This is a genomic window from Pseudomonas sp. R11-23-07, from assembly GCF_003852295.1.
Lineage (GTDB): Bacteria > Pseudomonadota > Gammaproteobacteria > Pseudomonadales > Pseudomonadaceae > Aquipseudomonas.
The window spans coordinates 4,683,348-5,606,093 of record NZ_CP027761.1; the positions used below are offsets into that span (position 1 = coordinate 4,683,348).

Below are 922,746 nucleotides of genomic sequence, written 5' to 3' on the forward strand. Positions count from 1 at the left end.
GCGCCTGATTCTTCAGCTCATCGCAGCCGTGTTGGTCGGTGGGCTGGTCTGGGCGTATTTCGCCCGTGTCGAGGAAATCACCCTGGGCGAGGCGAAGATTATTTCAAAAAGCCGTGAACAGGTGATTCAAAGCCTGGAAGGCGGGATTCTGGCCGAGATGAATGTGCGTGAAGGCGACATCGTGGAGAAGGACCAGATCCTGCTCAAGATCGACCCGACCCGAGCCCAGGCCAGCTATCGCGAGACCCTGTCCAAGGTCATCGGCCTGAAGGCAAGCATCACCCGTCTGCGGGCCGAGGCGTATCAACAACCCCTGGAGTTCGACGAACAAGTGATGACCGACCCGGCCGTCGTCCTACAGGAGCAACAAGCCTACCGGGCGCGCAAAAACGCCCTGGACGAAAGCCTCGCCGCCCTGCAACGCAGCTATTCGTTGTCGGCCCGGGAGATCCAGCTGGCTGAACCTTTGGCGGCCAAAGGCTTGATGTCCGAAGTCGAGATCCTGCGTATGCGACGCTCGGCCAACGAGATCAAGTCGCAAATCGTCGAGCGCATTAACCGCTACCAGGCCGAGGCCAACTCCGAACTGGCCAAGTTCGAGCTGGAACTGTCCCAGACCACCGAGAACCTGGTGGGGCGAGCAGACGTGGTCGAGCGCACCACCATCAATGCGCCGGTGCGCGGCACCGTGAAGAACGTACGAGTGAACACGCGCGGCGGGGTTATCCAGCCCGGTGAGCCGATCCTGGAAATCGTCCCGCTGGAAGACCAGTTGCTGGTGGAAGGCAAGATTCGCCCCGCCGATGTCGCGTTTCTGCGGCCCGGTCTACCCGCAACGGTGAAGATCACCGCCTATGACTACGCCATTTATGGCGGCCTCAAGGGCCACGTTGAACATATCAGCCCCGACACCCTGAAAGATGATCAGAAAGCCGCGGCCGGCCGGCCCGATGACACCTATTACCGCGTCCTGGTCCTGACCGAAAGCAGCAACCTGGAAGCCGGTGGCCGCTCCTTGCCGATCATTCCAGGGATGGTTGCTTCGGTGGAAGTACGCACCGGTGAAAAGACCATTCTCGACTACCTGCTCAAACCCGTGCTCAAGGCACGTGAAGCCTTCCGGGAGCGATAAGCATGACTGTTTCCAAGCAACGCCGTTTTCGATTGACCCCGGCCGCCTGGTTAGTGTCGTGCTGCCTGTTCGGTGGCGTGATCGCTCAACAAGCCATAGCCGAAGAGTTGCTGACGTTTATGCCGGTCGCACCGCAGAAGCCGGCGGCGCCGTTAGAAAAAAAACCCGCAGCGGCGCCCGTGACGGCACCGCAACGCAGCGCTACCGTCAATCGCCGCGACAGCGAGCTCGCCTCGTTCAATCCAGCGCCGGCCCCCGTGTCTACGCCGGCCGCACGGGGGACGCTTGAGTTCAAGCCGATGACGGCCGACGCCAAACCGGCACGACCTGCCGCAGCGGCACCCGCTGGGCGAAAGGCCAACGACGTGCTCACCTTCGAGCCCGCTTCCGCAGCCACCGCCGACCGCACGATTGCGCTCCCACGCCCGGCGTCCACTTCCGCGCCGGTCGCGCCTGCCTATGCGGGCAAACCTGCCGTAAACGCCGCCCCCCCGGCGTCGAGGGCAATACGTGAGGCCGAACAGCAAGTCCACAGTGTCTCGGCCCTCTCATTGGCCGCATTGCCACCACGCCTGGCCGCCCGGCGTGGCGAGGGCACTTACATTTCCGGCCCTTCCGAAGCCGAGCTTCGTGCCGTATTCAATCGCGCCGTGGAAGCCGCCATCGAGCGTGCGCCGACGATTTTCCGTGCCAAGGCCGAACAACAGGCCGCTGAAGAAGATATCGCCGAAGCCGAAGGCCAACGCTGGCCACAAGTCGACATTGGCACCCAGACCTCACCGGTCAATTTCGGCAAAGGCTCCGATGCCGAGACCGGCAGCGGCGGCATCAACCTGGCCGTCACCACACCCGTGTACGACTGGGGGCGCATCCGGCACTCGATCGACAGCCGTAAACGCCTGTCCCACGCCGCCGATGAAAGCCTGGAGTCGGAAAAGGAAACCCTGGGCTATGAAGTGGTCACCACCATGATCGAGTTGGGCAAACAGCGGATCATTGTCGACCTCAGCCAGCAATTTGCCGACCGCATGAATGAGCTGGTCAAAATGCTCGCCGGTATCGTCGCCGTCGACAGAGGCCGCTCCAGCGAGTTGACCCAGGCCAAGGCCCGTATGCTGCAGGCACAAGCCTTGCGTGACTCGGCCAATGCCAAGGCCAAGGATGCCGAAATCACCCTGCGCAAACTGGTGGGCGACCGCCCGGTAGCCATCCCGCGCACGACGGAATGGAACATTCGCCTGGCCAACCTCGACTTGCTGCTGAACGACGCCAAGGAACACCCGACCATCCGCAAGGCCACCGCCGAAACGGAGTCCGCCGAACTGCAAGCCAAAGCCGTGCGTGCCGGCGGGTTGCCGCAGTTGAACTGGGTCATCAGCAAAAGCACCGCCGAAGACACCCTGGGCCGCGAACAACCCTGGCAAACCAACTTGTCGGTGACCTGGGGCGCCTTCCGTGGTGGCTCGACCCGCGCCGCCGAACGCGCCGCGTTGCAACGCGCCGATGCCAGTCGCTATGAAGTCGATCAACAACGCCGTGACCTGGAGTTCCGTATCCGCACCGCCGACCACGATGCACGCACCATGCTTGAACGCTCGGAGCTGTACCGTGAACTGACAAACGAGTCGGGGCGGATTCGCGAAGACTTTTTCCAGCAGTGGCACCACCTGGGCAAGCGCACCTTGCTCGATGTGCTCAGCGCCGAAAACGAGCACTACAGCAATCAGGTCAGCGAGATCACCAATCGCTTTGACGGCTACCAGTCCATCCTGCGTCAATATGCGGGAGCTGGTACATTGGCCCGATGGTTGCGCACCGGGAGTTGATCGCCGTGTCCCGACGGCGTCAGCCAAACAAATAGCAGCCGGCATGGAATGTGCCAGAACCATGCCTGAGGGTGACGCGCACCCTCTGCGGGCTTGGCTATCAATGCCTCAAGGGAACAGATGCTTTGAAAACGCCTGATTTTTCCGTCGCCTGCTGGTCGGTGCTCCTGGTTTTATTGTTTTCGGTGAATGCACAGGCGCGGCCTCCCGCGCTCGTGGAGTTATTGGTCAACGCCCCGCTCACTGCCCCTCATGTGGAGTTTGATCCACACACCAAAGCCTGGCTGGCTACCGACCCCCTGGTCAATGTGGCGATCTGGAGCGGCGCGTTACCCCCCTTGCACATGGGGTTCGAGCAAGATCAATTCGAAGGCGTCACGGCCGACTACCTGAACGTGGTGCGCGAGGCCACCGGGCTGCGCATGAAAATCTGGCGTTACGCGACCCGGGCCAAGGCCAGGGAGGCGCTTGAGCAAGGCCAGGTCGACATGGTGGCGCTGCATGACGTCAGTGAAGGCCAGGACGGCGCAATTACCCAGTCCAGGCCTTACTTGTTGAACCGCAAGGTGATTGTCCGGCATATAGGCGAAACCCAGCTGCCCTCGGCGGACCTGAGTGGACAGCGCCTGGCTTACGTGGGCGACGATACGGTCGGCGCGCTTTTACACAAGCAGTACCCGAACGCGACCCTGATTCAGTATTCCAACCATCTCAACAGCCTTGCCTCGCTGGTCTATGACCAGGCCGATGCGTTCTGGACCGACGCCATCACGGCCGAATTCCTGATCAGGTTGCTCTACAGCAATGATGTGTATATTTCCGGCGACGCCCTCTCCACCTCCGCCGATATCAACTTCGCCGTCAGCGACCGCCAACCCCAGCTACTGGCCGCCATCAACAGCGCACTGGACGCCATCTCCCCCGCCGACATGATGCGGATCACCACGCGCTGGGGGCTGAGCAATAACTTCGTGGTCGAGCAACCGCCGCTGAACCTGGATGCCGAGCAAACGGCCTGGCTCGCAGCCCATCGCAAGGTCAAGGTGCTGGTGGCCGGCTCCTACGCGCCCCTGACGTTTTTCGATGATCAGGACCGACTCCAGGGCCTGGGGGCGGATTTGTTGAAAATCGTCAGCCAGCGTACCGGGCTGGAGTTTGAAATTATTGGCGGCAACAGCCTCCCCAACATGATCAAGCAACTGGAGGAAGGCCAGGCGGAGCTTATCGCCGCCGTGAGCATTGGCGATTTACGACTTTCCCCCGAGCAATACACACGGCCCTATCTGATAAGCCCCTTTGTCGCAGTAAGCCGCTCAGGGGGGCAGATTAAAGGCCTTGAAGACCTCAAGGGCAAACGCCTGGCCGTGGCTACCGGCAACCCACTGTCGCAATGGCTGGCTCGGTACCACCCTGAAATCATCCAGATTCCGGTCCCCACGGCGGTGCGCGGCATTGAACTGCTGTCTGACGGTGACGTCGATGCCAGCGTGCATACCCGCTTCGGTGCCGACTACTTTATCAAGCACCATTTCCAGCAGGATCTTAAGATTGCTGCCGTGATCGGCCCCACTCCGGCACGGGTTTCGATGGCAGTCAGTGCCGACGACCTTCCTCTGAAAAGCATCATCAACAAGGTGCTGCTGGGCATTCCTCCCGAGGAGCTCAAGACCTTGAGCGACCGCTGGCGCAATCATGCGGCCCCAGCGGTCTCCAGTTCATGGAATACCTATAAGGACGACGTTTATAAAGTCGTCGGTGTGGCCATCGCCTTCGTCCTCGCGTTTCTGGTGTGGAACTACTACCTGCAGATCCAGATCAAGAAACGGCGGAGTGCCGAATTGGCCCTCAGTGACCAGTTGGCCTTCAGCAAAACCCTGATCGACGGTTCCCCCATCGCCCTGTATGTACGAGACAAGGCCGGACGGCTGGCTCACTGCAATCGCGCCTATCTGGAGTTTTTACAGACGACGCCGGAAGAGGTGATCGGCAAGACCCTGCTCGACGCCGGCGTCATCTCACCGCAGTTGAGTCGCCAGTACCAAAAACTCTATCAGGACACCGAACGTCACGGTGAACCGACATTTGCGGACCTGGAAATCGACGTCAAAGGCCGCCAACACCGGATCTATCACTGGACCCTGCCCTACCAGAGCAGCGCGGGAGAGTTTTCGGGGGTGATCGGCGGCTGGCTGGACATCAGCGAACGTGAACAATTGACGCAACAGTTGCAGCAGGCTCTGGAGGCCGCTGATGAGGCCAACGATTCCAAATCGATTTTCCTGGCAAGCATGAGCCATGAAATTCGCACGCCCATCAGCGCGCTGATCGGGTTGATCGAGATGCTTCGCGTGCGCGGTGGCACCCCGCAACAGATCGATGAAAACCTCACCGTGGCGCATCAATCGGCGCAGTCGTTGCTGTCGTTGATCGGCGACATTCTGGACCTGTCGAAAATCGAGGCCGGCGCCATGCAGCCGTCCCCGCGCCCGACCCAACTCGGCGAACAGCTGCGCTCCATTCACAAGCTGTTCCAGGTCAACGCGCACAATAAAGGGCTGCGCTTCGACCTGCTGCTGGAGGCCCGTGATCAGCAGGTGATCATCGACACGCTGATGCTGGACCAGATCGTCGCGAACCTGATCAGCAACGCCATCAAGTTCACCCAACAAGGCTTTGTCGAGCTGTCCTTGAAACAGCTGCCCGACGATGCCGCGACAGGTTTTGGCAGCTACCTGATCGAGGTGCGTGACTCAGGATGTGGGTTGAACGAGCAGCAGAAAAAGGCGATCTTCGAGCCCTTCGTTCAAGTGGCGCCCGCCGATACCATCAGTGGGCGCAGTACCGGCTTGGGCTTGAGCATCTGTACCCGCGTGGCGACACTGATCGATGCCCGGCTGAGCGTTGACAGCCAACCCGGTAAGGGTTCGTGCTTCCAGCTTCGGTTCACGGCTGAGCGATCAGCTCTGGCGCCCGCCCTCGTCCCCATGGCGGCCCCGACTCAAACGGGCCGCAGCCTGAAGATTCTGGTGGTGGAAGACCATGCGCCTAATCGCCTGTTGCTTTGCCAGCAAATCGAATACCTGGGCCATCGCGCCGTGGCCTGCGACAACGGCGAGACCGCGTTGGCCGAGTGGAAACAGGCCCAGCCGCCCTTCGACCTGACCATCACCGACTGCAACATGCCTCATATGGACGGCTATGAACTGACCCGGCAGATGCGCGAGAGCGAACAATCCCGCGCGCTCGGCGCCCATCCAGTCTTCGGCCTTACCGCCCACGCCCAGTCGCACATCATCCAGGACTGCCTGGACGCTGGCATGACCCAATGCCTGTTCAAACCCCTGGGCATCGAAGCCCTGACCCAGCATATCGGCAACGTCTCGGCCGAGGTCGAACGCCGGGAGAATGCCTCCCGCGTCAAGGGCAGCGAGCTGCAGAAGCTCAAAGCCCTGGCGCCCGAGGCCTATGCGTCCCTGGTCAACGAGTTCATTACCACCAACGGGGCCGATGGCGCTCGACTTGAACAGCTCAGGCTCGATAACGAATTCGAAAAAATGGTCAGCCTGGCCCACAAAATCAAGGGTGGTGCGCACATGGCCCATGCCGTGGAGATGGTTGATGCCTGCGTGGCGCTGGAGGCATCGGCAACTCTGTGTGATGCGCCGGCCTGCGATCAACAGGTCAAGCGGATCTTGAGCGCCATGCAGGTACTGGAAGAACAATTGCTGGCCAGTCTTTGACCTGCGTCTTGTAGCCTCTGGCGAGGCAGGAGGCCGAGATGGGGCTGGGCGGCATTCCGACGTAGCGGCCCCCGGAGGCTACAGACATCAGCGTGCGGTCTTCAGGCGCTTTTGATTCAGCCCGGCATTGAGTCAGGGGTAAATTCAAAGTAAAAAAAACCGTCGTACCTGGGGTTCAAGTACGACGGTAAATCAAGAAGCGATGCTTCTTGAGAGCGGGTTCGTAGCGGATGCCAATCCGCCAAACAAGCCACGCCAACAAGCGCGATGAAGCCCCTGCGGGGGCTGACTCATGGCTCGGCGCGGTCAAGCTCCACGCGAATCGCCACGCGGCGGTTCGGGGCATAGCAATTGATCTGTTCCAGCCGTGGTCCGTAGCAGGTATGTACCACCGGTTCGCGGCTGCCGGCGCTGTCGGTACTGAGGATCGACTCGGCCATGCCACCGTCCACCAGCATCTGGCGCACGGTATGGGCTCGTCGCTCGCCCAGCAGTTGGTTGTCGCTGGCGGTGCCGAACGGGTCGGTATGGCCCGTCACCCGGACCTGTTTGATTTGCGCTTCATCGCGCTGCAACTCACCCAGCAAACGCTCGATGGCAGTGCGCCCCGCCGTGCTGATATCGCGGTAGTCGGACTTGCCATGGGCAAACAGCACATCGCTGGCCAAGGTGTAGTGCTTGAAGCGCTCATCGTCCTTCAAATACTCGTAATAGCGACAGGCCTCGACGTTGGTGGCACGCGACAACGCATGCATCTGTGAACGCGTGGCCTTCAGCTCGCGCTCGGCCTCTTCGCGGTTCAACGGCATCGGGAAGGTACCGCCGTCTTCACGCACTTTCAGGTAGTAGGTGCGCCCGCCTTCCAGGTTGGCCAGGTACAGGTCCGTGGTTTTTCCTTTGTAGGTCGGCGCATCGTTCAGGTAAGCACCCAGCGTATGGCTGCCGGGGGCCAGGCAGAAGCTGGTGAAGCCGCCGGGCAGCAGGCCGGTGTGGAACTCCCGGTCGATATACACATGGGCGGCACCGGCGCGTTGCACGCCGTCCTTGCTGCGGTAATACACCACCTGCGTCTGGTCCACCGCCACCGGCGGCGGCGGTATATAAGCGGCATAGAACACCCGCCCCGCCACTTGACCGGCCTTGGGCTCCTGCGCCAATGCGGGATAGCTTGCCAGTAAGGTGGCGCCTGTCAGCAGGCCCGCCAGTGTTGTGTTTCGCATGAGTGTCATCGTGGTTCCATCGCCAACGCCAACATCGGGCCCTGGGAAAAAAAACAGAATGGGGCTGGTGTTGAGGACCAACCGTTTGAGTCGGAATTATCCGACGGCGCACCTTGTGCAGCTATAAGACACGTCTCAGAAACGCCCAAACAGGCCAGATGATTACCCCGTCCCTGTAGGAGGGATTTTCAACAGCGGCCTTTGAGCAGGCAAAAAAAACCCGACGCCATCCGTGCATCGGGTTAAAACCAGGAGAGGGGAATCTGCCTGGGAGTATCAGGTGTGTGTATCAGTTGCGCGTATCGACCCGCACCACCACACGACGGTCAACGGCGTAGCAGGCGATCTGCTCGGAACGCGAGCCGTTGCACGCGTTGCTCACTGGCTGATCGGAACCGGCACTGCTGGCGGTGACCGACGAGGCGCGCAAGCCGCCGTCGAGCAACAGGCTGCGCACGGTCTGTGCACGCTTGAGGCCCAGGGTGTAGTTGGAGGCGGTGGAGCCGATAGCATCGGTATGGCCGACCACTTCAACACGGTCCAGGTTGGCGTTTTCCTGCTTCAACTGAGTGACCAGTTGGCGAATGGCTTCGCGGCCCTTGAACGTAATGTCCTGGGTACCGGATTTGCCGAAGGCAAACAGCACGTCACCGGACAAGGCGTAGTCCTTGTACTGCGCTTGCACCGGCATCGGCAGGTAGTCACAGGCCTGCACGGTCGAAGCGCGGGACAGCGCCTGGACTTGCTTGCGCATCCCCATCAGCGCACGTTCGGCTTCTACGCGAGTCACGGCTTGCGGCGCGCCGTAGCCGTCTTCGCGTACTTGCAGGAAGTAGGTCTTGCCGCCTTCCAGGTTGGCCGAGAACACGTCGGTGCTCTTGCCTTTGTACTGCGGCGCGTCTTTTACGTAGGCGCCCAGGCTGTGATTGCCCGGCGCGACGCAAAAGCTGCTGAAGCCACCCGGCAACAGGCCGGCGTGAAACTCGCGGTCCACATACACATGGGCGGCGCCCTGCTGGGTGCCCATGCCATTGGCGCGGTAATACACCACTTGCACCTGACGCTCGGAAACCGGTGCCACGGGGGTGTATTGAGTGCCGAAGACCTTGCTCGACACAACGCCGGGCTTGAACTCCTCGGCCGTGGCGAACTGGGCACTGGCCAGGGCCACACTCAGTACTGCGACGTTAAAGATGTTTATACGTTTAAACATGATCATGACTCCACCGTGGGCACCCGCAGGCGCCCGCAGCTATTGAATGAGTTGAGGCTGGCCAGGCCAACCGTTTGGCAACGCAAGCCGTACGCAGGCCAGGCCTGCGCACGGTGTTCGCGTTTACACCAGGTTGGTGGTTACCCCGTCCTGCACCAGCAACTGGGCATCGAGTGAGGAGTGTTGGAACACGTTGTACGTCACGCCTTCCACAATCACCTGGCCTTGACCTGCCCAATCACCCGGGTCGGTACCGTCGGCCAACAGGTCGTCGAGGTTGACGACGTCGCCGGCGTTGCCTTTGATCATCATCTGGACGGACTCGTCTTCGGTGAAGAGCGAAGATTCGCCCAATTCCAGAACATCGCCCAGGTTGAGGTTCAGGGTGTTGTTGCCGGTGCCGGTGAGGTCGATGATTTCGATCGATTCAAGTTTTCCCGCAATAGAGTTGAGATCAAGAAGTTGGCCGGCACCGGTAATTCGCAATGTATCGACGGAGCCGCCGCCATTGATGATGCTGTCAACATTGTTAAGTAACCCGACATCAGCAATTGAAAAGATGTTGTCCGCGTTGCCACCGAAGTACCCTGCAGCTTCGATGATGCTTTGATTAGTTTCTGGACCCGATACACCACCAGAATCTGTGTAGTCGAATCGACCAAAGTTGATATCGTCCACCCATATGTACTGATCCGCCCCGCCTATTGTCAGTGTGACGGAGGAGAACTCCTCGCCATAAGGCAATTCAGTGGTAACAGTTCCACGAGTCCCTCCCGCGACTGTCAAATGCGCACGGTAAACCTCATCACCAGCTGCATTGTGGAATATGGCGGTAAACATAGCATTGTTGGTCAAATCACCGACATTGAAGGAAACAACGTTTGCTGGTTGACCGGTCAGCTCCAATCGTACCGTTCCGGTGATTTCAAGCGCATTAGTGGTAGGACGATCAGAAACAGAATCGGTTGTTATACCTATTTGCTGAGAAAAGCCCGTCCCAACAGCAACAGAAACCACATCGAACCCATTAAGACTGACCCTTGTACCAGTTGGCAGCGCTTGTGCCGGTACGCCGTTGAAGTCTTGTGCAATATCGTAGGTCACGCTCTTGGAAGCACTTCGATACTCCGACACGTTTCCGGCAGCATCGACCAATGCACCTTGAATAGAGGTCGGATTGCCACTTGTACCTACCGGTCCAGTAATAATCGCGCTCCCTCCATCAATTTCCGGCTGGGTCAGTTCATGCTGAACGATTCGCCCGTCGACTATAAGGTGAATACTATCTCCTACCGCCAGAGTACTTCCGTCAAAGCTTACAGTGATATCCGCACCATCCCATTCGATCAAGTCAAGAGTCACAATCGAAGTATCCAATGTCACAGCCTGAGCGACGGTATTGGCATTGCCTGCTGCATCCAAAACCCGAGTATGGATGGTCCAGTCCCCGGTGTGGCTGTTCTGATCAAGGAAGCTCCAGCTACCATCAGCATTCATCAACACATCAAGCCAGGTAGCCCCACCGTCGGTGGAGATCTGCACCGTCTCACCCGCAACCAAAGCCGCAGTCAACGAACCCTGAATCAAACGCCCAGCGCTGCCGTCGTTAGTGACGAAATCGCCACTGTCGGCACCGCTGTCCTTGCTCATGCTCTCGACAATCGCCGAGGTAGTAGGCGCTTCGGTATCAATAATCACCGTCCACGAATCAGACGGCGCGCTCTGGTTACCGGCCTGATCCTGCGCAATCACATCGAACTCGTTGGTCGAGCCATTGTTCAGCGGTGGGTTAGGCGTGTAGCTCCAGGAACCATCCGGTTGAACAGTGACGCGATCAATTTCAACGCCGTTGTTGCGCACAATGATGGTGTCGCCCGCTTCACCACGGCCCGACAGCGTCGGCGTGGTGTCATCGGTGGTGGAACCATCAGGCAACGACCCCTGGATGGTGCCCACATCATCCGTCACATCATCAATAGTCGGCGGCGCCGAAGGCGTCAGGTCGATGTCCAGGTTGAAATCAGCAGTCGGTGCGCTTTCGCCACCGGCGGCGGTCACAACGGTAGCGGTAAAGGCATAGCTGCCCTCTGGCAGAGCGGGTGCAACGGTGTATTCCCAACGACCTGCGCCGTTGACCGGCACACCGGTTGCCAGCAGATTACCGTCCAGGTAGATATTGACGGTCGAACCTGGGGTGGCCTGGCCATTCAATGTCGGTGTGGTGTCATCGGTGACGCTGCCGCTGGCCAGTGGATCCTGGACCGGGCCGACGTTATCCGTCGCTTGCTCGATGCTGATAGCCACGGCCGAGGTATCGACGGTGAAGTCGATCGGCGTGCTTTGCGGGCTACGGTTACCCGCAGCGTCCACGACCACAGTGCTGAAGCTGTGCGGACCGTCAGCCAGGGCAGGGGCCGGGGTGTAGGTCCAGTCACCTGCGCCATCGACCGGTACACGGCCGATTTCCACACCGTTGTCGTAAATGATCAGGGTGGTGTTCGGCTCGGCAGTACCGCTGTAGGTCGGGGTGCTGTCATCGGTGGTGCTACCGCTGGCGATCGGGCCGACGATGGCGCCGACGTTATCTTCCAGTTGGCTGGCATCTGCCGCCGCAGGCGGAGTGACATCCACGGTGATCGGGTAATCACCGGTTGGCGGGCTGACATTGCCGGCGGCGTTGGTGGCGGTGGCGGTCAGGTTGTTAAGGCCTGGGGTCAGTGCTGGTACCGGGGTGATGGTCCAGTTGCCCATCGCATCGGCGTCAATGCTACCGACTGCCACGCCATTGGCGAACAGGGTCACGGTGGAGAACGGCTCAGCCGTACCGCTGACTTGTGGCTCGGTATCATTGGTGCTTTGACCGGGCATGATGTTGCCAACCACATCGGCGACGTCATCGAACACGCCGGTGATGCTTGGCGCGGGTGGCGTACCGCCTGCAATAAGCTCGAAATCGACGCTGTTGGACGGATCGCTGATGTTGCCAGCGGCGTCTTCGGCCCTTGCGCTCAGGTCATGTGGACCGTTGAGCAGTGGCGGAGTCGGAGTGAACGTCCAGCGACCATCGGTACCGACCGGCGCGCGACCGATTTCGAGGCCATTGTCATAGATGACGACGGTGGTGTTTGGCTCGGCCTGACCGCTGATGTCTGGCTGGGCATCGTCGGTGATGTCGCCCGGCAGGATATTGCCGGTGGAAGTGCCCTGGTCATCGAACACGCTGTCGATGGTCGGGGCCACGGGGGCCACGGTGTCGATGATCACGGTCCACGAATCGGACGGCGCGCTCTGGTTACCGGCCGGATCCTGCGCAATCACATCAAACTCGTTGGTCGAGCCATTGTTGAGCGGCGGGTTCGGCGTGAAGCTCCAGGTGCCATCCGGTTGAACGGTGACGCGATCAATTTCAATGCCGTTGTTGCGCACAATGATGGTGTCGCCCGCTTCACCGCGGCCCGACAGGGTCGGCGTGGTGTCATCGGTGGTGGCGCCATCGAGCAACGAACCCTGGACCGAACCGACGTCATCACGCACGTCTTCAATGGTCGGCGCCGCCGAAGGCGTCAGGTCGATGTCCAGGTTGAAATCAGCAGTCGGTGCGCTTTCGCCACCGGCGGCGGTGACAACAGTAGCGGTAAAGGCATAGCTGCCTTCCGGCAGAGCGGGTGCAACGGTGTATTCCCAACGACCTGCGCCGTTGACCGGTACACCGCTCGCCAGCAATACGCCATCGAGGTAGATGTTGACGGTGCCGCCTGCGGTGGCTTGGCCATTCAGGGTCGGGGTGCTGTCATCGGTGACGCTGCCGCTGGCCAGTGGATCCTGGACCGGGCCGACGTTATCCGTCGCTTGCTCGATGCTGATAGCCACGGCCGAGGTATCGACGGTGAAGTCGAGCGGCGTGCTTTCCGGGCTACGGTTACCCGCAGCGTCCACGACCACAGTGCTGAAGCTATGCGGACCGTCAGCCAACGCAGGGGCCGGGGTGTAGGTCCAGTTACCTGCGCCATCGACCGGTACACGGCCGATTTCCACACCGTTGTCGTAAATGATCAGGGTGGTGTTCGGCTCGGCAGTACCGCTGTAGGTCGGGGTGCTGTCGTCGGTGGTGCTGCCGTCAGTGATCGGGCCAACCACGGCGCCGACGTTATCTTCCAGCAGGCTGGCATCCGCCGCCACAGGCGCGGTGGTGTCCACGGTGATCGGGTAGTTGCCGGTCGGCGGGCTGGTATTGCCGGCCGAGTTGCTGGCGGTGGCGGTCAGGTTGTTAAGGCCTGGGATCAGCGCTGGAGACGGGGTGATGGTCCAGTTACCCAGTGAGTCCGCCTGAACGCTGCCCACTGCCACGCCATTGGCGAACAGGGTCACGATGGCGTTCGGTTGAGCGGTACCGCTGACCTGTGGCTCGGTGTCGTTGGTGCTTTCGCCGGGCATGATATTGCCGACGTTATCAGCGATGTCATCGAATACGCCGGTGATGCTTGGCGCGGGTGGTGCGCCACCTGTGAGCAATTCAAAGTCAACGCTGTTGGACGGATCGCTGATGTTGCCAGCGGCGTCCTCGGCCTTTGCGCTCAGGTCATGCGGACCGTTGAGCAACGGCGGAGTCGGAGTGAACGTCCAGCGACCATCGGTACCGACCGGCGCGCGACCAATTTCCACGCCATTGTCATAGATGATGACGGTGGTGTTCGGCTCGGCCTGACCGCTGATGTCTGGCTGGGCATCGTCGGTGATGTCGCCCGGCAGGATATTGCCGGTGGAAGTGCCCTGGTCATCGAACACGCTGTCGATGGTTGGGGCCACGGGGGCCGTGGTGTCTACGATGATGATGTACGGGTCCGACGGCTCGCTGGCGTTGCCAGCCGGGTCGGTGACGATCACGGTGATCGGGTGTGGACCGTCTGCCAGCGCTGGGTCCGGGGTGAATTCCCATTTGCCGTCTTCGTCAACCTCGGCCTGGCCGATTTCTACGCCGTTGTCGATGATGGTAACGGTGTCGCCAGGTTGCAGGCCGCCGCCGCCAAAGGTCGGGGTGCCGTCGTCGGTGGTGCCGCCGTTGCCGACGTCGCCGGTGATCGGGCCTACGTTGTCGATGGCTTCTTCGATGCCACCGGTACCTGCGCCTGGCTTGACCGGGGCAGTGGTGTCAACGATGACGATGTACGGATCGGATGGCTCGCTGACGTTACCGGCAGGGTCGGTCACGATAACAGTGATTGGGTGTGGGCCTTCAATCAGTGCTGGGTCCGGAGTGAACTCCCAACGACCGTCTTCGCCAACGATGGCTTCGCCGATTTCCACACCTGCGTCGATGATGGTTACGGTGTCGCCAGGTTGCAGGCCGCCGCCGCCAAAAGTCGGAGTGCCGTCGTCGGTGGTGCCGCCGTTGCCGACGTCGCCGGTGATCGGGCCTACGTTGTCGATGGCTTCTTCGATGCCACCGGTACCCACGCCTGGTTTGACGGGTGCGGTAGTGTCGATGATCACGATGTACGGATCCGACGGCTCACTTTTGTTGCCGGCCGGGTCAGTCACGATCACGGTGATCGGGTGTGGGCCTTCAATCAGGGCTGGGTCCGGAGTGAACTCCCAACGACCGTCGTCGCCAACAATGACTTCGCCGATTTCCACACCATCGTCGATGATGGTCACGGTATCGCCTGGAGTCAGGCCACCGCCGCCAAAGGTCGGGGTACCGTCGTCGGTCACGCCGCCGTTGCCGATGTCGCCGGTGATCGGGCCGACGTTGTCGATGGCTTCTTCGATGCCACCGGTACCGATGCCTGGCTTGACCGGGGCGATGGTATCGATGATTACGATGTACGGGTCGGAGGGCAGGCCAGCGTTACCGGCTGCATCCGTGGCCACGGTGGTAAAGCTGTATTCACCGTCCGCCAAGGCTGGCGATGGGGTGAATGACCAGGTGCCGTCTTCTTCAACCACGGTCTCGCCGATTTTTTCGCCGTTGGCGAACACTTCCAGCTTGGCGCCGGCTTCGGCAGTACCGCTCAAGGTCGGGGTGTTGTCGTCGGTCAGACCGTTATTCGCGATGACACCGGTCTGGTCACCGAAGTCATCGGTGATCGCGTCAATGGCGGATTTGCCCGGCGCGGTGATATCGATAATGAAATCGAATTCGTCGGATGGATCGCTGACGTTACCGTCCTTGTCCTTCTCGACAACGATGATCGAGTGCTCGCCTTCAGGCAATGGCGTGGTGGGGGTGTATTCCCAGTTGCCGTCCTTGTCGACTTCAACTTCGCCGATCGGCTTGCCGTTGTCTTTAATGATGATGATATTTCCCGGCGTACCGGTGCCGCCGAAGGTCGGCGTGGTGTCGTCGGTCGCGCCGCCGTTTTTGATCGGGCCTTGATCCGCGCCAACGTTGTCAGTGGCGCCGCCAATGACAGGGGTGTCCAAGCCAGGCTTGCCGCCTTCTTCGTGATGCTTGTTGTCGTCATCGTCGCGGGTCAGCTTGTAAGCCGCACCCAGCACACCTAACGCGCCCAGGCCCAGCAGAGCGGGCCAGAACCAGCCGAGGCCAGTACCAGCAACCAGGCCCTCGCCAAAACCAACCAGTTCCTCGGAACCCAGCACTTGCGGGGAGGAAACGCCATCGGCGAGGAAGGCAGCAGCGTGATCGCTTTCAGCGTCAGACGAAATGTACTCGTAGTAGGCACCGTCTTCCGCCACACCGACCAGTTGGCCAGGATGCTCGTAGAAGCCTTCGATGATCAGTTGCGGATGGTCGGGGTCGGTACCTTCAGTGGCCACATGCAGGTCGTTGCCGACGCGCTTGATGGTCAGGTTCTCGGGGGCAACCGGTTTTTCACCGCCCTCAGCGAGAATGTACTTGCCATCCTTTACCGCTTTGATGCGCACAGGGGCGCCCTGTTGGGTGGTGCGAAGCTCCACCGACTCGGTAATTGTTTTGCCGTCCACCACGGCGACGTTCACTGCGTTTGTGTTCAAAGTGATGCCTTCATTCGTCAGGTTAGTCTCCGTGCCGGTAATTCGGCACGTCTGAATTTTCCATGCACACCCATTCGAAAGCGGCACCCAGGAATAGGACGAATGTTGACGACCGGCGAACGCTGTCGATATGAGACATGTCCCAAAACCCGGAATAATCCTACGAGCAATACGGCAACTACTGACTTACACATGGCAACTTTTCAAACTCGACGATGGACGTCTTAGTTCACGTACACACCTTTGTCCGCGGAATAAATGAACACTCAATTATCGGAAATTGAGACAAGTCCTACATTGACGGTGATGCGTTCTGAGTGAGCCTAAAAAGGTAATGCTCTACCACGTATCGCGGCCTAGCCCTTGTCCCAGCAACACACTGTCGGTTGGAGGGTCGCTTTCTCATCAATAGCCAGGAATCCCGAATGAAGGCTCCCTTTCTCCTCAATGTATTCACCCCGCTGCGGTTGGCGTGCGTACTCGCCACCAGCGCCCTGCCTTTCTCGGCCCAGGGCGCGGACCTGACTCGTGACAATGGCGCCACCGTCGGTGATAACCAGAACTCGCAAACCGCCGGTGCCTACGGCCCGGTGCTGCTGCAGGACGTGCAATTGATCCAGAAGCTTCAGCGCTTCGACCGCGAGCGCATTCCCGAGCGCGTGGTGCATGCCCGTGGCACCGGGGCCCATGGTTCCTTTACCGCCACCGACAGCCTCGGCGTGCTGACCAAGGCCAAGCTGTTTACCTCCGGCACGGTCACTCCGGTATTCGTCCGCTTCTCGTCTGTGGTACACGGCACGCACTCCCCCGAAACCCTGCGTGACCCGCGCGGTTTTGCCACCAAGTTCTACACCGCCGATGGCAATTGGGACTTGGTGGGCAATAACTTCCCGACCTTTTTCATCCGCGATGCCATCAAGTTCCCGGACATGGTCCATGCATTCAAACCCGACCCACGCACCAACCTTGACGATGACTCTCGCCGCTTCGACTTCTTCTCTCATGTACCGGAAGCGACCCGCACATTGACCGAGCTGTATTCCAATGCGGGCATCCCGGCCAGTTACCGGGAAATGGACGGCAACGGCGTACATGCCTACAAGTTCGTCAATGACAAGGACGAAGTGAACTACGTCAAGTTCCACTGGAAGAGCCTGCAAGGCACGCGCAATTTATCGCCTAAAGAAGTCGCCCAAGTACAGGGGGCCGATTACAGCCATATGACCCAGGACCTGGTCAGCCATATCAACAAGGGCAACTTTCCAAAGTGGGATTTGTATATCCAGGTAATCAGGCCGCAGGAGCTGGGTAACTTCGAGTTTGATCCGCTGGACGCCACCAAAGTCTGGCCGGACGTACCGCTGCGCAAAGTCGGGCAAATGGTCCTGAACCGTAACCCGACCAACGTCTTCCAGGAAACCGAGCAAGTAGCGATGTCCCCATCCAACCTGATCCCGGGCATTGAGCCTTCGGAAGATCGCCTGTTGCAGGGACGTTTGTTTTCCTATGCCGATACCCAGATGTATCGCTTGGGCGCCAATGCGCTGATGTTGCCAATCAACGCGCCGAAAAAAGCCGTCAACAACGGCAACCAGGACGGTGCAATGAACGCCGCCAGCAGCAGCACCGGCATCAACTACCAGCCAAGCCGCTCGCTTATGCGAGAAGAACCGACCAGCGCTCGCTACAGCATGCTACCGCTGTCGGGCAACACTCAGCAGGTCAAGATCCAGCGTGAGCAGAACTTCAAGCAGGCGGGCGATCTGTACCGCTCATTCAGCAAAAAAGAACGTCAGAACCTGATCGAAAGTTTCGGCGGTTCACTCGCCAGCGCGGACGACCAGAGCAAGCACCACATCCTGTCCTTCTTGTACAAGGCTGATCCCGAATACGGCACTGGCGTGGCCAAGATCGTCAACGGCGACCTTGCTCGCGTTCAGTTGCTGGCTGCTGACTTGACCGACTGAGTCCTGGGTAGCAATGCCCCTGGACATCGATACATAGCCCGAACGCCTCTACTTCCGTAGCCGCTGCCGAGTCGGCAGCGGCTACGGAAGCAAGCGTGACCTACAGCACAGAACAAAGGGGGCGTCGTGCCTGATAAGGAATTGAAAATACTCATCGCGGACACCAGCCTGCCTCGGTTGATCCAAATTGAGAAATGCCTGAACACGCTGGGTTACTACCGGATTCTCGCCTTGCAAAGCAGCGAAGACCTTCACGTCGTGAACCACAGCCTCATCGACTATTTTGACGTATTGATTGCCAACAAAGCCCTGGCTTCGAACATTAACCCCCCTTTCCCACGGCTGGCCCGACAAAGTACCGACAAGGTCCCCCCTACGCTGCTGTATGACCGCTCGCATTCCCCGCCTACTCTTGAACTCATCGAGCATTTCATGGCGGAGATCGATCCGCCCTCCCCCTTTGCTTGCCTGAAACATCTGCCGTGGGCCAAAGGGCCTCGCCCAGACGTTACAGACCAATGAGTCATGCTATCTGCCTGCCCATCTTTACCGCCTGTGTCTTGAGCCTGGCGGGATGTGCTCAATCAACGCCACATCCTGACCTCATAGAGGCCCGTGAGCTTTTTACACAACTTCAGAACAAGCCTGAGTCATTCACATTAGTCGTCAGCGAGGTCAGAGAAGCATTTGCCGTGCTGATCAAGGCCGACCTGTTATCCAACACGGATATTGACTCACCTGAAGTAAGCCGACTGTCGCAGTTGGCCATGCACAAAATTGCGCTTGCAGAACAGGCAATAGCCACGCGCAAACCTGAGCGTTTGATCAATCGACAGAGACAGACGCAATGCAAACCGATTTATTGCACACCCTGATTCAGCATCTGAACATGAACGTCATAGCGCTGGAGAGCACCACTGAAGACCTTGGGAGGTGGATCAATGATGCGGGCGTCACAACCACGGCCGCTCAGCTATCCAGGCAGCTTGAGGTCATCGAAGAAAACGCGCAGATCATCGCCTGGTTTTTGGCTGGTTTTATCCACCCGCCATCGGGTAACAGCGCCGTGGGTATAGAAAAATACCGCTATAAAAAAAGTCCGCGAACGGACTTTTGGAGGGTCATGACCGGTTATTCGATGCCAGGATAATGCCGGCCGACGGTCTTGCCTGAACAGGCAACTATTTGATAGCAATCAATGAAAGCGCTTCGCGGTGAAATAACTTTTATTCCAGTAGCTATTGTTCAGCGAGTCGATACGAATGCTTTTCCCTGTTCTGGGCGCATGAATAAATTGATTATCGCCAATATAAACCCCCACATGATTCATGCGGCTGCCGCTGTTGTGTTTGAAGAAAACAGCGTCTCCGGACTTCAGTTCATCACGATAAACCGTTTTAGCCTTTGAACTGAGCATCGAGGACGTCGTTCGGGGAATATTTATCCCGCCCTCACTGCGAAAAAGATAAACAAGCAATCCGCTGCAGTCAAAGCCTTTACTCACCGAATTACCGCCCCACAGGTAAGGAACGCCAATCAACTCGTGAGCACGATTGATAAGATTCTCCATATAGCCTGACGATTCAGGATTAACATTTTGACCCTGGCTGGCGCCTGTCGACTTACTGGAAGAATTTTGTTTTGTAGAAGCAAATAAATAGTCCGAAAACAAATAACTGAACACAATCATTAATGTAAACTTTGACACTTTATGCACCGAAAGATAGAGGTAAGTTGGTTGGGGGTGCAATAGTATTCAGGTGGAGACGGCCATCACATAAGACTTGTCTCAGTCATACCCAAAAGCGTGTAGGAATCGACGAACGGGAGTAATGGATATTGTCGTGGACCCCACCCATTATCGGCTGCAATGGTGACTTAGCGTGTATGAACGCGTATTGGCAACCTGACTAGAACTCATGGCGACAGGGCTGTCCCAATGGCCCTGAGCGATTCGCCGACAACAGGCCAGAAGGCTCGCTGAGCCGCAGAAACCGGGAGCCCATGCATAGCAGGCCCCCGGAGAACGCTCTATTGCGGTTTGCGATAGCTGTTGATAATCGCCGAGAAGTCCTTGCCCCCTTCCCCACGCTGGCTCATCGACTGGTACAACTGCTGGGCCACGGCTCCCAGGATCACGGGTTGCTTGGCCTGCCGCGCTGCTTCAGTGGCCAGGCCCAGGTCCTTGAGCATCAGGTCGGCGCCAAAACCGCCGGTATAGCCGCGCGACGACGGCGCCGTCTCAATCACGCCCGGCCACGGGTTGTAGGTGTCCGAACTCCAGCAGCGCCCGGTGGAGCTGTTGATGATGCCGGCCAGCACCTGGGTATCGATGCCGAGCGCGTCGCCCAGGGCCATGGCTTCACTGACGCCGATCATGCTGATGCCCAGCAGCAGGTTGTTGCAGATCTTGGCGATTTGCCCGGTGCCGACTTCGCCGCAGTGCACGATGTTGCGGCCCATTTGCGCCAGCACCGGTTGCAGGGTGGCGAACAGGCCGGGGGTGGCGCCAACCATGAAGGTCAGCGTGCCGGCTTGCGCCCCGCCGGTGCCGCCGGAGACCGGGGCGTCGGCCATCACCACACCTTGCCTGGCGGCGGCGGCAGCCACATCGCGGGCGGTCTGCGGGTCGATGGTGCTGCAGTCCACCGCGGGAACGCCTTCGCCGATGCCGGCGAGCACACCGTCTTCATTCAGCCACACGCTGCGTACATGCGCGGCGGCCGGCAGCATGGTGATCACCAGTTCAGCGCCCTGGGCCGCGTCACGCGGTGAGTCGCTGATGCGGCCGCCCAATTCGGCCAGCTCCTTGAGCACGGTCTGGTTCAGGTCGAACAGGTTCAGCGCGTGCCCGGCCTTGATCAGGTTGCGGGCCATGGGTGCGCCCATGTTGCCCAGGCCGATAAATGCAATCTTCATGGTCGTCTCCCGGAGTCAGCGCAGGTTGATGGTGGTGTTGACGCCGTCGTTGACCGTGTCGTCGTCGAACCAGCGGCTGGTGACGGTTTTGGTCTGGGTGTAGAACTGCACCACTTGCTTGCCGTACGGGCCGAGGTCACCGAGTTTGGAACCACGGGAGCCGGTGAAGCTGAAGAACGGTACCGGCACCGGAATCGGAATGTTGATACCGACTTGGCCTACATCGATTTCGCTCTGGAACTTACGCGCCGCCGCGCCGCTCTGGGTGAACAGGCCGGTGCCGTTGCCGAACGGGTTGGCGTTGACCAGCGCAATGGCTTCATCGAGGGTATCGACCTCCAGCACCACCAGCACCGGGCCGAAGATTTCCTCGGTGTAGATGCGCATGTCGGTGGTCACGCCCGAGAACAGCGTCGGGCCGACAAAATTGCCGTGCTCGAAACCCGGCACCTTGATGTCACGGCCGTCCAGCTCCAGCTTCGCGCCTTCTTTCACACCGCTTTCGATCAGCTCCAGGATGCGCGCCTTGGCACGCTTGGAAATCACCGGGCCGACATCGGTGCCCGCTTCGCTGCCCGCGTTGACCTTGAGTTTCTGCGCCAGCGCCTTGAGATCCGGCAACCATTGCCTGGCCGCGCCCACCAGCACCACCACCGAGGTGGCCATGCAACGCTGGCCCGCAGCGCCGAAACCGGCGCCAACCAGGGCATTGAGGGTGTGCTCGCGATTGGCATCCGGCAGCACCACCGCATGGTTCTTGGCGCCCATCATCGACTGCACACGCTTGCCGTGTTTACCAGCCAAGTCGTAGACATGCGTGCCCACGGCGGTGGAGCCAACGAACGAAACCGCCTTGATATCCTTGTGGGTGCACAGCGCATCCACCACGTCCTTGCCGCCGTGTACCACATTAAGCACGCCGGCCGGCACACCGGCTTCCAACGCCAGCTCCACCAGCAGCATGGTCGACAACGGGTCCTGCTCGGACGGCTTGAGCACGAAGGTGTTACCGCAGGCGATGGCCATCGGGAACATCCACAGCGGAATCATCGCCGGGAAGTTGAACGGCGTGATGCCGGCGCAGACGCCGATGGGCTGGCGCAGGGTGTAGGTGTCGACGCCACCGGCGACGTTCTCGGCGAACTCACCCATTTGCAGGGTGCCGATGGAACAGGCGTGTTCCACCACTTCAAGCCCACGGAAAATATCGCCCTCGGCGTCGGCAATGGTCTTGCCTTGCTCGGCGCTGAGCACCACGGCGATGCGCTTGGAATGTTCGCGGATCAAGGCTTGCAGCTTGAGCATGATGCGCATGCGCGCGCCGATCGGGGTCAGCTTCCAGGTCTGGAAGGCGCGATGAGCGGCGTCGATGGCAGCGTTGACCTCATCGGCCGTGGCGAACGGGACTTTGGCCAGCATCTGCTGGGTAGCCGGGTTGACGATGTCTTGCCATTCGGTGGTCTTGGACTCGACCCACTCGCCGTTGATCAGCAACTTGACCTGTTGTACGGAAATATCGGCAGATGCGTTCATGAGGGTCTCCGGAATCTTGTTGTTATGCAGAGAGTGAATCGCCTTGAAGAAGGAGGCGTTCGGACTGTTTTTGGAGTATAGATGTGCAAATCTCTAATAAGAACGCACATAAAAGCCGGTCCAACATGCAAAAAAACATCACATCATTGGGCTCCCTGAACTGGGATGACCTGAAGTTTTTCCTCGAAGTGGCCCGCACCCGCAAGGCCAGCGTGGCCGCCAAGCGCCTGGCGGTGGACTACACCACCGTGTCGCGGCGCATCAGTTCATTGGAAGTGTCACTCGGCACCCTGCTGTTCGAAAAATCCCGGACCAACGGTTTTGTGCTCACCGCCGAAGGCCAGCGCTTGCTGGGCTACGCCGAATCCATCGAAAGCACCTTGCACATGGCCTGCGAGCAAGTCTCCGGCTCCGGCGTGGCGCTGTCCGGGCATGTGCGCATGGGCTGCACCGAAGGCTTCGGCAGTTTTTTCATCACCCCGCAGTTGAGTCATTTCGTCGATACCTACCCGGCGATCTCGGTCGACATCCTGCCGCTGCCGCACTTCATCAGCCTGTCCAAGCGCGAAGCCGACATCGTCATTGCCCTGGAGCGCCCGGAACACGGGCCCTATGTGTGCTGCAAACTGTGTGACTACACACTGCAGTTGTACGCGACCCAGGCCTACCTCGACCAACACCCGCCGATCCAACGCCCGGCGGATTTAGCCGAGCATCCGTTTATCAGCTATGTGGATGATTTAGCGTTCAGCTCGGAGCTGCTGTACCTGGCAAATGTGGTGCCCGGCGCCAGCGCCAGTTTGCGCAGCACCAGTGTGATCGCCCAGTACGTGGCGGCGCAGCAGGGGCGGTCGATGGCGATATTGCCGTGCTTTCTGGCGGCGCAGGACCCGCGATTGCTGCCGGTGCTGGGGGAGCAGATCGCGATTACGCGGCAGTTCTGGATGTATTGCCGGGAGGATTTGAGGAAGTTGAAGCGGATTACGTTGTTGTGGGACTACATCCGGGAAGTGACGGAGCAGAATCGGGGGTTGTTGATGGGGGAGACGCGGGAGATGCGGTTTGCCGATTGATAGCAGCGCACAAGCGCAAATGTGGGAGGGGGCTTGCTCCCGATGGCGGAGTGTCAGTTATCAGATGTAGTGGCTGACATGCCGCAATCGGGAGCAAGCCCCCTCCCACATTTGGAGTGCATTTCAGGTTGAGATGGGGGAAATGCTTTAGTCCGCGATGACTACGATCGACACGCGACGATTCTCGGTGCGCCCCGCCGTGGTTGTATTTTCCGCCACCGGCTCGCTGCTGCCCAGGCCGCGCAGTTGGATGTTTTGTTCTTTCATGCCCACCCGGGTCAGCACCTCGCCCACGCTTTTGGCGCGGCGCAGGGACAAGGTCTGGTTGTAGGTCTCTTTGCCCGACGCGTCGGTGTGGCCGTCGACGCGCACGCGTTCGATGCCTGCGCCCACCAGGGCCTTGCCGATGCGCTCGACGATGTCGGTGCTGGGCTTGTTGAGGCTTTCGACGTCGCTGCCAAACAGCACCTTGCCAGACAAGCCGAAGGCCCAGCCTTCGTCAGTCAGCTCGAAACCCTGCTGTTTGAGCACGCTGACTTGCGCCGGGGTCAGGCCTTTGGGCGGTGGGGTCTGGCAGCCGCCGAGGGCCAGACAGGCGACGAGTAAGGTGATGAATAGAACGCGTGGGTTAGAGAACAAGGGATTAGCTCCTGTGTTGGACATTGACGACGGAATGCTCCGATTCCGCCGTTTGCTGGCCGCCCGACGACAGCCGCTTGGCCTGGTACATTGCCGCATCGGCGGCATTGAGCAGGGTGCCGGGCGTGGCACCATGCTCGGGATAAATGGCGACGCCGATACTGAGGGAGGTCACTACCTGGGTGTTGCCGGGCAGCGGGATCGGCTGGTCCATGCTGGCAATGATCTTGTCGGCGATGCGTTGCGCATCTTCGGCTTTGTGCAGCGGCGCGAGCAGCACGGCAAATTCATCGCCGCCCAGGCGCGCCACCAGGTCATCTTCGCGCAGTTGTGCACGCACGCGCTCGGCAACGGCCACCAGCACCGCATCGCCGGCGGCGTGGCCGAAGTTATCGTTGATGTCTTTGAAACGATCGCTGTCGAGAAACAGCACCGCCACCCGCTCATTGGTCTTGGCGGCGCTGCGCAAGGCACGAATCAACCGGCCTTCGAAGAACGCACGGTTGGGCAGGCCGGTGAGGCTGTCGTGGCTGGCCTGGTGGGCAAGGGTTTCGTTTTCGCTCTGCAGGTGGTTCTGCCAGGCTTCCATCTCGCCAAGCAGGGCGTTGAAGTCGCTGCCCAGGCTGTCGAGTTCAGCGATCTGCGCCGGCGGCACGCGGCGGTCGAAGTCACGTTCGCTGCGCGCAGCGTGGGCCACGGCGGCGAGGCTTTGCAGCGGCCCGGTGATACCGTTCAACAGGCGCCGCGCCAGGTGCAACGCGACCCAGGCGCTGAGCGCGGTGCAGATCACAATGCCCGCCAGGCCGCTGAGCAGGAAGCGCAACAGGCTGCCGCCATGCCCGGTCAGGTGAATGCTGCCGACCGTTTGCCCTTGATGGAGGATCGGTTGGCTGATGGGCTGCTCAAGCAAGGCATGCGCCAGTTCAAGCTCAACCCGTGACAACATGCCAGTGTTTGGCCGTACCCATTGCGCCAGTAGTTTGCCACCTGCATCGAAAACCTCGGCCTGGGCTACTTCCTCGGTTGAGGCAATCAGGCTGAGGGCTTCGGTGGCTGCCGCACTGTCGTCGAACACCACTGCCGCTTCCACGGTGTAATTGATCGAGCGCGCGATCAAGTGCAGGTTATGTTCGGCGTACACCCGTAGCGCCAGCACGCCGAGCAGGGTCAGGGACACACTGGCCAGGGTCACCGCCACTAACGCCAGAATCAGGTGCCCCCGGCCGATGACCGAACCCAGGGTCGGCCGCGCCTTGGCGGGCCTCATGGCGCCGGCGCTCGACGGCGCGACAGTTGCAGCACGCTGGGATGAATGCGTACGCCGCTGCGGGCGACGGAGTCCAGGTTCACCTCGAACGACACTTGCGCATCACTCACCCGCAGGCAGAACAGGCTGCCCACGGTGCATTGGTCACCGCCTTCGCTGATGCTGAGCACCGGATGGCCTATCAATGAGGTAAACAATGCGCTGCGTTCGTCAGTGCTGAGTTTGCCGATGTAAACGGCGTCGCAGGCACTGACGATATCGGTATTGCTCGCCAGCAGGCGGCGCACCGTCACCGGACGGCCGGTCGCCTGGGTGGTGCCTTTGATCAGGTCGTCGGTGTATTGGGTCGGCCCGACGATGCACAAGCGCAGTTGCGCAGGCTCCACCGGCCAACGGGCGTAACTGAGGATACCGAGCACGACCTGGGTCACCGCCTGGGCGCGCTGTTCAGCCAGGCTGGATGTTTGAGCCCATGCCTGCGGGGCGAGCAGGCATAGCACTGCCACCCGCAGCAGGCGTCTCCAGCTCAAACTACGCTCGGTGAGCGAGACAGCCACGTTCATGCAGCAATTCTCTCAAGAAATTTCAAGGTGATGCCGCAACGATAGCACAGCGGCGGAAAATCCCACGACGCAGGGGTTTTCGCGGGGCTGACTATTTTTTCAGAAAAATCAGTCATCTGAATCAGAAATCCTACATGACCACTCAGTCAACTTCTGCAGGCGTGGCGTCCAACTCCAGCATCAGCCCGCTCAAGCGTTTGACCCTGCGCCGTACGGCCTCCTCAAAGACTCCGGCACGGGGTTCGATCAGGCTGAACCAGCGCTTGGCACGCGTGATACCGGTGTAGATGAGTTCTTTGGTCAGCACCGGGTTCAACGCGTCCGGCAGGATCAGCGCGGTGTGAGTGAACTCTGACCCCTGGGATTTGTGCACGGTCATGGCATACACGGTTTCCACGTCGTTGAGCCGGCTGGGCAGTACGAAGCGCACGCCCCCCTGGCCGTCATTACGCGGGAAAGCCACGCGCAGCACTTGCGGCCCGCCGTCGCTTTCGGGCAACTTCAAGGCGATGCCGATATCTCCGTTCATCAGGCCCAGGCCGTAGTCGTTACGGGTCATCAACACCGGGCGGCCTTCATACCACTGCTCGTCGCCTTCGATCAGCCGCACCTTGCGCAAGGCGGCGGTGATGCGCAGGTTCAGCCCTTCGACGCCCCACGGGCCTTTGCGCACGGCGCAGAGCAGCTGGAACGCGTCGAAGGCTTGCAGCAGTTGTTGTGCCCAGTGGGTCCAGGCGTGATCGTCACGCGGGGTGTCCAGTGCAGGCCGCGCCGACTGCAGCAGATTCAGGTAATAGCGATAGCCCTGGGCCCCGGCGCCCTGCCCGTCCAGTACCAGGCGCTCAAGGGCATAATCATGCTCGCCCTTGAGGCTGAGGCAGAACAGGTCGTCATGACTGCGCGCGGCCAGCAGCTTGCGCGCCTGCTCAGCGTTCTGCTGGTTCACCCAGCGCGCCAGTTGGCCGATGCCGCTGCCCTCGCCGAAACGCCGCGAGTAGCGCAGCATCACCACCTGCTGGGCCAGGGGATGAGTGCCGTCGAGGTCCTCCTGCAAGCCGCTGTCGGCGAGATTTTCAGCGCTGACCGCTTGCAGCCATTGGCGCGTGGTCGGGCTGTACCAACCGGCCTCGGCATCGCGGCACAAATCGCCGAGCACCGCGCCCGCCTCTACCGAAGCGAGCTGGTCCTTGTCACCCAGCAGCACCAGGCGAGCGTGGGGGGGCAAGGCGTCGAGCAGGTTGGCCATCATTTCCAGGTCGATCATCGACGCTTCGTCCACCACCAGCACATCCAGCGGCAATGGGTTGCCGACGTGATGACGAAAATGCCGAGTACCCGGGCGACTGCCCAGCAAGCGGTGAACCGTGGTGACCTGGGTCGGGATTTTTTCACGCACGGTGTCGGGCACTTTCAGCGACAGCACTTGCTGGCTGATGGACTCGGTGAGACGGGCAGCGGCTTTACCGGTGGGCGCGGCCAGGCGGATACGCAAGGGATTGCCGCTTTCCACGGCCGGTGCCTGCAACAGCGCGAGCAGGCGCACCACGGTGGTGGTCTTGCCGGTGCCGGGGCCGCCCGTGACGATGCTGAACGCGCCACGGGTGGCCAGGGCACAGGCCAGTTTTTGCCAGTCGATCACGCCATCGGGCGCCGGTTGATCGAACAAACCATTGAGCCGCTGCGGCAAATCGGTGGCGACGCTTTCGTGGCTGGCCAGCCGCAGGCGCAAGGCGCTGTCGATGCGCCGTTCATACGCCCAATAGCGGCGCAGATAGAGGCGTTTTCCGGACAGCACCAACGGACGGCTTCGGGCCGACTCACTGCCATCGACGGCCAGCGCGACCAAGGGGCTGGCGGCCAGGGCATGACACCAGTGGGCGCCGTCCAAACCCTCGAGCAATTGCGACGGCAACAGCATCGCGCCGGTTTGCAGGTCGCCTTCGGGCGGCAGCGACAAGGCAAAGTCCGGCGCCTTGAGGGTTTCGAACAGGTCGAGGCACACATGGCCGTGACCCAATTGGTGGCTGGTCAACGCCGCCGCCAGCAACACCAAGGGATCGGCTTCTGGGTCAAGCTCATGCAGGAAGCCGACGAAGGCTTTGTCCAGGGCCCGTAGCCAACCACGCTCGACCCAACGCTCGAGCAATTGCACCAGGTCGGCGGCGCGACTGAGAGGTGTCAGCTCGTCCGGCAGTAACGGCGACAGGCTCATAGCAGCACTCCTTGTTCCCAGGCGGGCTCGGCTTTGGGCGGGATAGGCTTGCCTTGGAACAACAGGTCCAGCCCTTCGATCAGTTCTCGCGGTGGCCGGGTGAAATACGCGCCCTGGCTCACCGATTGCGTACCGCGCAGGAACAGGTACAGGGCGCCGCCGATGTGGCGTTCGTAGTCGTAATCCGGCAGGCGTGCCTTGAGTTGGCGATGCAGGGCCAGCAGGTAAAGTACGTATTGCAGGTCGTACCGATGCTCGAGGATCGACTGTTCCATGGCTTCCAGGGTGTAGGCCGAATCGTCAGGGCCGAGCCAGTTGGATTTGTAGTCAGCCACGTAATAACGACCGTCGTGCTCGAAGGTCAGGTCGATAAAGCCCTTGAACATACCGTTGAGCAACACCGGTTCGGCCGCCACGCGGGAGACGCCGTGGTGGGTGTACTGGCACACCAGCTTGTCGAGGGCGAGCACGTCGACTTTATGGCTGGCGAACCAGAACTCCATTTCGATCTGGTACTGCTGCAGGCCGCTGAGGCTGACGCGGTCGTCGTACACAGGCAGCGGCGTATGCAACAAGTGGCCAAGCCAGGCGCTGAGGGTGACGATCCAGCCTTCCCAATGGCGGCGGTTACAGCGGGCGCCGACGGCCTTTTCGATGGCCTCGGGGCTCAGGTTGAAGCCTTCTTCACCGGCCCATTCCAACAAGCCATGAAGGAAGGTGCCTGGATTTGGACCGCGTGGGAAACGATGAATATCGCCGCCGGACGCCGCCACTTCCCGTGGTGCGTCGGGATCAAGGCGTTCGTCATCGAAGAGTTTCTGGGCCTGTGGGCTTTCAGGCGCTTCGAGATTCGCGGCGCTCATGCTGTCGCCAATGCGCAAGGCGCTGTAGGAGGCAATCCACCAGTTTTCTGCGGCCTTGCGTTTAGGCAGCAGCGGGGCCAACAAGGTGGCTTCGTTGCGCGGTGGATGAAACACAGTGTCTTGCGCTTGCGGCACATGGGCATAGCTGATGGTCGGGCAGCCTTCCTGCAGCGCCATCAACCAGCGCGCCAGGTCGGCGGACGCCCCCAGCGGCGCACCGGCGCCGAGCAAATAGCCCAGCGCCGAAAGGTGCAGCACGGAGCTGCTGCTGTTGCCGCGCTTGAGGTCGGCGATGCCCAGCCAGCAGGCGTGTTTGGCGCGGGTCAGGGCGACATACAGCAAGCGCAGGTCTTCGGCCAGGCGCTCATCGTCGGCCTGGGCGATCAACTCTGCGGTGGGCCGCAGGCTGACGTGGGATTTGCCCTGCTCGTCGTGGTAATGCAGCGGCAACCGCGTGCCGTCCACTGGCTTGGCCGAACAGATGAAGGGCAGGAACACCAGGTCGTATTCCAGGCCCTTGGATTTGTGGATCGTCACCACCTTGACCAGTTGCTCATCGCTTTCCAGGCGCAGGATCTGCTCTTCACCGGCCTGACCCGACAGCGCCAAGTGCTCGGCAAGATGGCGAATCAACGCCTGCTCGCCGTCCAGTTCCGACGCCGCCTGCTGCAGCAGTTCGCTGAGGTGCAACAGGTTGGTCAGCACGCGCTCGCCATCGCTTCGGGCGATCAGGGTTTGCGGCAGCTTGAAGTCATGCAGCAGGCGGCGCAGCATCGGCAGCACGCCTTGGGTGCGCCAGATCGAGCGGTAGCCACGGAACTGCATCACGCGGCTTTCCCACGCCAGTTCGTCCTGGTTCAGACGCTCCAGCTCCGCCAATGACAAGTTCAAGGTGACACAGGCCAGGGCCGCGCGCAGCGGGCGTTCGACGTCCGGTTCGGCGCAGGCCTTGAGCCAGGCCAGCAGATCGTGGGCTTCCTGGGCGGCGAAGACCGAGTCTTTATCCGACAGGTACACACTGCGCACGCCCCGCGCCGCCAACTCGGCGCGCACGGCCTGGGCTTCCTTGCCGTCTCGCACGAGGATGGCGATGTCTGACGGCAGCACGCCGTTGAAGGTGTTGTCTTTGACAAAACCCGCGCTGCCTTGCTGCCCGCCATTGAGCAACGCGACGATGTGCGTGGCGCAGGCGGCGGCCAGTTGCTGGCGATACAGCACATTGGAAATCGGCTGGTCGGTGGGCAGGTGCCAAAGGTTCATCGCCGGCAGCGTATGGCCGTCGACCTGCAGCTGTTCCTTGCGGCCCTGGGACAGCACCGGGTGAAACGGCACCGGGTTATGGCCGTCGGGCTCACGAAACAGGAAGGCGCCCCGGCCGGTTTCTGCACGCTGGAACACATGGTTCACCGCCTCGACCATCGCATGGCTGGAGCGGAAGTTGGTGCCCAGGGTGTGATGGCGCCCGGTGGTGGACTGCCGGGCACGCAGGTAGGTATAGATATCCGCGCCGCGGAAGGCGTAGATCGCCTGTTTGGGGTCGCCGATCAGGAACAGGCCGCTGTCCAGGTGGTTTTCTTCGATGCGGTAAATGCTGTCGAAGATGCTGTATTGCACGGGGTCGGTGTCTTGGAATTCATCGATCAAGGCCACCGGGAATTGCTCGCGGATCACACTGGCGAGGCGCTCGCCACCGTCGGCCTGGAGCGCGGCGTTGAGGCGGATCAGCATGTCGTCGAAGCCCATTTCGGCGCGCCGCCGCTTCTCTTCTTCGAAGCGCTTGCCCACCCAGGACGCGGCGTGTTGCAACACAGCGGCGTCCGGGGTTGGCAGTGCGTCAAGGGCGGCTTTAAGGCCGGCCATGCCGTCGATGCCGGGATGCCGTGGCGGCTCGCCTTTCCAGGCTTCGGCCATGCCGTCGGGGGTCAGCCGGGTAAAGCCAGTGCCGATATCCAGTTGTTCCAGGGTTTCGTCGGCGGCCCAGGCGCTGATTTTTTCGAACCAGGGCTCGAAGTAACGCGCCTGCATTTTGCGCCCATCGACCGCCTTGGCAGCAACGGCTTGCAGGCACAGCTCGCGCAGCTCGGCGGCCCATTGCAGCCAAGGCGCCTTGATGCGGGCCAACGCCTCGCGGCGCTCCTGCAGGCAGGCGGTGATCATGTCGGCCGGCTCGCGGCTGTCCTCGGCGGGCCGCTCACTGCCGAACAGCGCGCGTACCCGTGGCATCAACGCGGCCGGGCCACCCCAGTTGTTGCGCACCCAGTTGAGTGCGTCGTCGTGCATCGGGTAGCAGAACAAGCGCCAGTAGTCGCGCAGCACTTCACCGAGCAGGTCGCTGTGATCGGTCTCCAGGGTCTGGGTAAACAGGCTGCCGCTGTCGAAGGCGTGCTCGCGCAGCATACGCTGGCACCAACTGTGGATCGTCGAGACGGCCGCCTCGTCCATCCATTGCGCGGCGATGTCCAAGCGATTGGCGCAGGCGGGCCACTGCTCCTCGGGGTATTGATTACGCAGGTCGGCGATCAAGGCGTCAGGCGGCTCGATTTCGCCACGGAAGAACCGCGCCGCTTCGGCCAGGCGGATACGGATACGTTCACGCAACTCCTTGGTGGCGGCGTCGGTGAAGGTCACCACCAGAATCTGCGGCGGCAGCAGTTCGCGGCCGAAGCCGGACTCATCACCACCGTTGCCGAGGACCAGGCGCAGGTACAGGGCCGAAATCGTGAAAGTTTTGCCGGTGCCGGCGCTGGCTTCGATCAGTTGGCTGCCTTTGAGCGGGAAGGCCAGGGCCAAGGGCTTGTTACTCATGCGCCGGCCTCCGCGCTGGACAGTGAACGCCAGGGGGCGCTGATCAGGGGGCGATACAGGGTTTCACACCAACCTTCGAATTCTTCGCTGGCCACCAGCGTGGCGTAGTCGGGGAACTGACGAGTGAGCGCGGGCGTTTCACGGCGCTCACCGTCGGTGGTGATGCCGTCGCCCTCGTAGGCTTTGCTGGCAGCGGCGTGGGCCTTGGCGGGGTCGGTCTGGCCGAGCCAGGCAAAGGCGGTTTTTACCGCGACGGGCAGCGGTTTGCTCATGCCGGTGTGCCAGGCGAGCAGCAGGTCGGCGAGGATGTGCTGCGCGGTGGCGGTGTCCAGTGGGGCCAGGAGCAAGGTGTCGTCACTGGCCACCAGCCCGGTGCTCAACGGCACGCCACACGCACAGGCGACCACGTGATTGACCCAGGGGCGAATCAGCCGGTGCCACTTGCGCGTCTTGATCGAACCGATGCTGTTGGGAATGGTGGTCACGCTTAACAATCCGCCATCACTGCGTCGATGCAGGCCGCTGATCCAGCCTTCGAGCTGGATGCCCTGGTACTCGAAACTGATCGGTTCCGCGCCAGCGTGCGGGGTTGGCCAGAGCGCCAGGAGTTGTTGGTAGCGCTGCAACAGATCCGGCAACGGCTCGATCAGCTCGTTGCGCAGGCATTCGCCGAAACCGACCATAGGCAGCAGGCCACTGCCTTGCAGGCGTAAGGCTTGGGCGTTGAGGGCCTGATCAAGCTGGTCGGGCCGGGCCAGTGCGGCATTCAGCAGACTGTCGCTGAGGCTGTAGCGTTGCAGTGCGTCGAGGACGAAGGGTTCTTCGTCGGCCAACGGTACTTCGGCAGCTTCGAAGAACACTTTCAGGCGTTGGCTGAAGAAATGCTTTACCGGATTGCGCAGGAAATCCTGCAACTGACCGAGGCTCAGGGGTTCTTCCTGATGGTGCGGTGCCAGCGCGTGGTCGTGGGCCATTGCGGCCGGCGCTTCGTGCAGCAGCTGCCATTCGCGGGCGTAACTGAACAGCGGGTCGCCTTCATGGAAGTAGCGGGCGCTGAACGGCTGGAGCGGGTGTTCCTGGGTCATCGCTTCGATCAGGGGTTCTTGGCTATCGGCGTTATGCCAGCCGCTGGCGAGATGGTCGCGCAGTTGGCCGATCAGCACCGAGGCCGGGCGCTCACTGTTGTCGCGGATGCTGCGGCCGACCCAGCTGATATAGAGCTGGTCGCGCGCGGAAAGCAGGGCTTCGAGCAGCAGGTAGCGGTCGTCCTCACGGCGGGACCGATCGCCGGGCCGGTAGTCGCTGCCCATCAGGTCAAAGTCCAGCGGGGGCTGGGCACGCGGGTAGTCGCCGTCGTTCATGCCGAGCAGGCAGACCAGCTTGAACGGGATTGCGCGCATGGGCATCAGGGTACAAAAATTGACCGCGCCTGCGAGGAAGCGCTGGGACAGGCGGCCTTGGTCAAGCCCGGCTAACCACGCCTCGCGAACTACAGTGAGCGGTAACTCGTCCTGCAGGCCGACGGATTCGCAGGTTTCCAGCCAAGTTTCTCTTAATTGTTCGAGTTGGCCCAACAGGTAGTCATCGTGCTCGCTGCTGGGCAGGAAAAACTGCTGCATCAAGCGTTGCAGACGCTCGCCCCATTCGTGGGGAGGTGCTGGTTGTGACAGCGCTTGATGGGCGTCGTTTAATGCGTCGAGCAAGGCGACCAGTGGGCCGATCAGCGCCGCATCGAGCCCACCGATCTCGTCGTATGGCTCGATGCCATCGCACGCGACACCGGTGCCGACGGCGTAACCCAGCAGCATCCGCCGCAAGCCAAATCGCCAACTGTTCTGCTCCAGCGCCTCGGGCAGCCCGAGGCCGGCACGCTGCTCGGCGTTGAGACCCCAGCGGATACCCGCGCCTTCAATCCAGCGGTGCAGCGTCGGCAGGTCGCGTTCATTGATGGCGAAACGTTCGCGCAGGGCGGGAACATCCAACAGGTCGAGAATCTCGCTGACGGGGAAGCGGCTGTCGGGGAGCTTGAGCAGGTGCTCGACGGCGATCAGCAGCGGGTCACGACCGCGTTGGCCTTGGTCTGTCAGGGTGAACGGAATGAAGCGTGGGTCGTTTCTTTCCAGTTGGCCGAAAACCGCGCGAATGTGCGGCGCATAGCTGTCGACATCGGGGACCATGACGATGATGTCCCGAGGGCGCAAGGTGGGATCGGTGCTGAAGCGTTGAAGCAATTGGTCGTGGAGAATTTCTACTTCGCGCTGGGCGCTGTGGGCGATGTGAAAGCGGATGGATGCGTCGCGCTTCAGGTCGACTGCAGGCCAGCGTTCACGGGTTTCGTCGAGTGGGCGCAGTTCAAGGATATCGTCCTGAAGCTGGTTGAGCAGCGTGGTAGGTTGGCTGTCGCTGAACAGGTCGATACGCCCATCACGGAAGGCGGCGCGGTAGCTGTTGGGGTCGTCATAACTGTCCAACAGGCTGATGTAGTCACGGCCCTGCTTGCCCCAGGCGGCGAGCAGCGGATGGGCATGTTGGTGCAGGGTTTGTGGATCGATGGTGACTGGCATGCCCGCTTTGCGCGCTTGGCGCTTGTATTCGTTACGCAGCAGGTCCTTGTCGGCCACGATGTCTGACCAATGATGGCGGCAAGGGTTGTGCACGCACAGCAGCACTTGGCTGAAACGGGCCAGGCCCGCCAGGGCTTCAAGCGCTTGGGCGGGCAGTGATGAAATGCCGAAGACGATCACGCGGGAAGGCAGGCCAGGAGGCGCTTGCTCGAGCGTGTTGATGCGCTCGATAAAACGCTGGTGAACGCCGGCACGACTCTCGGCCATGCCCTGCGCGCCTACGTCGAGCAGCAACGCGCGCCATAACTCAGCCTGCCAACAGTTCGCAGTGTTAAGGGGTTTGGATTCACCGCGTCCATTACGTAACTGATGCCGCCCTGCGGCCCAGTCTTCCAGCCAATCGGCGCGATACACCTGGTATTGGTCGAACAGGTCGGCCAGGCGCTCGGCGAGCTGGTAGCGCTTGCGCAGGTCGGTGTCGTGGGTCAGGAAGCGTTGCAGCGGCTCGAAATGGGGCTGGTCGATAAGCTGCGGCAGCAGGCGCATAAGTCGCCACGTCAGCGGTGCCTTATCAAGCAAAGACTTAGGGGGAATTTCGTCACGACCCAGGACCATGCGATAGAGCTGCCACATGAAGCTGCCAGGCAGTTGCACATCGATTGCCGCTGCAATGCCACAACCGCCCATATCGTCTTCCTGCGGATCTTCGGCCAGGGCAAGCTTGAGCCATTGGGCGATGCCGTTGCTTTGGACCAGAGCGATTTCGTTTTCCAAAGGCGCCAGGGGATAACGACGCATCCAACTGACTACCAGGCTGCGCAACTCGTCCAGGCGGTTACCGTGAACCACCATGAATCCAGCGCTGAGGGACGTCGCACCCGGCATAACGGTTTCCTTGGGAAAGCAAGAATCGAGGCGTGGACTTTAGCACTGAAGGCCACTGCAATGAGCGTCTTGGCACTTTTCGACCGCCCAAAACAAAACCCCATCTGCTTTCGCAAATGGGGTTTCGGAATTTAATCTTGACGATGACCTACTCTCACATGGGGAAACCCCACACTACCATCGGCGATGCATCGTTTCACTACTGAGTTCGGGATGGGATCAGGTGGTTCCAATGCTCTATGGTCGTCAAGAAATTCGGGTACTGAGTCGTGGCCATGTGGCCTCGCTTCAGCAAATTGGGTATGGGATAGAAGTCGGTGTTTTGTGAGCATCGAACTTTCGGTTCATTGCGTCTTCACACACCGCAATCTGATGCTCTCTCGAGTAGTCAAATTGCTTGGGTGTTATATGGTCAAGCCTCACGGGCAATTAGTATTGGTTAGCTCAACGCCTCACAGCGCTTACACACCCAACCTATCAACGTCGTAGTCTTCGACGGCCCTTCAGGGGACTCAAGGTCCCAGTGAGATCTCATCTTGAGGCTAGTTTCCCGCTTAGATGCTTTCAGCGGTTATCTATTCCGAACATAGCTACCCGGCAATGCCACTGGCGTGACAACCGGAACACCAGAGGTTCGTCCACTCCGGTCCTCTCGTACTAGGAGCAGCCCCTCTCAAATCTCAAACGTCCACGGCAGATAGGGACCGAACTGTCTCACGACGTTCTAAACCCAGCTCGCGTACCACTTTAAATGGCGAACAGCCATACCCTTGGGACCGGCTTCAGCCCCAGGATGTGATGAGCCGACATCGAGGTGCCAAACACCGCCGTCGATATGAACTCTTGGGCGGTATCAGCCTGTTATCCCCGGAGTACCTTTTATCCGTTGAGCGATGGCCCTTCCATACAGAACCACCGGATCACTAAGACCTACTTTCGTACCTGCTCGACGTGTCTGTCTCGCAGTCAAGCGCGCTTTTGCCTTTATACTCTACGACCGATTTCCGACCGGTCTGAGCGCACCTTCGTACTCCTCCGTTACTCTTTAGGAGGAGACCGCCCCAGTCAAACTACCCACCATACACTGTCCTCGATCCGGATAACGGACCTGAGTTAGAACCTCAAAGTTGCCAGGGTGGTATTTCAAGGTTGGCTCCACGCGAACTGGCGTCCACGCTTCAAAGCCTCCCACCTATCCTACACAAGCAAATTCAAAGTCCAGTGCAAAGCTATAGTAAAGGTTCACGGGGTCTTTCCGTCTAGCCGCGGATACACTGCATCTTCACAGCGATTTCAATTTCACTGAGTCTCGGGTGGAGACAGCGCCGCCATCGTTACGCCATTCGTGCAGGTCGGAACTTACCCGACAAGGAATTTCGCTACCTTAGGACCGTTATAGTTACGGCCGCCGTTTACCGGGGCTTCGATCAAGAGCTTCGCGTTAGCTAACCCCATCAATTAACCTTCCGGCACCGGGCAGGCGTCACACCCTATACGTCCACTTTCGTGTTTGCAGAGTGCTGTGTTTTTAATAAACAGTCGCAGCGGCCTGGTATCTTCGACCGGCATGAGCTTACGGAGCAAGTCCTTCACCCTCACCGGCGCACCTTCTCCCGAAGTTACGGTGCCATTTTGCCTAGTTCCTTCACCCGAGTTCTCTCAAGCGCCTTGGTATTCTCTACCCAACCACCTGTGTCGGTTTGGGGTACGGTTCCTGGTTACCTGAAGCTTAGAAGCTTTTCTTGGAAGCATGGCATCAACCACTTCGTCGTCTAAAAGACAACTCGTCATCAGCTCTCGGCCTTAGAATCCCGGATTTACCTAAGATTCCAGCCTACCACCTTAAACTTGGACAACCAACGCCAAGCTGGCCTAGCCTTCTCCGTCCCTCCATCGCAATAACCAGAAGTACAGGAATATTAACCTGTTTTCCATCGACTACGCTTTTCAGCCTCGCCTTAGGGACCGACTAACCCTGCGTCGATTAACGTTGCGCAGGAAACCTTGGTCTTTCGGCGTGGGTGTTTTTCACACCCATTGTCGTTACTCATGTCAGCATTCGCACTTCTGATACCTCCAGCAAGCTTCTCAACTCACCTTCACAGGCTTACAGAACGCTCCTCTACCGCATCACTTACGTGATACCCGTAGCTTCGGTGTATGGTTTGAGCCCCGTTACATCTTCCGCGCAGGCCGACTCGACTAGTGAGCTATTACGCTTTCTTTAAAGGGTGGCTGCTTCTAAGCCAACCTCCTAGCTGTCTAAGCCTTCCCACATCGTTTCCCACTTAACCATAACTTTGGGACCTTAGCTGACGGTCTGGGTTGTTTCCCTTTTCACGACGGACGTTAGCACCCGCCGTGTGTCTCCCATGCTCGGCACTTGTAGGTATTCGGAGTTTGCATCGGTTTGGTAAGTCGGGATGACCCCCTAGCCGAAACAGTGCTCTACCCCCTACAGTGATACATGAGGCGCTACCTAAATAGCTTTCGAGGAGAACCAGCTATCTCCGAGCTTGATTAGCCTTTCACTCCGATCCACAGGTCATCCGCTAACTTTTCAACGGTAGTCGGTTCGGTCCTCCAGTTAGTGTTACCCAACCTTCAACCTGCCCATGGATAGATCGCCCGGTTTCGGGTCTATTCCCAGCGACTAGACGCCCTATTAAGACTCGCTTTCGCTACGCCTCCCCTATTCGGTTAAGCTCGCCACTGAAAATAAGTCGCTGACCCATTATACAAAAGGTACGCAGTCACCTAACAAAGTAGGCTCCCACTGCTTGTACGCATACGGTTTCAGGATCTATTTCACTCCCCTCTCCGGGGTTCTTTTCGCCTTTCCCTCACGGTACTAGTTCACTATCGGTCAGTCAGTAGTATTTAGCCTTGGAGGATGGTCCCCCCATATTCAGACAAAGTTTCTCGTGCTCCGTCCTACTCGATTTCATGACTAAGAGATTTTCGCGTACAGGGCTATCACCCACTATGGCCGCACTTTCCAGAGCGTTCCGCTAATCTCAAAGCCACTTAAGGGCTAGTCCCCGTTCGCTCGCCACTACTAAGGGAATCTCGGTTGATTTCTTTTCCTCAGGGTACTTAGATGTTTCAGTTCCCCTGGTTCGCTCCATACACCTATGTATTCAGTGTAAGGTAACCATCTTATGATGGCTGGGTTCCCCCATTCAGACATCTCCGGATCAAAGTCTGTTTGCCGACTCCCCGAAGCTTTTCGCAGGCTACCACGTCTTTCATCGCCTCTGACTGCCAAGGCATCCACCGTATGCGCTTCTTCACTTGACCATATAACCCCAAGCAATCTGGTTATACTGTGAAGACAACATTCGCCGAAAATTCGATCATACTCAATTAAGAGCGACTCACAAATTTTACCTTAGCCTGAGCCGTTACCAGTGAAAGTAACGTCCAGTCTATCTTTCTATCACATACCCAAATTTTTAAAGAACGAACTAGTCAAAGACTAGAAATCAACATTCACCATCACAACGATGGAATGCTCATTTCTAAGCTTTCTACAAACAGAAGCAGTAGTGGTGGAGCCAAACGGGATCGAACCGTTGACCTCCTGCGTGCAAGGCAGGCGCTCTCCCAGCTGAGCTATGGCCCCGTATTTCTACAGGCGTTTCCCACACAAAATTGGTGGGTCTGGGCAGATTCGAACTGCCGACCTCACCCTTATCAGGGGTGCGCTCTAACCAACTGAGCTACAGACCCAATTTCGGGCTGCTTCTTTTCGTCTTCTTCAATGAATCAAGCAATTCGTGTGGGAACTTATGGAGCAGCTGATGTCGTCGATTAAGGAGGTGATCCAGCCGCAGGTTCCCCTACGGCTACCTTGTTACGACTTCACCCCAGTCATGAATCACACCGTGGTAACCGTCCTCCCGAAGGTTAGACTAGCTACTTCTGGTGCAACCCACTCCCATGGTGTGACGGGCGGTGTGTACAAGGCCCGGGAACGTATTCACCGCGACATTCTGATTCGCGATTACTAGCGATTCCGACTTCACGCAGTCGAGTTGCAGACTGCGATCCGGACTACGATCGGTTTTCTGGGATTAGCTCCACCTCGCGGCTTGGCAACCCTCTGTACCGACCATTGTAGCACGTGTGTAGCCCAGGCCGTAAGGGCCATGATGACTTGACGTCATCCCCACCTTCCTCCGGTTTGTCACCGGCAGTCTCCTTAGAGTGCCCACCATAACGTGCTGGTAACTAAGGACAAGGGTTGCGCTCGTTACGGGACTTAACCCAACATCTCACGACACGAGCTGACGACAGCCATGCAGCACCTGTCTCAATGTTCCCGAAGGCACCAATCCATCTCTGGAAAGTTCATTGGATGTCAAGGCCTGGTAAGGTTCTTCGCGTTGCTTCGAATTAAACCACATGCTCCACCGCTTGTGCGGGCCCCCGTCAATTCATTTGAGTTTTAACCTTGCGGCCGTACTCCCCAGGCGGTCAACTTAATGCGTTAGCTGCGCCACTAAGAGCTCAAGGCTCCCAACGGCTAGTTGACATCGTTTACGGCGTGGACTACCAGGGTATCTAATCCTGTTTGCTCCCCACGCTTTCGCACCTCAGTGTCAGTGTTGGTCCAGGTGGTCGCCTTCGCCACTGGTGTTCCTTCCTATATCTACGCATTTCACCGCTACACAGGAAATTCCACCACCCTCTACCACACTCTAGTCAGTCAGTTTTGAATGCAGTTCCCAGGTTGAGCCCGGGGATTTCACATCCAACTTAACAAACCACCTACGCGCGCTTTACGCCCAGTAATTCCGATTAACGCTTGCACCCTCTGTATTACCGCGGCTGCTGGCACAGAGTTAGCCGGTGCTTATTCTGTCGGTAACGTCAAAACAATCACGTATTAGGTAACTGCCCTTCCTCCCAACTTAAAGTGCTTTACAATCCGAAGACCTTCTTCACACACGCGGCATGGCTGGATCAGGCTTTCGCCCATTGTCCAATATTCCCCACTGCTGCCTCCCGTAGGAGTCTGGACCGTGTCTCAGTTCCAGTGTGACTGATCATCCTCTCAGACCAGTTACGGATCGTCGCCTTGGTGAGCCATTACCTCACCAACTAGCTAATCCGACCTAGGCTCATCTGATAGCGCAAGGCCCGAAGGTCCCCTGCTTTCTCCCGTAGGACGTATGCGGTATTAGCGTCCGTTTCCGAACGTTATCCCCCACTACCAGGCAGATTCCTAGGCATTACTCACCCGTCCGCCGCTCTCAAGAGAAGCAAGCTTCTCTCTACCGCTCGACTTGCATGTGTTAGGCCTGCCGCCAGCGTTCAATCTGAGCCATGATCAAACTCTTCAGTTCAAACATCTTTGGGTTTTTAAGAAACCCTAAACTTGGCTCAGCAATCATTGGTTACATCTTTGATTTCTCGCGGAGTAACTTGTGATGCTGATAATCTTGTTGACTATCAGTCTGACTCCACAAGCACCCACACGAATTGCTTGATTCAGTTGTTAAAGAGCGGTTGGTTAAGAGCTATTCGTCTCAACCGAGGCGCGCATTCTACAGCAGCCTCATTTGCTGTCAAGCGGTTATTTTCAGAAGTTTTCGAAGAATTTTTCAACAACTTCAACCACTTGCGCTTGCGATCTCTCGTAAGCGGGAGGCGAATTCTACAGCGTTACACGCTGCTGTCAACACCTCTTTTTCAACTTCCTTTTGGCTTCGATGGACTGAAGCAACCTGCCGCCGAAAACTACTTAACTCATTGTTTACCAAGGAGTTTTCCGTTTCGACTGCGCCGGAAGTGGGGCGAATTATAGGCGCACAGAATCTGCCGTCAAGGGTTAATTACGCTTTTGTTGCTGCCGGTGCTTTTTTAGTAATAAGACGCGGGATCCGACGCATCACTGGCGGTACGCGCAGCAACAGAAGCAGTGCACCTATGGAAGCATAGATAGCCCACTCCTTGAGGTTAGCCCGCACTATCCACAGCATATGCAGCAAACCGAGCCCTAGAATCACGTACACCAGGCGATGCAATTTCTTCCAGCGACTGCCCAGCTGGCGCTGACTGTAACGATTGGAGGTCACAGCCAAAACCAGTAGAGACAAAAACCCCAAGGCGCCGACAATTATGTACGGACGCTTACGCAACTCCACGCCCAGCTGCGACCAGTCAAGCCCGAGGACAAATACGCAATAAGCCGCCAGATGCAGCACCACATAGGCAAAGCACCACAAACCCAGCTGCCGGCGCACTGCGATCCACCCCGCCAAACCGCTGAGCTTCTGCAGCGGTGTCATCGCGAGCGTGATCAGCAACAGGATCAAGGTGCCCAGCCCCAGGCGATCCACCAGCACCTTGCCCGGGTCGGGCCCCAGGGCAAAACTCCAGGCCTCATAGAGCCAGAACAACGGCCAGACAGCGACGGCTATAAAGACGCCGATGCGCCAGATCGGATAGCGCATCAGTAATTCTTCTTCAGGTCGAGACCTGTATAGAGAGCCGCGACCTCATCCGCGTAGCCATTGAACATCTGCGTCTCACGCACGTTCGGGCTGAAAAGGCCGCTCGGTAGACGACGCTCCCGTGCCTGGGTCCAGCGCGGATGGTCAACCGTAGGGTTCACATTCGCATAAAACCCATACTCATCGGCAGCAATACTCTGCCAGGTCGTTTTAGGTTGCTCGCTGACAAGACTGATCCGCACAATCGACTTCACGCTCTTGAAGCCATACTTCCAAGGCACGACCAAACGCAGGGGCGCCCCGTTCTGGTTAGGCAGCTCCCGCCCGTACATACCCACGGCAAGGATCGCCAACGGATTCATCGCCTCGTCCAGACGCAGCCCTTCTATATAAGGCCAGTCGATCAAGCCGAAACTGGAACGCTGACCCGGCATGCTCTTCGGGTCCTGTAGCGTTTCGAAGCGGATGAATTTCGCCTTTGAAGTAGGTTCAACCTGCTTGAGCAAGGCGGAAACAGGAAAGCCGATCCAGGGAATCACCATCGACCACGCTTCGACGCAGCGCAGCCGGTAGATGCGCTCTTCCAATTCGTAAGGTTTCATGAAGTCTTCCAAGGCGTAGCGCCCCGGCTTCGCAACTTCACCATCAATCACAACACTCCAGGGCTCAGTCTTGAGCGAACCCGCATTTGCCGCCGGATCGCCCTTGTCTGTGCCGAACTCGTAGAAGTTGTTGTAGTGGGTTGCATCCTTGAACGGCGTGATGGCCTCGCCCTTGACCGTCACAGCCTGCCACTTGGTGCCTGGAAGCTTTTGCGTAAACCAGTCAGGCGCCCTGCCCGGCTCGACATCGGCATAACGTGCCGCCTCTTCGGCACTGGCCCAACGTGGCAAGCTGCTCGCGGCGATACCGGCAAGCGCACCACCGAGCAAGCTGCGGCGAGAGAGGTAGAACGATTCAGGCGTGACATCCGATTCGTGGCAATCGGACGCTTTGGGGATCTTGATTAACATGGCAACTCCGCAGCATTGGAGGACAGGTGCACCAATAGACTGCGGAGTATGGGGGAAATTACATTAAGACAATGTTTTGTCCCGGCGAAGATGCAGCAGGTACTGCACCGGCCCGGAAGCGGCGTAGGCCAAGAAAGCTAACAATAGAATTCTCGGCGGGTCGCTGAACACCACCGCAAACACCAGCACCACCACTAGAATCGCCACGAAAGGCACACGCCCCTTGAGGTCGAACTCCTTGAAGCTGTTGTACTTGATGTTGCTGACCATCAGCATGCCGGCCGCCGCAACCATCAAGGCGACCAGGAACGACATCTTCGAACCCTGGATGCCGTAGTCACTGAACGCCCAGACGATACCCGCCACCACGCCCGCCGCAGCTGGGCTGGCCAGGCCAATAAAGTAGCGCTTGTCGGCAGTACCGACCTGAGTGTTGAAGCGCGCCAGACGCAACGCCGCACCCGCCACATAGATGAAGGCCACCATCCAGCCGACCTTACCCATGTCACCCAGAGCCCAGGCAAACGCCAGCAACGCCGGGGCGACACCAAAGGCAACCATGTCCGACAACGAGTCGTACTCGGCACCGAAGGCGCTTTGAGTATTGGTCATGCGCGCGACACGACCATCCAGGCCATCAAGCACCATGGCGACGAAGATGGCGATGGCAGCAAAACCGAAGTACTTGCTGGCACTTACGGCATCACCCGCCGCCAATGCGCTCTGGGCACTCATCGAGTTGATGATGGAATAGAAGCCGGCAAACAGGTTCGCCGTGGTGAACAGGTTGGGCAGCAGATAGATGCCACGATGCCGGACCTTGCGGCCTTCCGCGTCATGCCCTTCTTCGACATGTTCATCGATTGGCAGCAGGCTTTCGGCGTCAGAAGCCTGGCTTGGCTCTTCGGGACGTTCGCTCATGGACTTTACCTTGCAACGGTGTGAAAAAAATTCGACAGATACTTGCGGCGAGTGTTCGCCCGCAAACGATGCAGCTTTATACCAGAACCCGCTTACCCAAACGAAAAAACGCGGCCGAAGCCGCGTTTTCCCTTGATACGTGCGACTTAGTTCTTGGCTTTGTCGACGATCTTGTTGGCACCGATCCACGGCATCATGGAACGCAGTTGCTCGCCGATGACTTCGATACCGTGGGCGGCGTTGTTACGACGCTTGGCGGTCATCGAAGGGTAGCCGGTCGCGCCTTCGCTGATGAACATCTTGGCGTATTCGCCGTCCTGAATACGTTTCAGGGCGTTGCGCATCGCCTGACGGGACTCGGCGTTGATCACTTCCGGGCCGGTCACGTACTCGCCGTATTCGGCGTTGTTGGAGATCGAGTAGTTCATGTTGGCAATACCGCCTTCGTACATGAGGTCAACGATCAGCTTCAGTTCGTGCAGGCATTCGAAGTAGGCCATTTCCGGCGCGTAGCCAGCTTCAACCAGGGTTTCGAAACCGGCTTTCACCAGCTCAACGGTACCACCGCACAGGACGGCTTGTTCGCCGAACAGGTCGGTTTCAGTCTCGTCCTTGAAGGTGGTTTCGATGATGCCGGTACGACCACCGCCGACACCGGCAGCGTAGGACAGTGCAACGTTCTTGGCGTTGCCCGAAGCGTCCTGGTAGATCGCGATCAGGTCAGGGATACCGCCGCCCTTGACGAACTCGGAACGTACGGTGTGGCCCGGAGCCTTCGGCGCAATCATGATCACGTCGAGGTCAGCGCGCGGCACAACCTGGTTGTAGTGGATCGCGAAGCCGTGGGAGAAGGCCAGGGTGGCGCCCTTCTTGATGTTCGGCTCGATTTCGTTTTTGTACAGCGCGGATTGGAATTCGTCCGGGGTCAGGATCATGACCAGATCGGCAGCCGCCACAGCGGAAGCCACGTCAGTCACTTTCAGGCCGTGGGCTTCAGCCTTGGCAACGGTCGCCGAGCCTTTGCGCAGGCCAACGGTGACGTCAACGCCGGAATCTTTCAGGTTGCACGCTTGAGCGTGGCCCTGGGAGCCGTAACCGATGATGGCGACTTTCTTGCCCTGGATGATCGACAGGTCACAATCTTTATCGTAATAAACTTTCATGAGGTTCCTCTATATATCCAGGCCGTAAGGCCATTCGCTAATTGGGTTAGATGCTGAGTACTTTGTCGCCACGGGCAATCCCGGTGACACCACTGCGTACGGTTTCCAGAATCGAGGCCGTCCCGATCGACTGGATGAAGCTGTCCAGCTTGTCGCTCGTACCGGTCAGTTGAACGGTATAAACGCTGGCGCTCACATCGACGATCTGCCCGCGATAAATATCGGTAGTGCGCTTGATCTCGGCACGCTGGGCACCCGTGGCCTTGACCTTGACCAGCATCAGCTCACGCTCGATGTGGGCACTTTCCGACAGGTCGACCAGCTTGACCACTTCGATCAGCTTGTTGAGGTTCTTGGTGATCTGCTCGATCACCTCATCGTGGCCCACGGTGGTCAACGTCAGGCGCGACAGGGTCGGGTCTTCGGTCGGGGCCACGGTCAGGCTTTCGATGTTGTAGTTGCGTTGCGAAAACAGGCCGACAACACGAGACAGAGCGCCGGGTTCGTTCTCCAGAAGCAGGGAGATAATGTGCCGCATGATTAAGTACGCTCCGTCTTGTTCAGCCACATGTCGCGCATAGAGCCGTCTTTGATCTGCATCGGGTAGACGTGCTCGCTGGTATCCACCTGAATATCGATGAACACCAGGCGGTCCTTCATGGCGAACGCCTCTTCCATTTTCGGCTTCAGATCTTTCAGATCGGTGATGCGCATGCCGACGTGGCCATAGGCTTCAACCAATTTGACGAAATCCGGCAACGATTCCATGTAGGAGTGGGAGTGACGGCTACCGTAGCTCATGTCCTGCCACTGGCGAACCATGCCCAGCACGCCGTTGTTCAGGCAGACGATCTTCACCGGAAGGCCGTATTGCAGGCACGTTGACAGTTCCTGGATGTTCATCTGGATGCTGCCTTCACCAGTCACGCAGGCAACGTCGGCATCCGGAAAGCTCAGCTTTACGCCCATGGCCGCCGGAAAACCAAAGCCCATCGTGCCCAGGCCACCGGAGTTGATCCAGCGGTTAGGCTTGTCGAACTTGTAGTACTGCGCGGCGAACATCTGGTGCTGGCCCACGTCGGAGGTCACAAAGGCATCGCCCTTGGTCACTTCGCACAGGGTTTCGATCACGGTTTGTGGCTTGATGATGCTGCCGTCGCCCTTGTCGTACGGGAACAGCCCGCGATCACCGCGCCATTCGTCGATCTGCTTCCACCAGCTGGCAACGGATTCCTTGTTCGGCGTTTCGCCGATGTCCTTGAGCGCGGCGACCATTTCGGTCAACACACTTTCCACCGGACCCACGATCGGCACGTCGGCCTTGATGGTCTTGGAGATGGACGCCGGATCGATGTCGATATGGATGATCTTGGCATTCGGGCAGAACTTGCTCGCGCCGTTGATCACGCGGTCATCGAACCGTGCGCCGACCGCCAGAATCACATCGGCGTGGTGCATGGCGAGGTTGGCGGTGTAGCTGCCGTGCATGCCGAGCATGCCGACGAACTGACGGTCCGAGCCCGGGAATGCGCCAAGACCCATCAAGGTATTGGTGACCGGCAGGTTGAGCAGCTTGGCCAATTCTGTGAGCGGTGCGGAGCCGCCCCCCAGAATCACGCCGCCGCCGGAGTACAGCACCGGGCGCTTGGCCGCGAGAAGCATTTCCGCCGCCTTGCGGATTTGTCCCGAGTGCCCACGCACGGCCGGGCTGTAGGAGCGCAGCTTGGCTTTCTTCGGGAAAATGTATTCGAATTTCTCGGCCGGGTTGGTCATGTCCTTGGGAATATCCACCACGACAGGGCCCGGGCGACCGGATTGTGCGAGGTAGAACGCCTTTTTCATGATTTCCGGAATTTCCGACGCGTGCTTGATCATGAAGCTGTGTTTCACGATCGGGCGGGAGATACCGATCATGTCGGTTTCCTGGAACGCGTCGGTACCGACCATGGTGCTGGCGACCTGGCCGGAAATGATCACCATGGGAATGGAGTCCATATAAGCAGTCGCGATGCCAGTGATGGCATTGGTTGCGCCTGGGCCGGACGTTACCAGTACCACGCCGGCTTTACCGGTGGCACGGGCATAACCGTCAGCCATATGGGTTGCGGCCTGTTCGTGGCGAACCAGGATGTGGGTAACAGCCGGTTCCTTGAACAGTGCGTCGTAGACATGCAGCAGAGCACCACCTGGGTACCCGTAGATATAGTCGACGCCTTCGTCACGCAAAAAGCGGACGAGCATCTCACCGCCAGATAAAAGCTCCACGTTGTTCACCTCTAAAACGCCAGAATACCGTCCGTTAAAAACCGACGGGTCTTAATAGGTTTACTTCTCAACAGAGCATGAGCGACGGTGGTCGCCGACTACGTCAGCACTGACTGAGCAAGTATTGGGATCGTCCCAAGTGTTGCGGGCTTTTCCCACCCAGCGCGAGGTAACGCGTTGCGGGTGTTACAGGTCGGCGCGGGTGTGCGCCTCATGATCTGCCGAGCGGGACTGCTTCTGGCAGTCCCGATACAGCGGACTTTGGATTCTTCTGTTTCAGGCCCTTCAAGTCAAGCAATAATTGCGCTTTTTTCCGACTAAGCGCATGAGAACGTAGAAGAAAGGCCTGTGAGGAGGGATAAAACTCGCCTGAATGTCGTCAAGCGGTAGAAATATGCGCAAGACTGCCGGAAAAACCGACAGTCAGGCAATTAACCAGCGTCAGCGATCAGTTGGTCGAACTTTTTCAGCGCATTACGCAAGCCAAGGCTCTCTCGCGGACGGTCGGCGTAGACCATTTCGGCCATTTCCAGAATGCCGGAAGCATTGGGCAAAGGCAGATCCTGTTCGAGGATCTGCTTCATGCGTACCAGGAATATCCATTGCAGCCATTGGTGAAAATCCAATGTGTCGACCGAAAAAGGCTCGACGCTGCTAAGCGCCTCGGCGCTGGGGGGCACTGCGTCCCACCAGCCCTGCACGCGCAACTCTCGCTCGATCAATAACAACTGCTCGGCAATCGCCGGGAACCGCCCATCCATCAGAGGCTGACCTTGGCTTTTGCCCGAGCCTGGGCAGCGCCGGCAGCGTCGCCCTGGGCGGCACGCGCGTCACCGATCAACCCCCACAGGCTGGCTTGCAGGTCGGGGCGACCGTTGGCCAGGGTCAAACCACGGCGAGCGAACTGCTCGGCTTGCGGCGCATCACCCTGGGCCAGGCGCACCTGGGCCAGGCGATACAACACTTGTGGTTCGCGAGGAGCAACGCGTTGAGCACGCTCGAGGCTCGACGACGCGCCATTGAGATCACCACCGGCCTGCTGTTGCTGGGCGGTGGTGAGCAGCGCCAGTACCGGGCCATCCAGTTGTTCGTCAGCCGACAGGCCGCCGGCACTGGACGACGAAGGAATACCGCTCGGCGTCGATGGCATGGTGTAAGCGCCCTGGTTGACCGGCGCCGTCTGGATCGGCGTGGAATCGATCGGCGCCGAAGTGCCTGGGCCTGGTGTCCAGGGTTCGGCGCTGATCGGGGCCGCGGTTGCAGCGCCACTGCCAGGCACCATCACCACCACGCCCGAATCCTGTGGCATTGCCTGAGGCTTGGCCTGTGCCGGGCGGTTGGTCACGGTTTGACGAAACCCGCCATTGGCCGAAATCCGGTCATTATTGGAGACGTTGGTACTCGAATCCACCACCGGAATCGAGCCGCGTTGCACGCTGGAGCAACCGCCGAGCAAAGCCAGAACGGTAATCGCTGGAATCCACAACTTGTTCACTTGAAACCCTCTTTGCTTAATTCATCCAGCCCTTGACCCAATCCATCACCGAGTCCGCGTCAGCAGGGGCGCTGCCCCCGCATGCGGCACCGGCTGGTGGCTCGCTGCCGCGAATATACGGCATCTGCACCGCTCCCGGGCAGTTGGCATCCGAACCCTGGCCCGTGTGCGGATCAATCCAGGCCTGCACGATATTGTCCGGCTGCGGCATGTTGAGTGGCAACGGGTCTGCCTTGCGCATGAAGCTGGTCCAGACCTGCAGCGCACCGGTCGCTCCGGTGAATGGCGTCTTGCCATTGTCGTCACGGCCCAGCCACACCACGGCCAATACGTCCTGGCCAAAACCTGCGAACCAACTGTCGCGCGAATCGTTACTGGTGCCGGTCTTGCCCGCCAGCGTCAGGTTCGACGGCAGCACGCTGTAGACCGAGCGCCCGGTACCTTCACGCATCACGCGCTGCATGGCGTTCTGGATCAGGTAGATGGAGCCCGCGTCGAAGCGTTGCTGGATCTGGAACGGGTAGCGCTTGAGCGGTTCGCCCTCGGCGGTCAACACGCTGCGAATACCGCGCATCGGCGTATTAAAGCCACCGTTGGCCAAGGTCTGGTACATGGTGGCCACTTCCATCGGGCTCATGGCCGCCGCACCCAGCAACATCGAGGGGAACGCCGGGAACTCGCGCTCGATACCCAGTCGCGCCAGGGTTTTCAGCACATTCGGCACACCGACTTCCAGCCCTAGGCGCGATGTCGAGATGTTGTAGGAATGCGCCAGCCCCTGATACAGGAACACGGTGCCGTGGGAGCGGCGGTCGAAGTTCTTCGGCGTCCACACCTGGCCATCGGCGCCTTTGATCGACAGCGGGTCATCCGACAGCCAACTGGTCAGCGTGTACTTGCTCGGTTTTTCCAGGGCGGTCAGGTAAACCGCCGGCTTGACCAGCGAGCCGATCGGGCGCACGGCATCCAGCGCGCGGTTGAACCCGGCGAAGCTGGCCTGACGGCTACCGATCATGGCCTGGACCTCGCCGGTTTCCGGGTTGGTCACCACCATCGCGGCTTCTACTTCATCGGAGCCTTTGCGGCCTGTCAGGCGCTTGAAGGTGTCATTGACCGACGCTTCGGCTTTCATCTGCAGGATGGGGTCGAAGCTGGTGAAGATTCGCAGGCCTTCCTCGGTCAAGTCTTCGTCGCGATAGTCCTCGCGCAGTTGGCGTTTGACCAGGTCGATAAAGCCGGGGAATGAGCTATCTGCCAGCTTGCCGCGGGTGGTGACACCCAGCGGCATTTTCTTCGCGGCCGCGACCTGCTCGGCCGTGGCGACGCCCTGCTGTTCCAATACATCGAGTACCAGGTTGCGGCGCTCGAGCGCACGCTCAGGGTTGCGACGCGGGTTGTAATAGGACGGGCCCTTGACCATCCCGACCAGCAACGCGACCTGGTGCAGCTTCAATTCGGACAACGGCTGCCCGAAGAAGAACTGGCTGGCCAGGCCGAAACCGTGCACCGCGCGCTGACCATCCTGGCCGACGAAGACTTCGTTGAGGTACGCCTCGAGGATTTCCTGCTTGCTGTAATGCAACTCCAGCAGCATCGCCATCATGGCTTCGGTGAGCTTGCGGGTGAGGCTGCGCTCATTGGTCAGGTAGAAGTTCTTCACCAATTGCTGGGTGAGCGTGCTGCCGCCCTGGGTCATCTTGCCGCCGGAAGTATTGACCCACACCGCGCGGGCAATCGATTTGGGCGAGACGCCCCAGTGGCTGTAGAAGTCGCGGTCTTCTACTGCTACCAGGGTTTCCAGCAGATACGGCGGCGCCTGATCGAGCTTGATCAGGATCCGGTCTTCAAGATTCTTCGGGTAGATACCACCGATCATCAGCGGCTCAAGGCGTACCACTGGCAGCTTGGCGCCGTTGAGCGACGACAACTCAGCCACGTAATCGCCGGAAAAACGCACGCGTACCGGCTGGGCTTTTTCCAGGCCTTCGTAGAACTGGAAGCCGCGGGTGTTCAGGTCGACAGTATTGCCGCTGACGGCCGCCGCGCCCGGGCCGTTGCTCACAGGTTCGCGGCGATAGCCCAGCGCATCGAGTTCGGTGAGGAAGTCCTCCTTGCTCAACTTCTGGCCGGCGAACAATTCCAGCGGGCGTGCGTACACCTTGGCCGGGATGGTCCAGCGCTTGCCGGAGAACTTCTCCTGGACCACGGCGTCGAGATACACCGCCACGCCGGCGAGCGCCACAAGGCCAACCAGGCCGAGCTTGAGCGCCCAGCCCAGCCACGGGCGCAGGCTGCGCGAAGGAGGTTTTTTACGGGAACGGGGAGATCGGGTTCGAGTCATGGCGGCGGATTATACGCACTTTATTAACGATCAACATGAGCCGGACAGCGGTTTGCACGACCGCCCGTAGCGGCCATAATGCTTGCCATGATTTCTCCCAGACTTTGAAGGATCGCCCGTGAGCCAGTCCCTGATTGCCGCCCTGCAAAACCCGGCTTTGTACCCGCATCCGGTGGAAGCGTTTCAAGTCATTGAAACCCATATTTCCTGGGTGATCCTGACCGGTCCCTATGCTTATAAACTGAAGAAACCGATGAACTTCGGCTTCCTCGATTTCACCGACCTGGAAAAGCGCGGCCATTTCTGCAACGAAGAACTGCGCCTCAACCAGCGCCTGACCGAAGATTTGTATCTTGAAGTGTTGCCAATTACCGGCACCGCCGACGCACCGCAATTGGCGGGCGACGGCCCGGTGATCGAGTACGCGCTGAAAATGCGTCAGTTCCCGCAAAGCCAGATGCTGAGCACCTTGCAAGCCAACGGTGAACTCACCAGCGCGCACATAGACGAAATGGCCAGGCAGATTGCGCACTTCCACCTCAACGCGCCCAAAGTCGCGCAAGAGCACCCGGCGGGCACTCCGGAAGAAGTGATGGCACCGGTCCGCCAGAACTTCGAACAGATCCGCCCGTTCCTGAGTGACAAGGCCGACCTCATTCAACTGGAAGCCCTGCAAGCCTGGGCGCAAAGCAGCTTCGAACGCCTCAAGCCATTGCTGGAGCAGCGCAAGCTCAACGGTTTTACCCGTGAATGCCATGGTGATATCCACCTGGGTAATGCCACGCTGATCGATGGTCATGTAGTAATCTTCGACTGCATCGAATTCAACGAGCCGTTCCGCTTTACCGACGTGTACGCCGACACCGCATTCCTGGCGATGGACCTGGAAGACCGTGGCCTCAAATGCCTGGCACGCCGGTTTATCAGCCAGTACCTGGAACTGACCGGCGATTACCAGGGGCTGGAGTTGCTGAATTTCTACAAGGCTTATCGCGCACTGGTGCGGGCGAAAGTTGCGCTGTTCAGCATGCCGAGCGAAGCCGACCCGGTGCAACGTGCCACCACCCTGCGCCAGTACCGTAATTATGCCAATCTGGCGGAAAGCTACAGCACGATTCCGTCGCGCTTCCTGGCCATCACCCATGGGGTTTCGGCCGTGGGCAAAAGCCATGTAGCCATGCGCCTGGTCGAGGCCTTAGGCGCTGTTCGCCTACGCTCGGACGTGGAACGCAAGCGCCTGTTTGGCGAGCAGCAGGTCGAAAACACCCCGCAAGCCGGCATCTACAGCGAGGACGCCAGCGCTGCGACGTACACACGCCTGAATGAAATGGCCGACACCGTGCTGCGCGCCGGTTTCCCGGTGGTGCTGGATGCCACCTTCCTCAAACGCGCACAACGTGACGCGGCGGCCCGGGTTGCCGAAGCCACCGGCGCCCCGTTCCTGATTCTGGATTGCAATGCCCCTCAGGCCGTCATCGCCAGTTGGCTGGCACAACGTCAGGCAGATAAAAACGATCCGTCCGACGCAACGTTGCTGGTTATTGAAGAACAAAACGCCAGTCGTGACCCGCTGACCGCTCAAGAGCTGCTGTTGAGTAAACGCGTCGAGACCAATGAAAGCGGGACGCTCGATGCATTGGTCGGGCATATTCGTCAACGCTTGCCCGGCCTGTAAGAAATATTTCTTGGTCGTGTCGTCTACTTTGGCGCACGACCCTGCAATAGTGGCACTATAATGGCGCCATAATACCAACAGGAGTCGCCGTCATGAGTCAGCCCAAGCTTCTTGATACCCCGCTCTACGCGCTCCTGCACAAGGACGACATCCGGGGCTTCAATCAGGAGCGCCCCGAAAGCGGCGTTATCGACATGCGCGGCGGCGACTTCCGAGGGTTGGACCTGCGCGAGCTGAACGCTGCGGGGATCGACTTTACCGACGCCTATTTCCGCTCCGCCGACCTGCGCGGGCTGGATTTGCGCGAGTGTTCACTGGAAGGCGCCAGCCTGGCCCATGCGCAGATTTCCGGTACTTACTTCTCACCCGACCTGACGGCTGACGAGATTCTGATGTCGGTGAATTTCGGTACCCGCCTGCGTTACCGCACCAAATAACCTCAAGACTCCGGCTCCCGGCTGCTTTCAAGCTCGCCGGGCGTTTTCCCGTGCCTGGCATGCAGCGTCATTCTTATAAGCTTTTCAGCCGTTCTCGAGCAAAGAATCACGCTTTTCCTACTGAGCGCTACACTCATTTTCAGGCTTGCCTGGTCACGATACCCACCGCACCATTCGGCCGTCGCAAGGAGGCTCGATGAACGATGAGCTGCAACACCTGAAGAATCTTGGCAAGACGTCGGCGCAGTGGCTGCATGCAGCGGGCATCCACAGCGCGTCCGACCTGCGCCGCCTGGGCGCGGTCGATGCTTACCGAGCCGTGCGAACTCGCGGGTTCCGGGCATCAAAAGTGTTGCTGTATGCGATTGAAGGCGCATTGATGGACGTGCATTGGAATGACATTCCCACGGAGCGCAAAGAGGCGTTGAACCTACAGTTGGAGGCGCTCTCAACGCGCCAGAAGACGTAGATTCGCCGATCAATCCAGTAGTATTTTCAGGATTTTTGAGAAAAGTAGGGGAATGTTGTTGACTCTCAAATGAGAATCGTTATGATTATCACAGCTGGTCGCGAGATCAGCCGATAACTGAAAGACCATTGGTTCGGACTCTCAGATTATCTCCTCATCAGGCTAATCACGGTTATTTGACCCGGCTCTTGCCGGGTCTTTTTTTGCCTGCAAGACGCCGGACTCAACGCGCGATGATCAACGGATGACCACGCTCCGGGTGCAACTGCACCAGCACATCCAGACCAAATACCGCCTTGAGCAGCTCGGGGCGCAGCACCTGTGCGGGCGTGTCGAGCGCACGCGGGCATCCGTTTTCCAGCAACAGGATGCGATCACAGTAACGCGCGGCCAGGTTCAGGTCATGCAGGATCACCAACACCGCTGCGCCACGATCGGCAAAACGCCGGATCGCCTGCAAGGTCGTGTGCTGATGCAACGGATCGAGCATCGATGTCGGCTCATCCAGCAATAGGGTCTGGCCCGCCTCGCCCGGCCACAATTGCGCCAATACACGGGCCAGGTGCACCCGTTGACGCTCCCCGCCCGACAACGCCAGGTAACTGCGACCACTCAAGTGCCCCACATCCGCCGCGTGCAGTGCCGCGCTGATGATTTCCTCATCACGTACTCGCCCGGTCTGATGCGGCAAACGCCCCAGTCCTACCACCTCTTCGACACGGAACGCGAAGTCCAGGGTCGAGCTCTGGGGCAGTACCGCCAAGCGCTGGGCTCGTTGCGCGCCGCTCCATTGCTTTAACTCTTGCTGATCCAGCCAGACCTTGCCCTGGTCAGGGGTCAACTCGCCGCACAGCGCACTGAGCAAGGTACTTTTGCCTGCACCATTGGGGCCCAATACGCCGAGCACTTCGCCGGGCAGCAGCTCCAGGGTGATATCCGCCAATACGGTCTTGCGCCCGCGGCGGACCTGCAACGCTTCCACCCGCAGCATCAGGCGCGCCCTCGCAGTAATAAATAGAGGAAAAGTGGCGCGCCAATAAACGCGGTGACAATACCGATCGGCAGTTCCGCCGGCGCCAATGCCAAACGCGCCACCAGGTCCGCCAACAGCAACAAACTCGCGCCCGCCAGTACCGAAGCCGGCAACAATACGCGGTGGTCCGGTCCGGCCAGCAACCGCACCAGATGCGGCACCACCAACCCGACAAAGCCGATCATGCCCGCCGCAGCCACCGCCGCACCAACACCCAGCGCCGTACAGAACACCAGCTCACGCTTGAGCTTTTCAACATCAATGCCCAGGTGACTGGCTTCGGACTCACCCAGCAACAGCGCATTCAAGGCTTTCGCCCGGCGCGGCAACCACAGCGCCACGCCCGCGCTCACCAGCAGCAACGGCCATAAACGTGAATAGCTGGCACCATTGAGGCTGCCCAGGTTCCAGAATGTCAGGGTGCGCAAGGTGGCGTCGTCCGCCAGGTAGGTAAACAGCCCCACCGCGGAACCGGCCAGGGCTGTCAGCGCGATGCCGGCAAGCAACATCGTCGCGACGTTGGTCTGGCCATTGCGTCGGCCCAGTCGATACACCAGCGCCGTCACGCCCAGGCCGCCCAGAAACGCGCAAATCGACAAAAGATACGGCCCGAGCGCCTCCGGCAGCCCGCCAAACAACGAGCCGCCAACAATGGCCACCGCAGCCCCCAGCGCCGCGCCACTGGACACACCCACCAAGCCAGGATCGGCCAGCGGGTTGCGAAACAAGCCCTGCATCGCCACGCCCGACAAGGCGAGCACACCGCCCACGGCCAGGCCCAGTAACGTGCGCGGCAAGCGAATCTGCCCCAGGATCAACTCTGCCTGTTCGAGCCCCTGGGCCTCAATCGGCACTCCGATCATTCGCAACGCCGCCCTGAGCGTGTCGAACAACGGCAGGCTGACCGGTCCCAGGGCCAATGAAAGCCAGATCGCCAGCAGACATAACAGCGCCAGCCCGATAAACAGCGTTTTCGGTTTGACCAACCGGGTCATGGGGCGGGTTCAGCCTGGGACGGGTAAAACCCAGCGGACAATTGCACCAGGCTTTGCGGCAAGCGCGGCCCGAGCCCGCCCACCAACAGCGTCGGGTCCAATTCCATCACCCGGCCGTTCCTGGCCGCTGGCGTGGAAGCGAGGATGGGGTTTTCCTTGAACAACGCCACCCGAGCCGCTTCACCACTGAGCGCCCGATCAGCAACTACCAGCACATCCGGGCTCAACCCGGCCAGCGACTCCGCCGAGAACGGCTTGTAACCGCTGTGAGTCGCCAGGTTATGGCCCCCGGCCTGCTGCAACATCCAGTCAGCGGCGGTGCCCTTACCGGCGATCAACGGTTTGCCGCCGGCATGCCCGAGCAACAGCAACACGCCTGGCGTTTTTTGCGTCAAGCGGGCCTTGGTCACCCAGGCTTTCTGTTGATCCAGCGCCTGCTCATATGCGGCAAACAATTCGTTGGCCTTGGCCTCGCTGCCCAGCAGCGTGCCCAGGTGCGACAGGTTGGCTTTCAGGCTGGGTAAGTCCGGCTGCGCCGAGAACATCTCTACCTGCACCCCCGCATTGCGGATCTGCGCCAGCACCGGTGGTGGCCCCATCTCTTCGGTCCCCACCAGCACCTGCGGGCGCAGGCTGAGAATGCCCTCAGCCGACAATTGGCGCTGATAACCAATACTGGGCAATGCCTTGAGCGACGCCGGATGCTGGCTGGTGGTGTCCACGCCGACCAGCTTCGGCTCACCTCCCAATGCCGTCACCCATTCCGATAACGCGCCACCGGCGCTGACCCAGCGTTGCGGCAGGTCCAAGGCTTGGGCCGCGTGGCTGACCAGCAGTCCGGCAACTAGCGCAATAACGCTGGCACTCAGGCGCATAACAGGGTTTCCTTCCAAGGCGGGGCCGCTCAAGCACTCATTGATGTGACAGATAAACCCTACCCGGCATCGTAGTGAGCACCCGATCAGCTGACGGGCGAAGCGGGCATTTGATAATTGTTTGCATTTGAACGTCAAGGCACTTAAGGATTGAAATGAAGTTTCTCTGCCCCTCCGAGGCCTTGGCGCCCGACAGCAGCCTCGGTTTTGATATCGACGGTTGCAAACTGTTGGCCGTGCGGCGCGCTGGCGTTGCCTACTTCTATGTCAACCGCTGCCCTCATCGCGGCGTCCCACTGGAATGGCAACCGGACAGCTTCCTCGACTCAAGCGCCAGCCTGATTCAATGCGCCACCCATGGCGCGCTGTTCCTGATCGAAAGCGGCGAATGCATTGCCGGCCCGTGCGCAGGCCAAAGCCTCACCGCCCTGCCCGGCCGCGAAGACGCACAAGGCCTGTGGGTGCAACTCTAGTTGCCCAACAGCACCTTCAACGGCCGTTCGATACAGATTTCTTCAGGTGTGACCCGCACGCCGTACGCCAGCACCTCCACACCCGCTGCCTTGGCCTCACGCAACGCGGCGGCATAACCCGCGTCAATTTCCACGGCTGGGCGCACCGCATCGATCCCCGACAAATTAACGCAGTACAACTGCACCGCCCGCACACCTTCACGCGCCAGGTGGGCCAGCTCCCGCAAGTGCTTGGCACCGCGCTGGGTCACCGCATCAGGGAAAGCCGCCACGGAGGAGCCATCAAAGCCCAAGGTGACACTTTTGACTTCGACAAACGCCGCCCCGTGCGGGTATTCCAGGCGAAAATCGATCCGGCTTCGTTCCTGACCGTAAGGCACTTCGCGTTTCAACGCGGTAAAGCCGTTGAGTTCAGTGATCAGCCCCGCGCGCAGTGCCTCTTCGACCAACTGATTGGCGCGTGCCGTATTGACGCAGGCCAGCCGGCCCTGGGGCGTTTCGGCGATTTCCCAGGTACCGGGCAATTTGCGCTTGGGGTCGGCGGAACGGCTGAACCAGACTTGGCCGCCTTCGACCATGCAGTTGAGCATCGAACCGGTGTTCGGGCAGTGAATGGTGAGCAACTCGCCGGTAACGGTTTCGATATCGGTGAGAAAACGCTTGTAGCGGCGGATCAGCCGCCCTTCTTCGAGGGGAGGATGAAAACGCATCAGCCTTGCCAACTCCGCAGGCCACGGGCAATCCGCTCCACCGCCTCTTGTAGCCGATCAAGGTTTTGCGTGTAGGCAAAACGCACATGATGACCCGCCTGATAGCGACCGAAATCCAGCCCGGGGGTAAAGGCTACATGTTCGGTTTCCAGGAAATGGCGACAGAACGCGAAGGCATCTCCACCAAACGCGCTGATATCGGCATAGAGATAGAACGCGCCTTCGGGCTCTACGGCGATACCGAATCCCAACTCACGCAGGGCCGGCAGCAGGAAATCACGGCGCCGGCCAAATTCGGCGCGGCGCTCCTCCAGAATGCCCAGGGTTTGTGGGGTGAAACAGGCCATGGCGGCATGTTGGGCCATGCTCGGCGCGCTGATGTAGAGGTTTTGCGCCAACTTCTCCAACTCACCGACGGCTGCAGGTGGCGCCACCAGCCAGCCCAGGCGCCAGCCGGTCATGCCGAAATACTTGGAAAAACTATTCAGGACGAAGGCATCGTCGTCGACTTCCAGCACGCTCGCGGCGTCGGTGCCGTAGGTGAGCCCGTGATAGATCTCATCCACCACCAGATGGCCGTCGCGCGCCTTGATGGCGTTGGACAGGTCGGCCAGTTCGTCCCGCGTCAGAAGCGTCCCGGTCGGGTTGGCCGGGGAGGCAACCAGCGCGCCGACGCTGTCCTGGTTCCAGTGTTGCGCCACCAGGTCGGCGGTCAATTGGTAGCGTACTTGCGGGCCGACCGGCACCAGCTGCGCCGCGCCCTCGATCAAGCGCAGGAAATGCCGGTTGCAGGGGTAGCCCGGATCCGCCAGCAGCCAGTGCTTGCCCGGATCCACCAGCAGGCTGGTGGCCAATAACAACGCACCGGAGCCGCCGGGCGTGATCAGAATGCGCTGCGGATCGATGTTCAACCCGTAGCGCTGCTGGTAGAAACCGCTGATCGCCTCGCGCAATTCGGGCAGCCCACGGGCGGCGGTGTAACGGGTCTTGCCATTGGCCAACGCGGCCTGGCCTGCCTGGATAATCGGTTCGGCGGTGGTGAAATCCGGCTCACCGATTTCCAGATGGATCACGTCGTGGCCGGCTGACTGCAGCTCATTGGCGCGCGCCAGCAATGCCATGACATGAAAAGGTTCGATGGCGCGACTGCGCGCACTGTAGGGCTGAGCCATTAGCCTTCCTAGACGGTGAGGACAAAATCAGGATTCTACCGAACCCTCGCGATAAAACATGTTCTATTGCCTGCCCGGCCGACTTCACGGCCAGGCAAGCGCCGGCAAAACGACTAAAATCAACATTCGAGACGGGACATACCCAGCCACGACGGGCCGCTGCAGTTTGCAACCCCCGACGCGACAGGCTCGACAACCGGGAGTGGCGCACCCCGAATCTATCTGGTAAGTTCGCCCGCTTGCAGCCGCAGGGCCGGCAGGTGTCGGTGACGTTGCAATCCTGCGCAATGGATTAGAAGAGTGAGAGGCGGTCTATTCATGTCCACCCAAGCAAAGCAACAGCAGACTCAAGGCCTCGGCGGCTTCGAACCCTATGTGGAAAAAAAGGGCGAGGAGTACATGGGCGAGCCCATGCGCGAGCACTTCACCAAAATCCTGAACAAGTGGAAACAGGATTTGATGCAGGAAGTCGACCGCACGGTTGACCATATGAAGGACGAAGCAGCCAACTTCCCTGACCCGGCCGACCGTGCCAGCCAGGAAGAGGAGTTCGCCCTCGAACTGCGCGCCCGTGATCGCGAGCGCAAGTTGATCAAGAAGATCGACAAGACCCTGCAACTGATCAAAGACGAAGAATACGGCTGGTGCGAATCCTGCGGCGTCGAGATCGGTATTCGTCGCCTGGAAGCCCGCCCGACCGCGGACCTCTGTGTAGACTGCAAGACCTTGGCCGAAATCAAGGAAAAACAGGTCGGCAAGTAATGCTTGTCGAGCTGAACGAATGGGGCGTGCGAACGCCCCATTTTTGTTGCTGGCGTTTACCGATTTTCCAGTAGTATCCGGCCCATGACTGCCTCTACCTATATCGGGCGCTTCGCCCCCACGCCCAGCGGCCATCTGCACTTCGGCTCCCTGGTCGCCGCCCTCGCCTCCTACCTCGATGCCCGCGCCAATCAAGGCCGCTGGCTGATGCGCATGGAAGACCTCGACCCACCCCGTGAAGAACCCGGCGCCCAGACGGCAATCCTGCATGCCCTGGAAAGCTACGGTTTTGAATGGGACGGCGAACTGGTCCGCCAGAGCGAGCGGCACGACGCCTACGCCAAGGTATTGAACGACTTGTTCAACCACGGCCTGGCCTACGCCTGCACCTGCTCGCGCAAACAGCTGGAGCCCTACAACGGGATTTACCCCGGGCTTTGTCGCAATGCCGGCCACGACCAGCAAGACGCCGCTATCCGCTTGCGCGTGCCCGAGCTTGAATACCATTTTACCGACCGCGTACAGGGCGAGTTCCGACAGCACTTGGGGCGCGATGCAGGCGACTTCATCATCCGCCGCCGCGACGGCCTGTACGCCTATCAATTGGCCGTGGTCCTGGATGACGCCTGGCAAGGCGTTACCGACATCGTGCGCGGCGCCGACCTGCTCGATTCCACGCCACGCCAGCTTTACCTGCAGGAATTGCTTGGCCTGCGCCAGCCGCGTTATCTGCATGTGCCCCTGATCGTCCAGCCGGACGGTCACAAACTGGGCAAGTCGTACCGTTCGCCACCGCTGACCGCAGACCAGGCCACGCCATTGTTACTCAGAGCGCTACGCGCCCTTGGCCAGCCGGCCGGTGACGAGCTGCTTTACGCCAGCCCCAGGGAACTGCTGGATTGGGGCATTCGGCAGTGGGATGCCACGCGGATCCCGCGCACACTCACCCTGGCCGAAGCGCAATTGAACTGAAGGCGCTTGCAGCTTGCCAGCCATCCGTTACCATCGCCGCAATTCTTCAATCAGAGGCCAACATGTACATCTATCGATTGGTCCTGCTGCTGGTCGTCGGGATCTACCTGTTTTCCCCCGCCATCATGGACTGGTGGATCGATGCCACGGGCGCCTGGTACCGTCCTTATCTGCTCTGGCTGATCCTGATCGTCGTGACCTTCATCCTGCAGAGCCAAAAAGATGCCGATGAGCTTTAGCCTCACCCAGATGCTGCTGATCAGCGCCGCCTACCTGGCGGCGTTGTTCGGCGTCGCCTGGATCAGTGAGCGTGGAATGATTCCGCGGGCGATCATTCGCCATCCCTTGACCTACACCTTGTCCCTGGGCGTATACGCCAGCGCCTGGGCGTTCTACGGTACGGTGGGCCTGGCCTATCAATATGGCTACGGTTTCCTCTCCAGCTACCTGGGGGTGTCCGGTGCGTTCCTGCTGGCGCCGGTGCTGCTGTACCCGATTTTGAAAATCACCCGCACCTATCAGTTGTCCTCCCTGGCGGACCTGTTTGCCTTTCGTTTTCGCAGCACCTGGGCCGGCGCACTCACCACGATTTTCATGCTGATCGGCGTGCTGCCGTTGCTGGCCCTGCAGATCCAGGCAGTGGCCGACTCGATCAGCATCCTCACCCGCGAGCCGGTGCAACATCGCGTTGCCCTGGCCTTCTGCGCATTGATCAGCCTGTTCACCATTTTCTTTGGCTCACGCCATATCGCCACCCGCGAAAAACACCAGGGCCTGGTGTTTGCGATTGCCTTTGAGTCGGTCATCAAGCTGGTCGCCATCGGCGGTGTCGGCCTTTATGCGCTCTACGGCGTGTTCGACGGCCCGCAACAGCTGGAATTGTGGCTGCTGCAAAACCAGACCGCCCTCGCCGCCTTGCACACGCCCCTGCAGGAAGGCCCCTGGCGCACGCTACTGCTGGTGTTCTTCGCCTCGGCGATCGTGATGCCGCACATGTACCACATGACCTTCACCGAAAACCTCAACCCACGCTCATTGGTCAGCGCCAGTTGGGGTTTGCCACTGTTCCTGCTGCTGATGAGCCTGGCGGTGCCGCTGATTCTGTGGGCCGGCCTGAAACTGGGGGCCACCACCAACCCTGAGTATTTCACCCTCGGCATCGGCATCGCCGCCAACAGCCCGGCCCTGGCGCTGTTGGCGTATGTCGGCGGTTTGTCGGCGGCCAGTGGCTTGATCATTGTCACCACGCTGGCACTTTCCGGGATGGCCCTCAACCACCTGGTGCTGCCGCTGTACCAACCACCGGCCGAAGGCAACATCTACCGCTGGTTGAAATGGACGCGCCGCGCGCTGATCGTCGCGATCATCATGGCCGGCTATGCCTTTTATCTGCTGCTGGGCGCCGGGCAGGACCTGGCCAACCTCGGCATCGTGGCCTTTGTCGCCACCTTGCAGTTCCTGCCGGGCGTACTCTCGGTGCTGTACTGGCCGACCGCCAATCGCCGTGGCTTTATCGCCGGGTTGCTGGCGGGCATCCTGGTGTGGCTGGTGACCATGCTGCTACCGCTGGTCGGCAACCTGCAGGGTTTCTACATACCGTTGCTGAACATGATTTACGTGCTGGATGACACCAGCTGGCACATGGCAGCAATCGCGTCGCTGGCCGCCAACGTCCTGATGTTCACCCTGATTTCGCTGTTCACCAACGCCAGCCCCGAAGAAACCAGCGCCGCCGAGGCCTGCGCGGTAGACAACGTGCGTCGCCCGCAACGCCGCGAACTGCATGCGGCCTCGCCCCAGGAATTCGCCACGCAACTGGCCAAGCCGCTCGGCGCCAAGGCCGCGCAAAAGGAAGTCGAACAGGCCTTGCGCGATCTGTACCTGCCGTTCGACGAGCGCCGTCCCTATGCGCTACGGCGCCTGCGTGACCGTATCGAAGCCAACCTGTCCGGGCTGATGGGTCCCAGCGTGTCCCAGGACATGGTGGAAACCTTCCTGCCCTACAAGGCTGGCGGCGAAAACTACGTGACCGAAGACATCCATTTCATCGAAAGCCGGTTGGAGGACTATCACTCACGCCTCACCGGCCTCGCCGCCGAGCTCGATGCCCTGCGCCGTTATCACCGCCAGACGCTGCAGGAACTGCCGATGGGCGTGTGTTCCCTGGCCAAGGACCAGGAAATCCTGATGTGGAACAAGGCCATGGAAGAGCTTACCGGCATCGCCGCGCAACGCGTGGTCGGCTCTCGCCTCAATACCCTCGGCGACCCCTGGAAAGAATTGTTGCAAGGTTTTATCAACCTGCCCGATGAGCATTTGCACAAGCAGCACTTGGCCCTCGACGGCCAGACCCGTTGGCTCAACCTGCACAAGGCCGCCATTGACGAGCCCCTGGCCCCGGGCAACAGCGGCCTGGTGTTGCTGGTGGAAGACCTCACCGACACCCAGATGCTCGAAGACAAGCTGGTGCACTCCGAGCGCCTGGCCAGTATTGGTCGCCTGGCCGCCGGCGTGGCGCATGAGATCGGCAACCCGATCACCGGTATCGCCTGCCTGGCGCAGAACCTGCGGGAAGAGCGCGAGGAAGACGGTGAAATCACCGAGATCAGCGGGCAGATCCTGGAGCAGACCAAGCGCGTGTCGCGCATCGTGCAGTCGCTGATGAGCTTCGCCCACTCCGGCGCCCATCAGAATCAAGACGAAGCGGTGTGCCTGGCCAAAGTGGCGCAGGATGCCATTGGGCTGCTGGCCTTGAACCGGCGCAATTTCGAAGTACAGTTCTTTAACCTGTGCGATCCGGACCACTGGGTCGATGGCGACTCACAACGCCTGGCCCAGGTCCTGATCAACTTGCTGTCCAACGCCCGCGATGCAACGCCCGGCGGCGGCGCGGTACGCGTCAAGACCGAGGCTTTCGAACATACGGTCGATCTGATCGTCGAAGACGAAGGCAGCGGCATTCCACAGAACATCATGGACCGACTGTTCGAACCCTTCTTCACCACCAAGGACCCGGGTGAAGGTACCGGTCTGGGCCTTGCACTGGTCTATTCCATCGTTGAAGAGCATTATGGACAAATCACCATCGACAGCCCGGCTGACACCGAAAGCCAACGCGGCACCCGTATCCGGGTGACCTTGCCGCGTCATGTCGAAGCGACGTCCGCTGTGAACTGAGACCGTCGAGAGAATTGAATCAATGCCGCACATTTTGATCGTCGAAGACGAAACCATTATCCGCTCTGCCTTGCGTCGCCTGCTTGAACGTAATCAGTACCAGGTCAGCGAAGCCGGCTCGGTGCAGGAAGCCCAGGAGCGGTTCAGCATTCCCACGTTCGACCTGATCGTCAGCGACCTGCGCTTGCCGGGCGCTCCGGGTACCGAATTGATCAAGCTGGGCCAGGGCACTCCGGTGCTGATCATGACCAGCTACGCCAGCCTGCGCTCGGCGGTGGACTCGATGAAGATGGGCGCGGTGGACTACATCGCCAAGCCTTTCGACCATGACGAGATGCTGCAGGCTGTGGCGCGCATCCTGCGTGACCGCCAGTCGGCCAGCAGCGCGCCAGCCGAACCCCGTCCGGCCGGAAAAGCAGCCGACAAACCGGGCGTCGATAACAGTAACGGCGAAATCGGCATCATTGGCTCCTGCCCGCCGATGCAGGACCTGTACAGCAAGATCCGCAAAGTGGCGCCGACCGACTCCAATGTGTTGATCCAGGGTGAGTCGGGCACCGGCAAGGAACTGGTGGCCCGCGCGCTGCATAACCTGTCCAGGCGCGCCAAGGCCCCGATGATCTCGGTGAACTGCGCGGCGATCCCCGAATCCCTGATCGAGTCGGAATTGTTTGGCCACGAAAAAGGCGCGTTCACCGGTGCCAGCGCCGGGCGTGCGGGCCTGGTCGAAGCCGCCGACGGCGGTACGCTGTTCCTCGACGAAATCGGCGAGTTGCCCCTGGAAGCCCAGGCGCGCTTGTTGCGGGTGCTGCAGGAAGGCGAAATTCGCCGGGTCGGTTCGGTGCAATCGCAAAAGGTCGATGTACGCCTGATCGCAGCGACGCACCGTGACCTCAAGAGCCTGGCCAAGATCGGCCAGTTCCGTGAAGACCTGTATTACCGACTGCATGTGATTGCGCTCAAGCTGCCGCCACTGCGCGAGCGTGGCGCCGATGTCAACGAGATCGCCAGCGCGTTCCTGCTGCGCCAGAGCGCGCGCATCAACCGTACCGATCTGAAGTTTGCGCCGGACGCAGAGCAGGCGATCCGGCATTACGCATGGCCGGGCAACGTGCGCGAACTGGAGAACGCCGTCGAGCGCGCGGTCATCCTGTCGGAAAGCCCGGAAATATCCGCCGAGCTGTTGGGCATCGATATCGAGCTCAGCGATCTGGACGACGACGACTTCATCGGCCTGGCGCCACAACAGGGCGCAGGTAGCGCGACCAGCCATGAGCCGACGGAAGATTTGTCCCTGGAAGACTACTTCCAGCATTTCGTCCTCGAGCACCAGGACCACATGACCGAGACCGAACTGGCCCGCAAGCTCGGGGTAAGCCGCAAGTGCCTGTGGGAACGTCGCCAACGCCTGGGCATTCCACGGCGCAAGACCGGTGTTCCCAGCGAGAGCTGAGGTAACACCGGCTAATGTGAAAAAACTGTTACCGCAGATATGTCGCGTAACAAAAGCCGGGGCTTACGGTAACGAAGCCCCGGCTTTTTTTCGCCCGTCAAAACCCGAAAACCGCCTCAACCCCCTGCTTTTGCTGGGCGGCGCGAAAGTTGGCACGCACCCTGCTATATGCTTAGTACAAAAACAATAACAAGCTTTGTACCAGACAATAAAAATAAGACGAATCGACTCACGCATAACAAAAACAACACGGCGGAGGCGCAGCTAACTGATTCTTTTGGAGAGGCGTTGCATTGGGGCTTGCCCCGCAACCAGGCCGAGAACAACAAAAACTGCCCTAAGGCAGAGCCTGAACTGGTTGGATCGTAGATCAGCAACACAGCGACCAAAGCAATCCGTTTGCTCTTGGCTCCCGATTGGGAGTGCCATGAAGGTGAAGCTTCATGGCGAGGGCGATCAACAAAAACAAGAAGCCCGACACCATAATAAAAATAGAGTACGCAACTACTTCTGGGGGAGCTTCGGCTCCCCTTGTAGTTTCCGACAGTTAGCCCCTGAATTTGCCTTTTAAACGCTTATGGCGCAACGCCTGCAGCTTGTTCCTACACCATCCCCTGACTAAATGCTAGAATCCCGGCCCATCATGCGGTCATTCTTCGTTATGGCCGAACATTCCTTCAAACAGTGCATCCCATGCTGAAGAAGTTGTTCCAGTCATTCCGTTCTCCCTTGCGTCGTACGCAACACATTCGCAGCACGCCTGAAGTGCTTAACAGCAATCAGCATTCATTGCAGCGCGCTCAATTCAGCCGTTATGCGGTGAACATCGTCGAACGTTTGCAGAACGCCGGTTACCAGGCCTACCTGGTGGGCGGCTGCGTACGTGACATGCTGCTCAATATCACGCCGAAAGATTTCGACGTCGCCACCAGCGCCACGCCTGAACAGGTGCGTGCCGAATTCCGCAATGCGCGGATCATCGGGCGCCGCTTCAAGCTGGTGCATATCCACTTCGGTCGCGAAATCATCGAGGTCGCGACGTTCCGCGCCGGCCACCCGCAAAACGATGAAGAGGAAGACACCAATCAGTCTTCCCGCAACGAGAGCGGGCGCATCCTGCGCGACAACGTCTACGGCACCCTGGAAGAAGACGCGCAACGCCGCGACTTCACCATCAATGCCCTGTATTACGATCCGGTGAGCGAGCGGATCCTCGATTACGCCAATGGCGTACACGATATCCGCAACAACCTGATCCGACTGATCGGCGACCCGACGCAGCGCTACCAGGAAGACCCGGTGCGCATGCTGCGCGCCGTGCGGTTCGCCGCCAAGCTCAACTTCGGTATCGAGAAACACACGGCCGCACCGATTCGCGAACTGGCACCGATGCTGCGGGAAATCCCGTCGGCACGCCTGTTTGAAGAAGTGCTCAAGCTGTTCCTTTCGGGCTATGCCGCCGACACCTTTGAAATGCTCGTCGACCTGCAGTTGTTCGATCCACTGTTCCCGGCCAGCGCCGAGGCGTTGGAACACAACCCGACGTACACCCACACACTGATCAGCGAAGCGTTGATCAACACTGACCTGCGCATCAAGCAGAACAAGCCGGTGACCCCGGCGTTCCTGTTTGCCGCCCTGTTATGGCCGGCCCTGCCCAAACGCGTACTGCGCTTGCAGGACCGTGGCATGCCGCCGATTCCTGCCATGCAGGAAGCTGCCCACGAATTGATCACCGAGCAGTGCCAGCGCATCGCCATTCCGAAACGCTTCACCCTGCCGATCCGCGAAATCTGGGACATGCAGGAGCGCCTGCCGCGCCGCAGTGGCAAACGCGCCGACCTGTTGCTGGACAACCCGCGCTTCCGCGCCGGCTACGACTTCCTGTTGCTGCGCGAAAGCGCCGGCGAGCAGACCGACGGCCTGGGCGAATGGTGGACCGACTATCAGGATGCCAATGACAGCCAGCGGCGCGAGATGATTCGTGAGCTTGGCAGCAAAGGCGACAGCGTCGGCGAAGGGCCGAAAAAGCGCCGCCGCAGCTCCAGCAAGCGCAAACGCAGCGCCGCCGATGCCTCGGGCGCAACGGGCGAATAAACGTGGAACGTATCTACATCGGCATGGGCAGCAACCTGGCTGCCCCGCAGCAGCAACTGCGCGACGCTATCGAAGCCCTGACGCAATTGCCCGACACGGCCCTCGTCGATGTATCCGCCTTCTATCAAAGCGACTCCCTGCTGCCAGGCCAACCGCGCTACACCAACGCGGTGGCGGCCGTGGACAGCAACCTCACGCCGCTGGATCTGCTCGACGCGCTGCACACCATCGAAAACGACCAGGGCCGCGAGCGCACTGAGCGTTGGGGCCCACGCACGCTGGACCTGGATATCCTGTTATTCGGTGATCGCCTGATTGATGAGCCGCGCCTCAAGGTGCCGCATTACCAGATGCACCTGCGGGCGTTCGTGCTTTATCCATTGGCTGAGCTGGTGCCTGCCGACTTTCAGTTGCCCGAGGGCCAAACGCTGGGTGAACTGCTGACAGCTTGCCCATTCGTCGGCTTGGAGCGCTTGCCTCTGTAGGAGCGAGCTTGCTCGCGAAAATCGTCAACGATCACGCGCTCAGCCTGATTGAACGCGGTGCCCTTGGATTCTTCGCGAGCAAGCTCGCTCCTACAATTGCGTCCGTAACAGCGGTAACACCGCCATCGTAACAAGGCGGTAACACATCCAATTGACTTCCCGTGTCCTCCTCACGACTATAGGCGTCCCGCCGCCGCCAACCCGGCGCTGAAGGGCGCAATCCAGGCCATATAAGCACTGCTATCAAGACGGTGCGCCTGTATAAACGAAGACTCACGCGCGTTACTCGCTGTTTCCAAGCGCCTGAACGAGGACCCTTTTCATGCCAGACATTACCCTGACCACCTTGCAGAGCCTCAAGCTCAGGGGTGAAAAAATCACCATGCTGACCTGCTACGACGCGACCTTCGCCCACGCCTGTTGCCAGGCCGGGGTCGAGGTGTTGCTGGTAGGCGACTCCCTGGGCATGGTTCTGCAAGGGAATGACAGCACGCTCCCCGTCACCACCGATGAACTCGCGTACCACACCGCCAGCGTCAAGCGTGGCAATGACGGTGCGTTCATCATCGCCGACCTGCCATTCATGGGGTATGCCACGCTCGAACAGACCTTCCAGAACGCCGGCAAACTGATGCAGGCGGGTGCGCACATGATCAAGGTCGAAGGTGCCGTATGGCTCGCCGAGTCGATCCGGCTGCTGGCTGAGCGCGGCGTACCGGTCTGCGCGCACATGGGCCTGACGCCGCAGTCGGTCAATCTCCTCGGCGGCTACAAGGTCCAGGGCCGCAATGAAGCCCAGGCACGCCAGATGCGCGCCGATGCCATCGCCCTGGAACAAGCCGGCGTCGCGATGATTCTGCTGGAGTGCGTACCCAGTGAACTGGCCGCCGAAATCACCCAGGCTGTCAAAGTACCGGTGATCGGCATCGGTGCCGGCTCCGCCACTGATGGCCAGGTGCTGGTGCTGCACGACATGCTCGGCCTGTCGATCAGCGGCCACGTGCCCAAGTTCGTAAAAAACTTCATGGCCGGCCAGCCCAGCATTCACGCCGCACTGAGCGCTTATGTCAGCGAAGTCAAAGCCGTGACCTTCCCTGGCGCCGAACACGGATTCTCTGCATGAACACCGTTAAAACCCTGCGCGAACTGCGCGCCGCCGTGACCCACGCGCGCAACGCCGGCAAGCGCATCGGCTTCGTGCCGACCATGGGCAACCTGCACAGTGGCCACGCGACCCTGGTGAGCAAGGCTGCGCAGCAATCGGATTTCGTGGTGACGAGCATTTTCGTCAACCCGCTGCAATTCGGCGCCGGCGAAGACCTGGACAAATACCCGCGCACCCTCGCCGCCGATCAGGAACGGCTGCTGCAAGCCGGTTGCAACCTGCTGTTCGCGCCAACGGTGGAGGAAATGTACCCCGGCGGCATGACCGGCCAGACCCGCGTCAGCGTCCCGCTGCTGTCCGAAGGCCTGTGCGGCGCCAGCCGTCCAGGCCATTTCGAAGGTGTCGCCACGGTGGTCAGCAAGCTGTTCAACATGGTCCAGCCGGACATGGCCGTATTTGGCCAGAAGGACTATCAGCAACTGGCGGTGATTCGCGCCATGGTGCATGACCTGAACATGCCGATCCAGATCATCGGCGAGCCAACCGTCCGCGCAGCCGATGGCCTGGCGCTGTCATCGCGCAATGGCTACCTCACCGAAGAGCAACGCGCGATTGCACCGGTGCTGTACCGCAGTCTCAGCCAGATTGCCGCCGCCATCAAAAGCGGTGAGCGTGATTTCGCCAGGCTGCGCGCCGAGCACATCCAGCAGATCGAAGCCGCTGGTTTGCGCATGGACTACCTGGAAGTGCGCCAAGGCGTACACCTGAGGCCAGCCACGCCTGAGGATCGAGACATTGTGATTCTGGTGGCGGCCTATCTGGGCGCGACTCGCCTGATCGACAACCTGCATCTGACCCTCGACTGACCCCAGCCAACAGCCCGCCGATTGCCCTGATCGCTGTGCCGGTATAAAAAAGTACCGGCTACAGCGCAGACAAAGCCAAGACATATCGACACGCTAGGTTTAATGTAATCGCCCTGCGCGTATGGTTAGCGCTGTCCGGAACCCGTGGCCAGTTAAAAGACTGGATGTTCCGGATTTTGAAGTGTCCTAAAAGGCAGTCCCTGTAATAAAAAGGAAACCCGCAGCGATGGCGTACTACCGCACCCCTCATGACGTTACCGCGCTGCCCGCCTGGCAAGCGCTCAATCAACATCGCCAAGCCATGCAGGATTTCAGCATGCGCGAGGCCTTCAATGCCGACCCCCAGCGTTTTTCAGAATTCACCCTGAGCAGCTGCGGGCTTTTCCTCGATTACTCGAAAAACCTGATCACCCGCGAAACCCGCGACCTGCTGGTGGGCTTGGCCAACGAAGTCGGCCTTAAAGACGCGATCGACTCGCTGTATGCCGGCGAGCCGGTCAACTCCTCCGAAGGCCGCCCGGCGTTGCATACAGCCCTGCGCCGCCCGGTAGGCGACAAGTTGTCGGTCAACGGCGTGAACATCATGCCGGACGTGCACAAAGTGCTGAACCAGATCACTGACCTGGTCGGCCGCATCCACGACGGCCTGTGGCGTGGCTATACCGAGAAGCCGATCACGGACGTGGTGAATATAGGCATCGGTGGTTCGTTCCTCGGCCCGGAGCTGGTCTCCGAAGCACTGCTGTCCTACGCCCATAAAGGCGTGCGCTGTCATTACCTGGCGAACATCGACGGCAGCGAGTTTCACGAGCTGACCATGAAGCTGCGCGCCGAGACCACGCTGTTTATCGTCTCGTCCAAATCCTTCAACACCCTCGAAACCCTGAAGAATGCCCAGGCCGCCCGCGCCTGGTACTTGGCGCAGGGCGGCTCGGAAGCCGAGCTGTACCGCCACTTCATCGCCGTGTCGAGCAACAACGCAGCGGCCGTGGCGTTCGGTATCCGCGAAGAAAACATCTTCCCGATGTGGGACTGGGTCGGTGGTCGTTACTCGCTGTGGTCCGCAATCGGCTTGCCTATTGCCTTGGCAATCGGCATGTCCAACTTCAAGGAACTGCTGTCCGGTGCCTACACCATGGACCAGCATTTCCAGAACGCGCCGTTCGAAGACAACATGCCGGTGCTGCTGGGCTTGCTGGGCGTGTGGTACGGCAATTTCTGGGGTTCGCAGAGCCATGCGATCCTGCCGTACGACCACTACCTGCGTAACATCACCAAGCATTTGCAGCAGTTGGACATGGAATCCAACGGCAAGAGCGTGCGCCAGGACGGCACGCCGGTCGCCACCGATACTGGCCCGGTCATCTGGGGCGGCGTGGGCTGCAACGGGCAACATGCTTATCACCAGTTGCTGCACCAAGGCACGCAAATGATCCCGGCCGACTTCATCGTGCCGATCGTGAGTTTCAACCCGGTCTCCGATCACCACCAGTGGCTGTACGCCAACTGCCTGTCCCAGAGCCAGGCACTGATGCTCGGCAAGACCCGCACCGAAGCCGAAGCCGAGCTGCGCGAAAAAGGCATCCCCGAAGCCGACGTGCAGAAACTCGCGCCGCACAAGGTGATCCCGGGCAACCGCCCGAGCAACACCATCGTGGTCGAACGTATCAGCCCCCGTCGCCTCGGCGCGCTGGTTGCCATGTACGAGCACAAGGTGTTCGTCCAGAGCGTGATCTGGGGCATCAACGCGTTCGACCAATGGGGTGTCGAGTTGGGTAAAGAGCTGGGCAAAGGCGTTTACAACCGCCTGACCGGCGCCGAAGAAACCTCGGCCGAGGATGCTTCGACCCAGGGCCTGATCAACTACTTCCGCGGCCGTCACCGCGGCTGATCCGGCGACTTCAAGGCCAATGTCCGTTTGGACGTTGGCCTTGAACCCTCTCTCCTCAGGGTGCATCTTTATGACTTGTCGCAAAACAAGAATAAGGAGCGCTCATGTTCGATATCAGCCAATTCCCCCGCGCCGATGCCGTCCGCCGGGCTGCGCAACTCAGCCAAGAGGACTATCAGCGTCTCTATCGCCAATCCATCGAACAGCCGGACACCTTCTGGGCCAACCAGGCCAAGGCCTTTCTCGATTGGATGGCGCCATGGCACACCGTCCATAGCGCCGACATCAACACCGGTGCTGCGCAATGGTTTGCCGGCGGCCAACTGAACGTCAGCTACAACTGCATCGACCGTCACTTGCCCCAGCGTGCCGATCAGCCGGCCTTCATCTGGGAAGGCGATGATCCGACAAAATCTTCCACCATCACTTACCGCCAACTTCATCAACACGTCAGCCGCCTGGCCAACGTGCTGAAGAGCCGTGGCGTAAGCAAAGGCGACCGGGTGTGCATTTATATGCCAATGATCCCGGAAGCGGCCTACGCCATGCTGGCCTGCACACGCATTGGCGCGGTGCACTCGGTGGTGTTTGGCGGGTTTTCACCGGACGCCCTGCGCGACCGCATACTGGATGCCGACTGTCGCACGGTCATTACCGCCGATGAAGGGGTACGCGGCGGCAAGCCGGTCGCGCTGAAACACAACGTGGATAAAGCGCTGGCCAGTTGCCCGAACGTCAGCACCGTCCTGGTGGTCCAGCGCACCGGCGCAAATGTGAACTGGAACGAAGGCCGCGACCTCAAGTACCAACAGGCCGTGGAGGCCGCGAGCGACGATTGCCCGCCCGAGCCAATGGACGCCGAGGCCCCGCTGTTTATCCTCTATACCTCCGGCAGCACAGGCAAACCCAAGGGCGTCTTGCACAGCACCGGCGGCTATCTGCTGCAAGTGGCGATGACCTTCAAGTACGTACTGGACTACCGCGAGGGCGAAGTGTTCTGGTGCACCGCCGACGTGGGCTGGGTTACCGGCCACAGCTACATCGTCTATGGCCCCCTGGCCAATGGCGCTACGTCGTTGATGTTCGAAGGTGTGCCAAGCTACCCGGACAGCTCGCGCTTCTGGCAGGTCATCGACAAACACCAAGTGAACATCTTCTACACCGCGCCGACCGCATTGCGCGCCCTGATGCGTGAAGGCCACGGCCCGCTGCAAAGCACTTCCCGCGCCAGCTTGCGCCTGCTGGGCAGCGTCGGTGAACCGATCAACCCGGAAGCCTGGGACTGGTACTTCAACGCCGTCGGCGAACAGCGCTGCCCGATTGTCGATACCTGGTGGCAAACCGAAACCGGCGGCATCATGCTCAGCCCGCTGGCCAGCGCCCAGCTTATCAAGCCAGGTTGCGCCACCCAGCCGATGTTCGGCGTGCAACCGGTGCTGCTGGATGAACAAGGCAAGGAAATCAGCGGTGCCGGCAGTGGCGTGCTCGCGATCAAAGCTAGCTGGCCGGGGCAGATTCGCAGCGTCTATGGCGATCCGCAGCGCATGCTCGACACCTACTTCAAACCCTACCCCGGTTACTACTTCACCGGCGACGGCGCGCGGCGCGATGAGCAGGGCGATTACTGGATCACCGGGAGAATCGACGATGTTATCAACGTATCAGGCCATCGCATCGGGACCGCCGAAGTCGAAAGCGCCCTGGTGCTGCATGACCTGGTGGCCGAGGCCGCGGTGGTCGGCTACCCCCACGACGTCAAAGGCCAGGGCATTTATGCGTTCGTCACCCCAATGAATGGCGTCGAACCCAGCGATGCGCTGAAAAAGCACCTGCTGGAGTTGGTCAGCAAGGAAATCGGCAGCTTCGCCAAGCCGGAATTGATCCAATGGGCGCCCGCCCTGCCGAAAACCCGCTCCGGCAAGATCATGCGCAGGATTTTGCGCAAGATTGCCTGCAACGAGCTGGACAGCCTGGGCGATACCTCGACGCTGGCCGACCCGAGCGTGGTGGATGGCCTGATCGACGCACGCCTGAACCGATAGCAACGCTTGAACGGATAGCAACACCTGAACCGATAGCCTCGAAATAACCCCCGGCCTGTTCAGGCCGGGGCTGTTAAACTGCGCGCCCCCTTTGTACTCATTTACCCGCAAGCAAGGCGCGCTCCATGACTCCCTTGAACCAGGCGCTGCGCGCCGCTCTCGATCATCGCCAAGACCTGATCAGTGAACTGCATGCCCAAGGTACCGATTGCTACCGTTTGTTCCACGGCAGCCAGGAAGGCGCCGGCGGCCTGACAATCGACCGCTACGGTCCGCAATTGTTGGTGCAGAGCTTCCACCAATCCCTGCAAAGCGCTGATCTGTTGGACCTGCACCAACTGATCAACCACTACATGGGCCTGGAGTTACTGCTGGTATACAACGACCGCTCCCGTGGCAATTCGCGCATCGACCGTGAAGACGCGGTATACCGCGCCCAACCTGCCGCACTGGAAGACCTGGTCGGTCACGAATGGGGCCTTAACTACCGTGTGCGTGGACGGCATGCCGGGCAGGACCCGCTGCTGTTTCTCGACCTGCGCAACACTCGCGGCTGGGTCAAGGACCACAGCGCCGGTAAAAGCGTGCTCAATCTGTTCGCCTACACCTGCGGCGTCGGCTTGAGCGCCGCTGCCGGTGGCGCACGCGAGGTCTGCAACCTGGACTTTGCCGAGGGCAACCTGGCCGTAGGGCGCGAGAACGGCCTGCTTAACCCGCACGTGCCGACGATGGAATTCGTGCAGTCCGATTATTTCCCGGCCATTCGCCAACTGGCCGGCCTTGCGATCACCCAGCGCCGTGGCCAGAAACTGCCGAGCTATCCGCGCCTGGAACAGCGTCAATATGACCTGGTGCTGCTCGATCCCCCCGCCTGGGCCAAAAGCGCGTTCGGCACCGTCGACCTGTTGCGCGACTACCAAAGCCTGCTCAAGCCGGCATTGTTGGCCACCGCCGATAATGGTGTGCTCATTTGCTGCAACAACCTGGCGAAAGTGAGCATGGAGGACTGGCGCGAACAGGTGCTGCGTTGCGCGGAAAAAGCCGGCCGCCCTGTACGCGATTGGCAGGCCATGGCGCCGGGAGCGGACTTTCCGTCGAAAGACCAGCAACCTCCGCTGAAGACCCTGATCCTGCAATTGTAGGAAGTTTCCCAAGCCCTGCGGTTCTTCGGAACCGAAATCCCGTGCCATACTCCAAGGCACTCTCGTTCGACATAGATGGCGTCACCCATGCCCAAAGGATTGATCCGCGCCCTAGGCGCCTTGTTGACCGCCCTTGCGTTGTACAGCTTGCTGGGCTTTTTGATTCTGCCCGGCATTGCCCTTCGCATTGCCAACCAACAGTTGGCCGATTACGCGACGGTACCGGCGCGTATCGAGCGTATCGAGCTCAACCCGTTCAGCCTGGAGCTGACGCTATGGGGCCTGAAGATCGGTGAACCGGGCAAGGAACAGTTGGGTTTCGAGCGCCTCTACGCCAACCTGCAGATCGACAGTCTCTGGACCCGCGCCCTGCACCTGGCCGATGTGCAACTCGATCAGCCCAAGACCGAAGTGCTCTTCGACAAGTCCGGCCAACTGAACCTGGCGCAGTTGTTCAAGTTGCCGCCGAGCGAACCAACCCCCGCCGCCCCCGATGCCAAGCCTTTCCCGCTGCGTATCGACAGCATCAAGCTGGCGCGCGGTTATGTGCACTTCCAGGATCTGCGCCCCAGCGAACCCATCGAATTTCTCTACGACACACTCGACTTCGAGCTGAAAAACCTCAGCACCTTGCCGGAAGATAACGCCGACATGACCCTGGTGGCCGCCGGCCCCGAGGGTGGGCAGATCGACTGGAAAGGCAACTTCAGCCTGGTACCGATCACCTCCGAAGGCTCGCTGAAAGTCACCGACGGCAAGATGAAAGCCTGGTGGCCGTACGTGCGCGATGCGTTGCCGCTGGTGCTCGAGGACGGTGTGCTCAATTTCAGCACCGACTATAAATTCAGCCTGGCCAAAGAGACCGAACTGAACCTGACCAACACCGTCGCCAGCATCGCGCCCTTTGCGATCAAGGCCCCGGATGGCCGGCCCTTGGCACGCCTGGAACGCCTGGACGTCAGCGAGACCACGGTGGACCTGGCTAAACAGAAGGTGGTGATCGGCAAGATCCGCAGCAACAAGCTGGAAACCTGGGCTGCCCGCGAAGCCGATGGGCAACTGGATTGGCAAAAGCTGTTCGCCAGCCAACCCAGCAAACCGGCCAAGGCCCCTGAGCCCGCCTCCGCGCCAGCCACGGCCGATTCGCCTGAAGCGCCACCGGCGGCGCCGAACAAACCCTGGCAAGTGCTGCTCAAGGATGTGCAACTGCGCAATTACCAGGTGCACTTGGCTGACCGTCAGGCCAACCCTGCGGTAGCACTGGAGCTGGGCCCGTTGAACGTCGACGTGCAAAACTTCGACAGCCTCAACCAGAGCCCTTTTACCTTGAAAGTCGACACCGGCTTGGGCAAGCAGGGCAAGATTCAGGCAACCGGCGAGGTCAACCTGAACCCGGTCAGCGCCAAGCTGAAGGTGAACACCCAAGACATCGACCTGCGCGTCGCCCAAGCCTACATCAGCCCGTTCATCCGCCTGGAGCTGCGCAGCGGCATGCTCGGCAGCAACCTGGATGTGAACCTGAAAAGCACCGAGCCGCTGGCCCTCCAGGTCACCGGCCGGGCGCAGATAGATCAGCTGCACACCCTCGACACCCTCAAGTCCCGCGACTTCCTCAAATGGCAGCGGCTGGTGCTGGAAGGCGTCAATTACCAGCATGGCGACAGCCTGACGATCGACAAGGTCAACCTGCTGCAGCCCTATGCGCGCTTCATGATCAACGATGACCGCACCACCAACATTGACGACCTGCTGATTCCACAGCCGGCCGACAGCGGTACCAAGCCGGCGGCCAAGTCGGCATCAAGCAAAGACAAGCCGCTGGGCATCCGCATCGGCCAGATTGCGATCAACGACGGCTCGGCCAATTTCGCCGACTTCAGCCTCACACCCAACTTCGCCACCGCGATTCAACAACTCAACGGCCAGATCGGCACCATTGACAGTCGCCAGGCCAAGCCGGCCAGCGTCGACATCAAGGGCAAGGTAGACCGTTATGCGCCAGTGACCATCAAGGGCAGCGTAAACCCGTTTGACCCCATGGCAGCGCTGGACATCGCGACCAGCTTCAAACGCGTCGAGTTGACCACCCTGACGCCGTACTCGGGCAAATTCGCGGGCTTTCGAATCCGCAAGGGTCGCCTGAACCTGGACCTGCATTACATGATCACCAAAGGCCAGTTGAAGGCCGAGAACAAAGTGGTGGTCGAGCAGCTGCAACTGGGTGAGAAGGTCGACAGCGCCGATGCCGTAGACTTGCCGATTCGCCTGGCGGTTGCCCTGCTCAAGGACAGCGACGGCAAAATCTCCATCGAATTGCCGGTCACCGGTGACTTGAACAACCCACAATTCAGCGTGATGCCGATTGTGTGGCAAACCCTGCGTAACCTCGTGGTGCGCGCAGCGACGGCACCCTTCAAGTTCATTGGCGGGCTGGTCAGCGGCGGGGGCTCGGAAGACCTGGGTAATGTGTCGTTCGCCGCTGGCTCCAGTGAATTGAATAAGGATGCCGAAGGCGCCCTCAACACGCTGGCCAAGGCACTCAAGGAACGCCCTGCCCTGCGCCTGGAAATCGAAGGGACCGCAGCGGCCAGCAGTGACGGCCCGTTGCTGGCCGCACAACGGCTGGAGCGTGAGTACCAGTACAACTACTACAAAATCCTGCAGCGTCGCGGCGATAAAGTCCCGGCCCAGGCGTCATTGCTTGTGGTGCCGGAGAAGGAAAAAGCGCCTTTGCTGGAAGGCATCTACCGTACCCGCCTGAAACAGCAACCACCGGCCGAATGGAAAGACCTTGGCACTGACGAGCGCACAGCCCGGCTCAAAGACGGCGTGATCAAGTTCTGGAGTGGCAGTGACGTGCTGCTGCGCCAGCTGGGCCAGGACCGCGCCAGTACCATCAAGGACTATCTGGTGGATAAGGGGCAGCTGGAAGACGACCGCGTGTACTTCATTGATGCGCAGTTGGGGCAGGCCGAGAAGGATGGCCGGGTCGTTACGCCGATGCACCTGGATGCCGAGTAACCAATTTGGGAGGGGGCTTGCTCCCGATAGCGCTGCAGCAGTCAATGATATGTTGACTGCTGCAGCGCTATCGGGAGCAAGCCCCCTCCCACATTTTTTAATCCTCGTCTGGCCGGCAAATTATTGCGCACCAAATAGAACAGGCCCCGACACAAGTGCCGGGGCCTGTAATGACCACATCCGTGTGGTCGGTCGCATGAACTCCAGAGGTGCATGGGATGGATAACTAACTCACCCCACGCCGCCGCCATTCAGTTCAGACGAAACCTGCAACGTTACTCTGCTTTCAGGCCATCGGCCGAAACAGCTTTAACGCCTTTGATTTTCTTGGTGATCGCAACAGCAGTTTCTTTCTGCGCGGCGGTCACAGCGGTAGGGGACGACAGGGACACTACGCCTTTGTTGGTTTCAACCTTGATGTCAGTGCCAGGAATACCTTTTTCGGTAACCAGGTCAGCTTTCACTTTGGTGGTGATCCAAGTGTCGCTAGTCGCCTCTCCAGCGTTATGGGCTGCGCCTTTGGTTTTGTCGATACCGTCAGCCTTGGTAGCGCCGCCAGCCAGCAGGCCGTCTGCCGAAACAGCAGTCACGCCTTTGATTTTCTTGGTGATCGCTACAGCGGTCGCTTTCTGCGAATCCGAGATAGCTACGTCGGAAGACAGGGAAACCACGCCTTTGTTGGTTTCAACCTTGATGTCCGAACCTGGGATGCCTTTTTCAGTCAGCAGGTCAGCTTTGACTTTGGTGGTGATCCAAGTGTCCGAGGTAGACTCTTTGGCTTTGGTCACTTCACCTGCCGCCAAGGTCATCGGGGCTTGGGAAGTCTGAGCAAAGGCTACGTTAGCACCCATGGCCAGAGTCAGAGCGGTAGCAGTAGCGAGAGCGAACTTCTTCATACGAGTAACTCCTGTTTTATTAAAAGACTGCAGCACGTAAATCTTGGTGCTGCAGCGCTACTAGAGATAGTGCAGGCAGTGTGCCAAGTCGCCGTACAGTTAAAAACTCTTATAAAACAAAGAGTTAAAAAAACACCTGATTTTCGGAATCGTGCAACTTGCATGAAGGTCATCGTGCCTGCATGCAAGTTGCGGCTTTTGGGAGAGGCTAAACAGCTGATTCCGCTTCACTTTCTCGCGCGCATAAAAAAAGGACTCCGCAGAGTCCTTTCTTTCAGCGTAAAGCTTGCGGGTGATTAAACGCCCGAAGCCTTGGCTGCTGCTACGTCCTTGATGGACAGTTTGATACGGCCGCGGTTGTCCACGTCCAGTACCAACACTTCCACTTCCTGGCCTTCTTTGAGAATGTCGGTCACTTTCTCAACGCGAGCGTCGCTCAGCATGGAGATGTGCACCAGACCGTCTTTGCCCGGCAGGATGTTGACGAAGGCACCGAAGTCGACGATGCGCTCAACCTTACCGACGTAGATCTTGCCGATTTCGGCTTCAGCGGTGATGCCCAGGACGCGCTGACGTGCAGCTTCAGCCGCTTCCTTGGTTTCGCCGAAGATCTTGATCGAACCGTCGTCTTCGATATCGATCGAGGCCTTGGTTTCTTCACAGATCGCACGGATCGTCGCGCCGCCTTTACCGATGACATCACGGATTTTGTCGGTGTCGATTTTCATCGCGATCATAGTCGGAGCATTTTCCGACAGCTCGGTACGCGACTGACCAATGATCTGGTTCATCTGGCCGAGGATGTTCAGGCGCGCTTCCAGGGCTTGGCCCAGAGCGATTTCCATGATCTCTTCGGTGATGCCCTTGATCTTGATGTCCATCTGCAGTGCGGTCACGCCTTTGGCGGTACCGGCTACCTTGAAGTCCATGTCGCCCAGGTGGTCTTCGTCGCCCAGGATGTCGGTCAGGATGGCGAACTTCTCGCCTTCTTTAACCAGGCCCATGGCGATACCGGCAACCGGCGCCTTCATCGGCACACCGGCGTCCATCAATGCCAGCGAAGCACCGCAAACGGAAGCCATGGAGCTGGAACCGTTGGACTCGGTGATTTCCGATACAACACGAATGGTGTACGGGAACACGTCAGCAGCCGGCAGCATGGCCTGGACCGAGCGACGGGCCAGACGGCCGTGACCGATTTCGCGACGACCAGCGCCACCCATGCGACCACACTCGCCCACCGAGAACGGAGGGAAGTTGTAGTGCAGCATGAACGGGTCTTTTTTCTCGCCTTCCAGAGTGTCCAGCAGCTGTGCGTCACGGGCGGTGCCCAGCGTCGCGACTACCAGAGCCTGGGTTTCACCACGGGTGAACAGAGCCGAACCGTGAGTCTTCGGCAGAACGCCGACTTCGATGTTCAGCGGACGCACGGTGCGGGTATCGCGACCGTCGATACGCGGCTTGCCGTTCACGATGTTTTCGCGAACGGTGCGGTATTCGATTTCGCCGAAGGCTGCTTTGACTTCGCTGGCGGAAGGCTGGCCTTCTTCACCGGACAGCTTGGCCACGACCTGGTCCTTCAACTCGCCCAGGCGAGCGTAACGGTCGGCCTTGACGGTGATGGTGTAGGCATCGGAGATAGCAGCACCGAACTCTGCGCGGATAGCGCCCAGCAGTGCGGTGGCTTCAGGCGCAGGAGCCCAGGCCCAGGTTGGCTTGGCGGCTTCGGCAGCCAGTTCTTTAACCGCATTGATCACAACCTGGAACTCGTCGTGAGCAAACAGTACGGCGCCCAACATCTGGTCTTCGGTCAGCTCTTTGGCTTCCGATTCAACCATCAATACCGCTTCCGAGGTACCGGCAACGACCATGTCCAGGCTCGAGGCTTTTTGTTGCTCGTAAGTCGGGTTCAGCAGGTAGCCGGTGCTTTCGTGGAAAGCAACGCGAGCTGCGCCGATCGGGCCATCGAAAGGAATGCCGGAGATGGCCAGTGCAGCCGAGGTACCGATCATCGCAGCGATGTCCGGATCGGTTTTCTTGCTGGTGGAAACGACGGTGCAGACAACCTGCACTTCGTTCATGAAGCCTTCTGGGAACAGCGGACGGATCGGACGGTCGATCAGTCGGGAAGTCAGGGTTTCTTTCTCGGAAGGACGGCCTTCGCGCTTGAAGAAACCGCCAGGGATCTTACCGGCAGCGTAAGTCTTTTCCTGGTAGTGAACGGACAGAGGGAAAAAGCCTTTGCTCGGGTCAGCGGTCTTGGCGCCAACCACGGTCACCAGTACGGTAACGTCGTCGTCAACGGTAACCAGCACTGCGCCGGAGGCTTGACGGGCGATACGGCCTGTCTCGAGGGTAACGGTCGACTGACCGAACTGGAATTTTTTGATAACCGGGTTCACGGTGTCCTACCTTCTTTGTGGCTCTTGGGGAACTTGTTTTCTTGCGAAATTCTTGGGCAATGCCGGGAATCGGCCCGACCCTTGTCCAGGGGTAAAACGTGTATCCAGATAAAACTTGAGGCTGGGAGCCTGCCATGGGCCAGCGGGAATCCCACTGACACACGGCAGACAACCAACCTCTAGCGCAATCGCTGATTAGCGACGCAGACCCAGGCGACCGATCAGAGCCTGATAACGACCCAGATCCTTGCCCTTCAGGTAGTCCAGCAGCTTACGGCGCTGGTTTACCATGCGGATCAGACCACGACGGGAGTGGTGATCTTTACCGTTGGCCTTGAAGTGACCTTGCAGTTTGTTGATGTTGTGGGTCAGCAGTGCAACTTGCACTTCTGGCGAACCAGTGTCACCAACAGCTTGCTGATAGTCAGCTACGATTTGTGCTTTTTCTTGAACGTCGAGAGCCATGAGGCAATCCTTTTTTCAGGAAACCACCCAGGGGTAGTTTCAACAGGCCAGGGACAAATCCCTGTATCTAAAAATGAGTGTTGACCATGCCTGTTAACAGCCACACTCGTTCGGTCATTCTGACCGAATCAGTCGACGCGGCGCGATGCGCCCGTCTTCGCTCACTTCACCGATACCGATGAAACGACCGTTATGATCCTGTACTCGCACCATGCCGAACTTCGGAGCATCCGGGGCGCGTACCGGTTGGCCGTTGAGCCAGTAGAACGCGCTGTGTTCCGAGAAGTGCAGCAATGGCCAATCCAGCAAACCGCTGTCCGATGGCATCAGGAAGCGATCTACCGCTTCGTTGCCGCCTTCGGCGTGTACCGCTTCGAGCTCTTCCAGCGTGACCGTCTGGGCCAGGGTGAAAGGGCCGGCCTGTGTACGTCGCAGTTCGGCAACGTATGCGCCACAGCCCAGTTGCTCACCAATATCTTCCACCAGGGTACGGATATAGGTGCCTTTGCTGCAGTCCACGGCCAATCGGGCGGTGTCACCTTCACAGGCGAGCAATTCCAGCCGGGCAATAGTAACAGAACGCGGTTCACGCTCCACCACTTCACCCGCACGTGCCAGCTTGTAAAGAGGTTGCCCGTCACGCTTGAGAGCCGAGTACATCGGCGGTATCTGGCTGATTTGCCCACGGAAAGCGGGTAAGGCGGCTTCAATATCGGCACGACCAACGGTCACATCGCGAACCTGCAACACATCACCTTCGGCGTCGGCCGTGGTGGTGGTCTTGCCCAGTTGCATCAGGGTTTCATAACCCTTGTCGGAATCGAGCAGGTATTGCGAGAACTTGGTCGCCTCGCCAAAGCACAACGGCAGCACGCCGGTGGCCAGCGGGTCGAGGCTACCAGTGTGCCCGGCCTTTTCGGCGTTGAGCAGCCAGCGAACCTTCTGCAACGCGGCATTGGAGGTAAAGCCAATGGGCTTGTCGAGCAGAATGATGCCACTGACGTTACGGCGGATACGTTTGACCTGAGCCACCGCTTACTCCTTAGCGTCTTCAGGTGTGGACGGATGCTGGCTGTCTTCAGCCACGGCGCGCTCGATCAGTGCCGACAAATGTGCGCCACGTACGACGCTTTCGTCGTAGTGGAAGTGCAACTGCGGAACGCTGCGCAATTTCATTTCACGGGCCAACTGCATGCGCAGGAAACCTGCGGCCGAGTTGAGCACCTTGATGCTTTGCGCGATTTCTTCGCTGTTGTCCTGGCCCATCACGGTGATGAAGATTTTGGCGTGACCCACGTCACGGCTCACTTCAACGGCGGTGATGGTGACCAGGCCAACGCGCGGGTCTTTGACTTCGCGACGGATCAGTTGGGCCAGCTCGCGCTGCATCTGATCGCCGATACGTTGGGTACGGCTGTATTCTTTTGCCATGTCTTGTTACCTGTTGCTGCCACACGGTGAAACCCGTGGGGTCTGAAAGCGGCAAACGCCCGGCCTGACAAAAGCCAGACCGGGCGTTGCGTTTAGAGTCCGTACGCTACGCGGGGCATTTGCATGCCCACACGCCGCGTGGCTCCGGAAGTGCGCGAGTTAGAGGCTGCGAGCAACCTGGACCTTCTCGTAGACTTCGATCTTGTCGCCAGGCTTGACGTCGTTGTAGCTCTTGACGCCGATACCGCATTCCATGCCGGCACGTACTTCGGAAGCGTCATCCTTGAAGCGGCGCAGGGATTCCAGCTCGCCTTCGAAGATAACGATGTCTTCACGCAGTACACGGATTGGACGGTTACGGTGCACAACACCTTCAATAACCATGCAACCGGCGATCGCGCCGAATTTCGGCGAGCGGAACACGTCACGCACCTCGGCAACACCCAGGATATTCTCCCGGACGTCGCTGCCAAGCATGCCGGTAAGGGCTTTCTTGACGTCTTCGATGATGTCGTAGATGACGTTGTAGTAACGCATGTCCAGGCCTTCCTGCTCGACGATCTTGCGAGCGCCAGCATCGGCACGCACGTTGAAGCCGAACAGTACAGCGTTGGAAGCCAGTGCCAGGTTGGCGTCGGACTCGGTGATACCACCGACACCGCCACCGACAACGCGCACTTGCACTTCGTCGTTACCCAGGCCGTTCAAGGCGCCGTTCAACGCTTCGAGGGAACCGCGTACGTCAGATTTGAGGACGATGTTAAGCGTCTTCTTCTCTGCCTGGCCCATGTTCTCGAAGATGTTTTCAAGCTTGCCGGCGTGAGCACGAGCCAGTTTGACTTCGCGGAACTTGCCTTGACGGAACAGAGCCACTTCACGGGCTTTCTTCTCGTCGGCAACCACGCTCATCTCGTCGCCAGCGTCCGGGGTACCGTCCAGGCCGAGGATCTCGACAGGGATGGAAGGACCGGCTTCCTTGATTGGCTTGCCGTTCTCGTCGAGCATGGCACGCACGCGACCATAGTTCGAACCGACCAGCACCATGTCGCCTTGGCGCAGGGTACCGTCTTGAACCAGGACGGTTGCAACCGGACCGCGACCTTTGTCGAGACGCGATTCAACCACAACACCACGGCCTGGAGCCGATGGAGTTGCTTTCAGTTCGAGTACTTCAGCCTGCAGCAGGACCGCTTCGAGCAGTTCGTCCACGCCAGTACCGACCTTGGCCGATACCGAAACGAACGGCGTATCACCGCCCCACTCTTCGGACGTCACGCCGTGAACCGACAGTTCGCTACGGATGCGATCGAGATCGGCGCCCGGCTTGTCGATCTTGTTCACTGCAACAACCAGTGGAACGCCAGCGGCCTTGGCATGCTGGACAGCTTCAATGGTCTGCGGCATCACGCCATCGTCCGCTGCAACGACCAGGATCACGATGTCAGTCGCCTTGGCACCACGGGCACGCATTGCGGTAAACGCGGCGTGACCTGGGGTGTCGAGGAAGGTGACCATGCCGCGCTCGGTTTCAACGTGGTACGCACCGATGTGCTGGGTGATACCACCGGCTTCGCCAGCAGCTACCTTGGCACGACGGATGTAGTCGAGCAGGGATGTCTTACCGTGGTCAACGTGGCCCATTACGGTCACAACTGGCGCACGGGAGAACGTCTCACCTTCAAACTTCAGGGACTCGGCCAGGGAATCTTCCAGGGCGGTGTCGCTGACCAGGGTCACTTTATGGCCCAGTTCTTCGGCTACCAACTGAGCAGTTTCCTGATCAAGCACCTGGTTGATGGTCGCTGGAGTACCCAGTTTGAACATGAACTTGATGATTTCAGCAGCCTTGACCGACATCTGATTGGCGAGATCGCCAACGGTGATGGTCTCGCCGATCTGCACATCACGCACGACAGGGCCGGTTGGGCTCTGGAAACCGTGGGCGTTGCGTTTTTTCAGCTTGGCCTTGCCGCGACCACCGCGACGGAAGCTATCGCTCTCTTCGTCGGTAGTACGTGGGGCAACGCGTGGAGCAGGCGCTTTCTCTTTGACCGAGGCACGATGTGGAGCGTTTTTACGCTCGCCATCGCCACCACCACCGCGACGATTGTTATCGTCGGCACGCGGTTTGTCCGGACGACGAGGTTCGTCGCGCTTGCGGGCATCTGCTGCAGGAGCAGGTGCGGCAGCCACCGGAGCGGCCTCACGCACAGCTTCAACAGGAGCGGCAACCGCGTCAGTGTTAGCAGGTTGCGCAGCAGTAGGCTGGCGACGCGCTTCTTCTTCGGCGCGACGCTTGGCTTCTTCTTCAGCCTTCTGACGAGCAGCATTCTCTACTGCGCGACGCTCTTCAAGTTCGCGTTTGCGCTCGGCTTCGATTTCTTCCGGGCTGCGCTGTACGAAGACTTTCTTCTTGCGTACTTCAACGCTGATGCTTTTGCTACCCGCTACACGCAGGGTGCTGGTGGTTTTGCGCTGCAATGTAATCTTGCGCGGTTCTTCCACTTTCGCCTTGTGGCTGCTCTTCAAGTGAGTCAGCAAAGACTGCTTCTCACTATCGCTCACACCTTCATCGGCGGCGGTGTGCGGCAGACCTGCCTCACGCATCTGCTGCAACAGGCGCTCTACCGGTGTTTTGACCTCATCGGCCAGTTGTTTCACCGTGACTTGCGTCATGCACTTCTCTCCTCAGGCCGCGCCTAATTACTCGAACCAATGGGCTCGGGCGGCCATGATCAACTTGCCGGCACGATCTTCGTCAATGCCGTCGATGTCGAGCAGATCGTCAATAGACTGCTCGGCCAGGTCTTCGCGGGTAATTACGCCGCGCACCGCCAGTTCCATCGCCAAATCCTTGTCCATACCCTCAAGCGAGAGCAGGTCTTCGGCCGGATGGGCGTCTGCCAGCTTTTCCTCAGTAGCGATGGCTTTAGTCAACAAACGATCCTTGGCCCGAGCGCGAAGCTCGTTGACGGTGTCTTCGTCAAAGCCGTCGATGTTGAGCATTTCTTCCAACGGTACGTAGGCAATCTCTTCCAGGCTGGTGAAGCCTTCATCTACCAGCACCTGAGCCAGGTCTTCATCGACTTCCAACTCTTCGATAAAGTTGCGCAGGATGTCGCCGGTTTCAGCTTGCTGCTTAGCCTGGATGTCCGATTCGGTCATCACGTTCAGGGTCCAACCGGTCAGTTGGCTGGCCAGACGCACGTTCTGACCACCACGACCAATGGCCTGAGCCAGATTGTCTGCGCCAACGGCGATGTCCATTGCATGGGCATCTTCGTCAACGATAATTGCCGCCACTTCAGCTGGCGACATGGCGTTGATCACGAACTGCGCCGGGTTATCGTCCCACAGGACGATGTCCACACGCTCACCGCCCAGCTCACCCGACACTGCCTGGACGCGCGAACCGCGCATACCAATGCAAGCGCCCTGCGGGTCGATGCGTTTGTCCTTGGAGCGGACCGCGATCTTGGCGCGCGAACCCGGGTCGCGGGACGCAGCCATGACTTCGATCAGGCCTTCGGCAATTTCCGGCACTTCGATACGGAACAGCTCGATCAGCATTTCCGGCGCGGTACGCGACAGGATCAACTGAGGGCCGCGGTTCTCGGTGCGGATTTCCTTGAGCAGCGCACGCAAGCGCACGCCGACACGGAAGGTTTCGCGAGAAATGATGTCTTCACGGGCCAGCAACGCTTCAGCGTTGTTGCCCAGGTCGACGATCACGTTGTCGCGGGTGACTTTCTTCACGGTGCCGGAGATGATTTCACCCAGGCGCTCGCGATAGGCGTCGACGACTTGAGCACGCTCGGCTTCGCGAACCTTCTGCACGATGACCTGCTTGGCGGTCTGTGCAGCGATACGGCCGAACTCGATCGATTCGATCTTCTCTTCGACGACATCACCGACGTTGGCGCCAGGGTGCGTTTGCGCAACCTTGCTCGGCCAGGTTTCAATCGCCGGATCATCAAGATCGGCTTCTTCGACGACCGTCCAGCGACGGAAAGTCTCATAGGCACCGGTGTGGCGGTTGATTTCCACACGCAGATCAACTTCATCTTCGAAACGCTTTTTGGTCGCAGTGGCCAGAGCCAGCTCCAGCGCTTCAAAAATCACGTTTGCCGGTACGCCCTTTTCATTGGATACCGACTCAACAACCAGCAGTACTTCTTTGCTCATCGTACGCCTCGCCTTTCGCAAGCCATTGGATCCGCGGGATCCGCGTCTCAGCCAAAACTGGGAATAATGTTGGCCTTGTCGATCATATCGATCGGCAACAGGAACTCATGGTCTTCTACCTGCACCACGACATCCTGCTCTTCTACACCGCGCAGAAGGCCCTGAAAGTTGCGTCGCCCTTCGAAGGGGGAGCGCAGCTTGATCTTCACTTGTTCACCGGCAAATTTTGCAAACTGCTCAATAGTGAACAGTGGGCGTTCCATGCCTGGCGAGGAAACTTCAAGGGTGTATTCAACGGCGATTGGATCTTCAACATCCAGGACACCGCTGATCTGACGGCTGACAATGGCACAATCGTCCACCAGCACGCCGCCCTCTTTATCGATATAAACGCGCAACATTGAGTGGCGACCTTGAGCCGAAAACTCAATACCCCAGCATTCATAGCCTAGGGCCACGACCACCGGGGCCAGCAAGGCCTGCAACTCTTCTAGCTTGCTCGACACCTGAACCCCCTCGTGCATGTATGTGCATGCTGTGCAAAATAAAAAAATGGGCGAAACGCCCATCCTTGAAACGCCGTCGAACAGCGGCGTTGAAAGTGTCCAGCTAACAAAAAGCCCCTTAAAAGGGGCTCCGCTAAAACTGGTTGCGGGGGCCGGATTTGAACCGACGACCTTCGGGTTATGAGCCCGACGAGCTACCAGACTGCTCCACCCCGCGACAAAGCTGGGGCGGAAGTATACGACCGATCCCTTACTGGGTCAATGTAACCTTCCACCTACAAGAAAGCCCGCAACAGCGGGCTCTCCTGATAATTGGTACCGAGAAGGGGACTCGAACCCCTACACCCTATGGGCACAACCACCTCAAGGTTGCGTGTCTACCAATTCCACCACCTCGGCAATACAGCGTTTACAACCTTCTTACTTCTGCTCTTGAGCTGGAGGCACGTCAGTCGCTGGAGTAGCCGACTTTTGCTCTTGAAGCACCGGGACATCATCAGAAGCCGGTTTTGCTTTTGGTACTTCCAACACTGCTGGGTTTGGCAAACCTACTTGAGTCAGCACATGAGCTTTCTCTTTAGCAAAGTAACCTAACCCTAAGCTGGTTATGAAGAAACCGGCGGCAAGTATAGCAGTAAACTTACTAAGAAAGGTAGAGGAACCTTGGCTTCCGAATACAGTATTTGAAGCACCTGCACCGAAAGACGCACCAGCATCCGCACCTTTGCCCTGTTGCAACAAAACCAGGGCAACTACGCCCAGGGCAGCCAACAGATGAAAAACGACTACGACTGTTTCCAGCATTTTTTCAGTTTCCCGCGGCGCGACAGATCGCACCGAACTCATCTGCATTCAGGGAAGCTCCACCAATGAGCCCCCCATCGATATCCGGCATGCCGAACAGTTCGACCGCATTGGCCGCCTTCACGCTGCCGCCGTATAGAAGACGCACACCTTGTGCGACTTCAGAATTCTCTGCCGCCAACTGCGCGCGGATGGCTGCGTGCACATCCTGCGCCTGTTGCGGTGTAGCAGTCAGCCCGGTGCCAATGGCCCAGACCGGCTCGTAAGCAATGACCGCTTTTGCAAATGCACCGACACCCAGCTCTTCGATGATGCTGCCCAGCTGACGCGAGACAACTTCAAGTGTCTTGCCCGACTCACGCTGCTCAAGGGTTTCCCCAATGCACAACACTGGAATCAAGCCACAAGCCTGTGCCGCTGCGAACTTGCGGTTGAGGGTTCCATCACGCTCGCCCATCATCTGACGACGCTCGGAGTGCCCGACAAGCACATAGGAACAGCCCGCATCAACCAGCTGACTCGGCGAAATCTCACCGGTCAACGCACCTTGCATGGGCTCCACCGCAGAGTTCTGCGCGCCGACCTGAATCGACTTACCCTTCAAGCCATCAACCACTTGGTTGATATGCAAGCAGGGCGGGAACACCGCGACATCAACACCGCCAGGCAAGGCCAAGTGACGAAGGCCATTGATCAGCTCAGCGACACTGGCGCGGGTACCGTGCATCTTCCAGTTACCAGCTACCATAGTGCGACGCATGCTGTACCCCGTCGGTCAAAGTGGGCGCAGATGTTACCCAACCACATCACCACTGGCAAGCCGAATTCAGGCGCAAACTTCAGTTACCAGCTTTGCCAGGTCTTCGGCATGGCCGCGAACCTGTATTTCGTCCTCGCCCTCGACCATCACCCGCACCAGAGGCTCCGTGCCGGACTTGCGCAATAACACACGCCCACGCCCTGCCATCGCCTGGGTCACGCGCTCGCACGCTTCTTTGACAGAAGGGTGCTCGATCGGGTTTGCGCCACCGGCGAAACGCACGTTGAGCAGTACCTGCGGACACTTGCGCAGCGCCTGTCGCGCTTGGGCCAGGCTTTCCTGACGGCGACGCAAGGCCAGAAGCACCTGCAGCGCAGCGATGATAGCGTCGCCCGTTGTGGTGTGCTGGAAGCACACCACGTGCCCCGAATTCTCACCGCCCACCAGCCAGTTGCGCTCCAGCAGCTCGGCGATCACATAACGGTCACCGACATTGGCGCGAATGAACGGAATGCCCAGCTCCGCCAACGCCAACTCAAGCCCGAGATTACTCATCAGGGTGCCAACGACACCGCCCTGCAGCTTGTTACGCTCATGCAAGTCTCGGGCAATGATGAACAGCAGGTCATCGCCATCCACGATCATGCCGGTGTGATCCACCATCAGCACGCGGTCGCCATCGCCATCGAATGCGATGCCCAGGTCCGCATGCTCAGCCAGAACGGCCGCCTGCAACTGCTCCATGTGCGTGGAGCCGCAGTTGTCGTTGATGTTCAACCCGTTAGGCTGGGCCGACAGCACGGTGACCTGCGCACCGAGCTCCTTGAATACGCTCGGCGCCACTTTGTAGGTCGCGCCATGGGCGCAATCGACGACAATCTTAAGCCCGGCAAAACTGGTGCTGCTCGGAACGCTGCTCTTACAGAACTCGATGTAGCGGCCGGAGGCATCATTGATGCGCGACACTTTGCCCAGCTTGCTGGACTCCACCACCGTCATCGGAGCATCCAGCAGCTCTTCGATCATCAGCTCGATCTCGTCCGGCAGTTTGGTGCCCTGCCCCGAGAAAAACTTGATGCCATTGTCATCATGGGGATTGTGCGAAGCACTGATCACGATACCGGCTTCAGCGTGAAAGGTACGCGTCAGGTAGGCGATCGCCGGCGTCGGCATGGGGCCCAGCAGCATTACATCGGCACCGGCAGCAGACAACCCGGCCTCCAGCGCGGATTCAAACATGTAGCCCGAAATACGCGTGTCCTTGCCAACCAGGATGCGGCACGCGCCCATGCTGCGGAACGCCATACCTGCCGCCCAACCCAGCTTGAGCATGAAATCCGGCGTAATCGGGTATTCACCGACCCGACCACGGATACCGTCGGTGCCAAAATATTTTTTAGTCATGAGTGCTCCATCATTCTTATTCGGCTGATTCTACAGCGGCAATCATGCGCACCACGTCCACCGTCTCGGCAACGTCATGCACACGCAAAATACGAGCGCCCTTGGTCACGGCAAGCGCAGCCAGCGCGAGGCCGCCAAACAAGCGCTCACCAACCGGGCGATTCAAGGCCTGCCCTATCATGCTCTTGCGCGAAACACCGACCAACAAGGGCCGACCAAGGGCGTGCAGGGCCTCCATATGTTTGAACAGGCTTAAATTATGTTGCAGGGTCTTGGCGAAGCCAAACCCTGGATCAAGAATGATCTTTTCCGGACCAATGCCCACGGAGGCACACTGAGCGACCCTGTCGGCAAGAAAACCACTGACTTCGCCCACCAGATCGTCGTAGTGCGGATTATCCTGCATATTGCCGGGCTCGCCCAGCATATGCATCAGACACACCGGCAGGCCAGTCGCCGCAGCGGCATCGAGAGCACCGTCACGCCGCAACGCACGCACATCATTGATGAGCCCCGCTCCCAGGCGCGCGGTTTCACGCATCACCGCTGGCGTCGAGGTATCCACAGAGATGATCACATCCAGCTCACGGGCGATGCGCTCGACAATCGGCGCCACCCGCTCCAGCTCCTCCACAGGAGAAACAGCGCGAGCACCAGGCCGGGTTGACTCACCGCCGACATCAATCAACGTTGCACCGGCAGCCACCATCGCCTCTGCATGACGTAACGCGGCATCCTGCTGGCTGAAGCGACCACCATCGGAAAACGAGTCTGGAGTGACGTTAAGAATGCCCATGACATGTGTATGGGCCAAATCAAGAACCCGGTTGCCGCAAGGCAACCGGGTGGAGGACGACGCGAAAATCATTTCAACCCTTAGTGGTCAGCTGCAGGGCCGCCGATCGGGGCTTCAGGACGCTCATTCTGCACCACTGGCGGAGTGCCCGAGGTACCCGAACCACCTTCCCAATCGCGCGGCTCCCGAGGGGTACGACCGGCCATGATGTCGTCGATCTGATCGGCATCAATGGTCTCGTACTTCATCAGCGCATCTGCCATCGCGTCCAGCTTGTCGCGATTGTCGGTGAGGATCTGCCTGGCCGTGCCGTAGCACTGGTCAATGATGCTGCGCACCTCGGAGTCGATCAGCTTGGCTGTCTCACCCGAGAAACTGGCGCTTTGACCGCCACCGCCACGGCCCAGGAATACCTCGCCTTCTTCCTCGGCATACATCAATGGACCGAGTTTTTCCGACAAGCCCCACTTGGTCACCATATTTCGTGCGATCTGGCTGGCACGCATGATGTCGTTGGAAGCGCCGGTAGTCACCCCGTCGAAGCCCAGGGTCATTTCTTCTGCGATTCGACCGCCGTACAGCGAGCAGATCTGGCTGATCAGCGCACGCTTGGAGAGGCTGTAGCGATCCTCTTCCGGCAAGAACATCGTCACACCCAACGCACGACCGCGTGGAATAATCGACACCTTGTAGACCGGGTCATGCTCAGGCACAACGCGGCCAACAATGGCGTGACCGGCCTCGTGATAGGCGGTGTTCTGTTTTTCTTTCTCGGACATGACCATGGATTTGCGCTCAGCGCCCATCATGATCTTGTCCTTGGCCAACTCGAACTCTTTCATTTCAACGATGCGCTTGCCGGTGCGGGCCGCGAACAACGAAGCCTCGTTCACCAGGTTGGCAAGGTCGGCACCGGAGAAGCCTGGCGTACCACGGGCAATCACGCCCGGAGCCACGTCGTCGCCCATCGGCACTTTGCGCATGTGGACTTTAAGGATCTGCTCGCGACCACGGATATCCGGCAAGCCCACGACCACCTGACGGTCGAAACGGCCTGGACGCAGCAGCGCAGGGTCCAATACGTCCGGACGGTTGGTTGCGGCGATGACGATAATGCCGTCATTCATCTCGAAACCGTCCATCTCCACCAGCAACTGGTTGAGGGTCTGCTCACGCTCGTCATGACCGCCGCCCATGCCGGCGCCACGGTGGCGACCAACGGCGTCGATTTCGTCAATGAAGATGATGCATGGCGCGTGCTTCTTGGCCTGTTCGAACATATCGCGAACACGGCTGGCACCGACGCCGACAAACATCTCGACAAAGTCAGAACCGGAAATGGTGAAGAACGGCACCTTGGCTTCGCCGGCAATCGCCTTGGCCAGCAAGGTTTTACCGGTACCCGGCGGGCCGACCATCAGCACGCCGCGAGGAATACGCCCGCCCAGGCGCTGGAACTTGCCAGGATCGCGCAGGAACTCGACCAGTTCACCCACTTCTTCCTTGGCTTCGTCGCAACCGGCGACATCCGCCAGGGTCGTTTTCACCTGGTCCTCCGAGAGCAGCCGTGCCTTGCTCTTGCCGAAGCTCATCGGCCCGCCCTTGCCTCCCGCACCACCTTGCATCTGGCGCATGAAGAACATGAACACGGCGATAATAACCAGGATCGGGAAGCTGGCTACCAGAAGCTGGGTCCAGATGCTCTGCTGCTCAGGCTGCTTGCCTTCCACGACGACCTTGTTATCTACCAGGTCGCCGATCAGACCGTTGTCCTGAATGGCCGGACGAATGGTCTTGAAGCTGTCGCCATCGACACGCTTGCCGGTAATCACATAGCCATCAACCGCTACGCGCTCGACCTTGCCATCCTTAACTTGCTGGATGAAGTCGGAATAGTTGAGGGTCTGCGGCTCGTTAGGGCTGGAGAAGTTGTTCATCACCGTCACCAGGACAGCCGCGATGATCAACCACAGGATCAGATTCTTTGCCATATCGTTCAATTAACTACCCTCTGAAGCAAGCTCCGCTACTGGCGCGCGCTTCGCATGATATTCACCGGCCTAACTTACTACATTACCTACACCACTGGCAGGCGCCGTCTGTAACCCTTTGTGAAACTTTAACTACACAATATTCGTAAAGCTTCGTGACGAAAGCGATATAAAAAAACCTATCGCCCTCCTCCAATTCCTCAAAAACGCTCTTCGCTCGCCGCGCCTTCCACACCGCGAAAGCCGCGGCAGAGCAGGTATTGCTCACGGGACCTGTCCCGGGAAGAGTCAGGTTTACGCGTTTGAACCTTGTCAAACAGCTTGCGGATGTTCTTGTGGTACTCGTCAAACCCTTCGCCCTGGAAGACCTTGACCAGGAAGTCACCACCCGGACGCAACACCCGTCCAGCCAGATCCAGTGCCAATTCGCACAGGAACATGGCGCGCGGCATATCAACAGCCGGTAATCCACTCATATTGGGGGCCATGTCGGAAATCACAAGGTCTACCTGCGAATTTCCGACGGCCTCGAGGATCTGCGCGAGCACGGCGTCCTGAGTGAAGTCCCCATGAACAAAGGTCACATCCGGGATGCTGTCCATTTCCAGGATGTCGGAAGCGATCAAGCGGCCCTGCCCACCAATCAGACGACTGGTCACCTGGGACCAGCCACCGGGAGCAGCACCCAGGTCGATAACGCTCATGCCAGGCCGGATCAGTTTGTCCTTGTCCTGGATCTCCAGCAGCTTGTAACTGGCCCGGGAACGGTAGCCGTCCTTCTGCGCCTTTTTGACGTAAGGATCGTTGAAATGTTCTTGTAGCCACTTAAGGCTGGTTTTGGAACGGGCCACGGGCCACCTCGAAAATAAAACGGGTCGTGATTAACTGGGCGGTCCCGGACTCGCTCGGGTAAACTGGCCGCCGCTTTTTACAAGATCAGACGCAGGGGTCAGATTATGCCGCTCACTCAAGAGCAGAAGAAACAGTACAAATCCATTGGCCACCATTTGAAACCAGTTCTGATTGTGGCAGACAACGGTTTGACTGAAGGTGTGTTAGCCGAGTTCGAACGCGCACTCAATGATCATGAACTGATCAAGATCAAGGTCAATATCCTTGATCGCGAAGCGCGCCTGGCCGCCATTGCAGAACTGTGCAAGGTTGGCAAAGCGGACCTGGTTCAGGTTATCGGCAAGATGGCGCTGCTGCATCGCAAGAACTTCAACGTCAACAAGCAATTGTCGAACGTTCATCGCTTCAAATGATGACAAGGGTCAAGGGCGTGCTTCGCGCGCCCCGCCACTCCATCCCGGCGCAGGCTGTATCGCCAGCACCAAGCCAGAAAACCCTAGCACAAGATAGCTGAACAACTGCCAGCGCAACGCTTGCGGCAGCCACACATGCACAATGCAATACATTGCGCACGCATACAGTGCCATCAACAGCAGTTGGCCGCGAATATCCCACCACAAACTCCCCAAGCCTTCAGCCTTGACCAGCACCAACGCCTGGAGCGTCACGCATGCTGCGGCAAAACTCACCAGCAACGTAGTCAGCAAACCGTCGATCTCATCGATCAGCAAGGGTGCCAGGCCTATTAAACCCAGCGCCGGCAACACGCCAATATGCAACAACCACAGGCCACCCACCCAAAGCATCTGGGAAAGTTGCCACAGCATGGCGCCCGCACGAAGCGGGCGCCGTCTTTCAGATGTGACGAACTTCGACAATCTCGTACTCAATCACGCCGCTCGGCGTTTTTACGGCAACCACGTCGCCTTCTTCCTTGGCGATCAGGGCGCGGGCCAGCGGCGAACCAACAGAAATCTTGCCGAGTTTAAAGTCAGCCTCGTCTTCGCCCACGATTTGGTAGACAACGCGCTCATCCGTCTCGACGTTGGCGATTTCCACCGTGGTGCCGAAAATCACCTTGCCGGTGTGCGGGATGGTCGTGACGTCGATGATCACCGCATTCTGCATACGGCCTTCGATGTCACGGATCCGCGCCTCGACCATACCCTGCTGCTCGCGAGCAGCGTGGTATTCGGCGTTTTCCTTCAAGTCACCCAGCTCGCGGGCCGTACCGATGTCCTGGCTCAGCTTTGGACGTACGACCTTGGTCAGATGGGCGTGCTCCTCTTCCAGGGCCTTGGCGCCCTGGACGGTCATTGGATATTTGATCATGCCTTCAATCCTGCGTGTAGATCCTGCAAGCGACGCACGGTCTTTTCCGGACCGAACTTGAGCGCTTCGCAGATGGCTTCGCCTGCAGCAATGGTGGTGGTGCAGTAGATCTTGTGCTGCAAGGCATTACGGCGAATCGAGTAGGAGTCCGCGATCGACTGGCGACCTTCGGTGGTGTTGATGATCAGCGTGACTTCGTCGTTCTTGATCATGTCGACCACGTGCGGACGGCCTTCGGTCACCTTGTTCACGCGGCGCACTTTCAGGCCGGCAGCCTCAATCAGCTTGGCGGTCCCGGCGGTAGCCACGACTTCAAAGCCCAAGTTGATCAGATCACGGGCTACACCCGCAACCAGTGGCTTGTCGTCATCACGCACGCTGATGAACGCAGTACCGCCGGTCGGCAGCACTTCGCTGGCGCCCATCTGAGCCTTGGCGAACGCTTCGCCGAAGGTGTCACCCACGCCCATCACTTCACCGGTGGACTTCATCTCTGGGCCGAGGATCGGGTCCACGCCAGGGAACTTGGCGAATGGGAACACCGCCTCTTTCACGCTGTAGAAGTTCGGAATGATTTCCTTGGTGAAGCCGATTTCCTTCAATGTCTTACCGGCCATCACGCGGGCAGCGATCATAGCCAGGGACACACCGATGCACTTGGACACGAACGGCACGGTACGCGAAGCGCGCGGGTTGACTTCGATGACGTAGATGTCTTCGCCTTGCAGCGCCAACTGTACGTTCATCAAGCCGACCACACCCAGCTCCAGGGCCATTTTCTTGACCTGTTCGCGCATCTCGTCCTGGATATGCGCAGGCAACGAGTAAGGCGGCAGCGAGCAGGCGGAGTCACCGGAGTGAACGCCAGCCTGTTCAATGTGCTGCATGATCGCGCCGATCACCACATCAGTACCGTCACAAACCGCATCCACGTCCATTTCGATGGCGCAGTTGAGGAAGTGGTCGAGCAACACAGGACTGTCGTTGGACACTTTCACCGCGTCACGCAGGTAGCGCTTGAGTTCGTCTTCTTCGTAGACGATCTCCATCGCACGGCCGCCCAGTACGTAGGACGGACGCACCACCAGCGGGTAGCCGATCTTGCTGGCTGCGCGGATGGCTTCGTCTTCGCTGCGCACGGTGGCGTTCGGCGGCTGGCGCAGGTTCAGGCGCTCAACCATTTGCTGGAAGCGCTCGCGGTCTTCAGCGCGGTCGATGGCGTCCGGGCTGGTACCGATGATCGGCACACCAGCCGCTTCCAGGGCACGGGCCAGTTTCAACGGGGTTTGCCCGCCGTACTGGACGATCACGCCTTTTGGCTTCTCGACGCGGCAGATTTCCAATACGTCTTCCAGCGTTACCGGCTCGAAGTACAGGCGGTCGGAAGTGTCGTAGTCAGTGGAGACAGTTTCCGGGTTGCAGTTGACCATGATGGTCTCGTACCCGTCTTCGCGCAGTGCAAGGGCGGCGTGTACGCAGCAGTAGTCGAACTCGATGCCCTGGCCGATACGGTTCGGACCACCACCGAGGATGATGATCTTGTCGCGGTCCGACGGCGCAGCTTCGCACTCTTCCTCATAGGTGGAGTACATGTACGCCGTGTCGGTGGCGAACTCGGCAGCGCAGGTGTCAACGCGCTTGTAGACCGGGAAGATATCCAGCTTGTGACGATGGGTACGCAGGTTCTTCTCGGTCACACCCAGCAGCTTGGCCAGGCGCTGGTCGGAGAAGCCTTTGCGCTTGAGGCGGAACATCAGGTCGCGGTCGATCGACGAAAGACCGAGGGTCTTGACCTTCTCTTCTTCCTTGATCAGGTCTTCGATCTGCACCAGGAACCACGGGTCGATCATGTTCATGCCGAAGATATCTTCGACGCTCAGACCAGCGCGGAAAGCGTCAGCCACGTACCAGATACGCTCGGCGCCCGGCACGGTCAGCTCGCGCTTGAGGATGCTCATGCTTTCCGGGTTGCTCAGGTCGAGCTTTTCGTCCAGGCCGCAAACACCGACTTCCAGGCCGCGCAGGGCTTTCTGCAGGGATTCCTGGAACGTGCGGCCGATTGCCATGACTTCACCGACAGACTTCATCTGGGTGGTCAGGCGCGCATCAGCCTTGGGGAATTTCTCGAAGGCAAAGCGCGGCAACTTGGTCACGACGTAGTCGATAGACGGCTCGAAAGAGGCCGGCATGGCGCCGCCCGTGATTTCGTTTTGCAGCTCGTCCAGGGTGTAACCGATCGCCAGCTTGGCAGCGATACGCGCAATCGGGAAACCGGTGGCTTTTGAGGCCAGCGCCGAGGAACGCGATACACGCGGGTTCATCTCGATCACGACCATGCGGCCTGTGTCCGGGCAGATGCCGAACTGGACGTTGGAACCACCGGTTTCAACGCCAATTTCACGCAATACCGCCAACGAGGCGTTACGCATGATCTGGTATTCCTTGTCCGTCAGGGTCTGCGCTGGAGCAACGGTGATCGAGTCACCGGTGTGCACGCCCATTGGGTCGAAGTTTTCGATGGAGCAGACGATGATGCAGTTGTCCTTCTTATCGCGGACAACCTCCATCTCGTACTCTTTCCAACCGATCAGGGATTCGTCGATCAGCAGCTCTTTGGTCGGCGACAGGTCCAGGCCACGGGCGCAGATTTCTTCGAACTCTTCACGGTTGTAGGCAATGCCGCCACCGGTGCCGCCCATGGTGAAGGACGGACGGATAATGCACGGGAAGCCAAGCTTTTCGAGAACGGCGTTGGCCTCTTCCATGCTGTGGGCGATACCGGAGCGCGGGCAATCAAGGCCAATGGACTTCATAGCCTTGTCGAAACGCGAACGGTCTTCAGCCTTGTCGATGGTGTCGGCATTGGCACCGATCATCTCTACGCCGAACTTTTCCAGGACGCCTTCGCGTTCCAGGTCCAGGGCGCAGTTCAGTGCGGTCTGGCCACCCATGGTCGGCAACAGCGCGTCCGGACGCTCTTTCTCGATGATCTTGGCAACGGTCTGCCATTTGATCGGTTCAATGTAGGTGGCGTCGGCCATGGCCGGGTCGGTCATGATGGTGGCCGGGTTGGAGTTCACCAGGATGACGCGGTAGCCCTCCTCGCGCAGGGCTTTACAGGCCTGGGCGCCGGAGTAGTCGAATTCGCAGGCCTGGCCGATCACGATCGGGCCAGCGCCGAGAATCAGGATGCTTTTTATATCTGTACGTTTTGGCATGGGTTTGTCACTCAAATCCGCAGGTCAGTCGGCAAGCCGTCTTGAACAATCCTTGAAGAGCCTGCGGGGGCCACCGAAGTCAGGGGCCGCCCGCAAGCCGCTCAGTCAGCGTCGCTTGGCCATCTCATTGATGAAACGGTCGAACAGCGGCGCTACGTCGTTCGGGCCCGGGCTGGCTTCAGGGTGGCCCTGGAAGCTGAACGCGCTCTTGTCGGTGCGCTCGATGCCTTGCAGGGAGCCGTCGAACAGCGACTTGTGAATGGCGCGCACGTTAGCCGGCAAGGTCGCTTCATCCACCGCAAAACCGTGGTTCTGGCTGGTGATCATTACAACGCCGGTATCCAGATCCTGCACAGGATGGTTGGCGCCGTGGTGGCCGTGCCCCATTTTCAGGGTCTTGGCGCCGGAGGCCAGGGCCAGCAACTGGTGGCCCAGGCAGATGCCGAATACCGGAATCTCGGTTTCCAGCACTTCCTTGATCGCCTGGATGGCGTAGTCGCATGGCTCGGGGTCGCCCGGGCCGTTGGACAGGAACACACCGTCCGGCTGCAGGGCGAGCACGTCGCTGGCCGGGGTTTGTGCAGGCACAACGGTGACGCGGCAACCGCGCTCGACCAGCATGCGCAGGATGTTGTATTTGACGCCGTAGTCGTAGGCAACCACATGGTATGGAAGCTCGGCCGCGTCGATGGTCGCGTGACTGTCGGTCTTCAGGTCCCAGACAGTGGAGCGCCATTCGTACTGCTCTTTGACGCTGACGACTTTCGCCAGGTCCATGCCCTTCAGGCCAGGGAACCCTTGCGCCGCGGCAATCGCCGCCTCTTCGGAAATATTGTCACCGACCATGATGCAGCCATTCTGCGAGCCTTTTTCACGCAGGATGCGCGTGAGGCGGCGCGTATCGATACCGGCGATCGCCACCACGTTGTTGGCTTTCAGGTAATCGGACAGCGACATCGTGTTACGCCAGTTGCTCGCCACCAGAGGCAGGTCACGAATCACCAGACCTGCCGACCAGACACGATCAGACTCGACGTCTTCCGGTGTAGTACCGGTGTTGCCGATGTGCGGATAGGTCAGGGTGACGATCTGTTGGGCGTAGGAAGGATCGGTAAGGATTTCCTGATAGCCGGTCATGGCAGTGTTAAACACTACCTCTCCAACGGTTTGACCGTCGGCTCCAATGGCTTCGCCGCGAAAAATGCTGCCATCAGCAAGGGCGAGTATGGCTGGCTTAGTCAAGAAGACCTCCCGTAAATAAAGCCTGAAAGGGCGATCGCAGGTTGTAAAAAAGCGGAGTGACGTATGGACACGTCACCCCGCTTCTTCACCGAATAATTCTGCGCGCTTTTAGTGGACACACTAAAGCTGTAGCTTACAGAAAAAGGCTTTTTGGGTCCACCACTAATGAGCCTTAAAGGCAGGAGAATGCGACAGGGCGTCGCCTAGCGGGTAAAAACGGGGCCTAAGCATAAGCTTGAGGCCCTGTTTAAGCTACTGATTAGTGCAGGTCGAGCACGTCGCGCATGTCGTACAACCCAGGCTCGCGCCCCTCCAGCCAGAGCGCAGCACGCACCGCGCCCTTGGCGAACGTCATGCGGCTGGAAGCCTTGTGCGTGATCTCAAGGCGCTCGCCTTCAGTGGCGAACAGCACAGTGTGATCACCCACCACATCACCGCCGCGCACTGTCGCAAACCCAATAGTGTCGCGCGCGCGTGCACCGGTATGCCCCTCACGGCCATACACCGCCACTTTCGACAGGTCACGCCCCAATGCATCGGCGATAGCCTCGCCCATGCGCAAAGCAGTTCCGGACGGCGCATCGATCTTGTGACGATGATGGGTTTCGATAATCTCGATATCCGCCTCATCACCCAATACGCGAGCGGCCATGTCCAGCAGCTTGAGGGACAAGTTCACACCCACGCTGAAGTTCGCAGCGAAGACCACTGGGATATCCTTGCCCGCTTCTACCAGCAATTGCTTCTGCTCGGCCGTCAAGCCGGTGGTACCGATGACCATCGCCTTGCCTGCCTTACGACAGAACGCCAAGTTTTTCAGCATCACCTCCGGCAGCGTGAAATCGATCAATACGTCGAACTCGTCAGCCACCTGCTCCAGGTTGCCGGACAACGAAACGCCGATACGGCCCAGCGAGGCCAACTCACCGGCATCCGCACCGATCAACGTGCTGCCTGGGCGAACGATCGCCGCGGTCAGCCCGGACGCCGGCGAGCGCTGCTGCACCGCTTCGACCAGCGTCTTGCCCATGCGCCCGGCAGCGCCCATTACGGCTATACGTCGCATACTCAATTCCTTACAGGTCGCCGAAGAAGCGCTTCACGCCATCGAAAAAGCCCGTAGTTTTTGGCGAGTGGGAGTCATCACCCGCTAACGAACTGCGGAACTCTTCAAGCAGCTCGCGCTGACGACGATTCAAATTGACGGGCGTTTCTACCGCCACACGACACATCAAGTCACCGGCCCCACCACCGCGCACTGGCGCAACGCCTTTGCCACGGATACGGAACTGCTTGCCGGTCTGCGTGCCTTCAGGGATCTTGAGCTTGACCCGACCATCAAGGGTCGGAATCTCCAACTCGCCGCCCAGGGCCGCATCCACAAAGCTGATCGGCACTTCACAGAACAGATGCTTGCCATCGCGCTGGAAGATCGAATGCTCGCGCACATTGATGACCACGTACAGGTCGCCCGTGGGCCCACCCTGGGCACCCGCCTCCCCCTCGCCCGACAGACGAATGCGGTCGCCGGTATCCACTCCCGCCGGCACTTTCACCGACAGCGTCTTGTACTCTTCGACACGGCCTTCGCCATGGCAAGAGTCGCACGGATCGGAGATGATCTTGCCCTGGCCATGGCAGCGCGGGCAGGTTTGCTGCACCGAGAAGAAGCCCTGCTGCATACGAACCTGACCGATACCACCGCAGGTCGGGCAGGTGATGGGCGAAGAGCCTTTCTTTGCACCCGAACCGTCGCACGGCTTGCAGTTGACCAGCGTCGGTACACGGATATTGACGCTGGTGCCGCGCACGGCTTCTTCCAGGTTCAGCTCCAAGGTGTAGCGCAAGTCGCTGCCACGCTGGGCACCGCCACGCTGGCCGCCACGGCCACCGCCGAAGAAATCACTGAACACATCGCCGAAAATATCGGAGAAGTTCTGCCCACCAAAACCGGCACCACCGCCGCCCATGCTTGGGTCGACACCGGCATGCCCATACTGGTCGTAGGCTGCACGCTTGTTCGGATCAGACAGACATTCGTAGGCCTCATTGGCCTCTTTGAACATTTCTTCGGATTCTTTGCTATCCGGATTACGGTCCGGGTGGTGCTTCATTGCCAGGCGGCGGTAAGCCTTTTTCAGGTCCGCGTCGGCGCAGCCACGCTCCACACCCAATACTTCGTAATAGTCACGCTTTGCCATAAGTCTTTGCACTCTTAAGGACGTTCAGCCAGACCCTCCTGAGCCTCGCCAAACTCGTTGAGCCCCAATGCAGGCCCGGACCCAACTCACGTCAATTCAACGATCCTGGTCATTACTACTCTTTAGCCGGCCACCCGACTAAAAACGCGGCATTTACTGCTCGGAAAGCAGGAGCATTCCCGATCACACCGCCAGCATCCGAACGCTGTCGCATACTGTAAAAATTCGCATACCCCAGACACGCCAACGCGGGAGCAAGCTCCCGCGCGGCGACATCCTACCAGTCACCGCTTGTGAGCGGTCAACCGGGCGACCAAGTTACTTCTGGTCTTTGACTTCTTCGAACTCGGCATCGACCACATCGTCGTGCTTGGCTTCAGGCTCTGCTTGTTGTGCAGCACCTTCGGCCGGCTGGCCTTGCTCGGCGTACATTTTCTGAGCCACTGGCGCGGACACCTTCGACAGCTCTTCAACCTTGGCTTCGATAGCGGCCTTGTCGTCGCCTTTGATAGCGGCTTCCAGAGCAACCACGGCAGCTTCGATTGCAGTTTTCTCTTCGGCAGTCACTTTGTCGCCAGCGTCAGCGACCATTTTGCGCGTCGAGTGAACCAGCGCATCACCCTGGTTACGGGCGCCAGCCAGCTCAGCGAACTTGGCATCCGCATCAGCGTTGGCTTCAGCATCACGAATCATCTGTTGAATTTCTTCATCAGACAGGCCCGAGTTGGCCTTGATGGTGATCTTCTGCTCTTTGCCGGTAGCCTTGTCTTTCGCACCAACGTGCAGGATACCGTTGGCGTCGATGTCGAAGGTCACTTCGATCTGCGGCACACCACGTGGAGCTGGTGGAATCTCGGCCAGGTCGAATTTACCCAGGGATTTGTTCTGCGCAGCTTGCTTACGCTCGCCTTGCAGCACGTGAATGGTCACGGCGCCCTGGTTGTCATCGGCAGTCGAGAACACCTGGGATTTCTTGGTAGGAATCGTGGTGTTTTTCTCGATCAGCGCAGTCATTACGCCACCCATGGTTTCGATACCCAGGGTCAGCGGGCTGACGTCCAGCAGCAGCACGTCTTTCACGTCACCGGCCAATACCGCGCCCTGGATGGCAGCACCCATGGCAACCGCTTCGTCCGGGTTCACGTCTTTACGTGCTTCTTTACCGAAGAACTCGGTTACCTTCTGCTGTACCAGCGGCATACGCGTCTGGCCACCGACCAGGATCACGTCGTTGATGGAACCAACGTCGATACCGGCGTCTTTCAGCGCAATGCGGCATGGTTCGATAGTGCGCTGAACCAGGTCTTCAACCAGTGCTTCCAACTTGGCGCGAGAGATCTTCACGTTCAAGTGTTTAGGACCGGTAGCGTCTGCAGTGATGTACGGCAGGTTCACGTCGGTGGACATGCTCGACGACAGTTCGATCTTGGCCTTCTCAGCAGCTTCTTTCAGGCGCTGCATCGCCAGCGGGTCACCCTTGAGGTTCATGCCGCTTTCTTTCTTGAATTCGTCAACGAGGTAGTCGATCAGACGGATATCGAAGTCTTCACCACCCAGGAAGGTGTCGCCGTTGGTGGCCAACACCTCGAACTGGTGCTCGCCGTCAACTTCAGCGATTTCGATAACCGAAACGTCGAACGTACCGCCACCCAGGTCATAAACGATCACAGTGTGGTCGCCTTTGGCCTTGTCCATACCGTAAGCCAGGGCAGCTGCGGTAGGCTCGTTGATGATACGTTTTACGTCCAGGCCCGCGATGCGGCCGGCGTCTTTGGTCGCCTGGCGCTGGCTATCGTTGAAGTAGGCCGGAACGGTGATCACCGCTTCGGTCACGGTTTCACCCAGGTAGTCTTCGGCAGTTTTCTTCATCTTTTTCAAGACTTCAGCCGAGATCTGCGGCGCAGACATCTTGTTGCCATTTACTTCAACCCAGGCGTCACCGTTGTCAGCCTTGGCGATTTTGTAAGGCACCATCTTGATATCTTTCTGTACGACTTCTTCGTCGAACTTACGACCGATCAGACGTTTTACCGCGTACAGGGTGTTGTGCGGGTTGGTAACAGCCTGACGCTTGGCCGACTGACCGACCAGAATCTCGCCGTCGTTGGCGTAAGCGATGATCGACGGCGTGGTACGCGCGCCTTCAGCGTTTTCGATAACCTTGGCTTTGCCGTTTTCCATGACCGAGACGCACGAGTTGGTGGTCCCCAGGTCGATACCGATAATTTTGCCCATGATTCACTCTCCCGAAACTTGAATTTGGATGCCGCAGCAGTTGTGGCTAACTGCGGTAGCACTTAAACGCTTGACTTATAAATGGGGGCCTTGCGGCGGATTTCAAGCCTGCTCATCAATAGAAGGCGAAACGGGTGCAGGCGCCTTGCTCACCACGACCATCGCCGGGCGCAACAAGCGGCCATTGAGCAGGTAGCCCTTCTGGAACACCTTCAATACGCTGTTGGGCTCGAGGTCATGGCTTTCCTGCATCGCCATCGCCTGGTGGTGCTCCGCGTTGAACGGCTCACCGCCTTGCGGATCGATGGCTTCCAACTGATAACGCTTCAGGGTGTCCTGGAACATTTTCAGGGTCAGTTCTATCCCTTCGCGCATAGGGCGGATGTTTTCGTCGTCCGGGTTGGACAATTCAAGGCCACGCTCCAGGCTGTCAATAATCGGCAGCAGGTCGTTGGCGAATTTTTCCAACGCGAATTTGTGAGCCTTTTCTACGTCCTGCTCGGCACGACGGCGGACGTTCTGCAGATCGGCGGCAACACGCAACGACTGATCCTGCGCTGCGGCCAGCTGCTCTTCGAGCACTTGCACACGAGTTCCCAGTTCATCACCGGCAGCCGAATTGGCGTCTGGCGTTTGCGTATCCTGCGTCTGTTCGTCAGCCATAGATTTCTCCTTTCAAAATCATGCGCGAACTCAACTCGCGCTTCTGTTCCGGTATATGGGGCCACAATTTTCAGGTTCAAGGGCGCAGGCGTTACCAAAAGTCTTTCGCATGCCTTGGATCATTTCCTGCCTCTACATTCCTAATCGCGCTAAAAAAACACATCGATCAAGCAAATCGAGCTAAGCGTCAGGATTGTCAGCCCAGAACAAAACACTGTATAAATAACCAGACCTAAAGCCTGGGAGCGACCTTCATGCTCGTGCACCTGTCCGTACATAACTACGCCATCGTTGAACATCTGGATCTCGAACTGGATCGCGGCATGAGCGTAATCACAGGCGAGACCGGCGCCGGCAAGTCGATCATGCTCGACGCCCTGGGCCTGACACTCGGCGACCGCGCCGACAGCGGCGTGGTGCGCCCCGGCGCCGATAAGGCCGATATCCTGGCCACCTTCGACCTGGTGGACATTCCCGAAGCCGAGGCCTGGCTGGCCGAGCGCGACCTCAATAATGAAGGGCCGTGCATTCTGCGCCGGGTGATCACCGCCGAAGGGCGCTCACGCGGTTACATCAATGGTACGCCCTGCCCCCTTGGCGACCTCAAAGCCCTGGGCGAATTGCTGATAGATATTCACAGCCAGCATGAGCACCAATCCCTGCTTAAAACCGACACCCATCGCCGCTTGCTCGACGAGTACGCCGGCGCCACCGAACTTGCCCGTCAGGTTCACCTGGCCGCTCAACGCTGGCGGCAGACGCGCCAGGAACTGGAACGCCTTTCCAATTCCGGCGACGAGCAACGCGCTCGCCACCAACTGCTCAGCTATCAACTCGAAGAGCTGGAAAGCCTGGGCCTGGGCGAGACCGAACTGGAGCAGCTTGAGCAGGAACACAAGAACCTGACCAACGCCGAAACACTGCTGGGTATCTGTCGCCAGGTGATCGAGCAATGCAGCGAAAGCGATTCCGGCAATGTGCTTAACGCACTGACGGCGAGCCTCAATCGGCTGTCCAGCGTGAATAACGCATCCAGCTCACTGAGTGAAGCCACCACATTGTTGACCAGTGCGCAGATCCAGGTGGAGGAAGCGGTCGGCGAGCTGAATCGCTTTCTGGATCATTTCGATGCCGACCCGGCGCGCCTGCAGGAAATAGAAGAGCGCCTGGACACCATCTACACCCTGGCGCGCAAGCATCGAATCCAGCCAACCGAAGTGGCGGCGATGCAGCAAAAACTGCTGGATGAAATCGAGACCCTGAACGCGAACGACGAGTCCATTGAACGCCTCGGCGAAGAACTCGCCTCCTTCGCTCGGCATTATCAGGAAAAGGCTCGCGAGCTGAGCGAGCTTCGCCAGCAGGCCGCCACCCGCCTGGCCGGCGCCGTGGAACAGGAAATCCAGCGCCTGGGCATGCCCGGTGGTCGCTTCACCATCCAGTTGAACGCCAACACCAGCCATGAGCTGCAACCCCATGGCCTGGAACAGGTGGAGCTGCTGGTCAGTGCCAACCCGGGGCAACCGCTCAAAGCCCTGGCAAAGGTTGCCTCCGGCGGCGAGCTTTCACGGATCAGCCTGGCCATCCAGGTCATCACCGCGCAAACCTCGCGCGTACCGACACTGGTGTTTGACGAAGTGGACGTAGGTATTGGCGGGCCAACTGCAGAGATTGTTGGCCAGTTGTTGCGACGCCTGGGGGATCGAGGCCAGGTGCTTACGGTGACGCACTTACCGCAAGTGGCAGCCCAAGGGCATCAGCATTTGTTCGTGCACAAGGTGCGAGGCAGCGACGCGACGCGCACGGCCGTGTCCAAGCTGAACAAGTCGGAGCGCGTGGAAGAAGTGGCGCGGATGCTTGGCGGTATTGATTTGACCAAGGAGTCTCTGGCTCATGCGAAGAAAATGGTCGTCGCCGCGAAGGCTTGAGGCGAGCATTTTGCTTCTTATATAAAGCACGAAGGCGACCCTAGGGTCGCCTTCAATCGTTTCGCAGAGCAACTCTGCGTCGATTTTTACTTTTTCTTACGGATGTACAGCACCAGATTATGGTCGACCAAATCGAAGCCATGCTCCTCAGCGATCTTATGCTGCAGCGCTTCGATCTCAGGGCTGGTGAACTCGATTACCTCATTGGTATCCAGGTCAACCATATGGTCGTGATGCCCGCCGTCGGCCAATTCAAACACTGCATGACCGCCGTCGAAATTATGACGAACCACCAGCCCTGCGGCTTCAAACTGGGTCAGGACACGGTAAACCGTGGCCAGGCCGACGTCTTCATTAGACTCCATCAGCGCCTTGTAAACGTCCTCGGCACTCATGTGGCGCTGCTCAGCAGAATCGAGCATTTGTAGAATCTTGACTCGGGGCAGAGTCACTTTGAGACCGGCTTTGCGTAGTTCGCTATTTTCAACCATGGTTAGCTTTCTCGCGGATGCTGCTTCGCAGCTTCTCTTAATACGGGTATGATCGGCGTTTACGTTGTCCCAGCCAAGATAGTGGAAGTCGCCCACCGATGCAAAACACCAAGCTCTTGCTAACCAGTTTCACCTTTGTGGGACTGCTCGCACTCGCCGGTTGTTCATTCCCCGGGGTTTACAAAATCGACATCCAGCAGGGCAATGTCGTCACGCAGGACATGATAGACCAGTTACGCCCGGGAATGACCCGACGGCAAGTACGGTTTATCATGGGCAATCCCCTGCTGACCGACACTTTCCATGCCGATCGCTGGGATTATCTCTACAGCCTCCAGCCTGGCGGCGGTGAGCGCCAGCAGGAGCGTGTCAGTGTCATCTTCAATGGCAATGACCAGCTTGTCAGCCTATCCGGTGACTTCATGCCCGGCGTAAGCCGCGATGAAGCGCTGATGGGCAAGGACAGCGGTACCAGCGTGACCGCCCCTGCACAGGAAGCCGAGAAGCCAAAATCCGAGGTGCCGGCCAAGCCAGGCTCCTTGCTGGACCAGATCCAGAAAGACGTCGATGGCGTGGAAACCGTGCCAGTCCCGACGCCACAGCCTCTGGACACCAGCCCGCAGTAACAAGGCGACACTCAACAAAAAGCCCGGCATGCCGGGCTTTTTGTTGTCTGCTAATTTATGAGCTTTGCTGCCTGGCCTTCGCCGCTTTGGCCGCACGCTGCCTGCGCACTTCCTTGGGATCTGCCAGCAACGGCCGGTAGATTTCAATTCGATCACCTGGCTGCACCACAAGCGTATCAGCGTCTGCAACCACCTTACCGAAGATTCCCAATGGGCATTCAGCCAGTTCCAACTGCGGGAATTGCTCAGCAATCCTCGACATGTGCACTGCCGCCCTCAGGCTTGTGCCCTCCGGCACCGCCACCGCCAGTAACACTTGGCGCTCAATGGCGGCATGCACCACTTCAATGTCAACCATGCAGCTGCTTGGCTCGCTGGCAGAATGCATCCACCAGCGTATTCGCCGCTTGGTTGAATAAAGGTCCCAACGTCGCCCGGACAATAGGCCCGGCGTAATCGAACGACAGATCCAGGCTGATCTTGCAGGCCTTGTCCGTCAGCGCCTTGAATACCCATACCCCATGCAACTGGGTGAACGGCCCCTCCTGCAGATTCATCTCGATGGATTTTCCAGGTACCAGCACATTGCGCGTAACAAAATGCTGACTAAGCCCACCCTTGGCTACGCCGACGCTGGCCACCATGTACTCATCACCGCCCTCCAACACCTCGGCAGTAGAGCACCACGGCAGGAATTCCGGGTAACGCGCCACGTCGTTGACCAGGTCATAGAGCGCCTGCGCGGGATAGGGCAGCAGGGCCGAACGTTGAATATGCGTCGTCATGTGAGCGTTATTTCCACAGCTGAGCGGGCAAACATCGCGAAAGAACAGCCAGATCCGCGAGAGAAAAAAACCAAAGAACTGCCGGCATTGTCCGGGATTCATCGAACACGCTCAAGCACGCAGGTTGACCGTAGCCGACTCGCTCGCAACTCCCTATAATGCCGCCCCTATGGCTAAACAAAAGAAACACCCCACAGGGACCATCGCGCAAAATAAAAAAGCGCGACACGATTACTTCATCGAACATCGGTTCGAGGCTGGTCTGGTCCTGGCCGGCTGGGAAGTAAAGAGTCTGCGTGCCAGCAAGCTGCAGCTGGTCGACAGCTATGTGCTGCTCAAGGATGGCGAGGCATGGCTGCTTGGCAGTCATATCACCCCGCTGACCACCGCGAGCACCCACGTGATTGCCGACCCGGTGCGCACGCGCAAGCTGCTGCTCAACGCCCGCGAGCTGGAAAAACTCGCTGCGGCAGTGCAACAGAAAGGCTACGCCTGCATCTGCTTGTCCTGGTATTGGAGCAAGCACCTGGTCAAGTGCGAAATTGCGCTGGGCAAGGGCAAGAAGGAATACGACAAGCGCGATACCGAACGCGAGCGCGACTCCAATCGCGAATTGCATCGCGCGGTGCGCAACAAGGGCAAGGAAGAATAACCTTGTGACCCTGTAGCCTCGGGCAACCCGCCCGAGGCTACATGCCTTTACGTCGCTCCGCCCGGGCTACGCGCTGAACCTCCTGACGCACCTCCTCCAGCACTTCCTGCACATACAGCAGGTGACGTGTTGAAATTTCGCGCGCCTGCTCAGCGCGCCCTTCGATAATTGCCAAATACAGATCGCGGTGCTGACTGATCAGCATGTCGCGGGTTTCGGTGCGCTGCTGATACATGCCGCCAATGTTGGTCACCACGTTACGCTTGAGCAGATCGAACAGCCCACGAATGGTGTGCAGCAACACGGCATTGTGGCTCGCTTCCGCAATGGCCAGGTGAAACCGCGCATCGGCGGCCCCCTCTTCTACGCGGCTCACCTCGTCGACCCGCGCATAGCAATCCTGCAACGCCTCGAAAGCCGCCGTCAGCCGCTCACGGTCAACTTCCGTCGCTCGTAGCGCTGCGTAGTAAGCGCAGGAAGCTTCCAGCGTCTGGCGAAACTCCAACAGATCCCGCTGCGCTTCCGGGTTGTTTTCCAGCAAATGCAACAGAGGGTCGCTGAAGGTAGACCCCAGGGATTCCACCACATAGTTGCCACCGCCTTGACGACTGACCAACAACCCTTTGGCCGCCAGCTTCTGGATCGCTTCTCGCAGCGATGGCCGTGACACGCCAAATTGCTCAGCCAAAGCACGCTCGGCCGGCAAGCGCTCGCCCGACTTCAACGTGCCCTCAAGGATCATGCCCTCAAGTTGCTCGACGATATCGTCAGACAAACGGCGCTGACGCACCTGATCAAACCCCATAACCCACTCTCCGCCATCCCGACCACTCGCCGGGGCTTCTATTCTGGCCTATCGCCGCGCTCGCGGCACCTATCAGAACGCCTTCGATTCATCCCATCAGAACAGCCACGCCCGGCTGTACGACCAAAGTTTCGCGGGCGGCAAATTGACACACCCCCAACAAGCCTCTTAATCTAGCCCACAGCGACTGTAAATTGGTATTACCAATTATCCAAGCCATACAAACAACAACAATCAGGGGCCACCCCATATGCAAACCTGGCAACAGCTCTACAGCCCTCTCGGCAGTCTCGGTGTATCCGCACTGGCCGCCGTTATTCCTATCGTGTTTTTCTTCCTGGCCCTGGCCGTGTTCCGTCTCAAGGGGCACGTCGCCGGCAGCATCACCCTCGCGCTGTCGATCCTGGTCGCCATCTTTGCCTTCCAGATGCCGGTAGACATGGCCCTGGCCGCCGCCGGCTACGGCTTTGCCTATGGTTTGTGGCCGATTGCGTGGATCATCGTGGCCGCAGTATTTCTCTACAAGTTGACAGTCAAGAGCGGTCAGTTCGAGGTCATCCGCAGCTCGGTCCTGTCGATTACCGATGATCAACGCTTGCAGGTGCTGCTGATCGGCTTCTGCTTCGGCGCGTTCCTCGAAGGTGCGGCCGGTTTCGGTGCGCCCGTGGCAATCACCGCCGCATTGCTGGTCGGCCTGGGTTTCAACCCGCTCTACGCCGCCGGCTTGTGCCTGATTGCCAACACCGCCCCAGTCGCCTTTGGCGCGCTGGGCATCCCGATCATCGTTGCAGGCCAAGTCACCGGCATCGACGCGTTCAAGATCGGTGCCATGACCGGCCGCCAACTGCCGCTGCTGTCGTTGTTCGTGCCCTTCTGGCTGGTGTTCATGATGGACGGCCTGCACGGCGTTCGCGAAACCTGGCCCGCAGCCCTGGTGGCGGGCCTGAGCTTCGCCGTCACCCAATATTTCACATCCAACTTCATCGGCCCGGAACTGCCGGACATCACCTCGGCACTGGCCAGCCTGATCGCCCTGACCCTATTCCTGAAAGTCTGGCAGCCCAAGCGCAGCGCCGGCGCGCAGATCGCCGGCGCCACCTCGAGTACAGCGGTTACCGCCAGCGCTGGCGGCTTCGGCTTGCCGCGCAACACCGTTGTTTCGCCGTACAGCCTGGGGCAGATTTTCAAGGCATGGTCGCCGTTCCTGATCCTCACCGTGCTGGTCACCATCTGGACACTCAAGCCGTTCAAAGCGATGTTCGCCGCAGGCGGCTCGATGTACGGCTGGGTCTTCAACGTTGCGATCCCGCACCTGGACCAACTGGTGATCAAAGTCGCACCGATCGTAACGAACCCCACCGCCATCCCGGCCATATTCAAGCTGGACCCGATCTCAGCAACCGGTACCGCGATTTTCTTTTCGGCGCTGATCTCGATGGCAGTCCTGAAAATAGACTTCAAAACTGGTCTTACCACTTTAAAAGAAACCTTCTACGAACTGCGCTGGCCAATTCTGTCCATCGGTATGGTGCTGGCCTTCGCCTTTGTCACCAACTACTCGGGCATGTCCTCCACCATGGCCTTGGTCCTGGCCGGCACCGGCGCTGCCTTCCCCTTCTTCTCACCTTTCCTCGGCTGGCTTGGGGTTTTCCTGACAGGCTCGGACACCTCGTCCAACGCACTGTTCAGCTCGTTGCAAGCGACCACCGCGCACCAGATCGGCGTTAACGACACCTTGCTGGTAGCGGCCAATACCAGTGGTGGCGTGACCGGCAAAATGATTTCGCCGCAATCCATCGCCGTGGCCTGTGCGGCGACCGGCCTGGTGGGCAAGGAATCCGATCTGTTTCGCTTCACCCTCAAGCACAGCCTGTTTTTTGCCACCCTCGTCGGGTTGATCACTTTGGCGCAGGCGTATTGGTTCACCGGTATGCTGGTGCACTGAGACCTGCATGCAATAGGGTAAAAACCGACGCCGGACACCGGTTCCGGCGTCAGCTATTTCTGGAGGACCGATGAGCCTGCCTGCAGCATTCCTGAGCGACGTCGCACAACTGATTCCGAAGGATCGGCGTTTTGACGATCCACTTTCCACCCTCGCCTTCGGCACTGATGCCAGCTTTTACCGACTGATCCCACAGTTGGTGATTCGGGTTGAGTCGGAGGACGAAGTCGTCACATTGTTGCAACTGGCCCAGCGCGACCACGTTCCCGTGACCTTCCGCGCCGCAGGCACCAGCTTGTCCGGCCAAGCCATCAGCGACTCGGTGCTGATCGTGCTGGGTGATCAGTGGAATGGCCGCGAAATTCGCGGGCAAGGCCTGCAGATCCGCCTGCAACCGGGCGTAATCGGCGCCCAGGCCAACGCCTGGCTCGCGCCATTCGGGCGCAAGATCGGGCCGGACCCGGCGTCAATCAATGCCTGCAAAATCGGCGGCATCGTCGCTAACAACGCCAGTGGCATGTGCTGCGGTACGGCACAAAATACCTACCACACCCTGGCCGGCATCCGTCTGGTGCTGGCCGACGGCAGCCGCCTGGACACCGAAGATCCCGCCAGCGTCCAAACTTTTCGTCAGACCCACGGCGCGCTGCTCGAACGCCTGGCGACACTGGGCCGCGAAACGCGGGCAAATGCCGAACTTTGCGCAAAGATTCGCCACAAATACCGTCTGAAAAATACCACTGGCCTGTCGCTCAATGCCCTGGTGGATTTCGATGACGCACTGGATATCCTCAGCCATCTGCTGGTGGGCTCCGAGGGCACGCTGGGGTTCATCAGCGCGGTGACCTACGACACGGTGATCGATCACCCGAACAAAGCCTCGGCGCTGATCGTGTTTCCGGATGTCGAGACCTGCTGCAACGCGGTAACCGTGCTGAAAACCCAACCGGTCTCGGCGGTTGAGCTGCTGGACCGGCGCAGTCTGCGCTCGGTCCAGGACAAACCGGGCATGCCGGCGTTCGTACAGCACCTGTCGAACAATGCCTGCGCGCTGTTGATCGAATCCCGCGCTGCCTCCCCTTCATTACTGCATGAACACATGGCGATGATCATGGCCTCCCTGGCAGCGTTTCCGGTGGAGAAACAGATCGACTTCACCGAGGACCCACTGGAAAACGCCCGGCTCTGGGCGATCCGCAAGGACACCTTCCCCGCCGTAGGCGCCGTGCGCAAAACCGGCACCACCGTCATCATCGAAGACGTGACCTTCCCGGTCGAACAACTGGCGATTGGCGTTAACCGTCTGATCGAACTGTTCGACAAACACCACTACGACGAAGCCATCCTTTTCGGACACGCGCTGGAAGGCAATCTGCATTTCGTCTTCACTCAAGGCTTCAACAGCGCGGAAGAAATCGCACGCTATCAGGCGTTCATGGACGACGTAGCACAGCTGGTGGCGGTTGAATTCGGCGGCTCGCTGAAAGCCGAACACGGCACTGGCCGCAACATGGCGCCTTTTGTCGAGCTGGAATGGGGCAGTGACGCCTATCAATTGATGTGGCAGCTCAAGCGCCTGCTGGACCCCGACGGCATCCTCAACCCGGATGTGGTGCTCAGCGCTGACCCGCAGATTCATCTCAAGCACCTCAAGCCCCTGCCCGCCGCCGACGAGCTTGTGGATAAGTGCATCGAATGCGGCTTCTGCGAGCCGGTGTGCCCGTCCAAAGGCCTGACCTTGAGCCCGCGCCAGCGCATTGTGATCTGGCGCGATATCCAGGCTAAACAACGCGCCGGCGTCGACACCACCGAATTGGAAGCGGCCTACCACTACCAAGGCATCGACACCTGCGCCGCCACCGGGCTATGCGCCCAACGCTGCCCTGTTGGCATTAATACCGGCGACCTGGTGAAAAAACTGCGCAGCCGCGATGCCGACCGTACGAAAACCGCCGAATGGCTCGCCACCCATTTCGCCACTGCGCTGCAAGGTGCGCGCTTTACCCTGCATGTCGCCAACGGCGCGCGCCTGCTACTGGGAGCGCCGCGCCTGGCGAAGTTATCGGCCACCGTCAACCGGCTGTCCAAGGGACAAGTCCCGCTATGGACCAACGCCATGCCGCAACCGGAAAAAGCCATTCGCTTCAGCCCGGCCGTCACCGACGAGCGACCACGAGTGGTCTACCTGGCGGCCTGTGTCTCACGCGCCATGGGCCCGGCGGCGGGGGATAAAGAGCAAATGTCGCTGTACGACAAAACCCGTGGACTGCTGGAAAAAGCCGGTTACCAGGTAGTCTTTCCCGACCATCAAGACAACCTGTGCTGCGGCCAACCCTTCGCCTCCAAAGGCTATGCCGAACAGGCAGAACACAAGCGCCAGGAACTGCTCGGCGCCCTGCTCCACGCCAGCCGTGGCGGCCTCGACCCGATCTATTGCGACACCAGCCCGTGCACCCTGCGCCTGATGCAAGACCTGGGCGAGACACGCCTGGACCTCTACGACCCGGTACGCTTTATCCGCACCCACCTGATGGACCGCCTCGACTTCACGCCGCAGGAAGCACCGATTGCCGTCCATGTGACCTGCAGCACCCAGCACCTGGGTGAAAGCCAAGCGCTGATCGACCTCGCCCGACGCTGCGCCAAAACCGTCGTCATCCCCGAAGGCATCCACTGCTGCGGCTTTGCCGGCGACAAAGGCTTTACCACGCCAGAACTCAACGCCCACGCACTGCGCACCCTCAAGGACGCGGTGCAACATTGCAGCGAAGGCATCTCCACCAGCCGCACCTGCGAGATCGGCCTGAGCCAGCACGGCGGCATCGATTATCACGGTTTGGTATACCTCGTAGACCGCGTGACCCAGGCCCGCGCCCATTAGCCTGCAAAAAAACCGAACCCCTGCGCGCCGGCGTAGTCATCTGCATAGGCCTCGACAAACGAGGCTCATCAGTGATGTCGCTGGCAGGCCCCCAACGCCGGCAGCGTCGAGCCCAATTGTGCAAGGAGATACCCTATGAAGCGTTCCGCTCTTGCTGGCTTGTTCATTACCGCTGCGATGCTGGCATCCCCTGCTTTTGCGGCCGGTGATAAAGACCTGTGCCAGATCAACCTGGACAAAATCAACAACGGTAAAGCGCTGCTCGCCACCGACACCAGTGGCAAAAGCGGCGAAATAGACACCGCCGTCTCCCAAGCGAAAGCAGCCAGCGCCGCCGGCGATCACAAGAAGTGCATCGAAATCACCTCCAAGGCCCTGCAAGACCTGCAGAACGGCGACAAAGGCGGTCAGTAAGCGATAGGGCCGACCTTCGGGTTGGCCTTTCGTGAAGGTTTGGCGTACACTACACAAGCTTGTCACTCACTAGAAACAACGAGTTACAAGCACGGGGCCGTTTAGGATTCGACGCCGGTCGCGAAACTTTAGGTGCATGCCGAGTTGGTAACAGAACTCGTAAATCCACTGTTGCAACTTCTTATAGTTGCCAATGACGAAAACTACGGCCAGGAATTCGCTCTCGCTGCGTAAGCAGCCTTAGCCCTGAGCTTCTGGTACCTTCGGGTCCAGCAATCACCAGGGGATGTCTGTAAACCCAAAGTGATTGTCATATAGAACAGAATCGCCGTGCAGTACGTTGTGGACGAAGCGGCTAAAACTTACACAACTCGCCCAAAGCACCCTGCCCTTCGGGTCGCTGAGGGTTAACTTAATAGAAACGGCTACGCATGTAGTACCGACAGCGGAGTACTGGCGGACGGGGGTTCAAATCCCCCCGGCTCCACCACTTCAACGAAAAAAGACGTCCATGGACGTCTTTTTTTGTGCCTGAAATCCAATGAATACAGGGGTTTCGGCGCCTTCGGGGTCTTGGGAGAATTTCTGAGTTCCAGGCGCTTTGGTATCCCGGACTACCAAATGTCATTTTCAGGATACCAAAACGGTGCTGGAGGTAGCCCCCATGCCTACTAACGCAACCCGCCTCTCCGATCGCCAGCTCAAGGCGGTCAAGGCAACTGGTAAAGACTTCATCCTCAGCGACGGCGATGGCTTGCAGCTTCGAGTACGCGCCAGCGGCTCGATGATGTGGAATTTCAATTACCGCGAGCCGTTGACCAGAAGCCGTATCAACATGACGCTTGGTCCATACCCTGACCTCTCGCTAGCCAACGCCCGGAAGAAAGCTGCGGAGGCACGTGAACTGCTCGCTTTGGGTACTGATCCCAAAACCCAGCGTGATGAGGCAAGGCAAGCCAAACTTGCTGAGACTGAGCACACTTTCGAGAAGGTGGCCACCGCCTGGCTCGAGCTGAAGAAAGACTCCGTAACCAAAGCCTACGCCGAAGACATTTGGAGATCGCTGACGCTGCATGTTTTCCCAAGCATGAAAACAACGCCCCTCTCTCAAATCACTGCTCCAATGGTTATCAAGATCCTTCGCCCAATCGAGGCCAAAGGGAGCCTCGAAACCGTGAAACGATTGAGCCAGCGATTCAACGAGATCATGACCTACGGGGTCAACTCCGGGCTGATATTTGCGAACCCTCTCAATGGAATTCGGGCGGTGTTCAAGAAACCCAAGAAAGAGAACATGGCTGCGCTACCACCTGAGGAGCTTCCCGAGCTCATGATGGAAATCGCGAACGCCAGCATCAAGCGCACGACCCGCTGCCTGATCGAATGGCAGTTGCACACGATGACCCGCCCTGCCGAAGCAGCCACCACACGATGGGCAGATATCGACTTCGACAAGCGCATTTGGACCATTCCGCCAGAGCGCATGAAAAAGCGTCGGCCGCACACAATCCCCCTTACCGATCAGGCATTTTCGTTACTGGAGACGCTCAAGCAACTCAGCGGCAACAGAGAGTACGTATTCCCCTCAGATAGCCACGGCCCCACGAGAAGATGCTTTCTGACACAGGCACTGCGCCGCGCTCGATAAGATCGTCAGTAGTTATTGGCGGGTAAACGACGGCGATGCTAATCAAATTTGAAATTGGAATGGTGGAACGAGGTGGCTTCAAGAATGAGCGAGAGAACCCTCCGATCGGCGCGATCAAAGATCGCTGGATCGGAGGGTTTAGCGGGAAAAATAAAGTCTCAAACGTTAATTAGCGTCTCAAGCATTGAAACTCGTTGGTCGGGATGCAGCAGCTTCACGAAGGTTGAGCAGAGTCTGCTGCAAACGCAGCAGAAAACCGGCCTCGAATGCCTCCTGAAAGTCCCCTGGACGATGACGTTTTCGATTCTGCGACAACGCCCACCTTAGCGGTAGTGATGAGCCTTCGAGGCAGGTCTCAGCACACCGAGCGCGATGCAGGTAATCCAGGTGATCCAAATTGCAAACGGAGCGCCATCAATACGATTAGCGTACGGAAGGAAAACGCTATGCACGTTCGAGAGCTTTGGTATCAAGCCGCTGTATTACATTGAACAAAAACATGTAAAGACCTAAATATCCTTGTTGAGCTTCAGCAAGCGTCACATCCGCGTGAACTCCTTTTGACGCAATATCGTTAAGCTTTTTTGCAAATGTTAATAGGTGATCTAATTCAGCACGAAGGAGATCTGTTGATGTTGATCGCTTGAATTGTACATGAACAAACTCATGCAGCCGATTCAAATACTGTTCATCCCCCATCTTACGTTCAATACCATCATTACATCTAACAACGCTTTCACTTGCTGGATAGAAGTAATCCGCGACAGATTTTAGCGCTCTCCGAACTTGCGTTAGTAGCAATGAAAGATCCTCTGATGAATCAGAGCTTATTAGCTGATTCGCCTTGTGGATTTTTTGATAAACGTCCCCTGATTTAGATCGAAAATAGTTAAGCACGTCATTTTGCATTTTTTCCAGATAGCTTTTTGTCGTAGACTGAATAGCCAGTTGACGTTCCATCTGAATGGCGAAGTTCAAGCACTTGTTCAGAACACTAGTTTTAATTATATTTATCGATTTTATACGCAGCCGAAACTCACTTTTTATGGACTGATACCTATCTGTAAAGGCAGCGCTATCATACTCTCCCATTGAAGCCGGGAGAGCTAAATCATTGATAGATTTTTCACATTGGTCAAGCTCAGCTGGAAAGTCTCCAACAGAAACAATTAGCACTCTCTTGGTATCATCCCCTACCGCCGTTGCCCCATTTGGACCAAAAGGCAAGGTTCTGGAATCTAGCCATCTCTCTGCTGACTGAGACATCAAATAGCTGAACGCCTCCTCTTTCAAATGCGACACGTCCTCGTATAGAACGCGCGACACCTCCACCCGATCTTCAACGAGATCTCTCAAAAAAAGAGCCGTACTCATATGGTCATTTAGATGTCTAGACAGCCGCAGACTGGCGCGTACCGCCTTATCAACATCACCATTTTCGACATGATCAAATATACGAGTGACTAACTCCGACGGGACCATATATTTTTCCTTGCTTTGCCTTTGCCGCATCAACGAGATGCGCCAGAGCTGTAGTATATCGAACTAAAGTGCCAGCCATTTTCCCTGACTCGACCATAGACGATACTCAATCCCTACGGAGAACGAAAGCATCGCGGATGTTATCCGCAAGACGAAGAGCGGACAGGAATCGAACTTCGTGGTCATGCTTAGGTTGATAGAACCGCTCGATAATCAGAAATCGAGGTCGGGGGCGCCCTGGAAGGGGCGTAGCAGGAAAAAGCCTGCCCCCGATAGTGACGTTGGAAGCTAACCGTTGCCGCCCAACTCAAATCCTGCGTTTGCCAAGGCTCTCATTCAGCCATAGCCGAATATGGCTAATAAATTTCAGTAAGCCTTTGCATTTCACTCGCAAAAACTGAGTTGCTCCATGGGTGGTACCTTGGGTAAAGCACGTCACCCAGAGCGAGAGTCGTGCTTAGCGCTTGAGCCCAAAGGGGTGAGGTCTAGCTCGGGATACCACCGTATGCAGCGTCACGAGAGGTAAATTTAGACGATAACTTATCCCAAAGCCGCGCTCTTATCTCTACGAATATCTGACCGATCAGGACTCAAGCTTCGATGATATTGGATAGCTCCCTAAATGTGACGCAAGCCTCACAGCCCGTCTGTAGAGCCCCATACGCAAGGAGAGAGAGGTAGCCAGTGTTCACCTGCACGCCTACGGGAATCGTGCAACGGCTTGCTCTATGGCGGATGAGTATCAAAGTTCCCATCGCAAACGATCTCCGCTCTCTAGCTAATTCTTGACCGCGGCCTGCTCCGTTGCTTCCAGAGTCCCACCAGAACTGGGCAAGCGTCTTGACCGCCACAAACACAATTTCGTTGAAGAAACCTGATTTTTGACTGAAAGTAGTGGCATTGTGCATCCACGTAGGACTGATTAGGGATCGCGAGGATATGACGAGAGTGTCGTTATCTTTCGGAATGGTCAGACCTTGAGCCGTACCAGTTCAAGCGAAGCAAAAAACACCTGAAAGCTAAGTTTTGAGCTGTCACTGGAAAACTTACGTTAGGCGTGTGATCTATTGGTTTAAAGTTAAGGATAATATATGCAAATTACAGGGGATTACACCAAAGCATTCTTGAAATGCCAGCATAAGTTCAGGGGTTTGGTTTCAGCTTTTAAGTCTACGAAATTTGTAAAAGAAAAAAGATTCGATCATTCCTTTCTATTTAGGAGTGGTTATCGTGAATTAATGCTGGAAGCTAGATCAACCTTGCACTACTCAATGTACTCTGAGTATCTGCAATGGGCGTCATTTCATGTAAAGCATCAACTCCCAGAATTATCCCGCTATCCGACAGGCTATGATGAACTAGAGGGTTTAGCGAGAAAGGCACCTATAGTTTCAGTTGACCAGGAAGTTTATTGGATAGTCGCCAGAATAAATGAAGACTGTGCAGTAATTAATACATTCAGAAAGATAGCTACGCATGTCGAACAATATATTCTCGAAGATGATGCCTTAGGTGGCATAGAGTTTTTAAAGCAGCTGGAACTGATGCTCGGAGCGAGCTTTTGGTCCGTTCAGCTCAGAATTGCTCTAGAAAATATAGCTGGAGGACTTGAAGGGCAAAAGAAATATACTTCAGAAGTTAGATCCATATATCGAAGCGGACTATTAAATTTCATAGCTTACAATACTAGCGTAAGAAATGAGGATCGAGTAAGCATTCAGAAATACTCATTGGATATTAAGCAGAGAATCGACAATCACAGCAAGTACGATGATTCTGTAAAAACCTACATGCATCATCGAATAATGGGTGATTGGTCATCGGATAGCGACAAAATCGCCGACGTGCTTCGTGTTGAGCAAAGTCACTCATTGATTGATGTTTATGAGACATTTATTAGTTTATTGCAGTACTCGCTGCGCGACGATGTAAGCATTAGCGTAAAAGCGCTAATGAAAAGCGCCTTACTCCAAGTAAAAAATATAGAAGATTTTAGACTCGAAAAAGCTCGCTTATTGTATGGATTACCTTCGAGTTGTAAATCATTAGAATGCAGAGACAGCAGACTACCTGAAGCTCTTTGTTCAGGAGATATTTTGCTGGCGGCGAAATTATCTCGTTTTTGTTTGAGAAATAAAAGTAACAAATTAGATGCGTGGAATTATATTTACTCGGGAGTGGCCTTTAGTTTCGGCAAGTCCGCCCCAAGAAGCACAACCATTAATAATACTCCATTATTAATCGCGCAACTGTTAAGGCAAGACGGGCAGTCGTCAACCGCCTATGCTAATTTGTTAAAGTTAGCAACGAATTTAGCCGGTTTGCCAAGCTATGCCGCAATCCGAACGTTTCTAGCGACAATTTACAGAATACGCCCGAATGAAAAGTGGCGATTTGATTTAATATCCATGAATACACCGACCATAGGGATTGAGGACAATGTAACTCCAACACGCATATACAATGCGCCAAATCTATCCGATTGTTGGGCGCAATTATTCAACCCAAGCACCTCGCCTATTAACCGCAGCAGCAGTACTCTCGCCTTATTTCAAGCGTGCGGCCTAATTGGCGCAGGTGATTATGACCCCGCCATTACCACATTAACTAGTTATCGCACTCTGTTCCCAAACGCCCTTCCAGCGCTAACTATTCCACTATTGCTAAATTCGTATTATTCAGCAGATATGCGACAGCATGTCATAGAGTTAATAGCTAACGAAGGTTCCCGAAACAGTAGCAGACTTGAATTGATACCAATTGAAAACACCATAGGCGACTATTATGTTCAAGATTACAACAGAATAACCAATTTTTTAATTGCGCCTATTGCGCTACATATGCTTTGGGAGAAGACTGAAAAAGATACAGTTGGGTCCAGCCTTCGATTTAAAACTGCTCAAGTAATCCGCCGTAAAGATGTCCAGGCTCCAGCAGCATTATACGAATTCAAAGAAACACTGGATCTACATATCCTTGTTTATTTTCTCAGGGAAGTTTGCGTACCAAATATCGTAGACCAAGCGAGAATTGTTAAAACAACTACAGAAATACTTCAGCAAAGGCAGGATACCTGCAGCGTGCTCCGAGAGCTAGACCCGGACCGAGCAGGTGATTATGAGGATGAAATTTTTGAAATAACTAATCGCCAGATAATGACCGCAGGGCAATGGATTGTAGATCGGACTAGAATTCACGTGGATGTATCTGCGCTCACTCGCTGGGCTACTCGAGAGCTTTCAGAAGATTTTTACCGGTACAGCGATCTGGCAAAAGTAGTCACCGCAATGGAATTTGATGAGGTAATGCGAGATATACTACTTGAAAATCAGATACCTATACAGTTTTCCGACTTCGATGAAGCAGATGCGGTGCTTTACTCTATGTTAGTTAAGCTGGCCTCTGAGTTTCTCAATAACTCGCTTTTTGGATTAGATTACTATTTAAGTAAAAGAATCAGACATCAATCATTTGTTGGTTTGATTCGTGGACCGCTTGAACTGCAGAACATTATCACAACAAAAGAAACTGGAAGTTCTGGATACAATAGAAATGACGCATGGTTAGATAAATTCAATAGCTGTGGACGTGATACAGTCGCGGCATTAGAAAAAATATTCAATAAATTTTCTTCGTCATTTGATGAAGCCTTGATTGAAACTAAAGATAAAATAATTCAAATAAAATCAAAGGAACACCCGCAAGGACTAGTTACATTTGAAATAACCCCGCAAATTATCCCCGTTGCCCGCATACTTTTTCAAGATGGTGACATGCCTGGCTTCGTCAAAACCTCTGTCGGACTTATGTGGGCACTGTTGGACAAGTCGCTTAGAGATGTGCGGGAGTACATCGGCGGCGAACTTAAACCCAACCTAACAATTGTGTTTGACGAGTTTCGAGCTCAACTTAAAAATCTAGTTGAGGGGAGAGCAGAGTATTATGAGTTGGGACGTGCCATTGGGGACAGCTCTGTGCAAGTTCAGATTGCGCTCGATGATGCAAGCAGCTGGTTTTCAAAGAACAATGATGTTGATGCGTTTCGCCGAACATTCAATGCGAGCCAAGCTGTATCTATATCCATCGAAGCCGCAAAAAAATGCTTAAGAAGCTTTGAGCCTGTGATAAGTATCGAACCAATCTCTACCGATATTGATGTTATGCCTAGTACTCTTGTATTCTTACATGATGTTCTATTTGTATCGCTGGATAATGCTCGCGTGCACTCTGGTCTTAAAATGCCGAAGGTTCGAATAGAAGTTGAACCTGACATCGAAGGTGAAAAGTTCGTAATTCGCACACAATGCCAAGCTAAACCGAGTGTTCGTATCGGAGCGGAAAAGAAACTTTCAGAGATCAGGGAAAAAATTGAACGTGGAGAATATGACACCAAAACGAAGACTGAAGGAGGTAGTGGTCTATATAAAATTGCTGCAGTGGTAAAACAGTCTGCCATGGGAGCAATCGAATTTGGATTCAACTCCTCTGGTGATTTTGAAATCGCCGTCACCTATCACTTTCTGGTTCAAGCTAGACAAGCAGAGGAGGCGTCTTGATGGAAACCAATCTCAAAATTCTACTGGTCGAGGATGAAACTCCGAAAATCACCCAGATTGAACTCTTTCTTAGGGGGCTTTGTATTCCGATGGATATACGATATGCGAAGTCCGTTAACTCAGCTCTAGATCTACTAGATGAGGAAATACCTGATCTAATGTTACTCGATATGTCTTTACCAACTATTGATGTGGATATCTGCGCCGGGGAAAGTGGAGGGAGGCCTCAAGGCTTTGGGGGGATCGAGGTTCTCCGATACATGGTCTTATCAGAGATAAGCTGTCCTACTATAGTTGTTACCGGCTATGAAGCATTTCCGCGCGAAGGAGGTGACTTAGACATTTCCCAACTTGGATTAGAACTTGAAATCGAATTTCCAAGAATTGTACAAAAAATTTTACATTATAATTCTACATATGAGATCTGGAAGAACGAATTAAGAGCTGCGTTTGAAAAATTCAAATCTGAGAAAGGGAACTCTTAATTGTGCGGATTCTAATCGCTGACGATCATCCCATACGCTACAAACCATTAGTTTTGGAGCTTGAGGCAATCGGCATAGATAAAACCAATATAGTGTATGCCATTAGTTCCGATGATGCACAAACCAAGTTAGAGCACGAGTTTTTTGATTTGCTCATTCTTGATATCTTGTTACCTCTATTCAACTATGATGATGATGTCTCGCATGAAAACTCCCTCGCGATACTACACCGAATTAATAACGACCTAACAATTATCAAACCTGGAAAAGTTGTGGGCATAACCTCGGACATCAAGGCGGCAGGAGCAGCAAGTGAAGTTTTTTCCGAAAGTACGTGGTCGATTATTAATTACTCGCAAATTGAAAATGAATGGATTCGAAAAACCGTAAACTGTGTAAAGTACATTAAGCAAAAAATCGATTCAACACCGGCCAGCACTTCAGCCACCTCACTTGTTGATTTGGCGATAATTTGCGCATTGGAGAGTCCAGAGTTTGACGCAGTTATGGATTTACCTTGGAATTGGGATGCCGCTCGCCCAATTGATGATTTAGTTTTTGTGAGAGACGGTTGGCTGTTGTCGAAAGGTAAAAAAATAACGGTTGTAGCGGCCTTTTCATCAAAAATGGGCATGGTTTCTACAGCTCTAAAAAGCTTCGCTGTTATTACAAAACTCAACCCTAAAATAATCGCAATGACCGGTATATGTGCCGGAGTTAAGGAACAGGTATCAATAGGCGATGTGTTATTCGCAGATCCGGCTTGGGATTTTCAAAGTGGAAAGCGGGTAAAGGATAGTGATAGTGTTACATTCTCGTTTGCACCACACCAACTTCCGGCAAATTATACAGTCCGCACACATATAGAACAACTTAGATCCAATCAAGACTTCTTACAAAGTCTTCCGGAGATTTTTGAAAAAAACTGCGAGTTTCGCACCAAGATTAAAATTGGTCCGGTAGCTTCAGGGTCTGCAGTTTTGGCAGACGGTGACACTATAAAAGAGATTAAAAAACAGCAACGTGAGTTAATCGGTGTTGAGATGGAAATTTATGGATTATACGCTGCAGCAATGGCGTCTAGTCCTCAGCCTAAATTCTTTGCATTAAAAGGTGTCTGTGATTACGCGGATCCTGACAAAGTGGATAAAGCTCAAAGCTATGCTGCCTTTGCGAGCGCTCGTGTGCTCCAGAAACTTTTTGAAGAATATGGTACTCGGTGTTTAGGAGATGCGAATGGGCGCTAATGTTCAGCAGTCGATGGATCACGCATGGCGTTACTTTGAGCTTCATGCTCAGCAGCGTATGTCGGTGTTCAATTTTTATCTAGCTATTTCTGGAGCAGTGGCTGCTGGGGGTGGGGTGTGCCTACAGCAAGGTGGTAAATTTGTTTTTGTGGCCTCTATACTCGGTGTATTTCTCTCATCAATCTCTTTCATTTTTTGGAAGTTAGATCAACGTGTTTCGGCAATGATTAAACGATCAGAAATAGCGTTATCAGCGCTCGAAAAAGCATCCTGCATTAAGCACGCGACGTTATTCGTAGATGATAGCTTAGAGCAGCGTAAAATACCGTACGGATTTCTTTCCACGTGGACGTATGGCCGATGTTTTAGAGTGTCTTTTAGCACTGTAGGGTTAGCCGGACTGATATTCGCAATAGTTCCGTTTTTGGTAGACTTTCCCGCAAAGTAAAAGGCTATGCTAGAAAACAAGCGGAGAAGGGTTTAAGACCTTTCTCCTGTTTGTTTTAAATAGGGAGTACAGCACTATTCGGAAACGCCGCTCTCAATGTAAGGTTTTCGTAACCATTTTTCATTTTTAACAAACGATGCTCGTTAAGAAAACCACAGTGGGCTGAACTTGTCCGCGAAGGTAACGGCATCGGCCATATTCTATACGCTGCGGTTATTTAACTTCCAAAAGAAACTGATAGTTTAGAGGCCTTCGTTATCACTAACGCCGGCATTCGCACAATACATTTAACTTTCGACTTGTCGTCGGGTGTGGCACCACGAAGTTGAGTCGCCAATGACAGCCTAATCGTCGCTTGCTGCCTGTCGTCACTGGCTGGAGCGTATCGCTGCCAAGGTCAGTTTTGATCGGTTCAGTGCCCCATCGAGTATAAACGAGGGCGAAGTAGAGAGTGATTTCATGAGGTATTCCATTTGGTATTCCACGGAAAAAAAGAAACTAAGATTAATCCAACATATCAATAAGATAGTGGATAGATTCAGATTACCCCGGCCCACCAATTCGAAGCATCGGCAAAACCCGCCTAGTGCGTTTTTTTGTTCTGGGGCTTAAAAGCCCGGCGGACAGACCTTCAGAATTTTCCTTCAACATGCAACGCCCTCGATGAACTGGCACAACTCCCTCCATCACGCTACCTTTCCCACGTCGCTGCTCATCAGCGACCGGCTTTGACAGGCCAAAAAGTGTAACCTTTCACACCCCTTGGTAAGACGGCATGCTCTACGCATTCCGCCTCGTTCATGGTGGCTGTGCGTGGGGCATCTTCGGGTGCGCCGGGTTCCTACACTTCCGGTCTGTCAACCCGCGTACAGCTGCCACCCAATCCTGTTTGACAGCAGGGGGCGGTAGCTCCTTAAACAGTGTGGGAGCTTCATCATGAAAAAGATCACCCCCAATCCCCCAACAACCCTCTTCACCCTCGCCCCAGACATCCCCGCCGAAACCCTCCTTATCCAAGCCAGTGAAACCCTCGCCTCGCTGAACGCCATGACCACCGATCTGGCCTTTGAACTGGAAGGCTCGCACCGCCAAAAGCTGCTGGGGGCTCAGCAACTGATCGTGCTGGGTGAGTTGCTGTTGGAGCGGATGCTGGACGCTCAGTTATTCACGATGCAATCCCCAGGCGCAAATCCATAAAACATCCCTGTCAGTTGAACAACCAACCCGTACCTGTGGCGAGCGAGCCCCCTCGCCACAGGTACGCTATTGAACCCCACCGCTCCGCCGCCTCCTGTGCCCCGTCAACTAACCGCTCATAGACCCCATCGATCAACCAGTCGCTAAGAGTGATTAGACGCCCGCAAAAAACACCGTTAGCCTCGCCTGAATCACCCGCCTATATAAGCGCCAGGGTATATACCCAACGTCGCCGCCGAGGTTTTTAGTGACAGATCAAATCCTGATGGATAGTTTTTCCCGCCGGGTCGACTACCTCAGGATGTCGGTGACCGACCGTTGCGATTTCCGTTGTGTGTATTGCATGGCCGAAGACATGGAGTTCCTGCCGCGCCAGCAGATTCTGTCGCTGGAGGAACTGTACCAACTGGCGCAGAGTTTCGTCGCGCTGGGCACGCGCAAGATCCGCTTGACCGGCGGTGAACCCTTGATTCGTCAGGGCGTGGTGGAGCTGTGCAAGCGCATCGCCGCGCTCCCCGGTCTGCGCGAGTTGTGCATGACCACCAACGGTTCGCAACTGGGCAAACTCGCCGCGCCGTTGTTCGATGCCGGGCTCAAGCGCTTGAACATCAGCCTCGACAGCCTGGACCCCGAGCGCTTTCGTGAACTGACGCGCACCGGTGACTTGGTCAAGGTGATCGAGGGTATCGATGCAGCGAATGCCGCGGGTTTTCAGCGCACCAAGCTTAATTGCGTGGTAATGAAAGGTCGCAACGATCACGAGATCAACGACCTCGTGGCCTTCGCCATCGATCGCGGCCTGGATATTTCGTTTATCGAAGAAATGCCATTGGGCGTGATCAGCGAGCACAGCCGTGCCGAGGCGTTTTATTCCAGTGCGCAGGTACGCGAGCGTATTGCCGAACGCTACACGCTGATCGACTCTGCAGAATCCACCCAGGGGCCGTCGCGCTATTGGCGCCTGGCCGAAGCGCCGCATATCCGCCTGGGCTTTATTTCACCCCACAGCCACAACTTCTGCGGCACCTGCAACCGTGTGCGCCTAACCGTCGAAGGCCGGCTGTTGCTGTGCCTGGGCAACGAGCATTCGGTCGACCTCAAGGCGGTGCTGCGGCGCTATCCGGGCGAACCGCAACGTTTGGAGCGCGCGATTTTGGAGTCGATGAAACTCAAGCCGTATCGGCACAATTTCACCCTCGACGATGAGGTGCAGGTGGTGCGCTTCATGAACATGACGGGCGGCTGACCGATCCGGTTTCAACCCATTGCACTAGGCTATTTCCATGATCGTCAGAGCCAAACCCAACCTGATCGGTGTATTGACGTCGCTCAAGGGCTCCGTGGCCCGGCGCATCGCACTGCGCAGCCTGCTGGTGACACTGCTGGCCTCGGTGATTGTGCTGGTGGAAACCCTTCATCCAGCCTACTTCTCCAAGGTCAACGCCACGCCGTTCACGCTGTTGGGCTTGTCACTTTCGATCTTCATGAGTTTTCGCAACAACGCGTGCTATGACCGCTGGTACGAAGGGCGCAAAGCGCTCGGCGCCATGCTGATGGATGTGCGCGCCATGATCCGGGAAACCCAGGTGATCCAGGACGCTCGCCAGCGCAGCGAGATCCTGCGCAACCTGTGCGGGTTCGCCCATGCCTTGAACGCCCGGCTGCGCCATGAAGACGAGCCCGGCGCGGCAGCCCCCTGGCTCGACACGCCGCCGCCAGCCAACACCCCGAATATCCCGGAAAGCATCGTCGGTCGCGTCACCCAACAATGTTCGGCGCTGGTCGAGTCCGGGCGTCTCAGCGAGTGGCGCTATCAGCTGATGGCCGGCCACTTGAGCAGCCTGACCCGCACGCAGACCATTTGCGAGCGCATCAAAAGCACCCCGCTGCCCTTCCCCTACACGCTGCTGTTGCACCGCACCAGCTACATGTTCTGCATCTTGCTGCCCTTCGCCATGGCCGAACCCTTGGGTTGGCTGACGCCGGTATTCACCGCTATCGTGAGCTACACGTTTTTTGGCCTGGATGCGATTGGCGACGAGTTGGAAGACCCTTTCGGCTACGACGAAAACGACCTGCCGACCAACGCCATCGTGCGCACCATCGAACGCGAAGTGCTGCACGCCAACGGCGCGACAGAACTGCCGCCTGTCCTTGAACCCGTCGACTGTGTACTGAATTGAGGCAGTACACAGGACGCATCCGACGTTACGCTCATGTCTTTCTCCAGCAGGCCGCCATCAATCGATTGCCATGAGGCTAAAGCGCCTAAACAATGGCTGCCTAATTGTTACGGCTGACTGGCAGGTGTCTTGATGGACATAAAGCAACTCAAATTCCTGATCGCGCTGGAGCAGACCCGTCACTTCGGCCAGGCGGCTGCGCGCTGCCATATCACCCAGCCGACGCTGTCGATGCGCCTGCGCAATCTGGAGGATGAACTGGGCCTGGAATTGGTCACCCGGGGCCAGCGCTTCGAAGGGTTCACCGAGGCCGGTGAGCGTGTGCTGGCCTGGGCCAGAACCCTGCTCGCCGCCCATGACGGGCTGTTCGCCGAAGCGGCGGCGTGTCGCGGCCAGTTGGTGGGTAACTTGCGCCTGGGCCTGGTGCCGCTCAGCGGTTTCAACCCCATCAGCTACATCCAGGGCCTGTCCCACACCTTCCCGGAACTCAAGTTCAGCCTGACCTCCATGAGTTCGGACAAGATCATCGAAGCGCTGGGCACCAATCAGCTGGACCTGGGGGTGTGTTACCTGGACCACGTAAACTCCAGCTACCTGGATTTTTTCGAACTGGGCGAAACCCGCGTCGGCCTGCTGTACGACACACGTCACTTCCACTTCGAAGGCACCGAAATGAGCTGGGAAGACGCCGCCCAATTGCCCCTGGGAATGATCAGCACGGGCATGCACTATCGAAAGTCCATTGACCTGAGCTTCCGCAGCCGCGGCCTCGCCCCCCAGCCCATGCTCGAAAGCGATTCAACCTATCAGTTGTTCCAGGCGATCCACGAAGGCTTTTGCTGCGCAATCATGCCACTGGACAGCGCCCTGGAAAGCCCAATCGAAAACCTCGCCTTTATCAACCTGCCGGACGCCAGCGTGCTTGCGCCACTGGGCATGGTGATGCGCAAGACCGAACCGCGCTCGGCGATCGCTGAGAAGTGTTTTGCTGAGGCTAAGAGATTGTTTGCTGCCAAAGACGCGGTTTAACGTGTCGGAGCACAGTACCCAATAAGGCGATATACCTTTAAGTAAATCACCGGAAAGCTCCTACAAGTTGGCGTGCATCAGGTGAACTGGCGTGGAATGAATTGTACGGATACGCTTTGGACTACAGCTCGTCTCCCCAAGGTTGAACGAGATCACATAAGCCACCAGACTTCATCGCCCGACTCAACGACAAGGAGGCCATCCATGCAAACGACTTCGCCCAGCCCTCTTGTCGGGGTGGGTCTCTATACCCCTGGCGAGGCATCGTTATATACCGGCATCCCCGCCGCAGACATACGCCGTTGGCTATTCGGCTACAGTGCCAATGGCGTTCAGCATGCCGGGCTCTGGCAATCGGAACTGACAGGCATCAATGATTGCATTCTAGGTTTTCATGACCTGCTCGAAATTCGCTTCGTGCATGCATTTCGCCAGCACGGGCTGAGCTTGCAGGCCATACGCAACGCTTCACGCCAGGCTAGTGAACTGTTCGGCCAGCCCTATCCGTTCACCTGCAAGCGGTTCCAAACAGATGGCCGTAGCATTTTTGCCACTGTGCTGGATGAGACGGGTGACGAGACACTGCTGGACCTGATCAAAAAACAATATGCGTTCAAACAAGTCATCAAGCCCTCGTTGTATGAAGGGATCGATTACACCGGCAAGGGGTCGGCGCAACGCTGGTACCCGGTCAAACGTAGCAAAGCGGTAGTGCTGGACCCTGCCAGAAATTTTGGTAAGCCCGTGCTGACCGGGGCCGGCATTGCTACCGCCGCCATTTTTAATGCGTATGAAGCAGAAGGACGTGACGCCAGGCGCGTAGCCATGCTCTACGAGGTTCCAGCGGCTGCAGTAAAAGCAGCTGTCGAGTTCGAGCAAAGGCATGCTGCTTGAACTTTCTCCTGGATCATAACCTTCCTCCCGCGCTGGCACGTGCCTTGAACGAACTGTCAAAAGTTCACGAACATGGCGTGTTCCCGCTCCGGGATGAATTCCCCCAAAATACCAGCGATATTGCTTGGATATCAGCGCTGCGTGAAGAGGGAGGCTGGGTAGTGATTTCTCAGGATCGTTTTATGAAAGGGCATGCGGAGAAGAAAGCCTTTCGAGATTGCGCACTGCCTATTTTCTGTCTGGCAAAACACTGGAGTGGTGAAAGCTACTGGAGCAAAGCGCACAATCTCGTGCGCTGGTGGCCAGCCATCTTGAAACAAGCGGAGCTGATATGTGGAGGGGCGGCTTTCAGTGTTCCCTGGCGTTTCTCTGCTCCGGGAAAATTCGATCAGATCAAACTGTAAGCCTCATCCAACCGCACAAAACCCCACACTCGTTCACGAATCGTTAAGAAACCCATCCCTATACTGGCGGGCAGCCACGGTCGCTCTTCCGAGCGGTCTCCTGCCCGGTAGCCACCCTAATGACGCGTCCCGTTCCCCTGCTGCTCCTGCTCGTTGCGCTGCTGTTCTTCTTCGCCCTGGATAACCATGAACTGCAAGGTTCCACCGAAGCCCGCGTCTCCGGGATCGCCATGGCCATGCACCTGGATAATGACTGGGTGGTGCCGCGTCTGTTTCGCGAGCCTTTCCTGGAAAAACCGCCGTTGAGTCTGTGGCTGGATGCCGGGGCGATTCGCTTGTTTGGCGCGAGCACTGGGGCTGTGCGCCTGGCGTCAGCCTTTGCTGGATTGTTCAGTGTGATGCTGCTCTACGGGATGCTGCGCCGGTTCGGGCGGCCAACCACGCTGGCGTTCAGCGCTGCGTTGATCCTGGCGACCATGGCCAGCTATTGGGGCAATGTGCGCGGGGTGGGTGAGGATTCGTTGCTCAGCCTGGGCGTGACCGCAGCTTTGTTGGGGTTCTACCAGGCGATGCGCCCCGCGTCCGAACGCCAGGGCTCCGCTGCCTGGGCATGGTCATTGTTTACGGCAGGGATGGTCATCGCGACGTTGAGCAAGGGCGTGCTGGGTCTGGCGATGCCGGGGAGTGTGATATTCGTTTACCTGGCCTGCACCAGCCTGATGGATAAACGCCTGCGCCTTGGCGACTGGCTCAAGCCCGCGCTATTCACGCTGCTGGCCTTGGTGCCGTTGTTGATTTGGCTGGCTTTTTTGTTTCAACGCGGCGGCATGCAGGCCGTCGGTGAGGTGTTGTGGACCAACAGCGTCGGACGCTTCAGCGGCTCGTTTGTCGAAGCCGGGCACTACGAGCCGTTCTACTACTACCTCGCCAAACTGCCCGAGGCCTTCCTGCCGTGGAACATCCTGGTGTACCTGGGCCTGTGGCACTTTCGTAAAAGCCTGGTGCGCAACCGCTACCTCCTGTTTTTCAGCGTATGGCTGGTGGCGCAGTTCACTCTGCTGACACTGGCCTCGAGCAAACGCACCGTCTATTTGATGGCACTGACCCCGGCCGCCGCCGTGCTGGCCGCAGAATATGCGCGGGTGCTGCTGGAGTGGGTGAGAGAGCACAAACCGGCGCTGTACCGCTACCACCGGCGCATTGTCTTCGGCGTGTTCACCCTGGCCATCGCCTGCTACCTCAGCGCAGCCTTCTGGTTCGCGCCCAAAGCTGATGTGCGTCAGTCATTCGTGCCCGTGATCAGTCAGGTCCAGGCACTGCAAGACGAAGGTAGGGAGGTGGCGCTGTACCAACCCAATGAGCGGATCGCCGGCGCCAGCGTGTTCTATCTGCAGGCCTATCTGCCGATTCTGCAGACCGAGCCCCAATTGCGTGCATTTCTCGGCGCCAAACCCGGCAACATTGCGCTGCTGGACCACACGGACCGACTGAATGAGAAAGTGACGGTGATCAAGCAAATGGCGATCAATCGCCAGCCTTACTACTTCGTCGAGCAGTAAGGCGAGCGCGCGCCATCAGTGCTTGGTCAGCTTGTCCAGGTAACCCATGGCAAACGCCGAGACCACGAAGGTCATATGGATGATCACGTACCACATCAGGTGTTGCGGATCGACGTTCTTGGCGTCCATGAAGATACGCAGCAGGTGGATGGAGGAAATCGCCACGATGGACGCCGCCACTTTCATCTTCAGCGACGAAGAGTCCATGGTGCCCAGCCAGTTGAGCTTTTCCTTGTTTTCATCGATATCCAACTGCGAGACGAAGTTCTCGTAGCCGGAAATCATCACCATCACCAGCAGGCCACCGACCAGGGCCATGTCGATCAACGACAGCAACAGCAGGATCACCTCCGACTCCAGCAAGGTGAAAATATTGGGGATCACATGAATGATTTCCTGGAAAAACTTGATCGCCAGGATCAGCAACCCCAGGGATAAACCCAGATAGATCGGCGCCAGCAGCCAGCGCGCGGCATACATCGTGTTTTCGATAAAGCGTTCCATTGAATCTCACACAGCTTGGCTAAAAATGGAGCCGAGTATACCAGCCGCTACCGGGCACCTGTCACCGCGAGAAAACTGACTTGAAGTGGCATCTGTAAGGGCGTTTTTCTGCTAGTGTCGAGACCCTCAACTCGGCTCGATGCTGTCGGACAGGAAGACTCTGATGATGGATGTGCGATCCCCTTTGGCCACTCTCGGCCTGTGCGCGGCGTTGCTGATGACCAGCGGCTGCTCCCCCAAAGAAGAGCAGAAGCAGGCCACCCTCGAAGAGAAAACCAGCCAGTTCGAACAGTCCCTGGACAGCATTCAGGACCCCAAGCTGCGCGACGCCATCGCCGACCTCGGCGGCTCGCTGCTGTTGCTCGAACGTGCACGCCTCAAGCTCGCCGCCAAGCCCATCGAAGCCGAATACGGCGAAGACACGCTGGCCCTGCTCAAGCATTACCCCACACCCCAGGCCTTGGTGGACACCTATATCAACGGCCTGTTCGTACTGCGCAGAGCCTCCCATTCCGACTACCTGACGGATCTGCAGCCGGTCTTCCCGTTCACCTTCAACGCCCCTGACCAGTTCCCCTTTCCCCATGGCCTGGAATGGCAGTCGGTCACCTTGAGCAACAACAAAGTCATTCCCTTCCAGCCGGAATGGTCGGAAACCGACCCCGGCATCCAGCTCAGCCCGAGCAGCTCCAACCTGACCAACCCCGACGACCTGACGGTGACCTACCCGTTCATAGAGGGCATCGAGACGGAAAACAAGAGCCAGCCGCAGCCTGTCAGCCTCAAAGGTGCGATTGAAGTTGCCGCGCCAGGCAAGGTGCTGACCTTCGACCTGTCGAAAAAAGACCTCGGCCACCCGCGCACCGAGGGCAATATCACCCTCAACCTGGTGTCGCTGGACAAGAATTACGCCGAACTCGAACTGACCAACAGCGCGCCCCTGGCCGCCGAGTTGGGCGACGACTCGCCCAACCCACTGCTGGTACAAGCCCGGGACGGCACCGGCCAATTTCTCACCCGCTCAGGCTCGATCAACGAAAATGCCGCGCAAGTGGCGTTCTATGAAAAGCAGCTGGCCGAGATGCAAAAACAAACGGCCTGGTCCGAAGCGTTCGAAAAACACCTCACCGACGCGCAAAAAGACTTCGAACACACACAGAAGAGCCGTTACGCCAAGGTGTACTTCAACGGATTGATCGACACCCTGCAGGTCAATGTGCTGGATTTTTCCAAGACCACGGTGACCCGCAAGGAGCTGGACCTACCCGTGATGCGCTTCGACAAAAACAGCCTGCAACACACCGTGCAACCCTTGCCGATGCCGGTCACGGTGTATGACGACGCGGCGGCCAGCTGGCTCAAAGACGCCGCGATGACGGAAGAACAGTTGAAAAGCAGCGTCACCATCAGCCAGTCCACCGACGACGCCAGTGCCGCGAAAATCGTGTTCGACCACCCTTTCACCTTCAATGACGACCTGGTCGGCGCCGAGCGCAACAACAGCGACGCGCCGATCACGTTTTTCACCGCCGACGATAAAGGCGAGCGCGGCGAACCTATCGAATTGCCCACCGAGGCCTTCGAGATGAATGCGGCGAGCGGCACGCTGACCTACGACCTCAACCTGTTCCCGGAAACCCCGGCGTTTGTGGTCGGCTCGGTGCCCTTGTTCCTCGCCACCATCGAGAAAGCCTCGATTGACACTAGCAAACTGCCCAAAGGCCTGGTGCTCAAGGACAACGCATTGATCGTCGACCAGCGCGCGTTTCCCGCCGACAGCTGGCGCTTCTACGCCAAGGACGGCAGCGGCAACTACCTCAAGGAAATTCTCGGTGTGAGCCACCGCGCCGAGGAATACGGCACGGCGCTGTTTGATGTGCATTATTTTTACGGCCAGCCGACCACCCTGGAAAGCTACCAGCGCACCGACCTCGACACCGTGCAATATGGTTTCGAGGTCAAGCTGGACAAACCGGAAAGCAAATAGCCCGATTACAGGGCCAGTTGCTCCTGGCCGCCGTTGAGTTGGCGCAAATGGGCCTGCAGGTGCAGGCACCAGATCTGCGGCTCATCCAATTGTTCGTAGCCGTGCAGGGTCAGGCTGTCGACGATGGAGCCCAACATGGTTTCTGCCACGAATGGCCCGTGAAACGGGCCTTGGGACTTGACCGTGGAAGGCTGTTCGCCCGACATGCCGGCGGCGAACAATAACGTCCACAACCCGTTTTCCCCGGCGAGGGGGCGAATGGAGCATTCGATACGGGTTTCCAGCCCCAGGCACTGGCGGGTAAGGCAAAGGTTGCGCGGCATGGCGGCGACCCTCGGTAGATCGGCGTTCAGCCCCAGCGCAAAGGCGAGGCTGTTTCTATCCTGCGACTCCTGTGGATATCCCTGATTCTCAGAATAGAATAAAAACGCGACAGACCAAGGTGGTAGGGACCAACGGCATTGGATTGCGAAGGTTCGTCAATTTAATGGCATCCACAAAACTAAATGTGGGAGGGGGCTTGCTCCCGATGGCGGTGGATCAGTCAAAGATACTGAGACTGACACACTGCTATCGGGAGCAAGCCCCCTCCCACATTTTTGATCCCATCAAGCTTCAGGGATCAGGTAGGTTTGGCTTCTGCCAACGCCTGCTGCGCCAGCTCCTTTTCCGCCTCCTTCAGGTCTTCCTCGCTGATCATCTCCGCAATTGCGCGCAAACGTTCCACCACGCGGGCATTGACCGTACCTTCCGGGAACTGCCCCTCAGCGTCCGGCTCGCCGGCATCCTCGCCCACCAGCAGGCTCAACGCTTCATCCGCCTGGCGTACCGCGTAGATATGGAATTGCCCGTCACGCACGGCCTGCAAGACCTTTTCGTCGAGCATCAGCGTGGCCACGTTGGCCTTGGGAATGATCGCGCCCTGTTCACCGGTCAAACCGCGCGCTTCGCACAGGCGGAAGAAGCCTTCGATCTTCTCGTTAACCCCACCCACGGCCTGCACTTCACCAAACTGGTTGATGGAGCCGGTGATGGCAAAGCACTGCTTGAGCGGCGTTTTCGACAAGGCCGAGATCAGGGTGCAGGCTTCGCCCAGAGACGCGCTGTCGCCGTCCACGTAACCGTAGGACTGTTCCAGCGCGATGCTCGCCGAGATCGCCAGCGGGAATTCCTGCGCATAACGGCTGCCCAGGTAACCGGTGAGGATCATCACGCCCTTGGAGTGAATCGGCTGGCCGAGGTTGACCTCACGTTCGATATCGACGATACCGCTGCCGCCGGGGTACACCGTGGCGGAAATCCGCGCCGGTACGCCAAACGCCGAATCACCGACTTCCAGCACCGTCAGCCCGTTGCACTTGCCCACGGCGGCGCCGGCGGTGTCGATCAGGATCACCCCGGCGAGCATGTCGTCGAGAATCCGCGCCGACACGCGCCCGGTGCGCGTGGCCTTGGCCTTGAGCGCGCGCTCGATATGCCCGGCATCGGTCATTTCGTCGCCGGCCAGGTGGCGAATGAAGTCCGCCTCGCTGACCAATTGGAACAAATCGCCAATGCGCGCCGACAAACGGCCCTGATGTTCCGCCAGGCGTGCGCTGTAGGTCGCCAGCCGCGCCACCGCATCCGACGTCAGCGGCGCCATGCCTTCTTCCGAGGTGCGGGTTTTGAGCAACTGGGCGAACTGCTCCAGGCTTTCATCGACCATCGGGATGTCTTCGTCGAAGTCCACCAGCACCCGGAACATTTCCTGGAAGTCCGGATCGGCATCCTGCAACGCGTAGTACAGCTGGCGCGAGCCGATGATGATCACCTTGACCTGCAACGGGATCATTTGCGGGTTGAGCGTGACGGTGGCCAGGCGACCGAGCTCGCCAAGCGGCGACTCCATCTTCAATTTGCGCGATTGCAAGGAACGCTTGAGCGCATCCCACACAAACGGCTCGCTGAGCATTTTTTCCGCTTCCAGGATCAGGAAGCCGCCATTGGCACGGTGCAGCGCGCCTGGGCGCAGCTGGCGATAGGTGGTGTACAGCGCGCCCTGGTCGGTGCTGTACTCGATACGGCCGAACAGGTTGTCGTAGGTCGGGTGCGGCTCGAAGACCACCGGCGCGCCGCCGTTGACCGGATGGCCCACCACCAGGCTTGGGCAGTACTGCTCCTCCAGCAGTTTGCGGGCCTGGGCGTCGGTCTTGGCGTCGTCGACCAATTGCTCGACCACGGTTTTTAGCAGATACACCTGCATGGCCTGCAGATAACCGCAGACGGCGGCGTTTTCTGCGTACTTTTCCGACAACGGTGCGAGCAAAGGCTGCAGGGCCAGGGTGATAGTTTCTTCGTTGAACTGGCGCAGTTGATTGTTCGACTCACGCTTCCACTGCGGCAGGCTCGCCAACTCTTCGTTGAGGCGTTCTTCCAGCTCGGAAATATCCGTGTGGAAACGCTCACGGTCGATTTCCGGCAGCTGCGAGAACTCGGCCTCGTCCAGGGCCTTGCCATCGAGCATCGGGGTAAACGCAATGTTGGAGCTGTCGCGGTACAGCGCCACGTCTTTTTCCAGGGCCAGGCGCTCGATCACGTCCAGGGCCTTGTCGTAACGCTGGTTGAATGCCCGGTCGATGGCGCTTTTGCGCTGCTGATACGTCGGGTGTTCGAAGACGGCCGGGAACGTCGCCACCAGGTTGTCGACCAACCCGTTGATATCGGCGATGAACGCCGCCGCAGCGCCGCCTGGCAATTCCAGGGCGCGCGGTTCGCGCGGCTCATCGAAATTATTCACGTACACCCAGTCCGACGGGGTTTGCAGGCGCTTGCCTTCGGCCCTCAGGTAACGTTTGACGAATGAAAAGCGACCGGTACCGGGTTCGCCCATGACAAACACGTTGTAACCGGGACGTGGCATTGCCACGCCGAACTGCAATGCTTCAACTGCACGTTCCTGGCCAAGCACACCGCGAAAGGGCTCCAGATCATTGGTGGTCGAGAAGCTGAACTGTTCAGCGGAAAAAGGGCGAGTCAGCGCTTCGGGCGCTAGACGCAAGCTGGCAGCAACAGGATCAGGCATCGGGCTTCCTTACATCAGGCGGGGCAGATGGGGGCATTCTGGCTCTCGGTTGCGCGCTCTGGCAAGGCGCGCTTTCGGGAAAGCATAGACAGCACGCGCGGCGTATAAAAAAATCATTCGAGACTGAATGTTTTATAAAAAATCACGGAACCCCGGGAACGTGCCTAAACTCCAAACTGCGCGGGTTGGACTAATAACTGGCCCCTAGGGTGCTGCGAAGCGCCTGAACCCTTGTCCATTGGTTTGCACACAAAGAGAACAAAGCTATGAAACGGATCCTTCTTGGTACTCTCTTCACCGTCGTCTCCCTCAATGCAATGGCAGAAGCACCAGGTGGCCCGAACTGCGGTTGGGGCAACATGTTGTTCGAAGGCCAGCGCGGTACTCCGGCTCACTTCCTGGCCTCCACCACCAACGGCACTTCAGGTAACGCCACCTTCGGCATGACCTCGGGCACCAACGGTTGCAGCACCAACAGTTCCCTGACCTACGGCGGCAAGTCCTGGATTGCCATGAATGGCATGATGAACGAGCTGTCCGAAGACATGGCCAAGGGTAACGGCGAAGCGCTGACTACCTACGCCGTGGTACTGGGCGTGGCGCCGGAAGATCGCGAGCACTTCGCGGCTGTGACCCACGAGCACTTCCAGCAGATCTTCAGCAAGGCTGACGTGACCGCTGACGACGTGCACAACAACACCATTGCCGTACTGAAAAGTGATGCCCGTCTGGCGAAATACGCTACCCAGGCTTAAGCTCGACCCACCCGCGCCTTTCGAGGCGCGGGTTTTGTTTTTCCGACCTGCCCCCCTTGGGTCTTTTTTTCAGTCCGACTTAAGTAGCCCCCATGCTCAAACGCCTCGCTTGCCTGGCTCTCTTCGCCTGCGCCCCGCTGCATGCGGCACCGCACCTCGACGATCAACGTTTGCAGCAACTGGCCAATGACCCGTTCTGGCTGTCGCTGGGCCATTACGAAGCCGGCAAGATCAATGGCTGGCGCAGCTATGTCAGCGACAAGAAATTCTTTCTCGCCGCCGACGGGGCGCATCATCCGGACGCCGAACTCAAGGCCACCGTGGAGGCGTTGTATGCACCGGCCAGTCTGGATGAAAAACACGCCCAATGCGTTTATCCCGCACGCACCCGCTGGCTCAAGGACCAGTTGCAACTGACCGACCTGCCCGCCGTGGACTGCAAGGAATTCAAACAATGGTTCACGGACGTCGCGCCCCACAGCGCGGTGATGATTTTCCCGGCGGCGTACCTCAACAGCCCGTCGTCGATGTTCGGCCACACCCTGCTGCGCATCGACCAGGCTGACGTGCAAAGCAACAACACCGCCCTGCTCAGCTACGCGATCAACTTCGGCGCCTATATCGAAGGCTCGGACAACAGCATTCTGTATGCCTGGAAAGGCCTGATGGGCGGCTACCCCGGCCTGTTCGCGCTGGTGCCCTACCAGGAAAAACTCTCCGAATACCGCAGCCTGGAAAACCGTGACCTGTGGGAATACCGCCTGAACCTCACCGAAGTCGAAACCAAGCGCATGGTCGAGCATGTGTGGGAACTCAAGCAGATCCAGTTCGACTACTTTTTCTTCGATGAAAACTGCTCCTATCGCCTGCTGGAGCTGCTGCAAGTGGCGCGCCCCGGCCTGCGCCTGACCGAGCAGTTCCCGCTGACGGCGATCCCCACCGACACCGTCAAAGCGGTCAAGGAAGCGGGCCTGGTGGAAAAAATCGACTATCGCCCCTCCCGTGAACGCGAACTGCTGGAGCGTGCCAAACCGCTGGACGGCGATGAGCAACAGTGGGCGCTCAACATCAGCGATGACCAGCAGCAATTGCAGGCGCCGGCCTTCAAAGCCCTGCCCCGCGAGCGCCAGGCACTGATCATCGATGCTGCCTATCGCCTCGGCCGCTACCGCGCTAACGGCCTGGAGCGCGATACTGCACGCTCTCAGCGCAGCTTCGAACTGCTGCGTGCGATCAACCAGAACCCTGCGCCCGACCTGAAGATCACCCCGCCCGGCCTGCCGGAGAACGGCCACGAATCGCGCACCTGGCAGGCCGGCATCGGCACCCGCGGCGACAAAGCCTTCGGCGAATACGGCCTGCGCATGGCCTATCACGACCTCAACGACAACGCCGAAGGCTTCCCCTTGGGCGCACAAATCGAAATCCTGCAGATGAAACTGCGCCAGTACGAAGGCAATCACTGGCAGTTGCAGCAACTGGACCTGGCCACCATCCGCTCCCTGACCCCACGCAACGCCTTGCTGCAACCCTGGTCATGGCAAGTCACCGGTGGCCTGGAGCGCGTACCGGGTAAACACGACGACGAAACCCTGGTCGCCCACGTCAACGGTGGCGCAGGCGGTACCTGGCAGTTGAGCGACGACATGCTCGGCTTCGCCCTCGGCACGGTGCGCGTGGAACACAACAATGACTTCAGCGAAGCCATCTCCCCCGCAGCCGGGTTCAACACCGGCGTGTTGTGGAAAAACCCGCTGGGCAACCTGAGCCTGGAAGCCAAGGGCGATTTCTTCACCAATGGCGAAGTGCGGCGCAGCATCAGCCTCAACCAGCAATGGGAACTGTCACGCAACCTGGGCCTGCGCCTGAGCGCCCAGCGCGAGTACAGCCACTTGTCGACACCGGTGAATGAAGTGATGCTCGAAGTGAAGTGGTATCACTACTGACTCAAGCCTGGCGAAGATCAAAATGTGGGAGGGGGCTTGCCCCCGATAGCGGTGGGTCAGCTAGAAATCAGCTGACTGTTAGATCGTTCCCACGCTCCCGCGTGGGAATGCAGCCCGTGACGCTCCGCGTCACCTGTGCGCAGTAATCCAAACGTGCAGCGGTTGGCGGGACGCGGAGCGACCCAGGAGGCATTCCCACGCAGAGCGTGGGAACGATCATTTTGCACAACCCACATCCCGCCGACTCCCCTTTCACATACATCTGACAAATCCCTGACTAGACTTCCCCCTATCAGCCGTAAATCGGCCAGGGAGTACGCCATGTGGCGGTCTGCGCTAATGCTGTCTGTGGTGATGTGGTTGTCGGGTTGCCAGACAACCCATCAGGATTTGCTGGCCAAGGGATATCCGCCGGCCTTTGCCGATGGCTTCGACGACGGTTGCAGCAGTGGTCGCCAGGCCGCTGGGGTGATTACCGGGGAGTTTCGCAAGAACGTGCCCCGCTATCTGAAAGACCGGCAGTACGCCGAAGGCTGGGAAGACGGTTTCCGCCAGTGCAAGGCCATGCGCGAGAACGAGGAGCTGCGGGACTACCAGGACAACCGCAGGGATGACCGCGAGCACGAATGGCAGCAGGAGAAAGATCGCGATGCGGCCAAGGCTTATCGCTCGCAATAGCGCGCCACATTAGAAGCGGACGCAGAGCGTGGGAACGATCGCGCGGTGAACATGGCCCAAGCTCCATTGAGGGAGAACGTCATGAGCCGAGCTTTTGTAAATGAAGACAATGCCGCCGCCCAGGCTGATCAGCCGGTGGAGCGCCAGGTCAGTGCCCAACCCAATCGCTTGACCGCGCAGGGATTGGAGCAGTTGCAGGCCAAGGTTGCGCAGTTGCAGCAGGAATACAGCACCGAATCCGCCAAGGGCGAAAAGGCGGACAAGCAACGCCAGGCCGACCTTGAGCGGGATTTGCGCTACTTCAACCAGCGGGTACAAAGCGCCCAGGTTGTGGCGCCGGCCACTTCTACCGATAAAGTACAGATCGGCAGCTGGGTGACCTTCGCCAACGAGCAGGACGAGCAGCAGCGCATCCAGTTGGTCGGCGAAGATCAGGCCGATGCCAACGCAGGCTTGATCAACTGGGGTTCGCCCCTCGGGCGCGCGTTGCTCGGCGCCCAGGTGGGAGACGAGGTGCTGTGGCAGCGCCCCGTCGGCGATCAGTTGATCGAAGTGTTGCGTATCGAGCCCGGGGTCTAGACGATGCCCTGGGCCAGCATCGCTTCGGCAACTTTGACGAAGCCTGCGATGTTTGCGCCCTTCACATAATTGACCCGGCCATTTTCTTCGCCGTAATGCACGCAGGCATGGTGGATCGACTGCATGATGCTGTGCAGTTTGCTGTCCACCTCGCCGGCGGTCCACAGCAGGCGCATGGCATTCTGCGACATCTCCAGGCCACTCACGGCCACGCCGCCGGCATTCGACGCCTTGCCCGGCGCGAACAGAATGCCTGCCTCGATAAAGATATCCACAGCTTCAAGGGTGGTCGGCATGTTGGCGCCTTCGGCGACGCAGATGCAGCCGTTGCGCAGCAGCGTGCGGGCAGCGTCGGCGTCGAGTTCGTTCTGGGTGGCGCAGGGCAGCGCGATATCGCACGCCAGCGCCCAGGGGCTTTGGCCTTGGCGAAATTCCTGGCCGAAACGCTCAGCCAGTTCGCTGATGCGGCCGCGCTGCACGTTTTTCAGCGCCAGCAGGGCTGACCATTGTTCCTCGGTCAACCCGCTCTCGGCGTACAGGGTGCCTTCGGAGTCCGACAGGGAAATCACCTTGCCTCCCAGGTCCATCACTTTGCGCGCCGCGTATTGCGCCACGTTGCCCGAACCGGAGATTGCCACCCGCTTGCCTTCGACCCGCTGGCCGTCGCGCTTGAGCATTTCTTCGGCGAAGTACACACAACCAAAACCCGTGGCTTCCGGGCGGATCAGGCTGCCGCCGTAGGTCATGCCCTTGCCGGTCAACACCGAGGTGAACTGGTTGCTCAGGCGCTTGTACTGACCGAACAGGAAGCCGATTTCACGGGCGCCCACGCCGATATCACCGGCTGGTACGTCCACGTCGGCGCCGATATGGCGGTACAGCTCGCTCATGAACGCCTGGCAGAAACGCATGACTTCGGCGTCGCTCTTGCCCTTGGGGTCGAAGTCCGAGCCGCCTTTGCCACCGCCCATGGGCAGCGAGGTAAGAGAGTTCTTGAAGGTTTGCTCGAAGGCGAGGAACTTCAGCACGCCCAGGTTCACCGAAGGATGAAAGCGCAAACCGCCCTTGTAAGGGCCAATGGCACTGTTCATCTGGATACGGAAACCGCGATTGACCTGGACCTTGCCCTGATCGTCCACCCACGAAACCCGAAAGCTAATCGCACGTTCCGGCTCGCAGATGCGCTCCAGAATGCCCGAGGTCAGGTAATGGGGGTTGGCTTCAAGAAACGGCCACAGACTGCGCAGGACTTCTTCTACGGCCTGATGGAATTCCGGTTGGTCGGGGTCGCGTTTCTTGAGGCGGGCAAGGAAGGATTCGACGGATTCGTGCATGAAAAGTCTCGGCAAAATGATTGTTGTTAAACAGAGATTGAGCCGGACTTTATCAATTCATTTCGCACCGTGACAGGGCAAAATGTCGCTTTTATGAATTTAAATGGTGCATTTCTATAAATAACTGGCGTATTTCGCACTGAAACAGGGATTCCAACCCGACACATGCACCAATGAGTGAAAGACTGGACGACAGCCCCGCGCATCGCATTACCGCGTCCCGGGCACCAGATCGAGTATCTCGTTGATGCCCAGACAGCGCGGCTCCAGCTCCAGCGTCCTGCCATGGGCGAGTATGCCCAAAGCGGTATCGCGCATGGCCAGGTAGGCACTGCGCAACATATGGTTGGCATAAATCACCGCGTTGAAACCTGCCTGCTCCAGCACCTCGAATTTCAGGTGAACATAACTGGTCGGCACGCAAATCAGCGGAACCTTGGGCCGTTGCAGACGAAACTGCCTGGCGAACTCAAGGATTTCCAGGCCATCCTGCCTGCGACTGTGGATCATGATGCCATCCGCCCCCGCCTCCACATACGCCAGGCATCGCGCCATCGCTTCCTCCATGCCGCGATCCAGGATCAGGCTTTCACACCGCGCAATCAGCATCAGCCCTGAGCCAGTGCGACTGGCGCAGCCGGCCTGGAGCTTGGCGCAAAATACCTCGATGGACTCCTGCGCCTGGTCGACCTCGGTGCCGAACAATGAGTTTTTCTTCAAGCCGCACTTGTCTTCGATCACCACCGCCGAGACGCCCGCGCGCTCCAGCATCTTGATATGAATCGCGAGATGCTCGGCCTTGCCGCCGGTATCGGCATCGAATATCAGCGGCAGCGAACACACATCAAATATTTCGCGGATCCCGGGCAAGCGGTTGCTGGGCGAAAGAATCTCGATATCGGGTAACCCCCGCTGGGTCGAGTCGGTCAACGAACTCGACCAGATGGCGTCATACCCCACCGTATGCCCGGGGCTGATTTCCAGCCGGGCGCGCTGCGCGAGCAATGCCGATATCGGGCTATGGGCTTCGAGTACGCGCAGGCAACGATTGCTATCCAGTAGCGCCGACAGAGGGCGTCGGCGCGCGTCGGTATCCATCATAGGTTCAGGCTCCATGTCAGCGGCACAACGGGAGTTTCGGACAGTTCAATCCCAGGCGGGCTGTTCACACTTGAGTACCGATGCCATTTTCTGCAGATGTTCACAGGCCCTGGCCACGTACTCCCTGGATAGCTGCGCGATACGGCTGTAATCCACGGCCTGCCCGGTGGCGCTGGCGTAAAGCCGCAACGCCTCTGCCGCATGCCTGAAATGGCGCGCTTCCACGTTGCCGCAGTGCACGCTGAGAAAGCTCGCCACGCGGCTGGCCTCACCGGCGCTGTACCCGCGCACATCGCGCAACCATTGTTTCCATAACGGCGTCATCAGGTTGTACTCGCCGGTGTTGAACAACTCCGTCATGGCCATCATTTCCAGCGCTTCGATGAGCTGCGGCGCCAGCGGGCGTTTTTCCCCGACCCAACCGGAAAACTCCTTGGTGATCGGGTCCAGGAACTTGTCCTGCAGGCGCCATTCATCCGAGCCGCAGATCGCCGAAGCCATGCGGTAATACAGCTTGGAGTGGTGCGGATGCCCGTGCATTTCGCCCAGTCCGATGTCCTCGACGATGATCTCTCCACAGTGGGCCGCCGCTTCGAGCATCTTCAGCCGAGCGTCATCGGCCAGGGATGCCGACTCCTGAAGGATGCGCACGATGATGCTCGAGACGGCATGGGCAGCGCCGTCCGGGCTGCGCCAGCCACAGAAGAACGTACACAGCGACGACTCGCTCCAGTTACTCGAGGTCATGTCGACATAAGTCTCGCAGTACCTGTCCAGCTCGGCGGGCTGGCTGTTGAAACCGCTGAGCAGGGCCTGGGCCAAATGTCGGTCCTCGACATCCACCAGTGCCTGGTTCACGTACCCGATAAATTGGCGGCTCAGATTTTCCACGGCTCATATCCTTTTGGGTGGGGTTAATGCGCAACGACTTCTGACATGAAGCGGGCAAAGCGCGTGAGGCCTTCGATCAACGCTTCATGCTCAACGGCGTAGGAAATGCGGATGCTGTTGCGGTCGCCACAGCCGGAGCCGGGCACCACCGCGATATGGGCCTCGGTCAATAACAGATCGGCCAGGTGGTCGACGTCACGGATAACGGTGCCCAGGTAGCGGCCACCCAATTTGCGCGACACATCGATAAACAGATAGAACGCGCCCTCCGGCGGGGCGCAGGTAATGTCATCCACATGCCCCAGGCAAGTGCAGGCTGCGAGCAATTGCTGGTCGAGGAAGGCATTGACCTGCTGGGTAAAGTGCGGCGCGTCAGCCATCAGGCTGCCGAGCGCGGCGTATTGGGACAGGCTGCTGGGGTTGGACGTCGTGTGCCCTTGCAGGTTGTGCATGGCGCCGATGACCGGGGCGGGTGCGCACGCATACCCTACCCGCCAGCCAGTGACCGCGTGGCTCTTGGAAAACGAATCGACCAGCACCGTCTGGTGCTTGAGCGGCGCAAACAGCGACACGATGTTGTGATGTTCATGGGGGGCGCGCACCAGCTTGCGGTAGCACTCGTCGAACACCACCCAGAGCCGGTGTTCGAACGCGAGCCGGGCAATCCCCAACAGTTGTTCACGCTGATAAACCGTGCCCGTCGGGTTGTTCGGGGTGTTGATCACAATCATGCGGGTGCGTGGGGTCAGGGCGTTTTCCACCGCCGCGCAGGTGAGGCGGTAGTCATCCGCAGCGGTATCGACATAGACCGGAACGCCACCGGCCAGCTGGATCTGGGTGGGGAAGGTTTCCCAGTACGGCACCGCAACGATGACTTCATCCCCCGGATCGAGCAGCACCATCGCGGCGTTATACAGCGCCTGCTTGGCTCCGGCGGTCACCGCCACTTCATCGGCGGCGTAATTCACCCCGCAGCGCTGAGTCACCTGCTGCGCCAGCGCCTGGCGCAGTTGGGGCAGGCCGATGGGCGGCGTATAGCGGTTGCGGGCATTGGCCAGCGCATCGCTCACCGCGGCTTTCATGGCCGGGCAGGCATCGAAGGACAATTCCCCAGCGGCAAAATTGATCACGTTGACGCCGGCTTCTTTCAAGGCATTGGCTTTGCTGCGCATGCTGGACGTGCCCGGTGCGCGCAGACGTTGCGCACGCCGGGACAACGGCAATGACACGGCAGACGGTTCACTGTTGTTCATTGTTATACCTGCCAGAACACGCTGAAAAATTCGTTCGTCCTACCGGGCCTGAGCCTCCAGCCCTCGTTGAACCCGCCAGGACAGCGGCAGGGTGAGCAACAAGGTGGCGGCCAGCAGCAAAACGGCCAGGGGCACGCCGGTGGCATCCCCCAGGCTGCCGAACAGCATCGGCGCCAATGCGCCGCCGCCGATGGTGCCGGTGTAGAACACTGCAAAAGCCTGGTCGCGCCTGCCCGGCCCCGCCAGGTCCGGCACCGCGCCGTAGAGCACCGACGACGTGCCATTGAGCACCAGCCCCAGCAGCGGCAACATCACCATCAAACCGGCGTAGGGCAGGTATACAGTCATGACGATCAGCAGCGCCGTGGTGAACTCCGTGACCCACACCGTCTTCATCATGCCGATGCGCGCCCCCAGGTAGCCGCACAACAGCTTGCCGAAGGCGCCTCCCACGAACAGCATCGTCAGCGCCAGACCGATCCCCGCAGGCCCGGCCCCCTTGGCCTTGAGCAAAAACGGCAGGAACGTGAGAAATCCCATGCGCACCGCGCTGTCCAGCGTGCCGGTCAGGATCAGCGCACGCAGCCCGCTCACGGAGCCGGTGCCGCCGCCCGCACGGGTGGCTTTGGGCGGCGCCGCCAAACCCTCGGTGCGCGCCGGAATCAGCCACCACAACAAGCCTGCCGCCAGCAGCCCGAGTACACCCAGCAGGGTGACACTGGCGCGCCAACTGATGACCGCCAGCAACAGGCCGATCAACCCGGGGATCAGGGTTTTGCCGATATCTCCACTGAAGTTGTACTGCGACAGCGCTTGCTTGACGCCCCCGCCCGCCTCCCCGCCCGCCTCGTAGGCATCGGTGATCAACGACGAGGCCAGCGGGTGCTGCGTACTTGCGCCCAGCCCGCCCAGCAGCAGCGCCACCAGCAGCACCGCCAGCCCACCGGCCTGGCCCGCCAGCAGATAGGCCAAGCCCGCCAGCGCAGTGCCGCCCACCAGCAAACGCTGGCGCCCCCAGCGTGCCGCAGCGCGACTGGCCAGTAACTGGAAGCCGGCCATCATGCCCGCATAGGCACCGCGCAACAGGCCGACCTGGGCGTAGCTGAGGCCGAACTGCGCCTGCCAGATCGGCAACAGCACATAGATCACATCGGTCAGGCCGTCGTGCACGGCATGCGCGCCACAACCGGCCACCAGGGAGCGGCGGCGCACAGTTGCCTGGTCAGGCGGTGACAACGACGGGGCTGCGGTTTGCTTCAGGGTGTTCATCCGGGTCAGTGGCTCTCAGGCAAAACGCCGGGTCAACCCAGCAATTGCGCGCAATCGTTCATCACGCCGGCTTTACGCTGCAGGTATTCGGCAAAAATATCGCGCGCCGTGGCGGGGTCCGCTTCAATCTGCAGGGCGGCGGTGAACTCGTTCACCGCCGCCACCGCATGGGCGAAATGGTCGCTCTCGGTGCCGCCGGTGTGCACGGTGACCCAGGCCACCGTCGCACGCGATCTCTCCGGCGGCACGCCCATATCCCGCACAAACCACTGCGAGTACAACGGATGGATGAACTCCACTTCGCCGTGGGTGTACACCTCGTGGATCAGCGTGGTCAGCAACCCCTGCAGCAGGTCGCGATCACGCAGGCGACGGCTGTCGGTCCAATCCTTGAACGCCTGCGCCGAGGGCAGGCAGTTGTCCTTCAACATCCACTGGTCATCGCCGCACAGCGCGGTCGCCATGGTGTAGAAAAGGTCCGCGTGCACGGTGTTGCCCAACGCGCCCAAGTCTTCATCGGTAATGCGCTGCAGGCTGCCGCAGGCACGGTACAGCTGCGCCGCGGCGGTGGAGCCGGCGTCGGAACGCGCCAGCAAGGTAATCCGGTTGGCCAGGCCGGACACACTGGCCGCCGAATTATTGGTCTTGGACCAGCTGGCGAAGAACTTGCGCAGCACCGCCGGCGAATGCCGACGCGAGGTGAGTCGCGCAAAAGCCTCTTCGATATCCATCAGCGCCTCTTCCTGAGCCCAAAAGGCTTCGAACAGGGCATGCCGCAAGGTACTGGCCGGCATGTCATTCAATACCGGTTCGACGATCTTCAGCAACTGGCTGCGCTTGATCACGGTGTCAGTCATATTCACCTCTCATAGTCCATTATTGGATGAAACATCAGGCCGGTTTGCCGCGTTGGCCGGCGATCAGCGCCTGGGTGTCTACCGGTTTCCAGCCCAGCAGGGCGATTGCCAGCGACAACAGTTGAAAGCCTGCGATCAATGCCACGCAGCCCGGCCAGCCCCACTGCTCCCAGAGCAGCGCCGGGGCCACTGCACCGGCGCTGCCGCCCAGGTAATAGCCGGTCAGGTACAGGCCCACGGCGCCGGACTTGTCCTGCCCGGCCGTGGTGGCGATGTACGCATTGGCGCAGGCCTGGGCCAGGAATACGCCGGTCGAGCTCAGGGCCAGGCCCAGTACGATCAGCCACAGGGACGGCAACAAGGTCAGGGCCGAACCGCAGAGGCCGAGCGCCACGGCACCGCTCAGTAGCTGCGATTGCGGTCGCGATTTGCTCAAGCGACCCGCAATGGGAATGACCACCAGCGCCAGCAGGAACACGGCATACAGTGTCCCCAAGGCTGCTGCGCCCAGGTTGAACGGTGCCTGGCTGAGATACAGCCCGGCATAGGTAAAGGTCGCGACTTGTGAGAACAGCACGCAGAAACCGACGCCATAGGCCGCCAGCAAGGGTTTGCGCAGCAGCCAGCGTACCCCGCGCGCGCCCACGCCCCCGACGCCGGGACGCGCCACGGGATTGGCCGGCAGCAGCAACAGGATCAGCAGGCCGACCGCCAGGCTGATCACCGCCAGCAGCTCGAAGGCTTCCCGCCAACCGACATACTGGGTCATGACCCCCGAGACAAAGCGCCCGGCAAACCCGCCGAGTACCGTACCCGCGACGTAGAGGCTGGTGATCTCGGTGACAGTCGCTGCGCGCCAGCGGTCGCCGATATAGGCCACGCTGGTGGCGAATACCACCGGGATCAACATACCCTCGATAAACCGCCACACCAGCAGCTCGGCAAAACTGTCCACATAGGCCGTCAGCAGCGCCGGCAGCGCCAACAGCAACGCGGCCACGACAATCACGTTGCGTTGCTCGAAACGCCCGGTCAGGCGCCCGACAAAAGGCGCAGCCACAGCCACTGCCAGGGTGGTCACCGTAATGCTCCACCCGGCCTGCCGGGCGCTCACCTGGAAGCTTTCGGCAAACACAGGCAGGATGCTCTGGGTCGCGTAGAGATTGAGAAACGCCGCACAGCCACACAGAAACACGGCAAAGCGGGCGTGATGCAGGCGCGGGTTCATGGGACCTCTCGTCTTATTGTCGAGGATCTTTATAGAATGCGCAGCGTGGCGAATACCAATACCGAATTCGGACCGATCAATACCCAGGAAACAGAATGCTTGATCTACGCAAGTTACGTTACTTCCTGACGGTCGCCGAAGAGCTGCACTTCGGTCGCGCGGCCCAGCGCCTGCACCTTGCCCAGCCGCCCCTGACCCGGCAGATCTCGGCCCTGGAAACCGAGCTCGGCTTTCGCCTGTTTGACCGCACCAGCCGCACCGTCACGCTGACCGCCCAGGGCCGGCACTTTCTACCCTATGCCCGCGCGGCGCTGGAGCACGCCCGGCTTGCGCAGGACATCGCCGCCAAGCTGGCCGCCGGCTCGACCGGCCAACTGGTCGTGGGGTTTGCCAGCTCGATCGCGCTGTCGGAGCTGTTCAGCCAAACCCTGCAAGCCTTCGCCCAGCGTTTTCCCGAGGTGCAACTGACCCTGGTGGAAAGCGCTTCCGGCAGCCTGCACGCGCATGTGCTGGACGGCCGCATCGACATCGGCATGAGCCGCCTGCTGCCGGAGCCCGGGCAAACCGACGTCGAGGTGTTGTCGTTGGGGCAAGAGCCCCTGGTGGCGGCGCTTTGCAGCGACAACCCATTGGCTGGCCAGGCCGAAGTCACCCTCGCCCAGCTCAGCGAGTTCCCGTTGATTCTGTTCCCCAGCGATTACGGTTCAGGCCTCAACGGCTCCATCGAGCACCTGTATCAACGCCACGGCCTGGCGCTGCGCCCGGGCCCTGCGGGGCGCCAGATCACCTCGATCATCGCCCTGGTGGCGGCAGGCCAGGGTGTCTCGCTGGTGCCCCAGTGCACTCGCACCCTGGCCAGGCAAGGCGTGGTCTACCGACCGTTGGCAGACCCCGAAGCCTGGGTTCACCTGCTGATCCTCACGCGCTCACAGTCACGCTCGCTGTTGGTCGAGGCGTTCATGGGGGTGGTCGGTGAATTGCTGCAAGGCCGGCCGGCGCTGGCGCCGCTGGCATAATCCGGGCAAAAAAATACCCCTGCGCGAGGGGTATTTTTCTACAGGCTGCTCCGTACAGGCGCTGCCGAGGCGGCGCCTGTTGCCGAATCAGGCCAGTTTCTTGTGGCGTACGCGGTGCGGCTGGGCCGCCGCGTCGCCCAAACGCTTCTTGCGGTCGGCTTCATACTCGGTGTAGTTGCCTTCGAAGAACACCGCTTGCGAATCATCCTCGTAAGCCAGGATATGGGTGGCAACGCGGTCAAGGAACCACCGATCGTGAGAGATCACAATGGCGGCGCCCGGGAAGTCCAGCAGGGCTTCTTCCAGGGAGCGCAGGGTTTCAACGTCGAGGTCGTTGGACGGTTCGTCGAGCAGCAAGACGTTGCCGCCTTCTTTCAAGGTCAGCGCCAGGTGCAAGCGACCACGCTCACCACCGGACAGGTCCTTGACGAACTTCTGCTGGTCGCCGCCCTTGAAGTTGAAGCGGCCGACATAGGTGCGCGACGGGATTTCGTAGTTGCCGATACGGATCTGGTCGGAACCGTCGGAAATCTGCTGGAACACCGTCTTGCTGCCGTCGAGGTCGTCGCGGCTCTGGTCCACACAGGCCAGTTGCACGGTTTCGCCGATCTCGATGCTGCCGGAGTCCGGGGTTTCCTTGCCCATCAGCATGCGGAACAGCGTGGATTTACCCGCACCGTTACCGCCGATAACGCCGACGATTGCGCCTTTTGGCATGGAGAACGACAGATTGTCGATCAACACACGGTCGCCGTAGCCTTTGCTCACGTTCTTGAATTCGATGACCTTGTCACCCAGGCGCGGGCCGGCGGGGATGTAGATCTCGTTGGTTTCGCTGCGCTTCTGGAATTCCTGCGACTGCATTTCTTCAAAGCGCTGCAGACGGGCCTTGGATTTGGACTGGCGGGCCTTGGCGCCTTTGCGCACCCACTCCAGTTCTTCCTTCATGGCTTTTTCATGGGCCGATTGCTGCTTGGATTCGGCGGCCAGACGGTCGGACTTGGCTTCCAGCCAACCGGAGTAGTTACCCTCGTAAGGGATACCGGCGCCACGGTCGAGCTCGAGGATCCAGCCGGCGACGTTGTCCAGGAAGTAGCGGTCGTGCGTGATCGCAACCACGGTGCCTGGGAAGTCGTGAAGGAAATGTTCCAGCCAGGCGACGGAATCGGCGTCCAAGTGGTTGGTTGGTTCGTCGAGCAGCAACATGTCGGGGGCCGACAGCAGCAGGCGGCACAGGGCCACACGGCGTTTTTCACCGCCGGACAGGAATTCGACCTTGGCGTCCCACGCCGGCAGGCGCAGCGCGTCGGCGGCGACTTCCAGCTGGCGCTCCAGGTTGTGACCGTCGCTGGCCTGCAGGATCGCCTCGAGCTTGGCCTGTTCAGCAGCCAGCTTGTCGAAGTCGGCATCTTCCTCGGCGTATGCGGCGTAGACCTCGTCCAGGCGGGCCTGGGCGTTCTTGATCACGGCAACCGCTTCCTCGACCACTTCACGTACGGTCTTGGTCGGGTCCAGGATCGGCTCCTGGGGCAGGTAACCGATGTTCAGTTCGGGCATCGGGCGCGCTTCGCCTTCGAACTCGGTGTCGACGCCGGCCATGATTTTCAGCAGCGTGGATTTACCCGAACCGTTAAGGCCGAGCACGCCGATCTTGGCGCCCGGAAAAAAGGACAGTGAAATGTTTTTCAGGATTTCCCGCTTCGGCGGAACAACTTTTCCCAGCCGATGCATGGTGAAGACGTATTGAGCCAAAATGTGGACCTCGTGGAAATGTGAGAACAGGCCTACGTAGCGTCATGGCGCTGTACATAGCATTCGTAATCCTCAAGGTTAACCTAACTGACCGAGCGTATCGAAATCTATCTGTTAGATTAGCCGGCCATGCCCACCAGGTTCCAGGAGACCACGTCCATGCTTGGTGCCATATCCGCACTGGGATTGCTGCTATTAATGCCGGGGCCCACCAACACATTGCTGTTGCGCTCGGGGATACTCACGGGGTTCAGGCGTGCCTGGCCGCTGAGCCTGCTGGAATGCCTGGCCTACTTGGCGCAAATCTCCTTTTGGGGCTACCTGTTCAGCCATATCGGCGACAGTGCGCCGTGGGGGCTGAAAGTGGTGCAGTTCGCCTCGGTCTGTTATTTGATCAGGACTTCATACCTGCTGTGGCGCCATCCCGACGAAACACTCAAATCCGCGCCTGAAGCACGTGTGTCCAAACTGCATTTCTTTATGCTGACGCTGATCAACCCCAAGGGTTTGCTGATCGTTTCGTTCATCGTGCCGATCCAGACGTTTGTTGATTTGTCCTTGTACGTGCAGTTCGTCGCTCAGTTCACACTGGTGGTGATACCGGTGGGATGCACGTGGGTGCTGTTCGGCGCCCGCATCAAACGGGGCGGGTACGCCTGGTTGACATCGCATATCATCAACCGCACGGCTTCTGTGGTTATCAGCCTGTTCACCCTTGCAATCCTGACCCGGCTGGCGGACAGCGTGTTCCACGCCAACGCTGTACTTTAGTCCCGCCAGGCGGGACTGGCACTTTGCCACAACTCAAGGCATGCTAGCCGCCCTCCGGGCGTCCGGCTTATAGTGCACGTCGCGCGCCAGTCCAGCCAAACCGCAGGATTACAGCTTGTCCAAAGTCACGTCGCCTACTCCCTTGCGCGCCGCTCATATAGCGCCGGGAGCGCCCCTGCATGGCACCCTCAAAGGCGCATTGGCGACGCTTGTGCTGATGTTGCTCGCGTTATTGTTCTGGCAACTGCTCGATCAACTGCAGCAAAACCAGAAAAACCAGCAGCAATACACCATCGACTACAGCGCCGACCTGGCCGAGCAGATCAGCCAGAACATGGCCCTGAGCGCACAGATTGCCCTGAATCTGCTGCCGATCGTCGAGCCGCCGCGCAACGCCGAACAACACCAGGCCCTGATCCTCACGTTGCAGCGCTCATTACCCGAACTGCGCAGCGTCGCCCTGCTCGCCCCCAGCGGTGCCCTGATCAGCGACACCGCCAACGACAGCCAGGACAGCGCCCTGCTCCAGGAACTGGTCAAGCGCAGCCACGCCCAATCCTATTACCTGAGCAACGACAACGACGGCAACGTCATTTATCTGTTGCTGCACCAGCCCAGCGGCGGCTCGAAGATGTACTGGGCGCTGCGCCTGGCGCCCACCTACCTGGCCAACCTGACTCGCCAGGATGCCAAGGGCCAGCGCCCGATGTGGGCGATCGAGAACCGCCTGAACCAGCGCGTGGTCAGCCGTGACAACGGCATGCCGGCACCGTGGGCCGGTGCGTTGACCCCGGACGAATTGAATAAAAGCGTGCTGGTCACGCCGTTGAGCAAGAGCGACTGGCAACTGCGCGGGCTGTTCGACCGCAGCGCGGTGCTCGAACAATTGCTGCCGGCGTTTATCGGCAAATGCCTGCTGGGGCTGGCTTTTTCGCTGGTCCCGGTAATCGTGTTGCTGAACATGCGCCGCCGTCAGCGCCAGGTGCACGAAGGCCGGCGGCGTTATCAGGATATTTTCGAAGGCACCGGCGTGGCCCTGTGCGTACTCGACCTTTCGGGGTTGAAGGCGTTCTGCGACAAGACCCAGGTGCAGGGCCGCGAGCAATTGCACGCCTGGCTGCGGGCCAACCCCGCTGAGCGGCGCAAACTGCTCAAAGAGCTGCGCGTGACCGAGGTCAACCAGATGGCGGTGCGCCTGTTGAACGTGGCCTCCTGCGAGCAGGCCTGGGAGCGCCTGATTGACGATTGCCCGAGCAATGCCACGTCTATCGGCCACCAGGTGCTGGAAGCCGTACTGACCCGGCAAAAACAGCTGGAGCTTGAAATCCAGCTCAACGATGTGGCGGGCAATGACCAGTACCTGTGGCTCGTGATGCGTTTGCCGGAACAGCAGGATGACGTCAAGGCGGTGATCCTCAGCATCAGCGATATCACCAGTCGCAAGCTGATCGAGCTGTCGCTGGTCGAGCGCGAGAGTTTCTGGTCGGATGTGGTACGCACCGTGCCCGACCACCTGTATGTGCAGGACGTGATCAGCCAGCGCATGATTTTCAGCAACCATCATCTGGGCCATACCCTCGGCTACGACAAGGCCGAACTGCAGAAAATGGGCGAGTACTTCTGGGAAATCCTCTTGCATCCCGAAGACGCCGAGCATTACCACGACTTGCGTCAACAGCAACGCCAGGTGGCTTACACCACCCAACTGCACTGCCAGCTGCGCTTTCGTCACCGCAATAACCAGTGGCGACGCTTCGACATCCGCGAACAGGCCCTGGCCAGGGACACGTCGGCGGTGGTCACACGGATCATCGGCGTGGCCAAGGACATCACCGACCAGATCGAGGCCAGCGAATCCCTGCGTGACAGCGAACAGCGCTACCGCATGCTGGCCGAAAGCATCAGTGACGTGATCTGTTCCACCGACAGCCAACTGGCCCTCAACTACGTCAGCCCCTCGGTCAACGCCGTACTGGGGTATGACGTGGACTGGGTGTTCAAGAATGGCTGGCAGTCGATCATCGCCAACCCGCAACAGCTCAGCGGTATTTATGGGCTGATGGAACAGGTCAGCCGCGCGGTGGGCAACCCCGAAGCGCTGAACAGCCTGCGCGACGAGGTGCAGACCCAACTGTTCCTGTTCGACTGCCTGCGCGCCGATGGGCGCAAAGTGCCCATCGAGCTGCGCGTGGTGCTGGTGTGGGACGAACATGGCGCGTTTGAAGGCATCCTCGGCGTGGGCCGCGATATCAGCCAGCAGCGCCGCGCCGAAAAAGACCTGCGCATGGCGGCCACGGTGTTCGAACACTCCACCTCGGCCATCCTGATCACCGACCCGGCCGGCTACATCGTGCAGGCCAACGAGGCCTTCAGCCGGGTCAGCGGTTACGCCGTGAGCGATGTACTCGACCAGCTGCCGAACATGCTCACCGTCGACGAACAGCAAGAAGCCCACCTGCGCTACGTGCTCAAGCAACTGCACCAGCACAGTACCTGGGAGGGCGAAGTGTGGCTCAAGCGCCGCAATGGCGAGCACTACCCGGCCTGGGTCGGCATCACGGCGGTGTTCGACGATGAAGGCGACCTGGCCAGCTACGTGTGTTTCTTCAGCGATATCAGCGAGCGCAAGGCCAGTGAACAGCGCATTCACCGCCTGGCCTATTACGACGCCCTGACCCACCTGCCCAACCGCACCTTGTTCCAGGACCGCCTGCACACAGCATTGCAGTCAGCGGAGCGGCAAAAGTCGTGGGTGGTGTTGATGTTCCTCGACCTCGACCGTTTCAAGCCGATCAACGACTCCTTGGGCCACGCCGCCGGCGACCGTATGCTCAAGGAAATGGCCACGCGCCTGCTCGGTTGCGTGGCCGAAGACGACACCGTGGCGCGGATGGGTGGCGACGAGTTCACCTTGCTGTTGCAACCGCGCGTCAGCCGTGAACTGGCGCTGAACCGCGCGATCACGGTGGCCGAGCAGATTCTGGCCAGCCTGGTGAAGCCATTCGTGCTGGAGGGCCGCGAGTTCTTCGTAACCGCCAGTATTGGCATCGCCCTCAGCCCCCAGGACGGCAACGAGCTGAGCCAGTTGATGAAAAACGCCGATACGGCGATGTATCACGCCAAGGAGCGCGGCAAGAACAACTTCCAGTTCTACCAAGCCGACATGAACGCCAGCGCCCTGGAGCGCCTGGAGCTGGAAAGCGACCTGCGCCATGCCCTGGAACAGAACGAATTCGTGCTCTATTACCAACCGCAGTTCAGCGGCGACGGCAAACGCCTGACCGGCGCCGAAGCCCTGCTGCGCTGGCGCCACCCGCGCCGGGGCCTGGTGCCGCCGGGAGATTTCATCCCGGTGCTGGAGGAACTGGGGCTGGTGGTGGACGTGGGCGACTGGGTGATCAGCGAAGCCTGTCGTCAGCTCAAAACCTGGCACCAGAACAAAGTGCGGGTGCCGAAAGTCTCGGTCAACATCTCGGCGCGGCAGTTCTCCGACGGGCAACTGGGCACGCGCATCGCCACCATCCTCAAGGACACCGGCCTGCCGCCGGCGTGCCTGGAGCTGGAGCTGACCGAAAGTATCCTGATGCGAGAAGTCAACGAAGCCCTGCAGATCCTCGCCAGCCTGAAAAACCTGGGGCTGAGCATTGCAGTCGATGACTTCGGCACCGGTTATTCGTCGCTCAACTACCTCAAGCAATTCCCTATCGACGTGCTGAAGATCGACCGCACGTTCGTCGATGGCCTGCCCTCCGGCGAGCAGGACGCGCAGATCGCCCGCGCCATCATCGCCATGGCCCACAGCCTCAACCTGGCGGTCATCGCCGAGGGCGTGGAGACCCACGAGCAGTTGGACTTCCTGCGCGAGCATGGCTGCGATGAGGTGCAGGGTTACCTGTTCGGACGGCCGATGCCGGCGAACCGGTTCGAGGCGCAGTTCAGTAATGATGCGCTCTTCATGTTTGACTGAGATTTTGTGTGGGGCTGGTGGCCTCATCGGGAGCAAGCCCCCTCCCACATTGAAATGCATTCCAAATGTGGGAGGGGGCTTGCTCCCGATTGCGGCGGCACATTCACTCACGATTCCAGATGAGCCCCGCTTGTCCGCGACATGATGTCCTTTCATATGCCATCTAAAACCCATTGGGTTAGAATGCCCTCCTTTTCTGCCCCGATCCTTGAGGACCGCCATGTTCAGCCGTGATTTGACTATTGCCAAGTACGACGCCGATCTCTTCGCCGCCATGGAGCAAGAAGCCGTGCGCCAGGAAGAGCACATTGAGCTGATCGCTTCGGAAAACTACACCAGCCCTGCGGTGATGGAGGCTCAAGGTTCGGTTCTGACCAACAAGTACGCCGAAGGCTACCCAGGCAAGCGCTACTACGGTGGTTGCGAGTACGTCGACGTGGTTGAGCAACTGGCCATTGACCGTGCAAAAGAGCTGTTCGGCGCCGATTACGCCAACGTCCAGCCGCACGCCGGCTCCCAAGCCAACAGCGCGGTGTACCTGGCCCTGTTGCAAGGTGGCGACACCATCCTGGGCATGAGCCTGGCCCACGGCGGTCACCTGACCCACGGCGCCAGCGTTTCTTCCTCGGGCAAGCTGTACAACGCCGTTCAATACGGCATCGATGCCAACGGCCTGATCGACTACGACGAAGTCGAGCGCCTGGCGGTCGAGCACAAGCCAAAAATGATCGTGGCCGGTTTCTCTGCCTACTCGCAGATCCTGGATTTCCCACGCTTCCGTGAAATCGCGGACAAGGTCGGCGCCTACCTGTTCGTCGACATGGCCCACGTGGCCGGTCTGGTTGCTGCCGGCGTCTACCCGAACCCGGTGCCTTACGCTGACGTGGTCACCACCACGACCCACAAGACCCTGCGCGGTCCACGTGGCGGCCTGATCCTGGCGCGCGCCAACGCCGAGATCGAGAAGAAGCTGAACTCCGCGGTATTCCCGGGCGCCCAGGGTGGCCCGCTGGAGCACGTGATCGCCGCCAAGGCGATCTGCTTCAAGGAAGCGCTGCAGCCTGAGTTCAAGACCTACCAGGAACAAGTGGTCAAGAACGCCAAGGCCATGGCCGGCGTGTTCATCGAACGCGGTTATGACGTGGTGTCCGGCGGGACTGAAAACCACCTGTTCCTGCTGTCGCTGATCAAGCAGGACATTTCCGGTAAAGATGCTGACGCTGCCCTGGGCAAAGCCTTCATTACCGTGAACAAGAACTCCGTGCCGAACGACCCACGCTCGCCATTCGTCACCTCCGGCCTGCGCTTCGGCACCCCGGCTGTGACCACTCGCGGCTTCAAGGAAGCAGAGTGCAAGGAACTGGCCGGCTGGATCTGCGACATCCTGGCGGACCTGAACAACGAAACCGTGATCGACGCGGTACGTGAGAAGGTCAAGGCTATCTGCAAGAAGCTGCCGGTGTACGGCGCTTGATAGCAGTGGTTTGAATAAGAAGCCCGGCTCCTGAGCCGGGCTTTTTTATACCAATTTCAATTTGAAATGCATTCAATGTATGGGCGGGGCTACAGGCTCAGGTCATTCCGACTCGGCCGTTTCAGCGACCTGAACACGTTTTTTCATGCCCCTACAACTCGCTCACGGCGTTCCATGCGCGTTCTTGGCTGCCAAGTTTACGGCTGCGTCATTCACTCTTTATTATAGCGCGGGGTACATACCGGTAAATCAAGTAACCTACCAGAACAATAACGTAGTACAGGAACATCTGTGCGACCGCGTAGAACGCATACAGTATTTTGTATTGCGCTAAAATTGCGAGCTTTCGAGCATTTGCGAGATTGGTAGAATCGAAGTAGGTAACGTATAGAAAGATAGCGACCACAAGGGTGATCCCAAGAAAATAAAAAAAAGCTTTCAACTGGGATAAATCGTCAAACGATCTCTTTTCCATAACCGATTTTCTTAAAGTCAAATAACAAAAAATAATTGAAAAAAACGGAGAGAATAGACATATGTAATTAATAGTTAACTTTGAAACAACAGGAAAATGAGGAGACCATGATCCCGCGTCAGAAAAAAGATAAGCATCTATAAAACTCTCAACTTCCGACAATAAAAGTTTATCTACGTGGTCGGGCACCGCGAAAGCAATTAAAAATAGCGGAATCCAAGTAGCAATCATAAAAAAATACGGCACTACCATTTTTCTAAATTTTAAGCCTTGTCGACTCATTTGATTCTCCAGTTAATTTAAGGGCGTCATACACACCCTTAAATCAAAAGCTATAAATATCAACTAGCAAACAAATTATTTAACTTGTCTGCGGCATCTGCGTCAACAAGAGCTGAGACAATGGCTATCAGCACAGCCACCGCCGGTACTGCGAACGTCGCGGGCGCACTCACCAGCGCTAAAATTGAAGCGAGTACCGCACCGGCCGCTACTGCTGCTAGCTTGCCAACAGCCATTGCTTCAAGCTCCAGCATAAGTGGTTTCCAGTCCCCCGCTTGATAGCCTGAAATCGCTTTCTCTCGAACAGTATCGACTTGTACAATCGTACCAGTGACACCAAACGCCCTCCCCAAGCGCTTAATATTATCGGCAAGAGTCGCCTTGTCCAACGCATTCAGAGCATTGACCACTGCTTGCCTGTCTTGGGTATTCAGTTTCAACCCAGGACTAGCATTTACCTTCTCGAAAGTCGCCAATGCCTGCGCATAGCTACGAACCCTTTTCCCAGAGATACCTGATTGGATATCTCGAGAAACTTGGTCCACGTGCGCTCCATACTTTTTAAGAACATCTGCGTTGACTGAGGATACGAAAGCAGTCGCGTCTTTGTAGGCATCGACTTCACTTTTTAGCCAAACGTTTTGCTTGTTTAAATAGTCTATTTCACTATTGATGTATTTTGCCGAATAGCCCCCCTCAAGAGAGTCAAACCATTTTTTATAATGCACATCAGGGCTCATATTACCATGCCATTGCTGATAGCATTTTTAATGAGCTGATTGGGGTGATAGCTGAAAAAGTCTCGCCCATAATAATATTTGTCGGCGATAGTTTTTTGCTGATTATAAGCTTGCGCTTTCTGTGCAACAAGAATATTGCTCATGGCAATATAGCTTTCGATCTGAGCGGCATCATCTGCATCTGGGCCACCAGGGTTCTGCGTCAACATAGACGAGACGCTTGCATCGAGAGTTTCCGGCATTGCTTTAATCTTAGCCAGTAACATGTTCTCTTGACTCTTAACATCCTGTTGAATTCTGGCCGGAAAAGTGTTGAGGATATGCGTACGAGTTGCCGCGCTAATTAAAGCCCCTAGGCGACTATTACCAATACTTCCATCCCCGCCAAATTCCGGGGGTTTGAAATCATTGACCGCATTAATTTCGATAGGGGGAAGATAGATTGTATCGCCAATTTTTGGCATAAAATGTTCTCCATTCCTTAGAGTATCTTGGCTTTTTCGGATCAATTCCCGTTGCTCATAGGGCGAATGCCGTAAGCCCTACGCGCAACAACTGTATAAATGCACAGCACTCTAAGTCAATGGAATCTATGCATAAATGCATGACTTGTTACAAATGAAAGAATAAACCATTCGCATTTGGTCATGGCGAGCCAGTCTTTGCACACTTGGTTTTAAAAAAATGTCTACCTGCGATCAACCCTAATGGCTGTTGAGCAAGTGGGGCGCCGTCACGCCCTTCGAAGTGCTTTCCACCTTTTATTGGAAGCGTTCAGGCCTGTCCCGTAATCGCCAAACGCCATACTTATGGAGTCGGCTTGCCCCAACAGCAGCGTATCAGAGGCATATAAGCGCCTGACACCCTGCACCGGGGCGAGCCCCCTCCCACATTTTGACTGTATTTCAGGTCAAGTCAGGATTGGTAGACGCGCTCGAAGCCTTCGCGAATTTTGTCCTCCGGCAATTCATCGGCAATAAACACAATCACGCTCTCCCGTGCCTCGCCTTCGGCCCATTCGGTGTCCCAGTCGAAGCCATAGAGCTTCAGCACGCCCTGGAACACCATGCGCCGCTCTTCCCCGGCAATGTTCAGCACCCCTTTGTAGCGCAGCAATTGTTTGCCGTGGTCTTCCAGCAGTTCGTTCATGAACTCACTGAGGCGGTCGATATCCAGCGGCTGGTCGGTGCGCAGCACCAGGCTGGAGATGCGGTCGATGGACGGCGCCGCGCTGACTGGACGCAGGCTCATGCCAGCGTTGAGGTTGAAGCCTCGCACGTCGAGCAGTTCGGCCAGGTCGATGGCGCCATGGTCCACCACCCGAATCGGTGCGCGGCGGTTGATGCGGGTCAGGCGTTCGCTGAGGGCGTCGAAGGTGGCATCGTCTATCAGGTCGCGCTTGCTCACCAGCAGGCGGTCGGCAAAGCCGATCTGTGCCTGGGCGATGGTCTGGGCCAGGTGTTGCTCGGCGTGGGCGGCGTCCACCAGCGTAATAATGCCGTCGAGGATGTAACGGTCGCGCAGTTCCTCGTCGATGAAGAACGTCTGCGCCACGGGCGCAGGGTCCGCCAGGCCGGTGCACTCGATGACCAGGCGGTCGAAGGCGATCTCGCCGCTGTCCAGGCGCTCAAGCAGCAGGTAGAGGGCTTTGGTCAGGTCGGTGTGGATGGTGCAGCACACGCAGCCGTTGGACAGGGTCATGACTTGCACCGGCTCGGCGCCCAGCAGTTGGGTGTCGATGCCGGCGTCACTGAATTCGTTTTCGATCACGGCGATCTTCAAGCCGTGTTCGGCCTTGAGCAGGTGGCGCAGCAAAGTAGTCTTGCCGGCGCCGAGGAAGCCACTGAGAACGGTGACGGGAATGGGAGAGGACAAAAGAAATTCTCCTTGAAGAAACACAGAAACAAATGTGGGAGGGGGCTTGCTCCCGATAGCAGTGTGTCAGGCACTTATGTGGCACTGATACACCCTATCGGGAGCAAGCCCCCTCCCACAGGGGTATTGCACTAATTCAGCAGCACTTGGGCCCACCCTTGCCGCCGTAACGGGCTTCCTGGCGTTCCCGGAAGAACGCCTTGTAGTCCATCATCGGCTTGTCCGGGTGTTTGGTTTGCATATGCTCGACGTAAGTGTCGTAGTCGGGCATGCCGACCATCAGGCGCGCGGCCTGACCGAGGTATTTACCGAGGCGACTGATGTCATTGAACATGGGTGCAATCCTCGTTTATGCGTCCGGTACAGCCTGGAACGGGGCTTCTTTATCCGTACGCTCTTTGTTACCCCAGGCGGCAATGCCGACCTTGAGCGCATAGAACAGGATGCTGAACACCACGAACAGGAACAGCGCCGTCAGCGTTGCGTTGGTATAGGCGTTATAGATCACATGCTGCATCTGATCGATGCTCTTGGCCGGGGCCAGGATCTGGCCGTTGGCCAGGGCATCACTGTATTTCTTCGCCAGCGACAGGAAGCCGATCGCCGGGTTGGCGTCGAACAGCTTGATGAAGCCCGCCGTGGTGGTGCAGATCAGCAGCCAGACCGCCGGCAGCAAGGTCACCCAAATGTAGCGCTGGCGCTTCATTTTGATCAGCACAACCGTGGCCAGCATCAACGCGATACCCGCCAGCATCTGGTTGGAGATACCGAACAGCGGCCACAAGGTGTTGATGCCACCCAGTGGGTCGATCACGCCCTGATACAGCAGGTAACCCCACATCGCCACACAACCGGCGGTGGCGATCAGGTTGGCGGTCCAGGATTCGGTGCGTTTGAGCGACGGCACGAAGGAGCCGAGCAGGTCCTGCAGCATGAAGCGACCGGCACGGGTACCGGCGTCAACCGCCGTCAGGATGAACAGCGCTTCGAACAGGATCGCAAAGTGGTACCAGAACGCCATGGTGTTCTCACCCGGCAGTACGCTGTGCAGGATCTGCGCGATACCGACCGCCAGGGTCGGTGCACCGCCGGCACGCGCCAGGATGGTGGTTTCACCGATGTCGTGGGCCACGGCCGACAGCGCCTCGGGGGTGATTGCAAAGCCCCAGCTGCTGACGGTCTGCGCCACGGTAACAACGTCGCTGCCGACGATCGCCGCCGGGCTGTTCATGGCGAAGTAAACGCCAGGCTCGATCACCGACGCGGCAACCATCGCCATGATGGCCACGAATGACTCCATCAGCATGCCGCCGTAACCGATGTAACGGGCGTGGCCTTCATTGGCCAGCAGCTTGGGCGTGGTGCCCGAGGAGATCAGCGCATGGAAGCCGGAGACCGCGCCACAGGCGATGGTGATGAACAGGAACGGGAACAGGCCGCCCTTCCACACTGGCCCCGTGCCGTCGATGAACTGGGTGAGCGCCGGCATTTTCAGGTCGGGCATGGTGACCAGGATGCCAATCGCCAGGGCGATGATAGTGCCGATCTTCAGGAAGGTCGACAGGTAGTCACGCGGTGCCAGGATCAGCCACACCGGCAGCACTGCCGCGACGAAACCATAGCCGATCAGCATCCAGGTGATCTGGATCCCGGTGAAGGTGAAGGCCTTGGCCCACACCGGGTCAGCGGCAATCTGCCCGCCCAGCCAGATCGAACCGAGCAGCAACAGCACGCCGATGATCGAAATTTCACCGATGCGGCCCGGGCGGATGTAGCGCATGTAGATGCCCATGAACATCGCGATCGGGATGGTCGCCATCACCGTGAAGATGCCCCACGGGCTCTCGGCCAGGGCCTTGACCACGATCAGCGCCAGCACCGCGAGGATGATGATCATGATCAGGAAGCAGCCAAACAGCGCAATGGTCCCCGGCACGCGGCCCATTTCTTCGCGGACCATGTCGCCCAAGGAACGGCCGTTACGCCGGGTGGACAGGAACACGATCATGAAATCCTGCACCGCACCGGCCAGCACCACGCCGGCGATCAGCCACAGGGTGCCGGGCAGGTAACCCATTTGCGCCGCCAATACCGGACCGACCAGAGGGCCTGCGCCGGCAATCGCCGCAAAGTGGTGACCGAAAAGGATGTGTTTGTTGGTCGGCACATAGTCCAGACCATCGTTGTTGATCACTGCGGGGGTGGCCCGCCGTGGGTCCAGTTGCATCACGTTATTGGCGATGAACAGACTGTAGTAACGGTACGCAACCAGGTAGATGGCCACTGCAGCGACCACAATCCACAAGGCGTTGATCGCCTCACCGCGGCGCAAGGCCACTACGCCAAGGGCGCACGCTCCTACGATTGCCAGCACCAGCCAGGGTAGATGGCGTAGCAGGCTATTATTATTTTTCATTTTTATATTCCAGCCAGGGTGGACAGAAAGGACAGCCAGCCCGAGTTTAGCGCTGTTGGCCTTAAAGGCCACCCCCCTACGTTGGTCTAGAGCCTTGCCGGCGCAAAAAAAGCAGAAATAACTGCCGAATGATGGCGTAGGGCTACAATTTGGCTATTCGGCATTGCTGGAAAGCTAAAAGTCAGCACAGATCAAAATGTGGGAGGGGGCTTGCTCCCGATGGCGGTGTATCAGTGACCTATAAGTGCCTGACACACCGCTATCGGGGGCAAGCCCCCTCCCACATTGGTTTTGCAGTGTTACTGAGTTATTCGAACAAGGCATCCAGGGCTTGCTCCAGACGCGTCACCCCAATCACCTGCAACCCCGGCGGCATTTCCTTTGGCGCATTGCCCTTGGGCACGATCGCGCGTTTGAAGCCGTGCTTGGCCGCTTCCTTCAAGCGCTCCTGGCCGCTGGGCACCGGGCGCACTTCGCCCGACAGGCCCACTTCACCGAACACCAGCAGGTCGTGGGGCAATGGCCGGTTACGCAAGCTGGACATCACTGCCGCCATCAGCGCCAGATCAGACGCGGTCTCCAATACCTTGACCCCGCCGACCACGTTAAGGAACACGTCCTGGTCGTGGGTCGGAATACCCCCATGGCGGTGCAACACTGCCAGCAGCATCGCCAGGCGGTTTTGATCCAGCCCAAGGGTGACCCGGCGCGGGTTGGCCAGATGGCTGTCATCCACCAGCGCCTGGACCTCCACCAGCATCGGCCGGGTGCCTTCCCACGTCGCCATCACCACGCTGCCGGGGACTTCTTCCTGGGCGCGGGTAAGAAAAATCGCCGACGGATTGGAGACTTCTTTCAGCCCCCGGTCAGTCATGGCGAACACACCCAACTCGTTCACCGCGCCAAAGCGGTTTTTCACCGCCCGCAGCAACCGTAGGCGGCCATCGGATTCACCTTCGAAATACAGCACGGTATCCACCATGTGTTCCAGCACGCGCGGCCCGGCCAGCGCGCCTTCCTTGGTCACGTGGCCAACCAGGAAGATCGCCGTACCGCTCTGCTTGGCGTAGCGCACCAACAGCGCCGCACTTTCACGCACCTGGGAGACGCCGCCAGGGGCAGATTGCAGTTGCTCGGTGAAAATCGTCTGGATCGAGTCGATCACCATGACCTTTGGCTTCTCGATCCGCGCCGTGGCGATGATGGTTTCGATGCAGGTTTCGGTCATGACCCGCAGTTGGTCCTGGGGCAAGCCCAGGCGACGAGCACGCATCGCCACTTGTTGCTGGGATTCCTCGCCGGTGACGTACAGCGCCGGCATGCGGCTGGCGATGCTGCACAGCGTTTGCAGCAGGATTGTGGATTTACCGATGCCCGGGTCGCCGCCGATCAACACGACGGAGCCGTCCACCAGGCCACCGCCCAATACCCGGTCCAGCTCACCGGAGGCCGTGGAGAAGCGCGGCACCTCTTCGACGCTGACTTCGGCCAAGGTCTTGATCTGCGCTTGTTGCCCGGTCCAGCCGGTGCGCCCGGCAGGGGCCGCAGCGCCGCCGCTTTCAATCATGGTTTCAGTCAGGGTGTTCCACGCACCGCACTCGCCGCACTGGCCCGCCCATTTGGGAAAGGTCGCGCCGCACTCCGTGCAGCCGTACATGCGCTTGGCCTTGGCCATTCGAGAACCTCCAACCGAAAAACCGCGATGATAGCTCAGCGCGGCGCCGGGGTCCGGATTTCGCCGTTGGCCAAGCGTGAAGCCGTGTTACCGATGGGGTCTTCGGCGTTGAGATCGGCGCCTTTGGCCTTCAATTCGCCCAGCAATTCGACCCGCTTGAACAGCCCGGCGTACATGGCGGCGGTCTGCCCCGCGCCATTGCGTTGGTCAGGGTTACAGTCGGTTGCCAGCAAGCGCTGGGCGATGCTCAGCTCGCCTTTGAAGATGGCTCCCATGAGCGCAGTGTTGCCGCGTTTGTCCTGCACGCACGCGTCGGCGCCGGCGGCGAGCAAACGCTCCACGTAGGCACCTTCGCCGTGATAGGCGGCCAGGATCAGGGCAGTGTAGCCCCTGTCGTCCTGAGTATTCAGGGCGTAGCCCGATTCAATGAAAGTGTTGAGCATGTCGAGATCGCCACGACGGGCGGCGTCGAAATAGTAGTCCTGAAGCTGCGCCTTGAGCGCACCAGGGTCATTGGATGGGGGTTGTTCGGCCAGCACACTGAACGAACAGCAGGCCAGCAGTGCCCATATGAACGTACGCATGATCAAGATCCTTGAGAAATATCCCCTTGTAGGAGCGAGCTTGCTCGCGAAAAACGTCAACGATAACGCGTGCATCTTGGATAAATGCGTTGCCTTTGAGTTCTTCGCGAGCAAGCTCGCTCCTACAGGAGGGCGCGGTTAGTCGCTCAGTTTTTCAGCCAGTGCTTTCACACGAGCCAGGTCGCCCTTGGCCACCTTGGCCACGCCGGTGCCGTATTCCGGATCGGCCTTGTAGAGGAACGAGAGAATGATGTGCTTGCTCTCATCGTCCGTGGTCGCCAGCGAGCCGCCGAAGTTGTCGATCAGGTCCTGACGCTCTTTCTTGCTGTAGGAGCGATACAAGTCACCGGCCTGTTTGAAGTTCTGCTCACGCTGGATCTTCGCCTGCTGGGTGCTGCCCGACAGCGGCGACTGGCTGTAGCGCGCAGTCTGCGGCTCTTCCCGTGGCAGCAGGCGGCTTGGCTGGTAGTTCACGCCGGTGGTGGTCTTGCCGAAATTCAGCGCGCCGTCCTGGTTACCGTTGTTGACGGTCACTCGTGGCGCGTTGATCGGCAGTTGCAGGGCGTTGGCGCCCAGGCGGTACATTTGCGTGTCGGCGTAGGAGAACACCCGCCCTTGCAACAGGCGGTCTTCCGACGGTTCGATACCCGGCACCAGGTTGGCCGGGGCCATCGCCACTTGTTCGGTCTCCTGGAACACATTGGCCGGGTTGCGGTTGAGCACCATTTGCCCGACTTTGCGCTCCGGCACATTCGGCCAGATCTTGGTGGCGTCCAGCGGGTCGAAATCGAACTTGGCCAAGTCTTCAGGTTTCAACACCTGCACATACAAGTCCCACTTGGGGAAGTCGCCCTTGTTGATGTGGGTGACCAGGTCATTGGTCATGTGGCTGTAGTCACGCCCTTGCACTTCGGTGACTTGCTTGGGATCAAGATTCTTGATGCCTTGCAGGCTCTTCCAGTGGAACTTGACGTAGTGCACTTCGCCCTTGGCGTTGATCAACTTGTAGGCATGTACGCCATTGCCGTCCATTTCCCGATAACTGGCCGGTGTGCCGGAGTCCGAGTACAGCTCGGTCAGTGTACGAGTGGATTCTGGAACATGGGAGAAGAAGTCGAAACGACGCGAGTCGTCGTCCAGGTTAGTGCGCGGGTCCGGTTTGAACGCGTGGACCATGTCCGGGAACTTGATGGCATCGCGAATGAAGAAGGTCGGGAAGTTATTGCCGACCAGGTCCCAGTTGCCTTCTGCCGTGTAGAACTTGGTCGCGAAGCCCCGTGGGTCGCGCAGGGTCTCGGGGGAATGGTTACCGTGGACCACGGCCGAGAAGCGTACGAATACCGGCGTGGCTTCACCGGCGGCGAACACCTTGGCCTTGGTCAGGTCGCTGAGGTTGTCAGTGACGGTGAACGTGCCATGGGCGCCCGTACCACGAGCGTGAACCACGCGCTCGGGGATGCGTTCGCGGTCGAAGCGCTGCAGCTTCTGAATCAGTTGGACATCCTGCAGCAACACGGGGCCATTGGCGCCGGCGGTCTGCGAATTCTGGTTATCCCCAACGTTGGCGCCGTTATCGCGGGTCAGGTTGGCGGCCTGCACGGAGAGGGTCAGCAGGCTGGCGGTCACCAACGCCAGCGCATGGCGCGCGGACACGGGCCTGCGGTTGATTGAAATGTTCATCAAGGTTTCCTCTGGTTTTTTTAGTGCACATTCAGTTGTGCTTGCCAGAGGCTAGTGACCTGCGGGTCAGAAGATAAATAGAAAAACACCACAGGGCCGATTGAGAAAAAAATATGGTAACCCGCTGAAATACGGCGTATTTCGCGCGCGATTGGTGGCACTTTGCAAACTAATTGCGATTTAATGTGTCGATAAAAACCAACAGTGTTAACGGTTGTGTCGCGCGAGCCCGCTACGACTGACTTACACTGACCTCCACCCTTCTCATCTGTAACAAGGAATAACTTATGGGCGTGATCAGTGAGTTCAAGGCCTTTGCGGTCAAAGGTAATGTGGTCGACATGGCCGTCGGTATCATCATCGGCGCCGCGTTCGGCAAAATTGTTTCCTCATTTGTAGGGGACGTGGTGATGCCGCCGCTCGGCCTGTTGATCGGTGGCGTGGACTTCGGCGACCTGGCAATCACGCTTAAAGCCGCGCAAGGCGACGTACCCGCTGTGGTGCTGGCGTACGGCAAGTTCATCCAGAGCGTGGTCGACTTTTTGATCGTCGCCTTCGCCATCTTCATGGGTGTAAAGGCCATCAATCGCCTCAAGCGCGAAGAGGCCGTAGCCCCGAGCTTGCCGCCGACGCCGACCAAGGAAGAGGTGCTGCTGGGCGAGATCCGCGATTTGCTCAAGGCACAGCATGACAAACCGCTCTGACCTGCGGCTCAACGTAAAAGGCGCCTCGTGAGGCGCCTTTTTTTTTACCAGTAGTTTTCCACCGCCACCTGGCCCGGGCGTCGGCTCAGGCTCAGTTGCATATCGCGCTGTTTGAGCAACTGGCGAGTGTCGTCGACCATCTGCGGGTTGCCGCAAATCAGCACCCGGGAGTGCTCCGGGGTCAGCTCGACGCCGGCCGCGCGCTCCAGTTCGCCGTTCTCGATCAACGTGGTGATGCGCCCATTCAACGCGCCCGGATGCCGTTCACGGGTGACGATAGGGATGTAGATGAGCTTGTGGGCATAGTCGGCCAGGTAGTCACGCGCGCCCAGTTCAGTGATCAGCGATTGGTACGCCAGCTCCTTGGCCTCTCGGGCGCTGTACACCAGGACGATACGCTCGAATTTCTCCCATACCTCGAAATCCTGCAGGATCGACAGGAACGGCGCCACACCGGTACCGGTGCCCAACAGCCACAGATCACGCCCGTCTACAAAGCGGTTCAAGGTCAGGAAGCCGGTGGCCTGGCGCTCCACCAGCAAGGTATCGCCCACCTTAAGGCGGCTTAACTCACTGGTGAACTCGCCCCCCGGAACGACAATGGAAAAAAAATCGAGGTGTTCGTCAAACGGCGAAGACACGATGGAGTAAGCGCGCCATACGGTACTGCCATCCGCCTTGGTGACGCCCAGGCGCACGAACTGGCCGGCGGTAAACCGAAAACCGGCGTCGCGCGTGGTACGCAGGGTGAAGAGGCTGGGGGTCAGCGATTGCACGTCGAGCAAGGTCTGGCGGGTAAATTTTTCAGCACTGGCCGTCATGGGAGGCTCCGTTTTGCACAGAGCCTTAGTGTCCCCCAAAGCAGGCCGCGCAAACACCGTTGATTTGTACTGGCATTACCGCCATCCCAGCAGCGACGATGTTTCAGCGTTATGACAAAAGTGGCAAATCAGCGCCGCGCTGCATCGAACTAAATATTTCGCTATTAACGCACTTGCAGTACACCACAAGTTGAAGTCGAGCCGGCAAGAGCTATCATTTTGATAGCATTTACAAGCTCTTGAAAAAACAAACCCTCCCCCACTAACGCCTACAAAATCTGACTCCGTGTTCAGCGTTGAAGGCCTAAAACAAGCCAACAAATAAAAATATTTTAAGGCTCATTTGTAGGACCTCTCCTACACTTGGTTTCGAGCAGCACTGGGATCTGGACGTACCCAAGGCACATGGAAACCTGTGGAGAGTTACCGATGGTCAGATGGCGCAATACACGGCTGCCCAAGCTGGAAGGCGAGAGCGAAATCACCAGCGTGTTTGAAATGGTCGTTAATCACACCTACGAACTGGGGTTTCAATATTGCTCATTTACGATGAGTACCCAGGCCCAAAGCAATCAAACAGAGCCCATTCATCTTAGTAATCATCCAAGTGAATGGAGGAGTCTTTACCAACAAGCGCACTTCTTCGATATCGATCCCGTTGTATCCCATTGTAAAAATAGTGTGCTGCCCCTTGTCTGGAACGAAAAGACCTTCAGTCAGGCGCCTCAGTTGTGGAAATTGGCTCAGTCGTCTGGCGTTCACTTAGGCTGGACCCAAGCGGTCCATGACTTTCAGGGCGTGTTCAGCATGCTGACCCTGGCGCGTGGCAAAGACGAGGTCAGCCCTGAAGAGCTTTACGAAAAAGCCGGCCAGGTATTGTGGCTCTGCCATGCGATGCATGCGGTCGTGGCAAAGAAATACGCCGACGAAACCCATGTCAACGCGCCCAGCAAGTTAACCGCACGCGAAACGGAAGTGCTCAAGTGGTCCGCCATGGGCAAGACCGCTTCCGAGATCGCCGCGATTCTCTGCCTGTCCGAGCGCACGGTAGGCTTTCACATCAGCAGTACCTTCAAGAAATTGGGGGTTCACAATAAGATCCAGGCCGTGCTCAGCGCCTCTAAAGCAGGACTGTTTTAGCCCTGACCAGAAACACCGCATGTCATCGCGGTCAAAAAAAAGTAACATTTACGGCCAATTCTGAGTGTTGATGCTGCCCTTTCAGAGGTTGCTTCGCTGTTCACTCAGACGGTTCCGTCGATTACCCAGAGCCTCCCCCGCCATGCCCCTGCTTGACAGCCCCTTCGCTCAACTCGATTTGATTCGTCAGCCCGAGCAATCCAATGACCCGCTGCAAGCCTTCGATGCCGCCGATGAGTACCTGCTCAGTCACCTCGCCAGCCAGCAACCCAACGCGGCGACCCGTGTGCTGGTGCTCAATGACAGCTTCGGTGCGCTCGCGGCCAGCCTTGAAGGCCGGGTGCAGGTGACCTCCAGCGGGGACTCGTTTCTCGCCGCCCAGGGCCTTGAGAAAAACCTGGTGCGCAACGGCAAAGCGTTTGATGCAGTGGCGTTCGTGCCGTCCAGCCAGGTACTGGTCGGGCCTTTCGATCGGGTGCTGCTGCGTGTGCCAAAAACCCTGGCGCTGCTGGAAGAACAGTTGATTCGGCTGCAGGGGCAGTTGACGCCGGGCGCCGAAGTGATCGCCGGGGCTATGCTCAAACACCTGCCACGCGCCGCCGGTGAGTTGTTGGAACGTTATATCGGGCCGATGCACGCCACGCTTGCGGTCAAAAAGGCACGGCTGCTGATCGCCACCGTTGCCGATCGCCCTGCGGCAGTATCGCCCTACCCTACCCGCTACACGCTGGATACGCCGGCCATCGAACTGCTCAACCACGCCAACGTGTTCTGCCGCGAAGGCCTGGACATCGGCACGCGCGCTTTTCTGCCGCACCTACCGAACAACCTGGGCAGCGCCCGCGTGGCGGACCTGGGCTGCGGCAACGGCGTATTGGCGATTGCCAGCGCGCTGCACAACCCCGACGCGCACTACACCCTGGTGGATGAGTCGTTCATGGCGGTGCAGTCCGCCACCGAAAATTGGCAGGCCGCCCTGGGTGAACGCAACGTGATCGTGCGTGCCGACGACGGCCTGGCCGGCCAGCAAGCGCAGTCGTTGGACGTGGTGCTGTGCAACCCGCCGTTTCACCAGCAGCAGGTGGTGGGCGATTTCCTCGCCTGGCGCATGTTCCAGCAGGCGCGGGAAGCCCTGGTGGTGGGCGGCGCGTTGTATATCGTGGGTAACCGTCACCTGGGTTATCACAGCAAATTGGCGCGCCTGTTCCGCGGCGTCGAACAGGTGGCGGCCACGCCCAAGTTCGTCATTCTCAAGGCGCGCAAATAAAAAAAGCCCTGCCTTCTATAGAAGAACAGGGCCGAAAGAGCCGGGCCGCACGGCCCGGATCGGGATGTCAGTGCGTGGTAAGGCCCGCTGCATTCATGAACATGCGCATCAGGCTGGCGACGATAAACAGGGCCAGCACACTGCCGGTCCAGATCATCGCCAACCACCCAAGACGCCGCCACAGCGGCTGTTTCTCGGCCTGTTCGATGTCGTGCAACGAAGGTTTGCCCGCCATGTCGCGACCCTCCTAGTGATAACCGTCTTCGTGGGTGACCTTGCCCCGGAACACGTAGTAGCTCCAGAAGGTGTAGCCCAGGATGAACGGGATGATGAACAGGGTGCCTACCAGCATGAAGCCCTGGCTTTGCGGCGGTGCGGCGGCGTCCCAGATCGATACCGACGGTGGAATGATGTTCGGCCACAGGCTGATCCCCAGGCCGCTATAACCCAGGAAAATCAATACCAGCGTCAGCAGGAACGGCGTGTAGTGCGCATTGCGTGCCACGGCGCGGATCAGCCCGTACATGGTCACCAGTACCAGCACCGGCACCGGCAGGAACCAGAACAGGTTCGGCAGGGTGAACCAGCGAGAAGCGATTTCCGGGTGGGTCAGCGGTGTCCAGATACTGACGATACCGATCACGGCCAACACCACGAAGGCCAGCGGCCGCGCCAGGTTGTGCATCTGTTCCTGCAACTTGCCTTCAGTCTTCATGATCAGCCAGGTGCAGCCGAGCAGCGCATACGCCACGATCAATGCCACGCCACAGAACATCGTGAACGGCGTGAGCCAGTCCAGCGAGCCTCCGGCGAACTGGCGGTTGACCACCGGAATCCCATCGATAAACGCCCCCAGCGCCACGCCCTGGAAGAACGTGGCCGTCAGCGAACCGCCGATAAACGCCTTGTCCCACAGGTGACGCTTGTGGTCCTTGGCCTTGAAGCGGAACTCAAAGGCCACGCCACGAAAGATCAGCCCGATCAGCATCAGGATCAGCGGCAGGTACAACGCCGACAACACCACCGAATAGGCCAGCGGGAACGCACCAAACAGTCCCGCGCCGCCCAATACCAGCCAGGTTTCATTGCCGTCCCACACCGGTGCCACGGTGTTCATCATGACGTCGCGGTCGGTCTTGCCCGGTACGAACGGAAACAGGATGCCGATCCCCAGGTCGAAACCGTCCATGACCACGTACATCATGATCCCGAAAATGATGATCACAGCCCAGATCAGCGGCAGATCAATGCCCATCTCAATTCCCCTTGTGCTGGATGTCGTCGTGGTCGTTGTCGGTGCCATCATCGGCAGCGGACAGCGGACGGGCCGGTGTACGTTTCTGGCCAGGACCACCATGGGTCGGCTCGGTGACTTCTTCTTGAATCACAGGCCCTTTGCGCACCAGACGCATCATGTAACCCAGGCCCGCACCGAACAGCGCGAAGTACACCACCACAAACAGCACCAGGGTGATGGTCATCTGCGCCAGGCTATGCCCGGAGGACGCATCCGCCGTGCGCATCAGCCCGTAGACCACCCACGGCTGGCGACCGATTTCAGTGGTGAACCAACCGGCGAGAATCGCGATCAGGCCGGACGGGCCCATCCACAAGGCCAGGTACAGGAACGGCTTGGACGTGTACATCTTGTCGCCCCGGCGCAGCCACAGGCTGAACAAGCCGGTGAAGATCATCAGGAAGCCCAGGCCGACCATGACCCGGAACGACCAGAACACCACGGTCGAATTAGGACGGTCTTCAGGCGGGAATTCCTTGAGCGCCGGCACCTGTTTATCCAACGAGTGGGTCAGGATCAGGCTGCCCAAGTAGGGAATTTCCACCGCGTACTTGGTTTTTTCAGCCTTCATGTCCGGCCAGCCGAAGAGGATCAGCGGCGTGGGTTCATTGCCGATGTTTTCCCAGTGGCCTTCAATCGCGGCAATTTTTGCCGGCTGGTGCTTCAAGGTGTTAAGGCCGTGGAAGTCGCCGATCACCGCCTGAATAGGCGCAACGATCAGGGCCATCCACATCGCCATCGAGAGCATCTTGCGGATCGCCGGGTTGTCCTTGCCGCGCAGCAGGTGCCAGGCCGCCGACGAGCCGACGAAGAACGCCGTGGCCACGAAGGCCGCAGTAGCCATGTGCGCCAGGCGATAGGGGAACGATGGGTTGAAGACCACGGCGAACCAATCGGTGGGGATCACGCGGCCATCGACGATTTCAAAGCCTTGTGGCGTCTGCATCCAGCTGTTGGATGAGAGGATCCAGAAGGTCGAGATCAGCGTACCGATAGCCACCATCACGGTGGAGAAGAAGTGCAGGTTGCGCCCCACCTTGTTCCAGCCGAACAGCATCACGCCGAGGAAACCCGCCTCGAGGAAGAAGGCGGTGAGCACTTCGTACGTCAGCAGCGGCCCGGTGACGGCGCCGGCGAAGTCGGAGAAGCGGCTCCAGTTGGTGCCGAACTGATAAGCCATGACCAGGCCCGAGACCACGCCCATGCCGAAGTTGACGGCAAAGATCTTCGACCAGAAATGGTAGAGGTCGCGGTAGGTGTCGTTACGGGTCTTGAGCCACAAACCCTCCAGCACCGCAAGGTAACTGGCCAGGCCGATGGTGATCGCCGGGAACAGGATGTGAAACGAGATGGTGAACGCAAATTGAATTCGGGCGAGATCTAGCGCCTCCAAACCGAACATAAGTCTTCCTCTGTCAGGTAATACCGGCTGCGGGCTCGGAGCCTGCACCCACTGCCCCCACGGATATGGAGTGTGACGAATTTCAATTCGTTTCTTTTTTTACCCGTCACGTAGGGAATCTGGCCTTTCGGCCGCCAGAACAATCCCGATGCGGGTGTTGATCTGGATCAAGCATCGTTGAAAGAGTAGTCCCATTTGCGCTGCCCGGTTGTGTGGTCTTTTGCCGCGTGACAGCTTGCCTCACCAGGGTTATTGCAACTATTTGTTACAGCATGATGCTAATCTCGCCGTTCCTTTAGGCCCCGATCTGTACTCCCAATGCCCAGTGAACCTGCGTTACTGTTACGTCACCACCGCCCCTTCATCGCGTTCTGGCTGGCGCGGATCTTTACCGCCAGCGGCTTCCAGATGCTGACCGTGGCCATCGGCTGGAACCTCTACCAACTGACTGGCAATGTGCTGGACCTGGGGCTGGTCGGCCTGGTGGAGTTCGTGCCGCGCGTGCTGTTCATGCTGCACACCGGGCATGTGGCCGATCGCTATGAGCGACGCAAAGTCGCCGCCATCTGCCAGACCGTACAGGCGCTGATTGCCCTGTCCCTGGCCATCGGCGGCCTGACCGGCAACGTGACCCGCGAGATGATCTTCATCCTCGCTTTCCTGCTGGGCGCCGCGCGTTCATTCGAAATGCCCACCACCCAGGCGCTGCTGCCGAGTATCGTGCCCAGCGCGCTGTTCCCCCGGGCCGTGGCCTCGTCGCAATCGGCCCAGCAATTGGCGACGATCGTCGCCCCGGCCCTCGGTGGTTTGCTCTATGCGTTCGGCAGCGTTTGGGTGTACGGCCCGACGGTGGTGCTGTACCTGATCGCCTGCGGCTTGACCCTGAACCTGCCTGCGCGCCAGACGCCGCTGAACAAAGGCAAGGCCACCCTGGATTCGCTGCTGGCCGGGATTCGCTTTATCCGCAGCCGCCCGGACATCCTCGGCGCCATTTCCCTGGACCTGTTTGCCGTGCTGCTGGGCGGCGCCACCGCGTTGTTGCCGGTGTTCGCCAAGGACATCCTGCTGACAGGCCCCTGGGGCCTGGGCCTGTTGCGCTCGGCACCGGCGGTGGGGGCGCTGTTGATGTCGTTGTGGCTGGCGCGTTTCTCGGTGGACCGCAAGGTCGGCCGCGTGATGTTCACCGCAGTCGGGGTGTTCGGCGTGGCAACCATCGCGTTCGGGCTGTCGACCTCGTTCTGGTTTTCCCTGGGGGTGCTGGTGGTGCTGGGCGCGGCGGATATGATCAGCATGGTGATCCGGGCTTCGTTCGTGCAGTTGGAAACGCCGGATGAGATGCGCGGCCGGGTGAGCGCAGTCAACGGCCTGTTTATCGGTGCATCCAATCAATTGGGTGAGTTCGAATCAGGGATCACCGCCCATTGGTTCGGCACCGTGCCCGCCGTCGTCATGGGCGGGATTGGTACGCTGGTAGTGACCGGGGTGTGGATCAAGCTGTTCCCGACCCTGGCCAATCGGGACCGGATGCATGTGCCGGTGGAAGAGCCCGGGCTGAAGCCCACCGCATAACCTGAGCCTTGAACAAGATAAATGTGGGAGGGGGCTTGCCCCCGATAGCGGTAGATCAGTCACATCATCCTCGACTGATACTCCGTCATCGGGAGCAAGCCCCCTCCCACATGAGTTACGCGGTGTGTTTTAGAGCACTTTGTCCAGGGTGATCGGAAACTCCCGGACCCGCTTGCCAGTGGCGTGATAGATCGCATTCGCCACCGCCGCCGCCACCCCGACAATGCCGATTTCGCCCACGCCCTTGGACCCGAGCGCATTGACGATCTGGTCGTGCTCTTCGACAAACACCACGTCAATCTCACCGATATCGGCATTCACCGGGATGTGGTACTCGGCCAGGCTGTGGTTCATGTAGCGACCCAGCTGATGGTCGACCTGAGTCTCTTCGTGCAGCGCCATGCCGATGCCCCACACCACCCCGCCGAGGATCTGGCTGCGCGCCATTTTCGGATTGACCACGCGCCCGGCCGCAATCGCGCTGACTACGCGGCTGACCTTGATGGTGCCCAAGTCTTCATCTACCCGTACTTCGACGAACACCGCCGAATGGGTGGCCGTGGCATAGCCCTCGCGCTTCTTGTCGGGCTCGCTGTCGACCTGCACCTCAAGCGCGTCCTCGCCGCTGTCCTTGACCAGTTGGGCCAACGACACACTCACGTCGCCGGTGTGCAGTTGGCCGTCTTCAAAGCGCACGGACTCGGCATCCTGGAACACCGGGTAAGTCTGCCGGGCAACGGCCAGCAGTTTGGCGGTCAAGGCCTCGCAGGCTTGCTGCACGGCGGTGCCGACGGACGACACGGTAAACGAACCACCTTGCAGCGGCGCGGTAGGCAGTGAGGAATCACCGAGCAAAAACACCACGTCCTCCACCGCCACACCGCTGGCCTGCGCCGCGATCTGGGTCATCACGGTGTAGGTGCCCGTGCCGATATCGGTGGTGGCGCTGCTGACGGTGAGTTTGCCGCTCGTATCGAGGCGCGCCTTGGCGCTGGCTTTCATCTGCATGGCTTCCCATACACCACCGGCCATGCCCCAGCCGATCAACTGGCGGCCGTCGCGCATGCTGCGCGGTTCGGGGTTGCGCTGGCTCCAGCCAAAACGCTCGGCACCTTCGCTGTAACACTCGCGCAGGGCCTTGCTCGACCAGGGCTTGTCTTCATTTTGGTTACGTTCGGCGTAGTTGATCAGGCGCAGTTGCACCGGGTCGATGGCCAGGGCGCAGGCCAGTTCGTCCATGGCGCATTCCAGGCCGATCACGCCCAGGGCGGCACCGGGAGCGCGCATGTCCAGTGGGGTGAAGACGTCCAGCGGCACCAGCTTGTAGGTCAATTGCACGTTATCGCAGTGGTAGAGCATGCCGCTCCATTCCACCACGTGTTCGCTGAAATCCTCGAAGCGCGAAGTCTGTCCAATCGCGGTATGCCCCAGGGCCAGCAAGCGCCCGTTGGCGGCGGCGCCCATCTGCAAGCGCTGCAAGGTGCGCGGGCGGTAGCCGAAGGTGAACATCTGTTGACGGGTCAGGGTCACGCGCACCGAGCGCTTGAGCGCCAGCGATGCCATCACCGCCAGCGGCAATTGGTACTGCGGGCGCAGGCCCGAACCAAAGGCGCCACCGACGAACGCGGCGAAGATGCGTACCTGGCTCTTATCCAGGCCAAAGACTTTTTGCACATACGCCTGGCAGTTCTGCGGGCCCTGGGTTTTGTCGTGGATATGCAGGGTGCCGTCGGGCTGGTACAGCACGGTGCTGGCGTGGGGTTCCATGGGGTTATGGTGTTCGATGGGCGTGCTGTAGTGCAGATCGAGGCTGATGGCGGCACCCGCCCATTCGGCCTGGAAGTTGCCACGCGGCCCGGGCGGTGTCTGGGGCGAAGGGTGAGCCGATTGCTGCTGAGCGATCAGGTCGGTTTCGAAATCTTCCGCCGCGTATTCGATGTCGACCAGCGAGCCGGCATGCCGCGCCAGCTCCAGGTTATCGGCGATCACCAGGGCCAGGGGCTGGCCGCTGTAGAGCACGCGGTCGTTATACAGCGGGCGAAATGGCGAGCCATCGGCGGCATCTGCATCGGCGAACGCATCGTCGTAGCTGGCAATTTTCGGGCGATTGAGGTGATGGATGACCTCCGCCACACCCGGCAGTGCCAGGGCCCTTGAGGCATCGATGCGCAGGACACGGCCTTTGGCGATCGTGCTCGACACCACGCTGCCATGCAGCAGGCCGTCCTCGGGAAATTCACCGGCATAACGCGCTTTGCCGGTGACCTTGAGCAGACCGTCGACACGGTCCAGGGGTTTGCCGATGGCGCTCATGGCTGTTCTCCTGCGACCGCAGCGTCGCTCAGTGCACGAATGATTGCGCGGCGCGCCAGCTTGATCTTGAAGCCGTTGTGTTGCAGCGGCTCGGCATCCTGCAGCAGGGCATCGGCAGCGTTACTGAAGGTTTCGCGGCTGACGCGGCGGCCTATCAGCGACGCCTCTACCGCGCGGTCGCGCCAGGGTTTGTGCGCCACACCGCCAAGGGCCAGGCGGGCGTCGATGATCTCGTCGCCGTTCAATTCCAACGCGGCGGCAACCGACACCAGCGCGAACGCGTAGGACGCACGGTCGCGGATTTTCAGGTAGTGGCTGTGGCGGGCCAGGTTATCGGCAGGCAATTCAATGGCGGTGATCAGTTCATCGTCGGCCAATTGGTTGTCGCGTTGCGGTGCATCGCCGGGCAGGCGGTGGAAGTCGGCGAACTCGATGACCCGCGCCCCGCCGCGCCCTTCGACATGCACCCGCGCCTCCAGCGCCGCCAGGGCCACGCACATGTCCGAAGGGTGGGTGGCGACGCACTGCTCGCTGGCGCCGAGGATCGCATGGATGCGGTTCAAGCCGGTGCGCGCCGGGCAGCCGCTGCCGGGCTCACGCTTGTTGCACGGCACCGTGGCGTCATAGAAATAGTAGCAACGGGTGCGCTGCAGCAGGTTGCCACCGGTACTGGCCATGTTGCGCAGTTGCGGCGAGGCCCCGGCAAGAATGGCTTGGGACAGCAATGGGTAACGCTGCTCAATCAGCGGGTGCCAGGCCAGATCGGCATTACTGACCAGCGCGCCGATGCGCAGGCCGCCGTCGGCGGTTTCTTCGATGGCATTGAGCGGCAGCCCGGTGATATCGATCAAGTGTTCGGGGCGGCTGATGTTCTCTTTCATCAGGTCCAGCAGGTTGGTGCCCCCGGCAATGAAGCGCGATGCCGCGCTGCTCAGGTGCACCGCCTCGTGCACGTCGGCCGGTTTGCTGTAATGGAAGGGGTTCATTGCTCACCTCCCCGGTTGCCGCACGCCGGCAGCGCCTCTTCGATGGCCGCGCGGATATTGCTGTAGGCACCGCAGCGGCACAGATTGCCGCTCATCAATTCCTGCACCTGGGCACTGTCGTGGGCGCGGCCTTCGTTGGCCAGGCCGACCGCCGAGCAAATCTGGCCGGGGGTGCAGTAGCCGCATTGGAAGGCATCGTGCTTGATGAAGGCTTGCTGCATCGGGTGCAACTGATCGCCGTCGGCCAGGCCTTCGATAGTGGTCAGCTCGGCGCCGTCGCACATCACGGCCAGGGTCAGGCAGGCGTTTACGCGCTTGCCGTCACGCAAGACGGTGCACGCGCCGCACTGGCCGTGGTCGCAGCCTTTTTTGCTGCCGATCAGGTCCAATTGTTCGCGCAGCAGGTCCAGCAAGGTGGTCCAGGGCAACACACTCAATTGGCGATCCTGGCCATTCAAGGTCAAGCGTATCGGGTGGGCGACGAACGGCTGGGCCGCCGCGCCATTGGGGGTCGCGCTCATAAACACCTCACGGGTTGATGTACATCCGCGGCGTTCAGGGAAATCGCCGTCTCAGGGGTACGACTTCCCAGGGTTTTGAGCGTTCAAGCCAATTGATCAGCGGATATTGAGCTGGGCTTTCAGGGTGTTTTGCGGAGGATTGATCGAGGTGTTGGTGAATTCGAACCAACCCTGGGCTTGCACGTTGAGGTCAAACACATAGATGTAGCCCATCAGCGTGCCCACGCCGTTACAGGCCTCACTGATGTTGCCCACCTGGCACACCGCCGTGCGCTGCCCGTTCAACTCGGCGCCATTGAAGCGGCCCATCGGGCTGTTGCCCAGGCCGACTTCCATTACCGAGACCTTCGTCGGCCCACGGTGCTCGCACATCTGGGTGGTCTGCACACGGTCCGGAATGGTCTCGCTGCACTTCGCCGATTCGACCTTGAACACCCGCACCTCGCTCAAGGCCGGTGCAGCCGCGCCCCACACCGGTGCCGCGCCGAGCCACAGGCTCAGACAAGGGATCAGAGCTAGACTCCACGCGTTGGCTTTTTTCATGCTGTCGATGACCTGCTGTTGAACGTCGGCGCAGTATGCCTCAAGGCCATGCGCCACACAGCCTCGGCTGCTGGTATGATGCGCCGCTTTTTCCGATCCTCTCTGAAGCCACAAGCGCTTGGCGCAGTTTGTGCTTTGACTTAGAGGTCAACAAATCACGACGCAAGATAGCGTCACAGGGAGCCGGCATGCTGGAAAAGCTGTTTCAACTCAAAGCCCACAACACCAACGTGCGCACCGAGATTCTCGCGGGTATCACGACATTCCTGGCCATGGCCTACATCCTGTTCGTGAACCCGAGCATCCTCGGCGAAACCGGCATGGACAAGGGCGCGGTGTTTGTCGCGACCTGCCTGGCGGCGGCCATCGGTTCGACCGTGATGGGCCTGATCGCCAACTACCCGATCGCCCTCGCGCCGGGCATGGGCCTCAATGCCTTCTTCACCTACACCGTGGTCCTGCACATGGGCCACACTTGGCAGGTGGCATTGGGCGCGGTGTTCATTTCGGCGGTGCTGTTCTTCCTGCTGTCGATCTTCCGTATCCGTGAGTGGATCATCAACAGCATTCCCCTGCCCCTGCGCTCGGCGATTGCCGCCGGTATCGGCCTGTTCCTGGCGCTGATCGCCTTGCACAACGCCGGTATCGTGGTCGCCAATCCGGCCACGCTGGTGGGCCTGGGCGACCTGAAACAACCGGCGCCGATCCTGGCCACCCTCGGTTTTGTGCTGATCGTGGCCCTGGAAGCCCTGGCCGTGCGTGGTGCGGTTCTGATCGGCATCCTGGCGGTGACCATCGTGTCCATTGTGATGGGCTTCACCCCGTTCGGCGGCGTGACCTCGATGCCACCGTCCCTGGCCCCGACCTTCCTGCAACTGGATATCAAGGGCGCGCTGGACATCGGCCTGGTCAGCGTGATCTTCGCGTTCCTGTTCGTCGACCTGTTCGACAACTCCGGCACCCTGATCGGCGTCGCCAAGCGCGCCGGCCTGATGGGCAAGGACGGCCACATGCCGAAAATGGGCCGTGCGCTGATCGCCGACAGTACGGCGGCCATGGCCGGCTCGCTGCTGGGTACTTCGACCACCACCAGCTACATCGAATCTGCCGCTGGCGTGAGCGCCGGTGGCCGTACCGGCTTGACCGCCATCGTGGTCGCGATCCTGTTCCTGCTGGCGCTGTTCTTCTCACCGCTGGCGGCCAGCGTACCGGCCTTCGCCACCGCGCCGGCGCTGCTGTTCGTGGCCGTCTTGATGACGTCCGGCCTGGCCGAAATCGACTGGGATGACATTACTGTGGCCGCGCCGGTGGTAATCACCGCCCTGGCGATGCCCTTCACTTACTCCATCGCCAACGGCATCGCCTTCGGTTTCATCGCCTGGACCGCCATCAAGCTGCTTTCGGGCCGCTACCGTGAGCTGAACCCGGCCCTGGTGATTCTGTCGATTCTGTTCGTGATCAAGCTGGGCTGGTTCAACGCATGACTTTCGACGCCGCACACTACACCGCTCAACTGCAAGACAAGGTCACGCGCCTGCGTGACCTGCTGGCACCGTTCGACGCCCCCGAGCCGCAGGTCTTCGACTCGCCGCTGCAGCACTTCCGCCTGCGCGCGGAGTTTCGCCTGTGGCGCGAAGGCGGCGAGCGCCACTACGCGATGTTCGCCCAGGACGACAAGCGCACGCCGATCCTGATCGAAGCGTTTCCCATCGCCAGCCAGCGCATCAACCAGTTGATGCCGCAGCTCAAGGCCGCCTGGCAAGCCAGCGCCGCCCTGAGCCACAAACTGTTCCAGGTGGAATTCCTCACCACCCTGGCCGGCGACGCGATGATCACCCTGTGCTATCACCGCCCGCTGGATGAACACTGGCACACCGCAGCGAACAAGCTGGCGGCTGAGCTGAACGTGAGCATCATTGGCCGCTCCAAGGGCAAGCGCGATGTGATCGGCCGCGACTACGTGGTGGAAAAACTCGAGGTCGGTGGCCGCACCTTCAGCTACCGCCAACCCGAAGGCGCCTTCACCCAGCCCAACGGCACGGTGAACCAGAAGATGCTCAACTGGGCTTACGACGCCCTGGGTGATCGCCCGGACGACTTGCTGGAGCTGTACTGCGGCAACGGCAATTTCACCCTGCCGCTGGCGACCCGCGTGCGTAACGTGCTGGCCACCGAAATCAGCAAGACCTCGGTGAATGCGGCCCTGAGCAACCTCGATGAAAATGCCGTGGATAACGTCACCCTGGTGCGCCTCTCCGCCGAAGAACTCACCGCGGCCCTGAATGAAGTGCGCCCGTTCCGCCGTCTGCATGGCATCGACCTGAAAAGCTACGAATTCGGCAGCGTCTTCGTCGACCCGCCCCGCGCCGGCATGGACCCGGACACCTGCGAACTGACCCGGCGCTTCGACAACATCCTGTACATCTCCTGCAACCCGGAGACGTTGGCGGCGAACATCGCACAGCTGCACGACACGCACCGCATTACTCAATGCGCGATGTTTGACCAGTTCCCGTGGACGCACCATATGGAATCGGGTGTGTTGCTGACCCGTCGATAATCTGCCGCGCGCTGTTACCGGTGTGGGGCGGCTCTCGCCGCCTCCCACACGCGATCCTCCCTGCGCAATGAATTAAAAGTTCGATAATCGAACACAACCGCCGTCGTTCATTGACCAAATTAACCAACCAGTACATTTTATCCGCATAACCAAGAAGAACTGCGGAGACCTTCTATGCCACCCATCGTGCTGGTGCTCAATGGCCCCAATCTCAACCTGCTCGGTACCCGCGAGCCTGCCACCTATGGCCACGAAACCTTGGCCGACATTGCCGCCCTGTGCGGGCGCAGCGCGGAAAAACTCGGGCTGACCATCGAGTTTCGCCAGACCAACCACGAGGGCGAACTGCTCGACTGGATCCACGCCGCCCGCGCCCGTTGCGCCGGGATCGTGATTAACCCGGCGGCCTGGACTCATACCTCGGTGGCGATTCGTGATGCGCTGGTGGCCAGCGAAGTGCCGGTGATCGAGGTGCATTTGTCCAACGTGCACGCCCGTGAGGCGTTTCGTCATCACTCCTTTGTCTCGCCCATCGCCAAGGCGGTGCTGGCCGGGTTTGGCAGCCATGGCTACCACTTGGCCCTGGAACATTTCAGCCACTCGTTGAAAGGATGCGCCTGATGAAACCCCGCGTTCTCGCCGGCCTGATCGGCGCCGGCATCCAGGCTTCCCGCACGCCCGCCCTGCATGAACAGGAAGGTGACGCCCAGGGCCTGCGCTACCTGTATCGCCTGATCGACCTGGAAGCGCTGCGCCTGAACAGCCACGCCCTTCCCGAACTGCTGCGTGCCGCCGAGCAGATGCACTTCACCGGTTTGAACATTACCTACCCGTGCAAGCAAGCGATCCTGCCGTTGCTCGATGAATTGTCCGACGAGGCAAAGGGCATTGGCGCGGTCAACACCGTGGTATTCAAGGACGGCAAGCGCATCGGCCATAACACCGATTGCCTGGGGTTCGCCGAGGGTTTCCGACGCAACTTGAATGATGTGCCACGCCAGCGCGTGGTGCAGATGGGCGCCGGCGGTGCAGGCGCGGCGGTGGCGCACGCGCTGCTGGCCGAGGGCGTTGAACAGCTGAGCATTTTTGACTTGGACAGCCTCCGCGCCCGCGAGCTTGTGGATAACCTCGCCCGGCGTTTTGGCACCGGTCGCGCCCAGGTCGGCAGCGACTTGACCAACGCCATGGCGCAGGCGGACGGCCTGGTCAACACCACACCAATGGGCATGGCCAAGCTGCCCGGCACACCGGTGCCCGCCGCGTTATTACATGCAGGGTTATGGGTGGCGGAAATCGTGTATTTCCCATTGGAAACCGAGTTGCTGCGCGACGCACGCGCCTTGGGTTGCCGCACGTTGGATGGCGGCAATATGGCGGTGTTTCAGGCGGTGAAGGCGTTTGAGTTGTTCAGTGGTGAGGCGGCGGATGCTGGCAGGATGTTGGCGCACTTTCAGAGCATGAACAGCCAGCAGTAGAAACCGGGCCGAAAATGTGGGAGGGGGCTTGCTCCCGATAGCGGTCTGTCAGCGCAACATGGGGTGGCTGACACACCGCTATCGGGAGCAAGCCCCCTCCCACATTGACCGCGTACAGCCAGTTCTCAAGCTTGCAGATAACGCAACACCGACTCGCAGATCATCTCCCGATGCCGCTGCTTGATCGCCTCATCCGACAGTTCAATCTGAAAGATCTCACTGAAGGTATGCCGGTTGGAGACACGGTAAAAACTGAATGAGTTGATCAACAGATGCACATCCAGCGGCTCCAACCCTTCGCGAAACAGCCCCATTTCAGCGCCGCGACGCAGGGTCTCACCGAGCCCCTCGAGAATTTTGCTGTTCATGTCCTTGATCGTACTGGTGCGCTTTACGTACTCGGCGTTGTGGATATTTTCGATGCTGACAATGCGCACGAAATCCACGTTCTGGTCATGGTGGTCGAAGGTGAACTCCACCAGCCGGCGGATCGCTTCGCGCGGTTCCAGGGCCGTGAGGTTCATGCGCGTTTCGGTGTTGCGAATATCGCCGTAGAGCTTCTCCAGCACCTCGACGTAGAGCTGCTCCTTGCTGCCGAAGTAGTAATAGATCATGCGCTTGGAGGTGTGGATGCGTTCGGCGATGGCGTCCACGCGGGCGCCGGACAGGCCCTGCTGAACGAACTCGACAATGGCTTCCTGGAGAATATTCTCGCGGGTCTTTTCCGGATTGTTCTTGCGACTCTTGCGCGGTGCGTCTGACACGGCAGGGAGGTCGGGAGTCAGGGTCATGGTGCGCTCACGGCGTTTTTATGCAGGCCCGATTATGGGCCGAGGCGCTCCCCGAAGGAAGCACCTCCCCACCGTTATAAACGCGCCTGACGCACCGCACCGCTGCGCGACTTGGCCATTGCCGCCAAACGCACCGCCACATTGGCCGCGCCATAACCGGCATAGCCGTTCTTGCGCTGGATGATCTCGAAGAAAAACCGGCCCTCGAAGGCTTCGGTGTAGACATGAAACAGCTCACCGCCCTGGGCGTCACGGTCGTACAGCACGTTGTAGTACGCCAGTTCGCTGAGGAACTCATCGTCGAAATCAAAGCGTGCAGCCAAGTCATCGTAGTAGTTGAGCGGGATATCCAACAGCGGCACCCCAGCCTCCTTGGCCCGGCGCACCTCGGCGAAAATATCCGCGCAATCGAAGGCAATGTGGTGCACGCCCGAGCCGCGATAGCTCGAAAGCGCGTGGGAAATCGCCGTATTGCGGTTCTCGGAAATATTCAGCGGCAGGCGAATCGAACTGCAGCGGCTGCGCAGTGCGCGGCTTTTGACCAGCCCGTAAGGGTCGGGCAGCACCACTTCGTCATCGGCTTCAAAATCCAGCAAGCTTTTGTAGAACAGCACCCAGCTGTCGAGGCTGTCGGCCGGCAGGGCCATGGCCATATGGTCGATGCGCAGCAAGCCGCCGCTGGCGGTGACGGGTTGCAGGTTGAAATCGGTGTCGTATAGCCCGCCTTCGCTTTGATCCACCAGGTAAATCAAGCTGCCATCCGGCGCCCGTACGGCCGCCAACTCCAGTTCGTTGGGCCCGACCAGGCCGCGATAGGGCTGGCCCTTGTAGGCCACTGCCCGTTCCAACGCCTTGGCGCTGTCCTTGACCCGCATCGCCGTGGCGCACAGCGACGGGCCATGGGCCTCGAAAAAGTTGTGGGCAAAGGAATAAGGTTCGCAATTGAGGATCAGGTTGATATCGCCCTGGCGCAACAGGCTCACGTTCTTGGAACGATGCTGGCCGGCCTTGGCGAAGCCCAGGCGTTCCAACCAATGGGTCAGCTTGGCGCCGAGGCTTTCATCCACCGCAAATTCGAGGAATTCGATGCCGTCGTACTCGCTGGCCGCCGGGGTCTCGAACAGGATATCCACGGGCGCGGCGGGTTGTTCCGCCGCCAGGCGCTGGCGGGTTTTCTCTTCCAGATACAGCAACGAGCGCAAACCATCCGCCGCGTTGGCCCGGGTCGGTGCGGCGCGAAAGCCGTCGTTGAAAATCTCCAGGGACAACGGCCCGGTGTAGCCACTCTTGATGATCGGCGCGAGAAACCCAGCCAGGTCGAACTCACCCTGGCCGGGGAAGCAGCGAAAATGCCGGCTCCACTCCAGCACATCCATGGCCAGGATCGGCGCGTCGGCCATTTGCACGAAGAAGATTTTGTCGCCGGGGATTTCGGCGATGGCGCTCGGGTCGCCCTTGAGCGACAAGGTGTGGAAGCTGTCGAGCAGCACACCCAGGCTGGGATGATCCACCTGGCGCACCAGGTTCCATACCTGCTGCCAGGTGTTCACATGCTTGCCCCAGGCCAGCGCTTCATAGCCAATTCGCAAGCCACGACGGCCCGCGTGTTCGGCCAGCAGGCTGAGGTCGTCCAGCAGGATGCGCTCATCGCCCACGCAATCGGCCGAGGCATTACTGCATACCAGCACCAAGTCGGTGCCCAGCTCCTGCATCAGATCGAATTTGCGCTCGGCGCGCTCAAGGTTGCGCGCCAGACGATCACGGCGGCAGCCCTCGAAGTCTCGAAATGGCTGGAACAGGGTGATGGCAATGCCCAAGTCGGCGCACATCTGCCTGACTTCACGGGGGCTGCCGTCGTAGTACAGCAGGTCGTTTTCAAAAATCTCAACGCCATCAAACCCGGCGGCGGCAATGGCTTCGAGCTTTTCCGGCAGGGTGCCGCTCAACGACACGGTAGCGATGGAACGTTGCATGGGTCACTCCCGGCAATTGTTGTTTATGGCAAATTATTCGCCCACAGCCTACACGCGGCAATTAAAATGTACGAACCGGTTAGTTTTTGGTGCGATTATCGAACACTATGCCCCTTTGGCGAATTGACGACTTTTTAACCACTGCGCACCATCGAACCTGCATCAAGACCCAGAACACACCATAAAAATTTCAAAAACGGGTACGACCTCATGCCTCTGCAAAACTCCGCCCTGGCCGCGCGCCCCGGCACCCCGCACGCCGGCATCGGCGACAAGATCCGCGGCGCCCTGGCCGTGGGTAAAACCCGCTGGGGCATGCTGGCCCTGGTGTTCTTCGCCACCACCCTCAACTACATTGATCGCGCCGCCCTGGGCGTGATGCAACCGATTCTGGCCAAGGAGATGAGCTGGACGGCGATGGACTACGCCAACATCAACTTCTGGTTCCAGGTCGGCTACGCCATCGGCTTTGTGCTGCAGGGCCGCTTGATCGACCGGGTAGGCGTCAAGCGCGTGTTTTTCTGCGCGGTGCTGCTGTGGAGCCTGGCCACCGGCGCCCACGGCCTGGCTACCTCGGCAGTCGGCTTCATGGTCTGCCGGTTTATCCTCGGGCTGACCGAGGCCGCCAACTACCCGGCGTGCGTGAAAACCACGCGCCTGTGGTTCCCGGCCGGCGAGCGCGCGGTGGCGACCGGTATCTTCAACGCCGGCACCAACGTCGGCGCGATGATGACGCCCATGCTGCTGCCGTTGATCCTGCACGTGTGGGGCTGGCAGGCGGCGTTCCTGTGCATGTCGGCGCTAGGTGGTATCTGGCTGGTGTTGTGGGGCTTGAAGTACTACAACCCGGAAGAGCATCCCACCGTTAAACAATCCGAATTGGACTACGTGCAACAGGAAGTCGAGCCGGAACAACCCCGCGTACCGTTCAGCCGCATCCTGCGCATGCGCGGCACCTGGGCCTTCGCCCTGGCGTACTCGCTGACCGCCCCGGTGTTCTGGTTCTACCTGTACTGGCTGCCGCCATTCCTGAACCAGCAATACAACCTGGGCATCAACGTGACGCAGATGGGCATCCCGCTGATCATCATCTACCTCACCGCCGACTTCGGCAGCGTGGGCGGCGGCATTCTGTCCTCGTTCCTGATCGGTCGCGGGATGAACTCGATCAAGGCGCGGCTGCTGTCGATGCTCTTGTTCGCCTGCTGCATCGTCGGCGTGATCATGGCGGCCGGCTCCAGCCAATTGTGGGTCGCGGTGTTCGCCATCTCCCTGGCCATCGGCGCGCACCAGGCCTGGACCGCCAACATCTGGAGCCTGGTGATGGACTACACGCCCAAGCACATGATGAGCACGGTGTTCGGCTTCGGCGGCATGTGCGCGGCCATCGGCGGCATGTTCATGACCCAGATCGTCGGCCATATCCTGACCGTGACCAACAACAACTACACGCTGTTGTTCACCCTGATTCCGGCGATGTATTTCATCGCACTGGTGTGGATGTACTTCATGGCGCCGCGCAAGATTCCTACGGTAGAGGTGTAATCAACGCCGCCGCTGCTGCCAGGCAGCGGCCAAGCCGCTCATGCAGATCACCCCGATACCGACCACCGTGGTCATGTCGGGGGTATGACTGAACACCAGCCAACCCAACAACCCCGCAAACACGATCTGGCAATAGCCGAACGGCGCCAGCAAGGCCGGCGCCGCGAAGCGGAACGCCTGGGTGAGCATCAAGTGCGCAGTCATCCCGCAGGTGCCCAGCGCCAGCATCATCACCCCATGCCACAGGGTCGGTACCTGCCAGAAGAACGGCACCATCGCACTCATCACCAGGGTGTTGCACAGGCCGGCGAAGAAGTTGCTGGTGGTGGGGCTGTCGTATTGGCTGAGGATGCGCGTGAGCAGTTGGTAGAAGCAGAAGAACAGCGCCGAGCACAGTGGCAACAGCACCGCCGGGGTGAACAGCTCACCGCCCGGATGGATAATGATCACCACGCCGACAAACCCGCAGATCACCGCCAGCCATTGGCCACGCGTGACGTGCTCGCCGAGCAGGGGCACCGAGAGCGCCGTCACCAGGATCGGCGCAAGGAAGTTCACCGCCGTGGCTTCCGCCAACGGGATGTAATGCAGCGCCGTGGTGAAAAACAGGCTGGTGCCCAACAAGCACAACGCCCGCACCACCTGCATCCCCGGCCGTTTGCTGCGCAGCACGCGCAGGCCCGATTGCGGCAGGAAGATCCCGGCCATCAGCAGCGTGTGCACCATGTACCGCGCCCACACCACCATCACGATCGGGTAGAACCCGGCCAGGTATTTGGACAGGGCGTCGTGGCTGGAGAACAGGAACGTCGCCAGCACAATCAGCAGGATGCCTTTGAAGGGATGGTTGACGCCGGAAAGCGGGGTACTGACAGTCATTGAATTCTCTTGTGTGGCGAGCTGAACACGGTGGCACTCAACCGAAGTAATCTAGCAGCCGGGCATGCGTCTGCCCCAAGAGCATAACCAAACACCGGGCGAACAGCGCACTAAATCAGTGGATTTGAGTCCAACCCAGCACGCGCGCCCCGGCGTTGCACACTTTTTAATCAAGGCCCTGCCGCTATGAAAAAAATCCTGTTTGCCCTGTCTGCCCTCGCCCTGCTCTCTGCCTGCGATAAAACGCCGAAAGAAGCCCCCAAGCCCGCCCCCGCGTCCGTGCAGGCGACCCTGGTACCCGAAACGCCACCCACCGATAAATGGGTGGGCAAGTGGATCGGCGTCGAAGGCTTGAACCTGAGCATCGCCAAGGACGACAGCATCGGCCGCGGTCATTACATCCTGACCATGCAATATGGCCTGGATGCCGATGCATCCGGCACGTTCAAGGGCCAGGCAACCGATGATGGCATCGCCTTCACCCGCCCGGACGGCCCGCAGGTGCTGCGCGCCGGGGATGGCGCAGCCACTGGCTTGAAATGGCTGGCCGATAAAAAAGACTGCCTGATTGTCGCCAGCGGCGAAGGCTATTGCCGCTAACTACGACCATACTCCATCCATATTTTTGCCGGACCGTTAACGAGAGGATTGCCCCATGCTATGGAAAAAAGGCCGACGCAGCGACAACGTGGTGGATGCCCGCGATGACAGCGGCGGTGGCGGCGGTGGCGGGATGCGCTTCGGTGGCGGCAAGGGCCTGAGCCTGACCGCTATCGTGTTGATCGTCGGCATCGGCTGGCTCACCGGCCAGGACCCGATGCAGATCCTCGGCCAATTGACCGGCCAGATGGAGCAGGCGCCGTCGGTCAGCACGCAATCGCGTCAGGCTCCGCCGGCCAACGACGAGCAGGCCGACTTCGTGCGCGCGGTGCTGGGCGATACCGAAGACACCTGGGGCCAGGTGTTCCAGGAGAACGGCCTGGCCTACAAGAACCCGAAACTGATCCTGTTCCGTGGCCGGGTGAACTCCGCCTGCGGTGGCGCCACTTCGGCCAGCGGCCCGTTCTATTGCCCGGCTGACCAGCAGGTGTACTTGGACCTGGATTTCTTCCGTGAAATGTCGCAACGCTTCCAGGCCGCCGGCGATTTCGCCCAGGCGTATGTGATCGCCCACGAAGTCGGACATCACGTACAGACCCTGCTTGGCATCTCGTCCAAGATCCAGGCCGCGCGCCAGCAGGGCCGGCCGATGCAAGGCGACGGTGGCCTGCTGGTACGCCAGGAGCTGCAGGCTGACTGCTTTGCCGGCGTCTGGGCCAACCGCGCGCAAAAACGCCTGAACTGGCTGGAACCCGGCGATATCGAAGAAGCACTGAATGCCGCCAACGCCATTGGCGACGACCGCCTGCAGCAGCAGGGCCAAGGGCGCGTGGTGCCGGACTCGTTTACCCACGGCACATCGGCTCAGCGCGTGCGCTGGTTCAAGACCGGCTTCGCCCAGGGCCAAATCTCCCAATGCGATACCTTTACGGCCAGGAGCCTTTGAGTGAATAAACGGTGGGGCTTATTGCTGGGGTTCTGGGTGTCCTGCTCAACCCTGGCAGCCGACCATGATGCCAAGGTGGCCGGCCTCGATCGCTTTCACCTCGACGCCGGCGACCTCAGCCTGGGCTTGAGCCAGGACTGGCGCCGGCCGCTGCCAGATGTCACTCGTGCACTGATCATCGTGCATGGCCGCCTGCGCAATGCCCCGACCTACCTGCACAGCGGAGAAAAGGCCGCTGAGCAAGCCGGAGCAACAGGCAGCACGTTGGTGATCGCACCGCAGTTTCTGGATGAGTCGGATGTGAAGAACGGCCGTCTGGATCAGCAGTTGCTGCGCTGGAGAGTCGATGACTGGATGGCTGGCGCCGCGTCAACCGGCCCGGGCCAGGTCAGCTCCTATAGCGCCCTTGATCAGATCATCAAGCACCTGGGCAACCGCACCCTGTTCCCGGCGCTCAAGGAAATCGTCGTCGCTGGGCATTCCGGTGGCGGCCAGGTGGTGCAGCGTTTCGCGGTCACCGGCCACCCGCACCCGATGCTGCAGACCGAAGGCATCCGCCTGCGGTATGTGGTGGCCAACCCATCGTCCTACGCCTACTTCAGCTTACAGCGGCCGGTGCCGTTCGAGACGGCGAGTTGCCCGGGCTTCAACGAGTGGAAGTACGGCATGCAAGGCCTGCCGGACTACGCCAAGGGCCAGGGCGCCGAGCAACTGGAGCAGGCTTATGTTTCACGCGATGTCACGTACCTGCTGGGCCAACAAGACACCGACCCCAACCACCCGGCGCTGGATAAAAGCTGCGAAGCCGAAACCCAGGGCGCCTATAGGCTGATTCGTGGGCACAACTATTTTGACGCCCTCAAGCAGCGGCATCCGCAGTTGGGTCACAGGCTGGTAGAAGTACCGGGAGTGGGGCATGACGGGGATAAAATGTTTACCTCGCCCGAGGGCCAGAAAGTCCTGTTCGCACAATAACTGCCGAAACCGGATAAACATGTGGGAGGGGGCTTGCCCCCGATTGCGGTGTAACTGTCAGCAATCCTTTAACTGACAGACCGCCATCGGGGGCAAGCCCCCTCCCACATTTGATCTCTATTGGCTGGACTGGATCATCTGGCGCAATACCGCACAATCCTCGGCATGCCAATCCGCCAACTCCGGCCACGGGTTCTGCGGCAAATTAACCAGCACCGTCCGCGTCCCGGCCGCCCGGCCGCAATCCAGGTCGAAGCGGTAATCGCCAACCATCACCATCTCGCTCGGTGTGACATCCCAGGCCGCCGCCAGCTTCAACAAGCCGCCCGGATCCGGCTTGGGCGGTGCGTCCTCGCGCCCCAGCACGTCCTCGGCGGCAAAACAGTCCGCCAGGCCAATCGCTGCCAGGGTGACATGCGCCAGTTCCTGCGCATTGCGCGTCAAAATGCCCAGGCGATAACCACGTCCGGCCAGCTCGCGCACCAGCTCCACCGCGCCCTCGGCGGCGACCGAACCCAGCGCCAGTTCGCGCTCGTGTTCCAGCAACCAGGCATGCTTGGCCGCCGCGATATCCGCCGGCAATGCGGCAAGGTGCGTGAGAATATCGTCTTCAGCAGGAATCTCCAGCGCAACCCGGATGGCCGCAAAATCATGCACGGCCACCGTGAGGGTGCCGTCCATATCAAACACCCAATGCCGGACGTCGGCCAGGCTCATGCCCAGTCCTTGCGATGGCGAATCAAGCCTTCCTGGGTCACCGACGCCACCAGTTGCCCGGCGCGGTTGTACACGCTGCCCCGGGAAAAGCCCCTGGAATTGCCAGCCCATGGGCTGTCCATGGCATACAGCAACCAATCATCGGCGCGCAGATCAGCGTGGAACCACAGCGCGTGGTCGAGGCTGGCGACCTGCATATCTTTGTGCCACACGGTCTTGCCATGGGGCAGCAGCGAGGTGGTCAACAGGCCGAAGTCCGAGGCGTAGGCCAACAGGTACTTATGCAACGCCGGCGCATCGGCCAGGGCGCCGTCGGCACGAAACCACACGTACTTGACCGGGTCGGACGGCTGCGGGTTGAACGGGTCTTTTTCGGTCACCGGGCGCACTTCGATGGGCTTGGGGCACAGCAGTTTGTCGCGCATATGCTCGGGGATCAGGTGCGCACGCTGCTGAGTCAGCTCCAGCTCCGACGGCAGGTTCTCCGGGCCGACCACCACGGGCATGGTGGTCTGGTGTTCGAAACCTGCTTCGTCGTACTGGAACGAGGTGGTGCAGGTGAAAATCGGGTGGCCCTTCTGGATCGCCGTGACGCGGCGCGTGCTGAAACTGCCGCCGTCGCGCACGCGGTCCACCGAATACACCACCGGCAATGCCGCGTCGCCTGGACGCAGGAAATAACCGTGCAGGGAATGTACGTGGCGCGCTTCTTCTACAGTCTGGCTGGCCGCCGACAGCGACTGGCCGAGCACCTGGCCACCGAACAATTGGCGAAAACCCAGGTCCTGGCTGCGGCCGCGAAAGAGGTTTTCCTCGATCGGCTCCAGGGTCAGCAAGTCCACCAGATCTTCCAATACTTGGCTCATAGAGCAACTCCTAAACTCGATAGGGCATTCCGGGCTGCTTATCCGTGCAGCGTGTCCAACCATTGGGCGCGGGTGATGCGGTATAAAACATGCGGACGCAGCGGGTCATCGGCTGCGACTTTGGGGTGTTCGAAATCTGCCTGCGGATCGTAATGCATACCGATGGCCTGCATGACTTTTTGTGATGGCAGATTGGCCTCGGTGGTGAAGGCAACGACTTCATCCAGGCTCAAGCGATCGAAACCACAACGCAATGCGGTCCAGGCCGCCTCGCTGGCGTAACCCAGGCCCCAGTGCTCGCGGGCCAGACGCCAGCCGATTTCCACCGCCGGGGTGAAATTCGCTTCAAAACTGACGTTCTGCAGCCCGGTGAGGCCGATGAATTCACCGGTGTCCTTGCGCTGCAAAGCCCAAAAGCCAAAACCATATTCGGCGAAGTGGCCGCGTATCCGGCCAATCAGTGCAGCGCTTTCCAGGTGGCTCAATTTAGCCGGGAAATAACGCATCACCTGCGGGTCGGCGCACATCTGCGCAAAGGCCAGCAGGTCGCTGTCACGCCATTGGCGCATGATCAGCCGTGCGCTTTCCAATTCCAGTATCGGCTCCATGGGGCCCCCTTCCTTGCCATGTGCGTGAGTGTACAGCGCTGGTAAGATCCGACGCAGATTCCCGTCAGAAAATCCCATGCCCTTGCCATTGATCTACCACGATGACTACAGCCCCGAGTTCCCGGCGGACCACCGCTTCCCCATGGACAAGTTTCGCCTGTTGCGCGATCACCTGGTGGACAGCGGCCTGACCGAGGACAGCCGTTTGCTGCGCCCGCAGCTGTGCCCGGCAGAGATTCTGGGCCTGGCCCATGAACCTGGGTATATCGAACGCTATATGAGCGGCGAGTTGTCTCGCGAGGACCAACGGCGCCTCGGCCTGCCGTGGAGCGAAGCCCTGGCGCGACGCACCGTGCGTGCGGTGGGTGGCTCGATCCTCGCGGCGGAGCAGGCGCTGGAGCACGGCCTGGCCTGTCACCTCGCCGGGGGCACCCATCACGCCCACTACGATTACCCGGCGGGCTTTTGCATCTTCAATGACCTGGCAGTGATCAGCCATTACCTGCTGGCCAGCGGCCGGGTCAACCGTGTGCTGATCTTCGACTGCGACGTACACCAGGGCGACGGCACCGCGCGCATCCTGCACGACACACCGGACGCCATCACCGTATCGCTGCACTGCGAAAAAAACTTTCCGGCGCGCAAGGCGCAGAGCGACTGGGACATTCCGTTGCCGATGGGCATGGGCGATGCCGACTACCTCAAGGTGGTGGATGACGCGCTCAACTACCTGCTGCCGCTCTACCAGCCGGACCTGGTGCTGTACGACGCGGGCGTCGATGTACACAAGGACGACGCACTCGGCTACCTCAAGCTGACCGATGCCGGCATCGCCGCCCGCGATGAAAGTGTGATGCGGCACTGCCTGGGCCGCGACATTCCGCTGATGGGCGTGATCGGTGGCGGCTACAGCAAGGACCGCCCTGCCCTGGCCCGCCGCCACGGCATCCTGCACCACAGCGCGCAGCGCGTGTGGGCGTCATCAGGCTGTCATTGAACTGTGGACGTTACCCACAATGCCTGTGGAACCAGCTGTGGATAACTTGAGCGTAACGGTCTGAAAGCGGTTAGCCGTATGGCTTGTAGGAAAGTGTACGTTTTTTGATCAGGCAGCTACGCCTTCGTCGGGTAGAATGCTCGGCCTATTCACCGCACCGTAGCCCTGCCCATGCCTCAGACTTATCCCCACCCTGTCTCCATCATCGGCGGCGGCCCTGCCGGGCTGATGGCCGCCGAAGTCCTGAGCCGGGCGGGCGTGCGCGTGGAACTGTACGACGGCATGCCTTCAGTGGGGCGCAAGTTCCTACTGGCCGGCGTGGGCGGCATGAATATCACCCACTCCGAAGCCTACCCGGCGTTCCTCTCGCGCTATGCCGAACGCGCGCCGCACATGGCGCCGTTGCTGCGCAGCTTCGGTGCCGAAGCATTGTGCGAGTGGATTCACGGCCTGGGCATCGAAACCTTTATCGGCACCTCCGGCCGCGTATTTCCTACGGACATGAAAGCCGCGCCGCTGCTGCGGGCCTGGCTCAAGCGCCTGCGTGAACAAGGTGTGGTTATCCACACCCGGCATCGTTGGCTGGGGTGGAATGCTGCAGGTGATTTACTTATCCACAGCCCGGAGGGCGAGAAAACCGTGCGCAGCGCTGCGGTGCTCCTGGCCTTGGGCGGCGGCAGCTGGTCGCGCCTGGGCTCCGATGGCGCCTGGCTCAATTTATTCGAAGAGCGTGGCGTGCCTTATGTGCGCCTGCAGCCGAGCAACTGCGGTTTCGAGGTGTCGGCGTGGAGCGACTTGATGGTCAGCAAATTCGCCGGGGCGCCGTTGAAAAACGTCGCCATTGGGCTGGGCGACGCTAAACCTCGCCTGGGCGAATGCGTAGTGACCGCCACCGGTATCGAAGGCAGCCTGATCTATGCGCTGTCGGCGCCGATCCGGGAAACGATCAACCGCGACGGCGCCGCCACCGTGCATATCGATCTGCTGCCGAGCAAGCCGTTGCACAAGGTGCAGGCGGCACTGGCCAAGCCGCGCGGGTCGCGGTCGATGAGCAAGCACTTGCACAGTCAATTGGGCCTGGATGGGGTCAAGGCGGCGCTGTTGCGTGAGCTGGCACCTGCTGAGCACTTCAATGACCCGGCGCAGTTGGCGGTGGATATCAAGGCGTTGCCGCTGACACTGGTCAAGACTCGGCCACTGGATGAGGCCATCAGCACGGCCGGCGGTGTGCCGTTCGAAGCGTTGGATGAGCGGCTGATGCTCAAGCAAATGCCGGGCGTGTTTTGTGCCGGGGAGATGCTGGACTGGGAGGCGCCGACCGGAGGGTATTTGCTGACGGGGTGTTTTGCCAGTGGCCGGGCGGCTGGGCTTGGGCTGTTGGAATGGCTTAATAGCTGAGCTGTGTGGTGGAATCAAAGCCGCCATCGGGGGCAAGCCCCCTCCCACATTTTGATTTGTGAATACAGTCAAGTGTGGGAGGGGGCTTGCCCCGATGAGGCCATCAGCCACACCGCAAAATCACTTCTTCTTACGCGGCCCGGTGTTGAAAACCGGCACTTTGCGCACCGGCTTGATCGAAGGCTCCGCCGGCGCCACGTCGCCGCTGTCCACCCATTTGCCCAGGTTGCGCTTACCACCGCCACCCGACGTCTTGGGCTTCTTCGGCTTTTTCGGCTTCTTCACCACCTGCCCACTGGCATCGGTATCCGGCACGCGGTGTTCCGGCTCGAAGTCCGGTTCCATCTTGCGGGTCAGGGTCTGGCGGGTCAGCATTTCGATCGCCGAGAGCATGTTCACTTCATCGGCACACACCAGCGAAATCGCCTCGCCGGTGTTGCCCGCGCGACCGGTGCGGCCGATGCGGTGGATGTAGTCTTCCGCGACGATCGGCAGGTCGAAATTGACCACCAGCGGCAAGTCTTCGATGTCCAGGCCTCGGGCCGCCACGTCGGTGGCTACCAGAATCTGCACGTCGCTGGCCTTGAAGCGGTCCAGCGCACGCTGGCGGGTGGCCTGGGGTTTGTCGCCATGGATGCCGTCGGCGTTGATGCCCAGCCCCTGCAACTTATCCACCAGCGCATCCACGCCGTTGCGGGTTTTGGCAAACACCAGCACCTGCTTCCAGCGGCCCTTGCGCATCAGGTGCACGAACAACTCCGCCTTGCGCTTTTTATCTACCGGCACCACCCACTGTTTCACCGTATTGGCGGCAACGTTGCGCGGGCTGACTTCGATGCTCAGCGGGTCATTGAGCATCTGGCTGGCCAGCAGGCGGATGTCGTCGGAGAAAGTGGCGGAGAACAGCAGGGTCTGGCGCTTTTTCGGCAGCATGCGGTAGATGTTCGCAAGCTCTTCGGAGAAGCCCAGGTCGAGCATGCGGTCGGCTTCGTCCAGCACCAGGGTTTGCAGCTGATTGAGTTTCAGCGCGTTCTGGCGGAACAGGTCGATCAGGCGACCGGGCGTGGCAACCAGAATGTCCACACCTTTGCGCAGCTTCATCATCTGCGGGTTGATGCTCACGCCGCCATACACCGCGTAAGTGGTCAATGGCAGATGTTGGGCGTACTCGGCAACGCTGGCGTGAACCTGCTCGGCCAGTTCACGGGTGGGGCACAGGATCAGCGCACGCGCCGAATTGGCGGAGACTTTCGGCCCTTCCATCGTCAGCAGCTGCAGCAGCGGCAAGGCAAAGCCGGCGGTCTTGCCGGTGCCGGTCTGGGCGGCAGCCATCAGGTCACGACCGGCCAGCACCGCCGGAATGGCTTGCGCCTGCACCGGCGTCGGGGTCTGGTAGCCAAGCGTCTCAAGGGCGCGCAGCAAGGGTTCGATCAGGCCAAGGGAGGCGAAAGTCATGTGTTTACCGTAGGAAAAATTCAGCGCAAGGGCGTAATGCGCGGCAGTTTACCTTATTTCCGCCTTCGGCTTGCGCCACTGCGGCAGGCTGATCAGCAATACGGCACTGATGATCACCAGCATCGCCAGGGCTTCTTCCAGGCCGATGGACTCGCCGACGAACACAATCCCCAGCAACACCGCCACTGCGGGGTTCACATAGGCATAGCTGGTGGCCGCCGCCGGGCGCACATGCTTGAGCAGGTACATGTAGGCGTTGAAGGCAATGATCGAGCCGAACACCGTCAAATAGGCCAGGGCCAGCCAGCCTTCCAATGGCGGCATCGCCCGCAAGTGCTCACCCGACACGCCGCTGACGATCAACAATGCCACGCCAGCCACCAGCATTTCAGCGGCACTCGCCATCGCACCCCGGGGCAGTGGCAAGTGACGGCTCCACACCGAACCGAACGCCCAGGAAGCCGCCGCCATCAACAGCAACACCGCGCCCATCGGGCTTGATTGCAGGGTGCTGCCCATATTGAGCATGGCGATGCCGATAATCCCCAGAATCACCCCGGCCCATTCCAGCCGCGTATTACGCGCGCCCCAGAAAAAACCGAACAACAAGGTAAACAACGGCACCGTCGCCACCGCCAGCGCGGCCACGCCGGACGACACGCCCATATGTTCCGCTACGCTGACGCCGCCATTGCCCACGGTGAGCAGCAAAATGCCGATCATCCCGGCAGCCTTCCACTGCACCCACGTCGGCGCGGGCGCGCCACGCCACCTGAGGTAGCCATACATCAACGCGCCCGCCGTGCAAAACCGAATCCCCGCCAGCAACAATGGCGGCCAGTACTCCACGCCGATGCGAATCACCAGGTAAGTGGAACCCCAGATCACATACAACGCAAAAAAGGCGGCGATCAACGGTAAGGGAAAGCGACGTGGGCCAGGCATTGGGCGGCTCTATGGCAGGAGATGGGAGGCTTATTCTAGAAAGGCAGAGGGATAAACATAAGTTACAAAACCCGTTTAAACCGCCCGTACACTTGGTCGCTGAGCTGTTCGCAACGCGGAGCGTCGCAAGATGCATTCCCACGCAGAGCGTGGGAACGAGCTGAAAACACCGGTATTTCAGTGGCCAGCAAGAACCGTCCCTTTCATTTGCGGGACGTTTCCGAGAGAATCCCACGGCCTTGTTTCCGTCGGATTCGGTAGCTAGTCTCGCCCTGTCATCGAATGTTCGGTGACCGGACGTGCAAGTCCGATGGCAAGCAAGATCATAAATAAACCTACAGCCGATATGCCTGTTATGGCGGCTGTGCGTGGGAGGCCTTCGGGCCTGCTGGGTTTGGATCCTTGCCCCGGTCTTGCACACCTACGCACAGTTGCCACCCTATTCGCGTGCAAGCGAACGGTGTCGACTTCTTCCAGCAAGGAGTTTCACCATGGTCAAAGTCACCCCCGACCCACCCAAGTCCAAAGCCGACTTCCTCAGCGAAGACGCCCTGCTCCACCGTCGTGCCATCGATTACTACCTCAAGGCATCCGCCCCGGATGCGCCCACTTTTATCCTGAATGACAACCTGAGCTTCGAAGATGCCCTGGCGCACGCGGCGGATTTGTTGCATTGCGCGGTGGAGACGGCACATGCCTCGGGTGAGGTGATGAAGGCGCCGCAGCGGGCGGTGATGCATTTGGTGGAGATGGCGAAGGGGGTGGTGGACCAGGCGTTGGCGTGCACACAGCCTCGATGAACAACACATAACTAATGTGGGAGGGGGCTTGCTCCCGATGGCAGTGGGTCAGCCAGTACATCTGGCGACTGACACTCAGCTATCGGGAGCAAGCCCCCTCCCACATTTGGAATTGCGGGGTTTTCAGAGCCCGCGATGTTTCTTCAGGTGCTCATTGATCTTCGCCGCCGGCACTTTCTGCAAGGTGCACAGCAAATCGTGTGACAGCTCACGCAGGCCATGGGTCTGGCGCAGTTCCTGGGCCAGGTGCGCGGTGAGGTTGGCGGCCATTTCCGCATCCGCCAGCGCCCGGTGAGCCTTGCCGGTGTGGGGCAGTTGGGCGTAGGTGTTGAGGGTGCCGAGCTTGTGGTTTGGCGCCGAAGGCATCAACCGACGAGCCAGTAATAAAGAACAGGCGAATTTCTGCAGGCGGGTGCGGCGGATCAGGCTCAGCTCAAAGTCCCAGAACTTCTGGTCGAACGCGGCGTTGTGCGCCATCAACGGCGTGGTGCCGACGAACTCGTTGACCTCGTTCATCACCCGCTCGGCCGGCGGTGCGCTGCGCAGCATGGCGTTGCTGATGCCGGTGAGTTGTTCGATAAAGCCCGGCACGCGTACGCCGGCATTCATCAGGCTCTGGTAGCGGTCGACGATTTGCCCGCGCTCAAGGATGACCACGCCAATTTCCGTGGCCCGGCAGTGGTTGCTCGGGGTGATGCCGGTGGTTTCAAAGTCGATGACCGCTATACGTTCCAAACCTGTTCCAACTCCGTCTGACAATTGAGTGAGCCACAGCGCTTATTTAAGCAGCAACGCGCCTTCGATCGGCACGTAGCGGCTGGCGGCGCGTATCAGTGAGTTGGCCGTCAGCCCCGGCACGCCGTAGGCCACGGCCTGCACGCCATGCTTGTGGATGATGCGGTCGAGCAGCATGTCGAAATCGCCATCGCCGGAGGCCAGCACCACTTCGTCGACGTTCGCGGCGGCGTCCATGATGTCGATGGTGATGCCGACGTCCCAGTCGCCCTTGGCCGAGCCGTCACTGCGCTGGATGTAAGGCTTGAGCTTCACGGTAAAGCCGAGGTTGCGCAGGATCTGCTGGAACTGCTGCTGTTTGCTGTCGCCACGGTCGATGGCGTAGGCGTACGCCTCCACGATCTGCCCATGGGCACTGATATCCGCCCACAGCGCCGCGTAGTTGAAGTGGCAGCCATAGGCCTGGCGAACGGTGTAATAGAGGTTTTGCACATCGGCGAACACTGCAATTTTCTTCACCGCACTTCCTCAATGACAGCCAGGCGCCAGCGCCCGGAAAGGGTGCCAGTATGCCAGCCAAGGGAAGGTTTCCGGGAAAAAATCAGACCGGAGCGCCGTAGCGCCCCGGCCGGGCGTGTCAGACGAAGGAATCGTCATCGCCAAAGGAGGAGGAATCGTCGGAATAATCGCTGTCGGCGAAGCTGTCCGCGTTGTTGCTGCCCCAGCTGTCATTGCCTGCGAATTTCTGATCATCGTTGCCCCAACCACCTTGATCACTGGCGGGCGCCGGTTGTTCGATGATCTCTTCCACCACCTGCGGCTGCTGGTTGTGGTGGAACAGGCTGCTGATGCCTTCGGCGAGCAACACACCACCGGCCACGCCGGCGGCGGTTTTCATCGCGCCACCGAGGAAACCGCTGCCCGCAGGCGCGGCGGCGGCCGCTGGTTGCGGCTGTTGATAATTCTGTTGCGGTGCCGGCTGGTTGAAGGCTGGCCGCGCCGGTTCACGCCAACCGCCGCCCGCGTTGCTCGGCGCAGGCTGCGCATCGCGCGAGCCGCCGCCGCCAAAGATGCTCGAGAGAAACCCGCCGCCGCTCGCCGGGGCCGCTGGCGCGGACTTGGCGCGCTGCAGCTCTTCCTGCAATTGCTGGATCTGCTGGGCCTGCTGCTTGTTTTGCGCATCGAGGCTCTGCAGCGCGTGTTCCTGCACCAGCAGCGACTGGGTCATGTAGTAGCCGGCGGCCGGTTGGCGAGTCATGTGTTCCTTGATCCGCGCTTCGGCCTGGGCGTCGCGGGGGGCTGAGTCCGTTTCGGCTTGCTGCAACCGTGAAAACAGTCCGTCGATCAGGGTTTGTTCTTCGCTGTTCATGGCGACCTCGTTAGATTGCCGGTAAAAATCAGGGTCCCGCCTGGCGTCAGGCAAGGTACGCCCTAGTTATGGGGCTGTTACCAATTGTTTCAATGGTCTTTACGCAAGGTTTACGTTTGCTTGCCCAGGCCCGCTATCGGTTAAAGTGTGCCCCTGCTTTTTCGGCCTGTGATGACTCTGATGAATCCGCTAGACGTGCTGCGCGACTCCTTCCGCTTCACCCAACGCAACCTGGGCGCCATCGTCCAGCTGTGCCTGCCGCTGGTAATCCTCGAAGCCCTGCTGCAGCAAGTGCTCGACCACACGCTGGGCCCGGATGCCTTCAGCGGTTACAGCGTGGTGGTGGGGCTGCTGGTGTACCCGTTGTACACCGGCGCGCTGATCCTGTTTCTCGACGCGCGCACCCGTGGCGAGTCGCCACGCACCAAGGACGTATGGGCCATGGCATTGGCGATGTGGCCGCGCTTCGCCCTGCTGACCGCCATGAGCACGCTGCTGATTCTGCTCGGGCTGTCGCTGTATTTACTGCCGGGCCTGTGGCTGATGGTGGTGCTGGCGTTTGCCGAGTACCTGCTGGTTTTGCGCGGCATGTCGGCGCTTGAAGCGATGAAGGAAAGCCTGCGCCTGACCCGTGGGCACTTCTGGCGCATCCTGGTGTGCCTGCTGTGCGTGATGACCCCGCTGTGGCTGCTCAAGGGCGCGAGCGTGGCGGCCTATCCCGAACCCGCGCCATTGCTGGGGCTGTTGATGGACAGCGCCCACAGTTTCCTGCAGCTGTTCACCAGTGTGGTGCTGTTCCGTTTATTCATGTTGATCGGTGGCGACGCCGACGTGCGGTGATATGCTCCGTGCCCATCCTGAAACGCACATAAGCCGAGCCGATGACCCGTTTATTGCGCATCACCCTGTTGAGCCTGCTGCTGATTGCGGGCCTGCTGACGGCCCTGGTCTACAGCCTGACCTGGCGCCCCGTCGCCAAGGAAACCCTGCCCGTCAGCTGCGTCGCGCCGCGTGCGCCGACCCTGCTGCCGGGGCAGGCACTCAAGGTGATGACCTGGAACGTGCAATACCTGGCCGGCAAGAACTACGTGTTCTGGTACGACACCGCCGACGGCAGCGGCCCGGACGAGCGCCCCACGGTTGAAGACATGGCCTTCAGCCTTGACGAAGTGGCACGGGTGATCCGCGACGAACAGCCCGACATCCTGCTGTTGCAGGAAATCGACGAAGGCGCAAAGCCCTCCCATTATCAGGACCAGCTGGCCCTGTTGCAGGAGCGCCTGGTCGACCTCTACCCCTGCAGCGCCCAGGCCTTCGACTGGAAAGCTGACTTTGTGCCCAACCTGCATATCTTCGGCAGCGTCGGCCGCAAATTGGCGACCCTGAGCCGCTACCAGATCGAACACGCCGAGCGCCTGCAATTGCCGACCCCGCAGGCCAACTTCATCAGCCGCCAGTTCCAGCCCAAGCCTGCCCTGCTGTTGACTTACCTGCCCCTGAGCGACGGCGGCCAACTGGCGATGCTCAACACGCGGCTGGACGGCGGCATGCCTGGACGCAGTGCCGTGCAGGAGCAAGTACAGGCGACCGTAAAGCTGCTGGACAAACTGGAAGGTCGTGGCACGCCCTGGGTGATTGGCGGGGATTTCAATGCGCTGCCGCTGGGCCAATTCCTGCGCCTGGATGCGCAAAAACGCGGCCAGTATTCGCCGGACAGTGAGCTGCATCTGCTGTGGGACAAATACCCGATGATCCCGAGCAACAGTGAATCCAGCGGGATCGACCGGGAGAAATGGCTGACGCATTTCCCCAATGACCCAACCCTCGAAGGGCCGGATCGTACGTTGGATTACCTGTTCTACAGCTCGCGGATCAAGCGGGTGGCGGCCAAGGTAAGGCAGGAAGATACGTTGCGTATTTCCAACCATTTGCCGGTGATCGGCCGGTTTCTGCTGCCTGCCGCGCAATGACCCCTAGCCTTTCAACACTTAGGCACGCAGCGGCTTAAGCCACTCAAGGCTGGCAACAGTGGTGCCGGATGGGCGGTATTCACAGCCAATCCACCCTGGGTAGCCACGCTGCTCCAGCGCCGCGAACAAGGCGGCAAAGTCCATGTTCCCGGTGCCCGGCTCATGACGCCCCGGGTTGTCGGCGATTTGTACATGGACGGTCCTGTCGTAAAACTGCGCCAGCACCCCGGCTGCGTCGCCGGTCAACAGCTGAGCATGGTAAAGATCCAGAATCAGTCCGACACTCGTAAAGGTTTCCAGCACCTGTTGGGCCTTGCTGAAGTCGGACATGTAATAGCCTGGCATCGCCTGCGGGCTGATCACTTCAATCAGCGCTCGCAAACTCTGATCTTCGAGGTACTTGACCGCGTATTCCAAGTTCCTTGCATAGGCAGGCGCGCTCTCATCCTGGGGCGTGGTCACGCCAGACATGATGTGCACATCCGAGCAGTTCAGCGCCTTCGCATAGCGAGCCGCCTCGCGCAGCCCATCGCGAAATTCCTGCTCCTTGCCTTGCAAGGCAGCGATGCCCTTGGTAACACCAGCCGGTGCCGCGAACTGAATCAACGGCAGGTTGTATTGGGCCAGGTGGTCGGCGAGCAGGCTCGCGTCGAATTCATAGGGTGACGGGAACTCCACCGCTCTGAAACCGGCAGCGGCAGCGGCTTCGATGCGCTGCAGAAAAGGCAATTCGTTAAATTGAAAACCGAGGTGAGCATTGAATTTGAGCATGGGTAAATATCCATCCTGGGAATAAACAAATCATCAGCCTGGAGCCTCCTTCGCGGCTCCAGCGCCACGCTATCGAAAGTGGTCAGCAAATACTCATGCTCTTCGTATGGTATTTTCCCACTCCAGTGCGGTGGTGGCATCTGCCCCGACGGGAACGGACTGAAGCTAACCATTCGGAATAAAACCTGTGATCAAGAAAGACCTCGCCCTGCAGTTGGCTCCACGCGTCATCGACATGGTTCGCGCCCGTTCGATGAAAGCCGGTGAGCCCTTGCGCGAGCAGACATTTGCGCAAGCGCTGGGGGTATCGCGCTCGCCTATCCGGCGGGTGTTTGCCTTGCTCGCCGAATGGGACCTTGCCATTCAGGAGCCCAATCGTGGCTATTTCCTCAAACAAGGTGCCGGGCAGATTCTGGAAGCCGCAGTCCCTTGCGCCAGCGATCCTTTCGAGGACTTTTACCTGCGTGTGGTCGACGACATCCTGAGCGGGGAAATACCTGCGCACTTTTTCGAAGCGCAGTTGTTGCGGCGTTACGAGGTGCCCCGGGGGCAGTTGCTCAAGGTGCTGAACAGGCTGGCCAGCGAAGCCATGGTGGAGCGTAAGCCGGGCCAAGGGTGGGGCCTCAAGGACTTCGTGCATAACACGCAGGCGCACATTCAAAGCTACCGTTTCCGAATGGCCATCGAACCGGCGGCGCTGCTTGAGCCCGGTTATCAGATCAATCACGCCGCGTTTGCCCAGGCCAGGCAACAGCAACAAGCCCTGATCAACGGCGAGATCCAGACTTTGTCCCGCGCGCAACTGTTCCAGGTGGGCGCCCAGTTTCACGAAATAATCGTGCAGTGTTCCGGCAATGTGTTTTTCATCGACGCCATACGCCACCAGAATCAGCTCAGACGCTTTATGGGCTACAAGGCCAACATCGATCGCACGCGTCTGAAGGCGCAATGCCAGGAACACATCCATTTGCTCGACCTCATCGAGTCTGACCGGCGTGAAGAAGCCGCACAGTTTCTCTGGCGCCACCTGGATCAAGTCGGCCGACTCAAGACTGATCAGCGCGTCATGCCAGAAGATAGCCAAATCTAGAGCATCATTGACTGCCCATCAGTGCCGTAGCTTCGCCATTACCTCGTCCAATAACGGGCCAAGCAGCCTAACACAATTGTTTCCTCTCAAAACAGAATACAAAAAATCACCAAACAGTTAATTTTTTCACCGCATATTGTATTTCATTACAACAATAGGCAATCATGCGCGCCGCTCGGACACGGATCCGTATCGAATCGCACAGGGATGGTACGTTTCTGAAAGAGCATGGATATTGCGTCATCAAGCCTCAAGACCACTCTCTGGAAGCCTTTAGGGAGACCGCCGGCAAGTTCGGGCTGATTCAGTTTCATACCAAGTCCGATAAACATGGTGTGGTGGGCGGTGGAGAGCCAATCAACAAGGACTGGCAACGTTTCAAGGATGATTATCACGGCGAACTGTCGAGCGATTTTTTCCCGCATACCGATGGGACATTCTGGTAATGGATAACCTGCGGGTCCTGCATGCCCGGCATAAATTCATCGATGGCAACCAGCAGAGAAAAACAAGAAGGCTGTGGATCGCTGATGACGCAAGCACCACATTCAAAAATATCCTGGATCAGTCCCCAGTGCGCAGGGCCATGCAGCCCTTTGAGAACTACAATATTGCTCAGTCTGAAACCGCCGAGCATTCTTTTATCGAGTACACCTGCGGCATCCACGCCCTATCGAGCAAGTCGTTGCTAAACGCGCATAAGGAATTTGATAGCACGCCTGAAGAGCTTTAAGTCCTTCAAGCCCCCCTGCTGTGATTCCACACTTTCAGGTAAACACCCCAGTCATCAAAAAGACTGGGGAGTTACTTACACTCAAGGCTTTCTAGGTTTGATCCGCGCCGTCGCTTCGGCCACCAACGGATCATCCGGCCAGTAATGCTTGGGGTATCGCCCCTTCAAATCCTTCTTCACCTCGGCATAGGTACTGCGCCAGAAGTTCGCCAGGTCCTGCGTCACCTGCACCGGCCGCCGCGCAGGCGACAACAGGTGCAATTTCACCACCTGGCGCCCGCCGGCAATCCGTGGCGTATCCGCCAGCCCGAACAGCTCCTGCAGGCGTACCGCCAGGATCGGCGGGTGTTCGCTGTAGTCCAGGCGTACTGATGAGCCTGAGGGCACTTTCACATGCTGCGGCGCCAGTTCGTCGAGGCGCTGGGGCAGTGGCCAGGGCAGCAGGTTGTGCAGGTAGCTGGAAATATCCAGGTGGGCGAAATGGCTCAAGCGCGAGACTTTGCCCAGGTAGGGCATCAGCCAGTGTTCCAGGCCCGCGAGCAAAGCGCTGTCGCTGACGTCGGGCCATTCGCTGGTTTTGCCGGCATCGAGCTGGCGCAGCAGCAGGACGCGTGCCTGCCATTGGCGCAGCTCCGGTGTCCAGGGCAACAGCTCCAGGCCCTTGCGCCGGACCAGATCAACCAGGGCCTGGCTGCGTGTGGCCTCGTCGAGGCCGGTGAGCGCTTCACGACTGAGGACCAGCTCACCGACCTTGCGCTGGCGTTCGGCGCGCAATACGCCTTCGCGCTCGTCCCAGTCGAGCTGGTCGACGTTGCGCACTTGCTCGGCCAGCACCGTGTCGAACAGCGCCGGGTCGAAGGCCGTCGCCAGGTAGATGCGTTCTTCACGCTGGCCCTGGCGGCTGCCCAGGTCGGCGATCACCAGCCAGGCGTGTTTCATCAAACTGTCGGCTTCGGCAAACAGTGCGGCGCGCCCATTGGCCAAACGGTATTCGGCGCCACCGGGGCGACGCTGTTGGGCGACGCGGTCCGGGTAAGCCAACGCCAGCAAGGCGCCAAGCCAACGCGGATGATCAGGATCGGCCACCGGTTGGTTGGCCTTGCCTCTTAAATAGCCGCGATATTGGCGGGCCAACTGCTTGGCCCGTTGCACACCACCCTGGGTACCACGGGCGCGCTCTTCGCCGGACAACAGCGCCAGGCGGCTGTGCAAGTCGGCACCGGCGCCGCGCAGGATATCGCGCTCACCCAACAACGCCGCGACATCACAGGCCATCGCGGCGAGGCCCAGGTTCTGTCCGCGCAGCAGCAAGTGGGCGATACGCGGATGGGCCGGCAACTCGGCCATTTTCTGGCCATGGGCGGTGAGTGTTTCGTCATTCAAGGCGCCGAGGCGCACGAGTAAATCCTGGGCCTGGGCGTAGGCGGCGGTCGGTGGCCGGTCCAGCCACACTAACTGCGCGGGCGTGACGCCCCAGCGCGCCAGTTGCAAGGCCAGGCCGGCGAGGTCGGCGGCGAGAATTTCCGCGCTGCCATAGGCGGCCAGCCCTTCATGCTGGTCCTCGGACCACAGGCGATAACACACCCCCGGTTCCAACCGCCCTGCCCGGCCGGCACGCTGGGTGGCGCTGGCGCGGGAGATGCGCTGGGTGTCGAGGCGCGTCATGCCGCTGCCGGGGTCGAAGCGTGGCACCCGCGCCAGCCCGGCGTCGATGACCACGCGCACGCCGTTGATGGTCAGGCTGGTCTCGGCAATGTTAGTGGCCAGTACCACTTTGCGTTGATCGGCCGGCGCCGGGTCGATGGCGGCGCGCTGGGCGTTGAGGTCGAGCTCGCCGTGCAGCGGGCACAGCAAAACGGTGGGGTGATCCCCCAAGGCGTCGGCCAGTTGTTGATGCACCCGGCGAATCTCCGCCTGCCCCGGCAGAAACACCAGCACGCTGCCGGTCTCGTCATGCAGGGCCTCAAGGATTGTCTGCACCACGCGCGGCTCGATAAATTCCCCGGCCTGATACGGCCGCCCCCAGCGCATCTGCACCGGGAACATGCGCCCTTCGCTGCGCAGGATCGGCGCATTATCCAGCAGCTCGGCCAGGCGCTCGCCTTCAAGGGTGGCGGACATCAGCAGGATTTTCAGCGGTTGGTCGTCGCGAAACAGCTCGCGGCCGTTGAGGCTCAGGGCCAGCGCCAGGTCGGCGTCGAGGCTGCGCTCGTGGAATTCGTCAAAGATCAGCAGGCCCACGCCGTCCAGCGCCGGGTCGTCCTGCAGGCGCCGGGTGAGGATGCCTTCGGTGACCACTTCTATGCGGGTAGTGGGGCCGACCTTGCTGTCGAGGCGAATGCGGTAGCCGACCGTTTCACCGACCTTCTCGCCCAACTCGCTGGCCAGGCGCTCGGCAGCGGCCCGCGCGGCGAGGCGCCGGGGTTCGAGCATCAGGATGGTTTGCCCGGCGAGCCACGGCTCATTCAACAAGGCCAGGGGCACGCGGGTGGTTTTACCGGCGCCGGGGGGCGCTTCCAGCACGGCTTCATGGCGAATCGCCAAGGCGTCACGCAGGGCGGGTAAAACATCATCAATCGGCAGCGAATTCATACTGGCTCCAAAGCAGAGCGGCGAGTATAACGGCGAACTGCCGGATGCTTGCGCGGGTCTGAATAACATCGCTCCCATACTGAGATCGTTCCCACGCTCTGCGTGGGAATACCGCCCGGAACGCTCCGCGTTCCAATACCTGCGCAAGTTGACGCAAAGCGTCACGGCATGCATTCCCACGCAGAGCGTGGGAACGATCAGGCAGTGCGATATAGTCATTTATCAATAGTGTTCAGGAGAGTTTTATGCGTATCGCTTCCCGTGTCATTGGCGGCGTCTTGGCCGTCACCCTGCTGAGCCAACTCACCGCCTGCGGTTCGATTTTCTACCCGGATCGCCGTGGCCAGATCGACGGCAAGATCGACCCGGCGATTGCCGTGCTCGATGCGGTCGGCTTGCTGTTCTATGTGATCCCCGGCCTGATCGCGTTCGGCGTCGACTTCGCCACGGGGGCGATCTACTTCGAACCGGGCAAGACCGCCCAGGTCGCGCCGGAAAAACTGCACGAAGCCATCGGCGCCGACGGCACGGTCGACAACGCCAAGCTGCAAGGCATCATCCAGAAGGAAACCGGGCACACCCTGCCGCTGGACGATCCACGCCTGATCCAATTCAAGGGCAGCGTGCAACAACTGGCGTCCCTGGGCCTGCAGCCTGCTGCATAAGGACAGCGCCATGACCAGCAGTCCCGAACACGCCAGGCTCCTGCGCCTGGCTACCCGCGCCTCGGTGGGCGTGGCCAGTGCGTTGATCATCACCAAGGCCATCGCCTGGTGGTTCAGTGGCTCGGTGGCCATGCTCGCCGGGTTGACCGACTCGCTGCTCGACGGCGTGACCTCGCTGCTCAATCTGCTGGCGGTGCACTACGCCCTGCGCCCCGCCGATGACGATCACCGTTACGGTCACGGCAAGGCGGAGTCGCTGTCGGGCATGGCCCAGGCGCTGTTTATCGGCGGCAGCGCAGCGTTGATCGCCTTCCAGGCCTATCAACGCTTGCAACACCCGGAGCCTGTAGGCGCGCCCTGGTTGAGCATAGGCGTAATCGTGTTTTCACTGGCGCTGACCGTGGCGTTGTTGATGCTGCAACACCGGGTGATCCGCGAAACCGGCTCCAACGCGGTGCGCGCCGATTCGCTGCATTACCGCTCCGACCTGATGCTCAACGGCAGCATCCTGGTGGCGCTGGTGCTCGCGGGTTTCGGTTTCCATCAGGTGGACGCCTGGTTCGGCCTGGGCATCGCCGCCTACATCTTGTGGAGCTCCATCCAGATCGCCCGGGAAAGCTTTGCCGTATTGATGGACGAAGAACTGCCGGCGGATATCAGCCAGCACATGCTCGACCTGGCCCGTAGCGTACCGGGCGTGCTGGGCGCCCATGACTTGCGCACGCGGGTTTCCGGCAACCACTGGTTCGTGCAGTTGCATCTGGAATTGCCGGGAGAACTGACGCTGTCGGTGGCCCACGGCATCAGCGACCAAGCCGCCGATGCCATTCATCAGGCCTACCCGAAGGCCGAGGTGCTGGTGCACGCCGACCCGCAGGAAGTGGTCACCGGCGCCAGCGCTTAATACTGGACCTGATAGCCGCGACTGCTCAGGCAGTTGCCCTGGGCCTGGCGGTAGGTTTGCACCACCGCCGGGTCAGGGGCGTAGGTGGCGGTCCGGGGATCGAAACCACTCTGCTGCACGGCCCAGCGATAGCAGTCATAACCGTCCTGTTGCACCTGGGCCGGTGACTGGCCGTTGGCGGGGTACGCCACCACGTCGTAACCGTTGCCCTGAGGCGCCGGTTGCGGTGCAGGCACGGCCGTCGGCGGTTGCACCACCACATACTGTTGAGTGCTGCTTTCGTAGGTGTAATAGGCACCGGCCGCCAGGAACAATAGCGAACCGCCCACCCACACTTCACGCGCGTAGTCCGGCAGATACTGCACCCGGATGCCATACGGTGGCCTCACCACCACATAGCGCGGGCCTTGCGGGCGATACCAGTAGCCGCCGGAGTAGAAGTAGTCCTGGCCACGGTACGGCACGCGGTAATTGCGGTCGGGGAACCGGTCGACGATATAGCCTGGACGATATTGCGGGCCCGCCCCCAACCGTTGCCGTGCCCATCGGGACGTCCCGGCCAGCGGTTGTCGCCGGGACGGCTATGGTCTCCAGGCCGCGAACCTGGACCGCCCGCCTCCCAATGTCGGTTGTCGTCGTTACGCCGTGGGATATCGCGGTAATAGCCCTGGCGCGGCTCCTGGGTCTGGCGCACGGTATCGGGCCGCCCCTGGATCGGCAGGTTGTTCGACGGCTGTGGCTGCGGCTGCGGTTGCGGCCGCCCCTGTTCATTCGCCTGCGGGCGCCCCTGCCATTGACCGCCGCCATTCTGGCCGCCGCGATCAATATGCGGATTCTGCGGGCGTGGCTGGTTGTTCTCCGGGCGCCCGCCGCCTTCCGGCCCGCGCTCATGCTGACCGCCGCCGCCCTGTGGGCGCTGCCCCTGGCCCGGTGAGTTATCGCGTTCGTCGGCCACCGCCTGGGCGCCAACGCTGGCCACCAGCAAACCAACACCTGCCATACGCCAGATGCGCTTCATGCTTTTCCTCACTGCGGATTAGGGCTCGATCATGAGACTGGAAAAGCCTCGGCCGGTTCTGAGACAGGTTATCAGTCACGAGAACTATTTTCTTGAACGCAAAGAAAAGGGGTGACCCGTCGGCCACCCCTTGAGAATTTCGTCCTGGCTCAACGCTTTTGACGTTGGCTCACCTCACGCCGTCTTGTGGACAGTGTGCAGCCTGGAGGCCGGCTCAACCCTGCTCGGGTGGCGGCCGCAGCGGGCCTGATTGGGCTCGCTGTGAGTGGACTGTTGTCCAGGCGGTGATTCTGTTGATAAAGATACAGGCGCGTGCCCGGTGGATGATTGCGAAGATTGCGTCAATAAACAGTGCTTGCGCAATTTTTAACCCTTCATGGATAATTCACCGCAATAGTTACGACAAAGGCCAACCCAATGAGCAAGCTTGACCGATACGACCTGAGTATTTTGGCGGAATTGCAGCGTGACGCACGGATCTCCAACCAGGAGTTGGCCGAGCGCATCGGCCTGTCGCCTTCGCCCTGCTCGCGCCGGGTCAAGCAATTGGAAGACGACGGCTACATCGCCCGTCAGGTCGCGTTGCTCGATCGCAAGATGCTCGGCCTGAGCCTGACCGCCTACGTGTTGATCGGCATGGACCGGCATACCCCGGAACGTTTCGAAAATTTCGAAGCGGCCATCCGCACCTTGCCCCAAGTGCTGGAATGCAGCCTGGTGACCGGGATGGACGCCGACTATCAGCTGAAAGTGGTGGTGCCGGATATGGATCACTATCAGAAACTGCTGCTGGGGCATCTGACCCGGATTGAAGGCGTGACCAGTGTGCGTTCCAGCTTTGTGCTGAACCAAGTCTTGAATAGCACCGAACTGCCCCTGACCCACCTGCGCACCTGAGAACACTGAGATCCAAATGTGGGAGGGGGCTTGCTCCCGATAGCGGTGGATCAGTTGATAAATATACTGACTGACACTCTGCTATCGGGAGCAAGCCCCCTCCCACAGTTTGATTGCACTTCGATCCAGGTCAATGTTGTGCCTGTGATGCTGCCTTATACTTGCCGCCTGCCTTAGTAGGAAGCCCCATGAACAACATCGACCCCGCCCTGTTCGAAGAATGGATGATGACCGGTCTGGTCACGATCCTGATTATCTTCATGGGCTTTATCGTCTGGGACCTGGCGAAAAAATCCAAGGCCGGGCGCTTTGGCTCGTTCATTCTGTTTTTCGTGCTGGGCCTGGGCGTGGCCGCGTTCATCATCAAGAGCGTAGTGATCGGCCTGATCGAGTCCGGTGCCTTATAAACGTGGCGGTACCGCCTTCCACTGGCCCTGATCGAGGCCTTCGATAGACCAGTCGCCAATGCGCACACGCACCAGGCGCAACGTTGGCAAGCCCACCGCGGCGGTCATGCGCCGTACCTGGCGGTTACGCCCTTCACGAATCACCAGCTCCAGCCAATGGGTGGGTACGCTTTTGCGAAAGCGCACGGGCGGGTTGCGTGGCCATAGATCAGGCTCCTCCAACCGGCGGGCCTCGGCGGGCAGGGTCATGCCGTCATTAAGCTCCACGCCGTCGCGCAGACATTGCAGCTGTGCTTCGGTGGGTTCGCCTTCGACCTGCACCCAGTAGGTTTTCGCCAGCTTGTGCCGGGGGTCGGCAATGCGCGCTTGTAGCTGGCCGTCGTTGGTCAGCAGCAACAGGCCTTCGCTGTCACGGTCCAGGCGGCCTGCCGGGTAGATGCCGGGAATATCGATAAAGTCCTTGAGGGTCGCGCGCCCGCCTTCGTCACTGAACTGGGTCAGCACATCGAACGGCTTGTTGAACAGGATCAACTTCGGCTCGGCCGGCGGCGCCTTGGCGATACGGCGCGAGCCCGCATGCGGGGGTTTCACACCAGGGCGGCGCGAATCGGGACGGGTAGGACGGGACATGGCGAAGGAACATCTAACGGTCAGGACCGACAATGCTAGTGGCCTGACCGCTAAATGACCATCCCCACCGCTTAGCGGAACGGCGGCTCGTCGAAACTGCGCAGTTTGCGCGAGTGCAGCGCATTGAGTTCGGTGCGCAGCAGGTCGACAGCTTCGATGCCGATCTTCAAGTGCTGGCTTACGGCCCGCTCATAGAACGCGTTGGCCGAACCCGGCAATTTGATCTCACTGTGCAGCGGTTTGTCCGACACACACAACAACGTGCCGTACGGCACACGCAAACGGTAACCCTGGGCGGCAATGGTGCCGCTTTCCATGTCCACCGCCACCGCGCGAGACAGGTTGATCAGCGGTCGCTCCTGGGCCCAGCGCAGCTCCCAGTTGCGGTCGTCGTAGGTCAACACGGTGCCGGTGCGCAGGCGTTTTTTCAGCTCTTCGCCTTTTTCGCCGGTGACGTTGGCCGCCGCTTGCTGAAGCGCCAGCTGCACCTCGGCCAGGGCCGGGATCGGGATGTTCGGCGGGACCACACGGTCGAGAATCCCGTCGCGACGCATATAGGCGTGGGCCAATACATAGTCGCCGATGGTCTGGGATTGGCGCAGGCCGCCGCAGTGCCCGATCATCAGCCAGCAATGCGGGCGCAGCACGGCCAGGTGGTCGGTGATGTTCTTGGCGTTGGACGGGCCCACGCCGATATTCACCAGGGTCACGCCGTGGCCGTCAGTGGCCTGCAGGTGATAGGCCGGCATCTGGTAGCGGTGCCACACCACGCCTGCGGCAATCGCCGACGCTTCGCCGTGGTCCATGCTCTTGTCGATCACCACGTTGCCCGGCAGCACCATACGGATAAAACGCGGGTCGCTGCGCAGTTGCTCCAGGCCATGCACGATGAACTGGTCAACGTAGCGATGGTAGTTGGTCAGCAGAATCCACGGCTGCACATGGCGCCAGTCGCTGCCGGTGTAGTGCACCAGGCGGCGCAGGGAAAAGTCCACACGGGCCGCGTCGAACAGGGCCAGGGGCAGCGGGTCGGTGTTTTCCCAGTCATAGAGGCCGTCGGCGATGCCATCGGTGGCGGCGGACAAGTCGGTGCTGGGGAACACGCGGGCCAGGGTCGCGGCGGTCACGCCGGAACCGGCCAGCTCATCGCCCTGCTCCACCACGTACGGGTACGGAATGTTCTGCTGGCTGACGCCCACTTCCACCGTCACGGTGAAGTCGTGCATCAGTGGCACCAGCTGCTCCAGCAGGTACTTACGGAAGGCCGCCGGATGGGTGACGGTGACGCTGTAGGTTCCCGGCAGCTGCACCTTGGCATACGCCCGGGTGGTCTGTGGGACTTCGCCGTGGCAGTGGTAAGTCAGGCGCAGCTCCGGATAGCGAAACAGCGCACGTTGTGCGGCGTCGGGTTCGACGCGGTCCTTGAGGTATTGCTTGAGGGCTTGGTTGAGCGCGCCAGTCGCACGCTCATGCAGGGCCGCCAGCCGATCCACGGCCTCTTCAGCGGTTTGAACGACAACAAAAGCTTCGGTCACGGTAAGCATCCTGTGTTCTGGACTTGCAGGCCTTTATCTTGCCTGTATCCCTGCCTCACTGAAACACCAGAGTTGGAATGCCCTTTAAAATGTGGGAGGGGGCTTGCTCCCGATAGCGGTGTGACAGTCACTGGATTCTTGGCTGACATACCGCTATCGGGAGCAAGCCCCCTCCCACACTTGACCGCATTTATTCAAGGAGATAGCGGGGTTGAACGGGCGACAAGGGCCTGCACATCCACCCCGCGCGGCAAGGCGCCGTACGTCCGCCCCGACGACTCACCCAACCGACTGGCCACAAACCCATCGCTGACCGCCGCATTCCCCGCCTCCAGCAACAACTTGGCCTGCAACGCCAGGGCAATGTCCTCGGTCAGTTGACGGGCGCGGTATTGGATATCCTGGGTGTCCATGAACGCTGACTTCAACCCCTCGATATGCCGCGCCAGCCGGGGGTCGCCATGCCCATCGCCCAGTTCGACAAACAACGCCTCCAGCACACCCGGTTCCTTGGACAATGCCCGCAGCACGTCCAGGCATTGCACGTTGCCGGAACCTTCCCACGTTGAATTCACCGGCGCCTCACGGTACAGACGCGGCAGGATGCTGTCCTCGACATACCCGGCGCCGCCCATGCATTCGGCGGCTTCGTTGATCATGGCCGGCGCCCGTTTGCAGATCCAATACTTGCCCACCGCCGTGACCAGCCGGGCGAATTTGGCTTCCTGTTCATCCCCCAGGTGATCCAGCGCCCGGCCCATGCGCAGGCTCAAGGCCAAGGCCGCTTCGCTTTCCAGGGCCAGGTCGGCGATCACGTTCTGCATCAGCGGTTGTTCGCTCAGCACGCGACCGCCGACCGAGCGATGGGCGCAGTGGTGGCTTGCCTGGGTCAAGGCCTGGCGCATCAGCGCGCTGGAACCGACCATGCAATCGAAGCGGGTCATGGCGACCATCTCAATGATGGTCGGCACGCCGCGCCCCTCTTCACCGATCATCCAGGCCAGGGCGCCACGGAACTCCACCTCGCTGGAGGCGTTGGAGCAGTTGCCGAGTTTGTTCTTCAACCGCTGGATGTAGAACTCATTGCGCGTGTCATCCGGGCGATGCCGGGGCAGCAGGAAACAGGTCAGGCCCTTGTCGGTCTGGGCCAGGGTGAGGAAGGCGTCGCACATCGGCGCGGAGCAGAACCATTTGTGCCCGACCAGTTCGTAGGCCTGGCCCGGCCCACCCGCGCCCACCGCGTAGGCGCGGGTGGTGTTGGCGCGCACGTCGGTGCCACCCTGTTTTTCGGTCATGGCCATGCCGATTGTCGCACCGGCCTTGTGGACGATGCCGACGTTGCGCGGGTCGTATTGGGTACTGAGGATCTTCGGCAGCCAGAGGTCCGCCAGTTCCGGTTGCAAGCGCAGGGCCGGGACGCAGGCGAAGGTCATGGTCAGCGGGCAACCGGTGCCCGCTTCGGCCTGGCTGTGCAGGTAAGTCATCGCCGCACGTGCGACGTGGGCGCCGGATTGCGGATGGGCCCACGGCAGCGACGGCAGGCCGTGCTCGACGGCGGTGCGCATCAGTTCGTGGTAGGCGGGGTGAAACTCCACCAAGTCAATTCGATGACCATAACGGTCATGGCTGCTGAACACCGGCTTGTGCTGGTTGGCCAGGAACCCGGCCTCCATCAACGGCCCGCCGGCCAGGGCACCATAGGCATCGATGCGCGACTCGGCCCAGCCGGCGCCAAAGCGACGCGCCCACTCTTGCAGGGGCAGGTCGATGCGGTACAGGTTGGTACCGTCCAAAGACGGTGGCTGGTTGGTGACGTCGTGGGTTTCGGCAAACCGGTGCAGGTTCATGACGGGCCTCTTGGAAACAGGCCACGTGACATCGAGGCCTTGATTTCAGTTAAGCACCGTCCCAGGCCTTAAAAAAGTGGCATACGCGCCGAATGTTCGGCGCTTTCGCCCTCTGGTGGACACAGCACGAGCCGCTCCAGCGTCGCCTGCAAAGCCTCGAAACGTACTGGCTTGGCCAAGTGATCGCTCATGCCGATGCCATGGCAGCGCTCACGGTCCGCAACATTGAGCGCGCTGCTCAGGCCGATCACCGGTAACTCACCGCATCCCGGTAAGGCACGGATCTGACAGCACAATGAGAAGCCGCCCTCAGGCACATCCAGCACTACTGCGTCGAACCTGTGCTCCTGCAACGCCGCCAATGCCGCCGGGCCGCCATCCACGGCCTTGACCCGATAACCCAGCTTGAGCAGCATGCCGCGCACCGCCAATTGCGCCACGCTGTTGTCGTCCACCAACAACACCGTGCAATCCTGCGGCGCTCGTTGTGCAGGCCGCAACTGTGCGGTGGGCTTGGGCTCGGGCGGCACCGGCTTGACGTCCATTTCCAGCTGGAAGCGACTGCCCCTGCGCGGCTCTGAATGATGGGTGAGGCGGCCGCCCATCAGCTCGATCAGCTGCCGGCAAATCGCCAGGCCAATACCCAGGCCGCCGTATTCGCGGGTCATCGAACCATCGAGCTGGAAGAAGCGCTGGTACAGCGTGGCCTCGTCGAGAAAGGCGAAGCCGATACCGGTATCGGTCACGATAAAGCTCAGGCGCAATCCGCCATCCGCCTGGGGGACGCCCACCACGCGTATGCGCACCGCACCGTCGTGGGTGAATTTGAATGCGTTGTCCAGCAGGCAATCCAGGCACTGGATCAGTTTGTCGGCGTCACCGATCACGCGGTCCGGCACGGCATCGGCGACGTCAATGGAAAACGCCAGGCCCTTGGCCTGGGCGCTGGCCGCGAACTGTTGACGCACGGTTTCCAGCACGCCGCGCAGGCCGAACACCTGCGGGCGGGCAGCCAGGCGGCCAGCCTGCAACTCGGTCAGGGTGAGAATGCCGTTGACCATGCGCATCATGTCCCGCGCCGAACCGGCGGCGGTTTGCTGGTACTGCGCCAGGTCATCGTCCAGGGACACGGTTTGCATCAGTTCCAAGGAGCCGATCACGCCGTTCATCGGCGTGCGTAATTCATGGGTCAAGGTGGCAAGGAATTCATCCTTGAGCCGATTGCTGCGGGCCAATTGCTGGTTGAGCACTTCGAGTTTCTGGCTGGCGTCGAACAGGATCTGCGCCTGCTGCTCGCGCATGCCGTTGATGCGGTCGGCCAGGGCCAGGGACAGCAGCGCGACTTCAATGGCCGAGCCGATCTGGCTGGCATACATCGTGAGGAATACGTTGGGCAAGTAGCCCAGCACCATCAGCGTATTGACTACCCCGCCGAGTAAAAACGCCGACCAGGCAATGATGAAATAGCGCGCCATGCGCTGGCCGCAATACCAGGCCTTGATCGCAGCCACGAAGATGGTCACGGTAAACACCAGTGCCAGGCCGGTGGCCAGGCGTAGGGCCACCGCGTAGCTGGTCAACAGCGCCAGCGCCATGACCACCCCGCCACAGGCCGCCAGCCCCAGCAGGATACGGTCGAGCCAGCGGCTGTGTTGCGCGGTGTGCAGGAAGCTGCGCGCGAACAGGCTGCCGAACAAGGCGGCCGAGCCGATCAGAAACGGCACCGCCGCGTTCGCCCACCACGGGTTGTTCGGCCAGAAGTACTCCACGGCCACGCCATTGACCGACAGCTGGTACAGGCCGAACGAGGCTATGTAGAGGATGTAATAGAGGTAGCTGGTGTCGCGGACGCTCAAATAAATGAACAGGTTGTATACCAGCATACCCAGCAACACGCCGTAGATGGCGCCCAGCACATACAAGCGCAGCGGCTGTTCTTCCATATAGGCCGTGCCTGCCCAGAGGGTCAACGGCGCCTGGATCGAGCCTTGGCTCTGCAGGCGCAGGTAGATCGTCTGCTGCTGGCCGGGCAGGAAATTGAGCTTGAACAGGTAGTTGGCCTGGCGCACTTCACGGCTGGAAAACGGTAACGCGCTGCCGGTGCGAGTGGTGAGTCGATAGGTGCCGGTGCCGTCGTTCTGGTACAGCTCGAGGCGATTGAGTGGCGGGTAAGCCAGCTCCACAAACCAGGTCCGCGGGGAGCGGGGGTCAACAGCGGTGTAATGCAGGTTGACCTTCAACCAGAACACCGAATGCGAATAACCGGCATTGAGGGTGGGTGTGTCATGGGGTTTGAATTGAGCGGCGTAGGCAGGGGAACTGACGTCGGCGATGGTGAGGGTGCCGGTCGGGTCTTCGAGCACTTGCATGACCCGGCCCAGTGGCAGGCTTCGGGTGCTCTGATTGAACTCGGCGGCGCCGGCCAGCAGCGGCAGCCCGCACAATAATAAAATCAGCAAATAGCGCATAGAGCCCCAGCGTGGCCTGTCCGGTTATGGCAAAAAGCTCCCCCGTTCCTTTTGAGAAGACGTACACCGGCGATACAGTAAGTTGTTTGGATCCACTTTAGCATAGCCGGTAAAGGCCATTGGACACCATGGTAACTATTTTTCAGATGGCCCTAGGACGAGGCTTTCAGCGTATTTGCAGAAGATGTTCAGCCACCACAAAAGGCTCATCCCAGGGCAACATTCCCTCATCGCCGGACGGCCACGCAAAAAGCGTTTGGTGGTAAGCTCGCGCACCATGAATATCTACAGCTCTCGCCCCGTTGTTCTCTGTCTCTCCGGCCATGATCCCAGTGGTGGCGCCGGCCTGCAGGCCGATATCGAAGCCCTGCTCGCCCAGGGCTGCCACGCCGCTGCGGCCGTCACCGCGCTGACCGTGCAAAACACTGTCAACGTCAGTGACTTTCGCGTGCTCGACCGCGAGTGGGTGCTGGCCCAGGCCAATGCGGTGCTCAGCGATTCCGAAGTCGCGGCGGTCAAGCTGGGCATGCTCGGTTCTACCGCGATGGTCGACACGGTGGTCGAACTACTGCAGGCGCACCCGCACCTGCCGGTGGTGTGCGACCCGGTGCTGCGCGCCGGAGGCGGTGGCAGCCTGGGCAAGGATGAAGTCGGTTATGCGATGCGCGAGCGGCTGCTGCCCCTGGCGCTGATCGCCACACCCAACCTGCCCGAAGCCCGCATCCTGGCCGAATTGCCTGACGGCAGCGCCGACGAATGCGCCGAGAAGCTGTTGCCCTACATCAAGCATCTGCTGATCACAGGCGGCCACGGCGACGAGCACGAAGTGCACAATCGCCTGTACAGCCGCGATGGCAGCCGCCATACCTACACGTGCCAGCGTTTACCCGGCAGTTATCACGGCTCGGGGTGCACGCTGGCCAGTGCGCTTACGGGGCGGCTCGCCCAGGGCGAAGGCCTGGTCAGCGCCGTGCAGTCGGCGCTCAACTACACCTGGCGCACCCTGCGCGATGCCGAACGACTCGGCCAGGGCCAGTTCGTACCGCGTCGGTTGCCACTGGATTTCTGCTCGTAGTTCACCTTTCATCACCACTTACCGCTCGTCACAGCAAGGGGCTTGCCCGATGAAACTACGTGGCCTTTACGCCATTACCGACAGCCAACTGTTGGCCGGCAAATTCCTCGCCTACGTCGAAGCGGCGTTGGACGGCGGCGTGACATTGCTGCAGTACCGCGACAAAAGCAGCGACGAAGCGCGCCGCCTGCGTGAAGCCGAGAAACTGCGGGAGCTGTGCTCGCGCTACAAGACCCACCTGATCATCAACGATGACGCCGAACTGGCCGCGCGCCTGGGCGTGGGTGTGCACCTGGGCCAGACCGACGGGCCGCTGACCCCGGCGCGAGCGCTGCTCGGCTCCAAGGCGATCATCGGCGCAACGTGCCACAGCCAGATCGAGCTGGCCGAACAGGCCGCCCGGGAGGGCGCCAGTTATGTCGCCTTTGGCCGCTTCTTCAATTCCACCACCAAGCCCGGCGCACCGGCCGCCAGCCTTGAAATGCTGGCCGAGGCGCGCCAACGCCTGCACCTGCCGATCTGCGTGATCGGCGGCGTCACCCTGGAAAACGCCGAGCCGCTGGTGGCTCACGGCGCCGACCTGCTCGCCGTGGTGCACGGCCTGTTCGGCGCCGACAGCACCCAGGAAGTCACGCGCCGCGCCCGTGCGTTCAACGATCTTCTTAAATCTTCAGTGTAGAGAGCCCGATCATGTCCCGTTCCGAAACCCTGTTTGCCGATGCCCAGAAACACATCCCCGGCGGTGTGAACTCCCCCGTGCGTGCGTTCAAGAGCGTGGGCGGCACGCCGTTGTTCTTCAAGCATGCCGAAGGCGCCTATGTCACCGACGAAGATGACAAGCGCTACGTCGACTACGTCGGCTCCTGGGGCCCGATGATCCTCGGTCACAGCCACCCGGACGTGCTGGACGCCGTACGCCAGCAGTTGCAGCATGGTTTGTCCTACGGTGCTCCGACCGCGATGGAAACCGAGATGGCCGACCTGGTCTGCTCGATCGTGCCGTCGATGGAAATGGTGCGCATGGTCAGCTCCGGCACCGAAGCCACCATGAGCGCAATCCGTCTGGCTCGAGGTTTCACCGGTCGCGACAGCATCATCAAATTCGAAGGTTGCTACCACGGCCATTCCGACAGCCTGCTGGTAAAAGCCGGTTCCGGCGCGCTGACCCAGGGCGTACCGAGTTCGGCCGGCGTTCCGGCGGCGTTCGCCAAACACACCCTGACCCTGCCATTCAACGACATCGCCGCGGTCGAGCAGATGCTCGGTGAAGTCGGCCAGGACGTGGCCTGCATCATCGTCGAGCCGGTCGCCGGCAACATGAACTGCGTACCACCGGCCCCTGGCTTCCTCGAAGGCCTGCGCGAACAGTGCGACAAACACGGCGTGGTGCTGATTTTTGACGAAGTGATGACCGGCTTCCGTGTCGCCCTCGGTGGCGCCCAGGCGCATTACGGCGTTACACCGGACCTGAGCACCTTCGGCAAGATCATCGGTGGCGGCATGCCAGTGGGCTGCTTCGGCGGCAAGCGCGAGATCATGCAGCACATCGCCCCACTGGGCCCGGTCTACCAGGCCGGCACGCTGTCCGGTAACCCGCTGGCGATGGCCGCCGGCCTGACCACCCTGCGCCTGATCAGCCGCCCTGGCTTCCACGCCGAGCTGACCGACTACACCACCCGCCTGCTGGACGGCCTGCAAGTGCGGGCCGACGCTGCCGGCATCCCGTTTGTCACCACCCAGGCCGGCGGCATGTTTGGCCTGTACTTCAGCGGCGCCGACGACATCGTCACCTTCGATGACGTGATGGGCAGCGACGCCGACTTGTTCAAGCGCTTCTTCCACCTGATGCTCGAAGGCGGTGTGTACCTGGCGCCCAGTGCGTTTGAAGCCGGCTTCACCTCGATCGCCCACGGCGATGCCGAGCTGAAGCTGACCCTGGACGCTGCCGAGCGCGCCTTTGCGGCCCTGAAATAAGTGACGGCATCCTCTGACGTTTGCCCGTGCCAACGTCAGATTTGCTACCTTGCTTACAGACATTTCTCGCTTTTTTCGAGAATTGCCCTGCAATCCGGCAGATAACTTGCCCAAGCAGCAGAAAAACGAGTAAAGACTTTGTAAGCAGAGGCCTGCTTATTTCATAATGCGCGCTTATTGGACCCCGCGAGGGTCCGCGCGCCCCGTCAGAGGTAAGTCGATTCCCATGAAACGCACCGGCCGCACCCTGGTTCTGGGCTGCCTGTTGCTCCTTCAGCCGCTGCTGGCTCATGCACAAGCAGGCGGCAACTCGTTGTTAATCCCAGCGATGGGTCGTTGCACCCTCAATACCCAGCCCGACACCCAGGCCGAAGCCCTGAGCGCGTGCCAGAAACAGGCTGATGAAGGGGATGCGCAAGCGCAATACGAGTTGGGCGAGTACTACCACGACAGCAAGAACCCGGCCGTCGACCTCAACAAAGCGTTGAGCTATTTCGAGAAGGCTTCGCTACAGGGCCACGCCCAGGCGCAATTCCAGCTGGGCAACATGTTCTTTCGCGGCGAAGGCGTACCGGCCAATAACGTCCAGGCCTATATCGTGCTGAAAATGGCGGCGGTCAACGGCGCCGAAGACGCGCTGGACACAGCCGACGAAGTGGCCGAGCACATGCAGCGTGATGAACTGGAAGTAGCGACCCAGGTGCTGGGGCAGATTTTCCGCAATTACCTGCAGGAATTGCAGAGCGCCGATGGGCGTTCGCCCTTTTCACCCCTTCCCTGATTCAGCGTTGCCTTACTTCTCAGGCATTGGCATCGGAAACGGCATCACATTGCTGGTGCCCCGCGCCTCGCTGATCTTCGGCGTGCCCAGGCGCTCGACTTCGTCGATGCGCACAATCGAATGCATCGGCACAAAACTGCGCACCACGCCTTCGAACTGGGCCTTGAGCTTTTCCTCGCCTGGATCGACGACCAGCTGCGTGCGCTCGCCAAAGACGAACTCTTCCACTTCCAGGAAGCCCCACAGATCACTTTGATAGATCTGCTTGGCGTACATTTCGAACACCTGGCCCTGGTTAAGGAAAATCACCTTGTAGATTGGAGCTTCACGTTTGGTCATGGGGGGCGGGCAGCACATCGGCGGATATAAATGAGGGCGCGAACTATAGCATGGCACCCGATGCACAGTGCTAGGAACCAATGGACATGCCCCCTATAATGCGCGGTTCTTTACCACCAGTTGACGATTCCCATGGCCAAGAAGCTTTACATCGAAACCCACGGTTGCCAGATGAACGAGTACGACAGCTCGCGCATGGTCGATCTGCTGGGTGAACATCAGGCCCTGGAAGTCACGGCTCGCGCCGAAGATGCCGACGTGATCCTGCTCAATACCTGCTCGATCCGCGAACGGGCCCAAGACCGGGTCTACTCGCAGCTGGGCCGCTGGCGCGAATTGAAACTGGCCAACCCGGACATGGTGATCGCCGTCGGCGGTTGCGTGGCCAGTCAGGAAGGCGCGGCCATTCGTGACCGCGCGCCCTATGTCGATGTGGTCTTCGGCCCGCAGACCCTGCACCGCCTGCCGGAAATGATCGATGCCGCACGCGCCACCAAGCTGCCGCAAGTGGACGTGTCGTTCCCCGAAATCGAAAAATTCGACCATCTGCCCGAGCCGCGCATCGACGGGCCAAGCGCCTATGTGTCGGTAATGGAAGGCTGCAGCAAGTACTGCACCTTCTGTGTAGTGCCCTACACCCGTGGCGAAGAAGTCAGCCGGCCGTTTGACGACGTGCTGGCGGAAATCATCCACCTGGCCGAAAACGGCGTGCGTGAAGTGACCCTGCTGGGCCAGAACGTCAACGGTTACCGTGGCTTGACCCACGACGGACGCCTGGCCGACCTGGCGGAGCTGATTCGCGTGGTCGCCGCCGTCGATGGCATCGAACGCATCCGCTATACCACCTCGCACCCGCTGGAGTTCTCCGACAGCCTGATCCAGGCCCACGCCGATGTGCCGGAGCTGGTCAAACACCTGCATTTGCCGGTGCAGTCGGGCTCAGACCGCATCCTCTCGGCGATGAAGCGCAATCACACGGCCCTGGAGTACAAATCCAAGCTGCGCAAACTGCGCGCCGCCGTGCCGGGCATCTGCATCAGTTCGGACTTTATCGTCGGCTTCCCTGGCGAGACCGAGAAAGACTTCCAGCAGACCATGAAGCTGATCGAGGACGTGGGTTTCGACTTCTCCTACTCGTTCGTCTACAGCCAGCGCCCCGGCACCCCAGCGGCCGACCTGCTGGACGAAACCCCGGAAGCGTTGAAAAAGGAACGCTTGAATGCGCTGCAACATCGCCTGAATCAGCAAGGTTTCGAGATCAGCCGACAAATGGTCGGTTCGATCCAGCGCATCCTGGTGACCGATTACTCGAAGAAAGACCCCGGCGAATTGCAGGGCCGCACCGAGAACAATCGCATCGTCAACTTCCGCTGCGACAACCCGACCCTGATCGGCCAATTTGCCGATGTGCACATCGATGCGGCGCAACCGCACTCGTTGCGCGGATCGTTGATCCAGTAATTCCCCGATCAACACATACCCAATGTGGGAGGGGGCTTGCTCCCGATAGCAGAGTGTCAGCCACCGCATATACTGGCTGATACACCGCTATCGGGGGCAAGCCCCCTCCCACACTGAGACCATGCAACATTCCGATGACGTAAGTGCTTTCGCACACCGGCGCGTGGCGTTATTCTCTCTTTCACCTCAACAGCCAAAGGGCGGCTAAAAGCGACCTTGAACGCACCTACAGTAGAACCCCATCGTTTTCTCCTCGAGCCGTTTGAGGCTCGCCGTTTCGCCAACCTGTGCGGACAGTTCGACGAGCACCTGCGGCTGATCGAACAACGCCTGAGCATCGAGATCCGCAACCGCGGCAACCAGTTCGAGCTCATTGGTGAACCCCAACACACCACGTCTGCGGAAAACCTGCTGCGCCGTCTCTACCGCGAAACCAAGGGCAGTGAGCTGTCGCCGGAAACGGTGCACCTGTACCTGCAGGAATCCGCCGTGGAAGACCTGGCCAACAATCCGGTGGCCGAAGCCAGCGTGGCCCTGCGTACCAAAAAAGGCATGATTCGCCCACGCGGCTTGAATCAGCAGAAGTACGTCAAGGAAATCCTCGGTAACGATATCAACTTCGGCATCGGCCCGGCCGGTACCGGCAAGACCTACCTGGCCGTGGCCTGTGCGGTGGATGCCCTGGAGCGCGAACAGGTTCGCCGCATTCTGCTGGTGCGCCCGGCCGTCGAGGCGGGCGAAAAGCTCGGCTTCCTGCCCGGCGACCTGGCCCAGAAGATCGACCCGTACCTGCGCCCGCTCTACGACGCGCTCTACGAAATGCTTGGCTTTGAATACGTGGCCAAGCTGATCGAACGCCAGGTGATCGAAATCGCGCCGCTGGCCTACATGCGCGGTCGCACCTTGAACAACAGCTTCATCATTCTCGACGAGAGCCAGAACACCACGGTCGAGCAGATGAAGATGTTCCTCACCCGTATCGGTTTCGGCTCCACGGCCGTGATCACCGGTGATATCACCCAGGTCGACCTGCCCAAGGGCACCAAGTCGGGCCTGGGCCAGGTGATCGAAGTGCTCAAGGATGTGCCAGGTATCAGCTTTACGCATTTCATGCCCAAGGACGTGGTGCGCCACCCGCTGGTGCAGCGCATTGTCGAGGCCTACGAGCGCTTCGAACACCGCGACGACGGCCTGTCCAAGGACGTGCGCCGCGATGCTTGAGCTTGACCTGCAACTGGCCACCAAAGCCGCCGCGCCCAGCGAAGCACAGTTCCGTCAGTGGTGTGAGCTGGCCCTGCGCCAGCGCACCGCCGATTCGGAGCTGACCATTCGTCTGGTTGACGAGCCCGAAGGCCGTGAGCTGAATCACACCTGGCGCCAGAAAGACTACGCGACCAACGTGCTGTCTTTCCCCGCCGACGTGCCCGACGAGTTTCTGGATATCCCGCTGCTGGGCGACCTGGTGATTTGTGTCGCGGTGGTCGAGCGCGAGGCGCGGGAGCAAGAAAAGGAACTTGAGGCCCACTGGGCCCATCTAGTCATCCACGGCTGCCTGCATCTCTTGGGTTACGACCATATAGACGATGACGAAGCCCTGGAAATGGAAGCACTGGAACGAACGTTGCTTGCAGAACTGGGTCATCGCGACCCGTATGCCGACGACGAAAACCAATCGACACTCAACTGAAACAATCAAGGATTTAGAGTAATCGCTATGAGCGAAGACCGATCGAGCAACGGGCAAAAGTCATGGCTGGGTAAACTGACCCAGGCTTTTGCCCACGAGCCGAAAAACCGCCAGGAGCTGCTGGAGCTGCTGCGCGAGGCCCACCAGAACAAGTTGCTGGACAGCGAAGCGCTGGCCATCGTCGAAGGCGCCATCCAAGTGGCTGACCTGCAAGTACGCGACATCATGGTGCCGCGCTCGCAGATGATCAGCATCAGGGCGACCCAGACCCCGCGCGAATTCCTCCCGGCCGTGATCGACTCGGCGCACTCGCGCTACCCGGTGATCGGTGAAAGCCATGACGACGTCATGGGCGTCCTGTTGGCCAAGGACCTGTTGCCGCTGATCCTCAAGGAGAACGGCGACAACTTCAACATCAAGGACCTGCTGCGCCCGGCTACCTTCGTGCCTGAGTCCAAGCGCCTGAATGTGCTGCTGCGCGAATTTCGCGCCAACCACAATCACATGGCGATCGTGATCGACGAATACGGTGGCGTGGCGGGCCTTGTGACCATCGAGGACGTGCTGGAGCAGATCGTCGGCGACATCGAAGACGAGCACGATGTTGAAGAAGACAGCTACATCAAGCCACTGCCCAGCGGTGACTTCCTGATCAAGGCATTGACGCCCATCGAGAACTTCAACGAGTTCTTCGACAGCGAATTCTCCGACGATGAATTCGACACCGTCGGCGGCCTGGTGATGAGTGCGTTCGGGCACCTGCCCAAGCGTAACGAAACCACCGAGATCGGCGCCTATCGCTTCCGCATCCTGAATGCCGATAGCCGCCGGATTCACTTGATCCGTTTGACCCCTATTGCCCGTTAAGGACTGAAATGCGCCGTTTGATCGCACCCGGCTGGCCCGGTAATCTGCTGGCCGTGGTGGCCGGCGCCATCACCACCCTGGCGCTGGCGCCGTTCGATATCTGGCCGCTGGCGCTGGTGGCGGTCGGTGTGTTCTATATCGGCCTGCGCGAGCTGACACCTCGCCAGGCCCTGGGGCGCGGCTGGTGTTTCGGTTTCGGCCTGTTTGGCGCCGGCACCAGCTGGATCTACTACAGCATCCACCACTTCGGCGGCGCTTCGGTGCTGCTGGCGGGCTTCCTGATGCTGCTGTTCACCGCCGCCATCGCCTGGTTCTTCGCCCTGCCCGCCTGGCTGTGGGCACGCTGGCTGCGCCGCAATGAAGCGCCCCTGGCCGATGCGCTGACCTTCGCGGCGTTGTGGGTCGGCCAGGAAGCCTTTCGTGGCTGGTTCCTCACCGGTTTTCCGTGGTTGTACTCCGGCTACAGTCAACTCGACGGCCCGCTGACCGGCCTCGCGCCCTTGGGCGGGATGTGGCTGATTTCGTTCGCCCTGGCGCTCACGGCCGCCGTGCTGTGCAACCTGCCGCGCCTGTTGGCGAGCAAGCGCAACAGCTTCATCGCCGCCGGCCTGGTGCTGCTCGTTGCACCTTGGGCCATTGGCCTGGCGCTCAAGCACCATGCCTGGACCTCGCCCTCCGGCCCGCCACTGAGCGTGGCCGCCATCCAGGGCAACGTCGAACAAAGCATGAAGTGGGACCCCGAGCAGCTCAACGCGCAGCTGGCGCTGTACCGCGATATGAGTTTGAGCTCCAGGCGCGTCGACCTGCTGGTATGGCCGGAAACCGCCGTTCCGGTGCTCAAGGAGTCGGTCGAAGGCTATCTGGGCATGATGGGCAAGTTCGCCGCCGAGCGTAATACCGCGCTGATCACCGGGGTACCGATTCGCCAGGAAGTACGCCATGAGAAGCGCTACTTTAATGGCATCACCGTGGTCGGCGAAGGTGATGGCACCTACCTCAAGCAAAAGCTGGTGCCCTTTGGTGAATACGTGCCGTTGCAGGACATGTTGCGCGGGTTGATCGCCTTCTTCGACCTGCCCATGTCGGACTTCGCCCGCGGCCCTTCCGACCAGCCGATGCTCCAGGCCAAGGGTTATCAGATTGCGCCGTTCATCTGCTATGAAGTGGTGTACCCGGAGTTCGCCGCCGGCCTGTCGGCCCAGAGCGACCTGCTGCTGACCATCAGCAATGACACCTGGTTCGGCCGCTCCATCGGCCCGCTGCAGCACCTGCAGATGGCGCAGATGCGCGCGCTGGAAGCCGGCCGCTGGATGATCCGCGCCACCAACAACGGCGTGACCGGCCTGATCAACCCGTTTGGGCAGATCACCGCACAGATCCCGCAATTCGAGCGCGGCATTCTCTATGGCGACGTGGTGCCGATGCACAACCTCACGCCTTACCTGCAATGGCGGTCGTGGCCGCTGATCATTGTGTGCGTGCTGTTGTTCGGTTGGGCGCTGCTGGCGGGTCGAATGGCCAAGACGGTCTAACAGGTCAAACACAAAACCAATGTGGGAGGGGGCTTGCCCCCGATGGCGGTGTATCAGTGCCAGATGTACTGACTGACACACCGCAATCGGGAGCAAGCCCCCTCCCACACTTGGCCTGCGGTGCTACTTGTAGAACAACCGGTACCCCACCTGCCCCACCGCCTCATTGATCAACTGCCCGCTCTGCCATACCGCCTTGACCTCCGGCATCCAGCCGCCCAGTGGACGCGCGTTATCCACGCCCAGGAACCCTACTGGCGCGGGTACCACGGTAAAGCCGGCCTTTTCAAAACTCCACACCGAACGCGGCATGTGCCAGGCTTGGGTCACTACCACCACGCGCTTGATACCTTGCGGCAACAGGATCTCGGCGCTCATCTGGGCGTTTTCCCAGGTGGTGCGGCTACGCTCTTCTTTCCAACGCACCGTCACACCGAAGTCATCCTGCATTGACACCGCCATCAACTGCGCCTCGCTGGGCGGCGTGCCGTAATGCAGGCCACCGGTGGTCAGCACCGGCAACCCGGACGCCTTGGCCAGCCGCGCCGCATAACGCTCACGCTCCAGGCCGATGCCGGTGGGTTGGTCGGCGCCCCAGGCAATGTCGCCGCGCTCGCGCCCGGAACCCAACACCACAATCGCATCGGCGCGCTGGGCCAGGCTTGCCCAGTCTTCCCGGGCCAAAGGCGGCACGGTCTCCAAGGCGTGTGCGCCCCACTGCACCATTACCGGCAGGCTGATCAGCCACATCCCGCCCAATCCCAAGGCAAAGCAACACCCTGCCAGGCGCGGTCGACTGCGGCGAAACCACCAGGCAAGCGCCAGCAACAGCAAGAAAATACCGGGCGGCAGAAACAATTGTTTGATGAAATAACGAAAAGGCATCGGGCATCTCCAAAGATGCCCGAAGCCTAGATGCAACGGGGTTCGGCAACAATCCTTACCAGCACATTTTGCAAAGTGACGGATAACGCGGGTTACTTACACCGTACGGATCGGAAACGTTCCGGGCCGCGGCCGGCCGGCAGGTCCTTCAGCCAAATCACCTTGGCCGAATGGGAAGGCGCCTGGACTGGCGGGGAGGCCTGCCCATCAGAGGCGCGTTGGTGGTGCAACGCCAGATAGTTCTCGATCAGGTCAAGCTCTGCCTGGCTCAGGCCTTGCAACTCCAGCTCCAGAGGCCGTTCACCACGCAATCGGCCTGCGGTTCTTGCGGCATCCAATGCCCGACCCAAACGGTCGATCAATCCTTCATATAATTGCGGTTTCGTTAAAGTTCGCTGCGATTCAGCCATCCCCTCACCTCATTGAAGAAATACATGCTCCCCAATAAACAGCGTAGCCCCCGTGGCTGCGCCTGCCCGATGCCGCGACAGACGGCCCTGCCTGCGCAATCAGGGTTTCCCTCGATAGAGTGGGGTCATGTATGCTACGGCGCTTCCTGTAACTCCACTTCCCGCAGGGTTTGGGCACGGACGCGCCGCTTTCTGGTGTCGAACAACCCGGGCACTGCACCGAAGAGGAATAGGCCACCCTTATTCAGTTCAAAAGTAGCCATGCACGAACAATATCAGCCCCGTGAAATAGAAAATGCCGCACAAACCTTCTGGGACGAGCAAAAGTCCTTTGAAGTCAGCGAACAGCCAGGCAAGGAGACTTTCTATTGCCTATCGATGTTCCCTTACCCCAGCGGCAAGCTACACATGGGGCACGTGCGTAACTACACCATCGGCGACGTGATTTCCCGCTACCAGCGCATGCTCGGCAAGAACGTCCTGCAACCCATGGGTTGGGACGCTTTCGGCATGCCGGCGGAAAACGCCGCGATGAAAAACAACGTAGCTCCCGCCAAGTGGACCTACGAAAACATCGCCTACATGAAGACCCAGCTGCGCAGCCTGGGCCTGGCGGTGGACTGGTCTCGCGAAGTGACCACCTGCAAGCCGGACTACTATCGCTGGGAACAATGGCTGTTCACGCGCCTGTTCGAAAAAGGCGTGATCTACAAAAAGAGCGGCACCGTGAACTGGGACCCGGTCGACCAGACCGTGCTGGCCAACGAACAGGTGATCGACGGCCGCGGCTGGCGCTCCGGCGCGCTGATCGAAAAGCGCGAAATCCCGATGTACTACTTCAAGATCACCGCCTACGCGGATGAACTCTTGTCGAGCCTCGACGACTTGCCGGGCTGGCCCGAGCAGGTCAAGACCATGCAGCGCAACTGGATCGGCAAATCCAAGGGCATGGAAGTGCAGTTCCCGTACAACGTCGACTCGATCGGCGAAGCGGGCGCACTCAAGGTGTTCACCACCCGCCCCGACACCCTGATGGGCGCGACCTACGTCGCCGTGGCCGCTGAACACCCGCTGGCCACCCAGGCCGCACAGAACAACCCTGAGCTGCAGGCGTTCATCGCCGAATGCAAAGGTGGCAGCGTGGCTGAAGCCGATGTCGCCACCCAGGAGAAGAAAGGTCTGCCGACCGGGCTGTTCGTCGAGCACCCGCTGACTGGCGAGAAGCTGCCGGTCTGGGTCGCCAACTATGTGCTGATGCACTACGGCGATGGCGCGGTCATGGCGGTGCCGGCTCACGACGAGCGCGATTTCGAATTCGCCACCAAATACAACCTGCCGATCAAGTCCGTAGTGCGCACCAGCGCGGGCGAGACCAACCCGGCCCCGTGGCAAGACGCCTACGGCGAGCACGGCACCCTGATCAATTCCGGCGAATTTGACGGCCTGGACTTCCAGGGCGCGTTCGACGCGATCGAAGTCGCGCTGATCAAGAAAAACCTCGGCGCCTCGCGCACCCAGTTCCGCCTGCGCGACTGGGGCATCAGCCGCCAGCGCTACTGGGGCTGCCCGATCCCGATCATCCACTGCGAAAGCTGCGGTGACGTGCCGGTGCCGGAAGACCAGTTGCCGGTGGTACTGCCCGAAGACGTGGTGCCGGACGGCGCCGGTTCGCCACTGGCACGCATGCCGGAGTTCTACGAATGCAGCTGCCCTAAATGCGGCCAGCCTGCCAAGCGTGAAACCGACACCATGGACACCTTCGTCGAGTCCTCGTGGTACTACGCCCGGTACGCCTCGCCGCACTATGAAGGTGGCCTGGTCGAGAAATCCGCGGCCGATCACTGGTTGCCGGTGGACCAGTACATCGGTGGCATCGAACACGCCATCCTGCACCTGCTGTACGCGCGCTTCTTCCACAAGCTGATGCGTGACGAAGGCCTGGTCAGCTCCGACGAGCCGTTCAGGAACCTGCTGACCCAGGGCATGGTAATCGCCGAGACCTACTATCGCCGCGAAGCCAATGGCGCCTACACCTGGTTCAACCCGGCGGACGTCGAGCTCGAGCGTGACAGCAAAGCCAAGGTCATCAGCGCCAAGCTCAAATCCGACGGCCTGCCGGTGGAAATCGGCGGCACCGAGAAGATGGCCAAGTCGAAGAACAACGGCGTCGACCCACAATCGATGATCGATCAGTTCGGCGCCGACACCTGCCGCCTGTTCATGATGTTCGCCTCGCCGCCCGACATGAGCGCCGAATGGTCCGATTCAGGCGTCGAAGGCTCGCACCGCTTCCTCAAGCGCGTCTGGCGCCTGGCCCATGCCCACGTCAGCCAGGGCTTGCCGGGCAAGCTGGACGTCGCCGCCCTGAACGATGAGCAGAAGGCCATTCGCCGCAGCACCCACCTGGCTATCCGCCAGGCCAGCCAGGACGTAGGGCAGAACCACAAGTTCAACACCGCCATCGCCCAGGTGATGACGCTGATGAACGTGCTGGAAAAAGCCCCGCAGGCCACGGAACAGGATCGTGCACTGATCCACGAAGGCCTGGAAACGGTTACCCTGCTGCTGGCGCCGATCACCCCACATATCAGCCACGAATTGTGGAACCGCCTGGGCCACAGCGGTGCCGTCATCGACGCCCGCTGGCCGCTGCAGGATGACAGCGCGCTGGTACAGGACACGCTGCAACTGGTGATTCAGGTCAACGGCAAACTGCGCGGCCAGATCGACATGCCGGCCAGCGCCAGTCGTGAAGAAGTCGAAGCGGCTGCACGCTGCAACGAGAACGTGCTGCGCTTTACCGAAGGCCTGACGATCCGCAAAGTGATCGTAGTGCCCGGAAAACTGGTCAATATCGTCGCCAGCTAAATCGGATCGGGCGCAGGGCTTGAGCCCTGCGCCGAACTAAACCTTCAGGGCCTCGATACGGCCCGCCTGGTTTCAAGGGGAGCAACAAACATGATCAAACGCAATCTGCTGGTAATGGGCCTGGCCGTTCTGTTGAGCGCGTGCGGCTTCCAGCTGCGCGGCACCGGCACCAACGAATTGTCGCTCAAGGAACTCGACGTCAGCGCACGCAATGCCTACGGCGAGACCGTGATTCAGCTGCGCCAGGCCCTGGAAAACAGCGGTGTGCGCGTCTATACCGGCGCCACCTACAAACTGGACCTGGTCGATGAGCGCGAAACCCAGCGCAACATCAGCTACGCCAGTGCGGGCCGCGCGTCGGATGTCGAGTTGACCACCACCGTCAACTTTGAAGTACAAGGCCGCGATCACTTGCCACTGATGGGTGACAAGATCCAGGTGCAGAAAGTCGTGAGCCACGACGGCAACAACCTGGTGGGCTCAGACTCCGAGACCCTTCAGGTGCGCAAGGAAATGCGTCGTGAGCTGGTCCAGCGCATGATGACTCGCCTGCAACTGCTGACCCCGGAAAAACTCGCGGAGCTGCAGCAAATCGCCGACAACAAGGCCAAGGCTGACGCCGATGCCCTGAAAGCCGCGCAAGAGTATGAAGACAACACGCCGAAACAGTCGCCTGTTGAAGTACCTGTCGAGTAAGCCAAACGGGGCGCTCCTGGCGCCCCGTTCGCCCTGCCTATGAAACTCGCCCCCGCCCAACTCGCCAAACACCTGCAAGGTAGCCTCGCGCCTGTCTATATTGTCAGCGGCGATGACCCGTTGCTGTGCCAGGAAGCGGCCGACGCCATTCGCACGGCGGCGCGCCAGCAAGGTTTCGATGAACGCCAGGTGTTCAGCGCCGATGCCAGTTTCGACTGGGGCACGCTGCTGCAGGCAGGCGCGAGCATGTCGCTGTTTGCCGAAAAGCGCCTGCTGGAACTGCGCCTGCCCTCGGGCAAGCCGGGCGATAAGGGCGCGGCGGCGTTGATGGAATATTGCGCGCGCCCTGCTGAAGACACGGTGCTGCTGGTCAGCCTGCCCAAGCTCGACGGCAGTGCGCAGAAAACCAAATGGGGCAAGGCGCTGGTGGAAGGCCCACAGACCCAGTTCATCCAGATCTGGCCGGTGGACAGCAGCCAGCTGCCGCAATGGATTCGCCAACGCCTGTCACAGTCCGGCCTGTCGGCCACGCAAGACGCCGTCGAACTGATCGCCGCCAGGGTCGAGGGCAACCTGCTGGCTGCCGCCCAGGAGATCGAAAAGCTCAAGCTGATGGCGGAAGATGGGCAGATTACCGTCGAAACCGTGCAAGGCGCGGTGGCTGACAGTGCGCGGTTCGATGTCTTCGGGCTGGTGGACGCGATCCTCAACGGTGAGCCGGCCCACGCCCTGCGCATGCTCGAAGGGCTGCGCGGCGAGGGTGTGGAACCGCCGGTGATTCTCTGGGCCCTGGCCCGGGAACTGCGGGTGCTGGCTAACATCGCTTTGCAATACAGCCAGGGCACACCCCTGGACAAATGCTTCAGCCAAGCCCGACCGCCGGTGTGGGATAAGCGCAAACCACTGATGAGCAAGGCCCTGCAACGACACTCGGCGCAACGCTGGGCGCAACTGTTGCTGGAAGCGCAGCGCATCGATGCACAGATCAAAGGCCAGGCGGCCGGTTCGCCGTGGATGAGCCTGAGCCGTTTGTCACTATTGATGGCCGGCCAGCGCCTGGCGTTGCCTGCCGAATAACGCCCGCAAGAACACCACAAATCCAATGTGGGAGGGGGCTTGCTCCCGATAGCGGTGTAACAGTCAAAAAATCCAGTGACTGACACTCCGCCATCGGGAGCAAGCCCCCTCCCACATTTTGTTTGTGTTTACAATTCTCAGGCTTTACAGCGCCGCAATATAGGCAGATTATTTTCGCCGCTCCACCCACCCGAACGAGAGAAAGATCATGAGCAAAAAGCCATCCAAGCATGGCCCGAACAAGGCCAAATCCATCATCGCCCAGCCACTGTTCCGCAGCCGTCAGGAACGCGCCGGCAAGGGCAAAGGCAGCTACCGCCGCGAAGCCTTCCAGTCTGATAGCTGGGAGGCTTCTTACTTTCTGGCTGCCTGAAGGCAAGCGCCCCTCTGGCATGATAAGGTCTGCACTGGATTTGTAACCCCCTGGACCTGTGCATGCCCTCTAGTCTTTCCCGTCGTTGGCACCTTCGCCAATTGATCGCTGCCTCCAGCCTCATTCTGCTTGTCGCCTGCGCGGAAAAACCCACCGCCGCGGATGCTCAACCCCTGCCCACGCTCAAGACCGTACCGGCCGTCGCGCCTGCCGTCGTTGCGCCGTTAGCGGTAGACAACCTGAACATCCAACCGACCCAGACCTTCGCCGAATGGCAGGCCGGTTTCCGTGCGCAGGCCCTGCAAGCCGGAATCACGGCCGACGTCTTCGATAATGCCTTCGCCGGGGTCAGCCCGGACATGGCGGTGATTCGCGCCGACCGCAGCCAGCCGGAGTTTTCCCGGCCGGTGTGGGAATACCTCGACGGCGCGCTGTCGCCGCTGCGCGTGCGTAATGGCCAGGCGTTACTGGTCAAGTACGCCGATATCCTGCAGCGCATCGAAGAGCGGTATGGCGTCGATCGCCAGGCACTGGTCTCGGTGTGGGGCATGGAAAGCAACTTCGGCCAGTTCCAGGGCAATAACTCGGTGATTCGCTCCCTCGCGACCCTGGCTTATGAGGGTCGCCGCCCGGCGTTCGCACAGGCGCAACTGCTGGCGGCGCTGCAGATCATCCAGCATGGCGATATTGCGGCCGACCAGATGAAAGGTTCCTGGGCCGGCGCAATGGGCCAGACCCAATTCATCCCCACCACCTACAACACCCATGCCGTGGATTTCGACGGCGACGGTCGCCGCGATATCTGGAACAGCCCCGGTGACGCCCTCGCGTCCACTGCCCATTACCTGCAAAGCTCCGGCTGGCAGAAAGGCCAGCCGTGGGGCGTCGAGGTGCAGCCACTGCCAACGGGCTTCGACTACTCCCTGGCCGATGGTGGCATCCGCAAGACCGTCGCCGAATGGCTGCAACTGGGCATCCAGCTGCCACCTGGCGCAAGCCTGCCAGCCAATGTCGACCAACTGTCCGCCGCCCTGCTGTTGCCGGCCGGCTACCGTGGCCCGGCGTTCCTGGTTTTGGATAACTTCCGTGCGATCCTGAAGTACAACAACTCGTCGTCCTATGCGCTGGCCGTTGGCCTGCTGTCGGAGCGATTTGGTGGCGGCGGTGTGATTCGCGGGAGCTGGCCGAAGGATGAGCTACCGCTGAGCCGCTCGCAACGCATCGACCTGCAGACGGCGCTCAGCGCCAAGGGTTACGACGCAGGCAATGCCGACGGGATCATTGGCGCCAACACACGCAAGGCGATTCGAGCGGCGCAGCAAGCGCTGGGCTGGCCGGCGGATGGGTATCCGACGGTGAAGTTGTTGGAGTCACTGCAAGATCGCTAGATCTGCTTAAGGCAACTACCGCAATCGGGGGCAAGCCCCCTCCCACATTTGGAATGCGGTCAAATGTGGGAGGGGGCTTGCCCCCGATGCGGTTTAGCAGACACCAAAAATTTAGCGGCTGAACACTACATCCTGCTCCAACACCACCCGCTGCTCCCCCGCATCCAAACGCACCAAAGCCCCCATCGGCAACGTCAGATTCGGATCGCAATGCCCACTGCGCCAGCCGGACAGCACCGGAACGCACAGCGGTTCGAAGGTCTGTTTCAACAGTCTTTCCAGCCCCACCTGATCCACACCAGCCACATCCCCCACCAATACCCCCGCCACCTGGTCGAGTTTGCCCGCCAGGCGCAGGTGCGTCAGCAGACGGTCGATGCGATAGAGCGGCTCGTTGATGTCCTCGATAAACAGAATGATGCCTTCAGCGTCAATGTCGTAGGCGGTGCCCATCACCGCCGCGATCATCGAGAGGTTGCCGCCCAACAAACGCCCGCAGGCAATGCCAGGCTCAATAGTGGTCAAGGGGTAGCCCACCGGGTGCGTCAGTAGGCTGCCGGCGCCAAGCTGGCCGCGCAGCAGGCTGAACAGCGACGATTCGGTGGGGGGTTGCTTGCCACCGAGCAAGTCGGCATTGAGCATTGGTCCGTGGAAGGTGACGAAGCCCGCGTAGCGGTTGATCGCCAGGTGCAAGGCGGTGATATCGCTGTAACCCACGAACGGTTTGGGGTTGGCACGCAACAGGTCGAAGTCCAGCGCGTCGAGCAGGCGTGGCGTGCCGTAGCCGCCGCGCAGGCAGAAAATCGCGTCGATTTCGGGGTCGGCGAAGGCAGCATGCAGATCGTTGAGACGCACTTGATCACTGCCGGCCAGGTAGCCGTCGCGCTCATACACACCCGGGAAAATGCGCAGTTCGTAGCCACGGGCCCGCATCCATTGCCCGGTTTTTTCAACGTCCAGCGCGGCAGGGCCGGCGGGAGCGATCAGGCCGATGGTGCCTTCGGGGCGCAGAGCGGGTACGGCGCTAGTCATGCACAATTCTCCTTAATATGACGCATAACGAAATGTGGGAGGGGGCTTGCTCCCGATGGCGATGTATCAGTCACTCGTGTATTGACTGTCACACCGCAATCGGGGGCAAGCCCCCTCCCACATTGGACCTGCGGCGTTACACAAATCTGTGTTACGACACCAGGCTCGCCTTGACCAGCTTGGCCTGCTCGTCGGCGTGGTACGAAGAGCGCACCAACGGGCCGGAGGCTACGTTCTTGAAGCCCATCTTGTACCCTTCCTCGGCGAACCAGGCGAAGGTATCCGGGTGCACGAAACGCTGCACCGGCAAGTGGCTACGGGACGGTTGCAGGTACTGGCCCAGGGTCAGCATATCGATGTCGTGCTCGCGCATGCGCTTCATGACTTCGATGACTTCTTCATCGGTTTCGCCCAGGCCCAGCATCAAGCCGGATTTGGTCGGAATGTGCGGCATCATCTGCTTGAACTTCTGCAGCAGGGTCAGCGACCACTGGTAATCCGAACCCGGACGCGCGGCCTTGTACAGGCGCGGAACGGTTTCCAGGTTGTGGTTGAACACATCCGGTGGCTCGGCGGCGGTGATCTGCAGCGCTACATCCATGCGGCCACGGTAGTCGGGCACCAGGGTTTCAAGCATGACGTTTGGCGACAGTTTGCGGATTTCGCGGATGCAGTCGGCAAAGTGCTGGGCACCGCCGTCGCGCAAGTCGTCACGGTCGACCGAGGTGATCACCACATATTTGAGTTTCAGGTCGGCGATGGCGATAGCCAGGCTTTCCGGCTCGTTGACGTCCAGGGGCTTCGGACGGCCGTGGCCCACGTCGCAGAACGGGCAACGACGGGTGCAGATGTCACCCATGATCATGAAGGTGGCGGTGCCGCCGGAGAAGCATTCGCCCAGGTTCGGGCAGGACGCCTCTTCGCACACGCTGTGCAACTTGTGTTTGCGCAGCAGGGCCTTGATACGGTCGACTTCCGGCGAGACCGGGATGCGCACGCGAATCCAGTCAGGCTTTTTCGGCAGTTCGGTGGTCGGGATGATCTTGACCGGGATGCGTGCAACCTTCTCGGCGCCGCGCAGCTTGACGCCGGCTTCCACCTTGGCACGCGGGGCCGGGGCTGGACGCTCGGTAACGTCCAGCGTCGGGATCATGGTTTGCACAACATCAGTAGTCATATCAATCGATTCCGCCCGTCAGGGTCGTCTGCTCAGCATAGTCGAGGTGTTTGACGAGCTGCGCGCGCAGCCGGGCACTTACCTCGGCAAATTCTATGGGTGTTGCATGGTCGCTCAACTGGGTCATCGCAAGCCCGGCGTAGCCGCACGGGTTGATGCGCCGGAACGGGGCCAGGTCCATGTCCACATTCAGGGCCAGGCCATGAAAGGAACACCCGTGACGAATGCGCAATCCCAGGGAAGCGATTTTCGCGCCATCCACATACACACCCGGTGCATCGGGCTTGGCCGCAGCGGTCACGCCGTAACTGGCCAACAGCTCGATCAGGCAAGCTTCCATGCGGCTTACCAGGTCACGCACGCCAAACCCCAGCTTGCGCACATCCAGCAACAGATAAGCGACCAGTTGGCCAGGCCCATGGTAAGTCACTTGACCCCCTCGGTCGACCTGCACCACCGGAATATCCCCCGGAAGCAGCAGGTGCTCAGCCTTGCCGGCCTGGCCCTGGGTGAACACCGGCGGGTGTTCGACCAGCCAGATTTCATCCGCTGCCGAGCTGCCGCGCTCATTGGTGAAGCGTTGCATGGCGTGCCAGACCGGCTCGTAGGCCATCCGGCCGAGCTCGCGAAAGCCCAGGACCTGTGGCATCACAACACCATGTGCACGAAGCCAGTGGCCCGCAGTTCGCTATTGATGTCGTAGAGCTGGTCTTGACCGATTGCAACGATGTGCAATTGGATCGTGGTGTATTTGCCTGTGGAGCTGGATCGTTCGTCCACACGCTGATCATTGATCGTCGCGTGCTTGCGCACAATCTCGAGGATCAAGTCTTTGCGGCCTACGCCGGTATCGCTGATTATCTTGATGGGGTAGTCCACCACCGGGAATTCGATCTTTGGCGCCTTTACTTCGGTATCGGTCATGGCGTAACGGCCTCGTAAGCGGTAAGCCGTGGCGACGGCAAAGCCCCGCGTCGGATCAACGCGGGGCTTTGCAGGTGCACACAATCAGTTGAACAAGCCGTAGAAGAATAGACGGATGCTATCCCACACGCGGCGGAAGATACCACCTTCGTCGACGGCGTCCAGTGCGATCAGGTCGGCGCTGTGCACCACCTTGTCGTCCAGTTTGACTTCGACTTTACCGATCACGTCGCCCTTGGCGATTGGGGCAACCAATTGCGGGTTCATGGTCATGCTGGCAGCGAGCTTTTTCAGCTGGCCTTTAGGCATGGTCAGGGTCAGGTCATCAGCCAGGCCGGCCTTGACCTGGGAGGTAGCGCCCTTCCATACCGGCGCGGTCGCCAGCTCCGTACCCTTCTGGTAGAAGGTCTGGGTTTCGAAGAAGCGGAAGCCGTAGGTCAGCAGCTTTTGCGTCTCGGCCGCACGGGCCTGCTCGCTGTTGGTGCCGAATACCACGGCGATCAGGCGCTGGCCATCACGTACAGCGGACGACACCATGCAGTAGCCGGCTTCGTCGGTGTGGCCGGTTTTCAGGCCATCGACGGTCTTGTCGCGCCACAGCAACAGGTTGCGGTTAGGCTGTTTGATGTTGTTCCAGAAGAACTCTTTCTGGGAGTAGATGGCGTAGTGCACCGGGTCAACACGGATGATCGCGCGGGCCAGGATCGCCATGTCGTGAGCCGACGAATAATGCTCCGGATTCGGCAGGCCGGTCGGGTTCATGAAGTGGCTGTTGGTCATGCCCAGGTCGCCGGCTGTCTTGTTCATCATGTCGGCGAACGCGTCTTCGCTGCCGGCGATGTGCTCGGCCAAGGCGACGCTGGCGTCGTTACCGGACTGGATGATGATGCCGTGCAACAGGTCGCTGACGGTGACTTGCGAGCCGACCTTGATGAACATCCGCGAACCACCGGTACGCCAGGCGTTTTCGCTGACGGTCACCGGGTCGTTTTCGCCGATCTGGCCGCGACGGATTTCCAGGGTCGCGATATAGGCGGTCATCAGCTTGGTCAGGCTGGCTGGAGGCAGGCGCACGTCACCGCCGTTTTCGACCAGCACGTTGCCACTGGCGGCATCCATGAGGACCCAGGACTTCGCGGCCAGTTGCGGGGAAGCCGGCACCATCTCAACCGCCCAGGCGGCCGGGGTAATGATCAGCGAGATAAGCAGGCACGTACGTTTGGCTAAGGTGGTGATGTTCATCCGTCTCTCGAAATTGCTTATGGAAACTTGCCCTCGCGGGCAAAACTATTCAGACAGCCCGCTTCCAGACTGTCACGTGTTCGGTTGCCCGCTCACCCCTTGCCCCTGGGTTTTATTGTTCAACGAGCCAACAACCAGGGCCCAGGCATGCGCCTGAACCTGCAGTCCTTTATTGCCTTATTCTGCGGTCACTACGCTGGGTTGCCCCAGGTTCGCCAGGCGTACGCTGTTCTGCACTTGCGCCACCTCGCTCGGCGAGCCGATCGGCCCCATGCGCACACGGTGCAGGGTTTGCTGGTTACGCACGATGGAGCTGATGAACACTGGCGCGCTGACCATGCCGCTGAGCTTGGACCTTAACAGTTCTGCCGCATCCGGGTTGGCGAAAGCACCCACTTGCAGGTACTGCCCACCCACGGTGGAGGCACCGGGCGCGGCACGGGGTACGACGACCGTATCCGGCGCATGCTGCGCGGGCGGCGGCGTCCATTGTTCGATCTTGCCGGTCGACGCCGTTACTTGCGGTTGTGGGGTTTGCGGTTCGTTGAGCATCAACGGCGCCGGCTTGCCACGCTGGGCCCAGTACTGCGCCGGGTCGATGCCTTCGACCTTGACCCGTGCGGTACCGATTTCGGCGTAACCGAGTTTCTTCGCGGCGGCGTAGGACAAATCGATGATCCGGTCCGAATAGAACGGCCCACGGTCATTGACCCGCAGGATCACCGTGCGGTTGTTGTCCAGGTTGGTCACGCGCACGTAGCTGGGCAGCGGCAGGGTCTTGTGCGCCGCGCTCATGCCGTACAGGTCATACACTTCGCCGTTGGCGGTGTTCTGGCCATGGAACTTGGTGCCGTACCAGGACGCCGTGCCGGACTGCACGTAGGTCTTGGAGTCCTGCAGCGGGAAGTAATTCTTGCCCAGCACGGTATAGGGGTTGGCCTTGTAGGGGCCGGAGTGCAAGGTGGGCGTGGCATCGGGGATCTTCGACACATCCACATCCCACCACGGCGCGCCATCTTTGTGCGCACGGTTGATGTCCAGGCCCGGCTGGGCGCGAACCACCGCGCCGCCGGCCTTCTTGGCCGGCGCTCGGTTCGGCGTCGTGGAGCAACTGGCGATCAGCAGGGACAACGCGGCGAACGCCACCAGCTTGAGCGGTTTTTTGAACGGCGATACCCGCATTACTTGTTGCCCCGTGCTTGAACCAGCTCGTCTGACAGCTGATGCACGGCCATGGCGTACATCACACTGCGGTTATAACGCGTGATTGCGTAGAAATTCTTCAGGCCCATCCAGTATTCCGGGCCATTTTCACCTTCAAGGCGGAACGCCGTCACCGGCATGTCATCGCGTGGCGCATTCTGACTCGACCAGCCCAGCGCTCGCAACTCCCCGACGGTCTTCACCGGGTCGATACCCTGGGTCAGGCCTTCGTCGGCACGCTCGCCCGTCACATCGGCGCGGACGACCACCGGCTCACCGCCGACCCAGCCGTGACGCTTGAAATAGCTGGCCACGCTACCGATGGCATCGTCGGGGTTGCTCCAGATATTGATATGCCCGTCGCCGTCAAAGTCCACCGCGTAGGCGCGAAAGCTGCTCGGCATGAATTGCGGCAAGCCCATCGCCCCGGCGTACGAGCCCTTGAGAGTCATCGGGTCGACCTGTTCTTCGCGGGCCAGCAGCAGGAATTCGCGCAGCTCCTTGCGGAAGAACTCGGCGCGGGGCGGGTAATCGAAGCCCAGGGTCGACAACGCGTCGATCACCCGGTAACTGCCGGTATTGCGCCCGTAGAAGGTTTCAATGCCGATGATCGCGACGATGACCTGGGCCGGCACGCCGTATTCCTGCTCGGCGCGGGCCAGTACCGCCTCATGCTGGCGCCAGAAGTCCACGCCCCTGGCCACGCGAGCGTCGGTGAGAAACATCGGGCGATATTCCTTCCACTGCTTGACGCGTTCGGCGGGGCGCGAGATGGCGTCGAGGATCGCCTGCTTTTTCTGGGCCTCGCGAAACACGCCCATCAGTTGTTCACCGGCGAAACCGTAGTCGCGGGTCATCTCACCGACAAATTCGGCGACCTGAGGTGAGCCATCGTAGTCACCGGCCTGCACCTCTTGCGTTGCGCCCAGCAGCCCAATCAGGCCCATCCAGGACGCATGCCGAGTTGCCCAGCCGCGCATTACTTGCATTGACATCTTCACCTTATTCAAACCTGTGCGATCCATTTGCGATGCGTATGAATCGACATCAAAACCCCAAACGCTGACAGCAATGTCACCAGCGAAGTTCCGCCGTAGCTAATGAATGGCAACGGCACACCTACCACCGGCAGCAGGCCACTGACCATACCGATGTTGACGAAAACATAAACAAAAAAAGTCATGGTCAGGCTGCCGGCCAGCAACTTGCCGAACAGCGTCTGCGCCTGCGCGGTAATCACCAGCCCGCGACCGATCAACAGCAAATAGATCAGCAGCAGCGCGCAAATGCCGACCAGGCCGAACTCTTCGCCCATCACCGCAATAATGAAGTCGGTGTGGCTTTCAGGCAAAAAGTCCAGGTGCGACTGGGTACCCAGCAACCAACCCTTGCCGAACACGCCGCCGGAACCGATCGCTGCCTTGGACTGGATGATGTTCCAGCCGGTACCCAGCGGGTCGCTCTCCGGGTCGAGGAACGTCAGGATCCGTTGCTTCTGGTAGTCGTGCATAAAGAAGAACCACATGGCCACGGCCACGGGCACGGCGGCGGCCAGCACGCTGAGAATCCAGCGCCAGCGCAAGCCACCCATGAACAGCACGAACGCGCCGCCCGCCAGGATCAGCAACGAGGTGCCGAGGTCCGGCTGGCGCACGATCAGAATGAACGGCACGCCGATCAGCACCAGGCTGATCCCCACATGCTTGAGCTGTGGCGGCAACGTGCGCTTGGACAGGTACCAGGCGATGGTGGCCGGCATGAGGATCTTCATGAATTCCGACGGCTGGAAGCGAATCACCCCAGGGATGTTGATCCAGCGGGTCGCGCCCATGGCGTTGTGGCCCATCACGTCCACTACCACCAGCAGCAAAACCCCGGCGACATAACCGAGCGGTACCCAGCGCGCCATGAAGCGCGGCTCGAGCTGGGCGATCACCACCATCGACAACAGGCCCAGGCCGAACGAAGACGCTTGCTTGATCAGCAGGTCCCAGTTCTTGCCGCTGGCCGAATACAGCACGAACAGGCTGCCCGCCGCCAAGATCAGCAGCAGCACCAGCAGCGGGCCATCGATGTGCATGCGTTGCAGCAACGTCGCACGGCGACGCATCACATCCTCACTGGAGAGGATGCGGTCAAAATTACTCTTCACGGGCCGTAACCTCGGGGCTTGAAGGGGGGCCGCCATATTCGGGCTTGAGCTTACCGTCGGCGGTCAGCAGCCAGGCGTCCATCACTTGCCGCACCACCGGGGCCGCGACGCCGGAGCCGGACTCACCGTTCTCCACCATCACCGCCACCACGATTTTCGGGTCATCGGCGGGGGCAAAACCGACAAACAAGGCGTGGTCGCGGTGGCGTTCCTGAACCTTGGAGCGGTCGTACTTTTCACCCTGCTTGATCGCGACCACCTGGGCGGTACCGCTCTTGCCGGCGATGCGGTACTGCGCACCGATTGCCGCCTTGCGTGCGGTGCCACGGGCGCCGTGCATGACCTGCTGCATACCGTGATTGACCTTGTTCCAGTCGGAAGGGTCGCGCAGCACGATGTCGGGGATCGGGTTCTCATCCAGCGGTTTCTCGCCCTCGATGGTCCTGGCCAGGTGCGGACGGTTCCAGATGCCCTTGTTCGCCACCAGCGCCGTCGCCTGGGCCAGTTGCAGCGGGGTGGCCTGCATATAACCCTGGCCAATGCCGAGGATCAGGGTTTCGCCGGGGAACCACGCCTGGCGGCGCGTCGCCCGTTTCCACTCCCGCGACGGCATCAGGCCTGGGGACTCTTCGAACATGTCCAGGGAGACTTTCTGACCGAGGCCGAACTTGCCCATGTAGGTCGACAAGCGATCGATACCCAACTTGTGGGCCAGGTCATAAAAATAGGTGTCGTTGGAGCGCATGATCGCGGTATCCAGGTCGACATAGCCGTCACCGGTGCGGTTCCAGTTACGGTATTTGTGATCGTAGTTGGGCAGCATGTAGTAGCCGGGGTCATAGACCCGGCTCGATGCCGTGACCACACCCGAATCCAGGCCGGCAATCGCCACCGCCGGCTTGATGGTCGAACCCGGCGGGTACAAGCCGCGCAACACGCGGTTGAACAGCGGCCGGTCGATGGAATCGCGCAGCTCGGCATAGGCCCTGAAGCTGATGCCGGTCACGAACAGGTTGGGGTCGAAACTCGGCTGGCTGACCATGGCCAGCACTTCGCCGGTCTTCGGGTCCAGCGCCACCACCGCACCGCGACGACCGCCCAGCGCCATTTCGGCGGCTTCCTGCAGCTTGATGTCCAGGCTCAGCACAATGTCTTTGCCCGGCAACGGATCAGTGCGCTTGAGCACGCGCAATACGCGGCCGCGAGCGTTGGTCTCGACCTCTTCGTAACCCACCTGGCCGTGCAGCTCGGGCTCGTAGAAACGCTCGATGCCGGTTTTGCCAATGTGATGGGTGCCGCTGTAATTGACCGGATCGAGGGTTTTCAGCTCTTTCTCGTTGATGCGCCCCATATAGCCGACCGAGTGCGCAAAGTGCGGCCCCTGGGGGTAATGCCGCACCAACTGCGCCACCACCTCCACGCCCGGCAAGCGGAACTGGTTCACCGCGATTCGTGCAATCTGCTCTTCGTTCAGCTCGAACAGAATCGGCACCGGCTCGAAAGGCCGGCGCCCCTGCTTCATGCGCTTCTCGAAGATGACTCGGTCTTCCGGCGTCAGCTGCAGCACCTCGACGATCACATCGAGCACCTGTTGCCAGTCGCCGGAACGCTCGCGGGTCATGCTCAGGCTGAAGCTGGGCCGGTTATCCGCCACCACCACGCCATTGCGGTCGAAAATCAGCCCACGGGTCGGCGGGATCGGCTGCACATGCACCCGATTGTTTTCCGACAAGGTGGAGTGATATTCGTACTGGATGACCTGCAGGTAATACAGGCGCGCGATCAGCACCCCGATCAGCGCCACCACCATGATCGCGCCAAATACCACGCGCGCACGTACCAGACGTGCGTCTTTCTCGTGGTCCTTGATGCGGATCGGCTGGGTCATCGGGAATGGCGCAGATTATTTGTGATAAGGATGCCCGGACAGAACTGTCCAGGCGCGATACAGCTGTTCACCGATCAGAATCCTTACCAACGGGTGCGGCAGCGTGAGTGCCGACAGCGACCAGCGCTGATCGGCCCGCGCACAGACTTCCGGCGCCAGCCCTTCGGGGCCGCCGACCATGAAGTTGACGGTGCGCGAATCCAGGCGCCAGCGGTCCAGCTCCACCGCCAACTGCTCGGTGCTCCAGGGCTTGCCGTGCACTTCGAGCGTAACGATGCGCTCGTTGGGCCCGACCTTGGCCAACATGGCTTCGCCTTCCTGACGGATAAAGCGCGCCACGTCGGCATTCTTGCCTCGGGTATTGAGCGGTATTTCCACCAGCTCCAGCGACAACTCGGCAGGCAGACGCTTGGCGTACTCGTGCCAGCCCTCTTCCACCCACTTGGGCATGCGTGAACCGACAGCGATCAGACGCAGGCGCACAGCCGTTCCTTATTCCTGGTCTTTGTTGAGCTTGTCGAAGTGCGCGTGGCCCACTTCCGGGCTGTGGTGCTTGCCATCGGCGGCACGGCTCTGCTCGGCGCCTTTCCACAGACGCTCCAGGTCATAGAACTGGCGGGCGTTGGAGGTCATCATGTGAACGATCACGTCGTCCATGTCCAGCAGCACCCAGTCGCTGTCGCCCTTGCCTTCTTCACCCAGTGGCTTCACGCCCTGGGCTTTGACCGCTTCGCGGACCTTGTCCAGCATCGCGCCGATCTGGCGGTTGGAGGTACCGGTGGCGATGATCATGAAGTCGGTGATGCTCTGCTTGTCGCGCACGTCGAGGACCTGGATGTCCTGGGCTTTCACGTCTTCCAGGGCAGCCACGGCAACTTTTACCAGCTCTTCGCCAGCCAGTTCCGGGCCAACGTGGGCTTCTACCGGCAGCGGCGCGCTCTTGAAGGTACCTTTGCGCTTAACTTTGCTTACGTCTTTGTTCGTCATATAAAACTCGTTTTGCTCGTATGTTCGGGCGCTCGCTGCACGACGGTGCGTAGCGACAAGCGCGCCTTTTCAGTTCGACGCACGGTAAAGTCCGTGCGCATCGATGTAGGCCAGGACCGCGTCAGGCACCAGGAAACGTACCGACTTACCGCTGGCCAGCAGTTGACGGATCTGGGTGGCGGACACCGCAAGCGGGGTCTGCCAGACGAATGCAATATTCCCGTTCGGCCCGGTCAGGGCCAAGGGGTCACTTACCGACCGCGCAGCCAGCAGGTTGCGCAAGGCATCCGGCGGTTCGCTGTCGGCATCCGGGCGTTGCAGAACCAGGATGTGGCAATGCTGGAGGAGTTCCTCCCAGCGGTGCCAAGAGGGCAGGCCGCAAAATGCGTCCCAGCCCAAAAGCAGAAACAACTGGTCATCGGCGGCCAACTCGGCGCGCATCAGTTCCAGGGTGTCGACAGTGTAGGACGGTTTATCGCGTTTGAGCTCGCGATCGTCCACCACCAACGGCGATATACCCTCCACGGCAACGCGCACCATTTCCAGGCGCTGTTGCGCTGACACCTGCGGCGTATCGCGATGGGGTGGCCGGAAATTGGGCATCAGGCGCAATTCATCCAGCGCCAGGGCATCCGCGACTTCCAGGGCACTGCGTAAATGGCCGATGTGCACGGGGTCGAAAGTACCGCCGAGCAGCCCGATGCGTTTAGCCATCAAGTGCGCACGTGACCGTCGCCGAACACCACGTACTTTTCGCTGGTCAGGCCTTCCAGGCCAACCGGGCCACGGGCATGGAGCTTGTCGGTGGAGATGCCGATTTCCGCCCCCAGGCCGTACTCGAAGCCATCGGCAAAGCGCGTCGAGGCGTTGACCATCACCGAAGCGGAGTCCACTTCATTGAGGAAACGCCGGGCATCGCTGAAATGCTCGGAGACGATGGCGTCGGTATGCTTGGAACCGTATTTATTGATGTGCTCGATGGCCTGGTCCAGGTCGTCGACCATGCGGATCGACAGGATCGGCGCCGTGTACTCGGTGTGCCAGTCCTGCTCGGTCGCCTCGATCACATCCGCGCCCAGCAACGCGCGGGTACGCTCGCAACCGCGCAGTTCCACGCCCTTGTCGCGATAAATGGCGGCCAGCGGCGGCAGCACGCGCTCGGCGATGCCGGCGTGCACCAACAGGGTTTCCATGGTGTTGCACGGCGCGTAGCGGTGGGTCTTGGCGTTGTCGGCGATGCGGATGGCCTTGTCGAGGTCGGCGGCGATGTCGATGTAAACGTGGCACACGCCGTCCAGGTGCTTGATTACCGGCACCTTGGCGTCGCGGCTGACGCGCTCGATCAGGCTCTTGCCACCGCGCGGCACGATCACGTCGACGAACTCCGGCATGGTGATCAATGCGCCAACCGCCGCGCGGTCAGTGGTTTCCACCACTTGCACCACCTCGGCGGGCAACTCGGCCACGGCCAGGCCCTGCTGAATGCAGGCAGCGATGGCACGGTTGGAGTTGATGGCCTCGGAACCGCCGCGCAGGATGGTGGCATTGCCCGACTTGAGGCACAGGCTCGCGGCGTCGATGGTCACGTTCGGGCGCGACTCATAGATGATGCCGATCACGCCCAGGGGCACGCGCATCTTGCCGACCTGGATGCCGGACGGCAGGTAACGCATATCGCGGATTTCACCGATGGGGTCAGGCAGCTTGGCTACCTGACGCAAGCCTTCGATCATGTCGTCGATACGTGCCGGGGTCAGCGCCAGGCGATCCAGCAGGGCCGGTTCCAGGCCATTGGCGCGGCCGTTGGCCAGGTCCTGTTCGTTGGCGGCGGTGAGCGCTGGGCGCGAAGCATCCAGAGCGTCGGCGGCGGCCAACAACGCGCGATTCTTCTGCGCAGTGCTCGCACGGGCGATCAACCGCGAGGCCTGACGGGCAGCGCGACCCAGGCGGGTCATGTAGTCAAGAACGGACTCAGTCATGGGTCAGGTAGTCTTGGCAAAGAGGAAAGCGGCAGATTATAGCTGTGACGCCGCCCGACTGACAGCGGTGAGGGGCGGATGGTCGAAATGAACTGTAAAAACCTGGGGTTCAGCGGTAATTAAGGTGGGAGTTGTTATGATTCCGTCACATTTAGCCGTAATCACCTTGAACGTTATGCCCACAACGACGCCCGAACTCCCTGCCAGCGCCCTCCCCGACAGCTTCTTCGACCGCGATGCACAGTTGCTCGCGCAAGAACTGCTCGGAAAAGTCATCCGTCATCGTGTCGGCGGAATTTGGCTTTCAGCCCGAATTATTGAAACCGAAGCCTATTACGTGGCCGAAAAAGGCAGCCACGCCTCACTCGGCTACACAGAAAAGCGTAAGGCTTTGTTTCTGGATGGCGGGCATATCTACATGTACTACGCCCGTGGCGGTGATTCGTTGAATTTCAGCGCCCATGGCCCGGGCAATGCCGTACTGATCAAATCGGCGTATCCCTGGGTCGATGAAATTTCCGGCCCTGCGAGCCTGGCGCAAATGCTGTTGAACAACCCGAACCCCGACGGCAGCCCGCGCGCCGCGCAGAAACTCTGTGCAGGCCAGACGCTGCTGTGCAAGGCGCTGGGCCTGAAGGTGCCGATGTGGGATGCCAAGCGCTTCGATCAGGAACTGTTGTATGTGGAAGACGTAGGCCAGGTGCCCACGCAGATCATCCAGACCACACGACTGGGCATCCCCAGTGGGCGCGATGAGCATTTGATGTACCGTTTCGTCGATGCTGGCTATGCGCCTTATTGCACACGGAACCCGCTGCGCCGGGGACAGGTCGAAGGCCGCGATTATTTTTTGATTTGAACAGACTGAACCGGCTGGAATCGATTCCTGTCGCACAGAAATTTTAATGTGGGAGGGGGCTTGCCCCCGATGGCGGTGTGACAGTGGATGAATGTTTCCCTGACACATTGCCATCGGGGGCAAGCCCCCTCCCACACTTGACGGAGTGGAGTGTATGGGCCATTGGCTCGATAGCATTACCGGCTGGCTGACCCTGAACCCACAATGGCTGGCGGCGGCGGTGTTTATCGTTGCGTGCGTGGAATGCCTGGCCATCGCCGGACTGATCGTGCCGGGTACGGTGCTGCTGTTCGCGATTGCCGCACTGGCCGGCAGCGGCGCGCTGTCGTTGAGCGAAACCCTGCTGCTGGGATTCCTCGGCGGTTTATTGGGCGATGGGGTTTCCTACTACCTGGGCCGGCATTTCCACCAGAACATACGACGCCTGCCCGGCCTGCGTCAGCACCCCGAATGGATGAATGGCGCTGAAACCTACTTCCATAAGTATGGCATCGCCAGCCTGTTGGTCGGGCGCTTCATCGGCCCGCTGCGCCCCATGCTGCCGATGGTGGCCGGCATGTGCGACATGCCGTTCCCGCGCTTCGCGGCCGTGAGCGTTATCGCGGCAGCGGGGTGGTCGGTGGCTTATCTGCTGCCGGGATGGGCCGCTGGCGCTGCGTTCCGCCTGCCATTGCCCGAAGGTTTCTGGCCGGAAGCGGCCATTGTCGCGGCCTGCCTGACGGTGCTGCTGGGGCTGAGCTTGAACAGCAGCCTGCGCGGCCATCGTCGCGCGACCCTGTGGATTGGTTGCGCCAGCCTGACCTTGCTGGTCGCGCTGTTCATCGGCTACCCGCACCTCAACCATTTCGACCAGGGCCTGAGCGCCCTTGTGCAGGAACATCGCAGCCCGTGGCTTGACGAAGTAATGGTGCGCATTACCCAGTTGGGCGAGTTCAAGAAAATGTTCGTGGCCAGCGCGGTGTTCACCGGCCTGCTGTTACTGGCGCGACAGTGGCGTCATGCCCTATTCGTTGGCGTCACACTGGCGGGAGCCGCCGTGATCAACACCGGCACCAAGCTCTTCTTCGCCCGTGGCCGCCCGGAAATCCTCACCGACCCGCTCACCAGCTTCAGCATGCCCAGCGGCCATGCCTCCGGCGCGTTTGCGTTCTTTCTGGCCCTGGCGGTACTGGCAGGCCGCGGCCAACCCACGCGGTTACGCCTGACCTGGCTGCTACTGGGCTGCATACCCGCCGCGTTCATTGCCTTGTCGCGGGTGTACCTGGGTGCTCACTGGCCCACGGACATCCTGGCCGGCACGCTGCTGGCGATGACCGTCTGCGCGTTCAGCCTCAGCTTCAGTCAGTACCGCAGCCCCTTGCCCGCGATGACGCAAAAAGCCTGGTGGCTGGTGTTGCCCGCCGTGGTGGCCGTGCTCGGGTTTATTGCTTTTACCGGCACGTCCCATGCTTTGCTCAGGTACGCTTACTGATCCTTGGCCGGGCCGATCCACTCCACCGATGCCGAGCGGCGCTCAACGCAACGCTCGCGTCGCTCCAGCAGCATTTCATCAGCGATTTCAGCGGCGCGTTCGGCGATGTATTCCGGGCCCCGCGTGGCATCCTGCTGGAGTAATTGCGTGGTCACGCTGACAAGGTACGCGTCCCAGGCTTCTTGTTCCGAGGGTGTCAGCCGAATCATGGTCATCTCCGATCATTAGGGTGTGATCGGAAAATAGTGCAAGCCACGCTGCTGGAAGCAACGAAACAAAGTCTGAAAACCACGTCAGGGAAATCCGAATTTCAGGTGAATAATTCACCTTGCAACTCATCCAGCAGCATCTGGATCGCATCCAGCCGCTGCTGCGGATCGTCGAGTTGCAGCAGGTCGAGCTTGTCGGCCTCGGTGAACGGCAGCAGATACGCCAGCTGATTAGCCAGGGCCTGCTGGCCCTCGGCACGGGCGTCCATATCCAGCGAAGCGACCATCGGGTGCTCCGCCAATGCCTGCAGCAGCGCCAGCAGGTCGGCATCCTCTTCTTCCAGCGGCTGCTCCGGCAGCTCTTCGAGCCACTGCACCTCGGCCACCAGCAACTGGTCCTTTTGCACCTGGGCGTCACATACGCGGAAACGCCGCCCGCCTTCGACACGAATGCCCAGCAGGCCGTTGTCCTGTTGCTTGAAGTCGCGAATCAGCGCCTCACAGCCAATCAGCGCATAGCCGTCCGGGGCCAGGCCGACTTCCTTGCCGTCAAGGATGCACACCACGCCGAAGCTTTCGCCCTTTTTCATGCAGCGGCTGATCATGTCCAGATAGCGCGCCTCGAACAGTTGCAAATCGAGGGTGCAGCCAGGGAACAGCACAGTGTTGAGCGGAAACAGCGCCAGACTCATAAAGGTTTCCTTAAACCCGGTTCAAACGATCACCGACACGGCCAGCGGCAGGAACACCGCCGTGGCCACGCCCATCAGACTCATCGCCAGCGCCGCGAAGGCGCCGCATTCTTCACTTTCCTGCAGGGCCACCGAGGTGCCGACGGCATGGGCCGTCATGCCCAGGGCCATGCCGCGTGCTTCGGGGCTGTGTACGCCCAGGCGCGACAGGAGCGCCGGGCCGATCATCGCGCCGACCACCCCGGTGATCAACACGAACACCGCAGCCAATGCCGCCACGCCACCGATCTGCTCGGCCACCAGCATGGCAATCGGCGACGTCACCGACTTGGGCGCCATGGTCATCAGCACCCTGTGTTCCGCGCCGAACCACCAGCCCAACAACACGCACAGACCGGTGGCCAACACCCCACCTATCACCAGCGTAGTAAAAATCGGCCAGAACAATTGGCGAATCCGGCGCAGGTTCAGATACAGCGGCACCGCCAGGGCTACCGTCGCCGGCCCCAGCAGAATGCCCATGATCTCGGTGCTTTCGCGGTATTCGACGTAGCTCAGGCCGCAAGTGAGCAACACACCAATCACCAGCAACATGGAGACCAGCACCGGCTGCAGGAAGATCCAGCGGGTTTTCTCGAAAGCCGCCAGTACCAGTTGATAAGCGCCCAGGGTGATGCCGATCCCGAACAGCGGGTGATGAATGACGGCCGTCCAGGCGCCCTGCCAATCGAACATCATTGGCCCTTCTCCTTGCGCTTGACCATCTGTTGCATCAGCACGCCGACGACGCCCATGGCGATGACCAGCGACAGCACCAGCGCGCCGACAATGGCCCAGAAGTCTGCAACGATGTCCTTGGCATACACCATCACGCCCACGGCCGGCGGCACCAGCAGCAACGGCAGATACCGCAGCAGGCTGCCGGCCGCCAGGCTCAGCGGCTCGCTGACTTCGCCGCGCCAGATCAGAAAGCCAAGCATCAGCAGCAGGCCGATGATCGGTCCCGGCAATACCGGCAACAGCAGATGATTGATCGCTGTGCCGATCAGTTGAAACAACACCAGCCAGGTCAGGCCACGTAACAGCATCCGCTTTCTCCCCCTTAAAGCCCGCGCGCATTATAAGCACGCCCGCCCTATGCTCCGGCATTCGCCAAAAGCATGTCGTTGACCGGGCCGATTGCCCATGATGATCTACATTGGTTCTCTGTATCCCATAAAAAAACCCTCATCAGCGGGGGATAAAAACGATGAAACCAGGAGAGATGCAATGCCCCAGGTACCCGTAGCGCAGCTCAAAGACTATGTCGGCAAGGAACTCGGACGTTCCGAGTGGCTCACCATCGACCAGGCGCGCATCAACCTGTTCGCGGAGGCCACCGGCGATCATCAATTCATCCACGTCGACCCGGTCAAGGCGGCGCAAACCCCGTTCGGCAGCACCATCGCCCATGGGTTCCTGTCGCTGTCGCTGATGCCCAAGCTGATGGAAGACATCCTGATCATGCCCGAAGGCCTGAAGATGGCGGTCAATTACGGCCTCGACAGCGTGCGCTTTATCCAGCCGGTAAAGGTCGACTCCAAGGTGCGCCTGAACGTCACGCTCACCGATGTCCACGAGAAAAAACCCGGCCAATGGCTGTTCAAGGCCACCGCCACCCTGGAAATCGAAGGCCAGGAGAAACCTGCCTACATCGCCGAGTCGCTGTCACTCTGCTTCGTGTAGGACGCTGCCTGTGGTGAGGCAACAAACCTTGCCACAGTGTATGTAAATTTATGTATGAACCTCTCGGCTGCGGCATACTCGGCGCTCAATTATCCGGATCCCGCTATGCGCCCACTCGCTCCCCTTGCCCTTGCCCTGTTGCTCACCGCGTGCGGAGACGGCGAATCGCTGTTGCCGCCCGACGCGCGCCTGCCCGATGGCGGCCGCTACCGTGGTGATGTGGTCAACGGCTTGCTGCAAGGCCAGGGCCGTGTCGACTACCCCAACGGCAGTTGGTACGCCGGCGAGTTCGATAAGGGCCAGTGGCATGGCCAGGGCGAATGGCATGGCAGTAACGGCGAAGTCTATCAGGGCCAATTCAAGCAGGGCCTGTTTGACGGCCAGGGCCGCCTGACCACGGCGGGCAGCAGCTACGTCGGTGGCTTCAAGAACGGTCGACGCAACGGCGAAGGCACCCTCAAAGAGGGGCAGATGACCTATCGCGGCGAATTCAAGGACGACCAGTACTCCGGCCTCGGACGCCTGGAGCTGGCCGACGGCAGCCAATACCAGGGCCAATTCGCCCACGGCAAGCCCAATGGCGAAGGCCAGCGCAACGACGACAGCGGCAATCAGTTCAGCGGCCACTTCGTCGATGGTCAGCTGGAAGGCAACGGCACGTTCAACAGCGCGGATGGCGATATCTACGTCGGCCAGTTCAAACAGAACCAGCTCAACGGCAAGGGCCGCTATGAAAACGCCGACGGCGACGTGTGGATCGGCCAGTTCAAGGAAGGCGCGCTCAGCGGCAAGGGCGAACTGATCGGCGTTGATGGCAGCCACTACGTCGGCCAGTTCATCGATTGGCGCTTCAGCGGCGAAGGTCGCCTGAACCTTACCGATGGCAGCTTCTATATCGGCGGCTTCGACAGCGACAGCTATCAGGGCCGCGGCACGCTGGTGCTCACCGATGGCACGGTTCAGGCCGGCACCTGGGTCAACGGCATGCGCGTGCGCGATGCCGAGGGCAAGCTGCTGCCCGACCCACTGGAAATCGGCGTACTGGCCCAGGGCCGCTTACTGGCTGACGCCCTCGCCGCCGTGCCTGCGTCTACGCCTGCCGTCGAGCTGTATACCCTGGCATTGGCCGGTGACGGCAAGCAAAGCGTATTCCTGCGCGAAGCCGATTACGTCAGCAATATGCTCGCCACCCGCTTCGGTGCACATGGGCAGATTCGCCTGGTCAACCACCGCGACCATATCGCCGACCGCCCCATGGCCACCCGCGAAAATCTGCGCCGTGCCGTACAAACCCTGGCCGAACGCAGCGGGCCGGAAGACCTGGTGTTCATCTATATGACCAGCCACGGCACTCATGAACACGAACTGGTGCTGGACCAGCCGCGCATGGAGCTGGCCGACCTGCCGGCCGACGAGCTGGCCGCCGTGCTCGCGCCGCTGAAAAACCGTGACAAGATCATCGTGATTTCCGCCTGTTACTCCGGCGGATTCATCCCGGCATTGAAGGATGAACGCACGCTGATCATGACCGCCTCGCGCGCGGATCGCGTGTCGTTCGGTTGTTCAGAAGAAGCAGACTTCACCTACTTTGGTGATGCCCTTTTCGCACAAGCTTTCAGCCAAACGGACGATTTGCAACAGGCGTTCAAACTGGCACAACTGCACGTGGCCGAACGCGAACAGGCGGACAATTTCGAAGCCTCCGAACCGCAGATCTGGGCCCCCAAGGGCGTGATCGCCCATTGGCAATTATTACGCAAACAGCAGGCACGAAAGGCGCTCGAAAGCGTCTCAATGAATAGCAAGGAAGCCAAAGGCAACTAAGCTGTAACGTGTAACAAGGGGGAAACATCATGTACCTGACACCGCAGCATATCCTGCTGGCCGGCGCCTCTGGCCTCACCGGCGAACACTTGCTGGACCGCCTGCTCAACGAACCTACCGTGACCCGCGTACTGGCACCCAGCCGCAAACCATTGGCTGAACACCCGCGCCTGGAAAACCCGGTGGGCGATCCGGCAGTGGTCCTGCCACACCTGAGCGGCCAAGTGGATATCGCTTTCTGCTGCCTGGGCACTACGATCAAGAAAGCAGGTTCGGAAGCGGCGTTCCGTGCGGTCGACCTGGATCTGGTGGTGACCTTCGCCAAGCGCGCACGGGAAATGGGCGCGCGGCACCTGATCGTGATCAGTGCGATTGGCGCCGACCCGAAATCCTCGGTGTTCTACAACCGGGTCAAAGGGGAAATGGAGCAGGCGTTGAGAGCACAGGATTGGCCGCAACTAACGATCGTGCGGCCATCGTTGCTGTTGGGCGAAAGACTCGAGCCGCGCCTGGCCGAACAACTGGCAGGGCCGCTGTCACGCCTGATTCCGGGCAAGTACCACGGCATTGAAGTCTGCGAACTGGCCCGCGCCATGTGGCGCCTGGCGCTGGAAGAGCAGGACGGGGTGCGCGTGGTGGAGTCGGATGAGCTGCGCAAGCTCGGCAAATAACTAAAGGCAAACACTGAACCCAATGTGGGAGGGGGCTTGCCCCCGATTACGGTATATCAGTCACTGATGAGTTGACTGGGCTACCGCAATCGGGGGCAAGCCCCCTCCCACATGGTTTTTTGGTGTTGTTGAGGTTTGCGTTATAGGCCGCCCGTGGCGTTGAAGCCCACACCCAACACCGTCAACGCCGACAGTGGCAACAACAGGGTGTCGAGCAGCGCACTGGCCGGCAGGTCGATATGCGGGTAACTCGGCGCCTCAGCGCCGAATCTGTCCTTGGCACAACAGCCTCCATTGATCGCATACAGGTCCAACCGCGTGCCGGCATACACCACCGGCGCACCAGGTTGCGCGGCATCCAGCGTGCGAGCGGTGGCGCAGCCGGCCAATAGCAGCGCCAGCACGACCAGCAGCGCCTTATTCATCGCCGCTCAAGTGATGCTCGCCCCAGCGTGGCAGCATGTCTTGCGGAATATTAAGCAAGTTGAGAATACGCGCCACCACAAAGTCCACCAGATCATCGATGGTCTGCGGCTGATGATAGAAGCCTGGCGATGCGGGCAATATGGCCACGCCCATGTTCGACAACTTGAGCATGTGCTCCAGATGGATGCTCGAATAGGGCGCTTCACGCGGCACCAGGATCAACTGCCGGCGTTCCTTCAAGGTCACGTCCGCCGCGCGCTCGATCAAATTATTACAGGCGCCCGTGGCAATCGCCGACAGCGTGCCGGTGGAACAGGGCACCACCACCATCGCCGCCGGCGCACCGGAGCCGGAAGCGACCGGCGACATCCAGTCCTCTTTGCCATAGACCTTGATCTGCCCCGCCGCCGCGCCGGTGTATTCGGTGAGAAAGGCCTGCATCATCTGCACCTTGGCCGGTAATGCGACATCGGTTTCAGTCGCCATCACCAACTGCGCCGCCTTGGAGATCAGGAAATGCACCTCACGGTCTTCACGCACCAGGCAATCAAGCAAACGCAGGCCATAAGGCGCACCGGAGGCGCCGGTCATCGCCAGGGTGACGCGTTCCGGGCCGCTCACTTGAGCGCCTCGGCCAGTTTGCCGTGCAGGCCGCCGAAGCCGCCGTTGCTCATGATCACCACGTGGGTGCCCGGCTTGGCCAGGTGCTTGACGTGCTCGATGATGCCCTCCAACGAGTCACAGACGGTCGAAGGCACACTGCACCGCGCGGCGATCGCCGGCAGGTCCCAGCCCAGGTTGGCCGGTGCATACCAGACCGCCTGGTCTGCGTCATTGACGCTTTCCGGCAGGCCATCACGGTGTGCCCCCAGCTTCATGGAGTTGGAGCGCGGCTCGACGACGGCAATGATCTGCGCATCACCGACGCGTTTGCGCAGGCCGTCCAACGTCGTGGCAATCGCCGTGGGGTGGTGGGCAAAGTCATCGTAGATGGTAATCCCATTCACATCGGCGACCTTTTCCATGCGCCGCTTCACGCTCTTGAATGCACTCAATGCCGCGATACCCATGGAAGGCACCACCCCCACATGCCGCGCAGCCGCCAGGGTGACCAAGGCGTTGGCGACGTTATGCTGGCCGGTCATGTCCCACTCGACCGTGCCTTGGGGTTGGCCTTCGAACAGCACTTCAAACCTGGAACCGTCGTCACTGAGCAATTTGACCTGCCACTGCCCGCCCGCGCCGGTGGTTTGCACCGGAGTCCAGCAGCCCATCTCGATCACGCGCTGCAACGCCGGTTCGGTGGTCGGGTGAATCACCAGCCCTTCACTTGGAATGGTACGCACCAGGTGGTGGAACTGCCGCTCGATGGCCGGCAGATCCGGGAAGATGTCGGCATGATCGAATTCAAGGTTGTTCAGGATCGCCGTGCGCGGACGGTAGTGGACGAACTTGGAGCGCTTGTCGAAGAACGCACTGTCGTACTCGTCGGCCTCGATCACGAAGAACGGCGTCTCCCCCAGGCGCGCCGACACCGAGAAGTTCTGTGGCACACCGCCGATCAGAAAACCCGGGCTCATGCCCGCATGCTCCAACACCCAGGCCAACATACTGCTGGTGGTGGTTTTGCCGTGGGTACCGGCAACCGCGAGTACCCAGCGCCCTTGCAGCACATGGTCGGCCAGCCACTGGGGGCCGGAGACATACGGCAAGCCTTTATTAAGGACATACTCGACCGCAGGGTTACCCCGGGACATGGCGTTGCCGATCACCACCAGATCGGGGACCGGGTCGAACTGCGCCGGGTCGTAGCCTTGAGTCAGCTCAATGCCCTGAGCTTGTAGCTGAGTGCTCATGGGCGGATAAACATTGGCATCGGAGCCGGTAACGTGATGGCCCAGCTCTTTGGCAAGTACCGCCATCGAGCCCATGAACGTGCCGCAGATACCCAGAATATGAATGTGCATAGTTGACCTCGTAAATCATCGAGGCAGGTTAGCGCAGGGAGTAGGAAATGGCACTCTTTAGGTCACTCTGCCAAGTGCGCTGGCAGTAGGCAGCCCAGTGGAGCCACCCATGGGCTTGAGGTGAACCGCATTTTTCACAGCTAAACGACCAAACTGCGTGAAATTTCATACTTTCGCAACTTTCGGTAAAGCGTATTACGGCTCACCCCTAACTGCTGCGCCGTATGGCTCATGTGCCAGCGTTGCTGCTCCAGCGTTGCCAGCAAAGCCGACCGCTCGGCGTCGTCCAGGGGCGAACGTGCAGGGCTCTGTTCACTCGATTGCGCGCGAGCCTGGCGGATGTTTGCAGGTAAATCCTCAAGCCCGACCAAGCTTGTGTCGCACAGCGCGACCAGCGTGCGCAACACCGTACGCAGCTGTCGGATATTGCCCGGCCACGCGTACGCCAACAGCACTTCACGCGCCGCAGGCGTCAGGCCAACAGCCTGCTTACCCGCCTCCTGCGCCAGCAGGAAGTCCAGCAGTTGCGACTTGTCACTGCGCTCACGCAACGCCGGAAGGGCGACTTCCAGGCCGTTCAAGCGGTAATACAAATCCTCGCGAAAGCTGCCGTCCTGCACACGCTCAAGCAGATTTCGGTGCGTGGCGCTGATAATTCGCACGTTCACCGCCTGGGGCTCACCGCCGATAGGTACCACCAGGCGGTCCTCCAGCACTCTCAACAAACGGGTCTGCAGCGCCACCGGCATATCGCCGATTTCATCCAGAAACAGCGTACCGCCATCGGCTTGTTGCAGCTTGCCGCGCATGCCTTCCTTCAGCGCTCCGGTGAAACTGCCACCGCGATAGCCAAACAGCTCGCTTTCGATCAGGTTTTCCGGGATGGCCGCACAGTTGAGCGCGACAAAGGCCTTATCGGAACGCTGGCTGGCCTGGTGCACGGCCTTGGCGAACGCTTCTTTCCCGCACCCGGTTTCACCGTTGATCAGCAGTGGCACATCGCGCTCGAACACCCGCAGCGCCTTGCGCATTTCGCCTTGCAGGGCCGGGTCGCCCAGGCAAATTCCTGATAGCCGTGGCGATGCTGGTCGGGTAACCGGCGTGGGCACACGGCGCGGCTGGCCTCTCAATGCCGCAAACAGGCTGCGCCCCTCACGGGTACGCAATGGCCAACTGGCGGTCGCACTGGCGCTGGCGCGGCTCAGCAGTTGGTCCAGCGAACAATCGAAAAATGCCTCCACCGGCTGCCCCAGCAAACCGCTACGCGTGCATGCGAGCAGGTTGAGCGCGCTCTGGTTGGCCGCGCAAATGCGCCCCTCACCGTCGAACGCCAGCAGCCCTTCACTGAACAGGCCCACGGACTCTGCCTGCAGGTGAAAGCGCAGTAGCCAATGGTGCTCGAAGTGGCGCAGGAAATAGCAACTCTCGATCATCTTCGCCGAGAGATTGACCAGCGCCATGGTGTGGAATTGGCTCTGGCGCGACACCGCTTCCCGAGCCGACGACACGTCCAGCACCGCCAGCAGTTCACCGTGAGGATCGAACACCGGGCTCGCCGAGCAGGTCAGCCCGGTGTGACGGCCGCGAAAGTGTTCGTCGCGATGAATCGTCACGGACTGGCGCTCAACCAGGCACGTCCCGATACCATTGGTGCCCTCGCGGGCCTCACTCCAATCGGCGCCCAGCCATAACCCGGCGCGCTCGAAAATCTTGCGCTCGGACGGCGCGGTGACGCAGTTGAGGATCACGCCGCGCGCGTCGGTGAGCAGCACCGCGTGACCAGCGCCGGAGAGCTGTTGATGCAGGCTGTTCATCTCGTTGCCGGCGATGTGGAGCACCTGCTGCAGGCGTTCGCGACTTTCCAGCAGGCGCCCCTGTTCGAGCACGGTAGGGGCGATGGTTTGCGCGGGATCGAGGTGGTAGTCCTCCAGGCAGCGCAGCCAGGAGCGGGCAATGGATGGATCGCTGCCGGGGCCTTGGGAGCATTCATGCCCGCGTGTGACGGTCAAGACTTGCCGGGCGTGGCGACTGAACTGATCGTTGTGCATGTTCTTATTATTCTCCCTGCGTGAGAACGCCCAGCATCCTCCAGGCACCCAGCCATTGCAATCCCGACCCGACCCGCCGGTCACGGGCCGTATCGTTTATGACACACACTGTCACCCCACCTGTACCGACGGGGTGACAGCAACGCCCGGTAAAAATATTAACCCCTTGATTTACCTGGCCTGCAACGCAGTGGCCCAACCTTTGCTCTACGCTTTATTACGCGCTTGCCGCGCTGTACTCCAATAAACATAAAAGCAGGAGATACCCACCATGCGTTATGCACACCCCGGTACTGAAGGCGCTATCGTTTCGTTCAAGGCCAAGTACGGCAACTACATCGGTGGAGAATTCGTTGCCCCGGTCGATGGCAATTACTTCACCAACACGTCGCCGGTCAACGGCAAGCCCATCGCCGAATTCCCGCGCTCCACTGCCAAAGACATCGACAACGCCCTGGACGCCGCCCACGCCGCCGCTGACGCCTGGGGCAAGACCTCGGCCCAGGACCGCTCGCTGGTCTTGCTGAAAATCGCCGACCGTATCGAACAGAACCTCGAACTGCTGGCCGTCACCGAAACCTGGGACAATGGCAAGGCCGTGCGCGAAACCCTCAACGCCGACATCCCGCTGGCCGCCGACCACTTCCGCTACTTCGCCGGCTGCATCCGCGCCCAGGAAGGCAGCAGCGCCGAAATCAACGAACTCACCGCCGCCTATCATTTCCATGAGCCGCTGGGCGTGGTCGGCCAGATCATCCCGTGGAACTTCCCCCTGCTGATGGCTGCCTGGAAGCTCGCCCCGGCCCTGGCCGCCGGTAACTGCGTGGTGCTCAAGCCCGCCGAGCAAACGCCGCTGGGCATCAACGTGCTGATGGAGCTGATCGGCGACCTGCTGCCGCCCGGCGTACTCAACGTGGTGCACGGTTTCGGTAAAGAAGCCGGCGAAGCCCTGGCCACCAGCAAGCGCATCGCCAAGATCGCCTTCACCGGCTCCACTCCGGTGGGCTCGCACATCATGCATGCGGCGGCCGAGAACATCATTCCGTCCACCGTCGAACTGGGTGGCAAGTCGCCGAACATCTTCTTCGCCGACATCATGAAAGCCGAACCGCAATTCATCGAAAAGGCCGCCGAAGGCCTGGTGCTGGCGTTCTTCAACCAGGGCGAAGTGTGCACCTGCCCATCGCGCGCGCTGGTGGAAGAGTCGATCTATGAAGACTTCATGAAAGTGGTGATGAAAAAGGTCGAGTCGATCAAGCGCGGCGATCCGCTGGACACCGACACCATGGTCGGCGCCCAAGCGTCGGAGCAGCAGTTCGACAAGATTCTGTCCTACCTGGAAATCGCCAAGGCCGAAGGGGCGCAACTGCTCACCGGCGGCAAGGTGGAGAAGCTCAGCGGCGACCTGGCCACCGGCTATTACATCCAGCCGACCCTGCTCAAGGGCACCAACGAAATGCGCGTGTTCCAGGAAGAAATCTTCGGCCCAGTGGTAAGCATCACCACCTTCAAGGACGAAGCCGAAGCCCTGGCCATTGCCAACGACACCGAGTTCGGCCTGGGCGCCGGCCTGTGGACCCGTGACATCAACCGCGCCTACCGCATGGGCCGGGCGATCAAGGCCGGCCGCGTGTGGACCAACTGCTACCACCTGTACCCGGCGCACGCCGCGTTTGGCGGTTACAAGAAGTCCGGTGTGGGCCGTGAGACGCACAAGATGATGTTGGACCATTACCAGCAGACCAAGAACTTGCTGGTGAGCTACGACATTAATCCGTTGGGCTTCTTCTAACCCACAACACCCCTCCCACCCTTGCAATGCAATCAAAGGTGGGAGCAACTGTCTTAATGGATTCAATTCAGAAGTCATTTCTCATAGGCAGCAAAGCTCCCACAGCCTTAGGCCGTGCGATGTTGAACGAAGTAGCTGCTACCGCGCTAAGCGGTGCGCTCTATCCATTCAGTACGGTCGCGCAGCATCGCGTTCAGGCGTACCAACAAAACGCGCATACAGGCGATCAACGCGACTTTGGCGCATTTCCCTTTATCACGTAGCGCCTTATATCGAGTCCCGAATTCTGGCTGGTCCCGGATGACCACCCAACAGGCCATGTAAAGTGAGCGACGAGCTGAAAACCTTCCGCCACTGATATGACGTGCACCTTTATGCCTTCCGCTGTCGTTGTTGTACGGAGCGAGTCCCGCTAATGCTGCGATAGGGCGTCCGCCAATTTCTCCCAGCTCGGGCAGGTAAGCCATAAGACTGGTGGCAGTAACCAACCCGATGCCTTTGACTGAACACAGTCGAGCCACCTTTTCGCTATCTAGCTCGTTCGCACTTTGACGAATTAGTTGATCTATCGCCTCCACTGCCGTGTTCAAATAGTCGATATGGCTCTGCAATGCAGGCTTTACCGCATCGCAGGAAGCAGTTTTCAGGCGTCGTCTGTCGTCATCTCTTTGCTGAACAAAATGTTCCCGCTGCTGGACCAACGCGCGCAGCTTGTCGTGTTCCGGGCTTGTGATTCGGGCACTTGGCGAGTCTAGAATGGCTGCATAGTGCGCCAGAGACTTTGCGTCTATCGGGTCGGTTTTGGCTTTTTGACCCATCGCTCTGGAAAACTCTTTGGCGCGACGGGGGTTAACGCACATAACCTCAAGGCCGGCAGCCTGGGCCGCTTTGACGACTTTGCGCTCGTAGCCGCCCGTGGCTTCCACCAACACGCGATTAACCTGGTAAAGCATTAGCCAACCGATCAACGCCGGTAACTCTCTTTCAGTGTTGGAACAGCTTACCCCAGCTTCAAGTGAATGAATCCGAACCTCAAGACTGTCTTTGGAAACATCAATGCCTGCGGAACAGGAAAACATGGCCAAATCCTCTTACACTTAGAGTGAGAGCGCTCTGGCTTGGCCCACGCTTGTAACTGTTCGAGGTGGGCTCGTTCAACTGTTCGGGCTCATGTCCAGAGCGGAGAGGTGAGTAGCAGCGTGGGCTCCCACACGTGCTTTAAGCACTCGGGGCATTCAGCTTGCTACTCACCGCTCTCACCCTCAGTCTAATCCTGACTCAAGACACAAGGGGGCTTGCTCCCGATAGCGGTGGATCAGCCAACAACTCAGTAGCTGACACACCGCCATCGGGAGCAAGCCCCCTCCCACACTTAGAACTTCACAAGTACTTGCGAACTGCATTCGGCTCAAAGAGGCCGAGTTAAAAACAATAACAACGAAAGGTACTTCCCCATGCCTAGCGAACCCACTGGATCGTCTGTCGACTTCGAAAAAGTCGGCACCGATTACTTCCAACAACGCGAACTCAAAAAAGGCGCCGCCGGCTGGGTGTTATTAGTTGGCCTCGGTGTCGCCTACGTCATCTCCGGCGATTACGCCGGCTGGAACTTCGGCCTGGCCCAAGGCGGTTGGGGCGGCATGTTTCTCGCCACACTGCTGATGGCCACCATGTACCTGTGCATGTGTTTTTCACTGGCCGAACTGTCTTCCATGATTCCCACCGCAGGCGGCGGCTACGGCTTTGCCCGCAGCGCGTTTGGCCCTTGGGGCGGGTTTCTCACGGGCACGGCGATCCTGATCGAATACGCCATCGCGCCCGCCGCCATCGCGGTGTTTATCGGCGCATATTGCGAGTCGCTGTTCGGCATTGGCGGCTGGATGATCTATTTAGCGTTCTACATAATCTTTATCGGCATCCACATCTTTGGGGTGGGTGAAGCGCTGAAGTTGATGTTCGTGATCACCGCCATCGCAGCCATCGCCCTGGGCGTGTTTCTGGTAGCGATGGTGCCGCACTTCAATGTCGCCAACCTGCTGGATATCCCGGTGACCGAAGCCAAGGGTGCCAGCCCTTTCCTGCCGTTCGGTTACGTCGGCGTGTGGGCGGCGATCCCCTATGCGATCTGGTTTTTCCTCGCGGTAGAAGGCGTGCCCCTGGCCGCTGAAGAAACCAAGAACCCCAAACGCGACCTGCCACGCGGGCTGATCGGCGCGATTGTGGTGCTGACCAGTTTTGCCCTGTTGATTCTGGTGATCGCGCCGGGCGGTGCGGGCACTTACGCCTTGATCAAATCCGGCAACCCACTGGTGGAAGCGTTGGCATTGTCCTACGGCGGCTCGACCTGGATGGGCAGCTTCGTCAACCTGGTAGGCCTGGCCGGCTTGATCGCGAGCTTTTTCTCGATCATCTACGCCTATTCGCGACAGATCTTTGCCCTGTCCCGCGCCGGCTACCTGCCGCGCAAACTGTCCGAGACCAACAAGAGCAAGGCACCGGTGTTGGCGCTGGTGATCCCCGGCATCATCGGTTTTGGCCTGTCGTTGACCGGCCAGGGTGATCTGCTGATTCTGGTGGCCGTGTTCGGCGCCACCATCTCCTATGTGCTGATGATGGCCGCCCACATCACCCTGCGCATCCGTCGCCCCAAAATGGATCGCCCCTACCGCACGCCGGGCGGCATCTTCACCTCGGGCGTGGCGCTGGTACTGGCCTGCGTGGCCGTGGTGGCGGGCTTTCTGGTGGATCCGCGCGTGGTCATTGGCGCCGCGATCATCTATGGAGTATTAATTGCTTACTTTGCTTTCTACAGCCGGCATCACTTGGTAGCGGGCACGCCGGAAGAAGAATTCGCGGCGATCCAGGCCGCAGAGGCCGCCTTGCACTAACTGCCGTAAACCTCGACGCGGGCGCCTTGCCCGCGTCGTCAAGGAGACACTGTATGGCAAGCTTTTCCCACGCGGTGGGTGCACAGACCTACCGCTTCGACAGCCTCAAGGACCTGATGGCCAAGGCCAGCCCGGCGCGTTCCGGCGACTTCCTGGCGGGCGTGGCGGCGCACAATGATGGCGAACGGGTTGCGGCCCAAATGGCGCTGGCGAACACCCCGCTCAAGCACTTCCTGGAAGAAGTGTTGATTCCCTATGAAACCGACGAAGTCACCCGGCTGATCGTCGACACCCACGACAAACTGGCCTTCGCCACGGTCAGCCACCTGACCGTAGGCGGCCTGCGCGACTGGCTGCTCAGCGACGCCGCCGATGAACAATCCCTACGCGCACTGGCGCCGGGGCTGACACCGGAAATGGCCGCCGCCGTGTCCAAGATCATGCGCGTACAGGACCTGGTACTGGTGGCACAGAAGATCCGCGTGGTCACCCAATTTCGCGGCACCATGGGCCTGCGCGGGCGCCTGTCCACACGCCTGCAACCCAACCATCCCACCGACGAACCGGCCGGTATCGCCGCCAGCATTCTCGACGGCCTGCTCTACGGCAACGGCGACGCGATGATCGGCATCAACCCGGCCACCGACAGCATCGCCTCGATCTGCGCCATGCTGGAGATGCTCGACGCAATCATCCAGCGCTACGACATCCCCACCCAGGCATGCGTGCTGACCCACGTCACCACCTCCATCGAAGCGATCAACCGTGGCGTGCCGCTGGACCTGGTGTTCCAGTCGATCGCCGGCACCGAAGCGGCCAACGCCAGCTTCGGCATCAGCTTGAGCCTGCTGCAGGAAGGCTATGACGCGGGCTTGAGCCTCAACCGCGGCACCCTGGGGCAGAACCTGATGTATTTCGAAACCGGCCAGGGCAGCGCCTTGTCGGCCAACGCGCACTTCGGCGTCGACCAGCAAACCTGTGAAACCCGCGCCTATGCCGTGGCCCGGCACTTCAAACCGTTTCTGGTGAACACCGTGGTCGGCTTTATCGGCCCCGAATACCTGTACAACGGCAAACAGATCATCCGCGCCGGGCTCGAAGACCACTTCTGCGGCAAGCTGCTCGGCGTGCCGATGGGTTGCGACATCTGCTACACCAACCACGCCGAAGCCGACCAGGACGACATGGACACCCTGCTGACCCTGCTCGGCGTGGCCGGGATCAATTTCATCATGGGCATCCCCGGCTCCGACGACATCATGCTCAATTACCAGACCACCTCGTTCCACGATGCGCTGTACGCGCGCCAGACACTGGGGTTGAAACCGGCGCCGGAGTTCGAGCAATGGCTGGCGAAAATGGGCATCTTTACGCAAGCCGACGGCAAGGTACGCTTCGGCAACAGCCTGCCACCGGCGTTCCGCAACGCGTTGGCGCAACTGGGATGAAGGAGCCGCCTGTGCAACTCGACCTGCCTGACAACCCCTGGCTGCAATTGCGCCGCCTGACCCCGGCGCGCATTGCCCTGGGCCGTACCGGCACCAGCATTCCCACCAATGCACAGCTGGATTTCCAGTTGGCCCACGCCCAGGCGCGGGATGCGGTGCACCTGCCCTTCGACCATGAAGCGCTGAGCCGCCAATTCGCCGAACGCGGCCGCGACAGCCTGTTGCTGCACAGCGCCGCCACCGACCGGCATATGTACCTGCAACGGCCGGATCTGGGACGCCGCCTCAGCGATGAATCGGCGCAGACCTTGCGCGATTACGCGTCGGCGCATCCCGATGCCGTGGATCTGGCGATCGTGGTGGCCGATGGCCTATCGGCGCTGGCCGTGCATAAACACACCGCGCCTTTTCTTGCACGCCTGGAAGAACAGACCCACGCCGAAGGTTGGTCCCTGTCACCGGTGATCCTGGTGGAACAGGGCCGCGTCGCCGTGGCCGATGAGATCGGGCAGCTACTCGGCGCCAAAATGGCGGTGATCCTGATCGGCGAACGGCCGGGGCTGAGTTCGCCGGACAGCCTGGGCCTGTATTTCACCTACAACCCCAAGGTCGGCCTCACCGACGCCTATCGCAACTGCATCTCCAATGTGCGCCTGGAAGGTCTGAGTTACGGCATGGCGGCCCACCGCCTGCTGTACCTGATGCGCGAGGCCTGTCGCCGGCAACTGTCCGGGGTCCATCTCAAGGATGAAGCGCAAATGCAGACGATCGAATCAGATGACCCGGACCTGATGAAAGGCAACTTCCTGCTTAGCCCACCTGCGGATTGATCGCGGCACGATTGCGCTTTTTCGCGGCATTAGGCAGCATCGAGCCACGGCCGCGCGCGTGGTCATACCCATTGGATGTTGAGGCCTGGCATGCGGATTACTCAAGCGACCCTGGAACACCTGGACCTGCTGACCCCGTTGTTCGTCAAATACCGCGAGTTCTATGGTGCCCTGCCGTTCCCGGACTCGTCGCGGGCATTTCTGGAAAAGCGCCTGCGGCGCAAGGAATCGGTGATCTACCTGGCGCTGGCCGATGATGATGACAAGCGACTGCTGGGGTTCTGCCAGCTGTATCCGAGCTTTTCCTCGCTGTCGCTCAAACGCGTGTGGATCCTCAATGACATCTACGTGGCCGAGGACGCACGTCGACAATTGGTCGCCGACAATCTGATGCGCACGGCGAAGAAGATGGCCAAGGAAACCCACGCGGTGCGGTTGCGGGTGTCTACCAGCAGCGACAACGACGTGGCGCAGAAGACCTATCAGTCGATAGGGTTTCGCGAAGACACCGAATTCAAAAACTACGTGCTGCCGATCAACGAAGACTAGCCGTCAAACACCGCCGATCCCCTGTGGGAGGGGGCTTGCCCCCGATAGCGGTGTGTCAGCCAATACTCATGTCACTGCCCCACCGCCATCGGGAGCAAGCCCCCTCCCACATTAAACCGGCACCCAACCGCTTCACACTTTCACGACACTCCCCGCTACAAAAGCCACACGCTTTTCATCATTCAATCCGTATAATGCCGACCTTTCAGGGTTGTAAGAATCTCGACATACACGTGTAGCCTTATTTCCCGTCGTCCCCGCACTGGCCTGCTGAGCCGGGCCATTCACACAGGTGCCATCCATGGATTTCAACCCGCTTGACCTTATCCTGCATCTCGACGTTTACCTCGACATGCTGGTAACCAACTACGGTCCGTGGATCTACGCCATTCTGTTCCTGGTGATATTTTGCGAGACCGGCCTGGTGGTCATGCCGTTCCTGCCGGGTGATTCGTTGCTGTTCATCGCCGGCGCTGTCGCCGCAGGCGGCGGCATGGACCCGGTGTTGCTGGCCGGCCTGCTGATGCTGGCAGCCATCCTCGGCGACAGCACCAACTATGTAATAGGACGAACCGTGGGCGAGCGCTTGTTCAGCAACCCGAACTCGAAAATCTTCCGCCGCGACTACCTGCAAAAAACCCACGACTTCTATGACAAGCACGGCGGCAAGACCGTGACTCTGGCGCGCTTCCTGCCGATCCTGCGCACCTTCGCGCCGTTCGTCGCCGGCATTGCCAAGATGCCCTACCCGCGTTTCTTCGGTTTCAGCGTGCTGGGCACCATCCTTTGGGTCGGCGGCCTGGTGACTTTGGGTTACTTCTTCGGCAATGTGCCATTTATCAAGAAGAACCTGTCGTTGCTGGTGGTGTTCATCATCTTGCTATCCCTTGTGCCGATGATCATCGGCGTGGTGCGCAGCCGCTTTGGCCGCACCTCCTCCGAAGCCAATCCGCACTGATCGCCCATGTGGTCCCTCAGCGCCTGGCGTCGCCGGCGCCTGCTGGCCAAGCACCCGATTGCCGATGACACCTGGCAACGGGTGCGTCACCACCTGACCTTCCTCGACGGCATCACCGCCGAGCAAGACCAGTGGCTGCGCGAAGCCAGTGTGCTGTTCCTCGCCGAAAAACACCTCACCGCCCTGCCCGGCGTCGAACTGCATCAGGAACAGCGCTTGCTGCTCGCGGCCCAGGCGCAACTGCCGCTGATGAACCTGGGTGACCTCGACTGGTATCAGGGCTTTCATGAAATCGTGCTGTACCCTGACGACTTTCTCAGCCCGCAACGCCATCGCGATGCCAGCGGTGTGGAACATGAGTGGGACGGCGAGCACAGCGGCGAAGCCTGGCACCAAGGCCCGGTGATCCTCGCCTGGCCCGGCGTACTGGCCAGCGGCCAATGGGAAGGCTACAACCTGGTCATCCATGAGCTGGCGCACAAACTGGACATGCTCAACGGCGACGCCAACGGCCTGCCCCCACTGCATAACGACATGCGCGTGCAGGAATGGGCCAGCGTGATGCAAAGCGCCTTCGACGACCTCAATCGCCAACTGGACGCCAACCCGGACGCCGACACCGAGATCGATCCGTACGCAGCGGAAAACCCGGCGGAATTCTTTGCCGTCACCAGCGAGTATTTTTTCAGCGCCCCGGATTTACTGGTCAGCCATTACCCACAGGTGTACGCCCAACTCAGCCGCTTTTACCGCCAGGACCCGCTGGCCCGCCTGACCCAACTGCAAGCCCACGACCCGCGCTACCAGCCGCAGGTCGAATGACCGTACGACGCTTGGCGCATGGCATCGGCGTCAGAATATGCCTATAATCGCCGCCACTTTTAGGCCAATCCGGCCATGTCATATGGCCAACTACGGGGGCAACGCCCAATGAGCTACAGCAAGATTCCGGCTGGCAAAGACCTGCCGAACGACATCTACGTCGCCATCGAAATTCCGGCCAACCACGCGCCGATCAAATACGAAATCGACAAAGACAGCGACTGCCTGTTCGTTGACCGTTTCATGGCCACCCCGATGTTCTACCCGGCCAACTACGGTTTCATTCCCAACACCCTGGCTGACGACGGTGACCCCCTCGACGTGCTGGTCGTGACCCCTTACCCTGTCACCCCAGGCTCGGTCATCCGCGCACGCCCGGTCGGCATCCTGAACATGACCGACGACGGCGGCGGCGATGCCAAAGTTATCGCCGTGCCACACGACAAGCTGTCCCAGCTGTACGTCGACGTGAAGGAATACACCGACCTGCCGCCACTGCTGCTGGAACAGATCAAGCACTTCTTCGAGAACTACAAAGACCTCGAAAAAGGCAAATGGGTGAAGATCGACGGTTGGGGCAACGCAGACGCTGCCCGCGCCGAGATCATGAAGTCGGTAGCCGCCTACAAAGGCTGATACTTGCGCCTCATTGCCACGGCAATTAAAAAGCCCCGATTATTCGGGGCTTTTTTTATGAACATTAAACAACGAGTTCAACGTTTGATTTTCCATGTTTAACTAACACGAATGAATGAAGAATCAAGCTACAACTAAGGAAAAGCCTACACACGCAACTCAACGCATAGTTTATTTGAATAGTTTTCCTGGCCGGTAAACTCTGCGTTTATGAATACATCAGGTGATCGTTTAAAAGCGCTATTACGGGAAGTTCATCTTTCCGCCTCCGACTTCGCCAAGAATCGCGGCGTCACGCCTCAGCACGTGAACAACTGGTTCAAACGCGGCGTCCCCATGGGCCGACTCAACGAGTTCGCAGAACTGCTGTGCGCCTCCAGTCGCTGGTTAAGCGACGGTCGCGGCCCCAAACACCCACCGGTCAACTACCTGTTGGACGGCCCCACCGCAAGGATTGCACCGACCCGCGAAGACATCGGCAAATACCTCACAGGCTCTGCCTGCCGCCCGGATAATACCGACGTGGAGATCCCCCTCCACCCCACATTCACCTCAACCGAACGCATCCGCGTCACCCAGCACACCCTCGAAAGCCTCAACGTAAACCCCGGCCGCGCCGTCGGCGCCTACATGGTCGACAACAGCATGATCGACATCATCCAACAAGGCGCCACCCTCGCCATCGATAAAGGCCGCACTCAAATCATCGACGGCGAAATCTACGCCGTCGAACACGACGGCATGCTGCGCATCAAATACCTCTACAACCGGCCTGGCGGCGGCCTGCGCATGCGCAGCCACAACGCCAGCGAACACCCGGACGAATACCTCACCTACGACGAACGCTTCGAGCAGAACTTCCAGATAGTCGGCTGGGTATTCTGGTGGTCCACCCTCAACAACCGCCGCCCACCGGTGCCGCTGGACGAACACCTGCTGGGCTGGGAAGGCTCTGAATCGGAGGTGGGCAACTGAGGTGAATGTGGGTATCATGCGCCGCACATTTGGCAGGGGTGGCTTTAAGCTATTTACCCTGCCAGGCGATGCGGAGGAGTTCCCGCGGATACCCCTACTATTCAGCCCGACGCAATGTGGGCTGAGCGATTTGAAGGCTGGTGAGGTTTGTCAAAAACAAGCTGAGGCAGTCCCCGAGAAGCCGGCCACAAGCCGGCTTTTTAATTGTCCGAAATAATCCTATCCCATCCGAGAATCCTGCCGATAGCCTAGCTATTGCGGGCGTCTCAAGCACTCCCCTGTCCGATGGTGTTCAACACCATTCGACCTCATCCGACGATGAAGTGGGGGGACAAGTGGGGGGACAAAGGGGCAGCGAGGGAACATCAATGGGTAAGCTGAATCCGAAACAAGTCGAAAACCTGACCGAACCCGGCACCTATGAAGACGGTGATGGACTTCGCTTGGTCGTCAAACCTACCGGGCGTAAATCCTGGCTGCTTCGCTTCCAACTGGCGGGTCGCCGGAGGGAGATGGGCCTGGGCTCGTTCCCTGAGGTGGGTCTCAAGAAAGCCAGACAAGACGCAAGCGCTAAACGCACCCAATTGAGCGATGGCATAGATCCATTAGCCGCTCGCGACATAGAGCGCGCAGCTCAACGGGAAGCCCAGCGAGCAAGTGAAGCCAAGCAACTGAAGTTCGAGACCCTTGCAACGGACTACCGTGATGCTCATGGCGCGGCATGGTCGGAGAAATGGCGCAAAGGGTGGCTGCGGAAGCTGGAGCTTTACGCTTTTGGCCATATAGGCAAGCTGTCAGCCGATGAAATTGGCACTCCTCAGGTACTCAAAGTGCTGCAACCAATTTGGGTTACTAAAACCAGAACAGCCGACGAGGTACGTGGGCAGATCGAACAGGTTTTAGAAGCCGCCAAGGCTCGCAACCTACGAGAGGGTGAGAACCCTGCTCGTTGGCGCGGGCATTTGGAGAACCTTCTGAGCCGCGCAGAAAAGAAGAAGGCTCGCAAGCGTGACCACTTTGAAGCTATGCGGTGGCAGGATGTGCCTACGCTGATGATCAAACTCAGCGCAAACAGCACGCCAGCTTCGTTGGCTGCTCAGCTACTAATAATGACCGGTGCGCGTGCCCACATGGTGAGGTTCGCCCGTTGGGATGAGTTCGACTTGGAAGCTGGCACTTGGTCATTACCCGATGAACGTATGAAAATGCGGGTGGCTTTTGTAATCCCGCTTTCCGAGGAAGTCGTAAAGCTGGTGAAGAACATTCCGCGAGATGAGAGAAGTGCCTTTCTATTTCCGGGACAGGGCAAGACAGGGGTCATGCACGCAAACGCCGTGCGCACGCTCCTGCATGGCATGGGATACAAAAAAATCACTCGGCACGGTTTCAGATCCTCGTTTCGCGACTGGGCGGGGGAATGCACAAATCACCCACGTGAGGTATGCGAAATGGCGTTGGCTCATGACGAGCGAGACCAGACTGAGAGCGCTTATTCGCGAACTGACTTCATGGATAAAAGACGCTTACTCATGAGCGACTGGGCTAAATTCCTAACGACATAAGCGGAACCTCTAATGACTGATCGTAACAAGCTTCCACTTGACAGCTTTTTCTCAAACATTCCCAGAGGATTAGCAGATACCATACAGTGGCAATATGAAAAGCTACAAGAATTAAGCCTCGCCGTTAACGACTCTGAAAATCTCGACGAGTACCTAGATAAGCTTACTCAAGAAATTGAGAGTGGCGACGTCACTCAGGATACTTTAGCAGACATACATGTCGATTCACTATTTACTAAAAATGTAAGAGTTTTTTATCAAGCTCAATTAAAAAAATCTTGCGTTGCCTTCATCCATGCGAGAAAAAAGGTTCATAAAATTCAAGAGACGGCGGTGTGGCCGCTGCTATGCCACGCCAGCTACCTGATAGCGGTAGCAGAATCAGCCGCAGGTGTAGTTTATCAGGAACAAGAAGCTCAAAGAGTCTTAAAAAATGGAGAACCCGGTAGGCAAAAAGGAGGAAAAAAAACTAGCGAATTATATCGTCCGATTCGTGATCGCATGATTGAACTGCTCAGAGAAATTAAGCCTACTGGAGGATGGCGCACAAAGAAGCAAGCGATTGATGCGATACATGGGGAATTGGAAGTATTTATATCGAACACCCCCGAGCTAACCGTCGCAATTCCGGATGTTTACTCGACAGCTGATAAATGGCTTAAAAGCGGAGGGAACCTGGAGATAATCGAGGCTTATAATGCGAATGCTGCAACCGTAAAAAATTAATTAAGAAATAAAAAATGGCGCCTAATTAAGGCGCCATCTCTTATTTCCCTCTTGGACGACCACGATTAGATTTAACTTTCGGGATTTCAGCTCCTTTCCCAAAAGCTCTTCCGCCCTCAGGTATCGCAGACCGAATATAATAGTCAGCCTTGACCAGATAGCTAGCTGCTTTTTTTAAATTGGCCATTAGCTCTGGAGAGCTGTGTGGTATTTCTCCAATCCCACACTCCCGGTAACTGCTCTTGTTCGCATTACAGTTCCAATATCGCCCCTTCCCCTCCGTAACTACTTGCTCCCAATGACGGCCAATTTTCCATCCAGCATTGATATCTCCACGAACCTTAGAGGCATCTAGAAATAGGAGCATATGGTAATGAAATGTATTCATCAGGCCATACTCAAGCTTCCAGACGTAGCCTACGAAAGAACCTTTATATAAACGCACCCTCAAGTCATTAAGTAAAACCTCTCGATGCCTGACCGTCTCTTGGTACGTTATGGGTACATCGCTATCTAGACCATGCTCTCGTCCATACTCCAAATCGACTCGAATGACACGGAGTTTAGATTTATGGTAAAACAGCTTGTCTATAAAAGCATTTAGACTCGCTTGGTTTTTATTTGAGTTCCTAGCGTGATGCCGAATTTCTTTTACAAACGCCTGTTCTTTAGCTGCTTGACGAACCTTTTCAACAAATTGGTTCAGCCTTACAGTAGAGCGATCTAACTCTTCCTCGCTAACAGGATGAAGCAGTTTATCTTCCTCTAGCAGATTCAACCCGAGGGCCTGGACTTGTTTCTTAAAGATTCTGAAGTACGGATTCAATTCACTATGTGGAAATAGCGTATCGAATTTATCGTAGTCAATGCTTATTGCTGCCTTTACAGACGCCGCCAAAGACTTGATTTTGCGCTCCTGCTTTGCACCTCCTTGTAACGTATTGAACAGCGCTCCACTTGAGCTAGCTATCAGCTTTGTTGTTGCAACAACATTCGCCACGTCTCCAATCGCATTAATGGCACTTAATGCGTCTTGGGACGATTTATCAGTTGCTGGCGTAACCATCCCTAACAAGTAGTCATCAACATGGGATTTCAACGCTTCTTCTGGGATTAACATCCTCTTATTCCAAAGTAATTACCGGATAAGAAACCATCACCCTCTTGAAGGGTATTACTCCACCACATCAAAACCAGACACCTTCAGGTGCTTATCCCTACAGGGTAATAACATAAGATCCTAAATTCGAAGTATGAACAGTCGCACCAATAAGCAATATTCCGCCTGCATGACACAAACAATTCAACATAGCTTTAAAAAATCACAACTATAGTTAGTACCTAGCACCCTCCGCCGCTACTGGCTTCGGCGCTTCTTCAGCCAGTCAGTGATACCAGATTCGAACCAGCCAATAGCAGATGCGCCTAACTTCACAGGACGGGGGAACGTGCTATCGAAGCGAGGTGAATTTGGGTCCATACGATCGTAGATCGTGGAGCGACTAAGGCCGATCCGGTCCTGGACCTGACGCAGGCGCAGTATCTTCAAAACGTCGTCAGTGGCAGCTTTCATGTCTGTCTCCTATAGGCCTCAAGCTCGGTGTATTTCGAGCTTATGCGACTGTCCCATCGGAGCGTAGCCAAGCGCTGCCGTGTATTTTTTTACCGCAGCGAACCAATCGCGCAGCCCAACCTGGAGCGCCGTCATCCATCGGTGTCGACGTGGCCTCTGTCAGAGCACTCCTCCTCAGAAAATTGGTTCCTACCTCCTCTAAAGTTAGATCCTTAGCCCGCCAACTCGGGGCTACGCCGGTAATCCCAGCTGAGAAGCCAGCCTAGAAAAAATTGGACATATATCACCATTCTGAGAGGTGGCAATTTCATTTGGATCAGCACACCACCGCTTTTTCGGCCAATCAAAAAATCACCTAAGGGTATAAAAATGATTTGTTCAAGCTGCGATTCCACTCACGTGAAAACGAAGAACTACGGGAAAAAGGTAGGGGGGGCTGTAGGGGGAGTAACGGGCGCCGTTGGAGGCGTGACCGGCGCAATGAGCGGTGCCGAAGCAGGAGCGCTTATCGGCTCATTCGCCGGGCCTATCGGACTGACGTTAGGATCAGTCGCTGGCGCTATCTTTGGCGGGCTGTTGGGCGGAGCAGCGGGCGGGGTCGCGGGAGCGAAGTTGGGCCAGGCCGTCGACGAAGAAGTGCTAGATAACTTCGAATGCTTAGATTGCGGCTTCTGCTTCAGCAGCCGTGTATAGCCCAATTCAGAGCCTACAGTCCTGCATCGTTCAGCAAATCCGAAGGCTTGCAGGCCAAGGATTCGGCGATCTTAACGATATTCAGGAACGTGACGTTCCTTTCTCCTCGCTCAATCTTCCCCATGTGGGACCGGTCAATCCCCGCAAGATCGGCGAGCGCCTCTTGAGAGAGGGACAAGACGTGGCGTCGAGCACGCACCGCTACCCCGAACCGGGCCAGGTTAGCATCTTCGTCGCGCGCACCGGAGACTCTTGTCATGACGACAATGGTGTAGATATGATGCCTATACGGCCACGGTATTTACGACCCATTTTGAGCCGTCTTGAGGAGTAATGTGAAAAAGGTACTTTCTTTTATCGTGATAGGTTTCCTCGCGGCGAGTGGCGCGAATGCCTCAAGCCATGTAGGCCAATGCGTATTCCCTAAAACCAAAATCCTACCCAACGGTAATCTGTCGTTTGTACATGCCATCGACATCTCTGATCAGCCGTCACCAGAGGCAGCTATCAAGCCGCTTGTTTCAATGAAGGCTTATCAAATCAGCGCTGAAGAGAAAGGCTTTATTAAGCTCGTTACGGTTCCGGACTATTCGCTGGCCGACCCACAGGCCAACGCTGGAAAAATCGTAGGGTGGGGAAAGATTCGTGACTTTGACTTCCAAGCACAACGTAACTGCAACTAACTCGTACGACCGCCGCACTTATCAGACTTCTTTTGGGTCTAGACAAATCTCGGAGAGACGATGAGACCTATATTCGGTCCTTTGCTATTGACCACGCTAATGTCCATATCGGCTTGCTCAAAAGCGGATAAACTACCACTCGAAATATCTGTAGGCGAAATGCAAGGCGTCCCTACAATAGTAGTCACCTCTGTCGCTGATAAAGTTAAATTGCTGGGATACACAATAAACAGGGGTAACTGCACCGGCAGATCTGTTTATCAAATGCCCGTAGATATTCTGTTCGGCGGCGAGCTAAAAATATTTGCAAATGGCGGATGCAACATTCGAGAAGTCACTCTAACCACAGACACTGGCGAGATAACTTACTCCAACTAACACAATTCGCTCTGCCTCGTATAAAGATATTCGGCAGAGCGCCCCCTTAAAAGGCCAGACTAAATGTCTGGCCTTTTTTTATGCCCGTCGGGAGAAAATAATGTCGCACTTCATTGAAAATATGGCATACGCCGGAGCTACCCCGTGGCACGGCCTCGGAAACAGACTATCCGAAAAACAACCTATTGAGGTATGGCAGCGCGAAGCAGGCATGGACTGGAAGATTCAGGATAGCCCAGTCCATTTCAAGTCCAACAGCATCAGTGCTATGGGCTCCATTCATACCTTTCCTGAACAGAAGGTACTTTACCGCTCCGACACGAAGGCGCCATTGTCAGTGGTTTCTCAGCGCTACCAGGTCGTGCAGCCGCGGGAGGTATTGGAGTTTTACAGGGATCTTACAGAAGTCTCAGGCTACGAATTGGAAACTGCTGGAGTGCTAAAAGGCGGTCGTAAGTTCTGGGCTTTGGCCCGTACGGGACAAGGTACAACATTGAAGGGCACCGACCATGTGAACTGCTATTTGCTTCTAGCTACCTCATGTGACGGCTCCTTGGCCACCACCGCAACCCCTACCACGGTGCGTGTAGTTTGTAACAACACGCTGGCCATCGCCCTGGATAGCAGCCCATCTGCGATCAAAGTGCCACATAATACCCGCTTCGATCCGCATACAGTAAAGAAGCAACTGGGCATCGCAGTCTCACAATGGGACGGGTTTATGTACCGTATGCGCGCACTGACTGAACGTAAAGTGCAGTGGCATGAGGCTATGGGTTATTTCATGAATGTGGTTTGTGACGTTGCGCCAGAAAGCCCACTACCGAACGTGATCACTAATGAGCGTGCTCTTCGCAGAGTGCAATACCTTTACGAGGGCGCAGGAAGGGGTGCAACTATGCCTTCCGCTAGCGGTACGGCTTGGGGGCTTTTAAACGCAGTAACCGAATATGTCGACCATGAACGTCGTGCTAGAAGCATTGAGTATCGAATGGATTCCGCATGGTTCGGCCAAGGTGCCTCAATGAAGCGGAAAGCGCTCTGCGCTGCATTGGCGCTTGTAGCGTAACGTGGCGTTGCTGCCGCCCTCCAGGACTTACTGGGAGGCCGCAGCAACGAGCAACCTAAGAAGGAGTTGTTCTAATCAAAATCTGAATCGCATTTCTTGGCATTTTATTTTCTGCGCTCTGTATCGAAGACGGGTCAAAATTAATCATCCGCCACGCAATCCCGGCTCAGCCCTAAGGTTCACATGAAACTCTTGAACACCTACGATCATCGTAAGGCCGCAGAGGGAGCCAAATAAAATCTTAATGAAAACAGTCGGTTAGCAAGCGGCGTGACGCCACAGTAGTATTTTTAATTTATTTTGTATTCCTAGCTACGGCAATTTTCACAGACTAGGAATGTACGATCTCGTCGAGCGGAAACCTGTTGAGACAACGCATCAGTTGGCAAACCCTTGAGCTGGCTAGGCATGCCGTCATCCTCTCAACGCTCCAAACTGTAGCGAAAAATTACAACATCGAAATACTTGAGCACTGGCTGTACTGCCTTCTTGCGACATGGAGATATGGCCTCGCCCAGAACAGTATGCGCAGCAGGACAATTCAGCTCGCATCTGCTATCAGCTCAACTTCCGACGGCCGGCTGCGGACTCAGCGGGCGGTTGAGATCGGCCAATTGCTGCCGCATCAGCGGTTACTGGTCTGACTTCGGCAAGGTGTGTTGGTCAGACGCTTACCAACAAGCTACGTGACATCTACTTGCTCGCCAGCTTCAATAGCAGCAGACGGAATGATCAACAGCAGCTCAGACTCATCCACGAGCACGTAAGTTGGACGAATGCCGGACAAGCGCTCACTGCTATCCAAAATGATTTGGACTCCCTCCCCTCGCCTATCCATCATGGCGCTACGCCCTGAAAGATCCCGCTCCTGCTCTGGAACGCTACACTTGGCGAGTAGACTTGTGATCTCTTCGTTTCTCGCTGCTTGGCGGTACGGCAAACTGTCCACTGTCATTGTATTCGGGATCATGCCAGGCGAATAAAGCTCCAACCTGTCGGCAAACATGCGCAACCGAATTTTAGCCCCGTGAATGGCATAGTCACGGTGAGCGACAGCATTCACCAATGCCTCGAAGACGGCTGTCAGATCAAATTGAGGTACATCGTGGCGGCCTTCTTGTTTGCTGGCGAAAACACGCATATTTTTTTTGACGAAGTGACATGCCCCAAGCACCTGCTGGTCAAGCGGGCCCGTAATATCCTGAGCATCGAGTTGATAGGTTTGATCACCTTGCGGCAGTATTTCTGTACCTCTATAAGCGACAGCCTGAATAAAGGCATTAGGCAACCAACGGCGGGGATCTTGAGTTGCCATCAATACGCCGGTAATTGTGGGGCGCAAGACTCCGTCAGTATCGATACGGGCCATAGCCAGCTTGTCGAGAAGAACCTCTCGACTGTCGGTCACACGCGGGCTAGCGAAACGCTGACAGAGATCGGGCTCCAAGTCGTCGAGCGTAGCCCCCGGAACTGGCTGCTCATCAAAGCGGATAATGCGCGCCTGACTACGCTGCTGGAACTGCCGCGCTAGATATTCGGGTGCCATCTCACGTTTGGCGCTACCAACACGATGCATATAGCCTCCAGGGCTTCTATGCACGAAGAGGCTGCGAGGTATTTCTACTTTTATGACGGGTAGCTGCTCACCCGTAGTTGACGGGAGAGTTAACCGTTCAATGACTGGGTTGAGCGCTGGAGTAACAGAGTTAATGCAGATCTCGCGAATAAAATCCTCGACAACGTCTAGCCTATCAAGAGGAATGCCTAAGATTTCTCGTCGGTCGTCCACACCCATGACGCAGACGCCGCCGCGACTATTTGCGAATGCAGCCAACTCGTCGGCCAACGAATCACGGTGGGGGGCAGCAACTCTATTTCCGGAGAGGCGAACCTCCTTCAATTCCAGAAACGAATCTTCACCCAAGCGAATTTTTTCGATCAGGTCATTGGGGTTGTCATACATCGTTAAACCTCTCTTCCCAAGCGTTGGTAACGTCGCTCGAAGGCGTCCTTCCCTCCCTCCATCACCTTGCAGATTTCCTCTCGCATAACCTTGTTCTGCAATGATCCTGACTGGCTGACGAAACACTGATGGTTGAAGTCGAGCACATGAATCATCTCAGCATCGCCATTGACCACAATATTTGGATTGTGGGTCACAATTATGAGCTGACGTCGTTGCTTGTTGGCGCGAATCTGTTGCACCACGAGATCATAGATTAAATGGTTGTCCAAATCGTCTTCAGGCTGGTCAAGAACCAAAGGCTCATCTCCGTGAGCTAGCAAGAAGGCCAACATAGCTGCGGCGCGCTGGCCAGCCGAAGCCTGTCCGATTGACTGAAAATCTTTTCCGTTGCCTTTTCGACTGTATTCTACCTGCAAGCCATCCTCGGGAAACCAGCACTGAATGTGATTGATTAGTTCGGGGCGCTTTTCGGCTTCACCTGTTAGGTATTTATTGAACCAGCTGCCAAAGTCACCTGAACCGCGACATCCTGACACCAAGCGATTTTGTAGTACCTTGATAGCCTCCTCAAGGTGCTGCGTGACAGACTCTCCGGGTGCCTCAAACAGATCGGCAGTCAACAGCAAGTCGGCAACAAGTCCCTTAGCGGGGGTATCACCCTGTGGTTCGGTATAGATATCATCCTTAAACTTGTCTGGCACGCCCAATAAGTCACGTACCGAGCGATCTATGGCCTGGGCATTGCGACCATAAGGAATTAAAGTCATCCGAACAAAGCTATTTTCTGCCAGTGTTTCCTCAAGGAATTGCTTGCGTGTCGCACTGATGGCCTGGCGTGCTTGCCAAACATGTTCCAACTGCGATTTGGCGTGTGTTCTCAAGTCGTCAAACTGTTTCTTAAGTGCATCTAGGCGTTTGACCTCTGTATCCAGACGTTGCCGCTCCTGCACCAGACGGCCATATTCGCTCGGATCATTTACTCCCTGGCTCTGCAAATCTGTTTTCAGGGATTCATAATTGACTCTTGCCCCGACAACCTGAACTTGCCAGCGACTCTGCAGCAATTGCTCTCTGAGCGCGCTACTGCTGTCGACTAATTGCTGGGCTATGGCCTCTACTTGTGCTTGCGCTTGTGCAATTGAAGAGGCTAGCTTCTGAACAATCGCCAATGCCTCGCTATCGACCAAAGGGTCGAAAACGCCTTCAGGCAAATCTTCGGCGAGTAATTCTTCCGCCACCCCCCGCAGACGGTCTGCAGTTTCGACCACGGTATCGAACTGCCGGTCCATCTCTCGGGTTTGGCGGCTAGTCCGCTGATACGCCTTCAGCACTTCTGCATGGTGAGCAGCCTCAAAACGCGCGAGCTTACGCTGCACATCCTGCAGAGTTAGATTCAGTGCCTCCCGTCCTTTGAGCCTACCATTCAGCTCGCGCAATTTGGCACAGGTACTGAAGAATCCACTTTTGGCATCATCAAATAGTTTTTTTGCAGAGTCCGATCCAGCAGCTTCGTCTATGACTTGTAAAAGGGATTGCTGGCTGTCACCCGCCAACGCTGCGATTTGGCCTTGACTGAACAAACGTACCGGAAAGCGTTGTTCGGTAACGGCTTGGCTCTCAGATGCTTTCCATTGAGAGGTGATTTCATCCCATTCCTCAACGGCCTCCCCTTGCCCATCTTGCTGCCAAAACAAACGATAGCGAATGCCGTCGCGGCTAAGAGTCAGCGTAATGTGCGTAGTCGGGAGCAGGCCGCCCAAATCACTCCGAGTCCGTGCAACTTTGTTGAAACGCACAAAGGTCTCGCTTGCCTCGCCGCTTGCTCCTAGCTCACGTTCTCGTCGGTAGGCTAACCGTAGAGCGTGCACGATTGTGGACTTGCCAGTACCCCTGCCGCCAACCAACGCATTTAAATAGGGGTTGAATGCCAGTCGGGTGGGTTTGTTACCGCGCCCCATAAAACGAGCATCGGCTATCTCGATAGCCTCGATAAAGTGTTCCGGCCTGTCAAACGGGGAAAAAGGTTCGATGTCATCGCTACGGCGAACCGAAACACCTTGCCCATCCAATAGGGCCAGACGTAGGCCCTCCAGAGAAGGCTTGGCCATCTTGATCCAGGTATAGCGTGAGCCAGGTACGGCGGGGCCTTGAAAGGTATGGCAGTCAGAGCCAATTACTTCAGCCCAGTTCAATTTTGACTGGATGTAGGCTGATGGCTTAGGAGACGCTGGGGTCAACACCTCCATGGCTAACACACCAGGATTGCTCAACAACAGCTCTACAGTTTGATGGTCGAGGACAGACTGGATGGAACCCTCTGCTTTGAGTTGCAGCAAACCCTTACTAGCATCGGCATGGGCAGGAATAGGTAGCGCAGCAGCCTCTAGTACGGCCTGCACTACATCTGCTGCGCTTCGGCGGGTGACACCATCGCTATCTCCTTTCGTACCGCTGTAATCGACTCTGCCCAACAGCGAATCGATGTCACTGGTCGTGGCATCGATACCGAAAATCGCTAGCAGGTGGAAGCCTCCGTTAACAGAAAGCTCTACCCCAGGAAACAAATGCAGTTCTCGAAACCCCTCAGGCGGATCTTCTTGCATTGTCGCGTAAGCGATCTTTAACTTGTCTATCCAGGCCCCGCTGTTGTGGTCAGTAATCGCCACACAGTCGACACCAGCTGCCATGTACTTCAGAAGCCACTGCTTAGCAGACAGCTCGTCAATGGTCCCCATCGCTCGCTGCCAAGCATCCGTATCCTTGGACGCGGGGGTGTGCGTATGGAAGTCAAATTTCCACCAGCGTGCGCCGGGGTAAGTCCATTGAAAGCTCATTGAAATTCCTTAAGTCGGGCACACGCCGCGATTCTGCGGAGTCTTCGGGCATTTTTTGTTACTAATCAATGGACACCGTTGATCACCTAGCATGTCGGTTCCCCCCTTGAATCTAACCTTTATCTAGCGCTTTGGAGACTGAATTTTCCTTCCAGAAAAGGCAGACCTTGATCATCTAAGTCGCTGAATCGGAGCTCGACCCCAGCTCATCGACCAAATACGTTCGACTTTACCATTGAACGTTGCAGCGCCCGCGCGCAGAAATCTCTCGACCCCAAACCTAGCACCAAGGATTGTAGTTGCTTGATGCCCAACTCCACTTCAGAGCTGTGTCGAGAATCCGGCGAGAAAATTTCACCCTGACGCAAACGACGTGCGGCCAGCCAAATCTCTAGCATGTCATGCGTCAGCGCCTTCACCCGATTGGCGAACAGAATAATCACAGTACGGCTTCACCGCTCCGCCTCCCCCTACAACCCGTGCCGCTCAGTTGAGTGCGTTGCCAATTCACTAACACGAACCTTAGTGCAAAGCCGGACCGTATTGCTCCCTCGGCCCCAAACTCGCAATCAGCTATCGGTGAGCAGGATGATAGACTCTCGCAATTTTGGCGCCCGTGACGTGCCATCACTACTCAAAGGAATTTCGATGTCTGCTCTATCAGTCCTTCTTGATGCCTATCGCAGAGCCTCCGCCAGCGAGCGTGAAAAGGGCACCTACTTTGAGGAGCTGATCTGCACTTATCTTCGTAATGAAGCGTCCTATCGTGATCTATACGAGAAGGTTTGGACTTACTCAGATTGGGCGCAGGAGCAAGGTCTGGACAAGCGCGACACAGGCATCGACCTGGTAGCTAAAACCCAAGGCACAGGTGAGTACCACGCAATCCAGTGCAAGCTGTACGCTGAAGACTATCGAGTACAGAAGAAGGATATTGACAGTTTTTTCACCGCCTCTGGAAAAAAGCCTTTTATCCATCGGATCATCGTAGCCACTACCAACAATTGGAGTGAACACGCCAACGATGCATTGCAAAACCAGCATCAGACGGTCAGTAAAATTGATCTAAATGACCTTGAAAACAGCCAGATCGACTGGGCGAGGTACCAACCCAGCAAGACACCTGTTCTCAAGGAAAAAAAGAAGCTGCGTGACCATCAGCAAACCGCTCTCAATGCCACCAAGTTCGGTTTGGAAACAGCCAGTCGCGGCAAGTTGATCATGGCTTGCGGTACTGGAAAAACCTTCACCAGCCTGAAAATCGCAGAGCAGCTTGCGGGTCGTGGCAAGCGCGTCCTTTTTCTGGTGCCCAGCTTGTCATTGCTCTCACAGACTCTTACTGAGTGGACACAAGAGAGTGAAATTCCGTTACATAGTTTTGCAGTCTGCTCCGACAGTGATGTAGGTAAGAAACGCAAGCAAGATGACGATGTGGTGCAGACGTTCACCCACGAACTGCGCTACCCGGCGACAACCGACCCCCTGCGCCTAGCATCGGAAATGGCTAAACGTCATGACGATGAGCACATGAGCGTGGTGTTCTCCACCTATCACTCAATTGATGTGATTAGTCGTGCGCAGCGTGAAAAGGAGCTCGCGGATTTTGACTTGGTAATTTGCGACGAAGCCCACCGCACCACAGGAGCGACCTTTGGTGAGGACGACGAAAGCAATTTTGTCAAAATCCATGATGCCGATTACCTCCGCGCGGCCAAGCGCTTGTACATGACTGCCACTCCACGCATCTATGGCGACAACGCCAAGATCAAGGCCGAATCTGAAGACGTAACACTGTGCTCGATGGATGATGAAACTCTTTATGGTAAGGAGTTACACGTCATCACCTTCTCCGAGGCAGTACAGCGTGGCCTCTTGGTTGATTACAAGGTGTTGGTTCTAGCAGTGGAAGAAAGCCATGTCAGCCGCAGCTTGCAGAAAATGTTGGCCAGCGAAGACAACCAGCTAAAGGTCGATGATGCGGCCAAAATCATCGGGTGCTGGAAGGCCCTCGCCAAGCAAAGCGTGGCCGAGGATCTAGTAGGCGATAGTGAACCTATGAAACGCGCCGTAGCCTTCTGCCAGGTAATTGAACCTAATTACAAAGGCAGCAAGCACAAGGTCAGCTCCAAGAACATCTCCAGTATGTTCCAGTCCGTCGTTGAGGCTTACCAAGAGTCAGAAAACGTTGAGGAGGCATCCCGTCTGACCTGCGAAGCTGCCCACGTGGACGGTGGCATGAATGCCAGCCAGAAAGAAGAGAAGCTAACCTGGCTAAAGGCTGAAGCTCCGGAAAATACCTGCCGAATTCTCAGTAACGTTCGCTGCCTATCTGAGGGCGTGGATGTGCCTGCACTGGACGCAGTGCTATTCCTAACTCCGCGTAACTCACAGGTAGATGTTGTGCAGTCAGTTGGGCGGGTGATGCGTAACGCCCCCGGCAAGAAGCGCGGCTATGTGATTCTACCGGTGGTGATTCCAGCAGGCGTTGAGGCACACGACGCGCTCAACGATAACCATACCTACAAGGTTGTTTGGCAGGTATTGCAGGCCCTGCGCTCCCACGATGACACCTTCGATGCAATGGTGAACAAGATCGACCTGATCGGTCATGACACACGCAAGATGGAAGTCATCGCCATCACCGATAAGGTTGAAAAGAAGCAGAAGCGAAGCTCTGGAACAAAAAATAAGGAGGCTGGTAAAGGTCAGTACGGCATTGGCAGCAAGAGCAAGCACGATGTCGAGGGCCAGATGACCCAACAGGCGGATTTGACTTACGAGGTTGGGGATATTGAGCGTGCGATCTACGCCAAGATCGTGCAGAAGTGCGGGAACCGTCACCACTGGGAAGACTGGGCCAACGATATCGCAAAGATTGCCCGCACCCACATTGACCGCATCCAAGGCATTCTGGAAAACCCAGAACATGTCTCAGAGAAAGCTGCCTTTGAAGTATTTTCTAACGAACTACGGGATGATCTGAACGACAGCATTAGCGATGGTGACATCATCGAAATGCTGGCTCAGCATTTGATCACCAAACCGGTCTTCGATGCTCTTTTTGAAGACTATAGCTTCGCCAAGCACAACCCCATGTCACAAGCGATGCAAGGTATTCTGGATGCGTTGAACGAGCATCACCTGGATAAGGAAGCCGACACGCTTGAGAAATTCTATGCCAGCGTTAAGCAGCGTGCGGAAGGTATCGACAACGCCGCAGGCAAGCAGAAGATCGTCGTCGAGCTATACGACAAATTCTTCCGTAACGCCTTTCCGCGCATGACCGAACGTCTGGGCATTGTCTATACACCAGTCGAAGTGGTGGACTTCATCATCCACAGCGTCAATGACGTTCTAAAAAGTGAGTTCGGGCAGACCTTGGGAAGTGATGGCGTCCACATCATCGACCCATTCACCGGCACCGGAACCTTCATTACCCGACTATTGCAATCTGGCTTGATGACCCCCGAACAAATCAGGAACAAGTACCGGGGCCAGATCCATGCCAACGAACTGGTATTACTGGCCTACTACATTGCTGCAATTAATATCGAGGCGGTGTACCACAGCCTAGTCGGCGGCGACTATGTACCCTTCGAGGGCATTTGCCTCACCGACACCTTCCAAATGTATGAAAAGGAAGACATGGTGGACGCGTTGTTGGAGCAGAACAGCGCACGACGCAAGAAGCAGAAGCAGTTGGATATCCGCGTGATTATCGGCAATCCGCCGTATTCAGTGGGACAAGCGAGTGAGAACGACAACAACGATAATGTGGCATACCCACATCTCGATAGTCGCATCCGAAATACCTATGCGGCACGCTCAAAAGCGACACTGGCCAAAGGTTTATACGATAGTTATATCCGAGCCATTCGATGGGCCAGCGACCGCATTGGCGACAGCGGTGTGATTGGTTTTGTCACCAACGCAGGGTTTATCGAAGCTAGCACCGCAGATGGTCTTCGCCAGTGTCTGGCTGAAGAGTTCTCCAGCATTTATGTGTTCCATCTACGGGGTAATGCCCGTACATCCGGCGAGCTACGTCGCAAAGAAAAAGACAATGTATTTGATGTGGGCAGTCGCGCTCCGATTGCCATTTCCCTGCTGGTTAAGAATCCCGAAGCCAAGCAGCACGGGCAGATTTACTTTCACGACATCGGTGATTATCTGACTCGTGAGGAAAAGCTAGAAAAGATAAGCGGCTTTGCCAGCATAGGCGGTATTACGACAGCGAAAGGCTGGCACGCCGTTACCCCAGACGCTCATGGGGACTGGTTGAAGCAGCGCGACGACAGTTTTAGTGAGTTCATTGTTCTTGGGGACAAGAAAGGTAACGACACCAAGCTATTCGCCAATTTCTCTCAGGGCGTGCTTACAGCCCGTGACGCCTGGTGCTATAACGCCAGCAAAACCGGTGTTGCGGACAACATGGGACGCATGATCGGCTTCTATGAGTCAGAGGTGGAACGCTTCAACACTGTACATGGCGGGCTAGATAAGAAGGGCCGTGAAGCTAAGGTCGAGGGCTTTATCAATACTGACCCGGCGTCCATCAGCTGGACACGAGCCTTGAAACAAGAGTTAGTAAAAGATCGACGCTTTGCCTTCGAGGAAAATTGCCTTACCCCAAGCTTGTACCGCCCCTTCACTAAGCAATGGCAGTATTTCAACCGTCGATTCAATGAAATGGTTTACCAGATGCCACGTATCTTCCCTGATGCTACAGCAAAAAATCGGGTGATCTTGGTTAAAGCTCGTTGGTCAGAAGGCCAGATTGCACTGATGACCGATCACGTCTCAGCGTTCACCCCGGATGGCGGAGAGCAATGCTTCCCTCTCTATATTTACGATGATGCCTCCGACGACAGCGAGGCAGAATCTTCGCAAGCTGGACTTTTTGATGCGGTAGCCCCAACTCAACGCCAGCGCCGCGATGCCCTCACCGACGAAGGTCTGGCACATTTCCACGCGGCCTATCCAGGCGAGCAGATTAGCAAGGAGGATGTGTTCTATTACGTCTACGGTCTGCTGCACTCGCCGGAGTATCGCGAAACATACGCTGACAATCTGGCTAAGGAATTACCCCGCATCCCCTGCGTGAAAGGTGCTGACGGTTTTTGGGGCTTTTCCAAGGCGGGCCGCACACTTGCCGAACTGCACATCAACTACGAAAAAGTCACCCCCTACCCGGCGACGGTGGTCGGCGGCAACCAGCCCAGCGATTACCGGGTCGAGAAGATGAGATACGGAAAGGGCAAGGACAAAACGACTCTGCACTACAACGATAGGATCACCGTCACCGGCATCCCATTAGAAGCTTACGAGTATGTAGTCACCGGCAAGCCCGCCTTGGATTGGGTTATGGAGCGTCAGTGCGTGAAGGTGGAAAAAGCTAGCGGCATCGTGAATGATGCTAACGACTGGGCAATTGAGACAATGAACAACCCTCGTTATCCGCTGGAGTTGTTTTTGCGCGTGATCACGGTCAGCCTGGAAACAATGAAAATCGTTAAAGCGCTGCCACCATTGGGTATTTGATAACCAGCTCTGCCATTAGGGGGCAACCAGAAGAGCATGATTGCCCCTGCAAGCTTTTTTACAATCTACATCAACTAAGCCCGTTCTTTTGTTCCGCGCAGGACGCCCCATATTCACCTGCGATAAAAAATACATACTTTTCTGACGTCGTCAGCATCGTGCCAAAGTGGTCTATATCTGAAGCACTGCGACATAGAAATGAACCACTGTGCAACCGCTCTGAGCTTTCGCATCAGGCAAAATCAAGCTTTTGTATCAGCACCCTCTTCAACCTGACCATATTCTGTGGATAGAAGCGCAATCCTCGCCTGACTTGCTATCCCCATCACTTTGGCAGCCAGCTCCGCGCCATTGATATCTTCGTAACGAGTCGGAATCCGCTCTTTAAGTCTAAAAAGTCTGTGATGGGCAGTCCGGGTCAATCGGCCGAAAGTGGTCGCAACAACCCGGCCTCGCAACACTCCATCCTCCTTTATTTCCTTCTCGGTGGAAGTTTTCGGGGAAACTTCGTGACCAACCACAAATGCCCTAAATATCGGAGTGCCATCCAATAGCCCACTTCCAAGGAAATCTTGCACGTAGCCGTCCGCTTGATTCATCTCGTCACGGCCAATGGTGGACTTCCCCTTTTTCAACTCGATAATCAGAACATCTCGAATCTTGGTCAAATTATCCTCCCTACTGTCAAATTCCTCAGTTCCGACAATAGAGAGGGTGCTGTCCGAAAGGGTCATGAGATCCGGGCGCTGTCTGGGATTGAGAAATGCCCCCTCTCCCCCACGCTTCCCGAAAATCTTACCAGCAGCGCTCCTGAGACTCACATTGGATGCGTATTCCGGACTATCAAACTCGGGACCGAATAACCAGCGAGCTTGTGTCACCAAAGGGTGAAGCGTATGCAACTCGTCAGCCCCTGAGTCGCCTCCTAGCTTGTCAATCGCAGAAAGTATAGAAAGACGCCGGTCAATCTCATCGAGTACCGCTAATGCATCACTGACAGTCCACTGCCCAAGAAGACGATCAAGTCCTTCAATATCCTCCTCGTCCAATTTGGTAAGTTTTTCGAGGAGGGCAATGCCACTCCTGGATTTCTCTAACTTGATGACGGCCTGTACAGCTGCGGAAAGTACGTCGTTTCCTATGCCGGGATTGCTCTTCGCAAGAGTCTGCGCAAAATTGGCCACTTCAATCCGTCCAAGAGTTGAAAGCTCCTTGAAGTCTTCTCTATTGCGTACCAGAGCCTCCTCAGAGTTTTCGTCCACCAAGGTCGCTGATAGCCGGTCGAACACATCTCTGACCTGGAGTACTACGGCCGAAAAAAGCTTCGCTGCCTTCGGCGTCTGTTTGAACCGTGTCCAGTCAGCCTCTATTTCAGATATCCAGCTTTCATCCGCTCTGACCACAATGGCGTAGCGTCTTGCGAAGCGGGAGCGCCCATCTATGACTGCAACGTTTCCCACAATCCATGCAGGGGTCCCGACAAGACGGTTATTGACCCAAAAGGCGATACCCTGATAGCGGTTAGACTTGGCCGTCCTAGACGAGTCAATAACAAACACGTCAATAGCCCCTCCCTCAACGACCGCGATGGTTGATTGCTCAATCAAGCCTAGATGTTCGGGAAGGGAAACTGAGCGTCCATTGACACGAACCTCGAACCGGGGATCATGCAAAAATCTAGCAGAAAGAACCTCGCGAATTTTGTCAGGATCAGGAAGATGCCTTTCGACGATGACCGAAAGCTTCGTCCCATGGCCGTCTTTTTTAGAGGAGGATTCGTTGATGATTCTGAACGGATCCTTCCCACCTCCTGCTCCTATCTCAAAACTGGCTTCATCTCCTCCTACGAGGGTTTTCACCGAATAAGTGTCTCCGAAGCAAAGAAGCCCATGGCGACCAACACCATTTCGACCATATGCCCGTCGACTCCAATCGTTTCGCTCTGACGGAAACTCCACGCTGACCCCTTGATGCCTCAAACGGTCATATCCGAGCGTCATCCATCTACGTTTAAAAAGTGGCGCGGTCATGCCATGACCGTCATCTTCTACGACAAGGAAATTCTGCTTCTCATGTGGAATGGTCAAATTGACCAAAGATGCGCCGGCATCCCAAGCATTGGCAACCAATTCAGTCAGAGCAACCTCTGGATCATGCGATATCGGCCCTAGCGTTCGGACAAGGTAGTCTTCTTCAAATAGAGTTCCGGACCCACTCGATTTTGGTGTCTTTGCCATCCAATCCCCCGATTCACTTCCTGATGCTGCGCAACGCCCTATGGAAAGCTACGTCATAGCTCACACACTCTTACGAATCGCCCCCAGAGCTTCGGCGCAACTGTGCGTCATTTTCCTTGTGCAACCAAGGCTTGCATTTTGCCCCTCAAACGCTAAACCTTTGCAAACCCTAAAAATGACTATTTGTCTTTAGAGAGCAAAGGCCAATCACGCAAAGCGGGGCTGGGGGGACAAATGGGGGGACGCCGATCGATTAAAAAGTAAAATTCATATAAATCAAATACTTAAAACACAATAACGCCGCCCACAAGCCGGCTTTTTAATATCTGCTGAACGCGCAATATCAATCCGTCAGGGATCGCTACAACATACTCGCAACCACCTTATCAAAACCAACAAACTTCTCCTTCAACTGTTCAATCGTCCACCGCCATTTCTGCGTTCTGGGCCGACAAATCGTATTCTGATTCCCAAACATCCCCGTCTCCCGCACACCCTGGCTCACCGGCACGGTATCCAGCCATTCAATCGACACAAAGTAATCACACCGCTCTGGGTCATCTACAAATTCAGCGTGATAATTTGCCCGCTTAGCAACCTCAAGCACAGGGCGCTCCTCGCCGTTTACAGTGACGGTAAATTCGTTCGCGGGTGTGGATTTCCCGCGCACTCTTCCGACACCAACGTACCCCTGTTGCGGAATGTTGACCCAAACACGATCCCCCGGTGAAAGCAGTTGCAGAGTCCTGCTATACCAGGCGCCACCACCGCCCGAGATAAAACCAAACTCCCTTGCATCTTCCCATGAGCGTGAAGTCGAGTCGCCGAACGAGCAATAGAACTCGCCATTCCAGGGCTCGGTATGCCCCTCGCTCGCTGACACCGCATTCACTTGGGTCTGAACGGGATCGAGCAACCAAGACCGACTCAGTAGTTGCTGATCACCCATTTGGAAAATCTGAAAACACAGCACGTTGATCGGAATATCTCGTTTGCTGAGGTATTCAACAATCCGCTCACTGCTCGCGTCCAATTCCGTTGCGACAATGACCAGTTGATGGCTTTGGTTCAGCTCATCATCGTTCAAGACTCGTCCAAAACGCGCTAAAAAGTCAGCATAGAGGGTATTCCCAGGCTTGAACCGCTCATAGATGGCGCCAATCTCATTTGGCTGTAAACCCTGAACCCAAGCGGCGTAATCGAGGGTCTGGGCGACTACGTCCCGAGGGGTACGGTCGCGCTTGAGTTCAACCAGGACCAAGTATCCATCGGGATCGATCGCCAGCAGGTCAATGCGCCCACCTGAGCTGGTTTTTTCTTGCTTGCCTATCAGCATCCATTCATCGGAGAGAATGCCTGGCGAGTTGAGGATCATATTTTCAAGCAACTGCTCACTGACCAATTGGCTCAAAGGGAGCTTGCTCGGTGCAACACCGACGGTCCAAACATCCGTTTTTATAGGCAATTACTACATCCTTGATGAGGTGGTTTTTAGCGACTCTAACACCCTCGCGCGCCGTGTTGGCGACAAGCTAAAATGAGCAGCAGACCGCTGCCCAAATGACAAAGGGATGGTTTGATATGTCGCCAAAACGCCAGATGGCGACATGAACGCTGTAAGAGCAGGCGGGCCTGTAAGGCAGTGAGTTAGCACATTGCTGCCCCACTGCAAATGTCAAATTACCTCGGCTGCAAACACTCCACCGCCCGATCCGCGACCATCTTCGCCATCTCCACCAAATGCAACACCGCCCTCTGCGACGCAGCCATTGGCTCGCCGAGCACCTGCGACGTGGCCACCGCACAATGCAGCAGCTCAGCCACCTTCACCCAGGCGTCCTCGAAGCTCAGTTCTTCATTGACGGTAAAAGGGTTGGTCACTTCTGATGACGTGAATGCGAACAAACGTTATCCATAGCAAAACTCCTAGCAGTAAGTAAATACCACCGTCCTTTCGCGACTAAACGAGCAGAGGTGGGCGGCTGTACGCAGGTTAGTCGACCGGTCGCTAGGCACCGGTGCACCCGAAGGTGCCCTGCGCACAGCCACCATTAAGTGCAGGTGAGAAGACACCTGTCTTTGAGATGGCGCATGCGCCTAGCGAAGTCCGGGCGACTAAACCCGGTCACTGAATTGCAGTGACGGTCGACAGCCTAGTCACCCAATTTCGCTGGCGCAAGCGGTTGGGATTCTCTAGGAAACGTCCTGCAAATGAAAGGGATCGGACCGGCCGGCGCGACGAATATGAGAACGTCAGAAAATTGCTGACTCATATAATTTTTAGCAATCCTCCTAAAAAGCCCGGCCATTGCTAGCCAAACTGATATCACAATAGAATCACCTACCCCATCCCGCCAACGGATGGGCGAGCAGGATGGAACAACTTCAGCTCATACGTAGGTCAAGGAGACCGATATGCCAGATATCAAGGAACAAAAACTTCTCTATCACCTAACTTCTCTAGAAAACCTGAGCGGTATTTTTCAGCACGGGCTAAAACCGCGAGCTCAGCTCAGGGCATTCGAAGACGTGGCTGATGCCGACATTCTGAAAAAACGACAAGGTCTCGCACTAGATCAGTACGTACCTTTCCACTGGTTTGCCGCAAATCCATTCGATGGAAGCGTTCAACGCAGAAGGCCTGACACCCAATTTGTTGTGATTACGGTGCATCGAAACGTGGCAATTAGAAAGCAATGGAAGGTCATTCCCCGCCACCCATTGGCTAACGATGCCATTCAGTTGCTGGATTATGCCGATGGCTTCGAGACAATCAATTGGGAGGTTATGAATGCCAGGGACTACCACGATCCCCAATGCAAAAGCATCTGTATGGCTGAGTGCCTTTCGCCCGACGTAGTTTCCCCTAACGATTTCTTCAAGGTTTTTGTTTCTAATGCTGAAGTAGAAACCCTCTGTGGGTCTAAAATGCGCGAGGCCGGCGTTAATGTACAAATCGGAGTGAATCGGGGAATGTTTCTTAGATGATTTATAACAACCTGAATCCTGAAAAAGCTCTGATCTGGCGAATCGTTCATCGCGACAATCTGCCCTGGATTCTGGACAACGGCCTGCACTGCGCCAGCTCAGAGGTGCAGGCTGCGCAATATGTGAACATAGGCAATGTTGATTTAATCGATAAACGCCGCACGCGCTGTGTCCCCATTGCTCCTTCAGGCTTTTTGTCAGACTACGTTCCCTTCTATTTCACACCCTTCTCTGTGATGATGAAAAATATTCATTCCGGCTGGAGCGTTCAGCAACGCAGCAATGACGAGATCGTGATTCTGGTCTCCAGCCTCCACCGCGTCGCCGAGCTTGGCCTACCGTTCGTCTTCACAAATGCACATGCGTACCCGGATTGGACAGACTATTACAGCGACCTGGAGAATCTCCACGAGATCGATTGGTCTATCCTTCAACGGCGTGACTTCAAACGTGACCCCGATGACCCTCGCAAAATGGAGCGTTATCAGGCTGAAGCGCTGATTCACCACCACTTACCGATTACAGGACTCCTTGGCATCATGTGTTACACCGATGCGATGAAAGAACGCATAGAGCAGGACGTCGCCGCAAGAGGCCTGACGTTGCCTGTACATGCTCGTCCGGGATGGTATTTTCCATGATCAGATTCACTCAGGGTAACCTTCTGGAAGCCAACACCGAAGTCCTCGTCAACACGGTGAATACCGTGGGCGTGATGGGCAAGGGCATCGCGCTGATGTTCAAGGAGCGTTTTGCAGAAAACTATCGCTTGTACGCTGCTGCCTGTAAAGCTGGCGAAGTAAAGACCGGAGAAGTGCACGTAACTGCGGTCAACGAACTGGACGGTCCTCGCTGGATCGTTAACTTCCCGACCAAACGTCACTGGCGATCACCATCGCAGATGGCATGGATAATCGAAGGCCTGCACGACCTCCGTCGTTTTCTGATTGAAAACCATGTGAAGTCGGTGGCGGTTCCTCCGTTAGGGGCCGGTAACGGTGGTCTGAAATGGCCGGACGTTCGCGAACAGATTGAGGATGTCTTGAGCGATCTGGATGTCGATGTGTTGGTTTTTGAGCCATCCAATCAGTATCTGAATGTCGCCAAACGCAACGGTGTAGAAAAGCTTACGCCTGCGCGAGCGCTCATTGCGGAACTGGTTCGACGCTACTGGGTGTTAGGCATGGAATGCAGCCTGCTTGAGATTCAGAAACTGGCTTGGTTCCTGGAACGCGCAATTGAGAAGCGGCCAGGCCTCAAAAACCCACTGGATCTTAAATTTGTTGCTCATAAGTACGGGCCGTATGCCAACCGGCTGGAACACCTGCTTAACAATCTGGACGGTAGTTATCTGCATTGCGATAAGCGAATCAGCGATGCGGAAAACAGTGATGTGATCTGGTTTGACCAAGACCGCAGAGCCTTTCTACAAACCTATCTCAGAACAGAGGCCAAGGAATATTCCCAGGCCTTGGAGCTTACCGCGGAGTTGATTGATGGCTTTGAGTCACCCTTCGGCATGGAGCTATTGGCAACAGTCGACTGGCTGCTGACCCAGGAAGATGTAGCCCCAACGGTTCCGGCTTTACGTGAGGCACTGAAACAATGGGATGGCGGTGTCGCTGCAGCCGCTCGCAAAAACAAGCTGTTTGACGATCAAGCACTTGATATTGCGCTTAAACGGCTCACTTCCAGCAGCTTCAGCCATCAAATGGCTTCCTGTCATATATGAGGATCTTGAGTACAGGCTGTAAATAGCCTGTACGAAAGATTCTGATGCTTAACTAGAACCCTATAAAAATAAAATGACCCAGGCCGGTGCGCAGTTGATGAACTGGTTCTCGGTGGCGTGTAAGTTGCACCGCGACTGGCGCAACGATATCGAAGGCCTGGGGAGTCTGTTGTCCCAGCGCATTCTTAACTATCGAAATTTGATGAATGGATATGCGGCGCTGACGGCGCAGCAGAGGTAAGCAAACCCAGCGTTAAGACAAGCCTGCTATAAAAAGCAGGCTTTTTCACGTCATGCCTACCTGCCAACAACCGCTCAACCACCGTCTCCAGCTTTGCCGCTGCCTCCATCCGTTTTGCAGCAGGTATCTGCCTGACGTTGTGCAGTTTCCATTGCACGGCAGGCAAACGATCTATTCCCGGCAGGTTCAGCGTCTTCCAGTCAGACTCTCCCTGTTTGATCGAGATCAGGAAGGCAGCATCCTGCTCATTGAGTTGTTGGCGGATCGCAGTCAACAACGACTCTCTGGTCGCTTCTAACTGGCCAAGTGTGACGGGCTCTCGCGTCATGCCGGCGAATTCAGCCTGAAACGCGCCCGCCAATGGCTTCCAGCGGGGCGCAAGCAACTCAGCCATGGGACGGCTGTGGCTGATCAGCTACACCAGAAAGCCCACGAAGATTTCACGCGCCTGCCCTTCCTCTCGAAGCATCAACATCACGTCGGGTCTCGGGGGGATGTTGCCGATCCAGCGCAGCGCAGATTTTGCCGCCGTATAGGTCGGGCAAGGACACCACTGCCATGGAGGCGAATCCGAATTCATCCTCGACCCGTGGCACTACGTCTTGCGTCGTCGGTGGATGCACGGTGCCGCGTAGCACCGGCGAAACTTCAATCTTGATTTGGTCCTGAACGTTCCGCCCTTCAGTGCAAAACATCGTTGCGCCGCTACGTAAGGAATGACCTGCACCAACAGACGAACCTGAGCGGCATAACGTGGATCAAGGGACATCGGCAAAGCTCTCCGGAACGGTAATAAGGAACTCGTTATCGAGTCGACCGCCCCGGATGATTTGCCGCTTGCCCTTGCCTAGATCGATGCTGGAACGATCTATTCGCGCGTACCAGGCATGGCCTGTATTACGCGCCAGCACAAAGAACACACGTTTGACGCGGATGGAGTTGCACGCTTCAAGCAGCGTCTGCAGGCGCTTTGGGCTCAGTGTGGCAAGCCCGTTGAGGATATCGGCCACGCCGCTGAACAGCATCTCGTCGGCGCTTTGGTGAATAAGCTCGAGCACCGCACGTTCCGGGGTGGAGATTTTTAGCGCGAATTGGCGGTAAGGTATTTGGAAAACTTGTAACGCCATATCTTCCAATTCCGTAAAGAGCACGCCCGGATAGAAGTTCACCTGCGCTTCCCATGCATGCTTGCGAAACCAACCGGGAAGAACGGCCCCTGATAGGCCGAATAGATCTACAGACTCTTTTCCAAACGTCAGGTAATGGCTGTAACCGGCCAAGCTCAAGGCCGTCGCGCCGCCCGGCCAAACCTGCACTGTTGCGCCCTGTTGCAACGCGAATACACCGCCGTGCCAGTCGATGCTCTCGCCGCTGCGTTTCCAGGCACCGTGACCCACGCGTTCGACCCAGCCTGTTTGCTGATATTTCTGAATAAGATTCGGGCCAACACCCTGTTCGCGCAGCCACGCTTGGGTGGCGATGACGCCCGATGGCCAATTTGCTAGAAGATAGTTTATTTTCATTTAAAATATCACCCTATAAGGGTCTTTATATAATGAATATTAAACCATGGTAGCGCTACGTGGAGTCATTCTTTTCCACCTTTTGATTGTCTCCTTCTTGTTGACGGTAAGACACGCGACAGCCGATTTATCACTCCCAGACCAACCATTAATCTGTGCCCATGTTGAACACAACGCCCAACCAACCTAAACAAAAAAGGATTCAACCATGAGCACTCCAACCTACAACCGCCTCAACAAAGACGACGCCATTGTCCTGCTGGTCGACCACCAGACCGGCCTGATCTCCCTGGTGCAGGACTTCTCCCCCAACGAGTTCAAGAACAACGTTCTGGCCCTGGCCGACCTGGCCAAGTTCTTCAACCTACCGACCATCCTCACCACCAGTTTCGAGCAAGGCCCCAACGGCCCGCTGGTGCCGGAGTTGAAGGAAATGTTCCCGGACGCGCCGTATATCGCTCGCCCAGGCCAGATCAACGCCTGGGACAACGAAGACTTCGTCAAGGCGATCAAGGCCACCGGGCGCAAGCAGATCATCATCGCCGGCGTGGTGACGGATGTGTGCGTGGCGTTCCCGACCTTGTCGGCGCTGGCGGAAGGGTTTGAGGTGTTTGTGGTAACGGATGCGTCGGGCACGTTCAATACCACGGTGCAGCAGGCGGCATGGAGCCGGATGACCCAGGCCGGTGCGCAATTGATGAACTGGTTTTCGGTGGCGTGTGAGTTGCACCGTGACTGGCGCAACGATATCGAAGGGCTGGGGAATCTGTTGTCGCAGCGGATTCCTAACTATCGCAATTTGATGAATGGGTATGCGGCGCTGACGGCTCAGCAGAAATAAGTCAGCCCAGTGTGACGATAAGCCTGCCCTGAAAAGGCAGGCTTTCGGTGTTTGAACCGGCTTACCCCGCCAGCTCTCTCTCTATCTGCTCAATGCTGGGCAAACTGGTCTGCAGTTCTGCCGACAAAGACTCTACCCACTGATATTCCGCCACACCGATAGGCCGGTTGTTATCGCGCAGAGCATATTCAGCCACCACCTCATTTTTACCCTTGCACAGCAACAGGCCAATGGTCGGGCCATCCTGTGGGTGCTTCAGTTCGGCATCTACAGCCGCGAGATAGAAGCTCAACTTGCCCAGATGCTCGGGCTTGAATTTACCCGCCTTGAGTTCGATCACTACGTAGCAGCGCAGTTTCAAGTGGTAAAACAACAGGTCAACGAAGAACTCATCACCGCCAACATTCAGCAGTACTTGCCGGCCAACGTAGGCAAAGCCCGCGCCCAACTCTAATAAGAACTCAGTGACATGTTTGATCAAAGCATTTTCGATATCACGCTCTTTCGCATCCAGGCCCAGGCTTAGGAAGTCAAAGCGATAAGGGTCCTTGAGAGATTCTCGTGCCAGATCGGATTGTGCCTTGGGCAAATGGCTTTCGAAGTTGCTGACTGCCTTGCCACTGCGCTCCAGCAAGCAATTTTCGATGTGCAGTAACAGCGTGTTCCGCGACCAGCTGTGTTTAACTGCCTGAGTGATGTACCAGCGACGTGTTTCCGGGCCGGGAAGCTTTTCGAGCAACACCATGTTGTGACCCCAGGGCAATTGTGCAGCAGCCTGTTGCACAAATTCCGAATCCGGCCACGCCTCGGCAAAAGCACGCATGTACTTGAGGTTGCGCGGCGAAAAACCCTTAATGTCGGGAAACGCTGCACGCAGATCCTGCGCAAGGCGGTCGATCACTTTGCTCCCCCAGCCTTGATCGCTCTGACGGGCCAAAATTTCGCGTCCAATCTGCCAGTAGAGCATCACCAATTCACGATTGACCGCGATTGACGCGCGCTGCTGTGCGTTATGGATACGGCTCTTGAGGCCTGTCAGCCAATCGGTGTAGCCATCAGGCGGCGCGTTTAAACCGATAGAGGCCTCGTTCATACTTTTTCACTCTTGTGTTTTCGGCAGGCTAGTCAAGCCGCCGGGCCGTCACAAGAGCTCTTAAATAGTCTAGGAAGGGTCCTGCTTACCTTACGGAACGGTCCTCCTGTTCGGGCCCGCGCGGGGCTCTTCACTGACGCAGAGGGCCAACCGGCTGAAATAGGCCGACGCACTATCTGAAAAAGAACTTTTCATGCATATCGGCAAAGCCGCGCAGGTGTCCGGCACGACCATCAAGGCGTTTCGTCATTATGAGGTCATCAGGTTGATGCCCGAGCCCCAGCGCCAGGGCGGTCATCGCGTCTATACGGCGCAAAGTTTCGAATCGCAACGGATGGGGGTCTGGTTGAATGCATTTGAGTCCTGCTGAAAGGCGCTCATTGGGCACTATTCGTCAATCAGCAGCATCGCAATCTGAAGTGCTCCGTGGGCATCAGTCGCCATCGACTATTGCCCGCCCTTTGTAAGCGCAATCTGATTTTTCAAACCACTCATCCAGCTGCCTTTCGCTGGGGCAGACTCCGACGCCTTGCCTTCTGCCGAGACGTCATGGATGACCCACGCTGCCCACATCACCTCGATCGAATATGAGCTGGATACTTTCCATCAGAGCCTGATGATTTATCGCCAGCAAATGGGTGCCTGGTATTCCCGGGCACTGGATTCGGTGAGCCATGCCACGGATATGCCGTCGTTGCTGGGAATGGACCGGGTGTTACGGGCCGGGGATTCGCAGCAGTCGGTGAGCCTTACCGACGCGGATTCCTCTACCGTGGCTCTTTGCCCTGCGGGTGGCGTGCTTAAGATCCAGAGCAGGTTCGAGTCGCTGTATGACGTGCCAATTGGCGACATCCCCGTTGAGGTGACCCGCCTGGATGACGGTAGCTCAGCAGTGATCATGCTCGATGAACACGGCGAGGGTTCGCACTACTGCGCCGCTGGCGGGCGCTATCAAGTTCGGGTTCAAGGCGGAGTTTCAGCGCAGCAAGTGGATGCCTTGTTTGACTCTTATGCCGGGCTGACAGCAGACCTGGAGCAATGGCTGCGCGATCAGTGGAAAGACTTCAAGCCGCATTGGCAGCAATCCACGGCCAGTGCAATTGGCAGCGGCGTACTGGCGGGCAGTTGGGCGGCGATCCGTGATGTGTGGGACAGCATAAAGCTGGTGCAGTCGATCCTTGAAGATCCGTTGCAATATGTAGAACAACTGGGAGCCCAGGCAGCCAAGTTGGCGCAAATCGCCACCGATGCCCCCAAGATCATGGAACAGGCGATGTTGCTCGCCAGCGATGAGGCTGCACTGTACCTGCTGATACGTACGGCGATGATATGGCTGGACGCGTTGCCGCCGAGCCAGGTCGCGGAAATGGCTGCAGGGTTAATAGTATCGCTGCTGATTGATCTGGTGATTGGCGCGGTGCTGACCATCGCCTTACCGGCGGCGGGTGTGGCGTATTTAAGCTTGCGGCTGGTCAAGTATGGCGCTCGGATTGTTGAGGCCGCGGTTGGCTTCGTACAGAGTATGTTGGCGATTCTGACCAAGTTTATGCAGGCGGTGGATCGCTATAAAGCGGTGGCGGTTCGAGGGGTGGTCGGTGGGCTGAAACAGGGCACCCTGCAGATGCGCTGGAAGGCTCGGCAGAACGCGGTGCTGAGGCACAAAGAGCATGTGGATGATGTGCCTGCCGTGGCTTCGAACCCGAAGGGTGATGCGGCGGCCTCTGCGGATAAAACCGTTACGAACGGTTGCCCGGTGTCGATGGTCACCGGCGAGGAACTGCTGACGCTCACCGATGGCGCGCTGGATGGCATCTTGCCGTTTGAGTGGACGCGCTTGTATCGCACCAGTGCGGTGGAAGTGGATTGTGGGTTGGGGTTTGGCTGGAGTCATGCGCTGGCACAGCGGCTTGTGGTGTCAGGCGATTCGGTGGTGTGGACAGACCATGAGAATCGCTCGACCACCCTGCCCTTGCCGACGGTTGCTCGACCGGCGATTACCAACAGCCTGGCCGAAGCCGCGATTTACTTGGGGTCGTTGCCGGATGAACTGGTGCTGGCCCAGGGGTCGCGGTTCTACCACTTTTGCGACGGTGTGCTGACGGCGATCAGCGATGCGTATGACAACCGGTTGTTGGTTGTCCGGGATCGGTTGGGACGGCTTGAGCGGCTGGACAACGGCGTGGGCCGTTCGCTTCTGTTGCGTTATGAGTTCGACCGCATCGTGGCGGTGGATTACCAGGTTCATCGCGCCACGGGGCATGAACCGTTCGTTTGGGTGACCGAGCAGAACGTCGTTTCCTACGCCTATGACGGCGCTGGACGACTGGTGTCAGCGACCAATGCTGTCGGTGAACGCGAGGTTTATCGGTACGACGAGCAGCACGTCATTCTTGAACGGCAACTGGCCGGTGGGGCGAGTTTCTTCTGGGAATGGGAACGCGCTGGCAAGGCAGCGCGCTGTGTCAGGCATTGGGCCAGCTTTTCGCAGATGGACACGCGGTATGCCTGGGGTGACGACGGTCGCGTCACCGTGCACAACGCCGACGGCAGCCAGGAAGTTTACGTACATGACCAGCGAGCGCGGCTGGTACAGCGCATCGATCCCGACGGCGCTCAACATTTCAAATCCTACGACGACAAGGGCCGCCTGACGGCCGAGCAGGACCCGCTGGGTGCGGTGACGGCGTATCAATACGACGACGCCGGACGCTTGGTCGCGCTGTTTCCTGGGGATGATGAGCCGACGTCCTACGAGCATGACAACGGTTTCGTACGGGTTGTAAGACGTGGTGAGGCGGTCTGGAAATATGAGCGTAATGAACAGGGCGATGTCATTCGCCAGATTGACCCGGATGGCAACGCGACTGACTACAGCTACGACAAGCAAGGGCAACTGACCGGGGTTTGGTATCCGGATCACAGTTGTCATCGGTTGGTGTGGAACGAACGCGGACAGCTTGTTGAAGAACAGCTACCGAATGGCGGGATCAAGCGCTATCGCTATGACGACCTGGGCCGGCAGGTTGCGCGTGAGGATGAACAGGGCGCGCTGACTCAGTATCAATGGGACGCCGTGGGTCGGTTAACTCGCTTGGTATTGCAGGACGGTGCCACACGAGAATTCAGCTACAACCCCTACGGAAAAATCATCGCCGAGCGCGACGAGCTGGGCCACGTCACCCGCTACGAATACGCCGACGGCCTGCACCTGATCAGCCGCCGCATCAATGCCGACGGCACCCAGGTCAACTACCGCTACGACAACGCCCGCTTACTGCTGACTGCCATCGAAAACGAAGTCGGCGAAACCTACCAGCTCGACTACCACCCCAACGGCCTGATCCAACAGGAAACCGGCTTCGACGGCCAACGCACTGCGTATGCCTACGACCTCAACGGCAATCTGCTGGAGAAAACCGAATACGGCGACGACGGCAGTCAGCTCGTCACTCAATACCAGCGCGACTATGCCGGTCGCCTCGTAAGAAAAACCCTGCCCGACGGCAATACGGTTGAATACACCTACGACCGCCAAGGCAACCTCCTCAGCGTCGACGACGGCCACTGGTTCCTGGCCTACGAATACGACCGCCAAAACCGCCTATCCGCCGAACACCAAGGCTGGGGCACGCTGCGCTACGGCTACGACGCCTGCGGCCAACTTCAGCATTTACGCCTACCGGACAACAACCGCCTCACTTTCAACCACGACAAAGGCGGCCACCTCGTCACCGTCGAACTGAACGGTTCGCTGCTGACCTCACACCTGTTCAAAGCCGGTCGCGAACACCAACGCCAACAAGGCCAACTGCTCAGCCACTACCACTACGACGACCAAAACCGGCTACATACCCACGCCGTCACGCAACAGCAAAACCACCTCTACCAACGCCACTACGATTACGACAAAACCGGCAACCTCACCCGCCTGCACGACACCCGCAAAGGCGAACATCTTTACCGCTACGACCCGCTCCACCGCCTGACCCGCGCCGATCACTCGCAAGACGCCCAGGAACGCTTCGGCCACAACCCGGCGGGCAACCTGCTCATGCAAGACAGGCCAGGCCCGGACATCGTCGCGGGTAATCGATTGATGATCCAAGGCGATCATCATTACGACTATGACGCCTTCGGCAACCTGATATGCGAACGACGCGGCAAGGGTCATTCACTCGTTACCGAGTACCGCTACGACTGCCAGCATCGGCTAATCGGCATTACCAAGCCAAACGGCCAAAGCGCCAGTTATCGTTATGACCCGTTCGGTCGGCGCATCAGCAAAACTGTGGACGGGAAAACCACCGAGTTCTTCTGGCAAGGCGACAAGCTGATCGCCGAACATCATGCGGAATGTCACCGCAGCTACCTCTACGAACCCGACAGCTTCCGCCCATTAGCACTGCTGGAAGGCTTCGGCCCAGAAGAAACCAAGCCCTACCACTACCAACTCGACCACCTCGGCACACCGCAAGAACTCACCACGCCCGAAGGCGAAATCGTCTGGTCCGCCCACTACCGCGCCTACGGCGAAATCAGCCGTCTCGACGTAGGCAAAATCGACAACCCGCTACGTTTCCAAGGCCAATACTTCGACCAGGAAAGCGGCCTGCACTACAACCGCCATCGCTACTACAATCCAGATATTGGTCGTTACCTGACACCTGATCCGGTGAAGCTGGCCGGTGGGATCAACGCGTACCAGTACGTGCCCAATCCGACGGGATGGGTAGACCCGTTAGGCTTGAGCAATTGCCCGGAGGAAAAAGGATGTAACGCTAAAAAAGAGCCTAAGGAGCCCGCGAGTGATGCCCAGGTCGATGCAGGCGAACCTAATAGTCCATCTGCAACACAACGTCCGTCAGCATTTGCCAGCAAGCAAAAACTCAATGAGCATTACGAGAAGCACGGTTCTGAATTCGGCGCCGACTCTAGTCACGAATACTTACTCACCGCCCGACATGTAATAAATGAAGGCACGCAGGTTCAATATTCGTACAGAAACGCTCCAACAACTGGATATGTTTTACTAATGGGAACAAATAGGACAGGGCAAGCGAAATTCGCGTTTGCAGGAACAAATACAAGCGGCCATATTACGACTTTGCATACGAAAAGCGGAAAAGACTTCTGGAGGATGATAAATGGCGACCCCTCTGATAAAACCATTAGACCACACAAAAAATAGCTATATAAAGGCACAGGTGTTAGCGCTCAACGAGCATATAGAGGAAGACATAACTCTGCTCATTGAGGGAACCATCATAAATTGCTTCGTCAGCTATTCGCCACATGACATAGAAGTCGGAAAAATCTATGACGTCGAGCTGACAATGAATCTATCTGATGATTACGAGATTGAGAGGGTTGAACCGAGAACACCATTGATTGAAAAGATAAGTCCCGGCTACGCCTACCTACTCTACGGGAACCTACACGACACACAATTTCACAGCTTCGTCTCATTAAATGATGAGGACATTCATTACGACCATCCTGAATGTAACGAGCGCTTCATAAAACTAAAAGTCGACAGAATCGACGTCAGCTTCTGTTGATATCAAATGCCCACTCCGGAAACGCACTCGGTGGCCCGATGCAGCCTAGACGACGAGCCAAATACCAAGCACAATCGGCTCACCAAATGAGCCGAATACCCCCTTTATTCGACTCACACGCCTAGGCTTCCCCCTATGAATCAACCACGCTGGATCTGGCAACACATCGACTGGCCCCATTTCCACTGGCAGCCCGGACGCTTGGCTGCTTTGCTGCGCGACTGCGGTCACTCCCAAGGCAAACTCCTAGGCATGCTCGGCTCCGCTGGTCAGGCAGCCAGCGCGCAGAACGAACTGGACGCGCTGCTGCAAAACATCCTGGCCTCCTCCGCTATTGAAGGTGAGCAACTGAATGTCGGCTCGGTGCGGTCCTCCCTGGCGCGACGGTTAGGCTTGGAAACGACGAAAGACGGTCAGGTCAGCCGCCGTAGCGAACGCCTCGCTGACCTGATGATAGATGCCACTGAGCAATTTGCCGAGCCGTTCACGTACTCGCGTCTCATGCACTGGCATCATCTGCTGTTTCCGATTCCAGAAGCGGGCCTTACCGCGCGAAGCATAAAGGTCGGGGGGTTGCGAGGGGATGAGCCTATGCAGGTGGTATCGGGGCGTCTTGACCGGCCGACCGTGCACTTTGAGGCGCCGCCACGCCAGGGGCTGGAGCAGGCGCTGGATGACTTCCTTGAATGGTTCGAACTGAGCCGCCATCAACCAGAACTGGACCCGTTCATACGCGCTGGCATTGCGCATTTCTGGTTTGTCACACTTCACCCGCTCGATGACGGTAATGGTCGCCTGACACGCGCCATCACTGACTTGGCCTTGGCCCAGGGCGACCATCACGCGATACGCTTTTATGCGATGTCAGCCAGTATCCTTGACGACCCCATGGGCTATTACAACGCATTGGAGTCCAGCCAAAAGGCCACGCTCGATATCACTGATTGGCTGGAGTGGTTCCTGAGAACATTGTTGCGCAGCCTGCAACAAGCGATGGCACGAATTGACCGTTTGCTGAGCAAGACCAGGTTCTGGGACCAACACCGCGGCGCTGCGTTATCTGCCGAGCAGGTCAAAGTACTCAATCGTCTGCTCGACGGTGGTGATAAAGGCTTTGAGCATGGGATCAGCGCCGCGCAGTACCAGGCAGTCGCCAAAGTGTCCAAGGCGACAGCCACCCGCCATCTGTCTGATTTGCTGGAAAAAAACTGCCTGATCCGTCTCCCCGGAAGCGGTCGCAGCACGCGTTACCAGGTCAATACCCAAGGAGAATGACACCCCCCACTCATTTGCCCCAATCCCCCATGTCTGCTAGTGTCGCGCCGGTTTACCGTCTACCGGAATTGCCGCCATGGCCCGCAAAAAAGTTGCACTCGATTTCGAACAATCCCTCGCCGACCTGCAAACCCTGGTCGAGCGTCTGGAGAACGGCGAGTTGTCGCTGGAAGACTCGTTGACGGCGTTTGAGCAAGGCATCGGCCTGACCCGTGACTGCCAGAGCGCGTTGGCGCAGGCTGAGCAGAAAGTGCAGGTATTGCTTGAGCGTGATGGGGAGTTGGCCGAAGAACCTTTCGATGCGGAACAACCCGAATGATCGATGCGTATCAGGCCAGTAGCCAAGCCCGGGTGAATGCGGCGCTGGAGCCCTTGTTTGTTGCGCCAAGCCCGGAAATGAAGCGCCTTTACGACGCCATGCGCTATAGCGTGATGAATGGTGGCAAGCGCGTGCGCCCGTTGCTGGCGTATGCGGCGTGTGAAGCGCTGGGTGCGCCAGCCGAGGACGCGAATGGCGCGGCCTGTGCGGTTGAATTGATTCACGCCTATTCCCTGGTACACGACGATCTGCCGGCGATGGACGACGACGATCTGCGTCGCGGCCAGCCGACCACCCATAAAGCCTTCGATGAAGCCTATGCGATCCTGGCCGGTGATGGCCTGCAGAGCCTGGCGTTCAGCGCGTTGCTCGATCCGCGTTTGAGCCGCGTGAATGCCGAGATCCGCCTGCGCATGGTCACCACCCTGGCCCTGGCGGCAGGCCCGGCCGGTATGGTCGGTGGGCAGGCGATCGACATGGGTTCGGTCAGCCTCAAGCTGGATCAAACAGCCCTGGAACACATGCATCGCCACAAGACTGGCGCGTTGATCGAAGCTGCGGTGCAGCTCGGTGCCCTGGCCAGTGGTCGGGCCGAAGCCGCGCAATTGGCGGCGCTGCACACCTATTCACGGGCTGTTGGCCTGGCGTTCCAGGTGCAGGACGACATTCTCGACGTGGAAAGTGACACCGCAACCCTCGGCAAACGCCAAGGCGCGGATATCGCCCGGGACAAGCCCACCTATCCTGCGCTGCTCGGGCTTGCATCTGCCAAGGCGTATGCCCTGGAACTGCGCGACCAGGCCCTGGACGCCCTGCGACCTTTCGACGCGGCGGCTGAGCCGTTGCGTGACCTGGCGCGGTATATCGTCGAACGTCGCCACTGATAACCGTGGCGATCAGCGCCGCATATCGGCCAAGTTGGCGCCCCTGCGTGGGCAGTTTGCAACGCTTGAGGTAAACTGCCGCCTCTTCTATACCTATAACGATTCGCCTGATGCCCACGACGTTCCAAGAGATTCCCCGCAAGCGCCCGTCCACGCCCCTGCTCGACCGCGCTGCCACGCCGGACGGCCTGCGTCGACTGGGTGAAGCCGAGCTGGAAACCCTGGCCGATGAACTGCGCCTGGAATTGCTCTACACGGTCGGCCAGACCGGTGGGCACTTCGGCGCCGGGCTGGGCGTGATCGAGCTGACCATCGCCTTGCACTACGTATTCGACACCCCGGACGACCGGCTGGTGTGGGACGTGGGCCATCAGGCGTATCCGCATAAAATCCTCACCGGCCGGCGCGAGCGTATGGCCAGCCTGCGCCAGAAGGACGGTATCGCCGCCTTCCCGCGTCGCTCCGAGAGCGAGTACGACACCTTTGGCGTCGGCCACTCCAGCACCTCGATCAGCGCAGCGCTGGGCATGGCGATTGCCGCTCGCCTGCAAAACAGCGATCGCAAGGCGATTGCGGTGATCGGTGATGGCGCGCTGACTGCGGGCATGGCCTTCGAAGCGTTGAACCATGCGCCGGAAGTGGACGCCAACATGCTGGTGATCCTCAACGACAACGACATGTCGATTTCGCGAAACGTCGGCGGCCTGTCCAATTACCTGGCGAAAATCCTCTCCAGCCGTACCTATGCCAGCATGCGTGAAGGCAGCAAGAAAGTGCTGTCGCGCCTGCCCGGCGCGTGGGAAATTGCCCGTCGCACGGAAGAATATGCCAAGGGCATGCTGGTGCCCGGCACGCTGTTCGAAGAATTGGGCTGGAACTACATCGGCCCTATCGACGGCCATGACCTGCCGACCCTGGTCGCCACGCTGCGCAATATGCGTGATCTCAAGGGCCCGCAGTTCCTGCATATCGTCACCAAAAAAGGCAAAGGCTTCGCGCCGGCGGAAGTCGACCCGATTGGTTACCACGCGATAACCAAGCTGGAACCGCTGGACGCTCCCGCCGCTGCGCCGAAAAAGGCCAGCGGGCCGAAGTATTCCGGTGTCTTTGGCGAATGGCTGTGCGACATGGCCGCCGCCGACCCGCGCCTGGTGGGGATTACCCCGGCGATGAAGGAAGGCTCCGACCTGGTGGCGTTCAGCGAGCGTTTCCCGTTGCGTTACTTCGATGTGGCGATTGCCGAGCAGCACGCAGTGACCTTCGCCGCCGGCATGGCCTGCGAAGGCGCCAAGCCGGTGGTAGCGATTTACTCCACCTTTCTGCAACGCGGTTATGACCAGCTGGTGCATGACGTGGCGGTGCAGAACCTCGACGTCTTGTTCGCTATCGACCGCGCCGGCCTGGTGGGCGAGGACGGCCCGACCCACGCCGGCAGTTTCGACCTGTCCTACCTGCGCTGCATCCCTGGCATGCTGGTGATGACGCCTAGCGACGAGAACGAACTGCGCAAGATGCTCAGCACCGGCCACCTGTACAACGGCCCGGCGGCCGTGCGCTATCCGCGCGGGAATGGCCCGAATGCGCTCATCGAGAAAGACCTGGAACCTATCGAGATCGGCAAGGGCATCGTGCGCCGCCAGGGCAGCAAGACGGCCTTCCTGGTGTTCGGTGTGCAACTGGCCGAAGCCTTGAAAGTCGCCGAGAAGATCGACGCCACAGTGGTCGACATGCGGTTCGTCAAACCGCTGGATGAAGCGTTGGTGCGCGAGATTGCCGGTAGCCATGAGTTGCTGGTGACGATCGAAGAAAACGCCATCATGGGCGGTGCCGGCGCGGCGGTCAGCGAGTTCCTGGCGCGGGCGAATATCCTCAAGTCGGTGCTGCACCTGGGCCTGCCGGATATGTACGTCGAACACGCAAAACCGGCGCAGATGCTGGCTGAATGCGGGTTGGATGAAGCCGGTATCGAAGCCTCGGTGCGCGAGCGCTTGGCGCTCTTGAATCCGTAACCGGATCCAAATGTGGGAGGGGGCTTGCTCCCGATAGCGGTGTATCAGTTGTAGCTATTTTGACTGAAGCACTGCAATCGGGGGCAAGCCCCCTCCCACATTTTTTGATGTGTGCAACCTTCAAACGCTATGGACGGCCCATGAAACGCCTGTACCTCGCATTGCTGCTTCTGCCAGCCTCGCACCTGCTCGCCGATACCCGGGACCAGGCCCTGAAGCTCTCCGACGTGGTCATCAGCGCCAACCGCCAGGTGCAGGCGCGCAATGACAGCAGCGCCGCCAACACCGTGTTCACCCGCGCCGATATCGACCGCCTGCAACCTTCCAGCCTGACCGATCTGCTCAGCCGCGTGCCCGGCGTGCAAGTTGCGCCCACCGGCGGCCGTGGCAGCTTGCCGGGCCTTTACATTCGCGGCACGAAGTCTGCGCAAAGCCTGGTGCTGGTGGACGGCCAGCGCATTGCCAACACCACGTCCGGTGACAGCGGCCTGCAATATCTGAACGTCGACCAGATCGAGCGCGTGGAAGTGCTGCGCGGTTCACGTTCGGTGATCTACGGCAGCGATGCGATTGGCGGGGTGATCCAGGTGTTTACCCGGCGCAACGCCGCGCAAGGCCTGCAACCGCGCCTGAAGCTAGGCGTTGGCAGCAACCAGACATGGCAACGCAGCCTTGGCCTGTCGGGTGGCGATGAGCAGACGCGCTTCAATCTGGGCGCAAGCCTGGATGAAACCGCAGGCATCAATTCAACCCATCAGTCGTTTCCCAGCGATGGCGACCATGATGCCTACCGCAACCGGTCCCTGAGCCTGAACCTCAGCCATTCGTTCAGCGACGAGCTGGAGGTGGGCTTCAACCTATTGGATAACCGCGGCAAGTCGGAGTACGACAACAGCTTCGGGCGCTATGACTTCGCCAGCGGGCAAAGCCTCGGCCAGAAACCCTACACCGACTACACCGTCAGCAGTGCCAGCGGCTATGTCGACGCGACCCTCAGCGAAGGCTGGCAGTCGCGCCTGGAACTGGGCCACAGCGAAAACCGCGACACCAAGCGCGATACCCTCAGCGATGATTTCAGCGTGTTCAATACCTACCGCGACTCGGTCAACTGGCAGAACGACCTGACGCTGGACGACCGCAACAGCTTGATCGTCGGTGGCGACTGGTACGAAGACCGCTTCCACGGCTCCACCACCTTTACCGAAGACAGCCGTTGGAACCGCGCCGCCTTTGTGCAGCACCGTTTCCAGGGTGAGTGGTTTTCCACCGAGCTGGGCCTGCGCCGCGACCAGAACCAGCAGTTCGGCGGCCAGAACAGCTGGAGTGGCACGCTGACGGTGCCGATCAATCCGGACAACGATGTGTTGCTCAGCTACAGCGAAGGCTTCCGTGCGCCCACCTTCAACGACCTGTATTACCCCGACACCCAATACAGCAACCCCAACCTGCAACCTGAGCGCTCAAAGAGTTACGAGCTGCAATGGCGCAGTCAGTTAACCGACAGCACCCGCCTCGAGGCCTCGCTGTACCGCACCGACCTGAGTGACGCGATCATCCTCGACGGCGGCAAGCCTCAGAACGTGGCGTCGGCGCGGATCAATGGTTTTGAGGCGGCGCTCAAGCAGGAGCTGTTTGGCTGGCAGGGCAACCTGGGTGTGTCGCTGATCGACCCGCGTGATCGCGACAGTGGCCATACTTTGGCTCGTCGTGCACGGCGCACGGTGAACCTGGATCTGGACCGGCAGTTCGATAAGTTCGGCGTAGGTGCAAGCTGGCAGGCCATCAGCAGCAGCTACGATGACGAAGCCAACCGTAATCGCCTGGGCGGCTACGCCTTGCTGGGCCTGCGCAGCAGTTGGGCGTTGAGCCACGCGGTGTCGCTGTCGTTGAAGGTCGATAACCTGTTGGACAAGGCCTATTCCCGTGCGCGCTACAGCTATAACGATCCGGCGTTCCTGAACAATCAGGATTACCGGGAAGAAGGCCGGGTCTGGATGTTCGGCGTAACGTGGACGCCGCAGATGTGAGGCGCCACAAAATGTGGGAGGGGGCTTGCCCCCGATAGCGGCCTCACAGGTTCGGCGCAATCACCTGACACAACCGCGCCAGCGCTTCCAGCATCTGTGCGCTGGGCCGTTCCAGGCCCTTGTCCGGCACCAAGCGCACGCGCGCCATCATCGTTGGCCACACCTTCCAAGCCTCCAGTTGCGCCTGATCACCCACCAGGATCAGCTCGGGATCACGCTGCAACACTGATTCGACACTGACCTGCGGCGCCGGCAGCGTGAGATCGTCGAATACGTTACGCGCCCCGCACACCGTCAACGCATCACTGATGATCTGCCCACCGCCCACGGTGTACAGCGGCTGGTTCCATACCTGGTAAAACACCCGCACCGGCTCGGCGCGCTGATAGCGCTGGCGCAGGTAGGCGAGGCGTTGGCGCAGTTTGTCGGCAAGTACTCGGCCGGCCTCCCCGCGCCCCAATTGCTCGGCAATGGCTTGGACCTGAGCGGTCAGTTGTTCAAGGCTATGGGGTTCGGCGATGAACACCGGCAGGTTCAGGCGCTGCAGCTGCTCGCGCTGGGCCGCGCCGACACTGCCAGGCCAGAGCAGGATCAGATCGGGCTTGAGGCTGAGCAGGCGTTCCATGTCCAACTGGCCGTAGCGGCCGACCGATGGCACGTTTGCCAATTCTGCCGGGCGATCGCCGCCATCGAGCACACCGACCAATACATCAGCAGCACCCAACTCGACCACGATTTCAGAAAGCGACGGCGCCAGGCTCACCACCCGCTCTACTGCCACCACCTGGGCGCTGAATACCAGCAGCAACGCCAGCCCGTAGCGCTTCATCCCAACTGACGCGGTATGCGATAGAGGTAAAACAACACCATCGTCGACAGCGCCAGCAAGAACAACGGCACCGCTTCCAGGCCGACGAACACCGCCAGCGCGCCGATCCAGGCCGGCAATGCCGCCACCAGCAAGGCCGTGCGTCGACGCGCCGCGAGGGCGATCCAGGCGGCGGGTTCTTCCGGGGTGTCGAGGGCTTTGGAGGTGGCGATCAGCGCGTGTTTATAGGCGTGAAAATAACGCAGGCTGAGAAACATCGAGGCCACGCCGGCGATAAACAACGGCATGGCCAGTACGGGAAGCAAGGACTCGGCACGGCCGAACACCAGGTTGATCACAAACAATGGCAGCAATGCCAGGGCCAGGTACTGCCACCAGTTGAAGGACAGTCGCCGTTTCACCTGGCCACGGGTCACGCGCGGTCGACCTCGCCTTGATGCTCATTGCCCATCATGTGGTCGAGCTTGCTGGCTTTGGTGGCCAAGTAGAGTTTGTTGTGCGGGTTGTGCCCGGTGTGCAGCGGGACGCGCTCGGCCACGGTGATACCCATTTCGGTCAAGGCTTTGACCTTGCGCGGGTTGTTGGTCATCAGGCGCAGGGATTTCACGCCCAGGTGCTCGAGCATCGGCAGGCAGATGGCGTAGTCACGCTGGTCGGCGGCAAAGCCCAGGCGCTCGTTGGCTTCCACGGTGTCGGCGCCGCCATCTTGCAATTCATAGGCGCGGATCTTGTTCAGCAGGCCGATGCCACGGCCCTCCTGTCGCAAGTACAGCAGCACGCCACGGCCTTCACGGGCGATGGCCTGCAACGCGGCTTCCAATTGCGAACCGCAGTCACAGCGCTGGCTGAACAGCGCGTCGCCGGTCAGGCATTCGGAATGCACGCGGCCCAGCACCGGCGCACCATCAGCAATATCGCCCAGGCTGAGCACAACGTGCTCGCGCCCGGTGGCTTCTTCGAGAAAGCCATGCATGGTAAACGTGGCAAAGGGGGTAGGCAGCTTGGAAGCGGCGACGAAAACGACGGGCACCGTGTGCTCCTGATTTCAGATTTCACAGAGGCGGGCATTGTAACAGCCTGTTCCTACAGACGCTTAAGCTGAATGATCGCTGATAAAGATCAATAGGTTCGATTGGCCTTCGGCTTGGTTCTATGCAGGTCAGAACGGATATGGCTGTTTCCAGCGTTCGAAAATCGGCTTCAACTCGCCGTTTTTCACCAGGGCGGTCATGCGCCGGTCGTAGACTTTCATCAATGCCCGCCCGCGTTCGTTATCGGCAAAGGCTATATAGAGCGGCAGTTCCATGATGTGGGTGAGGGTGAACCGGGACGGGTCGTCGGCCTGACTGAGCACGTACTTGGCTTCGGTGAGGGCCTCAATGTAGAAGTCTGCATGGCCGTATTGCAGCATCGCTAAAATGCCGCTGCGGCGCTGAATCTGGTTGAAGCGGCGCACATTCGGCAAATATTTCTCGTATTTATAGCCACGCACCCAGGCCAGGCGGTAATCGCCGAGCGTCGCCAGGTTGGGCGTGGGCAACGTTGCCAGCCCGAGGGCATAGATAGGGTCGGAATCGAAAGGCCAGTGCGGGTACAGCACCTGGTCAGCTTCGTTGCGATAGACACCGACGCAGCCATCCACCTCGCCACGCTGGGCCAGGCCAATCGAACGGGTATAGGGCGCGCTGTGGATTTGCAGGGTGACGCCTGCCGGTTCAAACACCCGGCGCAACACGTCCCAGGCCAGGCCGCTGCCATCTTTGCCGGTATAGTCGTTCCACTCCTCGCTGGCCAGCATGATCTTGCCAGGCACCGGGGCTTCATCCGCCTGGAGCACAGCGGTAAAGGCGCACAGCATGATCAGCAACCAGCGGCGCACACTCATAGTGACGGCTTCCTACGTGGAGATATTCATATGAAGGGTAGCCCAGCGCGCCGGCTACGGCAGCTCGCGGAAATGCTGATAGCCGTGCACTGCCGGGGTAATGTCCTGGCCGTGGCTGTCGAGCAGCGTCACGCCCTGCCCCGCTTCGGCCCGTCCGATCACATGGATCGGCCAGCCATTGGCCCGTAACGGTGCCAGTTCGGCCTGGGGTAGCGTGAACACCAGCACATAGTCGTCGCCCCCACTCAACGCGGCCACACGGGCCTCGTCGCTGCCAACAAACGCCAGCAATGCCGCCGACAACGGCAATGTGTCGCGCTCGATCAACAGGCTGACAGCCGATGCCCTGGCGATATGCCCGCAATCGGCCAATAACCCGTCGGAGATATCCATGGCCGAGGTTGCTTTACCGCGCAGGGCCAGGCCCAACGCCAGTTGCGGCTGCGGCGACCAATAGTGGGCGAGCAGCGGTTCGGCGATGGCGGCTGCCGCGCTGCGCTGACCCAATACCAGCGGCAAGGCCCCGGCCGCATTGCCCAACTCCCCACCGACGCACAGCAAATCCCCCGGCCGCGCACCACTGCGCGTCAAGGCAAGCCCGGCCGGCACGCGGCCAAACACGGTCAAGGTCAGGCTCAGCGGCCCGCGCGTGGTATCGCCGCCCACCAGGCCCACGTCGCAGCGTTGCGCCATGGCGTTCAAACCCTGGGCATAGCGTTGCAACCAGTCGGCATCGACGGTCGGCGTGGTCAGGGCAAGAGTAAACGCGAGGGGGTGGGCGCCCATGGCGGCCAAATCGCTCACCGCCACGGCCAGCGAGCGCTGGCCGAGCAGGAACGGGTCACACGGGTCGGCAAAGTGCACGCCGGCCACTAAGGTGTCTGTAGAAACTGCCAGCTGCTCCCCGGCAGGGAGCGCGAGCAAGGCGCAGTCGTCGCCGATCCCCAGGGCAATGCCTTCGCCGCCTTGCGCACAGGGCGCGGCGGCGAAGTAGTTGCGGATCAGCTCGAACTCGCCCACGGGACTCAAGCGCAAATCAGCGCTTGTGTTCCTTCACTTCGGCTTCACGCAGGCGCGGAGCCAGCTTGTCGAGCACGCCGTTGACGAACTTGTGGCCGTCGGTCGAACCGTAGACTTTCGCCAGTTCGATGCCTTCGTTGATCACCACGCGGTACGGTACGTCGACGCGCTTGAGCAGTTCCCAGGTGGACAGGCGCAATACGGCCAGTTCAACCGGGTCCAGCTCTTCGAGGGTCAGGTCCAGGCATGGCGACAGCGCGGCGTCGATCTCGGTCAGGTTGGCCGGAACACCGTGCAGGATGTCGTGGAAGTAGCTCTGGTCGGCGAAGGTGAAATCGTTGTCGACGCGAAATTGCGCTTCGATTTCGTTCAGCGACGTACCGGCCATGTGGCGCTGGTACAGGGCCTGGGTCGCGAGCTGGCGGGCCGCGCGACGCTTTTCGCTTTTCGACGGTTTGCCGGCGTCGGCTGGACGCTCGTCGCGAGGGTTGAAACGATCGCTCTCGTCGGAAATCACTTGGCCTCCAACTGCGACAGCAGGCTGACCATTTCCAGGGCGGACAGGGCAGCTTCAGCGCCTTTGTTACCGGCCTTGGTGCCGGAACGCTCGATGGCTTGCTCGATGGAATCCACGGTCAGCACGCCGAATGCGACCGGCACGCCGAACTCCATGGACACCTGGGCCAGGCCCTTGGTGCATTCGCCCGCCACGTATTCGAAGTGCGGGGTACCGCCACGAATGACCGCGCCCAGGGCAATGATCGCCGCGTATTCACCCTGCTGGGCAACCTTTTGCGCAACCAGTGGAATTTCGAAGGCGCCAGGGGCACGGATAATGGTGATGTCGCTCTCGCTCACACCGTGGCGAACCAGGGCGTCAACGGCACCGCTTACCAGGCTTTCAACCACGAAGCTGTTGAAGCGGCCAACCACCAGGGCATAGCGGCCTTGGGGGGCGATGAAGGTACCTTCGATGGTCTTCAGGGTCATTCGACAAATCTCTTAAAGAGCCGGGACGCGAAAAGTGCGTCCCTCAGTGATGATTTAACCGCGAACAAGGGGCAAAAAATCGCCAGCCTTTATTCGGAGGGCACGTATTCTACAACTTCCAGATCGAAACCGGATATCGCATTAAATTTCATCGGTGCGCTCATCAGGCGCATTTTGCGCACACCGAGGTCGCGCAGGATCTGCGAACCGGCACCGACGATGCTGTAGGTGGTCGGTTTTTTCACCGGCGCGTGCTCCGCCGTTTCGCGGATATGCGCCAGCAACACGTCGCCATCCAGCGGGTGACCAAGCAACAGCACCACGCCACTGCCCGCCTGGGAAACCGCGGCCATGGCGGCGCGCAGGCTCCAGCGGCCGGGCTGCTTGACCATCAGCAAGTCGCGCAGCGGGTCCATGTTGTGCACGCGCACCAAGGTTGGCTCGTCGGCGCAGATGTTGCCCAGGGTCAGGGCCATGTGCACGTCGCCTTCCACTGAATCACGGTAGGTCACCAAATTGAATTGGCCCAGTTCGCTGTCCAGCGGCTGCTCGGCAATCCGCTGAACGGTACGTTCGTGGATCATGCGGTAGTGGATCAGGTCGGCGATGGTGCCGATCTTGAGGTTGTGTTCGGCGGCGAACGCTTCGAGTTCGCTGCGACGGGCCATGGTGCCGTCGTCGTTCATCACTTCACAGATGACGCCGCTCGGCTCAAACCCGGCCATGCGCGCCAGGTCGCAGGCCGCTTCGGTATGGCCGGCGCGTGCCAGGGTACCGCCCGGTTGGGCCATCAGCGGGAAGATGTGGCCCGGGCTGACGATGTCTTCGGCCTTGGCATCCTTGGCGGCGGCGGCCTGCACGGTGCGAGCGCGGTCAGCGGCGGAGATGCCGGTGGTGACGCCGGTAGTGGCTTCAATCGATACGGTGAACTTGGTGCCGAAACCCGAGCCATTGCGCGGCGCCATCAACGGCAGCTTGAGCAGTTCACAGCGTTCGCGGCTCATGGGCATGCAGATCAACCCACGGGCGTGCTTGGCCATGAAGTTGATGTGCTCAGGCAGGCAGGCCTCGGCGGCCATGATGATGTCGCCTTCATTCTCGCGATCTTCGTCATCCATCAGGATGACCATCTTGCCTTGGCGGATGTCTTCAACCAGTTCTTCGATGCTATTGAGCGCCACGCGGCACCCCCTTGGTCAGGATTTCAGGTAGCCGTTAGCGGCCAGAAAACTTTCGGTGATGTTACCCGATGCAGGCTCTGCGGCCTTTTCGCCGAGCAACAGGCGCTCCAGGTAACGGGCAAGCAAGTCCACTTCCAGGTTCACCCGGCGACCTGGCTGGTAGGCGGCCATGATGGTTTCGCTGAGGGTGTGGGGAATGATGGTCAGTTCGAATTCGGCGCCATTGACGGCGTTCACGGTCAGGCTGGTGCCGTCGACGGTGATCGAGCCTTTGTGGGCGATGTACTTGGCCAGCTCCTTCGGCGCGCGAATACGAAATTCCACGGCGCGCGCGTTTTCGCTGCGCGCCACGACTTCGCCGACGCCATCGACATGGCCGCTGACCAGGTGGCCGCCCAGGCGCGTGGTCGGCGTCAGGGCTTTTTCCAGGTTGACCGGGCTGCCGGCCGCAAGATCGCTCATCGCGGTGCAGTCCAGGGTCTCGCGGCTGACATCGGCGGCAAAGCCATTGCCCGGCAGATCGACGACGGTCAGGCACACACCGCTGACGGCGATGCTGTCGCCCAGCTTGACGTCGCCCAGATCGAGCTTGCCGGTTTCAACCAGCAGGCGGATGTCGCCGCCCTTGGGGGTCATGGCGCGGATGCTGCCGATGGCTTCGATAATGCCGGTGAACATGTCGTGCTCCTGAAAACGGGGGGCTGACGCTTGCGCGCAGGCCGGGAATTATACGCTCGCGGCCGGCAGCGGGACGGCGGTGATTCGCCAGTCGTCGCCAACCGCGCGCATGTCAGTGATCTTGAGGTGGGGGGCGTCGACGAGTTTCTCAAGCGGCCAGTCCAGCAAGGGCCGGGCTGCGGAGCCAAGGAACTTGCCGGCGACGAAAATCACGTATTCGTCGACCAGGCCCTGCTGGGCAAACGCGCCCGCCAGGCTTGGGCCCGCTTCCACCAGCACGTCGTTGACGCCACGGGCGGCCAGTGCCACCAACGCTGAACGCAAGTCGACCTGGCCCTCGACACCCGGCACCACCAAGCACTCGGGGCCACGGGGGAACTGGTTTTCCGCGGTCACGCACGTGATCACCAACGCCGGGCCCGCCTTGAAGAAAGGTGCATTGAGCGGCACGCGCAGGCGACCGTCGATCAATACGCGCAGCGGCGGGCGCGACATGGCCAGGGCGGTGGTGTGTGCATCCAGGCCCAGCTCGGCGGCGCGCACGGTCAGGCGCGCGCCATCGGCCAGCACCGTATCGGCGCCGGTCAGCACCACACTCGCTTCGGCACGCAGGCGCTGGACGGCGGCGCGGGCGGCGGGGCCGGTGATCCATTGGCTTTCGCCGCTGGCCATCGCGGTGCGCCCGTCCAGGCTCATCGCCAGTTTGACCCGCACAAACGGCAGGCCCTGTTCCATGCGCTTGAGAAAGCCAGGGTTCAGCGCGCGCGCTTCAGATTCCAGCACGCCGCTACGAATCTCGATCCCGGACTGGGCCAAGCGCTGCATGCCGCGCCCCGCCACTTCCGGGTTGGGGTCCTGCATGCCGGCCACTACCCGCGCCACACCGGCGCTCACCAGCGCATCGGCGCAGGGCGGCGTGCGGCCGTGGTGGCTGCACGGCTCGAGGGTCACGTACACCGTAGCGCCACGCGCCTTGTCACCGGCGGCGCGCAAGGCATTAGGTTCGGCGTGGGGCTCGCCGGTGCGCTCATGCCAGCCTTCGCCGACAATCTGCCCATCGCGCACGATCACGCAGCCCACCCGTGGGTTGGGATGGGTGGTGTACAGGCCCTTGCGCGCCAATTCGAGGGCGCGGGCCATGTAATGGGCGTCGAGCACAGCCTGTTCAGCGGTCATTGTTTGGAAGGCTCACGGGCCAGGCGGTCGATTTCTTCGCGGAACTCATTGAGGTCCTGAAAGCGTCGATACACCGAGGCGAAACGGATATAGGCGACTTCATCGAGCTTTTGCAGCTCGCCCATCACCAGCTCGCCCACCACCAGGCTCTTGACCTCGCGCTCGCCGGTCGCACGCAACTTGTGCTTGATATGCGCCAGCGCCGCTTCCAGCCGCTCGACACTCACCGGGCGTTTTTCCAGGGCGCGCTGCATACCGGCGCGCAGTTTTTCTTCGTCAAAAGGCTGGCGGCTGCCGTCGGACTTGATCAGACGTGGCAATACCAGTTCGGCGGTTTCGAAGGTGGTGAAACGCTCACCGCAGGCCAGGCATTCGCGCCGGCGACGCACTTGGTCGCCCTCGGCGACCAGACGCGAGTCGATGACCTTGGTGTCGTTGGCACCGCAGAAGGGACAGTGCATGGTTGGCAGGCAACAAAAAATGGGAGGGCCATGGTAGCGCATCCCCGTAGCAAGACAAGCCATAGCCTTTACGGTATATAGGCAGGCTTATATGTTTCATATTTTTAAGCCACGGATTTTGTCCTTTCTGGAGCCGTACATGCAGTTACGACCACTTGTTTTGATCACCCTGTTCAGTTTTCTGGTCGCCTGCAGCAGCGAAGCCCCCAAGCCTGCCGCGCCGCAGCCAACCCCTGCACAAGAGAAAAAAGTCCCCGGCATTGAAGACCTCGGCCCCCTGCCCGCCTACCAGCGTGAAATCAGCGGCAACCTGACCAACGTGCCGGCCGGCGCCGAAGTCGAAATGGCGCTGCTGGTGATCGACGACCGCTCGCGCCCGCAACAACTGCTTGCCAGCAGCGTGTTGACCGGCAACGGCAAGCCCCTGGCCTTTCGCCTGCGCTTCAACCCCGAAGCGTTCCCGGCCGGTGCGCGGGTGGAATTGCGTGCTCGCGCCAGCCAGTCCGGCCAGTTGATCCTGCACCTGCCCGCAGTGCGCATCACCCAGGCGATCACCCAGACCACCGGCCCCCTGCAGCTCGTCAAGGCACCATGACGCCACCGCTGCACCTGCAACACGCCCTGAGCGAGTTGATCGGCGACGCACAGCTGGTGCCCTGCGCGCTGCCGGGCACCGAACTGTCGTTGTGGCTGCTCGACGCCGACAACATGGACCGCGCCTTCAGCCAGGAAGAAACCCGGCGCATCCTGCATGAGCCGCCCTACTGGAGCTTCTGCTGGGCCAGCGGGCTGGCGCTGGCGCGCTATCTGGCGGCGCATCCCGAGTGGGTCGCGGGCAAGCGCGTGCTGGATTTCGGCGCCGGTTCCGGCGTGGCCGCGATTGCAGCGGTCAAAGCCGGGGCACTGGAAGTGGTGGCCTGTGACCTGGACCCGCTGGCGCTGGCCGCTTGCCGGGCGAATGCCGAACTCAACGGGGTGAAACTGAGTTATTCGGCGGACTTCTTCACCGAAGCCGATCGCTTCGACCTGATCCTGGTGGCCGACGTGCTTTACGACCGCGCCAACCTGCCGCTGCTGGACCAGTTCCTGACCCGTGGCCGCGAAGCCCTGGTGGCCGATTCGCGGGTGCGCGACTTCCAGCACGCGAGTTATCAGCGCCTGGAGGTGCTGGACGCATTGACCCTGCCGGACCTGGCCGAGCCCTGGGAGTTTCGCAAGGTGAGCTTGTACCATTCGCGGCGATGATCGCCAGCGTTACAAATTTCCAGCAATAAATTGGTTGAGACAAGAAAAAGCACGGCGTGGAAAATGCCATTCCTCGCTCGCAGCTCTGACAGTCGACTGCAATGTCTTCGCACACAAATTCTCTGATAACCAAAGAAGCAAAGGACTTGTCAAATGCAGGGCATCTGCCTAACCTTTGCGCTAATACACCCGCCATGCCTCTGGTTGCTTCGGTAACCAAGCACAAATTGTGCGGGTTTTTTATGCCCGGTATTTTCGGAGCATGAGGTCATTCAGCAAACCTGCCATCGATGTTCCAGCTCAACTGGAACTGCTCAAGCTGCGCGGACTGATAATTTGCGCCAAGTTAGTCCACGCATTCGCTGGCGCCGCAGCCTGCATTTGCTTATCAGCGAGTTTGCCGAGGTCAGTATCAAAACAATGGGTTTCCCTCATAGGTATCTACACAACTTTGGCGTAGCCCTGAACCTGTGGCGAGGGAGCTTGCGCCCGTGGCGACCTGGCGGCCTATAGCTATCTGACTGATGCCGCGCGATCCAAATGTGGGAGGGGCGGTGCGACGATTCGACTTGCCCCCGATGGCGGCCTGACAGCCGACCAGGATGTTGGATCAAGGCGAGTACATATCCGTTGCTGCGGTAACGACGGCTTAGGGTTCCGCCCTTACGGCGTCTCACTTTTGAAAAGCGCAAAAGTAAGCAAAACGCTCATGCCCCACCACTCGGCACCTCGCTTAGGCTCGGTGTGCCCGTAATCCGACAGTGATTTGGGGGGCCGCCGCCACGCGCCATCCATGGCGCGGGGCGGCTAAACCGGCATCCCTGCCGGTTTACCCCCCAAATCAATATCGAATTCCGGCCAGCGTGGTTTAACGGGGCGCCTAGATCAAGAGCAAGATCAAGAGCGGCTCGCTTCGCATCGTGGTTAGCGTAGGCTGCTACAAAGTTGTGTAGATACCTATGCTCAAGACTGGTACCTCGACCCGTTTTGGCACGCGTCCGAGCGCTGACTCCCATACGACTTCCGATAGCCCACGCCAGCCCTTATAGTTGCCCCCATTCCCGCTTTATTCGAGACGCCTCATGAGTGAGCCCACGCCGTACATCTTCGACGTCACCACCGCCAACTTCGACCAGGCGGTGATTCAGAACTCTTTTGAAAAACCTGTGTTGGTGGATTTCTGGGCCGAGTGGTGCGCGCCGTGCAAGGCGCTGATGCCGATGCTGGCGCAGATTGCCGAGAGTTATCGCGGCGAATTGCTGTTGGCCAAGGTCGATTGCGAGGCCGAGCAGGACATCGTTGCGCGTTTCGGTATTCAGAGCCTGCCGACCGTGGTGCTGTTCAAGGACGGTCAACCGGTGGATGGGTTTGCCGGGGCGCAGCCGGAGTCGGCGGTGCGGGCGATGCTCGAGCCCCATGTGCAGATGCCACCACCGGCTGCGGCCGATCCGTTGGAGCAGGCACAAGCGTTGTTCGCCGAAGGCCGCATCAGCGATGCCGAAGCCGTGCTGGTGGCGCTGCTGGGCGAAGACAATACCAACGCCGCCGCGCTGATCCTGTACGCGCGTTGCCTGGCCGAGCGCGGCGAACTGGATGAAGCACAAACCGTGCTGGACGCCGTAAAAGGCGATGACCACAAAGCTGCCCTCGCCGGGGCCAAGGCGCAAATCACCTTCCTGCGCCAGGCGGCCGACCTGCCGGACGCCGCCGACCTGAAAAGCCGCCTGGCGCAGAACCCGCAGGATGACGAAGCGGCCTATCAGTTGAGCATTCACCAACTGGCGCGCCAGCAATACGACGCCGCGCTGGAAGGCCTGCTCAAACTGTTTATCCGCAATCGCAGCTACAGCGAAGGCCTGCCGCACAAGACCTTGCTGCAGGTGTTCGAGCTGCTGGGCAACGATCACCCGCTGGTCACGGCGTACCGCCGCAAATTGTTTGCCGCGTTGTATTAATCGCCCATCCAGCTGTACAGCGGCGTATCCCCGCCGCTGGTCACCTTCACCTTGGCGCTGTGGCGCAGGCGCACCAACAGGCGCTTGCCTGCCGCCGCATCGCCGGCCAGGCCTTCCAGTTGATCCAGTAACTCCAAGCCGCTGAGCTGCCCGGCGTTGCGCAACAGATCCTGGGCGTTCTGCCATAGATCCTCACTTTGCCTGAGCGGTACCGCAGTCGACTCGGTAGGCACCGGGGCGGCCTGCAGTTGTGCGCCCAACCGCGCCCAATCGCCGTCGTCCAACTCCAGGGTCAAGTCCACCGGCAGGTCGCCGACGGTTCCACGAATTCGCAACATCGTCCTTACTCCTGCATTTTTTCTGACGGGCATGCTCCCATGCAGCTTGCGCAACGCCAAGCGGCCGGTCAAACTCTCGGCACCAGTGTTATAAGATCACATAACAAAACCTTCATCTTTGGAGTCCTGTCATGCGCCGTCTGCTGCTCGCTTTGCCGTTTGCCCTGCTGCCACTGGCGGTCGCTCATGCTCATGAAGATCACGACCATGAGCACGCCAGCCTCGGTGCCCATGAACATGGCGTGGGCCGTCTCAATGCGGTGCTCGACGGCCAGTCCCTGGAGCTTGAACTGGACAGCCCGGCCATGAACCTGGTGGGTTTCGAACACGTCGCGACCAGTGCCGCCGACAAGGCCAAAGTCGCCGCTGCGCGCAAACAGCTGGAAAGCCCGCTGGTGTTGTTCAACCTGCCCAAGGCCGCCGGTTGCGTCGTCAGCTCCCAGGAACTCAACAGCCCGCTGTTCGGCGATAAACCGGAAGCCGATCACGATGACGACGATGGCGATGACAATGACCACGCCACCGACGGCAAAGGCGTCGCCGCCCACGAACACCATCACGACCACAGCGAAATCCACGCCCATTACCAGTTCACCTGCGCCACGCCGACGGCGCTGAGCAACCTGGACCTGAGCCAAGTGTTCAAGACCTTTCCCGCCACCCAGAAGATTCAGGTACAACTGATCGGCCCGAGCGGCCAGCAAGGCGTTGACGCGACAGCCACTGCAGCCACCCTGAAGTTCTGAGTTCACATGACCCATGCATTGATCCAACTGTCCGACCTGGGCTTCAACTGGCCCGGCCACCCGCAGTTGCTGGACATCCCCGCGTTCCGCCTGGAGCCGGGGGAAACCCTGTTCCTCAAGGGCCCCAGCGGCAGTGGCAAAACCACCTTGCTCGGACTGCTCGGCGGTGTGCAGACGCCCAGCCGGGGCAGTATCCGCCTGCTTGGCCAGGAGCTGACCGAACTCTCGGCCGGCGCCCGTGACCGGTTCCGGGTGGACCACACCGGCTACATCTTCCAGCAGTTCAACCTGCTGCCGTTTTTGTCGGTGCGCGAAAATGTCGAGTTGCCGTGCCACTTCTCCAAACTGCGTGCGCAGCGAGCGATCCAGCGCCACGGCAGTGTCGACCAGGCCGCGGCGACCTTGCTGGCACACCTGGGCTTGAAGGACCCGGACCTGCTCGAGCGCCGCGCCGACTCGCTGTCCATCGGCCAGCAACAACGGGTGGCCGCCGCCCGTGCGCTGATCGGCCAACCGGAACTGGTGATCGCCGACGAACCCACCTCGGCCCTTGACTACGACGCGCGCGAGGCATTCATTCAGTTGCTGTTCGCCGAATGCCGCGACGCCGGGGCCAGCCTGTTGTTTGTCAGCCACGACCAAAGCCTGGCGCCGCTGTTCGACCGCAACCTGTCGCTGGCCGAACTCAATCGCGCCGCCGCGCCCGCAGAGGTTTGAGATGTATCTGTTTCGTCTAGCCATGGCCAGCCTGGCTAACCGCCGCTTTACCGCGATCCTCACCGCCTTCGCCATCGCGCTTTCCGTTTGCTTGTTGCTCGCGGTGGAACGCGTGCGCGTGGAAGCGCGCAACAGCTTCGCCAGCACCATCAGCGGCACCGACCTGATCGTCGGTGCCCGCTCGGGCTCGGTGAACCTGCTGCTGTACTCGGTGTTCCGCATCGGCAACGCCACCAATAACATCCGCTGGGACAGCTATGAGCACTTCGCCGCCAACCCTCAGGTGAAATGGGCGATCCCGATTTCCCTCGGCGACTCTCATCGCGGTTACCGGGTGATGGGCACCAACGAATCGTACTTTGAGCATTACCAGTACGGGCGCAAACAAAACCTTGAGCTGGCCAGCGGCCGCGCCTTTGCCACCGACCCGTTCGAGGTGGTGCTCGGTGCCGAAGTGGCCGATGCACTGCACTACAAACTTGGCGACAAGCTGGTGCTGGCCCATGGCGTGGCGGTGGTCAGCCTGGTCAAGCACGATGACAAGCCGTTCACCGTGGTCGGCATCCTCAAGCGCACCGGCACGCCGGTGGACCGCACGCTGCATATCAGCCTCGGCGGCATGGAGGCGATCCACATCGACTGGCACAACGGCGTGCCGGCCCAGGGCAAAGGCCGTATCAGCGCCGATCAGGCGCGCAATATGGACCTCACGCCGCAAGCCATCACCGCCTTCATGCTCGGCTTGAACAACAAGATTTCCACCTTCGCTCTGCAACGGGAAATCAATGAATTCCGTGGCGAGCCGATGCTGGCGATTCTGCCGGGCGTGGCGCTGCAAGAGCTGTGGAGCATGATGGGCACGGCCGAAAAAGCCTTGTTCGTGATTTCGCTGTTCGTGGTGCTGACCGGCTTGATCGGCATGCTCACGGCGATCCTCACCAGCCTCAACGAACGCCGCCGCGAAATGGCGATCCTGCGCTCGGTGGGCGCACGGCCGTGGCATATCGCAACGCTGCTGATCTTCGAGGCCTTCGCCCTGGCCCTGGCCGGCGTGGTGGCAGGTCTGGGTTTGTTGTACCTGTGCATTGCCGCATCGCGCGGTTATTTGCAGGCCAATTACGGCCTGGACCTGCCGATGGCGTGGCCGAGCGAATATGAATGGACGTTGCTCGCCGGTATCCTGGCGGCGGCGTTATTGATGGGCAGCGTGCCCGCATGGCGTGCCTATCGCCAGTCGTTGGCCGATGGCCTGTCCATCCGTTTATGAGGAAGCTGTCGATGCGTCGTGCCCTGTTTGCCCTGCTATTGCTGGTGGCCGTGCCTGCCTGGGCCGAGGAGCAGCCCAGGGATCTGTCGTGGCAGGAAATGATCCCGCCGGATGCGCCACCGGAAGTGCCCAATATGAAACCGCTGCATGACCTCTCGAACATGGCCGATGCCTTGTCCGTCGAAGCCGCGCCGGCTGCGAGGCAGGACCTGCCCAACGCGCCGGTGGTACAGAGCCTGGACGGCCAGCACATTCGCCTGCCGGGGTACATCGTGCCGCTCGAGGTGAGCGAAGAAGGCCGCACCACCGAGTTCCTGCTGGTGCCGTATTTCGGCGCGTGCATCCACGTTCCGCCGCCGCCGTCGAACCAGATCGTGCATGTGAAAAGCGAAGTCGGCGTGAAACTCGATGAGCTGTACCAGCCGTACTGGATCGAAGGTGCGATGCAGGTCAAGCCGTCGTCCAGTGAGTTGGCTGACGCCGGTTACCAGATGGATGCCGAGAAGATTTATATGTACGAGCTGGAGGAATAACCCTTAACTGCAAACACACCGCAGATCAAAATGTGGGAGGGGGCTTGCTCCCGATAGCAGAGTGCCAGTCAACAGAGTTATTGGCTGACCCACCGCATCGGGAGCAAGCCCCCTCCCACAGTTTTTACCGCGTGGTTGCCCTTTCATTGAGCTGAGTCAACAGATCGAGCGGAACGATCTTTACCATTGGACGTACAACTTTTAACGTCCTTTTGGAGCTCCCATGAACAAGTCCCTGCTCGGCGCGTCCCTGTTCGCGCTCGCCCTCGTCGCCCCTGTCGCTCACGCTCACCAGGCGGGCGACATCCTGATTCGCGCCGGTGCAATCACGGTGAATCCGAAGGCCGACAGCAGCAGCGTCAAGGTTGACCAGGGCCCATTGGCGGGCACCAACCTGGGCGGCAAGGCGACCATGAGCAGCGACACCCAACTGGGCTTGAACTTCGCCTACATGCTCACCGATCACGTCGGTATCGAACTGCTGGCCGCCACGCCATTCGAGCATGACGTAAAAATCAAGAACACCGCCCTCGGCGCCGCCAACGGCAAGCTCGGCACGCTGAAACATCTGCCGCCGACCTTGAGCGTTGTGTACTATCCGCTGGATCACCAGTCGGCGTTTCAACCGTATGTGGGCGCCGGTATCAATTACACCTGGATCTACGACGAGCACGTCGGCAGCCGTGCCGAGCAGGCCGGCTTCAGCAACTTCAAGGCCGAGAATTCCTGGGGCTGGGCCGCGCAGATCGGCGCCGATTACATGATCAACGACAAATGGATGATCAACGCCCAGGCGCGCTATATCGATATCAGCACCAAGGCGACGGTGGATAACAATGCGTTGGGCCAGGGCACTCGGGCCAAGGTCAACGTGGACGTCGACCCGATGGTCTACATGGTGGGTATCGGCTACAAATTCTAAGCAATAGGCATAACCAAAATGTGGGAGGGGGCTTGCCCCCGATGGCGGTGGATCAGTCAATGAATCTGTTGACTGACACTCTGCTATCGGGGGCAAGCCCCCTCCCACATTTGGTTTTGTAGTGTGTCAGGTGTGGCGGTAGAAGCGGTCAAGCAGCGCCGGTAAGCCCGCACGCCACGCCCGTGGCTTGATGCCGAACGTATGCAGGATTTTCTTGCAGGCCAGCACCGCGTGTTGCGGTTCTTCTGCCGCATCCGGCCGCGCCGCGTGGGCCTGGGCGGTCGGTGACTCGATGGCCAGCGGGTGGAAGTTGCGCGCTTCGGTGAGGATCGCCTGGCCCAGCGCCAGCGGTGTGGTCGCCTCGTGGCCGGCATAATGGTAGGTGCCCCATAGCGGCGCCGCGCAATCGAGTTGCTTGAGCACGGAAATGATCACCCGCGCCGCATCGTCAACCGGCGTCGGGTTGCCGCGACGGTCGTCCGCCATCAGCAATTCATCCGGCTGTTCGGCCCGGGCAAGGAAGCGTCCGAGGGTGCCGTCGACGCTGTCATCGAGCAGCCAGCCAAAGCGCAACAGCACATGTTGCGGGCAGGTGGCGCGTACGCTCTGCTCGATACGCCACAACGCCTGGCCACGCAGGCCCAGGGGCACCGGCTCGTCTTTTTCGCTGTAAGCGGTGGCGCGGGAACCGTCGAACACGCGGTAGCTGGACGGTTGCAGCAGGGTAATGCTGTGGTGCTGGCACAACTCGGCGAGGCGTTCGATGGCGAATTCCTGGGACGCCAGGCGGGTTTCGCTGACCGCTTCGGCCTGGAACCAGTCGAAATAGTAGGCGAGGTTGATCAACGCATCGGGACGGGTGTCGTCGAGCAACTGGGTGAGGCTTGCGGCATCCCAGCCGTCTTGGGGCGGTTTGGGGGCGAGGAAACCGATGTCTTCCTCTGCACCGAGGCGAATCAGCGCCTGCCCGAGGGCATTCCCGCCGCCCAGTAACATAAGGCGCATTCGCATAGATTGAGCAGGCCCGGTCTGTTTGGAACGATGGTTGTGTCGGCAGGCGCGTGAGCCTTGCCGTAGGTTTATTCCAGAATCGTTGCATTTTGCGGGTTTGTAGCGCAACCGTCACGGACAAAGTAGGTGTTTGCAACTTGTTGGAGCAGGTGGCATCAATCACTACATGAACTTTCCCGAATCAACGGACAGTGCTTTGGACGGCTTCCACCCCGCCGTCAGTACCTGGTTCCGCAGTACCTTCCCCTCGGTGACCGGCGCGCAGGCCCAGGCGTGGCCGCTGATCCGGCAGCGCCGCTCGACGCTGATCGCCGCGCCGACCGGTTCGGGCAAGACCCTGACCGCCTTTCTCGCGGTGCTGGACGACCTGGTCCACCAGGGTCTGGCTAACGGCGGCCAATTGCCCGATGAAACCCTGGTGGTCTACGTTTCGCCGCTCAAGGCACTCTCCAACGATATTCAGATCAATCTGCAAAACCCACTGGCAGGCATCACCGAGCACCTCGAGAAACAAGGCCTGCCGCCGTTGGTGATCCGCACCGCAGTGCGCACCGGCGACACCCCGCAAAAAGATCGCGCCCAGATGCGCAAGCGCGCGCCGCATATCCTGGTCACCACCCCGGAATCGCTGTATGTGCTGCTCGGTTCGGACTCGGGCAGGCAGATGCTCGCCAGCACGCGCACGGTGATCGTCGATGAAATCCATGCGATTGCCGCCGGCAAGCGTGGCAGTCACCTGGCGCTGAGCCTGGAGCGCCTGCAAGCGCTGTGCGCCGAGCCGCTGACGCGCATCGGCCTGTCGGCCACGCAAAAGCCCATCGAAGCGGTCTCGCGGTTTCTGGTCGGCACCGGGCGCGAATGCACCATCGTCGACATCGGCCACGCCCGCCCGCGCGACCTGGATATAGAAGTGCCACCGGTGCCGCTCTCGGCAGTGATGGCCAATGATGTGTGGGAACTGGTCTATAACCGCCTCGCCGAACTGGCCCGTGAACACCGCACCACCCTGATATTCGTCAACACGCGACGCCTGGCCGAACGCCTGGCGCGGCACCTGAGCGAGCGCCTGGGCAAAACGGCGGTGGCCGCCCACCATGGCAGCCTGGCCAAGGAAATGCGCCTGGACGCCGAGCAACGCCTCAAGGCCGGTGAGCTGCAAGTGCTGATCGCTACCGCGTCCCTGGAGCTGGGGATTGATATCGGCGATGTGGACCTGGTCTGCCAGATCGGCTCGCCCGGCTCGATCAACGGCTTTCTGCAACGGGTCGGCCGCTCCGGGCATCAGGTCGGCGGCACGCCCAAGGGCCGCCTGTTTGCCACTACCCGCGACGACCTGATCGAATGCGCCGCCCTCCTCGATTGCGTACGCCGTGGCGAACTCGACACCTTGCACATCCCCGTGGCGCCGCTGGACGTGCTGGCCCAGCAGATCATCGCCGAGGTCAGCGCCCGCGAATGGTCGGAAGCGCTCCTGCTGACGCTGATCCGCCGCGCCGCGCCGTATGCCGAGCTGGATCAGCGCCACTACCAGGCGCTGCTGCACATGCTTGCCGAGGGCTACAACGGGCGCCAGGGTATCCGCAGCGCTTATCTGCACCGTGACGCCGTGACCCATACCCTGCGCGGCCGCCGTGGCGCCCGGCTCACGGCGGTGACCAGCGGCGGCACCATCCCCGACAACGCCGACTACAGCGTGCTGCTGGAGCCCCAGAGCCTGAACATCGGCAGCGTCAACGAAGACTTCGCGGTGGAAAGCATCGCGGGCGATATTTTCCAGTTGGGCAATACGTCGTACCGCATCCTGCGGGTAGAAGCCGGCAAGGTGCGGGTCGAGGACGCCCACGGCCAGCCGCCGACCATTCCGTTCTGGCTGGGTGAAGCGCCGGGGCGCAGCAATGAGTTGTCGGCGGCGGTGGCCCGTTTGCAGGGGCAGCTGGATCAGCTGCTCAGCGCCAGCCCCGGCGACCTGCTCCCGGCGCAGGGCTGGCTCACTGATACGCTGGGTTTGAACCGCGCCAGCGCCGAACAAATACTGGATTACCTGGCCCGCGCACGCCTGGCCCTCAGCGCGTTGCCGTCCCAGGACACGTTGATCATGGAGCGGTTTTTCGACGAGTCCGGCGGCACCCAGTTGATCATCCACACGCCCTTTGGCAGCCGCATCAACCGCGCCTGGGGCCTGGCCCTGCGCAAGCGATTTTGCCGCACTTTCAACTTCGAGCTGCAAGCGGCGGCCAGCGAAAATGCGATCGTGCTGTCGCTGTCCACCAGTCACAGCTTCGCCCTCGATAAAGTGTGGCGTTACCTCAACAGCAATAGCGCTGAGCACCTGCTGATCCAGGCGGTGCTGGATGCACCGCTGTTCGGTGTGCGCTGGCGCTGGAACGCCGGCGTGGCGCTGGCGTTGCCGCGCTATACCGGCGGGCGCAAGGTGGCGCCGCAGATCCAGCGCATGAAAAGCGAAGACCTGATCGCCAGTGTGTTTCCCGACCAGATTGCCTGCCTGGAAAACCTCGCCGGCGAACGCGAAGTGCCCGACCATCCGCTGGTGGAACAAACCCTCGACGACTGCCTGCACGAAGCCATGGACAGCGATGGCTGGCTGGCCCTGCTGCGGCGCATGGAAGCGGGCGACATTCGCATGGTCAGCCGCGACCTGCCCGCGCCTTCGCCGATGGCCGCCGAGATTCTCAGCGCGCGCCCCTACACCTTCCTCGATGACGCGCCGCTGGAAGAACGCCGCACCCAGGCCGTGCTCAACCGCCGCTGGAGCGACCCGCAAAGTACCGACGACCTCGGCGCACTGGATGCCGAGGCCATCGCCGGCGTACGCGAAGAGGCCTGGCCGGCGCCCCAGGGGCCGGATGAAATGCACGAAGCGCTGATGAGCCTTGCCTGCATTGCAGGCCAGGAAGTCACGCCGCAATGGGCCGAGTGGCTGCAAGCATTGACCGAGGCCGGACGCGCTTACCCGCTGCCCAACGGCCTATGGGTGGCCGTGGAACGCTTGAGCTGTTTGCAGGCGATTTACCCGCACACTCTGCCGCTGCTGCCCGGTTTCGATGAGCCGTGGACATTCGATGAGGCGTTGGTAGAAGTGCTGCGCGCACGCCTGGGCGGTTTCGGCCCGTTGACGCTGCCCGAGATTGCCGCGCCGCTGGCGTTGCCCGCCGCCACCGTGGCCCAGGCTCTGGCGCGGCTGGAGCAGGAAGGCTATGTGCTGCGCGGGCACTTCAGCCCCGGCGCCGTTGAGGAGCAATGGTGCGAACGGCACCTGCTGGCGCGTATTCATCGCTACACGGTCAAGCGCCTGCGCCGGGAAATCGAACCGGTGGCGCTGCAGGACTTCATGCGTTTTCTGTTCGACTGGCAGCACCTGTCCGACCACACGCGCGGCCAAGGCAGCGCGGTGTTGCCGCAAATCGTCGGTCAGTTCGAAGGCTATGCCGCTGCTACTTCGGCCTGGGACAGTGACCTGCTCAGCGCGCGGATCAAGGACTACTCGTCGACCTGGCTCGACGACTTGTGCCGCAGCGGCAAGCTGGTGTGGACACGCCTGAGCCACAAGGCCAGCGCCATGGCCTTGCGCAGCACGCCGATCGTACTGTTGCCGCGCAGCCAGGTGCCGCTGTGGAGCGGGCTGACCGAACAGACGGACAGCACAACGCTGTCGCCCAAGGCGCAAAAGGTCCATTTAGCCCTGCGCGAACAGGGCGCGTTGTTTTTCGATGAGCTGGTGCATGAAGCCCATCTGCTGCGCAGCGAGCTGGAAACCGCGTTGCAGGAGTTGGTCGGCGCGGGCCTGGTCAATGCCGACAGCTTCGCCGGGCTGCGCGCCCTGACCACACCCGCCAGCAAACGCCAGGCGCGCAGCAGCCGGCGTGGGCGCGGCGCGTTTATCGGCGGCATGGACGACGCCGGGCGCTGGGCCTTGATCCGCCGCGCGCCGAGCGACGCCGGTGCGCATTCGGCCGAGACGCTGGAACATGTGGCGATGACCCTGCTGCGCCGCTATGGCGTGGTGTTCTGGCGCTTGCTGGAGCGCGAGGCGGACTGGCTGCCGAGCTGGCGCGAATTGCTGCGCACTTTCCATCGGCTGGAGGCCCGGGGCGAAATTCGCGGCGGACGGTTTGTCAGCGGGTTGGCGGGTGAGCAGTTTGCATTGCCGGAGGCTATCCCGTTGCTGCGCGAAGTAAGGCGGCGCCCTCACGACGGCAGCTTGATTGCCGTGTGCGGGGCGGATCCGTTGAATCTGGTAGGTACGCTGTTACCAGGCAACAAGGTGCCGGCGGTGAGTGGCAATCGGATTGTGTATCGGGATGGGGTGCCGGCGGCGGTGATGGTGGGCGGTAAGCAGCAGATTTTGTCGGAGGTGGATCGGCAGGCGGTGCAGGAGAAGTTGATCCGGCATTGAGTTTGAGGGCCTCATCGGGAGCAAGCCCCCTCCCACAGTTGATTGCGTTCACAGATCAAAATGTGGGAGGGGGCTTGCCCCCGATGGCTTCAGCTAAAGCAACACAATTATTGCGAGCGAGGCTGCTCGGTCAGCATCACCGCCTCCGGCTCATCCACTTGGGCAGTGCGCTTGGGCAACAACACCTGCTGTGGATAAGTCTGCGCGAAATGCACCTCATCGCAGTTATCCACAAGCTTTTTCAGACGCTGGTTAAACGCACGGCTCACCGCATATTGCCCACCCGACACGGTACGGAACTGCGCCGTCAGCACCACGCCGTTGAGGTCCATCTTGTCGACCCCAAACACCTCCAGCGGCCCTTGCAGGTTGTACTTGAGGAACACATCGTCGCGGATCGACTGCCCGGCCTCGCGGATCAGCTCCACGGCTTTGTCCACATCGGTGTCGTAGGTGAACTGCACCGAGAAGAACGCATAAGCGAACTGCCGCGACTGGTTGGTGACGGCTTTGATCTGCCCGAACGGCACCGAATGCACGAAGCCCTTGCCGTCGCGCAGGCGCAGGGTGCGGATGGTCAGGCCCTCGACGGTGCCGGCATGGCCGGAGTCGAGCACCACCCAGTCGCCGATCGACAAGGTGTCTTCGATGATGATGAACAGGCCGGTGATCACGTCCTGCACCAACTGCTGCGAACCGAAACCGATGGCCAGGCCGACCACACCGGCACCCGCCAGCAGCGGCGCGACGTTGATGCCCAGGTTGGCCATGGTGGTGATCGCACAAATCACCACGAGGATAATCTTCACCGCGTTACGCAGCAGCGGCAGGATGGTTTTCACGCGGGTGCTGGGCTGGCGGCTGGAGCGCTTGTTCACCGGGGGTTTGAGCGCTTCCTGAATCGCCGTATCAAGCACCACCCAGAACAGCCAGGTCATCAGCAGGATCAGGCCGATGCTGCTGAGGGAATCGCTGATCGCCCGGCCCACCGAGTTGCGCTGGGCAAACTCGAACAACGACACGCCCCAGATCCGCCCGAGGATTTCAATAAAGGCGATGGCCATGACGATGCGCAATATCGCGTGCAACAGGCTGAGGAAGCGCTCCTTGTACGCGCTGCTGCGCTGGATCGCCACTTGGCTGCGCGACTTGAACAGGTGTTGCAGCACGGTACTGAGGAACACGGTGCCGATCAGCAGGATCGTGGTGAACAAGGCACAGCGTAGGGCCTTTTGGTTGTCGTCGCCGGCACCGATCAGGTTGATCGCCGAGACCAGCACCATCAGCAGAATCGGCCAATACCAGAGCCCGGAAAATACTCGCAATGACTGTTGCAACGCCGGGTGTTTGAGGCGCTGGGCCAGCGGCCGATTACGAATCAAATGTGCCACCGGACGCCGCAGGCGCACCACCAGCACGCCGAAGATCAGCGTGGCGAACAGGCCGGTAAACACGGCGATGCTGCTGGTGATATTGCCGCCGAACTGGCGGGCGATCTGCGGGCTGGTCAGTGCATCGCTGAGGGCCGCGAGGAAGCCGATCAGAAACAGCGGTTTGGGGCAGTAGTCGCGAATGATCTGCACCGCCGGGCGCTTGTGGCCGAGGTTGAACATGACAATGACGCACAGCAGCATTGAGGTGGAAAAGATGCCGCTACTGGTGGCGTAGGCAAAACACAGCGCCAGCGCCCGGCCCACGGAGTTGACTAGAAAGTGGCTGACAGACAGCGTCAACGGCAGGCAGATAACCGCCGGGATGGTGTAAGGCACCACGTACCCCAGCACCGCCAGCAGGCGCGCCCGGCGCTGGAAAAACACCCGCTGGCTCAAGCGCCGGACGATCAGGCGCCCTAGCAGGGTCAACAGCGCAAAGGCGCCGATCCACACCGCCGAGAGCAACAGAAAATCCCCGACCACGCTCCACGGCGAGCGCGCGGCCGTCTGGTTGACCAGCCGCCCTACTTCGTTGGCGGCGCGGTCGGCGCGCAGGCGCCATTCGTCGATGAAATTCTGGTTGAGGTCCAGCTTCTGCTGCACATCGTCGATGCTGGAGCTGATGGCCCCCAGCAGGCCGCCCTCCACCAGCAATTCCGGCTTGGCCGGGGCTTCGGGCTCAGGCGCGGTGGCTGCGGCATACAGTGCGCCATTGCCGCAGAACAGCAGCGCGCCGAGCAGTAATGCAGTCTTGAAATTCAGCAAAACACCGGGCTCCTTCAGAGGGTCTGTTAGGAACTGACGGGTTTGAGCCGTGATCGTTCCCCTGATTCAACCACCTGCTTCCTACCTTCGGACGCTCGACCGTTTGTAGGAATGTGGAAACTTTCGGTCAAAATTCACAGTCATCCCAAAACGCAGGGCAATCGACCCTACATCAATGGGAGTAAGCATGGCGGCGATTCATATCGGCATTTCCGGCTGGCGCTACACGCCCTGGCGGGGCGATTTCTACCCCGAAGGCTTGACCCAGAAACGCGAGTTGCAGTTTGCGTCACGCGCCGTCAACGGCATTGAAATCAACGGTTCGTTCTATGCGCTGCAAACGCCCAAGCGCTACGCCGAGTGGTATGCCGACACGCCTGAAGGCTTCCTGTTCAGCGTCAAGGCCCCACGCTATATCACGCACATCCTGCGCCTGCGGGAGGTGCACAAGCCCATGGCGAATTTCTTCGCCTCCGGGGTACTGGAGTTGAAAGAAAAGCTTGGGCCGATCCTTTGGCAGTTCCCGCCCAGCTTCAAGTTCGACCCGCCCCTGTTCGAAGCCTTCCTCGCCGAACTGCCCACCGACACCCAGCAGGCGGCCGCCCTCGCCCATCAGCATGAGCCGCGCCTGAATGGCAAGGCGAGCATGAAGGCCTACGGCAAGCGACCCATGCGCCATGCCGTGGAAATTCGTCACGCAAGTTTTGCGGTGCCTGAGTTCGTGCAGCTGTTGGATAAGTACGGCGTGGCCCTGGTGGTGGCGGACACCGCTGGCAAGTGGCCGTATGCCGAAGACGTTACCGCCAACTTCATGTACCTGCGTTTGCATGGCGACAAACAGTTGTACGCCAGCGGCTATACCGACGAAGCCCTCAAGCGCTGGGGCGACCGCATCGAGCGTTGGCGTCACGGCAAACAGCCCACGGATGCGCACCTGATTGATCCGAAACACAAGCCACGCGCCCGCAAACAGCGCGACGTATTCTGCTTTTTCGACAACGACATCAAGGTGCGCGCACCTTACGATGCCCGCCAATTGCTGCAGCGCTTCGGGCTGGATACCAACCTGCTGACGGAGCCCGGACGACTGCCCGAGCCGGGGGTGCTGGCATGACCCAGCCGGAGTTGATCCCGCCCACGCCCACCACCGCCATCACGCGCTTTACCGTGCTGACGGTCAATATCCACAAGGGCTTCACCGCCTTGAATCGACGCTTCATCCTGCCCGAACTGCGCGAAGCGGTGCGCAGCGTCGGCGCCGACATGGTGTTCCTCCAGGAAATCCACGGCACCCACGAGCGCCATCCCCAGCGCTACAGCGACTGGCCGAAGATGCCGCAGTACGAGTTCCTCGCCGACAGCATCTGGCCGCAGTTCGCCTACGGGCGCAACGCGGTCTACCCCCACGGCGACCACGGCAACGCGTTGCTGTCGAAATTCCAGATCATCCGTCACGACAACCTCGACATCTCCCAAAGCGGCCATGAAAACCGTGGCCTGCTGCATTGCGTCCTGCGCCTGCCGGGCAGCGGGCAGCAGGTGCATGCGATCTGCATCCACCTGGGCTTGCGTGAGGTGCATCGCCAGCAGCAATTGCGCTTGCTGGAGCAGCGCATCAGCGAGATTCCGGCTGACGCGCCGCTGGTGGTCGCCGGCGATTTCAACGACTGGCGCCAGCGCGCCGACCTCAGCCAAAGCGGCCTCAAGGAGGTCTTCGCCGACACCCTGGGCAAACCTGCGCGCACGTTTCCGGCGCGCCTGCCGCTGTTGCCGCTGGACCGCATTTACGTGCGCAATTTGAAGGTGCATAACCCCCGCGTGCTGACCACGCGGCCCTGGTCGCACCTCTCGGACCATGTGCCGCTGTCGGTGGAGATTGAGCTATGAACGTTGCTGTAGAACATATCGCCACCGATCAACCGCCGGATGACGCCAAGGCGCGTGACCTGGATTACGGCTGGCAGAGTGGCAATCAAATCGAACTGCTGGAGAATGGCGAGGCCTACTTCCCCAAGGTGTTCGAGGCCATGCGCGCGGCACAGCGCGAGATTCTGCTGGAGACGTTTATCCTCTTCGAAGACAAGGTCGGCTTTGAGCTCAAAGACATCTTGATCGAGGCGGCGCAGCGCGGGGTAAAGGTGGTTGCCAGCCTTGATGGCTTTGGTTGCGGCGAATTGAGTGTTTCGTTTTTGCGCGAGCTGGCCGAGGCCGGGGTGGCGGTGCAGATGTTCGATCCGGCCTCGAAAACGCTGGGCATCCGCACCAACTGGTTTCGCCGCCTGCACCGCAAAATAGTGGTGGTGGATGCCGCTGTGGCCTTCATCGGCGGCATCAACTTTTCCGCCGACCACCTGGGCGACTTCGGCCCTGAAGCCAAGCAGGATTATGCGGTGCAAATCGTCGGCCCGGCAGTAGCCGACCTGCACCACTTCGCCCTGGCGCAAAGTGGTCGTCAGGTGCGCACTCGGCGTGGCTGGCGGCGGCGCCCGCAACGCCCTGCGCCGTGGGCCACGTCTGAGGAAGACGGCTTGGTGCGCCTGATTTATCGCGACAACGTGCAGCATCGCGATGACATCGAAGAAGCCTATATCCACGCCCTGAGCAAAGCCCGTACACGCGCCGTGATCGCCAACGCGTATTTCTTCCCCGGCTACCGCCTGCTGCGCGAAATCCGCAACGCCGCCCGCCGTGGCGTGCACGTCCAGTTGATCATGCAAGGCCAGCCGGATGTGCTGCTCGCCAAGCTGGCGGCGCGCATGCTCTATGACTATCTGCTCAAGGATGGCGTGGTGATTCATGAATACTGCCAGCGCCCGCTGCACGGCAAGGTCGCCTTGGTGGACGATGACTGGAGTACGGTGGGCTCAAGTAATCTGGACCCGTTGAGCCTGGCATTGAACCTGGAAGCCAATGTGCTGATTCGGGATCGGGCGTTCAATCAGCAGTTGTACGAAAGCCTCGAAGCGCTGGCCAGAAACCACTGCCAGACCATGCCGGAGAAGCGCAAACCCCGCCTGTGGTTGTGGCGCCTGACCGTGGGTTTCCTGGTGTTTCATGTAATGCGTCATTTCCCGGTCCTGACCGGCTGGCTGCCAGCGCACAAACCGCGTTTGAAACCCATTGAGAGTCCGGCCCATGACGTCTGAAAAACACGGCTCACGGTTCCAGCGCTGGAAGAAACCCCTGACCATTGCGTTCTTCCTGCTGCTGATCGTGCTGTTCACCCTGCTTGCCCGGCGCATCGACTGGAGCGAAGTGCTGCAGACCCTGAGCGAATTCAAAGTGCGCACCTTGCTGATCGCCAGCGCGCTCACCGTGTGCAGCTTTATCGTCTACGCCTGCTTTGACTTGATCGGCCGCACCTACATTCGTCAGCCGTTGCGCTGGAAGCAGATCCTGCCGGTGGGGATCATCAGCTACGCGTTCAACCTCAACCTGAGCGCGTGGGTGGGCGGCATCGCGATGCGTTATCGCCTGTACTCGCGCCTGGGGGTGAGCACCAGCAACATCGCCAAGATCCTGGGACTGAGCCTGGCGACCAACTGGTTCGGCTATATGGCTATCTCGGGGGTGATTTTCAGCAGCGGCCTGGTCACCATGCCGCCGGGCTGGAAGGTCAGCACCACGGCACTGCAAGGCATCGGCGCGCTGCTGGTACTGGCCAGCCTGGGCTACCTGGCCGCCTGCCGGTTTTCGAAAAAGCGCGCGTGGACGATTCGCGGCATGGAAATCAACCTGCCGTCGCTGCGCATGGCGTGTTTGCAATTGATGCTGGGCGCGTTGAATTGGGCGCTGATGGCGGCGGTGATTTTCACACTGTTGCCGTCGAAACTGGACTATCCGCTGGTGCTGGGAGTGCTGCTGATCAGCGCGATTGCCGGGGTGCTCACGCATATTCCGGCGGGGCTTGGCGTGCTCGAAGCGGTATTCATTGGGCTGTTGCAGCATGAGGCGTCACGCGGGAGTTTGCTGGCCGGGTTGATTGCTTATCGGGCGATCTATTTTATTTGCCCGCTGCTGATCGCACTGGTGATGTATTTGGGTGTGGAAGCGAAGGCCAAGGCGTTGCGGGTCAAGAAGACAGCCTGATACGAAGTTGAAACAGACAGACTGATCGTCCCCACGCTCCGCGTGGCCATGCAGCCCGGGACGCTCTGCGTCACCCGTGCGCATTAGCTTGGCTGGACGCGGAGCGTCCCGGGAGGCATTCCCACGCAGAGCATGGGAACGATCTACGTCACTGGCTTATTGCGACTGAATGATGCTCAACCGCTCGCCCACTACCATCTCGGTGATCCAGTCCACCAGGATCGAGGTGTAGGCCTGCTGCGACACCGGATCGCTCAATGAATGGTCGGCGCCGTCGATGATGCGATGGGTCAGGGAATGGGTCTGCTGGCACGCCGCGCGGTAGCTCATGATGGTGGCGTGGGGCACGTGGTCGTCGGTTTCCGATTCGACGATCAGTACATCGCCGGTAAATTGCGCGCAGGCATGCAAGGCGCGGTTGGTTTCGGCACGCACCAGGGTGCTGCGGTAGTCCATCAGGTCGGCTTTATCCAGGTCACGCTTGGGCTTGAGCCATTCCTGGTCGCGGTACAGCGCCGGCACACGCAACGCCAGCCAGCGCACCGGGCGCAATGAGGTGAGGATGGCCGCCAGGTAGCCGCCGTAGCTGGTGCCCACCACCGCCACCGCCGAGGTGTCGATCGCCGGGTGGGACAGCAGGCGGTCATAGGCGGCCAGCAGGTCGCGCAGGTTATCTTCACGGGTCACGCGGGACAGCGGGATCCCGGTGCCGGCGTGGCCGCGCAGGTCGAAGGTCAGACACACGCAACCGAGCCCCGCGATGCCTTTGGCCCGTTCCAGGTCGCGCTCCTGGCTCCCGCCCCAGCCATGCACGAACAGCACGCCCGGCACTTTGGATTTGGGGCTCAGGAAGGTCCCGCTCATCTGTTCGTCGTCTATATCGATCGCAATGCTCTCGCTTCTAGCCGTCATAAGCCTCAACCGTCACGTATTTGAGTAAAAAATCGCTGTTTTCAGCCGGGCCTCGGTACACCTCGATGGCATCCGCCGGCAGCGCCTGGTCCACGTAGGTTTCCACCGAGGCCACACGGATCGCCGTAAGGCTCGGGTTGTTGATAAAGCTCTGCAGCGCCGCGACTTCCGCGCTGCTGGCCCCGCCCATGCGCCAGGATTGCTCGAGCACGCCACTGCGGCGCTGGCCGTCGCTGTCCAGGCCCTGGGCGATGTCGTAGTTGCGCCGCGAGGCGTAGAAGCCCGGGTAGGCTTCGTCGGCAGCACTGTCGAAGACCTGTGCTTGCCTGACGGCTTCACGCACATCATCGGGCAGGTCCAGCGTGAGCAGGTCGTCGTAGCCACCGGGCACCACCAGCAGTTGAGAGCCGCCATAAACGTCCTCCCCCTGCCCGTCCCGGGTCAGGTATTGCTCGCCGCAGTAGCTCAGCACCTGATCGCCAATAAAGCTCTGGCCTACACTGTGAGTGACCACGTCGTGCAGGTCTTGTTCCAGCACCACGCCATCGTCGAACATCCCCGCCGCTTCGGGACGCGCTAATAGGGCGTCGAATTCGTCGAGGCTGCGAATGACTTGCTGGCCGCGCCCAGCGCAGGCGTTCACGGGTTTCAAGCGAATCGGCCCGCTGTAGAGCAAGCGCGTGGCGGCCGGCCGTGCATCCTCCACAGCGAAGACACTCAAGCCATCGAGTACCACGTCGCGCACCCGCTCACTGAACAACGGCGACCAGCCTTCCGGCGCCTTGGCTTCTGGGCCCAGCAGGCCATGACTGATGGCTTTGGTGCAGATGAACCCGTGATCGACATAACCGCCCCACAGGTCTTGCGGGCCCTTGATATTGAGCGCGCGGGCTTGGGCCGCCCCCACCAGGGTTTGTGTGGGAAGCAGGTACAGATCGCGGCCAGCATGCTTCTGTGGATCGTAGCTGCCGCCGAACTTGAGCCCCAGTATCTGCGCCAGCCAGCGCGCCAGGGCGCGATTGGTGTCGACTTCATGCTGGGGTGCGCCAGCGCGTGTCGAGTGAGCGACTAGCCATTTTTTCGGTGAAATTGGGGTCATGCGTCCCCCTTGGCATTCGGCCATGTATGTGGGGGAAGCGTAGCAGGGATCAGGCCAATATCTGGTTGAGGAGGATCGTTTGAAAATCAAACAGTTGGAGCAAACGCAATAGCAGTTAGCCTGCGTCATTCTGCACGACGCTGCTGCGGGTATGCGGCGTTCTGCACGATTCACATGAATCGCACCCCATATCCGGCGACGGCGCCAGCTAAGATACTGGGCCTATCAACCCATCACGAGGCAATTCACATGGCCAAGCAAGCACTCATCCTGATCGATGTCCAGAACGACTACTTCCCCCAGGGCAAGTGGCCGCTTGATGGTGTGGAGGCCGCCGCGGACAACGCTGCGCGAGTGCTGCAGGCCTTTCGTCAGGCCGGGGATGCCGTGATTCACGTTCGTCACGAGTTCGAAGGCGATGACGCGCCGTTCTTCACGCCGGGCTCAGAAGGTGCTCATCTGCATGCCAAAGTGCTGAACCAGGGCAATGAGCCGGTGGTGCTCAAGCATTTTGTGAATGCTTTTCGCCAGACCAACCTGCGCGAGTTGCTGGAACAGCGCAGCATCACCGACGTGGTTGTGGTCGGCAGTATGAGCCATATGTGCATCGATGCGGTGGTGCGGGCAGCAGCGGACTTGGGCTACAAGGTCACGGTGATCCACGATGCGTGCGCGACCCGCGACCAGGAATTCAATGGGCAGGTGATTCCCGCCGCGCAAGTGCATGGCGCATACATGGCGTCGCTGGCCTTCGGGTATGCGGGCGTGGTGTCGACAAATGACTATCTGAAGGCCCAAGCGGCGGTGGCTTGACCGCCGCTGAGTAACCTCAGCGCGTGGCGATGATGAACAGGCGCGGGAATGGCAGCAACACGGTGCCGTCGCTCAGGGCTGGGTAAGCGTTGCTAATCCGCGCCTGGTACTCCTGCAGGAACGCAGCTTGTTCGCCATCATTCAGGGGGGCCAGGAAGGGTCGCAGCCCTGAAGCCTTGAACCACTCCACCACGGCCGCGTGGTCTGCCAGCGGATGTTGGTAGGTGGTGCGCCATACGTCGACGGTAGTGCAGTACCGACTCAGCAGCTCGTAGTAATAGCTCGCCGAATGTCGCTCGTTATGCTTGACCGCGCCGATCTTTGCAGCCCATGGTCCCTGCGCCGCGACTTCGCGGGCGAGCCGGTGGGCAGGCTCGTCGAGGTTGTCCGGCGTCTGTATCGCCAGCGTGCCGCCGGGGGTCAGTTGATGGACCAGATGCGGATAGAGCGTGGCGTGGTCAGGCAGCCACTGCAGGGAAGCATTGGCGAGAATCACGTCGAACTGCTGCGCCGGGGTCCAGGCGCCGATATCCGCCAATTCGAAGCTGAGCGTCGGCAAGCGTTTGCGCGCGTCGATCAACATGTCGTCGGAGCTGTCCATGCCGGTGATGTGCGCATGGGGAAAGCGCTCGGTCAGCACCTGGGTGGAATTGCCGGGGCCACAGCCCAAATCGACGGCTGTGCCCACGTCGGTATTGGGAATCGCCGCCACCAGGTCGCGGACGGGGCGCGTGCGTTGCTGCTCGAACATCGTGTATTGCTTGGCGGACCAGGTCATAGGATTCTCCTCTCTTGGTGGTTAAGCATCGCCCATAAAAAACCCCCGACGCCAGGCTATCGGGGGTTTTGTTGTGTCTGGAGGTTTAGGCCTCAGAACGGGATATCGTCATCAAAGCTGTCGAAATCCGGAGCTGGCTGCGGCGCGGCCTGTTGTGGCGCTGGGCGCGACTCACGCTGAGGCTGCTGGCTTGGCTGCGGACGCGACTGCTGTGGACGCGGTGCCGAGTTGGACATGCCGCCCTGGCCCTGTTGATCGCCCTGTGGACGGCCGCCCAGCAGTTGCATGGTGCCTTGCATATCGACCACGATTTCGGTGGTGTAACGCTTGATGCCGTCTTTTTCCCACTCGCGGGTCTGCAATTTGCCTTCGATGTACACCTGCGAACCTTTGCGCAGATACTCACCGGCGATCTCGGCAACCTTGCCGAACATCGACACACGGTGCCATTCGGTTTTCTCGACCTTCTGGCCAGTCTGCTTGTCGGTCCACTGTTCGCTGGTCGCCAGACTCAGGTTGGTCACGGCGTTACCGTTCGGCAGGTAGCGAACTTCGGGATCCTGGCCGCATGTACCGACCAATATGACTTTGTTAACCCCACGGGCCATAACGTTCTCCTAGGCTGGGCGCGCTGTCGGCACTGGGTTGACCAGTTGCTCGAGCGTCGCGCGATCCAATAATTCGGTGTCCAATTTGATGTAAATCGCAGCTTCTTCCGCGATCACTACTGCATCCGTTACTCCAACGACGGCCTTGAGGCGCTCGGCCAGGCCAGCTTCGCGCATCGCTTCAGGCGATAACGGCAGGCGCAGGCTCGTCACATACGGAGGTTCGCGCATGGTAACAGCAAAGGCCAGCCAAAGTGCAGCCAGCCCGGCGCATCCGAGGAACACAACCGACAAACCGCCATGCTGGAACATCCAGCCGCCCATGATCCCACCCAGCGCCGAACCGAGGAACTGGCTGGTGGAATACACGCCCATCGCCGTGCCCTTGCCACCGGCCGGTGAAACCTTGCTGATCAGCGAAGGCAATGACGCCTCCAGCAGGTTGAACGCGGTGAAGAACACCACCGTACCGATCACCAGCGCCCGCAGGCTGTCGCCGAACTGCCAGAAGAATAGTTCAGTGAGCATCAATGTCGCGACGGCGCCGAGTAAAACTCGTTTCATTTTGCGTTTCTTCTCGCCGTAGATGATGAACGGGATCATGGCGAAGAACGAAACCAACAGCGCGGTCAGGTAGACCCACCAGTGCTGCTCCTTGGGCAACCCGGCTTTTTGCACCAGGGCCAGGGGCAAGGCGACGAAGCTGCACATCAGCATTGCGTGCAACACGAAGATACCTAAATCCAGGCGCAACAGGTCCGGATGCTTGAGGGTCGGCAACAGCGCCTGGCGCGCGACGCCGGATTCACGGTGCTGCAGCGTGCCGGTAGAGCGCGGCACCATAAAGGCCACGATCACGATACCGAACAACGCCATGCCGCCGGTGGCAAGAAACAACCCATGCAGGCCGAACGCGCGCGTCAGCAGCGGGCCGACCACCATTGCCACGGCAAACGACAAACCGATGGTCATGCCGATCATGGCCATGGCCTTGGTGCGATGCTGTTCGCGGGTCAGGTCCGACAGCAGCGCCATTACCGCGGCCGAAATCGCCCCGGCGCCCTGCAGGATACGTCCGGCGATCACGCCCCAGATCGAATCAGACTGCGCCGCGAGCACACTGCCGAGGGCGAACACGATCAGCCCCAGGTAAATCACCGGGCGCCGGCCGATACGGTCGGAAATGATGCCGAACGGAATCTGGAAGATCGCCTGGGTCAGGCCATAGGCGCCAATCGCCAGGCCGATCAATGCGGGGGTCGCGCCGGCGAGATCCATCCCATAGGTCGCCAGCACCGGCAACACCATGAACATGCCCAGCATACGGAAGGCGAACACCAGGGCCAGACCGCTTGCCGCTCGGGTCTCGCCGCTACTCATGCGTTCGCTATGGGGATCGTGCATGGAAAAACCTCGTGTGAACCGGCGGCGATTCTACCAGTCCCATCGATTGAGGGGGTATATGCGGCGCTTTGCCGCGCAGCTTTCATGTAAGGCTGCAAGCGGCCTTTTGACAGTGTATATTCATCCAGTCTTTAGCCGTATACTCCGGCATTATTTACGCCCGCCGTGCGAGGCCATCTTGGACAAGATCCTGATTCGTGGGGCTAGAACCCACAACCTGAAGAACATCGACCTGACCCTGCCCCGGGACAAATTGATCGTTATCACCGGCCTGTCCGGCTCGGGCAAATCGTCCCTGGCGTTCGACACGCTGTACGCCGAAGGCCAGCGGCGCTATGTGGAATCGCTGTCGGCCTATGCCCGGCAGTTCCTGTCAATGATGGAAAAGCCCGACGTCGACACCATCGAAGGTTTGTCGCCGGCCATTTCCATAGAGCAGAAGTCGACGTCCCATAACCCGCGCTCCACCGTGGGCACCATTACCGAAATTTACGATTACCTGCGTCTGCTGTATGCACGGGTGGGTATTCCCCGCTGCCCGGACCACGATATTCCGCTGGAAGCCCAGACCGTCAGCCAGATGGTCGACCTGGTCCTGACCCAGCCGGAAGGTGCCAAGCTGATGCTGCTGGCGCCCGTCATCCGCGAGCGCAAGGGTGAGCACCTGTCGGTCTTTGAAGAGCTGCGGGCGCAAGGTTTCGTGCGCGCCCGCATCAACGGCAAGCTCTATGAGCTGGATGAAGCGCCGAAGCTCGACAAGCAGAAGAAGCACTCCATCGATGTAGTAGTCGACCGCTTCAAGGTGCGTGCCGATCTGCAGCAGCGCCTGGCGGAGTCGTTCGAGACCGCGCTGAAGCTGGCAGACGGTATTGCCCTGGTGGCGCCGATGGACGATGAGCCGGGCGAAGAGGTCATTTTCTCTGCGCGCTTTGCCTGCCCGATCTGCGGCCACGCTATCAGCGAACTGGAACCCAAGCTGTTTTCCTTCAACAACCCGGCCGGCGCCTGCCCGACCTGCGATGGTCTGGGCGTTAAGCAGTTCTTCGACATCAAGCGCCTGGTCAATGGCGAACTGACCTTGGCCGAGGGGGCGATACGCGGCTGGGACAGGCGCAACGTCTATTACTTCCAGATGCTGGGGTCGTTGGCGTCCCACTATAAGTTCAGCCTGGAGGTGCCGTTCAACCAATTGCCGGCTGACCAGCAGAAGGTCATCCTCAATGGCAGTGGTTCGCAGAATGTCGACTTCAAATACCTGAACGACCGGGGCGATATCGTCAAACGTTCGCACCCGTTCGAAGGCATCGTGCCAAACCTGGAACGTCGCTATCGCGAGACCGAGTCGGCGAGCGTACGTGAAGAACTGGCGAAATTCCTCAGCACCCAACCTTGCCCTGATTGTCGCGGCACTCGCCTGCGCCGTGAAGCGCGGCATGTGTGGGTTGGCGAGAAGACGTTGCCGGCGGTGACCAACCTGCCAATCGGCGATGCCTGTGAATACTTTGGCGTGCTCAAGCTGACCGGCCGCCGCGGGGAGATTGCCGACAAGATCCTCAAGGAAATTCGCGAACGTCTGCAGTTCCTGGTCAACGTCGGCCTGGACTATCTATCGCTGGATCGCAGTGCTGATACCTTGTCGGGTGGCGAGGCCCAGCGGATTCGCCTGGCCAGCCAGATCGGCGCAGGGCTGGTGGGCGTGTTGTACATCCTCGACGAGCCGTCGATTGGCCTGCACCAACGTGACAATGATCGCCTGCTGGGTACGCTGAAACACCTGCGGGATATCGGCAACACGGTAATTGTGGTCGAGCACGATGAAGACGCTATTCGCCTGGCGGATTACGTCGTTGATATCGGCCCGGGGGCTGGCATACATGGCGGGCATATTGTCGCCGAAGGCACACCTGCCGAAGTAATGGCTCATCCGGACTCCCTGACCGGTAAATACCTGTCTGGCCGGGTCAAAATTCAAGTGCCGGCCAAACGTACTCCGCGCAACAAGAAGATGGCCTTGCACCTCAAGGGTGCCCGTGGCAACAACTTGCGCAATGTGGACCTGGAAATTCCCCTGGGCCTGCTGACCTGTGTGACCGGTGTTTCCGGTTCGGGCAAGTCGACGCTGATCAACAACACGCTGTTCCCATTGAGTGCCACCGCCCTGAACGGTGCCACTACCCAGGAAGCGGCGGCCCACGACAGCATCAAGGGCCTGGAACACCTAGACAAGGTGGTCGATATCGACCAGAGCCCGATTGGCCGTACGCCGCGTTCCAACCCAGCGACGTATACCGGGCTGTTCACGCCGATTCGCGAGCTGTTTGCCGGCGTTCCGGAATCCCGCTCGCGGGGTTATGGGCCGGGCCGCTTCTCGTTCAACGTCAAGGGCGGTCGCTGTGAAGCCTGCCAAGGCGACGGCTTGATCAAGGTAGAGATGCACTTCCTGCCGGATATCTACGTGCCGTGCGACGTGTGCAAGAGCAAACGCTATAACCGCGAAACCCTGGAAATCAAATACAAGGGCAAGAACATCCACGAAACCCTGGAGATGACCATCGAGGAAGCCCGGGTGTTCTTCGATGCGGTTCCGGCGCTGGCGCGCAAGCTGCAGACGTTGATGGATGTTGGCCTGTCTTATATCAAGCTGGGGCAGTCGGCGACCACGCTATCGGGTGGTGAAGCGCAGCGGGTGAAGTTGTCCCGTGAGTTGTCCAAACGAGATACGGGCAAAACCCTGTACATCCTTGATGAACCCACCACGGGCCTGCACTTTGCCGATATCCAGCAACTGCTGGACGTGCTGCACCGCTTGCGAGATCACGGCAACACAGTGGTAGTTATCGAGCACAACCTGGACGTGATCAAGACGGCCGACTGGCTGGTAGACCTCGGACCGGAGGGCGGTTCCAAGGGCGGCCAGATCATTGCGGTCGGTACACCGGAGCAAGTCGCCGAAATGTCACAGTCCCATACTGGCTACTACCTGAAGCCGCTGCTGGAGCGTGACCGGGCCTGATTTATCGGGCCCAATAAAAAGCCCCTGTCACCTCATCGGTGGCAGGGGCTTTTTTGCAGCCGGAATCAGAACTGCGATTGCAGGTAATTTTCCAGGCCGATCAGCTTGATCAGACCCAACTGCTTTTCCAGCCAGTAGGTGTGATCTTCTTCGGTGTCATTCAACTGCACTCGCAGGATTTCACGAGTGACATAGTCGTTGTGCTGCTCGCACAGCTCAATGCCCTTGCAGAGCGCGGCCCTGACCTTGTATTCCAGGCGAAGGTCAGCAGCGAGCATATCCGGCACCGTGGTGCCCACATCCAAGTCGTCGGGGCGCATACGTGGCGTACCTTCGAGCATGAGGATACGGCGCATCAGTGCGTCAGCGTGCTGCGCCTCTTCTTCCATCTCATGATTGATACGTTCGTAGAGCTCGGTAAAGCCCCAGTCTTCGTACATGCGCGAATGGATGAAATATTGGTCACGAGCTGCCAGTTCGCCCGTCAGCAACGTGTTGAGGTAATCGATTACGTCGGGGTGACCTTGCATCGCCCTACATCTCCCTGCTTGAAAGTCTGTAGTTTGAACCATGATGACTTGAAGGTCACGGGATCAACGGCAGAAAAGCGAAGATTTCCGGAGAAAAGTAGCTGAAATAACGCAAAAACCGCCCAAATGAGGGCGGTTCTGCTTATCGTTTAGAGTCAGTTAAGCGATACACCCAGTGCCTTTGCGATTGCTTCTCCATAAGCGGGGTCCGCCTTATAGAAATGCTGCAGTTGGCGCTGGACCACATCATTGGAAACGCCGCTCATCGCACCGGCGATGTTGCTGGTAAGCAGCGCTTTCTGCTCGTCGCTCATCAAGCGGAACAGCGCGCCGGCGTGGCTGTAGTAATCGGTATCTTCGCGATGATCGTAACGATCTGCAGCGCCGCTCAAGGCCAATGCGGGCTCCGCGTAGTGTGGCGCCTGCTTAGGCGCATCGGCGTAGCTGTTTGGCTCGTAGTTGGGCGCTGCGCCACCGTTGCTGCCAAAGGCCATCGAACCGTCACGCTGATAGCTATTGACGGGGTTACGTGGGGCGTTCACCGGCAGCTGCTGGTGATTGGTGCCAACGCGGTACCGATGAGCATCTGCGTAGGCAAAGACGCGTCCTTGCAGCATACGGTCTGGCGACAGGCCAACGCCCGGAACCATATTGCTTGGGCCGAACGCGGCTTGTTCCACTTCAGCGAAATAGTTCTGCGGGTTGCGGTTGAGTTCCAGCTCACCCACCTCGATCAGGGGGAACTCCTTCTGCGACCAGGTCTTGGTTACATCGAAAGGGTTTTCGTAATGAGCATTGGCCTGGGCCTCGGTCATGACCTGGATGCAGACGCGCCATTTCGGGAAGTCACCGCGCTCGATTGCGCCGAACAGATCGCGCTGGGCGTAGTCTGGGTCGGTACCCGCCAGGCGCGCAGCTTCAGCCGGTGCCAGGTTCTTGATGCCTTGCTTGGTCTTGTAGTGCCATTTCACCCAGTGGCGCTCGCCCTTGGCGTTAATCAGGCTGTAGGTGTGACTGCCGAAGCCGTGCATGTGGCGGTAGCCGTCCGGGATGCCACGGTCCGAAAACAAGATGGTGACCTGGTGCAGCGCCTCTGGGGAGTGCGACCAGAAATCCCACATCATCTGCGCGCTTTTCAGGTTGCTTTGCGGCAAGCGCTTTTGGGTATGGATGAAATCGGGGAATTTCAGCGGGTCGCGGATGAAGAACACCGGCGTGTTGTTGCCAACGATGTCCCAGTTGCCTTCCTCGGTGTAAAACTTCAAGGCGAAACCGCGTGGGTCGCGCTCAGTGTCAGCCGAACCGCGCTCGCCACCCACAGTGGAGAACCGCAGGAAGGTCGGCGTTTGCTTACCTACTGACTCGAACAGCTTGGCGCTAGTGTATTGAGTGATGTCTTGGGTAACGGTGAACGTACCATAGGCGCCCGAACCTTTGGCGTGTACACGGCGCTCCGGAATATTTTCACGGTTGAAGTGAGCGAGCTTCTCGATCAGGTGAAAGTCGTCGAGCAGCAGTGGGCCACGGGGGCCGGCGGAACGGGAGTTCTGATTATCCGCAACGGGAGCGCCGCTGGCGGTGGTAAGGATTTTATTCTGGCTCATGCGCAATCTTCCTCAGGTCGGAATTGAAACTGCCGGCTAATCGGCTTGGAGGGAGTATTGATCAACGGCATGACACCCACAAATTTATTAAATTGCGGACTTCAATAGAAAATTACTACCAACCAAGGCAATACGCATAGTGCCCCTTGCTCCATAGGGAAACTTGTACATATCGCGCTTTTGTTACGCGCACAAAAAACCGGGCGCTAGGCCCGGTTCTTCGTTACAGACTCGTCTTACTCGGCGCTTACAGCTTCGCCGGCAGTAGCACGATCAACCAACTCGACGTACGCCATAGGCGCGTTGTCGCCAGTGCGGAAACCGCACTTGAGGATGCGCAGGTAGCCACCCTCACGGGTAGCGTAACGCTTGCCCAGGTCGTTGAAGAGCTTACCAACGATAGCTTTCGAACGAGTACGGTCGAAAGCCAGACGGCGGTTAGCCAGGCTGTCTGTCTTGGCCAAAGTGATCAGCGGCTCAGCAACGCGACGCAGTTCTTTAGCTTTCGGCAGTGTAGTTTTGATCAGCTCGTGCTCGAACAGCGACACCGCCATGTTTTGGAACATGGCCTTGCGGTGCGAGCTGGTACGGCTCAGGTGACGACCACTTTTACGATGACGCATGGTTCATTCCTTACCAAACTCACGTTCGGTGATTACGACGATCAGGCAGTCGCCTTGTCGTCCTTCTTAAGACTTGCAGGCGGCCAGTTGTCGAGGCGCATGCCGAGGGACAGACCGCGGGAGGCCAGAACGTCCTTGATTTCAGTCAAGGATTTCTTGCCCAGGTTCGGAGTCTTCAACAGTTCTACTTCGGTACGCTGAATCAGATCACCGATGTAGTAAATGTTTTCCGCCTTAAGGCAGTTAGCCGAACGTACAGTCAGTTCCAGATCGTCAACCGGGCGAAGCAGGATCGGATCGATCTCGTCTTCCTGCTCGATTACCACTGGTTCGCTGTCACCTTTGAGGTCGACGAACGCAGCCAACTGCTGTTGCAGAATGGTTGCAGCGCGGCGGATAGCCTCTTCAGGATCCAGGGTACCGTTGGTTTCCAGATCAATAACCAGCTTGTCCAGGTTAGTACGCTGTTCGACACGGGCGTTTTCCACCACGTATGCGATACGGCGAACCGGGCTGAACGAAGAGTCAAGCTGCAAGCGACCAATGCTGCGGCTTTCGTCTTCATCGCTCTGACGCGAGTCGGCCGGTTCATAACCACGACCACGAGCTACGGTGAGCTTCATGTTCAGGGCGCCGTTAGACGCCAGGTTAGCGATTACGTGATCGGGGTTAACGATCTCGACATCATGATCCAGCTGAATATCGGCAGCGGTAACCACCCCCGAACCCTTCTTCGACAAGGTCAGCGTAACTTCGTCACGGCCGTGCAGCTTGATAGCCAGACCTTTAAGGTTCAACAGGATTTCAATTACGTCTTCCTGTACACCTTCGATGGCGCTGTACTCGTGGAGCACACCGTCAATCTCGGCCTCGACTACTGCACAGCCGGGCATTGAGGACAACAGGATGCGGCGCAGCGCGTTGCCCAGGGTGTGGCCAAAACCACGCTCGAGAGGCTCGAGCGTAATTTTAGCGCGGGTTGGACTGACAACCTGCACATCAATGTGGCGGGGTGTCAGGAACTCATTTACCGAAATCTGCATGGATGCACCTATTTTCTAGCCCTTACTTGGAGTAGAGCTCGACAATCAGGCTTTCGTTGATGTCGGCGGACAGATCACTGCGAGCAGGAACGTTCTTGAAAACGCCCGACTTCTTCTCAGTGTCTACTTCTACCCATTCTACGCGGCCACGTTGGGCACACAGATCGATAGCTTGGACAATGCGAAGTTGGTTTTTTGCTTTCTCGCGAACTGCGACCACGTCACCAGCACGAACCTGGTAGGACGGAACGTTTACGGTCTGACCGTTAACGCTGATCGACTTGTGCGATACCAGCTGACGGGATTCGGCACGAGTCGAACCAAAGCCCATACGGTATACAACGTTGTCCAGACGGCATTCGAGCAGTTGCAGCAGGTTTTCACCGGTTGCACCTTTTTTGCCAGCAGCTTCTTTGTAGTAGCCGCTGAACTGACGCTCGAGAACGCCGTAAATACGACGGACCTTCTGCTTTTCACGCAGTTGGGTGCCGTAATCGGACTGGCGACCGCGGCGTTGGCCGTGGATACCAGGTGCTGCTTCAATGTTGCACTTCGATTCGATCGCGCGCACGCCGCTCTTCAAGAAGAGATCGGTGCCTTCGCGACGAGCGAGTTTGCATTTTGGACCAATGTAACGAGCCATTCTTTACAATCTCCTGGATTACACGCGGCGCTTCTTCGGCGGACGGCACCCGTTGTGCGGGATTGGCGTCACGTCGGTGATGCTGGCGATCTTATAGCCACAGCCGTTCAAAGCACGGACAGCAGACTCACGACCTGGACCTGGACCTTTGACGTTAACGTCGAGGTTTTTCAGGCCGTATTCCAGCGCAGCTTGGCCAGCACGTTCAGCAGCTACTTGAGCAGCGAACGGGGTGGACTTGCGGGAACCGCGGAAACCCGAACCACCGGAGGTAGCCCAAGAAAGCGCGTTACCTTGACGGTCGGTGATGGTCACGATTGTGTTGTTAAAAGATGCATGGATGTGGGCGATGCCATCAACCACTGTCTTTTTAACTTTTTTACGAGGACGAGCAGCAGGTTTTGCCATGATAATTTTCCTGTCGATTCGCGTGGGCGATTACTTGCGGATCGGCTTACGCGGACCTTTACGGGTACGCGCGTTAGTCTTGGTACGCTGACCGCGCACTGGAAGACCACGACGATGACGCAGACCACGGTAGCAACCGAGGTCCATCAAACGCTTGATTTTCATGTTGATTTCGCGACGCAGGTCACCTTCAGTGGTGAACTTCGCCACTTCGCCACGCAACAGCTCAATCTGCTCGTCGCTCAGATCTTTGATCTTTGCGGCTGGGTTTACCCCAGTATCTGCGCAAATTTTCTGCGCAGTAGTGCGACCAACACCATAGATGTAGGTCAGCGAGATAACAGTGTGCTTGTTATCTGGAATGTTAACGCCTGCAATACGGGCCATTCAGTGGGACTCCAATTGACAGCTACCTACGCCCCGGAAGCCAAGAAATAGGGCGCGAGATAATATCGCTGTAATAACAAATAATCAACCCGGCAGCGCACTAGCTGCCGGGCTTCAAGCGGATCACACTCAGCCTTGGCGCTGTTTGTGACGCGGTTCCGCGCTGCAAATTACTCGAACAACACCTTCGCGGCGAATAATCTTGCAGTTACGGCACAGCTTTTTCACCGATGCACGAACTTTCATCACCAACTCCTCGAACCTTATGGGGTACTCAGCGCAACATGCCGCTGCCGTAGCCCTTCAGGTTGGCTTTCTTCATCAGGGATTCGTACTGGTGCGAAACGAGGTGCGATTGTACTTGGGACATGAAGTCCATCACAACCACGACCACGATCAGCAACGAGGTCCCGCCAAGGTAGAACGGAACGTTTGCTGCAACCACCAGGAACTGGGGAAGCAGACACACGGCCGTCATATATAGAGCACCGAACAGGGTCAAACGAGTCAGAACGCCATCAATGTAGCGCGCAGACTGCTCACCTGGACGAATACCCGGAATAAAGGCACCGGACTTCTTCAGGTTTTCCGCTACGTCTTTCGGATTGAACATCAACGCCGTATAGAAGAAGCAGAAGAAAATAATCCCTGCACTAAACAGCAGAATATTCAACGGCTGACCAGGAGCGATCGACTGAGAGAGGTCCTGCAGCCAGCCCATATTTTCGGACTGACCAAACCAGGTACCCAACGAAGCCGGAAACAGCAAGATGCTGCTCGCGAAAATTGCCGGAATAACGCCGGCCATATTCACCTTCAGCGGCAAGTGGCTAGTCTGCGCAGCAAAGACCTTACGGCCCTGCTGACGCTTGGCGTAGTGAACAGCAATACGACGCTGGCCACGCTCAATGAACACCACAAAACCGATAATCGCTACTGCCAGCAAACCGATGGCAACCAAGGCGAAGATATTGATATCGCCCTGACGCGCAGACTCGAAAGACTGCCCGATTGCTCTCGGAAGACCGGCGACGATACCTGCGAAAATCAACATCGAGATACCGTTGCCAACACCACGCTCAGTAATCTGCTCACCCAGCCACATCATGAACATCGCACCAGCCACAAAAGTGGATACCGCGACGAAATGGAAGCCAAAGTCACCAGTGAACGCAACGCCCTGCCCAGCCAGGCCAACGGACATGCCGATAGCTTGAACCAGGGCGAGGACGACAGTGCCGTAGCGGGTGTACTGGCTAATCTTGCGACGGCCAGCTTCACCTTCCTTCTTCAACTGCTCCAACTGCGGGCTGACGGCGGTCATCAGTTGCATGATGATCGATGCCGAAATGTACGGCATGATCCCCAGTGCAAAGATGCTCATCCGTTCCAGCGCGCCGCCGGAAAACATGTTGAACAAGCTAAGAATGGTCCCCTCATTCTGTCGAAACAGGTCTGCGAGTCGGTCCGGGTTGATACCTGGAACCGGGATGTGTGCGCCTATTCGGTAGACGATAATCGCCAGGAACAGAAAACGCAGACGAGCCCAAAGTTCAGACATACCGCCTTTGCCGAGCGCTGAGAGAGCACCTTGCTTAGCCATTTATTCCTCGAACTTGCCGCCAGCTGCTTCGATAGCCGAACGCGCACCTTTGGTGGCGCCGATTCCCTTGCCGATAGTGACAGCGCGAGTCACTTCACCGGACAGCATGATTTTCACACGCTGTACGTTGACGTTGATCACGTTGGCATCTTTCAGGGTCTGCACAGTAACGATGTCGCCTTCCACTTTAGCCAGCTCGGACAGACGCACTTCTGCGCGGTCCATGGCTTTCAGGGATACGAAACCGAACTTAGGCAGGCGACGATGCAGCGGCTGTTGACCGCCTTCAAAGCCTGGAGCAATGGTGCCACCGGAGCGGGAGGTTTGACCTTTGTGGCCACGGCCACCAGTCTTACCCAAACCGCTACCGATACCACGGCCCGGACGATGCTTTTCGCGACGGGAACCCGGCGCTGGACTCAGATCATTGAGTTTCATCGATTAACCCTCTACACGCAGCATGTAGTAAGCCTTGTTGATCATCCCGCGATTCTCGGGAGTATCCTGGACTTCTACAGTGTGACCGATGCGACGCAGACCCAGACCTTTAACGCACAATTTGTGGTTAGGGATGCGGCCGGTCATGCTTTTGATCAGCGTTACTTTAACGGTAGCCATGATCAGAAGATCTCCTTGACAGTCAAGCCGCGCTTGGCAGCAATGGACTCAGGAGATTGCATAGCTTTCAAACCTTTGAAAGTGGCGTGAACCACGTTTACCGGGTTAGTCGAGCCGTAGCACTTGGCCAGAACGTTCTGAACGCCAGCAACTTCGAGGACAGCACGCATAGCGCCGCCAGCGATGATACCGGTACCTTCAGAAGCAGGCTGCATGTACACCTTCGAAGCGCCATGGGCGGACTTCATTGCGTACTGCAGAGTGGTGCCGTTCAGATCAACTTGGATCATGTTGCGACGAGCAGCTTCCATTGCCTTCTGGATCGCGGCAGGCACTTCACGTGACTTGCCACGGCCGAAGCCAACACGCCCTTTACCATCACCAACCACGGTCAACGCGGTGAAAGTGAAGATACGGCCGCCCTTAACGGTTTTGGCTACGCGGTTAACTTGAACCAGCTTCTCAATGTAGCCTTCGTCGCGCTTTTGGTCGTTATTTGACATAACTTAGAACTCCAGCCCAGCTTCACGAGCAGCATCAGCCAGCGCTTTAACGCGGCCGTGGTACTTGAAGCCAGAGCGGTCGAAAGCCACTTGCGAGACGCCCACGGCCTTAGCACGTGTAGCGACCAGCTGGCCAACCTTTGTGGCCGCGTCGATGTTGCCGGTGGCACCATCACGCAGTTCTTTATCCAAAGTCGAGGCGCTTGCCAGGACTTTGTTGCCGTCGGCCGAGATGACCTGGGCGTAGATATGCTGCGACGAGCGGTACACGCAGAGACGCACGACTTCGAGTTCGTGCATTTTCAGGCGTGCTTTGCGAGCGCGACGCAGTCGAGTAACTTTTTTGTCGGTCATTTGCTATGCCCTACTTCTTCTTGGCTTCTTTACGACGGACGACTTCGTCCGCGTAGCGCACACCTTTGCCTTTGTACGGCTCTGGTGGACGGAAGTCGCGGATCTCAGCGGCCACCTGACCTACCAGCTGCTTATCGATGCCCTTGATCAGGATATCGGTTTGGCTAGGGGTCTCAGCGGTGATGCCTTCCGGCAGTTCGTAATCCACTGGGTGCGAGAAGCCAAGGGCAAGGTTCAGAACCGTGCCTTTTGCTTGCGCTTTGTAACCAACACCGACCAGCTGGAGCTTACGCTCGAAGCCTTGGCTTACGCCTTGGACCATATTGTTTACCAACGCACGCGTGGTACCGGCCATTGCGCGAGTTTGTTGATCGCCATTGCGAGCAGCGAAACGCAGCTCACCAGCTTCTTCAACGATCTCAACGGACGAATGGATGTTCAGTTCAAGAGTGCCCTTGGCACCCTTCACCGAAAGCTGTTGGCCTGCGAATTTGACTTCGACACCGGCTGGCAGCTTAACGGGGTTCTTAGCGACGCGAGACATGCTTATCCCCCCTTAGAACACAGTGCAAAGAACTTCGCCGCCGACACCGGCAGCGCGCGCAGCACGATCCGTCATCACACCTTTGTTGGTGGAGACGATAGACACGCCCAGACCGCCACGAACTTTCGGCAGATCTTCAGCGGACTTGTACTGACGCAGGCCTGGACGGCTAACGCGCTTCACTTCCTCGATGACCGAACGGCCTTCGAAGTACTTCAGCTCGATGGACAGCAACGGCTTGATTTCGCTGCTGATCTGATAACCCGCAATGTAACCTTCGTCTTTCAGGACTTTGGCAACAGCTACCTTCAACTTGGAAGATGGCATGCTTACGACGGACTTTTCAGCCATCTGGGCATTACGGATACGAGTTAGCATGTCCGCTAACGGGTCCTGCATACTCATGGGCTAGACGCTCCTAATACACAAAAAATTAGCCTTGCGGCTACATATGTCGCCGAGAATCTCCGAGCGTAAAAAACACGGGCTCAGGCGAGCCGCGTATTTTAGACACAGTCCGGAAATGAAACAAGCCCCAAAAGGGGCTTGTTCCAGATTCAAGGTCACCGGCGGTCAGTATCTTGCGATACCAACCACCTTGACGCTGAAAGTACTTACCAGCTGGCTTTAACCAGACCTGGTACGTCACCACGCATTGCCGCTTCACGCAGTTTGTTACGGCCGAGGCCGAACTTGCGGTAAACGCCGTGTGGACGACCGGTCAGGCGGCAGCGGTTACGCATGCGCGAGGCGCTTGCGTCACGTGGCTGCTTCTGCAGAGCAACTGTAGCCTCCCAACGCGCTTCTGGACTTGCGTTCAGATCAACGATGATTGCTTTCAGTGCTGCACGCTTCTTGGCGTACTTGGCAACCGTGAGCTGACGTTTCAGCTCGCGGTTTTTCATGCTCATCTTGGCCATGGTCCTACTCCAATCAGTTGCGGAACGGGAATTTGAAAGCACGCAACAGGGCGCGACCTTCATCATCGTTCTTGGCAGTGGTGGTCAGGGTGATGTCCAGACCGCGGAGAGCATCGATCTTGTCGTAGTCGATTTCCGGGAAGATGATCTGCTCTTTCACGCCCATGCTGTAGTTACCACGACCATCGAAGGACTTGGCATTCAGGCCGCGGAAGTCGCGAACCCGAGGCAGGGAGATCGACAGCAGACGATCCAGGAATTCGTACATACGCTCACGGCGCAGAGTCACTTTGACGCCGATCGGCCAGCCTTCGCGGACTTTAAAGCCAGCGATGGATTTCCGAGCGTAAGTCACAACGACTTTTTGACCGGTGATCTTTTCCAGGTCAGCAACAGCGTGCTCGATGACTTTTTTGTCACCGACCGCTTCGCCCAAACCCATGTTCAGGGTGATTTTGGTAACGCGTGGAACTTCCATCACGTTCGAAAGCTTAAGTTCTTCCTTAAGTTTCGGTGCGATTTCTTTCCAGTAAATCTCTTTTAGTCGTGCCATGGTCTTCTACCTAGCAGTGTTCAAGCATCAACCGCTTTTTGGGTCGACTTGAAGACACGAATTTTCTTGCCATCTTCTACTTTGAAACCAACGCGGTCAGCCTTGTTGGTTTCGCCGTTGAAAATGGCGACGTTAGAAGCGTCCAGCGGAGCTTCTTTTTCGACGATACCGCCCTGCACGCCCGACATCGGGTTAGGCTTGGTATGACGCTTGACCAGGTTCAGACCGCCGATAACCAGACGGTTATTAGCGAGAACCTTAAGCACCTTACCGCGCTTACCTTTGTCTTTGCCGGCGATCACGATGATCTCGTCGTCACGACGAATCTTTTGCATGTCGGATCTCCTTACAGCACTTCTGGGGCGAGCGAGACGATCTTCATGAACTTCTCAGTACGAAGTTCACGGGTCACTGGCCCAAAGATACGGGTGCCGATAGGCTCTTGCTTGTTGTTCAGAAGAACAGCAGCGTTGCCATCAAAGCGGATAATGGAGCCATCAGCACGACGTACGCCGTGACGAGTGCGGACTACAACAGCAGTCATCACTTGGCCTTTTTTCACTTTACCGCGAGGAATTGCTTCCTTGACGGTAACCTTGATGATGTCACCGATACCAGCGTAACGACGATGGGAGCCACCCAGCACCTTGATGCACATAACGCGGCGAGCGCCGCTGTTATCGGCCACATCGAGCATGGATTGAGTCTGAATCATATAATTTCTCCGACCCCTAGTCCTTAGACTTCCACAGCGCGTTCGAGAACATCAACCAATGCCCAAGACTTGGTCTTGGCCAGCGGACGAGTTTCACGAATAGTGACTTTGTCGCCGATGTGGCACTGATTGGTTTCGTCGTGCGCGTGCAGCTTAGTCGAACGCTTAACATATTTACCGTAGATCGGGTGCTTAACGCGACGCTCGATCAAAACGGTGATGGTTTTGTCCATCTTGTCGCTGACAACACGGCCAGTCAGCGTACGGACAGTCTTTTCGGCTTCAGCCATGATCACTTACCTGCCTGCTGGTTGAGCACAGTCTTCACGCGAGCGATGTCGCGCTTAACTTGCGAGAGCAGATGAGACTGCCCCAACTGGCCAGTTGCTTTCTGCATACGCAGATTGAACTGGTCGCGCAGCAGGCCGAGCAGTTGCTCGTTCAGCTGCTGTGCGGATTTTTCACGAAGTTCATTCGCTTTCATCACATCACCGTCCGTTTAACAAAGGCGGTGGCGAGCGGCAGCTTTGCAGCAGCCAGGGCAAAAGCCTCACGCGCCAGCTCTTCAGTTACACCCTCGATTTCATACAGGACTTTGCCTGGCTGAATCTGGGCTACCCAGTATTCCACGTTACCCTTACCTTTACCCATCCGAACCTCAAGAGGTTTTTTGGAGATCGGCTTGTCCGGGAATACACGGATCCAGATCTTGCCGCCACGTTTTACGTGACGGGTCAGAGCACGACGCGCTGACTCGATCTGACGAGCGGTGAGACGACCACGAGCTACAGACTTCAGCGCGAACTCGCCGAAGCTGACTTTGCTACCGCGCTGAGCCAGACCACGGTTGTGGCCTGTCATCTGCTTGCGGAACTTCGTACGCTTTGGTTGCAACATTTGGCGTACCCCTTACTTAGCAGCTTTTTTACGAGGCGCTGGTGCTTGTGGTTTCAGTTCTTCTTGGCGACCACCAATTACTTCGCCTTTGAAGATCCAAACCTTTACACCGATCACACCGTAAGTGGTGTGAGCTTCGTAGTTGGCATAGTCGATGTCGGCACGCAGGGTGTGCAATGGCACACGACCTTCGCGATACCATTCAGTACGTGCGATTTCAGCACCGCCGAGACGACCGCTCACTTGGATTTTGATGCCTTTGGCACCAATGCGCATGGCGTTCTGTACAGCGCGCTTCATAGCGCGACGGAACATGACACGACGCTCCAGCTGCTGAGCTACGCTCTGCGCAACCAGCATACCGTCGAGCTCCGGCTTGCGGATCTCTTCGATATTGATGTGCACAGGCACACCCATTTGCTTGGTCAGGTCCTGACGCAGTTTCTCAACATCTTCACCTTTCTTCCCGATAACGATACCTGGACGAGCGGTGTGGATGGTGATACGTGCGGTTTGCGCCGGGCGATGGATATCGATACGGCTTACGGACGCGCTTTTTAGTTTGTCTTGGAGATACTCACGCACCTTCAGATCAGCGAACAAATAGTCCGCATAAGTCCGGCCGTCTGCATACCAGACGGAGGTGTGTTCCTTGACGATTCCCAGGCGAATGCCAATGGGATGTACTTTCTGACCCATCTCTTCGACTCCGTTACTTGTCAGCAACCTTGACAGTGATATGGCAAGACCGCTTGACGATGCGATCAGCACGGCCTTTGGCACGTGGCATGATGCGCTTCAGCGAACGCCCTTCGTTGACGAAAACGGTGCTGACCTTCAGGTCATCAACGTCTGCGCCTTCGTTATGCTCGGCGTTGGCTACGGCCGACTCCAGCACTTTCTTCATGATCTCGGCGGCTTTCTTACTGCTGAAAGCCAACAGGTTGAGCGCTTCGCCCACCTTCTTCCCGCGGATCTGGTCGGCGACCAAGCGGGCTTTCTGGGCGGAGATTCGAGCGCCCGACAACTTAGCGGCTACTTCCATTTCCTAACCCCTTAACGCTTGGCTTTCTTGTCTGCCACGTGCCCACGATAAGTGCGGGTACCGGCAAACTCGCCCAGTTTGTGGCCGACCATGTCTTCGTTAACGAGAACTGGGACGTGTTGACGACCGTTGTGTACTGCGATGGTCAAACCGACCATTTGTGGCAGGATCATCGAACGACGCGACCAGGTTTTAACTGGTTTGCGATCGTTCTTTTCCGCCGCCACTTCGATCTTCTTCAGTAGGTGAAGATCAATAAAAGGACCTTTTTTCAGAGAACGTGGCACTGTCGTATCCCTCTATTTACTTGCGACGACGGACGATCATTTTGTCGGTACGCTTATTACCACGAGTCTTCGCGCCCTTAGTCGGGAAGCCCCATGGCGATACCGGATGACGACCACCAGAGGTACGACCTTCACCACCACCGTGTGGGTGGTCAACCGGGTTCATGGCAACACCACGAACGGTTGGGCGAACGCCACGCCAGCGTTTGGCACCAGCTTTACCCAGCGAACGCAGGCTGTGCTCGGAGTTCGAGACTTCGCCCAGGGTCGCACGGCATTCAGCCAGTACTTTACGCATCTCACCAGAACGCAGACGCAGGGTCACGTAGACACCTTCACGAGCGATCAGCTGAGCCGAAGCACCAGCGGAACGAGCGATTTGCGCGCCTTTACCTGGCTTCAATTCGATGCCGTGTACGGTGCTACCAACTGGAATGTTGCGCAGTTGCAGAGCGTTGCCCGGCTTGATCGGTGCCAAGGCACCTGCGATCAGCTGGTCACCAGCACTCACGCCTTTAGGGGCGATGATGTAGCGACGCTCGCCATCTGCGTACAGCAGCAGAGCGATGTGAGCAGTACGGTTTGGATCGTATTCAATACGCTCGACAGTGGCGGAGATGCCATCTTTGTCGTTGCGACGGAAATCGACCAGACGATAATGCTGCTTATGGCCACCACCGATGTGACGAGTGGTAATACGACCATTGTTGTTACGACCACCAGTCTTCGATTTCTTCTCGAGCAGCGGTGCGTGAGGAGCGCCTTTATGCAGCTCCTGGTTGACCACCTTGACCACAAAACGGCGGCCAGGGGAAGTCGGTTTGCATTTAACGATTGCCATGATGCACCCCTTCCTTACTCAGCACTGCTGCTGAAATCGAGATCTTGGCCTGGTTGAAGGGAGATAACCGCCTTCTTCCAGTCATTACGCTTGCCCAGACCGCGAGCAGTGCGCTTGCTCTTACCCAGAACATTCAGGGTAGTAACACGCTCTACTTTCACGCTGAACAGGCTTTCGACGGCCTTCTTGATTTCCAGCTTGGTTGCGTCAGTTGCAACCTTGAAAACGAACTGGCCTTTCTTGTCAGCCAGAACCGTAGCCTTTTCGGAAACGTGCGGGCCAAGCAGAACTTTAAATACGCGTTCCTGGTTCATCCCAGCAGCTCCTCGAATTTCTTCACGGCCGACACGGTGATCAACACCTTGTCGTATGCGATCAGACTAACTGGATCGGAACCTTGCACGTCACGTACATCAACGTGAGGCAGGTTGCGAGCAGCCAGGTACAGGTTCTGATCAACAGCTTCAGACACGATCAAAACGTCGGTCAGGCTCATGTTGGTCAGTTTGCCCAGCAGTTCTTTGGTTTTTGGACTTTCAACAGCGAAGTCCTGAACCACGACCAGACGATCAGTACGCACGAGTTCAGCAAGGATGGAGCGCAGTGCTGCGCGGTACATCTTCTTGTTGAGCTTCTGAGAGTGATCCTGTGGACGAGCTGCGAAAGTGGTACCACCGCCACGCCAGATTGGGCTACGGATAGTACCGGCACGAGCACGGCCAGTGCCTTTCTGACGCCAAGGGCGCTTACCGCCACCACGTACGTCGGAACGGGTCTTTTGCTGCTTGCTACCTTGACGGCCGCCGGCCATGTAGGCCACGACTGCTTGGTGAACCAGCGTCTCGTTGAATTCGCCGCCAAATGTCAGTTCGGAAACTTCGATCGCTTGAGCGTCATTTACATTTAATTGCATGTCAGCTTCCCCTTAACCGCGAGCCTTGGCCGCTGGACGTACAACCAGGTTGCCGCCAGTAGCGCCAGGAACAGCACCCTTGACCAACAACAGATTGCGTTCAGCGTCGACGCGCACTACTTCGAGGGACTGCACGGTCACGCGCTCAGCGCCCATATGACCGGACATTTTTTTGCCCTTGAATACACGACCAGGAGTCTGGCACTGGCCAATAGAGCCCGGGACGCGGTGGGAAACGGAGTTACCGTGAGTGTTGTCTTGACCACGGAAATTCCAACGCTTGATCGTACCCTGGAAGCCTTTACCCTTGGACTGACCGGTTACATCAACCAGTTGACCAGCGGCGAAGATTTCAGCGTTGATCAGATCGCCAGCCTTGTAGTCGCCGTCTTCAAGACGGAACTCCATGACGGTGCGACCAGCTGCAACGTTTGCTTTAGCGAAGTGACCTGCTTGAGCAGCAGTCACGCGCGAAGCACGACGCTCGCCGACAGTGACTTGCACTGCACGATAGCCATCGGTTTCTTCAGTTTTGAACTGGGTGACGCGATTCGGCTCGATCTCAATGACCGTGACCGGAATGGAGACACCTTCTTCGGTGAAAATACGGGTCATACCGCATTTACGACCGACTACACCAATAGTCATGTTGTAAACCTCATGAGTGTACGGGGCTTTCACCCGCTATGGCCGCCCATTTCAGAGCGTTACACGACTAAGACCCAAGTCTTAGCCGAGGCTGATCTGTACTTCCACACCGGCCGCCAGATCAAGCTTCATAAGTGCGTCAACGGTTTTATCCGTTGGCTGGACGATGTCCAGTACGCGCTTATGAGTGCGGATCTCGTACTGGTCACGCGCGTCTTTGTTGACGTGCGGGGAGACCAGAACGGTGAACCGCTCTTTACGGGTAGGCAGTGGAATTGGACCACGCACTTGAGCACCAGTACGTTTCGCGGTTTCCACGATTTCCTGGGTGGATTGGTCGATCAGGCGATGGTCAAAAGCCTTCAACCTGATACGGATTTGCTGATTTTGCATTGGATTTCAGACTCCGGCTGCTATTCCCAGCGAGCGCAATACGCCCGTTAAAAGGAGGCGCAATTCTATAGACGGCCCTGATAGGTGTCAACCCAATAAAAAAGGCCCCCGCTGAGCGGGGGCCTTTTCAAAACATCAGAACTATCTCAGAAGAGATAATTACTCGATGATTTTAGCTACAACGCCAGCACCAACGGTACGGCCGCCTTCACGGATTGCGAAACGCAGACCGTCTTCCATAGCGATGGTTTTGATCAGGGTGACAACCATTTTGATGTTGTCGCCTGGCATTACCATTTCTACGCCTTCCGGCAGTTCGCAGTTACCAGTCACGTCAGTAGTACGGAAGTAGAACTGTGGACGGTAGCCTTTGAAGAACGGAGTGTGACGGCCGCCTTCTTCTTTGCTCAGCACGTACACTTCAGCTTCGAACTTGGTGTGCGGCTTAACCGAACCTGGCTTGACCAGAACCTGGCCACGCTCAACGTCGTCACGCTTGGTACCACGCAGCAGAACGCCGCAGTTCTCGCCAGCACGACCTTCGTCGAGCAGTTTACGGAACATTTCAACACCGGTGCAGGTGGTGACGGTAGTGTCACGCAGACCAACGATTTCCAGTGGATCTTGAACCTTGACGATACCGCGCTCGATACGACCAGTCACAACAGTACCGCGACCGGAGATCGAGAATACGTCTTCGATTGGCATCAGGAACGGCTTGTCGATAACACGGACTGGATCTGGGATGTAGCTGTCCAGAGTCTCAACCAGTTTACGAACGGACGTGGTGCCCATTTCGTTGTCGTCTTTGCCTTCCAGAGCCATACGAGCAGAACCGATGATGATCGGAGTGTCGTCACCTGGGAAGTCGTAAGTGCTCAGCAGATCGCGCACTTCCATCTCAACCAGTTCCAGCAGCTCAGCGTCGTCTACCAGGTCAGCCTTGTTCAGGTAAACCACGATGTACGGAACGCCAACCTGACGGGACAGCAGGATGTGCTCACGGGTTTGTGGCATCGGACCATCAGCGGCCGAGCAAACCAGGATTGCGCCGTCCATCTGGGCAGCACCGGTGATCATGTTCTTCACATAGTCAGCGTGACCTGGGCAGTCAACGTGAGCGTAGTGACGGATCAGCGAGTTGTATTCAACGTGCGCGGTGTTGATGGTGATACCACGAGCTTTTTCTTCTGGTGCGCTGTCGATTTTATCGAAATCAACGATTGCGGAACCGAATACTTCGGAGCAAACGCGAGTCAGAGCAGCAGTCAGAGTGGTTTTACCGTGGTCAACGTGACCGATAGTGCCAACGTTGACGTGCGGTAGGGAACGATCAAATTTTTCTTTAGCCACGACAATTAACTCCTTGCCTAAAGGACTGAATCAGCCTTGTTTTTTGGATACAGTTTCAGCGATGTGCGCCGGAGCTGTGTTGTATTTTTTGAATTCCATAGAGTAGCTTGCGCGACCCTGAGACATGGAGCGAACGTCGGTCGCATAACCGAACATCTCACCCAACGGAACCTCGGCGCGAATCACTTTGCCGGAAACCGTGTCTTCCATACCCAAGATCATGCCGCGACGACGGTTAAGGTCGCCCATGACATCACCCATATAGTCTTCAGGTGTAACAACTTCTACCGCCATGATTGGCTCAAGCAACTCACCACCGCCCTTCTGGGCCAGTTGCTTGGTTGCCATGGAGGCAGCCACCTTAAACGCCATCTCGTTGGAGTCGACGTCGTGGTAAGAACCGTCAAAAACGGTTGCTTTCAGGCCGATCAGCGGATAGCCGGCAACAACACCGTTCTTCATCTGCTCTTCGATACCCTTCTGGATAGCAGGGATGTATTCCTTAGGAACAACACCACCTACTACTTCGTTCACGAATTGCAGACCTTCCTGACCTTCGTCAGCAGGAGCAAAACGGATCCAGCAGTGACCGAACTGACCACGACCGCCGGACTGACGAACGAACTTGCCTTCGATTTCACAGCTCTTCGTGATGCGCTCACGATAGGAAACCTGAGGCTTACCGATGTTGGCTTCGACGTTGAACTCACGGCGCATCCGGTCAACCAGGATGTCCAGGTGAAGCTCGCCCATGCCCGAGATGATCGTTTGACCAGTCTCTTCATCAGTCTTGACGCGGAAAGATGGATCTTCCTGAGCAAGCTTGCCCAGAGCGATACCCATTTTTTCCTGGTCATCCTTGGTCTTAGGCTCAACGGCAACCGAAATAACCGGCTCCGGGAAGTCCATGCGAACCAGGATGATTGGCTTGTCAGCGTTGCACAAGGTTTCACCGGTGGTGACGTCCTTCATGCCGATCAAGGCCGCGATGTCACCAGCGCGTACTTCCTTGATCTCTTCGCGGGCGTTTGCGTGCATTTGCACCATACGACCCACGCGCTCTTTCTTGCCTTTAACCGAGTTGATTACGCCGTCGCCGGAGTTCAACACGCCCGAGTAAACGCGGACGAAGGTCAAGGTACCCACGAATGGGTCAGTGGCAATTTTAAATGCCAGAGCGGAAAACGGTTCTGCGTCGTCTGCATGACGCTCCAGCTCGATAGTCTCGTCATCCGGGTCGGTACCCTTGATGGCAGGAATATCAACCGGTGCCGGCAGGTAGTCGATCACAGCATCGAGAACCAGGGGAACACCCTTGTTCTTGAACGAGGAGCCACAAACAGCCAGGACGATCTCACCAGCGATAGTACGCTGACGCAGAGCAGCCTTGATTTCCACGTTGGTGAGTTCTTCACCTTCGAGGTACTTGTTCATCAGCTCTTCGTTGGCTTCGGCCGCAGCTTCAACCATGTTGTTGCGCCATTCGTCAGCCAGTTCCTGCAGTTCAGCAGGGATAGGCTTGCGAACAGGAACCATACCTTTGTCGGCATCGTTCCAGTAGACAGCTTCCATGGTCAGCAGATCGATCTGGCCCTGGAAATTATCTTCGGAACCGATAGCCAACTGGATCGGCACCGGAGTGTGACCCAGACGTTGCTTGATCTGACCGATCACGCGCAGGAAGTTGGCACCAGCACGGTCCATCTTGTTTACGTAAACAAGACGTGGAACGCCGTATTTGTTGGCTTGACGCCATACGGTTTCCGACTGTGGCTCAACACCCGAGGTACCGCAGAACACAACGACAGCGCCGTCGAGTACGCGCAGGGAACGTTCAACTTCAATGGTGAAGTCTACGTGGCCCGGGGTATCGATTACGTTGAAGCGGTGCTCGTCTTTGTATTGCTTCTCGGAACCTTTCCAGAAGGCGGTAATAGCAGCAGAAGTAATGGTAATACCACGCTCCTGCTCCTGAACCATCCAGTCTGTGGTCGCGGCGCCGTCATGCACCTCGCCCATCTTGTGACTTTTGCCGGTGTAAAACAGTACGCGCTCGGTGGTGGTGGTTTTACCAGCATCCACGTGAGCGACGATACCGATATTACGGTAGCGGCTAATCGGAGTAGTACGAGCCATAAAGCCCTCGCAAAATTAGTGAAGCTAAAATTAGAAGCGGTAGTGCGAGAAAGCTTTGTTAGCTTCAGCCATACGGTGCACGTCTTCACGCTTCTTAACAGCAGCACCTTTACCTTCAGCAGCGTCCAACAGTTCGCCGGCCAAACGCAGGGCCATAGACTTCTCGCCGCGCTTACGGGCGAAGTCTACCAACCAGCGCATTGCCAGAGCGTTACGACGGGACGGACGAACTTCAACCGGAACCTGGTAAGTAGCACCGCCTACACGGCGCGACTTCACTTCGACCAGCGGAGCGATGGCGTCGAGAGCTTTCTCGAAGATTTCCAGGGGGTCGCTGTTCTTGCGTTCTTTAACCTTTTCCAGCGCGCCATAAACGATACGCTCGGCAACGGCTTTCTTGCCGCTTTCCATTACGTGGTTCATGAACTTGGCCAGAATTTGGCTTCCGTATTTTGGATCGTCAAGCACTTCGCGCTTGGCTGCTACGCGTCTTCTTGGCATGGATAAGCCCTCAAACGGTCTTCAGGTTCGCTCGGAATCGGTGCCCTTTCGGGACGCCTCCGACCTTACTCTTATCGACTCAGAAAATAAGATGATTCAGGTTTACAAAAAGCCGTTACTACTTAGGCTTCTTGGTACCGTACTTCGAACGACCCTGGTTACGACCTTTAACGCCGGAAGTATCCAAGGAGCCGCGTACGGTGTGATAACGAACACCTGGCAAGTCTTTTACACGACCGCCGCGGATCAGTACCACGCTGTGCTCTTGCAGGTTGTGGCCTTCACCGCCGATGTACGAGGAAACCTCGAAACCGTTGGTCAGGCGCACACGGCATACTTTACGCAGTGCCGAGTTAGGTTTTTTCGGCGTGGTGGTATACACACGGGTGCATACGCCACGACGTTGCGGGCAGTTCTGCAGCGCAGGCACGTCGGATTTCTCGACGATACGCTTACGCGGCTGACGTACCAGCTGGTTGATAGTTGCCATCTACTAGCTCCACTGTTGTCTTGCGACGCTATTGTCTTGCAAGAAAAGCAAAATGGCAGGAACGAATTCCCGCCAAATTTAGGGGTACAAGAGTCTAAAGAGGATCTTGCCCCCAGTCAAGGCAAGGCCCCGACCTCCCCGCCCGTCGAACCGGGGCAAAAATGCCTCGATCCGACGAATGGGGCTGCCAGGGCCCGGACTTATTTATCGCAGAACTCAGTTACCGCTTGAGTTCAGCGCTTCGGTCAGTGCAGCTTCCACTTCACTGGCGCTTACGCGCAACGGCTTGTCGGCGTCACGGCGGCGCTTGCGCTCGCTGTGGTAAGCCAAACCGGTACCAGCCGGGATCAGACGACCCACGACCACGTTTTCTTTCAGGCCGCGCAGGTAATCGCGCTTGCCGGTTACCGCTGCTTCGGTCAGTACGCGAGTGGTCTCCTGGAAGGAGGCCGCCGAGATGAACGACTCAGTGGACAACGACGCCTTGGTGATACCCAGCAGCACGCGAGTGAACTTGGAAACGAATTTCTCGTCGCCAGCCAGACGCTCGTTCTCTACGAGTACGTGAGTCAATTCCATCTGGTCGCCCTTGATGAAACTGGAATCACCGGATTCAGCGATTTCAACTTTACGCAACATCTGACGCAGGATGGTCTCGATGTGCTTATCGTTGATCTTCACGCCTTGCAGACGATAAACGTCCTGGATCTCGTTAACGATGTACTTGGCCAGCGCACTCACACCCAGCAGACGCAGGATATCGTGTGGGTCGCTCGGGCCGTCGGAGATAACTTCGCCGCGGTTTACCTGTTCGCCTTCGAAGACGTTCAGGTGACGCCACTTCGGAATCAGCTCTTCGTACGGATCGCTACCGTCGTTCGGGGTAATGACCAGACGACGCTTGCCCTTGGTCTCTTTACCGAACGCGATGGTGCCGCTGACTTCAGCCAGAATCGACGCTTCTTTCGGACGACGAGCTTCGAACAAGTCGGCAACACGCGGCAGACCACCGGTGATGTCTCGAGTCTTCGAAGTTTCTTGCGGGATACGCGCGATAACATCACCGATCGCGATCTTCGCACCATCCGCTACACCGACCAGGGCGTTGGCTGGCAGGAAGTACTGAGCGATTACGTCAGTGCCTGGCAGCAACAAGTCCTTGCCGTTGTCATCGACCATCTTCACGGCAGGACGGATGTCTTTACCGGCAGCTGGACGATCTTTCGCGTCGAGTACTTCAATGTTGGTCATACCGGTCAATTCGTCAGTCTGACGCTTGATCGTGATGCCTTCTTCCATGCCCACGTAGGTCACGGTACCTTTCATTTCGGTAACGATTGGGTGAGTGTGCGGATCCCACTTGGCCACGATTGCGCCAGCGTCGACCTTGTCACCTTCTTTAACCGAAATCACAGCACCGTACGGCAGCTTGTAACGCTCACGCTCACGACCGTAGTCATCAGCGATCGCCAGCTCACCGGAACGGGACACAGCAACCAGGTGGCCATCCACTCGCTCAACGTGTTTCAGGTTGTGCAGACGGACAGTACCGCCATTCTTCACCTGAACGCTGTCGGCTGCGGAGGTCCGGCTTGCCGCACCACCGATGTGGAACGTACGCATGGTCAGCTGGGTACCCGGCTCACCGATGGACTGGGCAGCGATAACGCCGACCGCTTCACCGATGTTCACCTGGTGACCACGAGCCAGGTCACGGCCGTAGCACTTGGCGCAGATGCCATAGCGGGTTTCACAGCTGATCGGCGAACGAACGATCACTTCGTCGATGCTGTTGAGTTCGATGAACTCGACCCACTTCTCGTCTACCAGAGTGCCGGCAGGAACGATAACTTCCTCGGTACCCGGCTTGAAGACGTCACGGGCAATAACACGACCCAATACGCGCTCACCCAGCGGCTCTACAACGTCACCGCCTTCAATGTGCGGAGTCATCACCAGGCCATGCTCGGTGCCGCAATCGATCTCGGTTACAACCAGATCCTGGGCAACGTCTACCAGACGACGTGTCAGGTAACCGGAGTTAGCGGTTTTCAACGCGGTATCCGCCAGACCTTTACGAGCACCGTGAGTGGAGATGAAGTACTGGAGTACGCTCAAACCTTCACGGAAGTTCGCTGTAATCGGCGTTTCAATGATGGAACCGTCCGGCTTGGCCATCAGGCCACGCATACCGGCGAGCTGACGGATCTGCGCTGCAGAACCCCGTGCGCCCGAGTCGGCCATCATGTACATCGAGTTGAAGGATTCCTGGTCAACTTCGTCGCCGTGACGGTCGATGACTTTCTCTTTCGAGAGGTTGGCCATCATCGCCTTGGAAACTTCGTCGTTAGCCTTCGACCAAAGGTCGATCACCTTGTTGTACTTCTCGCCCTGGGTTACCAGGCCGGAGGCGTACTGGCTCTCGATCTCTTTCACTTCATCGGTTGCAGCCGCGATGATGCGAGCTTTTTCATCAGGGATAACGAAGTCGTTAACACCGATGGAAACGCCGGAAATGGTCGAATAAGCAAAGCCGGTGTACATCAACTGGTCAGCGAAGATCACAGTCTCTTTCAAACCAACCACGCGGTAGCACTGGTTGATCAGCCTGGAGATCGCCTTTTTCTTCATTGGAAGGTTGACGACGTCGTACGACAGGCCTTTTGGCACAACCTGATACAACAGCGCACGCCCGACAGTCGTGTCGACGATACGAACATTGCTCACGCTGCCGCCGTCACGGTCGTTGACGGTTTCGTGGATCCGCACCTTGACCTTGGCGTGCAGTGCGGCTTCGCCGGCACGGAACACACGGTCAACTTCCTGCAGGTCAGCGAACACACGACCTTCACCCTTGGCGTTGATCGCTTCACGGGTCATGTAGTACAGACCCAATACAACGTCCTGCGACGGAACGATGATTGGCTCACCGTTGGCTGGCGACAGGATGTTGTTGGTCGACATCATCAACGCACGCGCTTCCAACTGGGCTTCCAGTGTCAGCGGTACGTGCACGGCCATTTGGTCGCCGTCGAAGTCGGCGTTGTACGCAGCACAGACCAGAGGGTGCAGCTGGATAGCCTTGCCTTCGATCAGTACCGGTTCAAACGCCTGGATACCCAGACGGTGAAGGGTCGGTGCACGGTTGAGGAGAACCGGGTGTTCGCGAATCACTTCAGCGAGAACGTCCCAAACCTCTGGCAGCTCGCGCTCGACCATTTTCTTGGCCGCTTTGATGGTGGTCGCAAGACCGCGCATTTCCAGCTTGCCGAAGATGAACGGCTTGAACAGCTCGAGCGCCATCTTCTTAGGCAGACCGCACTGGTGCAGACGCAGGGTCGGGCCTACGGTAATTACCGAACGACCGGAGTAGTCAACACGCTTACCGAGCAAGTTCTGACGGAAACGACCTTGCTTACCCTTGATCATGTCAGCCAGGGATTTCAGAGGACGCTTGTTGGAACCCGTGATAGCGCGGCCACGACGACCGTTGTCGAGCAAGGCGTCGACCGCTTCTTGCAACATACGCTTTTCGTTGCGCACGATGATGTCCGGAGCGGACAGATCGAGCAGGCGCTTCAAGCGGTTGTTACGGTTGATCACGCGGCGGTACAGGTCGTTGAGGTCGGACGTCGCGAAACGACCACCGTCCAACGGTACCAGCGGACGCAGATCTGGCGGCAGAACCGGCAGAACGGTCAGCACCATCCACTCTGGCAAGTTGCCGGAACCCTGGAAGGCTTCCATCAACTTCAGACGCTTGGACAGTTTCTTGATCTTGGTTTCGGAGTTGGTTTGCGGAATTTCTTCGCGCAGACGGCCAATCTCGTGTTCCAGGTCGATAGCGTGCAGCAGTTCGCGGACAGCTTCGGCACCCATGCGGGCATCGAAATCATCACCGAACTCTTCCAGCGCTTCGAAGTACTGCTCGTCGTTCAGCAGCTGACCTTTTTCAAGGGTGGTCATGCCTGGGTCGATAACGACATAGCTCTCGAAGTAGAGAACGCGTTCGATATCACGCAGGGTCATGTCCATCAGCAAGCCGATACGGGACGGCAGCGATTTCAGGAACCAGATGTGGGCAACCGGCGAAGCCAGTTCGATGTGCGCCATGCGCTCACGACGAACCTTGGCCAGCGCAACTTCAACGCCGCACTTCTCGCAGATCACACCACGGTGCTTCAAGCGCTTGTACTTACCGCACAGGCACTCGTAATCCTTTACCGGGCCAAAGATCTTGGCGCAGAACAGGCCGTCACGCTCAGGTTTGAACGTACGGTAGTTGATGGTTTCCGGCTTTTTAACTTCACCGAACGACCACGAACGGATCATCTCAGGCGATGCCAGTCCAATACGGATGGCGTCGAACTCTTCGACTTGACCCTGGTTTTTCAGCAAATTCAGTAGGTCTTTCAAGGCCTTTCCTCCTGGCGGAGCAGAGAGCGGGCATCACTGCCCCGCTCTCGATTCGCGTCACGTGTTATTCGGTTTCCAGATCGATATCGATGCCGAGGGAACGAATTTCTTTGATCAACACGTTGAAAGACTCGGGCATGCCCGGCTCCATACGGTGATCGCCGTCCACGATGTTTTTGTACATCTTGGTACGACCGTTCACATCGTCCGACTTCACTGTGAGCATTTCTTGCAGAGTGTATGCAGCACCGTATGCTTCCAGTGCCCAGACCTCCATCTCCCCGAAACGCTGACCACCGAACTGAGCCTTACCACCCAGCGGCTGCTGGGTAACCAGGCTGTACGAACCGGTAGAACGAGCGTGCATCTTGTCGTCTACCAAGTGGTTCAGCTTCAGCATGTACATGTAGCCAACAGTAACCGGGCGCTCGAACTTGTTGCCGGTACGGCCATCGAACAGTTGCATCTGGCCGCTTTCCGGCAGGTCTGCCAGTTTCAGCATGGCCTTGATTTCGCTTTCCTTGGCACCGTCGAACACCGGGGTAGCCATTGGAACGCCGCCGCGCAGGTTCTTCGCCAGATCCAGGATTTCCTGGTCGGTGAAGGTGTCCAGTTCTTCGTTGCGACCGCCGATCTCGTTGTAGATCTCGTGCAAGAACTTGCGCAGGTCTGCGACCTTGCGCTGCTCTTCGATCATACGGTTGATCTTCTCGCCCAGACCTTTGGCCGCGAGGCCCAGGTGGGTTTCGAGGATCTGACCAACGTTCATACGCGAAGGTACGCCCAATGGGTTGAGGACGACGTCGACCGGGGTGCCATTGGCATCGTGCGGCATGTCTTCAACCGGCATGATCACGGAGACCACACCCTTGTTACCGTGACGACCGGCCATCTTGTCGCCCGGCTGGATGCGACGACGGATTGCCAGGTAAACCTTGACGATTTTCAGCACACCCGGAGCCAGGTCATCGCCCTGCTGCAGTTTGCGCTTCTTGTCTTCGAACTTGTCGTCCAGCAGACGGCGGCGATCAACGATGTAGGCCTGGGCCTTCTCGAGCTGCTCGTTCAGAGCATCTTCAGCCATGCGCAGTTTGAACCACTGGCCGTGCTCAAGACCGTCGAGGATTTCATCGGTGATGTCCTGACCTTTCTTCAGACCTGCGCCGCCTTCAGCCTTGTGGCCTACCAGAGCGGAGCGCAGACGTTCGAAGGTCGCGCCTTCAACGATACGGAACTCTTCGTTGAGGTCCTTGCGGATCTCGTCGAGTTGAGTCTTCTCGATGGACAGTGCACGAGCATCACGCTCAACACCGTCGCGGGTGAAGACCTGTACGTCGATGACAGTACCCTTGGTACCGGTAGGTACACGCAGGGAGGTGTCTTTAACATCGCTGGCTTTTTCACCGAAGATGGCACGCAGCAGCTTCTCTTCCGGAGTCAGCTGGGTCTCGCCTTTCGGGGTGACCTTACCGACCAGGATGTCGCCAGCGCCAACTTCAGCACCTACATAAACGATACCGGCTTCGTCCAGCTTGTTCAGTGCAGCTTCACCCACGTTCGGGATGTCTGCAGTGATTTCCTCTGGCCCAAGCTTGGTGTCACGCGCCACACAGGTCAGTTCCTGGATGTGGATCGTGGTAAAGCGATCTTCTTGAACAACTCGTTCCGACAGGCAGATGGAGTCTTCGAAGTTGTAACCGTTCCAGGCCATGAACGCGATGCGCATGTTCTGACCCAGTGCCAGCTCACCCATGTCGGTGGACGGGCCGTCAGCCATGATGTCGCTACGCTGAACGCGGTCACCCTTACGCACCAGCGGACGCTGGTTAATGCAGGTGTTCTGGTTCGAACGGGTGTATTTGGTCAGGTTGTAGATGTCGACGCCGGCTTCACCGGTTTCAACTTCGTCATCTGCAACACGAACCACGATACGGCTGGCATCAACGGAGTCGATCACGCCGCCACGACGAGCCACGACGCAAACGCCGGAGTCACGGGCTACGTTACGTTCCATGCCGGTACCTACCAGCGGCTTGTCGGCTCGCAGGGTCGGTACAGCTTGACGCTGCATGTTGGAACCCATCAACGCACGGTTGGCGTCATCGTGCTCCAGGAAAGGGATCAGCGACGCTGCAACCGAAACTACCTGCTTGGGCGATACGTCCATCAAGGTGACGTCTTCCGGCGCCTTGACGGTGAACTCGTTCAAGTGACGAACGGCTACCAGCTCGTCGATCAGGACTTTCTTGTCGTTCATCGTGGCCGAAGCCTGAGCGATCACGTGATCAGCTTCTTCGATGGCGGACAGGAACACGATCTCGTCGGTGACCAGACCTTCCTTCACCACACGGTACGGGCTCTCAAGGAAGCCATACTGGTTGGTGCGCGCATAAGCGGCCAGGGAGTTGATCAGACCGATGTTCGGACCTTCCGGCGTTTCGATCGGGCATACACGACCGTAATGCGTCGGGTGTACGTCACGGACTTCAAAGCCAGCGCGCTCACGGGTCAGACCGCCCGGGCCAAGTGCGGAGACACGGCGCTTGTGGGTGATCTCGGAGAGCGGGTTGTTCTGGTCCATGAACTGCGAGAGCTGGCTGGAACCGAAGAACTCTTTCACCGCTGCAGCCACTGGCTTGGCGTTGATCAGGTCCTGCGGCATCAGGCCTTCGCTTTCAGCCATCGACAGACGCTCTTTGACCGCACGCTCAACACGTACCAGGCCGACGCGGAACTGGTTCTCGGCCATTTCGCCTACGCAGCGAACACGACGGTTACCCAGGTGGTCGATGTCATCGACAATACCTTTGCCGTTACGGATGTCGACCAGGGTCTTCAGTACCGCGACGATGTCTTCCTTGCACAGCACGCCCGAACCTTCGATTTCGGTACGACCGATACGACGGTTGAACTTCATCCGGCCGACCGCAGACAGGTCATAGCGCTCAGGGCTGAAGAACAGGTTATTGAACAGGGTCTCGGCAGCGTCTTTGGTTGGCGGCTCACCAGGACGCATCATGCGATAGATCTCGACCAGCGCTTCCAATTGGTTGCTGGTGGAGTCGATCTTCAGCGTGTCGGAGATGAACGGACCGCAGTCGATGTCGTTGGTGTACAGGGTCTCGATGCGAACGACCTGGGCCTTGGCGATTTTGGCCAGGATCTCGGTGTTCAGCTCGGTGTTGCACTCAGCCAGGATTTCGCCTGTAGCCGGGTGAACGATGACCTTGGCGGTAGTGCGGCCCAGGACGTAGTCCAGCGGCACTTCCAACTCTTTGAGGCCGGCTTTTTCGATCTGGTTGATGTGGCGCGCGGTAATACGACGGCCAGCTTCAACAATGACCTTGCCTTTTTCATCCTGGATGTCCAGAACGGCAATTTCACCACGCAGACGCGAAGCGATCAGCTCCAGCTTGAGGGTTTCATCCTTCAGGCTGAATACGTTGGTGGTGTAGAAGGCGTCCAGCACTTGCTCAGTGGTATAGCCGAGCGCGCGCAGCAGTACCGAGGCCGGCAGCTTGCGACGACGGTCGATACGCACGAACACGCAGTCTTTCGGGTCGAACTCGAAGTCCAACCACGAACCGCGGTACGGAATGATCCGCGCGGAGTACAGGAGCTTACCGGAGCTGTGCGTCTTGCCGCGGTCGTGGTCGAAGAACACGCCCGGGGAACGGTGCAGCTGGGAAACGATTACGCGCTCGGTACCGTTGATAACGAAGGTACCGTTTTCAGTCATCAGTGGGATTTCGCCCATGTAGACTTCTTGCTCTTTGATGTCCTTGATCGCTTTGTTCGACGATTCTTTGTCGAAAATGATCAGACGGACTTTTACCCGCAAAGGTACGGCGTACGTAACACCGCGCAACACGCATTCTTTGACATCAAATGCCGGTTCGCCCAGGCGATAACCGACGTACTCCAGCGCAGCATTGCCGGAGTAGCTGATGATCGGGAAAACGGATTTGAAGGCCGCATGCAGGCCCACGTCGCGGAACTGATCTTTGGTCGCTCCCGCCTGCAAGAATTCACGATACGAATCCAGCTGGATAGCCAGAAGGTACGGGACATCCATGACGTCCGGCAACTTGCTAAAGTCCTTGCGGATACGTTTTTTCTCAGTATATGAGTAAGCCATCAGCGTTCCCCAGCTTGGTCACCTGCTTGTTTGGCCCTCCCGACGGGAGCAGCCAGAAAATCTTGCAAACCCCATGGTTTGCACCACCGCATCGGGTGGCTACAGCGCGTTAATGGCGGCGACCGAGTCGTCAGCCAAGAACGGAAAAAGGCCGGTGGCAAGAGCCACCAGCCATCAGCCTTCAGCTTAAAGCGTGGGCTGGAGACGCAAGGTCGATGCTTACTTCAGCTCGACTTTAGCGCCTGCTTCTTCCAGAGTAGCTTTGGCTTTGTCAGCAGCGTCTTTCGACACAGCTTCCAGAACCTGGGCAGGAGCGCCGTCAACTACAGCCTTGGCTTCTTTCAGGCCCAGACCGGTCAGTTCACGTACTGCCTTGATCACGTTTACTTTCTTCTCGCCAGCTTCCAGCAGCATGACGTTGAATTCGGTTTGCTCTTCAGCAGCGACAGCAGCAACAGCTGGACCAGCGGAAGCAGCGGCAGCAGAAACGCCGAATTTTTCTTCGAAAGCTTTGATCAGCTCAACAACCTGCAGAACCGACATTTCAGCTACGGCGTTGAGGATATCGTCTTGGGAGATAGACATTGCTGTATTTCCTGAATTGGGGGACGGCCTACGCGGCCATCGAAATAAACAAAAATACGCGAGAGAAGTTGCTCAGCCTTAGGCTGCGGCAGCTTCTTTTTGCTCGCGAACTGCAGCCAGAGTACGAGCCAGCTTGCTGGTAGCGCCTTGAATCACGCTCATCAGCTGCGAAATGGCTTCGTCGCGGGTCGGCAGTGTTGCCAGTACGTCGATTTGGTTAGCTGCGAGGAACTTGCCCTCGAACGCAGCTGCCTTGATCTCGAACTTGTCCTGACTCTTGGCGAATTCCTTGAACAAACGGGCAGCAGCGCCTGGATGATCTTTGGAGAACGCGATCAGAGTCGGGCCGGTGAACACGTCGTTGAGCACACTGTATTCAGTGTCAGCAACGGCGCGCTTGAGCAAGGTGTTACGTACAACACGTACGTACACGCCAGCTTCACGAGCCTCTTTACGGAGTCCGGTCATAGCGCCTACTGTCACACCACGGGCATCAGCCACGACAGCGGACAGAGCAGCTTTGGCAGCCTCGTTGACTTCAGCGACGATGGCCTTCTTGTCTTCGAGATTAATTGCCACGGGTTTAACTCCTGCTTGTTACCGTTTCATCCGGCCTAGGCCTGATGTCGTTTTGGTGTCTGATTCGGTAAGGAACCGGGAGCACCATCTGCGTAGGCTTGTTGGTTTAAGACTTGCGTCGCCTACGGTCTTGGATAGCCCCCGCCAGGCAGGGACCCCAATCTTTCAATTGGCGCAATCACTTGCGCCAACCTGTGTCTTATACGTCCAGCGAGCCTTGGTCGATGACCAGACCTGGGCCCATAGTGGTGCTCAGGGTAACGCGCTTGACGTAGATACCTTTCGAGGAAGCAGGCTTGATACGCTTCAGATCAGCGATCAGGGCTTCAACGTTTTCCTTCAGCTTGACGGCATCGAAGCCGACTTTGCCAACGGAGGTGTGAATGATGCCGTTTTTGTCGGTGCGATAACGAACCTGACCAGCCTTGGCGTTTTTAACCGCGGTAGCCACGTCTGGCGTTACGGTGCCGACTTTAGGGTTAGGCATCAGGCCGCGTGGACCCAGGATCTGACCCAACTGACCTACAACGCGCATTGCATCCGGGGAGGCAATAACGACGTCATAGTTCAGGTCGCCGCCTTTCATTTCGGCAGCCAGGTCGTCCATGCCAACGCGATCGGCGCCGGCGGCCAGAGCAGCTTCAGCAGCCGGGCCTTGGGTGAAAACGGCAACACGTACGGTCTTGCCAGTACCGTGTGGCAGCACAGTAGCGCTACGAACGACCTGGTCGGATTTACGTGGGTCAACACCCAGGTTCACAGCAACGTCAACGGACTCGCTGAACTTGACAGTCGACAGCTCGGTCAGCAGAGCAGCAGCGTCTACAAAATTGTAGGCCTTGCCCGCTTCGATTTTGCCAGCGATAGCCTTTTGGCGCTTGGTCAGCTTAGCCATTACACACCCTCCACGTTAAGGCCCATGCTACGAGCAGAACCGGCGATGGTACGCACGGCTGCATCCATATCAGCTGCAGTCAGATCCGCGTTTTTGGTTTTCGCGATTTCTTCCAGCTGAGCACGAGTTACGGTGCCAACCTTAACGGTGTTCGGACGAGCGGAACCGCTAGTCAGACCGGCAGCTTTCTTCAGAAGAACCGAAGCCGGAGTCGACTTGGTTTCGAAAGTGAAGCTACGGTCGCTGTATACAGTGATGATCACTGGAGTCGGCAGACCTGGCTCAAGACCCTGAGTACGGGCGTTGAAAGCCTTGCAGAATTCCATGATGTTCACGCCGTGCTGACCCAGAGCTGGGCCGACGGGTGGGCTAGGGTTGGCCTGAGCGGCCTTCACTTGCAGCTTGATGTAAGCGGTAATCTTCTTGGCCATGAGGCACTCCAATTACGGGTTCGAACGCCTCGAAAGGCTCCCCGGTTACTTGCGCGTTTATCCCAGTGACGACAAAACCCCACAGCCTAAGCTGCGGGGTTGGGATGCTTGCTCAGTTAGACCTTCTCGACCTGACTGAACTCCAACTCTACCGGAGTAGAGCGACCGAAAATGAGCACTGCCACTTGGATCCGGCTCTTTTCGTAGTTAACCTCTTCGACAGTGCCGTTGAAATCAGCGAACGGACCGTCTGTAACACGAACAACCTCACCCGGCTCGAACAACGTCTTCGGCTTAGGCTTGTCGCTACCGTCAGCAACACGACGCAGAATTGCTTCCGCCTCTTTGTCAGTGATCGGCGCAGGCTTATCAGCGGTACCGCCAATGAAACCCATGACACGAGGAGTATCCTTGACCAAGTGCCAAGTACCTTCGTTCATGTCCATCTGTACCAGCACGTAGCCAGGGAAGAACTTGCGTTCACTCTTGCGCTTCTGACCATTCCGCATTTCAACCACTTCTTCAGTGGGAACCAGAATTTCGCCGAAGCCATCTTCCATGCCTGCCAGCTTTACGCGCTCCAGCAAAGAGCGCATAACATGCTTCTCGTAACCCGAGTAAGCATGCACAACGTACCAACGCTTAGCCACGGGACACCCTTAGCCAACAATCAAGGAAACAAGCCAGCCGAGCAGGGAATCGAGCCCCCACAACAGCAACGCCATAACCAGAACGACAGCCACGACAATCAATGTGGTCTGTGTGGTTTCTTGGCGAGTCGGCCAAACGACTTTACGAATTTCGGTGCGAGCTTCCTTTACCAGGACCGCGAAAGACTTGCCTTTAGCGGTCTGCAGACCTACAAAGGCAGCTACAGCAGCAAGGGCAAGCAAAGCGAGAACGCGGTACAGGATCGGCGAAGCAGAATAGTACTGATTGCCAACAACGCCTACGACCACCAAGGCGACTACAGCGAGCCACTTGAACAGATCGAAACGAGAGCTTTGAGCTTCAGCCTTAGGAGTCATCTATGAAGATCCTGTGAAAAGAAAGCCAGACACACCACGTGAATCTGGCAGGTCAGGAGGGAATCGAACCCCCAACCTACGGTTTTGGAGACCGTCGCTCTGCCAATTGAGCTACTGACCTAAAACAAAATCAGGCCGACCATTATGCAGGCCTGAAAAAGACTTTACAACAACCAACCCCAACAGACTTGAAATCAACTGACAACCAACGCCAGAAACAACATGATACAAGCCGAGGCAGCCGTTAAAACAAAGGCAGATATTTTCATATCTGCCTTGTTATATGGAGCTCTTGAGCGGATTTGAACCGCTGACCTCACCCTTACCAAGGGTGTGCTCTACCAACTGAGCTACAAGAGCAAAACACCGTGCACAACCTGCAAACTTGGAGCGGGTAGCGGGAATCGAACCCGCATCATCAGCTTGGAAGGCTGAGGTTCTACCACTAAACTATACCCGCGGAGCTTGCAGCTCACGCTAAAATGGTGGAGGGGGAAGGATTCGAACCTTCGAAGTCGTAGACGTCAGATTTACAGTCTGATCCCTTTGGCCGCTCGGGAACCCCTCCTAAGCGAGCCGGCATTTTACATCACGCCGACCTTCTGTCAAGCATTTTCTCATTTAAATTATGAGGTTAGCTGCATTGACGTCGCTTCACACCAAAGCCTCTGAAGGTCTTCACTGCGAAGCGGGCGCCATTCTATGCAAACTATTCGAGAGTTGCAATGCCTTCGCACAGCATTATTTTGTGTTTTAACTCATTGAATTCCTTAGCAAGGTTTTCAAAGGGCAGATCATCCGCCAAGCGCCTGCTTTCAGGGGCCACTCGAAGCCAGTAACCGCTGGCCTCAGGCATGTTCAGCAACTGCACCTTGACCTTTATATCCAGGCTGGTGAGGCGCTGCTCGACAGCTTGCGCCTGACGCTGATCGGTAAATCCTCCGATGTACAGGCAGGAATTTTGCGTGTCGGGCGTTTTTGCACGATCTCTCCGAGCCATCGTTTCGGAAGATTCACTCAGCAATCGTATGTCCTGCTGGGAGCCACGATAAAGGCTCAGGGGGGTGACGTCCTTGGCGCGCAATGGCGCCTCTTGCTGATGCCATATGTAATAAAAGACGTTGAGGATCAGTAGAAGCAGGAACAGCCAACGCATAAACACCTCATAACAACGGACATGCCATTGCCAGACCAATAAATACCAGATCAGGAACAAGCCGCGCCTGCGGCACAGCGTCGAACACTAGGTCAGCATCTCCACCGGTCAGGAACACCGTGAAGTCATCTCCCCAATAACTTCTGGCAAGCTCGATCTGTGTCAACACAAACCCCCTTAGCATCAGTGTACAGCCACGCTCGACCGCCTCGGCGGTTGTACGTCCAGGCGTTAGACGTTCCAGAGCACGCTCAGCAGCAGCATCGTCGTAGCGTATCTTGCGGGTATGCGTGCGCAGCTGGTTGCGCATAAGAGGCAGACCTGGACAAATGAAACCTCCCAAGTGTTTGCCATCGGCATCGATAAAATCGGCAGTCGCCGCAGTGCCAAAATCCAGCACCAGGCAAGCGCCTGACGCCAACTTGTACCCACCAAGGATCGCCAGCCAACGATCAAGACCAAGCCGTTCGAAATCGTCATAGCCATTGCGAACGCCCGCCATCTGCGCAGCCGATGTCGCGCACGAAACAGTGATGCCAAAAGCCTGGACCAATGTCTCGACCAGCTTGTTTGTTTCCTCCAGCGCACGAACGCTCACCAGCCGGCAACGGGTGAGCGACATATCCGGCACCGCATTCAGGCTTTCAATCAATGCGAGATTCGAACCGACAACGCCCTCCGCCACGGCGGCCACCCTGTCGACACCCAGCACTCGCCATTTGATAAAGCTATTCCCACAGTCGAGCTCAAGAATCATCACGCAACCTCAGGCTTAGCTCACCGCCGCTGTAAGTTTTCTCAACACCGTCAACGCTCAAGCGCAACGCACCTTGACGGTCAACACCGAGTACCACTCCATCAATACGACTCACACCGGCGATAAGCGATACCGCTCGCCCTTGCCATGCATGATTGCTCTCCCACTCCTCCTGGAGAGCTGAAAAGCCAGACTCCCTGTGCCGATCCAGGTAGCGCTGGAGCTGCAAGCTGACTTGGGCCACCAAGGCATTACGATCAGCAGCAGAACCCGTCTCAAGCTGTACCGACGTCCATTGCTGGTCAACCTCGGCCTTCTGCATATTCACGTTGATGCCGATGCCGACAACCACGTGACAGATGTCTGCCGGATCCCCCACCAACTCCAGCAATATTCCAGCAATCTTCTTCTGCCCGACCAGTACGTCGTTTGGCCATTTCAAGACTGCGCCCTGCACACCCGACTCTCGCAAAGCCTGGATGACCGCCAAACCCACCACAAGACTCAAGCCCTCCAATTGCCCGAGGCCATCCTCAATACGCAGCACGAGACTGTAATAGATGTTTTGGGCGAATGGACTGACCCACTTTCGGCCACGCCTGCCCCGGCCGGCTGTTTGCTGCTCAGCCAATACCAGAACCGGCGCGGCTTGCGCGGCACCCACCAAGCGCAACGCCTCAGCGTTGGTGGAATCAATCGAGTCATGAATGTGGATAGGCCACGGCAACGAAGGCACACTTCGCGTAATTTCTTCTGCATTCAAAAATACCAGCGGCGATGCTAGCTGGTATCCCTTACCACGCACCTTATGAATAGGCAGATTCAATTCAGCCTCAAGAAGCTGAAGCTGCTTCCACACGGCACTGCGGCTAACGCCCAGGGCGGCACCCAGCGCCTCTCCGGAATGGAATCGGCCATCTTTCAGAAGTTCTAACAGCGTAAGCATGCAGGTATCGCCTCACAATGAGGCACGCATAATAGCCATGCGAAGAGGCATTGCATAGAAAGGCCGCACATCCCCAGCCGGAGATATATACCCCTGGCACTTTTCGACCGACCAAAACAAAACCCCATCTGCTTTCGCAAATGGGGTTTCGGAATTTAATCTTGACGATGACCTACTCTCACATGGGGAAACCCCACACTACCATCGGCGATGCATCGTTTCACTACTGAGTTCGGGATGGGATCAGGTGGTTCCAATGCTCTATGGTCGTCAAGAAATTCGGGTACTGAGTCGTGGCCATGTGGCCTCGCTTCAGCAAATTGGGTATGGGATAGAAGTCGGTGTTTTGTGAGCATCGAACTTTCGGTTCATTGCGTCTTCACACACCGCAATCTGATGCTCTCTCGAGTAGTCAAATTGCTTGGGTGTTATATGGTCAAGCCTCACGGGCAATTAGTATTGGTTAGCTCAACGCCTCACAGCGCTTACACACCCAACCTATCAACGTCGTAGTCTTCGACGGCCCTTCAGGGGACTCAAGGTCCCAGTGAGATCTCATCTTGAGGCTAGTTTCCCGCTTAGATGCTTTCAGCGGTTATCTATTCCGAACATAGCTACCCGGCAATGCCACTGGCGTGACAACCGGAACACCAGAGGTTCGTCCACTCCGGTCCTCTCGTACTAGGAGCAGCCCCTCTCAAATCTCAAACGTCCACGGCAGATAGGGACCGAACTGTCTCACGACGTTCTAAACCCAGCTCGCGTACCACTTTAAATGGCGAACAGCCATACCCTTGGGACCGGCTTCAGCCCCAGGATGTGATGAGCCGACATCGAGGTGCCAAACACCGCCGTCGATATGAACTCTTGGGCGGTATCAGCCTGTTATCCCCGGAGTACCTTTTATCCGTTGAGCGATGGCCCTTCCATACAGAACCACCGGATCACTAAGACCTACTTTCGTACCTGCTCGACGTGTCTGTCTCGCAGTCAAGCGCGCTTTTGCCTTTATACTCTACGACCGATTTCCGACCGGTCTGAGCGCACCTTCGTACTCCTCCGTTACTCTTTAGGAGGAGACCGCCCCAGTCAAACTACCCACCATACACTGTCCTCGATCCGGATAACGGACCTGAGTTAGAACCTCAAAGTTGCCAGGGTGGTATTTCAAGGTTGGCTCCACGCGAACTGGCGTCCACGCTTCAAAGCCTCCCACCTATCCTACACAAGCAAATTCAAAGTCCAGTGCAAAGCTATAGTAAAGGTTCACGGGGTCTTTCCGTCTAGCCGCGGATACACTGCATCTTCACAGCGATTTCAATTTCACTGAGTCTCGGGTGGAGACAGCGCCGCCATCGTTACGCCATTCGTGCAGGTCGGAACTTACCCGACAAGGAATTTCGCTACCTTAGGACCGTTATAGTTACGGCCGCCGTTTACCGGGGCTTCGATCAAGAGCTTCGCGTTAGCTAACCCCATCAATTAACCTTCCGGCACCGGGCAGGCGTCACACCCTATACGTCCACTTTCGTGTTTGCAGAGTGCTGTGTTTTTAATAAACAGTCGCAGCGGCCTGGTATCTTCGACCGGCATGAGCTTACGGAGCAAGTCCTTCACCCTCACCGGCGCACCTTCTCCCGAAGTTACGGTGCCATTTTGCCTAGTTCCTTCACCCGAGTTCTCTCAAGCGCCTTGGTATTCTCTACCCAACCACCTGTGTCGGTTTGGGGTACGGTTCCTGGTTACCTGAAGCTTAGAAGCTTTTCTTGGAAGCATGGCATCAACCACTTCGTCGTCTAAAAGACAACTCGTCATCAGCTCTCGGCCTTAGAATCCCGGATTTACCTAAGATTCCAGCCTACCACCTTAAACTTGGACAACCAACGCCAAGCTGGCCTAGCCTTCTCCGTCCCTCCATCGCAATAACCAGAAGTACAGGAATATTAACCTGTTTTCCATCGACTACGCTTTTCAGCCTCGCCTTAGGGACCGACTAACCCTGCGTCGATTAACGTTGCGCAGGAAACCTTGGTCTTTCGGCGTGGGTGTTTTTCACACCCATTGTCGTTACTCATGTCAGCATTCGCACTTCTGATACCTCCAGCAAGCTTCTCAACTCACCTTCACAGGCTTACAGAACGCTCCTCTACCGCATCACTTGCGTGATACCCGTAGCTTCGGTGTATGGTTTGAGCCCCGTTACATCTTCCGCGCAGGCCGACTCGACTAGTGAGCTATTACGCTTTCTTTAAAGGGTGGCTGCTTCTAAGCCAACCTCCTAGCTGTCTAAGCCTTCCCACATCGTTTCCCACTTAACCATAACTTTGGGACCTTAGCTGACGGTCTGGGTTGTTTCCCTTTTCACGACGGACGTTAGCACCCGCCGTGTGTCTCCCATGCTCGGCACTTGTAGGTATTCGGAGTTTGCATCGGTTTGGTAAGTCGGGATGACCCCCTAGCCGAAACAGTGCTCTACCCCCTACAGTGATACATGAGGCGCTACCTAAATAGCTTTCGAGGAGAACCAGCTATCTCCGAGCTTGATTAGCCTTTCACTCCGATCCACAGGTCATCCGCTAACTTTTCAACGGTAGTCGGTTCGGTCCTCCAGTTAGTGTTACCCAACCTTCAACCTGCCCATGGATAGATCGCCCGGTTTCGGGTCTATTCCCAGCGACTAGACGCCCTATTAAGACTCGCTTTCGCTACGCCTCCCCTATTCGGTTAAGCTCGCCACTGAAAATAAGTCGCTGACCCATTATACAAAAGGTACGCAGTCACCTAACAAAGTAGGCTCCCACTGCTTGTACGCATACGGTTTCAGGATCTATTTCACTCCCCTCTCCGGGGTTCTTTTCGCCTTTCCCTCACGGTACTAGTTCACTATCGGTCAGTCAGTAGTATTTAGCCTTGGAGGATGGTCCCCCCATATTCAGACAAAGTTTCTCGTGCTCCGTCCTACTCGATTTCATGACTAAGAGATTTTCGCGTACAGGGCTATCACCCACTATGGCCGCACTTTCCAGAGCGTTCCGCTAATCTCAAAGCCACTTAAGGGCTAGTCCCCGTTCGCTCGCCACTACTAAGGGAATCTCGGTTGATTTCTTTTCCTCAGGGTACTTAGATGTTTCAGTTCCCCTGGTTCGCTCCATACACCTATGTATTCAGTGTAAGGTAACCATCTTATGATGGCTGGGTTCCCCCATTCAGACATCTCCGGATCAAAGTCTGTTTGCCGACTCCCCGAAGCTTTTCGCAGGCTACCACGTCTTTCATCGCCTCTGACTGCCAAGGCATCCACCGTATGCGCTTCTTCACTTGACCATATAACCCCAAGCAATCTGGTTATACTGTGAAGACAACATTCGCCGAAAATTCGATCATACTCAATTAAGAGCGACTCACAAATTTTACCTTAGCCTGAGCCGTTACCAGTGAAAGTAACGTCCAGTCTATCTTTCTATCACATACCCAAATTTTTAAAGAACGAACTAGTCAAAGACTAGAAATCAACATTCACCATCACAACGATGGAATGCTCATTTCTAAGCTTTCTACAAACAGAAGCAGTAGTGGTGGAGCCAAACGGGATCGAACCGTTGACCTCCTGCGTGCAAGGCAGGCGCTCTCCCAGCTGAGCTATGGCCCCGTATTTCTACAGGCGTTTCCCACACAAAATTGGTGGGTCTGGGCAGATTCGAACTGCCGACCTCACCCTTATCAGGGGTGCGCTCTAACCAACTGAGCTACAGACCCAATTTCGGGCTGCTTCTTTTCGTCTTCTTCAATGAATCAAGCAATTCGTGTGGGAACTTATGGAGCAGCTGATGTCGTCGATTAAGGAGGTGATCCAGCCGCAGGTTCCCCTACGGCTACCTTGTTACGACTTCACCCCAGTCATGAATCACACCGTGGTAACCGTCCTCCCGAAGGTTAGACTAGCTACTTCTGGTGCAACCCACTCCCATGGTGTGACGGGCGGTGTGTACAAGGCCCGGGAACGTATTCACCGCGACATTCTGATTCGCGATTACTAGCGATTCCGACTTCACGCAGTCGAGTTGCAGACTGCGATCCGGACTACGATCGGTTTTCTGGGATTAGCTCCACCTCGCGGCTTGGCAACCCTCTGTACCGACCATTGTAGCACGTGTGTAGCCCAGGCCGTAAGGGCCATGATGACTTGACGTCATCCCCACCTTCCTCCGGTTTGTCACCGGCAGTCTCCTTAGAGTGCCCACCATAACGTGCTGGTAACTAAGGACAAGGGTTGCGCTCGTTACGGGACTTAACCCAACATCTCACGACACGAGCTGACGACAGCCATGCAGCACCTGTCTCAATGTTCCCGAAGGCACCAATCCATCTCTGGAAAGTTCATTGGATGTCAAGGCCTGGTAAGGTTCTTCGCGTTGCTTCGAATTAAACCACATGCTCCACCGCTTGTGCGGGCCCCCGTCAATTCATTTGAGTTTTAACCTTGCGGCCGTACTCCCCAGGCGGTCAACTTAATGCGTTAGCTGCGCCACTAAGAGCTCAAGGCTCCCAACGGCTAGTTGACATCGTTTACGGCGTGGACTACCAGGGTATCTAATCCTGTTTGCTCCCCACGCTTTCGCACCTCAGTGTCAGTGTTGGTCCAGGTGGTCGCCTTCGCCACTGGTGTTCCTTCCTATATCTACGCATTTCACCGCTACACAGGAAATTCCACCACCCTCTACCACACTCTAGTCAGTCAGTTTTGAATGCAGTTCCCAGGTTGAGCCCGGGGATTTCACATCCAACTTAACAAACCACCTACGCGCGCTTTACGCCCAGTAATTCCGATTAACGCTTGCACCCTCTGTATTACCGCGGCTGCTGGCACAGAGTTAGCCGGTGCTTATTCTGTCGGTAACGTCAAAACAATCACGTATTAGGTAACTGCCCTTCCTCCCAACTTAAAGTGCTTTACAATCCGAAGACCTTCTTCACACACGCGGCATGGCTGGATCAGGCTTTCGCCCATTGTCCAATATTCCCCACTGCTGCCTCCCGTAGGAGTCTGGACCGTGTCTCAGTTCCAGTGTGACTGATCATCCTCTCAGACCAGTTACGGATCGTCGCCTTGGTGAGCCATTACCTCACCAACTAGCTAATCCGACCTAGGCTCATCTGATAGCGCAAGGCCCGAAGGTCCCCTGCTTTCCCCCGTAGGACGTATGCGGTATTAGCGTCCGTTTCCGAACGTTATCCCCCACTACCAGGCAGATTCCTAGGCATTACTCACCCGTCCGCCGCTCTCAAGAGAAGCAAGCTTCTCTCTACCGCTCGACTTGCATGTGTTAGGCCTGCCGCCAGCGTTCAATCTGAGCCATGATCAAACTCTTCAGTTCAAACATCTTTGGGTTTTTAAGAAACCCTAAACTTGGCTCAGCAATCGTTGGTTACATCTTTGATTTCTCGCGGAGTAACTTGTGATGCTGATAATCTTGTTGACCATCAGTCTGACCCCACAAGCACCCACACGAATTGCTTGATTCAGTTGTTAAAGAGCGGTTGGTTAAGAGCTATTCGTCTCAACCGAGGCGCGCATTCTACAGCAGCCTCATTTGCTGTCAAGCGGTTATTTTCAGAAGTTTTCGAAGATTTCTTCAACAACTTCAACCACTTGCGCTTGCGATCTCTCGTAAGCGGGAGGCGAATTCTACAGCGTTACACGCTGCTGTCAACACCTCTTTTTCAACTTCCTTTTGGCTTCGATGGACTGAAGCAACTTGCTGCCGAAACCTACTTAACTCATTGTTTACCAAGGAGTTTTCCGTTTCGACTGCGCCGGAAGTGGGGCGAATTATAGAGCGATATAATTCGCCGTCAAGCCCTTATTAACGACTTATTCGGATTTGAGCGTGATACGCGCAAATGCCTTCTTTCCCGCCTGGCAAACATGAGTCGCGCCCAGCTCGTATATAAAGGTGCGATCAACCACCTCACCATCTATACGCACACCGCCCGAACCGAGAAGGTCACGGGCAACCGCTGAGTTCTTCACCAGGCCCGCCTTATTAAGGACAGCCGCGATCGGCATTGCCTCTGCCGCCGTCAACTCGATCTCCGGCAGGTCGTCCGGCAACTCGCCATCCTTCATACGATTACCCGCCGCACGGTGAGCGTTGGCCGCAGCCTCTTCACCATGGAAACGCGCCACGATCTCTTCGGCCAGCTTGATCTTCACATCACGCGGGTTTGCACCTGCCTCCACATCAGCACGCAACGCATTGATCTCATCCATCGAGCGGAAGCTCAGCAACTCGAAGTAACGCCACATCAACGAATCCGGAATGGAAACCAGCTTGCCGTACATCACGCCCGGCGCTTCCTGGATGCCGACATAGTTGCCCAGCGACTTGGACATCTTCTTGACGCCGTCCAACCCCTCCAGCAACGGCATGGTCAAAATGCACTGAGCTTCCTGCCCATAGGCACGCTGCAGCTCACGCCCCATCAACAGGTTGAACTTCTGATCCGTCCCGCCCAGCTCGACATCCGCGCGCAAAGCTACCGAGTCATACCCCTGGACCAACGGGTAAAGAAACTCATGGATAGCGATCGGCTGATTGGTGGAATAGCGCTTGTCGAAGTCATCGCGCTCGAGCATGCGCGCGACGGTGTATTGCGACGTCAGGCGGATGAAGTCCGCCGGCCCCATCTGGTCCATCCAGGTGGAGTTGAATGCCACCTCGGTTTTGGCCGGATCAAGGATTTTGAATACCTGGGTCTTGTAGGTCTCGGCATTGTCGAGCACTTGCTCGCGAGTGAGCGGCGGGCGCGTTGCGCTCTTGCCGCTCGGGTCGCCGATCATCCCGGTGAAGTCACCGATAAGGAAGATGACTTGATGACCCAGCTCCTGGAACTGACGCAGCTTATTAATAAGCACGGTATGGCCAAGATGCAGATCCGGCGCGGTTGGGTCAAAGCCGGCCTTAATACGCAGGGGTTGGCCACGCTTGAGCTTTTCGACCAGCTCAGCTTCGACCAACAGTTCTTCCGCACCACGTTTTATCAGCGCTAGCTGCTCTTCAACCGACTTCATAACAGACCCGCAAGGCTCAGATTCAAAAGGGAACCAACCATACAAGATCAGGGACTAATTACAAGTTTTGCCCTGCGCACGGACACCATTGCACAAGCCCAGCGTTCGCGAGCTTGCGCCACAGATGATTTGGTTATATTTTATACAGTTATTTCATCTTCATCATGTCATTCATCTTTTCCATTTCATCTTCAAAGTCAAAATACCTATGACCACTGAACCGTCTAAAGCGCCGCCGCTTTACCCGAAGACCCACCTGCTCGCCGCAAGTGGTATCGCCGCCCTTCTCAGCCTGGCACTCCTGGTATTCCCTTCCAGTGACGTAGAAGCCAAACGAACATCCCTAAGCCTCGACCTGGAAAGCCCTGTTGAGCAACTGACACAAGATCAAGACGCTTCCGACGCTCAACAAGCCACAAATACCCCTGCTGAGTCTCCGTTCGCACAGATTGAAAACACGCCTGAAGAGACTCAGGAAGCCGCCCAGGAAAAGCCCGCAGCAGTTGCAGCCAAGAGTCCTCAGCACCGCGAAGTGATCGTGAGTAAAGGTGACACGCTGTCAACGCTGTTCGAAAAGGTTGGATTGCCTGCCGCCACCGTCAATGACGTCCTGGCCACCGATAAGCAAGCCAAGCAATTCACCCAGCTCAAACATGGGCAGAAGCTTGAGTTCGAACTGACGCCCGATGGCCAGTTGAACAACCTGCACACCAATATCAATGACCTGGAAAGCATCAGCCTGAGCAAAGGCGCAAAGGGTTTTGCCTTCAATCGCATCACCACCAAACCGGTCATGCGCTCAGCCTACGTACACGGCGTGATCAATAGCTCGCTGTCGCAATCCGCCGCCCGCGCCGGCCTGTCCCACAGCATGACCATGGATATGGCCAGCGTGTTTGGCTACGACATCGACTTCGCCCAGGACATTCGCCAGGGTGACGAATTCGATGTGATCTACGAGCAGAAAGTTGCCAACGGCAAAGTGGTCGGCACCGGCAACATCCTGTCTGCGCGCTTTACCAACCGCGGCAAAACCTACACCGCAGTGCGCTATACCAACAAACAGGGCAACAGCAGTTACTACACCGCAGATGGCAATAGCATGCGCAAGGCGTTCATCCGTACACCGGTGGACTTCGCTCGTATTAGCTCGCGTTTCTCCATGGGTCGCAAGCATCCAATTCTGAACAAAATCCGCGCTCACAAAGGTGTCGACTATGCCGCTCCCCGTGGCACGCCAATCAAGGCAGCTGGCGACGGTAAGGTTCTGTTGGCCGGGCGTCGCGGTGGTTACGGCAACACAGTGATCATTCAGCACGGCAACACCTACCGTACGCTGTATGGCCACATGCAAGGGTTTGCCAAGGGCGTCAAAACCGGTGGCAACGTGAAGCAGGGGCAAGTGATCGGTTACATCGGCACGACCGGCCTGTCCACCGGGCCGCACTTGCATTATGAATTCCAGGTCAACGGAGTACACGTTGATCCATTGGGCCAGAAACTCCCGATGGCCGACCCGATCGCCAAAGCAGAACGCGCGCGCTTCATGCAACAAAGCCAGCCACTGATGGCCCGTATGGATCAGGAGCGCTCCACCCTGCTGGCTTCGGCGAAGCGTTAAGGCATGCCGCGTTATATCGGTGTGATGTCCGGGACCAGTCTCGATGGCCTGGATATCGCCCTTATCGAACAAGATTCGGCGATCAGTCTGATCGCCACCCATTACATCCCCATGCCTGCCCCTCTGCGCGCCGAGCTGCTAAGCCTGTGCGCCAGCGGCCCGGATGAGATCGCCCGTTCGGCAATCGCCCAGCAATCCTGGGTGACACTCGCCGCTCAAGGCATCCGCGCTTTGCTGGACCAGCAAAACCTCACACCCCAGGACATCCGCGCGATTGGCAGCCATGGGCAGACCATCCGCCATGAACCTGCCCGAGGTTTTACGGTACAGATCGGCAATCCTGCGTTGCTCACCGAGCTGACTGGCATCACGGTGGTCAGTGACTTCCGCAGCCGCGACGTAGCCGCAGGCGGTCAGGGCGCACCCTTGGTACCTGCCTTCCACGAGGCGCTGTTCGGTGAAAGTACCGGCAAGCGTGCGGTGTTGAATGTCGGCGGTTTCAGCAACCTGAGCCTGATAGAAACCGGCAGGCCGGTATCGGGCTTCGACTGCGGCCCGGGTAATGTCTTGCTGGACGCGTGGATTCATCATCAACGTGGCGAACACTTTGATCGTGACGGGCAATGGGCAGCCAGCGGCAAGGTTCAGCCGCAGTTACTCAACACGCTGCTCAGCGACCCTTTTTTCGCGACCAAAGGCCCGAAAAGTACCGGCCGGGAAGTTTTCAATCTGCGTTGGCTGCAGCAACATCTCGACGGGCTGCCAGCGTTTCTTCCCGAGGACGTGCAAGCCACATTGCTGGAGCTGACCAGCCTGACCATCGTCGAATCCCTGCAAAGCGCCCAACCTCAGACAGAAACCCTGTTGATATGCGGCGGCGGCGCCCACAACGGGACGCTGATGAATCGATTGGCCGCGCTGCTACCGTCCACACAGGTCAGTAGCACCGCGCTCTATGGCGTAGACCCGGACTGGGTGGAAGCCATGGCCTTCGCCTGGCTGGCCCACTGCTGCCTGGAAGGCATCGCCGCGAACCGCCCTAGCGTCACAGGTGCTCGCGGGCTGCGCGTGCTGGGCGCGATCTACCCGGCCTGATCTCCAGGCAGCAAAACGCCGCTTGGCCTATCAAAGCCAAGCGGCGTTTTTTATGCGTGCAGATTAGCCTTCCGATCAGATCGAGAACGACGACCCACAACCACAGGTCGTCGTAGCGTTAGGGTTCTTGATCACGAAACGCGACCCCTCGAGCCCTTCCTGGTAATCCACTTCAGCACCCGCCAGGTACTGGAAGCTCATCGGATCAACGACCAGGCTCACGCCCTCGCGCTCAACGATGGTGTCGTCATCGGCCACATCTTCATCGAAGGTAAAACCGTACTGAAACCCTGAACAACCGCCGCCCGTAACGAATACGCGCAGCTTCAAGCGATCATTACCCTCTTCATCGACCAGGCTCTTCACCTTGTGCGCAGCACCGTGGGTGAATTGCAAAGCCGTGGGGGTGAAGGATTCAACGCTCATGCTGATAATCTCCCGGCGTAGCGCCGCCATATGCGTAATGGCCGGTATTATCCGCTTCTCCTAGAAAAGCGGTCAACTATTGTTACGGTATATCAATCTGCGTTGCACCCCGTAAAAATACAAAAGGCCCGACTTACGGGCCTTTTGCGCATCAGGGCGAACGCCTTAAGGCAACATGCCCGCATGGGACAAGCCCAACTTCTCATCCAGACCAAACAGGATGTTCATGTTCTGCACCGCCTGGCCCGATGCGCCCTTGACCAGGTTATCGATCACCGACAACACCACCACCAGGTCGCCATCCTGCGGACGATGCACCGCAATCCGGCACACGTTGGCGCCCCGCACGCTACGGGTTTCCGGATGGCTGCCCGCCGGCATCACATCGACGAACGGTTCGTTGGCATAACGCTTTTCGAACAATGCCTGCAGGTCTACCGAGCGATCGACAACGGTCGCGTACAACGTGGAGTGGATCCCACGGATCATCGGCGTCAGGTGCGGTACGAAGGTCAGGCCCACGTCCTTACCCGCAGCACGGCGCAACCCCTGGCGAATTTCAGGCAGGTGACGATGCCCTTTTACCGCATAGGCTTTCATGCTTTCCGACGTCTCGGAGTACAGCGAGCCCACTGCGGCCCCACGACCAGCACCGCTGACGCCCGACTTGCAGTCCGCGATCAGACGCGAAGCATCCGCCAAGCCGGCCTCCAGCAGCGGCAGGAAACCCAGCTGGGTCGCAGTCGGATAGCAACCCGGCACCGCGATCAGGCGGGCTTGCTTGATCTGCTCACGATTGACTTCCGGCAAGCCGTACACCGCCTCCTCCAGTAACTCTGGCGCGCCGTGGGGCTGGCCGTACCACTTGGCCCACTCATCGGCATCTTGCAGGCGGAAGTCCGCCGACAGATCGATAACCTTGGTGCCCGCCGCCAACAGCTCGCCGGCCAGCGCGTGCGCAACACCGTGAGGCGTGGCGAAGAACACCACATCGCAGGCGCCCAACGTCTTGATGTCCGGCACGCTGAAGGCCAGGCCGTCGTAGTGGCCTCGCAGGTTCGGGTACATATCGGCCACGGCCAGGCCAGCCTCGGAGCGTGAAGTGATGACCACCACCTCAGCCTGCGGATGCTGAGCCAACAGACGCAGCAATTCGACACCGGTGTAACCCGTGCCGCCGACGATACCGACCTTGACCATAAACCTGCCCTCAACGAACCCACTGGAAAGCCGTCGATAATAGGGGCCGTATCGCCCTGCGACAACCGCCAACGTGACGTACGGGCGCATGAGCTACTACTATCTTCGCTACCGTGAACCTGGGAATTACTAAAAATGCTCTATCTATGGGTCAAAGCCTTCCATATCGTCAGCATCGTCTGCTGGTTTGCCGGGCTGTTCTACCTGCCACGCCTGTTTGTCTACCACGCCCAAAGTGAAGACACCGTCAGCAAGGAGCGCTTCAGCGTCATGGAGCGCAAGCTGTACCGGGGCATCATGGGCCCGGCGATGGTTGCCACGCTGGTCTTCGGCATCTGGTTGCTGGTGCTCAACCCCGGTATCTTCCAATCGGGCGCGTGGATCCACGCCAAACTCACCCTGGTCGTCCTGCTGATCGGCTACCACCACATGTGTGGCGCGCAGGTAAAACGCTTCGCCCGTGGCGAAAACACCCGCAGCCATGTCTTTTATCGCTGGTTCAATGAAGTGCCCGTTCTGATATTGCTGGCGGTCGTAATTCTGGTCGTGGTCAAACCGTTTTAACGTCATTACCCGGGGAATCTCCAATGTCGCTGCCCGCCCTGCTTGAACAACGTCTGCGCCTGCCTGTGGTGGCTGCGCCGATGTTCCTGATTTCCAACCCGCAACTGGTGCTGGCCTGCTGCCGCAACGGGGTCGTCGGCAGTTTCCCGGCACTCAATCAACGCGAAAGCAGCGGCTTCAGGGCCTGGCTGGAGGAAATCGAAGCCGGCCTGGCGCTGTTGGATAACCCGGCGCCCTATGCCGTCAACCTGATCGTGCACAACAGTAACCCACGACTGGCGGCCGACCTGGCGATCTGCGTCGAGCACAAAGTACCCATCGTTATCACCAGCCTCGGTGCGGTGAAGGAACTGGTCGATGCCGTGCACAGCTACGGCGGCCTGGTGTTTCATGACGTAACTACTCGTCGCCATGCCGAAAAAGCCGCTGAAGCGGGCGTCGACGGCTTGATCGCGGTCGCCGCCGGCGCAGGGGGGCACGCCGGCACCTGGAGCCCGTTTGCGCTGGTTGCCGAGATACGCCAGTTCTTCGACAAAACCTTGTTGCTGGCCGGCTGTCTCAACCATGGTCGGGAGATTCTCGCCGCCCAGGTGCTCGGCGCAGACCTGGCGTATCTCGGCACGCGCTTTATCGGTACCACCGAAAGCCATGCCCCGGATGCGTATAAAGAGATGCTGCTCACAGCGCGCGCCGCCGACATCGTGCACACTCCGGCTGTTTCCGGCGTACCTGCAAGCTTTATGCGCCAGAGCCTGGAAAACGCCGGTTTTGATCTCGCTGCCCTTCAAGGCAAAGGCGAGGTCAACCTCGGTTCCAAGCTCAAACCGTTGAGCGATGAGGCCAAAGCATGGAAGACTGTATGGTCTGCCGGCCAAGGCGTCGGTGAGATCAATGATTTGCCGAGCGTGGATGAACTCGTCGCGCGACTGGATGCGCAATACCGCCAGGCACGCGAAAACTCGGCACAATTACGCTGGCCACGTTGAACCAAATACCAGGCCTGCCGATTGGGCAGCCTGCATACCCTCCCCTGATCAAGTGACAAGGATGCCCGCATGAGCGACAGCCGTTTCAAGATTGTGTTCGACGGAGCCTTGCGCCCGGGTGTCGAAAGCACCACCGCCAAACTGAACCTCGCCGAGCTGTTCAAGAGCGATGTCGAAGCGATCGAAAAGCTTTTCACCGGCCGCCCGGTCGCGCTCAAGCGCGATCTGTCCCGCGCCGATGCCGACACCTACCTCACCGCCTTGCAAAACGCCGGGGTCGAGGCACGTATCGAAGCCGAACAACCCGTGGCTTTCAGCCTTGCCGAAACCCACGAAACAGGCGCATCGGCCTCGGACTTCTCGCATACCGCCGCATCGCCTTACGCACCGCCACGCGCTGCGGTCGGTGATAACTTGCCCGAGTACGCCACGCTCAAGGTCTTCACTATCCACGGGCGTATCGGTCGCCTGCGCTATCTCGCCTGGACGCTGGCACTGACCGTCGCGATGCTTGTGGCTGCAGGCATCATCAGCACCGTGGGTTTCGCGGTGGCCACTGCCTCGCCAACGATCGCGATCATTCTCGGCTCGCTGCTGGGCTTTGCACTGTTCGTTGCGCTCGTCGTGGTAAGCGTGCAAATCGGCGTGCAGCGCCTGCACGACCTGGGTTGGTCTGGCTGGCTGTACTTGCTGAACCTGGTGCCGCTGGTGAACAGCGTTTTCCCTCTGCTGCTGCTGGTACTGCCGGGTAACACTGGCGCCAACCAGTACGGTGCGCCCCCACCCCGCAACTCCACAGCGGTTAAAATCCTGGCTTCGTTGTGGCTGGCGTTTATCCCGTTGATGCTCATCGTCGTGGTCACCCTGGGCATGAACGGCTATCTGGACCAACTCGAAGCCAACATGGGCAGCAGCTATGAAAGCAGCTCCCTGAGCACCGATGAAGATGCCGACCAAAGCGTCATCGGTGATGAAGACGCCGCGCAAAGTGCTGACGACGCGGCCGAACCTGTAGACTCTCCAGAACAGTGAAGAAACGCCCGCCGCCTGTGATGCCTCTGTCACAGGCCGGCGGCGTTGCGATGGAGAAAGGCATGACCCGTTACGCTCTGATCACCGGTGCCTCCAGCGGTATCGGCCTGGCTTTGGCCGAAGCCCTGGCCCGACGTGGCCGCAGCTTGATTCTGGTGGCCCGCCAGCGTGATCAGTTGGAAAGCATTGCGATCGAATTGACTCAGCGTTTCGGCGTCGAGGTGCTGTTTCGCGCCTGTGACCTTGGCGAGCCGCTGCGGTTGTCGGGTTTTTTGCTGGAACTCGAAGAAGGTGAGCGGCAGATCGACCTGCTGGTCAACTGCGCCGGTATCGGCACCAGCGGGCCGTTCCTGGCCCAGGACTGGATGACCGAGCAGGACCTGATCGAAGTCAACATCCTCGCCCTGACCCGCATGTGCCATGCGTTGGGCAACGCCATGGCATTGCACGGCGGCGGGCAAATTCTCAACGTGGCCTCGGTCGCCGCCTTCCAGCCAGGCCCGTGGATGAGCAGCTACTACGCAAGCAAAGCCTATGTGCTGCATTTTTCCGAAGGCTTGCGCGAGGAACTGAAGACCTGTGGCATCAAGGTCTCGGTGCTGTGCCCAGGCCCCACGCGCACCGCCTTCTTCGGTACCGCGCAAATGGACACCGCAAAGCTCGACCGCAGCCAACAGTTGATGAGTCCCGAAGAAGTCGCGCTCTATACCGTGCGTGCGCTGGAAAAGAACAAGGCCATTATCATCCCCGGACGGCGCAACCGCTGGCTGGCATTCAGCCCACGTCTGAGCCCGCGCTGGCTGACCCGCAAAATTGCCGGCGCCATCAACAAGGCCTATTGCCCGCGTTGACCGCTTGAGTACACTCACCTTCACTTTCACCCTGGAGAAACAGCTGTGGATACTCTGTTCACCAAGATCATCAACCGGGAAATACCCGCGAACATCATCTATGAAGATGACCATGTCCTGGCTTTCCACGACATCGCCCCACAGGCGCCGGTCCATTTTCTGGTCATCCCGAAAAAGCCCATTCGCACCCTCAATGACCTGACCGAAGACGACAAAGCCCTGGCTGGCCATATCCTGTTCACCGCCCAGCGCCTGGCGGTGGAACTAGGCTGCGAAAAAGGCTTCCGCGTGGTGATGAACTGCAACGAAGACGGCGGGCAGACCGTTTACCACATTCATATGCATGTGCTGGGTCAGCGCCAGATGAACTGGCCACCGGGCTGAGTGCGCAGGGCAAATTGACTCAGCGCAAACGCGCCGTCCTCTCTTGCGGTAAACTGGCCGCCGAGATTCTTCCCGGAGGTCAGCATGACTACCCAACGTCACTACTCGCCGATTGACCGTCTGTTGCTGCAAGCCGACACGGCCATGCGTACGCTGCTGCCGTTCAGCGGCCAACCGTACCGCCCGTCACCCGCCATCGTGCAGCCGGACGCACAGATGAGCGAGACCGAGACCCGCCATGTAGCTGGCCTGATGCGCATCAACCACACCGGTGAAGTCTGTGCCCAGGCGTTGTACCAGGGCCAGGCCCTGACCGCCAAGTTACCGCAGGTACGTGCAGCGATGGAGCACGCGGCCGAGGAAGAGATCGACCACCTGGCGTGGTGCGAACAACGCATTCGCCAGCTGGGCAGTCATCCCAGTGTGCTGAACCCGCTGTTCTATGGTTTGTCGTTCGGTATCGGCGCCGCTGCCGGCCTGATCAGTGACAAGGTCAGCCTCGGTTTTGTCGCAGCTACCGAACGCCAGGTCTGCAAGCACTTGGACGAACACCTTGAACAATTGCCGGCCGAGGACGAAAAGTCCCGGGCCATTCTCGAGCAGATGCGCATCGATGAAGAACATCACGCTGAAAGCGCACTGGACGCCGGCGGCTTCCGCTTTCCTGCGCCGGTGAGATTCGGCATGAGCATGCTGGCCAAGGTCATGACTAAAAGCACCTACAGAATCTGAAGCATGAAGATCATTCCCACGCTCCGCGTGGGAATGCCACCCAGGACGCCCCGCGTCCCGCTTTCAGCGCAAAATCCGGCACCTGCGCAAGGGTGACGCGGAGCGTCACGAGATGCATTCCCACGCAGAGCGCGGGAACGATCAACCCAACTCGACGATTTCGTAGTCATGGGTAATGGCCACACCGGCCGCGCCCAGCATGATCGACGCCGAGCAGTACTTCTCTGCCGACAGCTCGATGGCACGCTTGACCTGCGCTTCCTTCAGCGCGCGCCCCTTGACCACAAAATGCATATGGATCTTGGTAAACACCTTGGGATCTTCGGTTGCGCGTTCGGCTTCCAGAAAGGCTTCGCAGCTTTCCACGGCCTGACGGGATTTTTTCAGGATACTGACCACGTCGAAATTGCTGCAACCGCCGACACCCAGCAGCAACATTTCCATCGGGCGTACACCCAGGTTGCGGCCACCGGCTTCCGGCGGGCCGTCCATGACCACCACGTGGCCACTGCCCGATTCTCCGAGGAACATGGCTTCGCCCGCCCATTGGATGCGTGCCTTCATCGCCCAGACTCCACTGCTAAAAAAAGGGTCGCCAGCTTAGCACAGGGCTTCGCAGCGGCAGCGCCCTGCAGGAAAACGATCAATAACAGCGTTTGCCGGTGAAATACGCTAATCGAGTCAGAATGTGTCTGGTAAGCTGGCGCCAAATCAATGGCGCATTGCCATCGTTTGTACAGCGTGTATCAATGCCGGTCGCGCTGATAAAAACAAATCCAACCACATCGTGCAGTTTTTCGGGATACAACCATGGTTGCTCTTACTCCCACACCCAAGATCAAGAACCTCGACAAGCTGCTGATGCATTGCCAACGCCGGCGTCATCCGGCCAAGCACAACATCATCTGCGCGGGCGAGCGCTCCGAAACGCTGTTCTTCATTATCAAGGGCTCGGTCACCATCCTGATCGAGGACGAAGACGGTCGCGAAATGATCATCGCCTACCTCAACACCGGGGATTTCTTCGGCGAGCTGGGGCTGTTCGAGCAGGCCGGCAAGGAGCAACAGCGCAGCGCTTGGGTGCGCACCAAGGTGGAGTGCGAAGTGGCCGAGATCAGCTATACGAAATTTCGCGAACTGGCCCAACATGATCCCGACATTCTGTATGCCCTGAGTGGGCAGATCGCCCAACGTCTGCGGGATACCACGCGCAAGGTCGGCGACCTGGCGTTCTTCGACGTGACCGGGCGTGTCGCTCGCTGCCTGCTGGAGCTGTGCAAGCAGCCAGACGCCATGACCCATCCCGACGGGATGCAGATCAAGGTCACGCGCCAGGAAATCGGGCGCATCGTGGGCTGTTCGCGGGAAATGGTGGGGCGTGTGCTCAAGGACCTGGAAGAGCGCAACCTGGTGCACGTCAAAGGCAAGACAATGGTGGTGTTCGGAACCCGTTAGCCTGGCAGCAAACCTGCGAACATCTGACGGTATAAGGTGTCGAGCCGGCTGAGCACGTCCGGCACCGGAAACACTTCGTGCAGCGCGATATGGCTCTCGGCACGCACCCGCTGTTCCAGGCCACAGGCTTGATTGAACCGATTGACCGCCGCAATCAACTCATCGCGATCGTTATCCAGCAATAAAGCACCGTGTACCAACCCCACTGGGCGACCAGCGCTCTGCCGCCAGCGTTGGGCCGTGCCGACCATTTTCCGGCCGTTGAGATTGACGTTGTAACGACCGTCGCAGAACGCGCCGTCAATTTCGCCAATAGACGCCTCGCCGCCCAATTCAAGCAGCACATCGCAGATCGGCTGGCACAGGCGCTGGTAGCCGGTTTCGATGCGCCCTTGATCCCCCTCACTGCGCGGCGGCGCATAGACCAAGGCGATATTGACCGTGGCGGCCGACTGCGGCACCGGCTCACCGCCGGTTTCGCGCAACAGCACCGGCCAACCGGCCTCTGCCGAGACTCGGCTGGCCGCTTCAAAAGCCGGCAATCGACTCAAACGGCGCGGCATGACCAAGGCTTGATCGTTGGGTTGCCAGAACAACAGCCCGTATTCCCGCTCACCTGCGCAGACGGCGGCCAGCAAGTCCTGCTCGGCGGCAAGGCCTGCTTGCACAGTCATCGAAACCAGCTTAGTCATCTACATTGACCTACCTGAATAAGCACAAGACCAATGTGGGAGGGGGCTTGCTCCCGATGGCGGGGTATCAGTTGTGAATCAGTCAACTGAACCACCGCTATCGGGAGCAAGCCCCCTCCCACATTTTGATCGCGTTTCAAATCGATTCAATCGAGCGTGGAACCGCTGACCACCACACCCCGCTCCGGGAAGAACAGACGCTGCAGTTCCGCCCCTGGGTTCTCGGCGCGCATGAACGTCTCGCCGACCAGGAACGAATACACCTCGCTGATCTCCATCAGCTCCACATCGGCGCGGTTGACGATGCCGCTCTCGGTGATCACCAAGCGGTCACGCGGAATACGCGGCAGCAGGTCGAGGGTGGTTTCCAGGCTGACATCGAAGGTGTGCAGGTTACGGTTGTTGACCCCCACCAGCGGTGTGTCGAGGGTCTTCAGTGCACGCTCCAACTCGTCGCCGTCGTGCACTTCGACCAGTACATCCAGGCCCACGCTCTTGGCTACAGCGGCCAGTTCGGCCATCTTCACGTCATCCAGTGCGGAAACGATCAGCAGCACACAGTCGGCGCCCAGGGCGCGAGCTTCGACGATCTGGTAGGGATCAACCATGAAGTCCTTGCGGATCACCGGCAATGTGCACGCGGCGCGCGCCTGCTGCAGGAACAGATCAGATCCCTGGAAGAAATCAACATCGGTCAGTACGGACAGGCACGTCGCCCCACCCTTTTCATAGCTGACGGCGATTTCCTGTGGCACGAAGTGCTCGCGGATCACACCTTTGCTCGGTGAGGCCTTCTTGATCTCGGCGATCACCGCCGGCTGCTTCTTCTTGGCCTGTTCGAGCAAGGCCCTGGCAAACCCTCGTGGTGCATCAGCAGCTTTTGCCAGGGCTTCCAGCTCGGCCAGGCTCACACGGGCACGGCGCTCGGCGACTTCTTCAGCCTTGCGCGCCAGGATTTTTTCCAGAACGGTCGGAACACTCATGCTTCATTCTCCATCTTGAATACGGCGGTGAATGCTCCGAGTTCTTCAAGTTTCTCGCGAGCCAGACCGGTGTGCAGCGCATCGTGGGCCAAGGCGACACCTTCCTTAAGACTATAGGCATGGTCGGCTGCGTAAAGTGCCGCGCCAGCATTGAGCACAATCATTTCCGCGGCTTTTTGACCGTTTTCGGTCTTGCGTCGCCCCAAGGCATCACGAATCAATTCAAGCGACGCCGCCGGACTTTCCACCGCCAGGCCATGCAGGCTCTGGCTCTTCATGCCCAGATCCTCAGGCTCGACCCAATATTCTGTAACCTGGTCGTTCTTCAACTCCGCCACGAAGGTTGGCGCCGCCAGGCTGAATTCGTCCAGGCCATCTTTGGAATGCACCACCAGCACATGCTTGCTGCCCAGGCGCTGCAGCACTTCGGCCAATGGCCGGCACAACGCCTGGCTGAATACACCGACGACTTGATGCTTCACACCGGCCGGATTCGTAAGCGGGCCGAGCATATTGAACAGGGTACGCAGGCCGAGGTCCTTGCGCGGGCCGGCCGCGTGTTTCATCGCGCCGTGGTGAGACTGGGCGAACATGAAGCCGATGCCGACGCTGTCGATGCAGCGTGCCACCTGTACCGGCGTCAGGTTCAGGTAGATGCCGGCCGCTTCCAGCAGGTCCGCGCTGCCACTTTTGCCGGACACCGCGCGGTTGCCGTGCTTGGCCACGGTGCAACCCGCTGCCGCGACCACGAACGAGGACGCCGTCGATACGTTGAAGATGTTCGCACCGTCGCCGCCGGTGCCGACCACATCGACCACGCCGTCGAGGGTCTTGAGTTCGACCTTGTCCGCCAGTTCACGCATCACCGATACGGCGCCGACGATTTCGTCGATGCTTTCGCTCTTCATGCGCATGGCCATCATAAAGGCGCCGATCTGTGCGTCGGAGCATTGGCCGGTCATGATCTCGCGCATCACATCGCTCATTTCAGCGGTGCTCAGGTCCAGGTGGCCGACGATACGGCCCAGGGCAGTCTTGATATCCATGGAAAGTCCTTAGCGCGTGCCGCCGCTCTGCTTGAGAAAATTGGCGAACAGCTCGTAGCCCTGCTCGGTCAGGATCGATTCAGGGTGAAACTGCACCCCTTCGATATTCAGTGTCTTGTGGCGCAGGCCCATGATCTCGTCGACCGAGCCGTCTTCCAGCTGGGTCCAGGCCGTCAGTTCCAGGCACTCGGGCAGGGTGTCGCGCTTGACCACCAACGAGTGATAACGGGTCACGGTCACGGGCAGGTTCAAGCCGTGGAACACGCCCAGATCCTTGTGGAATACCGGGCTGGTCTTGCCGTGCATCACCTGGCGCGCGCGCACCACGTCGCCGCCAAACGCCTGGCCAATGGACTGATGGCCCAGGCACACGCCAAGAATTGGCAGCTTGCCGGCAAAATACTGAATGGCTTCCAGGGAGATGCCCGCTTCGTTCGGCGTGCACGGGCCAGGCGAAACCACGATACGTTCCGGATTCAGTGCGGCGATCTCGGCGACGGTCAGTTCGTCGTTGCGCACCACCTTGACCTCGGCACCCAGCTCGCCCAGGTACTGCACAACGTTGTAGGTAAAGGAATCGTAGTTATCAATCATCAGCAACATGTGGGTTCAAACCTCTTGAATTCACTGATTTCAAATGACCGCCTTCCAAGCGTGTGGCCCGCTGCCAGACGCACGTTCCGGTTGCCGGGGTGAACGGCAAGGGGCGTCAGACAAAAGTAAAAGAAGGCAAATCGGTACAGATCCGGCCAGGCCGGCAGGGAAAAATGTCAGGCGCGCCAACGCCAACGGGCGTGTGCCTTGACTACTCGCATCAAGAGTTTGCTGATGATCAACACGGGGAGGGTCTCATTCATACGTTCAGGCACAGTAACGTAGCCTCGCCAGCGGTGCAATATGGAGCAGCAAATACGGGCTTATGCTCGTTGGGATGCGCGTAGGAAAATTCGGTTTTGCGCTATAGAAAACGCTCAATACTTTGCTAGTGTTTCGATTCCGACATAAAAATAACTCAATGGAATTTTCCATGCCCAGAGCTCCGTTCTTCGCGCCCCTGGCTGCCGGCCTGCTATCCCTGGCTTGCGCGCAGGCCTATGCGGCACCGTCACCTTACTCAACCATGGTGGTGTTCGGCGACAGCCTGGCTGATGCCGGTCAGTTCCCCGACGGCAGCGCCGGATCGACGTTGCGCTTTACCAACCGCACCGGGCCGACGTTCCAAGCCGATTACGGTCTCGTTTCTTCGACCTTGCTCGGCGCAAAGCTGGGTGTGGCACCAAACGACCTGAACGCCTCCACCTCACCGGTGCGCGCGGCCCAGGGCTTGCCGGACGGCAACAACTGGGCGGTCGGCGGCTACCGTACCGACAATATCCTCGACTCCATTACTTCGGTTTCCAACGCTGCGATCCCCCCCGGCAATGCAGGGGGCGGCACGGTGCTGCGCAGTCGACAGGGTTACCTGCCGGCCAACGGCGGGCTGGCCGATCCGAATGCGCTGTACTTTCTGTCCGGTGGCGGCAATGACTTTCTCCAGGGTCGCGTACTCAGCCCCGCCCAGGCGGTCGCCGCTGGCGGGCGCCTGGCGGATAGTGCCCAGGCCCTGCAACAAGCCGGCGCGCGTTACATCATGGTATGGATGCTGCCCGACCTCGGACTGACGCCGGCCATCAATGGCACCCCGCAGCAGGCAGCAACGTCGGCCCTGAGCACTATTTTCAACCAGTCCCTGGTACAGCGCCTGTCGCAGATCGATGCGCAGGTGATCCCGCTGAACATTCCGTTGTTGTTGAACGAAGCCTTCGCCGATCCGGCCCGCTTCGGCCTCGCCACCGGGCAAAACTTGACCGGTACCTGTTTCAGTGGAAACAGTTGCACCGCCAACCCGGTCTACGGCATCGGCGGCACCAATCCGGACCCGACCAAGCTGATCTACAACGACTCGGTCCACCCCACGGTGGCGGGGCAACAGCTGATTGCCGACTACGCCTATTCCCTCCTCGCGGCGCCCTGGGAGCTGACCCTGCTGCCGGAAATGGCCCAAGGCACATTGCGCGCCCATCAAGATGAGTTGCGCAATCAATGGCAGGCAGATACCGGCCACTGGCAAGCCGTTGGCCAATGGCGAGCGATCGTGGCGGGCGGTGGCCAGCGTCTGGATTTCGATGACCAGAGCAGCTCGGCCAGCGGCGATGGCAGTGGCTATAACCTCAACATCGGTGGCAGCTACCGACTCAACGAGGCCTGGCGCATGGGCGTAGCCGCAGGCCTGTACCGCCAGACACTGGAAGCTGGCGCCAGCGATTCGGACTACAAGCTCAACAGCTACATGGGCACGGCGTTCGCCCAGTATCAGCAGAATCACTGGTGGGCCGACGCCGCCTTGACCGGCGGCAAGCTGGACTTCGACAGCCTCAAGCGCAAGTTCGCCCTGGGCGTCAGCGAGGGGTCGGAAAAGGGTGACACCGATGGCTGGCTGTGGGCCCTGAGCGGTCGCGTGGGTTATGACATCGCCGCGCCGGGCAGTGACTGGCACCTGTCGCCCTTTATCAGCGCCGATTACGCGCGGGTCGAAGTGAACGGCTACTCGGAAAAAGACAGCCGCTCCACCGCCCTGACCTTCGATGACCAGCAGCGCGACTCCAAGCGCCTGGGCGTCGGGCTGCAGGGCAGCTACCGCATCACCCCGCACACCCAGGTGTTTGGCGAAGTGGCCCACGAGCACGAGTTCGAAAATGACACCCAGAAGGTGAATATTTCGCTCAACAGCGTGCAAGGGCTCGACTTCAAATTGGACGGATATACGCCGCGCAGCAATTCGGATCGCTTGAGCCTGGGGGTCAGCCACAAGCTCACGCAGGACCTGGCGTTACGGGCGGCGTACAACGTGAGGAAGGATGACAGTTTGACCCAGCAAGGGGTCAGTGTCGGGGTGAGTCTGGATTTCTAACAGCAGGACAATGAAGGCTTAATGTGGGAGGGGGCTTGCCCCCGATAGCGGTCTGTCAGTCCATGATGTGCTGGCTGACACACTGCTATCGGGGGCAAGCCCCCTCCCACATTTTGATCTACATTTGGCTTCAGCTTTGCGGCGTTTGCTCAGCCAACGCCACCGCACGGAACATCGCCCGGCGCTTGTTCAGGGTTTCTTCCCATTCAAGGGCCGGCACCGAGTCAGCCACGATGCCGCCACCGGCCTGCACATGCAGCTCGCCGTCCTTGATCACTGCCGTGCGGATCGCAATCGCCGTGTCCATGTTGCCGTTCCAGGCGAAATACCCCACGGCGCCGCCGTAGACGCCACGCTTGACCGGCTCCAGTTCGTCGATGATTTCCATCGCGCGAATCTTTGGCGCGCCCGACAAGGTACCGGCCGGCAGAATCGCACGCAGTGCGTCCATCGCAGTCAGGCCGGCCTTCAGCTCACCGGTGACGTTGGACACGATATGCATCACATTGGAATACCGCTCGATGACCATCTTCTCGGTCAACTTCACCGAGCCGATTTCCGAGACCCGCCCGGTGTCATTACGCCCCAGGTCGATCAGCATCAGGTGCTCGGCGATTTCCTTGTCGTCGCTCAACAGGTCTTCTTCCAGCGCCAGATCCGCTTCTTCGGTGGCGCCACGCGGGCGCGTGCCGGCGATCGGGCGCACGGTGATCAGGTTGTCTTCGACGCGCACCAGCACTTCCGGCGAACTGCCCACTACGTGGAAGTCACCGAAATTGAAGAAGTACATATACGGCGTCGGGTTGAAGCAACGCAGCGCTCGATACAGGTCGATCGGCGCGGCCTTGAAGTCGATGGACATCCGTTGCGAGGGCACCACCTGCATGCAGTCACCGGCGAGGATGTATTCCTTGATGGTATCGACTGCCCGCTCGTAGTCCGCCTGGGTAAAGCTGGAGCGAAATACCGGGTCGGCGGCGGGTGGACGGCTGAGGTCCAGGCCACGGCGCGGGGTGATTGGCTGGCGCAGTTTTTCCAGCAGCGCTTCGAGGCTGGCCTGGCCTTGCTCGAAGGCATCCGCCTGGGCAGGGTCGGCCAGCACTATCGCGTGCATCTTGCCGGCAAGGTTGTCGAACACCACCACCGCGTCGGAGACCATCAGCAAGATGTCCGGCACGCCGAGCGGGTCCGGGTTCGGGCATTTACCCAAACGCTGCTCCACGTAGCGCACGCAGTCATAACCGAAATACCCCACCAAACCGCCGTTGAAACGCGGCAGGCCAGGAATGGTCGGCACGTTGTAGCGCGCCTTGAAGGCTTCGACGAAGGCCAGCGGGTCTTCTACGTCATGGCTTTCGATCTCAAGGCCATCATGGGTGATGCTCACATGATGGTCATGCACTCGCAGTACCGTGCGGCACGGCAGGCCGATGATCGAATAACGGCCCCACTTCTCACCGCCCTGTACCGACTCCAGCAGATAAGAGTTCGGCTCGTCGGCCAGTTTCAGGTAGATCGACAGCGGCGTGTCGAAGTCGGCCAGGGTTTCACGGGCCATGGGGATACGGTTATAGCCGGCAGCGGCCAAACGCAGGAATTCTTCGCGGATCATCAGGTGCCTCGTGGTGTGAGGGTCAATCGGTCAGGTAGGCAAACGGGCCGCAGCGCGGCGGGGATCAGTCAGGCGCGCCAACGCCAGCGGGCCAGGGCCTTGATGACTTTCATCCAGAGTTTGCGAGTGACCACCACGATGGCATTTCCAGTAGGGGACGGGTCGATGTCGGGCAACGTTATCTCAGCGCCCGCGCCCAAGCAACCGGGGATTAACAAGCGCAGGTCATCGATGACCAGCGCTGGCGATTCTTCCGCAATCGGCCGGCCATGGTTGTAGCCGTAACTCAGGGCCACGCACTGCACTCCCGCCGCTTTTGCCGCCAAGACATCACTGCGCGAGTCGCCGACGAACAACGATTGGGACGCCGGAATATTCGCCATTTTCATCACAAAGAACAGCGCCGCCGGGTCGGGCTTTTTTTGTGGCAAGGTATCGCCGCCGATGATCCAGCGAAAATACCGGCCGATCTTCATCTGGTCCAACAGCGGAGCGACGAAGCGCTCCGGCTTGTTGGTGATCAGGGCCATTTCCACGCCCTGCTTGCTCAACCACTTGAGGGTGTCACGCACGCCGGGATACACCACCGTCCGTTCGTGGCTGCTTTCATAGGCGGTGTTGAACAATTGCAGGGCCTGTTCGGCTTCCATCTCGTCCACACCGGTGGCGTCGATATGGCCTGCCAGCGCCCGTCGCACCAGCATCGGCGCGCCGTTGCCGACCCATTCACGCACCGCCTCAATCCCCACAGGCTTGCGCCCCAGCTTGAGCAGCATCTGGTCCACCGCCGCCGCAAGGTCAGGCACCGAGTCGATCAAGGTACCGTCCAGATCGAACATCACCAGCCGTGGCAATTTGCCGGGGAACAGCTGCTCAAAGCCGCTCATGGGCGCGCCAGCGCCAGTTCGGCATGCATCTTGGCGATCACTTCCTGGTAATCCGGCGCATTGAAGATCGCCGAGCCGGCCACAAAGGTGTCGGCGCCCGCCGCCGCGATTTCACGGATATTGTTCACATTGACCCCGCCGTCGATTTCCAGACGGATATCCCGGCCCGACGCATCGATCAGCGCCCGCGCTTCGCGCAGTTTGTTCAGGGTGCCGGGGATGAACTTCTGCCCGCCAAAGCCTGGGTTGACGCTCATCAGCAGGACCATGTCGACCTTGTCCATCACGTACTCCAGCACACTCAGCGGCGTGGCCGGGTTGAACACCAGGCCCGCCTTGCAGCCGCCTTCGCGGATCAACTGCAGGGTGCGGTCGACGTGCAGCGTGGCTTCCGGGTGGAAGGTGATGTAGGTCGCGCCGGCGTCGATGAAGTCACCGACGATGCGGTCCACCGGGCTGACCATCAGGTGCGCGTCGATCGGCGCGGTAATCCCGTATTTGCGCAGCGCAGCGCACACCATCGGGCCGATGGTCAGGTTGGGCACGTAGTGGTTGTCCATGACGTCAAAGTGCACGAAGTCGGCACCCGCGGCCAATACCTTGTCCACTTCTTCGCCCAGGCGGGCGAAGTCGGCGGAGAGAATCGATGGAGCAATGACGAAGGGCTGCATGACGCACCTTTTTTGAGCTAAATCACGATGGCGCGCATTGTATACCTCATGCTTTGCCCTGCGCACCGTGACCTAACTCAACGGCTAGTACGCAGCCCGGTAGATTTTCTCGATATCGGCGGCACTGAGCTGGCGCGGATTGTTGCGCATCAGGCGTTCAATACCCGCCGCTTCAGTGGCCATCGCCGGGATAGCCTCCTCCGGCACGCCGAAACTGCGCAGGCCCGACGGAATCTCGACGGCGGCGCACAGTCGCGTCATCGCCTCGACGGCCTGGTCGGCGGCATCATTCACGCTCAACCCGCTGACATTTACCCCCATGGCCTGGGCGATGTCGCGCATCCGCTCGACACAGGCCAGCTTGTTCCAGTGCATCACATAGGGCAGCAACAATGCGTTGCTCACGCCGTGGGCGATGTTGAACCGGCCGCCCAACGGATACGCCAGCGCATGCACCGCGCCGACGCCCGCGTTGCCAAAGGCCATGCCGGCCATCAGGCTGGCGGTGGCCATATCGTCACGGGCCTGCAGGTTGGCCGGGTTGGCATAAACCTTGGGCAAGGCGCCAGCAATCAGCTTGATGGCGCCGATCGCCAGGGCATCGGTGATCGGCGAGGCGTTCAGCGACAGGTAGGATTCAATGGCATGCACCAGCGCGTCGACGCCACTGGCGGCAGTGACGCTGCGTGGGCAGGTCAGGGTCATTTGCGGGCTGATCAGCGCGACATCCGGCAGCAGGTAGTCGCTGACGATGCCTTTTTTCAGCTGGGCGACCTTGTCGGAGAGGATCGCCACATTGGTCACCTCGGAGCCGGTGCCGGCGGTAGTGGGAATCGCGATCAGCGGCGGGCCCTTGCGCGGCACCTGGTCGACGCCGAACAAATCCGCCAGGGCGCCGTGGTAACCGGCGTATGCGGCCACGCTCTTGGCGATGTCGATGGCACTGCCGCCGCCCACGCCGATCAGGCCGTCGTGCCCGCCGTCGCGGTAGGCCTGCATGCAATCTTCGACAATGGCGATTTCCGGGTCGGGCAGCACGCGGTCGAAAATTTCATAAGTCCGCCCGCCCAGATGTTCGAGTGCCAGCGCGACGGTGCCGGACTTGACCAGCGCGGCATCGGTGACAATCAGCGGGTTATCCACATCCAGGCGCGTCAACTCGGCGCCGAGTTGCTCAATGGCGCCAGCGCCGGTCAGCAGTTTGTGGGCGATCTTGAATGAGGAAGTACTCATGTGCGCGGCCTCTTGTCGGTGATGGGCTGGCACAAGAATAGCTGAGACAACTGGGTTGTCTGCCATTCAAGAGCTGAATGGTTATCTGAATGACAAAGAAGCAGTGTGGGAGGGGGCTTGCCCCCGATAGGGTGTATCAGTATCAGAGTTGCTGACTGTCACACTGCCATCGGGGGCAAGCCCCCTCCCACATTTTAATCTGTACCGGGCTTTAGACCTGGGCGGTGCGCAGCTTTTCGCTACGGCCACGCAGCCATTCCAGGGTCAGCAACAGCACCACCGAGAAGCCGATCAGCAGCGTCGCCGCTGCGGCAATGGTGGGGCTGAGGTTTTCACGGATGCCGCTGAACATCTGCCTGGGCAATGTGGCTTGCTCCGGCCCGGCGAGGAACAGCGTCACCACCACCTCATCGAACGAAGTGGCGAAGGCGAACAACGCCCCGGAAATCACCCCCGGCGCGATCAGCGGCAAGGTCACCCGGCGAAACGCGGTCAACGGTGATGCGCCCAGACTGGCCGCCGCCCGTACCAGATTGTGGTTGAAACCCTGCAAGGTCGCCGACACGGTGATGATCACAAACGGCACGCCCAGCACCGCATGCACCACAATCAGCGAGAAGAAGCTGTTGCCCAGGCCCAGCGGGGCGAAGAACAGGTAACTGGCCACGCCAATAATCACCACCGGCACCACCATCGGCGAAATCACCAGGGCCATCACCAAGGCCTTGCCGGGGAAGTTGCCACGGGTCAGGCCAATCGCCGCCAGCGTTCCGAACACCATCGCCAGCACCGTGGCTGCCGGGGCGACGATGATGCTGTTCTTCAGGGCGCGCATCCACTCGGCCGACGCGAAGAAGTCCTGGTACCACTGCAGCGAGAAGCCCTGCAACGGGTACACCAGGAAACTGCCGCTGTTGAACGACAGCGGGATGATCACCAGCACCGGCAGGATCAGGAACAGCAGGATCAGGCCACACAAAATTCGCAGGCTGTAGAACCACAGCCGCTCCACCGGTGACATATAAGGGCTCAGCATCGCAAGGTCTCCTCAGCTCAGGCGCAGGCGACTGGCGCCCACCAGCCGGTTGTAGATCAGGTACAGCAACACCGTCGCCAGCAGCAGCAAGCCGCCCAACGCCGTGGCCATGCCCCAGTTGATGCTGGTGTTGGTGTAGAAGGCCACGAAGTAGCTGACCATCTGGTCGTTCGGGCTGCCCAGCAAGGCCGGGGTGATGTAGTAACCAATCGCCAGGATGAACACCAACAGGCAACCGGCGCCGACGCCGGCGTAGGTTTGCGGGAAGTACACGCGCCAGAAGCTGGCGAACGGGTGGCAGCCCAGGGAAATCGCCGCACGCATGTACGTCGGCGAGATACCTTTCATCACGCTGTAGATCGGCAGAATCATGAACGGCAGCAGGATATGCACCATGGAGATGTACACGCCGGTACGGTTGAACACCAATTCCAGCGGCGCATCGATCAGGCCCAGGCCCATCAGGGCGCTGTTGATCAGGCCGCCGGATTGCAGCAGTACGATCCACGCCGCCACCCGCACCAGGATCGAGGTCCAGAATGGCAGCAGTACCAGGATCATCAGCAGGTTGCTTTTGCGCGCCGGCAGGTTGGCCAACAGGTAAGCCAGGGGATAGGCCAGCAGCAGGCAGATGACCGTGATCACCAGGCCCATCCAGAACGTTCGGGCGAAGATATCCAGGTAGATGGCCTGGTCGGGGGTGGCCGGAGCGATTTCGCCCAAGTCGTCAATACGGTGATCGACGGCCGCCAGCAGATAGTAAGGCGTCAGGCTGCTGGTATTGCGCCGGATCGCCTGCCAGTACGCCGGGTCGCCCCAACGTTCGTCGAGGGTTTCCAGCGCGGCTTTATAAGAGGCCGGCGCTTCGGTAAACGGCAGCGCCCGCGCGGTTTTGGTGAGCAGGCTGCGATAGCCGGCCAGTTCCATGTTCAAGCGTTTGGACAGATCGCCAAGGGTCTGGTTTTTGCGCGCTTGCGCCAGGTCTTCACTGAGCGCCTGGTACACCGGCTCGCCGGGCAAGCCACGGCCATCCCAAGCCGTGACCGCCACCACCGTACGCGGCAAGCCGCCCACCACTTCCGGGTTGCCGACGCTCTTGTAGAGCAACGCAACGATGGGCACCAGGAACACCAGCAGCAAAAACAGCACTAATGGCGCAATCAAGGCCTGGGCTTTCCAGCGATTGAGCCGCTCGGCACGGGCCAGGCGCTGCTTGAGGGTGGGAATGGCGAGGGCCATGGCTGAACTCCGGATCTTGAAAATAAATGCAGATCCCTTGTGGGAGGGGGCTTGCTCCCGATGGCGGCAGATCAGCTATAGATTGGCTGACTGACACTCCGCTATCGGGAGCAAGCCCCCTCCCACAAGAGTTAGGCGGTGTTATTTAGCTGCCCAGGAATTGAAGCGCTGCTCGAGCTGCTCGCCGTTATCGGCCCAGAAGCTCACATCGATCTGCACCTGGTTGGCGATGTTTTCCGGGGTGGTCGGCATGTCCTTGAGCACGTCCTTGGCCAGCAACGGGACGGCCTGGGTGTTGGCCGGGCCGTAGGCGATGTTTTCGGAGTAGGTCTTCTGCTGCTGCGGCTGCACCGAGAAGGCGATGAATTTCTTCGCAGCTTCAGCGCGGTCCTTGTCCAGGCCCTTTGGAATGGCCCAGGCGTCGAAGTCATAGATGCCGCCGTTCCACACCACTTTCAGGTTGCTTTCTTTCTGCACGGCGGCGATGCGGCCGTTATAGGCCGAGCTCATCACCACGTCGCCCGAAGCGAGGTACTGCGGCGGTTGCGCACCGGCCTCCCACCATTGGATCGAGGCTTTGAGTTCGTCGAGTTTCTTGAACGCACGGTCCTGGCCATCTTTGCCGGCCAGCACTTTGTAGACGTCCTTAGGCGCGACGCCGTCGGCCATCAAGGCGAATTCCAGGGTGTACTTGGCGCCTTTGCGCAGGCCACGCTTGCCCGGGAATTTCTTGGTGTCCCAGAAATCCACCCAGCCGGCGGGTGCGGACGCCAGTTTATCGGCGTTATAGGCCAGCACCGTCGACCATACGAAGAAACCTACGCCGCAAGGCTGGATCGCGCCTTTGACGTAGTCCGCCGTGTTGCCGAACAGTTTCGGGTCCAGGGGCTCGAACATGTCTTCGTCGCACCCACGGGAAAGCTCAGGCGACTCCACTTCCACCAGGTCCCAGGACACGCTCTTGGTGTCGACCATGGCTTTGACCTTGGCCATCTCACCGTTGTATTCACCGGCGATGATCTTGCCGTTGCCCGCGCTCTCCCACGGTGCATAGAAGGCCTTGACCTGGGCCGCCTTGTTGGCGCCGCCAAACGATACGACGGTCAGGTCCGGGCCTGCCATGGCCTGTGTCGCGCCCATCAGGCCGATAGCCAGGACGGAAAACTTAAGGGATCTCAACATTGTTGTGCTCTCCACGTGCAGGGTTGGTGAAGCCAGGGGGCGATCAGTTCGCCTCTAGAAGTGGGTCGAGTGCGCGAACGTGCTCGACTTGCCAGCCAATCGGTACTACGTCGCCGACCGCCAGGGCCGGGTCCAGCTCGGCGATCGGTTGTTTCACGAAAAAATCGGTCTTGCCGCAGACTTCCAGGCGCAAACGCACGTGGTCGCCCAGGTAGATGAACTCCGCCACCCGCCCGGAAAAACGGTTGATGCAATTGTCACTGGCCCCATTGAGGCTGACGCGCTCCGGGCGCACCGACAGGGTCACCGGGCCGCCGATCTGGCCGACATTCACCGCCAGCGCCTCCACCTTCTCGCCGCGCGCCAGTTCCACCACGCAGCGCTCGCCGGTGTGGCTGTGCAGACGGCCATTGAGGCGGTTGTTTTCGCCGATGAAATTGGCCACAAAGGTGTTTTTCGGTTCTTCGTAGAGGGTGCGCGGCGCGGCGATCTGCTGGATTTCGCCCTGGTGGAACACCGCCACGCGGTCGGACATGGTCAAGGCTTCGCCCTGGTCGTGGGTCACATACACCACGGTGACGCCGAGGCGCTGGTGCAGGTGCTTGATTTCCATCTGCATGTGTTCGCGCAGCTGCTTGTCGAGGGCGCCGAGGGGTTCGTCCATCAGCACCAGTTGCGGCTCGAACACCAATGCGCGGGCGAGGGCCACCCGCTGTTGCTGGCCCCCGGACAGTTGCGCCGGGTAGCGCTGGGCAAAGGCGTCGAGCTGGACCATGCTCAGCACGCGCTTGACCCGCTCGCTGATGTCAGTCTTGCTCAAGCCACGTACGGATAAGGGAAATGCAAGGTTCTCGGCCACGGTCATGTGCGGGAACAAGGCGTAGTTCTGGAACACCATGCCGATATCGCGCTTGTGCGGCGGCACGTTATTGATCGAGCGGCCAGCCAGCTGGATTTCGCCAGCGGTGGGCGTTTCAAAACCGGCCAGCATCATCAGGCTGGTGGTCTTGCCCGAACCGGACGGCCCGAGCAAGGTGAGGAACTCGCCCTTGCGAATCTCCAGGTTGAGGTCTTTGACGATCAGGTTTTCGCCATCGTAGCTTTTCTGCACGCCACGAAAGCTGACCAGCACATCATTTGAATCCACCTCGCTCATACCCGCACCTTTGTGTTTTGGACTGCTGTGACACAAGCGTAGTCCAGGCGCGAGGCCCCGGAAATCGGGGGCCAGGAGAGAATCGCATCAGCCGGATGGAAGGTTCGGGGTAGGGATCGCCCTACACACATGGCGGGCATGGGACAGTGCAGCGACAAGCCTTCGCTGGGCGGCGCTTGCGCGGTGTCGTTAATGGATACGCCGCTACAGCAGCTTGTGTTCCATGGCGTATTTCACCAGCTCGGCCAGGGAGCTGATATGGAGCTTTTGCATCAAGCGCGCCTTGTGGGTGCTGATGGTTTTGCTGCTCAGGGCCAGTTGCACGGCGATGTCGTTCACGTTGGCGCCCTGGGCCAGGCGTTCGAACACCGAGAACTCGCGCTCCGACAGCAACGAGTGCAAGGGGCGTGAGTCCGTCAGGCCGACTTCGAAAACCATGCGGTCGGCCAGGTCCGGGTCGATATAACGCCCGCCCGCCGCGACCTTGCGAATCGCCATCAGCAACAGCGCCGGGTCGCTGTCCTTGGTGGCATAACCGGCCGCGCCAACCTTGAGAGCACGGGCGGCCATTTGCGCTTCATCGTGCATGGACAGCACCAGGATTGCCGGCGGGTTATTCAGCGCACGAATGCGCGCGATGGCTTCCAGGCCATTCACACCGGGCATGGAGATATCCAGCAACACCACTTCGCAGGGCACATGTCGCAAAGTCTCCAGCAACTGCTCGCCATTGCTCGCTTCGCCCACGACCAGCAGGTCTTTGGCCAGGCCGATCAATTGCTTGATGCCTTCACGAACAATGGTGTGGTCTTCGGCTACCAGTACGCGGATCACGGGAATTTCCTTTTAGTGTCATGCATTCAACGGCACCGTGACACTCAGGGTGGTGCCCTCCCCCAGCTCACTGACCAGGGACAACTGCCCGCCCATGATCAGCACCCGCTCGCGCATGCCGACCAGGCCGAACGATACCGGCCGCCCTTGGGCCTGCACGAAGCCGATACCGTCATCGCTGATGGTCAGCCGCAGGTCCGGGCCGTCCACCTCCAGCGTGAGTTCTACAGTATGCGCCCGGGCATGGCGCATCACATTGGTCAGGGCCTCCTGCAGAATGCGAAACAGGCCGATGGCCTTGGCATCGCTCAGCACCGGCACGTTTTCCGGGACTTTGACCAGGCAGGGAATCAGCGTGCGCGCTTCGAAACGTCGCGCCTGCCATTCGATGGCCGAAGCAATGCCGGCGTCGAGAATCGGCGGGCGCAGCGCGGTTGCCACATCCCGCACCAGTTGGAAGAGTTGGGCGATCAGGCGCTTCATGCTGTTCAAGCGCTCGTTGAGGCCCGGGTCGAGCTGCGCATAGGCCAATTCGCACATCGAGGTTTCCAGCTTGAGCACGGTGAGCATTTGCCCGAGTTCGTCGTGAACCTCGCGGGCGATACGCGCCTTTTCTTCTTCGCGCACCGTTTCCAGGTGGGCTGACAATTCACGCAACTGCGCCTCGCTTTGCAGCAAGGCGGCCACATAGCGGCGGCGCTCGGTGACGTCCGTCAGGTACACCACCAGGTACTCGCCGTCGGCAAAGCGCAGAAAGCTCAAGGACACATCGGCGGGCAGGATGCTGCCGTCAGCACGCAGGCAATCGGTGGCGAAGGTCTGGGCGCCGTCCTCGCTGGCACGCGCGCGCTTCCACAGGTTGAGCCAGCGGTCCATGCTCAAGGCCGGGTCAAGATCGATCAGCGGCCGTTCGATCAACGCGCCAGGGCCATAGCCGAGCATGCTTTCGGCGGCGCGGTTGGCGTACCGCACATGGCTGTCCCAATTGACCCACAGGATGCCGACCGTACTTTGATCGATGGAAAACTGCGTCAGCCGCAAGGCTTCGGCACCGGCGGCACGCGCTGCGCTTTCCTCCCGCGCCGCCAGCAGGGCGTGCTCCAGACTGCGCTGCTGGCGGCGCTGCCAGAGCACTGCCGCGAGGCTGGCGAGCAGCAACAGGCCCAGCAACACGCTGAGGTTTTTCCACAAGCCCATTGATTCGGAAAAACGCGGGTACTGGGGTTGCAGCCAGCGGTTGTGCAACTGGTCGAGGTCGCGGGCGGGTATCGCCCGCAAGGCACTTTGCATGATGCCCGCCAGTTCCGGCCATTCATGCCGCGTGGCCACCCGCAGCAATTGCGGCAAGCCGATATCGCCGACCACCGCCAGCCCGGCAAACTCCGCCTCGCCGGCCAACCGGCTCAGTTGCGCCTCATCCACCACCGCATAGCGCGCCTGCTGGCTCACCAGTAACTGCAGGGCCTGGCGTTCCATGGGCACGCCTTGCAGGTTGAGATTGGGATACGTACTGCGCAGGTAGTCGGCCACCGCGCTGGGCATGCGCACGGCGATGCGCGTGTGTGCGTCGAGTTTTTCCAACTCCACCGCGCCGCCGCCGTCGCGAATGCCGACGATATGCTGAGGCACACGCATATAAGGGTCGCTGAACAACCACAGGCGCAAGCCGGCCGGGGTTTGCTGCAGGCCGGGTGCGATATCCACCTCGCCGTCACGCACGGCAGCTTCCAACTGCTCCAGATCAGGAAAGTTACGCCAGGTCAGCTCGATGCCCAGCGCCTTGGCCAGCCACTGCATCAACTCGACATTGGCCCCGGACAAGCGCTGCAGCCGTCGGTCGTATTGTGCGTAAGGCGCCTGCAGTACCAAGCCCACGCGCAATTGCTGGTGCAGCGCCAGCCATGCGCGCTGCTGCGCATTCAGTTGCGCCTGGGGTGTAGCGGGTGCCGGCGCGGCGTTCGCCATCAAGGCAACCCACAGACAGCCGATAACCAGCAGGAAGCGAAAACCCATGATCCACGTCTCACATCACTGACAAATACTGATCAACCCATTAGGCTGCTGGAATCATTTCTGGCCGGGATTTAACGATGCCACCTCGAAACCGTTCGGCACTGCCAGCATTGTGCCTGTCGCTGCTATTTACCAGCGCCTTTTCTGTCCAGGCCGCCGACGCGCCAGCGCCCGCCGCCGAAACACCCGTCGAGCGCCAGCCCTTGGTCGAGCGCAGCCAGGCAGAAGCCAGCGCCCTCGAACGCCAGGTCGCGCAACAGGAACAACAACAATTGCAGGCCGGCAGCGATACGTTCCTGGCCCTGTGGAAGCCCGCCAACAGCGCCGAACCCCAGGGCGTGGTGATTATCGTGCCAGGCGCCGGCGAAAATGCTGACTGGCCGCAGGCAATCGGCCCGCTGCGCAGTAAGTTGCCGAACGCTGCCTGGGGCACCCTCAGCCTGTCATTGCCGGACGTCAATCTGGACACCCTGCCGCCACGCGTCATCGAACCGCCCAAAGCGGCGGTCGACACCAGCAGCAAAGACGGCAGCACGGTCGCCAAGCCGGTCGAACAGGCCGCCAGCGCAGAAGCCGAAGGCACTGACCCGGCGGTGGTACCGGGCGCGGATGAACAGGACAAAACCGATGCCAAACGCATCTTCGACCGCATCGACGCCGCCGTCGCGTTCGCCCAGACCCAGGGTGCCCGCAGTGTGGTATTGCTCGGTCATGGCACCGGCGCATGGTGGGCTGCGCGTTATCTGAGCGAGAAACAGCCTGCCCAGGTACAGAAACTGGTGATGGTGGCTGGAAAGACACCCGCCGCGCGTCAACCGGACCTGCAGCAATTGGCGCCAGCGTTGAAACTGCCTACGGCGGATGTGTTCTATCAAGACGGCGCCCAGGACGGCAAAAACGCATTGGCCCGTAGCCAGGCGGCCAAACGCGGCAAAAATGAGGGGTACAAGCAGGTGCAGCTCAAGGCCTTGCCCGGCAACGACGCCGCCGAGCAAGAACAGTTGTACCGGCGCGTTCGCGGCTGGCTGAGCCCGCAGGCCGACAAAGGCTGAACACAGTGCTCGCCAATGCCACAAAACCAATGTGGGAGGGGGCTTGCTCTCGATAGCAGTGTGTCAGTCTCAGTAATTCAAACTGACCCACCGCTATCGGGAGCAAGCCCCCTCTTATCAAACATAAAATAACCCATTGTTTTTGCTCTTAAAATTTAAGCCGCTTTAACCAACTCTAATCCCAGCTTGCGCGCCTTGCGTTCCAAGGCGCGCATTTGCCGGTCACGGCTTCTTTCTTCAAATTCCTCTATCCCTTTTTCAACGTAAGGCTGGCCTTTAGTCAGCATGGCGTAAATCAACCGTGCCAACTGATGCGCTGTCGCTTTAATCGCACAGCAGGTGTCCATTCGGGTCAAACGTGCACGATGGCTGGCACCGATAAAACTCTTGTCATTGCGTGCAATAGAAGCCGCCTGCTTCAATGCCTGTGCGGCACGGTTAATCACTTTTACGCCTTTGCCCGCAAGGGGCTTACCTCCAGAAATCCTCGTGGGCGGGGCAAGCCCTAGCCAAGAGCAGAAGTGCTGGGAGGTAGGGAATCGTGATAAGTCCGGTCCTAATTCGCTGGCCAAAACCAGCGCCGTATCGATTCCGATGGTAGGGATGGCGGTCAAATCCACCCCCATTACTTGGTTCAGTGCACGATGCAGAACTGATTGCTGCTCATTGGAGCGGTGCGGGTTACGCAGTGTTTTGCTGGGAGGGATAACTTGCTCCTGAAGAACCGGCAACCGCTCAAGCGCAAAAGCAATAGCTTGATCGCATTCACCGATCTGTTTTTCCAGGAAGTCATAAGCCGCCAGTTCCTGGCTCAGCGCATGCAAATGCTCGGCTCGCCAATTGCCCCTCAAGCTACGCGCAACGGTTGCCTGATCGGCTTTGACACGCTTGTCTCTGAGCATGGCAAGTACTTCGGGGTCGCGCTCTCCGTCAACAATCGCCCGCAAAATGCTCATGCCTGTCACCCCGGCAATGTTGCTGATGACTTGCGCCAATTGGATGTTCATCTGCACCAAAGCCTTTTGCATCCGGTTGAGGGCTTTGGCTTGGTCGCGGACTTTATTGCCACGCTGACGGACCAGGGAGCGCAGTGAGCACACGTTGTCCGAAGGCCGAAAAGCGCCCCTCAACAGGCCGTGCGTCATGAGTAGAAGGATCCACTGACAATCCAGTACGTCGGACTTGCGACCGGTTATTTGCCGAGTCGCACGGGAATTAACGAGATAGACCTCAAAACCTCGTCTATCCAATATTTCGAAGAGCGGGATCCAATAAACGCCGGTCGCCTCCATCGCCACCAGCTTGACGCCCATGGATTCAAACCAATCGGCCATGGCATGCAAATCATCGGTGAAGGTTGAAAACCGCTTAACCGGGTCACTGTATTTCGACGGATCAACAGCGGCTAAATGCTCTCGGCCGCCTACATCAACGGCAGCGCAGTCCGGATGGATAACTTCAAAACGTTTTTGGTTCTTGCGCGTCATGACAATTCCTCGCAGGATTGAACGACGCGGGCGGGGTACACGGTGGCGAGCGGATTCACTCTCTTATATGTGGTCACAGCTTGCTGTGCCGACAATGACTCCACGCCGATACCGTGCAGGCCACTCTCCCACTCGGGTGGTGACACACCAGTGCTGGCTACGGCCTTTGCCCCGCCCGCGTTCTTCAACTTTACGATGAACCAGTTTGATGCGCGACAGCGCTACGCCGGAGGCGTAGGGGGGACTCCCACATTAGGGCAATCGCCTCAGCGAAAGTCCCGCCGCTCGCGAATCAACGCATAGGCGTTATGCAGCTCACGGGTTCGCTCGGTCGCCTCGCGCACCTGCGCGGGGCTGGCGCCACTGCCGGCGATCTTGTCCGGGTGGTGGCGGCTGAGCAGGCGGCGATAGGCCCGTTTGATCACCGAAGGCTCGGCGGTGGCCGTCACCCCCAGAAGCCGCAACGCGTCCTGATAGGTCCCGTTACGATTGACCAATGGCTTGCGCGCCGGCGCGTAATCGGACGCCAGGGCCCGGACCTGTTGCGGCGTCCAGCCCAGCCATTTACCCCACAGCTCGATCAAGTCGCGCTCGGCATCATCCGCCCGGTCGTCCGCCCAGGCCATGCGCCAGCAGGCACGTAAAACGCCCTCGGCGGCATGGGGTTGCGCCTTGAGCACGCGCAGATAGCTGCGTACTCGATCGCTGCCGGATTTGCCACGGTTAAACGCCAGGATGGCTCGGCGCTGGGCCGACTCGGTCATCTCCAGTGTGCGCATTTCCTGGCGCGCCTGCTGGATATGCCCGTCCACGATCCGGCCGTTACTTTTGGCCAGGCGCCCCAACAGCACGAACAACAATTCGTCGTTGCGCAACGCGGGGCGCCCGCCAAGGCGTTCGCGCAACTGCGCCCAGCTGTGCAACTGCAGGCGCCGGTCCAGCGCCTGTCCCAACAATGCACCCAACAAAGCCCCCGGAATACTGGCAATCGCAAAGCCAGCCCCGGCGCCGATCAGCGTCCCTGGCCACAACATCCCTACGGCCCCGCTGTCAGCAAGGTTTCGACCTGCGCCAGACGCTCAAGCGTTCCGACATCAACCCAGCGTCCCTTCATGTGTTCACCCGTTACCAGACCTTTGTCCATCGCCGCCCGCAACAGCGGCGCCAGCTTGAAGGCACCCGCACTGCAGCCCGCGAACAACTGGGGGTCGAGCACGGAAATGCCACTGAAGGTCAGGTTATCGGCACCCGGCGCCGCATCATGAAGCAACCCGTCGTTCAAGTAGAAGTCGCCACCAGACGGGTGATGCGCCGGGTTGTCGACCATCACCAGGTGGGCCAGGCCCTGGAGCGGTCGCTTCAACTGGCTGAAGTCGTAGTCGGTCCAGATATCACCGTTGACCACCAGAAACGGCGCATCCCCCAGCAACGGCAAGGCCTTGAAAATCCCGCCGCCGGTTTCCAGCGGCTCGCCTTCGGCCGAATAGCGGATGCGCAAGCCGAACTGGGCACCGTCGCCCAGGTAGCTTTCGATCTGTTCGCCGAGCCAGGCATGGTTGATCACGATCTCGGTAAAGCCGGCCTTGGCCAGCGTCTCAAGGTGATACTCGATCAACCGCTTGCCGCCCGCCTGCACCAGCGGCTTGGGCGTGTGCAGCGTCAGCGGGCGCATGCGTTCGCCCTTGCCGGCCGCCAGGATCATCGCTTTCATACGCAGGCCTCGGCCGGTTGGCGCAGGCTGGCGAGCAGCTCGCCCAGGTCACTCAACTCCGGACGGTCGGCGAGCACCGCTTCTATATAGGCAAAGAAACGCGGCACATCCGCCAGGTAGCGTGGCTTGCCGTCGCGGTGATAAATCCGCGCGAAGATACCGATGACCTTGAGGTGACGCTGCACGCCCATCAGGTCGCTGGCGCGCAGGAACTCTTCAAACTCAGCCTGCACGGGGATCCCCAACTGCCCGGCGCGTTCCCAATAGCCGCGCTGCCACTCCCGCACGCGAGCCTGGGGCCAGCTGAGGAAGGCATCCTTGAACAGACAGGTAATGTCGTAGGTCACCGGGCCGTAGACCGCGTCCTGGAAATCCAGCACGCCGGGGCTGGGCTCGCTGATCATCAGGTTGCGCGGCATATAGTCGCGGTGCACCAGCACTTTGGGCTGCGCCAGGGCGCTGTCGACCAGCAGCTCGCTGGCACTCTGCCAGAGGGCTTGCTGCTGGGTATCGAGCTCGATACCCAAGTGGCGGCGTACGTACCATTCAGGAAACAATTCAAGCTCGCGGCGCAGCAACGCCACGTCATAGCTGGGCAACGGCGCGTCCATCGGCAACTGCTGGAATGCCAGCAACGCGTCGATGGCGTCGGCAAACAATTGATCGGCGTTTTGTTCGTCAATCACGTCCAGGTAGGTGTTTCGGCCCAGGTCATTGAGCAAAAGAAAGCCACGCGGCAAATCTTCCGCATAAATTTTTGGCACATTAATTCCCGATTTCGCGAGCAAATGCGCGATATCGACGAAAGGTTTGCAGTTTTCCTGGGGCGGTGGCGCATCCATCACGACGAATGTATGCGCCCCACCCTCCCAGCGGAAGTAACGCCTGAAACTCGCGTCGCTGCTGGCCGCAGTCAATGTGGCCGGGGGTACGGCACCCCAGTCCTGGGCGTTGAAGAGGATCGGCAACTGCTCATCCAGCCAGACTTCCAGCTGTTGTAAACGTAGATCGTGCTCGGGCATTACAAGGGTCTCCGACGGCGCTAGCCGTCAAGCGGGGCATGCTTTATTATCACGCATCTTTTTCAGACCATCGAGAGGCGTGCGGCCCAAACCGCGGGCAGATGGCACGCAGGAAGCCCGGACTAATAAGATGGCATTGAAATCCCCCGCGTTTCGTAGAAAATTTCCGTTGCTGGTAACCGGCAGTCTGCTGGCCTTGCAACCCTTCGCCACCTCATTCGTGGTCGCCGCGGAACAGTATGACTGCTCAGTCTCTGCTTCGGGTGCCTGGGATTGCGCGCCGAAAACCGCCGCCGCCCCGTTGCCACCGCGGCCGGTGCATGACGGCTCTGCCGTCAGCTCGGCCAACAGCACGCCGCAAGGCGAGGCTGGCGGCAGCGCCGACGCCGAGCCCAAGACCATGCTGGTCACCGAAGCCAAGGGCCGTGGGCTGCGTTCGCGCAGCAAAGACTACAGCCACTTGGACTGGGTGCCTCGCGAGAAGCTGACCGCAGCGCAGCTGGCCGAAACCGGCCCTTACTGCGGCGGTGCCTACATCGAGCCGACTCGTCCTGGCATGAACGACAAGACGGACAAGGGCGATGCGCCGACCTTCATCGGTGCCAAAGCCTCTCGTTACGAGCAGGAACAGCAGGTCGCGACACTGGCCGGTGACGTCGTCATGCGCCAGGGCAGCATGCAGCTGGAATCCGAGGAAGCCAGCCTGTATCAGGCCGAGAACCGTGGCGAGCTGAACGGCAACGTGCGTCTGCGCGACAACGGCGCGCTGATCGTGGGCGACCATGCCCAGGTCCAGCTCGATACCGGCGCCGCCCAGATCGACAACGCCGAATACGTGATGCACAAGTCGCGTATCCGCGGTAACGCGCTCTACGCCAAGCGTGCCGAGAACGCGATCATCCGTCTCAAGGACGGTACGTACACCACCTGCGAGCCGGACAGCAACGCCTGGCAGCTCAAGGGCAACAACATCACGTTGAACCCGGCCACCGGTTTCGGTACGGCCACCAACGCGACGTTGCGGGTCAAGAACATCCCGATCCTGTACACCCCTTACATCTATTTCCCGATTGACGACCGTCGTCAATCCGGCTTCCTGCCGCCGAGCTTCAGCACCGGCAGTGAAACTGGCTTTACGCTGGTAACGCCGTACTACTTCAACCTGGCACCGAACTACGACGCCACGTTGTACCCGCAATACATGACCAAGCGCGGCATGTTGATGGAAGGCGAATTCCGCTACCTCACCAAGTCCAGCGAAGGGCAGTTTGGTGGGGCGTACCTCAACGACGACAACGATGAGCGCAAGAACCAGACCGACTCCGAAAAAACCCGCTATATGCTCAATTGGCAGCATAAAGGTGGCTTGGATTCGCGGCTGACGTCACTGGTTGATTACACCAAAATCAGCGATCCTTACTACTTCCAGGACCTGAAGTCCTACGAAGAAGGCGTAGAGAGTCGCGACTTCGTCAACCAGCAGGGTTCCCTGACTTACCGCGGTGATACGTACCAGGCTCGCTTGAACGTTCAGGCGTACCAACTGGCGACGGTATCGGAGTTCACCCCATACGACCGCTTGCCACAGATCACTTTCAACGGTGCGCTGCCTTACCATCCTGGCGGGCTGGACCTCGCTTACGAAACAGAAGCGGTGCGGTTCGACCGAGATCTTCAGAACGGCTCTTACACTGACAAGGACGGAGCAATTTCCTCTCGTCTGGACAACAACGTCCTCGGGTTGAGCCGTGCCAACGGTACTCGCCTGAGTGCAGCACCGAGCGTCTCCCTGCCGCTGAATTGGACCTACGGTTTCATTACACCGAAGCTCAAGTATGTCTATACCAAATACGACCTTGACCTGGATAACACCGGCAAGAATGACCTGGTAGTCAATAGACTAGGCGCGTCGGCTCTGGGCGAGACGTTCAATAGTTCTCAAAATCGCTCCGTCCCCATTGCCAGTATCGATAGCGGCCTCTTCTTTGACCGTAATACCCAATGGTTTGGTCGTAATTACCAGCAAACCCTGGAACCACGTTTGTTCTATCTCTATGTACCAGAGAAAGATCAGAAAAATATCCCGGTGTTTGACACTAGCGAAACTCCATTCAGTTTCGACTCGTTGTTCCGTGACAACCGCTTCACCGGCGGCGACCGTATCGGCGACGAAAACAAACTGTCGCTGGGCCTGACCAGCCGCTGGATTCAAGACGACGGCCTTGAGCGTCAACGTATCAGTATCGGCCAGGCTGTGTACTTCAAAGACCGCGAAGTACAATTGCCAGGTGTAGACGCGACAACCCGTGATGATGCACATGAAGACGTGTCGCCGATCGCCTTGGATTACTCTTTCCGCTTCAACCGAGATTGGCGTGCGACGGCCGACTACAACTGGGACCCTACCAGCCACAGCCCACGCTCCGGCAGCGCGATGTTCCACTACCAGCCGGAAGACAACCCGAATAAGGTAATCAACGTCGGCTATCGCTACCGTAATGACCAGGTCGTCTACAACCAGTTGACCGGCAAATGGCAATTTGGTGGTGACTATGGCAGCGAAGGCAACCCGAACTTCATCAAGGACTACTACAAAATCCAGCAACACGACTTCTCGATGATGTGGCCGATCATTCCGCAGTGGAACCTGATCACCCGCTGGCAGTATGACTACGCCCGCAACCGTACCTTGGAAGCCTTCGGCGGTTTCGAGTACGACAACTGCTGCTGGAAACTGCGCGTCATCAACCGCTACTGGGTTTCCAACGACGAATACAGCCAGATCGCCCCTCTCAACGAAAAGGGTGACCACGGGCTCTTCTTCCAAATTGTCCTCAAAGGACTCGGCGGCCTGACCGGCGCCAAGGTAGAGAGCTTCCTCGACAAAGGCATTGAAGGTTATCGTGAACGTGAAGACAAAGCTTTCTGAGTGCTTGCGCCCGCTCGTGCTGGGCGCGCTGTTCCTGGGTGCCGCCTCGGCGCATGCCGCGGTGCAACAGCTGGATAAAGTCGCAGCCATCGTCGATAACGACGTGATCATGCAGAGCCAACTGGACCAACGGGTCAAGGAAGTTCAGCAAACCATCGCCAAGCGTGGCGGTGGTGTGCCGCCGACCAGCGTCCTGGAACCCCAGGTGCTGGAACGCCTGATCGTGGAAAACCTGCAACTGCAGATCGGCGAACGCTCCGGCATCCGTATTTCTGACGAAGAGCTGAACCAGGCCGTCGGCACCATCGCTCAACGCAACAATATGAGCATCGACCAGTTCCGCGCAGCTCTGGCGCACGATGGCCTGTCCTATGAGGACGCGCGTGACCAGATCAAGCGTGAAATGATCATCAGCCGTGTACGCCAGCGTCGCGTAGCCGAACGGGTGCAGGTGTCGGAGCAGGAAGTGAAGAACTTCCTGGCCTCGGACCTGGGCAAGATGCAGCTTTCCGAAGAGCTGCACCTGGCCAATATCCTGATCCCAACGCCCGACAGCGCCAACGCCGAGCAGCTCAATGCGGCCGCAGCCAAAACCCAGGCTATCTATGATCGCCTCAAGGCCGGCGCTGATTTCGCCCAGATGGCGATTGCCCAGTCCGGCAGCGACAACGCGCTCGACGGTGGTGACATGGGCTGGCGTAAAGCCGCTCAACTGCCGCCGCCGTTCGACCGCGAGCTGAGTGCGATGAACGTGGGTGACATTACCCAACCGGCACGTACTCCGGGCGGTTTCATCATCCTCAAGCTGCTGGCCAAGCGCGGCGGCGAGACCTCGCTGAAAGACGAAGTACACGTTCGTCACATTCTGGTCAAACCAAGCGAAATCCGTACCGAGGCACAAACCAAGGAACTGGCCCAGAAGATCTATGACCGCATCGAAAGCGGTGAAGACTTCGCCACCCTGGCCAAGAGCTTTTCGGAAGACCCAGGTTCTGCCCTCAACGGCGGCGACCTGAACTGGATCGACCCGAAAGCCCTGGTGCCCGAGTTCCAGCAGGTGATGGCCGATACTCCGCAAGGCGTACTGTCCAAGCCGTTCAAGACCCAATACGGCTGGCACGTGCTGGAAGTCCTTGGCCGTCGCGCCACCGACAACACCAACCAGGCCCGCGAACAGCAAGCCCTGACCGTACTGCGTAACCGCAAGTACGACGAAGAGCTGCAAACCTGGTTGCGTCAGATCCGTGACGAAGCCTACGTAGAAAACAAGCTGCCAGGCGCCGAGCAAACAGGCACCGACCAGGCAACCCAGTGAAACCCCAGCGTTTCGCGGTAACACCCGGCGAGCCGGCCGGCATTGGTCCAGACCTGTGCCTGCTGCTCGCCTCGCAACCCCAGCCACACCCCCTGATTGCCATCACCAGCTGCGACCTGCTCCTTGAGCGGGCCGCGCAACTGGGTGTGGCTGTCAACCTGCTGAGCGTCGCACCGGGCAACTGGCCCGACCTGCCGGCGCCGGCGGGCAGCCTGTATGTGTGGGACACGCCCCTGCAAGCCAAGGTAATCGCCGGGCAACTGGACAAGGCCAATGCGGCCTTCGTACTGGAAACCCTGACCCGCGCCGGCCAAGGCTGCATCGACGGCGACTTCGCCGGCATGATCACCGCGCCCGTCCATAAAGGCGTGATCAACGAATCCGGTATCGCCTTTTCCGGCCATACCGAATTCCTGGCCGAACTCACACACACCGAACAAGTCGTGATGATGCTGGCCACCCGGGGCCTTCGCGTCGCGCTGGTCACCACGCACCTGCCGCTGCGCGACATCGCCGACGCCATCACCGCCGAGCGCATAGAACGCGTCACACGCATCCTGCACGCCGACCTGCAACACAAATTCGGCATTGCCCAACCGCGTATCCTGGTCTGTGGGCTCAACCCCCACGCCGGTGAAGGCGGGCATTTGGGCCGTGAAGAAATCGACATCATTGAACCGACATTAGAGCGTCTGCGCCAAGAAGGCATGGACCTGCGCGGCCCATTGCCTGCCGACACTCTGTTTACCCCCAAATATCTGGAGCACTGCGACGCAGTGCTGGCGATGTACCATGACCAGGGGCTGCCCGTGCTGAAATACAAAGGCTTCGGCGCCGCAGTCAACGTGACACTGGGCCTGCCGATCATCCGCACCTCCGTCGACCATGGCACTGCCCTGGACCTGGCAGGCAGCGGCAAGATCGATACCGGCAGCCTGCACATGGCCCTGGAAACCGCCTATCAGATGGCCGAGACCCGTATATGACTGAGCATTACCAACACCGGGCGCGCAAGCGCTTCGGGCAAAACTTCCTGCACGACGCTGGCGTAATTGACCGCATCCTGCGCTCCATCCACGCCAAATCTTGCGACCGCCTGCTGGAAATCGGCCCAGGCCAGGGCGCATTGACCCAGGGCCTGCTGGCCAGTGGCGGCCAACTGGACGTGGTTGAGCTGGACAAGGACCTGATCCCGATTCTCAACCAGCAGTTTGCCGACAAGCCCAACTTTAATCTGCATCAGGGCGATGCGCTGAAGTTCGACTTCAATACGCTCAATGCTGCGCCCAGCAGCCTGCGTGTGGTCGGTAACCTGCCATACAACATCTCCACCCCGCTGATTTTCCACCTGCTGAACAACGCCGGGATCATCCGCGACATGCACTTCATGCTGCAAAAAGAAGTGGTGGAGCGCCTGGCCGCCGGGCCGGGTGGTGGTGATTGGGGCCGGCTGTCGATCATGGTCCAGTACCATTGCCGCGTCGAGCATCTGTTCAACGTTGGCCCGGGCGCATTCAACCCGCCGCCGAAGGTCGACTCGGCCATCGTGCGCCTGGTGCCCCATGCCGTGCTGCCGCACCCGGCCAAGGACCACAAATTGCTTGAGCGCGTCGTGCGTGAAGCGTTCAACCAACGCCGCAAGACCCTGCGCAACACGCTCAAGGCGCTGTTGAGCAACGCCGAAATCGAAGCGGCCGGCGTCGACGGCAGCCTGCGCCCCGAGCAACTGGACCTAGCCGCGTTCGTGCGCCTGGCCGACCAGCTGGCGATTCAGCCTGCCCCGACAGAAGGGTAAGGTTCAACGCGATCCAATGTGGGAGGGGGCTTGCTCCCGATAGGGGAGTATCAGTGGATAAATTTCAACTGACACACCGCTATCGGGAGCAAGCCCCCTCCCACATTTGGATCACATATCTGGCCTAGTGGCCACCTCTTGGCCTAGACTGGCCCGCATCAGCTGTCCTGCGCATCTGCTTTTAAGGCCTCTTGCATGTCCGATCCTCGCTACCAGATCGACGTCAGCGTCGTTACCCGCTTCCTGGCGGACCAATCCCAACCTGAACACAACCGCTTTGCCTTTGCCTACACCATCACGGTGAAAAACAACGGGCTGGTGCCGGCCAAGCTGCTGTCGCGCCATTGGGTGATCACCGACGGTGATGGTCAGGTCGAAGAAGTACGCGGCGCGGGTGTTGTCGGCCAGCAACCGTTGATCGACATCGGCGCCAGCCATACCTACAGCAGCGGCACGGTGATGACCTCCAAAGTCGGCACCATGCAAGGCACCTATCAAATGAAAGCGACCGACGGCAAGCTGTTCGACGCGATCATCAAGCCATTCCGCCTCGCCGTACCCGGAGCCCTGCACTGATGGCAACGTATGCGGTCGGTGACCTGCAAGGCTGCCTGGAGCCCCTCAAGTGCCTGCTCGAACGCGTCACGTTCGACCCGGCAACCGATCGCCTTTGGTTGGTCGGCGATCTGGTCAACCGTGGTCCGCAGTCCCTGGAAACCTTGCGCTACCTCTATAAGCTGCGTGATTCGCTGGTCTGCGTGCTGGGCAACCATGACCTGCACCTGCTCGCGGCCGGCCACAACATCGAGCGTCTGAAAAAAGGCGATACGCTGCGGGAAATCCTCGAAGCGCCGGACCGGGCCGAGTTGCTGGAGTGGGCGCGCCGACAAAAGCTCATGCATTACGACGAGGCCCGCAACATCGCCATGGTCCATGCTGGCATCCCACCGCAATGGACGTTGAAAAAAGCCCTCAAGTGCGCAGCCGAAGTCGAAAGCGCCCTGGCCGATGACAACCTCTACACCGCCTACCTCGACGGCATGTATGGCAACGAGCCGATGAAGTGGGACAGCGACCTCAGCGGCGTTGCCCGCTTGAGGGTGATCACCAACTACTTCACGCGCATGCGCTTTTGCACGGCCGAGGGCCGACTGGACCTCAAGAGCAAGGAAGGCGCCGATACCGCGCTGCCTGGCTATAAACCCTGGTTTGCGCACAAGGAACGCAAAACCCGTGACACGAAAATCATCTTCGGTCATTGGGCCGCCCTAGAAGGCAAATGCGAAGAACCCGGCGTGTTCGCCCTCGACACCGGCTGCGTGTGGGGTGGTGCCATGACCCTGATGAACATCGACACCGGCGAGCGCATCAGTTGCCAGTGTGAATCCCCCGTATCCAATACACAGACGGCCGCCGCCAAGCCCTAGGAGCCCGCCATGACAGAATTCAAACGTATTCCCCCCGAACAAGCCCAGGCCCTGCGCGAACAAGGCGCTGTGGTCGTCGATATCCGTGACCAGCCTACGTATGCCGCTGCGCACATTGCCGGCGCCCGGCATCTGGACAACGTCAACATCGCCGACTTTATCCGCGCCGCCGACCTCGACGCGCCGCTGATCGTTGCGTGCTACCACGGCAACTCCAGCCAGAGCGCAGCGGCTTATCTTGTCAGCCAGGGTTTCTCCGACGTCTACAGCCTGGACGGCGGCTTTGAGCTGTGGCGTGCGACCTATCCTGCGGAAATATCTTCAGGCGATTCGCAATAATTTTTTTCACACCCCGCTACCCCGCGTGACGCTTGGGCTTGCGCCGTTTCTGACGAACGGCGCGGCCAAACTAATTACGCATCGCGCCTTGACCTCCCCGATTCCGAACTATCCTTAAGCGCAGGCCATCCAAATCAGGGGAGAGCCGGTACACCGGCGTGCGGGTCATCGGTAGCGTTTCAGGGTGTTCTGGGGGGAAAACAGCTATTGGCGAACGTCAATGACTGCCAGCATCGACTGATTGATCCGGCGTCGGCTCCACGTATCGAGCGAGGTGACGACGTCATGAGTATCTTTAGCCACTTCCAACAACGTTTCGCGTCCACACAGGAGGAGGAACTCACGCTTCAAGAGTACCTCGAACTGTGCAAACAGGATCGCAGTACCTATGCGTCTGCCGCCGAACGCCTGCTGCTGGCAATCGGCGAGCCGCAGTTGGTGGAAACCGCCAACAACTCGCGGCTGTCGCGAATATTCTCCAACAAGGTGATCCGCCGCTATCCGGCCTTTGAAGACTTCCACGGCATGGAAGAATGCATCGACCAGATCGTCTCCTACTTCCGCCATGCTGCCCAAGGCCTGGAGGAAAAGAAACAGATCCTCTACCTGCTCGGCCCCGTCGGCGGTGGCAAGTCGTCCCTGGCCGAAAAACTCAAGCAACTGATCGAAAAGGTGCCCTTCTACGCGATCAAGGGCTCGCCGGTGTTCGAGTCGCCCCTGGGCCTGTTCAACGCCACCGAAGACGGCGCCATCCTCGAAGAAGACTTTGGCATCCCTCGGCGCTATCTCAATACCATCATGTCGCCCTGGGCCACCAAGCGCCTGTCCGAATTCGGTGGCGATATCAGCCAGTTCCGCGTGGTCAAGCTCTACCCGTCGATCCTCAACCAGATCGGCGTCGCCAAGACTGAACCGGGCGACGAGAACAACCAGGACATCTCCGCACTGGTGGGCAAGGTCGATATCCGCAAACTGGAAGAATTCCCACAGAACGACGCCGATGCCTACAGCTACTCGGGCGCGCTGTGCCGGGCCAACCAGGGCCTGATGGAATTCGTGGAGATGTTCAAGGCGCCGATCAAGGTGCTGCACCCACTGCTCACGGCCACGCAAGAAGGTAACTACAACAGTACCGAAGGCCTGGGCGCGATTCCATTCACTGGGATCCTGCTGGCTCACTCCAACGAATCGGAGTGGCACACCTTCCGCAACAACAAGAACAACGAAGCCTTCATCGACCGTATCTACATCGTCAAGGTGCCGTACTGCCTACGGGTCAGCGATGAAATCAAGATCTACGACAAACTGCTGTTCAACAGCTCCCTGGCCAAGGCGCATTGCGCACCCGACACCCTGAAGATGCTCGCCCAGTTCACCGTGCTGTCGCGCCTCAAGGAGCCGGAGAACTCGAATATCTACTCGAAAATGCGCGTGTACGACGGGGAAAATCTCAAGGACACCGATCCCAAGGCCAAATCGATCCAGGAATACCGCGACACGGCGGGCGTCGATGAAGGCATGAACGGCCTGTCGACGCGTTTCGCGTTCAAGATCCTGTCCAAGGTGTTCAACTTCGACCCTCACGAGATCGCCGCCAACCCGGTGCATTTGCTGTACGTGCTGGAGCAGCAGATCGAACAGGAACAATTCCAGGCCGAAACCCGCGAGCGCTATCTGCGCTTCCTCAAGGAATACCTGGCGCCGCGCTACATCGAATTCATCGGCAAGGAAATCCAGACCGCCTACCTAGAGTCCTACAGCGAGTACGGCCAGAACATTTTCGACCGCTACGTGCTGTATGCCGACTTCTGGATTCAGGACCAGGAATACCGCGACCCGGAAACCGGCGAAATCCTCAACCGCGTGGCACTCAACGAGGAGCTGGAGAAAATCGAGAAACCCGCCGGCATCAGTAATCCGAAGGATTTCCGCAACGAAATCGTCAACTTCGTGCTGCGCGCCCGCGCCAACAACAACGGCAAGAACCCAACTTGGCTCAGCTACGAGAAGCTGCGGGTGGTGATCGAGAAGAAAATGTTCTCCAACACCGAGGATCTGCTGCCGGTTATCAGCTTCAACGCCAAGGCGAGCAAGGAGGATCAGCAAAAACACAACGACTTCGTCACACGAATGGTCGAGCGCGGCTACACCGACAAACAGGTACGACTGCTCTCCGAGTGGTACCTGCGGGTGCGCAAATCGCAGTAAGGCAGCGACAGGCGGCCACTGCCAGGCATCCGGCCTGGCAGTCGACCGCTTGTCCCTAAGCTTCCAGCTCGCGGCTTGAAGCTTGTAACGTGAAGCTGCCCGGAGGGCTCCCCATGAGCTATGTGATCGACCGACGCCTCAATGGCAAGAACAAGAGCACGGTAAACCGCCAGCGGTTCCTGCGGCGTTACCGTGACCATATCAAAAAGGCCGTTGAAGAGGCCGTCAGCCGCCGCTCCATTACCGACATGGAACATGGCGAACAAATCAGCATTCCCGGACGGGACATCGACGAACCCGTGCTGCACCACGGCCGGGGCGGTAAGCAAACCGTGGTGCATCCGGGCAACAAGGAGTTCACCACGGGTGACCACATTCAGCGCCCGCAAGGTGGCGGTGGGGGCAAGGGCGCGGGCAAGGCCGGTAACTCCGGCGAGGGCATGGACGAGTTCGTGTTCCAGATCACCCAGGAAGAATTTCTCGAATTCATGTTCGAGGACTTGGAACTGCCCAACCTGGTCAAACGCAACCTGACTGGCACCGACACGTTCAAAACCGTGCGTGCGGGTATCAGCAACGAGGGCAACCCGTCGCGTATCAACATCATCCGCACCCTGCGCTCAGCCCACGCCCGGCGTATCGCCCTGTCAGGAAGCAGCCGTGCAAAATTGAAGCAGGCCAAGGAAGAGTTGGAGCGCCTGAGGCGCGAAGAACCGGACAACTTCGGCGATATCCAGGAAATAGAGGCAGAGATCGAGAAGCTCAGCGCGCGCATTCATCGCGTGCCGTTCCTCGATACCTTTGACTTGAAATACAACCTGCTGGTCAAGCAGCCCAACCCGAGTTCCAAGGCCGTGATGTTCTGCCTGATGGACGTGTCCGGCTCCATGACCCAGGCCACCAAGGACATTGCCAAGCGCTTCTTTATCTTGCTGTACCTGTTCCTGAAGCGGAACTACGACAAGATCGAGGTGGTGTTCATCCGCCATCACACCAGCGCCCGGGAAGTGGACGAAGAAGAATTCTTCTATTCCCGCGAAACCGGCGGCACTATCGTCTCCAGCGCCCTGAAGCTGATGCAGGAAATCATGGCCGAGCGCTACCCGGTCAATGAGTGGAATATCTACGCGGCCCAGGCGTCCGACGGGGACAACTGGAACGATGACTCGCCGATCTGCCGCGACATCCTGATCAACCAGATCATGCCTTTCGTGCAGTACTACACCTACGTCGAAATTACCCCCCGTGAGCACCAGGCGCTATGGTTCGAATACGAGCGCATCGGCGAAGCCTTTGCCGATACGTTCGCCCAACAGCAACTGGTCTCGGCCGGCGATATCTATCCGGTCTTCCGTGAACTCTTCCAGCGCAGGTTAGTGTCATGACCGCCAAAAAAGAGCATAAGCGCCAACCTATTTCCACCGGGTCCGAGTGGACCTTTGAACTGATCCAGGCCTATGACCGGGAAATCAGCCGCATCGCGGCGGGTTATGCCCTGGACACTTACCCCAATCAGATCGAAGTGATCACCGCCGAACAGATGATGGACGCCTACGCCTCCGTCGGTATGCCGCTGGGTTATCACCATTGGTCCTACGGCAAACACTTTCTCAGCACCGAAAAGTCCTATACCCGCGGCCAGATGGGCCTGGCCTACGAGATCGTGATCAACTCCGACCCGTGCATCGCTTACCTGATGGAAGAAAACACCATCTGCATGCAGGCGTTGGTGGTGGCCCACGCGTGCTACGGGCATAACAGCTTTTTCAAGGGCAACTACCTGTTCCGCACCTGGACCGATGCCAGTTCGATCATCGATTACCTGGTGTTCGCCAAGCAGTACATCATGCAATGCGAGGAGCGCCACGGCATCGACGCGGTGGAAGACCTGCTCGACTCCTGCCACGCGTTGATGAACTACGGCGTTGACCGTTACAAACGCCCCTATCCGATTTCGGCCGAAGAAGAACGTCTGCGTCAGAAGGAACGTGAGGAGCACTTGCAGAAACAGATCAACGATCTGTGGCGCACCATTCCAAAGCGCGCCGGCAAGAACAGCGACAAGGACAATGCACGCTTCCCCGCCGAACCTCAGGAAAACATCCTGTATTTTCTGGAAAAACATGCGCCACTGCTGGAGCCATGGCAACGCGAAATCGTGCGCATCGTGCGCAAGATCGCCCAGTACTTTTATCCCCAGCGCCAGACCCAGGTGATGAATGAGGGCTGGGCGACGTTCTGGCACTACACGCTGATGAACGACCTGTACGACGAGGGCCTGGTCACCGACGGGTTCATGATGGAATTCCTCACCTCCCATACCAGTGTGGTGTTCCAGCCCGGTTTCGATAGCCCGTACTACAACGGCATCAATCCCTATGCGCTGGGCTTTGCGATGTATCGGGATATCCGGCGCATGTGCGAACACCCCACCGAGGAGGACCGTCGCTGGTTCCCGGAAATCGCTGGCAGCGACTGGCTCTCCACCATCAAGTTCGCCATGAGCAGCTTCAAGGATGAGAGCTTCATCCTGCAGTACCTGTCTCCCCAGGTGATTCGCGACCTCAAGCTGTTCAGCATCATGGATGACGACCTCAAGGACGACCTGGTAGTGCCGGCCATTCATGACGAACCCGGCTACCGGACTATCCGCGAGACCTTGGCGGCGCAATACAACTTGGGCAACCGCGAGCCCAACGTACAGATCTACAGCATCGACGTGCGGGGTGACCGCTCGCTGACCTTGCGTCACCAGCAGCACGACCGCAAACCCTTGGGCGAATCCACCGAGGAGGTGCTCAAGCACTTGCACCGGCTGTGGGGCTTCGATATCCACCTGGAAACCCTGCAGGGCGACCAAGTGGTGAAAACCCACCATGTTCCCCCGCGCAGCGATCATAACGACACCGACTACGGCCGTCTGGACCTGGCCGTCGTGCATCTCTGAAACGGCAAAGCCTCCATTGGCCCGGCGCAGACGGTATCCTGTGCCGCTAATGGAGGCTTTTTCATGAAAATCTACAAAGTCGGCGGTGCCGTGCGTGATCGCCTGCTGGGCATCGAGGTCATCGATATCGATCGCGTCGTCGTTGGCGCCACCGTCGAAGAGATGCAGGCCAAAGGCTTCAAGCCGGTCGGCGCTGACTTCCCTGTGTTCCTGGACCCGAAAAACGGCGATGAATACGCCCTCGCCCGCACCGAGCGCAAAAGTGGCAGGGGCTACGGCGGCTTCGTGTTTCACGCCAGCCCCGACGTCACGCTGGAAGAAGACCTGGTTCGTCGCGACCTGACCATCAATGCCATGGCCGAAGATGATGAGGGCAATCTGACTGACCCCTACCACGGCCAACGCGACCTGGAAGCACGCGTTTTACGTCACGTTTCGCCCGCGTTCGCCGAAGATCCCCTGCGAGTGCTGCGGGTTGCGCGGTTTGCCGCGCGTTATGCGCACCTCGGATTCAGCGTGGCTCCCGAAACCCTGGCACTGATGCGTCAGCTCAGCGAATCCGGCGAACTGGAAGCGTTGACGCCGGAGCGCAGTTGGAAGGAGATTTCCCGGGCATTGATGGAAGACCAGCCCCAGGTGTTTATTCAGGTGCTGCGCGACAGCCATGCGCTGAAAACCCTGATGCCGGAAGTGGATGCGCTGTTCGGCGTACCGCAGCCCGAAGCCCATCATCCCGAGATCGACACCGGCGTGCACACCCTGAGCGTGCTGGAACAGGCTGCAGTGCACAAACAACCGCTGAGCGTACGCTGGGCCTGCCTGCTGCACGACCTGGGCAAAGGTCTGACGCCTGTGGATAAGTTGCCGCAGCACATTGCCCACGAACACCGGGGCTTGAAGCTGATCAAGGCAGTTAATGAACGTTTCAAAGTGCCAAAGGATTGCCAGGAATTGGCGTTGCTGGTGGGCCAATATCACACCCACGGGCATCGCGCCCTGGAGCTGAAGGCATCGACGCTATTGGAGTTGCTGCAAAGTTTTGACGTCTACCGTCGACCGCAACGCTTCGAGGAATTCGTGGTCGCCTGCGAGATGGATGCGCGGGGCCGCAAGGGTCTTGAACAGCGCAGTTATCCACAGGCAGATTATTTGCGGGGCGCGGCGAAGGCTGCGCGCGAGGTGGCAGTGGCGCCCTTGCTGGAAAAAGGCTTCAAAGGCCCGGAGCTGGGCGAGGCGCTCAAGCGTGAACGGCTTAACGCACTAAAAGCCTACAAAGAACAACACAAGCCTCTGTAGGAGCGAGCTTGCTCGCGAAGGACATCAGCGATAACGCAGCGCCCTCTGGTTTTTCGCGAGCAAGCTCGGCTCCTACAGAAGCACGTCTGCCGTGAGTTGCCGGCCCTGCCACTCAAACGCCACAGGCGCGAGCACCTGATCGATCTGCGCATCGCGCCACAGCGCAGCCATGGTCTTGCCCGCTTCAGGATGCACCCGATCCGGTGCCATCATCGACAGCGGCCACAATACGAAAGCGTTTTTCAGGATCTCAGCCCGCGGCAGGATCAAACCGTCGAAATTACCCACTAGATCGCTATACAGCAGCACATCGATATCCAGGGGCAGCCCCTTACGATCTGGCGCATAGCGGCCGTTGTCGGCCTCGATGGATTTCAACCGACGGTCCAGCTCCATCAACGACAGGTCGGTCCACGCCGACACCACCAGATTGAAGAACGGCCCGCTCTTGATACCCACCGGCTGGCTTTCGAACACCGCCGAACAGCGCATGCCCGTCAAAAAGCTCGCCAGCGCATCGAGTCCCGCACGTAAATTGAGCTCGCGCTCGATATTACTGCCCAGGCCAAGGTAAACCTGAGTCAGCGACATCCGCGCTCGATCTCCACGCCCACGCCTTTGGCCGCCGGGACGGCACCTGGCTTGGTCAATTTGAGGTGCAGCCAGGGAATCTGGAATTCACTCATCAACACTTCGGCCAGGCGTTCGGCGAAGGTTTCCACCAGCTGGTACTGGGACTGCTCGGCAAAGGCCTGGATACGCGCGGACACGCTGGCATAATCCAATGCCAAGGTCAGGTCGTCGCCAGCGGCGGCCGGACGGTTATCCCAGGCAAAGCTCAGGTCCAGGCGCAGGCATTGACGGATTCCGCGCTCCCAGTCGTAGGCTCCGATCACGGTGTCGACTTCCAGGCCTTCGATAAACACTCTGTCCAAGCACTCTTCTCCGCAGCACGACAAGGGCGCGATGCCCCGTTAGAATCAGGGCGTCCTCGCCCGGAATAGTTAGCATGTTTTGGTCACTGGCGATTCTCGCCTACCTGCTCGGCTCGCTGTCCTTTGCCATTTTGCTCAGCCGCCTGACGGGAAATCCCGATCCGCGAATGAGTGGCTCAGGCAATGCCGGTGCCACCAATATGTTGCGCCTGGCCGGCAAGAAACTCGCCGTGCTGACGCTGCTGGGCGACATCTGCAAGGGCCTGCTGCCCGTACTGCTCGCCAGCCTCGTCGGCCTTACCCTGCAACAGCAGGCCTGGGTGGGCGTATGCGCCGTCCTGGGCCATCTGTTCCCCCTGTACTTCCGCTTTCGCGGCGGCAAAGGCGTCGCCACGGCGGCCGGCATGCTGCTGGGGATCTACCCGCCGGCAGCGTTGCTGGCGGTGCTCGCCTGGCTGCTGACGTTCTACCTGACCCGCACCAGCTCGTTGGCTGCGCTGATCGCCACACCGCTCACCCTGCCATTACTGGCCTGGCAAGCACCGGCGGCGCTGCTGCCGATGAGCGTGCTGACACTGCTGATCGTCTGGCGCCACCGCGGCAATCTACGCGACCTGTTTGCCGGGCGCGAACGGCATTTCTAAGGGCCGTCCAGGCTAACCCTTACAGCGGCGACAACTGCTCCATCGGCCAACGCGCCTGCACGCTGATCGCCAGGCTCTCATGCTGCCCGGCTTGCAGGCGTTGACAACCAGCGTAGGCGATCATCGCGCCATTGTCGGTGCAGAACTCAGGGCGCGCGTAGAACACGTCGCCGTTCATCTCACCGAGCATTTTCTCCAACGCGCTGCGCAAAGCCTTGTTGGCACTGACGCCGCCAGCAATCACCAGGCGCTTCATGCCTGCCTGCTTCAGGGCGCGCTTGCACTTGATGGTCAAAGTCTCCACCACGGCCTGCTGGAACGCCAGCGCAATGTCGCAACGGGCTTGCTCGCCATCGTCTCCGGCGCTGACGCTCTGCTGCCAGGTATTCAACGCTGAAGTTTTCAAGCCGCTGAAGCTGAACATCAGCCCCGGGCGATCGCACATCGGCCGTGGGAACGTATAACGGCCGGCTACGCCTTTTTCGGCAAGACGGGCGATTTCCGGACCACCGGGGTAATTGAGCCCCATCATCTTCGCGGTCTTGTCGAATGCTTCGCCTGCGGCATCGTCCAGCGACTCGCCCAACAACGTGTATTGGCCGATGCCGTCGACCTGAACCAGCTGCGTATGCCCCCCCGAAACCAACAAAGCGACGAACGGGAACGCTGGCGGTGTTTTTTCCAGCATCGGTGCCAGCAAATGCCCTTCCATGTGGTGCACACCGAGGGCCGGAATCCCCCAGGCAAACGCCAGCGCCTGGGCACAGGAAGCCCCAACCAGCAGGGCTCCGACCAATCCCGGGCCTGCGGTATAGGCAATCGCGTCGATCTCGGTCGGCACGCAGCCAGCCTCATCCAACACCTGGCGAATCAACGGCAGCATGCGTTTGACGTGATCACGGCTGGCAAGCTCCGGCACCACGCCGCCATAGGCACGGTGCAGGTCGATCTGACTGAACAGCGCATCGGCCAAAAGCCCGCGTTCACTGTCGTAAAGTGCGACACCGGTTTCGTCGCAGGAGGTTTCAAGTCCCAGTACTAGCATGGGTTTGCGCCTTGTAGAGGCTGAATTCGAAGGCGCGCATAATAGTCGTCACTCCCCCTCCCGACTAGCGGTTTTCGATCAGAGGCTTTGCATTCCTGCCAATGAGGGGTTAACATCCGCAACCCTTAAAAACCGACGACCTCAGCCGCGAATTGTTTGCGACGAGAACGTTGATCCCGGTAATGAAAGAAGGTAGCTCTGGATGCCAGCCGTCAAAGTAAAAGAGAACGAACCCTTCGACGTAGCTCTGCGTCGTTTCAAGCGCTCCTGCGAAAAAGCCGGTGTTCTGGCTGAAGTTCGTAGCCGCGAATTTTATGAGAAGCCAACTTCTGAGCGTAAGCGTAAGGCAGCAGCCGCTGTTAAGCGTCACGCCAAGAAAGTTCAGCGCGAACAGCGCCGCGCCGTTCGTCTGTACTAATACACAGACGTTCGTAGCAAGCTTCTGCCAAGCCCGGCCCTCAGCCGGGCTGTTGGCATTTGCGGATATCGCTTGGTGCTTCATCGTCGACGCCGCACACGCGACCGAGACACTGCTTCACACGTCAGGACTGGCTCTTTTGCCAGCGGTGCACGTCTCTTCTGACGAGCCTAACAAGGCTACTGACGAGCACACCTATTCTTCAAGCAGGCGATCAACTGTGTCGACTGTGCCCATCAATGAGCTTCCGAGACCGCTCACAGGTCAAGACCGGACTCACGGGCAACTTTTATTCGTCGGACACTGATAGAGACTAACGTCAGCGAATGTTCGGCAGATACACTCCCTGACACCCCATGCAGACGATAATGCTCGAGCGCCCAACGTGCGCTTGAACATTTCACGGGCCCTCATTTACACGCAGTGATGACGAGAACGCCATGGCCGGGCTGATTCCCCAGAGCTTTATTGACGACCTTCTGAACCGCACCGACATCGTCGATGTTGTCAGCTCACGCGTGCAACTGAAAAAAGCCGGCAAGAACTACACCGCCTGCTGCCCGTTCCATAAGGAAAAAACCCCGTCGTTCAGTGTCAGCCCGGACAAGCAGTTCTATTACTGCTTCGGTTGCGGCGCCGGCGGCAACGCCCTCGGCTTCCTGATGGACCACGACAACCTGGATTTCCCCCAGGCCGTCGAGGACCTAGCGAAAGCCGCCGGCATGGAAATCCCCCGCGAAGAAAGCGGCCGCGCGCACAAACCGCGCCAACCCACCGACTCGCCGCTGTATCCGCTGCTGACCGCCGCTGCCGATTTCTATCGGCAGGCGCTTAAAAGCCATCCGCAGCGCAAAGCCGCTGTCGATTACCTCAAGGGCCGGGGCCTCACCGGTGAAATCGCCCGGGACTTCGGCCTCGGTTTTGCCCCGCCCGGCTGGGACAACCTGTACAAGCACCTGAGCAGCGATACGCTCCAGCAAAAAGCCATGATTGACGCTGGCCTGCTGATTGAAAACGCCGAGACCGGCAAACGCTATGACCGCTTCCGTGACCGCGTGATGTTTCCGATCCGCGACAGCCGCGGCCGCATCATCGCGTTCGGTGGCCGAGTGCTGGGGGACGACAAGCCCAAGTACTTGAACTCCCCGGAAACCCCGGTTTTCCATAAAGGCCAGGAACTCTACGGCCTGTTCGAAGCGCGCAAGAACAACCGCAACCTCGACGAGATCATCGTGGTTGAAGGCTATATGGACGTCATCGCCCTGGCCCAGCAGGGCCTGCGCAATGCGGTGGCGACCCTCGGCACAGCCACCAGCGAAGAACACATGAAGCGCCTGTTCCGCGTGGTGCCCAGCGTGCTGTTCTGTTTCGACGGCGACCAGGCCGGCCGCAATGCCGCCTGGCGCGCGCTTGAGGCCACGCTGTCGAGCCTGCAGGACGGGCGCCGTGCACGCTTTTTGTTCCTGCCCGAAGGCGAAGACCCGGACACCCTGGTGCGCTCCGAAGGCACCGACGCGTTCCGGGCGCGTATCAATCAACATGCACAACCGCTGGCGGACTATTTTTTCCAGCAGTTGACCGAAGAGGCCGACCCGCGCTCGCTTGAAGGCAAGGCCCATATGGCCACCCTCGCAGCGCCGTTGATCGACAAAGTCCCAGGTGCCAACTTGCGCACCCTGATGCGCCAGCGCCTGCTGGAAATCACCGGATTGAGCGGCGAGGCCGTGAGCCAGCTGGTGCACAGCGCTCCTCAGCATGCGCCGCCCGCCTACGACCCAGGCATGGATTACGACGCCATGCCGGACTATGCCGACTTCCACCAACCGCAGGAGGCGTTTACGCCCCAGCAGGAGTGGACGCCGAAGAAGCCCGGGGCCGGCGGCAAGAAGTGGGACAAGAAGCCCTGGAGCAAGAATGGCAAGCGCGGCGATCGCGATGAGGCTTATGCCCCGCGCACGCCGGTTGCCGTAGAAGCGCCGACACTGATTGCGTTGCGCACGCTTATCCACCACCCGCAATTGGCGGGCAAGGTAGAAAGCGCCGATCATTTTGCCAACGAGAGCAACACCTACGCTCAGGTGCTTATCGCCCTGATCGAGGCCGTGCAGAAAAATCCTAAGCTAAACTCAATTCAGCTGATGGCTCGCTGGCATGGCACGGAACAGGGCCGCCTATTGAAGGCACTCGCGGAAAAGGAGTGGCTAATTGACGGCGATAACCTTGAACAACAGTTTTTAGACACCATTAACAGGTTATCCGCGGGTCAACATACACAGACCCTCGATGAGCTCATCAAGAGAGCAAGACAGCCGGGATTGTCGGCTGAAGAGCAGATTCAGATAGCAAAACAGATGCGCGACCTCTTAAAACAGAACGTTTGCACATCAAACCCGACCTCAGCTGGCGTGTGAGGTCATAGCTCGGGTATAATCCTCGGCTTGTTTTTTGCCCGCCAAGACCTTCAGTGGATAGGGTGTTATGTCCGGAAAAGCGCAACAGCAGTCTCGTATCAAAGAGTTGATCACCCTTGGTCGTGAGCAGAAGTATCTGACTTACGCAGAGGTCAACGACCACCTGCCTGAGGATATTTCAGATCCAGAGCAGGTGGAAGACATCATCCGCATGATTAATGACATGGGGATCCCCGTACACGAGAGTGCTCCGGATGCGGACGCCCTTATGTTGGCCGACGCCGATACCGACGAGGCAGCCGCTGAAGAAGCCGCTGCCGCGTTGGCCGCGGTGGAGACCGACATCGGTCGCACGACTGACCCTGTGCGCATGTATATGCGTGAAATGGGTACCGTCGAGTTGCTGACACGCGAAGGCGAAATCGAAATCGCCAAGCGTATCGAAGAGGGCATCCGTGAAGTGATGGGCGCAATCGCGCACTTCCCTGGCACGGTTGACCACATTCTCTCCGAGTACACTCGCGTCACCACCGAAGGTGGCCGCCTGTCTGACGTCCTCAGCGGTTATATCGACCCGGACGACGGCATTGCGCCGCCTGCCGCCGAAATACCGCCGCCTGTCGATCCGAAGGCGCCGAAAGCGGACGACGACGCCGACGAAGACGAGGCTGAAGCCAGCACCGACGACGAAGAAGAAGTCGAAAGCGGTCCAGACCCAGTCATCGCTGCCCAGCGTTTCGGTGCGGTTTCCGATCAAATGGAAATCACCCGCAAGGCCCTGAAGAAGCATGGTCGTGCCAACAAGCAGGCCATTGCCGAGCTGCTGGCCCTGGCTGAGCTGTTCATGCCGATCAAGCTGGTACCGAAGCAATTCGAAGGCCTGGTTGAACGGGTTCGTAGCGCTCTTGAGCGTCTGCGTGCACAAGAGCGTGCGATCATGCAGCTCTGTGTCCGTGATGCGCGCATGCCGCGTACCGACTTCCTGCGCCAGTTCCCCGGCCACGAAGTTGACGAAAGCTGGAGCGACGCCCTGGCCAAAGGCAAGGCGAAATACGCCGAAGCCATTGGCCGCCTGCAGCCGGACATCCTCCGTTGCCAGCAGAAACTGAGCGCACTGGAGGCTGAAACCGGCCTGACGATTGCCGAGATCAAGGACATCAACCGTCGCATGTCGATCGGTGAGGCCAAGGCCCGCCGCGCGAAGAAAGAGATGGTTGAAGCCAACTTGCGTCTGGTGATCTCCATCGCCAAGAAGTACACCAACCGTGGCCTGCAATTCCTCGACCTGATCCAGGAAGGCAACATCGGCTTGATGAAGGCAGTGGACAAGTTCGAATACCGTCGCGGCTACAAGTTCTCGACTTATGCCACCTGGTGGATCCGTCAGGCGATCACTCGCTCGATCGCCGACCAGGCCCGCACCATCCGTATTCCGGTGCACATGATCGAGACCATCAACAAGCTCAACCGTATTTCCCGGCAGATGTTGCAGGAAATGGGTCGCGAACCGACCCCGGAAGAGCTGGGCGAACGCATGGAAATGCCTGAGGATAAAATCCGCAAGGTATTGAAGATCGCTAAAGAACCGATCTCCATGGAAACCCCGATCGGTGATGACGAAGACTCCCATCTGGGTGACTTCATCGAAGACTCGACCATGCAGTCGCCAATCGATGTCGCCACCGTTGAGAGCCTCAAGGAAGCGACTCGCGACGTACTCTCCGGCCTCACTGCCCGTGAAGCCAAGGTACTGCGCATGCGTTTCGGCATCGACATGAATACCGACCACACCCTTGAGGAAGTCGGTAAGCAGTTTGACGTGACCCGTGAGCGGATCCGTCAGATCGAGGCCAAGGCGCTGCGCAAGTTGCGCCACCCGACGCGAAGCGAGCATCTGCGCTCCTTCCTCGACGAGTGATACCAGAACCCCCGGCCCAGGCCGGGGGTTTTGCTTTCTAACAATTACTTTCCACAGATAACTGCCCTGCCCCTCCCCTCCCCCGCAATGCCCGTCTACACTCGAGAAATTCCCCGTGCCATAACGAGACCGTTATGCCCAGATTGCCGACCGTGATACTGCTGTCGCTGCTGACCTGGACCGCAACGGCTGGCGCGTTGACTCTCACGGATGATGAGCGTAGCTGGCTGACGGACCATCAGGAGCTGCGCCTTGGGGTGGATGCGTCCTGGCCGCCCTTTGAATACCGCGATGAAGAGAGCCGCTACCAGGGCCTGTCCGCCGATTATGTGCGCCTGATCCAGGATCGCCTGGGCATCCGGGTCAAGCTGATCGAGCCGGCAAACTGGACCGCTGTGCTTGAGCAAGCACGCAACAGTCAGCTCGACCTGCTACCTGGCGTCATGTCTACCCCGGAACGCCAGAGCTTCCTGGCTTTCACGCGCCCCTATCTCGACTTTCCCATCGTGATGCTGGCCCATGAAGGCGGCGCCAAGCCGCGCAATCTCAACGACTTGTACGGACTGAAAATCGCAGTGGTGGAAAACTATGCGCCGCATGAATTACTGCGCACCCACCACCCGGACCTCAATCTCGTCGCGATGCCGAACGTCAGCTCTATGCTCCAGGCCCTGGCCACCGATGAAGTCGATGCGGTCGTCAGCGACCTGGCTTCCAGCGTGTGGAGCCTGCGCCAACTGAAACTCGATGGTTTGTACGTGAGCGGCGAAACGCCCTACCGCTATCAGTTGGCAATGGGCGTCCCGCAGGATGAGAAAATACTGGTGGGCATTCTGGACAAGGTCCTCGCCGATCTCAGCCCAGCCGAAACCGATGCGATCCAGCAGCGTTGGGTCGGCAGCTTCAGCGATCACCGCACGCTCTGGGCGGATTTGCTGACGTACGGTCTGCCTGCGGTATTGCTGCTGAGCACCGTGCTGGCCGTTGTGATTCGAATCAATCGTCGGCTCAGCTCGGAAATTTCCCGCCGAGTAGCCCTTGAGCAAGAACTGCGCAGCAGCGAGTACCACTATCGCGGCTTGGTGGAGAGCCTGTCCGCTATCGCCTGGGAAGCCAACATCAGCGATTTCACCTACAGCTACGTGTCGCCCCATGCTGAAGAATTGCTCGGCTACCCCCGCGCCCATTGGCTGATCCCCGGTTTCTGGCGCAACATCATTCACCCCGCCGACCTGACCCGCGCCGAAACGTATTGCTACCGTGAAACCCGCGCCAACCGTGATCACAGCATCGACTATCGCGTTATCACCGCCGATGGCCGCTGCCTGTGGGTACGCGACATTGTCAGCCTGATCGAATACGGCCATGAACCGGTGCTGCGCGGCTTGATGATCGACATCAGCGAAGCCAAGCGTACGGAAGAGGCACTGCAGCTGTCCGAGCAGAAGTTTGCCTCAGTGTTCCAGCAATGCCCGGACATCCTGGTGATCGCCCGCCTGTCCGACGGATGCCTGCTTGAAGTCAACAAGGCCTTTGAAGACCAGATTGGCCTGAGCGCCCAGGAGGTGGTGGGCAAAACCGCCACCGAGCTGAATATCTGGGGTGTTGAAGGCGTCGGTCCGGATTTGCTGCAACGCGTGCAGACCACCAGCATCCGCAACCTGGAGATGATTTTCTGGCGCAGCAATGGCCAGGCGTTTACCGGGCTTATTTCGACCGAGCCGTTCCAACTCGATACCACCGAGGCCCTGGTGGTCGTGGTGCGAGATATCACCCAGCTCAAGGAAACCCAACAGCAGTTGCAAACTTCCGAAGAGAAGTTTGCCAAGGCGTTTCATGCCTCCCCCGATGGTTTGTTGCTGAGCCGGCAAAGCGATGGGCTGCTGATCGAAGTGAACGAAGGCTTCAGCCACCTGACCGGCTACACCAGCGCCACGTCGCTCGACCAGTCGGCCCTGGACCTTGGCATATGGGTCGACCTCAATGAGCGCAAGCACATGCTCGAGTTGATGCAACGCGACGGCTTTGTCCGCGACTTCATCTGCCATATCCGCCACGTTGACGGCCAGATTCGCCTCTGCGAACTGTCCAGCCGCCCGCTGCCCATCGGTAACGAAAACTGCATGCTGACCATCGCCCGCGACATCACCGAACGCCAGCTGATGCAGGAAAAACTGCAACAAGCCGCCACGGTGTTCGAAAGCACCGCCGAAGGCGTATTGATCACCGACACGCGGCAGAACATCAGTGCAGTCAATCGCGCCTTCAGCGAAATCACCGGCTACAGCGAGGCCGAAGCGCTGGGCCATACCCCGCGCCTGCTCGCCTCCGGCATGCACGACAGCGCTTTCTATGCCGCGATGTGGCACCAACTGACGACCCATGGTCACTGGCAGGGCGAAATTTCCAACCGGCGCAAGAACGGTGAGCTGTACCCGAGCTGGCTGACCATCAGCGCCGTGCGCAATCGCGAGCAGGTGGTCACGCATTTTGTCGCCGTATTTGCCGACATCTCCAGCCTCAAGCTCGCCCAGGCGCGCCTCGACTATCAGGCCCATCACGACCCATTGACCGGCCTGCCCAACCGCACGCTGTTTGAAAGCCGACTACAGGCGGCCCTCAACGGCCAGCAGGAAAGCGGCAATCAAGGCGCGGTGTTGTTTCTTGACCTGGACCGCTTCAAACACATCAACGACAGCCTGGGCCACCCGGTCGGCGACCTGCTGCTCAAAGACATCGCCGTACGCCTCAAGGACCAGCTGCGCGATATCGACACCGTCGCCCGCCTGGGCGGCGATGAATTCATCATCCTGCTGCCCGGCCTGCACCAGGCCAGCGATGCGCAATACCTGGCGAACAAACTGCTCGATTGCTTCACACCGCCCTTCCAGGCCGGCGAGCACGAATTCTTTATCAGCGCGAGTATCGGCACAAGTTTGTACCCGCAGGACGGCACCGATGTCGCCACCCTGGTCAAAAATGCCGACGCCGCGATGTACCGTTCCAAAGCCAAGGGCCGCAACCGCGTTGAAAGCTACACCCGCGACCTGACGGCCCAGGCCAATGAACGCGTGGCACTGGAGCATGAACTGCGCCGCGCCATCGAACGTGAAGAGATGAGCCTGTATTACCAACCCAAACGCAGCCTGCTCACCCAGCAACTGATCGGCGCCGAAGCCTTGATACGCTGGCACCACCCGACCTTTGGCGACGTACCGCCGGAACACTTCATCGCCCTGGCCGAAGAGAACGGCACGATCCTGCAAATTGGCGACTGGGTACTGGAACAGGCCTGCCGACAGATGCACGCCTGGCAAGGCGCTTTCGATGATTTCGGGCCACTGTCCGTCAACCTCGCCGGCGCGCAACTGCGTCACCCCAACCTGCTGTCACGCATCGAACAACTGCTGCGCGACTACCGCCTGGAGCCCGGCTGCCTGCAACTGGAGATCACCGAAAACTTCATCATGAGCCAGGCCGAAGAAGCGCTGGACGTGCTGCACCAACTCAAAGGCCTGGGCGTGCAGCTGGCAATCGATGATTTCGGTACCGGCTATTCTTCCCTCAGCTACCTCAAGCGCCTGCCGCTGGACTTCCTCAAGATTGACCAATCCTTCGTCCGCGGCCTGCCCGACGACCCACACGACGCCGCCATCGTCCGCGCCATCATCGCCCTCGGCCACAGCATGCAATTCACCATCATCGCCGAAGGCGTGGAGAACCCCGCCCAGCAAGCCTTCCTCGCCGCAGAGGGCTGTGAACAGATGCAAGGCTACATCGTCAGCCTGCCCCTGCCACCGGAGCAATTTGCCGCAACCTTCCTTCGCACGAGGCAGAAGGATTTTTCGGATGGCACAGTGAACAAACCATCGTTATAATCCGCGACCTACTGAGGGCCTATAGCTCAGTTGGTTAGAGCAGGGGACTCATAATCCCTTGGTCGTAGGTTCGAGTCCTACTGGGCCCACCATACTCAAAGCCGCGCACTGCGCGGCTTTTGCCGTTTCTACACTCCGAAATGCTGGGCAAAAAATGCTCATGAAAAGCAAAAGTGTCCAAAAAATGTCCACATTCAAGCATCATAGGTTCAACGGCACGTGCATTACGGAATATCCACGCCGCCACTCCCGGTTCGTTTTTTAACGGTAACCTATAGCCGGTCCCGATCGATCTCATCCGCGATCTCAAGCAACTCCAAACCTGAAAACGAATACATTACGAAGCTCGACTTCATCCTAACGCCAGCGCGCAGGTAAGCCCTTATAGGCTTTTATCGGCGCATCCTGCTTAAGGCATGCCCATAGGTAAGCTGATAAGAGCACCTAAGCACACGTCCAGCTCACCCGGCATCTGTAGGCAAGACCTACTGCAACTCATTGCTGCTAACAAACTTTATTCCAACGCTTATTAGACTCTTCGCAGTCCTTAAACCACTTAACGAAGACATCCTGGCAATCCCAATCCGCCGAACGATGGAATTCATCCTGATTGTAATAACTTCCCTGCCTCATTAATTCCCAGGCACGGCTTGCAACCTTTAAAACTCTTACATCGGTATAAGAAGCGTTTCGCTGCAATAAAGCTTGAATCAGTATCTGAATATTGAGTTGCCCTCCTCCACTTGATGCGAACGAGCACAACAAATCACCCACTACAACCTTTAAAAATGCGCCATCATGCTTCTTAAAAACGACTCTACAAAACAGCTCACTCCGCTCGCTAGGACAGCATAGTATAAGCGGTGTGTAACCCTGCGAAAGGTAATGCTCGACCTCAGACGAACACAAATGAAAATTCAAAAAAATCCCTTTACTGACCCCGTCCAGATACTCTGGCCTTATAGAAAAATACGCTTCGAATTTTTTCAATACTTGAAGGGGGAATTCTTCAACACCTAACTCAAAACGTTCGAGACTGGAAACTTTTTCGATCTCTAATATTTCACTTAACTGTCTTAAGCTCAGGTTTAAAATTTCTGTGCGGATAAATTTTACTCTTGCTCCAAGCGACAATGCATACGGTGAGTCCGTCAATACAAGCGGCTGGATGCTTTGCGGGAAAAATAGGTTTTGCTTTCGGCTTTCACGCTTTTTCAACCAATCGGATACAAGCGTCGCCCCGATACCAGAAAATAGCCATTCAACCATAATAATCTCCACCAGAAATTTATTCTTATCACCCTCTTGACCGTATCACAACGCGCAAGAAACCTTCATAAAGATACATCCTATACCACTCCTTTGGCAGGCACACTGACGGTACATAAACCTGATTTGAGTATTACTGGCAATTCACTGGTCCACTGATAGCATCAAACTTAACTACTCATACCTTATGGTTAAGTTCGAATGCTGCCGCTGAGCTTACCGCTTTGCATGTCTGGCACCGCAGTTCTGTAAGCCCGACCAAGCCTGTAACATGCACACCCACTGCCCCCGCACTGGAGCTCCACCCTTGCCCGCCCTAGACGAAATCGACCGTCAACTGATCGCCGCCTTGCAGCTCAACGCCCGCGAAAGCGTGGCCATGCTTGCCCGGCAGTTGGGGATTGCGCGCACCACGGTGACTTCGCGCCTGGCGCGCCTTGAGAAGACTCAGGTGATTACCGGTTATGGCGTGCGCCTGGGCCAGCGCGTGGCGGATGGCGGGCTGCAGGCGTATGTGGGCATTACCGTGCAACCGCGTTCGGGCAAGGAAGTGCTGCGCCGGCTGAGCGCGATGGCTCAGGTGCAGCAGTTGTGCGCTGTGAGCGGTGAATTTGATTACGTGGCGTGGCTGCGGACCGAGTCGCCGGAGCAGCTTGATCAATTGCTGGATCAGATCGGCAGTGTCGAGGGTGTGGAAAAAACCACTACTTCAATCATTCTCAGTAACAAATTAGACCGTGGACAACCTATCTGACCAGTAACTTCGTCAGATTGACTGAAACTAGTGCAATCCGACGACACATTGCGTCTTATTAACGAGCGCAACGCTCCCTAAACTGGCTGCCATCTTTTCCTATACTCAACGGGCCCTGTCCCGCCGAGTCGTCAGTAAGGTCAGCCATGAGCATTCCGTCCAGCACCATCAGCAAGGCCAACCGACACCCCGCCAATGGTAAAAAGCCCATCACCATCTTCGGCCCGGATTTTCCGTTTGCCTTTGATGACTGGATCGAACACCCCGCTGGCCTGGGCAGTATTCCCGCCGCCCACCACGGCGCCGAAGTGGCGATTGTCGGCGCCGGTATTGCCGGGCTGGTGGCGGCCTACGAACTGATGAAGCTGGGCTTGAAGCCGGTGGTATACGAAGCGTCGAAGATGGGCGGTCGCCTGCGCTCACAAGCGTTTGAAGGCGCCGAAGGCATCATCGCCGAGCTGGGTGGGATGCGCTTTCCAGTGTCGTCCACGGCCTTCTATCACTATGTGGACAAGCTGGGCCTGGAAACCAAACCCTTTCCCAACCCGCTGACGCCGGCGTCTGGCAGTACCGTCATCGATCTGGAAGGCCAGACGCACTACGCGCAAAAACTCTCCGACCTGCCGGTGCTGTTCCAGGAGGTCGCGGACGCTTGGGCCGACGCGCTGGAAGCCGGTTCGCAGTTCGGCGATATCCAACAGGCGATCCGTGACCGCGACGTGCCGCGCCTCAAAGCGCTGTGGAATAAGCTGGTGCCGCTGTGGGACGACCGCACCTTCTACGACTTCGTCGCCACCTCAAAAGCCTTTGCCAAGCTGTCGTTTCATCATCGCGAAGTATTTGGCCAGGTCGGTTTCGGCACCGGCGGCTGGGACTCGGATTTCCCCAACTCGATGCTGGAAATCTTCCGCGTGGTTATGACCAACTGCGACGACCATCAGCACCTGGTCGTTGGCGGCGTGGCACAAGTGCCCATGGGCATTTGGCGTCACGTACCGGAGCGCTGCGCCCACTGGCCCGCCGGCACCAGCCTCAGCTCATTGCACAGGGGCGCGCCACGGGCCGGCGTGAAGCGCATTGCTCATGCCGCCGACGGCCGTTTCGCCGTTACCGACATCTACGGTGACACCCGCGAATACGCCGCCGTATTGACCACCTGCCAAAGCTGGCTGCTGACCACCCAGATCGAATGCGACGAAACCCTGTTCTCGCAAAAGATGTGGATGGCCCTCGACCGCACGCGCTACATGCAGTCATCGAAAACCTTTGTCATGGTCGACCGCCCGTTCTGGAAAGACAAAGACCCGGAAACCGGCCGCGACCTGATGAGCATGACCCTCACCGACCGCCTGACGCGCGGCACTTATCTTTTCGACAACGGCGACGACAAGCCTGGGGTGATTTGCCTGTCCTACTCGTGGATGAGCGACGCGCTGAAAATGCTGCCCCAGCCCATCGATAAGCGGGTCAAACTGGCACTCGACGCGCTGACGAAGATCTACCCGAAAGTCGACATCAAGGCGCGCATCATCGGCGACCCGATCACCGTGTCCTGGGAAGCCGACCCGCATTTCCTCGGGGCCTTCAAAGGTGCATTGCCCGGCCACTATCGGTATAACCAGCGGATGTATGCGCACTTCATGCAGAAGGACATGCCCGCCGAACAACGGGGGATTTTTATCGCCGGCGACGACGTTTCCTGGACCCCAGCCTGGGTGGAGGGCGCGGTACAAACCTCGCTGAACGCGGTGTGGGGCATCATGACTCACTTCGGCGGCAGCACCCACCCGGAAAACCCAGGGCCCGGCGATGTGTTTGACGAGATAGGGCCAATCGCCCTGCCCGAATAAGGAGCCTGACATGCGTGTCGCCCTGTACCAATGCCCGCCACTGCCGCTGGACGTGGCCGGTAATCTCAAGCGCCTGCAGCAACTGGCGCATGAAGCGTCGGGTGCCGATGTGCTGGTGCTGCCGGAAATGTTCCTGACGGGCTACAACATTGGCGCCGAAGCCACAGGCGCCTTGGCCGAGGCTCAGGATGGCGAGTCGGCACACATCATTGCTGAAATCGCGCAAAGTGCCGGGCTGGCGATTCTGTATGGTTACCCGGAGCGGGCCGAAGACGGCCAGATCTACAACGCCGTGCAGTTGATCGACGCCCACGGCAAACGCTTGTGCAACTACCGCAAGACTCACTTGTTTGGCGACCTCGACCACGCGATGTTCAGCGCTGGTGAGGATGACTTCCCGCTAGTGGAAGTGAACGGCTGGAAGCTGGGGTTCCTGATTTGCTACGACCTGGAGTTTCCGGAAAACACCCGGCGCCTGGCCCTGGCTGGTGCCGAATTGATCCTGGTACCGACTGCCAATATGGTGCCGTTCGACTTTGTTGCCGACGTCACCGTGCGGGCGCGGGCGTTCGAGAACCAATGTTTCGTGGCCTATGCCAATTACTGCGGGCACGAAGACGATATTCACTATTGCGGCCAAAGCAGCATTGCCGGGCCCGATGGCCAGCGCATCGCCCAGGCGGGCCTGGATGAAGCGTTGATTGTCGGCACGCTGGACCGGCAATCGATCCTCGATGCCCGCGCCGCCAATCATTACCTGCACGACCGTCGCCCCGAGCTTTACGGCGCGCTGCACAAGCCCTGATCCACCGGGTTTGCTAGCATAGGCGCTTCCCCCGCTTCGGAAGTGCCCATGCCTGCGTCGGTTCACGCTCAACCCCTGCACCTCACTCTGGCTAATGGCCTGCGCATTTGCCTGCGCCATGCACCGCGCTTGAAGCGTTGCGCGGCTGTTTTGCGCGTGGCTGCCGGCAGCCATGACGCGCCATTGGCATGGCCGGGGCTGGCGCATTTCCTTGAGCATTTGTTGTTTTTGGCAACCGAGCGTTTTCCGGCAGACGAAGGGTTAATGGCCTACGTGCAGCGTCATGGCGGGCAAGTGAATGCCAGCACTCGCGAGCGCGCTACCGAATTCTTTTTTGAGCTGCCGGTTCCGACCTTCGCCGATGGGCTCGTGCGGTTGGCCGACATGCTGACGCACCCTCGCCTGGCCCTCGATGACCAACTGCGCGAGCGCGAAGTGCTGCACGCCGAGTTCGTCGCCTGGTCGCAAGATGCCAAGGCGCAGCAACAGGTGGCCTTGCTGGAGGGGCTGGCCGCTGATCACCCGCTGCGCGGCTTTCATGCGGGCAATCGCGACACCCTGCCAGTGGAACGTGAGGCTTTTCAGCAGGCGTTGCGCGAATTTCATCGGCGCTTCTATCAAAGCGGGCAGATGACGTTGAGCCTTGCCGGCCCACAATCGCAGCAAGACCTGGAAGCGCTGGCGCAGCACTTCAGTGCGCAGCTGAACGGCGGCCCGCTGCATCCCCAGGCAGCGCCACCGGCGCTGATGGCTGGGCAAGCCAGGGGCTATCAACATGTTGCCGATCATCATCTGCATCAGGTCATCGCCTGTGACGCACCGCCTGAAGCGCTGGCATTTCTCTGTACCTGGCTCAACAGCCCGGCGCCGGGCGGCTTGCTCGCTGAACTCAAAGCGCGACACCTGGCGACTGCCTTGCACGCCTCGGTGCTGTACCACTTTGCCGGACAGGCTGTGCTGGACATCGACATACAAGGCGATGCGACGACACAGATCGAGGCGCTGCTGCACGACTGGCTGAGTTTTTTCGCACACAGCGACTGGACGCCCCTACGCGAAGAGTTCGCCTTGCTCACTGCTCGCCAACAGCAAGTCCAAAGCGCCCTGGGGCTGGCACGCAACGACCTCGAAGACGTATCGGACCAAAGCCTCGCAGCGCTCAAGGCCATGCTCGGCGCACTGCATCTGCCGCCCGCCAGGCATGAATGGCAGCTTCCACCGGCTAACCCGTTCCTTCGTCCCGCCGCTCAAGAAGAACGTGCCGGCTTGATTCGCGGCCAGACCAGCGCCCACCGAGGCTTGCGCACATTTGCCCAGGACCGCTCACGGGGCCGACGAGAAGCATCGGCGCTGACATTCAGCCAGGCATTGGCCAATGACACCGGTGAAGGCGCCCTGTACCTGCGCTGGCGATTTGAGGGCGCCGCGCCTGCTGGCCTGGACAGACTATTACAACCACTGCGCGACAGTGCCGGTCAAGCGGGCGTCGAGTTGGCTTTCGAAACCATCGCCAATGACTGGCAGGTAAAAATGCTCGGTTTCCACGAGCCCATGCCAGCCGTGCTTGAAGCGCTGACGCGCTGCTTGAGCACTGCCGCTGAACACTTGGCGCCTCCGCCCCCGGCACCGATGATTGCCATCCGCGAATTGCTCAAGGCATTACCCGCCTGCTGTACCGGCGTTCAGCCGACGTCCCAAGCGACGCCAGCACCGTGGGCCACCGCCCGCTGGCACGGGCTGGGTTCAGGGTTACCGGCAGCCTGTGAAGCGGCGATCAAGACCGCAGCAGCCCGCTTGCCTGGGCAGCCTGCGCCGTTGCAATACGAGCCTCAACCGCTCAAAGGTCAGTGCCGCTGGCATGAGGTCAACACCGCGTCCAGCGAAGCGGCGATGCTGTTGTTTTGCCCGACACCCACCCAAGCCCTGTCCGATGAAGCCGCCTGGCGCTTGCTCGGTCATCTGCTTCAGGGGCCGTTCTACCAGCGCTTGCGGGTCGAACTGCAAATCGGCTACGCCGTTTTCAGCGGCATCCGACAGGTCAATGGGCAAACCGGCTTGCTGTTCGGCGTGCAGTCCCCCAGCGCGTCCTTGGGTGAGATCGCCGAACAGGTGCAGACGTTCCTGGCACAACTGCCGTCGTTGATCGAGCGCAGCGCAGACATGGGCAACGAGGCCTTGGCGCAGCAATTCACTGCCCAATCCCTGCCGATGGCCCAAGCCGCCGACTTGCTATGGCACGCGCAATTGGCGGGCCACTCATCGGGTTACCTGGAGCGATTACAAGATTTGATACAAAGCTGCTCGCAGGACGATATGCGGCGCGCCGCGCAACAACTGAACGACGCCACAGGCGGCTGGCGCTGCATTGCCAATGGCCCGTGCATCGGGGGGCGCTGGCAGCCAGCAGGGTGATCATTGCCAACCGTGCAACAGGCTTTTTCTTTCGGGACAGCGCTAACTCGAAAAGAATTGCGTAATATTCACACGCAATATCTGAACATCTCCCATGGGAGGTGGACTATATGTACTACTTGGTAGTGAACATCCCGTCCCTTGATAGGAGTATGAATATGACCTGGTCCAAACCTGCTTACACTGATTTGCGCATCGGTTTCGAAGTCACCATGTACTTCGCCAGCCGTTAATCCGCTGGGTAATACAACGCCTCGGTTCGCCCGGGGCGTTTTTGTTTTGAGCTGTGCTTGATGGAGCGATCATGTTTGTCCAGATTCTAGGTTCCGCCGCCGGCGGCGGCTTCCCGCAGTGGAACTGCAACTGCGTGAATTGCGCAGGTTTTCGTGATGGTAGCCTGCGGGCCCAGGCGCGGACCCAGTCGTCCATTGCGATTTCCGATGATGGTGTGAATTGGGTACTGTGCAACGCATCGCCGGATATCCGCGCACAACTGCAAGGGTTTGCGCCGATGCAACCGGGCCGCGCCCTGCGTGACACCGGCATCAGCGCGATCATCCTGATGGACAGCCAGATCGACCACACCACCGGCCTGCTGAGCCTGCGCGAGGGTTGCCCGCACCAGGTGTGGTGCACCGACATGGTCCATGAAGACCTGAGCACCGGTTTCCCGCTGTTCACCATGCTCACTCACTGGAACGGCGGCCTGGCCTGGAACCGTATTGAGCTGGACGCCAGCTTCACTATCCCGGCCTGCCCCAACCTGCGCTTCACGCCACTGCCGCTGCGCAGCGCCGCCCCGCCGTATTCGCCGCACCGCTTCGACCCGCACCCGGGCGACAACATCGGCCTGATCGTCGAAGACCTGCGCACCGGTGGCAAACTGTTCTACGCCCCAGGCCTGGGCAAGGTCGACGCGCCGCTGCTGGACATCATGGCCGGCAGCGACTGCCTGCTGGTGGACGGCACGATGTGGGACGACGACGAAATGCAGCGCCGTGGCGTCGGCACCCGCACCGGCCGCGAAATGGGCCACTTGGCGCAAAACGGTCCTGGCGGCATGCTCGAAGTGCTGGAACAGTTGCCCGAGCAGCGCAAAGTGCTTATCCACATCAACAACACCAACCCGATCCTCGATGAAGACTCCCCCGAGCGAGCCGAGCTGGTGCGGCGTAATGTCGAAGTAGCCTACGACGGCATGAGCATCGAGTTGTAGGAGACTCATATGACTGATACACCGATGACCCCCGAAGCATTCGAACACGCCTTGCGCGCCAAAGGCGCCTTCTACCACATTCATCACCCGTATCACGTGGCGATGTACGAAGGCCGCGCCACCCGCGAGCAGATCCAGGGCTGGGTCGCCAACCGTTTCTATTATCAGGTGAACATTCCCCTCAAGGACGCAGCGATCCTGGCCAACTGCCCGGACCGTGAAATCCGCCGCGAATGGATCCAGCGCCTGCTCGACCACGATGGCGCGCCCGGAGAAGACGGCGGCATCGAAGCCTGGCTGCGCCTGGGCCAAGCCGTCGGTCTCGACCCGGACCAACTGCGCTCCCAGGAACTGGTATTGCCCGGCGTACGCTTTGCGGTAGACGCCTATGTCAACTTCGCCCGCCGCGCCAGTTGGCAAGAAGCCGCCAGCAGCTCCTTGACCGAACTGTTCGCGCCGCAGATCCACCAGTCGCGCCTCGACAGTTGGCCGCAGCATTATCCGTGGATCGACCCGGCCGGCTACGAATACTTCCGCACCCGCCTGGGCCAGGCCCGTCGCGATGTGGAACACGGGTTAGCGATCACCCTGCAGCACTACACCACCCGTGAAGGCCAGGAGCGCATGCTGGAAATTCTCCAGTTCAAACTGGACATCCTGTGGAGCATGCTTGACGCCATGAGCATGGCCTACGAACTGAACCGCCCGCCGTATCACAGCGTGACCGCGCAGCGGGTCTGGCATAAAGGGATCACCCTATGAGCTTTGATCGCAGCAGAAAACCGGCCTGGCGCCAAGGCTATCGCTACCAGTACGAACCCGCGCAAAAAGGCCATGTGTTGCTCTACCCCGAAGGCATGATCAAGCTCAACGACAGCGCCGCGCTGATTGGTGGCTTGATTGACGGTGAGCGCGACGTGGCCGCCATCATCGCCGAGCTGGACCGGCAATTTCCCGGCGTGCCGGAACTCGGTGATGACATCGAGCAATTCATGGAGGTCGCCCGTGCCGAGCACTGGATCACCCTTGCCTGAAAAACCCGCCATCGGCCTGCCGCTGTGGCTGCTCGCCGAGCTGACTTACCGCTGCCCGCTGCAGTGCCCGTACTGCTCCAACCCGCTGGATTTTGCCGAGCAGGGCAAGGAGCTGAGCACCGAGCAATGGATCAAGGTCTTTCGCGAGGCCCGCGAAATGGGCGCCGCGCAGCTCGGGTTTTCCGGCGGTGAACCGCTGGTGCGCCAGGACCTGGCCGAGCTGATCTTTGAAGCGCGCAAGCTGGGGTTCTACACCAACCTGATCACCTCAGGCATCGGCCTGACCGAACAGAAGATCAGCGATTTCAAAAAGGCCGGCCTGGACCATATCCAGATCAGCTTCCAGGCCAGCGACGAACAGGTCAACAACCTGCTGGCCGGCTCGAAAAAAGCCTTCGCGCAAAAGCTCGAAATGGCTCGGGCGGTGAAAGCCCACGGTTATCCGATGGTGCTGAACTTCGTCACCCATCGGCATAACATCGACAAGATCGACCGCATTATCGAGCTGTGCATCGCCCTCGAAGCGGACTTTGTCGAGCTTGCCACCTGCCAGTTCTACGGCTGGGCGCAGCTCAATCGCGTGGGGTTATTGCCGACCAGGGAACAACTGGTACGCGCCGAACGCATCACCAACGAATACCGCGCCAAGCTCGAAGCCGAAGGCCACCCGTGCAAGCTGATTTTCGTCACGCCGGATTACTACGAAGAACGCCCGAAAGCCTGCATGAATGGCTGGGGCAGTATTTTCCTGACCGTGACACCGGACGGTACTGCGCTGCCCTGTCATGGCGCCCGACAAATGCCGGTGCAGTTTCCCAATGTGCGCGACCACAGCATGCAACACATCTGGTACGACTCGTTCGGCTTCAACCGTTTTCGCGGTTACGACTGGATGCCCGAGCCGTGCCGATCATGCGATGAGAAGGAAAAGGACTTCGGCGGCTGCCGCTGCCAGGCCTTCATGCTCACGGGGGATGCAAGCAACGCCGACCCGGTGTGCAGCAAGTCCGAGCAGCACGGCATCATCCTTCAAGCGCGGGAAGAAGCCGAACATGCCACCCAGACCATCGAGCAACTGGCGTTTCGCAATGAGCGCAATTCGCGCCTCATCGCCAAAGGCTGAGGGCCTCAGCGCTTGGCGATGATGTACACCGCGTGAATGATGCCGGGGAAGTAACCGCACAGGGTCAGCAGGATATTCAGCCAGAACGCTCCGCCGAAGCCTACTTGCAGGAACACACCCAGTGGCGGCAGCAGAATGGCGATGATGATACGAATGATGTCCATGGGTCAGCTCCAGAAAATCGGCTCGTGTGAGCCGTGTAGCTAATCGACCTTGGCGCTTCGTGAGGGTTCAGTGGGTTCTGGCGTTGGGCCATCCTTTAATCAACAGACAAAAAAACGCCCCCAGCCAAAAGAATCAGGCTGGAGGCGCCGCGTATCCCGCGAGACGGTTCAGGAAGTCGAGGTCAGACAGCGATGCCCTTGCGACATTGTAGTTGAGCGGTCCGTACCCGAGAGAAAGCGCGGGCAAGGCGCAGAAGCATTTCGTCGATGTGGTTTTTGCTGACATTCAGGGCGGGGGTAAAGCGCAGACAATCAGGCTGCGTAGCGGTGAGGATCAGACCTTCGTGCAGCGCGGCTTTTACCACCGCAGTCGCAGAATCGTCCGACAGTGTGAGGCCCCATAGCAGACCGTTGCCGCGCAACTGTCCATGCTCATAACGGTGGGCCAGGCGCGCGAGGCCTTCTGCCAGGTACTGACCGGATTCGCGTACATGTTCGAGAAAGCCGCTGGCCAACACGGCATCGAGTACCGCACTACCCGCTGACGCCATCAGCGCATTGCCGTGATGCGTACCATCCAGCTCGCCCACTTCGAAACAACAGGCTGTGCCGCGCGCCAGCAATGCCGCGAGGGGCACGCCACCGCCCAGGCCTTTGCCGAGGGTAATGATGTCGGCGCGCACGCCGTATTGCTGTTCGGCGAGCAAGCTGGCGCAGCGGCCGATGCCGGTTTGCACTTCGTCAAGAATCAGCAGGATCCCCAGCTCGCGGCACAGGCGTTCGACGCCTTTGAGGTAGTGTTCGGTCGCGGGAATGACACCCGCGGCGCTCTGGATTGGCTCCAGCATGATGGCGACGGTGTGCGCATCGACGGCGGCATGCAGCGCCGGCAGATCGTTGAACGGCACATGACTGAAGCCCGGCAATGACGGTTCGAAACGGTTTTCGCAGGCAACTGCCGAAGCCGATAATGTTGCCAGGCTACGACCATGGCAGCCGTTGCTCGCCGTGATGATGTGGTAAGCGCCGCCGCGATGCAGTTGGCCCCATTTGCGCGCCAGCCTGATGGCGGCTTCACAGGCCTCCGCGCCGCTGTTGAGCAGGTACGCTTGATCGCTGCCGGTGTGATGGCACAGCCGGTCCACCAGGTCGAGCTGAGCCCGGTTGTGCAAGCCGAGGCCAGGGTTGATCACGCTCTGCATCTGTTCGGCAATCGCGTCGCGCACGGCTTGTGGGCTGTGACCGAGGCTATTGGCGCCGCTGCCTTGGCTGAAATCCAAGTAGGCACGGCCGTCGCTGTCCGACAGCCAGACGCCTTGACCCTGGACGAATACCTCAGCGGGGCGCGCAGCAGTGGGCATCAGGCATTGGTTGGAAAAATCACGACGCGCAGCAGCAAGCACCAGGTCGTCAAGGCTTGGCACTGGGCGCCGAAACAGGTTCACAGTTCACCCCCGTTAGCAACTGGGCCTTGGTAGACACCGGCTACCATCAGTGTGTTGAGGTGTTTTGCCTTGCCTATGTAAACGTCATTACCAAAAACGTTATTCATTGCCCGATCCGGCCCTGTAAGCCCTGCGAATAGGCGCTAGACTAGGCGTCTCAAGGGCCCACGGCCATTTCGATTTTCCAGCTTTTTCGATAAGCAAATCTTATGGATTTCAAGCAACTGCGTTATTTCGTCGCGGTGTATGAAGAAGGCCATGTAGGCCGTGCCGCCGAGCGTCTGTCGATTTCCCAACCGGCCTTGTCGCAGCAGGTTCGCTAACTGGAACAGAACCTGGACGTGAGCCTGTTCGAGCGCAGCAGCAAGCGCCTGCTCCCTACGCTGGCGGCACACACGTTGTACAACCATGCCTTGCCCCTGATCGACGGCATGCAGCAAGCGGTGGAGGCGTTGCGCAACTTCAAAGGCCAGGCGATGCGCACCTTGGCCATCGGCGTGCTGCAAACCGTGCACACCAGCCTGGTGCCGCAGATGCTCGAGCGGGTGCGCAAGGCCCAACCCCACCTGGTGGTGCAGATCTACGAATTGACCGGGCTGGAAATCGAGCGGCGGCTGCTCAACGGCTCGCTGGACATCGGTATCAGCTACCTGCCACCGCGCCAGCCCGGCCTGCATGGCGTGTTGTTGTATGAAGATGAATTGAAGGTGGTCATCCCTGAGCACCATCCCTTGCGGGAATTCAAGAAGGTCTCGCTGAAACAGGCAGCCGAGTTGCCAATGTTGCTATTGGGCGAGGAATTTCAGGTGCGCCAGATCTGGCAGGCCCAGTTGGCCAACCTGGGCCGGCGCCCGCAGGTGCAGGCGGAGCTCAATACCATGGTGGGGATTCTCGACAGCTTGCCCCACACCCAGTTGGCCACTGTGCTACCGGGGCGCTCACAGGACGAACACAACAGCCAGTCGCTGCTGTGGAAACCCTTGAGCGAACCCAGGGTGCCGTTGAAAGTCGGATTGGTGTGCCGTGACGTGCAGCGCCAGCAAGCGACGGTGGCATTGCTGCGCACGTTGCTGGAAGACGTGATGAATGCCCCGCAGGCAGGCGCCTGACTTTTTCGCGGGCAAAAGAAAACCCCGCCGAAGCGGGGCTTTGCAGACTGTTTCCCTGACATCCATTTCACTCCGCCATCCTGGCAGAATCCTACGTGTCCGTGTTGTTGCTTTGCGCTTCCTGCGCGACGTCCATGTGAAGTAGATTATCCGTGGATCCAATATGGCGATAGAGGACGATTAGCAGCACGTCATGTAAGAGAATGCTTACATGCGCGCCTCGCCCCTTAGAACAGCGCTTCATCCATCAGGAACAGCGATTCGCTACCGGCTTTTACCGACGCACTCAACGAGTGAATGCGTGGCAACAGGCGCGCAAAGTAGAAGCGCGCAGTGCCCAGCTTGCTGGCATAGAAATCCTCTTCGGCCTCTTTGCCCAACGCAGCCTTGGCCATGCGCGCCCACATATAGGCGTACGCCATGTAACCGAACGCATGCAGGTATTCCACCGAGGCTGCGCCGATTTCATTCGGGTTGGTTTTGGCACGGTCCAGCACCCAGGCGGTCAGTTCATCGAGGTTATCCACTGCCGCGCCGAGCGGCCGGGTGAACTCGCCCAATGCCTCGCCCGCAGTGGCGATGAACTGACGGATCTCATCGGCGAACAAGGTGTAGAACGCGCCACCGCTGCCGACAATCTTGCGCCCCATCAAATCCAGCGCCTGGATGCCATTGGTGCCTTCGTAGATCTGGGTGATGCGCACATCACGCACCAACTGCTCCTGGCCCCACTCGCGAATGTAGCCGTGGCCACCAAATACTTGCTGGCCGAGCACGGTGGTTTCCAGGCCCAAGTCCGTGAGGAATGCCTTGGCGACCGGCGTCAGCAGCGCCACCAGGTTGTCGGCGCGCTCGCGGGCGGCGGCGTCTTCGCTGAACTTGGCGATGTCCAGTTGCGTCGCGACGTAGGTGGAGAACGCACGGCCGCCTTCGTTCGCCGCCTTCATGGTCAGCAGCATGCGGCGCACGTCCGGGTGCACGATGATCGGGTCGGCGGGTTTTTCCGGGGCCTTGGCGCCCAACGGGGAGCGGCTCTGCAGCCGGTCGCGGGCATATTCAATCGCGTTCTGGTAGGAGCGCTCGCCGGATGCCAGGCCCTGGATGCCCACCCCCAGACGCTCGTAGTTCATCATGGTGAACATCGCCGCCAAGCCACGGTTAGGCTCACCGACCAGGTAACCCACCGCTTCGTCGAAGTTCATCACGCACGTCGCGGAGGCCTGGATGCCCATCTTGTGTTCGATCGAACCGCAGTTCACCGGATTGCGTGCGCCGAGGCTGCCGTCGGCGTTCACCATGAACTTCGGCACCAGGAACAGCGAGATGCCTTTGGGGCCCGCCGGTGCATCCGGCAGTTTGGCCAGCACCAGGTGGATGATGTTTTCGGTCAGGTCGTGTTCGCCGCCGGTAATGAAAATCTTGGTGCCGCTGACTTTGTAGGAACCGTCCGCTTGGGGCTCGGCCTTGGTGCGAATCATGCCCAGGTCAGTGCCGGCATGGGCTTCGGTCAGGCACATGGAACCGGCCCACTCGCCGGAATACATCTTCGGCAGGTAGATTGCCTTGAGTTCCTCGCTGGCGTGGGTATTGATCGACACGCAAGCGCCCGAGGTCAACATCGGGTACAGGCCGAAAGCCAGGCTGGACGAGTTGATCATCTCTTCGACCTGTGCCGACACCGCCTTGGGCATGCCCATGCCGCCGTACACCGGGTCGCCACCCACACCGACCCAGCCGCCTTCGGCGTAAGTCGCGTAGGCCTGGGGGAAACCGTCCGGCGTAGTGACCGCACCGTTCGTCCAGTGGCAGCCTTGCTCATCGCCGCCACGGCTTAACGGTGCGATGGATTTGGCGGTGACCTTGCCGGCTTCTTCGAGGATCGCTTCAACGGTTTCGGCGTCAACCGTGTCGGCCAGGGCAGGCAATTGGGCCCACGTCGTGGCGACTTCAAAAACTTCGTTGAGGACGAAGCGCATATCACGCAACGGCGCTTTGTAATCAGCCATGGCAAACCTCGTGAGAAGGTGAAAAGTGATTCGATAGGATCGGTTTTACAGACTCCGAGTGTACCCGAACAACTTTTCAGACACATAGGGTCCGTTCGTGACTAATAAGTATTTATAAGTCACGACGACCCCGTTCGGCCTATAGGGAAAACGCCTGGGCTGGTAAGCTCATCAGGCATTCGCTGCCCGCCTCCACGGCGGCCCGGTGCATGGCGGTGCGCGGCAACAGACGCTTGAAATAAAAGTCGCAGGTCGCAGTTTTGCCCTGGGCAAATCCTGGCTCATCGTGCGCCTGCGCCGCGATCGCCATGCGCAACCACAGGTAGGCGAGGATGATGTAACCGCTGTACATCAGGTAATCCATGGCCGCCGCGCCTACTTCGTCAGGATTTTTCGTCGCTGCCGTGCCGACCTTCAGGGTCAGCTCACCCCATTGCTGATTCAACTGGTTGAGCTGTTCTACAGCGGCCTTGAATTGCGCATGCTCGGCATTGGCGAGGCAGAACTTATGCACAATTCTGGTAAAGCCGCGCAGCAACTTGCCCTGGCTGCCCAGCACCTTGCGCCCCAGCAGGTCGAGGGCCTGGATACCGTTGGTGCCTTCATAGATCGGCGCAATCCGTGCATCCCGGGCCAATTGCTCCATGCCCCACTCGCGAATGTAGCCATGGCCGCCGAATACCTGCATACCGTGGTTGGTCACCTCCAGCCCGGTTTCGGTCATGAAGGCTTTGCAGATCGGCGTGAGGAAGGCCAACAGGTCCTCAGCCTCCTGGCGCTGGCCGGCGTCGTCGCTCAGGTGCGCCGTGTCGAGCAACTGGGCGGTGAAGTAGGTCAGCGCGCGATTACCTTCGTTGAAGGCTTTCATGGTCAGCAGCATGCGGCGGACGTCGGCATGCACGATGATCGGGTCGGCGGCTTTCTCCGGGGCCTTGGCGCCGGTCAACGAGCGCATTTGCAGGCGGTCGTTGGCGTATTTGATCGCGCCCTGGAAGCTCGCCTCGCCATTGCACAAGCCCTGCATGCCGGTGCCCAGGCGCGCGTGGTTCATCATGGTGAACATGCAGTTGAGGCCTTTGTTCGCCTCACCAATCAGGAAGCCCTTGGCGCCGTCGAAGTTCAGCACGCAGGTGGCCGAGGCCTTGATGCCCATTTTGTGCTCGATGGAGCCGCAGTGCACCGCGTTGCGTTCACCGGAATCGGCATGGAACTTGGGCACGATAAACAACGAGATGCCTTTGGTGCCCGCCGGTGCATCCGGCAGTTTGGCCAGCACCAGATGGATGATGTTGGCACTCATGTCGTGCTCGCCGGCCGAGATGAAGATCTTGCTGCCGGTGACCGCGTAACTGCCGTCGGCCTGAGGTACGGCGCGGGTCTTGATCAAGCCCAGGTCGGTGCCGCAGTGGGCTTCGGTCAGGCACATGGTGCCGGTCCATTCGCCAGCGGTGAGCTTGTGCAGGTAAGTGGCTTTCTGTTCCTCGGTGCCGTGGGCGTGGATTGCTGACATTGCACCGTGGGTCAGGCCTGGGTACATGCCCCAGGACGTGTTGCTGGAGCCGATCATCTCGCTCAGCACCAGCCCCAGTGACTGCGGCAAGCCTTGGCCGCCGTAGGCCGGGTCGGCCGCCAAGCCGTGCCAGCCACCTTCCGCGTACTGGGCGAAGGCTTCCTTGAAGCCCTTGGGCGTGGTCACCGCCCCCTGATCGAAATGGCAGCCCTCTTCATCGCCGCTGCGATTGAGCGGCGCGAGTACGTTCTCGCAGAACTTCGCACCCTCTTCGAGAATTGCATTGACCATGTCGGGGCTGGCGTCCGTCGCACCCAGGGCCGCGTAGTGGCCGTGGAAGTCGAACACGTTGTCGATCAGAAAGCGCATGTCGCGCAGGGGAGCTTTGTATTCAGGCATGGCAATGTCTCCGGCGGCAGATAGTTCAAGCTACTGCCGGCCAACGCCTCGAACAATCACTGTAGCGCTGCTGAATACAGCACCATTACTCAACCGGCAGCACGCTCCATACGCACCGCACCGCGACGGTTCTGCCCGGCTGCGATCACACAATTGCGCCCGGCGCCCTTGGCGGCATACAGCGCCTGGTCGGCGGATTTGAGCACTTCTTCAGGGCTGCGCTGCTCGGCCTGGCGCTCGGCCACGCCGATGCTGACGGTCACCGACACACTCGAGGCGCCGCTGCCGGCTCGACGCTGGCGGCCTTGATGGTCGTCAGGGGGTCGGTCCGGGTTGCGCAATTTGATCGCATAGTTGGCGATGATCTCGCGGATTTCCTCCAGGTGCGGCAGGCATTCATCCAGGGTCTTGCCGGCGAACACCACGGCAAACTCTTCCCCGCCGTAACGATAGGCGCGCCCGCCGCCGTTGACCTTGGACAGCTTGCTGGCCACCAGGCGCAACACCTGGTCACCCACGTCATGGCCATGGGTGTCGTTGAAACGCTTGAAGTGGTCGACGTCGCCCATCGCCAGCACGTAGTTGCGGCCCAGCCGCTGCATGCGCTCGTTAAGGGCGCGGCGCCCCGGCAAGCCGGTCAGCTCATCGCGAAACGCCATTTGATACGCCTCGTGCGCCACACCGGCAGCGATCATCAGCATGACCTGGCTGCACATGATGTTGAGGGTAAACGGCAGGATGAAGGTTTGCGGCAGCATCCAGAACATCCCCAGCAACCCCACCAACTGCGCGGCATGCAGCGGGCGCGGCTGATACCAGTACTGGGCGGCCAGGGTGAGAAAGCCGATCAGAAACATCGGGTATGACAGCTGGATCAGGCTCATCCAGGCGCCATGCAGCGCCGGCCAGCGAATTTCAGCCAACCAGTCCAGCACGCCCTGGGGATAACTTTGCTCCAGCGCCAGCGCCACGCTGCCGACGGCCAGCAACACCGCGCAGCGTGCGACGAAGTCGCGAAACAAGTGGGTCTTTTCCTGCCACAGCGCATACACGCTGAACAGCAAGGGCAGCAGCAGGCAGCACAGGTGAAACACCACGGCGGCGTCTTCGCGCACGCGGCCATTATCGCGGTAGAAATCGGTCTGGGTGTCGAGCAGGAAATACGCGACATACACCGTGATCATCAGGAACAGCTCACGCTGGCGCCGATAAACCGCGCAGTACGCACCGCCGAGCAACAGCACCAAGGTGGGCAGCACGTTGAACAGCGAGGTGAAGAAGACGTTGAGGTCTTTGAGATACGCAGCCGAGAGCCCGGCCAGCAACAGCAACAACGAGGGCAGGAAATGGCTGAACCGTACGGCAGACACGCGTGACAAGGGTAAAACTCCGACCCGCAAAAAGTGATGGCATAGTGCCTCTGCGGGACCAGTTAAACACAACTCGTCCGACATGTATCACATTGCCATCACTGTAACGGCACGGTCCGGTAATCCCTTAATGCAAGGGTGCAATTTTTATAGTCGACAGTGACCGAATGTGGGAGGGGGCTTGCTCCCGATAGCGGTGTATCAGTCAACCCCTTTGTAGCTGACCCACCGCTATCGGGAGCAAGCTGTTCTGGTCAAGTTTTTCCGGACACCGATTACGGTGATCAAGCCGCCTTCTGCTCCATGGCTATTGGCGACAGGTAGTTGTTGTAGCTGTGGAGCCTGATTCGGTTGTATCGCATGAAGAAGCTGGTCATATCCTGCTTGGCTTCTTCAACTGTCATATAGCCCTTGGTGGGCACCCACTCTGATTTGAGCGTCCCGAAGAAACGCTCTGTTGGTGCATTGTCCCAGCACTGCCCTCTGCGGCTCATGCTTTGGGTTATCCCATACTCCAGCAACGCGGACTGAAAGAGCTGGCTGGTGTATTGGCAGCCTTGATCCGAATGAAACATCAAGCCTGCATGTTTGCCTCGAACCTCCACCGCCATTCTCAGCGCCTTGCTAACCAGGTTGGCGTCATTGATCAGAGAAAACGCCCAGCCAACGATTCGGCGGGCGAACAGATCAATGACCACTGCCAAGTGATACCAGCGTTTCCCAACCATTAGGCTGGTAACGTCGCCGCACCAGACTTGATTAATTGCGGTTGGCTCGAAGTTACGCTCAAGCAGGTTCTTGGCCACAAATGCTTCAACGCCTCTAGAGCGATATTGATGGCGGCGGCGCTGTCTGCTGGCCAGATTTGCCTCCGCCATGAGTTTTCCGGCCAGATGCCGACCTACCTTGATCTGCTGGGCCTTCAAGTGCTGAGAGATCATCCGTGCACCTGCACTTCCCCGGCTTTCGTCATGCAGTTGCACGACTTTTGCTCTAAGCGCGTCACGCTTGGTATTCGGCTCTGAGCGACGCTTAAGCCAGTCATAAAGCGCGCTGCGGGAAACGTTCAGCGCACTACAAAGAAGGCGGGTCGGATATGAGCTCGACTCTCTCAGCTCCTCGATCAGGAAAAACGATCGGGATCCGACATCAAGAGAGCCGTAGCTTTTTTTAAGATTTCAGCCTCGGTCTCCAGGCGCTTGACCTTGGCTCGCAGCTGTTGAAGCTCTCGCTGTTCGTCGCTGATTGCCTTGGTACCTGCCACTGGCTGCCCTTTCTGACGCTCTTTGCGAACCTGATCAATCCAACGGCGCAGAGCCGTAGGCCCAACGCTCATCGACGCGCAGACGTCAGGAACTGAGCAGTTATCATCAAGAACCATACTTGCAGCACGTTGCTTGAACTCGCGGGTGTAGGTCTTTCGTTCTTGCATGGAACCTCCTGATTGGGCGAATCATATCGCCCTTAAGAGGTGTCCGGGATCATTAGGCCAGTTCAAGCCCCCTCCCACAGGGGATCGGCTAGTGGCATTACAACCGGCGAAAAAAAAACCGCCCCCCCTAAGGGCGGCGGTTTCGGAAGATCCCGGTGCGGCTTAGTAAGCCAGGCCGAAGTCTTCTTCTTTCATGTCCATCAGGTTGCTCGCGCCCGACAGCATGGTTGCCACGTGGGTGCGGGTGCGCGGCAGGATGCGCTGGAAGTAGAAGCGCGCGGTCTGCAGCTTGGCGGTGTAGAACGCCTCTTCGGTGGTGCCGGCGGCCAGTTTTTCAGCGGCCAGGCGGGCCATGTCGGCCCAGAAGTAAGCCAGGCACGCGTAACCGGAGTACATCAGGTAGTCCACCGAGGCGGCACCGACTTCTTCACGGTCTTTCATCGCGGCCATGCCGACCTTCATGGTCAACTCGCCCCACTCTTTGTTCAGCGCCGCCAGCGGTGTAACGAACTCTTTGACCGCTTCATTGCCTTCGTTGGCCTGGCAGAACTTGTGGACGATCTTGGTGAAGCCCTTCAGCGCTTCGCCTTGGGTCATCAGCACTTTACGACCGAGCAGGTCCAGCGCCTGAATGCCGGTGGTGCCTTCGTACAGCATCGAAATACGGCTGTCGCGAACGTTCTGCTCCATGCCCCACTCAGCGATGAACCCGTGGCCGCCGTAGATCTGTACGCCGTGGTTGGCGGACTCGAAACCGACTTCGGTCATGAACGCCTTGGCGATTGGGGTCATGAAGGCCAGCAGGCCATCGGCCTGTTTCTTGGCTTCGTCATCGGTGCCGTACTTGACGATATCCACTTGCTTGGCGGTGAAGTACACCATCGCACGGTTGCCTTCGGCGAAGGCTTTCATGGTCAGCAGCATGCGGCGCACGTCGGGGTGCACGATGATCGGGTCGGCGGCTTTTTCCGGCGCTTTCGGGCCGGTCAGGGAGCGCATCTGCAAGCGATCACGCGCATATTTGAGGCCGCCCTGGAAGCCGATTTCGGCGTGGGCCAGGCCTTGCAGCGCAGTCCCCAGACGCGCGGTGTTCATAAAGGTGAACATGCAGTTCAGGCCTTTGTTCGCCGGGCCGATCAGGTAACCGGTAGCCGCGTCGAAGTTCATCACGCAGGTGGCGTTGCCGTGGATACCCATCTTGTGCTCCAGGGAGCCACAGGTCACCGCGTTGCGCTCGCCCACCGAACCATCGGCGTTGGGCAGGAACTTGGGCACGATGAACAACGAGATACCTTTGGTGCCAGCCGGTGCATCCGGCAGGCGCGCCAGGACGATGTGGACGATGTTGTCGGCCATGTCGTGTTCACCGGCCGAGATGAAGATCTTGGTGCCGGAGACTTTGTAGGAACCGTCGGCCTGGGGTTCGGCCTTGGTGCGCAGCATGCCCAGGTCGGTGCCGCAGTGCGGTTCGGTCAGGCACATGGTGCCGGTCCACTCGCCCGAGACCAGTTTGGTCAGGTAGGCGTCTTGCTGCTCGGGCGTGCCATGCTCGGAAATGGTGTTCATAGCGCCATGGGACAGGCCTGGGTACATGCCCCACGACCAGTTGGCTTCGCCGACCATTTCACTCACTGCAAGGCCCAGGGACTCGGGCAGGCCTTGACCGCCGTGTGCCACGTCGTGAGCCAGGCTTGGCCAGCCGCCTTCGACGAACTGTTTGTAGGCTTCTTTGAAACCTGCTGGGGTTTTAACGCCTGACTCGCTCCAGGTACACCCTTCGATGTCACCCACGCGGTTCAGCGGTGCCAGCACTTGCTCACAGAACTTGGCGCCTTCTTCCAGAATGGCGTCGACCATGTCCGGGGTAGCGTCCTGGCAAGCCGGCAGGCTCTGATAGTGCGCTTCATAGCCGAGCAGTTCGTCACGAACGAAGCGAATATCACGCAAGGGGGCCTTGTAGTCAGGCATAGCGATAAACCTCTGCTGATGTATCTGGGATGAACAACCGCGTGGGTGTGTGATGGCGGTCAAACAGGTGTTTGAAACATACGTTTACGACCTGGGGTTGTCAAGCGTCGGCCCGATGCCGTTTGTCTTGATGCGCGTCAATGGCGCGCACGGCGAAGCCCGTGGCGGATTGCCGCTTCACAAATGAGTACAGGGATTGATCAGGAGTAAGCAGGGAAAAATGTGGGAGGGGGCTTGCCCCCGATAGCGGAGTATCAGTCAGTATATTTTTGACTGACCCATCGCCATCGGGGGCAAGCCCCCTCCCACATTTTGAATTGCATAAGGCAGAAGGGTCAGGCGTAAGTATCGATCAACGTACCGAGCATTTCGTCCGAAGCCTTGGCGACTTTCGCCCCCAGCTCCACTTGAAACTTGCCCTGAGCCATTTCGACCATATTGCTCGCCGAATTGGATGCCTGGGCACGATCATTGGCCTGCAGACGGTCGCTTTGCGCGGCCGATGGCTGGGTGGTCGCGGCGCTGGCAATGTTGCCGGCGGCCTGGTCGACACGGCTCTGCCCGGCCTGAATGGTGCTCAGGCCCGAATAAAACGCGCTGCTTCCAGAGATTTCCATGGCGCAAGCCTGCCTTTAGAGAATCGTGATAGCCAATTGAACCAGACATCCTGGCAAAAGGCCCGCTAAAAACACTAATGGCATATTGCCTTAGCGATAGCCAAAATCAGTCAAGCAGGTCCATTTCCAGGTAGGCGGCCACTGCGCCTGCCCCGGCGTGCTTGAGTTTGGGCACTCGCCCCAGGCAAGGCGCCGGCAAACGCTCGGCCAAGGTGGCGAGGTTCTCTTCCAGACGAGAGGTCTTCGGATCGATGATATTGGCCACCCAACCGGCCAGCGACAGACCATCTCGTGCGATCGCTTCGGCCGTGAGCAACGCGTGGCTGATACACCCCAGCCGCACCCCCACCACCAGAATCACCGGCAGCTTGAGCGCAATGGCCAGGTCCGACAGATTAGCCTGGTCGGCCAGGGGCACACGCCAACCGCCCGCGCCTTCGATCAACGTGAAGTCCGCTTGGTGCGCCAGGATCCGCTGCATCGGCTTGAGCAGCGATTGCACCGTGAGCGCGACACCTGCCTCGCGGGCGGCCAGATGCGGTGCAATCGCCGGTTCGAACGCCACCGGGTTGACCTCGGCATACGTCAAGGGCAACGAACATTCGGCGAGCAGCGCCAGGGCATCGGCATTGCGCAACCCCTTGGGCGTTACCTGGCAGCCCGAGGCCACGGGCTTTCCCGCCGCCGTGCTGTTGCCGGCTTGACGCGCAGCATGCAGCAGGCCGGCAGCGATGGTGGTCTTGCCCACATCGGTGTCGGTACCGGTGATGAAATAAGCGGCGCTCATAGCGGTTTCTCCAGTACGGCGTACACCACCTGATAGGTGGCGGGCAGGCCCTGGGCCTGACGGAACTGCTCGTAAGCCTGCATCAATGCCGCGATTCGCGCACGGCCGGTCAAGCCTCCCGGGCGCCCTGGGTTGAGGTTATGCGCGCCCAAGGCTTTCAATTCGTGGGTCAGGCTGCGCACGTCCGGGTAATGCAGTACATGGGCCCGTCGCTCCAGGCTCGCCACCCGAAAACCACTGGCGGCGCACAGCTGTTGATACGCCTCAAAGGTGCGGAAGCGGTTGACGTGAACCAGGCCGTCCGCCGCGCGCCAGCTTTCGCGCAGTTCATCCAGCGTGCCTACGCACAGGCTGGCGAAGGCCAGCACGCCGCCCGGTTGCAGCACGCGAAACGCTTCACTGAGGACCGCATCAAAGCTCGCACACCACTGCACCGCCAGGCTGGAGAAGATCAGCTCGAAGCTGTCGGCCTTCAGCGGCAGGCGTTCCGCATCCCCCGCGACGAAGTGCTGCGCGCCGCCCAAAGGCCGCGCATGGTTGAGCATGCCCTCGGCAATATCCAGCGCCGTGCCTTGGCTGGCCGGCAGGCGCTCAGCCAGTGCACGGCTGAAATAGCCCGTGCCGCAGCCCAGATCGAGCCAGCACTGGGGCGCAAGGCTCATCGGCAGCCGAGCGAGCAGTGCGTGCCCGACCGCCCGCTGTAACTCGGCCACGCTGTCGTAACTGGCGGCGGCCCGAGAGAACGAAGCGGCCACCTGGCGCTTGTCCGGCAAGGCGCCCGGCAGAGGAGGATGGGATAGATCAGTCATCAGCATACTCATGCAAAAAAGCCTGGATGGCCCCCGCCACACCGTTGGGGTCTTCCAGAAGAAAAGCGTGACCGGCCTGTTCAATCAGGCCGATTTCCACGTCGGGCAGCAGCGCCAGCAGGTCACTGGCGGCTTCAGCCGGCACCAGCCCGTCCTGGCCGGCAAACAAATGCAGCTGTGGCCCGCGAAAGGCCTGCAAAGCGGCGCGGGTGTCCAACTGGGCGAGCAACTCCAGGCCGGGCATCAACACGCTGGGCGCCGTGTTCGGTGCTCCACTGACCAGCAGCCGCGACAGCCCGCGTGGGTCGGCGGCGCCCTTGGCGCACAACAGGCCAAAGCGTTTGAGGGTGACCTGGGAATCCGCGTGGCAGCCGGCGAGGAACGCGTCGAATGTTTCAGCGGGCATGGCATGGGGCCAATCAGCGTGGGCGACAAAACACGGATTGCTCGCCAGGGTGAGCAAACCGCAGCAACGCTCGCCGCGTCGCGCCGCCAGCTCTGAGGCGAGCATGCCGCCGAGGGACCAGCCGCCGAGCCAGACATTGTCCGGCAGCGTGGCATCCAGTTCGTCGAGCCATTCGGCCAGTTCGCTGCCGTCCAGTGCCGGCAAGGGCTCGACCTGCACCTGCAGGTGTTCATTCAAGCCCTGCAACGCCGCAGCCAGCGGCTCCAGCGGCGACACCCCGAGGCCCCAGCCGGGCAGCAATACCAGTCGGTCACGCATGTTCGGGCTCCGTGGCGTTCAACAATCGGAAACACGCCTCCAACGCGTTTAACAATAGCTGCACCTGCGCCGCGCTGTGGGCCGCCGTCAATGTCACGCGCAAACGAGCACTGCCGGCGGGCACAGTGGGCGGGCGGATCGCGGTCACCATCAACCCGCGCTCGCGCAGCATCTGCGACAGGCGCAGGGCACGCGCGCTGTCGCCAATCAGGATCGGCTGGATCGGGGTAAAACTGTCCATCAGCGCCAGGCCGATCTGTTCGGCGCCCTGGCGGAACTGGCGGATCAACGCGTTGAGATGCTCGCGTCGCCAGTGTTCGCTGCGCAGCAGCTCAAGGCTTTTCAGGGTGGCGCAGGCCAATGCCGGTGGCTGGCTGGTGGTGTAGATGTAGGGGCGGGCGAATTGGATCAGGCTTTCGATCAGTTCTTCACTGCCCGCCACAAAGGCCCCGGCGGTGCCGAATGCTTTGCCCAGGGTACCGACCAGTACCGGCACGTCGTCCTGGCTCAAGCCGAAATGCTCGACGATCCCCCCGCCGTTGGCCCCCAGCGGGCCGAAGCCATGGGCGTCATCCACCATCAACCAGGCACCTTTGGCCTTGGCTTCACGGGCCAGCGCCGGCAGATCGGCCAGGTCGCCATCCATGCTGAATACGCCATCGGTCACCACCAGCGTGTTACCGCAGGCTTTCTCCAGGCGCTTGGCCAGGCTGGCGGCGTCGTTATGCAGGTAGCGGTTGAAACGGGCCCCCGACAACAAGCCGGCATCCAGCAACGACGCATGGTTGAGACGGTCTTCCAGCACCGTATCGCCCGGCCCCACCAACGCCGTGACCGCGCCGAGGTTGGCCATGTAGCCGGTGGTAAACAGCAGCGCACGCGGGCGCCCGGTCAGGTCGGCCAGTGCTTCTTCCAGCGCATGGTGCGGCGTGGCGTGGCCCACCACCAAGTGCGACGCACCACCGCCCACGCCCCAACGGGACGCACCGGCGCGCCAGGCCTCGATCACCTGCGGATGGTTGGCCAGGCCCAGGTAGTCGTTATTGCAGAAGGCGAGCAGCGGCTTGCCGTCCACCACCACTTCCGGGCCTTGAGGGCTCTGCAGCAAGGGGCGTTGACGGTAAAGGTGTTCGGCACGGCGGGCAGCGAGGCGCGCGGCGAGATCGAAAGACATGCAGGGTCAACTCGGTCAAAACTGTGGGAGGGGGCTTGCTCCCGATGGCGGTATCTCAGTCAACATAAGTGCTGACTGACACAGCGCCATCGGGGGCAAGCCCCCTCCCACATTGGGATTTGGTTTCAGTCAAACAGCGGCGTTGTAGAACTGTTCGCTGCTTTTCTGCTCCACCAAGGCCTGTTCGATCGCCGCCTGGTGCACTTCATCGGCGTGCTCCTCGCGGGCTTCCGGCAAGATGCCCAGGCGCGAGAACAGTTGCATGTCCTTGTCCGCCTGCGGGTTGGCGGTGGTCAGCAGCTTGTCGCCGTAGAAAATCGAGTTGGCGCCGGCAAAGAACGCCAGCGCCTGCATCTGCTCGTTCATCGCCTCACGCCCAGCAGACAGGCGCACATGGGATTGCGGCATCAGGATGCGCGCCACCGCCAGCATGCGGATGAAGTCGAACGGGTCGATGTCGTCGGCATTTTCCAGCGGCGTACCGGCCACCTTGACCAGCATGTTGATCGGCACCGACTCCGGATGCTCCGGCAGGTTGGCCAGTTGGATCAGCAGGTTGGCACGGTCATCCAGGGACTCGCCCATGCCGAGGATGCCGCCCGAGCAGATCTTCATCCCCGACTCACGCACGTAGGCCAGGGTTTGCAGGCGTTCGCCGTAGGTGCGCGTGGTGATGATCGACCCGTAGAATTCCGGCGAGGTATCCAGGTTGTGGTTGTAGTAATCAAGGCCAGCCTGAGCCAGCGCGGCGGTCTGGTCCTGATCGAGACGGCCGAGGGTCATGCAGGTTTCCAGGCCCATGGCCTTCACGCCTTTGACCATCTCCAGCACGTAGGGCATGTCTTTGGCCGATGGATGCTTCCATGCGGCGCCCATGCAGAAACGCGTCGAGCCGATGGCCTTGGCGCGGGCGGCCTCTTCGAGGACCTTCTGCACTTCCATCAGTTTTTCTTTTTCCAGGCCGGTGTTGTAGTGACCCGACTGCGGACAATATTTGCAATCTTCCGGGCACGCGCCGGTTTTGATCGACAGCAGGGTGGATACCTGCACGCGGTTGGCGTCGAAATGCGCGCGGTGCACGGTCTGCGCCTGGAACAACAGGTCATTGAACGGCTGCACGAACAGTGCTTTGACTTCGGCCAAAGACCAATCGTGACGCAGGGTGGCAGAGGTGCTGGCGCTCATGGGCGATTCCTTGATTATGCTTTGGCTAACGCTGCGGGAAGGGCAATACCCACAGGTACGACACGGATGCTCGGCATATTTAAGGAAGATTCATGCACTGTCAACCAACCCACAAACACCAAGTTTACATCTGGTTAAAAAACGTACAAATCTGTTTGATCTGCGATGAACGGGCTGATAGCGTCGATTGTGTATGCAACGCCTGCGAAACCGAGCTGCCATGGCTGATGGAGCAGTGCGAAGTGTGCGCCCTGCCCCTGCCGATGGACGGGTTGGTCTGCGGCCAATGCCAGCAACAACCGCCCGCGTATAAACAGGTGATCGCGCCCTGGACCTACAGTTTCCCGGTGGACAGCCTGATCAGCCGGTTCAAGCACCAGGCACGCTGGCCCTTGGGGCACTTGCTGGGGCGCCTGTTCGGAAGATTCCTGCGCCATCGGTTCGAGAATGCCGAACTCAGCCGCCCCGATTGCCTGCTGCCGGTGCCGATGCCACCCAAACGTCTGCGCCAGCGCGGTTATAACCAGGCGGCGATGCTGGCGCGTTGGCTCAGCAGCGACCTGGACATCCCCTACGATGAGCACCTGTTGTTACGTCCCCATGAAACCGTTGCGCAACAAGACCTCGACGCCAAGACGCGCAAGCGCAACCTGCGCAATGCCTTCGCCCTGGCACCCGGCGCCTGGGTGCAGGGTCGTCATCTGGCGCTGGTCGACGATGTACTGACCACCGGCGCCACCGCCCATAGCCTGGCGCGGTTATTGATGCAGGCCGGTGCGCGCCAGGTCGATGTGTATTGCCTGGCCCGCACGCCAAAACCCGGCACGTGACTTGACTCCCGTGCCGCTGGGCGGCAACGTCCGCTCATTCCAGCCAAGCGTGTCCACATGTCCCTGACCTCACCGCTCAGCCAGCACATCATCCGCCGCCCCCAGCGCATTGCCCTGCTGGGGCATATCGCCGAGCAGGGCTCCATCACCCGTGCCGCCAAAAGTGCCGGGTTGAGCTACAAGGCCGCCTGGGACGCCATCGATGAGCTGAACAACCTGGCGCAAAAGCCCCTGGTGGAACGCAGCGTCGGCGGCAAAGGCGGTGGCGGCGCCAGGCTGACCGCCGAAGGTGAGCGCGTGCTGCGCCTCTATCAGCGACTGCAGGTGCTGCAAGCCGAAGTGCTCGCCACGGACGAAGCGGCCCGCGACTTCAACCTGCTGGGGCGCCTGATGCTGCGCACCAGTGCGCGCAATCAACTGCACGGTCAGGTCAGCGCCATCGAGCGCCAGGGCCGTAATGACCGAGTCCGCCTGCGATTGGCCGGCGGCCTGCACCTGGATGCACAGATCACCCACGACAGCACGCAACGGCTGGAGCTGGAGGCTGGCGTGGAAGTGGTTGCCCTGATCAAGGCCGGATGGTTGGAATTGCTGGCCATCGGGCAAGCCGCAACACCTGGACACAATTGCATGAGCGGCGTGATCGAGGCGGTTCTCGACGCTGAAGACGGCCCCAGCGAAGTGCGCATCGGCCTGCCCAACGGTCAGGTGCTGTGTGCCCTGGCGCAGCCCGCCGCACTTACTGCGCTCAATGCCGCGCAAGGCCAGCCGATCCAGGTGCAGTTCGCCCCCGGCAATGTACTGCTCGGCACCCCGGTGTAGCGAGCACGCGCCATCAAACTGCAACAATTTCGTCACGCTCGCTCCTTAAGGTATCTGCAAAAACCGTAGGGAGCCTGACATGAACTTATTAGAAGAAAACCAAGCCACCGACCTTGAACAGATGGTCGGCCTCACCCGTCGCCGCTTCATCGGCGCCGGCGCCCTGTGCGGCGCTGCGATGTTCCTGGGCGGCAACCTGCTCAGCCGCAGCGCACTGGCCGTGAACGCCGCCTCTGCCAGCCCGTTGCTGGGATTTTCCAGCATCGGCGCCGCTACCAGCGACACCCTCACCCTGCCGCCCGGCTACAGCGCCTCGGTACTGATCAGTTGGGGCCAGCCCTTGAGCAAGCGCGCCCCAGCCTTCGACCCCAGCGGCAACGGCACCGCCGAGGCCCAGGAACAACAGTTCGGCGACAACAACGACGGCATGAGCCTGTTTCCCTTCCCCGGTGACGACCGCCGCGCACTGATGGCGATCAACAACGAATACACCAACTACCGCTACCTCTACGCCCATGGCGGCGCGCCGCAATCGGCCGAAGACGTGCGCAAGGCGTTGGCCAGCGAAGGCGTTTCGGTGATCGAAATACAGCGCAAGGGCGATACCTGGCAGTTCGTCCAGGATTCACGCTACAACCGGCGCATCCACGGCAACACGCCGATCCGCCTGAGCGGGCCTGCCGCCGGCCACGACTGGTTGAAAACCCGCGCCGACAAAACCGGCAAGAAAGCCCTCGGCACCTTCCAGAACTGCGCCAACGGCAAGACGCCGTGGGGCACTTACCTGACCTGTGAAGAGAACTTCACCGACTGCTTCGGCAGCAGCGACCCACAGCAAACCTTCGACGCCGGGCAAAAACGCTATGGCGTGATCGCCGCCAGCAAAGACATCCACTGGCACACCCACGACCCGCGCTTCGACATGGCCAAGAACCCCAACGAACTCAACCGCCATGGCTGGGTAGTGGAAATCGACCCGTTCGACCCGCAATCCACTCCGGTCAAGCGCACTGCCCTGGGCCGCTTCAAGCACGAAAACGCTGCCCTGGCAGAAACCCGCGATGGCCGCGCCGTGGTGTACATGGGCGATGACGAGCGCGGCGAGTTCATCTACAAGTTCGTCAGCCGCGATCGGATCGACCACAACAACCCGAAAGCCAACAAGGATCTGCTCGATCACGGGACCTTGTACGTGGCGATCTTCGACGCGGGCGATGGCGATGCCGATCACCCCAAGGGCAAAGGCCAATGGGTCGAACTTACCCACGGCAAAAACGGCATCGATGCCAGCAGCGGCTTTGCCAACCAGGCTGAAGTGCTGATTCATGCACGCCTGGCTGCCAGCGTGGTGAAAGCCACACGCATGGACCGCCCGGAATGGATCGTGGTCAGCCCCACCGATGGCCAGGTCTATTGCACCCTCACCAACAACGCCAAGCGCGGCGAAGACGGCCAGCCGGTGGGCGGGCCCAACCCGCGAGAAAAGAACGTGTATGGCCAGATCCTGCGCTGGAAAGCCGACGCCGATAACCACGGTGCCACGGACTTCACCTGGGACCTGTTCGTGGTCGCCGGCAACCCCGGCGTGCACGCGGGCTCGCCGAAGGGCGGCTCGTCCAACATCAACCCGCAAAATATGTTCAACAGCCCGGACGGCCTGGGTTTCGACAAGGCCGGCCGCCTGTGGATCCTCACCGACGGCGACTACAGCAACTCAGGCGACTTCGCCGGCATGGGCAATAACCAGATGCTCTGCGCAGACCCAACTACTGGAGAAATCCGCCGGTTCATGGTCGGGCCGGTGGCGTGTGAAGTGACCGGGATCAGCTTTTCGCCGGATCAGAAAACCCTGTTCGTGGGCATTCAGCATCCGGGTGAAACCGGGGGCTCGACCTGGCCGGAGCACCTGGCGAACGGCAAGCCGCGTTCGTCGGTGGTGGCGATTCGGCGGGATGATGGTGGGGTTGTTGGCGCCTGACAAACCGCTATCGGGGGCAAGCCCCCTCCCACATTTTGACCTGCGGATACATTCCGTGTGGGAGGGGGCTTGCCCCCGATGGCGATAGCACAGCCCCCACCTATCTCAAGCCCGGTGCGTTACCATACCCGGCCGGACGCGGCGCCCTGCTGCGCGCAGGAGTTCGCATGGCCCACCCGTTTGAAACACTCACTCCCGACCTGGTGCTCGACGCCGTCGAAAGCATCGGCTTTCTCAGCGACGCCCGTGTATTGGCGCTCAACAGCTACGAAAACCGCGTGTATCAGGTGGGCATCGAAGACTCCGAACCCCTGATCGCCAAGTTCTACCGGCCCCAACGCTGGACCAACGAAGCGATCCTGGAAGAACACCGTTTCACCTTCGAACTGGCTGACTGCGAAGTCCCGGTGGTCGCTCCACTGATCCACAACGGCGAAAGCCTGTTCGAGCACCAGGGTTTTCGCTTTACTCTGTTTCCACGCCGTGGCGGCCGGGCGCCGGAGCCGGGCAACCTCGATCAGCTCTATCGCCTCGGGCAATTGCTTGGGCGTTTGCATGCCGTGGGTTCCACCCGCCCGTTCGAACACCGCGAAGCGCTCGGCGTGAAGAACTTTGGTCACGATTCCCTGACCACGTTGCTCGAAGGCAACTTCATTCCCAAGAGCCTGTTGCCGGCCTACGAGTCCGTGGCCCGCGACCTGCTCAAGCGTGTGGAAGAGGTGTACAAGGCCACCCCGCACAAGAACATCCGCATGCACGGCGACTGCCACCCCGGCAACATGATGTGCCGCGACGAGATGTTCCACATCGTCGACCTGGATGACTGCCGCATGGGCCCGGCGGTGCAGGACCTGTGGATGATGCTCGCCGGGGATCGCCAGGAATGCCTGGGCCAACTGTCGGAATTGATGGACGGTTACCAGGAATTCCACGACTTCGACCCACGTGAACTGGCCCTGATCGAACCCTTGCGCGCCCTGCGCCTGATGCACTACAGCGCCTGGCTGGCGCGACGTTGGGAAGACCCGGCATTTCCCCACAGCTTCCCGTGGTTTGGCAGCGAGCGCTATTGGGGCGATCAGGTGCTGGCGTTGCGTGAGCAGCTGTCGGCGCTCAACGAAGAACCCCTGAAGTTATTCTGAACATACTCACTGTGGGAGGGGGCTTGCTCCCGATAGCGGTGTATCAGCCTACCTTTGCGTAGCTGACCCACCGCAATCGGGAGCAAGCCCCCTCCCACATAGAGCAAAGCAGATCCCATTGCCCGGCAAATATCCTTACAATCGCGCTTTGTTAGCTGCCTAAGCAAGGATTCTGCAATGCACGCCGCCAACCCTCGCAAGGGGTACATCCTGGGCCTGAGCGCCTATGTCATCTGGGGTCTGTTCCCGCTATATTTCAAAGCCATTGCCAGTGTGCCCGCCGCCGAGATCATCGTGCATCGCGTGCTGTGGTCGGCGCTGTTCGGCGGTTTGCTGTTGATGGTGTGGAAACACCCAGGCTGGTTTCGCGAGCTGCGCGACAACCCCAAACGCTTGGCGATCCTCGCCCTCAGTGGCTCGCTGATCGCCGCCAACTGGCTGACCTACGTGTGGTCGGTGAACACGGGGCGCATGCTTGAGGCCAGTCTGGGTTACTACATCAACCCGCTGGTGAATGTGCTGCTCGGCATGCTCCTGCTAGGCGAACGCCTGCGTCGTCTGCAATGGGTGGCGGTGGGTTTGGCGGCGGTCGGTGTGGCGCAACAGGTGTGGCAGGTTGGCAGCTTGCCGTGGGTGTCATTGGTGTTGGCGCTGACGTTTGGCTTCTATGGCCTGATCCGCAAGCAGGCGCCGGTCAAAGCGCTGCCGGGGCTGGTGGTGGAAACCTGGATGCTGGTACCGATTGCCATCGCGTGGTTGCTGTTCAACCCGACGGCGCACAGTGCACAACTGCCGTTCTGGAGCACCTCCGAGGCCTGGTGGCTGGTGGCGGCCGGGCCCGTCACGCTGGTCCCGCTGGTGTGTTTCAACGCCGCCGCACGGCATTTGCCCTACACCGCACTGGGCTTTCTGCAGTACGTCGCGCCAACGCTGGTGCTGCTGGAAGCCGTGCTGCTGTTCGGCGAACATCTGGCGCCCAGTACGTTGATCGCCTTCGCCTTTATCTGGGCCGGCCTGGTTATCTACAGCCTGGACGCCTGGCTGACCATGCGCAAACGCTGATCAAATAACGTACAAACCCTTGCAAGCCACGGACTTCGTGGCTTGCAGCGATTCACCCCAAGGTTATCCACAACCTGATCCCCGCCATTTGTGCACAAGCCGTTGAAACTGTTCGTTTTTTGCTCAGGTGGCGAAGAGCCCCGGGCGGCGTGGCCTGGCGTCGGGTCTCTACAGGTTATCCACAGGCCCATGCAAGATTTCCATGCATAACCTTGTGCATGGTTATTCGTCGGCGCGCAGTTCCACCATCAGATCGTCCGCCAGGGTTTCCAGGGAGGCCTGCAACGCCTCCAGGGATAACGTCGACGGCACCTGCAGCAAGGCCTCGGCGTTGAACAGCGGATCGCCGCTCATCGGCGCCGGGCGCACATCGGTGCTCAAGCGCTCCAGGTTGACACCCTGCTGGCTCAACAGCGCAGTGATCTCGCGCACGATGCCCGAGCGGTCATTGCCTACCAGGGTCATCACAATCGGCTTGGAGGCCGAGGCCTGCCCGGAACTGCCCTCACCCACCAACACGCGAATGCCGTGTGTGGATAAATCCTCCAGCGCCCCCACCAATGCCTGACGACCCTCTGCGGGAACGCTGACACGCAGAATCCCGGCAAACTGCCCGGCCATGTGGGCCATGCGGCTTTCCAGCCAGTTGCCACCGTGGGCGGCAATGTTTTGCGCGATGCGCTCAACCAGGCCGGGTTTGTCGGCGGCGATAATTGTGAGTACAAGATGGTCCATGGCGAAGCCCTCTGGAATTCAATCTACAAGGTGGACCCGGGAGCCCTCGAAAACAAATCGTGTACCATTTTTATATTTATCTGGAACAATCCAATAGTTTTTTGAGAACATCCGGTTCTCCGCTGTGACCGTACGACCAAAGTGGGTCGCTAAACGACGTATTTAGTCTAATTTTCACAACCGCAAGTCATCATGTAGTATGCCCAACCGTGCACTACATAATGAAAATCTGAAAAAGCGCATAAGCTCCGCAGAGTGAGGCAAGCAATGACTGAACACGTTCAAGTCGGTGGCCTGCAGGTCGCCAAAGTCCTGTTCGACTTCGTGAACAACGAAGCCATTCCCGGTACCGGCATCACTGCCGACCAGTTCTGGGCCGGCGCCGACAAGGTCATCCACGACCTGGCCCCGAAGAACAAAGCCCTACTCGCCAAACGCGACGATTTCCAGGCGCAGATCGATACCTGGCACCAGACCCATGCCGGCCAGGCCCACGACCCGGTGGCCTACAAAGCCTTCCTGCAAGACATCGGATACCTGCTGCCAGAAGCCGCAGACTTCCAGGCCTCGACCCAAAACGTCGACGATGAAATCGCGCGCATGGCCGGCCCTCAGCTGGTGGTGCCGGTGATGAACGCCCGCTTCGCCCTCAACGCCTCGAATGCGCGCTGGGGTTCGCTGTATGACGCGCTGTATGGCACCGACGCCATCAGCGAAGCCAACGGCGCGGAAAAGGGCAAGGGCTATAACAAAGTGCGCGGCGACAAGGTCATTGCCTTCGCCCGTGCGTTCCTCGACGAAGCCGCGCCGCTCAGTGCGGGCAGCCACTTTGATTCCACCGGCTACAAAATCGTCGACGGCAAGCTGATCGTCAGCCTCAAGGGCGGCAGCAACAGCGGCCTGCGTGACGACGCGCAGTTGATCGGTTTCCAGGGCCCTGCGGCCGAGCCGATTGCGCTTCTGCTCAAGCACAACGGCCTGCACTTCGAGATCCAGATCGACGCCAGCACCCCGGTCGGCCAGACCGACGCGGCCGGCGTCAAAGACGTGCTGATGGAGGCCGCGCTGACCACCATCATGGACTGCGAAGATTCCGTCGCCGCCGTGGATGCCGACGACAAAGTGGTGATCTACCGCAACTGGCTCGGCCTGATGAAGGGCGACCTGGCCGAAGAAGTGGCCAAGGGCGGCAAGACCTTCACCCGCACCATGAACCCTGACCGCGTCTACACCGGCGTGGATGGCAGCGACGTGACCCTGCATGGCCGTTCGCTGCTGTTCGTGCGCAACGTTGGCCACTTGATGACCATCGACGCGATCCTCGATAAAGACGGCAACGAAGTGCCGGAAGGCATCCTCGACGGCCTGCTCACCAGCCTGGCGGCGATCCACAGCCTCAACGGCAACAGTACGCGCAAGAACAGCCGCACCGGTTCGGTGTACATCGTCAAACCGAAGATGCACGGCCCGGAGGAAGCGGCGTTCACCAACGAGCTGTTCGGCCGTATCGAAGACGTGCTGAACCTGCCGCGCAATACGCTCAAAGTCGGGATCATGGACGAGGAGCGGCGTACCACCGTCAACCTCAAGGCCTGCATCAAGGCGGCCAGCGAGCGCGTGGTGTTTATCAACACCGGCTTCCTCGACCGCACCGGCGACGAAATCCACACCTCCATGGAAGCCGGCGCGATGGTGCGCAAGGCCGCCATGAAAGCGGAAAAATGGATTGGCGCCTACGAGAACTGGAACGTCGATATCGGTTTGAGCACGGGCCTGCAAGGGCGTGCGCAAATCGGTAAAGGCATGTGGGCGATGCCCGACCTGATGGCCGCGATGCTCGAACAGAAAATCGCGCACCCACTGGCCGGCGCCAACACCGCGTGGGTGCCATCGCCCACTGCGGCTGCGCTGCATGCGCTGCACTATCACAAGGTTGACGTGTTTGCGCGCCAGGCCGAACTGGCCAAGCGCGAGCGCGCATCAGTGGACGATATCCTGACTATTCCTCTGGCGCAGAATACCGACTGGTCCGAAGAAGATATCCGCAACGAACTGGACAACAACGCCCAGGGCATCCTCGGCTACGTGGTGCGCTGGATCGACCAGGGCGTGGGTTGCTCGAAAGTGCCGGACATCAACGATGTCGGCCTGATGGAAGACCGCGCCACCCTGCGTATCTCCAGCCAGCACATCGCCAACTGGTTGCGCCACGGCATCGTCAACGAAGCCCAAGTGATGGAAAGCCTCAAGCGCATGGCTCCAGTGGTGGATCGGCAGAATGCCGGTGACAAGCTGTACCGCCCGCTGGCTCCGGATTTCGACAGCAACATTGCGTTCCAGGCAGCGGTGGAGCTGGTGATTGAAGGGGCTAAACAGCCTAACGGGTATACCGAGCCGGTGTTGCATCGTCGGCGTCGGGAGTTCAAGGCCAGGAATGGTTTGTAACTGACTACTGAAATATAAAAGCCCCGGCTATATGGCCGGGGCTTTTTATATGGCGGCTTCTCAAAGTTTAAGCACGCACAATGACGTAATCGCCCGAGAGCACGAGCGTAGAGCCTTCCCCGGCGCCCGTTCCGTCAACTTTTACGTCGTTAAACGTACCTGTATACGTATTACCTAGAACTACCACACGGAGAGTACCTGCAACTACATGGCCAAACTCTTGTCCAGAAGGACTATTAGCTTTCACCTTGATTTTCGTATGCGGTAATGTTTGGGTTTCAGTCACGTAAGCACCGTAATCAAGTTCCAGAAACGTAGAATCCAAACTCGCGTCCATCCTGAACCCGGCAGGGCCGCCAGAAAAACTATCCGGCCTAAACCTATTATCTTCACCATCTACAACGACTTTAATATTAGAACTGTGTTTTTCGTCATTACTCATGATGAACTCCTGCTCGTCGCTTGATTGGGTACCGATGCCGAACCAGCACCCTCCAAACGATTAAACAACCCCCCTCAAAACGCCGATACTGTGAAATCTGACAGTCCCGACCAACGGTAAATACCACGCCTACTGCGCCATCCCCAACTCCCGCTTCACCATCTTCGCCAACTCCGCGCTATCAATCGGCTTGAGCAAAAAAGCCACCACGCCCAACTCCATGGCATCGATCACATCCCGCGCTTCGGCGTCCCCCGACATGATGATGATCGGCAACTCCGCGCGGGTCGACTCGCGCACTTTTCGCATCAGTTCCAAACCGTTGCTCGGTGCCATGCGCAGGTCGGTGATCAGCAAACCGATGGAGCTGGTGGAATTCAACAATTTCCATGCTTCCTCACCACCGTCAGCCGTCATGCAGCGAATGCCGTTCAGCCCGAGGATTTCCGCCAGCAATTCACGCGCATCCTTGTCGTCGTCCACGATCAATACACGTTGGGGCGGTAAATCGGGCTCCAGCATCACGGCGCTCAGCGCCTCGCGCTCGGCATCACTCAAAATATCGTGGTCGGACATACAGTTCTCAGCAATTCTCATCAATCTCGCAGCACACTCGTCAGACATCTGCGGGAGGGCGAACAATGTGCACTTCGTCGGAAAGTTTGCCTAGTGGGTGTTCTACGGGTTTTGGACGATAGTCGTGTAAGGTTTTTCCTTAGTTTTGCGTGGGTTTCACCAACCTAGACTTACGTCCAATGGGCACCCGCCGTGCGGCAGTCGACCATGCAGCACGATAACGACAAAAAAACTGCGGTCACTGTTATGAGTAAAGCTGATGCTTTCACGCAGGCGGGTAAAACCGCCGTGTTGCAGAACATCCATGGCACTTTGCAATTCCTGCAACGCTTCCCTCCATTCAATCAGATGGAGCAGGCGCACCTGGCGTTTCTGGTGGAACAGTGCCAACTGCGCTTCTATGGCCCCGGCGACAGCATCCTCAAACCGTCGGGCGGGCCGGTCGAGCATTTTTATATCGTCAAGCAGGGCCGCGTGGTCGGCGAGCGCCCGGACTCGGCAGATACCACGTTCGAAATCACCACCGGCGAGTGCTTCCCCCTCGCCGCCTTGCTCGGCGAACGCGCCACCCGCACCGAGCACAAAGCCGCCGAAGACACCTTCTGCCTGCAACTGAACAAGATGGCGTTCATCAAGCTGTTCGCCCTGTCCAGCCCGTTTCGGGATTTCGCCCTGCGCGGTGTCAGCAGCCTGCTTGACCAGGTCAACCAGCAGGTGCAGCAAAAAGCCGTGGAAACCCTTGGCACCCAATACTCCTTGAACACTCGCCTGGGTGAACTGGCCATGCGCCATCCCGTCACCTGCAGCCCGGACACCGCGCTGCGCGAAGCGGTGAGGCTGATGCACGAACAGCAGGTCGGCAGCATTGTGATTGTCGATGAGCACAAGGCGCCGCTGGGCATCTTCACCTTGCGTGACCTGCGTCAGGTGGTGGCCGACGGTACCGGTGATTTCAGTCAAGGCATCGCCGGCCATATGACTCAGGCGCCGTTTTTCTTGTCCCCGGACCACAGCGCGTTCGACGCGGCGATCGCCATGACCGAGCGGCATATCGCCCATGTATGCCTGGTGCAGGACCGGCGCCTGTGTGGCGTGGTGTCGGAGCGCGATCTGTTTTCCCTGCAGCGCGTCGACCTGGTGCACCTGGCGCGGACCATCCGCAACGCGTCCCGGGTGGAACAGCTGGTGGCGATCCGCGGCGAAATCGGCCAACTGGTCGAGCGCATGCTGGCCCACGGCGCTTCGTCGACCCAGATCACTCACATCATTACCTTGCTGAACGATCACACCGTGTGCCGTGTCATCGAGCTGACCCTGGCGGAAAGAGGCGACCCCGGCGTGCCCTTCAGTTGGCTGTGTTTTGGCAGCGAAGGCCGCCGCGAACAGACGCTGTACACCGACCAGGACAACGGCATCCTGTTCGAGGCCAAAGACGCCGTGGAGGCCGCCGACATTCGCGAGCGCCTGCTGCCCCTGGCGCAACAGATCAACCAGAGCCTGGCGCTGTGTGGCTTCAGCCTGTGCAAGGGCAATATCATGGCCGGCAACCCGGAGCTGTGCCTGTCGCGGGCCGAGTGGGCGCGGCGGTTTGGCGCCTTCATCCGCGAAGCGACGCCGGAGAATCTGCTGGGGTCGAGCATCTATTTCGACTTGCGGGTGGTGTGGGGCGACGAGCAGGGCTGCGAGCAACTGCGCCAGGGCATTCTGGATCAGGTGGCGGACAACCGACTGTTCCAGCGCATGCTGGCCGGGAATGCCTTACGCCAACGCCCACCCGTGGGGCGCTTTCGCGAGTTCGTGCTGACGCGCAAAAGCGGTGAAAAGGCCACCCTAGATCTCAAGGTGCAGGGCCTCACGCCGTTTGTGGACGGTGCGCGCCTGCTGGCCCTGGCCCACGGCGTGCATGCCAACAACACCCTGGAGCGGCTGCGCCAGTTGGTCGCCAAAGGCGTGATCGAGCCACTGGACGGCGCCGCGTATGAAGAGGCCTATCACTTCATTCAACAAACCCGCATGCAACAGCATCAGGTGCAGACGCGGGAAAACCAGCCGTATTCCAACCGCGTCGATCCGGACAGCCTCAACCATCTGGACCGCCGCATCCTGCGCGAATCCCTGCGTCAGGCCCAGCGCCTGCAAAGCAGCCTGACCTTGCGCTATCAACTGTGAGCCTGTTCAGTTGGCTGCGCGCGAAAAAACCCAGGCTCGACGAGGCGCAGCAGCAGCGCCTGGCCGAGTTGCGCGGGCCTTCGGCGCTGGGCCATGGCACATTGCGCAGCCAGCGCTGGGTGGTGGTCGACCTGGAAACCAGCGGCCTGAACCTCAACCGTGACCAGGTGCTGTCCATCGGCGCCGTGGTGATTGAGGACGGTGCGGTGGACTTCTCGCAGATGTTCGAACGCACCCTGCAACGCACCGCCACCAAACTCAGCCCCAGCGTGTTGATCCACGGCCTCGGCCCCAGCGCCATCGCGGCCGGCAGCGACCCGGTGGATGCGCTGCTGGATTTCATGGCGTTCGTTGGCGACAGCCCGCTGCTGGCCTTCCATGCGCCGTTCGATCAACACATGCTGGGCCGGGCGCTGATGGACAGCCTGGGTTATCGCCTGACACACACGTTTCTCGATGTGGCCGAGATCGCCCCGCTGTTATGCCCTGAAGCGAACATCCGCGAGGCGGGGCTGGATGACTGGATCAGCCATTTCAGGTTGCACGTGGGCGAGCGCCATCACGCCAGCGCCGATGCACTGGCTACGGCGGAGCTGATGCTGATCCTGTTCAGCCGTGCGCGCCAGCAACACATCGACACGCCCCAGACGCTGCAAGAGCGTTTATCCCAGTGGAAGCGGCGTAAACAAGCTCCGTCTTTCTAGTGGACGCGGAGCGTCCGGGGCGACATTCCCACGCCGTCGTTCTAGGGGACGCGGAGCGTCCAGGGCGGCATTCCCACGCAGAGCGTGGGAACGATCTCCCGACAGACGCCAATTGCGCCCATCCCACGCCTCTGACACAATCGCGAATAATTCTCGTTAGTTTAAACTTTATTCGGTGATGCCTTGTCGTCGGTCCAGCCCCCACACAGTGAGCTTGTTGGCGCGTTGTATCGCGACCATCGTGGCTGGCTGCTGGCCTGGCTGCGGCGCAACGTAGCCTGCCCGAGCCGCGCCGAAGACCTCAGCCAGGACACCTTCATGCGCCTGCTGGGCCGAGATGGGCTGCGCGCGCCCCGCGAGCCACGCGCCTTTCTGGTAGCGATTGCCAAGGGCTTGCTGTTCGACTACTTCCGCCGCGCCGCCCTGGAACAGGCCTACCTCACCGAATTGATGCTGATCCCGGAAAGCGAACAGCCTTCGCCCGAAGAACAGCACCAGATCCTGGAAGACCTCAAAGCCATCGACCGCCTGCTCGGCACGCTGTCGAGCAAAGCCCGCGCCGCGTTCCTCTATAACCGCCTCGACGGCATGGCCCATGCAGAAATCGCCCAGCGCCTGGGTGTGTCGGTGCCGCGTGTGCGCCAGTACCTGGCCCAGGGCATTCGCCAGTGCTACATCGCGCTGTATGGCGAGCCGACGTGACGCTGATCAGCTCCAAGCCGGTATCGGCCCGCGTGCTGGACGCCGCGATTGCCTGGCAACTGTCCCTCGACGCAGGCGATGGCAGCGAGGTGGAACAGGAAGAATTCGCCAAATGGCTGGCCAGCGATGAAGAACACGCCCGCGCCTGGCGCCAGCTGGGCATGCTCGACCAGCGTTTCAGCGTAGCCTGCGGCCCTGCGCGGGCCGCGTTGTTGCAGTCGCGCGAAAGCGTTCGCCAGCGTATGCGCAAGCTGGGCCGTGGCCTGGCGAGCATTGCGCTGGTAGTTGGGCTGGCGTTGTTTGCCGGTGAGCGGTACGTGCCGATCCACTATTGGCTGGCCGATCAACGCACCGCTACCGGCGAGCAGCGCACGCTCACGCTGGCTGACGGCACCCGGATCACGCTCAATACCCACAGCGCAATTGACGTGCGTTTCGACGATAAGCACCGTTTGATCGTGTTGCAGGAAGGCGAAATTTTCGTCGAAACCGGCCACAACGATGCGCGCCCGTTCTCTGTCCAGACCCGCGACGGCAACCTGCGGGCGTTGGGGACGCGGTTCATCGTCAGGCGCGAAGACCACGCCACACGCCTGAGCGTGCTGCAATCGGCCGTGGCCGCCCAGCCCCAGGCACTGCATCAGGAACAGGTGTTCAAACAAGGCCAGCAAGTGCTGATGCGCAGCGATGGCCTTGGCCCTCTGCTTGCCGTCCCCCCGGCCACCGACGCCTGGACCCGCGGCATGCTGGTCGTCGACAACGCCCGCCTGGGCGATGTGGTGGCGGAACTCGGCCGGTATCGCACCGGCCATCTGGGCGTGGATGACAACGTGGCCGACCTGCGCATCACCGGCAGCTTCCCACTGCATGACACCGCCCTGGCGCTCAATGCGCTATTGCCCACACTGCCGGTGCAGATCGAGCAGCACACGCCGTGGTGGGTGACCGTCAAGGATAAGCCTTAGGGTTTGCAGCGCCTGGGCGAACGCTATCGGGAGCAAGCCCCCTCCCACATTTTGAATGTATTCACAAATCAAAGTGTGGGAGGGGGCTTGCTCCCGATGAGGCCCTGAAGGAACACCACCCAAAAAATATTTTCACCCCGCCCTATCACTTTTCGATTCTCGTCCGGCACCTAGGCAATTGAGAAATATTTCCATTCAGGAGCCGCCCATGTCCCGCACGCTAGACACTTTGTTGCGCCCCAGCCTGTTAGCCGTGGCGATTGCCCTCGGCGCCCCGCTGGTCAGCACCCCGCTGATCGCCGCCGAACAGGCCACCAGCGTGCGCGCCTACAACCTGGCGCCCGCCCCACTGGCCTCCACCCTGAACCAGATCGCCAGCCAGGCCGGCCTCGCCCTCACCCTCAACCCGGCGCTCGCCGCCGGCAAGACCTCGGCCCCGGTCAAAGGCCAGTTCGACGCGCAGGGTGCGCTGCGTGAAGCGTTGCGGGGCACGGGGTTGCAGTTGGAGCAGAGCAGCGCCGGGACGTTTACGTTGGTGGCAATTGCAGATGGTGTCGTGGCGCTGCCGGAGACGAGCATTATTGGTCAGGGCAGTTATGAGAGCGCGTGGGGGCCGGTCGAAGGTTACCTGGCGAAACGCACCGCCGCCGGCACCAAGACCGACACGGCCCTGGTCGAGGCGCCGCGTTCCATCTCCGTGGCGACCCGCGAGCAGATGCAGGATCGCAACGTGCAGAACCTCGACGACGCCGTCAAATACATGCCCGGCATCGTCTCCGCCAGCTACGGCAGCGACACCCGTTATGACTGGATGCGCGTACGCGGTTTCGAACCCACCCAGTTCCTCGACGGCCTGCCACTGTCCCGTGGCGTGTACGCCAACCCGAAAGCCGAAACCTGGAACCTGGATCGCCTCGCCCTGCTGCGCGGCCCGGCTTCGTCGGTCTATGGCCAGACCCCGCCGGGCGGCCTGTTGGACATGGTCAGCCGCCGTCCCAGCGCAGAATCGAGCCACGCTATCCAGGTGCAATACGGCAGTGACAACTACCGTCAGATCAATTTCGAAAGCACTGGCAAGATCGATGATGAAGGCCAGTTTCTCTACAGCCTTGGCGGCGTGGTGCGCGATGCCGGCACCCAGGTCGATCACATCGACAACAAGCGCTACAACATCGCGCCAAGCCTGACCTGGAATATCGACACCGATACCAAGCTGACTTTCCTGTCGCAGTTCACCCGTGACGATACGGGCACCACCAGCCAGTTCCTGCCGATCCAAGGCACCAAGATCAAATCGCCGCTGGGCGACGTTTCCCACCACAAGAACCTCGGTGACCCCGATTACGATTTCTACGACCGCACCTACTACGCACTCGGCTACGCGTTCGAGCACCGCTTCAATGACACCTGGCAGTTCAAGCAAAACCTGCGCTACACCAAATCCGAGCTGGCGTTTCAGCAACTGACGGTGGGTTCGTACGCCTTCTCACCGGCCGATACCAATGGCAACATCAGCCGCTCGTCGACCAACGTGGACGAAGACATCAGCCAGTTCGCCGTCGATAACAACTTCCAGGCGGACTTCTCAACCGGCGCTGTGAACCACACCGTTCTGCTCGGTCTGGACCATCAACGTACCGATACCTCGTACTTGGCGATTTTTGGCGACGGCGGCACCACGAACATCTTCAACCCGGTCTACGGCCAGCCGATCGTGCGCCCGGCGCGCTCCACTGCGTTCTACGATTACAACCAGAAAACCGTGCAGACCGGCCTTTACGTGCAGGACCAGATGGCCCTGGACAACTGGCGCCTGACCCTCGGCGGACGCGAAGACTGGGTACACCAGGGCACCACCTACTTCAACAAAAGCGACGCAACCAATACCGACCGCAGCAAAAACTTCAGTGGCAATGCAGCACTGAGCTATGTGTTTGACTCGGGTTTCGTGCCCTACCTCTCGTACGCCGAGTCATTCCAGCCCGCAAGCAACGCCAGCGTGGACCCCCTTCAGTCGTTTAAACCGACGGAAGGCAAACAGTGGGAACTGGGGATCAAATACCAGCCACCGGGCACCAACACCTTGCTCAGTGCTGCGGTCTATGACCTGACCCAGAAAAACGTGCAAGTCACCAGCTTCCAGTCCGGCGGCGCCTCGGTAACCGACCAGACCGGCGAGGTAAAGGTCAAGGGCCTGGAATTGGAAGCCATCTCTGACGTGACCGAAAACCTCAAGGTTATCGCGGCCTATACCCTGGCCAAGTCCGAAATACAGAAAGGCCAATACAAAGGCAACCGCCTGCAACTGATGCCAAACCAGCAAGCCTCCCTGTGGACCGACTACACATGGCATACCGGGGCACTGGATGGCTTCGGTATTGGCTTTGGCGCCCGCTACACCGGCAATACCTATGGCGACCAGGCCAATACCTGGTCCGGCAAAGCCAACGCCTACACCGTATTCGACGGCGCCGTGCACTACGACCTCGGCCGCCTGGACAACAGCCTCAAGGGCGCGTCGGTGAAAGTGAACGCGACCAACCTGTTCAACAAGGATTACATTTCCACCTGTGACGGTTCCTACTGCTACTTCGGCGACCAACGCAGCGTCGTTGCCAGTGCCACCTACCAGTGGTAATCGGCTGAGTTAACAACCGGGCCGCCCACAGGGGCGGCTTTGGTGTGTCTGAAGGCTAGAACATGAAAAGCAAAACCATCCGCCGCTGGTCCTTCATCCACACCTGGACCAGCCTGACCTGCACCGTATTCCTGCTGCTGCTCGCCCTAACCGGCTTGCCGCTGGTGTTTCACCACGAGATCGACCATCTGCTGGGCAACGAGCCGCAGCTCAAGCAGATGCCCACCGGGACGCCGCAACTCAACCTGGAGCAGCTGGTGGCCAAGGCACAGGCCCATCGACCCGGCGAGGCCATGCAGTACCTGGCGTGGGACGAGGACGACCAGAACGGTGTGATCGCGATCATGGCCGCCACGGCCGGCACCGAGCCGAATTCGTCCCACACCTTCATGCTGGATGCGCGTACCGGCGAAGCGGTGGAAATGCCCTCCGCCAATGGCGGGCTCACCCTGTTCCTGCTGCGCCTGCATGTGGACATGTTCGCCGGGCTGCCAGGCAAGCTGTTGCTGGCGTTCATGGGGGTTCTGTTCGTGCTGGCGATCGTCTCGGGCACGGTGCTGTACCTGCCGTTCATGCGCCGCTTGAAGTTCGCTACCGTGCGCCAAAACAAGTCCACTCGCCTGCGCTGGCTCGACCTGCACAACCTAATCGGCGTGGTCACCCTGACCTGGGCACTGGTGGTGGGCGTGACCGGTGTGATCAGCGCCAGCGCCGACCTGATCATCGCCGCCTGGCGCGAGGACGCCCTCAGCGCCATGATCGAACCCTATAAAAACGCCCCGCCGCTGACCCAGCGCGCCCCGGCCAGCGAATTGCTGAGCATCGCCGCCAATGCCGCCCCCGGCATGCAAGCGGACTTCATCGCCTTCCCCGGCACGCGCTTTTCCAGCGAACATCACTACGCCGTGTTCATGAAGGGCAGCACCCACCTCACTTCCCATCTGCTCACCCCGGTATTGGTCGACGCCCGCACCCTGACCGTGACCGCCATCGCCGCACGGCCGTGGTACATGGACGCCATGGGCATGTCCCAGCCGCTGCACTTCGGTGACTACGGCGGCATGCCGATGAAGATCCTCTGGGCGGCGCTGGATGTGCTGACCATCATCGTGCTGGTTAGCGGCATTTACCTGTGGATCGTACGGCGCAAGGCGGGCAAGGCATGAAGCCCCGGCAGTCGAGTTTCTGGAAAGTGTTTGGCATTCCGCTGGGGATTGGCCTGCTCAGCGCCACCGGGTTGTTTGCGGCGTTGCTGGGGGATGGGGGGTGGGATGTGTTGAGTTGGGTCGGGTTGGGCGTTCCTGCTGGCATTGGTGCATGGGCGTTGTTCAAGCGGCGCGGCTGAGGGAGCTATCGGGGGCAAGCCCCCTCCCACACTTGAATTGTGAACACTGTTAAATGTGGGAGGGGCGGTGCGACGATTCGACTTGCTCCCGATGAGGCCTTCGAAACCACCAAAAATCCCCCTCGCCAGCCACGGCGCAAGCCTCTAGGCTAGCCACATCCCATTTCGAGGAATGCCCATGTCCGTCCCCAGCATGACCTTGTTCCACAACCCCGCGTCGCCGTTCGTGCGCAAAGTCCGCGTGCTGCTGATCGAGACCGGTCAGCAGGACCGTGTGGCCCTGCATGCCTGCATGCCCACCCCCGTCAACCCGGACGCGCATGTGGTGCAAGGCAACCCGGTCGGCAAGATCCCGGCCCTGCGCCTGGCCGACGGTTCGGTACTGCATGACAGCCGGGTGATCCTCGATTACTTCGACCACCAGCACGTCGGCAACCCGCTGATCCCCCGCGACGGCTCGGCCCGCTGGCGCCGCCTGACCCTGGCCTCGATGGCCGACGGAATCATGGATGCCGCCGTGCTGGTGCGCTACGAGACCGCGATGCGCCCGGTGGAGAAACATTGGGATCAATGGCTGGACGAGCAGCGCAACAAGATGCGGCGCGCACTGGCCGAGCTGGAAGCCGAGGCGATTGCCGAACTGGCCAGCCACTTCGACATCGCCGCGATTAGCGTGGCCTGTGCCTTGGGCTACCTCGACTTCCGCCATCCCGACCTGCAATGGCGCGCGGATAACCCAAGGCTTGCCGCCTGGTACGCCGAGGTCAGCCAGCGGCCTTCGATGCAGCAGACCCAACCGCCCGCGTGATGTTCACACAGACCCAATGCGGGAGGGGGCTTGCCCCCGATTGCGGTGTGTCATTGCGCTCATTTTTCTCTGAACCACCGCTATCGGGGGCAAGCCCCCTCCCACATTGAGCGGCGGTGTGATTGAGGAAGTTGACCATTCTCGCCTTCATTTGCTGATCCTCGCGCAAGCCGATCATTGCACCGCCTCCAGATCGAACTGCAACGGCTCTGCCGTCTTGCGCTTGCCCACGCCATACCAATCCAGCCTGCGCGTGAGCACCATCACCGTGCCCAGCAGGCCGAACAGCAACAACGAGCCCATCAGCAACGCGTAATCCTCGGCACTCAGCAGCCCGTACAACAACCCATACAACGCCGCCAAGCCCACCGAAAAGCCCAGGCCGTGGACTACGCTGCGCAGCACATGGCACACGTAGAAGCCGATCAACAGCACGCAGGCGCTCGCCGATATCAGGTACGCCAGGGCAAACCCCAGATGCTCGGACAGCGACAACAGCAGCAGGTAGAAGAACGCCAATGCAAAGCCCACCAAGGCGTACTGGATGGGGTGCACCGCCAGGTTCTTGAGCACTTCGAACAGGAAGAAGCCGGCAAAGGTCAGCGCGATGAACAGCAACGCGTATTTGATCGCGCGCTCGCTCTTGAGGTACTGGTCCACCGGGTCGATGAAGTTCACGCCGAAGCTGCGGTTATTGAAGTCATCACAGCCCTGGCGGTCCAGGCAGGTTTGCAGGGCCTGCTCGAGGTTGGTTGCGAAGAACGAGGTTTGCCAGTGGGCGGTAAAGCCCTTGTCGGTGACTTCCCGCTGCGCCGGCAGGAAGTTGCCGATAAAGCTTGGGTGCGGCCAGTTGGAAGCAAGTGATACCTGACTGGTCTTGCCCACGGGCACCACCTGCAGTTGTTCGGTGCCCTGCAGGCGCAGGTCAAAGGCGAAGTCCACGGCGGCGGGTTTCCTGCTGTCCTGGTCGGGCAGCAGCACATGCACGCCCTCCCCCAGCCAGTCCACCAGGGAGCCCGGCGCAAATTCCAGGCGCTGATCGCCCAGCTCCAGCGTCAGCGCATTTTCGATGCCGCGAATATCGCTGATGCCCATCGCCAGAAACGCCGGTTCAAAACGGTAGTCGGCGAAGTTTTCCGTGATGCCCAGTTGGGCAGGCAGTTGGAAACGCCCCCTGATGCGGTTGTCGGCATGAAACAACCGCGCCTGGTAGATGCCCCGTGCGCGCAGCTCGGTCTGCACCTGGCCGTCGAGTTCAAAGCGCTCCGGCAGGAAATACAGACGGCCGCGCTCCTCGCGGGTTTCTTCGTAGCGTTTGTTGAGTTTTTCATTGAGTTTCCATTCGCGCACCGTCTTGCGATAAGGCACCACCATCACCGGGCCGGTGAGGCGCTGCGCGAAGCTGGAACTGCGGGCGATGTCCATCAATACGCCGTCGCGCAGTTGCTGGCGGTCGCTGATGATGCCGTTGATCATCAGCAACGGAATCAGCAACAGCAGGATCAACAGCGCAATCGCGCCAAGTTTGAAAAGCAGGCTGCGGTTCATGGGACTCTCCCTGTTTTGATAAGGAGAGTCTGGGCAGCCTGTGTGGGGGATTTATGTGGGCAGTGTGGAGATTGTGTGGAGATGCAGCACCACCTCCACGCCACCCGGTACGTTGCCGATCTGCAGCGCGCCGCCGTGCAGCTTCATCACTTCTTCGACAAAGTTAAGGCCCAGGCCGGTGCTTTTGCGCCCGCTCGCCGGACGCGGCAGTGAATAGAAACGCTCGCTCAGGCGCGGCAAGGCGTAATCCGGAATCGGCGCGGCCTGGTTGAACAGGCTCACCCGAACGTCGTTGTGCCGCACCTGCGCACTGAACCGCAGTTCGCCGCCGGGCGGGGTGAAATCCAGGGCGTTATCCAGCAGATTGCCCAGGGCCTGGCGCAGCAGGAACGGTTCGCCAAACACCCTCACATCGGCGCCGATGCGTTGCTGGACCTGCAGGCCGGCGCTTTCGATCCGCGCACATTGCGCCTTGAGTACGTCATCGACCAGGCCCGCCAGCGGGATACTCGATTGTTCTTCCAACCCCTGGCGTTGCTCCACCTGTGCCAGGTTCAACAACCGTTCGATCAGCTGCTGCAGGCGCGCGCTTTCGCTGTCGATATTGCCGACAAAACGCTGCTGCTGTTCGCGGGTCATGTCGCCCTGCAGCAACTCCGCCGCGCCGCGAATGGCCGCCAGCGGGCTTTTCAGTTCGTGGGTCAGGGTGTGCACGTAATGTTCGACATAGGCTTTGCCCTCCAGCTGCGTGCGCATGTGTTCGACAGCGGTGGACAGCTGCTTGAGCTCGCCGCCACGGTAATGGGGCAACTCGGCCCGACGCCCTTCGCTGACGGCCTCGGCATAGGCGGTCAAGCGTTTCAGGGCGACGCTCAGCCACCAAGACAACAGTGCGCCCAGCAGCAGGCCCAGAATCACCAGCCCGGCGCCGTACCACAGCAGGCGCCGCTCGGTGCGGTCGACGTAGGGCTGTAACGAGCTATTGGGCTTGGCCACGGTCACCACGCCGATAATCCGGCCGTCGTCACGAATCGGCGCGCCCACGTGCATTACCGAAGAGGTTGGGTCATCCGCTTCGCTGCGGGTTGAGCGCGCGCCGTACTCACCGCGCAGGGTCAGGTACACGTCGTTCCACCTGGAATAGTCCTGGCCCACCGCCTCGCCCGTGGAGTCGAGCAAGACCGTGCCCTTGGCGTCGGTGACATAGATGCGGTGGTTGACCTGGTTCTTCGGCAGGCCCCAGATGACCGCGCCCGGCTGACGATTGCCATACGCCTTGAGCACCTGCGGCCAGTGGCTCTGGCCGAGGGTGCCGTTCTTCACATCGGTGCGCAGGATTTCGGCGAGCAGGTTGGCGGTGTCCACCAGGGTTTCTTCGGTGGACTGGCGTACGCCGGGGCGGATTTCCTTCATCACCGTGTTGAGCACAAAGTAACCGGTCAGGCCGATAAACAGCGCGTACACCAGGAAAATCCGCAGCCCCAGGCGCATCAGCTATGGCTCGGGCTGTAGCTGTAACCCAGGCCGCGATGCGTCTGGATCGGTTCGGCATCGGCGGCCACGCTGCGCAACTTGCTGCGCAGGCTTTTGATATGGCTGTCGATATTGCGCTCATAGCCGGCGTCGGCGGGTACGCCCACCGCGTCCAGCAGCTGCTCGCGGCTGAACACACGTTCGGGTTGTTCCAGCAGGCTTTGCAGCAGGCGGAATTCGTGACGCGTCAGGCTTAGCGGCTGGCTGCGATAGTGGATCTGCATGCGTTCCAGGTCGACCTGGAACACCGCAGGCGCCGCATTCGGGCCGACCCGCTTGAGAATCGCCCGCACCCTGGCCGCCACTTCACGCGGGCTGAAGGGCTTGACCACGTAATCGTCGGCGCCGATTTCCAGCCCCACCACCCGGTCGATCTCGCCATCGCGCGCGCTGAGGAACATCACCGGCACTTCGCTGAACCGGCGCAGTCGCTTGCAGGTTTCAAAACCACTGATGTCGGGCAGGCCGATGTCGAGGATGATCAAGTCGGCCGGGGTTTGGCGCTGATGCTCCAGCGCCGCCTGGCCCAGGCTCAGCCAGGTGGTGCTAAAGCCCTCGCCTTGCAGGGCGAAGATCAGCGTGTCGGCAATCGCCGCTTCGTCTTCGACAATCAGGATATGCGGCATGTGGGTCCGTCAGCAGTCCGGTTTGTCGGCAGTGTAACGACGGGCCGGGTTTACCGCTGCACCGAATTCACGCAAGGCCTTGGCGCCGATCAGCAGCGGGTAATTGAAGCTGCTGCGGTCGGTAAGGTTGACCTCGACGGTACGCTTGACGTCACCCAGGCACATCTCCAGGTCGATCACCGGGCGCTTGGCCACACTGGCTTCGTCCTTGTCGTCATCTTCGTCGGCGCGGCTCTTGATCTTGCTGATGCGCGAGACCTTGTGCTCGTAGACTTTGTTGTCGGCGTCCTTGCCGCCGAGGCGGAAGCGCACCCAGTCGTCGCCATCACGGGTGAAGGTTTCGATATCGCGGGCCGACAGCGAGGCGGTCAGCGCGCCGGTGTCCATCTTGGCCTTGAAGGTCTGGCCGATTTCCGGCAGTTGAATGTATTCGTAGCGACCGTAGAGGGTCGGTTCGGCGGCCATCACGGGCAAGGCGGTGATAACGGGAAAAACTAGGGCGAACGCGCCAAGGAGCAATTTCACGGCATGATTTCCTCGAAAGAAGTGGACGGATTCTAGACCGCACGCACGGCACTTAGTTGGATCACCGAGCATAACCGGCACGTTGTGAAACATTCGTACAGCCATTTGCGATTTGGCCTCTAGACTCACCTTGCTTATCATTGCCCGCCCACAGGATTTCAAGAGTTGCTTATGCGCCGCCTGCTCACCGGCTGTTTGGTCACACTGCTGCTGTTACTCAACACGCTGATTTTGATCGGCCCCTTGCTGGTGTTTGCCCTGCTCAAGCTGGTGGCACCGGGCCGCTCGCGTGACTATGCGTCATGGGCGGTGATGTGGATCGCCGAGACCTGGGCCGAGATCGACAAGCTGATTTTCGCGGTGTGCATTCCCACCCAGTGGGATATTCGCGGCGGTGAGGACCTGCGGGGCGACACCTCTTACCTGGTCATCAGCAACCACCAGTCCTGGGTGGATATTCCAGCGCTGATCCAGGCGTTGAACCGACGCACACCGTTCTTCAAATTCTTCCTGAAAAAAGAGCTGATCTGGGTGCCCTTCCTTGGCCTGGCCTGGTGGGCGCTGGATTATCCGTTCATGAAGCGCTACACCAAAGCGTACCTGGCCAAGCACCCGGAGCTGGCCGGACAGGACCTGAAGATCACCAAAGAGGCCTGCGAGCTGTTCAAGCGCCAGCCGGTGACGGTGGTCAACTACCTGGAAGGCACGCGGTTCAGCGAGGCTAAACGCAAGCAGCAGGACTCGCCGTTTAACCGACTGCTCAAACCGAAGGCCGGCGGCGTGGCCTTCGTGTTGGCGGCGCTGGGCGAGCAGTTGGATGCCGTCCTCGACGTGACCGTGGTGTACCCACAGCCAAAGATTCCAGGGTTCTGGGATTTGATCAGCGGCGCGGTGCCGAAGGTGATCGTGGATATCCGCACCCGTGAATTGGACGCGGCGTTGTGGCAGGGGGACTACGAGAACGATCCGGCGTTTCGCCTGACCGTCCAGAACTGGGTCAACCAGCTCTGGCGGGAGAAAGACGCGCGCATCGAGCAGCTGCGCGCGCAGCAGTCTTAGCTGCCGGTGCCCCAAGCCTGGGCCAGCTTGCCCAGCACCGAGCTATCGGCGCCCTGCCCGCCCAGGTATTGCAGGATCACCGGGGCAAACTGACCGATCATGCCGCTGTCCATGCCCAGGGCGCTGAACGCGGTGTTCAAGTCATTGGTGTTTTTCACGTTGCCCAGCAGGCCGTCCAGGCCGCTGGTCTTGCTGCCGCCGGCCTGGCCGAGCATCCCGCTCAAGGCACCCAGGCTGCCCAGGGCGTTGTTACCCGACAGTTTATCGAGGCCCGGCACGCTATCGCCCAGCTGCGAAAAGTCATTGCTGCTCAGCTTGTTCTTCGCCAGGCCCAGCATCGCGCCCGTGCCGCCGACGGCTTGCTCCGGGGTGATATTGAGTTGAGAGGTCAGGGCTGTCAGCAGGTCGGCCGTCTCTGAAGTTGGAGCAGCGGCAGCGGCTTTGTTGTTGCCACCTTGCATCCCGGAGATGGCGTTGGCCGCATCGCCAAGGCTGAAGCCTGCGGCAAACACCGGGCTGGCGGCCACGGTCAACAGGCAGGAAAGGGCAAAACCGCGTGAAATCTTCATCAAGACAACCTCAGGAAATAGGTGCAAAAGCAGGCGTTGGACTGGGTATCCCGTCGGTTGTTCCGGAACCCATCGGGGATAAGCGGGTCTAGGAACTGACTACAAAATTTGTCAGGAAGAGACTTATGACTGCGATCCAACCCCAAGTGATTGAGCACAAGCCTGCCTTCTGGAGCCGCCCGCGTCTGTTCATCGGCGCCTGCGCCGTAGTGGCTGCCGGCATCGGCGGCGCGCTCTACACCCAGGACAGCATCAAATCCGCGGCGACGTTGGTGACGACGACCCAGCAGCCGGCCGCGCAAATCATGGCGCACAAGGATTATCTGGAAGTACAGCCGATTGCCGCCACGGCGCCTGCGCCCGACCAGAGCCTGGAGCTGTGGGCCATCCCCAAAGACGGCACGCCTGTGTCTCTGGGACTTTTGCCGGAAGATGGCAAAGGCATCATCGGCCTGAACCCGCGTCAGCAGGAAAGCATCAGCAAACCGGTGGAGTTGATGGTGAGTTCGGAGACCAAGGGTGGCTCGCTGAGCAAGCAGCCAACCGGCCCGACCGTCTACCAGGGTGCGCTGGCCGCACGCTAAACACCCTGAATCCCTTGTGGGAGGGGGCATGCCCCGATAGCGGCAGGTCAGTCACAGAGGCACTGACTGAACCACCGCCATCGGGAGCAAGCCCCCTCCCACATTTGATTTTCAGTGGCTGGGACATTTGCCCAAGGCTTTACGCCGCGCTGAACATTTTATGCGGATCAATCACAAACTTCTTCGGCACACCCGCATCGAACTCGCCATAGCCACGTGGCGCGTCATCCAGGCTGATCACCTGCACGCCGACGATTTCAGCGATGTTGATACGGTCCCACATGATCGCCTGCATCAGCTGGCGGTTGTACTTCATCACCGGCGTTTGCCCGGTGTGGAAGCTGTGGGATTTGGCCCAACCCAGACCAAAACGAATGCTCAGGCTGCCCATTTTTGCGGCGGCATCGACAGCGCCTGGGTCTTCGGTGACGTACAGGCCAGGGATGCCGATCTTGCCCGCCACGCGCACTACGCCCATCAGTGAGTTGAGTACGGTGGCCGGGGCTTCGGCCTTGACGCCGTCGTGGCCGTGGCCGCGTGCTTCAAAGCCTACGGCATCGACGGCGCAGTCCACTTCCGGCTCGCCGAGCAGCGCGGCAATCTGTTCGTGCAACGGCGTGTCAGTGGACAGGTCGGCGATTTCAAAGCCCTGGGCCTTGGCGTGGGCCAGGCGGATCGGGTTGACGTCGCCGATGATCACGACCGCAGCGCCCAATAGGCGTGCTGATGCGGCAGCGGCGAGGCCGACCGGGCCGGCACCGGCGATGTAGACCGTGCTGCCTGGGCCAACGCCTGCCGTGACCGCGCCGTGATAGCCAGTCGGCAGGATGTCGGAGAGGCACGTCAGGTCGCGGATTTTCTCCATCGCCTTGTCGCGGTCCGGCAGTTTCAACAGGTTGAAGTCGGCGTAAGGCACCAGCGCGTATTCAGCCTGGCCACCGGTCCAGTCGCCCATGTCGACATAGCCGTAAGCACCGCCCGGGCGCGCCGGGTTGACACTCAAGCACACGCCGGTGTGCATTTCCTTGCAGGAGCGGCAACGACCGCACGCTACGTTGAAGGGCACCGACACCAGGTCGCCGATCTTCAGGTTCTCGACGTCGCTGCCCTTCTCGATCACTTCGCCGGTGATTTCATGCCCCAGCACCAGGCCGGTCTGGGCGGTGGTGCGGCCACGCACCATGTGTTGGTCGGAGCCGCAGATGTTGGTAGAGACCACGCGCAGGATGACGCCGTGCTCGATCTTCCTGCCACGGGGGTCCTGCATTTTGGGATAGTCGATTTTCTGTACTTCGACCTTGCCGTTGCCGAGATACACGACACCACGATTACCAGACATGCTTTCACCTCGCTGTTGTTTTTATGGAACTGCGTTGCCCTGTTAGGTGGGCAGCGCGTTTAAGTGCTCGGGTTGCAGATGCTGTTTTTGCGTTGTTTTTGAGGGCCTCATCGGGGGCAAGCCCCCTCCCACATTTGCTGGTATTCACAATTTAAAAATGTGGGAGGGGGCTTGCTCCCGATGGCGTCAGTCAAAGCACCACAGTTCTATTGGCGTTCAAAAACACCCGCCGCTCGATGTGATACCCCACCGCCCGCGCCAACGTAAGCCCTTCGATATCGCGCCCCTTGGCAATCAAATCCTCGGGATAGTGGCTGTGATCCACCACCTCCACGCCTTGGGCGATGATCGGGCCTTCATCCAGATCGTTGTTGATGTAATGCGCCGTGGCGCCGACCAGTTTCACGCCCTTGTTGTACGCCTGGTGGTAGGGCTTGGCGCCTTTGAAGCCCGGCAGCAACGAGTGATGGATGTTGATCGCCTTGCCGTCCAGCTTGCGGCACAGTTCCGGCGACAGCACCTGCATGTAGCGCGCAAGAATCACCAACTCGGCGCCGGTGTCTTCCACCACTTGCCACACCTGGCGCTCCTGGGACGGCTTGTCGTTGGGGTCCAGCGGGAAATGGAAGTAGGGAATCTGGTGCCAGTCGGCCAAGGGTTTCAGATCGGGGTGGTTGGACACCACCGCGACCACGTCCATCGACAATTGGCCTATGCGCTGGCGGTACAGCAGGTCATTAAGGCAGTGATCGGCCTTGGAGACCATGATCACCACTTTGGGCCGGTAGTTCGGCGCCGTCAGCTCGAAGATCATGCCAAAGGCTTCGCCGCGCGTGGCCAGGCCGTCGCGAAAGGCTTGCTCGTCAAAACCGCCCGGCTGGCGGAATTCCACACGGATGAAAAACCGGCCCGAGAGGCGGTCATCGAACGAGTGGTGCTCGGTGACGTAGCAGCCCTGCTCGAACAGGTAGCGGGTGACCGCGTCCACCGTGCCGAGCACGCTGGGGCAGTCGGCGGTTAAAATCCATGTATCGGGTGCGCGGCTCATTACGGTTGACTCCTTGATCGTTCCCACGCTCTGCGTGGGCATGCCGCCATGGACGCTCTGCGTCCGCTCTTGGGACGCCGAGCGTCCCGGGATGCGTTCCCACGCGGAGCGTGGGAACGATCAGGCTTGAACGCTCAGGCCAAACTCGGCGGAGGCGTCCTGCAACCACAACCACCAGTAATCCGAGAAGCTGCGACGGATCAGCAGTTCCCAGGTGTCTTCTGCGGTATGACGGATCACCAGTTGCGACTTGGCGAACACCGTGCCCACCGCCTTGCCCACCGGGAAGTTGTTGGGGTGCACGTCGTAGCTGGTGGACTTCATCAGCACATCGCGCACGTTCGGACCGCTGAGTTCAAGAATTTGCTGGCCGCCGCTGACGTTGACGATCTGGATATGCAGGTCGCCCAACGCCGCGCGCAGGTTTTGTTCGGCAGCGAACTCTTCGCCGCCTGGCACGATCAGCAGCCATTCGTCCGGGCCGAGCCATTGCAGGCTGGTTTCACCGTTGACGATGACCTGCAGGGCGCCAGGCAGTTCGATGCCCAGGGCCTTGTGCACGCCGCTGGCGAACGCGGCATCGTGGCCGTCGCCGCGGATGGTCAGGTGGCCCAGAAGTTTCTTTTCACGCACGGTCACGCCGGCATTCTTGCGGCCCTTGCCGACCAGGCTGGCGAGGTCGGCATGATGCAGCGACGACTCGGCCTTGGCACCGGTGGTGGGGCGTTGTTGGTATACGTTGGCTGCTGTCATAAAGCACCTTGTCTTAAATTGATCGTTCCCACGCTCTGCGTGGGAATGCCGCCCGGGGATGCATTCCCACGCGGAGCGTGGGAACGATCAGGTATCAGATGTTCTGCCGCTCACCTTTCGGGTCAAAGAACACCGAAGACACAATCTCCGCCTCGATCACGCTGCCATCGGCCTGGGGTGAAAACACCCGTTCGCCGATGCGCTTCAAGCCGCCCTTGACCACACCCATGGCAAACGAATAGCCCAGGGAGTTGTGCGCATAGCTTGAGGTGACATGGCCAACCATTTTCATCGGGATCGTCTGCTTCGGATCGAACACCAACTGTGCGCCTTCCGGCAGCCACACGCTCGGGTCGATCGGCTTGAGGCCTACCAATTGCTTGCGCTCTTCACGCACGCAGTCTTCGCGGTTCATGCCGCGCCAGCCGATCCACGAGAACGGTTTGGTACGGCCTACGCACCAGCCCATGTTCAGGTCGTCCGGGGTCATCGAGCCGTCGGTGTCTTGGCCGACGATGATGAAGCCCTTCTCGGCGCGCAGGACGTGCATGGTTTCGGTGCCGTACGGCGTCAGGTTGTATTTTTTGCCGGCCTCGACGATCTGCTCCAGCACGCCCATGGCGTAGTCGGCCTGCACGTTGACTTCATACGACAGCTCGCCGGTAAACGAGATACGGAACACCCGCGCCGGTACGCCGCCCACCAGGCCTTCTTTCCAGGTCATGAACGGGAAGCCGTCCTTGTCCAGGTCGATGTCGGTGACTTCACTCAGCAGCTTGCGGCTATTGGGGCCAGACAGGGTCATGGTCGCCCAATGGTCAGTGACCGAGGTGAAGTACACCTTGAGGTCCGGCCATTCGGTCTGTTGATAGATTTCCAGCCACTGCAGAACACGCGCGGCACCGCCGGTGGTGGTGGTCATCAGGAAGTGGTTGTCGGCCAGACAGGCGGTGACGCCGTCGTCGAAGACCATGCCATCTTCCTTGCACATCAGGCCGTAGCGCGCCTTGCCCACGTCGAGCTTGGTCCAGGCGTTGCTGTAGATACGGTTGAGGAACTCACGGGCATCCGGGCCCTGGATATCGATCTTGCCGAGGGTGGACGCATCCAGCAGGCCGACGCTGTCGCGCACGGCCAGGCATTCGCGTTTGACCGCAGCGTGCAGGTCTTCGCCGTTGCGCGGGAAATACCACGGGCGTTTCCACTGGCCGACGTCTTCAAATTCGGCGCCGTTCTTCACGTGCCAGGCTTGCAGCGCGGTGTAGCGCACCGGTTCGAAGATGTGCCCGCAATGACGGCCGGCAATCGCGCCGAAGGTGACCGGCGTGTAGTTCGGGCGGAACATGGTGGTGCCCATCTGCGGGATGGTCACGTTCAGCGAGCGCGCGGCAATGGCCAGGCCGTTGACGTTACCCAGCTTGCCCTGGTCGGTACCGAAGCCCAGCGCGGTGTAGCGCTTGACGTGCTCGACCGATTCGAAACCTTCGCGGGTAGCCAGCTCGATGGCGGCGGCGGTCACGTCGTTCTGCAGGTCGACGAATTGCTTCGGCGCCCGTGCGGTAACTTTTTCGTGCGGTACCTGGAACAGCGCCAGGGTCGGCTCTTCCAGACGGCTCAAGGCTTTCGGCAACACGCCTTCAACCGGGGCGAAACCGGCTTCGCTGGCCGCACGTACGCCGCCTTCGAACCCATCGGCCAGGGAATCGCCCAGGCCGTAGACGCCGTTGATACCGCCGACGCACACGCGTTTCTGCGGCGCTTCGCCCGGCACGAAGCCGAGGATGTCTTCGCGCCAGGTCGGCTTGCCGCCTAGGTGCGAGGCCAAGTGGACCACCGGGCTGTAGCCGCCGGAGCTGGCCACCAGGTCGCAGTCCAGCCACTCGCCAGGGCTGGTGACTTTGTGTGCTTTCACATCGATCGCAGCCACTCGGGCAGCGCTCACGCGCTTGGTGCCACGCGCTTCGACTACAGCGCTGCCGGTGAGGATACGAATGCCCTTGGCGCGGGCTTCTTCAACCAGCGCGCCGCGTGGGTTGTGGCGTACATCGGCCACCGCGACCACTTGCAGGCCCGCATCGAGCCAGTCCAGTGCAACGCGGTAGGCGTGGTCGTTGTTGGTCGACAGCACCAGCTTTTTGCCCGGTGCCACGCCGTAGCGGCGCACGTAAGTCGAGACTGCACCCGCCAACATGTTGCCCGGCACGTCGTTGTTGCCGTACACCAGGGGGCGCTCGCACGCACCCGTGGCCAGCACCACGCGCTTGGCGCGCACGCGGTGGATACGCTGGCGCACCACGCCGATCGGCGCGCGGTCGCCAAGGTGGTCGGTGAGGCGCTCGTGAATGGTCAGGAAGTTATGGTCATGGTAGCCGTTGACGGTGGCGCGGGGCAGCAGCACCACGTCCGGCAGGGCTTTCAACTCGGCAATCACGCTGGCAACCCATTCGGTCGCCGGCTTGCCGTCGAGGCTTTCGCGCGAATCCAGCAGCGAACCACCGAACTCTTCCTGTTCATCGGCAAGGATCACCCGCGCGCCGCTGCGCGCAGCCGCCAGTGCAGCGGCGAGGCCGGCCGGGCCGGCACCGACCACCAGCACATCGCAGTGACGGTTGAAGTTGTCGTAGGTGTCCGGATCGTTCTCGGTCGGCGAACGGCCTAGGCCAGCCGCCTTGCGGATGTACTTCTCGTAGGTCATCCAGAACGACTGCGGGTACATAAAGGTTTTGTAGTAGAAACCCGGCGGCATCAGCTTGCCGCCGACCTTGCCGAGGATGCCCATCATGTCGTTGTTAACGCTCGGCCAGCCGTTGGTGCTGGTGGCAACCAGGCCTTGGTACAGCGCTTGTTGCGTGGCGCGCACGTTGGGAATCTGGGTGGCTTCGGTGGCGCCGATCTGCAGCACCGCGTTCGGCTCTTCGGCGCCGGCGGCGAAGATGCCGCGAGGGCGCGAGTACTTGAAGCTGCGGCCGATGATGTCGACGCCGTTGGCCAGCAGTGCAGCGGCCAGGGTGTCGCCTTCAAAGCCCTTGTAGCTCTGCCCGTTGAAGGTAAAGGTCAGGACTTTGTTACGGTCGATGCGGCCACCGTTGGACAGGCGATTGATCTGGCTCATACCTTCTCTCCAGCGGCCTTGGCGGTGAATTGCGGCTTCTCGCCGATCTTGTAGGTTTCAAGAATTTCGTAAGTCAGGGTGTCGCGCGTTGCGTTGAAGTACTGGCGGCAACCGGCGGCGTGAATCCACAGTTCGTGGTGCAGGCCACGGGGGTTGTCGCGAAAGAACATGTAGTCGCCCCACTCGGCGTCGGTGCAGGCATTCGGGTCCAGCGGGCGCGGGATGTGCGCTTGGCCGGACGCGTGGAATTCCTCTTCGGAGCGCAGTTCGCCACAGTGAGGACAGAAGATATGCAACATAGGAAATTTCTCCTGTTAGTGGGCGACGGCCGCAGCGCCGTGTTCGTCGATCAGCGCACCGTTGTGGAAACGGTCGATGGAGAATGGCGCGGCCAACGGGTGCATTTCACCCTTGGCCAGGCTCGCGGCAAACACGTTGCCTGAGCCCGGCGTAGCCTTGAAGCCACCGGTACCCCACCCGCAGTTGAAGAACATGTTCGGCACCGGGGTCTTGGAGATGATCGGGCAGGCGTCCGGCGTGGTGTCGACGATGCCGCCCCACTGGCGGTTCATGCGCACCCGGGACAATACCGGGAACATCTCGACGATGGCCTGGATGGTGTGTTCGATCACCGGGTACGAGCCACGCTGGCCGTAGCCGTTGTAGCCGTCGATGCCGGCGCCGATCACCAGGTCGCCCTTGTCGGACTGGCTGATGTAGCCGTGCACGGCGTTGGACATGATCACGCTGTCGATAATCGGCTTGATCGGCTCCGACACCAACGCTTGCAGCGGGTGGGATTCGATCGGCAAACGGAACCCGGCGAGTGACGCCATGTGCCCGGAGTTACCCGCCGTGACCACACCGACGCGCTTGGCGCCGATAAAGCCCTTGTTGGTTTCCACGCCGATGCACACGCCGTTTTCCTTGCGAAAGCCGATCACCTCGGTCTGCTGGATCAAGTCCACACCGAGAGCGTCAGCGGCGCGGGCAAAACCCCAGGCCACGGCATCGTGGCGGGCCACGCCGCCGCGACGTTGCACGGTGGCGCCGAGGACCGGGTAACGGGTGTTTTTCGAACAGTCGAGGTACGGGATCTCGTCCGCTACCTGTTTGGCGTTGAGCAGTTCGCCATCCACGCCGTTGAGGCGGTTGGCGCTGACGCGGCGCTCGGAATCGCGGATGTCCTGCAGGGTGTGGCACAGGTTGTAGACACCACGCTGGGAGAACATCACGTTGTAGTTCAGGTCCTGGGACAAACCTTCCCAGAGTTTCATCGCGTGTTCATACAGGTGCGCCGACTCATCCCACAGGTAGTTGGAACGCACGATGGTGGTGTTGCGCGCAGTGTTGCCACCGCCCAGCCAGCCTTTCTCGACCACGGCCACGTTGGTGATGCCGTGCTCTTTGGCCAGGTAGTAAGCGGTCGCCAGACCATGCCCGCCACCGCCGACGATCACCACGTCGTAGACCTTTTTCGGGGTCGGCGTGCGCCACATCTTCTGCCAGTTTTCGTGATGGCTGAGGGAGTGCTTGAAGAGGCCGAAGCCTGAGTAGCGTTGCATAGTCATTACTCCAAAACCGCGCTCAGCGATAAACCGGGAAATCAGCGCACAGGGCAGACACGTGCTTGGCCACGTTGGCCTCGACATCGGCGTCGCCGAGGTTGTCGAGGATGTCGCAGATCCAGCCGGCCAGTTCGATGCACTGCGGCACTTTGAAGCCACGGGTGGTGACCGCCGGGGTACCGATGCGCAGGCCCGAGGTCACGAACGGCGACTGCGGGTCATTCGGCACAGCGTTCTTGTTGACGGTGATGTGGGCGCGGCCGAGGGCGGCGTCCGCGTCTTTGCCGGTGAGGCCCTGACGGATCAGGCTGACCAGGAACAAATGGTTGTCGGTGCCACCGGAGACCACATCGTAGCCGCGCTTGATGAACACTTCGGCCATGGCCTGGGCGTTGTCGATCACTTGTTGCTGATACGCCTTGAAGCCTGGCTCTGCTGCTTCCTTGAAGCACACCGCCTTGCCGGCGATCACATGCATCAGCGGGCCGCCCTGGGCGCCGGGGAAGACAGCCGCGTTGAGTTTCTTTTCGATGGCTTCGTTGGCCTTGGCCAGGATCAGGCCACCGCGTGGACCGCGCAGGGTCTTGTGAGTAGTGGTGGTGACCACGTCCGCGTAGGGCAGCGGGTTCGGGTACAGACCGGCGGCCACCAGGCCGGCGACGTGGGCCATGTCGACGAACAGCAGCGCACCTACCTTGTCGGCGATCGCACGGAAGCGAGGGAAATCCAGGGTCTTGGAGTAGGCAGAGAAACCGGCCACGAGCATTTTCGGCTTGTGTTCCACGGCCAGGCGCTCGACTTCGTCGTAGTCGATCAGGCCGGTGTCGGTGTTGATGCCGTACTGCACCGCGTTGTACAGCTTGCCCGAGGACGACACCTTGGCGCCGTGGGTCAGGTGGCCGCCGTGGGCCAGGCTCATGCCGAGAATGGTGTCGCCGGCATTGATCAGCGCCAGGTACACCGCACTGTTGGCGGACGAGCCGGAGTGCGGCTGCACGTTGGCGTAATCGGCGCCGAACAGCTGCTTGGCGCGCTCAATGGCCAGGGCCTCGACCTTGTCCACATGCTCGCAGCCACCGTAGTAGCGCTTGCCCGGGTAGCCTTCGGCGTATTTGTTGGTGAGGCCGCTGCCTTGAGCTTCCATCACGCGCTTGCTGGTGTAGTTCTCCGACGCGATCAGCTCGATATGATCTTCCTGACGCTGCTCCTCGGCATTCATCGCCGCCAGCAGTGCGTCGTCATATCCCTGGATCTGGTCTTGTTTGCTGAACATCGCGTCTCTCCCAGCCTTTCGTATTGTTGAGGCCCGTGCAGGGCCCTTTGATGCGATGGTAGGGCTGGCGCGTGCAGGTCAAATGCCTGCGCACGCCACGCAAAGGTGCGTTTACGACATTGCTCAAACAACACAGAAATAAATGTGGGAGGGGGCTTGCTCCCGATAGCGGTGGGTCAGCTTGCATAGGCTGTGGCTGACACTCCGCCATCGGGAGCAAGCCCCCTCCCACATGGGTTAGGCGTTGACCGTGCGAAGGAGTAGCAGCAGCAGGAAATGCAGGGGATAGAGCGCGTACGCCCAGCGACGCATGGCTGGCGGGGAGGCGCTTTTGGCATGTCGCAACAAGACCAATCCGGCCAATGGCGCGATCAGGCACGCGGCCAACCCGGACAGCGCAACGATCGAGCCGCTGTTGAGCAAAATCTGCCATTGGTTGGCGGCCACGCAGACCAAACCCGGCAACACGCTGAAATACCATGGCCGACTGAATACCAGCAGCATCGCCAGTGGCAGCAATACACCAAAAAAACCGAACATCAGTTGCGTGGAAAAGACAGCGCTTATTGCGAGCGCCAGCAGCGCCAAGCCTCGATCAACAAGGGCTTTGTGCTGCCATCCCCTGGCAACCAGCACGCCCAGCGCCAGGGTCGGCAGCACATTCAACGTATCGGCATCTTCGATGAACAGCCGATAGGGCACTTCGCTGATCACACTGAACAACAGCAGCCAGCCCAGGTAGCGCCACTGGCCGCTCATCGGCGCCTCGCGCGCGCGATGCAGGTTCGCCGCGATCGCCAGGCAAAACCACGGGAACGCCAGGCGCCCCGGCACGTACAGCCCATCCAGGCTCAACCCCACATAGCGCAGGTGGTCCAGCACCATACTCAGCAGTGCCAGCCACTTGAGCAGATCCAAAGCGCCATCGCGGATACGTCCGACAGGAATCGTTTCAGTACCGTGCATAATTCCCCAACGACTTTGCATTTACAGTGCGTGCGCCCCCCTCCCAATCTTGGTTAAAGTGCGCACCAACATCGACCACAGGAATGGGCCATGACCGACAAGAGCCAACAATTCGCCAGCGACAACTATTCCGGCATCTGCCCGGAAGCCTGGGCCGCCATGGAACAAGCCAACCAGGGCCATCAACGCGCCTACGGTGATGATGAGTGGACCCACCGCGCCGCCGACGGTTTCCGCAATCTGTTCGAAACCGACTGCGAAGTGTTCTTCGCCTTCAACGGTACCGCCGCCAACTCCCTGGCGCTGTCTTCGCTGTGCCAGAGCTACCATAGCGTGATTTGCTCGGAAACCGCCCACGTCGAGACCGACGAATGCGGCGCGCCGGAGTTTTTCTCCAACGGTTCCAAGCTGCTCACCGCCCGCACCGAAAACGGCAAGCTGACCCCGGAATCGATCCGCGAAATCGCCCTCAAGCGCCAGGACATCCACTACCCGAAACCGCGCGTGGTCACGCTGACCCAGGCCACCGAGGTCGGCAGCGTCTACACCCCGGAGGAAATCCGCGCCATCAGCGCTACCTGCAAGGAACTGGGCCTGAACCTGCACATGGACGGCGCACGCTTCTCCAACGCCTGCGCCTTCCTCGGCTGCTCACCGGCCGACCTGACCTGGAAGGCCGGCGTGGACGTGCTGTGCTTTGGCGGCACCAAGAACGGCATGGCGGTGGGTGAAGCCATCCTGTTCTTCAACCACAAGCTGGCCGAAGACTTCGACTACCGCTGCAAACAGGCCGGCCAACTGGCGTCGAAGATGCGCTTTTTGTCGGCACCGTGGGTGGGCCTGCTGGAAAACGACGCCTGGCTCAAGCATGCGCGCCACGCCAACCACTGCGCGCAACTGCTCAGCAGCCTGGTGGCGGATATTCCTGGCGTTGAGCTGATGTTCCCGGTGCAAGCCAACGGCGTGTTCCTGCAACTCTCGGAACCGGCCATCGCCGCGCTGACCGCCAAGGGCTGGCGTTTCTACACCTTTATCGGCAAAGGCGGCGCACGCTTCATGTGTGCGTGGGATACCGAGGAAGAGCGTGTAAGAGAATTGGCGGCGGATATCAGGGAAGTGATGAACGCTTGAAGTAGAAGTCAGCCCAGCCAGTGCTGGCCGATTGCCGAGTCTGTTTTTTGATATTTCTGACAGCAGCTCAATATGATTTCGTTGTCTATCCTCTTGGAACCCGGAAGGAAAACGCAGCGATACCTGCCACCTTTCGGGTCTATTACCTGCCGAATGATCGGCCGGAAATACCTATCCAATGGAGAGCTTAATCATGGAATATCAAAACAACATCAATACCCTGCAAAGCAACGGCACCGACAGCACCACCGTCATCGACTGGGACGAATTCAGGAAGCACGCCAAAGTCGGCGATACCATCCGCGAGCCATCCAGAACGCTCAGGATCTATGACAAAGTCTATGAAATGACAGCCTCAGGCCAACACTTCGTCATCCACATCTACGCCCAGTAACCCTCCCCACTGATCGTTCCCACGCTCTGCGTGGGAATGCCTGCCCTGGACGCTCCGCGTCCCACCCCAACTCAAGGATGAGCACGTGGGTAGAAGCCGCTACGTCATCACCGAGCCCGAAAAGCCGCACTTTCTAACCTGTACGGTCATGGAGTGGCTGCCACTCTTCACCCGCAGTTACTTGGTGGACCATCTTTTAGATTGCTGGCGATATCAACAAACTAACCATGCGTTAAACCTGTTTGGCTACGTCGTGCTGGAAAACCACCTGCACTTCGTTGCCCAAGCGCCCGACTTGGGAAAATGCGTCAGCCAATTCAAATCCTTCACTGCCCGCACCATCATCGACGACCTGCAGAGCAAAGGTGCGGAGCGCGTGTTACAGCGCCTGCGTTTCAGCAAACGTGCGCACAAGGCAGATCGTGTTTATCAACTCTGGCAGGAAGGCTCCCATGCAGAACTGGTCTACAGCGAGGCCGTCATGCGTCAGAAGCTTGATTACATCCATCACAACCCCGTGAAACGAGGCTATGTGGACCGCGCAGAACACTGGCGGTACTCCAGCGCTCGCAACTATGCAGGGATGGAAGGGCTGATCAACATCCAGCCTTGGTTCTAAAGAGAGGCGGGACGCGGAGCGTCCCAGGAGGCGTTCCCACGCAGAGCGTGGGAACGATCAGCGTGGTCAAGATCGATCGTTCCCACGCTCCGCGTGGGAATGCCTCCCCTGGACGCTCCGCGTCACCAGCGCTCGGGTCAGAACTCGATGCGCACATCGCCCTTCGGCACACTGCAGCATGACAGGATGTAACCCTCGGCTTCGTCCTCTTCGGTAATCCCGCCGTTGTGCTCCATCTCCACCTCGCCGCCCAGCTTCATCACCTTGCATGTGCCGCAGATGCCCATGCCGCATGCTTTCGGGATCAACAGGCCAAGCTTGGCCGCCGCCGCATGCACGGTTTCGCCCGGCGCCACGCGGATGCTCTTGCCGGACGCAATGAATTCCACCTGGTGCAGGTCCGCAAGGTCGACTTCAGGGGCATCAGCGGCTTGTTCGGCCTGCTCCACCGCGTCGGCCCGTGCTTCCGGCGGCGTCGCGCCGAAGGATTCTTCGTGATAGCGCGTCATGTCGAAACCGGCGGCTTCCAGCAGGCGTTTTACCGCGCTCATGTACGGCGTAGGGCCGCAGCAGAACACTTCGCGCTCGAGGAAGTCCGGCACCATCAGTTCCAGCATCTTGTGGTTCAGATAGCCGCGGTACCCGGCCCAGGGTTCTCCAAGACCGTGCTTCTCACAAATCAGGTGCAGGCTGAAGTTATCGATCCGCGACGCCATGTGTTCCAGTTCGCGGTGGTAGATGATGTCTTTCGGCGAGCGGGCGCTGTGGACGAAGACCATGTCGACATTGGCGTTGGTGTCGTAAAACCAGCGCGCCATGGACATCACCGGGGTGATACCGACGCCGCCGCTCAGGTACAACACTTTCGGATTGGTGTAGTCGATCGCGTTGAACAGCCCCACCGGCCCGTGCACCGCCAGTTCCTGGCCCTCATGCAGCGTGTCGTGCAGCCAGTTGGAAACCTTGCCGCCCGGTACGCGCTTGATGGTCACCGAAAAGCTGTAGGGCACCGAGGGCGAACTGGAAATAGTGTAGGAGCGCATGATCGGCTGGCCTTCGATTTCCAGCTCCAGGGTGACGAACTGCCCGGGCTTGAAAAAGAACAGGATCGGCTGGTCGGCCATAAAGCAGAAGGTGCGCACGTCCCAGGTTTCCTGGATGACTTTGACGCAACGGACGATGTGCCGACCATTGGCCCAGGTCTGGGTAGTTACCGGATTCAGGAAGCTGTTGGACATACTGTTCTCCACCGCCGAGGCTCGGCCTTATGGTGGCGATTCTGCGTAACGCGAGAATCCGCCATTTACCTATCTGCGACATTCACATACTTACCGCGACCAGCCCCCAACGACAGGGGGTTGCGCGTCGGGATCAGATTGGGCCATGTCGCCCATGGATAAGGTTCGACGCAACGCCGGGCCCACACTCGCTCCCAACGAAAGACACTTTCTTTACGCCTTGCACAGCACCAACCGTAGCCACTATTCGCCGGCCACACAGAATGGCCATGAGGACATACACGATGGACGTCACCGCAACCTTAAGCTTGGGCGATCCGCTGGAACCCGCACGCAAGGCCACCGCGCAGATGCTGCAAGAGCGCGAGCGCACCTTTTCGCTGCCACAGCCGTTTTACTCTGATGAGCGACTGTTCGATATCGACATGCAGGAGATCTTCCAGAAAGAGTGGTTGATTGCCGGCATGACCTGCGAAATCCCCACCAAGGGCAACTACCTGACCCTGCAAGTGGGCAAGAACCCGATCATCGTGATCCGTGGCGCCGACGGTGTGGTGCACGCCTTCCACAACGTGTGCCGCCACCGTGGCTCGCGCTTGTGCACCAGCGAAAAGGGCAAGGTCGCCAAGCTCGTTTGCCACTACCACCAGTGGACCTACGAGCTGGACGGTCGCCTGTTGTTCGCCGGCACCGAGATGGGCGCTGACTTCGACATGAAGCAGTACGGCCTCAAACCGGTGAACGTGAAGACCGCCGGCGGCTACATTTTCATCAGCCTGGCCGAAAACCCACCGGCCATCGATGACTTCCTGTCGACCCTGAACCATTACATGGAACCGTACGACATGGAGAACACCAAGGTGGCGATCCAGACCACCTTGTTTGAAAAAGCCAACTGGAAGCTGGTGCTGGAAAACAACCGCGAGTGCTACCACTGCAACGCGTCGCACCCGGAACTGCTGAAAACCTTGCTGGAATGGGACGACGTCACCGACCCGCGCGCCGACCAGGCGTTCAAGGACCACGTAGCCGCTTCCGCCGCCGCCTGGGATGCCGAGAAGATTCCTTATGCCCACGCCAGTTTTGGCCTGCGCAACCGTATCGTGCGCATGCCACTGCTCAAGGGCACCGTGTCGATGACCCTGGACGGCAAACAGGGCTGCGCAAAACTGATGGGCCGGATCAAGAACCCCGACCTGGGCTCGATGCGCATCCTGCACCTGCCCCACTCGTGGAACCACTGCATGGGCGATCACATCATCGTGTTCACTGTGTGGCCGATCAGTGCCCAGGAAACCATGGTCACCACCAAGTGGATCGTGCACAAGGACGCAGTGGAAGGCGTGGACTACGACGTGGAGCGCATGCGCCAAGTGTGGGACGCCACCAACGACCAGGACCGTCGCCTGGCCGAAGAGAACCAGCGCGGGATCAACTCCACCGCTTACCAGCCAGGCCCGTACTCCAAGACCTATGAGTTCGGCGTGGTGAACTTTGTCGATTGGTACAGCGAACGCATGCTGAACAACCTCGGTGCCGCGCCCGCGCCCTACCTCAAAGGCGTTGCCGCCCACGAATAACTGACACGCCGTGGATCAAAATGTGGGAGGGGGCTTGCTCCCGATAGCGGAGTATCAGCCAATGCATGTGCAAGCTGATCCATCCCTATCGGGAGCAAGCCCCCACACTTGTACCAGGCGCTGAACAATATTTGATCAACTCTCGCGCGGACCGCTAAAAGCTTGCCTTCCAGCCTTTACCCAACAACTTATCCACAAAGACACCCACAGCAATTGTGGGCAACTGTCTTTTTCTCTGGAAATAAATCAAGAAAATCCGTGACTTATTTAAACGCAGGGGTTTTATCCCGCTTTGATCATTTTTTGATCTAAAGCCTGTAAGCCACGGTACTCAAGGGCTACAGAGGAACGCGAACACCTTATCCACAGAAGCACCAACAGACTTTGGGGGCAACTTTGCTCACGCTGTGGAAAACCGCGTCAAACCTGCATATATCGGGGGGTTCAGCACTTTCAGGGCTGTAAAAACGACCTTTGATCAGATTTTGAGCAGATTGAGGATAGCCTTTGTTTATAAGGCCTGTAACCGACAGCGAACATCTTATCCACAGGCGGATCAACAGCGATTGTGGGTAAACCGCAGGTCCAATGTGGGAGGGGGCTGCTCCCGATAGCGGTGGGTCAGTTACAGCTATATCAACTGACACTCCGCCATCGGGGGCAAGCACCCTCCCACAGGGGTTCAGCGTACGACGCCTTCTTCTATGAGCAATTTGAGTATGGCTTGCGCGCCCTCTTCAGGGCTCACGCCCTTGAGCACCTGCCCACCGCCCCCGCTGGCCTTGGCCGTTGCTGCCTTCATACGGTCGGCGCCGCTCTTGGCCTTGATCACCTTGAGGCGCTTGGGCCGCGGCTTGGCCGGCTGCAGCAGCGCGTCTGTGAATAACTCGTCCTGTTCAATCACGACTTCGTGGGCGGCCAACTCACCACGTTGCGCCGGGCCATAGGCGCTTTGCCGAGGCTTGGGCGCGGCGTTATCCACAGTGGCGAGAAACGGCAGGCGGACCTTCAAGCGCCGCCGCTGGCCACGGGGCAAGGCTTGCAGCACGTGGGCCACGCCGCTTTCGATGGACTCCACCTGGGCCAGGCCGACAATCAGCGGCCAACCCAGTTGTTCGGCCAGCAGGAACGGCAGCATGCCCGACCCCTCGCCGGTTTCCGCCTGGCTGCCGGTGAGCACCACCTGGGCACCGGCGTCGCGTAGATAGTCACTCAACACCGGCAACGCATCGGCGCCCGCCGGCTGTTCCAGTACATGCAGTTGCGGCAGGCCCATGCCCAGGTAGCTGCGCAAGGTCGGCTCGCTGATGTCGCCCGCGTGCAGTACCTGCAACTTATCCCCAGCCATCTGCAGCCCCAGCTCGACCGCACGCGCATCTTGTTCGGCACGGCGCGGGCGCCCGGAAGTGGGGTGGGCGCCGACGGATACCAGGCTGATTACATTGGTTGTCATGGTCATATCCCTAGGCTGCATCGCGCTTGGCGCCGTTGCGGTGGGCCTCGACCGCAGCGATCAAGGCTTGCAGAATCGCGGCGCTTTCGCCGATCACCGACAGGTCGGCACGCTTGATCATGTCGCAACCTGGGTCGAGGTTGATCGCCACCACCTTGTCGCAGGCACCGATGCCTTGCAGGTGCTGGATCGCCCCGGAAATGCCCACGGCCACGTACACCCGTGCCGTGACCCAGGTGCCGCTGGCGCCGACCTGGCGATCACGCGCCATATAGCCATCGTCCACCGCCACCCGCGACGCGCCCTCGGTGGCGCCCAGGGCCGCGGCGGTCTGGTGGAACAGCGCCCAGTCCTTCACGCCGTTGCCGCCAGAAAAAATGAATTCCGCTTCGGCCATGGGAATCGCCGCCGGGTCCACCGCCACTGCGCCGAGGTCTTCGATACGTGGCAGGCTGCGCGCCAGGGTTGTGGATAACTCCACGGGCAAGACTTCATGGCGCGTCTCGCTGACCGGATCGGCACATTCGGCGGCCGCGAGGATCAGGCGCGGCAACGGCCGGGCCAGATCTTCCTGGCCCGCACCGGCGCGGCCGATGCACGCCTGGCCTTTGATCTGCCACACCCGCGTGGCCGGGCGCTCCTTGAGGCTGGCGGCAAAACGCCGACCCAGCTCGCCGCCGCTGCTGCGGCTGTCCGGCAGCAACCAGTGACGCGGGTTGAACTGGTTATCCACAGCCCGCAGGCCCTGGACGCGCTGCTCCGGTGAATAACCGTCGAACTCATGACCGTCCAGCACCAGCAGGCGGTCTACACCCGCTGTAGCAAACGCGCTCTCCTTGTGTTCACCAAACACCACCGCCAGTACCGCGCCGTCACTGCCGGCCAGTTGCCGGGCCAGGCCGAGCAAATCACGGTCGTGACTGCTCAAGCGGCCACCGACCATATCCGGCACCACGTTGATGTAGAACGCCGGCATCGGCACCTGGTGCAGCGGCAACAGCACCTCGACCGCCGCCGTACGCTTGGCCGCACCGCCCTGCTGGGCGCCGCTGCGGTCGATACGCTTGATCCCGTTGGGACCGATAAAACCAACACCATGCACGTTCTTGCGGATCACACCGTTGGGCCCCATCCAGCTTTGTTGCACGGGCTGCATCGCCGCGTGCAAAGGATGAAGACGGTTACGGGCGATCCATTCGGCACGGGGATCGCGGCGGATAATGTCGCTCATCAATGCACCTCCGCAGGTTCACGCTTGTTGGGCGCCTTGGCCGGTGCCGCATCTTCAAGCAAGGCGTCGGCCACCAATTCGGCAATGTCTTTGATCAACGGACGCGGTTCGACCACACCCTCGAGCATCGCCGTGCACTGCGGGCAACCCACAGCTACCAGTTCGGCGCCGGTCTCGCGGATGTCGTCCATGCGCATGTCCGGGATGCGTTGCTTGCCGGGGATGTCGGTGATCGGCGCACCGCCACCGCCGCCGCAGCAGCGTGAACGAAAGCCCGAGCGTTGCATCTCCTTGACCTCGATACCCAGGGCCCGCAGCACCTGGCGCGGCGCTTCGTACTCGCCGTTGTAGCGGCCCAGATAGCAGGGGTCGTGATAGGTCACGCTGGTGCCTTTGTGCTGGCCCAGGTTCAACGCGCCCTCGCCGATCAGTTCGGCCATGAAGGTGCTGTGGTGCTGCACGAGGTAGTTGCCGTTGAAGGCGCCGTACTCGTTTTTCAGTACATGGAAACTGTGCGGGTCGCAGGTGACGATGCGCTTGAAGCAGTACTTGGCCAGGGTCTGGATATTGCGCGAAGCCAGCAACTGAAAGGTCGCTTCATCGCCCAGGCGCCGTGCCACGTCGCCGCTGTCGCGTTCTTCCAGGCCAAGCACGGCGAAGTCGACCTTGGCCGCCTTGAGCACTTTGACGAACGCGCGCAGGGTGCGTTGGTTGCGCATGTCGAAGGCACCGTCGCCGACCCAGAACAGCACCTCGCAGCTGCCTCTCTCGCTGAGCAGCGGCAGGTTCAAATCCGCCGCCCAGTTCAGCCGGCCGCCGGGTGCGAAGCCGCCGGGGTTGTCGGTGGCGATCAGGTTTTCCAGGACTTCGGCGCCTTTGTTCGGCGTAGCGCCCTTTTCCAGGGTGAGGTAGCGGCGCATGTCGACGATGGCGTCCACGTGCTCGATCATCATCGGGCACTCTTCCACACAGGCGCGGCAGGTGGTGCATGACCACAGGGTCTCGGCGTCCACCAAGCCATTGACGATGGGCTGGTGCGGGTTGCCGCTGTGTTCGCCAATGGGTTTGCCTGGATACGGGCTGCCGGCGAATTTGGCATCGGTGCCGCCGGCCAGGCCAACCACCATATCCTGGATGAGTTTTTTCGGGTTCAGCGGCTGGCCGGCGGCGAACGCCGGGCAGGCGGCTTCGCACTTGCCGCACTGCACGCAGGCGTCGAAACCGAGCAGTTGGTTCCAGGTGAAGTCCTTGGGTTTTTCCACGCCCAACGGCGCGGTTTTATCGCTGAGGTCCAGCGGTTTCAAGCCAGTGGAGCGGCCACCGCCAAAGCGCTCGGCGCGGCGGTGCCAGGCCAGGTGCAAGGCACCGGCGAAGGCGTGCTTCATCGGGCCGCCCCAGGTCATGCCGAAGAACATCTCGGACACGCCCCACAACACGCCCACGCTCAACAACGCGGCCAGCAGCCAGCCGCCGAAGTCGGCGGGCAAGATGCCGGCCACCGGCAGCGTCACCAGAAAAAAGCTGACCGAAAACGCCATCAGGCTTTTCGGTAAGCGCATCCACGGGCCCTTCGACAGGCGCGCGGGCGGATTGCGCCGACGCAGGTAAACAAAGGTGGCGCCGACAAACATCAGCACCGAGGCCAGCAGCAACCCATAGCCGAGGATACGGTTGTGCAGGCCGAAACCGTGCACCAGGATCGCCAGAAGCGCCGACAGCACAAAGCCCAGCGCAGTAGCGACGTGGGTATTGGCGATGTATTTGTCGCGGGCGACCACATGGTGCAGGTCGACCATGTAGCGCTTGGGCATGGCCAACAGGCCGCCGAGCAGGTCGACCTTGGAGGCACGGCCGCGGCGCCACATGTTCACACGGCGCAGGGCGCCGAGGACGGCGAGCCCCAAAGCGGCAAACAGAAGAATTGGCAGCAAGGTGTTCAACATGGTGAAGCTCCCACAGACCACACAGGTCTACTGTGAAACTGGCCTTGAAATGTGGGAGGGGGCTTGCTCCCGATGGCGGAGTGTCAGTTGATATAGCTGTAGCTGACCCACCGCTATCGGGAGCAAGCCCCCTCCCACATTTGGACCGAGTCCACTTTGGCTCGGTGTCGGCTTAGAAATCCTTGCACAAGCGCAGGGCGTCATAGATCGCGGCATGGGTATTGCGCTGAGCCACACAGTCACCGATGCGGAACAACAAATACCCTTCACCCGCTTCGCTCAGGCACGGCTGCGGCTTGATCGCGAACAGGGCTTCGACGTCAATCTGGCCCTTGTTGCGCGAACCTTCCTTGAGCCCGTAATAAATCGCCTCGTCCGGGCGCACGCCGTTCTCCACCACCACCTGGTCGACCACCCGCTCCTCCTTGGCCCCGGTGTATTCGTTCTCCAGCACCGCCACCAGCTTGTCGCCCTCGCGGTAGACCTTTTCCAGCATCATGTCGCCGGTCATGATCACTTCCTTGGGGTACATGCTGCGGTAGTAAGTCGGGAACGACGTACCGCCGATGGCCACGCCCGGCTTGATATCGTCGGTGACGATCTCGACCTGGCAGCCTTTGTCCGCAAGGAAATCCGCCACCGACATGCCGGTGAATTCGCAGATGGTGTCGTACACCAGCACGTTCTTGCCCGGTGCGACTTTGCCGTCGAGCACGTCCCAACTGCTCACCACCAAACCTTCGGCAGCGCCCCAGTGTTCGTTCTGTTCAATGAACGGATGCCCACCGACGGCCAGCACCACCACGTCCGGGCGCAGGTCGAGGATGGTTTCGGCGTCTGCCGCCACACCCAGGCGCAGGTCGACTTTCAAGCGTGCCAGCTCCAACTGGAACCAGCGCGTGATCCCGGCAATCTGGTCACGCTGCGGCGCTTTCGATGCGGTGGTGATCTGCCCGCCGATAAATTCTTTCTTTTCGAACAGGGTCACCTCGTGGCCGCGTTCGGCGGCGACGCGTGCAGCCTCCATACCGGCCGGCCCCGCACCCACCACGACCACTTTGCGTTTAGGCCCGGTGGACTTCTCGATAATGTGCGGCACGCCCATGTATTCACGGGAAGTCGCGGCGTTCTGGATGCACAGCACATCCAGGCCCTGGTACTGGCGATCGATGCAATAGTTGGCGCCGACGCACTGTTTGATCTGGTCGATCTGGCCCATCTTGATCTTGGCGATCAGGTGCGGGTCGGCAATATGGGCGCGGGTCATACCGACCATGTCCACATAGCCGCCTTCCAGAATGCGCGTGGCCTGGTTCGGGTCCTTGATGTTCTGCGCGTGCAGCACCGGGACCTTCACCACTTCCTTGATACCGGCCGCCAGGTGCAGGAACGGCTCCGGCGGGTAACTCATGTTCGGGATCACGTTGGCCAGGGTGTTGTGCGTATCGCACCCCGAGCCCACCACGCCGATGAAGTCGAGCATGCCGGTATCGTCGTAATACTTGGCGATCTGCTTCATGTCCTCGTGGGACAGGCCGTCCGGGTGGAACTCGTCGCCGCACAGGCGCATGCCCACGCAGAAATCGTCACCGACTTCGGCGCGCACGGCCTTCAACACTTCCAGGCCGAACTTCATGCGGCCTTCGAAGGTACCGCCCCATTCGTCGGTGCGCTTGTTGACCCGCGGGCTCCAGAACTGGTCGATCATGTGCTGGTGCACGGCGGACAGTTCCACCCCGTCCAGGCCACCGGCCTTGGCGCGCTTGGCGGCGCTGGCATAGTTGCCGATCACGCGCCAGATCTCTTCCGGCTCGATGGTCTTGCAGGTGGCACGGTGCACCGGCTCACGCACGCCGGACGGCGACATCAGGGTAGGCCAGTTGAAGCCGTCCCAACGCGAGCGACGGCCCATGTGGGTAATCTGGATCATGATCTTGGCGCCATGCTTGTGCATGGCGTCGGCCAGGTTCTGGAAGTGCGGGATGATGCGGTCGGTGGACAGGTTCACCGAACTCCACCATTCCTGCGGGCTGTCGATGGCCACCACCGAGGAGCCGCCGCAGATCGCCAGGCCGATACCGCCCTTGGCCTTCTCTTCGTAGTACTTCACATAGCGGTCGGTGGTCATGCCGCCGTCGGTGGCATACACCTCGGCGTGGGCGGTACTGAGCACGCGGTTGCGGATGGTCAGTTTGCCGATCTGGATCGGTTGGAACATTGCTTCGAAAGCCATGGCACGGTCCTCGGCTTACAACGGCTTGACGGTGAACAGGCCGTCATCGTGGCCCTCTTCGGAGCCTCCGTAGACTTGTTCAGCCACAGTGCGGATCTTGCTGCCACGCGCTTCAAGGATCTGGTCCATCGCGCCGGCAAACCATCCGGTGAACATGTAGTCCACTTTGCGCCCGACCTTGCCGTACACGTAGACGAAGGCCGAATGTTCCAACTTGACGCTGGCGGTGCCTTTATCCAGGTCGATGTCCTGGATCTTGAACAGGCCCCAGCCGCGTTGCGACAGGCGCTTCATGTAGTGCTCGAACACCGCGACGCCTTCCAGGCCGTGGCACTCGGCTTCTTTTTCACACCAGTGCCAGGCGGACTTGTAGCCGGCCTTGTAGAGGATCTCGGCGTAGGCGTCGGCACCCAGCACTTCTTCGATGCCCATGTGGTTGTTGACGAAGAAATGGCGCGGCACGTACAGCATCGGCAGGGCGTCGGAAGTCCAGACACCGGTTTCGCTGTCGACTTCGATTGGCAATTGCGGGGCGATCTTGGCCATGGAAACTTAACTCCAGAAAAATTCGTAGTGGTGTTGCCGGTGGGTGTCTGGCTTATTCGCCCCAGACGTCTTTCAAGACATTGACCCAGTTCTCGCCCATGATCTTGCGCACCACGCGTTCAGGATGGCCGCGCTTGAGCAGGGTCTCGGTGAGGTTGGGAAACTCGCCCACGGTGCGGATGCCCAGCGGGTTGATGATCTTGCCGAAGCTGGTCAGGCGGCGGGCGTAGCCTTTGTCATGGGTCAGCATTTCAAAGAAATCCTGGCCATGGCCCTGGGTGAAGTCGGTGCCGATGCCGATGGCGTCTTCGCCGACGATGTTCATGGTGTATTCGATGGCTTCGGCGTAATCGTCGATGGTCGAATCGATGCCCTTGGCCAGGAACGGCGCGAACATGGTCACGCCGACAAACCCGCCGTGGTCGGCGATGAACTTGAGTTCTTCATCGGATTTGTTGCGCGGGTGCTCCTTGAGGCCCGAGGGCAGGCAGTGGGAATAGCACACCGGCTTTTTCGATTCGAGGATGACTTCTTCGCTGGTCTTGGAACCGACGTGGGACAGGTCGCACATAATGCCGACACGGTTCATCTCGCCGACAATCTCACGCCCGAAACCCGACAGGCCGCCGTCGCGCTCGTAGCAGCCGGTGCCCACCAGGTTCTGGGTGTTGTAGCACATCTGCACCACACCGACGCCGAGCTGCTTGAAGATCTCGACATAGCCGAGCTGGTCTTCAAACGCGTGGGCATTCTGAAAGCCGAAGATGATGCCGGTCTTGCCCTGCTCCTTGGCACGACGGATATCGGCGGTGGTTTTCACCGGGATCACCAGGTCGCTGTTTTCGCGGATCAGGGTCTGGCTGGCGACGATGTTATTGATCGTGGCCTGGAAGCCTTCCCACACCGACACCGTGCAGTTGGCAGCCGTCAGGCCACCTTTGCGCATGTCTTCGAACAGGTCGCGGTTCCACTTGGCAATAATCAGACCGTCGATAACGATGCTGTCGGTGTGCAACTCGGCTGGGCTCATCAGGCGTCCCCTTATTGGCGATTCATGCGCCGAATCGTCTGCCGGCGCTTTGGGGCCAGCATATGCCCAGGGGCCGACGGAGCCGGGTGCAAAAACGACAGGGGAATTGCCGAAAGCGTCAATCCGCGACAAAGCCTGTGTAGACATGCCTGACTGGCGGCTGTTCTTTGTCTTACGCTTGAGCCAGAATTCCGCATCACCTGATATGAGACGGCGCAATGAAATCGATTTTCCTGGCTTTGGCACTCATCGCAACCGGCGTCCACGCCGCCGAAGACACCGACAGCACGCCGTGCGACGGCATCGAGAACGACCAGCAAACCCTGGAATGCGCCACCTACAACAAAACCACCGCCGAGCAATTGTTGAAAGACAACTATCAGGGCCTGCTGGAACGCATGGGGTCCACCTACGGCAGCGACAAGACCAAGCTCGCCGACATTACCGCTCGTCTGAAGGATGCCCAGCAGAAGTGGGAAAAACTGCGCGATGCCGATTGCGCGGTGGACACCTTCCCGGCAGTGACCGGGACCAAGGCGTATGCGATTGCGCTGAATGATTGCCTGGCGCGGATGAGTGACGAGCGGTCGGAGTTTTTGGAGTCGATTGGGCAGGAATAAGCGACAATCCTGCGACTTTCCTTCTGAACCAGGGCTTTTCATGACTCTCTGCGGTATCGAAATCAAAGGCAGCGAAGCCATCATCGCCGTCGCTTCCCTGGACAACCAGGCGCTGACCCACGTCGCCCTGGCCACCAAGAAAATCGCCCTTGAAGATGACGACGAAGCCGCAAACGTCAAAGCCTTCGCCGCCCAGGTGAAGGCGTTCGTGCAGGCAAATGCCATCACCCGTATCGCGATCAAGAAGCGCAGCAAGAAAGGTGAATTCGCCGGTGGCCCGACCACGTTCAAGATTGAAGGGGTGTTTCAGTTGTTGGAGGGGGTAGAGGTGACCTTGCTGTCGCCGCAGACCATTAACGCGCAAAGCAAGAAGCACAACGTCGAGCTACCGGCGACACTGAACAAGTATCAGCATGAGGCCTACAAAACAGCGTGTTCGGCCCTGCTGAAAAAATAAGCCACACCAAAATCTACTGTGGGAGGGGGCTTGCCCCCGATGGCGGTGTGTTAGTCACTTATGTGCTGCTGACCCACCGCTATCGGGGGCAAGCCCCCTCCCACATTTGATCCGCGGTGCCGGCCGCTTTTATACCTAATTATGGAAACGACTATAAATTATAGCCGCCACTATAATTGACTAAAAAACGATCAAACCACCTCCCGTCGCCGATCCTCCCTCGGACATTTCGCAAACCTCGCCCGATAACTGCGGGTGAAATACGACGGCGACTCGAACCCGCAAGCAATGCTCACTTCCAGCACGCTCATATCGCTCTGGCGCAGCAGTTGTCGGGCTTTTTCCAGGCGCAGGCGCAGGTAGAAGTTACTCGGTGTGTCGTTCAGATGCAGGCGAAACAGCCGCTCCAGTTGGCGCCGGGTGACCTTAATTGCGTCGGCCAGGGCCAGGGTACTCAGGGGCGGCTCGGTGTGTTGCTCCATCTCGCCGATCACCTGCACCAGTTTTTTGTTGTTGATGCCGTAGCGCGTGGCGATCTGCATGCGCTGGTGGTCTTTGCGCGGGCGGATGCGGCCCAGTACGAACTGTTCGGAGACCTGAATCGCCAGGTCAGGGCCGTGGGCCTGGGCGATCAGGTCGAGCATCAGGTCGATGGACGCGGTGCCGCCGGCACAGGTGATGCGACGGCGGTCGATCTCGAACAGTTCCTGGGTGACGCTCAGGTGCGGATACGATTCCTTGAACGCATCGATGGCTTCCCAGTGCAAGGTCAGGCGGTGGCCGTCGAGCAGGCCGGCTTCGGCCAGCACGCAGGCGCCGGTGTCGATGGCGCCGAGGGTCACGCCGTCGTGGTCGAGACGGCGCAGCCAGTGATCCAGCGTCGGCGTGGCGAACTGCAGCGGTTCGAAGCCGGCCACCACCAACAGCGTCGCACCCTTTTTCAGCGGTTCCAACGCGGCGTCGGCATTGACCGACATGCCATTGCTCGCCAGTACCGCACCGCCATCGGCGCTCAAGACATGCCAGCGGTACAGCTCGCCACGGAAGCGATTCGCCACCCGCAACGGTTCCAGCGCGGAAATAAACCCAATCGCCGAGAACCCCGGCATCAGCAAAAAATAAAAATCCTGGGACATGATGGCGCTCTCGTAGGACGACCAGCGTGGCACTGTGATACTCCCGTTCAAGGGCGGATTCAAGCGCGCAGGTCGCTGCAGTGCAAGAGCCGGTCGCCGCTGTGCGTTTCGGCGCTGCTCAAGGTACGTAACTTGGCTGCACGGCGCGCAAAGACGCCGGACCCCACAATAACGACCTGCCGAGGGCTCCACCATGAACCGACTGATCAGCCGCAGCGTGCTTGCACTCAGCGTCAGCGCTATTTTGAGCGCCCCCGTCATGGCAGCGGATGCCGCTTCCTGCCAGAACGTGCGCCTGGGCGTGGTGAACTGGACCGACGTGATCGCCACCAGCGCCATGACCCAAGTGCTGCTCGACGGTCTCGGCTACAAGACCAAACAAACCAGCGCGTCCCAGCAGATCATCTTTGCCGGCATTCGCGACCAGCGCCTGGATCTGTTCCTGGGCTACTGGAACCCGTTGATGACCCAGACCATCACGCCGTTCGTCGACGCCAAGCAAGTCAAAGTGCTCGACAAACCGAGCCTGGAAGACGCCCGCGCCACCCTCGCGGTGCCGACTTACCTGGCGGACAAGGGCTTGAAAACCTTTGCCGACATCGCCCGCTTCGAAAAAGAGTTGGGCGGCAAGATCTACGGCATCGAGCCGGGTTCGGGCGCCAATACCCAGATCAAGGCCATGATCGCCAAGAACCAGTTCGGCCTGGGCAAGTTCCAACTGGTCGAATCCAGCGAAGCCGCCATGCTCTCTGCAGTCGACCGTGCGGTACGGCGCAAGGAGCCCGTGGTGTTCTTCGGCTGGGCGCCGCACCCGATGAACGTCAACGTGGCGATGACTTACCTCACCGGCAGCGACGACGCCCTGGGGCCGAATGAAGGCAGGGCGACCGTGTGGACCGTCACCTCACCGACCTATGCCGAGCAGTGCCCCAACGTACACAAGCTGCTGACCAACCTGACCTTCACCGCCGCCGATGAGAGCCGGATGATGCAGCCCTTGCTGGATCACAAGGATCCCATCGAGTCGGCCAAGCAGTGGCTCAAGGATCACCCGCAAGACCAAGCGCGCTGGCTGGAAGGTGTGACCACCTTCGATGGCAAGCCGGCGGCGGCCAACCTCCAACTGACCGTTAAATAACCTTTTCCAGACACCGCTTCGCAGCCCCGACCGGCTGCGAACAGCACCCCCACGCCTGCAAGGAACCGCCTCATGAACCACGACGTCATCATCACCTGCGCACTCACCGGTGCTGGCGACACGACCGCCAGAAGCCCGCACGTGCCGGTCACCCCCAAACAAATCGCGGCCGCCGCCGTGGAAGCCGCCAAAGCCGGCGCGACCGTGGTGCACTGCCACGTGCGTGACCCGCACACCGGCAAGTTCAGCCGCGACGTGGCGCTGTACCGCGAAGTGATGGAGCGCATCCGCGAGGCCGACATCGACATCATCGTCAACCTCACTGCCGGCATGGGCGGCGACCTGGAGATCGGCAGTGGCGAGCACCCCATGGAGTTTGGTCCCAACACCGACCTGGTCGGCCCACTGACGCGCCTGGCCCATGTCGAGCAATTGCTGCCGGAAATCTGCACCCTCGATTGCGGCACCCTGAACTTCGGCGATGGCGACACCATTTACGTGTCCACTCCGGCGCAATTGCGCGCCGGCGCCAAGCGTATCCAGGCGCTGGGCGTTAAAGCCGAGCTGGAGATTTTCGACACCGGCCACCTGTGGTTCGCCAAGCAGATGATCAAGGAAGGCCTGCTCGACAACCCACTGTTTCAACTGTGCCTGGGCATCCCGTGGGGCGCCCCCGCCGACACCACCACCATGAAAGCCATGGTCGACAACCTGCCCGCCGACGCCGTGTGGGCCGGCTTCGGCATCGGCCGCATGCAGATGCCGATGGCGGCGCAGGCGGTGCTGCTGGGCGGCAATGTGCGGGTCGGCCTGGAAGACAACCTGTGGCTGGACAAAGGCGTGCTTGCCACCAATGGGCAGTTGGTGGAGCGCGCCGGTGAAATCCTCAGCCGCCTGGGCGCGCGAGTCATGACCCCGGCGGAAGGCCGCATCAAGATGGGCCTGGCCAAACGCGGCTAGTCCCTGCCGAAACCAAATCAAAAATGTGGGAGGGGGCTTGCTCCCGATAGCGGTGGCTCAGCCTAAAGATGCATGACTGAAACACCGTCATCGGGAGCAAGCCCCCTCCCACAAGGGATCACCGAACGCTTTAGGAATGTGCCAATGAGCTTTATCACCGAAATCAAGACCTTCGCCGCCCTCGGCAGCGGCGTTATCGGCAGCGGCTGGGTGTCCCGCGCCCTCGCCCACGGCCTGGACGTCGTGGCCTGGGACCCGGCGCCCGGCGCCGAAGCGGCCCTGCGCAAACGTGTCGCCAACGCCTGGGCCGCCCTGGAGCAACAAGGCCTGGCGCCGGGAGCATCCCAGGCGCGCCTGCGCTTTGTTGCCACCATCGAGGAATGTGTAAGGGACGCCGACTTCATCCAGGAAAGCGCCCCGGAACGCCTGGAGCTGAAACTGGATTTGCACAGCAAGATCAGCGCCGCAGCCAAGCCGAATGCGTTGATCGGCTCGAGCACGTCCGGGCTATTGCCAAGTGAATTCTATGAGGGTTCGACCCACCCGGAGCGTTGCGTGGTTGGCCACCCGTTCAACCCGGTTTACCTGCTGCCGTTAGTGGAAGTGGTCGGCGGCAAGCACACCGCGCCGGAGGCGATCCAGGCCGCGATCAAGGTCTATGAATCCCTCGGCATGCGCCCACTGCACGTGCGCAAGGAAGTGCCGGGGTTTATTGCTGACCGCCTGCTGGAAGCGCTGTGGCGCGAGGCGCTGCACCTGGTCAACGATGGCGTGGCGACCACCGGCGAAATCGACGACGCGATTCGCTTTGGCGCCGGGCTGCGCTGGTCGTTCATGGGCACCTTCCTCACCTACACCCTGGCCGGTGGCGATGCGGGCATGCGCCACTTCATGGCGCAGTTCGGTCCGGCATTGCAGTTGCCGTGGACCTATTTGCCGGCGCCGGAACTCACCGACAAATTGATCGACGATGTGGTCGATGGCACCCGCGACCAGTTAGGCAAACACAGCATTGCGGCGCTGGAGCGCTATCGTGATGATTGCCTGCTGGCGGTATTGGAGGCAGTCAAAGTGACTAAAGCCAAACACGGCATGAGCTTCGCCGAATAACCCACATTCTTGACCGAGTCTGGATCCATGCCCGCATTGAAAACCTACACCACTCAAATCCTGCCTGAATGGGTCGACTACAACGGCCACCTGCGCGATGCGTTCTACCTGCTGATCTTCAGCTACGCCACCGACGCACTGATGGACATGCTGGGCCTGGACAGTGATAACCGCGAAGCCAGCGGCCACTCGCTGTTCACCCTGGAATTGCATCTGAACTACCTGCACGAAGTGAAGCTGGGTGCCAAGGTGGAGGTGCGCACCCAACTGATCGCCCACGACGCCAAGCGTCTGCATCTCTATCACAGTCTGCACCCGGTGGACGATGACAAGGAACTGGCTGGCAACGAACAGATGCTGCTCCATGTCGACCTGGCAGGGCCGCATGCCACGCCGTTCACCGAGGCCACGCTGGAAAGGCTGACGGCTATCAGCGCCGCACAGGCCGAGCTACCAATGCCCGCCCTGCTTGGCCGTGTCATTGGCTTGCCGGCAAAAAAAGCCCCGAGCCAGCCGTGACTGGATCGGGGCAGAGTGCCTTGTGTGAGCCGTGCATCCGGAGGGTGACCAAACCATCAAGCTGCGTGCCTGGGACCAGTGTGCCGGTAAGTGCACCCGGTGCATGGCTCGAAAACGACACCCTCATAGCCATCTGAGGCATTCAAGCATTCTGCCCTTGCCGACCGCCTGGGCGGCTACCAGAATCGAGGTCGAACCCCGCTCCCCTCACCAGGATAAACGTCATGATGCATGCGGATTTGATTGACCAGGATGACCTGCTGGGCCAACTGCGCTCGTTGGGTTTCGAAGTGTCCAGCGGTGCCAGCGCCGAGCAGGCTTGCGAGTGCGCCGTACGCGGTTTGAGCGAGGCCCGGGCCAAAGCGCTCAAGGGCATGGTTGAGCAGATGTACGGCGGCAGCGCGACGATTCTGCCGGCGGTGCGTCAGGCGATCGATAAACAGTTGTTGCCGGCTTTGATGCGGTTCAAGCAGAACCGCGGCGCCTGACAGCCACCTTCCCTGTAGGAGCGAGCTTGCTCGCGAAGATCGTCAACGATGACGCGGGGCCCCAGTTACCCCGCGTCGCTCTTGCTTTTTTCGCGAGCAAGCTCGCTCCTACAGTTAGAGCCTTACACTGGCAAAAGTCGACTCATTCCTGGCCTGGCTCAACGCCGACATCGGCCCCGACAACGGTGACAATACCAGCGCCTGCGGAATCGGCAGCATCGCCACCTGCTGGGTGGTGTTGGAGCCTACACGCTCATCGCGCGGTGGAATGCCGAAGTATTCGCGGTAGCACTTGGAGAAATGCGGGGTGGACACAAACCCGCACACCGACGCCACTTCGATGATCGACATCGGCGTTTGCTTGAGCAACTGCCGCGCACGGATCAGGCGCAACTTGAGGTAGTAGCGCGACGGCGAACAGTGCAGGTATTTCTGGAACAACCGCTCCAGCTGGCGACGCGACACGGCGACATAGACCGCCAGCTCGTCCAGGTCGATGGGCTCTTCCAGGTTGGCTTCCATCAGCGCCACGATTTCCTGCAGCTTCGGCTGGTTGGTGCCGAGCATGTGCTTGAGCGGCACACGCTGGTGATCCTGTTCGTTGCGGATGCGTTCGTACACGAACATCTCGGAGATGGCGGCCGACAGCTCACGGCCGTGGTCGCGGCTGATCAGGTGCAGCATCATGTCCAACGGCGCGGTGCCGCCGGAGCTGGTGAAACGGTTGCGATCGAGGGTGAACAGGCGTGTGCTCATGGCCACGCGGGGAAACGCTTCCTGCATCGACGCCAGGCATTCCCAATGCACGCTGCAATCGAAACCGTCGAGCAGGCCCGCACAGGCCAGGGCCCAACTGCCGGTGCAGACCGCACCGAGACGACGGGATTGACGCGCCTGGCTTTGCAGCCACGACACGTGTTCGCGGGTGACGGTGCGCTGGATGCCCACGCCACCGCACACGATCACCGTGTCCAGGGCCGGGGCCTTGTGCATGGCGGCATCGGGGGTGATCTGCAGGCCGTCACTGGCCCATACTTGGTTGCCGTCGACACTCAGGGTGGTCCAGCGATACAACTCGCGGCCGGACAGCTGGTTGGCCATGCGCAGCGGTTCCACGGCCGACGCCAGGGAAATCAGCGTGAAATTGTCCAGCAGCAAAAAGCCGATGGATTGAGGCGCACGGTTCTGGGGTTGGGCCCCTGAGTTGAACGACGTCATCGCAGTATCTCCTCACACAAAGCGGGTGATGGCCTCAGGCGAGGCTCTTGTTATTGCGCTCATCTCCTGAGAGGGAGAGAGGCTTTGAATTGATAGAGCAAATGCCATGCCTGAAATTGAATGGCCATTCAACAAATCCTGAAAACGACCTGTTGATGCGTCTATATAAGCCCGCCGATTAAACGCGGGATATGACGCACGAGGCCGAAGGCCAGAGGGCCGTGAGCAGATCGGTAGCACTTGTGGGAAGGCGCTTTGCGGGCGTAGGAGAAGTCTGTCACCCAACGCACGGGGGACGGGTGGTCGAGGGAGAAATCGTTCGCGAGCTACTTATCTATTTGCGACGCGCTAAAAGGTGGCGCTTTAGGCTTGGGTGTTCACTTTATGAGCAGTGCTGGCTGCACTGGCGCTATCGGGGGCAAGTCTCCACCCACCGTTGAAATGTATTCACAGGTCAAAATGTGGGAGGGAGCAACCCCTTCCCACATTGGTCTTGCGTGTTACTCGTGATATTGCGCCGACAGCTCGTGCACCGCGCGCAGGAACGCGCCGGCATGTTCCGGGTTCACCTCCGGGGTGATGCCATGACCCAGGTTGAACACGTGCCCGGTGCCTTTGCCGTAGCTGGCAAGGATGCGCCCGACTTCGGTACGGATCGCTTCCGGCTTGGCGTACAGCACGGTCGGGTCCATGTTGCCTTGCAGCGCGACCTGGTTACCAACGCGGCGGCGGGCTTCGCCGATATCGCAGGTCCAGTCCAGGCCCAGGGCATCGGCACCGGCGTCGGCGATGCTTTCCAGCCACAGGCCACCACCCTTGGTGAACAGGATCACCGGCACCTTGCGGCCTTCGTGTTCGCGGATCAGGCCGCTGACGATCTTGCGCATGTAGGCCAGGGAGAATTCCTGGTACGCCGCCGCCGACAGGTTGCCGCCCCAGGTATCGAAAATCTGCACCGCTTGCGCGCCGGCCATGATCTGGCCATTGAGGTAGGACGTGACCGACTGCGCCAGCTTGTCCAGCAGCAGGTGCATGGCCTGCGGGTTGTCGTAGAGCATGGCCTTGGTCTTGCGGAAGTCTTTCGACGAGCCGCCTTCGACCATATAAGTGGCCAGGGTCCATGGGCTGCCGGAGAAACCGATCAGTGGCACGCGGCCGTTGAGCTCGCGGCGGATGGTGCTGACGGCATCCATCACGTAGCCGAGGTCTTTGTGCGGATCAGGGATCGGCAAGGCTTCGATATCGGCCAGGGTACTGACGACTTTCCTGAAACGCGGACCTTCGCCGGTCTCGAAGTACAGGCCTTGGCCCATGGCGTCCGGGATGGTGAGGATATCGGAGAAGAGGATGGCCGCATCCAGCTGCGGGTAGCGGTCCAGCGGCTGCATCGTGACTTCGCAGGCGAACGTAGGGTTCATGCACAGGCTCATGAAGTCGCCGGCATTGGCGCGACTGGCGCGGTATTCCGGCAGGTAGCGACCGGCTTGACGCATCATCCACACGGGCGTGACGTCTACGGGCTGCTTGAGCAGGGCACGAAGGAAACGGTCGTTCTTGAGGGCAGTCATGTCGGCATCCGCAAAAAAAGTGCGGGCATTTTCTCAGAGCGCGACGCAAAAGGCACGGAATGCGCCGTGCCTTTTGTCTATCGGGTCAATTTGTCGCGGACATGGAAACGCTGCAAAACCAATGTGGGAGGGGGCTTGCTCCCGATTGCGGTGGCTCAGTTATAGATACTGAGACTGACACACCGCTATCGGGAGCAAGCCCCCTCCCACATTTTGATCCCATTTCAAGCGGGGATCGGGGTCAGACTTGCAGGTAGTCCAGGATGCCTTCGGCGGCATTGCGGCCTTCGAAGATCGCGGTTACCACCAGGTCAGAGCCGCGCACCATATCGCCACCGGCGAAGATTTTCGGGTTGCTGGTCTGGTGCTTGTACTGGCCTTGCTCCGGGGCCACAACACGGCCCTGGCTGTCGGTCTGAATTTCGAACTGCTCGAACCACGGCGCCGGGCTTGGGCGGAAACCGAACGCGATGACCACGGCGTCGGCCGGGATGATTTCTTCGGAACCCGGGATCGGCTCGGGGCTGCGACGGCCACGGGCGTCGGGTTCGCCGAGACGGGTCTCGACCACCTTCACGCCTTCGACGCGGTCTTCACCTACAATCGCGATCGGTTGGCGGTTGTAGAGGAATTTCACGCCTTCTTCCTTGGCGTTCTTCACCTCTTTGCGCGAACCGGGCATGTTGGCTTCGTCACGACGATACGCACAGGTCACCGACTTGGCGCCCTGGCGGATCGAGGTGCGGTTGCAGTCCATCGCGGTGTCGCCACCGCCGAGCACCACGACCTTCTTGCCTTTCATGTCGACGAAATCTTCCGGCGACTTTTCAAAGCCCAGGTTGCGGTTGACGTTGGCGATCAGGAAGTCGAGCGCGTCATACACGCCCGGCAGGTCTTCACCGGCAAAGCCGCCCTTCATGTAAGTGTAGGTGCCCATGCCCATGAATACCGCATCGTATTCGGCGAGCAGTTGCTCCATGGTGATGTCTTTGCCGATCTCGGTGTTCAGGCGGAACTCGATGCCCATGCCGGTGAACACTTCGCGACGGTTGCTCAGTACGGTCTTTTCCAGCTTGAACTCGGGGATGCCGAAGGTCAGCAGGCCGCCGATTTCCGGGTTCTTGTCGAACACCACCGGAGTCACGCCGCCACGCACCAGCACGTCGGCACAGCCCAGGCCCGCAGGGCCGGCGCCGATGATCGCCACGCGCTTGCCGGTCGGCTTGACCTTGGACATGTCCGGCCGCCAGCCCATGGCGAACGCGGTGTCGGTGATGTATTTCTCTACCGAACCGATGGTCACCGCACCGAAGCCGTCGTTGAGGGTGCAGGCACCCTCGCACAGACGGTCCTGCGGGCACACCCGGCCGCAGACTTCCGGCAGGGTGTTGGTCTGGTGCGACAGCTCGGCGGCGGCGAGGATGTTGCCCTCGGCCACCAACTTGAGCCAGTTGGGAATGAAGTTGTGCACCGGGCATTTCCATTCGCAATACGGGTTACCGCACCCCAGGCAGCGGTGGGCCTGATCGGCCGAGTGCTGGGGTTTGAAGGGTTCGTAGATCTCCACGAACTCTTTCTTGCGTTGACGCAACAGTTTCTTCTTCGGATCTTTGCGCCCGACATCGATGAACTGGAAGTCGTTATTCAGACGTTCAGCCATGTTAAAACCTCATCAAACTGTTCAGGCGCATATCACTGCGGGTTGGCACGGATGCTGGAAAGCAACGATTTCAGGTTGGCAGCCTTGGGCTTGACCAGCCAGAAACGACGCAGGTAATCATCGAGGTTTTCGGCGAGGTTACGCCCCCATTCGCTGCCGGTTTCCTCGACGTACTCGTCCAGCACGTGCTGCAAGTGGTTACGGTAGGACTCCATGGCTTCGCCGCTGATCCGCTGGATCTCGACCAACTCGTGGTTGACCTTGTCGACGAAGGTGTTGTCCTGGTCGAGCACGTACGCGAAACCGCCGGTCATGCCCGAACCGAAGTTGTAACCGGTCTTGCCCAGTACCGCGACAAAGCCCCCGGTCATGTACTCGCAGCAGTGATCGCCGGTGCCTTCCACCACGGTGTGGGCACCGGAGTTACGCACGGCGAAACGCTCACCGGCGGTACCGGCGGCGAACAGCTTGCCACCGGTGGCGCCGTACAAGCAGGTGTTGCCGATGATGGCGCTGTCCTGCGACTTGTAGACGCTGCCGAGTGGCGGAACGATCACCAGCTTGCCGCCGGTCATGCCCTTGCCCACGTAGTCGTTGGCGTCGCCTTCGAGGTACATGTGCAGGCCGCCGGCGTTCCACACGCCGAAGCTCTGGCCCGCAGTGCCCTTGAAGCGGAAGGTGATCGGCGCTTTCGCCATGCCCTGGTTGCCGTGCTTGCGTGCGATTTCGCCGGAAACACGAGCGCCGATGGAACGGTCGCAGTTGCAGATATCCAGGGCAAATTCGCCACCGCTGGCATCGTTGATCGACGAACCGGCCAGGTCGACCATCTTCTCGGCCAACAGGCCCTTGTCGAACGGTGGGTTGCGGTCCACCTGGCAGAATTGTGGCTTGTCTGCCGGGATGTGATCGCTGCCCAGCAGCGGCGTCAGGTCCAGGTGCTGTTGCTTGGCGGTCTGGCCTTCGAGGATATCCAGCAAATCGGTACGACCGATCAGCTCTTCCAGCGAGCGCACGCCCAGCTTGGCCAGCCACTCACGGGTCTCTTCGGCGACGTAGGTGAAGAAATTCACCACCATGTCGACGGTGCCGATGTAGTGATCCTTGCGCAGCTTCTCGTTCTGCGTCGCAACGCCGGTGGCGCAGTTGTTCAGGTGGCAGATGCGCAGGTATTTGCAGCCCAGGGCGATCATTGGCGCGGTGCCGAAGCCGAAGCTCTCGGCGCCGAGGATCGCGGCCTTGATCACGTCGAGGCCGGTTTTCAGGCCACCATCGGTCTGTACCCGGACTTTGCCGCGCAGGTCGTTGCCGCGCAGGGTCTGGTGGGTTTCGGCCAGGCCGAGTTCCCATGGCGCACCGGCGTATTTGATCGAGGTCAGCGGCGATGCGCCGGTACCGCCGTCGTAGCCGGAGATGGTGATCAGGTCGGCATAGGCCTTGGCCACGCCGGCGGCGATGGTGCCCACGCCCGCTTCTGCTACCAGTTTCACCGAGACCAGCGCCTGCGGATTGACTTGTTTGAGGTCGAAAATCAGCTGCGACAAATCTTCAATCGAATAGATGTCGTGGTGCGGCGGCGGCGAAATCAGGGTCACGCCGGGTACCGCATAGCGCAACTTGGCGATCAGGCCGTTGACCTTGCCGCCGGGCAGTTGGCCGCCTTCACCGGGCTTGGCGCCCTGCGCAACTTTGATCTGCAGCACTTCGGCGTTGACCAGGTATTCCGGGGTCACCCCGAAACGGCCGGTGGCAACCTGCTTGATTTTCGAACTCTTGATAGTGCCGTAACGCGCCGGGTCTTCACCGCCTTCGCCGGAGTTGGAACGCGCACCCAGGCGGTTCATAGCTTCGGCCAGGGCTTCGTGAGCCTCGGGCGACAAAGCGCCCAGGGAAATACCGGCGGAGTCGAAGCGCTTGAGGATCGATTCCAGCGGTTCGATTTCGCTGATAGCCAGCGGCGTGTCCAGGGTCTTGACCTTGAACAGGTCGCGGATCATCGACACCGGGCGGTTATCCACCAGGCTCGTGTACAGCTTGAACTTGGCGTAGTCGCCCTGCTGCACGGCGGCTTGCAGGGTGCTGACCACGTCCGGGTTGTAGGCATGGTATTCGCCACCATGCACGAACTTGAGCAGGCCGCCCTGCTGGATCGGCTTGCGCGCGCTCCAGGCTTCGGCCGCCAGGGCTTTCTGTTCGGCTTCGATGTCGACGAAACGCGCGCCCTTGATGCGGCTCGGCACGCCACGAAAGCTCAGCTCGCAGACTTCTTCGGACAGGCCGATGGCTTCGAACAGTTGCGCGCCACGGTAGGAGGTGACGGTGGAGATGCCCATCTTCGACAGAATCTTCAGCAAGCCTTTGGTGATGCCCTTACGGTAGTTCTTGAACACTTCGTAGAGGTCGCCCAGCACCTCACCGGTACGAATCAGATCGCCGAGCACTTCGTACGCAAGGAACGGATACACAGCCGAGGCGCCGAAACCGATCAACACGGCGAAGTGATGCGGGTCACGGGCGGTGGCGGTTTCCACGAGGATGTTGGAGTCGCAACGCAGGCCTTTTTCAGTCAGGCGGTGGTGCACCGCGCCCGTTGCCAGGGCGGCATGGATCGGCAGCTTGCCTGGGGCGATATGACGGTCGGTCAGCACGATCTGGGTACGACCGGCGCGCACGGCTTCTTCGGCCTGGTCGGCGACGTTGCGCACAGCGGCTTCAAGGCCGAGGCTCTCGTCGTAGTTCAGGTCAATGATCTGGCGGTCGAAGCCCGGCCGCTCCAGGGTCATCAAGGAGCGCCACTTGGCCGGGGAAACGACCGGCGAGCTGAGGATCACGCGCGAAGCGTGCTCCGGCGATTCCTGGAAAATATTGCGCTCGGCACCCAGACACACTTCCAGGGACATCACGATGGCTTCGCGCAGCGGATCGATCGGTGGGTTGGTCACCTGGGCGAATTGCTGGCGGAAGTAGTCGTACGGCGTGCGCACACGCTGGGACAGCACGGCCATCGGCGTGTCGTCGCCCATGGAGCCAACCGCCTCGTAGCCTTGCTCGCCGAGCGGACGCAGCACCTGGTCGCGCTCTTCGAACGTGACCTGGTACATCTTCATGTATTGCTTGAGCTGGTCGACGTCGTAGAAAGCCGAACCGTGGTCGTTGTCTTCCATGGTCGCCTGGATGCGCAGGGCGTTCTTGCGCAGCCATTGCTTGTACGGGTGACGGGACTTCAAACGGTTGTCGATGGCGTCGGTATCGAGGATCTGCCCGGTTTCGGTGTCCACGGCGAGGATCTGCCCAGGGCCTACGCGGCCTTTGGCGATCACGTCTTCAGGCTTGTAGTCCCACACGCCGATTTCCGACGCCAGGGTGATAAAGCCGTTGGTGGTGGTGACCCAACGCGCCGGGCGCAGGCCGTTGCGGTCGAGCAGGCACACCGCGTAGCGACCATCGGTCATGACCACGCCGGCCGGGCCGTCCCACGGTTCCATGTGCATCGAGTTGTACTCATAGAACGCCCGCAGGTCGGGGTCCATAGTCTCGACGTTCTGCCACGCTGGCGGAATGATCATGCGCACGCCACGGAACAGGTCGATGCCGCCGGTGACCATCAGCTCGAGCATGTTGTCCATGCTGGAGGAGTCGGAACCCACGCGATTGACCAGCGGGCCGAGCTCTTCCAGGTCCATCAAATCATTGGCGAACTTGGTGCGACGGGCCACGGCCCAGTTGCGGTTGCCGGTAATAGTATTGATCTCGCCGTTGTGGGCGAGGAAGCGGAATGGCTGGGCCAGCGGCCATTTCGGCAGGGTGTTGGTGGAGAAGCGCTGGTGAAACACGCAGATTGCGGTTTGCAGGCGCTCATCGCTCAGGTCCGGATAAAAGGCGGTGAGGTCCGCCGGCATCATCAGGCCTTTATAAATGATGGTCTTGTGGGAAAAGCTGCAGATGTAGTGGTCGGTATCGGCGGCGTTGGCCACCGACGAACGACGGCGGGACGTGAACAGCTTGATCGCCATGTCCTGGTCGCTCAGGCCGTCGCCTGCGATGAACACTTGTTCGATCTGCGGCAGGCGCTCCAGGGCCAGGCGGCCGAGTACGCTGGTGTCGATCGGCACTTTGCGCCAGCCGACGAGTTGCAGGCCGGCAGCAACGATCTCGCGGTTCATGTTTTCGCGAGCGGCTTCGGCTTTGACCGGGTCCTGGTTGAAGAACACCATGCCCACGGCGTACTGCTTGGGCAGTTCGACGGCGAAGTGCTCTTTGGCGACCGCGCGCAGGAACTGGTCGGGCTTTTGAATCAGCAAGCCGCAACCGTCACCGGTCTTGCCGTCGGCGTTGATCCCACCGCGGTGGGTCATGCAGGTCAGGGCCTCGATGGCCGTTTGCAAAAGGGTATGACTGGGCTCGCCCTGCATGTGGGCTATCAGGCCGAAACCGCAGTTATCCTTGAATTCATCGGGTTGGTACAGACCTGCTTTCATAGACACTTTCTCACCAGGCTGCCTCTTATATCGAGGCAAATTTCTTTTCAATTCAACCGGTTACCTTCCACGCCGAACGTACGCCGGCTTAGCGGGGGCAAAAGGGAGGTCATTGTACACACCGTCACAGACGCTCACAAATTTAGCGACGAAATGTCGCAAATCTATGTCGCATTTATGAAAGGTTTAAAGCGATATGCTGTGCTAGTCAAAACTTTTTTAATTCTGACCGCTACGACTCAAAAGCTACCGTGACGCAGACACCACAAAGCGCGCGGCCTTCAGGGCTGCACGCTGTTGTAGTTTTTTGAGGTGCCGGGAGGGCGGCCTGGGTAAGGCCGCCGGATCTTCAGCGAGTTGTTGCCAGTTCTTGTTGAACGCTGGCAACAGTGCGAGGCCAAGGTTTACCAGCCTGAACCTTCGCTGGCAAGGCCTTGATGGCGGAATCGGCTGCGGCGCGGCTTGGGAAGCTGCCGTAGGTGATCACATACAGCGGCTTGCCGTTGAGCACTTTCTTGAAATAACGGTACTGGCCGCCCTGCTCTTTGACGAACGCCTGGGCGTTGGCCTCGGAGCTGGTGCCGAGTATCTGCACCACGAAGTTGCCGGTGGGCTGGCTGCTGTACCAGCTGCTGCCGGCAGCGCCGGCCTTGGCAACGGTGGCCGCAGGCTTGGCCGCTGGAGCAGGCGTTGGCGCGGGCTTGGTCACCGGCGCAGGCGCAGGCTTGGCTGTGGCAATCGTCGGCGCCGGGGTCGGCTTGGCAACTGGTGCAACCGGCGTCGCTGGCGTACCGGCAGGCACGCCCGCAGGTGGCGCGGTGGTGGTCACGGTTGGCGGTGTCGCGCTGGAGCCTTCCACCGGCACGCCGTCGTCGCCTTCAGAGATGCCACCGGCTTCTTCGGCCAACGGGCCGCGCATCACAGGTTGGCCGACCATCGGCAGGTTGGTCGGCTGGCCGGAATTGGCGAATTCGACGTTCGGCGTGGGCTTGCCCAGTGGCAACTGCGCCTGTTCGGTTGGCGCGCCAGCGGTTGTCGGCGCCTTGCTGCGGCCCGGGATCAACCAGGCGGCGGCAACAGCGACCACGACAACGGCAGAAATAGCCAATACGTGCTTCTTAGGCATAGTGAACCCCATCTTTGGACGCTTGACCGCAGAGCGGCTGGCAATCATGGCTTCGATCATTGCATCGCGGGCAACCTGATTGATGTTGCCAGGCCAGCCATCGGAGCTTTCGTGAATATCAGAGATCTGCGCAGCGGAGAAAAGTTCGATACCCGCCCCCGCGCCCTCGAGGCGTTGAGCCAGGTATTCGCGGGTCTCTTCTTCTTCGTACGGCTGCAATTCGATGACGTGAAACAGCTCTTGTTCACCGCTGATCTGCTCCAGATCGGCGATCAGCGACGACTCACCAAACAGGAACACATGGGGACGCCCTTCCGGGGTACCCGCCGCCAGCGCCAACAGGGCTTCCAGGGCAGATTCGTCGAGCTGCTCGGCGTCATCCACCAACAGATAGACTTCCTGGCCGGTCAGGCCCAGTTGCACCACCTGCTTGAGAATCGCATTCGGCTCAGGGTTGGCTACGTCCAACGCCTGCGCCACCTGGCGCAACACGCCGGCCGCGTCACCGGCACCACGGGCCGAGACGACGACGCTCTGCACCGATTGCTTGTTGGTGCTGGCAACCAGCGCCTGGCGCAGCAAGGTCTTGCCGCTGCCCAACGGCCCCGTCACCACCAGCAGCAACTGGCTGTAGCGCGCGAGATGGTGCAATTGCCCCAGTACCGGCTTGCGCTGGGCAGGGAAGAATTTGAAACCAGGCACCCGAGGCGCGAAAGGGTCGTGGCTCAGGTGGTAGTGGCCGAGGAACGCCTCGTCGGCATGCAAACTAGTCATCGGGATCTTATTAACCTTTAAGCTGGGCCAGGGCGCGGTAATCCGCTCCCAGCGTGGCCTGTAAAATCTCTTTCGGATAATCGTCGGTCACCACCGCTTCGCCCATGTGGCGCAACAGCACCAGTCGCAGTCGACCGTCGATCACTTTCTTGTCTATCGCCATGTGTTCCAGAAAATCCGCCTCGGTCATTTCAGACGGCGGAATCACCGGCAAACCGGCGCGCTGGAACAGACGGATACCGCGATCACGCTCCTGGACGCTGATCCAGCCCAGGCGCTGCGACATCTCCAATGCCATCACGGTGCCAGCCGCTACGGCTTCCCCATGCAGCCACACACCATAGCCCATGTGGGTTTCGATCGCATGGCCGAAGGTGTGGCCCAGGTTCAGGGTAGCCCGCACACCGGACTCCCGTTCGTCGGCATTCACCACCAACGCCTTGGCCGCACAGGAGCGGGAAATCGCTTCGGTGAGTGCCACCTGGTCGAGGGCGCGCAAGGCGTCCATGTGTTCTTCCAGCCAGGTCAGGAAGGGCTCGTCGCAGATCAGCCCGTACTTGATGACTTCCGCCAGGCCCGCCGACAGCTCGCGGGGTGGCAGGGTGTTGAGGGTCGCGGTGTCGATCAGCACGGCCTGCGGCTGATAGAACGCGCCGACCATGTTCTTGCCCAGCGGATGGTTGATACCGGTCTTGCCGCCCACAGACGAATCGACCTGGGACAACAGCGTGGTCGGCACCTGGATAAAATCCACGCCACGCTGGTAGCAGGCGGCCGCGAAGCCGGCCATGTCGCCGATCACACCGCCGCCCAGGGCGACCACGGTGGTACGGCGGTCATGCCGTGCGCTCAGCAGGCCATCGAAAATCAGTTGCAGGGTTTCCCAGTTCTTGTGGGCTTCGCCGTCGGGCAGGATCACCGAGATCACCGAGTACGCCGCCAGGCTGCGGCTCAGACGCTCAAGATACAGCGGCGCCACCGTTTCGTTGGAGATGATCGCCACTTGCCGACCGGCAATATGCGGTGCGAGCAGCTCGGGCTGGTCCAGCAGGCCTTCGCCAATATGGATCGGGTAGCTGCGCTCGCCTAGATCGACCTTAAGTGTCTGCATGTGTCCCCGCGTTGAAGATATTTTGACGACCGGTAACGCCTGGATCAGACGCTGCCTGATGGCTCTACGCCACACCTCGCGAGGTCATGGCGCGCCGCCGAGAATAGCGCATTTGCGGCCAGGCTTTAACGGGGTGGTAGCCGTTGCAGGCGCTCAAGAATGTCGACCACCACCATTCGCGGCGGCCGTTCATCGGTTTCCACCACCAGATCGGCGATTTCCCGATACAGCGGATCACGCAGCGCCAGCAGGTCTCGCAGGGTTTTTTCCGGGTTGGCCGTGCGCAGCAACGGGCGATTGCGATCACGGGCGGTGCGGCCCACCTGCTGCTCCACCGAGGCATGCAGGTACACCACGCGACCACCGGCGTGCAGGGCGCGGCGATTTTCATCGCGCATCACCGCGCCACCGCCGGTGGCCAATACCACGCCATCGCAGCCGCACAGTTCGGCAATCATTGCCTGCTCGCGGTCGCGAAAGCCCAGCTCGCCTTCCTTATCGAAGATCCATGGGATATTGGCACCCGTGCGCAATTCAATTTCCTTATCGGAATCTTTGAATGGCAGGCGCAGCTCTTTGGCCAGCAAACGGCCGATGGTGCTTTTTCCAGCCCCCATCGGCCCTACAAGAATCAAATTTCGCACAGAATCAACGACTCACAGCAATCGCCTGGTTATTCATGATACGCGGAGTCAGGAATACCAGCAGCTCGGATTTTTTCTCCGCCCGCACATCGCGCCGGAAAAGGCGGCCAAGATACGGCACATCGCCTAAAAATGGCACTTTATCTACCACTTTGCTTTGGGTATTGGAGAAAACCCCGCCGATGACAATGGTCTCGCCATCCTTGACCAGGACCTTGGCATTGACCTCGTTTTTCTTGATCGGCGGAACATCGTTGAGCTTGTTCAGATAGTCGGGCTCGTCCTTGGTAACCTTGACCACCATGATCACATGATCGTCGGGGGTGATTTGCGGCGTGACCTCCAATGACAGCGAGGCTTCCTTGAAAGACACCGAGGTTGCGCCCTGGGACGTGGATTCCTGATAGGGGATCTCGGTGCCCTTGAGGATGCGTGCGGTTTCCTTGTCCGAGGTGACCACCTTGGGCTGTGAGACGATTTCGCCGTTGCCGGACTTTTCCATGGCGGTCAGCTCAAGGTCCAGCAGCAGGTTGTCGGTGATAAAGGCCAGTCCCAGGCCCGAGGTGCCGGTCAGCGAACCCAGGTCGACGAAGGGTGAGCTGGGTGGGTTCTCTGGTGGCTGCGCGCCGTCCGCCTGGGGCTTGGGAATACCGCCGGCGCTCCAATTGCCGCGATTGAGCCGCCCGCCCCAGCGCGCGCCCAGGCCTTTGTCGTAATCGACATTGGCCTCGACGATGCGCGCCTCGATCATCACTTGGCGCACCGGCACGTCCAACTGCGCCACGATCCGCCGCAGTTCTTCCAGCCGCTCTCCAGTCTGGTAGGCGATGATATTGTTGGTGCGGTCATCGACCGCCACCGAGCCGCGCTCGTCGGTCGCGCCTTCAAAGCCGGTCACTGACTGGAACAGCTTGGCTAGGTCCGCTGCCTTGGCATAATTGACCTGCAGCAACTCCCGGCGTAACGGTGCCAGCTCAGCCATCTGCTTGCGCGCCTCCAACGTCAGCAGTTCGCGAGCGGCCAATTCGTCAGCCGGCGCCACCAGCAATACGCCGGCCTTCACCCGTTTGTCCAACCCCTTGGCTTGCAGCACCAGGTCCAGCGCCTGGTCCCAAGGCACCTCCTTGAGCCGCAGGGTGATCGAACCTTGTACCTCGTCACCGGCCACCAGGTTGAGGCCTGCGACATCGGCGATTTGCTGCAGCGCTGCGCGCAGATCGATGTTCTGGAAATTAAGGTTCAGCTTGTCGCCCGTGTAGCCGACCGAAGCTGCGCTTTCGGGCGGCGGCAAGTGGATCAGGTCGAGGCGATTGGGTACAGCAGCGGCCTTCGGCGCCGTGAACGCTATCCATAGCGCCACACCGAAGCACGAGAAAATCCTTTTCATGGTTTGATTCCGTTATGAGTTGATGTTCAGTACCAGGGTTCGCGGGCGCTCCAGCCAGAGGCCCTGTTCATCGGGAAAGCGCTCGATCAGCTCGACATGACTGTCCTGGATGGACATGACCTGGCCATGATCCGGCCCGAGGTAGTCACCGACCGCCAGCCGATGCACTGTCGGTCCGGCACGCAATAGCGCGTAGGTCCGTCCACCGCCCGACAGCGTACCGACCATGGCGAACTGCTCGATTGCGATGCCCTCCAGCGGCCCGCGAGGCCGAGTGAGGTCTGGAGCAAGGGCCGCTCGCCCAGGCGTGTGCTCCGCTTGCAAGGCAGGGCGTTGAAACGGGTCGCGCAGGGATGATGAGTCATAAACAAAGCGCGGAGCCGGGACGATCGCATGGGCGCTGCCGCCTGGGGACGCACTTCGATACGCCTTGGCCAGCAGGTCAAGACGTAACAATGCCCCTTCAGGCCGCACCGCCACGTCATGCACCGTGACGATGCGCTGCAACCCGCCCAGGGCGCTGACGAACGCGGCCAAGTCGTGATAGGCCCCCGTAGCGGCAATCTTCAAGGGCTGCTCGACATGGAACGGCAGCGACGCCTCATCCAGCACCGCGACGCCCTCGATCCAGACGCCTTTGGCAACCGCCAGCCGGGCGATGTCTTCCAGCAAGCCCGGCACTGCGGACTCACCGGACAGCTGCCCCTGAAGGCCCGCGACAGTCTCTTCCATCGCCCTGACTTGTTCGGTGTACGCCTCAAGCTCAGCGGCCAAGCCGGTTTTTTCTTCGAGCTGCGCTTGCAGCGCCTGTTCCCGCGCCTCGAGGCCGTGCAGTCGCTCCCGCGAAGCCCCCAGGTAAACCCCCTCTCCAAGCAACAGCACCAGACCGGCCAGCGCACAGCCAAGCAGGGCCTTCCCAGGCCAGGGCCATTTTGCAGCGTTGTAGGAGAGTGCGGAAAAGTCGAGCCTGGGCAGGCTCATGGTTGCGCCTCGATGGTTTCCCCCTGACGCACCATCAGCTGAAACTCGTGATCGCCGCGCTCGCCCTCTGCCCGCACCCGCTCGAGCCGCGCGGAGTGGCCACCCTGTGACGCCTCCAACCGACGCATCAACTGGGCGATATCCTGATTGCTGTCGGCACTGCCGCGGATGCTGATCGTATCGCCACTCGCGACCACTTCGTGCAGATGAACGCCATCGGGCATCGCGCGAGCCAACTGATCGAACAGCCGAGCACCGGAAGAGCGCGCATCGTGCAGGTCCTGCACGACCTTCATGCGCTGTGCCAATTGCTGGCTTCGCTCCTGCAGGTCGTCGATGGTCTTGATGCGTGAGTCCTGCACGGCGACATCCCCGTTCAGGCGCACATTGCGGGTAACCTGCCGGTCGATCGCCTGGTCGATCACCTGGTCAGCCAGCCACACCGCCGCGAGCGCCAGGCAGGCAAATACCAGCAACAGTGCCAGGAAATATTTGCGGCGCCGCTCCGCCAGTGCTCGGCGCCAGGGCAAAAGATTGATTCGTGTCATCCAGCGAAACTCCTCAGGGCTAACCCGCAAGCCACTCCCATCCCCTGGGCATCGACGGCCCATTGTGCGCCATCGACTCGATGACCCGGCGTGAAGCTGGCAAAATCCTGACGGCAAGCGCGCTCCAATGCAAACGCTTCGACATCCACTACCTGTGTCACCAGCCCGGCCAGGGCCAGCGCCGCCTCGCGGGCCTCGACCTGCTCACGCAGGCACGCCACCAGCAACACCTCGACCCGCCCCGCTTCCTGGGGCGACGGCCCGCGCACCTGGAAATCGATGGCGACCTCGTCCAGAGGATAAGGAATGTACTGGTCGGCCTCCATCTGTATCTGCCAGGCCATCTCTTCGTCGCCCAGGCCCGTATCCATTTCGATCACCCGCGTAATGACCGAAGGGCCCGCTACCGCCACGGCCGCGTGCCTGGTGCCACTGTGCAAGCGAGGTAATGCCTGGTGCAGCGCCCGCCCTACGCCGTCGAGGTCAAGCAATGTGCCATCGACCACCGCATGTGCCGGCAATACCTGCGTGACATACCCCTGAATGCTGAAACCCTGAGCCGAACGGCCCAGCTCGACCAGCTTGATACCCTGGTCATTGATGTCAACGCCGAGGACGACGTCGAGTTTGCGACTGAAAAATCCCTTTCCCATAAAACTCCCTAAAGCTTTGCCTGTCTTACCGCCTGATTGCCGCCGGGCAGCGTGCATTCGGTCGACTTGTTTGAGCCGCGCGAATGACGCCCGAAGGCGAAAATGCTTTAATGCCCAGCGTTTTTTCCCGCTTTTTATCTGCTGCCCGGGTCGATCCATCGTTTGCCATGCATGCCCCGACGCATAACTCTTTCATTTCTCTGGAAATCCAAAAGCCTTGATTCGTCTGCTGAAGTTTTTCGGGTACTCCATTGTCGCGATCGTCTGCGGGCTGCTGCTCGTACTCAGCGGGGCCTACCTCTACCTTAGTCCGGGTTTGCCGTCCGTAGAGGCTCTCAGAAGTATCCAGTTGCAGATTCCTTTGCGGGTCTACAGCAGCGATGAAAAACTGATCGCGGAGTTCGGCGAAATGCGCCGCACCCCGATCCGTTTCGCCGACATTCCACCCAACTTCATCAGCGCGTTGCTGTCGGCCGAAGACGATAATTTCGCCAACCATTACGGCGTCGACCCCAGCAGCCTGGTGCGTGCAGCCACGCAGTTGGTAAAAAGCGGACACATTCAATCCGGCGGCAGCACCATCACCATGCAGGTGGCGAAGAACTTCTTCCTCACCAGCGAGCGCAGTTTTTCGCGCAAGGCCACCGAGATCCTGCTGGCGCTGCAGATTGAACGTCAGCTGACCAAGGATGAAATTCTCGAGCTGTACGTCAACAAGATTTACCTGGGCAACCGCGCTTACGGCATCGAGGCGGCTTCCCAGGTGTACTACGGCAAGTCGATTCGTGATGCCAGCCTGGCGCAGATGGCGATGATTGCCGGTCTGCCCAAGGCGCCGTCGCGCTTCAACCCCTTGGCCAACCCGGCGCGCAGCAAGGAGCGGCGCGACTGGATCCTGGGGCGCATGTACAAGCTCGGCAAGATCGACCAGGCGGCTTACGAAAGCGCCGTGGCCGAACCGTTGAACGCCAGCTATCACGTGCCGACGCCGGAAGTGAATGCGCCGTATATCGCCGAAATGGCGCGTGCCGAGATGGTCGGCCGGTATGGCAGCGAGGCCTACACCGAAGGTTTCCGTGTTACTACCACCGTTCCAAGCAACTTGCAGGAAATTGCCAACCATTCGCTGCACGAAGGCCTGATCACCTATGACCAGCGCCACGGCTATCGCGGCCCTGAATCGCGCCTGCCGGGCAAGACCCTGAGCGCCTGGACCACCGAACTGGGCAAACAGCGCTCCATCAGTGGCCTGGAGCCGGCCATCGTCACCCAGGTGAAGAAAGACGGCGTGCAAGTGCTGACCCGCACCGGCGAAGCGCATGTGGCGTGGGACAGCATGAAATGGGCGCGCCCATTCCTGAATACCAACAGCATGGGCCCGATGCCCAAGCAGCCGTCTGATGTGGCGCAGGTGGGCGATTTGATCCGCGTGCAGCGCCAGGCGGATGACAGCCTGAAATTCAGCCAGGTCCCGGTCGCCCAGGGCGCCCTGGTGTCCCTCGACCCGCAAAACGGTGCGATCCGCTCCCTGGTCGGCGGCTTCGCCTTCGAGCAGAGCAACTACAACCGCGCCACCCAGGCCAAGCGCCAGCCGGGCTCGAGCTTCAAGCCATTCGTCTACAGTGCCGCGCTGGATAACGGCTATACCGCCGCCAGCCTGGTCAACGACGCGCCGATCGTGTTTGTCGATGAGTACCTGGACAAAGTCTGGCGCCCGAAGAACGACACCAACACCTTCCTCGGCCCGATCCGCATTCGCGAGGCGTTGTACAAGTCGCGCAACCTGGTGTCGATCCGCCTGCTGCAAGCAATGGGCGTGGGCAAGACCATCGACTACATGACCCGCTTTGGCTTCGCCAAGTCTGACCTGCCGCCGAACCTGTCCCTGGCCCTGGGTACCGCCACCCTCACGCCGATGGAAATCGCCACTGGCTGGAGCACCTTTGCCAACGGCGGTTACAAAATCTCGCCGTACCTGATCGACAAGATCGAAAGCCGCAATGGCGACACCCTGTTCACTGCCAACCCGCCACGGGTGCCCGGCGATGTGGTCAATGGCGTGGCGGCGACCGATGGTCTTGCCGCACCTAGCAACGGCGGCATCACCATCGAGCCAACCCCAGGCACGACGCCTGCCGCAAACACCCCCGCGCCGGCCGAGCCGCAGGCACCGGCAGTGGCAGTGGCTGAGCGCATCGTGGACGGCCGCACCACCTATATCCTCAACAGCATCCTGCAAGACGTGATCAAGAAGGGTACCGGCCGGCGCGCATTGGCCCTCGGCCGCGCGGACATCGCCGGCAAGACCGGTACCACCAACGAATCCAAGGATGCCTGGTTCTCCGGCTACAACGGCGACTATGTGACCACCGTATGGACCGGTTACGACCAGCCGGAGAGCCTGGGCCGTCGCGAATTTGGTGGCACCGTCGCGCTGCCGATCTGGATGAGTTACATGGGCGCGGCGCTGAAAGACAAGCCGCTGCACACCCAGCCGGAACCGGAAGGCATCCTTAGCCTGCGCATCGACCCGGTAAGCGGCCGCGCAGCCTCGCCAAGCACGCCGAACGCCTACTTCGAACTGTTCAAGAGCGAAGACACGCCGCCGTCGGTCAATGAGCTGGGCAACGGGGTTGCACCGGGCAGCCCGCTGCCGGCAGATGAAGGTGCGCCGATCGATCTGTTCTGATGACGCTCGTTCCCGCGCTCCGCGTGGGAACGCCGCTTTGGACGCTCTGCGTCCAGGGTGCGCGCACGGCTTTGTGGTCAAGCACATGTGACGCAGAGCGTCACGGGGTGCATTCCCACGCGGAGCGTGGGAACGATCAGCCAATCGCCAGCCACAAAAAAGCCCCGACTCGCGAGAGCCGGGGCTTTTTGTTGGTGCGCTACAACGGCTTAGCCGTTGAACACATCATCCACGCTTTTGAGCGGGTAGTTCTTCGGATACGGCAGGGTTGCCACACCGGTCTCGATTGCAGCCTTGGCCACGGCATCGGAGATCAGGGTGATCAGGCGCTTATCCATTGGTTTGGGAATGATGTACTCACGCCCGAATTCCAGCTTGGCGCCACCGTAGGCATCGCATACATCCTGCGGCACCGGCAGCTTGGCCAGTTCACGCAGGGCGTTGGCGGCCGCTACCTTCATCTCTTCGTTGATGCGCTTGGCGCGAACGTCCAGGGCACCACGGAAGATGAACGGGAAGCCCAACACGTTGTTGACCTGGTTCGGGTAGTCCGAACGGCCGGTGGCCATGATCACGTCGCTGCGGGTGGCGTGCGCCAGTTCCGGGGAGATTTCCGGGTCCGGGTTGGAGCAGGCGAACACGATCGGGTTCGGCGCCATCGACTTCAGGCCTTCGGCGCTCAGCAGGTTCGGGCCGGACAGGCCGACGAACACGTCGGCACCGTCGAGGGCATCCGCCAGGGTGCGCTTGGAGGACGGGTGGGCGAACATCGCCTTGTACTGGTTCAGGTCGGTACGCTCGGACTGGATCACGCCCTTGCTGTCGACCATGTAGATGTTTTCCAGCTTGGCGCCCATGCTGATGATCAGCTTCATGCAGGAAATGGCCGCAGCACCGGCGCCCAGGCAGACGATTTTCGCCTCGCTCAGGGTTTTGCCGGCGATTTCCAGGGCGTTGATCATGCCGGCCGCAGTAACGATCGCGGTGCCGTGCTGGTCATCGTGGAATACCGGGATGTCGCACTGTTCGATCAGGGCCTTTTCGATCTCGAAGCACTCGGGTGCCTTGATGTCTTCCAGGTTGATGCCACCGAAGGTGATGGAAATACGCTTGACGGTGTCGATGAAGGCCTGCGGGCTTTCAGAGTCGACTTCGATGTCGAAAACGTCGATGCCGGCAAAGCGCTTGAACAGCACGCCCTTACCTTCCATGACCGGCTTGGAAGCCAGTGGGCCGAGGTTACCCAGGCCCAGGATCGCGGTGCCATCAGAAATCACTGCAACCAGGTTGCCCTTGCCGGTGTACTTGTACGCCAGCTCGGGGTCGCGGGCGATTTCACGTACGGGCTCGGCAACGCCAGGGCTGTAGGCCAGCGACAGGTCGCGGGCGGTGGCAGTGGCTTTGGTGAGCTCTACACTCAGCTTTCCTGGACGAGGATTGGCATGATATTCGAGAGCGGCAGTTTTCAAATCAGACATATCGGCATTCCGCTTTTACTGTTGGTCGACGGACCGCCGAGGATACGCGTGTCGTAAAGCCCCTACAAGACTGGTCGGTCACAGGTGTCAAGGCCCCGCGACGGCGTACTTTAGTCTAAAGCCACGGGATACAAGGGCTTGACTGTTCACAATCGGCTTAAAAAATGTCTACAATTTTTATCATTGCGTCAATTTGAGCATGCTGGGGTCGGTGATCGGCAGCAGCCAACGTGCCTGGTCATTTTTGTGCCCACCCCGCCGAGAGCGATCCTGCACCCAGCCACGCGCCTCGATTGTCTTGCCTTGCAGACCACCGAGCATGGCAGTGTCGAATTGATGGGCCAGATCGGGCGCAACGCGTAATACCAGTGAACCCTGCAATTCGATCCAGATTCCGCCGCGATTGCGTTCGATCTTGCTGACCCGGCCACTGACCAGAGCGAAGCCGGACTGCTTGAGCCGGCCCCCCCCTTGCACCGGCGATTGCCGCCACAGGCCCAGCCCTGCCTGCCGCGCAGTGTGCTCAGCCGCCTGCTGACAGGCAACGAGGTCGACGTTGGGCGCGACACCCACCTGAAAACCCAGGCCCTCGGCCAGTAATTGGGCTTCCAGGTTGTTGCCGTCGGCGCCGTAAAGGTGCGCCAGGGTTCGCCCATAGCGATCCTTGGCCTCGCGACCCGGCACCAGGCCGACGCGTCCTCCACTGGCGCTCACCAAGGCTTGCAAGCGCTGGCGGGCGGCGATGGCAAAGGGCTCGTCAGCGCGGCCCTTCTTGCCGGTTTCCGGGGCGTTGAGGCCGATCAGCCGCACGCTGCGGCCATCCTTGAGGCGCACGGTGTCGCCATCCACCACGCGCTGTACTTCTACACGCACCACGGAGGCCGGCGCCGGGCAAAACACCTGGGCCTGGGCCCCGCCGAACCAAATCCCAGGCACAAAAAAGGCGCCCACAAGGGACGCCTTTTTCAACAGCTGGCAAAAGCCCATAAGGCCTTTGAGCCTTACTCTGCTGGAGTAGCAGCAGCAGGCTTCTTGCCGAAAGCACCAAAGCGATCTGCGAAGCGCTGTACACGGCCGCCGGTGTCCAGAGTTTTCTGCTTACCGGTGTAGAACGGGTGGCACTCGTTGCATACGTCAGTACCCAGTGGCTTGCACAGGTTCGAACGAGTCTCGAACTTGTTGCCGCAGCTGCAGGTGACTTCGATGGTTTCGTACGCTGGATGGATATCGGCTTTCATGGCACTTCCTCGGGCTAGCGTGCCGCCACTCGACACTATTGTCGAATACCGCACGTAATTAGGCCGCGAATTCTAACAGACCTTTTCAATCGCGCAAGCGGCGGTGAAGGCCGAGCACGCCCTTTCATCAGAAAATCCCGGCGCCTGCGCAAGTCTCTTCTTCCTGCAGCAGAGACGGGACACCTCCACCGTCGGTCTGCTAGGCTCCCGCCCCTGCGCCACCGCCTGCCTTTATAGATGAGACTTCTCGCGTGCCCGACGCCATTTTGCGCCTAGCCCTGCCCTCGCCCCTGCGCCGCCTGTTCGATTATCGGGCCCCGGCCGGTGTGCCACGTGCGCAGCTGGAGCCAGGCATGCGCGTGCGCGTGCCGTTCGGGCGCCGGGAAATGATCGGCATCCTGGTGGAAGTCACCGACCACAGCGAAGTGCCCGCCGAAAAACTCAAGCCGGCCATCGCCATCCTCGACGCCCTACCGCCGCTGCCCCCCGCGCTGTTCAAGTTGTGCCTGTGGACCGCGCAGTATTACCAGCACAGCCTGGGCGACACCTTGAGCTGGGCGCTGCCGGTGCTGCTGCGCCAGGGCGAACTGGCCGAAGCGCGCCAGGAGCGGTTCTGGTCGATGACGCCCGGCGCTCGCCTGGATGACCCGCGCATCGCCCGCGCCCCGCGCCAGCGTGAAGCCCTGGCTACTCTGGCCCAGCACCCGCATGGCGTCGCCCATCAGCTGTTGAGCAAGCTGATGCTGAGCAAAGACAGCCTCGACCTGTTGCTCGCCAAAGGCCTGGTGCAGGTGGAAATCCGCAAGCATGCCCCCGACCCGCGCCACGAACACTGGCTGGCGCAACCGGAGCTGCCGTTGAACCCCGAACAACGCGCCGCCTATGAAGCCATCCGCGCCGGGTTCGACAGCTTCCACGCGTTCCTGCTGGCCGGCGTTACCGGCAGCGGCAAGACCGAAGTCTATTTGCAGTTGATCCGCGAAACCCTGCAAGCCGGTAAACAGGCGCTGGTGCTGATCCCCGAGATCAACCTAGGCCCGCAAACCCTGGCGCGTTTCGAACAGCGTTTCAACGCCCGCATCGCGCTGGTGCACTCGGCGGTCAACGACCGTGAGCGCCTGGAGTCGTGGCTAGCGGCGCGGGACGGCGAAGCCGACATCATCATCGGCACCCGCTCGGCGCTGTTTACCCCGATGAAAAATCCGGGGCTGATCATCATCGACGAAGAACACGACGGCTCCTATAAACAGCAGGAAGGCCTGCGTTACCACGCCCGCGACCTGGCGCTGGTACGCGCACGCCAGGAAGACATCCCGATTGTGCTCGGCTCGGCCACGCCTTCCCTGGAAAGCCTGCATAACGCCTACACCGGCCGGTATGGCCTGCTACGCCTGAATGAGCGCGCAGGTGGCGCCAAACAGCCGCGTTTCCTGCGCCTGGATGTAAAAAGCCGTCCGCTGGACAGCGGTATTTCCGGCCCGATGCAGCAAGCCATCGGCCAGACCCTCGCCGCCGGCCAGCAAGTGTTGGTGTTCCTCAATCGCCGTGGCTTTGCGCCGACGCTGTTGTGCCATGACTGTGGCTGGATGTCCGAATGCGAACGCTGCGATGCGCGCATGACCGTGCACCAGCGCTACGGCGAACTGCGCTGCCATCACTGCGGCCATGTCGAGCCTGTGCCGCGCCACTGCCCGCAATGCGGCAAGGTCGACCTGCGCCCGGTCGGCGCGGGCACCGAACGCGCCGAAGAGCGCCTGGGCATTCTGTTCCCGGATTACCCGGTGCTGCGGGTGGACCGCGACAGCACCTCGCGCAAAGACGCGATGAACCAATTGTTCGCCACCATCCAGAAAGGCCAGCCGTGCATTCTGGTTGGCACGCAAATGCTCGCCAAAGGGCATCACTTCCCACGGGTGACCCTGGTGTCGATCCTGGATGCCGACGGTGGTTTATTCTCCGGCGACTTCCGCGCCAGCGAGCGCATGGCGCAGTTGATCGTGCAGGTCGCCGGCCGCGCCGGGCGCGCCGAAGAGCCGGGCCGGGTGATTATCCAGACACACCTGGCCGACCACCCGCTGCTGATCCAACTGACCGAGCAAGGTTACTTTGCCTTCGCCGAGCAGGCATTGAGCGAACGCCGCGCCGCCGGGCTGCCGCCGTTTTCGCACCTGGCACTGCTGCGCGCCGAGGCGCATAAACCGGGCCAGGCCGAAGCCTTTCTTGACGAAGCCTGCAGCGCCGCCGAACGTTTGCTGGCAGAGCTGGGTCTGAGCGGCATCGAACTGCTCGGCCCGGTGCCCGCGCCCATGGAACGCCGCGCCGGCCGCTACCGGGCCCAGCTACTCTTGCAGGCAACGTCCCGCGCACCGCTGCATCGGCTATTAAGCAGCTGGTTGCTTGCCCTGGAGCAAATGCCCAGTGGCCGGCAAGTGCGATGGTCGCTGGATGTAGACCCGGTAGATTTGTATTAAGCCGTCCCCTGTAGGAGCGAGCTTGCTCGCGAAAAACGTTAACGATAACGCGGTATCCTGATTTCACGCGGCGCCCTCGGGTTTTTCGCGAGCAAGCTCGCTCCTACAGGGGGCACAACGTCCTTAAACAGCTCCACAGGTCTGGAACGGTTGGCAAGCCCGCCCTCGCCACGGATAATGCCCAGTTTTTCCACCTGCGCATCGCGCGCCGCCGCTTGCGGTCGAAAGAGAACACCATGAAAGACACCATTCGCCAGCTGATCCAGCAAGCCCTCACCCAACTCGTCAACGAAGGTGTGTTGCCTGAAGGCCTGTCGCCGGCGATCCAAGTGGAGAACACTCGCGACAAGACCCACGGCGACTTCGCCAGCAACATCGCGATGATGCTGTCCAAGCCCGCAGGCATGAAACCCCGCGACCTGGCGGAAAAAATCATCGCGGCGCTGCCGGCCGACGCCAGTGTCACCAAGGCCGAAATCGCCGGCCCAGGCTTTATCAACTTCTTCCAGAACACCCAGGCCCTGGCGTCGCGCCTGGATGCCGCCCTGGCCGATGCCAGTATCGGCGCACGCAAAGCCGGCGACAGCCAGCGCGTGGTCATCGACCTGTCGGCACCGAACCTGGCCAAGGAAATGCACGTTGGCCACCTGCGCTCGACCATCATTGGCGACGGCGTGGCGCGGGTACTGGAATTTCTCGGCGACACCGTGATCCGCCAGAATCACGTGGGCGACTGGGGCACCCAGTTCGGCATGCTGATGGCGTATCTGCAGGAAAACCCGATCACCAGCAACGAACTGGCCGACCTGGAAAACTTCTACCGCGCCGCCAAGAAGCGCTTCGACGAATCCGCCGAGTTCGCCGACCGCGCGCGCAGCCTGGTGGTCAAGCTGCAAGCGGGCGACAAGGAATGCCTGGAACTGTGGGGTCGCTTCCGCGATATCTCGCTGTCCCACTGCCAGGAAATCTACGAACTGCTCAACGTCAAGCTGACCATGGCCGATGTGATGGGCGAAAGCGCTTATAACGATGACCTGATCAACGTAGTCAACGACCTCAAGGCCGCAGGCCTGCTGGTCGAGAGCAACGGCGCGCAGTGCGTGTTCCTTGAAGAATTCAAGACCGCCGACGGCGAACCGCTGCCGGTGATCATCGTCAAGGCCGATGGCGGCTATCTCTACGCCACCACCGACCTGGCCGCCGTGCGCTACCGCAGCGGCGTGCTCAAGGCCGACCGCGCGCTGTATTTCGTCGACCAGCGCCAGGCCCTGCATTTCCAGCAGGTGTTCGAAGTGGCGCGCCGCGCCGGCTTCGTCACCCACCCGATGCACATGGAACACATGGGCTTCGGCACTATGAACGGTGCCGATGGCCGCCCGTTCAAGACCCGTGACGGCGGCACCGTGAAGCTGATCGACCTGCTGACCGAAGCCCAGGAACGCGCCTACAGCCTGGTGAAGGAAAAGAACCCTGAGCTGGCCGAGGCCGACCTGCGCAACATCGCCCGCGTGGTAGGCATCGGCGCGGTGAAATACGCCGACCTGTCCAAGCATCGCACCAGCGACTACAGCTTCAACTTCGACCTGATGCTCAACTTCGAAGGCAACACCGCACCATACCTGCTGTACGCCTACACCCGCGTGGCCGGTGTGTTCCGCAAACTGGGCAAGGACTTCAGCGAAGTCGAAGGCCAGATCGTGCTGGACGCGCCCCAGGAGCAGGAACTGGCCGCCAAGCTCGCGCAGTTCGGCGAAGTGCTCAACAGCGTCGGCGAGAAAGGCACCCCGCATATCCTCTGCACCTACCTGTACGAAGTGGCCGGCCTGTTCTCCAGCTTCTACGAGAACTGCCCGATCCTCAGCGCCGACGATGAAGCCCAGAAGCACAGTCGCCTGCGCCTCGCCGCACTGGCTGGACGGACCCTCAAGCAAGGCCTGGAGCTGTTGGGCCTGGAAACTCTGGAGCGCATGTAAGTTGGCCGCCAAGAAAAAACCTGCACCCAAGCGCGGCGCCAGCCGCTATCAGGCCCCGGCCAAGCAGCCGATTCCGGGTTGGCTGTGGATGGCCATCGGCCTCACGGTCGGCGCATTCGTGGTATTTCTGATGAAGCTGGAGCCCGGCCAGGGCGATGACGTCAAGCGCGTCAAACAGGAGCAGCAGAAAGCCACGAAGATCGCCGAGGCCAACAAGACCGCACCAAGCCCGACGGCGCCGGTGAAGCCCAAGTACGATTTCTACACACTGCTGCCGGAATCGGAAGTGATCGTGCCGCCCGACGCCGTGCCGGAGAAAACCCTGCCGACGCCGCAAGTGCCGACCACGCCGGTGACGCCTGCGGAAGCGGCGAAAATCGACACGGCGCGCGCGCAGGCCGCGCTGGCCGGGATCACCCCGCCGCCGGCACCTCCAGTGGCAGAGACCAAGGCGGCGCCGGTGACCAAGTTCTTCCTGCAAGCGGGCTCGTTCCCGAAACAGGCGGATGCCGATCGTGTGCGGGCGCAGATCATTCTGTTGGGTCAAGCGGTGACGGTGGAATCCGGCACGGTGAAGGACGCGACCTGGTATCGCGTGCTGGTAGGCCCGTTCAGCAACCGCGAGCAGTTGACCGTGGCGCAGAAGCAATTGGCCGGAGCAGGGTTTAGCAACCTGTTGTTACAACAGCGCCAGAGCCGCTGACTCTAGCTCAACAACAATCAAAATGTGGGAGGGGGCTTGCTCCCGATGGCGGTATCAGTCACCAGATTCATTGGCTGACACACCGCTATCGGGAGCAAGCCCCCTCCCACATTGGTTTTGGGGTGTTCTGGAACCTATGTCAGACACATAGACACCATTCGTCCGTCCCGACCTCCCAAGGTTGAAATCATCCCGACCACCCCCATATCAGTTTCCATCAGGGCATTTTCGCCCCGCTGCGTGGAGACTCTCCCCTTGACCACCATCGTTTCAGTACGTCGCCACGGCAAAGTCGTCATGGGCGGCGACGGCCAGGTTTCCCTGGGTAATACCGTGATGAAAGGCAACGCCAAGAAAGTGCGTCGCCTGTACCACGGCCAGGTGCTCGCCGGGTTCGCAGGCGCGACCGCCGACGCCTTCACCCTGTTCGAGCGTTTCGAAGGCCAGCTTGAAAAGCACCAGGGCCACCTGGTGCGTGCCGCCGTCGAACTCGCCAAGGAATGGCGCACCGACCGCTCCCTCAGCCGTCTTGAAGCCATGCTGGCGGTCGCCAACAAAGACGCGTCCTTGATCATCACCGGCAACGGCGATGTGGTTGAACCTGAACATGGCCTGATCGCCATGGGTTCGGGCGGCGGCTATGCACAAGCTGCGGCCAGCGCGCTGTTGAAGAAAACCGATCTGTCGGCGCGTGAAATCGTCGAGACCGCGCTGGGTATCGCCGGCGATATCTGCGTGTTCACCAACCACAACCAGACCATTGAGGAGCAGGACCTCGCCGAGTAAGCCGTAGGCTTATTCCCGCTTGAGGCCGCCAAACACTATGTCCATGACTCCCCGCGAAATCGTCCATGAACTCAATCGCCATATCATCGGCCAGGACGATGCCAAGCGCGCCGTTGCCATTGCGCTGCGTAACCGCTGGCGCCGGATGCAACTGCCCGAAGAGTTGCGCGTTGAAGTAACGCCAAAGAACATCCTGATGATCGGCCCGACCGGTGTTGGTAAAACCGAGATCGCCCGGCGTCTGGCCAAGTTGGCCAATGCACCGTTCATCAAGGTCGAAGCCACCAAGTTCACCGAAGTGGGCTATGTGGGCCGCGACGTCGAGTCGATCATTCGCGACCTGGCCGACGCCGCGTTGAAAATGCTGCGCGAGCAGGAGGTGACCAAGGTCAGCCACCGCGCCGAAGACGCCGCCGAAGAACGTATCCTCGATGCCTTGCTGCCACCGGCACGCATGGGTTTCAACGAAGACGCCGCGCCATCGTCGGACTCCAACACCCGTCAGCTGTTTCGCAAGCGCCTGCGTGAAGGCCAGCTGGACGACAAGGAAATCGAGATTGAAGTGGCCGAGGTGTCCGGCGTCGATATCTCCGCGCCACCTGGCATGGAAGAAATGACCAGCCAGTTGCAGAACCTGTTCGCCAATATGGGCAAGGGCAAGAAGAAAAGCCGCAAGCTCAAGGTGAAGGAGGCGCTGAAACTGGTGCGCGACGAAGAAGCCGGGCGCCTGGTGAATGAGGAAGAACTCAAGGCCAAGGCCCTGGAAGCGGTCGAGCAACACGGCATTGTGTTTATCGATGAGATCGACAAAGTCGCCAAGCGCGGCAACTCCGGTGGTGTCGATGTATCTCGCGAAGGCGTACAGCGCGACCTGCTGCCGCTGATCGAGGGCTGCACGGTGAACACCAAGCTGGGCATGGTCAAGACCGACCACATCCTGTTTATCGCCTCCGGTGCTTTCCACCTGAGCAAGCCAAGCGACCTGGTGCCGGAGCTGCAAGGTCGCCTGCCGATCCGCGTGGAACTCAAGGCGCTCACTCCGGGCGACTTCGAGCGCATCCTCAGCGAGCCGCATGCGTCGTTGACCGAGCAGTATCGTGAGCTGCTGAAAACCGAGGGTCTGGGGATCGAATTCCAGGCAGACGGTATCAAGCGCCTGGCGGAGATTGCCTGGCAGGTCAACGAGAAGACCGAGAATATCGGTGCGCGGCGTCTGCACACGCTGCTTGAGCGCCTGCTTGAAGAAGTGTCGTTCAGCGCTGGCGACATGGCTGGTTTGCAGAATGGCGTGGCGATCAAGATCGACGCGGATTACGTCAACAGCCACCTGGGTGAATTGGCGCAGAACGAAGACTTGTCGCGGTATATCCTGTAAGCCTCACACAGAACTGCTTTGCTTCAAATGTGGGAGGGGGCTTGCCCCCGATTGCAGTGGGTCAGCTACAGATAAGCTGACTGATCCACCGCTATCGGGAGCAAGCCCCCTCCCACATTGTTAAGCCGGTTTATTCAGGAGTACCTCATATGGCCAAGTTTCCTACTGCTGTAAACCTGCACAAAACCTCCAACACCCTCGGCCTCACCTACGGCCCCGACGAGGTTTACCAGTTGCCCGCCGAATTCCTGCGCGTGCACTCACCCTCCGCCGAGGTCCAGGGCCACGGCAAACCCATCCTGCAATTTGGCAAGCTCAACGTTAAGTTGATCAAGCTGGAACCGGCCGGCCAGTACGCACTGAAATTGACCTTCGACGACGGCCATGACAGCGGGCTGTTCACCTGGGACTACCTGTATCAACTGGCCGTGCGTCAGGACGCGCTGTGGGCGGATTACCTGGCCGAACTGAAAGCTGCCGGAAAAACCCGCGACCCGAGTCAGTCGGTCGTGCGCCTGATGCTCTAGCCCAGGCTTCTTGCTCTTTAGAGGGCATTTTCTAATTTCATCTGCTTGAATGCCCTGTCTGGTGGCCAACGATTGGCCTGCTTGCGAAAAAAATTAAACTCGGGTAACCAATGGAACTGGCAAGTTCCCTGCATTTGACGATGCGGTATCAACGGTCACCCGAGTCGCAGTACCAGGCTGGTGTCGTGTATCGAAATGGGTGCGCAGCAATCGCCGGTACTCGTCTTTCGGACAATGGAGCGTCGTAGATGAGTAACAAGAATAACGATGACTTGAAACGCCAGGCCTCGGAAAACACCCTGGGGTTGAACCCGATCATCGCGTTACGCAAAAAGGATCTATTGGCCTCGGCGAAGATGGTGCTGACCCAAGCCATCAAGCAACCGTTACACAGCGTCAAACACGTCGCCCATTTTGGGGTGGAGCTCAAGAACGTGATGTTCGGCAAATCGGCGCTGGTGCCGGAAAGCGACGACCGCCGCTTCCACGACCCGGCCTGGAGCCAGAACCCGCTCTACAAGCGCTACCTGCAGACTTACCTGGCGTGGCGCAAGGAACTGCACGACTGGATCGGCGACAGCAATCTGTCGGAACAGGACATCAGCCGTGGCCACTTCGTGATCAACCTGATGACCGAAGCCATGGCCCCCACCAACAGCGCAGCCAACCCGGCGGCGGTTAAACGCTTCTTTGAAACCGGTGGCAAAAGCCTGCTCGACGGCCTGTCCCACCTGGCAAAAGACATGGTGCACAACGGCGGCATGCCGAGCCAGGTCAACATGGGCGCCTTCGAAGTGGGCAAGACCCTCGCCATCACCGACGGCGCCGTAGTATTTCGCAATGATGTGCTGGAGCTGATCCAGTACAAGCCGACCACCGAGCAGGTGCACGAACGCCCGCTGCTGGTGGTGCCGCCGCAGATCAACAAATTCTATGTATTCGACCTGAGCCCGGAGAAGAGCCTGGCGCGTTTCTGCCTGCGCAATGGGCAGCAGACCTTTATCGTCAGTTGGCGCAACCCCACCAAGGCCCAGCGCGAGTGGGGCTTGTCGACCTATATCGAGGCGCTCAAGGAAGCGGTCGATGTGATCAGGGCGATTACCGGCAGCAAGGACGTGAATATGCTGGGCGCCTGCTCCGGCGGCATCACCTGCACTGCGCTGCTGGGCCACTACGCGGCGCTGGGCGAGAAGAAGGTCAACGCCCTGACCCTGCTGGTGAGTGTGCTGGACACCACGCTGGACACCCAGGTGGCGCTGTTCGTCGATGAACAGACGCTGGAAGCGGCAAAGCGCCATTCCTATCAGGCCGGCGTGCTTGAAGGCCGCGACATGGCCAAGGTATTCGCGTGGATGCGGCCCAACGACTTGATCTGGAATTACTGGGTCAACAATTACCTGCTCGGCAACGAGCCGCCGGTGTTCGACATTCTGTTCTGGAATAATGACACCACGCGCCTGCCGGCCGCCTTCCATGGCGACCTGATCGAGCTGTTCAAGAACAACCCGCTGGTGCGCGCCAACGCCCTGGAAGTGTGCGGTACGCCCATCGACCTCAAGCAAGTCACGGCCGATATCTATTCACTGGCCGGCACCAATGACCACATCACGCCGTGGCAATCCTGCTACAAGTCAGCGCAATTGTTTGGCGGCAAAGTGGAGTTCGTGCTGTCCAGCAGCGGGCATATCCAGAGCATCCTCAACCCTCCGGGCAATCCCAAGTCGCGCTACCAGACCAGCGAGGGGTTGGGGGGCACTGCGCTGGAGTGGCAGGAAAACGCGACCAAGCATACTGATTCGTGGTGGCTGCACTGGCAGGTGTGGCAGGCGGAGCGGGCGGGTAAGTTGAAAAAAGCTCCTACGACACTAGGCAGTAAGACCTATGCTGCCGCCGAAGCGGCGCCAGGCACCTATGTACATGAGCGGTAGATTGGAATGAGATCTAAATGTGGGAGGGGGCTTGCTCCCGATAGAGATGGATCAGTGTCAGGTGTGCTGACCGACACAACGCCATCGGGAGCAAGCCCCCTCCCACATTTTGCCCCCATTTCTCCTGTAATACTTCACAGGGCTTGAGCATGCCGCAACCGTTCATCTTCCGCACTATCGACCTGGATGGCCAAGCCATCCGCACGGCGGTACGACCGGGCAAGCCGCACTTGACGCCGCTGCTGATCTTCAACGGCATCGGCGCCAACCTGGAGTTGGTGTTTCCGTTCGTGCAGGCCCTGGACCCGGACCTGGAGGTGATCGCCTTCGACGTGCCGGGCGTGGGCGGTTCCTCCACGCCCAACCGGCCCTATCGCTTCCCCGGCCTGGCCAAGCTCACGGCGCGCATGCTCGATTACCTGGACTATGGCCAGGTGAACGCGGTGGGCGTGTCGTGGGGCGGAGCACTGGCGCAGCAGTTTGCCTATGACTACCCGGAACGGTGCAAAAAACTGATCCTGGCGGCCACGGCGGCGGGTGCGGTGATGGTGCCGGGCAAGCCGAAAGTGCTGTGGCTGATGGCGAGCCCCAGGCGTTATATCCAACCGTCCCACGTGGTGCGTATTGCGCCGATGATTTATGGCGGCTCGTTTCGCCGCGATGCCAAGCTGGCCGCCGAACATGCCAGCAAAGTGCGCTCGGCCGGCAAGCTGGGCTACTACTGGCAACTGTTCGCGGGGCTGGGCTGGACCAGCATTCACTGGTTGCACAAGATCCGTCAGCCCACCCTGGTATTGGCCGGGGACGACGACCCGCTGATCCCGCTGATCAACATGCGCCTGCTCGCCTGGCGCATCCCCAATGCGCAGTTGCACATCATCGATGACGGCCATTTATTCCTGATCACCCGGGCGGAAGCCGTGGCGCCGATCATCATGAAGTTTCTCGAGGAGGAGCGCCTGCGCGCCGTGATACATCCGCGCCCGGCGGTGTGAAGGATCGCACCACCGCGCAACTTGCCAGGAACCGACTATGGTTCTGAATTGGCGTGCCTTTTGATGGCTTGACGAAGGAGTGTTGGCTCATGCGAGAAAGACCCGTGACGAACCCGGCGCCCACCCCTGCTGCGTTCATCAACGCGCAAAATGCGATCACCGGTTTGCGCGGCCAGGATCTGCTGTCGACCCTGCGCACCGTCGCGGCACATGGCATGCGCAACCCGATGCACACCGCACGCCACGCCCTGGCCCTGGGCGGCCAACTGGGCCGGGTGTTGCTGGGTGAAACCGTGCATGAACCCAACCCCAACGACAACCGCTTCAGCGACCCCACCTGGAAGCTCAACCCCCTGTACCGGCGCAGCCTGCAGGCCTACTTGAGCTGGCAAAAGCAGACGCGCAACTGGATTGATGACAGCGCCCTCAGCGCGGATGACCGCATTCGCGCACATTTCGCCTTCACTCTGCTCAACGATGCCGTCTCCCCGTCCAACACCCTGCTCAACCCGCTGGCGATCAAGGAGCTGCTCAATTCCGGCGGCAACAGTGTGGTGCGCGGCGTGAGTCACTTGTTCGAAGACCTGCTGCACAACAACGGCCTGCCGCGCCAGGTCAGCAAGCATGCCTTCGAAGTGGGCAAGACCGTTGCCACCACCCCGGGCTCAGTGGTGTTTCGCAACGAACTGCTGGAGCTGATCCAGTACAAGCCCATGAGCGAAAAACAATACGCCAAGCCCTTGCTCGTGGTGCCGCCGCAAATCAACAAGTACTACATCTTCGACCTCAGCCCGGCCAACAGCTTCGTGCAATACGCCCTGAAAAACGGCCTGCAGACCTTCATGGTCAGTTGGCGCAACCCGGATGTGCGCCATCGCGAGTGGGGCCTGTCCACCTACGTGGCCGCGCTGGAGGAAGCGCTCAACGTCTGCCGCGCGATCACCGGCGCGCGCGAGGTCAACCTGATGGGCGCCTGCGCGGGTGGCCTGACCATTGCGGCGCTGCAAGGCCACCTGCAAGCCAAGCGCCAGCTGCGGCGCGTCGCCAGCGCCAGTTATCTGGTGAGCTTGCTCGACAGCCAGATCGACAGCCCGGCCGTGTTGTTCGCCGATGAGCAAACCCTTGAAGCCGCCAAGCGTCGCTCCTACCAGAAAGGCGTGCTGGACGGCCGCGACATGGCCAAGGTGTTCGCCTGGATGCGCCCCAATGACCTGATCTGGAACTATTGGGTCAACAACTACTTGCTGGGCAAGGAACCGCCGGCCTTCGACATCCTGTACTGGAACAACGACAACACGCGCCTGCCCGCCGCGTTGCATGGCGACCTGCTGGATTTCTTCAAGCACAACCCGCTGAGCCATCCAGGGGGCCTGGAGGTGTGCGGTACCCCCGTCGACCTGCGCAAGGTCACGGTAGACAGCTTCAGCGTGGCCGGCATCAACGATCACATCACGCCATGGGACGCCGTGTATCGCTCCACCCAACTGCTGGGCGGTGAGCGGCGTTTCGTGCTGTCCAACAGCGGGCATATCCAGAGCATCCTCAACCCGCCCGGCAACCCCAAGGCCAATTACGTCGAGAACCCCAAGCTGAGCAGCGACCCGCGCGCCTGGTACTACGACGCCCATCACGTCGAAGGCAGTTGGTGGCCGCAGTGGCTGGCGTGGGTCCAGCAACGTTCGGGCGTGCAACGCGAAACCCTCACTGCTCTGGGCAACCAGAATTACCCACCGATGGAAGCGGCGCCAGGCACCTACGTGCGCGTGCGCTGAGTTCAACGATCCCACTTAAGAAGGCTGGATGAAGACCCGCGACCGTATCCTTGAGTGTGCCCTGCTACTGTTCAATCGCAAGGGCGAGCCGAACGTGTCGACCATGGAAGTGGCCAACGAAATGGGGATCAGCCCCGGCAACCTCTATTACCACTTCCACGGCAAAGAGCCTTTGGTGCTTGGGTTGTTCGAGCGCTTTCAGGCTGAGCTGGCGCCCTTGCTCGATCCGCCCGCCGACGCGCAACTGGAGCCCGAGGATTACTGGCTGTTCCTGCACCTGATCGTGGAGCGCATGGCCCACTACCGGTTCCTGTTCCAGGACCTGTCGAACCTGGCCGGGCGTTTGCCGAAGCTGGCGAAAGGCATTCGTAGCCTGCTCACGGCGCTCAAGCGCACCCTGGCCTCTTTGCTGGCACGGTTGAAGGCGGCGGGGCAACTGGTCAGCGATACACAGGCGCTCGGCCAATTGGTGGAACAGATCACCATGACGCTGCTGTTTTCCCTGGATTACCAACGGATTCTCGACCGTGATGGCGAGGTGCAGGTGGTGATTTACCAGATCATGATGCTGGTGGCCCCGCATCTGCTGCCGACGGCGCGGCAGGCGACCGAGCGGTTTGCGCTCAAATACCTGGATAACACTGACTGAACAGATCGTTCCCACGCGGGAGCGTGGAAATGATCTTTTAAATACAGCGCCATAAAAAATGCCCGACCTCTGCAGGCCGGGCATTTTTTGTGTCCTGGAAAAACTCAGGACTGACTGGATGGCGTCGGCGTCGACGTAGCAGTCGGGGCCACAGCAGCGGGGGTCGGTGCGGACACTGAGTTGGCTGTGGAAGCGGTTGCCGCAGCAGCAGGCTTGGCTACCGCTGGTTTTTTCGCTACCGCTGGCTTCTTAGCAGCGGATTTTGCCGCAGGCTTCGCGGCGGCAGGTTTGGCTGCGGCTTTTGCAGTTGCAGGCTTAGCGGCAGGTTTCGCGACGGCCTTGGCTGCGGGTTTAGCGGCAGCTTTGGCGGCTACGGGTTTTGCAGCAGACTTGGCGGCCGGCTTGGCAGCTGCAGTTTTCGCCGCAGGCTTGGCGGCCGATTTTGCAGCCGCTTTGGCTGGAGCCTTCACCGCAGGTTTGGCGGCAGCTTTAACCAAGGGCTTGGCAGCGGCTTTCGCAGCGGGTTTGGCCGCAGCGGTTTTAGCGGCAGGCTTGGCTACAGGGTTTGCAGCAGCCGCCTTCACGGGAGTCGCTTTCGCGCCGGTGAGTTTTTCGATTTGCTTGGTCAGGGTGTCGACCTTGCTGTGCAGCGTTTTCAGTTCAGCTTTGCTCGGCACGCCCAGTCGCGAAATAGCACTGTTGAGACGCTTGTCGAAGGTTTCTTCCAACTTGCTCCAAGTGTCGGAAATGCTCGACTTGGCAGAACCTGCGCTGGCCTTGGCCGCATCAACTTTTTTGCCAACGGTGCTCTTGGTCAACTTCTCGGCTTTTTCACCGTCCTTGACCAGCGTCTCGAAGTATTTGCCACCGTCACTGCTAACCTTCGAGTACACGCCTAAACCAGCAAGCCAGATCTTTCGGGAATATTTTTCAACTTCCCCGACCCACGAGCTGCTTTCTTTCTGAGTAGTTTTTTTAACAGCCATCCCGATGTCTCCTTAGTGTTTACGCGCGACACGTTCGAGCAATGCCGTCAGCTCTTCGAGCTTAGCAGAGAGTGTCTCCACGTCATGTTTAGACGCAATGCCGATTCGATTCAAGGCACTTGCAACACGTGTGTCAAAAGCTTTTTCAACTTTATCCAGTTGCACTTCAACCCGGCGGCTGATGCTGGAGACGTTACTCGTTACTTGGTCAATCTGACTGTTGGCGGCATCAAGTTGTTCAACCACAACTTTTTTGCTTTTACTTTCAACATGTTGACCGCTCTTAACGAGCTCTTTGAAGTATTCGCCACCCTCGCTGCCGACCTTGGCGTAGGCACCAAGACCCGCCAGCCAGATCTTGCGGGCATAGCCTTTGACCTCACTCAGGGCAGTGGTCTGACTGTCGATTTTTTTCTTCAAAATAACTTTGGCCATGGTGCACCTCACGCAAAATTGGGTGGAGGAACCGCCCGCAGGAGTTGAGGGCTTGGGCACAAAGTAAGGTGAAAAATTAGAATCGGCACCCTAAGCGTCATCACATCAGGCCAATGCCTTATCCACGGCTTTTTCGATTTCGGATTTGAGGGTACCGCTCATGGCCGACATCAACAGGCCCAGTTCCACCTCGATACGCAATGAATCATCGGCGACCAGAACGGTGCCTTTAACGCCTGACCGCTTGAGGTTCAAGGTATCGCCAGACCATGACGACTCCAGGCCATATTTATCCTTGAGTTTCTGCGCCAGCAGGTCGGCCTTGGCCCGGGCGCCTTCTTTACCCAGGGAATGCTCACGCTCAACGGTTATACGGGCCATTGCAATGACTCCTCTCTATAAGTGCCTGGAAACCTTCGATGCGGCAAAAGGTCTCGATAAGCACCTATCTTACCTTCAGCCTTGCCAAGACAAAGCAGGCCCTGGGGATTATCATGTCCCGCATTCTCTTTTGGTGACAGCGATATGACTGATCAGCGCAAAGGCAGCGATGCCGAACCCACCACTCACTTCGGCTTCAAGAACGTCCCGGAAAGCCAGAAAGCGGAAAAAGTCGCTGAGGTGTTCCACTCCGTAGCCGCCAAGTACGACTTGATGAACGATGTGCTCTCCGGCGGCATGCACCGCCTGTGGAAGCGCTTCACCATTGAACTGTCGGGCGTACGCACCGGCAATCGCGTGCTGGACATCGCCGGCGGTACGGGTGACCTGGCGGCCAAGTTTTCCAAGCTCGTGGGGCCGACCGGCCAGGTGGTATTGGCCGATATCAACGGCTCGATGCTCAAGGTTGGGCGTGACCGCCTGCTCGACAAGGGCGTGGCCGGCAATATCGAATTCGTCCAGGCCGACGCCGAAAAGCTGCCGTTTCCCGACAACCACTTCGATTGCGTGACCATCGCCTTCGGCCTGCGCAACGTCACCCACAAGGAAGACGCGATCCGCTCGATGCTGCGCGTGCTCAAGCCGGGTGGCCGCCTGTTGGTGCTGGAATTTTCCAAGCCGACCAACGCGCTGATGTCCAAGGTGTACGACACCTACTCGTTCGCCTTCATGCCGTTGATGGGCAAGCTGATCACCAATGACGCCGAGAGCTACCGCTACCTGGCCGAATCGATCCGCATGCACCCCGACCAGGAAACCCTGAAGTCGATGATGGTGGAAGCCGGTTTCGACCGCGTGACCTACCACAACATGACCTCGGGCATCGTCGCCCTGCACCGCGGCATCAAGCCCTGATGTTGCTCGCAGGCCTTCTGGCAAGCGTCGAACACGGCCTCAACCGTGTCTTGCGCCTGGACAGCACCGCCCTGGCGCGGCTTGCGCACCTGACCGGCAAAGTCATCGCCGTCGATTGCCGCAGCCCCGCCGTGCAGTTGTTTATCCTGCCCAGCGATGAAGGCCTGCTGCTCGCAACGCAATGGGCCGCCGAGGCCGACTGCACCCTGCGTGCGCCAGCCTCCAGCCTGTTGCACCTGGCGCTGAGCCGCGACAAGACCGCTATCCTGCACAGCCCCGAAGTGGCGCTGGAAGGTGACAGCGCGGTGCTGATGGACCTGGCCGCCGTGCTGCAAGACCTGGAGCTGGACTGGGAATACGAACTGTCACGCTGGATCGGCCCCGTCGCCACCCAGTTGATCAGCGGTCACCTGCGCAGCCGTTCGCGCTGGTACCAGCAAGGGTTCGCCAGCCTCAACCAGAACCTCGCCGAATACCTGAGCGAAGAATCGCGCACCCTGGTCGGGCAACGGGAAGCGCAAGCGCGCTTTCGTGAGCTCGACAAGGCCAAAATCGACCTGGAACGCCTCGAGGCCCGCTTCGAGCGCCTGAGCCGTTCCCTTGATCCAAGCGATAACGCATGAAGCTGCTCGCCGTCCGCCGTTTGTTTCGTATCCAGCGCGTCGTAATCCGCTACCGCCTCGATGACCTGCTGTTTGCCCTGCCCCTGCCATGGTTCCTGCTGGCGGTGCGCTATGTGCTGCCGTGGCGCTGGTTGCCGCGTAAAAAGCTGGAGCTGAGCCGAGGCGCCTGCCTGCGCCTGGCATTGCAGGACCTGGGGCCGATCTTCATCAAGTTCGGGCAGATCCTATCGACGCGCCGCGACCTGTTGCCCGAAGACATCGCCGATGAACTGATGCTGCTGCAAGACCGCGTGCCGCCATTCGATTCGCAGGTGTCGATGAAGCTGATCGAAGAGCAGCTGGGCAAGAAGATCACCGAGGTGTTCAGCCGCTTCGATGTCGAGCCGCTGGCATCAGCGTCGGTCGCGCAGGTGCATGCCGCGCAGCTCAAGAGCGGCGAAGAAGTGGTGGTGAAGGTGATCCGCCCGGGCCTCAAGCCGATCATCGGCCAGGACCTAGCGTGGCTGTTCATTCTCGCCCGCGCCGCCGAGCGTTTTTCTGCAGATGCGCGCCTGCTGCATCCGGTGGATGTGGTGGCCGACTACGAAAAAACCATCTACGACGAACTCGACCTGCTGCGCGAAGCCGCCAACGCCAGCCAGTTGCGCCGCAATTTCGAAGGTTCGCAACTGCTGTACGTGCCGCAAGTGTATTGGGACTGGTGCCGCCCCAAAGTGCTGGTGATGGAGCGCATCTACGGCGTGCAGGTCACCGACCTCGCCACCCTGGCCGACCAGCGTACCGACATGAAGATGCTGGCCGAACGCGGCGTGGAGATTTTCTTCACCCAGGTGTTTCGCGACAGTTTCTTCCACGCCGACATGCACCCCGGCAATATCTTCGTCAGCACCGTCAACCCGTGGAGCCCGCAATACATTGCGATCGACTGCGGCATCGTCGGCAGTCTCACGCCGGAAGACCAGGACTACCTGGCGCGCAACCTGTTCGCCTTTTTCAAGCGTGACTACCGCCGCGTGGCGCAGTTGCACATCGACTCGGGCTGGGTGCCGGCGGAAACCAAGCTCAACGAATTCGAAGCGGCGATCCGCACCGTGTGCGAGCCGATCTTTGAAAAACCGTTAAAAGATATTTCCTTCGGTCAGGTGCTGATGCGTCTGTTCCAGACCGCGCGGCGCTTCAATATGGAAGTGCAGCCGCAGTTGGTGCTGCTGCAGAAAACCTTGCTCAACATCGAAGGGCTGGGCCGCCAGCTGTACCCGGACCTCGACCTGTGGAACACCGCGCAGCCGTTCCTGGAACGCTGGATGCGTGAGCGGATGAGCCCGAAAACCATGCTGGGCAACCTGCACAGCCAGATGGAACAGCTGCCGCACCTGGCCAACATGACCCGCGATTTGCTGGAGCGCATGTCCCAGCCGCACGCCAAGGATCCCGAGCCGCCGTGGCGCAAGCGCAAGGATGACTGGTTCCTGCGCCTGCTCGGTGCCGCGCATCTGGTGGGTGGGGTCATGCTGGCGATTGGCGGCCCGTTGAATCAACTGGGCCAGTGGCCGGCCGGCATCATGGTGGCCGTGGGCGTTTATCTGATCGTGCGTCGATAACCCATCCGGTTATACACTGTCGCAAATTGCCGGAGCCGAACATGAAAGACTGGCTGGACGAGATCAAGTGGGACAGTGACGGCCTGGTGCCGGCCATTGCCCAGGACTACAAGACCGGGCGCGTGCTGATGATGGCCTGGATGAATCGCGAGGCCCTGAGCCTCACCGCCGCTGAGCAGCGCGCCATCTACTGGTCACGTTCGCGTGGCAAACTGTGGCGCAAGGGCGAAGAGTCCGGGCATGTGCAAACACTGCATGAGTTGCGCCTGGACTGCGATGCCGACGTGGTGATCCTCAAGGTCGAACAGGTCGGCGGCATCGCCTGCCATACCGGCCGTCACAGTTGCTTCTATCGCGTGCTCGAGAACGGCGAATGGAAGGTGGTGGAACCGGTACTCAAAGACCCGCACGCCATCTATTCGGCAGGACATTGAACATGAGCGATACCCTGAACCGTGTGGCCCAGGTGCTGGAAGAGCGCAAAGGCGCGGATGCCGACAGCTCCTACGTCGCCAGCCTGTATCACAAGGGTCTGAACAAGATCCTGGAAAAGCTCGGCGAAGAATCCGTCGAGACGATTATTGCCGCCAAGGATGCGCAGATCAGCGGCGATTGCAGCGATGTCATCTATGAGACCGCCGACTTGTGGTTCCATAGCCTGGTCATGCTCGCCCAGCTGGGGCAGCATCCACAGGCCGTGCTGGATGAACTGGACCGTCGCTTCGGCCTGTCCGGGCACGCCGAGAAGGCCTCGCGCCCGTCCGCCTGAATAACTTTTATCGAGGATTTGCAGCATGGGTATTTTCGACTGGAAACACTGGATCGTCATTCTGGTGGTAGTGGTCTTGGTGTTCGGCACCAAGAAGCTGAAAAACCTCGGCACCGACGTGGGGGAGTCGATCAAGGGCTTTCGCAAGGCCATGAACGATGACGAAAAACCTGCCGACCCGGTGGTGAACCCGGTTCCGCCGGCCCAGCCTGTGCACCCTCAGGCCGCCCAGCCGATCACCGAACGTCGTACCTTCGACGTGCAGGCTGAAAAAGTCGAAGAGCCGACCCGCAAAGACTCGTGAGCACTGACTAATGTTTGGTATCAGCTTCTCTGAACTGCTGCTCGTCGGCCTCGTGGCCCTGCTGGTATTGGGGCCGGAGCGCCTGCCCGGTGCGGCACGCACGGCCGGCCTGTGGATCGGGCGCCTGAAACGCAGTTTCAACGCGATCAAACAGGAAGTTGAACGGGAAATCGGTGCCGACGAGATCCGCCGGCAGCTGCACAACGAACATATCCTGTCGTTGGAGCAGGAAACTCGCAAGATTCTGTCGCCGGTGCAGGAACCCGCCAAACCTGCGGAACCTGTGGTTGAAAACAGCATCGCGCCAGCAGCCGCAACCGTCCCGACAGAGCCTGCGCCGACGCCCGTTGCGTCGCCCGCGCCCCATGACCCTACATTGCCGCCGCGAGCCCCATGAGCGCTGATAAACCGGAAAACGACCAGCACATGCCGCTGGTCTCGCACCTCACCGAGCTGCGTACCCGCCTGCTGCGTTGCGTAGCGGCCATCTTCATCATTTTTGCCGGGCTGTTCGCCTTTACCCAGCAGATCTATACCTTCGTCTCCACGCCACTGCGCCAGTATTTGCCGGCGGGCGCGACAATGATCGCCACCGACGTGTCGTCGCCGTTCCTGACGCCGTTGAAGCTGACCATGATGGTCTCGCTGTTCCTGGCGATCCCGGTGATCCTGCATCAGATCTGGGGCTTCATCGCGCCGGGGCTGTACAAGCATGAGAAACGCATCGCCGTGCCGTTGCTGGTGTCGAGCATCCTGCTGTTCTACACCGGCATGGCGTTCGCCTACTTCCTGGTGTTTCCGCTGATCTTCAAATTCTTCGCCGCCGCCACCCCGGCCGGCGTGGAGATGATGACCGACATCACCAGCTACCTCGACTTCGTGATGACGCTGTTCTTCGCCTTTGGCGTGGCCTTCGAAATTCCGGTGGCGGTGGTGTTGCTGGTGTGGATCGGCGTGGTCAACGTGGCGTACCTGAAGAAGATCCGCCCGTATGTGATCATCGGTTGCTTCGTGGTCGGCATGATCCTCACCCCGCCGGACATCTTCTCCCAGACCCTGCTGGCCGTGCCGATGTGGATGTTGTTCGAAATCGGCATCCTGTTCAGCGGCTTGATCAGCAAGCGTGGCGAACACCCGGATGATCAGGCCGCCGACGACGACCAGCCGCCAGCGACCCAGCCGTGAACCTGCTGCTGCTCGAAGAGGCCGATTTTATTGCGGCCGACCGGGTGATCCTGCGTGATCGGCGCCTGGTGCATATGCAGCAAGTGCATCGCGCCGAGGTGGGTGACAACCTGCGGGTCGGGCGTATTGGCGGGGCGATGGGCAATGCGCAGTTGCTGCGCCTGCAAGACAGCGAGGCCGAGCTGCAGGTCAGCTTCGACCAGCCGCCGCCGAGCAAACTGCCGCTGACCTTGCTGCTGGCGCTGCCACGCCCGAAGATGCTGCGCCGGGTGCTGCAAACCGTCGCGGCCATGGGCGTACCGAGAGTGGTGCTGGTCAACAGTTATCGGGTGGAAAAAAGCTTTTGGCAAACGCCGTTCCTCGAGCCGCAGGCGGTCCGCGAGCAACTGATCCTGGGCCTGGAACAGGCGCGGGACACGGTACTGCCCGAGATCATTATCGAGAAACGCTTCAAGCCGTTCGTTGAAGACCGCCTGCCGGCCATGGCCGAGGGCACGCTTGGCCTGATCGGCCACCCCGGCGACTACCCGCCCTGCCCCCGAGGCCTGGAGGAACCGGTGACCTTGGCGATCGGGCCGGAAGGTGGCTGGATACCCTATGAAGTCGAGCTGCTGACCAAGGCCGGCTTGCAACCGGTGCAGCTTGGCGCACGTATCCTGCGGGTGGAAACCGCCGTGACTGCCTTGCTTGCCCGGTTGTTCTAACCCAATAACCTATGCACAGCGCAGTCAAGCCAGCGCCCACAAGGTATGTGCGTTAACCGTCAGATCGAGACAAAGAAGAAACTCGCGATCAACGCCATCCCCACGGCCCACACCAGCGAACGCAACAGCGCCCAGTCCGCCAGGTAGCAAATGATGTACAGCAGGCGGCTGGTGATGAACAGCACCGCCAGCACATTGATGGTCACCAGCTCGGCCGTGCCGGCCAGGTGGGCGATGATCACCGCCGCCGCAAAGGCCGGGGTGACTTCAAAGCTGTTGAGTTGCGCATTGTGGGCACGCTTGGCAACGCCTTCGACCGTGTCCAGGAACGCACGCGGGTCGTGGTTATGCCGCGGCCCGAACTTGCCGCCGCTGAACTTGGCCACACCGGTACACAGGTACGGCAGAAAGATTGCGATCAACACACACCAGAAAGCCACTGTCATCAGTCATTCCCTTTTTTGGTTTTATCAAGGCAGTCAGAGCGTCATCACTCACAGGCCGATCGGCGCCGACGTTCAAGCTATGAGCCATGATCGGCCGAAAGGTTCTTTCCTGTAAGGGCACCTGTTTATACTAAACAACGTCCCGACGCACGCTGTGCACCTACATTTCCCCGTCCCAAGGACCCCGGATGCTTGAACTTGTCGCCGCCTTCATTTGCCTCACCACCCTGCTCACCTATGTGAACTTTCGTTTTATCGGCCTGCCGCCCACCATCGGCGTAATGGTCACTGCACTGCTGTTTTCGCTGATCCTGCAAGGCCTCAGTTTCATCGGCTACCCCGGCCTGGAAGAGCGCATCCAGCAATTGATCGGCCAGATCGACTTCGGCGATTTGCTGATGAACTGGATGCTCTCGTTCCTGCTGTTCGCCGGTGCGTTGCACGTCAACTTGAGCGACCTGCGCAGCTACCGCTGGCCCATAGGCCTGTTGGCGACCTTTGGCGTATTGATCGCTACCCTGGTGATCGGCAGCCTGGCGTACTACATCTTCGCCCTGTTCGGCTGGCACGTGAGTTTCCTGTATTGCCTGCTGTTCGGCGCGCTGATCTCGCCGACCGACCCGATTGCGGTACTGGGCGTGCTGCGTACCGCCAACGCCTCGAAACCGCTGAAAACCACGATCGTCGGCGAATCGCTGTTCAACGACGGCACCGCAGTGGTGGTGTTCACCGTCCTGCTGGGCATCGCGCAGCTCGGTGAAACACCGACCGTAGGCGCCACGGCCATGCTGTTCGCCCATGAGGCGATTGGCGGTGTGGTGTTCGGTGGGCTGATCGGTTACCTCGTATACCTGATGATCAAGAGCATCGAGCAGCACCAGATTGAAGTCATGCTGACCCTGGCGCTGGTGATCGGCGGCTCGGCGATGGCCACTGAACTGCACGTCTCGGCACCGATTGCGATGGTGGTGGCCGGGCTGATCATCGGCAACCTGGGCCGCAAGCTGGCGATGAACGACATGACTCGGCGCTATCTGGATGGTTTCTGGGAGTTGCTCGACGACATGCTAAACGCCCTGCTGTTTGCCCTGATCGGCATGGAACTGCTGCTGTTGCCGTTCAACTGGCTGCACGTATTGGCGGCCAGTTTGCTCGCTGTGGCGATCCTGCTGTCACGCCTGCTGACCGTGGCCCCGGCGATCCTGCTGCTGCGGCGCTGGCGCACGGTACCGCGCGGCACCATCCGCGTCCTGACCTGGGGCGGTTTGCGCGGTGGCGTCTCGGTAGCACTGGCCCTGGCATTGCCGCTGGGCCCGGAGCGCGACTTATTGCTGAGCATCACCTATATCGTGGTGCTGTCGTCGATCTTGTTGCAAGGCTTGACCATTGGCCGGGTCGTAAAGCGCGTAGCCGAGTCGCAGTGAGCCCCTGAGCATTTACATTTCTACACCACAAGTTTGCCTACGGGCGCTCTGCACAGATGCTCAAGCAGGTGCCGCATCGCCAGTGGGCGGCGCGGCATCGAGCTGTGCATGACAACCAGATCCCGCGAATAGCGCGACGCGTCGTCGACCGGCAAGACACATAGGCCACGGCTCGACATCCCCGACCACTGCGGTACCAGTGACACACCCATGCCTTGGGCGACCAGCATGACGATGGTTTCCAAGGCATCCAGCTCACACAATACCTGCGGAGCAAAGGACTGTTCATCCAGGAAACGCTGGGCAATCTGCCCACCCCACGAACGGGCGTCATAGCGAATGAATGGCCGCTCGCGCAGCAATGCTTCGAAGGTCTGCGCGTCACACTCAGCGGGAGCAATCAGAATCAGGGGTTCGGCCCGCAACAAGGTGGTTGCTAACGCCTTGGGCGGCTCAAACGGCGGTCTGACAAGAATCGCCGCGTCCAACTCGCGGGCAAGCAATCTCTCATAGAGGCTTCTGGAGTCACCCGGTGTGATCTTCAGCTTCAGCTCCGGTGCTGAAAGTGCCAGTCGCTCGATCGTTCTTGGCAAGACGCCGGTCAATGCCGTTGAAATCGCGCCGATCTTGATCTCTCCCGATAAGCCATCCTGACTCAGGTCCTCCTGCAACTCGCGCGCCTGCTCGATGACTGCCTGAATTTTTGGTAACAACAGCAGGCACTGGTCCGACGGCCACGCGGCATGCGCCGTGCGCATAAGCAGCGTGCACCCCAGCGTCCGCTCAAGCGCCTTGACCCGTTGGCTGATCGCCGCTGCGGTACGGTTTTCGCGTCGCGCCGCCGCAGCAATGGAGCCGGTTTCAATGACCGCGACCAGGCTTCTCAGGAATCGAATATCCATAAATTTTCCTTTCGCTCAGACCAACGCGAACCCGTTTTACCCGGATGCGCAGCCTGTTTAATTTGAGGATCCCCCTACAGAGATTCCGCTCATGAACAGACCCTTCCACGCTGCATACCATGTTTATGACTTAAACAAGGCGCGCATTTTTTATCGAGATGTTTTGGGCTGTGCAGAAGGCCGCAGCAGCGAGACCTGGATCGACTTCGATTTTTTCGGCAACCAGCTTTCACTGCACCTGGGCACGCCCTTCCCCACGACGCGTACCGGCCTGGTGGGGGACCATCATGTGCTGATGCCGCACCTCGGTGTGGTGTTACCGCTGGAGGAGTGGCTGGTGCTGGCCGAGCGTCTCACTCAAATGAGCACGCCCTTCGAGATCCCGCCGGTGGTTCGTTTCGCCGGCGAGCCGGGCGAACAGCGCACGATGTTTTTTCTCGACCCCAGCGGCAATCCCATCGAAGTGAAAGGCTTCAAGGACTTCGCTGGACTGTTCGCTCAATAAACCCCTGACAACTACAACAATAAGGGTCACCTGCATGAACACCAAAAAACCAACCAGCCTCGTCACCCGGATTATGATCGGTCTGGCAGCCGGAATAATCGTCGGTATCCTTCTTAACCAGTTTCCCGAACATAAGTCCTGGTTCATTGAAAACCTGCTGCAACCGGCAGGCGACCTGTTTATCAAGCTGATGAAGATGATCGTCGTGCCTCTGGTCTTCGCTTGCATGACGGTCGGCATTGCCGGCATGGGAAATCCCGCCGCCTTGGGACGTGTCGGCGTGAAGACCCTCGTTTATTTCTTCACGATCACCAGTATTGCAATCGTCTTCGGCCTGATTGTGGGTAATGTCGTCGCGCCCGGCTCGGGCGCGGAATTCGGCAGCACTTTGCCAACACCCGTAACAGGGCTGGCTGCCAACAGCACAACGCAGAATCTGGGCCAGACGCTATTGGCGATCGTGCCGGATAACATCGTGTTGGCCATGTCCCAGGGCAAGCTGCTGTCGGTGCTGTTTTTCGCCATCCTGTTCGGCTGCGCCTTGTCTATGTTGCCTGAGCAGCGCAAGGCTCCTCTGATCAGTGTGATGCAGGGCATCTCAGACACCATGTTCAAAGTCACCCACCTGGTAATGCACTACTCGCCGATAGGCATTTTCGGACTGATAGCGGTCACCGTCGCCAGCTTTGGCCTCAGTGCCCTGCTGCCGTTGGCCAAGCTGATCGGCACGACTTATGTCGCAGTGCTGTTATTTGCCCTGTGCATATTGGGTGCCGTCGCTCGATTGGTGGGTGTCGGTTTTTTCCATTTGGTGCGAGAAATACGCAGTGAATTGCTGCTGGCTTATAGCAGTGCCGCCTCAGCGACGGTGATGCCTCAATTGATCGAGAAGATGGAGCGCTACGGCGCGCCACGCCCTATTACCAGCATGGTTATCCCGTTGGGCTACTCGTTCAACCTGGATGGCGCATCGCTGTTCGCTGCACTGGGCACATTGTTCATCGCCCAAGCGTATGGCATCGACTTGAGCCTGGCCGATCAGGGGATGCTGATATTGATCATGGTGTTGACGTCGAAGGGCGCAGCGGGCGTGCCAGGCTTCATGTTTATCATCCTCACCGCGACGTTGACTGCAGCGGGGCTCCCCGTAGAGGGCGTGGCGATCATTGCAGGCGTTTATCGCCTGATGGATATGCCAGTCACGGCATTGAATGTGCTGGGTAACGCGTTGGCGCCGTTGGTAATTGCTCGGTGGGAAGACCAATTGAAGGCACCTGACAGCACGCCTGCGGCCAATCTCGCCGACGTACCGGACCAAGGCCTGAAGGTTCCCGGAACGCCCCGCAAAGCTCGCATTTGAGCCTTGTGCGGGGCTGCATCATTGCTTTTCCTTGCTTTGAGGACGCTGCTCCGCTGCGCCGACGTGAGCCCCGGAAAGCACCTTGCCTTCGCTACGAATCTGCGCATGGCTGATCAGCGCAAAGATGAAGCTGCCACCGATGATATTGCCGGCCAGGGTCGGGCCGGCAAATATCAGCCAGAAGTCATGCCAGGACAGTTCGCCGGCAAACACCAGGTAGGACACTTCCGCCGAACCCACTACGATGTGGGTAAAGTCCCCCAGCGCCATGAGGTAGGTGATCACAATAATGATGAACATCTTGGCGCTTTCCATCGACGGGATCATCCACACCATGGTGGCGATCATCCAGCCGGAGACGATGCCCTTGGCGAACATCTGGCCGCTGTCATTCTCCATGACCTTGCGCCCGATTTCGAGGAAGGCCAGGTCGGTCTTTGCATCGAAAATCGGCAGGTGCAACATCACATAAGCCACCAGCAAGGTCCCGCACAGGTTGCCCACCAGCACCACCGTCCAGAGCCGCAACAGGCGCCCGGCATTGGACAGAGTCGGTTTGCTCATCACCGGCAACACGGCAGTGAGGGTGTTTTCGGTAAACAGTTGCTGGCGCGCGAGGATCACCGCCAGGAACCCCGCGCAATAACCAAAGCTGGCGATGACCTTGAACGCTTCGCCGTCCGGCAAGCGCGAGTTGAGCAAGCCCATGGCCATCAGCGACAGCCCCATGGTCAACCCGGCAGCCAAGGCAGACCACCACAACGCCGCGACGTTGCGTTCCAGCTCCTGGTCGCCCTGGGTACGGATGATTTCATGCAGCACCGCGGCGCGGGGCGGCTGGTTCTTGTCTACGTCCTGCTGCTCTTCGTGGGACAGGTTGGGGGTTTTGCCTGCTTCGTCGGTGGCCATGATGTTCCGGTGTCCAAGGGGGGCGTGTAGCTACGACACGCCGCCACGGTGGCTGTTCAGTGGCCAGGCAACTAAAGCGCAATCCTCCAGGCCTTGACCCAACTCCATCGGATTCTTGAAGACAGTATTTACACCGCCACGCTGTTACTCGGAAAGACCGTCGCCCTCGAACTGATCCTTCACGTACTTGATTTCGGTGCGGCCGTGAGGCGCTGGCAGCCCGTCTTCACCGAGGTTGACGAAGACCATTTTCTCGACGGTCAGGATGCTCTTGCGCGTGATTTTGTTACGCACTTCACAGGTCAGGGTGATGGAGGTGCGGCCGAACTCGGTTGCGGTGATGCCCAGTTCGATGATGTCACCCTGGCGCGAGGCGCTGACGAAGTTGATTTCGGAGATGTACTTGGTCACCACGCGCTGGTTACCCAGTTGCACGATCGCGTAGATCGCCGCTTCTTCGTCGATCCAGCGCAGCAGGCTGCCGCCGAACAGGGTGCCGTTGGGGTTGAGGTCTTCGGGTTTTACCCATTTGCGGGTGTGGAAGTTCATGGTCACTCCAAAGCGTGTTGCCCAATGATGGCCAATATCATGGCAGAGCCCGGGCCCAAGCTCTATGAGCCATTGCCTATCACCCCCATGAGCGATCTTCATGTCGCCGACAGAAAGGCTTGGGAAGTGCCGCATACACAGCTATAATCGCCCCCGTTTCAAAACGGTCATCTTCCGTAGGTACCGTTCTCCCGCCACCTGTCCGAGGGGCGCTGCAGCAGGCTTGGCCTGTCAGGCTCGGATGGGGCGTTGTCTGGCCTGGCTCACCTGGCTCGATACTAAACGCACAACGGCGCCCATTCGCACACTACGAATGGAGGCTCTTCATGAGCGCTGTAATTACGCCTGCAGAATTCAACGACTACAAAGTCGCCGACATGTCCCTCGCCGCCTGGGGCCGTCGCGAAACCTTTATCGCCGAATCCGAAATGCCAGCCCTGATGGGCCTGCGTCGCAAGTACGCCGCTGAGCAGCCGCTCAAGGGTGCGAAGATTCTCGGCTGCATCCACATGACCATCCAGACTGCCGTGCTGATCGAAACCCTGGTTGCCCTGGGTGCCGAAGTGCGTTGGTCGTCCTGCAATATTTTCTCGACTCAAGACCAGGCCGCTGCCGCTATCGCCGCCGCCGGTATTCCGGTGTTCGCCTGGAAGGGCGAAACCGAGGCCGAGTACGAGTGGTGCCTGGAGCAAACCATCCTCAAGGATGGCGCGCCTTGGGATGCCAACATGATCCTCGACGACGGCGGCGACCTGACCGAGCTGCTGCACAAGAAATACCCGCAGATCCTCGACCGCGTCCACGGCGTGACCGAAGAAACCACCACCGGCGTACACCGCCTGCTGGACATGCTGGCCAAGGGCGAGCTGAAAATCCCGGCCATCAACGTCAACGACTCGGTGACCAAGAGCAAGAACGACAACAAATACGGTTGCCGTCACAGCCTCAACGACGCCATCAAGCGCGGCACTGACCACCTGCTGTCGGGCAAGCAAGCCCTGGTGATCGGCTACGGTGACGTGGGCAAGGGTTCGTCCCAGTCCCTGCGTCAGGAAGGCATGATCGTCAAGGTCTCTGAAGTTGACCCGATCTGCGCCATGCAAGCCTGCATGGACGGTTTCGAAGTGGTTTCGCCGTTCATCGACGGCATCAACGACGGCACCGAAGCGAGCATCGACAAGGCGCTGCTGGGCAAGATCGACATGATCGTGACCACCACCGGTAACGTGAATGTCTGCGACGCGAACATGCTCAAGGCGCTGAAGAAACGCGCAGTGGTCTGCAACATCGGCCACTTCGATAACGAGATCGACACCGCTTTCATGCGCAAGAACTGGGCATGGGAAGAAGTGAAGCCACAGGTGCACAAGGTTCACCGTACCGGTTCGGGCGATTTCGACCCGCAGAACGACGACTACCTGATCCTGCTGGCCGAAGGCCGTCTGGTGAACCTGGGTAACGCGACCGGCCACCCAAGCCGCATCATGGACGGCTCGTTCGCCAACCAGGTACTGGCGCAGATCTTCCTGTTCCAACAGAAGTACGCCGACCTGTCGCCTGCCCAGAAAGCCGAGCGCCTGACCGTGGAAGTACTGCCGAAGAAACTCGACGAAGAAGTGGCCCTGGAAATGGTCCGCGGCTTCGGCGGCGTGGTGACCCAACTGACCAAGACCCAGGCCGACTACATCGGCGTGACCGTTGAAGGTCCGTTCAAGCCGCACGCTTACCGCTACTGATATGCCTGCTGCCCACTCTCCCTGTGGGGGAGCGGGCTTTAATGTGGGAGGGGGCAAGCCCTAATGCCAGTCAGTTAAGGCTTTTTGTAGGAGCGAGCTTGCTCGCGAAAAACTCACAGGCACCGCGTTCATTCAGAAAGCACGCGTTATCGTTGACGTTTTTCGCGAGCAAGCTCGCTCCTACAGACGGCGGTGTACGCTTAACTGACTGGCATTGGGGCAAGCCCCCTCCCACATTGACGGTGTACATCTCCCGGTTTTATGAGTTTCCAAGGGTATGACCATGTCCCAAGACCGTCGCTACAGCTTCGAGTTCTTCCCGACCAAGACCGATGCTGGGCATGAAAAACTGATGGCCACTGCCAAGCAGTTGGCCAGCTACCAGCCCGACTTCTTTTCCTGCACCTACGGCGCCGGCGGTTCGACCCGTGACCGCACGATCAACACCGTGCTGCAGCTCGAAAGTGAAGTCAAAGTTCCCGCCGCTCCGCACTTGTCGTGCGTGGGCGATAGCAAAGCTGACCTGCGCAGCCTGCTGACCCAATACAAAGCCGCCGGCATCAAGCGCATCGTCGCCCTGCGTGGCGACCTGCCCTCCGGCATGGGCATGGCCAGCGGTGAGCTGCGCTACGCCAATGACCTGGTGAGTTTCATCCGCGAAGAAAGCGGCGATCACTTCCACATCGAAGTGGCCGCCTATCCGGAGATGCACCCCCAGGCGCGCAATTTCGAAGACGATCTCAAGAACTTCGTACGCAAGGCCAACGCCGGCGCCAATAGCGCGATCACCCAGTACTTCTTCAACGCCGACAGCTACTTCTACTTCGTCGAGCGTGTACGCGCCATGGGTGTGAACATCCCGATCGTGCCGGGCATCATGCCGATCACCAACTACAGCAAGCTGGCGCGCTTCTCCGACGCCTGCGGTGCCGAAATCCCACGCTGGGTGCGCAAGCAACTGGAAGCTTATGGCGACGACGTCAAAAGCATCCAGGCGTTCGGCGAGCAGGTCATCACCGAGATGTGTGAGCAATTGTTGCAAGGTGGTGCGCCAGGGTTGCACTTCTATACCCTGAACCAGGCTGAACCCAGCCTTGCCATCTGGAACAACCTCAAGCTGCCACGCTAAGGCTTGCCCGGTTGTGCCAAGGCCCTCGTTCACGAGGGCCTTTGTCGCTTCACATTTGTCGTTTTAAGTGCTCAGGAACCCCGCAGTCCATGAATACAGTGTCTTCCTCTTCCCGTCCGCAGCTGGTCTACCTCGTCTTCGGCGCCGAAACCTACCACCAGGAAGCGGTATTCAGCATCGCCAGCGCATTGGCTTTCCTGCAGGACACCCCTGATGCAGCCGTGGACATCCAGGTCTTCAGCGACAACCCCGAACCCTATCGCCTGCTGCCGGTGCGTGTACGCCCGCTGGACGAGGCGACTCGCAAGCGCTGGAGTGAACCCCACGGTTATCACTTTCGCACCAAGCACGTTGTGCTGCGCCAGGTGTTGCAAGAGTCGCCGGTAGCGCTGCTGATCGACACCGACACGTTTTTCCACCGTTCTCCCCTGACGCTGTTCGAGCGTGTGCAGCCGGGCACCTTGCTGTGTAACGCCTTCTACACCAAGTACGGCGATAACCACGAAAGCATCCTCTACACCGCCCTGCGCCAGCGCCTGTTGGAGATGGGCGTGGCCGACGATGACATGATGACCCTCAACTCCGGCGTGATGGGCCTGACCCAGCAGGACGCGCACATCCTCGACCGTTCGATCGAGTTGATGGACGAACTGTTTCCCCATGCCCAGGGTGCCTACACACTGGAAGAGTTCTGCCTGTCCATCGCCGCCTACCGCACCGTCAACGTGCGCGAGTGCCCGGACCTGATCCATCATTACTGGAGCCGCAAGCAGCTGTTCCGGGCCAAGGTCAAGGCCTGGATCGCCAAGCATGCCGCCGCGCCCACCAGTGCGCTGGCCCTGGCCGACACGCGTCAAGTGTCCGCCCACTTGCCGCGCCCGCCGCGTTTGCAGCGCACGCTGTACAAACTGATTACCCTGTTACTGCCCAAGCACCAGCAGCAGTTCATCCGTGAAATCCTCTACGGTTGCTATGAACACGAAAACGAATTCGACCAAGCCTGCGGCCCCGTTTGGTGGGACAAGGCCCGACAGAACCAGGAAGAGCGCCAGCAACGCCCGATTGACGCGCACCAGCTCGAACGCTGGTTCGCCAACCCGGTGGTGCGCCTGATCCTCGGCGAGCGGCGTGCCGCGATCCACGCTCACCTGATGGACGCGCCAGTAAACTGAGACCCGGCGCCAACGCGCGTGCCAGAGCTTCTCTTTATCTCGGTAGCGTCGTAACCTCAGGGAATGCCCGTCATTTTCAAGTTGTTGATCGCTGCGCTTTTCACTTGCCTGAGCCTGGCCGCTTATGGCGAGAAACTGCGTATTGTCACCGAACCATGGGCGCCCTACGTCTACGACGACAACGGCAGCATGCGTGGCCTGGACTACGAAACCACGGTGATCGTGTTCCAGCGCCTCGGCGTGGATGTGCAATGGCAGTTCCTGCCCTGGAAACGTTGCCTGGCGATGCTTGACCAAGGCCACGCCGACGGCGCGCTGGATATTTTCCACAGCCACGAGCGCGACGCCTTGCTGCTCTACCCCAGCGAACCCTTGTCGACGGTCGAATTCGTGCTGTTCTACGCCAATGAGCGTCCGCACCCCGCCGAAACCCTCGACGATCTGCGCGGCCTGAGCGTGGGGATCTCTCCCGGTTACCTGTATGGCGAAGCCTTCGGCGCGTCCGCCACCTTTGCCCGTGAACCCGCCCCCAGCCATGAGGCCAACTTCGGCAAGCTGATGCTGGGGCGCATCGATATGGTGGTCACTGACCGGCGCGTGGGACAGCACGTGATCAAGCAATTGGGCCTGGAAGACAAGGTCAGCCAGGCGCCGCTGGTGGTCAGCCGCCAGCAGCAGTTTCTTGCCGTGCGCCGTGGCGCGGGCATGGATTTGCTGGTCCAGCGCTTTGCCGCGGAGCTCAGGCGCTTCAAGCAAGAGCCGGCCTACGCCGCCTTGAGCGCCAAATATGGCGGTATCCAGGCGCAAACGGCGCCTATCAGCGCCTCCGAATACACCGTTGAGCAGCAGGAAAGCAGCGCGCAGTGATTGCTCTGTTATACTCCGGCCTTTCCGCCAGGCTTACGCCCGGCCGCTGAGGTCTTGAAAAAGGCACCCAACCCCGCTACAGCGCAGCTTTGCAGCCCGCGCGAGCCGGTGGAGTGCCCGCCAGACGCAGCAGGACCGGACGGGATTACGCTCCCCTAAGCGCCATTCACGCCCGGCAAGATTATCCCTCTGGGCCAAGCCCTAACTAAAACAGGATTACTCATGTCCTTTGCTTCCCTCGGTCTCTCCGAGGCTTTAGTCCGCGCCATCGAGGCAGCGGGCTATACCGAGCCTACTCCGGTGCAACAGCGGGCCATTCCCGCCGTGTTGCAAGGTCGCGACCTGATGGTTGCGGCGCAGACAGGTACCGGTAAAACCGGTGGTTTCGCCCTCCCGATTCTGGAGCGGTTGTTCCCCAACGGTCACCCGGACAAATCCCAGCGTCACGGCCCGCGCCAACCGCGCGTACTGGTCCTGACCCCTACCCGCGAACTCGCCGCCCAGGTGCACGACAGCTTCAAGCTGTACGCCCGCGACCTGAAGTTCGTCAGCGCCTGCATCTTCGGCGGCGTCGGCATGAACCCCCAGGTTCAGGCCATGTCCCGTGGTGTTGACGTACTGGTGGCCTGCCCGGGTCGCTTGCTCGACCTGTGCGGCCAAGGCAGCGTCGACTTGTCCCACGTGGAAATCCTCGTGCTGGACGAAGCCGACCGCATGCTCGACATGGGCTTTGTCCATGACGTGAAGAAGGTCCTCGCCCGCCTGCCGGCCAAACGTCAGAACCTGCTGTTCTCGGCAACGTTCTCCCAGGACATCACCGCCCTGGCCGGCAAGTTGCTGCACAACCCGGAACGCATCGAAGTCACGCCGCCCAACACCACGGTCGAGCGTATCGAGCAACGCGTGTTCCGCCTGGCCGCCAGCCACAAGCGCTCGCTGCTCGCGCACCTGATTACCCACGGTGCTTGGGAACAGGTGCTGGTATTTACCCGCACCAAGCACGGCGCCAACCGTCTGGCCGAGTACCTGGACAAGCACGGCCTCACCGCCGTCGCCATCCACGGTAACAAGAGCCAGAATGCGCGCACCAAAGCCCTGGCCGACTTCAAGGCCGGCAGTGTGCGCATCCTGGTCGCCACCGATATCGCCGCGCGCGGCCTGGATATCGACCAGTTGCCCCATGTGGTCAACTTCGAGCTGCCGAACGTCGACGAAGACTATGTGCACCGTATCGGCCGTACTGGCCGTGCCGGTCGCTCGGGCGAGGCCATTTCCCTGGTCGCACCGGACGAAGAAAAACTGCTGAAAAGCATCGAGCGCATGACCAAGCAGAAAATCGCCGACGGCGACCTGATGGGCTTCGATTCCAGCGCCGTGGAGGCCGAAAAGCCTGAAGCGCGCGAGCGTCCGGACGTGCGTAACCCACGCAACCCACGCGGTCCGAAGGGCGATGGCCCGAACGGCGGCGGTGGCGGTGGTGGCCGTCGCGACAAGGGCAAGGACAAGGGCAAGGAAAAAACTGCGACCAGCAGCCGTGGCGAACGCCCGGCCCGCGAGCAGAAGCCCCGTGAAGGCACCCCGGCCCGCGAACAGCGCCAGCCGAGCCAGCCTCCACGCGCCGCATCCGACCGTGCCCCGGACGAATTCCTCGACGACGATGTGGATAACTTCGGTAACCGCGTTGACTACGTGCCACAAGCCAAGCCGGCGCAAGGCCGTGGCCGTCGCCCAGGTGCCCCGGCACAAGGCGCAGGCGCAGCCGCTCCACGTGGTGGTCAGCCACAGGGCGCGCGCCAGAACGGCCCGCGCAACAGCAGCGGCGGCACCACCGGCACACCACCGGCCAAACGCAGCGGCCCGCGCAACGGCGCACCGCGTGATGGCCAGGCCCGTCGCGAAGACTCGCGCAGCAACAACCGCCGCCCGGCCCGTGACGACCAGCCGCTGTCCGAGCCAGCCGTGCAAAACCCGCGCGGTGGCCCGGCACCGAAGATCATCCACAAGGAGTCGAAAGCGGATCGCTTCCCGACACCCGAGCAGTTGGATCAACTGCCTGGCCGTCCTCGTGGTGAAAAGCCAGCGTTGCTGACCCGCAACCGCTGAGTTCCAAGGCGCCATAAAAAATGCCCCGCATCTTGGATGCGGGGCATTTTTTTTGACTCGATCAGATCAAATGTGGGAGGGGGCTTGCTCCCGATAGCAATGGGTCAGCCAGCACTGCTGGGGCTGACCCACCGCTATCGGGAGCAAGCCCCCTCCCACAAAGGCCCGCATTGTCAGGCGGACATTACTTCTGCTTCACACCTTCCAGCGAAATATCCAGGTCGACGGTCTGCGAAGTCGGGCCAGGGCCTTTCACGCCGAAGTCGTTCAGGTCGATCGTGGTCTTGGCGTTGAAGCCAGCACGCTCGCCGCCCCATGGGTCCTTGCCCTCACCGTTGAAGGTGGCCTTGAAGGTCACAGGCTTGGTCACACCGTGGAACGTCAGGTCGCCGGTCACGTCAGCGGTTTTGTCGCCGGTGGATTTAACCGCGGTGGACACAAACTTGGCGTCGGCAAACTTGGCTACGTCGAGGAAGTCTTTGCTGGCGATGTGCTTGTCACGTTCAGCGTGGTTGGACCACAGGCTGGCGGTTTTCACGTCGACTGCGATTTTGCTGGCTTCAGGCTTAGCCGAATCCCAGCTGAAAGTACCATCCCAGTCCTTGAAGGTACCGTGGATGTAGCTGTAGCCCAGGTGGCTGATTTTCCAGTCGATGAAGGCGTGCTGGCCTTCCTTGTCGATCTTGTAGTCAGCAGCCATCACCTGACCTGCGGACAGCAGGGCGGTACCGATAGCCAGAGCAGCGAGAGTCTTTTTCAACATGTTTTCTATTCCTTGTGAGTCGAGGTTGAACATCAGGCTTTGCGCCCCAGCATTCGCTTAAGGGTCACATCACGATCGATAAAGTGGTGTTTCAGCGCAGCCACGCCATGCAAGCCGGCGAAGACCACCAACACCCAGGCGAGGTACAGGTGCACCACGCCGGCGGTGTCTGCCTGGTCCGGTAGCCCGGAAACCACGGCAGGAATCTCAAACAGGCCAAACACCGGGATACCGACACCGTCTGCGGTGGAAATCAGGTAACCGGCAATCATCACGGCAAACAGCCCCACATACAGGAACGCGTGACCAAACGCGGCGCCGAGGCGGGTCAGCCGGCTGTAGCTGGCCAGCGGTGCGGGCGGCGGGCTGACCAGGCGCCAGACGATACGTACCAGCATGATGGCGAAGAGCGTGATGCCAATGCTCTTGTGCAGGTCCGGCGCGTCTTTGCGCCAGGCACTGTAGTAATCGAGACCGACCATCCACAGGCCCAGGGCGAACAATCCAAATACCACCAAGGCCACGCCCCAGTGCAAAACCATGCTGACCCAGCCATAGCGGGCCGATGAATTGCGTAACTGCATGAACTTAATCCCGTAAGAACTGTGCCCAAGACTAGCGCTTTACCTATCGAATTAAAGCGAAAAATTTCGCTTTGAAATATCGAGAAATGCGATCTGAAGGCTATGCATCATAAATTAACAAGGGATTAAGACTATTCCCAAGAAACGTGACAGACCGTCCTGCATTTACCGCGAATTTCCCCACAATGGCTTGTGACCCACGCCACCATTGCATAGGCTTGCGCGATTGTTTCGCCCGCGCAGGTTGCGGGACCGCTTCGAGGAGATCACCGATGGGCTTGAACAACCAGTGGATGCAACGCGACCTCGCGGTGCTGTGGCATCCCTGCACCCAGATGAAAGACCACCAGCAACTGCCACTGGTCCCGATCAAGCGCGGCGAAGGCGTATGGCTGGAAGACTTCGAAGGCAAACGCTACCTCGATGCCGTCAGCTCTTGGTGGGTCAACGTGTTCGGCCACGCCAACCCGCGCATCAACCAGCGCATCAAGGATCAGGTCGACCAGTTGGAACATGTGATCCTCGCCGGCTTCAGCCATCAGCCGGTGATCGAGCTGTCCGAGCGCCTGGTGGCGATGACCCCCGAAGGCCTGACGCGCTGCTTCTACGCCGATAACGGCTCATCGTGTATCGAAGTCGCGTTGAAGATGAGCTTTCACTACTGGCTCAACCGTGGCCTGCCGAACAAGAAGCGCTTCGTCACCCTGACCAACAGCTACCACGGTGAAACTATCGCGGCGATGTCGGTGGGCGACGTGCCGCTGTTTACCGAAACCTACAAGGCATTGTTGCTCGACACCCTCAAAGTGCCGAGCCCTGACTGCTACCTGCGCCCCGAGGGCGTGAGCTGGGAAGAGCATTCGCGCACGATGTTCCAGGCCATGGAACAGACCCTGGCCGAGCACCACGACAGCGTCGCCGCCGTGATCGTCGAACCGCTGATCCAGGGCGCCGGTGGCATGCGCATGTATCACCCGGTGTACCTCAAGCTGCTGCGCGAAGCCTGTGACCGTTATGGCGTGCACCTGATCCACGACGAAATCGCCGTGGGCTTTGGCCGCACCGGCAGCATGTTCGCCTGTGAACAGGCCGGCATCCGCCCGGACTTCCTGTGCCTGTCCAAAGCCCTGACCGGCGGCTACCTGCCGCTGGCCGCCGTGGTCACCACCGATGATGTCTACGACGCCTTCTACGACGACTACCCGACCCTGCGCGCCTTCCTGCACTCCCACAGCTACACCGGCAACCCGCTGGCCTGCGCGGCGGCCCTAGCCACCCTGGATATTTTCGAAGAAGACAACGTCATCGAAAACAACAAGGCCTTGGCCCAGCGCATGGCCACGGCCACGGCGCATCTGGTCGACCATCCGCATGTGTCTGAAGTGCGCCAGACCGGCATGGTCCTGGCCATCGAGATGGTGCAGGACAAAGCTACCAAGACCGCCTACCCCTGGCAGGAACGCCGTGGCCTGAAGGTGTTCGAGCACGCCCTGGAACGCGGCGCGCTGTTGCGACCGTTGGGCAGCGTGGTGTACTTCCTGCCGCCGTATGTGATTACCCCGGAGCAGATCGATTTCCTTGCCGAGGTTGCGAGTGAAGGCATCGATATCGCCACCAACAGCAAGGTCAGCGTTGCCGTGCCGAAGGATTTTCATCCAGGCTTTCGCGACCCAGGTTAACCATGATCGTTCCCACGCTCCGCGTGGGAATGCAGCCCTGGACGCTCCGCGTCCGCTCTGCACACCCTTTTCCAGAGAACACATATGAGACTGTCCCGCTTTTTCACCGACACCCCGCTGAGCCTCGGCGATCACGAGTTGCCCGAGGCGCAGGCGCATTACATCAGCCGTGTGCTGCGCATGAGCGAGGGCGACGCCGTGCAACTGTTCGATGGCTCCGGCCAGGAGTTTCTCGGCAGCTTGCTGGAAGTAGGTAAAAAACGCGTCAGCGTGCAACTCACGGAAAGCTTCAAAGGCCAGGCCGAATCGCCGCTGCATATCCACCTCGGCCAAGGTCTGTCCAGGGGCGAGCGCATGGACTGGGCGATCCAGAAAGCCACCGAACTGGGCGTCAACGCCATCACCCCGATTTTCAGCGAGCGCTGCGAAGTGCGCCTCAAGGACGAACGCGCCGACAAGCGCCTGCTGCACTGGCGCCAGGTGGCGATCAGCGCGTGCGAGCAATGCGGGCGCTCGACGGTGCCGGTGATTCACCCGCCGCTGCTGCTGGCGGACTGGCTCAAGCAAGCCGAAGCAGACCTGAAGCTGGTACTGCACCCGGTGGCCGAGCCGATGGTCAGCCACGCCAAGCCTTCGAGCCTGGCCTTCCTGATCGGGCCTGAAGGCGGACTGACCGACAGCGAAGTCGACACCGCCCAAGCCGCCGGCTTCCACGCCGCCCGCCTCGGCCCTCGGGTGTTGCGCACCGAGACTGCACCGGTGGTCGCCTTGGCCGTCGCCCAACAACTCTGGGGCGACTTCTAACCCCCTTGGCAAACCCAATCAAAACTGTGGGAGGGGGCTTGCTCCCGATAGCGGTCGATCAGCCAGCACCTGTATCGACTGACACACCGCTATCGGGGGCAAGCCCCCTCCCACATTTGGATTGGGTTACCACTTTTTACTCAACCGGGTCGCTGACTGGCTTGGCGATAATCTGCTTTAACTCCGTAGTCATCGGGAACTCCAGATTCAAACCCTTCGGCGGAATCGGTTGTTCAAACCAGCGCTGGTAAATCCCGTTGATCTCCCCCGAGCGGTACAGGTCGCCCAGCGTCTCATTGACCACCGCAAGAAACTGCGGATCGTCCTTGCGCACCATGCAGCTGTAGATCTCCCGCGACTGCTCCTCGCCCACCACCACCCAGTTGTGCGGGTCCCGGGCCTTGGCGCGTTCGCCGTAGAGCAGCGCGTCATCCATGTAGAACGCTACCGCACGGCCGGTCTCGAGCATCTTGAACGCCTCACCATGGTCCTTGGCGCTGATGACAAACATATTGGCCTTGCGTTCGGCGTTGTAGCTTTTGAGGAATCGTTCGTTGGTGGTACCGGCGGTGGTGACCACGTTCTTGCCGTCAAGGTCGGCAAAGCCCTTGATGCCGCTGTCCTTCGCCGTCAGTAATTGCCCCTTCACGTAAATAAACCCGTAGGAAAATGCCACCTGCTTCTGCCGGTCGGCCGTCACCCCGGTAGAGCCGCACTCCAGGTCGACGGTGCCGTTCTGCACCAGCGGAATCCGGGTCTGTGAGGTCACCAGGGTGTACTTGACGTTGAGGCTGGTCACCCCGGTTTTCTGCTGGATACGCTCGACGATCTTGCTTGCCAGGTCCACTGAATAGCCCATGGGTTTGCCAGTGTTATCACCCACGTAGGAAAACGGCACCGACGCATCGCGGTATCCCAGGGTGATGGACTTGGTGTTGGCGATCTTGCCCAGGGTGCCCTCCAGCGGCGCTTGGGCCCCATGGGCCTGTGCGCCGAACAAAAGTCCCAGGGTGCAGCCGGTCAACAGGATTCTTTTCATTGTTATGCTCCGTTGGTCTTTGAATTATTTACGTACAGCAATCACGCTGATTTCCACCAGCACATTCGGCCGCGCCAGCTCCACTTGCAGGGTGGTGCGTGTAGGCGCCATCCCCGGCGACAGCCACGCGGACCACACCTCGTTCATCGGCGCAAAACCGCTGCCGATGTCCTTCAGGTAAATCGTCGCGTTCAGCAGGTGATCCTTGTCGCTGCCCGCCTCGGCCAACAGTGCATCGATTTTGGCCAGCACTTCGCGGGTTTGCGTCATCACGTCCTGCCCTTCGCCCGGCACCTGGCCCGAAAGGAACACCAAGTCCTTGAAAGTGACTGCGCCACTGAGACGCTCGTTGCTGCTGATTCGGTTGATGGTCATGGGGCATCCTCAAGCGGCGCGGGGCGTCAGGCCCTGCATGTCAATGGAAGGAACCTGTTGGTTGATCAGTTCAGCCAACAGTTGGGCGCTGCCGCTGGCCAAGGTAAAACCAAGGGCGCCGTGACCGAGGTTCAGCCACAGGTTGCGATAGACACTGGCACCAATCAGCGGCACCCCAGTCGGCGTGGCCGGGCGCATACCGGCCCATTCAACCGCGTGGGCGTAGTCGCCGGCATTGGGAAATGTCTCCAGGGCCTGGCGTTTCATCAAAGCCAGGCGCTTGGGCTCAAGACCCGCGTCGAAGCCGACAATGTCCACCATGGCCGCGACCCGCAGTTGCTCACCGATGCGCGCGTAGACGATCTTGCGATCGTAGTCGGTGATGCTCACATTCGGCGCCCGGTGCTGCGCGCCAATCGGCACGCTCAGGCTATAGCCCTTGAGCGGATACAGCGGCAGCGACAACCCCGGCAAGCCCAGTTCAGCGCTGCGATGCCCTGCCGCCAGCACCAGTTGCTCGACCGGCATCACCTCATCATCCAATTGGAGGGCGTGCACCACACCGTCGGTATGACGAATCCGGGTAACCTTGCGCCCCAACAAAAATGTGCAACGCCCCGATGCTTCCAGCCGCGCCGCCAATTGCTGGCAAAAGGCATGACAATCCGCTACTTCCTCGTTGGGCGTGTAGATCCCGCCGACAAAACCATCACCGGCCAGCGCCGGCTCCAGGTGCGCGCAATCGGTAGCGGACAACACCTGCTGTTGCAGGACATTGGTCACTTTACTGCGGGCATGTTCAAAGGTATTGGCGTTGCGAAACGTCACCAGCTTGCCATTGCGTCGCCAATCGAAGTCGTCCAGGCGGTCCTCCTCGCGCCATTGCTGCAAGGTGTCCTGGCTCAGGGATGCCAGGCGCAGCAAGTGAGCGGCATTGCGCTGGTTCACCGAACTACGACAGGCGCCGATAAAGGCGGCCATCCAGCGCCATTGCTGGGGATCGAGACGCGGGCGCAGCTTCAACGGCGAGTCACCGCGCAGTAACCAGCCAATCGCTTGCAGCGGCACCCCGGCGTCGGCCAGCGGCGCAACATAGCGGTAGGACAACTGCCCGCCATTGGCGTAACTGGTTTCACTGCCCAGGCTGTCGCGCGCCTCGATCAGCGTCACGCTATGGCCGGCACGCACCAACGCATAAGCGCTCGCCAGGCCGATAACCCCACCGCCAATAATGCAAACCTGCCTGGCCATCCCCGCCTCCCGCCGTTAATTGACAGCGCTCAGCGTAGAGCCAGGTGACAGGCCACCGACAATGAATAAAGATGGCTCACCTATAAACAAAGGTTATGGGACTCGCCATGCGCTTGCGTCATATCGAAATCTTCCAGGCCATCCGCCAGACCGGCTCTATCAGTGCCGCCGCGCAGTTGTTGCACGTCTCGCAACCGGCGGTGACCAAAGTGTTGCAGCACGCCGAACTGCAACTGGGCTTTGCGTTGTTCCTGCGGGTACGCGGCAAATTGCAGCCCACGCCGGAAGCCCTGGCGCTGGAAAGCGAAGTCGAAAAAGTCAGCGCAAGCCTGCAAGGTGTGCGGCGCCTGGCCAAGAGCTTGCGGCGCGAACCGGGGCAAAGCATCCGCATCGGTGCGATCCCGGCGTTGGCGCTGTCGCTGCTGCCGCCGTCAATCTTGGAATGGAAGCGTGATTACCCGGACATCGCCTGTGAGCTGTCCAGCGACCATAGCGGCGAGCTGGTGCAGAAGCTGTTGATGCGCGAGATCGACCTGGCGTTGACACTCACGTTCTCCGGCCATCCGGGGCTCACCACCCAGGTGCTGGCCAACGGCGTGCTGGTAGCGCTGGCGTCAAAAGGCTATTGGTCGGACGCTGAACGGCACATGCCCTTGCCGCTGGCCGAACTGGCCGGCGCGCCTTTGATCGGCCTGTCCAGCGCCGACCCGCTGGCGGCGAAGTTGGGCAGCTACCTGGAAAATGTCGACCCGCCGCCACGGGTGACGATCTCGGTGCAAACCTATTCCCTGGCCCGCGCGATGGTCGAATCCGGCGCCGGCCTCACCGTGATCGATCCGTTCACCGCGCTGGGTGCTTCAACGGCCACCACCCACATCCGCACGCTCACCCCACCGCTGCCGATCACCCTCTACGCACTGACCCGCGCCAACGAGCCCCCGCCGCATATGCTGGCCAGGCTGCTGGAGATTTTTGGTAGTCGCGCCTGTGAGCTGCTGGAACGTCTCTAAACACACCCGAGATCCAATGTGGGAGGGGGCTTGCCCCCGATGACGGCGGATCAATCCATACAAGTGCTGGCCACATTCAAAGCACGTAATGCATGATCGCCACAAAATGCAGCAGGCTGCCGCCGATCACGAACAAATGCCAGATGCCATGGGAATGGCGCAGGCGATCCTCCAAAGCAAAAAAGATAATGCCAACGGTGTACAACACCCCACCCGCCGCCAGCCAGGTAAACCCTGCCGTACCCAGCGCGGCGAGCAGCGGCTTGACCGCCACCAGCACGATCCAGCCCATCACCGCATAGATCACGATCGACAGGATGCGTTTCTCCGAGCGTGGCTTGATCTCTTGCAGGATGCCGATCACCGCCAGCCCCCACACAATCCCGAACAGCGTCCAGCCCCACGGCCCGCGTAGCGTGACCAGGCAAAACGGGGTGTAGCTGCCGGCGATCAACAGGTAGATCGAAAAGTGATCGACCTTCTGCATGATCTCTTTTCGCCGCCCGCGCACGCTGTGATACACGGTGGACGCGCTGTACAGCACCATCAAGGTAAAGCCATAAATCGCCACACTGACGATTTTCCAGGGGCTGCCGTCCAGGCTCGCCACCACCAACATCCACACGACGCCAATACACGCCGCGACTGCACCGAGCAAATGGCTCCAGGCGTTGAATCGTTCCCCGTGGTACATCTGCAACCGACCTCCCGTGACCAATAAGGGTTGGCTGGCAAGCCTCCAGCCTTCGTCATAAGAGTGCAAGCGCCTTATGACGTTCCGAGGACGCCGAGCGCATTTGCGGGCACAATCGAGAGCATTCGAACAAGAGCCACGGCCATGTTGATCGACGAAGAATTCACCCTCAAAAAGCTGGAAATCTTCCTGGCATTCATGCGCACCGGCAACCTGGCCCGCGCCGCCGCCGAGTTGCAAACCAGCAACGTCAGCGTGCACCGCGCCATTCATTCGCTGGAAAACGCCGTGCGCTGCCCGTTGTTCAAGCACGAAGGGCGCAATCTCACGCCGCTGGAAAGCGCCTACGTACTCGAAGAGCGCGCCCAGAAACTGGTGGCCGATGTGGTCGACAGCGTACGCCTGACCCGCGAAGCCGCCGGCTTTTCCGCCGAACGATTCAAGCTGGGTTCGCTGTATTCATTGACGGTCAAGACCGTGCCGCAACTGATCATGGGCCTGAAAATCAGGCGCAGCGAACTGAATATCGACCTGATCCTGGGCTCCAATTTCGACCTGCTCTACAAGCTCAAGAACATGGAAGTGGACGCGATCCTCATCGCCCTCGACGACCATGCCAACGACCCGGACTGCGCGCAGATTGCGCTGTTCAGCGACGATATCTTCCTCGCCACTCCGGCCGACTCCCCCTTCGACCGCGAACAGCAGATCGACCTGGCCGACGTGCGCGACGCAACCTTCATCACCCTCACCCAAGGCTTTGCCACGCACCAGGACGGCAACCGCGTATTCAAGCAGGCCGGGTTCGAGCCGAAAGTGGCGATGCAGGTCAACGACATCTTCACGCTTCTGAGCATGGTCAGCTCGGGCGTAGGTTATGCGCTGCTGCCAGGCAGGATTGCGGCTGTGTATGAGAACCGCGTGAAGCTGATACCGCTGCAGCCCAGGTATCGGCTGCAGCAGCATATCGGCGTGGTGTTCTTGAAGGCCAAGGAGCGCGACCCGAACTTGCTGGCGCTGTTGGCGGAGTGTCGGATGTATGCCAATCGCCAGGTTTGAGACCGCTATCGGGGGCAAGCCCCCTCCCACATTTTGACCGCATTCCCAGGTTGGAACTCGGTCAAGTGTGGGAGGGGGCTTGCCCCCGATGAGGCCCGACCAGACACCACAAATCCCGAACTCAGCCCACCAACCTCCGCACAATGAAGTACAGCAGCGAAGGCCCGAGCAAACACCCAAGCCCGGTATGAAACGTCGCCGTCAGCGCGCCATACGGCACCAACCGCCGATCCGTCGCCGCCAGCCCCGCCGTCACCCCGCTCACGGTGCCGGCCAAGCCACCAAACACCATCGCCGAACGCGGGTTGTCCAGGCCCATCCAGCGCGCCGCCACCGGTGTGCCGACCATCACCAGAATCGCCTTGATCAACCCGGTGGCGATCGACAGCGCCATCACATCCGAGGTCGCGCCAATCGCCGCACCGGTCACCGGGCCGACAATGTAGGTCACCGCGCCCGCGCCAATGGTGGTCATGCTGATCGCATCGCGATAACCGAACGCCCAGGCCATGCTCGCGCCGACGATGAACGGCAGGATCGTGCCCAGCAGCAGCGCAATCACACCGATCATGCCGGCTTTGCGCGCCTCGGTGGCCTGCACTTCAAATGCCGTGGCAACAATGGCGAAATCCCGCAACATCGCACCGCCCATCAGGCCGATACCAGAGAACAGGGCCAGGTCCGCCAGGCCCTTCTGCCCACCCGTGAGCGTGCCGCCGACCCAGGCCAGCACCAGGCCGATGACGATGGCAATCGCCGAGCCGTGGATGCGCCCGAACGTAAGGCGCTTGGACAGCACCACGGAAATCCACATCACCACGCCCACAAAGGCAAACGCAGTGATCAGGCCGTTATGCTCCAAGCCTTTCTCTATGAGGTCCCACATCTCAGCGACCTCCCGCAGGAACGATCAGCGGCTCTTCGGCGGGCAGAGGCTCGCCCCTGTGCGTGCGGCTGATCAAGGCGATGGTGCAACCACAGACCACCACCGAACCAATCGCCGCCAGCACCGCGACCGGGCCGCCGTGCAGGGCGGTGACCACGTTCTGTTGCGCGGCCATCGCCACCACCACCGGAATGTACATGGCGCCCCAGAAGCCCACACCCATCTCGCACTCCTTGGTCATGCCGCCGCGCTTTTGCATCCACAATCGTGCGCAGATCAGCAGGATCATGGCGATGCCCACGCCGCCCACGTTGGATTTGACGCCCAGTAAAACGCCGAGCATGTCGCCCATGATCACGCCTGCAAGCGTGCAGATTGCCAGCAATGCCACACCGTAGATAATCATCGTTGTTGTCCTCAAAGTGCTCGATCGAAATTGTTGTTGTTGTGCTTCGAAAGCCTTGGGTAATGCTTTATCGGTGGCGGCGCTCCTCCTCTTCCAGCAAGGCCTGCAAGGTGTCCAGGCGCGCGCCTTCGCAGGCGATCACCGTGCCTTGTTCGAACACGCGGCGTGACAGGCCGGTGAGCACGGCGCCCGGGGGCAGTTCGATTTGCAGGCGCACACCGCGCTCATAGGCGCTTTGCACGGTGCCGCGCCAATCGACGACGCGGCACATGTTGAAGGCCAGGTCGTCGCAAAGCTGTTCGGGGTTGTGGATCGGCCGCGCGCGGGTGCTGCTCAGGTAGGTGATGCGCGGTGTCTTGAGCGGAACGAAGGCCTGGGCGAGGACCTTGGCGGGCGCGTCCAGCAACGCACAGTGGGACGGCACGCTGACGGCCAGGCGCCGGGCGATGCCGTTGCCTTTGATGCGCGCCGCCACCTGTTTCATCGCCTCGTCGCTGCCGGCGATGACCGTCTGGTTATCGGCGTTGATATTGGCCAGGTACACCGGGGTTTCGGCGCGGTGGATCTCGGCAAGGATTTTTTCGACGGTGGATAACTCAGGGCCTATCAGCGCGGTCATGCCGTAGCCCTGTGGATAAGCGTGCTGCATCAACTCACCGCGCAGGCTGACCAGCCTGACGGCGTCGGCGAAATCCAGCACACCGGCGATGACAGCGGCGGGATAGGCACCGATGGACAGGCCCGCGACGTAATCCGGGGTGCGCTCCAACAGACGGGCGTGGGCGGTGCCGGCGATCAACAGGCACAGTTGCACGGCGCGGGTACTGGCCAGGGCTTGCGCCGAATCGAGCAGGCGCACGTTTTCGCCAAGGGCATCGCTGGCTTCCTCCAGCACAGGCTCGGGCAGCGACTGGAGCATGCCTGGTCGTTGGGCACCCTGCCCCGGAAACACCAGCAGGCTGCTCATGCCACGGCCTGCCAGGGGTCGAGCACCAGGTGTGCGCCGCTGGCGGTTTTCAGCAGCACGCGGGGTGAACCGCTGGCCCATTCGCGCAAGGCGACGGCGCCGAACGGGGTTTGCAGTTGCAGGTCGACGGCGCACTCTGCCCTATCAAGCATCGCCAGGAGGTCTTCAGCATCATCGCGGGCCAAAGGTTCGGGGGTGCGCAGAAGCAAATCCAGGTCACTCTGGGCATGCAGCGCTTCAATCCCGCTGGCCAACTCGAAACCCGCGCTGCCTGTGACGCCCCATGTCTCCTGGGCCAACGCCGGCCGCAGTTGGTCGAGCGCGCGCAACGCCGGTAAATCCCTCGGCGAAATCACCCCACGCAACGCTTCCGGGATCACCCGCCGCTGCACCGCCGCCAGCGGCATCCACCCGGCAAAACGTTGCTCGCGCGAACACCCGCGCACGCCGACCGCCACATAACCCGGTTCGGCAATGGCACGGCGCACCACCACCGGGTGGCCGGCACCGAGTGTCTCCCGCACCCAGGCCGGTGCATCGGCGGGCACATGTGCCGGGGTCATGCCCCAGAGCAAGTCGTGGGCGTTCACCATTGCTCCCGCAGCAATTGGCGAACGTGGCTGGAGGCTGCGCGATTGGTCGCGCCGAGGCGCCCGCTCAAATCGGTGCTGCCGACATCCTTGATCGCATTCATCAGGCAGTCGCTGACTCGCGCCACATCGCCCGCCGTGGGCTGTTCAATCTGGCTGACCGACAAGGTTTCCCAGAGCAGGCCGAGGCTGGCATAGCTGTCGATGTCGTAGGCCATGGGCGGCACGCTGGCGGCCAGGGCTTCCAGCTCTTCGACGCTGCGCAGGGTCACCCGCGCCGCCGAAGCTTTGCCCATGGCGTGCACCATCACGCCGGGGTCACGCAGGGCGATCAGTCGGTTGGCCTGGTAACCGTGGGCCAGGAACGCACCGGACATGGCCTTGCCCACCAGCAATGCGATCACCGGATGCCCGGCGAGACGGGCGCGAGCGTAGCTGTCGGCAGCAGCCGCCAGGGCCTGATGGATGCCGAGCGCTTCTTCGCGACGGCCGTAGGCTTGGCTGGGCACATCGACGATGGCGATGATGGGGCGCTTGTCGCCCCTCGCGACGGCCTCATCGACGGCCTTGGCCAGGCCCCAGCCTTCGAGCAGGCCGACTTCGCCATTGCGCGCGCGAGGGAAGCGGTTTTGCGCGTCAGTGACCACGGCGACAAAGCGCACTTTTTGCCCACCGAGGACCGCGTCGGCAACCCTCAGCGACGCCGGCAAACCTGCTACAGGCGCAGCGCCGGCGCTCAATGCGTTGAACCACTGCAAGCCTCTCATGAGCGTTCTCCTTGATACAGCTCGCGCACCGTCGCCGGGTCGATTTGCGGTACGGCGTCCAACTCGGCCAAGCGTGTGAGGTAAAAATCAGCCTGGCGACTGCGTTGTTGCGCGGGCAAGCCTTGCTGCAACAACGCACTGACCGTCTGCTGGATCTGCGCCACATCGTCGGCCACGTAACGGTCGGCCAGGCCGCTGTTGAAACGCTGTTCGCCGCCGGTGAGGCTCCAGATAAAGGGCCTGTCGCGCGAGTCGTATTCTTCCAGCCCGGCTTCCTGTTCGATCACTTGCGGACCATTGAGGCCCAAGCGCGCTTCACGGGTGACGACGAGGTAGCTGCACAGCCCGGCCGCGATGGACATGCCACCGAAACACCCCACGCTGCCCGCCACCACGCCGATCACCGGCTGGTACTGGCGCAGGTCGACAATCGCCGCGTGTATGTCGGCAATCGCGGCCAGTCCCAGGTTCGCTTCCTGCAGCCGCACACCACCGGTTTCCAGCAGTAGCACGGCGCGGGTCGGGACGCCGGTGCGGTTATCTTCAGCCGCCAGTTCCAGGGCGCCGGCGATTTTCGCGCCGCCGACTTCACCGAGGCTGCCACCCTGGAAGTTGCCTTCAATCGCTGCAATCACCACACGCAAGCCGCCGATGCTGCCCTTGGCGATCACCACGCCGTCATCGGCCTGGGGCACCACACCTTGGCGGCTGAGCCAGGGCGACATGACGCGCTGGAAGGGGTCGATCAGTTCGCGAAAGGTGCCGGCATCCAACAAGGCCTTGGCCCGCTGCCGCGCACCCAGTTCGACAAAGCTGTGTTTGGCGAGCAAGTCAGTCATGGCCGATCTCCTCGAAGCCTTGCTCCAGGCGCAAGCGCACCACGCCGGGGGTGGCGCCGAAATCGTGGATATCAATCTTCAGGGCCGGTGGGGTCTGCTCCTGAAAGATGCGTTCGAACAGGTGCTGCCAGCGTTGTTCGGCGCCATTCACCGAGGTCTGTACCTGGATCGTCAGTGTGCCGGCGGTGCCCGGTTCCAGCAGCACCTCAAGGTCGCCGGAGCCGACGCACCCCACCAGCGCGCGGCCTTTTGCTGGCTGCCCGGCGGGGAATTCAAAGGTTAAGGTTTCCATCACAACGCTCCGTCGAGGCGGTCGATAAACAGGCAGGCGGCCAACAGGTCGGCAGCGCCGCCGGGAGAGGCATTCAGGGCCAGCAGTTGTTGGTCCAGCGCGTGCAGTTGGCGACGACCGGCGAGGCTGGCGCTGCCGCCAGCGTCGAGCACGGCCTGGGCGCCGCGCTGCATGGCCTGCAGGCCTTCCAGGCCGGCGCGGTAGAGCACGCAGGTGTCGGCCAGGTCGGTCATGATCGCGAGCAAGGCGTCGAGGCGCGCGTTCTGTTCGCCGGCGTTTTGCTGGCGGCTTTTGTGCAATTGCGGCAGGCCACGTTGCACCACTGACGGGAAGCCCAGTTGCGCTTCTTCACGGGCACCGCGCGTACCATAACGTTGGGCAACCTGTGCGCCGTGGCTCAAGGATTGCGGGGCGTAGCGGTCGTTGAGCAGGGCCAGTCTGGCGGCGTTCAACGGTATGGCGCGGGGCTCCAGCGCTGCCGCTGCGGTCAGCAAACCGAGGGCCCAGATCGCGCCACGATGGGTGTTCACGCCATGGGTGGTCGCGAGCATTGCCTGTTCACCTTTGCGGCCGATTCGCCCGAGGGCTTCACGCAGGGGCAAACCGACTTCACCGAACTCAAGCGCAGCCTCGGCCATTGCCTTGAACATCGGCCACAGCGACAGCGCCGACGCGTGCATCAACCCCAGGTGCAAATCACGGTGGGCGCCGTTGCCGCGACGGTCCACCAGGGCCGGTTTTGGCGACAGGTCGGCTTCATCGATCAGCGCATCGACGGCCATATCCGCCAGGCGATCGGCCAGGCTCACTTCATGCAGTTTGAGCGCGCGCATTTACCAGCTCCTGAATTTGGCGGGCGGGTTGTACAAGCCACCGGACCACTCCACCAGGTCGGCCACGCTCTTGGCGGCCAACAGCTCGCGGGTGGCGTCGGTGCGACGGATACCCAAGTCTTCGGGCAAGGCAATCAAGCCTTCGCGGCGCATGCGCGCGGTGTCCTTGGGGTTATGGCGCAGGCCGATGGCGGTCACCCCGGCGACGGCGGCGATCATTGCCTGGCGTTCTTCCAGAGACCGCGCCTTGTAGAGGTAGGCGATGCCTTCTTCGGTGAGCAGGTGGGTGACGTCGTCGCCGTAGATCATGATCGGCGCCAGCGGCATGCCGCTTTTGCGTGCCACTTCCACCGCATCGAGGGTCTCGACGAAGGTGGGCTTGCCGCCTTCCTGGAAGGTCTCGACCATTTGCACTACAAGCTTTTTGCCGCGCTCGAGCAGTGCGACCGGCGCATCGTCGTGGCGCATATCCAGCCAGGCCGGCGTGCCATGGCGGCGGCCGCGTGGGTCGTGGCCCATGTTCGGCGCGCCGCCAAAGCCGGCAAGGCGGCCACGGGTCACGGTGCTGGAATGGCCATCGCCGTCGACCTGCAAGGTGGCGCCGATAAACAGGTCCACCGCGTACTGGCCGGCGAGTTGGCAGAACATACGATTGGAGCGCATCGAGCCGTCGCGGCCGGTGAAGAACACATCCGGGCGTGCGGCAATGTAGTTTTCCATGCCCAGTTCGGTGCCGAAGCAATGCACGCTTTGCACCCAGCCGCTTTCAATCGCGGGGATCAGCGTGGGGTGCGGGTTGAGGGTCCAGTTGCGGCAGATCTTGCCTTTGAGGCCGAGGGATTCGCCGTAGGTGGGCAGGATCAATTCAATGGCGGCGGTGTTGAAACCGATGCCATGGTTGAGCGACTGCACATTATGTTTTTCGTAGATGCCACGGATCGCCATCATCGCCATCAGCACATGCACCGGTTTGATGTGGCGCGGGTCGCGGGTGAACAGCGGCTCGATGTAGAACGGCTTGTCGGCCACCACCACAAAATCGACCCAACTGGCTGGGATGTCGACGCGAGGCAGGTCAGTGACGTCATCCACCAACTGGTTGACCTGCACGATAACGATGCCATCGCTGAACGCGGCCGGCTCGATCAGCGCCGGCGTGTCTTCGGTGCTGGCGCCGGTGTAGATGTTGCCGGCACGGTCGGCCATGAAACCGGCGGAGAGCACCACGTTGGGGATCAGGTCCACCACCAGCCGTGCATAGAGTTCGATGTAGGTATGGATCGCGCCGATTTCCAGCAGGCCGTCTTCGAGCAACTGGCTGATGCGCAGGGATTGGGTGCCGGCGAAGGAAAAGTCGAGCTTGCGCGCGATGCCCTTTTCAAACAGGTCCAGGTGCTCGGAGCGCCCGACGCTGGGCATGATCATGTGCAAATCATGGAGCTTGGCCGGGTCGGCCTTGGCCAGGGAGCGCGAGAGGAAATCGGCCTGTTTCTGGTTATTGCCCTCAAGCACCACGCGGTCGCCGGGCAGGATCAACGCCTCAAGCGCCTCGACGATCCGGTCACTGGGCAATACCGTCCCGTCTGCAAACGGTTTAACCAGCCCGAGCCGCCGCTGCTTCTCGTCGCGCCGCCGCGTCCAGCGCGAGTCGGGGGTAGTTATTGTTGTCATGGTCGCTCCACGGGGTTTGCTGTCGTGGGCTGTACCTTAGGAGTGATTCAGGGGGGCATCAATCAACCTGGGTGATGGATTGTTACGGCGGGGGTAATGAACCTACAAACAGGAGATATGCGCTGAGATGCTGAAATGTTCAGAAATATTAACCTTTTAATTTCAGACCCTGCATGACCGTTGAATAAAAGTGCATTCTCAATGCATATAAATTTACTGTCTAATATTGGAAAACAAGCTAATACCTTTTTTACATGAGGAAAATATTCAGCTTTTCCATGAATGCGGGTTTTCTCACATAGAGCCGTATTATTCTTTTTTAAATTTCAGGGGATACCTTTGCCTATAAAGGCAACCCTAGCTGCTTTAACTATCTTCAACTCCACGCCAGGCGCTTACTCATGAAATATTCCACCATTCCACAAGCACTATTAAACGGTGGAAGAATACGACTAATACCGCCAGCATTGAAGCGCGCAAAAGAAATGCATGCTCTCATATGTAACTTCGACCTCACCCACAAAGAATTTCTGACTTGGGCAAATCAAAACATCAGCCTTGAAGAAACTTACTTAAATATGCAAAAGGCGAAGATAAATTTCAAATTAGGGACAAGTGAGTATAAATTCTTAATTATCGAAAAAGGCTCCCAACTGTTAGTTGGCTGCATAAGCTTATTTATTCGCAATCCGAGCATTCCTTCTTTTGAGATAGGATACTGGATAGGTAGTAATAGCCGTGGCAACGGATATGCGGCAGAAGCATGCGGATTAATTCGTAAAATAGCCACTACTCGCTTAAAAGCAAAAAGGGTTGAAATCAAAACTGCTCGAAGAAACGTTCGTAGTATTAAGGTCGCAGAACGCTGTGGTTTTCAATTAGAAATGGTGATCCCCAACGCGCGATTCGATAATGCTGGGGTAATGGATGACACTTGCATCTACGCGTACCCGATGTAAGCGCGCCGAATTTCACATAAGCCGCCGCCCATTTGCGCTCCAATTAGGTTGATCTTGTCCTGCTGTACGACCCGTTGCACAAAACTGTTCCCGGCCTTCCATTTGCCGGTCCAGTCTTCCGGGGTGTAAAGCGTCGGGTTCGGCCCAGTTGCTCTTCCCGTCCAGGCTCAACGTTTTGCGCACGATGGCCAGGAGCTCCGAATAGATCGGGCATTGGGGATTGGCTTGATAGTGGGTCTGGTTGCCTTGGCGCATCATGCTCAAGATGCCCGCCGACTTCAACCGCTCCAGTTCACGGGTAAGGCTGCCCTGCCCACTTGTGCCCACCGGGCAATTTCGTTAGTGAAGAAACTCTGATCGGGCTTGCCGAACAGCAGCCCAAGCACCTTTTGCTGGGTGACGGTGAAGAGCGCAGTGCTGAGCGGCAAGGTGGTGCATGGCGTCGACCAAAGATTCCCAAAAAGGGAACGATCAAGCTTTAAGCTTTTGAAGAAGGGGACATCTGTTCCAGTGCTTGATCTACCAATAGCTGTCCGAACTCAGCCATTTGCTGAATCCCCAGCATGATCGCGCGCGGGGAAGCGTCCAGGTCGAAGGCCAGATTGCAGGTAAGTGCGTTCAGGGAGGACAGGGTTTCGCTGGCGTTGACCAGCAGGGTTTCGGTGTCTTGGTGGGGGGTTACGGTGAAAAGGGCGGATTGGGGGTAGGTTTGACCATGATTTACAGCTCCGATATGTGATGGAGACTGCCCTCTTTCACTTGCACGCGAATAAGGTGGCAGCTGTACGCAGGTGTGCAAGACCGGGCATATCGGACCCCGGCAGACCCCAAGGGATCTCCCACGCACAGCCGCCATAACATATACAGCAGGCATAAAAAACGCCCGTTGAATGGCTATGGGCGCCGATGCGCCGACATGTAACCGGACTTGCACGTCCGTGTCACCGTTTTTTGCGATGACGGGACGAAGACTAGGCGCGCGGGCCTCTCATCACAAGTTCATGCGCGGCCCAAAATCTTGCAGGAAAAATCCTAAGCCCACACCCACTGTCATCCTTCCGATAGGCAGCAAAGAATGCTCCGACAGGCTTTTCAGGTTGTTGCTCGGAACTCGCCTCTCTAGCCTTTTCCATCCGAATCGTGCCACGGGCAGAGATCATGAATCCGACCGTTAAACCCGATGCAAGGCCATTGCAGAGCGTGATGCATCACATCACAATCGTGCCATGATTGTCAGCTGGAAACATAAGGGACTCAGGGCCTTCTATGAGACCGGTTCAACCAGAGGCATCAACGCAAATCATGCAAAGCGCTTGCGCCGCGTTCTGCTCATTCTGGACAAAGCCGAGCACCCAGATGCACTGGACCTACCCGGCTGGCGCTTCCATCGTTTGAAGGGCGACCTGATCGACTACTGGTCCGTCAGCATAAGTGGTAACTGGCGCATCATTTTTCGGATGTTCGACGATCAGGTCGAACTGGTCGACTATCTTGACTACCACTGAGTAGAGGCATCGATATGGGTATGCATAACCCACCTCACCCAGGTGAGATCCTGCTTGAAGATGTGATCCCCGCCCTGGGCATCACCATCACCGAAATGGCGCGACGTCTTGGTTTCGCCCGTGAGACGTTTTCAAGGATCTTGCATGGCCACGCCCCGGTCAGCCCGGACCTCGCCGTCCGGTTGGAGCGGGCCGGTGTGAGTACAGCCCAGTTATGGTTGTCGATGCAGAGTGCCTACGACTTGTGGCAGGCCGAGCATCGGGAGCAGCCGGTGATTGAGCGGTTTGCGCGGATTGATTGAAAATGGAGAAAGTGGGAGGGGCTTACCCCCATAGCAGTGGGTCAGCTAACAAATTTCTGGCTGATACACCGATATCGGGGGTTTTAAGCCCCCTCCCACATCTATCTGATAGCAGTCCCCGAGAAGGTCACGCGCGGACCAAAATCTTGCAGGAAAAATCCGAGGGCTGGCCCATCACAACACCATCATCACCTTGACCTTTCCCAGGCCTTCCAGTGCATAACTGTGGTACTCATACACTTCTCCCTGAATAACCAGCTGCAGGCCCCCCCTTCATTATTGACTTGGACATCCGGCTCTTTTGTTTTGAGAAAAGGGGGTGCAGACACTAATGCGCTGAGGATTTCCTGATCACTTCCCAAATCCTTATGCACGTAGTACCTGTAGGAAAACCCCACCGTCGCACCACCTTGGCTATCTCGCGCACCATAGATCGACATACCGTTGCCCAGGGAATGCTTCAACACCACTTCATCCAAGTCCGGTGTTCCGGGCGACAGGATCCAACTGCCGCCGATATAGATCAGGCAGACCACAAGCAGGCAATTACGCAGAACAGGCATGAGGCGCTCAGTGGCCTTGCGAAATGGCATATTCAATACCTCTTCTTATCCAATATTGGTCCCGTGGGTCATCACCAAAAGGCTCACCGCCCCACCATGATCCAAAATCCGGACGGGTCGTTTTGGCGACGGTTTGAGCGACACCGGCGGCTCGCAGCAACACATTTTCGGGAATGCCCAGCACCGTGCCCGTAGCACCGTAATTGAAGTTACCAAAAGCTTCGTACTGACGCCCCCGCTTCTTGTAGTTCCATGGGCCGGCTGCACGAACTTGGGAATAAAACCACGAATAGGCGAATGCCGAACCGGGCTTGAGATGAATGCGCTTGCATTTGGATATCGCCATGTTTTCAAGCATTGAAACACCAGGCGGCATTAATGGTACGGCCATTTGCAGGTCCATGCTGGCAGTGAGGAGCGCAGAACTTAGCCACCCCGCTCAGGCCTGAAAACCCAATAAATACAAATGCAGAACTCGCCGACAACAACCACATCTCATTCCTACAAGATGTTCAGGTTGTTGCTCGGAACCTTTCTCTCTAACCTTTTTTTCATCCAACCCCACCACGGGCGATCCTATTGTTTGAGGTCTGGAGATGAGCACAATCAGTGTGGGAGGGGGCTTGCTCCCGATAGCGGTGGTTCAGTGACAGTTGCTGAGACTGGCACACCGCCATCGGGGGCAAGCCCCCTCCCACATTGGATTTTCATAGGGCTTGGGTTCAGGCCAGTCCGGACTCGGCCAGTAACTCTTCAAGCCCCATCAAGTCCGGCACCTTCGCCACATGTTCGCCCACCTGTACCGCTGCCAGCTCCAGCGGGCACAGCGGGACGTCCACGTAGCTCAGTTCACTGTCGAGCTTGTACGAGCGCGGGATTCCCTGGATCACCAGCGCAATGAACTTCAACGTCGGCCGCCCACCCAGTGCATTCAACACGACGATGCGTGAACGCTCGCCGGTCATGCTGGCTTCGCCGCACACGGCTTCGAAGCTGATCAAGGGGATTTGCCGATCGCGCCAGGTCACCTGGCGCAGGTACCACGGCGGTGCATCGCTGGCCGGTTCGCCGCGCTGGAAGTCGATCAGTTCGGCTACCGCAACGTTGGGCACTATCAGGTGACGGTCAGCCAGCGGCAGCAACAGCCCGGTGAGTTGGCTTGCGCGATGGTCAAGCATGGGACTTGCTCCAATACGCGATGCTTTCCAGCAGCACCGACTCCTGGTACGGCTTGCCGAGGTAGTCGTTGACGCCGATGGCCATGGCGCGATCGCGGTGTTTCTGGCCGGTGCGCGAGGTGATCATGATGATCGGCAGGCGCATCAGGCGTGGATCGTTGCGCACCTGGATCGCCACTTCAAAGCCGTCCATGCGCGGCATTTCGATGTCGAGCAGCATCAGGTCCGGGGTGTGTTCCTCGAGCACGGCGAGGGCGTCGATGCCGTCCTTGGCGGTCAGCACGTTCATGCCATTGCGCTCCAGCAGGCGGCTGGTGACTTTGCGCACGGTGACCGAGTCGTCCACCACCAGCACCAACAGCGGGCGCTTTTTCAGCGGGTCGTTGAGGATCAGCGGCGCATCCACCGACTGCGCCGGCAACGCCGGTTGCCGCGCGCGGATATGCGCCAGCAGGTCGATGATCAACACCACGCGGCCATCGCCCAGGATCGTCGCCCCGGACAAGCCCTGAACGCCGGCAAACTGCGGCCCCAGGCCCTTGACCACAATCTCGCGGGTCCCGGCCATGGCATCCACATGCACCGCCACGTGTCGCTCATTGCACTGCATCAGCAACACCGGCACCGGCTGGTACTGGCCGAGCAGTTTGGGACGGCTGACGGTGTGCAGCAGGTCGCCAAGGTAAAACAGTTCGTAGACTTGGCCGGCATAGGCATAGCGCGGCGGATCTTGCTGGTAGTGCCCCGCCAGCTCATGGGGCGGCACGCGCACCAGGCCGTCGATGGTATTGAGCGGAATCGCATACTGATCGTCCGCGCACTGCACCATCAGCGCACGGTTGACCGACACGGTAAACGGCAGGCGAATCCTGAAATGCACACCCACGCCCGGGATCGAGTCGATCACCATCGAACCGCCAAGCTGGCGCACTTCTTCGTGCACCACGTCCATGCCCACACCGCGCCCGGAAATCTGGGTGATCTTTTCCGCCGTGGAAAACCCCGGTTGCAGGATGAACTGCAGCACGTCGCGGTCGCTGATCTCTTGATTGGGGTCGAGTAGGCCGCGTTTGATCGCCTTGCGGCGCACAGCTTCGAGGGGCACACCGGCGCCGTCGTCGCGCATGTCGAAGACGATGTCGCCGCCTTCGTGGGTCAGGTCCAGGGTGATGCGCCCCTTCTCCGGCTTGCCCGCCTGCAGGCGCACCTCACGGGACTCCAGGCCATGGTCGACGGCGTTGCGCAGCATGTGTTCCAGCGGCGCCGCCATGCGTTCCAGGACGTTGCGGTCCATTTCGCCCTCGGCATTGCCGACCACGAACTCGACGTCCTTGCCCAGCTCGCCGGCGACCTGGCGCACGATGCGCTTGAGGCGCGGCAGCATGCGCTCGAACGGCACCATGCGCGTGCGCATCAGGCCTTCCTGCAACTGGGTGTTGATACGCGCCTGTTGCTGCAGCAGGTCATGGGCGTCTTGATTGCGGCGCTCGAGGGTTTCCTTGAGGTCGAGCAAATCGGAGGCCGATTCGGACAGCGCGCGGGACAACTGCTGCAATTGCGAATGGCGATCCATTTCCAGCGGGTCGAATTCTTCGTAGCCCAGGCGCTCGGCCTCGGCCTGCTGGCGGCTGAAAAGCCGGCTCTGGGTTTCGGTGTCGAGGCGGCGCAGTTGGTCGCGCATGCGCTCGATGGTGGTTTCCACTTCCGTGAGCGCAGTGCGCGCATCGTTGACCTGCTGCTCGATACGGCCGCGGAAGATCGACGTTTCGCCGGCCAGGTTGACCAGGTCGTCGAGCAGTTCGGCAGATATCTTCACCATGTCGGCGGCCGGATCGACCGCCGCTTCCGCCTTACCCACCGGCAATGCCACCGGCACTACCGGCTCATCGCTGGGGTGCACCAGGCTTTTGATGCGCTCGATCAGCTTGTCCACCGAGCCCACCGGCAAGCCGTCCGCCACCGCATCGATCATCTGCGCCAGCCGGTCGTGGCAACCTTGCAGCAGCGCGAACAGCTCGGGCGACGGCGCGAGCAGCCCTGCGGACAGCCCCTCGTAGAGAAACTCCAACTCGTGGGCCAGGTCGCCAATCGGGCCGATCTCGACCATGCGTGCGCCGCCCTTGAGGGTGTGCAGGTCACGCAGCAGGGTTTCCACTTCCTGGCGGTTGCCGGGTTCGGCCTGCCAGCGCAGCAACGCGCTGCCGGAGCTGTCGAGAATATCGGCGGCTTCCTCGAGGAAAATATCCAGCAGTTCGGGGTCGGCACCCGAGGCTTCCGGTGATGCAACCGGGGCCGCCGAAAGGCTGCTGTGGCGCAGTTCGCGCAACCGCGTGACCAGCTCGGCGCTGTCGCTCAGGGGCTGATGCTGATGCAGTTCCTCCAACTGCAAGGCCAGGCGTTCGTGGCTGGCCATCAGCAGCTGGGACAGCTCGGTTGAATAGCTGTAGCGGCGGTCGACCAGACCCTCGTAGACGCATTCCAGCTCCTGGGCCAGGTCGCCCACCGGGTCGATTTCGGCCATGCGCGCGCCACCCTTGAGGGTGTGCAGGTCCCGCTGCAACGAGGACAACGGCGCCAGGCCGTCGGGCTCCAGCAACCAGCGCTTGAGCGATTGACCGGCGCTGTCGAGGATGTCCACCGCCTCTTCAAGGAAGATGTCGACGATCTCATCGTCCATCGCCGTGTGCCGGTTCAGCGCTTCGGTCGCGGCACCCAGCTCGGCGACACTCAGGCCACGGCTGCCGTCACGTTTGATCAGGCCGGTGGCGGAGGGATCGAGGGCGTCATCCAGCAACGCGCGCAGGGCCTGTACCCGTGCCGGCGCCGGGCTGATTTCCTGCCCGGCCGCCAGTTGGTCGAGCATATTGATCAGCGCTTCATGGGCCTGCTCGGCCTCCTGGAAGAACCGCTCGCTGACCGCCAGGCTGCTTTCTTCCACCGCGCCATACAGATCAAGCAAGGCTTCGCACAATTGATCGATAGGGTGCAGGTCGGCGATGTGCGCGCCCTCGCCCAGGGTGGTCAGTTCGTCCAGCAGCGCGGTCAGTTCCTGGCGCTCGCCGGGGTGTTGCTGCCAGCGGCGCAGCAGGCTTTCGGCGTCGAGCAGGATGTCCATGCCCTGGGCCAGGAAGTTGCTGATCAGTTGCGGGTCGCACTTGACGCGCAGGCCGGTGCCGGGGGCGTTGAGCAGGTTTTCGAGCTGTTGGTCCAACAGGCCTTGGGTGCGCGTGATCAAGTCTGCGGCGCCCTTGATCGGCGCCAGGGGATCGCCGTCCAGGTCACGCAATCCCTTTTGCAACAGGCCCTCGGCTTCCAGCAACAACTCGATTTCGTCCAGGTCCAGCGGCACACGGTGCGCCTTGTATTCGCGGGTCAGGTGGTCGAGCGGACGTACCAATTCGGCAATCGGCAACACGCCGGCCATGTAGGCGCTGCCCTTGAGGGTATGCAGGGCGCGTTGCAATTCATCACTGACCTGCAGCGGCAGGTGTTCGGCGGCCTGTTGCAGGAACTGGTCGAGGCTGTCCAGATGGCTCTGGGCTTCATTGCGGAAGATCTCCAGCAACATCGGGTCGTGGGGCTCGGCAACCGGTACCTGGGCGCCGCTGGCCAACCCGTGGGCGCGGGCAGCGAGGGCGTCGACCTCATCGCGCTGGCGCTGGTCGTCGGTGGCGAAGTCGGCGATCAACTCCGGCAGCAGCGCCACCGCGTCATCCAGCACCTGCTGCACTTCAGGGCCCATGGCGACGTTGCGCTCAAGCACGCGGTTGAGCAGGTTTTCCACGGCCCAGGCCAGTTCCGCCATCACCAGGGCGCGGACCATACGGCCGCTGCCTTTCAGGGTGTGGAAGGCACGGCGCATTTCGCCCTGGGCGGTTTTTTCAGTGCTGTCAGGCAGGTAACGGTGCAGCACGTCGAGGACTTCATCGGCTTCCTCGAGGAAGACTTCGCGCAACTCATCGTCAATCGGCGCTTCATCGGCTGGGGGCGGCTGCAGGCTGCCTGGACGCTGCAGGGCCGGCGGGTTAAGGCGCGAGGTGGGACTGGCCAGCGCATCGAATTGGGATTGGCTTGGCGCGCTGTCGCCGGACAGGGCGCCGTCGGGCGCAGCCAGTGCCTGGCGCCAGGGTTTTTCCACCGGCAGGTAGCCCAGCGCACTCAGGCCCTGGGTGGCCAGTTCCAGCACTTTTTCCCCAGCGGCGTCGGGGTCCTGGAGCATGCGTTCCAGGTAGTACTCCAGGCTGCTGATCACCTCGGCGAAATGCGCCAACGGCGCTTCGCCGGGCGCGGTATCGTTGACCATCAACTGCTCATCGACATAATCGGTACAGCCGCGCATCAAGCTCGCCGCGCGAGGCAGTGGAATCATCGCCAGGGCGCCGCGCACCTGGCTCAGCAGCTCCGGCAGGGATTCCAGACGTTGGCGGTCCCAATCGGCCTCGATGCAATCGATCACCAACTCTTTGGCCTGGCGCAGGCATTGGCAGGACTCGCGGATCACCAATTGGTGGATCTGGGTCAGGTCGGTGGTCGGCAGACGGCTCTCTTCGCGGCTCTCCGGCTCCACCGTGCCGACCATCCCGGCCAACGTGGCTTCGACGTAGAGCAACGCCCCGGCAACGTCCATCAGTACGGCGTCACTGGGTTCGCGCTGGCCCTGCACCAGGCTCAATACCACGGCGAGCTGGTCGATGATCACTTTACGCGGCTGGCCGAAACCGAGGACCGCCAAGGTGTCGGCGATCTGCCGCAGCGGCGCCAGCAGCGGGTCAAGGTCCTGGGTGTGCTGGCGGTCGCTGCGCACGAACAGATCGAGGCGTTCCTTGACCCGCACCAGCTCTTCGCACAATGCGCCGAGCACCGAGCCCATGGCGTTGCGGTCCGCCCCGGCCAGGCGCGCCCGCTCGGCATCGACCACGGCACTGTCGGGCAGGGCCTCATCCAGGCCGTAGCGCTCCTTCAGGCTTTGCATGCGCGGCGTCGGCCGGGTGACTTTGGCGACGTAGAACAGCAGGCTCTTGAGCAACTCATCCGGCGCCGGCTGGTTGATCCCGACAATGCCCTGGGCCAGCAGGCGCTTGAGTTGCTTGCCGCTGGCCTTGAGCAGGCTGCGCAGTGCCGGGCTGTTGGCGATCACCCCGGTGAGCATGCCTTCGACCAACGCCGAGGTGACCTGCCACAACGGCAACAGCGGCGCGCCCTGGCACAAAGCTTCGAGGCGCGCGAACACCCGCGCCATGTCTTCCAGGTTGCTCGGGCCGTGGTCCTCGCGCAGCAACCCGGCCAGGGCTTGCTGCAGCAGTGCGTGCCATTGGCGCAGTTGTTGGTGAATGTCCGGCGGTGTGCGTTGAGCCAGCGCCTCATCGGGCAGCGGTGCGATCGTCAGCAGCTGCGGGCTGAACAGGCTGGTCTCCGACAGCAGGCTTTCACCGCGGGCGCTGCGCAAATCGTTGAGCAGCGGCAACACCACCAGCGGCAGGTCGCGACGGGCGCTGTGCACGCGGTCCAGGTACAGCGGCAATTGGCCGAGGGCCTGTTGCAGCAGGCGGATGCTTTCGTCGCGCTGGCTGACCTGCCCGGCCTGCAGCGCGAGCGCCAGGGCTTCGATCTCTTCAGCCAGCAGGGCCGCGCCGTAGAACTCGACCATTTGCAGCGCGCCGTGCACCTGGTGGATACCGGCCAGGCACGCATCAATGCCGTCGCCGGTTTCAACATAAGCGTCCAGCGCCGAACGGGCCTGTTTCAGGGTTTCGGCAATGTCGCCCTTGACCCATTCGAGGGCCACGTAGTCGTGCCGATCAACCATAACTGCTCCGCTTAGAATTCATGAGTTGCTGGTGTTCTTGAAACCAATGGAGATCAACTGTGGGAGGGGGCTTGCTCCCTCCCACATTTGGATCGCATTTCAGTCATCTGCCTGTTTGGCTGCCGGCAAGGTAAAACCTGACACCGACCTGCGCAACTGACTGGCCATCTTCGCCAGGTTACCAATACTTTCGGCGGTCGCCGTGGAACCGGACGACGTCTGCGTGGTGATCTGCTGGATCACATTCATGGTCAGGGAAATCTGCCCCGCCGACGAGGTCTGCTGCTGCGCCGCGTTCGAGATGCTCTGGATCAGCGCCGCCAGGGTTTTCGAGACGCCTTCGATCTCTTCCAGCGCCACCCCGGCGTCCTGGGCCAGCCGTGCGCCGCGCACCACTTCGGTGGTGGTCTGTTCCATGGAAATCACGGCTTCATTGGTGTCGGCCTGGATCGCCCGCACCAGGGTTTCGATCTGCCGGGTGGCGGCTGATGAGCGCTCGGCCAGCCGTTGCACTTCATCGGCCACCACCGCAAAACCACGCCCGGCATCCCCGGCCATGCTCGCCTGGATCGCGGCATTCAGGGCGAGAATGTTGGTCTGGTCGGCGATGTCGTCGATCAGGCTGACGATGTCGCCGATCTCCTGGGACGATTCCCCCAGGCGCTTGATGCGCTTGGCGGTGTCCTGGATCTGTTCGCGGATGTTGTCCATGCCGTGGATGGTGTTGTGCACCACCTCGTTGCCCTTGTTGGCGATCTCTACCGAACGCTCCGCCACCGCTGAGGACTCGGCGGCGTTGGCTGACACCTGGTCGATGGATTGGGCCATCTGGTTGATCGCGGTGGAGGCTTCGGCGATCTGCTGGGCCTGATGTTCCGAGGCCTGGGCCAGGTGCATGGCGGTGGCCTGGGTCTCCTGCACCGCGCCGGCGACTTGCCCGGCGGTGAGGTTGATGGTCGCCACCAGGTCGCGCAGCTGATCCACCGAATAGTTGATCGAATCGGCAATGGTGCCGGTGAAGTCTTCGGTGACCGAGGCCGTGACGGTCAGGTCGCCGTCAGCCAAGTCTTCGATTTCGTCCAGCAGACGCATGATCGCGTTCTGATTGCGCTCATTTTTCTCGGCGGTTTCATGCAGTTGGCGGTTGGTCTCGCGCACCATCACCAGGCCGATCAGGATGATCGACGCCAGCGCCAGCAGCCCCAGCCCATAGCCACCCAGGGTATCCAGGCTGCGCCCGCCGGCCAGGTTCTCAAAACCGGTGGCCAGGTGCGAGGCTTCATCGAGCAGGGTTTGCGACAGGTTGAAAATATTGCCCGCCGAAGCGCGTACCTGAAACAGCTGCGGCGAGGTTTCGAGAATTTCATCGACGGAACCCGAGACGAATTCGAACAGTTCGGCAATTTCCCCCAACCGGGCGCGGGCATCAGGGTCTTCGACCTGGGTGATGCGCAGGCCGGGGTTGCCGTTGAGCATGCCATTGAGCACCACGCCAAAACGGTTGGCATCGCGACCGAAGGCATCGGCGGCCTGCACCGCGGTTTCGTCGCCGGCGAGCACGGTGTTGACCGCGCCCAGGATGCGCTCCGCCAGCAATGACTGGCGCTGGGCCAGTGCCACCTGGCTCGCAGGGGCGCCGCGCTGGAGCAATATGTCGACGACTTTTTCCGACTCTATCTGCAACTGCGGCACGGTCTCGGCGAGGGTGGCGGCCACCTGATGCAATGACAGCACGGTCTGTTCGCTGGCGAGAATGGCATCGGTGTTTTTCAGCAGGGCTTCCCAGTCGGTCTGCACCGCACGCATTTCAGCGCGTACGGCGCTGGGTGCGGCCGGCAGGCCGGTTTGCGGGTCGCCTTTTTTCAAGTAGCCCCAGCGCTGGGCAAAGTCGTTGCGCGCCTCGCCCAGCAGTTTGAACGCGGCCGCCTTGCCGGCGGCGGCTTCGGTGGCGTTCTTGGCGATGCGCTGGGACAGCACCCGCAGCTCACCCGCGTGGCCGATGTACTGTTTGTCGTAGGTGGACTGGGTGTTGAGGTACGCGAAGTTGGCGAACAACAGCATGATGAACACGATCAGGGCGATAAACAGCACGATGATCTGCGAGCGGCTGCGCGAGGCGGCCTGGGGTTTGGGCGGGATGACGGTGCTCATGCGGCAACATCCATGAAGCCTGGAGCCTGGGCCAGGGCAAAGGGGCTGAAGACCTGCCACTGCGGGTCGCCATCGAATTGGCCCTGGATAAACGGCGCGCCAGCGGCGGTACTCGCCCGCCAGGCGTCCAGTGCGAAATGCTGCATGCCCACCACCTCGTCCACCAGCAACCCGACAAACAGATCGTTGAATTCCACCACCAGCACCCGCCGTTGCTTGCGCGCCTTGGACAGTGCCTGGCCGAGGAACCCGCCCAGGTCCATCACCGGCAGCAGGCGCCCGCGCAGGTTGGCCACGCCCTTGACCCAGGGCTTGACGCCAGGCATCAGGGTGCAGCGCGGCTCATGCAGTACCTCGGCGACTTCGCCCATGGGCGCCACAAACCATTGCTGCCCCAGGCGAAAGCCAATCCCGCTCCAGCGTTGCAGGCGGGTTTCCTGGGACGGCAGATCGGCGGCCAGCAGGCGGCAGCGGCGGTCGATGTCCAGCAGCAGCTCAAAGGCGGTTTGCGACTCGGTCATGATGGCGTGCCGTCAGCCGGCCAGCACCTTGTTCAGCGTGGCGATCAGGGTTTCTTCATCGACCGGCTTGGTCAGGTAGTCCTTGGCGCCCTGGCGAGTGCCCCACACCTTGTCGGTTTCCTGGTCTTTAGTGGTGATGATGATCACCGGGATGTGCTCGGTTTCTTTGTCTTTGGTCAGTTGGCGCGTGGCCTGGAACCCGTTGAGGCCCGGCATTACGATGTCCATCAATACCGCGTCAGGTTTTTCCTGGCGGGCAAGCGCCACACCATCGCCGCCATTGGCGGCCTTGAGAACCTCGTGACCATGCTTTTCCAGCATGCCGGTCAGTTTGTACATTTCGGTCGGCGAATCGTCGACGATCAGAACACGTGCCATGGTTTTCCCCACTACATTGGTCGGCGCCGGCCCCTTTGAGGCGGCGTCAGTGTGCTTGTTCTACTGCGGCGAAGGCAGGCACATAGGCCTTGATCGCACCCAGCAGTTCTTCCTTGCTGAAAGGCTTGGTCAAAAACTGATCGACACCCACGATACGCCCCTTGGCCTTGTCGAACAGGCCGTCCTTGGAGGACAGCATGATCACCGGGATCGACTTGAACGCCGGGTTGTTCTTCACCAGCGCGCAGGTCTGGTAGCCATCCAGGCGCGGCATCATGATGTCGACAAAGATAATGTGCGGGTGATGGTCCACGATTCGGGCCAGCGCATCGAAACCGTCGATGGCCGTGATGACCTCGCACCCCATGTTCTTCAACAGCGTCTCGGCGGTGCGGCGGATCGTTTTCGAATCGTCGATCACCATCACTCTCAAGGCGTTGGAATGCTGTTCCATAGTTGCTCTACCATCGCCACAGCGAATCGGTTTTCGGTGTGTACTGCCTGATCTCTCACAGAATGAGCGCCACAAGCCTTGGAATTCAAGGGCTGCTGCGCCGTGGCAGTCTTTTTAGCACAGTCTCCGGGCGCAATCTATCGAGGCGCCCGCCTGGTGGTTTTTCCTTGACCCACAACAGCCGCAGCGCCACTCTGACGCCACTTTTATGCGCCCTAATTTGCTAGAGGAAATCCCCCATGAGCGTTCGCGTCGGCATTGTCATGGACCCTATCGCCAGCATTTCCTATAAAAAGGACAGCTCGCTGGCCATGCTCCTGGCCGCCCAGGCCCGCGGCTGGACCCTGTTCTATATGGAACAGCGCGACCTTTACCAGGGCGACGGCGAGGCCCGCGCGCGGATGCGCCCGTTGCAGGTATTCGCCAACCCCGAGAAGTGGTTCGAACTGCAGGATGAAGTCGACAGCCCCCTGAGCGACCTGGACGTGATCCTGATGCGCAAGGACCCGCCGTTCGACATGGAATTCGTTTATTCCACCTACCTGCTGGAGCAGGCCGAACGCGCCGGCGTGTTGATCGTCAACAAGCCGCAAAGCCTGCGCGACTGCAATGAAAAACTGTTCGCCACGCTGTTCCCGCAGTGCACACCGCCGACCGTGGTCAGCCGCCGCGCCGACGTGCTGCGTGAGTTCGCCGCCAAGCACGGTGATGTGATCCTCAAGCCGCTGGACGGCATGGGCGGCACCTCGATCTTCCGTCACCGCGCGGGCGACCCGAACCTCTCGGTGATCCTGGAAACCCTGACCGCGCTGGGCACCCAGCAGATCATGGGCCAGGCCTATCTGCCAGCGATCAAGGACGGCGACAAACGCATCCTGATGATCGACGGCGAGCCGGTGGATTATTGCCTGGCGCGCATCCCGGCGGCCGGCGAGACCCGTGGCAACCTGGCGGCCGGTGGCCGTGGTGAAGCGCGGCCGTTGTCGGACAAGGACCGCTGGATCGCCGCTCAAGTCGGCCCGACCCTTCGCGAAAAAGGTCTGCTGTTCGTAGGACTTGACGTAATTGGCGAAAACCTCACCGAGATCAACGTCACCAGCCCGACCTGTATTCGCGAGATTGATAACGCATTTGGCACGAACATCGGCGAAATGCTGATGGCGGCCATTGAGCGCAAGCTACAAGCCAAGTGACATAGAACAGCCGGACATAAACCAACATTGCGTTATCATGCGCCACCTGTGAAACGCGCGATGTTGGTTTTCTTGTCATGACGCTCCCGTCCGAACTGCCCCCCGAACTCTCCCACAGCGGCGTGCGCCCGGCTGATCGGCTCGGATTTACCCTGTTCCTGGCAGCGCTGATTCACCTCGCACTGATCCTCGGCCTGGGCTTCACCATGGTCGAGCCCAAGCAGATCACCAAAACCCTGGAAATCACGCTGGCCACCTTCAAGAGCGATAAAAAGCCCGAGAAGGCCGATTTTCTCGCCCAGGAGAACCAGCAAGGCAGCGGCACGCTCGACAAGAAAGCCGTGCCCAAGACCACCGAAGTGGCGCCGTTCCAGGACAACAAGGTCAACAAAGTCACCCCACCGCCGGCTCCCAGGCCTGAAGTCAAACAGGCCACGCCCAAGGCTGCCGTGACCACGGTTGCGCCCAAACCGCAAAAAGCCCCGACCCAGCGCGAAAAGACCAAGACCGAGCCCAAACCCGAGCCCGTCAAGCCTGCGCCAACGTTCGACAGTTCGACCCTGTCCGACGAAATTTCCAGCCTGGAAGCCGAACTGGCCCACGAACAGCAGCTCTACGCCAAGCGCCCGCGCATCTACCGCCTGAACGCCGCCTCGACCATGCGCGACAAAGGCGCCTGGTATAAGGACGAATGGCGCAAGAAAGTCGAGCGCATCGGCAACCTCAACTATCCGGAGGAGGCGCGCCGCCAGCAGATCTACGGCAATTTGCGCTTGCTGGTGTCGATCAACCGCGATGGTTCGCTGTATGAAGTGCAGGTACTGGAGTCGTCCGGCCAGCCCTTGCTGGACCAGGCCGCCCAGCGCATCGTGCGCCTGGCCGCGCCCTTCGCGCCTTTTACAGGCGACTTGAACGATGTGGACCGCCTTGAAATCATCCGCACTTGGAAATTCGCCAAGGGTGACCGCCTTTCCAGCAACTGACCCTCGCCACCAGCAAACTCCCAGCTTGTCAGTTCGCCCCTCCAACGCCACACTAGTGGACATGAAAAATGTCAGCCCGACCTACCTCAAGCACCACTTCCTGATCGCCATGCCCCATATGGCCGACCCGAACTTTGCGCAGACCTTGACCTACATCGTCGAGCACACGGCCAATGGTGCCATGGGGTTGGTGGTGAACCGCCCGCAGGAGCTGAACCTGGCCGATATCCTCGAGCAGTTGCGGCCGGAAATCGATCCGCCAGCCAGCTGCCAGGACGTGCCGATCTACATCGGCGGGCCGGTGCAGACCGATCGCGGCTTCGTGTTGCACCCCACCGGGCCGACGTTCCAGGCCACGGTAGACCTTGAGGGCGTCTCGCTGTCCACGTCCCAGGATGTGTTGTTCGCGATTGCCGACGGCGTCGGCCCCGAGCAAAGTGTGATCACTCTGGGATACGCCGGTTGGGAAGCCGGGCAATTGGAGGCAGAACTGGCCAGCAATGCCTGGCTGACTTGCCCGTTCGACGCCGACATCCTCTTCAACACCGCCAGCGAACTGCGCCTGGAAGCCGCCGCCGCCAAGCTGCGGGTCAACCTCAGCCTGTTGACCAGCCAGGCGGGGCACGCCTGATGGCTTTGCGTCTGATCCTGGGGTTCGACTACGGCACCAAACAGATCGGCGTGGCAGTGGGCCAGGTGATTACCGGCCAGGCCCGCGAGCTGTGCACATTGAAGGCCCAGAACGGCGTGCCGGACTGGAACCAGGTTGAGGCGCTGATCAAGGAATGGAAGCCCGATGCCGTCGTGGTCGGCCTGCCCCTGAACATGGACGGCACGCCCAGCGAGATGTGCCTGCGCGCCGAAAAGTTCGCGCGCCGCCTCAATGGCCGCTACAACCTGCCCTTCTATACCCACGACGAGCGCCTGACCACCTTTGAAGCCAAGGGCGAGCGCCGTGACCGTGGCGGGCAGAAGGGCAGTTACCGCGACAACCCCGTGGACGCTATCGCCGCCGCCCTGCTGCTGCAGGGCTGGCTGGATGAAAACACCGCTTTATTTGAATCCTGACTGACGCGGCTTGCTGCTTTGCCGCTTTTGTAGGAGCGAGCTTGCTCGCGAAGAACTCACAGGCACCGCGTACATCCAGGCTTCACGCGTTATCGTTGACGTTTCTCGCGAGCAAGCTCGCTCCTACACACTTAATGAGGAGCCACCATGAGCCTGCCCAATCCCGCCGAACTGATCAGCCAGATGGCGATACGCCTCAATGCGCACCTGGAACACCGCGCCATCAGCGAACCGCGCTTTATCGGCATCCGCACCGGCGGTGTGTGGGTGGCCCAGGCATTGCTGGGAGAGTTGGGCAGCGATTCGCCCCTGGGCACCCTGGATGTGTCCTTCTACCGTGACGATTTCAGCCAGAACGGCCTGCATCCGCAAGTGCGCCCCTCGCAGCTGCCGTTCGAGATCGAAGGCCAGCACCTGGTGCTGATCGACGACGTATTGATGAGCGGGCGTACCATACGCGCGGCCATGAATGAGCTGTTCGACTACGGCCGCCCGGCCAGTATCACCCTGGTGTGCCTGCTGGACCTGGAGGCTGGGGAATTGCCGATCAGCCCGGATGTGGTCGGTGCGACGCTGTCTTTGCAAGCCCACCAGCGGGTAAAATTGTCCGGTCCAACGCCGCTCGAACTCGAACTGCAAGACCTTGCCCTTTAACCCGCCTTGTAAAAGAGTCCCCGCGATGACGCCTCTAGATGCCAAGCGCCCGCTGCAGCTCAATGCTCAGGGCCAGTTGCAACATTTCTTGTCCCTCGATGGTTTGCCCCGCGAACTGCTCACCGAAATCCTCGACACCGCTGACTCGTTCCTCGAAGTCGGTGGCCGGGCGGTGAAAAAAGTCCCGCTGCTGCGCGGCAAGACCATCTGCAACGTGTTCTTCGAGAACTCCACACGCACCCGCACCACCTTTGAGCTGGCCGCCCAACGGCTGTCGGCCGACGTGATCACGCTGAACGTGTCCACCTCGTCGGCCAGCAAAGGCGAAACCCTGCTCGACACCTTGCGCAACCTGGAGGCCATGGCCGCAGACATGTTCGTGGTACGCCATGGCGATTCCGGCGCGGCGCATTTCATCGCTGAACATGTCTGCCCGAATGTAGCGATCATCAATGGCGGCGATGGCCGCCACGCCCACCCGACCCAGGGCATGCTCGACATGCTCACCATCCGTCGGCATAAAGGCAGTTTTGAAAACCTCTCGGTGGCCATCGTCGGCGACATCCTGCACTCGCGGGTCGCTCGCTCGAACATGCTGGCCCTGAAAACCCTGGGCTGCCCGGACATTCGCGTGATCGCGCCGAAAACCTTGCTGCCCGTTGGGGTCGAACAGTACGGCGTGAAGGTCTACACCGACATGGCCGAAGGGCTCAAGGATGTCGACGTGGTGATCATGTTGCGCCTGCAACGCGAACGCATGGCCGGTGGCCTGCTGCCGAGCGAGGGCGAGTTCTACCGCCTGTTCGGCCTGACCACCGCACGCCTGGCCGGTGCCAAGCCGGATGCCATCGTGATGCACCCCGGCCCGATCAACCGAGGGGTGGAAATCGAGTCGGCGGTGGCCGACGGCCCGCAGTCGGTGATTCTCAACCAGGTGACCTACGGCATCGCCATCCGCATGGCCGTGCTGTCCATGGCCATGAGCGGGCAAACCGCGCAACGTCAATTCGAGCAGGAGAACGCCCAGTGAAGCTCAGCATCCTCGGCGCCCGCGTCATCGATCCGGCCAGTGGCCTGGATCGCGTTACCGACCTTCATCTGGACGCCGGCAAGATCGTCGCCATTGGCGCAGCTCCCGCAGGCTTCCTTGCCGTTGAGAGCATCGACGCCAAAGGCCTGGTGGCCGCGCCAGGGCTGGTGGACCTTAACGTCGCCCTGCGCGAGCCGGGCTACAGCCGCAAAGGCAACATCACCAGCGAAACCCGCGCGGCCGCCGCCGGTGGCGTGACCAGCCTGTGCTGCCCGCCGAACACCAGGCCGATCCTGGACACCTCGGCGGTCACCGAGTTGATCCTCGACCGTGCCCGGGAAGCGGGTAATTGCAAAGTGTTCCCTGTCGGCGCCTTGAGCAAAGGCCTGGAAGGCGAACAACTGGCTGAGCTGATCGCCTTGCGCGACGCCGGTTGCGTGGCGTTCAGCAACGGCCTGGAAAGCTTTCGCAGCAGCCGTACCTTGTGCCGTGCCCTGGAATACGCGGCCACCTTCGACCTGACGGTGATCTTTCATTCCCAGGACCGCGACCTGGCCGAAGGCGGCCTGGCCCATGAAGGCGCGGTGGCCAGCTTCCTCGGCTTGCCGGGCATCCCGGAAACCGCAGAAACCGTGGCCCTGGCCCGTGATTTGTTGCTGGTGGAACAAAGCGGCGTACGCGCGCACTTCAGCCAACTGACCAGCGCCCGCGGCGTCGCCCTGATCGCCCAGGCCCAGGCGCGCGGCTTGCCGGTGACGGCAGACGTGGCGCTGTATCAGCTGATCCTGACCGACGAAGCGCTGATCGACTTCTCCAGCCTCTATCACGTGCAGCCGCCGCTGCGCACCCTGGCCGACCGTGAAGGTTTGCGCGCGGCGGTGAAGTCGGGCGTGGTCTCGGCGATTTCCAGCCACCACCAGCCTCACGAGCGCGATGCCAAGCTGGCGCCGTTTGGCGCCACCGAGCCGGGTATCAGCAGCGTCGAGCTGCTGCTGCCGCTGGCGATGACCTTGGTGGAGGATGGCTTGCTGGACCTGCCTACGTTGCTGGCACGTCTGAGCACCGGCCCGGCTCAGGCCTTGCGCTTGCCGGCGGGCCAGCTGGCGGTGGGTGCGGCGGCGGACCTGGTGCTGTTTGACCCGGCCAGCTCCACGGTTGCCGGGGAGCACTGGCTGTCCAAGGGAGAAAATTGCCCGTTCATTGGCCACAGCCTGCCGGCAACGGTGCGGTACACATTGATGGATGGGCGGATCAGCTACCAGGCCTGAAACGGGCACGGTAAAAAATGTGGGAGGGGGCTTGCTCCCGATAGTTGTGGATCAGTCAGCTTATCTTTAGCTGACCCACTGCAATCGGGGGCAAGCCCCCTCCCACATTTTGATTTTCACCAGACTTGAAGATCAGCGTCCAGCATTGCGCTCGGCATTGCGGATCGAAATCTGGCTGTTCAACGTCCAGAAGTCATACAGCACCCCCACCAGGAACAAACCACCGGTCAGCAGGTAGATCAGGCCGGTGATCCATTTGCCCTGGTACATCCGGTGCACACCGAACACGCCCAGGAACGCCAACAGAATCCAGGCCACGTTGTACTCGATGGGCCCGGCGGTAAAACGCAGGTCGGCTTCACGGTCCATGGCCGGGATCAGGAACAGGTCGATCAGCCAGCCGATGCCCAGCAGGCCTAAGGTGAAAAACCAGATCGTGCCGGTCACCGGTTTGCCGTAATAGAAGCGATGCGCTCCGGTAAAACCGAAAATCCATAGCAGGTAACCGATCACCTTGCTGTGGGTGTCTTGCTGCGAAGTAACCTGTTGATAGGTGTTCATGAACTACCCCTTTTCACTCAATAGATAAATTTGTTCATTTTTTTTGTGACTTTTTTAGGAGCGCCCGACGTACGGCAAATGGTATCTTCCTGCCCTCAAAGCCTTATACCGCCTGACTTGTGTCGGACAATTGCGACGAATCGTCGCGTTTTTGCTGAATTTGACCCCAAGGTTCAGTCGACAAACGGCCTGAGAACGACACCAAAACCTGTTATAAAGTTGCGCGCAAACCCATAAGAGCCACGCCTAATGCGACCATTTTTCAAGACATGGCTAACCATTTGCCTATTAATGCCACTGGCCGCCCACGCCACCAATCGTGAGCAACGTCTTCCAAACGTTAACGGTTTTACCCCTAAAGTTCATAGCACGCCCAGCACCGCCAAATCGGTAAAGCCGACTGTCAGCCGCCCGACTCAACTGAGCAAGGCTCACGGTAAAACGCTTTCCACCCAGCTGGCCGTGAATACCAAGCAAAGCAGCGATGTCCTCAGCCGTGCCGTCAACGTGCTCGGTACTCCTTATCGTTGGGGCGGCAGCAGCCCAAGTAAAGGGTTCGACTGCAGCGGCCTGGTGAAATATGCGTTCAACGATGTCAAGGCCGTGGATTTGCCGCGTACGTCCAACGCCATGGCCGCCGGCCACGGGTTGAAAGTCGATCGCAAAGACCTGAAGCCGGGCGATTTGCTGTTCTTCAAGCTCAAGAGCCGCCAGGTCAACCACGTTGCCATCTACCTGGGCAACGACCGCTTCATCCACGCGCCGCGTCGTGGCAAGTCGGTGAGCATCGACACGCTGAAAAAGCCGTTCTGGGACAAGAACTATGTGATCGCCAAGCGGGTGCTGCCCAAAGAGCAGAACAACACCCTGCGGATCGTGCAGCGCTGATTCCAAGCTGAAATGCAGTCAATGTGGGAGGGGGCTTGCTCCCGATAGCAGAGTGTCATTCAACAGATTTGTTGGCTGATCAACCGCTATCGGGAGCAAGCCCCCTCCCACATTTGGTTTCATTGTTTGCTGAATATCATATGTCTGCAGGCACCCTCGCCTTTTCTCGCGCGTCATCCCGGCTGATCACGCCCTGCGCGACCAACGCCTTCAAACTCATATCCAGCGTCTTCATCCCCACTGCCCCACCGGTCTGAATCGCCGAGACCATCTGCGCCACCTTGTCTTCGCGGATCAGATTACGAATGGCCGGCGTGCCCAGCATGATCTCGTGAGCCGCTACCCGTCCGCCGCCGACCTTCTTCACCAGCACCTGGGAAACCACCGCCTGCAGCGACTCCGACAGCATCGAGCGGACCATGGCCTTTTCCGCGGCCGGGAACACGTCCACCAGCCTGTCTACCGTCTTTGCCGCCGAGGTGGTGTGCAAGGTGCCAAATACCAGATGGCCGGTCTCAGCGGCCGTCAGCGCCAGGCGGATGGTTTCCAGGTCACGTAGCTCGCCCACCAGGATCACATCCGGGTCTTCGCGTAGCGCCGAGCGCAGGGCCACCGAAAAGCTGTGGGTATCGCGATGCACCTGGCGCTGGTTGATCAACGCCATTTTCGGCCTGTGGATAAATTCAATGGGGTCTTCCAGCGTGAGGATGTGCTGGCGCCGATGCCGATTCAGGTAATCGATCATCGCCGCCAACGTGGTGGACTTGCCCGACCCGGTGGGCCCGGTCACCAGCACCAGGCCACGGGGTAACAGCGCGATACGCTGGAACACCTCGCCCAAGCCAAGGCTTTCCAGGCTCTGGATGTCGGTGGGGATCGTGCGAAACACTGCGCCAACGCCACGCGCCTGCTGGAACACATTCGCGCGAAAGCGCGCCACGCCGGGCAGCTCGAACGCAAAATCCGTTTCAAGAGATGTTTCGAAATCCTTTTGTTGGTATTGGTTGAGCAAAGGGCTCAGTAAATCCGCCACCTGCGGCCCGGCCAGTATCGGGCTGTCCAGCGGCCAGACCTCGCCATCGATGCGCAACATCGGCGCCAGGCCGGCCGACAAATGCAGGTCGGAGGCGCCTCGGCGCACGCTGGCCGTCAGTAATTCAGTGATATCCATAGGGCTTTCCATTTCCAGTAGAATGCCGCGGACTCCATATCCACGGGCACAACTTGAATGTCGACGATAGCAGACAACATCGGCCTGGTTAGCCAGCGCATCCGCGCCGCCGCCGACGCCGTGCAGCGTGACGCAAGCAGCATCCACCTGCTGGCCGTGAGCAAGACCAAACCGGCGCAAGCCGTGCGCGAAGCCTTTGCCGCCGGGATGCATGACTTTGGTGAAAACTATCTGCAGGAAGCCCTGGGCAAACAGGCCGAATTAACCGACCTGCCCTTGAGTTGGCACTTCATCGGCCCCATTCAATCGAACAAGACTCGCGCGATCGCCGAGAACTTCGCTTGGGTGCATTCCGTGGACCGCCTGAAAATCGCACAACGTCTGTCCGAACAACGCCCTGCCGACCTGCCGGCGCTGAATATCTGCATCCAGGTCAACGTCAGTGGCGAAGCCAGCAAGTCCGGCTGTACGCCCGCCGACCTGCCGGCCTTGGCCAACGCCATCAGCGCCCTGCCGCGCCTGAAGCTGCGGGGCCTGATGGCGATCCCCGAGCCGACTGACGATCGCGCGGCGCAGGATGCGGCGTTCGCCACGGTGCGCGAGCTGCAAGCCAGCCTGAACCTGCCACTCGACTCACTTTCCATGGGCATGAGCCACGACCTCGAGTCGGCCGTCGCTCAAGGCGCCACCTGGGTGCGGATCGGTACCGCGCTGTTTGGCGCCCGCGACTACGGCCAGCCGTGAAATGGCTGACGTTCATCTAGCTAAGGACCTGTCATGAAAGACATGCGTATTGCCTTTATCGGCGCCGGTAACATGGCAGCCAGCCTGATCGGCGGCCTGCGGGCCAAGGGTCTGGACGCTGCGCAGATTCGCGCCAGCGATCCCGGTGCCGAAACCCGCGCCCGCGTCAGCGCCGAACACGGCATTGAAACCTTTGCCGACAACGCCGAGGCCATCCAGGGCGTCGACGTCATTGTGCTGGCGGTCAAGCCCCAGGCCATGAAGGCCGTGTGCGAAAGCCTGCGCCCAAGCCTGCAGGCGCATCAGCTGGTGGTGTCCATCGCCGCCGGCATCACCTGTGCCAGCATGAACACCTGGCTCGGTGCCCAGCCGATCGTACGTTGCATGCCGAATACGCCGTCCTTGTTGCGCCAGGGCGTGAGCGGTTTGTACGCCACCGCCGACGTCAGCGCCGCACAGCGTGACCAGGCCGAGCAACTGTTATCCGCCGTGGGCATTGCCCTGTGGCTGGAGCAGGAGCAGCAACTGGACGCGGTCACCGCCGTTTCCGGCAGCGGCCCGGCGTACTTCTTCCTGTTGATCGAAGCCATGACCGCCGCCGGCGTGAAACTGGGCCTGCCTGCCGACGTTGCCGAGCAACTGGCCGAGCAAACCGCCCTGGGCGCCGCGAAGATGGCGGTGACCAGCGATGTGGATGCGGCCGAGCTGCGCCGTCGCGTCACGTCCCCGGGCGGCACCACCCATGCCGCCATCGAATCATTCCAGGCCGGCGGCTTTGAAGCCCTGGTGGAAAAAGCACTGGGTGCTGCGGCACACCGTTCCGCCGAAATGGCTGAGCAACTGGGCAAATAGTCGTCACTTACCAAGGTAAACAAACATGCTCGGAATCAATGACGCTGCCATCTTCATCATCCAGACCCTGGGCAGCCTGTACCTGCTGATCGTGCTGATGCGCTTTATCCTGCAACTGGTGCGGGCGAACTTCTACAACCCGTTGTGCCAGTTCGTGGTCAAGGCCACCCAACCGCTGCTCAAGCCGCTGCGCCGGGTGATCCCGAGCCTGTTCGGGCTGGACATGTCGTCGCTGGTACTGGCACTGCTGCTGCAGATCCTGCTGTTCGTGGTGATCCTGATGCTCAACGGCTACCAGGCCTTCACCGTGCTGCTGTTGCCATGGGCGCTGATCGGTATTTTCTCGCTGTTTTTGAAGATCATCTTCTGGTCGATGATCATCAGCGTGATCCTCTCGTGGGTCGCCCCCGGCAGCCGTAGCCCAGGCGCCGAACTGGTCTACCAGATCACCGAGCCGGTGCTGGCACCGTTCCGTCGCCTGATCCCCAACTTGGGCGGCCTGGATATTTCGCCGATCTTCGCGTTTATCGCGATCCAGCTGATTCAAAGCTGGGTGATTCCACGCCTGGCGTTTTATGCGTTCATGCCTAAAGAACTATTCGGCCTGATCTGACAATTCGCTGGAAAGTGTGGGAGGGGGCTTGCTCCCTCCCACATTTTGTATCTGTGTACCGGCGCAGGCCTTTGCTTGCCGCTGGGTCCAGTGGTCTTTAGACTTACGCCTCATTTAAACGAGAGCAGGGTCGATGCCAACTGCCTTTCCCCCCGATTCCGTTGGACTGGTCGTGCCCCAAGTGGCGCACTTCAGCGAACCGTTGGCCCTGGCCTGCGGCCGCTCGCTGCCCGCCTACGACCTGATCTACGAAACCTACGGCCAACTCAACGCCACGGCGAGCAACGCCGTGCTGATATGCCACGCCTTGTCCGGCCACCATCATGCTGCGGGCTTCCACAGCGTCGACGAGCGCAAGCCCGGCTGGTGGGACAGCTGCATCGGCCCCGGCAAGCCCATCGACACCAACAAGTTCTTCGTGGTCAGCCTGAACAACCTCGGCGGCTGCAACGGTTCCACCGGCCCCAGCAGCCTCAACCCGGAGACCGGCAAGCCCTTCGGCGCCGACTTCCCGGTACTCACCGTGGAAGACTGGGTGCACAGCCAGGCGCGCCTCGCCGACCGGCTGGGCATCAGCCAATGGGCGGCTGTGATCGGTGGCAGCCTGGGCGGCATGCAAGCCCTGCAATGGACCATCACCTACCCGGATCGCGTGCGCCACTGCCTCGCGATCGCCTCGGCGCCCAAGTTGTCGGCGCAGAACATCGCCTTCAACGAAGTGGCGCGCCAGGCCATCCTCACCGACCCGGAGTTCCACGGTGGTTCGTTCCAGGAAGCGGGGGTGATCCCCAAGCGTGGCCTGATGCTGGCGCGGATGGTCGGGCACATCACCTACCTGTCCGATGATTCCATGGGCGAGAAATTCGGCCGTGGCCTCAAAAGCGAGAAGCTCAACTACGACTTCCACAGCGTCGAGTTCCAGGTGGAAAGCTACCTGCGTTATCAGGGCGAGGAGTTCTCCGGGCGTTTTGACGCCAACACCTACCTGCTGATGACCAAGGCGCTGGACTACTTCGACCCGGCCGCGAACTTCAATGACGACCTGGCGAAGACCTTCGAACAGGCCACGGCCAAGTTCTGCGTAATGTCGTTCACCACTGACTGGCGCTTCTCGCCGGCGCGCTCCCGCGAGCTGGTGGACGCCCTGATGGCTGCGCGCAAAGACGTCTGCTACCTGGAGATCGATGCACCGCAAGGCCACGACGCCTTCCTGATTCCGATTCCCCGTTATCTGCAGGCGTTCAGTAACTACATGAACCGTATTACTTTGTGAGAACGCCATGAGAGCCGACCTGGAAATCATCCAAGACTGGATCCCCGCCGGCAGCCGCGTGCTCGACCTGGGCTGCGGTGATGGCGAGCTGCTGAGCTGGCTGCGCGACAACAAGCAAGTCACCGGCTACGGCCTGGAAAACGACCCGGACAACATCGCCCAATGCGTGGCCAAGGGCATCAACGTGATCGAGCAGGACCTGGACAAGGGCCTGGGCAACTTTGCCAGCGACAGCTTCGACATCGTGGTCATGACCCAGGCCCTGCAAGCGGTGCACTACCCGGACCGTATCCTCGACGAAATGCTGCGCGTCGGCCGCCAGTGCATCATCACCTTCCCCAACTTCGGGCACTGGCGCTGCCGCTGGTACCTGGCCACCAAGGGCCGCATGCCGGTGTCGGACTTCCTGCCGTACACCTGGTACAACACGCCGAACATCCACTTCTGCACCTTCGAAGACTTCGAGGCCCTGTGTGGCGAGCGTGAGGCCAAGGTGATCAACCGCCTTGCCGTCGATCAACAACATCGCCACGGCTGGGCGAGTAAGCTATGGCCCAACCTGTTGGGCGAAATCGGTATCTACCGGGTCAGCAGCCCTGGCCTGACCGACCACAAGATTGCCGTCTAATCATTATCAAGAGGGACGCTCATGAGTCGTTTGGCTGTTTTTCTCCTGACCGCCTGCCTGGGCGCCAGCGCCATGGCTGCGGACGCTATCGACGCTAACCGCAAGAAAGACTTCGGCGATATCACCGTTCACTACAACACCTTCACTTCAAGCTTTCTGTCGCCGGAGACCGCCCAGAAGGTCGGCGTGGTGCGCAGCAAGGACAAGGGCTTGATCAATGTGACCGTGATCAAGGGCGTAACCCCCGTCGCGGCCCAAGTGACCGGCACCATCAAGGATTTGGGCGGCAAGAGCGAAATCCTGACGTTCAAGCAGATCGAAGAGAAAGGCGGTGTCAGCTACCTTGCGCCCTACTCCGTGACCCAGCGGGAATACAAGACGTTTACCATCAATGTTGAAACCGGCGGCAAAGCCCATGGTTTCCAATTCAACCAAGAACTGTTTCCGGCCGACTGATGAACCTCACTCAACTCGTACTCGCCAGCCATAACGCCGGCAAACTCAAAGAATTGCAGGCCATGCTCGGTGACGCGGTGAAGCTGCGCTCGATCGGTGAGTTCAGCCAGGTCGAGCCGGAAGAAACCGGGCTGTCGTTCGTCGAGAACGCCATCCTCAAGGCGCGCAATGCCGCGCGCCTCTCGGGCCTGCCGGCCTTGGCGGACGATTCGGGCCTGGCGGTGGACTACCTCGGTGGCGCACCGGGCATCTATTCGGCGCGTTATGCCGATGGCAAGGGCGATGCGGCCAACAACGCCAAGCTGCTGGACGCGCTCAAGGATGTGCCGGACGCGATGCGCGGTGCGCAGTTCGTCTGTGTGCTGGCATTGGTGCGCCACGCCGATGACCCCTTGCCGATCCTCTGCGAAGGCTTGTGGCACGGGCGCATCCTGCATGCAGCCAGCGGTGAGCATGGCTTTGGCTACGATCCGCTGTTCTGGGTGCCGGAGCGCAATGTCTCCAGCGCCGAACTGAGCCCGGCCGACAAGAACCAGATCAGCCACCGCGCCCGCGCAATGGATTTGCTGCGCCAACGCCTGAGCCTGAAATGACCCACCACACCCAGGCGCTGCCACTGATCCACGGCGGCGCGCAAACACCCCGGTCGGCGTTGCCTGTGCTGCCGCCCCTGGCGCTGTACATCCACATCCCGTGGTGCGTGCGCAAATGCCCTTATTGCGACTTCAACTCCCATACCGCGAGCACCGTGCTGCCGGAAGAAGCGTATGTGGACGCCTTGCTGGCGGATCTGGACCAGGACCTGCACGCCGTTCATGGCCGCAAACTGAGCTCGATCTTCTTTGGCGGCGGCACCCCGAGCCTGTTCAGCGCTGCCGCGTTGGGGCGCCTGCTCGAAGGGGTGCAAGCGCGCATCGCGTTTGCCGACGACATCGAAATCACCCTGGAAGCCAATCCCGGCACCTTCGAACAAGAGAAGTTCGTGGCGTACCGCAAGCTGGGGATCAATCGCCTGTCCATCGGCATCCAGAGCTTCCAGCAGGCCAAGCTCGAAGCCCTGGGCCGCATCCACAACGGCGATGAAGCCATTCGCGCTGCGGGTATGGCGCGCCAGGCCGGGTTCGATAACTTCAACCTGGACCTGATGCACGGTTTGCCCGATCAGTCGCTGGACGATGCCCTGGCCGATCTGCGCCAAGCCATCGCATTGAAGCCGACGCACTTGTCCTGGTACCAGTTGACCCTGGAACCCAACACGGTGTTCTGGAACCAGCCCCCTGCATTGCCGGAAGACGACACCCTGTGGGACATCCAGGAAGCCGGCCAGGCGCTGCTCGCCGAGCACGGCTACACACAATATGAAGTGTCGGCCTATGCCCAACCCGGTCGACCGGCGCGGCATAACCTCAATTACTGGAGCTTTGGCGACTTCATCGGTATCGGCGCGGGCGCCCACGGCAAGCTCAGCCATCCGGACGGGCGCATCGTGCGCACCTGGAAAACCCGCGCACCGAAGGACTACCTCAACCCGGCCAAAAGCTTCCAGGCGGGGGCGAAAGAACTGACCAATGAAGAGCTGCCGTTCGAGTTCCTGATGAACGCCCTGCGCCTCACCGAAGGCGTAGACGCCAGGCTTTACACCGAGCGCACCGGCCTTGACCTGGCGAGCCTCGCCGAAGGCCGCCGCGAGGCAGAACAAAGTGGCTTAATGCAGGTCGAACCGTCACGCCTGGCGGCGACCGACCACGGGCAACTCTTTCTCAATGACCTGTTGCAGACGTTTTTGAGCTGATCGCTCTTAAGGAAATCGAATGGATTTGGTACTCGACCTGCTCGCCACCGTATCCCGCTGGAGCCGTAGCAACCTGTCGGAAATCTCCCTGGCGCTGGTCGGCTGTTTGCTGGTGCTGTTCGGCGCAGACATCAAGGGCTGGGTCGAAGCCCGCCTGGGCAGCATCGCCGGCGCGTTGCGCGTCCCCCTGATGGCGTTGGTGTGCATGATCGGCAGCGGCGCGGCGCTGATCTACGCCACGCCCTGGATCGTGCGCGGGCTGAGCCAGTTCAATAACTACAGCCTCGCGCCGGTGCTGGTAGTGGTGCTGGTGTTGATTGGCGTCGTCGCCGACCGCCGCTGACCGCAAACCCAACACAGATCCAAATGTGGGAGGGGGCTTGCCCCCGATGGCAGGGTGTCAGACAACACATGTTTGGCTGACCCACCGCTATCGGGGGCAAGCCCCCTCCCACATTTTTACTGCATTTCAAGCCAACGGCTTATCAGTCGACTTTCTCGAACTTCAAATCCCACACCCCATGCCCCAACTTCTCGCCACGGCGTTCGAACTTGGTGACTGGGCGCTCTGCCGGGCGCGGTACGCATTTGCCGTCTTCGGCCAGGTTGCGGTAGCCGGGGGCGACGTTCATCACGTCCAGCATGTATTCGGCATAGGGTTCCCAGTCGGTGGCCATGTGCAGGATGCCCCCCACTTTCAACTTGCTGCGCACCAGTTCCGCGAAGGAAGCCTGGACGATGCGACGCTTGTGGTGACGGGCCTTGTGCCATGGGTCGGGGAAGAACAGCATCAGCCGGTCGAGGCTGTTGTCGGCAATGCAGCGGTTGAGCACTTCAATCGCGTCGCAGTCGTAGACCCGCAGATTGGTCAGGCCCTGGGTCAGCACGCCGTTCAACAGCGCGCCGACACCTGGGCGGTGCACTTCTACACCGATGAAATCCTGGTCCGGCGCGGCCGCCGCCATTTCCAGCAGGGAATGGCCCATGCCGAAGCCGATTTCCAGGGACCGCGGGGCCGAGCGACCGAACACCTGGTCGAAGTCCACCGGCGCATCGGCCAGGGGCAACACGAACAGCGACGTGCCTTGCTTCAGGCCTTTTTGCTGGCCTTCGGTCATGCGTCCGGCGCGCATCACGAAGCTCTTGATGCGGCGGTGCTTGGACTCGTCGCCTGCTTCCACGGGGTTCGGCGTTTCGTTTGATTCAGTCATCAATAGCTCTTACTTGATCAGGCCATCCAGCGGCGAAGAGGCGCTGGCATAGAGTTTTTTCGGCATGCGCCCGGCGAGGTAGGCCAGGCGGCCCGCGACGATTGCGTGTTGCATGGCTTCGGCCATCATGATCGGTTGCTGGGCATGGGCAATGGCCGAGTTCATCAGCACCGCGTCGCAGCCCAGCTCCATGGCGATGGTAGCGTCGGAGGCAGTGCCCACGCCTGCATCCACCAGCACCGGGATCCTGGTTTCTTCAAGGATGATCTGCAGGTTGTAAGGGTTGCAGATCCCCAGGCCGGAGCCGATCAGGCCAGCCAGTGGCATCACCGCGATGCAGCCGATTTCCGCCAGCTGGCGGGCGATGATCGGGTCATCGCTGGTGTAGACCATCACGTCAAAGCCTTCCTTGACCAGGGTCTCGGCGGCCTTGAGGGTTTCGATCACGTTGGGGAACAGGGTTTTCTGGTCGGCCAGCACTTCCAGCTTAACCAGGTTGTGGCCGTCGAGCAGCTCACGGGCCAGGCGGCAAGTGCGCACGGCTTCGATGGCGTCAAAGCAGCCAGCGGTGTTCGGCAGGAAGGTGTAGCGGTCCGGCGACAGCACTTCGAGCAGGTTCGGCTCGCCCTCGATCTGGCCGAGGTTGGTACGACGTACGGCGAAGGTAACGATTTCGGCGCCCGAGGCTTCAATGGCCAGACGGGTTTCTTCCATGTCGCGGTACTTGCCGGTGCCGACCAGCAGACGGGACTGGTAGGTACGACCGGCCAGGACGAAAGGCTTGTCGCTACGAACGATGCTCATGGGAAATCCTCGTAATGGGGTGAGGTTCTGCAGAATGCGTTACGGCCGGGGCGACTAGCCGCCGCCGATGGCGTGCACCACTTCGACACGGTCACCATCGCTGAGCGTGGTGCCTTCGTGCTGGCTGCGCGGGACGATATCCAGGTTGAGCTCCACTGCGACGCGACGCCCGGTGAGGTCCAGGCGGGTCAGCAGGGCCGCGACGGTTTCACCGTCGGGCAGTTCAAGGGGTTCGCCGTTCAACTGAATGCGCATGCCACGGGCCGCCATCGTTTTTAGGGGCCGGCATTCTAACGCGATTGGGCGCTGAAGGTCAGCTTCAAGCGTCAAGCGGTCAGTTGCAGGCGCCAGGCGAGCAAGCCGAGGAAAAACCAGCCGAGCAGAAACGCCAGCCCGCCGAACGGCGTGATGATCCCGAGTTTGCTGATGCCGGTCAGGGTCAACAGATACAGGCTGCCGGAAAACAGCAAGATGCCGACCACAAATGAAATGCCCGCCCAGGTGACCAGTCGGCCAGGAATATGCGCGGCCAGCAGCGCCACGCCAAACAACGCCAGGGTGTGCACCAGTTGATACGTCACGCCGGTGTGGAAGATCGCCAGGTAGTCGGCGCTCAGACGGTTTTTCAGGCCATGGGCGGCGAACGCGCCGAGGGCGACACCGGTAAAGCCAAAAAAGGCGGCCAGCATCAGAAAGCTACGCAGCATGAGGAACTCCAGTCAGACTCATCGGGCAGGGTCTGTATAATGGCCCGCTCAACGGGTTCGGCCAAGCCATCTCTATGCTGCGTGTCCTCATCAATCGCTTTCTCAACGTCGTGAAATGGTTCGCCATCGGCAGTGTGCTGCTGGTGCTGCTGTTTCGCGTCGTACCGCCGCCGTTCACTGCGCTGATGGTGGAGCGCAAGGTCGAATCCTGGATCGACGGCGAACCTATCGACCTGCAGCGCAGCTGGGTGGCGTGGGACGAGATTTCCGACGACCTCAAAGTGGCGGTGATGGCCGGTGAAGACCAGCGTTTCCCGCAGCACTGGGGCTTCGACTTTGGCGCGATCCAGGCGGCAATCGTGCATAACGAGCGCGGCGGCACGATTCGCGGCGCCAGCACCTTGAGCCAGCAGGTTTCGAAGAACCTGTTCCTGTGGACCGGCCGCAGCTATCTGCGCAAGGGCCTGGAAGCCTGGTTTACCGGGTTGATCGAAGTACTGTGGCCCAAGCAGCGCATCCTTGAGGTGTACCTCAACAGCGTGGAGTGGGACGAGGGTGTGTTCGGTGCAGAAGCAGCGGCGCGGCATCATTTTGGAGTGAGCGCCAAAGGGCTGTCGCGTCAGCAGGCCAGCTACCTGGCGGCGGTGTTGCCGAACCCACGGGTGTGGAGTGCCAGTCATCCGACCGCCTATGTGGCGCGGCGCGCGGCGTGGATTCGTCAGCAGATGAGTCAGCTTGGCGGGGATGGTTACCTGGTAGAGCTCCACAACTCCCGCAAGGCTCCCTGGTCCGACTGACACAACACAGAAACAAATGTGGGAGGGGGCTTGCCCCCGATAGCGGTGGATCAGTCACTCATATGTCGACTGATACTCTGCTATCGGGAGCAAGCCCCCTCCCACATTTTGACCCAGCATTGCCAGCTGGATCAGGCGGCGATCGACAGCTTCAGCTTGTTCATCGCGCTTTTCTCAAGCTGACGAATCCGCTCGGCCGACACGTTGTACTTCTGCGCCAGGTCGTGCAGCGTGGCTTTTTCTTCCGCCAGCCAGCGCTGGTAAAGAATGTCACGGCTGCGGTCGTCCAGCACTTCCAGCGCTTCGTGCAGGTTGTGATTGGAGTTGTCGCTCCAGTCGGCGTCTTCCAGTTGACGCGCCGGGTCGTACCGGTGGTCTTCCAGGTAGTTGGCTGGCGATTGGAAGGCGCTGTCGTCGTCTGCTTCGGCAGCCGGATCGAAGGCCATATCATGGCCGGTCAGGCGACTTTCCATCTCGCGCACTTCACGGGGCTCCACGCCGAGGCTTTCGGCCACGCGGTGGACTTCCTCGTTGTTCAGCCACGCCAGGCGTTTCTTCTGGCTGCGCAGGTTGAAGAACAGCTTGCGCTGGGCCTTGGTGGTCGCGACTTTCACGATGCGCCAGTTGCGCAGGATGAACTCGTGGATTTCCGCCTTAATCCAGTGCACGGCGAACGACACCAGGCGCACACCCATTTCCGGGTTGAAGCGCTTCACCGCCTTCATCAGGCCAACGTTGCCTTCCTGAATCAGGTCAGCCTGGGCCAGGCCGTAGCCGCTATAGCTACGGGCGATATGTACGACAAAACGCAGGTGGGCGAGCACCATCTGCCGAGCCGCCCCCAAATCCTGCTCATAGTAGAGACTCTCGGCCAGTTCACGCTCCTGCTCGGGCGTCAGCAAGGGAATGCTGTTTACCGTGTGCACATAGGCTTCCAGGTTCGCACCCGGGACCAAGGCATAAGCAGGTTGCAAAGAAGTGGTCATACGAAAAAACCTCCGACTCACATAACTCGTGCAGTTCAGCACTGCGAAAATTGACCGGGGAACCGTAGGACAAGTTCCCTAAACTGCTGACAAGGTCAATACAAACGAAACTACATTACCCTGACATTAACTACTTCGGTGCCAGCTCACGTAAGTGCCGTGCCACCGCAATCCACGCACCGATATACCCCAACAATACCGCGCCAAGCAAGAGGCTCAGACCATCGGCTACCGGCACCCCTGCCAGGGCAAAATCGCTGCCGTACAAGCCGGCAAGCCCGATAACCGCATCGTTCAGCCAGTCCAGGCCAAAAGCCAGCACGCCCCAGGACAAAATCCCGGCACCAAAGCCATAAAGCGCGCCCATGTACAGAAAAGGACGACGCACATAGCTGTCCGTGCCGCCGACCAGTTTAATCACTTCTATCTCGGTGCGGCGGTTTTCAATATGAAGACGAATGGTATTACCTATCACCAAAAGTAATGCAGACACCAACAGCACCGTCAAACCGAACACGAAGCGGTCGCCCAGCTTGAGGATCGCGGCCAGGCGCTCTACCCAGACTAGATCAAGTTGCGCCTGTTGCACCTTGGGCATCTCTGCGAGTTTTTGTCGCAGGGCTTCCAGGGCCGGCTTGTCCACTTCATTGGGCGTCACCAGCACCACGCCTGGCAGCGGGTTCTGCGGCAGCTCTTTAAGCGCCTCGCCCAGGCCGGATTGTTGCTGGAACTCTTCCAGCGCCTGATCGCGGCTGATGTATTCGGCATCCGCCACGCCTGGCAGGTTCTTGATCTCGTCGCGCAGGCCCTCGCCGTCCTTGGTGCTGGCGTCGAGGTTCAGGTACAGGGAAATCTGCGCCGCGCGCTGCCACGAACCGCCCAGGCGCTCCACATTATTGAGCAGCAACGACAAGCCCATTGGCAGGCTCAGGGCCACGGCCATCACCAGGCAGGTGAAAAAGCTGCCGATCGGCTGCTTGCCCAGGCGGCGCAGGCTGTCGAGCAGGCTGGCACGATGGCTTTCGATCCAGGCACGCAACAGGGTGCCAAAGTCCGGGCCGTCGTCTTCGTCGTGTTTTTTCTTTTTCGGTTGCGGGTCGGCCGGTTTCGGCGCCACGCGTTCGGATACTTTAGGGCTGCGTGTTGCACTCATACGCCAGCCTCCCCGTCGCCGATCAGACGACCGCGTTGCAGGGTCAGCATGCGATGGCGCATGCGCGCAATCAGCGCCAGGTCGTGGCTGGCGATCAACACGCTGGTGCCCAGCCGGTTGATGTCTTCGAACACTCCCATGATCTCGGCCGCCAGGCGCGGGTCGAGGTTACCGGTGGGTTCATCCGCCAGCAGCAAGGCCGGGCGGTGGACGATGGCGCGCGCGATACCGACGCGCTGCTGCTGGCCAGTGGACAGGTCACCGGGGTAGAGGTCGGTCTTGTCCGACAAGGCCACGCGCTCCAGGGCTGAATCGACCCGCTTGACGATCTCGGCCTTGGACAGCCCGAGAATCTGCAGGGGCAAGGCGATGTTGTTGAACACCGTGCGGTCGAACAGCAACTGGTGGTTCTGGAACACCACGCCGATCTGACGGCGCAGGAACGGAATCTGCGCATTGCTGATGGTGGCCAGGTCCTGTCCCGCCAGCAGCAGCTTGCCGGTGGTTGGGCGCTCCATGGCCAGCAGCAGGCGCAACAAGGTGCTCTTACCGGCGCCGGAATGCCCGGTCACGAACAAAAACTCGCCCCGCCGTACTCGAAAGCTCAGCTCATGCAAGCCCACATGCCCGTTGGCGTAGCGTTTACCGACCTGTTCGAATCGAATCATGAACGCTCCCGCTCGGCAAACAGTGCCTGTACAAAGGGTTCGGCTTCAAAGGTGCGCAGGTCGTCGATGCCTTCACCGACGCCGATATAACGAATCGGCAACCCGAACTGCTTGGCCAGGGCGAAAATCACACCGCCCTTGGCCGTGCCGTCGAGCTTAGTCAATGCCAGGCCGGTCAGTTGCACCGTCTGGTTGAATTGTTTGGCCTGACTGATGGCGTTCTGCCCGGTACCGGCGTCCAGCACCAGCAGCACCTCATGCGGAGCGTCGGCATCGAGCTTGCCGATCACGCGGCGGACTTTCTTCAGCTCTTCCATCAAATTGTCTTTGGTGTGCAGGCGGCCGGCGGTGTCGGCGATCAACACATCGATGTTCCGGGCCTTGGCTGCCTGCACGGCATCGAAAATCACCGACGCGGAGTCGGCACCGGTGTGCTGGGCGATCACCGGGATCTTGTTGCGCTCGCCCCACACCTGCAGTTGCTCAACGGCAGCGGCACGGAAGGTGTCGCCGGCGGCGAGCATGACTTTCTTGCCTTCGGACTGCAGTTTTTTCGCCAGCTTGCCAATGGTGGTGGTCTTGCCGGCGCCGTTGACGCCTACCACCAGGATCACGAACGGCTTCTTCGGGGTGATCACCAGCGGCGCTTCAACGGGTTTAAGCATGGCGGCCAGCTCGGCCTGCAAGGATTTGTATAACGCGTCGGCGTCAGTCAGCTGCTTGCGGGCGACCTTCTGGGTCAGGCTCTGGATGATCACGGCGGTGGCTTCGACGCCCACGTCTGCGGTGAGCAGGCGGGTTTCGATGTCTTCCAGCAGCTCGTCATCGATGGTCTTCTTGCCGAGGAACAGGCTGGCCATGCCCTCGCCGATACTGGCGCTGGTTTTGCTCAGACCTTGCTTGAGACGGGTAAAAAAGCCGGTTTTGCTGGTTTCAGCGGCCGGCTCTTCGATGACGGCAGGCGCGGGGGCTTCGGCGGCGGGTGGCGTCTGCACGACTGTCGTTACGGGTTCAACCACCGTAGGAATAGGCGGCGCTACGTGCTCAACCTGCACATCTTCAACCAGCGCCACCGGCTCCTCAGCCACCGGCAGTTGCGGCCACGGCTTGTGCTCTGGCTCTGGCTCTGGCTCTGGCTCTGGCTCTGGCTCGACCGCAGGCTGCAGCACCGGCTCGGCCATCGGCAACACCGTCGGCGCCGGTGTTTCGGCAACCGGCTCGGCTTCTACTATAGGCTCAGGGATAGGTTCAGGTTGAACCTGTGGCTGTTCGACGACGGTTTCCTGCGGCTTTTTGCGCAGCCATCCGAACAGGCCTTTCTTCTCGCCAGCCGCAGCTGGGGTCTTCTTGTCGTCGTTGGAACCAAACATGGAGACGGCTATCTCAAGGTAGCGACGCGCCAGCAGGCGCTTCGGTAAATAAAATTCGATGCGTAACAGACTGTTTTTTAGCCAGCTCGTTCATGCGCAACATTTTGAAGGCCAAAATAGAGCCTCAACAAGACAGCCGCAGTGGCCGCCCCTAAGTCGGATCGGTATCCTAGCACCTCCTCGCCCGCCGACGCTAAGACCAAGCGGGCAGTCCAACAGGTTAAAAAACGAATGAATGCTCTAGCCCGCCGCGCCGCAGGCCTGCTGCTCAGCACAGTTTGTCTGCCCCTTTCAGCTTTGGCTGCCGACCCACAACCCACCCACGAATTCACCCTCGACAACGGCCTCAAGGTGGTCGTGCGCGAAGATCATCGCGCGCCGGTGGTGGTCTCCCAGGTCTGGTACAAGGTCGGTTCGAGCTACGAAACCCCGGGCCAGACCGGTTTGTCCCATGCCCTGGAACACATGATGTTCAAGGGCAGCGCCAAGGTCGGCCCCGGCGAAGCCTCGCTGATCCTGCGCGACCTGGGCGCTGAAGAAAACGCCTTTACCAGTGACGACTACACCGCTTATTACCAGGTGCTGGCCCGCGACCGCCTGGGTGTGGCTTTCGAACTGGAAGCCGACCGCATGGCCAGCCTGCGTCTGCCGGCCGACGAGTTCAGCCGCGAAATCGAGGTCATCAAGGAAGAGCGCCGCCTGCGCACCGACGACAACCCGATGTCCAAGGCCTATGAACGCTTCAAGGCCATGGCCTTCCCGGCCAGCGGCTATCACACGCCCACCATCGGCTGGATGGCTGACCTTGAGCGCATGAAGGTCGAGGAACTGCGCCACTGGTACCAAGCCTGGTACGTGCCGAACAACGCGACCCTGGTAGTGGTCGGCGACGTCACGCCGGACGAGGTGAAAAACCTGGCCCAGCGCTACTTCGGCCCGATCCCCAAGCGTGACGTCCCGCCCGCCAAGGTCCCGATGGAGTTGGCCGAGCCCGGCGAGCGCCTGCTGACCCTGCATGTGCAAACCCAGCTGCCCAGCGTATTCCTCGGTTTCAACGTGCCGAGCCTGGCCACTGCCGAGGACAAGCGCTCGGTACAAGCCCTGCGCCTGATCTCGGCCCTGCTCGACGGCGGTTACAGCGCGCGTATCTCCGAGCAGTTGGAGCGGGGTGAAGAACTGGTCTCCGCCGCGTCCACCGATTATGACGCTTTCACCCGCGGCGACACCCTGTTCATGCTGACCGCCACGCCCAACCAGCAGAAGAAAAAAACCGTCGCCCAAGCCGAAGCCGGCCTGTGGCGCCTGCTGGAAGAACTCAAGGCCAAGCCGCCGACCGCCGAAGAGCTGGAGCGCATCCGCGCCCAGGTGATTGCGGGCGTGGTCTACCAGCGCGACTCTATCACCGCCCAGGCCACGGCGATCGGCTCGCTGGAGACCGTCGGCCTGTCCTGGAAGCTGATGGACACTGAGCTTGCCGACCTGCAAAGCGTCACCCCGGAAGATATCCAAAAAGCTGCACGCACCTATTTCACCCGCGAACGTCTGAGCGTCGCCCATGTTTTGCCTGAGGAGACCGCTCATGAGTGACCGCAAGAGCAACCGCCTGATTCTGCCCGGCCTGATCGCCGTCACCTTGATCGCGGCCGGTGCCGTGTACCTGTTGCGCCCGAGCGAGTCGGTCGCCAGCCAGGCGCTGGACAAGGCCCAAACGGCCAACACACTGCAATCGCTGGCTGAACTGGACGGCAAGGCGCCGACCAACCGCAAGCTCGACGTGCAAACCTGGACCACTGCCGAAGGCGCCAAGGTGCTGTTCGTCGAAGCCCATGAACTGCCGATGTTCGACGTGCGCATCCTGTTCGCCGCCGGCAGCAGCCAGGACGGCAACGTGCCGGGCCTGGCCGTGATGACCAACGCCATGCTCAACGAAGGCGTGCCGGGCAAGGACGTCAGCCAGATCGCCAGCGGCTTTGAAGGCCTGGGGGCCGACTTTGGGAATGGCGCCTATCGCGATATGGCCCTGGTGTCCCTGCGCAGCTTGAGCGACAGCGACAAACGCGATGCCGCCCTCGCGCTGTTCGATGACGTGATCGGCAAGCCGACCTTCCCGGCCGACTCACTGGCACGCATCAAGAATCAGATCCTGGCCGGCTTCGAATACCAGAAACAGAATCCCGCCAAGCTGGCCAGCATCGAACTGTTCAAGCGCCTGTACGGCGACCATCCGTATGCCCACCCAAGCGAAGGCACGCCTGAAAGCGTGCCGGCGATTACCGTGCAACAGCTGCAGGCATTCCACGCCAAGGCTTATGCGGCAGGCAATGCAGTGATCGCGGTGGTGGGCGACCTGACCCGCGCCGAAGCCGAAGCCATGACCGCCAAGGTCTCTGCCGCGCTGCCCAAGGGCCCGGCCCTGGCGAAGATTGCCCAGCCAACCGAGCCAAAGGCAGGCCTGAGCCGCATCGAGTTTCCCTCCAAGCAGACCCACCTGCTGTTTGCCCAGTTGGGCATCGATCGCGCCGATCCGGACTACGCTGCACTGTCCCTGGGCAACCAGATTCTGGGCGGCGGTGGTTTCGGCACGCGGTTGATGAGCGAAGTGCGTGAAAAACGCGGCCTCACCTACGGCGTGTACTCCGGCTTCTCGCCGATGCAGGTGCGCGGCCCGTTCATGATCAACCTGCAGACCCGCGCCGAAATGAGCGGCGGCACGCTGCGCCTGGTCGAAGACGTCGTGGCCGACTACCTCAAGACCGGCCCCACCCAGAAGGAGCTGGATGATGCCAAGCGCGAACTGGCCGGCAGCTTCCCGCTGTCCACCGCGAGCAACGCCGATATCGTCGGGCAGCTCGGCGCCATGGGTTTCTATGACCTGCCGCTGAGCTATCTGGAGGATTTCATGAAACAATCCCAGGCCCTGACCGTGGAGCAGGTCAAGGCTGCAATGAACAAACACTTGAGCGCCGACAAGATGGTCATCGTGACCGCCGGCCCGACGATTGCGCAAAAGCCACTACCGCCCCCCACTGATAAACCTGCCGAGCAGCCGCTCGGGGTTCCGGAGCATTAATGGCCAGTTCATCTCGCCCGAAAAAACCTGTCCACAACGTACATAACGGTGTCGGCCAACTGCGCATCATTGGCGGTGAATGGGGCAGCCGCAAGCTGAGCTTCCCCGATGTCGTGGGCCTGCGCCCGACGCCGGATCGCGTGCGCGAAACCTTGTTCAACTGGCTTGCGCCCTACATCGGCGGCGCCAAGGTGCTCGACCCGTTTGCGGGCAGCGGCGCGCTGTTCCTTGAGGCGCTGTCCCGTGGCGCCTCCCAGGCCCAGGCGCTGGATGCGAGCAATGTGGCGGTGTCCAGCCTCAAGGAACACCTGGGCACGTTGCGCTGCACCAACGGCCAGGTTCAGACCGCCGACGCCTTGCGCTACCTGGAAACCCAGGCGGCCAGCGAATACGACGTGGTGTTCCTTGATCCACCGTTCAACCAGAACCTGCTGCCGACCGTGTGCGCATTGCTGGAAGAACGCCAATGGTTGGCGCCGGATGCGTGGGTCTACACTGAAAGCGAGACAGCGCCGTCGACGCTCGGCCTGCCGGGGAGCTGGCGCTTGCACCGTGAGCAGAAGTCCGGGCGGGTTTATTACGCGTTGTGGCACCGCACCCTGTAGGAGCGAGCTTGCTCGCGAAGGTCGAACAGGCGACACGGGCTGCCTGATAGCGCTGCGTTATCGTTTACGTTTTTCGCGAGCAAGCTCGCTCCTACAGGAGTCAGGGTAAGTTCGTCCGGCGGCGAGTATTTCATGACGGCATCTGTGGACCGCTTCACCCCCGCCTTCGGCCTCGGCAACCCCCATCTGCAAACGCTGTGGGGGCCGCTATGGCGTCCCACCACGCATATCGAGCGTCAGCGCGAACGCCTGTGGCTGGAGGACGGCGACTTTCTGGACCTCGACTGGCACGGCCCACATGACGTGCACGCGCCTCTGGTGCTGGTGCTGCACGGGCTGACCGGTTCGTCCAATTCGCCCTACGTGGCCGGCCTGCAAAAGGCGCTCGCGGCCCAAGGCTGGGCCAGCGCAGCCTTGAACTGGCGCGGTTGCTCAGGCGAGCCGAATTTGTTGGCCCGCAGCTACCATTCCGGTGCCAGCGAAGATCTGGCGGCAGCGATCGCCCATCTGCGTGCCAAGCGGCCGTTGGCGCCGTTATATGCGGTGGGTTATTCCTTGGGCGGCAACGTATTGCTCAAGCACCTGGGGGAAACCGGCGACGCCTCCGGGCTGCAAGGCGCGGCGGCGGTATCGGTGCCGTTTCGCCTGGATCAATGCGCGGATCGCATCGGGATTGGCTTTTCGCGGGTGTATCAGAAGCACTTTATGCGCGAGATGCTGGCTTATATCCGCGTCAAGCAACGCCAGTTTTTGCAGGACGGCCGACAAGACGGGCTCAACACCCTGGAGGCGTTGGGTCCGTTGGAGAAAATGCGCACGTTCTGGGATTTCGATGGCCGGGTCACCGCGCCGCTGCACGGTTTCCTCAGCGCCGAGGACTACTACCGCCGCGCCTCGAGTCGCTACTACCTGGGCGCTATCCGCACGCCGACGTTGATTATCCAGGCGGCGGATGACCCGTTTGTGTTTGCCCACAGTTTGCCCGAAGCCAGTGAGCTATCAGACTGTACCGAGTTCGAGCTGACGGCCAAGGGCGGGCATGTGGGGTTTGTAGAGGGTTCGCTGAAACGCCCCGGCTACTACCTGGAACGCCGCATCCCCCAATGGCTACTGGCACAACACGGATAAAAATGTGGGAGGGGGGCTTGCCCTAATGCCAGTCAGTTAAGGACGAACACTGTACCTGTGGCGAGGGAGCTTGCTCCCGCTGGGCCGCGAAGCGGCCCCAAAAATGGGACTGCTGCGCAGTCCAGCGGGAGCAAGCTCCCTCGCCACAGGTTACTTTTTACCCTTTCTACTTCTTAACTGACTGGCATTAGGGCTTGCCCCCGATTGCAGTGGATCAGCTAAAGATAAGCTAGCTGATACTCCGCTATCGGGAGCAAGCCCCCTCCCACATTTTGATTGGGTTCGCAGGCCGATTGCTCAGTCGCCAGTGGCAATTTCCCGCGCTGGATCCGTAATCCACTCACTCCAAGACCCCGCATACAACTTGCCCAACGGGTACCCCGCCAAGCCCAACGCAAACAGGTTATGGCACGCCGTCACACCCGAACCGCAATACGCCACCAGCTCATCCGGCGACCGGCCCTGCAACTGCGCAGCAAAACGCTGTTTGAGCTGCTCAGCCGGCAAAAAGCGCCCATCACTGCCAAGGTTTTCATTGAAGGCCGCGCATTGCGCGCCTGGAATATGCCCGGCGATCGGGTCGATGGGCTCCACATCACCACGAAAACGCGCCTGGGCGCGAGCATCGATCAACGTCATGCCCGGTTCGCCCAGGCGTTTCTGTAACTGCTCGGCATCGAGCACCAATCGATTATCCGGCGTACCGGCAAACGTGCCTGGTTCGACCACCGGCGCATCCAGGCTCAATGGGAAGCCCGCCGCGTGCCACGCCTTGAGGCCGCCATCCAGGATAAACACACCCTCGCGCTTGCCGAGCCAGGCCAGCAACCACCATGCCCGAGCCGCAAAGGCCCCTGGGCCGTCGTCATACAGCACCACGTCGGTGTCAGCGCTGATGCCCCATGCCTGCAATTGCTGAATGAAGGCGTGCGCCGCGGGCAGCGGGTGACGGCCGGTCACGCCCTTGATCACCGGGCCGCTGAGATGGCGCTCCAGGTCGGCATATTGCGCCCCTTCGATGTGCCCTTCGGCATAGCTGCACAGGCCGTAATCCGGGTCTTCCAGGGCAAAACGGCAATCGAGGATCACCAGCCCGGCCGACGTTTGGCGCTCGGCTAATGCCTGGGGGCTGATCAGTTGAGCAAGTGGCATGACTGACTCCTGTGCATACAAAGGGGAAAGGTCTTACTTCACTTCTTCCAATGCCTGGTTCAATGGCACGTAAAACTCTTTGAACAACGCATCCACCGCCGTTTTTGCCTGAGGCGTGACAAACCCCGCCTCCAGCACCAGCACCTGATAGACCCCACGTTTTATCGCTTCGGCGCTCAAATGGGTGGAATTTTCATTGGTGGTGCACAGGAAACGCACCCACGAGGTGAGGATGATCCAGGCATTGAGGGTCAGGGCCTCGGTTTGCACCGGGTCCATCGTGAGGATGCCGGCGTCGACAAAGCCCTGGTAGATTGCCCCGCCCTGGATCAGGCAGCGCTGGGAGAACCGCCGATAGCCCGTGGCCAGCTCGGGGTCGCTTTCCAATAAATGTTCGAGGTCGCGGTGCAGGAAGCGGTAGCGCCACATGCCGGCCAGTACCGCCTGCAGGTAAAAGCGTTTGTCTTCCACCACCATCGCCCGCCCCTGGGGCGGGCGTAGGAAACTGTCCACCAACGTTTCGTATTCACGGAACAGCACGGCGATAATCGCCTGCTTATTGGGGAAGTGGTAGTACAGGTTGCCCGGGGAAATCTCCATATGGGCAGCGATATGGTTGGTGCTGACACTGCGCTCCCCCTGCTGGTTAAAAAGCTCCAGGCTGGTTTGCACAATTCGCTCGCTGGTCTTTACTCGTGGTGCCATAGGGCTCAGCTTCCAAACACAGGATGAGGCATCTTACGGCCTATCCGGGTCAGGATAAATCTGGTTGTTACTGCAATGTTATTTGACAATTTAGAGTAATGACTCTAAAAATCCAGGCAGACCTATAACAACCGGGACCGCGCCATGTCTGCCAACGTTGCCTACCTGCAGCAATCCCAGGCGCTGGATCAACTCCAGATCCTGTTCGACGCCCAACGTAGTGCTTATGCCGCCAACCCGATGCCGCCGGCCGCGCAACGCCAGCAATGGCTCAAGGCCCTGCGCGATGTGCTCAGCGATGAACGCCAGGCGCTGATCAATGCGATCAGCCAGGACTTCAGCCATCGCAGCGCGGACGAAACCCTGTTCGCCGAACTGATGCCCAGCCTGCACGGCATTCACTACGCGAGTAAACACCTCAAAGGCTGGATGAAACCTTCTCGGCGTGCTGTAGGCATTGCCTTTCAGCCCGCGTCGGCCAAAGTCATTTACCAACCGCTGGGTGTGGTCGGCGTCATCGTGCCGTGGAACTACCCGCTGTACCTGGCTATCGGTCCGCTGGTCGGAGCCTTGGCCGCCGGCAACCGGGTAATGCTCAAGCTCAGCGAATCCACGCCGGCCACCGGCGAACTGCTCAAGGCATTGCTGGCAAAAATCTTCCCCGAAGACCTGGTGTGCGTGGTGCTCGGCGAAGCTGACGTCGGCGTGGCATTTTCCAGGTTGCGTTTCGATCATTTGCTGTTCACCGGCGCCACCAGCATCGGCCGGCATGTGATGCGGGCCGCCGCCGAACACCTCACACCGGTCACCCTGGAGTTGGGCGGCAAATCGCCAGCCATTGTGTCCGCCGACGTGCCGCTCAAGGACGCCGCCGAACGTATCGCCTTCGGCAAGGCCTTGAACGCCGGGCAAACCTGCGTGGCGCCCGACTATGTGCTGGTGCCGGAGGAACGTGTGGACGGTTTTGTCGAGGCTTACACCAACGCGATTCGCGGGTTTTATCCGACCCTGGCCGACAACCCGGACTACACCGCCATCATCAACGAGCGGCAACTGGACAGGCTCAATGCCTACGCCAAGGATGCCACCGACAAGGGCGCCACCCTGATTCCGCTTTACGACCAGGGCCAAGCACGCCGTATGGCCCATAGCCTGTTGCTGAATGTAAGCGACGATATGACGGTCATGCAGGACGAGATCTTTGGTCCGCTATTACCGATCGTGCCCTATCGCGGCATCGACCAGGCCTTTGCCTACATCAACCAACGCCCTCGCCCGCTGGCCCTGTATTACTTCGGCTACAACAAACGCGAACAGGACCGTGTGCTCCACGAGACCCACTCCGGCGGCGTGTGCCTGAACGACACCCTGCTGCACGTGGCCCAGGACGACATGCCATTCGGCGGCATCGGCCCCTCTGGCATGGGCCACTACCACGGCCACGAAGGTTTCCTGACGTTCAGCAAGGCCAAGGGCGTGCTGGTCAAACAGCGTTTGAACGCGGCGAAGCTGATCTACCCGCCCTACGGGAAAACCATCCAGAAGTTGATCCAGAAGCTGTTTATCCGCTGATAACCTCACCTGCGGGACAAAAAAACAATGAACCCCAGCCTGACTGAAACACCTGCGCTGTCACGGCGCGGCGTCTTGAAAATCGGCCTGTGCGCCAGCGCGTTCCTGGCCACCGCCGGGCTGGGGGCGAGCCTCAGCGGCTGCTCGAGCAGCACGCCGGCCAGCGGCTTTGCGCTGTTGCGGACCAGTGACCTGCCATTTTTGCGCGCGGTGATCCCGGTACTGCTGGAAGGCGCGGCCAGCGCCCAGGCCGTCAGCGCCGGAATTGAAGACACCCTTAAAAAGCTCGACTACAGCCTGCAGCACCTGTCACCCGAGATGTTCAAGCTCACCCAGCAGCTGTTCGATGTGCTCGGCATGGGCATTACCCGAGGCCCGCTGACGGGTATCTGGGGCAGCTGGGAAAATGCCAGCGCGGAGCAGATCCGCAACTTCCTGCAGCGTTGGGAAAACAGCTACCTGAACCTGCTGCGCATGGGCCAGGGCTCGCTGCTCAAGCTGGTGACCATGGCCTGGTACTTCCGGCCCGAGTCCTGGGCCCATTGCGGCTATCCCGGCCCGCCGAAAATGTGATTTGCATCCCCAACAATAAAAACCAGAGACGAACCTGATGCCCGTACCCGATCTATTCCGCGACGGCATGGCCCGCGGCTGGAAAACCCACAACGGCGCCGCCCTCGACAGCGACCTGACCCTGGAAGCCGACGTAGCCATCATCGGCAGCGGCGCCGGTGGCGGCACCACCGCCGAAATCCTCAGCGCCGCTGGCTACAAGGTGCTGTTGATCGAAGAAGGCCCACTCAAGACCAGCAGCGATTTCAAGCTGCTGGAAGACGAAGCCTATGCCAGCCTGTACCAGGAAGGGATCGGCCGCATGAGCAAGGACGGTGCGATTACCATCCTGCAGGGCCGGGCGGTGGGCGGCACCACGCTGATCAACTGGACTTCCAGCTTCCGCACACCGGATGCCACCCTCGCCCATTGGGCCAGCGACTACGCGGTGAAGGGCCATAGCAGCGCCGAGATGGCGCCATGGTTCGAGACCATGGAGCAGCGCCTGGGCATCGCGCCATGGGCCCTGCCGCCTAATGCCAACAACGACGTGATCCGCAAAGGCTGCGAAAAGCTCGGCTACAGCTGGCACGTGATCCCGCGCAATGTGCGCGGTTGCTTCAATCTGGGTTATTGCGGCATGGGCTGCCCGGTCAATGCCAAGCAATCGATGCTGGTGACCACCATCCCCGCCACCCTGGAAAAAGGCGGCGAGCTGCTCTACCTGGCTCGCGCCGAGCGCCTCAAATACAGCGGCGACACGATCAGCAGCCTGGAATGCATGGCCATGGATGAGCGCTGCGTGGCGCCTACCGGGCGCAAGATCACCGTGAAGGCCAAACACTACGTACTCGCGGGCGGCGGCATCAACAGCCCGGCATTGCTGATGCGCTCGGGCGCGCCCGACCCGCATTCACGCCTGGGCAAACGCACCTTCCTGCACCTGGTGAATTTCTCCGCCGGGTTGTTCGACGAGGTGATCAACCCCTTCTACGGGGCGCCGCAGTCGATATATTCCGACCACTTCCAGTGGCAGGACGGCACCACCGGTAAAATGTCCTACAAACTAGAAGCTCCGCCCCTGCATCCAGGACTGGCTACCACCCTGTTCGGCGGCTACGGCGCGCAGAACGCCTTGGACATGAGCCAATTGCCCCACACCCACGCCATGCTCGCACTATTGCGAGACGGCTTTCACCCCGACAGCCCTGGCGGCGCAGTGGAATTACGCGGTGACGGTACGCCGGTGCTCGACTATCAGGTCTCGCCCTATGCCTGGGACGGCCTGCGCCGGGCCTTCCACAGCATGGCCGAGATTCAGTTCGCGGCGGGCGCCAAATCGGTCAAGCCCCTGCATCACGACGCCCGGTACGTGAATAACCTGGCAGACGCACGTAGTTTGATCGACGGTTTGAGCCTCGAGCTGCATCGCACCACCCTGGGCAGCGCCCATGTGATGGGCGGTTGTGCCATGGGCGAAGACCCGAAAAACGCAGTGGCCGATAGCCTCGGGCGCCATCACCAACTGCGCAACCTGTCGATTCACGACGGCTCTCTGTTCCCCACCAGCATTGGGGCAAATCCCCAATTGTCGGTGTATGGATTGACTGCCCAACTGGCGTCGGCTTTGTCCGAACGTCTGAAAACAGCGTGAAAAATCGCAGGATCCACGGCATCTATCTACATAAGTCGACTTGGCCGACCGGGATGGCTGCGATACCATCCGGTTCCCCAACGGACTCCGCCAGGACGACGCGATGAACCGAGTGTTGTACCCAGGTACCTTCGACCCGATTACCAAAGGCCATGGCGATCTGGTCGAACGTGCCTCTCGCCTGTTCGACCATGTGATCATCGCGGTTGCCGCCAGCCCCAAGAAAAACCCGCTGTTCCCGCTGGAACAACGCGTGGAGCTGGCCCGTGAGGTCACCAAGCACCTGCCTAACGTAGAAGTGGTGGGCTTTGCGACGCTGCTGGCGCATTTTGCCAAGGAGCAGAACGCCAATGTGTTCCTGCGCGGCCTGCGCGCGGTGTCGGATTTCGAATATGAATTCCAGCTGGCCAACATGAACCGCCAACTGGCGCCGGACGTGGAAAGCCTGTTTCTGACGCCGTCGGAACGCTACTCGTTCATTTCCTCGACGTTGGTGCGCGAAATCGCTGCTTTGGGCGGAGATATCACCAAGTTCGTGCATCCGGCCGTTGCGGACGCGCTGACGCTGCGCTTCAAGAAGTAAGACCGCTCAACCGGCGCCCGCTCGCGCTGCGGGCGCCAATGCGGCACAATTGCGCGCATTAGTTTTCAGATGCCTTGGCTGACGGCCCTGGCAGGAGTTTTCATGTCCCTGATCATCACCGACGATTGCATCAATTGCGACGTCTGCGAACCCGAGTGCCCGAACGCTGCGATTTCCCAGGGCGAAGAGATCTACGTGATCGACCCCAACCTGTGCACCCAGTGCGTCGGCCACTACGACGAGCCCCAATGCCAGCAGGTGTGCCCGGTGGATTGCATTCCATTGGATGAAGCCCATCCGGAGACGGAAGAGCAATTGATGGAGAAGTACCGGAAGATTACCGGTAAGGCTTGAGGCTTTTCAGCGTCTGTAAGGGCCTCATCGGGGGCAAGCCCCTCCCACATGTGAACGCATTTCAAATGTGGGAGGGGGCTTGCTCCCGATGGCGGCATCAGCCATCACACAGCAATCAGCTCTGGCACTTGGGACAAAACACACTCGCCCGCTGCCCCAGCACCACATTGCGCAACTCGGTCCCGCAGACCTTGCACGCCGCGCCGCCCCGGCCATAAACGAACAACTCCTGCTGGAAATACCCCGGCTGCCCATCGCCGCCGATAAAGTCGCGCAACGTGGTACCGCCGCGCTCGATGGCTGCCGCCAGCACTCGCTTGATCTCGATCGCCAGCTTCAGATAACGCCCCCGCGATATACCGCCCGCCGCGCGACGCGGATCGATTCCCGCCGCAAACAGCGCTTCCGTCGCATAGATATTGCCCACGCCCACCACCACCGCGTTATCCATGATGAACGGCTTCACCGCCATCGACCTCCCACGGGACAGCTGGAACAAGCGCTCGCCATCAAACAGCGCGGTCAACGGCTCCGGCCCCAGGCGGATCAGCAACTCGTGGTTGTGCGGGTCCTGGCTCCAGAGCATCGCGCCAAAACGCCGGGGGTCGGTGTAGCGCAGGGCCAGGCCGGATTCCAGCTCGATATCCACATGTTCATGCTTGGCCGCAGGCATGCCGACTTCAACCAGGCGCAGGTTGCCCGACATGCCCAGGTGACTGATCAAGGTGCCCACTTCGGCATTGATCAACAGGTACTTGGCCCGCCGCTCCACCAGCACGATGCGCTGCCCGGACAGGCGCACATCGAGGTCTTCCGGAATCGGCCAGCGCAGGCGGCGCTCACGCACCACTACCCGGCTGACGCGCTGGCCCTCCAGGTGAGGGGCAATCCCGCGCCGGGTGGTTTCGACTTCTGGTAACTCAGGCATGTGTACCTCGGGAAGAAAGGCTCAGTGCGCGCCCAGCTCGCGGATCGACAACTTCAGGCTTTCGAAGTCGTAGTCCGACAGGCCAACGTGATCCAGCACCAGATGGCCGATCGCCTCCCACTCACGGTCGACAGTCTGGTTGCCCAGCACGCGATAGGACGAACAGATGTGCTCGGCCATTTTCAGGATCGCCAGCAGATTTTTAAGGGCAGGGTTGCGCGACGACTCATCGCTGAAAATCGCCAGGGCGTTGTGGTGATTGGCGATGGCGTCGGTCACATGCTCCGGCAGGCGCCAGGATTTGGCGGTGTAGTAGCCCACCACGGCATGGTTGGTATTGAACGCGTTGTTCTCGGTGTCGACCACGCGGCAATCCGGGCCGGCATTGGCGTAGCCCTGCTCCAATACCGTCATGTAGTTGGGGAACCGCTTGAGCATCAGCGGTACGCCGCAATCGTGGAACAGGCCCAGGGCGTAGGCTTCGTCGACCGCTTGAGCGCCGGTGCGCTTGGCCAGGGTCAGGCAGGTCATGGCCACGTCCTGGGCCGTGTCCCAGAAGCGGTTGAGCGTGACGATGGTGTCATCGCTCATCTCGCCTTTGATCGACAACGCATTGATCAGGTTGATCACCGAGCGGCTGCCCAGCAGGTTCACCGCGCGCTGGATCGAGGCGATCTTGTTGCTCAGGCCGTAATACGGCGAGTTGACGATTTTCAGCAACGCGCCGGACAGGCCCGGGTCCTGGGCGATCAGCCGGGCGATCACTTCCAGGTCCGGGTCGGGCATGTACTGCTCCATCTGCAAATCCACCATGATTTGCGGCTGGGGCGGCACGCTGATGCCTTGCAGCACCTGCTGAATCTGTTCGGCGGAAAGCTCTTGGGACATAAGTACACACTCTGGGCTAGGCGGGGATTCTAACCCTTATGCAGACGTGGCCGACACCCACAAACCGAACTGAAACCGGATCAAATGTGGGAGGGGGCTTGCCCCCGATTGCGGTATATCAATGAAAGATGAGCTGACTGATCCATCGCTATCGGGAGCAAGCCCCCTCCCACATGTCCGGCGGCGCGCTCAGTAACTACACAACACGGTATACTCCCGCTCTTTTTTCCGGAGCGACGTCATGTCCCTGCCAAGCCTGCGTCTCAAAGCCAACGCTGATCGTCGTTTGCGCAACGGCCACCTGTGGGTCTACAGCAACGAAATCGACGTGGCCGCCACCCCACTCCACGGCTTCCAGGCAGGTGACCAGGCTATCCTGGAAGCGGCCGGTGGCAAGACCCTGGGCATCGTGGCCATGAGCCCGAACAACCTGATCTGCGCCCGCCTGCTGTCGCGCGACATCAAGTTGCCGCTGGACAAGTCGCTGCTGGTGCACCGCATCAACGTCGCCCTGTCGCTGCGTGATCGCCTGTTCGACAAGCCATTCTATCGCCTGGTCTACGGTGATTCCGACCTGCTGCCAGGTCTGGTGGTCGACCGTTTCGGCGACATCCTCGTCGTGCAGATCGCCTCGGCGACCATGGAAGCCCATAAAGAAGACGTGATCGCCGCGCTGACCCAAGTGCTCAAGCCGAGCGGCATCCTGTTCAAGAACGACTCCGCCGCGCGCGACGCCGAAGGCCTCAACCGCTACGTCGAAACCGTGTTCGGCCTGGTGCCGGAGTGGGTGGCGCTGGAAGAAAACGGCGTGAAATTCGAAGCCCCGGTGATCCAGGGCCAGAAAACCGGCTGGTTCTACGACCACCGCATGAACCGCGCACGCCTGGCGCCGTATGCCAAGGGCAAGCGCGTACTCGACCTGTACAGCTACATCGGCGGCTGGGGCGTACAAGCCGCGGCTTTCGGCGCCAGTGAAGTGTTCTGCGTCGACGCCTCTGCCTTCGCCCTCGATGGCGTGGAGCGCAACGCCGCGCTGAACGGCGTCGCCGAGAAAATGACCTGCATCGAAGGCGACGTGTTCGAAGCGCTCAAGGAACTCAAAGCCAGCGAAGAACGCTTCGACGTGATCGTCGCCGACCCGCCGGCCTTCATCAAGCGCAAGAAAGACATGAAAAACGGCGAAGGCGCCTACCGCCGCCTGAACGAGCAAGCCATGCGCCTGCTCAGCAAGGACGGCATCCTGGTCAGCGCCTCGTGCTCCATGCACCTGCCCGAAGACGACCTGCAAAACATCCTGCTGACCAGCGCCCGCCACCTGGACCGCAATATCCAGATGCTCGAACGCGGCGGCCAGGGCCCGGACCATCCGGTGCACCCGGCGATCGTCGAGACGCGCTATATCAAGAGCATTACCTGCCGGTTGTTGCCGAACAGCTAACACCGGAACCTCCCTTGTAGGAGCGAGCTTGCTCGCGAAAAACCAACAGGCGACGCGCGCTGCCTGATAGCGCTGCGTTATCGTTTACGTTTTTCGCGAGCAAGCTCGCTCCTACAGGAAGACGGTGTAGAATCGGGCCTATTCATCGCCAGTCATCCCCCGGCGGGTTTATGAGCTCAAGGCCAATGCGCACGGCGATCCCGTCACGTTTGCGGCAACTTCCGGACACCAGTGCCATTTTTCGGGTGTTCCAGACGTCAATAGAAGCTCACTCCCCTTTGATACCTGATTAGCCGCCCGGAGTGCTCCATGCCAGATTACCGCTCGAAAACATCCACCCACGGCCGCAACATGGCCGGCGCGCGCGCACTGTGGCGTGCCACGGGGATGAAAGATGACGACTTCAAGAAGCCGATCATCGCGATTGCCAACTCGTTCACCCAGTTCGTCCCCGGCCACGTCCACCTCAAGGACCTGGGCCAATTGGTCGCCCGCGAGATCGAACGCGCCGGCGGCGTGGCAAAGGAATTCAACACCATCGCCGTGGACGACGGCATCGCCATGGGCCATGACGGCATGCTGTACTCGCTGCCGAGCCGCGAGATCATCGCCGACTCCGTGGAGTACATGGTCAACGCCCACTGCGCCGACGCCATCGTGTGCATTTCCAACTGCGACAAGATCACCCCCGGCATGCTGATGGCCGCCCTGCGCCTGAACATCCCGGTGATCTTCGTCTCCGGCGGCCCGATGGAAGCCGGCAAGACCAAGCTTGCCTCCCACGGCCTCGACCTGGTCGACGCCATGGTCATCGCCGCCGATTCCAGCGCTTCTGACGAGAAGGTCGCGGAATACGAGCGCAGCGCCTGCCCGACCTGCGGTTCATGCTCCGGCATGTTCACCGCCAACTCGATGAACTGCCTGGTGGAAGCCCTGGGCCTGGCCTTGCCGGGCAACGGTTCGACGCTGGCCACCCACAGCGACCGCGAGCAATTGTTCCTGCAGGCCGGCCGCACCATCGTCGAGCTGTGCAAGCGCTACTACACCGAGAACGATGAGTCGGTATTGCCGCGCAATATCGCCAACTTCAAGGCGTTCGAAAACGCCATGACCCTGGACATCGCCATGGGCGGTTCCACCAACACCATCCTGCACTTGCTGGCTGCCGCCCAGGAAGCCGAGATCGATTTCGACCTGCGCGACATCGACCGTCTGTCCCGTCACGTGCCGCAACTGTGCAAGGTCGCGCCGAACATCCAGAAGTACCACATGGAAGACGTGCACCGCGCCGGCGGGATCTTCTCGATCCTGGGCTCCCTGGCCCGTGGCGGCCTGCTGCACACCGACCTGCCGACTGTGCACAGCACGTCTCTCGCCGAAGGCATCGCCAAGTGGGATATCACCCAGACTGACGACGAAGCCGTGCACACCTTCTTCAAGGCAGGCCCTGCAGGCATTCCGACCCAGACCGCGTTCAGCCAGTCGACCCGCTGGGACACCCTGGATGACGACCGTGAAAACGGCTGCATCCGCAGTGTCGAGCACGCCTATTCCCAAGAAGGCGGCCTGGCCGTGCTGTACGGCAACATCGCCCTCGACGGTTGCGTGGTGAAGACTGCCGGTGTGGACGAGTCCATCCACGTGTTCGAAGGCCGCGCCAAGATCTACGAAAGCCAGGACAGCTCGGTGCGCGGCATCCTGGCTGACGAAGTCAAAGAAGGCGACATCGTAATCATCCGCTACGAAGGCCCCAAAGGCGGCCCGGGTATGCAGGAAATGCTTTACCCAACTTCGTACCTCAAGTCCAAAGGCCTGGGCAAAGCCTGTGCCCTGCTCACCGACGGCCGCTTCTCCGGCGGCACCTCGGGCCTGTCCATCGGCCACGCTTCGCCGGAAGCCGCTGCCGGCGGCGCGATCGGCCTGGTGCAGGATGGTGACAAAGTGCTGATCGACATTCCGAACCGTTCGATCAACCTGTTGATCAGCGATGAAGAACTGGCCGCACGCCGGGTCGAGCAGGACAAGAAAGGCTGGAAGCCGGTGGAGAAGCGCCCGCGCAAAGTCACGACCGCGTTGAAAGCTTATGCCCTGTTGGCGACCAGTGCCGATAAAGGTGCCGTGCGTAACAAGGCGATGCTAGACGGCCTGTAACCGTCTCCCATGAAAATGCCCCGCACTTGGCGGGGCATTTTTTTGCCTGGAGATAAACCCCAAGACCGATGAAGATCAAATGTGGGAGGGGGCTTGCTCCCGATAGCAGAGTGTCAGGCAATATATGAGCTGCCTGACCCACCGCTATCGGGAGCAAGCCCCCTCCCACATTTTTTTGACCGCGTTCAGCCTGTTACTGAATATCCTCCGGCTTGACGATCACCCAATTCTTGTCCGCCGTCACCGGCAACCCTTCCTTGGCCTGCGCCGCCGCATGCTTGGCCATCATGCCGTTGAGCTGAGTCATGTATTTGTCTTTGCGGTTGATCCACAAATGGATGCCACCCTTGGCCACGTCCACATCGTGGAACAGCATGTAACCGTCGCTGGTCGGGGTGTCGCCGCCGACGATCACCGGTTTTTTCCACTCGTCGATGTACGTGAGGATCGCCGCGTGTTTGCCGGCCATCCAGGTCGCCGGGGTCCACAGGTACGGCGTGAGTTCCAGGCCAAGGTTGGCCTTCTCGTCGTATTTGCCGGCGGCGATCTGTTTGCGCGCGGTGGTCAGTTCGCCCGTGCTGCGGTCTTTGAGCAGGGTGGTCACGCCGATGACGTTTTCGGGTTTGACGTTGTAGCCGTACTTCGGATCAGCAGCGACCATGCGCACCAGTTCCTCCGAGGCGGCAGTCATCACATACACGTCGATGCCGTTTTCCATCAGCTTGTTGTACAGCTCGGCCTGGCCGGTGAAGACTTTCGGTGGCTGCACTTCGGATTTCTTCACCGCGTCGCCTTCAAAATAGGTGACGGGCACAGGCTTGCCGGAGGCCATCAACTCGTCGACCTGGACCTTGAGTTCCTTGAGGGTGAAGCCGGAAAACACTTGGGCCACCCACGGGTAGCACACCATGTCGTCCACTTCGCAGAGGCGATAGTAGTAGCTGAACAGGCTTTCCTTGTGGTCGGCGGTGTCTTTGAACGGCATCAGCTTGAGCGAAGGGTCGAGGCTGTCGCGGGTGATCAGGCCCTTGTTCTCCATGTACGGCAGCAGGGATTCTTCAAGGTCGTAGCGGTAGCTGGTGTTGTCCATGTCGAACACTGCGAAATTGCCCTTGTTGGCATTGGCAGCGATCATCTCGTTCAATTGTTTGGCGGCAGGCGCCGGCCAGTGTTTCAACTCGGTGGCGGCCAGCGCCTGGCTGGCGAGCCCAAGGCAGAGAGCGGCGGCAAGCAATTTCAGCGCGAGCTTCATAAGCGTTCCTTCCTGAGTGAAAGACATCGACGCTAACAAATCTGTGTGACAGTCCTCGCGTCGAGCACGACGGCCTGCGTCCTGATTCCGCCAACGGCATACGCGGCAGCGTCAAACGCTTATTCCAAAAACGACAGTGACCATTCCATATCGGTATTAAATCAATATATTTCAAGCTGTTAGGCTCTCCGGTTCGCAATCGCAGGCTCACGCGATTGGCTGCCTTCTCAACGGAGCTTCAATGAATCTTCCCCTGATTCTCAACTTACTGGTGTTCGTGGCCCTGTTGCTGGGCCTGGCACAAACCGGCCGTACTCAATGGAGCCTTGCCAAGAAGGTGCTGTTCGCCCTGGTGCTTGGCGTGGTATTCGGTGTGGTATTGCATGCCATCTATGGCGCCGGCCACCCGGTGCTCAAGGCTTCCATTGGTTGGTTCGACCTGGTCGGCAACGGCTATGTGCAACTGCTGCAAATGATCGTGATTCCGCTGGTGTTCGCCTCGATCCTCAGTGCCGTGGCGCGTCTGCACAACGCCTCGTCCCTGGGCAAGATCAGCTTCCTGACCATCGGCACCCTGCTGTTCACCACCGCGATTGCCGCGCTGATCGGTATCGGCCTGACCAACCTGTTCGGCCTGACCGCCGAAGGCCTGGTCGCCGGCACCCAGGAAATGGCGCGCCTGCAAGTGATCCAGAACGATTACGCGGGCAAGGTCGCCGACCTGAATATCCCGCAATTGCTGCTGTCGTTCGTGCCGGCCAACCCGTTCGCCGACCTGGCCCGGGCCAAGCCGACGTCAATCATCAGCGTGGTGATCTTTGCCGCATTCCTGGGGGTTGCCGCGCTGCAACTGCTCAAGGATGACGTGGAGAAAGGCCAGAAAGTGCTCAACGCCATCGACACCCTGCAAGCCTGGGTGATGCGCCTGGTGCGCCTGGTCATGAAGCTGACTCCGTACGGCGTACTGGCGCTGATGACCAAGGTGGTCGCCAGCTCCAACCTGCAGGACATCATCAAGCTCGGCAGCTTTGTCGTGGTGTCGTACCTGGCCCTGGGCCTGATGTTCGTGGTGCACGGCCTGTTGCTGTCGCTGGCCGGCGTCAACCCGCTGCGCTTCTTCCGCAAGGTGTGGCCGGTGCTGACGTTTGCCTTCACCAGCCGCTCCAGCGCGGCCTCGATCCCCTTGAGCATCGAAGCGCAGACCCGTCGCCTGGGCATCCCGCAGTCAATCGCCGGTTTCGCCGCTTCGTTTGGCGCGACCATCGGCCAGAACGGCTGTGCCGGGCTCTATCCTGCGATGTTGGCGGTGATGGTGGCGCCAACGGTCGGCATCAACCCGCTGGACCCGCTTTGGATCGCGACATTGGTGGCGATTGTGACCTTGAGCTCGGCCGGCGTTGCCGGGGTTGGCGGTGGTGCGACCTTCGCCGCGCTGATCGTGCTGCCGGCCATGGGCTTGCCGGTGTCACTGGTAGCGCTGCTGATTTCCGTGGAGCCGCTGATCGACATGGGCCGCACGGCGTTGAACGTAAATGGCTCGATGACGGCGGGGGCGATTACCAGCCAGCTCATGGGGCAGACGGATAAAGCGTTGCTGGATGCCGATGAGCATGCTGAGCTAGCGCAGGCCTGATAGAACGCTATCGGGGGCAAGCCCCTCCCACACTTTGATTTGTGAATACATTCAAATGTGGGAGGGGGCTTGCCCCCGATGCTTTTAGGCCTTTTCCCAAACTTCGAAGTTGTAAGCCGGTTTATCACCCTCGGCCGGGTTCTCCAGATTCGACACCAACTTCCACTGGCTCTGATCAAACTCCGGAAACCACGCATCCCCTTCCGGGCTCAACGCCACCCGCGTCAAGTACAGGCGATCGGCGTGTTCCAGCCCCTGCGCATACAGTTGCGCACCGCCGATCAGCATCAGCTCATCCACGCCCTGCTCCAGTGCCCACGCCTCGGCGCGTTCAACCGCAGCTTCCAGTGACGCAAATACTTGCGCACCTTCAAGCACCAGATCGGTCTGACGGCTGACCACGATGTTCAGGCGCCCCGGCAACGGTCGGCCCAGGGAATCCCAGGTCTTGCGCCCCATGATGATCGGCTTGCCGAGGGTGGTGGCCTTGAAATATTTGAAATCCCCCGGCAAATGCCAGGGCATGCTGTTGTCGACGCCGATCACGCGGTTTTCACCGAGGGCTGCGATCAGGCTTAGAGGGAGAGTTTTTTTCATGGCGACGAGAATACCAGAGCTGCGAGTCAGCGGTTATGCTCCAACCTCACGAACACAACAGGATGGCGCGTGACTGCACTGAACCCGCTGCACACACTCTGGCTGACCGAAACCGTGCGCCTGCGCGAAGAACACGCCGGCCCCCTGGAAGACCTCGAAGCCAACCGCCTGGCCCGCTCGGCCGGTGGCGACCTGCCAACGCGTATCGCGCAACGTGCGCTGCACCTGGCCGAACGCGACGGCCTGACCGGCGCGCTCAGTCGCTGGCTGCAAGGCGCGCGCCTGGCCGTGGTAATGCTGGCGATAGTCGCAGTTATCAGCGGCGCCGGCCTGGCGTTTGCCGCGCTGGGCAACGGCGTTACCCCGGTGAATGTGTTCTGGGCCCTGGGCAGCCTGCTCGGCCTGAACCTGATCCTGCTGCTCAGTTGGGCCCTGGGCCTGGTGTTTGCCGGCGAACACAGCGCCAGCCTCGGTCGCCTGTGGCTGTGGCTCAGCGAAAAACTTGCGCGCGACGCCAAGGCCGCGCAGCTGGCACCGGCACTGCTACTGTTGCTGCAGCGCCATAAACTCAACCGTTGGGCGGTTGGTGTGCTGGTCAACAGCCTGTGGTTGCTGGCATTGCTCAGCGCCCTGCTGGTTTTACTGATGCTGCTCGCCACCCGGCGTTACGGCTTCGTGTGGGAAACCACCATCCTGGGAGCGGATACCTTCATCGCCGTCACTCAGGCCCTTGGCACACTGCCCGCCCTGCTCGGCTTCAACGTACCGACGGTCGAGATGATCCGCGCCAGCGGCGACTCCGCACTGAATATCGAAAGCGCCCGCCAGGCCTGGGCCGCCTGGTTGGTGGGGGTGTTGCTGGTCTACGGGGTGCTGCCCCGGCTGGTACTGGCGCTGCTGTGCCTGTGGCGCTGGAAACGTGGGCGCGCGGCCTTGGGCCTGGACCTCACCCAGCCCGGCTACGCCCAACTGCGCGAGCGCCTGATGCCGAGCAGCGAGCGGCTGGGGGTCAACGATGCGGCGCCGGAACACCTGCACCAGGTGGCGGGCGGCGTCAGTGAGCTGCACAGCGACGGCGCGCTGCTGGTTGCCATCGAACTGGACGACCAGCGCCCCTGGCCGCCCAAACTGCCCGGCACGGTCAAGAACGCCGGCATTCTCGACAGCCGTGAATCGCGCAACAGACTGCTGGAGCAGCTCACACGCTTCCCGCCCGCGCGCCTGGCCATCGCCTGCGACCCGCGTCGCTCGCCCGACCGTGGCAGCCTGGCGCTGATCGCCGAACTGGCGCGCAGTGCCGCGGCCACACGGGTGTGGCTGCTGCAAGCGCCGCCCGGCCAGGCGCTGGATGCCGAGCGCCTGGGCGACTGGCACAGCGCGCTGCAACAGCTTGAGCTGCCCTTCGCCGACTGCGCACCGTTGAACTGGCTGGAGAGCGGTCATGACTAAACCCCTGAAGCTCGCCGTAGTCGGCCATACCAACGTGGGCAAGACCTCACTGCTGCGCACCCTGACCCGCGATGTCGGCTTTGGCGAAGTCTCCCATCGCCCCAGCACCACGCGGCATGTCGAAGGTGCGCGCTTATCGGTGGATGGCGAAGCCTTGCTGGAGCTGTACGACACACCCGGCCTGGAAGACGCCATCGCCCTGCTCGACTACCTCGAACGCCTCGACCGCCCCGGTGAACGCCTGGATGGCCCGGCCCGCCTGACGCGGTTCCTGGAAGGCAGCGAAGCGCGCCAACGCTTCGAACAGGAAGCCAAGGTGCTGCGCCAACTGTTGGCCTCGGATGGCGGCCTGTACGTGATCGACGCCCGCGAACCGGTACTGGCCAAGTACCGCGACGAGTTGCAGGTGCTGGCCAGCTGCGGCAAACCCTTGCTGCCGGTGCTCAATTTCGTCAGCAGCAGCGAGCACCGCGAACCCCAGTGGCGCGAAGCTCTGGCTCGCCTGGGCCTGCATGCGCTGGTGCGCTTTGACAGCGTGGCGCCGCCGGAAGACGGCGAACAGCGGTTGTATGAAAGCCTGGCCCTGCTGCTGGAAAACGCACGGCCGCAGTTGGAACGGCTGATCCTCGACCAGCAAGCCCAACGCCAGGCGCGCCAGCAAAGCGCCGCACGCTTGATCGCCGAATTGTTGATCGACTGTGCAGCGTGCCGGCGCAGCGTAATGACCGCAGATGAGCCGCACGCGATCAGCGAACTGCGCAAGGCCGTGCGCCAACGCGAACAAAAGTGCGTGGATTCCCTGCTCAAGCTGTTCGGCTTCCGCCCGCAGGACGCCGCCGCCAGCGACCTGCCGCTGCTGGACGGACGCTGGGGCGACGACCTGTTCAACCCCGAAACCCTCAAACAGCTTGGGGTGCGCGTAGGTGGCGGGATCGCCGCAGGCGCGGCAGCCGGCGCGGGCGTGGACCTGTTGGTCGGCGGCTTGACCCTCGGCGCTGCCGCCATCGCCGGTGCGATTGCCGGTGGCGCGCTGCAGACCGCGCGCAGTTATGGCGGCCGCCTGCTGGGCAAAATCAAAGGCCAGCGCGAGCTGACCGTCGACGACAGCGTGCTGCGCCTGCTCGCCCTGCGCCAACGCCAGTTGCTCAAGGCCTTGAACCTGCGCGGCCATGCGGCGATGCACGGCATCAAGGTCGATACGCCCCAGGATAAAACCTGGCGCGAAGGCAAGCTGCCGGACGCCTTGAACAAAGCGCGCGCCTATCCGCAATGGTCATCGCTCAACCCCCACTCCAGGTTGAGCCAGGCCGAGCGTCAGGAGCAAATCGAGGCGCTGGCTCAGCGATTGGACGAAGCCTGATCCGCCATTAGCACGCCGGCCCCCACAGTGCCGTGATATTTCGCTCGGCCATGGCCGGCCCCACACTCATGCCCACACCGGTATGCATCAGCGCAATGCTGATGCCGGCAGCCGCCTGCACAAACGAAAACGGCGCGGGCCCACGCGAGCCATATACGCCCTGCCAACGCTCCAGCACCTGGATCGTGCAGCCCAGGGTCTGCTCGGCCAGTTCGATCAGCCAGTCATCGACCTGCTCGGCGTTGAACGGCGATGCATCGCTGCCGTAATCATGGGAATCGCCGATGATCAGGTCGCCATGGGGCGTAGGGCTGATCAGCAGGTGAATGCCGTGCTCGTGCAGGTGCGGTGCTTCGCGCAGGATCTGCGCCTGCACCGACGCAGCTTGCGGCAAGTCGGCGAACGCGCCGTAATGCACGCAACTGAGGCCGGTCCACACGGCGTGTTGCAGGTTCAGCTCAAGCGCCGGCCGTGCACGCAGCATTTGCAGGCGGCAGATTTGTGGGTTGAGCGGGGCGATCGATTCGGCCAGCAGGGTCTGGTAGTCGTGCCCGGAACACACAATGATCTGCTCGCCGCGAAAACGCCCCGCCGTGCTGTGCAACTGGCCCGGCTCGACGTCGCGCACCAGGGTCGAAAAGTGAAACTCCACGTTCAGTTCCTGGGCCAGGTAGTTGATCAGCGCCGGGATCGCTTCGCGCGAATACAGTTGCTGGTCGTCCTCGCCATGCAGCGCGGCGCGGTGATGGCGGAACTGGCCGCCGTACAGGTCGTTCAACGCCGCGCCTTGCAGCAACGCCACGTTGTAGCCGTGCTCGCGGGCACGCCCGGCGCAGAAGGCTTCGAGCAGGTGCTCTTCGGCTTCGGTACGGGCGAACAGGTAGGAGCCATTGCGCTTGAGCTGAAAGCCGCAGGCCTGCGCCCAGTGTGCCCAGATATCGCGGCTTTGCCGCGCCAGGTCGAGCATCGGCCCCGGCGGTTGGCCGGTGACCAGCGCCTGGCCGAAGTTGCGCACCGAGGCGCCCAGCGGGGTGGCGCTGCGTTCGAAAACCTTGACCTTGAGCCCGCGCCTGGCAGCGGCGTAGGCATGGGAGAGGCCGAGGATGCCGGCGCCGACAATTAACAGGTCACTACTCATACTGTCCTCTCGTTCCCGCGCTCCGCGTGGGAATTCATCCAGTGACGCTCCGCGTCACGACCTTCAAGAGCGGACGCGGAGCGTCCGGAGCGGCGTTACCACGCGGAGCGTGGGAACGATCGGTACCCTTACTGCCCCGCCACCTTCTCCGACTTGCCGTCATAGCGTTTGCGCCATTCAACCAGGATGCTGTCGCGGTTCTTCGAGGCCCAGGCAAAGTCGTTCTTGATCAACCGCTGCTCGTAATCGGCGGGCAATTCGGTCTGCGGCTTGGCAATCCCTGGCTGGGCCAGCACCGCGAAGTTGTCCTTGTACAGCTCCATCGCCGCCGGGCTGGCGGAAAAGTCCGCGAGTTTCCTGGCGGCATCGGCGTGGGCCGTGCCCTTGATCACCGCCGTCGCCTCGATTTCCCAGCCCAGGCCTTCCTTCGGCAGGATGATGTCCAGCGGCGCGCCCTGGCGCTTGAGCTGTACGGCCGGGTATTCAAACGAAATACCGATCGGAAACTCCCCGGACGCCGCCAGCTTGCACGGCTTGGAGCCGGAGTGAACGTACTGGCCGATGTTCTGGTGCAGCTCGTCCATGTACTGCCAGCCCTGCTGCTCACCAAAGGTTTGCAACCAGGCGCTCACGTCCAGAAAGCCGGTACCGGAGGACGCCGGGTTGGGCATCACGATCTTGCCCTTGTACTCAGGCTTGGTCAGGTCCTGCCAACTCACCGGTTTGCTCAGGCCCTGTTTCTCGGCTTCGACGGTGTTGAAGCAAATGGTCGCCGCCCACACATCCATGCCGACCCAGGCCGGTGGGTTGGCGGCGTCGCGGTAGTTTTTGCCGATCTTGTCCAGGTCCTTCGGCGCGTAACGATCGAGCATGCCTTGTTGATCGAGGATCGCCAGGCTGGAGGCGGCCAGGCCCCACACCACGTCGGCCTGCGGGCGGTCCTTTTCAGCCAACAGCTTGGCGGTGATGATGCCGGTGGAGTCGCGCACCCACTTGATCTGGATATCCGGGTTGGCCTGCTCGAAGGCCTTTTTGTAGGTCTTCAACTGCTCGGCTTCAAGGGCCGTGTACACGGTCAACTCGGTGTTGGCGAAGGCATTCAGGCTGAATGCGGTGAGTACGGCAGCGACCAGCGCCAGTGGCTTGAACATCGAATACCTCCTTTGAAGGATCATTGCCCGGGCGCGGTCTGGCGCCAGGCTTGGGAGCGGCGCAAGGCGCCACGTGAGGCCCACGCCAGCAGCAGCGAGACGCTGCCTGAGGTGAACAGGATCAGGGTCGACATGGCCGCAGCGCCGCCCACATTGCCGGCATCGTCCATGTTCAAGACGGCGACGGCGGCGAGGATGGTGTCGGGGCTGTAGAGAAAGATCGCAGCGGAGACGGTGGTCATCGCCGACACGAACAGGTAACGCAGAATATCCAGCAGCGCCGGCAGGCAGATCGGCACCGTCACTTTCAAGTAATGGCGATAGAGCGGCGCCTTGAGGGACAACGCGGCGGCTTCGAATTCCACGTCCAGTTGGCGCAGCGCAGTGGTGGCGGTCATTTGCGCAGTGGTCAGATAGTGAGCAATGGTGCACACCACCAGCAGTGCCATGCTGCCGTAGAACACATGCAGCGGGTTGCCGCCGAGGTTGAAAAAGAACACATAGCCCAGGCCCAGCACCAGGCCCGGTACGGCCATCGGCACAAAGCTGAGCAGGCGCAGGGCCAGGTTCAGGCTCTGTTGGCCCTTGGTTTTTTCCATCAGGTAGGCGCCGGTGAAGATCAGCACACTGCCGATCAACGCCGTGCACAGCGCCATGGTCAGGCTGTTGCGATAGGCCAGCCAGCCGCCGCCGGCAGTGTCTTCGAACTGGTAGTGGTTCAAGGACAGCGACAGGTTGTAGGGCCAGAACTTGACCAGCGAGGAATACACCGCCATGCCGAACACCAGCAGCAGCGCCGCGCAGATCAGCAGCACGATAGCCAGGTAGCAGCCATCCCTGGAACGCGACGGCGGTGGTTGAAACACCTGGGCACGCCCGCTCATAGCGTCACCGTGACGGCGCCGCAACCACGCATCCACACCAAAACTGAACAGCGCCGGCAACAGCAGCACCATGCCAATCAACGCGCCGCGGCCGAACTGTTGCTGGCCGACCACCGCCTTGTAGGCTTCCAGCGCCAGCACCTGGTAGTCCCCGCCCACCACCACGGGCACGCCGAAGTCAGTGATGGACAGGGTGAATACCAGGCAGAACGCGGCGAATACGGCCTGGCGCGTCGCCGGCCAGGTAATGCTGCGAAACGCTCGGGCCGGGCTGGCGCCCATGCTTGAGGCTGCGTCGAACAAGCGCGCATCCGCCAGCGACAAGGCCGACAGCAGAATCATCAGGGCGTGTGGGAAGGTGTAAATCATCTCACCCAGCACAATGCCCCAGAAGCCGTAGATGTTGTCCGAGAGCAACCCGCGCAACAGCCCCTGGTTGCCGAACAGATACACCAGTGCAATGCCCGGCAACATCGATGGCGCCATCAAGGGCAGCAGCGACACGCCGCGCCAGATCACCTTGCCGGGAATCAAGGTGCGCTGCAGCGCGTAGGCAAACAGATAGGCCAGCGGTACGACGATGGCCGCTACGCTCAGGGAAACTTTCAGGCTATTGCCGAGCAACCAGTGGAAGTTGGCACTGGTCAGCAGCTCGCGTGCAGCGAGCAACCCGCCGCCCTGCCCGGCTTCGCTGCTGAAGCCACGCCAGAAAATCGCCAGCAGCGGCAGCAACACCGCCACCACCAACAGGCCCAGCCACACTAATTTGCCGCCGACCACAAACAGGCGGTCGCCCGTTTCAGCTCGAGAAATTTCGCGCGGCAGTGTCATCGCCGTCTCCATGGCCATCTCAGGCAAACACCTGCAAGCTGCGCGGCGGCAGGGCCACCAGAATGTCCTGGGCCCCCAGGCGCGGCATGGCTTCCGGTGCCAGCTCGGCCAGCAGCGGGTGGCCCGGCAACTGCTCCAGTTCAAAACTCATGCGGCAGCGATTGCCCAGGAACGTGATCTCGCGGACTTTGGCCGGGAACAGGTTTTCTTCATGCACCGGTGGATTAATGCTGATCGCTTCCGGGCGGCAGAATAGCCGGCCGGATTTGGCGATGCCGGCGTCGTCGGCCAGGCGCACATTCATCCCACCGACCTGGGCATGGCTGGCGCTGTTGCGGCTGAACGGCAGCCAGTTGCCCTGGCCAACGAACTCCGCCACGAACGGCGTGGCCGGGCGATCATAGATTTCCTGCGGCGTGGCGTACTGCTCGACCTTGCCGTTGTGCATGACCGCGATGCGGTCGGCCATCAACATGGCCTCGTCCTGGTTGTGGGTGACCATCAGCGTGGTGATGCCCAGGCGGCGCTGGAGTTGGCGCAACTCGGTACACAGATGCTCGCGCACCCGCGCGTCGAGGGCCGACATGGGTTCATCCAACAACAATAACGACGGCGCCGGCGCCAGGGCCCGCGCCAGCGCGACACGCTGCTGCTGGCCCCCGGACAGCTGGCCGGGGAATTTCTTTTCGCTGCCGAGCAGGCCGACCAATTCGAGCATTTGCCCGACACGCTTGCGCACCTCATCACGGCCGCAGCCGGCGAGGCCGTAGCCGATGTTCGCTTCAACGGTGAGGTTGGGAAACAGCGCGTAGGACTGGAACAAAATGCCGTAGTCCCGCGCCTGGGGCGGCAGCCGGGAAACATCGCGGTCACCCAGGTAAAGCTCGCCGCTGTCCTGGCGCTCAAGCCCGGCGATGCAGCGCAGCAACGTGGTCTTGCCGCAGCCGGACGGGCCCAGCAGGCACACCAGCTCGCCAGCGGCGACGTCCAGGGACACGTTGTCCAACGCGGTAAAGGCGCCGAAGCGTTTCTGGATACCGCGCACCTTCATCGGCGCGCCGGGTTGGGTCAGGGCTGTGTTCATGGTGGCACCTCATCGAACTGATGGGGGCCATGCTAGGGAGGGAATGCGTCGTTGGTGTGGCAGGAAGGCTAAAGGGGGTGATAGTGGTATTGGTGGATTTGTGTAGGATTCATAGAAATGAGGTGCCTGGTCTACCGCCATCGGGGGCAAGCCCCCTCCCACATTTTGACTGTATTCACAAATCCCCTGTGGGAGGGGGCTTGCCCCCGATTGGCCCCCAAGGCTGCCACTAACCTCTAGATTGGCGACATCTCCTGCGCCAACCCAAGAAACGCCGCCGGCAGGCGTGCGGCTTTTCTTTCCTTGAGGCAATACAAATATTCGGCAATCTGCGGCGCCTTCTCGATGGTCAGCACCTTCAGCTGTGGATCATGCGGCACTTCGTGGCGTGCGATGATGCTGATGCCGATATTGCGCAGCACTGCCTCGCGAATCGACTCACGGCTGCCAATCTCCAGCAACGGCCCGTACCCCACGCCCGCGTTCTTCAGCATCTCTTCCGTCAGCCTGCGGGTGGTAGAACCTGCTTCACGCATCAGCAAGGTATGCCCGATGAGCGCGCTCAACGGTACGTGATCAAGCTTGGCCAACGGGTGATTGCGGTGTACCGCCAACACCAGCGGGTCCGTGCCCAGCACGCGGCGCACCAGACGCGGGTCTTCCACCAACTGCGACGAGGCGGCTACGTCGACGCGGTAGTCGTCCAGCGCTTCGAGCACCTGCTGGGAATTGCCGATTTCCACCGACACCTCTACGTGCGGCAGGCGTTCGCGAAAGGCTTTGACCAGGTCCAGAATGTAGTACGGCGCGGTGGCAGCAATCCGTAAGGTGCCCTGGACCTGGCCGTTATTGCGCAGGAAAAACTCGATGTCCGCTTCCTGCTGTAACAGCGCCTTGACCATCGGCAACAGCCGCGCGCCTTCATCGCTGACGGTCAGGCGGCGGCCGCCACGGTAGAACAGTTCAACGCCGTAGTAGCTTTCCAGGTTGCGGATCTGGGTAGTGACCGTAGGTTGGCTCAGGCCGAGCTTTTTCGCCGCCTGGGTAATGCTGCCCAGGCGGGCGACCATGAAAAACGCCTTCAGCTCAGCACTCAGCACACCACCCTCTCATCGTCTATTTGCGCAACAGGCGCAGGCCATTGAACACCACCAGCAGGCTGACGCCCATGTCGGCGAACACCGCCATCCACATCGTCGCCATGCCCAGGAAGGTGACCGCCAGGAAGATGGCCTTGATCACCAGCGCCAGGGCGATGTTCTGCTTGAGGATACTCGACGTTTGCCTGGAGAGCCGAATGAATGCCGGGATCTTGCGCAGATCATCGTCCATCAGTGCCACATCGGCGGTCTCGATCGCGGTGTCGGTGCCTGCGGCGGCCATGGCAAAGCCGATTTCGGCGCGTGCCAGGGCCGGGGCGTCGTTGATGCCGTCGCCGACCATGCCGACGCGGTGGCCCTGGCCGTAGAGCGCTTCAATGGCGTGCAGCTTATCGGTGGGCAGCAGGTCGCCCTGGGCCTGGTCGATACCGACCTGGGCGGCAATCGCCTGGGCGGTGTGGGTGTTATCGCCGGTGAGCATCAGGGTCTTGACGCCCAACTCGTGCAGTTGCCGGATGGCTTCGCGGCTGCTGTCCTTGACCGTGTCGGCCACGGCGAACAGGGCCAGCGGGCCCGACTTGTCGAGCAGCAGCACCACGGACTTGCCTTGTTTTTCCAGGGCGAAGAGTTTCTCTTCCAGGGCCGGCGAGCACAGCCCGAGGTCTTCCACCAGACGGTGGTTGCCCAGGTGGTAGGTTTCGCCGTTTATGTCTCCGCGCACGCCACGACCGGGCAATGCCGCGAAGTTATCCACAACGTAGGACGCCAGGTTTTTATCCACCGCCGCGTTGGCGATCGCCAGGGACACCGGGTGGTCGGAACGGCCGGCCAAACTCGCGGCCAGCGCCGGCGCGCTGTCCTGCACAGTGGCAAACAGCGGCAAGTAGTCGGTTTGCACCGGCTTGCCGTGGGTGATGGTGCCAGTCTTGTCCAGGGCGAGGTAGTTGAGCTTGTAACCGCCCTCCAGGTACACGCCGCCCTTGATCAGAATGCCTTTGCGCGCCGCCGCCGCCAGGCCGCTGACAATGGTCACCGGGGTGGAAATCACCAAGGCGCACGGGCACGCGACCACCAGCAACACCAGGGCGCGGTAGATCCAGTCGAACCAGACGCCCGCCATGAACAGCGGCGGTATGACCGCCACGCCCAGGGCAAACAGGAACACCGCGGGTGTATAGACCTTGGCGAAGCGGTCGACAAAACGCTGGGTCGGCGCCCGGGCGCCCTGGGCCTGCTCCACCGCGTGGATGATCCGCGCCAACGTGGAATTATTCGCCGCTGCGGTCACCTTGTATTCCAGGGAACCGGCCTGGTTGATCGTACCGGCGAAGACTTTATCGCCCAGGTTTTTTTCGATCGGCAGGCTTTCACCGGTGATCGGCGCCTGGTCGACAGTGGATTGACCGGCCGTCACCTCACCGTCCAGGCCAATGCGTTCGCCAGGCTTTACCCGCACGATGGCGCCTAAATCAATACTTTTGACCTCTTGCTCCAGCCATGAACCGTCCGCCTGGCGCACCGTGGCCTGCTCCGGGGTCATTTGCATCAGACCGCTGATGGCATTGCGCGCACGGTCCAGGGACTTGGCCTCGATCAACTCGGCCACGGTGAACAGGAACATCACCATCGCCGCTTCCGGCCATTGGCCAATCAGCACGGCGCCGGTCACGGCGATACTCATCAGCGCGTTGATGTTCAGGTTCAGGTTTTTCAGGGCAATCCAGCCCTTTTTGTAGGTGGTGAGGCCACCGCTGAGAATCGACACCAGCGCCACCAGGGCGATCACCCAGGTCGGCGCCACGCCCGTGAAATGCAGAACTTCCGCGCCCAACGCCCCCACGCCCGAGACTGCCAGCGGCCACCAGTGTTTCTTGGCGGGTGGCGCGGCGGCGGGGGTGCCTTCTTCGATCGGGTCAGCCTGCATGCCGATGGATTTGATGGCATCGATGATCGGCGCAGTGCTCGGCAAGTCGTGGGTGACACCGAGAATGCGGTTGATCAGGTTGAATTCCAGCTGCTGCACACCGGCGAGCTTGCCCAGTTTGTTCTGGATCAGCGTTTGTTCGGTGGGGCAGTCCATCGCTTCGATGCGAAAGGTGCTCAGGCGCGAGCCGGCGGTGGGAGCGTCGCTCAACTGTACTTTTGCAGGCGCCGGGGTGCCGGAACAGCACCCGCCGCCGTGGTCATGCACCGGCTTGAGCGTTTGCTCGCCGTGATCATGCTCGTGATCGTGCTTATGCGGGGTGTGGAGGGAATCGCTCATGCTGTCGCGTCCGTAGATGTGCCTGTTGCCAAGTAAAGACCCTGTAGCCACTATAGGGTCAAGCACCCATTTGGAGATTGCTGCGATGAAGATCGGCGAACTGGCCAAACTGACCGACTGCCCGGTGGAAACCATCCGTTATTACGAGAAGGAAAGCCTGCTGCCACCCCCGGCGCGCACTGACGGCAACTACCGGGTGTACACCCAGGCGCACACCGAGCGGCTGATCTTTATCCGCAACTGCCGCAGCCTCGACATGACCCTGGAAGAAATCCGCAGCCTGCTCAGCCTGCGTGACAGCCCGCAGGACCAATGCGAAAGCGTGAATGCGTTGATCGACGAACATATCCACCATGTAAAAGCGCGGATCGATGGGCTGCTGGCGTTGCAGGAACAATTGCTGGACCTGCGCCAGCGCTGTGGCGGCGGGGCGCAGTGCGGGATCTTGCAGCGTTTGGAGGTCAGCGGGAGCGTGCAGGCCAGCGAGGCCGAGCCCTCGCATGTGGGCAGAAGCCACGGGCACTGAGCCTGGGGAGAAACCCAATCAACCTGTGGGAGGGGGCTTGCTCCCGATGGCGGTCTGTCAGTAATCAATGCTCTGACTGTTACACCGCTATCGGGAGCAAGCCCCCTCCCACAGGTTGGACCGGCGTAGCCTGTTAGATCGCGACGTCAGCCTTGATGCTTGGGTCGGCGTCGTAGCCGACGATTTCAAAGTCTTCGAACTTGTAGTCGTATATCGACGCAGGTTTACGCTTGATCACCAGTTCCGGCAGCTTTTTCGGCGTGCGCGCGAGCTGGGTCTGGATCTGCTCCATGTGGTTGCTGTAAGCGTGGGTGTCGCCGGTGGTGACGATGATCTCGTGGGGGATCAGGTCGCACTGCTGGGCCAGCATGTGGGTCAACAACGCCAGGGCGGCGGTGTTATAGGGCAGGCCGAGGAATACATCGGAGCTGCGGATGTATAACTGCATCGACAGATGGCCGTCGTGCACGAACGCCTGGTACAGCAGGTGGCACGGTGGCAAGGCCTGCTTGCCGTTGCGCGCGTTTTCCTGGGGGCTCTTGGTTTCATCCGGCAGGTATTCGACGTTCCAGCCGTGGAACAGGATGCGGCGGCTGTTGGGGTTGGTCTTCAACGTCTCGACCATGTAGTCGATCTGGTTGATCTTGCCGCCGTCCTTGGTCGGCCAGGCGGTCCACTGCTCGCCGTACACCGGGCCCAGGTCGCCGTCTTCGGTGGCCCATTCATCCCAGATACGCACGCCGTTTTCGTTGAGCCACTTGATGTTGGTGTTGCCGCTCAACATCCAGATCAGTTCGTTGGCGATGCTTTTGAAATGCAGCTTCTTGGTGGTCAGCAGCGGGAAGCCATCGGCCAGGTTATGCCGATACTGACGGGCGAACACGGCCTTGGTGCCGGTGCCGGTACGATCGCCCTTGGTCAGGCCATTGGTCACGACGTCGTGCAGGAGTTCGAGGTATTGCTTCATGTGGGTACCCGTATCGTTGAAGCCGAGGCGCGCACGCCTCGGCGTTCGAATTTAAAGCGCGGTGCTCTTGATGCCTTGTGGGCGGTTGTAAGCCCACCACAGCAGGCCCAGGCCGACCAGGATCATCGGGATGCTGAGCACCTGCCCCATGGTCAACCAACCCCACGCCAGGTAGCCCAACTGCGCATCCGGTACGCGCACGAACTCGACGATGAAGCGGAAGATCCCGTAGAACAGCGCGAACATTCCCGACACGGCCATGGTTGGGCGTGGCTTGCGCGAGAAGATGTACAGGATGAGGAACAATGCCACACCTTCCAGGGCGAACTGGTACAGCTGCGACGGATGGCGCGGCAGTTGCGCCGGGTCGCTGAACGGCGGGAACACCATGGCCCACGGCACATCGGTCGGTTTGCCCCACAGCTCGGCATTGATGAAGTTACCGATACGCCCAGCGCCCAGGCCAATCGGCACCAGCGGCGCGACGAAGTCCATCAGCTGGAAAAACGACTTGCCGTTGCGCCGGCCAAACCACCACGCGGCGATCATCACGCCGATAAACCCGCCGTGGAACGCCATGCCGCCCTTCCACACCTCAAAGATCAGCGTCGGGTTGGCGATGTAGGCCGACAGATCGTAGAACAGCACATACCCGAGTCGCCCACCGACAATGACCCCCATCGACAACCAGAACACCATGTCGGAGAGTTTCTCCTTGGTCCAGGTCGGGTCGAAACGGTTCAGGCGCCGGGACGCCAGCAGCCAGGCACCGCCGATGCCGATCAGGTACATCAACCCATACCAATGGATTTTCAGCGGACCGATGGCCAGGGCCACCGGGTCGATCTGCGGGTAAGGCAGCATTGCGACTCCTCGTTAAAACATTTAGTCATGACGCACCGGACCATGCCGATGCGCGATTAAGCCTGCGTTACAGCTGCGAGATCAAATTAAGAAGTTCACATACACACCAAACAGCCCGGCATGTTAACGGATGGAAGGTGCGCGGCCCAACTTCGTTACGATGGAACGCCTGCGGTTCTGTGGGTAGAGTGAGGAAAAAACACACAAGGGATCGCCCGATGTGCCTGATTGTTTTTGCCTGGCGGCCGGGGCATGCCCAGCCGCTGATCGTCGCGGCCAACCGTGATGAATTCTACGCCCGGCCCAGCCTGCCGCTGGCTCAATGGCCGGATGCACCACAGGTCTACGCCGGCCGCGATCAGGAAGCGGGCGGCACTTGGCTGGGGGTGAACGCCGAGGGGCGTTTTGCTGCGCTCACCAATATCCGCGACCCGCACCAGCCGCCGTCACGCAAGTCCCGTGGTGAGCTGGTGGCGCGCTTTCTCAGTGGTTCGCTGCCGATTGACGATTATTTGGCGGAAGTTAACGGTCGTTCGATTGAATACGCCGGGTTTAATCTCTTAGTGGGCACGCGGGATGAGCTTTGGCACTACAACGCCAACGAGACCGAGCCGACGCGGTTGGAGGCGGGCGTGTACGGTTTATCCAATGCCGGTTTGGATACGCCCTGGCCGAAGCTGCTCAAAGCCAAGGCGGCACTCGTTGAAATCCTCGACGATCCACAGCCGGACGCGTTGCTGGGAATTTTGAGCGACCCGCAGACCGCACCGTTTGCTGACTTGCCGGATACCGGTGTGGGCTTGGCGACGGAGAGTTTGCTGTCGAGTGTGTTTATCGCCAGCCCGAGTTACGGGACGCGGGCGAGCACAGCGTTGATCGTGAATGCTGACGGCACGCGGCGGATGGTGGAGCGCAGTTTCGGGCCGCAGGGTGGCCGCTTGGGCGAGGTTGAACTCAATCTCTAAACACAACGAAAATCAAATGTGGGAGGGGGCTTGCCCCCGATAGCAGTGTGTCAGTCAGAGTATCTGGTACTGATACACCGCAATCGGGGGCAAGCCCCCTCCCACATTTTTGATCAGCGCATGTCTCTAGAGCGTTTTTGCAGAAGCCGGGTTGATCATCCGCGTCAACCCCAGGTTCTTCAGCGCCAATTGCAGCGAGCTGTGGATAACTTGCGGATTGTCGATGGTCATCAGCTCGGCCAGCAAATCCTTGGCCATGCTCAATTCAACCTGGCGCAGCATCCACTTCACTTTGGGCAAGTTGGTGGCGTTCATCGACAGGCTGTCAAAGCCCATCGCCATCAACAGCACCGCCGCCGCCGGGTCGCCGGCCATTTCACCGCAGATACTCACCGGCTTGCCTTCGGCATGGGCGTCGCGCACCACATGCTGCAGCGCTTGTAGCACGGCCGGGTGCAGGTAGTCGTACAGGTCGGCTACCCGCGGGTTGTTGCGGTCTACGGCGAGCAGGTATTGGGTCAGGTCGTTGGAGCCTACCGACAGGAAGTCCACCTGCCGCGCCAGTTCCTTGGCCTGGTACACCGCCGCCGGGATTTCGATCATCACGCCAATCGGCGGCATCGGCACGTCGGCGCCTTCGTCGCGCACTTCGCCCCAGGCACGGTGGATCAGGTGCAGTGCTTCTTCCAGCTCGTGGGTGCCGGAGATCATCGGCAGCAGGATACGCAGGTTATTCAGGCCTTCGCTGGCCTTGAGCATGGCGCGGGTCTGCACCAGGAAAATTTCAGGGTGGTCGAGGGTGACGCGAATCCCGCGCCAGCCGAGGAAGGGGTTGTCTTCCTTGATCGGGAAATACGACAGTGACTTGTCGCCGCCGATATCCAGGCTGCGCATGGTCACCGGCAACGGGTGGAAGGCCTGCAGTTGCTCGCGATAAATCGCCAGCTGCTCCTTCTCACTCGGGAAACGCTGGTTGATCATGAACGGCACTTCGGTGCGGTACAGCCCCACCCCTTCAGCGCCACGCTGTTGCGCCCGGGCCACATCGGCCAGCAGGCCGGTGTTCACCAGCAGCGGCACGCGGTGGCCGTCGAGGGTCACGCACGGCAATTCGCGCAACGAGTCGAGGCCCAGCGCCAGTTGTTTCTCTTCCTCGACCACTTCGGCGTATTGCTTGCGCAGCAATTCGCTGGGGTTGGTAAAGACTTCGCCGCGATGGCCATCGACGATCATGTCGATGCCATCCACCTTGGAATACGGCAGGTCCACCAGGCCCATCACCGTCGGAATGCCCATGGCGCGAGCCAGGATCGCAACGTGGGAGTTACCCGAGCCCAATACCGAGACCAGGCCGACCAATTTGCCCTCAGGCACTTCGCCGAGCATGGTGGCGGTCAGTTCTTCGCTGATCAGGATGGTGTTGTCGGGGTAGACCAGATTGGTGGTGCGGTCTTCCTGCAGGTAGGCCAGCAGACGGCGACCGAGGTCGCGCACATCCGAGGCACGCTCGCGCAGGTAGGCGTCGTCCATCAATTCGAAACGGTTGACGTGATCGGTGACCACCTGACGCAGCGCGCCCTGGGCCCACTGGCCGGTCTTGATCACGGTCTTGACTTCATTACCCAGGGACGCGTCGTCGAGCATCATCTGGTACACGTCGAACAGCGCCCGCTCTTCCGGGCGCAACTGGGTGGCCAGCTTGGTCGACAGGTTGCGCATGTCGGCGCGCACGCCTTCCAGGGCGGTCTTGAACAGTTTGATTTCAGCGTCGATGTCGTGAACGGTCTTGTCCGGTACCACATCGAGGTCGGCCGGTGGCAGCATGACCACCGCCGTACCGACGGCGGCCCCCGGCGAACCCGGCACGCCGACGAACTTGGCCTCCTGGATGCCCTTGCCCTGGCGACCCAGGCCGCGAATCGAGCCCGTGGCTTCGGCGTGGGCGATAACCCCGGCCAGCTGCGCGCTCATGGTCACCAGGAAGGCTTCTTCACCTTCGTCGAACTGGCGACGTTCTTTCTGTTGGATGACCAGCACGCCGACGACGCGGCGGTGGTGAATGATCGGCGCACCGAGGAACGAGGCGTAGCGCTCTTCGCCGGTTTCGGCAAAGTAGCGATAACGCGGGTGATCGGCCGCGTTTTCAAGGTTCAGGGGTTCTTCACGCGTCCCCACCAGGCCCACCAGACCTTCATTGGGCGCCATGCTGACTTTGCCGATGGAGCGCTTGTTCAAGCCCTCGGTGGCCATCAGCACAAAACGGTTGGTCTCGGGGTCCAGCAGGTAAACCGAGCAGACCTGGCTGCCCATGGCTTCCTTGACGCGCAACACAATAATCCCCAACGCCGCCTTGAGATCCTTGGCGGAGTTAACTTCCTGGACGATCTTGCGCAGCGTATTGAGCATGGCTCGGGGTCGAACTCCGTCGTCAGTCGCGCGCTAAAAGGCGCGGGGCAAGCTCTTTGAGAGCGCGACGATAAACCTCGCGCTTGAATGTCACCACCTGGCCCAGCGGATACCAATAGCTGACCCAGCGCCAGCCATCGAACTCCGGTTTACCGGTCAAATCCATCCGCACCCGCTGCTCATTGGAGATCAGGCGCAGGAGAAACCATTTCTGCTTCTGGCCGATACACAGCGGTTGGCTGTGGGTACGCACCAGGCGTTGCGGCAAACGATAGCGCAACCAGCCCCGGGTGCAGGCCAGAATCTGCACATCTTCGCGCTCAAGGCCGACTTCTTCGTTCAACTCACGGTACAAGGCGTCTTCAGGGGTTTCGTCGGGGTTGATCCCACCTTGAGGAAACTGCCAGGCATCTTGGTTGATTCGGCGAGCCCATAGCACCTGTCCGGCATCATTCGTAAGAATAATCCCGACATTAGGACGGAAACCATCGGGGTCGATCACGGCAACAACCTCGCAAACGCATGTCGCCGCATTGTTCCACAAAGGTTCATCCAGCGGCAACGAGGCTTCTTACCTTATGTGCACTCTTGTGAAAAGACCGTATTCTGGACGCCTTTTTACAGACTTTTCAGCGAGTAACCGCAATGCGCCTGGCTTTATTCGACTTGGACAACACGCTCCTGGGCGGTGACAGCGATCACGCCTGGGGTGATTACCTGTGTGAACGCAGGATTCTCGACCCGGTGGCTTACAAGGCGCGTAACGACGCGTTCTATCAGGACTACCTGGCTGGCAAGCTGGACAACGCCGCTTACCTGAACTTCTGCCTGGAAATCCTCGGCCGCACCGAGATGGCTCAGTTGGACGAATGGCACAACGACTACATGCGCGACTGCATCGAGCCGATCATGCTGCCCAAGGCCGTGGAACTGCTGGCCAAGCACCGCGCCGCCGGCGACATGCTGGTGATCATCACCGCCACCAACCGTTTCGTCACCGCGCCGATTGCCGCACGGCTGGGGGTTGAAACCCTGATCGCCACCGAGTGCGAGATGGAAAATGGCCGCTACACCGGGCGCAGCACCGATGTGCCTTGCTTTCGTGAAGGCAAGGTGACGCGCTTGAACCGTTGGCTGGAAGAGACCGGGTATACCCTGGAAGACAGCTACTTCTATAGCGACTCGATGAATGATTTGCCGCTGCTGGAGCAGGTGACTCATCCGGTGGCGGTGGATCCAGACCCGAATTTGCGGGCCGAGGCTGAAAAGCGGGGCTGGCCGGTGATTACGCTGCGCGGCTGATAAAGCCATCGGGAGCAAGCCCCCTCCCACACTTGGAATGCATTTCAAATGTGGGAGGGGGCTTGCCCCCGATGCAGGCGACACGGGCCCAAGCCTTACATAGGCTTGGCCACCATCAGGTAGAAAATCGCCATGAACGCCAGGAATGCAGGCCAACCCAGGCCAAACCACCAGCGCATATAGGTTGCGGCCTTGAGTGGCATCGCCGTACCTTCGCGCAACGCCTGTTCCGCCATCTGGTGCACACGAATCTGCAACCACACCACTGGCAGCCAGCAGATCCCCGCCAACACATACAAACCGAACGTCCACTGCAACCAACTCTGCTGCAATGACCAACCCGCCAGATGCATCAAGCCGATCCCACTCAATGGCTGGAACACTGCCGTGGTCGCGGTAAACGCCCAGTCGGCAAAGACCAGGTGTTTGAATGTTACGGCGATCACTTCCACTTTGCCGCTGCGCCAGGCGCGCAACGCGTAGTAGGCCGAGCCCGCGCCCAGCCCGAACAGGATGGTGGACGAAAGGATATGCAGGGTTTTGAGCAGCAGGTAAGCACTCATCGGCGACACTCATTCACAGTAGGTTCAGTCCAAAAAAGCCATAACGTAGCCACCATCAGCACCAGGTTCTTGGCGACGGCGGCGTAGGGGTCGAACCAGTAGTGGGGCAAAACGAAGCTGATGACTACGGTGTATCCGGCCATCAACAACAGTTGCAATAGCAGGGTGTGGCGCCGCCAGCGCCTGATCAGCAGCCCGATGCCCAACAGACCATCGCACAGCGACCCGCCGATCACCGCCAGCATCGCCCAAACACCGTGCACGCCTGCCTGCGCCATGATGCGCAAGCCCCACTCGTACCCCGGCCCCAGGCACACCGCTGCGGTGCCCAGCCAGATCAGCACCAGCACCGCCAGCATCAAGGGACGGATCGTAAGCTGGCTGCTCACGGCCGCTGTCGGCCAGCCCTGCAAACGCGACGACAGCGGCGCCGCCGAATAACCGCAGACCGAAGCCAGCACCTCGGGGTCGGCCACGTTGTCCTGTTGCGCCAGAGTAATGCTTTGTCTGTTCAGCGCACGCCAACCCAGGCGGTCGCCCACCCGACCGCTCAACCCTAGCAGCGGCGCCTGGACGTATCGGCCCGGCGCCCAGCCTTGTACGGCGCGCAAGTGATCAATGACCTGGCCCAGCCGCATCGGTTCAGGCCCTACCAATGGCAACACCATCGCTTCAACTGGCCACCGACGCAGCAATGCCAGTACGGCCCCGACGACGTCAGCGATATGCACCGGTTGCAGATGGGCCTTGAGGTCCAGCAACGGGATCAGCGGCCACGGCGAAAGCGCGGCGAGCCAGGCACTGCTGGCGCCGCCCTCACCCACCACCAATGAGGGTCGCAATACCACCGCTTCAATCCCGAGGCCAAGCAGATAGTCGTCAGCCGCTCCTTTGCTGGCGAGAAACGGCACATCGGACTGCGCTGAAGCGCCCAGGGCGGAAACCTGCAGCACTCGCACGCCGCGCTGCGCCGCCAGATCGAACAACGCGCAAGTGCCCCGGTCCTGCACCCGGCTCAGCTCGGCCGCATCCACGCTCAGCAGACCGGCTGCATTGATCAGTAAATCAACGGATTCGGGAAAGTCGAAACCTTCGGGGTCGACGGCCAGCAGGTTCAGATCCAGCGGGCGCCACTCCACGCCCGGCCAATTCTGGCTTCGAGGCTCGCGACAAGTAGCGACCACTTGATGCCCCGCCTGCTGCAGAGCCAGCAACAGGTGGCGCCCGACAAACCCGGTGGCGCCTACCAGAAGAATGTTCATGAAGCTCCTTTCAAACCGGCTTGGCACCCTTCAGCCCGGCAATCGCCACAAACCCCACCAAACTGACCACCGCCAACACCAAAGTAAAATTCAGGCCACCGCCCTCGCCTTTACGCAGCCGATTAAGCCGCGCCACCAGCCAGAACCAGGCCAGCGCCGCCACGGTATACAGAATGCTGGAACCCAGGATCCAGGTTTGCCCCAGCGGCCAGCCGACCAGGTGCACCATCCACCAGCCGGTGAACGGCATGCTCACCAAACAAATGCCCATCAGCAGCCAGACGAACGCCCACGGGCGTTGCACGATCATCGCCGGCCCGGCGCTGCGCTTGCGCCAGGCCAGTACTGCCAGGCCCAGGCCGCTGAGCAGCAGCAATACGGTGGCGGCGATGTGAATAACCTTGAGGGTGGTCAGCGTTTCCATAGTCTCGATTCCTTGAAGGCCGCTCAGTCAGCGTAGTCGCTCAACCGAGGAACAACTGGTAGGCCGGGTTTTCGCTTTCATCCCAATACGGGTAGCCGATCTCGGCGAGGGCGGCCGGGACCAGGTGGCGCTCGTCCGCCGGTACTTGCAGGCCGGCGACCACCCGGCCGTCAGCCGCACCGTGGTTGCGGTAGTGGAACATCGAGATATTCCAGCGCCCGCCCAGTTTGTTAAGAAAGTTGAACAACGCCCCCGGCCGTTCCGGAAATTCAAAACGAAACACCAGCTCGTCACTGACTTTGGCCGCATGCCCGCCGACCATATGGCGGATGTGCAATTTGGCCAATTCGTTTTCGGTCAGGTCCAGCACCGGGAAACCCTGGTCGGTGAGGCTGGCGATCAATGCGCTGCGCGGGTCGTTTTCCGGGTGGGTCTGCACGCCGACGAAGATGTGCGCCTCGCTGCCGGTGTGATAGCGGTAGTTGAATTCGGTGATCTGGCGCTTGCCAACCGCCTCGCAGAACGCCTTGAAGCTGCCCGGTTTCTCGGGAATGGTCACGGCGATGATGGCTTCGCGGCCTTCACCCAGCTCGGCGCGTTCGGCCACATGGCGCAGGCGGTCGAAGTTGACGTTGGCGCCGGAATCGATGGCAACAAAGGTCTGGCCGCTGACGCCACGGGTCTCGACATACTTCTTGATCCCGGCCACGCCCAATGCGCCTGCCGGCTCGGTGATCGAGCGCGTGTCGTCGTAGATATCCTTGATTGCCGCACAGATTTCATCGGTGCTGACGGTGATCACTTCATCCACATAGTCTTTGCAGATGTCGAAGGTGTGCTGGCCGATCTGCGCCACCGCCACGCCATCGGCGAAGAGGCCGACGGTCGGCAGCACCACGCGCTCACCCGCCGCCATCGCCGCTTGCAGGCAGTTGGAGTCGTCCGGCTCGACGCCGATGATCTTGATGTCCGGGCGCAGGTATTTCACATACGCCGCAATGCCGGCGATCAGCCCGCCGCCGCCCACCGGCACGAAGATCGCGTCCAATGGCCCTGGGTGCTGGCGCAGGATCTCCATCGCCACGGTGCCCTGCCCGGCAATGGTGTGCGGATCATCATAGGGGTGAATGTAAACGTAGCCTTTTTCATCGACCAGCTTCAGCGAATAGGCCAGGGCTTCCGGGAAAGAATCACCGTGCAGCACCACCTTGCCGCCACGCGAGCGCACGCCTTCGACCTTGATTTCCGGGGTGGTCTTGGGCATCACGATCGTTGCCTTGACCCCCAGCACCTTGGCCGCCAGGGCCAGGCCCTGGGCATGGTTGCCCGCCGAGGCGGTGACCACGCCGCGTGTGCGCTCCTCTGCGCTGAGCTGGCACAGCTTGTTGTAGGCGCCGCGAATCTTGAACGAGAACACCGGCTGCAAGTCTTCGCGCTTGAGCCAAATCTGGTTGCCCAGCCGCTCGGAAAGCTGGCGGGCAGTCTGCAGGGGTGTTTCTACGGCAACGTCGTAAACGCGCGAGGTGAGGATCTTTTTGACGTAGTGTTCAAGCATCGGCAGGCATCTACTTCAGGGGTTGGGCATGGCCAGGGAGTCTAACCCGGCTTTTGGCCGGGAGACCACACGAATCCCAAGGTTTGTTGGGGTATACTCGCCGCCCTCGATCACTCCCCCGCCCGTTCCGGAGCCCGCATGACCCAGGATCAACTCAAACAGGCAGTGGCCCAGGCCGCTGTCGATTTAATCCTTCCCAAACTCGACGACAAGAGCATCGTCGGTGTCGGCACCGGCTCCACTGCCAACTGCTTTATCGATGCGCTGGCCCAGCATAAAGGTGCGTTCGATGGCGCAGTGGCCAGCTCCGAAGCGACCGCCGCACGCCTTAAAGGCCATGGCATTCCGGTGTACGAGCTCAACACCGTGAGCGACCTGGAGTTCTACATCGACGGCGCGGACGAAAGCGATGCCCATCTGAACCTGATCAAAGGCGGCGGCGCAGCCCTGACCCGCGAGAAGATCGTCGCGGCCGTGGCCAAGACCTTCATCTGCATTGCCGACGCCAGCAAGCTGGTGCCGGTGCTCGGTGCATTCCCGCTGCCGGTGGAAGTCATCCCGATGGCCCGCAGCCACGTGGCCCGCGAGCTGGTGAAGCTGGGCGGCGACCCGGTGTACCGTGAAGGCGTGTTGACTGATAACGGCAACATCATCCTCGATGTGTTCAACATGCAGATCACCAACCCGGTGGAACTGGAGACGCAGATCAACGCCATCGTTGGCGTGGTGACCAACGGCCTGTTCGCCGCACGCCCGGCGGATGTGCTGCTGTTGGGTACCCCGGAAGGCGTGAAAACCCTCAAAGCTTAAGAACACCGCAGTTCAAATGTGGGAGGGGGCTTGCTCCCGATGGCAGTGTGTCAGTCAGAATATCTGGTACTGATACACCGCCATCGGGAGCAAGCCCCCTCCCACATTTGATAGCGAACCGGTCTGGATTTCTGTAACACAAACGCTACTTTTCGCAGCACTCCTCTCCAAAACCGTGCGCTCTGTCACGCCCTGTCTGGTATCCAATCCGTTACAAATTACAACCAAGCGACCCACGCGTTTAACAATGCGCCAATTCGCCGCCGCCCATGGAATGAGGCGCGCATTGTGCAAAGCGTCTGCGCTTGAACATCTCATCACCTCAAGGAAGACCCTGTGATAAAGCCCCTCGCCCTCGCTCTCAGCGTCGCCGGCACTCTGCTGTCGACGCATCTTCAAGCCTATGATTACGGCCAGCACGCCACCACCACCCTGGAAAAACTGATCAACGACTACCCCGGGCGTTATCGCGGCACGGCCAATTTCGCCGGGGCGGCCGATTGGATGCAGAGCCAGATGGGCACGGCCTACAGCATCAGTCGCCAGGACTTCACCTGGAACAACGGCAGTCGCGCCTCGCAAAACGTGGTGGCCTACGCCGCCGGCACTAAACCGCAGTACGTGGTGATCGGCGCGCACTTCGATACCTACTTCGGTCGCCCTGCCCTGCAAGGCCTGGACGACAACGGCTCCGGCGCCAGCGTGCTCACCGAGGTGGCGAAGAACCTGGGCGGGCTGCAACTGGAAAATGGCTTGCAGGTGGTGGGCTTCGGCGCGGAAGAAGAAGGCCTGCGAGGGTCCAAGGCCTTCGTTGAGTCCCTGAGCGCAAGCCAACGCGCCAACATGCTCGCGATGATCAACCTCGACAGCCTGATCACCGGCGACATGATGTATGCCCACGCCGGCCAGAACAGCGCGGCCAACCCCAGCCTGGCAGCGTTGCGCGAACACACCTTCCAGATCGCCAGGGAGCTGAATATCCCCCTGTTCACCAACCCCGGCCTGGACCCGCAATACCCCAAGGGCACCGGCTGCTGCAGCGATGGCGAGCCGTTCGAACCGCTGAATATCCCGATCCTGTATATCGAGGCGACCAATTGGGAACTGGGCGACCTGGATGGCTACACCCAGACCGACAATCCGAAAATCCCCGGCGGCTCAACCTGGCACGACCCGAACGAAGACAATAAAGCCGTGCTCACCGATGCCTTCGGCCAGGCGCGCATCGATCAGCGCCTGCGCGATTATTCGCGCCTGCTCAGCCGCCTGGTGCTGGAACTGACCAATGCCGACTTGATGGCCTCGACCGCCTCGGGCGGCGCCGTCGCACGCAATATGCAGGACAACCTGCAGCGTCAACATCAGGCCGCCGTGCGCTTGCACGACCGCCGCTGGCTGACCTTGCAGTCGGCCAGTCGCGAAGTGGGCAGCTTCGATGGCGAGGTCGGCGTGGACGGCGAATACAACCCGGACAGCGGTTTCGACCGCGCACCCAACCCAGAGGCCCGGCAATTGGGCGTGCATGCGCTGGGCGATTACCAGCTCAATGCCGCCCTGAATATCGGTGCCAGCCTGAGCTACCGCAACGGCCACGACACGCTGGAGCACCGCGGCAAACTCGATAGCGACACCTGGCAGGCCGCCGTCTACGCCCTGCTCAACGACGGCGGGCCGAGCTGGCTGGCCGGTGACCTGAGCGCCGGCCACACGCGCTTCGATTCCAAACGCAACCTGCTGATCCAGGCCAGCGGCGGGCCGGTGCTGCTCAACCAGCACCTGACCGGCAAGACCGACGCGCTGTCCCTCGGCGCACGGGTGCTGGGCGGCTATGACTTCGATTTCGGTGCCCTCCAGAGCGGACCCTTTGCCGGGCTCGATTACAGCCACTACCGCATCGATCAGTTCCACGAGAAGCAGAACCTGCGCACCGCGCTGGACTACGAAGAACAGTCGTTCGATTCCCTGGAAGCCAGCCTGGGCTGGCGCGTGCGCGGTGCTGTCGCTCTGCCTTACAGCTTGAGCCTGATGCCTTACGGCAACATCGCGTGGGTCAAGGAATTGGCCGATGGGCGTCTCGACGACCTGCAACTGACCGCCCGCGCCGATGGCCAGGCCCGCACCGCCAAACTGGGGTCAGTCGACAAAAGTTTTGGTCGCGCGCAGATCGGCAGTCAACTGGCGATTACCCCACAACTGGGGATGTACGCCGAAGTGAACGGTCGATTCGGCCATGCCGAAGGCAGCCAGACCGGCTACTCGCTGGGTGTGCAGTGGATGTTCTGATCAGGGCTTCTTGAACACATAGAACAGGTTCGGCTCACTGACGAGGTACAGCGTGCCCTCGTCATTCATGGCGATCCCTTCGGCCTGCGGCACACGTTTTTTCAGGCCATGGCGCCCGTTGAGCAGTGACAGACTGCTTAACGGGCGACCATCGATATCCAGTTCCAGCACCAGGAACGACTCATCGGAAAGCGCCAGTAAATGGCCGCTGCGCTCGTCGTATTGCAGGCTCGACAGGTCGCGCACAAACAACCCGGCATCGCGCTTGGGGTTGTTGATCACATGCACCGAGTAGGTCTTTTCCGCTTTGAAATGGGGAAAGCCGTGGACCTCATAAATCACCATCGGGTCGCGTTCCTTGGCGACAAACAGGCGCTTGCCCACCGAGTCATAGGCCAGGCCTTCGAAACCCTTGTTGCTGCCAATGTGCACGCCCAGGGTCATTTGCTCCGCATCGGCGGCATCGAGAAATTGCGTGTCATCGTCCACATGCACTTTGATCAGGCGCTGTTGGCGCTCGTCACTGATCACGTAAATATTGTCGCTGATGAACTCCACCGCCTCGGCATCGCCAAACCCCACCAGGGGAATACGCCGCAGGATCTTGCCTTGCAGGGACAGCTCGACCAACTCGGCGTTTTTGTTGGTGACGGTAAACAGGCTTTTGCGCACCGGGTCGTAGGTGAGGGCCGACACATCGTCGTCGAGCCCTTCGATCACCTGGCCTTCCAGGGAGACGCGGTAATCGGCCAGACCGATGCCACGCTCATCCGCAGGCTGGTGCCACACCTGCCAATTGAACCAGGCACGCTCGAACAGACGGAATTGCTGCGCAACGACCGCGGCAGCGACCAGCGCAATCAACAGCAGGATTAAAAGAGCAGGTTTGGGGCGGGCAAATCGACGCATCGTGGCGGGCTCAGAGAAAAACTGGCGAATAGATATCAAGATCGCCTGAATTTAAACTTAAACGCAACGGGCTGTCTGGTGAATGCCGCTTTTTAGGACGCGTCCGACGTAAGACGTAGGTTATTTCTGTTTTTCAAACCGATAGAACAAGTTTGGCTCGCTGACGATATACAGCGTACCGCTCTCGTCCATGGTTACGCCTTCGGCACGCGGGATGGTGTCCTTGAGGCCGTTGAAACCGCCCAGCAGGGTCATGAAGCTGACTTGCTCGCCGGTTTCATCCAGCTCCAGCAGCAGGTGGGAGTCGGCCGACAGCACCAGCAAGTGCCCGGTACGCGGGTCGACGGCCAGGGCGGACAGGTTGCGCACATCCAGCTCGGTACTCGCCCGTTTTTGCTTGTCGCCTGTCAGGGTCTGGCTGCCGTCGCTCTTCCAGGTAAACAGTGCCGGCGGGCGCTCTTCGCCCAGCACCAGTTGCTGGTTGCGCGGGTCCCAAGTGATCGCTTCAAAGGCTTTGTTCTGGTCCTTGGACGGGCCCAGGTCATAACTGGGGAAATCTGCCTTGTTCAACGCCGTGGTGCCGGCGTCTACCTTGACGATGGTCAGGCTGTGCTCGCGCTCATCGACCACGGCCATCAAGCCATTCTCCATCACCGTCAGGCCTTCCGGATTGTTCCAGCCGTTGAGGGGCATCTTGCGCAGCACGTCGCCTTGCAGGCTCAGCTCCACCAGGAACGGGTTCTTCCCCATCACGGAGAACAGGGTTTTGGTGCTTGGGTTGTAGGACAGGTCCGAGGCCTCGTCCTTCTCCATGCCGGGCAGCAACTTGGCGTCGATGACCGCGTGATAGTCCGGCAGCCACACGCTTTCCCGGCGTTCGGCCGGGCTTTCAAAACCCTCCAGCACCCACAACACACCGCGATCATCCCAGTGCATGGCCCAGGCGATGCCATACAGGATCGCGCCAGCCAGAAACACCCAGGAATACCAGCGCATGGTCAAGCGAGAGCGAAGCGTAGGTTTGGAGGTGGGCAGAGGCACGGCCATTGAGGGCTTTTCCGGAAGTCAGCTGTAGGGAATAGAGCAAGAAGCTGGATTATGCGGATGGCGTGTGAAAAAAATGCAAAACCAATGTGGGAGGGGGCTTGCTCCCGATTACGGTGTGTCAGTGCCAAATGTACTCACTGACACACCGCTATCGGGGGCAAGCCCCCTCCCACATTTTTTCAGCGCACGACGCTCTCGAAGCGGTTGACGCCCGACAGCTCCAGCACCAGCTTGTCGCCGACATTCAGCGGCCCTACGCCAGCCGGGGTGCCAGTCAGGATTACATCACCCGCCTGCAGGGAGAAGCAGCCGGCCATGTGCTGGATCATCGGCACGATCGGGTTGAGCATCTGCGCGCTGTTGCCGTTCTGGCGGACTTCGCCGTTGATGGTCAGGCGAATGCCGATATCGGTCACGTCTGCGAACGTGCTGCCGACCACAAAAGGCGCAATCACCGCCGCGCCGTCGAACGACTTGGCGATCTCCCACGGCAGGCCCTTGGCCTTCAACTCGGCCTGTTTGTCGCGCAGGGTCAGGTCCAGGGCCGGGGCGAAGCCGGAGATGGCGTCCAGCACTTCTTCGCGGCTTGGGTTGTTCGACAACGGCTTGCCGATCAACACGGCGATTTCCGCTTCGTAATGCACCGAACCGCGCTCGGTAGGAATAGTGAAACCGCCTTCCAGCGGCACCACGCAACTGCCCGGCTTGATGAACAGCAATGGCTCGGTCGGCACCGGGTTGTCCAGTTCCTTGGCGTGTTCGGCGTAGTTACGTCCGATACACACCACTTTGCCTACCGGAAAGTGGATGTTGGTGCCGTCGATATACTTGTGCTGGTAGCTCATGGAACGACTCCTTAAAAAGCGTCCTTAAACAGCGAAGATCTTGCCTGGGTTCATGATCCCGTTCGGGTCGAACACCGCTTTCACGGCCTTCATGTATTCGATTTCAACCGGTGAGCGGCTGTAAGTCAGGTAATCGCGCTTGGTCATGCCCACGCCGTGTTCGGCGGAGATCGAGCCGTTGTATTTGGCGACGGTCTCGAACACCCATTTGTTCACGGTGGCGCACTTGGCGAAGAACTCGTCCTTGCTCAGGGTTTCCGGCTTGAGGATGTTCAGGTGCAGGTTACCGTCGCCAATGTGGCCGAACCAGACGATTTCGAAATCCGGGTAGTGCTCGCCGACGATAGCGTCAATTTCTTTCAGGAAAGCCGGCACTTTGGAAACGGTGACCGAAATATCGTTTTTGTACGGCGTCCAGTGGGAAATCGTCTCGGAGATATATTCGCGCAGCTTCCACAGATTATGCAGCTGGGTCTCGCTCTGGCTCATCACGCCGTCCAGCACCCAGCCTTGCTCGACGCAATGTTCAAAGGTTTCCAGGGCGTGATTGGCGACTTCCTCGGTGGTGGCTTCGAATTCCAGCAGCGCGTAGAACGGGCAATCGGTTTCGAACGGCGCTGGCACGTCGCCACGCCCGAGGACTTTGGCCAGGGCCTTGTCGGAGAAAAATTCGAAAGCGGTCAGGTCCAGCTTGCTCTGGAAGGCGTGCAGCACCGGCATGATCGAGTCGAAGTCGGTGGTGCCGAGCACCATGGCGGTCAGGTTTTTCGGCGCACGGTCCAGGCGCATGGTGGCTTCCACCACAAAACCCAGGGTCCCTTCGGCGCCGATGAACAGCTGGCGCATGTCGTAGCCGGTGGCGTTCTTGATCAAGTCACGGTTCAGTTCCAGCACATCGCCTTTGCCGGTGACGACTTTCATCCCGGCCACCCAGTTACGGGTCATGCCGTAGCGAATCACCTTGATCCCGCCGGCATTGGTGCCGATATTGCCGCCAATCTGGCTGGAACCGGACGATGCGAAATCCACCGGGTAGTACAACCCATGTTCTTCGGCAACGTTCTGCAATTGCTTGGTGACCACACCCGGCTGGCACACCGCGGTGCGGTCGGTAAGGTTCACGTCGAGAATCTGGTTCATATAGTCGAATGACACCACCACTTCGCCATTGGCCGCCACCGCCGCCGCCGACAGGCCAGTGCGCCCACCGGATGGCACCAGCGCCACCTTGTGGGTATTGGCCCAACGGACGATGGCCTGCACCTGCTCGGTGGTCTTGGGAAAGACGATGGCGCACGGCGCGGGTGCGAAATGCTTGGTCCAATCCTTGCCGTAAGCCTCCAGGGAGTCGGCGTCGGTCAGCACTTTGCCGGGCTCAACCAGGGTCTTCAGCTCATCAATCAGGGCAGGATGGGTCATCGACAGAACTCTCGAACAATTCATGGTCATCCTGAGAACGCTTCACGTCGCAGGAATAGGTGTTTAGCGGGGCGCGTATGCTAGCATACCGCCCCCGCAGGACAGAGCCCAAGGGCGTTTCTGCGGTGACGGCTTTCCTGCCGTCCGGGTCAGCTCTGTGCCCTGATTCGCCAATACGTTTCTGTATGACGAGTGGCTGTTGTCGTCAGGCAAGGCGCCGCGACGACTCATAGCTGGCTATGGGGAGGAGCGGCAACGCAGCATGACGGCAACAGACGCCGTCAAACAGGAACAGTATTGGTGAATCAGGGCACATCCGGCTGCTCGATTCCCTGCCATTTTTCTCCGGGATACAGGTTTACGCAGATGAGCAAGACTTCTCTCGATAAGAGCAAGATCAAGTTCCTTCTTCTGGAAGGCGTCCACCCATCGGCTGTCGACGTTCTGAAAGCCGCCGGGTACACCAGCATTGAGTACATCACCAGTTCTCTGCCGGAAGCCCAGCTCAAGGAAAAGATCGCCGACGCGCACTTTATCGGCATTCGCTCCCGCACTCAGTTGACCGAAGAAATCTTCGACCACGCCAAGAAACTCGTGGCGGTCGGCTGCTTCTGTATCGGCACCAACCAGGTCGACCTCAACGCAGCGCGCGAACGCGGCATCGCGGTGTTCAACGCACCGTACTCCAACACCCGTTCCGTAGCGGAGCTGGTGCTGGCCGAGGCCATCCTGCTGTTGCGCGGTATCCCCGAGAAGAACGCTTCCTGCCACCGTGGCGGCTGGATCAAGAGCGCGGCCAACTCCTTCGAAATCCGCGGCAAAAAGCTGGGTATCGTCGGTTACGGTTCGATCGGCACTCAGTTGTCGGTATTGGCTGAAGGCTTGGGGATGCAGGTGTTCTTCTATGACACCCTGACCAAGCTGCCCTTGGGCAACGCCACCCAGGTCTCGAGCCTGACCGAGCTGCTGGGCATGTCCGACATCGTCACCCTGCACGTTCCGGAAACCGCCGAGACCCAGTGGATGATCGGCGAGAAGGAGATCCGCGCCATCAAGAAAGGCGGAATCCTGATCAACGCCGCACGCGGCACGGTGGTCGAGCTGGACGCCCTGGCCGAGGCGATCAAGGACAAGCACCTGATCGGCGCCGCCATCGACGTGTTCCCGGTAGAGCCACGCTCCAACGACGATATCTTCGAAAGCCCGCTGCGCGGCCTGGACAACGTGATCCTGACCCCGCACATCGGCGGTTCCACCGCTGAAGCCCAAGCCAACATCGGCCTGGAAGTCTCGGAAAAACTGGTCAAGTACAGCGACAACGGTACCTCGGTATCGTCCGTGAACTTCCCGGAAGTGGCCCTGCCGGCTCACCCTGGCAAGCACCGTCTGCTGCACATCCACCAGAACATTCCGGGCGTGATGATGGAGATCAACAAAGTCTTCGCGGAAAACGGCATCAACATCTCCGGTCAGTTCCTGCAGACCAACGAGAAGGTCGGCTACGTGGTGATCGACGTCGACGCCGAGTATTCGGACCTGGCGCAAGAGAAGCTGCAGCACATCAACGGTACTATCCGTAGCCGTGTGTTGTTCTAACGCTTTAAACGCCGCAAAAAAATGGGAGGCCCGCAGGGGCCTCCCATTTTTTTTGCCTGAACAGCGCTTACTTGACGTTAACCGTGATGACTTTCGAGGCGACCGTCGGGTTGAACTGCATGTGCAGTTTGTCGCCGGCCACCAGTTGCAAGGTGTGCTTGCCGGGCGTCAGGGTCAGTTCGGTTTCGGTCTGAGCCTTGCCGTAATGGATCATGGTGTCGGTGGCCGGAATCGGCAGTTTCGCATCGGGCAATTCTTTCTGGTCGATCAGCAAGTGGTGGTGGCCGGTGCCTGCGGTCTGGTCGGTAGCCGGCGCCAGTTTCAGGCCTTCCATGCCGAACTTCACGGTGAAAGTCTTATCGACGGTGGCGCCGTCTTTGGGCGAGACGATGAATACTTTCGCGCCTTCAGGCGGCGCGCTGCGCGGGATGCCGTCGGCGGCAGTGGCCAACATCGAAGCACCCAGCATCAAAGAGGCCAGGGTTGCACGGGACAAAAGGGCTTTCATTCGCTTCTCCAGTTTTTCGTGAAATCTGTAGGGTTATGACAACTTCGCGACAAATTGCTGTCCAAGGCACTCGACACCATAGCAAAGCGATGCTGAACGGCGTCTCGCCCGTACGAATTCTTTAGGAGTGACCATGCGCTTTTCGCCTGGCCTGTTACTGCTGCTTCCCCTTCTAAGCGCCCCGGCTCACGCCGAGCTGATCGATGATGTCAACGATCGCGGTGAGCTGCGCATCGCCCTTGAAGCCAACACCCCGCCTTACAATTTCAAGGAGGGCGAGAAGCTCACCGGCTTTGAGGTCGAGCTGGGTGAACTGCTGGCAAAGGAGATGGATGTGCGCTCCTCGTTTATCACCACCGATGATGCCGACCTGCTGCCTGGCGTGGCGACCGGCAAATATGACGTGGCGCTTAACCATATCGCTATGACTGCCGAGCTTGAGGATCAGTTCGATTTCAGCGCGGCGTATCACCAGACGCCGGAGCTGGTGATCCCGTTCCAGAAAGGCAATCCGGCGTTCAAGAGCAGCCTGGACAATGCGTTGAAGCGGGTGAAGGATGATGGTCGGTTAAAGGCGCTGGAAGAGAAGTGGCTCGACGGGAATGCGCGATAACCAATGTGGGAGGGGGCTTGCTCCCGATGGCGGAGTGTCAGCCAGAGATCAACTGACTGACCCACCGCCATCGGGAGCAAGCCCCCTCCCACATTTTGCTCCAGGCAAGACTTTAGATATGGGTCAGAAGGGCTCGTTACCGCGCCGACGGAACCAGCCGGTTAGGGACAGGCGTTCACGCGTGGCAGGCAGGACCTCGTGGGGCACTTCGCCGGAGAGGAACACCACCAGGCTGCCGCCGGTAGGCACCACGTCGTGTTCGATGCCACCCTTGAGGTACATGCGCAACTGCCCGCCGTGTTCGGGCAGCCAGGCGTCGTTCAAATAGATCACGGCCGAGACCATGCGCCGGTCATCGTCGCGAAAACGATCCACATGCTTGAGGTAGAACGCCCCGGGCGGGTACATCGCGAAGTGGCTTTCGAAGTCTTCCAGGCCAAGGAACAGGCCACGGTTCATGGCCAGGCGCAGGCTGTCCATTATCGCCATGTAGGTATCGCAGACGGCGGCATCGCCCTCTTCCAGCCATTGGATGTGGTCGCCGCGAATCCCTTCGCGAATTTCCTGGGCGGGCCCGCGCCCCACCGCCGCCGGCGCCAGCTCACCTTCAGCCGCACGTTTACGGCACTCAGCCGCCAGCTCCAGGGTCAGAGCCTGGGGCAGAAAGGCATTCTGCTGCGACCAGCCTTGTTCGGCCAGGTCGTCGACAATGCGTTGCAGCAGTGGGTGATCAAGGGGCATTTGCATGGCGCGCATAGTATCCATACGCCTGTAAATCCGACAGCGCCGTCGAGCGCTCGAATACACTTTAGTCAGGTGACTGATAGGACTTCTCGACAAATCCTACGCCCGACACGGACAATAGTGGCCGACTGACAGGAGTCCTTATGCGTCGTTTGTTTCTTTCCTTGCTGATGTTCTGCGTTTTGCCCGCCTGGGCAGACGGCCATGACCAGTTGTACAAGGTTGCCGGCTGGGCCGAACAACGTGCGCATTTCAATGATGCCCTCAGTGCCGCCCAACAGCGCTACCGCAACAGCCTGCCGCCGGCGGTGTACCAGGCGCTGGTGGACAACAGCAACAAACGCTTCGCGGCCCAGGCCATGGACCAGCGCGCCGAGGCCCAGTTGCGCAAGCACCTGGCGGACCCGAAACCGGCGCTGGCTTTTTTCCAGTCGCCCCTGGGCCGCAAGATTGTCGCCGCCGAACTGCTCGCCACACGTCGCGACCAATTGGCGAAAAACGCCCAGGGCCTGCCGAAAATCCAAGCCGACGCCACCCGCAGCCTGATCATCGGCCACCTGGCCCAGGCCCTGCCCGCGCGGGAAGCGGGCGCCGAAGTCAGCCTGGCGATTGCCGGCGTGGCGGCGGACAGCTTGAGCCAGATGATCCCCGGCCTGTTGGGCGGCGGTCAGGCTCAGGGCATGTTGAATGGGCAGCGTGAGCGGCTGATGCAGCAGATCGACAAGGATCTGAATAACACGCTGTTGTATGTCTATCGGGATTTGTCTGACCCGGAGTTGGAAGAATTCGCTACGTTTGCCGAATCGCCGGAAGGCAAGGCGTATTACCAGGCAGCGCTCGCCGCCATCCGCGCAGGCCTTGCGGTCGGCCAAAGCACCTCCAGTCTTACGCAGTAGAAAAAAATGTGGGAGGGGGCTTGCTCCCGATTGCGGTGTGTCAGTCAACTTATGTGTAGCTGACCCACCGCAATCGGGGGCAAGCCCCCTCCCACATTTGGAATGCATTACTTCAGTTGGTCTGTCAGATACCGGAAATACTCTTCACGAATCTCCGGAATTTCGTTCGCCAGGTGATGCCTGCCGCGCTTGAGCATCAACACCTCGGGCTGGTCGAACTTGCTGCGCAGCACCTGCAAATTGTGCTGCCAATCCACCGTCATATCCTCTTCACCCTGCACGATCACCGGCCGCCGTGGGCTGCGCGGCGCGGCTTCGATGCGTTTGATCCAGCGCGCCAGGGCGCCTACCCAGGCGGTCGGCAGTTGGCGCGGCTGCAACGGGTCGGCTTCGAGAAAGGGCTTGAAGGCCGGGTCGTTGGAGTTATCGCTGAATCGTCGCGCGATGCCTTTGACGAACGGGCGCAGCAGGTAATAGCTGACCTGCGACCAGCCCCAGGCACGCGGACGTACCAGCGGCGACAGCAGAAAGGTCTTGCCTTGGGCCGGGCTTTCGGCGCCGTGGTTGAGCAGGTGATCCACCACGATGGCGCCGCCGGTGCTTTGCCCGAACAGGTGCCAGGGTTGCGGCAACTGCAGCGACTGGGCCTCGGCGAACAACGCCTGGACCACGTCCTGGTACACCGCAAACTCATCGATGCTGGCGCGCACGCCGCTGGACAAGCCATGGCCCGGCAGGTCGCAGGCGATCACTACGAAGCCTTGGTCCAACGCCCAGTCCACTACGTGGCGGTACAGCCCCATATGGTCGTAGAAGCCGTGGAACATGAACATTGTCGCCACGGGCGCAGGCGGCCACCATACCTGCGCCACCACCTCGAACCCGCCCACCTCCAAGCGCCCCAGACGGCTCACGGCCGGCACCTTGCGTGCGCCCAGGTCGAGTCCATAGAAACGTTGATAGACCCGCGCCTCAGCTGACAAAGGCTGCGCATCCACCAGGGGCCGCAAGCTTTCGCGCAGATGATCAGGGTCAAAGTTAACGGGCATAAAGGGTTCCAGACTGACGGTGAAGATGAATATCGAGCTGCGATATTCATCTGTCAGGACAAGCATGGCAAGCTACGCGACCCGCGAGGATACCTCTGAATGCGACAGCCCTACCGCACTGCCTTGTTCGCCAGCCTGATGCTGATTCTCTGCGCCGCCGTGCTGTGGGCCGCGTATGACTGGTTCCAGGGCCGTTACCTGCGCGCCTTCAGCGAACACACGGCGGTGTTCTCCGGCGATACGCTGCAACTGCCCGCCGCACTGCGCGGGCCTGGGCCGATTCGCCTGGTGCACTTCTGGGACCCAGCCTGCCCGTGCAATGTCGGTAACCAGCAACACCTGAGTGAGCTGATCGAGCAATACGCGCCGCAAGGTGTCGAGTTCTATGCCTTGCAAAAGGCCGGCAGCCACGGCGCCCTGCCGGACACCCTGCGCCTGATGAAAACCCTCGACGCCCTGCCCGGCGCCGATCAGGTGCCGGCCAGCCCGGCCGTGGGCATCTGGGACCGTACGGGCAAGCTGGCGTATTTCGGACCGTACAGCGAAGGGCTGACGTGCAATTCCGGCAACAGTTTTATCGAGCCGATCCTCAAGGCCCTCGAAGCCGGGCGCGAAGTGAATGCCACGCACACCCTGGCGGTGGGCTGCTATTGTTCGTGGCCTAAGGAACCGTAGTTGGTCCATTCAGGGTTAAGGAAAGTCGATGAAGCGTGTCTTGCAGGCTCTCGTGGTGCTGGTTGTGCTGGTTGTGCTGGTCGCCCTCGGCGCCGGCTGGTACGTCTACAGCAAGCAACCCGCCCGCCAGGGCACGGTCACGCTGGCGCACCTGCAAGGCTCGGTCACGGTGCGCTACGACGACCGTGGCGTGCCGCATATCCGCGCCGGCAACGACGCCGACCTGTACCGCGCCCTGGGCTATGTGCATGCCCAGGACCGGCTGTTCCAGATGGAAATCATGCGCCGCCTGGCCCGTGGCGAGCTGGCCGAGGTGCTCGGGCCCAAGCTGCTGGAGACCGATAAACTGTTTCGCAGCCTGCGGATTCGCGAGCGCGCCTCAAGCTACGTCGAGCACATGAACACCGAGTCGGCCGCCTGGAAGGCCCTGCAAGCCTACCTGGACGGGATCAACCAATATCAGGCCAGCCACGCCAGCCCGATGGAGTTCGACGTGCTGGGCATCCCCAAGCGCCCGTTCACCGCCGAGGACTCCATCAGTGTCGCCGGGTATATGGCCTACAGCTTTGCTGCGGCCTTTCGTACCGAACCGCTGCTGACTTACGTACGCGACCAACTGGGCAGCGACTACCTCAAGGTCTTCGACCTCAATTGGCAAGCCAAAGGCGCCCTTAACCTGGCGGCCAGCGACTGGAAGACCCTTGGCGCCCTCGCCAGCCTGAGCGAGCAGGCCCTGGCTGACAACGGCTTGCCGCAATTTGAAGGCAGCAATGCCTGGGCCATCAGCGGCAGTCGCACCCAGAGTGGCAAACCATTGCTGGCGGGTGACCCCCATATCCGCTTCTCGGTGCCGTCGGTGTGGTACGAGGCGCAGCTGTCGGCGCCCGGCTTTGAGTTATATGGCTACCACAACGCGCTGGTGCCGGTGGCCTTCCTCGGGCACAACCTGGACTTCGGCTGGAGCCTGACCATGTTCCAGAACGACGACCTCGACCTGATCGCCGAAAAGGTCAACCCGGCCAACCCCAACCAGGTCTGGTATCACGGCCAGTGGGTCGACATGAGCAGCAGCGAACAGCAGATCCACGTCAAGGGCCAGGCCCCGGTCACGCTGACCCTGCGCCGCTCGCCCCACGGCCCGATCGTCAATGACGTGCTCGGTGAAAACGCCGGCACCACGCCGATCGCCATGTGGTGGGCGTTCCTCGACAGCGAAAACCCGATCCTCGAGGGTTTCTACCAGCTCAACCGTGCCGACTCCCTGACCAAGGCACGCGCGGCGGCGGCCAGCGTCTCGGCGCCTGGGCTGAATATCGTGTGGGCCAATGCCAAGGGCGATATCGGCTGGTGGGCGGCGGCGCAGTTGCCGATACGCCCGGCCGGCGTCAACCCGGCGTTCATTCTCGACGGCAGTACCGCCCAGGCCGACAAGCTGGGCTTCTACCCTTTCAGCGCCAACCCCCAGGAAGAAAACCCGGCGCGCGGCTATGTGGTCTCCGCCAATGCCCAGCCGGCGTCACCCACCGGCATGGAGATCCCCGGTTATTACAACCTGGCCGACCGTGGCCAGCAGCTGAATGCGCAGTTGAGCGACAGCAGCGTGAAGTGGGACGTCAACAACAGCCAGGCCCTGCAACTGGGCACCACCACTGCCTTTGGGCCGCGCCTGCTGGCGCCGCTGTTGCCGGTGCTGCGTGAGGTGGTCACAGACCCGGCGCAGGTAAAGCTGGTGGAGCAACTGGCAAGCTGGAAAGGCGACTACCCGCTGGATTCCACCAGCTCCACCCTGTTCAACCAATTGCTGTTCAACCTCGCTGACGCCACCTTCCACCCGAAACTGGGCGACGCTATGTTCAAGACCCTGCTCGGCACCCGCGTGGTCGACGCCGCCCTGCCACGCCTGGCCGCCACGCCGGATTCGCCCTGGTGGAACGGCACGCGAGCCGGCACCGTCAAGCTGGCCTGGGATAACAGCCTGGCGCACCTGAAAGCCACCTTCGGCGATGATTCGTCCCAGTGGCAGTGGGGCAAGGCGCACACCCTGACCCACGGCCACCCGCTGGGCATGCAGAAGCCGCTGGACAGGCTATTCAACGTGGGGCCCTTCGCAGCGCCGGGCAGTCACGAAGTGCCGAACAACCAGACCGCCATGATCGGCCCGGCGCCCTGGCCGGTGACCTACGGCCCCTCGACCCGCCGCCTGATCGACTTCGCCGACGCGGCCCATGCCTTGACCATCAACCCGGTGGGGCAAAGCGGTGTGCCCTTTGATGCTCACTACAGTGATCAGGCGCAAACCTATATCGAAGGCGGCTACGAGCAGGCGCATTTCAATGAAGAGGAAATCACGGCCAATACCCGTGGCACCTTGAAATTGTTGCCTGCCAGATAGCTATGTTCCACTCGATTAAAATGTGGGAGGGGGCTTGCCCCCGATTGCGGTGGGTCAGCGACACATGAGTTGACTGACCCACTGCTATCGGGGGCAAGCCCCCTCCCACATTAGTTATCGCTACACGGGCGCCGCGAAATTGAGCCTGAACTGTTGCGGCGTCACGCCCAGCCGACGGTTGAACACACTGCGCATGTGCTGCGCATCGCGAAAACCGCATTGGTAGGCCACCGTCTTGAGCGGCGCGTGCGTGCTTTCGAGCATGACCCGCGCCGCGTCCACCCGCGCCCTCTCGACAAATTCCGCCGGCGTAACCCGCGCTTCACGGGCGAACACCCGGGAGAAATTGCGCGCACTCATATTCGCCGCCCTGGCAAGGTCGGCAATGCCCAGGTCCCCGGTCAGGTTCGCCAGCACGTACAACTGCACCAACGCCACCGCCGAGGTGGTTTCGGCATGGGGCGTGAGGAACGGGCTGAACTGTGACTGGCCGCCCGAGCGCTGGGTGAACACCACCAGGCGCTTGGCCACGCTCAATGCGACTTCCGGGCCATGGTCCTGGGCCAGCAGGTACAGCGACAGGTCGATCCCCGCCGTGACCCCGGCCGAGGTGTAGAGGTTGCCGTCCTGCACATACAGGCGGTCGGCTTCGACGTGGGCCGAGGGGCACAACCGGGCCAGGTCGGCGGCGTCTCCCCAATGGGTGGTAACGGTTTTACCGTCCAGCAGACCCGCGCGGGCCAGCATGAAGGCACCATTGCAGATCGAACCAAAGCGTCGCGCCCGCGCGGCGGCAGCGCGCAGCCAGTCATCGAACGCCGCGCCAAAATCCTCGAACGGCAATTGCGGGCCACCGGCAACCAGCAACAGGTCATAAGCCTGCAGGGCTTCGCTGTAATGCCGGTGGGCCTGCAATGACAACCCGTTGGAACAGGCCATGCTGCCGTGTGCAAAGCCGATCACGTCCAGCTGATAGTGGTCTTCAGGCGCGAGGAAGCGGTTGGCCTCGCAGAACACGTCCATAGGCCCGGTCACGTCCAGTGACTGGACGCCGGGGAAGATCAGGATGGCGACGGTTTTGCCCATGAACTCACACCTTTTCCAACTGGAAAAACACAGAACCCTGTGGGAGGGGGCTTGCTCCCGATGAGGCCGTGTCAGTCAGTGTATGACTGACCCACCGCCATCGGGAGCAAGCCCCCTCCCACAGTTTGATTGTCGCAGGCCTTACCCTAGCCGATTTTGCCTTGGCACGATGTGTCGACACATTGGCCGGGATCGCTCCCTCGCCGCCATAGCCCTCGCACGCAAGCACGACCAGACTGGATGCTTCCCAGAGGAGAACCCCCATGAGCACCACCATCGCCGGTATCAAGATCCCCGACAGCGCCCTGGCCAGGGCCACCACGGAATACATCCGCGACATCGAGTCCGACCTGCTCTACCACCACTCCCGCCGGGTATTCCTGTTCGGCGCATTGAGCGGTGAGCGCAAGCAGTTGGCGTACAACCCGGAGTTGCTGTATGTCGGCGCAATGTTCCACGACCTCGGCCTGGTGGAAGGCCATCGCAGCGCCGACGAACGCTTCGAAGTGGACGGCGCCAACGCGGCGGCCGCTTTCCTCAAGCCTTATGGGCTCAGTGATGACGATATCGAACAGGTATGGCTGTCCATTGCCCTGCACACCACACCGGGCGTGCCGCAGCATCTGCGCCCGACCGTAGCGCTGGTGACGGCAGGGGTGGAGATGGACGTGCTGGGCCTGGACTACGCCGCGTTCAGCAACGTGCAGCGCGAAGCCGTGGTGCATGCGCATCCACGTGGTGAGGGATTCAAGGAATGCATCATCTGCGCCTTCGCCGATGGCTTGCGTCATCGCCCGCAGACCACGTTTGGCAACGTGAAGACCGACGTGCTGGTGGATCAGGAGCCGGGGTTCAAGCCGATGAATTTCGTCGAAGTCATCCGTACTTCACCCTGGACTTGAAATGCAATCAAATGTGGGAGGGGGCTTGCTCCCGATGGCGGTGGGTCAGTCAACAGATGCAGTGACTGACACTCAGCAATCGGGGGCAAGCCCCCTCCCACATTTTGATCCGGTTCCGGCAGTTAGACCGGTGCGGGCGCCCGGCGCGCGTCCGGCTGTTTCCAGCCATCCGCCGCCGCTTCTTCAATCGCTTGCTGGATAGCTTTCTTGCGATGCTCCTCGGCCCGACGGCTGAAGAACCACACCAGGAAGGTCACCAGCGACACCGCCAGCAGAATCAGGCTGGCCACCGCGTTAATCTCAGGTTTGACCCCAAGGCGCACGGCCGAGAACACTTCCATCGGCAAGGTGGTCGAACCCGGGCCCGAGACGAAGCTGGCCAGTACCAGGTCATCCAGCGACAGCGCGAACGACATCATGCCGCCCGCCGCCAGCGATGGCGCGATCATCGGGATGGTGATCAGGAAGAACACCTTCCACGGCCGTGCCCCCAGGTCCATCGCCGCTTCCTCGATCGACAGGTCCAGCTCACGCAAACGTGCCGACACCACCACCGCCACATATGCCGCGCAGAAGGTGGTGTGGGCGATCCAGATGGTGACAATGCCACGCTCCTGGGGCCAGCCGATCATCTGCGCCATGGCCACGAACAGCAGCAACAGCGACAGGCCGGTGATCACTTCCGGCATCACCAGCGGCGCCGTGACCAGGCCGCCGAACAGCGTACGGCCCTTGAACTGGCTGATGCGTGTCAGCACGAACGCCGCCAGCGTACCCAGCGCCACCGCCGCCACCGCCGTGTAGCAGGCGATTTCCAGGGAACGCGCCACCGAGCCCATCAACTGGGTGTTGTCCAGCAGGCCCACGTACCACTTGATCGACCAACCGCCCCACACCGTCACCAGCTTGGATTCGTTGAACGAGTAGATCACCAGGATCAGCATCGGCAGGTAGATGAACAACAACCCCACGACCAGCATGAAGCTGGAGAAACGAAAGCGTTTCATATCTTGCCCTCCAGCTCTTTGGCCTGGCTGCGGTTGAACAGGATGATCGGCACGATCAGGATCGCCAGCATCACCACGGCCAATGCAGAGGCCACCGGCCAGTCACGGTTGTTGAAGAATTCTTGCCACAGCACTTTACCGATCATCAGGGTTTCCGGGCCGCCGAGCAGTTCAGGAATCACGAACTCACCCACCACCGGGATAAACACCAGCATGCAGCCTGCGATGATGCCGTTCTTGGACAGCGGCACGGTGATTTTCCAGAAGCTGTTGAAGGTGCTCGAACCCAGGTCCGATGCGGCTTCCAGCAGGCTCTGGTCGTGCTTGACCAGGTTGGCGTACAGCGGCAGGATCATGAACGGCAGGTACGAATAGACCACGCCGATATATACCGCGATGTTGGTGTTGAGGATCTGCAGCGGTTCGTTGATCAGCCCCATGGACATCAGGAAGCCGTTGAGCAAACCGTTGTTGCTGAGAATGCCCATCCACGCATAGACGCGGATCAGGATCGCGGTCCAGGTCGGCATCATGATCAACAGCACCAGCACCGTTTGCATTTCCTTGCGCGCGGTGGCGATGGCGTAGGCCATCGGGTAGCCGATGAGCAGGCACAGCAGCGTGCTGAAAAAGGCCATCTTCAGCGAGCCCAGGTACGCGGCGATGTAGAGCTCATCGCCCGCCAGCAAGCTGTAGTTGGCCAGGTTCAGCACCACTTGCAGCTTTTGCTCAACGTAGGTGTAGATCTCGGTGTAGGGCGGAATCGCTACATCGGCTTCGGCAAAGCTGATTTTCAGCACAATGAAAAACGGCAGTGCGAAAAACAGGAACAGCCAGAGGAAGGGAATCCCGATGACCACCTGCTTGCCACTGGGCACGATGCGATCCAAGCGCCGCTTGAATTTCTTCATGTTCATGAGCGAAGTACCACGCCGCTGTCGTCTTCCCACCAGACGTAGACCTGGTCGCCCCAGGTTGGGCGCTGGCCACGGCGTTCGGCGTTGGCGACGAAGGACTGCACCAGCTTGCCGCTCGGCAGCTCCACATAGAACACCGAGTGGCCGCCCAGGTAGGCGATGTCGTGGACTTTGCCGCTGGACCAGTTGTGCTCGCAGGTCGGCATTTCTGTTGTGACCAGCAGTTTTTCCGGGCGGATGGCGTAAGTCACCGACTTGTCTTCCACTGCGGTGGCGATGCCGTAGCCCACGTAGATATCGCGGTCCAGGTCCGGGCACTTGAGCACGGCGTGGCCTTCGGCGTCGTCCACCACTTGGGTGTCGAAGATATTGACGTTGCCGATGAACTCGCACACCAGGCGGCTGGTGGGCGTTTCGTAGATGTCGATCGGGCTGCCGATCTGGGCGATCCAGCCCAAGTGCATGATGGCGATGCGCTCGGCCATGGTCATGGCCTCTTCCTGGTCGTGGGTCACCATCACACAGGTCACGCCGACGCGCTCGATAATCTCGACCAGCTCCAGCTGCATCTGAGAGCGCAGCTTCTTGTCGAGGGCGCCCATCGGCTCATCGAGCAGCAGCAGTTTCGGGCGCTTGGCCAGGGAACGGGCCAGGGCCACACGCTGGCGTTGGCCGCCGGACAACTGGTGCGGCTTGCGCTTGGCGTACTGGCTCATCTGCACCAGCTTGAGCATCTCGGCCACGCGAGCGTCGACTTCAGCCTTGGGAATCTTGTCCTGTTGCAGGCCGAAAGCGATGTTCTGTGCCACGGTCATGTGCGGGAACAAGGCGTAGGACTGGAACATCATGTTGATCGGCCGCTCGTAGGGCGGCATGTCGGTGATGTCCACACCGTCGAGATAGATGCGGCCTTCGGTCGGGCGCTCGAAGCCCGCGAGCATGCGCAGCAAGGTGGACTTGCCCGAACCCGAACCGCCGAGCAAGGCGAAGATCTCGCCTTTCTTGATTTCCAGGGACACATCGTCCACCGCAATCGTCTCGTCGAACTTCTTCGTGACCCGGTCGATTTTGACCAACACCTTTTTCGGTGTCTGGTCGCCCTCGAGGGCTTTCTTATAGGCGCCGGAGGCAACTGCCATTTACGAAACTCCCAAAAAAAGAGTACAGCTCGCCCGGTGCAGGCGAACCTTGAATAGTTTGAGCCTTACTTGCCCGTCTTGACCTTGGTCCAGCTACGGGTCATTAAACGCTGCACGTTCGGGGGTAGCTCGAAGTTGACGAATGTCCGGTCGAGAACCGCCTGCGGTGGGTAAACCGCTGCGTCGGTGCGTATCGATTGCTCCATCAGTTTGTCCGCCCCGGGGTTAGGGTTGGCATAACCGACGTAATCACTGACCTGAGCGATCACTTCAGGTTGCAGCAAATAGTTGATGAAGGCGTGAGCCTCTTTGACATTGGCAGCGTCCTTGGGGATCGCCAGCACGTCAAACCACAGGTTGCCGCCCTCCTTGGGAATCGCGTAGGCGATGTTCACGCCTTTGCCCGCCTCGCTTGCGCGGGCCTTGGCCTGGAACACATCACCGGAGAAACCGGCTGCCACGCAGATATTGCCGTTGGCCAGGTCCGAGATGTATTTGGAGGAATGGAAGTAGGTCACGTAGGGCCGTACTTTCAGCAGTTTTTCCTCGGCCTTCTTGTAGTCGGCCGGGTTGGTGCTGTTCGGGTCCAGGCCCATGTAGTTGAGCACGGCCGGCAGCATTTCATCGGCCGAGTCCATGAACGAAACGCCGCAGGTGGCGAGCTTCTTCATGTTTTCCGGTTCGAACAGCATGGCCCAGGAGTCGATCTTGTCGACGCCCAGCACCTCCTTCACTTTGTCGACGTTGTAACCGATGCCGTTGGTGCCCCACAGGTACGGCACGGCGTAGGCATTGCCCGGATCATTTTTCTCAAGACGCTTGAGCAATGCCGGGTCGAGGTTGGCGTAATGGGTCAGCAGGGACTTATCCAGCTTCTGGAACGCCCCGGCCTTGATCTGCTTGCCCAGGAAGTGGTTGGACGGCACCACCACGTCGTAACCGGTACGCCCGGCGAGCAGCTTGCCTTCCAGGGTTTCGTTGGAATCGAACACGTCATAGACGGGCTTGATGCCGGTGGCCTTTTCGAAGTTGGCCAATGTGTCGGGGCCGATGTAGTCCGACCAGTTATAAACATGCACGGTCGGTGCGGCCTGCACGCTGACAGCCAGCGTGATACCTGCACCCACCAGCAAGGCTTTGCGAAATAAAGAAATTGGCAAGTGGAGGTCCTCTTAAATAGTTGGCCCTAGAGTTGTTGCCCGGCAACAAAACCGGCGCGCAACTTACCCTCGATAAACCGATCCGGCAAAACTTTCTTTCATTTAATGTGTGGGAGGGGGCTTGCCCCCGATGGCGGGGTGTCAGCTTGCACATGTGTTTCTGATGCAACGCCATCGGGGGCAAGCCCCCTCCCACAGGTTTTAAGGCTTATTTACCGGATTTGATCTTGGTCCAGCTGCGCGTCATTTCACGCTGGGTCGCAGCCGGCAAGTCGGCAATCGCGTAGAGCTTGGCCTGCACTTCTGCCGACGGGTAGATGCCCGGGTCGCTGGTGATGTCTTTGTCGACCAGCGCGGTGGCCTTCTCGTTGCCGTTCGGGAAGCGCACGCTGTTGGTGATCGACGCCATGACTTCCGGCTTGAGCAGGTAGTTCATGAATGCGTAGGCGGCCTCGACGTTTTCAGCATCTTTCGGGATGGCGACCATGTCGAAGAAACTGCCGGCGCCTTCTTTCGGAATGTCATAGGCCACTTTGACTTTGCCACCGGCTTCAGCCGCACGGGACTTGGCCTGCTGGATGTCACCCGAATAACCCACGGCCACGCAGATGTTGCCGTTGGCCAGGTCCGAGATGTACTTGGACGAGTGGAAGTAGCCAATCGAAGGGCGGATTTTCAGGAACAGGTCTTCTGCTTGCTTGAGGTCGGGCTTCTTCTGGCTGTCGGTCGGCAGGCCCAGGTAATGCAGCGCGATCGGCAGCATTTCGGTCGGCGAGTCGAGGAAGCTCACGCCGCAGCTTTTCAGCTTGGCGATGTTCTCCGGCTTCATCAGCACATCCCACGACTCGATCTTGTCCACGCCCAGCGCGGCCTTGACCTTCTCCGGGTTGTAGCCGATACCAATCGAGCCCCACATGTACGGGAAGGCGTGCTTGTTGTCCGGATCGCTGACCGACACGGCTTTAAGCAGGGATTTGTTCAGGTTGCTGTAATTGGGCAACTTGGACGTGTCCAGCTCCTGGTAGACACCGGCCTTGATCTGTTTGGCCAGGAAGTTGTTCGACGGTACGACGATGTCATAGCCGGACTTGCCCGCCAGCAACTTGGCTTCCAGGGTCTCGTTGCTGTCGAACACGTCGTACACCACCTTGATGCCCGACTCTTTTTCAAAGTTGGCGACGGTGTCCGGTGCAATGTAGTCGGACCAGTTATAGACGTGCAGCACTTTATTGTCCGCCTGGGCCGCGCTCGCCACTGCGCCCATCAGGGACAAGGCGAGGAGGGTCTTGCCAGCGTTCTTCAAACCTAATGCCTTCATTGGGTGATGCTCCGATTTTTCTTTTTGGGGCCGCAAGTTGTATGTGTTTCGGGCCCAGCCAAAGGGCAACAAAACAGGACGACAGTCTGGCAAGTTCGGGGGCCCGCTTTCAACCGGCCCCCACATTTATCTACACAGTCGCAGCACCCGAAAGCCGCTGCGCACTGAGCCTAGCACTTAGCCCTGCAATGCCGCCAAAGTCAGGTCCAGGCACTGGCGGGCCTTGGTCACCAGTTCGTCGATTTCGGCCTGGCTGATCACCAGCGGCGGCGAAATGATCATGGTGTCGCCCACGGCGCGCATGATCAGGCCATTCTCGAAGCAGAACGTGCGGCAGATCATGCCCGCGCCCTTCCCTTCGTAACGCTTGCGCGTGGCCTTGTCCTGCACCAGCTCGATTGCACCGAGCATGCCCACGCCGCGCACTTCACCCACCAGTGGATGGTCCGCCAGTTCCCTCAGACGTTTCTGCAAATACGGTGCCGTTTCGTCGTGTACACGGTTAACGATTTTTTCATCGCGCAGGATGCGGATGTTTTCCAGGGCCACCGCCGCCGCCACCGGGTGCCCGGAGTAGGTGAAACCGTGGTTGAAATCGCCGCCTTCGTTGAGCACGGCCACCACATCGTCGTGCACGATCAGGCCGCCCATGGGCACGTAGCCCGAGGTCAGGCCTTTGGCGATGGTCATCATGTGGGGCTTGAGGTCGTAGAAATCGCTGCCGAACCACTCGCCGGTACGACCGAAACCGCAGATCACTTCGTCGGCGACAAACAGGATGTCGTACTTGGCGAGGATTTCCTTGATGCGCGGCCAGTAGCTGTCGGGCGGCACGATCACGCCGCCCGCGCCCTGGATCGGCTCGGCAATAAACGCACCGACCGTGTCCACGCCCAGCTCCAGGATCTTTTCTTCCAACTGGTTGGCGGCCCAGATCCCGAATTCTTCAGGGCTCATGTCGCCGCCTTCGCCAAACCAGTACGGTTGGGCGATGTGGGTGATGCCCGGAATCGGCAAGTCACCCTGTTCATGCATGTAGGTCATGCCGCCCAGGCTGGCGCCGGCCACGGTGGAGCCGTGGTAGCCATTCTTGCGGCTGATGATGGTTTTCTTGTTGGGCTGGCCTTTGATCGCCCAGTAGTGGCGGACCATGCGCAACATGGTGTCGTTGCCTTCGGAGCCGGAACCGGTGAAGAACACGTGGTTCATGCCCGCGGGTGCGACTTCGGAAATGACTTTGGCCAGCTCGAGTACCGGCGGGTGAGCGGTCTGGAAGAACAGGTTGTAGTACGGCAGTTCTTTCATCTGCTTGGCGGCGGCGTCTGCCAGTTCATCGCGACCGTAGCCGATCGCCACGCACCACAGGCCGGCCATGCCGTCGAGGATCTTGTTGCCTTCGCTGTCCCACAGGTAAACGCCGTGGGCTTTGGTGATGATCCTTGGGCCTTTCTCTTTCAATTGCTTGAAGTCGCTGAACGGCGCCAGGTGGTGATCATTGCTCAAGGCTTGCCATTCACGGGTTTGCGGGTTGTTGCTGGACATACCGATCTCCTAGACATTTCAGGTGGGGGCGCGCTGCTCCAGCAGCGCGCCCGGCGCATCAGACGGCAAAGAGCAGGAATTCCCGCTCCCACGAACTGATCACGCGCTTGAAGTTTTCATGCTCGGCCCGCTTGACCGCGACGTAGCCGGTGATGAACTTCTGACCCAGGTATTTCTCGATGGTCTTGCTGTTTTCCATGCGTTCCAGCGCGTCTTCGATGGTCAACGGCAGGCGCAGGTTGCGTCGCTCGTAGCCACGACCCACCACGGGTGCGCTCGGGTTATGGCCTTCGACCATGCCGATGTAGCCACACAGCAAGCTGGCGGCAATCGCCAGGTACGGGTTGGCATCGGCACCCGGCAAGCGGTTTTCCACGCGGCGGTTCTGCGGGCCGGCATCCGGTACGCGCAGGCCCACGGTGCGGTTTTCTTCGCCCCATTCCACGTTCACCGGCGCCGAGGTGTCGGGCAGGAAGCGGCGGAACGAGTTCACGTTGGGCGCGAATAAAGGCAGCAATTCGGGGATGAATTTCTGCAGGCCGCCGATGTGATTGAGGAACAGTTGGCTCATGCTCCCGTCTTCATTGGAGAAGACGTTCTTGCCGGTGGCGATCTCGATAATGCTCTGGTGCAAGTGCATCGCGCTGCCGGGCTCGCCGGTCATCGGCTTGGCCATGAAGGTGGCGGCCACGTTGTGCTTGAGCGCCGCTTCACGCATGGTGCGCTTGAACACCAGGATCTGGTCGGCCAGGGACAGCGCATCGCCGTGACGGAAGTTGATTTCCATCTGCGCGGTGCCGTCTTCGTGGATCAGCGTGTCGAGGTCCAGTTCCTGCAGCTCGCACCAGTCGTAGACGTCTTCGAACAGTGGGTCGAATTCGTTGGCGGCTTCTATAGAGAAGGACTGGCGGCCCGTCTCCGGGCGACCGGAGCGACCGATGGGCGGTTGCAGCGGGAAGTCCGGGTCTTCGCAGCGCTTGGTCAGGTAGAACTCCATCTCCGGCGCCACGATGGGCTGCCAGCCGCGGTCGGCGTAGAGCTTGAGGACCTTCTTGAGCACGTTGCGCGGCGACAGCTCGATCGGGTTGCCTTGCTTGTCGTAGGTGTCGTGGATCACCTGGGCGGTCGGCTCGATGGCCCAGGGCACCAGGAATACCGCGTTCTGGTCGGGGCGGCAGATCATGTCGATGTCGGCCGGGTCGAGCAATTCGTAATAGATGTCGTCTTCGACATAGTCGCCGGTCACGGTCTGCAGCAGAACGCTCTCGGGCAGGCGCATGCCTTTTTCGGCGATGAACTTGTTGGTCGGCGAGATCTTGCCCCGGGTGATACCGGTGAGGTCGCCAATCATGCATTCGACTTCTGTGATCTTGTGGTCTTTCAACCAATCGGTGAGCTGGTCGAGGTTGTTACTCATAAATGCCTCTGGGCTGGGTTTCCTGGCATCCATTAAAAGGCCAGGCGTTGGTTGACGCAGCATCCGCGTCGTTTTGTTCACTCAGGGTAGGAGCTTACCTGCCATTTGCTGCAGCGTTGCATTCCTCACGCCAAACTTGTGCAGAATCATGAGCAGCACTCTGCATTGGCGCTGCCGAGGGGCAGCGTCGAGACAAACGAAGGGAAAAAGAGAGGGTCGGCCCAAGCGTCAAGAATATTGGCCGGTGCGCAGGGATACACGCTGCAGGAATAAACGGAACACACAGCCTGGCTGAAGCAGGCCAAGACGCCAGTTGGCGGCAGGCGAGACATGAAGCACCCCGGTATTATTGCTGTTATGGGTTTGAATCGAGCTTAGCCTTGTTCATTTTTTTACACAACACCCCCGTAAAAAATACAACACGGCCCGCTCAAGCCTGCAGGTCCCAAGACCCTCAAACCCAAAAAACCGCCCCAAAAAGCCCCAAAAAAGGCGCCCTGGCGCTTTTTCAGGGCAAAAAAGGCCTCGCTTGACTTCGGCATGCCGTTCGGGTTGACTGAAACCAGAAAAGATCAATGATTGATATTTTTAACAACAAAGGTGTTGCATCATGTCGGTACCCCCGCGTGCCGTTCAGCTTAACGAAGCGAACGCGTTCCTTAAGGATCATCCTGAGGTTCTGTACGTAGACCTTCTAATTGCGGATATGAATGGTGTGGTGCGCGGTAAGCGCATCGAACGCACCAGCCTCCACAAGGTTTACGAGAAGGGCATTAACCTGCCTGCCTCTTTATTTGCCCTGGATATCAACGGCTCTACGGTGGAAAGCACCGGCCTGGGCCTGGACATCGGTGATGCTGACCGAATCTGTTATCCAATCCCCGACACCCTGTGCAATGAGCCCTGGCAAAAGCGCCCCACCGCGCAACTGCTGATGACCATGCACGAACTGGAAGGCGAACCCTTCTTCGCCGATCCGCGCGAAGTGCTGCGCCAAGTCGTGAGCAAGTTCGACGACATGGGCCTGACCATCTGCGCCGCCTTCGAACTTGAGTTCTACCTGATCGACCAGGAGAACGTGAACGGCCGGCCACAACCGCCTCGCTCGCCGATTTCCGGCAAACGCCCGCATTCGACACAGGTCTACCTGATCGACGACCTCGACGAATACGTCGACTGCCTCCAGGACATTCTGGAAGGTGCCAAAGAGCAAGGCATCCCGGCCGACGCCATCGTCAAGGAAAGTGCCCCGGCGCAGTTCGAAGTGAACCTGCACCACGTCGCCGACCCGATCAAGGCATGCGACTACGCGGTACTGCTCAAGCGCCTGATCAAGAACATCGCCTACGACCATGAGATGGACACCACCTTCATGGCCAAGCCTTACCCAGGCCAGGCAGGCAACGGTTTGCACGTACACATCTCCATTCTGGACAAGGACGGCAAGAACATCTTTGCCAGCGAGGATCCCGAGCAGAACGCCGCATTGCGTCACGCGATCGGCGGTGTGCTCGAGACCCTGCCCGCCCAGATGGCGTTCCTGTGCCCCAACGTCAACTCCTACCGTCGTTTCGGCGCACAGTTCTACGTGCCGAACTCGCCGTGCTGGGGCCTGGACAACCGCACCGTGGCGATTCGCGTACCGACCGGCACTGCCGACTCCGTGCGTATCGAACACCGCGTGGCGGGCGCCGACGCCAACCCTTACCTGCTGATGGCTTCGGTCCTGGCAGGCGTGCACCACGGTCTGACCAACAAGATCGAACCGGGCGCTCCCGTGGAAGGCAACAGCTACGAGCAGAACGAACAAAGCCTGCCGAACAACCTGCGCGATGCCCTGCGCGAGCTGGATGACAGCGAGGTGATGGCCAAGTACATCGATCCTAAATACATCGATATCTTCGTCGCCTGTAAGGAAAGTGAGCTGGAAGAGTTCGAACACTCCATCTCCGACCTTGAGTACAACTGGTATCTGCATACCGTTTAAACAGCGGCTGCAGAAAAAGAGCGCCGCAGAGCTTATGGCCTGCGGCGTTTTTTATGGGTTTCTTCTGAGGGACCGCGTTGGCAGCATCGGGAGCAAGCCCCCTCCCACATTTGACTGCATTCCAAAGTTGGAACTCGGTCAAGTGTGGGAGGGGGCTTGCTCCCGATAGCGGCTGGGCAGACAACACACCTTCCTGCTCATACAATGCCCGCTGCCCTGTAGGAGACTTCCATGCCCCCCCGCCCCGCCGCCCCTCGCAAGCCCCGCGCCCGCAGCCAGGCCCGGATCGACGCGATCCTGGACGCCGCCCGCGCCTTGCTGGCGGCCGAAGGCGTGGCCGGCCTGTCGATCTACAGCGTGGCCGAACGGGCGCAGATCCCGCCCTCGTCGGTGTACCACTTTTTCGCCGGCGTGCCGGCGTTATTGGAGGCATTGACGGCGGATGTGCACGCAGCCTTCCGCGCGGCCATCCAGGCGCCCATCGAACATGACTCGCTCCAGACCTGGCGCGACCTGTCCTGCATCGTCGAGCAGCGCATGCTCACCGTCTACAGCAATGATGCCGCAGCCCGCCAGTTGATCCTGGCCCAGCATGGCTTGACCGAAGTCACCCAGGCGGATCGTCAGCATGACCTGGAATTGGGGGATCTGATGCTCGACGTGTTCAATCGCCACTTCGAAGTGCCGACGCTACCCAGCGATGTGGATGTGTTTGCCCTGGCATTGGAGCTCAGTGACCGCGTGTATGCGCGTTCGGTGTATCAGCATGGGCAGATCACGCCGCGCATGGCGGAGGAAGGGATGCGGGTGTTTGATGCGTATGTGGGGCTTTATTTGCCGGTGTATTTGCCCAAGCGCTGAGTCTTCTAATGATCGTTCCCACGCTCTGCGTGGGAATGCATCCCGTGACGCTCTGCGTCACTTTTATGCAGCGGGACGCGGAGCGTCCCAGGCGGCATTCCCACGCAGAGCGTGGGAACGATCAACTCAAACACTCACAGTTTGGCGATCGACACCTCGGTCGATTTCACGAAGGCAATCACTTCACTGCCAATCACCAACTCCAGCTCCTTGACCGAGCGAGTGGTGATCACCGAGGTGACGATGCCGGACGCCGTCTGCACATCGATTTCCGACAACACGTCGCCCACCACGATTTCCTTGATGGTGCCTTTGAACTGGTTACGCACGTTGATGGCTTTGATAGTCATGATTTTTCCTCTGCGAGTTATTGAGCCCAACGCAATTGCGTCGGCAGCGGTGAAACAGGTTCGGGTTCCGGCGGTGAGCCGGGCAGCGACAGCACGCGGTTGAGCACTTCGGCTTCCAGCGCGGCCAGGCGATGTGAGCCACGGGCGCGGGGACGGGGCAGGTCCACCATCAGGTCCAGGCCGATTTCGCCGTCTTCGATCAGGATGACCCGGTCGGCAATCGCCACGGCTTCACTGACGTCATGGGTGACCAGCAGCACGGTAAAGCCGTGTTTGCGCCACAGGTTTTCGATCAGTTGCTGCATCTCGATACGTGTCAGGGCATCCAGCGCGCCCAGCGGTTCGTCAAGCAGCAACAGGCGCGGCTGGTGAATCAAGGCCCGCGCCAACGCGACGCGCTGTTTCTGGCCACCGGACAAGGCTGCCGGCCACTCCTCGGCGCGCTCGGCCAGGCCCACCGCCTCCAGCGCTTGCAACGCCTTGGGGCGCCAGTTGCCCGTAAGGCCCAGGCCGACGTTGTCGATGATCTTTTTCCACGGCAGCAAGCGCGCTTCCTGGAACATCAGCCGCGTGTCTTCGATTGCCTCATGCAGCGGCGCGGAGCCCGCCAGCAGCTCGCCGCCACTGGCCTTGTCCAGCCCCGCCAGCAGGCGCAGCAAGGTACTTTTGCCACAGCCGCTGCGGCCGACCACCGCCACGAATTGGCCGGCCGGGATATGCAGGTCGATGTCCTTGAGCACTTCGCGAGCGCCAAAGGATTTGCGCAATTTGCGCACCGCCAGGGGGATGCCCTTGAGCAGGCGCGGGGGTTGTTGAGCCGTCATGCCGCACCTCCCTTATTCACTTGATACGCCGGGTGCCAGCGCAGCCACACCCGTTCCAGGCCTCGCGCCGCCAGGTCGGCCAGCTTACCGAGGATCGCGTACATGACGATGGCCAGCACCACCACGTCGGTCTGCAGGAACTCGCGGGCGTTCATCGCCAGGTAACCGATGCCGGAACTGGCCGAGATGGTTTCCGCCACGATCAGCGTCAACCACATAAAGCCCAGGGCAAAGCGCACGCCCACCAGGATCGACGGCAACGCGCCCGGCAGGATCACTTGCCAGAACAGGCTGAAGCCGGACAAGCCGTAGCTGCGCGACATTTCCACCAGCGCCGGGTCGACGTTGCGGATGCCGTGGTAAGTGTTCAGGTAGATCGGGAACAACGTGCCCAGGGCCACCAGGAAAATCTTCGCGGTCTCGTCAATCCCGAACCACAGGATCACCAAGGGAATCAGCGCCAGGTGCGGCACGTTGCGGATCATCTGCACCGAGCTGTCCAGCAGACGCTCGCCCCACTTCGACAGGCCGGTGATAAAGCCCAGGGCCAGGCCGATGCTGCCACCGATCACAAAGCCCAGGCCCGCGCGCCAGCCGCTGATCGCCAGGTGCGTCCAGATTTCGCCGCTGCGGACCAGGTTGATGCCAGCCTCGATGACCGCACTGGGCGCCGGAAGAATGCGCGTCGACAACCAACCTGCCGTCACCGACAACTGCCACACCGCCAGCAATAGAATCGGCAGCACCCAGGGCGCTACGCGATGGCTGATTTTTTCCAGGTTCATGGCGCCCCCTCAGCTCTGCGACGCAGCTTTGGGAAGGATGTCGTTGGCCACCATCTCGCCGAACGGGCTGACGTAGCCGGCGCTTTTCGGCAGTTCGGGACGTTCGATATCCAGGTGCGGGAACAGCAGTTCCGCGACCCGATACGACTCTTCCAGGTGGGGATAACCGGAGAAGATAAAGGTGTCGATGCCCAGGTCTGCGTATTCCTTGACCCGTGCCGCAACCGTTGGGCCATCGCCCACCAGCGCAGTGCCCGCACCGCCGCGCACCAGGCCGACCCCGGCCCACAGATTGGGGCTGACTTCCAGGTTGTCGCGACTGCCGCCATGCAAGGCCGCCATGCGCTGCTGGCCCACCGAATCGAAGCGCGCCAGGGACGCCTGGGCGCGGGCGATGGTTTCGTCGTCCAAGTGGGAGATCAGTTTATCGGCGGCTTTCCACGCCTCCTCGTTGGTTTCACGCACGATCACATGCAAGCGAATACCAAAGCGCAGAGTGCGCCCAAGCTTGGCGGCCTTGGCCCGTACTTGTTCGATTTTTTCCGCCACCGCTGCCGGGGGTTCGCCCCAGGTCAGTACCATTTCCACCTGTTCGGCTGCCAGGTCCTGGGCCGCTTCGGACGAACCGCCGAAATACAGCGGCGGGCGTGGCTGCTGGATTGGCGGGTAGAGCAACTTGGCGCCTTTGACGCTGATGTGCTCGCCGTCGTAATCCACGGTCTCGCCTTCCAGCACGCGACGCCAGATGCGCGTGAATTCCACCGACGCCTGGTAGCGCTCTTCGTGACTGAGGAACAAGCCGTCGCCGGCCAGTTCTTCCGGGTCACCACCGGTCACCAGGTTGAACAGCGCACGGCCACCGGACAGGCGGTCCAGGGTCGCCGCCTGGCGCGCGGCCACCGTCGGGGAAATAATCCCGGGGCGCAGCGCAACCAGAAATTTCAAACGCTGGGTCACCGGAATCAGCGAGGCAGCCACCAGCCACGAGTCTTCGCAAGAGCGCCCGGTGGGGATCAACACCCCACCGAAGCCCAGGCGGTCAGCGGCCTGGGCTACTTGTTGCAGGTAACCGTGATCGACGGCGCGAGCGCCTTCGGCGGTGCCAAGGTAATGACCGTCGCCGTGGGTAGGCAGGAACCAGAAAATATTGAGGCTCATGGAGTTGTCTCCTGAAGAAGTCGGATTACGGCGCTTTGGCAACCGAGGCGGGTGGGGTCCAGATCACGTCCTTGATGCTCAAGGGCTTGGGAATCAATTTGAGCTGGTAGAAGCTGTCGGCGATTTTCTGCTGGGCCGCGACCACTTCGGGCGTCAGGAACAGCGCCCCGTAGCCCTGGCGTTTCACCGAGGTCAGGGTGATATCAGCGGGCAGGCCGAGCAACGGCGCGACCTGGTCCGTCACTTCCTGCGGGTTGGCCTTGGACCATTCGCCCACGGCGCGCACTTCTTCCACCAGCGCCTTGATCACTTCTGGGTGCTGTTCGGCGTAGGGCTTGGTCGCCAGGTAAAACTGGTGGTTGTCGGCGATGCCGGTGCCGTCGCGCAGGGTGCGCGCTTGCAGTTGTTTCTCGGCGGCGGCCTGGTACGGGTCCCAGATCACCCAGGCGTCCACACTGCCGCGTTCGAAGGCGGCGCGGGCATCGGCGGGCGGCAGGAACACGGTTTTCACGTCGGTGTAGGCAAGGCCGGCGTCTTCCAGCGCACGAACCAGCAGGTAGTGCACGTTGGAGCCTTTGTTCAGCACGATCTTCTTGCCCTTGAGCTCGGCCACCGTTTTGATCGTCGAATCCTTGGGTACCAGGATCGCTTCACTGGTCGGCGCGGGCGGCTCGTAGGCCACGTAAAGCAGATCCGCACCGGCGGCCTGGGCGAACACGGGTGGGGTTTCGCCGGTGACGCCAAAGTCGATGGAGCCGACGTTCAGGCCCTCGAGTAATTGCGGGCCACCGGGGAATTCGGTCCATTGCACCTGCACGCCCTGGGCTGCCAGGCGTTTCTCCAGGGTGCCCTTGGCCTTGAGCAGCACCAGCGTGCCGTATTTCTGGTAACCGATGCGCAGGGTTTCTGCGGCGTGGGCTTGAACGATGGCGCCGAAGGACACAGCCGCAGCAAACAGTGCGACCAGACCGCGACGCAAAATGACAGTGCGCATGGCGCTCTCCAAATGTGCGATTAGGGTATTGGCGGCACCTGCTTGGCCGTTGGCGGCTGAGTAAGGTGAGTGTTTCCAGATGTCGGGTAAGGCTTAAATGCTCCAGCGAGCACTCAACAGGCGTTCATTGAGTACATGCGGGTCGAGCGGTTTCGGGCGGCGGGCCATGGCGCTGTAAAACTGCTCCAGAGCTTCGTGCAAGCGCTGTTCGAGCACGGGCACCAATTGCGCCTGGGCACTGCCTTCGCCGTAGGCGATCTGGCTGTCTTCGGCAAAGATCCCATGGAGCAATTCCTGCGCTTTGAGCGCCGACAGCACGGGCTTGAGGGCGTAATCCACCGCCAGCATGTGCGCGATGCTGCCGCCGGTGGCCATCGGCAAGACCACCTTGTGGGCCAGGGCGCGCTCGGGCAGCAGGTCGAGTACGGTCTTCAAGGCACCGGAGAACGACGCCTTGTACACCGGCGTGGCGATCACCAGACCATCGGCATTCGCCACTTGCTGCAACAGGTCGATGACCTTGGGGCTGTCGAACCGTGCGTGCAGCAGGTCTTCAGCCGGAAAGTCGCGGATCTGGTAACTCACCACTTCCACGCCCTGGTCCTGCAGCCATTGACGGGTTTTCTCCAGCAAGACCCCGGAGCGGGAACGCTGACTGGGACTGCCTCCAAGTGTTACGACCAGCATGCAAGTATTCCTTGAGCAAGTGTCGGCGGTTCGCTGTGTGGCGATGGCGCCAAGATGGAACAGACCTTAGCAGTAGATTTATATATCTTTAAATCTTATTTATTCATTTGTTTATTCCATAAAAACATATGAGATAAACAGATCGCCAGGCGAAAAAAAAGGCCGTCGAAACGGCCTGAAAAACCCCTGCTATGTGAACGGTGAAAATGTGGGAGGGGGCTTGCTCCCGATAGCGGTCTTTCAGTAACAAGTGCATTGACTGACCCACCGCAATCGGGAGCAAGCCCCCTCCCACATGGGTCCTGTGTTAACGATTGGGTTGCGGGGTAAGCCGCAGGTATGGCTTCACTGCCCTATAGCCCTTGGGAAAGCGTTTCTTGATCTCTTCCTCGTCCTTGAGCGACGGCACGATCACCACCTCATCACCGTCCTGCCAATTGGCGGGAGTGGCGACCTTATGGTTGTCGGTCAGCTGCAGCGAGTCGATCACCCGCAGGATTTCGTGGAAGTTACGGCCGGTGCTGGCCGGGTAGGTAATGGTCAGGCGGATTTTCTTGTTCGGGTCGATCACAAACAGGGAGCGCACAGTGAGGGTGTCACTGGCGTTGGGATGGATCAGGTCGTAGAGGTCCGAGACCTTGCGGTCGGCATCGGCCAGGATCGGGAAATTGACGACGGTGTTCTGGGTTTCGTTGATGTCTTCGATCCACTTGTGGTGCGAGTCCACCGGGTCAACCGACAAAGCGATGGCCTTGACGCCTCGCTGGGCGAATTCATCCTTGAGTTTGGCGGTGAAGCCCAGTTCGGTGGTGCACACCGGGGTAAAGTCCGCCGGGTGAGAGAACAGCACACCCCAGCTATCACCCAGCCATTCGTGGAAACGAATCTTGCCGGCGCTGGAATCCTGTTCGAAGTCGGGGGCGATGTCGCCCAGTCTTAGGCTCATGGTGGGGCTCCTGATGAGTGCTTATGGAGCCCACTGTGCAGGGTTTGGGAGGATTTTAAAAAGAATAAATATCGATTTATCTAGACGATAAAAGAATATAAAAATCTGTTCATTGGACTTGGGAGCGGACGAGGATCAACATCGTTTTCAAGGTTCGAGAAGGCCTTGAGACGCTGTACCAAGAGGGACTTCAGGAAGGGCTTGCGGGGGTTGAGCCCGACTTGAAAGCAACAACCTTGCCCGGCATTGCGCCGGGCAAGGCTTTAAGCAGTTACTTGAACGCGTAGGTGTAGCTGACGATTACACGGTTTTCGTCCTGATCGCGCGCGGCAGCAACATCGTTGCGCCACATAGCGTTTTTCCAGGCAACGCCGACGTTCTTGAACACGCCTTCTGGAACAACGTACGCAACCGTAATGTCACGTTCCCACTCGGACTGGCCGGTGAACTCGGCACGGCTACCGTTGACGGTATCGATGTCGGTGCCTTTGAGGTACACGACACCGGCGGTCAAGCCAGGCACGCCAACCTTGGCGAAGTCGTAGGAGTAGCGAGCTTGCCAGGTACGTTCGCCAGCACGGGCGAACTTGGCGATTTGCATGTCAGTGGTCAGGTAAGCCGACGAGCCGTCACCCTGGTTCAACCAAGGGAAGTCGCTGCTGCCGTTGCTGACCTGGTAACCACCACCGAAGGTGTGACCGGCAACGGTGTACAGGAACAGGCCGCTGTACAGGTTGTTATCGACCTTGCCACGACCGGAGTTCACGCCGCTGTAGTTGCCCGAGGAGAAGTAAGCCGACTCGTGGCCGTTCTTGCCGTCATCCGAGCTGTTGAAATAACGCAGGTCAGACTTCAGTACGCCAGGACCGATGGCCCAGTTATGGGTCAGGCCCAGGAAGTGCTGCTTGTAGAAGTCTTCCAGATTGCCGTAGTAGTACTGGGCAGTCAGGTCCTTGGTGATCTTGTAGTCACCACCGGCGTAGTAGAATTTGTTGCTGTCGCGCCAGCTTGCACCACGGGAGTTGGCACCGGCGATCGACAGGTTGTCGACGTTGCTGGAGTTACGGCCCTTGGCTTTTTCGATCTGACCGGCAACCAGCGTCAGGTCTTTGTAGACATCGTTACTGGTGATCTGGCCACCCTGGAAGGTCTGCGGCAGCAGACGACCGTCGTTGGTCACGATGACCGGCAGCTTTGGCTGCAGCGTACCCAGCTTCAGTTCAGTCTGGGAGATCTTGGCTTTGGCAGTCAGGCCCAGGCTCGAGTAGTTATCAACGGCTTCGCCATTGGACTTGCTCGGGAACACGGTGCCACCGTAGGAGCTCGCCGTGGCGCCGTTGGTGCCGCCGCCGGAGTCCAGGCGAACACCCAGCAGGCCGATAGCGTCGAGACCGAAGCCTACGGTGCCTTGGGTGTAACCGGAGATGAAGCGCAGGTCGAAGCCCTGGCCCCATTCTTCCTGCTTGTTTTGCACACCGGCACGCTTGTTGGCTGCAGTGCCAGCGGCCGAATCGCGGTTGTCGGTGTTGATGTAGAAGTTACGCAGACCCAGCGTTACTTTACTGTCTTCGATGAAACCGGCAGCGCCTGCTTGCTGGGCGATGGCGCCCAAAGCTACAGCCACAGCCAAGGTGGACTTCTTCATGTACCGCTCCTCTCATTTCTAATTTTTGTATTTCTTTGGTCTCGGGTCTGACGCCCTCGATCCACAGATGCGCGATTAGCGCCAGATAGTGACTACCAAGTCAATCGCAACCTTATGTGTCTACTACCTTCGTCTAATCGCAGTTGATTTGGTCCCTGCAGGGTAATGAGTTTTTCATACACCCAAAAAGAATTGTTTCATTCTTTTTCATACGATTCAGGAATAAGCGCATTCACGCATCGGGCTGGTCAGGCTAGACAGACCATCCCACGAGCTAATTCCTAAAGGGTATTTATCAGCACTTTTTTAGATCGCTTAATGTTGACGTTCTGCTGCATACGTCACCCACGATCAAAAAGGCGACGCCATCATGGCCAAAGGCACATCCTCCCGTCAATTTGTTACAGTTTTTGTATCGGGATTAGTTTCTTTTGATGTCAACGCGACGGCCTTTTTATCGTATCGGCACGAATGAAAGGTTCTGAAGCCTTGGGGAAGTTTTTGAAGGGGCAGGTCTCGAATGTGGGAGGGGGCTTGCTCCCGATTGCGGTCTGTCAGCGACTTATCAGTTAACTGACCCACTGCTATCGGGGGCAAGCCCCCTCCCACATTTGGTTAGGTAGTGTTGCTGGAGTGGGTTTACAAAGGCTTCTCGAAAATTTTCGAGTTGCGCTGATAGTTGTACAGCGACGCCCGCGCCGACGGCAGGCGGTCCACGCTGCTTGGTACAAAGCCGCGTTCACGGAACCAGTGGGCGGTGCGGGTGGTGAGGACAAACAAAGTCTTCAGGCCCTGGGCCCGGGCACGGGTCTCGATGCGCTCGATCAATACATCGCCGCGTGCGCCATGGCGGTATTCCGGGTTCACCGCCAGGCATGCCAGCTCACCCGCATCCGAATCGGCGATCTGATACAACGCCGCGCAGGCGATGATCATGCCTTCACGCTCGACCACGCTGAACTGCTCGATCTCACGCTCGAGCACTTCCCGGGAACGACGCACCAGAATGCCCTGCTCTTCCAGCGGGCTGATCAGGTCGAGCAAACCGCCGACGTCTTCAATCGCCGCTTCGCGCACCAGTTCGAATTGCTCCTGGGCGACCAGCGTACCGCCGCCGTCGCGGGTGAACAGTTCGGTGAGCAAGGCGCCGTCTTCGACGTAGCTGACAATATGGCTGCGCCCCACCCCACCACGACAGGCTTCGGCGGCGGCATCGAGCAGCTCGGCCTGATAGTTGCTGCCCAGGCGCTGCAGGTGCGCCGGCACTTGCTGCGGACGCAACTCACGCACCAGTCGGCCGTTTTCATCGATCAGGCCCAGGTCGGCACCAAACAGCAGCAATTTGTCGGCGCCCAGGTCGATGGCGGCACGGGTGGCAACGTCTTCGCAGGCCAGGTTGAAAATCTCACCGGTGGGCGAATAACCCAACGGCGACAGCAGTACGATGGAGCGCTCGTCCAGCAGCCGGTTGATGCCCTTGCGGTCGACCCGGCGCACTTCGCCAGTGTGGTGATAGTCCACGCCTTCGAGCACACCAATTGGCCGCGCGGTCACCAGGTTGCCGCTGGCCACCCGCAGGCGCGAGCCCTGCATGGGCGATGATGCCATGTCCATGGACAAGCGCGCTTCGATGGCAATACGCAACTGCCCCACCGCGTCGATCACGCACTCGAGCGTCGCCGCATCGGTAATGCGCAAACCTTCGTGATAAGCCGGGGTAAGGCCGCGCGCTTCAAGGCGCGCTTCAATTTGCGGACGCGAGCCGTGCACCAGCACCAGTCGCACACCCAGGCTGTGCAACAGCACCAGGTCGTGGACGATATTGCCGAAGTTCGGGTGTTCCACCCCATCGCCAGGCAGCATGACCACAAAGGTGCAGTCGCGGTGGGCATTGATGTAGGGCGAAGCGTGACGAAGCCAATTAACGTAGTCGGGCATAACACCTGGGCCTGTAATAAAAAGCAGCCAAAAAAGGATCAATCGTGAAAGCGCACAGCGGGCTGATGGTTATCGTCGGAACAGGCTTGGCGACACGCTCACTCTCCTTTCTATGTACGAACAGGCAGGGGTTAATTTATGCAGGTTTCAGGCAGTAATGTTCGATCAGTTCCCGCAATAGACGCACTGTAGGCGTCAAGCGTGACATTTCGAGGTATTCACCCGGCTGGTGCGCACAGGCGATATCGCCAGGGCCGAGCACCAGGGTTTCGCAACCAAGGCGCTGAAGATAAGGCGCTTCGGTGCCGAACGCCACTGCTTCGGCACGGTGGCCGGTCAAACGTTCCGCCACCCTCACCAACTCGGCGTCTTCCGGCTGCTCGAAGGGCGGTACTTCCGGGAACAGCGGCGCGTAATCGATCCTGACCTTATGCCGCTCGGCCAGGGGCTCGAGTTTTTGCCGGATGGCGGCGCGCAGCACCGCAGGGTCCATGCCCGGCAAGGGACGCAGGTCGAACTCCAGGGAGCATTGGCCACAGATGCGGTTGGGGTTGTCGCCGCCATGGATGCAGCCGAAGTTCAGGGTCGGCTGCGGCACGCTGAACTGCGGGTTGCGGTATTCGCGCTGCCAGGCAAGGCGCAGGCCGCGCAGTTCGCCGATGGCGTCGTGCATGGCTTCAAGGGCGCTGTGACCAAGGCTTGGGTCCGACGAATGGCCGCTGCGGCCAAGAATGTCGATGCGCTCCATCATCACGCCTTTGTGCAGGCGGACCGGCTTGAGGCCGGTCGGTTCGCCGATCACCGCCGCCCGGCCCAATGGCCGCCCCGCCTCGGCCAGTGCGCGGGCACCGGACATCGAGCTTTCTTCATCGCAGGTGGCGAGGATCAGCAGCGGTTGCTTGAACGGTTGGTCCAGCAGCGGCAGCACCGCTTCAATCGCCAGCGCAAAAAAACCCTTCATGTCGCAACTGCCCAATCCTACCCAGCGGCCGTCGACTTCTGTCAGCTTGAGCGGGTCGGTTTCCCACAGTGCCGCGTCGTAGGGCACCGTGTCGCTATGGCCAGCCAGCACCAGGCCACCGGGGCCACTGCCGAAACTTGCCAACAGGTTGAACTTGCCAGGGCTGACCTGCTGGATGTCGATGGAGAAGCCCAGGTCGCCCAGCCAGGTGGCGAGCAGGTCGATCACCGGGCGATTGGTCTGGTCCAGCGACGCTTGAGTGCAACTGACCGACGGCGCGGCAATCAACGCGGCGAACTGCTCTTTCATGGACGGTAACGGCATGCGCGGTCTCCAACTTCCCGGATGAACCCCACTATAGAGCCATCTGCACGACACAATAAACCGTTGCGGCACGTTGCCGGGCTCAGTCCTGTACACTGCACGACCTTGGCAGCCACACTTTTCCCCGGCTGCGCTCCCGATCCTGGATTTTCCGGCCATGCAGAAAGAAACCGAAATCAAGCTCCGTGTCAGCCGCGAAACACTCGCCGCGCTGCGTGAGCACCCGCTACTGAAAAAACGCAACAAAAGTGGCTGGGAACGCCGTGAGTTGATGAATCAGTACTTCGACACCCCCGAGCGCGACCTGGCCCAGGCCAAGGTGGCCCTGCGCTTGCGCAAGGACGGTGACAGCATCATCCAGACCCTCAAGACCCGTGGCCAGAGCGTCGCCGGTTTGTCGGAACGTAACGAATACAACTGGGACCTGCCCAAGGCCAAGCTCGACGTGAAGAAACTCGACGGCGAATGCTGGCCCGAGCAACTGGCCGAGCTGGACAAAAAGACCCTCAAGCCGATCTTCACCACCGACTTCGTGCGCGAGCGCGCCGAAATCGCCTGGGGTCGCGGCAAGGCCAAGGTAGTGATCGAAGCCGCCCTGGACCTGGGCCACGTGGTGGTCGGCAAGCAGAAGGAAGAAATCTGCGAGCTGGAACTGGAACTGCGCGAAGGCGAACCGGCCGCCCTGCTGGAACTGGCCGCCGAACTGGCCGCGACCCTGGCGCTGATGCCCTGTGACATCAGCAAGGCCGAACGTGGCTATCGCCTGTACGACGCCAGCAGCTATTCCTTGAGCCTGCCGGCACCGCAGATCCACGCCGAAATGCCGCTGGACGATGCCTTCGCCGCAATCATGTGGCACTTGCTGGGCAGCAGCCAGCGCCTGGCCGAGCAATATCGCTTCAATGGCCACTGGCGCTTGCTGCAGGACTGGGTCGAGACCCTCGGTGAATTGCGCGCGCTGATCGGCAGTCTCGGCCAAGCCGCGCCGCGTCAATCCACCAGCGAATTGCGCAGTGTCCTGGATGCGTTGCTGGAAGACTGGCGCCCGCTGGTCCAGGCCGGTGACGACGATGAAGACATCCGCAAAGCCGCGCCGGAGCAGTTCGTTGAAGAGCTGCAGGACGTGCGCTGGGGCCTGTTCTCCCTGAACACCTCGCGCTGGCTGCTGGCCCGCACCTGGACCGCCGAGCGTAACGTGCGCGGCAACCGCCAGGGCGCTGCGCAAATCACCAACTGGCTACCGCGCCTGCTGGCCGACGACGCCGTTGCCCTGCAACTGCCGCGCTACCAGCAACAGCCGGAAGACCTGGCCGAGCAACTGCCGCGTATCGAGCGCATCCAGGCCTGGCTGCACCATGCCCGTCAGGTGGTGGATATTCCGGAACTGGACCGTTTGTACGGCGAACTGAACAAGCTGGCGCACCTGGCTAACCAACCGATCACCGATGAGTCGCTGGACGCGCGGATGCACCAGGCGATTGCGGTTTATCAGAATCGTGCCTGGAAGATGCTTCTGCGTCTGTGATATCGCCATCGGGGGCAAGCCCCCTCCCACATATAACTGCATTCCAAAGTAGGAACTCGGTCAACTGTGGGAGGGGGCTTGCTCCCGATAGGGCCGGACCTGCTAGCGCAATACTGGCAGGCTGGTTGTGGATTTTATTTCCGACAACGCCACAATCGAATTAACCTCCTGAATCCCCGGCACCATCGACAACTTGTCGAAGAAAAACCGCTCGTACGCCTCGATGTCCGACGCAACAATACGCAATAGAAAATCCACCGCGCCCATCAGCACATAACACTCCAGCACTTCCGGAAAGCCACGAATCGCCTCGGTAAACTCGGTGAAGTTGGACCGACCGTGGGCGTTGAGTTTGACCTCGGCGAAAATCTGCGTGTTGAGGCCGATTTTCTTGCGGTCCAGCAAGGTGACCTGGCCACGGATCACGCCATCCTCCTTGAGCCGCTGAATACGCCGCCAGCATGGTGACTGCGAGAGGCCGACCTGCTCGGCGATCTGTGCGCTGGAGAGCGAAGCGTCCTCTTGGAGCAGGGCCAGGATACGACGGTCATAAGCGTCCAGTTCGCTTTGCATAGAAATACCTTATAAGTTGATTACGCTGAATTGATTGATTCGATTATCTGCCAATCTGTTCGATTTTAGATAAGAAATCTCAGCCGCTGCGTGTAAAAATTTCTTCAGTCGAATTTGGAGAATCAGCATGCACGCCGTCGAAACCGCTCACTCTGTTACCCGCGCCGATGCATGGGCCGTCGATAGCCTTCACTGCGAGGCGCATTATCGGATCGTCGCGGAGGCGGAGCCGGACGTGCTGTGTCGGGTGTTGAATTACTTCGCGCTGCAATTTCTCACGCCCAGTCAGGTGAGCGTGAACAGGGAAGACGACCTGCTGCGCATCGACATCATGATGGGCGGCCTGAGCTGGCACCGCGCCCAGGTGATCGGTGAAAAGATTCGAAACCTGATCAGCGTGTGTTCCCTGGAGCTGCGGCCGGCTGACTGCGCGCGGCTTCAAGCCGTGGCCGCAACGTCGCGGTAAAAACCTGCAATACACGCACAAGGAGGATTTTCAGAAGCTGGCTAGCCTGGAATTACACCCGACGCCCACCAGGAAACCCTCATGTCCGCCGCCCTGCCAGATCGCCCCCTGGAACTGCATCCGTTGCTGCCTGCATTGCTCGAGCAGGAGCTGATCACGGCGGAGATGGCGCAACGGCTGTCGTCCGCGCCCACCAGCGCCCAGCATCCCCTGGAGCGTATCGCCGCCGAAGGGCCGTGCCTGGAAACGTTAACCCAATGGCTGGCCCGGCAGGTCGAGCAACCTTACCTGCGCATTGATCCGCTGAAGATCGACGTCGCGACGGTGGTGCCGTTGATGTCCCATGCCTTTGCCCAGCGCCACGCCATCCTCGCAGTCGCCGTGGATGCGCGTAGCGTCACGATCGCCAGCGCTCAACCCCATGTCAGCGGCTGGGAGGCCGGGCTTTCCCAAGTACTCAAACGCACGGTCAAGCGCGTGGTGGCCAATCCCCAGGCGATCCAGCGCTGTATCAGCGAGTTCTATCGGTTGGCCAAATCGGTCAGTGGGGCCGATCAAAAAATGACAGCGCCCGGCAATGCCGACCTGCTCAACCTCGGCGCCAGCGATAAGGAGCCGCACGCCGATGACGCACATATCGTCAATATCGTCGACTGGCTGCTGCAGTACGCCTTTGGTCAGCGGGCGAGCGATATTCATATAGAGCCCTGCCGCGAACAGGGTCGTGTGCGCTTTCGCATCGATGGCCTGTTGCATGACGTCTACCAATTTCCGCCACAGGTCACCACCGCTGTCGTCAGCCGCCTGAAAAGCCTTGGCCGTATGAACGTGGCAGAGAAGCGCAAACCCCAGGATGGGCGCATCAAGATGAAAACCCCGGCGGGGGCTGAAGTGGAACTGCGCCTTTCGACCTTGCCCACCGCTTTTGGCGAGAAGCTGGTCATGCGCATTTTTGACCCCCAGGTGCTGCTCAAGGATTTCGACCAGCTGGGCTTGTCTGCCGAAGATCAACAGCGCTGGCAGGCCATGACCCGACAGGCCCACGGCATTATCCTGGTCACCGGCCCGACCGGCTCGGGCAAGACCAGCACGCTTTACGCCACCCTCAAGCAACTGGCGAGCCGGGAGGTCAACCTGTGCACCGTGGAGGACCCCATCGAGATGGTCGAACCGGCGTTCAACCAGATGCAGGTCCAGCACAACATCGACCTGACCTTCGCCAGCGGTATCCGCGCGTTACTGCGCCAGGACCCGGACATCATCATGATCGGCGAGATTCGCGACCGGGAAACCGCCGAAATGGCGATCCAGGCCGCGCTGACCGGGCACCTGGTGCTGTCGACCCTGCATACCAACGACGCGCCGAGCGCGATCAGCCGCTTGCAGGAACTGGGGATCGCTCATTATTTGATCAAGGCAACGCTGATAGGCGTCATGGCGCAACGCTTGGTGCGTGTGCTGTGCTCCCATTGCAAACGCGCCGTGGCCGACGCCTACGAAGCCGCCGGCTGCGTGGAATGCCGCGACAGTGGTTATCAGGGCAGAGCCGGGCTCTATGAGATCATGACGGTGGACGAAACCCTCAAGGCGCTGATCACCCCTGGCGCGGACGTGCAGGCCTTGCGCCGTGCGGCTCTCGGGCAAGGCATGCACAGCCTGCGCATGGCCGGCCTGCAAAAGGTGAAGGCCGGGCTGACGACGCTGGCGGAAGTCCTGAGGGTGACCCCTGGGGATTCAGAAACAAATCCTTTGTTTGTTGGGCACTGAAACCGTCCTTATCCGTGACGAGACCGTTACACTCGACCGAACGTCATGTCACCGACATCATCAGATAGGGAATCGTTATGCAGATCGGCACCGTACTGCTTCTTTTCGTGGGGTTGGCCATTGCCATCCTGTTCATGGGTTTCAAAGTGGTGCCCCAGGGCTACCAATGGACGGTCGAACGTTTTGGCCGCTATACCAACACCCTCAAGCCCGGCCTCAACATCATCATCCCGGTCATGGACCGCATCGGCCGCAAGATCAACGTGATGGAAAGCGTGCTGGATATTCCCCCCCAGGAAGTGATTACCGCCGACAACGCCACCGTGCAGATCGACGCCGTGTGCTTCTTCCAGGTGGTGAACACGGCCCAGGCCGCGTATGAGGTGAACAACCTCGAGCATGCCATCCGCAATTTGCTGCAAACCAATATCCGTACGGTGCTTGGCTCCATGGAGCTGGATGCGATGCTGAGCCAGCGCGACGGTATCAATGAAAAACTGCTGCGCACCGTCGACGAAGCCACGGCGCCGTGGGGCATCAAGATCACCCGTATCGAAATCAAGGACATCAGCCCGCCTGCCGACCTGATGGCGGCCATGTCCGGGCAGATGAAAGCCGAGCGGATCAAGCGTGCGCAGATCCTCGAAGCCGAAGGCCTGCGAGCCTCGGCGATCCTCACCGCCGAGGGCAAGAAGCAAGCGCAGATCCTCGAGGCCGAGGGTAGCCGCCAGGCCGCCTTCCTTGAGTCCGAAGCGCGTGAGCGCCAGGCCGAGGCTGAAGCCCGGGCGACCCAGGTGGTATCGGAAGCGATCGCATCCGGTAACGTGCAGGCGGTGAACTACTTCGTCGCGCAGAAATATATCGATGCCCTGGGCAAGCTGGCGTCGGCCAACAACAGCAAGGTGATCCTGATGCCGCTGGAAGCCAGCCAGGTGATCGGTGCCGTGGGCGGTATCGGCGAGATTGTCAGAGCGACTTTCGACAGCAAGAAAGGCTGAGGTCGCCATCATGTGGGATTTCCTGCAGCACCTTTCGTTCTGGGACTGGCTGGCGCTGGGCACCGTGTTGTTGATTCTCGAGGTGTTCGGCGCGGGAGGCTACCTGTTGTGGATGGGTATCGCCGCAGCCGCCGTGGGAGTGATCAAGTTTATCGTCCCGCCCCTGGGACTTGAGTGGCAACTGCTGCTGTTCGCCCTGTTGTCAATATTGACGGCCGTGTACTGGTGGAAACGCCAACGCAGCGGCGCCAAGGCCAGCGATCAACCCGGCTTGAATGAGCGCGGTTCAGAGTTGGTCGGACGCACCTTCGTGGTGCATCAGGCGATCGTGGATGGCAGGGGCAAGGTTAAAGTCGGCGATGGCGTATGGATGGTCACCGGTGCCGATGCGCCCGTAGGCGCTCAAGTGCGCGTGGTTGGCCAGGATGGGGTGGTTTTAAAGGTTGAAACTGTTTAGTCAGTGATGGAACTGGATCAGGTTAACTACAATCAAAATGTACAGATAACCCACCGGAGTCACCCATCATGCGTCTTAAATATGCTGTCGCAACCCTCGCTGTGCTCTCCCTCCCTGTCGGCTCAGCCATGGCCGATAGCTTCTGGCGTAATGTCATCTCGTCGGGTGCCACCACCGGCTCGACCTACCTGACCTTCAAGGACCACAAGCTGGTAGTCGCCGCCCAGGACGACGCCGGCAGCTTCGTCGCCAGCAACGGCGGCATTCGCGGCCCGTACCTGGAAGCGGCCATGCAGAAGGTCCGTGCTGATAACCCTGGCCTGCAAGCCACGGATATGGAACTGGCCAACGCCATCCTCGCGAAGAACGCTGTAACCGAGTAATACCTGCACGTTAAAAAATGCCGCTTTTTCAAGCGGCATTTTTTTGCCTGGAGCGTGACGAATCATTCACGGGCGACAGGCTATATTCAGTCGAGCCGTGCAACCATGCAGGGCTGACACGTCCATTACTCATCGCCTACCTGAAACGGATGCCCTCTTCGTCATGAGCCAACAGCCCTTCCTGCCGTTTTCCAAACCTACCATTGATGAAGCCACCATCTCGGCGGTCGGCGATGTGCTGCGCTCGGGCTGGATCACCAGCGGGCCGAAGGTGCAGGCGTTCGAAGCGCAGCTGTCGGAATATTTCGGCGGCCGGCCGGTACGCACTTTCAACTCCGGCACCTGCACCATGGAGATTGCCCTGCGCATCGCCGGTATCGGGCCTGGGGATGAAGTCATTACCACACCGATTTCCTGGGTTGCTACGGCCAACGTTATTCTGGAGGTAGGCGCCACTCCGGTATTCGCCGATATTGACCCGGTGACCCGCAACATCGACCTGGCCCAGGTTGAAGCGGCGATTACCCCGCGCACCAAGGCGATCATCCCGGTCTATCTGGCCGGCTTGCCCCTGGACATGCCGATGCTTTACGCGCTGGCCAACAAGTACAACCTGCGCATCATCGAGGACGCCGCCCAGGCCCTGGGTTCCAGTTGGGACGGGGAACGCATCGGCGCTACCGGCGACTTTGTGTCGTTCAGTTTCCAGGCAAACAAGAACATCACCTCATCCGAAGGCGGCTGCCTGGTGCTCAACAACGCCGAAGAAGCCCGTCTGGCCGAGAAATACCGCCTGCAAGGCGTGACCCGCAGCGGTTTCGATGGCCTGGATGTGGACGTGTTGGGTGGCAAATTCAACATGACCGATATCGCCGCCGCCATTGGCCTGGGGCAGTTTGCGCATATCGAGAAGATCACCGCCCACCGCCAGAACCTGGCTCGGCACTACTTCGAATGCTTTGGCAGTGATTTTGAACAAGTGTACGGCGCGCAGCTGCCGCCGGCCGACTTCGAAAACAGCAACTGGCACCTGTTCCAGCTGGTATTGCCGGAGCGTCAGGACGGTTTGCCTGCCCGCGCCACCTTTATGGAGCGGATGCAGGCCCACGGCGTCGGCATCGGTTATCACTACCCGCCGATCCACCTGCTGAGCCTGTATCGGGCACAAGGGTTCAAGGAAGGTATGTTCCCGGTGGCGGAGCGTGTTGGGCGTTTGATCGTGTCGTTGCCGATGTTTACAGCGATGACGGAGGCGGATGTGGAGCGGGCTGTGGCGGCGGTCAAAGCGGTATTGAAAGCAAGCTGATCACATAATGTGGGAGGGGGCAAACCCCCTCCCACATTGGTTTTGCGTTTACTCGCCGATGGCGGCTTTGTAGCCGGCGGCGTCGAGCAATTTGTCCAGGTCAGCTGGGTTGCTTGGCTTGAGCTTGAAGATCCAGGCGCCGTACGGGTCAGAGTTCAGCAGCTCAGGACTACCACCCAAATCTTCGTTGACCGCAATCACCTCGCCAGCAACCGGCGAGTAGATATCCGAAGCAGCCTTCACCGACTCAACCACACCCGCCTGGCCTTGCGCTTCAAAAGTGGCACCAACCTCAGCCAGCTCAACAAACACCACATCACCCAAGGCTTCCTGAGCATGGTCGGAGATCCCGACGGTCACGGTGCCGTCGGCTTCCAGACGGGCCCACTCATGACTTTCGGCAAAACGCAGGTCGGCAGGGATATTGCTCATAGTCTGTGTCCTCAAGAAGAAATGTCAGCGGCCATAGGCCTGCCGGAAAATAGTTAGATCAGGGTTTTGCCATGGCGTACGAAGGTCGGCTTGACCACTCGCACCGGGTACCACTTGCCGCGGATTTCCACTTCGGCCCGGTCGGCAGTCGCCGTCGGTACGCGCGCCAGGGCAATGGATTTGCTCAGCGTAGGTGAGAAACTACCACTGGTGATCTCCCCTTCGCCAACATTGGCGATACGAACCACCTGATGAGCGCGCAGAACCCCACGTTCTTCCAGGACCAGTCCCACTAATTTGAATTGCACCCCGGCAGCCTTTTCCGCCTCCAGCGCGGCGCGGCCGATGAAGTTACGCCCCGCTGGCTCCCAGGCGATGCTCCAGGCCATGTTGGCGGCCAGGGGTGACACCTGCTGGTGAATATCCTGGCCGTACAGGTTCATGCCGGCTTCCAGACGCAAGGTATCGCGGGCACCGAGGCCGATGGGGGAAATACCGGCGCCCACCAGATCGTTGAAAAAACCCGGCGCCTGGTCGGCAGGCAGGACAATTTCCAGGCCGTCTTCGCCGGTATAACCGGTGCGGGCAATAAACCAGTCGCCGTCGGCCTGGCCTTCGAACGGCTTGAGCTGATGGATCAGGGTGCCACGGGACTGGGTCACCAGTTCGGCGATCTTGTGCCGCGCATGGGGACCCTGAATGGCGAGCATGGCCAGCTCGGAGCGCTCCCGGAGTTGCACTTGATAGCTGCCCAGTTGCGCCTGCATCCAGGCCATGTCCTGGTCACGGGTGGCGGCGTTGACCACCAGCCGGTAACCAGTTTCGGTACGGTAGACGATCATGTCGTCCACTACCCCGCCCTGCTCATTGAGCATGGCGCTGTACAACGCGCGGCCGCAGCCGTGCAATCGATCGACGTCATTGGCCAGCAAGTGCTGGAGCCATTCCTTGGCCTGAAGACCGCTGACATCGATCACGGTCATATGAGATACATCGAACACCCCGCAGTCGCGCCGCACCTGATGGTGCTCCTCAACCTGCGAGCCGTAATGCAAAGGCATATCCCAACCGCCAAAATCGACCATTTTCGCGCCGAGGGCGAGATGCAGGTCATACAGAGGCGTACGCTGTCCCATGGGTGTCTCCTTCCGGGCTTGGCGAAGGTGCGCAGAGTTGCCGCCAGTGCCGAGCGCCTTGGATTACAAGGCCTGCAGACACATGCGCCAACCCGCCTCGAAAGACGCGGCACACCGAATGCCGCGCATTGTAGCCGCAAGCTGTAGGACTGGCACCTAACCGATTTGTCGTGCGGAGCGTCGGATCAGCCCGACGACCGGCAACAACCCAACCAGTACCAGGGTCAGCGCCGGCAACGAGGCCCGCGCCCATTCCCCTTCACTGGTCATTTCAAAGATCCGCACCGCCAGGGTGTCCCAGCCAAACGGGCGCATCAGCAAGGTGGCGGGCATTTCCTTGAGCACATCGACGAACACCAGCAGCGCCGCGCTCAGGGTGCCGGGCAGCAACAGTGGCAGATACACCTTGCAAAACAGTTGTGGTCCGCTCACCCCCAGACTTCGTGCGGCCTCGGGCAACGACGGACGGATACGCGCCAGGCTGTTTTCCAGCGGCCCGTAGGCCACCGCCAGGAACCGCACCAGATAGGCGAGCACCAGCGCCGAGAGGCTGCCCAGCAGCAACGGTTTGCCCGCACCGCCCAGCCAGCCCGACAGCGGCACCACCAGTTCGCGGTCCAGGTAGCTGAAGGCGAGCATGATCGACACCGCCAGCACCGAGCCGGGCAAGGCATAGCCGACATTGGCCAGGCTGATGCCGGAGCGAATCGCCCGAGTCGGCGCAAGGCGGTTGGCGAACGCCAGTATCAGCGCCACGCCGACGGTAATCAGCGCCGCAATCGCGCCCAGATACAGGGTGTGCAGGATCAGGCCGGTGTAGCGCTCATCCAGGTCGAACCGGCCACGCTGCCAGAACCACACCACCAGTTGCAGCACCGGGATCACAAACGCGCAGGCGAACACCAAGCCACACCAGCCACTGGCCGCTGCCGCCTTGAACCCACGCAGGTGATACAACGCCTTGCCTCGCGGGCGCTCGTTGCTGGGCCGGCTTGCTCCACGGGCGCGCCGTTCGCCATACAACACCAGCATCACCACCAGCAGCAACAGGCTGGCCAGTTGGGCAGCGCTGGAGAGGCTGAAAAAGCCGTACCAGGTTTTATAGATGGCGGTGGTGAACGTGTCGAAATTGAACACCGAGACCGCACCGAAATCCGCCAGGGTTTCCATCAAGGCCAGGGCGACCCCCGCCCCAATCGCCGGACGCGCCATGGGCAGCGCTACGCGCCAGAACGCTTGCCAGGGCGACTGGCCCAGCACCCGCGCCGCTTCCATCAAGCCCTTGCCCTGAGCCAGGAATGCAGAGCGCGCCAGCAGGTAGACATAGGGGTAGAACACCAGCACCAATACGATGATCACGCCGCTGGTGGAACGCACACGCGGCAGGCGCAGCCCGAGGCCGAACACGTCGCGCAGCAGGGTTTGCACGGGGCCCGCAAAATCCAGCAGTCCCACGAACACGAACGCCAACACGTAGGCCGGAATTGCAAAGGGCAGCATCAGTGCCCAGTCCAACCAGCGGCGGCCGGGGAATTCGCAGAGGCTGGTCAGCCAGGCCAGGCTTACGCCCAGCAACGTCACGCCAAGGCCGACGCCGAGCACCAGGGTCAAGGTGTTACCCAGTAAACGTGGCATCTGGGTGTCCCAGAGGTGGGACCAGATCTGGTAGTCGACGCTTTGCCAGGACAGCAACAGCACGCTCAGCGGCAGCAGCACCAGGGCGGCGACGCTGAAGACCGGCAGGTACCAGCGGCGTTGGGCGGGATGGGCCAAGGCTTAACTCTCTGGGAGGGTGAACACAACACTGTGGAGGGGACGTGCCCTACAGCCAGTTAAGGCTTTTGTAGGAGCGAGCTTGCTCGCGAAGAACTCAGGGCCCCCGCGTTTATCCAGAATGAACGCGTTGCCTGAACGTTTTTCGCGAGCAAGCTCGCTCCTACAGTGGCATGGCGGTGAATCAGCCCCCTCCCACATTTTGATCTGCGGCGATTTACAAAATCAGTTCCAGCCGGCGCGATCCATCAAGCGGATAGCCTCGGCCTGGCGCTTGCCCGCCACTTCCACCGGCAAGGTGTCGGCCACGAATTTGCCCCAGCTCGCCACTTCTGCCGACGGCGCTACCGCTGGGTTGGCGGGGAACTCCTGGTTCACATCGGCGAAAATCTGCTGCGCCTCGGGCGTGGTCATCCACTCCACCAAAGCCTTGGCCGCCTCTGGGTGTGGCGCGTGCTTGGTCAGGCCGATGCCCGACAGGTTCACATGCACGCCACGGTCGCCCTGGTTCGGCCAGAACAGCTTCACCGCCAGGTCCGGCTTCTGCTTGTGCAGGCGACCGTAGTAGTACGTGTTGACGATACCCACATCGCATTGCCCGGCATTGATCGCCTCCAGCACCGCAATATCGTCGGAGAACACGTCGGTGGACAGGTTATTCACCCAGCCTTTGACGATTTCTTCAGTCTTGCTCGCGCCATGGGTTTCGATCAGCGTGGCGGTCAGTGACTGGTTGTAGACCTTTTTCGCCGTGCGCAGGCACAGCCGGCCTTCCCACTGTTTGTCGGCCAGGGCTTCGTAGGAGGTCAGGTCGCCCGGTTTTACCCGGTCGGTGGAATAGGCGATGGTCCGCGCGCGCAGGCTCAAGCCGGTCCAGGCGTGGGCCGAAGAACGGTATTGCAACGGAATGTTCTTGTCGATCACCTCGGAGGTGAACGGCTGCAGGATGCCCATCTGCTCGGCCTGCCAGAGGTTGCCGGCGTCGACGGTGAGCAGCAGGTCGGCGGTGGCGTTTTCGCCTTCGGCCTTGATGCGCTGCATCAGCGGCGCTTCTTTATCGGTGATGAATTTGACCTGTACACCGGTCTTGCGGGTGTAGGCGTCGAACACCGGCTTGATCAGTTCGTCGATGCGCGAGGAGTACACCACCACTTCGTCGGCGGCTTGCACGACGGTGCTGCCGATCAGGGTGAGTGCCAGGGCAGTCAGGAGGCGCTTGGGTGCCAACATGGGTGCGGTCGCTCATTTGCAAAAAGAGCGCAAATGATAAGGACTCACATTTGGTACCGCTTGCTGGAGGCGTTACCAGATGTTGCACGGTCGGAGAGATGCGTAAGGGCTGACGGCCTCACCGGGGGCAAGTCGAATCGTCGCACCGCCCCTCCCACAGGGGGCCGCATTTCAGTTCACAGTTTGGCGAGGTCCGGAAGGTCGCCGGTCAAGCCCAGCGCCTGGCGCACAAACAATGCCTTGGCTTCGGGCAACTGGTCGACCATTTTCAACCCGGCATTGCGCAGCCAGCGCAACGGCAGTTGATCGGCCTGGAACAAGCGCTCGAAGCCCTCCATTGCCGCCATCAGCGCCAGGTTATGCGGCATGCGCCGCCGCTCGTAGCGGCTCAGCACCTTCACATCCGCTAGACGTTCACCACGTTCGTTGGCCGCCAGCAGCACTTCAGCCAGCACCGCGGCATCGAGAAACCCCAGGTTCACGCCCTGCCCCGCCAACGGGTGGATGACGTGGGCCGCATCGCCAATCAATGCCAGGCCTTCGGCCACATAGCGTTTGGCGTGGCGCTGACGCAACGGCACGCAGACGCGCGGGTCGGCGCTGATCACGTTGCCGAGGCGCCCTTCAAAGGCACGCTCCAGTTCACCACAAAAGCGTTCATCGTCCAGGGCCATCAGGCGCTCGGACTCCGCCGGCGTGGTCGACCACACAATCGAGCACCAATCCTCTTGCCCATCGCGCACCAGCGGCAAAAACGCCAGCGGGCCGGTATCGGTGAAGCGTTGCCACGCCGTGCGCCGGTGCGGCTGGCTGCTGCGCACGCTGGTCACGATGGCGTTATGCAGGTAATCCCATTCACGGGTGGAAGTGCCGGTCAGGCGGCGCACCGCCGAGTTGGCGCCGTCGGCGGCGACCACCAGCGGCGCGCGCAGCTTGCGCCCATCGGCCAGGGTCAGCAGCCAGTCATCTCCAGAGCGACGCATCTGCTCCAGGCGCGCAGTGGCCAGCAGCCCCAGGTCGCAGTCATGCAAGCGGTCCAGCAAGGCATCCTGGACCACACGGTTCTCGACGATATGCCCCAGCACTTCGGCATGTACGCTGGCCGCCGAGAAGTGGATCTGCCCAGTGCCGCTGCCGTCCCACACATGCATCTCGCCATACGGGCTGGCGCGACGCTGGATGATGCCGTCCCACACGCCAAGGCGCTCCAGAATACGCTGGCTGGCGGCGGACAACGCACTCACCCGCGGTTCAAACGCCGCCGCCGGTTCGAACGGCTTGACGCTCAGCGGGCTGCCGTCAAGCAGCAACACCTGCAGGCCACTGCCCTGCAACGCCAGCGCCAGGGCGCTTCCGACCATTCCGGCCCCGACAATCAGCACATCTGCGTGCATGTCCATGCTTTAAGCCTTGTCTCGTGTGCGGCACAGGCCGCCAATAAAGTGATGGGCCGGCTCAAACATCGGAGCGCACCCCCAGCCCCATGGCCTGGCGGGCGAACCAGCGTTTGGCCGGCGGTAACAGGTCCAGGCCGAGCAGGCCCATGTTGCGCCCCAGCGCCACCAACGGTTGCCCGCTGCCGAACAGGCGCGTGACCTGGTCGGAGAAACCCACGGTCAGTTGCTGGTCCAGGCGCTGGCGCTCGCGATAGCGTTGCAGTGTCGCCAGGTCACCCGGCACTGCCGGCCCGGCCAGCAAGGCTTCGGCCAGGGCGTTGGCATCGCGCAGGGACAGGTTGAAACCTTGCCCGGCGATCGGGTGCAGGCTGTGCGCGGCATTGCCGAGCACCACCAAGTGCGAGCGCACTTGTTCTTCCGCTTCCACCAGGGTCAGCGGATAAAGATGCCGCGCGCCCACTTGTTTCAGGGTGCCCAGGCGATAGCCGAACACGCCCTGCAATTCGCTCAGGAAGCTGCGCTCATCCAGGTTGGCCAGGCGCTGGGCGTCCATGCCGATGCGGGTCCACACCAGCGCACAGCGGTTGTCGGGCAGCGGCAGTAAGGCCATTGGCCCCTCATCGGTGAAACGCTCGAACGCTTCGCCATTGTGGGCTTCGCTCGGGGTGATATTGGCGATCAGCGCGCTCTGGTTGTAGGGCCGGGTTTTCACGCCGATGCCAAGCTGCTCGCGCAGACCGGAGCGACCGCCATCGGCCAATACCGCAAGCTCGCATTCCAGTACGGTTTCGTCATTGAGGGTCAGGCGATAGCCATCGGGCAGCGGCTCCATGCGCGTCACTTCCGCCGGGCAGCGCCAGCTCACCACGTCCTTGTCCAGGCCTTGCCACAGGCATTGGCCGAGCCAGGCGTTTTCCACCACATACCCCAGGGCCGGCACGCCTTCTTCCAGGGCCGACAGGCGTGCGGTGGAGAAACGCCCGCGGTCCGACACGTGAATCTGTTTGATCGGCTCCGCGCGCCGGGCAATCGCTTGCCAGACGCCCAGGCGCTGATAAATCTGGCGAGCGCCGAATGACAACGCCGAAGAACGCGCATCGTAGCTCGGCTGATAGCTGTCACCCGGCGCGAAGGGTTCGATCAGTGCGATTTTCCACCCGCGCGCCTTGGCCCCCGCCTGCAACGCCAGGGCCAGGCTCGCGCCCACCAGGCCGCCGCCGATGATCGCCAGGTTGACCCGGCTCATCGGGCAGCCGCCATCAGTGCTTCGATCTCGGCCACCGTCTTGGGCACCGCGCCGGTCAGGATTTCACAGCCTTGCTTGGTCACTATCACGTCGTCCTCGATGCGTACGCCAATGCCACGCCACTTCTTCGCTACGTTCTGGTTGTCCGGTGAAATATAGATCCCCGGCTCCACGGTCAAGGCCATGCCGACTTCCAGCACGCGCCATTCACCGCCTACTTTGTACTCGCCCACGTCATGCACATCCATGCCCAGCCAGTGGCCGGCGCGGTGCATGTAAAAGGCGCGGTAGGCTTCGCTGGCGATCAACTCGTCAACGTCGCCTTGCAGCAACCCCAGCTTGACCAACCCGGCAGTGATGACCTGCACGGTCGCCTCATGCGCCTGGTTCCAATGCTTGTTCGGCGCGATCTGCTTGAAGGCGGCTTCCTGGGAAGCCAGCACAATTTCGTAGATCGCCTTCTGCTCGGACGAAAACTTGCCATTGACCGGCCAGGTACGGGTGATGTCACTGGCGTAGCAGTCGATCTCGCAACCGGCGTCGATCAGCACCAGGTCGCCGTCCCTGAGCAGCGCGTCATTCTGCTGGTAATGCAGGATGCAGCTGTTGCGCCCGGACGCGACGATGGAGCCATAGGCCGGCATTTTCGCGCCGCCCTTGCGGAACTCGTAATCCAGCTCGGCTTCCAGGCTGAACTCATGCAGGCCGGCACGGCTGGTCTGCATCGCCCGCACATGGGCCGCGCAGGAAATCCGCGCCGCCTCGCGCATCACCTTCACTTCCGCCGCCGATTTATACAGGCGCATGTCGTGCAGCAGATGATCCAGGGCAACGAATTCGTTCGGCGGCTGGGCACCCAAGTGCGCTTTGGAGCGGATCACGTTGATCCACTCCATTACATGCCGGTCGAATTCGGCATTGCTGCCCATGGCTGAATACACCCGGTCACGGCCTTCGATCAGGCCGGGCAGGATGTCGTCGATGTCGGTGATGGGAAACGCGTCGTCAGCCCCGTAATCACGGATCGCGCCTTCAGTGCCGGCGCGCAGGCCATCCCACAATTCGCGTTCGGCATTGCGTTCGCGGCAGAACAGCACGTACTCGCCATGCTGGCGACCGGGCATCAGCACGATCACCGCCTGCGGTTCGGGAAAACCGCTCAGGTACTGGAAGTCGCTGTCCTGGCGGTAGACATGCTCCACATCACGATTGCGGATCGCCACGGCGGCGGCCGGCAGGATCGCGATGCTGTTGGGTTCCATCTGCGCCATGAGCGCCTTGCGGCGACGGGTGTATTCCGCTTTGGGGATATGGATCATGGGCAGATGGGCTTCCTCGTTTAGTGCAGCGACGGCTTGGGCGAAGCAGGCTCAGCGGACTTTTTGGTCTCGGTGAACAGCAGCAACGGCGCAACGCGCAGGTATTCCATGACTTCCATGTAGTCGCCTTCGCCGTCTTCGGACTCTTCCAGGGCGTCTTGCACTTGGGAGATGGCGGCCAGGTCCTGCAGCACTTCCTTGGCGTCGGTGCTCAGCTCCAGGCCACCGGCGTTCACGCCGAAACCGTGGAGGAAACCCTGGCACCATTGGCCCAGCGCGGCGGCGCGTTCGGCCAGCGGCGCATCGTCGGTGGGCAGCAGCAGGACCACGGTGACGTCATCACCGGTCAGCTCGCCCTTGACCATCTCTTGCAGGCCGATCAGCGCATTGCGCACGTTTTCTTCGGGTTCTTTCTCCAGCAGCTCGGCCACATCGGCCAGCCAGTTGTCGGCATCGAAGCCGACACCGGTGCAGCTGCGGCCCAACAGCACACCGTGCAGTTCGGCAGGCGAGCAAGGATGGCCGCTGGTGCTCAGCAGTTTGGAAAAAGCGTCGTACGGGGAGTTCTGAATGGGCATGGTGAGCTAGGCGCCAGACGGCGCAATGTCTAGAATGGAGCGCTGTATCCTAGCACCGGCAGACGTACCAAGACTATCGAGGGCGTCAGATCGTTTATCCTGCAGTTGCCATTCATCAGACAAATCCAGTGGAACCCAATGGAAGACACCGACCTGCAAGCGCTGATGGCCAGACTCGAACTGCTAATTGATCGGGTCGAGCAACTTAAGAGTCAAAACGGACTCCTACTAGCTCAGGAAAAAACCTGGCGCGAGGAACGCGCTCACCTCATTGAAAAAAACGAAATCGCCCGGCGAAAGGTCGAATCGATGATTTCGCGCCTGAAGGCCCTGGAGCAAGACTCATGAGTTCAAGCAATAGCGTTACCGTGCAGATCCTCGACAAAGAATATTCGATCATCTGCCCCCAGGAAGAGCGCAGCAACCTGGTGAGCGCTGCCCGCTACCTGGACGGCAAGATGCGCGAAATCCGCAGCAGCGGCAAAGTGATCGGCGCCGACCGCATCGCCGTGATGGCCGCGCTGAACATTACCCACGACCTGCTGCATAAGCAGGAACGCCCTGACGTGCAGGCCAGCGGCTCGACCCGCGAGCAAGTGCGTGACCTGCTCGAACGCGTTGATCTGGTGCTTTCCACCGATTCAGACGCACCCAAGGGCTGATTGCCGAGTCTGTTTAAGGTATACTCGCCCCACTCCCTGGCGTGCTTGCCAGTCGGCGATGTCCCGGAGCCGATTCGCACTACCCTGGAAGTTGCACGTTGGGCTGGTGTGCATGTCCGCTAGACGGAAAGCCTTAAAGCCTACTGCTTCTTCCACCTTGAACTTTCGGGTTCAAGGGCTTAGTCGACAGCGGTTCTGTCGGGGAGCCTGAATTCCCAAACTCAATGCCAGTCCCAGGACTGGCATTGTTTTATGAGCCGAAAAGCCATGACCGAATCTGCGCCGCTTTCCCGTCCGCAACTTCGACGCATGTTGCGCAAAGCCCGCCGCGCCCTCACGCCCCGCGAGCAGCGCCAGGCCGCCTGCGGCCTGTATCGGCAACTGGCACAGCACCCGCTGTTTCGCCGGGCCAAACATATTTCCTTATATCTACCGACGGACGGCGAAATCGATCCGCGTCTGCTGCTGCGCGCTGCCCAGCGCCAGGGCAAGGCCACTTACCTGCCCGTACTGAGTGCGTGGCCACGTACCAAGATGGTGTTCCAACGCGTGCGGCCTGGGGATAAGTTGTTGCCCAACCGCTTTCGCATTCTGGAGCCACGGGCCAATGCCCGGTGCCAACGCAAGGTGTGGACGCTGGACCTGGTACTGCTGCCGCTGGTGGGGTTCGATAACGAGGGTGGGCGATTAGGCATGGGGGGCGGATTCTATGACCGCAGCCTGGCCTACCTTGCCAGGCGAAAAACCTGGCGCAAGCCGACGCTGCTGGGGCTGGCCCATGAATGTCAGCAAGTCGATCGCCTGGCGCAGGCGAGCTGGGACGTGCCGCTGGCGGGCACTGTCACCGATAAGCAATGGTTTGTCGCAGAAACGTCGCTGGAACCGCGACGCGGTTAAAACCGTGTTAACGCTTGAATTGCTGTTGCACAGGCGAGAGTTCGACCGGCGCATCGGTCTTGTTCGACCACAGGCTCTGGGCATACCCGGTGGTCACGACGCCCAGACCAAACAAAATTACCAAAATCCATAGTAAATCCGGTTTACGTTGCATCGATTGCCCCCCTTCAGGCACCTCGTACACGATGACAACAACGTTCCAAAGTAGTCCGTTGCAGCTGCACCAAGCTTAAAAGCCGGCATTCTGCGGTAACGTGAACCAACACGCAAACCTTGACGCCAACCGACTGTCGGTTTGTCATGGCATTGCCCGACAACTTGCCCAATGCCTTTCTCAGGAGCCCCGAAATGGCCTACTGGCTGATGAAATCCGAGCCCGACGAGCTCTCCATCAACGACCTGGGAAAGCTCGGCGAAACGCGCTGGGACGGGGTTCGCAACTACCAGGCGCGCAATTTCCTGCGCGCCATGGCGGTGGGCGATGAGTTTTTCTTCTATCACTCCAGTTGCCCGGAGCCTGGCATTGCCGGTATCGGCAAAATTATCCAGGCCGCCTACCCCGACCCCACCGCGCTGGAACCGGACAGCCACTATTTCGACGCCAAGGCCAGCGCGGAGAAAAACCCGTGGAGTGCGATCACCGTGGCCCACGTCAAAACCTTCCCCAAGGTGCTGAGCCTGAGCCACCTGAAACAGCAAGCCACGCTCGCCGAGTTGCCACTGGTGCAGAAGGGCAGCCGGCTTTCGGTGATGTCGGTCACGTCGGAACAATGGACGGCCATTCGTCAACTGCTTTAGCTGTCCGATGCCATTGGGCATTCATCTAACATCATAAAAGTACTCGTTATAAAAAAAGAAACAGTTATCAAAATTCAGCATAACCAACTGTCATTTATGACAGTAGTCAACATTTTCTCCAAAGTGAATGATAACCACTGAACACGGATTTATCGCATTCACACTACCAGGAGAGCAAAAATGGCTGACTTATCAGACTCAGATAGAAATGACTCGAATGAAGCTGCCTCCATAGAAAAAATAGAGATTAAGATCCACTCGGATAACACCAAAGGAATAACGATAGTGACGGGGGCGTACCCATTACATGGATATAAAGGCTCTATCGAGGTTGAATACTCGTGGAGCAATAATATTTACACGATCCATGCGCGCAGGTATCAGTTCGAGCGAGGTGCGGTAACGGGGAAAAACCCGCGCTTCGAAATCAGCGCCATGGCCGTAAACGGCCCTACATTGACAGTCGTCCCTCCACAGGATGGCCAATGGCACTTCTGGGGCTCTTCAACAAGCTACCAAACAGCGAACACAGCAATGGACTTCAAGTTTTACTTTGTCTTCGACGCGCCTGAGGGCTATGGAGAACAGATACAAAAATATTAAGACTGATTGCCAATTAGCTCCTGACTACACTACAGCCAGCAACTAAGTTGCTGGCCTCCCAAAACCCTTGAAAGTCCGCTTTTTCGGACTTATTGAATGATCAAGTTGTTGAACAGCAAGTCTTCCACCACCGGCTTGCCGGTTTCATCGTTCATCACTTGCTGGGTTTGTTTCAACGCTTCCTGACGCAGCTTTTCCTTACCTTCGACGCTGCTCATGGCTTCGTTGGTCTGCTGGGTGAACAGCGCCACCAACTGGTTACGAATCAACGCGTCGTTGGCTTTGACCGCTGCGGCAGCTTCGGTACCGGTGACGCGCAGGGCGATGTCGGCCTTGAACACTTTTAGCTTGGCCGTGCCATCCAACCCGTAATTACCCACGAACGGCGGGCTCAGGCTGATATAGCTGACCTTCGGCGCCTCGCCCTCTTTGGCTTCTTCGGCCTGGGCCGCCATCGGCAAGGTCAGGGCCAGCATCAACAGGATCCACGCTTTCACAGTTCACTCCTCGAATTCGGTTGCCGGGTAGCATAACGCTAGCAAGGCTGAGCACAAGCTTATGAGGGCTTATCAGGCACGGGCATGCTCGTTGACCCACGGGCGTACCCTCCTACACTTATCGGCCACGACGCCAAAAGGAATAGTCCGATGAAAGCTGTGCTGTGCAAAGCCTTCGGCCCCGCCGAAAACCTGGTGCTGGAAGAGATCGCCAGCCCTGCGATCAAACAGAACGAAATCCTGCTGGACGTGCACGCGGCCGGGGTGAATTTCCCCGACACCCTGATCATCGAAGGCAAGTACCAGTTCAAGCCGCCCTTCCCGTTTTCGCCGGGTGGCGAAGCGGCGGGCGTGGTGAGTGAGGTCGGGGAGAAGGTCAGCCACTTGAAAGTCGGTGATCGCGTGATGGCCCTGACCGGCTGGGGCAGCTTTGCCGAGCAGGTCGCGGTGCCGGGCTATAACGTGCTGCCGATCCCGCCGAGCATGGACTTCAACACCGCCGCCGCCTTCAGCATGACCTACGGCACCTCGATGCACGCGCTGAAACAGCGGGCCAACCTGCAACCCGGCGAAACCCTGTTGGTGCTCGGCGCTTCCGGTGGCGTGGGCCTGGCCGCCGTGGAAATCGGCAAGGCCATGGGCGCCCGGGTGATCGCCGCCGCCAGCAGCGCCGACAAGCTCGCGGTGGCCAAGGCGGCCGGCGCCGATGAGCTGATCAACTACAGCGAAGCCAGCCTCAAGGACGAGGTCAAGCGCCTGACCGGTGGCAACGGCGCCGATGTGATCTACGATCCCGTGGGTGGCGACCTGTTTGACCAGGCCATCCGCTCGATCGCCTGGAACGGCCGCTTGTTGGTGGTGGGCTTTGCCAGCGGGCGTATCCCGGAACTGCCGGTGAACCTGGCACTGCTCAAGGGCGCGGCGGTGGTGGGGGTGTTCTGGGGTTCGTTTGCCCAGCGTCAGCCCCAGGACAATGCGGCGAATTTTCAGCAGTTGTTCACCTGGTATGGCGAGGGCAAGTTGAAGCCGTTGGTGTCGCAGGTGTATCCGCTGGCGCAGGCAGCCCAGGCGATCAATGATCTGGGGCAGCGCAAGGCGGTGGGTAAAGTGGTCGTTCAGACCCGCTGATAGCCAGTTGAAATGCGAACAATGTGGGAGGGGGCTTGCCCCCGATTGCAGTGGATCAGTTGACACATATGTTGACTGAACCACCGCTATCGGGGGCAAGCCCCCTCCCACATTTGGATCTCCAGCGCCTGCAGAATCCACTTACGACCACACCTTATCTATTCGCGACATGTTCATAAGAGAACATGCAATTGCTTTGATTTCCTGTGTTTGCAGATAAGAGGCGATGCTATTTTCGGTAACGAAACTGTAACATTCGCATCCGCAGTCAAAACAAGAAATCTGGAGCTCTTGAATGTTTGCTTTCTTTCGCCCTGCCGCACATCAGGCGCCCCTGCCTGAAGAAAAAATAGACACGACCTACCGACGGCTGCGCTGGCAGATCTTCGCCGGTATTTTCATCGGTTACGCCGGCTACTACCTGCTGCGCAAAAACTTCTCCCTGGCGATGCCCTACCTGATTGACGAGGGTTACACCCGTGGTGAACTGGGCCTGGCGATGTCGGCCATCGCGATTGCCTACGGCTTGTCCAAGTTCCTCATGGGCCTGGTGTCCGACCGCTCCAACCCGCGCTACTTCCTGCCCTTCGGCCTGCTGGTTTCAGCGGGGGTGATGTTCATTTTCGGTTTCGCGCCTTGGGCAACGTCCAGCGTGACCATGATGTTCATTTTGCTGTTCATCAACGGTTGGGCCCAGGGCATGGGCTGGCCGCCGAGTGGGCGGACCATGGTGCACTGGTGGTCGCAGAAGGAACGCGGCGGCGTGGTGTCGGTGTGGAACGTGGCGCACAACGTCGGCGGCGGCCTGATCGGCCCGCTGTTCCTGTTGGGCATGGCCTGGTTCAACGACTGGCATGCGGCATTTTATGTGCCGGCCACGGTGGCGCTGGCAGTGGCGGCATTTGCCTTCATTACCATGCGTGACACCCCGCAATCGGTCGGCCTGCCGCCTATCGAAAAGTACAAGAACGACTACCCGGAAGGCTACGACGCCAGCCACGAAGACGAATTCAGCGCCAAGGAAATCTTCGTCAAGTACGTGCTGCGCAACAAAATGCTGTGGTACATCGCGTTCGCCAACGTGTTCGTCTACCTGCTGCGCTACGGCGTACTGGACTGGGCGCCGACCTACTTGAAAGAAGCCAAGCATTTCACGGTCGACAAGTCGTCGTGGGCGTATTTCTTCTACGAGTGGGCCGGTATCCCGGGCACGCTGCTGTGTGGCTGGATGTCGGACAAGATCTTCCGTGGCAATCGCGGCCTGACCGGCATCGTGTTCATGGCGCTGGTGACCGTGGCGACCCTGGTTTACTGGCTTAATCCGCCGGGCAATCCGACGGTCGACATGATCGCGCTGGTCTCCATCGGCTTCCTGATCTACGGCCCGGTGATGCTGATCGGCCTGCAGGCGCTGGAACTGGCACCGAAGAAAGCTGCCGGTACGGCTGCGGGTTTCACCGGCCTGTTCGGCTACCTGGGCGGTTCGGTGGCCGCGAGTGCGGCGATGGGCTACACCGTGGACCACTTCGGTTGGGACGGCGGTTTCGTGCTGTTGATCGGCGCGTGCGTCCTGGCGATTGCCTTCCTGATCCCAACGCTGTGGCACACCAACAGCGTCAGCTCGGCGCGTTAACCGCCTGAGCAATCCTTTGCACAACGCTTGAGCCGCGCCTCCAGGTTTTTATCTGGCATGGCGTGGCTACGCAGGGCGTTCACGGTCTGTTCGACATAATCGCGAGTGGTGCCGTAACGCCCGCAAGCGCTTTGCAGCACATGGTTGAGCACGATATCGGGCAAGTTGCCGGCATAGCTGGGCAAGTGCCGCTCCAGCACAAACCCCAACGCCTGTACCTGGCTGCCATCTTCCAGCCGGCAACTGAGCCAGTGCGGTCGATAGGACGGGTAAGGCATTTCGCGTTGCCACAACGCATAAAGCGAAGCCTCCAGCTGATCTTCCGGCAAGCGGTAAGCAAACCCGCTGCACGAGCCGCCCCGATCCAGCCCGAACACCAGGCCCGGCAGCTCCGGCGTACCCCGGTGCTCATGGGACCACAGGTACAAGCCCCGATGATAACCATGGACCCTCGCCCGCACCCGCTCGGTGGATGAACATTCCGGGCGCCAGATCAGCGAACCATATGCAAATAGCCAGACCGGCCCACCCTTGTGCCGAGCCATGGTGGCCTGCATCGAGCTCATCAATTGTTCGTGAGTGAGTTGCGGCCCCAAGTCGAGCCGCGGAGGGTAAGCCAACTGCAAAAGATCGGTTTCAATGGCGGTCATGGCGAAAAGCGATACGCCTCCTATGTATTACCAGTTGTAAGCGACTTTACCGTAATAAAACGCGCCGCTGTAACCGTACGGCGAAAAAGTGCTGTACGCGTACGCTGGCAAGCGCTATGGCATGAGCGAGTACCTGGCGTACCTGAAGGTCACGGCCCGCTGGCGGCGGAATTGGTGCTGCTGGGCTTCAATGCGGCAATGGTGACGACGGGTTTACGTTTCTGAGCGGACAATTTCCAGTGTGGGCTTGCTCTGCTCAGGGCCGAGGGGCATAGGCAAACACGTCAGCGCGCATCTGGTGCGCATCCATACCGGCGTCGACCAACGCATCCAGCGTGCCGTAGATCATCGCCGGGGATCCACTGGCGTATACATGCACGGCCTTAAGGTCGGCAATGTCTTCGCACACGGCTTCATGCAGCAACCCGCAACGTCCTTCCCAGCCGCACAGGTCACTGACGACTTTGTGCAGGAACAGGTTGGGCAGTTGCCGCCACTGATCCCAGTGCTCGATCTCGTAGAAATCTTCCGGGCGACGCACACCCCAGTACAGGTGCACCGGGTGCTTGAAGCCCGAAGCCCGGCAATGCTCGATCAGGCTGTGCATCTGAGCCATGCCGGTGCCAGCGGCGATCAGCACCAGCGGCCCGTCCGGCAGCTCCGCCAGGTGAGTGTCACCGAACGGCAGTTCGACGCGGGCCATCTGATTGCGCTGGAGCTGGTCCAACAGGTTGCGTGCGCTGTCTTCGCGGGCCAGTACGTGCAGTTCCAGCTCGCGTCCACAGTGAGGCGCCGACGCCAGGGAAAACGCCGACTTCTCTCCATTCTCACGCTCGATCATCAGGTATTGCCCGGCGTGGTAACGCACGGCTTTGCCGGCAGGAGCCCGCAGGCGCACGCGCCACACATCGCCGCCGACTTCCACGCATTCGCTCAATTGGCATGACAACTTGCGCAACGGCAGTTCTCCCGGCGCCAGCACGCCATCCCACAAGACAATGCAATCTTCCAACGGCTCGGCGATGCAGGTATAGAACTCACCATGGTCACGCACCTCACCCGCCTGCTGCACCCGGCCCTCCACCAGCAGCGCCGCGCACACGTGGCAGACGCCGTTGCGACAGGCCTGGGGACATTCGTAGCCCAGGCGGCGCGCGCCATCGAGAATTCGTTCGCCAGGGTCCAGTTCCAGGACCGCGCCGGAAGGTTGCAAGGTTACACGCATCAATCTATTCCCAATTCTTTCCAGATTGCATCGACGCGAGCAGTCACTGCGTCATCCTTGACGATCACCCGGCCCCACTCGCGGGTAGTTTCGCCCGGCCATTTGTGAGTGGCATCCAGGCCCATTTTCGACCCAAGGCCTGAAACCGGCGAGGCAAAATCGAGGTAATCGATGGGCGTGTTGTCGATCATTACCGTGTCGCGCTTGGGGTCCATGCGCGTAGTAATGGCCCAGATCACGTCATTCCAGTCGCGGGCATTGATGTCGTCGTCAGTGACGATAACGAACTTGGTGTACATGAATTGTCGTAAAAACGACCACACGCCCAGCATTACCCGCTTGGCGTGGCCCGGATACGACTTCTTCATGGTGACGATGGCCATGCGGTACGAGCAACCTTCCGGCGGCAGGTAGAAGTCGGTGATTTCCGGAAACTGCTTTTGCAGGATCGGCACGAACACTTCGTTCAGCGCCACGCCGAGAATGGCCGGCTCGTCTGGTGGCCGGCCGGTGTAGGTACTGTGGTAGATCGGTTTGATCCGATGGGTGATGCGCTCGACGGTGAACACCGGAAAGCTGTCGACTTCGTTGTAATAACCCGTGTGGTCACCGTAAGGCCCTTCATCGGCCATCTCACCGGGGTGAATCACACCCTCGAGGATGATTTCGGCGGTGGCCGGCACTTGCAGGTCATTACCACGGCACTTCACCAATTCGGTGCGGTTGCCACGCAGCAGGCCGGCAAAGGCGTATTCGGACAGGCTGTCCGGCACTGGCGTCACGGCACCCAGGATGGTGGCCGGGTCGGCGCCGAGGGCCACGGACACCGGGAACGGCTGGCCCGGATGCTTTTCACACCACTCGCGAAAGTCCAGGGCGCCGCCACGGTGGCTCAGCCAGCGCATGATCACTTTATTGCGGCCGATCACTTGCTGACGGTAGATGCCGAGGTTCTGGCGGTCCTTGTTCGGGCCCTTGGTGACGGTCAGGCCCCAGGTGATCAGCGGGCCGACGTCGCCGGGCCAGCAGGTCTGCACCGGGAGCATGGCCAGGTCGACGTCATCGCCTTCGATGACCACTTCCTGGCACACCGCGTCCTTGACCACCTTGGGCGCCATGGCAATGATCTTGCGAAAGATCGGCAGCTTCGACCAGGCGTCCTTCAAGCCTTTGGGCGGCTCGGGCTCCTTGAGGAAGGCCAGCAGCTTGCCGATCTCGCGCAGCTCGCTGACCGCCTCGGCGCCCATGCCAAAGGCGACGCGTTCGGGGGTGCCGAACAGGTTGCCGAGCACCGGGATGTCAAAGCCGGTCGGGTTCTCGAACAGCAGCGCCGGGCCCTTGTTGCGCAAGGTGCGGTCGCAAATCTCAGTCATTTCCAGTACCGGTGAAATCGGCATCTGGATACGTTTCAACTCTCCGCGCTGCTCAAGTTGCTGCACGAAATCCCGAAGATCCTTGAATTTCATTAACCATGCCACCCATAAAATAGGCGTACATCCTACCTGCTCTAGAGGCGGCTGGCAGCTTAATTGGCCGTCAACCCCCGTGATTGCAGCGAACTGAACAACGGCTCCAGGAAGGCCTCGATGTGCCGCGCGCCTACGTCGGAAAGGTGGTTATCGTCGGTGTACAGCGCGCGGCCATTGAGTTCCACCCGGCACAAGCCGTCGGTGCCGCACAGCAAGGGCGCGGGGTCCAGCACCGTGACACCGCTGTCGGCCGCCGCCAGCTCGTCAAACAGCTGGGTAATAAAGGCCTGGCGCTTCACATGCTCGGCCACGGCAAGCCCTTCACCGTCCACCGGCCGGTTCATCATTGCCAGGCGACTGAGGCGGTAAGGCACGATGATTTCCTGCAGCGGCACCTCCTTGACCAGCCAGACCTTATGCCCGGCAGCGCGCAGCGCCTGGATGCGCTCGCGCAGGCCCTGGGCAAAGCGCTGCTCGGCGACCGCACGCACATAATTGCCAGTGCTGGGGTCCTTGAGCGCATGCTCTTTGTCGCCCGACATTTGCCCATAGACATACAGGCTCCAGCGCGCCGCCAGCACCACATCGCTGAATTTTTTCTCGGCCATCGCCTTCTCGACGCGACGGTTGAAATGCGCGCACCGGGCAATATTCTCCAGGCCATCCAACGGAATACAGCCCGCGAAGCTGGCTTCAACCAGGCTGATATCGTGGCGATCAGCGCCCTCTTTGAGTGCCGGAATCAGCGCGGTGGCATGACTGTCACCCCATACCAGCGCCGAGACGGACTGGGTTGGCGGACCAAAATGGCAGAACAACCGCTCGTCGGGCGTGTCTTTGTCAGCCATGCACGCCAGCAGGTCCGGGCTCCACTTTTTCGCCTGGGCGAAACGCAACGCCTGTTCGGACAACCGTGAAGGCACACCGTCGAATTCGCGTATCGCAAGGCCCGTAAAGCCCAGCCCCAGGATGCCGACCACGGCTGCCGCCAGAATCGACTTGCGGGCCGCCAACAGGCGTTTTTCCCGGAACGGAGTTTCAACGAAGCGCCAGGACAAGTAGCCCAGCACCAACGAGAGCAGCATCAACCCGGCCAACTCCAGGGTGCTCAAGCCATCCACCGCAGCATAGTTGGCGTACACGAACACCGGCCAATGCCACAGGTACCAGGAATAGGAAATCAGCCCGATACCGACCATCAGCCGCGTACTCAACAGGCGCCCGACCCAGGTGTGTTGCTGCCCGTTGGCCCAGATCAGCCCGACGACACCCAGCACCGGCAATAGCGCGGTCGCGCCGGGGAAAGGGGTTTTCGCGTCGTAACCCAATACGGCGATCAGAATCAGCGCCAGGGAGGCCAGGCTGACCCCCTGCGCCAGGGCGGGTGAGGCGCGCCACTCATATTTGGGCAGCACCGCCAGCATCGCGCCGGCCAACAATTCCCAGGCCCGAAGGTGCAGCAGGAAAAACGCTTTTTGCGGCTCATGCTCAACCGCCCAGACGCTCATGCCAAAGGAGCCCAGCAACACCGCGAACAGCGCCAGGCGCCAGTGCTTCAGGCGGCTTGAAAGCAAGGTGAGCAGCAGCGGGAAAACAATATAGAACTGCTCTTCTACCGCCAGCGACCAGGTATGCAGCAGAGGCTTGATGTCAGAGGACGCATCGAAGTAGCCATGCTGGCGCGCGAACAGCAAATTTGAGGTAAAGGTCACCTGATAGTGCGCCGACCGCCCCAACTCCTCATAGTCCTTGGGCGCCAACAGGAACCAGCCCACCGCCAGTGTCGCTGCAATCATTACAAACAGCGCCGGCAGGATGCGCCGTGCGCGACGGGCCCAGAAATCAATGAAACTGAAGCGTCCGGCCTGGCGCTCGCGCCAGATAATGGACGTGATCAGAAAACCGGAAATAACGAAGAAGACGTCAACACCAACGAAACCGCCGGTAAGGCCAGGAACGCCGAAGTGAAACAACACGACGGCGAGGACAGCGATGGCACGCAGGCCATCGATGTCTCTGCGGTAAGCAAGAGTGGTCATAAGAATTGTGGTCAGTCTGTGACGAAAGGAGTGAGCGTAGTCGCGCGTACAATTTTTGTTACTTAACGGACACTTATGCCATAAAACCCGATGAATCTCGACGCAAAAAAATGGCGCCCCCATTGGGGCGCCATTTTTCGGACCTGAAACGCGGTTTTACTTGCGCTTCATGGACAGGAAGAACTCGTCGTTGGTCTTGGTGGTTTTCAGCTTGTCGATCAGGAACTCGATGGCGGCCACTTCGTCCATCGGGTGCAGCAGCTTGCGCAGGATCCACATGCGCTGCAGTTCGTCGTCGGCAGTCAGCAACTCTTCGCGGCGCGTGCCGGAGCGGTTGATGTTGATGGCCGGGAACACACGCTTTTCAGCGATACGACGGTCCAGGGGCAGTTCCATGTTGCCGGTACCCTTGAACTCTTCGTAGATCACTTCGTCCATCTTCGAGCCGGTTTCAACCAGCGCGGTGGCGATAATGGTCAGCGAGCCGCCTTCTTCGATGTTGCGCGCGGCGCCGAAGAAACGCTTTGGCTTCTCCAGGGCGTGTGCATCGACACCACCGGTCAGCACCTTGCCAGAGCTCGGGATCACGGTGTTGTAGGCACGGGCCAGACGGGTGATGGAGTCGAGCAGGATCACCACGTCTTTCTTGTGCTCGACCAGGCGCTTGGCCTTCTCGATCACCATTTCAGCCACCTGCACGTGGCGGGTTGGCGGCTCATCGAACGTCGAGGCGACCACTTCGCCGCGCACGGTGCGCTGCATTTCGGTCACTTCTTCCGGACGCTCATCAATCAACAGCACGATCAGGTGAACTTCAGGATTGTTACGCGCAATGTTCGCCGCAATGTTCTGCAGCATGATCGTTTTACCGGCTTTCGGCGGCGCAACGATCAGGCCACGCTGGCCCTTGCCGATGGGTGCGCACAGGTCGATCACACGACCGGTCAAGTCTTCGGTGGAACCATTACCGGCTTCCATCTTCATGCGCACGGTCGGGAACAGCGGGGTCAGGTTCTCGAAGAGAATCTTGTTTTTCGCGTTCTCTGGACGATCGAAGTTGATCGTGTCGACCTTGAGCAGAGCGAAGTAACGCTCGCCTTCCTTCGGAGGGCGGATCTTGCCTACGATGGTGTCGCCGGTGCGCAAGTTGAAGCGACGGATCTGGCTCGGCGAGACGTAGATATCGTCTGGGCCGGCAAGATAGGAAGCGTCTGCGGAGCGGAGGAAGCCGAAGCCGTCCTGGAGAATCTCCAGCACGCCATCACCGGAGATTTCCTCGCCGCTTTTCGCGTGCTTCTTGAGCAGGGAGAAAATCACGTCCTGCTTGCGCGAACGGGCCATATTTTCTATGCCCATTTCTTCGGCCAGTTGGAGCAGGTCGGTAATCGGCTTTTGCTTGAGTTCAGTCAGATTCATATAGGAATGACGTAATCATTTATGGAGGGGGGAAATTAAGCTTTTGGCTTAATGAGGCCGCGCCGCAGAGAAGGCGACAGGATCGCGTACTAATCGAAAAGGAATGCGTCGGCGACGGCTTGCAGGGGGCAGTGGAGAAACCAGTGCGGGGCCGAATGTACCACCTGAATTTCGGAGCGTCTAGCCCTGTTTTACGAAAAAGCCCCGAGATTTTCGGGGCTTTTTTGGCGACGCTTAGATGTTGGCGTCGAGGAAGGCTTGCAGTTGGGACTTCGACAGCGCGCCTACTTTAGTGGCTTCGACGTTGCCGTTCTTGAACAGCATCAACGTTGGAATACCACGCACGCCGTGCTTGGCCGGGGTTTCCTGGTTCTCGTCGATGTTCAGCTTGGCAATGGTCAACTTGCCTTCATAAGTGGTTGCAATGTCGTCCAGGACCGGAGCGATCATTTTGCAAGGGCCGCACCATTCGGCCCAGTAGTCAACCAGCACCGGGCCGGCAGCCTTGAGTACTTCGGCCTCAAAGGTCGCGTCGGTGACGTGCTTGATAAGATCGTTGCTCATGGATGTCTCCGGAATGTAAGCAAAAAAAACGTTGCCCATCATAGCCGCCCTTCCCCCGTTCAGGAAGCCGCCTCTGATTGAGTCTTGCTATGGCGACGCATGACTTTGCATATCGCCGGTTCACGGTGCGACGGGTGTGACGAAGGCAATGCCCGTGCGCAATGCGGCATTACGTACATGTTCCTGCATGGTTTTCTGCGCCGCCGCACTGGTGCGCCGGGCCAGGGCACGCAAAATCCTGCGATGCTCCTGCCAGGTTTCCATGGCGCGCTCTGGCCGGATGAACGGTAGTTTCTGGCTTTCCAGGAATACATCGGCGCTGGCGCTCAGAATGCTCACCATCGCCTGGTTGCCGCTGGCCAGCAGGATGCGCTGGTGAAACTTGAAGTCCAGCCGGGCGGCAGCTTCAAAGTCACCCGCTTTGAGCACCTTGCGCATCGCCTCGACATTGTCTTCCAGGCTGTCGAGCTCGTCGGTGGTCAATGTGACCGCCGCCAACCCTGCCGCAAACCCTTCCAGGGCGTAACGCAGCTGGAAGATCTCCAGCGGCGTGGCCTGCGCCGCAAACGGCCAGGCGAGTTCGGACGGTGGGTCCGGTGCCTGCACAAACACACCCTTGCCCGGCTGCACACTGACCACACCCAAGGCGCTCAAGGACGATAACGCCTCACGCAACGAGGCCCGGCTGACGCCCAACCGCACCGCCAGATCGCGTTGCGAGGGCAATGCATCGCCCGGCCCAAAGCCCTGCTCCTTGATCAGTTTGCGGATGGCCTGCAGGGCCGCTTCCGGTACGGCTTGGGCGATGGAATTCATAAAAACTCAAGGTTCCAGTCAACTGAGCGGCTAGTTGTAAAGCTATTCACGCCTGCCGGCAAGCCACGCCCCAAAGGGGCTCGCGGGGTTTTTACGGCGCTCGAAAAGGGTGCGAAAAGTTTAATGACTGTTCAGACCAGTAAGACCATCCCACCTCAACGGATCCGTGCCTTACAGACAATTCCATGAGCGCTGGCATGGGCTGTGCACTGGGCAAATTCAGAAAATTCCTTCGCCTTTCTCGGAGAGTTGCCATGACCAAGCGCTACAGCGCCCTGCTCACTGCCCTGTTTGCCAGCCTGATGCTGAGCCAGGCACCCGCCCAGGCCAACGGTTTGGACGACATTGTTGCCCGAGGCACCCTCAAGGTCGCCGTGCCGCAGGACTTCCCGCCGTTCGGTTCGGTGGGCCCCGACATGAAACCCCGCGGCCTGGATATCGACACCGCCAAGCTGCTGGCCGACCAGCTCAAGGTCAAGCTGGAGCTGACTCCGGTCAATAGCACCAACCGCATCCCCTTCCTCACCACCGGCAAGGTCGACCTGGTGATCTCCAGCCTGGGCAAGAACCCCGAGCGCGAAAAAGTCATCGATTTCTCCAAGGCCTACGCGCCTTTCTACCTCGCCGTGTTCGGCCCGCCTGACGCGGCGATCAGCACCACCGACGACCTCAAGGGCAAGACCATCAGCGTGACCCGTGGCGCCATTGAGGACATCGAGCTGACGGCTGTCGCGCCCAAAGAGGCGACCATCAAGCGCTTTGAAGACAACAATTCGACTATCGCCGCCTATCTGGCCGGCCAGGTCGACCTGATCGCCAGCGGCAACGTGGTGATGGTGGCGATCAGCGAGCGCAACCCGAAACGCGTACCGGCGCTGAAGGTGAAGCTCAAGGACTCCCCGGTGTACGTGGGTGTGAACAAGAACGAGCCGGCATTACTGGAGAAGGTCAACCAGATACTGGTCGCGGCGAAGGCTGATGGCAGCCTGGAAAAGAACGCTATGCAGTGGCTCAAAGAGCCGCTGCCGGCTGATCTGTGACGCGACGGAGCTGACTGATGGCGTATCAATTCGACTTTGTACCGGTGCTGGCCAACACCGACCTGTTGTTACGCGGCGCCCTGTTTACCCTTGAGCTGACGGCTATCGGCGCACTGCTGGGAGTGGCCCTGGGCACCGTCGGTGCAGTTGTGCGGGCATGGAAGATTCAGCCGTTCGCCTGGTGCTTCGGCGTGTATGTCGAGTTGATCCGCAACACGCCCTTTCTGGTGCAGCTGTTTTTCATCTTCTTCGGCCTGCCGTCCCTGGGCTTGAAAATCACCGAGTGGCAAGCCGCCGTACTGGCGATGGTGATCAACCTGGGGGCCTATTCCACGGAGATCATCCGTGCCGGTATCCAGGCCATACCGCGCGGGCAACTGGAGGCTGCGGCGGCATTGGCCATGACGCGTTTCGAAGCGTTTCGCCATGTGGTGCTGCTGCCGGCACTGGGCAAGGTGTGGCCGGCCCTGAGCAGCCAGATCATCATCGTGATGCTTGGCTCGGCAGTCTGTTCGCAGATCGCTACCGAAGAGCTGAGCTTTGCCGCCAACTTCATTCAGTCGCGCAATTTCCGCGCCTTTGAAACCTATGCCCTGACCACCCTGGTGTACCTGTGCATGGCGTTGATGATTCGCCAGTTGCTCAACTGGATCGGCCGCCGCTATGTGATGAGGAACAGCCGATGAGTGATTTTTCCTTCTGGGACATCGTGCGCAACCTGCTCACCGGCCTGCAGTGGACGCTGTTGCTGTCGCTGGTGGCGTTCATAGGCGGCGGTGTGATCGGCCTGCTGGTGATGGCGATGCGCATCAGTCACAAGGCATTCCCGCGCAATGTGGCCCGCACCTATATCGAACTGTTCCAGGGCACGCCGCTGCTGATGCAACTGTTCCTGGTGTTTTTCGGTGTGGCGTTGCTCGGGGTGGATATTTCGCCCTGGCTGGCGGCGGCCATCGCCCTGACCCTGTTTACCAGCGCCTACCTGGCCGAAATCTGGCGCGGCTGCGTTGACTCTATTTCCCATGGGCAGTGGGAGGCATCGGCCAGCCTGGCGCTCAACCCTCTTGAACAACTGCGCTACGTGATCCTGCCCCAGGCCCTGCGCATTGCCGTGGCGCCGACCGTGGGGTTTTCGGTGCAGGTGGTCAAAGGCACCGCCGTGACTTCGATCATCGGCTTTACCGAACTGACCAAGACCGGCGGCATGCTCGCCAATGCCACCTTCGAACCCTTCATGGTCTACGGCCTGGTGGCCCTCGGTTACTTCCTGCTCTGCTACCCCTTGTCCCTCAGTGCGCGCTACCTGGAAAGGAGACTGCATGCCTCTGCTTAGAATTTCCGCCCTGCATAAGTATTACGGCGATCACCATGTACTCAAGGGCATCGACCTCTCCGTTGAAGAGGGCCAGGTGGTGGCGATCATCGGCCGCAGTGGCTCGGGTAAATCCACCTTGCTGCGTACTCTCAATGGCCTGGAGTCGATCAACGACGGCGTGATCGAAGTCGATGGCGAATACCTCGACGCCGCCCGCGCCGACCTGCGCAGCCTGCGGCAGAAGGTCGGGATGGTGTTCCAGCAGTTCAACCTGTTTCCACATTTGACCGTTGGCGAAAACGTCATGCTTGCGCCACAAGTGGTGCAGAAAGTGCCCAAAGCCAAGGCAGCGCAGTTGGCCAAACAGATGCTGGAACGCGTTGGCCTGGGAGAGAAGTTCGATGCCTTCCCCGACCGGCTGTCTGGCGGCCAGCAACAACGCGTGGCGATTGCGCGCGCCCTGGCCATGTCACCCAAGGTGCTGCTGTGCGACGAAATCACCTCGGCCCTCGACCCGGAACTGGTCAACGAAGTGCTCAGCGTGGTGCGCCAACTGGCTAAAGATGGCATGACGCTGATCATGGTGACCCACGAAATGCGCTTCGCCCGGGAAGTCGGTGACAAGCTGGTGTTCATGCACCAAGGCAAGGTGCATGAAGTGGGCGACCCCAAGGTCCTGTTTGCCAACCCGCAGACGCCGGAGCTTGCCAACTTCATCGGTTCTGTGGAGCAGCCGGGCTGACCAGTTCAAAACGGCCCTGCCCCTCCAGCGACGTCTGGCTCCGCACTTGCAGCGCCTCGGCGGGCAGGTCGGTGTCGATGTCGACCTGGGCGGTCAAGCGCTGACCTGTTACCGGCCTCCCTGCGACGCGTGCCGTCAGGACCTGGCCCGGTAATAACTGCCCAGCCGCACCACCGCCGGGCAGGTCCCAGTCGACGGCACGCCCATCCACCTGTGCATGCTTGAGGCTAAGCCGCAACCGCCCCTGCTGGCCAAAACGGAACGCTTGCCCATCGGCGGCACCGATAAACCGCAACGCCATCACCGACGGCTCGACGCACAACACGTTGAGCTGCAGCGTGCGCGTGGCTAGCGTCACGGTGGTGCTTTCGACCAGCGCCTCCCGGCGAATGACCCCGTAGTCGATACGCGGTTGGCTCACGGACAATCGGCAGTTTTCGGCGTGCGCGCCCTGAGCCAGCAACACCGTACAAAACAGCGCACAGCCGAGGCATATAAACTTACCGACCATGGCACACCGCCGCTGTTGTATCGAAGAACTTGTCATTATCAGGCTGGCTCCCAGGGGAAATGTTCAGCAGGCAACTGGCCGAGTCCGGCAATGAAACCCTCAGGTCTTGCACCTCGTTCACGTCGTTCAGAAAGATCATGCCTTCGCCCACTACGCTGGTCAGAAAACGATCGCCCTTGCCGAACACCGCCGCGCCCTGAGGCAGTGGCCGGCCTTGATCATCGCTGGCGTTGACCAGCATGCGGCGCACCTTCACCACATCAAATGCCACGGTGTTGACGGAACCGCGGCCTGCGGCGAGCACACGGGTGCCGTTCTTCAGATCAACGCGTTTTGGCAAGGACTGGGTTTGCACCTCGATATGGCTGTTGGTGTAGGCAGGCAAGCCTGGAAGCACGGCCTGGCCGGTGAAGTCAGTCCACACCGGGCCTTGCGGGGTGTCGATTTTTGCAGAACCAATGTCGCCCACCGACGCAATACCAAACGTGTCCTGCACCGTGTAGGGCGAGAAGGTAATCCCACCTTCATGAGCGACCACGCCACCTTGCAGTTGCCCGGTGTAACTGGTGCCTAACGGGTCGCGACTGACACCCAGACCGACTCGGGTGTAACGCGGCGTGAGGTCTACCTGGCCGCGCATCGATTGCTCCTGCGCACTGAGGTCGCGCTCGACACCCACTTCATAGTTCACATACTCATTGACCCGTTCAGTGAGCGCCGTGCCGGTACGGGACTGCCCCCCACGGCGACTGACATAGCTGTTCACACGACGATCACCGCCCAGAGGCACGCTGACCTGCAGCCGCAAGGACAAATCATCATCGAGGACGGTGTCGCGCCGGTTTCGCTCCCGAGTGGCGTCGCGGCGTGCTTGAGTGCTGCCCACCTGGGAGTCGGCAATCAACGCAACATCGGCATAGCGAAACGATTTGTTCCATGAGGCGAACACGTGTTCGCTCGATTGCCCGTCAAATTGAGCGCTACGGGTATAGCCCAGGGAGAAGGCACCCAGGGTGGGGTCGACCCATGTCACGCCCGCCGTGTATTGATTCTTGAAGCGTGACGCCAGCACGTCGGCCGTGGTCGGGCGGCCGGTCTCGATCACCTCGCGATAGCCGCGGGTCTGGCTGGTTGCGCTGAGGTTGAGCTCGACGTCGGCGGATACCGGGCTGCTCACGGACACGCTACTGCGTGAGCCGGACACGGCATGACGGCTGTCGCGGGACAGGTTATGACGCGCGCCCACCGACACTCGCTGGAAAAACACGCTGCTCAACGTGCCACCTGCCGACCAGTACTCGTCGGTACTCAACAAGCCGAAACCACCCGTTGAGTCGCGCCCCAGGCCCCACGTCCCGCTGCCCATGGCGACGACGGGCGATGGCCCCTCGCCCTGCGTCTCTTCACGTAGTTTGCCGAGGGACAAGTAATAACCGGGTGCCGCCGGCGCGGCGCCGGCGAACGAAGCCGCCGGCACCACGAAGCTGCGTCGGCCCCCGCGTACATCGATCACACTGACCTCAAGGTCGCTTGTGCCATTGAGCAGCGGCAAACCGGTCAGCCGAAAAGGCCCTTCGGGCACCAGCGTACTGTGGATCAACACGCCGGACTGACGCACCTCAATCCGCGACTGGCTCTGTGCCAGGCCTTCCACCACCGCGTTATTGCTGCCCGCCGGCACGCGCGACTGGCCGTCGGGGGAAAACTGCACACCCGACAGCTGGATGCCACCAAACAGCGGGTTGTTGCTGGACAGCTGGCCCGCCTGGAAAGTCGAGCGCAACGCGGCGATATCCCGCTGCGCATAGGCATACAGGTGCTCGTTGTGCGTCACGCCGTTATCGGAGACGTAGATTTGACGACTGCGAAGAATCCAATCACCCAGGTTGAAACCCGCTTCGGTGTAAGCCGACACGAATCGGTTGTTCCCACTGCGCGAATGGCTGTCGAAACCCTGCACATCATAGTTGAACAAGCCCGCCGCACCGCCCCGGGCGAACTCCCCGGCCTCCCACTGCGGTTCGCGCAGTGATGAGGTAGGCACCACCAGCGCCACTTCATCGTTGCCAGGGCGCAGCCGCACCATGGTCGTGGGAAACGCCCCCAGAAAGTCATGGCATGCCTGGTCGGCAGTGGCGCCTTTGCGGACGATGGCAGTGGGTTTGACCAACCCGGCTTTGTCCAGCAATGCCGGGGTAAAGCACAATTGCCCATCGGCATCGAACTGGGCGTCCACCAAGCCGAGCGGGTTGCCGTTGACTTTCAACCCCACCACCTGGGTGCCCTCGCGAAAGCGCGCCGCCGTGCGGAAGTAGTCCGAGACTTTCGGGTCAATGCCGTGCGTGGTCAGTGCTGCCAGGTCAAAGCCCTCGCCCAGTTCCAAGGCAGGGGCAACACCAGGCAAGCTCCACAGTGTTGCCATCCCCATGAGCAACGTGGGTCGGCGGGTCCATAAAAAAGCTCCGGTTCGGTGACTCGACAGGTTTGTCATGGGTCGATCAACCCCCGTCCGTATTGATCGGGGCCCGGTAGTTTTCTACCGAAAAGCCGTAGATCGTGGCCGGTAGAATCTCTATATCAGTCAGTTCCTCCAAGGGTCCTTCAACCTTCACCGCCAGCGCTTCGCCCGGCAAAATGTAGGTGCGCGGCAGCGTAGCCGGGGCTCCCTGTGGCAATAACCGAACCTGCGGAGCCATGCGCACCACATAAGCGCTGTCGTTGTGGACCGTCAAACGTTGTCCTGTACGTCGCCACTTCAGCAGCTCCCAGGGCGTGTGATGAACCGGCAGGCCTTGGGGATGCAGGATCAGCGGCAAATTCTGCCGCAAGGTGATACCAATGGTCGCACCGCCCGCAGCACGCGCCTGGGGAATGCCCTCGAAAGACACGCGTTTGAGCCGCTGAGTCTTCAACGGGGTCTTCAACGTGCTGATGAAACGCACCAGTTGCGTTTCACCCCCTTCCACCCGCGCAATAGGCGGCGTCACGATCAAAAGCGGTTCCACATCTTCCGGTATGTTTTCTATTACCGAATGCAGCAACGCTGGAGCCGCGTCGGTATTCTTGATGTTTATCGTCGCTTCACCCTGCTCTTCGTTCAATACAATGACCGTGGTTTCCGGCAACATACCATCAGCCACCGCAACACCGACAAAGCACAAGAGCAACAGTGCATATAACAAACGCGTACTCTTTCTTACGGGACGACTAAGCACTCTGTGTTCCCCACAACCTTGAAGTTGACTATTGAGCGTCGTGCGCGCTTATAAAACAGCCGACCAGAAACACATGTTTCTTGATCGACTGTTGTTATGTCGCTTAGATGTAACTCAACTCAAGTGTTGCGCGCCCATCAAGGGTAACGTCACGACTCAGGTCCAGGTCCTGGCCTTTATTGATCACCGCGCGCACAGCAATCGTCCCGGTCAACTGGTTGATAGAGGCAGGTGTGGCGGCCGTGCTGCTGCGCCAGGAATATTGGCTAGGCGCTTGTGCGACTTTGCCATCACTGTTCTGCCAGGCGCCGGCGCTGATTCGCATGATCGGAAACAGTGTTGCGGTCGGCGAGCGCAGGTCCCTGAGGGTAACGGCAAAGCCACCCGTTCTCCGGCCGGCCACAGTCCCCAACCCAAAGTTGTTCGCCTCGGTGTAACCACCCCCGAGCGCAGTGAGGATGCCCGTTACCTTGCTGCCGGCCTGCAGGTCGACAAATTTGAGCCCGAACTGGACAGGCGTATTGCCACAGCTGACGGTGATAGGCGTGGTTTTCTCGGTGAGCGCGTTAAACGCCGTCTGGGACAGTTGGCCCGAAGGAATATCGCCGTAGTTGATAATGCCACCGCCGCTCATACTGAGGTTACAGGCGGCGGGCTTGATGACCCCCCTGACGATCAGTTCTGCGCTGGTGGCAGCATGTGCGCCAATGTTTGCCGCCAGGCAAACGAGACCCAGGGTCAATCCAACAATTTTTTTCATATTCGACCTGTCACTTGAAAGTTATCAGGTGCTCTCTACATTCGTCTTGGCGGTTCCATCGCCAAACGGTTTATCTTCCTGGATGTCGACAACGACACATAAATAACACCAAGGCAAAATTGCCGGGTGACAGTGTGTCGCCTGGGTGCTTCATTAAAGAATCAGATAACGCCTGGGTTAATGTGAGAACTGTAAAACCTGCTGGTCATTTAAACCCAATTTAAAAGTAGGCTAAAACAAAATACCCGATGACATAATCAAACGCGTCCTGTAGGGAAAATCAAAACGCGGCTTTACTACGAGGCGAAGTTAAAACTCCTACAAAATTAATTCACTACTCCCCTGCTTGTCATTCGATGACATCCTACATATCTCACAAATTACCCCCACAGACAGCCGCAGAAAAATTACCGAAGCACAACGCGTTGGCTCCAGCGGTCGATCGTGGCACGATGGCAAGGTTATCGACCGAGACCCCAAACCATGCCGCAATCCCAAGCCAAGAACCTGTCCCTGATCGCTGCCATCGACCTGGGCTCCAACAGCTTTCACATGGTCGTGGCCAAGGCCCAGAACGGTGAAATCCGCATCCTTGAGCGGCTCGGCGAGAAAGTGCAACTGGCTGCCGGGATCAACGACGAACGCCAGCTCAATGAAGAGTCCATGCAGCGCGGCCTCGACTGCCTCAAGCGCTTTGCGCAACTGATCAACGGCATGCCGCCTGGCGCTGTACGAATAGTGGGCACCAACGCCTTGCGTGAAGCCCGTAACCGCAACGAATTCATCCATCGCGCCGAGGAAATCCTCGGGCATCCGGTAGAGGTTATTTCCGGTCGCGAGGAAGCACGCCTGATCTACCTCGGGGTCTCCCATACGCTGGCTGACACCCCGGGCAAACGCCTGGTGGCGGACATTGGCGGTGGCAGCACCGAATTCATCATCGGCCAGCGTTTCGAACCCCTGCTGCGCGAAAGCCTGCAGATGGGCTGCGTCAGCTACACGCAGCGTTATTTCAAGGACGGCAAGATCACCCCGGCGCGCTATGCCCAGGCCTACACGGCGGCGCGGCTGGAGATCATGAGCATCGAACACGCCCTGCACCGCCTGAGCTGGGATGAAGCCATCGGCTCTTCCGGCACCATCCGTGCCATCGGCCTGGCGCTCAAGGCCGGCGGCCATGGCACCGGCGAGGTGAATGCCGAAGGCCTGGCGTGGCTCAAGCGCAAGCTGTTCAAGCTGGGGGATGCCGAGAAGATCGACTTCGACGGCATCAAGCCTGACCGCCGCGCCATCTTCCCCGCCGGCCTGGCGATTCTTGAAGCCATTTTCGACGCCCTCGAACTGCAACGCATGGACCACTGTGACGGCGCCCTGCGCGAAGGTGTGCTCTATGACCTGCTCGGTCGCCATCACCATGAAGATGTGCGTGAGCGCACCCTCAGCTCGTTGATGGAGCGTTACCACGTAGACGTGGAGCAAGCGGCGCGCGTAGAGCGCAAAGCCCTGCACGCCTTCGACCAGGTGGCCGATGACTGGGACCTGCAAAACGGCGTATGGCGTGAACTGCTGGGCTGGGCCGCCAAGGTGCACGAGGTGGGCCTGGACATCGCCCATTACCATTACCACAAGCACGGCGCCTACCTGATCGAACACTCGGACCTGGCCGGGTTCTCACGGGAAGACCAACAGATGCTCGCGCTGTTGGTGCGCGGCCACCGCCGTAATATTCCCAGGGACAAATTTGCCGAGTTCGGCAAAGACGGCATCAAGCTGATTCGCCTGTGCGCGCTGTTGCGCTTTGCCATCCTGTTCCACCACATCCGTGGCACCCAGGAAATGCCCCAGGTGAAGCTGCGCGCCGACGGCGACAGCCTGGAAGTGATGTTCCCCAAAGGCTGGCTGGATGAAAACCAGCTGACCCAGGCGGACTTCGCCCAGGAAGCGGAGTGGCTGACGCGGGTGGGGTTCAGCCTGAACCTGCATTAAAGAACACCACAAAACAAATGTGGGAGGGGGCTTGCTCCCGATGCGGTGTGTCAGTCACTTGATACTTTGACTGAGACACCGCCATCGGTGCATAGGTATCTACACAACTGTGTGGCAGCAGCCTACGCTAACCACGATGCGAAGCGAGTCGCTCTTGATTTTGCTTTTGATCTAGGCGCCCCGTTAAACCACGCTGGCCGGAATTCGATATTGATTTGGGGGGTAAACCGGCAGGGATGCCGGTTTAGCCGCCCCGCGCCATGGATGGCGCGTGGCGGCGGCCCCCCAAATCAATGTCGGATTACGGGCACACCGAGCCTAGGCGAGGTGCCGAGTGGTGGGGCAAGAGCGTTTTGCTTACTTTTGCGCTTTTCAAAAGTGAGACGCCGTAAGGGCGGAACCCTAAGCCGCCGTTACCGCAGCAACGGATATGTACTCGCTCTGATCCAACATCCTGGTCGGCTGTCAGGCCGCCATCGGGAGCAAGCCCCCTCCCACATTTGGATCGCGCGGCATCAGTCAGATAGCTATAGGCCGCCAGGTCGCCACGGGAGCAAGCTCCCTCGCCACAGGTTCAGGGCTACGCCAAAGTTGTGTAGATACCCATGGCCATCGGGGGCAAGCCCCCTCCCACATTGGATCGCAGCGAACCTTGCTTAATTCACCGTCAGGATCGGGCTGCCCAGCTTCTCCAGCAACGTGGCCTGCGCACTGCGCGGGTTCTGGTTCCCGGTCGGTGTGTTGCGCACATACCGCCCATCCGACTGCAGGCTCCAGCTGTGGGTGTTGTCGGTCAGGTAGCTTTCCAGCTCCTTCTTGACCCGCATGATCAGCTTCTTGCCCTCCACCGGGAAGCAGGTCTCCACGCGCTTGTCGAGGTTGCGCTCCATCCAGTCGGCGCTGGAGAGGAACATCTGCTCTTCGCCACCGTTGAGGAAATAGAACACCCGCGTGTGCTCCAGGAAGCGGCCGATGATCGAGCGCACATGGATGTTATGCGAGACGCCGACAATGCCCGGGCGCAGGCAGCACATGCCACGGACCACCAGGTCGATGCGCACGCCCGACTGGCTGGCCTTGTACAGCGCGCGGATGATCTTCGGATCGGTCAGCGAGTTGAATTTGGCGATGATGTGCGCCGGCTTGCCCTCGAGGGCGAACTGGGTCTCGCGGGCAATCATGTCGAGCATGCCCTTCTTCAGGGTGAACGGCGCGTGCAGCAGCTTCTTCATGCGCAAGGTCTTGCCCATGCCGATGAGCTGGCTGAACAACTTGCCGACGTCCTCGCACAGGGCGTCGTCGGACGTCAGCAGGCTGTAGTCGGTATAGAGCTTCGCGTTGCCGGCGTGGTAGTTGCCGGTGCCCAAATGGGCGTAACGCACGATTTCACCGGCTTCGCGGCGCAGGATCAACATCATCTTGGCGTGGGTCTTGAAGCCGACCACGCCATAGATCACTACCGCACCGGCTGCTTGCAAGCGGCTGGCCAGTTGCAGGTTGGATTCCTCATCGAAGCGCGCTCGCAGCTCAATGACCGCCGTGACTTCCTTGCCGTTACGCGCAGCGTCGACCAGGGCATCGACGATTTCCGAGTTGGCGCCGGAGCGATACAGCGTCTGGCGCACAGCCAGGACGTGCGGGTCCTTGGCGGCCTGGCGCAACAGGTCGACCACCGGGGTGAACGACTCGAAGGGGTGCAACAGCAGAATGTCCTGCTTGCTCACCACGCTGAAGATGTTCTCGCTGTTTTGCAGCAGTTTCGGGATTTGCGGTGTAAACGGCTTGTATTGCAGCTCCGGGTGGCTGTCCAGGCCGGTGATGCTGAACAGGCGCGTCAGGTTCACCGGGCCATTGACCTGGTACAACTCGGATTCGGCCAGGTTGAACTGCTTGAGCAGGTAATCCGACAAGTGTTTCGGGCAGGTATCCGCCACTTCCAGGCGCACCGCATCGCCGTAGCGCCGCGAAAACAGCTCACCGCGCAGGGCACGGGCCAAGTCTTCGACGTCTTCGGAGTCCAGCGCCAGGTCGGCGTTACGGGTCAGGCGGAACTGGTAGCAGCCCTTGACCTTCATGCCCTGGAACAGGTCATCGGCGTGCGCATGGATCATCGACGACAGGAATACATAATTATCGCCAGCGCCCCCTACTTCTTCGGGTACCTTGATGATTCGTGGCAACAGGCGCGGCGCCGGAATGATCGCAAGGCCCGAGTCGCGGCCGAAGGCGTCGATGCCTTCGAGCTCGACGATGAAGTTCAGGCTCTTGTTCACCAGCAACGGGAACGGGTGCGTCGGGTCGAGGCCGATCGGGGTGATGATCGGTGAAATCTCGTCACGGAAGTAACGGCGCACCCAGGTCTTGATCTTGGTGGTCCAGTGCCGGCGACGGATGAAGCGGACCTGATGTTTTTCCAGCTCCGGCAGCAGGATATCGTTGAGGATCGCATATTGGCGGTCCACATGGCCGTGCACCAGCTCGCTGATGCGCGCCAGGGCCTGGTGCGGTTGCAGGCCGTCGGCACCGGCTTGCTCACGGGCGAAGGTGATCTGCTTCTTGAGGCCGGCGACCCGGATCTCGAAGAACTCGTCCAGGTTGCTCGAGAAGATCAACAGGAACTTGAGCCGCTCCAGCAACGGATAGGACTCATCCAGCGCCTGTTCCAGCACGCGAATGTTGAATTGCAGTTGGGACAGCTCGCGGTGGATGTACAGGCTGCTGTCATCCAGGTTGGTAACCACGGCCACTGGCGCCGGCGCCGGCGCTTCGGCGGCCACCACAGGCGGGGCAGGCTCAAGCTCCGGCGGGGTCTCGGTGACTTGTTCAACCACCGGATGAGCGTCTTTTACGGCAACTTCTGTAAGTCCTTCGGTATTCATCGAGTGTTCCTGTGAGGGCTATGGTTGCTCTCTAAGCAATTGGGCAGCGCCGAGATTCCCAGTTCCACCCAATGGGCGGCTTCTTCGAGCAGCAGGTCAATGCTCAAGCGCTCCACCCCCGGCATCAAGGCCACCGCTTCCCGGCGATTTTCACCGTCCAGCACGAATACCGGCAGGATCATATCATTCGTCGTCAGTACATTTTCACGTACCAGACGGCGAGAAAAATCATCACGGCGGTTGCGGCGCAGACGTGTGGCGGGAAATAGCCGGTTGGCGGGGATAAAGCTCACGACAGACTCCTGAGCCCGCGTTTACGGGCGGGCGGTGCAGTTATAAGCGGCCATTATGACGAATGAATGACAGTTGTGCTTATCGATGCGACCTGAAGTCGCATTCGGCATTTGCGTAGGAATTGTTCACTTCGTGACACATCTCGATACTTTCATGAATCTTCGTGAAGGCGTAGGCTGCGCGTTCATTTCGCCAGCACCCTAGACCATGCTTCAACAATTTCTGCATGACTTCGGCTACTTTGCCCTCTTCCTCGGCACGTTCTTCGAAGGCGAGACCATCCTCGTGCTCGCAGGCTTCCTGGCGTTCCGTGGATACATGGATATCAACCTGGTGGTGGTCGTTGCCTTTTTCGGCAGCTACGCCGGCGACCAGCTGTGGTACTACATGGGGCGCAAGCACGGCCGCAAATTGCTCGCGCGCAAACCGCGCTGGCAATTGATGGGCGACAAGGCGCTGGAACATATCCGCAAGCATCCGGATATCTGGGTGCTGAGCTTTCGGTTCGTCTACGGTTTGCGCACGGTGATGCCGGTGGCGATTGGCCTGTCCGGCTACCCACCTCTGCGGTATTTGATCCTCAACGGTATCGGTGCGGCGATATGGGCGGCTGCGCTAGGGGCTGCGGCCTATCATTTCGGCGCGGTACTCGAAGGCATGCTCGGCAGTGTCAAGAAATACGAGCTGTGGGTGCTGGGCGCCTTGCTGGTACTGGGCTTGGGCCTGTGGCTGCGACGCCGCGTCAAGAATGCCCGCATCGCCCGCGAGGCGTGTGCCGAAGCCAAGGCCCGGCTCGCTGCCGAACCCGCCCCGGTCGAACCCCCTAAGACGCCAGGCGAGTAACCCGGCTTCTGCAGCAGTAGAGGCCGATCACGCTGAGCAGGCTGTAGCTCAGCAGCGCCAGCCAGCCCAGAGTGCTGGCCGGCCATAGCGCGACCCACGGGGCCAGCCATACCAACGGCAGATTCAGCCCAAGGCGCACCCCTTCTGCCTTCAGCGCCCACGGGCGATTCTCCAGTGCGACTCCCAATGTGAACAGCCCCAGGGCCATGGCGCCCCAGCCCAGCACCAGCGCCGCCGTGGGCAGGCCTTCTGCGAAATTCATCAAATAACTGCCAAACCCCACATAGACCGCAAACTGCACGGCAACGTACACCTGCTGGCGCGTATCCAGCGGCACCTCGAATTTGCGGAACCGGGCCAGGTCCGGCTTGGCCAGCGGGTACCTGGCTTTTACATCTGCGGGTCGCCAGCCAGTACGCATGAACCAGATGCGCAGCTTGTCCCAGCGGTTCTCAGTACGACGGGCATCGCTCCACAACTGCGCATAAAACTGCAGGTTCGCCCACAGCGGATTCCAACTGGCCAGGGGCGTGGTCACGCCGAAAATCACCGGTTCATTGTCGTCTTCTTCCTGGAACGTGCCGAACAAGCGGTCCCAAAAAATGAACACCCCGCCATAGTTGCGATCCATGTAGAGGGCGTTCTGCGCGTGGTGGGCACGATGATTGGACGGTGTAACGAAGAACACCTCGAACCAGCCGAGCTTGGGCACGTGACGTGTATGCACCCAGAATTGATACAGCAGGTTGAGCGAAGCCACACTGACGAACACCACCAACGGCACACCGAGCACGGCCAGGGGCAGGTAGAAGATCCAGCTCAACAAAAAGCCGGTACTGGTCTGACGCAACGCAGTGGTGAGGTTGTAGTCCTCGCTCTGGTGGTGCACTGAGTGCGCAGCCCACAGGATATTGCGCTCATGGCCCAGGCGATGCAGCCAGTAGTAGCAGAAGTCGTAGAACACAAAGGCGAGCACCCAGGTCCACACGCTCTGGGCCGACCATTCAATCAGCGCCAGGTGCTTGAGGGCGAATGCGTAGGTGAGCAAACCTACGCCCTTGGTCAACAACCCGGTGGTGGTAGACAGCACGCCGGTGCTGAGACTGTTGATAGCGTCGGCGACTCGATAGTTGCGCGCACCGCGCCAACGGTCAGCCAGCAGCTCCACCACGATCAAGGCAATGAAAAACGGTACCGCGTAAGGCACGAAGTCCATGGGCTAGTCCGGTCTATTTTTGTTACATCAGATTAGTGCAGTCCCATGAGATCCCATTGGCAACAGGTTACAAATTAGTAGACATTTAACGCCATGAATCAGGAGAAATGCCCATGAGCAAAAAGATTGCAGTGATCCTTTCCGGCTGTGGCGTGTACGACGGTGCAGAAATCCATGAAAGCGTGATCACCCTGCTGCGCCTGGACCAGCGCGGCGCTCAGGTTGAGTGCTTTGCGCCAGATATTGCGCAACTGCATGTGATCAACCACCTTACCGGCGAAGAAATGCCCGAATCGCGCAATGTGTTGGTGGAGTCAGCGCGCATCGCCCGAGGCGCGGTGAAAGATATCCGTGAGGCCAACGTGGCTGACTTCGATGCGCTGATCGTGCCGGGCGGGTTTGGCGCGGCGAAGAACCTGTCGAATTTCGCAGTGGAAGGCGCCGGCTGCAGCGTCAATCCGCAGGTGCTGGAGCTGGCGGAAGCCTTCGCCGAAGCGGGCAAGCCGGTGGGGCTGATCTGCATTTCCCCGGCCCTGGCCGCAAAAATCTACGGCCCGGGCGTGATCTGCACCATCGGCAACGATACCGACACCGCAGCGGCCTTGGACAAAATGGGCGCCACCCACCAGGAATGCACGGTGGAAGATATCGTCGAGGACAAGGCACGCAAGTTGGTGAGTACACCGGCGTATATGCTGGGCAAAAATATCAGCGAGGTGGCGTCGGGCATCAACAAGCTCGTGGACCGGGTGCTTGAACTGACCCACGAAGACGACTAACGCCCTCTTCCTGTAGGAGCGAGCTTGCTCGCGAAGAACCTGAGAGCGCCGCGTTCATCCAGAGTGCCCGCGTTTTCGTTGCCGTTCTTCGCGAGCAAGCTCGCTCCTACACAGGCTTCATCAAACGGGTAAGCAGGCGGTCCAGCGCGTTGGCGAACGCCTGTTTGTCCTTCTCGCTGTGCGGCGGCGGCCCGCCGCCCATCTGGCCTTGCTCGCGCAAGTCGGTGAACAGGTTACGCGCTGCCAGGCGCTCACTCATGTTTGCCGGGCTGAACTCTTTGCCGCGCGGGTCGAGGGCCGTGACCCCTTTCTTGACCAGGCGGTCGGCCAGGGGCACATCGCTGCAGATCACCAGCTCGCCCGGCATGGCATGTTCTACCAGGTAGTCATCGGCCGCATCAGGACCACTGGGCACCACGATCAGCTTCACACAGGCAAAGCTGGGTTTGATCTGGCTCTGGCCGGCCACCAGCACCACGTCAAACTGGCGCTTGAGGGCGAACTTCACCACCTGATCCTTGGCCGCCCGCGGGCAGGCGTCCGCATCGATCCACACCCGCATGACTATGCCGCCACCCGCTTCTCGGCCAGGCGACTGCGGCCATACAGCACCACAATCGCCAGGATCGCCACGGCCTGCGCACTCAACGAATACGCATCGGCGTGGATGCCCAACCAGTCGAAGTCAAAGAACGCCACCGGCCGCGTGCCGAAGACGCCCGCTTCCTGCAATGCTTTGACGCCATGCCCGGCGAACACCACCGACAGTGCGCACAGCAGCGCGGCGTTGATACCGAAGAACAGCGCCAACGGCAGCTTCGCCGAACCGCGCAGGATCACCCAGGCCAGGCCCACCAGCAGCACCAATGCGGTGGCACCACCCGCCAACACCGCGTTGTGCCCGGCCGGGCCGGCTTGCAGCCACAGGGTTTCGTAGAACAGGATCACTTCGAACAGCTCGCGGTACACCGAGAAGAAGGCCAGCAGCGCAAAGCCGAAACGCCCACCACCGCCCACCAGGCTGCTCTTGATGTAGTCCTGCCACGCCGCCGCGTGGCGCCGGTCGTGCATCCATACGCCCAGCCACAGCACCATCACGCTGGCGAACAGCGCCGTGCAGCCTTCCAGTAATTCACGCTGGGCGCCGCTGACATCAATCACATACGCCGCCAGCGCCCAGGTAGCCAAGCCGGCCAACAGCGCCAGGCCCCAGCCGACGTTGACGCTGCGCACCGCCGACTGCTGGCCGGTGTTACGCAGGAAGGCCAGGATCGCGGCCAGCACCAGGATCGCTTCCAGGCCTTCGCGCAGCAGGATCAGCAAACCGGAGATGTAGCTCAACGACCAGCTCAAGCCATCGCCGCCGAGCAAGCCGGCGGACTCGCTGAGCTTGCCCTTGGCTGCATCCAGGCGCTGTTGCACCTGTTCGATCGGCAGCCCGTCCTGCAAGGACTGGCGGTAGGCCATCAGCGCCTTCTCGGTGTCTTTGCGCACGTTGGCGTCGACGTTATCCAGCGAGCTTTCCACCAGCTCGAAACCTTCCAGGTAAGCGGCTACCGACAAGTCATAGGCTTGCTCGTGGTCGCCGTTACGGAACGCGGCCAGGCTTTTGTCCAGGGTGGCAGCGGTGTAGTCGAGCAACTGTGCCGGGCCACGCTTGACCTGCGGCGGCTGTGCGCGTTGGGCGCGGAAGGTCGCTGCCACCGCCGGGCCGTCAGCGGCCAGTACTTCGTTGGGCGTCTGGCGTGCCAGGTCGGCCAGGTTGAAGGTGTGTTCGCTGTTGACCGCAGCCGGGTCAGCCGTGAAACCTGCGATGTAGGCGGCGAGGTCCCAGCGCTGGCGGTCATCCAACTGGTCGGCAAAGGACGGCATGTCAGTGCCTTCGACACCCAGGCCCAGGGTGTTATAGATCGCGTAGAGGCTCAGGCGATCCAGGCGCGTGGCATCGCGCAGGTTAGCGGGCGGCGGGGTCATGCCCATGCCTGCCGGGCCATCGCCAGCGCCGGCCGTGCCGTGGCACACCGAACAATGCTGGGCATACAGCGGCGCACCGCGCGTAGGGTCGGGGGTAATCGCCGGCGCCTGGCTGACTTCATACGCCACCGCCAGCCTGGCGCCCAACTGACGGGCCTGGTGAGCAACGGTTGCGCCGTCTGCATGGGCGGTGACTGCCGCGAGCAACTCATCGACGCCCTTGATCAACTCGACGCGTTCGGGTTTTTCCGGCAGTTGCGCAACCAGCCCCTGCAACACGCCCAAGAACTCCACCTGTTCGCGAAATTCCGATTCGTCCACCACCTTGCCCGCCTCCACCGTGGGCGGATAGTCAGCGCCAATGTAGTCAAGCAAATGCAACGCCTGGGGTGCGCCTTCGGCCGTCGCGGCCAACAGATTGAAGCTGCACGACATCAACGCCGGCAGCATCAGCCAGGCGAGAAAACGGAAGGGGGCAGTCATGAATGAATCTCAAGTGGAAATACGAAGTAACACTATTGTTGAGCTTTAACGGATTTGACTCAAGGTGTTATTTGGCATTGCCACAAACCAATGTGGGAGGGGGCTTGCTCCCGATGGCGGTGGTTCAGCTAGCGATGAGCTGACTGGTACCCCGCCATCGGGAGCAAGCCCCCTCCCACATTTTGATCCGGTTTCGTCAATTACACCGTGGCGCGATGCAGGCTGGCGAGGAAACCGGCGGCGCCGACGAACAACCCGGCGAATGTGCGGTTCACGCGCTTCTGCTGCTTAGGCGAGCGCAACAGGCGCAGGACTTTCGAGGCCAACCCCGTATAACCGGCCATCACGATCATATCGACGCTGATCATCGTTGCACCAATGATCAGGTACTGGACCGCCAACGGCGCCTGTGGATTCACGAACTGCGGCAATACCGCGAGCATGAACACCAACGCCTTCGGGTTGCTGGCGTTGACCAGAAAACCACGAAACATCATGGCCATCGGCTTGCCAATCGGGCGTACTGCGGCGTCATCGGTCATGTCCATGGGCAAGGCGCGCCATTGCTTGATGGCCAGGTAGACCAGGTACGCCACGCCAAACCATTTGATCGCATAAAACGCGGTGGAGGACGTCGCCAGGATGGCACCCAAGCCGCCCGCCACCACGGCAATCTGCATCGCCAGGCCCAGCTGCAGGCCAATGGCGTTCCAGTAACCGCGTACGAAACCGTATTGCAGGCCGCTGGACATCGAAGCGATGGCGCCCGCGCCGGGGGAAAGGGAGATGATCCAACTGGCCAGGAAAAAGGCCAGCCACGTGTCGAGTGCCATTGCACACCTCGGAAAGGAGTTTGCGGTTGTGCCTTAAGCTAACGCTGCCGGCCAAAGGCTGGCTATCAATTTTTGCAGGCGGTGATTTCTAGCGGTCGCCAGGAAACACATGGGTACCGGGCCAACGCCGCACCGAGCGCTGGAAGAACAGACTGTTGGGCACTTGTACCATCGCGCTGTCCGTACCGGCCTCTGCCACCTCGACCAGCGTGGTATAGAGCAGATTGATCGCCACGACGCGCCCTTTCACACCGGGTTTGTCGACGGTGTCCACCAACTCGACGATGTCGCCGAGGCGAAACGGCCCCACGGTGAAGATCAAGATGGCGCACAGCAAGTTGGACAGAACCGACCACATGGCGAAGAACGCCACCGCCGCCACTGCCACAAACCCTGACAGCGCCGTCCACAGCACCGTGGCGGATACGCCCAGGCGGCCCAACACGAAGATCAGCGCGCTGCCCATGATCAGCCAGCGCAGGCCACCGCGCAGCGGCATCAACAACTGTGGCGGGAACGGATAGCGCTCACCCAGACGGGTCAGGCCTTTGGCGACAAACCGCTGGGCAAGATAACCCGCCAGCAGGATCAGCAGGATTTGCACGCCGATCCACACAGGCTCGATCCATTGCGCCGGCAAAGGCAGCTGCAACGCTTCCATCAGGACAGCGCCTCCAGCTCCGCTTGCAGGGTTTCAAGCACTTCGAGGGCTTCCATCCAGGATTCCTCCAGTTGCCCTTCTCGCACCTTGAGCCGGGCCTGTTCGGCCAGCAGGTCGCGCAGTTCATCCTTGCGCGCGGCCTCATACACCGCGCTGTCGCCCAGGCTGGTTTCGATCTTGGCCAGGCGCTCATGCACCTTGCCCAATTCGACTTCCAGCTTGTCGGCTTCGCGCTTGTGCGGCGCCAACTGCTGACGCAGCGCGGCGGCAGCCTGGCGCTGGGCTTTCTTGTCGGTCTTGTCCGGGTTGACCGGTGTGTTACTGGCCGGCGCATTGCGCAGACGGTAGTCGGTCAGCCAGCGCGCATAGTCGTCCAGGTCGCCGTCGAATTCCTCGACCTTGCCGTCGGCCACCAGCAGGAAGTTATCGGTGGTGCTTTTGAGCAGGTGGCGATCGTGAGACACCACCAGTACCGCGCCACTGAATTCCTGCAGGGCCATGGTCAGCGCCAGGCGCATTTCCAGGTCCAGGTGGTTGGTCGGCTCATCGAGCAGCAGCAGGTTCGGGCGGTCCCAGGCGATCAGGGCCAGGGCCAGGCGTGCCTTTTCGCCACCGGAAAAATTCAGCACCGGCTCATCGATACGCGCGCCACGGAAGTCGAAACCCCCGAGGAAATCACGCAGGGTCTGTTCGCGCTCGGTGGGCGCCAGGCGCTGCAGGTGCAACAGCGGGCTCGCCTTGGAATCCAGCGAGTCCAGTTGATGCTGGGCGAAGTAGCCCACCACGGTGTTCTCGCCACGGGTCAGGCGGCCGGCCAAGGGCTCCAGTTCGCCCGACAGGTTCTTGATCAGCGTCGACTTGCCCGCGCCGTTAGGCCCCAGCAAACCGATGCGCGCGCCAGGCGTGAGCTGCAGCTTGACCTTCTCGAGGATGGTCTTGTCGCCATAACCCAGGCGTGCATCCGACAGATCGAGCAAGGGGCTGGAGATTTTCACCGACTCACGGAACACGAAGTCGAACGGCGAATCGACATGGGCCGCCGACAGCTCTTCCATGCGCTCCAGCGCCTTGATCCGGCTCTGAGCCTGCCGCGCCTTGGTGGCCTGGGCCTTAAACCGGGCGATATAGCTTTCCATGTGCGCGCGCTGCGCCTGCTGCTTCTCGAAAGCTTGTTGCTGCTGGGCCAGGCGTTCGGCACGGGCGCGCTCGAAGGCGGTGTAGCCACCCCGATAGAGCGTGATTTTCTTCTGTTCGACATGGGCGATATTGTCGACCACGGCGTCGAGGAAATCCCGGTCGTGGGAAATCAGCAACAGGGTGCCCTGATAGTTCTTGAGGAAGTCTTCCAGCCACAGGATCGCATCAAGGTCCAAGTGGTTGGTCGGCTCGTCGAGCAGCAACAGGTCCGAGGGACACATCAGCGCCTGGGCCAGGTTCAGGCGCATGCGCCAGCCGCCGGAGAAGTCGGCGACCGGGCGATCCATCTGTTCATTGGTGAAACCCAGGCCGGCGAGCATCTTGCGGGCGCGGGCATCGGCGGTGTAGCCGTCGGCGCTGTCCAGCTCAGAATGCAGGCGGGCTTGGGCGGCGCCGTCCTGGGCTTGTTCTGCGGCGGCGAGGTCGTGTTGCACCTGGCGCAGGCGCAGGTCGCCATCGAGCACGTAGTCGATCGCGATGCGGTCCAGGGTGTCGATCTCCTGGCGCATATGGGCGATGCGCCAGTCGGCCGGCAGCAGGCAGTCCCCGGAATCCGGGGTCAGCTCACCCAGCAACAGGGCGAACAACGTGGATTTGCCGGCGCCATTGGCACCGATCAGGCCGGCTTTGTGACCGGCGTGCAGGGTCAGCTCGGCATCTTCAAGAAGACGCTGCGGGCCACGCTGTAATGTTAGGCTTTGAAGTCGGATCATAATGGCGGCGGAGTCTACCAGCTTCGTTGGCCGCTGGCTTGGGTGTGAATATGTGCGCTGACCTGTGGAGCTTTGCCCTCTCGACTTACGCCCGCCCCGGCGTTGAGGCTGCTTGCCTGCGGTTGCAGGCGCAAGGCGCGGATGTGTGCCTGTTGCTGTGTGGTGCGTGGCTGGAGCAACGGGGTGTGGCGCGGTTGCCCGAACGCGTGGTGGCGCTGCAGCAGCTTGCGCGGCCATGGCGCACGCGTGTCGTCGAACCCTTGCGCGAAGTCCGCGTGCAATGGCGGGCGCTGGCACAGCAGGATGCGCAGTTGGCTGAATTACGGCGTCAGGTCAAAGCATTGGAACTGGAGGCCGAGCGAGCATTACTGACACGCCTGGAAGCGCTGGCGAAGACATGGCCGACCAACGAGGGGAAAGGGCAATACGAATGGCTTGAAGACCTGGCAAGCGAAGCCGCCGACCTTGACCACAACGCGCTGCAGCAGCTGCGCGTTGGGGTCACCCGCACTTAGGAAGCGCTGGTTGGGGTGGTGCTTGGCGCTACCGGTGCAGAGGTGCTGCTGGCCGATGCGGTTGGAGCGGAGGACGTTGCCGGAGTAGCGGCAGGTGCCGCAGGAGTTGCTGGCTTGGCAGCAGTGGTTTTAGCAGCTGGCTTGGTGGCTGGTTTGGCAGCGGCGGTTTTAGCGGCTGGCTTGGCGGCTGGTTTCGCAGCAGCGGTTTTAGCGGCTGGCTTGACGGCTGGTTTCGCAGCAGCGGTTTTGGCAACTGGCTTGGCGGCTGGTTTCGCAGCAGCAGTTTTGGCAGCTGGCTTGGCGGCTGGTTTCGCAGCAGCAGTTTTGGCAGCTGGCTTGGCGGCTGGTTTCGCAGCAGCAGTTTTGGCAGCTGGCTTGGCGGCTGGTTTCGCAGCAGCAGTTTTAGCAGCTGGCTTGGCGGCTGGTTTGGCAGCAGCAGTTTTGGCAGCTGGCTTGGCGGCTGGTTTGGCAGCAGCAGTTTTGGCAGCTGGCTTGGCGGCTGGTTTGGCAGCAGCAGTTTTGGCAACTGGCTTGGCGGCTGGTTTGGCAGCAGCAGTTTTGGCAACTGGCTTGGCGGCTGGTTTGGCAGCAGCAGTTTTAGTCGCTGGCTTGGCGGCAATTTTAGCCGGCGCCTTCGCTGCAACAGCTTTGCTCGCTGGCTTTTTGGCCGCGCTGGCGGTGACGGCTTTTGCCGGCGTACGCGCGCCAAGGGCCTTGGTGACGGCTTCTTTCACACGACCAATGCCCTGGGCCAGTTTCAGGCTTTCCTGAGCGTCTTTTTTGAGCTGGGAAATGTAGGTGCGGGTTTCGGCTTGACGGTCTTTGAGGGCGTCCAGCAGGTCCTCAAGTTCGTTAACCGCATCTTTGGCCTTGGCTTGTGCCTTGGCTTTGCCGGCAGTGGCGGCGTCTTGCAATTTGGTGCGGGATTTGTGCAGCTTTTCTTGCGCTTTGCCGCGTTGTTTTTCCAGTTTGGCGAGCAGTTTTTCTGCATCGGCCAAGGCCTGGGAACAAGCGCTTTCCAGATGTTCGAGCAAGCTGCCCGACAATTGTTGGAGTAAGTGCAACGGGGTATTTACAGGCTTCTGTTTGGCCGACATGGTTTACCTCCTGGCTGACGTGGGTGCGGCTCATACTAGCCCTCTGCTCTTACCGCCGCTAGGCCATGTTGACAGTATCGTTTGCGTTGCGTTGCAACGTACGAAAATTCTTATCGATATAACAGAAAACCATCCCACTGCTCAGCCACTCACGCTGGCATAATCCGTCGCACTTTCGGCGGAGAACACCCATGTCGCGTTACCTTTTCCTAGTGCTTGGCCTGGCGATTTTCAGCGCCGATGCGAGCGAGCAATCGCCGCCAAAAACCGCTACTCAAGACCAGCACGACCTCGCCTACAGCCTGGGCGCCAGCCTCGGTGAGCGTCTGCGCCAGGAGGTGCCCGACTTGCAGATCCAAGCCCTCGTCGACGGTCTCAAACAAGCCTACCAAGGCAAACCATTGGCACTGGATGACACCCGCATCGAACAAATTCTTGCTCAGCATGAGGCACAGAACGCCACCGACGCCCAAGTGCCGCAGAGCGAAAAAGCACTCGCTGCCGAACAGCAATTTTTATCGAAGGAAAAAGCTGCAAAGGGTGTGCGCGAATTGGCGGACGGCATCCTACTCACCGAGTTGACGCCGGGCACCGGCAACAAGCCGTTGGCAACTGATGAAGTGCAGGTGAAATACGTAGGTCGACTTCCCGATGGAAGCGTGTTCGATCAGAGCGCACTACCCCAATGGTTTCGCCTGGACAGCGTGATCAGTGGCTGGAGCAATGCATTGCAACAGATGCCGGTGGGCGCGAAATGGCGCCTGGTTATTCCCTCGGCCCAAGCCTATGGCGCGGACGGCGCGGGCGAATTGATCCCACCCTACACCCCCCTGGTCTTCGAAATCGAATTGCTCGGGACTCGCCACTAGCCCATAAAAAACGGTGCGACATGCGCACCGTTTTTAATTGCATCTCAACGCTTCATGCCGGTGTAGCCGGCTCTTCTTTGTGAGCGTTGTGCAGCACTTCAATCAGGCAATCTTCCAGTTCGAAGCGCTCATGCAACAGGGCGCCCAACTCTTTGAATTTTTCAGCAACACACTTCCCCGCATCGCACAGGTCAGTGAACGCCAGCAGCTTTTCAGTGATGACATCGATGCGCGGGTAAAGGGTCTCTGCCAACTCCAGGCCACGCTGGTCGTCGAACGCTTCCGCCTCTTTGGTGAGTTGCTCGTAGACGCCGAAATGACCTGCAGACACATAGTCCACCAGCACTGCGCAGAAATCTTGCAGCGGCTCGCGATTCTCGGCCAGCGCCTCGGGCTTGGCACCTAGCGCATCAAAGGCCCGAACCAGTTCGTGGCGTGCCTTCAACCAGCTGTCGATCAGCTTATGCACCCCACCCCAGCGTTCCTGAGCATTCTGACAACTTTCCAGCATGATGATCTCTCTTCCCTATGGGGACGCTGCTGCCGTGTGCCCGTGCAACACTTCAAGGTTAAAGCGGCAGCCGGACAAGGCCACGTCTGACAAGCGGTTTCGATAACGCGTGCGGGCCAGATTATGCCCGCATCACTATGGCTTCAAGGTACGCAGGAGAGAAAGTTCATACAAGCGTTTAATCCCATCCTACGACATGAACCGTATTTTCCTCGGTTTACGCTAGATAACGCCGACTGAGCAACAAGCGAGAAAGCGGCGTGGCACCCAGAATCAGCATCGCCACGAAAAACAACAGACTCCACTCCGGCAGGCTGAGGTCAAATAGCGTCCAATTGATTTCGACGCAATCGACGGTGCCCTTGAAGGCTGACCGAGCAGCCTGCCAAAACGACAGGTTTTCAATCATGTAATCAAGGGTTGGCCAGCACTTCGGCATTTGGTCCGACGCAGTGTTCTGCAGCAGCACCTGGCGCCCGGCGGTGACGGCGCCAAACAACGCACACCCCATGCTCGCCAGCCCATACACATACACACCGGAGCGGCCAGGGTTATGAAGGACCGCGATCAGGTTGATCAGTACAAAGGCAGCAAGCAACAACCGTTGCACCTGGCACAAAAAGCATGGCTGCAACAGTGCGCCATATTCCAGATAGAAAGACACGCCCAACGTCAGCGCACCGGCCATGAACGCCAGGAAAAACAAGGAGCGTAAGGGGGCCAAAGACATTGTTTATCCGCACCGCAAGAGATAGGTCGCTACGGTAGAGGAAAGGCCCGACCCCTTTCAATACGCCTTGGAGCAGACAATTCCGCTAAAACACAGGGAGATCCCGCCAGCACACTGAGGAAATCGCCCTTCAAGACGTAAGAATTGGTTACGAGCCCACTTAAGCCGAATGTTTACATAGGGTTATGGGATTGGCTTCTGGATCCGTCTGAGCCAACCCATTGCTCCTTTCCTACTTCAAGCTCGGGCGGGGGCTGGCAACGGTGAGGCCAGCAGACGATTGTCGAGTAACCCCAAGCCTTCCTGGAACAGCTGGTTGCTGCGTTCGGTATCACCCAATTGGGCCAGCAGGCGGGCCAATTCGGCACAGGCTTCGGGATTGCGCTGAACCTGCAGGCTGCTTTCCAGATAATCACGTGCCTTACCCCACAGGCTGTTCTGCAGGCACAGACGGCCCAGCGTCAGCAATAGGCTGGCATCGCCCGGATGATCCTTCAGCCAGCCTTCGGCAAACTTCAACTGACGGGCCGGGTCGCTGCCGCGCAGCAGGCCGTAGAGCCGAATGAGATGGCTGTCATAACTGCGCTTGAGCGCACCGCGCAGTGCTTCCTCGGCCTTGGCGTCCGCACCCAGTCGACGCAGTTGGTCAGCATACGCCAACACCAGTTGCGGCTCCTGACGCTGGGCTGAAGTCAGTTGCTCCCAGGCGCGATCAAGAGATCGCAAGCCGGCCTCGCCCGGCTCCTCACGGTATGCGGCCAGGCTGAGGTTTTCTCCCCAGGCCCGGCGCTCCAGTTCGGCCAGTTCACTGGCCGGCAGCACCTTGTCCTTACGCAGTTCAGGCAACAGGCGAATCACCGCCGACCAATCACCGCGCTGCTGGTGCAGCCGCTGCAGCTGTCGCAGGACCTGGGCATTGTGAGGATGGCGCTCATGCATCGCCTGCAGGGTGACCAGGGCACCTTCAGTATCGCCACGGTCCATCTGCAATTGCGCATGGCTCAAGGCAACGGCCAGTTCCGCCTGGGGCTGGCGAGCCAGCGCACGCTCCAGCAAACCATCCGACTCTGCATAACGCCCCAACTCATTGGCCGCACGCGCCGCACCAAGGTAGTACAGCAGTGGTTGGCGCTCCGCTTCTGCGGCACGGTGCAGGTGGCGTTCGGCACTGGCCCAGCGGCCTTCGGCCAGGTCCATCTGGCCTTGCTCGATTGCAATCTGCACGCGGCGGCTGCGATTGCGCCGCGACCAGGGGTTGACCACGCCACCCGAGGCAGTGACCAGGCTCAGCAGGACGCGAATCAGATAGATCGCCAGGCCTATGGCAAACACCGCCACCAAGGTGGCCCACAGGCTCGATTCGTAATGCAGCACATGAGGATAGGTAATCAGCACGTAGCCGGTGTGTTTCGAAATACCCACGGCCAACGCCAGGGCGATCGCAATTGCCAGCACCAGGATCACATAGAAACGCTTCATCGGTTCTACTCCTGGGCCGCAGGCTTGGCAGCCGAAGCCTTGGCTTCGTCGGCAGACAGATGACGACGCTCAAGGTACGCCTGCACAGCCGCGAGGCTCGCGGCCAGGTCAGGCGTCACCACCGACACAGCCTTGGGCTCGAGCTCGGCGATACGCGCCAGCATCGCCTTGCTCTGCGGGTTGTCCTGGTTGAAGTTATCCTGCAGTACGCTGCGCGCTTCACCCAGCGACCGGCTATACACCGCCGATTCGCCGTTGAGTGCTGCCCACTGCGCTTGCTCCAGCGCCAGGCTCAGGGCCAGGCGCACCTGATTCAACCCCTGGCCCGCCAGCAGCGGACGAATGTTGTCATCGGGATTGAAGTCGATACGGAAATAACGGGATATCTGCTCCCACCATTGGCTCAACTGATTGCCCGTATCGCTGGTCGGACGGCCCTGGGAAGCGGGCTCCGTGAGTTGATACTCCGGGGCGATCGCCGCCAGTTGCACCACTTGGTCGCGCAATGCGGCCAACTGCAGGTACAACCCGGTGCGGTCCGGCTGTTCGGTGCTGCGCAGCGCCGCCAGGCTCTTGGCTAGTTGCTCGCGCGCGGCGAACGCGCCGGGGTCGCTCTGCTCACGCAGAATCTCGTCGGCACCCTGGACCAGCGATTGAGCGCTGTTGATGTCCTGCAAGGCCGACAGACGCAAGCTGGCCAGACGAATCAGATGCTCGGCCTCGGCCAGGCGCCAATCCTTGCGGCTGGCACCCAGTACGGTTTCCAGGCGCTGGTTCAGGCGTTGCTGGTCACCCTGCAACTGGGCGACCAGGCGTCGGCGCTCTTCCAGCTCATCGGCGCCGGGCAACTGCGCCAGGCGGGCGGCCAACTGTTGCTGGCTCTGCTTGAGGCTCTGGGATTGGTCATCCAGGGTCTGTACCTGACCCAGTTGCTGCTGGCTGCTGGCTTGCAGGGCACGGACCTGCCAGATTCCCCAGCCGCCGGCGGCAACGCCCGCAGCGCCAAGCAGCAAAGCGACGACTGCCAGGCCATTGCCACGGCGTGGCGCGGCGACCGGCGTTCCGACCGGCGCATCGAGCGCGGGCTGAGCTTCATCTTTAGGCAAGGCTGTTTCGCTCACGTATCCGTCCTTTGCGTATCAGAGAGTGGGAACGGGATGACTCCCTAACGCCACTAACAAAGCCGCAGCACTCGCGCCGCGACAATCCACAACTTTTTCTGCGCCAGCGGCCCGCGCCATCTCGTAGACGCGCGGGCTGGGCACGAACAACGGCAGCTGCGCCACCTCAGGCCAATCGGAGCCGGCCACGGCCTGCAAGTGTAAAAAACCTTGCCCACTGCTGACCACCACGCCGTTCAAGCGTTCCAACTGGATGCGCTGCGTCAGTGCGCCTGGGTCGTAGGCCGGAAGCAAACGGCGATACAATTCCAGATAGTCGACACTAACACCTCGCTCGCGTAAACGCTCCGCGAGCAGCTCCCGACCGCCCTCGCCGCGCAGGATCAATACCCTGGCGCCAGGGAGTGCGATAGCCTCGCGCAACGCCAGCAATTGAAGCAAGGCCTCGCTGTCGTCAGCCGTTGGCGGATAGTGCACGTCCAGACCCTGCTCGGCCAGTATCTGTGCAGTTGCGGCACCGACACTGAACCACGGCAATCGCGACCAGGACGCGCTCAATTGTTGCAGGGCAAGACGCGCCGCCGGCTTGCTCACCACGATCACCGCGCAGTAGCGCTGCAGCGCCCCGAAGACTGCCCGTTGTTCAGCCGTAACCGGCAAGGCTTCGATCTCCAGCAAGGGTAACTTGCTGCTGAAAACACCCGCATCGGCCAATGTCGCCGCCAAGGCTGCCGATTCTTCGGCAGGCCGTGTGAGCAGCAATCGCCACTGGGTCACTGCGGGCCGGCCTCGCCGTAGACTTTTTGCAGAATGGCGCCGGCGCCCTTGCTCAGCAATTCCTCGGCGACCAGGATGCCCAGGGCCGTGGCCTCACGTTGCGGGCCGCGCACTTGCGCGGTCAGCAGCGTGCCGCCGTCCGGGTCCCCGACCAGGCCACGCAACCACAGGTTTTCACCTTCGAGCACGGCATAGCAGGCAATCGGTACCTGGCAGCCACCGTTGAGGTGCTTGTTCAGGGCGCGCTCGGCGGTGACACGAACCTCTGTGTCCACGTGATCCAGCGGTTTGAGCAGTGCATGAATTTCGCTGTCGGCGGTACGACATTCAACACCGACTGCACCCTGCCCTCCAGCGGGCAAGCTGTCCTCGACGCTGATTGCATGGGTGATGCGGTCTTCGAAACCCAGGCGGATCAGGCCGGCAGCGGCGAGGATGATCGCGTCGTACTCACCCGCATCCAACTTGGCCAGGCGCGTGTTGACGTTGCCGCGCAGAAAGCGGATCTGCAGGTCGGGGCGACGGGTCAGCAATTGGGCCTGGCGACGCAGGCTGGAGGTGCCCACGATGCTGCCCAGGGGCAAGTCATCCAGGGAGGCATAGGTGTTGGAAACAAAGGCGTCGCGTGGGTCTTCGCGCTCGCAGATGCAAAAAAGGCCCAGGCCTTCAGGGAAATCCATGGGCACGTCTTTCATCGAATGCACGGCGATGTCGGCTTCGTTCTCCAGCAGCGCGGTTTCCAGTTCCTTGACGAACAAGCCCTTGCCGCCAATTTTCGACAGTGGCGAGTCCAGCAATTTATCGCCGCGACTGACCATGGGTACCAGGGTCACCCTGAGGCCAGGGTGGGCCTGCTCAAGGCGTGCTTTGACGTATTCGGCCTGCCATAAGGCCAGGGCACTTTTACGGGTGGCGATGCGGATTTCGCGAGAAGACATGGATCAATCCGTACTGAATAGATACGGCAGATAATAACAGCTCAGGCAAATACGCTTTGATTTGAATCAGCAAGTGCGGGGCCTCCCTGGCCGCGTCGCACCGGGATAAGGACTGCGCAGCTCGCCAGGGCCTCTGGGTTAAAGCTGCTGCATCATCTTGCGCACGCCGGCGACATGGCGCCGACTGACGATCAAGGCATCGCCATTGAGTCCCTTGAGGAACAGCTGAAAGTGCCCCAGGGGCGTGCGTTGCAAGCGTTCGATACGCTCACGGGCCACCAGCGCATTGCGATGGATACGCACGAAGCGGTCGCCGAACTCATCTTCCAGGGCTTTGAGCGGCTCATCGAGCAACACTTCGCCGGCTTCGTGGCGCAAGGTCACGTATTTATGGTCGGCGATAAAATAAACCACCTGACCGAGGGGAATCAGTTCGATGCCCTTGCGGGTGCGTGCACTGATATGGCTGCGGGGGCCGTTACCGCTCTGGGCGGCAGGTTGGGTCAGGGCTGCGAGCTGAACACGGCTGGGGCGCTCGGCTTTCTTCAAGGCCTTGAGCAACGCTTCGCCAGTCACCGGCTTGACGAGAAAACTGACACCGCTGTCTTCCAGCGTCTGCGCAGAAAACTCTTCCTCGGCCGAGCATAACACCACGGCAGGGGGCGACTCGCGCTCGCTCAGGCGGGCGGCAACTTGCAGACCATCGAGGCCCGGCATACGGATATCGAGCAACACTACATCCGGCTTGAGGCTGTCGATCAACGTCAACGCCTCCTCGCCGCTGGTGGCGCTCGGCTCAAGGACTGTATAACCCTCGAGTTCACTGACCAGACGGCTCAGTCGCTCGCGGGCTTGGGGTTCGTCATCAACGATCAGGACATTCATATAGCGCTGGATTCCTGCGTGAGTCTCGCACAAGGATAGCGTAGACAGGTGCGGTGACTTGCGTCACAGCGATCCACGCTAAGACTAGCGCGAGCGGCAAAAAGTGCCCTGGGAGCGGCACCCAAATTTACCCGGACCTGTTCAATAGCGCCCAAGAGCCGCTGCATTCGCGCAGCGTCGTAGGGTTTGCTGATACACAATCCGAATACCCCCCTTTTTTAATGGATAGTCTGGGCTCTGACCGCATGACCCGACTTTGGTGCATTCACACACTCTCAGTCCAACTGTAGACGCTCGCTGAGACGATATTGCTCAATCGTCAAATATCGTTTCAATAAGAACCTGCTCCCAGTCTCGTCCCGGACGCGGTCGGCGGCAAGGCACTTAGCCATCCTTTGCACAAATAAAATTGCCGTCCGCCCACAGCACCGCGTCTGCGGACAACCCTGTTATTATCGGCGGCACACCTCCACGCCTCTTTAAGCAGATCACGAGCGAATCCATGAGCACCGACAAGACCAACCAGTCCTGGGGCGGCCGCTTCAGTGAACCCGTCGACGCCTTCGTCGCGCGCTTCACCGCCTCCGTCACCTTCGACCAGCGCCTGTACCGCCACGACATCATGGGCTCCATCGCCCATGCCACGATGCTGGCCAAGGTCGGCGTACTGACCGATGCCGAACGCGACAGCATCATCGATGGCCTGACCACCATCCGTGGCGAGATCGAAGCCGGTACGTTCGACTGGCGCGTCGACCTGGAAGACGTGCACATGAACATCGAGGCTCGCCTCACCGATCGCATCGGTGTGACCGGCAAAAAGCTGCACACCGGTCGCAGCCGTAACGACCAGGTGGCCACCGATATCCGCCTGTGGCTGCGCGATGAAATCGACTTGATCCTGGCTGAAATCACCCGCTTGCAGAAAGGTTTGCTGGAACAGGCCGAGCGTGAATCGGACACCATCATGCCCGGCTTCACTCACCTGCAGACCGCTCAGCCCGTCACCTTCGGCCACCACCTGCTGGCCTGGTTCGAAATGCTCAGCCGCGATTACGAGCGCCTGGTGGATTGCCGCAAGCGCACCAACCGCATGCCGTTGGGCAGCGCCGCGCTGGCGGGCACCACCTACCCGATCGACCGTGAATACACTGCGCAGCTGCTGGGTTTCGACGCCGTCGGCGGCAACTCCCTGGACGGCGTGTCGGACCGTGATTTCGCCATCGAATTCTGCGCCGCCGCGAGCATCGCGATGATGCACCTGTCGCGCTTCTCCGAAGAGCTGGTGCTGTGGACCAGCGCGCAATTCCAGTTCATCGACCTGCCGGACCGTTTCTGCACCGGCAGTTCGATCATGCCGCAAAAGAAAAACCCCGACGTGCCCGAGCTCGTGCGTGGCAAGAGCGGCCGCGTATTCGGCGCACTGATGGGCCTGCTGACCCTGATGAAAGGCCAGCCGCTGGCCTACAACAAGGATAACCAGGAAGACAAGGAGCCGCTGTTCGACGCCGCCGACACCCTGCGCGACTCACTGCGTGCGTTTGCCGACATGATCCCGGCGATCAAGCCCAAGCACGCCATCATGCGCGAAGCAGCCTTGCGGGGTTTCTCCACCGCGACCGACCTGGCCGACTACCTGGTGCGGCGTGGCCTGCCGTTCCGTGACTGCCATGAAATCGTGGGCCATGCCGTGAAATACGGCGTGGACACCGGCAAGGACCTGGCTGAAATGAGCCTGGAAGAATTGCGCCAGTTCAGCGACCAGATCGAGCAGGACGTGTTCGCCGTGCTGACCCTGGAAGGCTCGGTGAATGCCCGTAATCACGTAGGCGGCACCGCGCCGGCGCAGGTGAAGGCAGCGGTGGTACGCGGCCAGGCCCTGCTCGCCAGCCGCTGATAAAATGTGGGAGGGGCCAGCCCCCTCCCACACTTGATTACTTTTTAGCCGCAATCATCGCCATAAACCCAGGCATCGCCGCCTGCCGGTCCGCCTCGACCTTTTGCGCATTGGGCATCGCATTCAAACGCTCCAGCAGCGCCTTCGCCTTCGGCATTTCAGCCAGCAAATCCAGCCCAAACAGTTTCTCGCCCACACCAACGGCCAGATTCAAGCTGTACATGAAATACAGATCGGCAATGGTGAAGTGCTCCCCTGCTACATAAGGCGCGAACTTGCCGTGTCGGCCTAACGTACCGACGCCAAGCAACAATTCAGCTCGGGCTTTCTCCTTGATCGCCTCCGGCACCTGCATGCCAAAGAACGCCTCGGCGAAGCACGCCCGTGCGGGCAATTCAATGTACAACTCGATCTCCCTGCACAACGCCAGCACCTGGGCACGCTGGAACGGCTCGGCCGGCAGCAGCGCCGGCCCTTCCTGAGTCTGCTCGATGTATTCGAGGATCACGCTGGTTTCGTTGATGAAGCCTTGCTTGACGCCGAGCACCGGCACTTTGCCTCGTGGGCTTACCGCCAGGGCTTCAGGCGTTTGTCCTGCATAAAAAGGCACCTCTTCGAAAGGCAAGCCTTTCTCCATCAGCGCCAGCTTGACCATGTTGTAGTAGTTGCTGACCGAAAAACCGTAGAGCTTGAGCATTGCGAACGCCTCCAGGCCGGGTGTGGGGTTGGCTGCAAGCGTTATAGACGCTGAGGCGCGGCCTGACCAGCAGCATCACCCGCCTGAATGGAGTTAGACTGGCGCCCTTTCCTTGAGGAGCCTGCCATGAGCGAGCCGACCGATATCGACAATGACGAAGAAGAATTCACCGAAACCACGCTGATCGAAGCGATTGAAAACCAGATCGAAAGCGACAACCCGCCAGCGGCCAAGGCCACGTTCAACAAACTGACGCTGGTCGGTTATGAGCGCGAAGATATTCTGAATCTCATGGCCCATGTGCTGGCCTTCGAGATCGATGCGATGCTGGACGAAGACCGCCCTTTTGATACCCAGTGGTATGAAACAGCGCTGCGAGCATTGCCTGAGTTGCCGCCGGAAAAACAATAACCCTCGGGCGCGCAGCAACACGCTGGACAGTTCGGCAAAGTGCGTTCACCTTATGGCCTGCTAGCCTCTAATAAATTTTAGAAAGTCTGGAGTCCTTATGTCGTATACCCCTGAGTTGGTTGCCGAACTGGAAATCCTTGTACTCTTCCCCCTGGACAGCACCAAGGAAGGTCTGAAAGTCCATCAGACCGCCGCCCCCACTGCCATCGCCGCTGCCAAGCGTCTCCATGCGAAAGGGCTTATCGACCAACCGGATGGAGGCTACCTGACCAGCCTTGGCCGGGACGCCGCCGAGCAAGCGCAGACCTTGCTGACTATCTTGACCACCGCCTCCACCAAAGAAGCCGCCTGACACCTGATCCCGCCCATGGAGTCCGCCCCTCTGCGGATTCCACGGGCGTTGCTGTGCAAGGTGCAAAATTCTGGCGCCAACCGCCATTTCCCTCTAAACCTCCTACGCTACTGTCTGTAAACTCCTACACGGCCGCCCACGTCGGGCCCTGCGAGCCACCGAATTCGACATGACCCGCACCCATGAAATCCGCCCCGACCTGGACGAAGGCATCGACCGTAAGGTGCTGACCCAATTGCGCGCGCGTTTCATGGCCCTCAACGAAGGCCGCATGGCCCGGGCCGTCGAAGGGTTGACCCCGCGCCAACAAAGCGTGCTGACGTTGTTGCCGCTGTTTTTCCACGTCAATCACCCTTTGCTGCCGGGCTATGTCTCCAGCGGCACACCGGCCGGGCTGTCGAATTTCGAACCTGATGCCCAGGCCCTGGCCGAAGCCCAGCGCCTGACCCGTTCGTTCTCCTACAAGCCGCGCCACGGCAACCCGCCCCGCCCGATCCACGGCCTGTTCCTGATGGGCAGCCTGGGCACGTTGGCCCAGGCGGATCAGAGCGATATGGACGTGTGGGTGTGTCACGCTCCGGACCTGAATGAAAACGAGCTGACCGAGCTGCGCAAGAAGTGCCAGCTGCTGGAAGCCTGGGCCCAGACCATGGGTGCCGAGGCGCATTTCTTTTTGATCGAACCGACGCGCTTTGTGCTCGGTGAACGGGACACCCAACTGAGTTCCGACGATTGCGGCACCACCCAGCACTATTTGCTGCTGGACGAGTTCTACCGCACCGCCATCTGGCTGGCCGGGCGCACGCCGATCTGGTGGCTGGTCCCGGTGTATGAAGAAAGCCGCTACGCCGAATTCACCCACACGCTGATCTCCAAACGCTTCATTCGCGCCGACGAAACCCTCGATCTCGGCCATCTGGCGCGCATTCCTCCGGGGGAGTTCATCGGCGCCGGGCTGTGGCAACTGTTCAAGGGCATCGAGTCGCCCTATAAATCGGTGCTCAAGCTGCTGCTGACCGAGGTCTACGCCAGCGAACACCCCAACGTGCAGTGCCTGAGCCTGCGCTTCAAGCGCGCGGTGTTTGCCAATCAACTGGACCTGGACGAGCTGGACCCGTACATCGTGGTCTACCGCCGCATCGAGGAATACCTCAAGGTCCGCAATGAACCCGAGCGCCTGGAACTGGTACGGCGCAGCCTGTACCTGAAGGTCAACCGCAAGCTCAGCGCCGGCCAGCGCACCGCCAGTTGGCAACGACTGCTGCTCGAACGCCTGGCCGATGAGTGGGGTTGGGACCAGCGCCAACTGGCCCTGCTGGACAGCCGCAGCCAATGGAAAGTGCGTCAGGTCGCCTCCGAGCGCCGTGCCCTGGTCAACGAGCTGAACTACAGCTACCGCTTCCTCACCCAGTTCGCCCGCACGGAACAGACCGTCAGCCTGATCAACAAGCGCGACCTCAATGTGCTGGGCCGGCGCTTGTACGCAGCCTTTGAACGCAAGGCCGGCAAGGTTGAGTTCATTAACCCCGGGATTGCCCCGGACCTGGCCGAAGACACCCTGACCCTGGTGCACTCCCCCAACCGCAAGGAGCCGGGCCAGCACCATTGGGGCCTGTATAACGGTAACCTCACGGCCCTGGAATGGGAGCACTTCGCGCCGATCAAACGCAGCCGCGACCTGCTGGAAATGCTCACCTGGTGCCATCGCAACGGTGTGATCGACAGCAGCACGCGCCTGGCGCTGCACCCCGGCGCCAGCGACATGACCGAGTTCGAGCTGTTCAACCTGCTGGGCAGCCTGCAACAGACCATCGCCCTGCCCCTGGCCAGCGTCGATGAAGCGCGTCTGTTGCGTTCGGCGGTACCGGAAGAAGTGTTGTTGCTGATCAACGTCGGCGTCGACCCACTCAAGCATCACCGCGACCTGAACATTCTGATGACCACCGAGCGCACCGACTCCCTGAGTTATGCCGGCGTGCGTGAAAACCTGGTACTGACCCTGGACCAGGTCACGCTCAATAGCTGGAACGAGGTGATGGTCAGCCGCTACGACGGGCCCCATGCGCTGCTCGACTGCCTGCGCGACTACCTCAACCAACTGCCGCCGGCTCATTTGCCGCGGTTGCGGGTGCGCTGTTTCTGTCACAACCGAGCGCAGTTCATTGCCCAGCGCGTCGAAGAAGTATTCGACACCGCGCAGCATCTGCTGCTCGGCCAAAGCAACCACCGCTACCTGCTGCAGGTGCAGCAGCACTATCACGTCATGGAACTGATTCCCGGCCAGGCCACCCACGTGTCACTGCCGACCCAGGACGCCTTGGTCGCCTACCTCAGCGAAGAGCTGGCCAGCTACAGCCCATTGCACCTGGACGCCATGGCGCTGGAAGACCACGACCTGGCGCTGCTGCTGCCCATGGGCCAGGCCGATTGCATACAAGTGTTCTACCGGGTCAATGATGGCTTCGCCGAACTGTATGTGCTCGACGAGTTCAACGCGCTCTGGCAGCAGCGCTTGCCGTTTCATGATGAACAGAGCCTGTTGGCACCGCTGCAACGGTTCCTGCTGTCGATCATCTATCGCCGCGAAGCGCTGTCACCGCTGGACACCCAACAGCCGCTGGGCGAAGTACAAACGCTGTACTACCAACTGTTGCCATCGGGCAGCGCCCGCGCACGCGTTGTCGAACCAAGGCCGGCGCCGCAACACCCGGCCAACAAGCCGTTTTATGACGTGCAGGCGATTATCGGCAAGGCGGCGCCCGGCCAGGTGGGTGTCACGCTGTACTGCAATCAGCGGGAATTTTCCGAAATGGAGTTTGGCGACCAGCTGTTCGCGGTGGTCGCCCGGGAAATCGTCGGGCAACGCCGCGAATCCGAGCGTTACCGTTGCTACATCACCGACCTGGACCTGTCGGGCCTGCTCGGCGACGTGCAAAGCCCGAGCAATCTGTACCTGCGCTACAAGGCCGAGCTGGAGCTCGCGCTCAATGAAGCGCTGAGCCAGATTTAAAGCGGGAAGGCGCCGCCGTCTTTGGGCTGGCCTTCGACACTCAGCAATTCAAGCTTGAGGGTCTTGCCGCCCGGTGCAGGCCAATCGATGTGTTGGCCCACTTGCAGGCCGAGCAAAGCACTGCCGACCGGTGCCAGGATCGAGATCTTGCCTTCATCGGCATTTGCGTCCTTGGGATAAACAAGGGTCAGGTGATAGTCCTTGCCACTGCCTTGTTCACGGCAATGCACGCTGGAGTTCATGGTCACGACAGTTGCAGGCACTTCATCGTGACCAACCACGTCTTCGGCGCGGTCGAGTTCGGCCTGCAACGCTTCGACGCCGGGAAACTCGTCGCCCAAGCGGTCGATCAGTTGCTCCAGACGCTGCACGTCAAGACGGGTGAGAATGATGGACGGTGCGGTGGTCATGATTCAGGCAGACTCCTTTTTTCTGCACAAAAAAGCAAAACCCCGCCAGGAAAAGGCGGGGTTCTCACGGGCCTCGATGAGTTGAGGCGTACCCGGACACTACCACAGCGTCACAAATAAACAAGATAGCGTCAGGCGTGGGCCCGGCGTTGCTCGGCCTGCGCGCAGATCACTCGACGCCGGGCATCGTCGGCGGAGCGCCATTCACGGATGTCTTCGACATGCCGGAAGCAGCCGAGGCAGACTTTTTGCTCATCCAGGCGACACAAACTGATACAAGGCGACGGCACCGCCGGGCTGACATTGCTGAACAGCGGCTTGGGCGGGCGTACGGGGGCAGGCTGGGTCACGGTCAGATCTCGTCGAAGTCCAGCTCGGCGCCGGTATATTCTTCGACCAGCCGCGTGAGCATCTCGCCCAACAACTCTTCACTCTTGTCGCACTGCCATTTGCCACTATCTTCGTCGTAGTCGAAGTGAACGCCACCGGAGCGCGCCGCCAGCCACAACTGACGCAGCGGCTCCTGGCGACTGAAGATCAGTTGCTGGCCGCTCTCGAATTTGACGGTCAGCACACCGGCCGAGTTTTCCAGATCCACATCCAGGTCGCTGTCGTCGAAAATGTCTTCCAGCTTCTCCTGGGTGGCATCCACCAGGTCGTGAAAACGGGCTTCGGTCAAACTCATTGTGGCAACCTCAAAAGTGTCTGGTTCTGCTCAAGCGCCGCACGATACGGACGCGCCCCGCCGATTGCAAAGGATACCGATTTCAACGCGATTGACGGCGTGAAATATCCTCCAACAGCGTAGTCCGCTTCCCGACCCTCTCAGCAAACCCCCGCCGGACGGGTATTCCGGCGCATAGGCAAGCTGGCGGGTGGTCGGTATACTCGGGCGCAATTAATGCATATTCAAGGATTTCGCCATGAAGCGCCTGATCTCTTCCCTTGCTGCGCTCGTCGCGGTCGCTTGCCTCGTTAGTGCCTGTGGTCAAAAAGGCCCGCTGTACCTGCCCGACGACAGCAAAGACCCGAACGAACAGGCGCAGTCGTCGCAAAAGCCATCGAAAGCGCACAAGCACGACACTTACTAAGGGACCCTCATGGACGCTTTTAACTACCGGGACGGCGAGCTGTTCGCGGAAGGCGTGGCGCTGTCTGCGATTGCCGAGCGCTTTGGCACCCCGACGTATGTGTATTCCCGTGCACATATCGAAGCGCAATACCGCTCGTTCACCGACCCGCTGGAAGGCGTGCCGCACCTGGTGTGCTACGCGGTGAAAGCCAACTCCAACCTGGGTGTACTCAATGTCCTGGCGCGTCTGGGCGCTGGTTTTGACATTGTGTCCCGTGGCGAACTCGAACGTGTATTGGCCGCCGGTGGCCAGGCCGACAAGATCGTGTTCTCCGGCGTCGGCAAGAGCCGCGAAGACATGCGCCGCGCCCTGGAAGTGGGTGTGCACTGCTTCAACATCGAGTCCACCGACGAGCTGGAGCGCCTGCAGGTCGTGGCCGCCGAAATGGGCGTTCGTGCGCCGATCTCCCTGCGCGTCAACCCGGACGTCGATGCGGGCACCCACCCGTACATTTCCACCGGTCTCAAGGAGAACAAGTTCGGCATCGCCATTGCCGACGCCGAAGACGTGTACATCCGCGCCGCCCAATTGCCGAACCTGGACGTGTTGGGTGTCGACTGCCATATCGGCTCGCAACTGACCACCCTGCCGCCGTTCCTGGATGCGCTCGACCGCCTCCTGGCGCTGATCGACCGCCTCGGCGATTGCGGCATCTACCTGCACCACATCGATCTGGGTGGCGGTGTGGGCGTGCGGTATCGCGATGAAGAGCCGCCGTTGATCGCCGACTACATCAAGGCCGTGCGCGAGCGTATCGAAGGCCGCGACCTGACGCTGATGTTCGAGCCGGGCCGCTACATCGTCGCCAATGCCGGTTTGCTGCTCACTCAGGTCGAGTACCTCAAGCACACCGAGCACAAGGACTTCGCCATCGTCGACGCGGCGATGAACGACCTGATCCGCCCGGCGCTGTACCAGGCCTGGATGAATGTCAGCGCCGTGGTCCCTCGCGCCAGCGAAGCGCGTGCGTACGACATCGTCGGCCCGATCTGTGAGACCGGCGACTTCCTGGCCAAGGATCGTCAACTGGCCCTGGAGGAAGGCGACCTGCTGGCCGTGCATTCGGCCGGTGCCTATGGGTTTGTCATGAGTTCCAACTACAACACGCGCGGGCGAGCCGCCGAGGTGCTGGTGGACGGTGATCAAGCGTTCGAAGTGCGTCGCCGCGAGACGGTAGCCGAGTTGTATGCTGGCGAAAGCCTGCTGCCGGAGTAAACCATGCTGCTGCGTTTTACCAAGATGCACGGGCTGGGCAATGACTTCATGGTTCTCGACCTGGTCAGCCAGCACGCACACATCCTGCCCAAGCACGCCAAACAATGGGGCGACCGGCATACCGGTGTCGGCTTCGACCAATTATTGCTGGTGGAAGCGCCGACCAACCCGGAGGTGGATTTCCGTTATCGGATCTTCAACTCCGATGGCTCTGAGGTGGAACAGTGCGGCAACGGTGCGCGCTGCTTTGCGCGCTTCGTGCTGGACAAGCGCCTGACCGCCAAGCGCCAGATCCGCGTCGAGACCAAAGGCGGCGTGATCGAACTGGATATCCGCAGTGACGGCCAGATCAGCGTCAACATGGGCGCGCCACGCCTGGTGCCGGCGGACATTCCGTTCCAGGCGCCCGAGCAGGCCCTCAGTTATGCGCTGGAGGTGGACGGCCAAAGCGTGGATATCGCCGCCGTGTCCATGGGCAATCCCCATGCGGTGCTGCGGGTCAATGACATCAACAATGCGCCCGTGCATGAACTGGGGCCGAAGATCGAACATCACCCGCGCTTTCCGGCGCGGGTCAATGTGGGCTTCCTGCAAGTGATCGACCGTTCCCGCGCGCAATTGCGTGTGTGGGAGCGCGGCGCCGGCGAAACCCAGGCCTGCGGCACCGGTGCCTGCGCCGCTGCCGTGGCCGCGATCAGCCAGGGGTGGATGGATTCACCGCTGCTGATCGACCTGCCGGGTGGGCGCTTGTCCATCGAATGGGCAGGCCCTGGCCACCCGGTGATGATGACCGGGCCGGCCTCGCGTGTATACGAAGGACAGGTCCGTCTATGAGTGAGCCAAGCCAATGACCGATAAGCCTCAAGTACCCGCACAAATCACCCCAAGTGAAAGCCTGGAGGCCGCTGCTGTCGCGGCGTATCTTGAGGCTCATGCGGATTTTTTCGTCGAGCACGAGCAATTGCTTCCGGCCTTGCGCATCCCCCACCAACGCGGCGATACCGTGTCGTTGGTGGAGCGGCAAATGCAGATCCTGCGCGAGCGCAATATCGAAATGCGCCACCGGCTCTCGCACCTGATGGATGTGGCCCGCGACAACGATCGCCTGTTCGACAAGACCCGTCGCCTGATCCTGACCCTGATGGACGCCGCCAGCCTGGAAGAAACGGTGATGGCCGTGGAAGACAGCCTGCGCCAGGACTTCCAGGTGCCGTTTGTCAGCCTGATCCTGTTCAGCGATAACCCGATGCCGGTGGGGCGCTGGGTCAGCGGTGGCGAAGCGCAAACCGCCATCGGCGGCCTGCTTTCCGAAGGCAAGACCATCAGCGGAACCCTGCGCGAGCATGAACTGGACTTCCTGTTTGGTGCCGAACAGCGCCAACAGATCGGCTCCACCGCCGTGGTTGCCCTCAGCCATCAAGGCCTGCATGGCGTACTGGCCATCGCCAGCCGCGATCCCGCGCATTACAAAAGCTCGGTGGGCACCCTGTTTTTGACCTACATCGCCGAAGTGCTGGGCCGCGTCTTGCCGCGTTTCACCACTGCCCTGCGCGCGGTGCGCTAGCCATGGAACGGCATCTGGACGCTTACTGCGCTCACCTGCGCAACGAGCGCCAGGTGTCGCCTCATACCCTGGAAGCCTACCGGCGGGACTTGAACAAGGTCCTGGCCTATTGCGAAAAGCAGCAGATCGCCAGCTGGAAAGCCCTGGATATCCAGAGCCTGCGCAGCCTGGTCGCACGGCTGCACCAGCAAGGCCAGTCCTCGCGTAGCTTGTCGCGCCTGCTGTCGGCGGTGCGCGGCCTCTATCACTACCTGAACCGCGAAGGCCTGTGTGACCACGACCCGGCCAATGGCCTGTCGCCGCCCAAAGGCGAGCGCCGCCTGCCCAAGACCCTGGACACCGACCGCGCTCTGCAACTGCTCGATGGCGCGGTCGAGGATGACTTCCTGGCGCACCGCGACCAGGCGATCCTCGAGTTGTTCTACTCCTCGGGCCTGCGCCTGTCCGAGCTGACCGGCCTTAACCTCGATCAACTCGACCTGGCGGATGGGCTGGTGCAGGTGCTGGGTAAAGGCAGCAAGACACGGGTGCTGCCCGTCGGCAGGAAAGCCCGTGAAGCCCTGCAACTATGGTTGCCGTTACGGGCGCTGGCCAATCCGCAAGACGACGCGGTATTTATCAGCCAACAGGGCCGACGCCTGGGGCCACGGGCCATTCAGTTGCGCGTAAAAGCCGCCGGCGAGCGCGAACTGGGGCAGAACCTGCACCCGCATATGCTCAGGCACTCCTTTGCCAGCCATATGCTGGAGTCGTCCCAGGACCTGCGCGCGGTACAGGAGCTGCTCGGCCACTCCGACATCAAGACCACGCAAATCTACACCCACCTCGACTTCCAGCACCTGGCAACGGTGTACGACAGCGCCCATCCACGGGCCAAACGCATCAAGGGCGGCGACTCATGAGCATCAAGCTGATCACCTTCGACCTGGACGACACGCTCTGGGACAACGTACCCGTCATCATCAGCGCCGAAGCGTCAATGCGCGAATGGTTGGCGCTCAACGCATCCAAGGTCGGCGACTTGCCCCTGGAGCATTTCGCCAGCCTGCGCCAACAAGTGCTGCAACGTCATCCTGAACTCAAACACCGCATCAGTATCCTGCGCCACCGGGTGTTGATGCATGCGTTTGAGGAGGCTGGTTATCCACAGCCTGAAGCCACGGAAATGGCCGACGTGTGTTTTGAAGCGTTCATTCATGCGCGGCATCAACTCACCGTCTTCCCCGAAGCCGAGCCCATGCTCAAAGCGCTGCGCCAGCACTTCCTGCTAGGGGTGATCACCAATGGCAATGCCGACGTACAACGCGTAGGCCTGGCGGACTACTTTCACTTTGCCTTGCGTGCCGAGGATATCGGCATCGCCAAGCCGGATGCGCGGTTGTTTCAGGAGGCATTGCAGCGCGGCGGCGTGAAGGCCGAAGCGGCGGTGCATGTTGGCGATCATCCGGGCGATGACATTGCCGGGGCGCAGCAGGCGGGCCTGCGAGCAGTGTGGTTCAACCCGGCGGGCAAGGCGTGGGAAGGGGATAAACTCCCGGATGCGCAAATTCGCAGCCTGACGGAGCTACCGCAATTGCTCCGCAGCTGGCAGTAACACCAGCGATCCAAATGTGGGAGGGGGCTTAAAGGGGTTCCCTGTAGGAGCGAGCTTGCTCGCGAAAAACGCCCAGGCAACGCGTTCATTCTGGATGAACGAGGGAGCCCTGAGTTCTTCGCGAGCAAGCTCGCTCCTACAAAAAGCCTTCACTGACTGACATTAGGGCTTGCACCTCCCACATCTGGATCACCACAACGCTCGAATAAATCAGCGGGCATGAAAAAACCCGCAGCGACGGCGGGTTCTTTCTTACAAGCAGGTAGCTGACCTCAGATAGGACGGCTGCCGTATTTGTTATCCGGCTTCTTCGGTGGATCAGCCACCACGTTGGGCTCGACCTCGACCACTTTGCCGCCTTTGGCGAGGAATTCTTCCATCGCACGGGCCAGGGCATCGCGCTCTTTGTTCTTGGCTTCAACGCTGGGCAGTTCGTCTACCGAAACAGCAGCCTTGGCCTTGCCTTTGGCTTTGGGCGCGACATCATCGCCAGCACTGTCATCAAGGTCTTCAGCAACGTCATCAGCCGCCGCTTCAAGACTTTCCTCAGTGTCGTCTTCGTCACCTACTTCGAGGTCGTCGTTTTCCAGATCATCGTCGCTCATGTTCTACCTCATGACTTGCGAAAAGCAGATTAGTTATAGCCCAGCTTCACCCTCTGTCGAGGTCGCCGGAAAAAAATCAACATCCACTGGATCACCAGTGGCTTATGCCCCTTCACCGTGCAAGGTGGCGAGGACTTTACGAGCACCGCCATGATCACGGTGCTCGCCCAGATAAACACCTTGCCAGGTCCCCATCGCCAAGCAGCCAGCCTTCACCGGCAAACTCAGCTGGCAGCCCAGGAGACTGGCCTTGAAGTGCGCCGGCAGATCATCCGGACCTTCGTCGTTGTGTTCAAACCCTGCATGGCCTTGCGGCACCAGCAAGTTGAAGAAACGCTCGAAGTCACGGCGAACCGCCGGATCGGCATTCTCGTTGACCGTCAACGAGGCCGAGGTGTGCTGCAGCCACAGATGCAACAGGCCCACGCGACACGCCTTCAATTCAGGCAAGCCGGCAAGCAACTCGTCGGTCACCAGGTGAAAGCCCCGGGGCTTGGCCCTAAGGGTAATCAGGGTCTGTTGCCACATACAGTTCTCCGCCCATCGGCGCGCATTCTAGCGCGCTCTGGAAAAAAACAAAGTGCCGAATACGCCTACATGTCTGTAAGACATTCGCACCCTTAAAAGTGCCGTGTGGATCCCATCACAAAGTTGACGAAAAACCCATGCCACTATAGGCAAAGACAAACGCCAGACAAAAAAATGCCCGGCAAGCCGGGCATCTTTTTTTCGCGTACTTACAGGTTGTAGCCACGCTCGTTATGTTGCGCCAGGTCGAGACCGACCGCCTCTTCCTCTTCGGTGACGCGCAGGCCCATGACCATGTCCAGCACCTTGAGGATGACGTAGGTGACGATCGCCGTGTAGATCACGGTGAAGCCGACGCCTTTGCACTGGATCCACACCTGGGCGGCGATGTCAGTGGTAGCGGCGTTGAAGCCACCCATCGACGGAGCCGCGAACACGCCGGTCAGGATCGCGCCGAGAATACCGCCGATACCGTGCACGCCGAAGGCATCCAGGGAGTCGTCGTAGCCCAGCTTGCGCTTGAGGGTAGTGGCGCAGAAGAAACACACCACGCCCGCCGCCAGGCCAATGACCAGGGCGCCCATCGGGCCCACGGTGCCAGCCGCTGGAGTGATCGCAACCAGGCCGGCCACCACACCCGAGGCGATGCCCAGTGCGCTCGGCTTACCGTGGGTGATCCACTCGGCGAACATCCAGCCCAGCGCCGCAGCAGCGGTAGCAATCTGGGTAACCAGCATCGCCATGCCGGCCGTGCCGTTGGCTGCGGCAGCGGAACCGGCGTTAAAGCCGAACCAGCCGATCCACAGCATGGCCGCGCCGATCAAAGTGTAGCCCAGGTTGTGCGGGGCCATCGGGGTGGTCGGGAAGCCTTTACGTTTGCCGAGCACCAGGCACGCCACCAGGCCAGCCACACCGGCGTTGATGTGCACTACGGTGCCACCGGCGAAGTCCAGCACGCCCCAGTCCCACATCAGGCCGCCGTTGCCGCTCCAGACCATGTGCGCAATCGGCGCATAGACCAGAGTGAACCAGATGCCCATGAAAATCAGCATCGCGGAGAACTTCATGCGCTCGGCGAAGGCACCGACGATCAGCGCCGGAGTGATGATGGCGAACGTCATCTGGAAGGTGATGAACACCGCTTCCGGGAACAACGCCGCAGGCCCGGTAATGCTGGCTGGAGTGACCCCTGCCAGGAACGCCTTGCCCATGCCGCCGAAGAAGGAGTTGAAGTTGACGACGCCCTGCTCCATACCGGTGGTATCGAACGCAATGCTGTAACCGTAGACGACCCACAGGATGCTGATCAGGCCAGTGATGGCAAAGCATTGCATCATCACCGACAGAATATTCTTGGAGCGGACCATGCCGCCGTAGAACAGCGCCAGGCCAGGAATGGTCATGAACAGCACCAGTGCGGTGGCGGTCAGCATCCAGGCAGTGTCGCCGGAGTTGAGGACTGGAGCCGCCACTTCGTCTGCCGCCATTGCAAGGCCTGGCATTACGATGGACAACAGGGCTCCGAGCCCTGCGAATGTACGCAGAGTCATAGTGTTTTTCTCCTGGGGCGTTGGGGTTTGGCGGCTTAGATTGCGTCGGTATCGGTTTCGCCGGTACGGATGCGGATAGCCTGTTCCAGATTGACCACGAAGATCTTGCCGTCACCGATCTTGCCGGTGTTGGCGGCCTTGGTTATCGCCTCGATAACCCGGTCAAGATCCTTGTCGTCAATGGCGACATCAATCTTCACCTTCGGCAGGAAATCGACCACATATTCCGCGCCGCGATACAGCTCGGTATGACCCTTCTGCCGACCGAAGCCCTTGACCTCAGTAACGGTAATGCCCTGCACGCCGATCTCGGACAGTGACTCGCGTACGTCGTCCAACTTGAACGGCTTGATGATGGCAGTGACTAGCTTCATGAAAACTCTCTCCCGAATTGGTGGACTTGCCCCAGGAAAACAAACCCGTCTCAAGTCTAAGCGCAGTGCCTGGCTTTGTAACGCATCGTCGCCTCGGCATTTACCGTGGCGACGCCAGCGAACCACTGGTGACGAAACCTGTACCCCTGATCCGTCGGCGCACTGCATTCGTCACAGCGACTGCATCAGTGCATGGGTCATGATCGTCTAAGCAGAAACCTTGCCAGCTCCGTAAAACTCACTGAAATCAGTCCATTGCCCACTCATGCCCACCTGCGGGGCGTTCCGGCGGTAGGGATGCGCATCAAAACAGTGCGCGAGCGCCCATCCCGATGCGCGAAAAGCGTGCGCGCCAGGGCTGTGAAAAGACTATAGACGCTGCGTGATACACTGCCGGCCAACAGTTTTCCGGAATATTTCCCATGCTCGCGCCCAAAGACTTCCTCGACGCCCTGAGCGGCCACGCCTCTCGCCTGTTCAGCGGCGACACTCCGCTGCCCCGCAATGAAATCGAAAGCCAGTTCAAGGCATTGCTGCAAAGTGGCTTCAGCAAGCTCGATCTGGTGAGCCGTGAAGAGTTCGACAGCCAGATGGTGGTGCTCGCCCGCACGCGTGCGCGGCTGGAAAGCCTGGAGGCAAAAATGGCGGAACTGGAAGCGCGGCTGACGCCACCCTCCGCCGAGTGAACGCAATCAGTGTGGGCGGGGGCTTGCCCCCTCCCACATTAGCCCCGCGCTGTCGCCTGGATACGTTCTGTAAAACCTCCCCCGCTTTGCTTTCCCCACCCTCGTCTACCCTTGAATAACCCGCAGGAAGCGGCCCCATTCAAGGATCGAGCATGTCCCTCGCCATCGTCCACAGTCGCGCCCAGATCGGCGTTGAAGCCCCCGTCGTCACGGTTGAAGTGCATATGGCTAATGGCTTGCCATCACTGACGCTGGTGGGCTTGCCGGAGACGGCGGTAAAGGAAAGCAAGGACCGTGTACGCAGCGCCATTCTCAATTCGGCCCTGCAATATCCGCCGCGTCGCATCACCCTCAACCTCGCTCCCGCCGACCTGCCCAAGGACGGCGGGCGTTTTGATTTGGCGATTGCCCTGGGGATCCTGGCGGCCAGTATGCAGGTGCCGGCGTTGATGCTCGATGATGTTGAGTGCCTGGGCGAGTTGGCGCTGTCCGGCGAGGTACGCGCGGTGAAAGGCGTGTTGCCGGCCGCACTGGCGGCGCGCAAGGCCGGGCGCACCTTGATAGTGCCCAGGGCGAACGCTGAGGAAGCGTGCCTGGCATCGGGGTTGAAGGTGATTGCGGTGGACCACTTGCTGCAAGTGGTGGCGCACCTGAACGGGCATGTACCGATCGAGCCCTACCTGTCGGACGGCTTGCTGTATTTGAACAAACCTTACCCGGACCTCAGTGAAGTACAGGGCCAGTTGGCCGCCAAGCGTGCCTTGCTGATCGCGGCTGCGGGGGCGCACAACCTGTTATTCAGCGGGCCGCCCGGCACTGGCAAGACCTTGCTTGCCAGCCGCCTGCCGGGGTTGCTGCCACCACTGAGTGAGCACGAGGCGCTGGAAGTCGCGGCGATTCAATCGGTGGTCAGCCTGGCGCCGTTGAGCCATTGGCCGCAACGGCCGTTTCGCCAGCCGCACCACTCGGCGTCGGGCCCCGCGCTGGTCGGCGGCGGATCGAAGCCGCAACCGGGGGAAATCACCCTGGCCCACCACGGCGTATTGTTCCTCGACGAGTTGCCGGAGTTTGATCGCAAAGTCCTGGAGGTGCTGCGAGAGCCACTAGAGTCGGGGCATATCGTGATTTCCCGTGCCCGCGACCGGGTGAGCTTCCCGGCACGCTTCCAATTGGTCGCGGCGATGAACCCCTGCCCTTGCGGCTATCTGGGCGAACCCAGCGGCCGTTGTCGATGCACACCGGAGCAGATTCAGCGGTATCGCAACAAGCTGTCCGGGCCGTTGCTGGACCGGATCGATTTGCACTTGACCGTGGCGCGGGAGGCCACGGCACTGAGCCCGGCACAACAGACCGGTGACAACACTGCGAAAGCTTCCGCAGCAGTGGCCGATGCCCGGGAACGCCAGCAACGCCGCCAAGGATGCGCCAACGCCTTCCTCGACCTGCCGGGGTTGCGCGAGTACTGCAAGCTGGCAAAGGTCGATGAAGGCTGGTTGGAAAGCGCATGCGAACGACTGACGCTGTCGCTGCGGGCGGCCCATCGGTTGCTCAAGGTAGCGCGTACCCTGGCGGACCTGGAACAAACAGACAACATCGCTCGCCACCATCTGCAAGAGGCCTTGCAGTACCGTCCGGCGGCGAGCACGTGAGCCATGCGCTCGCGCATTCTGAATGGCAGTGGCTTAGCGGAACCGGTCTACTTCATGCCGCAGGCCCGCCGCCAGGGTCTCCAGTTCCTTGGCGGTGATCGCCAGGTTCGACACCACTTCACGCTGCTCGCTGTTAGCCAGCGCAATGCTCTGCAGGTTGCTGCTGAGCAAGGTCGCGGTGCTGCTCTGCTCCTGGGTGGCGGTGGTGATGGCGGCGAACTGCTGGCCGGCCGAGCGGCTCTGCTCGTCGATGCGCGCCAGGGCCGAAGCCACGTCGGCATTGCGCGACAGGCCTTCCTGCATCAGCACATTGCCGTGTTCCATGGTGCTGATGGCATTCCCGGTTTCCTGCTGGATGCTCTGGATCATGCCGGAAATTTCATCAGTGGCCTGGCGAGTACGCGAGGCCAGGTTGCGCACTTCGTCGGCGACCACGGCAAAGCCACGGCCTTGCTCGCCCGCGCGGGCAGCTTCGATGGCGGCATTCAGCGCCAGCAAATTGGTCTGTTCCGCGATCGACGTAATCACGCCGACGATGCCGCCGATTTCCTGGGAACGCTGGCCCAAGGTGTTGATCACCGTCGCGGTGCTGTTCAGGGCAGTGGCGATATGTTCCAGGGACGACGACGCCTCTTGCATCGAGGCACGCCCGATGCGGGTCTGCTGGGCATTTTCCTGGGCCAGACGTTCGGTGCTGCCCATGTTGTCAGCGATATTCAGCGAGGTGGCGCTGAACTCTTCCACCGCGCCCGCCATGCTGGTGATCTCGCCGGACTGTTGTTCCATGCCTTCATAGGCACCACCAGACAAACCGGACAACGCCTGGGCACGGCTGTTGACCTCTTCAGCCGCCTTGCGGATGTGCGAAACCATGGTCGACAGCGCTTCGCCCATCTGGTTAAAGCTGCGCGCCAGCTGGCCGATTTCGTCATGGCTGGAGACGTTCAGACGCGCGCTCAGGTCGCCTGCACCGAGCGCTTCGGCTTGGCGCACCAGGTCACTCAGGGGCGCGAGCTTGCTGCGCAACAGCCACACGGTGGCGCCCACCGCCAACAGCATGGCCAGCACGCTGCCGATGACCAGGCGCAGGCCGACGTCCCAGGTCACTGCACGAATCTCAGCCTTGGGCATGCTCGCCACCACCGCCCAGGGGCCGCCCTCGAACGGCACCGAAACGCTGTAGAAATCTTCGTTCTTGTCGCTCCAGAAGCGCCCTTCACCCGGCTTCTTCGCCAGGTCGAGCATCACCGGAATGGCTTGATCCAAGGCTTGTACACCGGCCGGCGGCACCAGCCAGTGCTTCTGTTCATCCAGCAACGAGAGGGAGCCGGTCTGGCCGATACGGAAGCGCTTGAGATTGTCGAACTGGGCTTTCTGCTCGTCGGTGTAGTCGAAACCGATGAACAGCACCGCAATGACTTTTCCGCTGGCGTCACGCACCGGGCTGTACTGGGTCATGTACGAGCGATCGAACAACACTGCCCGACCGATGTAGGTCTGCCCGCTGAACACACGCTGGTAGGCCGGCCCCTGGCGGTCCAGCACGGTGCCGATGGCGCGGTTGCCATCCTGCTTGGTCAGGGACGTGCTGATGCGGACAAAGTCATCGCCGCTGCGCACGAATACCGTGGCCACGCCGCCGGACATGTCCTTGAATTCATCCACTTCGCTGAAGTCGTTGTTCAGCAACTGGCTGCCCAGGTACAGGCTCGGGGTTTGCACACCGGCCACGGCGACTGGCTGGTCCGCACGCACGCTCAAGCCGGCGCCGAAGCGCTTTTCAAACAGCCCGCTCAAACGCTGGGTGCTCTCGCGCAAGGTGCTGTGGAAGGTATTGAGTTGGTCGGCGAGCAGGCGCGCCTCGCTGGCCAGGTGTTCCTCGCGGGTGGCGAGGTTGGCGGTGTCGAGGGAGCGTAGAGCGAAAACGGTACTGCCGCTGATAACGACAGCAAGAATCACGGCCAATGCGAGGCCTAACTGGGAGGCGATCCGAGCGCGAGGTTGAGACATGACAGCTCCTGAGCCGAGGCCAGGATCATCCTGATCTCTTAGCGCTGCTCGGCGAATTATCTGGTGGGAAACGTAAGTGCACGATGGTTCCAACACTCCTACTTCGGCGGAGTTTTACAATACTTGAGCGATTCACAGGGGTATCGCGCAAACGATTGCCGTACACATGCCAAACCCTTCATTCAAGGCGGGCCACTTCGGGCAAAACCATCGCATGCACCTCGCCCTGGAGAAACTCCGCCAAACGCCGCAGGCGCTCACCACCGGGGCGGGTTTTGGGCCACACCAGGTAATAGCTTTCCCCGCTGGCGACGGCCGTTGGCCAAGGCAGGCTCAGGCGTTTCTGGGCGACGTCCTCTGCCACCATCAGCAGGTCACCCATGGACACCCCATAACCCCGCGCGGCGGCGATCATGCCCAACTCCAGCGTATCGAACACCTGCCCACCCTTGAGCGAAACCCGGGACGCCAGCCCCATGCGTTCCAACCAGTAGCGCCAGTCGCGCCGGTCCGGTGTCGGATGCAGCAGTTCAGCCGTTGCCAGCCGCGTCACGTCCCAGGGGCCGTCATCCAACAGATTGGGCGCGCCCACCGGAATCAGCATTTCGGCAAACAGGTAACTGGCTTCCCAGTCTGCGGGAAAGTGCCCGTTACTGAGCAATACCGCGCAATCGAACGGCTCCTGGTTGAAGTCCACTTCGTCGATGTTCATCCACGCACTGGTGAGCTGCACCTCATTGCCCGGCTGCAAGGCCCGAAAGCGACTCAACCGCGCCAGCAGCCAGCGCATGGTCAAGGTGGACGGTGCTTTCATGCGCAAAATGTCATCTTCGGCATTCAGGGTATGGCAGGCGCGCTCCAGGGCGGCGAAACCTTCGCGCACGCCGGGCAGCAACAAGCGCGCCGCCTCCGTGAGCTGCAGAGTGCGGCCGCTGCGCTGGAAAAGCCGGCAGGCGAAATGCTCTTCGAGCGTACGAATATGCCGGCTGACCGCACTTTGGGTAATCGACAACTCCTCTGCCGCGCGGGTAAAGGAGTGGTGGCGAGACGCGGCCTCGAACGCCCGCAGGGCGTAAAGCGGAGGAAGACGACGGGACATTCTGAAAGCTCCGACAGCGCAATCCGCAAACCCTACCAGAATAGATCAGGCATGAGTTTTAATCATGCAAACGATCGCTTTTATCCTTTTGTGCAATGCGCCCAAAGCGCCGAGAATCAGCCCTCTCCACCACCCTGACCTGTCGAGCGTGATGATCATGCAGCATCCGGTACGTACCGAACTCTGGGCCATTCTGCGGCTGTCGGGGCCGTTGATTGCCTCACAGTTGGCGCACATGCTGATGGTGCTGACCGACACCCTGATGATGGCCCGCCTGAGCCCCGAAGCCCTGGCCGGCGGTGGCCTGGGCGCGGCGAGCTATTCGTTCGTGGCGATTTTCTGCATCGGTGTGATTGCGGCGGTGGGCACCCTGGTGGCGATCCGTCACGGCGCGGGCGACATCGACGGCGCCACCCGCCTGACCCAGTCCGGGCTGTGGCTGGCGTGGTTGATGGCCCTGGCGGCGGCGCTGCTGCTGTGGAACCTCAAGCCAGTGCTGCTGCTGTTCGGCCAGACCGAAACCAACGTGCAGGCCGCCGGGCAGTTCCTGACCCTCCTGCCATTCGCCCTGCCCGGCTATCTGAGCTTCATGGCGTTGCGCGGTTTCACCAGCGCTATCGGCAAAGCCACGCCAGTGGTGGTGATCAGCCTGTGCGGCACGGTGGTCAATTACCTGCTCAACCATGCGCTGATCGAAGGCATGTTCGGCCTGCCGAAGCTCGGGCTGATGGGCATTGGCCTGGTGACGGCCATCGTCGCCAATGGCATGGCGTTGGCGCTGATGTGGTACATCCGCAGCAACCGGACCTACGCCGCCTACCCCCTGACTACCGGCCTGCTGCGCCTCAATACCCACTATCTGCGCGAGCTGTGGCGCCTGGGCCTGCCGATCGGCGGCACCTATGCAGTGGAAGTCGGGCTGTTCGCGTTTGCGGCGCTGTGCATGGGCACCATGGGCAGTACGCAGTTGGCGGCGCACCAGATTGCCCTGCAGATCGTCTCGGTGGCGTTCATGGTCCCGGCAGGGATGTCCTACGCGGTGACCATGCGTATCGGCCAGCACTATGGCGCCGGGCGGTTGTTGAGCGCGCGCCTGGCCGGGCGGGTCGGCATAGGGTTCGGCGCCATGGTCATGCTGGGGTTTGCCGTGGTGTTCTGGCTGTTTTCCGACCCGCTGATCGGGCTGTTCCTCGACCATGACGACCCGGCCTTTCACGAGGTGATCGTGCTCGCCGTCAGCCTGTTGGCCGTCGCGGCCTGGTTCGAGCTGTTCGACGGTGTGCAGACCATTGCCATGGGCTGCATCCGTGGCCTCAAGGACGCCAAGACTACCTTCCTGGTGGGGCTCGGTTGCTACTGGCTGATCGGCGCGCCATCGGCCTGGTTGATGGCGTTCACGTTAGGCTGGGGGCCGACCGGCGTGTGGTGGGGCCTGGCGCTGGGCCTTGCCTGTGCGGCGGTGAGCCTGACGTGGGCGTTTGAGGCGAAGATGAAGCGCATGATTCGACAGGCGCCGGAAAGACAAGCTGGTTTCCAGGCCGCACAGACGCACTAAGGGCCTACTCGATTAGAAATGTGGGAGGGGGCCTGCCCCCGATGGCGGTTTGTCAGTCACCGGATGTGTTGACTGATACACCGCTATCGGGGGCAAGCCCCCTCCCACATTTTGGATTGGGTTTACAAGGCTGAATATTCAGCCCAACAACGCCTGCTGGCCCTTGCCAAACGTCAGGTACTCCACCAGCTCGGCCAATGGCAGCGGTTTACTGATCAAGTAGCCCTGGGCTTGATCGCAACCAAACAGCCTCAAAAGCGCAAGCTGCTCAGCGGTCTCCACGCCTTCGGCCACCACTTCCAGGTTGAGGTTGTGGGCCAGGTTGATCATGGCGTGCACCAGTTTGCGATTCTCTTCGCGCTCTTCCATGCCGCCGACGAAGCTCTTGTCGATCTTCAACAAGGCAATCGGCAAGCTGTTGAGGTGCACGAACGATGAGAAACCGGTGCCGAAGTCATCCAGGGAAAACCGCACGCCGAGGCGACCGAGGGCGTCCATGGTCTGTTTGACCAGGTCGCTGCGACGCATCACGGCGGTTTCGGTCAACTCGAACTCCAGCCATTGCGCTTCCACGCCACGTTCGGCAATCAGACGACTGAGTGTCGAGAGCAGTTGGCTGTCCTGAAACTGGCGAAACGACAGGTTGACCGCCATGTGCAACGCCGGCAGGCCGCGTTCGCGCAGGTCCTGCATGTCGCGCAGGGCGCGGGAAATTACCCAATACCCCAACGGCACGATCAGGCCGCTCTGCTCGGCCAGGGGCACGAACTCGCTCGGTGGCAACAGGCCACGCTCGCCATGGCGCCAACGCACCAAGGCTTCCAGGCCCACAATATGCCCATCGTCCAGGTCCAGGCGCGGCTGGTAGTGCAGCTCCAGCTCATCGCGGCGCAGCGCACGGCGCAATTCGCTTTCCAGGTCGGCCAGGCTGCGCGCGTTGCGGTTGATGCGTTCGTTGAAGATATGAAAGGTACAGCCCTGGGTGCTTTTGGCCTGCTGCATGGCGATATGGGCGTGCCACATCAACGGGTCGGCCCCGGCGCGGGCGCGGGCATGCGCCACACCCAGGCTGCAGCCGATCAGCAGGCTTTCACCGTCCACCCAGTAAGGCTCGGCCATGACTTCGGTGATGCGCTCGGCCATCCACTCGGCGCGCTGGGGCGCACGGCGGGTGTCGATCAGCAGCGCGAACTCATCGCTGCCCAGGCGCGCCAATTGGTCACCGGCTTCAAGCTGGCTCTTGAGTCGCGATACCACCTGCAGGATCAAGCGGTCGCCGGCCTGATGACCGAGGGCATCGTTGGCGTGACGGAAATTGTCCAGGTCCAGGTGACCGAGGGCCAGGCCGCGACCTTCGTTATCCGCCAACCGCGCCGCCAGCAAGGTCTGGAAACCCTGGCGGTTGGCGATACCGGTGAGCGGGTCCTGTTCGGCCAGGCGCTGCAACGTGTTCTCCAGCACGCCACGCTCGCGCACATGGCGCAGGCAGCGGCGCAACGTATCGGCGTCCAGCACGGAATGGACCAGCCAATCGCTGACACCGAGCGGCGGAACCAATGGTTCCTGTTCCAGCAACAATACACACGGCAAGCTGCACCGGCCCGGGCCGGGTTGCAGAGGGGGCGTGGTCAAGAGCACCGCACCGTGGTCGTCGTCGAACAGACGACTCACCGAGTCCCAGTTGGGCGCGCTGATCAGCACAGCCCCGTCGCCCATCGGCGCCAGGCACTCGCGCAACAACGCTGCCCACTCAGGCTCATCGGCCAGCAGCAGCAAACGCAAGGGTTCGACAGGCGTAGACAAGCTAGCTCCCTAGACTCTGCAAGAATTCGTTGGCGGTGGCATTATGACGTGCGGTCTGACAATGACCAATGCCTGACAAATGATAGGTGCTATCAAACACGCCGACTGTGAAAAATAGTCGCAATACCCCGCACATCCTGCGGCAAAGTAGCAAAACCGGCAAATTTAGATCGAGTGGTACGTCACACCGTCGATCCAGGGCAGCAGAAACTTGCCAGCCTGTTAAAATGCCCGCCCTTTTGAACGACGACTCCCCGAACTCTGTATGTCCCGACTCAATCCCCGGCAGCAAGAAGCCGTGAACTACGTCGGCGGCCCTCTATTGGTGCTCGCCGGTGCTGGCTCCGGCAAGACCAGCGTGATCACCCGCAAGATCGCGCACCTGATCCAGAACTGCGGCATCCGCGCCCAGTACATCGTCGCCATGACCTTTACCAACAAGGCAGCGCGGGAAATGAAAGAGCGCGTCGGCACCCTGCTCAAGGGTGGCGAAGGCCGTGGCCTCACCGTGTGTACCTTCCACAACCTCGGGCTGAACATCATCCGCAAGGAACATGCGCGGCTGGGCTACAAGCCGGGCTTTTCGATCTTCGACGAGGCCGACGTCAAAGCCCTGATGACCGATATCATGCAGAAGGAATACGCGGGCGACGACGGCGTCGACGAGATCAAGAACATGATCGGCGCCTGGAAAAACGACCTGGTCCTGCCCGCCGAAGCCCTGGAAGCCGCACGCAACCCCAAGGAACAGACCGCCGCCATCGTCTACACCCACTATCAGCGCACGCTCAAGGCGTTCAATGCGGTGGACTTCGACGACCTGATCCTGCTGCCGGTCAAACTGTTCCAGGAACACAAGGACATCCTGGAAAAGTGGCAGAATAAGGTGCGCTACCTGCTGGTGGACGAATACCAGGACACCAACGCCAGCCAATACTTGCTGGTGAAACTGCTGATCGGTACACGCAACCAGTTCACCGTGGTGGGCGACGACGACCAGTCGATCTACGCCTGGCGCGGTGCGCGCCCGGAAAACCTGATGCTGCTCAAGGATGATTACCCGTCTTTGAAAGTGGTGATGCTGGAGCAGAACTACCGCTCCACCAGCCGTATCCTGCGCTGCGCCAACGTGCTGATCTCGAACAACCCCCACGAGTTTGAAAAACAGCTGTGGAGCGAGATGGGCCATGGCGACGAAATCCGCGTGATCCGCTGCCGCAACGAAGACGCCGAAGCCGAGCGCGTGGCCGTGGAAATCCTCAGCCTGCACCTGCGCACCGACCGGCCTTACAGCGACTTTGCGATCCTGTATCGCGGTAACTACCAGGCCAAGCTGATCGAGCTGAAACTGCAGCACCACCAGGTACCGTATCGCCTGTCGGGCGGCAACAGCTTTTTCGGGCGCCAGGAAGTGAAAGACCTGATGGCCTACTTCCGCCTGATCGTGAACCCGGATGACGACAACGCCTTCCTGCGCGTGATCAACGTCCCACGTCGGGAAATCGGTTCGACGACCTTGGAAAAACTTGGCAACTACGCCACTGAACGCAAGATCTCGATGTACGCCGCCACCGACGAAATCGGCCTGGGCGAACACCTGGACACGCGCTTCACCGACCGCCTGTCGCGCTTCAAGCGCTTCATGGACAAGGTACGCGAGCAGTGCGCCGGTGAAGACCCGATCAGCGCCCTGCGCAGCATGGTCATGGACATCGACTACGAAAACTGGCTGCGCACCAACAGTTCCAGCGACAAAGCCGCGGACTACCGCATGGGCAACGTCTGGTTCCTGATCGAGGCCCTGAAGAACACCCTGGAAAAAGACGAAGACGGTGAAATGACCGTTGAGGACGCCATCGGCAAGCTGGTGCTGCGCGACATGCTCGAGCGCCAGCAGGAAGAGGAAGACGGCGCCGAAGGTGTGCAGATGATGACGTTGCATGCATCCAAGGGTCTGGAATTCCCCTACGTGTTCATCATGGGCATGGAAGAGGAAATCCTCCCGCATCGCTCCAGCATCGAAGCCGACACCATCGAGGAAGAACGGCGCCTGGCCTACGTGGGCATTACCCGTGCGCGTCAGACACTGGCCTTCACCTTCGCTGCCAAGCGTAAGCAATACGGCGAAATCATCGATTGTGCCCCCAGCCGCTTCCTCGATGAGCTGCCGCCGGATGACCTGGCCTGGGAAGGCAACGACGACACCCCGACCGAGGTGAAGGCCGTTCGCGGCAACAGCGCCTTGGCTGATATACGCGCGATGTTAAAGCGCTAGAATCGACTACTTTTTAATCTACTTTCGGCGCCTGTTGCGCTAACAGAGGAAGCTTTCCGTGGAAGCACTGCACAAGAAAATTCGCGAAGAAGGCATCGTGCTTTCCGATCAGGTACTCAAGGTTGATGCCTTTCTGAACCACCAGATCGATCCGGCGCTGATGAAACTGATCGGCGACGAATTCGCCGCGCTGTTCAAGGACTCCGGCATCACCAAGATCGTCACCATCGAAGCCTCAGGCATCGCTCCGGCGATCATGACCGGCCTGAACCTCGGCGTGCCAGTGATCTTCGCACGCAAGCAGCAGTCCCTGACACTGACCGAAAACCTGCTGTCGGCGACGGTGTATTCCTTCACCAAGAAAACCGAAAGCACCGTGGCAATTTCCCCACGCCACCTGACCAGCAGCGACCGCGTGCTGGTTATTGATGACTTCCTGGCCAATGGCAAAGCCTCCCAGGCGCTGATTTCGATCATCAAGCAGGCCGGCGCGACCGTCGCCGGGCTGGGCATCGTGATCGAGAAGTCGTTCCAGGGTGGCCGTGCGGAGCTGGATGCCCAGGGTTATCGGGTTGAATCGCTGGCGCGGGTGAAGTCGCTGGCGGGTGGGGTTGTGACCTTTATCTGATTCAACACAGCTCAAAATGTGGGAGGGGGCTTGCTCCCGATGGCAGTGGGTCAGCCAACCTTTTTGGTGACTGATACACCGCTATCGGGGGCAAGCCCCCTCCCACATTTTGTCTGATGTTGGCTTTTAGTGCGCGGTGGCCTGAAGGCCGGCGAGTAGCAGGCGCTGGTACAGGTCCTCCTTGAACCCCTCCGGCTGATCCAAGCGCATACGCTTCAAATGTTCGGGAAACGCTTCCGGCTCCGGTGCATCCAGCGCCGCCTTGCCCAGTTCCAGCATCTCCGTGAGCTTGAATTTGCTCTTGAGCCAATTCAGAGCACGCAACAGGTCCCGCTCTTCATCGGTGAAATCGCTGCCCAACGGGTATTCCGGGAACAGCCGTCGATGCTTGGCCTGAATCGCCTGGAGCCGCTGCGGTGTGTTGTCGGCAAAACGCGGGTCCAGCTTGAAATCCTTGGGCAGTTTGCCGGCTTTTTGCGCCTGTTCGATCAAGCCTTCCTGGAAGCGCGAGTCAGTGACATTGAGCAACGCCTCGATCACCTGGGCATCCGTCTGACCGCGCAAATCGGCAATCCCGTACTCGGTAATGACGATATCCCGCAGGTGCCGGGGAATGGTGCAATGGCCGTACTCCCAGACGATATTCGAACTGACCTCCCCGGCCGACTCGCGCCAGCTGCGCAGGATCAGGACCGAGCGCGCGCCTTCCAGCGCGTGGCCCTGGGCAACGAAGTTGTACTGCCCGCCCACGCCGCTGAGCACGCGGCCATCTTCCAATTGGTCGGCCACACCGGCGCCGAGCAAGGTGACCATGATCGCGCTGTTGATAAACCGTGCGTCCTGGCGCTGTAAACGCTTGAGCTCTTCCTGGCCGTACAGCTCGTTGATATAGCTGATGCGGGTCATGTTGAATGCCAGCCGCCTGGCGTGGCTCATCTCCTGCAAGCGCTGGTAGAAACTGCGCGGGCCGAGGAAGAAACCGCCATGGATCGAGATGCCATCGGGCTGCGCCGCATCGTCGAGCAGCCCGGCGTTGGCCTGCTCCTGGGTTGCCACATCCGGGTACACCTTGCGCCGGATGATTCCGGCATCGGCCAGCACCAGCAAGCCGTTGACGAACATTTCGCTGCAACCGTAAAGGCCACGGGCGAATGGCTCAACGCCGCCCTCACGGCTGATCAAGGGCGCCCATTGATACACATCCAGGTCGGTCAGCAACAATCGATAGGCTTCATTATCGGCCTGGCGCGCCAGTAATGCGGCGGTCAGCGCGTCGCCCATGGAGCCGATACCGATCTGCAAGGTGCCGCCATCACGCACCAGCGTGCTGGCATGCAGGCCGATAAAGTGGTCCTGGAAGCCCACCGGCATGTTTGGCGTGGAGAACAGCGTGGTGCTGTCTTTCTCATCGAGCAGGTAATCGAAGGCGTCCATGCCCAACTCGGCATCGCCGGGCATGTAGGGCAAGTCGCTATGGACCTGGCCGACGATCAGGATCGTCTCACCCGCTGCGCGCCGCTTGGCGATCATCGGCAGCAGGTCAAGGGTGATATCCGGGTTGCAGCTCAGGCTCAGGCGGTCGGGGTGCTCGGCGCTGCTGGCAACCAGTTGCGCCACCAGGTTCAGGCCAGCGGCGTTGATGTCCCGCGCGGCATGGCTGTAGTTGCTGCTGACGTAGTCCTGCTGCGCCGCAGCGCTGTGGAGCAGGCTGCCGGGCTGCATGAAGAACTGCTGCACACGAATATTCTTCGGCAGGCTGTCTGCGTGCAGGTCAGCGAGAAAATCCAGCTCGGGGTAATCGCCAAATACTCGCTCGATAAAAGGTTCGAGAAAGCGCTTCTGCAACCCGTCGCCTATCGTCGGCCGGCCCAGACTCAATGCGGTGTAGATCGTCAGCGCGCGCTCGGGCAGCTTGGCGATACGCCGGTAGAGCGCATTGGCGAAGAGGTTGGGTTTGCCCAAACCCAGGGGCATGCCCATGTGGATATGCGCCGGCAAGCGCGCCAGTACGTCGTCAACTGCTTGCTCGATTGAACACAACTGCACCATCCGACTGCTCCCGAACATTCCATGAATTGGGGTTGGACCGAGCTTGCCGGGTCTTTGCTGCAATGAACAGCCACGAAACGCAAATCGCGGGCACAAAAAGGCCGCTCGTAAGCGGCCTTTTTGGCGAAGATCGGCGGGTTAGAGCCCGGACATCTTCTTGATCGCACCCTTCAGATCATCATCCGAGCAATCCGCGCAAGTGCCCTTGGGCGGCATGGCATTGATGCCCGTGATCGCCTTGGCGAGGATGCCATCAAGGCCGCCCTGGTGATCGGCGCGCTCTTTCCACGCGGCGGTATCGCCAACTTTCGGCGCTCCCAACAAGCCGGTGCCGTGGCAAGCATTGCAGTGCTTGGCGATGATCTCGTCCGGGGTTCTCGCCCCACCGCCGCCTGCCGTGACCACGACCTCCATGCCCTTGCATTCCTGGCCCTGGACACACACCTGGCCCACAGGCTCCAGGCGCTTGGCGATGTCATCGTTGGTCGCAGCTTGAGCGCTGACAGCCCATAGGGCCAGTACGGTTGCTGGTGCAGCCAGCATTTTCATAATTAGGTTCACGCGTTCACCCTCAATGGTGGCTATTCACGCCTGCGGCCACGGTTTCACAGGCGGCGAAAGTATAGCGGTTAGCCCGCCCGACCGAAACAACCCTATTAAATAAAGGGAGATTCGGCCTCACGGTGTACAGCTGCGCGAACCCCTGCAACGCTGGCAGGACGCCTCTGTTTTAAAAGTTCGCGGGTGTGGCTGCGCTGATTAGTCGCGCTGGCACGTCGAACGGATTGCGAAAACGATGGGGCTTGGTGCTTTCAAAGTAGTAGCTATCGCCTGCTTCGAGCACAAAAGTTTCAAGGCCGACCACCAGTTCCAAGCGCCCTTCCACCAGAATCCCGGTTTCTTCGCCTTCGTGGGTGAGCATTTCTTCGCCCGTGTCGGCGCCCGGCGGGTAGATTTCGTTGAGAAACGCGATGGCCCGGCTCGGGTGCGCTCGGCCTACCAGCTTCATGGTGACGGCACCGTCAGAGATGTCGATCAGCTCATTGGCTTTATAGACGATCTGCGTCGGTATTTCCTGGAGGATCTCTTCGGAAAAGAACTCGACCATGGACATGGGAATGCCGCCAAGGACCTTGCGCAGGGAACTGATCGAGGGGCTGACGCTGTTTTTCTCGATCATCGAAATGGTGCTGTTGGTGACGCCCGCGCGCTTGGCAAGCTCGCGCTGGGAAAGACCTTTGAGTTTACGGATGGATTGCAGTCGTTCGCCGACGTCCAATGCAGGAGCCTCCTAGGATTCAGGCTTTGTTGTAATTGAGCGTTATCATGGCGACAGCGTTCAGTATTTACAACACTTGGGCCTAAATCCCGGACAGCTGTATTCGTACCGGGCGATCAAGCGCCGCAATAGAGCCTTGGCACCCGGCGCAGGTTGCAGAAGATCTGGTAAGGGATGGTTTCAGCAGCGGTCGCGACTTCGCTGGCGAGGATGTGCTTGCCCCACAATTCCACCGTGGAACCCAGGCCCGCCTGGGGTACATCCGTCAGGTCGACGCAGAGCATGTCCATGGACACCCGGCCCAGCAACTGGCTACGCTGGCCGGCGACCAGCACCGGCGTGCCCGTAGGCGCGTGGCGCGGGTAGCCATCGGCATAGCCCATGGCAACCACGCCGATACGCATCGGCTTGGGCGTGACGAACCTGGCGCCGTAGCCTACCGGCTCACCGGCTGGCAGTTCGCGTACGCAAATGATTTTGGACTCCAGGGTCATCACCGGCTGCAAACGTGCAGCGATGGCCTGGTCGTCACCAAAGGGCGTGGCGCCGTAGAGCATGATGCCTGGGCGCACCCAGTCGCTGGGCACACTCGGCCACCCCAGGACGGACGGTGAATTGCGCAGGCTCACCTCCGCCGCCAGCCCTTGGCGGGCCGCGTCGAATACCCCCACTTGTTCGTTGCTGCTCACACAATCGAGCTCATCGGCGCGGGCGAAGTGGCTCATCAACACGATCTTTGCGACGTTGCCGCTGGCCAGCAGGCGCTTATACGCCTCCTGGAAATCCTTCGGATGCAGGCCGACACGGTGCATGCCCGAGTCCAGCTTGAGCCAGAGGGTCAACGGTTGGCTCAGCGTGGCCTGCTCGATAGCCTCGAGTTGCCATAGCGAATGCACCACGCACCACAGGTTTTGCTCGACGATCAGCGGCAGCTCGTCGGCTTCGAAAAAACCTTCCAGCAGCAGCACCGGCGCACGTATCCCGGCGGCGCGTAGTTCCAGGGCTTCTTCGATGCACGCCACCGCGAACCCGTCAGCCTCGGCCTCCAGCGCCTGGGCCACGGGCACCGCGCCATGCCCGTAGGCATCTGCCTTGATCACGGCGAGGGCCTTGGCCCCGCTGACTTCGCGGGCCAGTTGGTAGTTGTGGCGCAGGGCTTGAAGGTCGATCAGGGCACGGGCAGGACGCATGGCGGCAGGCTTCTAGGCGGCAGAGTAAAAAAACCGGTGCCGACCAACAACGTCGGCGCCGGGAGAGGGATTCAGGTTAAGGCAGCGCAGCCACGACGGACAGCTCTACCAGAATGTTCGGCTCACACAGTTTGGCTTCAACCGTAGCGCGAGCGGGCGCGGCGCCTTTGGGCAGCCACGTGTCCCACACCGCGTTCATACCGGCGAAGTCGGCATCGATGTCCTTCAAATAGATGGTTACCGACAGCAACCGGGTCTTGTCGGTGCCGGCCAGGTCCAGCAGACGCTCGATGTTGGCTAGGGTTTCACGGGTCTGCTGCTCGATGCCGGCATTCATGTCGTCGCCGACCTGGCCTGCCAGGTACACGGTGCCGCTGTGAACAACGATTTGGCTCATGCGCTCATTGGTGAGCTGGCGCTGGATTGACATGTCTTGCAGACTCCTGGTGGTTGCCGTAACGGGAAATAGCGAGGCCTTCGGCGCTGATCTGCGGGGTTTTCTTCGCCATCAGGTCAGCCAGCAAACGACCGGAGCCGCATGCCATGGTCCAGCCGAGGGTGCCGTGGCCGGTATTCAGGAACAGGTTCTTGAATGGAGTGCCGCCGACAATCGGTGTGCCATCGGGTGTGGTCGGGCGCAGGCCGGTCCAGAAACTGGCTTGGGCCAAATCGCCGCCCTGAGGATAAAGGTCGTTGATGATCATCTCCAGGGTTTCACGCCGGCGCGGGTTGAGCGACAGGTCAAAACCGGCTATCTCAGCCATGCCGCCGACGCGAATGCGGTTGTCGAAACGGGTGATCGCGACTTTGTAGGTTTCGTCGAGGATCGTCGAGGTAGGCGCCATTGCCGGGTTGGTGATCGGCACGGTCAGCGAATAGCCCTTGAGGGGATACACGGGCGCCTTGATCCCCAGCGGCTTGAGCAGCTTCGGCGAATAACTGCCGAGGGCCAGCACGTAGCGGTCGGCGGTTTCCAACTTGCCATCGATCCACACGCCATTGATGCGGTCGCCTGCATGATCGAGGCGCTGGATGTCCTGTTCGAAACGAAACTCAACGCCCAACTGCTCGCACATCTGCGCCAGGCGCGTGGTGAACATCTGGCAGTCGCCGGTCTGGTCGTTGGGCAGGCGCAGGGCACCGGCGAGAATATCGGTGACGCTGGCAAGGGCTGGCTCGACCCGAGCGATGCCGGCACGGTCAAGCAACTCGAAGGGCACGCCGGACTCCTGCAACACGGCGATGTCCTTGGCCGCACCATCGAGCTGGGCCTGGGTACGGAACACTTGGGTGGTCCCCAGGCTGCGCCCTTCGTAGGCAATCCCGGTTTCAGCGCGCAATTCGTCAAGGCAGTCGCGGCTGTACTCAGAGAGGCGGACCATGCGCTCCTTGTTCACCGCATACCGGCTGGCGGTGCAGTTGCGCAGCATCTGTGCCATCCACAGGTATTGGTCGATATCGGCAGTGGCCTTGATTGCCAGCGGCGCATGGCGCTGCAGCAGCCACTTGATCGCCTTGAGCGGCACGCCCGGCGCGGCCCATGGCGACGCATAGCCTGGGGATACCTGGCCGGCGTTGGCGAAACTGGTTTCCATGGCGGCAGCGGGTTGGCGGTCGACCACGACGACTTCAAAGCCGGCCCGCGCCAAATAATAGGCGCTGGTGACCCCAATGACGCCGCTACCCAAGACCAGAACGCGCATTTTAATTTCCTCACCACGGGCTGAGCCGCTGACGTGTGTTATTCGAGCAATGATGGACGCAGTGTAAAAAACAATCGCCAGTGCATTTCACTATATAAATGCCTATATTTGGCGACAATTCTCGGCACAAACCGTTTTAACAGAGGCGTATCCCCTATGCGTACCAACACCCAGACCAAGCGGGAGCTGGACAAGATCGACCGCAATATCCTGCGCATCCTGCAAACCGATGGGCGCATTTCGTTCACGGAACTGGGCGAGAAGGTTGGGCTGTCGACGACGCCGTGCACCGAGCGGGTACGCCGGCTGGAGCGCGAGGGGATCATCATGGGCTACAACGCGCGGCTCAATCCGCAGCATTTGAAGGGGAGTTTGCTGGTATTTGTCGAGATCAGCCTGGATTACAAGTCCGGCGATACGTTCGAAGAGTTTCGCCGCGCCGTGCTCAAACTGCCCCATGTGCTGGAGTGTCACCTGGTGTCCGGAGACTTTGACTATCTGGTGAAAGCGCGGATTTCCGAAATGGCTTCGTACCGCAAATTACTCGGCGATATCCTGCTCAAGTTGCCCCATGTGCGCGAATCCAAGAGCTATATCGTGATGGAAGAAGTGAAGGAAAGCCTGAACCTGCCGATTCCGGATTAACCTGACGCAACTCAATCAAATGTGGGAGGGTGCTTGCCCCTCCCACATTGACCGAGTACACCTGCTATACCAGTACCTGTCGAGTACTCGCCATGTACTCATGGATCTGCTTTTCCACCCGTGGATGAATCAGCTCCACCGGTCGCCGACCGTTGGGGCATGGCAGGGTCTTGGTGGTGCCAAACAGCCTGCATATCAACGGGCGCTCGTCGTAAACCGTGCAACCGTTCGGCCCCAGGTGCACACAGTTCAGCTCATCCATCGCAGCTTCCTGCTCGGCGGTCGTCTTGCGTGGCAGGCGCGACATTTCCTCGGGCGAGGTGGTGACCGGCCCACAGCAGTCGTGGCAGCCAGGGACACACTCGAACGAAGGAATCTGTCGGCGCAAGGCGCTGACTTTCTGACTGTTGCAACTCATCGACACCCACACCCCACCGCGAACAGGCCTGGATTCTGCCGTAAAACCGCCCGCACAGACAGCTCCGTCGGACCGTTGTATCCTGCGTCAAATTTTCCAAACAGGGAGGCCCCCATGACCGCCAGCGCCCGGCACACCGCGTCCTACTACGCCGCCAGCAGCGTGCCGCACCCCGATTACCCGGCGTTGACGGGCGAGGTGCGCGCCGATGTCTGCGTGATTGGCGGGGGGTATTCCGGGCTCAATACCGCCCTGGAACTGGCCGAGCGCGGCTTCAGCGTGGTGCTGCTGGAAGCGCGCAAAATCGGCTGGGGCGCCAGCGGGCGTAACGGCGGGCAACTGATTCGCGGCGTCGGCCATGGCCTTGACCAGTTCGCCAATGTGATCGGCACCGACGGCGTGCGCCAGATGAAACTGATGGGCCTGGAAGCGGTGGAGATCGTGCGCGAGCGTGTCGAACGCTTCCAGATCCCCTGCGACCTGACTTGGGGCTACTGCGACCTGGCCAACAAACCCCGCGACCTGCAGGGCCTCGCCGCAGACGCCGAAGAGCTGCGCAGCCTGGGTTATCGCCATCCAGTGCGCCTGCTGCAAGCCAGCGAAATGGCCAGCGTGATTGGCTCCGACCGCTATGTGGGCGGAATGATCGACATGGGCTCCGGACATTTGCATCCGCTGAACCTCGCCCTGGGTGAAGCCGGCGCGGCGCAGCAGCTGGGCGTGAAGGTATTCGAGCAGTCGCAAGTGACGCGCATCGACTACGGCTCGCAGGTCAAGGTGCACACCGCCCAGGGCCAGGTACAGGCCAACACTCTGGTGCTGGCCTGTAACGCCTACCTCAACGACCTCAACCCACACTTGAGCGGCAAGATATTGCCCGCAGGCAGCTACATCATCGCCTCCGAGCCCTTGAGTGAAGCGCAAGCCGCCCGCCTGTTGCCGCAAAACATGGCGGTGTGTGACCAGCGGGTAACGGTGGACTATTTCCGCCTGTCCGCCGACCGCCGCCTGTTGTTCGGCGGCGCCTGCCACTATTCCGGGCGCGACCCGAAAGACATCGGCGCCTACATGCGGCCAAAGATGCTGCAGGTATTCCCGGAATTGGCCGATGTGAAGATCGACTACCAATGGGGCGGCATGATCGGCATCGGCGCCAACCGGTTGCCGCAGATCGGACGCCTGGCGGATCAACCCAATGTGTATTACGCCCAGGCCTATGCCGGCCATGGCCTCAACGCCACACACCTGGCGGGCAGGTTGCTGGCCGAAGCCATCAGCGGCCAGCAGCAAGGGCGCTTCGACCTGTTCGCCCAGGTGCCGCACATGACTTTCCCTGGCGGCAAATACCTGCGCTCGCCGCTGCTGGCCCTGGGGATGCTCTGGCACCGCCTCAAGGAACTGGCCTGATCAATCGCGCCAGAACGGTTTCAAGCCTTCATGGCGCGCCTGTTCTGCCGTCAGGCCCACGTCGCGCAACTGCTCGCGGGTCAGCGTCAGCAACGCCTTGCGGGTATGACGGCGGCGCCAGAACAGGCTCCAGCGATTGTCGGCAGGCATAGACAACGTCCGCTCCTGCGCTGCTTCCAGTTCCTGGCCATGTAATGCCAGCCGTACATCGCTCATGCCGTTCATGTTCCCGTCCCTCGTTAGCTTGCTGCCTTGAGTGACTAGAATGAGCGCACGGGCAAAACCAATACAGATTCAACCTACCTTTATTAAATCCATACAGATGCTGCTATGAACGGCTGAATCCTGTATTTTCCTCCTATCTGTATTGGTCTCCTGGGAGTGACCGCCGTGACCCTGTACGTCAACCTCGCTGAATTGCTGGGTACCCGCATCGAACAAGGCTTCTACCGCCCCGGCGACCGACTGCCCTCCGTGCGGGCCTTGAGCGTGGAGCATGGGGTCAGTCTGAGCACCGTGCAGCAAGCCTATCGATTGCTGGAGGACAACGGCCTGGCGATGCCCAAGCCCAAGTCCGGCTATTTTGTACCGGTGGGCCGTGAACTGCCGGCGCTGCCCGAGGTAGGTCGCCCCGCCCAGAGGCCGGTGGAAATTTCCCAGTGGGACCAGGTGCTGGAGTTGATCCGTGCCGTGCCGCGCAAGGACGTCATACAGTTGGGCCGTGGCATGCCGGATGTATTGTCGCCGACTATCAAGCCATTGCTTCGCAGCCTGGCCCGCGTCAGTCGCCGCCAGGATCTGCCGGGACTGTATTACGACAACATCCTTGGCTGTATGGAATTGCGCGAGCAGATTGCGCGACTGTCATTGGATTCCGGTTGCCAACTGACTGCCGAAGACATCGTCATTACCACAGGCTGCCACGAGGCCCTTTCCACCAGCATCCGCGCCATTTGTGCGCCCGGCGATATCGTTGCGGTGGATTCACCGAGTTTTCACGGCGCCATGCAGACCCTCAAGGGCCTGGGCATGAAAGCCTTGGAAATCCCCACCGACCCGATCACCGGCATCAGCCTTGAAGCCCTGGAACTGGCGCTGGAACAGTGGCCGATCAAAATCATCCAGCTCACCCCCAACTGCAACAACCCCTTGGGCTACATCATGCCGGAGGCGCGCAAGCGCGCACTGCTGACCCTGGCCCAGCGCTTTGACGTGGCGATCATCGAAGACGATGTGTATGGCGAACTGGCCTACAGCTACCCGCGCCCGCGCACGATCAAATCCTTCGACGAGGACGGCCGGGTGCTGTTGTGCAGCTCGTTTTCCAAAACCCTGGCGCCTGGGCTGCGCATTGGCTGGGTCGCGCCGGGGCGCTACCTGGAACGGGTGCTGCACATGAAATACATCAGCACGGGCTCTACCGCCACGCAGCCGCAGATTGCGATAGCCGAATTTCTCAAAGGCGGGCATTTCGAGCCTCATTTGCGCAGGATGCGTACGCAATACCAGCGCAATCGCGACCTGATGCTCGACTGGGTCAGCCGCTACTTCCCCGTCGGCACGCGCGCCAGCCGGCCTCAGGGTAGTTTCATGCTGTGGATAGAATTGCCGGAGGGCTTCGATACCCTGAAGCTCAACCGCGTGCTGGTGGAACAGGGCGTACAGGTGGCGGTAGGCAGCATTTTTTCTGCATCCGGCAAGTACCGTAATTGCCTGCGCATGAACTACGCTGCCAAACCGACCCCACAGATTGAAGAGGCCGTGCGCAAGGTCGGCGCCGCTGCGCGCACCCTGCTGGCCGAATCGGCGGACTGACCTTTTCCGAGCAATTGCCGTCATATGCCGACAACCGCCCTGACCTGGATGGCGCTTCCTTGATGACTCAACGGCTTTTATCGCTTTTCCTGTTGGGAGCGCTGGCACTGGCTGGCTGCGCGACGGCCCCCACACCGCGTGTGCCCAGTGATGCCCTGCCCGCGGCACAGTCTTCCTTCGGCCGCTCGATCCAGGCCCAGGCGGCGCCGTATCAGGGCCGTTCGGGCTTTCGTTTGCTGCCCAACAGCAGCGAAGCCTTCATGGCCCGCGCCGAGTTGATCCGCAACGCCCAGACCAGCCTCGACCTGCAGTACTACATCGTGCATGACGGCATCAGCACGCGCATGCTGGTGGATGAACTGCTCAAGGCCGCCGACCGCGGCGTGCGTGTGCGCATCCTGCTGGATGACACCACCAGCGACGGGCTCGACCAGATCATCGCGACCCTTGCCGCCCATCCCAAGATCGAAATTCGCCTGTTCAACCCGCTGCATCTGGGCCGCAGCACGGGCGTGACGCGCGCCATGGGGCGCCTGTTCAACCTGTCGCTGCAACACCGGCGCATGCATAACAAACTCTGGCTGGCAGACAACAGCGTCGCGATCGTGGGCGGGCGCAACCTGGGGGATGAATATTTCGACGCCGAACCCAACCTGAATTTCACCGATATCGACATGCTCAGCGTCGGGCCGGTGGCTGAGCAACTGGGCCACAGTTTCGATCAGTACTGGAACAGCGCGCTGAGCAAACCTATCGATGAGTTTGTCGCAACCATGCCCTCCAAGGTCGACCTGGCTGTCGCACGCGGACGCCTGGAGACGTCACTGGCCCAATCGCGCCAACAGAACCACGCCTTGTATAACCGCCTGCGCACCTACCAGACCCAGCCACGCATGGATATCTGGCGTCGCGAGTTGATCTGGGCCTGGAACCAGGCGCTGTGGGATGCGCCGAGCAAGGTGCTGGCCAAGGCCGACCCGGACCCGCAATTGCTGCTCACCACGCAACTGGCGCCGCAGTTGGCAGGCGTCAGCCGTGAGCTGATCATGATTTCGGCGTACTTCGTTCCGGGCCCGCCTGGGCTGGTGTACCTGACCGGCCGCGCCGACGCGGGCGTGTCGGTGAGTCTGCTGACCAATTCCCTCGAAGCCACTGATGTACCGGCGGTGCACGGCGGCTACGCACCCTATCGCAAGGCGCTGCTGGAGCATGGCGTGAAACTCTATGAACTGCGTCGACAACCGGGCGACCCCAGCGCAAGCAGCGGTCCGCACCTGTTTCGTCGAGGCAGCTTGCGCGGTTCCGACTCCAGCCTGCACAGCAAGGCGATGATTTTCGATCGGGAGAAGTCGTTTATCGGCTCGTTCAATTTCGATCCACGCTCAGTGCTATGGAACACCGAAGTCGGCGTGCTGGTGGACAGCCCGGAACTGGCGGAGCATGTGCGTAACCTGGCGCTGCAAGGTATGGCGCCGGCGTTGAGCTACGAGGCGAAGCTGCAGGACGGGCAGATCGTGTGGGTGACCGAAGATAACGGCCAGCTGCACACCCTGACCCGGGAACAGGGCAGTTGGTGGCGCCGGTTCAATGCCTGGTTCGCCACCAGCGTCGGCCTGGAGCGCATGCTCTAAAACGTGTGGGAGGGGGCTTGCTCCCGATTGCGGTGTATCAGTCACCAGATGCAGCGACTGACACTAAGCTATCGGGAGCAAGCCCCCTCCCACATTTGTTAGAGCTTGATCCAGGTCGCCTTCAGCTCGGTGTATTTGTCGAACGCATGTAGCGATTTATCGCGACCGTTACCCGACTGTTTGAAGCCACCGAACGGTGCGGTCATGTCGCCGCCATCGTACTGGTTGACCCACACACTGCCCGCACGCAGAGCCTTGGCGGTCAGATGGGCCTTGGAGATATCCGCCGTCCACACCGCTGCGGCCAGGCCATATTGGGTGTCGTTGGCGATGGCGATGGCTTCTTCGGCGCTGTCGAACGTGATCACCGACAGGACCGGGCCGAAGATCTCTTCCTGGGCAATCTTCATGGCGTTGGTCACGCCGTCGAAAATGGTCGGCTCGACGTAAGTGCCACCGGTTTCTTCCAGGGTGCGCTTGCCACCGGCGACCAGCTTGGCGCCATCGGCATGGCCCGATTCGATGTACGACAGCACGTTGTTCATCTGCTGGGTGTCCACCAGCGCGCCCACGTTGGTGGCAGGGTCCAGTGGGTTACCTGGCTTCCACACCTTGAGCGCCTCGATCACCAGCGGCAGGAAAGTGTCCTTGATCGAACGTTCCACCAGCAGGCGCGAACCGGCGGTGCAGACTTCGCCCTGGTTGAAAGCAATGGCACTGGCGGCGGACTCGGCGGCGGTTTGCAGGTTCGGCGCATCGGCAAACACGATGTTCGGGCTCTTGCCGCCGGCTTCCAGCCACACGCGCTTCATGTTCGATTCGCCGGAACGGATCAACAGCTGCTTGGCGATTTTGGTGGAACCGGTAAACACCAGGGTATCCACGTCCATGTGCACCGCCAGCGCGTTACCCACGGTGTGGCCGTAGCCTGGCAGCACGTTGAACACGCCTTTTGGAATGCCGGCTTCAACGGCCAGGGCAGCGATGCGGATGGCGGTCAGCGGAGACTTTTCGGACGGCTTGAGGATGACCGAGTTACCGGTCGACAGCGCCGGGCCGAGTTTCCAGCAGGCCATCATCAGCGGGAAGTTCCACGGCACGATCGCACCGACCACGCCCACGGGCTCACGGGTCACCAGACCCAGTTGGTCATGGGGAGTGGCCGCCACTTCATCGTAGATCTTGTCGATGGCCTCGCCGCTCCAGCTCAGCGCCTGCGCCGCGCCGGGTACGTCGATGTTCAGGGAGTCGCTGATCGGCTTGCCCATGTCCAGGGTTTCAAGCAGGGCCAGCTCTTCGGCATTGGCCTTGAGCAGCGCAGCGAAACGGATCATGACGGACTTGCGCTTGGCCGGCGCCAGGCGCGACCAGACACCGGAATTGAAGGTGGCACGGGCATTTTCCACGGCGCGCTGGGCGTCGGCGGCGTCACAGCTGGCTACGGTGGCGAGCAAACGGCCATCGACCGGGCTGATGCACTCGAAGGTGTCACCGGAAGCGGCGGCGGTGTATTCGCCATTGATGTAGGCGCGGCCTTCGATCTTCAGGTCCTTGGCGCGTTGTTCCCAGTCGGCACGGGTCAGGGTGGTCATGCAAGTGTCCTCCTCTTATTTGGATACAAGGGCCTGGGAGATTTGATCCCGGCGCCTCCACGAATTCTTGCCTGGCCAGCCTGCTGTTCGGCTCAAGGCACTTGCCACCCTAAACCAGCGACTGGGGAAGTTTCAATATATTTGACATAACCGCGGAAAACGCCCTTGCGATGTTCATTTTAATAAACATAGACTTTGAGCTTTCCAACCGCAGGCCCGACGGGATAAGCCCATGAGCATCCAGGACATCGTTGATTTCAGCCAAGCCAACACCGCCCCCGAACGCTATCGCCCTGCCGCCGAAAAAATCCTCAAGGGCGATCCCGAACAGACGATCTACAACCACTACAACAGCCCATGCGGACAAATGAACGCAGGCGTCTGGGAAGGCGAAGTCGGGCAGTGGACAGTCAATTACACCGAACATGAATACTGCGAGATCGTGCAGGGGGTGTCCGTACTGCGCGATGCCGAGGGAAATGCCAAAACCTTGCGCGCCGGCGACCGCTTCGTGATCCCGGCCGGCTTCAGCGGCACCTGGGAAGTACTGCAAGCGTGCCGCAAGATCTATGTGGTGTTCGAACAGAAAGCCTGATCAGTGAACAGCGGGACGCGGAGCGTCCGAGGCGGCGTTACCACGCAGAGCGTGGGAACGATCATCGCAGGCAAAAAAAAGCCCGTATCGTGAGATACGGGCTTTTTTTCACAAGGAAGGAAATCAATTACTTGATTTTGCCTTCTTTGTAGATCACGTGCTTGCGAACGCGCGGGTCGAACATTTTCTTTTCGAGCTTGTCCGGGGTAGTACGCTTGTTCTTGTCGGTAGTGTAGAAGTGACCAGTACCGGCGCTAGAGATCATTCGAATCAATTCACGCATGATAGAGCTCCTTAGATCTTGCCGGCGGCGCGGATTTCGGCCAGCACGACAGTGATGCCACGCTTGTCGATGATACGCATGCCTTTGGCAGATACACGCAGGCGAACAAAACGTTTCTCTTCTTCAACCCAGAAGCGGTGATGCTGCAGGTTCGGCAGGAAACGACGACGGGTTTTGTTATTTGCGTGGGAAATGTTATTCCCAGTCACCGGACCCTTACCGGTAACTTGACAGACTCTCGACATGCCTCAGCCCTCTAAAACCACATGCCCAACCCGGCATGGGTTGGCCGCTTAATCTCTCAGTCATTTGGCGCCAGGCGCCGCGTTTCTTTAGGGTCTTACCGGCTACACCTACAAGCGAAGGAACCGGGCCCCTAGAAAAGAGCGCTGCTTTATACCAGAAAGACCCAGGTGCAACAACAGCGAGTGTGTTTTTACCTGGGTAAATCTCGGCTATTGGCGCCTGAACCGTTGCCAGGAGGGGCCGCTACAACAGCCGACCGCTCGTCGCACAGAATGATTTTCAGCGCCCGCAAGTACTCGGACCTGCAAGGTGAAACGCGCTGAGGCGCCATCAAAACAGCATTTGAGCCAAAAGCACAGGCAAAAATAGGCTAGTCATTTAACCAACAGGCCACTACGGTAGGCCTTTTCCAGACTGCACTTGCAGATGGGCCTTCGATTTGCACAGGAAACCTAATATGCGCCTCGCTGCCCTACCGCTATTGCTAGCCCCCCTCTTGATCGCGCCGACGATGGCCGTTGCCGCCACCAATCTGAGCGTTTGCACCGAGGCCAGCCCCGAAGGGTTCGACGTGGTGCAGTACAACTCGTTGACCACCACCAACGCCTCGGCGGATGTGCTGATGAACCGTCTGGTGGACTACGACGCAACCGGCGCAAAACTGGTGCCGAGTCTGGCGGACAGTTGGGACGTCTCGCCAGACGGCCTGACGTACACCTTCAAGCTGCACCCGAACGTGAAATTCCATCGCACCGAGTATTTCACCCCGAGCCGTACCCTGACCGCCGAAGATGTGCGCTTCAGCTTCGAACGCATGCTCGACCCAGCCAACCCGTGGCACAAGATCGCCCAGAGCGGCTTTCCTCACGCGCAATCCCTGCAATTGCCCACGCTGATCAAGAAGATCGACGCACTCGACCCGCTGACCGTGCGCTTCACCCTCGATCACGCCGATTCCACGTTTCTTGCCGCATTGAGCATGGGCTTTGCCTCGATCTACCCGGCCGAATATGCCGAAAAACTGCTCAAGGCCGGCACCCCGGAAAAACTCAACAGCCAGCCCATTGGTACCGGGCCCTTCGTTTTTGTGCGATTCCAGAAGGATGCGGTGGTGCGCTACAAGGCCAACCCGGACTACTTCGCCGGCAAACCGACGGTGGACAACCTGATCTTCGCGATCACGCCGGATGCCAATGTGCGCCTGCAGAAACTGCATCGCGATGAATGCCAGATCGCCCTGTCGCCCAAACCCCTGGATGTGGGCGAGGCCGAAAAAGACCCGGCCCTGAAGGTGGAAAAAACCGCAGCCTTCATGACCGCGTTCGTCGCCATCAACAGCCAGCATCCGCCGCTGGACAAGCCCGAAGTACGCCAGGCGATCAACCTGGCCTTCGACAAAGGCAGCTACCTCAAGGCCGTATTCGAAGGCACCGCCGAAGCGGCCAACGGTGTTTACCCACCCAATACCTGGAGCTACGCCAAAGAGCTGTCGGGTTACCCACAGGACCTGGCCAAAGCCAAGGCGCTGCTCAACCGCGCCGGCCTCAAGGATGGCTTCAAGACCACTATCTGGACCCGCCCGACCGGCAGCCTGTTGAACCCCAACCCAAATCTTGGCGCTCAACTGTTGCAGGCCGACCTGGCCAAGGTCGGCATCCAGGCCGACATCCGTGTGATCGAATGGGGCGAGTTGATTCGCCGCGCCAAAGCCGGCGAGCATGACCTGCTCTTCATGGGCTGGGCCGGTGACAATGGCGACCCGGATAACTTCCTCACCCCGCAATTTTCCTGCGCGGCAGTCAAGTCCGGCACCAACTTCGCCCGCTACTGCGACCCTGCGCTGGACAAGCTGATCAGCGCTGGCAAGACCACCAGCGAACAAGGCGTGCGCAGCAAGCTTTACCAGCAGGCGCAGGCGCAGATCCAGCAGCAGGCCCTGTGGCTGCCCTTGGCGCACCCCATGGCGTTTGCCCTGACACGCAAAAATGTCGACGGCTACCAGGTGAGTCCGTTTGGTCGCCAGGATTATTCCAAAGTCAGCGTCAAGCCTTAAGCTGCAAGCTGCAAGCTGCAAGCCGATTTGTGGCTTGCAGCTGCCCCTCTACATCCATCCATATTCCGCCATCGACAATGGATCACCATCACCCACGATGATGTGATCCAGCACCCGCACGTCCACCATTTCCAGGGCCTTCTGGAGAATTTTGGTCAACTTTCGATCAGCGGCGCTTGGATCCGCGCTTCCCGAAGGATGGTTGTGGCACAGGATCAATGCCGCCGCGTTGTACGCCAGCGCGCGCTTGACCACTTGCCGGGGATAGACCACAGCGGTATCGATAGTGCCCTGGGACAGCGCTTCGAAACCCAGCACCCGATGTTTGGAGTCGAGAAACAGGCAGCCAAACACCTCGTGAGTTTCATGACGCAGCAGCGCCTTGAGGTATTCGCGCACGGCCAGCGGACTCTCCAGCACCGAATCGTTGCGCAGGCGCTCGGCCATATGGCGCCGGGACATTTCCAGCACCGCCTGCAACTGGGCAAACTTCGCCGGCCCCAGGCCCGCCTGCTGATTGAACAACGCCTGGCTGGCTTCCAGCAGCGGGCGCAGGCCACCGAATTGCGCCAATAAATGGCGCGCCAGGTCCACCGCACTCCTGCCAGACACTCCGGTGCGCAGGAAGATCGCCAGCAATTCGGCATCGGACAGACTGGCCGCGCCCCACTCCAAAAGCTTCTCTCGCGGCCGCTCGGCAGCAGGCCAATCGCGAATACTCATCCCACCTCCTCTCCATGATGTACGCCGCATGCGCCGCTGTTGCCAGACGGACGCTGTGTTATCGTAGGCCCTCTTTTTTGCATGCGATTTCACCTGGGGAGGGGTCATCGCAGGCGTCACTGAACTGGCTTCACTGAACTGGAAAGGCAAACCAATGCAGCGTCTGTATCGGAAACGCATCGTTCTCGGCGTCGGCGGCGGCATTGCCGCCTACAAGAGCGCAGAGCTGGTTCGCAGGCTCCTGGACCAAGGCGCCGAAGTGCGCGTGGTCATGACCCGTGGTGGCAGTGAGTTCATCACCCCGCTGACCATGCAGGCCTTGTCCGGCCACCCGGTTCACCTGGACCTGCTGGACCCGGCGGCCGAAGCCGCCATGGGCCATATCGAACTGGCCAAATGGGCCGACCTTGTACTGATCGCGCCGGCCACCGCCGACCTGATCGCGCGCCTGGCCCAGGGCATCGCCGATGACCTGCTGACCACCCTGGTACTGGCCACCGACGCCACCGTCGCCATCGCCCCGGCGATGAACCAGGCCATGTGGCGCGACCCGGCCACCCAGGCCAACACCCAGCTTTTGCAAAGCCGTGGCCTCAAGGTCTTCGGCCCGGCGTCCGGCAGCCAGGCCTGCGGCGACGTCGGCATGGGCCGCATGCTCGAGGCCACCGACCTGGCGCTGTGCGCTGCCGAGTGCTTCCAGCACCTGGCCCTGACCGGCAAACATGTACTGATCACCGCTGGCCCGACCCAGGAAAACATCGACCCAGTGCGCTACATCACCAACCATAGCTCAGGAAAAATGGGCTTTGCCCTGGCTGAAGCTGCGGTTGAGGCAGGCGCACGTGTCACCCTGATCACCGGCCCGGTGCATCTGCCGACGCCTGATCGGGTGACGCGAATCGACGTAGTCAGCGCCCGGGACATGCTGGCGGCCTGTGAGGCTGCCATTCCGTGCGACCTGTTCATCGCCTCGGCAGCGGTTGCAGACTACCGACCGGAAGTCGTTGCGCCGCAAAAGCTCAAGAAAGACCCTACAAGCGGTGATGGCCTGCTCCTGCAAATGGTGCGCAACCCGGACATCCTGGCCACCATCGCCACCCGTTCGGATCGTCCGTTCAGCGTCGGTTTTGCCGCCGAGACCGAACATTTACTGGACTACGCCGCACGCAAATTGAAAGACAAAAACCTCGATCTGATCGTTGCCAATGATGTCGCCAACCCGAGCATCGGCTTCAACAGCGAGGAAAATGCCATCAGCGTGATCGACCGCGAGTTGCACGCCACCGTTTTCGCCCAGACCAGCAAGGGCAAGATTGCCCGCCAACTGATCTCTTTTATCGCCCAACGGCTGAACCAGGTTTAATATCCATGCACGCTTTGCAAGCCAAGATCCTCGACCCCCGCATCGGTAGCGAATTTCCACTGCCGGCCTACGCTACCCCAGGCTCCGCTGGCCTGGACCTGCGCGCCATGCTCAAGCAAGACACTGTCCTCGATCCGGGCCAGACCCTTCTGATCCCCACCGGCCTGTCGATCTACGTCGGCGACCCGGGCCTGGCAGCCCTGATCCTGCCGCGCTCCGGCCTGGGCCACAAACACGGCATCGTGCTGGGCAATCTGGTGGGCCTGATCGACTCCGACTACCAGGGCGAGTTGATGGTGTCGTGCTGGAACCGCGGCCAGACCGCGTTCAACATTGCTGTCGGCGAGCGTATTGCCCAACTGGTGCTGGTGCCGGTGGTACAGGCACATTTCGAACTGGTGCAGGAATTCGACGAAACCCAGCGTGGCGCCGGCGGTTTCGGGCATTCCGGCAGCCACTGACTAAGCTGAACCTGGCCGGATGCGATTGTCCGGCCAGACGCCACCGCCCGGCTTTTCAGGATGAAGAATACGCACACGGCATCAGCGATTTTTCTACAATAAAATCAAAGGATTACGTACAAATAAGCACGCCGCCGAAGCGCCGATGGCACTTTTACACCACGAACTCTCTGCCGAAAACGCCGTCATACCCTTCAGTTTGAGCCTGCCGGCCAGCCACACCAGGCCAGCCTTGCCCCCTTTCAGATGGAGTTCTTCCCGCGATGAGTACCGCAGCCCGTGTAGCCCCGACTTTTCCCGACAGCATCTTTCGTGCCTACGACATTCGTGGCGTGGTGCCCAAAACCCTGACCGCCGAAACCGCCTACTGGATCGGCCGCGCCATCGGTGCGCAGAGCCTGGCCCAGGGCGAGCCAAATGTTTCGGTGGGCCGTGACGGCCGCCTGTCCGGCCCGGAGCTGGTGGAGCAACTGATCCAGGGCTTGGCAGACAGCGGTTGCCATGTCAGCGACGTCGGGCTGGTGCCCACGCCTGCGTTGTACTACGCCGCCAACGTGCTGGCCGGTAAATCCGGCGTCATGCTTACCGGCAGCCACAACCCGTCGGACTACAACGGTTTCAAGATCGTGATCGCCGGCGATACCCTCGCCAACGAACAGATCCAGGCCCTGCACACGCGCCTGAAAACCAACGATCTGACCAGCGGCACCGGCAGTATTACCAAGGTCGATATCCTGCAGCGCTACTCTGACGAAATCACCCGCGACGTCAAGCTCGACCGCCGCCTGAAAGTGGTGGTGGACTGCGGCAACGGCGCGGCTGGCGTGATCGCACCGCAATTGCTCGAAGCCCTGAACTGTGAAGTGATCCCGCTGTTCTGCGACGTCGACGGCAACTTCCCCAACCATCACCCGGACCCAGGCAAGCCTGAAAACCTGGTGGACCTGATCGCCAAGGTCAAGGAAGTGGGCGCCGACGTGGGCCTGGCCTTCGACGGCGACGGCGACCGTGTAGGGGTGGTGACCGAAACCGGCGAGATCGTGTACCCGGACCGCCTGTTGATGCTGTTTGCCCGTGACGTGGTGGCGCGCAATGCCAACGCCGAAATCATCTTCGACGTTAAGTGCACCCGCCGCCTCACGCCGCTGATCAAGGAATACGGCGGTCGTCCGCTGATGTGGAAGACCGGACATTCGTTGATCAAAAAGAAAATGAAGGAAACCGGCGCCTTGCTGGCCGGCGAAATGAGCGGTCACGTGTTCTTCAAGGAGCGCTGGTTCGGTTTCGACGACGGCATTTACAGCGCTGCGCGCCTGCTGGAGATCCTCAGCAAGGAAAAATCCACGGCGCAAGAGCTGTTTCAGACTTTCCCCAACGATATTTCTACGCCAGAGATCAATATCCATGTGACCGAGGAGAGCAAATTCAGCATCATTGACGCACTGCACGATGCGCAATGGGGTGAAGGCGCCAACCTGACCACCATTGATGGTGTGCGAGTCGATTACGCCAAAGGCTGGGGCCTGGTTCGCGCGTCCAACACCACGCCGGTGCTGGTGCTGCGCTTCGAGGCGGATACCGAGGCTGAGTTGCAGCGCATCAAGGACGTCTTCCACGTCCAGTTGAAACGTGTTGCCCCTGATCTCCAATTACCGTTCTGATTTTTTACCGGAGCCCTGAATGACCCTCGAACGCGAAGCCGCTGCCAACACCGCCAAGGTCCTGTCCGAAGCGTTGCCTTACATTCGACGCTACGTCGGCAAGACGCTGGTGATCAAGTACGGCGGCAATGCCATGGAAAGCGACGAGCTGAAAACCGGCTTTGCCCGCGACATCGTGATGATGAAAGCCGTGGGGATCAACCCGGTTGTCGTCCACGGTGGTGGACCGCAAATCGGCGACCTGCTCAAGCGCTTGTCGATCGAGAGTCACTTCATCGATGGCATGCGCGTCACTGACGCGCAGACCATGGACGTGGTGGAGATGGTGCTCGGTGGCCAGGTCAACAAAGACATCGTCAACCTAATCAACCGCCACGGCGGCAGCGCCATCGGCCTGACCGGCAAGGATGCGGAACTGATCCGCGCGAAAAAACTGACCGTGACCCGTCAGACCCCGGAGATGACCCAGCCGGAAATCATCGACATCGGCCAGGTGGGCGAAGTGATCGGCATCAACACCGATCTGCTCAACCTGCTGGTCAAGGGTGACTTCATCCCGGTGATCGCGCCCATCGGCGTGGGCGTCAACGGCGAGTCCTATAACATCAACGCCGACCTGGTAGCGGGCAAGGTGGCAGAGGCACTGAAAGCTGAAAAGCTGATGCTGCTGACCAACATCGCCGGCCTGATGGACAAGCAAGGCAAGGTGTTGACCGGCCTGACTACGCAACAAGTCGACGAACTGATCGCCGATGGCACCATCTATGGCGGCATGCTGCCGAAAATCCGCTGCGCGCTGGAAGCTGTACAGGGCGGCGTCGGCAGCTCGCTGATCCTCGACGGCCGGGTGCCAAATGCGATCCTGCTGGAAATCTTCACCGATACCGGTGTGGGTACATTGATCAGCAATCGCAAACGTTCTTAGGTTTCAGAAAACAAAAAGGCCCCGCTCAATCTGATTGAGCGGGGCTTTTTTGCATAGATCTTGAAAACATCGAAGATCAAATGTGGGAGGGGGCTTGCCCCCGATAGCGGTGGGTCAGTGCTGAATTAATCAACTGATACACCGCCATCGGGAGCAAGCCCCCTCCCACATGAGCCCTCACCTGCATGAAGATCTGTGTCAGACGCCAAACTGCTCGCGATACGCCCGCACCGCCGGCAAGTGCTGCTTAAGCTGCGGATCATCTTCCAGGAACTGCAACACCTGGTTCAACGACACAATGCTCACCACCGGAATGCCGAAATCACGCTCCACTTCCTGGATCGCCGACAACTCGCCGTTGCCACGCTCCTGGCGGTTCAGTGCGATCAGCACACCCGCCGCCTTGGCGCCGTCCTGGGAAGCGATGATCTGCATCACTTCACGGATAGCCGTACCGGCCGTAATCACGTCATCGATGATCAATACATCGCCGGTCAGCGGCGCACCCACCAGGCTGCCGCCTTCGCCGTGGGCCTTGGCTTCCTTGCGGTTGAAGCACCACGGCAGGTCCTGCCCATGATGTTCCGCCAGCGCCACCGCAGTAGCCGCAGCCAGGGGAATGCCCTTGTAGGCCGGGCCAAACAGTACGTCGAAGGAAATACCGCTTTCAACAATGGCCGCCGCGTAGAAACGCCCCAGTTGAGCCAGGGCCGAACCCGAGTTGAACAGGCCAGCATTGAAGAAATACGGACTGGTGCGCCCGGATTTGAGGGTGAACTCACCGAAGCGCAAAACCCCGCGATCGATGGCAAAACGAATGAAATCGCGTTGATACGCCTGCATGAAAAAAGCCTCAGATACCACGGATTTAGCTAATTAGGTAGACGGCGTGTATCATACACGCACGCGATTTTTGGGGCCATTTATGCGGATCATCAGTGTGAACGTTAATGGTATTCAGGCTGCAGTCGAGCGTGGTTTGCTCAGTTGGCTGCAAGCACAGAATGCCGACGTCATCTGCCTGCAGGACACCCGCGCCTCCGCCTTTGAACTGGACGACCCAGCCTTCCAACTGGATGGCTACTTCCTTTATGCCTGCGATGCCGAAGTACCCACCCAAGGTGGCGTGGCTTTGTACTCGCGGTTGCAACCCAAGGCGGTCATCAGCGGCCTCGGCTTCGAGACAGCCGACCGCTACGGGCGCTACCTGCAAGCCGATTTCGACAAGGTCAGCATCGCGACCTTGCTGCTTCCTTCGGGGCAGAACGGCGATGAAGACTTGAACCAGAAATTCAAGCTAATGGACGACTTCGCCCGTTATCTGGATAAACAGCGACGCAAACGTCGCGAGTACATTTATTGTGGCTCGCTGTACGTGGCGCAACAGAAGCTGGATATCAAGAACTGGCGCGACAGCCAGCAATCCCCTGGCTTCCTGGCGCCGGAACGGGCCTGGATGGACGAGATTGTCGGCAACATGGGCTATGTCGACGCCCTGCGCGAAGTCAGCCGCGAAGGCGACCAGTACAGCTGGTGGCCGGATAACGAACAGGCTGAAATGCTCAACCTGGGTTGGCGTTTCGACTACCAGCTGCTGACCCCGGGTCTGCGCCGGTTCGTACGCAGTGCCCGCTTGCCGCGCCAGCCGCGCTTCTCGCAGCACGCGCCACTGATCGTGGACTACGACTGGACCTTGACCATCTGAGGTCTTTTTCCAGGCACAAAAAAACCGACAGCGATGTCGGTTTTTTTGTGGATGGCTATTATTTGACCAGACGCCAGGTCAGAGGATAGCGATAGGCGATCCCCTTGTTGGCCTTGATACTGCCGATGATGGTCAGCACCACCGTGGCAATCGCCAGGGCAATCATCAGGAAGAAACCAATCACTGCGAAGGCCAGCACGATGCAAGCGATCCAGGCGATGGCGACGGTGATCTGGAAATTCAGGGCTTCCTTGCCCTGATCATCAATAAACGCATCCTGCTCCTTCTTCATCTGCCACAGGATCAGTGGCCCCACAACGCTGCCGAAGGGGAACACGAATCCCAGAAACGCCGCGAGATGGCACAACATTGCCCCCTGCCGCACTTCATAGGAAGGCGCAGGCACCGGCATTTGGCTGTTGTCATTCATGGCGTTTCTCCTTGAGACCGGCTCAGTCAGCCAGTGCGGCGTTCTGCAGTTCGAAAATTTCGTTCATGCCTTTCTGCGCCAGGGCCAGCATGGCGTTCAGTTCAGCTGGCTGGAATGGCGCGCCTTCGGCGGTGCCCTGCACTTCGATGAAACCACCGGTGCTGGTCATGACCACGTTCAGGTCGGTCTCGGCGGCCGAGTCTTCCAGGTAGTCCAGATCCAACACCGGCTCGCCCTGGTACATGCCCACCGAGACGGCGGCGATCATTTGCTTGAGCGGGTCGCCGCCTTTGAGGCCGCCACGCTTCTTGATCACTTTCAGTGCGTCAACCAGGGCCACCATGGCGCCGGTGATCGAGGCGGTGCGGGTGCCGCCGTCGGCCTGGATCACGTCGCAATCGACGTACAGGGTCACGTCGCCCAGCTTGGTCATGTCCAGGGCCGCGCGCAGGGAGCGGCCGATCAGGCGCTGGATTTCCAGGGTACGCCCGCCTTGCTTGCCACGGCTGGCTTCACGCTGGTTACGTTCGCCGGTGGCGCGCGGCAGCATGCCGTATTCAGCGGTCAACCAACCCTGGCCCTGGCCTTTGAGGAAGCGCGGCACGCCGTTCTCGACGCTGACGGTGCAGATGACCTTGGTATCGCCAAACTCGACCAGTACGGATCCCTCGGCGTGTTTGGTGTAGTTGCGGGTGATGCGGATCGAGCGGAGCTGATCGGCAGCGCGACCACTTGGACGTTTCATAGGGAATACCTGTACTGAGGACGAAAAACTGCCGAGCATTATAGAGCCGCCAACCGATTCGGGGCACTTCTTAAAATCCGGTTACGAATAGTCGGGTTTGGGCGCGCTCGTCCCACTGCGCTACAATCCGGCGCCTTCTTAACCATCAGCCCGTGTTTGCGGGACTGTAACGCGAGGTACCTCCATGGTGCACAGCATGACCGCCTTCGCCCGCGTCGAAAAAGCCGGCGTACAAGGCACCCTGAGCTGGGAACTGCGCTCGGTCAACAGCCGCTACCTGGAGCCGCATCTGCGCCTGCCGGAGTCGTTCCGCGACCTCGAGGGCGCCGTGCGTGAAGCGCTGCGCCAGGGCATTTCCCGCGGCAAGCTGGAATGCACCCTGCGCTTTACCGAAGAAACCACCGGCAAACCCTTGCAGGTCGACCGCGACCGCGCCGCGCAACTGGTGGCCGCCGCTGAAACCATCGCCAGCCTGATCAAACAGCCGGCCGCGCTGAACCCCCTGGAAGTGCTGGCCTGGCCGGGCGTGCTGGTGGCCGACGCCACCGACCCGCAAGCCCTCAACGCCGAGGCCCTGGCCCTGTTCAACCTGGGCCTCAAGGAGCTCAAGGCCGGCCGCGAGCGTGAAGGCGCCGAGCTGGCGCGGTTGATCAGCGAGCGCTTGAGCTCAATCGAAGAAGACGTCGTCACCCTGCGTGAGCTGGTGCCGCAAATGCTCGCCACCCAGCGCCAGAAGGTCCTGGATCGCTTCGCCGACATGAAGGCCGACCTCGACCCCGTGCGTCTGGAGCAGGAAATGGTCCTGCTGGCACAAAAGAGCGACGTCGCCGAAGAGCTCGATCGCCTGAGCACCCACATCCTCGAAGTGCGCCGCGTGCTCAAGTCCGGTGGTGCCGCCGGTCGGCGCCTGGACTTCCTGATGCAGGAACTCAACCGCGAAGCCAATACACTGGGCTCCAAAGCGTTCGATCCGCGCAGCACCACGGCTGCGGTCAACCTCAAAGTGTTGATTGAGCAAATGCGCGAACAAGTACAGAATATTGAGTAAGGCACCCTCCATGACCCACAGCACCGGCACCCTTTACATCATTTCCGCCCCTTCGGGCGCGGGCAAGAGCAGCTTGGTCAAGGCCCTGACCGACGCTGACGAGCAGATCCGCATCTCGGTTTCCCACACCACGCGCGCCATGCGCCCGGGTGAAGTGAACGGCGTGCACTATCACTTCGTCGAGCGTACCGAGTTCGTCAAGATGATCGAGCACGGTGACTTCCTGGAGCGCGCCGAAGTATTCGGCAACCTCTATGGCACCTCGCAAAGCCATCTGCAGCAGACGCTGGATGAAGGCCATGACCTGATTCTGGAAATCGACTGGCAGGGCGCCGAACAAGTGCGCCAGCTGATGCCCAAGGCGCGTTCGATCTTCATCCTGCCGCCCTCGCTTGAAGCCCTGCACCAGCGCCTGACCAACCGCGGCCAGGACAGCGACGAGATCATCGAAGGCCGCATGCGTGAAGCCGTCAGCGAAATGAGCCACTACGTCGACTACGACTACCTGATCATCAACGACGATTTTGCCCACGCGCTGGATGATTTAAAGGCGATTTTCCGCGCCAACCAGCTGCAGCAAAAGCGTCAACAACAGCGTTTCGGCAAATTACTCGCCGAACTGCTCGGCTGATTGGCCCTTCCCAAAACCGCTGCGAGGGCTTTACATTGGCACTTGCAGCGGTTTTGCCAGGGTCTGCGAAAAATCAGCGCTTCCCTAAACGCTGGTGATTTTTTAAACTGCTCAGTCCGCTCGCCCAACCGGGCAGCGCGCATCTTGCATTCGCTCCGAGGAATACCATGGCCCGCGTAACCGTTGAAGACTGCCTAGAACACGTGGATAACCGCTTTGAGCTGGTCATGCTCTCTACCAAGCGTGCCCGTCAACTGGCCACTGGCGGCAAAGAGCCCCTGGTCCAGTGGGAAAACGACAAGCCTACCGTTGTAGCCCTGCGTGAAATCGCAGAAGGCCTGATGAGCTATGAGTTCATCGCCAACGCTGAAATCGTTGAAGACGAACCGCTGTTCGCAGCGTTCGAGGACGAGTCCAACGAGGCCGTCTAAGCCTATGCCTGGTCGACGTAGCACGGCGCGGGGTCACAGCCTTCGGCAGGAGTTCACACTTTGCCGAGCATAGACGCCCTCGCCGATCGCTTATCGGCCTACCTCGGCCCCGACCAGGTCAACCTGGTCCGCCGAGCGTATTTCTACGCCGAGCAAGCTCACGACGGCCAACGCCGTCGTAGTGGCGAGGCGTATGTCACCCATCCTCTTGCGGTGGCAAATATCCTGGCCGACATGCACATGGACCATCAGAGCCTGATGGCCGCGATGCTGCATGACGTGATCGAAGACACCGGCATCGCCAAGGAAGCGCTCAGCGCGCAATTTGGCGAAACCGTGGCCGAGCTGGTCGACGGGGTCAGCAAACTGACCCAGATGAACTTCGAGACCAAGGCCGAAGCCCAGGCGGAAAACTTCCAGAAGATGGCCATGGCCATGGCCCGCGATATCCGCGTGATCCTGGTCAAGCTGGCCGACCGACTGCACAACATGCGCACGCTGGAAGTGCTCTCCGGCGAAAAACGCCGGCGAATCGCCAAGGAAACCCTGGAAATCTACGCGCCCATCGCCAACCGGCTGGGCATGCATGCCATTCGTATCGAGTTCGAAGACCTCGGTTTCAAGGCCATGCACCCGATGCGCTCGGCGCGCATCTACCAGGCGGTCAAGCGCGCCCGGGGCAACCGCAAGGAAATCGTCAACAAGATCGAAGAGTCCCTGAGCCATTGCCTGGCGATCGACGAGATCGAAGGCGAAGTCAGCGGACGGCAGAAACACATCTACGGCATCTACAAGAAGATGCGCGGCAAGCGTCGGGCCTTCAACGAGATCATGGACGTGTATGCGTTCCGGATCATCGTCGACAAGGTCGACACCTGCTACCGCGTACTGGGCGCTGTACATAATTTGTACAAACCGTTGCCGGGGCGCTTCAAGGATTACATCGCGATTCCCAAGGCCAACGGCTACCAGTCGCTGCATACCACGCTGTTCGGTATGCACGGCGTGCCGATCGAGATCCAGATCCGCACCCGCGAAATGGAAGAGATGGCCAACAACGGCATCGCTGCCCATTGGCTGTACAAATCCAGCGGCGATGAGCAGCCCAAAGGCACCCATGCCCGTGCCCGCCAGTGGGTCAAGGGCGTGCTGGAGATGCAGCAACGTGCCGGCAACTCCCTGGAATTCATCGAAAGCGTGAAGATCGACCTGTTCCCGGACGAGGTCTACGTGTTCACGCCCAAAGGCCGGATCATGGAGCTGCCCAAAGGCTCCACGGCGGTCGACTTTGCCTACGCCGTGCACACCGACGTGGGCAACAGCTGCATCGCCTGTCGGATCAATCGTCGTCTCGCGCCGCTGTCCGAACCGCTGCAAAGCGGCTCCACGGTGGAGATCGTCAGTGCCCCAGGCGCGCGGCCGAATCCAGCCTGGCTCAACTTCGTGGTGACCGGCAAGGCGCGTACGCATATCCGCCACGCTTTGAAACTGCAGCGGCGTTCCGAATCGATCAGCCTGGGCGAACGCCTGCTGAACAAGGTGCTCAACGGTTTTGACAGCGCCTTGGACAAGGTCCCGCAGGAGCGCGTGCAAGCGATGCTTCACGAGTACCGCCAGGAAACCATCGAGGACCTGCTCGAAGACATCGGCCTGGGCAACCGCATGGCCTACGTGGTTGCACGCCGCCTGCTCGGCGAAGGCGAACAGCTGCCGAGCCCCGAAGGCCCGCTGGCGATTCGCGGCACCGAGGGCCTGGTGCTCAGCTATGCCAAATGCTGCACACCGATCCCGGGCGACCCGATTGTCGGCCATCTGTCGGCGGGCAAAGGCATGGTGGTGCACCTGGACAACTGCCGCAATATCAGCGAAATCCGGCACAACCCGGAAAAATGCATCCAGCTTTCGTGGGCCAAGGATGTCACCGGCGAATTCAATGTCGAGCTGCGCGTAGAGCTGGAGCACCAGCGTGGCTTGATCGCGCTGCTGGCCAGCAGCGTCAACGCGGCCGACGGCAATATTGAGAAAATCAGCATGGACGAACGCGATGGGCGCATCAGCGTGGTCCAGCTGGTGGTCAGCGTGCACGACCGCGTGCACCTGGCCCGTGTGATCAAGAAACTGCGTGCCTTGACCGGGGTGATTCGCATCACCCGCATGCGTGCGTAGTTCTTCAAACAAGCCATCGCCTATTACAAGGAGTCATTCATGACCAAGACAGTAATCACCAGTGACAAAGCCCCGGCCGCCATCGGTACTTATTCCCAGGCGATCAAGGCGGGCAATACCGTCTACATGTCCGGCCAGATCCCGCTGGACCCAAAGACCATGGAACTGGTGGAAGGCTTTGAAGCACAGACCGTACAGGTCTTCGAAAACCTCAAGTCCGTGGCTGAAGCGGCTGGCGGTTCGTTCAAGGACATCGTCAAGCTGAACATCTTCCTGACCGACCTGAGCCACTTCGCCAAGGTCAACGAGATCATGGGCAAGTACTTCGAACAGCCGTACCCAGCCCGCGCCGCCATCGGCGTCGCTGCCCTGCCAAAGGGCGCGCAGGTTGAAATGGACGCGATTCTGGTCATCGAGTAAAAGCACCCGGCGCAGCCTCAACCGCTGCGCCGACTTTGTTTCAGAAGGATTTAGTCATGCGCAAAGCGCTTATTGCCTCTTCGTTGCTCGCCTTGCTGCTCGGCGGCTGTGCCAGCAACCCTGCCAATCTGGATGTGAGCGGTACCTGGATCAACCAGGCCGCCATCGATGCGGCAGCCAAGGGCGGCCCTTTGCGTGAAGCCTTGCAGACCTTTGGCCCGAACCTCGAATGGGAGGTCAACACCAAGGCCTTGCAGGCACGCTACTACAACGGTTTTGAAGTGGCGGAAGGCAAGTTGCTGGCGCAAAAGCCCGGCGCCTGGAGCGTGGACTTCTACGGCAGCTCTGCCACCGAGCTCAAGCGTAGAGGCAAAAAGCTGCTGCAGGTGGCCAACGACAACGAGCCTGAGCAACTGTTCACGCGCTCCCAGGACCCGGCTCCGGAGGGCGCGCCACTGGGCGCCAACTTCGAGCGGGCGCTTTATGCGGCGTACCTGGGCGGAGACTGGAAGATCACCGACGGTGTCGGTAATGGCGCCACGGTACAGTTCCAGGCCAACGGCAAAGTCGCCGGCCTGCCTGGCGCTGATCAGTATTCGCTGTGCCTGGCCGGGGATTGCGCCTCCATGAGCGGCGGCTACGACAGCCTTTGGCTGCAGGAGAATGGCGTGGGCAACCCGTGGATCTTTGCGCGCAAAGGCAAGCAGCTGGAAATCTTCCAGGCGATCAACACCGCGCAGGCGGATGAAGTGCCTCAGTTCACGCCGGGCCCGCGCCAATGGCTGCTTGAAAAACAATAACCGCTGCGACACAGATCCAAATGTGGGAGGGGGCTTGCCCCCGATAGCGTTTCTTCAGTCAACCTCTCTTTGGCTGACACACCGTTATCGGGGGCAAGCCCCCTCCCACATTTTGTCCGTCGTTCAACCTTTCAAAATGGCGGCATAGCCTTCGCGATAAGTCGGATAGGTCGGCTTCCAGCCCAGCGCCTTGATGCGCGCATTGCTGCACTGCTTGCTGCCCGCACGCCGCACACTGGCGTCCTCGGACCACTCCGTCACGCCCAGATACTCGCGCAACCAACCCACCACCTCGGCCAATGGCGCCGGCGCATCGTCGACCCCGATATACACCTTGTCCAGCGAACCGCCCTGCTCCACATGCCGCAACAAAAACGCCAACACGCCCGCAGCGTCATCGGCGTGAATCCGGTTGCCATATAAAGGCGGGTCGACGGCTACGCGATAACCCTGCCGAACCTGTGTCAGCAGCCACTCGCGGCCTGGACCATAAATGCCGGTCAGCCGCACGACGCTCGCGGGGATGCCACTATTGAGTGCCACTTGCTCGGCTTCGAGCATGACTTGGCCGGAATAACCCTTCGCCTGAGTTTCAGAGGTTTCGTCGACCCACTCGCCATTCTGCTGCCCATATACGCTGCTGCTGGACACAAACAGCAAATGCCTGGGCGTCTGGCCGTAATCGCCCAGCCACTCCAGCACATGCTGCAACCCCTGCACGTAGGCAGCGCGGTAACCAGCCTCATCGTGGTCGGTGGCCGCAGCGCAGTACACCAGGTAATCCACCCCGCCGATCGGCCAGGTATCGGGACAGGCTTTATCGAACAGATCACCGGCGATGCCGATCACGCCGACGGGAAGGCGCGAAATATCGCGGCGCAGGCCATGCACCTCCCATCCTGCGGCCAGCAATTGGCTAGCCAGCCGACTACCCACATCGCCGCAACCGGCAATCACAACAGAAGGCGCAGACATCATAAAACTCCATTCTCAAAGGCGCAGATTAGCCGCGCGAGAGGATCAACGGCCAGTAAAAAGCGAAATAAAGTAACAGTGCCACTTTAGTTAACAAGAATTACTTGCAATAATAACCGCCCATTTGTCCTCGACCCACAGGGGTCTGGCAGGACGATCACCCATTATTTTCTCTCAGGTCCGGCCAGCATGACATGTCATACAAACCCCGCTTCGCCAACCAAGCCTCACAGCCCATCCCGCGCCTGGCGTGCGATTGCTGCGATGCTGTTCAGCGTACTGCTGGCGCCGACCGCCGCCTTCGCTGATGCCACCGCACCTGCCGCGCCAGCCGCTGCCGAGCAGAATACCGCCACCCCGGCTGCGCCTGCCGCCGCGCCAACCGACCCGGCCCAGGCTGCAGCTCCTGCCGACGGCACTGGGGTAGTGCTGGAAGAAGACAACACCCTGGGCATGGCCCATGACCTGTCCCCGTGGGGCATGTACCAGAACGCCGACGTGGTGGTGAAAGCCGTGATGATCGGCCTGGCTATCGCCTCCATCATTACCTGGACCATCTGGATCGCCAAAGGCTTCGAGCTGCTGGGCGCCAAGCGTCGTCTGCGCACTGAAATCGTCCACTTGAAAAAGGCCGCCACCCTCAAGGAAGCGAGTGAAACCGCCACCAAGAAGGGCACCCTGGCCAACCTGCTAGTGCATGACGCCCTGGAAGAAATGCGCCTGTCGGCCAACACTCGCGAAAAAGAAGGCATCAAGGAACGCGTCAGCTTCCGCCTGGAGCGCTTGGTGGCCGCGTGCGGTCGCAACATGAGCAGCGGCACCGGCGTGCTGGCGACCATCGGTTCCACCGCCCCCTTCGTCGGCCTGTTCGGTACCGTGTGGGGCATCATGAACAGCTTCATCGGCATCGCCAAAACCCAGACCACCAACCTCGCCGTGGTTGCTCCCGGCATCGCCGAAGCCTTGCTGGCTACGGCCCTGGGCCTGGTTGCCGCGATCCCAGCGGTGGTGATCTACAACGTCTTCGCCCGTTCGATCGCCGGCTACAAGGCCCAGGTATCGGACGCGTCGGCAGAAGTCCTGCTGCTGGTCAGCCGCGACCTCGATCACCTGCCTAACGAGCGCAGCTCGCAACCGCACATGGTGAAAGTGGGGTAATCGGCCATGGGCCTGCATTTGAATCAAGGCGACGACGAGCTCGTCGAGAATCACGAAATCAACGTCACGCCGTTTATCGACGTGATGCTGGTGCTGCTGATCATCTTCATGGTGGCGGCACCATTGGCTACCGTGGACATCAAGGTTGACCTTCCCGCGTCCAGCGCCAAGCCGGCGCCACGCCCGGAGAAGCCGATTTTTCTCAGCGTGAAGGCCGACCAGCGCCTGTTCCTGGGCGAAGAAGAAGTCAAGGCTGAAACCCTGGGGCCGGTGCTCGATGCCAAGACCCAAGGCAAAAAAGACACGACCATCTTCTTCCAGGCCGACAAGGGCGTGGATTACGGCGACCTGATGAGCGTGATGGACGCCTTGCGGGCAGCCGGCTACCTCAAGGTAGGCCTGGTCGGACTTGAGACGGCAGCCAAGAAATGATCACGACGCGCCACAAACTGACGCGTTATGGCAGCAGCCTCGCAGTCGTGCTGGGCGTGCACGCCGTCGCGATCATCATCGCGCTTAAATGGTCCGCGCCCCAGGCGATCCCGTTGCCTCCGGCCGCGATGGTCATCGACCTGGCGCCGCTGCCGGCGCCACCGCCGCCGCCTGCACCGCCCAAGGTCGTTGCGCCACCGCCACCACCGGTCGAAGAGCTGCCGCTGCCGAAGTTGGCAGAGGCGCCCAAGCCGACGATCCAGGTGCCTAAGCCGGTCAAGCCCAAACCCAAGCCACAACCGCCCAAGCCGGTGGAGAAAAAGCCCGAGCCGCCCAAGGAGAAACCTTCCGAGGAGCCACCGAGCGACACGCCGCCGAGCAACGCGCCTGCGCAGAAATCCGCCCAGCCCGCTCCCGGCCCGTCGGCGCAACAGCTTGCCGCCCAGGCCTCCTGGCAAAGCACCCTGCTGGCGCACCTGCAGAAGTACAAGAAGTACCCGCCGGGCGCCCAGCAACGTGGCAAGGAAGGCATGAACCGCTTGCGCTTCGTGGTCGACGGCGAAGGCAATGTGCTGTCCTACGAGCTGGAGGGCCGCTCCGGCAACGCCGACCTGGATCGCGCCACGCTGGAGATGATCCGCAAGGCTCAGCCCCTGCCCAAACCACCGGCCGACCTGTTGAAAAACGGCAGTGTGGAGCTCGTCGCACCGTTCGTTTACAACATCGATAAACGTCGCCGCTAGCAGGGCAATGTGGAAGGGGGCTGGCTCCTTTCCACATTCAGCGGCAGCGAATCAGCAAAATTACCGACAGTCCTCGCTCAATCCCCAGCAAAGTTCTGATAACGTGCGTCTATCGATTGCAGCCGGTATGCTTGGCCCGCAACCTCATGGACGCCCGCTATGACTCTTACAGAATTACGCTACATCGTGACCCTCGCCCAAGAACAGCACTTCGGCCACGCGGCCGAGCGTTGCCACGTCAGCCAGCCGACGCTGTCGGTGGGCGTGAAAAAGCTCGAAGACGAACTCGGTGTGCTGATTTTCGAGCGCAGCAAGAGCGCCGTGCGCCTCACCCCGGTGGGCGAAGGCATCGTTGCCCAGGCCCAGAAGGTGCTGGAACAAGCGCAAAGCATTCGCGAGCTGGCCCAGGCCGGCAAGAACCAGCTGACCGCACCGCTCAAGGTCGGCGCCATCTACACCGTCGGCCCGTACCTGTTTCCCCATCTGATCCCGCAACTGCACCGCGTCGCGCCGCAGATGCCGCTGTATATCGAAGAAAACTTCACCCACGTGCTGCGCGACAAACTGCGCAACGGCGAGCTGGACGCGATCATCATCGCCTTGCCGTTCAACGAGGCGGACGTGCTGACCCTGCCGCTCTACGACGAGCCGTTCTACGTACTGATGCCCGCCTCGCACCCGTGGACCCAGAAGGAAACCATCGACGCCGGCCTGCTCAATGACAAGAGCCTGCTGCTGCTCGGCGAAGGCCACTGCTTCCGCGACCAAGTGCTGGAAGCCTGCCCGACCCTGACCAAAGGCAACGACGGCGCCAAGCACACCACGGTGGAATCCAGCTCCCTGGAGACTATTCGCCACATGGTCGCGTCCGGCCTGGGTATTTCGATCCTGCCGTTGTCGGCGGTAGACAGCCATCACTACGCCCCCGGCGTAATCGAAGTGCGCCCACTTACGCCGCCGGTGCCCTTCCGTACCGTGGCAATCGCCTGGCGCGCCAGCTTTCCACGGCCAAAAGCCATCGAGATCCTCGCCGACTCGATCCGCCTGTGCTCGGTGGCCAAACCGTCTGCTGCGAGCTGAGTAACGGTATGACTGAGCTGTCGCAGGTGCCGGTGACGGCACTCAAGGGTGTCGGTGAGGCCATGGCCGAGAAACTCGCCAAGGTCGGCCTGGAAAACCTTCAGGACGTGCTGTTCCACCTGCCGCTGCGCTATCAGGATCGCACCCGCGTCGTGCCCATCGGCCACTTGCGTCCCGGCCAGGACGCGGTGATCGAGGGCACCGTCAGCGGCGCCGACGTGGTGATGGGCAAGCGCCGCAGCCTGGTGGTGCGCCTGCAGGACGGCACCGGTGGCCTGAGTCTGCGCTTCTACCATTTCAGCAATGCGCAGAAAGAAGGCCTCAAGCGCGGCACCCGCGTGCGTTGCTACGGCGAAGCGCGTCCGGGGGCCTCGGGCCTGGAGATCTACCACCCGGAGTACCGCGCCATTACCGGCGATGAACCGCCGCCGGTGGACACCACCCTCACGCCAATCTACCCACTGACCGAAGGCCTCACCCAGCAACGCCTGCGCCAGTTGTGCATGCAAACCCTGACGATGCTCGGCCCGCAAAGCCTGCCCGACTGGTTGCCGCTGGAGCTGGCCCGCGATTATCAACTGGCGCCTCTGGCGGATGCGATTCGCTACCTGCATCACCCACCGGCCGACGCCGATGTCGACGAACTCGCCCTCGGCCATCACTGGGCGCAGCATCGCCTGGCCTTCGAAGAACTGCTGACCCATCAACTGTCCCAGCAGCGCCTGCGCGAAAGCATGCGCTCGCTGCGCGCACCGGCGATGCCCAAAGCCACGCGCCTGCCCGCGCAATACCTGGCCAACCTGGGCTTCGCACCGACCGGCGCGCAGCAACGCGTCGGCAACGAAATCGCCTACGACCTCAGCCAGCAGGAACCGATGCTGCGCCTGATCCAGGGCGATGTGGGCGCGGGCAAGACCGTGGTCGCCGCCCTCGCCGCCTTGCAGGCCCTGGAAGCCGGTTATCAGGTCGCGTTGATGGCGCCCACGGAAATTCTCGCTGAGCAACACTTCATCACCTTCAAACGCTGGCTCGAGCCGCTGGGCCTGGAAGTCGCGTGGCTGGCCGGCAAGCTCAAGGGCAAGACGCGCGCAGCGGCGCTGGAGCAGATTGCCGGCGGCGCACCGATGGTGGTGGGCACCCATGCGCTGTTCCAGGATGAAGTGCAGTTCAAGAACCTGGCCCTGGTGATCATCGACGAACAGCACCGCTTCGGCGTGCAACAGCGCCTGGCCCTGCGCCAGAAAGGCGTGGGTGGGCGCATGAACCCGCACCAGCTGATCATGACCGCCACGCCCATCCCACGCACCCTGGCGATGAGTGCCTACGCCGACCTCGACACCTCGATCCTCGACGAACTGCCCCCCGGCCGTACGCCGGTCAACACCGTGCTGGTCACCGACACGCGCCGCGTCGAAGTGATCGAACGCGTGCGCGGCGCCTGCGCCGAAGGCCGCCAGGCGTACTGGGTGTGTACGCTGATCGAAGAGTCCGAGGAGCTGACCTGCCAGGCTGCCGAAACCACCTATGAAGACCTCACCAGTGCCCTCGGCGAGCTCAAGGTCGGGCTGATCCACGGCCGTATGAAACCTGCCGAAAAAGCCGCAGTGATGGCCGAGTTCAAGGCCGGTAACCTGCAATTGCTCGTGGCCACTACCGTGATCGAAGTCGGCGTGGACGTGCCCAACGCCAGCCTGATGATCATCGAGAACCCCGAACGCCTGGGCCTGGCCCAACTGCATCAATTGCGCGGCCGCGTCGGCCGAGGCAGCGCCGCCAGCCATTGCGTGCTGCTGTATCACCCGCCGCTGTCGCAGATCGGCCGCCAACGGCTGGGCATCATGCGCGAAACCAACGACGGCTTTGTCATCGCCGAAAAAGACCTCGAGCTGCGCGGCCCGGGAGAAATGCTCGGTACCCGCCAAACCGGTTTGCTGCAATTCAAGGTCGCCGACCTGATGCGCGACGCTGACCTGTTGCCCGCAGTGCGCGATGCGGCGCAGGCGCTGCTGGAACGCTGGCCTGAGCATGTCAGCCCGCTGCTCAACCGCTGGCTGCGGCACGGGCAGCAATACGGCCAAGTGTGACAGCCGACTCACTTATCCGACCTACACCTCTACCAAGCTGGTTATACTCCAATGAATGAAAAAAATTGGATCAGGCCATGTCAGAAGTTGCCCTCGCTACCGCCCCACTGACCGCCCCGCCGGTCATTCGGGCGTTGCTCGCAAAGCTCGCCATCCCCTACACGGAAGTCGCCGAACAGACGGGCCTGAACCCTGCGCGAAAGGTCCAGGCGGTACTGCTCGAAGATGCCGTTGGCGCGCTCATGGTGCTGTTCCCCCAAAGCCAGTTGCTTGACCTCAACCGCCTTACCGAGCTCACCGGGCGCCGCCTCACCGCTGTGGCGCCGGAGCGCGTCGAGCGCATGCTGGGCAAGCATGAGCTGAACCTGCTGCCGGGCCTGCCGCCGCTCACCAGTTCGCCGTGCCTGTATGAAGGCAGCCTGCTCAACGAGCCGAGTCTATTGGTGCATTCGGGTGAAGCCGGGTTGCTGCTGGAAATCGCCAGCGAGCACTTCAAGACCATGCTGACCAAGGCCAGTGCGGCTCAGTTCGGCGAGCCCCTGAGCAACATTCGCCCCAACCTCGACCGCCCCAATGATGACCGTGAGGAAATCACCCAGGCGATGCAGGCATTCACTGCCCGCCGTATTCAGCAACGCCTGGAAGCGACCATCGAGATTCCGCCGCTGGCCGACACCGCGCAGAAGATCATCAAGCTGCGCGTCGACCCCAACGCCACCATCGACGACATCACCGGCGTGGTGGAAACCGACCCAGCCCTGGCCGCCCAGGTGGTGAGTTGGGCGGCGTCGCCCTACTACGCTTCGCCGGGCAAGATCCGCTCGGTGGAAGACGCCATCGTGCGCGTGCTGGGCTTCGATCTGGTGATCAACCTGGCGCTGGGCCTGGCCCTGGGTAAAACCCTGAGCCTGCCCAAGGACCGCCCGCATCCGTCCACGCCGTACTGGCACCAGTCGATCTACACCGCCGCCGTGATCGAAGGCCTGACCCGCGCCATGCCCCGCGCCCAGCGCCCGGAAGCCGGCCTGACCTACCTGGCAGGGTTGCTGCACAACTTTGGTTACCTGCTGCTGGCCCATGTGTTCCCGCCGCACTTTTCGCTGATCTGCCGCCACCTGGAGGTCAACCCGCACCTGTGCCACAGCTACGTGGAACAACACCTGCTGGGCATCAGCCGCGAGCAGATCGGCGCCTGGCTGATGCGTTACTGGGACATGCCGGACGAACTGTCCACCGCCCTGCGCTTCCAGCACGACCCGAGCTATGACGGGCAGTACGCCGAATACCCGAACCTGGTGTGCCTGGCCGTGCGCCTGTTGCGCAGCCGGGGAATCGGTTCCGGGCCGGATGAAACCATCCCGGATGCACTGCTCGAGCGTCTGGGCTTGAGCCGGGAAAAGGCTGAAGACGTGGTTGGCAAGGTGCTGGATGCCGAAGTGTTGTTGCGCGAACTGGCCTCGCAGTTCAGCCAGCACTGAATCTGTCGACAGTCACACTGCTATCGGGGGCAAGCCCCCTCCCACACTTAACCGAGTTCCAGCTGTGGAATGCCGCCGAATGTGGGAGGGGGCTTGCCCCCGATGAATCCACCTCGGTTTAACTGAACGCTTACTTCTTTTTCTTCGGCTTGGCTGGCGCAAAGCCAAACAACTGTCCGTTCGGCTAGAAACAGAAACGTCTTACAAGGCGTTGAGGTTGCCGCTAGGACACTCAATCTCTAGTCTCAGTGCACCGTTGCACAATCAGCGGTCGGGCGTCGCGGCCCGTATTTCTTCAGACGCAAAAGCGTCATCGTGTCCTTTCAGTTGGCGCTTTTTTGTCGTCTACTGTGCGGCGCTATGGCGGCTGTGCGCGGGATACCTTCGGGTATGCCGATGTTCTGGAGAGTCGGTCCGCGAACCTGCGTACAGCTGCCACCCCCATCGCGTCGCGGCGATCAATGGCAGCTCCTTTAATATCTCCGGAGTTTCACCATGATCAAACCCACCCCAAATCCCCCAATCGATCCAGCACCTAGCGTGCTATTCACCGTGAAAGACGGCATCCCCACGCAAGACCTACTGGTCAACCTCAGCGAAACACTGGCCTCGGCCAATGCGTTGAGTTGCGACCTGGCCTTTGACCTTGAAGGGCCGAAACGAGAGGAACTGCTGGGCGTTACGCAGTTAATCGAACTGGCACAGTTGCTGGCTGATCGAGTACTCACTGTCTCGGGGCAAGTAAACCCATGAGATGTCGGGCAGTACGCCGAATACCCGAACCTGGTGTGCCTGGCCGTGCGCCGGGAAAAGGCTGAGGAAGTAGTCTGCAAAGTACTCGATGCGCAAGTGCTGTTGCGGGAGCTGGCATCGCAGTTCAACCAGCACTGAATCTGTCGACTGTCAGGCCGCTATCGGGGGCAAGCCCCCTCCCACACTTAACCGGGTTCCAGCCTTGGAATGCGGTCGAATGTGAGAGGGGGCTTGCCCCCGATGAATCCACCTCGGTTTAACTGAATGCCTACTTCTTTTTCTTCGGCTTCAAATACTTGGTCAACCCCTGGAACCAGATCACCAGCGCCGGGTTGCCCTTGATCTGGATCGACTTGTCCTGAATCCCCGTCATGAACGCCAGTTGCTTGTTCTTCGCCTGCATCGTGGCGAAGCCGTAGGCGGCGTCTTTGAAGGCAATCGCAAACGCCGGCTCAGGGTGTACACCCGAGCGGCTGGTGATGCGCTGGTCTTTGACGATGAAGTGGCGGGCAACCTTGCCGTCGAGGGTCTGCAACTGGAAGGCCAGGTCTTTGTCACCTAGCTGCTGCTGGAAGGCGGGGTTGGTGCGGCTGGCTTTGCCCATCATCAGGCCCAGCACCCACAGGAGAAGACGAAATTTCATGCACACGGCCTCGGTGTAATTATTGAGTGGCCGCAGCAGTGTAACGATTCGCAAATAGAACGCCACCGATCTCGCGCTTTAGTGGGAGATCGGTTGACGTTTAACGCTTATAGCAACAGGTTACTTAAACGTTAGGGCAAGGAACCGGCGCCCAGTCGGCCAGGTTTGGATCGCGGCAGCTGCCTTCGAGCTGAGCCTTGCCGGAGCTGGCGACCTGCTTGCTTTCAGCCTGCTTGGCCTGAACGGTCTGGATGCTCTTCTCGGTGGTCACCGCTTCTTTCGGCACGGTCGGGAGCACGGGTTTCTTGGCCGGCTTCACGGCTTTCTTGCCTTTGGCCGGAGTGACCACAGGCGTGGTGTCGGCGGTGGCCACGGTCACCACGTCGCTACGCTGCACGCCAACCTGCTGCAGGTCTTTCTCATAGGCCTGGGTGTAGTTGCTGAGGTCTTCGCTGGCTTTGCCGTTGACTGCAACGATCAGGTCATTGGACTCCTTCAGGCCCGCAACGATTTCCGCCAGGCGCTTGCGGCCCTCGGTGTCGTTGACGGTCTTGGCCTTGCGGTCTGCGACCAGCTTGGTGAATGCGCTCTGGTAGCACTGTTGCGACGCCTTGGCATAGGCGGTGCTGCGGTCGATGTCCGAGGCGCTTTTGTTGAAGTCGGTGGAGTAGGAAGCGATGCGCTGGTTGTCATCGCTGATCTGCTTCTGACGCTCGGTGTAGTAACCCGCCGCGCCACCCGCCAGGGCGCCGCCCGCTGCGCCGATAGCGGCGTTACGGCCGCGCTTTTCCTTGTCGCCGGTCAGGGCGCCCAGCAAGGCACCGCCGGCCGCGCCGATGGCTGCGCCGGTCACCACCGACTTGGTCATGTTCGAATCGGTAGCACGCAGGTGCTGCACCGGCTCGTAGCAGTTGGGGTAGTACTCAACCTTGGTGCTCGACGCGACCTTGGACGCAGGCGACGTTGCGCAACCGGTCAACACGGTGCTGAAACCGGCCGCAATCAGCAGCAGGTGACGCTTGGAAACCGTCTTACGGGAAAAAAGCATAGGTGTGATCTCTATTAAGTTTGACTTGCCCAGCACGGCCCACCGCCGCCTGAGTCCCTTCCAAGCTCGCTAGACAGCCAACGATCAAGACCGCTGACCGCTCGCTGCGAGCAATTCCTTCAAGATCGTCGCCGGGTCGGCCCGCTGTTGCTTGCGGTAGTTGCCGACATGGCGAACGAACAGTGTCGCGCGCGTCACCAGGCTCTTGCCGAGCACCGGCTTGCGGTCCAACTCTTCCTTGATTCGTTGAAACTGGGCCTGGATCACCGCATCGGTATAGCGCGTGCCGGTAGCCAGGTTGTCGATGTAGATCGCCACGGCGCCGTCCAGCGCGCTGCGCCCATTGGCGATGGCCATGTCGAACAGCTGCGCGCTGGCCTGGTCTTTGTTATCCACGGCCTGCTGGCGACTCTTCTGCAGGTTGGCCAGGCGGATGTTGTAGTTGCTGATGGTCTCGGCCACCAACGCAGCGGACTGGATCAGGTTGCCTGCCGCTTCCTCGCGCTGCTGGGCGATCAGCGAAACGTTGCGCTTGAGCTCTTCGTTGACCAGCCCCAGTTCGGCTTGCAGCTTGGGGTCGACGCTGGCGGCGATGATGCTGTCCAGGCGCTTGGTCGGGTCCTGGGCGTCGTCGATGGCGTCGGTCAACGACGCCAGGCGGCCTTCTTTCTGCCACTGCGCAAACAGCTCCTTGTAGCGCGAGCGCGGCGCCGACAGCGCGCCAATCGCCACGCGAAACCCGGTGGTCTCGTTGCTTTGCTCGGTGCCATCGGCGGCAAACAGCGGGTACTCACGGCGCATGCCGGTGAACAAGGTGCCTTCGCCCTCCAGGTAATTGCCGCCCTTGACCACGAAGCCGCCATAGGTGCCCTGGCGGCGCCCGGCGTGCACCAGTTGGAAGGATTCCTGGACCATTTCCGCAGCGTTGCCGATCACATCGAACATCCCGATCGGGTTGGGCAGCTTGGTGCCGATAGGCATCAGCCGTGCCGCCTGGCCGGTGCCGCCGGCGACCTGGTTGAACACCGCGTAATCGCTCAGTGGCCCGTCGTTTTCACTGCCCTCGACGCGGCGCGGAAACAGACGGCCTTCCAGGTCCTGGCGACTCACTGCCTGGCCACCGCGCGCGGCGAATTCCCATTCCACTTCGGTGGGCAAGCGCACAAAGCCCAGGCCGCCGTCTTCGGCCGAGGCCCCGCGCCCACTCACCGGCAGCAACTCGCGGTGGTATTTCATCAGCCAGGCGCTGTACACCGCCGAGAAGCGCTCGGCTTCAAAGCGCGACAGTTTCACTTTGGGCAAGCGCCCGGCCATACCCTCAGGCGCATCACAGGCCGGCGCCGGCTCGCCGCTGGCCAGCGACTGCGCCTGGGACATCACTTGGGCGTACTGGCGGGCGGTCACTTCGTACTTGCCGATGAAGTACAGCATGGGCTTGAGCGGGGTCTTGGCGTCGGTCTTCGGCATCAGCGGCGCGATGACGGTGTTCCAGTCCTTGGGCAGATCCTTGAGGGTGAACTGACCGTTGATGAAGTCGCGCCGGTAACCGGAGATAAACGATTGCTGGTAGCCTGCCTCGCCTTCGGCAAAGGGATAGCCGAGGCTCACCTCACGGTCGTCGAGGGTGCCCTGGGCCAGCACATAGGCGTAGCGGAACACCATATTGCCGTCGCATGGCAGCGGCAGGCTCACGTCGTCCGGCAACGGCTTGGGGTTGTCGAGCTTGTCGCTTGCCTCATCGGCCCAGGCCAGCGAGGCCAGGCTCAGCGCCACACAGGCGCCCAGTAACTTAAACATCTCTGATTCCTTCAGAAGCCTGGATACGCGCCACTCGCCAACCGCCACATGCCGCCGCCACGGCGCTGACGCCGAGCACAGCCGCCAGGGCCAAGCCGTAGTGACGCGCCAACAGATGGCTGGCGTATTCGCCCGGCACCTGCACGAATAATCGGTTCAAACCCGCCTCGGCCAGGCCATACAGCCCGGCACTGAGCACGGCGGCAAAACTTGCGCTGTACAGCGCCTGCATCACGACGAACAGCAACAGCGCACCGGTGGAAAAGCCCAGCAAGCGCAACACCGACAACTCCCGACGCTTACGCGCCACCGCCGCCAACGCCCCGGCGAAGGTCGCCGCAAACGCACCGGCCAATGCCAACCCGCAGATGATCCAGAATACGAGCGACAGATTGCGACTCAACGACTGCACCTGGGCGATGGTTTGCGCCTGGGTCGACACCAGCACGTTCTGCCCGGCGAAATACAGCCGCAGCCGTTCCACATCGCTGAGCGTGCGCGCATACAAACGAAACGCCGGGTACATCCGCTGCTCGCCCACACCCGCCGCCTCACCTTCCCATTGCAACGCCGGCACAGCGCGGCCATCGCGATAATCTTCCACCGCCTCCAGCAACGCCAGGTCAGCAAACAGCCCGTCACGGGCGAAGGCTTCCAACGGCAATACTGCCTGCACCTGCACCCGCGTGCGCTGCGCCTCGACGCGCCCTGCCAGTTGCCGCGCAAAGCGGGGCTCCAGCCAGTCGCCGGGCCGCGCCGCGAGCTTCTCGGCGGCGGTATGGCTGAGCACGATCTGGTCCAGGCCCTTCGGCATCGGCAAGCCAGCCAACAACGGGTCGCCCGCAGCGGTCGGCAGCATCTCCAATACCACTGCGCCCACCTGCGCGGTCGCCGCAATCTGCCGCGTACGCGGGATGGCAAACGCCACATCACTACGCTGGGCAAGCTGCTCGACAAGGGCGCTGCTGAATCGACCGCCGCCCAACGGAATAATTTCACGGGTGGCGGGGTCGGTCTCCAAGCGTTGGGTCAAACTGCTAACCAGTCCAAACTTCAGGCCAAATAACACCAGCAATGGCGCGATGACCGCCACCAGCGCCAGCACCGAACAGGCCGACAGCCACGCATCGTTGCGATAGTCCTGCCAAGCGAGCGACGAGACCAGGCCGATGCGCATCAGCACGCCTCCCCAAGCGTCGCCGTGACGCCGCCGTCCGCATCGCGACGGCAGCCGATGCGGCGCACTTGCAAACCACTGGCGCGGGCCAAGGGTTCATCATGGGTGGCAATCACACAGGCGGCGCGGTGTTCACGGGCCTGGGCCAGCAGCGCCTGCATCACGCGCTCGGCATTGAGCGGGTCGAGGGATGCGGTCGGCTCATCGGCCAGCACCAATTGCGGCGTATGGGCCAAGGCGCGGGCACAGCTCACGCGCTGGCGCTGGCCCACCGACAACGCGGCCGGACGCTTGTCCAACTGGTCACTGATTTCCAGCTGCTCGGCCAGGCGCGCCACGCTGCCGTCGTCCTTTAACCCCAGCAACTGGCGGGACAAGGCGATATTGCCGCGCACATCGAGGAACCCCAGCAGCCCGCCGGTCTGCAGCACATAGCCCAAATGCCGGCTGCGCATCTGGGCCAAGGTGGTTTGGCTGTCTGCGCGCCAAAGCCCGCCGATGTCGAACTGGTTGAACTCAAACTGGCCGATCCGATCCGGCGCCAACACCAGCGCCAACATATCCAGCAAGGTGCTCTTGCCGCAGCCGCTGGGCCCGACAATCGCCAGTTGTTCACCTGCGCGCAGCTGCAGCGCCGGAATCACCAGGCTATAGCGCTGGCTGCCGACGCCCCGGCTCTTGTGCACCGCGTTCAGGCTCAGCATCACGGCAGCGTCGACAACGGCACGCGGTACAACGCATCGCCCGGTTCGGCATCGCCGAAACGCACCCAATTGGCCAGGTCATTGTGGAAGGTCTCGTAGAGGCGGATTTTCGAATCCAGCTCGTCGATAAAGTCTTCCTGCTCGGCCACGCTCAATGACAACCACAGGTCCTGGGTCATGTTCAGCGACTTGCTGCGATACGGCAGGCCTTCCAGGTATTCGCCCAGCAGGCCGCCGTCGGCCAGGTTGCCGCCCTTGCGCAGGGCTTGCGGGTCGCGGCTCATATAGGCCGAGGCGCTGGCGATTTCCTGGAAGAAGTCCTTGGGTGAGCTTTGGGTTTTGCGCGCCGCATCGACGATCAGTTTCAGCGACTGCTGCAGGTCGTTCAATTGCAGCTTGGTCAGCATCACGCACACCTGGAACGCCGGCAGCGCCGGGTTGGTCAGGTCGCGGTCGGCAGTCCAGGCGCTGACCAGCTGGGGCGCCTGGCTCGCGGTTTTGCGACCAAGGAAATCCATGTGCATCGCATAACCGACCGCGGCGGATTTATCCGCCAGGCTCGGCGTGGCACTGAGCAGCGGCACCGGCTGCGGCGTGTTGCTGCGCACCTGATGCACGAGGTTGGCGAACACCGTGCCAATCTCGTCGACGCGCTCACCGAGCTTGTGCACGTCACCACCGGGCACCGGCGTGTACAGGTCGCCGATTCGTGGGTTGGCGTCGGCGGTCAGGATGCGGTACTGGCTTTCGGCGCCGGCATGGGTTTTCTTGCCGGCGTCGGTGCGCAGATGCAGCGCGTAGATTTTGATCTGCTTGCCCAACGCCGCCTGGCGCACTTCGGCTTCGTTCATCTGGGTGGCGGCGAACGGGTCGTTCTTGCGCAACGCACCGGCATCGGAGACCAGCAGGATGATGCGCCCGCCGTAGCCGGACCAATCCATGCCGTCCACCGCCTGCATCACCCCGGCAAACGCGTCTTCGTTGAACGAATGGCTGGACACCGTCGAGGCCTTGACCTGCCGCGCCATGTCGAGAAAGCGTTGCGGATCGCGGCCCTGGTCGAGGGTGATCAGGGTCTTGGCCACGTATTCCAGGCCGGGGGTTTTCTTGATGCTGTTGCGAAAGCCCACCAGGCCGAAGCTGACACTGTCCAGCTCGCCGCGCTCGGCAATACGGGTTTGCAGCTCGTGTACTACGTCGCGCACTTGATCGATATACGGCTGCATCGACACGGTGGTATCGACCACCAGCACCACCGCCGTGCGGAAGGCGTCGGCATTGGCACTGGTCACAGGCGTCGCCGGCTTGGCGACCGCGCTGCTGCCAGGGTCGATGGAGGCGACATTGAGCAGCTGCACCGGCTGGCCGTTTTCGTCGAAGCTCTCTTTGGCATCGAAGATCGGCAACAGGTAGAACTGGTTCTGCGGTACCGCGCTGGCGGTGGGCTCCAGGGCCAGCACTTGCTGATTGTCTTCGCGGTTGTTCTGCGCCTTGGCTAACACAGCTTTCGCCGCAGCCGGATCGGCCAGCAGTTTTTCCACCTCAGCGGACTGGCGCAGGAACATCACCGGCGCCCGGCCTGAGCGCTCGGTGAATTTGAGCACCAGGCTTTGCTTCCAGTCACTGACCTGCGAGGCCGGCAACCAACCCTCACTGCGACCGTCGGTGGCCGCGCCGACGCGCACCCAGGGGCTGCCGTCGACCTCTTTGCGCTGGTACACATAAAGCACGGAAAACGCCGGCAAGACTTTGCCCGGTGCACTGCCCGCATCGGCAGACAGTTTGGCGCCGGGCTTGCTGAGCACGCGCTGGAACAGGGTTTTCTTGCCCGCCATCAGCAACGGCCGTTGACCACCGTCCACTTCAGCGACGGCTGCGGGCGGCGTCACCTTGGGAACTACGGCAGCTGGTGGTTGGGCAGGCTCATCGCTACTGCTCAACCACCAATAGCTGGCACCACCAATGGCCAGTGCCACCGCAACCGCCACGGCGGCCAATGCCAACACCGGCCCACGGCGCTGTTCGGACGGGGCATTGTGCTGCGTTGGCGTCACGACCGGTTGGCGCACTATCGGCTGCGGCTGTGGTTTGTCGGTGGGTATGTCGACGGTGACAGGCGTAATGCCCGCCAGGTCAAAACTCAGTGGAATCGGCAGCGGCCGCACCAAGGTGGCCTCCGGCGACTCCGCCGGCAGGTTGTCCAGGGCCCGCAGTAATGCATCGGCATCCGCGAAACGCTCCGCCGGGTCCTTGGCCAACAACTTGCGCAGCACCTCCTGGTAACGGCCGTGGTGCACCGGCAATTCCGGCAACGGCTCAGTCAGGTGTGCGAGGGCCGTGGAAAGCGCATCGGTTCCACGGTAAGGCAGCTCGCCGACCAGAATCTCGTAGAGCACCACGCCCAGCGCATACAGGTCGGCGCGACCGTCGATCTCCTGGCCGCGCGCCTGTTCCGGGCTCATGTAGCTGGGCGTGCCCACGGCAAAGCCGGCCTGGGTGAATTGGGTGCGGTCGTCCAGGGACTTGGCGATGCCGAAGTCCGACAACACCGCCGTGCCATCGGCGCGGAACAGAATGTTCGCCGGCTTCACGTCGCGGTGCACCAGGCCCTGGGCATGGGCATAACCCAGCGCCGAGGCGATCTGGCGGATCAGCGTCACGCCCTGCTCCGGGGTCAGCCCGGCGGCGATGCGCTCCTTGAGCGTGCCGTTGGGCAGGTATTCCATGGCCATGTAGTACAGCTCATCGACATTACCGATGTCATGGATGGTCACCGTGTGCGGGTGCGACAAGCGCGCCAGGGTCTTGCCTTCGCGCAGGAAGCGCTCGCAGAAGCTCGGGTCAGCCGCCAGCGCCGCCGCCATTACCTTCAACGCCACCTTGCGCTCCAGCGAACGCTGGGTCGCCAGGTACACGTTGGCCATGGCGCCTTCGCCGATCTCGCCCTCGATGTCATAGCCGGGGATGACGATGTTCATGGCGACACCTTCACGACGATGGTGGTGATGTTGTCCGGTGCACCGCGATTAAGCCCCAGGTGCACCAGGCTGCGCACGATTTCATCCGGCGCGTCGTGGCCGAGGACTTCACGGATTTCGTGGTCCTCGACGGTCTTGGTGAGGCCGTCGCTGCACAGCAGGAAGCTGTCGCCGGGGGCGATCAGCAGATCGACCGCCGCCACGTCCAGTTGCGCTTCCACGCCCACCGCACGGGTCACGATATTGGCGCGCGGGTGCACACGGGCATCGGCTTCGCTGAGCAGGCCGCTGTCTTGCAGGTCCTGCACGTAGCTGTGGTCGCGGGAGATGCTTTCCAACTCGCCGTCGCGCAGGCGGTACAGGCGGCTGTCACCGGCCCACAGGCACACCCCGCGCAAGCCGCGCGCCGCCAGCACCACGACGGTGCTGCCCATCATGGTCACACCACGGTTGGCGGTTTCTTCACGGACCGCCGCATTGATGCGGATCAGGTCGTTGCGCAAGGCCGCCGCGTATTCTTCAAGGGAGCGCCCCACCGGCACATTGCGCAGACTGTCGACAATCAGGCTGCTGACATAATCCCCCGCCGCGTGGCCGCCCATGCCATCGGCCACCACCCACAAACGGTTTTGCGGCAGGTCCAGGCACGCGTCTTCGTTGACCTGGCGCACCATGCCCACATGGCTTTTGCTCGCCGATTGATACGTCGCCCCCATCTACACCACACCTTCTTGTCCGAGCAAAAACTGCGCAAAATCGCGGGCGGCAGGCAAGCCCTGACACCGTAATAAACCGGGGGAAATACGCTGCGAACCCCGTCCCCACCAGAGGCTGGCCCCTTCGCAGGCCTGTTCGGCGAGCGCCGTCATGCGCCCGTGGGGCACGCTGGCGGCCACGCGTTGCAGGCCGGCGAAACGGCTGTCGAGCGCACGCGGCTCGGTGGCCGGCACGCCCAGGCGGTCGAGGCCATCGTTGAACCCTTCGAACGTCGCGCCCGCGTCCAGAGTGCTGAGCAGCAGCTCTTCGGTCTGTTCGAACCAGGCATCCGGCCCGCCCACCAGCGCAGCGGGGTTGGTGTCGTGATCAAGCACCGCCACCACCGCCAGCGGAAAATAACGCCCGACCCGATCGATACTCGGCATCACCACACCCGCCGCCGCGTCCGGCCCGCACACGCCTGGCGCGAGTACGAAGCGCCACAGCGGGCTGACCAGATAAGCGTTGAGCCACTCAGCGCCCAGGCTGTTCTGGCTGGCGAGCAAACCCGCCGCCAGCCAGCTGTCCCATGGGCCGATAAAACTCTGGGGCAAGGCGCGGCTGACGAAATCACCGCGGCTGGCCAACTTGCCGTAGAAACCCAGCGTGGTCATAGCCGCTCCGGCAGGCTGAAGCCGCTGAGCACACGGCTCTTGAACGGGTTGAAGGCGCTATTGGCGCGCAGCTCGTAGGCGATGCTCGCGCCGTCGACCCGCAGGCGCAGGTTGAAGCGGTCCGGCGAGTTGCCGGCGGTCAGGTCCGATTGTTCCAGCAGGCGGAACCAGGCCCAGGGGCCGTCGAGGGTCACGCCGGAGCGCCCGCTGGCCGATGGAGGCATGATCGAGATACGCACCACACCACTGCTGCCGGGGTTGGGCCATTGCATCGCCACCGGCCGGCTCGGGCCGTGGTCGTAGCTCAGTTGCTGGCCGTCGAGATCAAGCAGGAACTGGGTGATGGTCGGGTCCATCGACACCGGCTTGAGTTCGAAGCGCACGATGGGCTGGGTGCCCCCCGATCTGAAGAACGCGTCACGGATCGTCGCCGCGCGCTGGAAGGTTTGCAGCACGCCCGGCGCGATGCCGAGCTTCTGCGCCGCGCCCGGCTGCCAGCGCCAGGTCTGGGCCGAGGTGTCGACATAGGGCTGCAGGTATTTGCGAAAGTAGTTATCCATCACCCCGCCGACGCCGAAGAACTGGCCGAAGTCATCCAGGGTCGCGTCCCGCGCACTGCCTGGCGACATCGGGTAGCGCCCGGCCAGGGACTGGCGATACACGTTGACCACTTCGCTGACCCAGGCCGCGTTCAGCTGGTTGCGCACGCCGCCCATCATGCTGTTGGTGGTGGAATTGACCACCGACTTGACCATGCCCTGCACCAGCGCAGGCTGGCGCTCGGCGTTCAGGCTGACCCGCGTGGCCGCCGCTGCCGCCTGGTTCTTTGCCTCGCCCAGCAAGGCATCGCCGCTGGCACCAACCATGGCGCTGACCTGCACATACAGCGCGTTCATGTCCGACAGCAGGCCGTCGATCGCCGCCGGCTCGCCCTCGTTTTTGCTGACGATGCTGTTGAGTTCGGCAAAGTGCGCGGTGACCGGATCATCCGCAGCCGCAGGCGCATTGGCACTCGCTTGCTCCTGGCCGAGCAGGCTGCCCAGGCGCTCCTTGAGCTTGTCGACACCGCCCTCCACCGGCACGCCCTTGGCGGCCAATTGGCGCTCTTCGGCTTGCAGGTCGGTCTCCCTGGCCACCGCCACCAGCAGCTTTTTCAGCGGCGAGGTCGGCCCCGAGATCACGCGCAGCACATCGGCCGCCTGGGCCACGCTGGTGATCGGCACAAAGTCGATGTCCGCCAGCAACGCATCCCATTGGCGCTGGTAATCCTGGAAGTACAAGCGGCGCACATCGGCGGCCAGGCTCACCACGTTCTGTTGATCGGCCTGTGCCTGGCCGAGCACCCATTGTTCTTCAGCCAGGGTACCGGTCTGGTTCAGGCTGCTCAGCAAAAACCCCTGGCGATAGCCCTTGGCGGTGAAAAACCCGCTCAGCGGTTCGCCCAATGGCTTGCCGCTCTTGCGGCTGAACACCAGCGCGGCATCGCGACCGGCCGCTTCGTTGAGGCGAAAGTCCGGGATGCCGTCGGGCAGTTTCTGGCGCTTGACCCGGTCGTAGACGCGCTGGGCCACCGGCAGTTGTCGCAGTTGACGGCGCAGGTCATCGATCAGGCGTGGGTCAAGGCGCGCATTCGGTGGGTGGCGGTCAAACAGTGCCTGCAAATGCCCGGTCAACGCCTGGCGCTGATCGGCAGGCAGGTCACGTGGCAGGTTGCGGTCCCAGTCGAGGGCGATCCAGGCCTTGATAAAGTCTGGGTCGTAGTGCTCGCTGTCGGCCAGCATCAGGTAGGCCTTGAGGCCTTCGTAGAGAAAGTCCGAGTTGCCGCCGCCGTGCAATTGTTCTTCGATGCGCGTGACCAGGCGCGGCGCGAACACCGCGATCAGCAACTTGCGATAGACGCTCGCGGACTCGGCTTCGAGCATGTCGCCCTGGTACAGCCCCAGCCCTTCGGACCAGCTCGGCGAATCGCCTGCCAGGTTCTTCACCGCGTTGAGCAGCGGCAGCACGGCCAAGACTTCACGCTGCGCCGGGCTGAGGTTCTGCACGGCCTGGCCCAGGGGCGCGACCTTCTGATCGACCTGGGCGATATACGCCTGGTTGGCGCGATAACTCACCCACCACAGGCCGCTGACCACCACCACGGTGGCCACAGTGGCGGCCAGCACACCCCGGGCGATCCATTTGCGGCGGCGCTCGACTTTCGGGTTCACCCCCACCAGTCCACGCTCGGCGAAGGCCACGGCGGTGAACAGTTTTTCGATGAAGTAACTGCGCCCGGTGCCGCTCTGGCGCGCCAGGTGCTGACGGTCCAGGTTCATGCTCTGGGCCATGGCGCCGATCAGGCGGTCAATCGGGCTGCCTTCCTGGGTGCCGCTGGTGAAGTACACGCCGCGTAACAGCACGCGCTCTTCGAAGGCGTTGGGTTTGAACACCCCTTCGAGGAAGCTTTGCAGGCAGTCTTTCAGCGCACCGAATTGTTGCGGGAAGCCATAGATCAGGTCGCGGCGCGCCGGGTCGCGCTCTTGTTGCAGGCGTTCCACCAGGCGCTCGTTGAGGCGTTGCTCCAGGCCGACGAATTCGCTCTGCAGATGGGCCAGCGGGCTGTCGCTGTGTTTGCCGTCGTCCAGAGCAAAGGTCATGCCCCACACCTGGGCGCGGTCTTCCTTGCTCAGGTTGTCGAAGAACTCCATGAAGCCCGGCACCAGGTCGAGCTTGGTCAGCATCAGGTAGATCGGGAAGCGCACCCCCAGCTGGGTGTACAGCTCCTGGATACGCAAGCGAATCGCGGCCGCGTGGGCGGCGCGTTCGGCGTCGGTGCCGAGCAGCAGATCCGAGAGGCTGATGGCAATGAACGCGCCGTCGATGGGGCGGCGTGAACGCTGCTTTTTCAACAGGTCGAGAAAGCCCAGCCAGGCGGCCTTATCCACCGTGGAGTTGCTGTCCTGAGTGGTGTAGCGCCCGGCGGTGTCGAGCAAAACGGCCTGGTCGGTAAACCACCAGTCGCAGTTGCGCGTGCCGCCGACGCCGCGCACCGCACCGGCGCCCAACTGCGCAGCCAACGGGAAGTGCAGCCCGGAATTGACCAGCGCGGTGGTCTTGCCCGAACCCGGTGGGCCGATGATCACGTACCACGGCAGCTCATAGAGATTGCGGCGTTCGTCGCCACCCAGCTTGGCCTTCTTGAGCAGCGCCAAGGCCTCGTCCATGCGCTGGCGCAGGGTGCTGAGCTCTTCGGCGGTGGCGACGCTGTTGGGGTCGGCCGGGGTTTCTGCGGCCAGGCTGCGCATCACTTCGGCGGCCTGACGGCGCGCCTGGATGATGCGCAGCACGCGATAGGCGATCCACAGCGCAAACACCAGGATGATCAGCGCCCAGCGGCGCCCTTCCGGCACCAACACATCGAGCAACGGCCCGACGAACCAGATGATCAAGCCCAGGGCGATCAAACCCAGCACGGGGATCACCCAGCGAATCATGAAACTGAACAACGCCTTCACTCGACGCCCTCCGCCAATACGGTGATTTCAACCCGACGATTGCGGGCACGGCCTTCGGCCGTACTGTTGGTCGCCAACGGCTCGGTGTCGCTGCGGCCTTCGGCGCTGAAGCGCTCGGCCTGGCCGGTCTTGGCCGCAAGGATTTCCAGTACCGACTTGGCCCGCGCTTCGGACAGCGCCCAGTTCGACGGGAAGCGCAGCGTGGCAATCGGACGATTGTCGCTGTGACCGGTCACCCGTACCTGGCCCTTGACCTTGCGGACCGCGTCGGCGATACGCAGCATCAGCGGCTGGTAGTCATCGACGATGCTGGAGCTGGCGGATGCAAACAGTTCATCGCCACGAATTGTCACCACCGAGCGATCAACCTTGTCTTCCACGGCCACGCGGCCGGCCTTGATGTCTTCGGCCAGGAACCCGGCCAGACGCGGTCGTTCGATCACTTTTGGCTGCGCCACCGGACGGTCGATGGCCTGCACCGGGATCTCGCCCAGGGCATGGATATTCTTGAACACCGGTTCAGCCTGCGACGCCAGCAGCATGCGCAGGCCAAACAGCAACGCCAGCAGCAGCGCCAGGCCGATCGCCACGGCAATCCACGGCGGCATGAATTGCGCCAGGCGATCGCGGGCCACGGTCACGCCGCGCCAGTGCGGCGACAGCTCACGCTCGTGCTCGCCCCGCGCAGTGCGAATCGCGGCGGCGGTGCGCTCGCGCAAGGCTTCCAACTGGCTGCGCCCGTCGGTCATCACGCGGTAGCGGCCTTCGAACCCCAGGCACATGCACAGGTACAACAGCTCCAGCAGGTACAGGCGTTCCCGTGGGCTTTGCAGGCAGTGGTCCAGTAATTGGAAGACCTTTTCGCCGCCCCAGGCTTCGTTGTGTACGGTGATCAGCAAGCTCTGTTTGCCCCAATCGCTGGTGCTGCCCCAGGGCGTGCTCAACACGGCTTCATCGAGGGCGGTGCACAGCGCGTAACGGGCCAGCAGCACTTCGTTACGCGCCACACCGGCGGCTTCGGCGCGCTCTTCGAATTGGCGCAGATAGGCCAACAACTGCGCGCGCAGGCTGGCTGGCGCCGGGTGCGCGATGGTGTTGCGCAACCGCGTCAGCAAGGCCAGCAGCGGGCCGGCGGCGCTTTCCAGCGGGTTCAGGCCCTGGCTTTTGCCGGTGAGCATCGGTGCGGCCGGCATCGACAAGGGCGCCGGCTCCGCACGCGCAGGTTCCGGCGCACGGCCGCCTGGGCGCGGCATGAACTGAGTGCGGTCATCATCATTGGGATGCATCGCGGTTTATCCTCGGATCGCCCAGAAGGCCAGGTTCAAGCCCGGGAACTGCCCGGCGATGTGGAAGGCGAAACCGCCGGAATTGCTCAACTGCTGCCAGTGCTCGCTGCCCCGGTCCAGCTCGTAATAGGTGCTGCCCGCGTGATACGGCAACTGGCGTGGCGCCACCGGCAACGGCAGCAGGCCAATGCCCGGCAACTGCAGGTTGACCAGGTCGCGGATGTGCTCCACCGAGCCGACCTTGCTCTGCTGGCCAAAGCGCGCACGCAGGGTTTCGCCGGGCACGTCGGCACGCACCACGAGGATGAAGCTGGCGTTGTCGAGCAGGGTCTTGTCGGCCAGCATCGCCACATGGATGCCGTAGGCCTTCTCCACGATCGGGATCGGCGTGGCCTTGCTGTCGATCAGCATCGACAACGCTTCGCGCAGGGCCGCCATCACCGGGGCGAAGCTTAGGGCCAGGTCGTCGTGCTGGTAGTGCGGGTATTCCTGGGGGCGCCGGCCGGAGGTGGAAAACGTCGAAAACTCACCGGCAAGGCTGACCAGCTCGCTGAAGAGGCGTTCCGGGTGCAGCGGGCTCAACTGGCTGAAGTGCTGGATCAGCGGCTGGGCGCGGTTGACCAGTTGCAGCAGCATGAAGTCGGCGATTTCCGAAGCGCCACCGGCACCCGAGGCCACCACACGACCGGCCAGGGCTTCGCCACGTTGGTGCAACAGGCCGAGCAGCTCACTGCGAAATGCGCTCAGCGGTTTGCTCGCGGCCACGTCCAGCACCGGCGGAATGTAGCTGTCATCGAGCACCAGTGCGCGGTCGGCGCGCTTTTCCTTGATGCGCACCAGGCCAATGGCGGCGTAGTCGCTGATGCCGTCCTGGGCGGTCAGCAAACGCAACGCCCGCGAGCCCACGGCCACCGGCGCGCGGTTTTCGAAGGGTGCGTTGTCGTCGCGCACTTCACGCACCTGGCTCACGTAGCGCGCAGCTTCGAGGGCCTCGCCGGCATCCACGGTGTCACGCGCGCCGGCGCGTTTGAGCGGCAGGGCCAGGTACACCAGGCCGTCGCGCAGGTTATCGTCGATATTCAGCGGGCTCGGCGCCAGGTCGTCCTGGGGAATATTGAATGGCGTGCCGTCAGGCAACAGGCCACGCGCCGACACAATGGCCAGCTTGCCCTGGGCGAGCAGGCCCTGGTCGATCAGCAACTCGGAAAAGCCCCAGGCGCCAGCGGACAGCGGACGACTGCGGGCGTCGATCAGGTTTTCCAGGTAACGGTCATGCTGCTGGAAGTGCTGCGTTCCGATGAACATGCCTTCCGACCAGACCACGCGATTGTTCCAGGACATGGGGGCTCCGATTGCTTGTTAGTGGGCTGGGCTGGCGGGGGTAGCCACGACGTCTGCGCGCACGGCACGCACATCAAGGCTGATCTGATATTCGGTGTATTGGCGTGGCGGCACGTTGATAACGGTGCGCCATTGCGCGCGGTCCAGCTCGCGATAACCCACCAGCAGGCCGATCTGGCGCGTGGCCGGGTCGAGATCGCGCTGGATGCTCAGCTGTTGGCCGGGCTGGATCACCACTTCGTCCTGGTCGAGCAGGTCCAGGCCAAGGGTGGATTGCGCACGATCAGCCAGGGCGAAGTAATCGGAGCGGGCGAAGGTAGCGGCGTTTTTCAGCTCGAAAATACGCACCCGTACAGGGGCGGCCTGGCCATTGGCGCCGGGGTTGAGCCCGGCAATCGCGTGAAAATGCAATTCGACGGCAGCCGTGTCCGCTTCAGCCTCGGCAGCGGCTTCGGGTTTGGCCGCGTCCTTGGCACACGCCGCCAGCAGCAGCGCGGTGGCGGCTACGAGTAAAAACCTGGGAATCATCCTGCGTCCTCAATGACGTGTTTAGCTATCCGTTTTATCCATCAGTGCGACGCGGTTCAGCGTCGCTGTCGTGCGCTGTGTTCTTCGTAGGCCCGGCTGAATTCGCGGCCGAACAGGTCCTGGAAATCTTCCTGGGCCTCGCGGGAAATAGTGTTGTAAAGCTCGGTGAATTGCTGCCAGTACTGGGCCTGGCGCGAACCGTTGAAAATACTCGAGAGGCCAGCGGGCTTGCCCATGCGCTCTTCCAACTGCGCCGGTTCAAAGCGCAGCAGCAGATGCTTGAGCGCGGCTTCCACGCCGGCCATTACCGCCAATTGGTGGGTGCGCAGGTCGTCGAAACTGTCACGTACCGCGACATCAGGCGCCATAAACGCCTGGTTGCCGTGACGAAGCAGCAGCAGTAACGCTTCGTCGGCATTCGGGGCGAATTTCAACGGGTTGTTTTCGGCGGGGCGGATCATGGTTTGCTGCATGCGGAATTCGCCCTTGAGGCTGGCGCGGGCACGCAATACGTCGATCAGGCCTTCGACCATCAGCCGGTAACTGCGGCCGATGTTTTCCATCTGGGCGCAGGCAGCGGCCTGGTCCAGGCGCAGCTGATCGAGGCCGGCACCGCGCAGGAATGCTTGCAGCAGGTCGGGCTGTGGCTGGGCGTCGCCGACGGGGCGCGCAACAGGCTCAACCACGGGCGGCGGCGGGGGAATCGGCGCGGGAGCTGGCGCAGCATTGATGAGCGGCGCGGGCGCGTCGCCAAACGGGTCCCAGTCTTCGGGAATCACCGAACCTTGTACCACCGGTGTGTCGACAACCGGCACGGCGACCGGCTCCGGCGCACGGAAGTCGTGTTGTTCGGACGGCACATGGTCCGCCACGGTGGGCGGTGGCACGGCAGCAGGGCTGAGGAAGTCGAACAGGTCCGGCAGGGTTTCCATCGACGAGGCGCCATGGAACTGCGGCGCGATCATTGGCGTCGGCGCTGATGGGCTCGCCACCGCGCCCATCAGCGCTTCAAAGCTGTTCGGCGACTCACCGGCAAACGGCTGGCTGTCGACGGCCTGCACGTTGAAATCAATACGCGCCTGAATTTCGTAATCGCCGATCCGGATCAGCTCGCCATCCTGCAGCGGCTCGCTGTTACCCCGGCGCAAACGGATACCGGCGTTAACCAACTCCACGCCGTTGGTGCTGTTATCAGTCAGGTAATAACGGCCGTCTTTGTATTGAATAACGCAATGTTGGGAGGAGACGAGGCGCTCGGGGTCGGGCAGTACCCAGTCGTTTTCCGAACTGCGGCCGATCGCCATCGAGCCCTGGTTCATGGACTTTTCGGAGCACTGCCCAGGGGTAATCTTGTGATAACTAGTGATAGTCAAACACAGCGACATCTTGCCTCCTTGCTGATACATCGCGCGCGGTCGATCCAAGGGCTACGCTTGCCTGGATACTCCGCCAGGTCGTGGGGACGACCGTCTAAATCTGCAATTGCCAGCATGATCGCTGATCTTATCTGGCTTGCATGACAAAAATCCTCTGCGGGCGCACCGTTCGACCCACCAGTCGCGCAGGTTGTTAAGCACCGCACATCTGTCACAGAGGGCGAATAGCTTACCTTGACAAGGCATAAGTACTACACCAAAAATGCACAACTTCTTGAACATCAATGATGGCACGATAGTGGCACTCTGATGGTATCACCAAGAACATGCAAAGTTCACCGCGCAACTAATGCATGCATTGCCCGGCATCTAACGGGCTGATAGGGAGATCGAACTCAGTGGATGTGCCATTGTTGCTCACCGCCGTTTCCGCGTCCTCGCCCTGTGGCGAAGACATGGAATATGACGCGCAATTTCTGCAATTGGAACGTGATGCCAAGGGCCAGCCCGAGCGCAGCATGGGCGATTCGATCCTGCCCGCTGAGCCACCCGAATGGCGCAGCATCCAGCAGCAGAGCCTCGACTTGCTGCAGCGCAGCAAAGACCTGCGCATCACCCATTTCCTGCTGCAAAGCTCGCTCGCCCTGCAAGGCGTGGTCGGGCTGGCCGACGTCCTGACCCTGATCGATGCGTTATTGCGCCAATACTGGGCCGACCTGCACCCGCGCCTGGATGCCGATGACGATAACGACCCCACCGTGCGCATCAACGCGCTGTCCGGCTTGACCGGCGACACCACGATTCGTCTGCTGCGCGAGAGCATCCTCACGCGTTCGCGCACCTTCGGCCCGGTGAGCCTGCGCGCCGCGTTGAACGCCAGCGGCCTGCTGAGTTTTCCCGATGAACAACTGGGCGCCCAGCAACTCAACGCTGCGTTCCTCGACAGCGACCCGGAGCAACTGCAGGCCACCCGCGACGCCTTGAGCGCGGCGCGTGCCGCCTGCGAAGCCATCGAACAACAGGTCAACGAGCAGGTCGGTTCCGCCCGGGGCGTGGACCTCAGCGCGTTGAAACAGCCGCTCAAGCAGGCCTTGCAACTGCTCAACCAAGCGGTGCCAGGCACCGACAGCAGCAGCGAACCCGAGGCCGTCAGTGAAGACAACGCCCCCTCGGTGGACTACGCCGCCGCCCCCTCAGCACCCCGCCCTGCCGGCGATATCGCCAGCCGCGATGAGGTGCTGCGCAGCCTCGACAAAATCCTTGCGTATTACACCCGGCACGAACCTTCGAGCCCGCTGCCGGTGCTGTTGAACCGCGCGAAGAATCTGGTGCACGCCGATTTCGCGGCCATCGTGCGCAATCTGATTCCCGACGGCATGTCCCAATTTGAAAACCTGCGCGGCCCGGACAGCGAGTAAGCCGCCGGACCGTGCAGTAACAACACCGTCGCTCAAGCGACCAGGAGCAGCAACGTGGCGAAGCAAAGTTCTCAGAAATTCATCGCGCGCAACCGCGCGCCTCGAGTGCAGATCGAGTACGACGTCGAGCTCTACGGCGCCGAGAAAAAGGTCCAGCTGCCCTTCGTCATGGGCGTGATGGCCGACCTCGCCGGCAAGCCTGCCGAGCCGCTGGCACCCGTGGCCGATCGCAAGTTCCTTGAAGTGGACGTCGACAACTTCGACTCCCGCCTCAAGGCCATGCAGCCACGCGTGGCGTTCCACGTACCCAATGAGCTGACCGGCGAAGGCAACCTGAGCCTGGACATCACCTTCGAAAGCATGGACGACTTCAGCCCGGCCGCCGTGGCGCGCAAGGTCGATTCCTTGAACCAGCTGCTCGAAGCCCGCACCCAGCTGGCCAACCTGCTGACCTACATGGACGGCAAGACCGGCGCCGAAGAAATCATCATGAAGGCGATCAAGGACCCGGCACTGCTCCAGGCACTTGCCAGTGCGCCCAAGCCTGCAGGGGAGCAGTAAGCATGACTGACAATACCGTTCGCGAAGGCGCGTCCAACCTGGGCGCCACCGAAGAAACCAGCGAGTTCGCCTCGCTGTTGATGCAAGAATTCAAGCCCAAGACCGAGCGCGCCCGCGAAGCCGTGGAAACCGCCGTGCGCACCCTGGCCGAACAGGCTTTGGCGCAAACCGACCTGGTGTCCAACGACGCGATCAAGTCGATCGAATCGATCATCGCCGCCATCGACGCCAAGCTCACCGCCCAGGTCAACCAGATCATCCACCATCAGGATTTCCAGCAGCTGGAAAGCGCCTGGCGTGGCCTGCATTACCTGGTCAATAACACCGAGAGCGATGAGCAGCTGAAGATTCGCGTGCTCAACATCTCCAAGCCGGACCTGCACAAGACCTTGAAGAAATTCAAAGGCACGGCGTGGGACCAGAGCCCGATCTTCAAGAAGATGTACGAAGAAGAATACGGCCAGTTCGGCGGCGAACCTTACGGCTGTCTGGTAGGCGACTACTACTTCGACCAGTCGCCGCCCGATGTGGAATTGCTGGGCGAGCTGTCGAAAGTCTGCGCCGCCATGCACTCGCCATTCATCGCTGCGGCTTCGCCGACCGTGATGGGCATGGGCTCCTGGCAGGAACTGTCGAACCCGCGCGACCTGACCAAGATCTTCACCACCCCGGAATACGCCGGCTGGCGCTCGCTGCGTGAATCGGAAGATTCGCGCTACATCGGCCTGACCATGCCGCGCTTCCTGGCGCGCCTGCCGTACGGCGCCAAGACCGACCCGGTGGAAGCCTTCGCCTTCGAAGAAAACACCGACGGCGCCGACAGCTCCAAGTACACCTGGGCCAACGCCGCGTACGCGATGGCGGTGAACATCAACCGTTCGTTCAAGCACTACGGCTGGTGCTCGCGCATCCGTGGCATCGAGTCCGGCGGTGAAGTGGAAAACCTGCCGGCCCACACCTTCCCGACCGACGACGGTGGCGTGGACATGAAGTGCCCGACCGAAATCGCCATCAGCGACCGCCGTGAAGCGGAACTGGCGAAGAACGGTTTCATGCCGCTGCTGCACAAGAAAAACACCGACTTCGCCGCGTTTATCGGCGCCCAGTCGTTGCAGAAACCGGCCGAATACGATGACCCGGACGCTACCGCCAACGCCAACCTGGCCGCGCGCCTGCCGTACCTGTTCGCCACCTGCCGTTTCGCGCACTACTTGAAGTGCATCGTGCGCGACAAGGTCGGTTCCTTCAAAGAGAAGGACGAGATGCAGCGCTGGTTGCAGGACTGGATCCTCAACTATGTCGACGGTGACCCGGCGCACTCCACCGAAACCACCAAGGCCCAGCATCCCTTGGCAGCCGCCGAAGTGATCGTGGAAGAAGTGGAAGGCAACCCGGGGTACTACAACTCCAAGTTCTACCTGCGCCCGCACTACCAGCTCGAAGGGCTGACGGTATCGTTGCGTTTGGTATCGAAGCTGCCTTCGGCCAAGAGCGCTTAAGTAACTCGCTCGTTCCCACGCTCCGCGTGGGAATGCCGCCCGGGGACGCACTGCGTCCCAGTAACGCAGAGCGTCACAGGATGCGTTACCACGCAGAGCGTGGGAACGATCACCAAATCAAGTGGCCTGGGCCACACAGGGAGAAAACATGGCTGTTGATATTTTCATCAAGATCGGCGACATCAAGGGCGAGTCCATGGACAAGACCCACAAGGACGAGATCGACGTGCTGAACTGGAGCTGGGGCATGGCCCAGTCCGGCAACATGCATGTGGGCGGTGGCGGCGGCGCGGGCAAGGTGAATATCCAGGACCTGTCGCTGACCAAATACGTCGACAAGGCGTCGCCGAACCTGATGATGCACTGCGCCAGCGGCAAGCACATCGACAAGGTCAAGCTGACCGTGCGCAAGGCCGGTGGCGAAAGCCAGGTCGAGTACATGGTGATCAACCTGGAAGAAGTCCTGGTGACCTCGCTGAGCACCGGCGGATCGGGCACCGATGACCGCCTGACCGAGAACGTCACCCTGAACTTCGCCCAAGTGATGGTCGACTACCAGCCGCAGAAAGCCGACGGCACCAAAGACGGCGGCGCGATCAAGTTTGGCTGGAACATCCGTTCCAACACCAAGCGCTGATAGCCCTTGTGACCGTGGTTTCACGCCACGGTCGCAAACCTTGTGTTCCTCTCGCAACCCGTCCGTGGAGCTGCTTTGGTGGTAACTGAAATCGCTTCCCGCGACCGTCTGCAACCGTCCCTGCTGGACCGGCTGACCGACGACGACCCAACCAATCCGAAGGAAAGCGCGGACAAACGCGTGCTGTCCCTGACCCAATTGAAAGCCTCGGTATTGCGCGACCTGGCGTGGCTGCTCAACACCACGTCGTTGCTCGATGCCGATGCCACGCTGCACACCCCGGCCGGTACCTCGGTGGTCAATTACGGCCTGCCGGCGCTGGCGGGCAACAGCGTTTCCAGCGTGGACATCAAGGCCCTGGAAGCGCTGATCTACCAAGCCATCGCGACGTTCGAGCCGCGCATCCTGCGCCACACGCTGCGCGTCAAAGCCCGCGTCGGCCAGGGTGAAATGAACCACAACGCCTTGAGTTTCGAGATCGAAGGCGACCTGTGGGCCCAGCCGGTGCCGTTGCGCCTGCTGCTGCAAACCGACCTGGACCTGGAGTCCGGCCATGTGCGCGTGGTGAATGCCGACCAACGGAGGCGCCCATGAACCCGCGCCTGCTGGAGCTGTACAACCAGGAACTGCACCATGTGCGCGAAAGCGCCGCCGAGTTCGCCAAGGAATACCCGAAGATCGCCAGTCGGCTGACCCTGTCCGGCATGGACTGCGCCGACCCGTACGTCGAACGCCTGCTCGAAGGCTTTGCCTACCTCACCGCCCGCGTGCAGCTCAAGCTCGACGCCGAGTACCCGACCTTCACCCACAACCTGCTGGAAATCGCCTACCCGCATTACCTGGCGCCCACCCCGTCAATGACCGTGGTGCAACTGCAGACCGACCCCGACGAAGGCTCCCTCGCCAGCGGCTTCCCCCTGCCCCGCGACACAGTACTGCGCGCCGCCCTGGGCCGTGAAACCCAGACCTGCTGCGAGTACCGCACTGCGCACCCGGTGACGCTGTGGCCGTTGCAGGTGAGCAATGCCGAATACTTCGGCAACCCTGCCGCTGTGCTCGGCCGCCTGGCCGCCAGCGAACCGAAAGCCAAAGCCGGTTTGCGCCTGACCCTGCGCACCGGCGCCGAGTTGCCATTCAACAGCCTCGACCTGGATAACCTGCCGCTGTACCTCAGCGGCGCCGATGAGCAGCCGTTCCGCCTCTATGAACAATTGCTGGGCAATGCCTGCGCGGTGTTCGCGCGCAAGCCCGGCGGTGATTGGGTTGAGCGCTTGCCTCAGGACGCCTTGCGCTCACGGGGCTTTGACGACGCCGACGCGGCCATGCCGGTGGTAGCGCGTGCCTTCCAGGGCTATCGGTTGTTGCAGGAATACTTCGCCCTGCCCCACCGCTTTCTGTTCGTTGAATTCGCCGAACTGAGCCGTGCGGTCAAACGCTGCGACGGCCAGGAGCTGGAATTGATCGTACTGTTCGACCGTCACGAGCCGAGCCTGGAGGGCAGCGTCGGCGCGGCGCAGTTCCTGCCGTTCTGCACGCCGGCGATCAACCTGTTCCCCAAACGCGTAGACCGCATCCACCTGTCCGACCGGGTCAACGAACACCATGTGATCGCCGACCGCACGCGGCCGATGGATTTCGAGATTCATTCGTTGAGCGGCATCACCGGCCATGGCACCGGGCCGGAGCAGCCATTTTTGCCGTTTTACGCGGTGCGCGATCCCTCCCGCTATGGTCGCGACCAGGCCTATTACACGGTGCGCCGCGAACCGCGTGTGCTGTCCAGCGACCAGCGCCGCAACGGCCCGCGTTCCACCTATGTGGGCAGCGAAACCTTCGTCAGCCTGGTGGACAGCCGGCAAGCACCGTACCGCCATGATCTGCGCCAGTTGGGCGTGACCGCACTGTGCACCAACCGCGACCTGCCGCTGTTCATGAGCGTGGGCAACGGCAAGACCGATTTCACCCTGGCCGACAGCGCCCCGGTGCTCTCGGTGCGGTGTGTCGCAGGTCCCAGCCGCCCGCGCCCCAGCCATGCCCACGATGCCAAGGCCTGGCGCCTGATCAGCCAGTTGTCGCTCAACTACCTTTCCTTAAGCGAACAGGGCCAGGGCGCCGGTGCCTTGCGTGAGCTGTTGCGCCTGTACGGCGACAGCAACGACGCCGCCCTGCAATTGCAGATCGAAGGCTTGCGCGAGGTCAGCAGCAAGGCGGTGACCCGACGCCTGCCGATGCCGGGCCCGATTGTGTTTGGCCGGGGGTTGGAGATCACCCTGGAATTCGATGAAAACGCGTTTCGCGGCACCGGTGTGTTCCTGCTCGGTGCGGTGCTGGAACGCTTCCTGGCACGCTACGTGTCGATCAACAGTTTTACCGAGACGGTGATCCGTACCACCGAACGCGGCGAGATCATGCGATGGAAAGCCAAGCCCGGACGTCGTCCGACCCTGTGAGTACCCTGGACGCGATGCACCAGGAGCCCTGGGAATATGACTTCTTCCAGGCACTGCGGCGTATCGAATGCGAATCGCCGGACCTGCCGCGCCTGGGCCATTCCCTGCGCCTGGCGGATGACCCGCTGCGCCTGGGCCAACAGGCCGATTGCACCTTCGCCCCGGCCACACTGGCCTCGGTCGTCCCCGGCACTGATGGCAAGCCGGCGCGGCTGGAGCAATTCTTCTTCGGCCTCGGCGGCCCCAACGGCCCGCTGCCGCTGCATATCACCGAGTACGTGCGCGAGCGCCAGCGCAACAATGCCGACAGCACCAGCAAACAGTTCCTGGATGTGTTCCACCATCGCCTGCTGACCCTGTTCTACCGGGCCTGGGCCGAGGCACGCCCGACGGTCAGCCATGACCGCCCGGATGACGACTACTGGTCCGCACGCCTCGCCGCCTTGAGTGGCCGCGGCATGCCGAGCTTGCTCAACCAGGGCTTGATCCCCGACACGGCGAAGCTGCATTACAGCGGCCACCTGTCGGCGCAGACCCGTTACCCGGATGGCTTGAAGGCCATCCTCAGCGAGTACTTCGGCTTGCCGGTGGAAATCGAAGAATACGTCGGCCAATGGCTGGAATTGCCCGAACGCAGCCGCGTCGGCGTCAGCGCCAACCGGCTCGGCGTGGATTTCTGCCTGGGCAGCCATGTGTGGGACCGCCAGCACAAATTCCGCATTCGCCTCGGGCCGCTGAAACTCGACGATTACATGAGCATGCTGCCCGGCCACCAACCGTTCAACGAGCTGGTGGCCTGGGTGGCCGAGTACCTGGGCCATGAACTGGACTGGGACTTGAACCTGGTTCTGCAACAACCCGAAGTCCCGGCGCTGCAACTCAACGGCCAGTTCCGCCTGGGCTTCAACACCTGGCTCGGCCAACCTGCGCATGACGCCAACGACCTAATCCTGGCACGGCATTACGCCGATCACGCCACCACCTCAAGGAATCCAGAGCATGGGTGAAATCAGTCGCGCCGCACTGTTCGGCAAACTCAACAGCGTGGCCTACAAGGCCATCGAAGCCGCCACCGTGTTCTGCAAACTGCGGGGCAACCCGTATGTGGAACTGGCCCACTGGTTTCACCAGTTGCTGCAGCTGCAGGACTCGGACCTGCACCGCATCATCCGCCAGTTCAACGTGGAGCCGGCGCGCCTGGCCCGCGACCTCACCGAAGCCCTGGACCGCCTGCCGCGTGGCTCGACCTCGATCACTGACCTGTCGTCCCATGTGGAAGAAGCCGTGGAGCGCGGTTGGGTGTACGGCAGCCTGATGTTCGGCGAAAGCCAGGTGCGCACCGGTTACCTGGTGCTGGGCATCCTGAAAACCCCGAGCCTGCGCCATGCGCTGCTGGGCTTGTCGGCCGAATTCGACAAGATCAAGCCCGAGGCTTTGAGCGAGCGTTTTGATGAATACGTCGGCGACTCGCCTGAGAATGCCCTCGGCGCCAGCGATGGTTTCAATGCCGGTGTTCCCGGCGAAGCCAGCGGCGCCATGGCCCCCAGCGCGATGGGCAAGCAGGAAGCGCTCAAGCGGTTTACCGTCGACCTGACCGAACAGGCGCGCAGCGGCAAGCTCGACCCGATCGTGGGTCGCGATGAAGAGATTCGCCAACTGGTGGATATCCTCATGCGCCGGCGCCAGAACAACCCGATCCTCACCGGTGAAGCCGGGGTGGGCAAGACGGCCGTGGTCGAAGGTTTCGCCCTGCGCATCGTCGCCGGCGATGTACCGCCGGCGCTCAAGGACGTGGAACTGCGCAGCCTCGACGTGGGCCTGCTGCAAGCCGGTGCGAGCATGAAAGGCGAGTTCGAACAGCGCCTGCGCCAGGTCATCGAAGACGTGCAGGCCTCGGCCAAGCCGATCATCCTGTTTATCGACGAGGCTCACACCCTGGTCGGTGCCGGTGGCGCTGCCGGTACTGGCGACGCGGCCAACCTGCTCAAGCCTGCCTTGGCCCGTGGCACCTTGCGTACCGTGGCCGCCACGACCTGGGCCGAGTACAAGAAGCACATCGAAAAAGACCCGGCCCTGACCCGCCGCTTCCAGGTGGTGCAAGTTGCCGAGCCGTCGGAAGACAAGGCGCTGCTGATGATGCGCGGCGTGGCCTCGACCATGGAGAAACACCATCAGGTGCAGATTCTCGATGAAGCCCTGGAAGCCTCGGTGAAGCTGTCCCACCGCTACATCCCCGCGCGCCAGTTGCCAGACAAATCCGTGAGCCTGCTGGACACCGCCTGCGCCCGCGTCGCCATCAGCCTGCACGCGGTGCCGGCCGAAGTGGACGACAGCCGCCGCCGTATCGAAGCGCTGGAAACCGAACTGCAAATCATCGCCCGGGAACATGCGATCGGCATTGCGATTGGCGCGCGTCAAACCAACAGCGAAGCGTTGCTGAGCGCCGAGCGTGAGCGCCTGGCCACTCTGGAAAACCGTTGGGCCGACGAGAAAGCCTTGGTGGATGAGCTGCTCGCCACCCGCGCGACGCTGCGTGAAAAAATCGGCGAAGTCGACAGCGGCAACGATGAATTGCGCACCCAACTGGTGGACCTGCAACAGCGCCTCAGCGCCCTGCAAGGCGAAACCCCGTTGATCCTGCCCACCGTGGATTACCAGGCCGTGGCCTCGGTGGTCGCCGACTGGACCGGTATTCCGGTGGGCCGCATGGCGCGCAACGAACTGGAAACCGTGCTCAACCTCGACCAGCACCTGAAGAAACGCATCATCGGCCAGGACCATGCCCTGCAGATGATCGCCAAGCGCATCCAGACCTCCCGCGCCGGCCTCGACAACCCGAGCAAGCCGATTGGCGTGTTCATGCTCGCCGGCACCTCCGGCGTGGGCAAGACCGAGACCGCCCTGGCCCTGGCCGAAGCCATGTACGGCGGCGAGCAGAACGTGATCACCATCAACATGAGCGAGTTCCAGGAAGCCCACACGGTTTCCACCCTCAAAGGTGCGCCACCGGGCTATATCGGCTATGGCGAAGGCGGCGTACTGACTGAAGCAGTGCGGCGCAAACCCTACAGCGTGGTGCTGCTGGACGAGGTGGAAAAAGCTCACCCGGATGTGCATGAAATCTTCTTCCAGGTGTTCGACAAGGGCGTGATGGAGGACGGCGAAGGCCGGGTGATCGACTTCAAGAACACCTTGATCCTGCTGACCACCAACGCCGGTACCGAGCTGATTTCCCGTGTCTGCAAAGACCCGGCGAACATCCCCGAGCCCGAGGAAATCGCCAAGGCCCTGCGCCAGCCGCTGCTGGAGATTTTCCCACCCGCGCTGCTCGGCCGCCTGGTAACCATTCCCTATTACCCGCTGAGCGACGAGATGCTCAAGGCGATCACCCGCCTGCAACTGAACCGCATCAAGAAGCGCGTGGAGAATACCCACAAGGTCGCCTTCGACTACGACGAGGCGGTGGTCGACCTGATCGTCTCACGCTGCACCGAAACCGAAAGCGGCGGGCGCATGATCGACACCATCCTGACCAACAGCCTGCTGCCGGACATGAGCCGAGAATTCCTCACGCGCATGCTCGAAGGCAAGGCGCTGGCGGGGGTGCGCATCAGCAGCCGGGATAATGAATTGCACTACGACTTCAGCGATTAACCTGACGGAATGCGATTAAAACTGTGGGAGGGGGCAAGCCCCCTCCCACATTTCGAACCGGTTTCTTCAGTTATTAAGGCGTTTACGGGACTATCGATGCTATTCAACCAAGCCTCACGCCTGGCCAAAATCACCAGCCCTCTCGGGCCGGATGTGCTGCTGCTCAATGAAATGGGTGGCGGTGAAGAGTTAGGAAGGCTGTTCAACTATGAGCTGCAACTGACGTCCCTGGACGCCAACATCGACCTCAACCAGTTACTGGGCAAGCCGATGAGTGTCGGCCTGCAACTGGCCGACGGTGGCGAGCGGCACTTTCACGGTATCGTCGCGCGCTGCAGCCAGAACATCGACCAGGGCCAGTTCGCCAGTTACCAAGTGACGCTGCGCCCCTGGCTGTGGCTGCTCAGCCGCACCTCCGACTGCCGGATTTTCCAGAACCTGAGCATCCCGCAGATCATCAAGCAGGTGTTCCGCGACCTGGGTTTTTCCGACTTCGAAGATGCCCTGAGCAGGCCGTATCGCGAGTGGGAATACTGCGTGCAGTACCGCGAGACCAGCTTCGATTTTGTCAGCCGCCTGATGGAACAGGAAGGCATCTACTACTTCTTCCGCCACGAGCAGGACCGTCACGTGCTGGTGCTGGCCGACGCCTACGGCGCCCACACCTTGGTGCCCGGCTACGCGTCGATCCCGTATTACCCCAAGGACGAGCAGCAGCGCGAACGCGACCATATGCATAACTGGCACCTGGCGCAGGAGGTGCAGCCGGGGTCGCTGGAGCTCAACGACTACGACTTCCAGCGCCCCAGCGCCAGCATCGACGTGCGCTCGGCCATGCCGCGCCCGCACACCGCCGGCGACTATCCGCTGTACGACTATCCCGGCACCTACGTGCAGAGCGCCGACGGCGAACACTACGCGCGCACCCGCATCGAAGCCCTGCAAACCCTGCATGAACAGATCGAGTTCGCCGGTAATGCCCGTGGCCTGGGTTCGGGCCACTTGTTCAGCCTCACCGGCTTCAGCCGCCAGGACCAGAACCGCGAATACCTGATCGTCGGCTGTCGCTACTACATCGTTCAGGAAAGCCTGGAAAGCGGCGGCGGCGCAGGCGGCGCGCAGTTCGAAAGCAGCCTCACCTGCATCGACGCCCAGCAGAGCTTCCGCCCGCTGGCCAGCACCCACCGCCCCGTCGTCAAAGGCCCGCAGACCGCGCTGGTGGTGGGCCCCAAGGGCGAGGAAATCTGGACCGACCAATACGGCCGCGTGAAGGTGCACTTCTACTGGGACCGCCACGACCAGTCCAACGAGAACAGCTCGTGCTGGATCCGCGTGTCGCAATCCTGGGCCGGCAAGAACTGGGGCTCGATGCAGATCCCACGGATCGGCCAGGAAGTGATCGTCAGCTTCCTCGAAGGCGATCCGGACCGACCGATCATCACCGGGCGCGTGTACAACGCTGAGCAAACCGTACCTTACGACCTGCCGGAGAACGCGACCCAGAGCGGCATGAAAAGCCGCTCCAGCAAAGGCGGCACGCCGGCCAACTTCAATGAAATCCGCATGGAGGACAAGAAGGGGTTGGAGCAGTTGTACATCCATGCCGAGCGTAATCAGGACATCGTGGTGGAGGTGGATGAGAGCCATTCGGTGGGGCATGACCGGAATAAGAGTATTGGGCATGACGAGGTGGTGACCATCGGCAATAACCGTCTGCGCATCGTCAAGCAGGAGGACATCCTCTCGGTGGGCCAGCGCAAGACCGACAGCATCAGCCAGAGCTACGTGATCGAAGTGGGCGAAAACCTGCGCCTGGTCTGTGGCGAAAGCATCCTCGAGCTCAACGCCAGCGGGCAGATCAACCTGACCGGTGTGCAAATCAGCTTCTACGCCAGCGGCGATGCCGAGTTCAACACCGGCGGCGTCCTGCACCTGAACAACGGTGGCGGCGCGGGCGCCACGCCTGATGGCCAGGGCGTGAAAGCCAGCATCGACGCCAATATCAAAGCCGCGTTTCCCACGCCTAAAAGCTCCTGACGAGACCTGTTTTTATGACGTACCGAATCAATGAATTCCAGTTTCAGTTGCCTGCCGGCGAACTGCAGGACGCGACGATCAACATCCTCAAGTTTCCCGAGCTGGGCACGTCCCTGATCGTCAGCCGTAGCTTGCTCGCCGAAGGCGAAACCCTGCACAGCAACTTCAACGACCAGCTCCAGCGCCTGGAAAAACAGGTGCAGGAGTTGCGCTATCAACCCGGCGTCGATGTGCGTTTGGGGGCGAATCAAGAGGTGGAAGGCATCGAGCTGCGCAGCCAGTTCAACAAGGGTAATGACAAGGTCTTCCAGTTTCAGTTGGCGCTGGTGATTCCGGGCACGCGCAAGATGCTTGCCTTGAGTTATGTGAAGGCGGACGCGCTGGGTGATGCCGAAGCGGCGCATTGGGCACTGATAAAAAACTCGCTGTCGTTCGACGCTGTGTCCTGATGAGCAGCCTGCATGTCTGACGCGTTATGGGCAGCCCGAATGGGCGATGCGCTGGCCCACACTTCGATGATGGCCGACATCCTCGGCGGGGTGCTGGAGGTGGCGGCGAACATCGCGATCACCGCCGTGGCCACCTTTGCCGTGGTCGCAGCTACCGGCATTACCGTCGCTACCGGCGGGCTGGGATGCATCCTGCTGGGCGCGGTGGTGGGCACGATCGTCGGCCTTCTCATGAGCAAGAGCGGGGCGGATAAAGGGCTGACCAAATTATGCGATGCCTTCAGCAACGCCCTGTTCCCCCCACGGTGCAGGCAAACATTCTCACCGGCTCCACCGACACGCTCACCAATAACATTCCCGCCGCCCGCGCCGCCGGGGCGATCAGTTCCCATGTCGCGCCGGCCGGTACAGAGCTGGAGGAACCCGAGCCAGCACCCGAAGCCAGCTACCTGGACATGGCCGAGAGTTTCTTCTCGCAGATGTGGCGCCCGACCGTCGCCACCCCAGCGCCCGGCGCCGTGCCCAAGCCATTGGACCTGGTCGTGTGCATGAAGCACCCGCCGATGCCGCCGCAGTTTCTGGCCGAGGGCTCGGACAAAGTCACGATCAACGGCCAGCCGGCGGTGCGCAGCGGTGATCGCAGCACCTGCGATGCGACCGTGGTGTCATCCGGATTGATTTCCTCCAACGTGACCATCGGCGGCGGTTCAGTGGTGGTGCGCGAGATTCGCAGCGGCAAGACGCCAGGCGTGGGACTGGCGGTCACAGCGCTATTGATGCTCAAGGGCGGCAAGGGCAAGTTCTTCAGCAAGCTGCCGTGCATGCTGATCGGCGGTGCCACCTCGATGGCTGTCAGCAGTGCGATGGGCGCGATGGCCAATGCGGCGATGGGCTCGTCGAATCCGGTGCATGCGGCGACTGGCGCCAAAGTGCTGGGCGGCGATGACGAGCTGGACTTCGTGCTGCCCGGCATCTTGCCGATTGACTGGCAACGCATCTACAACAGCCGTGACGAGCGCACTGGCAGTCTGTTCGGTGCGGGCTGGAGCGTGCCGTATGAGGTGTGTGTCGAAGTCCGTGCTCATCCCGAAGGCGGCGAAACGCTGGTGTACACCGATGAGCAGGGGCGCCCTATCGACATGGGTTCCATTCCCCTGGGTGGCGCGGTGTTCAGCGCCGGTGAAGGGCTGGCGGTGCGACGACACCTCAACGGGCAATTGTTGATCGAAAGTGATGACGGCCTGTACCGCTTGTTTGAACCCACGCCGACCCATGCTGCGCGGTTGCGCCTGGTTCAGTTGGGTGATCGCAATGACAACCGCATTTATGTCGACTATGACGCAGCCGGGCGCCTGCTGCGCCTGCGCGATACGTTTGACCTGGTGCGGGTTGAGCTGGTCCGCGACCTCGACTGCGTGGTCCGGATCGAACGCCTGTACCCCGATCAACGTCGCGAAGTGCTGGTCAGCTATGCCTATGACGCGGCCGGTCAGTTGGCCGTGGTTCGCGATGCAACCGAGCAGGTACAACGGCGCTTCGCCTACGATGCCGGACGCCGGATGGTGGAGCACCAGTTGCCCACTGGGTTGCGCTGCTTCTATGAATGGGCCTTGGTTGAAGGCCTGGAATGGCGAGTCGTTCGACACTGGACCGATGAGGGCGACGCTTACCAGTTCGACTATGACTTGCAGGCCGGCCTCACCCGCATCACCGATGGCTTGCAGCGCGTCAGCACGCGCCTGTGGAACACTCAGCACCAGATCATTCGATACAGCGACAACCTCGACCAGACCTGGCTTTTCGACTGGAACGACGAACGCCAACTGCTAAGCGCCACTGACCCGTTGGGGGGCCGCTACGAATACAGCTACGACGACGCCGGCAACCTTATCGGTGAAACCGACCCGCTGGGCCGCAGCGACTCCACCTTGTGGCTGGAGCATTGGGCGCTGCCGCTGGTGGAAACCGACGCCGCCGATAACAGTTGGCAGTATCGCTACGACCCGCGCGGCAATTGCATCGCCGAAACCGATCCGCTGGGCCACGTCACCCGTTACCGCTATGACGCCCACGGGCAGGTCGTGGAAATCGTCGATGCCACCGGTAAAAGCAAAAAGCTGCGCTGGAACCCGTTCGGGCAATTGGTCGAGCATGTCGATTGCTCGGGTTACCCAACGCGGTTCAGCTACGACGAGCGCGGTTATCTGCAGGTCATCACCGATGCCCTCGGCGAGCGCACGCAGTTCAGCTATGACGCCCAGGGGCGACTGCTCAGCAGCCAACTGCCGGACGGACGCAGCGAACAGTTCCAGCGTGATGTCAGCGGGCAATTGGTGGGCTATACCGATCCCGCCGGGCACACCACGCTTTATCAACACAACCGGCGTGGCCAGGTACGCCAGCGCACCGATGCCCATGGCCGACAGGTGCAGTTCGGCTATGACAGCTACGGGCGGTTGCAAGCGCTGGTCAATGAAAACGGTGAAAGCTACCGGTTTGCGTGGGATGCCGGCGATCGGCTGACTGAACAGCAAGACCTCGATGGCAGCGCCAAACGCTATGCCTACGACCCGCTCGACAATGTCATTACGGTGACGGCCATGCCTGCGCCGTTTGGCAATGGACTGGCGATTGTTCCTGAAACGCCACCCGCCCCCATCGTTCATCGGCTGGAGCGCGATGCGGTCGGCCGACTGATTGCTAAAACCACCGACGATGGTCGTACCGACTACAGCTACGATGAAGTGGATCAACTGACGGCCGTCACTTTCACCGACCTGCAAGGCAACGCCCAGGCCTTGGGGTTCAGTTACGATCCGCTCGGCCAGCTGCTTGCCGAACAGAGCTCGGCAGGCACCCTGCAACACCACTACGACGAACTCGGCAACCTGATCCAGACCCAACTGCCGGACGGCCGTTGGCTCAATCGCCTGTACTACGGCAGCGGCCACCTGCACCAGATCAACCTCGACGGCCAGGTCATCAGCGACTTCGAACGCGACCGCCTGCACCGCGAAGTGCTGCGCACCCAGGGCCAGCTCAGCACCCGCAGCGAATACGACCGCAGCGGCCGACTGCGCGCACGCCAACGCCGCCTGGCGAGTCAGCCCTCATTGATGCCGGCAGCGGCGCAAAAGCACTTCGAATACGACCCCGCCGACAACCTGATTGGCAAACTCGACCAGCAACCCGCCGCACAACACCGCCAGCTACTGCACTACGACGCCACCGGCCGCATCATCGCCAGTCAGGACAACCTGCATGGCCAGCGCGAAACCTTCGCCTACGACGCCGCCGCCAACCTGCTCGACGGCCCGCAGGCAGGCGCCGGGTTGGTGGTGCATAACAAGCTGCTGACCTATCAGGACAAGCGTTACCGCTATGACGCGTTTGGGCGGATGATCGAGAAACGCAGTGCCAAGCGCGGCGTGCAGCGCTTTGCGTATGACGCTGAAAGCCGATTGATTGAAGTGCGTAATGACGATGGCAGCGTCGTCAGGATGACGTATGACCCGCTGGGCCGACGCATCGAGAAAACCGAGCATGGCAGCGATGGGTATCCGCTGGGAGAAACGCGATTTACCTGGGATGGTTTGCGGTTGCTGCAGGAGCATAAGCACAGTCAGACGAGTCTTTATGTTTATCAGGACGAAGGCTACGAGCCTCTGGCCCGCGTCGACGGAAGCGGGCCGCTGCAGAAAATTCGCTATTACCACAACGACCTGAACGGCCTGCCGGAGCAGCTCACCGAGGCCGACGGACACAACGTCTGGCAGGCGACGTATCGGGTGTGGGGCAATACGCTGGAAGAGGTGCGCGAGCCTTATTACATTGAAGAGCAGAATCTGCGGTTTCAGGGACAGTACCTGGATCGGGAGACAGGGCTGCATTTCAATACGTTCAGGTTTTATGATCCGGATGTGGGGCGGTTTACGACGCCGGATCCGATCGAATTGGATGGCGGACTCAATTTTTACCAGTACGCCCCCAATCCAATATCCTGGATTGATCCATGGGGATTGGCCCCCGAGCTTTACTATCTGATTGCGAAGAAGGATGGCTTTTATGATGAGATGCAATGGGGTCATAAAAAGCCAATTGGTCAGGTCTATTTGAAAAAGGGTGAGGTATGGAAAGTCGGTGAAACCGTAAATCCGAACCGGCGGTATACCCAAAAGTGGCTTAAAGCCAAAAATCTTGCTTATAAACGCGTCATGGCGGCACCGACGAAGGGCAATATGCAGGTATGGGAAAGGTTAAAAATAGGGAAATATTTCAAACGCCGAGGAAAACTACCTCCGGGTAACAAATGTAGGCACTGATATAAGGATTACTTTATGCGAGTCGATACGACATCGGACTCACCGAGTTGGACCAAAGTCTTTGAAATCACCGACGAGTTAAATGGCTTGAGCGAGACGCTTGAAAAAAAGTATCCCACGCTGGACTGGGAACTGGCGGTCTGTATGCGATGCCTGCCGAAGGCCCTAGAACGTAAGACATTTTGCCGTTACTACGCCAAGGACAAGATGTTCGGTCTCGATATCGCCATGAATGAGGAAGATTTCATTCCGCATAAAAAAGATGTGGACGCTCAGCGCAAAATAATCGGTGCGGCGTTTATTACTTTTTTTATTGAGAGCATAAAAAAATACGAAAAAAAGCTGCCCAATCTACAGCCGGTTTCAGCGGCGTTGATCGCGGACGTACAGAAATGGTGTGCCGAAAAAGGGTGGACTGCCTGAATCGAACGATTTGCCAAGACTGCCTCAATATTGACTGCACAAATGGGCAGATTTATTTAAGGACCGCCTGGCGTATGGATCACCTCATCTTCAGGGTGATTGCCCATCTTCGCGGCGCGCTGGCAGAGAATGAGCCGATGGATTATGAGCGCTTGTCCCCCGACTTGCGGGTAGACAGCACCGCTGCATCGGAACGAGTAAACAAAGCTGTCATCAGCGCGCAGGCCTTATTCAAGGCCCACTAAAAATGGGCACCCAACCCAGTTGGCGTGCCCATTCTTCTTACCCTCCCCGCCTCCCTTCGAGAACGGTGCCGCTTTTTACGGGTTGACGCTGTCTTTGAGCGACTTGCCCGGCTTGAACGCTACGGTGTTGCTGGCCTTGATCTTCACAGGCTCACCGGTTTGCGGGTTTTTGCCGGTGCGGGCACCGCGATGGCGTTGCAGGAAAGTGCCGAAGCCGACCAGGGTGACGCTGTCCTTGCGGTGCAGGGCGCCGGTGATTTCTTCGAGAACGGCGTTGAGTACGCGGTTGGCCTGTTCTTTGGTGAGATCGGCTTTTTCAGCGATGGCGGCTGCGAGATCTGGTTTACGCATATATGAAGCCTCTTTGACGGTTTTTTGTTGTTATGTCCGTGCTGCTCTCTGGTGGAGCAGCGCCAAGGCGCCGCAGGCTCTACTCTGCGGCAGACGGGAGTGAGGATGGCATGCCCTCGCACGCTCCGCCAGTCTCGCCGCGACCTTTCTATGGGTAAGAAGGGGCTGATTCCGACAGAACGACCAGCATTTACGCCAGCAGCGGCGGAAGTTCCTTGTTCAATGCCAGTTTTTCCATGACGGCGGTACCGGTCAGCGCGTAGCCCAGCAGGCGACCGCTGGCGTCGCGGCACAGGGCCTTGATGTCGGCACCCTCGCCTTCGACACTCCACACGCCTTCGCTGCCGCGTGGAGGCGGTGAGACCACCAGCGGGCAGACGGGGGTTTTCACGGTGATCGGCATCGGCCCGTAGCTGACGGCCGTGGCGTTGCCGGCCAGGGTCTGGGCCAAGGCGCGGGCGCAACTCATCAAGGGCATGACGTACAGCAGGTTCAAGCCATCGACTTCGGCGCAGTCGCCCAAGGCGTAGATATTGGCGTGGGAGGTCTTGAGGTGACGGTCCACCATGATGCCGCGGTTGACTTGCAGGCCGGCCGCCGCCGCCAGGTCTATGCGCGGGCGCAGGCCGATGGCGGACACCACCAGGTCGCACTGGATCACTTCACCGTCGGACAAATGGGCTTCGAGACCGTCAGCGCTGCGCAGCAGGCGGTTGAGCACCGGCCCCAGGTGGAAACGCGCGCCAAGCCCTTCCAGCCCGGCTTGCACCGCAGCCGCCGCTGCCGGATGCAGCAGGGTCGGCATAACCTGTTCGCACGGCGCGACCAGATCGACTTCATAGCCGCCAAGGATCAGGTCGTTGGCAAATTCACAGCCGATCAGGCCGGCGCCGAGCAGCAGCACGCGGCGTTTGCCGGCAGCTGCGGCGCGAAAGCGCGCGTAGTCTTCGAGATCATTGATCGGGAAAACCAGCTCGGCGCCGTCACCCTCCACGGGTACGCGGACAGTCTCTGCGCCCCACGCCAGGATCAGGTCACGATAGGCCACCGATTCCTCGCCGATCCACAGACGCTTGTGGCCTGGGTCAATGCCGCTGATACGCGTGTGGGTGCGCACTTGCGCCTTGAGCTGCTCGGCCATGGCACCAGGTTCAGCCATGCTCAGGCCATCGGCTTCCTTGTTCTTGCCAAACCCGGTGGAGAGCATGGGCTTGGAGTAGGAGCGCCCGTCATCTGCGGTGATCAGCAGCAATGGGGTGTCGCCGTCGAGCTTGCGAAACTCCCGAGCTACGTTGTAACCGGCCAATCCTGTGCCAATGATCACGACAGGTGCGTTCATTCCTTTCTCCTTGTAGTAGGTTTCGTAAACTTCGAATTAGCCGATTTCGATCATTTCGAAATCCATCTTGCCCACACCGCAGTCCGGGCACAGCCAATCTTCCGGGACGTCCTGCCACGGGGTGCCAGGCGCGATTCCGTCATCCGGCCAGCCATCCGCTTCGTTGTAAATCAGGCCACAGACGATACATTGCCACTTCTTCATTACTTGCTTCCTCAGGGTCCAGGCATCTTGGCCGACGGTCGATAAACCTGCGCTGCCGCTCGGCTCAGGGCGTTTTGTACTGATCGCGGCCGGCAGATGCAAGCACGATCGGCGCAAACGGCCGGTTCAGCGCGGCAAAAGTTCAGGTCGCCATGGTAAGCTCGCCGCCTCTTTTGCTGCCAATATTGACTCGCCGTGCCGCACTCAATTGCCCCTTCCGATGCTCGCCAATGGCTGCCCCAGAGCCTGCTGAGCCCAATGCCTGCGCCCCTGACCCTCGATTGGCTGTTCGATGAAGGCTCGCTGACGCGGCGGCTGACGGGGCTGTCCGAGAACGGCTTCAGCGTGACGCCGCTGCTAGAGGGCTGGCAAGCGTTGCGCGACGATGAATGCGCGGCGCTGGACCTGCCCCCGGCGACTATCGGCTGGGTACGCGAGGTGTATTTGCGCGGGCATGGCCAACCCTGGGTATTTGCCCGCAGTGTCGCGTCGCGCGACGCGTTGCAGGGCGACGGCTTGCATATGGATGAGTTGGGCAGCCGGTCGCTGGGCGAGTTGTTGTTCTGCGACCGCGCCTTTACCCGCCAGCCGATCGAGGTGTGCCATTACCCAGGGCCATGGCTACCCACGGCGGATCAGGCCGACGGGCTGTGGGCACGTCGCTCGCGCTTTGATCGCGGCTCGCTGAGCGTGCTGGTGGCGGAAGTCTTTCTGCCGAGCTTCTGGCAGGTGCTGCATGACCATCCGGAGAACCGCTGATGTATCAACGTGCACTCAAATCCTTGAATCGCCTGAATCCCAGGGCCTGGGATTTCATTCAGCTGACGCGCATGGACAAGCCTATCGGCATCTACCTGCTGCTGTGGCCGACGCTATGGGCGCTGTGGATCGCCGGCAAGGGCTCGCCGTCGCTGCTCAATATCCTGATTTTCGTGCTGGGCGTGGTGCTGACCCGTGCCGGTGGCTGTGTGATCAATGACTGGGCCGACCGCAAGGTCGACGGCCATGTGAAACGCACCGAGCAACGTCCGCTGGTCAGCGGCAGGATCAGTTCGAAAGAGGCGTTGGTGTTTTTTGCGCTGTTGATGGGCGTCAGCTTCCTGCTGGTGCTGCTGACCAACGCCAGCACCATCCTGCTGTCCCTCGGCGGGCTGGCGCTGGCGGCGAGCTATCCGTTCATGAAGCGCTACACCTATTACCCGCAGGTGGTATTGGGCGCGGCGTTTTCATGGGGTATGCCGATGGCGTTCACGGCCGAGACCGGCCACCTGCCGGCCGAGGCGTGGCTGCTGTACATCGCCAACCTGTTGTGGACGGTGGGTTACGACACCTATTACGCGATGACCGACCGCGACGACGACGTGAAGATCGGGGTGAAATCCACCGCGATTCTGTTTGGTGATGCTGACCGTGTGATCATTCTCACCCTGCAGGGCCTGGCGCTGGTGTGCCTGTTGCTCGCGGGGGCTCGGTTCGAACTGGGCGGCTGGTTCCACCTCGGGCTGCTGGCGGCGGCGGGCTGTTTTGCCTGGGAATTCTGGTACACCCGGGACAGGGATCGCATGAAGTGCTTCAAGGCCTTCTTGCACAACCATTGGGCGGGGTTGGCGATTTTCGTGGGGATTGTGGCTGACTACGGGTTGCGATGAGAGGATTGCGGTGACGGTTCTGACGCTATCGGGGGCAAGCTCCCTCCCACATTTGAAAGCGTTCACAAATCAATTGTGGGAGGGGGCTTGCCCCCGATGGTCTTAGAGGCGCAACAGCCTCAAGGCTTGATGATGTGCCAAACCCCACCCTTGCCATCACCGGTCTTGTCCCCGGCCTTCTTGTCATCCTTGTAGGTGTAGACCGGCTTGCCTTTGTAGGCCCATTGGCTGGTCTGGTCGTCGCGGGTGATGACTGTCCAGTCGCCAGCCGTGGTATCGGTAGACTCCGCCTTCAGTGGCGGCCAGTTGGTCGCGCACTGGTCCTTGCACACTGATTTGCCATCGGCATCCTTGTCGAAGGTGTAGAGGGTCAAGCCCTTGTGATCGACCAACATCCCATCTTTCGTCATCGCAGGTTCTGCGGCGAAGGCCAGGCCCGGCAGTGTCAATGCGGCCGCTACCAGCAGGGCTTTCCAGGAAATCGTGCTGTAAGTCATCGGAACCTTCCTTTTGTGGTTGTCAGGATTCGGACCCAAAGGGTAGTCCAGAGTGCCATGAATTGCCCAAGCGACTAAATTACTGTCACACGACTGCAATAATTCCGTTATCTAATGCGGCGCAAGACAGTTAAATGACAAGAGGATTTTGAGCATGGTTGGCAGGAGCATTCTGATTGTTGACGACGAAGCGCCCATTCGCGAGATGATCGCCGTTGCGTTGGAAATGGCCGGCTACGACTGCATGGAGGCGGAGAACTCCCAGCAGGCCCATGCCATTATCGTCGACCGCAAGCCGGACCTGATCCTGCTCGACTGGATGCTCCCCGGCACCTCCGGCATCGAACTGGCCCGGCGCCTCAAGCGTGACGAGCTGACCGGGGATATCCCGATCATCATGCTCACCGCCAAGGGCGAAGAGGACAACAAGATCCAGGGCCTGGAAGTCGGCGCCGATGACTACATCACCAAGCCGTTTTCCCCTCGAGAGCTGGTCGCGCGCCTCAAAGCCGTACTGCGCCGGGCCGGCCCGACCGATGGCGAAGCGCCTATCGAAGTCGACGGCCTGATCCTGGACCCGATCAGCCACCGGGTGACCATCGACGGCAAGCCGGCCGAAATGGGCCCGACCGAATACCGCCTGCTGCAGTTTTTCATGACTCACCAGGAACGTGCCTACACCCGCGGCCAACTGCTGGACCAGGTGTGGGGCGGCAATGTGTACGTGGAGGAGCGCACGGTCGACGTGCATATCCGCCGCCTGCGCAAAGCCTTGGGCGATGCCTATGAGAATCTGGTACAAACCGTGCGCGGCACGGGTTACCGGTTTTCCACCAAGGGCTGAGCCGGCCCGCCGTCTCCTGACTTAACAGCTGACAAGGACGCATGTTCAAGTGAACCAAAACTGGCATGGCACCCTGATTCGCCACATGCTCCTGCTGATCACCGGTTGCCTGCTGGTCGGGCTGATCAGTGGTTATTACGGCTGGAGCCTGGCCATCGGCATCGCGCTGTACCTGGGCTGGACCCTCAAACAATTGCTGCGCCTGCATGAATGGCTGCGCCAGCACAAACCCGACGAAGCACCGCCCGATGGCTATGGCCTGTGGGGCGAGGTGTTCGACAGCATCTACCACCTGCAACGCCGCGACCAACGGGTGCGCGGGCGCCTGCAAGCGGTGATCGACCGGGTACAGGAGTCCACTGCCGCGCTCAAGGACGCGGTGATCATGCTCGACAGCGACGGCAACCTGGAATGGTGGAACCGCGCCGCCGAGACCCTGCTGGGCCTCAAGACGCCCCAGGACAGCGGCCAGCCGGTGACCAACCTGGTGCGCCATCCGCGCTTCAAGGAATACTTCGAGCAGGACAACTACGAAGAAGCCCTGGAAATCCCCTCGCCCACCAACGACCGCGTGCGTATCCAGCTGTACCTGACGCGCTACGGCAACAACGAACACTTGATGCTGGTGCGCGACGTGACCCGCATCCATCAGTTGGAACAGATGCGCAAAGACTTCGTCGCCAACGTTTCCCACGAGTTGCGCACACCGTTGACGGTGATCTGCGGCTATCTGGAGACGCTGCTCGACAATGTCGAGGCGATCAACCCGCGCTGGAGCCGTGCCCTGCAGCAAATGCAGCAGCAAGGCTCACGCATGCAAACCCTGCTCAACGACCTGTTGCTGCTGGCCAAGCTTGAAGCCACTGATTATCCGTCGGACAACCACCCCGTGGCCGTGCAGAGCCTGCTGTACACCATCAAGAATGACGCCAAGGCCCTGTCCGGCGAGCGCGGCCAGCACATTACCCTGGAAGCCGACCCGCTGGTGTTGCTCAAGGGCAGCGAGGGCGAGCTGCGCAGTGCGTTCTCCAACCTGGTGTTCAACGCGGTGAAATACACCCAGGACAACGGCAATATCCGCATCCGCTGGTGGGCTGACGCACACGGCGCGCACCTGAGCGTGCAGGATTCCGGTATCGGCATCGACGCCAAGCACCTGCCGCGCTTGACCGAACGCTTCTACCGCGTCGATTCCAGCCGCAACTCCAACACCGGCGGCACCGGGCTGGGCCTGGCGATCGTCAAGCATGTGCTGCTGCGCCATCGCGCCCGCCTGGAAATCAGCAGCGTGCTGGGGCACGGCAGCACGTTTACCTGCCACTTCCCCCCCGCGCAGGTGACCCGCTCGCAGGTGATCGGCACCGACGAATAACCCGCAGACGCCACAAGATAAAGGTGGGAGGGGGCTTGCTCCCGATAGCGGTGCAACAGTATGAGAAGTGCCGACTGACCCACCGCTATCGGGAGCAAGCCCCCTCCCACAGTGGATTTGCTTGGTTTTGGAGGGTGTATTCCAGGCCCCGCCCGGCAGTGAGTACTAGGCAAGCGCCCCGTCAGCCGCTACATTGGCCGACTTGGGCCTGCTTTTCAGGCCTGCTCCCCCCTTATTGAACATACGGAACCTGCAAAACCCCATCATGGACCCTTCCCCTGGTATCACCCTCGCTACACTTTTCGCCGATTTCGGCATGATTCTATTTGCACTGGTCCTGGTACTGCTCAACGGTTTCTTCGTTGCGGCGGAATTTGCCATGGTCAAACTGCGCTCGACGCGAGTCGAGGCCATCGCCCACACCAACGGCTGGCGCGGGCAGATCCTGCGCACCGTGCACAGCCAGCTCGACGCTTACCTGTCGGCCTGCCAGCTGGGCATCACCCTCGCCTCCCTGGGCCTGGGCTGGGTCGGTGAGCCGGCCTTCGCCCATATCCTCGAGCCGTTGCTGGGCGCCGCAGGCGTTGAGTCGCCGGAAGTGATCAAGGGCGTGTCGTTCTTTGCCGCCTTCTTCGTGATTTCCTACCTGCACATCGTGGTCGGTGAGCTGGCCCCCAAATCCTGGGCCATCCGCAAGCCCGAATTGCTGTCGCTGTGGACCGCCGTGCCGCTCTACCTGTTCTACTGGGCGATGTACCCGGCGATCTACCTGCTCAACGCCAGCGCCAATGCTATCTTGCGCATCGCAGGTCAAGGCGAGCCCGGCCCGCATCACGAACACCATTACAGCCGCGAAGAACTCAAGCTGATCCTGCACTCCAGCCGTGGCCAGGACCCCAGCGACCAAGGCATGCGTGTACTCGCCTCCGCCGTGGAAATGGGCGAACTGGAAGTGGTGGACTGGGCCAACTCCCGGGAAGACCTGGTCACCCTGGACTTCAACGCGCCCCTCAAGGAAATCCTCGCGCTGTTCCGCCGCCATAAATTCAGCCGTTACCCGGTGTATGACGCGGTGCGCAATGAGTTTGTGGGCCTGTTGCACATCAAGGACCTGCTACTTGAACTGGCGGCCCTGGACCATATCCCCGAGTCGTTCAACCTGGCCGAACTGACCCGCCCGCTGGAGCGCGTATCGCGCCACATGCCGTTGTCGCAGTTGCTGGAGCAGTTCCGCAAAGGCGGCGCGCACTTCGCCCTGGTGGAAGAAGCCGATGGCAAGATCATTGGCTACCTGACCATGGAAGACGTGCTGGAAGTGCTGGTGGGCGATATTCAGGACGAACACCGCAAGGCCGAGCGCGGCATCCTCGCCTACCAGCCGGGCAAGCTGCTGGTGCGTGGCGACACCCCACTGTTCAAGGTAGAGCGCCTGCTCGGCGTCGACCTGGACCACATCGAAGCCGAAACCCTGGCCGGCCTGATCTACGACACCCTGAAACGGGTGCCGGAAGAGGAAGAAGTGCTGGAGGTTGAAGGCTTGCGGATCATCATCAAGAAGATGAAAGGGCCGAAGATCGTGCTGGCCAAGGTGTTGATGCTGGATTGACTACCCATTGTGGGAGGGGGCTTGCTCCCGATAGCGGTGTGTCAGCCACCCGATACAGTGACTGATACTCCGCAATCGGGGGCAAGCCCCCTCCCACATTGGTTACTGGCCATCCTTCGGATCACGCACCCGGCACGAAATGCTTCTGCGCCGTGCCCCGCGCGATCAGGCGGGAGATGTAGTCCAGCTTCTGCGCATCCTGGTCGATAAACCGGAAGGTCAGCTGCAGCCAGTCGCTGTCGGGCTTGGGCTCGTAGGCAACGATTGCGTGCAGGTAGCCATTGAGGCGCGCCACTTCAGCGTTTTCGCCTTGCTCCAGGTCGAGCACGGCGCTTTCCAGCACCTGGGGCAGGACCTCACCGCGACGCACCACCAACAACGCCTCCTTGATGCTCAGCGCCTTGATCACGCATTGCTGGGTGCCGCTGGACAGGCGCAACTGGCCTTGACCACGTCCGCCGGCAGGCGAAGGGGCCGGGGCGGCGGTGACAGGCGCGCTGTTGAGCAGGCCCCTGCTCGGGGCTGCGGCCGCTGGTGCCGGCTTGACGGCGTCAGGCTTGCCACCGGTCAGCGCGCTCAGGGAGTCGTTGCCGAAGGCCGAGTTCATCTTGGTTGGCGCGCTGGCGATCAACGCGTCGAGGCGGCCGATCTTGTGCAGCGCCTGCTTGACCTTGTTCAGCAATTGTTCGTTGGTGAACGGCTTGCTGACGTAACCGGAAACCCCGGCCTGGATCGCCTGCACCACGTTTTCCTTGTCGCCGCGGCTGGTCACCATCACGAACGGCATGGCCTTCAGATGGGCTTGCTCGCGGCACCAGGTCAACAGCTCAAGCCCGGACATCTCCGGCATTTCCCAGTCGCACAGCACCAGGTCGAAAGACTCGCGCATCAGAATGGATTGCGCCTTCTTGCCGTTCACCGCATCTTCGATCTGGATCCCGGGGAAGTAATTGCGCAGGCACTTCTTCACCAGGTCGCGAATAAACGAGGCGTCATCCACCACCAACACACTGACTTTGCTCATCGACCCTTCATCCTATAAAACCTTGCTGGCAGTACGCCTGACTGATGGCAGTTTGCCAAAACTCTGCAGTCACGTTAGGACTTATTTGGCCCTATCCGCAATAAATTCCGCTCGCCGCAAACGAAAACGCCCGGCCAATGGCCGGGCGTTAATTTCTCGGGCAACCTTACTTATCGTCAGATTCGCTCGGAACATTAGGGATAAGATCAGCATTGCCTTCAACTTCGGCTTTCATGCGCTTGAGGCCCATGTGCCGAACGTCGGTGCCGCGCACCAGGTAAATCACCAATTCCGAGATATTGCGCGCATGGTCGCCGATGCGCTCCAGGGAGCGCAGCACCCAGATGATGCTCAAGACACGCGAGATAGAGCGCGGGTCTTCCATCATGTAGGTGGCCAGTTCACGCAGGGCGGTCTTGTATTCGCGATCGATGACCTTGTCGTACTGAGCCACCGACAGCGCCAGGTCCGCATCGAAGCGCGCAAACGCGTCGAGGGCATCGCGCACCATGTTGCGCACCTGGTCGCCGATATGGCGCACTTCCACGTAACCACGCGGCGCTTCGCCTTCTTCGCACAGCTGGATGGCGCGGCGGGCGATCTTGGTGGCTTCGTCGCCGACACGCTCGAGGTCGATCACCGACTTGGAGATGCTGATGATCAAGCGCAGGTCGGACGCCGCCGGTTGGCGCCGCGCCAGGATGCGCAGGCACTCCTCGTCGATGTTGCGTTCCATCTGGTTGATCTGGTCATCGATTTCACGCACTTGCTGGGCCAGGCCCGAGTCGGCCTCGATCAGCGCGGTGACCGCATCGTTGACTTGCTTCTCCACCAGGCCGCCCATCGCCAGGAGGTGGCTGCGCACTTCCTCAAGCTCGGCGTTGAACTGCGCGGAGATGTGGTGGGTAAGGCCTTCTTTGCTAATCATGTTGGCGTCCTTGGAGCGTCCGGTAAGGTGCGGAGAACCGCAGCGTCAGTGCAATCAGAACCACAGCTTCCTAGCCATAGCGACCGGTGATGTAGTCTTCGGTCTGCTTCTTCGCCGGATTGGTGAACAGGGTATCGGTATCGCCAAACTCCACCAGCTTGCCCATGTACATGAACGCGGTGTAGTCGGAAACCCGCGCCGCCTGCTGCATGTTGTGGGTCACGATGACGATGGTGAACTTGGACTTGAGCTCGTAGATCAGTTCTTCGACTTTGAGCGTCGAGATCGGGTCGAGCGCTGAGCACGGTTCGTCGAGCAACAGCACTTCAGGCTCCACGGCGATGGTGCGCGCGATCACCAGGCGCTGCTGCTGGCCGCCGGACAGGCCCAGGGCCGACTCGTGCAGACGGTCCTTGACCTCATCCCACAGCGCGGCTCCCTTGAGCGCCCATTCCACGGCTTCATCGAGGATGCGCTTCTTGTTGATGCCCTGGATGCGCAGGCCATAGACCACGTTTTCATAGATGGTCTTGGGAAACGGGTTGGGCTTCTGGAACACCATGCCCACCCGGCGGCGCAACTCGGCCACATCTTCGCCCTTGCGGTAGATGTTGGTGCCGTAGAGGTTGATCGCGCCTTCCACACGGCAACCGTCCACCAGGTCGTTCATGCGGTTGAAGGTGCGCAGCAATGTGGACTTGCCGCAGCCCGACGGGCCGATGAAGGCGGTCACGCGCTGCTTGGGGATGTTCATGCTGACGTCGAACAGCGCCTGCTTTTCACCGTAGTAGAGGCTCAGGCCGGGCACTTCGATGGCCACGGTTTCCTGGGCCAGACTCAGGCTCTGCTTGTCGCGACCCAGGGCAGACATGTTGATGCCGTGGGAATGGGTTTCATGTTGCATGGGATGCTCCCTGTGCTACCAATTCATTTCATTGAACCGCCGGGGGCGGCTTACTCAAATTCTGTGTATGGCGCGGTCCAATGTGGGAGGGGGCAATCCCCCTCCCACATTGGATCGTGTCAGCTGTCCAGCGCCTTGTACTTCTCGCGCAGGTGGTTACGTATCCACACCGCCGACAGGTTGAGCGTGGCGATCACCAGCACCAGCAGCAACGCGGTGGCGTACACCAGCGGCCGCGCCGCTTCAACGTTGGGGCTCTGGAAGCCGACGTCATAGATATGGAAGCCCAGGTGCATGATCTTCTGGTCAAGGTGCAGGTATGGGTAGTTACCGTCCAACGGCAGCGACGGGGCCAGCTTCACCACGCCGACCAGCATCAGCGGCGCCACTTCACCGGCGGCACGGGCCACGGCGAGGATCATGCCGGTCATCATCGCCGGGCTGGCCATCGGCAGCACGATCTTCCATAGCGTCTCCGCCTTGGTCGCGCCGAGTGCCAGGGACCCTTCACGCACGGTGCGAGGTATGCGCGCCAGGCCTTCTTCAGTCGCCACGATCACCACCGGCACCGCCAGCAGCGCCAGGGTCAGCGAGGCCCAGAGCAGGCCCGGCGTGCCGAAGGTCGGCGCCGGCAAGGCTTCGGCGAAGAACAGCCGATCCACCGAGCCACCCAGTACATACACGAAGAAGCCCAGGCCGAACACGCCGTAAACGATGGCCGGCACGCCCGCCAGGTTGTTGACCGCGATGCGGATGATCCGCGTCAGGGCGTTCTGCTTGGCGTACTCACGCAGGTACACCGCCGCCAGCACGCCGAACGGCGTCACGATCATCGCCATGATCAGGGTCATCATCACGGTGCCGAAGATCGCCGGGAAGATCCCGCCTTCGGTGTTGGCTTCCCGTGGGTCGTCGCTCAAGAACTCCCAGACCTTGCTGAAGTAGAAGCCGATCTTGGTCATCGTGCCCATGGCGTTCGGCTGGTAGGCATGCACCACCTTGCCGATGCCGATTTCGATTTCCTTGCCGTTGCCGTCACGAGCCGTCAGCGCGTCACGGTTGAACTGCGCGTGCAGGTCGGCCAGGCGCGCTTCGATGTCCTGATAGCGGGCATTCAGTTCGGCGCGGTCGGCGTCCATGTCGGCTTGGGCGGCGGCGTCGAGCTTGCCTTCCAGTTCCAGCTTGCGGCCGTGCAGGCGGACGCGCTCCAGCCCGGCGTTGATCGCGCCGATATCGGTTTTTTCCAGGCTCTTGAGCTGGGCGGCGAGCTTGTTGACCCGATCTACGCGAGCTTGCAGCTCCGGCCACGCGGCCTCGCCTTCGGCGACGACCTTGCCGTCCTGCTTGACGTTGACCAGGGTGCCGTAGAAGTTACCCCACTCACGTCGCTCGATGGTCATCAACTGCACCGGTTTGGTCTGGTCCTTCAACCATTCACCGACGATCCAGGTGAAATCATTGCCGTTCAAGTCGCGGTTGCCGACCTTGATCAGCTCGCGAGTCATGAACTCCGGCCCCTCGTCGGGCACCGGCAGGCCAGCGCTTTTCAGGCGCTCGCGGGGGACTTCTTCCTTCTGCACCACTTCGCCGATGACGATATGGTTTTCCTGGCCCGGCACGTTGTAGTTGGCCTGGATCAGGTCAGCCGGCCAGAAGTGGCCCAAACCGCGCACCGCAATCACCGCCAGCAAACCCAGGGTCATGATGACCGCGATGGACACCGCGCCACCGCTGATCCAGACGCCCGGGGCGCCGCTCTTGAACCATCCATTCAGGGAGTTCTGTTTCACAGACTTCTACCTTTCTTAAAGCGACGAGTATTTCTTGCGCAGACGCTGACGAATCAGCTCGGCGAGGGTGTTCATGATGAACGTGAACAGCAGCAGCACCAGCGCCGAGAGGAACAGCACGCGGTAGTGACTGCCGCCTACTTCCGACTCGGGCATTTCCACCGCGACGTTGGCCGCCAACGTGCGCAGGCCTTCGAACAGGTTCATCTCCATCACCGGCGTGTTACCGGTGGCCATCAGCACGATCATGGTCTCGCCGACCGCGCGGCCCATGCCGATCATCAGGGCAGAGAAGATGCCCGGGCTGGCGGTGAGGATGACCACGCGGGTCATGGTCTGCCATGGCGTGGCGCCCAGGGCCAGGGAGCCCAGGGTCAGGCCGCGCGGCACACTGAACACGGCGTCTTCGGCGATGGAGTAGATGTTCGGGATCACCGCAAAGCCCATGGCCAGGCCGACCACTAGGGCGTTGCGCTGGTCGTAGGTGATGCCCAGGTCGTGGGAGATCCACATGCGCATGTCACCGCCGAAGAACCAGGTTTCCAGGTACGGGCTCATGTACAGCGAGAGCCAGCCCACGAACAGGATCACCGGGATCAGGATCGCGCTTTCCCAGCCATCGGGAACGCGCAGGCGGATCGACTCAGGCAAGCGGCTGAACACAAAGCCGGCCACCAGGATGCCGATCGGCAACAGCATCAGCAGGCTGAAAATCCCCGGCAAGTGCCCTTCCACATAGGGCGCCAGGAACAGGCCGGCGAAGAAGCCGAGGATCACCGTCGGCATCGCTTCCATCAACTCGATCACCGGCTTGACCTTGCGGCGCAGGGTCGGGGCCATGAAGTAAGCCGTGTAGATGGCGGCGGCAACGGCCAGCGGCGCGGCGAGCAACATCGCGTAGAACGCGGCCTTCAGCGTACCGAAGGTCAGCGGTGCCAGGCTCATCTTGGGTTCGAAGTCGGTGTTGGCGGCGGTCGATTGCCAGACGTATTTAGGCTCGTCGTAGTTCTCGTACCAGACCTTGCTCCACAGCGCGCTCCAGGACACTTCCGGGTGCGGATTGTCGAGCAGCAGCGGTTGCAGCTTGCCACCGGCCTCGACGATCACGCGGTTGGCCCGTGGTGACAGGCCGAACACGCCCTGGCCGTCGACCACCGGGTCGACCAGCAAGGTGCGGTGCGCGGTGCTGTGGAACACGCCGAACTGGCCGGAAGCGTCGAGGGCGGTGAAGCCTTTGCGACGTTCCTCAGCCGTGATTTCCACGATGGGCGCAGTGCCCATCTGGAAGGTCCGGATTTGCTTCAGGCGCTGCTCGCCATCCGGGTCGCGGGCCATGAACCACTGGGCCAGGCCACCTTTGGAGTTACCGACGATCAGCGAGATGCCGCCCACCAGCTGGGTGCTGGCGGTGACTTCGGCATTGCCGTCTTCAAGCAGTTTGTAGCGACCGTTGAGGCTCTTGTCGCGCAGGCTGAACACATCGGCCAGGGCGCGACCGTTGATCACATACAACCATTGCTGGCGCGGGTCGATGAAGATCGCCTTCACCGGCTCGGTCATTTGCGGCAGTTCGACACGCTTCTGCTCGCTGGTGACTTCGCCGGTCATCATGTTTTCTTCACGGCTCAGGGTCAGCACGTTCAAGTGCGAACCGGCCGAGCCGGCCACCACCAGGGAGGTATCGGTGGCATTGAGCGCGACGTGCTCCAACGGGCGGCCGGCCTCATCCAGTACGATCGGCGTTTCACCGTAGGGGTATTCGATCGCAGGGCTGATGGTTTTCTTGCCGTCCGGGTAGGACACCTTGTAGGTGTGGCGGAACACCATGGACTGGCCGTTGGACAGACCCAGGATCACCAACGGGCTGCCCGGCTGGTCTTCACCGATGGACACCACCTGGGTACCGGCCGGCAGTGGCAGGTCGACGCGCTTGAGTTCAGCGCCAGTGTCGACTTCAAAGAACAGCGCCTGGCCCTTGTCGGAAACCCGCATGGCGACCTGGTTCTGTTCTTCAAGCGAGATCAGCAAGGGCTTGCCGGCGTCCTGCATCCAGGCGGGCGTCAGCGCGTCTTCCTTGGTCAGCGAGGCGCCCTGGAACAGCGGCGCAACGACATAGGCGAGGAAGAAGAAAATCAGGGTAATGGCAGCCAGCACGGCGAGACCGCCGACCAGTACATACCAACGGGTGAAACGATCCTTGAGCGCGCGAATGCGGCGCTTGCGTTGCAGCTCAGGCGTATTGAAATCAATGCGCTTGGGGGGAGAAGTCGTCGTCATGGTGGAATTGGCCAGATCATTCATGCGCACACCCTAGCGATCCTGTATGACAGAAAGATGACAATGCAGTGACGCAAGAAATCCGCCGCGTAGCAAAGCTGGCAGCGGACACAAAAATTAGGAGTTTCTGTAGGAGCGAGCTTGCTCGCGAAGATCGTCAACGATAACGCGCCGTTTCTGGATAAACGCGGCGCCCTGTCGCCTTTCGCGAGCAAGCTCGCTCCTACAGAAGGCCGGTTTTACCCCGCCCAGCTACTTAGTTGCCTTCTTTCAGACCCAGGTCAGCCAGGGCCTTGGCGGCCACTTTGGCTGGCAGTGGGATGTAGCCATCCTTGACCACCACTTCCTGGCCCTGCTTGGACAGCACCAGTTTCACGAACTCAGCTTCCAGCGGAGCCAGCGGCTTGTTCGGAGCTTTGTTGACGTACACATAGAGGAAACGCGACAGCGGATACTTGCCGTTGAGGGCGTTTTCTTCAGTGTCTTCGATGAAGTCAGTGCTGCCTTTCTTGGCCAACGCCACGGTCTTCACACTGGCGGTCTTGTAGCCGATGCCCGAGTAACCGACGCCGTTCAGCGAGGAGCTGATCGACTGCACGACCGAAGCCGAACCCGGTTGTTCGTTCACGTTAGGCTTGTAGTCGCCTTTGCACAGGGCTTCTTCCTTGAAGTAGCCGTAAGTGCCGGATACCGAGTTACGCCCGAACAGTTGCACCGGCTTGTTGGCCAGATCGCCGGTCACGCCCAGGTCACCCCAGGTTTTCACATCGGCTTTGGCGCCGCACAGACGCGTCGAGGAGAAGATCGCATCGACCTGTTCCATGGTCAGGTGCTGGATCGGGTTGTCCTTGTGCACGAAGACCGCCAGGGCGTCCACGGCAACCGGGATAGCGGTTGGCTTGTAGCCGTACTTCTGCTCGAAGGCCGCCAGTTCCGTGTCCTTCATCTTGCGGCTCATCGGGCCCAGGTTGGAGGTGCCTTCAGTCAGCGCAGGTGGCGCAGTGGCGGAGCCGGCAGCTTGAATCTGAATGTTGACGTTCGGGTATTCCTTTTTGTAACCCTCGGCCCACAGGGTCATCAGGTTGGCCAGGGTATCGGAACCGACGCTGGACAAGTTGCCCGACACACCAGTGGTCTTCACGTAAGCCGGGATGGCCGGGTCAACACCAGCAGCCACCGCGTTGGCAGTTGCAACGCCAGCAGCGACGAACGTCATTGCCGCCATCAAACGCTTCAGTTTCATGCCTTACTCCTAGCAGATAGGGATAGTTGGATCGGGGCCAAGTATCGGTAGGCCGTGTGAACACTCTATGTCTGGAATGTGACAATTAGATGAAAGGCCAGTATTGGCAGCGAGGGCTTATTAGGAGGGGAAGGCTTGAAATGCGGGGGTGAGACGCTGAAATACGAAAATTCAGAAACACACTGTAATCATTGGTTAAGCACATTCGTCGTGGCGAGGGAGCTTGCTCCCGCTGGACTGCGCAGCAGGCCCATTTTTTCAGGGCCGCTGCGCGCCCCAGCGGGAGCAAGCTCCCTCGCCACGAAGGGATCTGTTTACCGACCGCGTTTCCACAGGTAACCGCCCACCACCATACCCATCACACACAGTACGGCGACATAGTAAGCAGGCCCCATCGGGCTCTCCTTCATCAGCAGCGACACCGCCAGCGGCGTCAGCCCGCCGAACACGGCGTAGGCCACGTTGTAGGAAAACGACAAGCCGCTGAAGCGCACCACCGGCGGGAAAGCTTTCACCATCACATAAGGCACCACGCCGATAGTGCCTACAAACAGGCCGGTCAAGGCGTACAGCGGGAACAGCCAGTCCGGATGGGCCATCAGGCTGTGATAAAGCGTCCAGGACGTGGCCAGCAGTAAGGCGCAACCGCTGATCAGCACCCGGCCGGCGCCGAAGCGGTCTGCCAGTGCGCCGACGGCGATGCAACCCAGGCTCAGGGTGACGATGGCCAGGCTGTTGGCCTGCAACGCCACCGTGGGGCTGAAGTGGTAGACAGTCTGCAGCACGGTCGGGGTCATCAGGATGACCACCACGACGCCCGCCGACAGCAACCAGGTCAGCAGCATCGACAACACGATGGCGCCACGGTGATCGCGCAGTACCGCGCGCAACGGCAGCTCGGCGGCCAGGGTCTTGCGTTGCTGCATTTCAGCGAAGATCGGCGTTTCATGCAGCCAGCGGCGCAGGTACACCGACAACAAACCGAACACGCCACCGAGCAGGAACGGAATACGCCAGGCGAAGTCCGAAACCTGCTCCGGGCTGTAGATCGAGTTGATCGCCGTGGCCACCAGCGAACCCAGCAGAATGCCGGCGGTGAGGCCGCTGGTCAGGGTGCCGCAGGCGTAGCCGATATGGCGTGGCGGGACGTGTTCGGAGACGAATACCCAGGCGCCCGGTACTTCACCGCCAATGGCCGCGCCCTGGATGATGCGCATCAGCAGGAGCAGGAGCGGTGCCCACAAGCCGATCTGCGCGTAGGTCGGCAGCAGGCCCATGATCAAGGTCGGCACGGCCATCATGAAAATGCTCAGGGTGAACATTTTCTTGCGGCCCAGCAGGTCGCCGAAGTGCGCCATGATAATCCCGCCCAGGGGGCGAGCCAGGTAGCCGGCGGCGAAGATGCCGAACGTCTGCATCATGCGCAGCCATTCGGGCATGTCGACGGGGAAGAACAGTTTTCCGACCACCGTGGCGAAAAACACGAAAATGATGAAGTCGTAGAACTCCAGCGCCCCGCCCAAGGCAGACAGCGACAGGGTTTTGTAGTCGTTGCGGGTCAGCGGGCGCGAAGGTTGCGCGCTGCTTGCGGGCACGGAGGACATGGCAAGGCTTCTCTTATAGTAGTCATCGTAAAGGACTGCGCGCCTGTGACTTGCGGCGGGTTTGGCAAGATAGCAAATCGCTTGAAAAAGCACAGCGCCATGAGAACAGTTGCGCGCAAAAGCCCCGATACAGCGTCTATTTACCGACCAAATGAGCCTCAGGTGGTCGTCGTCGCGCCAGCGTCTCGATATACTCGCCCGTGCAAGCGCAGGAACCCCAGCCTTGAGGGGCTGCTGTGCCAAAACGTTGTTGGGCGCCATCCAGCCGATTTGGCAGAGTTTCCCTTTAGTTCGCCTTACGAGAAACGCATCGAGCGGTGTATGTTGGTGCTGAAACGTTTTTCCAGAAGACGGCTATCCACTTGAAATACCCATGAAGCGTCACGGGTCAGAGGCACCCTCGGCATGATCGAACTCGAACAAGAAGATCCTATCCCGCAAGGCGATCTCGCCTTGCAAATCACCGCGCTTCCGCGTGAAACCAATGGTTTTGGCGATATTTTCGGTGGCTGGCTGGTCGCGCAGATGGACCTGGCCGGCACTGCCATGGCCAGCAAGGTCGCGGGCGGGCGCGTGGCGACCGTGGCGATTGATCGAATGGCCTTCCTGGTACCGGTCGCGGTGGGCGCGCAGTTGTCCTTCTATACCCAGGCCCTGGAAATCGGCCGCAGCTCGATCCAGATGATGGTCGAAGTGTGGAGCGACGACCCGCTGTCCAGCGAATGGCGCAAGGTCACCGAGGCGGTATTCGTGTTCGTCGCCATCGATGGCAGTGGCCGCACGCGCTCGGTTCCATCGCGCGCACGTTAAACCTCACCGGGTTTTGACGGTCAATTGCCCCATTGCCTGTCCACTGAGAGTGCTTTGTTATGCCGACGCCCCACGTTGAAACCGTGAAAATCGACGAGCTGGACTGCTGGCGCATCCGCCACAACGGCGCTGAATTGATGCTGGCCCAACAGGGTGCGCATCTCTTCAGCTACCAGCGCGACGGCGAGCAGCCGCTGATCTGGCCGAATCCTGAAGCGGTGTTCAAAAAAGGCAAAGGCATCCGCACCGGCGTACCGGTTTGCTGGCCGTGGTTTGGCGTATTCGACCGCAACCCGCAGAGTGTTAAGGCCATGCGCCACAGCGATCAGCCGGCCGGTGCCCACGGTTTTGTGCGTACGGCGCTGTGGGAGTTAGCCGCGACCGAGCTGCAAGGCCAAGCGCTGCGGGTAGACCTTGTGCTGCCGGTACCCGCCGGCGGCTTTCCGGGTTGGCCCCATCAGGTCGACTTGAAGCTGAGCCTGGTGCTGGACGACCAGTTGCATATCCATCTGACCAGCCATAACCGTGGCACTGACACGGTGACGCTCAGCCAGGCGCTGCACACCTACTTCGCCGTCAGCAATGTACGCAACGTGCAGGTCGAAGGCCTGGACGGGTCGGCGTACATCGACACCGCCGATGGCTGGACCGAGAAACAGCAATCCGGCCTGCTGCACTTCACCGCCGAGACCGACCGCATCTATCTGGATACGCCGGCTGAACTGAGCATTGTCGATAAAGACTGGGGACGCCGCGTGCAACTCACCAGCCAGGGTTCGAAGTCGACGGTGGTCTGGAACCCCTGGACCGAACGCGCCAAGGCCTTCGATGACATGGCCGACGATGGCTGGCAGGGGATGCTGTGCATCGAGACGGCGAATGTGCTGGAAGATGTGGTGGCTTTGGCACCCGGTGAAAGCCACACCCTCGGCGTGAGCATCAACGCTATCGCCCTGTAGATGAAGAACAAAATGTGGGAGGGGGATTGCCCCCTCCCACATTAATAGGTGTTGGGTTTTAGAGATCGGACTCCTTCACCACCCTCACCTTCCCTGCATCCAGTGCATACGCCGCATCCGCCAGATCGTTGTTCACCTTCTCTACCTTCAACGTGCCCGTGACCCACAGCGGCGTATAGATATCCTCCAGCTTCAAACCCTTGGGATACCGCACCAGCACCAGTTGGTTAGGCGGCGGTGGCGGCACGTGGATGCAGGCGCCTGGGTAGGGCACCAGGAAAAACAGGGTGCTGCGGCCCTTGGCGTCGGTTTCCAACGGCACTGGGTAGCCGCCGATACGGATGTTCTTGCCGTTCATGGCCGCCACGGTCTTGGTGGAATACATCACCGCCGGCAAGCCTTTGCTCTGCTTCAGGCCGCCTTTATCGGTAAAGGTGCCTTGGGCTTCGGGGGAGTTGTGATCGATCTCGGGCATGGCCTCGAGGGCTTTCTGATCCGACAGCGGCATCAGGTCCAGCCAGTCGGTTTCCGGCAGTTCGCCAGCGTGTACCAGGCCTGGGCCCAGCAAGAGGAGAGTCAACAAAAGATGGCGCATGCAGAGGCTCGGCAAGTTCAGGTGGCGAGCATTCTAGCCCTCTGCGCCTGCGCAGCGCAGAGGACTTTGTCGGCTGGTTACTTCCTTTTGATCAGACCGTAGATCACCAGCAGCACAATGGCACCGACCAGCGCGCCGATAAAGCCTGCGCCTTGACCGGCCTGGTAGATCCCCAGGGCCTGGCCGCCATAGGTCGCGGCCAGGGAGCCGGCGATACCCAGCAGGATGGTCATGATCCAGCCCATGCTGTCGTCGCCAGGCTTGAGGAAACGCGCCAGCAGGCCGACGATCAAGCCGATAAAAATGGTTCCGATAATACCCATGGCATTTCCCTCTGATTGGTATGAGACATGCCAAAGCCTAGTCAGACTTTGGCATCCTGCAATCAGAGGGACGCCGAGGCTTAATGGTTCCCGTGGCGGCGCGGCTTATTGTTCGGCGATCAAGGCTTCGACCTTGAGAATCTGCGCCTGAAGGGTCGCGCGGTCCTTGCAACGCAGGTTGGCGTGACCCACCTTGCGCCCGGCCTTGAAGGCCTTGCCGTAGTGATGCACATGGCAATCGTCGATCGCCATTACCCGCTCAACCGGCGGTACCACGCCGATGAAGTTGAGCATGGCGCTCTCGCCCACCTTGGCCGTGGAGCCCAACGGCAAGCCCGCCACCGCCCGCAGGTGGTTTTCGAACTGGCTGCACTCGGCGCCTTCGGTGGTCCAGTGCCCGGAGTTGTGCACGCGCGGGGCGATTTCGTTGGCCTTGAGGCCACCATCGACTTCAAAGAATTCGAAAGCCATCACGCCGACGTAATCCAGCTGCTTGAGCACGCGGCTGGAGTAGTCTTCGGCCAACGCCTGCAGCGGGTGGTCAGTGCTGGCCACGGAGAGCTTGAGAATGCCGTTGACGTGGGTGTTGTGCACCAACGGGTAGAAGCGGGTTTCGCCATCACGGGCGCGCACGGCGATCAGCGAGACTTCGCCGGTGAACGGCACAAAGCCTTCCAGCAGGCAGGCGACGCTGCCCAGCTCGGCGAAGGTGCCGGCCACATCGGCAGCGGTGCGCAGCACTTTCTGGCCCTTGCCGTCGTAGCCCAGGGTGCGGGTTTTCAGCACGGCCGGCAGGCCGATACTGGCGACGGCGGCGTCCAGGTCCGCCTGGGACTGGATATCGGCGAAGGCCGGCGTCGGGATGCCCAGGTCCTTGAACATGCTCTTTTCGAACCAGCGGTCGCGCGCGATGCGCAGGGCTTCGGCGCTCGGGTACACCGGCACGAACTGCGACAGGAAGGCCACGGTTTCGGCCGGGACGCTTTCGAACTCGAAGGTCACCAGGTCGACTTCGTCGGCCAATTGGCGCAGGTGGTCCGGGTCGCTGTAGTCCGCGCGCAGGTGTTCACCCAAGGCGGCCGCGCAAGCGTCCGGCGCCGGGTCCAGGAAAGCGAAATTCATCCCCAGCGGGGTTCCCGCCAGAGCGAGCATGCGGCCCAACTGGCCGCCACCGATTACACCGATTTTCATCGTCAACAACCTCAGGCGATACGTGGGTCTGGATTGTCCAGCACGCTGTCTGTCTGCTCAGCACGGAATTTTTTCAGCACCGCATGAAACTGCGGATGCTTGGCGCCCAGGATGCTGGCGGACAGCAGCGCGGCGTTGATCGCGCCGGCCTTGCCGATCGCCAGGGTCGCCACCGGGATGCCGGCGGGCATCTGCACGATGGACAACAGCGAATCCACGCCCGAGAGCATCGACGACTGCACCGGCACGCCCAGCACGGGCAGGTGAGTCTTGGCTGCACACATGCCTGGCAAGTGCGCCGCACCGCCGGCACCGGCGATGATCACCTCGATGCCACGGGATTCTGCTTCATCGGCATACTGGAACAGCAGGTCCGGGGTGCGGTGGGCGGAGACCACCTTCACTTCATACGGAATGCCGAGTTTTTCCAGCATATCGGCGGTGTGGCTAAGGGTGGACCAATCGGACTTGGAGCCCATGATCACGCCAACCAATGCACTCATCGTCGTGCCTCTTCTCTCTGGGCGCCCGCAGGCGCGTCAAAAAACAACAAGCCACGCGGGAAATCCGGCGTGGCTTGGTGTACGAATTAAGGCCGGTTGGACCGGCCGAAGGCCGCGCAGTATACCGTAATAATCCAGATAAACAGCCCCTTGGACGACCATCTGCCCAGCGGTGCAAAGTGGCGGTTTTATTGACTTAAGAGTCAGCGAATACACCCTGAAACCTGTGGGAGGGGGCTTGCTCCCGATAGCGGTGGTTCAGCGACCTATCAGTACCAGACACACCGCTATCGGGAGCAAGCCCCCTCCCACATTTGACCTGTGTTCGGCTCAGGTATTCTGTGCAGCGCCACCTTCCAACTTGCGCCACAACAACCGCACATTCGCCTTGCGCACCAGCGCACAGCGGTACAGCCGAATCTCCAGCGGCACGTGCCACTGCGATCCGCCACACACCACCAATTCGCCTCGGGCCAGTTCCGCCCGCACGCTCAATTGCGGCACCCAGGCGATGCCCAATCCTTCCAACGCCATGCTTTTGAGGCTGTCGGCCATGGCCGTCTCGTAGATCGTCGTGAAACGCAAGGCGCGCTGACGCAACAGTAAGTTCACCGAACGGCCCAGGAACGCGCCGGCGCTGTAGGCCAGCAACGGCACGCTGCCCTCGCCTTCCAGGTCGAACAATGGCTTTCCATCCGCATCGGCGGCGCACACCGGGAGCATTTCGGTGTTGCCCAGGTGCAGCGACGGGAAGATCTCCGCGTCCATCTGCATCGCCGCATCCGGGTCATAGAACGCCAGCATCAGGTCGCAACCGCCTTCGCGCAGCGCATGCACGGCATCGCCGACGTTGGTCGCCACCAGCCGCGTGGCGATGTTCAGGCCTTCATTGCGCAACTGCGCGATCCAGCGTGGGAAAAAGCCCAGCGCCAGGGAGTGCGCGGCCGCCACTTGCATGACTTCGCCCTGCCCGCCTTCCAGGTGATGCAAATGGCGCAGCACTTCACCGAGCTGCTCGACCACCGTGCGGGCGGTGACCAGGAACAACTGGCCCGCCGCCGTCAGCTCCACCGGCGTGCGCGAGCGGTTGACCAGGGTCAGGCCCAACGCGGCCTCCAGGCTGCGAATGCGTCGGCTGAACGCCGGCTGGGTGACAAAGCGCCGCTCCGCCGCCTGGGAAAAACTGCGCGTCGCCGCCAAAGCGCTGAAGTCTTCCAGCCATTTGCTTTCAAGGTTCATCACTGCCTCCACGGGAATGCACCATTTTGGCACACACGCCCGTCATGGTAACCGGGTCACATCCACATTATGCCGTTTGTGCATAGGCCAGTGTTTAACAGCATTGGCCCAAAAACTTCTACAAGCCTAGCATTCGCAGCGTTCCGGCCAGTTCCGGGTCCATATCGAGATGATTTCCGTCATGTCCTCCGCTGCATCATTCCGCACAGAAAAAGACCTGCTTGGCGTACTCGAAGTACCCGCTCAAGCGTATTACGGCATCCAGACCCTGCGAGCGGTGAATAACTTCCGCCTCTCGGGCGTTCCGATTTCGCATTACCCGAAATTGGTGGTCGGCCTGGCAATGGTCAAGCAAGCGGCCGCTGACGCCAACCGCGAACTGGGTCAACTCAGCGAAGCCAAGCACGCGGCCATCAGCGAAGCCTGTGCCCGCCTGATCCGCGGCGATTTCCACGAAGAGTTCGTGGTGGACATGATTCAAGGCGGCGCCGGCACTTCAACCAACATGAATGCCAACGAAGTCATCGCCAACATCGCGCTGGAGGCCATGGGCCACCAGAAGGGCGAGTATCAATACCTGCACCCCAACAACGACGTGAACATGGCGCAGTCGACCAACGACGCCTACCCGACCGCGATCCGCCTGGGCCTGCTGCTGGGCCATGACGCGCTGCTGGCCAGCCTCGACAGCCTGATCCAGGCGTTCGCCGCCAAAGGCGTCGAGTTCGGGCATGTGTTGAAAATGGGCCGTACCCAATTGCAAGACGCCGTGCCGATGACCCTCGGCCAGGAGTTCCGCGCCTTCGCCACCACCCTCGGTGAAGACCTGGCGCGCCTGAAAACCCTGGCGCCGGAGCTGTTGACCGAAGTGAACCTGGGCGGCACCGCCATCGGTACCGGCATCAATGCCGACCCGCGCTACCAGGCCCTGGCCGTGCAACGCCTGGCCCTGATCAGCGGCCAGCCGCTGGTACCGGCTGCCGACTTGATCGAAGCCACCTCCGACATGGGCGCCTTCGTGCTGTTCTCGGGCATGCTCAAGCGTACCGCCGTGAAGCTGTCGAAGATCTGCAACGACCTGCGCCTGCTGTCCAGCGGCCCACGTACCGGGATCAACGAGATCAACCTGCCGGCACGCCAGCCAGGCAGCTCGATCATGCCCGGCAAGGTCAACCCGGTGATCCCGGAAGCCGTGAATCAGGTGGCTTTCCAGGTTATCGGTAACGACCTGGCGCTGACCATGGCAGCCGAAGGCGGCCAACTGCAGTTGAACGTGATGGAGCCGCTGATCGCGTTCAAGATCTTCGACTCGATCCGCCTGCTGCAACGCGCCATGGACATGCTGCGCGAGCATTGCATCGTCGGCATCACCGCCAACGAAGCGCGCTGCCGCGAGCTGGTGGAACATTCCATCGGCCTGGTCACCGCGCTGAACCCTTACATCGGCTACGAAAACGCCACCCGCATCGCGCGCATCGCCCTTGAAAGCGGCCGCGGCGTGCTGGAACTGGTGCGCGAAGAAGGCTTGCTCGACGACGCCATGCTCGACGACATCCTGCGCCCCGAAAACATGATCGCTCCACGCTTGGTCCCGTTGAAGGCCTAAGTGTTTGTTGCACCGCTCACCAGGTTGAGGGACTAGACACCTCTCACCTTTTGAGGGCCTGAAGGCTCGTTCTTCAGGCCCTTTTTTTTGCTCTGAGGTTGTGAAATGACGCCCATAAAAAATCCAATATCGCACCGCAAACCCACCTCTCCTGTAACGGCCTGGCTGAAACCTTTAATCGGCCCAGGCAGACGGATCACATTCGCCTAGGTATAGTGCCGCCCCTCTTCGCGTCTGCGGCCGTCGGTAACGAGGCCCGGGTACAACGCGAAACCGCATGAATAACAACACCCGCAAAAGGATTGGGGTCGAACGTCGTGCACTGCCTGGTGCCATACGATGTGTCGGACCGTCCTGCGTTTGCCATTAGAAAAATCAGCGAGGAACACTCCATGCTCGAAGTCATCAACGACTTCCTCTCAGGGAAAGTACTGATCGTGCTCATTGTCGGGCTCGGCGGTTATTTCACGATTCGCTCGCGTTTCGTGCAGTTGCGTCACTTTTTCCACATGTTCTCGGTGTTTCGCGACAGCCTCAAGAGCAGCTCCGGCCAACTCAGTTCATTCCAGGCGCTGATGCTCAGCCTGGCGGGCCGCGTCGGTGCCGGTAATATCGCCGGCGTCGGCATTGCCGTGACCCTGGGCGGCCCCGGTGCCGTGTTCTGGATGTGGGTCACCGCGCTGGTGGGCATGTCTTCGAGCTTCATCGAGTGCTCCCTGGGCCAGTTGTACAAGCGCACCGACGCCGAAGGCACCTACCGTGGCGGGCCGGCTTATTACATCCAGCACGGCCTGCACAAACGCTGGCTGGGAATGGTGATGGCGTTCCTGTTGCTGGTGACCTTCGGTTTCGCCTTCAACGGCCTGCAAGCCCATGCCGTGACCCACTCGCTGAATAACGCCTTCGGCCTCGACACCACCTATACCGGCCTCGCGCTGGCGGTGCTGCTGGGCCTGGTGTTCATCGGCGGGATCAAGCGTATCGCCTCGATCGCCGACCTGCTGGTACCGGTCAAGACCCTGGTCTACATCGCCGTGACCCTGTACGTGATCGTGCTGCAATTCGACCACGTGCCGGCCATGCTCGCGACGATCGTCAAGAGCGCGTTCGGCCTCGACCAGGCCTTCGGTGGACTGGTGGGCAGCGCGATCATCATGGGCGTCAAACGCGGCGTGTTTGCCAACGAAGCCGGCCTGGGCAGCGCGCCTAACGTGGCAGCCGTGGCGTCGGTGGAACACCCGATCGCCCAGGGTGTGGTGCAAGCGTTCAGCGTGTTCCTCGACACCTTTGTGATCTGTACCTGCACCGCCTTGTTGATCCTGCTCTCCGGCTTCTACACCCCAGGTTTTGAAGGCGACGGCATTGCCCTGACCCAGAACTCCCTGGCGGCAGTGGTGGGTGACTGGGGCCGCATGTTCATCTCGGTGGCCCTGGCGTTGTTCGTGTTCACGTCGATCATGTACAACTACTACCTGGGCGAGAGCAACCTGCGCTTTTTGGTCGGCAACAACCGCAAGGTGCTGATGGGCTACCGCGCACTGGTGCTGGTGCTGATTTTCTGGGGTTCCATCGAGAACCTGGGCACCGTGTTCGCCTTCGCCGACATCACCATGACCATGCTGGCGTTCGTCAACCTGTTCGCCCTGGCGTTCCTGTTCAAGATCGCCATGCGCATCCTGAATGACTACGACAACCAGCGCGCTGCGGGCATCAAGACTCCGGTATTCGACTCCAGCCAGTTCCCCGACCTGGACCTGGACCGCAAGGCCTGGCCGGCGAATCCGGTAAAACCGCAAGCGTCCCCGGCGGCTGAATTGAACGCTCAAGTGCAACGCTGAGCGTAGACAGATGACACGCCGCCTGGCCTTGGGCATGCTCTGGGCCCGGCGGCGTTTTTCGTTCAGGAGATTTTCAAATGCAACCAGCCAATAACGTCATGGTGCTCTACACCGGTGGCACCATCGGCATGCAGGCCAGCGCCAATGGACTGGCACCCGCTTCCGGATTCGAAGCCCGCATGCGTGACCAGTTCGCCAACCTGCAAGCGCCCGCCTGGCGTTTCCGGGAAATGTCCCCGCTGATCGACAGCGCCAACATGACGCCCGCCTACTGGCAGCGCTTGCGCACCGCCGTGGTTGAAGCGGTGGACACTGGTTGCGACGCCGTGCTGATCCTGCACGGTACCGACACCCTGGCCTACAGCGCGGCAGCCATGAGTTTCCAACTGCTGGGCCTGCCGGCACCGGTGGTGTTTACCGGCTCGATGCTGCCGGCCGGTGTGCCCGACAGCGATGCCTGGGAAAACGTCAGTGGCGCCTTGGCCGCGCTGGGCGAAGGTCTGGCACCGGGCGTGCACCTGTACTTTCACGGCGCGCTGATGGCGCCGACCCGTTGCGCGAAAATCCGCAGCTTTGGGCGCCATCCCTTCGCCGCGCTGCAGCGCAACGGCGGCGCGGCCAAGGCCGAGGCGCTTCCCGCCGCCCTGGATTACCGCCAGCCCAAGGCCCTGGCCAACGTCGGCGTGTTGCCGCTGGTGCCGGGCATCGCCGCCGCACAGCTGGATGCACTGATCGACAGCGGCATTCAAGCGCTGATCCTGGAATGCTTCGGCAGCGGCACCGGGCCGAGCGACAATCCGGCGTTTCTCGCCAGCCTACAGCGTGCGCAGGACCTGGGCATCGTGGTAGTCGCCATCACTCAATGCCATGAAGGCGGCGTGGAACTGGATGTGTATGAAGCCGGCAGACGCCTGCGCGGCGTGGGCGTGTTGTCGGGCGGCGGCATGACCCGCGAAGCGGCCTTCGGCAAGCTCAACGCCTTGCTGGGCGCCGGGCTGGCCACGGCCGATATCCGCCGCCTGGTCGAACTGGACCTGTGTGGGGAGCTGCGCTGAGCCAGCGTCGGCCGCTACATAATCACCCCCTGCCCTGACTGGCCGGTACCTAGCATGGAACACCCGAGTGGAGACCTCGGGTCGCTTCCATCAACCGGCCAGACAGGGATGCCCCATGACTACGCACAGCCGAACTTTTGAGCAGCCATCCGTCAAGCCTGCGGACCTGACACTGGACCTGCTCACCCAACTCACTGCACGGCCCTCATTCAGAGAAGTGGCCTCAGTGTTGTTGCGCCAGACCTTACAAGAGCAGTACCCGGCACTCGACATCAATCCCGACCTCAGCCTGGTCGGCAGCCCATCCTGGGAAATCGTCGAGGACAAGATCGTCCCCGGGCTGACGTTCTATCAAACCCTCAGCGACATCCTGGCCAGACAGTCCGTAGTCGGCGGGACGACAACGTACATTGAAGGCGAACACTTCCTCACCCAGCAACCGCTGACCGACCCGCCGATGCTGCTGCCCGTGCGTATTGTCGACATCGCCCACACCCTCAACACCCTGGCACCGGTGATGCCGGCCGCGTTCCAGGAACAGCAGGTGGAATTCTGGAACCACAGCACCGACGACGGCCCGCGCTGGCATGGGTTTTCCAACTCATTGCGGGCAGCGTGGAATGTTCAGCGGGTGGACGGCTGGGATGACGACGACTGCGCCATGGCTCGCCTGTTGTTTCACGCCCCGACGCGCAGCGGGCGGCTCAATGACCCTTACAACCTGCGAGCGTGCCTGATCGACATCGATCAGGTCGACGACGAAAAAGTCACGCATTTGAACGAATGCTCGACAGCCGTACTGATCGGTCGACGGGACGAACGCGAGATTATCCTCACCTACTCCCTGCTCAAGGGGTATGAAAAATTCGCCTCGCTGGAGCAACTTGGCCAGAGCCTGCCGGACCGGCTGAGCCCGTCGGCCACGCGAAAAAAAATCCAGTGGCGGCTGTTCGAACCGACCGACGACTTTTTCGACCACCAGGCCTGCAGCCTGATCGCCTTGCAGATCGAGGCCATCGGCACCCAGGATTTTTCCATCGACGATGAACCCGAGACGGCACCGGCGCTGGTTACCCCCGAGCAGATCGCCAAAAACGGGCCGCCCCTGGATTGGTACCGGCAAGTGCTCCCGGACTGGCTGCGGCAAGCCTCTCTCTCTGACCTGGGTTTCTATTCGCGGCATTTGAAAGACCTGGCCGCCCTGCAAAGCATGAACCTGGGCAAGTCCTACCAGGACGATATCCCGCCCATCGAGCAATATGCGCTTGAGTCGCTGAAGGCCGAAATGCTCAAGGAGCATCCAGAGGCGCTGCACCTGCCGCTGGACAAGCTCAGCATCCGGGTTCAAAGCCTGGTCGTGTGGGGCACCTTCACCGTGCCGGGACAGACGGACACCACCACCTTCAGCCTCAGCGAACTGGCCTTGCAGAACTTGATCGCGGTGCCGCTGGGCAACAAGACGCTGCTCCAAAGCAATGAGCGGCCGTTGCCGCAATGGATGACCGTCGATTATGTGGAAAGCCTTGTCAGCAAGGCCGATATCGGCAAGCAGTACCCGGCACTGATCAACCGCAAGCTGCTGGAGATCAAGAGCGAAGCCTCACGGCGAAAGCGTCTCTACGCCCACCACCTGCGCATCCAACTGCCGCTGCTGGCCCTGCAATGCAAGATTCGTCGCGAACACGGAATTGATGAACAAGGCTACCGCTACGTCGCCGCCGCGATGCAGGCTGACGTCGAGGACCGCAAGGTCGACGGGCAAGACATTGTTATCCGGCCCTTGGCCTTCGTGCCCCAGCGCCGCAGCGATGGCTCGCCGGACGAGGTGGAAAACATGTACGTGATCGGCGCGAAGGGTTCTTCCGTCGGCCCCTGCCTGCTGTATCGGCCGCAGTTTGACCCGGCCCTGATCCAATACCCTTCCCACGCCAACCTGATGTATGCCATCGCCCAGTCCCCCGACCTGCGCAAGTCAGTGCTGGCGTGGCTGCCTGATGACATGCGCAACCATTACGCCAATTATGTGTTCCCCGGGGCACTGCCCTCGCCGTGGGCCGTCGCGGACTTTCTGGTGGACACCTCGACGCAATGGACCATGAGCGGGCCGATAAGCCTGGGTGAACGCACGCTCGACGGCGATCTGTTTGCCAGCCTCTATGAGGCCAATGCCCAAGCCCTGATCAAGCTCGCCGATCACCAGTCGGTGTCGAATGCGGAAAACCGCTGGGAGACGCTCAAGCATGCCGGCTGGACGCTGCTCAATGCCGCACTGCCGTTTGCCAGCCCGACCGTGGCAACCGGCGCCTGGATCTGGCAGGTCGTCGAGCAAGTGCAACAGTTCGTGATTGCCTGGGAGGACGACGCAAAACCCGCGCAATGGGCGGCGTTCACCGATGTGCTGCTCAACCTCGCGACCGCGATTACCCTGCACATCAGCACGCGCCTGCGGCCCGTGGGCCGTCGCCGGGAGCCCGAGCCCACGCTCATCAAGCCAGCGCCGCTGCCCACTGTGGAAACCCTCCAACTGGAAACGATTGCCACCCATGAGTTGCCACCCGGCCATGCGCGATGGCTGCACACCAGCGGCGCGGTCAATCGGGCGCCAGCCACACTCGGCCGTGTGCTGGACAGCTTCAAGGTGAGCAAGCCGCACGAGCCGAGCACTGTCGAAACGAACCAGGGGCCGCACCAACACCTGACCCGGCACGACCAGAAGTACTACGCCCAGGTCGGCGAGCGCTGGTTTGAAGTCGCCGTGGACGAGAACGATACCGTCATGATCATCGACCCGCAGCAGCCCGAGCGAACAGGCCCGACGCTGTTTCACAGCGCGGCGGGCCAGTGGGTTATCGACACCCGCTTGCGCCTGCGCGGCGGTGGCCCCAAACAGATGCTCAAGCTGGCGAAAGCCGAAGCGACCCTGCAAGCCGCCGACGTGCGTGCCAAGCTGGTGGCCTTTGAAAACGCGAAAAAAAACGCACAAAGCGAGCTGCAGCAAACCCACCAGGCCATGACCGAGGCCCCCGGAACCTCGGCCGCCGCCAAGCGCGAACTCTACCTGGAGAAGCTCGGCACCCAGAGTGCCGACTATGAAACGGCGCTGCAGCAACTCAAGACCCTGAACGTATTCACCTCGGTGCCCGACTATCAACAAAAGGCCCTGGGCTACGTACGCGCGCAACTGGAACTCAACGAAGCCGGAATCCGCGAAGCGCAAACCCTTTTTACCCCCAAGCTCAAGACCACCCTGGACCAGATCGAACGCCAGAGCCGCGAATCCGGGCAGCGCGAGGTGGCGGGCGCGCAACAAATGACCGAGCTGAGCGAGGACATGATCGCGCGCCTGGACTACACGCAAACGCGCTTCACCCAATTGCGCGCCCTGGCCCAGGACGGAATGCGCCTGATCCAGGACGCCAGAAAGCGGCTGCCGGCCTACACCAGCACTGATCTCAAGGCGCTGCAGGTGACCCTGGCGCGCAACCTGTGCCTGGAAAAAACCAGCACCGCCACTGAACCCGATGCCTGGAAGGCCATGGACGAGATCGTCGATAGCGCGGACCTCTCGGTCCAGGCGTTGCGCGACACCCTGCACGAGCGCAGCGAATCACGCCTGGATGAACGTATCGACTCGCTGGGCAGCCTGATCGAGCAATTCAAGGTCATCGATGAACGCCTGGACGATTTCCCTCAGGAGTTTCCCGCCGTGGTCCTGTCGGACCCGCTGCAAGGCCTGCGTCTGAAGTTGCGCGAATTTTCCCAGGAGGCCCTGCAGCATTTAAGCCTGTTGCACGCCGAGCGTGACGTCTTCCGAAACCGGCCGACGCCACCGCAGACACCGCCAAGGCCGCTGAAAAAATTCATCCACACCCGTTACAACGGCGTACTGATCGGTGAACCTCGGCTGACGCCCATCGGTCTTGAAACCGACATGGTGGATATCCGGTCACCGCTGACCCAGCAGGTCATCGCAACCTTCCATGAGAAAAGCCCGAACATGTGGGTGCAACGTGTCACCACGCCCGAAGGCGAGGATGTGGTGCCCGACCTCCAGGTCAGCCTGGACCACGGCCGGGCACTGCTGGACGGTCTGGCAGCCTTCAAGCAGCGCGCCGTCGAGCAGGCAAAAAAGCAGGATCGCACCGCCGTCGGCATCGAGTACCTGTATCACCGGCATGCTTTGCTGCTGGAAGAAACCAACCGGCACATCGAGAAGGCGCTGGCTCGCGACAACACCACAGACACCCACTCACATTCGGCAGCCAGCCTCGGCAAACAACTCAACGACGCGGCGCAGGCGCTTTATAAACTCGCCTCCGATCACATGATGCGCATGATCAAGCAACATGCCCCGACCCCCGCCGGGGTTGAGTGGCTCAAGGACCGCAACGCGATCATCATCAAGAAGGTCATCAAGCGGCGTCGGCTCAAGAGCACTGTGCCGGATTACCTGGATGAATACACCATCAGCGAACGCTACAGCCATGAGGTGCTGTGGTATGCGCACTTTCATTACTCGGCGGCCTGGACGCCGGCCAAGTCCTTTATTTCCGCGCGCTTGAAAACGCCCCAGGAGTACCGCAAGGGGTCGCTGGCCGATTCCATGCAAGGGCTCAACGAGCAACAGCAAATTGCTTATTTCCGTAGCGAGATCAACCTGGACGCGGCCAAGCGCTTATTTTTCGACCACTGACCGGCACACTCCTTGCTGCTTCCTGCCAAAACCCGGCAGGACCCGCGCCTGGAGCAAGATCAAGTCCGGGACCTGATAAGCGTCGGCCAGGGACTGCGCGCCCTGGCTGTTTTATCTATCTACCGTCCCCTGGGCATCTTTGGACACTACCTTGCGACTCTCTCGTTCGACTGCTCGCAAGGAGCTGCAGATGCCCAATGACTCATCCCGAAACGACGACCCCGTCGCCCGCAACCTTCCTCCCAGCACCTACGATCTGCTGACACAACTGACCACCGGCCCTTCGATGCGCGAGGTCGCCTCAATCCTGTTGCGTACGGCGCTGCGCGAAGAGTTTCCGACGCTGGATATCGAGCCTGACCTGGCCATGGTGATTACGCCGCGCTGGAGCATCATTGACGATGTTCTCCAACCGGCGGAGCCGTATGTCGACTCGCTGACCACGGTCCTCGCTCGGCAAGCGTTGGCGCCCGCGCCGGTGATCTACATCGACGGCGAGCATTTCCTCACCCAACACCCCCACGCAGTACCCGCAGTCCACCTGCCGGTGAAAATCGACGCCATTGCGCGGTTGCTCAACGAGCTGTCGGCGCTGATTTTCGTCGCCTTTCAGGAGCAGCAACTGGACCACTGGAACGCGTCCAATGGCACCGCCGGCCCGCGCTGGCAGATACTTTCCCAGTCCCTGCGCAAGGTGTGGAACCTCAACAAGCTGGAAGGCTGGGATGAACACGACTGCGCCATGGCTCGAACGCTGTTCCGATTGCCGGATCCGACTGGCCGTCAAGAAGGCGATCCGTACCCGATCAATGTCTACCTGATCGACATGGACGTACGCCAAAACAACAAGACCGTGCATGCGGGCCTGGCGGACATAGCGGTACTGATCGGCGTCCATGAGCAGAAGCAGCGGATCCTGACGTACTCGCTGGTCGAGGGTTACGAGAAGTTCGACTCGATGCAGCAACTGGGCGACGTCCTGCCGGGCAGATTGAACCCGTACCATCCCGAGCTGGACGTGCAATGGCGGCTGTATCAACCCCCTGGGAATTTCTTCGATAGCCAGGCCTTCGCCATGATCGCCCTGCAACTAGCGGTCATCGGCGCCTTTGGCTTGCGCAGCCACAAATCTTTCACCAGTAAAGGCATCAGCGACCAGGCCGTGATCAGCGTCGTACCGGTGATCGACGACCTGAGCGATCACTCGCTGTCGAACATCCGCCAGATTCATCACCAACTGCCCGAATGGTTGGCGGACGCCTCGGACCTCGACATCTCCGCCTACGGCCGGGGCATCATTGATCTGGCCCAGTTGCACACGCACAACCAAGGCTTGCAGTTCGATGACGGGATCGCGTCGATCCGCGACTACGCCCGGGCGCAACTGCGCAGTAAAATCCAGGCCCATCCCAATGGCGCCGGCCTGAACCTGGACAAGGTTGAAGTCAGCATCGAGAGCCCGGTGCTCTGGGGTACGTTTGTGGTGCCGGGAAGCAGTGACATCACGCGCCACAGCCTGATCGACCTGGCCCTGGCAAACCTCACCGGTTTGCCGACGGGTACAGCGAGCGTGCGCTACAACGGTGGCGACGCCCCGGACTGGCTGACCTACGACTACTTGAAGCAACTGATCGAAGCCATCGATATCGGCAAGCACTATCCGGCACTGATCAAGAGCACCCTGCTCACGGACCCGTTCGAGTCCAAGGCCCGCCAACTGCTCTACGTTTCAAACCTGCGAGTGCAATTACCGCTGCAAGCCCTGCAGTGGAAGATCAAGGGTGAGAATGGGCTCAACTCTCTCGGCTATCGCTATGTCGCAGCCGTTGTCCAGGCCCAGCAGCACGACCGCCAGGTAGAGGGGCAGGAGATCGTTATCCGCCGCCTGGCTTTTATCCCGGCGCTGCGGCCCGGTCATGAGCAGGATGTGGTCGCCAATATGTTCGTGATCGGCCCTCGCGATCACACCCAGGGCCCCTGCGTACTTTATCGCCCGCTGCTCGAGCCGGTGCTGTTCCAATACCCCACCCGGCAAAACCTGCTGTATGCCATCAAGCACAGTCACCTGCTGCGCGAGTCGGTCCTGGCCTGGCTGCCGGAAAGTTCGCGCTTCAACTACGAGCAATACGTGTTCCCCGACAAACTGCCTTCGCCGTGGACCGTGGCGCGGGTGCTGGTGGAGCCCGAAGTGGTCCTGCAAATGAGCGGGCCTATCGGCCTGAGCGATGAAGTGCTGACCGGTGACGTCTTGGGGACGCTGTTCGAGGCCAACGCCAATGCCATGATTGATCTGGCCAAGCAGCAATCGGTATCCAACACCCAGAAGCGCTGGGCAAGCTATCGACAGGCCGCCTGGCAGATTTTCGGCGCGGCCCTGCCCTTCCTCGGGCGCACAGCCGGGATCGCGGCCTGGATCTGGCAAATCATGGATGACCTGCAAGAAACCACCGAGCAAGAGCCTGGACCTGACGGGACAACCTCATGGACGGCGCAGATCGACCTGCTCCTCAATCTGGGCATGGCGCTGGTGATGCACGTCACCCTGCGCCACTCATCACCGAAAAACAGCGCCGAAGGTTTTGCGCTCGAGCCCGAACCGAAGCTGGTCGAAGAGCCAGAA

General features: G+C 60.3%; 816 protein-coding genes, 11 tRNA genes, 6 rRNA genes, 2 other RNA genes, 15 pseudogenes and 1 riboswitch (2 of these 851 running past the window's edge). Of the genes and pseudogenes, 375 read left to right on the forward strand and 475 right to left on the reverse strand.

All coding sequences use genetic code 11. The features are described from left to right. The 3 genes from C4J84_RS21495 to C4J84_RS21505 form a co-directional block, all read left to right on the forward strand. A protein-coding gene (locus tag C4J84_RS21495; protein WP_124371853.1) for an HlyD family type I secretion periplasmic adaptor subunit crosses the window boundary here: on the forward strand, positions 1–1,132 show its 3' portion. The gene continues 113 nt to the left of window position 1, outside the view; only the last 1,132 of its 1,245 coding nucleotides appear in the window; the start codon falls outside the window, past its left edge; it ends in the stop codon at positions 1,130–1,132. A gap of 2 nt (positions 1,133–1,134) precedes the next feature. Then, positions 1,135–2,958: a TolC family protein gene (locus tag C4J84_RS21500; protein WP_256681363.1), complete on the forward strand. Its 1,824-nt coding sequence runs from the start codon at positions 1,135–1,137 to the stop codon at positions 2,956–2,958. A 125-nt stretch (positions 2,959–3,083) separates the two neighbouring features. Beyond that, positions 3,084–6,698, forward strand: a complete 3,615-nt coding sequence (locus tag C4J84_RS21505) for a transporter substrate-binding domain-containing protein (RefSeq protein WP_124436065.1) — start codon at positions 3,084–3,086, stop codon at positions 6,696–6,698. Positions 6,699–6,988: 290 nt separating this feature from the next. On the opposite strand, the gene C4J84_RS21510 is transcribed toward C4J84_RS21505, so the two are convergent. From C4J84_RS21510 to C4J84_RS21520, 3 genes are all read right to left on the reverse strand, one after another. After that, the gene (locus C4J84_RS21510; RefSeq protein WP_164487819.1) at positions 6,989–7,918 is read right to left on the reverse strand and encodes an OmpA family protein; all 930 of its coding nucleotides are present in this window, start codon (positions 7,916–7,918) and stop codon (positions 6,989–6,991) included. A 289-nt stretch (positions 7,919–8,207) separates the two neighbouring features. Continuing rightward, positions 8,208–9,131 (reverse strand): OmpA family protein, encoded by a 924-nt coding sequence (locus C4J84_RS21515; protein ID WP_124436066.1) that lies wholly within the window; start codon positions 9,129–9,131, stop codon positions 8,208–8,210. A 123-nt stretch (positions 9,132–9,254) separates the two neighbouring features. Further along, positions 9,255–16,106 (reverse strand): Ig-like domain-containing protein, encoded by a 6,852-nt coding sequence (locus C4J84_RS21520; RefSeq protein ID WP_124436067.1) that lies wholly within the window; start codon positions 16,104–16,106, stop codon positions 9,255–9,257. A gap of 425 nt (positions 16,107–16,531) precedes the next feature. Between C4J84_RS21520 and C4J84_RS21525 the strand changes: the two genes are divergently transcribed. From C4J84_RS21525 to C4J84_RS21540, 4 genes are all read left to right on the forward strand, one after another. Next, positions 16,532–18,073, forward strand: coding sequence for a catalase (locus C4J84_RS21525; RefSeq protein ID WP_124436068.1), 1,542 nt, complete (start codon positions 16,532–16,534; stop codon positions 18,071–18,073). A gap of 126 nt (positions 18,074–18,199) precedes the next feature. Continuing rightward, on the forward strand, positions 18,200–18,595 hold the full coding sequence (locus tag C4J84_RS21530) for a chemotaxis protein CheY (RefSeq protein WP_124436069.1): 396 nt from the start codon (positions 18,200–18,202) through the stop codon (positions 18,593–18,595). Beyond that, a complete protein-coding gene (locus C4J84_RS21535; RefSeq protein WP_124371860.1) occupies positions 18,592–18,948 on the forward strand; it encodes a hypothetical protein in 357 nt (118 codons plus the stop codon). Before C4J84_RS21530 ends, C4J84_RS21535 begins: the two co-directional genes overlap by 4 nt. Next, positions 18,921–19,223: a hypothetical protein gene (locus C4J84_RS21540; protein ID WP_124436070.1), complete on the forward strand. Its 303-nt coding sequence runs from the start codon at positions 18,921–18,923 to the stop codon at positions 19,221–19,223. Before C4J84_RS21535 ends, C4J84_RS21540 begins: the two co-directional genes overlap by 28 nt. Before the next feature lie 45 nt (positions 19,224–19,268). Here C4J84_RS21540 and C4J84_RS21545 read toward each other — a convergent pair whose 3' ends face one another. The 3 genes from C4J84_RS21545 to C4J84_RS21555 form a co-directional block, all read right to left on the reverse strand. Continuing rightward, complete coding sequence (locus tag C4J84_RS21545; RefSeq protein ID WP_256681419.1) at positions 19,269–19,643, reverse strand: C40 family peptidase; 375 nt, start codon at positions 19,641–19,643, stop codon at positions 19,269–19,271. Between the two features lie 461 nt (positions 19,644–20,104). After that, on the reverse strand, positions 20,105–20,992 hold the full coding sequence (gene mmsB, locus C4J84_RS21550) for a 3-hydroxyisobutyrate dehydrogenase (protein ID WP_124436071.1): 888 nt from the start codon (positions 20,990–20,992) through the stop codon (positions 20,105–20,107). Positions 20,993–21,007: 15 nt separating this feature from the next. Then, positions 21,008–22,525 (reverse strand): CoA-acylating methylmalonate-semialdehyde dehydrogenase, encoded by a 1,518-nt coding sequence (locus tag C4J84_RS21555; RefSeq protein WP_124436072.1) that lies wholly within the window; start codon positions 22,523–22,525, stop codon positions 21,008–21,010. A gap of 125 nt (positions 22,526–22,650) precedes the next feature. On the opposite strand from C4J84_RS21555, the gene C4J84_RS21560 reads away from it, so the two are divergent. Beyond that, positions 22,651–23,598, forward strand: coding sequence for a LysR family transcriptional regulator (locus C4J84_RS21560; protein WP_124436073.1), 948 nt, complete (start codon positions 22,651–22,653; stop codon positions 23,596–23,598). Positions 23,599–23,745: 147 nt separating this feature from the next. On the opposite strand, the gene C4J84_RS21565 is transcribed toward C4J84_RS21560, so the two are convergent. The 20 genes from C4J84_RS21565 to mrcB form a co-directional block, all read right to left on the reverse strand. Next, complete coding sequence (locus tag C4J84_RS21565; protein WP_124436074.1) at positions 23,746–24,237, reverse strand: OmpA family protein; 492 nt, start codon at positions 24,235–24,237, stop codon at positions 23,746–23,748. Between the two features lie 4 nt (positions 24,238–24,241). After that, entirely contained in the window at positions 24,242–25,504 is a 1,263-nt protein-coding gene (locus tag C4J84_RS21570; protein ID WP_124436075.1) for a diguanylate cyclase domain-containing protein, read from the reverse strand. Further along, on the reverse strand, positions 25,501–26,067 hold the full coding sequence (locus C4J84_RS21575; protein ID WP_124371868.1) for a YfiR family protein: 567 nt from the start codon (positions 26,065–26,067) through the stop codon (positions 25,501–25,503). The genes C4J84_RS21570 and C4J84_RS21575 overlap by 4 nt, the downstream gene beginning before the upstream one ends. A gap of 142 nt (positions 26,068–26,209) precedes the next feature. Beyond that, entirely contained in the window at positions 26,210–28,279 is a 2,070-nt protein-coding gene (gene recD / locus C4J84_RS21580) for an exodeoxyribonuclease V subunit alpha (protein WP_124436076.1), read from the reverse strand. Then, positions 28,276–31,947, reverse strand: a complete 3,672-nt coding sequence (gene recB, locus C4J84_RS21585; protein WP_124436077.1) for an exodeoxyribonuclease V subunit beta — start codon at positions 31,945–31,947, stop codon at positions 28,276–28,278. Before recB ends, recD begins: the two co-directional genes overlap by 4 nt. Then, positions 31,944–35,396 carry an exodeoxyribonuclease V subunit gamma gene (gene recC, locus C4J84_RS21590; protein WP_124436078.1) on the reverse strand — a complete coding sequence of 1,151 codons (3,453 nt, stop codon included), beginning with the start codon at positions 35,394–35,396 and terminating at the stop codon, positions 31,944–31,946. The genes recB and recC overlap by 4 nt, the downstream gene beginning before the upstream one ends. 135 nt (positions 35,397–35,531) lie before the next feature. Continuing rightward, positions 35,532–35,647, reverse strand: a 5S ribosomal RNA gene (gene rrf, locus C4J84_RS21595). A gap of 157 nt (positions 35,648–35,804) precedes the next feature. Then, positions 35,805–38,696: ribosomal RNA gene (locus C4J84_RS21600) — 23S ribosomal RNA — on the reverse strand. Positions 38,697–38,945: 249 nt separating this feature from the next. After that, positions 38,946–39,021: transfer RNA gene (locus C4J84_RS21605), tRNA-Ala, on the reverse strand. A 30-nt stretch (positions 39,022–39,051) separates the two neighbouring features. Next, positions 39,052–39,128 (reverse strand) — tRNA-Ile (locus C4J84_RS21610). Between the two features lie 82 nt (positions 39,129–39,210). After that, positions 39,211–40,747: ribosomal RNA gene (locus C4J84_RS21615) — 16S ribosomal RNA — on the reverse strand. Together the 16S, 23S and 5S rRNA genes with 2 tRNA genes alongside form the textbook arrangement of a ribosomal RNA operon. A 489-nt stretch (positions 40,748–41,236) precedes the next feature. Beyond that, complete coding sequence (gene msrQ / locus C4J84_RS21625; RefSeq protein ID WP_124371872.1) at positions 41,237–41,857, reverse strand: protein-methionine-sulfoxide reductase heme-binding subunit MsrQ; 621 nt, start codon at positions 41,855–41,857, stop codon at positions 41,237–41,239. Next, complete coding sequence (gene msrP, locus C4J84_RS21630) at positions 41,857–42,870, reverse strand: protein-methionine-sulfoxide reductase catalytic subunit MsrP (protein WP_124371873.1); 1,014 nt, start codon at positions 42,868–42,870, stop codon at positions 41,857–41,859. The genes msrQ and msrP overlap by 1 nt, the downstream gene beginning before the upstream one ends. 63 nt (positions 42,871–42,933) lie before the next feature. Then, complete coding sequence (gene pssA / locus C4J84_RS21635; protein ID WP_124371874.1) at positions 42,934–43,791, reverse strand: CDP-diacylglycerol--serine O-phosphatidyltransferase; 858 nt, start codon at positions 43,789–43,791, stop codon at positions 42,934–42,936. Between the two features lie 146 nt (positions 43,792–43,937). Further along, on the reverse strand, positions 43,938–44,954 hold the full coding sequence (ilvC, locus tag C4J84_RS21640) for a ketol-acid reductoisomerase (protein ID WP_003176099.1): 1,017 nt from the start codon (positions 44,952–44,954) through the stop codon (positions 43,938–43,940). A gap of 46 nt (positions 44,955–45,000) precedes the next feature. Continuing rightward, on the reverse strand, positions 45,001–45,492 hold the full coding sequence (gene ilvN / locus C4J84_RS21645) for an acetolactate synthase small subunit (protein WP_003176102.1): 492 nt from the start codon (positions 45,490–45,492) through the stop codon (positions 45,001–45,003). A 2-nt stretch (positions 45,493–45,494) separates the two neighbouring features. Then, positions 45,495–47,219 carry an acetolactate synthase 3 large subunit gene (locus C4J84_RS21650; RefSeq protein ID WP_124364410.1) on the reverse strand — a complete coding sequence of 575 codons (1,725 nt, stop codon included), beginning with the start codon at positions 47,217–47,219 and terminating at the stop codon, positions 45,495–45,497. Positions 47,220–47,650: 431 nt separating this feature from the next. Further along, on the reverse strand, positions 47,651–47,980 hold the full coding sequence (locus tag C4J84_RS21655) for a YqcC family protein (protein WP_124371875.1): 330 nt from the start codon (positions 47,978–47,980) through the stop codon (positions 47,651–47,653). After that, a complete protein-coding gene (locus C4J84_RS21660; protein ID WP_124371876.1) occupies positions 47,980–48,714 on the reverse strand; it encodes a M48 family metallopeptidase in 735 nt (244 codons plus the stop codon). Before C4J84_RS21660 ends, C4J84_RS21655 begins: the two co-directional genes overlap by 1 nt. 16 nt (positions 48,715–48,730) lie before the next feature. Next, positions 48,731–51,055: a penicillin-binding protein 1B gene (mrcB, locus tag C4J84_RS21665; protein ID WP_124368359.1), complete on the reverse strand. Its 2,325-nt coding sequence runs from the start codon at positions 51,053–51,055 to the stop codon at positions 48,731–48,733. Positions 51,056–51,173: 118 nt separating this feature from the next. Between mrcB and C4J84_RS21670 the strand changes: the two genes are divergently transcribed. From C4J84_RS21670 to C4J84_RS21680, 3 genes are all read left to right on the forward strand, one after another. Then, a complete protein-coding gene (locus tag C4J84_RS21670) occupies positions 51,174–52,730 on the forward strand; it encodes a bifunctional aminoglycoside phosphotransferase/ATP-binding protein (protein WP_124371877.1) in 1,557 nt (518 codons plus the stop codon). 92 nt (positions 52,731–52,822) lie between these two features. After that, complete coding sequence (locus C4J84_RS21675) at positions 52,823–53,167, forward strand: pentapeptide repeat-containing protein (protein ID WP_124371878.1); 345 nt, start codon at positions 52,823–52,825, stop codon at positions 53,165–53,167. A 196-nt stretch (positions 53,168–53,363) separates the two neighbouring features. After that, positions 53,364–53,636, forward strand: coding sequence for a TfoX/Sxy family protein (locus C4J84_RS21680; protein WP_124371879.1), 273 nt, complete (start codon positions 53,364–53,366; stop codon positions 53,634–53,636). Positions 53,637–53,859: 223 nt separating this feature from the next. On the opposite strand, the gene C4J84_RS21685 is transcribed toward C4J84_RS21680, so the two are convergent. The 3 genes from C4J84_RS21685 to C4J84_RS21695 are packed head-to-tail and all read right to left on the reverse strand — an operon-like array spanning position 53,860 to position 56,539. Continuing rightward, entirely contained in the window at positions 53,860–54,627 is a 768-nt protein-coding gene (locus C4J84_RS21685) for a heme ABC transporter ATP-binding protein (protein ID WP_124371880.1), read from the reverse strand. After that, positions 54,627–55,610 (reverse strand): iron ABC transporter permease, encoded by a 984-nt coding sequence (locus tag C4J84_RS21690; RefSeq protein ID WP_164487693.1) that lies wholly within the window; start codon positions 55,608–55,610, stop codon positions 54,627–54,629. Before C4J84_RS21690 ends, C4J84_RS21685 begins: the two co-directional genes overlap by 1 nt. 50 nt (positions 55,611–55,660) lie before the next feature. After that, positions 55,661–56,539 (reverse strand): hemin ABC transporter substrate-binding protein, encoded by an 879-nt coding sequence (locus tag C4J84_RS21695; protein ID WP_124371881.1) that lies wholly within the window; start codon positions 56,537–56,539, stop codon positions 55,661–55,663. Between the two features lie 155 nt (positions 56,540–56,694). On the opposite strand from C4J84_RS21695, the gene C4J84_RS21700 reads away from it, so the two are divergent. After that, positions 56,695–57,012: a Rieske 2Fe-2S domain-containing protein gene (locus tag C4J84_RS21700; RefSeq protein ID WP_124368364.1), complete on the forward strand. Its 318-nt coding sequence runs from the start codon at positions 56,695–56,697 to the stop codon at positions 57,010–57,012. On the opposite strand, the gene sfsA is transcribed toward C4J84_RS21700, so the two are convergent. Together sfsA and C4J84_RS21710 are read right to left on the reverse strand one after the other, a co-directional pair. Beyond that, positions 57,009–57,722 (reverse strand): DNA/RNA nuclease SfsA, encoded by a 714-nt coding sequence (gene sfsA, locus C4J84_RS21705; protein ID WP_124371882.1) that lies wholly within the window; start codon positions 57,720–57,722, stop codon positions 57,009–57,011. The genes C4J84_RS21700 and sfsA overlap by 4 nt on opposite strands. Beyond that, on the reverse strand, positions 57,722–58,894 hold the full coding sequence (locus tag C4J84_RS21710; protein WP_124371883.1) for a pyridoxal phosphate-dependent aminotransferase: 1,173 nt from the start codon (positions 58,892–58,894) through the stop codon (positions 57,722–57,724). Before C4J84_RS21710 ends, sfsA begins: the two co-directional genes overlap by 1 nt. A 318-nt stretch (positions 58,895–59,212) precedes the next feature. Between C4J84_RS21710 and dksA the strand changes: the two genes are divergently transcribed. The 13 genes from dksA (at position 59,213) to C4J84_RS21775 (ending at position 77,907) form a co-directional block, all read left to right on the forward strand. Further along, entirely contained in the window at positions 59,213–59,656 is a 444-nt protein-coding gene (gene dksA, locus C4J84_RS21715; RefSeq protein ID WP_003194150.1) for an RNA polymerase-binding protein DksA, read from the forward strand. A gap of 84 nt (positions 59,657–59,740) precedes the next feature. Then, on the forward strand, positions 59,741–60,628 hold the full coding sequence (gene gluQRS / locus C4J84_RS21720) for a tRNA glutamyl-Q(34) synthetase GluQRS (RefSeq protein ID WP_124371884.1): 888 nt from the start codon (positions 59,741–59,743) through the stop codon (positions 60,626–60,628). 62 nt (positions 60,629–60,690) lie between these two features. Further along, positions 60,691–60,867, forward strand: a complete 177-nt coding sequence (locus tag C4J84_RS21725; protein ID WP_003176118.1) for a hypothetical protein — start codon at positions 60,691–60,693, stop codon at positions 60,865–60,867. Beyond that, positions 60,851–63,805, forward strand: coding sequence for a sensor histidine kinase (locus C4J84_RS21730; protein ID WP_164487673.1), 2,955 nt, complete (start codon positions 60,851–60,853; stop codon positions 63,803–63,805). The genes C4J84_RS21725 and C4J84_RS21730 overlap by 17 nt, the downstream gene beginning before the upstream one ends. Positions 63,806–63,827: 22 nt before the next feature. After that, positions 63,828–65,258, forward strand: coding sequence for a sigma-54 dependent transcriptional regulator (locus C4J84_RS21735; protein WP_124364425.1), 1,431 nt, complete (start codon positions 63,828–63,830; stop codon positions 65,256–65,258). A gap of 693 nt (positions 65,259–65,951) precedes the next feature. Further along, positions 65,952–67,355, forward strand: coding sequence for a polynucleotide adenylyltransferase PcnB (locus tag C4J84_RS21740; RefSeq protein WP_124368369.1), 1,404 nt, complete (start codon positions 65,952–65,954; stop codon positions 67,353–67,355). A gap of 2 nt (positions 67,356–67,357) precedes the next feature. After that, positions 67,358–67,840: a 2-amino-4-hydroxy-6-hydroxymethyldihydropteridine diphosphokinase gene (gene folK / locus C4J84_RS21745; protein ID WP_124371885.1), complete on the forward strand. Its 483-nt coding sequence runs from the start codon at positions 67,358–67,360 to the stop codon at positions 67,838–67,840. A 322-nt stretch (positions 67,841–68,162) separates the two neighbouring features. Then, the gene (gene panB / locus C4J84_RS21750) at positions 68,163–68,963 is read left to right on the forward strand and encodes a 3-methyl-2-oxobutanoate hydroxymethyltransferase (RefSeq protein WP_124371886.1); all 801 of its coding nucleotides are present in this window, start codon (positions 68,163–68,165) and stop codon (positions 68,961–68,963) included. Further along, positions 68,960–69,811, forward strand: coding sequence for a pantoate--beta-alanine ligase (gene panC, locus C4J84_RS21755; RefSeq protein WP_124364429.1), 852 nt, complete (start codon positions 68,960–68,962; stop codon positions 69,809–69,811). Before panB ends, panC begins: the two co-directional genes overlap by 4 nt. A gap of 226 nt (positions 69,812–70,037) precedes the next feature. After that, a complete protein-coding gene (gene pgi, locus C4J84_RS21760) occupies positions 70,038–71,702 on the forward strand; it encodes a glucose-6-phosphate isomerase (RefSeq protein WP_124371887.1) in 1,665 nt (554 codons plus the stop codon). Between the two features lie 104 nt (positions 71,703–71,806). After that, positions 71,807–73,744 (forward strand): acetate--CoA ligase, encoded by a 1,938-nt coding sequence (acs, locus tag C4J84_RS21765; RefSeq protein ID WP_124436079.1) that lies wholly within the window; start codon positions 71,807–71,809, stop codon positions 73,742–73,744. A 125-nt stretch (positions 73,745–73,869) separates the two neighbouring features. After that, positions 73,870–74,886 carry a class I SAM-dependent rRNA methyltransferase gene (locus C4J84_RS21770; RefSeq protein WP_124436080.1) on the forward strand — a complete coding sequence of 339 codons (1,017 nt, stop codon included), beginning with the start codon at positions 73,870–73,872 and terminating at the stop codon, positions 74,884–74,886. Between the two features lie 87 nt (positions 74,887–74,973). Beyond that, on the forward strand, positions 74,974–77,907 hold the full coding sequence (locus C4J84_RS21775) for a DUF748 domain-containing protein (protein ID WP_124436081.1): 2,934 nt from the start codon (positions 74,974–74,976) through the stop codon (positions 77,905–77,907). Positions 77,908–78,182: 275 nt separating this feature from the next. On the opposite strand, the gene C4J84_RS21780 is transcribed toward C4J84_RS21775, so the two are convergent. The 16 genes from C4J84_RS21780 to rlmE form a co-directional block, all read right to left on the reverse strand. Then, entirely contained in the window at positions 78,183–78,803 is a 621-nt protein-coding gene (locus tag C4J84_RS21780) for a BON domain-containing protein (protein WP_124436082.1), read from the reverse strand. Between the two features lie 296 nt (positions 78,804–79,099). Next, the gene (gene pnp, locus C4J84_RS21785) at positions 79,100–81,205 is read right to left on the reverse strand and encodes a polyribonucleotide nucleotidyltransferase (protein ID WP_124436083.1); all 2,106 of its coding nucleotides are present in this window, start codon (positions 81,203–81,205) and stop codon (positions 79,100–79,102) included. 195 nt (positions 81,206–81,400) lie between these two features. Beyond that, on the reverse strand, positions 81,401–81,670 hold the full coding sequence (gene rpsO / locus C4J84_RS21790) for a 30S ribosomal protein S15 (protein WP_003176135.1): 270 nt from the start codon (positions 81,668–81,670) through the stop codon (positions 81,401–81,403). Positions 81,671–81,784: 114 nt separating this feature from the next. Further along, entirely contained in the window at positions 81,785–82,702 is a 918-nt protein-coding gene (gene truB, locus C4J84_RS21795; RefSeq protein ID WP_003176136.1) for a tRNA pseudouridine(55) synthase TruB, read from the reverse strand. A gap of 3 nt (positions 82,703–82,705) precedes the next feature. Continuing rightward, complete coding sequence (gene rbfA / locus C4J84_RS21800; protein WP_003176137.1) at positions 82,706–83,101, reverse strand: 30S ribosome-binding factor RbfA; 396 nt, start codon at positions 83,099–83,101, stop codon at positions 82,706–82,708. A gap of 159 nt (positions 83,102–83,260) precedes the next feature. Then, a complete protein-coding gene (infB, locus tag C4J84_RS21805; RefSeq protein ID WP_124364436.1) occupies positions 83,261–85,777 on the reverse strand; it encodes a translation initiation factor IF-2 in 2,517 nt (838 codons plus the stop codon). A 27-nt stretch (positions 85,778–85,804) separates the two neighbouring features. Beyond that, positions 85,805–87,286, reverse strand: a complete 1,482-nt coding sequence (nusA, locus tag C4J84_RS21810) for a transcription termination factor NusA (protein ID WP_057725019.1) — start codon at positions 87,284–87,286, stop codon at positions 85,805–85,807. Between the two features lie 47 nt (positions 87,287–87,333). Beyond that, positions 87,334–87,792, reverse strand: coding sequence for a ribosome maturation factor RimP (rimP, locus tag C4J84_RS21815; protein WP_164484568.1), 459 nt, complete (start codon positions 87,790–87,792; stop codon positions 87,334–87,336). 140 nt (positions 87,793–87,932) lie between these two features. Beyond that, positions 87,933–88,009, reverse strand: a tRNA-Met gene (locus C4J84_RS21820). 96 nt (positions 88,010–88,105) lie between these two features. After that, positions 88,106–88,191 (reverse strand) — tRNA-Leu (locus tag C4J84_RS21825). Positions 88,192–88,212: 21 nt separating this feature from the next. Beyond that, positions 88,213–88,596, reverse strand: a complete 384-nt coding sequence (gene secG / locus C4J84_RS21830; protein ID WP_010206600.1) for a preprotein translocase subunit SecG — start codon at positions 88,594–88,596, stop codon at positions 88,213–88,215. Between the two features lie 4 nt (positions 88,597–88,600). Then, on the reverse strand, positions 88,601–89,356 hold the full coding sequence (gene tpiA, locus C4J84_RS21835; protein ID WP_043051841.1) for a triose-phosphate isomerase: 756 nt from the start codon (positions 89,354–89,356) through the stop codon (positions 88,601–88,603). 66 nt (positions 89,357–89,422) lie between these two features. Then, positions 89,423–90,760, reverse strand: a complete 1,338-nt coding sequence (glmM, locus tag C4J84_RS21840; protein WP_124436084.1) for a phosphoglucosamine mutase — start codon at positions 90,758–90,760, stop codon at positions 89,423–89,425. A 16-nt stretch (positions 90,761–90,776) separates the two neighbouring features. Further along, positions 90,777–91,628, reverse strand: a complete 852-nt coding sequence (gene folP / locus C4J84_RS21845) for a dihydropteroate synthase (RefSeq protein ID WP_124430522.1) — start codon at positions 91,626–91,628, stop codon at positions 90,777–90,779. Between the two features lie 8 nt (positions 91,629–91,636). Beyond that, a complete protein-coding gene (ftsH, locus tag C4J84_RS21850; protein WP_124364440.1) occupies positions 91,637–93,547 on the reverse strand; it encodes an ATP-dependent zinc metalloprotease FtsH in 1,911 nt (636 codons plus the stop codon). Positions 93,548–93,747: 200 nt separating this feature from the next. Further along, positions 93,748–94,398, reverse strand: a complete 651-nt coding sequence (gene rlmE, locus C4J84_RS21855; RefSeq protein ID WP_032862906.1) for a 23S rRNA (uridine(2552)-2'-O)-methyltransferase RlmE — start codon at positions 94,396–94,398, stop codon at positions 93,748–93,750. A gap of 105 nt (positions 94,399–94,503) precedes the next feature. Here rlmE and C4J84_RS21860 point away from each other — a divergent pair, with 105 nt between their 5' ends. After that, positions 94,504–94,812 (forward strand): YhbY family RNA-binding protein, encoded by a 309-nt coding sequence (locus C4J84_RS21860; RefSeq protein ID WP_124364441.1) that lies wholly within the window; start codon positions 94,504–94,506, stop codon positions 94,810–94,812. Positions 94,813–94,821: 9 nt separating this feature from the next. Here the strand turns inward: C4J84_RS21860 and C4J84_RS21865 are convergent, their stop codons facing one another. The 8 genes from C4J84_RS21865 to grpE form a co-directional block, all read right to left on the reverse strand. Beyond that, positions 94,822–95,226 (reverse strand): MFS transporter, encoded by a 405-nt coding sequence (locus C4J84_RS21865; RefSeq protein ID WP_124436085.1) that lies wholly within the window; start codon positions 95,224–95,226, stop codon positions 94,822–94,824. A 28-nt stretch (positions 95,227–95,254) separates the two neighbouring features. Further along, the gene (greA, locus tag C4J84_RS21870) at positions 95,255–95,731 is read right to left on the reverse strand and encodes a transcription elongation factor GreA (RefSeq protein WP_124364443.1); all 477 of its coding nucleotides are present in this window, start codon (positions 95,729–95,731) and stop codon (positions 95,255–95,257) included. After that, entirely contained in the window at positions 95,728–98,949 is a 3,222-nt protein-coding gene (carB, locus tag C4J84_RS21875) for a carbamoyl-phosphate synthase large subunit (protein WP_124364444.1), read from the reverse strand. The genes greA and carB overlap by 4 nt, the downstream gene beginning before the upstream one ends. Before the next feature lie 105 nt (positions 98,950–99,054). Next, entirely contained in the window at positions 99,055–100,191 is a 1,137-nt protein-coding gene (gene carA / locus C4J84_RS21880; RefSeq protein ID WP_124436086.1) for a glutamine-hydrolyzing carbamoyl-phosphate synthase small subunit, read from the reverse strand. A gap of 259 nt (positions 100,192–100,450) precedes the next feature. Beyond that, entirely contained in the window at positions 100,451–101,257 is an 807-nt protein-coding gene (gene dapB / locus C4J84_RS21885) for a 4-hydroxy-tetrahydrodipicolinate reductase (RefSeq protein ID WP_053137815.1), read from the reverse strand. 10 nt (positions 101,258–101,267) lie between these two features. Next, entirely contained in the window at positions 101,268–102,392 is a 1,125-nt protein-coding gene (dnaJ, locus tag C4J84_RS21890; protein ID WP_124364447.1) for a molecular chaperone DnaJ, read from the reverse strand. 318 nt (positions 102,393–102,710) lie between these two features. Further along, positions 102,711–104,627: a molecular chaperone DnaK gene (gene dnaK / locus C4J84_RS21895; RefSeq protein ID WP_124364448.1), complete on the reverse strand. Its 1,917-nt coding sequence runs from the start codon at positions 104,625–104,627 to the stop codon at positions 102,711–102,713. Between the two features lie 102 nt (positions 104,628–104,729). Then, positions 104,730–105,290 (reverse strand): nucleotide exchange factor GrpE, encoded by a 561-nt coding sequence (gene grpE, locus C4J84_RS21900; RefSeq protein WP_057725007.1) that lies wholly within the window; start codon positions 105,288–105,290, stop codon positions 104,730–104,732. A gap of 254 nt (positions 105,291–105,544) precedes the next feature. On the opposite strand from grpE, the gene recN reads away from it, so the two are divergent. Next, the gene (gene recN, locus C4J84_RS21905) at positions 105,545–107,218 is read left to right on the forward strand and encodes a DNA repair protein RecN (protein ID WP_124436087.1); all 1,674 of its coding nucleotides are present in this window, start codon (positions 105,545–105,547) and stop codon (positions 107,216–107,218) included. Positions 107,219–107,304: 86 nt separating this feature from the next. Here the strand turns inward: recN and fur are convergent, their stop codons facing one another. Next, positions 107,305–107,709 (reverse strand): ferric iron uptake transcriptional regulator, encoded by a 405-nt coding sequence (fur, locus tag C4J84_RS21910; protein ID WP_003194220.1) that lies wholly within the window; start codon positions 107,707–107,709, stop codon positions 107,305–107,307. Positions 107,710–107,807: 98 nt separating this feature from the next. Between fur and C4J84_RS21915 the strand changes: the two genes are divergently transcribed. Continuing rightward, complete coding sequence (locus C4J84_RS21915; RefSeq protein WP_124364450.1) at positions 107,808–108,335, forward strand: outer membrane protein assembly factor BamE; 528 nt, start codon at positions 107,808–107,810, stop codon at positions 108,333–108,335. Positions 108,336–108,390: 55 nt separating this feature from the next. Here C4J84_RS21915 and C4J84_RS21920 read toward each other — a convergent pair whose 3' ends face one another. Together C4J84_RS21920 and C4J84_RS21925 are read right to left on the reverse strand one after the other, a co-directional pair. Beyond that, positions 108,391–108,693, reverse strand: a complete 303-nt coding sequence (locus C4J84_RS21920) for an RnfH family protein (RefSeq protein WP_124436088.1) — start codon at positions 108,691–108,693, stop codon at positions 108,391–108,393. Further along, complete coding sequence (locus C4J84_RS21925; RefSeq protein ID WP_124368388.1) at positions 108,686–109,120, reverse strand: type II toxin-antitoxin system RatA family toxin; 435 nt, start codon at positions 109,118–109,120, stop codon at positions 108,686–108,688. The genes C4J84_RS21920 and C4J84_RS21925 overlap by 8 nt, the downstream gene beginning before the upstream one ends. Positions 109,121–109,289: 169 nt before the next feature. Between C4J84_RS21925 and smpB the strand changes: the two genes are divergently transcribed. Then, the gene (gene smpB / locus C4J84_RS21930) at positions 109,290–109,772 is read left to right on the forward strand and encodes an SsrA-binding protein SmpB (RefSeq protein WP_003176160.1); all 483 of its coding nucleotides are present in this window, start codon (positions 109,290–109,292) and stop codon (positions 109,770–109,772) included. 37 nt (positions 109,773–109,809) lie between these two features. On the opposite strand, the gene C4J84_RS21935 is transcribed toward smpB, so the two are convergent. After that, on the reverse strand, positions 109,810–110,577 hold the full coding sequence (locus tag C4J84_RS21935) for a GntR family transcriptional regulator (RefSeq protein WP_057725002.1): 768 nt from the start codon (positions 110,575–110,577) through the stop codon (positions 109,810–109,812). Between the two features lie 250 nt (positions 110,578–110,827). Here C4J84_RS21935 and C4J84_RS21940 point away from each other — a divergent pair, with 250 nt between their 5' ends. From C4J84_RS21940 to C4J84_RS21960, 5 genes are all read left to right on the forward strand, one after another. After that, entirely contained in the window at positions 110,828–112,522 is a 1,695-nt protein-coding gene (locus C4J84_RS21940) for a lactate permease LctP family transporter (RefSeq protein WP_124436089.1), read from the forward strand. Between the two features lie 70 nt (positions 112,523–112,592). After that, positions 112,593–115,403, forward strand: a complete 2,811-nt coding sequence (locus C4J84_RS21945) for an FAD-binding and (Fe-S)-binding domain-containing protein (RefSeq protein ID WP_124436090.1) — start codon at positions 112,593–112,595, stop codon at positions 115,401–115,403. Between the two features lie 135 nt (positions 115,404–115,538). Next, the gene (locus C4J84_RS21950; RefSeq protein ID WP_124430529.1) at positions 115,539–115,817 is read left to right on the forward strand and encodes a hypothetical protein; all 279 of its coding nucleotides are present in this window, start codon (positions 115,539–115,541) and stop codon (positions 115,815–115,817) included. A gap of 93 nt (positions 115,818–115,910) precedes the next feature. After that, positions 115,911–116,307: a transfer-messenger RNA gene (gene ssrA / locus C4J84_RS21955) on the forward strand. Positions 116,308–116,481: 174 nt separating this feature from the next. Beyond that, positions 116,482–117,465 carry an integrase arm-type DNA-binding domain-containing protein gene (locus C4J84_RS21960; RefSeq protein WP_256660104.1) on the forward strand — a complete coding sequence of 328 codons (984 nt, stop codon included), beginning with the start codon at positions 116,482–116,484 and terminating at the stop codon, positions 117,463–117,465. Positions 117,466–117,909: 444 nt separating this feature from the next. Here C4J84_RS21960 and C4J84_RS21970 read toward each other — a convergent pair whose 3' ends face one another. Continuing rightward, on the reverse strand, positions 117,910–118,947 hold the full coding sequence (locus C4J84_RS21970; protein WP_124436091.1) for a hypothetical protein: 1,038 nt from the start codon (positions 118,945–118,947) through the stop codon (positions 117,910–117,912). 1,091 nt (positions 118,948–120,038) lie between these two features. Between C4J84_RS21970 and C4J84_RS21975 the strand changes: the two genes are divergently transcribed. The 11 genes from C4J84_RS21975 (at position 120,039) to C4J84_RS22025 (ending at position 132,949) form a co-directional block, all read left to right on the forward strand. Continuing rightward, the gene (locus C4J84_RS21975) at positions 120,039–123,503 is read left to right on the forward strand and encodes a hypothetical protein (protein ID WP_124430531.1); all 3,465 of its coding nucleotides are present in this window, start codon (positions 120,039–120,041) and stop codon (positions 123,501–123,503) included. Beyond that, positions 123,503–123,988, forward strand: a complete 486-nt coding sequence (locus C4J84_RS21980; protein WP_124371903.1) for a response regulator — start codon at positions 123,503–123,505, stop codon at positions 123,986–123,988. The genes C4J84_RS21975 and C4J84_RS21980 overlap by 1 nt, the downstream gene beginning before the upstream one ends. Before the next feature lie 2 nt (positions 123,989–123,990). Continuing rightward, positions 123,991–125,235 (forward strand): hypothetical protein, encoded by a 1,245-nt coding sequence (locus C4J84_RS21985; protein WP_124371904.1) that lies wholly within the window; start codon positions 123,991–123,993, stop codon positions 125,233–125,235. Then, positions 125,225–125,683, forward strand: a complete 459-nt coding sequence (locus tag C4J84_RS21990; protein WP_124371905.1) for a hypothetical protein — start codon at positions 125,225–125,227, stop codon at positions 125,681–125,683. Before C4J84_RS21985 ends, C4J84_RS21990 begins: the two co-directional genes overlap by 11 nt. Before the next feature lie 936 nt (positions 125,684–126,619). Then, positions 126,620–126,880, forward strand: a complete 261-nt coding sequence (locus tag C4J84_RS21995) for a DUF6124 family protein (protein WP_124430532.1) — start codon at positions 126,620–126,622, stop codon at positions 126,878–126,880. 265 nt (positions 126,881–127,145) lie between these two features. Beyond that, the gene (gene moaA / locus C4J84_RS22000; protein ID WP_372238194.1) at positions 127,146–128,126 is read left to right on the forward strand and encodes a GTP 3',8-cyclase MoaA; all 981 of its coding nucleotides are present in this window, start codon (positions 127,146–127,148) and stop codon (positions 128,124–128,126) included. A gap of 37 nt (positions 128,127–128,163) precedes the next feature. Next, positions 128,164–129,063 (forward strand): bestrophin family protein, encoded by a 900-nt coding sequence (locus tag C4J84_RS22005; RefSeq protein WP_124436093.1) that lies wholly within the window; start codon positions 128,164–128,166, stop codon positions 129,061–129,063. Between the two features lie 132 nt (positions 129,064–129,195). Then, positions 129,196–130,092, forward strand: coding sequence for a LysR family transcriptional regulator (locus C4J84_RS22010; RefSeq protein WP_124364466.1), 897 nt, complete (start codon positions 129,196–129,198; stop codon positions 130,090–130,092). Between the two features lie 204 nt (positions 130,093–130,296). Beyond that, a complete protein-coding gene (locus tag C4J84_RS22015; RefSeq protein WP_124436094.1) occupies positions 130,297–130,986 on the forward strand; it encodes a DUF433 domain-containing protein in 690 nt (229 codons plus the stop codon). Then, positions 130,983–131,390 carry a hypothetical protein gene (locus C4J84_RS22020; protein WP_124436095.1) on the forward strand — a complete coding sequence of 136 codons (408 nt, stop codon included), beginning with the start codon at positions 130,983–130,985 and terminating at the stop codon, positions 131,388–131,390. The genes C4J84_RS22015 and C4J84_RS22020 overlap by 4 nt, the downstream gene beginning before the upstream one ends. Positions 131,391–131,509: 119 nt before the next feature. Next, on the forward strand, positions 131,510–132,949 hold the full coding sequence (locus C4J84_RS22025) for a glycosyltransferase family 39 protein (RefSeq protein ID WP_124436096.1): 1,440 nt from the start codon (positions 131,510–131,512) through the stop codon (positions 132,947–132,949). Positions 132,950–132,964: 15 nt separating this feature from the next. Here the strand turns inward: C4J84_RS22025 and C4J84_RS22030 are convergent, their stop codons facing one another. Then, positions 132,965–133,453 (reverse strand): TIGR00645 family protein, encoded by a 489-nt coding sequence (locus C4J84_RS22030; protein ID WP_124364470.1) that lies wholly within the window; start codon positions 133,451–133,453, stop codon positions 132,965–132,967. A gap of 163 nt (positions 133,454–133,616) precedes the next feature. Here C4J84_RS22030 and C4J84_RS22035 point away from each other — a divergent pair, with 163 nt between their 5' ends. Continuing rightward, positions 133,617–135,440, forward strand: coding sequence for a hypothetical protein (locus tag C4J84_RS22035; protein WP_124436097.1), 1,824 nt, complete (start codon positions 133,617–133,619; stop codon positions 135,438–135,440). A gap of 5 nt (positions 135,441–135,445) precedes the next feature. Here C4J84_RS22035 and C4J84_RS22040 read toward each other — a convergent pair whose 3' ends face one another. Both C4J84_RS22040 and C4J84_RS22045 read right to left on the reverse strand, forming a co-directional pair. Continuing rightward, on the reverse strand, positions 135,446–135,763 hold the full coding sequence (locus tag C4J84_RS22040) for a hypothetical protein (protein WP_124368408.1): 318 nt from the start codon (positions 135,761–135,763) through the stop codon (positions 135,446–135,448). 299 nt (positions 135,764–136,062) lie between these two features. Continuing rightward, positions 136,063–138,501: a Lon protease family protein gene (locus tag C4J84_RS22045; RefSeq protein ID WP_124436098.1), complete on the reverse strand. Its 2,439-nt coding sequence runs from the start codon at positions 138,499–138,501 to the stop codon at positions 136,063–136,065. A 266-nt stretch (positions 138,502–138,767) separates the two neighbouring features. Here C4J84_RS22045 and C4J84_RS22050 point away from each other — a divergent pair, with 266 nt between their 5' ends. From C4J84_RS22050 to C4J84_RS22065, 4 genes are all read left to right on the forward strand, one after another. Beyond that, positions 138,768–139,256 carry a DUF3015 domain-containing protein gene (locus C4J84_RS22050; RefSeq protein ID WP_124364474.1) on the forward strand — a complete coding sequence of 163 codons (489 nt, stop codon included), beginning with the start codon at positions 138,768–138,770 and terminating at the stop codon, positions 139,254–139,256. Between the two features lie 92 nt (positions 139,257–139,348). Continuing rightward, on the forward strand, positions 139,349–141,202 hold the full coding sequence (locus C4J84_RS22055; protein WP_124436099.1) for a DUF4105 domain-containing protein: 1,854 nt from the start codon (positions 139,349–139,351) through the stop codon (positions 141,200–141,202). 321 nt (positions 141,203–141,523) lie between these two features. Next, positions 141,524–141,880, forward strand: a complete 357-nt coding sequence (locus tag C4J84_RS22060; protein ID WP_124436100.1) for a hypothetical protein — start codon at positions 141,524–141,526, stop codon at positions 141,878–141,880. Between the two features lie 81 nt (positions 141,881–141,961). Next, a complete protein-coding gene (locus C4J84_RS22065; protein WP_124436101.1) occupies positions 141,962–142,459 on the forward strand; it encodes a GreA/GreB family elongation factor in 498 nt (165 codons plus the stop codon). On the opposite strand, the gene gdhA is transcribed toward C4J84_RS22065, so the two are convergent. From gdhA to C4J84_RS22100, 7 genes are all read right to left on the reverse strand, one after another. Continuing rightward, positions 142,456–143,793 carry an NADP-specific glutamate dehydrogenase gene (gene gdhA / locus C4J84_RS22070; RefSeq protein ID WP_124436102.1) on the reverse strand — a complete coding sequence of 446 codons (1,338 nt, stop codon included), beginning with the start codon at positions 143,791–143,793 and terminating at the stop codon, positions 142,456–142,458. The two genes, C4J84_RS22065 and gdhA, sit on opposite strands and share 4 nt — an antisense overlap. Positions 143,794–144,003: 210 nt before the next feature. Beyond that, on the reverse strand, positions 144,004–144,894 hold the full coding sequence (gene aepX / locus C4J84_RS22075) for a phosphoenolpyruvate mutase (protein ID WP_124364479.1): 891 nt from the start codon (positions 144,892–144,894) through the stop codon (positions 144,004–144,006). 45 nt (positions 144,895–144,939) lie between these two features. Continuing rightward, the gene (locus C4J84_RS22080; protein WP_124436103.1) at positions 144,940–145,785 is read right to left on the reverse strand and encodes a hypothetical protein; all 846 of its coding nucleotides are present in this window, start codon (positions 145,783–145,785) and stop codon (positions 144,940–144,942) included. Between the two features lie 23 nt (positions 145,786–145,808). After that, positions 145,809–147,038, reverse strand: coding sequence for a pyridoxal phosphate-dependent aminotransferase (locus C4J84_RS22085; protein WP_124436104.1), 1,230 nt, complete (start codon positions 147,036–147,038; stop codon positions 145,809–145,811). A 39-nt stretch (positions 147,039–147,077) separates the two neighbouring features. Next, entirely contained in the window at positions 147,078–148,307 is a 1,230-nt protein-coding gene (locus tag C4J84_RS22090) for an MFS transporter (RefSeq protein WP_124436105.1), read from the reverse strand. Between the two features lie 32 nt (positions 148,308–148,339). Beyond that, complete coding sequence (locus tag C4J84_RS22095) at positions 148,340–149,164, reverse strand: hypothetical protein (protein ID WP_124436106.1); 825 nt, start codon at positions 149,162–149,164, stop codon at positions 148,340–148,342. Positions 149,165–149,198: 34 nt separating this feature from the next. After that, positions 149,199–150,392 carry an MFS transporter gene (locus C4J84_RS22100; RefSeq protein WP_124436107.1) on the reverse strand — a complete coding sequence of 398 codons (1,194 nt, stop codon included), beginning with the start codon at positions 150,390–150,392 and terminating at the stop codon, positions 149,199–149,201. Between the two features lie 95 nt (positions 150,393–150,487). Between C4J84_RS22100 and C4J84_RS22105 the strand changes: the two genes are divergently transcribed. Further along, positions 150,488–151,408 carry a LysR family transcriptional regulator gene (locus tag C4J84_RS22105; protein WP_124371921.1) on the forward strand — a complete coding sequence of 307 codons (921 nt, stop codon included), beginning with the start codon at positions 150,488–150,490 and terminating at the stop codon, positions 151,406–151,408. 87 nt (positions 151,409–151,495) lie between these two features. On the opposite strand, the gene ettA is transcribed toward C4J84_RS22105, so the two are convergent. Further along, on the reverse strand, positions 151,496–153,160 hold the full coding sequence (gene ettA, locus C4J84_RS22110) for an energy-dependent translational throttle protein EttA (protein ID WP_124368420.1): 1,665 nt from the start codon (positions 153,158–153,160) through the stop codon (positions 151,496–151,498). Positions 153,161–153,319: 159 nt separating this feature from the next. Here ettA and C4J84_RS22115 point away from each other — a divergent pair, with 159 nt between their 5' ends. The 3 genes from C4J84_RS22115 to glyA (C4J84_RS22125) all read left to right on the forward strand — a co-directional run bounded on the left by C4J84_RS22115 (position 153,320) and on the right by glyA (C4J84_RS22125) (position 159,372). Continuing rightward, positions 153,320–153,931, forward strand: coding sequence for a LysE family translocator (locus C4J84_RS22115; RefSeq protein ID WP_124371922.1), 612 nt, complete (start codon positions 153,320–153,322; stop codon positions 153,929–153,931). Between the two features lie 115 nt (positions 153,932–154,046). After that, positions 154,047–157,898 carry a bifunctional diguanylate cyclase/phosphodiesterase gene (locus tag C4J84_RS22120; RefSeq protein WP_124436108.1) on the forward strand — a complete coding sequence of 1,284 codons (3,852 nt, stop codon included), beginning with the start codon at positions 154,047–154,049 and terminating at the stop codon, positions 157,896–157,898. A 220-nt stretch (positions 157,899–158,118) separates the two neighbouring features. Next, positions 158,119–159,372: a serine hydroxymethyltransferase gene (gene glyA, locus C4J84_RS22125; protein ID WP_124430546.1), complete on the forward strand. Its 1,254-nt coding sequence runs from the start codon at positions 158,119–158,121 to the stop codon at positions 159,370–159,372. An 816-nt stretch (positions 159,373–160,188) separates the two neighbouring features. Here the strand turns inward: glyA (C4J84_RS22125) and C4J84_RS22130 are convergent. The 8 genes from C4J84_RS22130 to katB form a co-directional block, all read right to left on the reverse strand. After that, positions 160,189–160,869, reverse strand: a complete 681-nt coding sequence (locus C4J84_RS22130; protein ID WP_124436109.1) for a colicin-like pore-forming protein — start codon at positions 160,867–160,869, stop codon at positions 160,189–160,191. Continuing rightward, positions 160,866–161,333, reverse strand: coding sequence for a hypothetical protein (locus C4J84_RS22135; protein ID WP_124436110.1), 468 nt, complete (start codon positions 161,331–161,333; stop codon positions 160,866–160,868). Before C4J84_RS22135 ends, C4J84_RS22130 begins: the two co-directional genes overlap by 4 nt. A 451-nt stretch (positions 161,334–161,784) precedes the next feature. Then, on the reverse strand, positions 161,785–162,744 hold the full coding sequence (gene yjiA / locus C4J84_RS22140) for a GTPase (RefSeq protein WP_124436111.1): 960 nt from the start codon (positions 162,742–162,744) through the stop codon (positions 161,785–161,787). Positions 162,745–162,880: 136 nt separating this feature from the next. Further along, on the reverse strand, positions 162,881–163,078 hold the full coding sequence (locus C4J84_RS22145) for a YbdD/YjiX family protein (protein ID WP_003176208.1): 198 nt from the start codon (positions 163,076–163,078) through the stop codon (positions 162,881–162,883). Positions 163,079–163,093: 15 nt separating this feature from the next. Then, positions 163,094–165,160, reverse strand: coding sequence for a carbon starvation CstA family protein (locus C4J84_RS22150; protein ID WP_124436112.1), 2,067 nt, complete (start codon positions 165,158–165,160; stop codon positions 163,094–163,096). A gap of 307 nt (positions 165,161–165,467) precedes the next feature. Continuing rightward, positions 165,468–166,835: a DNA repair protein RadA gene (gene radA, locus C4J84_RS22155; RefSeq protein ID WP_124368425.1), complete on the reverse strand. Its 1,368-nt coding sequence runs from the start codon at positions 166,833–166,835 to the stop codon at positions 165,468–165,470. A 35-nt stretch (positions 166,836–166,870) separates the two neighbouring features. Further along, positions 166,871–167,419 (reverse strand): ankyrin repeat domain-containing protein, encoded by a 549-nt coding sequence (locus C4J84_RS22160; protein ID WP_124371927.1) that lies wholly within the window; start codon positions 167,417–167,419, stop codon positions 166,871–166,873. A 138-nt stretch (positions 167,420–167,557) separates the two neighbouring features. Next, a complete protein-coding gene (gene katB / locus C4J84_RS22165; RefSeq protein ID WP_124371928.1) occupies positions 167,558–169,099 on the reverse strand; it encodes a catalase KatB in 1,542 nt (513 codons plus the stop codon). Positions 169,100–169,386: 287 nt separating this feature from the next. Between katB and mscL the strand changes: the two genes are divergently transcribed. Beyond that, positions 169,387–169,803 carry a large-conductance mechanosensitive channel protein MscL gene (gene mscL, locus C4J84_RS22170; protein WP_124368428.1) on the forward strand — a complete coding sequence of 139 codons (417 nt, stop codon included), beginning with the start codon at positions 169,387–169,389 and terminating at the stop codon, positions 169,801–169,803. 44 nt (positions 169,804–169,847) lie between these two features. Here mscL and C4J84_RS22175 read toward each other — a convergent pair whose 3' ends face one another. Next, a complete protein-coding gene (locus C4J84_RS22175) occupies positions 169,848–170,624 on the reverse strand; it encodes a ferredoxin--NADP reductase (RefSeq protein ID WP_124436113.1) in 777 nt (258 codons plus the stop codon). A 429-nt stretch (positions 170,625–171,053) separates the two neighbouring features. Between C4J84_RS22175 and C4J84_RS22180 the strand changes: the two genes are divergently transcribed. Both C4J84_RS22180 and C4J84_RS22185 read left to right on the forward strand, forming a co-directional pair. Next, a complete protein-coding gene (locus tag C4J84_RS22180) occupies positions 171,054–171,764 on the forward strand; it encodes a LuxR family transcriptional regulator (RefSeq protein WP_124430551.1) in 711 nt (236 codons plus the stop codon). A 142-nt stretch (positions 171,765–171,906) separates the two neighbouring features. Then, a complete protein-coding gene (locus C4J84_RS22185) occupies positions 171,907–173,031 on the forward strand; it encodes a class I SAM-dependent methyltransferase (protein ID WP_124436114.1) in 1,125 nt (374 codons plus the stop codon). A 67-nt stretch (positions 173,032–173,098) separates the two neighbouring features. On the opposite strand, the gene C4J84_RS22190 is transcribed toward C4J84_RS22185, so the two are convergent. From C4J84_RS22190 to C4J84_RS22200, 3 genes are read right to left on the reverse strand one after another with little or no spacing between them, the layout of a single operon-like run. Further along, positions 173,099–173,266, reverse strand: a complete 168-nt coding sequence (locus C4J84_RS22190) for a DUF2474 domain-containing protein (protein ID WP_065886906.1) — start codon at positions 173,264–173,266, stop codon at positions 173,099–173,101. A 12-nt stretch (positions 173,267–173,278) separates the two neighbouring features. Continuing rightward, positions 173,279–174,286 (reverse strand): cytochrome d ubiquinol oxidase subunit II, encoded by a 1,008-nt coding sequence (gene cydB / locus C4J84_RS22195; RefSeq protein ID WP_124364495.1) that lies wholly within the window; start codon positions 174,284–174,286, stop codon positions 173,279–173,281. Position 174,287: 1 nt separating this feature from the next. Beyond that, positions 174,288–175,730 carry a cytochrome ubiquinol oxidase subunit I gene (locus C4J84_RS22200; protein ID WP_124368431.1) on the reverse strand — a complete coding sequence of 481 codons (1,443 nt, stop codon included), beginning with the start codon at positions 175,728–175,730 and terminating at the stop codon, positions 174,288–174,290. A 318-nt stretch (positions 175,731–176,048) separates the two neighbouring features. On the opposite strand from C4J84_RS22200, the gene C4J84_RS22205 reads away from it, so the two are divergent. Then, on the forward strand, positions 176,049–177,299 hold the full coding sequence (locus tag C4J84_RS22205; protein ID WP_124364497.1) for an MFS transporter: 1,251 nt from the start codon (positions 176,049–176,051) through the stop codon (positions 177,297–177,299). A 129-nt stretch (positions 177,300–177,428) separates the two neighbouring features. Here C4J84_RS22205 and C4J84_RS22210 read toward each other — a convergent pair whose 3' ends face one another. The 4 genes from C4J84_RS22210 to C4J84_RS22225 form a co-directional block, all read right to left on the reverse strand. After that, positions 177,429–179,612 carry a xanthine dehydrogenase family protein molybdopterin-binding subunit gene (locus tag C4J84_RS22210; protein WP_124371932.1) on the reverse strand — a complete coding sequence of 728 codons (2,184 nt, stop codon included), beginning with the start codon at positions 179,610–179,612 and terminating at the stop codon, positions 177,429–177,431. Then, a complete protein-coding gene (locus C4J84_RS22215; RefSeq protein ID WP_124371933.1) occupies positions 179,609–180,598 on the reverse strand; it encodes a xanthine dehydrogenase family protein subunit M in 990 nt (329 codons plus the stop codon). Before C4J84_RS22215 ends, C4J84_RS22210 begins: the two co-directional genes overlap by 4 nt. Continuing rightward, entirely contained in the window at positions 180,595–181,119 is a 525-nt protein-coding gene (locus C4J84_RS22220) for a (2Fe-2S)-binding protein (protein WP_124371934.1), read from the reverse strand. The genes C4J84_RS22215 and C4J84_RS22220 overlap by 4 nt, the downstream gene beginning before the upstream one ends. A 96-nt stretch (positions 181,120–181,215) precedes the next feature. Beyond that, positions 181,216–181,662 (reverse strand): DUF4879 domain-containing protein, encoded by a 447-nt coding sequence (locus C4J84_RS22225; protein WP_124371935.1) that lies wholly within the window; start codon positions 181,660–181,662, stop codon positions 181,216–181,218. Between the two features lie 188 nt (positions 181,663–181,850). Between C4J84_RS22225 and C4J84_RS22230 the strand changes: the two genes are divergently transcribed. From C4J84_RS22230 to C4J84_RS22245, 4 genes are all read left to right on the forward strand, one after another. Continuing rightward, positions 181,851–183,146, forward strand: a complete 1,296-nt coding sequence (locus C4J84_RS22230; protein WP_124364502.1) for an NCS2 family permease — start codon at positions 181,851–181,853, stop codon at positions 183,144–183,146. Beyond that, positions 183,143–184,222, forward strand: a complete 1,080-nt coding sequence (gene trmA / locus C4J84_RS22235; RefSeq protein ID WP_124371936.1) for a tRNA (uridine(54)-C5)-methyltransferase TrmA — start codon at positions 183,143–183,145, stop codon at positions 184,220–184,222. Before C4J84_RS22230 ends, trmA begins: the two co-directional genes overlap by 4 nt. Before the next feature lie 174 nt (positions 184,223–184,396). Continuing rightward, complete coding sequence (aroQ, locus tag C4J84_RS22240; protein WP_124364504.1) at positions 184,397–184,843, forward strand: type II 3-dehydroquinate dehydratase; 447 nt, start codon at positions 184,397–184,399, stop codon at positions 184,841–184,843. Further along, positions 184,840–185,697 (forward strand): shikimate dehydrogenase, encoded by an 858-nt coding sequence (locus C4J84_RS22245; protein ID WP_164487804.1) that lies wholly within the window; start codon positions 184,840–184,842, stop codon positions 185,695–185,697. Before aroQ ends, C4J84_RS22245 begins: the two co-directional genes overlap by 4 nt. Before the next feature lie 125 nt (positions 185,698–185,822). On the opposite strand, the gene C4J84_RS22250 is transcribed toward C4J84_RS22245, so the two are convergent. Together C4J84_RS22250 and quiC are read right to left on the reverse strand one after the other, a co-directional pair. Then, entirely contained in the window at positions 185,823–186,488 is a 666-nt protein-coding gene (locus C4J84_RS22250; RefSeq protein WP_124371938.1) for a TetR/AcrR family transcriptional regulator, read from the reverse strand. A gap of 74 nt (positions 186,489–186,562) precedes the next feature. After that, positions 186,563–188,461 carry a 3-dehydroshikimate dehydratase QuiC gene (quiC, locus tag C4J84_RS22255; RefSeq protein ID WP_124371939.1) on the reverse strand — a complete coding sequence of 633 codons (1,899 nt, stop codon included), beginning with the start codon at positions 188,459–188,461 and terminating at the stop codon, positions 186,563–186,565. 210 nt (positions 188,462–188,671) lie between these two features. On the opposite strand from quiC, the gene C4J84_RS22260 reads away from it, so the two are divergent. Continuing rightward, positions 188,672–190,006 (forward strand): MFS transporter, encoded by a 1,335-nt coding sequence (locus tag C4J84_RS22260; protein ID WP_124371940.1) that lies wholly within the window; start codon positions 188,672–188,674, stop codon positions 190,004–190,006. On the opposite strand, the gene C4J84_RS22265 is transcribed toward C4J84_RS22260, so the two are convergent. After that, positions 190,007–190,885, reverse strand: a complete 879-nt coding sequence (locus C4J84_RS22265; protein ID WP_065935812.1) for a DMT family transporter — start codon at positions 190,883–190,885, stop codon at positions 190,007–190,009. A gap of 186 nt (positions 190,886–191,071) precedes the next feature. On the opposite strand from C4J84_RS22265, the gene C4J84_RS22270 reads away from it, so the two are divergent. The 3 genes from C4J84_RS22270 to C4J84_RS22280 are packed head-to-tail and all read left to right on the forward strand — an operon-like array spanning position 191,072 to position 193,406. Further along, a complete protein-coding gene (locus tag C4J84_RS22270) occupies positions 191,072–191,485 on the forward strand; it encodes a lipoprotein (protein WP_124371941.1) in 414 nt (137 codons plus the stop codon). 55 nt (positions 191,486–191,540) lie between these two features. Beyond that, the gene (locus tag C4J84_RS22275) at positions 191,541–192,431 is read left to right on the forward strand and encodes a neutral zinc metallopeptidase (RefSeq protein ID WP_124430563.1); all 891 of its coding nucleotides are present in this window, start codon (positions 191,541–191,543) and stop codon (positions 192,429–192,431) included. Beyond that, positions 192,432–193,406, forward strand: coding sequence for an alpha/beta hydrolase (locus C4J84_RS22280; protein WP_124436115.1), 975 nt, complete (start codon positions 192,432–192,434; stop codon positions 193,404–193,406). 117 nt (positions 193,407–193,523) lie between these two features. On the opposite strand, the gene C4J84_RS22285 is transcribed toward C4J84_RS22280, so the two are convergent. The 3 genes from C4J84_RS22285 to C4J84_RS22295 are packed head-to-tail and all read right to left on the reverse strand — an operon-like array spanning position 193,524 to position 195,597. Next, entirely contained in the window at positions 193,524–194,123 is a 600-nt protein-coding gene (locus tag C4J84_RS22285; protein WP_124436116.1) for an HAD family hydrolase, read from the reverse strand. After that, a complete protein-coding gene (gene tesB / locus C4J84_RS22290; protein WP_124364513.1) occupies positions 194,120–194,989 on the reverse strand; it encodes an acyl-CoA thioesterase II in 870 nt (289 codons plus the stop codon). Before tesB ends, C4J84_RS22285 begins: the two co-directional genes overlap by 4 nt. Positions 194,990–195,027: 38 nt before the next feature. Then, positions 195,028–195,597: a GNAT family N-acetyltransferase gene (locus C4J84_RS22295; RefSeq protein WP_124405360.1), complete on the reverse strand. Its 570-nt coding sequence runs from the start codon at positions 195,595–195,597 to the stop codon at positions 195,028–195,030. Between the two features lie 76 nt (positions 195,598–195,673). Between C4J84_RS22295 and C4J84_RS22300 the strand changes: the two genes are divergently transcribed. Beyond that, the gene (locus C4J84_RS22300) at positions 195,674–196,594 is read left to right on the forward strand and encodes a histone deacetylase (RefSeq protein WP_124436117.1); all 921 of its coding nucleotides are present in this window, start codon (positions 195,674–195,676) and stop codon (positions 196,592–196,594) included. A 171-nt stretch (positions 196,595–196,765) separates the two neighbouring features. Further along, positions 196,766–197,992, forward strand: coding sequence for a TIGR03862 family flavoprotein (locus C4J84_RS22305; RefSeq protein WP_124430568.1), 1,227 nt, complete (start codon positions 196,766–196,768; stop codon positions 197,990–197,992). A gap of 120 nt (positions 197,993–198,112) precedes the next feature. On the opposite strand, the gene C4J84_RS22310 is transcribed toward C4J84_RS22305, so the two are convergent. After that, positions 198,113–199,447 carry a DEAD/DEAH box helicase gene (locus tag C4J84_RS22310; RefSeq protein WP_124436118.1) on the reverse strand — a complete coding sequence of 445 codons (1,335 nt, stop codon included), beginning with the start codon at positions 199,445–199,447 and terminating at the stop codon, positions 198,113–198,115. 48 nt (positions 199,448–199,495) lie between these two features. Then, the gene (yedA, locus tag C4J84_RS22315; protein ID WP_124436119.1) at positions 199,496–200,392 is read right to left on the reverse strand and encodes a drug/metabolite exporter YedA; all 897 of its coding nucleotides are present in this window, start codon (positions 200,390–200,392) and stop codon (positions 199,496–199,498) included. Between the two features lie 491 nt (positions 200,393–200,883). Between yedA and C4J84_RS22320 the strand changes: the two genes are divergently transcribed. Then, on the forward strand, positions 200,884–201,192 hold the full coding sequence (locus C4J84_RS22320) for a DUF3077 domain-containing protein (protein WP_124408247.1): 309 nt from the start codon (positions 200,884–200,886) through the stop codon (positions 201,190–201,192). 123 nt (positions 201,193–201,315) lie between these two features. On the opposite strand, the gene C4J84_RS22325 is transcribed toward C4J84_RS22320, so the two are convergent. From C4J84_RS22325 to C4J84_RS22335, 3 genes are all read right to left on the reverse strand, one after another. Further along, entirely contained in the window at positions 201,316–201,927 is a 612-nt protein-coding gene (locus C4J84_RS22325) for a PolC-type DNA polymerase III (protein WP_124436120.1), read from the reverse strand. Between the two features lie 42 nt (positions 201,928–201,969). Continuing rightward, on the reverse strand, positions 201,970–202,446 hold the full coding sequence (locus C4J84_RS22330; RefSeq protein ID WP_124364522.1) for an NYN domain-containing protein: 477 nt from the start codon (positions 202,444–202,446) through the stop codon (positions 201,970–201,972). 118 nt (positions 202,447–202,564) lie between these two features. Next, a complete protein-coding gene (locus tag C4J84_RS22335) occupies positions 202,565–203,296 on the reverse strand; it encodes a DUF2076 domain-containing protein (protein ID WP_124368451.1) in 732 nt (243 codons plus the stop codon). Between the two features lie 180 nt (positions 203,297–203,476). On the opposite strand from C4J84_RS22335, the gene C4J84_RS22340 reads away from it, so the two are divergent. Further along, positions 203,477–204,136: a YciC family protein gene (locus C4J84_RS22340; RefSeq protein WP_124371951.1), complete on the forward strand. Its 660-nt coding sequence runs from the start codon at positions 203,477–203,479 to the stop codon at positions 204,134–204,136. Positions 204,137–204,177: 41 nt separating this feature from the next. Further along, complete coding sequence (locus tag C4J84_RS22345; protein ID WP_124436121.1) at positions 204,178–205,266, forward strand: endonuclease/exonuclease/phosphatase family protein; 1,089 nt, start codon at positions 204,178–204,180, stop codon at positions 205,264–205,266. Positions 205,267–205,284: 18 nt separating this feature from the next. Here C4J84_RS22345 and C4J84_RS22350 read toward each other — a convergent pair whose 3' ends face one another. Then, complete coding sequence (locus C4J84_RS22350; protein WP_124436122.1) at positions 205,285–206,037, reverse strand: hydroxypyruvate isomerase family protein; 753 nt, start codon at positions 206,035–206,037, stop codon at positions 205,285–205,287. A gap of 187 nt (positions 206,038–206,224) precedes the next feature. Here C4J84_RS22350 and C4J84_RS22355 point away from each other — a divergent pair, with 187 nt between their 5' ends. The 3 genes from C4J84_RS22355 to C4J84_RS26525 all read left to right on the forward strand — a co-directional run bounded on the left by C4J84_RS22355 (position 206,225) and on the right by C4J84_RS26525 (position 207,860). Continuing rightward, entirely contained in the window at positions 206,225–207,127 is a 903-nt protein-coding gene (locus C4J84_RS22355) for a GntR family transcriptional regulator (RefSeq protein ID WP_124436123.1), read from the forward strand. Positions 207,128–207,291: 164 nt separating this feature from the next. Then, complete coding sequence (locus tag C4J84_RS26520) at positions 207,292–207,573, forward strand: hypothetical protein (RefSeq protein ID WP_256660107.1); 282 nt, start codon at positions 207,292–207,294, stop codon at positions 207,571–207,573. Continuing rightward, positions 207,573–207,860 carry a hypothetical protein gene (locus C4J84_RS26525; protein WP_256660108.1) on the forward strand — a complete coding sequence of 96 codons (288 nt, stop codon included), beginning with the start codon at positions 207,573–207,575 and terminating at the stop codon, positions 207,858–207,860. The genes C4J84_RS26520 and C4J84_RS26525 overlap by 1 nt, the downstream gene beginning before the upstream one ends. 81 nt (positions 207,861–207,941) lie before the next feature. Here C4J84_RS26525 and hrpB read toward each other — a convergent pair whose 3' ends face one another. Next, entirely contained in the window at positions 207,942–210,452 is a 2,511-nt protein-coding gene (hrpB, locus tag C4J84_RS22365; protein ID WP_124371955.1) for an ATP-dependent helicase HrpB, read from the reverse strand. Between the two features lie 245 nt (positions 210,453–210,697). Between hrpB and C4J84_RS22375 the strand changes: the two genes are divergently transcribed. Continuing rightward, positions 210,698–211,117: a polyribonucleotide nucleotidyltransferase gene (locus C4J84_RS22375; RefSeq protein WP_124368458.1), complete on the forward strand. Its 420-nt coding sequence runs from the start codon at positions 210,698–210,700 to the stop codon at positions 211,115–211,117. Positions 211,118–211,127: 10 nt separating this feature from the next. Next, positions 211,128–212,021, forward strand: a complete 894-nt coding sequence (locus C4J84_RS22380; RefSeq protein WP_124436124.1) for a cation diffusion facilitator family transporter — start codon at positions 211,128–211,130, stop codon at positions 212,019–212,021. On the opposite strand, the pseudogene C4J84_RS22385 reads toward C4J84_RS22380, so the two are convergent. Next, positions 212,018–213,039, reverse strand: a pseudogene (locus tag C4J84_RS22385) (DUF6515 family protein). The gene C4J84_RS22380 and the pseudogene C4J84_RS22385 sit on opposite strands and share 4 nt — an antisense overlap. Before the next feature lie 417 nt (positions 213,040–213,456). Between C4J84_RS22385 and C4J84_RS22390 the strand changes: the two are divergent. Beyond that, on the forward strand, positions 213,457–213,936 hold the full coding sequence (locus tag C4J84_RS22390) for an Lrp/AsnC family transcriptional regulator (RefSeq protein WP_003194418.1): 480 nt from the start codon (positions 213,457–213,459) through the stop codon (positions 213,934–213,936). A gap of 197 nt (positions 213,937–214,133) precedes the next feature. Next, positions 214,134–214,343, forward strand: a complete 210-nt coding sequence (locus C4J84_RS22395) for a DUF2788 domain-containing protein (protein ID WP_025999909.1) — start codon at positions 214,134–214,136, stop codon at positions 214,341–214,343. Here C4J84_RS22395 and C4J84_RS22400 read toward each other — a convergent pair. The 4 genes from C4J84_RS22400 to C4J84_RS22415 form a co-directional block, all read right to left on the reverse strand. Then, a complete protein-coding gene (locus C4J84_RS22400; RefSeq protein WP_164485301.1) occupies positions 214,338–214,904 on the reverse strand; it encodes a pseudouridine synthase in 567 nt (188 codons plus the stop codon). The genes C4J84_RS22395 and C4J84_RS22400 overlap by 6 nt on opposite strands. A gap of 140 nt (positions 214,905–215,044) precedes the next feature. After that, entirely contained in the window at positions 215,045–216,517 is a 1,473-nt protein-coding gene (gene amn / locus C4J84_RS22405) for an AMP nucleosidase (protein WP_164484569.1), read from the reverse strand. A gap of 185 nt (positions 216,518–216,702) precedes the next feature. Further along, positions 216,703–218,355: an acyl-CoA dehydrogenase family protein gene (locus C4J84_RS22410; RefSeq protein WP_124371960.1), complete on the reverse strand. Its 1,653-nt coding sequence runs from the start codon at positions 218,353–218,355 to the stop codon at positions 216,703–216,705. Between the two features lie 68 nt (positions 218,356–218,423). Beyond that, the gene (locus tag C4J84_RS22415; RefSeq protein WP_124371961.1) at positions 218,424–220,823 is read right to left on the reverse strand and encodes a hybrid sensor histidine kinase/response regulator; all 2,400 of its coding nucleotides are present in this window, start codon (positions 220,821–220,823) and stop codon (positions 218,424–218,426) included. A 277-nt stretch (positions 220,824–221,100) separates the two neighbouring features. Between C4J84_RS22415 and C4J84_RS22420 the strand changes: the two genes are divergently transcribed. From C4J84_RS22420 to C4J84_RS22435, 4 genes are all read left to right on the forward strand, one after another. Beyond that, the gene (locus C4J84_RS22420) at positions 221,101–221,898 is read left to right on the forward strand and encodes a hydroxymethylpyrimidine/phosphomethylpyrimidine kinase (protein ID WP_124368463.1); all 798 of its coding nucleotides are present in this window, start codon (positions 221,101–221,103) and stop codon (positions 221,896–221,898) included. 49 nt (positions 221,899–221,947) lie between these two features. Further along, positions 221,948–222,577 (forward strand): thiamine phosphate synthase, encoded by a 630-nt coding sequence (gene thiE / locus C4J84_RS22425; RefSeq protein ID WP_124364538.1) that lies wholly within the window; start codon positions 221,948–221,950, stop codon positions 222,575–222,577. Positions 222,578–222,588: 11 nt separating this feature from the next. Continuing rightward, positions 222,589–223,872 (forward strand): glutamate-1-semialdehyde 2,1-aminomutase, encoded by a 1,284-nt coding sequence (gene hemL / locus C4J84_RS22430; RefSeq protein ID WP_124436125.1) that lies wholly within the window; start codon positions 222,589–222,591, stop codon positions 223,870–223,872. Positions 223,873–224,098: 226 nt separating this feature from the next. After that, complete coding sequence (locus C4J84_RS22435) at positions 224,099–224,653, forward strand: tetratricopeptide repeat protein (protein WP_057724919.1); 555 nt, start codon at positions 224,099–224,101, stop codon at positions 224,651–224,653. Positions 224,654–224,665: 12 nt separating this feature from the next. On the opposite strand, the gene C4J84_RS22440 is transcribed toward C4J84_RS22435, so the two are convergent. After that, positions 224,666–224,992: a DUF1820 family protein gene (locus tag C4J84_RS22440; protein WP_003194436.1), complete on the reverse strand. Its 327-nt coding sequence runs from the start codon at positions 224,990–224,992 to the stop codon at positions 224,666–224,668. A gap of 132 nt (positions 224,993–225,124) precedes the next feature. Between C4J84_RS22440 and miaB the strand changes: the two genes are divergently transcribed. The 5 genes from miaB (at position 225,125) to lnt (ending at position 230,539) form a co-directional block, all read left to right on the forward strand. Beyond that, entirely contained in the window at positions 225,125–226,453 is a 1,329-nt protein-coding gene (miaB, locus tag C4J84_RS22445; protein WP_124436126.1) for a tRNA (N6-isopentenyl adenosine(37)-C2)-methylthiotransferase MiaB, read from the forward strand. Positions 226,454–226,669: 216 nt separating this feature from the next. Next, positions 226,670–227,674, forward strand: coding sequence for a PhoH family protein (locus C4J84_RS22450; protein WP_124364541.1), 1,005 nt, complete (start codon positions 226,670–226,672; stop codon positions 227,672–227,674). After that, complete coding sequence (ybeY, locus tag C4J84_RS22455; protein WP_124436127.1) at positions 227,667–228,140, forward strand: rRNA maturation RNase YbeY; 474 nt, start codon at positions 227,667–227,669, stop codon at positions 228,138–228,140. The genes C4J84_RS22450 and ybeY overlap by 8 nt, the downstream gene beginning before the upstream one ends. A 27-nt stretch (positions 228,141–228,167) precedes the next feature. After that, entirely contained in the window at positions 228,168–229,007 is an 840-nt protein-coding gene (locus tag C4J84_RS22460; RefSeq protein WP_122483878.1) for an HlyC/CorC family transporter, read from the forward strand. An 8-nt stretch (positions 229,008–229,015) separates the two neighbouring features. Continuing rightward, positions 229,016–230,539, forward strand: coding sequence for an apolipoprotein N-acyltransferase (gene lnt, locus C4J84_RS22465; protein ID WP_124436128.1), 1,524 nt, complete (start codon positions 229,016–229,018; stop codon positions 230,537–230,539). Between the two features lie 123 nt (positions 230,540–230,662). Here lnt and C4J84_RS22470 read toward each other — a convergent pair whose 3' ends face one another. Then, positions 230,663–231,424 (reverse strand): YdcF family protein, encoded by a 762-nt coding sequence (locus tag C4J84_RS22470; RefSeq protein ID WP_124436129.1) that lies wholly within the window; start codon positions 231,422–231,424, stop codon positions 230,663–230,665. Between the two features lie 92 nt (positions 231,425–231,516). Next, the gene (locus C4J84_RS22475; protein ID WP_124436130.1) at positions 231,517–231,834 is read right to left on the reverse strand and encodes a hypothetical protein; all 318 of its coding nucleotides are present in this window, start codon (positions 231,832–231,834) and stop codon (positions 231,517–231,519) included. A gap of 261 nt (positions 231,835–232,095) precedes the next feature. Here C4J84_RS22475 and leuS point away from each other — a divergent pair, with 261 nt between their 5' ends. The 5 genes from leuS (at position 232,096) to C4J84_RS22500 (ending at position 238,236) form a co-directional block, all read left to right on the forward strand. Continuing rightward, positions 232,096–234,702 carry a leucine--tRNA ligase gene (leuS, locus tag C4J84_RS22480; protein ID WP_124436131.1) on the forward strand — a complete coding sequence of 869 codons (2,607 nt, stop codon included), beginning with the start codon at positions 232,096–232,098 and terminating at the stop codon, positions 234,700–234,702. Between the two features lie 90 nt (positions 234,703–234,792). Next, the gene (gene lptE / locus C4J84_RS22485) at positions 234,793–235,398 is read left to right on the forward strand and encodes an LPS assembly lipoprotein LptE (RefSeq protein WP_124371968.1); all 606 of its coding nucleotides are present in this window, start codon (positions 234,793–234,795) and stop codon (positions 235,396–235,398) included. 39 nt (positions 235,399–235,437) lie between these two features. Next, positions 235,438–236,475 (forward strand): DNA polymerase III subunit delta, encoded by a 1,038-nt coding sequence (holA, locus tag C4J84_RS22490; protein ID WP_124420912.1) that lies wholly within the window; start codon positions 235,438–235,440, stop codon positions 236,473–236,475. A gap of 208 nt (positions 236,476–236,683) precedes the next feature. Next, the gene (gene arfA / locus C4J84_RS22495; RefSeq protein ID WP_003237016.1) at positions 236,684–236,848 is read left to right on the forward strand and encodes an alternative ribosome rescue factor ArfA; all 165 of its coding nucleotides are present in this window, start codon (positions 236,684–236,686) and stop codon (positions 236,846–236,848) included. Between the two features lie 62 nt (positions 236,849–236,910). Beyond that, positions 236,911–238,236, forward strand: coding sequence for a lytic murein transglycosylase (locus C4J84_RS22500; protein ID WP_124368473.1), 1,326 nt, complete (start codon positions 236,911–236,913; stop codon positions 238,234–238,236). Positions 238,237–238,347: 111 nt separating this feature from the next. Here C4J84_RS22500 and C4J84_RS22505 read toward each other — a convergent pair whose 3' ends face one another. The 13 genes from C4J84_RS22505 to C4J84_RS22565 form a co-directional block, all read right to left on the reverse strand. Continuing rightward, positions 238,348–239,268 carry an LD-carboxypeptidase gene (locus C4J84_RS22505; RefSeq protein WP_124436132.1) on the reverse strand — a complete coding sequence of 307 codons (921 nt, stop codon included), beginning with the start codon at positions 239,266–239,268 and terminating at the stop codon, positions 238,348–238,350. A gap of 151 nt (positions 239,269–239,419) precedes the next feature. Beyond that, on the reverse strand, positions 239,420–240,421 hold the full coding sequence (gene lipA, locus C4J84_RS22510) for a lipoyl synthase (RefSeq protein WP_164484599.1): 1,002 nt from the start codon (positions 240,419–240,421) through the stop codon (positions 239,420–239,422). A 25-nt stretch (positions 240,422–240,446) separates the two neighbouring features. Next, positions 240,447–241,094, reverse strand: coding sequence for a lipoyl(octanoyl) transferase LipB (gene lipB / locus C4J84_RS22515; protein ID WP_124368475.1), 648 nt, complete (start codon positions 241,092–241,094; stop codon positions 240,447–240,449). Beyond that, positions 241,094–241,369: a DUF493 domain-containing protein gene (locus C4J84_RS22520; protein WP_048724650.1), complete on the reverse strand. Its 276-nt coding sequence runs from the start codon at positions 241,367–241,369 to the stop codon at positions 241,094–241,096. The genes lipB and C4J84_RS22520 overlap by 1 nt, the downstream gene beginning before the upstream one ends. An 84-nt stretch (positions 241,370–241,453) precedes the next feature. Continuing rightward, positions 241,454–242,611 (reverse strand): D-alanyl-D-alanine carboxypeptidase family protein, encoded by a 1,158-nt coding sequence (locus tag C4J84_RS22525; RefSeq protein ID WP_124371973.1) that lies wholly within the window; start codon positions 242,609–242,611, stop codon positions 241,454–241,456. Positions 242,612–242,788: 177 nt separating this feature from the next. After that, entirely contained in the window at positions 242,789–243,793 is a 1,005-nt protein-coding gene (locus tag C4J84_RS22530) for a septal ring lytic transglycosylase RlpA family protein (RefSeq protein WP_124364554.1), read from the reverse strand. Continuing rightward, positions 243,793–244,803 (reverse strand): lytic murein transglycosylase B, encoded by a 1,011-nt coding sequence (gene mltB, locus C4J84_RS22535; protein WP_124364555.1) that lies wholly within the window; start codon positions 244,801–244,803, stop codon positions 243,793–243,795. Before mltB ends, C4J84_RS22530 begins: the two co-directional genes overlap by 1 nt. A gap of 17 nt (positions 244,804–244,820) precedes the next feature. After that, a complete protein-coding gene (gene rodA, locus C4J84_RS22540; RefSeq protein WP_065952056.1) occupies positions 244,821–245,924 on the reverse strand; it encodes a rod shape-determining protein RodA in 1,104 nt (367 codons plus the stop codon). A gap of 31 nt (positions 245,925–245,955) precedes the next feature. Further along, positions 245,956–247,854, reverse strand: coding sequence for a penicillin-binding protein 2 (gene mrdA, locus C4J84_RS22545; RefSeq protein WP_124364556.1), 1,899 nt, complete (start codon positions 247,852–247,854; stop codon positions 245,956–245,958). A 15-nt stretch (positions 247,855–247,869) separates the two neighbouring features. Then, positions 247,870–248,337: a 23S rRNA (pseudouridine(1915)-N(3))-methyltransferase RlmH gene (gene rlmH, locus C4J84_RS22550; protein WP_003176297.1), complete on the reverse strand. Its 468-nt coding sequence runs from the start codon at positions 248,335–248,337 to the stop codon at positions 247,870–247,872. Positions 248,338–248,346: 9 nt separating this feature from the next. Beyond that, positions 248,347–248,841, reverse strand: coding sequence for a ribosome silencing factor (gene rsfS, locus C4J84_RS22555; RefSeq protein WP_003176298.1), 495 nt, complete (start codon positions 248,839–248,841; stop codon positions 248,347–248,349). A 69-nt stretch (positions 248,842–248,910) separates the two neighbouring features. Continuing rightward, positions 248,911–249,555, reverse strand: a complete 645-nt coding sequence (gene nadD / locus C4J84_RS22560) for a nicotinate-nucleotide adenylyltransferase (protein WP_124368480.1) — start codon at positions 249,553–249,555, stop codon at positions 248,911–248,913. Next, a complete protein-coding gene (locus tag C4J84_RS22565) occupies positions 249,555–250,820 on the reverse strand; it encodes a glutamate-5-semialdehyde dehydrogenase (protein ID WP_124436133.1) in 1,266 nt (421 codons plus the stop codon). Before C4J84_RS22565 ends, nadD begins: the two co-directional genes overlap by 1 nt. A gap of 175 nt (positions 250,821–250,995) precedes the next feature. Between C4J84_RS22565 and C4J84_RS22570 the strand changes: the two genes are divergently transcribed. Beyond that, complete coding sequence (locus C4J84_RS22570; RefSeq protein WP_124436134.1) at positions 250,996–251,679, forward strand: DNA-3-methyladenine glycosylase; 684 nt, start codon at positions 250,996–250,998, stop codon at positions 251,677–251,679. Between the two features lie 154 nt (positions 251,680–251,833). Then, on the forward strand, positions 251,834–253,150 hold the full coding sequence (locus C4J84_RS22575; RefSeq protein ID WP_124436135.1) for a bifunctional DedA family/phosphatase PAP2 family protein: 1,317 nt from the start codon (positions 251,834–251,836) through the stop codon (positions 253,148–253,150). On the opposite strand, the gene C4J84_RS22580 is transcribed toward C4J84_RS22575, so the two are convergent. From C4J84_RS22580 to C4J84_RS22595, 4 genes are all read right to left on the reverse strand, one after another. Beyond that, positions 253,144–253,359 carry a hypothetical protein gene (locus tag C4J84_RS22580; protein ID WP_124368484.1) on the reverse strand — a complete coding sequence of 72 codons (216 nt, stop codon included), beginning with the start codon at positions 253,357–253,359 and terminating at the stop codon, positions 253,144–253,146. The two genes, C4J84_RS22575 and C4J84_RS22580, sit on opposite strands and share 7 nt — an antisense overlap. Before the next feature lie 101 nt (positions 253,360–253,460). Then, positions 253,461–254,051, reverse strand: a complete 591-nt coding sequence (locus C4J84_RS22585; RefSeq protein WP_124436136.1) for an LON peptidase substrate-binding domain-containing protein — start codon at positions 254,049–254,051, stop codon at positions 253,461–253,463. A 21-nt stretch (positions 254,052–254,072) separates the two neighbouring features. Beyond that, positions 254,073–254,789, reverse strand: coding sequence for an LrgB family protein (locus tag C4J84_RS22590; protein WP_124436137.1), 717 nt, complete (start codon positions 254,787–254,789; stop codon positions 254,073–254,075). After that, positions 254,786–255,139: a CidA/LrgA family protein gene (locus tag C4J84_RS22595; RefSeq protein ID WP_124368487.1), complete on the reverse strand. Its 354-nt coding sequence runs from the start codon at positions 255,137–255,139 to the stop codon at positions 254,786–254,788. The genes C4J84_RS22590 and C4J84_RS22595 overlap by 4 nt, the downstream gene beginning before the upstream one ends. 181 nt (positions 255,140–255,320) lie before the next feature. Here C4J84_RS22595 and C4J84_RS22600 point away from each other — a divergent pair, with 181 nt between their 5' ends. The 3 genes from C4J84_RS22600 (at position 255,321) to C4J84_RS22610 (ending at position 258,271) form a co-directional block, all read left to right on the forward strand. Further along, positions 255,321–255,776 carry a MaoC family dehydratase gene (locus tag C4J84_RS22600; protein WP_124405386.1) on the forward strand — a complete coding sequence of 152 codons (456 nt, stop codon included), beginning with the start codon at positions 255,321–255,323 and terminating at the stop codon, positions 255,774–255,776. A gap of 105 nt (positions 255,777–255,881) precedes the next feature. Continuing rightward, positions 255,882–257,600: a C13 family peptidase gene (locus C4J84_RS22605; RefSeq protein ID WP_124364565.1), complete on the forward strand. Its 1,719-nt coding sequence runs from the start codon at positions 255,882–255,884 to the stop codon at positions 257,598–257,600. 29 nt (positions 257,601–257,629) lie between these two features. Continuing rightward, positions 257,630–258,271: an oxidoreductase gene (locus tag C4J84_RS22610; protein ID WP_124364566.1), complete on the forward strand. Its 642-nt coding sequence runs from the start codon at positions 257,630–257,632 to the stop codon at positions 258,269–258,271. A 140-nt stretch (positions 258,272–258,411) separates the two neighbouring features. Here C4J84_RS22610 and C4J84_RS22615 read toward each other — a convergent pair whose 3' ends face one another. From C4J84_RS22615 to C4J84_RS22630, 4 genes are all read right to left on the reverse strand, one after another. Further along, entirely contained in the window at positions 258,412–258,696 is a 285-nt protein-coding gene (locus C4J84_RS22615; RefSeq protein ID WP_124368490.1) for a YceK/YidQ family lipoprotein, read from the reverse strand. Next, a complete protein-coding gene (gene ubiX / locus C4J84_RS22620; protein ID WP_124436138.1) occupies positions 258,689–259,318 on the reverse strand; it encodes a flavin prenyltransferase UbiX in 630 nt (209 codons plus the stop codon). Before ubiX ends, C4J84_RS22615 begins: the two co-directional genes overlap by 8 nt. Continuing rightward, the gene (gene mpl, locus C4J84_RS22625; protein ID WP_124436139.1) at positions 259,315–260,664 is read right to left on the reverse strand and encodes a UDP-N-acetylmuramate:L-alanyl-gamma-D-glutamyl-meso-diaminopimelate ligase; all 1,350 of its coding nucleotides are present in this window, start codon (positions 260,662–260,664) and stop codon (positions 259,315–259,317) included. Before mpl ends, ubiX begins: the two co-directional genes overlap by 4 nt. Before the next feature lie 140 nt (positions 260,665–260,804). Next, positions 260,805–262,712 carry a sigma-54-dependent Fis family transcriptional regulator gene (locus C4J84_RS22630; protein WP_124436140.1) on the reverse strand — a complete coding sequence of 636 codons (1,908 nt, stop codon included), beginning with the start codon at positions 262,710–262,712 and terminating at the stop codon, positions 260,805–260,807. A gap of 271 nt (positions 262,713–262,983) precedes the next feature. Here C4J84_RS22630 and C4J84_RS22635 point away from each other — a divergent pair, with 271 nt between their 5' ends. Further along, positions 262,984–264,504, forward strand: a complete 1,521-nt coding sequence (locus C4J84_RS22635; protein ID WP_124436141.1) for an aldehyde dehydrogenase family protein — start codon at positions 262,984–262,986, stop codon at positions 264,502–264,504. A gap of 146 nt (positions 264,505–264,650) precedes the next feature. Here the strand turns inward: C4J84_RS22635 and C4J84_RS22640 are convergent, their stop codons facing one another. Then, the gene (locus C4J84_RS22640) at positions 264,651–265,583 is read right to left on the reverse strand and encodes a transposase (protein ID WP_124369104.1); all 933 of its coding nucleotides are present in this window, start codon (positions 265,581–265,583) and stop codon (positions 264,651–264,653) included. A gap of 375 nt (positions 265,584–265,958) precedes the next feature. Between C4J84_RS22640 and eat the strand changes: the two genes are divergently transcribed. From eat to C4J84_RS22695, 10 genes are all read left to right on the forward strand, one after another. Continuing rightward, on the forward strand, positions 265,959–267,392 hold the full coding sequence (gene eat / locus C4J84_RS22645) for an ethanolamine permease (RefSeq protein WP_124420920.1): 1,434 nt from the start codon (positions 265,959–265,961) through the stop codon (positions 267,390–267,392). Between the two features lie 53 nt (positions 267,393–267,445). Then, positions 267,446–268,840: an ethanolamine ammonia-lyase subunit EutB gene (locus tag C4J84_RS22650; RefSeq protein ID WP_124436142.1), complete on the forward strand. Its 1,395-nt coding sequence runs from the start codon at positions 267,446–267,448 to the stop codon at positions 268,838–268,840. Further along, the gene (gene eutC / locus C4J84_RS22655) at positions 268,837–269,670 is read left to right on the forward strand and encodes an ethanolamine ammonia-lyase subunit EutC (protein ID WP_124436143.1); all 834 of its coding nucleotides are present in this window, start codon (positions 268,837–268,839) and stop codon (positions 269,668–269,670) included. The genes C4J84_RS22650 and eutC overlap by 4 nt, the downstream gene beginning before the upstream one ends. A gap of 90 nt (positions 269,671–269,760) precedes the next feature. After that, entirely contained in the window at positions 269,761–270,219 is a 459-nt protein-coding gene (locus C4J84_RS22660; protein ID WP_124436144.1) for an N-acetyltransferase, read from the forward strand. A 301-nt stretch (positions 270,220–270,520) separates the two neighbouring features. Next, complete coding sequence (locus tag C4J84_RS22665) at positions 270,521–271,177, forward strand: DedA family protein (protein WP_046069710.1); 657 nt, start codon at positions 270,521–270,523, stop codon at positions 271,175–271,177. A gap of 6 nt (positions 271,178–271,183) precedes the next feature. Next, positions 271,184–271,999, forward strand: a complete 816-nt coding sequence (locus C4J84_RS22670) for a zinc-dependent peptidase (RefSeq protein ID WP_124436145.1) — start codon at positions 271,184–271,186, stop codon at positions 271,997–271,999. A 108-nt stretch (positions 272,000–272,107) separates the two neighbouring features. Beyond that, positions 272,108–272,635, forward strand: a complete 528-nt coding sequence (gene ppa, locus C4J84_RS22675) for an inorganic diphosphatase (protein WP_003176323.1) — start codon at positions 272,108–272,110, stop codon at positions 272,633–272,635. 210 nt (positions 272,636–272,845) lie between these two features. Next, positions 272,846–273,610, forward strand: a complete 765-nt coding sequence (locus C4J84_RS22680) for a S24 family peptidase (RefSeq protein ID WP_124436146.1) — start codon at positions 272,846–272,848, stop codon at positions 273,608–273,610. A gap of 368 nt (positions 273,611–273,978) precedes the next feature. Then, a complete protein-coding gene (locus C4J84_RS22690; protein ID WP_124436147.1) occupies positions 273,979–275,172 on the forward strand; it encodes an integrase arm-type DNA-binding domain-containing protein in 1,194 nt (397 codons plus the stop codon). 12 nt (positions 275,173–275,184) lie between these two features. Next, the gene (locus tag C4J84_RS22695) at positions 275,185–275,898 is read left to right on the forward strand and encodes a hypothetical protein (RefSeq protein WP_124436148.1); all 714 of its coding nucleotides are present in this window, start codon (positions 275,185–275,187) and stop codon (positions 275,896–275,898) included. 40 nt (positions 275,899–275,938) lie between these two features. Here the strand turns inward: C4J84_RS22695 and C4J84_RS22700 are convergent, their stop codons facing one another. The 3 genes from C4J84_RS22700 to C4J84_RS22715 form a co-directional block, all read right to left on the reverse strand. Then, positions 275,939–277,018: an inovirus-type Gp2 protein gene (locus tag C4J84_RS22700; protein ID WP_124436149.1), complete on the reverse strand. Its 1,080-nt coding sequence runs from the start codon at positions 277,016–277,018 to the stop codon at positions 275,939–275,941. Positions 277,019–277,255: 237 nt separating this feature from the next. Then, positions 277,256–277,471 carry an AlpA family transcriptional regulator gene (locus C4J84_RS22705; protein ID WP_124436150.1) on the reverse strand — a complete coding sequence of 72 codons (216 nt, stop codon included), beginning with the start codon at positions 277,469–277,471 and terminating at the stop codon, positions 277,256–277,258. 706 nt (positions 277,472–278,177) lie between these two features. Beyond that, on the reverse strand, positions 278,178–278,423 hold the full coding sequence (locus C4J84_RS22715; protein WP_124436151.1) for a helix-turn-helix domain-containing protein: 246 nt from the start codon (positions 278,421–278,423) through the stop codon (positions 278,178–278,180). A 76-nt stretch (positions 278,424–278,499) separates the two neighbouring features. On the opposite strand from C4J84_RS22715, the gene C4J84_RS22720 reads away from it, so the two are divergent. Both C4J84_RS22720 and C4J84_RS22725 read left to right on the forward strand, forming a co-directional pair. Then, entirely contained in the window at positions 278,500–278,847 is a 348-nt protein-coding gene (locus C4J84_RS22720) for a hypothetical protein (RefSeq protein ID WP_124436152.1), read from the forward strand. 478 nt (positions 278,848–279,325) lie between these two features. Continuing rightward, a complete protein-coding gene (locus C4J84_RS22725) occupies positions 279,326–280,294 on the forward strand; it encodes a DUF932 domain-containing protein (protein ID WP_124436153.1) in 969 nt (322 codons plus the stop codon). 682 nt (positions 280,295–280,976) lie between these two features. Here the strand turns inward: C4J84_RS22725 and C4J84_RS22735 are convergent. The 3 genes from C4J84_RS22735 to tnpB all read right to left on the reverse strand — a co-directional run bounded on the left by C4J84_RS22735 (position 280,977) and on the right by tnpB (position 285,537). After that, on the reverse strand, positions 280,977–282,257 hold the full coding sequence (locus C4J84_RS22735; protein WP_124436154.1) for an ATP-binding protein: 1,281 nt from the start codon (positions 282,255–282,257) through the stop codon (positions 280,977–280,979). Positions 282,258–282,259: 2 nt separating this feature from the next. Beyond that, positions 282,260–285,094: a TrlF family AAA-like ATPase gene (locus tag C4J84_RS22740; RefSeq protein ID WP_124436155.1), complete on the reverse strand. Its 2,835-nt coding sequence runs from the start codon at positions 285,092–285,094 to the stop codon at positions 282,260–282,262. A gap of 206 nt (positions 285,095–285,300) precedes the next feature. Further along, a complete protein-coding gene (tnpB, locus tag C4J84_RS22745) occupies positions 285,301–285,537 on the reverse strand; it encodes an IS66 family insertion sequence element accessory protein TnpB (RefSeq protein ID WP_164487820.1) in 237 nt (78 codons plus the stop codon). Between the two features lie 205 nt (positions 285,538–285,742). Between tnpB and C4J84_RS22750 the strand changes: the two genes are divergently transcribed. Continuing rightward, on the forward strand, positions 285,743–290,635 hold the full coding sequence (locus tag C4J84_RS22750) for a type ISP restriction/modification enzyme (protein WP_124436156.1): 4,893 nt from the start codon (positions 285,743–285,745) through the stop codon (positions 290,633–290,635). A 242-nt stretch (positions 290,636–290,877) separates the two neighbouring features. Here C4J84_RS22750 and C4J84_RS22755 read toward each other — a convergent pair whose 3' ends face one another. The 3 genes and pseudogenes from C4J84_RS22755 to C4J84_RS22765 all read right to left on the reverse strand — a co-directional run bounded on the left by C4J84_RS22755 (position 290,878) and on the right by C4J84_RS22765 (position 294,788). Continuing rightward, positions 290,878–292,872, reverse strand: coding sequence for an ATP-binding protein (locus C4J84_RS22755; RefSeq protein WP_124436157.1), 1,995 nt, complete (start codon positions 292,870–292,872; stop codon positions 290,878–290,880). Positions 292,873–293,233: 361 nt separating this feature from the next. Next, positions 293,234–294,337 carry an endonuclease NucS domain-containing protein gene (locus tag C4J84_RS22760; protein WP_124371994.1) on the reverse strand — a complete coding sequence of 368 codons (1,104 nt, stop codon included), beginning with the start codon at positions 294,335–294,337 and terminating at the stop codon, positions 293,234–293,236. Positions 294,338–294,552: 215 nt separating this feature from the next. Continuing rightward, positions 294,553–294,788: pseudogene (locus tag C4J84_RS22765) on the reverse strand (DUF6124 family protein). A gap of 499 nt (positions 294,789–295,287) precedes the next feature. Here C4J84_RS22765 and C4J84_RS22770 point away from each other — a divergent pair. From C4J84_RS22770 to C4J84_RS26535, 4 genes and pseudogenes are all read left to right on the forward strand, one after another. After that, positions 295,288–295,860, forward strand: a complete 573-nt coding sequence (locus C4J84_RS22770; RefSeq protein ID WP_124371995.1) for a DarT ssDNA thymidine ADP-ribosyltransferase family protein — start codon at positions 295,288–295,290, stop codon at positions 295,858–295,860. After that, on the forward strand, positions 295,857–296,501 hold the full coding sequence (locus C4J84_RS22775) for a DUF4433 domain-containing protein (protein ID WP_124371996.1): 645 nt from the start codon (positions 295,857–295,859) through the stop codon (positions 296,499–296,501). Before C4J84_RS22770 ends, C4J84_RS22775 begins: the two co-directional genes overlap by 4 nt. Further along, a complete protein-coding gene (locus C4J84_RS22780) occupies positions 296,498–297,592 on the forward strand; it encodes a macro domain-containing protein (RefSeq protein ID WP_124371997.1) in 1,095 nt (364 codons plus the stop codon). Before C4J84_RS22775 ends, C4J84_RS22780 begins: the two co-directional genes overlap by 4 nt. A gap of 67 nt (positions 297,593–297,659) precedes the next feature. Further along, positions 297,660–297,833 (forward strand): annotated as a pseudogene (locus C4J84_RS26535) (hydrolase); the annotation flags it as partial. Here the strand turns inward: C4J84_RS26535 and C4J84_RS26540 are convergent. The 3 genes from C4J84_RS26540 to C4J84_RS22795 form a co-directional block, all read right to left on the reverse strand. Next, entirely contained in the window at positions 297,778–298,227 is a 450-nt protein-coding gene (locus C4J84_RS26540) for a hypothetical protein (RefSeq protein ID WP_256681364.1), read from the reverse strand. The pseudogene C4J84_RS26535 and the gene C4J84_RS26540 sit on opposite strands and share 56 nt — an antisense overlap. Positions 298,228–298,273: 46 nt before the next feature. After that, the gene (locus tag C4J84_RS26545; RefSeq protein ID WP_256681365.1) at positions 298,274–298,528 is read right to left on the reverse strand and encodes a nucleotidyl transferase AbiEii/AbiGii toxin family protein; all 255 of its coding nucleotides are present in this window, start codon (positions 298,526–298,528) and stop codon (positions 298,274–298,276) included. Positions 298,529–298,591: 63 nt separating this feature from the next. Beyond that, positions 298,592–299,356: a type IV toxin-antitoxin system AbiEi family antitoxin gene (locus C4J84_RS22795; protein ID WP_124371998.1), complete on the reverse strand. Its 765-nt coding sequence runs from the start codon at positions 299,354–299,356 to the stop codon at positions 298,592–298,594. Positions 299,357–299,564: 208 nt separating this feature from the next. Between C4J84_RS22795 and ycaC the strand changes: the two genes are divergently transcribed. After that, positions 299,565–300,197, forward strand: coding sequence for an isochorismate family cysteine hydrolase YcaC (gene ycaC / locus C4J84_RS22800; RefSeq protein ID WP_057724871.1), 633 nt, complete (start codon positions 299,565–299,567; stop codon positions 300,195–300,197). A gap of 61 nt (positions 300,198–300,258) precedes the next feature. Here the strand turns inward: ycaC and C4J84_RS22805 are convergent, their stop codons facing one another. Continuing rightward, positions 300,259–301,290, reverse strand: a complete 1,032-nt coding sequence (locus tag C4J84_RS22805; protein ID WP_124371999.1) for a YhcG family protein — start codon at positions 301,288–301,290, stop codon at positions 300,259–300,261. Between the two features lie 193 nt (positions 301,291–301,483). On the opposite strand from C4J84_RS22805, the pseudogene C4J84_RS22815 reads away from it, so the two are divergent. From C4J84_RS22815 to C4J84_RS22850, 8 genes and pseudogenes are all read left to right on the forward strand, one after another. Further along, a pseudogene (locus C4J84_RS22815) lies at positions 301,484–301,615 on the forward strand (MerR family DNA-binding transcriptional regulator); the annotation flags it as partial. Positions 301,616–301,843: 228 nt separating this feature from the next. Next, positions 301,844–306,478 (forward strand): RHS repeat-associated core domain-containing protein, encoded by a 4,635-nt coding sequence (locus C4J84_RS22820; protein ID WP_124372001.1) that lies wholly within the window; start codon positions 301,844–301,846, stop codon positions 306,476–306,478. Continuing rightward, positions 306,435–306,848, forward strand: a complete 414-nt coding sequence (locus C4J84_RS22825; RefSeq protein WP_124372002.1) for a hypothetical protein — start codon at positions 306,435–306,437, stop codon at positions 306,846–306,848. The genes C4J84_RS22820 and C4J84_RS22825 overlap by 44 nt, the downstream gene beginning before the upstream one ends. A gap of 135 nt (positions 306,849–306,983) precedes the next feature. Beyond that, positions 306,984–308,123 (forward strand): Fic family protein, encoded by a 1,140-nt coding sequence (locus tag C4J84_RS22830; RefSeq protein ID WP_124372003.1) that lies wholly within the window; start codon positions 306,984–306,986, stop codon positions 308,121–308,123. A gap of 76 nt (positions 308,124–308,199) precedes the next feature. Further along, positions 308,200–308,442, forward strand: coding sequence for an exodeoxyribonuclease VII small subunit (locus C4J84_RS22835; RefSeq protein WP_003176346.1), 243 nt, complete (start codon positions 308,200–308,202; stop codon positions 308,440–308,442). Next, the gene (locus tag C4J84_RS22840) at positions 308,439–309,326 is read left to right on the forward strand and encodes a polyprenyl synthetase family protein (protein WP_124436158.1); all 888 of its coding nucleotides are present in this window, start codon (positions 308,439–308,441) and stop codon (positions 309,324–309,326) included. Before C4J84_RS22835 ends, C4J84_RS22840 begins: the two co-directional genes overlap by 4 nt. 110 nt (positions 309,327–309,436) lie before the next feature. Further along, positions 309,437–311,335 (forward strand): 1-deoxy-D-xylulose-5-phosphate synthase, encoded by a 1,899-nt coding sequence (dxs, locus tag C4J84_RS22845; protein WP_124372005.1) that lies wholly within the window; start codon positions 309,437–309,439, stop codon positions 311,333–311,335. A gap of 140 nt (positions 311,336–311,475) precedes the next feature. Continuing rightward, positions 311,476–313,362, forward strand: a complete 1,887-nt coding sequence (locus C4J84_RS22850) for a TonB-dependent receptor domain-containing protein (protein WP_124436159.1) — start codon at positions 311,476–311,478, stop codon at positions 313,360–313,362. Between the two features lie 43 nt (positions 313,363–313,405). On the opposite strand, the gene C4J84_RS22855 is transcribed toward C4J84_RS22850, so the two are convergent. The 11 genes from C4J84_RS22855 to nrdR form a co-directional block, all read right to left on the reverse strand. Beyond that, entirely contained in the window at positions 313,406–314,191 is a 786-nt protein-coding gene (locus tag C4J84_RS22855; RefSeq protein ID WP_124436160.1) for a cobalamin-binding protein, read from the reverse strand. Beyond that, positions 314,188–314,607 (reverse strand): nuclear FMR1 interacting 1 family protein, encoded by a 420-nt coding sequence (locus C4J84_RS22860; RefSeq protein WP_124364584.1) that lies wholly within the window; start codon positions 314,605–314,607, stop codon positions 314,188–314,190. Before C4J84_RS22860 ends, C4J84_RS22855 begins: the two co-directional genes overlap by 4 nt. Further along, positions 314,604–315,221 (reverse strand): GTP cyclohydrolase II, encoded by a 618-nt coding sequence (gene ribA, locus C4J84_RS22865; protein WP_057724861.1) that lies wholly within the window; start codon positions 315,219–315,221, stop codon positions 314,604–314,606. The genes C4J84_RS22860 and ribA overlap by 4 nt, the downstream gene beginning before the upstream one ends. A gap of 129 nt (positions 315,222–315,350) precedes the next feature. Next, positions 315,351–316,076 carry an ABC transporter substrate-binding protein gene (locus tag C4J84_RS22870; RefSeq protein WP_124436161.1) on the reverse strand — a complete coding sequence of 242 codons (726 nt, stop codon included), beginning with the start codon at positions 316,074–316,076 and terminating at the stop codon, positions 315,351–315,353. A 54-nt stretch (positions 316,077–316,130) separates the two neighbouring features. After that, the gene (gene thiL / locus C4J84_RS22875; RefSeq protein ID WP_124372478.1) at positions 316,131–317,096 is read right to left on the reverse strand and encodes a thiamine-phosphate kinase; all 966 of its coding nucleotides are present in this window, start codon (positions 317,094–317,096) and stop codon (positions 316,131–316,133) included. Positions 317,097–317,112: 16 nt separating this feature from the next. Next, entirely contained in the window at positions 317,113–317,613 is a 501-nt protein-coding gene (gene nusB / locus C4J84_RS22880; protein ID WP_101273191.1) for a transcription antitermination factor NusB, read from the reverse strand. Then, on the reverse strand, positions 317,610–318,086 hold the full coding sequence (gene ribE, locus C4J84_RS22885) for a 6,7-dimethyl-8-ribityllumazine synthase (RefSeq protein WP_122539990.1): 477 nt from the start codon (positions 318,084–318,086) through the stop codon (positions 317,610–317,612). Before ribE ends, nusB begins: the two co-directional genes overlap by 4 nt. 89 nt (positions 318,087–318,175) lie before the next feature. Further along, positions 318,176–319,267: a bifunctional 3,4-dihydroxy-2-butanone-4-phosphate synthase/GTP cyclohydrolase II gene (gene ribBA / locus C4J84_RS22890; protein WP_124372009.1), complete on the reverse strand. Its 1,092-nt coding sequence runs from the start codon at positions 319,265–319,267 to the stop codon at positions 318,176–318,178. Between the two features lie 15 nt (positions 319,268–319,282). Beyond that, positions 319,283–319,945, reverse strand: coding sequence for a riboflavin synthase (locus C4J84_RS22895; RefSeq protein ID WP_124364588.1), 663 nt, complete (start codon positions 319,943–319,945; stop codon positions 319,283–319,285). A 48-nt stretch (positions 319,946–319,993) separates the two neighbouring features. Continuing rightward, positions 319,994–321,121 (reverse strand): bifunctional diaminohydroxyphosphoribosylaminopyrimidine deaminase/5-amino-6-(5-phosphoribosylamino)uracil reductase RibD, encoded by a 1,128-nt coding sequence (gene ribD, locus C4J84_RS22900; protein WP_124372010.1) that lies wholly within the window; start codon positions 321,119–321,121, stop codon positions 319,994–319,996. Beyond that, positions 321,118–321,582, reverse strand: coding sequence for a transcriptional regulator NrdR (nrdR, locus tag C4J84_RS22905; protein ID WP_124364590.1), 465 nt, complete (start codon positions 321,580–321,582; stop codon positions 321,118–321,120). Before nrdR ends, ribD begins: the two co-directional genes overlap by 4 nt. A gap of 139 nt (positions 321,583–321,721) precedes the next feature. Here nrdR and C4J84_RS22910 point away from each other — a divergent pair, with 139 nt between their 5' ends. The 3 genes from C4J84_RS22910 (at position 321,722) to trxA (C4J84_RS22925) (ending at position 324,782) form a co-directional block, all read left to right on the forward strand. Next, entirely contained in the window at positions 321,722–322,177 is a 456-nt protein-coding gene (locus C4J84_RS22910; protein WP_124364591.1) for a YbaY family lipoprotein, read from the forward strand. Next, positions 322,174–322,827, forward strand: coding sequence for a methyltransferase (locus tag C4J84_RS22915; RefSeq protein ID WP_124372011.1), 654 nt, complete (start codon positions 322,174–322,176; stop codon positions 322,825–322,827). Before C4J84_RS22910 ends, C4J84_RS22915 begins: the two co-directional genes overlap by 4 nt. Before the next feature lie 1,082 nt (positions 322,828–323,909). Continuing rightward, a complete protein-coding gene (gene trxA, locus C4J84_RS22925; protein ID WP_124364593.1) occupies positions 323,910–324,782 on the forward strand; it encodes a thioredoxin in 873 nt (290 codons plus the stop codon). Here the strand turns inward: trxA (C4J84_RS22925) and C4J84_RS22930 are convergent. Then, positions 324,779–325,120, reverse strand: a complete 342-nt coding sequence (locus C4J84_RS22930; protein WP_124372012.1) for a hypothetical protein — start codon at positions 325,118–325,120, stop codon at positions 324,779–324,781. The genes trxA (C4J84_RS22925) and C4J84_RS22930 overlap by 4 nt on opposite strands. A gap of 131 nt (positions 325,121–325,251) precedes the next feature. Between C4J84_RS22930 and C4J84_RS22935 the strand changes: the two genes are divergently transcribed. From C4J84_RS22935 to C4J84_RS22955, 5 genes are all read left to right on the forward strand, one after another. Further along, the gene (locus C4J84_RS22935) at positions 325,252–325,866 is read left to right on the forward strand and encodes a DUF2796 domain-containing protein (RefSeq protein WP_124372013.1); all 615 of its coding nucleotides are present in this window, start codon (positions 325,252–325,254) and stop codon (positions 325,864–325,866) included. A 6-nt stretch (positions 325,867–325,872) separates the two neighbouring features. Next, positions 325,873–326,583 (forward strand): ABC transporter ATP-binding protein, encoded by a 711-nt coding sequence (locus tag C4J84_RS22940; RefSeq protein ID WP_124364596.1) that lies wholly within the window; start codon positions 325,873–325,875, stop codon positions 326,581–326,583. A gap of 1 nt (position 326,584) precedes the next feature. Further along, positions 326,585–327,850 carry an ABC transporter permease gene (locus C4J84_RS22945; RefSeq protein WP_124372014.1) on the forward strand — a complete coding sequence of 422 codons (1,266 nt, stop codon included), beginning with the start codon at positions 326,585–326,587 and terminating at the stop codon, positions 327,848–327,850. Positions 327,851–327,861: 11 nt separating this feature from the next. Then, positions 327,862–328,383, forward strand: a complete 522-nt coding sequence (locus C4J84_RS22950; RefSeq protein WP_124364598.1) for a DUF3299 domain-containing protein — start codon at positions 327,862–327,864, stop codon at positions 328,381–328,383. Between the two features lie 223 nt (positions 328,384–328,606). Continuing rightward, the gene (locus C4J84_RS22955; RefSeq protein WP_124368519.1) at positions 328,607–329,305 is read left to right on the forward strand and encodes an OmpW family protein; all 699 of its coding nucleotides are present in this window, start codon (positions 328,607–328,609) and stop codon (positions 329,303–329,305) included. 126 nt (positions 329,306–329,431) lie between these two features. Here the strand turns inward: C4J84_RS22955 and C4J84_RS22960 are convergent, their stop codons facing one another. Continuing rightward, complete coding sequence (locus C4J84_RS22960) at positions 329,432–330,316, reverse strand: sugar nucleotide-binding protein (RefSeq protein WP_124364600.1); 885 nt, start codon at positions 330,314–330,316, stop codon at positions 329,432–329,434. 166 nt (positions 330,317–330,482) lie between these two features. Here C4J84_RS22960 and C4J84_RS22965 point away from each other — a divergent pair, with 166 nt between their 5' ends. After that, positions 330,483–334,730 (forward strand): DEAD/DEAH box helicase, encoded by a 4,248-nt coding sequence (locus C4J84_RS22965; RefSeq protein WP_124372015.1) that lies wholly within the window; start codon positions 330,483–330,485, stop codon positions 334,728–334,730. Positions 334,731–334,837: 107 nt separating this feature from the next. Here C4J84_RS22965 and C4J84_RS22970 read toward each other — a convergent pair whose 3' ends face one another. Continuing rightward, positions 334,838–336,928 (reverse strand): mechanosensitive ion channel family protein, encoded by a 2,091-nt coding sequence (locus C4J84_RS22970; protein WP_124372016.1) that lies wholly within the window; start codon positions 336,926–336,928, stop codon positions 334,838–334,840. Between the two features lie 187 nt (positions 336,929–337,115). On the opposite strand from C4J84_RS22970, the gene C4J84_RS22975 reads away from it, so the two are divergent. From C4J84_RS22975 to C4J84_RS22990, 4 genes are read left to right on the forward strand one after another with little or no spacing between them, the layout of a single operon-like run. After that, the gene (locus C4J84_RS22975) at positions 337,116–338,042 is read left to right on the forward strand and encodes a DUF72 domain-containing protein (RefSeq protein WP_124372017.1); all 927 of its coding nucleotides are present in this window, start codon (positions 337,116–337,118) and stop codon (positions 338,040–338,042) included. After that, positions 338,039–338,815, forward strand: coding sequence for an endonuclease/exonuclease/phosphatase family protein (locus C4J84_RS22980; protein WP_124372018.1), 777 nt, complete (start codon positions 338,039–338,041; stop codon positions 338,813–338,815). The genes C4J84_RS22975 and C4J84_RS22980 overlap by 4 nt, the downstream gene beginning before the upstream one ends. Further along, positions 338,812–340,074: a cardiolipin synthase ClsB gene (gene clsB / locus C4J84_RS22985; RefSeq protein WP_124372019.1), complete on the forward strand. Its 1,263-nt coding sequence runs from the start codon at positions 338,812–338,814 to the stop codon at positions 340,072–340,074. The genes C4J84_RS22980 and clsB overlap by 4 nt, the downstream gene beginning before the upstream one ends. Beyond that, complete coding sequence (locus C4J84_RS22990) at positions 340,064–341,017, forward strand: lysylphosphatidylglycerol synthase domain-containing protein (RefSeq protein ID WP_124372020.1); 954 nt, start codon at positions 340,064–340,066, stop codon at positions 341,015–341,017. The genes clsB and C4J84_RS22990 overlap by 11 nt, the downstream gene beginning before the upstream one ends. A 156-nt stretch (positions 341,018–341,173) precedes the next feature. On the opposite strand, the gene C4J84_RS22995 is transcribed toward C4J84_RS22990, so the two are convergent. Together C4J84_RS22995 and C4J84_RS23000 are read right to left on the reverse strand one after the other, a co-directional pair. Beyond that, positions 341,174–341,929, reverse strand: coding sequence for a S9 family peptidase (locus tag C4J84_RS22995; protein ID WP_124364607.1), 756 nt, complete (start codon positions 341,927–341,929; stop codon positions 341,174–341,176). Then, positions 341,919–343,028 carry a DUF3182 family protein gene (locus C4J84_RS23000; RefSeq protein ID WP_124436162.1) on the reverse strand — a complete coding sequence of 370 codons (1,110 nt, stop codon included), beginning with the start codon at positions 343,026–343,028 and terminating at the stop codon, positions 341,919–341,921. Before C4J84_RS23000 ends, C4J84_RS22995 begins: the two co-directional genes overlap by 11 nt. Before the next feature lie 249 nt (positions 343,029–343,277). Between C4J84_RS23000 and C4J84_RS23005 the strand changes: the two genes are divergently transcribed. Further along, on the forward strand, positions 343,278–343,841 hold the full coding sequence (locus tag C4J84_RS23005; protein ID WP_124372022.1) for a cysteine hydrolase family protein: 564 nt from the start codon (positions 343,278–343,280) through the stop codon (positions 343,839–343,841). Between the two features lie 16 nt (positions 343,842–343,857). Here C4J84_RS23005 and tam read toward each other — a convergent pair whose 3' ends face one another. From tam to C4J84_RS23020, 3 genes are all read right to left on the reverse strand, one after another. Beyond that, entirely contained in the window at positions 343,858–344,619 is a 762-nt protein-coding gene (tam, locus tag C4J84_RS23010) for a trans-aconitate 2-methyltransferase (protein ID WP_124372023.1), read from the reverse strand. Positions 344,620–344,711: 92 nt separating this feature from the next. Next, entirely contained in the window at positions 344,712–345,227 is a 516-nt protein-coding gene (locus C4J84_RS23015) for a single-stranded DNA-binding protein (RefSeq protein WP_003232445.1), read from the reverse strand. A gap of 9 nt (positions 345,228–345,236) precedes the next feature. Beyond that, complete coding sequence (locus tag C4J84_RS23020; protein WP_124364611.1) at positions 345,237–346,631, reverse strand: MFS transporter; 1,395 nt, start codon at positions 346,629–346,631, stop codon at positions 345,237–345,239. A gap of 178 nt (positions 346,632–346,809) precedes the next feature. On the opposite strand from C4J84_RS23020, the gene uvrA reads away from it, so the two are divergent. Next, the gene (uvrA, locus tag C4J84_RS23025; protein WP_124430602.1) at positions 346,810–349,644 is read left to right on the forward strand and encodes an excinuclease ABC subunit UvrA; all 2,835 of its coding nucleotides are present in this window, start codon (positions 346,810–346,812) and stop codon (positions 349,642–349,644) included. 65 nt (positions 349,645–349,709) lie between these two features. Here uvrA and bfr read toward each other — a convergent pair whose 3' ends face one another. The 55 genes from bfr to tyrS all read right to left on the reverse strand — a co-directional run bounded on the left by bfr (position 349,710) and on the right by tyrS (position 392,199). After that, positions 349,710–350,174: a bacterioferritin gene (bfr, locus tag C4J84_RS23030; protein WP_003176400.1), complete on the reverse strand. Its 465-nt coding sequence runs from the start codon at positions 350,172–350,174 to the stop codon at positions 349,710–349,712. 155 nt (positions 350,175–350,329) lie between these two features. After that, complete coding sequence (locus C4J84_RS23035) at positions 350,330–351,778, reverse strand: catalase (protein ID WP_124372025.1); 1,449 nt, start codon at positions 351,776–351,778, stop codon at positions 350,330–350,332. Positions 351,779–352,014: 236 nt separating this feature from the next. Continuing rightward, positions 352,015–352,401, reverse strand: coding sequence for a 50S ribosomal protein L17 (rplQ, locus tag C4J84_RS23040; protein WP_007918448.1), 387 nt, complete (start codon positions 352,399–352,401; stop codon positions 352,015–352,017). Positions 352,402–352,442: 41 nt separating this feature from the next. After that, complete coding sequence (rpoA, locus tag C4J84_RS23045) at positions 352,443–353,444, reverse strand: DNA-directed RNA polymerase subunit alpha (protein WP_003176403.1); 1,002 nt, start codon at positions 353,442–353,444, stop codon at positions 352,443–352,445. A gap of 22 nt (positions 353,445–353,466) precedes the next feature. Further along, positions 353,467–354,087 (reverse strand): 30S ribosomal protein S4, encoded by a 621-nt coding sequence (gene rpsD / locus C4J84_RS23050; protein WP_124436163.1) that lies wholly within the window; start codon positions 354,085–354,087, stop codon positions 353,467–353,469. Between the two features lie 18 nt (positions 354,088–354,105). After that, entirely contained in the window at positions 354,106–354,495 is a 390-nt protein-coding gene (gene rpsK, locus C4J84_RS23055; protein WP_002555466.1) for a 30S ribosomal protein S11, read from the reverse strand. Positions 354,496–354,525: 30 nt separating this feature from the next. Continuing rightward, the gene (gene rpsM / locus C4J84_RS23060) at positions 354,526–354,882 is read right to left on the reverse strand and encodes a 30S ribosomal protein S13 (protein WP_003210063.1); all 357 of its coding nucleotides are present in this window, start codon (positions 354,880–354,882) and stop codon (positions 354,526–354,528) included. Positions 354,883–355,011: 129 nt separating this feature from the next. Continuing rightward, on the reverse strand, positions 355,012–355,128 hold the full coding sequence (gene rpmJ, locus C4J84_RS23065; RefSeq protein ID WP_002555468.1) for a 50S ribosomal protein L36: 117 nt from the start codon (positions 355,126–355,128) through the stop codon (positions 355,012–355,014). Positions 355,129–355,156: 28 nt separating this feature from the next. Next, complete coding sequence (gene secY / locus C4J84_RS23070; RefSeq protein WP_003194637.1) at positions 355,157–356,485, reverse strand: preprotein translocase subunit SecY; 1,329 nt, start codon at positions 356,483–356,485, stop codon at positions 355,157–355,159. Then, a complete protein-coding gene (gene rplO / locus C4J84_RS23075; RefSeq protein ID WP_003176407.1) occupies positions 356,486–356,923 on the reverse strand; it encodes a 50S ribosomal protein L15 in 438 nt (145 codons plus the stop codon). 3 nt (positions 356,924–356,926) lie between these two features. After that, positions 356,927–357,103, reverse strand: a complete 177-nt coding sequence (rpmD, locus tag C4J84_RS23080) for a 50S ribosomal protein L30 (RefSeq protein WP_003176408.1) — start codon at positions 357,101–357,103, stop codon at positions 356,927–356,929. 2 nt (positions 357,104–357,105) lie between these two features. Further along, positions 357,106–357,606, reverse strand: a complete 501-nt coding sequence (rpsE, locus tag C4J84_RS23085; RefSeq protein WP_003176409.1) for a 30S ribosomal protein S5 — start codon at positions 357,604–357,606, stop codon at positions 357,106–357,108. 3 nt (positions 357,607–357,609) lie between these two features. Beyond that, the gene (gene rplR, locus C4J84_RS23090) at positions 357,610–357,960 is read right to left on the reverse strand and encodes a 50S ribosomal protein L18 (RefSeq protein WP_017135964.1); all 351 of its coding nucleotides are present in this window, start codon (positions 357,958–357,960) and stop codon (positions 357,610–357,612) included. 10 nt (positions 357,961–357,970) lie between these two features. Then, on the reverse strand, positions 357,971–358,504 hold the full coding sequence (gene rplF, locus C4J84_RS23095; RefSeq protein WP_003176412.1) for a 50S ribosomal protein L6: 534 nt from the start codon (positions 358,502–358,504) through the stop codon (positions 357,971–357,973). 12 nt (positions 358,505–358,516) lie between these two features. Then, positions 358,517–358,909, reverse strand: a complete 393-nt coding sequence (gene rpsH, locus C4J84_RS23100) for a 30S ribosomal protein S8 (protein ID WP_003176413.1) — start codon at positions 358,907–358,909, stop codon at positions 358,517–358,519. 209 nt (positions 358,910–359,118) lie between these two features. Beyond that, positions 359,119–359,424 carry a 30S ribosomal protein S14 gene (rpsN, locus tag C4J84_RS23105; protein WP_003176414.1) on the reverse strand — a complete coding sequence of 102 codons (306 nt, stop codon included), beginning with the start codon at positions 359,422–359,424 and terminating at the stop codon, positions 359,119–359,121. A gap of 13 nt (positions 359,425–359,437) precedes the next feature. After that, positions 359,438–359,977 carry a 50S ribosomal protein L5 gene (rplE, locus tag C4J84_RS23110; protein ID WP_003176415.1) on the reverse strand — a complete coding sequence of 180 codons (540 nt, stop codon included), beginning with the start codon at positions 359,975–359,977 and terminating at the stop codon, positions 359,438–359,440. A gap of 20 nt (positions 359,978–359,997) precedes the next feature. Continuing rightward, positions 359,998–360,312, reverse strand: coding sequence for a 50S ribosomal protein L24 (gene rplX, locus C4J84_RS23115; RefSeq protein WP_003176416.1), 315 nt, complete (start codon positions 360,310–360,312; stop codon positions 359,998–360,000). 11 nt (positions 360,313–360,323) lie between these two features. Beyond that, positions 360,324–360,692 carry a 50S ribosomal protein L14 gene (gene rplN, locus C4J84_RS23120; protein ID WP_002555479.1) on the reverse strand — a complete coding sequence of 123 codons (369 nt, stop codon included), beginning with the start codon at positions 360,690–360,692 and terminating at the stop codon, positions 360,324–360,326. Between the two features lie 23 nt (positions 360,693–360,715). Further along, positions 360,716–360,982 carry a 30S ribosomal protein S17 gene (gene rpsQ, locus C4J84_RS23125; RefSeq protein WP_003176419.1) on the reverse strand — a complete coding sequence of 89 codons (267 nt, stop codon included), beginning with the start codon at positions 360,980–360,982 and terminating at the stop codon, positions 360,716–360,718. A 2-nt stretch (positions 360,983–360,984) separates the two neighbouring features. Beyond that, the gene (rpmC, locus tag C4J84_RS23130) at positions 360,985–361,176 is read right to left on the reverse strand and encodes a 50S ribosomal protein L29 (protein ID WP_002555481.1); all 192 of its coding nucleotides are present in this window, start codon (positions 361,174–361,176) and stop codon (positions 360,985–360,987) included. After that, on the reverse strand, positions 361,176–361,589 hold the full coding sequence (rplP, locus tag C4J84_RS23135) for a 50S ribosomal protein L16 (protein ID WP_003232424.1): 414 nt from the start codon (positions 361,587–361,589) through the stop codon (positions 361,176–361,178). Before rplP ends, rpmC begins: the two co-directional genes overlap by 1 nt. Positions 361,590–361,601: 12 nt before the next feature. Next, complete coding sequence (gene rpsC / locus C4J84_RS23140) at positions 361,602–362,288, reverse strand: 30S ribosomal protein S3 (RefSeq protein WP_003176422.1); 687 nt, start codon at positions 362,286–362,288, stop codon at positions 361,602–361,604. Between the two features lie 13 nt (positions 362,289–362,301). Then, positions 362,302–362,634, reverse strand: a complete 333-nt coding sequence (rplV, locus tag C4J84_RS23145) for a 50S ribosomal protein L22 (RefSeq protein WP_003103908.1) — start codon at positions 362,632–362,634, stop codon at positions 362,302–362,304. Between the two features lie 11 nt (positions 362,635–362,645). Continuing rightward, complete coding sequence (rpsS, locus tag C4J84_RS23150; RefSeq protein WP_002555486.1) at positions 362,646–362,921, reverse strand: 30S ribosomal protein S19; 276 nt, start codon at positions 362,919–362,921, stop codon at positions 362,646–362,648. Positions 362,922–362,937: 16 nt separating this feature from the next. Beyond that, on the reverse strand, positions 362,938–363,762 hold the full coding sequence (gene rplB, locus C4J84_RS23155) for a 50S ribosomal protein L2 (RefSeq protein WP_003176423.1): 825 nt from the start codon (positions 363,760–363,762) through the stop codon (positions 362,938–362,940). A 14-nt stretch (positions 363,763–363,776) separates the two neighbouring features. Beyond that, positions 363,777–364,076 carry a 50S ribosomal protein L23 gene (gene rplW, locus C4J84_RS23160; RefSeq protein WP_002555488.1) on the reverse strand — a complete coding sequence of 100 codons (300 nt, stop codon included), beginning with the start codon at positions 364,074–364,076 and terminating at the stop codon, positions 363,777–363,779. Beyond that, positions 364,073–364,675, reverse strand: a complete 603-nt coding sequence (gene rplD, locus C4J84_RS23165) for a 50S ribosomal protein L4 (protein ID WP_057014518.1) — start codon at positions 364,673–364,675, stop codon at positions 364,073–364,075. Before rplD ends, rplW begins: the two co-directional genes overlap by 4 nt. Positions 364,676–364,687: 12 nt before the next feature. Next, the gene (gene rplC / locus C4J84_RS23170) at positions 364,688–365,323 is read right to left on the reverse strand and encodes a 50S ribosomal protein L3 (RefSeq protein ID WP_003176425.1); all 636 of its coding nucleotides are present in this window, start codon (positions 365,321–365,323) and stop codon (positions 364,688–364,690) included. An 81-nt stretch (positions 365,324–365,404) separates the two neighbouring features. Next, complete coding sequence (rpsJ, locus tag C4J84_RS23175; RefSeq protein WP_003186070.1) at positions 365,405–365,716, reverse strand: 30S ribosomal protein S10; 312 nt, start codon at positions 365,714–365,716, stop codon at positions 365,405–365,407. Between the two features lie 159 nt (positions 365,717–365,875). Beyond that, the gene (tuf, locus tag C4J84_RS23180) at positions 365,876–367,069 is read right to left on the reverse strand and encodes an elongation factor Tu (RefSeq protein ID WP_003176426.1); all 1,194 of its coding nucleotides are present in this window, start codon (positions 367,067–367,069) and stop codon (positions 365,876–365,878) included. A 30-nt stretch (positions 367,070–367,099) separates the two neighbouring features. Beyond that, complete coding sequence (gene fusA, locus C4J84_RS23185; protein WP_124364614.1) at positions 367,100–369,205, reverse strand: elongation factor G; 2,106 nt, start codon at positions 369,203–369,205, stop codon at positions 367,100–367,102. Between the two features lie 30 nt (positions 369,206–369,235). Further along, positions 369,236–369,706 carry a 30S ribosomal protein S7 gene (rpsG, locus tag C4J84_RS23190; RefSeq protein WP_002555493.1) on the reverse strand — a complete coding sequence of 157 codons (471 nt, stop codon included), beginning with the start codon at positions 369,704–369,706 and terminating at the stop codon, positions 369,236–369,238. Between the two features lie 118 nt (positions 369,707–369,824). Beyond that, positions 369,825–370,196: a 30S ribosomal protein S12 gene (gene rpsL, locus C4J84_RS23195; RefSeq protein ID WP_002555494.1), complete on the reverse strand. Its 372-nt coding sequence runs from the start codon at positions 370,194–370,196 to the stop codon at positions 369,825–369,827. A 216-nt stretch (positions 370,197–370,412) separates the two neighbouring features. Beyond that, entirely contained in the window at positions 370,413–374,612 is a 4,200-nt protein-coding gene (rpoC, locus tag C4J84_RS23200; RefSeq protein WP_124364615.1) for a DNA-directed RNA polymerase subunit beta', read from the reverse strand. Positions 374,613–374,676: 64 nt separating this feature from the next. After that, a complete protein-coding gene (gene rpoB / locus C4J84_RS23205) occupies positions 374,677–378,750 on the reverse strand; it encodes a DNA-directed RNA polymerase subunit beta (RefSeq protein ID WP_057724824.1) in 4,074 nt (1,357 codons plus the stop codon). 219 nt (positions 378,751–378,969) lie between these two features. Then, positions 378,970–379,335, reverse strand: coding sequence for a 50S ribosomal protein L7/L12 (gene rplL, locus C4J84_RS23210; RefSeq protein WP_003176432.1), 366 nt, complete (start codon positions 379,333–379,335; stop codon positions 378,970–378,972). Between the two features lie 78 nt (positions 379,336–379,413). Continuing rightward, positions 379,414–379,914, reverse strand: coding sequence for a 50S ribosomal protein L10 (gene rplJ / locus C4J84_RS23215; protein WP_003232405.1), 501 nt, complete (start codon positions 379,912–379,914; stop codon positions 379,414–379,416). Between the two features lie 199 nt (positions 379,915–380,113). Continuing rightward, positions 380,114–380,809 (reverse strand): 50S ribosomal protein L1, encoded by a 696-nt coding sequence (gene rplA, locus C4J84_RS23220; RefSeq protein WP_003232403.1) that lies wholly within the window; start codon positions 380,807–380,809, stop codon positions 380,114–380,116. Next, complete coding sequence (gene rplK / locus C4J84_RS23225; protein ID WP_003176435.1) at positions 380,809–381,240, reverse strand: 50S ribosomal protein L11; 432 nt, start codon at positions 381,238–381,240, stop codon at positions 380,809–380,811. Before rplK ends, rplA begins: the two co-directional genes overlap by 1 nt. A 116-nt stretch (positions 381,241–381,356) precedes the next feature. Continuing rightward, a complete protein-coding gene (gene nusG, locus C4J84_RS23230; protein ID WP_003176436.1) occupies positions 381,357–381,890 on the reverse strand; it encodes a transcription termination/antitermination protein NusG in 534 nt (177 codons plus the stop codon). A 9-nt stretch (positions 381,891–381,899) separates the two neighbouring features. Further along, positions 381,900–382,268, reverse strand: a complete 369-nt coding sequence (secE, locus tag C4J84_RS23235; RefSeq protein ID WP_005791990.1) for a preprotein translocase subunit SecE — start codon at positions 382,266–382,268, stop codon at positions 381,900–381,902. 45 nt (positions 382,269–382,313) lie between these two features. Beyond that, positions 382,314–382,389, reverse strand: a tRNA-Trp gene (locus C4J84_RS23240). A gap of 163 nt (positions 382,390–382,552) precedes the next feature. Beyond that, positions 382,553–382,628, reverse strand: a tRNA-Thr gene (locus C4J84_RS23245). 26 nt (positions 382,629–382,654) lie between these two features. After that, a tRNA-Gly gene (locus tag C4J84_RS23250) sits at positions 382,655–382,728 on the reverse strand. A 23-nt stretch (positions 382,729–382,751) separates the two neighbouring features. Further along, positions 382,752–382,836 (reverse strand) — tRNA-Tyr (locus tag C4J84_RS23255). A gap of 141 nt (positions 382,837–382,977) precedes the next feature. Continuing rightward, complete coding sequence (locus C4J84_RS23260; RefSeq protein ID WP_124364617.1) at positions 382,978–383,424, reverse strand: hypothetical protein; 447 nt, start codon at positions 383,422–383,424, stop codon at positions 382,978–382,980. A 7-nt stretch (positions 383,425–383,431) separates the two neighbouring features. After that, a complete protein-coding gene (locus C4J84_RS23265) occupies positions 383,432–384,181 on the reverse strand; it encodes a pantothenate kinase (RefSeq protein WP_124436164.1) in 750 nt (249 codons plus the stop codon). Beyond that, positions 384,171–385,127 (reverse strand): bifunctional biotin--[acetyl-CoA-carboxylase] ligase/biotin operon repressor BirA, encoded by a 957-nt coding sequence (gene birA / locus C4J84_RS23270; protein ID WP_124372027.1) that lies wholly within the window; start codon positions 385,125–385,127, stop codon positions 384,171–384,173. Before birA ends, C4J84_RS23265 begins: the two co-directional genes overlap by 11 nt. Before the next feature lie 159 nt (positions 385,128–385,286). Then, positions 385,287–385,402, reverse strand: a 5S ribosomal RNA gene (gene rrf, locus C4J84_RS23275). Between the two features lie 157 nt (positions 385,403–385,559). Beyond that, a 23S ribosomal RNA gene (locus C4J84_RS23280) occupies positions 385,560–388,451 on the reverse strand. A 249-nt stretch (positions 388,452–388,700) separates the two neighbouring features. Continuing rightward, a tRNA-Ala gene (locus tag C4J84_RS23285) sits at positions 388,701–388,776 on the reverse strand. A gap of 30 nt (positions 388,777–388,806) precedes the next feature. After that, positions 388,807–388,883, reverse strand: a tRNA-Ile gene (locus C4J84_RS23290). Between the two features lie 82 nt (positions 388,884–388,965). Further along, positions 388,966–390,502: ribosomal RNA gene (locus C4J84_RS23295) — 16S ribosomal RNA — on the reverse strand. Between the two features lie 497 nt (positions 390,503–390,999). Then, entirely contained in the window at positions 391,000–392,199 is a 1,200-nt protein-coding gene (tyrS, locus tag C4J84_RS23305; RefSeq protein WP_124364620.1) for a tyrosine--tRNA ligase, read from the reverse strand. Positions 392,200–392,407: 208 nt separating this feature from the next. On the opposite strand from tyrS, the gene C4J84_RS23315 reads away from it, so the two are divergent. Together C4J84_RS23315 and C4J84_RS23320 are read left to right on the forward strand one after the other, a co-directional pair. Next, complete coding sequence (locus C4J84_RS23315) at positions 392,408–393,820, forward strand: peptidoglycan DD-metalloendopeptidase family protein (protein ID WP_124365211.1); 1,413 nt, start codon at positions 392,408–392,410, stop codon at positions 393,818–393,820. A 3-nt stretch (positions 393,821–393,823) separates the two neighbouring features. Continuing rightward, on the forward strand, positions 393,824–394,915 hold the full coding sequence (locus tag C4J84_RS23320) for an anhydro-N-acetylmuramic acid kinase (RefSeq protein ID WP_124372028.1): 1,092 nt from the start codon (positions 393,824–393,826) through the stop codon (positions 394,913–394,915). Between the two features lie 75 nt (positions 394,916–394,990). Here C4J84_RS23320 and erpA read toward each other — a convergent pair whose 3' ends face one another. Both erpA and argC read right to left on the reverse strand, forming a co-directional pair. Continuing rightward, a complete protein-coding gene (erpA, locus tag C4J84_RS23325; protein ID WP_003176443.1) occupies positions 394,991–395,341 on the reverse strand; it encodes an iron-sulfur cluster insertion protein ErpA in 351 nt (116 codons plus the stop codon). Between the two features lie 165 nt (positions 395,342–395,506). Then, positions 395,507–396,541: an N-acetyl-gamma-glutamyl-phosphate reductase gene (gene argC, locus C4J84_RS23330; protein WP_010206935.1), complete on the reverse strand. Its 1,035-nt coding sequence runs from the start codon at positions 396,539–396,541 to the stop codon at positions 395,507–395,509. A 135-nt stretch (positions 396,542–396,676) separates the two neighbouring features. Between argC and hemJ the strand changes: the two genes are divergently transcribed. From hemJ to coq7, 6 genes are all read left to right on the forward strand, one after another. Beyond that, positions 396,677–397,105, forward strand: coding sequence for a protoporphyrinogen oxidase HemJ (gene hemJ / locus C4J84_RS23335; RefSeq protein ID WP_124368536.1), 429 nt, complete (start codon positions 396,677–396,679; stop codon positions 397,103–397,105). A gap of 23 nt (positions 397,106–397,128) precedes the next feature. Next, positions 397,129–398,091 (forward strand): nitronate monooxygenase family protein, encoded by a 963-nt coding sequence (locus C4J84_RS23340; protein ID WP_124372029.1) that lies wholly within the window; start codon positions 397,129–397,131, stop codon positions 398,089–398,091. Between the two features lie 69 nt (positions 398,092–398,160). Next, the gene (locus C4J84_RS23345) at positions 398,161–399,123 is read left to right on the forward strand and encodes a DUF805 domain-containing protein (protein ID WP_124368538.1); all 963 of its coding nucleotides are present in this window, start codon (positions 398,161–398,163) and stop codon (positions 399,121–399,123) included. Positions 399,124–399,185: 62 nt separating this feature from the next. After that, complete coding sequence (locus C4J84_RS23350) at positions 399,186–399,974, forward strand: SDR family oxidoreductase (RefSeq protein ID WP_124368539.1); 789 nt, start codon at positions 399,186–399,188, stop codon at positions 399,972–399,974. A gap of 45 nt (positions 399,975–400,019) precedes the next feature. Continuing rightward, positions 400,020–400,358, forward strand: coding sequence for a histidine triad nucleotide-binding protein (locus tag C4J84_RS23355; protein WP_124372030.1), 339 nt, complete (start codon positions 400,020–400,022; stop codon positions 400,356–400,358). 84 nt (positions 400,359–400,442) lie between these two features. Then, the gene (gene coq7 / locus C4J84_RS23360; protein ID WP_124364627.1) at positions 400,443–401,090 is read left to right on the forward strand and encodes a 2-polyprenyl-3-methyl-6-methoxy-1,4-benzoquinone monooxygenase; all 648 of its coding nucleotides are present in this window, start codon (positions 400,443–400,445) and stop codon (positions 401,088–401,090) included. 141 nt (positions 401,091–401,231) lie between these two features. Here coq7 and C4J84_RS23365 read toward each other — a convergent pair whose 3' ends face one another. Then, positions 401,232–401,654 (reverse strand): OsmC family protein, encoded by a 423-nt coding sequence (locus tag C4J84_RS23365; RefSeq protein WP_124364628.1) that lies wholly within the window; start codon positions 401,652–401,654, stop codon positions 401,232–401,234. Between the two features lie 246 nt (positions 401,655–401,900). On the opposite strand from C4J84_RS23365, the gene crp reads away from it, so the two are divergent. Continuing rightward, a complete protein-coding gene (gene crp / locus C4J84_RS23370; protein WP_124364629.1) occupies positions 401,901–402,545 on the forward strand; it encodes a cAMP-activated global transcriptional regulator CRP in 645 nt (214 codons plus the stop codon). On the opposite strand, the gene C4J84_RS23375 is transcribed toward crp, so the two are convergent. The 4 genes from C4J84_RS23375 to C4J84_RS23390 all read right to left on the reverse strand — a co-directional run bounded on the left by C4J84_RS23375 (position 402,542) and on the right by C4J84_RS23390 (position 405,869). Then, positions 402,542–403,237: a lipoate--protein ligase family protein gene (locus C4J84_RS23375; protein ID WP_124436165.1), complete on the reverse strand. Its 696-nt coding sequence runs from the start codon at positions 403,235–403,237 to the stop codon at positions 402,542–402,544. The genes crp and C4J84_RS23375 overlap by 4 nt on opposite strands. A 146-nt stretch (positions 403,238–403,383) precedes the next feature. Continuing rightward, complete coding sequence (gene trpC, locus C4J84_RS23380) at positions 403,384–404,220, reverse strand: indole-3-glycerol phosphate synthase TrpC (RefSeq protein WP_124364631.1); 837 nt, start codon at positions 404,218–404,220, stop codon at positions 403,384–403,386. Then, positions 404,217–405,266 carry an anthranilate phosphoribosyltransferase gene (trpD, locus tag C4J84_RS23385; RefSeq protein ID WP_057723690.1) on the reverse strand — a complete coding sequence of 350 codons (1,050 nt, stop codon included), beginning with the start codon at positions 405,264–405,266 and terminating at the stop codon, positions 404,217–404,219. The genes trpC and trpD overlap by 4 nt, the downstream gene beginning before the upstream one ends. Positions 405,267–405,275: 9 nt before the next feature. Continuing rightward, complete coding sequence (locus C4J84_RS23390; protein WP_124364632.1) at positions 405,276–405,869, reverse strand: aminodeoxychorismate/anthranilate synthase component II; 594 nt, start codon at positions 405,867–405,869, stop codon at positions 405,276–405,278. Between the two features lie 424 nt (positions 405,870–406,293). On the opposite strand from C4J84_RS23390, the gene estP reads away from it, so the two are divergent. Next, positions 406,294–408,216: an esterase EstP gene (estP, locus tag C4J84_RS23395; RefSeq protein WP_124372032.1), complete on the forward strand. Its 1,923-nt coding sequence runs from the start codon at positions 406,294–406,296 to the stop codon at positions 408,214–408,216. A 130-nt stretch (positions 408,217–408,346) separates the two neighbouring features. Here estP and trpE read toward each other — a convergent pair whose 3' ends face one another. From trpE to C4J84_RS23445, 10 genes are all read right to left on the reverse strand, one after another. Continuing rightward, complete coding sequence (gene trpE / locus C4J84_RS23400) at positions 408,347–409,828, reverse strand: anthranilate synthase component I (RefSeq protein ID WP_124372033.1); 1,482 nt, start codon at positions 409,826–409,828, stop codon at positions 408,347–408,349. A 68-nt stretch (positions 409,829–409,896) separates the two neighbouring features. Then, the gene (locus tag C4J84_RS23405) at positions 409,897–410,715 is read right to left on the reverse strand and encodes a phosphoglycolate phosphatase (protein WP_124372034.1); all 819 of its coding nucleotides are present in this window, start codon (positions 410,713–410,715) and stop codon (positions 409,897–409,899) included. Beyond that, positions 410,712–411,386, reverse strand: coding sequence for a ribulose-phosphate 3-epimerase (gene rpe / locus C4J84_RS23410; protein WP_065937054.1), 675 nt, complete (start codon positions 411,384–411,386; stop codon positions 410,712–410,714). Before rpe ends, C4J84_RS23405 begins: the two co-directional genes overlap by 4 nt. 84 nt (positions 411,387–411,470) lie before the next feature. After that, positions 411,471–412,619, reverse strand: coding sequence for an iron-containing alcohol dehydrogenase (locus C4J84_RS23415; RefSeq protein ID WP_124368546.1), 1,149 nt, complete (start codon positions 412,617–412,619; stop codon positions 411,471–411,473). A gap of 211 nt (positions 412,620–412,830) precedes the next feature. Further along, positions 412,831–413,655, reverse strand: a complete 825-nt coding sequence (locus C4J84_RS23420; RefSeq protein WP_124364637.1) for an ABC transporter permease — start codon at positions 413,653–413,655, stop codon at positions 412,831–412,833. 12 nt (positions 413,656–413,667) lie between these two features. Then, on the reverse strand, positions 413,668–414,894 hold the full coding sequence (locus C4J84_RS23425; protein WP_124372035.1) for an ABC transporter permease: 1,227 nt from the start codon (positions 414,892–414,894) through the stop codon (positions 413,668–413,670). 141 nt (positions 414,895–415,035) lie between these two features. Next, entirely contained in the window at positions 415,036–416,076 is a 1,041-nt protein-coding gene (locus C4J84_RS23430) for an ABC transporter substrate-binding protein (RefSeq protein ID WP_124372036.1), read from the reverse strand. Between the two features lie 43 nt (positions 416,077–416,119). Then, on the reverse strand, positions 416,120–417,232 hold the full coding sequence (locus C4J84_RS23435; protein ID WP_124372037.1) for an ABC transporter ATP-binding protein: 1,113 nt from the start codon (positions 417,230–417,232) through the stop codon (positions 416,120–416,122). 204 nt (positions 417,233–417,436) lie between these two features. Next, the gene (locus tag C4J84_RS23440) at positions 417,437–418,066 is read right to left on the reverse strand and encodes a response regulator transcription factor (RefSeq protein ID WP_124364641.1); all 630 of its coding nucleotides are present in this window, start codon (positions 418,064–418,066) and stop codon (positions 417,437–417,439) included. An 18-nt stretch (positions 418,067–418,084) separates the two neighbouring features. Next, positions 418,085–420,079, reverse strand: coding sequence for a histidine kinase (locus tag C4J84_RS23445; protein WP_124372038.1), 1,995 nt, complete (start codon positions 420,077–420,079; stop codon positions 418,085–418,087). Positions 420,080–420,156: 77 nt separating this feature from the next. On the opposite strand from C4J84_RS23445, the gene C4J84_RS23450 reads away from it, so the two are divergent. Continuing rightward, a complete protein-coding gene (locus C4J84_RS23450) occupies positions 420,157–421,131 on the forward strand; it encodes an alpha/beta hydrolase family protein (protein WP_124372039.1) in 975 nt (324 codons plus the stop codon). Positions 421,132–421,286: 155 nt separating this feature from the next. On the opposite strand, the gene C4J84_RS23455 is transcribed toward C4J84_RS23450, so the two are convergent. The 4 genes from C4J84_RS23455 to C4J84_RS23470 form a co-directional block, all read right to left on the reverse strand. Further along, complete coding sequence (locus tag C4J84_RS23455; protein ID WP_124436166.1) at positions 421,287–422,618, reverse strand: IS110 family transposase; 1,332 nt, start codon at positions 422,616–422,618, stop codon at positions 421,287–421,289. 266 nt (positions 422,619–422,884) lie between these two features. Next, on the reverse strand, positions 422,885–423,652 hold the full coding sequence (locus C4J84_RS23460; protein WP_124436167.1) for a TerB family tellurite resistance protein: 768 nt from the start codon (positions 423,650–423,652) through the stop codon (positions 422,885–422,887). A 2-nt stretch (positions 423,653–423,654) separates the two neighbouring features. After that, the gene (gene murU / locus C4J84_RS23465) at positions 423,655–424,329 is read right to left on the reverse strand and encodes an N-acetylmuramate alpha-1-phosphate uridylyltransferase MurU (protein ID WP_124436168.1); all 675 of its coding nucleotides are present in this window, start codon (positions 424,327–424,329) and stop codon (positions 423,655–423,657) included. Beyond that, positions 424,326–425,351: an aminoglycoside phosphotransferase family protein gene (locus tag C4J84_RS23470; protein ID WP_124372043.1), complete on the reverse strand. Its 1,026-nt coding sequence runs from the start codon at positions 425,349–425,351 to the stop codon at positions 424,326–424,328. Before C4J84_RS23470 ends, murU begins: the two co-directional genes overlap by 4 nt. A gap of 130 nt (positions 425,352–425,481) precedes the next feature. Between C4J84_RS23470 and C4J84_RS23475 the strand changes: the two genes are divergently transcribed. The 11 genes from C4J84_RS23475 to C4J84_RS23525 all read left to right on the forward strand — a co-directional run bounded on the left by C4J84_RS23475 (position 425,482) and on the right by C4J84_RS23525 (position 439,607). Further along, the gene (locus tag C4J84_RS23475) at positions 425,482–428,280 is read left to right on the forward strand and encodes an LPS-assembly protein LptD (protein WP_124372044.1); all 2,799 of its coding nucleotides are present in this window, start codon (positions 425,482–425,484) and stop codon (positions 428,278–428,280) included. Continuing rightward, positions 428,261–429,595 carry a peptidylprolyl isomerase gene (locus tag C4J84_RS23480; RefSeq protein WP_124365212.1) on the forward strand — a complete coding sequence of 445 codons (1,335 nt, stop codon included), beginning with the start codon at positions 428,261–428,263 and terminating at the stop codon, positions 429,593–429,595. Before C4J84_RS23475 ends, C4J84_RS23480 begins: the two co-directional genes overlap by 20 nt. Continuing rightward, the gene (pdxA, locus tag C4J84_RS23485; protein WP_124372045.1) at positions 429,592–430,581 is read left to right on the forward strand and encodes a 4-hydroxythreonine-4-phosphate dehydrogenase PdxA; all 990 of its coding nucleotides are present in this window, start codon (positions 429,592–429,594) and stop codon (positions 430,579–430,581) included. The genes C4J84_RS23480 and pdxA overlap by 4 nt, the downstream gene beginning before the upstream one ends. Then, positions 430,578–431,390: a 16S rRNA (adenine(1518)-N(6)/adenine(1519)-N(6))-dimethyltransferase RsmA gene (rsmA, locus tag C4J84_RS23490; protein WP_124372046.1), complete on the forward strand. Its 813-nt coding sequence runs from the start codon at positions 430,578–430,580 to the stop codon at positions 431,388–431,390. Before pdxA ends, rsmA begins: the two co-directional genes overlap by 4 nt. Before the next feature lie 195 nt (positions 431,391–431,585). Beyond that, positions 431,586–431,966, forward strand: a complete 381-nt coding sequence (gene apaG, locus C4J84_RS23495) for a Co2+/Mg2+ efflux protein ApaG (RefSeq protein ID WP_124364650.1) — start codon at positions 431,586–431,588, stop codon at positions 431,964–431,966. Beyond that, positions 431,966–432,817: a symmetrical bis(5'-nucleosyl)-tetraphosphatase gene (locus C4J84_RS23500; protein ID WP_124372047.1), complete on the forward strand. Its 852-nt coding sequence runs from the start codon at positions 431,966–431,968 to the stop codon at positions 432,815–432,817. The genes apaG and C4J84_RS23500 overlap by 1 nt, the downstream gene beginning before the upstream one ends. Positions 432,818–432,826: 9 nt before the next feature. After that, positions 432,827–433,156: a thiosulfate sulfurtransferase GlpE gene (glpE, locus tag C4J84_RS23505; protein ID WP_124372048.1), complete on the forward strand. Its 330-nt coding sequence runs from the start codon at positions 432,827–432,829 to the stop codon at positions 433,154–433,156. Positions 433,157–433,441: 285 nt separating this feature from the next. Beyond that, entirely contained in the window at positions 433,442–435,364 is a 1,923-nt protein-coding gene (locus C4J84_RS23510; RefSeq protein WP_124368560.1) for a PrkA family serine protein kinase, read from the forward strand. Positions 435,365–435,477: 113 nt separating this feature from the next. Beyond that, entirely contained in the window at positions 435,478–436,749 is a 1,272-nt protein-coding gene (locus C4J84_RS23515; protein ID WP_124368561.1) for a YeaH/YhbH family protein, read from the forward strand. Further along, positions 436,746–438,311, forward strand: a complete 1,566-nt coding sequence (locus tag C4J84_RS23520; RefSeq protein ID WP_124364655.1) for a SpoVR family protein — start codon at positions 436,746–436,748, stop codon at positions 438,309–438,311. The genes C4J84_RS23515 and C4J84_RS23520 overlap by 4 nt, the downstream gene beginning before the upstream one ends. A gap of 63 nt (positions 438,312–438,374) precedes the next feature. Then, positions 438,375–439,607: a multifunctional CCA addition/repair protein gene (locus C4J84_RS23525; RefSeq protein ID WP_124372049.1), complete on the forward strand. Its 1,233-nt coding sequence runs from the start codon at positions 438,375–438,377 to the stop codon at positions 439,605–439,607. A gap of 72 nt (positions 439,608–439,679) precedes the next feature. Here the strand turns inward: C4J84_RS23525 and folK (C4J84_RS23530) are convergent, their stop codons facing one another. Both folK (C4J84_RS23530) and folB read right to left on the reverse strand, forming a co-directional pair. After that, positions 439,680–440,198: a 2-amino-4-hydroxy-6-hydroxymethyldihydropteridine diphosphokinase gene (gene folK, locus C4J84_RS23530; protein ID WP_124372050.1), complete on the reverse strand. Its 519-nt coding sequence runs from the start codon at positions 440,196–440,198 to the stop codon at positions 439,680–439,682. After that, complete coding sequence (folB, locus tag C4J84_RS23535; RefSeq protein WP_015886183.1) at positions 440,189–440,542, reverse strand: dihydroneopterin aldolase; 354 nt, start codon at positions 440,540–440,542, stop codon at positions 440,189–440,191. Before folB ends, folK (C4J84_RS23530) begins: the two co-directional genes overlap by 10 nt. A gap of 74 nt (positions 440,543–440,616) precedes the next feature. Between folB and plsY the strand changes: the two genes are divergently transcribed. Next, the gene (gene plsY / locus C4J84_RS23540; protein ID WP_124372051.1) at positions 440,617–441,186 is read left to right on the forward strand and encodes a glycerol-3-phosphate 1-O-acyltransferase PlsY; all 570 of its coding nucleotides are present in this window, start codon (positions 440,617–440,619) and stop codon (positions 441,184–441,186) included. Between the two features lie 19 nt (positions 441,187–441,205). Here plsY and tsaD read toward each other — a convergent pair whose 3' ends face one another. Then, positions 441,206–442,231, reverse strand: a complete 1,026-nt coding sequence (gene tsaD, locus C4J84_RS23545) for a tRNA (adenosine(37)-N6)-threonylcarbamoyltransferase complex transferase subunit TsaD (protein WP_124364659.1) — start codon at positions 442,229–442,231, stop codon at positions 441,206–441,208. 202 nt (positions 442,232–442,433) lie between these two features. Between tsaD and rpsU the strand changes: the two genes are divergently transcribed. The 5 genes from rpsU (at position 442,434) to C4J84_RS23570 (ending at position 450,948) form a co-directional block, all read left to right on the forward strand. Continuing rightward, on the forward strand, positions 442,434–442,649 hold the full coding sequence (rpsU, locus tag C4J84_RS23550) for a 30S ribosomal protein S21 (RefSeq protein WP_002551877.1): 216 nt from the start codon (positions 442,434–442,436) through the stop codon (positions 442,647–442,649). A 440-nt stretch (positions 442,650–443,089) separates the two neighbouring features. Next, positions 443,090–445,060 carry a DNA primase gene (gene dnaG / locus C4J84_RS23555; RefSeq protein ID WP_124364660.1) on the forward strand — a complete coding sequence of 657 codons (1,971 nt, stop codon included), beginning with the start codon at positions 443,090–443,092 and terminating at the stop codon, positions 445,058–445,060. Between the two features lie 67 nt (positions 445,061–445,127). After that, entirely contained in the window at positions 445,128–446,978 is a 1,851-nt protein-coding gene (gene rpoD, locus C4J84_RS23560) for an RNA polymerase sigma factor RpoD (protein WP_124364661.1), read from the forward strand. 134 nt (positions 446,979–447,112) lie between these two features. Further along, positions 447,113–450,856, forward strand: a complete 3,744-nt coding sequence (locus C4J84_RS23565; protein WP_124436169.1) for a bifunctional diguanylate cyclase/phosphodiesterase — start codon at positions 447,113–447,115, stop codon at positions 450,854–450,856. Positions 450,857–450,871: 15 nt separating this feature from the next. Further along, positions 450,872–450,948, forward strand: a tRNA-Ile gene (locus tag C4J84_RS23570). 412 nt (positions 450,949–451,360) lie between these two features. Here the strand turns inward: C4J84_RS23570 and C4J84_RS23575 are convergent. Beyond that, positions 451,361–452,125, reverse strand: a complete 765-nt coding sequence (locus tag C4J84_RS23575) for a helix-turn-helix domain-containing protein (protein WP_124372054.1) — start codon at positions 452,123–452,125, stop codon at positions 451,361–451,363. Positions 452,126–452,432: 307 nt separating this feature from the next. Between C4J84_RS23575 and C4J84_RS23580 the strand changes: the two genes are divergently transcribed. The 9 genes from C4J84_RS23580 (at position 452,433) to pqqE (ending at position 461,319) form a co-directional block, all read left to right on the forward strand. Continuing rightward, complete coding sequence (locus C4J84_RS23580; RefSeq protein ID WP_124364663.1) at positions 452,433–452,879, forward strand: Lrp/AsnC family transcriptional regulator; 447 nt, start codon at positions 452,433–452,435, stop codon at positions 452,877–452,879. Between the two features lie 167 nt (positions 452,880–453,046). Next, positions 453,047–454,729: an NAD(P)/FAD-dependent oxidoreductase gene (locus tag C4J84_RS23585; RefSeq protein WP_124436351.1), complete on the forward strand. Its 1,683-nt coding sequence runs from the start codon at positions 453,047–453,049 to the stop codon at positions 454,727–454,729. A 10-nt stretch (positions 454,730–454,739) separates the two neighbouring features. Further along, positions 454,740–455,534 carry a carbon-nitrogen hydrolase family protein gene (locus C4J84_RS23590; RefSeq protein ID WP_124436170.1) on the forward strand — a complete coding sequence of 265 codons (795 nt, stop codon included), beginning with the start codon at positions 454,740–454,742 and terminating at the stop codon, positions 455,532–455,534. 48 nt (positions 455,535–455,582) lie between these two features. Then, on the forward strand, positions 455,583–457,946 hold the full coding sequence (gene pqqF, locus C4J84_RS23595; RefSeq protein WP_124436171.1) for a pyrroloquinoline quinone biosynthesis protein PqqF: 2,364 nt from the start codon (positions 455,583–455,585) through the stop codon (positions 457,944–457,946). A gap of 158 nt (positions 457,947–458,104) precedes the next feature. Continuing rightward, on the forward strand, positions 458,105–458,179 hold the full coding sequence (pqqA, locus tag C4J84_RS23600; RefSeq protein WP_003194766.1) for a pyrroloquinoline quinone precursor peptide PqqA: 75 nt from the start codon (positions 458,105–458,107) through the stop codon (positions 458,177–458,179). A gap of 71 nt (positions 458,180–458,250) precedes the next feature. Next, entirely contained in the window at positions 458,251–459,162 is a 912-nt protein-coding gene (gene pqqB / locus C4J84_RS23605; RefSeq protein ID WP_078739427.1) for a pyrroloquinoline quinone biosynthesis protein PqqB, read from the forward strand. Positions 459,163–459,171: 9 nt separating this feature from the next. Beyond that, on the forward strand, positions 459,172–459,924 hold the full coding sequence (pqqC, locus tag C4J84_RS23610; RefSeq protein ID WP_124368575.1) for a pyrroloquinoline-quinone synthase PqqC: 753 nt from the start codon (positions 459,172–459,174) through the stop codon (positions 459,922–459,924). After that, positions 459,921–460,196, forward strand: a complete 276-nt coding sequence (gene pqqD, locus C4J84_RS23615) for a pyrroloquinoline quinone biosynthesis peptide chaperone PqqD (RefSeq protein WP_124368576.1) — start codon at positions 459,921–459,923, stop codon at positions 460,194–460,196. The genes pqqC and pqqD overlap by 4 nt, the downstream gene beginning before the upstream one ends. Then, positions 460,138–461,319 carry a pyrroloquinoline quinone biosynthesis protein PqqE gene (gene pqqE, locus C4J84_RS23620; protein WP_124364668.1) on the forward strand — a complete coding sequence of 394 codons (1,182 nt, stop codon included), beginning with the start codon at positions 460,138–460,140 and terminating at the stop codon, positions 461,317–461,319. The genes pqqD and pqqE overlap by 59 nt, the downstream gene beginning before the upstream one ends. A gap of 5 nt (positions 461,320–461,324) precedes the next feature. Here the strand turns inward: pqqE and C4J84_RS23625 are convergent, their stop codons facing one another. Together C4J84_RS23625 and C4J84_RS23630 are read right to left on the reverse strand one after the other, a co-directional pair. Continuing rightward, the gene (locus C4J84_RS23625) at positions 461,325–461,483 is read right to left on the reverse strand and encodes a YqaE/Pmp3 family membrane protein (protein WP_003194776.1); all 159 of its coding nucleotides are present in this window, start codon (positions 461,481–461,483) and stop codon (positions 461,325–461,327) included. A 182-nt stretch (positions 461,484–461,665) separates the two neighbouring features. Beyond that, positions 461,666–462,928: an aspartate aminotransferase family protein gene (locus C4J84_RS23630; RefSeq protein ID WP_124436172.1), complete on the reverse strand. Its 1,263-nt coding sequence runs from the start codon at positions 462,926–462,928 to the stop codon at positions 461,666–461,668. Between the two features lie 209 nt (positions 462,929–463,137). Between C4J84_RS23630 and C4J84_RS23635 the strand changes: the two are divergent. Next, positions 463,138–464,037 (forward strand): annotated as a pseudogene (locus C4J84_RS23635) (LysR family transcriptional regulator). A gap of 227 nt (positions 464,038–464,264) precedes the next feature. On the opposite strand, the gene C4J84_RS23640 reads toward C4J84_RS23635, so the two are convergent. The 12 genes from C4J84_RS23640 to bioB form a co-directional block, all read right to left on the reverse strand. After that, positions 464,265–466,043 (reverse strand): acyl-CoA dehydrogenase C-terminal domain-containing protein, encoded by a 1,779-nt coding sequence (locus tag C4J84_RS23640; RefSeq protein WP_124436173.1) that lies wholly within the window; start codon positions 466,041–466,043, stop codon positions 464,265–464,267. Positions 466,044–466,182: 139 nt separating this feature from the next. Then, a complete protein-coding gene (locus C4J84_RS23645) occupies positions 466,183–467,952 on the reverse strand; it encodes an acyl-CoA dehydrogenase C-terminal domain-containing protein (RefSeq protein WP_124436174.1) in 1,770 nt (589 codons plus the stop codon). Between the two features lie 89 nt (positions 467,953–468,041). Next, positions 468,042–469,331 (reverse strand): diguanylate cyclase, encoded by a 1,290-nt coding sequence (locus tag C4J84_RS23650; protein WP_124372065.1) that lies wholly within the window; start codon positions 469,329–469,331, stop codon positions 468,042–468,044. Between the two features lie 275 nt (positions 469,332–469,606). Beyond that, on the reverse strand, positions 469,607–470,449 hold the full coding sequence (locus tag C4J84_RS23655; RefSeq protein WP_305955299.1) for an IS3 family transposase: 843 nt from the start codon (positions 470,447–470,449) through the stop codon (positions 469,607–469,609). Beyond that, positions 470,446–470,754 (reverse strand): transposase, encoded by a 309-nt coding sequence (locus C4J84_RS26550; RefSeq protein WP_256660109.1) that lies wholly within the window; start codon positions 470,752–470,754, stop codon positions 470,446–470,448. The genes C4J84_RS23655 and C4J84_RS26550 overlap by 4 nt, the downstream gene beginning before the upstream one ends. A 162-nt stretch (positions 470,755–470,916) precedes the next feature. Further along, positions 470,917–472,722, reverse strand: coding sequence for a phenylacyl-CoA dehydrogenase (locus C4J84_RS23660; protein WP_124372066.1), 1,806 nt, complete (start codon positions 472,720–472,722; stop codon positions 470,917–470,919). A gap of 335 nt (positions 472,723–473,057) precedes the next feature. Continuing rightward, positions 473,058–473,339 carry a pyrroloquinoline quinone biosynthesis protein PqqE gene (locus tag C4J84_RS23665; protein ID WP_124364675.1) on the reverse strand — a complete coding sequence of 94 codons (282 nt, stop codon included), beginning with the start codon at positions 473,337–473,339 and terminating at the stop codon, positions 473,058–473,060. Between the two features lie 106 nt (positions 473,340–473,445). Beyond that, positions 473,446–474,126, reverse strand: coding sequence for a dethiobiotin synthase (gene bioD / locus C4J84_RS23670; protein WP_124372067.1), 681 nt, complete (start codon positions 474,124–474,126; stop codon positions 473,446–473,448). Then, a complete protein-coding gene (bioC, locus tag C4J84_RS23675) occupies positions 474,123–474,935 on the reverse strand; it encodes a malonyl-ACP O-methyltransferase BioC (protein WP_124372068.1) in 813 nt (270 codons plus the stop codon). The genes bioD and bioC overlap by 4 nt, the downstream gene beginning before the upstream one ends. After that, entirely contained in the window at positions 474,928–475,659 is a 732-nt protein-coding gene (locus C4J84_RS23680) for an alpha/beta fold hydrolase (RefSeq protein ID WP_124372069.1), read from the reverse strand. The genes bioC and C4J84_RS23680 overlap by 8 nt, the downstream gene beginning before the upstream one ends. After that, positions 475,652–476,833 (reverse strand): 8-amino-7-oxononanoate synthase, encoded by a 1,182-nt coding sequence (gene bioF, locus C4J84_RS23685; RefSeq protein WP_124372070.1) that lies wholly within the window; start codon positions 476,831–476,833, stop codon positions 475,652–475,654. Before bioF ends, C4J84_RS23680 begins: the two co-directional genes overlap by 8 nt. Before the next feature lie 129 nt (positions 476,834–476,962). After that, positions 476,963–478,018: a biotin synthase BioB gene (gene bioB / locus C4J84_RS23690; RefSeq protein WP_124364680.1), complete on the reverse strand. Its 1,056-nt coding sequence runs from the start codon at positions 478,016–478,018 to the stop codon at positions 476,963–476,965. 92 nt (positions 478,019–478,110) lie between these two features. Between bioB and C4J84_RS23695 the strand changes: the two genes are divergently transcribed. From C4J84_RS23695 to rarD, 5 genes are all read left to right on the forward strand, one after another. Further along, a complete protein-coding gene (locus C4J84_RS23695; protein WP_124436175.1) occupies positions 478,111–478,848 on the forward strand; it encodes a ComF family protein in 738 nt (245 codons plus the stop codon). 57 nt (positions 478,849–478,905) lie between these two features. After that, complete coding sequence (locus C4J84_RS23700; RefSeq protein ID WP_124372072.1) at positions 478,906–479,670, forward strand: TOBE domain-containing protein; 765 nt, start codon at positions 478,906–478,908, stop codon at positions 479,668–479,670. 79 nt (positions 479,671–479,749) lie between these two features. Continuing rightward, positions 479,750–481,648: a PhoX family phosphatase gene (locus C4J84_RS23705; protein ID WP_124368590.1), complete on the forward strand. Its 1,899-nt coding sequence runs from the start codon at positions 479,750–479,752 to the stop codon at positions 481,646–481,648. Between the two features lie 167 nt (positions 481,649–481,815). Continuing rightward, on the forward strand, positions 481,816–482,790 hold the full coding sequence (locus tag C4J84_RS23710; RefSeq protein WP_124364684.1) for a serine/threonine protein kinase: 975 nt from the start codon (positions 481,816–481,818) through the stop codon (positions 482,788–482,790). A 177-nt stretch (positions 482,791–482,967) separates the two neighbouring features. Further along, complete coding sequence (gene rarD, locus C4J84_RS23715) at positions 482,968–483,852, forward strand: EamA family transporter RarD (protein WP_124372074.1); 885 nt, start codon at positions 482,968–482,970, stop codon at positions 483,850–483,852. A 222-nt stretch (positions 483,853–484,074) separates the two neighbouring features. Here rarD and C4J84_RS23720 read toward each other — a convergent pair whose 3' ends face one another. Beyond that, positions 484,075–484,587, reverse strand: coding sequence for a glycine cleavage system protein R (locus C4J84_RS23720; protein WP_124372075.1), 513 nt, complete (start codon positions 484,585–484,587; stop codon positions 484,075–484,077). Positions 484,588–484,854: 267 nt separating this feature from the next. On the opposite strand from C4J84_RS23720, the gene C4J84_RS23725 reads away from it, so the two are divergent. Further along, on the forward strand, positions 484,855–487,032 hold the full coding sequence (locus C4J84_RS23725; RefSeq protein ID WP_124436176.1) for a malate synthase G: 2,178 nt from the start codon (positions 484,855–484,857) through the stop codon (positions 487,030–487,032). A 67-nt stretch (positions 487,033–487,099) separates the two neighbouring features. On the opposite strand, the gene C4J84_RS23730 is transcribed toward C4J84_RS23725, so the two are convergent. Together C4J84_RS23730 and C4J84_RS23735 are read right to left on the reverse strand one after the other, a co-directional pair. After that, positions 487,100–487,474, reverse strand: coding sequence for a hypothetical protein (locus tag C4J84_RS23730; RefSeq protein ID WP_124372077.1), 375 nt, complete (start codon positions 487,472–487,474; stop codon positions 487,100–487,102). Between the two features lie 129 nt (positions 487,475–487,603). Next, complete coding sequence (locus tag C4J84_RS23735) at positions 487,604–488,050, reverse strand: response regulator (RefSeq protein ID WP_124436177.1); 447 nt, start codon at positions 488,048–488,050, stop codon at positions 487,604–487,606. 246 nt (positions 488,051–488,296) lie between these two features. Between C4J84_RS23735 and C4J84_RS23740 the strand changes: the two genes are divergently transcribed. The 8 genes from C4J84_RS23740 to C4J84_RS23775 all read left to right on the forward strand — a co-directional run bounded on the left by C4J84_RS23740 (position 488,297) and on the right by C4J84_RS23775 (position 497,381). Beyond that, the gene (locus C4J84_RS23740) at positions 488,297–490,219 is read left to right on the forward strand and encodes a putative nucleotidyltransferase substrate binding domain-containing protein (RefSeq protein ID WP_124436178.1); all 1,923 of its coding nucleotides are present in this window, start codon (positions 488,297–488,299) and stop codon (positions 490,217–490,219) included. Next, entirely contained in the window at positions 490,216–490,923 is a 708-nt protein-coding gene (locus C4J84_RS23745) for a PolC-type DNA polymerase III (protein WP_124436179.1), read from the forward strand. The genes C4J84_RS23740 and C4J84_RS23745 overlap by 4 nt, the downstream gene beginning before the upstream one ends. A gap of 183 nt (positions 490,924–491,106) precedes the next feature. After that, positions 491,107–491,625, forward strand: coding sequence for an RNA polymerase sigma factor (locus C4J84_RS23750; RefSeq protein WP_124436180.1), 519 nt, complete (start codon positions 491,107–491,109; stop codon positions 491,623–491,625). Continuing rightward, complete coding sequence (locus C4J84_RS23755; protein ID WP_124436181.1) at positions 491,622–492,590, forward strand: FecR domain-containing protein; 969 nt, start codon at positions 491,622–491,624, stop codon at positions 492,588–492,590. The genes C4J84_RS23750 and C4J84_RS23755 overlap by 4 nt, the downstream gene beginning before the upstream one ends. Before the next feature lie 208 nt (positions 492,591–492,798). Further along, on the forward strand, positions 492,799–495,228 hold the full coding sequence (locus tag C4J84_RS23760; RefSeq protein ID WP_124436182.1) for a TonB-dependent siderophore receptor: 2,430 nt from the start codon (positions 492,799–492,801) through the stop codon (positions 495,226–495,228). 62 nt (positions 495,229–495,290) lie between these two features. After that, positions 495,291–496,394: a PepSY domain-containing protein gene (locus C4J84_RS23765; RefSeq protein ID WP_124436183.1), complete on the forward strand. Its 1,104-nt coding sequence runs from the start codon at positions 495,291–495,293 to the stop codon at positions 496,392–496,394. Beyond that, on the forward strand, positions 496,391–496,573 hold the full coding sequence (locus C4J84_RS23770; protein WP_124372083.1) for a hypothetical protein: 183 nt from the start codon (positions 496,391–496,393) through the stop codon (positions 496,571–496,573). The genes C4J84_RS23765 and C4J84_RS23770 overlap by 4 nt, the downstream gene beginning before the upstream one ends. Before the next feature lie 178 nt (positions 496,574–496,751). Continuing rightward, positions 496,752–497,381 (forward strand): glutathione S-transferase N-terminal domain-containing protein, encoded by a 630-nt coding sequence (locus C4J84_RS23775; RefSeq protein ID WP_124436184.1) that lies wholly within the window; start codon positions 496,752–496,754, stop codon positions 497,379–497,381. Positions 497,382–497,555: 174 nt separating this feature from the next. On the opposite strand, the gene creD is transcribed toward C4J84_RS23775, so the two are convergent. The 4 genes from creD to C4J84_RS23795 are packed head-to-tail and all read right to left on the reverse strand — an operon-like array spanning position 497,556 to position 501,613. Beyond that, entirely contained in the window at positions 497,556–498,929 is a 1,374-nt protein-coding gene (gene creD / locus C4J84_RS23780; RefSeq protein WP_124436185.1) for a cell envelope integrity protein CreD, read from the reverse strand. Positions 498,930–498,980: 51 nt separating this feature from the next. After that, positions 498,981–500,420, reverse strand: coding sequence for a two-component system sensor histidine kinase CreC (creC, locus tag C4J84_RS23785; RefSeq protein WP_124436186.1), 1,440 nt, complete (start codon positions 500,418–500,420; stop codon positions 498,981–498,983). After that, positions 500,420–501,088, reverse strand: a complete 669-nt coding sequence (creB, locus tag C4J84_RS23790) for a two-component system response regulator CreB (RefSeq protein WP_124436187.1) — start codon at positions 501,086–501,088, stop codon at positions 500,420–500,422. Before creB ends, creC begins: the two co-directional genes overlap by 1 nt. 9 nt (positions 501,089–501,097) lie before the next feature. Next, positions 501,098–501,613, reverse strand: a complete 516-nt coding sequence (locus C4J84_RS23795; protein WP_372238155.1) for an ATP-dependent zinc protease — start codon at positions 501,611–501,613, stop codon at positions 501,098–501,100. A 171-nt stretch (positions 501,614–501,784) separates the two neighbouring features. On the opposite strand from C4J84_RS23795, the gene C4J84_RS23800 reads away from it, so the two are divergent. Then, a complete protein-coding gene (locus C4J84_RS23800; protein ID WP_124430658.1) occupies positions 501,785–502,672 on the forward strand; it encodes an acyltransferase in 888 nt (295 codons plus the stop codon). Here C4J84_RS23800 and C4J84_RS23805 read toward each other — a convergent pair. Then, entirely contained in the window at positions 502,669–503,241 is a 573-nt protein-coding gene (locus tag C4J84_RS23805; RefSeq protein WP_124364702.1) for a DUF2780 domain-containing protein, read from the reverse strand. The genes C4J84_RS23800 and C4J84_RS23805 overlap by 4 nt on opposite strands. Before the next feature lie 125 nt (positions 503,242–503,366). On the opposite strand from C4J84_RS23805, the gene C4J84_RS23810 reads away from it, so the two are divergent. Then, positions 503,367–503,825: an anti-sigma factor domain-containing protein gene (locus C4J84_RS23810; protein WP_124368607.1), complete on the forward strand. Its 459-nt coding sequence runs from the start codon at positions 503,367–503,369 to the stop codon at positions 503,823–503,825. A 139-nt stretch (positions 503,826–503,964) separates the two neighbouring features. Here C4J84_RS23810 and fdhA read toward each other — a convergent pair whose 3' ends face one another. The 8 genes from fdhA to C4J84_RS23855 all read right to left on the reverse strand — a co-directional run bounded on the left by fdhA (position 503,965) and on the right by C4J84_RS23855 (position 513,884). Continuing rightward, entirely contained in the window at positions 503,965–505,164 is a 1,200-nt protein-coding gene (gene fdhA / locus C4J84_RS23815) for a formaldehyde dehydrogenase, glutathione-independent (protein ID WP_057723611.1), read from the reverse strand. Positions 505,165–505,354: 190 nt separating this feature from the next. Continuing rightward, the gene (gene purU, locus C4J84_RS23820; protein WP_124372089.1) at positions 505,355–506,212 is read right to left on the reverse strand and encodes a formyltetrahydrofolate deformylase; all 858 of its coding nucleotides are present in this window, start codon (positions 506,210–506,212) and stop codon (positions 505,355–505,357) included. 120 nt (positions 506,213–506,332) lie between these two features. Further along, positions 506,333–506,965, reverse strand: coding sequence for a sarcosine oxidase subunit gamma (locus tag C4J84_RS23830; protein WP_124372091.1), 633 nt, complete (start codon positions 506,963–506,965; stop codon positions 506,333–506,335). 94 nt (positions 506,966–507,059) lie between these two features. Further along, entirely contained in the window at positions 507,060–510,077 is a 3,018-nt protein-coding gene (locus C4J84_RS23835) for a sarcosine oxidase subunit alpha (RefSeq protein ID WP_124436188.1), read from the reverse strand. Beyond that, on the reverse strand, positions 510,074–510,376 hold the full coding sequence (locus C4J84_RS23840) for a sarcosine oxidase subunit delta (RefSeq protein ID WP_122487201.1): 303 nt from the start codon (positions 510,374–510,376) through the stop codon (positions 510,074–510,076). The genes C4J84_RS23835 and C4J84_RS23840 overlap by 4 nt, the downstream gene beginning before the upstream one ends. A 15-nt stretch (positions 510,377–510,391) precedes the next feature. Continuing rightward, a complete protein-coding gene (locus C4J84_RS23845; RefSeq protein ID WP_010207084.1) occupies positions 510,392–511,642 on the reverse strand; it encodes a sarcosine oxidase subunit beta in 1,251 nt (416 codons plus the stop codon). 22 nt (positions 511,643–511,664) lie between these two features. Next, complete coding sequence (gene glyA, locus C4J84_RS23850) at positions 511,665–512,918, reverse strand: serine hydroxymethyltransferase (protein WP_124436189.1); 1,254 nt, start codon at positions 512,916–512,918, stop codon at positions 511,665–511,667. A gap of 237 nt (positions 512,919–513,155) precedes the next feature. Further along, the gene (locus C4J84_RS23855) at positions 513,156–513,884 is read right to left on the reverse strand and encodes a TraX family protein (protein ID WP_124436190.1); all 729 of its coding nucleotides are present in this window, start codon (positions 513,882–513,884) and stop codon (positions 513,156–513,158) included. Between the two features lie 90 nt (positions 513,885–513,974). Between C4J84_RS23855 and C4J84_RS23860 the strand changes: the two genes are divergently transcribed. The 3 genes from C4J84_RS23860 to C4J84_RS23870 all read left to right on the forward strand — a co-directional run bounded on the left by C4J84_RS23860 (position 513,975) and on the right by C4J84_RS23870 (position 516,028). Beyond that, positions 513,975–515,015 carry a low specificity L-threonine aldolase gene (locus C4J84_RS23860; RefSeq protein WP_057723604.1) on the forward strand — a complete coding sequence of 347 codons (1,041 nt, stop codon included), beginning with the start codon at positions 513,975–513,977 and terminating at the stop codon, positions 515,013–515,015. A gap of 193 nt (positions 515,016–515,208) precedes the next feature. Further along, positions 515,209–515,409, forward strand: coding sequence for a hypothetical protein (locus C4J84_RS23865; protein ID WP_124368612.1), 201 nt, complete (start codon positions 515,209–515,211; stop codon positions 515,407–515,409). Between the two features lie 85 nt (positions 515,410–515,494). Then, complete coding sequence (locus C4J84_RS23870; RefSeq protein WP_124436191.1) at positions 515,495–516,028, forward strand: transposase; 534 nt, start codon at positions 515,495–515,497, stop codon at positions 516,026–516,028. A 137-nt stretch (positions 516,029–516,165) separates the two neighbouring features. Here the strand turns inward: C4J84_RS23870 and gbcB are convergent, their stop codons facing one another. Further along, positions 516,166–517,266 carry a glycine-betaine demethylase subunit GbcB gene (gene gbcB / locus C4J84_RS23875; RefSeq protein ID WP_124364713.1) on the reverse strand — a complete coding sequence of 367 codons (1,101 nt, stop codon included), beginning with the start codon at positions 517,264–517,266 and terminating at the stop codon, positions 516,166–516,168. Positions 517,267–517,550: 284 nt separating this feature from the next. Here gbcB and gbcA point away from each other — a divergent pair, with 284 nt between their 5' ends. Continuing rightward, a complete protein-coding gene (gene gbcA, locus C4J84_RS23880; protein ID WP_124368614.1) occupies positions 517,551–518,846 on the forward strand; it encodes a glycine-betaine demethylase subunit GbcA in 1,296 nt (431 codons plus the stop codon). A 682-nt stretch (positions 518,847–519,528) separates the two neighbouring features. On the opposite strand, the gene C4J84_RS23885 is transcribed toward gbcA, so the two are convergent. The 6 genes from C4J84_RS23885 to C4J84_RS23910 form a co-directional block, all read right to left on the reverse strand. Further along, complete coding sequence (locus C4J84_RS23885) at positions 519,529–520,299, reverse strand: electron transfer flavoprotein subunit beta (protein ID WP_124436192.1); 771 nt, start codon at positions 520,297–520,299, stop codon at positions 519,529–519,531. Between the two features lie 10 nt (positions 520,300–520,309). Then, complete coding sequence (locus C4J84_RS23890; protein ID WP_124436193.1) at positions 520,310–521,530, reverse strand: electron transfer flavoprotein subunit alpha/FixB family protein; 1,221 nt, start codon at positions 521,528–521,530, stop codon at positions 520,310–520,312. Continuing rightward, positions 521,530–523,473, reverse strand: coding sequence for a dimethylglycine demethylation protein DgcB (gene dgcB / locus C4J84_RS23895; RefSeq protein ID WP_124436194.1), 1,944 nt, complete (start codon positions 523,471–523,473; stop codon positions 521,530–521,532). Before dgcB ends, C4J84_RS23890 begins: the two co-directional genes overlap by 1 nt. A 172-nt stretch (positions 523,474–523,645) precedes the next feature. Beyond that, on the reverse strand, positions 523,646–525,706 hold the full coding sequence (gene dgcA, locus C4J84_RS23900; RefSeq protein WP_124421007.1) for a dimethylglycine demethylation protein DgcA: 2,061 nt from the start codon (positions 525,704–525,706) through the stop codon (positions 523,646–523,648). A 15-nt stretch (positions 525,707–525,721) separates the two neighbouring features. After that, positions 525,722–526,252 carry a DUF5943 domain-containing protein gene (locus C4J84_RS23905; protein ID WP_005792152.1) on the reverse strand — a complete coding sequence of 177 codons (531 nt, stop codon included), beginning with the start codon at positions 526,250–526,252 and terminating at the stop codon, positions 525,722–525,724. 52 nt (positions 526,253–526,304) lie between these two features. Beyond that, positions 526,305–527,282: a dipeptidase gene (locus C4J84_RS23910; protein WP_124436195.1), complete on the reverse strand. Its 978-nt coding sequence runs from the start codon at positions 527,280–527,282 to the stop codon at positions 526,305–526,307. A 218-nt stretch (positions 527,283–527,500) separates the two neighbouring features. On the opposite strand from C4J84_RS23910, the gene C4J84_RS23915 reads away from it, so the two are divergent. Further along, entirely contained in the window at positions 527,501–527,902 is a 402-nt protein-coding gene (locus C4J84_RS23915; protein WP_124372102.1) for a lysozyme inhibitor LprI family protein, read from the forward strand. A 40-nt stretch (positions 527,903–527,942) separates the two neighbouring features. Further along, the gene (locus C4J84_RS23920) at positions 527,943–528,359 is read left to right on the forward strand and encodes a DUF3010 family protein (protein ID WP_124372103.1); all 417 of its coding nucleotides are present in this window, start codon (positions 527,943–527,945) and stop codon (positions 528,357–528,359) included. Between the two features lie 191 nt (positions 528,360–528,550). On the opposite strand, the gene C4J84_RS23925 is transcribed toward C4J84_RS23920, so the two are convergent. Next, a complete protein-coding gene (locus C4J84_RS23925; RefSeq protein ID WP_124372480.1) occupies positions 528,551–529,495 on the reverse strand; it encodes a GlxA family transcriptional regulator in 945 nt (314 codons plus the stop codon). A 193-nt stretch (positions 529,496–529,688) separates the two neighbouring features. Between C4J84_RS23925 and C4J84_RS23930 the strand changes: the two genes are divergently transcribed. The 6 genes and pseudogenes from C4J84_RS23930 to C4J84_RS26555 all read left to right on the forward strand — a co-directional run. Further along, positions 529,689–530,633, forward strand: a complete 945-nt coding sequence (locus C4J84_RS23930; protein WP_124372104.1) for a choline ABC transporter substrate-binding protein — start codon at positions 529,689–529,691, stop codon at positions 530,631–530,633. 72 nt (positions 530,634–530,705) lie between these two features. Further along, complete coding sequence (locus C4J84_RS23935) at positions 530,706–531,593, forward strand: 3-keto-5-aminohexanoate cleavage protein (RefSeq protein ID WP_124372105.1); 888 nt, start codon at positions 530,706–530,708, stop codon at positions 531,591–531,593. Between the two features lie 144 nt (positions 531,594–531,737). Continuing rightward, positions 531,738–532,703, forward strand: a complete 966-nt coding sequence (locus C4J84_RS23940; protein WP_124372106.1) for an L-carnitine dehydrogenase — start codon at positions 531,738–531,740, stop codon at positions 532,701–532,703. A 27-nt stretch (positions 532,704–532,730) separates the two neighbouring features. Continuing rightward, the gene (locus C4J84_RS23945) at positions 532,731–533,222 is read left to right on the forward strand and encodes a thioesterase family protein (protein WP_124372107.1); all 492 of its coding nucleotides are present in this window, start codon (positions 532,731–532,733) and stop codon (positions 533,220–533,222) included. Between the two features lie 224 nt (positions 533,223–533,446). Continuing rightward, positions 533,447–533,710 carry a hypothetical protein gene (locus tag C4J84_RS23950; protein WP_124372108.1) on the forward strand — a complete coding sequence of 88 codons (264 nt, stop codon included), beginning with the start codon at positions 533,447–533,449 and terminating at the stop codon, positions 533,708–533,710. Then, positions 533,707–533,826: pseudogene (locus C4J84_RS26555) on the forward strand (outer membrane lipoprotein carrier protein LolA); the annotation flags it as partial. The gene C4J84_RS23950 and the pseudogene C4J84_RS26555, both read left to right, overlap by 4 nt. Here C4J84_RS26555 and C4J84_RS23960 read toward each other — a convergent pair. The 11 genes and pseudogenes from C4J84_RS23960 to pilM all read right to left on the reverse strand — a co-directional run bounded on the left by C4J84_RS23960 (position 533,825) and on the right by pilM (position 549,858). Then, on the reverse strand, positions 533,825–534,928 hold the full coding sequence (locus C4J84_RS23960) for a GlxA family transcriptional regulator (protein WP_124364728.1): 1,104 nt from the start codon (positions 534,926–534,928) through the stop codon (positions 533,825–533,827). The pseudogene C4J84_RS26555 and the gene C4J84_RS23960 overlap by 2 nt on opposite strands. A 500-nt stretch (positions 534,929–535,428) precedes the next feature. Then, positions 535,429–536,496 carry a uroporphyrinogen decarboxylase gene (gene hemE / locus C4J84_RS23965; protein WP_124372109.1) on the reverse strand — a complete coding sequence of 356 codons (1,068 nt, stop codon included), beginning with the start codon at positions 536,494–536,496 and terminating at the stop codon, positions 535,429–535,431. Positions 536,497–536,737: 241 nt separating this feature from the next. Next, positions 536,738–538,156 (reverse strand): FAD-dependent oxidoreductase, encoded by a 1,419-nt coding sequence (locus tag C4J84_RS23970; RefSeq protein WP_003171228.1) that lies wholly within the window; start codon positions 538,154–538,156, stop codon positions 536,738–536,740. Between the two features lie 32 nt (positions 538,157–538,188). After that, positions 538,189–542,634: a glutamate synthase large subunit gene (gene gltB / locus C4J84_RS23975; RefSeq protein ID WP_124405500.1), complete on the reverse strand. Its 4,446-nt coding sequence runs from the start codon at positions 542,632–542,634 to the stop codon at positions 538,189–538,191. Between the two features lie 349 nt (positions 542,635–542,983). Further along, positions 542,984–544,534 (reverse strand): SPOR domain-containing protein, encoded by a 1,551-nt coding sequence (locus tag C4J84_RS23985; RefSeq protein WP_124436196.1) that lies wholly within the window; start codon positions 544,532–544,534, stop codon positions 542,984–542,986. Positions 544,535–544,544: 10 nt separating this feature from the next. Next, positions 544,545–545,645 (reverse strand): 3-dehydroquinate synthase, encoded by a 1,101-nt coding sequence (aroB, locus tag C4J84_RS23990; RefSeq protein WP_124368632.1) that lies wholly within the window; start codon positions 545,643–545,645, stop codon positions 544,545–544,547. Positions 545,646–545,770: 125 nt separating this feature from the next. Then, positions 545,771–546,289 carry a shikimate kinase AroK gene (gene aroK, locus C4J84_RS23995; protein WP_124372112.1) on the reverse strand — a complete coding sequence of 173 codons (519 nt, stop codon included), beginning with the start codon at positions 546,287–546,289 and terminating at the stop codon, positions 545,771–545,773. A gap of 4 nt (positions 546,290–546,293) precedes the next feature. Continuing rightward, positions 546,294–547,547 (reverse strand): annotated as a pseudogene (locus C4J84_RS24000) (type IV pilus secretin PilQ); the annotation flags it as partial. A gap of 141 nt (positions 547,548–547,688) precedes the next feature. Continuing rightward, entirely contained in the window at positions 547,689–548,657 is a 969-nt protein-coding gene (locus C4J84_RS24005) for a pilus assembly protein PilP (protein WP_124436198.1), read from the reverse strand. Continuing rightward, positions 548,654–549,205 (reverse strand): PilN domain-containing protein, encoded by a 552-nt coding sequence (locus C4J84_RS24010; RefSeq protein ID WP_124372115.1) that lies wholly within the window; start codon positions 549,203–549,205, stop codon positions 548,654–548,656. Before C4J84_RS24010 ends, C4J84_RS24005 begins: the two co-directional genes overlap by 4 nt. Beyond that, positions 549,202–549,858, reverse strand: a complete 657-nt coding sequence (gene pilM, locus C4J84_RS24015) for a type IV pilus assembly protein PilM (protein ID WP_164487822.1) — start codon at positions 549,856–549,858, stop codon at positions 549,202–549,204. Before pilM ends, C4J84_RS24010 begins: the two co-directional genes overlap by 4 nt. A 220-nt stretch (positions 549,859–550,078) precedes the next feature. On the opposite strand from pilM, the gene C4J84_RS24020 reads away from it, so the two are divergent. After that, positions 550,079–552,547, forward strand: coding sequence for a penicillin-binding protein 1A (locus C4J84_RS24020; protein ID WP_372238210.1), 2,469 nt, complete (start codon positions 550,079–550,081; stop codon positions 552,545–552,547). Positions 552,548–552,756: 209 nt separating this feature from the next. On the opposite strand, the gene C4J84_RS24025 is transcribed toward C4J84_RS24020, so the two are convergent. From C4J84_RS24025 to rpmE, 3 genes are all read right to left on the reverse strand, one after another. Then, entirely contained in the window at positions 552,757–554,025 is a 1,269-nt protein-coding gene (locus C4J84_RS24025) for a malic enzyme-like NAD(P)-binding protein (protein WP_124364741.1), read from the reverse strand. 180 nt (positions 554,026–554,205) lie between these two features. Beyond that, positions 554,206–555,012, reverse strand: coding sequence for a thermonuclease family protein (locus C4J84_RS24030; RefSeq protein ID WP_124436201.1), 807 nt, complete (start codon positions 555,010–555,012; stop codon positions 554,206–554,208). Between the two features lie 14 nt (positions 555,013–555,026). After that, positions 555,027–555,263 carry a 50S ribosomal protein L31 gene (gene rpmE / locus C4J84_RS24035; protein WP_003237330.1) on the reverse strand — a complete coding sequence of 79 codons (237 nt, stop codon included), beginning with the start codon at positions 555,261–555,263 and terminating at the stop codon, positions 555,027–555,029. 251 nt (positions 555,264–555,514) lie between these two features. Here rpmE and C4J84_RS24040 point away from each other — a divergent pair, with 251 nt between their 5' ends. The 10 genes from C4J84_RS24040 to C4J84_RS24085 all read left to right on the forward strand — a co-directional run bounded on the left by C4J84_RS24040 (position 555,515) and on the right by C4J84_RS24085 (position 568,442). Further along, positions 555,515–557,734 (forward strand): primosomal protein N', encoded by a 2,220-nt coding sequence (locus C4J84_RS24040; RefSeq protein WP_124436202.1) that lies wholly within the window; start codon positions 555,515–555,517, stop codon positions 557,732–557,734. A 236-nt stretch (positions 557,735–557,970) separates the two neighbouring features. Continuing rightward, complete coding sequence (gene argS, locus C4J84_RS24045; RefSeq protein WP_124436203.1) at positions 557,971–559,707, forward strand: arginine--tRNA ligase; 1,737 nt, start codon at positions 557,971–557,973, stop codon at positions 559,705–559,707. Position 559,708: 1 nt separating this feature from the next. Then, a complete protein-coding gene (locus C4J84_RS24050; RefSeq protein ID WP_124368642.1) occupies positions 559,709–560,410 on the forward strand; it encodes an SPOR domain-containing protein in 702 nt (233 codons plus the stop codon). Between the two features lie 255 nt (positions 560,411–560,665). Next, positions 560,666–561,196, forward strand: a complete 531-nt coding sequence (gene hslV / locus C4J84_RS24055; RefSeq protein WP_003171209.1) for an ATP-dependent protease subunit HslV — start codon at positions 560,666–560,668, stop codon at positions 561,194–561,196. A 37-nt stretch (positions 561,197–561,233) separates the two neighbouring features. Then, the gene (gene hslU, locus C4J84_RS24060) at positions 561,234–562,571 is read left to right on the forward strand and encodes an ATP-dependent protease ATPase subunit HslU (RefSeq protein WP_124364746.1); all 1,338 of its coding nucleotides are present in this window, start codon (positions 561,234–561,236) and stop codon (positions 562,569–562,571) included. Between the two features lie 149 nt (positions 562,572–562,720). Beyond that, positions 562,721–563,098: a gamma-butyrobetaine hydroxylase-like domain-containing protein gene (locus C4J84_RS24065; protein WP_124368644.1), complete on the forward strand. Its 378-nt coding sequence runs from the start codon at positions 562,721–562,723 to the stop codon at positions 563,096–563,098. Between the two features lie 248 nt (positions 563,099–563,346). Continuing rightward, positions 563,347–565,026, forward strand: a complete 1,680-nt coding sequence (gene phaC, locus C4J84_RS24070; protein WP_124372122.1) for a class II poly(R)-hydroxyalkanoic acid synthase — start codon at positions 563,347–563,349, stop codon at positions 565,024–565,026. A gap of 149 nt (positions 565,027–565,175) precedes the next feature. After that, positions 565,176–566,021, forward strand: coding sequence for a poly(3-hydroxyalkanoate) depolymerase (gene phaZ, locus C4J84_RS24075; protein WP_124368646.1), 846 nt, complete (start codon positions 565,176–565,178; stop codon positions 566,019–566,021). 89 nt (positions 566,022–566,110) lie between these two features. After that, positions 566,111–567,793 carry a class II poly(R)-hydroxyalkanoic acid synthase gene (gene phaC / locus C4J84_RS24080; protein ID WP_124372123.1) on the forward strand — a complete coding sequence of 561 codons (1,683 nt, stop codon included), beginning with the start codon at positions 566,111–566,113 and terminating at the stop codon, positions 567,791–567,793. Between the two features lie 28 nt (positions 567,794–567,821). Beyond that, complete coding sequence (locus C4J84_RS24085; protein WP_124372124.1) at positions 567,822–568,442, forward strand: TetR/AcrR family transcriptional regulator; 621 nt, start codon at positions 567,822–567,824, stop codon at positions 568,440–568,442. A gap of 104 nt (positions 568,443–568,546) precedes the next feature. Here the strand turns inward: C4J84_RS24085 and C4J84_RS24090 are convergent, their stop codons facing one another. The 3 genes from C4J84_RS24090 to C4J84_RS24100 form a co-directional block, all read right to left on the reverse strand. Further along, a complete protein-coding gene (locus C4J84_RS24090) occupies positions 568,547–569,428 on the reverse strand; it encodes a phasin family protein (protein WP_124372125.1) in 882 nt (293 codons plus the stop codon). Between the two features lie 12 nt (positions 569,429–569,440). Next, positions 569,441–569,863: a phasin family protein gene (locus C4J84_RS24095; RefSeq protein ID WP_124372126.1), complete on the reverse strand. Its 423-nt coding sequence runs from the start codon at positions 569,861–569,863 to the stop codon at positions 569,441–569,443. 105 nt (positions 569,864–569,968) lie between these two features. Then, positions 569,969–570,244 (reverse strand): polyhydroxyalkanoic acid system family protein, encoded by a 276-nt coding sequence (locus C4J84_RS24100; RefSeq protein ID WP_124372127.1) that lies wholly within the window; start codon positions 570,242–570,244, stop codon positions 569,969–569,971. Positions 570,245–570,388: 144 nt separating this feature from the next. Between C4J84_RS24100 and ubiE the strand changes: the two genes are divergently transcribed. From ubiE to C4J84_RS24145, 9 genes are read left to right on the forward strand one after another with little or no spacing between them, the layout of a single operon-like run. Next, a complete protein-coding gene (gene ubiE / locus C4J84_RS24105; RefSeq protein WP_003171186.1) occupies positions 570,389–571,159 on the forward strand; it encodes a bifunctional demethylmenaquinone methyltransferase/2-methoxy-6-polyprenyl-1,4-benzoquinol methylase UbiE in 771 nt (256 codons plus the stop codon). Further along, positions 571,159–571,782 (forward strand): SCP2 domain-containing protein, encoded by a 624-nt coding sequence (locus tag C4J84_RS24110; RefSeq protein ID WP_124436204.1) that lies wholly within the window; start codon positions 571,159–571,161, stop codon positions 571,780–571,782. The genes ubiE and C4J84_RS24110 overlap by 1 nt, the downstream gene beginning before the upstream one ends. Further along, entirely contained in the window at positions 571,779–573,383 is a 1,605-nt protein-coding gene (gene ubiB, locus C4J84_RS24115; RefSeq protein WP_124364756.1) for a ubiquinone biosynthesis regulatory protein kinase UbiB, read from the forward strand. Before C4J84_RS24110 ends, ubiB begins: the two co-directional genes overlap by 4 nt. A 41-nt stretch (positions 573,384–573,424) precedes the next feature. Beyond that, a complete protein-coding gene (gene hisI, locus C4J84_RS24120) occupies positions 573,425–573,817 on the forward strand; it encodes a phosphoribosyl-AMP cyclohydrolase (RefSeq protein ID WP_124372129.1) in 393 nt (130 codons plus the stop codon). Positions 573,818–573,819: 2 nt separating this feature from the next. Further along, complete coding sequence (locus tag C4J84_RS24125) at positions 573,820–574,152, forward strand: phosphoribosyl-ATP diphosphatase (RefSeq protein WP_124364757.1); 333 nt, start codon at positions 573,820–573,822, stop codon at positions 574,150–574,152. A gap of 25 nt (positions 574,153–574,177) precedes the next feature. Further along, positions 574,178–574,456 (forward strand): twin-arginine translocase TatA/TatE family subunit, encoded by a 279-nt coding sequence (locus C4J84_RS24130; protein WP_124364758.1) that lies wholly within the window; start codon positions 574,178–574,180, stop codon positions 574,454–574,456. Positions 574,457–574,466: 10 nt separating this feature from the next. Then, the gene (tatB, locus tag C4J84_RS24135; protein WP_124436205.1) at positions 574,467–574,853 is read left to right on the forward strand and encodes a Sec-independent protein translocase protein TatB; all 387 of its coding nucleotides are present in this window, start codon (positions 574,467–574,469) and stop codon (positions 574,851–574,853) included. After that, positions 574,850–575,641, forward strand: coding sequence for a twin-arginine translocase subunit TatC (gene tatC / locus C4J84_RS24140; RefSeq protein WP_124368653.1), 792 nt, complete (start codon positions 574,850–574,852; stop codon positions 575,639–575,641). The genes tatB and tatC overlap by 4 nt, the downstream gene beginning before the upstream one ends. Continuing rightward, positions 575,638–576,345, forward strand: coding sequence for a 16S rRNA (uracil(1498)-N(3))-methyltransferase (locus tag C4J84_RS24145; RefSeq protein WP_124372131.1), 708 nt, complete (start codon positions 575,638–575,640; stop codon positions 576,343–576,345). Before tatC ends, C4J84_RS24145 begins: the two co-directional genes overlap by 4 nt. A 59-nt stretch (positions 576,346–576,404) precedes the next feature. Here C4J84_RS24145 and C4J84_RS24150 read toward each other — a convergent pair whose 3' ends face one another. Continuing rightward, entirely contained in the window at positions 576,405–576,791 is a 387-nt protein-coding gene (locus tag C4J84_RS24150) for an MAPEG family protein (RefSeq protein WP_124364762.1), read from the reverse strand. A 188-nt stretch (positions 576,792–576,979) separates the two neighbouring features. On the opposite strand from C4J84_RS24150, the gene C4J84_RS24155 reads away from it, so the two are divergent. Next, positions 576,980–578,215: a sodium:proton antiporter gene (locus C4J84_RS24155; protein ID WP_124372132.1), complete on the forward strand. Its 1,236-nt coding sequence runs from the start codon at positions 576,980–576,982 to the stop codon at positions 578,213–578,215. 20 nt (positions 578,216–578,235) lie between these two features. Here C4J84_RS24155 and C4J84_RS24160 read toward each other — a convergent pair whose 3' ends face one another. After that, entirely contained in the window at positions 578,236–579,117 is an 882-nt protein-coding gene (locus C4J84_RS24160) for a LysR family transcriptional regulator (RefSeq protein ID WP_124372133.1), read from the reverse strand. Between the two features lie 91 nt (positions 579,118–579,208). Here C4J84_RS24160 and C4J84_RS24165 point away from each other — a divergent pair, with 91 nt between their 5' ends. Together C4J84_RS24165 and C4J84_RS24170 are read left to right on the forward strand one after the other, a co-directional pair. Next, a complete protein-coding gene (locus C4J84_RS24165; protein ID WP_124364765.1) occupies positions 579,209–579,622 on the forward strand; it encodes a VOC family protein in 414 nt (137 codons plus the stop codon). 34 nt (positions 579,623–579,656) lie between these two features. Beyond that, entirely contained in the window at positions 579,657–580,982 is a 1,326-nt protein-coding gene (locus C4J84_RS24170) for a cation:dicarboxylate symporter family transporter (protein WP_256681366.1), read from the forward strand. A gap of 18 nt (positions 580,983–581,000) precedes the next feature. Here the strand turns inward: C4J84_RS24170 and C4J84_RS24175 are convergent, their stop codons facing one another. Both C4J84_RS24175 and C4J84_RS24180 read right to left on the reverse strand, forming a co-directional pair. Then, positions 581,001–581,891 (reverse strand): formate/nitrite transporter family protein, encoded by an 891-nt coding sequence (locus C4J84_RS24175; protein WP_124436206.1) that lies wholly within the window; start codon positions 581,889–581,891, stop codon positions 581,001–581,003. A gap of 144 nt (positions 581,892–582,035) precedes the next feature. Beyond that, positions 582,036–582,440, reverse strand: a complete 405-nt coding sequence (locus C4J84_RS24180; protein WP_124364767.1) for an acyl-CoA thioesterase — start codon at positions 582,438–582,440, stop codon at positions 582,036–582,038. 198 nt (positions 582,441–582,638) lie between these two features. Next, positions 582,639–582,745: riboswitch (S-adenosyl-L-homocysteine riboswitch) on the forward strand. A 21-nt stretch (positions 582,746–582,766) separates the two neighbouring features. Between C4J84_RS24180 and ahcY the strand changes: the two genes are divergently transcribed. From ahcY to C4J84_RS24205, 5 genes are all read left to right on the forward strand, one after another. After that, entirely contained in the window at positions 582,767–584,176 is a 1,410-nt protein-coding gene (gene ahcY / locus C4J84_RS24185) for an adenosylhomocysteinase (RefSeq protein ID WP_124436207.1), read from the forward strand. Between the two features lie 283 nt (positions 584,177–584,459). After that, the gene (gene metF, locus C4J84_RS24190) at positions 584,460–585,305 is read left to right on the forward strand and encodes a methylenetetrahydrofolate reductase [NAD(P)H] (protein ID WP_124436208.1); all 846 of its coding nucleotides are present in this window, start codon (positions 584,460–584,462) and stop codon (positions 585,303–585,305) included. 89 nt (positions 585,306–585,394) lie between these two features. Then, entirely contained in the window at positions 585,395–586,477 is a 1,083-nt protein-coding gene (locus C4J84_RS24195) for a hypothetical protein (protein WP_124364770.1), read from the forward strand. A 63-nt stretch (positions 586,478–586,540) separates the two neighbouring features. After that, entirely contained in the window at positions 586,541–587,344 is an 804-nt protein-coding gene (locus tag C4J84_RS24200; protein ID WP_124368660.1) for an ABC transporter substrate-binding protein, read from the forward strand. Positions 587,345–587,566: 222 nt separating this feature from the next. Continuing rightward, complete coding sequence (locus C4J84_RS24205; protein WP_124372137.1) at positions 587,567–589,447, forward strand: DEAD/DEAH box helicase; 1,881 nt, start codon at positions 587,567–587,569, stop codon at positions 589,445–589,447. Between the two features lie 184 nt (positions 589,448–589,631). Here C4J84_RS24205 and C4J84_RS24210 read toward each other — a convergent pair whose 3' ends face one another. After that, a complete protein-coding gene (locus tag C4J84_RS24210) occupies positions 589,632–590,210 on the reverse strand; it encodes a YceI family protein (protein WP_124372138.1) in 579 nt (192 codons plus the stop codon). A gap of 32 nt (positions 590,211–590,242) precedes the next feature. Continuing rightward, positions 590,243–590,794 carry a cytochrome b gene (locus C4J84_RS24215; protein WP_124368663.1) on the reverse strand — a complete coding sequence of 184 codons (552 nt, stop codon included), beginning with the start codon at positions 590,792–590,794 and terminating at the stop codon, positions 590,243–590,245. Positions 590,795–591,066: 272 nt separating this feature from the next. On the opposite strand from C4J84_RS24215, the gene C4J84_RS24220 reads away from it, so the two are divergent. Beyond that, positions 591,067–592,473 (forward strand): adenosylmethionine--8-amino-7-oxononanoate transaminase, encoded by a 1,407-nt coding sequence (locus C4J84_RS24220; protein WP_124364775.1) that lies wholly within the window; start codon positions 591,067–591,069, stop codon positions 592,471–592,473. Positions 592,474–592,557: 84 nt separating this feature from the next. Continuing rightward, positions 592,558–593,277, forward strand: coding sequence for a 16S rRNA (uracil(1498)-N(3))-methyltransferase (locus tag C4J84_RS24225; protein ID WP_124436209.1), 720 nt, complete (start codon positions 592,558–592,560; stop codon positions 593,275–593,277). Positions 593,278–593,413: 136 nt separating this feature from the next. On the opposite strand, the gene C4J84_RS24230 is transcribed toward C4J84_RS24225, so the two are convergent. Genes C4J84_RS24230 through C4J84_RS24240 form a run of 3 tightly spaced genes read right to left on the reverse strand, consistent with a single transcriptional unit; the run spans position 593,414 to position 595,942 of the window. Continuing rightward, positions 593,414–594,316, reverse strand: a complete 903-nt coding sequence (locus C4J84_RS24230; RefSeq protein ID WP_124436210.1) for a transporter substrate-binding domain-containing protein — start codon at positions 594,314–594,316, stop codon at positions 593,414–593,416. Between the two features lie 24 nt (positions 594,317–594,340). Beyond that, entirely contained in the window at positions 594,341–594,691 is a 351-nt protein-coding gene (locus tag C4J84_RS24235) for a RidA family protein (RefSeq protein WP_124372142.1), read from the reverse strand. Positions 594,692–594,700: 9 nt separating this feature from the next. Then, complete coding sequence (locus tag C4J84_RS24240) at positions 594,701–595,942, reverse strand: D-amino acid dehydrogenase (RefSeq protein ID WP_124408399.1); 1,242 nt, start codon at positions 595,940–595,942, stop codon at positions 594,701–594,703. Positions 595,943–596,049: 107 nt separating this feature from the next. Between C4J84_RS24240 and C4J84_RS24245 the strand changes: the two genes are divergently transcribed. Next, on the forward strand, positions 596,050–596,952 hold the full coding sequence (locus C4J84_RS24245; RefSeq protein WP_124436211.1) for a LysR family transcriptional regulator: 903 nt from the start codon (positions 596,050–596,052) through the stop codon (positions 596,950–596,952). Positions 596,953–597,028: 76 nt separating this feature from the next. Here the strand turns inward: C4J84_RS24245 and C4J84_RS24250 are convergent, their stop codons facing one another. Beyond that, positions 597,029–597,646 (reverse strand): hemolysin III family protein, encoded by a 618-nt coding sequence (locus C4J84_RS24250; RefSeq protein ID WP_124372145.1) that lies wholly within the window; start codon positions 597,644–597,646, stop codon positions 597,029–597,031. Positions 597,647–597,790: 144 nt separating this feature from the next. Between C4J84_RS24250 and C4J84_RS24255 the strand changes: the two genes are divergently transcribed. Further along, positions 597,791–598,705 (forward strand): LysR substrate-binding domain-containing protein, encoded by a 915-nt coding sequence (locus tag C4J84_RS24255; RefSeq protein WP_124436212.1) that lies wholly within the window; start codon positions 597,791–597,793, stop codon positions 598,703–598,705. Positions 598,706–598,826: 121 nt separating this feature from the next. Here C4J84_RS24255 and madM read toward each other — a convergent pair whose 3' ends face one another. The 9 genes from madM to mdcA all read right to left on the reverse strand — a co-directional run bounded on the left by madM (position 598,827) and on the right by mdcA (position 605,956). Next, positions 598,827–599,591: a malonate transporter subunit MadM gene (madM, locus tag C4J84_RS24260; RefSeq protein WP_124436213.1), complete on the reverse strand. Its 765-nt coding sequence runs from the start codon at positions 599,589–599,591 to the stop codon at positions 598,827–598,829. A gap of 1 nt (position 599,592) precedes the next feature. Then, complete coding sequence (gene madL / locus C4J84_RS24265; RefSeq protein WP_124364782.1) at positions 599,593–599,997, reverse strand: malonate transporter subunit MadL; 405 nt, start codon at positions 599,995–599,997, stop codon at positions 599,593–599,595. Between the two features lie 67 nt (positions 599,998–600,064). Continuing rightward, a complete protein-coding gene (gene mdcH / locus C4J84_RS24270; protein WP_124436214.1) occupies positions 600,065–600,964 on the reverse strand; it encodes a malonate decarboxylase subunit epsilon in 900 nt (299 codons plus the stop codon). Beyond that, entirely contained in the window at positions 600,961–601,557 is a 597-nt protein-coding gene (locus tag C4J84_RS24275) for a malonate decarboxylase holo-ACP synthase (RefSeq protein ID WP_124436215.1), read from the reverse strand. Before C4J84_RS24275 ends, mdcH begins: the two co-directional genes overlap by 4 nt. Further along, positions 601,551–602,321 (reverse strand): biotin-independent malonate decarboxylase subunit gamma, encoded by a 771-nt coding sequence (gene mdcE / locus C4J84_RS24280; RefSeq protein WP_124436216.1) that lies wholly within the window; start codon positions 602,319–602,321, stop codon positions 601,551–601,553. The genes C4J84_RS24275 and mdcE overlap by 7 nt, the downstream gene beginning before the upstream one ends. Next, complete coding sequence (locus C4J84_RS24285) at positions 602,318–603,160, reverse strand: biotin-independent malonate decarboxylase subunit beta (RefSeq protein ID WP_124436217.1); 843 nt, start codon at positions 603,158–603,160, stop codon at positions 602,318–602,320. The genes mdcE and C4J84_RS24285 overlap by 4 nt, the downstream gene beginning before the upstream one ends. Next, positions 603,153–603,452 (reverse strand): malonate decarboxylase subunit delta, encoded by a 300-nt coding sequence (locus tag C4J84_RS24290; protein WP_124436218.1) that lies wholly within the window; start codon positions 603,450–603,452, stop codon positions 603,153–603,155. The genes C4J84_RS24285 and C4J84_RS24290 overlap by 8 nt, the downstream gene beginning before the upstream one ends. After that, positions 603,452–604,285 (reverse strand): triphosphoribosyl-dephospho-CoA synthase, encoded by an 834-nt coding sequence (locus tag C4J84_RS24295; RefSeq protein WP_124436219.1) that lies wholly within the window; start codon positions 604,283–604,285, stop codon positions 603,452–603,454. Before C4J84_RS24295 ends, C4J84_RS24290 begins: the two co-directional genes overlap by 1 nt. After that, the gene (mdcA, locus tag C4J84_RS24300) at positions 604,286–605,956 is read right to left on the reverse strand and encodes a malonate decarboxylase subunit alpha (RefSeq protein ID WP_124372154.1); all 1,671 of its coding nucleotides are present in this window, start codon (positions 605,954–605,956) and stop codon (positions 604,286–604,288) included. A gap of 401 nt (positions 605,957–606,357) precedes the next feature. On the opposite strand from mdcA, the gene C4J84_RS24310 reads away from it, so the two are divergent. After that, positions 606,358–606,915 (forward strand): GNAT family N-acetyltransferase, encoded by a 558-nt coding sequence (locus tag C4J84_RS24310; protein ID WP_124372155.1) that lies wholly within the window; start codon positions 606,358–606,360, stop codon positions 606,913–606,915. On the opposite strand, the pseudogene C4J84_RS26560 reads toward C4J84_RS24310, so the two are convergent. Together C4J84_RS26560 and C4J84_RS26565 are read right to left on the reverse strand one after the other, a co-directional pair. Continuing rightward, positions 606,897–607,343: pseudogene (locus C4J84_RS26560) on the reverse strand (hypothetical protein). The gene C4J84_RS24310 and the pseudogene C4J84_RS26560 overlap by 19 nt on opposite strands. Positions 607,344–607,393: 50 nt before the next feature. Further along, positions 607,394–607,632, reverse strand: a pseudogene (locus tag C4J84_RS26565) (DUF6124 family protein). Between the two features lie 509 nt (positions 607,633–608,141). On the opposite strand from C4J84_RS26565, the gene C4J84_RS24325 reads away from it, so the two are divergent. Next, positions 608,142–608,420 carry a type II toxin-antitoxin system RelE/ParE family toxin gene (locus tag C4J84_RS24325; protein WP_065938127.1) on the forward strand — a complete coding sequence of 93 codons (279 nt, stop codon included), beginning with the start codon at positions 608,142–608,144 and terminating at the stop codon, positions 608,418–608,420. Between the two features lie 14 nt (positions 608,421–608,434). Then, complete coding sequence (locus tag C4J84_RS24330) at positions 608,435–608,722, forward strand: HigA family addiction module antitoxin (RefSeq protein WP_020301914.1); 288 nt, start codon at positions 608,435–608,437, stop codon at positions 608,720–608,722. Positions 608,723–608,910: 188 nt separating this feature from the next. On the opposite strand, the gene C4J84_RS24335 is transcribed toward C4J84_RS24330, so the two are convergent. From C4J84_RS24335 to pilG, 8 genes are all read right to left on the reverse strand, one after another. Beyond that, positions 608,911–609,285, reverse strand: coding sequence for a hypothetical protein (locus tag C4J84_RS24335; protein ID WP_256681367.1), 375 nt, complete (start codon positions 609,283–609,285; stop codon positions 608,911–608,913). Positions 609,286–609,292: 7 nt separating this feature from the next. Next, positions 609,293–609,676 carry a polymorphic toxin type 44 domain-containing protein gene (locus C4J84_RS24340; protein WP_124372157.1) on the reverse strand — a complete coding sequence of 128 codons (384 nt, stop codon included), beginning with the start codon at positions 609,674–609,676 and terminating at the stop codon, positions 609,293–609,295. A 331-nt stretch (positions 609,677–610,007) separates the two neighbouring features. Further along, entirely contained in the window at positions 610,008–610,463 is a 456-nt protein-coding gene (locus C4J84_RS24345) for a chemotaxis protein CheW (RefSeq protein ID WP_124372158.1), read from the reverse strand. Then, positions 610,456–616,269, reverse strand: a complete 5,814-nt coding sequence (locus C4J84_RS24350) for an Hpt domain-containing protein (RefSeq protein WP_124436220.1) — start codon at positions 616,267–616,269, stop codon at positions 610,456–610,458. The genes C4J84_RS24345 and C4J84_RS24350 overlap by 8 nt, the downstream gene beginning before the upstream one ends. Positions 616,270–616,368: 99 nt before the next feature. Further along, positions 616,369–618,420 (reverse strand): methyl-accepting chemotaxis protein, encoded by a 2,052-nt coding sequence (locus C4J84_RS24355; RefSeq protein ID WP_124372160.1) that lies wholly within the window; start codon positions 618,418–618,420, stop codon positions 616,369–616,371. Further along, the gene (locus C4J84_RS24360) at positions 618,417–618,941 is read right to left on the reverse strand and encodes a chemotaxis protein CheW (RefSeq protein WP_124372161.1); all 525 of its coding nucleotides are present in this window, start codon (positions 618,939–618,941) and stop codon (positions 618,417–618,419) included. Before C4J84_RS24360 ends, C4J84_RS24355 begins: the two co-directional genes overlap by 4 nt. A gap of 12 nt (positions 618,942–618,953) precedes the next feature. Further along, on the reverse strand, positions 618,954–619,319 hold the full coding sequence (gene pilH / locus C4J84_RS24365) for a twitching motility response regulator PilH (protein WP_034116227.1): 366 nt from the start codon (positions 619,317–619,319) through the stop codon (positions 618,954–618,956). A gap of 46 nt (positions 619,320–619,365) precedes the next feature. Then, on the reverse strand, positions 619,366–619,773 hold the full coding sequence (gene pilG, locus C4J84_RS24370; RefSeq protein WP_124364796.1) for a twitching motility response regulator PilG: 408 nt from the start codon (positions 619,771–619,773) through the stop codon (positions 619,366–619,368). Positions 619,774–620,012: 239 nt separating this feature from the next. On the opposite strand from pilG, the gene gshB reads away from it, so the two are divergent. The 7 genes from gshB to C4J84_RS24405 all read left to right on the forward strand — a co-directional run bounded on the left by gshB (position 620,013) and on the right by C4J84_RS24405 (position 625,969). Continuing rightward, positions 620,013–620,966, forward strand: coding sequence for a glutathione synthase (gshB, locus tag C4J84_RS24375; protein ID WP_124372162.1), 954 nt, complete (start codon positions 620,013–620,015; stop codon positions 620,964–620,966). Positions 620,967–621,043: 77 nt separating this feature from the next. Beyond that, complete coding sequence (locus C4J84_RS24380) at positions 621,044–621,949, forward strand: energy transducer TonB (protein WP_124368685.1); 906 nt, start codon at positions 621,044–621,046, stop codon at positions 621,947–621,949. A gap of 61 nt (positions 621,950–622,010) precedes the next feature. Next, a complete protein-coding gene (locus tag C4J84_RS24385; protein WP_124368687.1) occupies positions 622,011–622,580 on the forward strand; it encodes a YqgE/AlgH family protein in 570 nt (189 codons plus the stop codon). Continuing rightward, positions 622,580–623,017: a Holliday junction resolvase RuvX gene (gene ruvX / locus C4J84_RS24390; RefSeq protein WP_003213744.1), complete on the forward strand. Its 438-nt coding sequence runs from the start codon at positions 622,580–622,582 to the stop codon at positions 623,015–623,017. Before C4J84_RS24385 ends, ruvX begins: the two co-directional genes overlap by 1 nt. A gap of 147 nt (positions 623,018–623,164) precedes the next feature. Continuing rightward, complete coding sequence (gene pyrR / locus C4J84_RS24395) at positions 623,165–623,671, forward strand: bifunctional pyr operon transcriptional regulator/uracil phosphoribosyltransferase PyrR (RefSeq protein WP_124372163.1); 507 nt, start codon at positions 623,165–623,167, stop codon at positions 623,669–623,671. Positions 623,672–623,696: 25 nt separating this feature from the next. Continuing rightward, positions 623,697–624,701 carry an aspartate carbamoyltransferase catalytic subunit gene (locus tag C4J84_RS24400; RefSeq protein ID WP_124364800.1) on the forward strand — a complete coding sequence of 335 codons (1,005 nt, stop codon included), beginning with the start codon at positions 623,697–623,699 and terminating at the stop codon, positions 624,699–624,701. Beyond that, on the forward strand, positions 624,698–625,969 hold the full coding sequence (locus C4J84_RS24405) for a dihydroorotase (protein WP_124372164.1): 1,272 nt from the start codon (positions 624,698–624,700) through the stop codon (positions 625,967–625,969). The genes C4J84_RS24400 and C4J84_RS24405 overlap by 4 nt, the downstream gene beginning before the upstream one ends. A 132-nt stretch (positions 625,970–626,101) precedes the next feature. Here C4J84_RS24405 and C4J84_RS24410 read toward each other — a convergent pair whose 3' ends face one another. Continuing rightward, the gene (locus C4J84_RS24410) at positions 626,102–626,530 is read right to left on the reverse strand and encodes a TM2 domain-containing protein (RefSeq protein WP_124372165.1); all 429 of its coding nucleotides are present in this window, start codon (positions 626,528–626,530) and stop codon (positions 626,102–626,104) included. A gap of 249 nt (positions 626,531–626,779) precedes the next feature. On the opposite strand from C4J84_RS24410, the gene C4J84_RS24415 reads away from it, so the two are divergent. Continuing rightward, on the forward strand, positions 626,780–627,418 hold the full coding sequence (locus C4J84_RS24415) for a C40 family peptidase (RefSeq protein WP_124364803.1): 639 nt from the start codon (positions 626,780–626,782) through the stop codon (positions 627,416–627,418). 136 nt (positions 627,419–627,554) lie between these two features. On the opposite strand, the gene C4J84_RS24420 is transcribed toward C4J84_RS24415, so the two are convergent. After that, positions 627,555–628,589, reverse strand: a complete 1,035-nt coding sequence (locus C4J84_RS24420) for a type IV pilus twitching motility protein PilT (protein ID WP_124372166.1) — start codon at positions 628,587–628,589, stop codon at positions 627,555–627,557. Positions 628,590–628,646: 57 nt separating this feature from the next. On the opposite strand from C4J84_RS24420, the gene C4J84_RS24425 reads away from it, so the two are divergent. From C4J84_RS24425 to C4J84_RS24465, 9 genes are all read left to right on the forward strand, one after another. Beyond that, positions 628,647–629,333 (forward strand): YggS family pyridoxal phosphate-dependent enzyme, encoded by a 687-nt coding sequence (locus C4J84_RS24425; protein ID WP_124372167.1) that lies wholly within the window; start codon positions 628,647–628,649, stop codon positions 629,331–629,333. Positions 629,334–629,366: 33 nt separating this feature from the next. Beyond that, entirely contained in the window at positions 629,367–630,185 is an 819-nt protein-coding gene (gene proC, locus C4J84_RS24430) for a pyrroline-5-carboxylate reductase (RefSeq protein WP_124372168.1), read from the forward strand. A 25-nt stretch (positions 630,186–630,210) separates the two neighbouring features. Continuing rightward, on the forward strand, positions 630,211–630,798 hold the full coding sequence (locus C4J84_RS24435) for a YggT family protein (RefSeq protein WP_124364807.1): 588 nt from the start codon (positions 630,211–630,213) through the stop codon (positions 630,796–630,798). A gap of 133 nt (positions 630,799–630,931) precedes the next feature. Next, the gene (locus tag C4J84_RS24440) at positions 630,932–632,071 is read left to right on the forward strand and encodes a homoserine O-acetyltransferase (RefSeq protein ID WP_124372170.1); all 1,140 of its coding nucleotides are present in this window, start codon (positions 630,932–630,934) and stop codon (positions 632,069–632,071) included. A 7-nt stretch (positions 632,072–632,078) separates the two neighbouring features. Beyond that, positions 632,079–632,699, forward strand: a complete 621-nt coding sequence (gene metW, locus C4J84_RS24445; protein ID WP_124364809.1) for a methionine biosynthesis protein MetW — start codon at positions 632,079–632,081, stop codon at positions 632,697–632,699. Positions 632,700–632,720: 21 nt separating this feature from the next. Then, complete coding sequence (locus C4J84_RS24450) at positions 632,721–633,155, forward strand: DUF4426 domain-containing protein (RefSeq protein WP_124372171.1); 435 nt, start codon at positions 632,721–632,723, stop codon at positions 633,153–633,155. Next, positions 633,152–633,748: an RdgB/HAM1 family non-canonical purine NTP pyrophosphatase gene (gene rdgB, locus C4J84_RS24455; RefSeq protein ID WP_164487805.1), complete on the forward strand. Its 597-nt coding sequence runs from the start codon at positions 633,152–633,154 to the stop codon at positions 633,746–633,748. The genes C4J84_RS24450 and rdgB overlap by 4 nt, the downstream gene beginning before the upstream one ends. Further along, positions 633,745–634,947, forward strand: coding sequence for a radical SAM family heme chaperone HemW (gene hemW, locus C4J84_RS24460; protein WP_124436221.1), 1,203 nt, complete (start codon positions 633,745–633,747; stop codon positions 634,945–634,947). Before rdgB ends, hemW begins: the two co-directional genes overlap by 4 nt. A gap of 19 nt (positions 634,948–634,966) precedes the next feature. Continuing rightward, positions 634,967–635,290: a DUF3392 domain-containing protein gene (locus C4J84_RS24465; protein ID WP_016972961.1), complete on the forward strand. Its 324-nt coding sequence runs from the start codon at positions 634,967–634,969 to the stop codon at positions 635,288–635,290. 142 nt (positions 635,291–635,432) lie between these two features. Here the strand turns inward: C4J84_RS24465 and trmB are convergent, their stop codons facing one another. From trmB to C4J84_RS24485, 4 genes are all read right to left on the reverse strand, one after another. Next, positions 635,433–636,158 (reverse strand): tRNA (guanosine(46)-N7)-methyltransferase TrmB, encoded by a 726-nt coding sequence (trmB, locus tag C4J84_RS24470; RefSeq protein ID WP_124372174.1) that lies wholly within the window; start codon positions 636,156–636,158, stop codon positions 635,433–635,435. A 9-nt stretch (positions 636,159–636,167) separates the two neighbouring features. Continuing rightward, positions 636,168–636,962 carry a thiazole synthase gene (locus tag C4J84_RS24475; protein ID WP_124372175.1) on the reverse strand — a complete coding sequence of 265 codons (795 nt, stop codon included), beginning with the start codon at positions 636,960–636,962 and terminating at the stop codon, positions 636,168–636,170. A 54-nt stretch (positions 636,963–637,016) separates the two neighbouring features. After that, positions 637,017–637,217, reverse strand: coding sequence for a sulfur carrier protein ThiS (gene thiS, locus C4J84_RS24480; protein WP_124430710.1), 201 nt, complete (start codon positions 637,215–637,217; stop codon positions 637,017–637,019). A 71-nt stretch (positions 637,218–637,288) separates the two neighbouring features. Further along, positions 637,289–637,669, reverse strand: coding sequence for a DUF423 domain-containing protein (locus C4J84_RS24485; RefSeq protein WP_124372177.1), 381 nt, complete (start codon positions 637,667–637,669; stop codon positions 637,289–637,291). Positions 637,670–637,743: 74 nt separating this feature from the next. Between C4J84_RS24485 and mtgA the strand changes: the two genes are divergently transcribed. Beyond that, positions 637,744–638,466, forward strand: coding sequence for a monofunctional biosynthetic peptidoglycan transglycosylase (gene mtgA / locus C4J84_RS24490; RefSeq protein WP_124372178.1), 723 nt, complete (start codon positions 637,744–637,746; stop codon positions 638,464–638,466). Between the two features lie 131 nt (positions 638,467–638,597). On the opposite strand, the gene rpoH is transcribed toward mtgA, so the two are convergent. From rpoH to ftsY, 4 genes are all read right to left on the reverse strand, one after another. Then, on the reverse strand, positions 638,598–639,452 hold the full coding sequence (gene rpoH / locus C4J84_RS24495; RefSeq protein WP_003176698.1) for an RNA polymerase sigma factor RpoH: 855 nt from the start codon (positions 639,450–639,452) through the stop codon (positions 638,598–638,600). 130 nt (positions 639,453–639,582) lie between these two features. Beyond that, on the reverse strand, positions 639,583–640,605 hold the full coding sequence (gene ftsX, locus C4J84_RS24500) for a permease-like cell division protein FtsX (protein ID WP_124368703.1): 1,023 nt from the start codon (positions 640,603–640,605) through the stop codon (positions 639,583–639,585). After that, complete coding sequence (gene ftsE / locus C4J84_RS24505; protein WP_003213784.1) at positions 640,602–641,273, reverse strand: cell division ATP-binding protein FtsE; 672 nt, start codon at positions 641,271–641,273, stop codon at positions 640,602–640,604. Before ftsE ends, ftsX begins: the two co-directional genes overlap by 4 nt. Beyond that, positions 641,270–642,643: a signal recognition particle-docking protein FtsY gene (ftsY, locus tag C4J84_RS24510; RefSeq protein ID WP_124436222.1), complete on the reverse strand. Its 1,374-nt coding sequence runs from the start codon at positions 642,641–642,643 to the stop codon at positions 641,270–641,272. Before ftsY ends, ftsE begins: the two co-directional genes overlap by 4 nt. 231 nt (positions 642,644–642,874) lie before the next feature. On the opposite strand from ftsY, the gene C4J84_RS24515 reads away from it, so the two are divergent. From C4J84_RS24515 to C4J84_RS24530, 4 genes are all read left to right on the forward strand, one after another. Next, positions 642,875–644,230 (forward strand): pitrilysin family protein, encoded by a 1,356-nt coding sequence (locus C4J84_RS24515; protein ID WP_124436223.1) that lies wholly within the window; start codon positions 642,875–642,877, stop codon positions 644,228–644,230. Then, positions 644,223–645,713 carry a pitrilysin family protein gene (locus C4J84_RS24520; protein WP_124436224.1) on the forward strand — a complete coding sequence of 497 codons (1,491 nt, stop codon included), beginning with the start codon at positions 644,223–644,225 and terminating at the stop codon, positions 645,711–645,713. The genes C4J84_RS24515 and C4J84_RS24520 overlap by 8 nt, the downstream gene beginning before the upstream one ends. Next, the gene (gene rsmD, locus C4J84_RS24525) at positions 645,713–646,318 is read left to right on the forward strand and encodes a 16S rRNA (guanine(966)-N(2))-methyltransferase RsmD (RefSeq protein WP_124364821.1); all 606 of its coding nucleotides are present in this window, start codon (positions 645,713–645,715) and stop codon (positions 646,316–646,318) included. The genes C4J84_RS24520 and rsmD overlap by 1 nt, the downstream gene beginning before the upstream one ends. Positions 646,319–646,450: 132 nt before the next feature. Further along, the gene (locus C4J84_RS24530; RefSeq protein WP_124368707.1) at positions 646,451–647,446 is read left to right on the forward strand and encodes a hydrolase; all 996 of its coding nucleotides are present in this window, start codon (positions 646,451–646,453) and stop codon (positions 647,444–647,446) included. Positions 647,447–647,743: 297 nt separating this feature from the next. Here the strand turns inward: C4J84_RS24530 and C4J84_RS24535 are convergent, their stop codons facing one another. Together C4J84_RS24535 and C4J84_RS24540 are read right to left on the reverse strand one after the other, a co-directional pair. Further along, complete coding sequence (locus C4J84_RS24535) at positions 647,744–648,598, reverse strand: sulfurtransferase (protein WP_124372182.1); 855 nt, start codon at positions 648,596–648,598, stop codon at positions 647,744–647,746. 33 nt (positions 648,599–648,631) lie between these two features. Continuing rightward, complete coding sequence (locus C4J84_RS24540; RefSeq protein ID WP_124372183.1) at positions 648,632–649,303, reverse strand: TetR/AcrR family transcriptional regulator; 672 nt, start codon at positions 649,301–649,303, stop codon at positions 648,632–648,634. Positions 649,304–649,432: 129 nt separating this feature from the next. On the opposite strand from C4J84_RS24540, the pseudogene C4J84_RS24545 reads away from it, so the two are divergent. The 5 genes and pseudogenes from C4J84_RS24545 to C4J84_RS24565 form a co-directional block, all read left to right on the forward strand. Then, positions 649,433–650,875, forward strand: a pseudogene (locus C4J84_RS24545) (coniferyl aldehyde dehydrogenase); the annotation flags it as partial. Positions 650,876–650,902: 27 nt separating this feature from the next. Next, complete coding sequence (locus C4J84_RS24550; RefSeq protein WP_124372185.1) at positions 650,903–651,448, forward strand: twin-arginine translocation pathway signal protein; 546 nt, start codon at positions 650,903–650,905, stop codon at positions 651,446–651,448. A 37-nt stretch (positions 651,449–651,485) separates the two neighbouring features. Next, positions 651,486–653,081, forward strand: coding sequence for a GMC family oxidoreductase (locus tag C4J84_RS24555; protein ID WP_124372186.1), 1,596 nt, complete (start codon positions 651,486–651,488; stop codon positions 653,079–653,081). 103 nt (positions 653,082–653,184) lie between these two features. Then, entirely contained in the window at positions 653,185–653,664 is a 480-nt protein-coding gene (gene coaD, locus C4J84_RS24560) for a pantetheine-phosphate adenylyltransferase (protein ID WP_049711086.1), read from the forward strand. 102 nt (positions 653,665–653,766) lie between these two features. Next, positions 653,767–654,018 (forward strand): YfhL family 4Fe-4S dicluster ferredoxin, encoded by a 252-nt coding sequence (locus C4J84_RS24565; protein ID WP_003195146.1) that lies wholly within the window; start codon positions 653,767–653,769, stop codon positions 654,016–654,018. 115 nt (positions 654,019–654,133) lie between these two features. Here C4J84_RS24565 and mutM read toward each other — a convergent pair whose 3' ends face one another. Together mutM and C4J84_RS24575 are read right to left on the reverse strand one after the other, a co-directional pair. Further along, entirely contained in the window at positions 654,134–654,946 is an 813-nt protein-coding gene (gene mutM / locus C4J84_RS24570) for a bifunctional DNA-formamidopyrimidine glycosylase/DNA-(apurinic or apyrimidinic site) lyase (protein WP_124364828.1), read from the reverse strand. 21 nt (positions 654,947–654,967) lie between these two features. Then, a complete protein-coding gene (locus tag C4J84_RS24575; RefSeq protein ID WP_177412782.1) occupies positions 654,968–655,780 on the reverse strand; it encodes an HDOD domain-containing protein in 813 nt (270 codons plus the stop codon). Between the two features lie 295 nt (positions 655,781–656,075). On the opposite strand from C4J84_RS24575, the gene C4J84_RS24580 reads away from it, so the two are divergent. Both C4J84_RS24580 and ilvD read left to right on the forward strand, forming a co-directional pair. Then, positions 656,076–657,272, forward strand: a complete 1,197-nt coding sequence (locus C4J84_RS24580) for a class I SAM-dependent rRNA methyltransferase (RefSeq protein WP_053127951.1) — start codon at positions 656,076–656,078, stop codon at positions 657,270–657,272. 309 nt (positions 657,273–657,581) lie between these two features. After that, positions 657,582–659,423: a dihydroxy-acid dehydratase gene (ilvD, locus tag C4J84_RS24585; protein ID WP_057723488.1), complete on the forward strand. Its 1,842-nt coding sequence runs from the start codon at positions 657,582–657,584 to the stop codon at positions 659,421–659,423. Between the two features lie 193 nt (positions 659,424–659,616). Here ilvD and C4J84_RS24590 read toward each other — a convergent pair whose 3' ends face one another. Beyond that, positions 659,617–660,675, reverse strand: a complete 1,059-nt coding sequence (locus C4J84_RS24590; protein WP_124436226.1) for a haloacid dehalogenase-like hydrolase — start codon at positions 660,673–660,675, stop codon at positions 659,617–659,619. Positions 660,676–660,916: 241 nt separating this feature from the next. On the opposite strand from C4J84_RS24590, the gene C4J84_RS24595 reads away from it, so the two are divergent. Further along, positions 660,917–662,308 carry an L-cystine transporter gene (locus C4J84_RS24595; protein WP_124372189.1) on the forward strand — a complete coding sequence of 464 codons (1,392 nt, stop codon included), beginning with the start codon at positions 660,917–660,919 and terminating at the stop codon, positions 662,306–662,308. An 84-nt stretch (positions 662,309–662,392) separates the two neighbouring features. On the opposite strand, the gene C4J84_RS24600 is transcribed toward C4J84_RS24595, so the two are convergent. Continuing rightward, positions 662,393–662,905 carry a dihydrofolate reductase gene (locus C4J84_RS24600; RefSeq protein ID WP_124372190.1) on the reverse strand — a complete coding sequence of 171 codons (513 nt, stop codon included), beginning with the start codon at positions 662,903–662,905 and terminating at the stop codon, positions 662,393–662,395. Between the two features lie 69 nt (positions 662,906–662,974). On the opposite strand from C4J84_RS24600, the gene C4J84_RS24605 reads away from it, so the two are divergent. Beyond that, entirely contained in the window at positions 662,975–664,354 is a 1,380-nt protein-coding gene (locus C4J84_RS24605; RefSeq protein WP_124372191.1) for a DUF2868 domain-containing protein, read from the forward strand. Next, a complete protein-coding gene (locus C4J84_RS24610) occupies positions 664,347–665,714 on the forward strand; it encodes a DUF3482 domain-containing protein (RefSeq protein WP_124372192.1) in 1,368 nt (455 codons plus the stop codon). The genes C4J84_RS24605 and C4J84_RS24610 overlap by 8 nt, the downstream gene beginning before the upstream one ends. Before the next feature lie 7 nt (positions 665,715–665,721). Here C4J84_RS24610 and C4J84_RS24615 read toward each other — a convergent pair whose 3' ends face one another. The 6 genes from C4J84_RS24615 to C4J84_RS24640 all read right to left on the reverse strand — a co-directional run bounded on the left by C4J84_RS24615 (position 665,722) and on the right by C4J84_RS24640 (position 674,165). After that, positions 665,722–666,852 carry a TIGR03364 family FAD-dependent oxidoreductase gene (locus C4J84_RS24615; RefSeq protein ID WP_124372193.1) on the reverse strand — a complete coding sequence of 377 codons (1,131 nt, stop codon included), beginning with the start codon at positions 666,850–666,852 and terminating at the stop codon, positions 665,722–665,724. A 128-nt stretch (positions 666,853–666,980) separates the two neighbouring features. After that, positions 666,981–668,003 carry a putative 2-aminoethylphosphonate ABC transporter substrate-binding protein gene (locus tag C4J84_RS24620; RefSeq protein WP_124411015.1) on the reverse strand — a complete coding sequence of 341 codons (1,023 nt, stop codon included), beginning with the start codon at positions 668,001–668,003 and terminating at the stop codon, positions 666,981–666,983. Positions 668,004–668,023: 20 nt separating this feature from the next. Then, positions 668,024–669,730 (reverse strand): putative 2-aminoethylphosphonate ABC transporter permease subunit, encoded by a 1,707-nt coding sequence (locus C4J84_RS24625; RefSeq protein WP_177412784.1) that lies wholly within the window; start codon positions 669,728–669,730, stop codon positions 668,024–668,026. A 7-nt stretch (positions 669,731–669,737) separates the two neighbouring features. Next, entirely contained in the window at positions 669,738–670,802 is a 1,065-nt protein-coding gene (locus tag C4J84_RS24630) for a putative 2-aminoethylphosphonate ABC transporter ATP-binding protein (protein WP_124436228.1), read from the reverse strand. Between the two features lie 236 nt (positions 670,803–671,038). Continuing rightward, on the reverse strand, positions 671,039–671,902 hold the full coding sequence (locus C4J84_RS24635) for a LysR family transcriptional regulator (RefSeq protein WP_124436229.1): 864 nt from the start codon (positions 671,900–671,902) through the stop codon (positions 671,039–671,041). A gap of 16 nt (positions 671,903–671,918) precedes the next feature. Next, complete coding sequence (locus C4J84_RS24640; protein ID WP_124436230.1) at positions 671,919–674,165, reverse strand: heavy metal translocating P-type ATPase; 2,247 nt, start codon at positions 674,163–674,165, stop codon at positions 671,919–671,921. 85 nt (positions 674,166–674,250) lie between these two features. Between C4J84_RS24640 and cadR the strand changes: the two genes are divergently transcribed. Continuing rightward, the gene (gene cadR / locus C4J84_RS24645) at positions 674,251–674,691 is read left to right on the forward strand and encodes a Cd(II)/Pb(II)-responsive transcriptional regulator (protein WP_124364844.1); all 441 of its coding nucleotides are present in this window, start codon (positions 674,251–674,253) and stop codon (positions 674,689–674,691) included. A 133-nt stretch (positions 674,692–674,824) separates the two neighbouring features. On the opposite strand, the gene C4J84_RS24650 is transcribed toward cadR, so the two are convergent. Continuing rightward, positions 674,825–675,658: a thymidylate synthase gene (locus C4J84_RS24650; RefSeq protein WP_124364845.1), complete on the reverse strand. Its 834-nt coding sequence runs from the start codon at positions 675,656–675,658 to the stop codon at positions 674,825–674,827. A 51-nt stretch (positions 675,659–675,709) separates the two neighbouring features. Beyond that, a complete protein-coding gene (gene lgt, locus C4J84_RS24655) occupies positions 675,710–676,522 on the reverse strand; it encodes a prolipoprotein diacylglyceryl transferase (RefSeq protein ID WP_122542012.1) in 813 nt (270 codons plus the stop codon). A 218-nt stretch (positions 676,523–676,740) separates the two neighbouring features. Between lgt and C4J84_RS24660 the strand changes: the two genes are divergently transcribed. Further along, positions 676,741–677,487, forward strand: coding sequence for an NRDE family protein (locus C4J84_RS24660; protein ID WP_124372198.1), 747 nt, complete (start codon positions 676,741–676,743; stop codon positions 677,485–677,487). A 126-nt stretch (positions 677,488–677,613) separates the two neighbouring features. On the opposite strand, the gene ptsP is transcribed toward C4J84_RS24660, so the two are convergent. Next, positions 677,614–679,893, reverse strand: coding sequence for a phosphoenolpyruvate--protein phosphotransferase (gene ptsP, locus C4J84_RS24665; protein WP_124364847.1), 2,280 nt, complete (start codon positions 679,891–679,893; stop codon positions 677,614–677,616). A gap of 22 nt (positions 679,894–679,915) precedes the next feature. Further along, positions 679,916–680,395 carry an RNA pyrophosphohydrolase gene (locus C4J84_RS24670; protein WP_003176750.1) on the reverse strand — a complete coding sequence of 160 codons (480 nt, stop codon included), beginning with the start codon at positions 680,393–680,395 and terminating at the stop codon, positions 679,916–679,918. A gap of 143 nt (positions 680,396–680,538) precedes the next feature. Between C4J84_RS24670 and C4J84_RS24675 the strand changes: the two genes are divergently transcribed. Next, on the forward strand, positions 680,539–681,195 hold the full coding sequence (locus C4J84_RS24675; RefSeq protein ID WP_124372199.1) for an HAD family phosphatase: 657 nt from the start codon (positions 680,539–680,541) through the stop codon (positions 681,193–681,195). Positions 681,196–681,290: 95 nt separating this feature from the next. Here C4J84_RS24675 and C4J84_RS24680 read toward each other — a convergent pair whose 3' ends face one another. Genes C4J84_RS24680 through ilvA form a run of 4 tightly spaced genes read right to left on the reverse strand, consistent with a single transcriptional unit; the run spans position 681,291 to position 684,999 of the window. Beyond that, complete coding sequence (locus C4J84_RS24680; RefSeq protein ID WP_124372200.1) at positions 681,291–681,758, reverse strand: DUF2269 domain-containing protein; 468 nt, start codon at positions 681,756–681,758, stop codon at positions 681,291–681,293. Beyond that, entirely contained in the window at positions 681,755–683,020 is a 1,266-nt protein-coding gene (locus tag C4J84_RS24685) for an SDR family oxidoreductase (RefSeq protein ID WP_124372201.1), read from the reverse strand. Before C4J84_RS24685 ends, C4J84_RS24680 begins: the two co-directional genes overlap by 4 nt. A gap of 10 nt (positions 683,021–683,030) precedes the next feature. Then, positions 683,031–683,444, reverse strand: a complete 414-nt coding sequence (locus tag C4J84_RS24690) for a DUF2269 family protein (RefSeq protein ID WP_124436231.1) — start codon at positions 683,442–683,444, stop codon at positions 683,031–683,033. Positions 683,445–683,484: 40 nt separating this feature from the next. Next, positions 683,485–684,999, reverse strand: a complete 1,515-nt coding sequence (gene ilvA, locus C4J84_RS24695) for a threonine ammonia-lyase, biosynthetic (protein ID WP_124436232.1) — start codon at positions 684,997–684,999, stop codon at positions 683,485–683,487. A 138-nt stretch (positions 685,000–685,137) separates the two neighbouring features. On the opposite strand from ilvA, the gene rpiA reads away from it, so the two are divergent. Together rpiA and C4J84_RS24705 are read left to right on the forward strand one after the other, a co-directional pair. After that, entirely contained in the window at positions 685,138–685,809 is a 672-nt protein-coding gene (gene rpiA / locus C4J84_RS24700; protein WP_124372204.1) for a ribose-5-phosphate isomerase RpiA, read from the forward strand. A gap of 336 nt (positions 685,810–686,145) precedes the next feature. Continuing rightward, a complete protein-coding gene (locus C4J84_RS24705; RefSeq protein WP_124436233.1) occupies positions 686,146–688,092 on the forward strand; it encodes an autotransporter domain-containing protein in 1,947 nt (648 codons plus the stop codon). Here C4J84_RS24705 and C4J84_RS24710 read toward each other — a convergent pair whose 3' ends face one another. From C4J84_RS24710 to C4J84_RS24725, 4 genes are all read right to left on the reverse strand, one after another. Continuing rightward, on the reverse strand, positions 688,093–689,001 hold the full coding sequence (locus C4J84_RS24710) for an SdiA-regulated domain-containing protein (RefSeq protein WP_124436234.1): 909 nt from the start codon (positions 688,999–689,001) through the stop codon (positions 688,093–688,095). Positions 689,002–689,121: 120 nt separating this feature from the next. Next, entirely contained in the window at positions 689,122–690,048 is a 927-nt protein-coding gene (locus tag C4J84_RS24715; RefSeq protein ID WP_124430737.1) for an SdiA-regulated domain-containing protein, read from the reverse strand. A 179-nt stretch (positions 690,049–690,227) separates the two neighbouring features. Beyond that, a complete protein-coding gene (locus C4J84_RS24720; protein WP_124368736.1) occupies positions 690,228–690,893 on the reverse strand; it encodes a fumarylacetoacetate hydrolase family protein in 666 nt (221 codons plus the stop codon). Positions 690,894–690,917: 24 nt separating this feature from the next. Beyond that, positions 690,918–692,312: an FAD-binding oxidoreductase gene (locus C4J84_RS24725; RefSeq protein ID WP_124436235.1), complete on the reverse strand. Its 1,395-nt coding sequence runs from the start codon at positions 692,310–692,312 to the stop codon at positions 690,918–690,920. 366 nt (positions 692,313–692,678) lie between these two features. Between C4J84_RS24725 and serA the strand changes: the two genes are divergently transcribed. Then, complete coding sequence (serA, locus tag C4J84_RS24740; protein ID WP_034116292.1) at positions 692,679–693,908, forward strand: phosphoglycerate dehydrogenase; 1,230 nt, start codon at positions 692,679–692,681, stop codon at positions 693,906–693,908. 67 nt (positions 693,909–693,975) lie between these two features. Here serA and C4J84_RS24745 read toward each other — a convergent pair whose 3' ends face one another. Beyond that, a complete protein-coding gene (locus C4J84_RS24745; RefSeq protein ID WP_124436236.1) occupies positions 693,976–694,416 on the reverse strand; it encodes a DUF4399 domain-containing protein in 441 nt (146 codons plus the stop codon). A gap of 133 nt (positions 694,417–694,549) precedes the next feature. Between C4J84_RS24745 and C4J84_RS24750 the strand changes: the two genes are divergently transcribed. After that, positions 694,550–695,029, forward strand: a complete 480-nt coding sequence (locus C4J84_RS24750) for a transporter substrate-binding domain-containing protein (protein WP_124430739.1) — start codon at positions 694,550–694,552, stop codon at positions 695,027–695,029. A gap of 123 nt (positions 695,030–695,152) precedes the next feature. Here C4J84_RS24750 and C4J84_RS24755 read toward each other — a convergent pair whose 3' ends face one another. Continuing rightward, positions 695,153–695,785, reverse strand: coding sequence for a 2OG-Fe(II) oxygenase (locus tag C4J84_RS24755; RefSeq protein WP_124405858.1), 633 nt, complete (start codon positions 695,783–695,785; stop codon positions 695,153–695,155). Between the two features lie 131 nt (positions 695,786–695,916). On the opposite strand from C4J84_RS24755, the gene C4J84_RS24760 reads away from it, so the two are divergent. Beyond that, entirely contained in the window at positions 695,917–696,669 is a 753-nt protein-coding gene (locus C4J84_RS24760; RefSeq protein ID WP_124364861.1) for a DUF2059 domain-containing protein, read from the forward strand. A 107-nt stretch (positions 696,670–696,776) separates the two neighbouring features. Here the strand turns inward: C4J84_RS24760 and C4J84_RS24765 are convergent, their stop codons facing one another. After that, on the reverse strand, positions 696,777–697,718 hold the full coding sequence (locus tag C4J84_RS24765; protein WP_124436237.1) for an alpha/beta hydrolase: 942 nt from the start codon (positions 697,716–697,718) through the stop codon (positions 696,777–696,779). A 99-nt stretch (positions 697,719–697,817) separates the two neighbouring features. On the opposite strand from C4J84_RS24765, the gene C4J84_RS24770 reads away from it, so the two are divergent. Both C4J84_RS24770 and C4J84_RS24775 read left to right on the forward strand, forming a co-directional pair. Next, on the forward strand, positions 697,818–698,393 hold the full coding sequence (locus tag C4J84_RS24770) for a DUF6436 domain-containing protein (protein ID WP_124436238.1): 576 nt from the start codon (positions 697,818–697,820) through the stop codon (positions 698,391–698,393). 28 nt (positions 698,394–698,421) lie between these two features. After that, entirely contained in the window at positions 698,422–700,785 is a 2,364-nt protein-coding gene (locus tag C4J84_RS24775) for a penicillin acylase family protein (protein ID WP_124436239.1), read from the forward strand. A 120-nt stretch (positions 700,786–700,905) separates the two neighbouring features. Here C4J84_RS24775 and C4J84_RS24780 read toward each other — a convergent pair whose 3' ends face one another. Then, positions 700,906–701,871 (reverse strand): GlxA family transcriptional regulator, encoded by a 966-nt coding sequence (locus C4J84_RS24780; RefSeq protein WP_124436240.1) that lies wholly within the window; start codon positions 701,869–701,871, stop codon positions 700,906–700,908. Positions 701,872–702,134: 263 nt separating this feature from the next. On the opposite strand from C4J84_RS24780, the gene C4J84_RS24785 reads away from it, so the two are divergent. Next, positions 702,135–702,773: an HD domain-containing protein gene (locus tag C4J84_RS24785; RefSeq protein ID WP_124364866.1), complete on the forward strand. Its 639-nt coding sequence runs from the start codon at positions 702,135–702,137 to the stop codon at positions 702,771–702,773. A 122-nt stretch (positions 702,774–702,895) separates the two neighbouring features. Here the strand turns inward: C4J84_RS24785 and C4J84_RS24790 are convergent, their stop codons facing one another. The 7 genes from C4J84_RS24790 to C4J84_RS24820 form a co-directional block, all read right to left on the reverse strand. Then, entirely contained in the window at positions 702,896–703,780 is an 885-nt protein-coding gene (locus C4J84_RS24790) for an ABC transporter permease subunit (RefSeq protein WP_124364867.1), read from the reverse strand. After that, positions 703,777–704,697 carry an ABC transporter permease subunit gene (locus C4J84_RS24795; RefSeq protein ID WP_057014223.1) on the reverse strand — a complete coding sequence of 307 codons (921 nt, stop codon included), beginning with the start codon at positions 704,695–704,697 and terminating at the stop codon, positions 703,777–703,779. The genes C4J84_RS24790 and C4J84_RS24795 overlap by 4 nt, the downstream gene beginning before the upstream one ends. Next, positions 704,694–705,836 carry an ABC transporter ATP-binding protein gene (locus C4J84_RS24800; RefSeq protein WP_003176776.1) on the reverse strand — a complete coding sequence of 381 codons (1,143 nt, stop codon included), beginning with the start codon at positions 705,834–705,836 and terminating at the stop codon, positions 704,694–704,696. Before C4J84_RS24800 ends, C4J84_RS24795 begins: the two co-directional genes overlap by 4 nt. Positions 705,837–705,901: 65 nt before the next feature. Then, positions 705,902–706,996: a polyamine ABC transporter substrate-binding protein gene (locus tag C4J84_RS24805; RefSeq protein ID WP_124372212.1), complete on the reverse strand. Its 1,095-nt coding sequence runs from the start codon at positions 706,994–706,996 to the stop codon at positions 705,902–705,904. Positions 706,997–707,204: 208 nt separating this feature from the next. Further along, positions 707,205–708,299: a polyamine ABC transporter substrate-binding protein gene (locus C4J84_RS24810; RefSeq protein ID WP_124372485.1), complete on the reverse strand. Its 1,095-nt coding sequence runs from the start codon at positions 708,297–708,299 to the stop codon at positions 707,205–707,207. 192 nt (positions 708,300–708,491) lie between these two features. Beyond that, positions 708,492–709,856, reverse strand: a complete 1,365-nt coding sequence (locus C4J84_RS24815) for an aspartate aminotransferase family protein (RefSeq protein ID WP_124372213.1) — start codon at positions 709,854–709,856, stop codon at positions 708,492–708,494. Positions 709,857–709,914: 58 nt separating this feature from the next. After that, positions 709,915–711,273, reverse strand: a complete 1,359-nt coding sequence (locus tag C4J84_RS24820; protein ID WP_124372214.1) for a glutamine synthetase family protein — start codon at positions 711,271–711,273, stop codon at positions 709,915–709,917. A gap of 610 nt (positions 711,274–711,883) precedes the next feature. Between C4J84_RS24820 and C4J84_RS24825 the strand changes: the two genes are divergently transcribed. Further along, the gene (locus tag C4J84_RS24825; protein WP_124364871.1) at positions 711,884–713,260 is read left to right on the forward strand and encodes a glutamine synthetase family protein; all 1,377 of its coding nucleotides are present in this window, start codon (positions 711,884–711,886) and stop codon (positions 713,258–713,260) included. Between the two features lie 231 nt (positions 713,261–713,491). Beyond that, complete coding sequence (locus C4J84_RS24830) at positions 713,492–714,121, forward strand: TetR/AcrR family transcriptional regulator (RefSeq protein ID WP_124372215.1); 630 nt, start codon at positions 713,492–713,494, stop codon at positions 714,119–714,121. A 134-nt stretch (positions 714,122–714,255) separates the two neighbouring features. On the opposite strand, the gene C4J84_RS24835 is transcribed toward C4J84_RS24830, so the two are convergent. The 10 genes from C4J84_RS24835 to argE form a co-directional block, all read right to left on the reverse strand. Beyond that, positions 714,256–714,471 (reverse strand): molybdopterin-binding protein, encoded by a 216-nt coding sequence (locus tag C4J84_RS24835; protein ID WP_003176783.1) that lies wholly within the window; start codon positions 714,469–714,471, stop codon positions 714,256–714,258. 17 nt (positions 714,472–714,488) lie between these two features. Continuing rightward, positions 714,489–715,295, reverse strand: a complete 807-nt coding sequence (ssuB, locus tag C4J84_RS24840) for an aliphatic sulfonates ABC transporter ATP-binding protein (RefSeq protein WP_124368748.1) — start codon at positions 715,293–715,295, stop codon at positions 714,489–714,491. After that, a complete protein-coding gene (gene ssuC / locus C4J84_RS24845; RefSeq protein ID WP_124372216.1) occupies positions 715,292–716,080 on the reverse strand; it encodes an aliphatic sulfonate ABC transporter permease SsuC in 789 nt (262 codons plus the stop codon). The genes ssuB and ssuC overlap by 4 nt, the downstream gene beginning before the upstream one ends. Positions 716,081–716,089: 9 nt before the next feature. Continuing rightward, a complete protein-coding gene (ssuD, locus tag C4J84_RS24850) occupies positions 716,090–717,238 on the reverse strand; it encodes an FMNH2-dependent alkanesulfonate monooxygenase (RefSeq protein WP_124364875.1) in 1,149 nt (382 codons plus the stop codon). Positions 717,239–717,263: 25 nt separating this feature from the next. Beyond that, complete coding sequence (locus C4J84_RS24855) at positions 717,264–718,232, reverse strand: sulfonate ABC transporter substrate-binding protein (RefSeq protein WP_124364876.1); 969 nt, start codon at positions 718,230–718,232, stop codon at positions 717,264–717,266. A 93-nt stretch (positions 718,233–718,325) separates the two neighbouring features. Then, positions 718,326–718,919 (reverse strand): NADPH-dependent FMN reductase, encoded by a 594-nt coding sequence (gene ssuE / locus C4J84_RS24860; RefSeq protein WP_124364877.1) that lies wholly within the window; start codon positions 718,917–718,919, stop codon positions 718,326–718,328. Positions 718,920–719,226: 307 nt separating this feature from the next. Next, positions 719,227–719,865 (reverse strand): peroxiredoxin, encoded by a 639-nt coding sequence (locus tag C4J84_RS24865; RefSeq protein ID WP_015886425.1) that lies wholly within the window; start codon positions 719,863–719,865, stop codon positions 719,227–719,229. A gap of 271 nt (positions 719,866–720,136) precedes the next feature. After that, positions 720,137–721,510, reverse strand: coding sequence for an OprD family porin (locus C4J84_RS24870; RefSeq protein WP_124372217.1), 1,374 nt, complete (start codon positions 721,508–721,510; stop codon positions 720,137–720,139). Positions 721,511–722,149: 639 nt separating this feature from the next. After that, entirely contained in the window at positions 722,150–723,448 is a 1,299-nt protein-coding gene (gene argA, locus C4J84_RS24875; RefSeq protein WP_124436241.1) for an amino-acid N-acetyltransferase, read from the reverse strand. Between the two features lie 136 nt (positions 723,449–723,584). Continuing rightward, positions 723,585–724,733 (reverse strand): acetylornithine deacetylase, encoded by a 1,149-nt coding sequence (gene argE / locus C4J84_RS24880; protein ID WP_124372218.1) that lies wholly within the window; start codon positions 724,731–724,733, stop codon positions 723,585–723,587. A 157-nt stretch (positions 724,734–724,890) separates the two neighbouring features. Here argE and C4J84_RS24885 point away from each other — a divergent pair, with 157 nt between their 5' ends. After that, on the forward strand, positions 724,891–726,258 hold the full coding sequence (locus tag C4J84_RS24885; RefSeq protein WP_124372219.1) for an inorganic triphosphatase: 1,368 nt from the start codon (positions 724,891–724,893) through the stop codon (positions 726,256–726,258). A 102-nt stretch (positions 726,259–726,360) separates the two neighbouring features. Here C4J84_RS24885 and C4J84_RS24890 read toward each other — a convergent pair whose 3' ends face one another. Beyond that, positions 726,361–726,831, reverse strand: a complete 471-nt coding sequence (locus tag C4J84_RS24890; RefSeq protein ID WP_124364881.1) for an Lrp/AsnC family transcriptional regulator — start codon at positions 726,829–726,831, stop codon at positions 726,361–726,363. 127 nt (positions 726,832–726,958) lie between these two features. Between C4J84_RS24890 and C4J84_RS24895 the strand changes: the two genes are divergently transcribed. The 6 genes from C4J84_RS24895 (at position 726,959) to C4J84_RS24920 (ending at position 732,208) form a co-directional block, all read left to right on the forward strand. Then, positions 726,959–727,297 carry a hypothetical protein gene (locus tag C4J84_RS24895; protein ID WP_124372220.1) on the forward strand — a complete coding sequence of 113 codons (339 nt, stop codon included), beginning with the start codon at positions 726,959–726,961 and terminating at the stop codon, positions 727,295–727,297. Between the two features lie 81 nt (positions 727,298–727,378). Continuing rightward, positions 727,379–729,064, forward strand: coding sequence for a GspE/PulE family protein (locus tag C4J84_RS24900; RefSeq protein WP_124372221.1), 1,686 nt, complete (start codon positions 727,379–727,381; stop codon positions 729,062–729,064). A gap of 77 nt (positions 729,065–729,141) precedes the next feature. Further along, positions 729,142–730,062, forward strand: coding sequence for an SPFH domain-containing protein (locus C4J84_RS24905; protein WP_124372222.1), 921 nt, complete (start codon positions 729,142–729,144; stop codon positions 730,060–730,062). Between the two features lie 10 nt (positions 730,063–730,072). Further along, on the forward strand, positions 730,073–730,519 hold the full coding sequence (locus C4J84_RS24910) for an NfeD family protein (protein WP_124372223.1): 447 nt from the start codon (positions 730,073–730,075) through the stop codon (positions 730,517–730,519). A gap of 68 nt (positions 730,520–730,587) precedes the next feature. Beyond that, positions 730,588–730,902 carry a DUF2388 domain-containing protein gene (locus tag C4J84_RS24915; RefSeq protein WP_124364886.1) on the forward strand — a complete coding sequence of 105 codons (315 nt, stop codon included), beginning with the start codon at positions 730,588–730,590 and terminating at the stop codon, positions 730,900–730,902. A 163-nt stretch (positions 730,903–731,065) separates the two neighbouring features. Next, a complete protein-coding gene (locus C4J84_RS24920; protein ID WP_124372224.1) occupies positions 731,066–732,208 on the forward strand; it encodes a DegT/DnrJ/EryC1/StrS aminotransferase family protein in 1,143 nt (380 codons plus the stop codon). A 48-nt stretch (positions 732,209–732,256) separates the two neighbouring features. On the opposite strand, the gene gcvH is transcribed toward C4J84_RS24920, so the two are convergent. The 8 genes from gcvH to C4J84_RS24965 all read right to left on the reverse strand — a co-directional run bounded on the left by gcvH (position 732,257) and on the right by C4J84_RS24965 (position 741,319). Continuing rightward, the gene (gene gcvH, locus C4J84_RS24925; protein ID WP_124372225.1) at positions 732,257–732,640 is read right to left on the reverse strand and encodes a glycine cleavage system protein GcvH; all 384 of its coding nucleotides are present in this window, start codon (positions 732,638–732,640) and stop codon (positions 732,257–732,259) included. A 53-nt stretch (positions 732,641–732,693) separates the two neighbouring features. After that, positions 732,694–733,776 (reverse strand): glycine cleavage system aminomethyltransferase GcvT, encoded by a 1,083-nt coding sequence (gene gcvT, locus C4J84_RS24930; RefSeq protein WP_124372226.1) that lies wholly within the window; start codon positions 733,774–733,776, stop codon positions 732,694–732,696. A 156-nt stretch (positions 733,777–733,932) separates the two neighbouring features. After that, a complete protein-coding gene (locus C4J84_RS24935) occupies positions 733,933–735,549 on the reverse strand; it encodes an iron ABC transporter permease (RefSeq protein WP_124436242.1) in 1,617 nt (538 codons plus the stop codon). Positions 735,550–735,774: 225 nt separating this feature from the next. After that, complete coding sequence (locus tag C4J84_RS24945; RefSeq protein ID WP_124436243.1) at positions 735,775–736,779, reverse strand: extracellular solute-binding protein; 1,005 nt, start codon at positions 736,777–736,779, stop codon at positions 735,775–735,777. 176 nt (positions 736,780–736,955) lie between these two features. Beyond that, entirely contained in the window at positions 736,956–738,173 is a 1,218-nt protein-coding gene (locus C4J84_RS24950; RefSeq protein ID WP_164487835.1) for a 2-octaprenyl-3-methyl-6-methoxy-1,4-benzoquinol hydroxylase, read from the reverse strand. Between the two features lie 61 nt (positions 738,174–738,234). Next, positions 738,235–739,422, reverse strand: a complete 1,188-nt coding sequence (ubiH, locus tag C4J84_RS24955) for a 2-octaprenyl-6-methoxyphenyl hydroxylase (protein WP_124411040.1) — start codon at positions 739,420–739,422, stop codon at positions 738,235–738,237. Next, entirely contained in the window at positions 739,419–740,741 is a 1,323-nt protein-coding gene (pepP, locus tag C4J84_RS24960) for a Xaa-Pro aminopeptidase (RefSeq protein ID WP_124436245.1), read from the reverse strand. Before pepP ends, ubiH begins: the two co-directional genes overlap by 4 nt. Positions 740,742–740,761: 20 nt before the next feature. Next, a complete protein-coding gene (locus C4J84_RS24965; protein ID WP_124372232.1) occupies positions 740,762–741,319 on the reverse strand; it encodes a YecA family protein in 558 nt (185 codons plus the stop codon). 138 nt (positions 741,320–741,457) lie between these two features. On the opposite strand from C4J84_RS24965, the gene C4J84_RS24970 reads away from it, so the two are divergent. The 4 genes from C4J84_RS24970 to C4J84_RS24985 all read left to right on the forward strand — a co-directional run bounded on the left by C4J84_RS24970 (position 741,458) and on the right by C4J84_RS24985 (position 742,878). Further along, positions 741,458–741,667: a TIGR02449 family protein gene (locus C4J84_RS24970; protein WP_003177365.1), complete on the forward strand. Its 210-nt coding sequence runs from the start codon at positions 741,458–741,460 to the stop codon at positions 741,665–741,667. Then, on the forward strand, positions 741,664–741,981 hold the full coding sequence (locus tag C4J84_RS24975; protein ID WP_005792389.1) for a cell division protein ZapA: 318 nt from the start codon (positions 741,664–741,666) through the stop codon (positions 741,979–741,981). The genes C4J84_RS24970 and C4J84_RS24975 overlap by 4 nt, the downstream gene beginning before the upstream one ends. Positions 741,982–742,011: 30 nt before the next feature. Beyond that, positions 742,012–742,190: non-coding RNA, 6S RNA (gene ssrS / locus C4J84_RS24980), on the forward strand. A gap of 58 nt (positions 742,191–742,248) precedes the next feature. After that, on the forward strand, positions 742,249–742,878 hold the full coding sequence (locus C4J84_RS24985) for a 5-formyltetrahydrofolate cyclo-ligase (protein ID WP_124372233.1): 630 nt from the start codon (positions 742,249–742,251) through the stop codon (positions 742,876–742,878). Between the two features lie 7 nt (positions 742,879–742,885). On the opposite strand, the gene C4J84_RS26315 is transcribed toward C4J84_RS24985, so the two are convergent. Beyond that, on the reverse strand, positions 742,886–743,032 hold the full coding sequence (locus C4J84_RS26315) for a hypothetical protein (protein WP_015886446.1): 147 nt from the start codon (positions 743,030–743,032) through the stop codon (positions 742,886–742,888). Between the two features lie 194 nt (positions 743,033–743,226). Here C4J84_RS26315 and C4J84_RS24990 point away from each other — a divergent pair, with 194 nt between their 5' ends. Beyond that, positions 743,227–743,676, forward strand: coding sequence for an EVE domain-containing protein (locus C4J84_RS24990; protein WP_124372234.1), 450 nt, complete (start codon positions 743,227–743,229; stop codon positions 743,674–743,676). A gap of 180 nt (positions 743,677–743,856) precedes the next feature. Continuing rightward, positions 743,857–744,279 carry a hypothetical protein gene (locus tag C4J84_RS24995; protein ID WP_124436246.1) on the forward strand — a complete coding sequence of 141 codons (423 nt, stop codon included), beginning with the start codon at positions 743,857–743,859 and terminating at the stop codon, positions 744,277–744,279. An 89-nt stretch (positions 744,280–744,368) separates the two neighbouring features. Here the strand turns inward: C4J84_RS24995 and C4J84_RS25000 are convergent, their stop codons facing one another. Continuing rightward, positions 744,369–744,776 carry a flagellar basal body-associated protein FliL gene (locus C4J84_RS25000; RefSeq protein WP_124372236.1) on the reverse strand — a complete coding sequence of 136 codons (408 nt, stop codon included), beginning with the start codon at positions 744,774–744,776 and terminating at the stop codon, positions 744,369–744,371. Between the two features lie 150 nt (positions 744,777–744,926). Here C4J84_RS25000 and C4J84_RS25005 point away from each other — a divergent pair, with 150 nt between their 5' ends. Together C4J84_RS25005 and glpT are read left to right on the forward strand one after the other, a co-directional pair. Further along, positions 744,927–745,904, forward strand: a complete 978-nt coding sequence (locus C4J84_RS25005) for an NADPH:quinone oxidoreductase family protein (protein ID WP_124368767.1) — start codon at positions 744,927–744,929, stop codon at positions 745,902–745,904. A gap of 295 nt (positions 745,905–746,199) precedes the next feature. Beyond that, positions 746,200–747,537 (forward strand): glycerol-3-phosphate transporter, encoded by a 1,338-nt coding sequence (glpT, locus tag C4J84_RS25010; RefSeq protein WP_124364901.1) that lies wholly within the window; start codon positions 746,200–746,202, stop codon positions 747,535–747,537. Here glpT and C4J84_RS25015 read toward each other — a convergent pair. Continuing rightward, positions 747,534–748,187, reverse strand: coding sequence for a gamma-glutamylcyclotransferase (locus C4J84_RS25015; RefSeq protein ID WP_124364902.1), 654 nt, complete (start codon positions 748,185–748,187; stop codon positions 747,534–747,536). The genes glpT and C4J84_RS25015 overlap by 4 nt on opposite strands. 153 nt (positions 748,188–748,340) lie before the next feature. Here C4J84_RS25015 and C4J84_RS25020 point away from each other — a divergent pair. Further along, positions 748,341–748,412 (forward strand): annotated as a pseudogene (locus C4J84_RS25020) (sn-glycerol-3-phosphate transporter); the annotation flags it as partial. A gap of 31 nt (positions 748,413–748,443) precedes the next feature. Here the strand turns inward: C4J84_RS25020 and C4J84_RS25025 are convergent. The 6 genes from C4J84_RS25025 to C4J84_RS25050 form a co-directional block, all read right to left on the reverse strand. Continuing rightward, a complete protein-coding gene (locus tag C4J84_RS25025) occupies positions 748,444–749,412 on the reverse strand; it encodes a CDP-6-deoxy-delta-3,4-glucoseen reductase (RefSeq protein WP_124436247.1) in 969 nt (322 codons plus the stop codon). Further along, on the reverse strand, positions 749,412–750,878 hold the full coding sequence (ubiD, locus tag C4J84_RS25030) for a 4-hydroxy-3-polyprenylbenzoate decarboxylase (protein WP_124368770.1): 1,467 nt from the start codon (positions 750,876–750,878) through the stop codon (positions 749,412–749,414). The genes C4J84_RS25025 and ubiD overlap by 1 nt, the downstream gene beginning before the upstream one ends. A 59-nt stretch (positions 750,879–750,937) precedes the next feature. Further along, positions 750,938–752,920, reverse strand: coding sequence for an acyltransferase family protein (locus C4J84_RS25035; protein WP_124436248.1), 1,983 nt, complete (start codon positions 752,918–752,920; stop codon positions 750,938–750,940). Positions 752,921–753,076: 156 nt separating this feature from the next. Continuing rightward, positions 753,077–754,336 carry a transcription termination factor Rho gene (rho, locus tag C4J84_RS25040; protein ID WP_003176825.1) on the reverse strand — a complete coding sequence of 420 codons (1,260 nt, stop codon included), beginning with the start codon at positions 754,334–754,336 and terminating at the stop codon, positions 753,077–753,079. 234 nt (positions 754,337–754,570) lie between these two features. Next, on the reverse strand, positions 754,571–754,900 hold the full coding sequence (trxA, locus tag C4J84_RS25045; RefSeq protein WP_124368772.1) for a thioredoxin TrxA: 330 nt from the start codon (positions 754,898–754,900) through the stop codon (positions 754,571–754,573). A gap of 120 nt (positions 754,901–755,020) precedes the next feature. After that, the gene (locus C4J84_RS25050; RefSeq protein ID WP_124364910.1) at positions 755,021–755,716 is read right to left on the reverse strand and encodes a FadR/GntR family transcriptional regulator; all 696 of its coding nucleotides are present in this window, start codon (positions 755,714–755,716) and stop codon (positions 755,021–755,023) included. A gap of 254 nt (positions 755,717–755,970) precedes the next feature. Here C4J84_RS25050 and C4J84_RS25055 point away from each other — a divergent pair, with 254 nt between their 5' ends. Genes C4J84_RS25055 through C4J84_RS25070 form a run of 4 tightly spaced genes read left to right on the forward strand, consistent with a single transcriptional unit; the run spans position 755,971 to position 758,813 of the window. Beyond that, the gene (locus C4J84_RS25055; RefSeq protein WP_064454657.1) at positions 755,971–756,756 is read left to right on the forward strand and encodes a transporter substrate-binding domain-containing protein; all 786 of its coding nucleotides are present in this window, start codon (positions 755,971–755,973) and stop codon (positions 756,754–756,756) included. A gap of 17 nt (positions 756,757–756,773) precedes the next feature. Further along, positions 756,774–757,442, forward strand: coding sequence for an amino acid ABC transporter permease (locus C4J84_RS25060; protein ID WP_124364912.1), 669 nt, complete (start codon positions 756,774–756,776; stop codon positions 757,440–757,442). Further along, the gene (locus tag C4J84_RS25065; RefSeq protein ID WP_124372243.1) at positions 757,439–758,089 is read left to right on the forward strand and encodes an amino acid ABC transporter permease; all 651 of its coding nucleotides are present in this window, start codon (positions 757,439–757,441) and stop codon (positions 758,087–758,089) included. Before C4J84_RS25060 ends, C4J84_RS25065 begins: the two co-directional genes overlap by 4 nt. Next, positions 758,076–758,813, forward strand: coding sequence for an amino acid ABC transporter ATP-binding protein (locus C4J84_RS25070; RefSeq protein WP_124411050.1), 738 nt, complete (start codon positions 758,076–758,078; stop codon positions 758,811–758,813). Before C4J84_RS25065 ends, C4J84_RS25070 begins: the two co-directional genes overlap by 14 nt. On the opposite strand, the gene C4J84_RS25075 is transcribed toward C4J84_RS25070, so the two are convergent. The 4 genes from C4J84_RS25075 to C4J84_RS25090 form a co-directional block, all read right to left on the reverse strand. Next, a complete protein-coding gene (locus C4J84_RS25075) occupies positions 758,785–759,324 on the reverse strand; it encodes a hypothetical protein (protein ID WP_124436249.1) in 540 nt (179 codons plus the stop codon). The genes C4J84_RS25070 and C4J84_RS25075 overlap by 29 nt on opposite strands. Continuing rightward, on the reverse strand, positions 759,314–761,815 hold the full coding sequence (locus C4J84_RS25080) for a fimbria/pilus outer membrane usher protein (protein WP_124436250.1): 2,502 nt from the start codon (positions 761,813–761,815) through the stop codon (positions 759,314–759,316). The genes C4J84_RS25075 and C4J84_RS25080 overlap by 11 nt, the downstream gene beginning before the upstream one ends. Positions 761,816–761,822: 7 nt before the next feature. Next, positions 761,823–762,506, reverse strand: a complete 684-nt coding sequence (locus C4J84_RS25085) for a fimbria/pilus chaperone family protein (RefSeq protein ID WP_218567535.1) — start codon at positions 762,504–762,506, stop codon at positions 761,823–761,825. Between the two features lie 136 nt (positions 762,507–762,642). Then, entirely contained in the window at positions 762,643–763,299 is a 657-nt protein-coding gene (locus C4J84_RS25090; protein WP_124368777.1) for a DUF1120 domain-containing protein, read from the reverse strand. A gap of 483 nt (positions 763,300–763,782) precedes the next feature. On the opposite strand from C4J84_RS25090, the gene ppx reads away from it, so the two are divergent. Next, on the forward strand, positions 763,783–765,285 hold the full coding sequence (gene ppx, locus C4J84_RS25095) for an exopolyphosphatase (protein WP_124364918.1): 1,503 nt from the start codon (positions 763,783–763,785) through the stop codon (positions 765,283–765,285). Positions 765,286–765,941: 656 nt separating this feature from the next. Here the strand turns inward: ppx and ppk1 are convergent. Then, on the reverse strand, positions 765,942–768,164 hold the full coding sequence (ppk1, locus tag C4J84_RS25100) for a polyphosphate kinase 1 (protein WP_124372247.1): 2,223 nt from the start codon (positions 768,162–768,164) through the stop codon (positions 765,942–765,944). Positions 768,165–768,208: 44 nt separating this feature from the next. Continuing rightward, positions 768,209–768,457, reverse strand: a pseudogene (locus C4J84_RS25105) (porphobilinogen synthase); the annotation flags it as partial. Between the two features lie 208 nt (positions 768,458–768,665). Here C4J84_RS25105 and C4J84_RS25110 point away from each other — a divergent pair. Next, positions 768,666–769,301, forward strand: a complete 636-nt coding sequence (locus C4J84_RS25110; RefSeq protein ID WP_124364920.1) for a DedA family protein — start codon at positions 768,666–768,668, stop codon at positions 769,299–769,301. Here the strand turns inward: C4J84_RS25110 and C4J84_RS25115 are convergent. Next, positions 769,282–770,517, reverse strand: a complete 1,236-nt coding sequence (locus C4J84_RS25115) for a sterol desaturase family protein (protein ID WP_124430755.1) — start codon at positions 770,515–770,517, stop codon at positions 769,282–769,284. The genes C4J84_RS25110 and C4J84_RS25115 overlap by 20 nt on opposite strands. 113 nt (positions 770,518–770,630) lie before the next feature. Between C4J84_RS25115 and elbB the strand changes: the two genes are divergently transcribed. Then, positions 770,631–771,296: an isoprenoid biosynthesis glyoxalase ElbB gene (elbB, locus tag C4J84_RS25120; RefSeq protein ID WP_124364922.1), complete on the forward strand. Its 666-nt coding sequence runs from the start codon at positions 770,631–770,633 to the stop codon at positions 771,294–771,296. Positions 771,297–771,402: 106 nt separating this feature from the next. On the opposite strand, the gene C4J84_RS25125 is transcribed toward elbB, so the two are convergent. The 5 genes from C4J84_RS25125 to C4J84_RS25145 form a co-directional block, all read right to left on the reverse strand. Continuing rightward, positions 771,403–771,858: a YaiI/YqxD family protein gene (locus tag C4J84_RS25125; protein ID WP_124430757.1), complete on the reverse strand. Its 456-nt coding sequence runs from the start codon at positions 771,856–771,858 to the stop codon at positions 771,403–771,405. Between the two features lie 2 nt (positions 771,859–771,860). Beyond that, positions 771,861–773,753 carry a cytochrome c/FTR1 family iron permease gene (locus tag C4J84_RS25130; RefSeq protein ID WP_124436251.1) on the reverse strand — a complete coding sequence of 631 codons (1,893 nt, stop codon included), beginning with the start codon at positions 773,751–773,753 and terminating at the stop codon, positions 771,861–771,863. 200 nt (positions 773,754–773,953) lie between these two features. After that, positions 773,954–774,586 carry a LysE family transporter gene (locus C4J84_RS25135; RefSeq protein ID WP_124368783.1) on the reverse strand — a complete coding sequence of 211 codons (633 nt, stop codon included), beginning with the start codon at positions 774,584–774,586 and terminating at the stop codon, positions 773,954–773,956. 88 nt (positions 774,587–774,674) lie between these two features. Next, a complete protein-coding gene (locus tag C4J84_RS25140; protein ID WP_015886482.1) occupies positions 774,675–775,247 on the reverse strand; it encodes a mechanosensitive ion channel family protein in 573 nt (190 codons plus the stop codon). Further along, positions 775,247–777,157, reverse strand: coding sequence for an ATP-binding cassette domain-containing protein (locus C4J84_RS25145; RefSeq protein ID WP_124368784.1), 1,911 nt, complete (start codon positions 777,155–777,157; stop codon positions 775,247–775,249). The genes C4J84_RS25140 and C4J84_RS25145 overlap by 1 nt, the downstream gene beginning before the upstream one ends. 50 nt (positions 777,158–777,207) lie before the next feature. On the opposite strand from C4J84_RS25145, the gene C4J84_RS25150 reads away from it, so the two are divergent. Next, positions 777,208–777,672, forward strand: coding sequence for a TIGR02444 family protein (locus tag C4J84_RS25150; protein ID WP_177412760.1), 465 nt, complete (start codon positions 777,208–777,210; stop codon positions 777,670–777,672). On the opposite strand, the gene C4J84_RS25155 is transcribed toward C4J84_RS25150, so the two are convergent. Beyond that, positions 777,669–778,769, reverse strand: coding sequence for an AlgP family protein (locus C4J84_RS25155; protein ID WP_124436252.1), 1,101 nt, complete (start codon positions 778,767–778,769; stop codon positions 777,669–777,671). The genes C4J84_RS25150 and C4J84_RS25155 overlap by 4 nt on opposite strands. A 191-nt stretch (positions 778,770–778,960) precedes the next feature. Between C4J84_RS25155 and C4J84_RS25160 the strand changes: the two genes are divergently transcribed. Further along, positions 778,961–779,638, forward strand: coding sequence for an FKBP-type peptidyl-prolyl cis-trans isomerase (locus C4J84_RS25160; RefSeq protein WP_124436253.1), 678 nt, complete (start codon positions 778,961–778,963; stop codon positions 779,636–779,638). Positions 779,639–779,690: 52 nt separating this feature from the next. On the opposite strand, the gene rsd is transcribed toward C4J84_RS25160, so the two are convergent. From rsd to C4J84_RS25190, 7 genes are all read right to left on the reverse strand, one after another. Next, positions 779,691–780,149: a sigma D regulator gene (gene rsd / locus C4J84_RS25165; RefSeq protein WP_124372254.1), complete on the reverse strand. Its 459-nt coding sequence runs from the start codon at positions 780,147–780,149 to the stop codon at positions 779,691–779,693. Between the two features lie 217 nt (positions 780,150–780,366). After that, entirely contained in the window at positions 780,367–780,879 is a 513-nt protein-coding gene (locus tag C4J84_RS25170; RefSeq protein WP_124436254.1) for a disulfide bond formation protein B, read from the reverse strand. Between the two features lie 237 nt (positions 780,880–781,116). Further along, the gene (locus C4J84_RS25175) at positions 781,117–782,358 is read right to left on the reverse strand and encodes a heme biosynthesis protein HemY (RefSeq protein WP_124436255.1); all 1,242 of its coding nucleotides are present in this window, start codon (positions 782,356–782,358) and stop codon (positions 781,117–781,119) included. Positions 782,359–782,363: 5 nt separating this feature from the next. Then, on the reverse strand, positions 782,364–783,479 hold the full coding sequence (locus C4J84_RS26570) for a uroporphyrinogen-III C-methyltransferase (protein ID WP_256660116.1): 1,116 nt from the start codon (positions 783,477–783,479) through the stop codon (positions 782,364–782,366). Positions 783,480–783,497: 18 nt separating this feature from the next. Next, a complete protein-coding gene (locus C4J84_RS26575) occupies positions 783,498–784,256 on the reverse strand; it encodes a uroporphyrinogen-III synthase (RefSeq protein WP_256681370.1) in 759 nt (252 codons plus the stop codon). After that, positions 784,253–785,194 carry a hydroxymethylbilane synthase gene (gene hemC, locus C4J84_RS25185; RefSeq protein ID WP_124436256.1) on the reverse strand — a complete coding sequence of 314 codons (942 nt, stop codon included), beginning with the start codon at positions 785,192–785,194 and terminating at the stop codon, positions 784,253–784,255. Before hemC ends, C4J84_RS26575 begins: the two co-directional genes overlap by 4 nt. A 138-nt stretch (positions 785,195–785,332) precedes the next feature. Beyond that, positions 785,333–786,079 (reverse strand): LytTR family DNA-binding domain-containing protein, encoded by a 747-nt coding sequence (locus C4J84_RS25190; protein WP_124436257.1) that lies wholly within the window; start codon positions 786,077–786,079, stop codon positions 785,333–785,335. A 502-nt stretch (positions 786,080–786,581) separates the two neighbouring features. Between C4J84_RS25190 and argH the strand changes: the two genes are divergently transcribed. Next, complete coding sequence (argH, locus tag C4J84_RS25195; RefSeq protein ID WP_124364936.1) at positions 786,582–787,976, forward strand: argininosuccinate lyase; 1,395 nt, start codon at positions 786,582–786,584, stop codon at positions 787,974–787,976. Between the two features lie 37 nt (positions 787,977–788,013). Here argH and C4J84_RS25200 read toward each other — a convergent pair whose 3' ends face one another. Then, entirely contained in the window at positions 788,014–788,673 is a 660-nt protein-coding gene (locus tag C4J84_RS25200; protein WP_124436258.1) for a glutathione S-transferase family protein, read from the reverse strand. Positions 788,674–788,799: 126 nt separating this feature from the next. Between C4J84_RS25200 and C4J84_RS25205 the strand changes: the two genes are divergently transcribed. From C4J84_RS25205 to C4J84_RS25215, 3 genes are all read left to right on the forward strand, one after another. Then, entirely contained in the window at positions 788,800–789,084 is a 285-nt protein-coding gene (locus C4J84_RS25205; protein ID WP_124436259.1) for a hypothetical protein, read from the forward strand. Between the two features lie 97 nt (positions 789,085–789,181). After that, positions 789,182–789,436 carry a TIGR02647 family protein gene (locus C4J84_RS25210; RefSeq protein WP_003195403.1) on the forward strand — a complete coding sequence of 85 codons (255 nt, stop codon included), beginning with the start codon at positions 789,182–789,184 and terminating at the stop codon, positions 789,434–789,436. A 169-nt stretch (positions 789,437–789,605) separates the two neighbouring features. Next, the gene (locus tag C4J84_RS25215; RefSeq protein ID WP_124436260.1) at positions 789,606–792,446 is read left to right on the forward strand and encodes a class I adenylate cyclase; all 2,841 of its coding nucleotides are present in this window, start codon (positions 789,606–789,608) and stop codon (positions 792,444–792,446) included. Here the strand turns inward: C4J84_RS25215 and rnk are convergent. The 3 genes from rnk to cyaY form a co-directional block, all read right to left on the reverse strand. Then, complete coding sequence (gene rnk / locus C4J84_RS25220) at positions 792,443–792,856, reverse strand: nucleoside diphosphate kinase regulator (protein ID WP_124364940.1); 414 nt, start codon at positions 792,854–792,856, stop codon at positions 792,443–792,445. The two genes, C4J84_RS25215 and rnk, sit on opposite strands and share 4 nt — an antisense overlap. 131 nt (positions 792,857–792,987) lie before the next feature. Further along, on the reverse strand, positions 792,988–793,206 hold the full coding sequence (locus C4J84_RS25225; protein WP_003176868.1) for a DUF1289 domain-containing protein: 219 nt from the start codon (positions 793,204–793,206) through the stop codon (positions 792,988–792,990). 2 nt (positions 793,207–793,208) lie between these two features. After that, positions 793,209–793,541: an iron donor protein CyaY gene (cyaY, locus tag C4J84_RS25230; RefSeq protein WP_124364942.1), complete on the reverse strand. Its 333-nt coding sequence runs from the start codon at positions 793,539–793,541 to the stop codon at positions 793,209–793,211. A gap of 238 nt (positions 793,542–793,779) precedes the next feature. On the opposite strand from cyaY, the gene C4J84_RS25235 reads away from it, so the two are divergent. Genes C4J84_RS25235 through C4J84_RS25260 form a run of 6 tightly spaced genes read left to right on the forward strand, consistent with a single transcriptional unit; the run spans position 793,780 to position 798,362 of the window. Then, complete coding sequence (locus C4J84_RS25235) at positions 793,780–793,947, forward strand: lipoprotein (RefSeq protein ID WP_003195417.1); 168 nt, start codon at positions 793,780–793,782, stop codon at positions 793,945–793,947. A 9-nt stretch (positions 793,948–793,956) separates the two neighbouring features. Next, positions 793,957–795,204 (forward strand): diaminopimelate decarboxylase, encoded by a 1,248-nt coding sequence (gene lysA, locus C4J84_RS25240; protein WP_124436261.1) that lies wholly within the window; start codon positions 793,957–793,959, stop codon positions 795,202–795,204. Positions 795,205–795,207: 3 nt separating this feature from the next. Then, a complete protein-coding gene (dapF, locus tag C4J84_RS25245) occupies positions 795,208–796,038 on the forward strand; it encodes a diaminopimelate epimerase (RefSeq protein WP_124436262.1) in 831 nt (276 codons plus the stop codon). A gap of 13 nt (positions 796,039–796,051) precedes the next feature. Next, positions 796,052–796,768, forward strand: a complete 717-nt coding sequence (locus C4J84_RS25250; protein WP_124372262.1) for a DUF484 family protein — start codon at positions 796,052–796,054, stop codon at positions 796,766–796,768. A gap of 2 nt (positions 796,769–796,770) precedes the next feature. Further along, positions 796,771–797,670, forward strand: coding sequence for a tyrosine recombinase XerC (gene xerC / locus C4J84_RS25255; RefSeq protein WP_124415899.1), 900 nt, complete (start codon positions 796,771–796,773; stop codon positions 797,668–797,670). Continuing rightward, on the forward strand, positions 797,667–798,362 hold the full coding sequence (locus C4J84_RS25260; RefSeq protein WP_124368799.1) for an HAD family hydrolase: 696 nt from the start codon (positions 797,667–797,669) through the stop codon (positions 798,360–798,362). Before xerC ends, C4J84_RS25260 begins: the two co-directional genes overlap by 4 nt. A 272-nt stretch (positions 798,363–798,634) precedes the next feature. Here C4J84_RS25260 and sutA read toward each other — a convergent pair whose 3' ends face one another. The 4 genes from sutA to glnK all read right to left on the reverse strand — a co-directional run bounded on the left by sutA (position 798,635) and on the right by glnK (position 801,419). After that, on the reverse strand, positions 798,635–798,967 hold the full coding sequence (gene sutA / locus C4J84_RS25265; RefSeq protein WP_124364948.1) for a transcriptional regulator SutA: 333 nt from the start codon (positions 798,965–798,967) through the stop codon (positions 798,635–798,637). A 102-nt stretch (positions 798,968–799,069) separates the two neighbouring features. Then, the gene (locus C4J84_RS25270; protein ID WP_124372265.1) at positions 799,070–799,495 is read right to left on the reverse strand and encodes a secondary thiamine-phosphate synthase enzyme YjbQ; all 426 of its coding nucleotides are present in this window, start codon (positions 799,493–799,495) and stop codon (positions 799,070–799,072) included. A 209-nt stretch (positions 799,496–799,704) separates the two neighbouring features. Further along, entirely contained in the window at positions 799,705–801,045 is a 1,341-nt protein-coding gene (locus C4J84_RS25275) for an ammonium transporter (protein ID WP_124372266.1), read from the reverse strand. 35 nt (positions 801,046–801,080) lie between these two features. Next, a complete protein-coding gene (gene glnK / locus C4J84_RS25280; protein WP_002555808.1) occupies positions 801,081–801,419 on the reverse strand; it encodes a P-II family nitrogen regulator in 339 nt (112 codons plus the stop codon). A gap of 422 nt (positions 801,420–801,841) precedes the next feature. Between glnK and C4J84_RS25285 the strand changes: the two genes are divergently transcribed. Both C4J84_RS25285 and C4J84_RS25290 read left to right on the forward strand, forming a co-directional pair. Next, the gene (locus C4J84_RS25285; protein WP_124368801.1) at positions 801,842–802,105 is read left to right on the forward strand and encodes an accessory factor UbiK family protein; all 264 of its coding nucleotides are present in this window, start codon (positions 801,842–801,844) and stop codon (positions 802,103–802,105) included. 152 nt (positions 802,106–802,257) lie between these two features. Next, positions 802,258–803,754 carry a YifB family Mg chelatase-like AAA ATPase gene (locus C4J84_RS25290; RefSeq protein ID WP_124436263.1) on the forward strand — a complete coding sequence of 499 codons (1,497 nt, stop codon included), beginning with the start codon at positions 802,258–802,260 and terminating at the stop codon, positions 803,752–803,754. Positions 803,755–803,787: 33 nt separating this feature from the next. Here the strand turns inward: C4J84_RS25290 and C4J84_RS25295 are convergent, their stop codons facing one another. Next, positions 803,788–805,764 (reverse strand): methyl-accepting chemotaxis protein, encoded by a 1,977-nt coding sequence (locus tag C4J84_RS25295; protein ID WP_124415902.1) that lies wholly within the window; start codon positions 805,762–805,764, stop codon positions 803,788–803,790. 178 nt (positions 805,765–805,942) lie between these two features. Continuing rightward, positions 805,943–806,863 (reverse strand): LysR substrate-binding domain-containing protein, encoded by a 921-nt coding sequence (locus C4J84_RS25300; protein ID WP_124368804.1) that lies wholly within the window; start codon positions 806,861–806,863, stop codon positions 805,943–805,945. Between the two features lie 151 nt (positions 806,864–807,014). On the opposite strand from C4J84_RS25300, the gene C4J84_RS25305 reads away from it, so the two are divergent. Further along, a complete protein-coding gene (locus tag C4J84_RS25305; protein WP_124372270.1) occupies positions 807,015–808,418 on the forward strand; it encodes a NorM family multidrug efflux MATE transporter in 1,404 nt (467 codons plus the stop codon). A gap of 138 nt (positions 808,419–808,556) precedes the next feature. Here the strand turns inward: C4J84_RS25305 and C4J84_RS25310 are convergent, their stop codons facing one another. After that, on the reverse strand, positions 808,557–810,221 hold the full coding sequence (locus tag C4J84_RS25310; RefSeq protein ID WP_124372271.1) for a bifunctional diguanylate cyclase/phosphodiesterase: 1,665 nt from the start codon (positions 810,219–810,221) through the stop codon (positions 808,557–808,559). Between the two features lie 265 nt (positions 810,222–810,486). On the opposite strand from C4J84_RS25310, the gene rep reads away from it, so the two are divergent. Further along, positions 810,487–812,496 carry a DNA helicase Rep gene (gene rep / locus C4J84_RS25315; protein ID WP_124364957.1) on the forward strand — a complete coding sequence of 670 codons (2,010 nt, stop codon included), beginning with the start codon at positions 810,487–810,489 and terminating at the stop codon, positions 812,494–812,496. Positions 812,497–812,554: 58 nt separating this feature from the next. Continuing rightward, positions 812,555–813,124, forward strand: coding sequence for a xanthine phosphoribosyltransferase (locus C4J84_RS25320; RefSeq protein ID WP_003176890.1), 570 nt, complete (start codon positions 812,555–812,557; stop codon positions 813,122–813,124). A 126-nt stretch (positions 813,125–813,250) separates the two neighbouring features. Here the strand turns inward: C4J84_RS25320 and C4J84_RS25325 are convergent, their stop codons facing one another. From C4J84_RS25325 to dadA, 6 genes are all read right to left on the reverse strand, one after another. Continuing rightward, positions 813,251–815,173 carry an acetyl-CoA hydrolase/transferase C-terminal domain-containing protein gene (locus C4J84_RS25325; protein WP_124372272.1) on the reverse strand — a complete coding sequence of 641 codons (1,923 nt, stop codon included), beginning with the start codon at positions 815,171–815,173 and terminating at the stop codon, positions 813,251–813,253. A 138-nt stretch (positions 815,174–815,311) separates the two neighbouring features. Beyond that, positions 815,312–815,722, reverse strand: a complete 411-nt coding sequence (locus C4J84_RS25330; protein WP_124372487.1) for a cytochrome c5 family protein — start codon at positions 815,720–815,722, stop codon at positions 815,312–815,314. 181 nt (positions 815,723–815,903) lie between these two features. Beyond that, on the reverse strand, positions 815,904–816,452 hold the full coding sequence (locus tag C4J84_RS25335; protein WP_003176893.1) for a cupin domain-containing protein: 549 nt from the start codon (positions 816,450–816,452) through the stop codon (positions 815,904–815,906). A 116-nt stretch (positions 816,453–816,568) separates the two neighbouring features. Continuing rightward, positions 816,569–817,642 (reverse strand): alanine racemase, encoded by a 1,074-nt coding sequence (gene alr / locus C4J84_RS25340; protein WP_124372273.1) that lies wholly within the window; start codon positions 817,640–817,642, stop codon positions 816,569–816,571. A 76-nt stretch (positions 817,643–817,718) separates the two neighbouring features. Continuing rightward, positions 817,719–818,072 (reverse strand): RidA family protein, encoded by a 354-nt coding sequence (locus tag C4J84_RS25345; RefSeq protein WP_124364960.1) that lies wholly within the window; start codon positions 818,070–818,072, stop codon positions 817,719–817,721. After that, positions 818,044–819,345 carry a D-amino acid dehydrogenase gene (gene dadA, locus C4J84_RS25350; RefSeq protein WP_124372274.1) on the reverse strand — a complete coding sequence of 434 codons (1,302 nt, stop codon included), beginning with the start codon at positions 819,343–819,345 and terminating at the stop codon, positions 818,044–818,046. The genes C4J84_RS25345 and dadA overlap by 29 nt, the downstream gene beginning before the upstream one ends. A gap of 156 nt (positions 819,346–819,501) precedes the next feature. On the opposite strand from dadA, the gene C4J84_RS25355 reads away from it, so the two are divergent. Beyond that, positions 819,502–819,990, forward strand: coding sequence for an Lrp/AsnC ligand binding domain-containing protein (locus C4J84_RS25355; RefSeq protein ID WP_003176896.1), 489 nt, complete (start codon positions 819,502–819,504; stop codon positions 819,988–819,990). A gap of 64 nt (positions 819,991–820,054) precedes the next feature. Here the strand turns inward: C4J84_RS25355 and C4J84_RS25360 are convergent, their stop codons facing one another. After that, a complete protein-coding gene (locus C4J84_RS25360; protein ID WP_124372275.1) occupies positions 820,055–820,408 on the reverse strand; it encodes a YkgJ family cysteine cluster protein in 354 nt (117 codons plus the stop codon). Between the two features lie 114 nt (positions 820,409–820,522). Here C4J84_RS25360 and C4J84_RS25365 point away from each other — a divergent pair, with 114 nt between their 5' ends. Beyond that, positions 820,523–821,815: an FAD-binding oxidoreductase gene (locus C4J84_RS25365; protein WP_124372276.1), complete on the forward strand. Its 1,293-nt coding sequence runs from the start codon at positions 820,523–820,525 to the stop codon at positions 821,813–821,815. Here C4J84_RS25365 and C4J84_RS25370 read toward each other — a convergent pair whose 3' ends face one another. Beyond that, the gene (locus C4J84_RS25370) at positions 821,816–822,040 is read right to left on the reverse strand and encodes a DUF1127 domain-containing protein (RefSeq protein WP_124368811.1); all 225 of its coding nucleotides are present in this window, start codon (positions 822,038–822,040) and stop codon (positions 821,816–821,818) included. It lies immediately after the preceding gene. 165 nt (positions 822,041–822,205) lie between these two features. Here C4J84_RS25370 and C4J84_RS25375 point away from each other — a divergent pair, with 165 nt between their 5' ends. Together C4J84_RS25375 and C4J84_RS25380 are read left to right on the forward strand one after the other, a co-directional pair. Then, the gene (locus C4J84_RS25375) at positions 822,206–823,630 is read left to right on the forward strand and encodes a PLP-dependent aminotransferase family protein (RefSeq protein ID WP_124372277.1); all 1,425 of its coding nucleotides are present in this window, start codon (positions 822,206–822,208) and stop codon (positions 823,628–823,630) included. 62 nt (positions 823,631–823,692) lie between these two features. After that, positions 823,693–825,261, forward strand: coding sequence for a phospholipase D family protein (locus tag C4J84_RS25380; protein WP_124372278.1), 1,569 nt, complete (start codon positions 823,693–823,695; stop codon positions 825,259–825,261). 98 nt (positions 825,262–825,359) lie between these two features. On the opposite strand, the gene C4J84_RS25390 is transcribed toward C4J84_RS25380, so the two are convergent. Further along, positions 825,360–826,853, reverse strand: coding sequence for an aldehyde dehydrogenase (locus tag C4J84_RS25390; protein WP_124372279.1), 1,494 nt, complete (start codon positions 826,851–826,853; stop codon positions 825,360–825,362). Between the two features lie 232 nt (positions 826,854–827,085). Between C4J84_RS25390 and C4J84_RS25395 the strand changes: the two genes are divergently transcribed. Next, on the forward strand, positions 827,086–827,448 hold the full coding sequence (locus tag C4J84_RS25395; protein ID WP_124372280.1) for a cupin domain-containing protein: 363 nt from the start codon (positions 827,086–827,088) through the stop codon (positions 827,446–827,448). Between the two features lie 127 nt (positions 827,449–827,575). Here the strand turns inward: C4J84_RS25395 and rpmG are convergent, their stop codons facing one another. Together rpmG and rpmB are read right to left on the reverse strand one after the other, a co-directional pair. Then, a complete protein-coding gene (gene rpmG / locus C4J84_RS25400; RefSeq protein ID WP_003176906.1) occupies positions 827,576–827,731 on the reverse strand; it encodes a 50S ribosomal protein L33 in 156 nt (51 codons plus the stop codon). A gap of 11 nt (positions 827,732–827,742) precedes the next feature. Beyond that, a complete protein-coding gene (gene rpmB, locus C4J84_RS25405) occupies positions 827,743–827,976 on the reverse strand; it encodes a 50S ribosomal protein L28 (RefSeq protein ID WP_003176907.1) in 234 nt (77 codons plus the stop codon). Positions 827,977–828,434: 458 nt separating this feature from the next. On the opposite strand from rpmB, the gene C4J84_RS25410 reads away from it, so the two are divergent. Further along, complete coding sequence (locus C4J84_RS25410; protein WP_124372281.1) at positions 828,435–830,030, forward strand: ABC transporter substrate-binding protein; 1,596 nt, start codon at positions 828,435–828,437, stop codon at positions 830,028–830,030. 48 nt (positions 830,031–830,078) lie between these two features. Here the strand turns inward: C4J84_RS25410 and radC are convergent, their stop codons facing one another. Further along, positions 830,079–830,753, reverse strand: a complete 675-nt coding sequence (radC, locus tag C4J84_RS25415) for a DNA repair protein RadC (protein ID WP_124436264.1) — start codon at positions 830,751–830,753, stop codon at positions 830,079–830,081. Positions 830,754–830,907: 154 nt separating this feature from the next. Between radC and coaBC the strand changes: the two genes are divergently transcribed. From coaBC to argB, 4 genes and pseudogenes are all read left to right on the forward strand, one after another. After that, positions 830,908–832,116, forward strand: coding sequence for a bifunctional phosphopantothenoylcysteine decarboxylase/phosphopantothenate--cysteine ligase CoaBC (gene coaBC, locus C4J84_RS25420; protein ID WP_124372283.1), 1,209 nt, complete (start codon positions 830,908–830,910; stop codon positions 832,114–832,116). A gap of 5 nt (positions 832,117–832,121) precedes the next feature. Further along, a complete protein-coding gene (dut, locus tag C4J84_RS25425) occupies positions 832,122–832,577 on the forward strand; it encodes a dUTP diphosphatase (protein ID WP_124372284.1) in 456 nt (151 codons plus the stop codon). 257 nt (positions 832,578–832,834) lie between these two features. Beyond that, positions 832,835–834,238, forward strand: a pseudogene (locus C4J84_RS25435) (phosphomannomutase/phosphoglucomutase); the annotation flags it as partial. A 19-nt stretch (positions 834,239–834,257) separates the two neighbouring features. Next, entirely contained in the window at positions 834,258–835,163 is a 906-nt protein-coding gene (gene argB / locus C4J84_RS25440) for an acetylglutamate kinase (RefSeq protein WP_124372285.1), read from the forward strand. 198 nt (positions 835,164–835,361) lie between these two features. Here argB and pyrE read toward each other — a convergent pair whose 3' ends face one another. Then, positions 835,362–836,006, reverse strand: coding sequence for an orotate phosphoribosyltransferase (gene pyrE / locus C4J84_RS25445; protein ID WP_003195489.1), 645 nt, complete (start codon positions 836,004–836,006; stop codon positions 835,362–835,364). Positions 836,007–836,088: 82 nt separating this feature from the next. Here pyrE and C4J84_RS25450 point away from each other — a divergent pair, with 82 nt between their 5' ends. Beyond that, a complete protein-coding gene (locus C4J84_RS25450; protein ID WP_003195493.1) occupies positions 836,089–836,868 on the forward strand; it encodes an exodeoxyribonuclease III in 780 nt (259 codons plus the stop codon). Positions 836,869–836,926: 58 nt separating this feature from the next. On the opposite strand, the gene C4J84_RS25455 is transcribed toward C4J84_RS25450, so the two are convergent. Both C4J84_RS25455 and rph read right to left on the reverse strand, forming a co-directional pair. After that, the gene (locus tag C4J84_RS25455) at positions 836,927–837,298 is read right to left on the reverse strand and encodes a DUF4870 domain-containing protein (protein WP_124364976.1); all 372 of its coding nucleotides are present in this window, start codon (positions 837,296–837,298) and stop codon (positions 836,927–836,929) included. Positions 837,299–837,320: 22 nt separating this feature from the next. Beyond that, a complete protein-coding gene (gene rph, locus C4J84_RS25460) occupies positions 837,321–838,043 on the reverse strand; it encodes a ribonuclease PH (RefSeq protein ID WP_124368821.1) in 723 nt (240 codons plus the stop codon). Between the two features lie 184 nt (positions 838,044–838,227). Here rph and C4J84_RS25465 point away from each other — a divergent pair, with 184 nt between their 5' ends. From C4J84_RS25465 to C4J84_RS25490, 6 genes are all read left to right on the forward strand, one after another. Next, a complete protein-coding gene (locus tag C4J84_RS25465) occupies positions 838,228–839,091 on the forward strand; it encodes a YicC/YloC family endoribonuclease (RefSeq protein WP_124372286.1) in 864 nt (287 codons plus the stop codon). A gap of 10 nt (positions 839,092–839,101) precedes the next feature. Beyond that, positions 839,102–839,722 carry a guanylate kinase gene (gmk, locus tag C4J84_RS25470; RefSeq protein WP_003213284.1) on the forward strand — a complete coding sequence of 207 codons (621 nt, stop codon included), beginning with the start codon at positions 839,102–839,104 and terminating at the stop codon, positions 839,720–839,722. Between the two features lie 167 nt (positions 839,723–839,889). After that, complete coding sequence (gene rpoZ, locus C4J84_RS25475; protein WP_003176920.1) at positions 839,890–840,153, forward strand: DNA-directed RNA polymerase subunit omega; 264 nt, start codon at positions 839,890–839,892, stop codon at positions 840,151–840,153. A 60-nt stretch (positions 840,154–840,213) separates the two neighbouring features. Further along, positions 840,214–842,319, forward strand: coding sequence for a bifunctional GTP diphosphokinase/guanosine-3',5'-bis pyrophosphate 3'-pyrophosphohydrolase (gene spoT, locus C4J84_RS25480; RefSeq protein WP_124364979.1), 2,106 nt, complete (start codon positions 840,214–840,216; stop codon positions 842,317–842,319). A 39-nt stretch (positions 842,320–842,358) separates the two neighbouring features. Continuing rightward, positions 842,359–842,739, forward strand: coding sequence for a RidA family protein (locus C4J84_RS25485; protein ID WP_003176922.1), 381 nt, complete (start codon positions 842,359–842,361; stop codon positions 842,737–842,739). Positions 842,740–842,795: 56 nt separating this feature from the next. Then, on the forward strand, positions 842,796–843,539 hold the full coding sequence (locus C4J84_RS25490; protein ID WP_124372287.1) for a hypothetical protein: 744 nt from the start codon (positions 842,796–842,798) through the stop codon (positions 843,537–843,539). A 123-nt stretch (positions 843,540–843,662) separates the two neighbouring features. Here the strand turns inward: C4J84_RS25490 and C4J84_RS25495 are convergent, their stop codons facing one another. Further along, positions 843,663–844,514 carry an SDR family oxidoreductase gene (locus C4J84_RS25495; RefSeq protein WP_124372288.1) on the reverse strand — a complete coding sequence of 284 codons (852 nt, stop codon included), beginning with the start codon at positions 844,512–844,514 and terminating at the stop codon, positions 843,663–843,665. A 189-nt stretch (positions 844,515–844,703) separates the two neighbouring features. On the opposite strand from C4J84_RS25495, the gene exbB reads away from it, so the two are divergent. From exbB to C4J84_RS25535, 7 genes are all read left to right on the forward strand, one after another. Next, a complete protein-coding gene (gene exbB / locus C4J84_RS25500) occupies positions 844,704–845,672 on the forward strand; it encodes a tonB-system energizer ExbB (protein ID WP_124372289.1) in 969 nt (322 codons plus the stop codon). Between the two features lie 6 nt (positions 845,673–845,678). Beyond that, entirely contained in the window at positions 845,679–846,104 is a 426-nt protein-coding gene (gene exbD / locus C4J84_RS25505) for a TonB system transport protein ExbD (RefSeq protein WP_003195519.1), read from the forward strand. Beyond that, entirely contained in the window at positions 846,101–846,847 is a 747-nt protein-coding gene (locus C4J84_RS25510; protein ID WP_124364984.1) for an energy transducer TonB, read from the forward strand. The genes exbD and C4J84_RS25510 overlap by 4 nt, the downstream gene beginning before the upstream one ends. A gap of 159 nt (positions 846,848–847,006) precedes the next feature. Then, the gene (locus C4J84_RS25515; RefSeq protein ID WP_124368827.1) at positions 847,007–847,927 is read left to right on the forward strand and encodes a hydrogen peroxide-inducible genes activator; all 921 of its coding nucleotides are present in this window, start codon (positions 847,007–847,009) and stop codon (positions 847,925–847,927) included. An 8-nt stretch (positions 847,928–847,935) separates the two neighbouring features. Continuing rightward, positions 847,936–850,011 (forward strand): ATP-dependent DNA helicase RecG, encoded by a 2,076-nt coding sequence (recG, locus tag C4J84_RS25520; protein WP_124368828.1) that lies wholly within the window; start codon positions 847,936–847,938, stop codon positions 850,009–850,011. Between the two features lie 77 nt (positions 850,012–850,088). Next, entirely contained in the window at positions 850,089–851,489 is a 1,401-nt protein-coding gene (locus tag C4J84_RS25525) for an aminoacyl-tRNA deacylase and HDOD domain-containing protein (protein ID WP_124368829.1), read from the forward strand. A 495-nt stretch (positions 851,490–851,984) separates the two neighbouring features. Further along, entirely contained in the window at positions 851,985–852,242 is a 258-nt protein-coding gene (locus C4J84_RS25535) for a DUF6124 family protein (RefSeq protein WP_124368831.1), read from the forward strand. A 268-nt stretch (positions 852,243–852,510) separates the two neighbouring features. On the opposite strand, the gene C4J84_RS25540 is transcribed toward C4J84_RS25535, so the two are convergent. The 13 genes from C4J84_RS25540 to tagH form a co-directional block, all read right to left on the reverse strand. Continuing rightward, positions 852,511–852,885 (reverse strand): hypothetical protein, encoded by a 375-nt coding sequence (locus C4J84_RS25540; protein ID WP_032803751.1) that lies wholly within the window; start codon positions 852,883–852,885, stop codon positions 852,511–852,513. A gap of 124 nt (positions 852,886–853,009) precedes the next feature. Next, positions 853,010–853,933, reverse strand: coding sequence for a type VI secretion system-associated lipoprotein TagQ (tagQ, locus tag C4J84_RS25545; RefSeq protein WP_124372290.1), 924 nt, complete (start codon positions 853,931–853,933; stop codon positions 853,010–853,012). Between the two features lie 84 nt (positions 853,934–854,017). After that, positions 854,018–855,730 (reverse strand): SUMF1/EgtB/PvdO family nonheme iron enzyme, encoded by a 1,713-nt coding sequence (locus C4J84_RS25550; RefSeq protein ID WP_124372291.1) that lies wholly within the window; start codon positions 855,728–855,730, stop codon positions 854,018–854,020. Continuing rightward, positions 855,723–856,907, reverse strand: coding sequence for an ABC transporter permease (locus tag C4J84_RS25555; RefSeq protein ID WP_124430780.1), 1,185 nt, complete (start codon positions 856,905–856,907; stop codon positions 855,723–855,725). Before C4J84_RS25555 ends, C4J84_RS25550 begins: the two co-directional genes overlap by 8 nt. Then, positions 856,907–857,611 carry an ABC transporter ATP-binding protein gene (locus tag C4J84_RS25560; RefSeq protein ID WP_124430931.1) on the reverse strand — a complete coding sequence of 235 codons (705 nt, stop codon included), beginning with the start codon at positions 857,609–857,611 and terminating at the stop codon, positions 856,907–856,909. The genes C4J84_RS25555 and C4J84_RS25560 overlap by 1 nt, the downstream gene beginning before the upstream one ends. Beyond that, the gene (locus tag C4J84_RS25565) at positions 857,611–860,589 is read right to left on the reverse strand and encodes a serine/threonine-protein kinase (protein ID WP_124372294.1); all 2,979 of its coding nucleotides are present in this window, start codon (positions 860,587–860,589) and stop codon (positions 857,611–857,613) included. Before C4J84_RS25565 ends, C4J84_RS25560 begins: the two co-directional genes overlap by 1 nt. Further along, positions 860,586–861,305: a PP2C family serine/threonine-protein phosphatase gene (locus C4J84_RS25570; RefSeq protein WP_124364994.1), complete on the reverse strand. Its 720-nt coding sequence runs from the start codon at positions 861,303–861,305 to the stop codon at positions 860,586–860,588. Before C4J84_RS25570 ends, C4J84_RS25565 begins: the two co-directional genes overlap by 4 nt. Beyond that, positions 861,306–861,959 (reverse strand): type VI secretion system-associated protein TagF, encoded by a 654-nt coding sequence (gene tagF, locus C4J84_RS25575; protein WP_124372295.1) that lies wholly within the window; start codon positions 861,957–861,959, stop codon positions 861,306–861,308. Next, positions 861,956–865,456 (reverse strand): type VI secretion system membrane subunit TssM, encoded by a 3,501-nt coding sequence (gene tssM, locus C4J84_RS25580; RefSeq protein ID WP_124372296.1) that lies wholly within the window; start codon positions 865,454–865,456, stop codon positions 861,956–861,958. Before tssM ends, tagF begins: the two co-directional genes overlap by 4 nt. Next, positions 865,453–866,742, reverse strand: coding sequence for a DotU family type VI secretion system protein (locus C4J84_RS25585; RefSeq protein WP_124364997.1), 1,290 nt, complete (start codon positions 866,740–866,742; stop codon positions 865,453–865,455). Before C4J84_RS25585 ends, tssM begins: the two co-directional genes overlap by 4 nt. Positions 866,743–866,748: 6 nt before the next feature. Further along, positions 866,749–868,083, reverse strand: a complete 1,335-nt coding sequence (gene tssK / locus C4J84_RS25590; protein WP_124368840.1) for a type VI secretion system baseplate subunit TssK — start codon at positions 868,081–868,083, stop codon at positions 866,749–866,751. An 18-nt stretch (positions 868,084–868,101) separates the two neighbouring features. Continuing rightward, positions 868,102–868,611, reverse strand: a complete 510-nt coding sequence (tssJ, locus tag C4J84_RS25595; protein WP_124364999.1) for a type VI secretion system lipoprotein TssJ — start codon at positions 868,609–868,611, stop codon at positions 868,102–868,104. A gap of 56 nt (positions 868,612–868,667) precedes the next feature. Then, a complete protein-coding gene (gene tagH / locus C4J84_RS25600; RefSeq protein WP_124372297.1) occupies positions 868,668–869,996 on the reverse strand; it encodes a type VI secretion system-associated FHA domain protein TagH in 1,329 nt (442 codons plus the stop codon). Positions 869,997–870,385: 389 nt separating this feature from the next. On the opposite strand from tagH, the gene tssA reads away from it, so the two are divergent. The 14 genes and pseudogenes from tssA (at position 870,386) to C4J84_RS25665 (ending at position 887,682) form a co-directional block, all read left to right on the forward strand. Continuing rightward, positions 870,386–871,405, forward strand: a complete 1,020-nt coding sequence (tssA, locus tag C4J84_RS25605) for a type VI secretion system protein TssA (RefSeq protein ID WP_124436265.1) — start codon at positions 870,386–870,388, stop codon at positions 871,403–871,405. 54 nt (positions 871,406–871,459) lie between these two features. Beyond that, a complete protein-coding gene (gene tssB, locus C4J84_RS25610) occupies positions 871,460–871,966 on the forward strand; it encodes a type VI secretion system contractile sheath small subunit (RefSeq protein ID WP_003195557.1) in 507 nt (168 codons plus the stop codon). Positions 871,967–871,968: 2 nt separating this feature from the next. Further along, positions 871,969–873,465, forward strand: coding sequence for a type VI secretion system contractile sheath large subunit (gene tssC, locus C4J84_RS25615; RefSeq protein ID WP_065953261.1), 1,497 nt, complete (start codon positions 871,969–871,971; stop codon positions 873,463–873,465). A gap of 148 nt (positions 873,466–873,613) precedes the next feature. After that, positions 873,614–874,102 carry a type VI secretion system tube protein Hcp gene (locus C4J84_RS25620; protein WP_124368844.1) on the forward strand — a complete coding sequence of 163 codons (489 nt, stop codon included), beginning with the start codon at positions 873,614–873,616 and terminating at the stop codon, positions 874,100–874,102. Between the two features lie 78 nt (positions 874,103–874,180). Continuing rightward, positions 874,181–874,696 carry a type VI secretion system baseplate subunit TssE gene (gene tssE, locus C4J84_RS25625; protein WP_042945974.1) on the forward strand — a complete coding sequence of 172 codons (516 nt, stop codon included), beginning with the start codon at positions 874,181–874,183 and terminating at the stop codon, positions 874,694–874,696. Next, on the forward strand, positions 874,693–876,552 hold the full coding sequence (gene tssF / locus C4J84_RS25630) for a type VI secretion system baseplate subunit TssF (RefSeq protein WP_124436266.1): 1,860 nt from the start codon (positions 874,693–874,695) through the stop codon (positions 876,550–876,552). The genes tssE and tssF overlap by 4 nt, the downstream gene beginning before the upstream one ends. After that, positions 876,516–877,559 (forward strand): type VI secretion system baseplate subunit TssG, encoded by a 1,044-nt coding sequence (tssG, locus tag C4J84_RS25635; RefSeq protein WP_124436267.1) that lies wholly within the window; start codon positions 876,516–876,518, stop codon positions 877,557–877,559. The genes tssF and tssG overlap by 37 nt, the downstream gene beginning before the upstream one ends. Beyond that, positions 877,552–880,206, forward strand: a complete 2,655-nt coding sequence (gene tssH, locus C4J84_RS25640; RefSeq protein WP_124436268.1) for a type VI secretion system ATPase TssH — start codon at positions 877,552–877,554, stop codon at positions 880,204–880,206. Before tssG ends, tssH begins: the two co-directional genes overlap by 8 nt. A 96-nt stretch (positions 880,207–880,302) precedes the next feature. After that, positions 880,303–882,243 carry a type VI secretion system Vgr family protein gene (locus C4J84_RS25645; protein WP_124436269.1) on the forward strand — a complete coding sequence of 647 codons (1,941 nt, stop codon included), beginning with the start codon at positions 880,303–880,305 and terminating at the stop codon, positions 882,241–882,243. 14 nt (positions 882,244–882,257) lie between these two features. Next, positions 882,258–882,692 (forward strand): DcrB-related protein, encoded by a 435-nt coding sequence (locus C4J84_RS25650; RefSeq protein ID WP_124365007.1) that lies wholly within the window; start codon positions 882,258–882,260, stop codon positions 882,690–882,692. A 12-nt stretch (positions 882,693–882,704) separates the two neighbouring features. Further along, positions 882,705–886,714: pseudogene (locus tag C4J84_RS25655) on the forward strand (RHS repeat-associated core domain-containing protein); the annotation flags it as partial. 111 nt (positions 886,715–886,825) lie between these two features. Beyond that, positions 886,826–887,014, forward strand: a pseudogene (locus C4J84_RS26830) (hypothetical protein); the annotation flags it as partial. A gap of 15 nt (positions 887,015–887,029) precedes the next feature. Further along, positions 887,030–887,437, forward strand: a complete 408-nt coding sequence (locus C4J84_RS25660; protein ID WP_124372304.1) for a hypothetical protein — start codon at positions 887,030–887,032, stop codon at positions 887,435–887,437. A gap of 74 nt (positions 887,438–887,511) precedes the next feature. Further along, complete coding sequence (locus tag C4J84_RS25665; protein ID WP_164487757.1) at positions 887,512–887,682, forward strand: hypothetical protein; 171 nt, start codon at positions 887,512–887,514, stop codon at positions 887,680–887,682. Positions 887,683–887,757: 75 nt separating this feature from the next. Here the strand turns inward: C4J84_RS25665 and C4J84_RS25670 are convergent, their stop codons facing one another. The 3 genes from C4J84_RS25670 to C4J84_RS25680 all read right to left on the reverse strand — a co-directional run bounded on the left by C4J84_RS25670 (position 887,758) and on the right by C4J84_RS25680 (position 889,576). Continuing rightward, positions 887,758–888,033 carry an HU family DNA-binding protein gene (locus C4J84_RS25670; protein ID WP_003195589.1) on the reverse strand — a complete coding sequence of 92 codons (276 nt, stop codon included), beginning with the start codon at positions 888,031–888,033 and terminating at the stop codon, positions 887,758–887,760. Positions 888,034–888,223: 190 nt separating this feature from the next. Beyond that, positions 888,224–889,372, reverse strand: coding sequence for an NAD(P)/FAD-dependent oxidoreductase (locus C4J84_RS25675; protein ID WP_124368849.1), 1,149 nt, complete (start codon positions 889,370–889,372; stop codon positions 888,224–888,226). Positions 889,373–889,408: 36 nt separating this feature from the next. After that, positions 889,409–889,576, reverse strand: a complete 168-nt coding sequence (locus C4J84_RS25680; protein WP_095093029.1) for a rubredoxin — start codon at positions 889,574–889,576, stop codon at positions 889,409–889,411. Between the two features lie 195 nt (positions 889,577–889,771). Between C4J84_RS25680 and C4J84_RS25685 the strand changes: the two genes are divergently transcribed. Continuing rightward, positions 889,772–890,335: a chorismate lyase gene (locus tag C4J84_RS25685; protein WP_124408523.1), complete on the forward strand. Its 564-nt coding sequence runs from the start codon at positions 889,772–889,774 to the stop codon at positions 890,333–890,335. Continuing rightward, on the forward strand, positions 890,335–891,225 hold the full coding sequence (ubiA, locus tag C4J84_RS25690; protein ID WP_124405691.1) for a 4-hydroxybenzoate octaprenyltransferase: 891 nt from the start codon (positions 890,335–890,337) through the stop codon (positions 891,223–891,225). Before C4J84_RS25685 ends, ubiA begins: the two co-directional genes overlap by 1 nt. Positions 891,226–891,344: 119 nt before the next feature. On the opposite strand, the gene C4J84_RS25695 is transcribed toward ubiA, so the two are convergent. After that, a complete protein-coding gene (locus tag C4J84_RS25695) occupies positions 891,345–891,722 on the reverse strand; it encodes a hypothetical protein (protein ID WP_124430785.1) in 378 nt (125 codons plus the stop codon). A 154-nt stretch (positions 891,723–891,876) separates the two neighbouring features. Between C4J84_RS25695 and phoB the strand changes: the two genes are divergently transcribed. The 3 genes from phoB to C4J84_RS25710 all read left to right on the forward strand — a co-directional run bounded on the left by phoB (position 891,877) and on the right by C4J84_RS25710 (position 895,544). Continuing rightward, the gene (phoB, locus tag C4J84_RS25700) at positions 891,877–892,566 is read left to right on the forward strand and encodes a phosphate regulon transcriptional regulator PhoB (protein ID WP_124436270.1); all 690 of its coding nucleotides are present in this window, start codon (positions 891,877–891,879) and stop codon (positions 892,564–892,566) included. An 85-nt stretch (positions 892,567–892,651) separates the two neighbouring features. Beyond that, positions 892,652–893,938 (forward strand): phosphate regulon sensor histidine kinase PhoR, encoded by a 1,287-nt coding sequence (gene phoR / locus C4J84_RS25705; RefSeq protein ID WP_256657513.1) that lies wholly within the window; start codon positions 892,652–892,654, stop codon positions 893,936–893,938. A 265-nt stretch (positions 893,939–894,203) separates the two neighbouring features. After that, positions 894,204–895,544: a hemolysin family protein gene (locus C4J84_RS25710; RefSeq protein WP_124365015.1), complete on the forward strand. Its 1,341-nt coding sequence runs from the start codon at positions 894,204–894,206 to the stop codon at positions 895,542–895,544. A gap of 121 nt (positions 895,545–895,665) precedes the next feature. Here the strand turns inward: C4J84_RS25710 and C4J84_RS25715 are convergent, their stop codons facing one another. The 7 genes from C4J84_RS25715 to C4J84_RS25755 form a co-directional block, all read right to left on the reverse strand. Beyond that, positions 895,666–896,568, reverse strand: a complete 903-nt coding sequence (locus tag C4J84_RS25715; RefSeq protein WP_124372310.1) for a response regulator — start codon at positions 896,566–896,568, stop codon at positions 895,666–895,668. Between the two features lie 166 nt (positions 896,569–896,734). Next, positions 896,735–897,496, reverse strand: coding sequence for a phosphate signaling complex protein PhoU (gene phoU, locus C4J84_RS25720; protein ID WP_124436271.1), 762 nt, complete (start codon positions 897,494–897,496; stop codon positions 896,735–896,737). A 70-nt stretch (positions 897,497–897,566) separates the two neighbouring features. Further along, on the reverse strand, positions 897,567–898,400 hold the full coding sequence (pstB, locus tag C4J84_RS25725) for a phosphate ABC transporter ATP-binding protein PstB (protein ID WP_048723523.1): 834 nt from the start codon (positions 898,398–898,400) through the stop codon (positions 897,567–897,569). Positions 898,401–898,519: 119 nt separating this feature from the next. Beyond that, the gene (gene pstA, locus C4J84_RS25730; protein ID WP_124372312.1) at positions 898,520–900,190 is read right to left on the reverse strand and encodes a phosphate ABC transporter permease PstA; all 1,671 of its coding nucleotides are present in this window, start codon (positions 900,188–900,190) and stop codon (positions 898,520–898,522) included. 15 nt (positions 900,191–900,205) lie between these two features. Beyond that, positions 900,206–902,239 (reverse strand): ABC transporter permease subunit, encoded by a 2,034-nt coding sequence (locus C4J84_RS25735; RefSeq protein ID WP_164487700.1) that lies wholly within the window; start codon positions 902,237–902,239, stop codon positions 900,206–900,208. A 484-nt stretch (positions 902,240–902,723) separates the two neighbouring features. Further along, positions 902,724–903,710, reverse strand: coding sequence for a phosphate ABC transporter substrate-binding protein PstS (locus C4J84_RS25745; protein WP_124365019.1), 987 nt, complete (start codon positions 903,708–903,710; stop codon positions 902,724–902,726). 314 nt (positions 903,711–904,024) lie between these two features. Continuing rightward, positions 904,025–905,314, reverse strand: a complete 1,290-nt coding sequence (locus tag C4J84_RS25755; protein ID WP_124436272.1) for an MFS transporter — start codon at positions 905,312–905,314, stop codon at positions 904,025–904,027. 405 nt (positions 905,315–905,719) lie between these two features. Between C4J84_RS25755 and C4J84_RS25760 the strand changes: the two genes are divergently transcribed. Beyond that, positions 905,720–906,124 carry an acyl-CoA thioesterase gene (locus tag C4J84_RS25760; RefSeq protein WP_003176975.1) on the forward strand — a complete coding sequence of 135 codons (405 nt, stop codon included), beginning with the start codon at positions 905,720–905,722 and terminating at the stop codon, positions 906,122–906,124. Positions 906,125–906,183: 59 nt separating this feature from the next. Then, positions 906,184–907,083, forward strand: a complete 900-nt coding sequence (locus tag C4J84_RS25765; protein ID WP_124372314.1) for a D-hexose-6-phosphate mutarotase — start codon at positions 906,184–906,186, stop codon at positions 907,081–907,083. 58 nt (positions 907,084–907,141) lie between these two features. Here the strand turns inward: C4J84_RS25765 and C4J84_RS25770 are convergent, their stop codons facing one another. From C4J84_RS25770 to C4J84_RS25790, 5 genes are all read right to left on the reverse strand, one after another. Further along, entirely contained in the window at positions 907,142–907,678 is a 537-nt protein-coding gene (locus C4J84_RS25770; RefSeq protein WP_124365022.1) for a DUF3299 domain-containing protein, read from the reverse strand. Between the two features lie 77 nt (positions 907,679–907,755). Then, complete coding sequence (locus tag C4J84_RS25775) at positions 907,756–908,001, reverse strand: GlsB/YeaQ/YmgE family stress response membrane protein (RefSeq protein WP_057006311.1); 246 nt, start codon at positions 907,999–908,001, stop codon at positions 907,756–907,758. Between the two features lie 105 nt (positions 908,002–908,106). Further along, positions 908,107–909,192, reverse strand: coding sequence for a 5-(carboxyamino)imidazole ribonucleotide synthase (locus C4J84_RS25780; protein ID WP_124368859.1), 1,086 nt, complete (start codon positions 909,190–909,192; stop codon positions 908,107–908,109). A gap of 11 nt (positions 909,193–909,203) precedes the next feature. Continuing rightward, the gene (purE, locus tag C4J84_RS25785) at positions 909,204–909,695 is read right to left on the reverse strand and encodes a 5-(carboxyamino)imidazole ribonucleotide mutase (RefSeq protein WP_003195648.1); all 492 of its coding nucleotides are present in this window, start codon (positions 909,693–909,695) and stop codon (positions 909,204–909,206) included. A 330-nt stretch (positions 909,696–910,025) separates the two neighbouring features. Then, the gene (locus C4J84_RS25790) at positions 910,026–910,934 is read right to left on the reverse strand and encodes a LysR substrate-binding domain-containing protein (protein ID WP_057726084.1); all 909 of its coding nucleotides are present in this window, start codon (positions 910,932–910,934) and stop codon (positions 910,026–910,028) included. A gap of 181 nt (positions 910,935–911,115) precedes the next feature. Between C4J84_RS25790 and aspA the strand changes: the two genes are divergently transcribed. The 5 genes from aspA to C4J84_RS25815 all read left to right on the forward strand — a co-directional run. Next, entirely contained in the window at positions 911,116–912,540 is a 1,425-nt protein-coding gene (gene aspA, locus C4J84_RS25795; RefSeq protein ID WP_124368861.1) for an aspartate ammonia-lyase, read from the forward strand. Between the two features lie 392 nt (positions 912,541–912,932). Then, positions 912,933–914,378 carry a sodium:alanine symporter family protein gene (locus tag C4J84_RS25800; RefSeq protein WP_124368862.1) on the forward strand — a complete coding sequence of 482 codons (1,446 nt, stop codon included), beginning with the start codon at positions 912,933–912,935 and terminating at the stop codon, positions 914,376–914,378. A 77-nt stretch (positions 914,379–914,455) separates the two neighbouring features. Further along, entirely contained in the window at positions 914,456–915,433 is a 978-nt protein-coding gene (locus C4J84_RS25805; protein WP_124436273.1) for an asparaginase, read from the forward strand. A 115-nt stretch (positions 915,434–915,548) separates the two neighbouring features. Continuing rightward, on the forward strand, positions 915,549–920,126 hold the full coding sequence (locus C4J84_RS25810; RefSeq protein WP_256681371.1) for a dermonecrotic toxin domain-containing protein: 4,578 nt from the start codon (positions 915,549–915,551) through the stop codon (positions 920,124–920,126). A 190-nt stretch (positions 920,127–920,316) separates the two neighbouring features. Beyond that, positions 920,317–922,746 carry the 5' portion of a dermonecrotic toxin domain-containing protein gene (locus C4J84_RS25815; protein ID WP_124436274.1) on the forward strand. Its footprint extends 2,199 nt past the window's final position, so the window shows 2,430 of its 4,629 coding nt (coding positions 1–2,430); its start codon is at positions 920,317–920,319; the stop codon falls past the right edge of the window.

Bases quoted from the DNA above. Each gene is read 5' to 3' on its own strand.
- C4J84_RS21500 (WP_256681363.1), top strand. From the start codon at position 1,135: ATGACTGTTTCCAAGCAACGCCGTTTTCGATTGACCCCGGCCGCCTGG.
- C4J84_RS21510 (WP_164487819.1), bottom strand. From the start codon at position 7,918: ATGCGAAACACAACACTGGCGGGCCTGCTGACAGGCGCCACCTTACTG.
- C4J84_RS21515 (WP_124436066.1), bottom strand. From the start codon at position 9,131: ATGTTTAAACGTATAAACATCTTTAACGTCGCAGTACTGAGTGTGGCC.
- C4J84_RS21525 (WP_124436068.1), top strand. From the start codon at position 16,532: ATGAAGGCTCCCTTTCTCCTCAATGTATTCACCCCGCTGCGGTTGGCG.
- C4J84_RS21535 (WP_124371860.1), top strand. From the start codon at position 18,592: ATGAGTCATGCTATCTGCCTGCCCATCTTTACCGCCTGTGTCTTGAGC.
- C4J84_RS21540 (WP_124436070.1), top strand. From the start codon at position 18,921: ATGCAAACCGATTTATTGCACACCCTGATTCAGCATCTGAACATGAAC.
- C4J84_RS21545 (WP_256681419.1), bottom strand. From the start codon at position 19,643: ATGGAGAATCTTATCAATCGTGCTCACGAGTTGATTGGCGTTCCTTAC.
- mmsB (WP_124436071.1), bottom strand. From the start codon at position 20,992: ATGAAGATTGCATTTATCGGCCTGGGCAACATGGGCGCACCCATGGCC.
- C4J84_RS21555 (WP_124436072.1), bottom strand. From the start codon at position 22,525: ATGAACGCATCTGCCGATATTTCCGTACAACAGGTCAAGTTGCTGATC.
- C4J84_RS21560 (WP_124436073.1), top strand. From the start codon at position 22,651: ATGCAAAAAAACATCACATCATTGGGCTCCCTGAACTGGGATGACCTG.
- C4J84_RS21570 (WP_124436075.1), bottom strand. From the start codon at position 25,504: ATGAGGCCCGCCAAGGCGCGGCCGACCCTGGGTTCGGTCATCGGCCGG.
- C4J84_RS21575 (WP_124371868.1), bottom strand. From the start codon at position 26,067: ATGAACGTGGCTGTCTCGCTCACCGAGCGTAGTTTGAGCTGGAGACGC.
- recD (WP_124436076.1), bottom strand. From the start codon at position 28,279: ATGAGCCTGTCGCCGTTACTGCCGGACGAGCTGACACCTCTCAGTCGC.
- recB (WP_124436077.1), bottom strand. From the start codon at position 31,947: ATGAGTAACAAGCCCTTGGCCCTGGCCTTCCCGCTCAAAGGCAGCCAA.
- recC (WP_124436078.1), bottom strand. From the start codon at position 35,396: ATGCCGGGTGCGACGTCCCTCAGCGCTGGATTCATGGTGGTTCACGGT.
- msrQ (WP_124371872.1), bottom strand. From the start codon at position 41,857: ATGCGCTATCCGATCTGGCGCATCGGCGTCTTTATAGCCGTCGCTGTC.
- msrP (WP_124371873.1), bottom strand. From the start codon at position 42,870: ATGTTAATCAAGATCCCCAAAGCGTCCGATTGCCACGAATCGGATGTC.
- pssA (WP_124371874.1), bottom strand. From the start codon at position 43,791: ATGAGCGAACGTCCCGAAGAGCCAAGCCAGGCTTCTGACGCCGAAAGC.
- ilvC (WP_003176099.1), bottom strand. From the start codon at position 44,954: ATGAAAGTTTATTACGATAAAGATTGTGACCTGTCGATCATCCAGGGC.
- ilvN (WP_003176102.1), bottom strand. From the start codon at position 45,492: ATGCGGCACATTATCTCCCTGCTTCTGGAGAACGAACCCGGCGCTCTG.
- C4J84_RS21655 (WP_124371875.1), bottom strand. From the start codon at position 47,980: ATGGATGGGCGGTTCCCGGCGATTGCCGAGCAGTTGTTATTGATCGAG.
- mrcB (WP_124368359.1), bottom strand. From the start codon at position 51,055: ATGACTCGAACCCGATCTCCCCGTTCCCGTAAAAAACCTCCTTCGCGC.
- C4J84_RS21675 (WP_124371878.1), top strand. From the start codon at position 52,823: ATGAGTCAGCCCAAGCTTCTTGATACCCCGCTCTACGCGCTCCTGCAC.
- C4J84_RS21680 (WP_124371879.1), top strand. From the start codon at position 53,364: ATGAACGATGAGCTGCAACACCTGAAGAATCTTGGCAAGACGTCGGCG.
- C4J84_RS21685 (WP_124371880.1), bottom strand. From the start codon at position 54,627: ATGCTGCGGGTGGAAGCGTTGCAGGTCCGCCGCGGGCGCAAGACCGTA.
- C4J84_RS21695 (WP_124371881.1), bottom strand. From the start codon at position 56,539: ATGCGCCTGAGTGCCAGCGTTATTGCGCTAGTTGCCGGACTGCTGGTC.
- C4J84_RS21700 (WP_124368364.1), top strand. From the start codon at position 56,695: ATGAAGTTTCTCTGCCCCTCCGAGGCCTTGGCGCCCGACAGCAGCCTC.
- sfsA (WP_124371882.1), bottom strand. From the start codon at position 57,722: ATGCGTTTTCATCCTCCCCTCGAAGAAGGGCGGCTGATCCGCCGCTAC.
- C4J84_RS21710 (WP_124371883.1), bottom strand. From the start codon at position 58,894: ATGGCTCAGCCCTACAGTGCGCGCAGTCGCGCCATCGAACCTTTTCAT.
- dksA (WP_003194150.1), top strand. From the start codon at position 59,213: ATGTCCACCCAAGCAAAGCAACAGCAGACTCAAGGCCTCGGCGGCTTC.
- gluQRS (WP_124371884.1), top strand. From the start codon at position 59,741: ATGACTGCCTCTACCTATATCGGGCGCTTCGCCCCCACGCCCAGCGGC.
- C4J84_RS21725 (WP_003176118.1), top strand. From the start codon at position 60,691: ATGTACATCTATCGATTGGTCCTGCTGCTGGTCGTCGGGATCTACCTG.
- C4J84_RS21730 (WP_164487673.1), top strand. From the start codon at position 60,851: ATGCCGATGAGCTTTAGCCTCACCCAGATGCTGCTGATCAGCGCCGCC.
- C4J84_RS21735 (WP_124364425.1), top strand. From the start codon at position 63,828: ATGCCGCACATTTTGATCGTCGAAGACGAAACCATTATCCGCTCTGCC.
- C4J84_RS21740 (WP_124368369.1), top strand. From the start codon at position 65,952: ATGCTGAAGAAGTTGTTCCAGTCATTCCGTTCTCCCTTGCGTCGTACG.
- panB (WP_124371886.1), top strand. From the start codon at position 68,163: ATGCCAGACATTACCCTGACCACCTTGCAGAGCCTCAAGCTCAGGGGT.
- panC (WP_124364429.1), top strand. From the start codon at position 68,960: ATGAACACCGTTAAAACCCTGCGCGAACTGCGCGCCGCCGTGACCCAC.
- pgi (WP_124371887.1), top strand. From the start codon at position 70,038: ATGGCGTACTACCGCACCCCTCATGACGTTACCGCGCTGCCCGCCTGG.
- acs (WP_124436079.1), top strand. From the start codon at position 71,807: ATGTTCGATATCAGCCAATTCCCCCGCGCCGATGCCGTCCGCCGGGCT.
- C4J84_RS21770 (WP_124436080.1), top strand. From the start codon at position 73,870: ATGACTCCCTTGAACCAGGCGCTGCGCGCCGCTCTCGATCATCGCCAA.
- C4J84_RS21775 (WP_124436081.1), top strand. From the start codon at position 74,974: ATGCCCAAAGGATTGATCCGCGCCCTAGGCGCCTTGTTGACCGCCCTT.
- C4J84_RS21780 (WP_124436082.1), bottom strand. From the start codon at position 78,803: ATGAAGAAGTTCGCTCTCGCTACTGCTACCGCTCTGACTCTGGCCATG.
- rpsO (WP_003176135.1), bottom strand. From the start codon at position 81,670: ATGGCTCTCGACGTTCAAGAAAAAGCACAAATCGTAGCTGACTATCAG.
- rbfA (WP_003176137.1), bottom strand. From the start codon at position 83,101: ATGGCAAAAGAATACAGCCGTACCCAACGTATCGGCGATCAGATGCAG.
- infB (WP_124364436.1), bottom strand. From the start codon at position 85,777: ATGACGCAAGTCACGGTGAAACAACTGGCCGATGAGGTCAAAACACCG.
- nusA (WP_057725019.1), bottom strand. From the start codon at position 87,286: ATGAGCAAAGAAGTACTGCTGGTTGTTGAGTCGGTATCCAATGAAAAG.
- secG (WP_010206600.1), bottom strand. From the start codon at position 88,596: ATGCTGGAAACAGTCGTAGTCGTTTTTCATCTGTTGGCTGCCCTGGGC.
- tpiA (WP_043051841.1), bottom strand. From the start codon at position 89,356: ATGCGTCGCACTATGGTAGCTGGTAACTGGAAGATGCACGGTACCCGC.
- glmM (WP_124436084.1), bottom strand. From the start codon at position 90,760: ATGACTAAAAAATATTTTGGCACCGACGGTATCCGTGGTCGGGTCGGT.
- folP (WP_124430522.1), bottom strand. From the start codon at position 91,628: ATGATTTTCGCGTCGTCCTCCACCCGGTTGCCTTGCGGCAACCGGGTT.
- ftsH (WP_124364440.1), bottom strand. From the start codon at position 93,547: ATGGCAAAGAATCTGATCCTGTGGTTGATCATCGCGGCTGTCCTGGTG.
- C4J84_RS21860 (WP_124364441.1), top strand. From the start codon at position 94,504: ATGCCGCTCACTCAAGAGCAGAAGAAACAGTACAAATCCATTGGCCAC.
- C4J84_RS21865 (WP_124436085.1), bottom strand. From the start codon at position 95,226: ATGCTGTGGCAACTTTCCCAGATGCTTTGGGTGGGTGGCCTGTGGTTG.
- greA (WP_124364443.1), bottom strand. From the start codon at position 95,731: ATGATCAAATATCCAATGACCGTCCAGGGCGCCAAGGCCCTGGAAGAG.
- carB (WP_124364444.1), bottom strand. From the start codon at position 98,949: ATGCCAAAACGTACAGATATAAAAAGCATCCTGATTCTCGGCGCTGGC.
- dapB (WP_053137815.1), bottom strand. From the start codon at position 101,257: ATGCGACGTATAGCCGTAATGGGCGCTGCCGGGCGCATGGGCAAGACG.
- dnaJ (WP_124364447.1), bottom strand. From the start codon at position 102,392: ATGGCAAAGCGTGACTATTACGAAGTATTGGGTGTGGAGCGTGGCTGC.
- dnaK (WP_124364448.1), bottom strand. From the start codon at position 104,627: ATGGGCAAAATTATCGGTATCGACCTGGGGACCACCAACTCGTGCGTC.
- grpE (WP_057725007.1), bottom strand. From the start codon at position 105,290: ATGGCTGACGAACAGACGCAGGATACGCAAACGCCAGACGCCAATTCG.
- recN (WP_124436087.1), top strand. From the start codon at position 105,545: ATGCTCGTGCACCTGTCCGTACATAACTACGCCATCGTTGAACATCTG.
- fur (WP_003194220.1), bottom strand. From the start codon at position 107,709: ATGGTTGAAAATAGCGAACTACGCAAAGCCGGTCTCAAAGTGACTCTG.
- C4J84_RS21915 (WP_124364450.1), top strand. From the start codon at position 107,808: ATGCAAAACACCAAGCTCTTGCTAACCAGTTTCACCTTTGTGGGACTG.
- C4J84_RS21920 (WP_124436088.1), bottom strand. From the start codon at position 108,693: ATGGTTGACATTGAAGTGGTGCATGCCGCCATTGAGCGCCAAGTGTTA.
- C4J84_RS21925 (WP_124368388.1), bottom strand. From the start codon at position 109,120: ATGACGACGCATATTCAACGTTCGGCCCTGCTGCCCTATCCCGCGCAG.
- smpB (WP_003176160.1), top strand. From the start codon at position 109,290: ATGGCTAAACAAAAGAAACACCCCACAGGGACCATCGCGCAAAATAAA.
- C4J84_RS21935 (WP_057725002.1), bottom strand. From the start codon at position 110,577: ATGGGGTTTGATCAGGTGCGTCAGCGCCGTTTGTCTGACGATATCGTC.
- C4J84_RS21940 (WP_124436089.1), top strand. From the start codon at position 110,828: ATGCAAACCTGGCAACAGCTCTACAGCCCTCTCGGCAGTCTCGGTGTA.
- C4J84_RS21945 (WP_124436090.1), top strand. From the start codon at position 112,593: ATGAGCCTGCCTGCAGCATTCCTGAGCGACGTCGCACAACTGATTCCG.
- C4J84_RS21950 (WP_124430529.1), top strand. From the start codon at position 115,539: ATGAAGCGTTCCGCTCTTGCTGGCTTGTTCATTACCGCTGCGATGCTG.
- C4J84_RS21960 (WP_256660104.1), top strand. From the start codon at position 116,482: ATGCCTACTAACGCAACCCGCCTCTCCGATCGCCAGCTCAAGGCGGTC.
- C4J84_RS21970 (WP_124436091.1), bottom strand. From the start codon at position 118,947: ATGGTCCCGTCGGAGTTAGTCACTCGTATATTTGATCATGTCGAAAAT.
- C4J84_RS21975 (WP_124430531.1), top strand. From the start codon at position 120,039: ATGCAAATTACAGGGGATTACACCAAAGCATTCTTGAAATGCCAGCAT.
- C4J84_RS21980 (WP_124371903.1), top strand. From the start codon at position 123,503: ATGGAAACCAATCTCAAAATTCTACTGGTCGAGGATGAAACTCCGAAA.
- C4J84_RS21990 (WP_124371905.1), top strand. From the start codon at position 125,225: ATGGGCGCTAATGTTCAGCAGTCGATGGATCACGCATGGCGTTACTTT.
- C4J84_RS21995 (WP_124430532.1), top strand. From the start codon at position 126,620: ATGAAAAAGATCACCCCCAATCCCCCAACAACCCTCTTCACCCTCGCC.
- moaA (WP_372238194.1), top strand. From the start codon at position 127,146: ATGGATAGTTTTTCCCGCCGGGTCGACTACCTCAGGATGTCGGTGACC.
- C4J84_RS22005 (WP_124436093.1), top strand. From the start codon at position 128,164: ATGATCGTCAGAGCCAAACCCAACCTGATCGGTGTATTGACGTCGCTC.
- C4J84_RS22010 (WP_124364466.1), top strand. From the start codon at position 129,196: ATGGACATAAAGCAACTCAAATTCCTGATCGCGCTGGAGCAGACCCGT.
- C4J84_RS22015 (WP_124436094.1), top strand. From the start codon at position 130,297: ATGCAAACGACTTCGCCCAGCCCTCTTGTCGGGGTGGGTCTCTATACC.
- C4J84_RS22025 (WP_124436096.1), top strand. From the start codon at position 131,510: ATGACGCGTCCCGTTCCCCTGCTGCTCCTGCTCGTTGCGCTGCTGTTC.
- C4J84_RS22030 (WP_124364470.1), bottom strand. From the start codon at position 133,453: ATGGAACGCTTTATCGAAAACACGATGTATGCCGCGCGCTGGCTGCTG.
- C4J84_RS22035 (WP_124436097.1), top strand. From the start codon at position 133,617: ATGATGGATGTGCGATCCCCTTTGGCCACTCTCGGCCTGTGCGCGGCG.
- C4J84_RS22040 (WP_124368408.1), bottom strand. From the start codon at position 135,763: ATGCCGCGCAACCTTTGCCTTACCCGCCAGTGCCTGGGGCTGGAAACC.
- C4J84_RS22045 (WP_124436098.1), bottom strand. From the start codon at position 138,501: ATGCCTGATCCTGTTGCTGCCAGCTTGCGTCTAGCGCCCGAAGCGCTG.
- C4J84_RS22050 (WP_124364474.1), top strand. From the start codon at position 138,768: ATGAAACGGATCCTTCTTGGTACTCTCTTCACCGTCGTCTCCCTCAAT.
- C4J84_RS22055 (WP_124436099.1), top strand. From the start codon at position 139,349: ATGCTCAAACGCCTCGCTTGCCTGGCTCTCTTCGCCTGCGCCCCGCTG.
- C4J84_RS22060 (WP_124436100.1), top strand. From the start codon at position 141,524: ATGTGGCGGTCTGCGCTAATGCTGTCTGTGGTGATGTGGTTGTCGGGT.
- C4J84_RS22065 (WP_124436101.1), top strand. From the start codon at position 141,962: ATGAGCCGAGCTTTTGTAAATGAAGACAATGCCGCCGCCCAGGCTGAT.
- gdhA (WP_124436102.1), bottom strand. From the start codon at position 143,793: ATGCACGAATCCGTCGAATCCTTCCTTGCCCGCCTCAAGAAACGCGAC.
- aepX (WP_124364479.1), bottom strand. From the start codon at position 144,894: ATGATGGATACCGACGCGCGCCGACGCCCTCTGTCGGCGCTACTGGAT.
- C4J84_RS22085 (WP_124436104.1), bottom strand. From the start codon at position 147,038: ATGAACAACAGTGAACCGTCTGCCGTGTCATTGCCGTTGTCCCGGCGT.
- C4J84_RS22090 (WP_124436105.1), bottom strand. From the start codon at position 148,307: ATGAACACCCTGAAGCAAACCGCAGCCCCGTCGTTGTCACCGCCTGAC.
- C4J84_RS22095 (WP_124436106.1), bottom strand. From the start codon at position 149,164: ATGACTGACACCGTGATCAAGCGCAGCCAGTTGCTGAAGATCGTCGAA.
- C4J84_RS22100 (WP_124436107.1), bottom strand. From the start codon at position 150,392: ATGAACCCGCGCCTGCATCACGCCCGCTTTGCCGTGTTTCTGTGTGGC.
- C4J84_RS22105 (WP_124371921.1), top strand. From the start codon at position 150,488: ATGCTTGATCTACGCAAGTTACGTTACTTCCTGACGGTCGCCGAAGAG.
- C4J84_RS22115 (WP_124371922.1), top strand. From the start codon at position 153,320: ATGCTTGGTGCCATATCCGCACTGGGATTGCTGCTATTAATGCCGGGG.
- glyA (WP_124430546.1), top strand. From the start codon at position 158,119: ATGTTCAGCCGTGATTTGACTATTGCCAAGTACGACGCCGATCTCTTC.
- C4J84_RS22130 (WP_124436109.1), bottom strand. From the start codon at position 160,869: ATGAGCCCTGATGTGCATTATAAAAAATGGTTTGACTCTCTTGAGGGG.
- C4J84_RS22135 (WP_124436110.1), bottom strand. From the start codon at position 161,333: ATGCCAAAAATTGGCGATACAATCTATCTTCCCCCTATCGAAATTAAT.
- C4J84_RS22145 (WP_003176208.1), bottom strand. From the start codon at position 163,078: ATGTTCAATGACATCAGTCGCCTCGGTAAATACCTCGGTCAGGCCGCG.
- C4J84_RS22150 (WP_124436112.1), bottom strand. From the start codon at position 165,160: ATGAAAAATAATAATAGCCTGCTACGCCATCTACCCTGGCTGGTGCTG.
- radA (WP_124368425.1), bottom strand. From the start codon at position 166,835: ATGGCCAAGGCCAAGCGCATGTACGGCTGCACGGAGTGCGGCGCGACC.
- C4J84_RS22160 (WP_124371927.1), bottom strand. From the start codon at position 167,419: ATGCGTACGTTCATATGGGCACTGCTGGCCTGCTGTTCGTTCAGTGTG.
- katB (WP_124371928.1), bottom strand. From the start codon at position 169,099: ATGAACATTTCAATCAACCGCAGGCCCGTGTCCGCGCGCCATGCGCTG.
- mscL (WP_124368428.1), top strand. From the start codon at position 169,387: ATGGGCGTGATCAGTGAGTTCAAGGCCTTTGCGGTCAAAGGTAATGTG.
- C4J84_RS22175 (WP_124436113.1), bottom strand. From the start codon at position 170,624: ATGACGGCCAGTGCTGAAAAATTTACCCGCCAGACCTTGCTCGACGTG.
- C4J84_RS22180 (WP_124430551.1), top strand. From the start codon at position 171,054: ATGGTCAGATGGCGCAATACACGGCTGCCCAAGCTGGAAGGCGAGAGC.
- C4J84_RS22185 (WP_124436114.1), top strand. From the start codon at position 171,907: ATGCCCCTGCTTGACAGCCCCTTCGCTCAACTCGATTTGATTCGTCAG.
- C4J84_RS22190 (WP_065886906.1), bottom strand. From the start codon at position 173,266: ATGGCGGGCAAACCTTCGTTGCACGACATCGAACAGGCCGAGAAACAG.
- cydB (WP_124364495.1), bottom strand. From the start codon at position 174,286: ATGGGCATTGATCTGCCGCTGATCTGGGCTGTGATCATCATTTTCGGG.
- C4J84_RS22200 (WP_124368431.1), bottom strand. From the start codon at position 175,730: ATGTTCGGTTTGGAGGCGCTAGATCTCGCCCGAATTCAATTTGCGTTC.
- C4J84_RS22205 (WP_124364497.1), top strand. From the start codon at position 176,049: ATGCCCAGTGAACCTGCGTTACTGTTACGTCACCACCGCCCCTTCATC.
- C4J84_RS22210 (WP_124371932.1), bottom strand. From the start codon at position 179,612: ATGAGCGCCATCGGCAAACCCCTGGACCGTGTCGACGGTCTGCTCAAG.
- C4J84_RS22215 (WP_124371933.1), bottom strand. From the start codon at position 180,598: ATGAACCCCTTCCATTACAGCAAACCGGCCGACGTGCACGAGGCGGTG.
- C4J84_RS22220 (WP_124371934.1), bottom strand. From the start codon at position 181,119: ATGAGCGCGACCCCCAATGGCGCGGCGGCCCAGCCGTTCGTCGCCCAC.
- C4J84_RS22225 (WP_124371935.1), bottom strand. From the start codon at position 181,662: ATGAAAAAAGCCAACGCGTGGAGTCTAGCTCTGATCCCTTGTCTGAGC.
- C4J84_RS22230 (WP_124364502.1), top strand. From the start codon at position 181,851: ATGCTGGAAAAGCTGTTTCAACTCAAAGCCCACAACACCAACGTGCGC.
- trmA (WP_124371936.1), top strand. From the start codon at position 183,143: ATGACTTTCGACGCCGCACACTACACCGCTCAACTGCAAGACAAGGTC.
- aroQ (WP_124364504.1), top strand. From the start codon at position 184,397: ATGCCACCCATCGTGCTGGTGCTCAATGGCCCCAATCTCAACCTGCTC.
- C4J84_RS22250 (WP_124371938.1), bottom strand. From the start codon at position 186,488: ATGACCCTGACTCCCGACCTCCCTGCCGTGTCAGACGCACCGCGCAAG.
- quiC (WP_124371939.1), bottom strand. From the start codon at position 188,461: ATGCAACGTTCCATCGCTACCGTGTCGTTGAGCGGCACCCTGCCGGAA.
- C4J84_RS22260 (WP_124371940.1), top strand. From the start codon at position 188,672: ATGCCTCTGCAAAACTCCGCCCTGGCCGCGCGCCCCGGCACCCCGCAC.
- C4J84_RS22265 (WP_065935812.1), bottom strand. From the start codon at position 190,885: ATGACTGTCAGTACCCCGCTTTCCGGCGTCAACCATCCCTTCAAAGGC.
- C4J84_RS22270 (WP_124371941.1), top strand. From the start codon at position 191,072: ATGAAAAAAATCCTGTTTGCCCTGTCTGCCCTCGCCCTGCTCTCTGCC.
- C4J84_RS22275 (WP_124430563.1), top strand. From the start codon at position 191,541: ATGCTATGGAAAAAAGGCCGACGCAGCGACAACGTGGTGGATGCCCGC.
- C4J84_RS22285 (WP_124436116.1), bottom strand. From the start codon at position 194,123: ATGAGCCTGGCCGACGTCCGGCATTGGGTGTTTGATATGGACGGCACC.
- tesB (WP_124364513.1), bottom strand. From the start codon at position 194,989: ATGAGCCAAGTATTGGAAGATCTGGTGGACTTGCTGACCCTGGAGCCG.
- C4J84_RS22295 (WP_124405360.1), bottom strand. From the start codon at position 195,597: ATGGAGCCGATACTGGAATTGGAAAGCGCACGGCTGATCATGCGCCAA.
- C4J84_RS22300 (WP_124436117.1), top strand. From the start codon at position 195,674: ATGCCCTTGCCATTGATCTACCACGATGACTACAGCCCCGAGTTCCCG.
- C4J84_RS22305 (WP_124430568.1), top strand. From the start codon at position 196,766: ATGCCTCAGACTTATCCCCACCCTGTCTCCATCATCGGCGGCGGCCCT.
- C4J84_RS22310 (WP_124436118.1), bottom strand. From the start codon at position 199,447: ATGACTTTCGCCTCCCTTGGCCTGATCGAACCCTTGCTGCGCGCCCTT.
- yedA (WP_124436119.1), bottom strand. From the start codon at position 200,392: ATGCCTGGCCCACGTCGCTTTCCCTTACCGTTGATCGCCGCCTTTTTT.
- C4J84_RS22320 (WP_124408247.1), top strand. From the start codon at position 200,884: ATGGTCAAAGTCACCCCCGACCCACCCAAGTCCAAAGCCGACTTCCTC.
- C4J84_RS22335 (WP_124368451.1), bottom strand. From the start codon at position 203,296: ATGAACAGCGAAGAACAAACCCTGATCGACGGACTGTTTTCACGGTTG.
- C4J84_RS22340 (WP_124371951.1), top strand. From the start codon at position 203,477: ATGAATCCGCTAGACGTGCTGCGCGACTCCTTCCGCTTCACCCAACGC.
- C4J84_RS22345 (WP_124436121.1), top strand. From the start codon at position 204,178: ATGACCCGTTTATTGCGCATCACCCTGTTGAGCCTGCTGCTGATTGCG.
- C4J84_RS22350 (WP_124436122.1), bottom strand. From the start codon at position 206,037: ATGCTCAAATTCAATGCTCACCTCGGTTTTCAATTTAACGAATTGCCT.
- C4J84_RS26520 (WP_256660107.1), top strand. From the start codon at position 207,292: ATGCGCGCCGCTCGGACACGGATCCGTATCGAATCGCACAGGGATGGT.
- C4J84_RS26525 (WP_256660108.1), top strand. From the start codon at position 207,573: ATGGATAACCTGCGGGTCCTGCATGCCCGGCATAAATTCATCGATGGC.
- hrpB (WP_124371955.1), bottom strand. From the start codon at position 210,452: ATGAATTCGCTGCCGATTGATGATGTTTTACCCGCCCTGCGTGACGCC.
- C4J84_RS22375 (WP_124368458.1), top strand. From the start codon at position 210,698: ATGCGTATCGCTTCCCGTGTCATTGGCGGCGTCTTGGCCGTCACCCTG.
- C4J84_RS22380 (WP_124436124.1), top strand. From the start codon at position 211,128: ATGACCAGCAGTCCCGAACACGCCAGGCTCCTGCGCCTGGCTACCCGC.
- C4J84_RS22390 (WP_003194418.1), top strand. From the start codon at position 213,457: ATGAGCAAGCTTGACCGATACGACCTGAGTATTTTGGCGGAATTGCAG.
- amn (WP_164484569.1), bottom strand. From the start codon at position 216,517: ATGCTTACCGTGACCGAAGCTTTTGTTGTCGTTCAAACCGCTGAAGAG.
- C4J84_RS22410 (WP_124371960.1), bottom strand. From the start codon at position 218,355: ATGAACCTGCACCGGTTTGCCGAAACCCACGACGTCACCAACCAGCCA.
- C4J84_RS22415 (WP_124371961.1), bottom strand. From the start codon at position 220,823: ATGCGCTATTTGCTGATTTTATTATTGTGCGGGCTGCCGCTGCTGGCC.
- C4J84_RS22420 (WP_124368463.1), top strand. From the start codon at position 221,101: ATGAATATCTACAGCTCTCGCCCCGTTGTTCTCTGTCTCTCCGGCCAT.
- thiE (WP_124364538.1), top strand. From the start codon at position 221,948: ATGAAACTACGTGGCCTTTACGCCATTACCGACAGCCAACTGTTGGCC.
- hemL (WP_124436125.1), top strand. From the start codon at position 222,589: ATGTCCCGTTCCGAAACCCTGTTTGCCGATGCCCAGAAACACATCCCC.
- C4J84_RS22435 (WP_057724919.1), top strand. From the start codon at position 224,099: ATGAAACGCACCGGCCGCACCCTGGTTCTGGGCTGCCTGTTGCTCCTT.
- C4J84_RS22440 (WP_003194436.1), bottom strand. From the start codon at position 224,992: ATGACCAAACGTGAAGCTCCAATCTACAAGGTGATTTTCCTTAACCAG.
- miaB (WP_124436126.1), top strand. From the start codon at position 225,125: ATGGCCAAGAAGCTTTACATCGAAACCCACGGTTGCCAGATGAACGAG.
- ybeY (WP_124436127.1), top strand. From the start codon at position 227,667: ATGCTTGAGCTTGACCTGCAACTGGCCACCAAAGCCGCCGCGCCCAGC.
- C4J84_RS22460 (WP_122483878.1), top strand. From the start codon at position 228,168: ATGAGCGAAGACCGATCGAGCAACGGGCAAAAGTCATGGCTGGGTAAA.
- lnt (WP_124436128.1), top strand. From the start codon at position 229,016: ATGCGCCGTTTGATCGCACCCGGCTGGCCCGGTAATCTGCTGGCCGTG.
- C4J84_RS22470 (WP_124436129.1), bottom strand. From the start codon at position 231,424: ATGCCTTTTCGTTATTTCATCAAACAATTGTTTCTGCCGCCCGGTATT.
- C4J84_RS22475 (WP_124436130.1), bottom strand. From the start codon at position 231,834: ATGGCTGAATCGCAGCGAACTTTAACGAAACCGCAATTATATGAAGGA.
- leuS (WP_124436131.1), top strand. From the start codon at position 232,096: ATGCACGAACAATATCAGCCCCGTGAAATAGAAAATGCCGCACAAACC.
- lptE (WP_124371968.1), top strand. From the start codon at position 234,793: ATGATCAAACGCAATCTGCTGGTAATGGGCCTGGCCGTTCTGTTGAGC.
- holA (WP_124420912.1), top strand. From the start codon at position 235,438: ATGAAACTCGCCCCCGCCCAACTCGCCAAACACCTGCAAGGTAGCCTC.
- arfA (WP_003237016.1), top strand. From the start codon at position 236,684: ATGAGCAAAAAGCCATCCAAGCATGGCCCGAACAAGGCCAAATCCATC.
- C4J84_RS22500 (WP_124368473.1), top strand. From the start codon at position 236,911: ATGCCCTCTAGTCTTTCCCGTCGTTGGCACCTTCGCCAATTGATCGCT.
- C4J84_RS22505 (WP_124436132.1), bottom strand. From the start codon at position 239,268: ATGACTAGCGCCGTACCCGCTCTGCGCCCCGAAGGCACCATCGGCCTG.
- lipA (WP_164484599.1), bottom strand. From the start codon at position 240,421: ATGATCCCGACGCTGGACGTTACCGAGCGTCCAGCCCCGGCCCCGCGT.
- lipB (WP_124368475.1), bottom strand. From the start codon at position 241,094: ATGCCACAGGTCCTGGGCTTTCGCGAGCTCGGCCGGATGGCCTACGAG.
- C4J84_RS22520 (WP_048724650.1), bottom strand. From the start codon at position 241,369: ATGACCGATACCGAAGTAAAGGCGCCAAAGATCGAATTCCCGGTGGTG.
- C4J84_RS22525 (WP_124371973.1), bottom strand. From the start codon at position 242,611: ATGAACATCACCACCTTAGCCAAACGTACGTGCCTGCTTATCTCGCTG.
- C4J84_RS22530 (WP_124364554.1), bottom strand. From the start codon at position 243,793: ATGCGGGTATCGCCGTTCAAAAAACCGCTCAAGCTGGTGGCGTTCGCC.
- mltB (WP_124364555.1), bottom strand. From the start codon at position 244,803: ATGCAAGTAATGCGCGGCTGGGCAACTCGGCATGCGTCCTGGATGGGC.
- rodA (WP_065952056.1), bottom strand. From the start codon at position 245,924: ATGCGTCGCCGTGCGACGTTGCTGCAACGCATGCACATCGATGGCCCG.
- mrdA (WP_124364556.1), bottom strand. From the start codon at position 247,854: ATGACCCAGCCGATCCGCATCAAGGACCACGAGAAAGACGCACGTCTG.
- rsfS (WP_003176298.1), bottom strand. From the start codon at position 248,841: ATGACGAACAAAGACGTAAGCAAAGTTAAGCGCAAAGGTACCTTCAAG.
- nadD (WP_124368480.1), bottom strand. From the start codon at position 249,555: ATGGCTAAACGCATCGGGCTGCTCGGCGGTACTTTCGACCCCGTGCAC.
- C4J84_RS22565 (WP_124436133.1), bottom strand. From the start codon at position 250,820: ATGACTGAGTCCGTTCTTGACTACATGACCCGCCTGGGTCGCGCTGCC.
- C4J84_RS22570 (WP_124436134.1), top strand. From the start codon at position 250,996: ATGCCCACAACGACGCCCGAACTCCCTGCCAGCGCCCTCCCCGACAGC.
- C4J84_RS22575 (WP_124436135.1), top strand. From the start codon at position 251,834: ATGGGCCATTGGCTCGATAGCATTACCGGCTGGCTGACCCTGAACCCA.
- C4J84_RS22580 (WP_124368484.1), bottom strand. From the start codon at position 253,359: ATGATTCGGCTGACACCCTCGGAACAAGAAGCCTGGGACGCGTACCTT.
- C4J84_RS22585 (WP_124436136.1), bottom strand. From the start codon at position 254,051: ATGAGTCTGGCGCTGTTTCCGCTCAACACTGTGCTGTTCCCTGGCTGC.
- C4J84_RS22590 (WP_124436137.1), bottom strand. From the start codon at position 254,789: ATGATGTTCGATTGGCAGGGCGCCTGGACGGCCGTCATTCATCACCCG.
- C4J84_RS22595 (WP_124368487.1), bottom strand. From the start codon at position 255,139: ATGCTGTTACGTGGCCTGACCTGGCTGGTGTTGTTTCAACTGATCGGC.
- C4J84_RS22600 (WP_124405386.1), top strand. From the start codon at position 255,321: ATGCCCCAGGTACCCGTAGCGCAGCTCAAAGACTATGTCGGCAAGGAA.
- C4J84_RS22605 (WP_124364565.1), top strand. From the start codon at position 255,882: ATGCGCCCACTCGCTCCCCTTGCCCTTGCCCTGTTGCTCACCGCGTGC.
- C4J84_RS22610 (WP_124364566.1), top strand. From the start codon at position 257,630: ATGTACCTGACACCGCAGCATATCCTGCTGGCCGGCGCCTCTGGCCTC.
- C4J84_RS22615 (WP_124368490.1), bottom strand. From the start codon at position 258,696: ATGAATAAGGCGCTGCTGGTCGTGCTGGCGCTGCTATTGGCCGGCTGC.
- mpl (WP_124436139.1), bottom strand. From the start codon at position 260,664: ATGCACATTCATATTCTGGGTATCTGCGGCACGTTCATGGGCTCGATG.
- C4J84_RS22630 (WP_124436140.1), bottom strand. From the start codon at position 262,712: ATGCACAACGATCAGTTCAGTCGCCACGCCCGGCAAGTCTTGACCGTC.
- C4J84_RS22635 (WP_124436141.1), top strand. From the start codon at position 262,984: ATGCGTTATGCACACCCCGGTACTGAAGGCGCTATCGTTTCGTTCAAG.
- C4J84_RS22640 (WP_124369104.1), bottom strand. From the start codon at position 265,583: ATGTTTTCCTGTTCCGCAGGCATTGATGTTTCCAAAGACAGTCTTGAG.
- eat (WP_124420920.1), top strand. From the start codon at position 265,959: ATGCCTAGCGAACCCACTGGATCGTCTGTCGACTTCGAAAAAGTCGGC.
- C4J84_RS22650 (WP_124436142.1), top strand. From the start codon at position 267,446: ATGGCAAGCTTTTCCCACGCGGTGGGTGCACAGACCTACCGCTTCGAC.
- eutC (WP_124436143.1), top strand. From the start codon at position 268,837: ATGAAGGAGCCGCCTGTGCAACTCGACCTGCCTGACAACCCCTGGCTG.
- C4J84_RS22660 (WP_124436144.1), top strand. From the start codon at position 269,761: ATGCGGATTACTCAAGCGACCCTGGAACACCTGGACCTGCTGACCCCG.
- C4J84_RS22665 (WP_046069710.1), top strand. From the start codon at position 270,521: ATGGATTTCAACCCGCTTGACCTTATCCTGCATCTCGACGTTTACCTC.
- C4J84_RS22670 (WP_124436145.1), top strand. From the start codon at position 271,184: ATGTGGTCCCTCAGCGCCTGGCGTCGCCGGCGCCTGCTGGCCAAGCAC.
- ppa (WP_003176323.1), top strand. From the start codon at position 272,108: ATGAGCTACAGCAAGATTCCGGCTGGCAAAGACCTGCCGAACGACATC.
- C4J84_RS22680 (WP_124436146.1), top strand. From the start codon at position 272,846: ATGAATACATCAGGTGATCGTTTAAAAGCGCTATTACGGGAAGTTCAT.
- C4J84_RS22690 (WP_124436147.1), top strand. From the start codon at position 273,979: ATGGGTAAGCTGAATCCGAAACAAGTCGAAAACCTGACCGAACCCGGC.
- C4J84_RS22695 (WP_124436148.1), top strand. From the start codon at position 275,185: ATGACTGATCGTAACAAGCTTCCACTTGACAGCTTTTTCTCAAACATT.
- C4J84_RS22700 (WP_124436149.1), bottom strand. From the start codon at position 277,018: ATGTTAATCCCAGAAGAAGCGTTGAAATCCCATGTTGATGACTACTTG.
- C4J84_RS22705 (WP_124436150.1), bottom strand. From the start codon at position 277,471: ATGAAAGCTGCCACTGACGACGTTTTGAAGATACTGCGCCTGCGTCAG.
- C4J84_RS22715 (WP_124436151.1), bottom strand. From the start codon at position 278,423: ATGACAAGAGTCTCCGGTGCGCGCGACGAAGATGCTAACCTGGCCCGG.
- C4J84_RS22725 (WP_124436153.1), top strand. From the start codon at position 279,326: ATGTCGCACTTCATTGAAAATATGGCATACGCCGGAGCTACCCCGTGG.
- C4J84_RS22735 (WP_124436154.1), bottom strand. From the start codon at position 282,257: ATGTATGACAACCCCAATGACCTGATCGAAAAAATTCGCTTGGGTGAA.
- C4J84_RS22740 (WP_124436155.1), bottom strand. From the start codon at position 285,094: ATGAGCTTTCAATGGACTTACCCCGGCGCACGCTGGTGGAAATTTGAC.
- C4J84_RS22750 (WP_124436156.1), top strand. From the start codon at position 285,743: ATGTCTGCTCTATCAGTCCTTCTTGATGCCTATCGCAGAGCCTCCGCC.
- C4J84_RS22755 (WP_124436157.1), bottom strand. From the start codon at position 292,872: ATGGCAAAGACACCAAAATCGAGTGGGTCCGGAACTCTATTTGAAGAA.
- C4J84_RS22770 (WP_124371995.1), top strand. From the start codon at position 295,288: ATGCCAGATATCAAGGAACAAAAACTTCTCTATCACCTAACTTCTCTA.
- C4J84_RS22775 (WP_124371996.1), top strand. From the start codon at position 295,857: ATGATTTATAACAACCTGAATCCTGAAAAAGCTCTGATCTGGCGAATC.
- C4J84_RS22780 (WP_124371997.1), top strand. From the start codon at position 296,498: ATGATCAGATTCACTCAGGGTAACCTTCTGGAAGCCAACACCGAAGTC.
- C4J84_RS26540 (WP_256681364.1), bottom strand. From the start codon at position 298,227: ATGGCTGAGTTGCTTGCGCCCCGCTGGAAGCCATTGGCGGGCGCGTTT.
- C4J84_RS26545 (WP_256681365.1), bottom strand. From the start codon at position 298,528: ATGTTTTGCACTGAAGGGCGGAACGTTCAGGACCAAATCAAGATTGAA.
- C4J84_RS22795 (WP_124371998.1), bottom strand. From the start codon at position 299,356: ATGAAAATAAACTATCTTCTAGCAAATTGGCCATCGGGCGTCATCGCC.
- ycaC (WP_057724871.1), top strand. From the start codon at position 299,565: ATGAGCACTCCAACCTACAACCGCCTCAACAAAGACGACGCCATTGTC.
- C4J84_RS22805 (WP_124371999.1), bottom strand. From the start codon at position 301,290: ATGAACGAGGCCTCTATCGGTTTAAACGCGCCGCCTGATGGCTACACC.
- C4J84_RS22820 (WP_124372001.1), top strand. From the start codon at position 301,844: ATGACCCACGCTGCCCACATCACCTCGATCGAATATGAGCTGGATACT.
- C4J84_RS22825 (WP_124372002.1), top strand. From the start codon at position 306,435: ATGGCGACCCCTCTGATAAAACCATTAGACCACACAAAAAATAGCTAT.
- C4J84_RS22830 (WP_124372003.1), top strand. From the start codon at position 306,984: ATGAATCAACCACGCTGGATCTGGCAACACATCGACTGGCCCCATTTC.
- C4J84_RS22835 (WP_003176346.1), top strand. From the start codon at position 308,200: ATGGCCCGCAAAAAAGTTGCACTCGATTTCGAACAATCCCTCGCCGAC.
- C4J84_RS22840 (WP_124436158.1), top strand. From the start codon at position 308,439: ATGATCGATGCGTATCAGGCCAGTAGCCAAGCCCGGGTGAATGCGGCG.
- dxs (WP_124372005.1), top strand. From the start codon at position 309,437: ATGCCCACGACGTTCCAAGAGATTCCCCGCAAGCGCCCGTCCACGCCC.
- C4J84_RS22850 (WP_124436159.1), top strand. From the start codon at position 311,476: ATGAAACGCCTGTACCTCGCATTGCTGCTTCTGCCAGCCTCGCACCTG.
- C4J84_RS22855 (WP_124436160.1), bottom strand. From the start codon at position 314,191: ATGAAGCGCTACGGGCTGGCGTTGCTGCTGGTATTCAGCGCCCAGGTG.
- C4J84_RS22870 (WP_124436161.1), bottom strand. From the start codon at position 316,076: ATGAGTGTGCGCCGCTGGTTGCTGATCATGCTGTGCGCCTTTACCGCT.
- ribE (WP_122539990.1), bottom strand. From the start codon at position 318,086: ATGACCCTGAAGACCATCGAAGGTACCTTCATCGCCCCCCAAGGCCGC.
- C4J84_RS22895 (WP_124364588.1), bottom strand. From the start codon at position 319,945: ATGTTCACCGGCATTATCGAAGCCATCGGCAGCATCCGCGCCATGACC.
- ribD (WP_124372010.1), bottom strand. From the start codon at position 321,121: ATGACCGCTGAACAGGCTGTGCTCGACGCCCATTACATGGCCCGCGCC.
- nrdR (WP_124364590.1), bottom strand. From the start codon at position 321,582: ATGCACTGTCCCTTCTGCGGTGCCAACGACACCAAGGTCATCGACTCG.
- C4J84_RS22910 (WP_124364591.1), top strand. From the start codon at position 321,722: ATGCAGTTACGACCACTTGTTTTGATCACCCTGTTCAGTTTTCTGGTC.
- C4J84_RS22915 (WP_124372011.1), top strand. From the start codon at position 322,174: ATGACGCCACCGCTGCACCTGCAACACGCCCTGAGCGAGTTGATCGGC.
- trxA (WP_124364593.1), top strand. From the start codon at position 323,910: ATGAGTGAGCCCACGCCGTACATCTTCGACGTCACCACCGCCAACTTC.
- C4J84_RS22930 (WP_124372012.1), bottom strand. From the start codon at position 325,120: ATGTTGCGAATTCGTGGAACCGTCGGCGACCTGCCGGTGGACTTGACC.
- C4J84_RS22935 (WP_124372013.1), top strand. From the start codon at position 325,252: ATGCGCCGTCTGCTGCTCGCTTTGCCGTTTGCCCTGCTGCCACTGGCG.
- C4J84_RS22940 (WP_124364596.1), top strand. From the start codon at position 325,873: ATGACCCATGCATTGATCCAACTGTCCGACCTGGGCTTCAACTGGCCC.
- C4J84_RS22945 (WP_124372014.1), top strand. From the start codon at position 326,585: ATGTATCTGTTTCGTCTAGCCATGGCCAGCCTGGCTAACCGCCGCTTT.
- C4J84_RS22950 (WP_124364598.1), top strand. From the start codon at position 327,862: ATGCGTCGTGCCCTGTTTGCCCTGCTATTGCTGGTGGCCGTGCCTGCC.
- C4J84_RS22955 (WP_124368519.1), top strand. From the start codon at position 328,607: ATGAACAAGTCCCTGCTCGGCGCGTCCCTGTTCGCGCTCGCCCTCGTC.
- C4J84_RS22960 (WP_124364600.1), bottom strand. From the start codon at position 330,316: ATGCGAATGCGCCTTATGTTACTGGGCGGCGGGAATGCCCTCGGGCAG.
- C4J84_RS22965 (WP_124372015.1), top strand. From the start codon at position 330,483: ATGAACTTTCCCGAATCAACGGACAGTGCTTTGGACGGCTTCCACCCC.
- C4J84_RS22975 (WP_124372017.1), top strand. From the start codon at position 337,116: ATGGCGGCGATTCATATCGGCATTTCCGGCTGGCGCTACACGCCCTGG.
- C4J84_RS22980 (WP_124372018.1), top strand. From the start codon at position 338,039: ATGACCCAGCCGGAGTTGATCCCGCCCACGCCCACCACCGCCATCACG.
- clsB (WP_124372019.1), top strand. From the start codon at position 338,812: ATGAACGTTGCTGTAGAACATATCGCCACCGATCAACCGCCGGATGAC.
- C4J84_RS22990 (WP_124372020.1), top strand. From the start codon at position 340,064: ATGACGTCTGAAAAACACGGCTCACGGTTCCAGCGCTGGAAGAAACCC.
- C4J84_RS22995 (WP_124364607.1), bottom strand. From the start codon at position 341,929: ATGACGGCTAGAAGCGAGAGCATTGCGATCGATATAGACGACGAACAG.
- C4J84_RS23000 (WP_124436162.1), bottom strand. From the start codon at position 343,028: ATGACCCCAATTTCACCGAAAAAATGGCTAGTCGCTCACTCGACACGC.
- C4J84_RS23005 (WP_124372022.1), top strand. From the start codon at position 343,278: ATGGCCAAGCAAGCACTCATCCTGATCGATGTCCAGAACGACTACTTC.
- tam (WP_124372023.1), bottom strand. From the start codon at position 344,619: ATGACCTGGTCCGCCAAGCAATACACGATGTTCGAGCAGCAACGCACG.
- C4J84_RS23015 (WP_003232445.1), bottom strand. From the start codon at position 345,227: ATGGCCCGTGGGGTTAACAAAGTCATATTGGTCGGTACATGCGGCCAG.
- C4J84_RS23020 (WP_124364611.1), bottom strand. From the start codon at position 346,631: ATGCACGATCCCCATAGCGAACGCATGAGTAGCGGCGAGACCCGAGCG.
- bfr (WP_003176400.1), bottom strand. From the start codon at position 350,174: ATGCAAGGTCACCCCGACGTAATCGATTACCTCAACACGTTGCTGACG.
- C4J84_RS23035 (WP_124372025.1), bottom strand. From the start codon at position 351,778: ATGAGCCAGAATAAAATCCTTACCACCGCCAGCGGCGCTCCCGTTGCG.
- rplQ (WP_007918448.1), bottom strand. From the start codon at position 352,401: ATGCGTCATCGTAAAAGTGGTCGTCACCTGAGCCGTACCAGCTCGCAC.
- rpoA (WP_003176403.1), bottom strand. From the start codon at position 353,444: ATGCAGATTTCGGTAAATGAGTTCCTGACACCCCGCCACATTGATGTG.
- rpsD (WP_124436163.1), bottom strand. From the start codon at position 354,087: ATGGCTCGTTACATTGGTCCAAAATGCAAACTCGCTCGTCGCGAAGGC.
- rpsK (WP_002555466.1), bottom strand. From the start codon at position 354,495: ATGGCAAAACCTGCTGCTCGTCCTCGTAAAAAAGTTAAAAAGACAGTG.
- rpsM (WP_003210063.1), bottom strand. From the start codon at position 354,882: ATGGCCCGTATTGCAGGCGTTAACATTCCAGATAACAAGCACACTGTT.
- rpmJ (WP_002555468.1), bottom strand. From the start codon at position 355,128: ATGAAAGTTCGTGCATCGGTGAAAAAGCTGTGCCGTAACTGCAAGATT.
- secY (WP_003194637.1), bottom strand. From the start codon at position 356,485: ATGGCTAAGCAAGGTGCTCTCTCAGCGCTCGGCAAAGGCGGTATGTCT.
- rplO (WP_003176407.1), bottom strand. From the start codon at position 356,923: ATGAAACTCAATGATCTGAGTCCAGCGCCGGGTTCCCGTCGCGAAAAG.
- rpmD (WP_003176408.1), bottom strand. From the start codon at position 357,103: ATGGCTACCGTTAAAGTAACGCTGATCAAAAGCATGACCGGCCGCATC.
- rpsE (WP_003176409.1), bottom strand. From the start codon at position 357,606: ATGTCAAATAACGACCAAAAGCGCGACGAAGGCTACATTGAGAAGCTG.
- rplR (WP_017135964.1), bottom strand. From the start codon at position 357,960: ATGACCGACAAAAAAGTTACTCGACTGCGTCGCGCTCGCAAAGCACGC.
- rplF (WP_003176412.1), bottom strand. From the start codon at position 358,504: ATGTCTCGCGTCGCTAAGAACCCCGTTAAGCTGCCAGCCGGTGTCGAA.
- rpsH (WP_003176413.1), bottom strand. From the start codon at position 358,909: ATGAGTATGCAGGACCCGTTAGCGGACATGCTAACTCGTATCCGTAAT.
- rpsN (WP_003176414.1), bottom strand. From the start codon at position 359,424: ATGGCCAAGATGAGCATGAAAAACCGCGAGCTGAAACGTCAGCTCACG.
- rplE (WP_003176415.1), bottom strand. From the start codon at position 359,977: ATGGCACGACTAAAAGAGATTTACTGGAAAGAAATCGCACCGAAACTT.
- rplX (WP_003176416.1), bottom strand. From the start codon at position 360,312: ATGCAAAAGATTCGTCGTGACGACGAGATCATCGTGATCGCCGGCAAA.
- rplN (WP_002555479.1), bottom strand. From the start codon at position 360,692: ATGATTCAGACTCAATCCATGCTCGATGTGGCCGATAACAGCGGCGCT.
- rpsQ (WP_003176419.1), bottom strand. From the start codon at position 360,982: ATGGCTGAAGCCGAAAAGACTGTCCGTACGCTGACTGGCCGTGTTGTC.
- rpmC (WP_002555481.1), bottom strand. From the start codon at position 361,176: ATGAAAGCGAATGAACTTCGTGAAAAATCCGCACAGCAGCTGAACGAG.
- rplP (WP_003232424.1), bottom strand. From the start codon at position 361,589: ATGTTGCAACCAAAGCGTACGAAGTTCCGCAAGCAGATGACAGGCCAC.
- rpsC (WP_003176422.1), bottom strand. From the start codon at position 362,288: ATGGGTCAGAAAGTACATCCCATTGGCATTCGCCTGGGAATCGTCAAG.
- rplV (WP_003103908.1), bottom strand. From the start codon at position 362,634: ATGGAAGTAGCCGCTAAGTTGTCGGGCGCTCGAATCTCCGCCCAGAAA.
- rplB (WP_003176423.1), bottom strand. From the start codon at position 363,762: ATGGCAATCGTTAAATGCAAACCGACTTCCCCTGGCCGCCGTTTTGTG.
- rplW (WP_002555488.1), bottom strand. From the start codon at position 364,076: ATGAACCAGGAACGCGTATTTAAAGTTCTGCTTGGCCCGCACGTTTCC.
- rplD (WP_057014518.1), bottom strand. From the start codon at position 364,675: ATGCAATTAAATGTAAATGACGCTCAAGCGATCGAAGTTTCCGAACTG.
- rplC (WP_003176425.1), bottom strand. From the start codon at position 365,323: ATGACTATTGGTGTAGTCGGTCGTAAATGCGGTATGACCCGTATTTTC.
- rpsJ (WP_003186070.1), bottom strand. From the start codon at position 365,716: ATGCAAAATCAGCAAATCCGTATCAGGTTGAAGGCTTTTGACCATCGC.
- fusA (WP_124364614.1), bottom strand. From the start codon at position 369,205: ATGGCTCGTACTACTCCGATTAGCCGCTACCGTAATATCGGTATCGTC.
- rpsG (WP_002555493.1), bottom strand. From the start codon at position 369,706: ATGCCAAGAAGACGCGTAGCAGCCAAGCGCGAAGTGCTTGACGATCCA.
- rpsL (WP_002555494.1), bottom strand. From the start codon at position 370,196: ATGGCAACTATCAACCAGCTGGTACGTCAGCCGCGTAAGCGTATCGTC.
- rpoB (WP_057724824.1), bottom strand. From the start codon at position 378,750: ATGGCTTACTCATATACTGAGAAAAAACGTATCCGCAAGGACTTTAGC.
- rplL (WP_003176432.1), bottom strand. From the start codon at position 379,335: ATGTCTATCTCCCAAGACGATATCCTCAACGCCGTAGCTGAAATGTCG.
- rplA (WP_003232403.1), bottom strand. From the start codon at position 380,809: ATGGCTAAGCTGACCAAGCGCCAAAAGGCTATCGCTGGCAAAATCGAA.
- rplK (WP_003176435.1), bottom strand. From the start codon at position 381,240: ATGGCCAAGAAGATTACCGCTTACATCAAGCTGCAAGTGAAGGCCGCT.
- secE (WP_005791990.1), bottom strand. From the start codon at position 382,268: ATGACTCCTAAGGCTGAAGCTCAAAGCTCTCGTTTCGATCTGTTCAAG.
- C4J84_RS23260 (WP_124364617.1), bottom strand. From the start codon at position 383,424: ATGCGTTGGCTGTTCCTGCTTCTACTGATCCTCAACGTCTTTTATTAC.
- C4J84_RS23265 (WP_124436164.1), bottom strand. From the start codon at position 384,181: ATGATTCTTGAGCTCGACTGTGGGAATAGCTTTATCAAATGGCGAGTG.
- birA (WP_124372027.1), bottom strand. From the start codon at position 385,127: ATGCTTACGCTGTTAGAACTTCTGAAAGATGGCCGATTCCATTCCGGA.
- tyrS (WP_124364620.1), bottom strand. From the start codon at position 392,199: ATGAAGTCGGTTGAAGAGCAGCTAGCGCTGATAAAACGTGGTGCGGAA.
- C4J84_RS23315 (WP_124365211.1), top strand. From the start codon at position 392,408: ATGACCACTGAACCGTCTAAAGCGCCGCCGCTTTACCCGAAGACCCAC.
- C4J84_RS23320 (WP_124372028.1), top strand. From the start codon at position 393,824: ATGCCGCGTTATATCGGTGTGATGTCCGGGACCAGTCTCGATGGCCTG.
- erpA (WP_003176443.1), bottom strand. From the start codon at position 395,341: ATGAGCGTTGAATCCTTCACCCCCACGGCTTTGCAATTCACCCACGGT.
- argC (WP_010206935.1), bottom strand. From the start codon at position 396,541: ATGGTCAAGGTCGGTATCGTCGGCGGCACGGGTTACACCGGTGTCGAA.
- hemJ (WP_124368536.1), top strand. From the start codon at position 396,677: ATGCTCTATCTATGGGTCAAAGCCTTCCATATCGTCAGCATCGTCTGC.
- C4J84_RS23340 (WP_124372029.1), top strand. From the start codon at position 397,129: ATGTCGCTGCCCGCCCTGCTTGAACAACGTCTGCGCCTGCCTGTGGTG.
- C4J84_RS23345 (WP_124368538.1), top strand. From the start codon at position 398,161: ATGAGCGACAGCCGTTTCAAGATTGTGTTCGACGGAGCCTTGCGCCCG.
- C4J84_RS23350 (WP_124368539.1), top strand. From the start codon at position 399,186: ATGACCCGTTACGCTCTGATCACCGGTGCCTCCAGCGGTATCGGCCTG.
- coq7 (WP_124364627.1), top strand. From the start codon at position 400,443: ATGACTACCCAACGTCACTACTCGCCGATTGACCGTCTGTTGCTGCAA.
- C4J84_RS23365 (WP_124364628.1), bottom strand. From the start codon at position 401,654: ATGAAGGCACGCATCCAATGGGCGGGCGAAGCCATGTTCCTCGGAGAA.
- crp (WP_124364629.1), top strand. From the start codon at position 401,901: ATGGTTGCTCTTACTCCCACACCCAAGATCAAGAACCTCGACAAGCTG.
- C4J84_RS23375 (WP_124436165.1), bottom strand. From the start codon at position 403,237: ATGACTAAGCTGGTTTCGATGACTGTGCAAGCAGGCCTTGCCGCCGAG.
- trpC (WP_124364631.1), bottom strand. From the start codon at position 404,220: ATGAGTGTTCCGACCGTTCTGGAAAAAATCCTGGCGCGCAAGGCTGAA.
- trpD (WP_057723690.1), bottom strand. From the start codon at position 405,266: ATGGATATCAAGACTGCCCTGGGCCGTATCGTCGGCCACCTGGACCTG.
- C4J84_RS23390 (WP_124364632.1), bottom strand. From the start codon at position 405,869: ATGTTGCTGATGATTGATAACTACGATTCCTTTACCTACAACGTTGTG.
- estP (WP_124372032.1), top strand. From the start codon at position 406,294: ATGCCCAGAGCTCCGTTCTTCGCGCCCCTGGCTGCCGGCCTGCTATCC.
- trpE (WP_124372033.1), bottom strand. From the start codon at position 409,828: ATGATCCGCGAAGAATTCCTGCGTTTGGCCGCTGCCGGCTATAACCGT.
- C4J84_RS23405 (WP_124372034.1), bottom strand. From the start codon at position 410,715: ATGAGCGGCTTTGAGCAGCTGTTCCCCGGCAAATTGCCACGGCTGGTG.
- rpe (WP_065937054.1), bottom strand. From the start codon at position 411,386: ATGCAGCCCTTCGTCATTGCTCCATCGATTCTCTCCGCCGACTTCGCC.
- C4J84_RS23415 (WP_124368546.1), bottom strand. From the start codon at position 412,619: ATGAGTACTTCCTCATTCAAGATCGCCCACAAACTGCTGACCGGCGCT.
- C4J84_RS23420 (WP_124364637.1), bottom strand. From the start codon at position 413,655: ATGCTGAGCCCTTATATGTCACCGGTGGAGCGGCTGTGGTTCTACAGC.
- C4J84_RS23425 (WP_124372035.1), bottom strand. From the start codon at position 414,894: ATGGCCCTCGCCATTCCCACCCTCAAGCAGCGCCTGGCCCGTGCCGAG.
- C4J84_RS23430 (WP_124372036.1), bottom strand. From the start codon at position 416,076: ATGTTGAGATCCCTTAAGTTTTCCGTCCTGGCTATCGGCCTGATGGGC.
- C4J84_RS23435 (WP_124372037.1), bottom strand. From the start codon at position 417,232: ATGAGCGAGGTGGATTCAAATGATGTGCTGGTCAGCTTTCGTGGCGTG.
- C4J84_RS23445 (WP_124372038.1), bottom strand. From the start codon at position 420,079: ATGGGTTTTCGCTTCCTGCTGGTTATCGGCTGTCTGTGGGTTGCCTTG.
- C4J84_RS23450 (WP_124372039.1), top strand. From the start codon at position 420,157: ATGCCACCTCGAAACCGTTCGGCACTGCCAGCATTGTGCCTGTCGCTG.
- C4J84_RS23455 (WP_124436166.1), bottom strand. From the start codon at position 422,618: ATGACGCGCAAGAACCAAAAACGTTTTGAAGTTATCCATCCGGACTGC.
- C4J84_RS23460 (WP_124436167.1), bottom strand. From the start codon at position 423,652: ATGTTGTGGCCAGGGACGCTGATCGGCGCCGGGGCTGGCTTTGCGATT.
- murU (WP_124436168.1), bottom strand. From the start codon at position 424,329: ATGAAAGCGATGATCCTGGCGGCCGGCAAGGGCGAACGCATGCGCCCG.
- C4J84_RS23470 (WP_124372043.1), bottom strand. From the start codon at position 425,351: ATGCCCGAGCACGATCTACGTTTACAACAGCTGGAAGTCTGGCTGGAT.
- C4J84_RS23475 (WP_124372044.1), top strand. From the start codon at position 425,482: ATGGCATTGAAATCCCCCGCGTTTCGTAGAAAATTTCCGTTGCTGGTA.
- rsmA (WP_124372046.1), top strand. From the start codon at position 430,578: ATGACTGAGCATTACCAACACCGGGCGCGCAAGCGCTTCGGGCAAAAC.
- apaG (WP_124364650.1), top strand. From the start codon at position 431,586: ATGTCCGATCCTCGCTACCAGATCGACGTCAGCGTCGTTACCCGCTTC.
- C4J84_RS23500 (WP_124372047.1), top strand. From the start codon at position 431,966: ATGGCAACGTATGCGGTCGGTGACCTGCAAGGCTGCCTGGAGCCCCTC.
- glpE (WP_124372048.1), top strand. From the start codon at position 432,827: ATGACAGAATTCAAACGTATTCCCCCCGAACAAGCCCAGGCCCTGCGC.
- C4J84_RS23510 (WP_124368560.1), top strand. From the start codon at position 433,442: ATGAGTATCTTTAGCCACTTCCAACAACGTTTCGCGTCCACACAGGAG.
- C4J84_RS23515 (WP_124368561.1), top strand. From the start codon at position 435,478: ATGAGCTATGTGATCGACCGACGCCTCAATGGCAAGAACAAGAGCACG.
- C4J84_RS23520 (WP_124364655.1), top strand. From the start codon at position 436,746: ATGACCGCCAAAAAAGAGCATAAGCGCCAACCTATTTCCACCGGGTCC.
- C4J84_RS23525 (WP_124372049.1), top strand. From the start codon at position 438,375: ATGAAAATCTACAAAGTCGGCGGTGCCGTGCGTGATCGCCTGCTGGGC.
- folK (WP_124372050.1), bottom strand. From the start codon at position 440,198: ATGTCGCTGACTCAGGTTTACCTTGGCCTGGGCAGTAATATCGAGCGC.
- plsY (WP_124372051.1), top strand. From the start codon at position 440,617: ATGTTTTGGTCACTGGCGATTCTCGCCTACCTGCTCGGCTCGCTGTCC.
- tsaD (WP_124364659.1), bottom strand. From the start codon at position 442,231: ATGCTAGTACTGGGACTTGAAACCTCCTGCGACGAAACCGGTGTCGCA.
- rpsU (WP_002551877.1), top strand. From the start codon at position 442,434: ATGCCAGCCGTCAAAGTAAAAGAGAACGAACCCTTCGACGTAGCTCTG.
- dnaG (WP_124364660.1), top strand. From the start codon at position 443,090: ATGGCCGGGCTGATTCCCCAGAGCTTTATTGACGACCTTCTGAACCGC.
- rpoD (WP_124364661.1), top strand. From the start codon at position 445,128: ATGTCCGGAAAAGCGCAACAGCAGTCTCGTATCAAAGAGTTGATCACC.
- C4J84_RS23565 (WP_124436169.1), top strand. From the start codon at position 447,113: ATGCCCAGATTGCCGACCGTGATACTGCTGTCGCTGCTGACCTGGACC.
- C4J84_RS23575 (WP_124372054.1), bottom strand. From the start codon at position 452,125: ATGGTTGAATGGCTATTTTCTGGTATCGGGGCGACGCTTGTATCCGAT.
- C4J84_RS23590 (WP_124436170.1), top strand. From the start codon at position 454,740: ATGCGTGTCGCCCTGTACCAATGCCCGCCACTGCCGCTGGACGTGGCC.
- pqqF (WP_124436171.1), top strand. From the start codon at position 455,583: ATGCCTGCGTCGGTTCACGCTCAACCCCTGCACCTCACTCTGGCTAAT.
- pqqB (WP_078739427.1), top strand. From the start codon at position 458,251: ATGTTTGTCCAGATTCTAGGTTCCGCCGCCGGCGGCGGCTTCCCGCAG.
- pqqC (WP_124368575.1), top strand. From the start codon at position 459,172: ATGACTGATACACCGATGACCCCCGAAGCATTCGAACACGCCTTGCGC.
- pqqD (WP_124368576.1), top strand. From the start codon at position 459,921: ATGAGCTTTGATCGCAGCAGAAAACCGGCCTGGCGCCAAGGCTATCGC.
- pqqE (WP_124364668.1), top strand. From the start codon at position 460,138: ATGACATCGAGCAATTCATGGAGGTCGCCCGTGCCGAGCACTGGATCA.
- C4J84_RS23625 (WP_003194776.1), bottom strand. From the start codon at position 461,483: ATGGACATCATTCGTATCATCATCGCCATTCTGCTGCCGCCACTGGGT.
- C4J84_RS23640 (WP_124436173.1), bottom strand. From the start codon at position 466,043: ATGGCTGATTACAAAGCGCCGTTGCGTGATATGCGCTTCGTCCTCAAC.
- C4J84_RS23645 (WP_124436174.1), bottom strand. From the start codon at position 467,952: ATGCCTGAATACAAAGCTCCCCTGCGCGACATGCGCTTTCTGATCGAC.
- C4J84_RS26550 (WP_256660109.1), bottom strand. From the start codon at position 470,754: ATGCAAGAACGAAAGACCTACACCCGCGAGTTCAAGCAACGTGCTGCA.
- C4J84_RS23660 (WP_124372066.1), bottom strand. From the start codon at position 472,722: ATGCCTGACTACAAGGCCCCCTTGCGTGATATTCGCTTCGTTCGTGAC.
- C4J84_RS23665 (WP_124364675.1), bottom strand. From the start codon at position 473,339: ATGGAAATCTCTGGAAGCAGCGCGTTTTATTCGGGCCTGAGCACCATT.
- bioD (WP_124372067.1), bottom strand. From the start codon at position 474,126: ATGAGCGCCGCTTATTTCATCACCGGTACCGACACCGATGTGGGCAAG.
- bioC (WP_124372068.1), bottom strand. From the start codon at position 474,935: ATGACTGATCTATCCCATCCTCCTCTGCCGGGCGCCTTGCCGGACAAG.
- C4J84_RS23680 (WP_124372069.1), bottom strand. From the start codon at position 475,659: ATGCGTGACCGACTGGTATTGCTGCCCGGCTGGGGCCTCGGGGTGTCG.
- bioF (WP_124372070.1), bottom strand. From the start codon at position 476,833: ATGTCTTTCGATCTCGCCGCGCGCCTCGCTGCCCGCCGTGCCGAACAC.
- bioB (WP_124364680.1), bottom strand. From the start codon at position 478,018: ATGAGCGCCAGCACCTCTGCCACCCTGCGTCACGATTGGTCTTTGGCC.
- C4J84_RS23695 (WP_124436175.1), top strand. From the start codon at position 478,111: ATGCACTGTCAACCAACCCACAAACACCAAGTTTACATCTGGTTAAAA.
- C4J84_RS23700 (WP_124372072.1), top strand. From the start codon at position 478,906: ATGTCCCTGACCTCACCGCTCAGCCAGCACATCATCCGCCGCCCCCAG.
- C4J84_RS23705 (WP_124368590.1), top strand. From the start codon at position 479,750: ATGAACTTATTAGAAGAAAACCAAGCCACCGACCTTGAACAGATGGTC.
- C4J84_RS23710 (WP_124364684.1), top strand. From the start codon at position 481,816: ATGGCCCACCCGTTTGAAACACTCACTCCCGACCTGGTGCTCGACGCC.
- rarD (WP_124372074.1), top strand. From the start codon at position 482,968: ATGCACGCCGCCAACCCTCGCAAGGGGTACATCCTGGGCCTGAGCGCC.
- C4J84_RS23720 (WP_124372075.1), bottom strand. From the start codon at position 484,587: ATGGACCATCTTGTACTCACAATTATCGCCGCCGACAAACCCGGCCTG.
- C4J84_RS23725 (WP_124436176.1), top strand. From the start codon at position 484,855: ATGACTGAACACGTTCAAGTCGGTGGCCTGCAGGTCGCCAAAGTCCTG.
- C4J84_RS23730 (WP_124372077.1), bottom strand. From the start codon at position 487,474: ATGAGTAATGACGAAAAACACAGTTCTAATATTAAAGTCGTTGTAGAT.
- C4J84_RS23735 (WP_124436177.1), bottom strand. From the start codon at position 488,050: ATGTCCGACCACGATATTTTGAGTGATGCCGAGCGCGAGGCGCTGAGC.
- C4J84_RS23740 (WP_124436178.1), top strand. From the start codon at position 488,297: ATGAGTAAAGCTGATGCTTTCACGCAGGCGGGTAAAACCGCCGTGTTG.
- C4J84_RS23760 (WP_124436182.1), top strand. From the start codon at position 492,799: ATGTCCCGCACGCTAGACACTTTGTTGCGCCCCAGCCTGTTAGCCGTG.
- C4J84_RS23765 (WP_124436183.1), top strand. From the start codon at position 495,291: ATGAAAAGCAAAACCATCCGCCGCTGGTCCTTCATCCACACCTGGACC.
- C4J84_RS23770 (WP_124372083.1), top strand. From the start codon at position 496,391: ATGAAGCCCCGGCAGTCGAGTTTCTGGAAAGTGTTTGGCATTCCGCTG.
- C4J84_RS23775 (WP_124436184.1), top strand. From the start codon at position 496,752: ATGTCCGTCCCCAGCATGACCTTGTTCCACAACCCCGCGTCGCCGTTC.
- creD (WP_124436185.1), bottom strand. From the start codon at position 498,929: ATGAACCGCAGCCTGCTTTTCAAACTTGGCGCGATTGCGCTGTTGATC.
- creC (WP_124436186.1), bottom strand. From the start codon at position 500,420: ATGCGCCTGGGGCTGCGGATTTTCCTGGTGTACGCGCTGTTTATCGGC.
- creB (WP_124436187.1), bottom strand. From the start codon at position 501,088: ATGCCGCATATCCTGATTGTCGAAGACGAAGCGGCGATTGCCGACACG.
- C4J84_RS23800 (WP_124430658.1), top strand. From the start codon at position 501,785: ATGCGCCGCCTGCTCACCGGCTGTTTGGTCACACTGCTGCTGTTACTC.
- C4J84_RS23805 (WP_124364702.1), bottom strand. From the start codon at position 503,241: ATGAAGATTTCACGCGGTTTTGCCCTTTCCTGCCTGTTGACCGTGGCC.
- C4J84_RS23810 (WP_124368607.1), top strand. From the start codon at position 503,367: ATGACTGCGATCCAACCCCAAGTGATTGAGCACAAGCCTGCCTTCTGG.
- fdhA (WP_057723611.1), bottom strand. From the start codon at position 505,164: ATGTCTGGTAATCGTGGTGTCGTGTATCTCGGCAACGGCAAGGTCGAA.
- purU (WP_124372089.1), bottom strand. From the start codon at position 506,212: ATGAGCCGCGCACCCGATACATGGATTTTAACCGCCGACTGCCCCAGC.
- C4J84_RS23830 (WP_124372091.1), bottom strand. From the start codon at position 506,965: ATGACAGCAGCCAACGTATACCAACAACGCCCCACCACCGGTGCCAAG.
- C4J84_RS23835 (WP_124436188.1), bottom strand. From the start codon at position 510,077: ATGAGCCAGATCAATCGCCTGTCCAACGGTGGCCGCATCGACCGTAAC.
- C4J84_RS23840 (WP_122487201.1), bottom strand. From the start codon at position 510,376: ATGTTGCATATCTTCTGTCCTCACTGTGGCGAACTGCGCTCCGAAGAG.
- C4J84_RS23845 (WP_010207084.1), bottom strand. From the start codon at position 511,642: ATGCAACGCTACTCAGGCTTCGGCCTCTTCAAGCACTCCCTCAGCCAT.
- glyA (WP_124436189.1), bottom strand. From the start codon at position 512,918: ATGTTCAGCAAACAAGACCAGATCCAGGGATATGACGACGCACTGCTG.
- C4J84_RS23855 (WP_124436190.1), bottom strand. From the start codon at position 513,884: ATGCACGGTACTGAAACGATTCCTGTCGGACGTATCCGCGATGGCGCT.
- C4J84_RS23860 (WP_057723604.1), top strand. From the start codon at position 513,975: ATGACCGACAAGAGCCAACAATTCGCCAGCGACAACTATTCCGGCATC.
- C4J84_RS23865 (WP_124368612.1), top strand. From the start codon at position 515,209: ATGGAATATCAAAACAACATCAATACCCTGCAAAGCAACGGCACCGAC.
- gbcB (WP_124364713.1), bottom strand. From the start codon at position 517,266: ATGTCCAACAGCTTCCTGAATCCGGTAACTACCCAGACCTGGGCCAAT.
- gbcA (WP_124368614.1), top strand. From the start codon at position 517,551: ATGGACGTCACCGCAACCTTAAGCTTGGGCGATCCGCTGGAACCCGCA.
- C4J84_RS23885 (WP_124436192.1), bottom strand. From the start codon at position 520,299: ATGACAACCAATGTAATCAGCCTGGTATCCGTCGGCGCCCACCCCACT.
- C4J84_RS23890 (WP_124436193.1), bottom strand. From the start codon at position 521,530: ATGAGCGACATTATCCGCCGCGATCCCCGTGCCGAATGGATCGCCCGT.
- dgcB (WP_124436194.1), bottom strand. From the start codon at position 523,473: ATGTTGAACACCTTGCTGCCAATTCTTCTGTTTGCCGCTTTGGGGCTC.
- dgcA (WP_124421007.1), bottom strand. From the start codon at position 525,706: ATGGCTTTCGAAGCAATGTTCCAACCGATCCAGATCGGCAAACTGACC.
- C4J84_RS23905 (WP_005792152.1), bottom strand. From the start codon at position 526,252: ATGGCCAAGATCGCCCCGCAATTGCCAATCGAAGTCGACAGCGAAACC.
- C4J84_RS23910 (WP_124436195.1), bottom strand. From the start codon at position 527,282: ATGAGCCCAGCCGAGTTGCACACCGACAGCATCGTTATCGACGGTCTG.
- C4J84_RS23915 (WP_124372102.1), top strand. From the start codon at position 527,501: ATGAAATCGATTTTCCTGGCTTTGGCACTCATCGCAACCGGCGTCCAC.
- C4J84_RS23920 (WP_124372103.1), top strand. From the start codon at position 527,943: ATGACTCTCTGCGGTATCGAAATCAAAGGCAGCGAAGCCATCATCGCC.
- C4J84_RS23925 (WP_124372480.1), bottom strand. From the start codon at position 529,495: ATGTCCCAGGATTTTTATTTTTTGCTGATGCCGGGGTTCTCGGCGATT.
- C4J84_RS23930 (WP_124372104.1), top strand. From the start codon at position 529,689: ATGAACCGACTGATCAGCCGCAGCGTGCTTGCACTCAGCGTCAGCGCT.
- C4J84_RS23935 (WP_124372105.1), top strand. From the start codon at position 530,706: ATGAACCACGACGTCATCATCACCTGCGCACTCACCGGTGCTGGCGAC.
- C4J84_RS23940 (WP_124372106.1), top strand. From the start codon at position 531,738: ATGAGCTTTATCACCGAAATCAAGACCTTCGCCGCCCTCGGCAGCGGC.
- C4J84_RS23945 (WP_124372107.1), top strand. From the start codon at position 532,731: ATGCCCGCATTGAAAACCTACACCACTCAAATCCTGCCTGAATGGGTC.
- C4J84_RS23950 (WP_124372108.1), top strand. From the start codon at position 533,447: ATGATGCATGCGGATTTGATTGACCAGGATGACCTGCTGGGCCAACTG.
- C4J84_RS23960 (WP_124364728.1), bottom strand. From the start codon at position 534,928: ATGACGTCGTTCAACTCAGGGGCCCAACCCCAGAACCGTGCGCCTCAA.
- hemE (WP_124372109.1), bottom strand. From the start codon at position 536,496: ATGACTGCCCTCAAGAACGACCGTTTCCTTCGTGCCCTGCTCAAGCAG.
- C4J84_RS23970 (WP_003171228.1), bottom strand. From the start codon at position 538,156: ATGGCTGAACGTCTGAATAACGACTTCCAGTTCATCGATGTCGGGCGC.
- gltB (WP_124405500.1), bottom strand. From the start codon at position 542,634: ATGAAAGCAGGTCTGTACCAACCCGATGAATTCAAGGATAACTGCGGT.
- C4J84_RS23985 (WP_124436196.1), bottom strand. From the start codon at position 544,534: ATGACTAGTTTGCATGCCGACGAGGCGTTCCTCGGCCACTACCACCTG.
- aroB (WP_124368632.1), bottom strand. From the start codon at position 545,645: ATGCAGACACTTAAGGTCGATCTAGGCGAGCGCAGCTACCCGATCCAT.
- C4J84_RS24005 (WP_124436198.1), bottom strand. From the start codon at position 548,657: ATGAGCCTGCCCAGGCTCGACTTTTCCGCACTCTCCTACAACGCTGCA.
- C4J84_RS24010 (WP_124372115.1), bottom strand. From the start codon at position 549,205: ATGACACGAATCAATCTTTTGCCCTGGCGCCGAGCACTGGCGGAGCGG.
- pilM (WP_164487822.1), bottom strand. From the start codon at position 549,858: ATGGGAAAGGGATTTTTCAGTCGCAAACTCGACGTCGTCCTCGGCGTT.
- C4J84_RS24025 (WP_124364741.1), bottom strand. From the start codon at position 554,025: ATGTCTGATTTGAAAACTGCCGCTCTCGAATATCATGCCAATCCTCGT.
- C4J84_RS24030 (WP_124436201.1), bottom strand. From the start codon at position 555,012: ATGGGCTTTTGCCAGCTGTTGAAAAAGGCGTCCCTTGTGGGCGCCTTT.
- rpmE (WP_003237330.1), bottom strand. From the start codon at position 555,263: ATGAAAGCCGATATCCATCCAGCGTACGAAACCATCGAAGTCACCTGC.
- argS (WP_124436203.1), top strand. From the start codon at position 557,971: ATGAAAGACACCATTCGCCAGCTGATCCAGCAAGCCCTCACCCAACTC.
- hslU (WP_124364746.1), top strand. From the start codon at position 561,234: ATGTCCATGACTCCCCGCGAAATCGTCCATGAACTCAATCGCCATATC.
- C4J84_RS24065 (WP_124368644.1), top strand. From the start codon at position 562,721: ATGGCCAAGTTTCCTACTGCTGTAAACCTGCACAAAACCTCCAACACC.
- phaC (WP_124372122.1), top strand. From the start codon at position 563,347: ATGAGTAACAAGAATAACGATGACTTGAAACGCCAGGCCTCGGAAAAC.
- phaZ (WP_124368646.1), top strand. From the start codon at position 565,176: ATGCCGCAACCGTTCATCTTCCGCACTATCGACCTGGATGGCCAAGCC.
- phaC (WP_124372123.1), top strand. From the start codon at position 566,111: ATGCGAGAAAGACCCGTGACGAACCCGGCGCCCACCCCTGCTGCGTTC.
- C4J84_RS24085 (WP_124372124.1), top strand. From the start codon at position 567,822: ATGAAGACCCGCGACCGTATCCTTGAGTGTGCCCTGCTACTGTTCAAT.
- C4J84_RS24090 (WP_124372125.1), bottom strand. From the start codon at position 569,428: ATGGCTGTTAAAAAAACTACTCAGAAAGAAAGCAGCTCGTGGGTCGGG.
- C4J84_RS24095 (WP_124372126.1), bottom strand. From the start codon at position 569,863: ATGGCCAAAGTTATTTTGAAGAAAAAAATCGACAGTCAGACCACTGCC.
- C4J84_RS24100 (WP_124372127.1), bottom strand. From the start codon at position 570,244: ATGGCCCGTATAACCGTTGAGCGTGAGCATTCCCTGGGTAAAGAAGGC.
- ubiE (WP_003171186.1), top strand. From the start codon at position 570,389: ATGACTGATCAGCGCAAAGGCAGCGATGCCGAACCCACCACTCACTTC.
- C4J84_RS24110 (WP_124436204.1), top strand. From the start codon at position 571,159: ATGTTGCTCGCAGGCCTTCTGGCAAGCGTCGAACACGGCCTCAACCGT.
- ubiB (WP_124364756.1), top strand. From the start codon at position 571,779: ATGAAGCTGCTCGCCGTCCGCCGTTTGTTTCGTATCCAGCGCGTCGTA.
- hisI (WP_124372129.1), top strand. From the start codon at position 573,425: ATGAAAGACTGGCTGGACGAGATCAAGTGGGACAGTGACGGCCTGGTG.
- C4J84_RS24125 (WP_124364757.1), top strand. From the start codon at position 573,820: ATGAGCGATACCCTGAACCGTGTGGCCCAGGTGCTGGAAGAGCGCAAA.
- C4J84_RS24130 (WP_124364758.1), top strand. From the start codon at position 574,178: ATGGGTATTTTCGACTGGAAACACTGGATCGTCATTCTGGTGGTAGTG.
- tatB (WP_124436205.1), top strand. From the start codon at position 574,467: ATGTTTGGTATCAGCTTCTCTGAACTGCTGCTCGTCGGCCTCGTGGCC.
- tatC (WP_124368653.1), top strand. From the start codon at position 574,850: ATGAGCGCTGATAAACCGGAAAACGACCAGCACATGCCGCTGGTCTCG.
- C4J84_RS24150 (WP_124364762.1), bottom strand. From the start codon at position 576,791: ATGACAGTGGCTTTCTGGTGTGTGTTGATCGCAATCTTTCTGCCGTAC.
- C4J84_RS24155 (WP_124372132.1), top strand. From the start codon at position 576,980: ATGCTTGAACTTGTCGCCGCCTTCATTTGCCTCACCACCCTGCTCACC.
- C4J84_RS24160 (WP_124372133.1), bottom strand. From the start codon at position 579,117: ATGGATATTCGATTCCTGAGAAGCCTGGTCGCGGTCATTGAAACCGGC.
- C4J84_RS24165 (WP_124364765.1), top strand. From the start codon at position 579,209: ATGAACAGACCCTTCCACGCTGCATACCATGTTTATGACTTAAACAAG.
- C4J84_RS24170 (WP_256681366.1), top strand. From the start codon at position 579,657: ATGAACACCAAAAAACCAACCAGCCTCGTCACCCGGATTATGATCGGT.
- C4J84_RS24175 (WP_124436206.1), bottom strand. From the start codon at position 581,891: ATGGCCACCGACGAAGCAGGCAAAACCCCCAACCTGTCCCACGAAGAG.
- C4J84_RS24180 (WP_124364767.1), bottom strand. From the start codon at position 582,440: ATGAACTTCCACACCCGCAAATGGGTAAAACCCGAAGACCTCAACCCC.
- ahcY (WP_124436207.1), top strand. From the start codon at position 582,767: ATGAGCGCTGTAATTACGCCTGCAGAATTCAACGACTACAAAGTCGCC.
- metF (WP_124436208.1), top strand. From the start codon at position 584,460: ATGTCCCAAGACCGTCGCTACAGCTTCGAGTTCTTCCCGACCAAGACC.
- C4J84_RS24195 (WP_124364770.1), top strand. From the start codon at position 585,395: ATGAATACAGTGTCTTCCTCTTCCCGTCCGCAGCTGGTCTACCTCGTC.
- C4J84_RS24200 (WP_124368660.1), top strand. From the start codon at position 586,541: ATGCCCGTCATTTTCAAGTTGTTGATCGCTGCGCTTTTCACTTGCCTG.
- C4J84_RS24205 (WP_124372137.1), top strand. From the start codon at position 587,567: ATGTCCTTTGCTTCCCTCGGTCTCTCCGAGGCTTTAGTCCGCGCCATC.
- C4J84_RS24210 (WP_124372138.1), bottom strand. From the start codon at position 590,210: ATGTTGAAAAAGACTCTCGCTGCTCTGGCTATCGGTACCGCCCTGCTG.
- C4J84_RS24215 (WP_124368663.1), bottom strand. From the start codon at position 590,794: ATGCAGTTACGCAATTCATCGGCCCGCTATGGCTGGGTCAGCATGGTT.
- C4J84_RS24220 (WP_124364775.1), top strand. From the start codon at position 591,067: ATGGGCTTGAACAACCAGTGGATGCAACGCGACCTCGCGGTGCTGTGG.
- C4J84_RS24225 (WP_124436209.1), top strand. From the start codon at position 592,558: ATGAGACTGTCCCGCTTTTTCACCGACACCCCGCTGAGCCTCGGCGAT.
- C4J84_RS24230 (WP_124436210.1), bottom strand. From the start codon at position 594,316: ATGAAAAGAATCCTGTTGACCGGCTGCACCCTGGGACTTTTGTTCGGC.
- C4J84_RS24235 (WP_124372142.1), bottom strand. From the start codon at position 594,691: ATGACCATCAACCGAATCAGCAGCAACGAGCGTCTCAGTGGCGCAGTC.
- C4J84_RS24240 (WP_124408399.1), bottom strand. From the start codon at position 595,942: ATGGCCAGGCAGGTTTGCATTATTGGCGGTGGGGTTATCGGCCTGGCG.
- C4J84_RS24245 (WP_124436211.1), top strand. From the start codon at position 596,050: ATGCGCTTGCGTCATATCGAAATCTTCCAGGCCATCCGCCAGACCGGC.
- C4J84_RS24250 (WP_124372145.1), bottom strand. From the start codon at position 597,646: ATGTACCACGGGGAACGATTCAACGCCTGGAGCCATTTGCTCGGTGCA.
- C4J84_RS24255 (WP_124436212.1), top strand. From the start codon at position 597,791: ATGTTGATCGACGAAGAATTCACCCTCAAAAAGCTGGAAATCTTCCTG.
- madM (WP_124436213.1), bottom strand. From the start codon at position 599,591: ATGTGGGACCTCATAGAGAAAGGCTTGGAGCATAACGGCCTGATCACT.
- madL (WP_124364782.1), bottom strand. From the start codon at position 599,997: ATGATTATCTACGGTGTGGCATTGCTGGCAATCTGCACGCTTGCAGGC.
- mdcH (WP_124436214.1), bottom strand. From the start codon at position 600,964: ATGAGCAGCCTGCTGGTGTTTCCGGGGCAGGGTGCCCAACGACCAGGC.
- C4J84_RS24275 (WP_124436215.1), bottom strand. From the start codon at position 601,557: ATGGTGAACGCCCACGACTTGCTCTGGGGCATGACCCCGGCACATGTG.
- mdcE (WP_124436216.1), bottom strand. From the start codon at position 602,321: ATGAGAGGCTTGCAGTGGTTCAACGCATTGAGCGCCGGCGCTGCGCCT.
- C4J84_RS24285 (WP_124436217.1), bottom strand. From the start codon at position 603,160: ATGACTGACTTGCTCGCCAAACACAGCTTTGTCGAACTGGGTGCGCGG.
- C4J84_RS24290 (WP_124436218.1), bottom strand. From the start codon at position 603,452: ATGGAAACCTTAACCTTTGAATTCCCCGCCGGGCAGCCAGCAAAAGGC.
- C4J84_RS24295 (WP_124436219.1), bottom strand. From the start codon at position 604,285: ATGCGCGCGCTCAAACTGCATGAAGTGAGCCTGGCCGATCGCCTGGCG.
- mdcA (WP_124372154.1), bottom strand. From the start codon at position 605,956: ATGACAACAATAACTACCCCCGACTCGCGCTGGACGCGGCGGCGCGAC.
- C4J84_RS24310 (WP_124372155.1), top strand. From the start codon at position 606,358: ATGAAATATTCCACCATTCCACAAGCACTATTAAACGGTGGAAGAATA.
- C4J84_RS24325 (WP_065938127.1), top strand. From the start codon at position 608,142: ATGATTGTCAGCTGGAAACATAAGGGACTCAGGGCCTTCTATGAGACC.
- C4J84_RS24330 (WP_020301914.1), top strand. From the start codon at position 608,435: ATGGGTATGCATAACCCACCTCACCCAGGTGAGATCCTGCTTGAAGAT.
- C4J84_RS24335 (WP_256681367.1), bottom strand. From the start codon at position 609,285: ATGCCTGTTCTGCGTAATTGCCTGCTTGTGGTCTGCCTGATCTATATC.
- C4J84_RS24340 (WP_124372157.1), bottom strand. From the start codon at position 609,676: ATGGCCGTACCATTAATGCCGCCTGGTGTTTCAATGCTTGAAAACATG.
- C4J84_RS24345 (WP_124372158.1), bottom strand. From the start codon at position 610,463: ATGCTTGACCATCGCGCAAGCCAACTCACCGGGCTGTTGCTGCCGCTG.
- C4J84_RS24350 (WP_124436220.1), bottom strand. From the start codon at position 616,269: ATGGTTGATCGGCACGACTACGTGGCCCTCGAATGGGTCAAGGGCGAC.
- C4J84_RS24355 (WP_124372160.1), bottom strand. From the start codon at position 618,420: ATGAGCACCGTCATCCCGCCCAAACCCCAGGCCGCCTCGCGCAGCCGC.
- C4J84_RS24360 (WP_124372161.1), bottom strand. From the start codon at position 618,941: ATGACCGAGTCGCAAACCGCCTTTGAGCTGCTGCTGGACATCGACCGC.
- pilH (WP_034116227.1), bottom strand. From the start codon at position 619,319: ATGGCACGTGTTCTGATCGTCGACGATTCGCCGACCGAAATGTACAAA.
- pilG (WP_124364796.1), bottom strand. From the start codon at position 619,773: ATGGAACAGCATTCCAACGCCTTGAGAGTGATGGTGATCGACGATTCG.
- gshB (WP_124372162.1), top strand. From the start codon at position 620,013: ATGAGCGTTCGCGTCGGCATTGTCATGGACCCTATCGCCAGCATTTCC.
- C4J84_RS24380 (WP_124368685.1), top strand. From the start codon at position 621,044: ATGACGCTCCCGTCCGAACTGCCCCCCGAACTCTCCCACAGCGGCGTG.
- C4J84_RS24385 (WP_124368687.1), top strand. From the start codon at position 622,011: ATGAAAAATGTCAGCCCGACCTACCTCAAGCACCACTTCCTGATCGCC.
- ruvX (WP_003213744.1), top strand. From the start codon at position 622,580: ATGGCTTTGCGTCTGATCCTGGGGTTCGACTACGGCACCAAACAGATC.
- pyrR (WP_124372163.1), top strand. From the start codon at position 623,165: ATGAGCCTGCCCAATCCCGCCGAACTGATCAGCCAGATGGCGATACGC.
- C4J84_RS24400 (WP_124364800.1), top strand. From the start codon at position 623,697: ATGACGCCTCTAGATGCCAAGCGCCCGCTGCAGCTCAATGCTCAGGGC.
- C4J84_RS24410 (WP_124372165.1), bottom strand. From the start codon at position 626,530: ATGAACACCTATCAACAGGTTACTTCGCAGCAAGACACCCACAGCAAG.
- C4J84_RS24415 (WP_124364803.1), top strand. From the start codon at position 626,780: ATGCGACCATTTTTCAAGACATGGCTAACCATTTGCCTATTAATGCCA.
- C4J84_RS24420 (WP_124372166.1), bottom strand. From the start codon at position 628,589: ATGGATATCACTGAATTACTGACGGCCAGCGTGCGCCGAGGCGCCTCC.
- C4J84_RS24425 (WP_124372167.1), top strand. From the start codon at position 628,647: ATGTCGACGATAGCAGACAACATCGGCCTGGTTAGCCAGCGCATCCGC.
- proC (WP_124372168.1), top strand. From the start codon at position 629,367: ATGAAAGACATGCGTATTGCCTTTATCGGCGCCGGTAACATGGCAGCC.
- C4J84_RS24435 (WP_124364807.1), top strand. From the start codon at position 630,211: ATGCTCGGAATCAATGACGCTGCCATCTTCATCATCCAGACCCTGGGC.
- C4J84_RS24440 (WP_124372170.1), top strand. From the start codon at position 630,932: ATGCCAACTGCCTTTCCCCCCGATTCCGTTGGACTGGTCGTGCCCCAA.
- metW (WP_124364809.1), top strand. From the start codon at position 632,079: ATGAGAGCCGACCTGGAAATCATCCAAGACTGGATCCCCGCCGGCAGC.
- C4J84_RS24450 (WP_124372171.1), top strand. From the start codon at position 632,721: ATGAGTCGTTTGGCTGTTTTTCTCCTGACCGCCTGCCTGGGCGCCAGC.
- hemW (WP_124436221.1), top strand. From the start codon at position 633,745: ATGACCCACCACACCCAGGCGCTGCCACTGATCCACGGCGGCGCGCAA.
- C4J84_RS24465 (WP_016972961.1), top strand. From the start codon at position 634,967: ATGGATTTGGTACTCGACCTGCTCGCCACCGTATCCCGCTGGAGCCGT.
- trmB (WP_124372174.1), bottom strand. From the start codon at position 636,158: ATGACTGAATCAAACGAAACGCCGAACCCCGTGGAAGCAGGCGACGAG.
- C4J84_RS24475 (WP_124372175.1), bottom strand. From the start codon at position 636,962: ATGAGCATCGTTCGTAGCGACAAGCCTTTCGTCCTGGCCGGTCGTACC.
- thiS (WP_124430710.1), bottom strand. From the start codon at position 637,217: ATGCGCATTCAGTTGAACGGCGAACCCCTTGAACTGCCCGACGGTGAA.
- C4J84_RS24485 (WP_124372177.1), bottom strand. From the start codon at position 637,669: ATGCTGCGTAGCTTTCTGATGCTGGCCGCCTTTTTTGGCTTTACCGGT.
- mtgA (WP_124372178.1), top strand. From the start codon at position 637,744: ATGCTGCGTGTCCTCATCAATCGCTTTCTCAACGTCGTGAAATGGTTC.
- rpoH (WP_003176698.1), bottom strand. From the start codon at position 639,452: ATGACCACTTCTTTGCAACCTGCTTATGCCTTGGTCCCGGGTGCGAAC.
- ftsX (WP_124368703.1), bottom strand. From the start codon at position 640,605: ATGAGTGCAACACGCAGCCCTAAAGTATCCGAACGCGTGGCGCCGAAA.
- ftsE (WP_003213784.1), bottom strand. From the start codon at position 641,273: ATGATTCGATTCGAACAGGTCGGTAAACGCTACGCCAACGGGCATGTG.
- ftsY (WP_124436222.1), bottom strand. From the start codon at position 642,643: ATGTTTGGTTCCAACGACGACAAGAAGACCCCAGCTGCGGCTGGCGAG.
- C4J84_RS24515 (WP_124436223.1), top strand. From the start codon at position 642,875: ATGAATGCTCTAGCCCGCCGCGCCGCAGGCCTGCTGCTCAGCACAGTT.
- C4J84_RS24520 (WP_124436224.1), top strand. From the start codon at position 644,223: ATGAGTGACCGCAAGAGCAACCGCCTGATTCTGCCCGGCCTGATCGCC.
- rsmD (WP_124364821.1), top strand. From the start codon at position 645,713: ATGGCCAGTTCATCTCGCCCGAAAAAACCTGTCCACAACGTACATAAC.
- C4J84_RS24530 (WP_124368707.1), top strand. From the start codon at position 646,451: ATGACGGCATCTGTGGACCGCTTCACCCCCGCCTTCGGCCTCGGCAAC.
- C4J84_RS24535 (WP_124372182.1), bottom strand. From the start codon at position 648,598: ATGCCACTTGCTCAACTGATCAGCCCCCAGGCATTAGCCGAGCGCCAA.
- C4J84_RS24540 (WP_124372183.1), bottom strand. From the start codon at position 649,303: ATGGCACCACGAGTAAAGACCAGCGAGCGAATTGTGCAAACCAGCCTG.
- C4J84_RS24550 (WP_124372185.1), top strand. From the start codon at position 650,903: ATGAACCCCAGCCTGACTGAAACACCTGCGCTGTCACGGCGCGGCGTC.
- C4J84_RS24555 (WP_124372186.1), top strand. From the start codon at position 651,486: ATGCCCGTACCCGATCTATTCCGCGACGGCATGGCCCGCGGCTGGAAA.
- coaD (WP_049711086.1), top strand. From the start codon at position 653,185: ATGAACCGAGTGTTGTACCCAGGTACCTTCGACCCGATTACCAAAGGC.
- C4J84_RS24565 (WP_003195146.1), top strand. From the start codon at position 653,767: ATGTCCCTGATCATCACCGACGATTGCATCAATTGCGACGTCTGCGAA.
- mutM (WP_124364828.1), bottom strand. From the start codon at position 654,946: ATGCCTGAGTTACCAGAAGTCGAAACCACCCGGCGCGGGATTGCCCCT.
- C4J84_RS24580 (WP_053127951.1), top strand. From the start codon at position 656,076: ATGTCCCTGCCAAGCCTGCGTCTCAAAGCCAACGCTGATCGTCGTTTG.
- ilvD (WP_057723488.1), top strand. From the start codon at position 657,582: ATGCCAGATTACCGCTCGAAAACATCCACCCACGGCCGCAACATGGCC.
- C4J84_RS24590 (WP_124436226.1), bottom strand. From the start codon at position 660,675: ATGAAGCTCGCGCTGAAATTGCTTGCCGCCGCTCTCTGCCTTGGGCTC.
- C4J84_RS24595 (WP_124372189.1), top strand. From the start codon at position 660,917: ATGAATCTTCCCCTGATTCTCAACTTACTGGTGTTCGTGGCCCTGTTG.
- C4J84_RS24600 (WP_124372190.1), bottom strand. From the start codon at position 662,905: ATGAAAAAAACTCTCCCTCTAAGCCTGATCGCAGCCCTCGGTGAAAAC.
- C4J84_RS24610 (WP_124372192.1), top strand. From the start codon at position 664,347: ATGACTAAACCCCTGAAGCTCGCCGTAGTCGGCCATACCAACGTGGGC.
- C4J84_RS24615 (WP_124372193.1), bottom strand. From the start codon at position 666,852: ATGAGTAGTGACCTGTTAATTGTCGGCGCCGGCATCCTCGGCCTCTCC.
- C4J84_RS24620 (WP_124411015.1), bottom strand. From the start codon at position 668,003: ATGTTCAAGCCACTGGCGCTGGTCGCTGCCGTACTCACCGCATTCAGC.
- C4J84_RS24625 (WP_177412784.1), bottom strand. From the start codon at position 669,730: ATGGAGACGGCGATGACACTGCCGCGCGAAATTTCTCGAGCTGAAACG.
- C4J84_RS24630 (WP_124436228.1), bottom strand. From the start codon at position 670,802: ATGAACACAGCCCTGACCCAACCCGGCGCGCCGATGAAGGTGCGCGGT.
- C4J84_RS24640 (WP_124436230.1), bottom strand. From the start codon at position 674,165: ATGAGCGATTCCCTCCACACCCCGCATAAGCACGATCACGAGCATGAT.
- cadR (WP_124364844.1), top strand. From the start codon at position 674,251: ATGAAGATCGGCGAACTGGCCAAACTGACCGACTGCCCGGTGGAAACC.
- C4J84_RS24650 (WP_124364845.1), bottom strand. From the start codon at position 675,658: ATGAAGCAATACCTCGAACTCCTGCACGACGTCGTGACCAATGGCCTG.
- lgt (WP_122542012.1), bottom strand. From the start codon at position 676,522: ATGCTGCCTTACCCGCAGATCGACCCGGTGGCCCTGGCCATCGGTCCG.
- C4J84_RS24660 (WP_124372198.1), top strand. From the start codon at position 676,741: ATGTGCCTGATTGTTTTTGCCTGGCGGCCGGGGCATGCCCAGCCGCTG.
- ptsP (WP_124364847.1), bottom strand. From the start codon at position 679,893: ATGCTCAATACGCTGCGCAAGATCGTCCAGGAAGTTAACTCCGCCAAG.
- C4J84_RS24675 (WP_124372199.1), top strand. From the start codon at position 680,539: ATGCGCCTGGCTTTATTCGACTTGGACAACACGCTCCTGGGCGGTGAC.
- C4J84_RS24680 (WP_124372200.1), bottom strand. From the start codon at position 681,758: ATGAGTGCTTACCTGCTGCTCAAAACCCTGCATATCCTTTCGTCCACC.
- C4J84_RS24685 (WP_124372201.1), bottom strand. From the start codon at position 683,020: ATGAACATTCTTCTGGTAGGCGCCACCGGGTTTGTCGGGCGCCACCTG.
- C4J84_RS24690 (WP_124436231.1), bottom strand. From the start codon at position 683,444: ATGGAAACGCTGACCACCCTCAAGGTTATTCACATCGCCGCCACCGTA.
- ilvA (WP_124436232.1), bottom strand. From the start codon at position 684,999: ATGCTTGAACACTACGTCAAAAAGATCCTCACCTCGCGCGTTTACGAC.
- rpiA (WP_124372204.1), top strand. From the start codon at position 685,138: ATGACCCAGGATCAACTCAAACAGGCAGTGGCCCAGGCCGCTGTCGAT.
- C4J84_RS24710 (WP_124436234.1), bottom strand. From the start codon at position 689,001: ATGCGTCGATTTGCCCGCCCCAAACCTGCTCTTTTAATCCTGCTGTTG.
- C4J84_RS24715 (WP_124430737.1), bottom strand. From the start codon at position 690,048: ATGGCCGTGCCTCTGCCCACCTCCAAACCTACGCTTCGCTCTCGCTTG.
- C4J84_RS24720 (WP_124368736.1), bottom strand. From the start codon at position 690,893: ATGAGCTACCAGCACAAGTATATCGACGGCACCAACATCCACTTTCCG.
- C4J84_RS24725 (WP_124436235.1), bottom strand. From the start codon at position 692,312: ATGACCCATCCTGCCCTGATTGATGAGCTGAAGACCCTGGTTGAGCCC.
- serA (WP_034116292.1), top strand. From the start codon at position 692,679: ATGAGCAAGACTTCTCTCGATAAGAGCAAGATCAAGTTCCTTCTTCTG.
- C4J84_RS24745 (WP_124436236.1), bottom strand. From the start codon at position 694,416: ATGAAAGCCCTTTTGTCCCGTGCAACCCTGGCCTCTTTGATGCTGGGT.
- C4J84_RS24750 (WP_124430739.1), top strand. From the start codon at position 694,550: ATGCGCTTTTCGCCTGGCCTGTTACTGCTGCTTCCCCTTCTAAGCGCC.
- C4J84_RS24755 (WP_124405858.1), bottom strand. From the start codon at position 695,785: ATGCGCGCCATGCAAATGCCCCTTGATCACCCACTGCTGCAACGCATT.
- C4J84_RS24760 (WP_124364861.1), top strand. From the start codon at position 695,917: ATGCGTCGTTTGTTTCTTTCCTTGCTGATGTTCTGCGTTTTGCCCGCC.
- C4J84_RS24765 (WP_124436237.1), bottom strand. From the start codon at position 697,718: ATGCCCGTTAACTTTGACCCTGATCATCTGCGCGAAAGCTTGCGGCCC.
- C4J84_RS24770 (WP_124436238.1), top strand. From the start codon at position 697,818: ATGCGACAGCCCTACCGCACTGCCTTGTTCGCCAGCCTGATGCTGATT.
- C4J84_RS24775 (WP_124436239.1), top strand. From the start codon at position 698,422: ATGAAGCGTGTCTTGCAGGCTCTCGTGGTGCTGGTTGTGCTGGTTGTG.
- C4J84_RS24780 (WP_124436240.1), bottom strand. From the start codon at position 701,871: ATGGGCAAAACCGTCGCCATCCTGATCTTCCCCGGCGTCCAGTCACTG.
- C4J84_RS24785 (WP_124364866.1), top strand. From the start codon at position 702,135: ATGAGCACCACCATCGCCGGTATCAAGATCCCCGACAGCGCCCTGGCC.
- C4J84_RS24790 (WP_124364867.1), bottom strand. From the start codon at position 703,780: ATGAAACGCTTTCGTTTCTCCAGCTTCATGCTGGTCGTGGGGTTGTTG.
- C4J84_RS24795 (WP_057014223.1), bottom strand. From the start codon at position 704,697: ATGAACATGAAGAAATTCAAGCGGCGCTTGGATCGCATCGTGCCCAGT.
- C4J84_RS24800 (WP_003176776.1), bottom strand. From the start codon at position 705,836: ATGGCAGTTGCCTCCGGCGCCTATAAGAAAGCCCTCGAGGGCGACCAG.
- C4J84_RS24815 (WP_124372213.1), bottom strand. From the start codon at position 709,856: ATGTCCAGCAACAACCCGCAAACCCGTGAATGGCAAGCCTTGAGCAAT.
- C4J84_RS24820 (WP_124372214.1), bottom strand. From the start codon at position 711,273: ATGAGTAACAACCTCGACCAGCTCACCGATTGGTTGAAAGACCACAAG.
- C4J84_RS24825 (WP_124364871.1), top strand. From the start codon at position 711,884: ATGTCGGTACCCCCGCGTGCCGTTCAGCTTAACGAAGCGAACGCGTTC.
- C4J84_RS24830 (WP_124372215.1), top strand. From the start codon at position 713,492: ATGCCCCCCCGCCCCGCCGCCCCTCGCAAGCCCCGCGCCCGCAGCCAG.
- C4J84_RS24835 (WP_003176783.1), bottom strand. From the start codon at position 714,471: ATGACTATCAAAGCCATCAACGTGCGTAACCAGTTCAAAGGCACCATC.
- ssuB (WP_124368748.1), bottom strand. From the start codon at position 715,295: ATGACGGCTCAACAACCCCCGCGCCTGCTCAAGGGCATCCCCCTGGCG.
- ssuC (WP_124372216.1), bottom strand. From the start codon at position 716,080: ATGAACCTGGAAAAAATCAGCCATCGCGTAGCGCCCTGGGTGCTGCCG.
- ssuD (WP_124364875.1), bottom strand. From the start codon at position 717,238: ATGAGCCTCAATATTTTCTGGTTCCTGCCTACCCACGGCGACGGTCAT.
- C4J84_RS24855 (WP_124364876.1), bottom strand. From the start codon at position 718,232: ATGCGCACTGTCATTTTGCGTCGCGGTCTGGTCGCACTGTTTGCTGCG.
- ssuE (WP_124364877.1), bottom strand. From the start codon at position 718,919: ATGCTGGTCGTAACACTTGGAGGCAGTCCCAGTCAGCGTTCCCGCTCC.
- C4J84_RS24865 (WP_015886425.1), bottom strand. From the start codon at position 719,865: ATGAGCCTAAGACTGGGCGACATCGCCCCCGACTTCGAACAGGATTCC.
- C4J84_RS24870 (WP_124372217.1), bottom strand. From the start codon at position 721,510: ATGAAGAAGTCCACCTTGGCTGTGGCTGTAGCTTTGGGCGCCATCGCC.
- argA (WP_124436241.1), bottom strand. From the start codon at position 723,448: ATGCCCGACTACGTTAATTGGCTTCGTCACGCTTCGCCCTACATCAAT.
- argE (WP_124372218.1), bottom strand. From the start codon at position 724,733: ATGCCGTTACCGTCCATGAAAGAGCAGTTCGCCGCGTTGATTGCCGCG.
- C4J84_RS24885 (WP_124372219.1), top strand. From the start codon at position 724,891: ATGCAGAAAGAAACCGAAATCAAGCTCCGTGTCAGCCGCGAAACACTC.
- C4J84_RS24890 (WP_124364881.1), bottom strand. From the start codon at position 726,831: ATGCAAAGCGAACTGGACGCTTATGACCGTCGTATCCTGGCCCTGCTC.
- C4J84_RS24895 (WP_124372220.1), top strand. From the start codon at position 726,959: ATGCACGCCGTCGAAACCGCTCACTCTGTTACCCGCGCCGATGCATGG.
- C4J84_RS24900 (WP_124372221.1), top strand. From the start codon at position 727,379: ATGTCCGCCGCCCTGCCAGATCGCCCCCTGGAACTGCATCCGTTGCTG.
- C4J84_RS24905 (WP_124372222.1), top strand. From the start codon at position 729,142: ATGCAGATCGGCACCGTACTGCTTCTTTTCGTGGGGTTGGCCATTGCC.
- C4J84_RS24910 (WP_124372223.1), top strand. From the start codon at position 730,073: ATGTGGGATTTCCTGCAGCACCTTTCGTTCTGGGACTGGCTGGCGCTG.
- C4J84_RS24915 (WP_124364886.1), top strand. From the start codon at position 730,588: ATGCGTCTTAAATATGCTGTCGCAACCCTCGCTGTGCTCTCCCTCCCT.
- C4J84_RS24920 (WP_124372224.1), top strand. From the start codon at position 731,066: ATGAGCCAACAGCCCTTCCTGCCGTTTTCCAAACCTACCATTGATGAA.
- gcvH (WP_124372225.1), bottom strand. From the start codon at position 732,640: ATGAGCAATATCCCTGCCGACCTGCGTTTTGCCGAAAGTCATGAGTGG.
- gcvT (WP_124372226.1), bottom strand. From the start codon at position 733,776: ATGGGACAGCGTACGCCTCTGTATGACCTGCATCTCGCCCTCGGCGCG.
- C4J84_RS24945 (WP_124436243.1), bottom strand. From the start codon at position 736,779: ATGTTGGCACCCAAGCGCCTCCTGACTGCCCTGGCACTCACCCTGATC.
- C4J84_RS24950 (WP_164487835.1), bottom strand. From the start codon at position 738,173: ATGCACGCAGATGTGCTGATTGTCGGGGCCGGAATGGTCGGAAGCGCC.
- ubiH (WP_124411040.1), bottom strand. From the start codon at position 739,422: ATGAGCCGGGTCAACCTGGCGATCATCGGCGGCGGCCTGGTGGGCGCG.
- pepP (WP_124436245.1), bottom strand. From the start codon at position 740,741: ATGATCCATATCCCCAAAGCGGAATACACCCGTCGCCGCAAGGCGCTC.
- C4J84_RS24965 (WP_124372232.1), bottom strand. From the start codon at position 741,319: ATGCCCATTCAGAACTCCCCGTACGACGCTTTTTCCAAACTGCTGAGC.
- C4J84_RS24970 (WP_003177365.1), top strand. From the start codon at position 741,458: ATGGAAGACACCGACCTGCAAGCGCTGATGGCCAGACTCGAACTGCTA.
- C4J84_RS24975 (WP_005792389.1), top strand. From the start codon at position 741,664: ATGAGTTCAAGCAATAGCGTTACCGTGCAGATCCTCGACAAAGAATAT.
- C4J84_RS24985 (WP_124372233.1), top strand. From the start codon at position 742,249: ATGACCGAATCTGCGCCGCTTTCCCGTCCGCAACTTCGACGCATGTTG.
- C4J84_RS26315 (WP_015886446.1), bottom strand. From the start codon at position 743,032: ATGCAACGTAAACCGGATTTACTATGGATTTTGGTAATTTTGTTTGGT.
- C4J84_RS24990 (WP_124372234.1), top strand. From the start codon at position 743,227: ATGGCCTACTGGCTGATGAAATCCGAGCCCGACGAGCTCTCCATCAAC.
- C4J84_RS24995 (WP_124436246.1), top strand. From the start codon at position 743,857: ATGGCTGACTTATCAGACTCAGATAGAAATGACTCGAATGAAGCTGCC.
- C4J84_RS25005 (WP_124368767.1), top strand. From the start codon at position 744,927: ATGAAAGCTGTGCTGTGCAAAGCCTTCGGCCCCGCCGAAAACCTGGTG.
- glpT (WP_124364901.1), top strand. From the start codon at position 746,200: ATGTTTGCTTTCTTTCGCCCTGCCGCACATCAGGCGCCCCTGCCTGAA.
- C4J84_RS25015 (WP_124364902.1), bottom strand. From the start codon at position 748,187: ATGACCGCCATTGAAACCGATCTTTTGCAGTTGGCTTACCCTCCGCGG.
- C4J84_RS25025 (WP_124436247.1), bottom strand. From the start codon at position 749,412: ATGCGTGTAACCTTGCAACCTTCCGGCGCGGTCCTGGAACTGGACCCT.
- ubiD (WP_124368770.1), bottom strand. From the start codon at position 750,878: ATGAAATTCAAGGATCTTCGGGATTTCGTGCAGCAACTTGAGCAGCGC.
- C4J84_RS25035 (WP_124436248.1), bottom strand. From the start codon at position 752,920: ATGACCACTCTTGCTTACCGCAGAGACATCGATGGCCTGCGTGCCATC.
- rho (WP_003176825.1), bottom strand. From the start codon at position 754,336: ATGAATCTGACTGAACTCAAGCAAAAGCCGATTACCGACCTGCTCCAA.
- trxA (WP_124368772.1), bottom strand. From the start codon at position 754,900: ATGAGCAACGATCTTATCAAGCACGTCACCGACGCGACCTTTGAGGCC.
- C4J84_RS25050 (WP_124364910.1), bottom strand. From the start codon at position 755,716: ATGAATTCCATCGCCCAAGCCGTACCGGAAGCGGCCCTGCAGGCCATC.
- C4J84_RS25055 (WP_064454657.1), top strand. From the start codon at position 755,971: ATGACCAAGCGCTACAGCGCCCTGCTCACTGCCCTGTTTGCCAGCCTG.
- C4J84_RS25060 (WP_124364912.1), top strand. From the start codon at position 756,774: ATGGCGTATCAATTCGACTTTGTACCGGTGCTGGCCAACACCGACCTG.
- C4J84_RS25065 (WP_124372243.1), top strand. From the start codon at position 757,439: ATGAGTGATTTTTCCTTCTGGGACATCGTGCGCAACCTGCTCACCGGC.
- C4J84_RS25070 (WP_124411050.1), top strand. From the start codon at position 758,076: ATGCCTCTGCTTAGAATTTCCGCCCTGCATAAGTATTACGGCGATCAC.
- C4J84_RS25075 (WP_124436249.1), bottom strand. From the start codon at position 759,324: ATGGTCGGTAAGTTTATATGCCTCGGCTGTGCGCTGTTTTGTACGGTG.
- C4J84_RS25080 (WP_124436250.1), bottom strand. From the start codon at position 761,815: ATGACAAACCTGTCGAGTCACCGAACCGGAGCTTTTTTATGGACCCGC.
- C4J84_RS25090 (WP_124368777.1), bottom strand. From the start codon at position 763,299: ATGAAAAAAATTGTTGGATTGACCCTGGGTCTCGTTTGCCTGGCGGCA.
- ppx (WP_124364918.1), top strand. From the start codon at position 763,783: ATGCCGCAATCCCAAGCCAAGAACCTGTCCCTGATCGCTGCCATCGAC.
- ppk1 (WP_124372247.1), bottom strand. From the start codon at position 768,164: ATGAATACCGAAGGACTTACAGAAGTTGCCGTAAAAGACGCTCATCCG.
- C4J84_RS25110 (WP_124364920.1), top strand. From the start codon at position 768,666: ATGCTTCAACAATTTCTGCATGACTTCGGCTACTTTGCCCTCTTCCTC.
- C4J84_RS25115 (WP_124430755.1), bottom strand. From the start codon at position 770,517: ATGGACTTCGTGCCTTACGCGGTACCGTTTTTCATTGCCTTGATCGTG.
- elbB (WP_124364922.1), top strand. From the start codon at position 770,631: ATGAGCAAAAAGATTGCAGTGATCCTTTCCGGCTGTGGCGTGTACGAC.
- C4J84_RS25125 (WP_124430757.1), bottom strand. From the start codon at position 771,858: ATGCGGGTGTGGATCGATGCGGACGCCTGCCCGCGGGCGGCCAAGGAT.
- C4J84_RS25130 (WP_124436251.1), bottom strand. From the start codon at position 773,753: ATGACTGCCCCCTTCCGTTTTCTCGCCTGGCTGATGCTGCCGGCGTTG.
- C4J84_RS25135 (WP_124368783.1), bottom strand. From the start codon at position 774,586: ATGGCACTCGACACGTGGCTGGCCTTTTTCCTGGCCAGTTGGATCATC.
- C4J84_RS25140 (WP_015886482.1), bottom strand. From the start codon at position 775,247: ATGGAAGCGTTGCAGCTGCCTTTGCCGGCGCAATGGATCGAGCCTGTG.
- C4J84_RS25145 (WP_124368784.1), bottom strand. From the start codon at position 777,157: ATGATCCGACTTCAAAGCCTAACATTACAGCGTGGCCCGCAGCGTCTT.
- C4J84_RS25150 (WP_177412760.1), top strand. From the start codon at position 777,208: ATGTGCGCTGACCTGTGGAGCTTTGCCCTCTCGACTTACGCCCGCCCC.
- C4J84_RS25155 (WP_124436252.1), bottom strand. From the start codon at position 778,769: ATGTCGGCCAAACAGAAGCCTGTAAATACCCCGTTGCACTTACTCCAA.
- C4J84_RS25160 (WP_124436253.1), top strand. From the start codon at position 778,961: ATGTCGCGTTACCTTTTCCTAGTGCTTGGCCTGGCGATTTTCAGCGCC.
- rsd (WP_124372254.1), bottom strand. From the start codon at position 780,149: ATGCTGGAAAGTTGTCAGAATGCTCAGGAACGCTGGGGTGGGGTGCAT.
- C4J84_RS25170 (WP_124436254.1), bottom strand. From the start codon at position 780,879: ATGTCTTTGGCCCCCTTACGCTCCTTGTTTTTCCTGGCGTTCATGGCC.
- C4J84_RS25175 (WP_124436255.1), bottom strand. From the start codon at position 782,358: ATGAAGCGTTTCTATGTGATCCTGGTGCTGGCAATTGCGATCGCCCTG.
- hemC (WP_124436256.1), bottom strand. From the start codon at position 785,194: ATGTCTTCTCGCGAAATCCGCATCGCCACCCGTAAAAGTGCCCTGGCC.
- C4J84_RS25190 (WP_124436257.1), bottom strand. From the start codon at position 786,079: ATGAATGTCCTGATCGTTGATGACGAACCCCAAGCCCGCGAGCGACTG.
- argH (WP_124364936.1), top strand. From the start codon at position 786,582: ATGAGCACCGACAAGACCAACCAGTCCTGGGGCGGCCGCTTCAGTGAA.
- C4J84_RS25200 (WP_124436258.1), bottom strand. From the start codon at position 788,673: ATGCTCAAGCTCTACGGTTTTTCGGTCAGCAACTACTACAACATGGTC.
- C4J84_RS25205 (WP_124436259.1), top strand. From the start codon at position 788,800: ATGAGCGAGCCGACCGATATCGACAATGACGAAGAAGAATTCACCGAA.
- C4J84_RS25210 (WP_003195403.1), top strand. From the start codon at position 789,182: ATGTCGTATACCCCTGAGTTGGTTGCCGAACTGGAAATCCTTGTACTC.
- C4J84_RS25215 (WP_124436260.1), top strand. From the start codon at position 789,606: ATGACCCGCACCCATGAAATCCGCCCCGACCTGGACGAAGGCATCGAC.
- rnk (WP_124364940.1), bottom strand. From the start codon at position 792,856: ATGACCACCGCACCGTCCATCATTCTCACCCGTCTTGACGTGCAGCGT.
- cyaY (WP_124364942.1), bottom strand. From the start codon at position 793,541: ATGAGTTTGACCGAAGCCCGTTTTCACGACCTGGTGGATGCCACCCAG.
- C4J84_RS25235 (WP_003195417.1), top strand. From the start codon at position 793,780: ATGAAGCGCCTGATCTCTTCCCTTGCTGCGCTCGTCGCGGTCGCTTGC.
- lysA (WP_124436261.1), top strand. From the start codon at position 793,957: ATGGACGCTTTTAACTACCGGGACGGCGAGCTGTTCGCGGAAGGCGTG.
- dapF (WP_124436262.1), top strand. From the start codon at position 795,208: ATGCTGCTGCGTTTTACCAAGATGCACGGGCTGGGCAATGACTTCATG.
- C4J84_RS25250 (WP_124372262.1), top strand. From the start codon at position 796,052: ATGACCGATAAGCCTCAAGTACCCGCACAAATCACCCCAAGTGAAAGC.
- xerC (WP_124415899.1), top strand. From the start codon at position 796,771: ATGGAACGGCATCTGGACGCTTACTGCGCTCACCTGCGCAACGAGCGC.
- C4J84_RS25260 (WP_124368799.1), top strand. From the start codon at position 797,667: ATGAGCATCAAGCTGATCACCTTCGACCTGGACGACACGCTCTGGGAC.
- sutA (WP_124364948.1), bottom strand. From the start codon at position 798,967: ATGAGCGACGATGATCTGGAAAACGACGACCTCGAAGTAGGTGACGAA.
- C4J84_RS25270 (WP_124372265.1), bottom strand. From the start codon at position 799,495: ATGTGGCAACAGACCCTGATTACCCTTAGGGCCAAGCCCCGGGGCTTT.
- C4J84_RS25275 (WP_124372266.1), bottom strand. From the start codon at position 801,045: ATGACTCTGCGTACATTCGCAGGGCTCGGAGCCCTGTTGTCCATCGTA.
- glnK (WP_002555808.1), bottom strand. From the start codon at position 801,419: ATGAAGCTAGTCACTGCCATCATCAAGCCGTTCAAGTTGGACGACGTA.
- C4J84_RS25285 (WP_124368801.1), top strand. From the start codon at position 801,842: ATGCTCGCGCCCAAAGACTTCCTCGACGCCCTGAGCGGCCACGCCTCT.
- C4J84_RS25290 (WP_124436263.1), top strand. From the start codon at position 802,258: ATGTCCCTCGCCATCGTCCACAGTCGCGCCCAGATCGGCGTTGAAGCC.
- C4J84_RS25295 (WP_124415902.1), bottom strand. From the start codon at position 805,764: ATGTCTCAACCTCGCGCTCGGATCGCCTCCCAGTTAGGCCTCGCATTG.
- C4J84_RS25300 (WP_124368804.1), bottom strand. From the start codon at position 806,863: ATGTCCCGTCGTCTTCCTCCGCTTTACGCCCTGCGGGCGTTCGAGGCC.
- C4J84_RS25305 (WP_124372270.1), top strand. From the start codon at position 807,015: ATGATCATGCAGCATCCGGTACGTACCGAACTCTGGGCCATTCTGCGG.
- rep (WP_124364957.1), top strand. From the start codon at position 810,487: ATGTCCCGACTCAATCCCCGGCAGCAAGAAGCCGTGAACTACGTCGGC.
- C4J84_RS25325 (WP_124372272.1), bottom strand. From the start codon at position 815,173: ATGGTGCAGTTGTGTTCAATCGAGCAAGCAGTTGACGACGTACTGGCG.
- C4J84_RS25330 (WP_124372487.1), bottom strand. From the start codon at position 815,722: ATGAAAATGCTGGCTGCACCAGCAACCGTACTGGCCCTATGGGCTGTC.
- alr (WP_124372273.1), bottom strand. From the start codon at position 817,642: ATGCGTCCTGCCCGTGCCCTGATCGACCTTCAAGCCCTGCGCCACAAC.
- C4J84_RS25345 (WP_124364960.1), bottom strand. From the start codon at position 818,072: ATGTCAATCCAGCGCCAGCTCACCAATGAGCGCATGAGCCAAATCGTT.
- dadA (WP_124372274.1), bottom strand. From the start codon at position 819,345: ATGCGCGTTCTGGTCTTGGGTAGCGGCGTCATTGGGGTCACCAGCGCC.
- C4J84_RS25355 (WP_003176896.1), top strand. From the start codon at position 819,502: ATGCGTACCAACACCCAGACCAAGCGGGAGCTGGACAAGATCGACCGC.
- C4J84_RS25360 (WP_124372275.1), bottom strand. From the start codon at position 820,408: ATGAGTTGCAACAGTCAGAAAGTCAGCGCCTTGCGCCGACAGATTCCT.
- C4J84_RS25365 (WP_124372276.1), top strand. From the start codon at position 820,523: ATGACCGCCAGCGCCCGGCACACCGCGTCCTACTACGCCGCCAGCAGC.
- C4J84_RS25370 (WP_124368811.1), bottom strand. From the start codon at position 822,040: ATGAACGGCATGAGCGATGTACGGCTGGCATTACATGGCCAGGAACTG.
- C4J84_RS25380 (WP_124372278.1), top strand. From the start codon at position 823,693: ATGACTCAACGGCTTTTATCGCTTTTCCTGTTGGGAGCGCTGGCACTG.
- C4J84_RS25390 (WP_124372279.1), bottom strand. From the start codon at position 826,853: ATGACCACCCTGACCCGTGCCGACTGGGAACAACGCGCCAAGGACCTG.
- C4J84_RS25395 (WP_124372280.1), top strand. From the start codon at position 827,086: ATGAGCATCCAGGACATCGTTGATTTCAGCCAAGCCAACACCGCCCCC.
- rpmG (WP_003176906.1), bottom strand. From the start codon at position 827,731: ATGCGTGAATTGATTCGAATGATCTCTAGCGCCGGTACTGGTCACTTC.
- rpmB (WP_003176907.1), bottom strand. From the start codon at position 827,976: ATGTCGAGAGTCTGTCAAGTTACCGGTAAGGGTCCGGTGACTGGGAAT.
- C4J84_RS25410 (WP_124372281.1), top strand. From the start codon at position 828,435: ATGCGCCTCGCTGCCCTACCGCTATTGCTAGCCCCCCTCTTGATCGCG.
- radC (WP_124436264.1), bottom strand. From the start codon at position 830,753: ATGAGTATTCGCGATTGGCCTGCTGCCGAGCGGCCGCGAGAGAAGCTT.
- coaBC (WP_124372283.1), top strand. From the start codon at position 830,908: ATGCAGCGTCTGTATCGGAAACGCATCGTTCTCGGCGTCGGCGGCGGC.
- dut (WP_124372284.1), top strand. From the start codon at position 832,122: ATGCACGCTTTGCAAGCCAAGATCCTCGACCCCCGCATCGGTAGCGAA.
- argB (WP_124372285.1), top strand. From the start codon at position 834,258: ATGACCCTCGAACGCGAAGCCGCTGCCAACACCGCCAAGGTCCTGTCC.
- pyrE (WP_003195489.1), bottom strand. From the start codon at position 836,006: ATGCAGGCGTATCAACGCGATTTCATTCGTTTTGCCATCGATCGCGGG.
- C4J84_RS25450 (WP_003195493.1), top strand. From the start codon at position 836,089: ATGCGGATCATCAGTGTGAACGTTAATGGTATTCAGGCTGCAGTCGAG.
- C4J84_RS25455 (WP_124364976.1), bottom strand. From the start codon at position 837,298: ATGAATGACAACAGCCAAATGCCGGTGCCTGCGCCTTCCTATGAAGTG.
- rph (WP_124368821.1), bottom strand. From the start codon at position 838,043: ATGAAACGTCCAAGTGGTCGCGCTGCCGATCAGCTCCGCTCGATCCGC.
- C4J84_RS25465 (WP_124372286.1), top strand. From the start codon at position 838,228: ATGGTGCACAGCATGACCGCCTTCGCCCGCGTCGAAAAAGCCGGCGTA.
- gmk (WP_003213284.1), top strand. From the start codon at position 839,102: ATGACCCACAGCACCGGCACCCTTTACATCATTTCCGCCCCTTCGGGC.
- rpoZ (WP_003176920.1), top strand. From the start codon at position 839,890: ATGGCCCGCGTAACCGTTGAAGACTGCCTAGAACACGTGGATAACCGC.
- C4J84_RS25485 (WP_003176922.1), top strand. From the start codon at position 842,359: ATGACCAAGACAGTAATCACCAGTGACAAAGCCCCGGCCGCCATCGGT.
- C4J84_RS25490 (WP_124372287.1), top strand. From the start codon at position 842,796: ATGCGCAAAGCGCTTATTGCCTCTTCGTTGCTCGCCTTGCTGCTCGGC.
- C4J84_RS25495 (WP_124372288.1), bottom strand. From the start codon at position 844,514: ATGTCTGCGCCTTCTGTTGTGATTGCCGGTTGCGGCGATGTGGGTAGT.
- exbB (WP_124372289.1), top strand. From the start codon at position 844,704: ATGACATGTCATACAAACCCCGCTTCGCCAACCAAGCCTCACAGCCCA.
- exbD (WP_003195519.1), top strand. From the start codon at position 845,679: ATGGGCCTGCATTTGAATCAAGGCGACGACGAGCTCGTCGAGAATCAC.
- C4J84_RS25510 (WP_124364984.1), top strand. From the start codon at position 846,101: ATGATCACGACGCGCCACAAACTGACGCGTTATGGCAGCAGCCTCGCA.
- C4J84_RS25515 (WP_124368827.1), top strand. From the start codon at position 847,007: ATGACTCTTACAGAATTACGCTACATCGTGACCCTCGCCCAAGAACAG.
- recG (WP_124368828.1), top strand. From the start codon at position 847,936: ATGACTGAGCTGTCGCAGGTGCCGGTGACGGCACTCAAGGGTGTCGGT.
- C4J84_RS25525 (WP_124368829.1), top strand. From the start codon at position 850,089: ATGTCAGAAGTTGCCCTCGCTACCGCCCCACTGACCGCCCCGCCGGTC.
- C4J84_RS25535 (WP_124368831.1), top strand. From the start codon at position 851,985: ATGATCAAACCCACCCCAAATCCCCCAATCGATCCAGCACCTAGCGTG.
- C4J84_RS25540 (WP_032803751.1), bottom strand. From the start codon at position 852,885: ATGAAATTTCGTCTTCTCCTGTGGGTGCTGGGCCTGATGATGGGCAAA.
- tagQ (WP_124372290.1), bottom strand. From the start codon at position 853,933: ATGCTTTTTTCCCGTAAGACGGTTTCCAAGCGTCACCTGCTGCTGATT.
- C4J84_RS25550 (WP_124372291.1), bottom strand. From the start codon at position 855,730: ATGTTTAAGTTACTGGGCGCCTGTGTGGCGCTGAGCCTGGCCTCGCTG.
- C4J84_RS25555 (WP_124430780.1), bottom strand. From the start codon at position 856,907: ATGCGCATCGGCCTGGTCTCGTCGCTCGCTTGGCAGGACTATCGCAAC.
- C4J84_RS25560 (WP_124430931.1), bottom strand. From the start codon at position 857,611: ATGCTGAGCCTGAACGCGGTGCACAAGAGCCGGGGCGTCGGCAGCCAG.
- C4J84_RS25565 (WP_124372294.1), bottom strand. From the start codon at position 860,589: ATGAACATCGTCATCCCCGGCTATGACATCGAGGGCGAGATCGGCGAA.
- C4J84_RS25570 (WP_124364994.1), bottom strand. From the start codon at position 861,305: ATGGGGGCGACGTATCAATCGGCGAGCAAAAGCCATGTGGGCATGGTG.
- tagF (WP_124372295.1), bottom strand. From the start codon at position 861,959: ATGACCACGCTGGGTTTCTACGGCAAGTTGGCCAGCCGCGGTGATTTC.
- C4J84_RS25585 (WP_124364997.1), bottom strand. From the start codon at position 866,742: ATGCATCCCAATGATGATGACCGCACTCAGTTCATGCCGCGCCCAGGC.
- tssK (WP_124368840.1), bottom strand. From the start codon at position 868,083: ATGTCCTGGAACAATCGCGTGGTCTGGTCGGAAGGCATGTTCATCGGA.
- tssJ (WP_124364999.1), bottom strand. From the start codon at position 868,611: ATGATTCCCAGGTTTTTACTCGTAGCCGCCACCGCGCTGCTGCTGGCG.
- tagH (WP_124372297.1), bottom strand. From the start codon at position 869,996: ATGTCGCTGTGTTTGACTATCACTAGTTATCACAAGATTACCCCTGGG.
- tssC (WP_065953261.1), top strand. From the start codon at position 871,969: ATGACTGACAATACCGTTCGCGAAGGCGCGTCCAACCTGGGCGCCACC.
- C4J84_RS25620 (WP_124368844.1), top strand. From the start codon at position 873,614: ATGGCTGTTGATATTTTCATCAAGATCGGCGACATCAAGGGCGAGTCC.
- tssF (WP_124436266.1), top strand. From the start codon at position 874,693: ATGAACCCGCGCCTGCTGGAGCTGTACAACCAGGAACTGCACCATGTG.
- tssG (WP_124436267.1), top strand. From the start codon at position 876,516: ATGGAAAGCCAAGCCCGGACGTCGTCCGACCCTGTGAGTACCCTGGAC.
- tssH (WP_124436268.1), top strand. From the start codon at position 877,552: ATGGGTGAAATCAGTCGCGCCGCACTGTTCGGCAAACTCAACAGCGTG.
- C4J84_RS25645 (WP_124436269.1), top strand. From the start codon at position 880,303: ATGCTATTCAACCAAGCCTCACGCCTGGCCAAAATCACCAGCCCTCTC.
- C4J84_RS25650 (WP_124365007.1), top strand. From the start codon at position 882,258: ATGACGTACCGAATCAATGAATTCCAGTTTCAGTTGCCTGCCGGCGAA.
- C4J84_RS25660 (WP_124372304.1), top strand. From the start codon at position 887,030: ATGCGAGTCGATACGACATCGGACTCACCGAGTTGGACCAAAGTCTTT.
- C4J84_RS25665 (WP_164487757.1), top strand. From the start codon at position 887,512: ATGGATCACCTCATCTTCAGGGTGATTGCCCATCTTCGCGGCGCGCTG.
- C4J84_RS25670 (WP_003195589.1), bottom strand. From the start codon at position 888,033: ATGCGTAAACCAGATCTCGCAGCCGCCATCGCTGAAAAAGCCGATCTC.
- C4J84_RS25675 (WP_124368849.1), bottom strand. From the start codon at position 889,372: ATGAACGCACCTGTCGTGATCATTGGCACAGGATTGGCCGGTTACAAC.
- C4J84_RS25680 (WP_095093029.1), bottom strand. From the start codon at position 889,576: ATGAAGAAGTGGCAATGTATCGTCTGTGGCCTGATTTACAACGAAGCG.
- ubiA (WP_124405691.1), top strand. From the start codon at position 890,335: ATGTATCAACGTGCACTCAAATCCTTGAATCGCCTGAATCCCAGGGCC.
- C4J84_RS25695 (WP_124430785.1), bottom strand. From the start codon at position 891,722: ATGACTTACAGCACGATTTCCTGGAAAGCCCTGCTGGTAGCGGCCGCA.
- phoB (WP_124436270.1), top strand. From the start codon at position 891,877: ATGGTTGGCAGGAGCATTCTGATTGTTGACGACGAAGCGCCCATTCGC.
- phoR (WP_256657513.1), top strand. From the start codon at position 892,652: ATGCTCCTGCTGATCACCGGTTGCCTGCTGGTCGGGCTGATCAGTGGT.
- C4J84_RS25710 (WP_124365015.1), top strand. From the start codon at position 894,204: ATGGACCCTTCCCCTGGTATCACCCTCGCTACACTTTTCGCCGATTTC.
- C4J84_RS25715 (WP_124372310.1), bottom strand. From the start codon at position 896,568: ATGAGCAAAGTCAGTGTGTTGGTGGTGGATGACGCCTCGTTTATTCGC.
- phoU (WP_124436271.1), bottom strand. From the start codon at position 897,496: ATGATTAGCAAAGAAGGCCTTACCCACCACATCTCCGCGCAGTTCAAC.
- pstB (WP_048723523.1), bottom strand. From the start codon at position 898,400: ATGCAACATGAAACCCATTCCCACGGCATCAACATGTCTGCCCTGGGT.
- C4J84_RS25735 (WP_164487700.1), bottom strand. From the start codon at position 902,239: ATGCAGGACGCCGGCAAGCCCTTGCTGATCTCGCTTGAAGAACAGAAC.
- C4J84_RS25745 (WP_124365019.1), bottom strand. From the start codon at position 903,710: ATGAAACTGAAGCGTTTGATGGCGGCAATGACGTTCGTCGCTGCTGGC.
- C4J84_RS25755 (WP_124436272.1), bottom strand. From the start codon at position 905,314: ATGTCCTCCGTGCCCGCAAGCAGCGCGCAACCTTCGCGCCCGCTGACC.
- C4J84_RS25760 (WP_003176975.1), top strand. From the start codon at position 905,720: ATGATCGAACTCGAACAAGAAGATCCTATCCCGCAAGGCGATCTCGCC.
- C4J84_RS25765 (WP_124372314.1), top strand. From the start codon at position 906,184: ATGCCGACGCCCCACGTTGAAACCGTGAAAATCGACGAGCTGGACTGC.
- C4J84_RS25770 (WP_124365022.1), bottom strand. From the start codon at position 907,678: ATGCGCCATCTTTTGTTGACTCTCCTCTTGCTGGGCCCAGGCCTGGTA.
- C4J84_RS25775 (WP_057006311.1), bottom strand. From the start codon at position 908,001: ATGGGTATTATCGGAACCATTTTTATCGGCTTGATCGTCGGCCTGCTG.
- C4J84_RS25780 (WP_124368859.1), bottom strand. From the start codon at position 909,192: ATGAAAATCGGTGTAATCGGTGGCGGCCAGTTGGGCCGCATGCTCGCT.
- purE (WP_003195648.1), bottom strand. From the start codon at position 909,695: ATGAGTGCATTGGTTGGCGTGATCATGGGCTCCAAGTCCGATTGGTCC.
- C4J84_RS25790 (WP_057726084.1), bottom strand. From the start codon at position 910,934: ATGAACCTTGAAAGCAAATGGCTGGAAGACTTCAGCGCTTTGGCGGCG.
- aspA (WP_124368861.1), top strand. From the start codon at position 911,116: ATGTCCTCCGCTGCATCATTCCGCACAGAAAAAGACCTGCTTGGCGTA.
- C4J84_RS25800 (WP_124368862.1), top strand. From the start codon at position 912,933: ATGCTCGAAGTCATCAACGACTTCCTCTCAGGGAAAGTACTGATCGTG.
- C4J84_RS25805 (WP_124436273.1), top strand. From the start codon at position 914,456: ATGCAACCAGCCAATAACGTCATGGTGCTCTACACCGGTGGCACCATC.
- C4J84_RS25810 (WP_256681371.1), top strand. From the start codon at position 915,549: ATGACTACGCACAGCCGAACTTTTGAGCAGCCATCCGTCAAGCCTGCG.